This is a genomic window from Chromobacterium paludis (genome assembly GCF_008275125.1).
Taxonomy (GTDB): Bacteria; Pseudomonadota; Gammaproteobacteria; order Burkholderiales; family Chromobacteriaceae; genus Chromobacterium; species Chromobacterium paludis.
The window spans coordinates 2,548,244-3,446,813 of sequence record NZ_CP043473.1 but is presented as its reverse complement, the minus strand read 5'-3'; the positions used below and the strand labels follow the sequence as shown (position 1 = coordinate 3,446,813).

Annotated in this window: 856 protein-coding genes, 18 tRNA genes, 9 rRNA genes, 2 other RNA genes, 9 pseudogenes and 1 riboswitch (2 of these 895 cut by a window edge); of the genes and pseudogenes, 527 read left to right on the top strand and 367 right to left on the bottom strand. The window is 63.3% G+C overall.

Annotated elements, in window-relative coordinates; all coding sequences use genetic code 11:
* The 6 genes from FYK34_RS16310 to FYK34_RS16285 form a co-directional block, all read left to right on the top strand.
* On the top strand, nt 1-2,342 hold the final stretch of the coding sequence (locus FYK34_RS16310) for an Ig-like domain-containing protein (RefSeq protein WP_456236751.1). The gene continues 7,801 nt to the left of window position 1, outside the view; only the last 2,342 of its 10,143 coding nucleotides appear in the window; its start codon lies off the left edge, out of view; its stop codon occupies nt 2,340-2,342.
* Between the two features lie 102 nt (nt 2,343-2,444).
* Nucleotides 2,445-3,917: a TolC family protein gene (locus tag FYK34_RS16305; protein WP_231137296.1), complete on the top strand. Its 1,473-nt coding sequence runs from the start codon at nt 2,445-2,447 to the stop codon at nt 3,915-3,917.
* 23 nt (nt 3,918-3,940) lie between these two features.
* Nucleotides 3,941-4,663, top strand: coding sequence for an efflux RND transporter periplasmic adaptor subunit (locus FYK34_RS16300; protein ID WP_231137295.1), 723 nt, complete (start codon nt 3,941-3,943; stop codon nt 4,661-4,663).
* A gap of 2 nt (nt 4,664-4,665) precedes the next feature.
* Nucleotides 4,666-5,994, top strand: coding sequence for an efflux RND transporter periplasmic adaptor subunit (locus FYK34_RS16295; RefSeq protein ID WP_149298217.1), 1,329 nt, complete (start codon nt 4,666-4,668; stop codon nt 5,992-5,994).
* Between the two features lie 38 nt (nt 5,995-6,032).
* Nucleotides 6,033-8,105, top strand: a complete 2,073-nt coding sequence (locus tag FYK34_RS16290; protein ID WP_231137294.1) for an HlyD family efflux transporter periplasmic adaptor subunit — start codon at nt 6,033-6,035, stop codon at nt 8,103-8,105.
* Between the two features lie 50 nt (nt 8,106-8,155).
* Nucleotides 8,156-8,683: a GNAT family N-acetyltransferase gene (locus FYK34_RS16285; RefSeq protein WP_149298215.1), complete on the top strand. Its 528-nt coding sequence runs from the start codon at nt 8,156-8,158 to the stop codon at nt 8,681-8,683.
* A gap of 37 nt (nt 8,684-8,720) precedes the next feature.
* On the opposite strand, the gene FYK34_RS16280 is transcribed toward FYK34_RS16285, so the two are convergent.
* Complete coding sequence (locus FYK34_RS16280; RefSeq protein ID WP_149298213.1) at nt 8,721-9,056, bottom strand: DUF6916 family protein; 336 nt, start codon at nt 9,054-9,056, stop codon at nt 8,721-8,723.
* Nucleotides 9,057-9,132: 76 nt separating this feature from the next.
* A complete protein-coding gene (locus tag FYK34_RS16275; protein ID WP_149298211.1) occupies nt 9,133-9,720 on the bottom strand; it encodes a phage tail protein in 588 nt (195 codons plus the stop codon).
* Between the two features lie 230 nt (nt 9,721-9,950).
* Here FYK34_RS16275 and FYK34_RS16270 point away from each other — a divergent pair, with 230 nt between their 5' ends.
* Nucleotides 9,951-12,215: a DNA internalization-related competence protein ComEC/Rec2 gene (locus FYK34_RS16270; RefSeq protein ID WP_149298209.1), complete on the top strand. Its 2,265-nt coding sequence runs from the start codon at nt 9,951-9,953 to the stop codon at nt 12,213-12,215.
* Here the strand turns inward: FYK34_RS16270 and FYK34_RS16265 are convergent.
* The 4 genes from FYK34_RS16265 to FYK34_RS16250 are packed head-to-tail and all read right to left on the bottom strand — an operon-like array spanning nt 12,202 to nt 16,972.
* The gene (locus FYK34_RS16265; RefSeq protein WP_149298207.1) at nt 12,202-13,092 is read right to left on the bottom strand and encodes a response regulator; all 891 of its coding nucleotides are present in this window, start codon (nt 13,090-13,092) and stop codon (nt 12,202-12,204) included. The genes FYK34_RS16270 and FYK34_RS16265 overlap by 14 nt on opposite strands.
* Nucleotides 13,067-15,664 carry an ATP-binding protein gene (locus FYK34_RS16260; RefSeq protein WP_149298205.1) on the bottom strand — a complete coding sequence of 866 codons (2,598 nt, stop codon included), beginning with the start codon at nt 15,662-15,664 and terminating at the stop codon, nt 13,067-13,069. The genes FYK34_RS16265 and FYK34_RS16260 overlap by 26 nt, the downstream gene beginning before the upstream one ends.
* Nucleotides 15,665-15,674: 10 nt before the next feature.
* The gene (locus tag FYK34_RS16255) at nt 15,675-16,451 is read right to left on the bottom strand and encodes a ParA family protein (RefSeq protein ID WP_149298203.1); all 777 of its coding nucleotides are present in this window, start codon (nt 16,449-16,451) and stop codon (nt 15,675-15,677) included.
* A 35-nt stretch (nt 16,452-16,486) separates the two neighbouring features.
* Entirely contained in the window at nt 16,487-16,972 is a 486-nt protein-coding gene (locus tag FYK34_RS16250; RefSeq protein ID WP_149298201.1) for a surface-adhesin E family protein, read from the bottom strand.
* Nucleotides 16,973-17,246: 274 nt separating this feature from the next.
* Between FYK34_RS16250 and recQ the strand changes: the two genes are divergently transcribed.
* The 14 genes from recQ (at nt 17,247) to FYK34_RS16180 (ending at nt 32,609) form a co-directional block, all read left to right on the top strand.
* On the top strand, nt 17,247-19,043 hold the full coding sequence (gene recQ, locus FYK34_RS16245) for a DNA helicase RecQ (protein ID WP_149298199.1): 1,797 nt from the start codon (nt 17,247-17,249) through the stop codon (nt 19,041-19,043).
* Between the two features lie 77 nt (nt 19,044-19,120).
* Nucleotides 19,121-20,338 (top strand): bifunctional glutamate N-acetyltransferase/amino-acid acetyltransferase ArgJ, encoded by a 1,218-nt coding sequence (gene argJ / locus FYK34_RS16240; RefSeq protein WP_149298196.1) that lies wholly within the window; start codon nt 19,121-19,123, stop codon nt 20,336-20,338.
* Between the two features lie 452 nt (nt 20,339-20,790).
* Nucleotides 20,791-22,328: ribosomal RNA gene (locus FYK34_RS16235) — 16S ribosomal RNA — on the top strand.
* 181 nt (nt 22,329-22,509) lie between these two features.
* Nucleotides 22,510-22,586 (top strand) — tRNA-Ile (locus FYK34_RS16230).
* Nucleotides 22,587-22,672: 86 nt separating this feature from the next.
* A tRNA-Ala gene (locus FYK34_RS16225) sits at nt 22,673-22,748 on the top strand.
* 253 nt (nt 22,749-23,001) lie between these two features.
* A 23S ribosomal RNA gene (locus FYK34_RS16220) occupies nt 23,002-25,890 on the top strand.
* A 123-nt stretch (nt 25,891-26,013) separates the two neighbouring features.
* Nucleotides 26,014-26,128: ribosomal RNA gene (gene rrf / locus FYK34_RS16215) — 5S ribosomal RNA — on the top strand.
* Together the 16S, 23S and 5S rRNA genes with 2 tRNA genes alongside form the textbook arrangement of a ribosomal RNA operon.
* A gap of 222 nt (nt 26,129-26,350) precedes the next feature.
* Complete coding sequence (gene rfaE2, locus FYK34_RS16210) at nt 26,351-26,851, top strand: D-glycero-beta-D-manno-heptose 1-phosphate adenylyltransferase (protein WP_149298194.1); 501 nt, start codon at nt 26,351-26,353, stop codon at nt 26,849-26,851.
* Nucleotides 26,848-27,813: a biotin--[acetyl-CoA-carboxylase] ligase gene (locus tag FYK34_RS16205; RefSeq protein ID WP_149298191.1), complete on the top strand. Its 966-nt coding sequence runs from the start codon at nt 26,848-26,850 to the stop codon at nt 27,811-27,813. The genes rfaE2 and FYK34_RS16205 overlap by 4 nt, the downstream gene beginning before the upstream one ends.
* Nucleotides 27,810-28,523: a type III pantothenate kinase gene (locus FYK34_RS16200; protein WP_149298189.1), complete on the top strand. Its 714-nt coding sequence runs from the start codon at nt 27,810-27,812 to the stop codon at nt 28,521-28,523. The genes FYK34_RS16205 and FYK34_RS16200 overlap by 4 nt, the downstream gene beginning before the upstream one ends.
* Nucleotides 28,523-29,362 carry an SPOR domain-containing protein gene (locus FYK34_RS16195; RefSeq protein ID WP_149298187.1) on the top strand — a complete coding sequence of 280 codons (840 nt, stop codon included), beginning with the start codon at nt 28,523-28,525 and terminating at the stop codon, nt 29,360-29,362. Before FYK34_RS16200 ends, FYK34_RS16195 begins: the two co-directional genes overlap by 1 nt.
* Nucleotides 29,363-29,470: 108 nt before the next feature.
* Nucleotides 29,471-30,268 carry a YoaK family protein gene (locus FYK34_RS16190; RefSeq protein WP_168209773.1) on the top strand — a complete coding sequence of 266 codons (798 nt, stop codon included), beginning with the start codon at nt 29,471-29,473 and terminating at the stop codon, nt 30,266-30,268.
* A gap of 167 nt (nt 30,269-30,435) precedes the next feature.
* Entirely contained in the window at nt 30,436-31,404 is a 969-nt protein-coding gene (speB, locus tag FYK34_RS16185) for an agmatinase (protein WP_149298183.1), read from the top strand.
* Nucleotides 31,405-31,481: 77 nt separating this feature from the next.
* Entirely contained in the window at nt 31,482-32,609 is a 1,128-nt protein-coding gene (locus tag FYK34_RS16180) for a hypothetical protein (RefSeq protein WP_149298181.1), read from the top strand.
* Nucleotides 32,610-32,621: 12 nt separating this feature from the next.
* Here the strand turns inward: FYK34_RS16180 and cobS are convergent, their stop codons facing one another.
* Genes cobS through cobT form a run of 3 tightly spaced genes read right to left on the bottom strand, consistent with a single transcriptional unit; the run spans nt 32,622 to nt 34,980 of the window.
* On the bottom strand, nt 32,622-33,359 hold the full coding sequence (cobS, locus tag FYK34_RS16175; protein ID WP_149298179.1) for an adenosylcobinamide-GDP ribazoletransferase: 738 nt from the start codon (nt 33,357-33,359) through the stop codon (nt 32,622-32,624).
* The gene (locus FYK34_RS16170; protein WP_149298177.1) at nt 33,347-33,949 is read right to left on the bottom strand and encodes a histidine phosphatase family protein; all 603 of its coding nucleotides are present in this window, start codon (nt 33,947-33,949) and stop codon (nt 33,347-33,349) included. Before FYK34_RS16170 ends, cobS begins: the two co-directional genes overlap by 13 nt.
* Nucleotides 33,946-34,980 (bottom strand): nicotinate-nucleotide--dimethylbenzimidazole phosphoribosyltransferase, encoded by a 1,035-nt coding sequence (gene cobT / locus FYK34_RS16165; RefSeq protein ID WP_149298175.1) that lies wholly within the window; start codon nt 34,978-34,980, stop codon nt 33,946-33,948. Before cobT ends, FYK34_RS16170 begins: the two co-directional genes overlap by 4 nt.
* A gap of 108 nt (nt 34,981-35,088) precedes the next feature.
* Nucleotides 35,089-35,296, top strand: a riboswitch (cobalamin riboswitch).
* A 135-nt stretch (nt 35,297-35,431) separates the two neighbouring features.
* Between cobT and FYK34_RS16160 the strand changes: the two genes are divergently transcribed.
* The 8 genes from FYK34_RS16160 to FYK34_RS16125 all read left to right on the top strand — a co-directional run bounded on the left by FYK34_RS16160 (nt 35,432) and on the right by FYK34_RS16125 (nt 40,381).
* Nucleotides 35,432-37,270, top strand: a complete 1,839-nt coding sequence (locus FYK34_RS16160) for a TonB-dependent receptor domain-containing protein (protein ID WP_149298172.1) — start codon at nt 35,432-35,434, stop codon at nt 37,268-37,270.
* Between the two features lie 15 nt (nt 37,271-37,285).
* On the top strand, nt 37,286-37,813 hold the full coding sequence (gene cobU, locus FYK34_RS16155; RefSeq protein WP_149298170.1) for a bifunctional adenosylcobinamide kinase/adenosylcobinamide-phosphate guanylyltransferase: 528 nt from the start codon (nt 37,286-37,288) through the stop codon (nt 37,811-37,813).
* Entirely contained in the window at nt 37,810-38,682 is an 873-nt protein-coding gene (locus FYK34_RS16150; protein WP_149298168.1) for a cobalamin-binding protein, read from the top strand. The genes cobU and FYK34_RS16150 overlap by 4 nt, the downstream gene beginning before the upstream one ends.
* Before the next feature lie 21 nt (nt 38,683-38,703).
* Nucleotides 38,704-38,913, top strand: coding sequence for a hypothetical protein (locus tag FYK34_RS16145; RefSeq protein ID WP_149298166.1), 210 nt, complete (start codon nt 38,704-38,706; stop codon nt 38,911-38,913).
* Nucleotides 38,910-39,221 carry a cell division protein ZapA gene (locus FYK34_RS16140; RefSeq protein ID WP_149298164.1) on the top strand — a complete coding sequence of 104 codons (312 nt, stop codon included), beginning with the start codon at nt 38,910-38,912 and terminating at the stop codon, nt 39,219-39,221. Before FYK34_RS16145 ends, FYK34_RS16140 begins: the two co-directional genes overlap by 4 nt.
* Nucleotides 39,222-39,250: 29 nt before the next feature.
* A non-coding RNA gene (gene ssrS / locus FYK34_RS16135) (6S RNA) lies at nt 39,251-39,434 on the top strand.
* Between the two features lie 9 nt (nt 39,435-39,443).
* A complete protein-coding gene (locus FYK34_RS16130) occupies nt 39,444-40,055 on the top strand; it encodes a 5-formyltetrahydrofolate cyclo-ligase (protein ID WP_149298162.1) in 612 nt (203 codons plus the stop codon).
* Nucleotides 40,052-40,381, top strand: coding sequence for a DUF1294 domain-containing protein (locus FYK34_RS16125; protein ID WP_149298160.1), 330 nt, complete (start codon nt 40,052-40,054; stop codon nt 40,379-40,381). Before FYK34_RS16130 ends, FYK34_RS16125 begins: the two co-directional genes overlap by 4 nt.
* On the opposite strand, the gene FYK34_RS20545 is transcribed toward FYK34_RS16125, so the two are convergent.
* On the bottom strand, nt 40,378-40,536 hold the full coding sequence (locus FYK34_RS20545; RefSeq protein ID WP_168209772.1) for a hypothetical protein: 159 nt from the start codon (nt 40,534-40,536) through the stop codon (nt 40,378-40,380). The two genes, FYK34_RS16125 and FYK34_RS20545, sit on opposite strands and share 4 nt — an antisense overlap.
* Before the next feature lie 125 nt (nt 40,537-40,661).
* On the opposite strand from FYK34_RS20545, the gene FYK34_RS16120 reads away from it, so the two are divergent.
* From FYK34_RS16120 to holA, 6 genes are all read left to right on the top strand, one after another.
* Entirely contained in the window at nt 40,662-41,123 is a 462-nt protein-coding gene (locus FYK34_RS16120) for an EVE domain-containing protein (protein ID WP_149298157.1), read from the top strand.
* Between the two features lie 4 nt (nt 41,124-41,127).
* A complete protein-coding gene (locus FYK34_RS16115) occupies nt 41,128-42,153 on the top strand; it encodes a hypothetical protein (protein WP_149298155.1) in 1,026 nt (341 codons plus the stop codon).
* 67 nt (nt 42,154-42,220) lie between these two features.
* The gene (locus FYK34_RS16110) at nt 42,221-43,024 is read left to right on the top strand and encodes a sulfite exporter TauE/SafE family protein (RefSeq protein WP_149298153.1); all 804 of its coding nucleotides are present in this window, start codon (nt 42,221-42,223) and stop codon (nt 43,022-43,024) included.
* 121 nt (nt 43,025-43,145) lie between these two features.
* Nucleotides 43,146-45,764 carry a leucine--tRNA ligase gene (leuS, locus tag FYK34_RS16105; protein ID WP_149298151.1) on the top strand — a complete coding sequence of 873 codons (2,619 nt, stop codon included), beginning with the start codon at nt 43,146-43,148 and terminating at the stop codon, nt 45,762-45,764.
* An 84-nt stretch (nt 45,765-45,848) separates the two neighbouring features.
* Nucleotides 45,849-46,403, top strand: a complete 555-nt coding sequence (locus FYK34_RS16100) for an LPS-assembly lipoprotein LptE (protein WP_149298149.1) — start codon at nt 45,849-45,851, stop codon at nt 46,401-46,403.
* The gene (holA, locus tag FYK34_RS16095) at nt 46,384-47,388 is read left to right on the top strand and encodes a DNA polymerase III subunit delta (protein ID WP_149298147.1); all 1,005 of its coding nucleotides are present in this window, start codon (nt 46,384-46,386) and stop codon (nt 47,386-47,388) included. The genes FYK34_RS16100 and holA overlap by 20 nt, the downstream gene beginning before the upstream one ends.
* A gap of 44 nt (nt 47,389-47,432) precedes the next feature.
* Here the strand turns inward: holA and FYK34_RS16090 are convergent, their stop codons facing one another.
* Complete coding sequence (locus tag FYK34_RS16090) at nt 47,433-48,608, bottom strand: MFS transporter (protein WP_149298145.1); 1,176 nt, start codon at nt 48,606-48,608, stop codon at nt 47,433-47,435.
* A 139-nt stretch (nt 48,609-48,747) separates the two neighbouring features.
* Here FYK34_RS16090 and FYK34_RS16085 point away from each other — a divergent pair, with 139 nt between their 5' ends.
* Entirely contained in the window at nt 48,748-49,725 is a 978-nt protein-coding gene (locus FYK34_RS16085) for a LysR family transcriptional regulator (RefSeq protein ID WP_149298143.1), read from the top strand.
* A 90-nt stretch (nt 49,726-49,815) separates the two neighbouring features.
* Here FYK34_RS16085 and FYK34_RS16080 read toward each other — a convergent pair whose 3' ends face one another.
* Nucleotides 49,816-50,841, bottom strand: a complete 1,026-nt coding sequence (locus FYK34_RS16080; RefSeq protein ID WP_149297409.1) for an IS30 family transposase — start codon at nt 50,839-50,841, stop codon at nt 49,816-49,818.
* Nucleotides 50,842-50,867: 26 nt separating this feature from the next.
* Here FYK34_RS16080 and FYK34_RS16075 point away from each other — a divergent pair, with 26 nt between their 5' ends.
* The 3 genes from FYK34_RS16075 (at nt 50,868) to FYK34_RS20960 (ending at nt 52,758) form a co-directional block, all read left to right on the top strand.
* A complete protein-coding gene (locus tag FYK34_RS16075) occupies nt 50,868-51,263 on the top strand; it encodes a hypothetical protein (protein WP_174774528.1) in 396 nt (131 codons plus the stop codon).
* A gap of 211 nt (nt 51,264-51,474) precedes the next feature.
* The gene (locus FYK34_RS20965; RefSeq protein WP_231137292.1) at nt 51,475-52,179 is read left to right on the top strand and encodes an MFS transporter; all 705 of its coding nucleotides are present in this window, start codon (nt 51,475-51,477) and stop codon (nt 52,177-52,179) included.
* A gap of 33 nt (nt 52,180-52,212) precedes the next feature.
* The gene (locus FYK34_RS20960) at nt 52,213-52,758 is read left to right on the top strand and encodes an MFS transporter (protein ID WP_231137291.1); all 546 of its coding nucleotides are present in this window, start codon (nt 52,213-52,215) and stop codon (nt 52,756-52,758) included.
* A 26-nt stretch (nt 52,759-52,784) separates the two neighbouring features.
* Here the strand turns inward: FYK34_RS20960 and rlmH are convergent, their stop codons facing one another.
* The 4 genes from rlmH to FYK34_RS16050 all read right to left on the bottom strand — a co-directional run bounded on the left by rlmH (nt 52,785) and on the right by FYK34_RS16050 (nt 54,983).
* Entirely contained in the window at nt 52,785-53,255 is a 471-nt protein-coding gene (gene rlmH / locus FYK34_RS16065; protein WP_149298141.1) for a 23S rRNA (pseudouridine(1915)-N(3))-methyltransferase RlmH, read from the bottom strand.
* 63 nt (nt 53,256-53,318) lie between these two features.
* Nucleotides 53,319-53,687: a ribosome silencing factor gene (gene rsfS / locus FYK34_RS16060; RefSeq protein WP_149298139.1), complete on the bottom strand. Its 369-nt coding sequence runs from the start codon at nt 53,685-53,687 to the stop codon at nt 53,319-53,321.
* Between the two features lie 79 nt (nt 53,688-53,766).
* On the bottom strand, nt 53,767-54,405 hold the full coding sequence (gene nadD / locus FYK34_RS16055; RefSeq protein ID WP_149298137.1) for a nicotinate-nucleotide adenylyltransferase: 639 nt from the start codon (nt 54,403-54,405) through the stop codon (nt 53,767-53,769).
* Nucleotides 54,402-54,983, bottom strand: a complete 582-nt coding sequence (locus FYK34_RS16050; protein ID WP_149298135.1) for a beta-class carbonic anhydrase — start codon at nt 54,981-54,983, stop codon at nt 54,402-54,404. Before FYK34_RS16050 ends, nadD begins: the two co-directional genes overlap by 4 nt.
* 290 nt (nt 54,984-55,273) lie before the next feature.
* Here FYK34_RS16050 and FYK34_RS16045 point away from each other — a divergent pair, with 290 nt between their 5' ends.
* A complete protein-coding gene (locus tag FYK34_RS16045; RefSeq protein WP_149298133.1) occupies nt 55,274-55,834 on the top strand; it encodes an acetate uptake transporter in 561 nt (186 codons plus the stop codon).
* Between the two features lie 58 nt (nt 55,835-55,892).
* On the opposite strand, the gene FYK34_RS16040 is transcribed toward FYK34_RS16045, so the two are convergent.
* Both FYK34_RS16040 and FYK34_RS16035 read right to left on the bottom strand, forming a co-directional pair.
* On the bottom strand, nt 55,893-56,651 hold the full coding sequence (locus tag FYK34_RS16040; RefSeq protein WP_149298131.1) for a hypothetical protein: 759 nt from the start codon (nt 56,649-56,651) through the stop codon (nt 55,893-55,895).
* Nucleotides 56,652-56,676: 25 nt separating this feature from the next.
* Nucleotides 56,677-57,663, bottom strand: a complete 987-nt coding sequence (locus FYK34_RS16035) for a DUF2804 domain-containing protein (protein WP_149298129.1) — start codon at nt 57,661-57,663, stop codon at nt 56,677-56,679.
* 137 nt (nt 57,664-57,800) lie between these two features.
* Between FYK34_RS16035 and FYK34_RS16030 the strand changes: the two genes are divergently transcribed.
* The 6 genes from FYK34_RS16030 (at nt 57,801) to FYK34_RS16005 (ending at nt 67,668) form a co-directional block, all read left to right on the top strand.
* Nucleotides 57,801-59,246 (top strand): M48 family metalloprotease, encoded by a 1,446-nt coding sequence (locus tag FYK34_RS16030; protein ID WP_231137290.1) that lies wholly within the window; start codon nt 57,801-57,803, stop codon nt 59,244-59,246.
* 298 nt (nt 59,247-59,544) lie between these two features.
* Nucleotides 59,545-62,208 (top strand): pyruvate dehydrogenase (acetyl-transferring), homodimeric type, encoded by a 2,664-nt coding sequence (gene aceE / locus FYK34_RS16025; protein WP_149298127.1) that lies wholly within the window; start codon nt 59,545-59,547, stop codon nt 62,206-62,208.
* 120 nt (nt 62,209-62,328) lie between these two features.
* Nucleotides 62,329-63,984: a dihydrolipoyllysine-residue acetyltransferase gene (gene aceF, locus FYK34_RS16020; protein ID WP_149298125.1), complete on the top strand. Its 1,656-nt coding sequence runs from the start codon at nt 62,329-62,331 to the stop codon at nt 63,982-63,984.
* A 158-nt stretch (nt 63,985-64,142) separates the two neighbouring features.
* Complete coding sequence (gene lpdA, locus FYK34_RS16015; RefSeq protein ID WP_149298122.1) at nt 64,143-65,948, top strand: dihydrolipoyl dehydrogenase; 1,806 nt, start codon at nt 64,143-64,145, stop codon at nt 65,946-65,948.
* A 278-nt stretch (nt 65,949-66,226) separates the two neighbouring features.
* Nucleotides 66,227-66,760 carry a helicase gene (locus FYK34_RS16010; protein ID WP_149298120.1) on the top strand — a complete coding sequence of 178 codons (534 nt, stop codon included), beginning with the start codon at nt 66,227-66,229 and terminating at the stop codon, nt 66,758-66,760.
* 185 nt (nt 66,761-66,945) lie between these two features.
* A complete protein-coding gene (locus FYK34_RS16005; RefSeq protein ID WP_149298118.1) occupies nt 66,946-67,668 on the top strand; it encodes an HAD family hydrolase in 723 nt (240 codons plus the stop codon).
* A gap of 66 nt (nt 67,669-67,734) precedes the next feature.
* Here the strand turns inward: FYK34_RS16005 and FYK34_RS16000 are convergent, their stop codons facing one another.
* The gene (locus FYK34_RS16000) at nt 67,735-68,619 is read right to left on the bottom strand and encodes a LysR family transcriptional regulator (protein ID WP_149298116.1); all 885 of its coding nucleotides are present in this window, start codon (nt 68,617-68,619) and stop codon (nt 67,735-67,737) included.
* Nucleotides 68,620-68,720: 101 nt separating this feature from the next.
* Between FYK34_RS16000 and FYK34_RS15995 the strand changes: the two genes are divergently transcribed.
* Together FYK34_RS15995 and FYK34_RS15990 are read left to right on the top strand one after the other, a co-directional pair.
* Nucleotides 68,721-69,704, top strand: coding sequence for a zinc-binding dehydrogenase (locus FYK34_RS15995; protein WP_196782512.1), 984 nt, complete (start codon nt 68,721-68,723; stop codon nt 69,702-69,704).
* Between the two features lie 111 nt (nt 69,705-69,815).
* The gene (locus FYK34_RS15990) at nt 69,816-70,463 is read left to right on the top strand and encodes an HAD family hydrolase (RefSeq protein WP_149298114.1); all 648 of its coding nucleotides are present in this window, start codon (nt 69,816-69,818) and stop codon (nt 70,461-70,463) included.
* A gap of 17 nt (nt 70,464-70,480) precedes the next feature.
* Here the strand turns inward: FYK34_RS15990 and FYK34_RS15985 are convergent, their stop codons facing one another.
* A complete protein-coding gene (locus FYK34_RS15985; RefSeq protein WP_149298112.1) occupies nt 70,481-70,702 on the bottom strand; it encodes a hypothetical protein in 222 nt (73 codons plus the stop codon).
* 322 nt (nt 70,703-71,024) lie between these two features.
* Here FYK34_RS15985 and FYK34_RS15980 point away from each other — a divergent pair, with 322 nt between their 5' ends.
* The 5 genes from FYK34_RS15980 to FYK34_RS15960 all read left to right on the top strand — a co-directional run bounded on the left by FYK34_RS15980 (nt 71,025) and on the right by FYK34_RS15960 (nt 78,722).
* A complete protein-coding gene (locus FYK34_RS15980) occupies nt 71,025-72,785 on the top strand; it encodes an autotransporter assembly complex protein TamA (RefSeq protein WP_149298110.1) in 1,761 nt (586 codons plus the stop codon).
* A gap of 6 nt (nt 72,786-72,791) precedes the next feature.
* A complete protein-coding gene (locus FYK34_RS15975) occupies nt 72,792-76,610 on the top strand; it encodes a translocation/assembly module TamB domain-containing protein (RefSeq protein ID WP_174774527.1) in 3,819 nt (1,272 codons plus the stop codon).
* Nucleotides 76,611-76,721: 111 nt separating this feature from the next.
* Nucleotides 76,722-77,156, top strand: a complete 435-nt coding sequence (locus FYK34_RS15970) for a MarR family winged helix-turn-helix transcriptional regulator (protein ID WP_149298106.1) — start codon at nt 76,722-76,724, stop codon at nt 77,154-77,156.
* A 28-nt stretch (nt 77,157-77,184) separates the two neighbouring features.
* Nucleotides 77,185-77,757, top strand: coding sequence for a cysteine hydrolase family protein (locus tag FYK34_RS15965; protein ID WP_149298104.1), 573 nt, complete (start codon nt 77,185-77,187; stop codon nt 77,755-77,757).
* The gene (locus FYK34_RS15960) at nt 77,757-78,722 is read left to right on the top strand and encodes an FUSC family protein (RefSeq protein WP_149298102.1); all 966 of its coding nucleotides are present in this window, start codon (nt 77,757-77,759) and stop codon (nt 78,720-78,722) included. The genes FYK34_RS15965 and FYK34_RS15960 overlap by 1 nt, the downstream gene beginning before the upstream one ends.
* A 4-nt stretch (nt 78,723-78,726) precedes the next feature.
* Here FYK34_RS15960 and FYK34_RS15955 read toward each other — a convergent pair whose 3' ends face one another.
* Nucleotides 78,727-81,885 (bottom strand): bifunctional diguanylate cyclase/phosphodiesterase, encoded by a 3,159-nt coding sequence (locus tag FYK34_RS15955; RefSeq protein WP_149298100.1) that lies wholly within the window; start codon nt 81,883-81,885, stop codon nt 78,727-78,729.
* Nucleotides 81,886-81,992: 107 nt separating this feature from the next.
* Here FYK34_RS15955 and rnpB point away from each other — a divergent pair.
* The 15 genes from rnpB to gap all read left to right on the top strand — a co-directional run bounded on the left by rnpB (nt 81,993) and on the right by gap (nt 98,859).
* Nucleotides 81,993-82,395: RNase P RNA component class A (gene rnpB, locus FYK34_RS15950), an RNA gene on the top strand.
* A gap of 108 nt (nt 82,396-82,503) precedes the next feature.
* The gene (gene dusB / locus FYK34_RS15945) at nt 82,504-83,556 is read left to right on the top strand and encodes a tRNA dihydrouridine synthase DusB (protein WP_149298098.1); all 1,053 of its coding nucleotides are present in this window, start codon (nt 82,504-82,506) and stop codon (nt 83,554-83,556) included.
* Nucleotides 83,557-83,605: 49 nt separating this feature from the next.
* Entirely contained in the window at nt 83,606-83,842 is a 237-nt protein-coding gene (locus tag FYK34_RS15940) for a helix-turn-helix domain-containing protein (protein WP_011134100.1), read from the top strand.
* Between the two features lie 174 nt (nt 83,843-84,016).
* Nucleotides 84,017-85,594, top strand: a complete 1,578-nt coding sequence (purH, locus tag FYK34_RS15935) for a bifunctional phosphoribosylaminoimidazolecarboxamide formyltransferase/IMP cyclohydrolase (RefSeq protein WP_149298096.1) — start codon at nt 84,017-84,019, stop codon at nt 85,592-85,594.
* A gap of 153 nt (nt 85,595-85,747) precedes the next feature.
* On the top strand, nt 85,748-87,025 hold the full coding sequence (purD, locus tag FYK34_RS15930) for a phosphoribosylamine--glycine ligase (protein WP_149298094.1): 1,278 nt from the start codon (nt 85,748-85,750) through the stop codon (nt 87,023-87,025).
* Nucleotides 87,026-87,134: 109 nt separating this feature from the next.
* Entirely contained in the window at nt 87,135-88,139 is a 1,005-nt protein-coding gene (gene galE / locus FYK34_RS15925; RefSeq protein ID WP_149298092.1) for a UDP-glucose 4-epimerase GalE, read from the top strand.
* Between the two features lie 468 nt (nt 88,140-88,607).
* Nucleotides 88,608-89,693, top strand: coding sequence for an IS5 family transposase (locus tag FYK34_RS15920; protein ID WP_149295137.1), 1,086 nt, complete (start codon nt 88,608-88,610; stop codon nt 89,691-89,693).
* 507 nt (nt 89,694-90,200) lie between these two features.
* Entirely contained in the window at nt 90,201-90,734 is a 534-nt protein-coding gene (locus tag FYK34_RS15915) for an L-threonylcarbamoyladenylate synthase (RefSeq protein WP_149298090.1), read from the top strand.
* Nucleotides 90,735-90,759: 25 nt separating this feature from the next.
* Complete coding sequence (tolQ, locus tag FYK34_RS15910) at nt 90,760-91,428, top strand: protein TolQ (protein WP_149298088.1); 669 nt, start codon at nt 90,760-90,762, stop codon at nt 91,426-91,428.
* Between the two features lie 61 nt (nt 91,429-91,489).
* Nucleotides 91,490-92,353: a drug/metabolite exporter YedA gene (yedA, locus tag FYK34_RS15905; protein WP_149298085.1), complete on the top strand. Its 864-nt coding sequence runs from the start codon at nt 91,490-91,492 to the stop codon at nt 92,351-92,353.
* A 461-nt stretch (nt 92,354-92,814) separates the two neighbouring features.
* Nucleotides 92,815-93,549: a GntR family transcriptional regulator gene (locus tag FYK34_RS15900; protein ID WP_149298083.1), complete on the top strand. Its 735-nt coding sequence runs from the start codon at nt 92,815-92,817 to the stop codon at nt 93,547-93,549.
* Nucleotides 93,546-94,667, top strand: coding sequence for an N-acetylglucosamine-6-phosphate deacetylase (nagA, locus tag FYK34_RS15895; protein WP_149298081.1), 1,122 nt, complete (start codon nt 93,546-93,548; stop codon nt 94,665-94,667). Before FYK34_RS15900 ends, nagA begins: the two co-directional genes overlap by 4 nt.
* Nucleotides 94,660-95,670 (top strand): SIS domain-containing protein, encoded by a 1,011-nt coding sequence (locus FYK34_RS15890; protein WP_149300032.1) that lies wholly within the window; start codon nt 94,660-94,662, stop codon nt 95,668-95,670. The genes nagA and FYK34_RS15890 overlap by 8 nt, the downstream gene beginning before the upstream one ends.
* Nucleotides 95,671-95,956: 286 nt before the next feature.
* Nucleotides 95,957-97,642 carry an N-acetylglucosamine-specific PTS transporter subunit IIBC gene (nagE, locus tag FYK34_RS15885; RefSeq protein ID WP_149298079.1) on the top strand — a complete coding sequence of 562 codons (1,686 nt, stop codon included), beginning with the start codon at nt 95,957-95,959 and terminating at the stop codon, nt 97,640-97,642.
* A 218-nt stretch (nt 97,643-97,860) separates the two neighbouring features.
* Nucleotides 97,861-98,859 (top strand): type I glyceraldehyde-3-phosphate dehydrogenase, encoded by a 999-nt coding sequence (gap, locus tag FYK34_RS15880; RefSeq protein ID WP_149298077.1) that lies wholly within the window; start codon nt 97,861-97,863, stop codon nt 98,857-98,859.
* Between the two features lie 67 nt (nt 98,860-98,926).
* Here gap and FYK34_RS15875 read toward each other — a convergent pair whose 3' ends face one another.
* Nucleotides 98,927-99,370 (bottom strand): Lrp/AsnC family transcriptional regulator, encoded by a 444-nt coding sequence (locus FYK34_RS15875; RefSeq protein ID WP_149298075.1) that lies wholly within the window; start codon nt 99,368-99,370, stop codon nt 98,927-98,929.
* A 418-nt stretch (nt 99,371-99,788) separates the two neighbouring features.
* On the opposite strand from FYK34_RS15875, the gene phoB reads away from it, so the two are divergent.
* The 3 genes from phoB (at nt 99,789) to tal (ending at nt 102,957) form a co-directional block, all read left to right on the top strand.
* Nucleotides 99,789-100,478, top strand: a complete 690-nt coding sequence (gene phoB / locus FYK34_RS15870) for a phosphate regulon transcriptional regulator PhoB (protein WP_103903446.1) — start codon at nt 99,789-99,791, stop codon at nt 100,476-100,478.
* Nucleotides 100,479-100,484: 6 nt separating this feature from the next.
* Nucleotides 100,485-101,792, top strand: a complete 1,308-nt coding sequence (gene phoR, locus FYK34_RS15865; RefSeq protein WP_149298073.1) for a phosphate regulon sensor histidine kinase PhoR — start codon at nt 100,485-100,487, stop codon at nt 101,790-101,792.
* Nucleotides 101,793-101,895: 103 nt separating this feature from the next.
* Nucleotides 101,896-102,957 carry a transaldolase gene (gene tal / locus FYK34_RS15860; RefSeq protein WP_149298070.1) on the top strand — a complete coding sequence of 354 codons (1,062 nt, stop codon included), beginning with the start codon at nt 101,896-101,898 and terminating at the stop codon, nt 102,955-102,957.
* A 70-nt stretch (nt 102,958-103,027) separates the two neighbouring features.
* Here the strand turns inward: tal and FYK34_RS15855 are convergent, their stop codons facing one another.
* Nucleotides 103,028-103,558 (bottom strand): hemerythrin domain-containing protein, encoded by a 531-nt coding sequence (locus FYK34_RS15855; protein ID WP_149298068.1) that lies wholly within the window; start codon nt 103,556-103,558, stop codon nt 103,028-103,030.
* Nucleotides 103,559-103,621: 63 nt separating this feature from the next.
* Here FYK34_RS15855 and FYK34_RS20540 point away from each other — a divergent pair, with 63 nt between their 5' ends.
* From FYK34_RS20540 to ampD, 3 genes and pseudogenes are all read left to right on the top strand, one after another.
* Nucleotides 103,622-103,795, top strand: coding sequence for a hypothetical protein (locus FYK34_RS20540; protein WP_168209771.1), 174 nt, complete (start codon nt 103,622-103,624; stop codon nt 103,793-103,795).
* Nucleotides 103,765-104,202 (top strand): annotated as a pseudogene (locus FYK34_RS20955) (GNAT family N-acetyltransferase); the annotation flags it as partial. The gene FYK34_RS20540 and the pseudogene FYK34_RS20955, both read left to right, overlap by 31 nt.
* A 36-nt stretch (nt 104,203-104,238) precedes the next feature.
* Nucleotides 104,239-104,784 carry a 1,6-anhydro-N-acetylmuramyl-L-alanine amidase AmpD gene (ampD, locus tag FYK34_RS20950; protein WP_407923613.1) on the top strand — a complete coding sequence of 182 codons (546 nt, stop codon included), beginning with the start codon at nt 104,239-104,241 and terminating at the stop codon, nt 104,782-104,784.
* 64 nt (nt 104,785-104,848) lie between these two features.
* Here ampD and kup read toward each other — a convergent pair whose 3' ends face one another.
* Complete coding sequence (gene kup / locus FYK34_RS15845; protein WP_149298064.1) at nt 104,849-106,714, bottom strand: low affinity potassium transporter Kup; 1,866 nt, start codon at nt 106,712-106,714, stop codon at nt 104,849-104,851.
* A gap of 303 nt (nt 106,715-107,017) precedes the next feature.
* Between kup and FYK34_RS15840 the strand changes: the two genes are divergently transcribed.
* Nucleotides 107,018-108,724, top strand: a complete 1,707-nt coding sequence (locus tag FYK34_RS15840) for a proline--tRNA ligase (protein ID WP_149298062.1) — start codon at nt 107,018-107,020, stop codon at nt 108,722-108,724.
* Nucleotides 108,725-108,843: 119 nt separating this feature from the next.
* The gene (locus FYK34_RS15835) at nt 108,844-109,440 is read left to right on the top strand and encodes a lytic transglycosylase domain-containing protein (RefSeq protein WP_168209837.1); all 597 of its coding nucleotides are present in this window, start codon (nt 108,844-108,846) and stop codon (nt 109,438-109,440) included.
* A gap of 47 nt (nt 109,441-109,487) precedes the next feature.
* Here the strand turns inward: FYK34_RS15835 and FYK34_RS15830 are convergent, their stop codons facing one another.
* The gene (locus FYK34_RS15830; protein ID WP_149298060.1) at nt 109,488-109,985 is read right to left on the bottom strand and encodes a MarR family winged helix-turn-helix transcriptional regulator; all 498 of its coding nucleotides are present in this window, start codon (nt 109,983-109,985) and stop codon (nt 109,488-109,490) included.
* Nucleotides 109,986-110,200: 215 nt separating this feature from the next.
* On the opposite strand from FYK34_RS15830, the gene guaD reads away from it, so the two are divergent.
* Nucleotides 110,201-111,517 carry a guanine deaminase gene (gene guaD, locus FYK34_RS15825; RefSeq protein ID WP_149298058.1) on the top strand — a complete coding sequence of 439 codons (1,317 nt, stop codon included), beginning with the start codon at nt 110,201-110,203 and terminating at the stop codon, nt 111,515-111,517.
* Between the two features lie 81 nt (nt 111,518-111,598).
* On the opposite strand, the gene FYK34_RS15820 is transcribed toward guaD, so the two are convergent.
* Together FYK34_RS15820 and FYK34_RS15815 are read right to left on the bottom strand one after the other, a co-directional pair.
* On the bottom strand, nt 111,599-112,027 hold the full coding sequence (locus tag FYK34_RS15820) for a carboxymuconolactone decarboxylase family protein (protein WP_149298056.1): 429 nt from the start codon (nt 112,025-112,027) through the stop codon (nt 111,599-111,601).
* A 4-nt stretch (nt 112,028-112,031) separates the two neighbouring features.
* A complete protein-coding gene (locus tag FYK34_RS15815; protein ID WP_149298054.1) occupies nt 112,032-112,289 on the bottom strand; it encodes a DUF2798 domain-containing protein in 258 nt (85 codons plus the stop codon).
* A 98-nt stretch (nt 112,290-112,387) separates the two neighbouring features.
* On the opposite strand from FYK34_RS15815, the gene FYK34_RS15810 reads away from it, so the two are divergent.
* Nucleotides 112,388-113,281: a LysR family transcriptional regulator gene (locus tag FYK34_RS15810; RefSeq protein WP_149298052.1), complete on the top strand. Its 894-nt coding sequence runs from the start codon at nt 112,388-112,390 to the stop codon at nt 113,279-113,281.
* Nucleotides 113,282-113,285: 4 nt separating this feature from the next.
* Here the strand turns inward: FYK34_RS15810 and FYK34_RS15805 are convergent, their stop codons facing one another.
* From FYK34_RS15805 to FYK34_RS15790, 4 genes are read right to left on the bottom strand one after another with little or no spacing between them, the layout of a single operon-like run.
* Entirely contained in the window at nt 113,286-113,807 is a 522-nt protein-coding gene (locus tag FYK34_RS15805; protein ID WP_149298050.1) for an RDD family protein, read from the bottom strand.
* Nucleotides 113,804-114,202, bottom strand: a complete 399-nt coding sequence (locus FYK34_RS15800) for a DUF3106 domain-containing protein (RefSeq protein ID WP_149298047.1) — start codon at nt 114,200-114,202, stop codon at nt 113,804-113,806. Before FYK34_RS15800 ends, FYK34_RS15805 begins: the two co-directional genes overlap by 4 nt.
* Nucleotides 114,195-114,575, bottom strand: a complete 381-nt coding sequence (locus tag FYK34_RS15795; RefSeq protein ID WP_149298045.1) for a DUF3619 family protein — start codon at nt 114,573-114,575, stop codon at nt 114,195-114,197. Before FYK34_RS15795 ends, FYK34_RS15800 begins: the two co-directional genes overlap by 8 nt.
* The gene (locus FYK34_RS15790) at nt 114,572-115,138 is read right to left on the bottom strand and encodes an RNA polymerase sigma factor (RefSeq protein ID WP_149298043.1); all 567 of its coding nucleotides are present in this window, start codon (nt 115,136-115,138) and stop codon (nt 114,572-114,574) included. Before FYK34_RS15790 ends, FYK34_RS15795 begins: the two co-directional genes overlap by 4 nt.
* Nucleotides 115,139-115,330: 192 nt before the next feature.
* On the opposite strand from FYK34_RS15790, the gene ilvB reads away from it, so the two are divergent.
* From ilvB to ilvC, 3 genes are read left to right on the top strand one after another with little or no spacing between them, the layout of a single operon-like run.
* Nucleotides 115,331-117,097 (top strand): biosynthetic-type acetolactate synthase large subunit, encoded by a 1,767-nt coding sequence (gene ilvB / locus FYK34_RS15785; protein WP_149298041.1) that lies wholly within the window; start codon nt 115,331-115,333, stop codon nt 117,095-117,097.
* 10 nt (nt 117,098-117,107) lie between these two features.
* Entirely contained in the window at nt 117,108-117,599 is a 492-nt protein-coding gene (ilvN, locus tag FYK34_RS15780) for an acetolactate synthase small subunit (protein WP_071111406.1), read from the top strand.
* A gap of 45 nt (nt 117,600-117,644) precedes the next feature.
* Entirely contained in the window at nt 117,645-118,661 is a 1,017-nt protein-coding gene (ilvC, locus tag FYK34_RS15775; RefSeq protein WP_149298039.1) for a ketol-acid reductoisomerase, read from the top strand.
* A gap of 57 nt (nt 118,662-118,718) precedes the next feature.
* Here the strand turns inward: ilvC and FYK34_RS15770 are convergent, their stop codons facing one another.
* The 4 genes from FYK34_RS15770 to FYK34_RS15755 all read right to left on the bottom strand — a co-directional run bounded on the left by FYK34_RS15770 (nt 118,719) and on the right by FYK34_RS15755 (nt 122,815).
* Entirely contained in the window at nt 118,719-119,411 is a 693-nt protein-coding gene (locus tag FYK34_RS15770; RefSeq protein WP_149298037.1) for a transaldolase family protein, read from the bottom strand.
* A 114-nt stretch (nt 119,412-119,525) separates the two neighbouring features.
* Nucleotides 119,526-120,611, bottom strand: a complete 1,086-nt coding sequence (locus tag FYK34_RS15765) for an IS5 family transposase (protein ID WP_149298035.1) — start codon at nt 120,609-120,611, stop codon at nt 119,526-119,528.
* Between the two features lie 155 nt (nt 120,612-120,766).
* Nucleotides 120,767-121,609, bottom strand: a complete 843-nt coding sequence (gene asd, locus FYK34_RS15760; protein ID WP_149298033.1) for an archaetidylserine decarboxylase — start codon at nt 121,607-121,609, stop codon at nt 120,767-120,769.
* A gap of 216 nt (nt 121,610-121,825) precedes the next feature.
* Nucleotides 121,826-122,815: a DUF2860 domain-containing protein gene (locus FYK34_RS15755; RefSeq protein ID WP_149298031.1), complete on the bottom strand. Its 990-nt coding sequence runs from the start codon at nt 122,813-122,815 to the stop codon at nt 121,826-121,828.
* 204 nt (nt 122,816-123,019) lie between these two features.
* Here FYK34_RS15755 and FYK34_RS15750 point away from each other — a divergent pair, with 204 nt between their 5' ends.
* The 6 genes from FYK34_RS15750 to blaOXA all read left to right on the top strand — a co-directional run bounded on the left by FYK34_RS15750 (nt 123,020) and on the right by blaOXA (nt 129,939).
* Entirely contained in the window at nt 123,020-123,676 is a 657-nt protein-coding gene (locus tag FYK34_RS15750) for a response regulator (protein ID WP_149298029.1), read from the top strand.
* On the top strand, nt 123,666-125,072 hold the full coding sequence (locus tag FYK34_RS15745) for an ATP-binding protein (protein WP_149298027.1): 1,407 nt from the start codon (nt 123,666-123,668) through the stop codon (nt 125,070-125,072). Before FYK34_RS15750 ends, FYK34_RS15745 begins: the two co-directional genes overlap by 11 nt.
* 182 nt (nt 125,073-125,254) lie before the next feature.
* Nucleotides 125,255-127,042, top strand: a complete 1,788-nt coding sequence (locus FYK34_RS15740; RefSeq protein WP_149298025.1) for a 2-isopropylmalate synthase — start codon at nt 125,255-125,257, stop codon at nt 127,040-127,042.
* A 326-nt stretch (nt 127,043-127,368) separates the two neighbouring features.
* Nucleotides 127,369-128,367 carry a S66 family peptidase gene (locus FYK34_RS15735; RefSeq protein WP_149298023.1) on the top strand — a complete coding sequence of 333 codons (999 nt, stop codon included), beginning with the start codon at nt 127,369-127,371 and terminating at the stop codon, nt 128,365-128,367.
* 57 nt (nt 128,368-128,424) lie between these two features.
* Complete coding sequence (gene bioD, locus FYK34_RS15730; RefSeq protein WP_149298021.1) at nt 128,425-129,054, top strand: dethiobiotin synthase; 630 nt, start codon at nt 128,425-128,427, stop codon at nt 129,052-129,054.
* 69 nt (nt 129,055-129,123) lie between these two features.
* On the top strand, nt 129,124-129,939 hold the full coding sequence (gene blaOXA, locus FYK34_RS15725; protein WP_149298019.1) for a class D beta-lactamase: 816 nt from the start codon (nt 129,124-129,126) through the stop codon (nt 129,937-129,939).
* A gap of 4 nt (nt 129,940-129,943) precedes the next feature.
* Here blaOXA and FYK34_RS15720 read toward each other — a convergent pair whose 3' ends face one another.
* On the bottom strand, nt 129,944-131,209 hold the full coding sequence (locus FYK34_RS15720) for an HD-GYP domain-containing protein (RefSeq protein ID WP_149298017.1): 1,266 nt from the start codon (nt 131,207-131,209) through the stop codon (nt 129,944-129,946).
* A 266-nt stretch (nt 131,210-131,475) separates the two neighbouring features.
* Here FYK34_RS15720 and coxB point away from each other — a divergent pair, with 266 nt between their 5' ends.
* From coxB to FYK34_RS15695, 5 genes are read left to right on the top strand one after another with little or no spacing between them, the layout of a single operon-like run.
* Nucleotides 131,476-132,555 (top strand): cytochrome c oxidase subunit II, encoded by a 1,080-nt coding sequence (gene coxB, locus FYK34_RS15715; RefSeq protein ID WP_231137289.1) that lies wholly within the window; start codon nt 131,476-131,478, stop codon nt 132,553-132,555.
* A 9-nt stretch (nt 132,556-132,564) separates the two neighbouring features.
* Complete coding sequence (gene ctaD / locus FYK34_RS15710; RefSeq protein WP_149298013.1) at nt 132,565-134,202, top strand: cytochrome c oxidase subunit I; 1,638 nt, start codon at nt 132,565-132,567, stop codon at nt 134,200-134,202.
* A 10-nt stretch (nt 134,203-134,212) separates the two neighbouring features.
* Entirely contained in the window at nt 134,213-134,764 is a 552-nt protein-coding gene (locus FYK34_RS15705; protein ID WP_149298011.1) for a cytochrome c oxidase assembly protein, read from the top strand.
* Nucleotides 134,761-134,937, top strand: a complete 177-nt coding sequence (locus FYK34_RS15700; protein ID WP_149298009.1) for a DUF2970 domain-containing protein — start codon at nt 134,761-134,763, stop codon at nt 134,935-134,937. The genes FYK34_RS15705 and FYK34_RS15700 overlap by 4 nt, the downstream gene beginning before the upstream one ends.
* Nucleotides 134,938-134,948: 11 nt before the next feature.
* Nucleotides 134,949-135,806, top strand: a complete 858-nt coding sequence (locus FYK34_RS15695) for a cytochrome c oxidase subunit 3 (protein ID WP_149298007.1) — start codon at nt 134,949-134,951, stop codon at nt 135,804-135,806.
* A 6-nt stretch (nt 135,807-135,812) separates the two neighbouring features.
* Here the strand turns inward: FYK34_RS15695 and FYK34_RS15690 are convergent, their stop codons facing one another.
* Nucleotides 135,813-136,010, bottom strand: coding sequence for a DUF2909 family protein (locus tag FYK34_RS15690; RefSeq protein ID WP_149298005.1), 198 nt, complete (start codon nt 136,008-136,010; stop codon nt 135,813-135,815).
* Here FYK34_RS15690 and FYK34_RS15685 point away from each other — a divergent pair.
* The 21 genes from FYK34_RS15685 to FYK34_RS15585 all read left to right on the top strand — a co-directional run bounded on the left by FYK34_RS15685 (nt 136,009) and on the right by FYK34_RS15585 (nt 151,604).
* On the top strand, nt 136,009-136,728 hold the full coding sequence (locus FYK34_RS15685) for an SURF1 family protein (RefSeq protein WP_168209770.1): 720 nt from the start codon (nt 136,009-136,011) through the stop codon (nt 136,726-136,728). The genes FYK34_RS15690 and FYK34_RS15685 overlap by 2 nt on opposite strands.
* The gene (locus FYK34_RS15680; RefSeq protein ID WP_149298001.1) at nt 136,715-137,224 is read left to right on the top strand and encodes a hypothetical protein; all 510 of its coding nucleotides are present in this window, start codon (nt 136,715-136,717) and stop codon (nt 137,222-137,224) included. Before FYK34_RS15685 ends, FYK34_RS15680 begins: the two co-directional genes overlap by 14 nt.
* Before the next feature lie 46 nt (nt 137,225-137,270).
* Nucleotides 137,271-138,293, top strand: coding sequence for a COX15/CtaA family protein (locus tag FYK34_RS15675; protein WP_149297999.1), 1,023 nt, complete (start codon nt 137,271-137,273; stop codon nt 138,291-138,293).
* Nucleotides 138,290-139,192, top strand: coding sequence for a heme o synthase (locus tag FYK34_RS15670; protein ID WP_149297997.1), 903 nt, complete (start codon nt 138,290-138,292; stop codon nt 139,190-139,192). The genes FYK34_RS15675 and FYK34_RS15670 overlap by 4 nt, the downstream gene beginning before the upstream one ends.
* Before the next feature lie 107 nt (nt 139,193-139,299).
* Nucleotides 139,300-139,773, top strand: a complete 474-nt coding sequence (locus tag FYK34_RS15665; RefSeq protein ID WP_231137288.1) for an SCO family protein — start codon at nt 139,300-139,302, stop codon at nt 139,771-139,773.
* Nucleotides 139,774-139,821: 48 nt separating this feature from the next.
* Nucleotides 139,822-140,586 carry a flagellar brake protein gene (locus tag FYK34_RS15660; protein WP_174774526.1) on the top strand — a complete coding sequence of 255 codons (765 nt, stop codon included), beginning with the start codon at nt 139,822-139,824 and terminating at the stop codon, nt 140,584-140,586.
* 150 nt (nt 140,587-140,736) lie between these two features.
* The gene (gene hisG, locus FYK34_RS15655) at nt 140,737-141,378 is read left to right on the top strand and encodes an ATP phosphoribosyltransferase (protein WP_149297991.1); all 642 of its coding nucleotides are present in this window, start codon (nt 140,737-140,739) and stop codon (nt 141,376-141,378) included.
* 67 nt (nt 141,379-141,445) lie between these two features.
* Nucleotides 141,446-142,738, top strand: a complete 1,293-nt coding sequence (gene hisD, locus FYK34_RS15650) for a histidinol dehydrogenase (protein WP_149297989.1) — start codon at nt 141,446-141,448, stop codon at nt 142,736-142,738.
* Nucleotides 142,739-142,872: 134 nt separating this feature from the next.
* Nucleotides 142,873-143,949, top strand: coding sequence for a histidinol-phosphate transaminase (gene hisC / locus FYK34_RS15645; protein ID WP_174774525.1), 1,077 nt, complete (start codon nt 142,873-142,875; stop codon nt 143,947-143,949).
* Between the two features lie 4 nt (nt 143,950-143,953).
* Complete coding sequence (hisB, locus tag FYK34_RS15640; RefSeq protein WP_149297987.1) at nt 143,954-144,547, top strand: imidazoleglycerol-phosphate dehydratase HisB; 594 nt, start codon at nt 143,954-143,956, stop codon at nt 144,545-144,547.
* Entirely contained in the window at nt 144,544-145,182 is a 639-nt protein-coding gene (gene hisH / locus FYK34_RS15635; RefSeq protein ID WP_149297985.1) for an imidazole glycerol phosphate synthase subunit HisH, read from the top strand. Before hisB ends, hisH begins: the two co-directional genes overlap by 4 nt.
* A gap of 21 nt (nt 145,183-145,203) precedes the next feature.
* Nucleotides 145,204-145,944: a 1-(5-phosphoribosyl)-5-[(5-phosphoribosylamino)methylideneamino]imidazole-4-carboxamide isomerase gene (gene hisA, locus FYK34_RS15630; RefSeq protein WP_149297983.1), complete on the top strand. Its 741-nt coding sequence runs from the start codon at nt 145,204-145,206 to the stop codon at nt 145,942-145,944.
* A 70-nt stretch (nt 145,945-146,014) separates the two neighbouring features.
* Nucleotides 146,015-146,779 (top strand): imidazole glycerol phosphate synthase subunit HisF, encoded by a 765-nt coding sequence (gene hisF, locus FYK34_RS15625; RefSeq protein ID WP_149297981.1) that lies wholly within the window; start codon nt 146,015-146,017, stop codon nt 146,777-146,779.
* Nucleotides 146,776-147,159 carry a phosphoribosyl-AMP cyclohydrolase gene (gene hisI, locus FYK34_RS15620; protein ID WP_149297979.1) on the top strand — a complete coding sequence of 128 codons (384 nt, stop codon included), beginning with the start codon at nt 146,776-146,778 and terminating at the stop codon, nt 147,157-147,159. Before hisF ends, hisI begins: the two co-directional genes overlap by 4 nt.
* 120 nt (nt 147,160-147,279) lie before the next feature.
* The gene (locus FYK34_RS15615) at nt 147,280-147,606 is read left to right on the top strand and encodes a phosphoribosyl-ATP diphosphatase (protein WP_149297977.1); all 327 of its coding nucleotides are present in this window, start codon (nt 147,280-147,282) and stop codon (nt 147,604-147,606) included.
* A gap of 15 nt (nt 147,607-147,621) precedes the next feature.
* A complete protein-coding gene (locus FYK34_RS15610; protein WP_149297975.1) occupies nt 147,622-147,945 on the top strand; it encodes a histidine triad nucleotide-binding protein in 324 nt (107 codons plus the stop codon).
* Nucleotides 147,946-147,982: 37 nt separating this feature from the next.
* A complete protein-coding gene (gene tatA, locus FYK34_RS15605) occupies nt 147,983-148,189 on the top strand; it encodes a Sec-independent protein translocase subunit TatA (RefSeq protein WP_149297973.1) in 207 nt (68 codons plus the stop codon).
* A gap of 15 nt (nt 148,190-148,204) precedes the next feature.
* On the top strand, nt 148,205-148,693 hold the full coding sequence (gene tatB, locus FYK34_RS15600; protein ID WP_149297971.1) for a Sec-independent protein translocase protein TatB: 489 nt from the start codon (nt 148,205-148,207) through the stop codon (nt 148,691-148,693).
* Complete coding sequence (gene tatC / locus FYK34_RS15595; RefSeq protein WP_149297969.1) at nt 148,690-149,433, top strand: twin-arginine translocase subunit TatC; 744 nt, start codon at nt 148,690-148,692, stop codon at nt 149,431-149,433. The genes tatB and tatC overlap by 4 nt, the downstream gene beginning before the upstream one ends.
* Entirely contained in the window at nt 149,430-149,774 is a 345-nt protein-coding gene (locus FYK34_RS15590; RefSeq protein ID WP_149297967.1) for a DUF2069 domain-containing protein, read from the top strand. The genes tatC and FYK34_RS15590 overlap by 4 nt, the downstream gene beginning before the upstream one ends.
* 198 nt (nt 149,775-149,972) lie before the next feature.
* On the top strand, nt 149,973-151,604 hold the full coding sequence (locus tag FYK34_RS15585; protein ID WP_149297965.1) for a methyl-accepting chemotaxis protein: 1,632 nt from the start codon (nt 149,973-149,975) through the stop codon (nt 151,602-151,604).
* Nucleotides 151,605-151,680: 76 nt separating this feature from the next.
* Here the strand turns inward: FYK34_RS15585 and FYK34_RS15580 are convergent, their stop codons facing one another.
* The 11 genes from FYK34_RS15580 to FYK34_RS15530 form a co-directional block, all read right to left on the bottom strand.
* On the bottom strand, nt 151,681-152,469 hold the full coding sequence (locus FYK34_RS15580) for a TatD family hydrolase (RefSeq protein WP_149297963.1): 789 nt from the start codon (nt 152,467-152,469) through the stop codon (nt 151,681-151,683).
* Nucleotides 152,469-153,152 carry a hypothetical protein gene (locus FYK34_RS15575; protein ID WP_149297961.1) on the bottom strand — a complete coding sequence of 228 codons (684 nt, stop codon included), beginning with the start codon at nt 153,150-153,152 and terminating at the stop codon, nt 152,469-152,471. The genes FYK34_RS15580 and FYK34_RS15575 overlap by 1 nt, the downstream gene beginning before the upstream one ends.
* Before the next feature lie 124 nt (nt 153,153-153,276).
* Complete coding sequence (locus FYK34_RS15570) at nt 153,277-153,783, bottom strand: GNAT family N-acetyltransferase (protein WP_168209769.1); 507 nt, start codon at nt 153,781-153,783, stop codon at nt 153,277-153,279.
* The gene (locus FYK34_RS15565; protein ID WP_196782508.1) at nt 153,767-154,342 is read right to left on the bottom strand and encodes an NUDIX domain-containing protein; all 576 of its coding nucleotides are present in this window, start codon (nt 154,340-154,342) and stop codon (nt 153,767-153,769) included. Before FYK34_RS15565 ends, FYK34_RS15570 begins: the two co-directional genes overlap by 17 nt.
* On the bottom strand, nt 154,339-156,105 hold the full coding sequence (locus tag FYK34_RS15560) for an ABC transporter ATP-binding protein (RefSeq protein ID WP_149297957.1): 1,767 nt from the start codon (nt 156,103-156,105) through the stop codon (nt 154,339-154,341). Before FYK34_RS15560 ends, FYK34_RS15565 begins: the two co-directional genes overlap by 4 nt.
* Complete coding sequence (locus FYK34_RS15555; RefSeq protein ID WP_149297955.1) at nt 156,095-157,837, bottom strand: ABC transporter ATP-binding protein; 1,743 nt, start codon at nt 157,835-157,837, stop codon at nt 156,095-156,097. The genes FYK34_RS15560 and FYK34_RS15555 overlap by 11 nt, the downstream gene beginning before the upstream one ends.
* Before the next feature lie 66 nt (nt 157,838-157,903).
* Nucleotides 157,904-158,872, bottom strand: a complete 969-nt coding sequence (locus FYK34_RS15550; RefSeq protein ID WP_231137287.1) for a bestrophin family protein — start codon at nt 158,870-158,872, stop codon at nt 157,904-157,906.
* A gap of 25 nt (nt 158,873-158,897) precedes the next feature.
* Nucleotides 158,898-160,736, bottom strand: coding sequence for a lipoprotein N-acyltransferase Lnb domain-containing protein (locus FYK34_RS15545; RefSeq protein WP_149297953.1), 1,839 nt, complete (start codon nt 160,734-160,736; stop codon nt 158,898-158,900).
* Nucleotides 160,736-161,101 carry an adenosine deaminase gene (locus FYK34_RS15540; protein WP_149297951.1) on the bottom strand — a complete coding sequence of 122 codons (366 nt, stop codon included), beginning with the start codon at nt 161,099-161,101 and terminating at the stop codon, nt 160,736-160,738. The genes FYK34_RS15545 and FYK34_RS15540 overlap by 1 nt, the downstream gene beginning before the upstream one ends.
* A gap of 283 nt (nt 161,102-161,384) precedes the next feature.
* The gene (locus FYK34_RS15535) at nt 161,385-161,801 is read right to left on the bottom strand and encodes a hypothetical protein (protein WP_149297949.1); all 417 of its coding nucleotides are present in this window, start codon (nt 161,799-161,801) and stop codon (nt 161,385-161,387) included.
* Complete coding sequence (locus tag FYK34_RS15530; RefSeq protein ID WP_149297947.1) at nt 161,798-162,598, bottom strand: hypothetical protein; 801 nt, start codon at nt 162,596-162,598, stop codon at nt 161,798-161,800. The genes FYK34_RS15535 and FYK34_RS15530 overlap by 4 nt, the downstream gene beginning before the upstream one ends.
* A 1,017-nt stretch (nt 162,599-163,615) precedes the next feature.
* Here FYK34_RS15530 and FYK34_RS15525 point away from each other — a divergent pair.
* Nucleotides 163,616-164,305 (top strand): magnesium transporter, encoded by a 690-nt coding sequence (locus FYK34_RS15525; protein ID WP_168209768.1) that lies wholly within the window; start codon nt 163,616-163,618, stop codon nt 164,303-164,305.
* 20 nt (nt 164,306-164,325) lie between these two features.
* On the opposite strand, the gene FYK34_RS20730 is transcribed toward FYK34_RS15525, so the two are convergent.
* From FYK34_RS20730 to FYK34_RS15505, 5 genes are all read right to left on the bottom strand, one after another.
* Nucleotides 164,326-164,703 carry a hypothetical protein gene (locus FYK34_RS20730; RefSeq protein ID WP_196782506.1) on the bottom strand — a complete coding sequence of 126 codons (378 nt, stop codon included), beginning with the start codon at nt 164,701-164,703 and terminating at the stop codon, nt 164,326-164,328.
* A gap of 8 nt (nt 164,704-164,711) precedes the next feature.
* A complete protein-coding gene (locus FYK34_RS15520; RefSeq protein ID WP_196782504.1) occupies nt 164,712-165,491 on the bottom strand; it encodes an MFS transporter in 780 nt (259 codons plus the stop codon).
* Nucleotides 165,492-165,684: 193 nt separating this feature from the next.
* Nucleotides 165,685-166,044, bottom strand: a complete 360-nt coding sequence (locus FYK34_RS15515) for an NADH-quinone oxidoreductase subunit A (RefSeq protein ID WP_149297942.1) — start codon at nt 166,042-166,044, stop codon at nt 165,685-165,687.
* Nucleotides 166,045-166,448: 404 nt separating this feature from the next.
* Nucleotides 166,449-167,015, bottom strand: a complete 567-nt coding sequence (locus FYK34_RS15510; RefSeq protein WP_149297940.1) for a hypothetical protein — start codon at nt 167,013-167,015, stop codon at nt 166,449-166,451.
* 630 nt (nt 167,016-167,645) lie between these two features.
* Nucleotides 167,646-168,062, bottom strand: coding sequence for a DUF1484 domain-containing protein (locus FYK34_RS15505; RefSeq protein WP_149297937.1), 417 nt, complete (start codon nt 168,060-168,062; stop codon nt 167,646-167,648).
* Nucleotides 168,063-169,297: 1,235 nt separating this feature from the next.
* On the opposite strand from FYK34_RS15505, the gene FYK34_RS15500 reads away from it, so the two are divergent.
* Nucleotides 169,298-170,323, top strand: coding sequence for an IS30 family transposase (locus FYK34_RS15500; protein WP_149297409.1), 1,026 nt, complete (start codon nt 169,298-169,300; stop codon nt 170,321-170,323).
* 67 nt (nt 170,324-170,390) lie between these two features.
* Here the strand turns inward: FYK34_RS15500 and FYK34_RS15495 are convergent, their stop codons facing one another.
* The 6 genes from FYK34_RS15495 to rsmI all read right to left on the bottom strand — a co-directional run bounded on the left by FYK34_RS15495 (nt 170,391) and on the right by rsmI (nt 175,120).
* A complete protein-coding gene (locus FYK34_RS15495; RefSeq protein ID WP_149297935.1) occupies nt 170,391-171,269 on the bottom strand; it encodes a hypothetical protein in 879 nt (292 codons plus the stop codon).
* A gap of 89 nt (nt 171,270-171,358) precedes the next feature.
* Nucleotides 171,359-172,153, bottom strand: coding sequence for an FRG domain-containing protein (locus FYK34_RS15490; RefSeq protein ID WP_149297933.1), 795 nt, complete (start codon nt 172,151-172,153; stop codon nt 171,359-171,361).
* Entirely contained in the window at nt 172,150-172,977 is an 828-nt protein-coding gene (locus tag FYK34_RS15485; protein ID WP_149297931.1) for a hypothetical protein, read from the bottom strand. The genes FYK34_RS15490 and FYK34_RS15485 overlap by 4 nt, the downstream gene beginning before the upstream one ends.
* Before the next feature lie 535 nt (nt 172,978-173,512).
* Complete coding sequence (locus tag FYK34_RS15480) at nt 173,513-173,749, bottom strand: hypothetical protein (RefSeq protein WP_149297929.1); 237 nt, start codon at nt 173,747-173,749, stop codon at nt 173,513-173,515.
* A 332-nt stretch (nt 173,750-174,081) separates the two neighbouring features.
* Nucleotides 174,082-174,166: transfer RNA gene (locus tag FYK34_RS15475), tRNA-Leu, on the bottom strand.
* Nucleotides 174,167-174,223: 57 nt separating this feature from the next.
* Nucleotides 174,224-175,120 carry a 16S rRNA (cytidine(1402)-2'-O)-methyltransferase gene (rsmI, locus tag FYK34_RS15470; protein WP_231137286.1) on the bottom strand — a complete coding sequence of 299 codons (897 nt, stop codon included), beginning with the start codon at nt 175,118-175,120 and terminating at the stop codon, nt 174,224-174,226.
* Between rsmI and FYK34_RS15465 the strand changes: the two genes are divergently transcribed.
* The 4 genes from FYK34_RS15465 to FYK34_RS15450 are packed head-to-tail and all read left to right on the top strand — an operon-like array spanning nt 175,115 to nt 177,806.
* On the top strand, nt 175,115-176,269 hold the full coding sequence (locus FYK34_RS15465; protein ID WP_149297927.1) for a penicillin-binding protein activator: 1,155 nt from the start codon (nt 175,115-175,117) through the stop codon (nt 176,267-176,269). The genes rsmI and FYK34_RS15465 overlap by 6 nt on opposite strands.
* Nucleotides 176,266-176,604 (top strand): YraN family protein, encoded by a 339-nt coding sequence (locus FYK34_RS15460; RefSeq protein ID WP_149297925.1) that lies wholly within the window; start codon nt 176,266-176,268, stop codon nt 176,602-176,604. Before FYK34_RS15465 ends, FYK34_RS15460 begins: the two co-directional genes overlap by 4 nt.
* A gap of 22 nt (nt 176,605-176,626) precedes the next feature.
* The gene (locus tag FYK34_RS15455) at nt 176,627-177,217 is read left to right on the top strand and encodes a phosphoheptose isomerase (protein ID WP_149297923.1); all 591 of its coding nucleotides are present in this window, start codon (nt 176,627-176,629) and stop codon (nt 177,215-177,217) included.
* A gap of 1 nt (nt 177,218) precedes the next feature.
* Nucleotides 177,219-177,806, top strand: coding sequence for a BON domain-containing protein (locus tag FYK34_RS15450; RefSeq protein WP_149297921.1), 588 nt, complete (start codon nt 177,219-177,221; stop codon nt 177,804-177,806).
* A gap of 62 nt (nt 177,807-177,868) precedes the next feature.
* On the opposite strand, the gene FYK34_RS15445 is transcribed toward FYK34_RS15450, so the two are convergent.
* From FYK34_RS15445 to FYK34_RS15430, 4 genes are all read right to left on the bottom strand, one after another.
* Nucleotides 177,869-179,071 (bottom strand): sensor domain-containing phosphodiesterase, encoded by a 1,203-nt coding sequence (locus FYK34_RS15445; protein WP_149297918.1) that lies wholly within the window; start codon nt 179,069-179,071, stop codon nt 177,869-177,871.
* Between the two features lie 172 nt (nt 179,072-179,243).
* Nucleotides 179,244-180,218 carry a Tim44 domain-containing protein gene (locus tag FYK34_RS15440; protein WP_149297916.1) on the bottom strand — a complete coding sequence of 325 codons (975 nt, stop codon included), beginning with the start codon at nt 180,216-180,218 and terminating at the stop codon, nt 179,244-179,246.
* 53 nt (nt 180,219-180,271) lie between these two features.
* Nucleotides 180,272-180,970, bottom strand: coding sequence for a tRNA (N6-threonylcarbamoyladenosine(37)-N6)-methyltransferase TrmO (tsaA, locus tag FYK34_RS15435; RefSeq protein WP_149297914.1), 699 nt, complete (start codon nt 180,968-180,970; stop codon nt 180,272-180,274).
* A 77-nt stretch (nt 180,971-181,047) separates the two neighbouring features.
* Complete coding sequence (locus FYK34_RS15430) at nt 181,048-181,746, bottom strand: GNAT family N-acetyltransferase (RefSeq protein ID WP_231137285.1); 699 nt, start codon at nt 181,744-181,746, stop codon at nt 181,048-181,050.
* A 239-nt stretch (nt 181,747-181,985) separates the two neighbouring features.
* On the opposite strand from FYK34_RS15430, the gene mnmG reads away from it, so the two are divergent.
* The 14 genes from mnmG to glmU all read left to right on the top strand — a co-directional run bounded on the left by mnmG (nt 181,986) and on the right by glmU (nt 194,814).
* A complete protein-coding gene (gene mnmG, locus FYK34_RS15425; protein WP_149297909.1) occupies nt 181,986-183,884 on the top strand; it encodes a tRNA uridine-5-carboxymethylaminomethyl(34) synthesis enzyme MnmG in 1,899 nt (632 codons plus the stop codon).
* On the top strand, nt 183,881-184,510 hold the full coding sequence (gene rsmG, locus FYK34_RS15420; protein ID WP_149297906.1) for a 16S rRNA (guanine(527)-N(7))-methyltransferase RsmG: 630 nt from the start codon (nt 183,881-183,883) through the stop codon (nt 184,508-184,510). The genes mnmG and rsmG overlap by 4 nt, the downstream gene beginning before the upstream one ends.
* Nucleotides 184,507-185,298: a ParA family protein gene (locus tag FYK34_RS15415; protein WP_149297904.1), complete on the top strand. Its 792-nt coding sequence runs from the start codon at nt 184,507-184,509 to the stop codon at nt 185,296-185,298. Before rsmG ends, FYK34_RS15415 begins: the two co-directional genes overlap by 4 nt.
* 4 nt (nt 185,299-185,302) lie before the next feature.
* Complete coding sequence (locus FYK34_RS15410; protein ID WP_149297902.1) at nt 185,303-186,160, top strand: ParB/RepB/Spo0J family partition protein; 858 nt, start codon at nt 185,303-185,305, stop codon at nt 186,158-186,160.
* A gap of 91 nt (nt 186,161-186,251) precedes the next feature.
* Nucleotides 186,252-186,614, top strand: coding sequence for an ATP synthase subunit I (locus FYK34_RS15405; RefSeq protein WP_149297900.1), 363 nt, complete (start codon nt 186,252-186,254; stop codon nt 186,612-186,614).
* Between the two features lie 10 nt (nt 186,615-186,624).
* Nucleotides 186,625-187,437, top strand: a complete 813-nt coding sequence (gene atpB, locus FYK34_RS15400; protein WP_149297898.1) for a F0F1 ATP synthase subunit A — start codon at nt 186,625-186,627, stop codon at nt 187,435-187,437.
* Nucleotides 187,438-187,502: 65 nt separating this feature from the next.
* A complete protein-coding gene (atpE, locus tag FYK34_RS15395; protein WP_021474885.1) occupies nt 187,503-187,790 on the top strand; it encodes a F0F1 ATP synthase subunit C in 288 nt (95 codons plus the stop codon).
* Nucleotides 187,791-187,848: 58 nt separating this feature from the next.
* Nucleotides 187,849-188,319 (top strand): F0F1 ATP synthase subunit B, encoded by a 471-nt coding sequence (locus FYK34_RS15390; protein WP_149297896.1) that lies wholly within the window; start codon nt 187,849-187,851, stop codon nt 188,317-188,319.
* Nucleotides 188,320-188,326: 7 nt separating this feature from the next.
* Complete coding sequence (locus FYK34_RS15385; RefSeq protein ID WP_149297894.1) at nt 188,327-188,863, top strand: F0F1 ATP synthase subunit delta; 537 nt, start codon at nt 188,327-188,329, stop codon at nt 188,861-188,863.
* A gap of 8 nt (nt 188,864-188,871) precedes the next feature.
* Entirely contained in the window at nt 188,872-190,416 is a 1,545-nt protein-coding gene (gene atpA, locus FYK34_RS15380; RefSeq protein ID WP_149297892.1) for a F0F1 ATP synthase subunit alpha, read from the top strand.
* Nucleotides 190,417-190,456: 40 nt separating this feature from the next.
* Nucleotides 190,457-191,323 carry a F0F1 ATP synthase subunit gamma gene (atpG, locus tag FYK34_RS15375; protein ID WP_149297890.1) on the top strand — a complete coding sequence of 289 codons (867 nt, stop codon included), beginning with the start codon at nt 190,457-190,459 and terminating at the stop codon, nt 191,321-191,323.
* A 41-nt stretch (nt 191,324-191,364) separates the two neighbouring features.
* Entirely contained in the window at nt 191,365-192,762 is a 1,398-nt protein-coding gene (atpD, locus tag FYK34_RS15370; RefSeq protein ID WP_149297888.1) for a F0F1 ATP synthase subunit beta, read from the top strand.
* 11 nt (nt 192,763-192,773) lie between these two features.
* Entirely contained in the window at nt 192,774-193,196 is a 423-nt protein-coding gene (locus FYK34_RS15365) for a F0F1 ATP synthase subunit epsilon (RefSeq protein WP_076226530.1), read from the top strand.
* A gap of 250 nt (nt 193,197-193,446) precedes the next feature.
* Nucleotides 193,447-194,814 (top strand): bifunctional UDP-N-acetylglucosamine diphosphorylase/glucosamine-1-phosphate N-acetyltransferase GlmU, encoded by a 1,368-nt coding sequence (gene glmU, locus FYK34_RS15360; protein WP_149297886.1) that lies wholly within the window; start codon nt 193,447-193,449, stop codon nt 194,812-194,814.
* Nucleotides 194,815-194,950: 136 nt separating this feature from the next.
* Here the strand turns inward: glmU and FYK34_RS15355 are convergent, their stop codons facing one another.
* Nucleotides 194,951-195,301: a nuclear transport factor 2 family protein gene (locus FYK34_RS15355; protein WP_168209767.1), complete on the bottom strand. Its 351-nt coding sequence runs from the start codon at nt 195,299-195,301 to the stop codon at nt 194,951-194,953.
* 221 nt (nt 195,302-195,522) lie between these two features.
* On the opposite strand from FYK34_RS15355, the gene FYK34_RS15350 reads away from it, so the two are divergent.
* Together FYK34_RS15350 and glmS are read left to right on the top strand one after the other, a co-directional pair.
* Entirely contained in the window at nt 195,523-196,314 is a 792-nt protein-coding gene (locus FYK34_RS15350) for a DeoR/GlpR family DNA-binding transcription regulator (RefSeq protein WP_149297882.1), read from the top strand.
* A complete protein-coding gene (gene glmS / locus FYK34_RS15345) occupies nt 196,315-198,144 on the top strand; it encodes a glutamine--fructose-6-phosphate transaminase (isomerizing) (RefSeq protein WP_149297880.1) in 1,830 nt (609 codons plus the stop codon). It abuts the gene before it with no gap.
* Between the two features lie 381 nt (nt 198,145-198,525).
* Here the strand turns inward: glmS and FYK34_RS15340 are convergent, their stop codons facing one another.
* Nucleotides 198,526-200,265 carry a hypothetical protein gene (locus FYK34_RS15340; RefSeq protein WP_149297878.1) on the bottom strand — a complete coding sequence of 580 codons (1,740 nt, stop codon included), beginning with the start codon at nt 200,263-200,265 and terminating at the stop codon, nt 198,526-198,528.
* A 462-nt stretch (nt 200,266-200,727) separates the two neighbouring features.
* Nucleotides 200,728-202,539, bottom strand: coding sequence for an ATP-binding protein (locus FYK34_RS15335; protein WP_168209766.1), 1,812 nt, complete (start codon nt 202,537-202,539; stop codon nt 200,728-200,730).
* A 178-nt stretch (nt 202,540-202,717) separates the two neighbouring features.
* On the opposite strand from FYK34_RS15335, the gene FYK34_RS15330 reads away from it, so the two are divergent.
* Entirely contained in the window at nt 202,718-203,788 is a 1,071-nt protein-coding gene (locus FYK34_RS15330; RefSeq protein WP_149297873.1) for a GGDEF domain-containing response regulator, read from the top strand.
* 91 nt (nt 203,789-203,879) lie between these two features.
* Entirely contained in the window at nt 203,880-204,095 is a 216-nt protein-coding gene (locus tag FYK34_RS21215) for a DUF2239 family protein (protein WP_149297868.1), read from the top strand.
* Between the two features lie 42 nt (nt 204,096-204,137).
* Here the strand turns inward: FYK34_RS21215 and FYK34_RS15315 are convergent, their stop codons facing one another.
* From FYK34_RS15315 to FYK34_RS15305, 3 genes are all read right to left on the bottom strand, one after another.
* The gene (locus FYK34_RS15315; RefSeq protein WP_149297866.1) at nt 204,138-204,857 is read right to left on the bottom strand and encodes a substrate-binding periplasmic protein; all 720 of its coding nucleotides are present in this window, start codon (nt 204,855-204,857) and stop codon (nt 204,138-204,140) included.
* Between the two features lie 69 nt (nt 204,858-204,926).
* Nucleotides 204,927-206,114, bottom strand: coding sequence for a patatin-like phospholipase family protein (locus FYK34_RS15310; protein WP_149297864.1), 1,188 nt, complete (start codon nt 206,112-206,114; stop codon nt 204,927-204,929).
* Between the two features lie 9 nt (nt 206,115-206,123).
* Nucleotides 206,124-206,906, bottom strand: coding sequence for a 3-hydroxybutyrate dehydrogenase (locus FYK34_RS15305; RefSeq protein WP_149297862.1), 783 nt, complete (start codon nt 206,904-206,906; stop codon nt 206,124-206,126).
* Between the two features lie 325 nt (nt 206,907-207,231).
* On the opposite strand from FYK34_RS15305, the gene FYK34_RS15300 reads away from it, so the two are divergent.
* A complete protein-coding gene (locus tag FYK34_RS15300) occupies nt 207,232-207,987 on the top strand; it encodes a class I SAM-dependent methyltransferase (RefSeq protein WP_149297860.1) in 756 nt (251 codons plus the stop codon).
* 36 nt (nt 207,988-208,023) lie between these two features.
* On the opposite strand, the gene FYK34_RS15295 is transcribed toward FYK34_RS15300, so the two are convergent.
* Complete coding sequence (locus tag FYK34_RS15295; protein WP_149297857.1) at nt 208,024-208,794, bottom strand: substrate-binding periplasmic protein; 771 nt, start codon at nt 208,792-208,794, stop codon at nt 208,024-208,026.
* 297 nt (nt 208,795-209,091) lie between these two features.
* Here FYK34_RS15295 and FYK34_RS15290 point away from each other — a divergent pair, with 297 nt between their 5' ends.
* Entirely contained in the window at nt 209,092-209,433 is a 342-nt protein-coding gene (locus tag FYK34_RS15290) for an FKBP-type peptidyl-prolyl cis-trans isomerase (protein ID WP_149297855.1), read from the top strand.
* A 121-nt stretch (nt 209,434-209,554) separates the two neighbouring features.
* Here FYK34_RS15290 and FYK34_RS15285 read toward each other — a convergent pair whose 3' ends face one another.
* From FYK34_RS15285 to FYK34_RS15275, 3 genes are read right to left on the bottom strand one after another with little or no spacing between them, the layout of a single operon-like run.
* A complete protein-coding gene (locus FYK34_RS15285) occupies nt 209,555-211,099 on the bottom strand; it encodes a DHA2 family efflux MFS transporter permease subunit (RefSeq protein WP_149297853.1) in 1,545 nt (514 codons plus the stop codon).
* 7 nt (nt 211,100-211,106) lie between these two features.
* Entirely contained in the window at nt 211,107-212,249 is a 1,143-nt protein-coding gene (locus FYK34_RS15280; protein WP_174774524.1) for an HlyD family secretion protein, read from the bottom strand.
* A 32-nt stretch (nt 212,250-212,281) separates the two neighbouring features.
* Nucleotides 212,282-213,721 carry an efflux transporter outer membrane subunit gene (locus FYK34_RS15275; RefSeq protein WP_149297851.1) on the bottom strand — a complete coding sequence of 480 codons (1,440 nt, stop codon included), beginning with the start codon at nt 213,719-213,721 and terminating at the stop codon, nt 212,282-212,284.
* Between the two features lie 109 nt (nt 213,722-213,830).
* On the opposite strand from FYK34_RS15275, the gene FYK34_RS15270 reads away from it, so the two are divergent.
* The 3 genes from FYK34_RS15270 to FYK34_RS15260 all read left to right on the top strand — a co-directional run bounded on the left by FYK34_RS15270 (nt 213,831) and on the right by FYK34_RS15260 (nt 217,200).
* On the top strand, nt 213,831-214,451 hold the full coding sequence (locus tag FYK34_RS15270) for a TetR/AcrR family transcriptional regulator (RefSeq protein ID WP_149297849.1): 621 nt from the start codon (nt 213,831-213,833) through the stop codon (nt 214,449-214,451).
* Nucleotides 214,452-214,488: 37 nt separating this feature from the next.
* Nucleotides 214,489-214,995 carry a DinB family protein gene (locus tag FYK34_RS15265; RefSeq protein ID WP_149297847.1) on the top strand — a complete coding sequence of 169 codons (507 nt, stop codon included), beginning with the start codon at nt 214,489-214,491 and terminating at the stop codon, nt 214,993-214,995.
* A 270-nt stretch (nt 214,996-215,265) separates the two neighbouring features.
* Nucleotides 215,266-217,200 carry a methyl-accepting chemotaxis protein gene (locus FYK34_RS15260; RefSeq protein WP_168209765.1) on the top strand — a complete coding sequence of 645 codons (1,935 nt, stop codon included), beginning with the start codon at nt 215,266-215,268 and terminating at the stop codon, nt 217,198-217,200.
* A gap of 350 nt (nt 217,201-217,550) precedes the next feature.
* Here FYK34_RS15260 and FYK34_RS15255 read toward each other — a convergent pair whose 3' ends face one another.
* Nucleotides 217,551-218,189: an NAD(P)-dependent oxidoreductase gene (locus tag FYK34_RS15255; protein WP_149297843.1), complete on the bottom strand. Its 639-nt coding sequence runs from the start codon at nt 218,187-218,189 to the stop codon at nt 217,551-217,553.
* 133 nt (nt 218,190-218,322) lie between these two features.
* Here FYK34_RS15255 and FYK34_RS15250 point away from each other — a divergent pair, with 133 nt between their 5' ends.
* On the top strand, nt 218,323-219,231 hold the full coding sequence (locus tag FYK34_RS15250; RefSeq protein WP_231137284.1) for a LysR family transcriptional regulator: 909 nt from the start codon (nt 218,323-218,325) through the stop codon (nt 219,229-219,231).
* On the opposite strand, the gene FYK34_RS15245 is transcribed toward FYK34_RS15250, so the two are convergent.
* On the bottom strand, nt 219,201-220,157 hold the full coding sequence (locus FYK34_RS15245) for a LysR family transcriptional regulator (protein ID WP_149297839.1): 957 nt from the start codon (nt 220,155-220,157) through the stop codon (nt 219,201-219,203). The two genes, FYK34_RS15250 and FYK34_RS15245, sit on opposite strands and share 31 nt — an antisense overlap.
* Before the next feature lie 272 nt (nt 220,158-220,429).
* On the opposite strand from FYK34_RS15245, the gene FYK34_RS15240 reads away from it, so the two are divergent.
* The 3 genes from FYK34_RS15240 (at nt 220,430) to FYK34_RS15230 (ending at nt 222,182) form a co-directional block, all read left to right on the top strand.
* Nucleotides 220,430-220,948 (top strand): glutathione S-transferase family protein, encoded by a 519-nt coding sequence (locus FYK34_RS15240; RefSeq protein ID WP_168209764.1) that lies wholly within the window; start codon nt 220,430-220,432, stop codon nt 220,946-220,948.
* A 35-nt stretch (nt 220,949-220,983) separates the two neighbouring features.
* Nucleotides 220,984-221,068, top strand: a tRNA-Tyr gene (locus tag FYK34_RS15235).
* Nucleotides 221,069-221,162: 94 nt separating this feature from the next.
* Entirely contained in the window at nt 221,163-222,182 is a 1,020-nt protein-coding gene (locus FYK34_RS15230; RefSeq protein WP_231137283.1) for a nucleoid-associated protein, read from the top strand.
* Nucleotides 222,183-222,240: 58 nt separating this feature from the next.
* Here FYK34_RS15230 and FYK34_RS15225 read toward each other — a convergent pair whose 3' ends face one another.
* The gene (locus FYK34_RS15225; protein ID WP_149297835.1) at nt 222,241-222,486 is read right to left on the bottom strand and encodes a DUF6868 family protein; all 246 of its coding nucleotides are present in this window, start codon (nt 222,484-222,486) and stop codon (nt 222,241-222,243) included.
* Nucleotides 222,487-222,603: 117 nt separating this feature from the next.
* Between FYK34_RS15225 and FYK34_RS15220 the strand changes: the two genes are divergently transcribed.
* Nucleotides 222,604-222,990, top strand: a complete 387-nt coding sequence (locus tag FYK34_RS15220) for a DUF805 domain-containing protein (RefSeq protein WP_231137282.1) — start codon at nt 222,604-222,606, stop codon at nt 222,988-222,990.
* Between the two features lie 65 nt (nt 222,991-223,055).
* On the opposite strand, the gene FYK34_RS15215 is transcribed toward FYK34_RS15220, so the two are convergent.
* The 12 genes from FYK34_RS15215 to FYK34_RS15160 form a co-directional block, all read right to left on the bottom strand.
* Nucleotides 223,056-223,955, bottom strand: a complete 900-nt coding sequence (locus tag FYK34_RS15215) for a 4-deoxy-4-formamido-L-arabinose-phosphoundecaprenol deformylase (protein WP_149297833.1) — start codon at nt 223,953-223,955, stop codon at nt 223,056-223,058.
* Nucleotides 223,956-224,120: 165 nt separating this feature from the next.
* Nucleotides 224,121-224,639, bottom strand: coding sequence for a GrpB family protein (locus tag FYK34_RS15210; RefSeq protein WP_149297831.1), 519 nt, complete (start codon nt 224,637-224,639; stop codon nt 224,121-224,123).
* 226 nt (nt 224,640-224,865) lie between these two features.
* On the bottom strand, nt 224,866-225,909 hold the full coding sequence (locus tag FYK34_RS15205; protein ID WP_149297830.1) for a bifunctional UDP-4-keto-pentose/UDP-xylose synthase: 1,044 nt from the start codon (nt 225,907-225,909) through the stop codon (nt 224,866-224,868).
* A 42-nt stretch (nt 225,910-225,951) separates the two neighbouring features.
* Nucleotides 225,952-226,869 carry a formyltransferase gene (locus FYK34_RS15200; protein ID WP_149297829.1) on the bottom strand — a complete coding sequence of 306 codons (918 nt, stop codon included), beginning with the start codon at nt 226,867-226,869 and terminating at the stop codon, nt 225,952-225,954.
* Nucleotides 226,866-227,816, bottom strand: a complete 951-nt coding sequence (locus FYK34_RS15195) for a glycosyltransferase (protein WP_149297828.1) — start codon at nt 227,814-227,816, stop codon at nt 226,866-226,868. Before FYK34_RS15195 ends, FYK34_RS15200 begins: the two co-directional genes overlap by 4 nt.
* A 5-nt stretch (nt 227,817-227,821) precedes the next feature.
* Nucleotides 227,822-228,946, bottom strand: a complete 1,125-nt coding sequence (locus FYK34_RS15190) for a DegT/DnrJ/EryC1/StrS family aminotransferase (RefSeq protein ID WP_149297827.1) — start codon at nt 228,944-228,946, stop codon at nt 227,822-227,824.
* Between the two features lie 178 nt (nt 228,947-229,124).
* The gene (locus FYK34_RS15185; protein WP_149297826.1) at nt 229,125-229,496 is read right to left on the bottom strand and encodes an SMR family transporter; all 372 of its coding nucleotides are present in this window, start codon (nt 229,494-229,496) and stop codon (nt 229,125-229,127) included.
* A gap of 105 nt (nt 229,497-229,601) precedes the next feature.
* Nucleotides 229,602-231,254, bottom strand: coding sequence for a glycosyltransferase family 39 protein (locus FYK34_RS15180; RefSeq protein WP_149297824.1), 1,653 nt, complete (start codon nt 231,252-231,254; stop codon nt 229,602-229,604).
* 104 nt (nt 231,255-231,358) lie between these two features.
* Nucleotides 231,359-232,267 carry an oxygen-dependent coproporphyrinogen oxidase gene (hemF, locus tag FYK34_RS15175; RefSeq protein ID WP_149297822.1) on the bottom strand — a complete coding sequence of 303 codons (909 nt, stop codon included), beginning with the start codon at nt 232,265-232,267 and terminating at the stop codon, nt 231,359-231,361.
* Between the two features lie 152 nt (nt 232,268-232,419).
* Complete coding sequence (locus FYK34_RS15170) at nt 232,420-233,238, bottom strand: alpha/beta hydrolase (RefSeq protein WP_149297820.1); 819 nt, start codon at nt 233,236-233,238, stop codon at nt 232,420-232,422.
* A 105-nt stretch (nt 233,239-233,343) separates the two neighbouring features.
* Nucleotides 233,344-234,687 carry an ATP-binding protein gene (locus tag FYK34_RS15165; protein WP_149297818.1) on the bottom strand — a complete coding sequence of 448 codons (1,344 nt, stop codon included), beginning with the start codon at nt 234,685-234,687 and terminating at the stop codon, nt 233,344-233,346.
* Between the two features lie 3 nt (nt 234,688-234,690).
* Nucleotides 234,691-235,407, bottom strand: coding sequence for a winged helix-turn-helix domain-containing protein (locus FYK34_RS15160; RefSeq protein WP_149297816.1), 717 nt, complete (start codon nt 235,405-235,407; stop codon nt 234,691-234,693).
* Nucleotides 235,408-235,609: 202 nt separating this feature from the next.
* On the opposite strand from FYK34_RS15160, the gene FYK34_RS15155 reads away from it, so the two are divergent.
* Both FYK34_RS15155 and FYK34_RS15150 read left to right on the top strand, forming a co-directional pair.
* Complete coding sequence (locus FYK34_RS15155) at nt 235,610-237,676, top strand: carbon starvation CstA family protein (protein WP_149297814.1); 2,067 nt, start codon at nt 235,610-235,612, stop codon at nt 237,674-237,676.
* Complete coding sequence (locus FYK34_RS15150; protein WP_149297812.1) at nt 237,669-237,857, top strand: YbdD/YjiX family protein; 189 nt, start codon at nt 237,669-237,671, stop codon at nt 237,855-237,857. The genes FYK34_RS15155 and FYK34_RS15150 overlap by 8 nt, the downstream gene beginning before the upstream one ends.
* Nucleotides 237,858-237,923: 66 nt before the next feature.
* On the opposite strand, the gene FYK34_RS15145 is transcribed toward FYK34_RS15150, so the two are convergent.
* The gene (locus FYK34_RS15145; protein WP_149297810.1) at nt 237,924-238,949 is read right to left on the bottom strand and encodes a YeiH family protein; all 1,026 of its coding nucleotides are present in this window, start codon (nt 238,947-238,949) and stop codon (nt 237,924-237,926) included.
* A 105-nt stretch (nt 238,950-239,054) separates the two neighbouring features.
* Between FYK34_RS15145 and FYK34_RS15140 the strand changes: the two genes are divergently transcribed.
* Nucleotides 239,055-239,924 (top strand): LysR family transcriptional regulator, encoded by an 870-nt coding sequence (locus FYK34_RS15140; protein ID WP_149297808.1) that lies wholly within the window; start codon nt 239,055-239,057, stop codon nt 239,922-239,924.
* Nucleotides 239,925-240,067: 143 nt separating this feature from the next.
* On the opposite strand, the gene FYK34_RS15135 is transcribed toward FYK34_RS15140, so the two are convergent.
* The 5 genes from FYK34_RS15135 to arsC all read right to left on the bottom strand — a co-directional run bounded on the left by FYK34_RS15135 (nt 240,068) and on the right by arsC (nt 245,287).
* Nucleotides 240,068-241,600 carry a DHA2 family efflux MFS transporter permease subunit gene (locus tag FYK34_RS15135; protein WP_149297806.1) on the bottom strand — a complete coding sequence of 511 codons (1,533 nt, stop codon included), beginning with the start codon at nt 241,598-241,600 and terminating at the stop codon, nt 240,068-240,070.
* A gap of 10 nt (nt 241,601-241,610) precedes the next feature.
* Entirely contained in the window at nt 241,611-242,759 is a 1,149-nt protein-coding gene (locus tag FYK34_RS15130) for an EmrA/EmrK family multidrug efflux transporter periplasmic adaptor subunit (RefSeq protein WP_149297804.1), read from the bottom strand.
* A gap of 13 nt (nt 242,760-242,772) precedes the next feature.
* Nucleotides 242,773-244,182, bottom strand: a complete 1,410-nt coding sequence (locus FYK34_RS15125; RefSeq protein WP_231137281.1) for an efflux transporter outer membrane subunit — start codon at nt 244,180-244,182, stop codon at nt 242,773-242,775.
* A gap of 88 nt (nt 244,183-244,270) precedes the next feature.
* Nucleotides 244,271-244,771 (bottom strand): MarR family transcriptional regulator, encoded by a 501-nt coding sequence (locus FYK34_RS15120; RefSeq protein ID WP_149297802.1) that lies wholly within the window; start codon nt 244,769-244,771, stop codon nt 244,271-244,273.
* A 165-nt stretch (nt 244,772-244,936) separates the two neighbouring features.
* Nucleotides 244,937-245,287 (bottom strand): arsenate reductase (glutaredoxin), encoded by a 351-nt coding sequence (gene arsC, locus FYK34_RS15115; RefSeq protein WP_149297800.1) that lies wholly within the window; start codon nt 245,285-245,287, stop codon nt 244,937-244,939.
* Nucleotides 245,288-245,484: 197 nt separating this feature from the next.
* On the opposite strand from arsC, the gene FYK34_RS15110 reads away from it, so the two are divergent.
* Nucleotides 245,485-246,684 carry a multidrug effflux MFS transporter gene (locus FYK34_RS15110; protein WP_149297798.1) on the top strand — a complete coding sequence of 400 codons (1,200 nt, stop codon included), beginning with the start codon at nt 245,485-245,487 and terminating at the stop codon, nt 246,682-246,684.
* A gap of 42 nt (nt 246,685-246,726) precedes the next feature.
* Here FYK34_RS15110 and FYK34_RS15105 read toward each other — a convergent pair whose 3' ends face one another.
* The 7 genes from FYK34_RS15105 to FYK34_RS15075 all read right to left on the bottom strand — a co-directional run bounded on the left by FYK34_RS15105 (nt 246,727) and on the right by FYK34_RS15075 (nt 255,604).
* Nucleotides 246,727-247,923: a GumC family protein gene (locus tag FYK34_RS15105; protein ID WP_231137280.1), complete on the bottom strand. Its 1,197-nt coding sequence runs from the start codon at nt 247,921-247,923 to the stop codon at nt 246,727-246,729.
* Nucleotides 247,924-247,934: 11 nt separating this feature from the next.
* On the bottom strand, nt 247,935-249,782 hold the full coding sequence (locus FYK34_RS15100) for an SLBB domain-containing protein (protein ID WP_231137279.1): 1,848 nt from the start codon (nt 249,780-249,782) through the stop codon (nt 247,935-247,937).
* Between the two features lie 8 nt (nt 249,783-249,790).
* On the bottom strand, nt 249,791-252,595 hold the full coding sequence (locus FYK34_RS15095; RefSeq protein ID WP_231137278.1) for a YjbH domain-containing protein: 2,805 nt from the start codon (nt 252,593-252,595) through the stop codon (nt 249,791-249,793).
* Between the two features lie 153 nt (nt 252,596-252,748).
* Complete coding sequence (locus FYK34_RS20715) at nt 252,749-253,321, bottom strand: hypothetical protein (protein WP_196782499.1); 573 nt, start codon at nt 253,319-253,321, stop codon at nt 252,749-252,751.
* Nucleotides 253,322-253,562: 241 nt separating this feature from the next.
* Nucleotides 253,563-254,504, bottom strand: coding sequence for a homoserine kinase (gene thrB / locus FYK34_RS15085; RefSeq protein WP_149297790.1), 942 nt, complete (start codon nt 254,502-254,504; stop codon nt 253,563-253,565).
* A gap of 10 nt (nt 254,505-254,514) precedes the next feature.
* Nucleotides 254,515-254,847 (bottom strand): DUF2782 domain-containing protein, encoded by a 333-nt coding sequence (locus FYK34_RS15080; RefSeq protein ID WP_149297788.1) that lies wholly within the window; start codon nt 254,845-254,847, stop codon nt 254,515-254,517.
* 28 nt (nt 254,848-254,875) lie between these two features.
* A complete protein-coding gene (locus FYK34_RS15075; protein ID WP_149297786.1) occupies nt 254,876-255,604 on the bottom strand; it encodes an LOG family protein in 729 nt (242 codons plus the stop codon).
* Nucleotides 255,605-255,618: 14 nt separating this feature from the next.
* On the opposite strand from FYK34_RS15075, the gene polA reads away from it, so the two are divergent.
* The 6 genes from polA (at nt 255,619) to FYK34_RS15050 (ending at nt 261,515) form a co-directional block, all read left to right on the top strand.
* On the top strand, nt 255,619-258,396 hold the full coding sequence (gene polA, locus FYK34_RS15070; protein WP_149297784.1) for a DNA polymerase I: 2,778 nt from the start codon (nt 255,619-255,621) through the stop codon (nt 258,394-258,396).
* Nucleotides 258,397-258,578: 182 nt separating this feature from the next.
* Nucleotides 258,579-259,118, top strand: a complete 540-nt coding sequence (locus FYK34_RS15065; RefSeq protein ID WP_168209763.1) for a GspH/FimT family pseudopilin — start codon at nt 258,579-258,581, stop codon at nt 259,116-259,118.
* A complete protein-coding gene (locus FYK34_RS15060) occupies nt 259,105-259,602 on the top strand; it encodes a prepilin-type N-terminal cleavage/methylation domain-containing protein (RefSeq protein WP_168209762.1) in 498 nt (165 codons plus the stop codon). The genes FYK34_RS15065 and FYK34_RS15060 overlap by 14 nt, the downstream gene beginning before the upstream one ends.
* Complete coding sequence (locus FYK34_RS20535) at nt 259,580-260,449, top strand: PilW family protein (protein ID WP_168209761.1); 870 nt, start codon at nt 259,580-259,582, stop codon at nt 260,447-260,449. Before FYK34_RS15060 ends, FYK34_RS20535 begins: the two co-directional genes overlap by 23 nt.
* A complete protein-coding gene (locus FYK34_RS20530) occupies nt 260,446-261,090 on the top strand; it encodes a pilus assembly protein (protein WP_168209760.1) in 645 nt (214 codons plus the stop codon). Before FYK34_RS20535 ends, FYK34_RS20530 begins: the two co-directional genes overlap by 4 nt.
* Nucleotides 261,087-261,515 carry a type IV pilin protein gene (locus FYK34_RS15050; RefSeq protein ID WP_149297776.1) on the top strand — a complete coding sequence of 143 codons (429 nt, stop codon included), beginning with the start codon at nt 261,087-261,089 and terminating at the stop codon, nt 261,513-261,515. The genes FYK34_RS20530 and FYK34_RS15050 overlap by 4 nt, the downstream gene beginning before the upstream one ends.
* A gap of 13 nt (nt 261,516-261,528) precedes the next feature.
* Here the strand turns inward: FYK34_RS15050 and FYK34_RS15045 are convergent, their stop codons facing one another.
* From FYK34_RS15045 to metX, 4 genes are all read right to left on the bottom strand, one after another.
* A complete protein-coding gene (locus FYK34_RS15045; RefSeq protein ID WP_149297774.1) occupies nt 261,529-262,806 on the bottom strand; it encodes an AmpG family muropeptide MFS transporter in 1,278 nt (425 codons plus the stop codon).
* 85 nt (nt 262,807-262,891) lie between these two features.
* Entirely contained in the window at nt 262,892-263,080 is a 189-nt protein-coding gene (locus tag FYK34_RS15040) for a YqaE/Pmp3 family membrane protein (protein ID WP_149297772.1), read from the bottom strand.
* 25 nt (nt 263,081-263,105) lie between these two features.
* Nucleotides 263,106-263,702 carry a methionine biosynthesis protein MetW gene (metW, locus tag FYK34_RS15035; RefSeq protein ID WP_149297770.1) on the bottom strand — a complete coding sequence of 199 codons (597 nt, stop codon included), beginning with the start codon at nt 263,700-263,702 and terminating at the stop codon, nt 263,106-263,108.
* Nucleotides 263,699-264,841, bottom strand: a complete 1,143-nt coding sequence (gene metX / locus FYK34_RS15030; RefSeq protein ID WP_149297768.1) for a homoserine O-succinyltransferase MetX — start codon at nt 264,839-264,841, stop codon at nt 263,699-263,701. The genes metW and metX overlap by 4 nt, the downstream gene beginning before the upstream one ends.
* A 227-nt stretch (nt 264,842-265,068) precedes the next feature.
* Here metX and FYK34_RS15025 point away from each other — a divergent pair, with 227 nt between their 5' ends.
* The 5 genes from FYK34_RS15025 (at nt 265,069) to ybaK (ending at nt 268,429) form a co-directional block, all read left to right on the top strand.
* On the top strand, nt 265,069-265,251 hold the full coding sequence (locus FYK34_RS15025) for a protein MIGRI (protein WP_149297766.1): 183 nt from the start codon (nt 265,069-265,071) through the stop codon (nt 265,249-265,251).
* 76 nt (nt 265,252-265,327) lie between these two features.
* Nucleotides 265,328-266,251 (top strand): TIGR01212 family radical SAM protein, encoded by a 924-nt coding sequence (locus tag FYK34_RS15020; protein ID WP_149297763.1) that lies wholly within the window; start codon nt 265,328-265,330, stop codon nt 266,249-266,251.
* 89 nt (nt 266,252-266,340) lie between these two features.
* Nucleotides 266,341-267,258 carry a protein-methionine-sulfoxide reductase catalytic subunit MsrP gene (gene msrP, locus FYK34_RS15015; protein WP_149297761.1) on the top strand — a complete coding sequence of 306 codons (918 nt, stop codon included), beginning with the start codon at nt 266,341-266,343 and terminating at the stop codon, nt 267,256-267,258.
* Between the two features lie 14 nt (nt 267,259-267,272).
* A complete protein-coding gene (locus FYK34_RS15010) occupies nt 267,273-267,878 on the top strand; it encodes a protein-methionine-sulfoxide reductase heme-binding subunit MsrQ (RefSeq protein WP_231137277.1) in 606 nt (201 codons plus the stop codon).
* 68 nt (nt 267,879-267,946) lie between these two features.
* Nucleotides 267,947-268,429 (top strand): Cys-tRNA(Pro) deacylase, encoded by a 483-nt coding sequence (ybaK, locus tag FYK34_RS15005; RefSeq protein ID WP_149297756.1) that lies wholly within the window; start codon nt 267,947-267,949, stop codon nt 268,427-268,429.
* On the opposite strand, the gene FYK34_RS15000 is transcribed toward ybaK, so the two are convergent.
* The 6 genes from FYK34_RS15000 to FYK34_RS14975 form a co-directional block, all read right to left on the bottom strand.
* Nucleotides 268,413-269,177: a substrate-binding periplasmic protein gene (locus tag FYK34_RS15000; protein WP_149297754.1), complete on the bottom strand. Its 765-nt coding sequence runs from the start codon at nt 269,175-269,177 to the stop codon at nt 268,413-268,415. The genes ybaK and FYK34_RS15000 overlap by 17 nt on opposite strands.
* A 62-nt stretch (nt 269,178-269,239) precedes the next feature.
* Nucleotides 269,240-270,724 (bottom strand): 4Fe-4S binding protein, encoded by a 1,485-nt coding sequence (locus FYK34_RS14995; protein ID WP_231137276.1) that lies wholly within the window; start codon nt 270,722-270,724, stop codon nt 269,240-269,242.
* Nucleotides 270,691-271,515, bottom strand: a complete 825-nt coding sequence (locus FYK34_RS14990; protein WP_149297752.1) for an FTR1 family iron permease — start codon at nt 271,513-271,515, stop codon at nt 270,691-270,693. Before FYK34_RS14990 ends, FYK34_RS14995 begins: the two co-directional genes overlap by 34 nt.
* A gap of 16 nt (nt 271,516-271,531) precedes the next feature.
* A complete protein-coding gene (locus FYK34_RS14985; protein ID WP_149297750.1) occupies nt 271,532-271,873 on the bottom strand; it encodes a cupredoxin domain-containing protein in 342 nt (113 codons plus the stop codon).
* Between the two features lie 100 nt (nt 271,874-271,973).
* A complete protein-coding gene (locus FYK34_RS14980) occupies nt 271,974-272,519 on the bottom strand; it encodes an iron transporter (RefSeq protein ID WP_149297748.1) in 546 nt (181 codons plus the stop codon).
* Between the two features lie 288 nt (nt 272,520-272,807).
* Nucleotides 272,808-274,007 carry an MFS transporter gene (locus FYK34_RS14975; protein ID WP_149297746.1) on the bottom strand — a complete coding sequence of 400 codons (1,200 nt, stop codon included), beginning with the start codon at nt 274,005-274,007 and terminating at the stop codon, nt 272,808-272,810.
* A gap of 97 nt (nt 274,008-274,104) precedes the next feature.
* Between FYK34_RS14975 and FYK34_RS14970 the strand changes: the two genes are divergently transcribed.
* Nucleotides 274,105-274,878, top strand: coding sequence for an AraC family transcriptional regulator (locus FYK34_RS14970; protein ID WP_149297744.1), 774 nt, complete (start codon nt 274,105-274,107; stop codon nt 274,876-274,878).
* 828 nt (nt 274,879-275,706) lie between these two features.
* On the opposite strand, the gene wrbA is transcribed toward FYK34_RS14970, so the two are convergent.
* Nucleotides 275,707-276,303, bottom strand: coding sequence for an NAD(P)H:quinone oxidoreductase (wrbA, locus tag FYK34_RS14965; RefSeq protein ID WP_149297742.1), 597 nt, complete (start codon nt 276,301-276,303; stop codon nt 275,707-275,709).
* Nucleotides 276,304-276,393: 90 nt separating this feature from the next.
* On the opposite strand from wrbA, the gene FYK34_RS14960 reads away from it, so the two are divergent.
* Nucleotides 276,394-277,602: a YihY family inner membrane protein gene (locus FYK34_RS14960; protein ID WP_149297739.1), complete on the top strand. Its 1,209-nt coding sequence runs from the start codon at nt 276,394-276,396 to the stop codon at nt 277,600-277,602.
* Here FYK34_RS14960 and FYK34_RS14955 read toward each other — a convergent pair.
* The gene (locus FYK34_RS14955) at nt 277,554-278,357 is read right to left on the bottom strand and encodes a DUF3025 domain-containing protein (protein WP_149297737.1); all 804 of its coding nucleotides are present in this window, start codon (nt 278,355-278,357) and stop codon (nt 277,554-277,556) included. The two genes, FYK34_RS14960 and FYK34_RS14955, sit on opposite strands and share 49 nt — an antisense overlap.
* Nucleotides 278,358-278,387: 30 nt before the next feature.
* Nucleotides 278,388-280,331 carry a sensor domain-containing diguanylate cyclase gene (locus FYK34_RS14950; RefSeq protein ID WP_168209759.1) on the bottom strand — a complete coding sequence of 648 codons (1,944 nt, stop codon included), beginning with the start codon at nt 280,329-280,331 and terminating at the stop codon, nt 278,388-278,390.
* Nucleotides 280,332-280,516: 185 nt separating this feature from the next.
* Here FYK34_RS14950 and cysG point away from each other — a divergent pair, with 185 nt between their 5' ends.
* The 12 genes from cysG (at nt 280,517) to msbA (ending at nt 293,454) form a co-directional block, all read left to right on the top strand.
* Entirely contained in the window at nt 280,517-281,929 is a 1,413-nt protein-coding gene (gene cysG, locus FYK34_RS14945; RefSeq protein ID WP_149297733.1) for a siroheme synthase CysG, read from the top strand.
* Nucleotides 281,930-282,028: 99 nt separating this feature from the next.
* Nucleotides 282,029-282,436 carry a PTS sugar transporter subunit IIA gene (locus tag FYK34_RS14940; protein ID WP_149297731.1) on the top strand — a complete coding sequence of 136 codons (408 nt, stop codon included), beginning with the start codon at nt 282,029-282,031 and terminating at the stop codon, nt 282,434-282,436.
* Complete coding sequence (locus tag FYK34_RS14935; protein ID WP_149297729.1) at nt 282,423-282,692, top strand: HPr family phosphocarrier protein; 270 nt, start codon at nt 282,423-282,425, stop codon at nt 282,690-282,692. The genes FYK34_RS14940 and FYK34_RS14935 overlap by 14 nt, the downstream gene beginning before the upstream one ends.
* Nucleotides 282,693-282,800: 108 nt before the next feature.
* Entirely contained in the window at nt 282,801-284,540 is a 1,740-nt protein-coding gene (gene ptsP / locus FYK34_RS14930; RefSeq protein ID WP_149297727.1) for a phosphoenolpyruvate--protein phosphotransferase, read from the top strand.
* A gap of 14 nt (nt 284,541-284,554) precedes the next feature.
* On the top strand, nt 284,555-285,679 hold the full coding sequence (gene rfaQ, locus FYK34_RS14925; protein ID WP_149297725.1) for a putative lipopolysaccharide heptosyltransferase III: 1,125 nt from the start codon (nt 284,555-284,557) through the stop codon (nt 285,677-285,679).
* Nucleotides 285,680-285,692: 13 nt separating this feature from the next.
* Entirely contained in the window at nt 285,693-286,481 is a 789-nt protein-coding gene (locus tag FYK34_RS14920) for a glycosyltransferase family 2 protein (RefSeq protein ID WP_149297723.1), read from the top strand.
* Complete coding sequence (locus tag FYK34_RS14915; protein WP_149297720.1) at nt 286,482-287,324, top strand: glycosyltransferase family 2 protein; 843 nt, start codon at nt 286,482-286,484, stop codon at nt 287,322-287,324.
* Nucleotides 287,321-288,358, top strand: coding sequence for a glycosyltransferase family 4 protein (locus FYK34_RS14910; RefSeq protein ID WP_149297718.1), 1,038 nt, complete (start codon nt 287,321-287,323; stop codon nt 288,356-288,358). Before FYK34_RS14915 ends, FYK34_RS14910 begins: the two co-directional genes overlap by 4 nt.
* A complete protein-coding gene (locus FYK34_RS14905) occupies nt 288,355-289,329 on the top strand; it encodes a glycosyltransferase (protein ID WP_149297716.1) in 975 nt (324 codons plus the stop codon). Before FYK34_RS14910 ends, FYK34_RS14905 begins: the two co-directional genes overlap by 4 nt.
* Nucleotides 289,329-290,573, top strand: coding sequence for an O-antigen ligase family protein (locus tag FYK34_RS14900; RefSeq protein WP_149297714.1), 1,245 nt, complete (start codon nt 289,329-289,331; stop codon nt 290,571-290,573). Before FYK34_RS14905 ends, FYK34_RS14900 begins: the two co-directional genes overlap by 1 nt.
* A 32-nt stretch (nt 290,574-290,605) precedes the next feature.
* Nucleotides 290,606-291,700: a glycosyltransferase family 4 protein gene (locus FYK34_RS14895; protein ID WP_407923611.1), complete on the top strand. Its 1,095-nt coding sequence runs from the start codon at nt 290,606-290,608 to the stop codon at nt 291,698-291,700.
* Nucleotides 291,697-293,454 (top strand): lipid A export permease/ATP-binding protein MsbA, encoded by a 1,758-nt coding sequence (gene msbA / locus FYK34_RS14890; RefSeq protein ID WP_149297710.1) that lies wholly within the window; start codon nt 291,697-291,699, stop codon nt 293,452-293,454. The genes FYK34_RS14895 and msbA overlap by 4 nt, the downstream gene beginning before the upstream one ends.
* A gap of 177 nt (nt 293,455-293,631) precedes the next feature.
* Here msbA and FYK34_RS14885 read toward each other — a convergent pair whose 3' ends face one another.
* The 8 genes from FYK34_RS14885 to FYK34_RS14850 all read right to left on the bottom strand — a co-directional run bounded on the left by FYK34_RS14885 (nt 293,632) and on the right by FYK34_RS14850 (nt 300,673).
* Entirely contained in the window at nt 293,632-294,012 is a 381-nt protein-coding gene (locus FYK34_RS14885; protein WP_231137275.1) for a type IV pilus assembly protein FimV, read from the bottom strand.
* Nucleotides 294,013-294,123: 111 nt separating this feature from the next.
* Entirely contained in the window at nt 294,124-295,203 is a 1,080-nt protein-coding gene (gene aroB, locus FYK34_RS14880; RefSeq protein ID WP_149297708.1) for a 3-dehydroquinate synthase, read from the bottom strand.
* A 2-nt stretch (nt 295,204-295,205) separates the two neighbouring features.
* Entirely contained in the window at nt 295,206-295,757 is a 552-nt protein-coding gene (gene aroK, locus FYK34_RS14875) for a shikimate kinase AroK (protein WP_149297706.1), read from the bottom strand.
* A 35-nt stretch (nt 295,758-295,792) separates the two neighbouring features.
* The gene (gene pilQ, locus FYK34_RS14870; protein ID WP_149297704.1) at nt 295,793-297,901 is read right to left on the bottom strand and encodes a type IV pilus secretin PilQ; all 2,109 of its coding nucleotides are present in this window, start codon (nt 297,899-297,901) and stop codon (nt 295,793-295,795) included.
* Nucleotides 297,898-298,419, bottom strand: a complete 522-nt coding sequence (locus FYK34_RS14865; RefSeq protein WP_231137274.1) for a pilus assembly protein PilP — start codon at nt 298,417-298,419, stop codon at nt 297,898-297,900. Before FYK34_RS14865 ends, pilQ begins: the two co-directional genes overlap by 4 nt.
* 11 nt (nt 298,420-298,430) lie before the next feature.
* Nucleotides 298,431-299,048: a type IV pilus inner membrane component PilO gene (locus tag FYK34_RS14860; RefSeq protein ID WP_149297702.1), complete on the bottom strand. Its 618-nt coding sequence runs from the start codon at nt 299,046-299,048 to the stop codon at nt 298,431-298,433.
* Nucleotides 299,045-299,635: a PilN domain-containing protein gene (locus FYK34_RS14855; RefSeq protein ID WP_149297700.1), complete on the bottom strand. Its 591-nt coding sequence runs from the start codon at nt 299,633-299,635 to the stop codon at nt 299,045-299,047. The genes FYK34_RS14860 and FYK34_RS14855 overlap by 4 nt, the downstream gene beginning before the upstream one ends.
* Entirely contained in the window at nt 299,636-300,673 is a 1,038-nt protein-coding gene (locus FYK34_RS14850; protein WP_231137273.1) for a pilus assembly protein PilM, read from the bottom strand.
* Between the two features lie 214 nt (nt 300,674-300,887).
* Here FYK34_RS14850 and FYK34_RS14845 point away from each other — a divergent pair, with 214 nt between their 5' ends.
* From FYK34_RS14845 to FYK34_RS20525, 4 genes are all read left to right on the top strand, one after another.
* On the top strand, nt 300,888-303,221 hold the full coding sequence (locus FYK34_RS14845) for a penicillin-binding protein 1A (protein ID WP_231137272.1): 2,334 nt from the start codon (nt 300,888-300,890) through the stop codon (nt 303,219-303,221).
* A gap of 115 nt (nt 303,222-303,336) precedes the next feature.
* Nucleotides 303,337-304,068: a metallophosphoesterase gene (locus FYK34_RS14840; protein ID WP_149297694.1), complete on the top strand. Its 732-nt coding sequence runs from the start codon at nt 303,337-303,339 to the stop codon at nt 304,066-304,068.
* A gap of 77 nt (nt 304,069-304,145) precedes the next feature.
* A complete protein-coding gene (gene lpxO, locus FYK34_RS14835; RefSeq protein WP_149297692.1) occupies nt 304,146-305,066 on the top strand; it encodes a lipid A hydroxylase LpxO in 921 nt (306 codons plus the stop codon).
* On the top strand, nt 305,039-305,356 hold the full coding sequence (locus FYK34_RS20525; protein ID WP_168209758.1) for a hypothetical protein: 318 nt from the start codon (nt 305,039-305,041) through the stop codon (nt 305,354-305,356). The genes lpxO and FYK34_RS20525 overlap by 28 nt, the downstream gene beginning before the upstream one ends.
* A 308-nt stretch (nt 305,357-305,664) precedes the next feature.
* On the opposite strand, the gene FYK34_RS14825 is transcribed toward FYK34_RS20525, so the two are convergent.
* From FYK34_RS14825 to FYK34_RS21210, 3 genes and pseudogenes are all read right to left on the bottom strand, one after another.
* Nucleotides 305,665-306,648, bottom strand: a complete 984-nt coding sequence (locus FYK34_RS14825) for a hypothetical protein (RefSeq protein WP_149297690.1) — start codon at nt 306,646-306,648, stop codon at nt 305,665-305,667.
* Nucleotides 306,649-306,673: 25 nt separating this feature from the next.
* Nucleotides 306,674-307,609 (bottom strand): tyrosine-type recombinase/integrase, encoded by a 936-nt coding sequence (locus FYK34_RS14820; protein WP_231137271.1) that lies wholly within the window; start codon nt 307,607-307,609, stop codon nt 306,674-306,676.
* An 18-nt stretch (nt 307,610-307,627) separates the two neighbouring features.
* Nucleotides 307,628-307,903: pseudogene (locus tag FYK34_RS21210) on the bottom strand (Arm DNA-binding domain-containing protein); the annotation flags it as partial.
* Between the two features lie 139 nt (nt 307,904-308,042).
* Between FYK34_RS21210 and FYK34_RS14815 the strand changes: the two are divergent.
* Nucleotides 308,043-308,888, top strand: a pseudogene (locus FYK34_RS14815) (IS30 family transposase); the annotation flags it as partial.
* A gap of 154 nt (nt 308,889-309,042) precedes the next feature.
* On the opposite strand, the gene FYK34_RS14810 reads toward FYK34_RS14815, so the two are convergent.
* The 7 genes from FYK34_RS14810 to ispB form a co-directional block, all read right to left on the bottom strand.
* Nucleotides 309,043-310,128, bottom strand: coding sequence for an IS5 family transposase (locus FYK34_RS14810; protein WP_149297683.1), 1,086 nt, complete (start codon nt 310,126-310,128; stop codon nt 309,043-309,045).
* A gap of 61 nt (nt 310,129-310,189) precedes the next feature.
* Nucleotides 310,190-310,978: a hypothetical protein gene (locus tag FYK34_RS14805; protein WP_149297681.1), complete on the bottom strand. Its 789-nt coding sequence runs from the start codon at nt 310,976-310,978 to the stop codon at nt 310,190-310,192.
* A gap of 66 nt (nt 310,979-311,044) precedes the next feature.
* Nucleotides 311,045-311,242, bottom strand: coding sequence for a hypothetical protein (locus FYK34_RS14800; protein ID WP_149297679.1), 198 nt, complete (start codon nt 311,240-311,242; stop codon nt 311,045-311,047).
* 1 nt (nt 311,243) lies between these two features.
* Entirely contained in the window at nt 311,244-311,504 is a 261-nt protein-coding gene (locus FYK34_RS14795; protein ID WP_149297677.1) for a hypothetical protein, read from the bottom strand.
* Nucleotides 311,505-311,506: 2 nt separating this feature from the next.
* A complete protein-coding gene (locus tag FYK34_RS14790) occupies nt 311,507-312,739 on the bottom strand; it encodes a tyrosine-type recombinase/integrase (protein ID WP_149297675.1) in 1,233 nt (410 codons plus the stop codon).
* A gap of 501 nt (nt 312,740-313,240) precedes the next feature.
* Nucleotides 313,241-313,315: transfer RNA gene (locus tag FYK34_RS14785), tRNA-Arg, on the bottom strand.
* Nucleotides 313,316-313,336: 21 nt separating this feature from the next.
* Nucleotides 313,337-314,317 (bottom strand): octaprenyl diphosphate synthase, encoded by a 981-nt coding sequence (ispB, locus tag FYK34_RS14780; protein ID WP_149297673.1) that lies wholly within the window; start codon nt 314,315-314,317, stop codon nt 313,337-313,339.
* Nucleotides 314,318-314,500: 183 nt separating this feature from the next.
* Between ispB and rplU the strand changes: the two genes are divergently transcribed.
* From rplU to hisP, 7 genes are all read left to right on the top strand, one after another.
* Nucleotides 314,501-314,812 carry a 50S ribosomal protein L21 gene (rplU, locus tag FYK34_RS14775; RefSeq protein WP_043621130.1) on the top strand — a complete coding sequence of 104 codons (312 nt, stop codon included), beginning with the start codon at nt 314,501-314,503 and terminating at the stop codon, nt 314,810-314,812.
* 12 nt (nt 314,813-314,824) lie between these two features.
* On the top strand, nt 314,825-315,100 hold the full coding sequence (rpmA, locus tag FYK34_RS14770) for a 50S ribosomal protein L27 (RefSeq protein WP_149297671.1): 276 nt from the start codon (nt 314,825-314,827) through the stop codon (nt 315,098-315,100).
* Between the two features lie 129 nt (nt 315,101-315,229).
* On the top strand, nt 315,230-316,387 hold the full coding sequence (obgE, locus tag FYK34_RS14765) for a GTPase ObgE (RefSeq protein ID WP_149297669.1): 1,158 nt from the start codon (nt 315,230-315,232) through the stop codon (nt 316,385-316,387).
* A gap of 478 nt (nt 316,388-316,865) precedes the next feature.
* On the top strand, nt 316,866-317,645 hold the full coding sequence (locus tag FYK34_RS14760; RefSeq protein WP_149297667.1) for an ABC transporter substrate-binding protein: 780 nt from the start codon (nt 316,866-316,868) through the stop codon (nt 317,643-317,645).
* Nucleotides 317,646-317,780: 135 nt separating this feature from the next.
* The gene (locus FYK34_RS14755) at nt 317,781-318,470 is read left to right on the top strand and encodes an ABC transporter permease (protein WP_149297665.1); all 690 of its coding nucleotides are present in this window, start codon (nt 317,781-317,783) and stop codon (nt 318,468-318,470) included.
* Nucleotides 318,467-319,180, top strand: a complete 714-nt coding sequence (locus FYK34_RS14750; RefSeq protein ID WP_149297663.1) for an ABC transporter permease — start codon at nt 318,467-318,469, stop codon at nt 319,178-319,180. The genes FYK34_RS14755 and FYK34_RS14750 overlap by 4 nt, the downstream gene beginning before the upstream one ends.
* 22 nt (nt 319,181-319,202) lie before the next feature.
* On the top strand, nt 319,203-319,970 hold the full coding sequence (hisP, locus tag FYK34_RS14745) for a histidine ABC transporter ATP-binding protein HisP (protein ID WP_149297661.1): 768 nt from the start codon (nt 319,203-319,205) through the stop codon (nt 319,968-319,970).
* Between the two features lie 134 nt (nt 319,971-320,104).
* On the opposite strand, the gene FYK34_RS14740 is transcribed toward hisP, so the two are convergent.
* Entirely contained in the window at nt 320,105-320,347 is a 243-nt protein-coding gene (locus FYK34_RS14740; protein WP_149297659.1) for a putative hemolysin, read from the bottom strand.
* A 24-nt stretch (nt 320,348-320,371) separates the two neighbouring features.
* Nucleotides 320,372-321,499, bottom strand: a complete 1,128-nt coding sequence (locus FYK34_RS14735) for a succinylglutamate desuccinylase/aspartoacylase family protein (RefSeq protein ID WP_149297657.1) — start codon at nt 321,497-321,499, stop codon at nt 320,372-320,374.
* 118 nt (nt 321,500-321,617) lie between these two features.
* On the opposite strand from FYK34_RS14735, the gene FYK34_RS14730 reads away from it, so the two are divergent.
* The 5 genes from FYK34_RS14730 (at nt 321,618) to tpx (ending at nt 327,815) form a co-directional block, all read left to right on the top strand.
* The gene (locus tag FYK34_RS14730) at nt 321,618-322,883 is read left to right on the top strand and encodes a hypothetical protein (protein ID WP_231137270.1); all 1,266 of its coding nucleotides are present in this window, start codon (nt 321,618-321,620) and stop codon (nt 322,881-322,883) included.
* Nucleotides 322,884-323,092: 209 nt separating this feature from the next.
* The gene (locus FYK34_RS14725; RefSeq protein WP_149297654.1) at nt 323,093-323,311 is read left to right on the top strand and encodes a hypothetical protein; all 219 of its coding nucleotides are present in this window, start codon (nt 323,093-323,095) and stop codon (nt 323,309-323,311) included.
* Between the two features lies 1 nt (nt 323,312).
* Nucleotides 323,313-324,083: a hypothetical protein gene (locus FYK34_RS14720; RefSeq protein ID WP_149297652.1), complete on the top strand. Its 771-nt coding sequence runs from the start codon at nt 323,313-323,315 to the stop codon at nt 324,081-324,083.
* Entirely contained in the window at nt 324,083-326,884 is a 2,802-nt protein-coding gene (locus FYK34_RS14715; protein WP_149297650.1) for an AAA family ATPase, read from the top strand. The genes FYK34_RS14720 and FYK34_RS14715 overlap by 1 nt, the downstream gene beginning before the upstream one ends.
* A 433-nt stretch (nt 326,885-327,317) precedes the next feature.
* Entirely contained in the window at nt 327,318-327,815 is a 498-nt protein-coding gene (gene tpx, locus FYK34_RS14710; RefSeq protein ID WP_149297648.1) for a thiol peroxidase, read from the top strand.
* 128 nt (nt 327,816-327,943) lie between these two features.
* Here the strand turns inward: tpx and FYK34_RS14705 are convergent, their stop codons facing one another.
* Complete coding sequence (locus tag FYK34_RS14705) at nt 327,944-329,578, bottom strand: APC family permease (protein ID WP_149297646.1); 1,635 nt, start codon at nt 329,576-329,578, stop codon at nt 327,944-327,946.
* A gap of 301 nt (nt 329,579-329,879) precedes the next feature.
* On the opposite strand from FYK34_RS14705, the gene FYK34_RS14700 reads away from it, so the two are divergent.
* On the top strand, nt 329,880-331,535 hold the full coding sequence (locus FYK34_RS14700) for a methyl-accepting chemotaxis protein (protein WP_149297644.1): 1,656 nt from the start codon (nt 329,880-329,882) through the stop codon (nt 331,533-331,535).
* On the opposite strand, the gene FYK34_RS14695 is transcribed toward FYK34_RS14700, so the two are convergent.
* Both FYK34_RS14695 and FYK34_RS14690 read right to left on the bottom strand, forming a co-directional pair.
* Nucleotides 331,522-332,013, bottom strand: a complete 492-nt coding sequence (locus FYK34_RS14695; RefSeq protein WP_149297642.1) for an RDD family protein — start codon at nt 332,011-332,013, stop codon at nt 331,522-331,524. The two genes, FYK34_RS14700 and FYK34_RS14695, sit on opposite strands and share 14 nt — an antisense overlap.
* Before the next feature lie 3 nt (nt 332,014-332,016).
* Nucleotides 332,017-332,562, bottom strand: coding sequence for a gamma carbonic anhydrase family protein (locus FYK34_RS14690; RefSeq protein WP_149297640.1), 546 nt, complete (start codon nt 332,560-332,562; stop codon nt 332,017-332,019).
* Between the two features lie 101 nt (nt 332,563-332,663).
* Between FYK34_RS14690 and FYK34_RS14685 the strand changes: the two genes are divergently transcribed.
* The 4 genes from FYK34_RS14685 to FYK34_RS14670 all read left to right on the top strand — a co-directional run bounded on the left by FYK34_RS14685 (nt 332,664) and on the right by FYK34_RS14670 (nt 337,639).
* Nucleotides 332,664-334,703 carry a M3 family metallopeptidase gene (locus tag FYK34_RS14685; RefSeq protein ID WP_149297638.1) on the top strand — a complete coding sequence of 680 codons (2,040 nt, stop codon included), beginning with the start codon at nt 332,664-332,666 and terminating at the stop codon, nt 334,701-334,703.
* A 251-nt stretch (nt 334,704-334,954) separates the two neighbouring features.
* Complete coding sequence (gene xth, locus FYK34_RS14680; RefSeq protein ID WP_149297636.1) at nt 334,955-335,728, top strand: exodeoxyribonuclease III; 774 nt, start codon at nt 334,955-334,957, stop codon at nt 335,726-335,728.
* A 205-nt stretch (nt 335,729-335,933) separates the two neighbouring features.
* Nucleotides 335,934-336,641, top strand: coding sequence for a rhodoquinone biosynthesis methyltransferase RquA (rquA, locus tag FYK34_RS14675; RefSeq protein WP_149297634.1), 708 nt, complete (start codon nt 335,934-335,936; stop codon nt 336,639-336,641).
* A 143-nt stretch (nt 336,642-336,784) separates the two neighbouring features.
* Nucleotides 336,785-337,639: a hypothetical protein gene (locus tag FYK34_RS14670; RefSeq protein WP_174774523.1), complete on the top strand. Its 855-nt coding sequence runs from the start codon at nt 336,785-336,787 to the stop codon at nt 337,637-337,639.
* A 162-nt stretch (nt 337,640-337,801) separates the two neighbouring features.
* Here FYK34_RS14670 and FYK34_RS14665 read toward each other — a convergent pair whose 3' ends face one another.
* The 3 genes from FYK34_RS14665 to FYK34_RS14655 all read right to left on the bottom strand — a co-directional run bounded on the left by FYK34_RS14665 (nt 337,802) and on the right by FYK34_RS14655 (nt 341,281).
* Nucleotides 337,802-338,584, bottom strand: coding sequence for a ferredoxin--NADP reductase (locus tag FYK34_RS14665; RefSeq protein ID WP_149297631.1), 783 nt, complete (start codon nt 338,582-338,584; stop codon nt 337,802-337,804).
* 835 nt (nt 338,585-339,419) lie between these two features.
* Nucleotides 339,420-340,454, bottom strand: coding sequence for a glycosyltransferase family 4 protein (locus FYK34_RS14660; protein ID WP_149297629.1), 1,035 nt, complete (start codon nt 340,452-340,454; stop codon nt 339,420-339,422).
* Nucleotides 340,442-341,281 carry a UDP-2,3-diacylglucosamine diphosphatase gene (locus FYK34_RS14655; protein WP_149297627.1) on the bottom strand — a complete coding sequence of 280 codons (840 nt, stop codon included), beginning with the start codon at nt 341,279-341,281 and terminating at the stop codon, nt 340,442-340,444. Before FYK34_RS14655 ends, FYK34_RS14660 begins: the two co-directional genes overlap by 13 nt.
* A 142-nt stretch (nt 341,282-341,423) precedes the next feature.
* Here FYK34_RS14655 and FYK34_RS14650 point away from each other — a divergent pair, with 142 nt between their 5' ends.
* Nucleotides 341,424-342,086, top strand: coding sequence for a response regulator (locus FYK34_RS14650; RefSeq protein ID WP_149300003.1), 663 nt, complete (start codon nt 341,424-341,426; stop codon nt 342,084-342,086).
* On the top strand, nt 342,083-343,432 hold the full coding sequence (locus FYK34_RS14645; RefSeq protein ID WP_231137269.1) for an ATP-binding protein: 1,350 nt from the start codon (nt 342,083-342,085) through the stop codon (nt 343,430-343,432). The genes FYK34_RS14650 and FYK34_RS14645 overlap by 4 nt, the downstream gene beginning before the upstream one ends.
* Nucleotides 343,433-343,555: 123 nt before the next feature.
* Here the strand turns inward: FYK34_RS14645 and FYK34_RS14640 are convergent, their stop codons facing one another.
* The 5 genes from FYK34_RS14640 to FYK34_RS14620 form a co-directional block, all read right to left on the bottom strand.
* Nucleotides 343,556-343,879: a 5-carboxymethyl-2-hydroxymuconate Delta-isomerase gene (locus FYK34_RS14640; RefSeq protein WP_407923610.1), complete on the bottom strand. Its 324-nt coding sequence runs from the start codon at nt 343,877-343,879 to the stop codon at nt 343,556-343,558.
* A 28-nt stretch (nt 343,880-343,907) separates the two neighbouring features.
* Nucleotides 343,908-344,315: a hypothetical protein gene (locus FYK34_RS14635; RefSeq protein WP_149297623.1), complete on the bottom strand. Its 408-nt coding sequence runs from the start codon at nt 344,313-344,315 to the stop codon at nt 343,908-343,910.
* 67 nt (nt 344,316-344,382) lie between these two features.
* Entirely contained in the window at nt 344,383-345,525 is a 1,143-nt protein-coding gene (locus FYK34_RS14630) for a methanobactin export MATE transporter MbnM (protein WP_149297621.1), read from the bottom strand.
* On the bottom strand, nt 345,522-346,547 hold the full coding sequence (locus FYK34_RS14625; protein WP_168209756.1) for an MbnP family copper-binding protein: 1,026 nt from the start codon (nt 346,545-346,547) through the stop codon (nt 345,522-345,524). Before FYK34_RS14625 ends, FYK34_RS14630 begins: the two co-directional genes overlap by 4 nt.
* A gap of 191 nt (nt 346,548-346,738) precedes the next feature.
* The gene (locus FYK34_RS14620) at nt 346,739-348,682 is read right to left on the bottom strand and encodes a TonB-dependent copper receptor (protein WP_149297616.1); all 1,944 of its coding nucleotides are present in this window, start codon (nt 348,680-348,682) and stop codon (nt 346,739-346,741) included.
* A 113-nt stretch (nt 348,683-348,795) separates the two neighbouring features.
* On the opposite strand from FYK34_RS14620, the gene FYK34_RS14615 reads away from it, so the two are divergent.
* The 5 genes from FYK34_RS14615 (at nt 348,796) to FYK34_RS14595 (ending at nt 356,555) form a co-directional block, all read left to right on the top strand.
* Complete coding sequence (locus tag FYK34_RS14615) at nt 348,796-350,058, top strand: HAMP domain-containing histidine kinase (RefSeq protein ID WP_168209755.1); 1,263 nt, start codon at nt 348,796-348,798, stop codon at nt 350,056-350,058.
* Nucleotides 350,055-350,579, top strand: a complete 525-nt coding sequence (locus tag FYK34_RS14610; protein WP_149297614.1) for a response regulator transcription factor — start codon at nt 350,055-350,057, stop codon at nt 350,577-350,579. The genes FYK34_RS14615 and FYK34_RS14610 overlap by 4 nt, the downstream gene beginning before the upstream one ends.
* A 120-nt stretch (nt 350,580-350,699) precedes the next feature.
* Complete coding sequence (locus FYK34_RS14605) at nt 350,700-352,331, top strand: 3-(methylthio)propionyl-CoA ligase (RefSeq protein ID WP_149297612.1); 1,632 nt, start codon at nt 350,700-350,702, stop codon at nt 352,329-352,331.
* 430 nt (nt 352,332-352,761) lie between these two features.
* The gene (locus FYK34_RS14600; RefSeq protein WP_149297610.1) at nt 352,762-354,639 is read left to right on the top strand and encodes a methyl-accepting chemotaxis protein; all 1,878 of its coding nucleotides are present in this window, start codon (nt 352,762-352,764) and stop codon (nt 354,637-354,639) included.
* A gap of 89 nt (nt 354,640-354,728) precedes the next feature.
* On the top strand, nt 354,729-356,555 hold the full coding sequence (locus tag FYK34_RS14595; RefSeq protein ID WP_149297608.1) for a tetratricopeptide repeat protein: 1,827 nt from the start codon (nt 354,729-354,731) through the stop codon (nt 356,553-356,555).
* Nucleotides 356,556-356,784: 229 nt separating this feature from the next.
* Here FYK34_RS14595 and FYK34_RS14590 read toward each other — a convergent pair whose 3' ends face one another.
* The 8 genes from FYK34_RS14590 to FYK34_RS14555 are packed head-to-tail and all read right to left on the bottom strand — an operon-like array spanning nt 356,785 to nt 362,471.
* A complete protein-coding gene (locus FYK34_RS14590) occupies nt 356,785-358,167 on the bottom strand; it encodes an FAD-binding oxidoreductase (protein ID WP_149297606.1) in 1,383 nt (460 codons plus the stop codon).
* Nucleotides 358,164-358,832 (bottom strand): M15 family metallopeptidase, encoded by a 669-nt coding sequence (locus tag FYK34_RS14585; protein WP_149297605.1) that lies wholly within the window; start codon nt 358,830-358,832, stop codon nt 358,164-358,166. Before FYK34_RS14585 ends, FYK34_RS14590 begins: the two co-directional genes overlap by 4 nt.
* Nucleotides 358,833-358,847: 15 nt before the next feature.
* A complete protein-coding gene (locus FYK34_RS14580; RefSeq protein WP_149297603.1) occupies nt 358,848-359,360 on the bottom strand; it encodes a cupin domain-containing protein in 513 nt (170 codons plus the stop codon).
* The gene (locus tag FYK34_RS14575; RefSeq protein WP_149297601.1) at nt 359,357-359,677 is read right to left on the bottom strand and encodes a hypothetical protein; all 321 of its coding nucleotides are present in this window, start codon (nt 359,675-359,677) and stop codon (nt 359,357-359,359) included. Before FYK34_RS14575 ends, FYK34_RS14580 begins: the two co-directional genes overlap by 4 nt.
* 10 nt (nt 359,678-359,687) lie before the next feature.
* On the bottom strand, nt 359,688-360,311 hold the full coding sequence (locus tag FYK34_RS14570) for a glutathione S-transferase family protein (RefSeq protein ID WP_149297599.1): 624 nt from the start codon (nt 360,309-360,311) through the stop codon (nt 359,688-359,690).
* A 34-nt stretch (nt 360,312-360,345) separates the two neighbouring features.
* On the bottom strand, nt 360,346-361,809 hold the full coding sequence (locus FYK34_RS14565; RefSeq protein ID WP_149297598.1) for a sodium:solute symporter family transporter: 1,464 nt from the start codon (nt 361,807-361,809) through the stop codon (nt 360,346-360,348).
* Entirely contained in the window at nt 361,806-361,991 is a 186-nt protein-coding gene (locus tag FYK34_RS14560) for a hypothetical protein (protein WP_149297596.1), read from the bottom strand. The genes FYK34_RS14565 and FYK34_RS14560 overlap by 4 nt, the downstream gene beginning before the upstream one ends.
* 39 nt (nt 361,992-362,030) lie before the next feature.
* Nucleotides 362,031-362,471, bottom strand: a complete 441-nt coding sequence (locus tag FYK34_RS14555; RefSeq protein WP_149297594.1) for a GNAT family N-acetyltransferase — start codon at nt 362,469-362,471, stop codon at nt 362,031-362,033.
* 172 nt (nt 362,472-362,643) lie between these two features.
* Here FYK34_RS14555 and FYK34_RS14550 point away from each other — a divergent pair, with 172 nt between their 5' ends.
* The gene (locus FYK34_RS14550) at nt 362,644-364,617 is read left to right on the top strand and encodes a phosphocholine-specific phospholipase C (protein ID WP_149297592.1); all 1,974 of its coding nucleotides are present in this window, start codon (nt 362,644-362,646) and stop codon (nt 364,615-364,617) included.
* 206 nt (nt 364,618-364,823) lie between these two features.
* Here FYK34_RS14550 and FYK34_RS14545 read toward each other — a convergent pair whose 3' ends face one another.
* Together FYK34_RS14545 and dnaE are read right to left on the bottom strand one after the other, a co-directional pair.
* Nucleotides 364,824-365,321, bottom strand: coding sequence for a 2TM domain-containing protein (locus FYK34_RS14545; protein ID WP_149297589.1), 498 nt, complete (start codon nt 365,319-365,321; stop codon nt 364,824-364,826).
* Between the two features lie 348 nt (nt 365,322-365,669).
* A complete protein-coding gene (gene dnaE / locus FYK34_RS14540; RefSeq protein ID WP_149297587.1) occupies nt 365,670-369,110 on the bottom strand; it encodes a DNA polymerase III subunit alpha in 3,441 nt (1,146 codons plus the stop codon).
* 116 nt (nt 369,111-369,226) lie between these two features.
* On the opposite strand from dnaE, the gene FYK34_RS14535 reads away from it, so the two are divergent.
* Nucleotides 369,227-369,829, top strand: a complete 603-nt coding sequence (locus FYK34_RS14535) for a flavin reductase family protein (protein ID WP_149297585.1) — start codon at nt 369,227-369,229, stop codon at nt 369,827-369,829.
* 4 nt (nt 369,830-369,833) lie between these two features.
* On the opposite strand, the gene FYK34_RS14530 is transcribed toward FYK34_RS14535, so the two are convergent.
* The 7 genes from FYK34_RS14530 to FYK34_RS14500 all read right to left on the bottom strand — a co-directional run bounded on the left by FYK34_RS14530 (nt 369,834) and on the right by FYK34_RS14500 (nt 378,234).
* Nucleotides 369,834-370,736, bottom strand: a complete 903-nt coding sequence (locus tag FYK34_RS14530; RefSeq protein ID WP_149297583.1) for a VirK/YbjX family protein — start codon at nt 370,734-370,736, stop codon at nt 369,834-369,836.
* Between the two features lie 124 nt (nt 370,737-370,860).
* The gene (locus FYK34_RS14525; protein WP_149297581.1) at nt 370,861-372,489 is read right to left on the bottom strand and encodes an ArnT family glycosyltransferase; all 1,629 of its coding nucleotides are present in this window, start codon (nt 372,487-372,489) and stop codon (nt 370,861-370,863) included.
* Nucleotides 372,490-372,501: 12 nt separating this feature from the next.
* Nucleotides 372,502-372,753, bottom strand: coding sequence for a type II toxin-antitoxin system HipA family toxin (locus tag FYK34_RS14520; protein ID WP_149297579.1), 252 nt, complete (start codon nt 372,751-372,753; stop codon nt 372,502-372,504).
* Nucleotides 372,754-372,825: 72 nt separating this feature from the next.
* The gene (locus FYK34_RS14515) at nt 372,826-375,108 is read right to left on the bottom strand and encodes an NADP-dependent malic enzyme (protein ID WP_149297577.1); all 2,283 of its coding nucleotides are present in this window, start codon (nt 375,106-375,108) and stop codon (nt 372,826-372,828) included.
* Nucleotides 375,109-375,259: 151 nt separating this feature from the next.
* A complete protein-coding gene (locus FYK34_RS14510; protein ID WP_149297575.1) occupies nt 375,260-376,546 on the bottom strand; it encodes a TRAP transporter large permease in 1,287 nt (428 codons plus the stop codon).
* Nucleotides 376,543-377,169, bottom strand: a complete 627-nt coding sequence (locus tag FYK34_RS14505; protein ID WP_149297573.1) for a TRAP transporter small permease — start codon at nt 377,167-377,169, stop codon at nt 376,543-376,545. Before FYK34_RS14505 ends, FYK34_RS14510 begins: the two co-directional genes overlap by 4 nt.
* A gap of 60 nt (nt 377,170-377,229) precedes the next feature.
* Entirely contained in the window at nt 377,230-378,234 is a 1,005-nt protein-coding gene (locus FYK34_RS14500) for a TRAP transporter substrate-binding protein (RefSeq protein ID WP_149297571.1), read from the bottom strand.
* Between the two features lie 181 nt (nt 378,235-378,415).
* Here FYK34_RS14500 and FYK34_RS14495 point away from each other — a divergent pair, with 181 nt between their 5' ends.
* From FYK34_RS14495 to FYK34_RS14485, 3 genes are all read left to right on the top strand, one after another.
* Nucleotides 378,416-380,713 (top strand): sensor histidine kinase, encoded by a 2,298-nt coding sequence (locus FYK34_RS14495; protein WP_196782498.1) that lies wholly within the window; start codon nt 378,416-378,418, stop codon nt 380,711-380,713.
* A 61-nt stretch (nt 380,714-380,774) separates the two neighbouring features.
* Nucleotides 380,775-380,850, top strand: a tRNA-Ala gene (locus tag FYK34_RS14490).
* Nucleotides 380,851-381,090: 240 nt separating this feature from the next.
* On the top strand, nt 381,091-385,149 hold the full coding sequence (locus FYK34_RS14485; RefSeq protein WP_149297569.1) for an HTH domain-containing protein: 4,059 nt from the start codon (nt 381,091-381,093) through the stop codon (nt 385,147-385,149).
* Nucleotides 385,150-385,221: 72 nt separating this feature from the next.
* On the opposite strand, the gene istB (FYK34_RS14480) is transcribed toward FYK34_RS14485, so the two are convergent.
* The 4 genes from istB (FYK34_RS14480) to FYK34_RS14465 form a co-directional block, all read right to left on the bottom strand.
* Nucleotides 385,222-385,953: an IS21-like element helper ATPase IstB gene (gene istB / locus FYK34_RS14480; protein ID WP_149295554.1), complete on the bottom strand. Its 732-nt coding sequence runs from the start codon at nt 385,951-385,953 to the stop codon at nt 385,222-385,224.
* Entirely contained in the window at nt 385,946-387,436 is a 1,491-nt protein-coding gene (gene istA, locus FYK34_RS14475) for an IS21 family transposase (RefSeq protein WP_149295553.1), read from the bottom strand. The genes istB (FYK34_RS14480) and istA (FYK34_RS14475) overlap by 8 nt, the downstream gene beginning before the upstream one ends.
* 486 nt (nt 387,437-387,922) lie before the next feature.
* On the bottom strand, nt 387,923-388,855 hold the full coding sequence (locus FYK34_RS14470; protein ID WP_149297567.1) for an IS5 family transposase: 933 nt from the start codon (nt 388,853-388,855) through the stop codon (nt 387,923-387,925).
* Between the two features lie 60 nt (nt 388,856-388,915).
* On the bottom strand, nt 388,916-389,533 hold the full coding sequence (locus FYK34_RS14465) for a LysE family translocator (RefSeq protein ID WP_149297565.1): 618 nt from the start codon (nt 389,531-389,533) through the stop codon (nt 388,916-388,918).
* Between the two features lie 126 nt (nt 389,534-389,659).
* On the opposite strand from FYK34_RS14465, the gene FYK34_RS14460 reads away from it, so the two are divergent.
* Together FYK34_RS14460 and FYK34_RS14455 are read left to right on the top strand one after the other, a co-directional pair.
* Nucleotides 389,660-390,148, top strand: coding sequence for an Lrp/AsnC family transcriptional regulator (locus FYK34_RS14460; protein WP_149297563.1), 489 nt, complete (start codon nt 389,660-389,662; stop codon nt 390,146-390,148).
* 287 nt (nt 390,149-390,435) lie between these two features.
* Nucleotides 390,436-391,218 (top strand): hypothetical protein, encoded by a 783-nt coding sequence (locus FYK34_RS14455; protein WP_149297561.1) that lies wholly within the window; start codon nt 390,436-390,438, stop codon nt 391,216-391,218.
* A 21-nt stretch (nt 391,219-391,239) separates the two neighbouring features.
* On the opposite strand, the gene FYK34_RS14450 is transcribed toward FYK34_RS14455, so the two are convergent.
* Nucleotides 391,240-391,674 (bottom strand): EamA family transporter, encoded by a 435-nt coding sequence (locus FYK34_RS14450; protein ID WP_149297559.1) that lies wholly within the window; start codon nt 391,672-391,674, stop codon nt 391,240-391,242.
* A gap of 264 nt (nt 391,675-391,938) precedes the next feature.
* Here FYK34_RS14450 and FYK34_RS14445 point away from each other — a divergent pair, with 264 nt between their 5' ends.
* On the top strand, nt 391,939-392,991 hold the full coding sequence (locus FYK34_RS14445) for a patatin-like phospholipase family protein (RefSeq protein WP_149297557.1): 1,053 nt from the start codon (nt 391,939-391,941) through the stop codon (nt 392,989-392,991).
* Nucleotides 392,992-393,031: 40 nt separating this feature from the next.
* On the opposite strand, the gene thpD is transcribed toward FYK34_RS14445, so the two are convergent.
* The 5 genes from thpD to FYK34_RS14420 are packed head-to-tail and all read right to left on the bottom strand — an operon-like array spanning nt 393,032 to nt 396,634.
* Nucleotides 393,032-393,934: an ectoine hydroxylase gene (thpD, locus tag FYK34_RS14440; protein ID WP_149297554.1), complete on the bottom strand. Its 903-nt coding sequence runs from the start codon at nt 393,932-393,934 to the stop codon at nt 393,032-393,034.
* Nucleotides 393,935-393,944: 10 nt separating this feature from the next.
* Complete coding sequence (locus FYK34_RS14435; protein WP_149297552.1) at nt 393,945-394,340, bottom strand: ectoine synthase; 396 nt, start codon at nt 394,338-394,340, stop codon at nt 393,945-393,947.
* A complete protein-coding gene (gene ectB / locus FYK34_RS14430; RefSeq protein WP_149297550.1) occupies nt 394,337-395,629 on the bottom strand; it encodes a diaminobutyrate--2-oxoglutarate transaminase in 1,293 nt (430 codons plus the stop codon). The genes FYK34_RS14435 and ectB overlap by 4 nt, the downstream gene beginning before the upstream one ends.
* Complete coding sequence (gene ectA, locus FYK34_RS14425) at nt 395,626-396,123, bottom strand: diaminobutyrate acetyltransferase (RefSeq protein ID WP_149297548.1); 498 nt, start codon at nt 396,121-396,123, stop codon at nt 395,626-395,628. Before ectA ends, ectB begins: the two co-directional genes overlap by 4 nt.
* A complete protein-coding gene (locus FYK34_RS14420; protein ID WP_149297546.1) occupies nt 396,116-396,634 on the bottom strand; it encodes a MarR family winged helix-turn-helix transcriptional regulator in 519 nt (172 codons plus the stop codon). Before FYK34_RS14420 ends, ectA begins: the two co-directional genes overlap by 8 nt.
* 526 nt (nt 396,635-397,160) lie before the next feature.
* On the opposite strand from FYK34_RS14420, the gene ehuB reads away from it, so the two are divergent.
* From ehuB to cysS, 5 genes are all read left to right on the top strand, one after another.
* Entirely contained in the window at nt 397,161-398,021 is an 861-nt protein-coding gene (gene ehuB / locus FYK34_RS14415; protein ID WP_149297544.1) for an ectoine/hydroxyectoine ABC transporter substrate-binding protein EhuB, read from the top strand.
* A gap of 95 nt (nt 398,022-398,116) precedes the next feature.
* Nucleotides 398,117-398,767 (top strand): ectoine/hydroxyectoine ABC transporter permease subunit EhuC, encoded by a 651-nt coding sequence (ehuC, locus tag FYK34_RS14410; RefSeq protein ID WP_149297542.1) that lies wholly within the window; start codon nt 398,117-398,119, stop codon nt 398,765-398,767.
* The gene (gene ehuD / locus FYK34_RS14405) at nt 398,767-399,459 is read left to right on the top strand and encodes an ectoine/hydroxyectoine ABC transporter permease subunit EhuD (protein WP_149297540.1); all 693 of its coding nucleotides are present in this window, start codon (nt 398,767-398,769) and stop codon (nt 399,457-399,459) included. Before ehuC ends, ehuD begins: the two co-directional genes overlap by 1 nt.
* 11 nt (nt 399,460-399,470) lie before the next feature.
* A complete protein-coding gene (ehuA, locus tag FYK34_RS14400) occupies nt 399,471-400,238 on the top strand; it encodes an ectoine/hydroxyectoine ABC transporter ATP-binding protein EhuA (RefSeq protein WP_269203867.1) in 768 nt (255 codons plus the stop codon).
* Nucleotides 400,239-400,428: 190 nt separating this feature from the next.
* A complete protein-coding gene (gene cysS, locus FYK34_RS14395) occupies nt 400,429-401,805 on the top strand; it encodes a cysteine--tRNA ligase (RefSeq protein ID WP_149297536.1) in 1,377 nt (458 codons plus the stop codon).
* Nucleotides 401,806-401,811: 6 nt separating this feature from the next.
* Here the strand turns inward: cysS and FYK34_RS14390 are convergent, their stop codons facing one another.
* Together FYK34_RS14390 and FYK34_RS14385 are read right to left on the bottom strand one after the other, a co-directional pair.
* On the bottom strand, nt 401,812-402,099 hold the full coding sequence (locus tag FYK34_RS14390; RefSeq protein WP_149297534.1) for a hypothetical protein: 288 nt from the start codon (nt 402,097-402,099) through the stop codon (nt 401,812-401,814).
* A 21-nt stretch (nt 402,100-402,120) separates the two neighbouring features.
* Entirely contained in the window at nt 402,121-402,363 is a 243-nt protein-coding gene (locus FYK34_RS14385) for a hypothetical protein (RefSeq protein WP_149297532.1), read from the bottom strand.
* Between the two features lie 245 nt (nt 402,364-402,608).
* Between FYK34_RS14385 and FYK34_RS14380 the strand changes: the two genes are divergently transcribed.
* Nucleotides 402,609-402,998: a cytochrome b562 gene (locus FYK34_RS14380; RefSeq protein WP_196782497.1), complete on the top strand. Its 390-nt coding sequence runs from the start codon at nt 402,609-402,611 to the stop codon at nt 402,996-402,998.
* Between the two features lie 30 nt (nt 402,999-403,028).
* Nucleotides 403,029-403,562, top strand: a complete 534-nt coding sequence (locus tag FYK34_RS14375; protein ID WP_196782496.1) for a cytochrome b — start codon at nt 403,029-403,031, stop codon at nt 403,560-403,562.
* 80 nt (nt 403,563-403,642) lie between these two features.
* Here FYK34_RS14375 and nadB read toward each other — a convergent pair whose 3' ends face one another.
* Nucleotides 403,643-405,229 carry an L-aspartate oxidase gene (nadB, locus tag FYK34_RS14370; protein WP_149297530.1) on the bottom strand — a complete coding sequence of 529 codons (1,587 nt, stop codon included), beginning with the start codon at nt 405,227-405,229 and terminating at the stop codon, nt 403,643-403,645.
* 434 nt (nt 405,230-405,663) lie between these two features.
* Here nadB and FYK34_RS14365 point away from each other — a divergent pair.
* The 6 genes from FYK34_RS14365 (at nt 405,664) to FYK34_RS14340 (ending at nt 412,107) form a co-directional block, all read left to right on the top strand.
* Nucleotides 405,664-407,201, top strand: a 16S ribosomal RNA gene (locus FYK34_RS14365).
* A 181-nt stretch (nt 407,202-407,382) separates the two neighbouring features.
* Nucleotides 407,383-407,459: transfer RNA gene (locus FYK34_RS14360), tRNA-Ile, on the top strand.
* A gap of 86 nt (nt 407,460-407,545) precedes the next feature.
* Nucleotides 407,546-407,621, top strand: a tRNA-Ala gene (locus FYK34_RS14355).
* A gap of 253 nt (nt 407,622-407,874) precedes the next feature.
* Nucleotides 407,875-410,763, top strand: a 23S ribosomal RNA gene (locus FYK34_RS14350).
* Between the two features lie 123 nt (nt 410,764-410,886).
* Nucleotides 410,887-411,001 (top strand): 5S ribosomal RNA (gene rrf, locus FYK34_RS14345).
* 197 nt (nt 411,002-411,198) lie between these two features.
* A complete protein-coding gene (locus FYK34_RS14340) occupies nt 411,199-412,107 on the top strand; it encodes an ion channel (protein ID WP_149297528.1) in 909 nt (302 codons plus the stop codon).
* 44 nt (nt 412,108-412,151) lie between these two features.
* On the opposite strand, the gene FYK34_RS14335 is transcribed toward FYK34_RS14340, so the two are convergent.
* The 7 genes from FYK34_RS14335 to FYK34_RS14305 all read right to left on the bottom strand — a co-directional run bounded on the left by FYK34_RS14335 (nt 412,152) and on the right by FYK34_RS14305 (nt 422,760).
* Nucleotides 412,152-413,453: a UDP-N-acetylglucosamine 1-carboxyvinyltransferase gene (locus FYK34_RS14335; RefSeq protein ID WP_149297526.1), complete on the bottom strand. Its 1,302-nt coding sequence runs from the start codon at nt 413,451-413,453 to the stop codon at nt 412,152-412,154.
* Between the two features lie 144 nt (nt 413,454-413,597).
* Nucleotides 413,598-415,058, bottom strand: coding sequence for an NADP-dependent succinate-semialdehyde dehydrogenase (gabD, locus tag FYK34_RS14330; protein WP_149297524.1), 1,461 nt, complete (start codon nt 415,056-415,058; stop codon nt 413,598-413,600).
* Nucleotides 415,059-415,131: 73 nt separating this feature from the next.
* Entirely contained in the window at nt 415,132-416,397 is a 1,266-nt protein-coding gene (gene gabT, locus FYK34_RS14325) for a 4-aminobutyrate--2-oxoglutarate transaminase (RefSeq protein ID WP_149297522.1), read from the bottom strand.
* Between the two features lie 199 nt (nt 416,398-416,596).
* Nucleotides 416,597-417,919, bottom strand: coding sequence for a TolC family outer membrane protein (locus tag FYK34_RS14320; RefSeq protein ID WP_149297520.1), 1,323 nt, complete (start codon nt 417,917-417,919; stop codon nt 416,597-416,599).
* Between the two features lie 23 nt (nt 417,920-417,942).
* On the bottom strand, nt 417,943-421,020 hold the full coding sequence (locus tag FYK34_RS14315) for an efflux RND transporter permease subunit (RefSeq protein ID WP_149297518.1): 3,078 nt from the start codon (nt 421,018-421,020) through the stop codon (nt 417,943-417,945).
* A 10-nt stretch (nt 421,021-421,030) separates the two neighbouring features.
* Entirely contained in the window at nt 421,031-422,098 is a 1,068-nt protein-coding gene (locus FYK34_RS14310) for an efflux RND transporter periplasmic adaptor subunit (protein WP_149297516.1), read from the bottom strand.
* Nucleotides 422,095-422,760: a TetR/AcrR family transcriptional regulator gene (locus FYK34_RS14305; RefSeq protein ID WP_149297514.1), complete on the bottom strand. Its 666-nt coding sequence runs from the start codon at nt 422,758-422,760 to the stop codon at nt 422,095-422,097. The genes FYK34_RS14310 and FYK34_RS14305 overlap by 4 nt, the downstream gene beginning before the upstream one ends.
* Nucleotides 422,761-422,919: 159 nt before the next feature.
* Here FYK34_RS14305 and argB point away from each other — a divergent pair, with 159 nt between their 5' ends.
* Both argB and FYK34_RS14295 read left to right on the top strand, forming a co-directional pair.
* Complete coding sequence (gene argB, locus FYK34_RS14300) at nt 422,920-423,789, top strand: acetylglutamate kinase (protein ID WP_149297512.1); 870 nt, start codon at nt 422,920-422,922, stop codon at nt 423,787-423,789.
* 104 nt (nt 423,790-423,893) lie between these two features.
* Complete coding sequence (locus tag FYK34_RS14295) at nt 423,894-424,328, top strand: CBS domain-containing protein (protein ID WP_149297510.1); 435 nt, start codon at nt 423,894-423,896, stop codon at nt 424,326-424,328.
* 48 nt (nt 424,329-424,376) lie between these two features.
* Here the strand turns inward: FYK34_RS14295 and FYK34_RS14290 are convergent, their stop codons facing one another.
* On the bottom strand, nt 424,377-425,147 hold the full coding sequence (locus FYK34_RS14290; protein ID WP_149297508.1) for an IclR family transcriptional regulator: 771 nt from the start codon (nt 425,145-425,147) through the stop codon (nt 424,377-424,379).
* Nucleotides 425,148-425,282: 135 nt separating this feature from the next.
* Between FYK34_RS14290 and FYK34_RS14285 the strand changes: the two genes are divergently transcribed.
* The 8 genes from FYK34_RS14285 (at nt 425,283) to FYK34_RS14250 (ending at nt 433,279) form a co-directional block, all read left to right on the top strand.
* On the top strand, nt 425,283-426,470 hold the full coding sequence (locus FYK34_RS14285; protein WP_149297506.1) for an acyl-CoA dehydrogenase: 1,188 nt from the start codon (nt 425,283-425,285) through the stop codon (nt 426,468-426,470).
* A gap of 99 nt (nt 426,471-426,569) precedes the next feature.
* On the top strand, nt 426,570-427,793 hold the full coding sequence (locus FYK34_RS14280) for a CaiB/BaiF CoA transferase family protein (RefSeq protein ID WP_331252013.1): 1,224 nt from the start codon (nt 426,570-426,572) through the stop codon (nt 427,791-427,793).
* 101 nt (nt 427,794-427,894) lie between these two features.
* Nucleotides 427,895-429,514, top strand: a complete 1,620-nt coding sequence (locus FYK34_RS14275) for an electron transfer flavoprotein-ubiquinone oxidoreductase (protein WP_149299988.1) — start codon at nt 427,895-427,897, stop codon at nt 429,512-429,514.
* Nucleotides 429,515-429,840: 326 nt separating this feature from the next.
* On the top strand, nt 429,841-430,386 hold the full coding sequence (locus FYK34_RS14270) for a hypothetical protein (protein ID WP_149297504.1): 546 nt from the start codon (nt 429,841-429,843) through the stop codon (nt 430,384-430,386).
* Between the two features lie 26 nt (nt 430,387-430,412).
* Complete coding sequence (locus tag FYK34_RS14265) at nt 430,413-430,757, top strand: DUF4870 family protein (protein ID WP_174774522.1); 345 nt, start codon at nt 430,413-430,415, stop codon at nt 430,755-430,757.
* Between the two features lie 209 nt (nt 430,758-430,966).
* Entirely contained in the window at nt 430,967-431,179 is a 213-nt protein-coding gene (locus FYK34_RS14260) for a DUF3820 family protein (protein WP_149297502.1), read from the top strand.
* A 2-nt stretch (nt 431,180-431,181) separates the two neighbouring features.
* Entirely contained in the window at nt 431,182-432,123 is a 942-nt protein-coding gene (ylqF, locus tag FYK34_RS14255) for a ribosome biogenesis GTPase YlqF (RefSeq protein WP_149297500.1), read from the top strand.
* Between the two features lie 109 nt (nt 432,124-432,232).
* A complete protein-coding gene (locus tag FYK34_RS14250; protein ID WP_149295158.1) occupies nt 432,233-433,279 on the top strand; it encodes an IS110 family RNA-guided transposase in 1,047 nt (348 codons plus the stop codon).
* Nucleotides 433,280-433,552: 273 nt separating this feature from the next.
* Here FYK34_RS14250 and FYK34_RS14245 read toward each other — a convergent pair whose 3' ends face one another.
* The 4 genes from FYK34_RS14245 to FYK34_RS14230 all read right to left on the bottom strand — a co-directional run bounded on the left by FYK34_RS14245 (nt 433,553) and on the right by FYK34_RS14230 (nt 435,543).
* The gene (locus tag FYK34_RS14245) at nt 433,553-433,996 is read right to left on the bottom strand and encodes a hypothetical protein (RefSeq protein ID WP_149297498.1); all 444 of its coding nucleotides are present in this window, start codon (nt 433,994-433,996) and stop codon (nt 433,553-433,555) included.
* A gap of 104 nt (nt 433,997-434,100) precedes the next feature.
* The gene (locus FYK34_RS14240; protein WP_149297496.1) at nt 434,101-434,559 is read right to left on the bottom strand and encodes a DUF3592 domain-containing protein; all 459 of its coding nucleotides are present in this window, start codon (nt 434,557-434,559) and stop codon (nt 434,101-434,103) included.
* Nucleotides 434,559-434,999 carry a Holliday junction resolvase RuvX gene (gene ruvX, locus FYK34_RS14235; protein WP_168209754.1) on the bottom strand — a complete coding sequence of 147 codons (441 nt, stop codon included), beginning with the start codon at nt 434,997-434,999 and terminating at the stop codon, nt 434,559-434,561. Before ruvX ends, FYK34_RS14240 begins: the two co-directional genes overlap by 1 nt.
* The gene (locus tag FYK34_RS14230; RefSeq protein ID WP_149297492.1) at nt 434,983-435,543 is read right to left on the bottom strand and encodes a YqgE/AlgH family protein; all 561 of its coding nucleotides are present in this window, start codon (nt 435,541-435,543) and stop codon (nt 434,983-434,985) included. The genes ruvX and FYK34_RS14230 overlap by 17 nt, the downstream gene beginning before the upstream one ends.
* A gap of 138 nt (nt 435,544-435,681) precedes the next feature.
* Between FYK34_RS14230 and smc the strand changes: the two genes are divergently transcribed.
* The 3 genes from smc (at nt 435,682) to FYK34_RS20520 (ending at nt 441,365) form a co-directional block, all read left to right on the top strand.
* Nucleotides 435,682-439,170, top strand: a complete 3,489-nt coding sequence (gene smc / locus FYK34_RS14225; RefSeq protein WP_149297490.1) for a chromosome segregation protein SMC — start codon at nt 435,682-435,684, stop codon at nt 439,168-439,170.
* A gap of 120 nt (nt 439,171-439,290) precedes the next feature.
* Nucleotides 439,291-440,670, top strand: a complete 1,380-nt coding sequence (locus tag FYK34_RS14220; protein ID WP_149297488.1) for an MFS transporter — start codon at nt 439,291-439,293, stop codon at nt 440,668-440,670.
* A 362-nt stretch (nt 440,671-441,032) separates the two neighbouring features.
* A complete protein-coding gene (locus tag FYK34_RS20520; protein WP_168209753.1) occupies nt 441,033-441,365 on the top strand; it encodes an energy transducer TonB in 333 nt (110 codons plus the stop codon).
* A gap of 10 nt (nt 441,366-441,375) precedes the next feature.
* Here FYK34_RS20520 and FYK34_RS14210 read toward each other — a convergent pair whose 3' ends face one another.
* Entirely contained in the window at nt 441,376-441,843 is a 468-nt protein-coding gene (locus FYK34_RS14210) for a MarR family winged helix-turn-helix transcriptional regulator (RefSeq protein ID WP_149297484.1), read from the bottom strand.
* A gap of 424 nt (nt 441,844-442,267) precedes the next feature.
* Here FYK34_RS14210 and FYK34_RS14205 point away from each other — a divergent pair, with 424 nt between their 5' ends.
* The 5 genes from FYK34_RS14205 (at nt 442,268) to FYK34_RS14185 (ending at nt 448,943) form a co-directional block, all read left to right on the top strand.
* Nucleotides 442,268-443,464 (top strand): cell division protein ZipA C-terminal FtsZ-binding domain-containing protein, encoded by a 1,197-nt coding sequence (locus FYK34_RS14205; RefSeq protein WP_149297482.1) that lies wholly within the window; start codon nt 442,268-442,270, stop codon nt 443,462-443,464.
* A gap of 64 nt (nt 443,465-443,528) precedes the next feature.
* Nucleotides 443,529-445,940 carry an NAD-dependent DNA ligase LigA gene (ligA, locus tag FYK34_RS14200; protein WP_149297480.1) on the top strand — a complete coding sequence of 804 codons (2,412 nt, stop codon included), beginning with the start codon at nt 443,529-443,531 and terminating at the stop codon, nt 445,938-445,940.
* A 10-nt stretch (nt 445,941-445,950) separates the two neighbouring features.
* Complete coding sequence (locus FYK34_RS14195) at nt 445,951-447,396, top strand: tetratricopeptide repeat protein (protein WP_149297478.1); 1,446 nt, start codon at nt 445,951-445,953, stop codon at nt 447,394-447,396.
* Nucleotides 447,397-447,471: 75 nt separating this feature from the next.
* On the top strand, nt 447,472-448,344 hold the full coding sequence (gene galU, locus FYK34_RS14190; RefSeq protein WP_149297475.1) for a UTP--glucose-1-phosphate uridylyltransferase GalU: 873 nt from the start codon (nt 447,472-447,474) through the stop codon (nt 448,342-448,344).
* Between the two features lie 56 nt (nt 448,345-448,400).
* Nucleotides 448,401-448,943 (top strand): hypoxanthine-guanine phosphoribosyltransferase, encoded by a 543-nt coding sequence (locus tag FYK34_RS14185; RefSeq protein ID WP_149297473.1) that lies wholly within the window; start codon nt 448,401-448,403, stop codon nt 448,941-448,943.
* 73 nt (nt 448,944-449,016) lie between these two features.
* Here the strand turns inward: FYK34_RS14185 and FYK34_RS14180 are convergent, their stop codons facing one another.
* The 7 genes from FYK34_RS14180 to hemP all read right to left on the bottom strand — a co-directional run bounded on the left by FYK34_RS14180 (nt 449,017) and on the right by hemP (nt 455,779).
* The gene (locus FYK34_RS14180; protein ID WP_149297471.1) at nt 449,017-449,724 is read right to left on the bottom strand and encodes an SDR family NAD(P)-dependent oxidoreductase; all 708 of its coding nucleotides are present in this window, start codon (nt 449,722-449,724) and stop codon (nt 449,017-449,019) included.
* 66 nt (nt 449,725-449,790) lie between these two features.
* On the bottom strand, nt 449,791-450,555 hold the full coding sequence (locus FYK34_RS14175; protein ID WP_149297469.1) for an ABC transporter ATP-binding protein: 765 nt from the start codon (nt 450,553-450,555) through the stop codon (nt 449,791-449,793).
* On the bottom strand, nt 450,548-451,504 hold the full coding sequence (locus FYK34_RS14170; protein WP_231137268.1) for a FecCD family ABC transporter permease: 957 nt from the start codon (nt 451,502-451,504) through the stop codon (nt 450,548-450,550). The genes FYK34_RS14175 and FYK34_RS14170 overlap by 8 nt, the downstream gene beginning before the upstream one ends.
* Complete coding sequence (locus FYK34_RS14165; protein ID WP_149297467.1) at nt 451,501-452,292, bottom strand: heme/hemin ABC transporter substrate-binding protein; 792 nt, start codon at nt 452,290-452,292, stop codon at nt 451,501-451,503. The genes FYK34_RS14170 and FYK34_RS14165 overlap by 4 nt, the downstream gene beginning before the upstream one ends.
* Nucleotides 452,282-453,316, bottom strand: a complete 1,035-nt coding sequence (locus tag FYK34_RS14160) for a hemin-degrading factor (protein WP_149297465.1) — start codon at nt 453,314-453,316, stop codon at nt 452,282-452,284. Before FYK34_RS14160 ends, FYK34_RS14165 begins: the two co-directional genes overlap by 11 nt.
* A 34-nt stretch (nt 453,317-453,350) precedes the next feature.
* The gene (locus tag FYK34_RS14155) at nt 453,351-455,552 is read right to left on the bottom strand and encodes a TonB-dependent hemoglobin/transferrin/lactoferrin family receptor (RefSeq protein WP_149297463.1); all 2,202 of its coding nucleotides are present in this window, start codon (nt 455,550-455,552) and stop codon (nt 453,351-453,353) included.
* 56 nt (nt 455,553-455,608) lie between these two features.
* On the bottom strand, nt 455,609-455,779 hold the full coding sequence (gene hemP / locus FYK34_RS14150; protein ID WP_149297461.1) for a hemin uptake protein HemP: 171 nt from the start codon (nt 455,777-455,779) through the stop codon (nt 455,609-455,611).
* A 261-nt stretch (nt 455,780-456,040) separates the two neighbouring features.
* On the opposite strand from hemP, the gene FYK34_RS14145 reads away from it, so the two are divergent.
* The 17 genes from FYK34_RS14145 to FYK34_RS14065 all read left to right on the top strand — a co-directional run bounded on the left by FYK34_RS14145 (nt 456,041) and on the right by FYK34_RS14065 (nt 474,128).
* Nucleotides 456,041-456,772, top strand: coding sequence for an S-methyl-5'-thioinosine phosphorylase (locus tag FYK34_RS14145; RefSeq protein WP_149297459.1), 732 nt, complete (start codon nt 456,041-456,043; stop codon nt 456,770-456,772).
* 90 nt (nt 456,773-456,862) lie between these two features.
* Nucleotides 456,863-458,284, top strand: coding sequence for a class I adenylate-forming enzyme family protein (locus tag FYK34_RS14140; protein ID WP_149297457.1), 1,422 nt, complete (start codon nt 456,863-456,865; stop codon nt 458,282-458,284).
* Entirely contained in the window at nt 458,281-459,639 is a 1,359-nt protein-coding gene (locus FYK34_RS14135; protein WP_149297455.1) for an aldehyde dehydrogenase family protein, read from the top strand. Before FYK34_RS14140 ends, FYK34_RS14135 begins: the two co-directional genes overlap by 4 nt.
* 54 nt (nt 459,640-459,693) lie before the next feature.
* Nucleotides 459,694-460,806, top strand: coding sequence for a radical SAM protein (locus tag FYK34_RS14130; protein WP_149297453.1), 1,113 nt, complete (start codon nt 459,694-459,696; stop codon nt 460,804-460,806).
* 11 nt (nt 460,807-460,817) lie between these two features.
* Nucleotides 460,818-461,315, top strand: a complete 498-nt coding sequence (locus tag FYK34_RS14125) for an acyltransferase (protein ID WP_149297451.1) — start codon at nt 460,818-460,820, stop codon at nt 461,313-461,315.
* Nucleotides 461,316-461,327: 12 nt separating this feature from the next.
* Entirely contained in the window at nt 461,328-461,555 is a 228-nt protein-coding gene (locus FYK34_RS14120) for a hypothetical protein (protein ID WP_149297449.1), read from the top strand.
* Nucleotides 461,556-461,664: 109 nt separating this feature from the next.
* Nucleotides 461,665-462,831 carry a dTDP-4-amino-4,6-dideoxygalactose transaminase gene (gene rffA / locus FYK34_RS14115; protein ID WP_149297447.1) on the top strand — a complete coding sequence of 389 codons (1,167 nt, stop codon included), beginning with the start codon at nt 461,665-461,667 and terminating at the stop codon, nt 462,829-462,831.
* Nucleotides 462,832-462,848: 17 nt separating this feature from the next.
* Complete coding sequence (locus tag FYK34_RS14110; protein WP_149297445.1) at nt 462,849-467,618, top strand: glycosyltransferase; 4,770 nt, start codon at nt 462,849-462,851, stop codon at nt 467,616-467,618.
* A 158-nt stretch (nt 467,619-467,776) separates the two neighbouring features.
* The gene (locus tag FYK34_RS14105; protein ID WP_149297443.1) at nt 467,777-468,628 is read left to right on the top strand and encodes a flagellin N-terminal helical domain-containing protein; all 852 of its coding nucleotides are present in this window, start codon (nt 467,777-467,779) and stop codon (nt 468,626-468,628) included.
* A 73-nt stretch (nt 468,629-468,701) separates the two neighbouring features.
* The gene (locus tag FYK34_RS14100; RefSeq protein ID WP_149297441.1) at nt 468,702-469,124 is read left to right on the top strand and encodes a flagellar protein FlaG; all 423 of its coding nucleotides are present in this window, start codon (nt 468,702-468,704) and stop codon (nt 469,122-469,124) included.
* A gap of 43 nt (nt 469,125-469,167) precedes the next feature.
* Nucleotides 469,168-470,529 (top strand): flagellar filament capping protein FliD, encoded by a 1,362-nt coding sequence (fliD, locus tag FYK34_RS14095; RefSeq protein ID WP_149297439.1) that lies wholly within the window; start codon nt 469,168-469,170, stop codon nt 470,527-470,529.
* A 47-nt stretch (nt 470,530-470,576) separates the two neighbouring features.
* Nucleotides 470,577-471,014 carry a flagellar export chaperone FliS gene (gene fliS, locus FYK34_RS14090; protein WP_149297437.1) on the top strand — a complete coding sequence of 146 codons (438 nt, stop codon included), beginning with the start codon at nt 470,577-470,579 and terminating at the stop codon, nt 471,012-471,014.
* Nucleotides 471,015-471,021: 7 nt separating this feature from the next.
* The gene (fliT, locus tag FYK34_RS14085; protein ID WP_168209752.1) at nt 471,022-471,360 is read left to right on the top strand and encodes a flagellar protein FliT; all 339 of its coding nucleotides are present in this window, start codon (nt 471,022-471,024) and stop codon (nt 471,358-471,360) included.
* A gap of 128 nt (nt 471,361-471,488) precedes the next feature.
* On the top strand, nt 471,489-471,839 hold the full coding sequence (locus FYK34_RS14080; protein WP_149297433.1) for a DUF2802 domain-containing protein: 351 nt from the start codon (nt 471,489-471,491) through the stop codon (nt 471,837-471,839).
* Nucleotides 471,836-472,873 (top strand): flagellar hook-length control protein FliK, encoded by a 1,038-nt coding sequence (fliK, locus tag FYK34_RS14075; protein WP_149297431.1) that lies wholly within the window; start codon nt 471,836-471,838, stop codon nt 472,871-472,873. The genes FYK34_RS14080 and fliK overlap by 4 nt, the downstream gene beginning before the upstream one ends.
* The gene (locus tag FYK34_RS14070; protein ID WP_149297429.1) at nt 472,857-473,192 is read left to right on the top strand and encodes an EscU/YscU/HrcU family type III secretion system export apparatus switch protein; all 336 of its coding nucleotides are present in this window, start codon (nt 472,857-472,859) and stop codon (nt 473,190-473,192) included. The genes fliK and FYK34_RS14070 overlap by 17 nt, the downstream gene beginning before the upstream one ends.
* A 69-nt stretch (nt 473,193-473,261) precedes the next feature.
* The gene (locus tag FYK34_RS14065) at nt 473,262-474,128 is read left to right on the top strand and encodes an NAD(P)-dependent oxidoreductase (RefSeq protein WP_149297427.1); all 867 of its coding nucleotides are present in this window, start codon (nt 473,262-473,264) and stop codon (nt 474,126-474,128) included.
* 60 nt (nt 474,129-474,188) lie between these two features.
* On the opposite strand, the gene FYK34_RS14060 is transcribed toward FYK34_RS14065, so the two are convergent.
* From FYK34_RS14060 to FYK34_RS14005, 13 genes are all read right to left on the bottom strand, one after another.
* Nucleotides 474,189-474,461, bottom strand: a complete 273-nt coding sequence (locus tag FYK34_RS14060) for an HU family DNA-binding protein (protein ID WP_149297425.1) — start codon at nt 474,459-474,461, stop codon at nt 474,189-474,191.
* A gap of 556 nt (nt 474,462-475,017) precedes the next feature.
* Nucleotides 475,018-475,350, bottom strand: coding sequence for a hypothetical protein (locus tag FYK34_RS14055; RefSeq protein ID WP_149297423.1), 333 nt, complete (start codon nt 475,348-475,350; stop codon nt 475,018-475,020).
* A 1,133-nt stretch (nt 475,351-476,483) separates the two neighbouring features.
* Nucleotides 476,484-478,262: a DUF927 domain-containing protein gene (locus tag FYK34_RS14050; RefSeq protein WP_149297421.1), complete on the bottom strand. Its 1,779-nt coding sequence runs from the start codon at nt 478,260-478,262 to the stop codon at nt 476,484-476,486.
* Nucleotides 478,259-479,278: a DUF7146 domain-containing protein gene (locus FYK34_RS14045; protein ID WP_149297419.1), complete on the bottom strand. Its 1,020-nt coding sequence runs from the start codon at nt 479,276-479,278 to the stop codon at nt 478,259-478,261. The genes FYK34_RS14050 and FYK34_RS14045 overlap by 4 nt, the downstream gene beginning before the upstream one ends.
* Before the next feature lie 92 nt (nt 479,279-479,370).
* Entirely contained in the window at nt 479,371-479,583 is a 213-nt protein-coding gene (locus FYK34_RS14040; protein ID WP_149297417.1) for a hypothetical protein, read from the bottom strand.
* On the bottom strand, nt 479,580-479,900 hold the full coding sequence (locus FYK34_RS14035; RefSeq protein WP_149297415.1) for a hypothetical protein: 321 nt from the start codon (nt 479,898-479,900) through the stop codon (nt 479,580-479,582). Before FYK34_RS14035 ends, FYK34_RS14040 begins: the two co-directional genes overlap by 4 nt.
* Nucleotides 479,900-480,076, bottom strand: coding sequence for a hypothetical protein (locus FYK34_RS20515; RefSeq protein WP_168209751.1), 177 nt, complete (start codon nt 480,074-480,076; stop codon nt 479,900-479,902). Before FYK34_RS20515 ends, FYK34_RS14035 begins: the two co-directional genes overlap by 1 nt.
* 278 nt (nt 480,077-480,354) lie before the next feature.
* Complete coding sequence (locus FYK34_RS14030) at nt 480,355-481,047, bottom strand: KilA-N domain-containing protein (protein ID WP_149297413.1); 693 nt, start codon at nt 481,045-481,047, stop codon at nt 480,355-480,357.
* Complete coding sequence (locus FYK34_RS14025) at nt 481,044-481,328, bottom strand: helix-turn-helix domain-containing protein (protein WP_149297411.1); 285 nt, start codon at nt 481,326-481,328, stop codon at nt 481,044-481,046. Before FYK34_RS14025 ends, FYK34_RS14030 begins: the two co-directional genes overlap by 4 nt.
* Before the next feature lie 121 nt (nt 481,329-481,449).
* Complete coding sequence (locus FYK34_RS14020) at nt 481,450-482,475, bottom strand: IS30 family transposase (protein WP_149297409.1); 1,026 nt, start codon at nt 482,473-482,475, stop codon at nt 481,450-481,452.
* Nucleotides 482,444-482,626, bottom strand: a complete 183-nt coding sequence (locus tag FYK34_RS21205) for a helix-turn-helix transcriptional regulator (protein ID WP_149297407.1) — start codon at nt 482,624-482,626, stop codon at nt 482,444-482,446. Before FYK34_RS21205 ends, FYK34_RS14020 begins: the two co-directional genes overlap by 32 nt.
* Nucleotides 482,627-483,281: 655 nt before the next feature.
* Nucleotides 483,282-484,580 (bottom strand): tyrosine-type recombinase/integrase, encoded by a 1,299-nt coding sequence (locus FYK34_RS14010; protein WP_149297405.1) that lies wholly within the window; start codon nt 484,578-484,580, stop codon nt 483,282-483,284.
* Nucleotides 484,581-484,831: 251 nt separating this feature from the next.
* Nucleotides 484,832-485,698: a YicC/YloC family endoribonuclease gene (locus FYK34_RS14005; RefSeq protein ID WP_149297403.1), complete on the bottom strand. Its 867-nt coding sequence runs from the start codon at nt 485,696-485,698 to the stop codon at nt 484,832-484,834.
* A 98-nt stretch (nt 485,699-485,796) separates the two neighbouring features.
* On the opposite strand from FYK34_RS14005, the gene FYK34_RS14000 reads away from it, so the two are divergent.
* The 3 genes from FYK34_RS14000 to rph are packed head-to-tail and all read left to right on the top strand — an operon-like array spanning nt 485,797 to nt 488,407.
* On the top strand, nt 485,797-486,771 hold the full coding sequence (locus tag FYK34_RS14000) for a serine/threonine protein kinase (protein WP_149297401.1): 975 nt from the start codon (nt 485,797-485,799) through the stop codon (nt 486,769-486,771).
* Nucleotides 486,768-487,646 (top strand): PP2C family protein-serine/threonine phosphatase, encoded by an 879-nt coding sequence (locus FYK34_RS13995; RefSeq protein WP_149297399.1) that lies wholly within the window; start codon nt 486,768-486,770, stop codon nt 487,644-487,646. Before FYK34_RS14000 ends, FYK34_RS13995 begins: the two co-directional genes overlap by 4 nt.
* 44 nt (nt 487,647-487,690) lie before the next feature.
* Nucleotides 487,691-488,407: a ribonuclease PH gene (gene rph, locus FYK34_RS13990; RefSeq protein WP_149297397.1), complete on the top strand. Its 717-nt coding sequence runs from the start codon at nt 487,691-487,693 to the stop codon at nt 488,405-488,407.
* Nucleotides 488,408-488,469: 62 nt separating this feature from the next.
* Here rph and FYK34_RS13985 read toward each other — a convergent pair whose 3' ends face one another.
* The 7 genes from FYK34_RS13985 to ffh form a co-directional block, all read right to left on the bottom strand.
* A complete protein-coding gene (locus FYK34_RS13985) occupies nt 488,470-489,288 on the bottom strand; it encodes a trypsin-like serine peptidase (RefSeq protein WP_149297395.1) in 819 nt (272 codons plus the stop codon).
* A gap of 90 nt (nt 489,289-489,378) precedes the next feature.
* Nucleotides 489,379-490,371, bottom strand: a complete 993-nt coding sequence (locus FYK34_RS13980; RefSeq protein WP_149297393.1) for a hypothetical protein — start codon at nt 490,369-490,371, stop codon at nt 489,379-489,381.
* 133 nt (nt 490,372-490,504) lie between these two features.
* Complete coding sequence (rstB, locus tag FYK34_RS13975; protein WP_149297391.1) at nt 490,505-491,779, bottom strand: two-component system sensor histidine kinase RstB; 1,275 nt, start codon at nt 491,777-491,779, stop codon at nt 490,505-490,507.
* 6 nt (nt 491,780-491,785) lie between these two features.
* Nucleotides 491,786-492,508 (bottom strand): two-component system response regulator RstA, encoded by a 723-nt coding sequence (gene rstA / locus FYK34_RS13970; RefSeq protein ID WP_149297389.1) that lies wholly within the window; start codon nt 492,506-492,508, stop codon nt 491,786-491,788.
* Nucleotides 492,509-492,703: 195 nt separating this feature from the next.
* On the bottom strand, nt 492,704-494,869 hold the full coding sequence (locus FYK34_RS13965; RefSeq protein ID WP_149297387.1) for a hypothetical protein: 2,166 nt from the start codon (nt 494,867-494,869) through the stop codon (nt 492,704-492,706).
* A gap of 255 nt (nt 494,870-495,124) precedes the next feature.
* The gene (gene purB / locus FYK34_RS13955; RefSeq protein ID WP_149297385.1) at nt 495,125-496,495 is read right to left on the bottom strand and encodes an adenylosuccinate lyase; all 1,371 of its coding nucleotides are present in this window, start codon (nt 496,493-496,495) and stop codon (nt 495,125-495,127) included.
* Nucleotides 496,496-496,656: 161 nt separating this feature from the next.
* Nucleotides 496,657-498,012 (bottom strand): signal recognition particle protein, encoded by a 1,356-nt coding sequence (gene ffh / locus FYK34_RS13950; RefSeq protein ID WP_149297382.1) that lies wholly within the window; start codon nt 498,010-498,012, stop codon nt 496,657-496,659.
* A 113-nt stretch (nt 498,013-498,125) separates the two neighbouring features.
* On the opposite strand from ffh, the gene FYK34_RS13945 reads away from it, so the two are divergent.
* From FYK34_RS13945 to yacG, 9 genes are all read left to right on the top strand, one after another.
* Entirely contained in the window at nt 498,126-498,947 is an 822-nt protein-coding gene (locus FYK34_RS13945) for a cytochrome C assembly family protein (protein ID WP_149297380.1), read from the top strand.
* A 51-nt stretch (nt 498,948-498,998) separates the two neighbouring features.
* On the top strand, nt 498,999-499,319 hold the full coding sequence (locus FYK34_RS13940; RefSeq protein ID WP_149297378.1) for a ComEA family DNA-binding protein: 321 nt from the start codon (nt 498,999-499,001) through the stop codon (nt 499,317-499,319).
* Nucleotides 499,320-499,891: 572 nt separating this feature from the next.
* Nucleotides 499,892-501,037 carry a porin gene (locus FYK34_RS13935; protein WP_149297376.1) on the top strand — a complete coding sequence of 382 codons (1,146 nt, stop codon included), beginning with the start codon at nt 499,892-499,894 and terminating at the stop codon, nt 501,035-501,037.
* 194 nt (nt 501,038-501,231) lie between these two features.
* On the top strand, nt 501,232-502,935 hold the full coding sequence (pilB, locus tag FYK34_RS13930) for a type IV-A pilus assembly ATPase PilB (RefSeq protein WP_149297374.1): 1,704 nt from the start codon (nt 501,232-501,234) through the stop codon (nt 502,933-502,935).
* A 61-nt stretch (nt 502,936-502,996) separates the two neighbouring features.
* Nucleotides 502,997-504,214, top strand: coding sequence for a type II secretion system F family protein (locus FYK34_RS13925; protein WP_149297372.1), 1,218 nt, complete (start codon nt 502,997-502,999; stop codon nt 504,212-504,214).
* Nucleotides 504,214-505,134, top strand: coding sequence for a prepilin peptidase (locus FYK34_RS13920; protein ID WP_149297370.1), 921 nt, complete (start codon nt 504,214-504,216; stop codon nt 505,132-505,134). Before FYK34_RS13925 ends, FYK34_RS13920 begins: the two co-directional genes overlap by 1 nt.
* Nucleotides 505,119-505,733: a dephospho-CoA kinase gene (gene coaE / locus FYK34_RS13915; protein WP_149297368.1), complete on the top strand. Its 615-nt coding sequence runs from the start codon at nt 505,119-505,121 to the stop codon at nt 505,731-505,733. The genes FYK34_RS13920 and coaE overlap by 16 nt, the downstream gene beginning before the upstream one ends.
* Before the next feature lie 36 nt (nt 505,734-505,769).
* Nucleotides 505,770-506,528, top strand: a complete 759-nt coding sequence (gene zapD, locus FYK34_RS13910; protein WP_149297367.1) for a cell division protein ZapD — start codon at nt 505,770-505,772, stop codon at nt 506,526-506,528.
* 5 nt (nt 506,529-506,533) lie between these two features.
* The gene (yacG, locus tag FYK34_RS13905) at nt 506,534-506,728 is read left to right on the top strand and encodes a DNA gyrase inhibitor YacG (protein WP_149297365.1); all 195 of its coding nucleotides are present in this window, start codon (nt 506,534-506,536) and stop codon (nt 506,726-506,728) included.
* Between the two features lie 66 nt (nt 506,729-506,794).
* Here yacG and FYK34_RS13900 read toward each other — a convergent pair whose 3' ends face one another.
* Together FYK34_RS13900 and tsaE are read right to left on the bottom strand one after the other, a co-directional pair.
* Nucleotides 506,795-508,033 (bottom strand): N-acetylmuramoyl-L-alanine amidase, encoded by a 1,239-nt coding sequence (locus FYK34_RS13900; RefSeq protein WP_149297363.1) that lies wholly within the window; start codon nt 508,031-508,033, stop codon nt 506,795-506,797.
* Entirely contained in the window at nt 507,991-508,479 is a 489-nt protein-coding gene (gene tsaE, locus FYK34_RS13895) for a tRNA (adenosine(37)-N6)-threonylcarbamoyltransferase complex ATPase subunit type 1 TsaE (protein ID WP_407923608.1), read from the bottom strand. The genes FYK34_RS13900 and tsaE overlap by 43 nt, the downstream gene beginning before the upstream one ends.
* 4 nt (nt 508,480-508,483) lie before the next feature.
* Between tsaE and queG the strand changes: the two genes are divergently transcribed.
* Entirely contained in the window at nt 508,484-509,560 is a 1,077-nt protein-coding gene (gene queG / locus FYK34_RS13890; protein WP_149297359.1) for a tRNA epoxyqueuosine(34) reductase QueG, read from the top strand.
* Nucleotide 509,561: 1 nt separating this feature from the next.
* Here queG and FYK34_RS13885 read toward each other — a convergent pair whose 3' ends face one another.
* Nucleotides 509,562-509,978 carry a MaoC family dehydratase gene (locus FYK34_RS13885; RefSeq protein WP_149297358.1) on the bottom strand — a complete coding sequence of 139 codons (417 nt, stop codon included), beginning with the start codon at nt 509,976-509,978 and terminating at the stop codon, nt 509,562-509,564.
* Between the two features lie 246 nt (nt 509,979-510,224).
* Here FYK34_RS13885 and FYK34_RS13880 point away from each other — a divergent pair, with 246 nt between their 5' ends.
* The 20 genes from FYK34_RS13880 to FYK34_RS13785 all read left to right on the top strand — a co-directional run bounded on the left by FYK34_RS13880 (nt 510,225) and on the right by FYK34_RS13785 (nt 531,260).
* Entirely contained in the window at nt 510,225-510,974 is a 750-nt protein-coding gene (locus FYK34_RS13880; RefSeq protein WP_149297356.1) for an electron transfer flavoprotein subunit beta/FixA family protein, read from the top strand.
* A 3-nt stretch (nt 510,975-510,977) separates the two neighbouring features.
* A complete protein-coding gene (locus FYK34_RS13875) occupies nt 510,978-511,910 on the top strand; it encodes an electron transfer flavoprotein subunit alpha/FixB family protein (protein WP_149297354.1) in 933 nt (310 codons plus the stop codon).
* A gap of 146 nt (nt 511,911-512,056) precedes the next feature.
* A complete protein-coding gene (locus FYK34_RS13870; RefSeq protein ID WP_149297352.1) occupies nt 512,057-513,838 on the top strand; it encodes an acyl-CoA dehydrogenase in 1,782 nt (593 codons plus the stop codon).
* Nucleotides 513,839-514,146: 308 nt separating this feature from the next.
* Nucleotides 514,147-514,743, top strand: coding sequence for a type II secretion system protein N (locus FYK34_RS13865; RefSeq protein WP_168209750.1), 597 nt, complete (start codon nt 514,147-514,149; stop codon nt 514,741-514,743).
* Nucleotides 514,744-514,752: 9 nt separating this feature from the next.
* Complete coding sequence (gspD, locus tag FYK34_RS13860; protein ID WP_149297348.1) at nt 514,753-516,855, top strand: type II secretion system secretin GspD; 2,103 nt, start codon at nt 514,753-514,755, stop codon at nt 516,853-516,855.
* Nucleotides 516,852-518,312, top strand: coding sequence for a type II secretion system ATPase GspE (gene gspE, locus FYK34_RS13855; RefSeq protein WP_149297347.1), 1,461 nt, complete (start codon nt 516,852-516,854; stop codon nt 518,310-518,312). Before gspD ends, gspE begins: the two co-directional genes overlap by 4 nt.
* Nucleotides 518,312-519,523 carry a type II secretion system inner membrane protein GspF gene (gspF, locus tag FYK34_RS13850; protein ID WP_149297345.1) on the top strand — a complete coding sequence of 404 codons (1,212 nt, stop codon included), beginning with the start codon at nt 518,312-518,314 and terminating at the stop codon, nt 519,521-519,523. Before gspE ends, gspF begins: the two co-directional genes overlap by 1 nt.
* Before the next feature lie 60 nt (nt 519,524-519,583).
* The gene (gene gspG, locus FYK34_RS13845) at nt 519,584-520,027 is read left to right on the top strand and encodes a type II secretion system major pseudopilin GspG (protein WP_149297343.1); all 444 of its coding nucleotides are present in this window, start codon (nt 519,584-519,586) and stop codon (nt 520,025-520,027) included.
* A 15-nt stretch (nt 520,028-520,042) separates the two neighbouring features.
* Nucleotides 520,043-520,513 (top strand): prepilin-type N-terminal cleavage/methylation domain-containing protein, encoded by a 471-nt coding sequence (locus tag FYK34_RS13840; RefSeq protein ID WP_231137266.1) that lies wholly within the window; start codon nt 520,043-520,045, stop codon nt 520,511-520,513.
* The gene (gspI, locus tag FYK34_RS13835; protein WP_149297341.1) at nt 520,510-520,890 is read left to right on the top strand and encodes a type II secretion system minor pseudopilin GspI; all 381 of its coding nucleotides are present in this window, start codon (nt 520,510-520,512) and stop codon (nt 520,888-520,890) included. The genes FYK34_RS13840 and gspI overlap by 4 nt, the downstream gene beginning before the upstream one ends.
* A complete protein-coding gene (locus FYK34_RS13830) occupies nt 520,887-521,468 on the top strand; it encodes a type II secretion system protein GspJ (protein WP_149297339.1) in 582 nt (193 codons plus the stop codon). The genes gspI and FYK34_RS13830 overlap by 4 nt, the downstream gene beginning before the upstream one ends.
* The gene (gene gspK / locus FYK34_RS13825) at nt 521,465-522,451 is read left to right on the top strand and encodes a type II secretion system minor pseudopilin GspK (protein WP_149297337.1); all 987 of its coding nucleotides are present in this window, start codon (nt 521,465-521,467) and stop codon (nt 522,449-522,451) included. The genes FYK34_RS13830 and gspK overlap by 4 nt, the downstream gene beginning before the upstream one ends.
* Nucleotides 522,408-523,598 carry a type II secretion system protein GspL gene (gene gspL / locus FYK34_RS13820; protein ID WP_168209749.1) on the top strand — a complete coding sequence of 397 codons (1,191 nt, stop codon included), beginning with the start codon at nt 522,408-522,410 and terminating at the stop codon, nt 523,596-523,598. The genes gspK and gspL overlap by 44 nt, the downstream gene beginning before the upstream one ends.
* 2 nt (nt 523,599-523,600) lie before the next feature.
* Nucleotides 523,601-524,110: a type II secretion system protein GspM gene (gene gspM / locus FYK34_RS13815; RefSeq protein ID WP_149297333.1), complete on the top strand. Its 510-nt coding sequence runs from the start codon at nt 523,601-523,603 to the stop codon at nt 524,108-524,110.
* Entirely contained in the window at nt 524,107-524,856 is a 750-nt protein-coding gene (locus FYK34_RS13810; protein WP_149297331.1) for a type II secretion system protein N, read from the top strand. Before gspM ends, FYK34_RS13810 begins: the two co-directional genes overlap by 4 nt.
* Before the next feature lie 203 nt (nt 524,857-525,059).
* Nucleotides 525,060-526,187, top strand: coding sequence for a glutamine-hydrolyzing carbamoyl-phosphate synthase small subunit (gene carA / locus FYK34_RS13805; RefSeq protein WP_149297329.1), 1,128 nt, complete (start codon nt 525,060-525,062; stop codon nt 526,185-526,187).
* 18 nt (nt 526,188-526,205) lie between these two features.
* Nucleotides 526,206-526,856 (top strand): leucine efflux protein LeuE, encoded by a 651-nt coding sequence (leuE, locus tag FYK34_RS13800; protein WP_149297328.1) that lies wholly within the window; start codon nt 526,206-526,208, stop codon nt 526,854-526,856.
* Nucleotides 526,857-526,930: 74 nt separating this feature from the next.
* Complete coding sequence (carB, locus tag FYK34_RS13795; RefSeq protein WP_149297326.1) at nt 526,931-530,140, top strand: carbamoyl-phosphate synthase large subunit; 3,210 nt, start codon at nt 526,931-526,933, stop codon at nt 530,138-530,140.
* 142 nt (nt 530,141-530,282) lie between these two features.
* Nucleotides 530,283-530,759: a transcription elongation factor GreA gene (gene greA / locus FYK34_RS13790; RefSeq protein WP_149297324.1), complete on the top strand. Its 477-nt coding sequence runs from the start codon at nt 530,283-530,285 to the stop codon at nt 530,757-530,759.
* Between the two features lie 72 nt (nt 530,760-530,831).
* The gene (locus FYK34_RS13785; RefSeq protein WP_149297322.1) at nt 530,832-531,260 is read left to right on the top strand and encodes a DUF4149 domain-containing protein; all 429 of its coding nucleotides are present in this window, start codon (nt 530,832-530,834) and stop codon (nt 531,258-531,260) included.
* A gap of 59 nt (nt 531,261-531,319) precedes the next feature.
* On the opposite strand, the gene FYK34_RS13780 is transcribed toward FYK34_RS13785, so the two are convergent.
* Nucleotides 531,320-531,640, bottom strand: a complete 321-nt coding sequence (locus FYK34_RS13780; RefSeq protein WP_149297320.1) for a YhbY family RNA-binding protein — start codon at nt 531,638-531,640, stop codon at nt 531,320-531,322.
* A 151-nt stretch (nt 531,641-531,791) separates the two neighbouring features.
* Here FYK34_RS13780 and rlmE point away from each other — a divergent pair, with 151 nt between their 5' ends.
* The 7 genes from rlmE to FYK34_RS13745 all read left to right on the top strand — a co-directional run bounded on the left by rlmE (nt 531,792) and on the right by FYK34_RS13745 (nt 540,031).
* Nucleotides 531,792-532,409 carry a 23S rRNA (uridine(2552)-2'-O)-methyltransferase RlmE gene (gene rlmE / locus FYK34_RS13775; RefSeq protein ID WP_149297318.1) on the top strand — a complete coding sequence of 206 codons (618 nt, stop codon included), beginning with the start codon at nt 531,792-531,794 and terminating at the stop codon, nt 532,407-532,409.
* An 84-nt stretch (nt 532,410-532,493) separates the two neighbouring features.
* Nucleotides 532,494-534,413 carry an ATP-dependent zinc metalloprotease FtsH gene (ftsH, locus tag FYK34_RS13770; protein ID WP_149297316.1) on the top strand — a complete coding sequence of 640 codons (1,920 nt, stop codon included), beginning with the start codon at nt 532,494-532,496 and terminating at the stop codon, nt 534,411-534,413.
* 58 nt (nt 534,414-534,471) lie between these two features.
* A complete protein-coding gene (locus tag FYK34_RS13765) occupies nt 534,472-535,086 on the top strand; it encodes a DJ-1/PfpI family protein (RefSeq protein WP_149297314.1) in 615 nt (204 codons plus the stop codon).
* Entirely contained in the window at nt 535,083-535,919 is an 837-nt protein-coding gene (gene folP, locus FYK34_RS13760) for a dihydropteroate synthase (RefSeq protein WP_149297312.1), read from the top strand. The genes FYK34_RS13765 and folP overlap by 4 nt, the downstream gene beginning before the upstream one ends.
* A gap of 97 nt (nt 535,920-536,016) precedes the next feature.
* Nucleotides 536,017-537,351 carry a phosphoglucosamine mutase gene (gene glmM, locus FYK34_RS13755; protein ID WP_149297310.1) on the top strand — a complete coding sequence of 445 codons (1,335 nt, stop codon included), beginning with the start codon at nt 536,017-536,019 and terminating at the stop codon, nt 537,349-537,351.
* A 146-nt stretch (nt 537,352-537,497) separates the two neighbouring features.
* Nucleotides 537,498-539,474, top strand: coding sequence for an ExeM/NucH family extracellular endonuclease (locus FYK34_RS13750; protein WP_149297308.1), 1,977 nt, complete (start codon nt 537,498-537,500; stop codon nt 539,472-539,474).
* A complete protein-coding gene (locus FYK34_RS13745; RefSeq protein WP_168209748.1) occupies nt 539,471-540,031 on the top strand; it encodes a rhomboid family intramembrane serine protease in 561 nt (186 codons plus the stop codon). Before FYK34_RS13750 ends, FYK34_RS13745 begins: the two co-directional genes overlap by 4 nt.
* Here FYK34_RS13745 and alr read toward each other — a convergent pair.
* A complete protein-coding gene (alr, locus tag FYK34_RS13740) occupies nt 539,973-541,046 on the bottom strand; it encodes an alanine racemase (protein ID WP_149297304.1) in 1,074 nt (357 codons plus the stop codon). The genes FYK34_RS13745 and alr overlap by 59 nt on opposite strands.
* 111 nt (nt 541,047-541,157) lie before the next feature.
* On the opposite strand from alr, the gene FYK34_RS13735 reads away from it, so the two are divergent.
* A complete protein-coding gene (locus FYK34_RS13735; protein ID WP_149297302.1) occupies nt 541,158-541,775 on the top strand; it encodes a DedA family protein in 618 nt (205 codons plus the stop codon).
* A 64-nt stretch (nt 541,776-541,839) separates the two neighbouring features.
* On the opposite strand, the gene FYK34_RS13730 is transcribed toward FYK34_RS13735, so the two are convergent.
* The gene (locus FYK34_RS13730) at nt 541,840-542,166 is read right to left on the bottom strand and encodes an FKBP-type peptidyl-prolyl cis-trans isomerase (RefSeq protein WP_149297300.1); all 327 of its coding nucleotides are present in this window, start codon (nt 542,164-542,166) and stop codon (nt 541,840-541,842) included.
* Between the two features lie 138 nt (nt 542,167-542,304).
* On the opposite strand from FYK34_RS13730, the gene FYK34_RS13725 reads away from it, so the two are divergent.
* Complete coding sequence (locus FYK34_RS13725) at nt 542,305-543,102, top strand: DUF2189 domain-containing protein (RefSeq protein WP_149297299.1); 798 nt, start codon at nt 542,305-542,307, stop codon at nt 543,100-543,102.
* A gap of 10 nt (nt 543,103-543,112) precedes the next feature.
* The gene (locus tag FYK34_RS13720; protein WP_149297297.1) at nt 543,113-544,063 is read left to right on the top strand and encodes a D-2-hydroxyacid dehydrogenase; all 951 of its coding nucleotides are present in this window, start codon (nt 543,113-543,115) and stop codon (nt 544,061-544,063) included.
* A 185-nt stretch (nt 544,064-544,248) separates the two neighbouring features.
* Here the strand turns inward: FYK34_RS13720 and FYK34_RS13715 are convergent, their stop codons facing one another.
* Entirely contained in the window at nt 544,249-544,728 is a 480-nt protein-coding gene (locus tag FYK34_RS13715) for a DUF1841 family protein (RefSeq protein ID WP_174774521.1), read from the bottom strand.
* A 119-nt stretch (nt 544,729-544,847) separates the two neighbouring features.
* Between FYK34_RS13715 and FYK34_RS13710 the strand changes: the two genes are divergently transcribed.
* Complete coding sequence (locus tag FYK34_RS13710) at nt 544,848-545,327, top strand: glutathione peroxidase (RefSeq protein WP_149297295.1); 480 nt, start codon at nt 544,848-544,850, stop codon at nt 545,325-545,327.
* A 48-nt stretch (nt 545,328-545,375) separates the two neighbouring features.
* Here the strand turns inward: FYK34_RS13710 and trmB are convergent, their stop codons facing one another.
* Together trmB and FYK34_RS13700 are read right to left on the bottom strand one after the other, a co-directional pair.
* Nucleotides 545,376-546,056, bottom strand: a complete 681-nt coding sequence (gene trmB / locus FYK34_RS13705; RefSeq protein ID WP_149297293.1) for a tRNA (guanosine(46)-N7)-methyltransferase TrmB — start codon at nt 546,054-546,056, stop codon at nt 545,376-545,378.
* 37 nt (nt 546,057-546,093) lie between these two features.
* Nucleotides 546,094-547,011 carry an SDR family oxidoreductase gene (locus tag FYK34_RS13700; RefSeq protein WP_149297291.1) on the bottom strand — a complete coding sequence of 306 codons (918 nt, stop codon included), beginning with the start codon at nt 547,009-547,011 and terminating at the stop codon, nt 546,094-546,096.
* A gap of 39 nt (nt 547,012-547,050) precedes the next feature.
* Between FYK34_RS13700 and FYK34_RS13695 the strand changes: the two genes are divergently transcribed.
* From FYK34_RS13695 to arcC, 6 genes are all read left to right on the top strand, one after another.
* Nucleotides 547,051-548,079: a CDP-6-deoxy-delta-3,4-glucoseen reductase gene (locus FYK34_RS13695; protein WP_149297289.1), complete on the top strand. Its 1,029-nt coding sequence runs from the start codon at nt 547,051-547,053 to the stop codon at nt 548,077-548,079.
* A gap of 162 nt (nt 548,080-548,241) precedes the next feature.
* Nucleotides 548,242-548,373 (top strand): DUF3149 domain-containing protein, encoded by a 132-nt coding sequence (locus FYK34_RS13690; protein ID WP_149297287.1) that lies wholly within the window; start codon nt 548,242-548,244, stop codon nt 548,371-548,373.
* Nucleotides 548,374-548,835: 462 nt separating this feature from the next.
* Nucleotides 548,836-550,287: an arginine-ornithine antiporter gene (gene arcD, locus FYK34_RS13685; RefSeq protein WP_149297285.1), complete on the top strand. Its 1,452-nt coding sequence runs from the start codon at nt 548,836-548,838 to the stop codon at nt 550,285-550,287.
* Between the two features lie 74 nt (nt 550,288-550,361).
* Nucleotides 550,362-551,594: an arginine deiminase gene (locus tag FYK34_RS13680; protein ID WP_149297283.1), complete on the top strand. Its 1,233-nt coding sequence runs from the start codon at nt 550,362-550,364 to the stop codon at nt 551,592-551,594.
* A gap of 136 nt (nt 551,595-551,730) precedes the next feature.
* Nucleotides 551,731-552,741 (top strand): ornithine carbamoyltransferase, encoded by a 1,011-nt coding sequence (locus FYK34_RS13675; protein WP_149297281.1) that lies wholly within the window; start codon nt 551,731-551,733, stop codon nt 552,739-552,741.
* 140 nt (nt 552,742-552,881) lie between these two features.
* Nucleotides 552,882-553,826 (top strand): carbamate kinase, encoded by a 945-nt coding sequence (gene arcC, locus FYK34_RS13670; RefSeq protein ID WP_149297279.1) that lies wholly within the window; start codon nt 552,882-552,884, stop codon nt 553,824-553,826.
* Nucleotides 553,827-553,897: 71 nt separating this feature from the next.
* Here arcC and FYK34_RS13665 read toward each other — a convergent pair whose 3' ends face one another.
* Nucleotides 553,898-554,137 (bottom strand): RebB family R body protein, encoded by a 240-nt coding sequence (locus FYK34_RS13665; RefSeq protein WP_149297277.1) that lies wholly within the window; start codon nt 554,135-554,137, stop codon nt 553,898-553,900.
* Between the two features lie 25 nt (nt 554,138-554,162).
* On the bottom strand, nt 554,163-555,200 hold the full coding sequence (locus FYK34_RS13660) for a patatin-like phospholipase family protein (RefSeq protein ID WP_149297275.1): 1,038 nt from the start codon (nt 555,198-555,200) through the stop codon (nt 554,163-554,165).
* Between the two features lie 270 nt (nt 555,201-555,470).
* Between FYK34_RS13660 and FYK34_RS13655 the strand changes: the two genes are divergently transcribed.
* The 5 genes from FYK34_RS13655 (at nt 555,471) to FYK34_RS13635 (ending at nt 559,530) form a co-directional block, all read left to right on the top strand.
* On the top strand, nt 555,471-555,812 hold the full coding sequence (locus FYK34_RS13655) for a PadR family transcriptional regulator (RefSeq protein WP_149297273.1): 342 nt from the start codon (nt 555,471-555,473) through the stop codon (nt 555,810-555,812).
* Nucleotides 555,809-556,915 carry a DUF1700 domain-containing protein gene (locus FYK34_RS13650; protein WP_168209747.1) on the top strand — a complete coding sequence of 369 codons (1,107 nt, stop codon included), beginning with the start codon at nt 555,809-555,811 and terminating at the stop codon, nt 556,913-556,915. Before FYK34_RS13655 ends, FYK34_RS13650 begins: the two co-directional genes overlap by 4 nt.
* 29 nt (nt 556,916-556,944) lie before the next feature.
* The gene (locus FYK34_RS13645; RefSeq protein ID WP_149297270.1) at nt 556,945-557,238 is read left to right on the top strand and encodes a hypothetical protein; all 294 of its coding nucleotides are present in this window, start codon (nt 556,945-556,947) and stop codon (nt 557,236-557,238) included.
* A gap of 17 nt (nt 557,239-557,255) precedes the next feature.
* A complete protein-coding gene (locus FYK34_RS13640) occupies nt 557,256-558,017 on the top strand; it encodes a hypothetical protein (protein WP_149297268.1) in 762 nt (253 codons plus the stop codon).
* A gap of 103 nt (nt 558,018-558,120) precedes the next feature.
* Nucleotides 558,121-559,530: a S41 family peptidase gene (locus FYK34_RS13635; RefSeq protein ID WP_149297266.1), complete on the top strand. Its 1,410-nt coding sequence runs from the start codon at nt 558,121-558,123 to the stop codon at nt 559,528-559,530.
* Nucleotides 559,531-559,579: 49 nt separating this feature from the next.
* On the opposite strand, the gene FYK34_RS13630 is transcribed toward FYK34_RS13635, so the two are convergent.
* Both FYK34_RS13630 and FYK34_RS13625 read right to left on the bottom strand, forming a co-directional pair.
* Nucleotides 559,580-560,137 (bottom strand): adenine phosphoribosyltransferase, encoded by a 558-nt coding sequence (locus FYK34_RS13630; RefSeq protein WP_149297264.1) that lies wholly within the window; start codon nt 560,135-560,137, stop codon nt 559,580-559,582.
* Between the two features lie 114 nt (nt 560,138-560,251).
* Nucleotides 560,252-561,565, bottom strand: a complete 1,314-nt coding sequence (locus FYK34_RS13625) for an NCS2 family permease (RefSeq protein WP_196782495.1) — start codon at nt 561,563-561,565, stop codon at nt 560,252-560,254.
* A 150-nt stretch (nt 561,566-561,715) separates the two neighbouring features.
* Between FYK34_RS13625 and gmk the strand changes: the two genes are divergently transcribed.
* The 11 genes from gmk to FYK34_RS13570 all read left to right on the top strand — a co-directional run bounded on the left by gmk (nt 561,716) and on the right by FYK34_RS13570 (nt 571,934).
* On the top strand, nt 561,716-562,348 hold the full coding sequence (gene gmk, locus FYK34_RS13620) for a guanylate kinase (protein ID WP_149297260.1): 633 nt from the start codon (nt 561,716-561,718) through the stop codon (nt 562,346-562,348).
* A gap of 82 nt (nt 562,349-562,430) precedes the next feature.
* The gene (rpoZ, locus tag FYK34_RS13615) at nt 562,431-562,637 is read left to right on the top strand and encodes a DNA-directed RNA polymerase subunit omega (protein WP_011137316.1); all 207 of its coding nucleotides are present in this window, start codon (nt 562,431-562,433) and stop codon (nt 562,635-562,637) included.
* 21 nt (nt 562,638-562,658) lie between these two features.
* On the top strand, nt 562,659-564,815 hold the full coding sequence (locus tag FYK34_RS13610; RefSeq protein ID WP_149297258.1) for a RelA/SpoT family protein: 2,157 nt from the start codon (nt 562,659-562,661) through the stop codon (nt 564,813-564,815).
* The gene (gene thiS / locus FYK34_RS13605; protein WP_149297256.1) at nt 564,812-565,021 is read left to right on the top strand and encodes a sulfur carrier protein ThiS; all 210 of its coding nucleotides are present in this window, start codon (nt 564,812-564,814) and stop codon (nt 565,019-565,021) included. Before FYK34_RS13610 ends, thiS begins: the two co-directional genes overlap by 4 nt.
* 50 nt (nt 565,022-565,071) lie before the next feature.
* On the top strand, nt 565,072-565,866 hold the full coding sequence (locus tag FYK34_RS13600; protein ID WP_149297255.1) for a thiazole synthase: 795 nt from the start codon (nt 565,072-565,074) through the stop codon (nt 565,864-565,866).
* Between the two features lie 163 nt (nt 565,867-566,029).
* Nucleotides 566,030-566,242, top strand: a complete 213-nt coding sequence (rpsU, locus tag FYK34_RS13595; RefSeq protein WP_043578765.1) for a 30S ribosomal protein S21 — start codon at nt 566,030-566,032, stop codon at nt 566,240-566,242.
* A gap of 109 nt (nt 566,243-566,351) precedes the next feature.
* Entirely contained in the window at nt 566,352-566,798 is a 447-nt protein-coding gene (locus FYK34_RS13590) for a GatB/YqeY domain-containing protein (protein ID WP_149297253.1), read from the top strand.
* A gap of 21 nt (nt 566,799-566,819) precedes the next feature.
* Entirely contained in the window at nt 566,820-568,616 is a 1,797-nt protein-coding gene (dnaG, locus tag FYK34_RS13585; RefSeq protein ID WP_149297251.1) for a DNA primase, read from the top strand.
* A 74-nt stretch (nt 568,617-568,690) separates the two neighbouring features.
* Nucleotides 568,691-570,622, top strand: a complete 1,932-nt coding sequence (gene rpoD / locus FYK34_RS13580; protein WP_149297249.1) for an RNA polymerase sigma factor RpoD — start codon at nt 568,691-568,693, stop codon at nt 570,620-570,622.
* 92 nt (nt 570,623-570,714) lie between these two features.
* Nucleotides 570,715-570,793 (top strand) — tRNA-Ile (locus FYK34_RS13575).
* Between the two features lie 286 nt (nt 570,794-571,079).
* Nucleotides 571,080-571,934 carry a hypothetical protein gene (locus FYK34_RS13570; RefSeq protein WP_149297247.1) on the top strand — a complete coding sequence of 285 codons (855 nt, stop codon included), beginning with the start codon at nt 571,080-571,082 and terminating at the stop codon, nt 571,932-571,934.
* 261 nt (nt 571,935-572,195) lie between these two features.
* On the opposite strand, the gene arsB is transcribed toward FYK34_RS13570, so the two are convergent.
* From arsB to FYK34_RS13550, 4 genes are read right to left on the bottom strand one after another with little or no spacing between them, the layout of a single operon-like run.
* The gene (gene arsB / locus FYK34_RS13565) at nt 572,196-573,266 is read right to left on the bottom strand and encodes an ACR3 family arsenite efflux transporter (RefSeq protein ID WP_149297245.1); all 1,071 of its coding nucleotides are present in this window, start codon (nt 573,264-573,266) and stop codon (nt 572,196-572,198) included.
* Between the two features lie 50 nt (nt 573,267-573,316).
* On the bottom strand, nt 573,317-573,811 hold the full coding sequence (locus tag FYK34_RS13560; RefSeq protein ID WP_149297244.1) for an arsenate reductase ArsC: 495 nt from the start codon (nt 573,809-573,811) through the stop codon (nt 573,317-573,319).
* A 19-nt stretch (nt 573,812-573,830) separates the two neighbouring features.
* A complete protein-coding gene (locus FYK34_RS13555) occupies nt 573,831-574,313 on the bottom strand; it encodes an ArsI/CadI family heavy metal resistance metalloenzyme (protein WP_149297242.1) in 483 nt (160 codons plus the stop codon).
* A 24-nt stretch (nt 574,314-574,337) separates the two neighbouring features.
* Nucleotides 574,338-574,673, bottom strand: a complete 336-nt coding sequence (locus FYK34_RS13550) for an ArsR/SmtB family transcription factor (RefSeq protein ID WP_149297240.1) — start codon at nt 574,671-574,673, stop codon at nt 574,338-574,340.
* 348 nt (nt 574,674-575,021) lie between these two features.
* Between FYK34_RS13550 and FYK34_RS13545 the strand changes: the two genes are divergently transcribed.
* From FYK34_RS13545 to FYK34_RS20945, 4 genes and pseudogenes are all read left to right on the top strand, one after another.
* A complete protein-coding gene (locus FYK34_RS13545; RefSeq protein WP_149297238.1) occupies nt 575,022-575,234 on the top strand; it encodes a DNA-binding protein in 213 nt (70 codons plus the stop codon).
* Nucleotides 575,231-576,736, top strand: coding sequence for a YfjI family protein (locus FYK34_RS13540; protein WP_149297236.1), 1,506 nt, complete (start codon nt 575,231-575,233; stop codon nt 576,734-576,736). The genes FYK34_RS13545 and FYK34_RS13540 overlap by 4 nt, the downstream gene beginning before the upstream one ends.
* Nucleotides 576,737-577,384: 648 nt before the next feature.
* Complete coding sequence (locus FYK34_RS13535; protein ID WP_114060192.1) at nt 577,385-577,993, top strand: YagK/YfjJ domain-containing protein; 609 nt, start codon at nt 577,385-577,387, stop codon at nt 577,991-577,993.
* Nucleotides 577,994-578,140: 147 nt separating this feature from the next.
* Nucleotides 578,141-578,853 (top strand): annotated as a pseudogene (locus tag FYK34_RS20945) (IS5 family transposase); the annotation flags it as partial.
* Nucleotides 578,854-578,968: 115 nt separating this feature from the next.
* Here the strand turns inward: FYK34_RS20945 and FYK34_RS13520 are convergent.
* The 3 genes and pseudogenes from FYK34_RS13520 to fumC form a co-directional block, all read right to left on the bottom strand.
* Nucleotides 578,969-579,925 (bottom strand): diguanylate cyclase domain-containing protein, encoded by a 957-nt coding sequence (locus tag FYK34_RS13520; RefSeq protein WP_149297232.1) that lies wholly within the window; start codon nt 579,923-579,925, stop codon nt 578,969-578,971.
* A gap of 266 nt (nt 579,926-580,191) precedes the next feature.
* Nucleotides 580,192-580,799 (bottom strand): annotated as a pseudogene (locus FYK34_RS21200) (transposase).
* Nucleotides 580,800-580,989: 190 nt separating this feature from the next.
* Nucleotides 580,990-582,375 carry a class II fumarate hydratase gene (gene fumC / locus FYK34_RS13510; protein WP_114060188.1) on the bottom strand — a complete coding sequence of 462 codons (1,386 nt, stop codon included), beginning with the start codon at nt 582,373-582,375 and terminating at the stop codon, nt 580,990-580,992.
* A 97-nt stretch (nt 582,376-582,472) separates the two neighbouring features.
* On the opposite strand from fumC, the gene acnA reads away from it, so the two are divergent.
* On the top strand, nt 582,473-585,154 hold the full coding sequence (gene acnA, locus FYK34_RS13505; RefSeq protein WP_114073111.1) for an aconitate hydratase AcnA: 2,682 nt from the start codon (nt 582,473-582,475) through the stop codon (nt 585,152-585,154).
* A gap of 66 nt (nt 585,155-585,220) precedes the next feature.
* On the opposite strand, the gene FYK34_RS13500 is transcribed toward acnA, so the two are convergent.
* Nucleotides 585,221-585,940, bottom strand: coding sequence for a Crp/Fnr family transcriptional regulator (locus FYK34_RS13500; protein WP_174774520.1), 720 nt, complete (start codon nt 585,938-585,940; stop codon nt 585,221-585,223).
* Between the two features lie 250 nt (nt 585,941-586,190).
* Between FYK34_RS13500 and FYK34_RS13495 the strand changes: the two genes are divergently transcribed.
* The 3 genes from FYK34_RS13495 (at nt 586,191) to FYK34_RS13485 (ending at nt 590,202) form a co-directional block, all read left to right on the top strand.
* Nucleotides 586,191-587,102, top strand: coding sequence for a slipin family protein (locus tag FYK34_RS13495; RefSeq protein ID WP_114060186.1), 912 nt, complete (start codon nt 586,191-586,193; stop codon nt 587,100-587,102).
* 38 nt (nt 587,103-587,140) lie between these two features.
* The gene (locus tag FYK34_RS13490) at nt 587,141-588,304 is read left to right on the top strand and encodes a DesA family fatty acid desaturase (RefSeq protein WP_149297230.1); all 1,164 of its coding nucleotides are present in this window, start codon (nt 587,141-587,143) and stop codon (nt 588,302-588,304) included.
* 152 nt (nt 588,305-588,456) lie between these two features.
* Nucleotides 588,457-590,202: a PHA/PHB synthase family protein gene (locus FYK34_RS13485; protein WP_149297228.1), complete on the top strand. Its 1,746-nt coding sequence runs from the start codon at nt 588,457-588,459 to the stop codon at nt 590,200-590,202.
* 185 nt (nt 590,203-590,387) lie between these two features.
* Here FYK34_RS13485 and phaP read toward each other — a convergent pair whose 3' ends face one another.
* Nucleotides 590,388-590,720 (bottom strand): TIGR01841 family phasin, encoded by a 333-nt coding sequence (gene phaP, locus FYK34_RS13480; protein WP_168191800.1) that lies wholly within the window; start codon nt 590,718-590,720, stop codon nt 590,388-590,390.
* A gap of 743 nt (nt 590,721-591,463) precedes the next feature.
* On the opposite strand from phaP, the gene FYK34_RS20510 reads away from it, so the two are divergent.
* The 6 genes from FYK34_RS20510 (at nt 591,464) to FYK34_RS13455 (ending at nt 594,909) form a co-directional block, all read left to right on the top strand.
* Entirely contained in the window at nt 591,464-591,685 is a 222-nt protein-coding gene (locus tag FYK34_RS20510; protein WP_168191799.1) for a hypothetical protein, read from the top strand.
* A gap of 10 nt (nt 591,686-591,695) precedes the next feature.
* The gene (locus FYK34_RS13475; protein WP_168209746.1) at nt 591,696-592,085 is read left to right on the top strand and encodes a TraR/DksA family transcriptional regulator; all 390 of its coding nucleotides are present in this window, start codon (nt 591,696-591,698) and stop codon (nt 592,083-592,085) included.
* A gap of 389 nt (nt 592,086-592,474) precedes the next feature.
* Entirely contained in the window at nt 592,475-593,785 is a 1,311-nt protein-coding gene (locus FYK34_RS20935) for a DUF932 domain-containing protein (RefSeq protein WP_231137263.1), read from the top strand.
* A 12-nt stretch (nt 593,786-593,797) separates the two neighbouring features.
* Complete coding sequence (locus FYK34_RS13465; RefSeq protein WP_149297226.1) at nt 593,798-594,091, top strand: DUF5983 family protein; 294 nt, start codon at nt 593,798-593,800, stop codon at nt 594,089-594,091.
* Between the two features lie 10 nt (nt 594,092-594,101).
* Complete coding sequence (locus tag FYK34_RS13460; RefSeq protein ID WP_149297224.1) at nt 594,102-594,332, top strand: hypothetical protein; 231 nt, start codon at nt 594,102-594,104, stop codon at nt 594,330-594,332.
* An 88-nt stretch (nt 594,333-594,420) separates the two neighbouring features.
* Nucleotides 594,421-594,909 (top strand): YqaJ viral recombinase family nuclease, encoded by a 489-nt coding sequence (locus tag FYK34_RS13455; RefSeq protein WP_149297222.1) that lies wholly within the window; start codon nt 594,421-594,423, stop codon nt 594,907-594,909.
* On the opposite strand, the pseudogene FYK34_RS13450 reads toward FYK34_RS13455, so the two are convergent.
* A pseudogene (locus tag FYK34_RS13450) lies at nt 594,869-595,647 on the bottom strand (IS5 family transposase); the annotation flags it as partial. The gene FYK34_RS13455 and the pseudogene FYK34_RS13450 overlap by 41 nt on opposite strands.
* A gap of 5 nt (nt 595,648-595,652) precedes the next feature.
* On the opposite strand from FYK34_RS13450, the pseudogene FYK34_RS13445 reads away from it, so the two are divergent.
* A pseudogene (locus FYK34_RS13445) lies at nt 595,653-595,856 on the top strand (ATP-binding protein); the annotation flags it as partial.
* Here FYK34_RS13445 and FYK34_RS13440 read toward each other — a convergent pair.
* On the bottom strand, nt 595,825-596,073 hold the full coding sequence (locus FYK34_RS13440) for a hypothetical protein (protein WP_196782494.1): 249 nt from the start codon (nt 596,071-596,073) through the stop codon (nt 595,825-595,827). The pseudogene FYK34_RS13445 and the gene FYK34_RS13440 sit on opposite strands and share 32 nt — an antisense overlap.
* Nucleotides 596,074-596,201: 128 nt before the next feature.
* Between FYK34_RS13440 and FYK34_RS13435 the strand changes: the two genes are divergently transcribed.
* Complete coding sequence (locus FYK34_RS13435) at nt 596,202-596,381, top strand: antitoxin PaaA2 family protein (RefSeq protein WP_103904240.1); 180 nt, start codon at nt 596,202-596,204, stop codon at nt 596,379-596,381.
* Between the two features lie 90 nt (nt 596,382-596,471).
* Here the strand turns inward: FYK34_RS13435 and FYK34_RS13430 are convergent, their stop codons facing one another.
* Nucleotides 596,472-597,122 carry a lipid-binding SYLF domain-containing protein gene (locus tag FYK34_RS13430; protein WP_196782493.1) on the bottom strand — a complete coding sequence of 217 codons (651 nt, stop codon included), beginning with the start codon at nt 597,120-597,122 and terminating at the stop codon, nt 596,472-596,474.
* A gap of 248 nt (nt 597,123-597,370) precedes the next feature.
* Nucleotides 597,371-597,769 carry a BON domain-containing protein gene (locus tag FYK34_RS13425; RefSeq protein WP_149297218.1) on the bottom strand — a complete coding sequence of 133 codons (399 nt, stop codon included), beginning with the start codon at nt 597,767-597,769 and terminating at the stop codon, nt 597,371-597,373.
* Between the two features lie 789 nt (nt 597,770-598,558).
* Between FYK34_RS13425 and FYK34_RS13415 the strand changes: the two genes are divergently transcribed.
* The 5 genes from FYK34_RS13415 to FYK34_RS13395 all read left to right on the top strand — a co-directional run bounded on the left by FYK34_RS13415 (nt 598,559) and on the right by FYK34_RS13395 (nt 601,117).
* Nucleotides 598,559-598,966, top strand: coding sequence for a PRC-barrel domain-containing protein (locus tag FYK34_RS13415; protein ID WP_168209745.1), 408 nt, complete (start codon nt 598,559-598,561; stop codon nt 598,964-598,966).
* Nucleotides 598,967-599,201: 235 nt separating this feature from the next.
* On the top strand, nt 599,202-599,426 hold the full coding sequence (locus FYK34_RS13410) for a hypothetical protein (protein ID WP_149297214.1): 225 nt from the start codon (nt 599,202-599,204) through the stop codon (nt 599,424-599,426).
* Between the two features lie 194 nt (nt 599,427-599,620).
* The gene (locus FYK34_RS13405; protein WP_103904234.1) at nt 599,621-599,767 is read left to right on the top strand and encodes a lmo0937 family membrane protein; all 147 of its coding nucleotides are present in this window, start codon (nt 599,621-599,623) and stop codon (nt 599,765-599,767) included.
* Between the two features lie 91 nt (nt 599,768-599,858).
* The gene (locus FYK34_RS13400; RefSeq protein WP_149297212.1) at nt 599,859-600,794 is read left to right on the top strand and encodes a DnaJ C-terminal domain-containing protein; all 936 of its coding nucleotides are present in this window, start codon (nt 599,859-599,861) and stop codon (nt 600,792-600,794) included.
* 5 nt (nt 600,795-600,799) lie between these two features.
* Nucleotides 600,800-601,117: a chaperone modulator CbpM gene (locus FYK34_RS13395; RefSeq protein WP_149297211.1), complete on the top strand. Its 318-nt coding sequence runs from the start codon at nt 600,800-600,802 to the stop codon at nt 601,115-601,117.
* Between the two features lie 267 nt (nt 601,118-601,384).
* Here the strand turns inward: FYK34_RS13395 and FYK34_RS13390 are convergent, their stop codons facing one another.
* From FYK34_RS13390 to FYK34_RS13375, 4 genes and pseudogenes are all read right to left on the bottom strand, one after another.
* The gene (locus tag FYK34_RS13390) at nt 601,385-601,891 is read right to left on the bottom strand and encodes a DUF1269 domain-containing protein (protein ID WP_103904231.1); all 507 of its coding nucleotides are present in this window, start codon (nt 601,889-601,891) and stop codon (nt 601,385-601,387) included.
* 46 nt (nt 601,892-601,937) lie between these two features.
* Nucleotides 601,938-602,591 (bottom strand): BON domain-containing protein, encoded by a 654-nt coding sequence (locus tag FYK34_RS13385; RefSeq protein ID WP_103904230.1) that lies wholly within the window; start codon nt 602,589-602,591, stop codon nt 601,938-601,940.
* A 297-nt stretch (nt 602,592-602,888) separates the two neighbouring features.
* A complete protein-coding gene (locus FYK34_RS13380) occupies nt 602,889-603,623 on the bottom strand; it encodes a transposase (protein WP_149297209.1) in 735 nt (244 codons plus the stop codon).
* A 164-nt stretch (nt 603,624-603,787) separates the two neighbouring features.
* Nucleotides 603,788-604,164: pseudogene (locus tag FYK34_RS13375) on the bottom strand (transposase); the annotation flags it as partial.
* A gap of 489 nt (nt 604,165-604,653) precedes the next feature.
* Between FYK34_RS13375 and FYK34_RS13370 the strand changes: the two are divergent.
* From FYK34_RS13370 to FYK34_RS13360, 3 genes are all read left to right on the top strand, one after another.
* A complete protein-coding gene (locus FYK34_RS13370) occupies nt 604,654-605,607 on the top strand; it encodes a DUF932 domain-containing protein (RefSeq protein WP_149297205.1) in 954 nt (317 codons plus the stop codon).
* 329 nt (nt 605,608-605,936) lie between these two features.
* Entirely contained in the window at nt 605,937-606,920 is a 984-nt protein-coding gene (locus FYK34_RS13365) for a YqaJ viral recombinase family nuclease (RefSeq protein WP_149297203.1), read from the top strand.
* The gene (locus FYK34_RS13360) at nt 606,917-607,810 is read left to right on the top strand and encodes a recombination directionality factor (protein ID WP_149297202.1); all 894 of its coding nucleotides are present in this window, start codon (nt 606,917-606,919) and stop codon (nt 607,808-607,810) included. The genes FYK34_RS13365 and FYK34_RS13360 overlap by 4 nt, the downstream gene beginning before the upstream one ends.
* 262 nt (nt 607,811-608,072) lie before the next feature.
* On the opposite strand, the gene FYK34_RS13355 is transcribed toward FYK34_RS13360, so the two are convergent.
* The gene (locus FYK34_RS13355) at nt 608,073-608,420 is read right to left on the bottom strand and encodes a helix-turn-helix domain-containing protein (protein ID WP_106077809.1); all 348 of its coding nucleotides are present in this window, start codon (nt 608,418-608,420) and stop codon (nt 608,073-608,075) included.
* A 198-nt stretch (nt 608,421-608,618) separates the two neighbouring features.
* On the opposite strand from FYK34_RS13355, the gene FYK34_RS13350 reads away from it, so the two are divergent.
* The 4 genes from FYK34_RS13350 (at nt 608,619) to FYK34_RS13335 (ending at nt 611,669) form a co-directional block, all read left to right on the top strand.
* On the top strand, nt 608,619-610,250 hold the full coding sequence (locus FYK34_RS13350) for a hypothetical protein (RefSeq protein WP_149297200.1): 1,632 nt from the start codon (nt 608,619-608,621) through the stop codon (nt 610,248-610,250).
* A 53-nt stretch (nt 610,251-610,303) separates the two neighbouring features.
* The gene (locus FYK34_RS13345) at nt 610,304-610,753 is read left to right on the top strand and encodes a hypothetical protein (RefSeq protein ID WP_149297198.1); all 450 of its coding nucleotides are present in this window, start codon (nt 610,304-610,306) and stop codon (nt 610,751-610,753) included.
* A gap of 55 nt (nt 610,754-610,808) precedes the next feature.
* Complete coding sequence (locus FYK34_RS13340) at nt 610,809-611,078, top strand: hypothetical protein (protein WP_149297196.1); 270 nt, start codon at nt 610,809-610,811, stop codon at nt 611,076-611,078.
* 96 nt (nt 611,079-611,174) lie between these two features.
* Nucleotides 611,175-611,669 carry a DUF3768 domain-containing protein gene (locus FYK34_RS13335; protein ID WP_149297195.1) on the top strand — a complete coding sequence of 165 codons (495 nt, stop codon included), beginning with the start codon at nt 611,175-611,177 and terminating at the stop codon, nt 611,667-611,669.
* Between the two features lie 59 nt (nt 611,670-611,728).
* Here the strand turns inward: FYK34_RS13335 and FYK34_RS13330 are convergent, their stop codons facing one another.
* The 3 genes from FYK34_RS13330 to FYK34_RS13320 all read right to left on the bottom strand — a co-directional run bounded on the left by FYK34_RS13330 (nt 611,729) and on the right by FYK34_RS13320 (nt 614,870).
* Entirely contained in the window at nt 611,729-613,015 is a 1,287-nt protein-coding gene (locus FYK34_RS13330) for a tyrosine-type recombinase/integrase (RefSeq protein ID WP_149297193.1), read from the bottom strand.
* Between the two features lie 265 nt (nt 613,016-613,280).
* Complete coding sequence (locus FYK34_RS13325; RefSeq protein ID WP_149297191.1) at nt 613,281-614,288, bottom strand: phage integrase; 1,008 nt, start codon at nt 614,286-614,288, stop codon at nt 613,281-613,283.
* Between the two features lie 18 nt (nt 614,289-614,306).
* On the bottom strand, nt 614,307-614,870 hold the full coding sequence (locus FYK34_RS13320; RefSeq protein WP_149297189.1) for a DUF6166 domain-containing protein: 564 nt from the start codon (nt 614,868-614,870) through the stop codon (nt 614,307-614,309).
* 380 nt (nt 614,871-615,250) lie between these two features.
* Here FYK34_RS13320 and FYK34_RS13310 point away from each other — a divergent pair, with 380 nt between their 5' ends.
* The 10 genes from FYK34_RS13310 to FYK34_RS13270 all read left to right on the top strand — a co-directional run bounded on the left by FYK34_RS13310 (nt 615,251) and on the right by FYK34_RS13270 (nt 622,608).
* A complete protein-coding gene (locus FYK34_RS13310; protein ID WP_043637819.1) occupies nt 615,251-615,568 on the top strand; it encodes a hypothetical protein in 318 nt (105 codons plus the stop codon).
* Between the two features lie 2 nt (nt 615,569-615,570).
* The gene (locus FYK34_RS13305; RefSeq protein ID WP_149297187.1) at nt 615,571-617,439 is read left to right on the top strand and encodes a replication endonuclease; all 1,869 of its coding nucleotides are present in this window, start codon (nt 615,571-615,573) and stop codon (nt 617,437-617,439) included.
* 10 nt (nt 617,440-617,449) lie between these two features.
* Complete coding sequence (locus FYK34_RS13300; RefSeq protein WP_043578782.1) at nt 617,450-617,659, top strand: hypothetical protein; 210 nt, start codon at nt 617,450-617,452, stop codon at nt 617,657-617,659.
* Nucleotides 617,660-617,671: 12 nt separating this feature from the next.
* Nucleotides 617,672-617,920, top strand: a complete 249-nt coding sequence (locus FYK34_RS13295; protein WP_043578785.1) for a hypothetical protein — start codon at nt 617,672-617,674, stop codon at nt 617,918-617,920.
* A gap of 154 nt (nt 617,921-618,074) precedes the next feature.
* A complete protein-coding gene (locus FYK34_RS13290) occupies nt 618,075-619,406 on the top strand; it encodes a hypothetical protein (RefSeq protein ID WP_149297185.1) in 1,332 nt (443 codons plus the stop codon).
* Between the two features lie 2 nt (nt 619,407-619,408).
* On the top strand, nt 619,409-619,696 hold the full coding sequence (locus FYK34_RS13285) for a DUF2523 family protein (RefSeq protein ID WP_168209744.1): 288 nt from the start codon (nt 619,409-619,411) through the stop codon (nt 619,694-619,696).
* 11 nt (nt 619,697-619,707) lie between these two features.
* Nucleotides 619,708-620,820, top strand: a complete 1,113-nt coding sequence (locus tag FYK34_RS13280) for a zonular occludens toxin domain-containing protein (RefSeq protein ID WP_149297181.1) — start codon at nt 619,708-619,710, stop codon at nt 620,818-620,820.
* Nucleotides 620,817-622,109: a type II secretion system protein GspD gene (locus FYK34_RS13275; protein ID WP_149297180.1), complete on the top strand. Its 1,293-nt coding sequence runs from the start codon at nt 620,817-620,819 to the stop codon at nt 622,107-622,109. The genes FYK34_RS13280 and FYK34_RS13275 overlap by 4 nt, the downstream gene beginning before the upstream one ends.
* Nucleotides 622,110-622,229: 120 nt before the next feature.
* Nucleotides 622,230-622,358, top strand: coding sequence for a hypothetical protein (locus FYK34_RS21080; protein ID WP_255361861.1), 129 nt, complete (start codon nt 622,230-622,232; stop codon nt 622,356-622,358).
* A gap of 1 nt (nt 622,359) precedes the next feature.
* Nucleotides 622,360-622,608 (top strand): hypothetical protein, encoded by a 249-nt coding sequence (locus FYK34_RS13270; protein ID WP_149297178.1) that lies wholly within the window; start codon nt 622,360-622,362, stop codon nt 622,606-622,608.
* Between the two features lie 418 nt (nt 622,609-623,026).
* Here the strand turns inward: FYK34_RS13270 and FYK34_RS13265 are convergent, their stop codons facing one another.
* Nucleotides 623,027-623,608: a hypothetical protein gene (locus FYK34_RS13265; protein ID WP_149297176.1), complete on the bottom strand. Its 582-nt coding sequence runs from the start codon at nt 623,606-623,608 to the stop codon at nt 623,027-623,029.
* 2 nt (nt 623,609-623,610) lie between these two features.
* Entirely contained in the window at nt 623,611-624,555 is a 945-nt protein-coding gene (locus FYK34_RS13260; RefSeq protein WP_149297174.1) for a hypothetical protein, read from the bottom strand.
* Nucleotides 624,556-625,435: 880 nt separating this feature from the next.
* Between FYK34_RS13260 and FYK34_RS13255 the strand changes: the two genes are divergently transcribed.
* Both FYK34_RS13255 and FYK34_RS13250 read left to right on the top strand, forming a co-directional pair.
* A complete protein-coding gene (locus FYK34_RS13255; protein WP_168209743.1) occupies nt 625,436-626,200 on the top strand; it encodes a DUF1223 domain-containing protein in 765 nt (254 codons plus the stop codon).
* Between the two features lie 221 nt (nt 626,201-626,421).
* A complete protein-coding gene (locus FYK34_RS13250) occupies nt 626,422-627,327 on the top strand; it encodes a DUF3667 domain-containing protein (protein ID WP_149297170.1) in 906 nt (301 codons plus the stop codon).
* Between the two features lie 26 nt (nt 627,328-627,353).
* On the opposite strand, the gene mltA is transcribed toward FYK34_RS13250, so the two are convergent.
* Nucleotides 627,354-628,601 (bottom strand): murein transglycosylase A, encoded by a 1,248-nt coding sequence (gene mltA, locus FYK34_RS13245; protein ID WP_231137262.1) that lies wholly within the window; start codon nt 628,599-628,601, stop codon nt 627,354-627,356.
* 212 nt (nt 628,602-628,813) lie between these two features.
* Between mltA and FYK34_RS13240 the strand changes: the two genes are divergently transcribed.
* Nucleotides 628,814-629,128 carry a BON domain-containing protein gene (locus FYK34_RS13240; protein WP_149297166.1) on the top strand — a complete coding sequence of 105 codons (315 nt, stop codon included), beginning with the start codon at nt 628,814-628,816 and terminating at the stop codon, nt 629,126-629,128.
* 74 nt (nt 629,129-629,202) lie between these two features.
* Here FYK34_RS13240 and lysA read toward each other — a convergent pair whose 3' ends face one another.
* The gene (lysA, locus tag FYK34_RS13235; protein ID WP_149297164.1) at nt 629,203-630,435 is read right to left on the bottom strand and encodes a diaminopimelate decarboxylase; all 1,233 of its coding nucleotides are present in this window, start codon (nt 630,433-630,435) and stop codon (nt 629,203-629,205) included.
* Nucleotides 630,436-630,552: 117 nt separating this feature from the next.
* Between lysA and FYK34_RS13230 the strand changes: the two genes are divergently transcribed.
* Together FYK34_RS13230 and dtpA are read left to right on the top strand one after the other, a co-directional pair.
* Nucleotides 630,553-631,473, top strand: coding sequence for a LysR family transcriptional regulator (locus FYK34_RS13230; protein ID WP_149297162.1), 921 nt, complete (start codon nt 630,553-630,555; stop codon nt 631,471-631,473).
* A gap of 415 nt (nt 631,474-631,888) precedes the next feature.
* Nucleotides 631,889-633,376, top strand: coding sequence for a dipeptide/tripeptide permease DtpA (gene dtpA / locus FYK34_RS13225; RefSeq protein WP_149297160.1), 1,488 nt, complete (start codon nt 631,889-631,891; stop codon nt 633,374-633,376).
* Between the two features lie 67 nt (nt 633,377-633,443).
* On the opposite strand, the gene FYK34_RS13220 is transcribed toward dtpA, so the two are convergent.
* On the bottom strand, nt 633,444-634,151 hold the full coding sequence (locus FYK34_RS13220) for an alanyl-tRNA editing protein (protein ID WP_149297158.1): 708 nt from the start codon (nt 634,149-634,151) through the stop codon (nt 633,444-633,446).
* A 151-nt stretch (nt 634,152-634,302) separates the two neighbouring features.
* Here FYK34_RS13220 and FYK34_RS13215 point away from each other — a divergent pair, with 151 nt between their 5' ends.
* Nucleotides 634,303-634,980, top strand: a complete 678-nt coding sequence (locus FYK34_RS13215) for a pseudouridine synthase (protein WP_149297157.1) — start codon at nt 634,303-634,305, stop codon at nt 634,978-634,980.
* Between the two features lie 43 nt (nt 634,981-635,023).
* Here the strand turns inward: FYK34_RS13215 and FYK34_RS13210 are convergent, their stop codons facing one another.
* The 3 genes from FYK34_RS13210 to murJ form a co-directional block, all read right to left on the bottom strand.
* Nucleotides 635,024-635,548 (bottom strand): DUF2165 family protein, encoded by a 525-nt coding sequence (locus tag FYK34_RS13210; protein ID WP_149297155.1) that lies wholly within the window; start codon nt 635,546-635,548, stop codon nt 635,024-635,026.
* Between the two features lie 91 nt (nt 635,549-635,639).
* A complete protein-coding gene (gene queF / locus FYK34_RS13205; protein WP_149297153.1) occupies nt 635,640-636,473 on the bottom strand; it encodes an NADPH-dependent 7-cyano-7-deazaguanine reductase QueF in 834 nt (277 codons plus the stop codon).
* Nucleotides 636,474-636,603: 130 nt separating this feature from the next.
* Entirely contained in the window at nt 636,604-638,139 is a 1,536-nt protein-coding gene (murJ, locus tag FYK34_RS13200) for a murein biosynthesis integral membrane protein MurJ (protein ID WP_149297151.1), read from the bottom strand.
* 129 nt (nt 638,140-638,268) lie between these two features.
* On the opposite strand from murJ, the gene rpsT reads away from it, so the two are divergent.
* Together rpsT and FYK34_RS13190 are read left to right on the top strand one after the other, a co-directional pair.
* On the top strand, nt 638,269-638,532 hold the full coding sequence (gene rpsT / locus FYK34_RS13195) for a 30S ribosomal protein S20 (RefSeq protein WP_011137294.1): 264 nt from the start codon (nt 638,269-638,271) through the stop codon (nt 638,530-638,532).
* 127 nt (nt 638,533-638,659) lie between these two features.
* Nucleotides 638,660-639,073, top strand: a complete 414-nt coding sequence (locus FYK34_RS13190; RefSeq protein WP_149297149.1) for a tetratricopeptide repeat protein — start codon at nt 638,660-638,662, stop codon at nt 639,071-639,073.
* Nucleotides 639,074-639,133: 60 nt separating this feature from the next.
* On the opposite strand, the gene FYK34_RS13185 is transcribed toward FYK34_RS13190, so the two are convergent.
* Genes FYK34_RS13185 through fabI form a run of 3 tightly spaced genes read right to left on the bottom strand, consistent with a single transcriptional unit; the run spans nt 639,134 to nt 642,022 of the window.
* Nucleotides 639,134-640,288 carry an acetate/propionate family kinase gene (locus FYK34_RS13185; RefSeq protein ID WP_149297147.1) on the bottom strand — a complete coding sequence of 385 codons (1,155 nt, stop codon included), beginning with the start codon at nt 640,286-640,288 and terminating at the stop codon, nt 639,134-639,136.
* Nucleotides 640,285-641,214, bottom strand: a complete 930-nt coding sequence (locus tag FYK34_RS13180) for a phosphate acetyltransferase (RefSeq protein WP_231137261.1) — start codon at nt 641,212-641,214, stop codon at nt 640,285-640,287. Before FYK34_RS13180 ends, FYK34_RS13185 begins: the two co-directional genes overlap by 4 nt.
* 10 nt (nt 641,215-641,224) lie before the next feature.
* Entirely contained in the window at nt 641,225-642,022 is a 798-nt protein-coding gene (gene fabI, locus FYK34_RS13175) for an enoyl-ACP reductase FabI (protein WP_231137260.1), read from the bottom strand.
* Nucleotides 642,023-642,257: 235 nt separating this feature from the next.
* On the opposite strand from fabI, the gene FYK34_RS13170 reads away from it, so the two are divergent.
* The 5 genes from FYK34_RS13170 (at nt 642,258) to FYK34_RS13150 (ending at nt 646,375) form a co-directional block, all read left to right on the top strand.
* Nucleotides 642,258-642,515 (top strand): FmdB family zinc ribbon protein, encoded by a 258-nt coding sequence (locus FYK34_RS13170; RefSeq protein WP_149297144.1) that lies wholly within the window; start codon nt 642,258-642,260, stop codon nt 642,513-642,515.
* Entirely contained in the window at nt 642,515-643,192 is a 678-nt protein-coding gene (locus tag FYK34_RS13165; RefSeq protein ID WP_149297142.1) for a DUF502 domain-containing protein, read from the top strand. Before FYK34_RS13170 ends, FYK34_RS13165 begins: the two co-directional genes overlap by 1 nt.
* A gap of 77 nt (nt 643,193-643,269) precedes the next feature.
* Nucleotides 643,270-645,063 carry an aspartate--tRNA ligase gene (gene aspS, locus FYK34_RS13160; RefSeq protein ID WP_149297140.1) on the top strand — a complete coding sequence of 598 codons (1,794 nt, stop codon included), beginning with the start codon at nt 643,270-643,272 and terminating at the stop codon, nt 645,061-645,063.
* A gap of 219 nt (nt 645,064-645,282) precedes the next feature.
* Nucleotides 645,283-645,552 carry a hypothetical protein gene (locus tag FYK34_RS13155; protein WP_149297138.1) on the top strand — a complete coding sequence of 90 codons (270 nt, stop codon included), beginning with the start codon at nt 645,283-645,285 and terminating at the stop codon, nt 645,550-645,552.
* Nucleotides 645,553-645,760: 208 nt separating this feature from the next.
* Nucleotides 645,761-646,375: a peroxiredoxin gene (locus FYK34_RS13150; protein ID WP_149297136.1), complete on the top strand. Its 615-nt coding sequence runs from the start codon at nt 645,761-645,763 to the stop codon at nt 646,373-646,375.
* Nucleotides 646,376-646,438: 63 nt separating this feature from the next.
* Here the strand turns inward: FYK34_RS13150 and FYK34_RS13145 are convergent, their stop codons facing one another.
* Together FYK34_RS13145 and FYK34_RS13140 are read right to left on the bottom strand one after the other, a co-directional pair.
* Nucleotides 646,439-647,647 (bottom strand): MFS transporter, encoded by a 1,209-nt coding sequence (locus FYK34_RS13145; RefSeq protein WP_149297134.1) that lies wholly within the window; start codon nt 647,645-647,647, stop codon nt 646,439-646,441.
* 97 nt (nt 647,648-647,744) lie between these two features.
* Complete coding sequence (locus FYK34_RS13140; RefSeq protein ID WP_149297132.1) at nt 647,745-648,341, bottom strand: arylesterase; 597 nt, start codon at nt 648,339-648,341, stop codon at nt 647,745-647,747.
* On the opposite strand from FYK34_RS13140, the gene FYK34_RS13135 reads away from it, so the two are divergent.
* The 5 genes from FYK34_RS13135 (at nt 648,340) to FYK34_RS13115 (ending at nt 653,405) form a co-directional block, all read left to right on the top strand.
* Nucleotides 648,340-649,038 carry an ABC transporter ATP-binding protein gene (locus FYK34_RS13135; RefSeq protein WP_149297131.1) on the top strand — a complete coding sequence of 233 codons (699 nt, stop codon included), beginning with the start codon at nt 648,340-648,342 and terminating at the stop codon, nt 649,036-649,038. The two genes, FYK34_RS13140 and FYK34_RS13135, sit on opposite strands and share 2 nt — an antisense overlap.
* Complete coding sequence (locus tag FYK34_RS13130) at nt 649,035-651,530, top strand: ABC transporter permease (protein WP_149297129.1); 2,496 nt, start codon at nt 649,035-649,037, stop codon at nt 651,528-651,530. The genes FYK34_RS13135 and FYK34_RS13130 overlap by 4 nt, the downstream gene beginning before the upstream one ends.
* A gap of 29 nt (nt 651,531-651,559) precedes the next feature.
* The gene (locus FYK34_RS13125; protein ID WP_149297126.1) at nt 651,560-652,084 is read left to right on the top strand and encodes a DUF2946 family protein; all 525 of its coding nucleotides are present in this window, start codon (nt 651,560-651,562) and stop codon (nt 652,082-652,084) included.
* Nucleotides 652,085-652,173: 89 nt separating this feature from the next.
* Nucleotides 652,174-652,863, top strand: a complete 690-nt coding sequence (locus FYK34_RS13120; protein WP_149297124.1) for a hypothetical protein — start codon at nt 652,174-652,176, stop codon at nt 652,861-652,863.
* The gene (locus FYK34_RS13115; protein ID WP_149297122.1) at nt 652,860-653,405 is read left to right on the top strand and encodes a FlgO family outer membrane protein; all 546 of its coding nucleotides are present in this window, start codon (nt 652,860-652,862) and stop codon (nt 653,403-653,405) included. The genes FYK34_RS13120 and FYK34_RS13115 overlap by 4 nt, the downstream gene beginning before the upstream one ends.
* Before the next feature lie 54 nt (nt 653,406-653,459).
* Here FYK34_RS13115 and FYK34_RS13110 read toward each other — a convergent pair whose 3' ends face one another.
* The 7 genes from FYK34_RS13110 to FYK34_RS13080 all read right to left on the bottom strand — a co-directional run bounded on the left by FYK34_RS13110 (nt 653,460) and on the right by FYK34_RS13080 (nt 659,571).
* Nucleotides 653,460-654,719, bottom strand: a complete 1,260-nt coding sequence (locus tag FYK34_RS13110; RefSeq protein ID WP_149297120.1) for a CynX/NimT family MFS transporter — start codon at nt 654,717-654,719, stop codon at nt 653,460-653,462.
* Between the two features lie 9 nt (nt 654,720-654,728).
* Nucleotides 654,729-655,418, bottom strand: coding sequence for a FadR/GntR family transcriptional regulator (locus tag FYK34_RS21075; protein WP_149297119.1), 690 nt, complete (start codon nt 655,416-655,418; stop codon nt 654,729-654,731).
* A gap of 70 nt (nt 655,419-655,488) precedes the next feature.
* Nucleotides 655,489-657,021, bottom strand: a complete 1,533-nt coding sequence (fliD, locus tag FYK34_RS13100; protein WP_149297117.1) for a flagellar filament capping protein FliD — start codon at nt 657,019-657,021, stop codon at nt 655,489-655,491.
* A 145-nt stretch (nt 657,022-657,166) separates the two neighbouring features.
* Entirely contained in the window at nt 657,167-657,421 is a 255-nt protein-coding gene (locus tag FYK34_RS13095; RefSeq protein WP_149297115.1) for a hypothetical protein, read from the bottom strand.
* Between the two features lie 45 nt (nt 657,422-657,466).
* Nucleotides 657,467-658,144 (bottom strand): molybdate ABC transporter permease subunit, encoded by a 678-nt coding sequence (modB, locus tag FYK34_RS13090; RefSeq protein WP_149297113.1) that lies wholly within the window; start codon nt 658,142-658,144, stop codon nt 657,467-657,469.
* The gene (modA, locus tag FYK34_RS13085) at nt 658,141-658,869 is read right to left on the bottom strand and encodes a molybdate ABC transporter substrate-binding protein (RefSeq protein WP_149297111.1); all 729 of its coding nucleotides are present in this window, start codon (nt 658,867-658,869) and stop codon (nt 658,141-658,143) included. The genes modB and modA overlap by 4 nt, the downstream gene beginning before the upstream one ends.
* Nucleotides 658,870-658,929: 60 nt before the next feature.
* The gene (locus FYK34_RS13080; RefSeq protein WP_149297110.1) at nt 658,930-659,571 is read right to left on the bottom strand and encodes a DUF3313 domain-containing protein; all 642 of its coding nucleotides are present in this window, start codon (nt 659,569-659,571) and stop codon (nt 658,930-658,932) included.
* Between the two features lie 229 nt (nt 659,572-659,800).
* On the opposite strand from FYK34_RS13080, the gene mltG reads away from it, so the two are divergent.
* The 7 genes from mltG (at nt 659,801) to FYK34_RS13045 (ending at nt 664,857) form a co-directional block, all read left to right on the top strand.
* On the top strand, nt 659,801-660,790 hold the full coding sequence (mltG, locus tag FYK34_RS13075) for an endolytic transglycosylase MltG (protein WP_149297108.1): 990 nt from the start codon (nt 659,801-659,803) through the stop codon (nt 660,788-660,790).
* Nucleotides 660,790-661,434, top strand: coding sequence for a dTMP kinase (gene tmk, locus FYK34_RS13070; RefSeq protein WP_149297106.1), 645 nt, complete (start codon nt 660,790-660,792; stop codon nt 661,432-661,434). The genes mltG and tmk overlap by 1 nt, the downstream gene beginning before the upstream one ends.
* Nucleotides 661,434-662,441 (top strand): DNA polymerase III subunit delta', encoded by a 1,008-nt coding sequence (locus FYK34_RS13065; protein WP_149297104.1) that lies wholly within the window; start codon nt 661,434-661,436, stop codon nt 662,439-662,441. The genes tmk and FYK34_RS13065 overlap by 1 nt, the downstream gene beginning before the upstream one ends.
* Nucleotides 662,442-662,460: 19 nt before the next feature.
* Nucleotides 662,461-662,835, top strand: a complete 375-nt coding sequence (locus tag FYK34_RS13060) for a PilZ domain-containing protein (RefSeq protein ID WP_149297102.1) — start codon at nt 662,461-662,463, stop codon at nt 662,833-662,835.
* A 65-nt stretch (nt 662,836-662,900) separates the two neighbouring features.
* Nucleotides 662,901-663,671, top strand: a complete 771-nt coding sequence (locus FYK34_RS13055; RefSeq protein WP_149297100.1) for a TatD family hydrolase — start codon at nt 662,901-662,903, stop codon at nt 663,669-663,671.
* A 12-nt stretch (nt 663,672-663,683) separates the two neighbouring features.
* Nucleotides 663,684-664,064: a hypothetical protein gene (locus FYK34_RS13050; protein WP_149297099.1), complete on the top strand. Its 381-nt coding sequence runs from the start codon at nt 663,684-663,686 to the stop codon at nt 664,062-664,064.
* A gap of 16 nt (nt 664,065-664,080) precedes the next feature.
* The gene (locus FYK34_RS13045; RefSeq protein ID WP_149297097.1) at nt 664,081-664,857 is read left to right on the top strand and encodes an MBL fold metallo-hydrolase; all 777 of its coding nucleotides are present in this window, start codon (nt 664,081-664,083) and stop codon (nt 664,855-664,857) included.
* Nucleotides 664,858-664,904: 47 nt separating this feature from the next.
* Here the strand turns inward: FYK34_RS13045 and FYK34_RS13040 are convergent, their stop codons facing one another.
* From FYK34_RS13040 to FYK34_RS13025, 4 genes are all read right to left on the bottom strand, one after another.
* Nucleotides 664,905-665,372, bottom strand: a complete 468-nt coding sequence (locus FYK34_RS13040; RefSeq protein ID WP_149297095.1) for a CreA family protein — start codon at nt 665,370-665,372, stop codon at nt 664,905-664,907.
* Between the two features lie 70 nt (nt 665,373-665,442).
* Complete coding sequence (locus tag FYK34_RS13035; RefSeq protein ID WP_149297093.1) at nt 665,443-665,748, bottom strand: chorismate mutase; 306 nt, start codon at nt 665,746-665,748, stop codon at nt 665,443-665,445.
* A gap of 13 nt (nt 665,749-665,761) precedes the next feature.
* Nucleotides 665,762-666,784, bottom strand: coding sequence for a tryptophan--tRNA ligase (trpS, locus tag FYK34_RS13030; RefSeq protein WP_149297092.1), 1,023 nt, complete (start codon nt 666,782-666,784; stop codon nt 665,762-665,764).
* A 211-nt stretch (nt 666,785-666,995) separates the two neighbouring features.
* Complete coding sequence (locus tag FYK34_RS13025; protein WP_149297090.1) at nt 666,996-667,316, bottom strand: hypothetical protein; 321 nt, start codon at nt 667,314-667,316, stop codon at nt 666,996-666,998.
* Between the two features lie 183 nt (nt 667,317-667,499).
* Here FYK34_RS13025 and FYK34_RS13020 point away from each other — a divergent pair, with 183 nt between their 5' ends.
* Nucleotides 667,500-667,862 carry a translation initiation factor Sui1 gene (locus FYK34_RS13020; RefSeq protein ID WP_149297088.1) on the top strand — a complete coding sequence of 121 codons (363 nt, stop codon included), beginning with the start codon at nt 667,500-667,502 and terminating at the stop codon, nt 667,860-667,862.
* A gap of 398 nt (nt 667,863-668,260) precedes the next feature.
* Here the strand turns inward: FYK34_RS13020 and ppsR are convergent, their stop codons facing one another.
* Nucleotides 668,261-669,082: a posphoenolpyruvate synthetase regulatory kinase/phosphorylase PpsR gene (gene ppsR, locus FYK34_RS13015; protein ID WP_149297086.1), complete on the bottom strand. Its 822-nt coding sequence runs from the start codon at nt 669,080-669,082 to the stop codon at nt 668,261-668,263.
* 282 nt (nt 669,083-669,364) lie between these two features.
* Between ppsR and ppsA the strand changes: the two genes are divergently transcribed.
* A complete protein-coding gene (gene ppsA / locus FYK34_RS13010) occupies nt 669,365-671,752 on the top strand; it encodes a phosphoenolpyruvate synthase (protein ID WP_149297084.1) in 2,388 nt (795 codons plus the stop codon).
* Nucleotides 671,753-671,813: 61 nt separating this feature from the next.
* Here ppsA and FYK34_RS13005 read toward each other — a convergent pair whose 3' ends face one another.
* From FYK34_RS13005 to FYK34_RS21120, 4 genes are all read right to left on the bottom strand, one after another.
* On the bottom strand, nt 671,814-672,476 hold the full coding sequence (locus FYK34_RS13005) for a thioredoxin domain-containing protein (RefSeq protein ID WP_149297082.1): 663 nt from the start codon (nt 672,474-672,476) through the stop codon (nt 671,814-671,816).
* A gap of 107 nt (nt 672,477-672,583) precedes the next feature.
* Entirely contained in the window at nt 672,584-673,900 is a 1,317-nt protein-coding gene (locus FYK34_RS13000; protein WP_168209742.1) for a dicarboxylate/amino acid:cation symporter, read from the bottom strand.
* A 264-nt stretch (nt 673,901-674,164) separates the two neighbouring features.
* Nucleotides 674,165-674,767 carry a MarC family protein gene (locus tag FYK34_RS12995; protein WP_149297080.1) on the bottom strand — a complete coding sequence of 201 codons (603 nt, stop codon included), beginning with the start codon at nt 674,765-674,767 and terminating at the stop codon, nt 674,165-674,167.
* Between the two features lie 166 nt (nt 674,768-674,933).
* The gene (locus FYK34_RS21120) at nt 674,934-677,558 is read right to left on the bottom strand and encodes a THUMP domain-containing protein (RefSeq protein WP_149297078.1); all 2,625 of its coding nucleotides are present in this window, start codon (nt 677,556-677,558) and stop codon (nt 674,934-674,936) included.
* A 129-nt stretch (nt 677,559-677,687) separates the two neighbouring features.
* Between FYK34_RS21120 and mutY the strand changes: the two genes are divergently transcribed.
* From mutY to FYK34_RS12920, 14 genes are all read left to right on the top strand, one after another.
* Nucleotides 677,688-678,731 (top strand): A/G-specific adenine glycosylase, encoded by a 1,044-nt coding sequence (gene mutY / locus FYK34_RS12985; RefSeq protein ID WP_149299968.1) that lies wholly within the window; start codon nt 677,688-677,690, stop codon nt 678,729-678,731.
* Between the two features lie 94 nt (nt 678,732-678,825).
* Nucleotides 678,826-681,030: a RelA/SpoT family protein gene (locus tag FYK34_RS12980; protein WP_149297076.1), complete on the top strand. Its 2,205-nt coding sequence runs from the start codon at nt 678,826-678,828 to the stop codon at nt 681,028-681,030.
* Nucleotides 681,031-681,265: 235 nt separating this feature from the next.
* Nucleotides 681,266-682,033 (top strand): deoxyribose-phosphate aldolase, encoded by a 768-nt coding sequence (gene deoC / locus FYK34_RS12975; protein WP_149297074.1) that lies wholly within the window; start codon nt 681,266-681,268, stop codon nt 682,031-682,033.
* Between the two features lie 105 nt (nt 682,034-682,138).
* Nucleotides 682,139-683,464: a thymidine phosphorylase gene (gene deoA / locus FYK34_RS12970; protein WP_149297072.1), complete on the top strand. Its 1,326-nt coding sequence runs from the start codon at nt 682,139-682,141 to the stop codon at nt 683,462-683,464.
* Between the two features lie 15 nt (nt 683,465-683,479).
* Nucleotides 683,480-684,697 carry a phosphopentomutase gene (locus FYK34_RS12965; RefSeq protein WP_149297070.1) on the top strand — a complete coding sequence of 406 codons (1,218 nt, stop codon included), beginning with the start codon at nt 683,480-683,482 and terminating at the stop codon, nt 684,695-684,697.
* Between the two features lie 100 nt (nt 684,698-684,797).
* On the top strand, nt 684,798-685,508 hold the full coding sequence (gene deoD / locus FYK34_RS12960) for a purine-nucleoside phosphorylase (protein WP_149297068.1): 711 nt from the start codon (nt 684,798-684,800) through the stop codon (nt 685,506-685,508).
* 377 nt (nt 685,509-685,885) lie between these two features.
* Nucleotides 685,886-686,314: a 50S ribosomal protein L13 gene (gene rplM, locus FYK34_RS12955; RefSeq protein WP_149297067.1), complete on the top strand. Its 429-nt coding sequence runs from the start codon at nt 685,886-685,888 to the stop codon at nt 686,312-686,314.
* A 15-nt stretch (nt 686,315-686,329) separates the two neighbouring features.
* Nucleotides 686,330-686,722, top strand: a complete 393-nt coding sequence (gene rpsI / locus FYK34_RS12950; protein ID WP_011137243.1) for a 30S ribosomal protein S9 — start codon at nt 686,330-686,332, stop codon at nt 686,720-686,722.
* A 133-nt stretch (nt 686,723-686,855) separates the two neighbouring features.
* Nucleotides 686,856-687,884 carry an N-acetyl-gamma-glutamyl-phosphate reductase gene (gene argC / locus FYK34_RS12945; RefSeq protein ID WP_149297065.1) on the top strand — a complete coding sequence of 343 codons (1,029 nt, stop codon included), beginning with the start codon at nt 686,856-686,858 and terminating at the stop codon, nt 687,882-687,884.
* Nucleotides 687,885-688,101: 217 nt separating this feature from the next.
* On the top strand, nt 688,102-688,434 hold the full coding sequence (erpA, locus tag FYK34_RS12940; RefSeq protein WP_369816066.1) for an iron-sulfur cluster insertion protein ErpA: 333 nt from the start codon (nt 688,102-688,104) through the stop codon (nt 688,432-688,434).
* A gap of 66 nt (nt 688,435-688,500) precedes the next feature.
* Nucleotides 688,501-689,361, top strand: a complete 861-nt coding sequence (locus FYK34_RS12935) for a CheR family methyltransferase (RefSeq protein ID WP_149297063.1) — start codon at nt 688,501-688,503, stop codon at nt 689,359-689,361.
* Nucleotides 689,362-689,461: 100 nt separating this feature from the next.
* The gene (locus FYK34_RS12930; protein ID WP_149297062.1) at nt 689,462-690,718 is read left to right on the top strand and encodes a D-amino acid dehydrogenase; all 1,257 of its coding nucleotides are present in this window, start codon (nt 689,462-689,464) and stop codon (nt 690,716-690,718) included.
* A 53-nt stretch (nt 690,719-690,771) separates the two neighbouring features.
* A complete protein-coding gene (locus tag FYK34_RS12925) occupies nt 690,772-691,161 on the top strand; it encodes a group II truncated hemoglobin (RefSeq protein ID WP_174774518.1) in 390 nt (129 codons plus the stop codon).
* A 69-nt stretch (nt 691,162-691,230) separates the two neighbouring features.
* Nucleotides 691,231-691,518, top strand: coding sequence for a hypothetical protein (locus FYK34_RS12920; protein WP_149297060.1), 288 nt, complete (start codon nt 691,231-691,233; stop codon nt 691,516-691,518).
* A gap of 6 nt (nt 691,519-691,524) precedes the next feature.
* Here the strand turns inward: FYK34_RS12920 and FYK34_RS12915 are convergent, their stop codons facing one another.
* Nucleotides 691,525-691,884: a dihydroneopterin aldolase gene (locus FYK34_RS12915; protein ID WP_149297058.1), complete on the bottom strand. Its 360-nt coding sequence runs from the start codon at nt 691,882-691,884 to the stop codon at nt 691,525-691,527.
* Between the two features lie 82 nt (nt 691,885-691,966).
* On the opposite strand from FYK34_RS12915, the gene plsY reads away from it, so the two are divergent.
* A complete protein-coding gene (gene plsY / locus FYK34_RS12910; RefSeq protein ID WP_149297056.1) occupies nt 691,967-692,587 on the top strand; it encodes a glycerol-3-phosphate 1-O-acyltransferase PlsY in 621 nt (206 codons plus the stop codon).
* A 67-nt stretch (nt 692,588-692,654) separates the two neighbouring features.
* Here the strand turns inward: plsY and lepB are convergent, their stop codons facing one another.
* Both lepB and FYK34_RS12900 read right to left on the bottom strand, forming a co-directional pair.
* Nucleotides 692,655-693,323, bottom strand: coding sequence for a signal peptidase I (gene lepB, locus FYK34_RS12905; RefSeq protein ID WP_149297054.1), 669 nt, complete (start codon nt 693,321-693,323; stop codon nt 692,655-692,657).
* A gap of 28 nt (nt 693,324-693,351) precedes the next feature.
* Nucleotides 693,352-694,311 carry a histone deacetylase family protein gene (locus FYK34_RS12900; protein ID WP_149297052.1) on the bottom strand — a complete coding sequence of 320 codons (960 nt, stop codon included), beginning with the start codon at nt 694,309-694,311 and terminating at the stop codon, nt 693,352-693,354.
* Nucleotides 694,312-694,384: 73 nt separating this feature from the next.
* Here FYK34_RS12900 and FYK34_RS12895 point away from each other — a divergent pair, with 73 nt between their 5' ends.
* From FYK34_RS12895 to FYK34_RS12885, 3 genes are read left to right on the top strand one after another with little or no spacing between them, the layout of a single operon-like run.
* Nucleotides 694,385-695,290 (top strand): AAA family ATPase, encoded by a 906-nt coding sequence (locus FYK34_RS12895; RefSeq protein WP_149297051.1) that lies wholly within the window; start codon nt 694,385-694,387, stop codon nt 695,288-695,290.
* Nucleotides 695,274-696,230, top strand: coding sequence for a DUF58 domain-containing protein (locus FYK34_RS21070; protein WP_149297049.1), 957 nt, complete (start codon nt 695,274-695,276; stop codon nt 696,228-696,230). The genes FYK34_RS12895 and FYK34_RS21070 overlap by 17 nt, the downstream gene beginning before the upstream one ends.
* Nucleotides 696,220-698,148, top strand: a complete 1,929-nt coding sequence (locus FYK34_RS12885; protein ID WP_168209741.1) for a transglutaminase family protein — start codon at nt 696,220-696,222, stop codon at nt 698,146-698,148. Before FYK34_RS21070 ends, FYK34_RS12885 begins: the two co-directional genes overlap by 11 nt.
* A gap of 38 nt (nt 698,149-698,186) precedes the next feature.
* On the opposite strand, the gene rpoS is transcribed toward FYK34_RS12885, so the two are convergent.
* The 5 genes from rpoS to nadA all read right to left on the bottom strand — a co-directional run bounded on the left by rpoS (nt 698,187) and on the right by nadA (nt 702,786).
* Nucleotides 698,187-699,137, bottom strand: a complete 951-nt coding sequence (gene rpoS / locus FYK34_RS12880; RefSeq protein ID WP_149297045.1) for an RNA polymerase sigma factor RpoS — start codon at nt 699,135-699,137, stop codon at nt 698,187-698,189.
* 49 nt (nt 699,138-699,186) lie between these two features.
* Nucleotides 699,187-700,272 (bottom strand): peptidoglycan DD-metalloendopeptidase family protein, encoded by a 1,086-nt coding sequence (locus FYK34_RS12875; RefSeq protein WP_231137259.1) that lies wholly within the window; start codon nt 700,270-700,272, stop codon nt 699,187-699,189.
* 83 nt (nt 700,273-700,355) lie between these two features.
* Nucleotides 700,356-701,024: a protein-L-isoaspartate(D-aspartate) O-methyltransferase gene (locus FYK34_RS12870; protein WP_149297043.1), complete on the bottom strand. Its 669-nt coding sequence runs from the start codon at nt 701,022-701,024 to the stop codon at nt 700,356-700,358.
* On the bottom strand, nt 701,009-701,752 hold the full coding sequence (gene surE / locus FYK34_RS12865; protein ID WP_149297042.1) for a 5'/3'-nucleotidase SurE: 744 nt from the start codon (nt 701,750-701,752) through the stop codon (nt 701,009-701,011). The genes FYK34_RS12870 and surE overlap by 16 nt, the downstream gene beginning before the upstream one ends.
* A gap of 116 nt (nt 701,753-701,868) precedes the next feature.
* Entirely contained in the window at nt 701,869-702,786 is a 918-nt protein-coding gene (gene nadA, locus FYK34_RS12860; protein ID WP_149297040.1) for a quinolinate synthase NadA, read from the bottom strand.
* Nucleotides 702,787-702,978: 192 nt separating this feature from the next.
* Here nadA and FYK34_RS12855 point away from each other — a divergent pair, with 192 nt between their 5' ends.
* From FYK34_RS12855 to xerD, 8 genes are all read left to right on the top strand, one after another.
* Nucleotides 702,979-703,989, top strand: a complete 1,011-nt coding sequence (locus FYK34_RS12855; RefSeq protein ID WP_149297038.1) for a cation diffusion facilitator family transporter — start codon at nt 702,979-702,981, stop codon at nt 703,987-703,989.
* On the top strand, nt 703,986-706,661 hold the full coding sequence (locus tag FYK34_RS12850; RefSeq protein ID WP_149297036.1) for a bifunctional acetate--CoA ligase family protein/GNAT family N-acetyltransferase: 2,676 nt from the start codon (nt 703,986-703,988) through the stop codon (nt 706,659-706,661). The genes FYK34_RS12855 and FYK34_RS12850 overlap by 4 nt, the downstream gene beginning before the upstream one ends.
* Before the next feature lie 106 nt (nt 706,662-706,767).
* Entirely contained in the window at nt 706,768-707,019 is a 252-nt protein-coding gene (gene rpsP, locus FYK34_RS12845) for a 30S ribosomal protein S16 (protein WP_011137222.1), read from the top strand.
* Nucleotides 707,020-707,054: 35 nt separating this feature from the next.
* Nucleotides 707,055-707,564 (top strand): ribosome maturation factor RimM, encoded by a 510-nt coding sequence (rimM, locus tag FYK34_RS12840; RefSeq protein ID WP_149297034.1) that lies wholly within the window; start codon nt 707,055-707,057, stop codon nt 707,562-707,564.
* Nucleotides 707,564-708,331, top strand: coding sequence for a tRNA (guanosine(37)-N1)-methyltransferase TrmD (gene trmD, locus FYK34_RS12835; protein ID WP_149297032.1), 768 nt, complete (start codon nt 707,564-707,566; stop codon nt 708,329-708,331). Before rimM ends, trmD begins: the two co-directional genes overlap by 1 nt.
* A gap of 3 nt (nt 708,332-708,334) precedes the next feature.
* Nucleotides 708,335-708,703, top strand: coding sequence for a 50S ribosomal protein L19 (gene rplS, locus FYK34_RS12830; RefSeq protein ID WP_149297030.1), 369 nt, complete (start codon nt 708,335-708,337; stop codon nt 708,701-708,703).
* Between the two features lie 72 nt (nt 708,704-708,775).
* The gene (locus tag FYK34_RS12825) at nt 708,776-709,240 is read left to right on the top strand and encodes a methylated-DNA--[protein]-cysteine S-methyltransferase (RefSeq protein ID WP_149297028.1); all 465 of its coding nucleotides are present in this window, start codon (nt 708,776-708,778) and stop codon (nt 709,238-709,240) included.
* On the top strand, nt 709,227-710,114 hold the full coding sequence (gene xerD / locus FYK34_RS12820) for a site-specific tyrosine recombinase XerD (RefSeq protein ID WP_149297027.1): 888 nt from the start codon (nt 709,227-709,229) through the stop codon (nt 710,112-710,114). The genes FYK34_RS12825 and xerD overlap by 14 nt, the downstream gene beginning before the upstream one ends.
* Before the next feature lie 46 nt (nt 710,115-710,160).
* On the opposite strand, the gene FYK34_RS12815 is transcribed toward xerD, so the two are convergent.
* The 3 genes from FYK34_RS12815 to clpS are packed head-to-tail and all read right to left on the bottom strand — an operon-like array spanning nt 710,161 to nt 713,036.
* On the bottom strand, nt 710,161-710,391 hold the full coding sequence (locus FYK34_RS12815; protein ID WP_149297025.1) for a hypothetical protein: 231 nt from the start codon (nt 710,389-710,391) through the stop codon (nt 710,161-710,163).
* Between the two features lie 57 nt (nt 710,392-710,448).
* On the bottom strand, nt 710,449-712,728 hold the full coding sequence (gene clpA / locus FYK34_RS12810) for an ATP-dependent Clp protease ATP-binding subunit ClpA (RefSeq protein ID WP_149297024.1): 2,280 nt from the start codon (nt 712,726-712,728) through the stop codon (nt 710,449-710,451).
* Nucleotides 712,728-713,036, bottom strand: coding sequence for an ATP-dependent Clp protease adapter ClpS (gene clpS / locus FYK34_RS12805; protein WP_043624381.1), 309 nt, complete (start codon nt 713,034-713,036; stop codon nt 712,728-712,730). The genes clpA and clpS overlap by 1 nt, the downstream gene beginning before the upstream one ends.
* Before the next feature lie 226 nt (nt 713,037-713,262).
* Between clpS and FYK34_RS12800 the strand changes: the two genes are divergently transcribed.
* Nucleotides 713,263-713,472, top strand: a complete 210-nt coding sequence (locus FYK34_RS12800; RefSeq protein ID WP_149297022.1) for a cold-shock protein — start codon at nt 713,263-713,265, stop codon at nt 713,470-713,472.
* 83 nt (nt 713,473-713,555) lie between these two features.
* Here FYK34_RS12800 and FYK34_RS12795 read toward each other — a convergent pair whose 3' ends face one another.
* Nucleotides 713,556-714,092: a GNAT family N-acetyltransferase gene (locus tag FYK34_RS12795; RefSeq protein ID WP_149297020.1), complete on the bottom strand. Its 537-nt coding sequence runs from the start codon at nt 714,090-714,092 to the stop codon at nt 713,556-713,558.
* Nucleotides 714,093-714,184: 92 nt separating this feature from the next.
* Here FYK34_RS12795 and FYK34_RS12790 point away from each other — a divergent pair, with 92 nt between their 5' ends.
* Nucleotides 714,185-715,072 (top strand): LysR family transcriptional regulator, encoded by an 888-nt coding sequence (locus tag FYK34_RS12790; protein ID WP_149297019.1) that lies wholly within the window; start codon nt 714,185-714,187, stop codon nt 715,070-715,072.
* 8 nt (nt 715,073-715,080) lie between these two features.
* Complete coding sequence (locus FYK34_RS12785; RefSeq protein WP_149297017.1) at nt 715,081-715,335, top strand: hypothetical protein; 255 nt, start codon at nt 715,081-715,083, stop codon at nt 715,333-715,335.
* A 118-nt stretch (nt 715,336-715,453) separates the two neighbouring features.
* On the opposite strand, the gene FYK34_RS12780 is transcribed toward FYK34_RS12785, so the two are convergent.
* The gene (locus tag FYK34_RS12780) at nt 715,454-717,691 is read right to left on the bottom strand and encodes an NADP-dependent isocitrate dehydrogenase (RefSeq protein WP_149297015.1); all 2,238 of its coding nucleotides are present in this window, start codon (nt 717,689-717,691) and stop codon (nt 715,454-715,456) included.
* A gap of 346 nt (nt 717,692-718,037) precedes the next feature.
* On the opposite strand from FYK34_RS12780, the gene FYK34_RS12775 reads away from it, so the two are divergent.
* Entirely contained in the window at nt 718,038-718,709 is a 672-nt protein-coding gene (locus tag FYK34_RS12775) for a pseudouridine synthase (protein WP_149297013.1), read from the top strand.
* Nucleotides 718,710-718,864: 155 nt separating this feature from the next.
* Here FYK34_RS12775 and FYK34_RS12770 read toward each other — a convergent pair whose 3' ends face one another.
* Both FYK34_RS12770 and mutS read right to left on the bottom strand, forming a co-directional pair.
* Nucleotides 718,865-719,290, bottom strand: coding sequence for a hypothetical protein (locus FYK34_RS12770; RefSeq protein WP_149297011.1), 426 nt, complete (start codon nt 719,288-719,290; stop codon nt 718,865-718,867).
* Between the two features lie 65 nt (nt 719,291-719,355).
* A complete protein-coding gene (gene mutS, locus FYK34_RS12765; RefSeq protein WP_168209740.1) occupies nt 719,356-721,893 on the bottom strand; it encodes a DNA mismatch repair protein MutS in 2,538 nt (845 codons plus the stop codon).
* Nucleotides 721,894-722,050: 157 nt separating this feature from the next.
* Here mutS and FYK34_RS12760 point away from each other — a divergent pair, with 157 nt between their 5' ends.
* The 9 genes from FYK34_RS12760 to ugpQ all read left to right on the top strand — a co-directional run bounded on the left by FYK34_RS12760 (nt 722,051) and on the right by ugpQ (nt 731,539).
* A complete protein-coding gene (locus FYK34_RS12760) occupies nt 722,051-723,313 on the top strand; it encodes a glycerate kinase type-2 family protein (protein ID WP_149297008.1) in 1,263 nt (420 codons plus the stop codon).
* A 177-nt stretch (nt 723,314-723,490) separates the two neighbouring features.
* Nucleotides 723,491-724,057, top strand: coding sequence for a GbsR/MarR family transcriptional regulator (locus tag FYK34_RS12755; protein WP_149297006.1), 567 nt, complete (start codon nt 723,491-723,493; stop codon nt 724,055-724,057).
* A gap of 6 nt (nt 724,058-724,063) precedes the next feature.
* Complete coding sequence (locus FYK34_RS12750; RefSeq protein ID WP_149297004.1) at nt 724,064-725,404, top strand: cytochrome ubiquinol oxidase subunit I; 1,341 nt, start codon at nt 724,064-724,066, stop codon at nt 725,402-725,404.
* Complete coding sequence (locus FYK34_RS12745; protein WP_149297002.1) at nt 725,401-726,411, top strand: cytochrome d ubiquinol oxidase subunit II; 1,011 nt, start codon at nt 725,401-725,403, stop codon at nt 726,409-726,411. Before FYK34_RS12750 ends, FYK34_RS12745 begins: the two co-directional genes overlap by 4 nt.
* Nucleotides 726,412-726,596: 185 nt before the next feature.
* Nucleotides 726,597-727,925: a sn-glycerol-3-phosphate ABC transporter substrate-binding protein UgpB gene (gene ugpB / locus FYK34_RS12740; protein WP_149297000.1), complete on the top strand. Its 1,329-nt coding sequence runs from the start codon at nt 726,597-726,599 to the stop codon at nt 727,923-727,925.
* A gap of 56 nt (nt 727,926-727,981) precedes the next feature.
* Nucleotides 727,982-728,863, top strand: a complete 882-nt coding sequence (gene ugpA, locus FYK34_RS12735; protein ID WP_149296999.1) for a sn-glycerol-3-phosphate ABC transporter permease UgpA — start codon at nt 727,982-727,984, stop codon at nt 728,861-728,863.
* Complete coding sequence (gene ugpE, locus FYK34_RS12730) at nt 728,863-729,702, top strand: sn-glycerol-3-phosphate ABC transporter permease UgpE (protein ID WP_149296997.1); 840 nt, start codon at nt 728,863-728,865, stop codon at nt 729,700-729,702. Before ugpA ends, ugpE begins: the two co-directional genes overlap by 1 nt.
* Nucleotides 729,703-729,714: 12 nt before the next feature.
* Nucleotides 729,715-730,827 (top strand): sn-glycerol-3-phosphate import ATP-binding protein UgpC, encoded by a 1,113-nt coding sequence (locus FYK34_RS12725; protein ID WP_149296995.1) that lies wholly within the window; start codon nt 729,715-729,717, stop codon nt 730,825-730,827.
* Complete coding sequence (gene ugpQ / locus FYK34_RS12720) at nt 730,790-731,539, top strand: glycerophosphodiester phosphodiesterase (protein ID WP_149296993.1); 750 nt, start codon at nt 730,790-730,792, stop codon at nt 731,537-731,539. The genes FYK34_RS12725 and ugpQ overlap by 38 nt, the downstream gene beginning before the upstream one ends.
* 4 nt (nt 731,540-731,543) lie before the next feature.
* Here the strand turns inward: ugpQ and FYK34_RS12715 are convergent, their stop codons facing one another.
* Nucleotides 731,544-732,275, bottom strand: a complete 732-nt coding sequence (locus FYK34_RS12715; protein ID WP_196782492.1) for a substrate-binding periplasmic protein — start codon at nt 732,273-732,275, stop codon at nt 731,544-731,546.
* Between the two features lie 353 nt (nt 732,276-732,628).
* On the opposite strand from FYK34_RS12715, the gene FYK34_RS12710 reads away from it, so the two are divergent.
* Nucleotides 732,629-734,044 (top strand): alanine/glycine:cation symporter family protein, encoded by a 1,416-nt coding sequence (locus FYK34_RS12710; RefSeq protein WP_149296991.1) that lies wholly within the window; start codon nt 732,629-732,631, stop codon nt 734,042-734,044.
* Nucleotides 734,045-734,120: 76 nt separating this feature from the next.
* Here the strand turns inward: FYK34_RS12710 and FYK34_RS20505 are convergent, their stop codons facing one another.
* Entirely contained in the window at nt 734,121-736,133 is a 2,013-nt protein-coding gene (locus FYK34_RS20505; protein WP_168209739.1) for a methyl-accepting chemotaxis protein, read from the bottom strand.
* 194 nt (nt 736,134-736,327) lie between these two features.
* Nucleotides 736,328-737,734 carry an oxygen-independent coproporphyrinogen III oxidase gene (gene hemN, locus FYK34_RS12700; RefSeq protein ID WP_149296989.1) on the bottom strand — a complete coding sequence of 469 codons (1,407 nt, stop codon included), beginning with the start codon at nt 737,732-737,734 and terminating at the stop codon, nt 736,328-736,330.
* Between the two features lie 105 nt (nt 737,735-737,839).
* Here hemN and fnr point away from each other — a divergent pair, with 105 nt between their 5' ends.
* Complete coding sequence (gene fnr, locus FYK34_RS12695; protein WP_149296988.1) at nt 737,840-738,586, top strand: fumarate/nitrate reduction transcriptional regulator Fnr; 747 nt, start codon at nt 737,840-737,842, stop codon at nt 738,584-738,586.
* A gap of 48 nt (nt 738,587-738,634) precedes the next feature.
* Here the strand turns inward: fnr and FYK34_RS12690 are convergent, their stop codons facing one another.
* Nucleotides 738,635-739,552 carry a DUF1853 family protein gene (locus tag FYK34_RS12690; RefSeq protein WP_149296986.1) on the bottom strand — a complete coding sequence of 306 codons (918 nt, stop codon included), beginning with the start codon at nt 739,550-739,552 and terminating at the stop codon, nt 738,635-738,637.
* Entirely contained in the window at nt 739,542-740,303 is a 762-nt protein-coding gene (locus tag FYK34_RS12685; RefSeq protein WP_149296984.1) for an RNA methyltransferase, read from the bottom strand. Before FYK34_RS12685 ends, FYK34_RS12690 begins: the two co-directional genes overlap by 11 nt.
* A gap of 146 nt (nt 740,304-740,449) precedes the next feature.
* Here FYK34_RS12685 and FYK34_RS12680 point away from each other — a divergent pair, with 146 nt between their 5' ends.
* From FYK34_RS12680 to FYK34_RS12635, 10 genes are all read left to right on the top strand, one after another.
* Nucleotides 740,450-741,238 (top strand): inositol monophosphatase family protein, encoded by a 789-nt coding sequence (locus tag FYK34_RS12680; protein ID WP_149296982.1) that lies wholly within the window; start codon nt 740,450-740,452, stop codon nt 741,236-741,238.
* A gap of 132 nt (nt 741,239-741,370) precedes the next feature.
* The gene (locus tag FYK34_RS12675; protein ID WP_231137258.1) at nt 741,371-742,849 is read left to right on the top strand and encodes a multicopper oxidase family protein; all 1,479 of its coding nucleotides are present in this window, start codon (nt 741,371-741,373) and stop codon (nt 742,847-742,849) included.
* 46 nt (nt 742,850-742,895) lie between these two features.
* Nucleotides 742,896-743,222, top strand: coding sequence for a metal-sensitive transcriptional regulator (locus tag FYK34_RS12670; protein WP_231137257.1), 327 nt, complete (start codon nt 742,896-742,898; stop codon nt 743,220-743,222).
* 11 nt (nt 743,223-743,233) lie between these two features.
* Nucleotides 743,234-743,530 (top strand): hypothetical protein, encoded by a 297-nt coding sequence (locus FYK34_RS12665; protein ID WP_149296979.1) that lies wholly within the window; start codon nt 743,234-743,236, stop codon nt 743,528-743,530.
* 156 nt (nt 743,531-743,686) lie between these two features.
* Nucleotides 743,687-744,061 carry a 30S ribosomal protein S6 gene (rpsF, locus tag FYK34_RS12660; RefSeq protein ID WP_149296977.1) on the top strand — a complete coding sequence of 125 codons (375 nt, stop codon included), beginning with the start codon at nt 743,687-743,689 and terminating at the stop codon, nt 744,059-744,061.
* Nucleotides 744,062-744,079: 18 nt separating this feature from the next.
* The gene (gene priB, locus FYK34_RS12655; RefSeq protein ID WP_149296975.1) at nt 744,080-744,379 is read left to right on the top strand and encodes a primosomal replication protein N; all 300 of its coding nucleotides are present in this window, start codon (nt 744,080-744,082) and stop codon (nt 744,377-744,379) included.
* Nucleotides 744,380-744,384: 5 nt separating this feature from the next.
* Nucleotides 744,385-744,612 carry a 30S ribosomal protein S18 gene (rpsR, locus tag FYK34_RS12650; RefSeq protein WP_011137185.1) on the top strand — a complete coding sequence of 76 codons (228 nt, stop codon included), beginning with the start codon at nt 744,385-744,387 and terminating at the stop codon, nt 744,610-744,612.
* A gap of 21 nt (nt 744,613-744,633) precedes the next feature.
* The gene (gene rplI / locus FYK34_RS12645) at nt 744,634-745,083 is read left to right on the top strand and encodes a 50S ribosomal protein L9 (protein WP_149296973.1); all 450 of its coding nucleotides are present in this window, start codon (nt 744,634-744,636) and stop codon (nt 745,081-745,083) included.
* Nucleotides 745,084-745,208: 125 nt separating this feature from the next.
* Nucleotides 745,209-746,114, top strand: coding sequence for a MarR family transcriptional regulator (locus FYK34_RS12640; RefSeq protein ID WP_149296971.1), 906 nt, complete (start codon nt 745,209-745,211; stop codon nt 746,112-746,114).
* Between the two features lie 91 nt (nt 746,115-746,205).
* A complete protein-coding gene (locus FYK34_RS12635; RefSeq protein ID WP_149296969.1) occupies nt 746,206-747,516 on the top strand; it encodes an anaerobic C4-dicarboxylate transporter family protein in 1,311 nt (436 codons plus the stop codon).
* A gap of 3 nt (nt 747,517-747,519) precedes the next feature.
* Here the strand turns inward: FYK34_RS12635 and FYK34_RS12630 are convergent, their stop codons facing one another.
* The 3 genes from FYK34_RS12630 to FYK34_RS12620 form a co-directional block, all read right to left on the bottom strand.
* The gene (locus FYK34_RS12630; RefSeq protein WP_149296967.1) at nt 747,520-747,849 is read right to left on the bottom strand and encodes a DUF2322 family protein; all 330 of its coding nucleotides are present in this window, start codon (nt 747,847-747,849) and stop codon (nt 747,520-747,522) included.
* Nucleotides 747,850-748,223: 374 nt separating this feature from the next.
* Nucleotides 748,224-748,775: a hydrolase gene (locus FYK34_RS12625; RefSeq protein WP_149296965.1), complete on the bottom strand. Its 552-nt coding sequence runs from the start codon at nt 748,773-748,775 to the stop codon at nt 748,224-748,226.
* A 77-nt stretch (nt 748,776-748,852) separates the two neighbouring features.
* Nucleotides 748,853-749,182 carry a DUF7709 family protein gene (locus tag FYK34_RS12620; protein WP_149296964.1) on the bottom strand — a complete coding sequence of 110 codons (330 nt, stop codon included), beginning with the start codon at nt 749,180-749,182 and terminating at the stop codon, nt 748,853-748,855.
* A gap of 95 nt (nt 749,183-749,277) precedes the next feature.
* Here FYK34_RS12620 and FYK34_RS12615 point away from each other — a divergent pair, with 95 nt between their 5' ends.
* From FYK34_RS12615 to FYK34_RS12595, 5 genes are all read left to right on the top strand, one after another.
* Entirely contained in the window at nt 749,278-750,021 is a 744-nt protein-coding gene (locus tag FYK34_RS12615) for a helix-turn-helix transcriptional regulator (protein WP_149296962.1), read from the top strand.
* Between the two features lie 93 nt (nt 750,022-750,114).
* Nucleotides 750,115-750,633 (top strand): GNAT family N-acetyltransferase, encoded by a 519-nt coding sequence (locus tag FYK34_RS12610; protein ID WP_168209738.1) that lies wholly within the window; start codon nt 750,115-750,117, stop codon nt 750,631-750,633.
* Nucleotides 750,630-751,139: a GNAT family N-acetyltransferase gene (locus tag FYK34_RS12605; RefSeq protein ID WP_149296958.1), complete on the top strand. Its 510-nt coding sequence runs from the start codon at nt 750,630-750,632 to the stop codon at nt 751,137-751,139. Before FYK34_RS12610 ends, FYK34_RS12605 begins: the two co-directional genes overlap by 4 nt.
* Nucleotides 751,136-751,648, top strand: a complete 513-nt coding sequence (locus tag FYK34_RS12600; RefSeq protein ID WP_149296956.1) for a GNAT family N-acetyltransferase — start codon at nt 751,136-751,138, stop codon at nt 751,646-751,648. The genes FYK34_RS12605 and FYK34_RS12600 overlap by 4 nt, the downstream gene beginning before the upstream one ends.
* Nucleotides 751,641-751,844 carry a hypothetical protein gene (locus tag FYK34_RS12595; RefSeq protein WP_168209737.1) on the top strand — a complete coding sequence of 68 codons (204 nt, stop codon included), beginning with the start codon at nt 751,641-751,643 and terminating at the stop codon, nt 751,842-751,844. The genes FYK34_RS12600 and FYK34_RS12595 overlap by 8 nt, the downstream gene beginning before the upstream one ends.
* A gap of 70 nt (nt 751,845-751,914) precedes the next feature.
* Here FYK34_RS12595 and FYK34_RS20500 read toward each other — a convergent pair whose 3' ends face one another.
* On the bottom strand, nt 751,915-752,073 hold the full coding sequence (locus FYK34_RS20500) for a hypothetical protein (protein ID WP_168209736.1): 159 nt from the start codon (nt 752,071-752,073) through the stop codon (nt 751,915-751,917).
* A gap of 176 nt (nt 752,074-752,249) precedes the next feature.
* On the opposite strand from FYK34_RS20500, the gene FYK34_RS12590 reads away from it, so the two are divergent.
* Nucleotides 752,250-753,149, top strand: a complete 900-nt coding sequence (locus tag FYK34_RS12590) for a LysR family transcriptional regulator (RefSeq protein ID WP_149296952.1) — start codon at nt 752,250-752,252, stop codon at nt 753,147-753,149.
* Between the two features lie 40 nt (nt 753,150-753,189).
* Here the strand turns inward: FYK34_RS12590 and FYK34_RS20495 are convergent, their stop codons facing one another.
* The 12 genes from FYK34_RS20495 to purM all read right to left on the bottom strand — a co-directional run bounded on the left by FYK34_RS20495 (nt 753,190) and on the right by purM (nt 763,779).
* Nucleotides 753,190-753,366 (bottom strand): hypothetical protein, encoded by a 177-nt coding sequence (locus FYK34_RS20495; protein WP_168209735.1) that lies wholly within the window; start codon nt 753,364-753,366, stop codon nt 753,190-753,192.
* Between the two features lie 196 nt (nt 753,367-753,562).
* Nucleotides 753,563-754,804, bottom strand: coding sequence for a uracil-xanthine permease family protein (locus FYK34_RS12585; protein WP_149299958.1), 1,242 nt, complete (start codon nt 754,802-754,804; stop codon nt 753,563-753,565).
* A gap of 40 nt (nt 754,805-754,844) precedes the next feature.
* Nucleotides 754,845-755,486, bottom strand: coding sequence for a hypothetical protein (locus FYK34_RS12580; RefSeq protein ID WP_149296950.1), 642 nt, complete (start codon nt 755,484-755,486; stop codon nt 754,845-754,847).
* On the bottom strand, nt 755,483-755,977 hold the full coding sequence (locus FYK34_RS12575; protein ID WP_149296948.1) for a GNAT family N-acetyltransferase: 495 nt from the start codon (nt 755,975-755,977) through the stop codon (nt 755,483-755,485). The genes FYK34_RS12580 and FYK34_RS12575 overlap by 4 nt, the downstream gene beginning before the upstream one ends.
* A 73-nt stretch (nt 755,978-756,050) precedes the next feature.
* Complete coding sequence (gene upp / locus FYK34_RS12570) at nt 756,051-756,683, bottom strand: uracil phosphoribosyltransferase (RefSeq protein WP_149296946.1); 633 nt, start codon at nt 756,681-756,683, stop codon at nt 756,051-756,053.
* Between the two features lie 108 nt (nt 756,684-756,791).
* On the bottom strand, nt 756,792-757,586 hold the full coding sequence (locus FYK34_RS12565) for an EAL domain-containing protein (protein ID WP_168209733.1): 795 nt from the start codon (nt 757,584-757,586) through the stop codon (nt 756,792-756,794).
* Nucleotides 757,587-757,746: 160 nt separating this feature from the next.
* Nucleotides 757,747-758,058 (bottom strand): Grx4 family monothiol glutaredoxin, encoded by a 312-nt coding sequence (gene grxD, locus FYK34_RS12560; RefSeq protein WP_149296943.1) that lies wholly within the window; start codon nt 758,056-758,058, stop codon nt 757,747-757,749.
* A gap of 110 nt (nt 758,059-758,168) precedes the next feature.
* Nucleotides 758,169-759,464: a chloride channel protein gene (locus FYK34_RS12555; RefSeq protein ID WP_149296941.1), complete on the bottom strand. Its 1,296-nt coding sequence runs from the start codon at nt 759,462-759,464 to the stop codon at nt 758,169-758,171.
* 134 nt (nt 759,465-759,598) lie between these two features.
* Nucleotides 759,599-760,852, bottom strand: coding sequence for an RsmB/NOP family class I SAM-dependent RNA methyltransferase (locus FYK34_RS12550; RefSeq protein WP_196782732.1), 1,254 nt, complete (start codon nt 760,850-760,852; stop codon nt 759,599-759,601).
* Nucleotides 760,848-762,005 carry a DUF3108 domain-containing protein gene (locus FYK34_RS12545; protein ID WP_149296937.1) on the bottom strand — a complete coding sequence of 386 codons (1,158 nt, stop codon included), beginning with the start codon at nt 762,003-762,005 and terminating at the stop codon, nt 760,848-760,850. The genes FYK34_RS12550 and FYK34_RS12545 overlap by 5 nt, the downstream gene beginning before the upstream one ends.
* Nucleotides 762,006-762,647 carry a phosphoribosylglycinamide formyltransferase gene (gene purN / locus FYK34_RS12540; protein WP_149296935.1) on the bottom strand — a complete coding sequence of 214 codons (642 nt, stop codon included), beginning with the start codon at nt 762,645-762,647 and terminating at the stop codon, nt 762,006-762,008.
* Nucleotides 762,648-762,741: 94 nt separating this feature from the next.
* The gene (gene purM / locus FYK34_RS12535; protein WP_149296933.1) at nt 762,742-763,779 is read right to left on the bottom strand and encodes a phosphoribosylformylglycinamidine cyclo-ligase; all 1,038 of its coding nucleotides are present in this window, start codon (nt 763,777-763,779) and stop codon (nt 762,742-762,744) included.
* A 238-nt stretch (nt 763,780-764,017) separates the two neighbouring features.
* On the opposite strand from purM, the gene hda reads away from it, so the two are divergent.
* The 6 genes from hda to FYK34_RS12505 all read left to right on the top strand — a co-directional run bounded on the left by hda (nt 764,018) and on the right by FYK34_RS12505 (nt 768,516).
* Nucleotides 764,018-764,692 carry a DnaA regulatory inactivator Hda gene (hda, locus tag FYK34_RS12530; RefSeq protein WP_149296932.1) on the top strand — a complete coding sequence of 225 codons (675 nt, stop codon included), beginning with the start codon at nt 764,018-764,020 and terminating at the stop codon, nt 764,690-764,692.
* Complete coding sequence (locus FYK34_RS12525) at nt 764,689-765,378, top strand: histidinol-phosphatase (protein ID WP_149296930.1); 690 nt, start codon at nt 764,689-764,691, stop codon at nt 765,376-765,378. The genes hda and FYK34_RS12525 overlap by 4 nt, the downstream gene beginning before the upstream one ends.
* 116 nt (nt 765,379-765,494) lie before the next feature.
* Nucleotides 765,495-766,370, top strand: coding sequence for an ATP-binding protein (locus tag FYK34_RS12520; protein WP_149296928.1), 876 nt, complete (start codon nt 765,495-765,497; stop codon nt 766,368-766,370).
* Between the two features lie 45 nt (nt 766,371-766,415).
* A complete protein-coding gene (locus tag FYK34_RS12515; protein ID WP_149296926.1) occupies nt 766,416-767,084 on the top strand; it encodes a DUF6624 domain-containing protein in 669 nt (222 codons plus the stop codon).
* Between the two features lie 68 nt (nt 767,085-767,152).
* A complete protein-coding gene (locus tag FYK34_RS12510; RefSeq protein WP_149296924.1) occupies nt 767,153-768,085 on the top strand; it encodes a Nudix family hydrolase in 933 nt (310 codons plus the stop codon).
* On the top strand, nt 768,082-768,516 hold the full coding sequence (locus FYK34_RS12505; RefSeq protein WP_149296922.1) for a hypothetical protein: 435 nt from the start codon (nt 768,082-768,084) through the stop codon (nt 768,514-768,516). Before FYK34_RS12510 ends, FYK34_RS12505 begins: the two co-directional genes overlap by 4 nt.
* 57 nt (nt 768,517-768,573) lie before the next feature.
* Here FYK34_RS12505 and FYK34_RS12500 read toward each other — a convergent pair whose 3' ends face one another.
* The 3 genes from FYK34_RS12500 to FYK34_RS12490 form a co-directional block, all read right to left on the bottom strand.
* Nucleotides 768,574-768,771 carry a hypothetical protein gene (locus FYK34_RS12500; protein ID WP_196782489.1) on the bottom strand — a complete coding sequence of 66 codons (198 nt, stop codon included), beginning with the start codon at nt 768,769-768,771 and terminating at the stop codon, nt 768,574-768,576.
* Nucleotides 768,772-768,923: 152 nt separating this feature from the next.
* Nucleotides 768,924-769,793: a 4-hydroxybenzoate octaprenyltransferase gene (gene ubiA, locus FYK34_RS12495; RefSeq protein ID WP_149299956.1), complete on the bottom strand. Its 870-nt coding sequence runs from the start codon at nt 769,791-769,793 to the stop codon at nt 768,924-768,926.
* Entirely contained in the window at nt 769,793-770,317 is a 525-nt protein-coding gene (locus tag FYK34_RS12490; RefSeq protein WP_231137256.1) for a chorismate--pyruvate lyase family protein, read from the bottom strand. Before FYK34_RS12490 ends, ubiA begins: the two co-directional genes overlap by 1 nt.
* Before the next feature lie 100 nt (nt 770,318-770,417).
* Here FYK34_RS12490 and FYK34_RS12485 point away from each other — a divergent pair, with 100 nt between their 5' ends.
* The 3 genes from FYK34_RS12485 to FYK34_RS12475 are packed head-to-tail and all read left to right on the top strand — an operon-like array spanning nt 770,418 to nt 771,994.
* A complete protein-coding gene (locus FYK34_RS12485) occupies nt 770,418-770,762 on the top strand; it encodes a CidA/LrgA family protein (RefSeq protein WP_149296917.1) in 345 nt (114 codons plus the stop codon).
* On the top strand, nt 770,759-771,475 hold the full coding sequence (locus tag FYK34_RS12480) for an LrgB family protein (RefSeq protein ID WP_149296915.1): 717 nt from the start codon (nt 770,759-770,761) through the stop codon (nt 771,473-771,475). Before FYK34_RS12485 ends, FYK34_RS12480 begins: the two co-directional genes overlap by 4 nt.
* 60 nt (nt 771,476-771,535) lie before the next feature.
* Nucleotides 771,536-771,994 (top strand): SixA phosphatase family protein, encoded by a 459-nt coding sequence (locus tag FYK34_RS12475; protein ID WP_149296914.1) that lies wholly within the window; start codon nt 771,536-771,538, stop codon nt 771,992-771,994.
* 55 nt (nt 771,995-772,049) lie between these two features.
* Here the strand turns inward: FYK34_RS12475 and metE are convergent, their stop codons facing one another.
* The gene (gene metE / locus FYK34_RS12470) at nt 772,050-774,332 is read right to left on the bottom strand and encodes a 5-methyltetrahydropteroyltriglutamate--homocysteine S-methyltransferase (RefSeq protein ID WP_149296912.1); all 2,283 of its coding nucleotides are present in this window, start codon (nt 774,330-774,332) and stop codon (nt 772,050-772,052) included.
* Between the two features lie 96 nt (nt 774,333-774,428).
* Here metE and FYK34_RS12465 point away from each other — a divergent pair, with 96 nt between their 5' ends.
* The 3 genes from FYK34_RS12465 to FYK34_RS12455 all read left to right on the top strand — a co-directional run bounded on the left by FYK34_RS12465 (nt 774,429) and on the right by FYK34_RS12455 (nt 776,653).
* Nucleotides 774,429-775,355: a LysR family transcriptional regulator gene (locus FYK34_RS12465; RefSeq protein ID WP_149296910.1), complete on the top strand. Its 927-nt coding sequence runs from the start codon at nt 774,429-774,431 to the stop codon at nt 775,353-775,355.
* Between the two features lie 78 nt (nt 775,356-775,433).
* Entirely contained in the window at nt 775,434-776,120 is a 687-nt protein-coding gene (locus tag FYK34_RS12460) for a transglutaminase domain-containing protein (RefSeq protein WP_149296908.1), read from the top strand.
* A gap of 32 nt (nt 776,121-776,152) precedes the next feature.
* Nucleotides 776,153-776,653 (top strand): VOC family protein, encoded by a 501-nt coding sequence (locus tag FYK34_RS12455; RefSeq protein ID WP_149296906.1) that lies wholly within the window; start codon nt 776,153-776,155, stop codon nt 776,651-776,653.
* A 28-nt stretch (nt 776,654-776,681) separates the two neighbouring features.
* On the opposite strand, the gene FYK34_RS12450 is transcribed toward FYK34_RS12455, so the two are convergent.
* The 5 genes from FYK34_RS12450 to glnA all read right to left on the bottom strand — a co-directional run bounded on the left by FYK34_RS12450 (nt 776,682) and on the right by glnA (nt 782,165).
* Nucleotides 776,682-777,434 carry a substrate-binding periplasmic protein gene (locus FYK34_RS12450; RefSeq protein WP_149296904.1) on the bottom strand — a complete coding sequence of 251 codons (753 nt, stop codon included), beginning with the start codon at nt 777,432-777,434 and terminating at the stop codon, nt 776,682-776,684.
* 78 nt (nt 777,435-777,512) lie between these two features.
* Nucleotides 777,513-778,925 (bottom strand): nitrogen regulation protein NR(I), encoded by a 1,413-nt coding sequence (ntrC, locus tag FYK34_RS12445; protein ID WP_149296902.1) that lies wholly within the window; start codon nt 778,923-778,925, stop codon nt 777,513-777,515.
* A gap of 27 nt (nt 778,926-778,952) precedes the next feature.
* Entirely contained in the window at nt 778,953-780,011 is a 1,059-nt protein-coding gene (gene glnL / locus FYK34_RS12440; RefSeq protein WP_149296900.1) for a nitrogen regulation protein NR(II), read from the bottom strand.
* A 149-nt stretch (nt 780,012-780,160) separates the two neighbouring features.
* A complete protein-coding gene (locus FYK34_RS12435) occupies nt 780,161-780,622 on the bottom strand; it encodes a DUF4124 domain-containing protein (RefSeq protein ID WP_149296898.1) in 462 nt (153 codons plus the stop codon).
* Nucleotides 780,623-780,746: 124 nt separating this feature from the next.
* Nucleotides 780,747-782,165, bottom strand: coding sequence for a type I glutamate--ammonia ligase (gene glnA, locus FYK34_RS12430; protein ID WP_149296897.1), 1,419 nt, complete (start codon nt 782,163-782,165; stop codon nt 780,747-780,749).
* A 275-nt stretch (nt 782,166-782,440) separates the two neighbouring features.
* Between glnA and FYK34_RS12425 the strand changes: the two genes are divergently transcribed.
* From FYK34_RS12425 to mtgA, 3 genes are all read left to right on the top strand, one after another.
* The gene (locus FYK34_RS12425; RefSeq protein ID WP_149296895.1) at nt 782,441-782,893 is read left to right on the top strand and encodes a rhodanese-like domain-containing protein; all 453 of its coding nucleotides are present in this window, start codon (nt 782,441-782,443) and stop codon (nt 782,891-782,893) included.
* Between the two features lie 95 nt (nt 782,894-782,988).
* A complete protein-coding gene (gene aroE / locus FYK34_RS12420) occupies nt 782,989-783,810 on the top strand; it encodes a shikimate dehydrogenase (RefSeq protein ID WP_149296893.1) in 822 nt (273 codons plus the stop codon).
* A gap of 2 nt (nt 783,811-783,812) precedes the next feature.
* The gene (gene mtgA, locus FYK34_RS12415) at nt 783,813-784,499 is read left to right on the top strand and encodes a monofunctional biosynthetic peptidoglycan transglycosylase (RefSeq protein ID WP_149296892.1); all 687 of its coding nucleotides are present in this window, start codon (nt 783,813-783,815) and stop codon (nt 784,497-784,499) included.
* A gap of 36 nt (nt 784,500-784,535) precedes the next feature.
* Here mtgA and FYK34_RS12410 read toward each other — a convergent pair whose 3' ends face one another.
* The 4 genes from FYK34_RS12410 to FYK34_RS12400 form a co-directional block, all read right to left on the bottom strand.
* Nucleotides 784,536-787,229, bottom strand: a complete 2,694-nt coding sequence (locus FYK34_RS12410; RefSeq protein WP_149296890.1) for a TonB-dependent receptor plug domain-containing protein — start codon at nt 787,227-787,229, stop codon at nt 784,536-784,538.
* 202 nt (nt 787,230-787,431) lie between these two features.
* A complete protein-coding gene (locus FYK34_RS12405) occupies nt 787,432-788,178 on the bottom strand; it encodes a DUF4852 domain-containing protein (protein ID WP_149296888.1) in 747 nt (248 codons plus the stop codon).
* Between the two features lie 19 nt (nt 788,179-788,197).
* Nucleotides 788,198-788,374, bottom strand: coding sequence for a hypothetical protein (locus tag FYK34_RS20490; protein ID WP_168209732.1), 177 nt, complete (start codon nt 788,372-788,374; stop codon nt 788,198-788,200).
* Between the two features lie 124 nt (nt 788,375-788,498).
* Entirely contained in the window at nt 788,499-790,226 is a 1,728-nt protein-coding gene (locus FYK34_RS12400) for a carboxypeptidase-like regulatory domain-containing protein (protein WP_168209731.1), read from the bottom strand.
* Nucleotides 790,227-790,397: 171 nt separating this feature from the next.
* Here FYK34_RS12400 and FYK34_RS12395 point away from each other — a divergent pair, with 171 nt between their 5' ends.
* The 4 genes from FYK34_RS12395 to prmC all read left to right on the top strand — a co-directional run bounded on the left by FYK34_RS12395 (nt 790,398) and on the right by prmC (nt 795,025).
* On the top strand, nt 790,398-791,966 hold the full coding sequence (locus tag FYK34_RS12395) for an ATP-binding protein (protein WP_149296884.1): 1,569 nt from the start codon (nt 790,398-790,400) through the stop codon (nt 791,964-791,966).
* Entirely contained in the window at nt 791,963-792,595 is a 633-nt protein-coding gene (locus FYK34_RS12390; RefSeq protein WP_149296882.1) for a response regulator transcription factor, read from the top strand. Before FYK34_RS12395 ends, FYK34_RS12390 begins: the two co-directional genes overlap by 4 nt.
* 165 nt (nt 792,596-792,760) lie before the next feature.
* Nucleotides 792,761-794,197: a magnesium transporter gene (mgtE, locus tag FYK34_RS12385; RefSeq protein WP_149296880.1), complete on the top strand. Its 1,437-nt coding sequence runs from the start codon at nt 792,761-792,763 to the stop codon at nt 794,195-794,197.
* A 9-nt stretch (nt 794,198-794,206) separates the two neighbouring features.
* Complete coding sequence (gene prmC, locus FYK34_RS12380) at nt 794,207-795,025, top strand: peptide chain release factor N(5)-glutamine methyltransferase (RefSeq protein ID WP_149299954.1); 819 nt, start codon at nt 794,207-794,209, stop codon at nt 795,023-795,025.
* 73 nt (nt 795,026-795,098) lie between these two features.
* Here the strand turns inward: prmC and FYK34_RS12375 are convergent, their stop codons facing one another.
* Nucleotides 795,099-795,578: an FKBP-type peptidyl-prolyl cis-trans isomerase gene (locus FYK34_RS12375; protein ID WP_149296878.1), complete on the bottom strand. Its 480-nt coding sequence runs from the start codon at nt 795,576-795,578 to the stop codon at nt 795,099-795,101.
* A 138-nt stretch (nt 795,579-795,716) separates the two neighbouring features.
* Here FYK34_RS12375 and FYK34_RS12370 point away from each other — a divergent pair, with 138 nt between their 5' ends.
* Nucleotides 795,717-796,850: a ribosomal protein uL16 3-hydroxylase gene (locus FYK34_RS12370; protein ID WP_149296876.1), complete on the top strand. Its 1,134-nt coding sequence runs from the start codon at nt 795,717-795,719 to the stop codon at nt 796,848-796,850.
* Between the two features lie 716 nt (nt 796,851-797,566).
* Here FYK34_RS12370 and bamC read toward each other — a convergent pair.
* Together bamC and dapA are read right to left on the bottom strand one after the other, a co-directional pair.
* On the bottom strand, nt 797,567-798,682 hold the full coding sequence (gene bamC, locus FYK34_RS12360) for an outer membrane protein assembly factor BamC (protein ID WP_149296874.1): 1,116 nt from the start codon (nt 798,680-798,682) through the stop codon (nt 797,567-797,569).
* 26 nt (nt 798,683-798,708) lie between these two features.
* A complete protein-coding gene (dapA, locus tag FYK34_RS12355; protein ID WP_149296872.1) occupies nt 798,709-799,584 on the bottom strand; it encodes a 4-hydroxy-tetrahydrodipicolinate synthase in 876 nt (291 codons plus the stop codon).
* Between the two features lie 173 nt (nt 799,585-799,757).
* Between dapA and FYK34_RS12350 the strand changes: the two genes are divergently transcribed.
* Both FYK34_RS12350 and fabG read left to right on the top strand, forming a co-directional pair.
* On the top strand, nt 799,758-801,389 hold the full coding sequence (locus FYK34_RS12350) for an ABC-F family ATPase (RefSeq protein WP_149296870.1): 1,632 nt from the start codon (nt 799,758-799,760) through the stop codon (nt 801,387-801,389).
* Nucleotides 801,390-801,604: 215 nt separating this feature from the next.
* On the top strand, nt 801,605-802,345 hold the full coding sequence (fabG, locus tag FYK34_RS12345; protein WP_149296868.1) for a 3-oxoacyl-ACP reductase FabG: 741 nt from the start codon (nt 801,605-801,607) through the stop codon (nt 802,343-802,345).
* Between the two features lie 72 nt (nt 802,346-802,417).
* On the opposite strand, the gene cysB is transcribed toward fabG, so the two are convergent.
* Entirely contained in the window at nt 802,418-803,362 is a 945-nt protein-coding gene (gene cysB / locus FYK34_RS12340) for an HTH-type transcriptional regulator CysB (RefSeq protein WP_149296867.1), read from the bottom strand.
* A 111-nt stretch (nt 803,363-803,473) separates the two neighbouring features.
* Between cysB and FYK34_RS12335 the strand changes: the two genes are divergently transcribed.
* The 4 genes from FYK34_RS12335 (at nt 803,474) to FYK34_RS12320 (ending at nt 807,293) form a co-directional block, all read left to right on the top strand.
* Complete coding sequence (locus tag FYK34_RS12335) at nt 803,474-804,178, top strand: phosphoadenylyl-sulfate reductase (protein WP_149296865.1); 705 nt, start codon at nt 803,474-803,476, stop codon at nt 804,176-804,178.
* A 34-nt stretch (nt 804,179-804,212) separates the two neighbouring features.
* Nucleotides 804,213-805,871, top strand: a complete 1,659-nt coding sequence (locus tag FYK34_RS12330; RefSeq protein WP_149296863.1) for a nitrite/sulfite reductase — start codon at nt 804,213-804,215, stop codon at nt 805,869-805,871.
* Complete coding sequence (locus tag FYK34_RS12325) at nt 805,855-806,364, top strand: DUF934 domain-containing protein (protein ID WP_149296861.1); 510 nt, start codon at nt 805,855-805,857, stop codon at nt 806,362-806,364. The genes FYK34_RS12330 and FYK34_RS12325 overlap by 17 nt, the downstream gene beginning before the upstream one ends.
* A 239-nt stretch (nt 806,365-806,603) precedes the next feature.
* Complete coding sequence (locus FYK34_RS12320; protein ID WP_149296860.1) at nt 806,604-807,293, top strand: OmpA family protein; 690 nt, start codon at nt 806,604-806,606, stop codon at nt 807,291-807,293.
* Nucleotides 807,294-807,567: 274 nt separating this feature from the next.
* Here the strand turns inward: FYK34_RS12320 and FYK34_RS12315 are convergent, their stop codons facing one another.
* Nucleotides 807,568-808,614, bottom strand: coding sequence for an IS110 family RNA-guided transposase (locus FYK34_RS12315; protein ID WP_149295158.1), 1,047 nt, complete (start codon nt 808,612-808,614; stop codon nt 807,568-807,570).
* A gap of 193 nt (nt 808,615-808,807) precedes the next feature.
* Here FYK34_RS12315 and FYK34_RS12310 point away from each other — a divergent pair, with 193 nt between their 5' ends.
* The 4 genes from FYK34_RS12310 (at nt 808,808) to ispH (ending at nt 814,091) form a co-directional block, all read left to right on the top strand.
* Nucleotides 808,808-809,743 carry a bifunctional riboflavin kinase/FAD synthetase gene (locus tag FYK34_RS12310; protein WP_149296858.1) on the top strand — a complete coding sequence of 312 codons (936 nt, stop codon included), beginning with the start codon at nt 808,808-808,810 and terminating at the stop codon, nt 809,741-809,743.
* Nucleotides 809,740-812,517, top strand: a complete 2,778-nt coding sequence (gene ileS / locus FYK34_RS12305; protein WP_149296856.1) for an isoleucine--tRNA ligase — start codon at nt 809,740-809,742, stop codon at nt 812,515-812,517. The genes FYK34_RS12310 and ileS overlap by 4 nt, the downstream gene beginning before the upstream one ends.
* A gap of 67 nt (nt 812,518-812,584) precedes the next feature.
* Entirely contained in the window at nt 812,585-813,067 is a 483-nt protein-coding gene (lspA, locus tag FYK34_RS12300) for a signal peptidase II (protein ID WP_407923607.1), read from the top strand.
* Between the two features lie 91 nt (nt 813,068-813,158).
* Nucleotides 813,159-814,091, top strand: a complete 933-nt coding sequence (ispH, locus tag FYK34_RS12295) for a 4-hydroxy-3-methylbut-2-enyl diphosphate reductase (RefSeq protein ID WP_149296852.1) — start codon at nt 813,159-813,161, stop codon at nt 814,089-814,091.
* A 470-nt stretch (nt 814,092-814,561) separates the two neighbouring features.
* Here ispH and xseA read toward each other — a convergent pair whose 3' ends face one another.
* The gene (gene xseA, locus FYK34_RS12290; RefSeq protein WP_231137440.1) at nt 814,562-815,863 is read right to left on the bottom strand and encodes an exodeoxyribonuclease VII large subunit; all 1,302 of its coding nucleotides are present in this window, start codon (nt 815,861-815,863) and stop codon (nt 814,562-814,564) included.
* Nucleotides 815,864-816,351: 488 nt separating this feature from the next.
* Between xseA and FYK34_RS12285 the strand changes: the two genes are divergently transcribed.
* Nucleotides 816,352-816,858 (top strand): O-acetyl-ADP-ribose deacetylase, encoded by a 507-nt coding sequence (locus tag FYK34_RS12285; protein ID WP_174774516.1) that lies wholly within the window; start codon nt 816,352-816,354, stop codon nt 816,856-816,858.
* On the opposite strand, the gene FYK34_RS12280 is transcribed toward FYK34_RS12285, so the two are convergent.
* On the bottom strand, nt 816,851-817,720 hold the full coding sequence (locus tag FYK34_RS12280) for an ion transporter (protein WP_149296848.1): 870 nt from the start codon (nt 817,718-817,720) through the stop codon (nt 816,851-816,853). The two genes, FYK34_RS12285 and FYK34_RS12280, sit on opposite strands and share 8 nt — an antisense overlap.
* A gap of 166 nt (nt 817,721-817,886) precedes the next feature.
* On the opposite strand from FYK34_RS12280, the gene cysK reads away from it, so the two are divergent.
* The 8 genes from cysK (at nt 817,887) to FYK34_RS12240 (ending at nt 824,776) form a co-directional block, all read left to right on the top strand.
* Nucleotides 817,887-818,819 (top strand): cysteine synthase A, encoded by a 933-nt coding sequence (gene cysK, locus FYK34_RS12275; RefSeq protein WP_149296846.1) that lies wholly within the window; start codon nt 817,887-817,889, stop codon nt 818,817-818,819.
* Between the two features lie 123 nt (nt 818,820-818,942).
* Entirely contained in the window at nt 818,943-819,989 is a 1,047-nt protein-coding gene (locus FYK34_RS12270; protein WP_149296561.1) for an IS110 family RNA-guided transposase, read from the top strand.
* Nucleotides 819,990-820,297: 308 nt separating this feature from the next.
* Complete coding sequence (locus tag FYK34_RS12265) at nt 820,298-820,768, top strand: putative periplasmic lipoprotein (protein WP_149299949.1); 471 nt, start codon at nt 820,298-820,300, stop codon at nt 820,766-820,768.
* Nucleotides 820,768-821,175, top strand: coding sequence for a YchJ family protein (locus FYK34_RS12260; RefSeq protein ID WP_149296845.1), 408 nt, complete (start codon nt 820,768-820,770; stop codon nt 821,173-821,175). Before FYK34_RS12265 ends, FYK34_RS12260 begins: the two co-directional genes overlap by 1 nt.
* A gap of 95 nt (nt 821,176-821,270) precedes the next feature.
* The gene (locus FYK34_RS12255) at nt 821,271-822,302 is read left to right on the top strand and encodes a histone deacetylase family protein (RefSeq protein ID WP_149296843.1); all 1,032 of its coding nucleotides are present in this window, start codon (nt 821,271-821,273) and stop codon (nt 822,300-822,302) included.
* A gap of 91 nt (nt 822,303-822,393) precedes the next feature.
* Entirely contained in the window at nt 822,394-822,693 is a 300-nt protein-coding gene (locus FYK34_RS12250) for a hypothetical protein (protein WP_149296841.1), read from the top strand.
* 87 nt (nt 822,694-822,780) lie between these two features.
* The gene (locus FYK34_RS12245; RefSeq protein ID WP_149296839.1) at nt 822,781-823,071 is read left to right on the top strand and encodes a hypothetical protein; all 291 of its coding nucleotides are present in this window, start codon (nt 822,781-822,783) and stop codon (nt 823,069-823,071) included.
* Between the two features lie 214 nt (nt 823,072-823,285).
* The gene (locus FYK34_RS12240; RefSeq protein ID WP_149296837.1) at nt 823,286-824,776 is read left to right on the top strand and encodes a C69 family dipeptidase; all 1,491 of its coding nucleotides are present in this window, start codon (nt 823,286-823,288) and stop codon (nt 824,774-824,776) included.
* A gap of 34 nt (nt 824,777-824,810) precedes the next feature.
* Here the strand turns inward: FYK34_RS12240 and FYK34_RS12235 are convergent, their stop codons facing one another.
* Both FYK34_RS12235 and dcd read right to left on the bottom strand, forming a co-directional pair.
* Nucleotides 824,811-825,290 (bottom strand): glutathione peroxidase, encoded by a 480-nt coding sequence (locus FYK34_RS12235; RefSeq protein ID WP_149296835.1) that lies wholly within the window; start codon nt 825,288-825,290, stop codon nt 824,811-824,813.
* A 269-nt stretch (nt 825,291-825,559) separates the two neighbouring features.
* A complete protein-coding gene (gene dcd / locus FYK34_RS12230) occupies nt 825,560-826,132 on the bottom strand; it encodes a dCTP deaminase (RefSeq protein WP_149296834.1) in 573 nt (190 codons plus the stop codon).
* 201 nt (nt 826,133-826,333) lie between these two features.
* On the opposite strand from dcd, the gene FYK34_RS20485 reads away from it, so the two are divergent.
* The 4 genes from FYK34_RS20485 to FYK34_RS12210 all read left to right on the top strand — a co-directional run bounded on the left by FYK34_RS20485 (nt 826,334) and on the right by FYK34_RS12210 (nt 830,020).
* Nucleotides 826,334-826,564 carry a FeoA family protein gene (locus FYK34_RS20485; RefSeq protein WP_168209729.1) on the top strand — a complete coding sequence of 77 codons (231 nt, stop codon included), beginning with the start codon at nt 826,334-826,336 and terminating at the stop codon, nt 826,562-826,564.
* The gene (gene feoB / locus FYK34_RS12220; RefSeq protein ID WP_149296830.1) at nt 826,561-828,330 is read left to right on the top strand and encodes a ferrous iron transport protein B; all 1,770 of its coding nucleotides are present in this window, start codon (nt 826,561-826,563) and stop codon (nt 828,328-828,330) included. The genes FYK34_RS20485 and feoB overlap by 4 nt, the downstream gene beginning before the upstream one ends.
* A 46-nt stretch (nt 828,331-828,376) precedes the next feature.
* Entirely contained in the window at nt 828,377-828,844 is a 468-nt protein-coding gene (gene bfr, locus FYK34_RS12215) for a bacterioferritin (protein ID WP_149296828.1), read from the top strand.
* 225 nt (nt 828,845-829,069) lie between these two features.
* Nucleotides 829,070-830,020, top strand: coding sequence for a dihydroorotate oxidase (locus FYK34_RS12210; protein WP_149296827.1), 951 nt, complete (start codon nt 829,070-829,072; stop codon nt 830,018-830,020).
* Nucleotides 830,021-830,024: 4 nt separating this feature from the next.
* Here the strand turns inward: FYK34_RS12210 and FYK34_RS12205 are convergent, their stop codons facing one another.
* Both FYK34_RS12205 and FYK34_RS12200 read right to left on the bottom strand, forming a co-directional pair.
* Complete coding sequence (locus tag FYK34_RS12205; RefSeq protein WP_149296825.1) at nt 830,025-830,804, bottom strand: DODA-type extradiol aromatic ring-opening family dioxygenase; 780 nt, start codon at nt 830,802-830,804, stop codon at nt 830,025-830,027.
* 180 nt (nt 830,805-830,984) lie between these two features.
* Complete coding sequence (locus FYK34_RS12200) at nt 830,985-831,962, bottom strand: recombination-associated protein RdgC (protein ID WP_149296823.1); 978 nt, start codon at nt 831,960-831,962, stop codon at nt 830,985-830,987.
* A 95-nt stretch (nt 831,963-832,057) separates the two neighbouring features.
* Between FYK34_RS12200 and FYK34_RS12195 the strand changes: the two genes are divergently transcribed.
* The 3 genes from FYK34_RS12195 (at nt 832,058) to FYK34_RS12185 (ending at nt 832,424) form a co-directional block, all read left to right on the top strand.
* Nucleotides 832,058-832,134 (top strand) — tRNA-Pro (locus FYK34_RS12195).
* A 77-nt stretch (nt 832,135-832,211) separates the two neighbouring features.
* Nucleotides 832,212-832,288, top strand: a tRNA-Pro gene (locus FYK34_RS12190).
* 60 nt (nt 832,289-832,348) lie between these two features.
* Nucleotides 832,349-832,424, top strand: a tRNA-Thr gene (locus FYK34_RS12185).
* Nucleotides 832,425-832,812: 388 nt separating this feature from the next.
* On the opposite strand, the gene FYK34_RS21195 is transcribed toward FYK34_RS12185, so the two are convergent.
* On the bottom strand, nt 832,813-833,130 hold the full coding sequence (locus FYK34_RS21195; RefSeq protein ID WP_407923606.1) for an ABC transporter permease: 318 nt from the start codon (nt 833,128-833,130) through the stop codon (nt 832,813-832,815).
* A 280-nt stretch (nt 833,131-833,410) separates the two neighbouring features.
* Nucleotides 833,411-834,229 (bottom strand): SPOR domain-containing protein, encoded by an 819-nt coding sequence (locus tag FYK34_RS12175; RefSeq protein WP_149296820.1) that lies wholly within the window; start codon nt 834,227-834,229, stop codon nt 833,411-833,413.
* A gap of 130 nt (nt 834,230-834,359) precedes the next feature.
* On the opposite strand from FYK34_RS12175, the gene ndk reads away from it, so the two are divergent.
* From ndk to FYK34_RS12100, 15 genes and pseudogenes are all read left to right on the top strand, one after another.
* Nucleotides 834,360-834,785: a nucleoside-diphosphate kinase gene (gene ndk / locus FYK34_RS12170; protein ID WP_071108193.1), complete on the top strand. Its 426-nt coding sequence runs from the start codon at nt 834,360-834,362 to the stop codon at nt 834,783-834,785.
* A 70-nt stretch (nt 834,786-834,855) separates the two neighbouring features.
* On the top strand, nt 834,856-835,950 hold the full coding sequence (gene rlmN, locus FYK34_RS12165) for a 23S rRNA (adenine(2503)-C(2))-methyltransferase RlmN (RefSeq protein ID WP_149296818.1): 1,095 nt from the start codon (nt 834,856-834,858) through the stop codon (nt 835,948-835,950).
* 44 nt (nt 835,951-835,994) lie between these two features.
* A complete protein-coding gene (gene pilW, locus FYK34_RS12160; protein WP_149296816.1) occupies nt 835,995-836,693 on the top strand; it encodes a type IV pilus biogenesis/stability protein PilW in 699 nt (232 codons plus the stop codon).
* Between the two features lie 2 nt (nt 836,694-836,695).
* Nucleotides 836,696-837,619: a RodZ domain-containing protein gene (locus FYK34_RS12155; RefSeq protein WP_149296814.1), complete on the top strand. Its 924-nt coding sequence runs from the start codon at nt 836,696-836,698 to the stop codon at nt 837,617-837,619.
* 13 nt (nt 837,620-837,632) lie between these two features.
* On the top strand, nt 837,633-838,916 hold the full coding sequence (ispG, locus tag FYK34_RS12150; RefSeq protein ID WP_149296812.1) for a flavodoxin-dependent (E)-4-hydroxy-3-methylbut-2-enyl-diphosphate synthase: 1,284 nt from the start codon (nt 837,633-837,635) through the stop codon (nt 838,914-838,916).
* Between the two features lie 37 nt (nt 838,917-838,953).
* Nucleotides 838,954-840,225, top strand: a complete 1,272-nt coding sequence (hisS, locus tag FYK34_RS12145) for a histidine--tRNA ligase (RefSeq protein ID WP_149296810.1) — start codon at nt 838,954-838,956, stop codon at nt 840,223-840,225.
* Nucleotides 840,226-840,244: 19 nt separating this feature from the next.
* Nucleotides 840,245-840,874, top strand: a complete 630-nt coding sequence (locus tag FYK34_RS12140) for a YfgM family protein (RefSeq protein WP_149296808.1) — start codon at nt 840,245-840,247, stop codon at nt 840,872-840,874.
* Nucleotides 840,875-840,878: 4 nt separating this feature from the next.
* Nucleotides 840,879-842,018: an outer membrane protein assembly factor BamB gene (gene bamB, locus FYK34_RS12135; protein WP_149296807.1), complete on the top strand. Its 1,140-nt coding sequence runs from the start codon at nt 840,879-840,881 to the stop codon at nt 842,016-842,018.
* 12 nt (nt 842,019-842,030) lie between these two features.
* A pseudogene (gene der / locus FYK34_RS12130) lies at nt 842,031-843,339 on the top strand (ribosome biogenesis GTPase Der); the annotation flags it as partial.
* A 195-nt stretch (nt 843,340-843,534) separates the two neighbouring features.
* On the top strand, nt 843,535-843,795 hold the full coding sequence (gene hfq, locus FYK34_RS12125; protein WP_149296803.1) for an RNA chaperone Hfq: 261 nt from the start codon (nt 843,535-843,537) through the stop codon (nt 843,793-843,795).
* Between the two features lie 91 nt (nt 843,796-843,886).
* Nucleotides 843,887-845,017 carry a ribosome rescue GTPase HflX gene (gene hflX, locus FYK34_RS12120; protein ID WP_149296801.1) on the top strand — a complete coding sequence of 377 codons (1,131 nt, stop codon included), beginning with the start codon at nt 843,887-843,889 and terminating at the stop codon, nt 845,015-845,017.
* A complete protein-coding gene (gene hflK / locus FYK34_RS12115) occupies nt 845,004-846,230 on the top strand; it encodes an FtsH protease activity modulator HflK (protein ID WP_149296800.1) in 1,227 nt (408 codons plus the stop codon). Before hflX ends, hflK begins: the two co-directional genes overlap by 14 nt.
* On the top strand, nt 846,227-847,111 hold the full coding sequence (gene hflC, locus FYK34_RS12110; RefSeq protein ID WP_149296798.1) for a protease modulator HflC: 885 nt from the start codon (nt 846,227-846,229) through the stop codon (nt 847,109-847,111). Before hflK ends, hflC begins: the two co-directional genes overlap by 4 nt.
* A gap of 97 nt (nt 847,112-847,208) precedes the next feature.
* Complete coding sequence (locus FYK34_RS12105) at nt 847,209-848,360, top strand: ATP phosphoribosyltransferase regulatory subunit (protein WP_149296796.1); 1,152 nt, start codon at nt 847,209-847,211, stop codon at nt 848,358-848,360.
* A gap of 39 nt (nt 848,361-848,399) precedes the next feature.
* Nucleotides 848,400-849,695 carry an adenylosuccinate synthase gene (locus FYK34_RS12100; RefSeq protein ID WP_149296794.1) on the top strand — a complete coding sequence of 432 codons (1,296 nt, stop codon included), beginning with the start codon at nt 848,400-848,402 and terminating at the stop codon, nt 849,693-849,695.
* 278 nt (nt 849,696-849,973) lie between these two features.
* On the opposite strand, the gene FYK34_RS12095 is transcribed toward FYK34_RS12100, so the two are convergent.
* A complete protein-coding gene (locus tag FYK34_RS12095; protein ID WP_149295158.1) occupies nt 849,974-851,020 on the bottom strand; it encodes an IS110 family RNA-guided transposase in 1,047 nt (348 codons plus the stop codon).
* Nucleotides 851,021-851,140: 120 nt separating this feature from the next.
* The gene (locus FYK34_RS12090) at nt 851,141-852,388 is read right to left on the bottom strand and encodes a cytochrome-c peroxidase (protein WP_149296792.1); all 1,248 of its coding nucleotides are present in this window, start codon (nt 852,386-852,388) and stop codon (nt 851,141-851,143) included.
* A gap of 170 nt (nt 852,389-852,558) precedes the next feature.
* Here FYK34_RS12090 and FYK34_RS12085 point away from each other — a divergent pair, with 170 nt between their 5' ends.
* Together FYK34_RS12085 and FYK34_RS12080 are read left to right on the top strand one after the other, a co-directional pair.
* Nucleotides 852,559-854,679: an acid phosphatase gene (locus tag FYK34_RS12085; protein ID WP_149296790.1), complete on the top strand. Its 2,121-nt coding sequence runs from the start codon at nt 852,559-852,561 to the stop codon at nt 854,677-854,679.
* Between the two features lie 144 nt (nt 854,680-854,823).
* Nucleotides 854,824-856,218, top strand: coding sequence for a DHA2 family efflux MFS transporter permease subunit (locus FYK34_RS12080; protein ID WP_231137254.1), 1,395 nt, complete (start codon nt 854,824-854,826; stop codon nt 856,216-856,218).
* Nucleotides 856,219-856,312: 94 nt separating this feature from the next.
* Here the strand turns inward: FYK34_RS12080 and FYK34_RS12075 are convergent.
* From FYK34_RS12075 to FYK34_RS12060, 4 genes are all read right to left on the bottom strand, one after another.
* A tRNA-Leu gene (locus tag FYK34_RS12075) sits at nt 856,313-856,399 on the bottom strand.
* A 60-nt stretch (nt 856,400-856,459) separates the two neighbouring features.
* Nucleotides 856,460-856,546 (bottom strand) — tRNA-Leu (locus tag FYK34_RS12070).
* Nucleotides 856,547-856,600: 54 nt separating this feature from the next.
* Nucleotides 856,601-856,687, bottom strand: a tRNA-Leu gene (locus FYK34_RS12065).
* Between the two features lie 51 nt (nt 856,688-856,738).
* Nucleotides 856,739-856,825, bottom strand: a tRNA-Leu gene (locus FYK34_RS12060).
* 72 nt (nt 856,826-856,897) lie between these two features.
* Between FYK34_RS12060 and rnr the strand changes: the two genes are divergently transcribed.
* The 7 genes from rnr to FYK34_RS12025 all read left to right on the top strand — a co-directional run bounded on the left by rnr (nt 856,898) and on the right by FYK34_RS12025 (nt 866,645).
* Nucleotides 856,898-859,726 carry a ribonuclease R gene (gene rnr, locus FYK34_RS12055; protein WP_149296788.1) on the top strand — a complete coding sequence of 943 codons (2,829 nt, stop codon included), beginning with the start codon at nt 856,898-856,900 and terminating at the stop codon, nt 859,724-859,726.
* A 441-nt stretch (nt 859,727-860,167) separates the two neighbouring features.
* A 16S ribosomal RNA gene (locus FYK34_RS12050) occupies nt 860,168-861,705 on the top strand.
* A gap of 82 nt (nt 861,706-861,787) precedes the next feature.
* Nucleotides 861,788-861,864: transfer RNA gene (locus tag FYK34_RS12045), tRNA-Ile, on the top strand.
* Nucleotides 861,865-861,986: 122 nt separating this feature from the next.
* Nucleotides 861,987-862,062 (top strand) — tRNA-Ala (locus FYK34_RS12040).
* 253 nt (nt 862,063-862,315) lie between these two features.
* Nucleotides 862,316-865,204, top strand: a 23S ribosomal RNA gene (locus FYK34_RS12035).
* A 123-nt stretch (nt 865,205-865,327) separates the two neighbouring features.
* Nucleotides 865,328-865,442, top strand: a 5S ribosomal RNA gene (gene rrf / locus FYK34_RS12030).
* Nucleotides 865,443-865,595: 153 nt separating this feature from the next.
* The gene (locus tag FYK34_RS12025) at nt 865,596-866,645 is read left to right on the top strand and encodes an oxidoreductase (RefSeq protein WP_149296786.1); all 1,050 of its coding nucleotides are present in this window, start codon (nt 865,596-865,598) and stop codon (nt 866,643-866,645) included.
* Nucleotides 866,646-866,713: 68 nt separating this feature from the next.
* Here FYK34_RS12025 and FYK34_RS12020 read toward each other — a convergent pair whose 3' ends face one another.
* Nucleotides 866,714-867,031, bottom strand: a complete 318-nt coding sequence (locus tag FYK34_RS12020; protein ID WP_149296784.1) for a hypothetical protein — start codon at nt 867,029-867,031, stop codon at nt 866,714-866,716.
* A gap of 243 nt (nt 867,032-867,274) precedes the next feature.
* Between FYK34_RS12020 and FYK34_RS12015 the strand changes: the two genes are divergently transcribed.
* Nucleotides 867,275-868,015, top strand: coding sequence for an acetoacetate decarboxylase (locus FYK34_RS12015; protein ID WP_149296782.1), 741 nt, complete (start codon nt 867,275-867,277; stop codon nt 868,013-868,015).
* A 62-nt stretch (nt 868,016-868,077) separates the two neighbouring features.
* Here the strand turns inward: FYK34_RS12015 and FYK34_RS12010 are convergent, their stop codons facing one another.
* Entirely contained in the window at nt 868,078-869,415 is a 1,338-nt protein-coding gene (locus FYK34_RS12010; RefSeq protein ID WP_168209728.1) for a S53 family peptidase, read from the bottom strand.
* 176 nt (nt 869,416-869,591) lie between these two features.
* Between FYK34_RS12010 and istA (FYK34_RS12005) the strand changes: the two genes are divergently transcribed.
* Together istA (FYK34_RS12005) and istB (FYK34_RS12000) are read left to right on the top strand one after the other, a co-directional pair.
* Nucleotides 869,592-871,082, top strand: coding sequence for an IS21 family transposase (gene istA / locus FYK34_RS12005; protein ID WP_149295553.1), 1,491 nt, complete (start codon nt 869,592-869,594; stop codon nt 871,080-871,082).
* The gene (istB, locus tag FYK34_RS12000; RefSeq protein ID WP_149295554.1) at nt 871,075-871,806 is read left to right on the top strand and encodes an IS21-like element helper ATPase IstB; all 732 of its coding nucleotides are present in this window, start codon (nt 871,075-871,077) and stop codon (nt 871,804-871,806) included. The genes istA (FYK34_RS12005) and istB (FYK34_RS12000) overlap by 8 nt, the downstream gene beginning before the upstream one ends.
* 31 nt (nt 871,807-871,837) lie before the next feature.
* Here the strand turns inward: istB (FYK34_RS12000) and FYK34_RS11995 are convergent, their stop codons facing one another.
* A complete protein-coding gene (locus FYK34_RS11995) occupies nt 871,838-872,284 on the bottom strand; it encodes a protease pro-enzyme activation domain-containing protein (protein WP_168209727.1) in 447 nt (148 codons plus the stop codon).
* 522 nt (nt 872,285-872,806) lie between these two features.
* Here FYK34_RS11995 and moaA point away from each other — a divergent pair.
* A complete protein-coding gene (moaA, locus tag FYK34_RS11990) occupies nt 872,807-873,781 on the top strand; it encodes a GTP 3',8-cyclase MoaA (RefSeq protein ID WP_149296776.1) in 975 nt (324 codons plus the stop codon).
* A gap of 6 nt (nt 873,782-873,787) precedes the next feature.
* On the opposite strand, the gene FYK34_RS11985 is transcribed toward moaA, so the two are convergent.
* The 10 genes from FYK34_RS11985 to queC all read right to left on the bottom strand — a co-directional run bounded on the left by FYK34_RS11985 (nt 873,788) and on the right by queC (nt 881,192).
* Nucleotides 873,788-874,321, bottom strand: a complete 534-nt coding sequence (locus FYK34_RS11985; RefSeq protein ID WP_149296774.1) for a hypothetical protein — start codon at nt 874,319-874,321, stop codon at nt 873,788-873,790.
* Nucleotides 874,321-875,169: a phosphoserine phosphatase SerB gene (serB, locus tag FYK34_RS11980; protein ID WP_149296773.1), complete on the bottom strand. Its 849-nt coding sequence runs from the start codon at nt 875,167-875,169 to the stop codon at nt 874,321-874,323. Before serB ends, FYK34_RS11985 begins: the two co-directional genes overlap by 1 nt.
* Before the next feature lie 71 nt (nt 875,170-875,240).
* Nucleotides 875,241-875,720 (bottom strand): DoxX family protein, encoded by a 480-nt coding sequence (locus tag FYK34_RS11975; RefSeq protein WP_149296771.1) that lies wholly within the window; start codon nt 875,718-875,720, stop codon nt 875,241-875,243.
* 4 nt (nt 875,721-875,724) lie between these two features.
* Complete coding sequence (locus FYK34_RS11970; protein ID WP_149296769.1) at nt 875,725-876,486, bottom strand: HvfC/BufC N-terminal domain-containing protein; 762 nt, start codon at nt 876,484-876,486, stop codon at nt 875,725-875,727.
* On the bottom strand, nt 876,473-877,303 hold the full coding sequence (gene bufB, locus FYK34_RS11965; protein ID WP_149296767.1) for an MNIO family bufferin maturase: 831 nt from the start codon (nt 877,301-877,303) through the stop codon (nt 876,473-876,475). The genes FYK34_RS11970 and bufB overlap by 14 nt, the downstream gene beginning before the upstream one ends.
* A 54-nt stretch (nt 877,304-877,357) precedes the next feature.
* The gene (locus tag FYK34_RS11960) at nt 877,358-877,618 is read right to left on the bottom strand and encodes a BufA1 family periplasmic bufferin-type metallophore (protein ID WP_149296765.1); all 261 of its coding nucleotides are present in this window, start codon (nt 877,616-877,618) and stop codon (nt 877,358-877,360) included.
* A 91-nt stretch (nt 877,619-877,709) separates the two neighbouring features.
* Nucleotides 877,710-877,961, bottom strand: a complete 252-nt coding sequence (locus tag FYK34_RS11955) for a BufA1 family periplasmic bufferin-type metallophore (protein ID WP_149296763.1) — start codon at nt 877,959-877,961, stop codon at nt 877,710-877,712.
* 678 nt (nt 877,962-878,639) lie between these two features.
* Complete coding sequence (queE, locus tag FYK34_RS11950; RefSeq protein ID WP_149296761.1) at nt 878,640-879,275, bottom strand: 7-carboxy-7-deazaguanine synthase; 636 nt, start codon at nt 879,273-879,275, stop codon at nt 878,640-878,642.
* 194 nt (nt 879,276-879,469) lie between these two features.
* Nucleotides 879,470-880,489 carry a 6-pyruvoyl trahydropterin synthase family protein gene (locus tag FYK34_RS21230; RefSeq protein WP_149296759.1) on the bottom strand — a complete coding sequence of 340 codons (1,020 nt, stop codon included), beginning with the start codon at nt 880,487-880,489 and terminating at the stop codon, nt 879,470-879,472.
* 1 nt (nt 880,490) lies between these two features.
* Nucleotides 880,491-881,192: a 7-cyano-7-deazaguanine synthase QueC gene (gene queC, locus FYK34_RS11940; RefSeq protein ID WP_149296757.1), complete on the bottom strand. Its 702-nt coding sequence runs from the start codon at nt 881,190-881,192 to the stop codon at nt 880,491-880,493.
* Nucleotides 881,193-881,452: 260 nt separating this feature from the next.
* Between queC and FYK34_RS11935 the strand changes: the two genes are divergently transcribed.
* Together FYK34_RS11935 and FYK34_RS11930 are read left to right on the top strand one after the other, a co-directional pair.
* On the top strand, nt 881,453-882,544 hold the full coding sequence (locus tag FYK34_RS11935) for a M35 family metallo-endopeptidase (RefSeq protein WP_149296755.1): 1,092 nt from the start codon (nt 881,453-881,455) through the stop codon (nt 882,542-882,544).
* A gap of 219 nt (nt 882,545-882,763) precedes the next feature.
* Nucleotides 882,764-883,936 (top strand): SpoIIE family protein phosphatase, encoded by a 1,173-nt coding sequence (locus tag FYK34_RS11930; protein WP_149296753.1) that lies wholly within the window; start codon nt 882,764-882,766, stop codon nt 883,934-883,936.
* On the opposite strand, the gene FYK34_RS11925 is transcribed toward FYK34_RS11930, so the two are convergent.
* From FYK34_RS11925 to FYK34_RS11895, 7 genes are all read right to left on the bottom strand, one after another.
* The gene (locus FYK34_RS11925; protein WP_149296751.1) at nt 883,933-884,859 is read right to left on the bottom strand and encodes a diguanylate cyclase; all 927 of its coding nucleotides are present in this window, start codon (nt 884,857-884,859) and stop codon (nt 883,933-883,935) included. The genes FYK34_RS11930 and FYK34_RS11925 overlap by 4 nt on opposite strands.
* Nucleotides 884,856-889,409 (bottom strand): response regulator, encoded by a 4,554-nt coding sequence (locus tag FYK34_RS11920; RefSeq protein ID WP_149296749.1) that lies wholly within the window; start codon nt 889,407-889,409, stop codon nt 884,856-884,858. Before FYK34_RS11920 ends, FYK34_RS11925 begins: the two co-directional genes overlap by 4 nt.
* Before the next feature lie 159 nt (nt 889,410-889,568).
* Complete coding sequence (locus tag FYK34_RS11915) at nt 889,569-891,638, bottom strand: prolyl oligopeptidase family serine peptidase (protein ID WP_149296747.1); 2,070 nt, start codon at nt 891,636-891,638, stop codon at nt 889,569-889,571.
* A 173-nt stretch (nt 891,639-891,811) separates the two neighbouring features.
* Nucleotides 891,812-892,918: an alkene reductase gene (nemA, locus tag FYK34_RS11910; RefSeq protein WP_149296745.1), complete on the bottom strand. Its 1,107-nt coding sequence runs from the start codon at nt 892,916-892,918 to the stop codon at nt 891,812-891,814.
* A gap of 30 nt (nt 892,919-892,948) precedes the next feature.
* Nucleotides 892,949-893,689, bottom strand: a complete 741-nt coding sequence (locus FYK34_RS11905; RefSeq protein ID WP_149296743.1) for an NADPH-dependent oxidoreductase — start codon at nt 893,687-893,689, stop codon at nt 892,949-892,951.
* A gap of 74 nt (nt 893,690-893,763) precedes the next feature.
* On the bottom strand, nt 893,764-894,381 hold the full coding sequence (locus FYK34_RS11900) for a TetR/AcrR family transcriptional regulator (RefSeq protein WP_149296741.1): 618 nt from the start codon (nt 894,379-894,381) through the stop codon (nt 893,764-893,766).
* An 89-nt stretch (nt 894,382-894,470) separates the two neighbouring features.
* On the bottom strand, nt 894,471-894,743 hold the full coding sequence (locus tag FYK34_RS11895; protein WP_149296739.1) for a metal/formaldehyde-sensitive transcriptional repressor: 273 nt from the start codon (nt 894,741-894,743) through the stop codon (nt 894,471-894,473).
* Nucleotides 894,744-894,859: 116 nt separating this feature from the next.
* Here FYK34_RS11895 and FYK34_RS11890 point away from each other — a divergent pair, with 116 nt between their 5' ends.
* Together FYK34_RS11890 and FYK34_RS11885 are read left to right on the top strand one after the other, a co-directional pair.
* Nucleotides 894,860-895,987, top strand: coding sequence for a nickel/cobalt efflux transporter (locus FYK34_RS11890; protein WP_149296737.1), 1,128 nt, complete (start codon nt 894,860-894,862; stop codon nt 895,985-895,987).
* Between the two features lie 229 nt (nt 895,988-896,216).
* Complete coding sequence (locus FYK34_RS11885; protein WP_149296735.1) at nt 896,217-898,484, top strand: nitric-oxide reductase large subunit; 2,268 nt, start codon at nt 896,217-896,219, stop codon at nt 898,482-898,484.
* 53 nt (nt 898,485-898,537) lie between these two features.
* Here FYK34_RS11885 and FYK34_RS11880 read toward each other — a convergent pair whose 3' ends face one another.
* Nucleotides 898,538-898,570, bottom strand: partial view of a GNAT family N-acetyltransferase gene (locus FYK34_RS11880; RefSeq protein ID WP_149296733.1) — the 3' end only. 495 nt of this gene lie beyond the right edge of the window; the window shows 33 of its 528 coding nt (coding positions 496-528); its start codon lies beyond the right edge, outside the window — the gene reads right to left on this strand; it ends in the stop codon at nt 898,538-898,540.

The following is an 898,570-nucleotide window of genomic DNA, read 5'->3' as shown; positions in this document are numbered from 1 at the left end:
ACGTCAGCGGCCAGTCCACGGCGTACAGCGTGACCGTGGACACCGGTTCGCCTGCGGCCCCATCCGGCCTGGCGTTGAGCGCGGCGTCGGACACGGGCTCCAGCAGCACGGACGGCATCACCGGCAACAACCGGCCGACGGTGACCGGCACGGCGGAGGCCAACAGCACGGTGACCGTGTATGTGGACGGCGCGGCGGTGGGCACGGCCACGGCCAATGGCAGTGGGGCGTGGAGCTATAGCCTGACGAGTGCGCTGGCGGACGGCAGCCACAGCCTCAAGGCGACGGCGACCGACGCGGCGGGCAACGTCAGCGGCCAGTCGACGGTGTACAGCGTGACCGTGGACACCGGTTCGCCTGCCGCCCCATCCGGCCTGGCGCTGAGCGCGGCGTCGGATACGGGCGCCAGCAGCACGGACGGCATCACCGGCAACAACCGGCCGACGGTGACTGGCACGGCGGAAGCCAATAGCACGGTGACGGTGTACGTCGATGGCTCGGCGGTGGGCACCACCACGGCCAATGGCAGCGGGGCGTGGAGCTACAGCCTGACGAGTGCGTTGGCGGACGGCAGCCACAGCCTCAAGGCGACGGCGACCGACGCGGCGGGCAACGTCAGCGGCCAGTCGACGGCGTACAGCGTGACCGTGGACACCGGTTCGCCTGCCGCCCCATCCGGCCTGGCGCTGAGCGCGGCGTCGGATACGGGCGCCAGCAGCACGGACGGCATCACCGGCAACAACCGGCCGACGGTGACCGGCACGGCGGAAGCCAATAGCACGGTGACCGTGTATGTCGACGGCTCGGCGGTGGGCACCACCACGGCCAACGGCAGCGGGGCGTGGAGCTACAGCCTGACGAGCAGCTTGGCGGACGGCAGCCACAGCCTCAAGGCGACGGCGACCGACGCGGCGGGCAACGTCAGCGGCCAGTCGACGGCGTACAGCGTGACCGTGGACACCGGTTCGCCTGCCGCCCCATCCGGCCTGGCGCTGAGCGCGGCGTCGGATACGGGCGCCAGCAGCACGGACGGCATCACCGGCAACAACCGGCCGACGGTGACCGGTACGGCGGAAGCGGGCAGCACGGTGACGGTGTATGTGGACGGCTCGGCGGTGGGTACCACCACGGCCAATGGCAGCGGGGCGTGGAGCTATAGCCTGACGAGCAGCCTGGCGGACGGCAGCCACAGCATCAAGGCGACGGCGACCGACGCGGCGGGCAATGTCGGCAGCCAGTCCACGGCTTACAACATCACGGTGGATACGAGCGCGCCGCAGGTGCAAAGCTTCACGGCGACCAGCACGCTAAGCACCTCTTCCAGCACGTTGTCTTACCAAGTGGTGTTCACCAAACCCTTGGCATCGTTCACTGCCAGCGATCTGAGTGTGCTGACCAGTGGCAGCGCGCACGGCACAGTAGCGAGCGTGACTCAGGTCAATGCGACAACGTATACCATCCAGTTGACGGGCGTGGGAGGGGACGGGGCGCTGTCGGTTGCGTTGAAGAACGGTACGATAGCCGATACGGCGGGCAATACTTTGTCCGGCACGCCGACTGTGCCGTCTTACCAGGTGTTCACGCCGGTAGTGACCACCAGCACCGTGACGCCGGTCACGGTGACCACTACGCCGATCTTCACCAACACCATCCAGTTGCCGCCCATCACGCCTAATATCGTCTTGGCGGCGGTCAGCGGCAATCCCGTCGTCACGACATTGAGTGGCAACGCGCTGACTGCCACTACTCAGACGACTGTGTTTACGCCTACGACAGGGCTTGGGACGGGAATCGGCTCTGGCATCGCGACGCCGACTTTCGGCACCAGCGGCAATGTCAATGGCTCCGCGCCCAGTTTCATCAGCAATACCAGCAGCAATCCGACCATCGCTTTGCAAGTCAATCCGGATCTGGGCGTACGGCCCATGGTCACCGGCCAGTCGTTCTCGATCGCCTTGCCGCCGGCCACCATCATCACGCGCGAGTCTTCGGCCAATCTGAGCATCAACGCGCGGCAGAGCAATGGTCAGCCTTTGCCATCATGGTTGAAGTTTGATCCGGCATCGGGACGTTTCACCGGGCAGGCGCCGGCTGGATGGAATAAGCCGATTTCTATCGATATCCAAGTGCAGGATAAGAGCGGCCATCAAGGCAGCAGCCACATCCAGTTGAACTTTGGTTCGAGGGCAAACACGGCACCCAACGGCAATATCCCATCTGGCAGCCGTGCGGAGGCGAGGTCTACAGGCAAGTTGGCCTTGAGCCAGCAGTTGGAAAATCATGGACACAAGGATTTCCTGCAAAAGGTACAGGCGCTTTTGGAGGGGGATGTGCAAGTGTAAGCCATGCCAGCGGCAAGAAGCGCAGGGAGACACTGTCAATTTCAAATGCAAGGGGGCAGCATGGAATATACAGATCAATCCAGCATATGGGGCGCACGGCTGATGTCGTTCGCCGTTGCGGTGGCGCTGACCGGGTGTGCGGTAGCGCCGCAACCCTTGAGCGTGGCCGAGCGTCAGTCAATCTTGGCGGCGGATCGCCAGATGATGTTTGGCAGCCAGGAGCCGTTGACCAAGCCCGTGACGTTGCAGGAAGCAATGGCGCGAGCGATGAAGTACAACCTGGATTACCGCGTCAAGTTGATGGAAGAGGCGCTGGCGCAACGCCAGCTGGACCTATCCAGCCTGGATATGCTGCCTAGGCTGGCGCTGGCGGCAGGGTACACCTCCCGGAACAAGGACAATGCCTCGTCATCGCAAAACGTGGCCACCGGCGAGCAATCCTTGGTGCCCTCCATCTCCAGCGAAAGGCACGACAGTACCGCCGATCTGAGTTTGAGCTGGAACGTGCTGGACTTTGGTGTCAGCTATTACTCGGCGCAGCAGCAGGCTGACAGAGTGCTGATCCTGGAGCAGCGCAAACGTAAGGTAGCGCAGCAGTTGATGCAGCAGGTAAGGGAGGCCTGGTGGCAGGCCGTCGGCGCCCAGCGTTTGCAAGGGCGGGTGGATGCCTTGCTGAAACAGGCGGAAGCCGCCTTGGAGGACGCTCGGCAAGTTGAGCAGCAGAAATTGCGCGCGCCGCTGGATGCGCTCAATTATCGCCGCCAGCTGCTGGATGTGATCAGGCAGATGAGCGCGGTGCGCAACTCTCTGTCGCAAGCCAAGCCCAGGCTGGCTGCCATCATGAACGTGGCGCCGGGCCAGCCCTTCCTGGTGGCGGTGCCGGATAATATGCCTGTGCCGTCGCTAGGCCTTCCTGTAGACAAGATGGAGGATATGGCCCTGCTGAACCGGCCGGAGGTTGTCGAGGCCGATTACGGCAAGCGCATCGGCGCGTTGGAAACACGCAAGGCCATCGCCAAGCTCTTGCCGGGCTTGGAGTTCAGCGTCGGACAGCACTACGACAGCAATAAATTCCTGATCAACAACGCGTGGAGCGATGCCGGCCTGCGCATCAGTTGGAACCTGCTCAACCTGTTCAGCGCCGGATCCATCACGCGGGCGGCGGAGGCGCAGAAGCAGGTAGGCGATGCGCAGCGTCTGGCACTGAATATGGCGGTACTGACCCAAGTTCATGTCGCATACTTGGATTTCAATGGCAAGGCGCGGCAATATGAGCTTGAGCATGAATTGAACAGCGTGGATCAAGCCATCTATGAACAGACGCGAAACGCGGTAGACAGCGGGGCATCGGCCCGTCTGCAAGGCATCCTGGCGGATGCCAATGCCGTTTTTTCGTCCTTGCGGCTGTATCAGTCTTATGGCGACCTGCAAAATGCTTATGGCCTGATGGGGGCCAGCCTGGGGCTGGATCCTTTGCCAGCATCCACCAGGGGATATGACTTGGTTTCCTTGAGCCAGGCCTTCCAGGGTGCGGAGAGCCGGTGGCAGGGGACCGTGGCGGGAGGCAAGCAATGAGACGGGCTTGCTGGAGTCTGTTCATGGTTTGGACCTTGGCCTGCGGCGCGGCGATGGCGGCTCAGCCCGCCGGGTCGGCCGTCAATGCCGCCGATGGGCGCATCCGCGTGCAATTGATGTCGCGCCACGCGGTGACTTTGTCTGGTGAGATCGCTGCCAAGATATCGGCCTTGCCGGTGGTGGAGGGCGGCAGTTTCCGCCGCGGACAACTACTGGTGGAGTTTGACTGCAGCAGTTACCGCGCGCAGTTGCGCAAGGCCCAGGCTTCGCTGGAGGCGGCCAGCCAGTTGTTGAAGGTGAACAATCAGCTGGCTAAGTACAATTCAGTTGGCATGCTTGAGCTGACCCAGGCGCAAGGCAAAGCCAAGGAGGCGGCCGCGGATGCCAGCTACGCGCAGACGCTGGTCTCCAAATGCAGCATCGTCGCTCCGTTCGATGGACGGGTGGCCAGACGCAGCGCGGCCGTGCACCAATACGTCAATCCCGGCAGTCCGATTCTAGACATCGTCGATGCGGATGCGCTGGAGCTGCGCATGCTAGTCCCGTCCAAGTGGTTGGCGCAGCTGCAGCCCGGACGTCGTTTCAGCGTCACGGTGGATGAGCTGGGCGCAACCTTCCCTGCACGGATTGAGCGGCTTGGGGCGCAGATCGATCCTGTCAGCCAGTCCATCCTGGCCATCGGCGTCATAGAAGGCAAGGCGCCGAATTTGTTGCCAGGCATGAGCGGCTGGGCGAGCTTCAAATAAGCATGGGACACGTTGATCGTAGCCGGGAGTTGGCCACGTTGCTGCAGCTGCTGCATCGCGCGCGGGAGGCGGAAAGCCCGGCGCGGCTCGGTTTTGTCATGAGCAATGAAACGCTGCAGCTCATTCCCTATCGCCAGGCGGCTTTTTGGCGCGAAGGGTTGCACAGCCATGTCGCTACCTTGTCCGGGCTGGCGGAGCCAGACCCGGTGGCGCCGTATCCACAGTGGCTAGCCGGCCTGTTTCGTCATTTGCGGCCTCGGGCCGACGAAAGCGCGCTCAGCCGCTGCCTGGTTGCGGCGGATCTGCCGGAGGCGCTGGGAGATGAGTGGCCGCAATGGCTGCCAGAACATGCGCTATGGCTGCGACTGGACGAGCACGGCGCCTTATTGCTGGCCCGAGACCTGCCGTGGAGCGAGTATGAAATCCGTTTGGCTGAAGAGCTGGCCCATGGTTATGGCCACGCCTTGCGCCAGTTTGCGCCACGCAAGAACTGGAAGACGATGGCCGGCGAGTGGGTGCGCGCCGGGCCGCGTCGCCGACGGGCGCTATTGGCCATATTGCTGCTGGCATGCTTCCCGATACGCTTGAGCGTGTTGGCTAGAGCCGAGGTTGTGCCTAGCGATCCGGTTCTGCTGAGGGCGCCGGTTGCGGGGGTGATCGAAAAAGTGGCGGTTTTGCCCAACCAGCCAGTCAAGCGCGGCGCCGCCTTGTTTGATCTCGACTCTACGGTGCTGTCTGGCCAGTATGCCCTGGCCAAGGAGGAAGCACGGGCGGCAGAGGAAAGTTTTCGCGCCAGCGCCCAATTGGCTTTGACCGATGACAAGGGCAAGCTGGCGCTGGCCCAGGACAAGGCCAGGGTCGAAGAAAAGGATATCGCGGCCGAATTCACTGGGCGGGAACTGCGGCGCATGCATGTCGCGGCGCCGGCGGACGGCGTCGTGGTATTTTCCGACCGCAACGATTGGCAGGGCAAGGCGGTGGCGCAGGGGGAAAAGGTGATGACCCTGGCAGACCCGTCCAAGGTGGAGCTGACGGCTTGGCTGCCCGCGGCGGAGGCAATCGCCCTGGAGCCGGGCAGCCAAGTCACGCTGTATCCCAACGGCTCGCCTTTGCATTCCTATGATGCGGTGCTGCAACGTGTGGCTTACAAGGCGGAGGTAGGAGAGGGCAATTTGCTTGCCTATCGCCTGCAAGCGAAGTTCGCCGACAAGCAGCACCTGCCCCAGTTGGGACAGATGGGTACCGCCAGGGTTTATGGCGATTGGGTTCCGCTGTGCTATTACGCCTTGCGCCGGCCGCTGACGGCTGCGCGGCAATGGCTGGGGTGGTGAGCATGGAGGCGCGCGCACTCCCTCCGCTGAGGCAGGAATTGACGCTGCACGCAGGCCCGTTGCAAGCGGATGGTTCGCCAAGCTGGATGTTGCACGACCCGGCCGCCAACCGCTTTTATCAACTGGGCTGGGCAAGCTTTGAAATGCTGTCGCGTTGGTCGCTGGGCAGCGGGCCGGCCCTGCTGGAGGCGGTCAATGCCGAAACCACCTTGCAACTGAATGTGGATGATCTGCGGCAGTTATTGCTCTTCCTGCAGCGACATCAGCTGCTGCAGGCCGGCGGCGCCGCGGAGAGTGACTGGCTATGGCAGCTGCGGCAGGCTGGCAGGCCTGGCTATGCCATGTGGTTGTTGAAGAATTATCTGTTTTTCCGCATCCCGCTGGTCAAGCCAGAGGCCTGGCTGAACCGGGCCTTGCCTTGGTTGAGCTGGTTGTTTCGGCCGGTTTTCTGGTGGTTGATGGGCGCGGTGGCGCTGAGTGGCCTAGTGATGGTGTCGCGGCGCTGGGATGAGTTCACGCATACCTTTTCAGACTATGGCGGTTGGACGGCGGCATTGGGTATCGCCGTCTCCTTGGGGGTGGCCAAGCTGTTGCATGAACTGGGCCATGCCTTGACGGCGCGTCACCTGGGGTGCCGGGTGCCGGCCATGGGGGTCGCTTTCCTGGTGATGATGCCCGTGCTGTACACCGACACCAATGACGCGTGGAAATTGCCTTCTCGGCGCCATCGCCTGCTGATCGGCGCGGCGGGCATGTTGGCGGAGCTGACCCTGGCGGCCTGGGCCACGCTGGCGTGGAACTTTCTGCCCGACGGTCCCTGGCGCGCCGGCGTGTTTCTGCTGGCCACCACCACCTGGCTGGCGACGCTTGCGCTGAATTCCAGCCCCTTCATGCGCTTTGATGGTTATTTCCTGTTGGCGGACTGGCTGGGAGTGCCTAATTTGCATGAGCGGGCCTTTGCCCTTGCGCGCTGGCAGCTGCGAGGCTTTTTCCTGGGGCTGGATGATCCCGTGCCGGAATATTTTCCCGCGGCCAGGCAGCGCGGGCTGATTCTGTTCGCATGGGCAACTTGGCTATACCGCTTGGTGTTGTTCACCTCCATCGCCTTCCTGGTCTACCACTTGTTCTTCAAGGCTCTGGGGATCTTGCTGCTGATGGTGGAGCTGGGATGGTTCATTGTCCGGCCCATCGCCGGAGAGCTGCGGGTGTGGTGGCGTCGGCGCGACGAGCTGCGCTGGCAAGCGGAGACCCAGCGCAGCGCCGCGGTGCTGGTTTTGGGGCTGCTGTTCCTGATTCTGCCGTGGCAGAGCGATATCGCCAGTCCAGCGGTGATGGGCGCCGCGCAATCCCAGGCGCTGTATGCGCCTGAAGCCGCCGAAGTCGCCGAAGTCGTGGCCAAGGATGGCCAGAGCGTGCATGCGGGCCAGCTTTTGGCCCGGCTGAACTCTCCTTCGCTGATGGAGCAATTGCTACGGGCGCAGGCCATCGAGAGAGGCTTGGCTTGGCAGGTGGCGCAGCAGCCTTTCAACAGCGATCTGCAGCGGCAAGGGCAAACTTTGCAGAAGCAATGGCTGGCGGCGCGGCAGCAGGTGGAGGCCCTGTCGCAGCAGGAGGAGCGGCTGCGGCTGGTGGCGCCGTTTGACGGGCGGGTGGCGGATGTCAGCGACGCGTTGCGCCAGGGCACCACGGTGGCGGCTGGCGAGCGATTGCTGCAGATCGTAGGACCCCGCGGCATGCGCGGCGATGCGTTCGTGGACGAGGATGAGCGGCTACGTCTGGTGCGGGGCGGAGAGGCCACTTTCGTCGCGAATAACGGAGCTGGCAAGCGCATTTCCTGCAAATTGGGCGCAATCGACCGCTTGAACCTGGCAACGCTAGACGAGCCGCTGCTGGCCTCGACTTATGGCGGTCCTATTCCGACTGAGGCGCGCGATCATGGCCTGGTGCCACTGCATGCCCTGTTCCGGGTCCGCCTGGTGGAATGTGACCGGCCGGCGGCTCCTTGGAGCGAGATGGCCGGCGTCGCGCGTTTGCATGGTGAACACTACAGCCTGCTGCAGCGAGGCTGGCGCCAGCTGATGGTGGCGCTGGGTCGCGAGGCGGGGCTGTGATGCGGGCACGGTTTTCATTCCAATGATGCGCACGTTCATAAGGAGAGCGCATGTCTGCCGAACTTAATTTTTCCTCCCTGGCGCACGGCCTATCCTTGCGGCCGGCGCGTGCCAGCGATGAGGCGTGCATCGCGCGCATTTACCGCAGCGCCAGGCCGGATCTGCAATGGATAGCCGGCGAAACGGAGCTGATCGAATCCGTCCAGCGACAGCAATTGCAGGTGCTGCAGCTGGGAACCGGCACCCACTACCCCAACGCCATGCACTTCATGGTGGAGAAGGCCAGCGCCACGGTGGGCGTGGTGATGGTGGATTTCGGGCATAACGAAGTACGGGTGATTTTCTTGGCCATGCTGCCTGAGGCGCGTGGGCAGGGGTATGGCAGGGTGGTGTTACAGGGGTTGCAGCAGGCGGCGCAGCAGGTCCGCTGTCCCCTGGCCGCCGTGGTTTGGCATACCAATGGGGAGGCTCGCCGTTTGTATCAATCTCTGGGCTTTGTTTTGGAGGAGGCTGGCTCGATGGCGGACAAGTTGATTTGGCATCCAGCGGCTGCCCGCATCATGGTGGGGGCCGGCTGAGCATGCTCATGGACGGGATTGTGTGCCCGTCCGCGGCCTAATTGAATGGCAACTGGAAGTAATACAGGCTGCGGTCACGTCCCATGGCGCCGGTACGGCTGATCCAGACGTCCTCCAGCACGCGTTCTGGTTGCGTGCCCGATGCCGGCAGCCGTAGACGGCCTACCGCGTCCACCAGCTGGGTGGTTTCGCTGGCGACCAGCTCCACGACGAAAGGCATCCGTTGTTCCGTTTCCCACCCAGGGACCTGCGATAGCGGTTTGTCGCGGACGGCCTGAATGCGCAATTCGATTTCCGCTTGTTGCGGGGCCTGGAAGCGGCAGGCTTGGCCGATAAGCGGCTGGAAGTCTTCGCTCCGGAGGGTGTTCAGCATGGCGGGCTCCTCTGTGGATTGCTTCTCATGATTCGGCGGGCGGCAGATCACATCCGCCGCGCCGTCCTGGAGTCGGCTATTGCCGCGTGGGGAAGAGGCCCTGCACCGCGATACAGAAATTGAGCGCGAGATAGGGGTTCAATACGCTGACAGGCGTGTTGCCGCCGGCTACATCGGTGTTGCCGCTCAGACCCAAGCCCTTGACGGTGACCGGGCTTTCCAACTGCTGGCTCCAGATGGTGGCCAGGCCGGTGCCGCCGCCGGATGCGCCCAGATAGGGGTTGCTGGCGCTGGGCGAGCTGGCCGGCGTGGTCGGGTTGGGTATGGTGCTGGCTTGAAAGCTGACATTGACGGCGGAGGTGCCGTGGTTGTGTATCGGCATATTCGCGGTCAGCAGCGCCACGGTTTGCTGGCCGCCGAAGTTGCCCACCGTGTAGGAGGGCAGGTTATAGGTAGGTTGGGCCGGGCCTGCGCTGATAGGCATCCGTCCGCACAGATTGGGCAGCTGGAAGGTGGTGCTGCCATTGCCGCCGTAATGGCTGCCAATGACGGCGAATAATGCCTGGTTTTGGCTGACTTGCAGCGTCTGGCCCTGGCATTGCGCCCAGTCCACCGGGGGGTAGTCAAAGGCAAAAGGGATAATGCTGCCGATATAAGCTTCCACGTTCGCTCCTTCGTCAGATGATCCCGTCGGCGGGATGCCGGCAGGGTGTGAAACACCACATCACTGACATAGGTTTAGCCCATGAAGACCTGAATTCAATTGTCTTTGTCATTAAATATGCTAAGTAATTCCACCTAGCCATTTAAGGCTTGCGGATTTGTCGCGGCTTGCTGTCAAGCCAGCATGGCGCGGCCGGATTCACCAAGGAGGCGTCAGGCGTGCCAGTCTTGATGGGATGGGTCGCGGGCATTGTGCTTTGTGCCTTTCTGCCGCAGCTACCGGAGACGGCCTGGTGGGCGGCGCCGGCGGTGGGCGCCGGAGGGGGAGCGATGCTTGCGAGGCCGCGCTGGCGTCCATGGCTGGCGGTGTTGCTGTCTTTTTGTCTGGGCCTGGGCTATGCGGTGGAGCGGGCGCAAGCGCGGCTGGAGCAGGCTTTGGAGGCGTCTTGGGCGCAGCGGCCCGTGGATTTCATCGCCACGGTGCGCGGCTTGCCGATTCCGGGTGACTTTGGGGTGCGTCTGACGTTGGAGGTCGAGCGCGTGTTGACGGCCGGCGCGCGCTTGCCGCCACGTGTCCAGCTGTTTGACTATCGGAAGCGGGACTGGCCGTCGGGCAGCCGTTGGCGACTGGACGCGCGTTTCAAGCCTCGGCATGGCAGCGCCAACGCCTTTGGCTTCGACGCGGAACAGTGGTCGTGGGCAGAGGGCGTGCTGGCCACGGGTTCCGCCGGCAAAGAGAGGATGCCTCTTGGTCGGCGCGCCGACCTGATGGCTTGGGTGGATGGCTGGCGCGCGGGGCAGGTGGCGCGGATGGAGCGGGTGTTGGGGCCGGGCCGAGAGTCCGCCTTGCTGGCGGCGTTGACGGTTGGCGCGCAGCAAAAGGTGGCGCGTGAGGATTGGCGGCGGTTTGCCGCGACGGGCCTGACTCATATCGTGTCGATTTCCGGCCTGCATATCACCATGCTGGCAGGCTTGGCCGGATGGGTTTGCGCCAGCGTGTTGCGGCGCTGGCCCCTGAGTCGATCGCCGCGGGTGGCCGCCGTCACGGTGGCCTGGGTGGCCGCGGCCGGCTATGCCTTGCTGGCAGGTTTTTCCGTGCCGACCCAGCGCACCCTGTACATGCTGTTGGCTGGCGGTCTTTGCTTGCTGCTGCGGACCTCGCTGACCCCGTTCCAGGCGTGGTGGCTCGCCTTGGCGCTGGTGTTGTTGCTGGATCCCTTCTCGGCGCTGACGCCGGGCTTGTGGTTGTCGTTTGGCCTGGTGGCGGCGTTGATGCTGAGCTCTCTGGCGCGGCGCCGTCCCGCCGCGGCATGGCGCAGCGCCCTGGGCGGGCAGTGGGCTGCCACGGTGTCCAGCCTGGTGCCCTTGGCCGCTTGGTTTGGCGGTTTCCCCTGGCTATCGCCGCTGGCCAATGCCTGGGCCGTCCCTTTTGTCAGCATGTTGCTGACGCCGATCGCGCTGGCGGCGGTGCTGCTGCCTTGGGACGGGTTGCTGCCGCTTGCCGCATGGCTGGCCAAAGGGTTCTATTGGGGCGTCGATTGGATGGCGAATGGGCCGGCATGGCATGTTGCCGGCCCGCCGGGGCCGCTGCTGGCGCTGGCGGCATTCGGCAGCGTCTGGTTGCTCATGCCGCGCGGGGTGCCGGGCAAGGCCATGGCCGGGTTGTTGCTGTTGCCCGCGCTGCTGTATCGGCCGCCGGCGCCGGCGCCGGGCGCGTTTCGCGCCACGGTGCTGGATGTGGGCCAGGGGCTGTCCATGCTGGTGCAGACGGCAAACCACGCGCTGTTGTTTGACACTGGGGCGGGTGAGGCGGAGCGGGTCGTGCTGCCCCAGTTGCGCGGCCTGGGCGTGGCGTCGCTCGATGCGCTGGTATTGTCCCACCACGATGCCGATCACGACGGCGCGGCTAGCGGACTCTTGCGCAGCCTGCCGGTACGCCGGCTATTGGCTGGCCAGCCGGCGACGCTGCGTCCCTGGCCTGCCCACGCCTGTCGGCAGGGTGAGAGCTGGGTGTGGGACGGGGTGCGTTTTGAGGTGCTGGGGCCGCCGGCAGACGTGGCCGGTGCGGAGGACAATGCGCAAAGTTGCGTGTTGCGCATCGCCGGCGCCCGGCTTGCCTTGTTGGTCAGCGGGGATGCGCCCCGCCGCGTGGAGGAGGCGTTGGCGGGGCGGTTTGGCGATCAGCTGCGCAGCGCGGTGCTGGTGGCGGGGCACCATGGCAGCCGCACATCGACCGGGGAGCGCTGGCTGAGCGTCGTGCGGCCGCGGCTGGTGGTGGTGAGCGCTGGTTTTCTGAATCGATATCGTCATCCCCACCGCGAGGTGCTGCAAGGCGTGCACGCGCACGGCGCGGCCTTGCTGCGCACGGATCTGGACGGCATGCTGACCTTGGAGATGGCGGACGACGCGCCGAGCTGGCAGTGCCTGCGGCGGCAACGGCCGCGCTACTGGCGCGCGCGCGGTGTTTGCGCCGACGCGGCGTCTATTCCTGATTGACGATGGCGACCACGCGATTGCCCTTGCCTTCGTAGTGCACCTGGTCGAAAGACAACTTGCGAGCAATCAGGATGCCGCGGCCGTGGCAGTTCATCAGGGAGGTCGGTTCGGCGTTTTCGTAATAGGCCCAATCGAAGCCATCGCCCATGTCCTCGATGGCGAATCTGAGTTGCCCGTTTTCCAGACCGAACTCCACCGATACCAGGCGTTCTTGGTATTGGGGCATCTGCAGTCGGGATTCCAGTTCTTTTTCCCAGGTGCCGGCGGCGATGAGCTGGCTTTTTTCCTCGTAGCTAATGCCCAGATTGCCATGTTCGATGGCGTTGACCAGCAGTTCGAACAGGCCGGTGGCCACGCGCTCCGGTTGACGGCTGGTCTTGGCCAGCAGCGCGGTGATCGCCTGCGCTTCGCGGTGGGTGCGGCAGCGGAAGCGGGCGCTTTGCAGGTGTTTCAGCGCGTCGACATGCAGATTGGCCAGTTCGCGGAAGTGGGCGTAGCGGTCCCAGTGGCCGACGGCCGCGCCGACGATGGCCAGCAGCATGTCGCGCGAGAACGGTTTGGTCAGGTAGTAGAAAGCGCCGGCGGCCAAGCCCTCCTGCACGCTGGAGGCGCCGCCCATGGCCGTCTGCATGATCACCGGCAGGAATTCCAGCCGCGGCTCGGCCTTGATTTTCTTCAGGACGTCGAAGCCGCTCATGCCGGGCATCATCTTGTCCAGCAGGATGGTGGAGAACTGCTCTCCTTCGCGTTGCAAGATGTCCCAAGCGGTCTCGCCGTTTTCCGCCAGCCGGGTTTCATAGCCGGCGTCTTCCAGCAGCTCGGACATCAACTCCAGGTTGAATGGCTCGTCGTCAACGAGCAGCAGCTTGTGAGGCATCAGAGGTTCCCTCCTCTAGGTTCCGCGCGTGCTGTCGCGGAATGCGGAAAGTGAAGGCGGCGCCGCCCTCCGGCCGGTTTTGCGCGCTGATGCGGCCATGGTGGGCATGGATGATTTCGCGACTGATCGCCAGCCCCAGGCCGGTGCCGCCGGCGCCGGTCTTGGTGGCGCTGCTCTGGATGAACTTGTCGAAAATCGTTTCCAGTTCCTTTTCCGGAATGCCGGGACCGGCATCCTCTACACTGACAATGGCCCATTCCTGGCCGTCCTGCTCGGTCAATTTTCCCTGCACCAGGATTTCCGAGCCTGGCGGGGTGAACTTGACTGCGTTGGACAGCAAGTTGCGGATGACCTGGCCGATGCGGAAGGGATCGATATCGGCCACCAGCAGCTCCGGCTGGCACTCCAGCTGGATATGAATCTGGCTGCGGCTGGCCAGCGGCGTGATTTCCTCGCAGGCTTCCCGCAGGCATTGGCTGAGGCTGTTGCGGCTGATGGCGTAGTCCATGCGGCCCACTTCCATCTTGGCCATGTCCAAGAGGTCGTTCAGCAGGGTCAGCAGGCGGTTGCCGCTGGCGTTGATGCGGCCGAAGTATTGCTCGAGCTTGGCGTCGCCCAGGCTTTGCGCGCGCAGCTGCCCCATTTCTGTGAAGCCCAGGATGGCGTGCAGCGGGGTGCGCAGCTCGTGCGACATATTGGCCAGGAACTCGGTCTTGGCGCGGCTGGTTTCCTCGGCCAGGATCTTGGCCCGGCGCAGCGTATCTTCAACCGTGCGTTGCGCCGAGATATCCTGATATACCCAGATGGTGCCAAGCTTGGGCACCGAGGGATTGACCGCCCTGCCGTGCAGGCGGCACCAGAACAGACGGCCATGGCCGGTGCGCAGCCGGACTTCAATCTGCACCACCTTGCCGTCGTTGAGCAGGCTGTACAGGGCCTTGCCTGTGCGTTCCCATTGGTCGGGATTTTCGAAATAGGGCAGGGTGGGCTGGCCGATCACGTTGCGGCCCTGCTGCTGGAACAGCTCGAGGAAGGCGTTGTTTACTTGGCGCAGATGGCGGTCCACGATGTAGGCCATGGCCAGCGGGCTGGCGTCCAGCAGCGCCGCCAATTGGCGGCTTTGCACCTCCACTTGCTCTTCCAGGCTGTTCTTCAGCCGGATCAGCGCCTCTTCTTGCGCCTTGCGCTGGCTGATGTCGCGGCAGACCGTGACGTAAAACCAGTCGTCCGGCATGATCACGCGGCTGAGCGACAGTTCGACAGACAATAATTGGCCATCGCTGCGCAGCAGGGTGGATTCAAAGGGGCGGCCTTCGTGCAGCTGCGCGATCTGTTCGAAGGCCTGATTGCGGTTGCGGCTGTACAGCTCCGGAAACAGCACGCCGGCCGGCAGGTTTTCCAGCGAAACGGCGCTTTGCTCGACCAGCCGCGCCGCGGCCGGATTGGCTTGCAGGATGTGGCCGACGCGGTCGATCAGGATGATGGCGTCGGAACTGGCTTGCAGAATAGCGCGTTGGCGGGCCTCGCTCTGCGCCAGCGCCTGCTCGGAAAGTTCGCGGTCGGCGATTTGTTGCTGCAGGGTCTGGGTGTTCTGCTCCAGCAATTGTTGCTGGAGCAGCAGTTGATCGCCAAGCCGTTTATTGAGCCCATTCTGGCGCTGCTGCATCAGCAGGAGCAACGCCAGGATGCCGGCGGTGGCGGCCAGTACGGACCAGGCGGACGGCGTCAGCAAGGGATGGATGGGCTCCAGCGCGTAAGCGCCCAGCAGCAGTTCATTGCCGCCCACCGTGGTGCGGCGCGAAAAAATCGGCGCATCGGTCGGAATGGGCCGCCCCGGGACCGAGTCCAGCAGGGGGATGTCCGGCCGATTCTGGTTCCAGACCAAGAGTCGGACGTGGCGCAACGGCGTGTCGGCCATCATGGCCTCGCCCATGGGCTGGGTCAGCCGTTCCGGCCGCAGGTTCAGCAACAGCAAGGTATGGTCGTCGCCCAGCCGGGTGACGATGTCCAGCCGGGTGACGCCATTGGCGGCAGTTTGGCTGGGCAGCAGCATGGGTTGGTCGCTGCGCCTCGCCAGGTCAAGCAGCCACTTGGTATCGCCCTGGTGGCTGAGGTCCAGCCCCAGCGGCAGCGCATTGCCGTCGTCCGGCAGATAGCTGGCTACCGGGTAGTACTGAACCTGCGTCGGGCATGGTTGCAGGCGCTGATTTTGCAGATAGCGGATGCTGCCGGCGATGCGGTTTTCAAAGGCATCGCGCTGTTTCTGCTCTACCAGCAGCACCGTGCCGATCCCGGCAAACACTCCGTCCTCGTGCACGACGCGGCGGGCCAGATCCTGAAAGGCGTGGCTCTGATCGCCGGCCAGCAGTTGCTCCGCCATGATCCGGGAGTGCTCAAGGGCATCGCCCAGCTGCAGCATGACCAGCGTGGTGGCCAGGGCGCCCAGGTGTTCCTGCTGCCGCTGGCGTTCGCTGCGGTCGTGTTCCAGCAGCAGCCAATACTCGACCAACAGCAGGGCAGCGCACAGCGCGATGCCCAGCAGCAAGGTGGTGAGGCGGTTCAGCCGCGGCATGGGCGTCTCGTCAGCGATCGTTCAGTTCCTGGTACAGCGCCTCGAATTCGCGCGACAGCTTGTGGCGCGGATCCAGGAAGACCATGGGGCGCGCAGCCTGGTGCGATTCTCGGATCTTGACCGAGGCGGACAGCGGCGAGGCCAGCACCGGCAGGCCCTCCGCCTTCAGCTCGTCCACCAGTTTGACCGGCAAGCTGGCGCGGGGTTGGAACTGGTTGACCACGATGCCTTCGATGAACAGCGCCGGATTGTGGTCGGCGCGGATCTCGTCGGCGCTGGCCTTCAGGTTGTACAGCGCATGGCGGGAGAAAGCGTCGCAATCGAACGGAATCAGGCAGCGGTCGGCGGCGATCAGCGCGGAGCGGGTGTAGAAGTTCAGCGCCGGCGGCGTGTCTATCCAGATTTCATCGTAATGCGGCGCCAGCTGGTCCAAGGCGTCTTTGAGCTTGAACATCTTGTAGCGTGATTCCAGCTTGCCCATCAGCTCGGCCAGCTCCGGGTGCGAAGCCAGCAACGACAAGCCGGCGATGCTGGTGCCGCGCACAAACTCATGCGGCTCCTTGGCGAACAGCGAGATATTGAGCATCTGCTGGAACAGGTCGGCCACGGTGGGGGGGCCGTCCGTCGCGTGATCTCCCTGCAGGTACTGGCTGGCGTTGCCTTGCGGGTCCAGGTCGATCAACAGCACGCGACGGCCGCGGCTGGCGGCTACCGCGGCCAGATTGACGGCGATGGTGGACTTGCCCACGCCGCCTTTCTGATTGAATACCACGCGTCGGATGGTCATGAAGACTCCTGTGGAAGAGAGGTCGGGCGGCAGGGTCAGAAGCCGGGCTGTCCTTTGCAGACCAGCAGCATTTGTTGGTAGCTGGCGGAATTCTGCACTACCGGCATGGATTTTATCTGTGCGTCATTATAGGAGAAGCTGGCGATCTGCCGGCCATTTTCATCGAACAGCGTCATGCCCAGCAGGCGGAAAGTGTGCTGCGCGCAATCGATCTGCCAGCTGTTCAGCGAGACTTTGTGCCGGGGCGTGGTCAGGAAGTTCTCTTTTTTCAGATTGAAGATGGTCTTGCGGTCGCGGAAGGTCACCAGCGCGCCCTGGCGTTTGATCGACAGCAGATCCAGTTCGTTCAGGATGTTGCCATTGGGCGACACGCCCAAATTCTGCCAGTCGGCGCTGGCGGCAGGCTCGGCGGGGGTGGCAGGTTTGTTTGCGGCCGGGTTCGGCGCCGTGGTTGGCTGCGGTGCCGTAGCGCAGCCTGCCAGAAGCAATGCGGCGAGCAGGGAGGCGATGGAAAGGCGCATGTTTGAGTCTCCAGAATATTGCGCAAGTGTCGCATAGCGACAGGCCCGCGGGAAACTGCTAGCGCGGCTCGGCAGAATTTTTCAAAAAATTTGGAACTTTGTCGCGGCAGGGGGAGTCTTTCACAGTGCGAGAGCATTTTTCCTCTTCGTTTCACATTGTCTCCATCCAACTTATGGCCGCCTTCCCCAAGGCGGCCACTTTTTTTTCCGGCCGTCCGCTACGGCGCGCTTGCCGTACAATAGCGCTTTTCTCCCGCAAGACATTTTCTCCGGCATGCACGACGCACTCTCCATTCTCAATCATATTTTCGGCTACCCGGAATTCCGCGGCCAGCAGCAGGAGATCGTCGAGCAAGTCGCCCATGGCGGCCACGCGCTGGTGTTGATGCCCACCGGCGGCGGCAAGAGCCTGTGCTATCAAATCCCCGCGCTGCTGCGCGACGGCGTGGCCATCGTGGTGTCGCCGCTGATCGCGCTGATGCAGGACCAGGTGGCGACCTTGCAGGAGCTGGGCGTGGCGGCGGCCTGCCTGAACTCCGCCACCGGTCCGGACGAGGCGCGCGACATCGCCCGCCAGGCCCGCGCCGGCACGCTGGATTTGTTGTACGTGGCGCCGGAGCGCATGTTGACGCCGCGGTTCCTGGACTTCATGGCCGGGCTGAAGATTTCGCTGTTCGCCATCGACGAGGCGCATTGCGTCAGCCACTGGGGCCATGATTTCCGGCCGGAGTACCAGCAGCTGGGCCTGTTGGCCGAACAGTTTCCGCAGGTGCCGCGCATCGCGCTGACCGCCACCGCCGACGAGCAGACCCGGCTCGACATCATTCATTATCTGAAGCTGGCGGACGCCAGGGTGTTTCTGTCCAGTTTCGACCGGCCCAACCTGTTCTACCAGGTGGTGGAGAAGCACAACGCCAAGAAGCAGCTGCTGGACTTCATCCGCCAGGAGCATCAGGGCGCCACCGGCATCGTTTACTGCCTGTCGCGCAAGCGGGTGGAGGACACCGCGCAATGGCTGCGCGACAACGGCATCGAGGCGCTGGCCTACCATGCCGGCATGAGCCACGCGGAACGCGAGGCGAACCAGCGGCTGTTCCTGCGCGAGGACGGCATCGTGATGGTGGCCACCGTGGCCTTCGGCATGGGCATCGACAAGCCGGACGTGCGCTTCGTCGCCCACATCGACATGCCCAAGAGCCCGGAGAACTTCTATCAGGAGTCCGGCCGCGCCGGCCGCGACGGACTGCCGTCCGCCAGCTGGCTGTGTTACGGCCTCAACGACGTGGTGCAGCTGCGGCAGATGATAGAGGGCGGCGAGATGGCCGAGCTGCAAAAGCAAGTGGAGCTGTCCAAGCTGGATGCGATGCTGGCTTTTTGCGAAACCGCAGGCTGCCGCCGCCAGCACATCCTGGCGCACTTCGGCGAGGCGAGCCAACCCTGCGGCCATTGCGACAACTGCCTGCATCCGCCGATCACTTACGATGCCACCGAAGCGGTGCGCAAGCTGCTGTCCTGCATCTATAGAGTGGGGCAGCGCTTTCCCACCGGCCACGTCATCGATGTATTGCTGGGGCGGCAGAGCGCCAGCATCAGCCACCATGGGCATGACCAGCTCAGCACCTACGGCATAGGCAAGGACATGAACCAGCGCGGGTGGCGCTCCATCGTCCGTCAGCTGGTGGCGCGCCAACTGGTGCAGGTGGACATCGCGCGCGGCCAGTCGCTGGTGTTGACCGATGCCTGCCGGCCGCTGCTGAAGGGCGAGCAGCGCATCTATCTGCGGCCGCTGGCCGACGAGAAGAAGTCGCGCGGCAGCGGCGGCGCCGACCGCTGGCTGCGCACCGAGCGCGAGGAGCGGCTGTGGCAGGCGTTGCGCCGCTGGCGCCGCCAGGTGGCGGACGAACACAATGTGCCGGCTTACGCGGTGTTCTCCGACCGCACGCTGCGCGACCTGGTGGAAAAGCGGCCGGACAGTCCAGCGGGCCTGCAGCGCATCTACGGCTTGGGCGAATTGAAGCTGGCACGCTATGGCGAGGCCTTGTTGGCCTGCTTGCGCGAGGCGCAGGAATAGGCCAAACGATTTGCCCAGCCATGGCTGGCGGAATTCTTATACAATCTGTCGCATATCTGTAAATGCTGGAGAATTTCATGGCTGTGAATCTGAATCCGCCCCAGGCTAAGTTATTGCCGGCCATCGCCGGCGTCGAATTGCTGGTGGGCTCCGCCGGCATCAAGACGCCGGGCCGCAAAGATGTGCTGGTGATCAAACTGGACAAGGGCAATACCGTGGCCGGCGTGTTCACGCGCAACCGCTTCTGCGCCGCTCCGGTGCGCCTGTGTCAGCAGCACCTGGCCGCTGGGGTGCAGATTCGCGCGCTGGTGGTGAACACCGGCAATGCCAACGCCGGCACCGGCGTGGATGGCCACAATCGCGCCCTGGCCGTCTGCCAGGCGGTGGCCGATCAGCATCAGTTGAGATTGGAGCAGGTGCTGCCGTTCTCCACCGGCGTGATTCTGGAGCCGTTGCCGGCCGACAAGATCATCGGCGCGCTGCCCTCGCTGCATCAAGCCGACTGGGCCGAGGCCGCCCAGGCCATCATGACCACCGATACCCTGGCCAAGGCGGCCAGCCGCTCGGTGCAGATCGGCGGCAAGCTGGTGACCATTACCGGTATCGCCAAGGGCTCCGGCATGATCCACCCGAATATGGCCACCATGCTGGGCTTCGTCGCCACCGACGCCGCCGTCACGCGGCCGCTGTTGAACCAACTGGTCAAGGAGGTGGCGGATCAGTCTTTCAATAGCATCACGGTGGATGGCGATACCTCCACCAACGACAGCTTTATCCTGATCTCCACCGGCAAGAGCGAGGCGGAGTTGATCGATTCCGCCGAATCCCCGGCTTATCAGCAGCTGAAGCAGGCGCTGCTGGACGTCGCCATTGAGCTGGCCCAGGCCATCGTCCGCGACGGCGAAGGCGCCACCAAGTTCATCACCGTGGAAGTGAACGGCGGCCGCTCGGTGGCCGAGTGCAAGGACGTGGCCTACGCCATTGCCCGTTCCCCGCTGGTGAAGACGGCCTTCTTCGCATCGGACCCGAACTTGGGGCGTCTGCTGGCCGCCATCGGTTATGCCGGCGTGGCAGACCTGGACGTCGAGCGCCTCTCCTTATACCTGGACGACGTGCTGGTCGCCTGCGATGGCGGCCGCAACCCTGCATATAAGGAAGAGCAGGGCCAGGCCGTGATGAATCAGAGCGAGATCACGGTGCGAGTGGAGCTGGGTCGTGGCGCAGCCTGCGCCAAGGTATGGACCTGCGACTTCTCTTATGAGTATGTGCGCATCAATGCCGACTACCGCAGCTGATCCTGTCTATAGATAAGTTGGGAATCCGGCAGACTTAAGAAAAAAGCCCCTGCTCACAGGGGCTTTTTTCATTCTCGTGGCGATTGATGCTGTGACGGATAGCCACTTTCATAGGGAAGAACAAAGAAAGATTAAAAAATTCATATTCATAAATTGTTATGAATCATCGACTTGTGGTTCGCTGTGTAGAAATATCGCCTTTTTCTCAAAAAACCTGTTGACCGAGGGTGATGGCGCAGGTATAGTTCGTCTCCTCAGCTGACGCAGCGAACGAAGCGGCGGAAACGAAACGGTTTCCGGTGTGACGAAAACGGCGTCCGGCACTGCTCTTTAACAGAACGAATAACCGATAGGTGTAAGTGCTTGGTGAAAGCCAAATACTTGCACTGCAAGAGACAAGAGATACTTGTTTATTTCTTTGAACTTGCGTGCCAGAAAATTGCTATGAGATTGAACTGAAGAGTTTGATCCTGGCTCAGATTGAACGCTGGCGGCATGCTTTACACATGCAAGTCGAACGGCAGCACGGGAGCTTGCTCCTGGTGGCGAGTGGCGAACGGGTGAGTAATGCATCGGAATGTACCGTGTAATGGGGGATAGCTCGGCGAAAGCCGGATTAATACCGCATACGCCCTGAGGGGGAAAGCGGGGGATCGAAAGACCTCGCGTTATACGAGCAGCCGATGTCTGATTAGCTAGTTGGTGAGGTAAGAGCTCACCAAGGCGACGATCAGTAGCGGGTCTGAGAGGATGATCCGCCACACTGGGACTGAGACACGGCCCAGACTCCTACGGGAGGCAGCAGTGGGGAATTTTGGACAATGGGCGCAAGCCTGATCCAGCCATGCCGCGTGTCTGAAGAAGGCCTTCGGGTTGTAAAGGACTTTTGTCAGGGAGGAAATCCCTAGCGCTAATACCGCTGGGGGATGACAGTACCTGAAGAATAAGCACCGGCTAACTACGTGCCAGCAGCCGCGGTAATACGTAGGGTGCAAGCGTTAATCGGAATTACTGGGCGTAAAGCGTGCGCAGGCGGTTGTGCAAGTCTGATGTGAAAGCCCCGGGCTTAACCTGGGAACGGCATTGGAGACTGCACGACTAGAGTGCGTCAGAGGGGGGTAGAATTCCACGTGTAGCAGTGAAATGCGTAGAGATGTGGAGGAATACCGATGGCGAAGGCAGCCCCCTGGGATGACACTGACGCTCATGCACGAAAGCGTGGGGAGCAAACAGGATTAGATACCCTGGTAGTCCACGCCCTAAACGATGTCAACTAGCTGTTGGGGGTTTGAATCCTTGGTAGCGTAGCTAACGCGTGAAGTTGACCGCCTGGGGAGTACGGCCGCAAGGTTAAAACTCAAAGGAATTGACGGGGACCCGCACAAGCGGTGGATGATGTGGATTAATTCGATGCAACGCGAAAAACCTTACCTGCTCTTGACATGTACGGAACTTGGTAGAGATATCTTGGTGCCCGAAAGGGAGCCGTAACACAGGTGCTGCATGGCTGTCGTCAGCTCGTGTCGTGAGATGTTGGGTTAAGTCCCGCAACGAGCGCAACCCTTGTCATTAGTTGCCATCATTCAGTTGGGCACTCTAATGAGACTGCCGGTGACAAACCGGAGGAAGGTGGGGATGACGTCAAGTCCTCATGGCCCTTATGGGCAGGGCTTCACACGTCATACAATGGTCGGTACAGAGGGTTGCCAAGCCGCGAGGTGGAGCTAATCTCAGAAAACCGATCGTAGTCCGGATCGCACTCTGCAACTCGAGTGCGTGAAGTCGGAATCGCTAGTAATCGCAGATCAGCATGCTGCGGTGAATACGTTCCCGGGTCTTGTACACACCGCCCGTCACACCATGGGAGTGAGTTTCACCAGAAGTGGGTAGGCTAACCGCAAGGAGGCCGCTTACCACGGTGGGATTCATGACTGGGGTGAAGTCGTAACAAGGTAGCCGTAGGGGAACCTGCGGCTGGATCACCTCCTTTCTAGAGAAGGCGATCGCCAAGTACTTACAGCCTATCGGTTATTCAAGTTAAGGGCATTTTCGATGAAAATCGGCGCAGCTCTGCGTTGAAAGCTTCCTCGTGTACTCGATGTACACGTCGTCAGCTTTCGCCTGGATCTGCTTGATTTTGATCGAAAAGGATGTGGTATCAAACGACTACTGGGTTTGTAGCTCAGCTGGTTAGAGCACTGTGTTGATAACGCAGGGGTCGTAGGTTCGAGTCCTACCAGACCCACCAGTATTTTTTGGGTCAGGCAAGGCGCGAAGGAGCGACATGTGCTTATGCACATGAGCGACTGAGCAACGCAGCATCACCCAAAAAGAGGGGGATTAGCTCAGTTGGGAGAGCACCTGCTTTGCAAGCAGGGGGTCGTCGGTTCGATCCCGTCATCCTCCACCATCGCAAACAAAATCGAATTCGGAAGAGTTGGATTCTGTTTGCGTTGTATAAACGCCCGATCTTTAACAAACTGAAGAAGCCGAATATATAAAGACGGCGAGATGAAGATGCAGAGTTAATTCTGTGCATCAACAAATCGTCATCTTGGGTATTTGATTGTATCTAAGGCTGCGTCGCCATATCAAAAGGGGCGGTGCAGTCGTCGCACAAACACTCTCTGTTGTTGCGGTAATTTAGGTTACTGAAATGATAGGGTCAAGCGACTAAGTGCATCTGGTGGATGCCTTGGCGATCATAGGCGATGAAGGACGTGTAAGCCTGCGAAAAGCGCGGGGGAGCTGGCAATAGAGCTTTGATCCCGCGATGTCCGAATGGGGAAACCCCTCCGCAAGGAGATCCCTGACTGAATCCATAGGTCAGAGGAGGCGAACCGAGTGAACTGAAACATCTAAGTAACTCGAGGAAAAGAAATCAACCGAGATTCCGTAAGTAGTGGCGAGCGAACGCGGAACAGCCTGACTGTGTTATGAGTTGCGTTAGTGGAATGGAATGGAAAGTCCAGCCGTAGTGGGTGATAGCCCCGTACACGAAAACGCATCGCAAGAACTAAGCAGTCGAGAAGTAGGGCGGGACACGAGAAATCCTGTCTGAAGATGGGGGGACCATCCTCCAAGGCTAAATACTCATGATCGACCGATAGTGAACCAGTACCGTGAGGGAAAGGCGAAAAGAACCCCGGGAGGGGAGTGAAATAGAACCTGAAACCGGATGCATACAAACAGTGGGAGCGGACTTGTTCCGTGACTGCGTACCTTTTGTATAATGGGTCAGCGACTTACGTTCAGTAGCAAGCTTAACCGAATAGGGGAGGCGTAGGGAAACCGAGTCCGAATAGGGCGATTGAGTTGCTGGGCGTAGACCCGAAACCGAGTGATCTATCCATGGCCAGGATGAAGGTGCGGTAACACGCACTGGAGGTCCGAACCCACTAGTGTTGCAAAACTAGGGGATGAGCTGTGGATAGGGGTGAAAGGCTAAACAAACTCGGAGATAGCTGGTTCTCCCCGAAAACTATTTAGGTAGTGCCTCATGTATCACTTCCGGGGGTAAAGCACTGTTATGGCTAGGGGGTCATTGCGATTTACCAAACCATGGCAAACTCTGAATACCGGAAAGTGCAAGCATGGGAGACAGACGGTGGGTGCTAACGTCCATCGTCAAGAGGGAAACAACCCAGACCGCCAGCTAAGGTCCCAAATGATCAGTTAAGTGGTAAACGAAGTGGGAAGGCCTAGACAGCCAGGATGTTGGCTTAGAAGCAGCCATCATTTAAAGAAAGCGTAATAGCTCACTGGTCGAGTCGTCCTGCGCGGAAGATGTAACGGGGCTCAAACTGATAACCGAAGCTGCGGATGCACAGTTTACTGTGCGTGGTAGGGGAGCGTTCTGTAGGTCTGTGAAGGTGTCTCGTAAGGGATGCTGGAGATATCAGAAGTGCGAATGCTGACATGAGTAGCGATAAAGCGGGTGAAAAGCCCGCTCGCCGAAAGCCCAAGGTTTCCTACGCAACGTTCATCGGCGTAGGGTGAGTCGGCCCCTAAGGCGAGGCTGAAAAGCGTAGTCGATGGGAAACGGGTTAAAATTCCCGTACTTTTATGTAGTGCGATGTGGGGACGGAGAAGGTTAGGTCAGCAGACTGTTGGAATAGTCTGTTCAAGCCGGTAGGCTGGGGTGGTAGGCAAATCCGCCGCCCCTTAAGGCCGAGAAGTGATAACGAGGGTCTACGGACCTGAAGTGACTGATACCACGCTTCCAGGAAAAGCCACTAAGCTTCAGCTACATAAGAACCGTACCGCAAACCGACACAGGTGGGCAGGATGAGAATTCTAAGGCGCTTGAGAGAACTCAGGAGAAGGAACTCGGCAAATTGATACCGTAACTTCGGGAGAAGGTATGCCTGTTGAGGTGTAGTGACTTGCTCACGAAGCTTTGACAGGTCGCAGAGAATCGGTGGCTGCGACTGTTTAACAAAAACACAGCACTGTGCCAACACGAAAGTGGACGTATACGGTGTGACGCCTGCCCGGTGCCGGAAGGTTAAGTGATGGGGTGCAAGCTCTTGATCGAAGCCCCGGTAAACGGCGGCCGTAACTATAACGGTCCTAAGGTAGCGAAATTCCTTGTCGGGTAAGTTCCGACCCGCACGAATGGCGTAACGATGGCCACACTGTCTCCTCCTGAGACTCAGCGAAGTTGAAGTGTTTGTGAAGATGCAATCTCCCCGCTGCTAGACGGAAAGACCCCGTGAACCTTTACTGTAGCTTTGCATTGGACTTTGAACAGACTTGTGTAGGATAGGTGGGAGGCTTTGAAGTCAGGACGCTAGTTCTGATGGAGCCGTCCTTGAAATACCACCCTGGTGTGTTTGAGGTTCTAACCTTGGTCCGTGATCCGGATTGGGGACAGTGCATGGTAGGCAGTTTGACTGGGGCGGTCTCCTCCCAAAGTGTAACGGAGGAGTTCGAAGGTTACCTAGGTACGGTCGGAAATCGTGCTGATAGTGCAATGGCAAAAGGTAGCTTAACTGCGAGACCGACAAGTCGAGCAGGTGCGAAAGCAGGACATAGTGATCCGGTGGTTCTGAATGGAAGGGCCATCGCTCAACGGATAAAAGGTACTCCGGGGATAACAGGCTGATACCGCCCAAGAGTTCACATCGACGGCGGTGTTTGGCACCTCGATGTCGGCTCATCACATCCTGGGGCTGTAGCCGGTCCCAAGGGTATGGCTGTTCGCCATTTAAAGTGGTACGTGAGCTGGGTTCAAAACGTCGTGAGACAGTTTGGTCCCTATCTGCAGTGGGCGTTGGAAGTTTGACGGGGGCTGCTCCTAGTACGAGAGGACCGGAGTGGACGAACCTCTGGTGTACCGGTTGTCACGCCAGTGGCATTGCCGGGTAGCTAAGTTCGGAAGAGATAACCGCTGAAAGCATCTAAGCGGGAAACTTGCCTGAAGATGAGACTTCCCTGGAGGCTTGACCTCCCTGAAGAGTCGTTCGAGACCAGGACGTTGATAGGTCGGGTGTGGAAGCGCTGTGAGGCGTGAAGCTAACCGATACTAATTGCTCGTGAGGCTTGATCCTATCATTTGAGTGGCTTGGGGAACCAAGACGCGAGATAGAGTGTGTGCGACACAATTGAATACCGAATATTCAGAATCAGAGAACCTCTCTGGTTCAGGCTTCTTGAGTTTGTACAAGTTTATGTCTGGTGGCCTTAGCGAGATGGTCCCACGCCTTCCCATCCCGAACAGGACCGTGAAACATCTTAGCGCCGATGATAGTGTGGCATTCGCCATGTGAAAGTAGGACACCGCCAGACGCCCCATAAGACAAAGCCCAGCTCAAACGAGCTGGGCTTTGTGCATTGGCGCCGCGCGCCGACCCCAACCCGCCCCGACAGGATGCCCTGCCGGGGCTTTGCGTTTTGCGGGTGTTGGGCGCAAGCGGTGACGGTGGTATGCTTCGCAACTTAGCGCTGTTTGCTGGCTGGACGATGGGCGCGCGATTTGCGCGGCGCCGGCCGGCATGAATAAGGACAAGCATGACCTATCCCTTGCCGTCATTTGAAGACAAGATCTGCGCGCCAGAGCAGCTGGCCGAGAAACTAGCCGCTTTGCCGCGGCCTTTGGTATTCACCAACGGCTGTTTTGACATCCTGCACCGTGGGCACGTGACCTACTTGGCCCAGGCGCGCGCCTTGGGCGCCAGTTTGGTGCTGGGACTGAATACCGATGCATCGGTCAAGCGCCTGGGCAAGGGCGATGACAGGCCGATCAACAACGAGCAGAACCGAGCCGCAGTCCTGGCGGCGCTGGAGAGCGTCAGCCTGGTGACCTGGTTTGATGCGGACACGCCGGCTGAGCTGATCGAGCAGGTCCGGCCGGATATCTTGGTCAAGGGCGGCGACTGGGCGGTGGACAAGATCGTCGGCAGCGCCGAGACGCTGGCGCGCGGCGGTCAGGTCCATTCCATCCCCTTCCTGTTTGATACCTCCACCACCCAGACGCTGAACAAAATACGCGCGGCAGAGGGAAAAGCGTGAGCGAACACGCGTTCGCGGTGCTGCGCCATTTGTCTGATGGACGCTTCCATTCCGGCGAGGACATCGCCCAGGCGCTGGGTTGCTCGCGCACCTTGGTGTGGCAGGCAGTGCATGCCATTGAGAGCGAACTGGGCCTGACCGTGTTCAGCGTGCGCGGCCAGGGCTACAAGCTGGCCCAGCCGTTTGCCTGGCTGGATGTGGCCTCGGTTCGCGCGGCCTTGAGTGATACGGCGGCGGAAACGTATACCCTGGCGGTGGCTGAGCGCACCGATTCCACCAATAGCCAGCTGATGGCGCGCGCCGGCAACGGCGGCCTGCATGGCTTGGTCTTGGCCTGCGAGCAGCAGACTGCCGGGCGCGGCCGCCTGGGCCGGCGCTGGCAAGCGAGGCTGGGGGCGGGGCTGACGTTTTCGCTATTGTGGCGCTTCAATCGCGGTGTCGCGGAGCTGGCCGGCCTGTCTTTGGCCGTGGGCGTGGCCTTGGCGCGCGCCTTGCGCGCCCTGGGCGCGCCGGTGGCGCTGAAGTGGCCCAACGATGTTTTGCTGGACGGCCGCAAGCTGGCTGGCATCCTGATCGAGCTGTCCGGCGACGCGCTGGGGCCGGCCGCCGTGGTGATAGGGATAGGCGTCAATGTGGCTGACCCGGGCGAAGTGGATCAGCCGGTGGCCACGCTGGCGCAGGCGGGCCTGACGCCGGACCGCAACCAGGTGCTGGCGGCCCTGCTCAATGAGCTGGAGCTTGTGCTGCGTGATTTTGACCGCGACGGTTTCGCGCCGCTGCGCGAGGAGTGGTGGCGGCTGTCCGCCCACCAAAACGCGCCGGTGCGGCTGGCGTTTTCGCATGGCGAGCCGCTGGACGGCGTCGCCTGCGGCGTGGCGGACAATGGCGCTCTGCAGCTGGAAACGGCGCAGGGCATGCGGACTTTCCACATCGGCGAAGTCAGCTTGAGGGAGCGCCGATGAAATTATTGATCGATGCCGGCAATAGCCGGGTCAAATGGGCGGTCTACCAGGGCGAGCACTGCGTGGCGCAGGGCGCGGCCGAGCACCATGAACTGGCGGGCCTGGCCGAGGTCTGGCGTGGTTTGCCGCTGGAGGGCGCTTGGATGTCATCGGTGGCGCGCGGCGAAGTGGCTGCTGCGCTGGCCGCGGCCGCGCCGTGTCCGCTGCATCGCGTGCATTCGGACCGCCGTTTCGGCGAGGTGTGTAACCATTATCGCAACACCGCGGAGCAGGGCGCCGACCGCTGGCTGGCGGTGTTGGCGGCGCGCGAGGTTTGCGCCGGCGATGTCATCGTCGCCTGCGCCGGCACGGCGCTGACCGTGGAGGCGCTGACGGCCGAGGGAGATTATTTGGGCGGGCTGATCCTGGCCGGCCATGGCCTGATGCTGCAAAGCCTGGCGCAGGGCACGGCCAATCTGAACCGGCAGGCCGGCGAGGTGGTGGATTTTCCGCAGGGCACGCAGGACGCGCTGGCCAGCGGGGCAATGGCGGCGCTGGCGGGCGCGATAGAAGGGCAGCGCCGCAAGCTGGCCGCTCGCACCGGCCGTGCCCCGGCCACGGTGATCCTGACCGGCGGCGACGCGGCGCGCATCGCGCCTTGGCTCGCGGCGCCGTTGCAGATCGTGGATAATCTGGTGCTGATCGGACTATTGAAAGTGGCGAACTCGTGATGAAGTGGCTTGTGGCGCTGGTGGTAGTGCTCAACCTGTTGGTAGCCATGTATGGCGCGCTGAAGCAGCGTCCGCCCATGGACATCCATGCCCAGGAGGTGAGTCCTGGTCTGGTGAAACTGCTGCCGCCCAACTGGAAGAGCGATGCTTCCGCCGTCCAGGCCAGCGCGCCGGCCGCCGCAGCCTCCGCGCCCGCGGCTGGCAAGACCGCGGCCAGCGAAGCCAAGGGCCAGGCCAAGCCCGTCGCCAAGAACGAGGCTTCCACGCCGGCGGCCAAAACCCAGGACAAACCGGCGGATAGGGCTGACAAGAAAGCACCGGAGCCATCGCATGGCAAGGCTGCGGACAAGCCAGCCGCCGCGGCGCCGGACAAGCCGGCCGCCTGCTACCGCTGGGGCGCGCTGAATGACAGCCTGCTGGCGCGGGTCAAGGGCGGCGTGCCGCAGTTGAAGCTGAAGTCCGGCCAGCTGCAGGAAGACAGCCAGGTAGAGAACAAGGGCTCCGGCAAGTTCTGGGTGTACTACCCGCCGTTGGCCACGCAGTCCGAGACCAAGACGCTGTCAGCCGAGCTGAAAGACAAAGGCTTCGACAATTACATCGTCAGCGGCGACGAGTTCAAAGGCAATCTGTCGCTGGGCCTGTTCGGCCGGGAAGAGGCCGCCAAGACCTTGGCGGCGCGGCTGAAGGCGGCCGGCTACGACAAGGCGGTGATCAAGTCCAAGAGCGAGCCGGCCAAGATGAGCACGTTGACCTTCAAGGACCTGGACGCGGCGCAGGCCGAGCATCTGAAGGCGCTGCAGAAGCGGCTGACGCCGGGCATCGCGCTGAAGGGCTGCTGAGCGCAGCGCTTTTCGGGCAAAGTTTGATCCGACGGCTTGCCAAGGCGGCATGCTGCGGCGCAATATCGAAGCGGCGACGACAGGTCGCCGTTTTGCTTATTCAGACCCATGGCCAGACATTTCCACATCACGCGGCTGCTAGACCGCGGCCGCTTCAACGACAAGGTATTGCGCCAGCTGGGCTGGTCCATGGCCTTCATCGCCGGCGCCCTCAACGCCGGCGGCTTTCTGGCCGTGCACCGCTATACCTCGCATGTGTCCGGCATCGTCTCCGGCATGGCCGACGCCTGGGCCACCGGCGAGATCCGCCTGGCCTTGTCGCTGTTGGTCATGCTGTGCTGCTTCATCGGCGGCGCCATGCACAGCACCTGGCTGATCCTGTGGGCGCGGCGGCAGCGGCTGCGCGGCGGCTACGGGGTGTCGATGATGGAGGAGGCTTTGTTGCTGCTGTTGTTCGGCCTGCTGGGCGCGGGGCTGTCGCTGCACAAGGGCCTGTTCACGCCGCCGACGGTGATGTTGCTGTGCTTCATCATGGGCATGCACAACACCATCGTCACCAAGCTGTCCGGCGGCCTGCTGCGCAGCACGCATATGACCGGCATCGCCACCGACATCGGCATCGAGCTGGCCAAGATGAGCTATTTCAACCGGCAGGCGAATCCGCGCGTGGCGGCCATCCGCTCCAATCGCAAGAAATTCCGCGTCTATGTGTTGATCCTGCTGGCCTTCTTCGTCGGCGGCGTGGTCGGCGCGCTGGGCTTCAAGCACCTGGGTTTCGGCTTTACCTTGCCCTTGGCGCTGTTCCTGTTCCTGCTGGGGCTCAGGCCCGCCTGGTACGACGTCAAGTTGCGCTGGCGCTGGTGGCGCAGCCGCGGCGCGGCGCGCAGAGCGGGCATCGTCGTCTAGTCTTTACTTGAACGAAGCGCGCCATCGCGGCACACTTCGGGTTTTCCGCGCCACGGGGCGCGGCAGCCTCAAGCCGTCGGCTGTGCAAGATGGACGGCAATCGCTGCGAAAATCATGCGGAATCAATATCTTGGCCGCAGGCAGCGTACTCTCGCCTGGAGAGTGGCATGAGTGATGAAATGATCTACGGCGACGGCGCCATCCGCCGTCAGGGCCTGTACGGCTCCTCCATCGAAAACACCTACGCCGGCGTGCTGTCCTTCATGCGCCGCAACTACACGCGCAATCTGGAAGGCGTGGACGTGGTGGTGTCCGGCATTCCGCTGGACCTGTCTGTCACCTTCCGTTCCGGCGCGCGCATGGGGCCGCAAGCCATCCGCGCCGCCAGCGTGCAGCTGGCCGAGCTGAAGCCCTACCCGTGGGGCTTCGATCCGTTCGAGGACCTGGCCGTGGTCGATTATGGCGACTGCTGGTTCGACGCGCACAATCCGCTGACCATCAAGCCGTCCATCATCGAACACGCCAGCACCATCCTGGCCTCCGGCGCCAAGATGCTGACCTTCGGCGGCGACCACTTCGTCACCTACCCGCTGCTGATCGCGCACGCCGAGAAGTACGGCAAGCCGCTGGCGCTGCTGCACTTCGACGCCCACTGCGACACCTGGCCGGACGACAGCCCGGACAGCCTGAACCATGGCACCATGTTCTACAAGGCGGTGAAGGAAGGCCTGATCGATCCGAAAAAATCGGTGCAAGTGGGCATCCGCACCTGGAACGACGACTTCATGGGCCTGAACGTGCTGGGCGCGCCGTGGGTGCACGACAACGGCGTGGACGCCACCATCGCCGAGATCAAGAAGACCATAGGCGATGCGCCGGTCTATGTGACCTTCGACATCGACTGCCTGGACCCGTCCGCCGCGCCCGGCACCGGCACGCCGGTGCCGGGCGGCCTGAGCACCGCGCAGGCGCTGAAGATCATCCGCAATCTGGGCGATCTGAACATCGTCGGCATGGACGTGGTGGAAGTGGCGCCAAGCTATGACCAGAGCGAAATCACCGCCATCGCCGCCGCCCACATCGCCTGTGACATGCTGTGCCTGATGCGCAACAAGAAGGTGGAAGGCAAGCTGTAAGCAAGCTTAGCCTTGACCCAATCAGCGCCGGTTCCCTTGCGGGGGGCGGCGCTGTTTTTTTGAATGAAAGGGAAGGCATGACGGCGTGGAAAGCGGTGGGTGCGCTTGTCGGCGGAATGATGGCGCTGCAGGCGCATGCCGATGTGTGGCAGGGCGAGGTGGGCGGCGCGCCGGTGGTGATGGAATGGAGCGTAAACGATGACGGCACGGTGGATGGCCGCTATTTCTATCGCAAATACCACAGCGATATCGCACTGACGGGCAAGCGGGACAAGCAGGGGGCGCTGCGTCTGGGCGAGAACCTTGGCTATGACGAGAGCCGGGTCGATCTGGTCTTGCGTCCCGAGGGCGCAGGCTGGGTAGGCGAATGGCGCGGGCCGAAAGCCAAGCGCGGGCTGCCGGTCAAGCTGAGTTTGCTGGCTAAATCCAAAGAATCTGGCTACGGCGCGGAAGAAGGCGCTGATGGACTAAGCGCCTACAATCACGCCCGCGTGGCGGGATTGCGCTTGAAACCGGCGGGGGTGAAGGTTTTCCAGGGATATCGCTTGGCGTGGTGGGTAGAACCCGAAAGTAGAGTTCGCTGGTTTCGGCTTGCCAGCGGATACCCTGGAGCGACGATGGCCCGGTTGAACCAGGCGCTGGAGCAGTGGCAGTGGCGCGCGGTAGCCGCGTCATTTGATTGTGAGGCTAATGATCGCGGTAGAGGGATGGCCGAATATACGCAAGAAGTGATCCCGCACTTGTTGACGCCAAGCGTGTTAAGCATGAGTGTGGAAACCAGCTATTTCTGCGGCGGGGCGCACCCCGATTTCAGCAACTCCACGTTGAATCTGGAGGTGGCCAGCGGACGAGATATGCAGCTTGAGGATGTGCTGTGGCTGGGTCGCGGCAAGCCTCAGGATGCTCGGGATGCCAAAGGGAAATTGCGGGATGCCAGCTATGAAAGCAAGGTGCTGCGACCTTGGCTGGTGAGGACCTTCGGCGAACTGTATCCGAACGAGATGGAAGGGGAGGATGGCAGTGATTGCGACTATCGAGACGTAGAGAACTGGAATCCCGCTAGCTGGTATTTGACGCCGGAAGGCGTGCAGATCGGGGCTTATTTCCCGAGGGTGGAGCGCGCTTGCGACGACCCCGGCTGGAGCTTGCTGCCGTGGTCGCTGGTGCGCAAGCATCCCGGCACGCTGACGTCCCGATTGCCTTAAGCGGGTGCTCCGTCAGAGCGCGGGAAGCTGAGCGGGCAGAATCAGCAGCAAGCCCAGCATCGCGATCTCGCAAATCTCCACGCCCGCGCCCAGGCAGTCGCCGGTCATGCCGCCCAGGCGTCGCCGCAGGAATCGCCGCCAACCCAGGCCGGCCAGCGGCGCCAGCAGCAAGGCCGGCGCCAGCCAGGCGGACAAGGCCAGCAAGACCGCCAGGTTCAGGCTCATGCCGGTCCAGTCGCGTTGCCAGGCGAAACGCTCGCCGCTGCCCGGCGCGATGGCCGGCAGCGTGGCGGACCAGGCCACGGCGAAGCCGCGCGCCCAGGCCGGGACCAGCAGCAGCCCCCACGCGCTGCCGCCTTGTCTTGCCAGCAACATCAGCAGGACCAGCTTGGCGACGACGGCCAGAATCAGGGAGAGGACGCCAAAGCTGCCCAGGTGCGGGTCTTTCAATACTTCGAAGAAGCGTTCGCGCGAGCGGTGGGCGGCGCCCAGCGCATCGGACAGGTCCGCCAGGCCATCCAGGTGCAGGCCGCCGGTGACGCCCACCCAGGCCAACAGGGCCAGCAGCGCCGCCAGCCAGGGATCGACGCCGCCGCCCAGCCGCAACGCCGCCAGCAGCAGCGCGCCGACGATGAGGCCGACAGCGGGAAACCAGCGCGCGCTGGCGGCCAGCCATTCCGGCTTGAATTCCGCCAGCTGCGGCGTGGGCAGGCGGGTCAGGAACTGCACCGCCAGGATCAATCCCCGCATGGCGACTCCAGCCGCAGCAGGTAGGCCGGGTGGCCTTCCAGCATGGACAACTGGGCGAAGCCGCCGCGCTGCACCGTCATCAGTTTGGCCACCGAGAACTCGGTGCCCAACAGCTCCGCCATCAGCACGGTGATGACGCCGCCGTGGGTCACCAGCAGGCGGTGGCTGCCGCGCGCCTCGGTCATCCACTCGGCCAGGCCGCCCAGCACGCGGGTGCGGAATTGCTCGAAGCTCTCCCCGCCGGGCGGGCTCAGCCTGCCTTCCGCCAGCGCTCCCCCCCAGCCGGGGTGGGCTTGCTCCAGCTCGGCCACTGGCTGGCCGTCCCAGTCCCCAAAGTCCATCTCGGCGAAGCGCGGGTCCACTTTCAGCGTCAGGGAGCCGTCCAGCGCATGCTTGACCGCGAACTCGCGGCAGCGCTGCAGGGGCGAGCTGGCGATGGCGGTGACCGGCGCCAGGCTGCTGAGGCGGCCCCAGCTGGCGGCCAGCTGCCGCTGGCCCCGCTCGGTCAGCGGCAGGTCGGTCAGGCCGATCAGCCGGCCATCGTGCTCGATGTCGCCGTGGCGCAGCAGGGTCAGCGTGTACGGGTTCATGCCGACTTGCCGCTGATGCCGGCCTCGGCGAAGGTGGCCATCTCCTGGTGCAGCTTCACTGCCATCTGCAGCAGCGGCACGCAGACGGCGGCGCCGGAACCCTCGCCCAGGCGCATGCCCAGGTCCACCAGCGGCTGCAGCTGCAGCGCGGTTAGCGCCAGCGCATGTCCAGATTCCGCCGAACGGTGGCTGGCCAACAGCCAATCGTGCAGCGAGGGCTCCAGCGACTTGGCGCACAGCGCGGCGGCGCTGGCGATGAAGCCGTCCACCAGCGAGGGCACGCCCAGGCGCGCGCCTTCCAGATAGAAGCCGGCGATGGCGGCGATTTCCAGCCCGCCCAACTCGGCCAGGGTGTCCAGGCCGCTGAGGTTTTCCCAGGCCACCCGCGCCAGCGCGGTCTTCACCACGCGCAGCTTGTTGGCCAGGCCGGCGTCGTCGATGCCGGTGCCGCGGCCCACCACCAATTCCGGCGCCGCGCCGGTTAGGCGGCAAATCAGCGCGGCCGAAGCCGTGGTGTTGCCTATGCCCATGTCGCCGGCGATCAATAGATTGGCACCGGTCTCCACCGCGCGGCGGGCGGCGGCGCGGCCGGCTTCCAGCGCGGCCTCCACCTCCAGCGTGCTCATGGCCGATTCCTTGGCCAGGTTGCGGCTGCCGGCGCGGACCTTGGCGTGGACGATGGGCAGGGCCGACACGTCGCCGGCCACGCCCACGTCCACCACTTCCAGCCGCGCGTCCAGCGCGCGCGCCAGCACGCAGATGGCGGCGCCGCCGTTGGCGAAGTTGCGCACCATCTCGGTGGTGACGGCGGACGGGAAAGCCGATACGCCCTCGGCGGTGACGCCATGATCGCCGGCGAACACGGTGATGGCGGGCCGCAGCGGCGCCGGCTGGGGGCGTCCTTGCCAGGCGGCGAAGCGGCAGGCCAGCTCTTCCAGCAGGCCCAGGCTGCCGGGCGGTTTGGTTAGCGTGGCCTGGCGGGCGCGGGCGGCGTCACGGGCGGAAAGATCCAGGGGTTGGCTGCTGTTCATGGTCTGGCCTGCTGCGAAGGGAGGATTAAGCGGTAGCGATAGCATGTGCGCTATCAGCGGACTCTAAGCATATTACTGCGTGGCGAGTGCCGCCAAAAGCCTGGCGGGTTATAATCGCCGCCTGCAGGTGTCCGCAGCCCGCCGCAAGGCGCGCGGATGAAACGGGAAGCCGGTGAGAAACCGGCGCTGCCCCCGCAACGGTAAGGCCTGGCGCGAAGCGCGCCCAGGCGACGCAAGATGTCACTGTCCAATGGGACGGGAAGGCGCGTCGCCGGCATGGCCCAGCCCGGAGACCGGCCTGCAAGCCCGGCCGGAAGCCGGGCGTTGACTGGAGTATCGCGGGGAGGCGATCCGACAGACGTTTCGGCTTGCCGCGTCCCGTTCCACAGCCCTCTTCGCACTCTGACGATATCCCTTGGCGGGGAAGCCATCCATCCTTGGAGTGTGTTTCATGTTCAAGCCTCAAACCTGCGCCCTTGCCGTGGCGCTGGCCTGCATTGCCGCGGCTCACGCCGCCAACGAGCCGGAATTTGCCGGCGATCCCGTGATCGTGACGGCGAGCCGCATCGCCCAACCGCTGTCCAAGACCCTGGCCGACGCCACCGTGATCACCCGCGACGAAATCGAACAAAGCGGCGCGCAAACCATGCAGCAGGTGCTGTCGCGCCAGGCGGCGATCATGGTCACCGGCAATGGCGGCCCAGGCGCCAACAGCAGCGTGTTCCTGCGCGGCACCAATGCCAACCACACCGTGGTGCTGGTGGACGGCGTGCGCATCTCGTCGGCGACGACGGGCACCACGGCGTTGCAAAATATTCCGCTGGATCAGGTGGAGCGCATCGAGATCCTGCGTGGCCCGGCCTCCAGCCTGTACGGCGCCGACGCCATCGGCGGCGTGATCCAGATCCTCACCCGCAAGGGCACGGGCGCGCCGCGCTTTAATGCCAGCGTGGAAGCGGGTAGCCGCAACACCGGGAAATTGACCGCCGGCGTGGCAGGCAAGAGCGGCGACACCGCTTACAGCGTGCAGTTGAGCCACGGGCAATCCAGCGGCTTCTCGGCCACCAACTCCAAGAATCTGTACGCGTACAATCCCGACAACGATGGCTATCGCCGCGACAGCTACACCGCCAATGTGACGCAGACGCTGGCGCCGGGCCATGAGTTGACGCTGCGGCTGTTCCAGAACTTTGCCCGCGCCGATTTCGACCAGCATGCCATCGGCCAGGACTGGACCGACAGCCGCCTCACCGGGCAAAGCCTGGAGTCGCGCAACCGCATCACCGATATTTGGACCAGCACGCTGCGCTACAGCCATAGCCAGGACAAGCAGGAAACCTTCAGCGACGCCTCGGGCGGACGGCGCGACAGCCTGTATCAGACCACGCAGAACGAATGGAGCTGGCAGAACGATCTGAACACCGCCTGGGGCGTATTCGCGCTGGGCGCGAGCCACAATGAGCAGAAAGTGGACAGCACCAGCGTCTTCACTAAGGCCACGCGCAGCCAGAATGCCGGCTTTGTCACTTATCAGCTGGAGCGGGGCGCCAACCTGTTTCAGGCCAGCGTGCGGCGCGATCACGACGACCAGTTTGGCGGCAAGACCACGGGCAAGGTTGATTACGGTTACCGTTTCGCCGACGGCTGGCTGGCGCGGGCGGGTTACGGCACGGCGTACAAGGCGCCTACCTTTAATGACCTGTATTACCCGTTCGATGGTTTTTATCAGGGCAACCCCAAGCTGCAGCCTGAGAACTCGATCAATGGCGAACTCGGCCTGGAATACCGCAGCCAGGGCCGCCTGTTCCGTCTGACCGGCTTCCGCAACCGGGTCAGCAATCTGATTTCCTACGGCCTGCTGGGCAATGGCGTGGGCACCATGTTCAATGTCAATCGCGCCACCATTCGCGGTCTGACCGTGGAAGGCCAGACCCGGCTGGCGGAAGTCGATCTGGCCGCCAATCTCACCCTGCTGGACGCGCGCGACGACAAGACCGGACAGTGGCTGGCCTTCCGGCCGCGCCAGAGCGCCAACTTCACCGCCAGCCGCGACTGGGGGCGCTGGACGGCCGGCATCGAACAGCAAATTGTCTCGGTCCGCTACGACAACCTTTACAACGTCAATCTGCACGGCTACGGCGTGAGCAACGCGTATGCCAACTATCGCTTCGCCAAGAACTGGACGGCCACCGCCCGTGTCGACAACCTGTTCGACCGCGAGTACCAAACCGCCCAGGGCTATAATACCGGCGGCCTGGGCGCCTTCTTGGGCGTGCGTTACCAGCAGTAAAGCGGGAGAGCATTCATGCCCCATTTGATCACCGGCGGCGCCCGCAGCGGCAAGAGCCGGCATGCGGAAGACCTGGCCCGCCAGCATGGCGGCGCCGTGTGTTACATGGCCACCGCCGAGGTGCGCGACGCCGAGTTCGCCCGTCGCGTCGATAGGCACCGCGCCCAGCGTCCCAAGCACTGGGGGCTGGCCGAGGCCGGACGCGGATTGGCCGCCGCCATGGCCGCGCATGACCATTCGGGCGGGTTGCTGGTGGTCGATTGTCTGGGCATGTGGCTGATGCGCTTCTTCGGCGCCGACGGCTTCGACGAAGCCGAATTCGCCGTCGAGCGCGACGCCCTGCTGGCCGTGCTGGGCCGGCTCAAAGGCGAGGCGCTGCTGGTGTCCAACGAGGTGGGCTGGGGCGTGGTGGCGGGCGATGCCGAAACCCGCCGCTTCGTCGATGAGTTGGGGCGGCTCAACCAACTGGTGGCGGCGCGCTGCGACCGGGTGACGCTGGTGGCCTGCGGCCTGCCGCTGGCCCTGAAAGGCGGCGCGGCATGAAGCTTTGGCTGGTTTTGTGCGGGCTGGCGCTGGCCGCAAGCGCGCAAGCGGCGATCAGCGTCCAGGATGCGACCGGACAGACGGTGACGCTGGCCAAGCCGGCGCGGCGCATCATCAGTCTGGCCCCGCACGCCACCGAGCTGTTGTTTGCCGCCGGGGCCGGCAAGCAGGTCGTGGCCACGGTCGAGTACAGCGACCATCCGGCTGCCGCCAAGCAACTGCCGCGCGTGGGCAGCTTCACCGGCTTCAGTCTGGAGGCGGTGCTGCGGCAACAGCCAGACTTGGTGGTGGCGTGGCAGGACGGCGGCGCCCCGCGCGAACTGGAAAGGCTGAAGCGACTGGGCGTGCCGGTATTCATCAGCCACCCGCTGCAGCCGGGCGACGTGGCGCTGGAAATCGACAAGCTGGGCCGCCTGGCCGGCACGCAGGCCGAGGCCGAGCGCGCGGCGCTGCAGTATCGACAGCGCTTGGCCGCCTTGCAGCAGCGCTATGGCGGCCGCGCCCCGGTGCGCGTGTTTTACCAACTGAGCCCATCCCCCATTTTCACCATCAGCGGCAAGAGCTATATCGACTCGCTGATCCGCGCCTGCGGCGGCGTCAATGTGTTCGCCGACCTGCCGCTGCCGGCGCCGCAAGTGTCCACGGCCTCGGTCGTGGCGGCGCAGCCACAGGCCATCGTCGCCACGGATGAGGCCTCGCTGGCGATGTGGCGGCGCTGGAAAACGCTGCCGGCCGTGGCGCAAGGCGCCTTGTTCACGCTGTCCGATGACGCCATCAGCATTCCGGGGCCGCGGCTGGTGGATGGCGCGGCGGCGCTGTGCGAGCGGCTGGACACGGCGCGGCAGCGGCTGGGTTTGACGGCCCGGTAGCGGCCCGCTATGCTCGCCGCCATGGACAATGAACTGGAATATCTCGAATCCCGCGTCGCGGCGCTGATCGCCCGCATCCGGGAGCTGGAAACCCAGAACGGCCGTTTTGCCGAGGCGCTGTCCGAGGCGCTGAAGGAAAACGCCGAGCTGCATTTCCGCGTCAACGAAACCCGAAGCCGGGTGGCCGCGCTGGTGGCGCGCCTGCCGGCCGCGCCGGAGGATGAGCAATGAGCGACGTGGTCCAGATGGACATCGAACTGTTGGGCCGCCATTTCACCATCGGCACCCCGGCCGGCGAACAGGAAACCCTGCGCGAGGCGGTGCGCCTGCTGGAAGGCAAGATCGGCGCCATCCAGCAGCACGGCAAGGTGATGGACGCCGACAAGATCGCCATCATGGCCGCGCTGAACATCGCGCATGACCTGCTGAAGACAAAAGTCGGGGAGGGCTTGGAGATGGCGGCGTTTCAGCGTAAAATACGCGGCATGAGCGAGGCGGCCGATCAGGCGCTGAGCCAAAGCCAGCAGCCGCTGTTCTAACCGCGGCCCTGGCGCACCAAAGGTCAGTTTATCCCCTGCGGTGTTCGTGACGGCACACAATTCCTTTGTACCAATGCGTTCGCTTTTGGCTGCCAGCGTGAGACATGGGTGTGACGCGTCCTTTATCGGACGCGCCCGAAATGTCTGGCAGGCGGCCCCTCCTGGAAACAGGGTACAAGCGAATTTAGCCCGAACGGCACTCGCGGGGGTCTCCCCCCTCCGATGACCTCCATCCTTCCCCTACTGGACAAGCAGGCGCTGCGGCGCCAGATTCGTCGCGCCCGCATGGCCTTGCCGCCGGCCGTCCGCGCCGAAGCCGCCCGCGCCATCGCCCGCCACGCCTCGCGCCTGCTGAGGCGCGGCAAGCGCATAGGCGGCTATTTGGCCGCCGGTTCCGAGCTGGATCTCTCCGAATTGCTGAATGCCGCGCTGTGGCGCGGCGCCGGCGTCTATCTGCCGCAAATCCCGCGCCGCGGCCGCCGGCTGTGGTTTACCCGGTTGGGGGCGGCGGAGCGCTGGTATCTGCATCCGCGCTACCGCATCCTGGAATACGACGGACACAGGCTGCGCGCGGAGAAGCTGGACCTGATCTTCGTGCCCTTGCTGGCGGTGGACCGCGAAGGTTACCGCATGGGGCAAGGCGGTGGTTTTTACGATACCACTTTGGCTTTTCGCCGCCGCCACCCCCTCGGCGGGCGGCCCCTGTTGGTGGGCGTGGCCTTCGATTGCCAGCTGGTGGACGCGGTGCCGCGCGAAGCCTGGGACGTCAGGCTGGATTATCTATTGACCGAGTCCGGCTTGCGCCGCCTGCCGCTGCCGGAGGGCGGGGCATGATTCTGCTATTGCTGCTGCCCCTGCTGGTGGCCTGTCTGCTGGGGAGCCTGTCCTGGTGGTGGTGGCTGCCCTATGGCGTGCTGGCGCTGCCTACCTGGCTGGCCTATGGGCTGGACAAGCGCGCGGCGAGTCGCGGCCAGTGGCGCATTCCGGAGGCCAGGCTGCAGTGGCTGCATCTGGCGGGCGGCTGGCCTGCTGCCTGGTTCGCGCAGCGCGCCTTCCGCCACAAGACCCGCAAGCAACCGTTTCTGGCGCTGTATTGGCTAGGCGCGCTGGCCAACGCGGCTTTGCCGCTGGGCTGGCTGTGGCTGCGTAACCGCGCCTAACGCCAACCGTGGCGCGGACCGTAGCCGTAGTAATAAACCGGCGCCGCCGGCACCACGATGGCCGGGCGCACCACCAAGGGCGCCACGCGCGGTGGCTCCACCACGCAGCCGCTCAGGCTGGCCATCGCCAGAACGGCCAGTATCCCGCATCTCATGCTCGCTCTCCTTTCATAAGGCAGGGCCGACTGCCCGCCTGACCGAAACCAGCATACGAGCCAATCTTTCCAGTAAGATTGAGCAAGTTTTTCCCTTCATCCCTTGCGATTAACAGATATTGCCCATGCGCTACTGGCTGATGAAGTCCGAACCGGACGAAACCTCGATTGATCACCTGGCGGCCCATCCCGAGCGGTTTTTCGAATGGACAGGCGTGCGCAATTACCAGGCGCGCAATTTCATGCGCGACGAGATGCGGCCCGGCGATCCGGTGCTGTTTTGGCACTCGTCCTGCCCGGAGCCGGGCATCGCCGGCCTGGCGGAAGTGGCGGCGCCGGCGCACCCCGACTCCAGCCAGTTCGATCCCGCCAGCCCCTATCACGACCCGAAGTCCGATCCGGCCAATCCGCGCTGGCAGTGCGTGGACGTGCGCTTCGTCAAAAAGACGCGGCTGCTGTCCCCGGCCGAGCTGCGGCAGCACCCGCCGCTGGAGGGCATGACCGTGCTCAAGCGCGGCAACCGGCTGTCCATCACGCCGGTGACGGAGCTGGAGTGGGCCTATCTGATGGATCTGCTGGGGACCTAGGCGGATGAGGGGCGAGGTCAAGAGGCGCCTGGCGCTGTGCGCCTATGGTAATGCCTTCCTGGCTGATCGGCTGGGTATGGGGGAATGGTACCAGCATGGCTTGTTCTGCGATGTGGCCATGCAATTCCGCATGGCCGCATCGAGACAACTGATAGCCGGCGATTTCGTGCAGTGGCTGCTCTGGCTGCGGCGGCGCGGCGCACTTGGGCTGCATCTTGTTTTGGCGGATGAAATAGGCCGCTACTTGACGCCGGTCCCGGTTGACTGTGATGGCGGCATCGTCGTTCGCTTTCCTGAAGGGAACGAACTGTGGGCCGGCTATCCGGAGGCATCCACCATCAATATGGGTGGCAACGAATCAAGCCGCGCCGCATGGGTGGCGGGGCTGGATTGCCATTGGAGCCATGGAAGGCTGGGAAAAGAGATCGTCTTGGCCGAGCCTGACTGGCGTGCATGGCGACGTGAGGCTCGAGAGCAGCTGGGTGGCGGCATGGGCGCAGATGCCTGGCCAGTCTGCGATAGCAACCCCCGCATGCCGGGGAATACTGGCGGATGGGGCGAATGGCAGCGTTTGCCATTGGCGCCGTTCACCGATGGCAATGCGACCGGATACTTGCTGCTGCGTGAGCTGGACTCGCTCGACTCCTGGCATGATAACTACACCCACCCGAAGAATGATGCGAGTCTTTATTGGAGCCTGGATGAGGCGGAGCGTGAGCGGCTCGAGGCTTGGCATCGGCAGTTGCAGGACTGGCAGGCCAAGGTCGCGGCTGCATTGACCCATGTTGATGCTGGCGAGCATGCCCACCTCACATGGGGAGAGCAAGCATCGATGCCCGAGACGGATTTTCATCGGCTCGAGCATCCGCCGCATGAGGTGGCCAAGGGGGGACGCATCATGGCAGTACTGATTCTGCTTGGTTTGCTGGCGTTGGCTATCGTTGGCGCTTATGCGGTATGGAACTACCCAGCTAATACGTTGGCAGTGCTGACCGCACTGTGCCTCGTTTGGCGCTGGGCAAGACGTTGATGCCGTGGGGGCTTTCCGCTGGAGTTCAGGCATGATGAAATGAAGATCGGATAAAGCGGGAGTGAGCATGTTGTCGTGGGAACTTTGGGCCGCCTTGCTCGCCTGCGGCGCCGTCGCCGGCTTCATGGCTGGACTATTGGGCGTGGGCGGCGGGCTGATCATCGTGCCGGTGCTGGGCGGGGTGCTGGCTGCGGCGGGGCTGGGCGGCGAGCACGCGCAGCATCTGGCCGTGGGCACCTCGTTGGCGGTGATGGTGTTCACCAGCGCCTCCAGCGTGCGGGCTCATCACAAGAAGGGCGCGGTGGACTGGCGCGTCGTGCGCGGCATGGCGCCGGCCATGGTGCTGGGCACCTTGGCAGGCAGCTTGCTGGCGGGCTGGATTCCGGGCCGCGCGCTGGCCTGGTTTTTCGTGATCTATGCCTACGCGGTGGCGGCGCAGATGCTGATAGGCAAGCAGCCTAAGGCCGGGCGCGAGATGCCGGGGCGGGTCGGGCAGGGCGCGGCCGGCAGCGTCATCGGCATGATTTCCAGCTGGGTGGGCATCGGCGGCGGCTCGATGAGCGTGCCCTTCATGGCCTGGTGCAATGTGCCGGTGCACACCGCCATCGGCACCAGCGCGGCGCTGGGTTGGCCCATCGCCATTTCCGGCGCGGCGGGCTATTTGATCAGCGGCTGGCATGCCGCAGGCCTGCCTTGGGGCAGCGCCGGTTTTGTTTACCTGCCGGCCATGCTGGCCTTGATGCTGATGACGGTGCTGCTGGCGCCGCTGGGCGCGCGGGCCGCGCACCGATTACCGGTGCCGCGCTTGAAAAAGGCGTTTGCCGTGTTGATGGCGGTGATGGCCTGCGAGATGTTGTGGCGGCTGCTGTGAACGCCTTGTTTTTGTACGGAAATCGGACATCCTGTCCGTTTGCCGGCCTGCCCTTTTTCCTGCTTTTGTCGATATAATCGAGCCATTCGACTCGAATTCCACTGAATAAAAGACTCCGGACATGCAAGAACACTACTCCCCGCGCGAGCTGGAAGCCGCCGCGCAGCAGAAATGGCTGAAAACCGCCGCCTTCAAGGCCGTTGAAGACGCTTCGCGTCCCAAGTACTACGCGCTGTCGATGTTCCCGTATCCGTCCGGCAAGCTGCACATGGGCCACGTGCGCAACTACACCATCACCGACGTGCTGGCCCGCTTCAAGCGCCTGCAGGGCTTCAACGTGCTGCAACCGATGGGTTGGGACGCCTTCGGCCTGCCGGCCGAGAACGCGGCGATGAAGAACGGCGGCGCGCCGGCGGCGTGGACTTACGCCAACATCGAATACATGAAAACGCAGCTGGACAGCCTGGGCTTCGCCCTGGACTGGGAACGCGAGCTGGCCACCTGCAAGCCGGACTATTACCGCTGGGAGCAGTGGCTGTTCACCCGCCTGTTTGAAAAGGGCGTGATCTACAAGAAGAACGGCGTGGTCAACTGGGACCCGGTGGACCAGACCGTGCTGGCCAACGAGCAAGTGGTGGACGGCCGCGGCTGGCGCTCCGGCGCGCTGGTGGAAAAGCGCGAAATCCCGATGTACTACTTCCGCATCACCGACTACGCCGAGCAGCTGCTGGCGGACCTGGACCAGCTGGACGGCTGGCCGGAGCAGGTCAAAACCATGCAGCGCAACTGGATAGGCAAGAGCTACGGCTCCGACGTGGTGTTCCCGTATGACGAGGCCAGCATCGGCCACGCGGGCGAGCTGAAGGTTTACACCACCCGCCCGGACACGCTGATGGGCGCCACCTATGTCGCCGTCGCCGCTGAACACCCGCTGGCCACCCAGGCCGCGGCCGGCAATGCCGAGCTGCAGGCCTTCATCGCCGAGTGCAAGTCCGGCTCCGTGGCCGAGGCCGACGTGGCCAAAATGGAAAAGAAGGGCATGCCGACCGGCCTGTTCGTGATCCACCCGCTGACCGGCGAACGCTTGCCGGTATGGGTGGCCAACTATGTGCTGTGGGGCTACGGCGAAGGCGCGGTGATGGCCGTGCCGGCGCACGACGAGCGCGACTTCGAGTTCGCCAACAAATACCAGCTGCCGATCAAGCAGGTGATTACGCTGGCGTCCGGCGACGCCGAATACGACGCCGCCAACTGGCAGGAATGGTACGGCGCCAAGGATGACAGCGTGAAGACGGTCAACTCGGGCAAGTACGACGGCCTGGGTTATCAAGCCGCCTTCGACGCCATCATTGGCGACCTGCAGGCCAAAAACCAGGGCCAGAAGAAGACCCAGTACCGCCTGCGCGACTGGGGCATCAGCCGCCAGCGCTACTGGGGCTGCCCGATCCCCATCATCCACTGCGCCAGCTGCGGCGATGTGCCGGTGCCGGAAAAAGACCTGCCGGTGACGTTGCCGGAAAACGTGCACCCGGACGGCGCCGGCAGCCCGCTGGCCAAGATGCCGGAATTCTACGAAACCAGCTGCCCGAAGTGCGGCGGCGCGGCCAAGCGCGAAACCGACACCATGGACACCTTCGTGGAGTCCAGCTGGTACTACGCCCGCTACGCTAGCCCGAAGTGCGACACCGCGATGGTGGACAAGAAGGCCGCCGACTACTGGCTGCAAGTCGACCAATACGTGGGCGGCATCGAACACGCCATCCTGCACCTCTTGTACGCGCGCTTCTTCCACAAGCTGATGCGCGACGAAGGCCTGGTGTCGTCGGATGAGCCGTTCAAGAGCCTGCTGACCCAGGGCATGGTGGTGTGCGAAACCTTCTATCGCGACCTGCCCAACGGCGCCAAGGACTGGATCGCTCCGCAGGACGTGGACCTTACGCGCGACGCCAAGGGCAAGATCGTGGCGGCCACGCACCGCGCGGACGGCCTGCCGGTGGTGGTGGGCGGCATCGAGAAGATGTCCAAGTCCAAGAACAACGGCGTGGACCCGCAGGAGTTCATCGAGAAATACGGCGCCGACACCGCGCGCCTGTTCATGATGTTCGCCGCGCCGCCGGAGCAGAGCCTGGAATGGTCCGACGCCGGCGTGGAGGGCGCGTTCCGCTTCCTCAAGCGTCTGTGGAAGAGCGCGCGCGAACATGTCGAAGCCGGCGTGGTGGTGCCGTACAGCGCGGGCGAGCTGAACGCCAGCCAGAAGGAGCTGCGCTTCAAGCTGCACAGCACCATCCAGAAAGTGGCCGACGACTACGGCCGCCGCCAGCAATTCAACACCGCCATCGCCGCGGTGATGGAGCTCTTGAACGCCTACGACAAGGCCGACACCTCGGGCGAGACCGGTCGCGCCGTGGCGCAGGAAGTGTTGGAAGCCGTGACGCTGCTGCTGTCGCCCATCGTGCCCCACGTTTGCGACGGCATCTGGAGCGAGCTGAAGCCGGGCACCGAGCTGCTGGCCCAGGCCTGGCCCAACGTGGACGAAGCCGCGCTGGTGAAGAGCGAGATCGAGCTGATGGTGCAAGTGGCGGGCAAGCTGCGCGGCAGCGTGACCGTGGCCGCGGACGCCTCCAAGGACGCGATCGAAGCCGCCGCGCTGGCGCACGAAAACGTGATCAAGTTCATGGAAGGCAAGCCGGCCAAGAAGATCATCGTGGTGCCGGGCCGCCTGGTGAACATCGTCGTTTAATCCTATCCTGACGCGCGGCGCGGGGCGGCATGGCTGTCCCGCGCCGTTTTGGCTTGGCGGCGGGTCCGCCCTGGGGGAAATACCATGAAACATACGCTGCGATACGCGCTGCTGGCCGTCTTCGCCTTGCTGCTCACGGCCTGCGGCTTCCATTTGCGCGGCCTGGGCGCGTCGATCAAACCGTTGCCGTTCTCCACCGTTTACCTGGACGCGGGCGGCAAGGGCCTGGAGTCTGACCTGCGCACCGTGCTGATGCGCCAGCCCAAGCTGGCCGTGCTGGAGCAGGCCAAGGGCGCGCAGGCGGTGCTGAGCGTGGTGAGCGAGAACCAGTCCAAGGACATTCTCACCATCAACACCGGCGGCCGCATCAACGAGTACCAGCTGACCTACACCGCCACGGTCAGGCTGGTGTTGAACGGCGTGCCGGTGGAGCCGGACATGACGGCGACGGTGCGCCGCAGCATGAACTACTCGGATAATCAGGTGCTGGGCAAGCAGCAGGAGGAAGACCTGTTGTGGGCTGACGCCCGCCGCGACGCGGCCGAGCAGATCGTGCGCCGTCTGGCGTATCTGAAAGTCCCGGCCGCCGGACCGGCCGGCGCGCAGAGCGTGAAGCCCGATGCCGTCCCTCAGCCCTGACGCGCTGAGCGCGGCGCTGGGCAAGGGCCTGGCGCCGCTGTATCTGGTGCATGGCGAGGAGGCCCTGTTGGCGCTGGAGGCTGCCGACGCCGTGCGCCGCGCCGCGCAGGCGGCCGGCTACCAGGAACGCGAGGTGCTGACGGTGGAGGCCGGTTTCGACTGGTCGCAGCTCACGGACTCCATGTCCAGCGTGTCGCTGTTCGCCTCGCTGAAACTGCTGGAAATCCGCATTCCCGGCGGCAAGCCGGGCACGGAAGGCGCGGAGGCCTTGCAGCGCCTGGCCGCCCAGCCGCCGCAGGACACCCTCACCCTGATCACGCTGCCCAAGCTGGACAAGGCGCAGCAGCAGAGCAAGTGGTTCACCGCGCTGGACAAGGCGGCGCAAGTGGTGGAGGCGCGGCCGGTCAGCCGCGGCGAGCTGCCGGCCTGGATCAACCGTCGACTGAAGGCGCAAGGCCAGCAGCTGGGGCCGGAGGCGCTGGCGTTCTTCGTCGACCGGGTGGAGGGCAATCTGTTGGCCGCGCGCCAGGAGGTGGACAAGCTGGCGCTGCTCTACCCCAAGGGCGAGCTGAGCCTGGCCGACTTGCAGGCCGCGGTGGCGAATGTGGCGCGCTTCGACGTGTTCCAGCTGTCCGAATCCTGGCTGGCCGGCGACACGCCGCGCCTGACGCGGATGTTGGACGGGCTGATGGCCGAGGGCGAAGCGCCGGTGCTGGTGTTGTGGTCCTTGGCGGAGGATGTGCGCATGCTGCTGAAGCTGCGCCAAGGCCTGAAAGACGGCCGCCAGCCGCGGGATATGGCGCGCGAGCTGAGGCTGTGGGGTGAGAAGCAGAAGCTGGCGGAGCCGGCGCTGCGCCGCATCGGCCCGCGCAAACTGATGGACGCTTTGTCCGAATGCGCGCGCATCGACCGCCAGATCAAGGGCGTGGAGCCGGGCGAGCCCTGGCAGACCATGCGGGCGCTGGCCACCCGGCTGGCCGCCTGAGCCGATGTCCATCATCAAGACGGGCCGCAGATGCGGCCCGTTTTTTACGCACTGGCGAGGCGCATGCCTCGAGCGGCGCGAGCATGCAGTACTCCAAGCGTAGCCAGCAAGGTCAAGGCCGCCAGCGCCGCGGCGAGTAGGCTGAGCCGCGCCAACGACCCGCCTTGATCCAGCAGCCAGCCGGCCAGCCAGGCCCCCAGCGCGTTGCTCAGATTGAAGGCGCCGACATTGAAGGTGGAGGCGCGGGCGGCGGCCGGCCCCGCCAGACGGATGACCAGCGCCTGCAACAACATGCACAAGGCAAACGCCATGCTTCCCCATGTCGCCATCAGCAGCAGGGCCAGGCCTAGCCACTCGGCGAGCAGATAAAAGCCGAGCAGGCTGGCGCATAGCAGCAGCAACGTCAGTACCAGGCCGCGGCTCAGGTTCCAGTCGGTCAAGCGGCCGCCCAGCCAACCCCCCAACACCAAACCCATTCCGCACAACAGCAAGACCGGGCTGGCGTATGCCTGCGGCAAGCCGCTGATCTGGTTCAACACGGGCAGCAGATAGGTGAAAAAGGCAAACATGCTGCTGGCGGCGAGCACACTGCATAACAGCGCGAACCAAACCACGCCCGGCAAACGCGGTGGTTTGGCAGCGCTTGCCGGGCTGCCGGACTGTGCCGGGACCTGCCAGCCAATCAGCAACAGCGTGACGATGCCGAGCGCCATCACCGCGGCGAAGGACGCGCGCCAGCGGCTGACTTGACCAATCAGCGTGCCGGCCGGCACCCCCAGCACATTGGCCAGCGTCATACCGGAAAACATCAGCGCCATCGCCCGCCCGGCCATGCCGGGCGGAGCCAGCCGCGCCGCCATCACCGCGGCCGTGCCGATGAAGCTGGCGTGGCAAAACGCGGTCAGCACCCGCGCCAGCAATAAAGGCATCAGGCTGGGCGCGAGCAGGCAGGCGAGATTGCCGGCGACGAAAATCGACATCAAGCCCATCAGCGCGCGTTTTTTCTCCAAACGGGCGATGAGACCGGCCAATACCGGTCCACTCGCCACGACGCCCAAAGCATAGGCCGATACCAGATAGCCGGCGCGCGACTTAGGGATGTGCAGATCGCCCGCCATGATGGGCAGCAGACCCATGATGATGAATTCGGTGGTGCCGATGGCAAAGGCGGCGACGGCCAGCGTCAACAGAGCGGGGCTAAGTAAGCGGGGGGAAGACATGGCGAGTCCTATCAATGATGGGATGCGCTAGCCTAAACGCCGCATGACGCAGGAAACAGGTGGCCAGCCCTCCAGACTGCCCGGAGCCATTTGTCATGAATGGCGCTACACTGCCCGCAATGGAAAGGAGGACGCGGTGTTGGCTTCATTGAGTGATTTATCGGTTTTCATCGCGGTGGCGGAGCAAGGCAGCTTTGTCGGCGCGGGAAGGCTGCTGGGGGTTTCCGCGTCCGCGGTGGGTAAGCGCATCAGCCGCTTGGAAGGGGAAATGGGCATGCGCTTATTGCAGCGCAGCACTCGCGCGCTGGCCCTGACTGCGGAAGGAGAAACGGTATTGCGCCGCGGCCGGAGCATGCTGGCCGAGGCTGAAGCGATGCGCGCGGAGCTGGAGCGCGCCAGCCGCCTGCCGGGAGGCGTATTGCGGCTCAGCCTGCCGCCTATCGGCGGCGTGCTGATCGAGCCTCTGGCGGCGTTCCAGCTGCGCTACCCCGATATCGCGTTGGAGCTGGATTACAGCGAGCGCAATGTCGACCTGATCGAGGAGGGCTTCGATGCGGTGATCCGGGTTGGCGAGGAGGATGACAGTAAGCTGCGCAGCCTGTCGCTGCCGGGGTTTCGCCGGCTGATCGTGGCCGCGCCGAGCTATCTGGCGCGCTATGGCCGCCCTGATCGTCCCGAGCAGTTGGCGCAACATCGGCTGATCCATTACCGCTCGCCCAATAGCGGCAAACTGGAAAGCTGGCCCTTGGTCGGTGAGGATCTGCCGCGCGCGCTGGTGTGCAACAGTGTGCACGCGCGGCTGGATTTCGCCGTGCAGGGGCAGGGCATCGCCTGCCTGCCGGATGTTTCCATCCGCCGCGAGCTGGACGACGGCAGCCTGCGGCCCATATTGAACAGTGAAAACGGCGAGCGCATCGCGCTGCGGCTGCTGTGGCCGTCGTCGCGCGGCTTGTCGGCTAGGCTGGAGGCGTTTTTGGGCTTTATGCGCGGAGTGTTCGCGGCGGATGGATCGGATCGGCGGGATGAGGGTGGCGTCGCACGGCGAAATGAGCGGGTCGCGCTTGGGCATCTTGATCAACAGCAAGGGAGCGGGCATGAGCGAGCTGCTGATTTTTGAGACCGAACATTGGGAGGCGAGCCATAGGCGAGATGCCCGTTATCCAGGCTATTTAATACTCGGCGGTTTCAAGAACCAAGTGCAACAGGGTTAATGTTTAACAGCCTGTCGTGATTCAATCACAGCGTCCAAGTGTTCAGCAAACACCTCGATCGGCATCTTGAAACCCAGCACTGCGCGAGGCCGGGTGTTGAGCCGGTGCGCTATCGCATCCAGCTCTTCCTGGCTATGAACCGACAAGTCTGTTCCCTTGGGCAAATACTCTCGGATCAAGCCGTTGGCGTTTTCATTGCTGCCACGCTGCCAGGGGCTGTGCGGATCGGCGAAGTAGACTTGAATGCCGGTCCGCGCCGTCAGCTCTTTGTGCCGGCTCATCTCTTTGCCTTGGTCGTAGGTTAGCGTTTTGCGCAAGGCGGGCTCCGGTATTCGATTCAGCATCTGAGTTAATGCCTCCAACGCAGATGCCGCGCTCGCATCCGGCATTTTGGCCAACAGCACCAGCCGGCTGCTGCGCTCCACCAGCGTTGCCACTGCCGAGCGATTGCCAGCCCCTTTGATCAAGTCCGCCTCCCAATGGCCTGGGATCAACCGATCTTCAGCCTCGGGCGGACGCTCATGAATGCTGACCATATCAGGCAGCTTGCCGCGTCTATCCTCGCCTTGACTGCGCTTGCGCCGGCCATCCTGGCCCTGGCGGAGGCAGCGAATCAGTTCTTTGCGCAGCTCGCCGCGAGGCATGGCGTAAATGGCGGCATAGATGGTTTCGTGTGACACGTGGTAGGCAGGATCTTCAGGATAATGTTCACGCAGTCTGCCCTGGATCTGTTGCGGAGACCAGCCTTGGCGCAGGAGTTCAGCCACCAGCAGGAAGGCGGCGTTGTGCGGCAGGAGCTTGCGAGAACGCCGAGGGAGGCGCTGTCGCTGCCTAGCTTGACGACCGGCGGCGGCGGCGTCGTAAGCGGTGGGATTGATCGAATTACGACGAATCTCGCGGCTGATGGAGCTGGGCGCGCGCCGCAGCAGCCTAGCGATCTGGCGGAGGCTTTGACCTTGTGCGGCCATCTGCATGATGCAGGCGCGCTCTTCAGCGCAAAGTTGTTGGTAATGTGAGGCCATGGCAACACCTTATCAGGGTGTTGCACTTGGAGTTTGAGACCGCCCTCTCTTCCAAGGAGCGGGTCGCCGAGTTGCATGAGCTGAGCGCGGCGGCATTGCAAGAATTGGGCGGCGCGCTTAAAACAGCCGAAACGCTGCTGCGGCGGGCCTATCGTCCTTACAAGGTTATTTTTTGCAAACTCGGCTTTTCAAGGGGCTGTAGCTGTCATTTTCATGTCGCGCCCATTACGCAGAGCCTGCTTGAGAAAATCTCCGCCCATCCAGGCTATGCCAATGAGCCCGATGGAAACGATGCCATGCTGTTTCTCAGCCGGGTGTATTGCGAAAAAGCTTTAACGGACGCCGAGCGCGCGGCAATGACATCCACGGTGCAAAGCCTGAGAGCCATCTTCTCGGAAAGGCCTGACGATAGGGCGGGCTGAGCTTGCGGCAGCGATGCGATAGACGGCGAAGCGCTGTTGCGGTCGGGCAGCGTTTTGAGCGGCAGGGATTCGAAATCCGCTCCCGCCAGCCGGTCGAGTGTGGGTAAGTTTCAAAATCGCCGCCAGGCTGTGGATAAGCGGCGCAGGCGTGTCGTCGCGCCCGACTTGTTGCTAGTCTGAGAGCAATGGTTTTTCGCTAACGGGATATCGTATGAACGGTTTGCGCGACTGGACCGGCGGACGGTTTCACTATGCCTGGATCGCCGTCGGCGTCACTTTCCTGGTGATGCTGGCCACTGCGGCCATTCGCGCCGCGCCCAGCGTGATGATGGTGCCGCTGGAGCAAGAGTTCGGCTGGAGCCGCGCCGCCATCTCTTTGGCTTTGTCGATCAATCTGGCCTTGTTCGGCCTGATGGGGCCTTTCGCCGCCGCCGCGATGCTGCGTTTCGGCCTCAGGCGCACCGTGCTGTGCGCCTTGGCGTTGCTGGCCGGCAGCGTGGCCTTGTCCAGCCTGATGCGCAGCAATTGGCAGCTGCAGCTGCTGTGGGGCGTGATGGTCGGCTGCGCCACCGGCGCCACGGCGATGACGCTGGGCGCCTCGGTGGTGAACCGCTGGTTCGTCCGGCATCGCGGTTTGGCCATGGGTTTGCTGACGGCCAGTTCCGCCACCGGCCAGCTGGTGTTCCTGCCGCTGATGGCTTGGTTGACCGGACAGCATGGCTGGCGCGGCGCGGTATGGCTGATCGCCGGCTGCATCGTCTGCGTGTGGCCGCTGGTATGGCTGTTGTTGCCGGAACGGCCGGCCAGCTTGGGTTTGCGGCCGCTGGGCGAGCCGGTCGACGCGCCGCCGCCGGCCGCGATGCATCACAACCCCATCGTTATCGCCTTCGGCGCGTTGAAAACCGCCAGCCGCTAAGGCGACTTCTGGCTGCTGTTCGCCAGCTTTTTCGTGTGCGGCGCCAGCACCAACGGCTATATCGGCACCCACTTCATCGCCATGTGCGGCGACTACGGCCTGACGCCGGTACGCGGCGCCGGCCTGCTGGCGGCGATGGGCATGTTCGACCTAGTGGGCACCACCTTGTCGGGCTGGCTGTCCGACCGCTTCGCGCCGCAAGCGCTGCTATGCGTGTATTACGGCCTGCGCGGGCTGGCTCTGCTTTATCTGCCGCATGCCTTCGGGCTGGAGTATTTCTATGGCCTGCCTTTGTTCACGCTGTTTTACGGCCTGGACTGGGTGGCGACGGTGCCGCCCACGGTGAAGCTGACTACCGGGGTGTTCGGCAGCGAGCAGGCGCCGGTGGTGTTTGGCTGGATCGTCGCGGGCCACCAACTGGGTGGGGCCTTCGCCGCGCTGGGCGCCGGCATGCTGCGCAACAGCCTGGGCAGCTATACCGTGGCGACGATGATTTCCGGCGGCTTGTGCCTGGTTGCCGCGGTGCTGGTGTTGCGTATTGGTCGCTGGCGTGCCATCGCCGCGCCGGGACGCGCCTGACGACGGCAAGCTGCAAGCAGGGTGGCCTACTCGCGGTGATACGGGTGGTTGTTGAGTATCGAGTAGGCGCGGTAGATCTGTTCGGCCAGCATCACGCGCACCATGCCGTGCGGCAAGGTCATCGCGGATAACTGCAGCAGTACGTCGGCGCGCTGCTTCAACTCCTGCGACAGGCCGTCGGCGCCGCCGATGATGAAGACCACGTCGTCGCCGCCGGCCATCCAGTCTTTCAGGCCTTCGGCCAGCTTGACCGAAGTCCAGTTTTTGCCGCGTTCGTCCATCACCACCAGCCGCGCGCGCGGCGGGATGGCGGCGATCAGCCGCTCGTGTTCGGCGGCGATGCCCTTCTCGGCGGTGACGCCGCCGCCGCGTTTCTCCGGCTTGATTTCTTTCAGTTCCAGCGTGATGTCGCGGCCGAAGCGTTTGGCGTAGTCGGAATAGGCCTCGTCGACCCAGCGCGGCATCTTGGTGCCGACGGCGAGTATGGTGATCTTCATGGGGAGCGGGGGAGGGAAGAAAAACAAAGGGCGGGCTTGGCGCCCGCCCATTCGGTCAGCCGATTAGACGGCAGACCACGGCTTGCCGTGGCCCGCGGCGAAGCTGGGCTTCTGGCCGCCCCACAGCGCCTCGATGTCGTAGTAGTCGCGCACGGCGGGCAGCATCACGTGCACCACCACGTCGCCGGCGTCCACCAGCACCCACTCGCCGCTTTCGTGGCCTTCGCTGCCGACGATGTCCACGCCGGCTTCCTTCAGTTTCACTTGCACGCTGTTGGCCAGCGCCTTCACCTGGCGGTTGGAGTCGCCGGTGGCGACGATCATGCGCTGGAACAGCGAGGTGAGATTGCTGGTATCCAGCTCGATGATGTCCTTGCCCTTGACGTCTTCCAGGGCTTCCACTGCCAGTTTGCTGATTTCTTGGATTTCCATGATTCCTTTTCCTGTGCCGGTACTTAGCAGGCGCAGGAGCCGGCAAGAGGTACCAATAAAGAGCGGGTAAGGCGCAGCCTTACCGGTATAGGCCGTGTTGGCGGATATAGGCCAGCACGGCGGGCGCGATCAAGCCGTCCACCGCGTCGCCGGCGGCCAGGCGCGCGCGCAGCGCGGTGGCGGACAGGTCGAGCGGGGGCAGGGCCAGGGGGCGGATTGTACCGGAAGCCGTTCGATTTGAAAAATCAGAGACTTGGCGAGTCCGCCATTCGCGGAAAACTTCGGCAGGCAGATCGCTCGGATCGAAGCCGGGCCGCATGGCGACGGCCAGGTTGGCCAGGCGGAACAGCTCGCGCCAGTCTTTCCAGCTGTCCAGCGCGGCCAGCGAGTCGCCGCCTATCAGGAACCACAGTTCGGCGGCTTCGCCCAGCTCGCGGCGCAGTTCGCGCAGCGTGTCCACGGTGTAGGCGGGTTTGGCGCGGCGGACTTCGCGGTCATCGACGCTGAGCGCGGCGTCGCCGGCGATGGCCAGCTGGACCATGTCCAGCCGCTGTCCGGGGCTGGCGAGCGGGCCGCGGCCGCGGTGATACGGTTGTCCGGCGGGGATCAGCCGGACTTGGTCCAGGTCCAGCTCGGCGGCGAAGGCGCGCGCCATGCGCAGGTGCGCATGATGGATGGGGTCGAAGGTGCCGCCGAAGACGCCGATGCGAGAGGTCATTCCGCAGCGGTGGGTTCTGCGCCGTAGCCGTTGACGATGACTTCCAGGCGGCCGGTGGAGGGATGGATCACCATGCCGTGCACCGGGATGTCTTTGGGCATCAGCGGGTGATTGCGTATGGTCTGCACCGAGTGGCGCACGCTGTCGGCCACGTTGTCGAAGCCCTTGAGCCAGGTGTCCAGGTCGATGCCGGCGCCGCGCAGCGTGGCGATGGTCTCTGCGCTGACGCCGCGCTCCTGGGCGTGGCTCAGCACTTTGTGCGGGTCGATGGCGCGCATGCCGCAATCGTGATGCGCCACCACGCAGATTTCCTCGGCGCGCAGCTCATACACCGCGACGATCAGGCTGCGCATCACCGAACCCCATTGGTGGGTGATTAGCGCGCCAGCGTTCTTGATCAGCTTGACGTCGCCGTTCTTCAGGCCCATGGCCTTGGGCAGCAATTCCACCAGACGGGCGTCCATGCAGGCCAGGATGGCCAGGCCCTTGCCGGGAAATTTGTCGGTCTTGAATTGCTCGTACTCGCGGTTTTCCACGAAAGCCCGGTTGTGTTCGAGCAGGGTATTCAGTCGGTCCATGGGTAGGGCTTCCTGTGCGGATATCGGGACGGATTCTCCTGTGCGTCCGACGGGCGCAGAGGGGAATTCGCTCTGGAGGTTTTGCTCTAGTTCGGGCGGCATGCTACCACCAGTCGCTGGCGGGAGGGGCAAAAATCGCGCCGTAGGCGCCGCGCGCGCAGGCGGCGGCGCGTGTGCTTCAATTTTATCTCAGTTGCGACGATTTGATCTGATCGCTTGTCCGCGGAGCCGCTTCTGCCTAGAATCGCGCCTCTTTAAAAATATCAACACATACTTATATGGAATGTTCTGTGAGTGAAAAACTGGCCAATCCGGCGCCGCTGGGGCTGATGGGCTTCGGCATGACCACCATCCTGCTCAATATCCACAACGCCGGTTTCTATCCTATCAGCGCCATGATTCTGGCCATGGGCCTGTGTTACGGCGGCCTGGCGCAGATCGTGGCCGGCATCATGGAGTATCGCCGCGGCAATACCTTCGGCGTGACCGCTTTTCTGTCTTACGGCCTGTTCTGGCTGAGCCTGGTGCTGTTGCTGACGCTGCCCAAGACCGGGCTGGCCGACCCCACGCCGGAAGGCTATATGGGCTGTTACTTGCTGATGTGGGGCGTGTTCACCTTGTTCATGCTGGCCGGCACCATGCGTTATCCGCGGGTCAAGCAATTCGTGTTCGCGTCGCTGACGGTCCTGTTCTTCCTGCTGGCCGCGCGCGACTTCACCGGCAGCGCCCTGATCGGCATGATCGCGGGCTTCGAGGGCATCGTCTGCGGCGCCAGCGCCATCTACCTGGCGATGGCCACCGTGCTGAACGAGCAGTACGGCCGCACCGTGCTGCCCATAGGCGCGCGCTGAGTCTCGCGCGCTCCGGCCAGACCGCCCCGCCGCCCCAGGCCGCGGGGCGGTTTGCGTTTCAATGGCGATGGCGGCTCAGCCACATCGCGGCGCCCTGCACGGCCATCGCCGCGCAGAGGGCGAGGAAGAAGGCCGGGGCGGAGGGCAGCGCGCCAAGCGCCAAGGCCAGCGATATGCAAAAGGCGACGAAGGCGTAGAAACCGCGCACCATGCCGCGCAGCAGCCGGATCGTGGCGGCGGGGCCGGAGCCGATGTGGCTGAATACCGCCAGCACGCTGCCCAGCACCGGAAACACCGCCAGCAAGCCGCTGAGGCTGGGGCCCAGTCGGGCGGACAGGCTGGTGATGGCCAACACCAGGCCCGCGCCGGCCAGCATGCGCGGGAGCATGCCGGCGTCGCGCGGCGGGGCGGCCATCGCGGCGGGCGGCGCGGGAAACAGCCTGCCGGCCAGCGGCAGGAAGAGCAGGCCGAAGGCGGCGCTTTGCCAGCCGCTGGGCCGGACCCAGTGGCCTATGCCCACGGCCAGGGCGTAGGCGGCCAAGCCGCCCAACAGGCATAGCGGCCAGCGCCGGCGCAGCGCCATCCAGCCATAGCAGATGCCGAAGGCGATATTGGCGCTGGTGCCCAGCGCGGCCGACAGCGACGCCTCGCGCACGAAAGCGGCGTCATGTTCCAGGCTCAGAATGAACAGAATGGAGCCGGTGATGACCGGGAAGCCGGCCAGCGCGCCGGCCACGCCCGGCCCCCATTTTTTCGCCGCCAGGCTGATCAGCCAGATCAGGGTCGGCACCAGCAGTAATTTCAACAGCAACAGCATGTTTCGTCCCGCGCTGCGGCGCGCCTCACCAGCGCGACAGATGGTCCTCGGTGACGCCGACCAGATCGCGCACCGCATGGCGCTGGCCGCTGTCCGGGTCGATCAGTTCGCCGTCGAAGCGGCCTATGGGCTGCACGTAGCGGCTGGCGGCGATCAGCAGGTTCTTGTCCTCGCGCCGCGCGCCCTCGGGGGTGAAGGTCAGGTCCACCAAGCCGTCCGCCGTGCTGACGCGCCAGGGCGCGAGCGGGTCGTCGGCCCGGTAGTCGAAAGCGGCCGCGCCCACGCGCCAGAGTCTGCCGCCCAGCCAGACCGCGTTCTCCGCGTCGCCCATGAAGCCTTGCTGCAGATTGAAGCCCAGCCCCATGGCGTGCGCGCTGGCCCAGCGCCATTGCGTTTCGCGGGCCAAGAGGCCGTTGGAGTAGTCGAGCGAGGCCACGGCGCCGGCCAGGTCGAAGCTGCCGGCAGCGCAGCGGGCTTCGCCGCGAACCGGCACGCCGCCGCTCTTGTGCGTGCTGTGGGCCAGGTAGTTGGCCGGCGCGACGGCGGCCAGCACGGGCGTCGCGGCGGAGAGGTCGATCTCGGCGTCCAGCTGCAGCGCGCGGCTGTCCAGGGCCAGCCGCAATACATGGCCGTCGCGGCGGCAGCGGAAATCATGGCCGGGCAGCTTGAAGCGCGCGTCGCCGAACACCCTGTCCTGCACCCGGGCGCCCAGGCCCGGCAGGCCGCTGGCGCTGGCGGCGGCAATTACTTCGCGGCGACGGCGGTCGAACAGATAGGCGAAGGCGGCGCCGGTCCAGCCGACGTCGATGATGGCGAAACCGATGAAGAAGTCGCGGTGCGCCAGCGCGGCGTATTGCCAGCGCTTGTGGTGCAGCCGCCGCGTCAGTTTTTGCGCAGGCGTCAGCGCCAGGCCGCGCCAGTCCGGATCGGGCACGATGCCCTGATAGACGCCAAAGGCCGCGCGGCCATGGTCCAGGGTCAGGCGAGGAGGGGCGGCGGGCAGCATGGGCATGGCGGGCTGGGCGGCTGGGGGAAAGCACCAGTCTAGCCGATAATCCTTTCGTCATGAATGGCGAGCCAACAATTGTTTAGCAATGCGCGCGGCGCGGCCAATGCAACTTTCATCGCAACGGGGCTATCATAAGCCCCATGATGAAACGCAGCCTCTTGTGCGCGCTGCTCGCCTCGGTCCTGGCGCAGCCGCTGTCCGTCCGCGCCGACCTGCCCGATCTGGGAGAGGTCTCCGACGCCTCCCTTTCCCTGTCCGACGAGGCGCGCATCGGACGCAACGCTTGGCGCGCCATGCGCGAGGCCGGCGACGTGCTGGACGACGCCGAGGTCAATGGCTATCTCAACGATATCGGCAGCCGCCTGGCCGCCGCCGCCGCGGTGCCTGGCGTGCACTTCACCTATTTCTGCGTGGCTGACCCCGGCATCAACGCTTTCGCCATGCCTGGCGGTTATGTGGGCGTCAACATCGGCCTGCTGCTGGCCACGCAAAGCGAGGGCGAACTGGCCGGCGTGCTGGGCCATGAAACCGCCCACGTCGCCCAGCGCCATATCGCGCGCATGCAGGCGGCCAACAGCGCCACCAGCCCGCTGCTCTTGCTGGGCACCATCGTCGCCGCCGCGCTGGCGGCCAAGGCGGGCAACGGCGAAGGGGCCGTGGGCGCCGTGTCGGCCGGCATGGGGCTGTCCATCTCGCGCCAGTTGGCGTTTTCGCGCGATTTCGAACGCGAGGCCGACCGCGTCGGCATGCAATACATGGCGGCGGCCGGTTTCGACGTGCGCAATATGGCCTCTTTCTTCCAGCGGCTGGACCAGGCCAGCCGCTATAGCGACACCTCCGCCTTCGCCTTCTTGCGCACTCACCCGGTAACGGTGGAGCGGATCAGCGAGGCGGAAAACCGCGCGCTGAGCTATCCGGTGAAAATGCGCGCCGACAGCACGGATTACCTCTTGGTGCGGGAGAAGCTGCGCACCCTCACCATGGCGCCGGAGGAAGCTGTTTCGTATTACAACAACACCTTGGCGCGCGGCCTGTATCTGAGCGAGGGCGCCAACTGGTATGGCCTGGCGCGCGCCAAACTGTTGCAGCACGACCGCGCCGGCGCAACCGAGGCGCTGGCCAAGGCGAGGGCCAAGCTGCCGGACAACGCCATGCTGTATGGCCTGGAAGTGGAGATCGCCCGCGACAGCCGCGACTGGGCCGGCGCGGCGAAGGCGGCGCGCGCCGGACTGGCCGTGTTCCCGCGCAGCGAGCCGCTGCTGCTGGCCCAGGTCGACGTGGCCCTGGACAGCAATGACCGCAAGACGGCGCAGTCGTTGCTGCGCCAGTTGCTGGACAACAAGCGCGATGATCCGGCGCTGTACCGGCGCGAGGCCAAGCTGTATGCCGACCAAGACCCGCTGCGCTACCACGCGGCCTTGGGCAATGCGTTCTATTACGAACAACGCTATAGCGCGGCGCAGGAGCAGTTCCAGCTGGCCAGCAAGGCCAAGGGCGACGATTTTTACCTCCGATCCATGGTGGAAGCGCGGTTGCGCGAGCTTGGCCCCCTGGCCAAGGAGGAGCGCAAGGCTGAGCGCAATTGAAACAAATGTTTCAAATACGAGCGATTTATCGCAAAAAAACAACATGATGCGTTGCACCATGGATGGTTTTTGCGCCTTGCGCTCGTCAATCGCCGTCCTGGCTATTCCTTTTCGAATCCTTCCAGTCGTACACTGGCAAGGTCTCGCGTTGATCATTCGCAAATGAACATTTTTATTTGCGAATCCGTTCGTTTATAATCGCAAATCAAATATTTGGCTCGCTTGCGAGTCAAAAACATAATGCGGGGCCGGCCAGCATGACTCGGTCCCCGACTGTCACCCGCTGTGAGGACCAGAGATGGCTGCAACTTTCCCTGACGATATCGACCCGTTGGAAACCCAGGAGTGGACTGAAGCGCTGGAATCGGTGCTGGACAACGAAGGCGCGGAACGCGCCCACTTCCTGCTGGAAAAGATGGTGGAGCGCACCCGCCGCCGCGGCGCCCACCTGCCGTTCGACGCTACCACCGCGTACCAGAACACCATCCCGGTGGGTAAAGAAGCCAAATCCCCGGGCAATCACGAGATGGAGCATCGCATCCGCTCGATCAACCGCTGGAACGCCGCCGCCATGGTGCTGCGCGCCGGCAAGAAAGATCTGGAGCTGGGCGGCCACATCGCGTCCTTCCAATCCTCCGCCACGCTGTACGACGTCGGCTTCAACCACTTCTGGCGCGCCCAGAACGACGAGCAAGACGGCGATCTGATCTATTTCCAAGGCCACATCGCGCCGGGCGTGTACGCCCGCGCCTTCATGGAAGGCCGCCTGTCCGCCGAGCAGCTGGACAGCTTCCGCCAGGAAGTGGACGGCAAGGGCCTGTCTTCCTACCCGCACCCGTGGCTGATGAAGGACTTCTGGCAGTTCCCCACCGTATCCATGGGCCTGGGCCCGTTGATGGCCATCTACCAGGCCCGCTTCCTGAAGTACCTGGAAAGCCGCGGCCTGGCCAAGACCATGGGCCGCAAGGTGTGGTGCTTCTGCGGCGACGGCGAAATGGACGAGCCGGAATCGCTGGGCGCCATCGCCATGGCCGCGCGCGAAGGCCTGGACAACCTGGTGTTCGTGATCAACTGCAACCTGCAGCGTCTGGACGGCCCGGTGCGCGGCAACGGCAAGATCATCCAGGAGCTGGAAGGCGACTTCCGCGGTTCCGGCTGGAACGTGCTGAAAGTGATCTGGGGCTCCCGCTGGGACCCGCTGCTGGCCATGGACACCAAGGGCCTCTTGAAGAAGCGCATGGACGAGTGCGTGGACGGCGACTACCAGACCTTCAAGTCCAAGGACGGCGCTTACGTGCGCGAGCACTTCTTCGGCAAGTACCCGGAGCTGCGCGAAATGGTGGCCAATATGTCCGACGAAGAGGTGTGGAACCTCAATCGCGGCGGCCATGACCCGCACAAGGTGTACGCGGCTTACCACGAGGCCACCCACAACGCCAACGGCCGTCCGACCGTGATCCTGGCCAAAACCATCAAGGGTTACGGCATGGGCGCGTCCGGCGAAGCCAAGAACATCGCCCACCAGGCCAAGAAGATGGACCTGGAAAGCCTGCGCAACTTCCGCGACCGCTTCGGCATCCCGGTGTCCGACGAAGACCTGGCCAAGGTCCCGTACTACCTGCCGCCGGAAGACAGCCCGGAAATGAAGTACATGCGCGAACGCCGCGCGGCGCTGGGCGGCTACCTGCCGGCCCGCAAGCCGGTGAACCACCCGCTGGCCGTGCCGGAACTGTCCGCCTTCGACGCGCAGCTGCAAAGCTCGGGCGACCGCGAGTTCTCCACCACGATGGCCTTCGTCCGCATGCTGGGCACCATCATGAAGGACAAGAACATCGGCAAGCGCATCGTGCCCATCGTGCCGGACGAATCCCGCACCTTCGGCATGGAAGGCATGTTCCGCCAGTACGGCATCTGGTCCACCCAGGGTCAGAACTACGTGCCGCAGGACCATGACCAGCTGATGTTCTACAAGGAATCCAAGGACGGCCAGATTCTGCAGGAAGGCATCAACGAGCCGGGCGCGATGGCCGACTGGATCGCCGCGGCGACCAGCTACGCCAACAGCAGCCAGCCGATGATTCCGTTCTACATCTACTACTCGATGTTCGGCTTCCAGCGCATCGGCGATCTGGCCTGGGCTGCCGGCGACATGCGCGCCCGCGGCTTCCTGCTGGGCGGCACCGCCGGCCGTACCACGCTGAACGGCGAAGGCCTGCAGCACGAAGACGGCCACAGCCACATCCAGGCCGGCCTGATCCCGAACTGCATCAGCTACGACCCGACCTTCGCCTACGAGCTGGCCGTGATCGTGCAGGACGGCATGCGCCGCATGTACGCGGAACAAGAGGACGTCTTCTACTACCTGACCCTGATGAACGAAAACTACGTTCACCCGGCGATGCCGGCAGGCGCGGAAGAGGGCATCCTGAAGGGCATGTACCTGCTGCAGGACGGCGGCGACGCCAAGATCAAGGTGCAGCTGATGGGCTCCGGCACCATCCTGCGCGAAGTGATGGCCGCGGCCGATCTGCTGAAGGCCGACTTCGGCATCGGCGCCGACATCTGGAGCGTGACCTCCTTCAACCAGCTGCGCCGCGACGGCATGGAAGCCGAGCGCCACAACCTGCTGAACCCGACCGCCGAGGCCCGTTCCTCCTACGTCGAACAGCAGCTGGCCGGCCGCAACGGCCCGGTGATCGCCGCGACCGACTACATCCGCAACTACGCCGACCAGATCCGCGCCTACGTGCCGGGCCGCTACGTCGTGCTGGGCACCGACGGCTTCGGCCGCTCGGACAGCCGCGCCAACCTGCGCTCCTTCTTCGAGGTGGATCGCTACCACGTGGCGCTGGCGGCCCTGTCCGCCCTGGCCCGCGACGGCAAGATCGACGGCGCCAAGGTGGCCGAGGCCATCGCCAAGTACGGCATCAAGACCGACAAGCTGCCGAGCTGGAAGGTGTAATTCCTGAACGGAAGCCCCGGCCCAGGCCGGGAGCTTCCGTTTTGGCAAGGCAAGCGAATCTGTAGCGGATATCCGGCGGAATGCCCCGAGAGGGGTTTCCGCCCTACGAATGGAAAGCTCATGAGCAATCTGATCGAACTGAAAGTGCCCGACATCGGCGGTCACAGCAACGTAGACATCATCGAAGTATTCATCGCCCCGGGCCAGACCGTGTCCGTGGACGACTCCCTGATCACCCTGGAAACCGACAAGGCCACCATGGAAGTGCCGGCCGAAGCCGCCGGCGTGATCAAGGAAGTGAAAGTCGCCGTGGGCGGCAAGATTTCCGAAGGCGACGTGATCGCCATCCTGGAAGTGGGCGCCGCCGCGTCCGCTCCGGCCCCGGCAGCAGCCGCGCCGGCACCCGCAGCCGCTCCGGCCGCTGCCCCGGCTCCGGTGGCCGCCGCTCCTGCTGCCGCGCCGGCGGCTTCCGGCCGCAGCGAAATCCGCGTGCCGGACATCGGCGGCCATAACGGCGTCGACGTGATCGAAGTGACTGTCAAAGTGGGCGACGACATCGCCGTCGACGACAGCCTGATCACGCTGGAAACCGACAAGGCCACCATGGAAGTGCCGGCTACCGCCGCCGGCAAGGTGGTGGAAGTGAAGATCAAGGTGGGCGACAAGGTCAGCGAAGGCGACCTGATCGTCGTGGTGGAAGGCGCTGTCGCAGCCGCCTCCGCCCCGGCAGCCGCTGCGCCGGTTCCGGCAGCAGCCCCGGCCGCTCCGGCCCAGGTCGCCGCCGCGCCTGCAGCCGCGCCGGCCGTGGCGCCGGTAGCCGCCGCCGTGTCCGCCGCCATCGACGAAATCGCCTTCTCCAAGGCCCACGCCGGTCCGTCCGTGCGCCGCCTGGCGCGCGAGCTGGGCGTGGACCTGGGCAAGGTGAAGGGCAACGGCCGCAAGGGCCGCATCACCGAAGACGACGTCAAGGCCTTCGTCAAGGGCGTGATGCAGAACCCGGCTATTCTGGCTCCGGCCGCCGCGCCGGCCGGCTCCGGCGCGGGTCTGGACCTGCTGCCGTGGCCGAAGGTGGACTTCGCCAAGTTCGGCCCGATCGAAACCAAGCCGCTGTCCCGCATCCAGAAGATCTCCGGCGCCAACCTGTCGCGCAACTGGGTGATGATCCCGCACGTCACGTTCAACGACGAGTGCGACATCACCGAGCTGGAAGACTTCCGCAAGACCGTGGGCAAGGAATGGGAAAAGTCCGGCCTGAAGATCAGCCCGCTGGCCTTCATCATCAAGGCCGCCGCCGAGGCGCTGAAGGCCTTCCCGACCTTCAACAGCTCGCTGGACGGCGACAACCTGGTGCTGAAGCAGTACTACCACATCGGTTTCGCCGCCGACACGCCTAACGGCCTGGTGGTGCCGGTAATCAAGGACGCGGACAAGAAGGGCCTGCGCCAGATCGCCCAGGAACTGACCGACCTGTCCAAGCTGGCCCGCGAAGGCAAGCTGAAGCCGACCGACATGCAGGGCGCGACCTTCACCATCTCGTCCCTGGGCGGCATCGGCGGCACCAGCTTCACGCCTATCGTCAACGCGCCGGAAGTGGCCATCCTTGGCGTCTGCAAGTCGCAGATCAAGCCGGTGTGGAACGGCAAGGAATTCGCGCCGCGCCTGATGTGCCCGCTCTCCCTGTCCTTCGATCACCGCGTGATCGACGGCGCGGCCGCGGCCCGCTTCACCGTGCACCTGGGCAAGCTGCTGACCGACGTGCGCCGTCTGATCCTGTAACCGTAGGGCGGAAGCCTCGGCTTGCCGAGGCGTTCCGCCATTTGTTACCGGATAGGTAGGCGGAGCGCCCGCTTGGCGGGCTTCCGCCCTACGGCATCAAGCCCAGACTCGAGGCGGCCGGCCCCGCGCCGGCCTCCCAATATTGCGGATGGAAAGCCATGAGCAATCTGATCGAATTGAAAGTCCCGGACATCGGCGGCCACAACAACGTGGACGTGATCGAAGTGTTCGTCAAGCCGGGCGACGTGATCGAAAAAGAAGCCAGCCTGATCACGCTGGAAACCGACAAAGCCACCATGGAAGTGCCGGCTGAAGCCGCCGGCACCGTCAAGGAAGTGCGCGTGAGCGTGGGCAGCAAAGTGTCCGAGGGCGACCTGGTGGTCATTCTGGAAGCCGCCGGCGCAGCCGCCGCGGCTCCGGCCTCGTCCGAAGTGAAACCGGTGGAAACCGTGGGTGTGGCCTCCGCTACCACCCAAGCCGGCTTCGCCCCGCAAGCCGCTCCGGTGGCCGCCAGCCATAGCGGCGGCGCCGACATCGAATGCGACGTGATGGTGCTGGGCGGCGGCCCTGGCGGTTACTCCGCCGCCTTCCGCGCGGCCGACCTGGGCCTGAAAGTGGTCATCGTCGAGCGTTACGCCACCCTGGGCGGCGTGTGCCTGAACGTGGGTTGCATCCCGTCCAAGGCGCTGCTGCACAACGCCGCGGTGATCGACGAAGTGAGCCACCTGGCCGCCAACGGCATCAAGTTCGGCAAGCCGGAAGTGGACATCGACATGCTGCGCGGCTACAAGGAAAAGGTCATCGCCAAGCTGACCGGCGGCCTGGGCGGCATGGCCAAGGCGCGCAAGGTGGAGATCGTGCGCGGCAACGGCCACTTCATCGACCCGCACCACATCGAAGTCTCGCTGACCACCGGCAAGGGCCGCGAAGAGTCCGGCGAGAAGAAGATCGTCAAGTTCAAGCACGCCATCATCGCCGCCGGCTCCCGCGTGGTGAAGCTGCCGTTCATCCCGAACGACCCGCGCGTGGTGGACTCCACCGGCGCGCTGGAGCTGAAGGGCGTGGCCGACCGCATGCTGATCATCGGCGGTGGCATCATCGGCCTGGAAATGGGCACCGTCTACTCCACGCTGGGCGCGCGCCTGGACGTGGTGGAAATGCTGGACGGCCTGATGCAAGGCGCCGACCGCGACCTGGTCAAGGTATGGCAGAAGTGGAACGCCCACCGTTTCGACAACATCATGCTGAACACCAAGACCGTGGCCGTGGAGCCGAAGGACGACGGCGTGTGGGTGACTTTTGAAGGCGCGCAAGCCCCGAAAGAGCCGCAACGCTACGATCTGGTGCTGTACGCCACCGGCCGCGCGCCGAACGGCAAGCTGATCGGCGCGGAAAACGCCGGCATCGCGGTGACCGACCGCGGTTTCATCCAGGTGGACAAGCAGCAGCGCACCAATGTGCCGCACATCTTCGCCATCGGCGACATCGTCGGCCAGCCGATGCTGGCGCACAAGGGCGTGCATGAAGGCCACGTGGCGGCGGAAAACTGCGCCGGCATGAAGTCCTACTTCGACGCCCGCGTGATCCCGGGCGTGGCCTACACCGATCCGGAAGTGGCCTGGGTGGGCGTGACCGAAGACGAAGCCAAGAAGCAAGGCCTGAAGATCGAGAAGGGCGTGTTCCCGTGGGCCGCCTCCGGCCGCGCCATCGCCAACGGCCGCGACGAAGGCTTCACCAAGCTGATCTTCGACGCCGAAAGCCACCAGATCATCGGCGGCGGCATCGTCGGCCCGCACGCCGGCGACATGATCGGCGAGGTGTGCCTGGCGATCGAGATGGGTTGCGACGCGACCGACATTGGCAAGACCATCCACCCGCACCCGACCATGGGCGAGTCCATCGGCATGGCCGCGGAAGTGGCGCACGGCACCTGCACGGACCTGCCGCCGCAACGCAAGAAGTAAGATTGATTTGATTGGCGGTCTTGATTGATCGCTTTCGAACGAAGAAAGGGCAAGCCTGGGGGCTTGCCCTTTTTATTTGGGCTGGGAAATACGGCAAATCAATGCCATCGCAGGTGCAAGGCGCGGCGCCCCTAGCTTTGCTGCCCAGCGCCAACTTGCGCGGGGTCCGGCATCGAATGGATTGCAGCCGGGAAAAAGAGAGCAAGCCTGGCGGCTTGCTCTTCTATTTTGCTTGAGTGATATGATGTTTGGATTTTGGCTGCGGAGGTAGGAATAAAATGGTTGCTGACCAGCGTGTGCGGGGACTGGGCGTGGAGCATTCGATACGGATAGGCGGTGTCAGTAAGGCCGCGCTGCTGGAGGAACTGGAGAGAGGCGGCGTCAGCCTGAACCCGCTTGCCCATGCCTTGTTCGACGATGCCCGATTCGACACAAGTGGAGAGGCTCAATCCATGCGCTGCGTGGCGTTGTCCGTGGCGGACTTGGGGCTGGCGCAGGGCGGCACTTGGCCTCTCATCGTCCGGCATGCCGCCGCGCTTGGCCTGAGCCTGTGTCCTGTGGAAACCGGTCCGCACCTGCGCATGCAATGGCGGGATCAGGCGGAAGGCGCGATCGGGCAGCCGGCCACGCGCGGCAAGGCGCCGTTTGGATCGCTTACCGTGGCCTCCGCTGCGCTGTGCGATGATTCTGCCGTGCCCAAGGGCTTTTATCTGCGCCGCATCGAGGGTGTGTTGTGGCTGCGGGGGTATCAGTCAGACGATGAGCATGTCTGGAGCGCCGATGATTGCCTGCTGTTCCAGGCGGTGGTTTAGCATATCGGTTTGGGTAGAGAACGTTTGGCGACAGGCCATGCCAAGCGTGTTTGAGATAAGAGTTGCCATGTAAGCTTGGGCGCGATTTCCGGAGCCCAACATAGTGCTTATGCTGCCTTTCCTGCTTCCAAGGCGATGCGGTTCGCACGCACGCCATCGTTCCCACTTCACCTCTAGTTTCCGCTATGACACTGCCGCAAGCCGTTTTCTTCGATCTGGACAACACCCTGGTGCACCGGAACGACAGCATCGATCTTTACGCCCTCCAATTCTGGCGCGATTTCGACCATGCCATCGCTTCCGGCGGGGCGGAGCAGGCCGCACAGGTGATCAAGCGTTGCGATAACGGCGGCTACCTGCCGGCCGGCTCGCCGTTCGTTTCAATCAAGCAAGCGGTGTCCCATGGTTTGAAGACGGAGATAGCCTGGCGGCAAGAAGTGGAGCAGGACGCGTTGCTGGCGCATTGGGAGCGCTACAACGCCGTTTGCACCGCGGCGATGCCCGGCGCAGCGGAAGCGGTGGCCTATTTGCGTGAGAATGGCGTCCGCATCGGAGTGATCTCTAACGGCAGCCATCGAACCCGGCTGGAGAAAGTGGCGTGTTTGCCGTTCGCGTCGGCCATCGAACTGACGGTCAGCTCGGAGTCCGCTGGCGCGAGCAAGCCGGATGCGGCGATTTTCCGGCTGGCGGCTGAAGCCCTCGGCGTGCCGTTGGAGTCATGTTGGTATGTGGGCGATCACCCATTCAACGATGTGTTGGGCGCGTCGCGCGCGGGCATGATGCCGGTCTGGCTGAGCGGTTTTCACGCTTGGCCGGAGGGGGAGGCGATGGCGTATCGGCAGATTTCATCACTGGAGCATTTGGCCGGGAGGATGGCTGCGGTGCCCGTGCGTTATCTGTTTGAATGATGTGGTAAGCCGATTGCGTGGGACCGAACGGATAAGGATCCAAAGGATACGAGGATAAGCGCCCCCTCACTGGCTTCGCGCATTCGACAGATAATCCCATAAGGCGGCTGCCACCGGCCCTGGGGCGCGGCTGCTGAGCCTTGCCGCGACAATGTCCAAGCGGCTGCGATGGAAATGGCGTCCTTCCAGCGACAGCAAGGCCCCGCTGGCCAGCTCATCGCGCACCAGATGCAGCGGCATATGGCCCCATCCCATGCCCTCCAGAATCAGGCCCTTTTTGGTATGTTGGTCCGCCACGGTCCAGTTGGCGGCATCCTGGATCAGAAAGTAATCCCTGCCTGGCGCGCGGGCGGAGTCCCGGATGATCACTTGAACGAGTTCGCGCATCGCGTCCGGGCGCATCTCGGCAGGCGTTCGGCCCGCCAGCAAGCTGGGCGCGATCACCGGCACCACGTCCACCGGAAACAGATCGACCCATTCAAAGCGGGTATCGGATTTGTCGATATGGTGCAGGATCAGGTCCGCTTCTTCTGCCAGCAAACGCTCCCACGGCCCGCCAATCACCTCGAAGTGCAAATGCAGCCGGGTGCGCGGCCAGTTCTGGAAAAAACGCTTCAGCAGGCTCAAGGCCTCCGTCGTCGGGGTCACATCGCCGATGACCACGCGCAGGTCGGTTTCCTCGCCCCGTTGCAGCTGCTCGCATATCGCATTCAAGCCGGCGGCTTGACGCAACAGCGCCTGCGCTTGGCGATGAAAAGCCTCTCCGGCCGGCGTCAGCCGGACGCGATAATGGGTCCGGTCCAGCAAAACCAAGCCGATGCGCTGTTCCAGATTCTTGACCGCAGTATGTATGGCGGGGTGGCTGCGATGCAGCTTCTGCGCAGCCGCCTGAAAACTGCCCTCGCTCAGCACCGCATCCAGGCACGCGAGTTCATGTAGGGTAAAATCCATTGTTATTAAATCTTACATTCTTTTGCCAATCTTTTAAATTTTTATAAAACAAAGGCCTCGCTAGACTGCCCTCACCATCCATTGAACACAGAGGAGCAGACATGATGCGCGCCATCGTGAGACAGCAATACGGCGGACCGGAACAATTGCAGATTCAGGACGTGCCCAAGCCTATCGCCGCAAACGGCGACGTATTGCTAAGGGTGCGCGCCTTCGGCCTGAACCGTGCGGAACAGTATTTCCGCCAAGGCGTATGGGGCGAGGTTGCTGCCATTTCCGGCATTGAGTGCGCGGGGGAGGTGGAGCATGACCCCAGCGGGCGGCTCAGCCATGGCCAGGCGGTCATCGCCTTGATGGGCGGCATGGGACGCAGCCGCAACGGCAGCTATGCGGAATGGGTCAGCGTGCCGGCCAGCCATGTCGTGCCGATCCAGACCTCGCTGAGCTGGGCCGAGCTGGCGGCCTTGCCCGAATCGTACGCCACGGCCTGGACATGCTTGCATGACAATCTGGCGCTGCAAAAGGACGACACGCTGCTGATCCGCGGGGCGCTCTCCGCGCTGGGGCAGGCTGCGCTTGCGCTGGCAAAGCTGCGCGGCGCCAGCGTCATCGCCACGGTCAGACAGGCATCCAGGTTCGAAGCCGCGCGCCGCTTGGGCGCGGATGAAGTCTGGGTGGAATCGCCTTCGTTATCCAGCCAGATGGCGGATGCCAAAGCCCAAGGCGTGGACAAGGTGCTGGATCTGGTCGGCACGTCCACCATGCTGGATTCGCTGCGCTTGGCCAAGCGGAACGGCCGCGTGTGCGTGGCGGGCTTTTTAGGCGGGCATGAGCCGCTTGCCGCATTCGATCCCATGGCTCACTTGCCTAGCGGCCGCCATCTGAGCTTTTTCGCCAGCGCCCTGGTTTTTGGCGGCGCGGAGTATCCGCTTGGCGAGATCCCGTTTCAGCAAATCATCGAGTGGGCGGAAAGCGGCGGCATTCCAGCCAAGCCCGCCAGCGTGTTTCCTTTCGAGGAGATTCAGGCCGCGCATCGGCTGCTGGACCAGCAAGCCGCTGGCGGGAAAATCGTGGTGGCGCTTTGAATAAGGCGGAGTATGGGCGCTCCGCCAGCGTGGCGAGGGGCGCTCGGCGTTCCTGCCGCCAGCTCTTTCTCCACGTCAATGGCATGATCGGATTTTTGCCGGAAGATCTTGATGTCCGTTTTCGATCTGGTGATTTTTGACTGCGACGGTGTGCTGGTGGACAGCGAACGCCTGACCAACCGCGTGTTTGCCGCCATGCTCAACGAGCTGGGCCTGGCCGTGACCTTGCAGGACATGTTCGATCAGTTTGTCGGCCTGTCCATGGCGCAATGCCTGCGGCAGATAGAGGAAAGGCTGGGCATGCCGCCTCCCGCGGGCTTTGAGGCCGCCTATCGTCGGCGCAGCCAGGCGGCGCTGGAGGCGGGCTTGACGGTAGTGCCCGGCGTGCCGGCCATGTTGGCGGCCTTGCCGCTGCCGTTTTGCGTGGCGTCCAACGGCAGTCATGGCAAGATGCGGAGCACGCTGGGCCTGACGGGGCTGCTGCCGCGCTTCGAGACGCGGATGTTCAGCGCGCAGGACGTGGCCTTGCCCAAGCCGGCGCCGGACGTGTTTTTGCATGCGTCGCGCAGCCTGGGCGTCGCCCCGGCGCGTTGCCTGGTGATAGAGGATACGCCGACCGGCGTGCGAGCCGGCGCGGCCGCCGGCATGACGGTATGGGGCTATGCCGCGCTGACGCCGCGAGAGAACCTGATGTCGGCCGGCGCGGCGGCAACCTTTGTCGACATGGCGGAGCTGCCCGGCAGGCTGGCGCGGACATAAGGCGCGCGGCCCTCGGTTCAGTGCAGCATCAGGTCTTCGTGGTCTTGCGGGTAGTCGTCCGGCGCGGCGCGCCAAGCGTAGCAGCGCGGCGGCGGACGGTTTTCGGTTTGAAACTGCCTCAGCCAATAGGCCAGACGGCGCCAGCAGCGTTTTTCGTGAGTCAGAAAATGCATGAGCCGCTTGCGGCTTCCTGGCTCCGGTTCTGCCGGCAGGCTGGTTTCCTTGATCAGCGCGGACATGGGCATCGCTCCGTTGCGAGTGGTTGAAGTCCATCCTCAGTCCGCACTGTAGTGATGGGGCCATTAAATTCCTGTAGAAGTCTGGTCGCAGCGCATCAAACTTGCATAAAGAGGCCGGCTGCGGAGTGCCGGGCGGCACAGCCCGCAGGATGGGAGACGTGTGTCCGATGCCGGAGATGTTTAACCCCCGCGTCATTGTTGCGCCAGCGCTGAACTCCCGGGCTGTCGCAGCGGTCTGACAAGGCTTGTTTCCCCCGCGTGGAACGAGTCGCCAGCCTTGGCGAGTTCCGTTACCATGCTGCATCGCCCTGTGAATTCGACCATGCCAAGCGTTTTTTTCTTTCCCCTCCCCATCCTTCGTCGCGCGCCGCTGGCGCTGGTGGCTGCCTTGCTCGCCGCTCCTGCCCATGCCTTGGATTACACGGTGGACATCCAGGCGCCGGCCGGGCTGGCGTCGCTGCTGCGCGACAATCTGGAGCTGGTGAGTGGGCAAAAGGACCCGGACATCGACTCGTCCTGGCTGGACGCGCTGGTCAAGGGCGCGCCGGACGAGGCGCGGAAGCTGCTGGAGACCGAGGGCTATTTCCACGCCCGGGTGGAGGCGGCGCGGGAGGCGGGAAATCGCGTGGTGCTCAAGGTGGAGCCGGGACCGCCGGTCTTGATCGATGATGTCACCCTCCGGCTGGACGGCGCCATCCGCCATCAGGACGATTACCAGCAGCGTTTCGCCCAGGTGCTGGAGGCGTGGGCGCTGCCCTTGGGGGCGCCGTATCGGCAGGAAGACTGGGCTGCCAGCAAGCGCGCCATCCTGCGCAAGGTGCAGGCCGACCGCTTTCCCAGGGCGCGCATCGTCAAGAGCGAAGCCAGGATAGATCCGGCCAGCAACCGCGCCACGCTGGATGTGGCGGTGGACAGCGGGCCGCTGATCCGCTTTGGCCGCATCAAGGTGGCCGGCCTGCAGCGCTATCCGTGGAAGCTGGTGACCGGCCTGGCCGATTTCAACAACGGTTCGCCGTACAGCCAGGACAAGCTGCTGGCCTACCAGGCCGCGCTGGACCAGACGCCGCAGTTCTCCTCGGTCATCGTCAGCGCCGATTTCGATCACGTGGTGGACGACAAGGTGCCGGTGAACGTGGACGTGGTGGAGCTGCCGCGGCAGAAGCTGGAGCTGGGTCTGACCTACGATTCCGACGTCGGCCCCGGCGTGCGCGTCGGCTACGATCACTACAACATCTTCAAGCGCGGCTATACCGGTTCCATGCTGCTGGACTGGAAGCGCGAGCAACAGTCAGTCAGCTTCGGCCTGGGTTTCCCGCGCGCGCGCGACGGCTATTCCCACTCCCTCACCAGCTCATTCAAGTCCGAAGACGTGCAGGGCTTGAAGACCAATACCGTGGATGCCGGCGCCTGGCGCGTGCGCAGCCGCGGCAATATCGAGTCGCGCCTGGGCGTGGAGTTTTTGAAAGAAAGCGAAGAAGCCGGCGGCATCACCTCGCGCGACACCCATGTCACCCAGCTGGTGTATGGCTGGACCCAGCGCGCGGTGGACGATCCGATGCGGCCGCGCAGCGGCTACCTGCTGGACGGGCGCCTGTCCGGCTCGCTGGGCCTGCTGGGCTCCTCCACCTCGATTGTGCGAGGCTATGGCCGTGCGGTGGGCTATTGGTCGCCCTTCCCCAAGTACGGCACTTTCGTCGGCCGCATCGAGCTGGGCCAGGTGTGGGCCAAGGATGGCGCCGAGGTGCCGTCCGCTTTGCTGTTCCGCGCCGGCGGCGCCAACAGCGTGCGCGGCTACGACTACCAGAGCCTGGGCCTGCCCGGCCCCAACGCCTCGGTGCTGGGCGGCCGCGTGGTGGCCACCGGCAGCGTGGAATACCAGATCCCGCTCAAGCCGGCCTGGTATCTGGCGCTGTTTTCCGACGCCGGCAATGCCGGCGACAGCTGGAAGGGCTTCCAGCCCATGCACGCCAACGGCGTCGGTCTGCGCTGGATGAGCCCGGTGGCGCCGCTGTCTTTCGATATCGCCAAGGCGGAGAGCGACGGCAAGATCCGTTGGAATCTCAGCCTGGGCCTGGCCTTTTAAAACATCATGAGCGATAACCGCAATTCCCCCCCCGAGCCGGCGGAAGCCGCGCCGCCGCCCCGGCCGCCCCGGCCGCGCCGCTGGCGCCATGCCTTTGGCGCGCTGGCGCTGTTGCTCGCCCTGCTGCTGGCTGCGCTTGGCTGGCTTAGCGCCAGTCCGGCCGGTTTCGCCTGGTCGCTCAAGCAGGCCGCGCGGCTCAGCGGCGGCCAGTTCAGCGTGGCTTCGGTCCGCGGGACCTTGTGGCAGGGCTTTCAGCTGCAGGATGTCCGCCTGCGCGCCACTGGCGAGGACCTAGACGTCGAGTCGCTGCGGCTGGACTGGCAGCCGTCGGCGCTGTGGCGCGGCGAGCTGAAGATAGACCGGCTGGCCCTGGGCCATGTGCGCCTGGCCAGCAAGCCCGCGCCGGAGAAAAAACCGGCGCCGCTGGAGGCACCGCGCTCGCTGGCCTTGCCGCTGCATGTCAGCGTGGGCGAGCTGTCCCTGGCCAGCCTGAGCCTGGAGCCGGCCCACTTTCGCCTGTATCGGCTGCGCGCCGGCTATGACTACGACGGCGCGCGCCACCGCCTGCAGCTGCGCCAGCTGGAAACGCCGTGGGGCGAGGCCTCCGCCGGACTGAGCCTGGCCGCGGCCACGCCGTTCGCCTTGTCCGGCGAGCTGCGCGCCAGCGGCCAGCTGGAACAGGCGGCGGTGAAGGCGCGGCTGGATCTGTCCGGCAATCTGCTGAAACCGGCGTTTCTGGGCGAACTGGACGGCAAGGGCGTCAGCGTGGACCTGTCCGGCGCGCTGCAACCGTTCGACGCCAACCCGTTCAACCGCCTGGTGCGGCTGGATGCGCGCGTCGGCAACATCAACCCGCAGGCCATCCTGCCCAGCTGGCCCAAGGCCCGGCTCAGCTTTGCCGTGTTCGCGGAGCCGGACGCCGGCCAGCGCGTCAAGGGCGGCCTGACCCTGGTCAACGCCGAGCCGGGCGCGCTGTCCTCGCACAAGCTGCCGCTGTCGCTGCTGGTGGGCGAGTTCCGCGCCGATGAGCAGGCGCTGGAGCTGTACAACAGCCATGCCGAACTGGCCGGCGGCCGGCTGGGCGTGGCGGGCGAGCTGAAGCCCAAGCAGCTCAAGCTGGCGCTGGACCTGGACAAGCTGGCGCTGCGCCAGCTGCACGCCGACGCGCCCGACGACGCGATCAGCGGCCGCGTCACGGTAGAGGGCGCGCCGGCCGAGCCGCGCATCGCCGCGCAATTGAAAGGCAAGCTGCTGCGCGCCGACGCGCTGGCAGAAATGAGCGGCGGCAAGCAGCCCGCGCTATTGCTGAAAAAGCTGGAGCTGGGCGCGGACGGCGGCGCGCTCAGCCTCAACGGCAAGCTGGGGCTGTCCGGCCGCCAGCTGTTCGAACTCAATGGCAAACTCAGCCGCGCCGACCCCTCGCGCGTGCAGGCGCGCCTGCCCAAAGGCGACCTGAACGCCACCCTGAAAATGGCCGGCCAGCTGGCCGAGCCGATGGAGATCGGCGCCAAGCTGCAGCTTGCGCCCAGCAAGCTGTCCGGCGAACCCTTGTCCGGCAGCGCCAATCTGTTGTTTGGCCAGCAGCGGCTGAAGCAGCTGTTGCTGGACTTGAGGCTGGCCGATAACCGGCTGCAGGCCAGCGGGAGCTACGGCGCGCCCGGCGACAAGCTGAAACTGGCCATCCATGCGCCCAATCTGTCGCCGTTGGGGCCGGGCTTCGCCGGCGCGGTGCAGGGCCAGGGCGAGCTGGCCGGCTTGCCCAAGGCGCCGCTGTTGGACGCCAAGCTGCAAGCCGACAAGCTCAGGTTGCCGGGTGGGGTGGCGCTTCAATCCTTGCGTTTTGCCGGCAATGTCAAGGCCGACCAGGCCAGCCCCTTTCAGTTGAGCCTGGACGTGGCCGCGCTGCAGGCCGGCGATCTGCGCGCCGAGCAGCTGCACGCGCGCGCCGGCGGCACCCGCGCCCGCCACAGCCTGCAAGTGGACGGCCGTTTCCAGCTGGAGCAGTTGGCCTATGGCCTGCAACTGGCCGCCGCAGGCGGCCTGGACCAGAACAATGGCTGGCAGGGCAGCTTGCAGAAGCTGGAATTGAGCGGCAAGCCGGGGCTTAGCCTGCTGGCGCCGGTGTCCATGGCCCTAGGCGGCGATGGCATGGTGAAGCTGGGGGCGACACGGCTGGCGCTGTTGGGCGGCAGCCTGAGCCTGACGGATTTCACGCGTCAGGCCAATGGCGCGCTGGCCGGGCACGGCAGCGCCCGCGGCATCAAATTGTCTGAGCTGGGCCCGTTGCTGAAGCTGCCGTTGGAGCAGAACCTGCAATTTGACGCCGACTGGGGCCTGGCGTCGAGCGGGCAGGGTCAGCTGGCGTTGTGGCGCAGCGGCGGCGATGTGCAACTGCCGCTGGACAAGAATCGCAGCGCGCCGCTGGGGCTGAAGGCCGCGCGGCTGGACGCCCGTCTGGATGGCCGCACCGTGGCTTTCGATGTCAAGTTGGACAGCCGCTTCGCGCAGCTGCAGGGCCAGGGCAGCCTGCCCTGGAACGGCGGACGCATCGACGGCCATACGCCGCTGTCCGCCACGCTGCGCGCCAGCCTGCCGGCCTTGTCCACGCTGGCCGAGCTGGCCGGCCCGGGATTGGAGCTGGGCGGCAGCTTGAGCGCTGATCTCGCGCTCAGCGGTCCGCTTGCCCAGCCGCAGGCCCAGGGGCCGATCCGCGGCGAGCAGCTCAAGCTGGAGGACCACCGCACCGGCATCGCGCTGGCGAACGGCAGCCTGGCGGCGCGGGTGGACGGCCGCACGCTGCTCATGCAGCAGCTGCGCTTCACCGGCGGCAAGGGCGAAGTCAGCGCCAGCGGCACGCTGGACCTCAGCGAGGCCCAGCCCGATGCCCGGCTCAAGGTGACCTTGCAGCGCTTCAGCGTGTTCGACAAGCCCAATCGCCGCTTGGTGGTGTCCGGCCAGAGCGAGTTGGCCTTCGTCGGCGGCAAGCTGTCGCTGAGCGGCCGCATCCGCGCCGACCAGGGCCGCGTCGGCCTGCCCAAACTGGGCGCGCCGGACCTGGGCCCCGACGTGGTGGTGGTGGGCCGCGCGCCGCCGGAACCGTCCGCCTTCGCCAGCATGCCGCTGACGGTGGCGCTGGATCTGGACCTGGGCGAGCGCTTCCGTTTCACCGGCCAGGGCTTGGACGTCGAGCTGTCCGGCTTGGTGCACGTCAGCGCCAATCCCGGAGAGGCGCCGGCGGCCAAGGGCCAGGTCAAGGTGGAGAAGGGCCGCTACAAGGCTTATGGCCAGGACCTGGACATCACTTTCGGCGCCATCACCTTCAACGGACCCTTGGACAATCCGCTGCTCAATGTGCAGGCCAAGCGCCGGCTGTCGCCGGTGGGCGCCGGGGTGGAGGTGACGGGGTCGGTGGCTGCGCCCAAGGTGAGGCTGATCGCCGACGACCCGATGACGGACAAGGACAAGCTGGCCTGGCTGGTGTTGGGCCGCGCCGCCAGCGGCGACCGCGACAACAACGACCTGGCCGCCTCGGCCGGCCTGATGCTGGCCGGCTCGCTGAACGACCACATCGGCCTGTTCGACGACTTGGGCGTCTCCAGCCGCCAGGAAAAGACCCTGGCCAACGGCACGGTCAGCCCGGCCGAGCAGGTGGTGACGGTGGGCCGCCAGCTGACGCGCGAGCTGTATCTTGGCTACGAGTACGGCATCAGCAGCGCGGACCAGGCGGTGAAGCTGGCTTACCAGCTGTCCAAGGGCTGGTCGGTGATTTTGCGCGCCGGCACGGCGCTGTCGGCGGAGTCGCGTTACACCTTGCGCTTCGATTGAGGACTGGGCCTGGGCCCGCGACATCAGCGATGCGGCTGTGGGGCCGCCCTGGCGGGCGGCCTTTCATTTGGCTAAATTGCTATGTAAATATAGCTATGTTAGTATAGCTATATGAATGAAATCATTTCCACTCAAGACGCCACCCGGCTGCGCCTGCAGCTGATGAGCATGACGCGGCGGCTGCGCAGCCAGGGCAGCCAGGATGTGCTGCCGTTTGGCCTGCTGACCGTGCTTGGCGCGATAGACCGCGCCGGCGGCGACATCACGCCGTCCGAGCTCGCCCGCAAGGAAAACATGCGCTCGTCCAATCTGGCCGGCGCGCTGCGTGAATTGGAGGACGCGGGACTGATCCTGCGCCGTCCCGACGCGCAGGACGGCCGCCGCGTGCGCGTGGGCTTGTCCGAGGCCGGGCGCGCCGCGCTGTCGCGCAACCGGCAGCTGCGCGACGGCTGGCTGCAGCGCGCGCTGGACAGCCTGAGCGAGGAGGAGCGCGCCACGCTGCTGCGCGCCGGAGAACTGCTGGAGCGGCTGGCCGCCGCCGATTGACCCCCATCTTGGTAGAAAGGACGTCCCGATGAAAACCGCACTGCTGACCTTGGACTACATCCACGACATCATTCACCCGGAAGGCCGCATCGCGCGCTGCGCCGGCCATGCCGCCGAGCGCGACGTGATCGCCGTGGCCAATCGCGCCATCGCGCTGGCGCGCGCGCGCGGCTGGCCGGTCATCCACGTCAAGGTGGGGTTCTCGCCGTCCTATGCCGAGATGCCGCAGGGTTCGCCGATGTTCAGCCGCGCCAGCGAATTCCAGGCGCTCAATCTAGGCGGGGCGGGGACGGATTTCCATGCCGATCTGGACGTGCGGCCGCAGGACGTCATCGTGGTCAAGCATCGCATCAGCCCGTTCTACGCTACCTCGTTGGAGGCGGTGCTGCGCGCGCAGCGCATCGAGCGGCTGGTGATCGCCGGCGTCAGCAGCACCTGGGCGGTGCAAGCGGCGGCGCGCGACGCGCATGACCGCGACTACCGGGTGCTGGTGCTGGAGCCGGCCTGCGCCGCGGCGACGGAAGAGGAGCACCAGCTGTCCATGCGCCAGTTGGCCACCATCGCCGACATCGTGTCGCTGGAGCAGCTGGAAGCGCGGTGATGACTGACTGGCGCCGGCTGCTGAGCGAGCATTGCGACGGCTATCTGGCCGCCCGCCTGCTGGCGCTGGTCGCGCCGGCGCTGTTGTTGGCCTTGGCCGGGGGCGGGGAGGCGGCCTTGCAGGGCGGCATGCTGGCGGTGTGCTGCCTGATCGCGATGGAGCGCGGCGCGCTGGGCTGGCGGGCGGGTTTGCTCCAGGCCGCGCTGGCGCTGGCGGGCTGCTTCTTCATGGCCGGCTTATGGCGTTGGCCGCTGGCCTTTGCCCTGGGCTGCGGCGCGGCCGCCGAGGCGGCGTGCCGGCTGGGCGCGCGCCAGGCGCGTTGGCGCTCCGCCGCCAATTTCACCTTCATTCCCGCCTTGTACCTGGGCTGTGAGGCGGCGCAATCAAGCGAGCAGGGCATGGCCGCGCTGTTGCCTGCCGTGCCGTGGCTGGCGGCGGGCGCGTTGGCGGCGTGTTGGCTGCACGGGGTGGCCGGTCGGCGGGCCGGAATGGCCGACAAGCCAGGCGCCGCGCCGGAAACCGGCGTCGCCTTCGTTTGCGTCGGGCTGCTGGCCTGGCTGGCGGCGCATTTCCAGCTGCCCTGCGGCCAGTGGCTGGTATGGTCCGGCGCCAGCGTGTGCGTGGGCGGTTTCGCCGCGGTGCGCGCCAAGTGCTGGCAACGCTGCAGCGGCGCCCTGCTGGGCGTGCCGGCCGGCATGCTGGCCGCGCTGGCGCTGCATCCTACGCCCGCGCTGCTGATGCTGCTGGGCGCCGCAACCATGCTGACGCTGGCGCTGTTTCGCGCCTACCGGCCGGCTTTCGCCGCCCGCAGCGCGCTGGCGGCGCTGCATCTGAGCCTGGTTGGCGGCATGGCCGCCGTCCGCCTGATCGACGTTGGGCTGGCCGCCGCGCTGGTGTTGCTGGTATGGGGCGTGGGGCAGTGGCTGGCGGAGGAGAAGGGCGAGTTCTCGCGCGGCGGGCGCTAGGCGCTCAAACCTGCAGCGTGTCCTGCGACTGCGCCAGCCGCTGCGTCATCGCTTCCTCGCTCAGCGGCGAACCCAGCAGATAGCCCTGCATCGCCTCGCAACCCAGTTTCTTCAGGAAACTCTGCTGGGATTCGCTTTCCACGCCCTCGGCCAGCGTCTCCATGCCCAGCGCGCCGGCCAGGTGGACGATGGCGCTGACGATGGCGGCGTTTTCCTCGTCTCCGGGCAGGTCGGTGATGAAGGAGCGGTCTATCTTGACCGTGTCCGGCGCGAAGCGCTTCAGGTAGGCCAGGCTGGAATAGCCGGTGCCAAAGTCATCCACCGACAGCCGCACCCCCATGGCCTTGATCACCGCCAGCTGGCGCGAGGCCAGGTCGGCATCGGTCATCAGCGTGCTTTCCGTCACTTCCAGTTCCAGGCAATGGCCGGGCAGCTTGTGTTGCTGCAGGGCCTCGCGCACATCGTCGATGAAGTCATGCCGCATCAGCTGGTGGGCGGACACGTTGACCGCCACGCGTATCGGCCCCAGCCCGTCGGCCAGCCATTGGCTGGCCTGGCGGCAGGCCTCGTTCAGCACCCAGCGGCCCAAGGGCACGATCAGGCCGGTGTCTTCGGCCACCGGAATGAAGCGGTTGGGCATGATCAGGCCCTGTTCCGGGTCGCGCCAGCGCAACAGCGCCTCGCAGCCCAGCAGCCGCCGGCCGGCCATGTCGTACTGCGGCTGGTACACCAAGTAGAGATGGCCCAGCTCCATGGCGCGGCGCAGCCGGTTTTCCATCAGCAGCCGCTCCGCCACCTGGGTGTTCATTTCGCGGGTGTAGAAACGGAAGGTGTTCCGGCCGTGGGCCTTGGCATGGTACATGGCCAGGTCCGCGTTCATCAGCAGGGTCTGGATGTCGCAGCCGTCGTCCGGCATCAGGCTGATGCCTATGCTGCAGCTGACCACCAGCGAGTGGGCGCCGATCTGGAACGGCTGCTGCAGCGCGCGCAAGATGCGTTCGCAGATCAGCGCCGCCTCGCTGGGCTGGTTGATGGAAGGCAGGATCAGCACGAATTCGTCGCCGCCGGTGCGGCCCACGGTGTCCACGCCGCGCACCGAGGAGGCCAGCCGGCGCGCCACGTGCTTCAGCAATTCATCGCCGGCGCTGTGGCCCAGGGTGTCGTTGATGTTCTTGAAGTGGTCCAGGTCGACGAACAGCACGGCCAGCTGGTTATGCAGCAGTTCGGCCTGGCGGATGGCCTGGTGCAGGCGGTCGTTGACCAGCACGCGGTTGGGCAGGTCGGTCAGCGCGTCGTATTCGGCCATGTGCTGCACCCGCGCCTCGTGCTCCTTGCGCTCCGAGATGTCCGAGAACAGGGCGATGATGTGGCTGACCGCGCCCTGGCCGTCTTGCAGCAGGCTGATGTTGACCCAGCACGGGTAGTCCTCGCCGCTCTTGCGGCGGTTCCATACTTCGCCGGCCCACTGGCCGCGCTGCTGCAGCGTCTGCCACATTTGCTGGAAGAAACCCGGGTCGTGGCGTTCTGAGAACAGCAGGGACGGCTTCTGGCCGCGCACCTCGCCTTCCTGATAGCCGGTGATATGGCTGAAGGCGCGGTTGACGGTGAGGATGCAGTTGTCCGGATCGGCGATCAGGATGGCTTCGTTGCTGGACTCGAACACTTGGGCGGCCAGGCGCAGCTGGCTTTCGGTCTGGCGGCGGGCGCTGATGTCGCGCGCGGTGGCGCAGAGATAGCTGCCGCCCTCGTAGTGCAGCGGATTGAGGGTGATTTCCAGGTGCAGGACGGCGTCGCCTTCGCCGTGGCGGGCTTCGAAGGTGAGCGGCAGCGGCGCTTCCGGGTGGTCGAACAAGCGCTCCAGCAGCTCGGGCCGGTGGCGCAGCGCCAGATTGCAGTAAACGATCTCGCCCTCGCGGCTGCGCAGGGCCACCATGTCGGTGGCGTTGTCCACCATGAAGCGGCTCAACTGCAGTTCGCGCGACTGCTCCTTCAGCGACAGATGGCTTTGCGCCAGGTCATGCTGATAGCGGCGCACCAGCTCGCTGACCCAGCGCACGAAATACCAGCACAGCAGGCCGGCGCACAGCATGGCCACCAGGGTCATGGCCAGCGTGGTGGCAATGCGCTCGGCCAGCCGGGTTTTCAGTCGCAGCGCGGCCTGCAAGCTGTCGTCCTGTATCGTCTGCACCCGTTGGCTGGTGACCAGGGTCCAGTTCCAGCCCGGCAATTGGCGGGCATAGGCGAGGTAGCGGTCGCCGGCCTGGCCCAGGTCGTCGGGACGGCTGTATTCGACAAAACCGCCGCGCTTGCCCAGCTGGATCAGCTGCAGCACGCGCTCGCGCTCCGCCGGCGGCAGCACCGCGTATTGGCGGCCCACCAGCGAGGGTTGGCTGGGATAGAGCCGGATGATGCCCTGTTTGTCCACGATCATCAGCTCGCCGTTGCCCGCGCTCAGGCGCATGCGCGACAGCGTGTCCAGGCCTTGCTGCTGCAGGTCGGTCTCGACGTTGCTGATGTATTCGCCGCTGCCTATCAGCCAGTTGAAGTGCGGGAAGCGGCGGGCGTAGGTGATCTTGTCGTCCATGTGGCTGGCGCCGGGCAGGTACCAGCGGTAGGTGGTGAAGCCGCGGCCGGCGGGACCGGACACTGAATCAATCAGATTCTTCATGATGTAGCGGCCGCGGTCGTCGCGGTTTTCCAGCAGTGAGCTGCCCTCGCGTTCCGGCGCGGTGGGCAGCAGCACGCAGCGGCCGTCCAGGGTGTCGATGAAGAAATAGCCGCGGCCGTCGAAATAGCGCAGCGGACGCAGCGCCGCGATGATCAGCTGCTGCACTTGCTGCGGGCTTTGGCGGCCGTTTTCGCGGCGCCAGATGGCGTCGGCCAGCTTCCAGGCCTGCTCCACCTGTTCCTGCAGCTGGTGGCGCATGGTGTCGTTGGTGCGCTCGCGCAGCGCCGACAAGAGCAGGGCGGCGTGGTCGGTATAGGCTTGCAGGCTGTCGCGGGCCCGCGCGGCGGCTTCCACCTCGATGTTCTGCCGTCCGGACTGAAAGTCGCGCCAGCTCATTATCAGGAAGTAGCTGGTCAGGGTCAGCGCCAGGGCAAACACGATGGCCAGGGTGCCGAACAGTTGCAGGCGCGACAGACGGGCTTGATTCAACTCCATCACGGGTCCGGATACTTCGGGAAGGGATAGCCAGTATACGGGATTATCCTGAATGTCATGGAAAATTGTCGGGCAGCGGCGGCGATTTTCGGCTAAAATCGCGGCCGGAAGTCAGTCAGACAATCGCCGCGCCCGCAAGGGCGGGGAGGAAAGTCCGGGCTCCGCAGAGCAGGATGCCGGCTAACGGCCGGGCGCCGCGAGGCGACGGAAAGTGGAACAGAGAGCTGAACCGCCGATGGCTTTGGCAACAGGGCACAGGCAAGGGTGAAAAGGTGTACCGGGAGGCGCAAGCCGGCCTGGACGGGCGGGGCAACCCGCTTGCGGTAAGAGCGCACCGCGGACGTGGCAACACGGACGGCAGGCTAAACCCCATCCGGAGCAAGACCAAATAGGGGGGCGCTAACGTGGCTCGCGTTGTCCCCGGGTAGGTTGCTTGAGCCTGTCGGCAACGGCAGGCCTAGAGGAATGATTGTCCAACGACAGAACCCGGCTTATCGACTGACTTCCCCCTCATTACTCGCGGCTATCGAACTTGCTTAAAAAATAAGCAAAAATTTTTCCCGCCGGCCGCGAATCACTATACAATACCGACCCTTCCCGCGATTACCCGTATTTGTCATGCAGATAGGACCGTACCAACTGAAAAACCGGCTGATCGTAGCGCCGATGGCCGGGGTGACGGACAGGCCCTTCCGCATGCTGTGCAAGCGCCTGGGCGCCGGCATGGCCGTCTCCGAGATGATCACCGCCAACAAGGCGCTGTGGACCACGCCGAAGACGCTGCGCCGCGCCAACCATGAAGGCGAAGTCGAACCCATCGTGGTGCAGATCGCCGGCGGCGAGCCGCAAATGCTGGCCGATGCCGCGCGGCTCAATGTGGAGCACGGCGCGCAGATCATAGACATCAATATGGGGTGTCCGGCGAAGAAGGTGTGCAATGTGGCGGCCGGTTCGGCCTTGCTGCGCGACCTCGACAACGTCGGCCGCATCCTGGAGGCGGTGGTCAAGGCGGTGGACGTGCCGGTGACGCTGAAGACGCGCACCGGCTGGAGCCGCGAAGTGAAGACCGCGCTGGCGGTGGCCAAGATGGCCGAGGAAGCCGGCATCGCGGCATTGGCGCTGCACGGCCGCACCCGCGAGGACATGTACCGCGGCGAGGCGGAGTACGACACGATACGCGCGGTGAAGCAGGCGATCTCGATACCGGTGATCGCCAACGGCGACATCGATTCGCCGGCCAAGGCCAAGCAGGTGCTGGACTACACCGGCGCCGACGCGATCATGATAGGCCGCGCGGCGCAGGGCCGGCCGTGGATTTTCCGCGAGATCCAGCATTACCTGGAAACCGGGGAAACCTTGCCGCCGCCGACCGTGGGCGAGATCCGCGAACTGATGCTGGGCCATCTGGACGAGCTTTACGATTTTTACGGCGAGTACTCGGGCTGCCGCATCGCGCGCAAGCACATCGCCTGGTACACCAAGGGCCTGGCCGGGAGCAACGCCTTCCGCCAACAGATGTACCAGCTGGAAAGCACCGATGAGCAAAGGCAGGCGGTGGGCGCGTATTTCTCCCGCCTTGGCGACGCCGGCGATCGTCTAAGCTATGTAGTCGAAGATGAGGACAAGCCGGGCGAAGGCGCCGCGGCAGAGGGCGAGGCCTGCGCCGCTTGAGACGGCGCCAGGCGCATGGGGACCCACAATCTGGACATCAAATAAGAATATGCAAAACAACGATCACATCTCGCAATCGGTGCGGCTGGCCATGGAGCAGTATTTCAGAGACCTGGACGGCGAGGCGCCGTCCGCCATCTACGACATGGTGCTCGCCTGCGTGGAAAAGCCGCTGCTGGAGGTGGTGCTGATACACACCCAAGGCAACCAGACGCGAGCGGCGGAGTTGCTGGGCTTGAACCGCAACACCCTCCGCAAAAAGATGAAGTCGTATGATTTGATTTGAAGAGAACCGGCCACACCGTCACAGGGTGGCCGGTTTTTTTTGCCCCTCTCGCGCGGCGAGCCGGGGCGGGGATTCGAGGGACGGGCTGCCGGGGACGGGAGTCTAGCCGATGCGCAGTCGGCGGTCCGGGCCGGTTTTTATTGTTTTCATCCTTAGCCAAAGCGGTAGAGAAACATGACCAAGATCGAACGAGCGCTGATCAGCGTGTCCGACAAGAGCGGCGTACTGGAATTCGCCAAGGAGCTGGCCGCCCTGGGCGTGCATATCCTGTCCACTGGCGGCACCGCCAAGCTGTTGCAGGACGCCGGCCTGGCGGTGTCCGAAGTGTCCGACTACACCGGCTTCCCCGAAATGCTGGACGGCCGCGTCAAGACCTTGCATCCCAAGGTGCACGGCGGCATCCTGGGCCGGCGCGATCTGCCCGAGCACGTCGCCACCATGGCCGAGCACGGCATCGGCAACATCGACCTGGTCTGCGTCAACCTCTACCCCTTCGAAGCCACCATCGCCAATCCGGACTGCTCGCTGGAAGACGCGATCGAGAACATCGACATCGGCGGTCCGACCATGGTGCGCTCCGCCGCCAAGAACTGGGCCCACGTCGCCATCGTCACCGACAGCGACGACTACGCCGCGCTGACGGCCGAGCTGAAGGCCAACGCCGGCCAGCTGTCCAAGGCCACCCGCTTCGAGCTGGCCAAGAAAGCCTTCACCCACACCGCCGCCTACGACGGCGCCATCTCCAACTACCTGACCAGCCTGGCCGCAGGCGTGGTGGAAGGCAAGCCGGAACGCGTGGCCTTCCCGAACCGCCTGAACGCGCAGTTCATCAAGGTGCAGGACATGCGCTACGGCGAGAACCCGCACCAGGCCGCCGCCTTCTACCGCGACCTGGACCCGGCCGCCGGCAGCATTGCCCACTACCGGCAGCTACAGGGCAAGGAGCTGTCCTACAACAACATCGCCGACGCCGACGCGGCCTGGGAGGCGGTGAAAACCTTCGAGCAGACCGCCTGCGTCATCGTCAAGCACGCCAACCCGTGCGGCGTGGCCGTCGCCCAGGACACGCTGTCCGCCTACAAGCTGGCCTTCGCCACCGACACCACCAGCGCCTTCGGCGGCATCATCGCCTTCAACCGTCCGGTGGATGCGGAAACGGTGGAGGCCGTGACCGGCCAGTTCCTGGAAGTGCTGATCGCGCCGGCCTTCAGCGACGAGGCCAAGGCCATCATCGCCGCCAAGAAGAATGTGCGCGTGCTGGAGATTCCGCTGCAGGCCGGCGCCAACCGCTTCGAGCTGAAGCGCGTGGGTGGCGGCGTGCTGGTGCAGACGCCTGATATCCGCAACGTGGGCCTGGACGAGCTGCGCGTGGTCAGCAAGCGCCAGCCGACGGCGCAGGAAATGTCCGACCTGCTGTTCGCCTGGCGCGTGGCCAAGTTCGTCAAGTCCAACGCCATCGTGTTCTGCAAGGATGGCCAGACCGCCGGCATCGGCGCCGGCCAGATGAGCCGGGTGGATTCCACCCGCATCGCCGCGCGCAAGGCGCAGGACGCCGGCCTGAGCCTGGCCGGCGCGGTGGCGGCGTCTGACGCCTTCTTCCCGTTCCGCGACGGCATTGACGTCATCGCCGAGCAGGGCATCAAGGCCATCATCCAGCCGGGCGGCTCCATGCGCGACGAAGAAGTGTTCGCCGCGGCGGACGAGCACGGCATCGCGCTGGTGTTGACCGGCGTGCGCCACTTCCGCCATTGATAATTGGCTTTCGGCGAATGCCGCCGTCTTCCGCATGCGGAAACGGCGGCCATCCAACCGACTTGGCGCTATGCTATGCAGGTATTCGCCAAGTGAAGGCGGCGATGGCCGGCGCGTGCCGGCCGCGCCCTCTTGTATAAGGACTGAAATCCCATGAAAGTTCTCGTGATCGGCTCAGGCGGCCGCGAACACGCGCTGGCCTGGCGCATCGCCAAGTCCAAGCGCGTGTCCAAGGTATTCGTCGCGCCGGGCAACGCCGGCACCGCGCTGGACGCCAATCTGACCAATGTGCCGGCCAACGGCGTGGCCGAGTGGCTGGCCCTGGCCAAGGAAGAAAAAATCGACCTGACCGTGGTCGGCCCGGAAGCGCCGCTGGCCGCCGGCGTGGTGGACGCCTTCCGCAGCGCGGGCCTGAAAGTGTTTGGCCCCACGCAGTATTGCGCGCAGCTGGAAAGCTCCAAGGACTTCGCCAAGGCCTTCATGCAGCGCCATGGCATCCCCACCGCGGACTATCAAACCTTCACGGACGCCGCCGCCGCGCGTGCCTATGTGGACGGCAAGGGCGCGCCCATCGTGATCAAGGCCGACGGCCTGGCCGCCGGCAAGGGCGTGGTGGTGGCGATGACGCTGGACGAGGCGCACGCGGCCATCGACGACATGCTGCTGGGCAACAAGATGGGCGAAGCCGGCAGCCGCGTGGTGATCGAGGATTTCCTGGCGGGCGAGGAAGCCAGCTTCATCGTGATGGTGGACGGCGAGCACGTGCTGCCGATGGCCACCAGCCAGGACCACAAGCGCCTGCTGGACCACGACCAGGGGCCGAACACCGGCGGCATGGGCGCCTACAGCCCGGCGCCGGTGGTGACGCCGGCGGTGCATAACCGCGTGATGCGCGAAATCATCCAGCCGGTGGTGCAGGGCATGAAGAAAGACGGCCACAGCTATACCGGCTTCCTGTATGCCGGCCTGATGATAGACGAGGCCGGCCACCCCAAGGTGATCGAATTCAACTGCCGCTTCGGCGACCCGGAAACCCAACCCATCATGGCGCGGCTGAAGACCGACTTCACCGTGCTGCTGGAGGCCGGCGTCAACGGCAAGCTGGACAAAGTGGAAGCCGAATGGGACCGCCGCGTGGCGCTGGGCGTGGTGCTGGCCGCCGCCGGCTACCCGGACGCCCCGCGCAAGGGCGACGCCATCCACGGCATCCCCGCCGAGAGCGAAGACGGCATCGTGTTCCACGCCGGCACTGCGCTGGACGAGCAAGGCCAGCTGCGCAGCAGCGGCGGCCGCGTGCTGTGCGCGGTGGGCCTGGGCGACAGCGTCAAGATGGCGCAGAGCCGGGCCTATCAACTGGCTGATGCCATTGAGTTCGCCGGCAAGCAATTCCGCCGCGACATAGGCGCGCGGGCGATTGGGCGGAAGCACTGATCGGTGTTCTTGTACCGTAAAGACAAAACAGCACCTGCGGGTGCTGTTTTGTCATGCGGAATCCGCTAGACTTCTCCATCCTTATCGATAGTCATCAGGCGAGAATAATATGATTTTGGTAACAGGCGGTGCCGGCTATATTGGTTCCCATACTTGCGTGCAATTGCTGGAAGCCGGCTATGAGCTGGTGGTGCTGGACAATCTTTGCAATAGTAAGGTGGAGTCTTTGCGACGCGTGGAGAAACTGACCGGCAAGACGCTGACCTTCGTTCAGGGCGATATCCGCGATCCAGAGGCTTTGCAGGCAGCTTTTCGGCATCCCATTCAAGCAGTGATTCATTTTGCAGGCTTGAAAGCGGTGGGTGAGTCGGTGGTCAAACCGCTGGAATATTACGAGAACAACGTAACGGGCACCTTGGCTTTGCTGCGCGCGATGAAACAATATGGCGTGCGCAACTTCGTGTTCAGTTCCTCGGCTACTGTGTACGGCAACCCGGCCTCGGTCCCGATCACGGAATCCTTCCCGCTCTCCGCGACCAACCCTTACGGCCGCAGCAAGTTGATCGTCGAGGATATGCTGCGTGACTTTGCCAAGGCGGAGCCGGACTGGAATATCGCGCTGCTGCGTTATTTCAACCCGATCGGCGCACATGAAAGCGGCGAAATCGGCGAAGATCCTAACGGCATTCCCAATAATCTGATGCCATTCATCACCCAAGTGGCCTGCGGCAAACAAGCCGAGCTCAAGGTGTTTGGCAGTGATTATCCCACAATGGACGGCACTGGCGTGCGCGACTATATCCACGTGGTGGATCTGGCTGCGGGTCATGTCAAGGCTGTCGAGGCGCTGACTCGTAATCCCGGCCTATTGACGGTTAATCTGGGCACCGGCAAGGGCTATTCCGTGCTGGAAATGATCCAGACTTTCGAGCAAGTCAACGGTGTGAAAGTGCCTTATCAAATTGTGGAGCGCCGACCTGGAGACATCGCGGAATGCTGGGCAGATCCTAGCTCAGCATCTGAGCAGTTGGACTGGAAGGCTGAGAGAGGTTTGCATGAGATGTGCCGAGACAGCTGGCGCTGGCAGAGCCAAAATCCGGCGGGATACCCGTGAGCCATACAAGAAAAAGCAGCAGCTCTACTGCAGTTTCTCATTTGTCGTGAGCTGCGCTTGGAATACTGGGCAATCCACCTTCGTATTAGTATGAAAAGCTCTTGCCATCCCTGCCCAGTTTGAGGCCAACTCTCGGACTTTGACGGGACCGAATGGGTGCGCTGATGGATTACTTGGTCGATGTGTCAGAGCCGAGAGTGAGGCGCTATATCGCTCATGATCCGCCCCCGCCAGCCTAGATGCGATGGGCTGTCAGGAAAACGTAGCCGCCAAGGTCGTTGTGACACGTGAAGCGGACTCTTTGCTGACGGCCAAAGTGAATCAGCCTAAGCTGCTCCAGGCAGTGGCGCGAGCCTTGATGGATTTCTCGTAGAGTACGTGGCGAATGCACATTAACAGGCCGTTGAAAAACCAACAGCCATTCATTTGGTATAATCATCAACATCCAACGAACCGCGAAAGCACCCGATGAGAGGCGTCCGCAACGACAGTCAGACCAATCTGTTCAGCTACATCCAGCTGGAAGATCGCATCCCGGCTCATCACCCGCTGCGCAAGATCCGCCAGATGGTCGACCTGGTGCTCGGCTCGATGAATGACGTATTCGACGGCTTATATTCCCGCGTCGGGCGGCCTTCGATTCCGCCTGAACATCTGCTGCGCGCCTCCCTGCTGCAAGTGCTCTACACCATCCGCTCCGAGCGGCTGCTGGTAGAGCAACTGGACTACAACCTGCTGTTTCGCTGGTTCGTCGGCCTTTCCGCCGATGCCCGCGTCTGGGATCACTCGACCTTCTCGCAAAATCGCGACCGCTTGTTTACCGAAGACGTCGCCCGCGCCTTCTTCATTCGCGTACGCAGCCTGGCCGAGTGGGGCAAGCTCACCAGCGACGAACATTTCAGCGTCGACGGCACGCTGATCGATGCCTGGGCTTCGCACAAAAGCTTTGTTCACAAGGATGACGACACGTCCCCACCCGCAGGGCGCAACCCGGACGTCGATTTCCGGGGCGAGAAGCGAAGCAACCAGACGCATCAATCGCGAACCGATCCGGAAGCGCGACTGGCCCGCAAGAGCGCCGGCGACGCCAGCCGCTTGTGCCATATGGCCCATATCCTGACCGAGAACCGCAACGGTCTGGTGGTGGACGTCTCGGTGTCCGAGGTCAATGGCCACGCCGAAAACATCGAAGCGCTGAACCTGTTGCTGCGCAATGCCAAGAAAGGCAGCACCGTCGGCGCGGACAAGGGCTATGACACGCCGGCTTTCGTGAACGGCTGCAGAGACTTGGGCATCACGCCGCACGTGGCGCGCAAGCGTGTCGGCAGCGCCATCGACAGCCGCACCACGCGCCATGAGGGTTACGCGATCAGCCAGCGGCGACGCAAACGGATCGAGGAATGCTTCGGCTGGCTGAAAACCGTCGGAGGCCTTCGCAAAACCAAACTGATCGGCCGGGCCAAACTGGCCGGGCAAACTTTTTTAGCGTTTGCGACCTATAACCTGATCCGCATGGGCAGCCTGTCCGGCTGTTGGGGCGGATCGCATGTATAGGGCGTATTGCGCCCAAAATCGCCGGATAACCGGCAAACAGCCTGAAAACCCAGGCAGAGAACGGATTTATTGGCATTCTGCCCGCTGAAACCGCCCATTTTTGTTCATGCGGAAATGGGTTGGGGCAAGATCGACGTGTTTTTCAACGGCCTGTTAAGTGGCCACGCGGAGTTGTAACAGATGACGACGGCACCGGCGAGGGTTTTATCGCAGTTGCCAGCTTGGCTGGGTTGCAAAGCCGTGGGACTCGTGGATTTGATGTGACTGGATGAGCGAGGCCAGTCGGTGATAGAGCATCGCTTTACCTGTCGTCGCGCGAGTTGAGCGCGGAGGGGGTGGGGCAGACCGTGTGCTGTCACCGGACGATCAAGAACAGCCTGCATTGCATTTTGCTGCGCTAGCTGAGCTTTGCTGTTGAGTTGGCATTACAATAGCGGCTTACTTTTTCATTGAATCCCCATGAGTTCAGGCTTGGTTCCTTTGTCCCGCCTCCCGGGTGCTTTGCTTATGCACCGCGCCCGGGCGCGCTTGCGCCATGGCGGCGTGATCGCCTATTCCACCGAATCCTGTTACGGCCTGGGTTGTCATCCGCTCGATGTGCGGGCGATCCGCCGCGTGCTGGCGATCAAGGCGCGGCCCAATCACAAGGGGCTGATCGTCATTGCCGCCGATTTCGAGCAGATCCGCCATCTGGTGCGGCCGCTTTCCGCCGCGCAGCGCGCGGAACTGGCGCGCTATTGGCCCGGTCCATACACTTTTTTGCTGCCAGCCTCGCGGCGTGTGCCGCCGGCTTTGCGCGGGCGCCATTGCAAGATTGCGGTGCGGGTGACGGCGCATGGCGAGGCGGCGGCCTTGTGCCGTTCGTTGGGCACGGCCTTGGTGTCGACTTCGGCCAATCGCGCTGGCCAGAAATCGCTGAAAACCGCGCAGGCCTGCCGCAAGGCATTTAAAGACAAGGTGTTGACCTTGCCGGGCCGCATCGGCAAGCGGCGCAAGCCATCGACCATTATCGATTTGGAGAGCGGCCGCGTGTTACGCTAGCCGCATGTGAACCGAGGAACACAACGTGCAACAGATTTCATTCATCAGCCTGATCCTGAATGCCAGCCTGCTGGTGCAATTGGTGATGGCGGGCCTGGCCTTGACCTCGCTGCTGTCCTGGGCGCTGATTTTCAACAAGATAGCGGTGTTGGGCGCGGCCAAGCGCCATAGCGAGGAGTTCGAGCGCAACTTCTGGAGCGGGGCGGACCTGAACCGCCTGTACGAGGACGTGTGCCGCCGCAGCGATGCGGTGGGCATGGAGCGCATCTTCCAGTCTGGCTTCGCCGAGTTCTTAAAGCAGCGCGGCCGAGCCGGCACCGAGCTGTCCGACATCATGGACGGCTCGCGCCGCGCCATGCGCGCGGCGGCGCAGCGCGAGTTGGATGCGCTGGACAGCCATACCTCTTTCCTGGCGACGGTCGGTTCGGTCAGCCCCTATGTCGGGCTGTTCGGCACGGTATGGGGCATCATGCATGCCTTCATCGGCCTGGGCAACGCCGGCCAGGCCACGCTGAGCACGGTGGCGCCGGGTATTGCCGAGGCGCTGGTGGCCACGGCCATCGGCCTGTTCGCCGCCATCCCGGCGGTGGTGGCCTATAACCGCTTCGCTACCGACGTGGATCGGCTGGCCACGCGCTTCGACACTTATATGGAAGAGTTTTCCAATATCCTGCAGCGGCTGGCGATGCGCTGAGCCGCTTGCTGTTTACGCTTGCATACGGCATGGTTTGGGTTCGAATGATTCGGACGCAGCCATGCCTTTTTCACGTCTCGCGCCGCTGACCCTGGCGGCCTTTCTGGCGCTGTATTTCATCTGGGGTTCCACCTATCTGGCCATTCGCGTCGGCGTGGCGTCGTGGCCGCCGCTATTGATGGCCGGTTTGCGTTTCACCCTGGCCGGCGGCATCATGCTGGGCTTTTTGCGCTGGCGCGGCGCGGCATGGCCAGACGCGCGCCAGCTGCGCGGCGCGGCGATTCTGGGCGTGTTGATGCCGGCGGTGGGCAATGGCCTGGTGACCATGGCCGAGCGGGAGGTATCGTCCGGCGTGGCGGCGCTGGTGGTGGCGACGGTGCCCTTGTTCACCTTGTTGTTCGCCCGATGGTTTGGCCATCAGTCGCGCGCGCTGGAGTGGGCCGGCATGGCGCTCGGCGTGTGCGGCATCGTGTTGCTGAACCTGGGCAGCAGCCTGCGGGCCAGTCCACAGGGGGCGCTGCTGCTGGTGCTGGCTTCGGCCGGCTGGGCACTCGGCTCCGCCTGGAGCAAGCATCTGGCGCAGCCGCCGGGCGCGATGGGCAGCGCCTGGACCATGATCTTCGGCGGGCTGGCGCTGCTCTTGTCCAGCTTCGCCATTGGCGAGCGCTTGCAGGCCTGGCCCGGCGCGACCGGCTGGGGCGCGCTGCTCTACCTGACGGTGTTCGGCTCCATGATTGCCTATAACGCCTACCTCTATCTGCTGAAAACGGTGTCGGCGGCCGCCGCCACCAGCTACGCCTACGTCAATCCGGTGATTGCCGTGCTGTTGGGCGCGTTGTTCCTGGGCGAGCATGTCGGCGCTCAGGAGATGCTGGCCATGACGGTGATCGTGGCGGCGGTGTTGTTGATCAGCTGGCGGCGTTGAGCGGCCGGCGACTCCTTTCCCCTGCATCATTCCCGCTGCGCGGCCCGTCAGGGCCGCGTTTTTTTTCTGCGATTGGTATGCATCTCCGCCAGAGGGGGAAAGTCTGGCTTGATCGCCGGAGAGGCCGCGGATTTCCGGGCGGCGCGTGCCTGCCGGATCCCGGCTTGTTTGATGGGCCTGGCTAAAATTCTGGCCAAAAACAAATTGTTGCAGCGCAATGCGACGGTTTTCAGGCCGGCTAGGCGGGCGATTGTCTGACGCAAGTCATGGTCGTGTCGTTTTGTTGCCATAGACATGAAGGGCGGCGCGGCTTGCGCGCAAATTGGTATTGACGTGGTATTAATGTGGTATTAACGTTCGCACTGTAGCAGGCAGACTACGCGGGGCGTGAGAACCGCATGGGATACCGGCGGCGGAAGACTAGGCATACACTGCAATTTTCAGACCACTTGCAGACGACCATGGAAAACCGCTGGCAAGCATTGAAACCGGATGAAACCCTGAGCACCCCGCTGTATCTGCAGCTATCGCGCAAGCTGGCCGACGCGATCAACGCCGGCTGGTGGCAGGCCGACGAGGCCCTGCCTTCGGAGCGCACGTTTTCGGAAGAGTTGGGCATTTCGCGGGTGACCGCGCGCAAGGCGATGGACGTCTTGCTGGAGCAGGGCATGATTCGCCGCCGCCAGGGCTCGGGCACGTTCATCACGCCCAGGCTGGAGCAGCCGCTGTCGCGCTTGACCGGCTTCACCGAGCAGCTGCGGCTGCGCGGCTTCGTGCCTTCATCGGTGTGGCTGGAGCGCGGGGTGTTTCCGCCCAGCAACGAGGAAGTGATCAAGCTGGGGCTGTCGCCGACTTCGATGGTGGCGCGGCTGAAGCGCCAGCGCCTCGCCGACGGCGTGGTGATGGCGATTGAAATGAGTACGATGCCGGTCGCGTATTTACCCGACCCGCAGTTAGTGGGCACTTCGCTGTACGCCCATCTGGACGCGACAGGACATTCGGTGGTGCGCGCCTTGCAGCATATCCGGGCGGTCAACGCTTCGGGCGAAATCGCCCAGTTGGCCGGCATCCGGCCGGGCGAGGCGATGCTGCTGATCACCCGTATCGGCTACAACGCCGACAACGTGGCGATCGAGCTGACCGACACCTACTGCCGCAACGATTATTACGACTTTGTAGCCGAACTGAAACGATGACCCAGAACCAGACCTTGCAGGGCCGCATCCTCACCGCCTCCGGGTGGATGGACGGCGCCGTGCGCCTGGCGGCCGATGGCCGCATCGCAGCGATCGACGCCAAGCTGGCGTCGGGCCGGCAGCCTGAACGTTATATCCTGCCCGGCTTCATCGACTTGCACGTGCACGGCGGCGGCGGCGTGGACATCATGGAGGGCGGCGATGCCGTCCACCACGTGGCCCGGCTGCACGCCCGTTTCGGCACCACCTCCTTGCTGGCCACCACCATGACCGCGCCGCCGGAGGAAATCTCCCGCGTGCTGGCGGACATCGGCCGCTGCAGCAAGGAGCGCGCGCCGGCCGGCAGCCGCGTGCTGGGCGTGCACCTGGAAGGTCCCTACATCAACCCGGGCAAGCTGGGCGCCCAGCCCGACGACGCCTGCCAGGCGGCGATGGCGCAGATAGACAGCTATCGCGCGCTGGCGCCGATCTCGCTGATCACGCTGGCGCCGGAAATCCCCGGCCACCTCGACATCATCCGCTGGCTCAGCGAGCAGGGCGTCAAGGTGCAGATGGGCCATACCCTGGGCAGCTACGAGGACGCCGTGTCCGCGCTGGAGCAGGGCGCGTCCGGCTTCACCCACCTCTTCAATGCCATGACCGGCCTGCATCATCGCGAGCCGGGCGTGGTGGGCGCGGCGCTGGCGCATGCCGAGTACGCCGAGCTGATACCTGATTTGCTCCACGTCCACCCGGGCGCCATCCGCACCGCGCTGCGCGCCATTCCGCGGCTGTATTGCGTCACCGACTCCACCGCCGCCGCCGGCATGCCGGACGGCCAGTACAAGCTGGGCTCCCACTCCGTCACCAAGTGCATGGGCGGCGTGAGGCTGGCCGACGGCACCCTGGCCGGCAGTACGCTGACCATGGACCAGGCGCTGCGCAATCTGGTGAAGATAGGCCTGCCGCTGGCGGACGCCTCTCACCGCTTGTCGCTGTACCCGGCCGACTATCTGGGCCAGGCCGACCGCGGCCGGCTGCAGGCCGGCGCTTGGGCCGACATCGTGGTGATGGATGCGGAACTGAATTTGCAGCAAGTCTACGTTGAGGGAGAGGAAATTGGCCTCGTTGATGCTTGAAGAAGCGCTGTACGCCGCCGAAGCGGTGGCCGCGCAACATATGTACGCCGATGAAGGCCTGGCCGCGCTGGGACGCGAACTGGCCCGCATCAGCCCGCGCCTGGCGCTGACCGTGGCGCGCGGCAGCTCGGACCACGCCGCCAGCTACTTCGCCTACCTGGCCATGCAGCGGCTGGGCGTGCCGGTGGTGTCGCTGCCGATGTCCATCGTCACCCTGCACCAGTCGCCGCTGGCGGTGGATGGCCAGCTGGCCGTGGCGGTGTCGCAATCCGGCCAGAGCCCGGACCTGGTGGACACCATGAAGGCGCTGTCCGCCGCCGGCGCGCACACCGTGGCCTTGGTCAACAAGCCCGGCTCCCCGCTGGCCGAGGCCTGCCACTGGGCGGCGCCCTTGTGCGCCGGCGAGGAAAAGAGCGTGGCGGCCACCAAGAGCTACATTACCTCGCTGTCCGCCGTGGCGCGCCTGGTGGCGCACTGGCAGAACGACGCCGGCCTGCTGGCCGCGCTGGAAAACCTGCCCAAGCGCCTGAGCGAGGCCGCCGCCCAGGACTGGTCCGTCGCCCTCGACGTGCTGAAGCCGGCCGAACGCATCATGGTGGTCGGCCGCGGCCTCGGTTTCGCCGTGGCGCTGGAAGCGGCGCTGAAATTCAAGGAAACCTGCGCCATCCAGGCGGAGGCCTTCTCCGGCGCCGAGATCAAGCATGGTCCGATGGCGCTGATCGACGAAGGCTACCCGCTGCTGATCTTCGCGCCGCGCGGCCCGGAGCAGCAGGGCCTGATCGCCCTGGCCGCCGAGATGCGCGGCCGCGGCGCCAAGGTGTTGCTGGCGGCGCCGGCCGATGTGGAGAGCCGCGACCTGACGCTGGCGGTGGCCGACGACGAGGCGCTGGACCCGCTGCTGGCGATCCAGAGCTTCTATCTGATGGCGGCCCGCCTGTCCGAGGCGCGCGGCCTGAACCCGGATGTGCCGCGCCACCTGTCCAAAGTGACCTGCACCCGCTGAGGCGCCAGGCTAACCGTTTTCCCCGCCGCGCCGAAGGCGAGGCAGAGCCGGAGGCGCTTCCAGACCGAGGCGGCTCGCGGGGCGTCTCCCCCCGCGAGTCCGCCGCCGGCCGGAATGGACGCGTGGCAGCGCGGGGCTAGGCAAGCGGCCGGGAGACGAGGTCGGCCGCGGACGGTGATGAATGTTGTGACCTGGGCCTGTAGCGGGCGCGGGGAGTCTAAGTTGTAGAGCGCTGGGGAGCCGCCGTTAGACAAGACGGCACCAGATTTAACCTGGGAGATATCTTGTGAGTACTTTAAATAAATTCGCAGGCATTCAGCAGCTGGGGCGCGCCCTGATGCTGCCGATCGCCGTGCTGCCGGTGGCCGGCTTGCTGCTGCGCTTGGGCCAGCCCGACCTGCTGGACATCAAGATCATGGCGCAGGCCGGCGACGCCATCTTCAGCAACCTGGCGCTGATCTTCGCCATCGGCGTGGCCGTCGGTTTCGCCAAGGACAACAACGGCACATCGGGCCTGGCCGGCGCCATCGGTTTCCTGGTGCTGACCGCGGTGTTGAAGGTGATAGACGACAAGATCAATATGGGCGTGCTGTCCGGCATCCTGTCCGGCCTAGTGGGCGGCTATCTGTACAACCGTTATAAGGACATCAAGCTGCCCAGCTACCTGGCTTTCTTCGGCGGCAAGCGCTTCGTGCCCATCGTCACCGGTTTTTCCATGCTGATATTGGGCGCGTTGTTGGGCTATGTCTGGCCGCCGGTCCAGCATGCCATCGACACCGTCGGCAAGTGGCTGATCGGCGCCGGCGAAGTGGGCGTGTTCTTCTACGGCATCCTCAACCGCATCCTGATCGTCACCGGTCTGCACCACATCCTGAATACCATGGTGTGGTTCCAGGTGGGTGATTTCACCAACGCCGCCGGCAAGCTGGTGCACGGCGACCTGACCCGCTTCTTCGCCGGCGACAAGAGCGCGGGCATGTTCATGTCCGGCTTCTTCCCGGTGATGATGTTCGGCCTGCCGGCCGCCTGCCTGGCGATGTACCGCACCGCCAAGCCGGAAAACCGCGCGGCCGTCGGCGGCCTGCTGTTCTCCATGGCGCTGACTGCCATGCTGACCGGCGTGACCGAGCCCGTCGAGTTCGCCTTCATGTTCCTGGCGCCGGTGCTGTACGGTATCCACGCCGTGCTGACCGGCCTGGCCATGGCCATCATGCAGATGCTGGGCGTCAAGCTGGGCTTCGGCTTCTCCGCCGGCCTGTTCGACTATGTGCTGAACTTTGGCTTGGCCACCAAGCCGCTGCTGCTGCTGCCGATTGGCGCGGCCTACTTTGTCGTCTACTACGTGCTGTTCGTGTTCTTCATCAAGAAGTTCGACCTGAAGACCCCGGGCCGCGAGGACGTGGCGATTGCCGCAGTGGAAGTCAAGGCCGGCACCGGTCGCGCGCGCACCTTCATCGACGCGCTGGGCGGCGCCGCCAACCTGAAGCTGGTGGATGCCTGCACCACTCGTCTGCGTCTGCAAGTGGCCAGCAATGACAAGGTCAACGAAACCGCGCTGAAGGCGCTGGGCTCGCGCGGCCTGATCAAACCGGCCGCCGGCAGCGTGCAAGTGGTGTTGGGGCCGGAGGCCGACCTGATCGCCGATGAAATCCGCACCGCCTTGGCCGCGGGCGAAGCCGCCGCGCCGGCGCCGCAAGCCGCCGCCGAGAAGCTGGTGTCGGCCGCCGCCGCCACGGGCGCCAGCATCGACAAGGCGCGCTGGCTGGCCGCCCTGGGCGGCGCCGGCAATGTGCTGAAGGTGGAAGTGGTGGCGGGCAGCCGCCTGCGCGTGGAAGTGGCTGATGCCGCCCGCGTGGACCAGGCCGCCCTGCAGCAACTGGGCGCCAGCGGCGTGACTTCGGTTTCGGCTAACGTATTGCATGTGGTTCTGCAAGGGGATGCCGGCCCGTATGCCGCGGTTTTGCAAGCTTGATAAGGCAAAGTGGCCAACATTTGATGTAGCGTGTTGATTACATTGCCGAATGGGTAGAAAGTGACAGCGCAAGGCGGGAAAACGACCTTGCGCTGTTTTGTTTTCAGGGCTGTCGCGGCGGCTGCGCCCCGCGATCCGAATTCGCTTTATTTCGGTGGCGTCGTTTCAACCATCGAACCATTCATTGAGCTGTCACAAGCTGACAAGGAGACTTCATCATGGCTATCAAAGTCGGTATCAACGGTTTCGGTCGCATCGGTCGCATGGTGTTCCGCGCTATCGCCAAGGATTTTCCCGAGCTGGAAGTGGTCGGCATCAACGACCTGCTCGATCCGGAATACCTGGCCTACATGCTGAAGTACGACTCCGTGCACGGCCGCTTCCAGGGCGACGTCAAAGTTGAGGGCGGCAGCCTGGTGGTCAACGGCAAGACCATCCGCCTGACCGCGGAAAAAGATCCGGCCAATCTGAAGTGGAACGAAGTGGACGCCGAGATCGTCATCGACTGCACCGGCTTCTTCCTGACCAAGGAAGGCTGCCAGAAGCACATCGACGCCGGCGCCAAGAAAGTGGTGCAGTCCGCGCCGTCCAAGGATGACACCCCGATGTTCGTCTACGGCGTCAACCACGACAAATACGCCGGCGAAACCATCGTCTCCGCCGCTTCCTGCACCACCAACTGCCTGGCACCGGTGGCCAAGGTGCTGCACGACAACTGGGGCATCAAGCGCGGCCTGATGAGCACCGTGCACGCCGCCACCGCCACCCAGAAGACCGTTGACGGCCCGTCGTCCAAAGACTGGCGCGGCGGCCGCGGCATCCTGGAAAACATCATTCCGTCGTCCACCGGCGCAGCCAAGGCCGTGGGCAAGGTGATCCCGGAACTGAACAAGAAGCTGACCGGCATGGCCTTCCGCGTGCCGACTTCCGACGTGTCCGTGGTCGACCTGACCGTGGAACTGGAGAAGGAAGCCGACTACGCCGACATCTGCAAGGCGATGAAGGCCGCTTCCGAGGGCGAACTGAAGGGCGTGCTGGGCTACACCGATGAAAAAGTGGTGTCCACCGACTTCGTCGGCAACACCGCGCCGTCCACTTTCGACGCCGATGCCGGCATCGCGTTGGACAAGACCTTCATCAAGGTCGTCGCCTGGTACGACAACGAATACGGTTACACCTGCAATATGTTGCGCTTTGTGAAGCACGTGGCAGGCTGAGCCTGATCGAGTAAGGGAGAGTTGTTCTCTGTTCCGGCCGGCGCCCGCAAGGGCCCCGGCCGTTTTTTCATTCGTCCTCGTGCAGCACGGGCATGCGCGGCGCCACCGGCATGTCGATGATGATGGAGGTCTTGGTATCGCCGAACTGCATCAGCCGCGCGATCAGCGCCTGCAGCGCGGTCATGGTGTCCACCGCCACCTTGATCATCAGGCCGCTGGTGCCGGTGATGGACGCGCACTCGATCACCTCAGGCGTGTTGCGGATTTCGTCTATCACCACGTAGTACTCCAGGTGCTTGACTGTCAGTTCGATCAGGCAGGAGATGGGCAGGCCGACGCGCGCCGGATCGATCTGCGCGCGGTAGCCGGTGATGACGCCGCTCTGCTCCAGCTTGGCGACGCGGTCGGCCACGGCCGGCGCCGACAGGTTCACTCGCCGCGCCAGTTCGGCGAAGCTGATCCTGGCATTTTCGTGCAGTGCGGCAAGGATTTTGCGGTCAAATCTGTCCATGTTTTCATTCAAAGGCATAATGTTGAAATAAACATAGAAAAAAAGGTGAATTAAAGATAAATCCTTCTTTTCATATGATCGCGTAGCGGGTTTGCTACGTAAAATGCACGCCGTATCAGGAACGGAAGGCATGTCCCGCCGCTCGTTCCTCTCCAAGATTGGTTGCGGATGAGTCGAGTCTTCGACCCCCTCATTTGAGACTGTCCTGGTGATCTCTTTGTCCCTGGTCTCTTGTCAGATCAATGTTTTTGACGACGACCATTCCGGGTCTGCCCCAAGCGGCAGGCCCGTTTTTTTTTATGCCTGGATTGCCGCTCCGCGATGGTGCAAAATGCCGGCGAATGGCACAAGACATGTCATATTACTGTCATCTGCCGTTTGTATCCTTGCCACAAAATCAAACCGAGGATAGCCGAACATGGCCGCCAATATCTTGCTCGTGGAAGACGAACCGGCGATACAGGAACTGATCGCCTTCAATTTGGCCCAGGCCGGCCATCACGTGCTGCGAGCCGGCACCGCCGAGGCGGCGTTGACGCTGGTGAGGAACGCGCTGCCCGATCTGGTGCTGCTGGACTGGATGCTGCCCGGCGCCAGCGGCGTGGATGTAGCCAAGCGCCTGCGCGCCGACGAGCGTACCCGTCATATCCCCATCATCATGCTGACTGCCCGTTCCGATGAGCAGGACAAGATCATCGGCCTGGAAACCGGCGCCGACGACTATATCACCAAGCCGTTTTCGCCGCGCGAACTGCTGGCCCGGATCAAGGCCGTGCTGCGCCGCCGCGCGCCGCAGATGACCGACGACGCGGTGGACGTGCAGGGCCTGCGCCTGGACCCGGTGACGCACCGCGTGACCGGCCACGGCAATGTGATCGACCTGGGGCCGACCGAATTCCGCCTGCTGCATTTCTTCATGACCCATCCGGAGCGCGTGCATTCGCGCGCCCAGCTGCTGGACCAGGTGTGGGGCGACCACGTCTTTGTCGAGGAACGCACCGTGGACGTGCATATCCGCCGCCTGCGCAGCGCGCTGGAGGGCACCCAGCATGACGGCCTGATCCAGACCGTGCGCGGCACCGGCTACCGCTTCTCCGTGCAGCAGTAGGCCGAGATGCGCGAATTCCTGCAAAGAACCGTGTTGTGGCTGGTGGCCATCACCGTCATCAGCGGCGGCTTCTGGGCGGCCTCTTCCGGCACCGACGCGCTGGTGGCGCTGGCGATCTGCCTGGGCGCCTGGCTGGCCTTCAATCTCTATCACATCGCCTTGCTGATGCGCTGGCTGCGTCATCCGGTGGCGGAGCGCGTGCCGGACGGCTTCGGCGTCTGGCACACCGTGTTCATGACGCTGTACCGTACCATGCGCACGCAAAGCCAGAGCAAGAAGAAGCTGACCCATGTGCTGGAGCGCTTCATCAACGCCGGCGAGGCGATGCCGGACGGCGTGGTGGTGCTGGACGAGCTGGACCGCATCGAGTGGGTCAATCCCATGGCGGTGGAGCATCTGGGCCTGGACCGCAAGCGCGATGTCGGCAACCAGATCCTCAACCTGATCCGCCAGCCGTCTTTCCATGCCTATATGAAGAACGCCAGCTTCAGCCAGCCGCTGATGTTGACCTTCAGCCAGCCGCGCGAGCTGGTGATTTCGCTGCAATTGGTGCCGTTCGACTCCACGCGCAAGCTGTTATTGACGCGCGACATCACCCAGCTGGAGCGGGTGCAGACCGTGCATCGCGATTTCGTCGCCAACGTGTCGCACGAGCTGCGCACGCCGCTGACCGTGGTGGGCGGCTTCCTGGAAACGCTCAGCGACATGCCGGAGGTGAACGACCAGATGTTCCGCCAGTTCCTGCCCATGATGATGGAGCAGTCGCGGCGCATGCAGAGCCTGGTGGACGATCTGCTGACGCTGTCCAAACTGGAGAACAGTCCCAAGGCCGTCAGCTCGGAGCGCGTGGACATGCGCGACATGCTGGACACGCTGATGGTGGAGGCGGAAGGCCTGTCGCAGGGCCGCCACCAGGTCAAGTTGCTGCGCAACTGCGATTGCGGCCTGTGGGGCAGCAGCCAGGAGCTGCACTCAGCCTTCGGCAACCTGGTGTCCAACGCGGTGCGCTACACGCCGGAAGGCGGCTGCATCACGCTGGCCTGGCAGGACGAGGGCGAGTTCTTGCGCTTTTCCGTCACCGACACCGGCATCGGCATTCCCCGCGAACACATTCCGCGGCTGACCGAGCGCTTCTATCGCGTCGACCGCGGCCGCTCGCGCGGCAGCGGCGGCACCGGCCTGGGCCTCGCCATCGTCAAGCATGTGCTGGCGCGCCATCATGCCCGGCTGGAAATCAAGAGCGAGCCGGACAAGGGCAGCACTTTCAGCGTGGTGTTTCCGCGCGAGCGCCGCAACGACGCTCAAGCCGCCTGACGCGTTCGATCCAGCGCAAACCGCCGCGACAATTTTCTTGGCGCGGCGGTGGCGGCGCGCTACGATGTCTCTCTTTACCTCAAGCAATTCCGGACGCCTCACCATGAACCGTTTGCAAGCCATCCGTCCCTTCGGCCAGCGTATCTGGCTGGACAATCTGTCCCGTGAACTGATCGCCTCCGGCGAGCTGGCCCGCCTGCTGGCCGACGACGGCATCGCCGGCGTCACCTCGAATCCGGCCATCTTCTACAAGGCGATCAGCACTGATGCCAGCTATCAGGGCGAGCTGGCCGTGCTGAAGCAGGATGCTTCGCTGTCCGCGGAGGCGCGCTACGAAAAGCTGGTGGTAGCCGACATCCAGGCCGCCTGCGACCTGTTGCAGCCGCAATACGAGGCCAGCCAGGGCAACGACGGCTACGTCAGCCTGGAAGTGTCGCCGGAACTGTCGCGCGACGAAGCCGGCACCCTGGCCGCCGCGCGCCGCCTGTGGGCCGAAATCGGCCGCGCCAACGCGATGATCAAGATCCCGGCCACGGCCGAGGGCATCCGCGCCTTCCAGACGCTGACCCGCGAAGGCGTCAACGTCAACATCACCTTGCTGTTCTCGCTGCCGCAAGTGGAAGCGGTGTGGGACGCCTACATCGCCGGCCTGTCCGCGCGCTTGGCCGACGGCCAGCCGGTGGCCGGCGTCAAGGCTGTGGCCAGCTTCTTCCTGTCGCGCGTGGACAGCCTGCTGGACGCGCAAGTGGCCGAGCCGCACAAGGGCAAGGTGGCGATCGCGCTGTCCAAGGCGGCTTACGCGCGCTACCAGGAGCGCTTCCATGGCGAAGCGTTCGCCAAGCTGCGCGCCGCCGGCGCCCGCCCGCAATTCCTGCTGTGGGCGTCCACCGGCACCAAGAACGCCGCCTATAGCGACGTGTTGTACGTGGAAAGCCTGATCGGCGACGAAACCGTCAACACCGTGCCGGACGCCACGCTGAGCTGCTTCCGCGACCACGGCGCCGCCGCGCTGACGCTGCCGGTGGGTATGGATCAGGCTAAGGCCTTGTTGGCCGAGGTGGAGGCCGCCGGCATCGACCTGGCCGCCGCTGGCGAGAAGCTGCAGCAAGATGGCCTGAAATTGTTCGAAGACGCTTTCGCCCAGCTGCTGAAGTTGACCGCCTAAGCTGCCGGGTTGGAAAAACAACGGGTTGCCGGCGCAAGCGGGCAACCCGTTTTGTTTGGGGCGCGCCGGCTCAGCTTGCCTGGGCGCGGCGTTCCGCCATATGCGCGCCGGCTTGCTTCAACTCCTCGGCGCTGAGGGTGCTGGCGGCGGTGGGGAACAGCCAGGCTTCCTCGGTGGCGGCGTGTTCGCGGTATTGGCGCGCGAACTCCTGCAGTTCGCTCTTGCTGATCTGCTTGATGCCGCCGTCGCGCAGCGCGATCAGGTCATCGCGGATGGCGTTCCAGCACGAGTGCAGATAGCCGTGCTCGGCCGATAGCTGCTCCAGCCGCGAGGCGGCGGTGGGCACGCGCTCCTCTATCAGCGGGAACAGTTCTTCTTCCTCGTCGGTATGATGGGCGGGACCGGCGACGTCGAAGTAACGCACCACGTCGTCTATGGTATTGCGCGCGGCCTGGTCCACGCCGTGTTCCTCGATATAGGGCGGCAACTTGTCCAGCAGGTCGCAGAAGCGGCGGATCTTGTCATGGCAGGCCAGCAGCATTTCCAGCGGCTGATCGAAGCTGGGCGCGGCGGACGCGCCCAGGGTGTCGAGCGTGAGCATGGGGAGGTCTCCAGCGTGAGGTCAATCGAGATTGTGCCGTATCGCCAGGGCCGAGGACATGACATGCCTCAAGTGAAAACTGTCTGTCATAATGGCCAGGTGATGCGCGCGCCGGCAACGCATGTTCTTGATACCGCTTTGCGCGATGGAACACAAGCGGGATTTTCCGTCGGCGAGATGACATTCGATGAAGACAAGGAAACGATATGCAACTGCCGTTCGAAGTCAGGGAACTGAATCAGGGCGACGAGGATGAGGCGCGGCAAGCCCTGCAGGTGCAGCTGGCTTCGCACAGGCTGGAAGTGAAGTGGCTGAATTATCCCGATCTGCCCTTGCTGTGGCCGGACCTGGCCGCGGTGCACGCCTGCCGCGAGCGGATTTGGGGCGCGTTCGAGGGCAAGGCGCTGCGAGGCCTTGTGGTGGTGTCGCGCCGTCCGGACGGCGGCATCCATCTTGATCGCACGGTGGTCGATCCGGATCACCTGGCCCAGGGTTGGGGCTATCGCCTGCTGAACCGGGCTTTGCAGGGCGAAACCAGTTGCAGCGTGGACACCGCCGAGGTCAACCGGGCCGCGATCGCCTTGTATCACAAGGCGGGCTTCGTGCAGACGCAGCGCTGGTGCACCACGGATGGCCTGGCGCTGTGGCGGCTGGAATACCGGCCGGCGGAGCCGCCGGCGCTGGCGCTGGACGAGGATGGCTGGCTCAAGGGCGCGTTGCAGCTGCCGTCGCCCAACTGCGACGAGCGCAGCCCCGGCTGCGCGCCGGAGCTGCTGGTGGTCCACAATATCAGCCTGCCGCCGTATCGCTACGGCGGACCCGGCGTGGAGCAGCTGTTCACCAACCGCCTCGATCCCGCCGAGCATCCCTATTATCAGGGCATTCACCAGCTCAGGGTGTCATCCCACTTCTTCATCCGCCGCGACGGCCAGCTGCTGCAATTCGTGCCGGTGGGCCAGCGCGCCTGGCATGCCGGCGTGTCCAGCTGGCGCGGGCGGGAAAAGTGCAATGACTTTTCCATAGGCGTGGAGCTGGAAGGCTGCGATTTCGAACCGTTCAGCGAGGCGCAATACCGCGCGCTGGCGGCGCTGAGCGCCGAGTTGCGCCGCCACTTGCCCTTGTCGGCGATGGCCGGGCACGAGCATATCGCGCCGGACCGCAAGACCGATCCCGGCCCGTGGTTTGACTGGACGCGCGCCCAGGCGGATTGCCGGCTGGCCATGTAGAACGAACCGGCAAACCAAAAAAGGCGCATCCCTGCGGATGCGCCTTTTGTCTGGGGCGGCAGGCTTACAGCTCTACCTGCGCGCCCAGCTCCACCACGCGGTTGGTGGGGATCTGGAAGAAGTCCGTCGCGCGCAGCGCGTTCTTGCTCATCCAGACGAATAGTTTTTCACGCCAGCGCGCCATGCCGGGGTGGCCGGTGGCGACGATGGTCTCGCGCGACAGGAAGAAGGACGTGTCCATCAGCTCCATCTCCAGGCCTTCCTTGGCGCACATTTCCAGCACCTGCAGCACGTTGGGGTCTTCCTTGAAGCCGTAGCGGGCCACCACGCGCCAGAACGAGGCCGACATCTGCACCACGTCCAGCCGGTCGTCTTCGGCGATGTAGGGCACGTCCTCGGTGCGCACCGTCATCAACACCACGCGCTCATGCAGCACCTTGTTGTGCTTCAGATTGTGCAGCAGCGCGTGCGGCACGCCATGCAGCGTGCTGGTCAGGAACACCGCCGTGCCTTCCACGCGCGCCGGGGGAAAGGCTTCCAGGTTTTCGATGAAGCCTTCCAGCGGCAGCGCTTGTTCGCGCAGGCGATGGAACAGCAGTTCGCGGCCGCGCTTCCAGGTGCTCATCAACAGGAAGATCACCGCGCCCATGGCCAGCGGCAGCCAGCCGCCGTCGGTGATCTTGTGGAAATTGGCGCTGAAGAAGGCGAAGTCGATCAGGCCGAAGAAAATGGTGATGCCCAGGGCCAGGGGCAGCGGCCAGCGCCAGTTGACGCGGGCGACCACGAAGAACAGCGCGGTGGTGATCAGCATGGTGCCGGTGACGGCGATGCCGTAGGCGGCGGCCAGGCTGCCGGAGGAGCGGAAAGTCAGCACCACCACCATCACGGCGATCAGCAGCAGCCAGTTGATGAAGGGCATGTAGATCTGGCCGATTTCCTGGGCCGAGGTGTGCTGCACTTCCATGCGCGGGCTGTAGCCCAGCTGGATGGCCTGGCGCGACAGCGAATAGGCGCCGGAGATCACCGCTTGCGAGGCGATGACGGTGGCCAGGGTAGCCAGCACGATCAAGGGCACCAGGCCCCAGTCCGGCGCGAGGATGAAGAAGGGGTTCTTGATCGCCGACGGATCGCGCATCAAGAGCGCGCCCTGGCCGAAGTAGTTCAGCGCCAGGCCGGGCAATACCAGGCTGAACCAGGCGCGGCGGATCGGCGTTTTGCCGAAGTGGCCCATGTCGGCGTACAGCGCTTCGGCGCCGGTCAGCGCCAGCACGACCGAGCCCAGGGTCAGGAAGGCGTGGAAGCCGTGCTGCTGGACGAAGGTCACGGCATGCAGCGGGTTCAGGCCATGCAGCACGGCCGGGGTGACCAGGATTTCCTTGAGGCCCAGCACGCCTATGGTGGCGAACCAGACCATCATCACCGGGCCGAACAGCATGCCCACCTTGGCGGTGCCGAAGCGCTGCAGCAGGAACAGGCCCAGCAGCACGCCGACGGACATCGGCAGCACCCAGGTTTCCATCGCCGGCGACAGCACTTCCATGCCCTCGGCGGCGGACAGCACGGAGATGGCCGGCGTGATGATGGCGTCGCCGTAGAACAGCGCGGCGCCGAACAGGCCCAGCAACACGATCTTCCAGCGCGCGGCGTGGGTGGTGTAGTGGCGGGCCAGCGCCATCAGCGCCATGATGCCGCCCTCGCCGCGGTTGTCCGCGCGCAGGATGAAGGCGACGTATTTGATCGAGACCACGAAGATCAGCGACCAGAAGATCAGCGCCAGGATGCCGAAGATGTTTTCAGGAGTGGTGGGAATGTTTTGGCCGGTGAAGCATTCACGCAGCGTATACAGCGGACTGGTGCCGATGTCGCCGTAGACCACGCCCAGCGCGGCCAGCGTCAGGCCTGCCATAGCCTGTTTTTTGTGATCCTGCATAAGTTTCCATTGCGGTTGTTCATCGCTCTTGCTGCCACGGCGATGGATGGGCCGGATGCATTTTGGACCTGCGCCGTAATCATAGTGGATGGCGGCGGAGAAATATAAAGGCCGTAAAAATGCTCGGAGCGCGCAGGTTACTCCAGAGCGAGAGGGCAGCCAAGAGGACGTAGACCTGGCGCGAGCAGGGTTGTTGTACCGCAACAACTGTTGTTGCGGTTGCGCCCGGCCGGGCCGCGCTTGGCCGCCAAGGCTGGACGACGCTACAATCATAGCCATTTAGCCGAATTCCAAGGACGCATCATGCGCGCATCGCAGTTTTTCATTTCCACCCTGAAGGAAGCTCCCGCCGACGCGGACATCACCAGCCAGAAGCTGATGATGCGCGCCGGCTTCATCCGCAAGCAGGCCGCCGGCATCTATTCGTGGATGCCGATGGGTCTGCGCGTGCTGCGCAAGGTTGAGGCCATCATCCGCGAGGAAATGAACCGCGCCGGCGCCATCGAAGTGAGCCTGCCGGTGGTGCAGCCGGCCGAACTGTGGCAGGAAACCGGCCGCTGGGACGCCATGGGCGCCGAGCTGCTGCGCTTCAAGGACCGCCACGAGCGCGACTTCGCGCTGCAGCCGACCGCCGAGGAAGTGATCACCGACATCGCCCGCCGCGAGCTGAAGAGCTACCGCGCGCTGCCGAAGAATTTCTACCAGATCCAAACCAAGTTCCGCGACGAGCGCCGTCCGCGCTTCGGCGTGATGCGCGGCCGCGAATTCACCATGAAGGACGCGTACTCGTTCGACCGCAGCGCGGAAGACGCCGGCAAGAGCTACGACAATATGTACGCCGCTTACCGCCGCATCTTCGACCGCTTCGGCCTGAGCTACCGCGCGGTGGCGGCCGATACCGGCGCCATCGGCGGCGATCGTTCGCATGAATTCCAGGTGATCGCCGACACCGGCGAAGACGCCATCGTCTATTGCCCGACTTCCGAATACGCCGCCAATATCGAGCTGGCCGAGGCCGTGGCGCCGGCCGGCGAGCGCGCCGGCGCATCGGCCCCGCTGAGCAAGGTGCACACGCCCAAGGTCAAGACCATCGCCGAGCTGGTGGACTTCCTGAAGATCGACATCAAACAGACCGTCAAGGCGGTGGTGGTGGAAGGCGAAGAGGACGAGGCCGTGCTGATGCTGGTGCGCGGCGACCACGAATTGAACGAGGTGAAGGCGCAGAAGATCGCCGGCATCAAGAACCCGCTGACTTTCGCCAGCCCGGCCGCCATCCGCGACGCCTTCGGCGCCAATCCGGGCTCGCTGGGCCCGGTGGGCTTCCAGGGCCGCGTCATCGCCGACCGCACCGTGGCCAAGATGGCCGACTTCGTCATCGGCGCCAACGAGGACGACCAGCACTACACCGGCGCCAACTTCGGCCGCGACTGCGCCGAGCCGGAAGTGTTCGACATCCGCAACGTGGTGGAGGGCGACCCGTCGCCGGATGGCCAGGGCGTGCTGGCTATCCAGCGCGGCATCGAGGTGGGCCACGTGTTCTACCTGGGCACCAAGTACTCTGCCGCGATGAACGCCACCTTCCTGGACGAAGACGGCAAGCCCAAGCCGTTTGAAATGGGCTGCTACGGCATCGGCGTGACCCGCATCCTGGGCGCCGCCATCGAGCAGAACTACGACGACAAGGGCATGATCTGGCCGGATGCCATCGCGCCGTTCGCGGTGGTGGTCTGCCCGGTGGGCTATGACCGCTCCGAAGCGGTGAAGGAAGCCGCCGACAAGCTGTACGCCGAGCTGACCGCCAAAGGCGTGGACGTGATCCTGGACGACCGCGGCGAACGCCCGGGCGCCATGTTCGCCGACTGGGAGCTGATCGGCGCGCCGCACCGCGTCACCATCGGCGACCGCGGCCTGAAGGAAGGTAAGGTGGAGTATCAGCACCGCCGCGACAGCGAGGCCACCGCCGTCGCCGCCGACGCCATCCTGGACCACGTGCTGTCCAAGCTGGCGTGATGAAACGGCCCCCTGGCTCTCTGCTCTGTGAACCGCTGCGCGCAGGCGCGGCGGTTGGTGCCCCTCTCCCTCGAGGGAAGAGGGGGCGGGGGAGAGGGGGCGCGTTTCGCGCATGGGCGCTGGTGGCTTTGTTGCTGCCGGTTTTCGCCCATGCCGGCGCACAAAAGGAGGAGGCGCTGTCCGCCAACGTGGCCACGGCGATGAGCCGTTCCATCTCGGACGTCAACGCGCCGCGGCTGGTGTTCGACAATCCGCGCGAAGGCCAGGCCTGGCTGGCGGAGATGTCGTCGCGGCTGCAAAAGAAAATTCCAGATGCCTGGGTGCGCGAGCGTCTGCTCACCGCCATCCAGTACGAGTCGGCCAGGGCCGGCCTGGACCCGCAGCTGGTGCTAGGGCTGATCCAGGTGGAGAGCGGCTTCAACAAATACGCCGTTTCGGCCGCCGGCGCGCGCGGCCTGATGCAGGTGATGCCGTTCTGGACGCGCCATATCGGCACGCCGCAGCATAATCTGTTCGATCTCAGCACCAATCTGCGTTACGGCTGCACCATTCTGCGGCACTACCTGGACATCGAACGCGGCAATCTGTACCGCGCGCTGGGCCGCTACAACGGCAGCCTGGGCCAGCCGGAATACCCCAATCTGGTGATCGGCGCCTGGAAGCGGCGCTGGGCGTGGGCGCCGCCTCCAGCCCTGCGCACGGCCTCCCTGCCATGAAAAAACCGGCCGTCAGGCCGGTTTTGCTTTTCAACCGATCAAGGCGCTTAGTCCTCTTGCGCCTGCAGCATCTTCTTCAGCAGGCGAGCCAGCGTCTCGCGCTCTTCGCCGTCCAGCATTTCCAGCAGCTCCGACTCCGCCGCCAGATGATGGCCGGCCGCATCTTCGATAACCTGCAGGCCCTTGGGCGTCAGCGTGACGATGACGCCGCGGCGGTCATCCGGGTCCGGCGAGCGGTGCACCAGACCGGCCTCTTCCAGGCGGTTGATGCGGTTGGTCAGCGCGCCGGAGGAAATCAGCACCATGCCCTGCAGCTGGTTGGGAGACAGCTGATAGGGCTCGCCGCGGCGGCGCAGCGCCGCCAGCACGTCAAATTCGCCTACATTGAGATTGTGGCGGGCCAAATCCTGCAGCACGCGGCGGGTGATGAAGTATTCCATCCGCACGATGCGGCCGATGACTTGCGTAGCGGAGGTGTCGAGATCGGGACGGACTTCGTTCCACAAGGCGACGATGCGGTCAATCTGGTCTGGTGCTTGCTGCATGCTGCTAGTTCCTGATCAAAGGTAAACGCGGCGAATACGGTCGGGCGCAAGAGTATCACGACTTCAAAATATACTATCTTCATGTAAAGAAAACTTGCCGCAGATCATCCGCGTCTCAAGGCAAGGCACTTGTCTAAGCAGCCAATCGAAGATATATTTATAAGTGAAGAATCTTTATGTAAAGATAAATGCCGCATGCGCGGCGGGAGTGAAGCTTGAAGACAGCGGTACGCGGCGATGTGCTGAGTTTCCGGGGCAACCCGTTCCGGGAGGCGGAAGGCGATTGCCTGGCGTTTCAGCGCGACGCGCTGGTGGTGATGGAAAACGGACGCATCGCGGCATGCGGTCCGGCGGCCGAGCTATTGCCGGCGCTGCCGGCCGGGGTGGCGGTGGCGCATTATCCGGAGCACCTGATCCTGCCGGGCTTCATCGACTGCCATGTCCATTATCCGCAGACCGAGATGATGGCGGCCTACGGCGAGCAGCTGCTGGACTGGCTGCATCACTACACCTTCGTCACCGAGCAGGGCTTTGCCGATGCGGAGCACGCGAGAGAAGTGGCGCAGGTTTTTGTCGGCGAACAGCTGCGCAACGGCGTGACCACCGGCTGCGTGTTCGGCACCGTGCATGCCGGTTCGGTTGACGCGTTGTTCGAAGAGGCGGCGCGTCATGATCTGCGTATCTTGGCTGGCAAGGTGTGCATGGACCGCCATGCGCCGGAGGCCTTGCTGGACACGCCTTTGACGGCTTACGAGGATTCGCGCGCGCTGATCCAGCGCTGGCATGGCCGGGGCCGCGCCGAATACGTCATCACGCCACGTTTCGCGCCGACTTCCAGCCAGGGCCAGCTGGAGATGCTGGGCGCGCTGGCGACCGAATTCCCCGACGTTGCCATCCAGTCGCATATCTCGGAAAACCTGGACGAGATCGCCTGGGTCAAGCAGCTGTTTCCAGGCTGCCGCGACTACGCCAGCGTCTACCAGCGTTATGGCTTGTTGCGGCCGCGCGCCATCTATGGGCACGGCATCCATTTGACCGACGAGGAGCTGGACGCCTTCCGCGACAGCGGCGCCTCGCTGGCGCATTGCCCGACGTCCAATTTCTTCCTCGGCTCCGGTTGCCTGAATCTACGCCCTTGCGTGGAGGCGGAACGGCCGATTCCGCTTGGTCTGGGAACCGATCTGGGCGCCGGCACCAGCTTCTCCATGCTGCAGACCATGAACGCGGCCTATATGGCGGCGCAAAGCCACGGCAAGCCGCTGTCCGCTGTCCAGGCCTTTTATCTGGCCACCCGCGGCGGCGCCGAAGCGCTGGGCATCGCCGACAAGGTGGGCAGCATCGCGCCGGGCATGGAGGCCGATCTGGCGGTGCTGAATCTGCGCTCCACGCCGTTGCTGGATTTCCGCATGCGCTACGCCCGCGACCTGTCCGAAGCCTTGTTCATCCAGATGATGCTGGGCGACGACCGCGCGGTGGCGGCGACCTATGTGGCTGGCAAGCCAGTGTATCGGCGAGACGCCGGCCGAGAGTGAGTGGCGAAAAAGGCGAAGGGCTAGGGCCCTCCGCCTGTGGGTAACTTCCGGCTTAGCGGCTGTCTGTGGATAAACGATGGCTTACTGCCTTACCGCTACCGCGATGCGGGTGAAGGCGTTCATCAGCGCGATGGCCAGGGTCAGGTCTGACATTTCCGCCTCGCTGAAGTGCTCGCGCACGCTTTGATACAGGCTGTCCGGCGCGCGGCTTTCGGCGATGCGCGTCATGGCCTCGGTCCAGGCCAGCGCGGCGCGCTCGCGCGGCGTGAACGCGCCGGCTTCCGCCACGTCCCAACCACCCACCATGTCCAGCTTCTCCTGGCTCTCGCCCTTGCGGCGCAGCGCATGGCTGTGCAGCTTCAGGCAAAACACGCAGCCGTTGAGCTGGGCGATCCTCAAATAAGCCAATTCAATCAAGGGCAGGCCCAGCGGGCTTTCCGCCAGCGCGTTCTTGCAGGCCAGCAGGCCTTGGTAAGCCTTGGGGGACAGCTGGGTATAGTCGATTCTCATGATTTCATCCTTTCGGGTTCAGTGCCGGTCGTGCGCCGGCGGACAGGGCGGGCCTGTTGAGCAGGCGCAGCGTCAATTTCTGCACTGGCGGCGCCAGCAACAGGACGGCGATAAAAGCGGCGGGCCAGGCGGAGGCAAAAGCGTGAAACCAGCGGGCGAGGAAATCAGACGTCAGGCCCAGGTTTAGCCATGTCACCCAGGCGGTCATCAGGAAGGACATCGCCGCCGACATCAGCAGCGAAAACAGCAGGCGTTGATGCATGGCTTGGCTCCGGTCAAGTTTCGATGAGCAGAGTCTAGTCAAAGATTAATTATGAAAATAGAATCAAAAAATCAATTTCAAATTTCATAATTGAAATCATGCTAGATGATCTGGACCTGTTCGTGGCGATCGTGGATGCGGGGAGCCTGCGTGCCGCTGCGCAGCGCTTGGCCATGCCGGCGCCCACGCTGACGCGGCGGCTGCAAGCTTTGGAGGCAAGCTTGGGCTGCAAGCTGCTGAACCGCAGCGCCCGCCGCATGACGCCAAGCAATGAAGGATGGCAGTACTACGAGCAATGCAAGCCATTGCTCTCCGCGCTTCGCCAGGCGACGGAACGGCTGGACGCGACGCTGCACCAGGTGGAAGGCGTGGTCAGGCTGCTGGCTCCGTTGAGCATGGCCAATGACCTGCTGCTGCCGGTATGGGAGCGCTTGCTGCGGGAACATCCCGGCCTGCGCCTGGAACTGAGGCTGAGCAATGATTTGGATGATCTTTACCGGGGTATGGCTGACTTGGCGTTGCGGGTGGGGGAGCAGACGGATGTGTCGCTGCAGCAGCGCCGGCTGGGCCGAGTGCGCACCATCCTGGTGGCCGCGCCGTCGTATCTGGCCGCGAACGGCGAGCCGCGGGCGCCGGCTGAATTGGCGCCGCATCGGCTGTTGATGGCCGAGCCGTTCCAGCATTGGAGGCTAAGGCATAAAGACAGCGGTGAGGAGCAGGACTGGCCTGCCGCGCCTCGCTTGCAGGCCAACGATATGCTGCTGGCGAGAAGATTGGCCGAGCGCGGCGCCGGCATCGCCGTCAGTCCGCTCAGCATCTGCCATCGGCAGCTTGCGGACGGCAGTTTGCGCCGGGTGCTTGGCGAGTGGGAGATCGATGCGCGGCCGGTCTATGCCGTTTGGCCGCAGCGGCGGGTCTTGCCGGCGCGGGTGCGGGCGGTGTTGGACGCGCTGCTGGCTTTTGCCGAGTCGGAGCCGCAGCTGCGGGACTGACGTCTTACTTGCCGCGGCGCGGCGGCTTGGGCAGCTGCACCAGCCGGGTGCCGGCCAGTCTGTCGTGCAGGTGGCGGCCATCCTTGTCGTAATAGCGGGCGAGGAAGGGCAGCAGCCACCAGATCAGCGCCAGCCACTTGGCGGCCGGGTGGTCGCCGTAGCTGCGCTGCCAGCCCAGATAGGAAATGATGGGCATGCCGACGAACAGCATGGCGGCCACGACGAAGCGCATCAGCGCCTGTTGCCAATTGAGGAGCCGGCCATCGACCGTGACCAGGCGGATATGCCAGGTCTTCATCGCGGCGGTCTGGCCGCTGCGGGTCCAGCAATAGCCAAAGTAAGCGAACAGCACGCCGGCGGCAGCCAGCTGGATCAGGCTGTGCAGCAGCCACGAGTCCTGGCCCAGCAGTTTTTGCAATGGGGTGAGGATGGCGGTGCTGATCAGCAGCATAGCGACGATCAGCAGCGATTCGTAGAACAGGCTGGCCAGGCAGCGCGCCAGGCTGGGGGAGGCGGTCTCGTTCATTTGGCGGCGGACGCGTCGGTTTGAGCATGCAGCTGGCGCAGGCGGCGCATGACTTGCGCGCGCTGCTCCGGCGTCATTTGCTGTAATTTCTTCCAGTTGGCGCGGATTTCCAGTTTTTGTTGCGGCGTCAGGCTAGACCAGGTTTTGAGCTTCTGCTGCGCGCGTTGCTGTTCGTCCGGTTGCAGGCGGGACAGGCTGGGCACGATGGCCAGCAGGCTCTGCTTCTTGTCCGGCGCGTAGCGGTTCCATTCGCCGGCCAACGGCGCCAGCGCTTGTTGTTGTTGGGTGTCCAGCTGGTTCCAGTCCGGATTGACCGGCGGCGAGGCGTAGGCGCCAGCGGGGGTGAGCAAGCCAGCCAGGCATAGGGCCGCGAGCAAGCGTCCGGCTTTACTCATGCAGCCCCCGGCTGAAGTGCGGCTCCAGCAGCGAGTCCAGCGGCAAGTCCTGTGACAGCACGGTGGCGTCCACCGACTCGGTTTCCACCAGCAGGCCTTCCGCCAGCATGGTGCAGGCGGCGGCGATGGCGGCGAAGCCCAGCGCGGCGCCGCTGCGGCGCAGCGTCACCAGATGGCGTTGCGCCCAGAGCGACAGCTTTTCGTGCAGGCTGGCCGGTTGGGCGGCGCGGACGGCGTATTGCGCCAGCGCGCTTTGTCTGGCGGCTCTCAGCCTCGACAGCTGCTGCGGCGTCGGATCGGCGCTGGGGTTGTCGAGAATGCGGGTGATATGGTTCGGCAAATGGTCGCCCGGGCTATCGCTGGCGTGTTTCATAGCAGTACTCCCTTTTGCGCAAGAATGGCGGCCAGGGTGTGGTTGGCGCGCGAGCAATGCGTCTTGACGCTGCCTTCCGAGCAGCCCATGACCTGGGCGGTTTCGGCAACATCCAGTCCTTCCCAGTAACGCAGCAGAAATGCCTCGCGTTGACGCGCCGGCAGCAGCTGCAGCGACGCGTCTATCATCTGCGCCACTTCCTTGCGCTGGTACCACTGTTCGGGGTTGGTGTGCGCCTCGTCGGCGGCAACGTCCAGCGTTTCCAGCGGGTCCTGCGAATCGTCTTCGGCGTGGGTGGGAATCAGGGAGGACAGCAGGGTGCTGACGAAGCTGCGCACCTTGCTTCGGCGATAGTGGTCGCGGATGGTGTTTTGCAGGATGCGCTGAAAGATCAACGGCAGTTCGTTCGCGGGCGCGTGCGCGTAGCGATCGGCCAGCTTCATCATCGAGTCTTGCACGATGTCGAGCGCATTGTCTTCCTGCCGCACCGCGTACAGGGCCTGCTTGAAGGCGCGTTTTTCTACCGACTCGAGGAAGTCGGCCATTTCCTTGCGGCTTGCCATCTGTGCGTTTCGGGTTGATGCCAACCAAAGATGGTAACAGAGCAGGATAGACTAGGCTAGTCCGTTTTTTCTCCTGAAATAACCGGGATTTAGCGCGTTTTTGCACCTGCACAAAAGCACTTGACCATGCTTCGAGCAATACGCTAAGGTCTTTGAGCAAACGGGATGAAATTAATACGAAATAGAGGCGATATGCAGATATCGGGCGCCGAAATAGTGGTCCGTTGCCTGCAGGAAGAGGGGGTCGAATTCGTCTTCGGCTACCCGGGCGGCGCGGTACTGGAAATCTACGATGCCATCTTCCGGCAAGACAAGTTCAAGCATGTGCTGGTGAGGCACGAGCAGGCCGCGGTGCATGCCGCGGATGCCTACTCGCGCTCCAGCGATAAGGTGGGCGTGGCGCTGGTGACCTCGGGTCCGGGCGCGACCAACGCCGTCACCGGCATCGCCACCGCCTATATGGACTCCATCCCCATGGTGGTGATCTCCGGCCAGGTGCCTTCGCCTGCCATCGGCCTGGACGCGTTCCAGGAGGTGGACATGGTGGGCATCACGCGGCCGTGCGTGAAGCACAACTTCCTGGTCAAGGACGTGGGCGAGATCGCCGCCACCATCAAGAAGGCGTTCTACATCGCCAAGTCGGGCCGACCCGGCCCGGTGGTGGTGGACATTCCCAAGGACATTACCCAGGCGCGCGCCGAGTTCCGCTATCCGGACAGCGTGCACATCCGCTCCTACGTGCCGGCCACCCGCGGGCACAGCGGACAGATCAAGAAGGCAGTGAACCTGCTGCTTGATGCCAAGCGTCCTTACATCTACGTCGGCGGCGGCGCGGTGCAGGGCCGCGCCGAGGCCGAAGTGACCGAGCTGGTCCGCTCCCTGAATCTGCCGTGCACCAACACCCTGATGGGCCTGGGCGCCTATCCGGGTTCGGACCGCCAGTTCCTGGGCATGCTGGGCATGCACGGCACGTACGAAGCCAATATGGCGATGCAGCACTGCGACGTGCTGATCGCCGTGGGCGCGCGTTTCGACGACCGCGTGATCAGCGTGCCCTCGCATTTCCTCAGCCAGCCCAAGAAGATCATCCATATAGACGTCGATCCGTCTTCGATCTCCAAGCGCGTCAAGGCCGACATACCCATCGTCGGCGACGTCAAGCTGGTGCTGCGCGAGATGCTGGAACAGCTGAAGCAATCCGGCCAGAAGCCGGATGGTTCGGCGCTGAACCAGTGGTGGCGGCAGATCGAGGAGTGGCGCGGCCACGATTGTCTGCTGTATACCCCGTCCAACGAGCTGATCAAGCCGCAGATGGTGGTGCAGACGCTGTATGACATCACCGGTGGCCAGGCCATCGTCACCTCCGACGTGGGCCAGCACCAGATGTGGGCGGCGCAGTACTACAAGTTCGACCGGCCCAAGCAATGGTTGAACTCCGGCGGCCTCGGCACCATGGGCTTCGGCCTGCCGGCGGCCATCGGCGCGCAGCTGGCCAATCCGCACGCGCAGGTGGCCTGCATCACCGGCGAGGGCTCCATCCAGATGAACATCCAGGAGCTGTCCACCGCCAAGCAGTACCACACCCCGGTCAAGGTGGTGGCGCTGAACAACCGCTACCTGGGCATGGTGCGCCAGTGGCAGGAGTTCTTCTACGGCACTCGCTATTCCGAGTCCTACATGGACGCGCTGCCGGACTTCGTCAAGATCGCCGAGGCCTACGGCCACGTCGGCTTCAAGGTGGAGAATCCGGCGGACGTGGAGCCGGTATTGCGCGAGGCGTTCAGCGACAAGCTGAAGGAGCGCCTGGTGTTCCTGGACTTCCGCACCGACCAGTCGGAAAACGTGTTCCCGATGATCCAGAACGGCAAGGGCCTGGATCAGATGGACCTGCCGCCGCACATGCGCGCGATCCAGCAGGTGCCTTTCGAGAACAACCGTGACTACGGCAATATGTGCTAAGGCGGCCGGCATGCGACATATCTTATCCATACTTCTGGAAAACGAGGCGGGCGCGCTGTCGCGCGTCGTCGGGCTGTTTTCGGCCCGCGCCTACAACATCGATTCGCTGACAGTGTCCACCACCGAGGATCCGACGCTGTCGCGGATGACCATCGTCACCCACGGTTCCGACGAGGTCATCGAGCAGATCACCAAGCAGCTCAACAAGCTGATCGAGGTGGTCAAGGTGATAGATCTCAACGAATCCGAGCACATCGAACGCGAGATGATGCTGATCAAGGTCCGCGCCGTAGGCAAGGACCGCGAGGAGATGAAGCGGATGGCCGACATCTTCCGCGGACGCATCATCGACGTGACGGAAAAGACTTACACCATCGAGCTGACCGGTACGAGCGAGAAGCTCGGCGCCTTTATCGAGGCGGTGGACCGCACAGTGATCCTGGAAACGGTCCGTACCGGCGCATCCGGCATCGGTCGAGGCGAGCGGGTTCTGAAAATCTGAGCAGGGCTGCAAGTCCCTTAGCAAACCAATACCAAGGATAAAGCAATGAAAGTTTATTACGACAAAGACGCCGACCTCTCCATCATCAAGGACAAGAAGGTAGCCATCATCGGCTACGGTTCGCAAGGCCATGCCCATGCGCAGAACCTGAAGGAGTCGGGCGTCGACGTCATCGTCGGCCTGCGCAAGGACGGCGCGTCGTGGAAGAAGGCCGAAGCGGCCGGCCATAAGGTCAAGGAAGTGGCCGAGGCGGTGAAGAAGGCCGACGTGGTGATGATCCTGCTGCCGGATGAATCCCAGCCGGATGTCTACCACAAGGACATCGCGCCCAACCTGAAGAAGGGCGCGGCGCTGGCCTTCGCCCACGGTTTCAACATCCATTACAACCAGATCGTGCCGCCGGCCGATGTGGACGTGATCATGGTGGCGCCGAAAGGCCCGGGCCACACCGTGCGCTCCGAATACCTTAAGGGCGGCGGCGTGCCGACGCTGATCGCCGTCTACCAGGACAAAACCGGCAAGGCGCGCGACGTGGCCCTGTCCTACGCCGCGGCCAACGGCGGCACCAAGGGCGGCGTGATCGAGACCAATTTCCGCGAGGAAACCGAGACCGACCTGTTCGGCGAGCAGGCCGTGCTGTGCGGCGGCGCCGTGGAGCTGGTGAAGGCCGGTTTCGAGACCCTGGTGGAAGCCGGCTACGCGCCGGAAATGGCCTACTTCGAGTGTCTGCACGAGCTGAAGCTGATCGTCGACCTGATGTACGAGGGCGGCATCGCCAATATGAACTACTCCATCTCCAATAACGCGGAGTACGGCGAGTACGTGACCGGCCCGGAAGTGGTGACCGCGCAGACCAAGGAAGCGATGAAGAAGGCGCTGTATCGCATCCAGAGCGGCGAATACGCCAGGATGTTCATCCTGGAAGGCAAGACCAACTACCCGTCCATGACCGCCCGCCGCCGTCTGACCGCCGCCCACCCGATCGAGAAGGTCGGCGCCGAGCTGCGCGCGATGATGCCGTGGATCGCCAAGAACAAGCTGGTGGACCAGTCCAAGAACTGATCTCTGGCTTGATGGTTGGAAAAACAAAGCCGGGCTGCGCGCCCGGCTTTTTTGCGTTTATTCCGCGAACAGCGGCGAGGCGGCGGCGAGCGGATTGCCCTGCCAGGCCTGGTCGAAGCGCTGCAGCGCGGCGTCTACGTCCGACGTGGACGCGAACAGCTGGCGGTAAGTCTCCGCCGGCAGCGTGACCGCGCCTATGCCGGCGCGCGCGCAATGCAGGAATTGCTCGGCCGATTTGACCGCCGCGCCCATGATGACGGTGCGCTGGCCATAGCGTTGCAGAATCTGCTGCGACTCCTGCAGCAAGGCGGCGGCGTCCATGCCGGCCTGTTCGATGCGGTTGAGGTAGGGCGCGGCGTAGCGCGCGCCCAGCAGGCCGGCCAGCGCGATCTGCCGGGATTCGAAGATGGCCGTGGCCAAGGTGGGAATGCCTTCGCGCTCCAGCGCCGCCATGGTCAGGAAGCCTGCACCGATGGCGGGCACCTTGACCACGATGCGCTCGCTGAGGGCGGCCAGGCGGCGGGCCTGGCGCAGCTGCGCTTCGGATTCGCTGGCGGTCACTTGTACCGCCACCAGGCCGGGCTGAATGTCCAGCAAGCTGTCCAGTACGGCTTCCGGCGCTTGGGAGACGGAAGCCAGGATGGACGGATTGGTGGTCACGCCGGCGAGCAGGCCCAGTTGCCTGGCATGGCGGATGGCGGTGAGGTCTAGCAGGCCGTTGAAAAACACGTCGATCTTGCCCCAACCCATTTCCGTATGAACAAAAATGGGCGGTTTCAGCGGGCAGAATGCCAATAAGTCCGTTCTCTGCCTGGGTTTTCAGGCTGTTTGCCAGTTATCCGGCGATTTTGGGCGCAATACGCCCTATACATGCGAGCCGCCCCAGCAACCGGACAGGCTGCCCATGCGGATCAGGTTATAGGTCGCAAACGCTAAAAAAGTTTGCCCGGCCAGTTTGGCCCGGCCGATCAGTTTGGTTTTGCGAAGGCCTCCGACGGTTTTCAGCCAGCCGAAGCATTCCTCGATCCGTTTGCGTCGCCGCTGGCTGATCGCGTAACCCTCATGGCGCGTGGTGCGGCTGTCGATGGCGCTGCCGACACGCTTGCGTGCCACGTGCGGCGTGATGCCCAAGTCTCTGCAGCCGTTCACGAAAGCCGGCGTGTCGTAGCCCTTGTCCGCGCCGACGGTGCTGCCTTTCTTGGCATTGCGCAGCAACAGGTTCAGCGCTTCGATGTTTTCGGCGTGGCCATTGACCTCGGACACCGAGACGTCCACAACCAGACCGTTGCGGTTCTCGGTCAGGATATGGGCCATATGGCACAAGCGGCTGGCGTCGCCGGCGCTCTTGCGGGCCAGTCGCGCTTCCGGATCGGTTCGCGATTGATGCGTCTGGTTGCTTCGCTTCTCGCCCCGGAAATCGACGTCCGGGTTGCGCCCTGCGGGTGGGGACGTGTCGTCATCCTGGTGAACAAAGCTTTTGTGCGAAGCCCAGGCATCGATCAGCGTGCCGTCGACGCTGAAATGTTCGTCGCTGGTGAGCTTGCCCCACTCGGCCAGGCTGCGTACGCGAATGAAGAAGGCGCGGGCGACGTCTTCGCTAAACAAGCGGTCGCGATTTTGCGAGAAGGTCGAGTGATCCCAGACGCGGGCATCGGCGGAAAGGCCGACGAACCAGCGAAACAGCAGGTTGTAGTCCAGTTGCTCGACCAGCAGCCGCTCGGAGCGGATGGTGTAGAGCACTTGCAGCAGGGAGGCGCGCAGCAGATGTTCAGGCGGAATCGAAGGCCGCCCGACGCGGGAATATAAGCCGTCGAATACCTCATTCATCGAGCCGAGCACCAGGTCGACCATCTGGCGGATCTTGCGCAGCGGGTGATTGGCGGGGATGCGATCTTCCAGCTGGATGTAGCTGAACAGATTGGTCTGCGTGTCGTTGCGGACGCCTCTCATCGGGTGCTTTCGCGGCTCGTTGGATGTTGATGATCATACCAAATGAATGGCTGTTGGTTTTTCAACGGCCTGCTAGGGTATCCAGCCAGATTTGCATGGGCGTGTCTCGTCGGGATAGAAAAAACGGCGCCATCGCGCCGTCGTGCATCACGGGTTTAGTCCGCCATCTTTTCGCCCATGCGCACCGGGCTGGCGGCTTGCCATTGCGGGTTGAATGCCAGCGGGCCGGCCGGGAACAGCAACACCACGGTGGAGCCGAGCAGGAAGCGGCCCATCTCCTCGCCCTTGGCCAGGCGGATGTCCTGATCGCGGTAATCCCATTTCTCCACCGCCGGGCGGCGCGGCGGATTGACGACGCCGTGCCAGACCGTGGCCATGCTGCCGACGATGGTGGCGCCCACCAGCACCAGCACGAAGGGCTGGCCGTCATCGCCTTCGAACAGGCACACCACGCGCTCGTTGCGCGCGAACAAGCGGTCCACGCCGCGCGCGGTGGCGGGGTTGACGGAATACAGATCGCCCGGCACGTAAGTCATTTCCAGCAGCTTGCCGGCGCAGGGCATGTGGATGCGGTGGTAGTCGCGCGGGCTCAGGTAGATGGTGGCGAAGTGGCCGTCATGGAAGCGTGCGGCCAGTTCGGCGTCGCCGGCCAAGAGCGCGGTGGCGCTGTAGTCGCGGCCCTTGGCCTGGAAGATGCGGCCGCTGTCCACCGGGCCGATCTGGCTGACCGCGCCGTCCACCGGGCAGACCAGCCGCGCGTCGGCCAGCGGCCGCGCGCCCGGCTTCAGCGCGCGGGTGAAGAATTCGTTGAAGGTGGCGTAGATGGCCGGATCGCTAGCGGCGGCCTCGCTCATGTCCACGTTGTAGCGGGCGATGAAACGACGGATGGCGGCCGTGGTGATGCCGCGGCCCTGCCAGGAGGCGAAGCAACCGGCCAGCCGGGTCAGCGCCAGCTTGGGCAGGATATGTTGAAACAGCACGAACAGGCGCTCGGACACGGGCGTTTCCTGATGGGTGAGTGGAACCGCCCATTATATCGCAGCTCAGCGCGGCTGGTTTGTCGTCGGCAAACGGCGAGGCGTTAGCGCTTGGTCATGCCGACCCCGCCGCTTTGCCGGGCTGTCGACAGCGTCCGACGCATCCACCCGGCGCTGCGCAAAATAGCATGCCGCCAGCGCGCGCTTGCGCGAGGCAGAGCGCGGCTTGCCGCCTGGTCAAAAATGATAGCCCAGTCCGATAGAGACTTCGCGGATATGCGCGTCGAAAAAGGCGAGGTCGGAACGGGAGCGGCCGTAGTTGCCATTGAGAAATGCGGACCAGGCCTTGGCGCCGAACAGGTTTTTCCGGCTGATGCCCAGGCTGAGCAAGGCATCGCGGCTGTCCGCCTTCCTGCCGCCAAACAGGGGATTGCCGGCTTGATAGCGGGTGCTCAGCGCGACGAGAGAGGCCGTGGCGTCCCACTCTGAGCCCTGGTAGGCGTAAGCGAGCTGCATGCCGTAGCGCTTGAGGCTCATGGCCTTGCCGTCCAGATCGCTGCGCGCGTAAATCAGGGCGGGAGTCAGCGTATGCTCGCCCTGGCTGTCCAGTTTCCAGGCGTAAGCGACTTGAGCGCCGTAGTTGTTTCCGCTGCGCTGCAGCAGCGCTTGATTGGCCAGCGACAAGCCTTGCGCCTGTCCGCTCTGCTCGCGGTCCAGCTTTTGCCTGGCGTAGCTGAGGCTGGCGCTGAAAGGCGTATCCAGGATGTTAGACCAGCCCAGCGCCAGCCCCGCGCTTTTCAGCTTGCCGTCCTGGCGGGCGGCATTCAGCGCATAGGGGTCCAGCCAGACTTCGCTTTCGCCATAGGTCAGCGCCGCCATCAACGCGCCCGCATGCGGCAATAGCTGGCGGGCGCCCAGTTGCAGGCCGCCTCCCGCCGCAAAGGTGCTGGTATTGGACGGCGAGAGGAAAAGCTGGGTGCCGGTGCCGGCGAAGCCATAGCTGATTTCGCCGTCCAGCATGGGAGAGGTGCCGGATTGCGAGGCCGGCGATTGCGTCAGGCTGCCGGCGATAGGCTGGCCGCCCTTGGGCGCTTTCAGAAAATTGCTGGCCATTTGATAGTGGCTGGCGCCCAGCTGATAGTCGCCGGAAAAACCGTCTTGTTCATTCTCTGCCGCGGCGGCCAACAACGGTGTGCTGAGTAATATTAATACGGCATACTGTTTCATGCGGAGTATCTCCTAGTGGCGTTGGAAGGGCTTGGCCGTCGGCGGCGTGTCCGTTCGGCGGGGAGGCGCGTAGGGTTGTCTGCCGGCGCGCCGCCCGGCCTGGTGTTCGCCGGGGGCGCCAAGCGCGCGCATCCCGCTTGGATGGCGCAAGTATGCGGATGCCAACCTTGGGCTAAGCCAAAGACAGCGGCGGCGAGAGTGGAAATGCATTTATTGATTGTTGAGGACGATTTGGACTTGGGCCGGGCCTTGCAGGCGGCGCTGAAAGCCGAGGCGATGACAAGCGAGTGGGCGCGCCTGCTGGCGGATGCGGACGCCTTGTTTGAGCCTGACCGCTTCGATTGCGTGTTGCTGGATCTGAGCCTGCCGGACGGACGCGGCTTGGACTTGCTGCGCGCCTGGCGCGCCAGACAAATCGCCGTGCCGGTGATCATGATCACGGCCAGCGCCGATTTGAACGATAAATTGACGGGCTTGGACGACGGCGCCGACGATTATTTGTGCAAGCCGTTCGCGGTGTCGGAAATGGTGTCCAGAGTGCGGGCGGTGTGCCGCCGCAGCGCCCGCCAGTCCAGCGAAATATGGAGCCTGGGCGCGCTCAGCCTCAAACCCCGCGCGCATCAGGCCTGGCTGGACGGCGTGAGCTTGGACTTGTCGCCGCGCGAGTTCCGCTTGCTGGTGGAGCTGGCGCGCGATCCCAGCCGCATCGTGTCGAAATCCGTGCTGGGGCAGCGGCTGGAGCCGCTGGGCGATATCGTGGATGGCCCGACGATAGAAGTGCACTTGTCCAATCTGCGGCGCAAGATCGGCACCGAACGCATCCGCACTGTGCGCGGCGTGGGCTACCAATATGTGGTTTGAGCGCTTGGGCCGGCTGTTCGGCCCGTCGCTGACGCGGCGGGTCTTGCTCGCGCTGTTGATGGCGTTTGCCTTGCTGTGGCTAGTGCTGGTGGGCCGGGACTATGCCCAGGGCATGGCCTTGGATACGAGGCGGGAATCGCTGCTGGAGGTGGCCGACATGTTGGCCCAGGTGTTGGCGCAAGAGGCGCCCGGTGCGATGATGCCGGCGCTGGTGACGTCGGAGCGCTTGATCAACGCTTCCCGCCGCCGCAATGTATCGTCGCAACTTGAGTATCCCGGCGACTTGCTGATCTTGCTGCGCGAGCCGCGCAGCGGAAAGTGGCGCTATGCTTCGGCCGGCATGCGCGCGCATGCCGCGGATGTGCTGAAGGCGGATTTGGCCCAGGTGCGGGTGCGCATTGCCGGCCGGACATTCTGGGTGGCCGAGCGCGTGTATCCGCAGGGCAGGCTGGCGATATTCGAGCCGGAGATTGGCGACACGGCGGTGATCCCTTATTTGACCCGCCAATATGTCGCGCCGCTGGCCATCGCCTTTCCCCTGATCCTGCTGCCGTTGTGGTTCGCCGTGGCGCGCGGATTGCGGCCGTTGCAGCGTTTGGCCGATTATCTGAACCGCCGCTCGGCGGATGATTTCACGCCTTTGACCATGCGTTTGCCCTATCGGGAACTGAAGCCCATCGTCCTGGCGCTGGACCAGTTGCTGAAGCGAAGCCGCGACGGCATCGCGCGCGAGCGCGCCATCGTCCAGGACGCCGCGCATGAAATGCGCACGCCGCTGGCGGTGATCTCGACCCAGGCGCATGTCTTGGCCGGCGAGGACGATGCCGCGGCGCGGCGGCAAAGTTTGGCTGCCTTGGAGCAGGCGGTGGCGCGCCACTCCCATTTAGTGCAGCAACTGTTGCGGCTGGCGGCGCTGGAAGGAGGGGAGGACGAGCGCCGGCAACGCGTCGATCTGGTAGAAGTGGCGCGCAACGCCTTGATCGGCCTCTCGGCTCGGGCGGAAGCGAAAGGCATGGAGTTGGAGCTGGATTCGCCGGATCGCTTGCCGGCCTGCCTGGCGGTGGTTGGCTTCCTGTCCATCCTGGAGAACTTGCTCGCCAACGCGGTGGCCTATGGCCGGATTGGCGGCCGCGTTCGGGTGCGTCTGGCCGCTTTCGCCGAGTGGATAGAGTTGGAGGTGGCGGATGACGGTCCCGGCATCGCGGACGAAGACAAACCCCACCTGTTCGAACGCTTTTACCGGGGCAAGACGGCCTCCGCGCCCGGTTCGGGCCTGGGGCTGGCCATTGTCAGGCAGGCGGCGCTGGCGCAGGGCGGACGCGTCCGGATGGGAGAGGGGCTGGAGGGGAGGGGTGTCGCGTTTCATGTCAGCCTGCCCTGGTTGACGGCGGATTAGGCGGTATTGTTTGTCCAAGCGCCTGCGGGCGCTTATTTTTTACCCCTAAATTCTACAAAGTGTCTAAAAGTGTCAGGTTGGACATGGCTTGTGACAAAATAAATACAGAATACGGCCGTGAAATTTGACGAGATGTCTTGCTGTGGGTAGGCTGATTCAAAACATGCTGCAGGAGCACATTGATGCAAGTGGATATAGAACGACTGGTCGCGGACTTCGGCGGGCCGAGCCAGCTGGCCGACGAACTGAACCGTCTGTTCCCCGACGAGCCGGTGAGCCGCGCAGCGATATACAAATGGAGGGAACGCGGCAGCCTGCCGCTGGCCCAGCTGAGCCGCTTGGCGCAGCTGGCCGCAGGACAGGGCAGGCGCTTTGATTTCAACGACTATTTGGTCGGCGAGCCGGCACAGGGAGCAGGGAGAACTATCGACATGGGCGACCGCCTCTATATATTCGACACCACCTTGCGCGACGGCGAGCAGTCGCCGGGCGCCTCGATGAGCAAGGAAGAGAAGATCCGCATCGCGCGCCAGCTGGAGCGGCTGGGCGTGGACATCATCGAGGCCGGCTTCGCCGCCGCCAGCCCGGGCGATTTCGACGCCATCCATGCCATCGCCGAAACCATCAAGGACTCCACCGTCTGCAGCCTGGCGCGCGCCAACGAGCGCGACGTGCGCGCTGCCGGCGAGGCGATCAAGCCGGCCGCGCGCGGCCGCATCCACACCTTCATCGCCACCAGCCCCATCCATATGGAGAAGAAGCTGCGCATGAGCCCGGACGAGGTGGTGGACGCGGCGGTGAAGGCGGTGAAGATCGCCCGCGAATACACCGACGATGTCGAATTCTCCGCCGAGGACGCGCTGCGTTCCGACATCGATTTCCTGGCCCGCATCTTCGGCGCGGTGATCGAGGCCGGCGCCACCACGCTGAACGTGCCGGACACCGTGGGCTACGCGGTGCCGCGCTTGACCGAAGCCTTCTTCCGCGAGCTGATCGCCCGCACCCCGGGCGGCGACAAGGTGATCTGGTCCGCCCACTGCCACAACGATCTGGGCATGGCGGTGGCCAACAGCCTGGCCGCGGTGCTGGGCGGCGCGCGCCAGGTGGAATGCACCATCAACGGCCTGGGCGAGCGCGCCGGCAACGCCAGCTTGGAAGAGATCGTGATGGCGGTGAAGACCCGCCGCGACGTGTTCGGCGTGGACAGCCGCGTCGACGCCACCCAGATCGTGCCGGCGTCCAAGCTGGTGTCCACCATCACCGGCTACCCGGTGCAGCCCAACAAGGCCATCGTCGGCGCCAACGCCTTCGCCCACGAGTCCGGCATCCATCAGGACGGCGTGCTCAAGCACCGCGAAACCTACGAGATCATGTCGGCGGAGTCGGTGGGCTGGAGCGCCAACCGTCTGACCCTGGGCAAGCTGTCCGGCCGCAACGCCTTCAAGACCAAGCTGGCGGAGCTTGGCATCGTGCTGGACAGCGAGGAGGCGCTGAACGCCGCCTTCGCCCGCTTCAAGGAGCTGGCCGACAAGAAGCGCGAAATTTTCGACGAGGACCTGCACGCGCTGGTGTCGGACGAAATGGTGGCCATCGAGCAAGAGAACTTCAAGTTCGTGTCGATGAAGATCATGACCGAAACCGGCGAAGCGCCGCAGGCCAGCATCGTGTTCGTCGAGCATGGCGAGGAGCGCCATGCCGAATCCAGCGGCTCCGGCCCGGTGGACGCCGCCTTCAAGGCGATTGAGAGCGTGGCCGGCAGCGGCGCCGAGCTGGAGCTGTACTCGGTCAACGCCATCACCAAGGGGACGGAATCCCAAGGCGAGGTGACCGTGCGCCTGGCGCGCGACGGCCGCATCGTCAACGGCCAGGGCGCCGACACCGACATCATCGTGGCCAGCGCCAAGGCGTATCTGTCGGCCTTGAACAAGTTGTCCACCGCGGAGAAGGTCAGCGCCCAGGCCATCGTTTAAACAGTTTGTTTTCCCGGCGCGGCCAGACGGCGCCAAAGGGAGGCGGCAAGGTTTTCCATCCCGGCCTTGTCGTTGCGCCCCGCGGACCGTCCAGCCGAGCCGACAGGCTTTCACTTCCATCCGCGCGTGAAATCCTGCGCAGGCCTATCCGGCCAACCCTATCGCGCCCCCGCCCACAAGGCCGACGGCACGACGCCGACCCACAAGGTCGGCGTTGGCACGTCGAGGGCGCGTTGGGACTTTATTCATGCGCCGGTCGATCTGGCAGTGCGTGGACAACTAAAAATCCAATTGGCATGATGTGATATTTGTCAGGCGAACCCATCATGCAATCTCTCCGCCGAGGCGATCTGGTCGCCTGCTTCAGTCCCTCTTTCCCCATCGCCGTCCGTCAGCCGGCGCGCTATCGACGCGCGGTTGAGTTTATCGGCCGCCAAGGCTTGCGTTTCTTGCCTGGAAAGTTGACGGATCAAGACGATCATTACCGTTCCGGCAGTGCGCGGGAGCGGGCCGAGGAATTAAACGCCCTGCTGCGCAACCCCGAGGTGCGCTGCATCCTGTCCACCATAGGCGGCAGCAATAGCAATGCCATGCTGCCCTATCTGGATTATGAGGCGTTCCGGAAAGATCCCAAGATCGTGGTCGGTTATTCCGATACCACCGCGATTCTGTTGGCGCTGTACGCCAAGACCGGCGTGCCGACGTTTTACGGCCCGGCGTTGGTGGCTTCGCTGGGCGAGTTTCCGCCGCTAGCGGATGAAATCTGGCGCCATTTCGCTGCCATCGTCATGGATCCGCCGGCTTATCCGCTGCGTTTGCCGACGCCTACGCACTGGACGGACGAGTTTTTGCCTTGGGAAAGCCAGGACCGCGCCAAAATCATGCAGGCTAATCAATGGCGCTGCGTGCGGCCGGGACGGGCCGAGGGGCGCTTGATCGGCGGCAATCTCAATACGTTGTACGGCTTCCTGGCCAGCCCATATTTCCCGGCCTTGCGGCAGGGCGACATCTTGCTGTTGGAGGATGGCCTGAAGGACGCGGCCACGGTGGAAAAGAACTTCGCCATGTTGAAACTGGCCGGCGCGTTCGACAAGGCGGGCGCGGTGCTGCTGGGCAAGCATGAGCGTTTCGACAACTGCGGCACCGGCCGCTTGCCGTCGGATATCTTGCTGGAGATTCTGGATGGCCAACCGTTGCCGATCCTGGCGGATTTCGATTGCGGCCATACCCTGCCGCAATTGACCCTGCCGATAGGCGCGCGCGTGCGGGTGGATGCGGCGGCGCGATCCGTGGAAGTACTGGAAGATTGGCGCGCGCTGGTGTAGAACATCGGTCCCGGCCGCAAGGGCCGGCCATCCGATAGCGCAAGACAGGGAGCGAGCATGAGCCAGGGCTTTTTCATCACCGGCACCGATACCGAAATCGGCAAGACCCATTCCGCCGTCGAACTGATCCGCCAGTATCAGGGTGAAGGCAAGCGCGTGCTGGCGATGAAGCCGGTGGCGTCCGGCTGCGAGATTTTGCCGGACGGCAGCTGGCATAACGACGACGTGGCGCGTCTGACCGCCGCCACCGGTCAGACGGACTTGGCGCTGATGAACCCGTATCGCTTCCTGCCGCCGGTGTCGCCGCACATCGCCGCGCGCCAGGCCGGCGTGGAAATCGACCCGGCGCGTATCCGCGAGCATTACGCGCGGCTGGCCGAGCACGCCGACATTGTGTTAGTGGAAGGCGCGGGCGGCTGGCTGGCGCCGCTATCCGACACGCTGTTCATGGAGGACCTGGCGCGCGAGCTGGCTCTGCCGGTCATCCTGGTGGTCGGCATGCGCTTGGGCTGCATCAACCACGCCTTGCTGACAGCGCGGGCGATACGGCACAGCGGCCTGGCGCTGGCCGGCTGGGTGGCCAATTGCGCGCAGCCGCCGCAAGCGGCCTATGCGGAAAACCTGGCTACCTTGCAACGGCACATTCCGGCGCCGCTATTGCTGGAAATTCCTTATCGGTCGTCTTGAGGGCGAGCGGGGAACATTGCGCGGCTACGCTTGCCCGAGTGAGAGATTGCTTTCTTACCGGATGCTCGCATGAAGAAAACCGCCCTATCCGCCGGCCTGTGTTTGGCCGGCAGCCTGCTGGCCGCCGCCGCGCAGGCAGGAACTGTCTGCACCGTCATCGCCGCCGGCGACAGTGGACGCGTCCTGCGGCAAGAGGGAGATTGCGCGACGCGCGTCACGCCGGCCTCCACTTTCAAGATCGCGCTGGCGGTGATGGGCTACGATGCCGGCCTGCTGCGGAACGAGCATGCGCCGACCCTGCCTTACCGACAGGACTATGTGGACTGGGGCGGCGACAACTGGCGGCAGCCCACGGACCCGACGCGCTGGCTCAAGTACTCCGTGGTCTGGTATTCCCAGCTGCTGACGAGGCAGCTGGGCGCGGATAAGCTGACAAGCTATGCCCGCGCCTTCGGCTACGGCAATGCCGATTTTTCCGGCGATCCCGGCAAGCGCAACGGCCTGGAGCGCGCCTGGATCGGATCTTCCCTGAAAATCTCGCCGCTGGAGCAGGTGGTCTTTCTCGACAAGTTGCTGAAAGACCGGCTGCCCGCCTCGCGCCGGGCGCAGGACATGACGCGGCGCATCGTGGAGCGGACGGCTTTGCCGGACGGCTGGACCGTCTACGGAAAGACCGGCATGGCCTACCCCTTGTTCGCGGACGGCAGCCAGGATCTGGCCCATCCCTATGGCTGGTTTGTCGGCTGGGCGGAGCAGGGGCAACGTCGATTGCTGTTCGCCCGGCTGATCCAGGATGAGGCCAAGATGGCAGGCACCGCCGGCGTGCGCGCGCGCGAGGCCTGGCTGCGCGAGTGGCCGGAATGGGCGGCCGGTTTGCCGCGCTGAGCGCTCAAACTTCCATCAGCGCGTTGGCCAGGGCCATGAAGGGCACTTGTTCGTGCCGGCTCAACCGGTCGAGGCGCAAGGCGAGCTGGCGCGCCAGGTTGCGCAGCCGCCAACGGGTCTCGCCTATCACGCACCACAGCTCCCGCTTGAGCTCCTCATCTTTCTGATCATGCGGCAATTCGCCTGCGCCGGTGCTGGAGATGGCGCGCTGTATGGTGTTGAAGCGCTGCATGCTGCCATCAAGCAGCTTGCGCGCGGGCGTCGACAATCCTATGTCCAGTTCCGTCATCGCCCAGAAGCGCTGGGTGAGGCGGCCTATTTGCTGCAGTAGCGTCTGCAGTTGATGGGACAGGTCCGGCACGTCCACGGCTGGCGGCGGCAGATTCTTGCTGCTGAGCCGATTGACGCGGCATAGCGTGGAGACGATGTCGTAGTCGAACTCGCCCGGCAGAATCTTCAGCGCGATGTCTATCCGCTGCGGGAAAAACGGCTCGCAAGCCAGCAACTGGCACAGCGTATCGGCCAGCATCAGGATTTGTCCGCCCAGGTTCAATTTGTCTCCCCGCAGGCTCAAGGGGTAGCCGCTGCCGTCCAGGCGCTCGTGATGCTGCAGGACGGCCGTCGCCACCGGCCGCGGATTTGGCAGTTCGCCCAGCGCCAGCAGCAATTGGCAGCCCAGAACCGGGTGATTGACGATGTGGCGCCATTCATCGGGCTGCAGCGTGTGTTGCGCGGCCAGGTAGGCCGGATCGAGGTAAAGCTCGCCGATATCGTGCAGCAAGGCCGCCAGGGCCAGGTACTGCTGCTCCTGGGCAGAGCGGTTCAGGTGTTTGGCCAGCCCAATGGACAGCAGGCAGACGAGCAAGGCGTGATCCAGCTCGTCCTGCTGGCGCATGGCGGCCAGCCAGACGGCGATGGCGCCTTTTAGCGGCAGCATTTTGATGATGGCGATGCTGGTGGCGCATTCGTCCGCGTGGCCCAGCAAGGCTTGCAGAAAGCGCGACTCCTGCAGCAGCTGCCGGCTGCGTTGCGGCAGCTGCAGACGCGGCTCAAAGCCCTCTATCTGCAGCAGCGCTTCCAATGGCCGCCTCAGGCGCTGGTGCGCCAGCCGTTCCAGCCAGTCCGCGCCAGGGGACGCGCCGGCGGGCAGCAGCAATTTGCCATCCCGGTCTTGCACATCCTCCGTCAAGACGGGGCGACAGTCGGCCGGCAATTGCAGCAGACGGCCGAGCCAGTGGGGATTGACCGTTGAAAAATCATGGTCGCGCATGGCTGACGAATACTCATGAAAGACGTCGGGCGTTCTTCAGTTAAGGCGATCTGGCGTCGCTTGCAAGCCGCTGCGGCACGCTTATCCTGATGTCTCGTCGTATCGCGTCGCATCATGACAGTTTCTTGTTTTTTGCGCTTGGCTTCCTACGATGAAATCATGCCGGCGCCTGCCGGAGCGTGATGCACGCATTGTTCGGTCATATGACCTTAGGGGGTAGCGACATGTCAGGTCCGCGCATTCCTTTATCCTGCTGTTTAGCCGCGATGGCTCCCGCCGTCGCCGCGGCGGAGTTCAATCTGCAGACCCCGGCCACACCCCTGGCCCGCACCGAATATCATCTGCACACCCTGTTGCTGATCATCACAGGCGTTATTTTCCTGGTGGTCTTTCTGGTGATGCTTTACTCCATCGTCCGCCACCGCAAGGCGGCCGGCCACCAGGCCAAGCAGTTTCACGAAAACACCACGGTGGAGATCATCTGGACCGTGCTGCCGCTGCTGATCCTGGTGTTGATGGCGCTGCCGGCCACGCGCGCCGTGCTGGCGCAGAAAAGCACGCGCAACGAGGACATGACGATCAAGATCACGGGTTATCAGTGGAAGTGGCGCTATGACTATCTGGACGACAATTTCGGTTTCGTCAGCCATCTGGCCACGCCGCGCGAGGCCATCGAAGGCAAGATCGCGAAGCCGGAACACTATCTGCTGGAAGTAGACGAGCCGCTGGTGGTGCCCATCCAGCGCAAGATCCGGCTGCTGCTGACCGCCAACGACGTGATCCACTCCTGGTGGGTGCCGCAGCTGGGCGTCAAGCAAGACGCCATTCCCGGCTATCTGAGAGACAGCTGGATGCTGATCGACAAGCCCGGCACCTACCGCGGCCAGTGTTCCGAGTTGTGCGGCAAGGATCACGGTTTCATGCCCATCGTGGTGGTGGCCAAAACGCCCGAAGACTACGCCAAGTGGCGCGATGCCAAAATGAAACAGCTGGCCGCCAGCGCCGACGATCCGAACAAGACTTGGACGCTGGCTGACTTGAAGGCGCGCGGGGAAAAGGTCTACACCCAGAACTGCATCCCCTGCCACCAGGCCAACGGCAAGGGCATCCCGGGCGCTTTCCCCGCGCTGGACGGCTCGCCCATCGTCACCGGCAACAAGGCCGCCCATATCGAGATCGTGTTGTTCGGCGGCAAGAAGAATCCTGCGATGGCGGCCTGGGGCAAGCAATTGTCCGATACCGACATCGCGGCGGTGATCACCTACGAGCGCAACAGCTGGGGCAATCATACCGGCCAGGTCGTGCAGCCCAAGGAAGTGAAGGCTGCCCGCGGCAAAGCTGCATAAGGAGGCGTCATGGCAATCGCGGAAACCACCCATCCCGGCGGCGTGCATCACGGCAAGCCGCATGGCCTGCTGCGCTGGCTGATGGCCACCAATCACAAGGACATCGGCACGATGTACCTGTGGTTCTCTTTCACCATGTTCCTGACCGGCGGCGTGCTGGCGCTATGCATACGCGCCGAGTTGTTCAGCCCCGGACTGCGTTTCTTCGAGCCCGAGCTGTTCAACCAGCTCACCACCTTGCACGGCCTGATCATGGTGTTCGGCGCCATCATGCCGGCCTTCACCGGCATGGCCAACTGGATGCTGCCCATGATGATAGGCGCGCCGGACATGGCCTTCGCCCGCATGAACAACTGGAGCTTCTGGCTGCTGCCGCCGGCGGCGCTGCTGCTCTTGCTGTCGTTCGCGGTGCCCGGCGGCGCCGCGGCGGCCGGCTGGACGTTGTACGCGCCATTGTCCGTCCAGATGGGCATGGGCATGGACATGACCATCTTCGCCATCCACATTCTGGGCATCAGCTCCATCATGGGCTCGATCAACATCATCGTCACCATACTGAACCTGCGCGCTCCCGGCATGACGATGATGAAGATGCCGATGTTCGCCTGGGCCAGCCTGATCACCGCCTACCTGATCATCGCGGTGATGCCGGTGCTGGCCGGCGTGGTGACCATGGTGCTGACCGACCGCCACTTCGGCACCCACTTCTTCAATGCGGCCGGCGGCGGCGACCCCATCCTCTATCAACACGTGTTCTGGTTCTTCGGCCATCCGGAGGTCTACATCATGGCGCTGCCGGCCTTCGGCATCGTCAGCCAGGTGATCCCCACCTTCGCGCGCAAGCCCTTGTTCGGCTACACCTCCATGGTCTACGCCACCAGTTCCATCGGCGTGCTGTCTTTCATGGTGTGGGCGCACCACATGTTCGTCACCGGCATGCCGGCCACGGCTCAGCTGTTCTTCATGTACGCCACCATGCTGATCGCGGTGCCCACCGGCGTGAAGGTGTTCAACTGGATCGCCACCATGTGGCAAGGCGCCATGACGTTTGAAACCCCCATGCTGTTTTCCATCGGTTTCATCCTGCTGTTCACCATAGGCGGCCTGTCCGGCATCACGCTCAGCGTGGCCGCGGTGGACGTGCAACTGCACGCCAGTTATTACGTGGTGGCGCACTTCCACTATGTGCTGGTGGCCGGCGCGCTGTTCAGCCTGTTTTCCGCCACCTATTACTGGTTCCCCAAGATGACCGGGCGCATGTACAGCGAGAGGCTGGGCAAGCTGCACTTTTGGTGGTCGATGATCTGGTTCAACGTCACCTTCTTCCCCATGCACTTTCTGGGTCTTGCCGGCATGCCGCGGCGCATACCGGATTACGCGCTACAGTTCACGGAATTCAACCGCATCGCCAGCATCGGCGCTTTCATGTTCGGCCTGGGGCAGTTGATTTTCCTCTACAACATCCTGCGCTCTCTGCGCTATGGCAAGGAGGCGCCGCTGCGGCCCTGGGAGGGCGCCAATACGCTGGAATGGGAGCTGCCCACGCCGGCGCCCTACCATAGCTTCGAACACGCGCCGCAGGTAGAGGTGGGGGAAAACGGCGTAATTCTGTCCTGCAAGGAGGGCGGCTCCGCGCCGCTTCATTGAGGCGGAAAAAATGGACGCCGAACGCCTGCAACGACGCAACCGCCAACTGCTGCGCAAGCTGCTGGTGGTTTCCTTACTGATGTTCGGCTTTGCCTGGATGCTGATCCCGTTGTACCGCGTGGTTTGCGAGCAGGTTGGTCTCAATAGCATCGTCAAGGCGGATGCGCTGGACCAGGACGAGATGCGGGCAGGGGGCGGCGCGCGGGTAGACATGACGTTCGATGCCAATGTCCAGGCTGGCCTGCCCTGGCAGGTGCAGCCGCTGACCACGCATATGCGGGTCAAGACCGGCACATTTGTCCAGGTGCAGTACCGGATTACCAATGCCAGTCCGCATGCGGTGGTGGGCCAGGCCATTCCGCGCTATCTGCCGGCGGAGGCGGGGGCTTACGTGAAGAAGCTGGAGTGCTTCTGCTTCACGCAGCAGCGTTTCGCGCCAGGACAGTCGCGGACTTTCCCGGTGGTGTTCGTCGTGGATCGCAAGCTGCCGGCTTCGATCACCAGCATCACGCTGGCCTATACCGTTTTTGATGTGCCGGGCCAAGGCGGCAAGGCGTCATGAGCTGGCTGCAAGGCGTCAAGGCGGTGCTGGGCGCGTTCATCGGCGTGCGCAAGGGCGTGGCCGCACGGGCGGACCAAGTGTTGAAGCCCTGGCAATGGATTGCAACGGCGCTGCTGTTGGCCATGGCGTTTATTGCCGCGTTGTTGCTGCTGGTGAGTTGGGTTACGGGCTAGGAGGTGGGGAGATGGCAAGCGTCGAAGAGCAAGATCGTTATTTCGTGCCGGAGCCGTCGCGCTGGCCCATGGTGGGCGCCGTGGCTTTGTTTTGCATCGGGCTGGGGGCGGCTTTCGCCGTCAATGGTCTGCTGATGGGTAAATTATCGCTGGGGCTGGGTTTCCTGATCCTGGTCTTCATGCTGGTGGGCTGGTTCGGCGACGTGATCCGCGAGAACCGTCTGGGCGTCTACTTAGGGCGCGAAGACATGTCCTTTCGCTGGGGCATGGGGTGGTTCATTTTTTCCGAGGTCATGTTCTTCGGCGCGTTTTTCGGCGCGCTGTTCTGGGTGCGCACCGTGTCGGTGCCGGTGCTCGGCTCGCTGGATTACAAGATGCTGTATCCGGATTTCAATGCATCGTGGCCGCTGTCCACCGGGCCCGGCATCACCGAGACCTACCAGGCGATGGAGGCCTGGGGGTTGCCGGCGCTGAATACGCTGATCCTGCTCAGTTCCGGCGCTACCGTCACCTGGGCGCACTGGGGGCTGTTGCAGGGCAGGCGCGGCCAGCTCAAATGGGGTTTGTTGCTCACGGTGGTGCTTGGTTGCACCTTTCTTGGACTGCAGATGCACGAATACGGCCATGCCTTCACCCATCTGCACCTGACGCTAGCCTCTGGCGCCTATGGCATGACCTTTTTCATGCTGACCGGCTTCCACGGCATGCATGTGTTGCTGGGGTCCATCATTTTGTTCGTGGTTTGGCTGAGATCGCTGAAGGGGGATTTTGACGCCACTCACCATTTCGCCTTCGAGGCCGCCAGTTGGTACTGGCACTTCGTGGACGTGGTCTGGCTGCTCCTGTTCATTTTCGTCTACTGGCTTTGAGTGCGCTCAGACATGGTGGGGACGCCACCAGCCAAACAAGGCGCCCAGCAATAACAGCAGGAACAGGCCTATGGACAGGCCTACTCGCAGGGTTAGTGAGCGGATTAGGCGTTGGGAGCCGTGTTCGGCCTTCATCAGCCCGGTCAGTCCCCAGAACAGCACCAAGACTATACAGGCAAGCAACAACAGGATGATGAGCTTCATGACCGTATCCTCATCTCATTCCGATCCGGGACGCAAGCCGCGGTCGGTGTGGCGGCGGCTCTTGTGGGCGGGGCTGCTGGCCTTGGCCTTGCTACCCTTTGCCTTGGCAGTATGGCAGTGGCAACGGGGTCAAGACAAGGAGGCGCTGCTGCGCTCGCTGACCAACTCGATGGGGACGGCGCCGGTGGCGCTGATTTATCGCGAGGCCGAGCCGCCCCCGGCTTTTACGCGGGTTCATCTGAGCCAGGCGGCCCCGGCTGGCCCTGTGATCGAGTTGCGCAACAGCTTTTTGCTGGGACAGCGCGGTCGTCGCATTCTGCAGCCATGGCGGCAGGGTGGGGATCACTCCCTGATTCTGGTCGATCTGGGGTGGCTGGTAGATGGGGTCGCCGTGCCGGCGTTCCGGCCCGGGCAGATCCAGTTGCAGGGCTACCGGATGCCTACGCCGCATCACTTCGTGCTGTCCGGCGCCGTGTCGGGTATTGCGGGGGCGGTGGACCAAGTGGACGAGGCCGCGCTGCACAGGCGTTATCCGGGGCGATGGTTCCAAGGCGTGGTGGTGCTGGAAAACTCGCCTGCCCCCTTGCTGCATTGGCCGGTGGTGCCGGAATTCATGCCGGACCGTCACTACGCCTATGCCATGCAGTGGCTGTTGCTGGGCATATGTCTGAGTGGTTTGTCTTGGGTATTGTGGCGGAGGCGACATGAAGTGCATTGAGCGAGGGCGGGCCATTTTGCTGGGCATGGGCCTGCTCTGTCTGGCGCCGGTGTTGGCCGCTTGGCTGGCCTTTGTCCTGTTGCCGCCTGCCGGCGGGGGCAGTTATGGCCAGCTGCTGCCGACGCGGCCTTTCGCCGCCGCCGACCATCCCGGCTGGCCGCGTGGGAAGTGGGTGCTGGCGGCCGCGCAAGGAGCGGCCTGCCTGGATCGTTGCCGCCAGCGCTGGTTCGCGATGGGGCAGATCGAGAAGGCGCAAGGCGAGGCCGCCCGCCGCATGACCCGGGTGGCGCTGTTGGCGTCGTCCAGCCCGGACTGGCTGGACGCGCCGCATCGCTTGCGGCACGAGCCGGGCGATGTGCTGCCGGCAGGCAGCCAGGGCTTCTATCTGGTGGACCCGCTGGGCAATCAGGTGATGTTTTATCGGGATGGCGCCGATCCGCGCCGGATCATCGACGAAGTGGCGAAAGTGCTGAAAGTGAACAACGGATTGGGCTGAGCCGGAGCTGCCGGCAGCTGCGCAGTGCGATGAGGGGGGCCTTGTCATGCGAAGACTGATTTGGGCGGCGTTGCTGCTGGCCGCAATCGTGGTGCCTTTCGGCGCGTATGTTCGTTTATCCCATGCCGGTCTGGGCTGTCCGGACTGGCCAGGCTGCTATGGCAGAATCAGTCCGAGCCACGCAACGGACAGCATACGACACGCCCAGGCCCTGGCGCCGGATGGGCCGGTCAGCCTGGGCAAGGCCTGGAAGGAAATGCTGCATCGCTATCTGGCGGGCAGCCTGACGCTGTTGATCCTGCTGATCGCTTGGCGCGCCTGGCGCGAGAAGCGACTGCGCCGGCCGGCCAGCCTCTTGCTGGCGCTGGTCGCGGTGCAAGCGATGTTGGGCATGCTGACTGTCACACTGCTGTTGCGGCCCGCCATCGTGACCTCCCACCTGCTGGGCGGCATGGCGGTGTTGCAGGTTCTGGGCTGGATGGCCATGTCCCAAGGCTTGGCCGCGGTGGAGGCGAGTCATGCTCTGCGTCGGCTGTCCGGGGCGCTGGTGGCGAGCTTGCTGCTACAGGTGGCGCTGGGAGGGTGGGTGTCCAGCAACTACGCCGCCCTGGCCTGTCAGGGATTTCCCGCTTGCAACGGCCAGCTGTGGCCGGCCTTGCGTTTTGACCAGGCTTTTCACGTTTTTCGGGAGCTGGGCGAGGCGCCGGATGGAAGCCTGCTGACGCAGGCCAGCCTGATCACTATCCACTGGATGCATAGGCTGGGCGCGCTCTTGGTTTCTCTATTGGTATTGTCAGTGCTGGGCGCGGGGTGGCGCTGTCGCGCGCTGCGGCTGCACCTGGCCTGCCTGGCGGCGGCGTGGGGGCTGCAGGTTTGCCTGGGCGTCGCCAACGTGATGTGGCAACTGCCCTTGCCGCTTGCCGTGGCGCATAACGGCTGCGCCGCGCTGTTGCTGATGACGGCGTTGCTGCTGCTGTCGCGGCTGGGCGCGCCGGCTGGGCAGGAAAGGCGGCTGCCTGCCGCCGCGCCGGTTTGGGGGCGCGTCAGCCGGCCGGGAGAAGGGCGATGAATGGGGCGCTGGGACTGTCGCTGTGGCGGCGCCAGGGCATGGCTCTGTGGCATTTGGCCAAACCGCGCGTCGTGGCGCTCATCGTATTCTGCGCGGTGATCGGCATGTTTCTCGCCAGCCCCGGCATTCCCGATGCGGCCGTGGTGGTGCCGGCTACGCTGGGCATCGCGCTGGTGGCCGGCGCGGCGGCCATGATCAACTGTCTGGTTGAGCGTGGCGTCGATGCCAGGATGCGGCGCACGGCCTGGCGCGGCACCGTTACCGGCGAGGTGGGCGCTTCGCACATCCTGTTGACAGCGCTATTGGCTGGCTTGGCGGGTCTGTTATTGCTGGGCGTGTGCTGCAATGTCCTGACCGCTTGGCTGACCTTGGGAACTTTCGTTGGCTATGCGATTGTCTATACCTTGCTGTTGAAACCGAATACGCCGCAAAACATCGTGATCGGCGGCGCCAGCGGCGCCATGCCGCCGGTGTTGGGTTGGGCGGCGGTGACCGGGGATGTCGGGCCTTTCGCTCTTGCCTTGTTTCTGATCATCTATACCTGGACGCCGCCGCATTTCTGGGCGCTGGCGCTTTACCGCCGCGATGATTACGCCAGATCCGGCCTGCCCATGCTGCCGGTTACCCATGGACGACGCTTCACCACGCTGTCCATCGTGTTGTACAGCGTCTTGCTGGCGGCTGTCACTTTGCTACCGGCAGCCTTGGGCAACGCGGGCGGAGTCTATCTTGGCGCGGCGATGGGTCTGAACGGCCGGCTGCTGTTTCTTGCCGTGCGTCTGCATCGCCAGTATGCTGACGCTTCCGCGCGCCGCCTGTTCGGCTGGTCTATCTGGTACCTGACCCTGCTGTTCGCGGCCTTGTTATTTGATCACTATTGGCTGATTCCACTCCCCTGATGTCGAAGATACTGAAACTCCTGTTCGCGCTTTTCACGCTTGCCGTCCTGTCTGCCTGCGCGCCCCCGCGCCTCGATTTCAAGGGCACGGCGATAGATGACGATTCTATGGGGGGCAGCTTCACGCTGACTGATTTCCATGGCCAGCCGCGCAGCCTGGATGCTTACAAGGGCAAGGTTCTGGCCTTGTTCTTCGGTTACACCCATTGTCCCGACGTTTGCCCCACCACCATGCTGGAGTACGCGACGGTGATGAAGCAGCTGGGAGCGGATGCCGACAAGGTGCAGGTCGTGTTCGTCAGCGTCGATCCCGAACGCGACACGCCCAAGGTGCTGGCCGGCTATGTGCCTTATTTCGACAAGCGTTTCATGGGCCTGACCGGCACGTTGGAGCAAGTCGAGAAGGTGAAAAAACAGTACAAGGTGGTTGCGCAAAAAGTGCCGACCCCCGGGGGCGGTTACAGCGTGGACCACAGTTCCGGTTCCTATCTGCTGGACAAGGAAGGCAAACTTCGCGTTTTTGAGGCGTATGGCACGCCCGCGGCCAGCCTGGCTTATGATATCAAGCAGCTATTGCGCTAAACTTGGCATATCGGATGCTCTACTGATAGACATGAAGGCCGGAACATCGTGAGTAACGACAACACCCCAGGCAGCACGGCAAGCCCGCATCAGCAACTGGACCTGGCCAAGTACACGCTGGCCTCGCCGGCGGAGATCGCCCAGCACCTGAACAACATCGCCAAGAACGGGCACATGGTGACGGTTTTTGCCAATAAGGGTAAAAACTTCATCCTGACCCGTCTATTGGACGTGGATTTCAAGACGGCCAGCTTTACCTTCGATTGGGGCTCCGAGGAGGAGACCAACGAGCAATTGCTGAGCAGCGAGCGCAACGTCTTCGTCTGCTCGCCGGAAGGCGTCAAGACCCAATTTGTCACCGGCCAGGTGAGCAAGGTGATGCTGGAGGGGCGGCCGGCGTTTCGTTGCGAGCTGCCTGCCCAGGTCATCAAGCTGCAAAGGCGTGAATTCTTCCGCATCCAGACGCCATTGAGTTCGCCGGTGTTCTGCCATATCGAGGACTTCGGCCAGCGGGCGATCGACTTGCCGCTGTTCGACATCAGTCTGGGCGGCATGAGCCTGTGGCTGCCGGAAGTCGACACCCCCGGTTTCGACATCGGCCAGCAATACCACAAGTGCACGATAGACCTGAAACCGTTCGGCACCTTGAGCATAGGCCTGGAAGTGCGCCATCGGCTGGCCTCGCGCATGCGCAACGGCAACGAGGCGATGCGCATAGGCTGTTCCTATCTGAAGCTGACGACGCAGATGGAAACCATGATCCAGCGCTATGTCGGCTTTCTCGAGCGCGAGCGTCGCGCTTTGGTCGGCTAAGCGTTGCTGAACAAACCTTGTTAGAGAGCCAGAGTCCAGGCATGCCGACGCGGACGGCGCCAGCCGTACCGCAAGGCAGCGCGCGCAGGAGCCGCGGTTGGGTTCGCGGGTCTGACTCCATCACACTTTTTCTTTTCGTAGTAGAACACCATGAAGCTGACCATTGCCCTGTCCAAGGGCCGCATCTTTGAAGAAACGCTGCCCTTGCTGGCGGCTGCCGGCATTGTCCCGGCGGAAAGCCCGGAGTCCTCGCGCAAGCTGATCATCGGCACCAACCATCCCCATGTGCAGCTGGTGATCGTGCGCGCGTCCGACGTGCCCACCTATGTGCAATACGGCGCGGCCGATCTGGGCATCGCCGGCCGCGACGTGTTGATCGAGCACGGCGGCGCCGGCCTCTATCAGCCGTTGGACCTGAATATCGCCAAGTGCAAGATGATGGTGGCGGTGAAGGAGGGTTACGACTACGACGCCGCGGTGCGTCAGGGCGCGCGGCTGAAAATCGCCACCAAATACCCGCAGATCGCGCGTGAACACTTCGCCAAGAAGGGCGTGCACGTCGACATCATCAAGCTGTACGGCTCGATGGAGCTGGCGCCGCTGGTGGGATTGGCCGACGCCATCGTCGATCTGGTCTCTACCGGCGGCACGCTGCGCGCCAACAAGCTGGTGGCGGTGGAGCACATCATCGACATCAGTTCGCGCCTGGTGGTGAATCAGGCCGCGCTGAAGCTGAAATACGACGCGATCCAACCCGTGCTGGATGCCTTCGCCGGCGCCGTGCCGGCGTGATTTGCCGCGCCGGTCAACCGAAGTGGGCGGCCGGCGTTGCCCATAGTTCTAGCATCAGAGAATCATTATGTTGAAACTGTCCTCCTCCCAGCCCGACTTTGCCGCGCGCCTGAAAGCGCTGCTGGCTTTTGAAACCGCGCAGGACCCGGCGGTGGACGCCGCCGTGGCGTCCATCTGCGCCGATGTCCATCATCGCGGCGACGCGGCGCTGGTGGAGTACACCAACCGTTTCGACCGCATGCAGGCGGCGTCCATGGCCGACCTGACCCTGAGCCGCCAGCAGCTGGAGGCGGCCTGGCAGCGCCTGCCGGCCGAGGTGCGCGACGCGCTGTCGGCCGCCGCCGAACGCGTGCGCCGCTACCATGAGAAGCAGCTGGCGCACAGCTGGAGCTATGAAGACGAAGACGGCACCCTCTTGGGCCAGCAAGTCACGCCGCTGGACCGCGTCGGCATCTATGTGCCGGGCGGCAAGGCGGCTTATCCCAGCTCGGTGCTGATGAATGCGCTGCCGGCCAAGGTGGCCGGCGTGGGCGAAATCATCATGGTGGTGCCGACGCCGGGCGGAGAGCGCAACGACTTGGTGTTGGCCGCGGCCTACATCGCCGGAGTGGACAAAGTGTTCACCGTCGGCGGCGCCCAAGCGGTGGCCGCGCTGGCCTACGGCACGGAAACCGTGCCGCAGGTAGACAAGATCACCGGTCCCGGCAATGCCTACGTCGCGGCTGCCAAGCGCCGCGTGTTCGGCGTGGTGGGCATAGACATGGTGGCCGGTCCGTCCGAGATCCTAGTGATTTGCGATGGCGACACGCCGTCCGACTGGGTGGCGATGGACCTGTTCAGCCAGGCCGAGCATGACGAGATCGCCCAGGCCATCCTGCTGTGTCCGTCGGCGGACTACATCGCGCAGGTGGAAGCCAGCATCGCCAAGCTGCTGCCGTCCATGCCGCGCCGCGCCATCATCGAGCAGAGCCTTGCCAACCGCGGCGCGCTGATCCAGGTGGCGGATTTGGCCGAAGCGTGCGAAATCAGCAATTACATCGCGCCGGAGCATCTGGAGCTGTCCGTGGCCGATCCGGCCGCGTTGCTGCCGCAGCTGCGCCACGCCGGCGCCATCTTCATGGGCCGCTTCACTTCGGAAAGCCTGGGCGATTACTGCGCCGGCCCCAACCATGTGCTGCCCACCAGCCGCACCGCTCGCTTTGCCAGTCCGCTTGGCGTGTACGACTTCCAGAAGCGCAGCAGCCTGATCCGCGTATCGCAGGCCGGCGCGCAGAAACTGGGGCGCATCGCCAGCCTGCTGGCGCACGGCGAGGGCCTGACCGCTCACGCGCGCGCTGCCGAGCTGCGTCTGGACAAGTAAGCAAACCGTGCCCGCGCCGCAACAGGCGCGGCCTCCCGGACGCGCGGCGATAGCCCGCCGCGCCTGGGCGCGTTACGATGATTCTTTGCCCCGCGTGGGCACATATATGGCGCCTTGCGCCGCGTAGGCACACCATGACCATCAGATTCACCGCCAAGCAGCTCGTCCGCGACGAGATCGCCGCCATCGGCGCCTACCACGTGGCCGATGCCGCAGGCCTCATCAAGCTGGACGCGATGGAAAACCCGTGGCCGTTGCCCATCGACTTGCAGCATGCCCTTGCCGCTGAGCTGGCCCAGGTGGCGCTGAACCGCTATCCGGACGCCAACGGCGGCGGCCTGAAGGACGCGTTGCGTGCCGCCTTCGCCATTCCCGCCGCGGCGGACATCGTGCTGGGCAACGGCTCGGATGAGCTGATCACGCTGATCACCCAGGCGCTGGCGCGCCCGGGCGCCAAGCTCTTGGCGCTGGAGCCGTCCTTCGTCATGTACAAGATGAACGCGCTGTTCTCCGGCCTGCAGTATGTCGGCGTGCCGCTGAACGGCGATTTCACGCTGAACCTGTCGGCCACGCTCGCCGCGATCGAGCGCGAGCAGCCGGCCGTGGTGTTCGTATCCTACCCGAACAATCCCACCGGTCCGCGTTACGCCCGCGACGAGGTGCTGGCCATCTGCCGCGCCGCGCCGGGCCTGGTGGTGGTGGACGAGGCCTATCAGAGCTTCGCCTCCGACAGTTTCATGGATCTGGCCGGCGAGCTGGACAACCTGCTGGTGATGCGCACGCTGTCCAAGCTGGGCCTGGCCGGCATCCGCCTGGGCTATGCCGCGGCCAGCCCGGAGTGGATTGCTGAACTCAACAAGGTTCGTCCGCCGTACAACGTCAACGTGCTGACCCTCGCCACCGCGCGCTTCGCGCTCAAGCACCTGGACGTGTTCAACCGCCAGGCCGCCGAGCTGCGCGCCGAGCGCAGCCGCCTATTCGCGGCGCTGGCGGCCTTGCCTCTGCTGACGGTGTTTCCGTCCGAGGCCAACTTCGTCACCGTCCGCGCGCCGGACGCGCCGGCGCTGTATCAGTATCTGAAGGCGTCCGGCATTCTGATCAAGCAGCTGCATGGCAGCCACCCGCTGTTGGAAAACTGCCTGCGCCTGACCGTGGGCAGCCCGGATGAAAACGCCGCGCTGCTGTCCGCCATCCAACGTTTTTTCGCTTGAAGCCATGAGAACCGCAACCGTCACCCGCAACACGCTGGAAACCCAGATCACCGTGTCCTTGAATTTGGACGGCACCGGCGTCGGCCGTTTTGAAACCGGCGTGCCTTTCCTAGACCACATGATGGATCAGATTGCCCGCCACGGCCTGATTGATCTGGATGTCCATGCCGTGGGCGACCTGCATATCGACGCCCACCACACGGTGGAAGACATCGGCATCACCCTGGGCCAGGCCTTCGCCCGCGCCATCGGCGACAAGAAGGGCATCCGCCGCTATGGTCACGCCTACGTGCCGCTGGACGAGGCGCTGTCCCGCGTGGTGATCGACCTGTCCGGCCGCCCGGGCCTGGTTTACAACGTCGATTACACCCGCGCCAGCATCGGCCAGTTTGATGTCGATCTGTTCTCGGAGTTTTTCCACGGCTTCGTCAATCACAGCATGACCACGCTGCACATCGACAATCTGCGCGGCCACAACAGCCATCACCAGGCCGAGACCATCTTCAAGGCCTTCGGCCGCGCGTTGCGCATGGCCTGCGAGCGCGACGAGCGCATGGCCGGCATCACGCCGTCCACCAAGGGGACGCTCTCCGCATGAAAGTCGCAGTGATTGATTACGGCATGGGCAATCTGCACTCGGTGCTGAAGTCCCTGCAGGCCGTCAACGAGGACGGCGTCGACATCTTCCTGACCCGCGACCCGGAAGCCGTGGTGAAGGCCGATAAGGTGGTCTTCCCCGGCCAGGGCGCCATGCCGGACTGCATGCGCGAGCTGAACCGCCACGGCCTGGCCGACGCGGTGCGGGAAACCACGCAGAACAAGCCGTTTTTTGGAATCTGCGTCGGCGCGCAGCTATTGTTCGAACATAGCGAGGAAGGGGACACCGCCGGCCTGGGCCTGTTTCCGGGCAAGGTGCTCCGTTTCGGCGATGATCTGGTCGCCGACGGCGAGCGGCTCAAGGTGCCGCACATGGGTTGGAACCAGGTTTACCAGACCCGGTCCCACCCCTTGTTCGCCGGCATCGCCGACGGCGAACGCTTTTACTTTGTGCACAGCTATCATTTTGCGCCCGCCGACGCGGCGCTGACGCTGGCGGAATCGGACTATCCCGAGCGTTTTGCCTGTATCGTCGGGCGTGGCAACATATTCGCCACGCAGTTCCACACCGAAAAGAGCCACCGCGCCGGACTTCAGATGATGAAGAACTTCCTGGCCTGGGACGGCAATGTTTAACTCACCACTCTAACAAGCACCATGCTGCTGATACCCGCGATAGACCTGAAAGACGGTCAATGCGTGCGCCTGAGACAGGGCGCGATGGACGACGCCACCATCTTCTCCGACGATCCGGTCAAGGTTGCCGCCCACTGGCGCGACCAGGGCGCGCGACGCCTGCACCTGGTGGATCTCAACGGCGCCTTCGCCGGCAAACCCAAGAACCTGTCGGTGATCCGCGACATCCTCGGCGAAGTCGGCCAGGACATGCCGGTGCAACTGGGCGGCGGCATCCGCGACCTGGACACCATCGAGGCCTACCTCGACATGGGCCTGTCCTACGTGATCATCGGCACCGCCGCGGTCAAGACGCCGGGCTTTCTGCACGATGCCTGCGACGCCTTCCCCGGCCAGGTCATCGTCGGCCTGGACGCCAAGGACGGCATGGTGGCGATCGACGGCTGGGCCAAGATCACCAACCATAATGTGATCGACCTGGCCAAGCGCTTCGAGGATTACGGCGTCAATTCGGTGATCTACACCGACATCGGCCGCGACGGCATGATGACCGGCGTCAACATCGAAGCCACCGTCAAGCTGGCGCAGGCGCTGACCATCCCGGTGATCGCCTCCGGCGGCCTGACCAACCTCGACGACATCCGCGCCCTGTGCGCGGTGGAAGACGAGGGCATCGAGGGCGCCATCACCGGCCGCGCCATCTACGAAGGCAGCATAGACTTCGCCGCCGCGCAGACGCTGGCGGACGAACTGGCCGGCTAAGCCGGCTGACTGCGGCAAATGGCGGGCGCATCCCGCCGTTTGTCGCGCCTGTAGCATTCTGGAAACGCACATGCTTGCCAAACGCATCATTCCCTGCCTGGACGTGACCGCCGGCCGCGTGGTCAAGGGCGTCAACTTCCTGGGCCTGCGCGACGCCGGCGACCCGGTGGAAATCGCCCGTCGCTACAACGAACAGGGCGCCGATGAACTGACCTTCCTCGACATCACCGCCAGCTCCGACCAGCGCGACATCATCCTGCATGTGATCGAAGCGGTGGCCGACCAGGTGTTCATCCCGCTGACGGTGGGAGGCGGCGTGCGCAGCATCGCCGACATCCGCCGCCTGCTCAATGCCGGCGCCGACAAGGTCAGCATCAATACCGCCGCGGTGACGAACCCCGAATTCGTGCGCGAGGCGTCCGAGCACTTCGGCAACCAGTGCATCGTGGTGGCGCTGGACGCCAAGGCGGTGACGCCGGAAAACGACCGCTGGGAAATCTTCACTCACGGCGGCCGCAACCGCACCGGGCTGGACGCCGTGGAGTGGGCGCGCAAGATGCAGCAACTGGGCGCCGGCGAAATCCTGCTGACCAGCATGGACCGCGACGGCACCAAGGCCGGCTTCAATCTGCCGCTGACGCGCGCGGTGTCCGACGCGGTGAGCATCCCGGTCATCGCCTCCGGCGGCGTCGGCAATCTGCAGCATCTGGTGGACGGCGTGAAAGCAGGCCACGCCGACGCGGTGCTGGCCGCCAGCATCTTCCACTTTGGCGAATACACGGTAGCAGAGGCCAAGCAGGCCATGCGCGACGCCGGCATCGAGGTGAGGCTATGAGCTGGCTGGACGAAGTGAAGTGGGACGACAAGGGCTTGGTCACCGCCATCGCCCAGGACGCCGCCAGCGGCCGCGTGCTGATGGTGGCGTGGATGAACCGCGAGAGCCTGCAACTGACCGCCGACACCGGCATCGCCCACTACTTCAGCCGCTCGCGGCAAAAGCTGTGGAAGAAAGGCGAAGAGTCCGGCCATCTGCAGACGGTGAAGGAGCTGCGGCTGGACTGCGACGGCGACGTCATCGTGATGCAGATCGAACAAATCGGCGGCATCGCCTGTCACACAGGGCGGGAGAGCTGTTTCTACCGCCGTTTCGAAAACGGCGGCTGGACGACGGTGGACGCCGTGCTGAAGGATCCGCATAACATCTATGGCGGCTGAGTTGCCGCCGGTCAACGCGCTCGTTTGCGGACGCGTTACAATGGCGGGCCGGCCGCGCTGTCATCAGCGCGCCATGGCCGGGCTGCATAATCGCCGGTTTTCGGCGCAAAGGATATCGAAATGACCCCGGACGTGTTGAAAAGCATCGCCGATACGCTGGAAGCCCGCCGCGAGGCCAGCTCCCAGAGTTCATACGTGGCTTCGCTGTTCCACAAGGGCGAAGACGCCATCCTGAAAAAGGTGGCGGAAGAGGCGGCGGAGACCTTGCTGGCCTCCAAGGACAAGGACAAGCTGCATCTGGTGCGCGAAGTGGCCGACCTGTGGTTCCACACCATGGTGTTATTGACTTATCATGGCCTGCGCCCGGAAGACGTGGTGATGGAGCTGCATCGCCGCGAAGGCATTTCCGGGCTGGACGAAAAAGCCTCGCGCAAACCCACAGCCTGATAACGAAAGACAAGCATGAGCGATTGCCTGTTTTGCAAGATCGTGGCGGGCCAGATACCCGCCAACAAGGTTTACGAAGACGACGATGTGCTGGCCTTCCATGACATCCGTCCCATCGCGCCGGTGCATTTCATGATCATTCCCAAGCAGCACGTCGACTCGCTGGCCCACTGCGGACCCGAGCACGAGGCGGTGCTGGGCAAGATTCTGGCGCTGGCGCCCAAACTGGCCAAGGAGCAGGGCCTGGAGTCCGGCTTCAAGACCGGCATCAACACCGGCCGCGGCGGCGGCCAGGAAGTGTTCCACCTGCATGTGCACGTGTTCGGCCACAAGGGCTGAGCGCGGCTCCCGTTTTTAGAGTGAAGGAAGAGTCACCATGGGTTCTCTGAGCATTTGGCATTGGCTGATCGTATTGCTGATCGTGGTTCTGGTGTTCGGCACCAAGAAGCTGCCCAATATAGGCAAGGATCTTGGCAATGCGGTCAAGGGCTTCAAGGAAGGCATGAACGAAGGCGCCAAGGATGCCCAGCCTCCCGCCAAGGAAGCCGGCCGCATCATAGACGGCGAAGCCGACAAGAAATAAGACTGGCGGCGCGGCGTGCTTGACATCAGTTTTGGAGAATTCGTCCTGATCGGCGTGGTGGCGCTGGTGGTGCTGGGGCCGGAGCGTTTGCCCACGGTGGCCCGCACCGTCGGCGCGCTGTTGGCGCGCGCGCAGCGCTTCGTCGCCACGGTGAAGGCGGACATCCAGCAGCAGGCCAATCTGCAGGGCTTGGACAGCATCCGGCAGGACTTGCAGGACGCGGCGCACAGCTTCCGCGGCCAGCTGGAGGCCGAAGTGCAGCAAGTGCGCGACGCCATAGACCACAACGCGGCCGAGGCGCGCGCGCTGGCGGAGCAGGCGGCCGAGCCTTTCCACGAGGCGGAGCGCACGATACATGGCGGCATCGCCCCGGATGGCGAAACGCCCCAATCGGCCCCGGCCGCGCCGGCGCCGCGCGATGAGAATCAGCTGGACCTGTTCGCCCATATGCCGGAGCATCAGCCGGCGCCGCTACCCGAAACTCCTCCCCAAACCCGCCAATGAACGAACAACCGCTGCTGGCGCATCTGATCGAGTTGCGCACCCGGCTGGTGCGCGCCCTGTTGGGCATCGCCGTGGTTTTCCTCGGCCTGTTCCACTGGTCGTCCGACATTTACCATTTGCTGGCCAAGCCGCTGCTGGACGCGCTGCCGCACGGCGGCAGCATGATCGCCACCGAGGTGACGTCTACCTTCTTCGTGCCGATGAAGCTGACGATGTTGGCGGCTTTTTTGATCTCGCTGCCGCACACCCTGTACCAGATCTGGGCCTTCATCGCGCCCGGCTTGTACGCGCATGAGAAAAAGCTGGTGCTGCCCTTGGTGGTGTCCAGCCTGGTGCTGTTTTTGACCGGCATGGCCTTCGCCTATTTCCTGGTGTTCCCGGTGGTGTTCCACTTCATGTCGGCGGTGACGCCGGCCGGCGTCAGCATGATGACGGACATCGACAAGTATCTGTCCTTTGTCCTCGGCATGTTCATGGCCTTCGGCACCACCTTCGAAGTGCCGGTCATCGTGGTGGTGCTGACGCGCATGGGCGTGGTGACGGTGGCCAAGCTGCGCGAGGCGCGGCCGTATGTCATCGTCGGCGCCTTCGTCGTCGCCGCCATCGTCACGCCGCCGGACGTGCTGTCGCAGACCCTGCTAGCCGTGCCGCTGTGGCTGCTGTACGAAGTGGGCGTGCTGGTGGCGTCGGCGATGGAGCGCAAGGCGAAACGGGCGGCGGAAGCCGAGTCCGCGTCATGAGCCGAGACGCTTTCCGCCATGGCGCGTCCGCCGCGCTTATCGTCCTGATCCTGCTGACGCTGGCCTGGGAGCTGTGGCTGGCGCCGCTGCGCGCGGGCGGCTCCTTCCTGGCCTTCAAGGCCTTGCTGCTGCTGCTTCCCCTGCGCGGCATCCTGGCGGGCAGGCTTTACACCTATCAATGGTCCAGCATGTTCATCCTGGGTTTTTTCACCGAGGGCGTGATGCGCGGCTGGGCGGACCATGGCCTGGCGCAGCGGCTGGCCTGGGCCGAAATCCTGATCAGCGGCGTGTTTTTCGCCTGCGTGCTGGGCTATGCGCGGAGCTTCAAGCGGCGGGCATGAAGCCAGGCATGGCCAAAGAAGCCGGCGGTGAATGCTGCCGGTTTTTTTTTGACATTTTGTCTACCGCTTTTGCGTGAATAAGGCCAAGTCAAGCGATGCATGTGGATAGTCCGCGATTCCCTCATCTAGAATCACAGCATATAAAGAGACCGGGCTCAGCCCGGCCGGCATTCCATTCATCGGGTATGGGGAAATACCATGCGGAATTTATCTATCGCGGCCAGGATCACGCTTGGCTTCGCGCTGCTGTTGGCGGCGCTCATTCTGACCGGTTTTCTGGCTCAGCTGGGGCTGAGCAAGATATCGGAACGAACGGAGGAGGTCACCTCGCATGATCTGGCCTTCTACACCGACATCGTCCGCTTGCAGCGCGATATGGGCAATTTGCGCCGCTTCGAGAAAGACTACTTCATCAATATCGCCGACGACGGCAAGCGCGCAGGCTACACCGGCAAGTGGAAGGAGGCGCTGGCGGACGCCAAGCAGGCCATCGGCCAGGCCGGCACCCATCCGCTCAGCGACGAGGCGGCGCAGCAGCTGAACAAGCTGAGCGGCCTGCTGGACGGCTACGCCGACGGTTTCGGCAAGGTGTCCAGCCAGGTGGAGGCCAAGCAGATCACCGCCACCGCCGACGGCAACCGCGAGCTGGAAAAATACAAGGACAACATCCACCAGATGGAAGGCGTGGTGGACGCGCTGGGCAAGAGCTCGGCCGACGCGGTGGCGCAGCTGGGTGTGCAGATCAATGCCACGGCCGCCAGCGTGCGGGGCCAGATGCTGGCCGAGATTGTCGCGGCGCTGGCGATAGGCGGCATGTTCGGCTGGGCAGTCATCGCCTCCATCCGCCGTCCCTTGCTGCAGATGCGCGTCGCCAACCAGGAACTGGCGGAGCAGCGCAATCTGCGCCTGCAGCTGCCTGACTTCGGCCGCAATGAGCTGGGCAGCGCCGCCGCCTCCTTGGCCAAGCTGGTGGACAGTGTGCGCGGCGTGGTGGTGGAGTCGCAAGGCCATTCCGCCCACTTGGCCCAGGCCGCCGGCCAGCTGAGCCAGGTCAGCGAGCATGTGTCGACGGCCTCCGCTCACCAGTCTGAAGCCGCCTCCAGCGGCGCGGCGGCCATCGAGCAGATGTCGGTCAGCATCAATCTGGTAGCGGACAGCACCCAGGAAGTGGAGCGCCAGGCGCGGCAGACCATGGAACAGGCGGTAGCCGGCAGCGAGTTGGCGCAGCAGGCCGCCGGCGAAATCCGCCAGATCGCCAGCACCATCACGGAGACGGCGACGGTGATGGATGGGCTGAACCAGCGTTCGGCCGACATCGGCGACATCGTGCGCGTGATCCACGACATCGCGGACCAGACCAATCTTTTGGCTTTGAACGCGGCGATCGAGGCGGCGCGCGCCGGCGAGATGGGCCGCGGCTTCGCCGTGGTGGCGGACGAGGTGCGCAAGCTGGCCGAGCGCACCAGCCAGGCCACCACGGAGATTTCCGGCCACATCGACGGCGTGTTGGCCGACACGCAACGCGCCTACCACAGCATGCAGCAGGCCAATAGCCGCATCGAGAGCGGCGTGGTCAGCGCCTCCAGCGTGGCCGATGCCCTGGGCCAGATCCGGGAGCTGGCCGAGCATTCCGTGCAGCGCATCACCGACATCGCCAATGCGATCAAGGAACAGAGCCTGGCCAGCCAGGAGGTGGCGCGCAATGTGGAACAGATCGCGCAGATGAACGGCCAGACCACGGAGGCGGCTGGGGAGGCCAGCGCGCTGGCCGGCGAGCTGCAGGCCTTGTCGCGCGAGCTGGACGCCTGCCTGCAGCGATTCCGCACTTAAGCCGCATCTAACCCACCCCTACCCCGGCCCCGCGCCGGGGTTTTGCATGGAGTCGCGCGGGGAGAGGGGACGAGGCTCAAGCCAAAGCCAGCGCCGCCAGCGTGTTGGCGCGCAGCGCGTCTCGCAGCGCGGCTTCCTTCATGCCGCGCAATTCGGCCAGGATGTCGACGAAGCGGGCCAGCTGGCACGGCTCATTGGGAACCTCCTGAGCGTATTCCGGCCGGATGTCCGGCGCGTCGGTTTCCAATACCAGGCTGGACAGCGGTAGGGTGGCGGCCAGCGCGCGGATGCGGCGGGAGCCGCTGTATGTCATGGCGCCGCCGAAACCCAGCTTGAAGCCCTGGCGGATGAAAGCCTGCGCCTGCTGCTCGCTGCCGTTGAAGGCGTGGGCGATGCCGCCTTCCACCTTTTGCTCGCGCAGATGCTTGAGCACGCGGTCCACCGAGCGCCGCACATGCAGCACCGCCGGCAGGCCGTATTTGCGCGCCAGCTTCAGCTGTTCCGCCAGCAGCGCCTCCTGCCGCGCCGGATCTAGCTCCGGCAGATAGAAATCCAGGCCGATTTCGCCGACGGCGACGGGCGCATGCGCCGCCAGCGCCGCGTCCAGCAGGGCCAGGTGATCGTCCAGGTGTTGATCCAGATAGATGGGGTGCAGGCCAAGGGCGATCCAGCAGCCATAGCGCTCGCGCATCGCCAGCACGTCGCTGAAATTGCCGGCCGACACCGCCGGCACCAAGAGCTGGCCCACGCCGGCCGCCTGCGCGCGGGCGACGACGCCGTCCACATCGGCCGCCAGCTCCGGCGCGTCCAGATGGCAGTGGCTGTCTATCAGGCAGCCCTCTGGCGGCAGCGGGTCGAAGCGCATCAACGTTTCCAGGTGAAGCCCAGCAGCGTCTGCCAGCCGGCGGTGCGGCCACCGGTGTTTTCCGCCGCCCAGCGGCTGCCGGCGCCCAGGTCCAGCGTCCAGTGCTGGCCCAGGGGGTGGGACATCACCAGCAGCAGATTGCTTTGCTCCAGCTGCCAGCCCTGGCCGTCATCGCTGTGGCTCAGACCGAGCCGGCGTTTCTGGTTGGCCAGGCTGCCCCAGCCCAGCACGGAGAACTGCTGGCCATGCCAGCTGCCCAGCGGCGCGTCCAGGCTGGCTACCAGCAACTGGCCGGGGTGGCGGCTGCCGATGCGGCTGGCGTAGCCGAAGGACAGGCTGCCGTCGCGCGGCAGGTCCACGCCATAGCGCGCGATGGACAGGCTTTGCGACACGCCGCCGCCCAGGCTCCAGGCTGGCTCCGACGCCACGCCCAGCGACACCCAGCCGCCCGGCGCCGGCAGCGCCCAGCCGCCTTCGCCGTCCTGCACGTATAGGGCGCCAAAGCGGGTGCGGTACTGCATATCCACGCTGGGCTGCAGCCGCGAGGAATTACCGTAGGAAGTCTGCCGCGTCATCAACTCCGTGCTGATGGACAGATCGAGATCCTTGCCCTCGTCGGCGCGGCAGGGCAGAGCGGCCAGCAGCAGGCAACACAGGCTGGCGAGGCAAAGCGGGCGAAACATGGGCTCTCCAATATCTTCAAGAAAGGCGGCGCGCCATGCTTGGTTGCGAGGCGCGGCCGCAGCCGAATTATATGTTTTCCGGCCATGCGCGGCGGCGCGGCTTGGCGCGCCGCGATGCGCCGGGTCAGGCGGGCAGCCACTCCATATAGCTCTCATCCTGGCGGAAGCCCGCCGCGCGGTAGAGCGCCAGGCCATCCGGGAAGGCGTGCAGCCAGACCTTGCCGCATCCGCTGTCGCGGGCATGGGCGAGCGCCTGCTCCAGGATGGCCTTGGAGCAGCCGCGGCGGCGATAGGCCGGCAGCGTGAACATATTGAGCAGATAGGCCTCCTTGCCTGAGGCGTTGCCAGGATAAGGCGGGCGGATGAAGAAGGCGAGCGTGCCGACCGCCACGATCCGTTGCTCCAGGAGGGCAACCCAGCTGCGCGACAGCGCGGAGTCCAGGTGGTCGCTGAAAAACGCGCGGGTGGCTTGCGCTATCTCGTCCCGGGAGTAGGCGGGCTGCAATTCGTCGGTTTCGGCGAACATGGCCAGCCGCAGAGCGATGACGTCTTCCAGGTCTTGAGCGAGGGCGGGGCGGATGTGCATGGCGGTGGCGAGCTGGGTTGAAAAGCGGTTATCGGGCGACAGCAAGGGCGGGCGTTTCATCGCGGGCCAGGCAAGCTGCCCGCTTGGCGACAAAGCGCGCCAGGTGCGGATCGCTATCGGCGTAAGGCAACTGGTCGAAGTCGAACCAGCGCGCCTCTCGGAATTCCGCGCCGTCATGGCGCAGCGGCAGGCCGCGCGAAACCGGCAGCGCGTACCACAGCGTCACGTCCAGGTGCTGGCTGGCGACGGCGGTGCGCGTGATGAACGAAGCGGCGGGCACCTTCATGCCGCTGACGCCCAGCTCCTCGAACAGCTCGCGCGCGACGGCGTCGCGCGGATGCTCGCCGGGATCGACATGGCCGCCCGGCGGCAGCCACAGGCCGGCCTTCTTGTGGTCCACCAGCAGCAGGCCGGCATCGTCAACCAGCGCGAAATAGGTGCACAGATGCTCCGGCGGCGTAGCGGGTTTTTCCCGCCGCCATAGCTCAGCGCCGGAGTCTATCCAGGCCAGTGCGTCCTGCCGGTGCTCCGCCTCCAGCGCGTCCCAGGGCGTGATGGCTGCCACCTCGGCGCGGATGGCCGCGCGCTGCATTTCCACGTTCACGCCTCTTCCTCTTCTTCCGTCTGCATCTGCTGCAGCAGATAGAGGCGCTGGTAGATGCCGCCCAGCTGCATCAGCCGCTCATGGTCGCCGGTTTCGGCGATGCGGCCGTGGTTGAGCACGATGATGGTGTCGGCGTCGCGTATGGTGGACAGGCGGTGGGCGATGGAGATCAGCGTGATCTTGCCGGCCAGCCGCGTCAGCGCCTGCTGCACCAGCTGCTCGGTCTCGCTGTCGATGTGCGAGGTGGCTTCGTCCAAGAGCAGGATGCGCGGCTGGCCGGCCAGGGCGCGGGCGATGGCGATCAGCTGCTTCTGGCCGCTGGACAGCCGCGCGCCGCTTTCGCCCATATCGCTGTCGTAGCCGTTTTCCAGCGACAGGATCAGCTCGTGCACGCCGGCGGCGCGGGCGGCCTCTTCTATGCGCGCTTGCGGCAGGCCGCGGCCCATGTCTATGTTTTCCCGCGCGCTGGCGGCCAGCAGGAAGGGGTCTTGCGGCACCAGGCCCACGCCAGCGCGGAAGGCGGCGTCGCTGATGGATTGCAGCGGCTGGCCGTCGATCAGGATGTCGCCGTGCTGCGGCTGGTAGAAGCGCAGCAGCAAGGACAGCAGCGTTGATTTGCCGCTGCCGGTGTGGCCGACGATGCCGACGAAGCCGCCGGCCGGAATCTCCAGGCTCAAGTCATGCAGCACCGGATGCTCGGGCTGGTAGCCGAAGCGCAGGCCGCGGAAGCTGACCGCGCCGGCGGCGATGCGGCCGTCCGAGCCGGTTTCTTGCGCGGCCGGCTCCCGCAGCAGGTGGCTGACGCGGCTGGCCGCCACCACGGCCTGCTGCAGCTGGCCAAACTGCAGCGTGATCTGGATCAGCGGCTCCACCACGCGGCCGATATAGCCGACGAAGGCGTACAGCACGCCGATTTCCACGCCGCCCAGCTCGCGCTGGCCATAGCTGTAGATCACGGCGATCAAGAGCAGCACGTTGAGCAGGTCCAGCGCCGGGCGCAGCAGCCAGGCGTTGGCGTTCAGTTCGCGCAGCCGCGCCTGGTAGTAGCGCTGGTTGGTGTCGTCGAAGCGGCCGATGAAGCGGCCCTCGGCATTGCTGGCCTGCAGCACGGCGATGCCGGAGATGGATTCCGCCATTTGCGCGTTGATGTCGCTGCGCAGCGCCCGCGCGCGCGCCACCGATGGCGCGCTGAGCCGCTGGTACAGCCAGATGATGGCGAATGTGGCCGGGAACAGCAGCAGCGTCACCAGCATCAGCCGCCAGTCCAGCCAGGCCATGGCCGCCAACGCGCCCAGCACCACGATGCTGCTGTTGAGGATGACGAACAGCGCCTGCACATACAGCGCCTTGACCGACTCGGTGTCGTTGGTGACGCGGCTGACCAGCTGGCCGGTGATGGCCTGGTCGAAAAAGGCCATGGGCAGGCGGATGACGTGGCCGTACACGCGCTCGCGCAGCCGCACCACGGCGCGCATGGCCACGCCGGCCAGCCGCACCAATTGCCGGTAGCGCAGCACGGCGGCGGCCACGCCCAGCAGCAGGCTGCCGGCCAGCAAGCCGCCGATGGCGCCCCATTCCAGCCGGTGCGGCAGCAGGTAGCTGTCGATGAAGACCTTGCCCAGCAAGGGGGCGGCCGCTTCCAGCAGGGCGGCGATCAGCAGCCAGCCGCCGCCGCGCCACAGATGGTTCAGGTCGGGGCGGGCGGCGTCGGTCAGCAGGGCGACGGCCTCGCGGGTTTGGGTGCGGGTGGCGTCAGATTGCATCGAGGCTGGCCTCCAGTTGTTGATAGCGCCACTGGCTGGCGTACCAGCCGCCGCCTTGCAGCAGTTGCTCGTGGCTGCCTTGTTCGGCGATGTGGCCGTGGTGCAGCGCGATGATGTGGTCGGCGTCGGCCACGGCGGACAGCCGGTGGCTGACGATGATCACGCTGCGGCCGCGCCGCGCCTCGCGCAGGTGTTGCAGGATTTGCGTCTCGGTTTGGGTGTCCACCGCGGACAGGGCGTCGTCCAGCAGCAACAGCGGCGCGTCGGCCAGCAGGGCGCGGGCGATGGCCACGCGCTGGCGCTGGCCGCCGGACAGGGCCACGCCTTTTTCGCCCACCGGGGTGGCGTAGCCCTGCGGCAGGCGCAGGATGTCCTCGTGCACCGCCGCCAGCCGCGCCACGCGCTCAATGTCGGCCTGGCTGGCTTCCGGCCGCGCCAGCGCGATGTTCTCCGCCACGCTGGCGGAGAACAGGAAGGCTTCCTGCGGCACCCAGCTGATGGCGCCGCGCAGCGTCGCCAGGCGGTAGTCGGCGATGTCCACGCCGTTCCAGCGGATATTGCCTTGTTGCAGCGGGTATTGCCGCAGCAGCAGCTTCAGCAGCGTGGACTTTCCGCTGCCGGTGGGGCCGACCACGCCCAGGGTGCGGCCAGGCGGCAGATCTATGGACACCTGGCGCAGCGCGGCGGCGGCATCCGGCGCGTAGTGGAAAGTCAGCTTGTCGAAATGCAGGGCGCCGGGGGGCAGCTCGGCGCGGCCGCCGGCGTCGGCCACGTCCGGCTGGGCGTCCAGCACCGGCTGCAGGCGTTGCCAGGCGGCGGAGCCGCGCTGCAGCAGCGACAACACCCAGCCGGCCGCGAACATCGGCCAGATCAGCTGCACCAGATACATATTGAAGCTGGTCAGCGCGCCTATGGTCAGCTGGCCATGCCATACCAGGTAGCCGCCCACCGTCAGCGCGATGGCGGTGGCGGAAACCAGGGACACGCCCACCACCGGTTCGAACGCCGCCTCTCCGCGTTGCGCCTCGAAGCTGCTGTGGGCGGCGGCCTCGGCCAGCTTTGCCAGTTCGGCGTCGTTGCGCGCTTCCAGGCCCAGGGCGCGCAAGGTGCGCACGCCGCTCAGCGTTTCCTGCACATGGTTGTTGAGCTTGCCGAAGCGCTTCAGCGCCTCGTCCCAATGTTGGTGGATGTATTTGGCGATGCGGGAGAAGCCCATGGCCATGAAGGGGAAGGGCAGCAGCGCTGCCAGTGCCAGCCGCCAGTCCACGCCCAGCGTCATCATGCCCAGCACCAGCACCAGGGACAGCGCTCCGTCGAAACCGGCCAGCATGGCTTCGCCGGCGGCCATTTCCACGGAATCGATGTCATTGGTGGCCAGCGCCATCAAGTCGCCGGTGCGCTGGCGCTGGAAGAAGCCCGGCCCTTGGCGCGACAGCTGCTTGTACAGCCGGGTGCGCAGCTCCACGCCCAGCTGGTAGGACACGGAAAACAGCTGCAGCCGCCAGCCCACGCGCAGGAAGTAAATGGACAGGCCCATGCCCAGCAGCCAGGCCAGCTGCTTGAGCAGCTCGTCTTCGGCCAGCTTGCGGGCCACCAGGGCATCCACGATGTGGCCCACCTGGCGCGGGATCATCACGGTCATGACCGCCACCGAGGCCAGCATCAGCGCGGCTAGGATGTAGGCGCGCCAATGGCGCGAGACGAAATTCAGCAACAGGCGGGACAGGGTCATGGGCGGGCCGGACTGGGTTCGGGACCGTCCATTCTAGGGAAAAGCCATTGTCATTGCTACCGCTGTTCAATGCAGGTAGATGCCCTGGCGCGGCGGCGGCGGCAGCTCCAGCGGCAGGCCCTGCATCTCGCGCAGCGAGCTTTCTATGGTGTGGCACAAGGCGGCCAGCGGCAGATCGTTGCCCTCGGTGCCGAAGGGTTCCTCCAGCTCCTCGGCGATCTCTTCCAGCGCGAAATAGGTGTAGGCGATGAACACCGCGATGGGCGGCGTCAGCCAGCCTATGCTGCTGACCAGGCCGGCGGGCAGCAACAGGCAGTAGATCGTCACCGTGCGGTTCAGCAGTACGCGGTAAGTGAAGGGCATGGGGGTGGAGGCGATGCGCTCGCAGCCGCCCAGGATTTCCGACAAGGCGTTCAGATTGCGGTCCAGCGCGTGCCATTGCAGTTCGGACAGCAGGCCCGCGCGCTGCATGGCCTGCGCCTCGCGGCCCAGCCAGGCCAGGATCAGCGCCGGGCGGAAGCGGCCGGCCAGTACGCGCGCCAATTCATCCGGCGGCAGCAGCCGGTGCAAATGGGCGGCAATGTCTTCGCCGCGCAGCTGGCCCTTCAAGGCGTAGGCGAAGGCGCATAGGCCGGCGATGAAGCGGCGGCTGTCCTCGCCGTCGCCCAGCGCGGCCAAGACCTGACGCGTCAGCGAGCGGCTGGCGATCACCAGGCCGCCCCACAGCTTGCGCGCTTCCCAGAAGCGGTCGTAGCTGACCGAGTTGCGAAAGCCCAGGAAGATGGCCAGCGACACGCCCAAGAGGGCGAAGGCCGGGATGCTCAGCGAGGAATCATGCAGGCTTTGCAGCCACCAGTGGCGCAGCGCGGCGGCGAGCAGCGCCACGCCGAACACGATGAGCAGGCGCGGCCAGACGCGCGGCAGCACCGAGCCGTGCCAGACGAACAATAAGCGGAACCAGGAAGGAATGTGGCGGACGATCATGGCATGGGCAAGGTTAGGACTGGTGAAGGCTACAGCATAAACGAATGCCATGACGAGGGGCTTCCGTCTCACTCGCTCAAAACAATTGCTTGAAGCCCAGCTGCCATTCTCGCCGGTTGCGGCGCCCCCCAGTTTCCTGTTGCCAGGAGGCGAACAGGCTCTGTTGCCGGCTCAAATAATGCATTTGTTTCCAGGCCACTCGGCTAAAGGCGCTGTGGCTGTCCGCCTCGTTGAAATGACGACTGAGCGCGAGCCAGGTTTTCATGTTCCAGATTTCGCGCAACATGACGCCGCCTTCCAGCTCGCCATAGGCAAAGCCCTGTTCACCGCCGGTAGCCAAGCCGCCGCCAGCCAGTGCGTAGACATCGGCATCGGGCAGCAATCGACGGGCCAAACCGATGGCGCCGCCAACTTGCATGACCTGACGTTCTTGCAGGTCGCCGTCCAACTGAGACTGATAGGCGATGCTAAGCTTTCCTGCCACTCCTCCGGTGATCGGGTCGCGCGGCAGCAGCGTTTGCATGCCGTACAACACCAGTTGCCGCAGCCGAGGTGCGCCGCCGTTCAGCGGTAGGCTTATCGTTGGTGAGAGGATTTGCAGCTCGTTCTCATGGTTGTAACCGCGGTTGTCGTCTTCCAGTAGATGGGAGGCCGGCAATAGCTTGATCTGCAGCTGCTGGCGGCCATCGCGATGAAGCCAGGCCAGGCTGGCTTGCGCGGTGGGCGGTGTGTCCAGCGGGCCAAAGCCCTTGCTCAGATCGAGCGACAGCTCCGCGTAGTCGCGCGCCCGAAGCTGATCGAGCTGGCTGGCGTTGTCCTGCCAGGTTTGGCGGCTGAGCCGGCCTTCCAGGAATAGGTACTGGTTGAGGGCTTGGGCATGTTCCAGTTGCAGAAAACTATCGCGAGAGGGGGATCGTTCCAGGCCGCCAGGCATAGTGCCGGCTTGCAAGGCATGCAGGTTTTCCCGTTGTCTGGAGGCGGGTAACGATTGATTCAAGGTCCTAACCAGCCAGCGGCTGGGTGCAATCATGCGGCTGGCCTGGATCAGTCCCGCTTGGCTGGCCTCTTGCACCACGTCTTTGGGACTTAGCCAAGCTTTGGCAGGCAGCGGGCGGCCGCTCAAGCCCAAGATGAAGTGGATGACCGTGGCGCAATTGTATTTCTGGAAAAAATAAGTCAGGCGCGTCTGCTTGAGTTCCAGCAAATGTAAACGCACAAGCTCCCGCTGCCAGGGATCCAGCGCCAGATCGTACTCCCAGAGGCTGCGCTGCTCATGATCCACATAGCGTTGCCGCTGCTCATGGTATGGCGATAGCGAGAAATAGCCGTTCTTGCCGAAAACCAGGCTGTCTACCAGCAGCTTGGGCACATTCCAGGTGTCGGCGTCGGTATAGAAGGAGATGGCGTGCTCGCGTGTCTGGCCGTCTTGAGTCTGCCCGGCAATTTTCAGGAAAGCATGCCCCAGCATGCTGGCCGGCTGGGTTTGGTTTTCGCTGGCGAAGACCAGGCTGATGCTGTCCATCGGCGCGCGCGCGCGAAAATCAGCGATTTCCGGACAGTTGGTCAGTGGCAGTTCTGGCGCGTTCAGTTCGCGGCGGAGCCACCAGTAGCGCGCCGGGAAGCGGCAATAGGCTGCGTGATCTTCGCCGTACAGGGCCTTCAATGTCGCTTCCAGTTCCTTTTCAGGTGAAAACGACGGCAAAGAGAGCAAAAACGACGGGTCATCGATCAAGGGCAGTCCATGCTGGCTGTGCAACAAAGCCTGCCACTCGCTTCTTTCTGACAAACGCAAGTCGCGTGCCTGTTCCAATAAGTGTTCAGGCAAGGCTGCGCTGGCTTGAGCCGCGCATACGCCCCAAGCGCAAAAAAAGGCGGCAAGTCTGCCGCCCTTGGCGAGAATATCCCGGAAAAACATTATTTTTTGCAGGACACAACTACATTATCAGCGTACTTCCACATCTTTTCGGTGGAGTAGTCGGTGGTGGAACCGAATGCGCCGCCGCTCAGGATGTTGATGAAGAACTTCGGATCAACGGATTTTTCAACCACGGTTTTCGCAGCGCAGCCTTCGGTTTCCGTCATGAAGATCTTGTTCTTGTTTTCACGCTTCAGTTCGACGATGCCAGGGGCCTTGAACGGCGTGCCATCAACGGTGCCCTTGATCTCGGAGCCGGTGGAGCTGGACACATTCACTTGTTGGGTCTGGTCATTGAGGATAGAGGCGCAACCGGTCAGGCTCAAAGCCAGAACGGCGGCGGCGGGCAGCAGCAAGCGTTTCATATTTGTCTTCATTTATTGTTAAGTAATGTAAAAAAATTGCAATAAATTATTGCCGGGGGCGATCCTAATCGAAAATGTCGATATACGCAATATGGGTGAAAAAGAGAAGATTGAGGTTTGCTTGGGATGGACTGGGCGGTGTGCCACGCTGCGCGGCAGCACCGAGCCGTGCCAGACGAACAATAAGCGGAACCAGGACGGAATGTGGCGGACGATCATGGCGGCGGGCGGGTGTCATAAAGTGTGAATGTTACACAATTGCCCGCCGCCCGATGGTCTTTGTTCAGCCGGGACGCGCAGGCACGGACACGCCGCGGTTGAGCAGGCCGGTGTTTTCGTCGCGGCTCTCGTCCTGCAGCCGCCATTGCAGCGCCTGGCCGGTTGGGGAGAACAGCACCGTCAGCTCCTTGACGCTGTGCGTCTGCGCGCGCAGGAAGGGCGCGATCTTGGTGAAGTTCTGCCATTTGGGCGCGTATTTGTCCGAGCGGTACACCCACACTTCGCGGCCGTTGTCGAAGCGAACGGTATCGTCAGGCCGGCCCAGCAGGGCGCGCAGGCGATCGCGCTGCGGTGTCTGCGTGTCCTGCAAGAGCAGGCGGATGCGGCTGCTGTCCGCGTCCTGCAGTCTATCATTGCCGACGCTGGCGCAGCCGGCCAGGGCGAGCGCCAGTCCAATCGCGGCGAGACGGCGCGCTTTCATGCTGGCTCCATGGCTTGGAAGACGACCAGGGTGTCGTCCGGCCAGTCGGCCGATTCCAGCGGCAGCGAGTACAGATATTGGCGCGGGTAGGGCCAGCTGACGAAGGGGCCGGCGTCCAGCGCGCTGCCGTACAGCCAGACGGTGGGCAAAGCCAGTTGCCGCGCGCCATCGCTCAGGGTGATGCCGAACAAGGGGCGCTCGGCGATGAACAGATAATGCGTTTTGCGCTGGTAGGGACTGGCCGGGACGTCCAGCTGCGCCGTCTGGCGCAACTGGCCCAGCAGCATCAACGAGGCCTCGCGCAGGCAGCTGACCGGCTCATCCTGGCAGTCGGCCTTGCGTCCGGCGGGAACGCAGTTGCCGGCGCCGGGATTGAGGCCGCTTTGCGCATCCACCAGGCATTCCAGCCGCAGGTCGCCCAGGCGGCGCGCGCCGGCCGGTACGCCCGGGCTGCGGATGTCAGGCCGCCAGGCGAAGCGGCGGCCATGCCGGGAGACGGCGCGCAGCGTCTGGCCGGCGGCGATGCCGGCCGGATCGAAGCTGGCGTCCGCAGCCAGCGGCAGCTTGCCGCCGCTCAGCAGCAGCTCGGGCAGGCCCGCGGCAGCCAGGCCTTCCGCCGGCAGCGCGCGGTAGCGCAGCGCGGCTTGCGGCGCTAGCGCTTGCTGTTGTCGAAACACGGCTAGGCCCTGGCGGAAGACATCCGTCTGCCGGCTGGCGGCGTCAGACGCGGCAGGAGCCTGGGTAGCCGGCAATAGACAAGCGATGCCCAGCGCGGCGGCGAGGAGGGATGGCTTCATGGCGTAGCGGCTTATTCAAGAGGGCGGGGCTGAAGATGCTGATGGTATTGTAGCGCGCGGGGTGGTGGCCTTGTCCAGGCGTGCAGATGGAATATCTGTACCGATAAGTCATCTTCATATGGGATTTTGACGCGATCTGGCGATAAAAGTGTAAAACCCTGGTTACAAGGTTTGCCTGGGCTCCCCATGGCCGCTATAGTCTGCCGCGTTATCCACAGAGCAAAGGTTCGTCATGAACAACGACGGGTGTAGGCGATTTTCCATCGCCGCGTCGCTTTGCGGGATTCGCGCAGTCTGATTCTTCTTCTGCCGCATCCTGCCAAGCAGGGTGAGGCGCCATCGGCCCCTGGGCCATCGTACTTCCCCATTTCGCCCCTTGGGGGCGGCGCCGGCCGGCCGTGGGTCCGCCGCATCGCATCCGCCTGTTTCTGCCGAAACCAAGCACCCGGCACGCGCCGCCATTGCGCCCGCTTGCCCGGTTTTTCTTGATCCGCCACACGGAGATTTCGATGTCTGAAGAACCAGAGCCTCGACCGTGCCGGCTGGAGCCGTCGTCCCGCTGACCTAGGTCGCGGCGGGACTGCGGCCGTCCCGTCGGCATGGCCTGGAAGGTGGGCGCGGCAAGTCGCGTCTGTCTCTCCCTTGTAATTTTCCGTTGCGGCGCGGAGCTGTCCTTGCGTCTGTCATGCGAAGACGGGCGGCGCCTTCCTGCGGCGGGAGCGGTTGCGTCCTCGCGCATGAGCAAGGGGCAGCCATGGGGGCAGGCAGGGCATTTCCGTCCGTCCGCTTTTCCGGCGCATGTTTCCCGCCAGCGCTTGTTTACCGTTTGGAGACGGGCAGGTTGGTCTTTTCAACCCTGCCTGACGATGGGCGGGCCTGCGCCAAGGGAAAAGCAATGATTCCCATACTTAATGATGTATTCCAGTCATCGACCACTGGATATTGGCGCGCACCGTCAGCGCGGCCGGATGCGCCGCGGCGCTGGCGACATGGCGCCAGGAAGAAATGGACTATCAAATGAATCAAACCAGCAAGATTTACATGACCGACGCCCAGGGCATGCGTTGGGTCAACGCCGATTACGTCAAGGAAGTGGCCGACGATATCGTGGATTTCGGCGGCAACCACGCCATAGACGGCAATGATCTGGACATGAAACGCGATGGCATCTGGCGCATTTTCCGCGTCCGCGCCATGTGGCTGCTCATTCTCACGGCCTTTGGCATCTTGACCAGCAGCATCATCGCCGGCCAGGCCGAGCTGCTGGACAAGGCCATCATCCTGGCGGCCTTCCTGCCGGCCATCGTGGACATGGGCGGCAACTCCGCCAGCCAGGTGGCCACTTTGGTTATCCGCTCCATCGCGCTGCAGGACCTGAAAGTCCGGGCCAAGGACGTGTTTCTGGTGTTGAAGAAGGAAATCGTGATCGCCACCATGCTGGCCTGCGTGGTGGCGCTGGCCGAGGTGGTGATGGCCCATTTCACCAAGTCCCCCGGCGGCGACATCCTGCTGGTGGTGGGCGTGTCCATGTTTGCCTGCACCGTCACCGGCTCCATCATCGGCGCGGTATTGCCGTTTGCCGCCAAGAAGTTCGGCGCGGACCCGGCCACCCTGTCCTCGCCCATGCTGACCAGCATTTGCGACTTCGTCGGCGTGCTGATCTACCTGGGCTTCGCCATGGTGATCCTGGGCGGCAATCTGGTGTAAGCGCCCCTTAGGGCATGGTCCTAGATCGGCGCTATTGAGGGCTGGCGGCTGCGCGCTAATGCGCTGAAGGCTGCCAGCGCCAGCAGGCACATCAGGCCGGCGCACAGCCAGATGGGCTGGCCGGCCAAGGTGCCGGCGATGGCGCCGATGGCCGCGGCCATCAATTGATGCATGAAGCCGCACAAGGCCATGGCATACGGGCCGTCTACGGGAGCGTTCTCTGTGGCGATGGCCAGGCTGACTGGGTAGTTCATCGCCTGCCCGATCACGGCCAGGCAATAGGGCAGCCACAGCAGCAGGGAGATTTGCGCGATGCCGCCCAGCAGCATCGCCGCGCAGCCGGCCAGCAACAGGCTCAGGCCTGACAGGATGAAGAAATGCCGTCCTTTCCGGACCACGTAGCGGTTTACCAGCCAGGCTCCGGCGAAATAAGACAGGCTGATGGGCCACCCCAGCAGCCCGTATTCCGACGCGCTCCAATGCAGCGCATTTGGAAGATGAACGGCGCGCAGGCATTGAAGGTGATGATGACCGAATAGCCCAGTCCGCCCGCCAGCGCGGGCAGCAGAAAGCCGCGGCTGCGCAGCAGCGCGGCGTAGGCTTGGAGGGCGGAATGCGCCTTGTCCGCGCGCGGCGAGGCCGGCGAAGGCTGGCGCGCCAGTACCAGCAGCAGCGCCAGCGTGGAGATGCCCAGGCTGAGGAAGATGGCTTGCCAGCCCAGTGCGGCCAGCAGCGCCGCCCCCATGAATTGACCCACACCCAAAGACACCACAAAAGCGATGGAGAGCCAGGACAGGCTCTTGGCCAGCTGCGCGCCGCTGAAGTGGTCCTTGATCATCACCCGCGACATCACCGACATGCCGCTGGCGCCCATTCCCTGCAGGAAGCGCAGCAGGATGAAAACCTCCACCTGATGCGTCAACGGCATGGCCGCGCTGCATAGCGCATACAGCAGCAGGGCCATCGACAGAATGATTTTCCGTCCATAGCGCTCGCTCAAGCCGCCCCAAACCAGCATGGGCGCCGCCATGCCAATCAAAAAAGCCGACAAGGCCAGCGCCACATCTTGCGGCGGGCAGGCAAAAACTTTGGCGAGCGTGGGCAGCGCCGGCAGATACATGGTGATGCCCAGCTGCGCCAGAAACACCGTGACGCAGGCTGTGAGAATGATGGAGGTTTTGCTCATGAAGGACGTCCAATCGCGCGTCGCGCCAGCGCCCGGTTTCCGGAACGGCCCGGCGCGGGCGGCATGCGGGCAAAGCGGCATGCTACTCTATCCCGCTGCGCGATGGCCTAGTCATGGACAGAAAATCATGCCTGTTGGGTCCGGCCGGGCGAATGGTTTTCCGCAAGGCAGCCAGATTGGGGCGTGCCGCGCCTCACTCCCACCTTAGCGCGCCCTTCTTCCACTCGTAGATGAAGCCTATGGTCAGGAAACCCAGGAACACCGCCATGGCGCCCAGGCCGAACAGGCCCAGTTCGTCCTTCAGCGTCACCGCCCACGGAATCATGAAGGCCACTTCGAGATCGAACAGGATGAACAGAATGGCCACCAGGTAGTAGCGCACGTCGAAGCGCATCCGCGAGTCCTCAAAGGCATTGAAGCCGCATTCGTAAGGCGACAGCTTTTCCGGGTCCGGCCGGTTGGGGCCCAGGAAGCGGCCGGCCTGCATGGGCAGCACGCCCACCAGGAGGCCCACCACGATGAACAGCAGAATGGGGAAATAATTCTCCAGCATGGCTTTCTATTCCTATTGCGATGGCTAAACAGGGATAGACCGCAAAAATGCCGGCAATTGCCGTGAAGAGACGTAAACGCTTGGTAAAACCGCAGCGGCATAGGCGGTTGGCATGACAAAGGCCACCGCGCGTGGTGGCCTTGCTAAGGATGGCTATTCGGCCATCCAGCGTCTTCGCTCGTCGCATCGTTCGCAGCGTGACCGTCGCCGTAGCTACAGGGCTCCCGGCCTGGGGCGCGGTCTGGTGGGTGTCTGCGTAGGGTAGCGGGCAATGGCGCTAAGCTGTCGTCAGAGGTGAAGATGGCTTCCGGATTCGCCGCTAGGCTGCTCTCCATGGTAAGACTATCGGGTACTGCCTGTACTTAATATCGGCACCGTTTCCAAAAATTAAATCCTTGTTTTGGTTACGGTTTGCATCCGTCTGTATCGATGCGGGCGCACTCGCCGATATAGTGCCAGCGCAGATAGTCCGCGCAGTCCACCAGATTGGACACCCGCCACGGGCGGTAGCCAGCGGCGCAGACGCCCACCGTGGCGTTGCCCAGCCGCGGCGTGGGCAGTCCCGCTAGCATGGCGGCTCGTTGCCGGGCATCCGGGATGGTGGCTTCGCCGTGCCAGTGGCGGCAGCTTGCGCAGTTGTTGTGCTTGGCAGCCAGCCGCTCGGCTGGCGGGCGCGGCAGATGCGCGTCGAATTCCAGAATCGCCGCCGGCTCTTCAAATGCTTCCACGTCGTCGGGGTGGGCATGCTCAGGGTGATGGACATAAAGATGGGCATCCAGCGCCGCAACCAACTCCGCCGCCGGCACGCCGTCTTCGTGAAGCTGGCGGCCCAGCGTTTCCAGCCAGCCGGCGCGGTCGGCGTCGCGCCAGCGCTCCAGCCGGCAGATGCGGTCCACCCGCCGCATCAAATAGTCAGGCAGGAGTGAACGGGGGCGTTGCGGATTCTGGCGCAGCAAAGTGGTTGAGGTCATCTTGCCTTCCCTGTTTTGGCCACCCGGTCATGGCGGGCGTGGCCTAGCCCATAAAGCTGCTGAGAACGTGTTCACGATCTTTTTGGCTTTGTATCCGCTTCGCGGATAGCCATTTTCTTTGCCGGGACTGCCCGGCAAGCAGGGAGGGGATATTTGCTTGGCCAAATATCCCCTCCACCCCTAAAGGCCACCCTGCAAGCCTGGCCTGCGGCTTCCCGTCGGTTCCCGTCAGGCCCGAGGCGCGGCTGAACTCACTGCGTGCGAATCTCTTACTGGGCGAGGCCAAGCCTCGCACGTAAAGATTCGCTCAGCGATGCGCGCTAACTTCGCGGGACTCAAACAGGCAGCCGCTTAAAACCTCGGGCCTGCCACCCGTCGGCAGGCTTGAAGGGACGGGGTGCATCGGAAACGTGTTTTCCACAAGCTAGGCCCACAAAACAAAGATCGTGAACAGGCTCTTAGGATTTGAAGGCAGCATGCCCGCGCGGCGGGAAATGGCTAAGGCGACAAAGTTCAGCGGCGTAGATTGATAGGCTGGAGTTGCCGGCAGGAGGAGGTCTGAACCCAGGCAGAAAAAAACCGCAGGGCTGGCGCCGTGCGGTGGTTCCCTGCGCGAGATGTTTGTGGCGCTTACAGCACGCGGGTGAGCAGGGTTAGCGATTCGCCCATGCGTTTATCCAGCGGCTCCAGCAATTCCTTGATGCGGCTGGATGGCAGGCGCACGTCGTCGCCCAGGCAAGCTAGTAAATCGATCACGGATTGCAAACCCAACTGGCCGTGAGCTAGGTGGCAGATGGACTCCACCACTGCCTGCTCGATGTCGTGGCACACATGCGCCACGCGCGCGGCCGGCTCTCTGACCTTGGCTTGGTCCTTGCCGGCCAATTGCTCTTGCAAGGCGGCAAAGGCTTCATGCAGCCGGGTCATGGCCAGCAGGCTGGGCGGATGGGTGGGGGCTTGATTGTGCAGCAGCCAGCGGCTGCGGGCGGGGTGACGGTTTTTCAGGGAAATGGCAAGGTGAGACGAACTGCGGGTGATGCTAGGCATGGCAAAACCCTCCTTAGGTTGTTTCGCCGGCCGCTCGTCGCCAAACGAGGGTGGCAGGCGCATGGCAGGGTTGGCGAACCGGACCTAAGGAACCGGCATACCCGGAGGTATCCCCACCACGGCCCGCCATGGATTGCGCGTAGCAATGGTGTGTGTGGACAAGCCGCAGTCAAAGCTGCGTCAGTCCGCCTTAGGTAACAGGTCGCCAAACCTGATGCCGCTATTGAACGGCACGGATGGGATTATCCGGAGGGAAGGCTTGCGAGGCAAGGGAATAGGGTGGAAAACCGGCTGTATTTTGAAGCAGTAAGTAGAATCCGCTGCGCGGATGATGGTTTTTAATGCCGGGGCTGCCCGGCGGCAGGCTTGAAGGGAAGCGGGTGCGTCGCAAATGTGCCAGCTGTTTACGGGCATTGCACTGAGTTAGCGTATCCGATTGTTGAACCGAACCGACTTGCCCCTATCCCATCAGCGCAAGCCGACTCCGAAGCCCTTTCCAAGGTTTTAAGCCGCCTCCTGTTTGAGCGGGGCGACGTTAGCGCCCCGCGAGTTTGGCGGCGCCTTGGAAAGGGCTTTGGAGTCGGGGTTTCGCAGCGCTGTTGGGTCGCCTTTTCTTTCGTCCATTTCTTTTGGCGAAGCAAAAGAAATGGACCCGTCCCGCCGGGCGGAACCGGCACTTAAACATCTGTCCGCGGAGCGGACGCAAAACCAATAATTATTACGCAGTAAGCGTTAGGCTTTGCGTGACGCTGCCCAACCTACGGCTCTCGAAGGGATTAGGCACGTCGCAAACGTGCTTGCGTCTTGCCAGAGTCTCTCTCGAAAACGTCATTCAATACATTGAAATTATTGAAGTATTTTTTATTTTAGAAATTAAATACCAACAAATGTACCAACATTGATGCGTCTTTGGTCAAAGTCAGCTTGATTGGACTCAAGACGGTGTGAAGGTCGGTAGTCTTTGAAGGGATCAAATTGGTTCTATAATGTATTGAATTTATTTAGTTTAATTTTTGGAAGCTATTTCATCGTCCCCGACAGGGATTGAATTGCGATTTCAAGTTATTGTTTATTAATAATTTATATTTTAAATTTTCGTTAAGGTACCCCCGGAAGTACCCCCAGGTGAAATTTTTTGACTGAATTGTAGCTTTTGATCCCAAAGCGACAAATTGGCCATAAATCTTTCTGGGCGGTCTCAAACTCCAAGTGCAACACCCTGATAAGGTGTTGCCATGGCCTCACATTACCAACAACTTTGCGCTGAAGAGCGCGCCTGCATCATGCAGATGGCCGCACAAGGTCAAAGCCTCCGCCAGATCGCTAGGCTGCTGCGGCGCGCGCCCAGCTCCATCAGCCGCGAGATTCGTCGTAATTCGATCAATCCCACCGCTTACGACGCCGCCGCCGCCGGTCGTCAAGCTAGGCAGCGACAGCGCCTCCCTCGGCGTTCTCGCAAGCTCCTGCCGCACAACGCCGCCTTCCTGCTGGTGGCTGAACTCCTGCGCCAAGGCTGGTCTCCGCAACAGATCCAGGGCAGACTGCGTGAACATTATCCTGAAGATCCTGCCTACCACGTGTCACACGAAACCATCTATGCCGCCATTTACGCCATGCCTCGCGGCGAGCTGCGCAAAGAACTGATTCGCTGCCTCCGCCAGGGCCAGGATGGCCGGCGCAAGCGCAGTCAAGGCGAGGATAGACGCGGCAAGCTGCCTGATATGGTCAGCATTCATGAGCGTCCGCCCGAGGCTGAAGATCGGTTGATCCCAGGCCATTGGGAGGCGGACTTGATCAAAGGGGCTGGCAATCGCTCGGCAGTGGCAACGCTGGTGGAGCGCAGCAGCCGGCTGGTGCTGTTGGCCAAAATGCCGGATGCGAGCGCGGCATCTGCGTTGGAGGCATTAACTCAGATGCTGAATCGAATACCGGAGCCCGCCTTGCGCAAAACGCTAACCTACGACCAAGGCAAAGAGATGAGCCGGCACAAAGAGCTGACGGCGCGGACCGGCATTCAAGTCTACTTCGCCGATCCGCACAGCCCCTGGCAGCGTGGCAGCAATGAAAACGCCAACGGCTTGATCCGAGAGTATTTGCCCAAGGGAACAGACTTGTCGGTTCATAGCCAGGAAGAGCTGGATGCGATAGCGCACCGGCTCAACACCCGGCCTCGCGCAGTGCTGGGTTTCAAGATGCCGATCGAGGTGTTTGCTGAACACTTGGACGCTGTGATTGAATCACGACAGGCTGTTAAACATTAACCCTGTTGCACTTGGTTCTTGAAACCGCCCTGCCAAGAAATGGTTTTTCAAGCCGGCGTTGAAGGTTCTATAGTTTCTTGATGAACGTAGCGAACTCTTGTGATGTGAAGATCACCTTTCCCTTGGGACGCCAGAGGTCGTCGAAAGCGCTTCGGAGAAAGCCCGCTTCATTGGAGACTAATGCATCTGCTCGAAGGAGATGAGTCATCAGGTCTAGGTCAGCTTGGGCATTATGGTCAATTTTTTCGCTCTGCCGTGTCATCGCGAAAAAGGCAATATAGAGTATGTTCTCAACGAATTTTGTGAAATAGGGATAGGCGTATTTGTTACGCGACCACCTGTAGGCAACTTCTATGGGGTTATGACAATGGACTTGCGAGTTGATTAATTCTCTCCCCATATGATCAAGCTCGCTATTAAGGTATTGGTGGTAATCGGGTAATCCATGCCTCTGGCTAGAGTAATTGACTTTTTTCCGCCAAGTGGCAACTTCTAGGCGAATCTCCTTTGATATTTGACGTTGAGCTGTTCGCTTTTGGTCCTCAATATCTCGTGCTGGCTTAGAGTCGTGCCATGCAGTCCACGTCCCATCTAGAGGAATGTGGGCCAAGCTTTCTATAAGCCTGCGCTGTGCTCTTGGCTTCAAGTATATATTGGTGTGAATGCCTCTGGCTTGAACGAGTTCTCGATGCCAAATGGTCAAGAAATCATCACAGAAGCGGTCGGCTGTAGCCGTAATGAGTGGAATCCAGCGTTTGACTAGATCATCCCGCTTGATGTGGTGACCGTATGCGCGAAAAGTCTCTTCAAGGAAAACGTGGCTGTAGATAGGTCTGATCCTTCCCATCTTGCACAGCTGAATTAGTGGCCCTTTTTCAAGTAGCTCGAAATTCTCTGGAGTAAAGGCGTTTGTATCGAATATTACTCTGAGCTTGTTATTTGTCATAGTAATAGAGATGATACTATCAAAAATATGAGGCTAAAAAAGTTTGGAATTGGTGTTTGAATTGAAGCAGACTGCCGCAAATATAAATTTTAAGTGTATGCTTGCAATTCCATTCTAATTGATTTCGCTAACCCGGAAAGGTCACCATAAATAGACTTTGAGTTGATGCTCATTTTTCTCAGGGCAACATATATTCCTTCGTAAAGTATGGATGGAATAATTATCTTATTTATTGTGCATTTATCATAAAGAGTTGAATTTATAATGGACTCAATTGTTTCTTCAAGGTTTCCCGATATGAGAAATGTACCTGATTGTCTGTCTATCCTAGCATTTAGTTCAATTGGTTCAGTTATCCAAGCAATATCATAAGCATATCGATCCACTGTTTCATCAAATATGATATCTTGTTTTCCTTGGATGGAAGTTCTGCTTTCTTTGAATAATTTGTCTTTTGATTTTATATAGTCAATAGATTTTTCCATTATGGCTGAATAGTCAAGGCAGTAAATTGATAGGTCTTTGTTTGTTAAAGGGTTGTAAGTCTCCAGTGCAAAGTATAAAGCAATATATGGACTTGTCGTGAAATCAATTAATCTGGTAGGAACACCATAATGTTGCATTACGGAAAGCCATGAAAGCTTTGATTTAGGTATGTGTTCAGATCCACTGTAGATATGATATTTTGATTTGAAGGCATCAAGAGAGTAATCTTCATACTTTCTCGCATTCTGTGCATCCCATTTAATTCCAAGGGTACGTTCTAAAGTTGATTGAAGACCCCATGTGGCATCTGATTGCCCACGAAAAACAAAGTTATTAGGTAAGATATTTAGATTGTGCATTAACTCATCTATTGTTTTTACATGTAAATCAGAAATCATTCTCGTACCTCGCTATAGGTGTTTTGTATGGCTTGAAGTACGGCAGTTTTATCTTCAATATGTTCAACAAAAACTTTTTTTGCATCGCCTTTGAATGAAACCCTAACTGGTTTCTCACCTCGATGGTTTTGAATCGTCGCTGTAGCATCGTTTGCTGTTGCTGCTGTTGACTTGGCAACGGCTGCAACGGATTCTTCATTTAGAAACTCTCCAGTAACCGTTACATTTCCGTATGATCCACCTAATTGTTGACAGTAATATGACATGGGCTTTTGAAAGACCTCGTCAGCATCTATTGGATTTGGGCCAGTAAATGTCGCATTGAAACGCTTAATTGCGTAAGCGCTATGTATCTTCTGCAGGAAATCTTCGGGGTCACGAATGAATTCAACTCTTACATCAACTTTATTCTGCTTTACTAAGAGAGTTGAGGATAGAAGTTTTTGTATTTTCCTTGCTATAGATTTTACATTTACTGCGACTTTTGCTTTCTTTCCAATGCCAAGTAAACCTAATTTGCTGTCGAAATATACAAATGTATATGGCCCGGAGTCATCCACCAACTCAGTAAAATTCCCTGTTTCAATGTCAAACTTTTCAACTGTTGTAAGCGTGGTTCTTCCAATGGCAAAGCGGCCGCCATTTTCATTAAAATATTCAACGTTTCCGATATGCCATACATTGTTTTCACGGAGTGCTATCGATGGGCGCTCAGCGAGTCCAGCCTCAAATATTTCTCTTGCAGAGAGATTGGGATGAAACAAGTCAACTTGTGATGGTTTAATGAATTTGGTTCTGTATAGGTGATATTCGAGAGTTGGCATTTCTGGATGTCCATTAATCTGGCATGTAGATATTGGCGGTGGTAGACGCTCTATATCCATTAAGAAGTAAGGAAGAAAGTTTTCAATTGAACAATAGATAAATGTGACTATGCGAAGATGTTTTTATTAGTAGCACTCTTGAGCAATAATTCCAATTGATGCTTATGGAATGGTACGCTTAGCAACCATTTATGACAACGCTGTTTGCTCGGGGTGCTAGGCCACCACTCGAGAAACCATTCCATTTTTTTACGTATGTAGCAAAAACCACTGCCAACGCTGCCAACACTGCCAACTCGTCTGTAAGTTGCTGATTGGTATGGGTTTAGTTGTTGGCAGTGGCGGCTAAAGCACTGCCAACTGGAGGGGGGAAACTGCCAACTGGGCGGGATGGGGTGGAGGAACTGCCAATTGACTGCCAACACTGCCAACTCACTGCCAACAGATAAAGCTATATAAATCAGTCTATTGGATAGGTGTTGGCAGAGTTGGCAGTGTTGGCAGTGGGTTTGGCCTCACGTGAGAAATTTTTCGCTTACTCTTCCGCTTCGCCGTCGTGCGGATGCAACTGCATGCGGTAGACCTGGCCCACGCCTTTGCCGCCATGCACGGTCCAGCCGGCGCGACCCTTTGGCCGTTGCAGCATCCCCGCCCGGTACAGCACTTCGCAGGCATGCCGCACTTCATAGCCATCGATGACTTCGCCCTTGAACGTGCCCGGCGTCACCAGAAACACCGCTTCGCCTTCCAGCGTATAACGCTTGTAGCCCATCAGATTGGGGACCAGCGGGTCGCTGTCATTGATTGGCGGGGCCGCAGGTGGGGCTGAGTAACACGAAGCTCAACGTTTGCCGAAAAAACTTCCAAGCACTGTGAGCGTTACCTCTATTGCAAGCGTGAGTCTCCGTAGATACTTGTGAATCGAGGAGCGCGTGAGCAGATAGGAGTAGCCTCGTCGAGGCAGATCGGGGCTGGGGGAAGGCATTTTGAGTGCTGATGGCGATGCCAACATTCCAACCCTGTCTGGGAGGGAGTTCGGAAATAGATAACAAAAAAACCGCAGGGCTTGTGCCGTGCGGTTATTTTGCGTTGCATGATGTCATGTGGTGCCCGGGGTCGGACTCGAACCGACACACCTTGCGGCGGGGGATTTTGAATCCCCTGCGTCTACCGATTTCGCCACCCGGGCGACATCTGCGAGATGTGGATATTAACCTCGCGCCAAGCGCTTGTAAATAGTTGCGGCTCAGTCTTTCTTCAGTTTCAGCGCATGGTCGTACAGCTGCTTGCGGTTGGCGCCGCTGATCTGGGCCGCCAGCGTGGCCGCCTGCTTGGTGGGCAGGTCGGCGGCCAGGATTTGCAAGACGCGCAGCGCCTCGGCAGGCGGGGCGTCGGCGTCGGCTTCCACCGCCGGGGCGGCGTCGATGATCAGCGCGATTTCGCCGCGCTGCTGGTTGCTATCGGCCTTCACCCATTCCAGTAGTTCTGCCGCTGGCAGCGTCTGGAAGGTTTCAAAGGTTTTGGTCAGTTCGCGCGCGATCATCACCCTGCGCTCGCCGCCCAGTTCCGCCACGATGTCTTCCAGCGCGTCCACAATGCGGTGCGGCGCTTCGTAGCAGACGGTGAGGTGGGGCGCGGACAGCCATTGCTGCAGCGTTTTGCGGCGTTCGCCGCTCTTGGGCGGCAAAAAACCGTGGAACATAAAGGTGGGCGCGGTGAAGCCGCTGGCGGATAGCGCGGCGATCACGGCGCTGGCGCCGGGCAGCGGGCGCACCGGGTGGCCGGCGGCGCGCACGGCTTCCACTAGCCGGGCGCCGGGGTCGGACACCGCCGGGGTGCCGGCGTCGGATACTTGGACCACGATCTGGCCTTCAGCCAGCCAGCGCGCCACCTGTTCCGCCATGCCGCGCTCGTTGTGTTCGCGCAGGCTGACCAGCCGTTTGGCGCGGATGCCATAGGCGGACAGCAATTGGCCGGTGACGCGGGTGTCTTCGGCGCAGACCACGTCGGCGGCCTCGAACGCCGCCAGCGCGCGCGCGCTGATGTCGCCTAGATTTCCAATGGGCGTGGCCACCACATATAATGTGCCGCTACAGAAACTTTCCCTGGCGGCATCGATCAGGTGGGCGAACGAGGTATGCAAAGACTGACTCCGCTGTTGTGGATTGGCGTGGCGCTGACGTGGCTGACGACGGCGCAGGCGCAAACCCCAGACTATATCATCCAAAGCAACGACGCGCCGATGCGCGCGCTGGTGCAGCCGCCTGGCCAGCCGCCGCGTTTGGCCCCGCTGCCCGCCGAGGGCGCGGCCGCCGCGCCGCGCGCCGAAACCCCGGCCAGCGCGCCGGTGGCTCAGCCTGCCGGCGGCCGGCCCAAACTGCGCATAGGCGTGATTCTGCCCAATGAATCGTCCGAGCTGGGCGAGGCCGCGGCCGTGGTGCGCAGCGGCGTGGAGGCGGCCGCCCAGGTGGACCAGAACGCCGAGCTGATCAGCGTGGACGCCACCAACGACAATGTGGTGGCGCGTTACCGCGCCGCGGTGGCGGATGGTGTCAGTGTGGTGATCGGCCCCTTGTCGCGCAGCGGCATCGCGCAGCTGGCGCCGGCGGTATCCGTGCCCACGCTGGCGCTCAATTCCATCGGCCGCGAGGTGGCGCCCAATCCCAAGCTGTACTCGCTGTCCTTGATCGTTGAGGGCGAGGCGCGCCAGCTGGCGCGGCTGATGCGCGACGACGGCCGCGCCAATCCCTTGCTGGTGGTGGGGGGCGACCCCTTGTCGCAGCGGCTGGGCAGGGCCTTCGCCGACGAATGGAGCAAGCTGAGCGGCGCGCCGGTGCGGCAGATGGGTTTTGACGCCGCCAATATGGACGCGCTGCTGGCGGCGGCAGGCCAGTCAGACGGCGTGGCGCTGGCCTTGGACGTGACGCAGGCGGTGACGCTGAAGTCCGCGCTGACGCCGGACGTGCCGGTCTACGGCACTTCGCAGCTGAACGTGGGCGGCAATCAGCCCGGACTGGCCGGCGTGCGCTTCATCGACATGCCCTGGCTGCTGATGCCGGGCCATCCGGCGGTGCGGCGTTATCCACGGCCGGCCACGCCGCTGACGGCGCAGACGGAGCGCTTGTATGCGCTGGGGATTGACGCCTATCGCCTGGCGGTGCAACTGGCCGCCAGCCGCCCTGGCGCGCAAGTGAGGCTGGATGGTGTCACCGGCGACCTGAAGCTGGGACGCGACCGCGTGTTCGAACGCCAGCTGCCGGCCGGCGTCATGGGCGGCAACGCGCTGCAATGAACCAGGCCGGGCGCGATGCCGAAGACCGCGCGTTGGCGCTGCTGCTGCAGCGCGGCCTGAAGCTGGTGGCGCGCAACTGGCATTGCCGCGGCGGCGAGATCGACCTGATCATGCGCGACGGCGCCGTGCTGGTGTTTGTCGAAGTGCGCCATCGCGGCGGTGGCCGTTTTGGCGGTGCCGCCGACAGCATCACGGCGGCCAAGCAGCGGAAACTGCTGCTGGCCGCTGAAGTCTATCTATCCAGCCATGCTATTGATTCGCCCTGCCGCTTCGACGCGGTGCTCAGCATGGGCAACGAGGCGCCGCAGTGGCTGAAGAACGTATTCACGCAGTAATTGTTGAGAAGGGGACTCCCCAATGGATTTGATTGACCGGGTCAACGGCCACTTCCTGGAAAGCATTGCCGTCAAGCAGGAGGCGATGGAGCTGCTGTCGCCGGGCGTGGCGGCGGCGGCGGAACGCATGGTGGCCTGCCTGATGAACGAAGGCAAGATTCTGGCCTGCGGCAATGGCGGCTCCGCCGCCGACGCCCAGCATTTCGCGGCCGAAATGGTGGGGCGCTTCGAGAAGGAAAGGCCGGGTTTGGCGGCGATCTCGCTGGCCACGGACACCTCGGCGCTGACCGCCATCGGCAACGACTACGATTTCGACATGGTGTTTTCCAAGCAGGTGCGCGCGCTGGGTCATACCAACGACCTCTTGCTGGCGATCTCCACGTCCGGCAATTCCGCCAATGTGATCGAGGCCATCTACGCCGCGCATGAGCGCGGCATGAGCGTGATCGCGCTGACTGGCAATGACGGCGGCAAAGTCACGGAGATCCTGTCGCCGGAAGATATTCACTTGAACGTGCCATCGCTGCGCACTTGCCGCATCCAGGAAGTGCACATCCTGTTGATCCATGCGCTGTGCGACGCCATAGACTGCATGCTGCTGGGAGGGGAATGAAATGAAACGTACCGTATGCGCGCTGCTGCTGGCAGCCGGCATGATGAGCGGCCTGAGCGGCTGCGTGGGCCTGGTGGCGGCGGGCGCCGCCGGCGGCGCGCTGGTGGCGACGGATCGCCGCACCAGCGGCGCGTATGTCGACGACCAGGGCATTGAACTGAAGGCGGCGGACCAGATGGCTGGCCGTTTGCCGTCCGCTCACGTCAATACCACCAGCTTCAACCGCGCGGTGCTGCTGACCGGCGAGGTGCCGAGCGAGGCGGCGCGCAGCCAGGCGGAATTGATCGTGCGCGGCCTGCCCAATGTGCGCCGCGTCTACAACTACCTGTCGGTGGAGCCGGCATCCAGCCTCTCCACGCGCGGCAACGACACCTGGATCACCAGCAAGGTGCGCGCGCGCCTGCTGGAGGGCAAGGGCTACAACCCGAATGACGTCAAGGTGCTGACCGAGCGCGGCGTGGTTTACATGCTGGGCCTGGTGACCCAGGCCGAAGGCGCCGAGGCGGCGCGCATGGTCAGCGAGACCGCCGGCGTGCAGAAGGTGGTGACGCTGTTCGAATACATCCAGGAAGTGGCGCCGGCGAAATAAGCCGCGCGGCAAAAAAACAAGCGGCCATGGCCGCTTGTTTTTTTGTCCGGCCTCCGGCCGCTTCAGCCGATGTCGCTTTTCGGCACCAGCAAATCGGCGCACAGCACGTGCATGCATTCGTCGATTTCGATCGCCATGGACATGGTCACGCAGGAGCGCGGATCGGTCATGGACAGGTAGGGTTCGCTCATGTACAGCACGCCCGGCTGGTCTACCGCATGCTGGAAGTAGCTGCGACGCGACCACACGGCGCCGGTGGTGTCGGCCAACGGCGCGTAGCGCGGATCGGGCGAGGCGGCGGCCTGGCGGTTGTTCAGGTTGCGGCCGATCTGCCGGCCCTCGCTGTCCAGCAGGAAGCAGCGGATCACGTCCGGCAGCGTCAGCATGGGCTTGGCCGCCAAGTCGAACGGCGTGCCCTGCATCAGCGAGATGGCGCTCTGCACGAAGCTTTGCCGCGCCAGCTCGATCTGGCGGCGCGTCAGCTTGCGCTTGAGCAGGGCGTGGGCCATCAGCTCGTCCCAGCGCTCGTCCAGCTTGGGCGTGATGATGTCGTCGCCGTCCGGTTGGGCTGCCGGATGGGCCACGAAGAAGCCCTGGATCAGGTCGCAGCCGGAATCCATGGCGATCAGCACGTCGCGCTCCGTTTCCAGGCCTTCCACCACCACCAATGCACCAATTTCGTGCATCAGCCGCACCAGTCGCGACAGCAAGCTGCGGCTGCGCGGCTGCGCGATGGCGTTGCGCATCAGCTGGCGGTCGAACTTCACCATGGACGGCTCCAGCTGGCATACCCGTTCCAGGTTGGAATGGCCGACGCCGAAGTCGTCGATGGCGATCATGAAGCCGTTGTTTTTCAGCAGATGCACGCCTTCCAGAAGCGCCTCGTCCACTTCCAGCACGTGCTCCAGCACTTCCAGCACCACATGGTGCGGTTCCAGTCCGGCCTCGCGGATGCCGTTGACCAGGGCCATGGCGCGGTCGGGCCGCGACAGCGAGGCGGCGTCGATGTTCAGGAACAGCCAGCGCGGCTGCTCGGACTGCAGCGCCAGAAAGCGCTGGATGTGGGCCTGGCAGACGGCCAGGTCCAGCTGGTGGCGCTGCTCGGGCGAGACAGCGGTGTAGAAGGCCTCGGCCGGCGTGAGCGCGTCATTGCCTTGCTCGGCCCGCAACAGCGCCTCCACGCCTATGCTGCGTCTATGCGCCAGGCTGTAGATGGGCTGAAAATGGCTGCCGATTTTCAGGCCGGCGTGCTCGAAAACTGTCATCGCGATACTGCCTCCCTGTGGCCGGGCTCTTGTGGCGGCCCGTTTCCGTTGCTGAAGCAAGCGGCATTCCAGTTTAGTGCATCGCCGTGAAAAATAAAAAACGGGCCCGCGGGCCCGTCGTCAATGAGTGTTAAGCCGGCCGGGAAAGCAACACGCCCTCCCGCCGCGGCCCTCAGTCTTGCTGAATGCCTGCCAGCAGCCAGCGTCCGCCGGTGTTGGCGTCCTTCACGTAGTGCCAGACCTCGCTGAACGGCTCAACCGGGGCGCCCACTTCTTCGCTCACCTGGCCGGAGAAGCGCACGCTGGCGATGTAGCGGCCGCCTTCCACGGTGGCGTCGGCCAGTTGGCAGTCCAGTTGCGGGAAGTCCGCCACGCCGCTGTTGGAGGCGATGTCGCCCAGCAGCGAGTTGAACAGGTCAGGCAGCATGTACTTGCGCACTTCTTCCATGCTGTCCGGCGTGTTCAGGCTTTGCAGGTGCAGGAAGGTGGCCTTGGCCTGGCGCAGGAAGTGCGGGGTCTCGGTGCCGTCCGGCAGGCGGGTCATCGGCGCGGCCGGGGCGTTGAAGCCGCCGCCGAAGCCTTGCTGATTGGCGCCGCCGTTCATGCCGGAGCCGATCTTCGGAATCGGCGCGAAGCCGCCCGGCTGTTGCGCCATGCCCTGCGGCATGCCTGCCGGTTGCGGGGCATTGGCGGCCGGGTTGCCGGCCTTGCGGCGGAAGAACATGAAGCCGCCGACCAGCAGCAGGCCCAGCAGGGCCAGCATGCCCCACGGCATGCCGCCTTGCTTCTGTTGCTGCGCCGGGGCGTAGTCGCCGCCGTTCTGTTGCGTCGGTTGCTGCGCGGCGTGTTGTTTGTCATTGCCGGCGGAGCCCAGCATATAGCCGGCCGCGGCGCCTGCCGCGCCTGCCGCCAGCGCGGTGCCCAGTCCCGGGCCCTTCTTCTGCGGCTGGGCCTGAGCCGGAGCGGCCATCGGGGCGGGCGCGTGCTGCGCCGGCGCCGGGGTGCTCGGCTGATAGCTGCGGGTGGGAGTGGAGCGCTGCATGCCTGCGCTCTTGCCCTTGCCCAGGCGCGCGGCCTCGGCAAACGGGGTTGCCAACACGGAAACCATGGTGAAGGCGAGTACGATCGTCTTCGCGCGAGTGGTCATTTTCTTTGTCCTGAGTGGTTTGAGTTGCCCCGGTATGACCGGGAGGATGCGGATTAGTTTTGGTTTTGCCGCTGAATTTCAAGCACAAGGGCGTTTTCGCCATCGACGGCGAAGCGAACATTGTAGCAGTACAGCATGACGCCGTAGATGCGCAGGGGGTCGTCCTGATAGGCGGGGCGCGGGTCTTGCGCCAATACCTGCTCCACCAGTTCGGCGAAGCGCGGCGGCGGCGCCAGTTCCGCCAGTTGTCGCCGCGCGTGATCGCTCCAGGCCACATTGAGCTGCGGCGGCGGGCCGTCGACAAAGCCGCCGCGCGCGTCCGGCCGCGCTTCCACGAAAGGAATATAAGGCTTGATGTCCAGCACCGGCGTGCCGTCCAGCAGGTCCGCGCCGGCCAGCTCCAGCGTGACGCCGTGGTCGGTTTGGATGGAGATCAATTCTACCAGCGACAGGCCCAGCGGATTGGGTCTATGGGTGGAGCGGCTGGCGAACACGCCCACCTTGGCGTTGCCGCCCAGCCGCGGCGGGCGCACCAGCGGCTGCCAGCCGCGCGCCAGCGTTTCATGAAAGACGAAGTGAACCCACACATGCGAGAAGTCCGCCAGTCCGCGCACACAGTCCGGATGGTTGTACGGCGGCAGCAATTCCAGCGTGACGCGGGCGGCGCTGACTAGCGAGGGCTGGCGCGGGATGCCGAATTTTTCGCGATACGGCGAGCGGATCACGCCGATGGCTTCGAAGGTGTAGTTCATGGCGCGATTGTAACACCCGCGCGAGGAAGGGCAGGCTTGGCATGAGCGGGCCTGCCCTGGTTTGGCGCGAGTTCAGCCTAGCCGACAAAATGCTTATTGTAGCGCGCGCTGAGCCGGCTCATCGGCAACAGCATGAAGAAGTCGGCGCAGTTGAAATCCGGGTCCCAGGCCGGCTCGCCGCAGACATGGGCCCCGGCGCGCAAATAGCCCTTGATCAGCGGCGGCAACGGCACCGCGGCGTCGTCGACCACCCGATCCAGCGGCAGCGGCAGATGCGGGAAGACGCGCCATTCCGGCGGCGCCAGATATTGGCCTTCCAACTGGCGATACAGGCTGACGGCCTGGTGGCCGCCGTCGGTCAGCGACACGCTGGCGCAGCCGGCCAGGTAGGCGCCGCCTTGTTGCTGCACGTAGTCGGCCAGACCGGACCACAGCAGGGTGATCACCGCGCCGGAACGGAAATCGCGGTGCACGCAGGAGCGGCCCACTTCTATCAGGCTGTCGCGCAGGTGGGACAGGCGGGACAGGTCGAATTCATGCTCGGAGTAGAGGCTGGGCGCGCGCCGCGCGTTGGCGGGGGAGAGCATGCGGTAGGTGCCAACGACCAAGCCGGTATTGTGGTCTTCCACGATCAGATGGTCGCACAGCTCGTCGTATTCGTCACAGTCTATGCCCTGGTCGCGCGAGGCCAGTTCCGCGCCCATTTCGCCGGCGAACACCTCGAAGCGCAGCTTCTGCGCGCGGCGGATATCTTCGGCACACTGTGCCAGGCGCACGGCCAGTCTTGGTTTGGTTCTGCTTGCAAGCTGTTCATTTAGCAGCATGTTTTGCCCCTCATGGTGATGAGCACATGCTAGGCGGCGAGTTTGACAGCGCGATGTCTGGAATATGACCATGCAATGACCGTGTCTTGACGCGACGGTGAAGCCATGGGTCGATTGAAATCAATGACTTACCGGGTGGGCCGATTTGGCGTAGAATAGGCCGTTTTTCCGTTTGGTTTGCTCTTTCAGCCATGATTTATCCGACAAGCTTCGACGTGATAGTGGTGGGCGGCGGTCACGCCGGCACCGAGGCCGCGCTGGCCGCGGCGCGCATGGGCTGCGCCACGCTCCTTCTGACGCACAATATCGAGACCCTGGGCCAGATGTCGTGCAATCCGTCGATAGGCGGCATCGGCAAGGGCCATCTGGTTAAAGAGGTGGACGCGCTGGGCGGCGCGATGGCGCTGGCCACCGACATCGGCGGCATCCAGTTCCGCACGTTGAACGCGTCCAAGGGCCCGGCGGTGCGCGCCACCCGCGCCCAGGCCGACCGCATTCTGTACAAGGCGGCCATCCGCGAGATGCTGGAGAACCAGCCCAATCTGACGCTGTTCCAGCAGCCGGTGGACGATCTGCTGATTGAGGGCGACCGCGTGGTCGGCGCCATCACCGCCATCGGCATCACCTTCCGCGCCAAGACCGTGGTGCTGACCGCCGGCACCTTCTTGTCCGGCAAGATTCACGTCGGCCTGGAAAACTACACCGGCGGCCGCGCCGGCGACCAGGCGGCGTCCACGCTGGGCGAGCGCCTGCGCGAGCTGAGCCTGCCGGTGGGCCGGCTGAAGACTGGCACGCCGCCGCGCATCGACGGCCGCAGCGTGGATTTCTCCGTGATGGAGGAACAGCCGGGCGACACGCCGGAGCCGGTGTTCTCCTATCGCGGCAAGCGCGAGATGCATCCCAGGCAATTGCCGTGCTGGATCACCCATACCAATGAGCGCACGCATGAAATCATCCGCGGCGGCTTCGACCGCAGCCCGATGTTCACCGGCGTGATCGAAGGCGTGGGTCCGCGCTACTGCCCGTCCATCGAAGACAAGATCAACCGCTTCGCGGACAAGGACAGCCACCAGGTGTTCATGGAGCCGGAAGGCCTGACCACCCACGAGTTCTACCCCAACGGGATTTCCACCAGCTTGCCGTTCGACATCCAGCTGGCCGCCGTGCGCTCCATCCGCGGCCTGGAAAACGCGCACATCCTGCGCCCCGGCTATGCTATCGAATATGACTACTTCGACCCGCGCGGCCTGAAGGCCTCGCTGGAAACCAAGGCCATCCAGGGCCTGTTCTTCGCCGGCCAGATCAACGGCACCACCGGCTATGAAGAAGCCGCCGCACAGGGCCTGCTGGCAGGCCTCAATGCCGGCCTGTTCGCCCGCGAGCAGGACGCCTGGTGCCCGCGCCGCGACGAGGCCTACCTGGGCGTGCTGGTGGACGACCTGATCACCAAGGGCGTGTCCGAGCCTTACCGCATGTTCACCAGCCGCGCCGAATTCCGCCTGCAATTGCGAGAAGACAACGCCGATCTGCGCCTGACTGAGATGGGCCGCAAGCTGGGCGTGGTGGGGGACGAGCAGTGGGACGCCTTCTGCCGCAAGCGCGACGCGGTGGAGGCGGAAAAAGCCCGCCTGCAAGCCACCTGGGTGCATCCATCCAAGCTGCGGGACGCCGAGGCCATGGCCCGCGTCTTGGGCAAGCCCATCGAGCGCGAATACACGCTGATCGACCTGCTCAAGCGTCCCAATGTGCCCTACCGCGAGCTGATGACGGTGCCGGAAGCCGCCGAAGGCGCGCCGGAACTGTCGGACGAGGTTGCCGAGCAGGTGGAAATTCAGGTCAAATACCAGGGATACATCAATCGCCAGAATGAAGAGCTGGCGCGCCGCGACAATCTGGAAGACATCCGTCTGCCGGGCGACATCGACTACAGTCTGGTCAAGGGCCTGTCCAAGGAAGTGCAGCAGAAGCTGAACCAGCAGCGTCCGGAGACGCTGGGCCAGGCTTCGCGCATCCAGGGCATCACCCCGGCCGCCGTCGCCCTGCTGATGGTGCACCTGAAGCGCGGCTTCACCGACGCTAAGACCGCATGACACAACATACTCCCGAACTGAAACAGGGCCTGGCGCAATTGGCGCTGGAGCTGACCGAGCCGCAACTGGAACTGCTGGAGCGCTATCTGGCGCTGCTGGTGAAGTGGAACCAGACCTACAACCTGACGGCCATCCGCCAGGAAGAGCGCATGGTCAGCTATCATCTGCTGGACAGCCTGAGCCTGGTGCCTCACCTGGCCGGCGGCACGCGCATGCTGGACGTGGGCTCCGGCGGCGGCATGCCGGGCATTCCCACCGCCATCGCGCGGCCGGACCTGCAAGTGGTGCTGCTGGACTCCAATCACAAGAAAACCACCTTTCTGCGCCAGGTGGTGCTGGAGCTGGGACTGCCCAACGTCCAGGTCATCACCGACCGGGTGGAAGCCTATCAGCCGGAGCAGAAGTTCGATCGCATCACCAGCCGCGCGTTCTCGGAACTGGGCGAGTTCGTCAAGCTGACCCGCCACCTGATGGCCGACGACGGCCAGTACGTGGCGATGAAGGGCGTGTATCCGTATGAAGAAATCGCCTTGCTGCCGCAAGGCGTGGCGGTTTCGGAGGTGCTGCCGGTAACGGTGCCGGGGCTGGACGCCGAACGCCATCTGGTGAGGATGGTGCTGCAATGACTCCACGCGTGATCGCGGTGGCCAACCAGAAGGGCGGGGTGGGCAAGACCACCACCGTCGTCAATCTGGCGGCCGGTTTGGCCGAGCTGGGCCGGCGGGTGCTGATCGTCGATCTGGACCCGCAGGGCAACGCCACCATGGGCAGCGGCATTCCCAAGCAGCCGCTGGAGAAATCCGGCTACGACGTGCTGCTGGGCGAGGCCACGGTCGAGGAGGCGCGCCAGGACGCCAAGGCGGGCGGCTACCACGTGCTGCCGGCCAACCGCAATCTGGGCGGCGCCGAACTGGAGCTGGTCAACGAACTGGCGCGCGAGGCGCGGCTGAAGAACGCCTTGGCCGAGGTGGCGGACCAGTACGACTATGTGTTGATAGACTGCCCGCCCTCGCTGAACCTGCTGACGCTGAACGGCCTGGTGGCCGCCGACTGCGTGCTGATCCCCATGGTGTGCGAATACTACGCGTTGGAAGGGCTGTCCGACCTGGTGGCCACCTTGCGCAAGGTGCGGGTCGCCGTGAATCCCAAGATCGAAATCATGGGCTTGCTGCGCACCATGTTCGACGCCCGCAACAATCTGTCGCAGCAAGTCTCGGAGCAGCTGGCGCGCCACTTCGGCGACAAGGTGTTCCAGACCGTCATCCCGCGCAATGTGCGCTTGGCCGAGGCCCCCAGCCACGGCCTGCCGGGCTTGGCCTACGATCGCAGTTCGCGCGGCGCGCAGGCCTATCTTGCGCTGTCGCAGGAACTGGTCGAACGGCTCGAACCTGCAACCGCAACTCCCTCCGTCTGACAATATGGCCAAATTAAAAGGATTGGGGCGCGGACTCGACGCGCTCCTGTCCACCGTTGACGCGGTGGACGACAGACTTTCCACTCTCCCGATCGACAGCATCCGCCCCGGCAAGTACCAGCCGCGCAGCTTCATGGACGAGACCGCCCTGGACGAGCTGGCGGCCTCCATCCGCGCCCAGGGCATCATCCAGCCGCTGATCGTGCGCGAGCTGGGCCTGGGCGACTACGAGCTGATCGCCGGCGAACGCCGCTGGCGCGCCTCGCGCAAGGCCGGCCTCGCCGAGGTGCCGGTGGTGATCAAGAGCGTGCCGGACGAGGCCGCGCTGGCGATGGCGCTGATCGAGAACATCCAGCGCCAGGAACTGGACCCGATTGAAGAGGCGCAGGGCATCAAGCGCCTGATAGACGAGTTCGGCCTGACGCATGAAACGGCGGCTGACGCGGTAGGCCGTTCGCGCAGCGCCGTATCCAATCTGCTGCGCCTGCTGGCCCTGCCGCAGCCCTTGCAGCAGATGATGCACGAGGGCCAGCTGGAGATGGGCCACGCCCGCGCCTTGCTGACTTTGCCGGCCGTGGCGCAGCTGGAGCTGGCGGGCGAGGCGGTGCGCAAGGGCTTGTCCGTGCGCGAAGTGGAGCGCCGAGTACAGCAGCATGTTGCGCAAAAGGAGACAGTTTCCGCGCAGCAAAAGCGCGTCGATCCCGATGTGGCCAGGCTGGAAGAGCAGGTGTCCGAAGCCATAGGCGCACGGGTCAGCATACGCCACGCGGTCAGCGGCCACGGCAGGCTGGTCATAGAATATGCCAGCTTGGACGAACTCGACTCCCTGCTGGCCAAGCTGCAAAAAAATCCCCAAAAATGAGCTTGTTGCGACGCAAAAGCCGCAGTCTGGCAAAGTTGACGCAACGCAAATGCGAAGCCTATAATCCAGCGGTTTTTTTGCACTGGCGGCCATGATCTATCAGGAAGTGAAGCGCGTGCTGCGCCTGCAGGCCAGCCTGGTCGGGTTGGCTGTAGTCGTCGCGCTACTCGCCAGCGGCGGCAATATGACGGTCGCCTTGTCCGCGCTGCTCGGCGGATTGGTGGTGCTGGGCCCGGCCCTGGTGTATGCCAGGATTGCCTATGCCAAGCGCCATGTGGCGCCTGCGGTGCTGATCAAGGCGCATTTTCTGGCCGAGGCGGTAAAGTTTTGCCTGACCGTACTGCTAAGTGGTGCGGTTTTGGCCAGTTTCAAGGATTTGTCCGTAGTCGGCTTTTTGGGTGGGTTCTTTGCCGCCACCTCCGGCTACGGCTTCGGGCTTCTAATCAAAAATTGAGAAAAGAGCGATGGCAAGCAACGCAACAGACTATATCAAGCACCACCTGACCTTCTGGAACTCGGACCCGTCGGCCGGTTTCTGGAGCCTGCACGTTGATACCTTCTCCATCTCCCTGCTGCTCGGCTTCCTCTTCGCCGGCGTGTTCGCCTGCGTGGCGCGCCGCGCCAGCATCGAGGCGCCGGGCCGCCTGCAGCTGTTCGTCGAGATGATCATCGAGCTGGTGCAAACCCAGGTGCGCGAAGTGTTCCACGGCAAGAGCAAGATGATCGCCCCGCTGGCGCTGACCATCTTCTGCTGGGTGTTCCTGATGAACTTCATGGACTTGTTCCCGGTGGATCTGTTCCCGATGATCGCCCAGTGGATCGGCTACGCCTTCTTCGGCCTGGAGCCGCACCACGTGTACTTCCGCGTCGTGCCGTCCGCCGACGTCAACGCCACCTTCGCCATGTCGCTGTCCGTGCTGATCCTGATCGTGGGCTTCTCGATCAAGGCCAAGGGCCTGGGCGGCTGGGGCAAGGAACTGCTGACCGCGCCGTTCCACAGCTCCCACCCGGTGGGCGCCGTCATCCTGGCTCCGCTGAACTTCGCGTTCCAGCTGGTCGAACTGGCCGCCAAGCCGATTTCGCTGTCTCTTCGTTTGTTCGGCAACCTGTACGCCGGCGAACTGATCTTCATCCTGATCGCGCTGCTGCCCTGGGGCCTGCAGTGGGTGTTGGGCGCGCCGTGGGCGATCTTCCACATCCTGATCATCACCCTGCAGGCTTTCGTGTTCATGATGCTGACCATCGTGTACCTGAGCCTGGCAGTGGAAGCGCACTGATTTACCTGTAGATTCACCATACTTTTTTACCAACCATCCTTGCTTTAAGTCTTAGGAGATACACAATGGAAGCACTCGTTTCTCAGATCCAGTCGATGACCGCTATCGCTGCAGCCCTGATCATTGGCCTGGGCGCTCTGGGCACCGCTATCGGTTTCGCCATTCTGGGTGGCAAGTTCCTCGAGTCCTCCGCTCGTCAGCCGGAAATGATCCCGGTTCTGCAAACCAAGCTGTTCATCATCGCCGGTCTGCTGGACGCGATCTCCATGATTGGTGTTGGTGTTGCCATGCTGTTCACCTTCAACAACCCGTTCCTGTCTGCTGCCCTGGCTATCGTTAAGGCTGCTCACTAATCCGTTTTCTACGGATCGGTAAACGGTTGTTGTAGTCATACTCTGGAGGAAAACAAGCGTGGAATTCAACGTAACACTACTGGGCCAGGCGATCACGTTCGCCATCCTGGTATGGTTCACCATGAAGTTTGTTTGGCCTCCGCTTACCAACATGATGGATGAGCGGGCCAAGCGCATTGCTGATGGCTTGGCCGCTGCGGAACGTGGCAAGCAAGATCTGGAAGCGGCTGAAAAGCGCGTTGCGGACGAAATCCGCAAGGCTAAGCAGCAGGCTACCGAGATCGTGGTTGCCGCCGAGAAGCGCGCCAGTCAGATCGTGGACGAAGCCAAGGAAGCGGCACGCACCGAAGGTGCCCGCATCGTGGCCGACGCCAAGTCTGAAATCGACCAGGAAGTGCTGCGCGCCAAGGAAAGTCTGCGCGCGCAAGTTGCCGACCTGGCCGTTGCCGGCGCCGAGAAGATCCTGCGCAAGGAGATCGACGCCGCTAAGCACGCCGACCTGCTTGCCTCCATCAAAGCGGAGTTTTAATTAACTCATGGCAGAACTCATTACCGTCGCAAGGCCCTACGCCGAAGCGGTATACAGCCTCGCCACGGAACAGGGCACCCTCGGCCAATGGTCGGAAGCGCTGTCGTGGCTGGCTGCCATGGTGAATAACCCGGATCTGGTGGAAGTCATCACCCATCCGAAACATACCGCACAAGAGGTTGAGGCGCTGATGCTGGATGTGCTCGGCCCGCGCGGAAACGAAGACGTAAAACGCTTCATCGCCGCGCTGATCGAGAACGCCCGTTTGACGCTGCTGCCGGAAATCGCCGCGCAGTTTGAATTGCTCAAGGCGCAATCGGAAGACATCGTGGACGCCCAAGCGGAGTCCGCGTTTGCCATGTCCGATGACCAGAAAGCCGAACTGACCACCATGCTTTCCAAGAAGTACGGCAAGACCGTGCGTCTTGATGTGCGTGAGAACGCCGACCTGATCGGCGGCGTTCGCGTGTCGGTGGGCGACGACGTCATCGACGCTTCCGTGCGCGGCAAACTGCAAGCCATGGCAGCAAGCCTCAAGAATTAGGAGAGATCATGCAGTTGAACCCCTCTGAAATCAGCGATCTGATCAAGGCCAAGATTCAGAATCTGGCCGAAGGCGCTGAAGTTCGCACCAAGGGCACGGTTATCTCCGTGACCGACGGTATCGTCCGCATCCACGGCCTGGCCGATGTGATGCAGGGCGAAATGCTCGAATTCCCGGGCAACACCTTTGGCCTCGCCATGAACCTGGAGCGCGACTCTGTCGGCGCCGTGGTGCTGGGCGAGTACGAGCACATCTCCGAAGGCGACGAAGTCAAGTGCACCGGTCGCATTCTGGAAGTGCCGGTGGGTCCGGAACTGGTTGGCCGCGTGGTCAACGCCCTGGGTCAGCCCATCGACGGCAAGGGTCCGATCAACGCCAAGGCCTCGTCCCCGATCGAAAAGATCGCTCCGGGCGTGATCGCGCGTAAGTCGGTATCGCAGCCGATGCAAACCGGCCTGAAGTCCATCGACTCCATGGTTCCGGTTGGCCGCGGCCAGCGTGAGCTGATCATTGGCGACCGTCAGACCGGCAAGACCGCCGTGGCGCTGGACGCCATCATCAACCAGAAGGGCAATGGCGTCATCTGCATCTACGTAGCCGTAGGTCAGAAGGCTTCTTCCATCGCCAACGTGGTTCGCAAGCTGGAAGAGCACGGCGCGATGGGTCACACCATCATCGTGGCCGCCACCGCTTCCGAAGCCGCCGCCCTGCAGTTCATCGCCCCGTACTCCGGCTGCGCGATGGGCGAATACTTCCGCGACATCGGCGAAGACGCGCTGATCGTATACGACGACCTGTCCAAGCAAGCCGTCGCCTACCGTCAGATTTCGCTGCTGCTGCGCCGTCCGCCGGGCCGCGAAGCCTACCCGGGCGACGTGTTCTATCTCCACTCCCGTCTGCTGGAGCGCGCCGCGCGCATCAACGAAGAGGAAGTGGAAAAGCTGACCGGCGGCGCCGTGAAGGGCAAGACCGGTTCGCTGACCGCTCTGCCTATCATCGAAACCCAGGCCGGCGACGTTTCCGCGTTCGTTCCGACCAACGTGATTTCGATTACCGACGGCCAGATCTTCCTGGAAACCGACCTGTTCAACGCGGGCATCCGTCCGGCCATCAACGCCGGTATCTCGGTATCGCGCGTGGGCGGCGCCGCTCAGACCAAGGTGATCAAGAAGCTCGGCGGCGGTATCCGTCTGGCCCTGGCTCAGTATCGCGAGTTGGCTGCGTTCGCGCAGTTCGCCTCCGACCTGGACGAAGCCACCCGCAAGCAGCTGTCGCACGGTGAAGTGGTGACCGAACTGATGAAGCAAAAGCAGTTCTCCACCCTGTCCACCGCTGAAATGGCGCTGACCCTGTGGGCGGTGAACAAGGGCAGCTACGAAGACGTTCCGGTGAAGAAGGCTCTGGCTTTCGAAGCCGAGTTCCTGGCCAACGTGCGTGCCAACCACGCCGATGTGCTGCAGGCCGTGAACGCCTCCGGTGATCTGTCTGCCGACAACGAGAAGGTACTGGCCAAGGCGATGGAATCGTTCAAGGCTGGCTACAGCTTCAACTGAGCCTTAGACGATAAGTCGTTGCTAAAGAAAGGTTCAGGATATGGCAGTCGGTAAAGAGATTCTCACCAAGATCCGAAGCGTGCAAAACACGCAGAAGATCACCCGCGCTATGCAGATGGTGTCGACCTCGAAGATGCGCAAAACGCAAGAGCGTATGCGCGCTGCCCGTCCTTACGCCGAGAAGGTGCGCACGGTTATGGCGCACCTCGCTCAGGCGAATGCGGAACTGAGTCACCCCCTGCTTGCCCGTCGCGAGACGATCAAGCGCGCCGGCATCATCCTGGTTTCCTCCGACAAGGGCCTTTGCGGCGGCCTGAACGTGAACACGTTCAAGCGCTTCTTCGGCAAGGTCAAGGAACTGCAGGATCAGGGCGTCGAAGTCGACGTCTGCTGCCTGGGCCAAAAAGGCCTGGCGGCTGCCCAGCGCGCTCGTCTGAACGTCGTGGCCAGCGCGGTCCATCTCGGCGATGTGCCGAAGATGGAAAAACTGATTGGCCCGCTTACGGTTCTGTTCAATCAGTTCGCTGATGGCGAACTGGACGCGGTCTACATCGTGTACTCCAGCTTCGTGAACACCATGAAGCAGGAGCCGGCACTCGAACAGCTGCTTCCGCTGACCCCGCACCATATGGTGGTGGAGCATTCGCACTCGTGGGATTACCTGTACGAGCCGGATGCGCCGACGCTGATGGAATTCCTGGTGCGCCGTTATCTGGAATCGGTGGTGTATCAGGCTCTGGCCGAAAACATGGCCTCCGAGCAGGCCGCGCGGATGGTGGCGATGAAAGCCGCCACCGACAACGCGGGCAACACCATCAAGCAGCTGCGCCTGGTCTACAACAAGGCGCGTCAGGCGGCGATTACGACCGAGTTGTCGGAAATCGTGGCAGGTGCCGCGGCGGTGTAACCGTCAACGGAACTGTGAAAAGTTAAATTTAGGAAGCGATAATGAGCCAAGGCAAAATCGTACAAATCATTGGCGCGGTGATCGACGTGGAATTTCCGCGCGACGCCATGCCGAAGGTTTATGATGCCCTGAAGCTGGTAGACGCCGACCTGACGCTCGAAGTTCAGCAACAGCTGGGCGACGGCGTGGTCCGTACCATTGCAATGGGCAGCTCCGACGGTCTGAAGCGTGGCATGGCCGTAGCCAACACCGGCGCACCGATTTCGGTGCCGGTTGGCGCCGCCACCCTCGGCCGCATCATGGACGTGTTGGGCAACCCGGTGGATGAAGCCGGTCCGGTTGCCACCGACAAGCGTCGTGCCATTCACCAGTCGGCTCCGAAGTTTGACGAGCTGTCTGCCGCCACCGACCTGCTGGAAACCGGCATCAAGGTGATCGACCTGCTGTGCCCGTTCGCCAAGGGCGGCAAAGTGGGTCTGTTCGGTGGCGCCGGTGTGGGCAAGACCGTGAACATGATGGAGTTGATCAACAACATCGCCAAGGCCCACTCGGGTCTGTCCGTGTTCGCTGGCGTGGGTGAGCGTACCCGTGAAGGTAACGACTTCTACCACGAAATGAAGGACTCCAACGTTCTGGACAAGGTAGCGATGGTGTACGGTCAGATGAACGAGCCGCCGGGCAACCGTCTGCGCGTGGCCCTGACCGGCCTGACCATGGCCGAGCACTTCCGCGACGAGAAGGACGAAAACGGCAAGGGCCGCGACGTTCTCTTGTTCGTGGACAACATCTACCGCTACACCCTGGCCGGTACCGAAGTGTCCGCTCTGCTGGGCCGTATGCCGTCCGCCGTGGGCTACCAGCCGACGCTGGCCGAGGAAATGGGCCGCCTGCAAGAGCGTATTACCTCGACCAAGGATGGTTCCATTACCTCCATCCAGGCCGTATACGTTCCTGCAGATGACTTGACCGACCCGTCCCCGGCGACCACCTTCGCCCACTTGGACGCTACCGTGGTACTGTCGCGCGACATCGCCTCGCTGGGTATCTACCCGGCCGTGGACCCGCTCGACTCCACCTCGCGCCAGCTGGATCCGCTGGTGGTTGGCGACGAGCACTACTCCGTCGCCCGCGGCGTGCAGTCCACTCTGCAGCGCTACAAGGAACTGCGCGACATCATCGCGATTCTGGGCATGGACGAACTGTCCGAGGAAGACAAACTGGTCGTGGCTCGCGCCCGTAAGATCCAGCGCTTCCTGTCCCAGCCGTTCCACGTGGCCGAAGTATTTACCGGTTCCCCGGGCAAATACGTGCCGCTGCGTGAAACCATCAAGGGCTTCAAGGCCATTCTCGCTGGCGAATACGACCACCTGCCGGAACAAGCGTTCTACATGGTTGGCGCGATCGACGAAGCTGCCGAGAAAGCCAAGACCCTTAACTAAGGAGAGGGCGGATGTCCAAGATGCGTGTGGAAGTGGTTAGCACCGAGCAACTCATCTTCTCCGGCGAGGCGGAATTCGTCGTCGCGCCGGCTACCGAAGGCGAGATCGGCGTCTACCCGCAACACGTGCCGCTCCTGACCCGTATCAAGCCCGGCGTGCTTCGTCTGAAGGTGCCGGGCGCCAAGGAAGAAGTACTGGTGGCGGTGTCCGGCGGCATGATGGAAGTGCAGCCGAGCCTGATCACCGTGCTCGCCGATACGGCGATCCGCGGCGAGGATCTCGATGAGGCCCGCGCCAATGAGGCGAAACGCGCTGCCGAGGATGCCCTCAAGCACGCGACCGACGACATGAGCACGGCCAAAGCCCACGCCGCACTGGCGGTGGCGATTGCCGAGCTCAAGACGCTGGATTACCTCAAGAAGCGCGCTCACTGATTACGCGATGCGCAATCGTGTATAGTGCAAGGCTGCCACGCAAGTGGCAGCCTTTTTCATTTTTCGCCGACCTGTAAAACGGCTTTTTAGCCACGAAACCCTCAAAAAAGCACGAAATAGCCGCGGTGCTGCCCATGGGGCTTGCTCTGGCCCGCATGATTCGCGGCGCAGGCGGTTTGGCTGCGGCAAGCGTCGGTTTCGTGTGTTTTCGTGGATTTGGTGGCCAGATTATGGTTTTAGGATTTTTGATATGGACAGTCTGAATATCGTCATCCTTGCCGCCGGCAAGGGCAAGCGCATGTATTCCAGCATGCCCAAAGTATTGCACCCCATCGGCGGCGAGCCGATGCTGGCGCGCGTGATCCGCACCGCGCGTGGCCTGAATCCTTCCCGTCTGGTGGTGGTGTATGGCCATGGCGGCGATCAGGTGCGCGCGCGCATCGCGGACAACGACATCATCTGGGCCGAACAAACCGAGCAATTGGGCACCGGCCATGCGCTGAAAATGGCGCTGCCGCATTTGCCGGCCGATGGCAAGACCCTGGTGCTGTACGGCGATGTGCCGCTGACCAAGGCGGAAACGTTGCGTCGCCTGGCCGCTGCGGCTGGCGCCGGCATGGCCGTATTGACCGACGTGCTGGCGGACGCCAGCGGCTACGGCCGCATGGTGCGCGGCGCAGACGGCAAGCTCAAGGCCATCGTCGAGCATAAGGATTGCACGCCGGAACAGCTGGCCATCCGCGAGATCAACACCGGCATGATGGCGCTGCCCAATGCGCGTCTGGCCGGCTGGCTGAACGCGCTGAACAACGGCAATGCCCAGGGCGAATACTATCTGACCGACGTGCTGGAACTGGCGGTGAAAGACGGCGTGGCGGTGGAAAGCGCCAGCGTCGATGCCAGCTGGGAAGCCACCGGCGTCAACAACAAACTGCAGCTGGCCGAGCTGGAGCGTATCCTGCAAGCCAATCAGGCGCGCGCCTTGCTGGAAGCCGGCGTGACGCTGGCCGACCCGGCGCGCATCGATATCCGCGGCGAACTCAAGCATGGCATGGACGTCAGCATCGACGTCGGCTGCGTATTCGAAGGCGCGGTGGAGCTGGGCGATAACGTTGAAATCGGCGCGCACTGCGTGCTGAAGAATGTGCGTATCGCCGCAGGCGCCAAGATCGCCCCGTTCTCGCACCTGGAAGACGCGGTGGTCGGCGAGGCATGCAAGATAGGCCCCTACGCCCGCCTGCGCCCTGGCGCGGAACTGGCGGCCCACGTGCATATCGGCAACTTCGTCGAAGTGAAGAAGAGCAAGATAGGCGACGGCTCCAAGGTCAATCACCTGACTTATATCGGCGACGCCGAGATCGGCCGCAAGGTTAATGTCGGCGCCGGCTCCGTCACCTGCAATTACGACGGCGTCAACAAGTTCAAGACCATTATCGGCGACAACGTCTTCGTCGGCTCCGGCACGCTGATGGTGGCGCCGGTGACGCTGGAGCGCGATGCCACCATAGGCGCGGGTTCCGTGATCAGCAAGAATACGCCGGCCGGCGAGCTGACCGTGGCGCGCGCGCGCCAGGTGACCATTCCGGGTTGGAAGCGGCCAGAGAAGAAAAGCGGATAGCACTGAATAGCGCTATTTGAATTCGCGGCTGAAACCACCCCTGCGCCTCATCGTGTAGGAGCGGTTTCAGCCGCGAAGCTTTTGATGCGTTGTACGCGGATTGGACTCAGTCAAAGCCGCGCGGGAAGTTGCCGCCTCACCCGACAGCAAAGGGCTCGGTGACGGTGCCCTGATGAAACACCATCTGCCAGCGGCCGTCGCGGCAACGCCAGATGGAGCTGCGCAGGGCATGGCGCGGCGCGCTGGATGCCGGATCCCTTACCGATTTGTAGGTAATCTGCACCACGCCCTCTCCCAACTGCCGCGCCTGGAAGTCTTGCGCCTGAATCACAGGGCTTTCTTCTGTAGGCAAGCGCTCCATCACTTCGCTTTTGCCAAACGCGGCGCCCGATGCGCCAAATTCGAGAAAATCGTCAGCGATCAGGCTGTCCAGCATAGTGGCATCGCGCCGTATATCCGCCGTCAACAAAGCGGCTTCATTGGCCATCAGCTGCTGATAAACAGAGCTCAGATCCATCGTTTGGCCCTCTCCGGAAAAATCGATGTTTGAGATGAGTCAGAATATCTCTTTGTCATTGCCTTGGCAAGCCGGCGGCCTGGCTGGGTATAGTCTGCGGCCTGCTCAATTTATGGCCTGTCCATCGGTAAACGCTTGCCTGCTCGCCACTTCAGCTATATCATCGCAAAACTTTCGAAACGAAACTTAAGATGACAAAACGAAACACTCAGCAGCGACGCCATGCCATTGCCGCGCTGGTGCAGGAAAAAGGCGAAGTCAGCGTGGAAGAGCTGACCCAGCGTTTCGCCACATCGGAAGTCACCATCCGCAAGGACCTGGCCCTGCTGGAAACCGGCGGCTTGCTGCTGCGCCGTTACGGCGGCGCGGTGTCGCTGCCCAGCGAGATGGTGGCGGAGCCGGACGCGGATAAAGTTTCGAAGCGAAAGCAAGCCATCGCCCGCGCGGCGGCGGAACGGCTGCGCGACCACAACCGCGTCATCATCGACAGCGGCACCACCACCAGCGCGATGATTGCGCTATTGGGCAACAAGCGCGGCCTGGTGGTGATGACCAACTCGCTGAATGTGGCCGGCGCGCTGCGCGAGCTGGAAAACGAACCGATTCTGCTGATGACCGGCGGCACCTGGGACCCGCATTCCGAGTCGTTCCAGGGCCAGATCGCCGAGCAGGCGCTGCGCTCCTATGACTTCGACCAATTATTCATCGGCGCCGACGGCATAGACCTGGCGCGCGGCACCACCACCTTCAACGAACTGGTGGGCCTGTCCCGCGTGATGGCGGACGTGGCGCGCGAGGTGATCGTGATGGTGGAGTCGGAAAAGATAGGCCGCCGCATCCCCAATCTGGAGTTGCCCTGGGACAAGATCCACACCCTGGTGACTGACGACGGCCTGGCGCAAGACGCCAGAGACAGGATACAAGCGAAGGGCGTGACGCTGATTTGCGCGCCCATCATTCAAGACACGGCAAGGAGAAAGTAAATGTGCGGCATCGTTGGCGCCATCGCGCAGCGTAATATCGTTCCTATCCTGGTAGACGGCCTGAAGCGGCTGGAATACCGCGGCTATGACTCTGCCGGCGTGGCCGTGCTGGCCGGCGATGAAATCCGCCGCGTGCGCCGCGTCGGCCGCGTGGCCGAAATGGAAGGCGCCGCCGCCGAAGAAAACCTGCAGGGTTTCCTCGGCATCGGCCACACCCGCTGGGCCACTCACGGCGGCGTGACCGAATATAACGCCCACCCGCACATCTCCTTCGGCAAGATCGCGGTGGTGCACAATGGCATCATCGAAAACCACGAACAACAGCGCCTGCGCCTGAAGGACTTGGGCTACGCCTTCGAATCGCAAACCGACACCGAAGTGATCGCCCACCTGGTGCATCACTATTATCAAGCGGGCAGCAGCCTGTTCGACGCGGTGAAGCAAGCCACCCGCGAGCTGACCGGCGCTTACGCCATCGGCGTGATCGCCGTGGACCGCCCAGACGAACTGGTATGCGCCCGCATGGGCTGCCCGCTGCTGGTGGGCCTGGGCGAGGGCGAAAACTTCATCGCCTCCGACGTCTCCGCCATCCTGTCCGCCACCCGCCGCGTGATCTTCCTGGAAGAGGGCGACATCGGCCACCTCACCCGCGATGGCGTCAAGCTGATCGACAAGCACGACCAGCCCATCGAGCGCCCGGTACATCTGTCCGACGTGTCGCTGGCGTCCTTGGAGCTGGGCCCGTACAGCCACTTCATGCAGAAAGAAATCCACGAGCAGCCGAAAGCGCTGGCCGATACCATCGAAGCGGTGCAAGACGCCGGCTTCCATCCGGAACTGTTCGGCGCGGCCGCCGCCGCCATCCTGCCGCAGCTGGAAGGCGTGAAGATCCTGGCCTGCGGCACCAGCTACTACGCCGGCATGACCGCCAAATACTGGATCGAAAGCATCGCCGGCATCGCCTGCGACGTGGAAATCGCCAGCGAATACCGCTATCGCGACGCCTTCGCCAATCCCAAGCACTTGATCGTCACCATCTCCCAGTCCGGCGAAACGCTGGACACCATGGAGGCGCTGAAGTACGCCAAGGAGCTGGGCCACCAGTACGCGCTGTCCATCTGCAATGTGCGCGAATCCGCCATCCCGCGCGCCAGCGACCTGGTGTTCTACACCCGCGCCGGCGCCGAAATCGGCGTGGCCTCCACCAAGGCCTTCACCACCCAGCTGGTGGGCTTGTTCGCCCTGGCCGTGACCCTGGGCAAGACCCGCGGGCGCGTATCGGCCGAGATGGAAGCGCAATATCTGGACGAACTGCGCCACCTGCCGGGCAGCGTGCAGCACGCGCTGAACCTGGAGCCGCAGATCAAGGCTTGGTCCGAGCGCTTCGCCGCCAAGGACGATGCGCTATTCCTCGGCCGCGGCCTGCATTACCCCATCGCCCTGGAAGGCGCGCTGAAACTGAAGGAAATCTCCTACATCCACGCCGAAGCCTACCCGGCCGGCGAGCTGAAGCACGGCCCGCTGGCGCTGGTGGACGAAAACATGCCGGTGGTGGTGATCGCCCCCAACGACGCGCTGCTGGAAAAAGTGAAGTCGAACATGCAGGAAGTGCGCGCCCGCGGCGGCGAGCTGTTCGTGTTCGCCGACGCCGACAGCCATTTCAGCGAGTCCGACGGCGTGCACGTGATCCGCACCCCGCGCCACGTCGGCGTCCTCAGCCCCATCGTCCACACCATCCCGGTGCAGATGCTGGCTTACCACGTCGCGCTGTCGCGTGGCACGGATGTGGATAAGCCGCGCAACCTCGCAAAATCCGTCACGGTTGAGTGAGGCGGCTAGGGCTAATTGGCTAGAGCGAATAAAGTCCGTCGGATCCGAATAAAGTCCGTCGGATCCGAATAAAGTTAGTCGGAGTCTGACAACAGAGAAGGGGCCGCGGGCCCCTTCTTCTTTAGTTATGTCGTATCAATTCTTCAGATAATCGCTTTTCGGCCAAAGCGGACAAACCAGGCAAAGCTCGCGCTGGCCACTACTAACCCATACCCGACATCGGCGGTACCGGTTTGGGAACCCAGAAGCTGATGCTCGTACAATCGAGTAGCGAGGGTAATGTCTCCGCAGGCCTGTTTTCTCAATAGAGGTCGGCTGCCCTTATAGATCCAGGGAGCGTCGTCTTTCTACCGCTACATTGCAGTTGATCGTTGTCGGTACCTATGGCTTGGCTGCAATTTCACCCTCCGCCAAAAGCGCTGGCACTTTGCTCTCTGCGAACAACATCCGGATCAACCGTCCGAAACGGTTATCTTTCTCGGCTCTGGCGATACGCCGGCATGCTTCCAAGAAATTCATCCCTGCCTGGCCGAAGTTTTTCTCGTACACTTGGTTCTGCTCGAGAATTTCCAAACTTTTAAGTATGAAAAGCTTGAAATCACGGCCTTTTAACGTCCGCATCGCTGTCTCGAAATCATCGATCGTAGCGGCTCTCATTGCCGCCTCTTCCCTGCGTCCCCAGCCGCTGTTCTCAATAAGGTGCTTGATGGCATCGACGACGGTCGCACTATGAATTCGAGCATCGCGCGCATTGTCTATTGCAGCCTCAAGTTTGGGATGTAGTTGCTGATTGAACGGCGATCTCCCGAGTTCGGTCTTGTCGGAGATGGTCGCGAAGTGAGCCAACCAACCATCAGTCAAATCATTTTCAAGTTTGGCACCGCCAGGTAGATAGACCATCTGTTTTGCCAGGGCCGTGACAGTGTAGGCGTCAAGGTCGGCGACTCTGGCGATGAGCTTGACCGCATCCGCTACGAGATCGTTGTCATCGTAGTCTGTGATGCCCCAATTGAAATGTTCAAAGAATGCTTGCGCGAGATTTCTAGCTTCGGTGCGATTCTCGTTGTGTTGGTAGTCTTGGACGATGGCCTCAATCGCTTTTGCGTCGTGTCTTCCGTCACAAACGAAGGCGACAACCAGTTCTTCAAATTCGTCCGAAGAGTTGATCCCTAGTTTTGACAGCAGAACTTTCCATGCCGCTGGCGTTGAGTCCTCGTCTTTCTCCTTTGAAGCATCGTCCTTCTGCCCGAGATAGCGCTTCACAACGTCGCCAGAACCTCGGTTATAGCCTGCGACATACTCCAGAGTCGGCCCGTCCTTGATGGCTTTGTTTGCAAGAGCAGAAATGAGCACAATCGAAGGAACAGTTCGTGCTTGTATTGCAAGAGGCATGTCCCCAGTCGCACCGAGGAGACGAACCACAAGACGGTAAGCCTTACGAATGACTCGGATATTTGTGATCCCGCACGCGTCCACCGCAGTCCTGGCCATCGCGCGGTAAGGGCTATCCAAATTCGGAACCGCGATATCAAACGCCTCCCCAGGTGTTGGCGTGAAACGAAGTTCTTCTTCGACGACTTTCTCTCGGAACGCCGTCCAGAGCGCGCTGTCGGTAGGCGAGGAGAACTGGTCCGAGTTGAGAATCAAGAGGAATCGCGTACCGAAATTTTGAGAGTATTCGTCGACGAAGCCCAGAACCTCGTCAACTGATAACGCGGCGTGCTTGCGCTCGATGTCGTCGATGACTACGAATCGGTTACGCAAGGCGACAGGAACTGCTACCAGCGTAAGCTCGTCGATCGCTGAAAATCCCTGGTGGACTTTCTTCAAGGCGTCGGCGCAGACCTTCCAAGTCTTCATCAGACCTTCTGTCAACGAGCTGCTTTCTCCGCCTACTGGGAGCGCGCTTTGGATCACCTTAAGCTTGAGCTGATTGATGTCTTTCAAGCCAAAGAGAGATACGTAGCGCGCGCCTTTGATAATCGGGTCCTGCGACGCTTTGCGAATCTCGTTCCAGAGATGGGTTTTGCCGGTACCCCATGCTCCTACCAGCGCGAAGACCTTTAACTCAGCGTTGTAGATGAGCGAGATCAACTGCGTTTTAGATTGTTCGATCGTCATTTGCGGTGCTCAATGCTGAATCCAGCAGGCGCTCCTGCCAGTACGATGGGGGTGCATCACTGGCGCACTCGACCTGCCAGATCCTGTGAAGAATTTTCGAGACTCGAAGAAGACGCGCTGTCATTTCTCAATTTTGCACCAGCATTGGATTTGCTCGAGTTTATGGGCCGCCCCCTGAACTGTCGTTTTCGACCGGCAGAAAATGGCCGATAGCAGCCATGCTAGCACAAAGGCATGACCGGCTGCTTTGGCCGAGAACCAGTCGCCAGCCCTCCTTGGGCATCCTCCTTGTGCGGCGAGATTTGTGCTTGGGAGACGCGGGGAGTTGTGTCGTTGATCAATCGCTAGCAGAGGCCGCTCATGCTTGGTGCTGCTTTATAGAAAATTATGGGAAACCCATAATTATTGGTTTCCCATAATTTCCCATAAAACGATCGGCTGCAGTTGAGTGCGCCAGCCGGTTCATTCCTCTATCTGGCGCATGGGCAGATAGACGGTGACCGTCGTGCCCTTGCCTTCTGCGCTATCGATCTCGATGCGGCCATGGTGGCGGGCGACGATTTTGCTGACGATGTCCAGCCCCAGGCCGCTGCCCTCGCCGCTGCGTCGGGTGGTGAAAAAGGGCTCGAAGATTTTGTCGCGGATGGCGGCGGGAATGCCGTGGCCGGTATCGCTCATGGCAATGGCGATGTCATCGCCGGATTGCCGCACGGCGATGGTCAGGGTGCCCTTGCCGTTCATGGCTTGCAGCGCGTTGTGGGCCAGGTTGGTCCACACTTGGCCCAGCTCGTCCGGCAAGCAGGGGATGGGCGGGACATCCTCGTATTCGCGCAGCACCTCCACGCCCTGGCGCAGCTGGTGCTGATAGATGGTCAGCACGGTGTCTATGCTGTCGCGGACGTCGACTTCATGGAAGATGCCGCTGCTGTCGTGGCGCGAGAAGGACTTGAGCGCGTAGACGATTTTCCCCACCCGCTCTATCGCGGCCTCGATATTGGCGGCGTTGCCCAGCGCGATCGACATTTGCTGCGCGGTGTCGAGGATGAGATCGCGCGAGCCGTGCCGCAGGAGCGGCGTGTAGCGCGCGATGTCGCCCTGCAAGTGGCACTGCAGGAAGACTTCCGCCACCTGGCTGGCGTCGTCAATGCCCAGGGTCTCCAGCGCGCCCTGCAGGCTGCGGCGCAGGGCGCGCTGTTCCCGGCTGCTCAATCCTTGGCTGCCGGCCGGATGGCAGTGCGCCAGCAGGTCGGCGAAGCGCTCCCGCATGGCGTCGTCCAGGGTTGGCGCCAATTGCAGCAGCTGCTGCATGGCGCGGCGGGCCGCGAGCGCGCCGCTCTGATTGCTGGATTTGATGGCGCCGATGGGCGTGTTGATTTCGTGGGCGACATTGGCGATCAATTGCCCCAGGGACGCCATTTTTTCTTGCTGGATCATTTGCGCCTGGGCGTGCTTGAGCTCTTGCAGGGCGGCGGCGGTCTGCGCCTCGGCCGTTTGCGCGGCGTGGTAGGCGTCGCCATTGGCCAGCGCGATGGCGGCGTAGGCGCATAGCGTGCGGAAGATCATGCATTCGCGTTCGCCGAAAGCGCGCTGCTTGTCCGATTGAATGCTCATCACGCCCAGCGTTTGCTGGCCCACGATCAATGGCACGAACAGATTGGTCAGCATGCGCCGGGTGCCGGGCATGTGGCTGGGGCTGGGGGTGTCCGGGTCCCATTCGGTGAGGATCTCGCGCTGTTCGCGGATGGCGCGGGCGGAGTTGGAGTGCGGCAAGTCCAGCGGAATGGTGTCGTATGGCAGGGGCTTGCCGTCTTCTACGCTGAACACGCGGTTAAGCAGGCTGCCGTCGGCGCTCAGCCGGTATAGCGAGATATGCGGGCAATCCAGCAGCTCCGCGATATGGCGCTGCAAGGACTCGAATACATCGGTGGCGTTCAGCCTGGCGGTGATGTCGCGCCCGACATCGCCTAGCTGGCGCAGGATGTCGGCCGAAACGGCGAGTTCGGCATTGGCCGCTTGCAGCGCCAGCGTCTGCCGCTCCACTTCCTGGCTCAGCGCGCGCCGTTGCTTGTGCAGCACGGCCGTTCGCGCCCAGGCAAACAAATACAGCGCCAGCAGGGCCAGCAGCGCCAGCAGCATCAGGAACCATGAGGTTTGATACCAGGCGGTTTGCGCCGCGCGCTCCGCCGCCGGGCGCTGCCATTGCGCGGCTTGGTCGCTTGTCCGCAGATAGGGGCGATGGCTGACAGACGCCGCGCCATCGTGCCGCCGGGCCAAGACGGCATCCGGCCATGACGCGCCGGCCGAGGCGGGCCAGGCCGTCCCGCCATGCCAGATCAGCCAGCAGAGAAGCCATAGCCGCGCGGCCTGGCGGGCGGATTGAGTAAAGCGTCGACAAGCAGCCATGGGAGCGGGAAAGAGGGAGGCGTCTGCACGCCAGTATAGGCCCCGGCGCATGCGTTTGGCGCCCGATTTCCCGCCCAAACTGGCCTATTCTCAAGGCAGCCGGCTATCGCAAAGCAAGGAGGATGCCGTGGCCAATGAGGTGATTTTATGCGTCGATGACGATATTTCGGTGCTGAATGCCCTGCGGGCCCTGCTTTCGCAAAATCTGGACAGGCACCAATCCATCGAAATCGCTGAAAGCGCAGAAGAAGCGTTGGAACTGGTGGACGCATTGCGCGAGGAGGGGGAGGAGGTGCCGGTGGTGTTTGCCGACTACATCATGCCGGGCATGAAGGGCGACGAACTGCTGGCCGAGATACGGCAGCGACTGCCGGCGACCATGAACATCATGCTGACCGGGCAGAGCGATCTGATGGGGGTGAAGCGGGCCATCAACCAGGCCGGACTATACCGCTTCATCGAAAAACCATGGGACAACGACGATTTGGTGCTGACGCTGCAAACCGCGCTCAGGACCTATGCGCTGGATCGCAGCCTGAAGCAGCAGAATGAAGCGCTGCGCGAGCTGAACGCGTCGCTGGAGCAAACGGTGGCGGAGCGCACGCGCGAGCTGCAGGAGAAGAATATCGAGCTGGCGCGGCTGTCGGTGACGGACAAGCTGACCGGCTTGGCCAACCGCTTGTTTCTGGATCAGTCCCTGGAGACTTATTTTGCCGAGTCGCGCCGCCATGGCTCGGTGTTCTCCTTGATCCTGCTGGATGTGGACCACTTCAAGGGGGTCAACGATACCTGGGGCCATCCGGCCGGGGACCGGGTGCTCAAAGGCGTGGCGCAGGTGCTGGGCGACCGGGTGCGGCAAAGCGATGTCGCGGGGCGCTGGGGAGGGGAGGAGTTCCTGGTGATTTGCCCGCATACCGAGCGCGACGGCGCGTTGCGGGTGGCCGAATCCCTGCGCGAGGCCATCGCCGGGCATGCCTTTGCCGATGCGGGGCCGATCACCGCCAGCTTCGGCGTCGCCAGCTATCAAGCCGGCGACACCATCAGCCGGCTCGAAACCCGCGCCGACCAGGCCTTGTATCGCGCCAAGCAAGCCGGCCGTAATCGGGTGGAGGCGGGCTGAGGGCGGGTAAGGGCCATTCATGAGGCGCATTCCCTAGGCTCGCCCCTGCGCTTGTCGATACCCCCGGTGCTTTGCCCGACGAGCCGTTTGAATGCGGAATGGAAGGCGGCTTCCGAGCCGTAGCCTACGCTTTCGGCGACTTCCGCGATGCTTTTTCCTTCGCGCGGCGCCCGCCGCGGCCTATCCATTCATGACGGCGCCGGCCGGGGATGTGCCGGCTTATGAGGAGGCGCGGCGAGCGCTGTTCGCCGACGATGGCGAACAGTTGATGCGGCATATGGCATCCTGGCCGGCCGATATCCGCTGACACGTTTGGCGGCTGCCGTTTCCGGCTTAAGCAGGGGGCGGCTCAAGGGCTGTCCAGATAGCGCTTTTTCAGTTTGCCGACGAAGCCGTCCTTTTGCATGGCGTGCAGGGCGGCGCTAAGCCGCGTCAGCGTGTCAGGCGGGATTTGCGGGTGGCAGGCCAGGTAGAGATAACTGGTGGAGAATACGGCCACCTTGCGCAGCGGGCCCAGGTGCGCGTGCTTGGCGAGGTCGTGGGCGTGGTAGATGCCTGAGGCCCAGAAGTCGATATGGCCGGCCATCAGCTTGCGCAGGTTCAGCACGTCGTCCGAGGTGTATTCCAGCTTGTAACCGCGGTTTTGCAGATACAGCGCGACGGCATCGCCGCGGTAGCCGCCTATGCGATAGGGGCGCAGCGCCTGCATGTTCCGGATGGCGGCCGGGCTGCGCGGGCCGGCGAATACGGCCCAGTCGTTTTTCAGCAGCGGACCCACCCATTGGAACTGTTTTTCGCGCTCCGCATTGCGCGTGGTGGAGAACAGGCAGGCATGCTTGTCGCTTTGCGCCAGCCTATAGGCGCGCAGCCAGGGCATGACCTGCATGGTGTAGCTGAGGCCGGCGCGGCGGAAAGCCTCCGTGACCATTTCCGTGGAGATGCCGGTGATGCCGCCGTGGTCGTCTGGGTAGTTGAACGGCGGATCATCCTCGGTCAGCAGGCGTAGCGGCCGCCCTGCCGCAGCCGGCAGGGAGAACAGGGTCAGTGCGACTAGCAGCCAATCTCGCATTCGGATTCCCACCCCGGTCTCTCCTCCACGGCACCGTTACAGCATAGCAAACCGTCGCCATGGTCCGGCTTAGCCCGGGCGATGCACATCGTGGCTGACGAAGGGTTGGTCTGGCTGCGGCATGCGCAGCCATTCCGGGTGGGCCAGGCTGGACCGGATATCGGCCAGGCCGCTGTCCCAGTGCTCGCGCATGGCGCGGGCGCTGAACTGGTAGTCCTTGTAGTGGCCTTCGCAGGGCTTGTCCTGATAGATCAGGTGCAGCACGTTGAACAGGCGGTCGCAGGCCTGCTCGGCGGCGCGGCGGTAGGCCGGCGCGTCGCGCTGCGCCTCCGGCACCAGTTCCATCACCTCGCGCAGCATTTGGCGGAATTGCTGCGTTTCCTTCATATAGCCGGTGATCATGCGTGTGCGGCTGGAAAACTGGATGTCCTTTTGCCGCAGCGCCACCGTGGACAAGTCTTCCGGCAGCGCGCCGCGCGCGTTCCACAGGTCCACCTGGAACACCAGCGAGTGCTTGCGCGGCCGGGCCGTCAGCACCTGCTGCAGCGGGGTGTTGGACACCATGCCGCCGTCCCAGTAATGCTCGCCGTCTATCTCCACCGCCGGGAAACCGGGCGGCAACGCGCCGGATGCCATGAAGTGCTCGGGCCGCAGGCGCTGCCGGGTGTTGTCGAAATAGACGAAGTTGCCGCTTTTTACATTGACCGCGCCCACCGATACCCGCATTTCGCCGCTGTCGTTGAGGCGGTCGAAATCCACCAGGCGCTCCAGCGTGCTTTTCAGCGGCGCGGTGTCGTAGAAGCTGGCGGTGCCGCCGGCCGGAGCGCGCAGCGGCGAGCGCGGCACGAAGAAGCCGTTCTGGCCCTCGATCAGCGCGCGCCACGCCTCCAGCCCGTTCAGCCAGCCCTGCAGCGCCGGCGGCCATTCCGCGTCCACCAGATTGTGCGGGCTGGGCGGCAGCAGCGGCTGGCGGCTGATGGTGGACCAAAACTGTTGCAGCCGCTCCGCGCGCTGCTCCGGCGGATTGCCGGCGATGACGGCGGCGTTCAAGGCGCCGATGGAGATGCCGGCCACCCAGTTGGGATGCAGCTCAGCCTCGGCCAGCCCCTGGTAGACGCCGGCCTGGTAGGCGCCCAGCGCGCCGCCGCCCTGCAGCACCAGGGCCACCACCTGGTAGCGATGGTCCGGCGGCAAGGCCGGACTGCAGTGGATCCCGGCATCGGCGTGGCAGGCCGGATTGCGTTTTTCCAGCGCCATGGCCTCTCCTTATTGCATGTACCAGCCGTGGCTGACCACGATGGACTGGCCGGTCAGCGCGGCGCTGGGAAAGGCGGCCAGGAACAGCGCGGTCTGCGCCACGTCGTCCACCGTGGTGAACACGCCGTCCACTGTGTTGCCCAGCATCACGCGCTTGACCACTTCTTCCTCGCTGATGCCCAGCGCCTTGGCCTGCTCCGGAATCTGCTTGTCCACCAGCGGTGTGCGCACGAAGCCGGGGCAGATCACGTGCGAGCGCACATTGTGCGGCGCGCCTTCCTTGGCCAGCACGCGCGCCAGGCCCAGCAGGGCGTGCTTGGCGGCGACATAGGCCGATTTCAGCGGCGAGGCTTCGTGCGAGTGCACCGAGCCCATATAGATCACCACGCCGCCGCGATCGTCCTGGTACATATGCGGCAGCGCGGCCTTGGTGGTGAGAAAGGCGCCGTCCACGTGGATGGCCTGCATCTTTTTCCAGTCGGCAAAGCTGTAGTCGACGATGGGATTGACGATCTGGATGCCGGCGTTGGACACCAGGATGTCCAGCCGGCCGAAGGCGTCCACCACCTGCTGGGTGCCCTGGTTGACCGCGTCCTCGCTGGTGACGTCCATCGCCACGCCCATGGCCTTGCCGCCGCCGCTGACGATTTCGTCGGCGGTCTTGCGGGCGGCGTCCAGATTGATGTCGGCGATGGCCACCGCCGCGCCGGCGCGGGCGTAAACCAGGGCGATTTCCTTGCCGATGCCGCTGGCGGCGCCGGTGATCAGTGCGACTTTTCCGTTCAATTGCATGCGCGTCTCCTGTCGTTGCGGGAAGGGGAACTGCTGGCAAAACCGGGTGGCGGACAGGCGTCCGCCGGGCAAAGCGACTACCGGGTAGGCAAACGGGCGGGGTGGGGAGTTCCCCGGCTACGCAGGTCCATTCTAATGGCATTCTTGCGGCCTGGCGCGGATATCCTGCCGCGCCGGATGCGAAACCATGGGGGGCCGCGCGGCGATCCAGTAGGATGACGTTTGGTTATAAAGCGAACAAAACGGATTGGAGGTGTTGGGATGAAAGCCTTGGACAAAGCGCAGTGTGAAAAAACAATTCTTTCTCTTTTTACCGCAGGCCGCCATGTCCACACCCGAACACGATCCCTTCCGTTTCACCACCCTCGCCCACGCTGATCACGACTATCTCAGCCCGCTGTCGCGCACCAGAGCCGCGGGCTTGCTGCGCGGGCTGACCCAAGGCCTGTCCGCCTCGGACCTCATTCTCGACGCCGGCTGCGGCAAGGCCGCCTTGCTGCGCGACGCGCTGTCCATCTCGCCGGCGCGCGGTCTGGGCATCGATCTCAATCCGGCCTTTCTCGACGAGGCGCGCGCGGCCTTTCCCGACGCCTCCCGGCTAGCGCTGGTCAAGCGGCCGGTGCTGGAGCAGCCGCGCCCCCCGGCAGGCTATGCCGCCATGCTCTGCGTGGGCTCCTCCCAGGTTTTCGGCTCGTTCGACGACTGCCTGCGCATCGCTTTCGACTGGCTCAAGCCGGGCGGACGCCTGCTGTTGGGCGATTGCTATTGGAAAAAGCGCCCGGCGCCCGAGTTTTTGGCCGCCTTGGGCGGCGGCGAGGACGATTTCGGCACGCATGAGCAAAATGCCGCGCGGGCGCGGGCGCATGGATACCGCTTGCTGCAGGCCGCCATCTGCGGGGAAGAGGAATGGGACGCCTACGAGGACGGCTACTACAACGCGATGATGCGCTACCTGGCGCGGCATCCGCAGGCGCCGGAGCATGAGGCGTTTGCCGAGCGCATGCGCCGCTGGCGGCAAATTTATCTCAACTGGGGACGGGACACGCTGGGCTTCGGTTGCTACCTGCTGGAGCGGCCCTGAGCGTTGACGGCGCTTCGCGCCGCCGAGAGGGCGGCGTCAGTCCTTGGCGTCCAGATAAGCGGCGATGCGGCGGCGCAGCTGCTCGTCGCGGCTGCGGGCGATGGCGTTCCACAAGCAATCCGCCTGGCGGGGATGTTGGGCGGCGTATTGCCGCGAAAAGGGCAGGAAGTAGGGCTTGGTGCTGATCGGCGGCTCCAGCTTGCGGATGGGCAGGGACGGATGGTGCTGCAGATAAGCGTCGCCCAGCGATTCATGCACGGCGTAGGCGTCGATGCGCCGGTTGGCCAGCTTGTCGAAATTCTGCTCCACGCTGTTGGCGGTTTCGGCCGGAATGCCCATTTTCTGCAAGTCTTTATTGATGGACCAACCGGTATTGGTGCCGACGCTGCGCCGCAGGTTGGGCAACTGGCGGCCGTCCCAGCCCAGTTCGCTGTCTTTGCGGGCGTACAGCACATAGCTGAGCGTGGCCAGGCGGCGGGCCTCGTCCAGTTTGCCCGCTTTCATGGGATAGACGGCATAGGCGGCGCGCTCCGCGGAGTAGGAGAGCATCATCACGGCGTCGATATCGCCGCTTTCCAACTCTTTCAGCAGCCGCGCGCCTGGCAAGAGGCGGATGTCCAGAGCAAGGCCGCAGCTGCGGCTGACATCCTGCATCAGCTCCACCGACAGGCCGGGGTGGCGCGGGTTCAGCGTGGCGTCGCCCAGTTTGTACGGCGGAAAAGCCTGGTCGCCTATGCCCATGACCAGCGTTTCCGCTGGCGCGGCGGCGGCATAACAGGCCAGCAATAGCAGAGCGGAGAGTTTCATGCGGCGGCGTTTCCTGCGGTTTCCGTCAATGTAGTTCACTGGCGCCGTCGATGGCCAGCGCCGCCGCCAGATAGTCTCCTGGGCTGGCGTCGACTGCTTGGCCCGCTAGGCGGGATGGCCCTGCGTAGCAGTTTTTTGCAGACGCATGGCGGTGGCAAACCTCCCTCGCCGTGCATGACGCTGCGTCGGCCGCATTGCCGATCCGGACTTCGCCCCGGCCGGGGACGCCTGATTCATGTCTCTCCGCGCAGGTTACAATATCGGTTTCGCCCGCGCGGCGTTTTGTGGACAAGAGCAATGAGCGAAGAATTGAAGATGGAAGACCTGGTGCTGGGAGAGGGCAAGGAAGCCGTGCGCGGGGCCTTGATCACCACCCATTACACCGGCTGGCTGGAGGATGGCAGCAAGTTCGACTCCTCGGTCGACAAGGGGCGGCCCTTCCAGTGCGTGATCGGCACCGGCCGCGTGATCAAGGGCTGGGACCAGGGGATGATGGGCATGAAGGTGGGCGGCAAGCGCAAGCTGTGGGTGCCGGCGCACTTGGCTTATGGCGAGCGCCAGATCGGCGAACGCATTCCGGCGAATTCCAATCTGGTCTTCGAGATCGAGTTGCTGGAAGTGCTGACGCGCGACGATTGAGCGCGGCATGGCGTGCAACTAGCCTGGCCCCGCAAGGGGCTGTTGTTGTTTGCGGGGCATGGCGACGAAAAAAGCCCCGGCCACAAGGGCGCGGGGCAAGCTGGTGAAAACGGTGAAACGTTTAATGCGCCTGGCTGGTGTCCGCCACGCGGCCCGGTTTGGGCGCCAGCCAGATGGCGCAGGCGGCCACGATGAAGGATAGACCTGACAGCCAGAAGATTTGGTTGGTGGACAGCATGATGCTCTGCGTCTGCAGCGTGTGTTCTATGGTGCCCCAGGCCGCGCCGTCGGACAGGCCGCTTGAGGTCAGCGCGCGCAGCGCGTCGCCGCCGCTGTCCGCCATGCCGACCAGCTCTGCATGGTTGTAATTGGCCTTGTCGTCCCAGGCGGTGGTGACCAGCGAGGTGGCGAAGGCGCCGGACAGCGTGCGCATGAAGCTCATCAGGCCGGCCGCCGAGGCCACTTCCGCCGGCTCCACGCTGGCCAGGGCCAGGCCGGTCAGCGGCACGAAGAAGAACGGCATGCCCAGGCCCTGGAACAGCAGCGGCAGCGCCACCTGCCAGAAGCCCATGTCGGTGCTGGCGAAGCTGCGGTACAGGGTGACGCAGCCCAGCCACATCACGCCGCAAAACACCAGCTTGCGCGGGTCCAGCCGCGAGGACAGCTGGGCGGCGATAGGCGCCACCATCACCGCCAGCACGCCGCTCATCGCTGTGGCATAGCCGGCTTGGGTGGCGGTGTAGCCCATATAGCCCTGCAGCCACTGCGGCGTCAGCACGGTGGCGCCGAAGAACGATCCAAACGCCAGCGAAATGGTCAGCACGCTGGCCCAGAAGCCGCGGTGGCGGAACACTCTGAGGTCGACGATGGGTTGGGCCTCGGTCAGCTCCCAGATCAGGAAGGCGGCGAAGCCGATGACGGCCGTGATGGCCAGGCTGATGATGAAGGGCGAGCCGAACCAATCCAGCTCCTTGCCCTTGTCCAGCATCAGCTGCAGCGCCGCCACCCACAGCATCAGCAGCGCTAGGCCCGCCACGTCGATGCGCAGCTTGGCCGTCTGGCTCTGGTAGCGCTTGAGCAGGCTCCAGCCCAGGAAGCCGCAACCGAGGGCGATGGGCACGTTGATGTAGAAAATCCACGGCCAGCTGGCCTGGTCGCACAGGGTGCCGCCCAGGATGGGGCCCATGATGGGGGCCACCAGCGTGGTCATGCTCCACAAGCCTATCGCCGCGCCGGCCTTCTGCTTGGGGAAAATCTGCAGCAGCAGCGTTTGCGACATCGGCATCAGCGGGCCGCCGGCCAGGCCTTGCAGCACGCGGAACAGCACCAGCGTTTCCAGGGAGCCGGCCAAGCCGCACAGCATGGAGAACAGGCCGAACAGCAGCATGGAGCCGACGAACAGCCGCACGGTGCCGAAGCGCGCCGCCAGCCAGCCGGTCAGCGGCACGATGATGGCCTCGGCCACTGCGTAAGAGGTGATGACATAGGTGCCCTGGCTGGACGATACCGCCAGGCCGCCGGCGATATTGGGCACCGACACATTGGCGATGGTGGTGTCCAGTACCACCATGAAGTTGGCGGCGGCCAGCACCAGCGCCGCCAGCCACAGCATATTGCCGCTCAGCGGCCGCTGGATTTCTCCGGCCGTGGGATTCGCGCTAGACATGATGGCCTCACTCGCTGACGTCTATGGTGGCTTCCATCGACAGCCCCACCTGCAGCGGATGGGCCTTCAGTTCGGCCGGGTCCAGCGCGATGCGCACCGGCAGCCGCTGCACCACCTTGATCCAGTTGCCGGTGGCGTTTTGCGCCGGAATCATGGCGAAGGCCGAGCCGGAGCCGCCGGACAGGCCGGCCACCTTGCCGTGGTAGACCACCTTGCCGCCGTAGAGGTCGGCGGTCAGCGCCACCGGCTGGCCCACGCGCACCTTGTTCAGCTGCACTTCCTTGAAATTGGCGTCGACGTGGGCGTTTTGCAGCGGCACCACCGACAGCAGCGGCGTGCCGGCCTGCACCCGCTGGCCCACCTGGGCCTGGCGCTTGGCCACCACGCCGTCCACCTGGGCGCGGATCACCGTGCGCTGCAGGTCCAGCCTGGCTTGGTCGCGCTTGGCGCGCGCCAGCATGACTTCCGGGTTGCTGTCCACCGTGGTGTCGGCGGTCAGGGTCTGGTTGGCTTTCAGGCTGCCGACGGCGGCGCGGTAATTGGCGGCGCTTTGCTGGCTGGCGGCCTCGGCGGCCTTCAGATTGGCTTCTGCGGTGGCGTAGGCGTTTTGTGCGTTGCTGAGTTCCTCGCCGGACACCGAGCCGCTTTTGGCCAGGGCCTGGCGGCGCTGCAGGTCAAGCCGGGCGCGCGCCAGATCGGCGCGGGCGGCGGCCAGCTGCGCAGCGGCGCGGGCCTCGTCGGCGCCGCGGGCCTGGGCTTGGGCGCTCAAGCCTTCGTCGTTGGCGAAATAGCCCTTCACCCTGCGCTCGGCGCGGGCGAGGTCGGCCTCGGCCTGGGCCAGCGCCAGGCGGGCGTCGCTGTCATTCAGCACCACCAGCACGTCGCCGGCCTTCACCGGCTGGGTGTCGACGACTCTGACTTCCTTGATGGTGCCGGCTACTTCCGGCGTAACTTGGGCGATCTCGGCGGCGACATAGGCGTTGTCGGTGCTGACGTGATGCGAGCCGACCAGCGTCCAGTAGCCGCCGTAGGCGATGGCCGCCGCGGCGACGGCGCCGAACAGCAGGGTGAACAGCTTCTTGCGCTGCAGGGGTTTGCCGGCGGCGGCGGGCGCTTGGGAGGCCGGCAGGGCTTGTACGTTTTCGCTCATGGTGGGTAGTCCTAGTGTGGTTTGCCGGCGCCTCAGCGGGCGGGTTCGGTTTCTTGGTAGCCGCCGCCCAGGGCTTGGATCAGGGCGACATCCAGCGTGAAGCGCCGGGTTTCCAGCGCGGCCAGGCTGCGGCGGGCGGCGATCACGCCGTCTTCGGCGTTCAGCACGTCCAAGTAATTGGCCAGCCCGCCCTGGTAGCGGTTCTGGCTGACGCGGTAGGCTTCGTCCGCGGTTTGCAGCGCCAGCCGGCGCTGTTCCAGCTGCGGCGTCAGCGCGGCCTGGCTGCTCACGGCGTCCGCTGTTTCGCGCAGTGCCTGGCTCAAGGTCGCGTCGTAGCTGGCCACGGCGGCGTCGTAGTCGCCGCGCGCCGCGCGATACTGGCCCTGCAATTGGCCGCCGCGGAAGATGGGCAGGCTGATGGCCGGGCCGAAGCCGGCTATGCCGGAACCGGCCTTGTCGAACAATCCCAGCCCCAGCGACTGGGCGCCGGCATAGGCGGTGAGATTGACGTTGGGGTAGAACTGGGCCTGGGCCACGTCGATGCGCTTGGCCGCGGCCTCGGCGCGGAGACGGGCGGCCGCCAGATCCGGTCGGCGGCCCAGCAGCTCGGCCGCCAGCGTGTCCGGGAGCCGCTGTTCGCGAAACAAATTGGCGGCGGGGCGGGTGATGGCCAGGCCGCGGTCTGGCCCGGCGCCCATCAGCGCCGCCAGGCTATGGCGCTGCAGCGCGATGCTTTCGTCGGCGGCGGCCAGGTCGGCGCGGGCGGCGGCCTCGCGCGATTCGGCCTGGCGCACGCTGCCCAGCGTTTCCATGCCCTGCTGGCGCCGCTCGCGCAGCAGCGCCGCGGTATGGCCGCGCACGTCCAGCGCCTGGGCGGCGGCGTCGCGCTCGGCGAACAGCCGCGCCAGCTCGGCGTAGCCGGCGGCCAGCGAGGTGGTCAGCATCAGCCGCGCCTGGGCGGCGTCGGCGCGGGTGGCAGTCAGTTCGGAGGTGGCGGCGGCGACGGCGGCGCGGTTCTTGCCCCAGAAATCCAGCTCATAGCTGAAATCCAGCGCGGCGCGGCCGCTGGTGTTGAAGCCGGCCGGGGCGGGTTGGCCGTTGTTGTAGCTTTGTTTGGCGCGGCTGGCGGAGGCGTTCAGCTCCACGCCGGGCCATTGGGCGGCGCCGGCCTGCTGCGCCTGGCCCTCGGCGCGCTCGACGCGGGCGCGGGCGGCGGCCAGGTCCGGCGCCTGGCTCAGCGCCTCGTCCATCAGCCGGTCCAGCTGCGGGTCGCCGTACTTGCGCCACCATTGGGTGGCGGCCCATTGACCCTGCTGAAGGGGCAGGCTTTGCGATATCTGGTATTGTGGCAGCGGTTTGGCTTGCGGCGCCGGCCCCATATCGGGCGTCGTGGCGCAGCCGGCCAGCAAGGCCAGCGCCGCCAAGGGCGGAATCAGGCGGCGCGGCGGCAATGCGGAGCGGGGAATCCTCATAATCTCTATCCGGGTGTTTGTTTTAACTGTACGGTACGGTATAGTTATATTCCCGACCAAGGATATCGTCAAGTGAAGTTGAACTGAACGGTTCAGTTTAAGGGTGGGTATGCGTACAAAAAGCGAAAGCAAGCGGCAGGCGATCGTCGCCGCCGCGACCGAAGTGTTCCTGGAGCGCGGCTACGAAGCGGCGTCGATGTCGGAAATTTCCACGCGGGCCGGCGGCTCCAAGGCCACGCTGTATAACTACTTTTCGTCCAAGGAGGAGCTGTTCCTGGAAGTGATGGGCAGCCTGGCCGGCGAGATGTCCAAGGTGTATTTCAAGCTGGTGCCCGGCGGCGACCTGGCGGCCGTGCTGCAGGACTTCGGCGAGGCCTATCTGGACAATATGTTCAGCCCCGAGCTGCGCGCGCTGCGCGCCATCGTCATGGGCAGCGGCAGCCGATCGGAGGTGGGTAAGCTGTTCTACGAGAATGGCCCCAAAGTGGGCTGGGGCAAGCTGGCGGACTTCATGGCGGCGGAGATGCGGGCCGGCAGGCTGCGCGAAGCCGAGCCGTGGACGGCCGCCATGCACTTCCACGGCCTAGTGCACGCGGAATGCCAGGTGGCGATGATTACCGGCCTGGTGGATGAACTGGCGCCCAAAGAGAAACGTCCGGCCTGGGTGGCGTCGGCGGTGGCGATATTCTTGCGCGCCTATGGCGCGCAGGACAATGGCAAGTCTGCGTGAGACAATCCGGTCTTTCCTCCAAGCGAAAGACCAGCGCATGACGAGTCCCGACCTGTTTCCCTCCTTGCTCCGCTACAAGGCCTGGGCCGATGAGGAGTTGTACGCGAAGGTGGCGGAGCTGGACGGCGCCGCCCATCCCGACCGCCGCCATCTGGCCATCCGCATTCTCAACCACATACACGTGGTGGACCGGATTTTCCGCGGCAATCTGACTGGCCAGCCGCACGGCTACGCCGCCACCAATACGCCGGACACGCCGGAGCTGGCGGCGCTGCTGGCCGCCGCGCGCGAAACCGACGCCTGGTACATAGACTACGCGTCCGGCCTGTCCGAGGCGTCGCTGTCCGACGCGGTGGACTTCACCTTCACCGACGGCGACCCAGGCCGCATGAGCCGCGCAGAGATGCTGCTGCAGGTGGTCACCCACGGCGGCTACCACCGCGGCGCGGTGGGCAGGATCTTGGCAGACTGCGGCCTGCAGCCGCCGCGCGACATCTATACCCGCTATCTGCACGACAGCGAACCGGCGCGCCGGCAGGGCTGAGCCGGACAGTGTGGCAATTGTTCAACATGAAGTTATTTATTTGAAGATATTCATCTTGACGATGTATGTCCTTGTTACAATTGCCGCCGTAATTCCGGTGGTATGAGTTCAAGATCGCGGCAAGCGATTGATCCGACTCAGCATCGCCGGCTGCAGGCAGGCGCATGATGGCGAATGCGTGGACCGATTTTTCGTCCGCCTGCCTTTGTTCCGCCCGGCGAGCCAGCTTGCCGGGTTTGCATCCATTTATTCAGTCAGGAAGCCAGCAAGATGTTCAAGAACTGGTCGGTCAAACAGAAAATCCTGGTCAGCGTGGCGCTGATCCTGCTCGTCTCGCTGGCCATCACCGGCGCCGTATCCTCCAGCATGTTCAAGTCCGCATTGACCGAGCGGCTGGAACAACATGAGCTGAAGGCCACGGTGGAGGCGATACGCAACGAGCTGGATGCGTCGATTTCGCAGCCGCTGAGCCAGACCCGCCAGATGGCGGCCAATACCTATCTGCTGGACTGGACCGCCGCCGGCGAGCCGGAGTCCGGCATTCCCGCCTGGCAGCATTACGCCAAGGCGCTGATGCAGACCTCCGGCGCGGCCATCATCTCCTGGACTTCCGAAGCCACGCTGAACATTTATATCGACCACGGCACGGTCAAGGCCGATCCCAAGGGCAACGACAAGTGGCTGGCCGACTTCCTGGCCTCCGGCCGCGAGAGCCAGTTCACGCTGGGATCGGAAACCGGCAAGCAGCAGGTGATGATGTTCGTCAACGTGCTGGCCAACAAGAACCAGCCCGGCCACCGCGTCGTGGCGGCGCTGGGCTTCGACGTGACCCAGATGGCCGAGCGCGTGCGCAAGATGGCGGTGGGCGAGCATGGCCAGGTTTACGTGGTGGACGCCTCCGGCCAGGTGCGCCTGCACCGCGACCCGGCGCTGATGCAAAAGAAAACCATGCTGGCCGACCTGCCGGGCATGGCCGGCGTCGCGCCGCAGCTCTTGAACAAGACCGGTTTCAACCTGGTGCATTTCGACGGGCCGGACGGCCCGCGCCTGGCGGTTTCCAGCTATATGCCCAATGCGGATTGGTTCGCCGTGGTGGAAATGGACCCCAACGAGGTGTACGGCGCGGTGAGCCGCACCACGGCTTGGGTGATGGGCGTGGACCTGGTGGTGATGGCGCTGTCGCTGCTGTTGATCTGGTGGGTGTCCGGCTTCATCAGCCGCCCGCTGGTGGAACTGCGCAATGCCATGCGCTCGCTCAGCTCAGGCCAGGGCGACCTGACCCTGCGTCTGCCGGTGGCCAGCCGCGACGAAACCGGCCAGGTGGCCGAGGCCTTCAACCGCTTCATGGAGCAGTTGCGCGGCATGTTCCTGCAAGTGCGCGAGCAGAGCGGCCAGCTGCACCGCAGCGCCGGCGAGTTGACGCGCATGACGCAGAGCTTGTCCAAGGGCTCGCGCTATAACGCGGACCTCAGCGAAACCACCGCGGCCACCATCGAACAGCTGTCGGTCAGCGTCAGCCACATCGCCGGCAACTGCCACGGCACGGCCGAGGCGGTGCAGCAGGCCGGCGCGCTGTCCTCGCAAAGCGCGGAGGCGGTGGGCAAGGTCAGCGTGGAAATCGGCTCCGTCGCCGCGTCCATGGACGAGGTGAAGACGGTGATGGAAGAACTGGAGCGCCGTTCCGCCCAGGTGGGCAGCATCGCCGGCGTGATCAAGGACATCGCCGATCAGACCAATCTGTTGGCGCTGAACGCGGCCATCGAGGCGGCGCGCGCCGGCGAGCAGGGCCGCGGCTTCGCCGTGGTGGCGGACGAGGTGAGAAAGCTCGCCGAGCGCACCAGCCAGGCCACGGTGGAAATCGACGACATGGTCAGCGGCATGCAGCAGGGTTCCGGCCAGGCGCGCGAGCGTGTGGCGCAGACCTATGGCGCGGTGCAGGGCGGCGTGCAGTTGGCGGAAGCGGCGCAGCGCCAGATCGCCGAGATCCAGTCCAGCATGCAGCTGGTGGTGCGCCAGGCGGCGGAAATCCGCGACGCGGCCAGCGAGCAGTCCAAGGCGACCGAGGACATGGCGCGCACGGCGGAGCAGATGTCCAACCAGGCTTCGCAGTCCGACGCCGAAATCGGCCGCGCCAGCCAGGTGGTGGCGGATCTGGAGCAGCTGTCGCAGGCGCTGGAACAGGTGGTGGGGCGGTTCAAGCTTTAACCACCTGCACACAGCGTTTTGTGGGGAGCAGTGCGTTTGTGATGCGCCCCAGTCCCGTCAAGCCTGCCGCTGGGTGGCAGGCCCGAGGTTTTAAGCGGCTGCCTGTTTGAGCCCCGCGACGTTAGCACGGGGCGAGTTCAGCCGCGCCTCGGGCCTGACGGGACCCGGCGGGAAGCCGCAGGCCAGGCTTGCAGGGTGGCCTTTAGGGGTGGAGGGGATATTTGGCCACACAAATATCCCCTCCCTGCATGCCGGGCAGCCCCGGCATTGAAAATCATCATCCGCGAGGCGGATTCGAACAAAAAGCCGCTACGGTTAACCGTAGCGGCTTTTTCATTACCGGGATAAATTCAGTAACCCACAGTGAAGCGGCTGCGCGGATGCGCGCCCTTTTCCAGTTCATCGATCATGGCGACGGCGTAGTCTTGCACCGAGATGTGGCTGTTGCCTTCGGCGTCGACTAAGAGCTGGTCCTGGCCCAGACGAAACTGGCCGGTGCGCTCGCCCGGCTGCAGCATCGCCGACGGGCTCAGCAGCGTCCAGTTCAGCTCGGTCTCGGCGCGCAGCAGGTTCAACGCTTCGCGGGCGCCTAGGGCCGAAGCCTTCCATTGTTCCGGGAATTCCGGGGTGTCCACCAGTTGCACGCCGGGGGCCACTTCCAGGCTGCCGGCGCCGCCGACGACCAGCAGGCGCGGCGCTTGCGCGGCCTTGGCCGCGGCGATGACGGAGCGGATGCCCTTGACGTAGTAGTCGAATTGCTCGGCCTGGGCGTGGCCGCTGAAGGCGCTGATCACGGCATCGAAGCCCTTCAGCTGTTCGGCCAGCGCGGCGCTGTCCTGCACGTCAACCTTGGCGGCGTCCAGATTGGCCTGCGCCTCGATGCGTTCCGGGCGGGAAACCAGCGCGGTGACGCGGTGGCCGCGGGACAGGGCTTCGTTCAACAGGGCGGAACCGACATAGCCGCTGGCGCCGATCAGTGCGATTTTCATGGTGAGACTCCTTGCTTGGTATCGAATGGAAGCGCCGCGTCGCAGCGCTGATGAACGGCATGATGCGCTTTTGAATTGATTCGATAAACGGCTCAAACCATAATTGATTGTTATTGAAAAATTGACAGTTGAAATGGGACGAGGCGCAGAAAGCAATCTGGAGGGGCTGCAGGTCTTCGCGGCGGTGGCGGAGGCCGGCGGCTTCACCGCGGCCGCCGAGCGGCTGGGCATGACCAAGGCCAATGTCAGCCTGCAGGTGGGGCGGCTGGAGACGCAGCTGGGCAGCACGCTGTTCACCCGCACCACGCGACGGGTGAAGCTGACCGAGGCCGGCCAGGCCTTGTACCTGGACGCGCAGCCCGCGCTGGCGGCGCTGCGCGACGCGTTGCTGCAGGCCGGGCATGGCGCGGCGGAGCTCAGCGGCGTGCTGCGGCTGACCGCGCCGGTCAGCCATATGGCGGAATCGGTCGCCCCGGCGGCCACTCAATTCATCCGCCAGCACCCCGGCCTGCAGCTGGAATTGCACGCGGTGGACCGCATGGTGGACCTGGTGGCGGAAGGCATGGACCTGGGCATACGCCTGGGCACGCTGCGCGACTCCTCGCTGCGCGCGCTGAAGCTGGGCGAGTTCGCCCAGCAGCTGGTGGCGTCGCCGGCGTATCTGCGCGAGCGCGGCGCGCCCGGCCATCCGCGCGCGCTGACGGAACACGATTGGGTGGCGCTGACCCTGCTGAAGACGCCGCTGACCTGGCGTTTCTCCGGCGCGGACGGCGCGGAGGAGACGGTGCGGATGCGCGGGCGGATCAAGGTGGACTCCGGCGCGTCCTTGCGCGCGCTGCTGCTGGCCGGCGCCGGCCTATCGGTGATGGACTCCTTCAGCGTGCAGGAGGATTTGCGGCAGGGCAGGCTGGTCCATCTGCTGCCGCAATGGACCCTGCCCAAGGGCGGCGTCTACGCGGTGTTTCCGCCGGGCCGCCACGCGCCGGCCGCCGCGCGGGCTTTCGTCGAGTTCTACCGCGTGCTGTTGGCGCGGCCCTCGTGACTGGGCTGAAGACGATTCTCCGGCAGCGCCGCGGCCACGCGCGGCAGCACGAAGTCGATGAAGGTCTGGTACTTGCGCGACAGCGGCGTGCGGAAGGGATGGACTAAATAGATGGGCCAGTAGTCGCAGCACCACTCCGGCAGCACGCGCGCCAGCTCGCCGCGCGCCAGGTGCCGCTGCACGGAATAATCGGCCAGCAGGGTGATGCCGTGTCCGGCCAGCGCCAGCTCCGCGCGCAAGGGGTAGTGGTCCAGATAGAGCTGGGCGGCGATGGGCTGGCGCAACAGCTGCTCCCCCCTTTTCAGCAGCAAGCCGCCTTCTTGTTCGGACTCCATCACCAGCAGCCGGTGCGCGGCCAGGTCCGCGGGTTGGCGAATGGGCGCGTGGCGCGCCAGATAGGCCGGCGAGGCGTACAGATTTTCGCTGGCGTAGCCGGCCAGCCGCGCCACAAGGCTTTCGTCGTGCACCGTGTGGGAACGGGCCGAGCGCAGGCAGAAGTCCAGCACGTCGGCCACCGGGTCCTGCAGCCGGTTGTTCACCTGCAATGACAGTTTCAATTCCGGATAAACGGTGGCCATCTCGCTGAGCGCCGAGCCCAGCACGTATTGGGCCAGGGACGAAGTGGTGCTGATGGTCAGCGGGCCGGCCAGGCCGCTTTGCGTCTCGTCCACCGCCATGCGCGCCTGCGCTACCGTTTCCCGCAGCCGCGCCGCATGCGGCCGCAGCCTCTCGCCGGCCTCGGTCAGCGCCACCTTGCGCGTGCTGCGCAGCACCAGCGCCGCGCCCATTTCCCGCTCCAGCTCCTTGATGCGCGCGCTGACCAGGCTTTTATTGCAATCCAGCAAATCGGCCGCGGCGGTGAAGCTGCCGGCGCGCGCCAGCGCGTCGAAGGCCAGCAAGTTGTCGGGCGAGGGCATTGTTTTCATATCAGGACAATCAGTCTGGAATTGGCTATTTATCCCGCATAGTGTAGCCATTACTCTGGACCGCATCATCAACTTGTCATGAAAGGCGAGGCCGAAGATGCGTTATCTGTACCGTTTTTATCCCTGGTTGTTCCAGCGTGAAATCAGCCAATGCTGCCATTTCCAGCGCGGTCGTCATTGGGCGCAGGAGGCGCGGCGGGTCATTTTGTGAATGGAGGGCGATGAGAGCCGCGTGGCGGCATGTGATATGCTTTTGTAATTTCGGTTTGAGCATGGAAATATACGGCACCAGCTATTCGCGCGCCTTGCGGGCGTTGTGGATGGCTTGCGAAATGGAAGTGGAGTTTGTCCACCATCCCTTGGCGGTGGAACGCTGCGCGAAAGATCCAGACTATCTCTCCATCAACCCTGCCGGCACCATTCCGGCTTTAGTGGATGAAGGTTTCGTGCAGGGAGAATCGCTGGCGATCAATCTCTATCTGGCGCGCAAGCACGGCCGGCTGTGGCCGGAGGACGAGCAAGGCCAGGCTTTGTCGTTGCAGTGGTCGTTCTGGGGGCAGGCTTCGCTGGAGGCGCCCTATGTCAGCTGGATGGAGCATGGCCAGTGGCTGCCGGAAGCGCTGCGGGACGCGGCCGAGCAAAAGCGCGCCGCGCAAGCTTTGCAACGGCCGCTGGATAGGCTGGAACAGGCTCTGCGGGACCGGCCGTATTTGCTGGGCCATGCCTTCACGGTGGCGGACCTCAATGTGGCCGGCATATCAACGCGCCTGCCGCATGCGGTGAATGGTTGACAGCCGGATTACAAGCCGATAAGATGCGCCGCTCTGGAGGGATTCCCGAGCGGTCAAAGGGATCAGACTGTAAATCTGACGGCTCTGCCTTCGAAGGTTCGAATCCTTCTCCCTCCACCAGATTCAGCAAAAAGCCAGGCTTCACGCCTGGCTTTTTTGCGTTCGAGCCACGGCGGCGGGCATAATCGCCGGCACGGTTTAGCGGAGGAAGAAGATGAGCATGATCATTGCGGAATCGCGGGTGGAGGCCATGGTGGTGCATCGGGTGGGCAATCCGACGCGCGGCGAACCGCTGCAGCTGTCCGAGCGGACGACGGCGGTGGACGAGGCAGTGTCCGGCCTGCTGCTGGACGGCTATCTGAAGGGCATCGTGTCGGATCGCAAGAAGCACCAGTTTGTGCACGAGACCGATCTGAACCTGAACGAGGTCTACCATTACAGCCGCCAGTTCTTCCGCGGCGAAATCGACTTTCTGGAAGTGTCGCAGCGCATCGCCAAGCATTTGTACGGTCGCTCGCAGCACCCCAATATCAGCGCCGGCGACTTGCTGGTGATCCAGTTTGCCGGCCTGTCCGACGGCGATCGCGAAATCAAGGCGCTGGGCGTGTTCAAGTCCGAGATCCGCGACGACTTCCTCACCATCATCGAAGGCGGCGGCGTGTTCGACATCAGCCATGCTTCCGGCATCAATCCGCGTTTGATAGACAAGGGCGCGCTGATTCTGGAGCACGGTCCCACCGTGTACGCGGTGGACCGGCTGAGCCGCGAAGCCAAGTTCTGGCTAGACGATTTCCTGAAGGCGCTGCGGGTGCCGGACAAGGCGTCCAGCAGCAAGATGCTGGCCAGCGTGGTGGAGCAGCTGAGCAGCGAGATCGAAGACCCGATGCAGCAGGCGCGCTTCAAGGACGAGCTGCTGACCCTGGTGGAAAGCCAGCCGGAGGAGGTGCAGGCCAAGGCGCTGACCGCCGCCGCCGAGCGCTTCGTGCCGCGCGAGCAAGTGGAAGTGGCGCTGGGCAGCGCGGCGGAATCGTACGGCTTCGAGCTGGACGACGAGGCGCGGCTGCCGGCCAAGGGCATGGCCAAGCAACTGGAGAAGACGCTGTCGCGCTATGGCGTAGGCCATGGCATCAGCGTGTTGCTGCCTGCCGGCATTACCTTGAAGAACATCCAGTCGCAAAATGATGGCGAGGGCGGGCTGACGCTGACTTTGCACTTGAACAAGCGCGATCACTGATAGCGCCAAGCTTCCCGATATGACGGCGGCTGTCTGCGGACAGCCGCCGTTTTCGCATTCAGGGCGTGCTCAGCCACAATGCGACCAACGGCGCCAGGTTGAACACGAAGACCAGGATTTTGTAGAGGCCGATGCCGCCGTAGTTGAGCAGATCGAAGGCGGGCTCGGACAGGTGGAACCAACGGCTGTGCAGCCGGTACAGCCAGCTGCGGCGGAAATAAAAAACGCTGAACCAGAGGATCAGGATGGCGTAGTGGAAGGCTAGGCTGATCAGTAGCAGGCGTTCGATTTGGGCGGTGTCCATGGCAGGGCTCCTGCTGGGTTTGAGAATATCGGGCGATCAATTTACTTGGCATTGTCATGCATATAGCATGGCGAGGCATGCCTTGAACTCGAATCCCGCGGCGCGGCATTGGCATGCGTGTCGGTCCGCAAGCCTGAAAAGCGAATCACGATGCATTGGTATTTCTCAGTCTTGTCCAAGTACGCGGTGTTCGGCGGGCGAGCGCGGCGGCAGGAGTATTGGTATTTCGCGCTGACCAATCTGATCATCAGTCTTATGCTTTTGGTCATTCAGCACCGCGTGCTGGGCGATCCGCGCGAGTGGCTGACAAATATGTACTCGCTGGCGATCTTCCTGCCGTCTGTAGCCGTCTCCGTGCGCCGTTTGCACGATATCGGCCGCAGCGGCTGGTGGCTGTGGATCATGTTCATTCCTGTGGTCGGCGTCCTCATCTTGCTGATGTTTCACTGCCAGGATAGCCAAGCGGGCGGCAATCAGTATGGTCCCTCGCCAAAAGGCGCGTGAGTGGCTAGCCCAATATGCGAAAAACCCGCCAATCGGCGGGCTTTGTCTTGAGGGCGATGCGCGGCTTATGCCTGCAGCGCCAGCGTGCCGCTGCGGCCGGGGATTTCGCCCATGACGACGCGGCCCTTGGGCAGCGCGGCGGCGTCCAGGCTGTGGAACAGGTCTATGCAACTGACTAACTCATAGCCCTGACGCTTCCAGCCGGCGAGCAGACGGTCGAAGGTGTCCATCAGCCGCATGCCTTCCAGCTCCGCGTGCAGGGTGTAGACGTGGCCGGTTTCCGGCGCGGTTTCAGTCAGTTTCAGCAGATGCTCGTGCACATTGTCGTTGCTCAAGCCATCCAGGCCTATCAGCTCGTCCAGCGTCGGCAAGGTGGTGGGCAGCTGCGGCACGCCCAGCGGTTGGCCGGCGGCGTCCACCGGCTGGAAGGCATGCGTGCCGCGGCCATCGGACGCGTAGACCATGCCCAGCTCTTTCTGGTAAGCCAGCGCGGCGTCGTTGATTTGCCAGCCGGCCGCGCCGTGGGTGCGCGCCGGTTCACCGAAGATTTCGCGGAAGCGGTCGGCGGCTTTTTTCATTTCGGCGCGGGTCCAGGCCGCATCCTTGCCGGCTACGTAATCTTGCCACTTGATGTGGTCCCAGCAGTGGATGCCCACCTCGAAGCCGGCGTCGCGCACGCCGCGCAGCAAGGCCGCCTCGCGCTTGCCGATGTCCGGCCCCGGCAGCACGGTGCCGTACAGCAGGGTGCGGATGCCGTAGTGCTCCACCACCGAGGTGCGCGACACTTTGGACAAAAAGCCGGGACGGAACACGCGCTTGATGGCGCGGCCGGTGTGGTCCGGGCCCAGGCTGAACAAAAAGGTGGCGCCGGCCTGGTGGCGCTTCAAAATCTCCATCAGCCGCGGCACGCCCTCGCGGGTGCCGCGCCAGGTGTCGACGTCTATCTTCAGTGCGAGTTTTTTCATGGTGTCATCGTAGGGCGGAAGCCCGGCCTGGCCGGGCGTTCCGCCAAGTTCCTGGCAGAGTGGGGCGGGCAAGTCATGGATGCGCCCACGCCGGCTCGCCATGGAGATTGGATGTTTCCGCGTGGGCAAGCCAGCTTGCCCGCCCTACGGTGTTTGGCAGCGAGTTTACCGCTTTGCCGCCGCCAGCGCCTCGTTGATGAAGCCGCTCTTGGCCTCGGCATAGCCGGCGCGGTCGTCGCCGTATTGCTCGGCCAATTGTTGCTTCAGCGCGGCGTAGCGTTCCCGTAACGTGGAATCGGCGCGCAGCGCGTCGCGGAACCGCAGCTTGTCGCGCCAAAAGTCCGAATCCAGCGCCACGGCATGCAAATGAACCTGGCGCGGCGGCAGGGCGGGCAGGGTGAAGTAATGCCGCTCCGGCATGGCGGCCGCCATGTGCGGCTGATGGTGAAATCCCGCTGCGGACAGCGCCGGGAAATAGGGTTCCAGATCGCTCAGCCGCGGCAGGCCCAGCAGGATGTCGATGACGGGCTTGGCGGGCAGGCCCGGCACGGCGGTGCTGCCGATGTGCTCGATGACGGCTTGATCGGCCAGCGCGCCCAGCGCGGCGCGGAGTGTCGCCGCTTCGGCGGCGAAGCGTTGCGGCCAGGCGGGGTGGTAGGGCTGGATCTCGATAGTACGGGCCATGGCTTGCCGGTAGGGTGGAAGCCCCAAAGGGGCGTTCCGCCATCAGAGGAAGCTTGTTTACTTAGGCGGGACCGCCCCTCTCCCCAACCCCTCTCCCACGAGGGGAGAGGGGCTATGGGGCAGCTCCGTAGCGCGGGTTGGCCTTGCGACCAAGCCATGCGACACGTGGTCGGCGCGCAGCGGAACACCCGGCAGCGCCGGGCTTCCGCCCTACGGCAGTTGGGGATTACTCGGACAGGTCGCGGCTGGCGGCGACTTGGTCGCGGTAGTAGTCGTAAATGCCCTTGAGCGCGTCGGCCATGGTCACGCTCGGCTTCCAGTCCAGGTCGGCCATGGTGTTGTCGATCTTGGGCACGCGGTTTTGCACGTCCTGGTAGCCCTTGCCGTAATACTGGCCGGAGGTGGTTTCCACTACTTGCACCTTGTCGGCGTTGAGCTGGTATTCCGGGTAGACGCGAGCCAGATCGATCATCATCTGCGACAGTTCGCGGATGGAGTAGTTATTGCTCGGGTTGCCGATGTTGTAGATCTGGCCGGTGGCTTTGCCGTCCTGGTTTTCGATGATCTTCATCAGCGCGGCGATGCCGTCGTCCACATAGGTGAAGGCGCGCTTCTGATGGCCGCCGTCCACCAGCTTGATGGTCTCGCCGCGCACGATGTGGCCCAGGAACTGGGTGATCACGCGGCTGGAGCCTTCCTTCGGCGTGTTGATGTTGTCCAGGCCGCCGCCGATCCAGTTGAACGGGCGGAACAGGGTGTAGTTCAGGCCTTCTTGCATGCCGTAGGCGTGGATCACGCGGTCCATCAGCTGCTTGGAGCAAGAGTAGATCCAGCGCGGCTTGTTGATCGGGCCGCAGATCAGCTCGGAGTTTTCCGGGTCGAACTCTTCGTCATGGCACATGCCGTAGACTTCCGAGGTGGACGGGAACACCAGGTGCTTCTTGTACTTCACGCACTGGCGCACGATGGGCAGATTGGCTTCGAAGTCCAGCTCGAACACGCGCAGCGGGTTGTTCACATAGGTGGACGGGGTGGCGATGGCCACCAGCGGCAGGATCACATCGCACTTCTTGACGTGGTACTCGATCCACTCCTTGTTGATGGTGATGTCGCCTTCGAAGAAGTGGAAGCGGGGGTGGTCTTTCCATTCGGCCACGCGATCGTCCTGCATGTCCATGCCGTAGACCTCCCAATCGGTGGTCTCGATGATGCGCTTGGTCAGGTGGTGGCCGATGAAGCCGTTCACGCCCAGGATCAGTACTTTTTTCATTGGATGTCCTCACTCGCCCGCAGGCGGAATAATCGAATTCTTTTACAAGGCCAACGCGTCGGCTTCGACGCGGGCCGCGAAGTTGTCGGCGGTCAGCGGCTGGCCGTCCAGTTCCGCCTCCAGCACCGCCAGGCGGCCGCCGTCGGCGCAACGCAGCCACAGCCGGCCTTCGGCGTTGTATAACTCGGCGCGCTCGCTAGCTTCCGTCGTGCCGGCGCGCAGCGTTTTCCACAATAGCAGGCGGCCGGCCGATGTATCGGCAAAGGCGCCGGGGAAGGGCCGCGTCAGCGCGCGCGTGAAGTTGTGCAGTTGCGCCGCAGTGGCGTGTCCGTCGATGCGGCCGTCTTCCGGCTTGCGGCCGCCAAAATAAGCGCCCAGGCTCAGGTCTTGCTGAAGATGCGGCGCGCTGCCGTCCAGCAGGCCGGGCAGGCTGCGCCACAGCACCATTTCCGCGGCGACGGTGACTTTGGCGAACACTTCGTCGGCGCTGTCGTCCGGCAGGATGGGCACCGCCATCTGGTCGACGATGGGGCCGTTGTCCGGCTTGACGTTCATCTGGTGCAGCGTGGCGCCGGTTTCTGCCTCGCCATGGATGATGGCCCAGTTGATCGGCACCCGGCCGCGGTACTTGGGCAGCAGCGAGCCGTGCATATTGTAAGCGCCGCGTTTGACCGCTTCCAGCAGCGGCGCCTTCAGCATGTGGCGGTAGTAAAACGAGAACAGGAAATCCGCCTGGCAGGCTTGGACCCGCTCCACCACTTCCGGCGCGTTCGGGTCGTCCGGCGTGATGCAGGCGATGCCGTGCTCGCGCGCCACTTGGGCCACGCTGGCGAACCAGATGTTCTCGTTGGGGTTGTCCTGGTGGGTCACCACCAGCGCCACGTCCACCCCGCGGCCGATCAAAGCCTTCAGGCAGCGCACGCCGACGTTGTGGTAGGCGAAAACGACGGCGCGGCTCATGCCTGCTCCTCTTTTTGTTCCAGCACCGCCTGGATCACATAGCGCGGGCGGGCGCGGACTTCTTGATAGATGCGGCCGATGTATTCGCCCAACAGGCCGATGCCGAACAGCGCGATGCCGATCATGAAGAACGCGATGGCGAACAGCGTGAACAGGCCGCCTTCCTCCGGCCCCAGGATCAGCCGGCGCAGCGCCATATAGACCACCAGCAGGCCGGAACCGGCGGACACCGCCATGCCCATCAGCGAGAACCACTGCAGCGGCACCAGCGAGAAGCCGGTCATCAGGTCGAAGTTCAGCCGGATCAGGCTGTACAGCGAGTACTTGGATTCGCCGGCGAAACGCTCTTCATGGCCGACGATCACTTCGGTCGGGTTCTGCGCGAACTGGTAGGCCAGCGCCGGGATGAAGGTGTGCAGCTCGTTGCATTGATTGATGGTGTCGATGATGCGGCGGCTGTAGGCGCGCATCATGCAGCCCTGGTCGGTCATCTTGATGCGGGTCAGCTTCTCGCGCAGGCGGTTCATCGCCCGGCTGGCCACATGGCGCCACAGGCTGTCGTTGCGCTGGCGGCGAATGGAGCCGACGTAGTCGTGGCCCTTGTCCATCTCGGCCAGCAGCACGGCGATGTCTTCCGGCGGATTCTGCAGGTCGGCGTCCAGCGTCACCACGCGCTCGCCGCGGCTGTGCTCGAAACCGGCCAGGATGGCGCGGTGCTGGCCGAAGTTGCCGTTGAACAGCACCACGCGCGTGACGTCCGGCCGCAGGGCGAACTGGTCCGCCAGCATGGCGGCGCTCTTGTCGCGGCTGCCGTCGTTGACGAACACGATCTCATAGCGGACGTTCAGCGCGTCCAGCGCCGGGTACAGGCGGTCGAACAAGGCCTGCAGCACGTCCTGCTCGTTGTAGACCGGGATGACGACGGAAAGGTGGATGGCGGTATTCATGTGTCTCAGTGTAAAACGGCGCGCAGCACGGCGCTGAAGGTTTGGCAGACGCGCAGCACGTCTTGGTCTTTCATCGTCGGGAACAGCGGCAGCGTGACGGTGCGCGCGCCGATGTCTTCGGCTACCGGGAAGTGGCCTTCGCTATAGCCTTTTTCACGGAACAGCGTGAACAGGTGCATGGCCGGGTAGTGGACGCCGACGCCGATGTGCTCGGCCTTCATGCGGGCGATGAACTCGCCGCGGCTGATGCGCATCCGCTCCAGCGGCAGCAGCGGCTGGAACATGTGCCAGTTGCTCTGCGCAAAGTCTGCCGGCGGCAGCGCGCAGCCCAGCTCGCGGTTGAAGTGCTGGAAATACAACTGGGCCAGTTCACGGCGGCGCGCGTTGAAGCCGTCCAGCTTTTTCAATTGGCCCAGGCCGATGGCGGCGGCGATGTCGGTGAGGTTGGCCTTGCCGCCCAGCACGTCCACATCCATGGTGCCGTCGGCGAAGCGGGTAACGCCCTGCAGCCGCAGCTTCTCGAACAGGCGGGCTTCTTCCGCGTTGTTCAGCACCAGGCAGCCGCCTTCGCCGCTGGTCATGTTCTTATTGGCGTGGAAGCTGAACGACACCAGATCGCCGAAACTGCCGATGCGCTGGCCATTCCAGTTGGCGCCCATGGACTGCGCCGCGTCTTCCACCACGCGTAGCTTGTGGCGGCGGGCGATGTCGTAGAGGCGGTCGCGGTCCACCGGCAGACCGGCTAGGTCCACCGGGATGATGGCGCGGGTGCGCGGTGTGATCGCCGCTTCCAGCTTGGACAAGTCGATATTGCGCGTGGCCGGATCGGCGTCGACGAAAACCGGCGCGGCGCCCACTTTCAGTATCACGTTGGCGGTGGCGATCCAGCTCAGCGGGCAGGTGATGACTTCATCGCCGGGGCCGACGCCGGCGATCTGCAGCGCCATTTCCAGCGCGGCGGTGGCGGACGCCACCAGGCGCACCGGGCGGCCGCCGCAGAAGGCGGACAGCTCCGCTTCCAGCTGTTGGCAGCGCGGGCCGGTGGTGATCCAGCCGGAGCGCAATACCTCGCCGACGGCGGCGATGGTGTCCTCGTCTATGGACGGACGGGTAAACGGCAGAAAATCCATAAGCGTCTTTTCAAAACCTTTTTGTATGGCCACGAAAACCGCGAAATGACACCAAACTCCATGGCGGCACGGCCAGCGGTTTCGTGCCGCGGCGCGTCTAGTCCTTTGAGTAAGGGCGAAGCCTTAAGGCTTCCCGACGGGGCTTTTCGCGTCCTCTCGTGGTTTCGCGGCAAAAATTTCAGCTGCGCGCGACCAGCACCACGCCGACGATGATGACGGCGATGCCGATCAGCTTCTGCGCGGTGAGAGCCTCGCCGAACATCCAGTAGGCCAGCAGCGCGTTGACGACGTAACCGATGGACAGCATGGGGTAGGCCACGCTGACCTCGACGCGCGACAGCGCCATGATCCATACCACCACGCTGACGGCGTAGCAGGACAGGCCGCCGATGATGGGCAGATTGGTGGCCAGTGACCAACCTATCGGCCAGGCGTTGGCCAAAGAGAAGTCGAAGTGGCCGATCTGGCGCACGCCGGCCTTCAGGCACAGCTGGGCGGCGGCGTTCAGCAGCACGCCGAACAATATCAATCCAAATTCAATCAGTTTCATATCGCTATCTTGGTCAGCCATGAAATCCACGAAACCACACGAAGCCAGCTCTTTAGCCGCTGCGTTGAGTTCGTGGGTTGCATGGCGAAAGTCTTATTGAGCGGGCTAAGGCTTCACCACCACCATGCGCCGCGGGTCCTGGTAGACCACCTTCATCGGCAGGCCCTGTTTCTGCAAAACGCGGTAGGTGTCGTCGCCCAGCATGGCCACCGCCTTGGGCGCGGCGCGCCAGCGCGCCTCGAACTGCTCGATATGCGGCAGCCAGCGTTGCGGCTCCTGGCCCTCGCCGAATTCGAACTCGTCGACGAAGTCCACCAGCGTCACCGGCCGGCCCGCGTAGTACGGGAAGGTCTGATCGTAATAGCGCACGGAGTAGAGTTCGCTGTCCGGCGTCAGGTAGGGGCGGATCTGGGCGACGATTTCCTTGCTGCCCTTGAGCCGGCCATAGCTGTCATGGCCGCAGGCGGCCAGGGTGACGGCGGCCAGGCTGGCGAAGGAGAGGGCGGCCACGGCGGCCAATAGTTGCTGCCGTCCCAGCGCGCGCCAGGCGAAGGCCGCGCCCAGCAGGAACACTGCCGCGGCGGCCGCGATGAAGCGGGCGAAGGGCAGGATCACGTCCAGCGGCGAGTCGGCATTGGCGAAACGGCCGGCGAAAGGCCAGGCGGCCAGCAGGGCCAGCCACAGCAGGGCAGGCAGCAGGATGTGTTTCTTCAGTTCGGCCGGCGCCATGCGGCCTAGGCTGTGCGCCAGCATCAGCGCCAGCGCCGGGAACATCGGCAGGATGTAGGACGGCAGCTTGGAGTGGGACTTGCTGAAGAAGGCGAAGATGAACACGCACCAGATCAGCAGCAGACGGCCGACGCGCAGGCCGGCGGCGCGGTCCGCCCAGGCGTCCTTGACAATGCGCGGCAGCAGCGTGGTCCACGGCAAGAGGCCCAGGATCAGATACGGCACGAAATACCACGGCGCGCCGGTGCGCTTGTGCTCGGTGGTGAGGAAGCGTTCGAAGTGCTCGCGGATGAAGAAGAAATGGGCGAAGTCCGGGTTGCGCTCCGACACCAGCACGAACCACGGCGCGCTCAGCAGGAAGAACAGCGCCAGGCCGCTGAGCCAGTGCATGCGCTTCCAGAAGGCCCATTGCCAATTGACCAGGCTGTACAGCACCAGGGTGGCGCCGGGAATCAACAGGCCGATCAGGCCCTTGCTGAGCGTGGCGCCGGCCATGGCGGCCCATACCAGCCACATCGCCCAGCGGGTTTCGGCGCGGCTGGCATCTTCGCGCTGCGCCAGCAGGAAGCCGCACAGGGCGACGGTGAGAAAGAAGCTGACGCCCATGTCCAGCGACAGGAAATGGCTGTTGGCGACGATCCAGGCCATGCCGCCGGCGGTCAAGGCCGCATAGCGGCCCGCCTCTACGCCCCATAGCCGGCGCGCGGTCAGCGCCACCGCAGCCACGCTGAGAAAGCCGGTCAGTCCTGGCCAGAAACGGGCGGCGAACTCATTCACGCCGAAGACGGCGAAGCTGAGCGCGCCCATCCAGTACTGCAGGATGGGTTTTTCGAAATAGAGCAGGCCGTTCAGCCGCGGGGTGATCCAGTCATTGCTGTGCAGCATGAACAGCGAAATGGTGGCGTAGCGGCCCTCGTCGGCGTGGATCAGCCCGCGGTAGCCCAGGCTGCCGAACCAGATCAGCGCGAACAGCAGCCACAGCGCCGTTTCCAGCGCCCGCGGCAGGGCGGTGGCCTTGGTGTTTTGCATCGGTCTTCCGGAATCTTGGGTCGAAAATCGGTTAAAAGAACGAACAGGCTAGGATACCCGATCCCGCCGTCGCTGTGCGTTGCCCGTTTGTAACCGGCCGACGCTCACACCCAATCGCGCGGCGGCAGGAAGTCGGTGTAGAGCTTGTCTTCCGCGCTGCCTGGCTCCGGCTGATAGCCGTATTCCCAGCGCGCCAGCGGCGGCATGGACATCAGGATGGATTCGGTGCGGCCGCCCGACTGCAAGCCGAACAATGTGCCGCGGTCCCAGACCAGGTTGAATTCGACGTAGCGGCCGCGGCGATAGAGCTGGAACTGGCGCTCGCGCGCGCCCCAGGCGGCGTCCTTGCGCTTGTCCACGATGGGCAGGTAGGCATCCAGGTAGCCGTTGCCGACGGCCCGCATGAAGTCGAAGCTGCGCTCGAAGCCCCATTCGTTGAGATCGTCGAAGAACAGGCCGCCGATGCCGCGCGCCTCCTGACGATGCTTGAGATAGAAATACTCGTCGCACCATTGCTTGTAGCGCGGATAGACCGCGTCGCCGAAGGGCGCGCACAGGTCGCGCGCCACCGTGTGCCAGTGCACGGCGTCTTCGTGTCGCGGGTAGAACGGCGTCAGATCGAAGCCGCCGCCAAACCACCAAACCGGCGCCTCGCCCTCTTTCTCCGCCAGGAAGAAGCGCACATTGGCGTGGCTGGTGGGCACATGCGGATTGTGCGGATGGATCACCAGCGACACGCCCATGGCCTCAAAGCTGCGGCCGGCCAGCTCCGGCCTATGCGCGGTGGCGGAGGCGGGCAGCGCGCCGCCATGCACGTGGGAGAAGTTGACGCCGGCCTGCTCGAACACGGCGCCGTCCGTGAGCACGCGGCTGCGCCCGCCGCCGCCGGCCTCGCGCTGCCAGGCGTCCTCGACGAAGCGCCCCTCGCCGTCGGCGCCCTCCAGCGCCGCGCAGATGCGGTCTTGCAGGTCCAGCAGGAAGGCTTTGACGGCGTCGCTATGCGGGTGGCTCATGCTCGGGGTCCGGTTATGTGGTGGAGCCGGGATTTTATCAGAAGCGGGAACGATGCCGACGGCTTGCGCGGCAGGAAAAAAATTGCCCGCCTGATGGCGGGCCGAGTCGTACAAAGGGATTGCAGGATAAAACGTTGGCGCGGCGGCTAGGATCAGGCCGCGGCGTAGGCCGTCCAGCCGCAGCTGGGCGACACGGTCTCGGATTTGACCGCGCTGTTGAAAAACTTCAGGCTGCGTTGCAGCACGTCGGCGCGCTCGTTGTCCACCATCACCATGTGATAGCTGTTGGACAGCGGCATGAAGTCCACCGGGCCGCCCAGGTATTGGATCAGGTAGTGGGCGGAGCGCGGGCTGGTGATATCGTCCTCGTCGGCGTGGACGATCAGCGTCGGACAGGTGATTTCGTGCAGGCGGCGCATTAGCTGGCGGCGCAGGCCGTCCACTTCGCGGATGCAGGCCAGCGGGATGTAAGCGTAGTGGAAGCGGTCGCCGCGTTCGAAGCGTTGCTGGATGGCCTTGCGGATGCGCACGTTCTTGATGCCGAACGGCGATACCTCGGGCACGCGCATTTTCTGCGCCAGGCCGGGGATGCGGTAGACAATATGGCGCGCCCAGGTCAGCTTGGGCAGGCTCCAGCCGTCCAGGAACATCGGCGGCGCGTACAGCGCCAGCTTGTCCTGATGCTTCTCGCGGCGCGCCACTTCCAGCGCCACCAGGCCGCCCAGGCACACGCCGGCCAGATGCACCACCTTGTGCTTGGTCTTCAGGGCGCGGTATTCGGCGCGAATGCTTTCCACCCAGTCTTCCCAGCCCACGCCGAGCAGGTCTTCCGGCGAGCCGCCGTGACCTGGCAGCACCGGGGTATGGGTGACGATGTCGGCGTCCTCCAGCGTGCGGCCCAGCGCGCCCAGATCGTAGGCGGTGCCGCCGAGGCCGTGTACCAGCAACGCCGCCGGTCGAGTGGAAACCATTCTGCATATTCCTGATGAGTCGATGATCGGCATTATCAGGAAAGGGGCGCAATCGGTCTGTGGGCTTCCTGTCCGCGCTTTGTGACAGTGAGTGACTTATTGCGGTCAGGCGGACGGCTGCGCAATGATCATGCGAAAACGCGCGCCGCCCAGGTCGCTGTCGCCGGCGCTGGCCTGGCCCTGGTGATGCTCGGCGATCAGGCGCACGAAGGACAGGCCCAGGCCATGGCCGCCGGTGGCGCGGTCGCGGCTGCGGTCCAGCCGCAGGAAGGGTTCGAACACCTTGTCGCGGTCTTCTGCCGGGATGCCGCAGCCATCGTCGTCCACTTCCACGATGAGCTGGCCGGGTTGGTGATACACCTTCATCCTGACCTGGCTGTGCGCGTATTTGAAAGCGTTGAGCAGCAGATTGCGCGTGGCGATGTACATCAGCTTGCGGTCGAAGGCGCCGTCTTCGCGGGGGCAGTCCAGCGTCAGCGTCAGGCCGGGCGGCTTCAAGGGCGTGACCAGGTCGATCAGGTCGTCGAACCAGTCGAACAGCTCCACGGTTTCCAGGTGCAGCGGCACTTCGCTGCGCTTGAGCTTGGTGAACTCCATGCTGGTGCTGATCAGCTCTTCCAGCTCCTTCATGTCGCGCTCCATGCCGTCGCGATAGCGCTGCCACTCGTCCGGATCCTCCTCCTCCTCCAGCATGGTCAGGCCGAAGCGCAGCCGGGCGATGGGGGTGCGGATTTCATGGGCGATGGCGTGCGACAGCGCCTGCCGCGTTTCCATCTGCCGCTCCAGCCGCGAGGCCATGCTGTTGAAGGCCAGCGGCAACGGCGCGAACAGCCGGCTGGTGGCCGAGCGCGCGCGCGCGCTGAAGTCGCCTTCGGCGAAGGCCTCCGCCGTCTGGCGCACCTCCAGCAGGTCGCTCCACAGCGGCCGCAGAATGAAGTAGAGCAGGGAGCCCAGAGTGGAGCCGGACAGCAGCATCCAGATCAGCAGCACTTCGATGTCTTCGCTGATCCAGGCGCTGTCGCTGGACTGCACGTCCAGCGGCCCCAGCGCCAGCAGGCGCTTGTCGCCGGGCAGGGCGACGAAGAGCTGCTGGCTGTCGTTGTCGAGGTAGGGCCGGCCCTGGCGCAGCAGCGGCGCCGCCTCCGCGGCGATGTCGGGCGGCACCTGCGCTACCAGCTGCAGCGGGTAGCCGAAGCGCGGTGCGAGGGCGGCCAGCTCGGCGTCCCAGCGCTGGGGAGGCTGGCTCTTCAGCCGGTCCTGAATCAAGGCGACGGTGCCGCTCATGAACTGCACCTTGCCCGCCTGGTCGCTGTTTTCGTACAGCTTGGTCACCAGGAAGCCGAAGCCGATGATGATCAGCAGCTGGATCAGCATGGTGATCAGGAAGTAACGGGCGAACAGGGAGCCCAGCGACGGCTTGAACCAGCCGCGCAGTGTTTTCGGCGACATCGCTTATTCCCAGTCGCTGCGCGAGAACAAATAGCCCTTGCCGCGCACGGTCTTGATGCGGGCCGGGGTGTCCGGGTTGTCGCCCAGCTTGCGCCGCAGCCGAGAGATGCGGGCGTCGATGGAGCGGTCCAGGCCGTCGAAGCCTATGCCGCGCAGCTCGCTCATGATGTCGTCGCGCGACAACACTTGGCCGGCGTGGGTGGCCAGCAGCCACAGCAGGTCGAATTCGGCCGTGGTCAGCTCGATCTGCTCCTCGCCCAGCACGGCCTCGCGCGTGGCCTGGCTGATGTGGAACTGGCCGAAGGAGATGCCGTCGTTTTCCACGACCACGCCGGCGTTGCCGCCCTCGGCGCGCGCGGCGCTGCGCCGCAGCAGGGCGCGGATGCGCGCCAGCAGTCGGCGCGGCTCCACCGGCTTGGCCAGGTAGTCGTCGGCGCCCAGCTCCAGACCCAGGATCTCGTCCACGTCCTCGTCGCGCGCCGTCATCATCAGGATGCGGCCGCCGTAGTGCGGGCGCACGTCGCGGCAGACATCGAAGCCCTCCTTGCCCGGCAGCATCACGTCCAGCACCACCAGGTCCGGGCGGGTCTCGACTATGGCCGCCGGCGCGGTGTCGCCGCGGCCATGCAGGCTGACCTGATAACCATGCTTGCTCAGGTAGGCTGCGATCAGTTCCGCCAGTCTGGCGTCGTCTTCCACGATCAGAATATGTTGTGCCATCGCGTTTTCGAGGGATGCAATCGTCAGCAAAAATAGTAACACGCGTTGCCGGGCTTGGCAGGCTGGGCTTTTGCTCTAATTTTTCTTGAGTTTCATTTTGCATGACGACAGAATCGGAAATGCAGAATCATACCCGGACACCGGCTGGCAGATGGGCTGCCGCCGCGGCAAGCTGGGAGAGACAGAGAACAGGGATACCCATATGCAACAGATCAAGCAGTGCGTCGTCTGGCTGCTGGTGGCGCTGGCGGGGGCCACGGCTTTCGCCATGGTGGCGCTGAACCGCGGGGAGACGATCAACGCGGTGTGGCTGGTGGTGGCCGCCTTGTCGGTGTACGCCATCGCCTACCGCTTCTACAGCCGCTTCATCGCCGACAAGGTGCTGGAGCTGGACGCGCGCCGGCTGACCCCGGCGGAGAAATTCAACGACGGCCTCGATTACGTGCCCACCAACAAGTGGGTGGTGTTCGGCCACCATTTCGCCGCCATCGCCGGCGCCGGCCCGCTGGTGGGGCCGGTCTTGGCCGCGCAGATGGGCTATCTGCCGGGCACCTTGTGGATCCTGGTCGGCGTCATGATAGCCGGCGCGGTGCAGGACTTCCTGGTGCTGTTCCTGTCCATGCGCCGCGACGGCAAATCGCTGGGCGAGATGATACGGCAGGAGATGGGCGACGTGGCCGGCGTGATCGCCTCCATCGGCGTGATGATGATCATGGTCATCCTGTTGGCGGTGCTGGCGCTGGTGGTGGTCAAGGCCTTGACCGACAGCCCGTGGGGCACCTTCACCATTGTCTGCACCATTCCCATCGCGCTGTTCATGGGCGTGTACAGCCGCTTCATCCGCCCGGGCAAGATAGGCGAGATTTCGGTGATCGGCTTCATCCTGTTGATGCTGGCCATCGTCTACGGCGGCGACGTGGCCAAGAGCGCCACGCTGGCGCCGCTGTTCACGCTGAAGGGCACCGAGCTGGCCTGGGCGCTGATCGCCTACGGTTTCATCGCCTCGGTGCTGCCGGTGTGGCTGCTGCTGGCCCCGCGCGATTATCTGTCTACCTTCCTCAAGGTGGGCACCATCGCCGGCCTGGCCGTGGGCATCGTGATCGTGGCGCCGCCGCTGCACATGCCCGCGTTGACCAAGTTCATCGACGGCTCGGGCCCGGTATTCGCCGGCAACCTGTTCCCCTTCCTGTTCATCACCATCGCCTGCGGCGCGGTGTCCGGCTTCCACGCCCTGGTGTCCTCCGGCACTACGCCCAAGCTGATTGAGAACGAGTCCCACGCCCGCATGGTGGGCTACGGCGCCATGCTGGTGGAGAGCTTCGTCGCCATCATGGCCCTGATCGCCGCCTGCGTGCTGGACCCGGCCGTCTATTTCGCCATGAACAGCCCGGTGGCGCTGATCGGCAAAACCGCGGCGGACGCCGCCCAGGTGATCTCCGGCTGGGGCTTTGTCATCACGCCGGACGCGCTGACCCAGCTGGCGGCAGACGTCGGCGAGCATACCGTGCTGTCGCGCGCCGGCGGCGCGCCGACCCTGGCGGTGGGCATGGCCCACATCCTGTCCGGCGTCATCGGCGGCAAGACCATGATGGCCTTCTGGTACCACTTCGCCATCCTGTTCGAGGCGCTGTTCATCCTCACCACCGTGGATGCGGGCACCCGCGTGCTGCGCTTCATGATCCAGGATCTGCTGGGCCTGGCGATCAAGCCCATGGCCAACACCGAATCGTGGACCGCCAACTTCGTCGCCACCGGCCTGGCCGTCGCCGCCTGGGGCTACTTCCTGTATCAGGGCGTGGTGGATCCGCTGGGCGGCATCAACACCCTGTGGCCGCTGTTCGGCATCGCCAACCAGATGCTGGCCGGCATCGCGCTGACGCTGGCCACCGTGGTGCTGGTGAAGATGCAAAAGACCCGCTACGTGTGGGTGACCGCGTTGCCGACCGCCTGGCTGCTGGTGGTGACGCTGACCGCCGGCTGGCAGAAACTGTTCCACGCCAGCCCCAAGATCGGCTTCCTGGCCCACGCCGACAAGTTCTCCGCCGCCGCGGCAAAGGGCGAGCTGCTGGCGCCGGCCAAGAATATGGCGCAGATGCAGCAAATCATCTTCAATGATTATGTGGACGCCACATTGACCGGCCTGTTCATGGCGGTGGTGCTGGCGATGCTGGTGTTCGGCATCCACGTGATCCGCAAGTCGCTGGCGGTGAAGTGGGCGACGGCCAAGGAAGTGCCGGCGGTCTACCGGCAGGAGGGCGCAAATGGCTGAATGGTGGAGGGCGGCGGTGGCCACCGCCCGGCTGATGGTGGGACAACGCGACTACGACGTTTACGTCAGCCGTCGACGCCGTTTCGATCCCGAGGCCCAGGTGATGAGCCGTGAGGCATTTTTCCGCTATTGCCAGGAACAGCGCTACGGCGGCAAGGGCGTGAAGAAGTGTCCGTGCTGAGCGCGATGCCCGCATGAATGAAAACCGCCCGGCTTGCGCCGGGCGGTTTTGTTTGGCGGGGCCAGATCAGCGCATCAACGTCGTCACGCCCGCATTGATCAACCCGCCGCCGACGATCAGCCAGCCGAACAACGCGCTGGCCAGCAGCAGCGGCTTGGCGCCGGCCTGGCGGATGGCGGAGAGGTGGGTGGTGACGCCCAGCGCGCCCATGGCGGCGGCCAACAGCAGGTTGTCCAGCGAGATGATCTGTTGCAGCAGCGCATGCGGCAGCAGGTTGAAGGAGTTGAGTCCGGCCACGGCGAGGAAGGCCACGGCGAACCAGGGAATGGTGATGGGCTGCTTTTCCTGGCGGCCGCCGTTGTGCTTGTTAGCCAGCCAGGCGGACAGGCCGATCAGGAAGGGCGCCAGCATCATTACCCGTATCATCTTGGTGATGACGGCCGTGTTCATCGCCGTGTCGCTGATGGACTTGCCGGCGGCGACCGCCTGGGCCACTTCGTGGATGGTGGAGCCGGCGTACAAGCCGTAGCTGAACTCGGAAATGCCCAGGTGGCGCACCGCCTCGTACATCAGCGGCCACAGGAACATGGCGGCGGTGCCGAATACGACGACCGTGGCCACGGCCACCGCCACTTTTTCGGCATGGGCCTTCAGCACCGGCTCGGTGGCCAGCACCGCCGCCGCGCCGCAGATCGAGCTGCCGGCACCGATCAGGATCACGCTCTGCTCGTCCAGTCCCAGTTTCTTGCGGCCCAGCCAGAACGCCAGGAAGAAGGTGGAGGTCAGCACCAGCGCGTCTATCAGCACGCCGGAGAAACCCACTGCGGCGATATCTTGAAACGTCAGCTTGAAGCCGAACAGGATGATGCCGGCGCGCAACAGCTTCTGCTTGGAAAACGCGATGCCGTGGTGGCTGGGCGCGGCGATGAAGCGGTAGACGGTGTTGCCGATGACCATGCCGCCGATGATGGCGAGGGTCAGGGCGGAAAAGCCCAGGCTCTTCATGGCCGGCAGATCGGCCGCCCAGATGGCGGCGCCGGCCAGCCCCAGCGACAGCGCCAGGCCGGGGATAAGGTTGCGATAGTTGTTCATATGCTCATTCCTCTTCGCTATATGCACAACGATACGCCTGTGTATTTAAGTAGAAAAACGGATAAAATTAATATATTAAATTAAAAAAATCACTAAGGAGCGGCCATGTCCTTGCGCATCAGCCTGCGCGAGCTGGAAGTGTTCGCCGCGGTGGCGGAACGGGAGACGGTGACGCGCGCGGCGGAGCGGGTGGCCTTGACGCAGTCCGCGGCCAGCCAGGCGCTGGATAAGCTGGAGCAGGGCCTGGGCGTCAAGCTGTTCGACCGCGTCGGCCGTCGGCTCGTGATCAATGAGCATGGCCGGCTGTTGTTGCCGCGCGCGCGGGCCTTGCTGGATGCCGCCTCCGACATGCAGGACCTGTTCCTGGGCGGGGAATTGGCGCTGCGCATCGGCGCCAGCACCACCATCGCCAACTATCTGCTGCCGCCCTTGCTGGCGGCATTCCGCCAGGATTGGCCGCAGGCGCGGCTGGAGCTGGAGGTGGCCAACACCCGCGACATCGTCGAGGCGGTGGCGGCGTTTCGCGTCGATTTCGGCCTGATCGAAGGGCCTTGCCACCATGCGGAATTGCTGGCCAGTCCATGGCGACAGGACGAACTGGTGGTGTTCGCCGCCGCGGATCATGCGCTGGCGGGCCGCAAAGTGGCGGCGGACGAGCTGGCCGAGGCGGGCTGGATACTGCGCGAGGGCGGCTCCGGCACGCGCGAGGAGGTGGAGCGGGTGCTGTTGCCGCACTTGTCGCGGCTGGCCATCAATATGGAGCTGGGGCATTCGGAGGCGATCAAGCACGCGGTGGCGGCGGGGCTGGGCGTCAGTTGCCTGTCGCGCCATGTGGTGGCGGATTTGCTGGCGGCGGGCGGCATCGTTGAGCTGGACGCCGATCTGCCGACGCTCACCCGCACGCTGTTCCGCATTCAGCACCGCGACAAGTCGATCAGCCGCGGCATGGAGGCGTTTGACGGATTTCTGAAGTAATACGGAATCGCCACGAAAACCACGAAAGAACACGAACACAACGGGCTCGATCCACGTCCCGTGTTTGTGAAGACGGTTTGGAGTCGGATGTCGTTATTTCGTGTTATTTCGTGGTTTTCGTGGCGGATCCCATGGTTTTAACGCTAATGCGCCCCGCTATCCCCGCCGGAAGCGGTAAACGGCGGTTTGGCGAACCACACCAGGCCGATCAGCAGCACGAACAGGATGCCGGAAACCCAGAAGATTTCGTTGGCGGCCATGATGTAGCCCTGGCGCGTGATCTGCAGCTGAGTCAGGCCGGCCTGCTGGCCGGGGCTGAGACCCAGCTTGCCCAGGATATGGAACCAGGACACGGAGGCCGCATCGTATTGCGTCACATGCTCGGTCAGCTTGGAGTGGTGCAGCGCCTCGCGGCGGTCCCACATCGTGGTGGTGATCGAGGTGCCTATGCTGCCCGCCAGGATGCGCAGGAAGTTGGACAGGCTGGACGCGCTGGCGATGCGCGACGGATGCAGGCCGGACAGCGTGATCGTGGTCAGCGGCATGAAGAAGCAGGCCACGCCTATGCCTTGCACCACCTGCGGCCACACCACGTAGGAGAAGTCCATATCGGTGTTGAAGGTGCTGCGCCAGAAGAAGCAGAGGGCGTAGACGCTGAAGCTCACCGTCACCAGCCAGCGCATGTCCCAGCGATGGGCGTTCTTGCCTATGATGGGCGACAGCACCACCGGTATCAGGCCGATGGGCGCGGCGGCCAGGCCGGCCCAGGTGGCGGTGTAGCCCAACTGGGTCTGCAGCATCAAGGGCAGCAGCACCACGGCGCCGAAGTACAGCATGAAGCCCAGGCTGATGGCGACGGTGCCGACGGTGAAGTTGCGCTGGGCGAACAAGGACAGGTCGACGATGGGGTGTTCCTCGCCCAGCTCCCAGATCACCAGATAGGTCAGCGCCAGCACGGCGATCACGGCCAGGGTGACGACTTCGGCCGAGTTGAACCAGTCCAGCTCCTTGCCGCGATCCAGCACCATCTGCAGCGAACCCACGCCGATTACCAGCAGGGCCAGGCCCAGCTTGTCTATGGGCAGGTCGAAGGTGTCGGTTTCGCGGGTCTTCAGGATGCGCCAGGAAATGAAGGCGGCGGCGATGCCCACCGGCACGTTGATGAAGAAAATCCAGCCCCAGTGCCAGTTGTCGCTGATCACGCCGCCCAGGATGGGGCCGAACACCGGCGCCACGATCACCGTCATGGCCCACAGCGCCAGCGCCATGCCTTTCTTGGCCGGCGGGTAGCAGGCCAGCAACAGGCTTTGCGACAGCGGAATCATCGGACCGGCCACCGCGCCTTGCAGCACGCGGAAGAAGATCAGCATTTCCAGGCTGTTGGACATGCCGCACAGCCAGGAGGTGAGCACGAACAACAGGGTGGAGGCGATGAACAGCTTCACCTCGCCCAGGCGCTTGGCCAGCCAGCCGGTCAAGGGCACCGCGATGGCGTTGGCCACGCCGAAGGAGGTGATGACCCAAGTCCCCTGGCTGGTGGCTGCGCCGAGGTTGCCCGAAATGGTGGGCAGCGCCACGTTGGCGATGGTGGTGTCCAAGACTTGCATGAACACCGACATCGACAATGCCAGCGTGATCCAGACCAGTTTCGAGCCGCTCAATGGCGGATGATTCATGGCGGCGTCCTTATTGGCCGGCGTTGGCGGCCAGGATGTCGGCCACCAGCTTGTCGGCCTGCTTCAGGTCCGGCAGCGTGGCGTTGTTCTCGCTGGCGGCCGGGGTCGGCGCGGCTTCGGCCAGCGACTGGCCGTCCTGCTTGCTGGTGTCCACCACCACGTCCATGGACAGGCCCACGCGCAGCGGATGGGTTTTCAGGTCTTGCGGGTCCAGCGCGATGCGCACCGGCACGCGCTGCACCACCTTGATCCAGTTGCCGGTGGCGTTTTGCGGCGGCAGCAGCGAAAAGGCGCTGCCGGTGCCGGCGGACAGGCCCTGCACCTTGCCGTGATAGACCACCTTGCCGCCGTACAGGTCGGACTTCAGCTCCACCGGCTGGCCGACGCGGATCTTGGCCAGCTGGCCTTCCTTGAAGTTGGCGTCCACCCACAGGTTTTCCAGCGGCACGACGGCCATCAGCGGGGTGCCGGCGGCGACGCGCTGGCCCACTTGCACGTTGCGGCGGGCCACGGTGCCGGCCAGCGGCGCCTTGATCTGAGTGCGCTGCAGGGCGAGCCAGGCTTCCTTCAGACGGCTGGCGGCGGCCTTGACTGACGGTTGCTGCGCCAGCGCGTCCTGGCCCACCAGCGCCTGGCCGGCCTTGGCCTGCTCCTGGGCGGCGGCGAGCGCGGCCTGGGCGGCGGCGACGGCGTCATTGGCGTGGCCCAGCTCCTCGGCCGACATCGCTTCGCTGCCTGCCAGCTGCTTGCGGCGCTTCAGGTCGGCTTCGGCGCGGGCCAGTTCGGCCTGGCGCAGCGCTACCTGGGCTTGCAGCTGCTGGCTGCTGGCCATCAGCTGTCGGGTCTGGCGCACGGTTTGGGCGAACTCGTTGCGGGCGCGCTCGAAAGCGAGCTTGGCGTCGCTGTCGTCGTAGCTGAGCAGCACCTGGCCGGCCTTGACGGCGACAGTGTCATCCACCAGCACCTTGGCGACGGTGCCGCCGATTTCCGGGGTGACTTGCACCAGATGGCCGCCGACATAGGCGTCGTCGGTATCCTCCTGGTGGCTCAGCACCAGGCTCCAGTAGGCGCCGTAGCCAATGGCGATGGCGGCGAACAAAGTGGTGGCCACCAGCAGATTGCGCTTGCGGCTCTTGGCGGTTTCCAGTTTCTGATCCATGTGATGCGTGTCCTTAGCGGGGGGCGGTTTCGGCTTGGAAGCCGCCGCCCAGAGCGGTGTTCAGGGAGGCCCAGGCCAGACGGTTGGCGGCCATGGCGTCGAGGTGAGCGGATTGCTGGGCGAGCAGCGCGTCTTGCGCGTCCAGCAGCGACAGCTTGTTGACCAGGCCGGCGCGCAGGCGGGCGGCCATCGACTCATTGGCCTTGCGGCTGCTGTCCAGCGCGCGGCCGGCCTGCTTGAGCTGATTCTGGCTGTTTTGCCAAGCCGAAACCGCGTCGGCGGCGTCGCGCAGGGCATCCAGCACGGTCTGGTTGTATTGCTGCACCGCGGCGTCGTAGCCGGCTTGCTGGCGCGCCAGGTTCGACTGCAGCTGGCCGGAGTGGAAGATGGGCAGGCTGATGGCCGGCATCAGGCCCCACAGCGAGGAGCCGCTCTTCCACAGCTGATCCATTTCCAGCGCGCTCTGGCCGGCGAAGGCCGTCAGCTTGACGTTGGGGTAGAACTCGGCGCGCGCTTCCTTGACCGACTGATGCATGGATTCGACGCGGGCGCGCTGGGCGGCGATGTCCGGGCGGCGGCCCAGCAAGTTGGCGTCCAGCTTATCCAGCGCGGGGGCCGGCGGCAGCGCCAGCGGGGGGGCGATCAGCGCGTCCTCGGCCTGCGGCCCCTGGCCGGTCAGCGCGGCCAGGGCGTGGCGGCTGCGCTCGATGTCGGCGTTGACCGCGCTTTGCTGCTGTTCCAGTTTTTCAATCGAAATCTCGTTGCCGCGTTGATTGTCGCCGGGAAGCAGGCCGGCGTTGACGCGGGCCTGGGTCAGGGCCTGGCGGCTGTGGGCGATGGCCAGGCGCTGGCCGATCAGCTTGGCCTGGGCCTGGTTGCGCTGCAGCTGGGTGTATTGAGCGACGATGGCCTGGGTCAGCAATAAGCGGGTCTGCTGGCCTTCGTAGGCGATGGCTTGCTGTTGGCCTAGAGCAGCGCTGACGGCCGCGTGGTTCTTGCCCCAGAAGTCGAATTCCCAACTGCCCACCAGCGCCGCGGTGTAGGCGGTCAGCTGATTCTTGCGCAGCAGCGGCTGCAGCGGGTCGTAATGCAGGTCGAGGGCGTTGGCGGTGGCGTCCAGCTGCGGACCGTCCTTGCTTTCCACGATGCCGACGGCGGCGCGGGCCTGGCGCAGGCGCGCCGCGGCCAGTTTGAGAGAGGGCGCGTCTTTCAGCGTGGTCTCGACCAGGCGGTCCAGCGCGGGATCGTTCAGCTGGCGCCACCAGTCGGCGGCTATGCTTTGTTTGCCTGGGGCGACCAGCTTGAGTTGCTCGGCGCTCAACGCCTGGTCGGGCGTGATGTCGGGGCCGAAGCTGGCGCAGCCGCCGATCACGGCGCTGAGCAGCAGCACCCCGGCGGCTTGTGGCCATGAAGTCTTATTCACCTGTCGGTCTCCATTTGGTGTGTCAATCCAGTCATGATTTATCGCTTGATAATCACGCTAGTTATTATTTCGTTAAAAAAAGGCCGCCTCAGCCGCCCAGTTGGCTCAACAGCTTGCGCATCAGCTTTTCCAGCGTCTGCTTTTCTGCGCTGTCGAAATCGGCCCACAGCTGCTTGTGCACTTCGCGCGAGTAGGGCAGCAGGCTTTCTACCAGCGCCACGCCGGATGGGGTCAGCTCCAGCACGATCTTGCGCCGGTCTTCCGCACTGGCGGAGCGAGCGGCCCAGCCGTTCTTCACCAGTTCGTCGGCGATACGCGTGGCGTTGGTGCGCGAGGAGTCCAGCGTCTCGCTGATGTCGGATGGGTTCAAAGCCTGCTTGGGGCAGGCATACAGCGCCAGCAGCGCCATCCAGACGGTTTCGTTCAGGCCATGCTGCTTCAAGCTGTCGCACAGGTGGGCGCTCAGCCTGGGCATGATGTGGAACAGCAAGCGCGTCAGGATCACTTCCTGGCGCGGCACGCCGGGGAAGCGCGCTTCCACGCGGTTGATGGCCTGTTCGAGTTGGGCGAAGGATTTATTAGGGCTCATGCGGCTATTTTAGTAACTACAGTTACTATTTATCAAGTGACAATAACGGAAATAAGCAGAGACGGGGCGAGCTGTCGCGAAAGCTCAACACGGCGGACGCTGCCGTGGAGGCGAAACGCAAGCGGCCCGTTTCGGTGAAACGGGCCGCGGCCATGATGAGGACGGTCAGTCTTGCAGCAGGTTCAGCACCTGTTCCGGCGGCCGTCCAAGCACGGCGCGCCCGCCGCGCACGGCAATTGGTCGTTCGATCAGATTGGGATTGTCCACCATGGCCGCGATCAGATGCTGGCGTTCCAGCGTGATGTCGTCGAGGTAGAGGTCGGCGTACTCCTCCTCCTTCTTGCGCATCAGCTCGCGCGGCTCCATGTCGAGCAGGGTCAGCAGGCGGTCTAATTCTTCCTGGCTGGGCGGGTGCTTCAGGTACTCGATGACCTCGACCTCGGCGCCGGCTTCTTCCAATAGGGCCAGCGCGGCGCGGGACTTCGAGCACTTGGGATTGTGATAGAGGCGAATCATGTGGCTTCTCCCTTGTTGTGGGCGGGGATCTGCTGCATCGATTCAGCATAACCCGCGATTGAGGGCTTGGAAAGGGCCGGCATGGTGGCATGGATGCGTCGGCATGGCCAGCGCTGGCTTCAAACCAGATGCAGATAAGGGTTTTTCCGGCAGCGAGGAGCCGCTACCATGCGAGTGTTCATCCCTTCCGGTTCATCATGTCCTCCTCTTCGCGCAATCATCTGGGCTTGGCCGCTTTGCTGGCCGCGCTGTCCACGCTGGGTCCCTTTTCCATCGACACGTTTCTGCCGGCGATGCGCTCCATCGGGCACAGCCTGTCGGCATCGCCTTTGGAAATGCAACAGGCGTTGACCGTGTATCTATTCTGTTACGCGCTGATGATGTTGTGGCATGGCTCGATTTCCGATGCGGTGGGCCGCCGCCCCGTGGTCCTGGCCACGACGCTGCTGTTCGGGCTGGCGTCGATCGGGTGCGCGCTGTCGCAGAGCCTGGGCGCCTTGCTGTTATTCCGCGCCTTGCAGGGGCTGTGCGGCGGCGCCGGCCTGGTGGTGGGCCGCGCCATCATCCGCGACAAGTTGGACGGCGCGGCGGCGCAGCGGCTGATGTCGCAGGTGACCATGCTGTTTTCCTTGTCGCCGGCGATCGCGCCGGTGGTGGGCGGCTGGCTGTTCGGCGCGTTCGGCTGGCATTCGATCTTCATTTTCATGGGCGCGATCGGTTTCGCCCTGTTTGCGCTGACCTGGTTCGCGTTGGAAGAAACGCATCATGAGCCTGCCCGGCAGCCGTTGAAAGTGAAGTATCTGCTGGCCAATTATTGGCAAGTGGGCCGCAAGCGGGATTTCCAGCTGCTGACGGCGGCGGTGTCTTTAAATTTTGCCGGCTTTTTCCTGTACATCCCCTCGGCGCCGGTGTTCCTGATGCAGCACTTGCGTCTGGGACCGGGAGATTTCTTATGGCTGTTCGGGCCTGCCGTGTCCGGCATCATGTTCGGGGCCTACCTGTCCGGCCGCATGGCTGGCCATTTCAGTCCGCGTGAGATCGTGAGCCGGGGCTATTGGCTGATGTTCTTCGCCGCCGGACTCAATTTGGCCTACAACCTGATCGCCGCGCAGCAGGCATTGCCATGGGCGGTGCTGCCGCTGGCGTTGTACACCACGGGCATGTCTCTGGTGGCGCCATCCATCACGCTGAATCTGATGGATCAGTTTCCGTCGCTGCGCGGCACGGCATCGTCTTTGCAGGGTTTCTGCCAGACCATGATGTCCAGCCTGGTGGCCGGCGTGCTGGCGCCGCTTGCCTGGGCCAGCCCCTTGCGGCTGGCAAGCGCCATGTGCGTGTTGCTGGTTTTGGGATTCGTCTGCCGCATGGCTTACCGACTGCGGCAGGCAGGAAAATAAAAAACCGGCTGCGCGATGCAGCCGGTTATGGCTTTGACGGGTTTACTGGCCGCTCTTCAGGGCAAGCAGCAATTCACGGCGCCGTTGGCGCGTCGCGTCATCGGCATTATTGAGAGTGGCACGCAGCAGGGCGCTCAGGATGCCTATCATCAACCCGCCCAACAAGCCAAGCGCGACGATCAGGCTGCGCTTCGGCTTGCTCTTCAGCTCAGGCGGCACCGCCGGGTCCAGCACCTGGATCAAAGAGGAGTCCTTGGCCTCGTCGATCTTGGCGATTTCGTACTGCTTGGACAGCAGTTCAAATACGGTTTCCTGATACTTGAGTTCGCGCAGCTTGCGCATGTATTCGAGGCCGCTCTGCGCGAGTTTTCCGGTCGGCACGAACAAGCTGCTGTCGCTGCCTTGGCCGCTGTCCAGTTTGGCTAATTGCTCGCGCAAGCCCGCCAGTTCCTGTTGCGTCTTGATGTAGGCCGGATTCTGCGCGGTGGCGAAACTGCGCATCGCCTCCAGCTGCACTTCCTTGGCGGCGATGTTGGCGCGCAGCTGCGTCACGCTGGCGACGATGGCGGGCAACTGCCCCTCAGGCAGGATCATGCCGGTGCGCTCCTGAGTCTTGCGCAGATCCGTTTCGGCGGCGGCCAGCTGGGTCTTGGCGTCTTTCAGCTGTTGCTCGAAAAACAGGCGCCGCTTCGCGGCATCGGTTACGGCCAAGGACTGGTTGACGGCTTTGAGCTCCTGCACATAGGCGTTGGCCAGGGTCGCGGCGAATTGCGGATCAGGGTCATCGACACTGATATTGATCAGCCCGTCCTTGCCGCTGACAAAGCTGGAGGCGGCTTGCAAGGCCTTGCGCGTGCCATCCATGGTCTTTTGATCATAATGCTGTCGTAGCTTGAGACCGGCGATCAGCTTGTCGGCGACGGTGCGGCTTTTCAGCATGCCGATGTACAAGTCATTGGGATTTTTCAAGCCGGCAATGCCGCCAGCCGCGCCGGCGAGGCCGCCGAGCTGCCCCAGCATGGCGCTGATGCCGCTGCTTTGCTGTTGCGGCGGCATGATGCTGGTGCTGGCCGTGAAGATAGGCTTGGCCAGCAGCGCGTACGCCAGCGCGGCGGCGCCGCAGGCCAGGGTGCAGCCGGCAATCCAGCGCCGTTGCCGCGCCAGGCTCAGCAGCATTTCCATTAAGTCGATTTCATCGCCTGCGGCTGCCGCGTGGTGTTGCATCGGAGCGTCTTTCATTTCTGCGTGACTCATTTCAGGACTTTCAGGCCGGCGGCGCCCAGGCCGAACTGGTACAGAATCGTCGTCCATTCCTTCAGGGATTGGGTCCAGCTGCTGCGCTCCAGTTTTTCCGGCACCACGATGGTATCGCCCGGATTGACGCGCTGGCTGCCTACGCTGGAAAGCCAGGAGCCATTGCCGACGGCGGTGCCGTCAGCGCGCAGCAGATAGGTTGCCGACTGATCGCCGCTCGGGTTGATGCCGCCCGCTAGCTCCAGGTAGTCGGCCACCGTGCGTTGCGGACGGAAGATGAAGGTATTGGCCTGATAGACCGAGCCGATGACGTTGACGGTGCCGGGGCGGCGCGGGAAGCTGATCCGGTCGCCATCCTGCAGCGGCAGGTCGGGCAGGTCCTTGACCTGGGCGTTCATGTCCTTCAGTTCCAGCACGATGCGGCCTTCGGCCTTGACGCTGCGCATCCTAGCCGCCAACTGGTGCTGTCTTTCCGTCTGGGCGGCAACCGCGGCGATGATGTCTTTGTCGGTCAACTGCGCAATGCGGTTGGCGGCATTCTGGTCCAGGTCTTTTTCGAAGCGGTCGGCGGCCTCGTCCAGCTTCTGCTGCTGCTGTTGCCGCACGCTGTCCCGCGTCAATGACGTGCCGAAGACATAGCCCTCCTCATCCACCCCTCCCAGGCGCATGATCAGCTGGCGCAGGGTTTCGCCCTTGCGTAGTTCGAAGGTGCCCGTTTCATTAGCCTCGCCGCTGACGGTGACGTACTCCTTGCTGGCCATCACACTGACCGGCAGGGCGCCCGGCGCCTGGACGCGGAGAATGTCGCCGGCATTCAGCCGAACCGTGGAGAAGGCCTGCAATTCGCCCTTGGTCTTGGCCTGGGACACGAATCGGTTGTCTATGCTCTTCTCGAGGATGATTTGTTTGCCTTCCGCCGCCGATTCCAAGCCGCCGGCCCAGTGCAAGAGGTCGGCAGCGCTCTCTCCTGGCTTGAATTCATAGATGGCTGGCGTTTTGACTTGGCCGATCAGGGCGGCGCGCTGTCCTGCGGCCGGAATCTGGATGGTATCGCCGTCGCGCAGCGTCTGGTCCAGGGACTTGTCGCCGTTGACCAGGACTTGGTACAGGTCGAGTGAGGCGACTTTCTTGCCGTCGCGCAGCAGATTGACCTGGCGCACGCTGCCGCTATTATCCGGCCCGCCGGACAGCAGCAGGCCGTTCAACAACGTGCTCATCGCGCTCAGGGTATAGCTGCCGGGGTTGCGGGCGTGGCCGACGATATAGACTTGCACCGAGCGGCTTTGCACCAAGCTGACGCTGAGGTCGAAGTTGTTGAAGACGCGGCCGATGCTTTTCTTCAGCACGTCCTGCAGATCGCGGTAATGGACGCCGGCTACGGCAACCGCGCCGACGCGCGGCAGATAGATTTCGCCCTTGCGGTCCACGGTCAGGTTCAGGTCGATGTCGACCATGCCCCAGCCCTTGATCTGCAGCTGGTCGCCAGTGCCGATCACGTAATCGGGATTGACGGCGACGCTGCTGGAGGCGTCGAAACGGTTGGCCTGGCCTTGGAACAGTGCTTGTCCAAACAGCGGCAGCGACTGGCCGGTACTTTTTTGCACATACTCGGCGAAAGGCAAGGGCGGCAAGGAGTGCAAGGGAGCGTTGGCTGCCGGTAAGCGAGGGGCCAGTTGCGGCATGGCAGCAACATTGCCGCCGCTGATGACCGGCAGACTGGTGCCGGCATCCTGCTGGACATCCGCCTGCATCGTCGGCAGGGTGGGCGCCGCCATGGCCAAGGGCGTGCTTGCCAGCAAGCAGGCGATCAATAAGGGCTTAATCTTCAAGATTCCGTTTTTCATGTTTAATTTCATGGAGTATTGATTTTCCATTGCAGACCGACTTGTTGTGGCGCGAGGTCCAGACCCAGATGATACCGGTTATTGTTGCGCTGCGACTGCCAAAGCCAGTTGGCCGTGGCATAACCCAGGGCTCCGCCGACGGCGAGGTCGGACAGCCAATGATCGCGGCTGGCGGCGCGGCCGGCCGCGCCCAGCGCGGCGACGCCGTACAGCCAGGGTTGATCGTATTCTTTGGCGAAGGGCGTGAGGGTGGCGAAGAGCACGGTAGAGTGATTGGAGCCGAAGCTGCTCTGCCAGCGCGAGGCGCCGCTGGGCTGGCTGCGCCACGGCGCATTGTCGTCGCCAGGGCGGGCGCGGTTGACGGCGAATTTCAGCGCCTCGTTGCCCGCGACGGCCACGGCTGCGGATTCGAGCGCGATCAGCCCGGTATTGCTGAGACGGTCATCGCCGAGCGCAAACGCGGCGCCGGACAGCGCGGCGGTGGCGAGGGGCAGGTTTTTGCCCACCTTGCCCCAAGCCTTGACCAGATTGTTTTGTTGGTGATTCTTGAACAGCCGGTCTGCCGGCTTGTCCAGCGCGGCGGCGGCCGCCACCGTCAACGTGGCCAGACCGAGGCCGGCCGCCTTGTCATTCATGTCCAGCCAGCGATTGCCTGAGTCCTCCAAGCGCATGCGGATCATCGGCCAGGGCTGGTAGCTGGGCATGGGCGGCGTGACCTGGGGCAGGTTTTGTTCATCGGCGCGCTCGGCGAAGTCGCCGAGGCCATCGTAGGCATTGATGTCGCGTTTGGGGTCGCGCAGGATGTCGTAGAGGTCGCCCGGCGTCATCACCATCTGGCCAACGTCGCGCGTCCATGGCGCAAGCGAGAAGTTGCCGACATTGCGGGTGTCGAAGGTCAGCAGACTGTTGAGCGGGATGGAGAAGAACATGCCTTTGTCGTTGTACGGCTTGGATGGTGCGCCGGGCGAGGTGATGTCGTTGCCGTTGGTCTTGGTATACCAGAAGCCGGCTTCGACGCCGGAGCGGAAGCGGCGGGAGAATTCGATGCGCACGCCATCATCCTTGGCCAGGAAGCGCCCAACGCGAGCGGTGGCGGTGATGCCCATGGGCAGCTGGTAGTGCAGAGAGGTGATGGCTGTGATGGTTTGATAGTCGCGCTTGCCGAACCAGCCGTTGACATCGCGTTGTTGCAAGGCATCGACGGACAAGTCCACGGCCCAGTTTTTGTTGAAGCCGGGGTAGTACAGGATCTGGCCGCCGGCACCGCGGAACATTTCTTCGTAGATGCCCGCAGAGGCGCGCGCATAGACTTCGGGCGACAGGGTCAGGTATTGATTGACCAAGAGGCGATTCAGCTTGGGCGACTTGACGCGCTTGTAGTCGGCGATGTCTGAGCGAACATGCGGCAGCAGGCTGTTGGACGGCTGTTTGACCGCGGTAATGGTGTTGTACAGGTCAGCGCTCAGCGCGCTATCCAGATACAAGCCTTTGCCGAGGCGGCGCTTATAGGTGGCCTCGGCCATGATGTCATAATGGAAGGCCCCGCTGGGGTCGTTGAAATAGACCCCCATCTTGGGCGCCAGGTGGAAGCGGTTGTCTTCTGAGTCGTCGCTGGTCACCTGGATGGGGTCGGCGTCCCGGTTGTTCATCACGTTGATGTCTATGCCCTCGCGCAGCGATTGCGCCAGGGTGCGGCTATCCAGCGGCTGGGCTTCTTCATCGCGGCCGGGCTTGATATTGACAGTTTGCAGGAAGCGCTCGCGGTTGACCTTGCCCAGCAAATAGTCGTTGAGGGTGGGCAGATCGTAGAAGCTGTAAGTGGCGACGGGCTGTTCCAGCTCGGTGTACACCACTTTGATCTCGCGCGTCTCAAGCGGGGCGAAATACAAGGCCGTGCGCACGGCGCGGCCTACGGCGCGCCCCACATTGGAGATGCGGCTATTGCTCAGCTCGATGACCAGCGTATCGCGCTGCATGCCGATGCGTATGTTTTTGAAGTCTTGATTGCTCAGCGCGGTGGCCAGTTGGCGCGCATGATCCGGGCTCTCTTGCCATTGCGCCAGCGTCGGGCGTGTCGGCAGATCGGGGCCGCCGCTGAAATAGGCCGGCTCTTGAATTTTGGGCACGAACTCCTTGACGTTCAAGGGAATGTCGATATGGGCATTGATGCTGGAGTGCGTCCGCTGGCGAGCCACTTGCAGGCCCAGCCAGCCCCATTTGTATTCGATGCCTATCGCTGGGCCTTTTTTACGCTCGTCCGTCGCGAAGGTGTGCCCAACAAATGGTGCGGGATCCTTGCTGTAATTATTGGCGTCGTATTCCGCCACCAGCGACCAGTTAGGCAGAAAGCTGGGCGTGTAGCGCAGGCCGCCGAACATGCCCTGGATGCGGCCGGAGCCGTAGCCTATGGTGGTTTCCAAGCCGGGCAGCAGCTGCTTGCTGGCCATCAGGTTGGTGCCTTTCCACAGCCGGGTGCCCTGGATGTCGGTGAAGCTCAGCGAGACTTCCGGCACCCAGCGCGACTCTTCCCACAGCCGGAATTTGGTATCGATGGCCTTGTCTTTATAGCGGCCATAGCCCCCGCCGTATTGCTGATCCGTGAAGCCGGGAACGCCGGAAATGGAGACATAGCGGCCGGAGACTTCCAGCCAGGGCAGTATGGTGGTCGAGGTCCAGAGAATGCCATACGGTTTGTCATAGCCATAGCCCAGGCTGAGCGTGCCATCTTCTCCAACGCGGGCGGACGGCATGTTGATGTAGCCGATTTGCCCATTCAGTGAGGGCTGGGCGAGCGCGCCGCAGGCAAACAGCAATGGAACCCCTTTTTGCAACGCCCCTGTAAGCAGATGGCTTCTGGACTTCTTCTGCATCGATACAACCCGTTTGTTATCAGTTGTGGTGTGCTTCCGCGCGCCTGCTCTGAAAAAGGCAGGATGAGCTTGTTTCTATGATGCCAGGATTATCCCTTAATTCTTGCCCGGATGTGACAAGTACGCTGGCAAGGGCGCGCGACAGTTGTACAGCGTATGGAATCTGGGGAAACAGGGATAAAACGACTGCCGCGCTTCCGTCTGTCGGCATGGTTTTATGTCTTTGGGTTTGGGCCTTGCCAAAGCGTTTCTCCCGCTTTGCCGAGGCACGCTCCCTTTGCCAAATAGGCACGGCGAAATATAACAGACTACGATGTCATCAAAGTGAAAGCCAAACAGGCAGACTGCGCCTGTTTGGCTTGCTTGAACCGCGTCACGCAAGTGCGCGTGGCTAGCGATCTTAGTGGTGAGTCGCAGCGGTGTGGCTGGACGAGGAGTTGCTGTTGCTGGACACAGCAACGGCGGCAGCCACGGTGGCACCGATGGCAGCCACGGTGCCGATGCCGATGCCGGCGACGCCTGCAATGCCGGCACCCGCCACGCCCGCGCCAGCTGCGCCAACGCCAGCTGCACCAGCACCAGCCGCACCAGCACCAGCACCAGCACCAGCACCAGCACCAGCACCAGCACCTGTACCAGCACCAGCACCTGTACCAGCACCACCAGCACCGGTGGTACCGCCAGTAGCGCCGCCGGTTTCTTCACCGGCGGCGAAAGCCGGGGAGGCGAGGGAGGCGGCGAGGGCCAATACCAGGATCTTCTTCAGCATGTTGTTTCCTTCCAGAAATTTGGGTGTCAAAAATGGCATACAGCTCGCACTTCTCTCGTATGATAAGCCACAACGCAAGATATTCAAGCGCCAGGCGATGACAGCAGCGTGAAAAATTTTTGGGGCGATGCCTTGCTTCTTTCAGTCCAGCCAGAATGTGGTTCGGTTCCGGTGCGCGGCTAGCAAGCGGCGGAACGCTTCCGGGTCTTTGGTATAGGTCAGTTCGCCGCTGACCGGCTGGTACAGGTCTTGCAATCGGGACACCCAAAACCGCAGCGCCGCCCCGCGCAGCATGACCGGCCAGCAGGCGCGCTCTGCCTCGGTCAGAGGCCGCTCCGACTGGTAACCGTTCAGGAAGGCGCGGGCCAATTCATCGTCTAGCTCGCCGTCTTCGCGGCGCGCCCAGTCGTTGACCGCGATGGCCACGTCGTAGAGCAGAATGTCGTTGCAGGCGTAATAGAAGTCGATGAAGCCGCTGATGTTGTTTCCATCCAACAGCACATTGTCGCGGAACAGGTCGGCGTGGATGACGCCGCTGGGCAGATGATCGAAACGGTGGCTGTCCTGGAACTGGATTTCCTCGCGCAGCGCTTCGGCGCTGTCGCTAGGCAATTGCGGATACAGCAGCTGGGCGGTGCGGCTCCACCAGCGCGGGCCGCGCGGGTTGCGCATTTTTTGCGGAAACGTGGCGCCGGCCTTGTGCAGCTGCGCCAGCATTTTGCCCACCGCGCGGCATTGCGTGGCGTTGGGGTGGTTTACGTCACGGCCTGCCAAGCAGCTGACCAGGCAGGCCGGTTTGCCGGCCAGCAGGGAGGCGAAGCGGTCGGCGTTGTCGGCGATGGGCGCCGGGCAGGCCACGCCATGCTTGTCCAGGTGGCTCATCAGCGACAGGAAATAAGGCAGTTCTTCCAGTTGCAGGGTTTCGAACAGCGTCAACACGTAGCGGCCTTGCGTGGTGGTGACGAAGTAGTTGGTATTGGTGATGCCGGCTGCGATGCCCTGGAAATCAACCAATTGTCCCAGCGCATAGCCCTGCAGCCATTGCTGCAGGCTATCGCGGCTGACTGTTGTGTAAACCGACATGCCGCCTCCGTTAGAACCGCACCAGCACCCAGCGCGGGATCACGATGCGGGTGGCCGGGTCCACCTGGCGCATCGTGCCTGAGCCGTTGTCGTCTACCAGATAATACGGCACGCCATGAGACGGCGTGACCTTGACCATGTAGAGATGGCCGTTCAGCCGATACTCTTCGATTTTCTCGTCGCCCTTCTGGATCAGGCGGACTTCCGGCTCCGGCTCGGCGGCGTTGTCCTGGGTGATGACCGGCGGCGGCGGCACCACGGCTTTGGCGGCTGGCGAGGGAGCTTCGGCGGCGAAGGCCGGCAGCAGCGGCAGGACGGCAAGCAGGGCGATGAGGCGGCGCATGGAGTTTCCTTGTATTGGAATGTAACGATTATAGATTGAGCAGTTGTTCGCGCTCTTCCGGCAGCGCGTCGAAGCCGCGGGTTTCGTAGTGCTTGAAAATGGTGTCGACGATCTGTTGAGGATCGTCTATCAACTGGATCAGGTTCAGATCGTCGGGGTTGATCATGCCCTCGCTGACCAGCCTGTCTTTGACCCAGTCCAGCAGGCCGGCCCAGAATTCATGGCAGCACAGAATGATGGGAATATTGCGGCTTTTGCCGGTCTGTATCAGCGTTAAGGCCTCGAACATCTCGTCCAGGGTGCCAAAGCCGCCCGGCATCACCACATAGGCGATGGCGTGCTTGACGAACATGACCTTGCGGCTGAAAAAGTGGTTGAACTTGACCGACAGGTCCTGGTAGTCGTTGGGTTTTTGTTCGTGCGGCAATACGATGTTGAGCGCGACCGACGGGCTTCTGCCGTAGAATGCGCCTTTATTGGCGGCTTCCATGATGCCGGGGCCGCCGCCGGATATCACCGAGAAGCCGGAGTCGGACAGCCGGCGCGCCACCTCCTCGGTCAATTTGTAATATTTGTGGTCGCGCGGCGTGCGCGCGCTGCCGAATATGCTCACCGCCGGAGTGATGCCTTGCAGTTCCTCGGCCGACTCGACAAACTCCGACAGTATCTTCATCACATGCCAGGCTTCGCGCGAGCGGAAACGCTGCATCATGGCGTGGCGGTCGCTGGTTTGCGGCAATTTATCGGACAAGCTCATACTTCTGCCTCTTTATGAAAACATTGTTATTAATTGACGGCTCTTCTTACTTGTACCGCGCCTTTCACGCGATGCCCGATTTGCGATCCCCGGATGGCCGCCCGGTGGGGGCTGTCTATGGCATGGTCAACATGCTCAGGCGGCTGGAGAAGGAAGTTGAATTCGATTATAGCGCCTGCGTCTTCGACGCGAAGGGCAAGACCTTCCGCGACGACCTGTACCCCGAATACAAGGCCAATCGCCCGTCCATGCCCGAGGAGCTGGCTTCCCAGATTACGGCGGTCCATGAGGTGGTGCAAGCTTCCGGCTGGCCCATGCTGGTGGTGCCTGGGGTGGAGGCGGACGATGTGATCGGCACGCTGGCGCGCGCGGCGGCGGCAGCCGGCATGAAGGTGATCGTCTCCACCGGCGACAAGGACATGGCCCAGCTGGTGACGCCGGACATCACCCTGGTCAACACCATGACCAACGAGCTGTTGGATGAGGCGGGCGTCAAGGAGAAGTTCGGCGTGCCGCCTGCGCTCATCATCGACTACCTGACCCTGATCGGCGACAAGGTGGATAACGTGCCCGGCGTCGACAAGTGCGGGCCCAAGACCGCGGTCAAGTGGCTGGAGCAGTACGGCAGCCTGGACGCCATCGTCGCCCAGGCCGACAGCGTGGGCGGCAAAGTGGGCGAAAACCTGCGCGCGGCGCTGGACTGGCTGCCCATGGGCAAGCGGCTGATCACCATCGATTGCGCGGTGGATCTGACGACAGACCTGCCGCACGGTTTGCCCGGCCTGCAGCACGGCCAGAAGGACAAGCCGCGGCTGGCCGAGCTGTTCCTGGACCTGGGCTTCCGCACCTTCTACCGCGAGGTGACCGAGGGTTCGGAGATGCCGGCCATCGCTCAAAGGCAGGAGGATACGCCGGCCGCGCAAAATGATCTGTTCGGCGGCGCCGATGAGCCGGCCACCGTCGCGCCCTCCGGCGCCGCGAATATCGAGCGCCATTACGAAACCATATTGAACGAAGCGCAGCTGGACGCTTGGCTGGAAAAACTGGCGGCGGCCAAGGTGGTGTCCTTCGACACCGAAACCACCAGCTTGGATCCGATGCAGGCGCGCATCGTCGGCGTCAGCTTCTCGGTGGAGGCAGGCCACGCCGCCTATCTGCCGCTGGCGCACCATTATGCCGGCGCGCCGGAACAATTGCCGCTGGACGCGGCCCTGGCCAGGCTCAAGCCGTGGCTGGAGGACGCGGACAAGAAGAAGTGCGGACAAAACCTGAAATACGACAGCCATGTGCTGGCCAACCACGGCATCGCCCTGCGCGGCATCGTCGATGATTCGATGTTGGCCTCCTACGTGCTGGAAAGCCACCAGCGCCACAATATGGACGACCTGGCGCGCCGCCATCTGGGCGAGGACACCGTCAGCTACGAGGACATCTGCGGCAAGGGCGCCAAGCAGATCGGCTTCGGCGAGGTGGACGTCGACATCGCCGCCAATTACGCGGCCGAAGACGCCGACATCACGCTGCGCTTGAACCAGCACTTCGCCAACCAATTGAGCGGCGATCTGGAAAAGGTCTACCGCGACATCGAGCTGCCGGTGGCCGAGGTGCTGTTCAAGATGGAACGGCATGGCGTGCTGATCGACCGCGACAAGCTGGCCGCGCAGAGCCACCAGCTGGGCAGCCAGATGCTGGAGCTGGAGCAGCAGGCGTATGAGCTGGCCGGCCAGCCTTTCAATTTGAATTCGCCCAAGCAGCTGCAGGAAATCCTGTTCGGCAAGCTGGCCATCCCCACCAAGGGCGTCAAGAAGACGCCGAGCGGCGGCTATTCCACCGATGAATCGGTGCTGGAGCAGCTGGCGCTGGACCACCCCTTGCCCAAACGCATTCTGGAATACCGAGGGCTGGCCAAACTGAAGTCCACGTATACCGATAAATTGCCCGCGCTGATTTATCCACAGACCGGCCGCGTGCACACGACTTATGCACAGGCGGTGGCGATCACCGGCCGTTTGTCCAGCAACGATCCCAATCTGCAGAACATCCCGGTGCGCACCGCCGAGGGCCGCCGCGTGCGCGAAGCCTTCATCGCGCCGGCCGGCTGGCAGATCGTGTCGGCCGACTATTCGCAGATCGAGCTGCGCATCATGGCCCACCTGTCCGGCGACGAAGGCATGCTGCAGGCTTTCGCCAGCGGCGAGGACATCCACCGCGCCACCGCGGCGGAGGTGTTCGGCGTAGATCTCGGCGCGGTGACATCGGACCAGCGCCGCGCCGCCAAGGCGATCAACTTCGGCCTGATCTACGGCATGAGCGCGTTTGGCCTCGCCGCTCAGCTCGACATCGAGCGCAGCGCCGCCCAGCAGTACATCGACCGCTACTTCATGCGCTACCCGGGCGTGGCCGAGTACATGCAAACCACGCGCGAGAAGGCGCGCGAGCAGGGCTATGTCGAAACCGTGTTTGGCCGTCGTCTGTATCTGCCGGACATCAAACTATCCAATCCGGCCCGTCGCGCCGGCGCCGAGCGCGCGGCGATCAACGCGCCGATGCAGGGCACGGCGGCCGATTTGATCAAGCTGGCGATGATCGCGGTGCAAAACTGGCTGGAGGGCGACAGCCTGCAAAGCAAGCTGATCATGCAAGTACACGACGAACTGGTGCTGGAAGTGCCGCAGGCCGAGCTGGATCGGGTCAAGCGTCGCCTGCCGGAAATCATGGCCGGCGCTGCCGAACTGAAAGTGCCGCTGCTGGCCGAGGTCGGGGCCGGCGACAGCTGGGAGGCGGCTCACTGAGTCGACCGGCAGACGGATGACGAAACGGCGCCGCAAGGCGCCGTTTTCACATCGCCGGTCCGTGTCGCCTGCACTAAGGTCTGGCGGCGGCGGCGGGCATTCCGGCTTTTGGACAGGAGCGGCTTGGCATGGCCAAGCGGCTTTTCCAGACTGGGAACTCGTTCAAAAGCGGAGAGGCGCATATGGGGGCGAATGGCCAGGCCGGCATCACACTGCTGGAGCTGCTGTCCACGGTGAGCATTGCGGCCATTCTTTGCGCGCTGGCGGTGCCGACGCTGGGCCGGGCGCTGGACAGGCAGCGCTTGCAAGGCCATGGCCTGTTGCTGCTTGGCAGCGTCCAGCATGCCCGCGGCGAGGCGCTGCGCCGCAATCAACCGGTTTATCTGTGCGCGGCCAACTTGAAGAAGAATCTGGAGCTGCAAGGCTGTCAGGCCTCGCAGCCGGGCGCGAGCCAGCGCTGGGGGGAGGGCGGGCTGGTCTACGCGGATCACGGCGCGGACAACGCCGCTTACGATGGGGGCGAACGGCTGAAGCTGGCGATATTCGATCCGCGCGTCCAGGTCTGGGCGCCGGTGGCGCAACTGGTCTGGTTGCCCGACGGGCAATTGCAGCCGGAGGCGGGCGTCGCATTCCGGCTGCGCGCCGGCGATCAATGCCTGCTGGTGAGCATCGCGGCGGATGGCCGCGCCAGCCTGGGGAGTGTGGACGATGCTTGCGCCTGAGCGGGGGTTCAGCCTGCTGGAAACCATGGTGGCATTGGCCATCTGGCTAGTGGCCCTGCTCGCGCTGGCCGGCGTGCAGGCCCGAGCCTTGCAGGATGCGCGAGAGGCGGCGTTGCGCAGCCACATCGATGCGGCGGTGGAAAATCTGGCCCAGGCCATTCAGGCGCGGCCGGAGAGTCACTGGGTACACTATCTGGAAACCGCTTACGACGACCATGCCGCCTCGCCGGATTGCCCGCTCCAGTGCGATCCGGCGCGGCAGGCGGAGGCTGATCTGTCCCGTTTCAAGCAGGCGTTGCGCAATCGCTCCAGCATGGCGGAGCAGGCCAGGGGCGTGGTGTGCCGCGGCGACGTCAAAACGCTGCCTACGCAGGCCAAGCCAGGCTGCGGCGCGGCCGGGCCCGTCTCGATCCGGGTGGTCTGGCGCAGCCGTCATGGCCGGTCTTGGCAGGAGCATGCCGATGTCTGGCTCTTGCGTCCCTAGCCGGCAGCGCGGTTCGCTGCTGCTGGGCATGCTGCTGGCGACCGCCCTGGGCGCGCTGGTGACGGCTTGGGCCTTGTCCTCGCTGGCTCAGGCGGATCAGTCGGCGCGAAGCGCCGCCAGGATGCTGGAGCGCCGCCAGCAGGCGGCCTGGGCCTTGCGTCTGCTGGCGAGGGATGTGGCGCGTCACCGTCGTTTCGGCTGCGTGAGCCAGCTCTGGACGGCCCAGGATTTCGCAGACGGACATTGGACATTGAGCCTGCCCGGCCGCCATCTGGCGCATGGCCAACTGGCGCTGGATGCGCAACACAAGCTGAGCAGCATGGCGCTCTTGCCGGAAGCGCAGGCGGGCGCCGCCGCTTGGCCGCAGAGCGTGCTGAGCAGCTGCGCGGGGATGGTGGCGCTGACGGCGGCCTCGGCGCAATGGCTGGGCGGGAGCGGCTCGCCCAGCCTGCAGTTGACGCCGCCCCTGCTGGTGCAGGCAACGGACCAGGCCGAGGGCCTGCATGCCCCGTCGTTGCAGCTGTGGCTGCCGCTGGAGCGTCATTACCAGCTGAGCGGCGGCCGGTTGCGGGTTTGGGAGCGGTTGGGCGGCTTGAGCGCGGGAGAGCCGCGGGTTCTGCTCGACGGCGTGGCCGGGATCAAATTGCTGTTGCAGGTTCGCGCCGGCTGCGCGGATGGCGATGGCTGGCGGTGGCTGGCCCCATCGGCATTGACGGCGGAAACGGCGAAGAGAGTGGGCGGCGCGCGCTTGGAGTTGGCGTGGCGGCCGCGTGCCGATCAAGCAACGGCCGAGGTGCTGAGCCGGGAGCAGGCTTTGACGCCATTGGGCTGTGGAGGCGAGACATGAGGAGCAGATCGCAAGCCGGCGGCAGTTTGCTGATGATCATGGCTTTGCTGTCGCTGCTGGCCATGCTGGTGTTGTCGTCGGCGCAGCTGATCTTGAGCGCGCGCGCCTCGACCGTCAACGCGCAGGAGCGTAGCCGGACGGAGGTGGTGGCGCATCAGGCCTTGAGCGGCGCGGAGCGATGGATCAGGCAATGGGATGGCCTGAGCGATATGGCGAGCCTGGCGGATGAGCCGGCTAAGCTGTACGGGCATGGCGCGCCGTTTGCGCCCAACTGCCACGGCAGCCATGGCAAGGGCATGTGCGAGCCCACGATGCCGCCGGAAAAGCAGGCCCATGGCGGCGTGCCCCTGTTGCACCCTTGCGGCAACAGCCGGGAATACCCGTTGGAACCTTCCCTGCCGCAGTGGCAATGCCCGCAGGGCGTGCGCAGTGGCCGCCTGGTCTGGGCCAATCCGCGCTTCGTGGTGGAGTTGATTGATCCGCGTTTTGGCGCCGCGGCCGGGGCGCCTGCCCGCTTGTATCGGGTTACGGTGCGAGCCTGGGGGCGCAGCCGCTACAGCGTGGTGACCTTGCAGAGCTGGTATCGGGTGGATGGCGCCGGCCTGGGGCATAGGCTCGGCTGGACGGAGAAGGGGAGATGAAGCCAATGCGTACCGGTGGTTTTACTTTGCTGGAGCTGATGATCGGCCTCGCCGTGGCGGCCCTCCTGTTATCGCTGGCGGTGCCGGGCTACCAGCAATATCTGCAGCGGGCCCGTCTGGAAGAGGCCAAAGCGGCTCTTCTGGAGAACAGCCATTACATGCAGCGCTGGTATCACGAAAATGGGGCTTATCATCAGAATGGTCCGCTGGCTTGGCCTGACTTGCCGGCCAGGAGCACCGCCGCCTTCGACATCGGCTTCAGCAGCGCCAAGCCGACGGCCGAGAACGTAGAGCAAGCCAGCTTCATCATCGAGGCCCGGCCCAAACCGGGCGCAGGCCTGGACGAGTGGCTGTTGAAAGTAGACCAGGACGGCACGCTCCGGCAATGCCGCCAGGAAGGGGAGGGCGAGCAGTGCCAGCGCTAGCCGGAGGGGCGGATCAGGCCTGCTGCGGCGCCGGATCGTCGCCCCATGGCGCCACCTTGGCCAGCAGCATCATGCCGGGGATGGCCAGCGCCGTGCACAAGAAGAAAAACGAGGTCCAGCCTATGGAGTCGACGATATAGCCCGTCGCCGCGTTGGCCAGCGTGCGCGGCACGGCGGCCAGGCTGGTGAACAGGGCGAACTGGGTGGCGGTATAGGCGGGATGCGTGCTGCGCGCGATGAAGGCGACGAAGGCCGCGGAGCCCAGGCCGACGCCTAGCGCCTCGAAGCCTATCACCGCCGCCAGCATCGCCAGTTGCTGGCCGCCGACGCTGTCGAAGCGGCCGTAGCTGGACAGCCAGGCGAAGCCCAGGATCGACACCACCTGCACCACGCCGAAGGCCCATAGCGCGCGGTTGATGCCCAGCTTGATCATCCACACGCCGCCCAGCAGGCCGCCGATCACCGCCGGCCATAAACCGGCGTGCTTGGCCACCAGGCCGATCTGCGATTTGGCGTAGCCCATGTCGAGATAGAACGGCGTGGCCAGCGAGGTGGCCATGCTGTCGCCCAGCTTGTACAGGAAGATAAAGCCCAGTATCCACAGCGCCTCGCGCCAGCCTTGGCGGGAAATGAACTCATGAAAGGGCTCCGCCACCGCTTCGCGCAGGGTCTTGGGGCTGGCGGAGGCTAGCCTGGGCTCCTTCACCAGCAGCGTCATCAGCGCGCCGGGCAGCATGAACAGCGCGGTGATCACGAACACGCCGCCCCAGGCCATATGGTCGGCCAGGATCAGGGACAAGGAGCCCGGCACCAGGCCGGCCAGGCGGTAGGCGTTGATGTGTATGGTGTTGCCCAGGCCCAGTTCGGCGTCGCTGAGGATTTCGCGGCGGAAGGCGTCCAGCACGATGTCCTGGCTGGCCGAGAAAAAGGCGACCGCGAAGGCCAGCGCGGCGATGCTCCAGATTTCCTGCCGCGGGTCGAATAGCCCGAACAAGGCCAGCGCGGCCAGCAGCGCCAATTGCGACGCCAGCATCCAGCCGCGGCGGCGGCCCAAGAGCGGCAGCGCGTAGCGGTCCATCAGCGGCGACCACAGGAATTTCCAGGTGTAGGGCAGGCCGATCAGCGCGAACAGGCCGATGGACTTCAGGTCCACGCCTTCGCTGCGCAGCCAGGCCGGCAGCAGATTGATCAGCGCGTACAGCGGCAGGCCGGAGGCGAAGCCGGTGAATACGCAGACGAGCATGGTGCGCGAGAACACATCGCGCCGCCAGTTGATGGTGGCCAGGGTCATGGGCTTCTTGTGCTGATGGAGTTGGCGGGTGTCCGCGCCGGGGCGCGCACGGCATGGTCTGGATTAGAGGCCATCCAGGCAGCGCTCAGCGCCGCAGCGCCCGCGCGATCTTCTGATCGGTCTTGTACTGGCTCAGGGCGTAAACCGACCACAATGCGGCCGGCACCCAGCCTATCACGGTCAGTTGCAGCAACAGGCAGATCAGGCCGGCGAAGGGCCGGCCTATGGTGAAGAACTGCAGCCAGGGCAGGAAAATGGCCAGCAGCAGGCGCATGGGCGTCTCCTCAAGCGGGGCGGAATCAGTCGCGCGCCACCCGATAGAACGCCAGGCTGCCGCGCAGATTAGGCAGCAAGGATACCCGCTTGCCCTTGTCCATGACCACCCTTTCCACCACGCGGATGCGGTTCTTGGCGCAGAGCGCCTCGAAATCCCCCAGCATGCACCAGTGGATGTTGGGCGTGTCGTACCACTGGTAGGGAATGGTGTCGGACACCGGCATATGGCCCTGCAGGATCTGCCAGCGGTTCTGCCAATAGCCGAAATTGGGGAAGGTGACGATGGCCTCGCGGCCGACGCGCAGCATTTCGTTAAGGATGGCCTCGGTGTGGCGCATCGCCTGTATGGTTTGCGACAGGATGACATGGTCGAAGCGGTGGTCGCCGAAGTCGGCCAGGCCGGTTTCCAGGTCGCCCTGCACCGCGTTGACGCCGGCGGCGACGCAGCGCACCACGTTGGCGACGTCGAAATCCACGCCATAGCCCTGGATGCGCTTGTCCCGCTGCAGGGCGGCCAGCAATTGGCCGTCGCCGCAGCCCAGATCCAGCACGCGGCTGTCGGGGGCGATCCAGTCGGCGATCAGTTTGAGGTCCGAACGGAGAGTCTGGATGGCGCTCATGCCTTCACCTCCTCGGCCACGCGGCGCAGATAGGCGCGCATCAGGTCCACATAGGGTTGGTCGGTCATCAGGAAGGCGTCATGGCCGTGCGCCGATTCGATCTCGGCGTAGCTGACGCGCTTGCCGGCGGCGATCAGCGCCTGCACCGTCTCGCGCGAGCGCTCCGGCGAGAAGCGCCAGTCGCTGGTGAAGCTGGCCAGCAGGAATTGCGCCTGCGCCGGCTGCAGCGCGGCGGCCAGGTCGCCGCCGTGCGCCTGGGCCGGATCGAAGTAGTCCAGCGCCTTGGTCATCAAGAGATAGGTGTTGGCGTCGAAGTAGTCGGAGAACTTGTCGCCCTGGTAGCGCAGATAGCTCTCGATCTCGAACTCCACGTCGTAGCCGAACTGGTATTCGCCCGAGCGCAGCATGCGGCCGAATTTCTCGCCCATGCCGTCGTCGGACAGATAGGTGATGTGGCCCAGCATGCGCGCCAGCCGCAGGCCGCGGCGCGGCACCGTGCCTTGCTGGTAGAAGTCGCCGCCGCAGAAGTCCGGATCGGACAAGATGGCCTGGCGAGCCACGTCGTTGAAGGCGATGTTCTGCGCCGACAGCTTGGGCGCGGAGGCGATCACCAGCGCGTGCGCCACGCGTTCCGGATAGGCGATGCTCCAGTGCAGCGCCTGCATGCCGCCCAGGCTGCCGCCTATCACCGCGGCCCAGCGCTCAATGCCCAATCGGTCCGCCAGCCGCGCCTGGGCGTTGACCCAGTCGCCGACAGTCACCACCGGAAAGGACGAGCCCCAGGGCTGGCCGGTGGCCGGATTGACGCTGGAAGGGCCGGTGCTGCCGTGGCAGCCGCCCAGGTTGTTGACGCCTACGACGAAGAAACGGTTGGTGTCTATCGGTTTGCCGGGACCTATCATATTGTCCCACCAGCCGGCGGTTTTATCGTCGGCATGGTAGCGGCCGGCCACGTGGTGGTGGCCCGACAGCGCGTGGCAGATCAGGATGGCGTTGCTCTTGGCGGCGTTGAGCCGGCCATAAGTCTCGAAGCGCAGCTGGTAGCTGGGCAGCACGGCGCCGCTGGCGAGCGGCAAGGGGGTATCGAAGGCGGCGTCTTGGGCCGCGACGATGCCTACCGAACAATCGGTGTCGGTCATGGGGTGGGTGCCTCTTCTATTTTTATCCACGCCCGCCGCCCTCTGCCGGGGCATGTCGTGGCGCGGTCTCCTGCGGCTACCGGTCGATTATATCCATTCGGGCTTTTTTTGCGAGCCGCGCTTGCGCGGCGGGCTGTGGACGGAAAAGCCGCGACCCGGCGGCAGACGCTTGCGCGGGAGCGCGCCGCGCCGGGATAATCGGCCGGGTCGCCGCCACGGTCCCCATCATGTTCGGACGCCTGTTCAAGTTTTTCACGTTATGCCTGGTCCTGTGGAGCGTGGCGCGCTGGTTGCTGAAGCCCAGCCAGCGCCGCACGCTGCACGAGCTGTTCTCCGCGCTGGCCATCGCCCTGCTGATCAGCGCGGGGCTGTTCTGTGTCTTGTACTGGCTGGGCTGGCATACGATCTGAATCGGCAAGTCCTTGATCCTGCTCAGCTTGTGCCGTACCGGCGCGAGATAGACTGCGCGCTTTTGCCGGCAGAACGATGGACCTGACCCGCCATATCCACACCCTTGGCCATTATTTGAAACAGCGTTTCGGCGAGTCCGTGCACAAACTGTCGCTGGCCGGCGACTTCACCTGCCCCAACCGCGACGGCACCCTGGGGCGCGGCGGCTGCACGTTTTGCAATGTGCGCAGCTTCGGCCGCGAGCCAGCCGCGCTGTCCATCAGCCAGCAATTGGCGCGCGAAAAGCGCAAGACGGACCGCGCCCGGCGCTATCTCGCTTATTTCCAGGCCTATACCAGTACCTATGCCGAAGTGGAGACGCTGCGCGCCTTGTACGACGAAGCCTTGGCGAGCGCCGACGTCGTCGGCTTGTGCGTGGGCACCCGGCCGGACTGCGTGCCGGATGCGGCCTTGGACCTGCTGGCCGCCTATCAGGATGGCGGGAGCGAGGTGTGGCTGGAGCTGGGCTTGCAGACCGCGCATGACCGGACGCAGGCGCGCATCCATCGCGGCCACGGCCTGGCCGATTACCGCGATGCCGTCCGGCGCGCCCACGCGCGCGGACTCAAGGTGTGCGCGCATCTGATCGCCGGTTTGCCGGGCGAGGATGCCGATGACGCGCATGCCACTTTGCAAACCGTGTTGGACATCGGCGTGGAGGGACTGAAGCTGCATCCCTTGATGATCGTGCGCGGCAGCCGGATGGCGGCGCAGTACCGGCGCGGCGAAGTGGGGCCCATGCCGCTGGACGACTACGCCGAACTGGCGGCCAGCCTGATCCGCCATACGCCGCCGGAGGTGGTGTATCACCGAATCTCCGCCACCGCCCAGGCGCCGACTTTGATCGCGCCCGATTGGTGCGGGCCGCGCTGGACGGCCTTGCAGGCGATAGGCGAGCGGCTGGCGCGAGAAGGCGGGCAGGGGAGCGCCCTGGGCACCGGCTGGCGGGGAATGTGTTAGCGAATATTGATCGGCCAAAACAATAGGCGTGCGCTACTGTCAGAATCGACAGCCCGTTCCGACCAAATGGAAACGACAGGAGAGCCGCCATGCTGATCAAAAAGCCCGCCGACCATTTAGCGTCGGACATCACGTCGGAAAGCGTCTATTTCAACCGCCGCAGCTTCATGCTCGGCGCCGCCGGCCTGCTGCTGTCGGCCGAGACGCTGGCCGGGCTGAACGCCAGGAAAAGCCCGCTGTCGCAGCTGGCGTCCAACGACAAGCCCAACAGCCTGAAAGACATCACCAGCTACAACAATTTCTACGAGTTAGGCACCGACAAGGCCGACCCGGCCGAAAACGCCGGCAGCCTGCACACGCGGCCGTGGAGCGTGATGGTGGACGGCGAGGTGGCTAAGCCGCGCCGCTTCGCCATCGAGGATTTGCTGAAGTTTCCGCTGGAGGAGCGCGTCTACCGGCTGCGCTGCGTGGAAGGTTGGAGCATGGTGATCCCGTGGGTGGGCTTCCCCTTGGCCAGCCTGCTCAAGCAGATGAACCCGACCTCGCGCGCCAAGTACGTGGCGTTTGAAACGCTGGAGCGGCCGGGCGAGATGCCGGGCCAGCGCACGGGCGTGCTGGACTGGCCTTACCGTGAGGGCCTGCGCATCGACGAGGCCATGCATCCGCTGACCATTCTGGCCGTCGGTCTGTACGGCAACGTCCTGCCCAATCAGAACGGCGCCCCCATCCGCTTGGTGGTGCCGTGGAAATACGGCTTCAAGAGCATCAAGTCCATCGTGCGCATCCGGCTGCAGGAAACCATGCCGGCCACCAGCTGGAATCTGGCCAACGCGCATGAGTACGGCTTCTATTCCAATGTGAACCCGGAGGTGGACCATCCGCGCTGGAGCCAGGCATCGGAACGGCGCATCGGCGAGTTTTTCAAGCGCAAAACGCTGATGTTCAACGGCTACGCCGACCAAGTGGCCGGACTGTACCGCGGCATGGACCTGAGAAAGAACTACTGATGACGACGCTGCGCATGAAAGCATCCGCTACGCCGGCTGATAGGCGCCTCGCCGTCGGCAAGGTTTTGCTGTTCCTCGTCTGCCTGTTGCCGCTGGCGCGCGCCGCTGGGATCGTGTTGACGGGCGAGGCGGTGAATCCGGTAGAGTTCATCACCCGCTCCACCGGCACCTGGACGCTGGTGTGGCTGCTGGCCACCCTGTCCATGACGCCGCTGCGGCGCCTCACCGGCCAGGCTTGGCCCTTGAAGTGCAGGCGCATGCTGGGTTTGTTCGCGTTTTTCTACGCCAGCCTGCATTTCACCACCTATCTCTGGCTGGACCAGTTTTTCGATTGGCATCACATCCTCAAGGACATCGCCAAGCGGCCCTTCATCACGGTGGGCTTCGCCGCCATCGTCTTGATGACGCCGCTGGCGCTGACTTCCACCCAGGCTTGGATGCGGCGGCTCAAGCGCAATTGGGGCAAGCTGCACCGGCTGGTGTACCCGGTGGCCATCCTGGCGGTGACCCACTACTGGTGGCTGGTGAAACGCGACATCACCCAGCCCTTGATCTATGCCGCGGCACTGGCGCTGCTGCTGGGCCTGCGGCTGTGGTGGCGCGCGCGCAAAGCTGGATGACGCGGCTTGGCAAGGGGCTGCCTGGGTTTTAAAGTCGGGTGTTTTGTCTTATCCGCAAGCGAATCATCATGAGCAAGGAAAAAGCCCCGGTCACCCAGGCCATCCGCGTGCTGCGCGAGCACAAGGTGGATTACACCGAGCATCTGTACAAGTACGAGGAGAAGGGCGGCACCACGGTGTCGGCGCGCGAGCTGGGCGTGGACGAGCACGCCGTGGTGAAGACGCTGATCATGGAGGACGAGAACAAGCGCCCCCTGATCGTGCTGATGCACGGCGACCGCGAGGTGGGCACCGGCATGCTGGCCAAACAGATAGGCGTCAAGAAAGTCCATCCCTGCGACCCCAAAACCGCCGACAAGCACAGCGGCTATCAAGTGGGCGGCACCAGCCCCTTCGGCACCCGCCACCCCATGCCGGTGTATATGGAGTCCAGCATCGCCGAGCTGCCGGTCATCTATATCAATGGCGGCAAGCGCGGCTTCCTGGTGGGCGTGAGTCCGAGGGAGGTGATGCGCGTATTGCAGCCGATCTTGGTCAACGCGGCGGCGTGACTTCCGGGAAGTTGCGCTGGTAAATGGCCTTCAGGCTGCCGTCTTTTTCCATCTGCTCCAGGGCGCGGGCGAAGTCCTCGCGGATGCGCGCCGCTTGCGGATAGCTGCGCGAGAACATCAGGCCAAGCGGCGTTTCCTTGTCCAGCGGCGTCGGAATATAGCCGAATTCATTTTCGCGGCCTGGCAGTACCTTGTGGATCAGGTACCAGCCGCGCTCCAGCGACATCGGCGCCAGGTCCAGGCGGCCCAGCTGCAACTGGCGCAAGGCGTTGACTTCGTCGCTGGTCAGCAGGGTATTGAGCTTGTGCTGCTGGAACAAGGGGATATACCAGTAACCCAGCTGAATGGCCACGCGGTAGCCGCGCAACGCGTCCAAGGACTGGAAGCTCTGCGGCGGATGCGGCATATGAGGCTTGTGATAAAACAGAAAGCTGGAGGTGCGCATCAGCGGCGGCGAAAAGTCGAACTCTTTCAGCCGCTCTGGCGTGGGCCGATAAGGCAGGGCGGCGACGGCCTTGCCCATCCGCAGCTGCGCTTCGTCTTGCGGCCAGCTCAGGTAGCTGAAATGCACTTGGTAGCCAGCGCGTAGGAAGGCCTGGCGCACGATCTGCGCGAAGGCGCCGCCCTGCGGCAGGCTTTGCGACACATACGGCGGCCACTCGCCGGTAGCCAGCTCCAGCGTGGTTTCCGCGGCTGTCGCGCGGGCGCTCAGCAGCAGCGCGAAAACCAGCAACAGCAGACGCCGCATGGCGTTTCCTTGAGCGGGTGAGATACTGTGTTATCGCACAGCGCTCCCCGCCAACCAAGGATTTACCACCACCAGAACATGAAGCCCCAGGCGCAGTCCACCAGCGCCAGCGCGCCGCAGAACGCAAGCAGGGCGAGGCCGCCGCGCAGCGGGCGGGCGTCCCAGCGCGCCAGGATGCCGCAGGCCAGCCGCAGCGCCCACAGATTGGCGCCGGCCAGCAGGGCCAGGCGGGCGTGATTGACCCAATGCATGCCGTAGCCTTCGGCCTTCAGCAAGGTCACCGTCAGCGCGGACAGGCCCAGGAACACGCCGCAGCCGGCCAGCGGGATCAGGGCCTGGGCCAGATGGTGCACGCGCTGCGTTTGCCAGCGGCCGGCCACTCGCACGGCCAGGGCCAGGGCCAGCAGGATGCCGCTGCCCAAGGCCAGCGCGGTGGCGGCGATGTAGGCGAGCAGGGACGCGCCGTCCAGCCAGGAGAACACGTCGTTGTGCATGGGGTAATGGGTGAGCAGCCACCACGGCGCCCCGGTGTCCAGCGGCCACATGATGTCATTGTCCACCAGCCACTCGGCCGCGGTCTGCTTGAGCCAGACAAACCAGGGGCTGACGGTCCAGTGGAAGGCGCCCATCGCCACGCCCAGCAGGCCGTAGACGATCAGCGCGGTCTGCCAGCCATCGGCCTCTTTTTCCGCCACCCTCACCACCTCGTCGCTCATCGGACGGACGGACAGTGTGATGGCGGAGCGGTGGTCGCTGCAGCGGCCGCACATATGGCAGCCGCTGCCGCCCTGCATATGGCGCAGCGGTTGCAGCGGCGCGCAATCCACGGCCGGCGTGCGTTCGGACGAAGCCTTCCAGGCGGCCTCGTCCACGCGGTAATGCAGCGGCGCCAGCTTGGACAACAAGCCGAACACGCCGTTGACCGGGCACAGATGGCGGCACCAGGCGCGCTTGCCGCGGGTGTAGACGAAGCCGACGATCACCGCGGCCACGGTGGAGCCGCCCAGCACCAGTAGGGCGGCCTTGGGATACTGATAGACGCTGACCAGCTGGCCGTAGACCGTGGTCAGCACGAAGGCGACGAAGGGCCAGCCGCCCCAGCGCATCCAGCGCGGAATCGGCCTGCCCATGCCCTTGCGCGCGGCCCATTCCGACAGCGCGCCTTCCGGGCACAGCACGCCGCACCACAGCCGGCCGAACAGCACCATGGACAGCAGCACGAAGGGCCACCAGATGCCCCAGAACACGAACTGGGCGAAGATGGTCAGGTTGTTCCACATCCGCGCCGCGTCGCCGGGCAGCTCCAGGCAGGCCGGAACGATCAGCAGGAAGGCGTAGACCAGCACCACGGCCCATTGCAGCTTGCGCAGCAAGGCGCCGTGGTCGCGCAGCCAGTCTCCCGCGAGGGCGAGCGGACCGCGCGGCGGCGTCGCCGGGCGACAGGAAGCGCCGCCGGACGGCGCGGCGGCGATGGGAATCACCCTTTGCGGGCGGCGCTGCGGTCTATCCTGCTTCATGCCGCGGCGGCCAGCTTGCGGTTGCGCCATTGGAACAGCGCCCAGATGCCGCCCCAAAACAGGCCGTAGGCGAGCAGGCTCATCAAGGCCGGATGCGCGCGGTAGCCGGTCAGGGAGGCCACCAGGCCGCCTACCGGGCTCATGTCGTCGAGCAGGGCGGAGCTATCCCATAGCGGGTCGACCAGGGCCGGCAGCACGTCCATGGAGATCAGCCGCTCCACGCCGTTCAGGAACAAGGACGCGCCCAAGAGCAGCAGCATGATTTCCGTCACGCGGAAGAACAGCCGCCAGGACAGCACCTTGCCGCCCAGTTGCAGCAGATAGAAGGTGAGGAACGCCAGCGCCAGGCCGGCGGCGCCGGCCGCCGCCATTTTGGCCAGCTCCATGCCGTGGGCCTCGGCCAGCATGCCGTACAGGAAAACCACGCACTCGCTGCCTTCGCGGGCGATGGCCAGAGCGGCCAATATGGTCACGCCCCACCAGTTGTTTCTGGCGGCGTTGGCCGATAGGCCGGACTCCAGCTCCTTCTTCAGCGTGCGGCCGTGCTCACGCATCCACAGCACCATCTGCACGATCAGCGCGGAGGCGATGAACACCATGGCGGTCTGGAAGTAGTCCTGCGCGCCGGCCATCAAGGTGCCGGCGGCGAACAGCGCGACGGCCAGCGCCACCGCCATGACCAGGCCCAGCGCCACGCCGCCCCATAGATAGGGCTTGCCGGCGCGGCCGGCCGGGTTGTGGTTCATCCAGGCATTGAGGATGCCGACTACCAGCAGCGCCTCAACGCTCTCGCGCCAGACGATAAAGAGTACCTGTCCCATTTGCGTTGACTCCTGCTTACTTGGCGACGATCACGCCCTGGCCGGTCTTGGGGTGGAAGTCGTCGAAGAATTTGTACTCGCCCGGCGCCAGCGGCTGAAACACCAGGAAGGATTCCGCGCCCGGACCCAGCACTTTTTCCTTGCGCAGCGGAATGCTTTCGAACTCGGCCGGCGTCTTGCCGACATTCATCACTTCGACCTTGAATTTCTTGCCGGCCGCCACTTGCAGGCGGGCGGGAATCATCTGGCCGTCCTTCATTTGCAGCTTGTAGACGGGCATGTCGTCGGCCAGGGCGAGGGCCGGGGAGCAAAGCAGGCCGGCCAGCAGGGCGGCGGCGGTCAGGCTCAGAATGTTCATGGGTTCATGGTTCCTGAATGCGAAACAGCGCGGCCTCGTAGCCGCGCCGTTTGATTGTAACGCAATCAATAATGCTTTGCGTTTACATTCTCAATTAGGCTTAGTAGCCGCCCTTCTTGCCGATGCCGGCGAAGACGAATTCGTAGTTCACGTCAAACGGCTTGAACCACGGGCCGACGCCGGTTTCCTTGTCCACGTGGCGGCCGAAGTGGGCGTGCTCATTGGCGGACGGCGGCATCACGGTGAATTTCAGCTTGTACTTGCCCGGGCCTTGCAGCTTGACGTTGTCGCCGTAGTGGGGGCCGTCGTTGGCCACCATGGGCATCAGGTCGCCCTTCTGGGTTTTGCCGCCCACCTTGGTCAGTTCGTACTTGACCACCAGGTAGGGCAGCCAGGCGCCTTCTTCGAAGCCGTTGGGGTTGTTTTTGGTGGCGTGGATGTCGGCTTCCAGATGGATGTCGGACGCTTCCGGCTTCAGCATCATGCCGTCCGGGTCCATCTTGGTGGGCTGCAGGTAGACGGCGCCGATTTCCATGCCGTTTTTCAGGGCCGGCTTGCCGATCGGGTATTCCTTGGCCATGGCGGCGAAGGAGGCGGACAGGGCGACGCTGGCGATAGCCAGCTGGCAGACAAAGCGACGCATCATGTTTTCCTTATATGTTTTGGCCTCGTGTTCGGGCCTGTAATAAGAATGATAATGCTAGTAATTATCGTTTGCAAACTAGGCTCGGCCGTGGTGGCGCTCAGCGCTGCGCTGGCGGTTGATTTTTATGTCATTTATTGGGCGGGGAGTAGGCGGCTGGCGGGAACGGCTGGCGCAATGTGCTGCTTGTAAGCGTCCCGCCGCAATAGGATTGCCATTTCCAGTGCGGGCGAGCGAGAGGGCGGGGAGGCCAGACGCCCGCTCAGGCTGGGCGTCTGGCATGGAGGGGCCTCAGGCGCGAGGCTTGGCGTGCAGGTCCGGCAAGGCCAGAGAGACTAGGCCCAGCAGCGGCAGGAAGGCGCACAACTGGTAGACGAACTCAATGCCGCGCAGGTCCGCCAGTTCGCCCAGCACCGCGGCGCCGATGCCGCCTATGCCAAAGGCGAAGCCGAAGAACATGCCGGACACCATCCCCACCTTGCCCGGCAGCAGCTCTTGAGCGTAGATCAGGATGGCCGGGAAGGCCGAGGCCAGGATGAAGCCGATAGGGACGGACAATACGGCGGTCCAGAACAGATTGGCGTGCGGCAGCAACAAGGTCAGCGGGGCAATGCCCAGGATGGAAAAGCCGATTACCCGCTTGCGGCCGATGGCGTCGCCTATGGGGCCGCCCAGCACGGTGCCGGCCGCCACCGCGAACAGGAACAGGAACAGATGCAGCTGCGCCGACTGCACGCCGACGTGGAAGTGATGGATCAGGTAGAAAGTGTAGTAGCTGGTGATGCTGGCCAGGTAGAAGTGCTTGGAAAACACCAGCAACAGCAGGAGCAGCAGGGTCAGTTTGACGCGGCCGGACGACAGCGCGGGCTTGCTCACGGCGGCGGCCTTTTTGGCCTGCCTATGCTGATGGGCGTACCACTGGCCGACGCGGAACAAGACAAACATGCCCAGCAGCGCGGCCAGCGCGAACCAGGCCACGCTGGATTGGCCTAGCGGCAGCACGATCAGCGCCGCCAGCAAGGGGCCGGTGGCGCTGCCGGCGTTGCCGCCCACTTGGAAGATGGACTGCGCCAGGCCGGGGCGGCCGCCGGAGGCCATGCGCGCCACGCGCGACGATTCCGGGTGGAAAATGGACGAGCCCATGCCGATCAGCGCCGCGGCCAACAGCAGCAATGGAAAGCTGCTGGCGCTGGACAAGAGCAGCAGGCCAAGCAGCGTGGAGCCCATGCCGAACACCAGGGAATATGGCTGCGGCTTTTTGTCGGTGTAGATGCCCACCAGCGGCTGCAGCAGCGAGGCGGTGCACTGGTAGGTGAAGGTCAGCAGGCCGATTTCGGCGAAGCTCAGGTGGTAATTGCCCTTCAGCAAGGGGTAGAGCGCCACCAGCAGCGACTGCAGCATGTCGTTGAGGAAGTGGCTGAAACTGATGGCGCCGAGCACGCGGAAGCGCGTGTCCTGCGCCGGCGCGGCGGTGTGGGTGCGTGTGGTCATGGAATGAGGCTCGATACGGTGGGTGCAACTATGCTAACAAGCGCATTTTCGCCAGTCCTGCGAAAATGGGGCATTCATCTTATTGAAAGAGGCGTTTGTGGACAGCTTCGATCATCTGAATCAGTTCGACCAAGGCCTAGTGCCGGTGCGCGGCAAGCCGCGCGACTATCCGGCCGGCCTGGAGACGCCGCGGCACAATCACCCGACGGCGCAGCTGCTGTGCGCGGTGGAGGGGCTGATGCTGGTCAGCGCCGAGCGCGGCCAGTGGGTGGTGCCGCCGACGCGCGCCATCTGGCTGCCCATCGGCGTCTGGCACCAGGTGCGCATGGTCAGCCCTGTGCGCATGCGCAGCATCTATGTGCGGCAGGACAAGCTGCAGGGCCTGCCGGACGCGTGCTGCGTGCTGGAGGTGACGCCGTTGCTGCGCGAGCTGGTAGTGGCGGCGATGGAGGTGGCCGTGCCTTGCGCGGCGGGCTCGCGCGACGAGAAGGTGATGGACCTGCTGCTGGAGGAGATAGGCCGCGCCAGGGTCTTGCCGCTATCGCTGCCGCAGCCTGCGTCCGCCGCCTTGCGCCAGTTGTGCGACGCCTGGCTGGCGCAGCCCGACGATGCGCGCGGCGCGGCGGAGTGGGCGCGCGAGCTGGCGCTGGACCCGCGCACGCTACAGCGCCGCTTCCGCCGCGAAACCGGTCTCAGCTTCGGCCAGTGGCGGCGGCAGGCGCGGCTGATGCTGGCCTTGCAGCGGCTGGCCTGCGGCGACAGCGTGCTGAAGGTGGCGCTGGACTTGGGCTACGCCAGCCCCAGCGCCTTCGCCACCATGTTCAAGCGCGAGCTGGGCGCGCCGCCGAGCAGCTTCTTCGCCGCGCCGTAGGGCGGAAACCCGGCATGGCCGGGTGTTCCGCCTGCGCGCGATGGCCATGGCGCCGTTCTCTCCGCGTGGGCAAGCGGTAATGGCTAGCTTCGTAGGGTGCGTCACCCCGCAGGGGCGACGCACCCGTTGGTGTCCGCTTCGCGGACGCTATTTGAGCGCCGGTTCCGCCCGGAGGACGGAAAAGGGGGCTGCGCGGCCAGCCCCCTTTTAACCCCAGGCCGCCCCAGCAGCGCTGCGAAACCCCGTCTCCCAAGCCATTCCCAAGGCGCCGCCCAACTCGCGGGGCGCTAGCGTCGCCCCGCTCAAGCAAAGGGCGTCTTAAAACCTTGGGAATGGCTTGGGAGCCGGCTTGCGCTGATGGGGAAGGGCGAGTTGGTTCGGCCCTCATCATCTGGACAAGTCCTAGAGAAGGAAAGATGGCGGAACGCCCGTTGCGGCTTCCGCCCTACAAGGGGTAGAGCGTGAGCGACATGCCCCTTCCCCCTTCGGCGCGTGCCGGCAAAAAGGCGCTGGGCAAGGTTTTAAGCCGCCGATTTGTTCGACGCCGCGCGACGTTAGCGCGTACTGCTGAGCGAATCAAAGATTCGCACGCATGTAGTTTCGGCGGCCCCTTGCCCGGTGTCTTTTTGCCGGGGTTTCGCGGGCAGCGGGGGCGGCCTGGGATTGCCAAGGGGCCGGCCGCACAGCCCCTGGCCCGTCTGCCGGGCGGAACCGGCATCTAAACATTGTCCGCGGAGCGGACTCAACTTGAGAAGCATACAGCCTATTAGAATGTGTCTTGTAGGCAATGCTTAGCATCTCATCTCGTGAGGCATTTCCTCGCAGCTTTCACCTCGCCGCCAACCTCACCGCCAACTCCCCCAACCGCTTCCCCTGCGCCAAGGCCAGCGCCTTCTCATGCTCGCTGATCGGCTGCCGGTCATCCATGCCCGACACATGACTCACGCCATACGGGGTGCCGCCGGTTTGCGTCGCCGTCAGCGCCGCTTCGCTGTAAGGCAGGCCGGCGATGAGCATGCCGTGGTGCAAGAGCGGAATCATCATCGTCAACAGCGTGGACTCCTGGCCGCCGTGCAGGGACGCCGAGCTGGTGAACACGCAGGCCGGCTTGCCCGCCAGCGTGCCCTGCATCCACTCCCCGCCGGTGCCGTCGATGAAATACTTCATCGCCGACGCCATATTGCCGAAGCGGGTGGGGCTGCCCAGGGCCAGGCCGGCGCAATCGACCAGGTCCTGCCGCTCGACATAGGGCGCGCCGTCGTCCGGGATGGCCGGGGCCACCGCCTCGCACACCGTGGAAATCTTGGGCACCGTGCGCAGGCGCGCGCGGCAGCCGGGCACGCTGTCCACGCCGCGGGCGATCAGGCGGGCCAGCTCGCGCGTGGCGCCGTGCTGGCTGTAATACAGCACCAGAATGTCTAGCATGCTTGCCTCTTGTGTCCGTTTAGATCGCCGCATGATAGGACAAAGCGCCATTTCTTGCCTCATCGCCGCTTTGGCTATACCTTTGCCGCCATGCAAGTCCAACGTATCGAACCGTATTTCGGTTTTGCCCGCTTCCTGGCCCGCCGCATGGGCGGCCTGCGCGTGCTGCAGGTGTCGGGCAGCCTGACCTTTACCACCCTGCTGGCGCTGGTGCCCTTATTCACCATCGCGCTGACGGTGATTTCGGCGTTCCCGGTGTTTTCCGAGTACAGCACGCGCTTCAAGATCATGCTGCTGTCGACGCTGGTGCCGGAGTTCGCCGGCAAGGTGATCACCGTTTACATGCGGCAGTTCGCCGACAACGCGGAAAAACTCACCGCCGCCGGCATCGTGATGCTGGGCGTCACCGCGCTGATGCTGATGTCCACCATAGAGCGCACCTTCAACGCCATCTGGGGCGTGCGCCGCGGCCGGCCCTGGCTGCAGCAGAGCATGGTGTACTGGACGGTGCTGACGCTGGGGCCGCTGGTGCTGGGCGGCAGCCTGCTGTCCTGGCGCTGGCTGTTCAAGGTGACGCGTTTCGAGAAAAACCTGCCGCTGCTGGCGGACATGCTGGAAGTGGGCGGCACCATCGTATTGACGGCGCTGGTGCTGTCGCTGCTGTACCGCATCGTGCCCAACCGTTTCGTGCCGTTTCGCCATGCGGTGACGGGCGCGCTGGCGACGTCGGTGCTGCTGGAGCTGACCAAGACCGGCTTCGGCTTCTACATCAGCCAGGTGGCCAGTTACCAGCTGGTGTACGGCGCCTTCGCCAGCATCCCGATTTTCCTGCTGTGGGTGTATTGCCTGTGGCTGGTGGTGCTGGCCGGCGCGGTGTTCACCTCTGCGCTGTCCTACTGGGAGGGCGAGGCCTGGCGCCGTCGCAACGAGCCGCACCGTCGTTTCCTGGATGCGCTGGAGGTATTGCTGCTGCTGGACGAGGCGCAGGCGCGCGGCCTGGCGCTGTCGCCGCCGCAGCTGCGGCAGGCGGTGAGGGTGGGGTATGACGAGCTGGGTCTGGTGCTGGATCGGCTGGCGCAGCGCGGCTATGTGCAGAAGGGCCAGGGCGATGGCTGGGTGCTGATGAAGCGCTTGTCGGCGATCTCCTTGGCGGAATTGTTCGAACTATTCGTCTACCGCCGCGACGGCCAGCGCGGCGACGCGCTGGAGCGCACGCTGGACGCGCTGCTGGGGCCGCTGACGGCCGGACTTCAGGCGGAGACGGTGGCGGACTTTGCCCGCCGCGTGGGGCAGAAGTAGGCGGTATTGTCGTAGAAGGCCGGGTCTTCGTTGTCCGGCCACCAGCCCGGTATGCCCAAGAGCGGCAGCGGGCACAGCGCGCGCGGCCGCGGCAGGAAGGCGTCGTCGTCCAGCCGCGCCGCCAGCGTCGCATCCAACCGGCGCAGCCGCGCGGCGTCGTCCCGTGCGAAGAAGTCCGGCGCCACGTCCAGGATCAGCGCCTTGCCGCACCAGCCGATGTGCGGCGTCAATCCCATTTCCATGACTGCGTGGCCCAGGGTGAACGCCTCGATGCGCGTTCCCCAGTCGGCGCGGCGCGCGAGGAACAGTTCGCGCCAGCGCATGTCGTCCAGCGCCAGTCCCAAGGCGGGATCGCTGGTGGCCACGATCACGCCGCATTCGTCCAGCAAGGTGGCGGCATCGCGCAGCGGGCCGCGCTGGATTTCGCCGCGCGCGATGGCTCGGAGGTGGCGGCGGTTCAGCGCCGCCTTGGCCAGCGGCCAGGCCAGCCAGGCCAGGGCGTTGAACCAGTCATGCCAGTTTTGCGGGCGGGTGGGCACTTCTCCGGTGTCGCCGATATGGGTTTCGTAATACGCCTCCGGCTCCAGTTCGCAGACGAAGCGCAAACCGGGCGGCAATGGCGCGCCCTTGGCGCGGGCCGCGGCCAGCAGCGCGTCGTAATCGGCCTGGGCAGGCCAGTCGGCGAGCGCGGGCGCGAAAGGCCGCACCGGGCGGTACAGCGGATGGGTCAGGTAGTCGGCGTGCCAGCGGTTCATCGGGGAGGCGTGACGGCAAAGGGCGGCATTCTAGCCGGAAACGGCCTGCGGCGCCGCGGCGTCGCAGGCGGCAATGCGGTTGCGCCCCTCGTGCTTGGCCTGGTACAGCTGTTTGTCGGCGCGGCTGAGCACTTCGTCAATCTCGTGCTCGCCGGGCCGCCACTGCGCCAGTCCGATGCTGACGGTGAAGGACAGCGCGCCGCCCTCGATCGCCAAGCGGGTGTCCGCCACCGCGGTCCGCAGCCGTTCCGCCACCTGCAGCGCATCGGCCAGGGCGGTGTCCGGCAGCAGGGCGGCGAACTCCTCGCCGCCCAGGCGGCCGCACAGATCGCTGGCGCGCAGCGTCTCGCGGCACTGGTCGGCGAAGTGCCGGATCACCCTATCGCCCACAGCGTGGCCGTAGCGGTCGTTGATCTGCTTGAAGTGGTCCAGGTCCATCATCATCACGGTCAGCGGGCCTTGAGTGCGGCGGCAGCGTTCGATTTCGCGGTCGGCCAGCTCGATGAACTGGCGGCGGTTGTTCAGCTCGGTCAGGCCGTCCTGGGTGGCCAGGCGGAACAGCTGTTTCTCATGGCCGTGGCGCTGCAGCGCGATGGCGATGATGTGGGTGCTGCGCTGGGTCAGCGCCAGTTCTTCGGGCGTGGGGTTGCGCGGTTCGCGGTAATAGGTGGCGAAGGTGCCCAGCAGGCGGCGGTCGCTGGAGAAGATGGGCGTGGACCAGCAGGCGCGCAGGTCGAAAGGCCGCACACGCTCCAGCGCATGCAGCCATAGCGGACTCTTCAGGATGTCATCCACCACGATGGTGCGCTTCCAGTGCGCGGCGGTGCCGCAGGAGCCGACGCTGGGCCCGATTTCGACGCGGTCTATCAGCTTGCGGTAGGCCGCCGGCAGGCTGAGCCCGGCGGCGTAGCGCAGCGACTGGCCGTCCTCGTCCAGCAGCATGATGCTGCACATGCCCTTGGGCTGCTGCGACTCCATCATCTGGCAGATCTGGTTCAGCGTCTGCGGCAGCGGGTGGTTGCCGGCTATCATTTCCAGCACCGCGTTTTCCTCCGCCAGCAATTTCTCGCCCTGGCGGCTGGCGGTGACTTCGCGGTCTACCGAAAGTATGGTTTTCAGCATGCCGGCGCTGTCGAATTCCGGGAACAAGCGGATTTCGAAGATGTGGCGATGCGGGCCGTTGTACAGCTCCAGTTCGAAAGTGCGCGCTTCCCAGGTGTTGATCAGCTGGCGGCATTCGTGTTCGAAACGGCTGCAGGCTTCTTCGCTCCAACCTTTTTCGCGCGGGGTCTTGCCCAGATGCGCCTCCAGCGGCAGCGGGAAATAGCGGGCCACGCTGCGGTTGATGAACAGGCAGTGCAGCTCCAGGTCGTAGCGGGCGACGATGTCTTCCGAGTTGTCCACCAAGGTGCGGAACTGCTGCTCGCGCCGCATCATCGCGGCCTCGTGTTGCTTGCGCGCGGTGGCCACGCGGCACAGGGCGGTCAGCTTCTGCACGCGGCCGCCGCGCCAGCTGGCGCGCCAGGTGATCTCCAGCCATTCCCAGCTGCCGCCATGGTGGCGGATGCGCACTTCATAGTTGGCCTCTCCCGTTTGCGGCGGCGTGTCCAGCAACTGGGCGAAGCGCGAGCGGTCCTCGGGGTGCAGCAGGCTGAGCCAGCGCGCGAAATCCATGTCGCGAATCGCGTTGGGCATGCCCAGCAGGCGCTGCAGCGATTGCGCCCGACCGCGCACGCGGCGGCGGACGAGATGGAATTCCAGCAGCCCCAGGCTGGCGTCGCGCAGGGTGGCGCGCGCGCGGCGCTGGTGCAGCAGGCCGTATAGCCACAGGCAGATGGCGATGGCGGCAGCCAGCCAGCCTGCCTGTGACAGGTTGGCATCGGCCGGGGCGGGCGCAGCGCTGGCCGCCGGCGCCAGAAACAGCCAGCCAGCCAGGCTGATCAGGCGCTGGGGAGCGTAGAAACGGCTTTGCAACGAGACCATCCGCGAAGGGGAAACGGGAATTTTGACATTGACGCGGCGCTTGGCCCTGTTGCACGCGCAGTCCAGCCGGGTCAGCGTCGTATTTGCGCAACAAATGCAGTATGCTTGGGCGCAGACAATAGTGGCGGAGGCCGCGCCGCTGGCCGAACACGGCGCGCAGCGGCCGGGAGCGCGAAATGGATTATTTCCCGATTTTTCTGAAGCTGAAACAGCAGCCCTGCCTGGTGGTGGGCGGCGGCGAGGTGGCCCTGCGCAAGGCGCGCCTGTTGCTGGCGGCCGGCGCGCGGCTGCGCGTGGTCGCGACCGAACTGGCGCCGGAGCTGGCGGAATGGGCCGCGCGCGGCGAGTTGAGCCATGTGGCCGCGCCTTACGCGGCGGAGCAGCTGGACGGCATGCGGCTGGTGGTGGCCGCCACGGACGATGCGGCGGTGAACCGCCGCGTGGCGGCGGAAGCCGAGGCGCGCGGCATCTTGGTGAATGTGGTCGATGATCCGGCCCATTCACGCTATATCAGCCCGGCCATCATCGACCGCTCGCCGTTGATGGTGGCGGTGGCCAGCGGCGGCAATGTGCCGGTGTTGGCGCGTTCCATGCGCGCGCGGCTGGAGAGCCTGATTCCGGCCGGTTACGGTCGGTTGGCCCGTTTCGGCGCCGCCTTCCGCGACGCGGTGAAGGCGCGTTTCCCCGACGTCGACGCCCGCCGCCGTTTCTGGGAAACGGTGCTGGAAGGGCCGCTGGCCGACATGGTGATGAACGGCGACGAGGCGGCGGCGCGGACGGAGATGGAAAAACGCATCGCCTCCGGCGCGGCCGATCGAGCGGGCGCGGTCTATCTGGTGGGAGCCGGTCCCGGCAACCCGGACCTGCTGACTTTCCGCGCGCTGCGCCTGATGCAGCAGGCCGACGTGGTGCTGTACGACAAACTGGTGGCGCCGGCCCTGCTGGATCTGGTGCGGCGCGACGCGGAGCGCGTCTACGTGGGCAAGGCGCGCGCCAACCACGCGCTGCCGCAGGACGACATCAACCAGTTGATGGTGGATCTGGCGCGCCAAGGCAAGCGCGTGCTGCGCCTGAAGGGCGGCGACCCGTTCACCTTCGGCCGCGGCGGCGAGGAGATCGCCACCTTGGCCGAGCACGGCATCGCCTTCGAAGTGGTGCCGGGCATCACCTCCGCCAGCGGCGCGGCGGCCTATGCCGGCATTCCGCTGACCCACCGCGATTACGCGCAATCGGTCACCTTCGTCACCGGCCACAAGCAGGACGGCACCATCCAGCTGGACTGGCCGGCGCTGACCCGGCCGCAGCAGACGGTCGTGGTGTACATGGGCGTCTCCACGGCGGCCGAGCTGTGCCAGGCCTTCGTCGCGCATGGCCGCGGCGCGGACACCCCCGCGGCGGCGGTGGAGTGGGCCACCACCGAGCGTCAGCGCACGGTGTGCGGCACTTTATCCAGTTTGCCCAGTCTGATGGCCTCGCATGGCATCGCCTCTCCGGCCCTGATCATCGTCGGCGAAGTGGTGGCGCTGGCCGACAAGCTGGCCTGGTACCGCCGCAGCGAGAATTCAGCTGTTACAATTCGGGAAGATTGATCACGCGGACGCGCGGGCCAGGCCCGCGCGAAGTTCGAGCTTGGCTCAAAATACCGCGGCGGGCAGTCCGTCCGCCTGCGACAAACCGAAGACTCAGACATGGTTGGTGTTCTGATAATTGCACACGGAGACCTGGGACGGAGCCTGGCCGATTGCGCCCGCCACATCCTGGGACGCGAGCCGGAAAATCTGGCGGTGATGACGGTGGACAAGACCGAGGAGCCGGAGCGCAAGCTGGCGGAGGCGCAGGGCTTGGTGGATGGCCTGGATCAAGGCGAAGGCGTGGTGGTGCTGACCGATATGTACGGCGGCACGCCGTCCAACATCGCCAGCCGGCTGATCCGGCCTGGCCGCGTCGAGGCGGTGGCCGGCATCAATCTGTCCATGCTGGTGCGCGCGCTGTGCTACAGCGCCCAGCCCTTGGAGATCGTCGTCAGCAAGGCGATCACCGGCGGGCTGGAGGGGGTGCTTTACATTATTCCGGGGGAAGGTAATGCTGCGATCTGAAGTGGAAATCATCAACAAGCTGGGACTGCACGCGCGCGCGTCCAGCAAGTTCACCCAGCTGGCCAGCCGTTACAAGAGCGACATCTTCATCGCCCGCAACAACCGCCGCGTCAACGGCAAGAGCATCATGGGCGTGATGATGCTGGCCGCGGCCAAGGGCGCCAAGGTGGAGCTGGAAATCAGCGGCGAGGACGAACAGCAGGCGCTGGAAGCGCTGGTCGCGCTGATCAACAACCGCTTCGACGAGGCGGAATAAGCTTGAGCGGGTGAGCGGCCGCGGGGCCGCTCTCAGGGAGTCCGTCGCTGGCGCGGCGGAGATTGCGGCGGGCAGAGCAAAATAAAACGGCTCGTCTGGGGAGGGGCAATGAGCATCATCCTGCACGGGGTGGCCATAGGCGGGGGCATCGCCATCGGCCGGGCCCACCTGATTTCGCGCAGCATGGACGATGTGGCGCACTATCTGCTGGAGGACGACGACGTCCCGGCGGAGAAGACGCGCTTCGACGAGGCGGTGCGCGCCACCCGCAAAGAGCTGGAGATGCTGTGGGGCAGCATCCCGGAAAACGCCCCTGCGGAACTGGGCGCCTTTCTGTCGCTGCACATCATGCTGTTGGGCGACATCACCATCTCGATGGAGCCGCGCGAAATCATAGAAAAGCAGCGCTGCAATGCCGAATGGGCGCTGAAGCTGCAGTGCGACCACCTGGTGGAACAGTTCGACGCCATTGAAGAGGACTACCTGCGCGAGCGCAAGAACGACGTGCTGCAGGTGATCGAGCGCATCTTCAACAATCTGGACGGCGACGCGCCGCAGCTGCCGGCGCCGGAAGACCTGGTGGAGGACCACATCCTGGTGGCGCACGACCTGTCGCCGGCCGACATGGTGTATTTCAAGGATTCCAATTTCGCCGCTTTCATCACCGATGTCGGCGGCGCTACCTCGCACACCGCCATCCTGGGACGCAGCCTGGACCTGCCTTCCGTCATCGCGCTGCACCACGCGCGCGAGCTGATCCGCCAGGATGAGATGATCATCGTCGACGGCCTGCAGGGCGTGGTGATCATCAATCCAGACAATCTGGTACTCAATGAATACCGCCGCCGTCTGCGAGCCTGGCGCGGCGCGCGGCGCAAGCTGTCGTCGATACGCAAATCCAGCGCCGTGACGCGCGACGGCTCGGTGATCGAACTCCTGGCCAATATCGAGCGGCCGCAGGACGTGGACGACGTGCGTGAGTCCGGCGCGGTCGGCATCGGCCTGTTCCGCAGCGAATTCCTGTTCCTAGGCCGCGACACGCTGCCGACCGAGGACGAGCAATTCGAAGCCTACCGCCATGTGGCGGCGGCGATGAAGGGCATGCCGGTCACCATCCGCACCATGGACCTGGGCGCGGACAAGAGTCCGAAGTGGCTGGGCCACAACCAGGCCGACAATCCGGCGCTGGGCCTGACCGGCATCCGGCTGTGCCTGGCCGAACCCTTGATGTTCCGCGCCCAGCTGCGCGCGCTGCTGCGGGCCTCGGTGCATGGCCGCATCCGCGTGCTGTTTCCCATGGTGAACTCGTTGCCGGAGCTGCGGCAGGCGCTGGCGCAGTTCGAATACGCCAAGGAAGAGCTGCGCGACGAGGGCATCAGCTACGCCGACGACGTGGAAGTCGGCGCGATGATAGAAATCCCGTCGGCCGCGCTGGTGGCCGGCAGCTTCACCAAACATGTGGATTTCCTGTCCATCGGCACCAACGATCTGATCCAGTACACGCTGGCGATAGACCGCAACGACGACACCGTCAGCCATCTGTACGACCCGATCCACCCGGCGGTGCTGAAGCTGATCCTGCACACCATCAAGACCGGCATCAAGGCCAACCTGCCGGTGTCGGTGTGCGGCGAGATGGCGGGCGACGCCAAGCTGACCCGCTTGCTGCTGGGCATGGGCCTGCGCAAGTTCTCCATGCACCCGGCCAATCTGCTGGCGGTGAAGCAGCAGGTGCTGACCAGCCATCTGGACGAAATCGCGCCGATTGCGTCGCGCATGCTTAGATCAGAAGACCCTGATAAAATAGCCGATTTGTTGCAACTGCTGAATGCAGAGCCGGGCGACTAGCCCGGTTTTTATTTATGTCCAAAGACGCGATTGATTTCTCCCAACTCAGCCGGGTGCTGGTGGTGCGGCTGATGCACCACGGCGACGTATTGCTGAGCTCGCCAGTATTCACCGTGCTGAAGAAGCATGCGCCTCAGGTCGAGATAGACGCCTTGGTCTATCACGAGACGCGGGACATGTTGACCCTGCATCCGGCGATTGCGCGGGTTTTCACCATAGATCGCAACTGGAAGAGGCAGGGCGTCTGGACACAGCTGAAGCAGGAGTGGCGGCTGTTTTCGCAGCTCAAGGCGCGCGGCTACCAATTAATCGTGGTGCTGAACGCCAGCAACCGCGCCACCACCCTGGTGCGGCTGCTCAAGCCTCGTTGGTCGGTGGCGCCGGACTTGCCGGGCGCCGGCCGTTACTTCCGCAAGACCTTCACCCACAGGCAGGCGCTGACGCCGCCGAATACGCGCCACATCGTGGAGATGCATCTGGATGCCTTGCGGCGGCTAGGGCTGTTTGCCGACGACGAGGACACATCCTTGTCTATACGCTATGAGGATGAGGATGGGCTACGCGTGGACGCCATGCTGGCCGAACATGGGTTGCAAGCTGGCCGCTTTCTCCTGGTGCATCCCGGCTCGCGCTGGTTTTACAAGTGCTGGCCGGCGGAGCGCATGGCCAAGCTGATCGCGGAGTTGCAGCGGCAGGGCTGGCCAGTGGCGCTCAGCGGCGCGCCCTCGCCGGAGGAGGCTGCGATGATAGCGGCGGTGAAGGCCGGCCTCACGCAGCCGGTGGCGGATCTGAGCGGCCAATTGTCGCTGAAGCAGCTGGCCGCGCTGATCGCGCGCGCGCGCCTGCTGGTAGGCGTGGATTCGCTGCCCATGCACATGGCGGCGGCAGTGCAGACGCCGGTGGTGGCCCTGTTCGGCCCCTCGCGCGACAAGGTGTGGGGCCCTTGGCGAGTGGCCCACCGGCAGGTTTCGCTGGACCTGCCTTGCCGGCCGTGCAACTTGCCCGGCTGCGGCGGCAGCGAGCGCAGCGCCTGCATTGAGAATATATCGGTTGGGCAGGTGTTGGCCGCCGTGCAGGACTTGCTGCGCGAGACGGCCGACGCCGGCGTGCCGGACGCGGCGCCGCGAGCGTTGCCTTGATCACGGATTCGCGATGAGCCTTCCCCTGGAATCGTTTCCGACGCCGTCGCTGGGCGTCGCCATCATCACCAAGAACGCGGCGGCGCATCTGGCCGCTTGCCTGGCCTCGCTGCGCGAACTGGCGGCGGACATCGTCGTCGTCGACTCGGGCAGTCAGGACGACACGGTGGCCATTGCCGAGCGGCATGGCGCGCGCGTGTTCCAGCATCCAGAATGGCCGGGCTTCGGCATTCAGAAAAACCTGGCGCTGTCCTATCTGCAAACCGACTGGATTCTGTCGCTGGACGCGGACGAGGTATTGACCCCGGAACTGGCGCAATCCATCGCCGAGGCGATGCGGGCCGGACGCGCCGATGTGTACCGCTTGTCGCGCCTGTCCAGCATGTGCGGGCGCTGGATGCGCCACAGCGGCTGGCGGCCCGATTACGTGGCGCGCCTGTTCCGCCGCGGCCGCGCGCGCTTTTCCGACGATCTGGTGCATGAGCGGCTGCTGTACGAAGGCGAGGCACCGCTGCTGGGCGGCGAACTGCTGCATTATTCCTTCGACAGCCTGGAAGAGGTCATCGACAAGATGAACCGCTACTCCACCGCGGGCGCGAGCCAGCGCCTGGCGCGCGGCGCGGGCGGAGGCGGCATGGCGGCCGTGATTTTCAAGGCCTGGTGGTCGTTCTGCCGCGCCTACATCGTGCGCCGCGGTTTTCTGGATGGCCGCGAGGGCTTCATCGTGGCGGTGTCCAACGCCGAAGGCACGTTTTACCGGCAGCTGAAGCTGCTGTATCTGAGCGAGCGGGAGAAGCGCTGAATGAGCGTCAGCATCTCGGTGATCATCACCACCTATAACCGGCCGGACGCCTTGCGCGCCGTGTTGGCCAGCCTGCGCGCGCAATGCGGCATAGAGGCGCAGCAGTGGGAAGCGCTGGTGGCAGATGACGGGTCGGATGGCCGCACGGCCGAGGCCATCGCGGCCTTGCAGCCTGATTTCGGCGGCCGCCTGCGCCATGTGTGGCACGAGGACCGAGGTTTCCGCGCGGCGGAAATCCGCAATCTGGCGGCGATGCAGGCCAAGGGCGACTACCTGGTGTTTCTCGACGGCGACTGCATTCCGCAGCGCGACTTCCTCGCCCGGCATCTCGAACTGGCTGAGGCGGGATGGGCGGTGGCGGGCAACCGGGTCTTGCTGTCCGAGCCGTTCACCGCGGCCTATCTCGCCGGCCGCCGCCTCCCGGTGTATGTCTGGGGGGTGCCGACCTGGTTGCGCCATCGCATGCTGGGCCACCTCAATAATGGCCTGGGCTGGCTCCGGCTGGCGCTGCCGGAGTGGCGCAAGCGCCGCCGCGAACGCTGGGAGCTGTTCCGCACTTGCAATGTCGGGGTCTGGAAGCATGATTTTCTGGCGCTAGACGGCTTCGATGCCGCCTTTTCCGGCTGGGGCTATGAGGATTCGGATTTCGCCGTGCGCTTGCTGCGTCATGGCGTGGGGATGAAGAACGGACGTTTTGCCGTGCCAGTGCTGCACTTGTGGCACAGGGAGAATGACCGCAGCCGCCAGGACGAGAACTGGCGCCGCTTCGAAGCGACGCTGCATGGCGAGCATGTGCGCGCGCGGCGCGGCCTTTCCTGGCATGGCGGAGACGACGCGGCATGAACGGCATCAATCTGGTCTTTCATTCGATCCGCGCCGGCGGCGGCATGGAGCGCTATGTGATGGACGTGATCACGGAGCTGTGCCGCCGCGGCGTGCCGGTGCGCGCCATCGCCCGCAAGCTGGACTGGCCCGATGCGCCGTCCGGCGCGGAGTGGGTGCGTGTACCGGACCGCACGCCGTTCTCCCGGCTCAACAACCTCTTGTTCGAGCGCCGGGCCTGGCGGCACTGTCGTCCGGATTGGAAAACCATAGGCATCTCGCGCGTTCAGGGCCCGGTCGACCTGGCCATCGTCGGCGGCACCCATATCGGCCATCTGATAGACAAAGGCAAGACCAGGCCGGGCCTCAACGACAGGCTGACCATCGCGCACGAGTCCCGCTTCTACGCCCAGGCGCGGCGGATCGTCGCCCACTCGGCGCGCGTGGGCGAGCAGATCGTCCAGCATTACGGCGCGGGGCATGACAAGCTGGCGGTGCTGTACCCGCCGGTCGATACGCGCACCTTCTCTCTGGCGGCGCGCTCGCGCAGAGACGCCGTGCGCCAGTCACTGGGCATCGCGCCGGAGCAGTTCATGCTGCTGTTTCCGTCGAACAATCACGCGCTGAAAGGCGGCGACCTGATTCTGGCGGCGCTGCAAGGCATGGGGGACGATATCGTCCTGGTCGTGGCCGGCAAGGCGCCGCTGGCCGGTCCTCGTGTCGTCAATGCCGGATTTTGCCGCGATATGGCGGGGCTGTACGCGGCCGCCGACGCGACTATCCTGGCCTCGAAATACGAGGCGTTCGGCTTGGTGGGACCGGAGTCCATCCTGTGCGGCACGCCGGTGCTGTTCGCCGATACCGTCGGCGCGGTGGAGGTGTTGTCCGAGCCGGGCTGTTACCGTTTTAGCCGCGATACTGCCGCCCTGCGCGAGGCCTTGCTTCGCCTGCGGCACGCTGCGCCGGCTACGGAACCATTGCGCGATTGCATAGCCTATCCTTACCTGCTGGATCAGCACGTGTCCCGACTACTAGAAATGCTGAGCGCCGAATGAATCTTCCCCGCGCGACCATGCTCCTGATTTCCTATAACCAGGAGCATTACATCGAACAGGCCCTGGAAGCGGCCGTGGCGCAGGATTACGCCAATTTGGAGATCGTGGTGTCGGACGATGCCTCGACCGATAGCACGTTTGAACGCATCCAGACGTTTTGCGCCGGCTATGTCGGGCCGCACCGGCTGATCGTGAACCGCAATCCGCGCAATCTGGGCATAGGCGCCAATCTGAGCCATGCCGTCGGGCTGGCCAGCGGCGAACTGTTCTTCATCACGGCCGGCGACGACATCTCCCTGCCGGACCGCGTGTCCCGCGTGATGCAGTTCTGGCTGGCGCGCGATCGCGTGCCGGACCTGATCGCCTGCCATCTGCTGGACATGGATGAGAACGGCGCGATGGGACAGGAAATCCGCATCGCCGACTTGGCGAACTACCGGTCATTGGACGATTGGGCGGCGCGGCCGCCGCATGTGATAGGCGCGGCGCAGGCTTGGACGGCTCGCCTGTTCCACCGCTTTGGCGGCATACCGGCCGGCGTGGTGGGCGAGGACATGGTGATGGCGTTTCGCGCGGTGGGCCTGGGCACGGCCGTCACCTATCCGCATCCAGTCATCCGCTACCGCCGAGGCGGGCTGACCACGCAAAGAAAATCCATGACGGTCGCGGCGGTGATCAAAGGTCTGACCCGAAAGGTGCGCAGCAGCCAGATTGAATTGCAGGCCATGCTGGACGCGGCGCGCTCCTTGCAGGCCAGCCCGCGGGTGGAGGATTTTTTGCTAGGGCGCTTGCGGCGGGAGCAGTACATCGAGGCCATGTTCCATGGCAAGCATCCCGTCAGCGATTTTCTCGCCTTTGCCGGCGTGGATCTGGGTTTTAGATTGAGAGTGGCAGTCTATGCTCTGTGCCCTGGGGTTCTAGAGCCTTTTTTCTTTTTGAAGAGAAAAAAACGGAAGTGGAAGGAAAAGTGATGCGGCAGTTTCTGCCTGAGAAATTCGCCGGCTATCTGGCGTTTGTGTTTCTGTTGTACCCGATCATGGTGGTGAAGTACCTGCCGTTTGGCGGCGGCGCGCGTTATCTGACCGTGCTGTCGTCCACCGCGGCCCTGTTGATCTTGGCGTTAAAATGGCGTGAAGCGGGGGGCGGCGCGCGCTTGCTTCGTCTTGGCGCCTCATTTGTTGCGCCGTTCCTGCCGTTGGTGGCGGGTTTGGCTTTTTTGGCGCTCTACCATCAGCAACAGATGGATCTTGGCGTGATTGTCATTGCCGTGCTGTGCGCCAGTTTGATGTATATGGCTTTGCAGGCAGCGCCCTTGAGCGAAAGGCATTTGGCCTGGAGCGCGGCCATGGCGGGTTGGTTGTACCTCATCGTCGCTTGCTACGAAGTGTTTTATCTCGGGCGCGGCCGGGCATGGGGGGGGGTGTATGAAAACCGCTTCGGCGAGTTTTGCGTGCTGGGCATAGGCGTGGGCGTGATCTATGTGCTGCGGCAGTGGTCGCGGCTGGCATGGGGGGAGAGAGCCTGGATGGCAGGCTCGCTCGGCGCAACGATTTATGCCCTGGTATTGTCGGCATCCCGCGGGCCATTCTTGGCATTTGCAGCGCTGATCGTCTACGTCGTCTGGCGCAATCTCCGAAAGAAATGGTTTTTGATCGCGTTGGCGGGGGGGCTGGCCTTGGCGGCCGTGGTGATTGCTCAATCACAATCGCCATACATGGATCGAGTGCGCTTGGCATTTCTGGAGATATGGCGTTTTTTCGAGTATGGCAATGTCAGGGGATCTTCCGTAGGCATGCGGCTGGAATTCTGGCGCATCGCGATTGAAACGACGCCGCTGGATCAATTCTTTGGCAAAGGCAAAATGCCCTATGCCGTGATTGCGGAGAAGTTTCCTGTGGTGCGCGATGGGGCCTTGTATATGAATGAATTCTATACCGGTGCCGGCGTGGCAAATCCATGGGGTTCGGATGGCGATATGCCGCAATTGATAGGCTACGGCGGTTATTTCCTGCTGCTGATTTATCTGGCGACTTTCCTGCTGCTGTTAAGAGCGGGTAAGTTGAACGCCTACAAGCTGTGGGTGCTGTCTTGCGCATTCTTGTTTGGCTTGGGCGAGGTGGTGTTCTTCCATCGGATAGGCTTCGCCATGGTGGTGAGCTGCTGGGCCTTGGCGTCGGCGATACCGATTGGACCGGAAATGAGGGCGCTGCGTTGAGCGCCGTTTTCTCAGACCGTCGCGCGCGAGCGGTGCTGTTTACCGAGTCCTCCCCCAATGTCGGCGGGCAGGAGTTGCAGGCCATGCAGCAAATGCAATGGTTGTCGCGGGCCGGCTACCAAACGGCGCTGGCTTGCCGGCTGGGATCGCGGGTCGAGAGTGTGGCGAAGGGCAAGGGATTGACCACGCTGCCCGTCCGTTTTCGCAATAGCGCGCATGTGCCGTCCATTCTGGCGCTTGTACGCTGGCTGCGCGCGCATCGACTGGCGCTGGCCATCTGCCACAGCGGGCACGACAGCAATAACCTCGCCCTGGCGGCCCGGCTGTCTGGGCATAGGCCATTTCTCCTGCGCTCGCGCACCTATCTGCCGGCTGGACACTCCTCGCTGCCGTATAACTGGCTGGCCGATGCCACGATGCTGCCCAGCGACTATCTGCGCAGGCAGTTGCTGCAGAATCCGTCGATTCGCCCGGAAAAGCTGCACGTGGTCTACCCCGGTATCGATTTTGCGGCGCTGGATGCGGCTCAGGATGCCGCTTTGCCAGGGGCGCTGACTGCTTGGCTGGCGGCGGGACAGGGGCCGGTGGTGGCGCATGCGGCGATGCTGCGCGGCGAGAAGGGCCACGCCCTGATGCTGGAGGCGATGGCGCGCCTGTCCGCGCGCTGGCCTGAGCTGCGTTATGTCATGGCGGGCGAGGGCGGGGAGAGGGAGCGCTTGCAGGCGATGGCGCGGCAGCTGGGGCTGGAGGCGCGGGTGTGTTTTGCCGGCCTGCTGCCATCGGTGGCGCCGCTGCTCAAGCGCGCGGACCTGTTGGTGATGCCCTCCAGCTACGAGCCGCTGGGCATGTCGCAGATCGAGGCGCTGGCGCTGGGCGTGCCGGTGTTGGCCAGCGATACCGGCGGCATTCCGGAGACGGTGAGAGACGGAGAAACTGGTGTGCTGTTGCCGCCAGGGGATGTGGCGGCGTGGACGCGGGCGCTGGACGAGGCCTTGTCTGCTCCCGCCCGCATGCTGGCGCTGGCCGAGGCCGGCCGACGCGATGTGCGCGAGCGATTCGCGCCTGAGAATAATTTGCGGACCGTGCTGCGGCTGGCCGGTTTGCCCGACGATCTGGATGTTGCATGAACGAACACGGTTTCGAACACAGCTGGAAGGTATATCGCCGTTTGCTGGGTTATCTGCTGGGGTACTGGAGAGTGCTGCTGCTGTCGATACTGTCGATGATGGTGGCGGCCTCGACCGAGCCGGCAGTGGCCTATCTGATCCAGCAATTGGTCGATGGCGGCTTTGTCAAGAAGGATCCGCACGTCATTGTCTGGGTGCCGTTGGCTGTCATCGGCGTATTCCTGGTGCGCGGCATCGCCGGCTTCATCAACGAATACACGGCCAGCTGGCTTACCGGGCACCTAGTGCAGATGCTACGCCATCAGATGTTCGCCAAATTGGTGCGGTTGCCGGCGCAATATTACGATGAGCACCAATCAGGCCGCCTGATGTCGCGCATCACCAATGACGTCAACCAGGTAACCGAGGCGGGCTTCAACGTGATCACGGTCACGGTGAAAGACGGCGCCACCGCTTTGTATTTGCTGGGCTACCTGCTCTATCTGGATTGGCAGCTGACGCTGATCTGCCTACTGGTGCTGCCTGCGGTGACTTGGTGCATGCGCGTGGTCGGGAGGCGTCTGCGCAGCCTTGCGCGCCTGAATCAGCAGCATATGGCGCAGATGATGCAGGTGCTGTCGGAAAGCATACAATGCCAGCGTGCGATCAAGGTCTATGGCGGCCAAGCGCACGAGATGAATCGATTTGACCATAGCGCGGAGTCCTTGCGCCGCAATCAAGTCAAACAGAGCGCAGCCAGCGCAGCCAATACCGGCGTAACGCAGCTGATGATCGCCTGCGCGCTTGCCGCCATTCTGTATTTTGCGGGTTTGCGCGCCCAGCATGGCGGCCTGACAGCCGGTCAATTCATGGCGTTTCTCACCTTGATGCTGGGGCTGTTTGCGCCGGTGAAGCGGATTTCCAGCGTGTCGCAAGCGCTGCAGCGCGGCCTGGCGGCAGCGGAGTCGGTGTTTGCCTTCATCGACGAACCGGGCGAGCCGGACCAGGGCACGCATGGCTTGCCTGCCGTGCGCGGCCAGCTGAGTTTCGATGCCGTCAGCTTTACTTACCCCAATGTGGAAAATCCGGCCTTATCCGGAATCGACCTGGCCGTGATGCCGGGCGAGACCGTGGCGCTGGTGGGGTCGTCAGGCAGCGGCAAGACCACGCTGGCCAGCCTGGTGCCGCGTTTCTACGAGCCTTCCTCCGGGCGTCTGTTGCTGGATGGCGTACCCTTGACGGAAATCCCGCTGGATCAGTTGCGCCGCAGCATCGCCCTGGTCAGCCAGCACGTGGAGCTGTTCAATGACACGGTGGCGGCCAATATCGCCTATGGCAAGCCTGACGCCTCGCGAGAGGAGATCGTCGAGGCGGCCCGAGCCGCCAATGCGTTGGAGTTCATCGAGGCGCTGCCGGAGGGGCTGGATGCCGAGATCGGCGAAAACGGCACCCGCTTGTCCGGCGGCCAGCGGCAGCGTCTGGCCATCGCGCGCGCCTTGCTGAAGAACGCGCCCTTGCTGATTCTGGACGAGGCGACGTCGGCGCTGGATACCCAGTCGGAGCGGCTGGTGCAGGCGGCGCTGGAAAACCTGATGAAGAACCGCACCACCATTGTCATCGCCCACCGTCTGTCCACCATCGAAAACGCGGATCGCATCGTGGTGATGCATCAAGGCCGGGTGGTGGAGCAGGGGAGGCATGGCGAGTTGCTGGCGCGAGGCAATATGTATGCGCGCTTGCACAGCTTGCAGTTTGGCGAGGCGCAGACGGAATAATACCCGCGAACCCAACCCTGCTCATGGGCCGGGCTGCCTTAGGATGGCACTATTGGCGTCGTCGCGCCTGGGCTCAGGTTCTCTAATGGTGTGTGCTTCGTGACGCTAAGCCGGCCTGCGCCGCGCAGCAAAAGGGCCGCGTTTGCGGCCCTTTTGCTTGATCGCGGAGCGGATGGATCAGAATTTGGCGAACAGCGGTTCCTGCGGAGCCAGCTCGCGGCCATTTTCCTGAATGGTGCGCCATACCGGTTGGCCTTGGACCTGAGACTGAACATCGCGCGCCAGCAACACGTAGGCCTCGCTGTCGCGCGCGCTGGAATAGGCGCGCAGCAAGGCTACCTTGGCATGGAGATTGTCTGGATCGTCTCTGAGCGAGTCCTTGAGGACCCGAACGGCTTCACGGGTACGGCCATAGGCAAGATAGACCTCGGCCTCGCCGATGGGGTCGATGCCGCGGTGTTCTGGTTTGACGTAGCGCATGCGGCGCCAGAAGTGGCGCAAGGTATAGTAGGCGAGCATCAGGGCCAGACTGCTGGCCAGTGCCGTAAAGACGTCCATTTTGTTTCTCCCCCTCGTGGTACAACATCTTATGTAGTCTGTTGATTATTCTGATGAGGAGGGCGGCGCGCAATCCGTATAATTCCGTAGCCGCCCGGACAGCCTGGAAAATCAGCTGTTTGCCCGCAGAATGCGTTCCAGCAGGGTGATGTCGAGGCCTGGCTGTATCGCCGCCTGGCCCAGTCGACGCAGCAGGACAAAGCGTATGGTGCCCGCTTCCACCTTCTTATCGTGCGCCATTAGACTTAACCATTGTTCCACAGGCATCTGCGGCGCGCGAGTGGGCAAGCCCGCGGCGGCGATCAGCCTTCGCACGCGTTCCACTTCCTCCTGCTTGATCCAGCCCAGTTCGGCGGAGGCGGCCGCGGCCAGCACCATGCCGGCGGCCACGGCCTCGCCGTGCAGCCAGGCACCATAGCCCATGCCGGCTTCGATGGCGTGGCCGAAGGTGTGGCCGAGGTTCAGCAGCGCGCGCACGCCGTTTTCCTTTTCATCTTCGGCGACGATGACGGCCTTCATTTCGCAGCTGCGCTTCACGGCGTATTGCAGGGCGGTGCTGTCGCGCGCGCGCAACGCGGGCATATTGGCTTCCAGCCAGGCGAGGAAATCGGCATCGCCCAGCAGCCCGTATTTGATCACCTCCGCCAGGCCGGCAGATAGCTCGCGCTCGGGCAGCGTGGCCAGCAGGTCCATGTCGGCGATGACCGCGCGCGGCTGATAGAAGGCGCCGATCATGTTCTTGCCCAAGGGGTGGTTGATCGCGGTTTTGCCGCCTACGGAGGAGTCGACCTGTGCCAGCAAGGTGGTGGGGATCTGGATGAAGGGCGCGCCGCGCTGATAGCAGGCCGCGGCGAAACCGGTCATGTCGCCGATGACGCCGCCGCCCAGGGCGATCAGCGTGGTTTTGCGTTCGGCGTTGCCAGACAGCAGGGCGTCAAAAATCCGGTTCAGCGTCTGCCAGTCTTTGTGCGCCTCGCCATCGGGCAGCACCACGCTGAGGCAGGCCACGCCGCGCGCTTCCAGAGCCTGTCGCAGGCGGGCGAGATAAAGCGGGGCGACGGTTTCGTTGCTGACGATGGCGGCCTTGGGCACCGGCAGGTGCGGCAGCAAGAGATCGACCTGTTCCAGCAGTCCGTGGCCAATGTGTATCGGGTAGCGGGTATCGGGCAGGATCAGGTCGAGGGTGATCACATTCAGCTCTCTTGTTGGCGGACGGGATGGGCTTGCAGCTGTTCGATCAGGCGGGCGACCAGCAGGTTGACGTTTTGTTGGGTGGTGTCGACGACGATGTCGGCTATCTCGCGGTATAGCGGATCGCGCTCGTTGAATAGGCTTTCCAGCTTGCCGCGCGGATCGGCGATCTGCAGCAGCGGGCGGTTTTTGTCGTGCTGGGTGCGCAGCAGCAGATCGTCTATGGTGGCGCGCAGGTAGATGACGGTGCCTTGGGCGGCCAGCACCTTGCGGTTTTCTTCGCGCAACACGGCGCCGCCGCCCGTCGCCAGCACGATGTCGCGCTGCTGGGCCAGGTCGCGGATGACGCAGGTTTCACGATTGCGGAAGCGCTGTTCGCCTTCGATGTCGAAGATGGTGGCGACGCGCACGCCGGTGCGTGCCTCGATTTCCTGGTCGGAATCGTAGAACGTCTTGCCGGTGCGGCGCGCCAATGCGCGGCCGACGGTGGTCTTGCCCGCGCCCATCAGGCCGACCAGAAAAAAATTGCCTGCCAGTTTCTCCATGGCAGGCATTGTAGCCGATAGCCGGCGGCTCTGTCTTGGCGGCTTCAGTCGTTGGTGGCCACTAGATCGTTGATCACCTTGGGGGTGATGAAGATCAGCAGTTCGCTGCGCTTGTTGATTTTTTGCGAACTGCGGAACAGCGCGCCCAGCACGGGAATGTCGCCCAGCAGCGGCACCTTGTTGACGATGTCGCTCAACTGCTGCTGGTAGATGCCGCCTATCACCACGGTGCCGCCGTTGTCGACCAGCACCTGGGTTTCGATCTTCTCGGTGTTCAGCGACGGCGTGCCGTTGACGGTTTGCTGGAAGTTGGCCGAGTCTTTGTTGACCTTGATGTCCAGCAGCACGTGGTTGTCCGGTGTGATCTGCGGTTTGACGATGAGGCTGAGCACGGCTTTTTTGAACGAGACCGAGGTCGCGCCGCTGGAGCTGGCTTCCTGGTATGGAATTTCCTGGCCCTGTTCGACGGTGGCCTCCTGGCGGTCCGAGGTCATCACGCGCGGACTGGAGATCACCCTGCCCTTGTCTTCGGCTTGCAAGGCTTGCAGTTCCAGGCCGATGATGGCGGATTTGCCCACGCCGTACAGCGCGGTCAGCGAGCCGGCAGGGTTGGCGATGGGCAGGTTGATGCCGGGGGTCACGGTGTAAGGATTCTGGGTGGCCGACTGCACCGGCGGAATGCGGCCGTTGGCATTGTTGATGGCGTTGGTTAGGCCGCCGCCGCTGATGATGCCGGTGCTGCCGATGCGCTCGTAAGCCAGCTTGACGCCGAGGTCGCGTTCCCAGTTGTCGGTGGCCTCGACGATGCGCGCCTCGATCAGCACCTGTTTCACCGGGATGTCGGTCTTGGTGATGATGTCGCGGATCTTGTCGATGACGGAGCCGATGTCGTTGACGATCAGGGTGTTGGTCTTGGGGTCGATCAGCACGCTGCCGCGGTCGGACAGAATGCTTTGTTTCTTGCCTTCGGTATTGTCGCCGTTGAGGACTTTCTTGAAGTCTTCGGCCGAGCGGTAGCGCAGCACGAAGGTTTCCGAACGCAGCGGCTCCAGCGTGGCCAGCTGTTGGCGGGCCTCCTGTAACTGCTTGTCGCGCGACAGCAGCTCGTCGCGCGGGGCGATCTGGATGATGTTGCCGTTGCGCCGCTGGTCCAGGCCCTTGGTCTGCAGAATCAGGTCCAGCGCCTGGTCCCAGGGCACGTCCTTCAGCCGCAGCGTGATGTTGCCGGTGACCGAATCGCTGGTGACGATGTTGAGGCCGGTGAATTCGGCGAGCACCTGCAGCACGGTGCGCACCTCGATGTTCTGGAAGTTCAGCGACAGCTTGTCGCCTTTGTAGACTGTTTTGCCATTGTCGGCGGCGACTTGGTCCCCGGCCGGTCGGCGCACTTCCACCACCAGCTTGCCGTCGGTCTGGTAGGACGAATAGTCCCAATCGCCTTGCGGTTGGATCAGGATGCGCGCGTTGTTGCCCTGGTTGTCGGCGTCCACTTTGGCCACCGCGGTGCCGAAGTCGGTGACGTCCAGGCGGCGCACCAGCTGCTGCGGCAGCAAGGCGCCGACGATGTCCACCGCCAGGTTCTTGCCTTCGCGGCGGATGTCCACCGGCGTATTGGCGCTGGGCAACGTCAGCTCCACCCGGGCCTCGCCGTTGCGGCCGCGGCGGAAGTCCAGGCCCAGGCTGCGGCTGGAGGCGATCCGCTCTCGGGCGGGCGGCGCGGCGCTGGCGGGGGCGGTTTGCTCTTCTGGCGTGGCGCCTTGGCTGGCCGTCATCGAACCATCCAGGGTCAATACCAGTTTATTCCCGCTCAACTGGCTGCGGTAGGCGGCGAGCCGGGCCAGGTTCAGCACCAGTCGAGAGCGGCCGGCGGCCTCGATGGCGATGGCGGACTTCAGCAGCGGGCTGTCCACGTTGATGGATGGCTTGGCCAGCTTGACGCCGGTATCGGCGAAATCCAGCGCGATGCGCGGCGGATTGGACATGGAGAAGCTGTTGGGCTTCACTGCCGGGCCGTCGAAGGTGATCTGCACCGTTTGCTGATTGCCGTCTACCTTGCTGGTGTCGATCCCGGTGATGGCCGGACCGGCCAGCGCGTGGACGGCCGAGAAACACATCGCCAGGCCCCCCAGCAGTGCGATGGATAGCTTGTTCATTTGTTCTGCCCTTGTTCTGCCAGGTACAGGCTGCTGTCGCGCTGCACCCATTCTCCATTCAGATCTTCAACGGTTTCGGCCAGTTTGACTTCGCCTTCGTCTATGGAAACGATTTTTCCGTAGTTGGTGCCGACATAATTGCCGGCCTGCACCCGGTAGATCGCGCCCTCCGGCGTGCGGATCAAGGCAAAGGTCTGGCCGGCGCGCTTGAGCGTGCCGACCATGGCCAGTTTATCCAGGTCATAGTTTTCCAGCGCCTCGCGCGGACGCTTCAGGTCCGGCGCGTTGGCCGAGTTATGGCTTCGTCCCGCCTGCAGCTTCTGCGGGTTGAACGGATCCAGCAGATCGTAGGCCTGATAAGTGAAAGGCTTGTAGGCCTGCACCTGGGGCAGGGGTTCGATCTGGCCGCGCAGTCCCTGGCTGCTGGCGGCCATCCAGGCGCGCAGGTCATCGTCGCCGGCGCTGCCGCAGCCGCTTAGCAGCAGGATGGGGAGGAGGAGAGGCAGAATCTTCATCATCTGGCTGTCTCTCACTTCTGGGCCGGCGCCGCCGGCAGGCCCATGCGCTCGCTGGCTTCCAGCGCGCGGTAAGTGTGGGCGGTGGCGTCCATGGTCAGGCGGCTGTTGTTGTTGCCGGGGTTCAGGCTGATATCGCTGATGGTGACGATGCGCGACAGCTGGGCCACGTCGTTGACGAAGGCCGCCAGGTCGTTGTAAGTGCCGGACAGCCGGATGGAGATGGGCACTTCCGCCATTTCCGCGGAGCGGATCTCGGTGCCGGGCTTGAACAGCTCAAACTGCAGGCCGCGGCCGATGCCGGCCTGATTGATCTCCGTCAGCAGGGTGTCCATGTCCGACTTGGTGGGCAGCTGTTTCAGCAGGGCGCCGAAGGAGGCGTCGATTTCCTTCAGCTGCTGTTCCAGCGCGTCCAGGTTGACCGCTTGCCGCTTTTTGTCGACATAGGTCTGCTTCAATTGCTGCTCCTGCTGCTTGGCCTGGTTCAGTTGGTCCAGCTGGTCGCCCAGGACGAAGAAGTAGCCCAGGCCCAATAGCATCAGCAGCAGTATGGCCAGCGCCAGGATTTGCGCCTGCAGCGGCCAGTTGGGCATGTCCTTGGGTTCGAGCGAGCGCAGTTCGTCCAGCGTCATGGCTTGGCTCCGGCGGGCTTGTTATTGTTCAGTTGCGTATCGGGCGGGGCTTGGCGCAGCGTGGCGTTCAGCGTGAAGGCGTTGACGCGTTGATTGTTGACGATGCTGGAGGTGACCTCGACCAGCACCGGCGCGTCGAATACGTCCGATTGACTGAGCTGGCGCATGTAGTTGGATACGCGGGCGCCGGACTGGGCGTAGCCGGACAGCACCACCTGGTTGCCGGTCTGCTTGAATGATTTCAGGTAGACGCCATCCGGCGTTTGCCGCACCAGTTGGTCGAACAGGTGCACCGCGCCGTTGCGGCCTTCTTGCAGGCGCTCCACCAGCTGCTTGCGCGCCAGCAGGTCGTCGCGCTGTTTTTTCAGCTTGCCGATGTCCTTGATCTGGGAGTCCAGCTTGACGATCTCCGTCTGCAGGAACTGATTGCGCTGCTGCTGGTCCGACAGCTGGCGTCCCAGCGCCAGATAGACGATGCCCAGCAAGATTGCGGCGCCGACAAGGGTGGCGCCTGTGAGCAGCTGGAAGCGGAGCCGGTGCGCGGCTTTTTTCTGTTCGCGGTGGGGAAGGAGGTTGATCCGTATCATTCAGTCGAACCTCCGGAGCGCCAGCCCGCAGGCAATCAGCAGCGACGGGGCGTCCATCAGCAATTCCTTCAGTCGGATGGAGCCGGACTGTACCATGGTGGTGAACGGATTGGCGATCATGGTGCTGATCTGGGTCCGGCCGGCCACGGCATCGTCCAGACCCGGCAGCATGCTGCAGCCGCCGGCCAGCAGGATGTAGTCCACGCGCAGGTATTGCGACACGCTGACCGTGGTGTAGAAGAATTGCAGCGCGCGCTGGACTTCCTGGGCCAGGGAGTCGATGAAGGGATGCATCAGCTCCGATTCATAACCGTCCGGCAGCGCCATGGTGCGCTTGCTGGCCTCGGCCTCTTCAAAGCTGATGTTGTAGCGACGCTGGATGTCGCGTGTGAGCTGGTGGCCGCCGAAGGCCTGCTCGCGGTAGTAGATCTGCTGGCCGTTGCGCAGGATGTTGCAGTGGATGCGGGTGGCGCCGATGTCGAACATGGCGAACGTCTGGTTCATGCCGTGGTCCGGCAGCTGCTGCTGGATCTGTTCGAATGCGGTCATCATGGCGAAGGACTCCACATCCACCACCAGGGCGCGCAGGCCGGCCATCTCCACTACGGCGACGCGTTCCTCCACTTTTTCCTTGCGAGCGGCGCACAGCAGCACTTCCAGGTCGTCGATGCTGGACGGCGATGGGCCCAGCACCTGGTGGTCCAGATTCACCTCTTCCAGCGGGAAGGGGATGATCTGATGGGCTTCGTTTTCTATGATTTCGTCCAGGTCATCGGTTTGGCTGACCGGGACCAGCAGTTTTTTGTAAATGGCCATCGTGGTGGGGATGGCGATGGCCACATTGCGGATCGGGCTGCCCAGCTTTTTCCAGGCGCGGCGTATGGTTTCGGCAATGCCCTCGATCTCCACCAGATTGCCGTCGTTGATCGCTTCTTTGGGCAGCGGTTCGATGACGTAGCGCTCGACTTGGCAGTTGCGGCCGTTGCGCGACAGTTCTACCAGCTTGACGGAGGTGCTGCTGATATCGAGGCCCAACATGGGCGAATTGTGGGCTTTCCCCAATCCCAGCTGTTCGAGCCAAGGCAACTCGAACTTCAATTTTTCGAATAACATCTTCGCCTCAATCCGCTCTGCCGCAACAGTTTTTCGAACTGTTGTGGCCATTGTTTGTCTTGTTGGCATTCACAAGACGTTATAATCCGCTTTCCAATGAAAGCCCATCGTAAATATGCTCAGACGATTACTTGCAATCATGGCGGGTGCGTTTCTAGGTGGTGTGGTGCTGCTGGCGGGCGCGCTGGCCATTGCCATCATCATAACCTACCCCCGCTTGCAAAACCTTGATGTCATCACGGATTACCGCCCGAAAATCCCGCTCCGCGTCTATTCTGCCGACAATCAGCTGCTGGGGGAATTCGGCGAGGAACGGCGTTCGTTCTCGCGCATCCACGAAGTGCCGTTGCTGATGAGGCAGGCGGTGCTGGCTGCGGAGGATGAGCGATTCTACCAGCACAGCGGCATCGACTACCTAGGCATCCTGCGCGCCGCAGTCGGCAACTTGGTGTCCGGCCACACGCGTTCCGGCGCCAGCACCATCACCATGCAGGTGGCGCGCAACTTCTTCCTGTCCAGCGAGAAGACGTACACGCGCAAGTTCAACGAGGCGTTGCTGGCGTTCAAGATTGAACACACGCTGAGCAAGGACCAGATCCTGGAGCTGTATTTCAACCAGATCTATCTGGGCCAGCGCGCCTATGGTTTCGGCGCCGCGGCCCAGGCCTATTACGGCAAATCCTTGAACGAGTTGAGCATTGCGCAGATGGCGATGCTGGCCGGCCTGCCCAAGGCGCCTTCCGCCTATAACCCGGTGGTGAATCCGGAGCGCGCCAAGCTGCGTCAGCAGTACGTGCTGAAGCGCATGCGCGCATTGAACTTCATTACCGAGGATCAATACCAGCAGGCATTGGCCGAGCCGCTGAAACTGGCCAGCCAGGCGGCCGATACCAGCCAGCCTGGCCAGTATGTTGCGGAAATGGTACGCCAGGCGATGTACGAGCGTTACAAGGAATCGGCCTACACGGAAGGCTTCAAGGTGTACACCACCATAGACAGCCGCCATCAGCAGTGGGCCTATGACGCGCTGCGCGCCGGCCTGCTCGATTACGACCGCAAGACCGGCTATCGCGGCCCGGAGAGCTATCTCGACCTGCCCAGCGGCAACGGCGATGACGTGACCGAGGCGCTGGACGAGGCCATGGGCGATCTGCGCGACAGCGGCGACATGGTGCCCGCCATCGTGCTGTCGGCCAGCCCCAGCGAAGTGCAGGCCTATATGCGCGGCGGCAAGATGGCCGTGATCAAGGGGCCGGGTCTGGATTTCGCCCGCCGCGCGCTGAGCGCCAAGGCCTCGTCGCAACTGCAGATCCGCCGCGGCGCGGTGATCCGCGTCCAGGCTAATCCCAAGGGGTATTGGGAAATCGTGCAGATGCCCGAGGTCGAAGGCGCCTTCGTGTCGCTGGATACCCGCACCGGCGCCATCAAGTCGCTGGTGGGGGGGTTCGATTTCAACCGCCGCAGCTTTAACCACGTGACCCAGGCCTGGCGCCAGCCCGGCTCCTCGTTCAAGCCGTTTATCTACTCGGCCGGCATCGAGCGCGGCATTACGCCGTCCACGCTGATCAACGACGCGCCGCTGTCGGTGCCCGGCGTCAACGGTCAGATGTGGGAACCCAAGAACGACGATGGCAAGTTCTCCGGCCTGATCTCGCTGCGCCGCGGCCTGACGCTGTCCAAGAACCTGGTGTCGGTGCGCGTGCTGATGGCCATCGGCACCGATTACGCCCAGCAGTACATCCAGCGCTTTGGCTTCTCGCCCAAGCAGCATCCGGCTTACCTGCCGATGGCGCTGGGCGCGGGTTCGGTGACGCCGCTGCAGATGGCGGAGGGCTACTCGGTGTTCGCCAATGGCGGCTACCGCACCAAGGCTTACTTCATCGACCGCATCGAAGACCAGTCCGGCCGCGTGCTGGCCAAGACTGTGCCCACGGTGGCCGGCCAGAACGCGCAACAGGCCATTGACCCGCGCAACGCCTTCATCATGCGTTCCATGATGGGAGACGTGATTCGTTATGGCACGGGCTTCCGCGCCATGAGCCTGGGCCGCAGCGACCTGTCCGGCAAGACCGGCACCACCTCGGATTGGAAGGACGCCTGGTTTGTCGGCTACAACCCGAACCTGGTGGCGGCCACCTGGGTTGGCTTCGACCAGCCGCGCTCGCTAGGCCGCTACGGCTATGGCGGCACCGCCGCGCTGCCTATCTGGATCAACTACATGGGCAATGCGCTGAAGGGGCAGCCGGAAGTGGAACTGCCGGTGCCCAAGGGTATCGTGGTGAAGCCGGGCGCCGGCCAGCGCGGCGGCGACGAGTACTACTACGAGGAGTTCCAGAAGACCAATCCGGAACTGCACATCGACAACAGCGGCAGCGTGCCAGGCAGCGGCGAGGACGCCAGCGCCCCGGTGGACGACGGCAGCAAGCCGGCGGCGCAGGACGCGGTGGAGAACGTCAAAGACCAGCTGTTCTGATCCGCAGCGTAAGCGCTACCGCCCCGACGGCCTGCGCCGTCGGGGCTTTTTTGCGCCCAACTTGCCGCAGGGCGCATAATTCATTCATTCGACATTTTAGGATGGGCGGCGAAGAATGAAGCTGATCCAGCTGACGGACCTCCACCTGTTTGCCAAGCCGGATGGCCGCTTGATGGGGGTGAACACTTTTGCCGCCTTGCAGGCGGTGCTGGCCGTGGTGAGGCAGCAGGCGGCCGACGCGATCCTGCTCACCGGCGATATCTCGCAAGATGCGTCCGAGGCTTCCTATCGGCGCTGCGCGGAGGCGCTGGCGGACCTGGGCCTGCCCGTGCACTGGATTGCCGGAAACCATGACGATGCCGAGGCCGCCGCGCGCGTGTTCGCACAATACGCCTGCATGCGTCGGCTGGACACGCTGCAGTGCGGAGATTGGACCTTGCTCGGCGTGGATGGCTGCGTGGCGGGCCAGGATGGCGGGCGGATAGACGAGTCCGGCCTGGCCGCGCTGCAGAGCCGCCTCGCCCAGGTCGGACATGGTCTGGCCGCCGTGGTGCTTCACCATCACCCGCTCAAGGTGGGCACGCCGCTATTGGATGGATGCATGCTGGAGACGGGCGAGGCGCTCTGGCAGGCGTTGGTGCGCGCGCCGCGCGCCCGGCTGGCCATCTGCGGCCATGTCCACGGCGATCACAGCATGCTGCGCGATGGCGTGGCGTTGGAGGTGTGCCCAGCCGTTTGCTTCCAGTGGCGCAAGGGCACCTGTGAGGCGGTCATCGACCAGCGGCACGGCTTCCGGCTGTTTGATTTCCAGGTGGATGGCTATGCCGTGGAAACCCTGTTTTTGTGAGCGGCTTGGCGTCAGCCGTGCCGCGGCTTATAGTCAGGTCCACTGACTTTATTCCGCCCGAGTACCAAGGAGTCCGGATGCCCTATTTCAAGCTGACCATCGTCGCCGTTTTCATCCTGTCCACGGCCTATGTCCATCTGCGGGGACGGGTGCGGCTGGGCTTCTGGCGCCAGTTGAGCGACCACTCCACCATCATGGCGCCGATCAACTGCTTCATGTACCTGTTCTCCAAGGTGCCGGCCAAGCCCTACCTGCCGCTGGAGCGCTTCCCGGAGCTGCAGGCGCTGACCGACAACTGGGAAACAATCCGCGAGGAAGCGGCCGCGCTGTACGACCGCGGCAACATCAAGGCCTCGGATAAATACGACGACCTGGGCTTCAACTCCTTTTTCAAGACCGGCTGGAAACGTTTCTATCTCAAGTGGTACGGCCAGGATCACGCTTCGGCGCAGGCGCTGTGCCCGTACACCACCCAGCTGCTGAAGCAGTTTCCCAATATCAAGGCCGCCATGTTCACCGCCTTGCCGCCCGGCAGCCGCCTGGTGCGCCACCGCGACCCGTTTGCCGGCTCCGTGCGCTATCACCTGGGCCTGATCACCCCCAATGACGACGGCTGCTACATCGACGTGGACGGGCAGAAATACAGCTGGCGCGACGGCGAGGCGGTGATCTTCGACGAAACCTATCTGCACTACGCCGAGAACACCACGGACCAGAACCGCATCATCCTGTTCTGCGATATCGAGCGCCCGATGTGGTTTGCCCCGGCGCGCTGGATCAACCGCATCATCAGCCGCGTGCTGGTGGGCGCGGCCAACTCCCCGAATCAGGAAGGCGACCGCACCGGCGGCCTCAACCGCGCCTTCCGCTACATCCAGCAGGTGCGCCTGTTCGGCAAGAAGATCAAGGCGCAGAGTCGCTTCACCTACTACCTGCTCAAATGGCTGCTGCTGGGAGGACCGGTGGTGTTATGGCTGTTCTGGGGCGCGTGGCGCTGAGGCTGCCGCGCTGGATGGCGTCCTACACCGACGAGTGGGATAAGCCGCAAGTGGAGATGACATCCGGCAAGCGCATAAAGCGCAGTGGCTGCGCGGTGAGCGAAGGGACAATAGCGGTCATTGGTTTGTCCTTATCGTTAGATCTGAATATCTGTGGATGCAATCGGATACGCCGATCAGCGAACGCGGTATTTCAGAAATTTCAAATCGAGTTTGGCGGGCTTGTTGTGTGGAATCACCACACAACAACGAAACTTGAAAAGCCGAAAAAACACGGATTGGGCTATTGACGACAGGGCAGGAAATGGAAATTAGCGGGGCAATTCCTGAATAACGGGACTGTGCTGGACCAATACGGACGGCACCGGACACACTCGGCGGCTAATTTAAGCGGGAAGAAATGGAGAAGGGCGGAAACGTCAGTCAGCCAAAACGGCGACTCCATGCATAGACTGCATGAAAACGCATGAATCTTGGCAGGGGGGAAACAGCGCGCCAGGCCATACGATGCGGGCCTGGCGCGGGTTCATGCAGGTGCATGATTAGCGGCACATGAAGCGCGGGGGCGAGGCGGGGCTTCGATAGCGCGCGCTGGGGATTAGAAGAGGCGTTCAAATAATGGTTCTGGGTTTTCATCAGCCTTGAATTGTTCGGGATCGTCAAAGTACATGATGGCTTGGAATGTTTCAGTGGTATCAGCGACGTATAAATCGGCAAGCGAAAAATCAGGGATAGAGTTCGTGTGGAATGGGCTGTAGCGATTTTCATAAAGTAAATGAAATGTTTGAGGCCCCCATTGCGCACATAGAAGAATATGCATTGCAGCCATTGCATTCAGCAGGTTTTTAAGGTTGGCTCTTTCAAACTCTCCTTCTCGATCATGTTTTACTGCATTGTAAGAATCATACCATTCTAAGGACCTTGTTGGATTTGTTTCATTCCAATCTTTAAATGGTGTGAGTACGCCTAAGTGTTCGTAATCTTTTAGATGAACACTCCATTTATCTAGTTTTAGTAGGTCTTTTGTTTTGAAGTAGTGATTTGTTTTGTATCGACTTTCCTTTTTAGAGCTGTTTTCAATTAGTACTGCTTTCCATGATGCTTCAATCTCTGTGCAAGCCAGGATAAGTAGTTCGCGAATTTTGTGACTATATGTGTTTAGGTTGTTGGTGGATGGCTCTATATTTTTAAAAATTTCCCTTAATGATAAAAATAAGCTTTCACTTGCCACTAAAGAGTTAGTATATGCGGATTGGTAGATTCGGTGTGAATGAATCGGGTTGTAGTTTAAGTTGGGGTTCATTGGCCTGAAGATGCCTCTCCAAACTCTTCTAAAGTAACGGCCGCATGATAATTTCGATTTATATATTTTCCTCATGTGCTCGTCATTGATAATTACGCCAAATTTTGTTACTGCTGCATGTTTAATATCATCATCGGTTTTAAGAGGATTGGTCTTGTATTTTTGTATTTTATTGTGGAAGTAGTCAGGATGATATACACAAACTTCATCATGGCTTTCTTTCCAGAAAGCGGCAATTCTATAATGTCCTGGTTCTTGAAGGATGAAGGTTTCTTTCATGGTTTAGTCCTGGTTTTATGTAAAATTAATTGGGCTTGGTCTGCGCATTTAAGAAGTTAGACCACCACCGCATCATTTCAATTCGTTCCTTTATGTATTCAGCCCGATTGTATACCGCGCGTACCTTGTTTGTTTCGATGTGAGATAACTGGCGTTCAATGGCATCAGGATTGAAGCCTTCTTCGTTCAGGATGGTCGATGCTGTGGAGCGGAAGCCGTGGACATCGGCTTTGCCTCGAAAGCCCATGCTGTGAAGTGCGCGGCGCAGGGTTTCCGGCGACATGGGGCGGCGCGGGCTGTTGCGGTTGGGGAAGATGTGTTCGCGGCCGCCGCTGATGGCATGCAGCTGGCGCAGCACGTCCAGGGCTTGTTTGGATAGCGGAACGAGATGGGGCGGGGCTGTCTTTTTGGACTTTTCCGGCAGCTTGCGATGTTCCGGCGGGATGGTCCACAGCGCCTTGTCGAAGTCGATCTCTTCCCACCTGGCTATGGCCATCTCTCCGACGCGGGTGAAGGTCAGCAGCATCAGCTTCATCATCAGCTTGGTTTGCACGTTGCCATCGTATTTCTCAAGCGCTTCCAGAAAGGCGGGGATGTCCTCGCGCATCAGCGCCTTGCGTGGGGTGTATTGCTGGCTTTTGAGGGCGTCGGTCAGCGGCGCGGCCGGGTCGCTGTCGCAACGGCCGGTCAGGATGGCCAGGCGGAAGACGGCGGAGCAGCGTTGCCGCAGGCGCTTGGTAGTATCGATGTTCCCGGCGCTCTCCACCTTGCGCAGCACTTCCAGCAGCTCCAGCGGGCGAATCTCGTGGATTGGCCTGTCCCCGATGTAGGGGACGATGTGGGTCTTCATGGCGGACAAAACGCGCTCGCTATGGGCGGCGGACCATTCGTGGCTTTCCCTTGCATGCCACTCCAGCGCGATGGCTTCAAACTTGTTGGCCGTCGCGGCCTGTTTCAGCATTTTTTCCAGCTTGCGCTGTTCACTTGGGTCCTCGCCATTGGCCAGCCGCCGGCGGGCGTCGTCTCGCTTCTGACGGGCCTCCTTCAGTGTGGTCTCGGGGTAGATGCCCAGGGCTAGGCGTTTTTCCTTGTCATTGAAGCGGTACTTCAGCCGCCAGTATTTGGAGCCATTGGGCATGACTTCCAGGTACATGCCTTTTTCGTCGGATAGGCGAAGCGGCTTGCCATCCTCTCTCGGTTTGGCCGTCTTGCAAGCGGTATCGGTCAGGGGGCATGGAGCTGTTCTCGGGTGCATTTGGGGGCATCAAAAAGTGTCCCCTTTGTCGATGCCCCCAAGTATGCCCCCATGTGCGCCAGGCTTTCAATGGAACTATTTGGACGGTTTCGGACGGCGGTCTCAAACTCCAAGTGCAACACCCTGATAAAGTGTTGCCATGGCCTCACATTACCAACAACTTTGCGCTGAAGAGCGCGCCTGCATCATGCAAATGGCCGCACAAGGTCAAAGCCTCCGCCAGATCGCTAGGCTGCTGCGGCGCGCGCCTAGCTCCATCAGCCGCGAGATTCGTCGTAATTCGATCAATCCCACCGCTTACGACGCCGCCGCCGCCGGTCGTCAAGCCAGGCAGCGACAGCGCCTCCCTCGGCGTTCTCGCAAGCTCCTGCCGCACAACGCCGCCTTCCTGCTGGTGGCTGAACTCCTGCGCCAAGGCTGGTCTCCGCAACAGATCCAGGGCAGACTGCGTGAACATTATCCTGAAGACCCTGCCTACCACGTGTCACACGAAACCATCTATGCCGCCATTTACGCCATGCCTCGCGGCGAGCTGCGCAAAGAACTGATTCGCTGCCTCCGCCAGGGCCAGGATGGCCGACGCAAGCGCAGCCAAGGCGAGGATAGACGCGGCAAGCTGCCTGATATGGTCAGCATTCATGAGCGTCCGCCCGAGGCTGAAGATCGGTTGATCCCAGGCCATTGGGAGGCGGACTTGATCAAAGGGGCTGGCAATCGCTCGGCAGTGGCAACGCTGGTGGAGCGCAGCAGCCGGCTGGTGCTGTTGGCCAAAATGCCGGATGCGAGCGCGGCATCTGCGTTGGAGGCATTAACTCAGATGCTGAATCGAATACCGGAGCCCGCCTTGCGCAAAACACTAACCTACGACCAAGGCAAAGAGATGAGCCGGCACAAAGAGCTGACGGCGCGGACAGGCATTCAAGTCTACTTTGCCGATCCGCACAGCCCCTGGCAGCGTGGCAGCAATGAAAACGCCAACGGCTTAACAGGCCGTTGAAAAACACGTCGATCTTGCCCCAACCCATTTCCGTATGAACAAAAATGGGCGGTTTCAGCGGGCTGAATGCCCATAAATCCGTTCTCTGCCTGAGTTTTCAGGCTGTTTGCCGGTTATCCGGCGATTTTGGGCGCAATACGCCCTATACATGCGATCCGCCCCAGCAACCGGACAGGCTGCCCATGCGGATCAGGTTATATGTCGCAAACGCTAAAAAAGTTTGCCCGGCCAGTTTGGCCCGGCCGATCAGTTTGGTTTTGCGAAGGCCTCCGACGGTTTTCAGCCAGCCGAAGCATTCCTCGATCCGTTTGCGTCGCCGCTGGCTGATCGCGTAACCCTCATGGCGCGTGGTGCGGCTGTCGATGGCGCTGCCGACACGCTTGCGCGCCACGTGCGGCGTGATGCCCAAGTCTCTGCAGCCGTTCACGAAAGCGGGCGTGTCATAGCCCTTGTCCGCGCCGACGGTGCTGCCTTTCTTGGCATTGCGCAGCAACAGGTTCAGCGCTTCGATGTTTTCGGCGTGGCCATTGACCTCGGACACCGAGACGTCCACAACCAGACCGTTGCGGTTCTCGGTCAGGATATGGGCCATATGGCACAAGCGGCTGGCGTCGCCGGCGCTCTTGCGGGCCAGTCGCGCTTCCGGATCGGTTCGCGATTGATGCGTCTGGTTGCTTCGCTTCTCGCCCCGGAAATCGACGTCCGGGTTGCGCCCTGCGGGTGGGGACGTGTCGTCATCCTGGTGAACAAAGCTTTTGTGCGAAGCCCAGGCATCGATCAGCGTGCCGTCGACGCTGAAATGTTCGTCGCTGGTGAGCTTGCCCCACTCGGCCAGGCTGCGTACGCGAATGAAGAAGGCGCGGGCGACGTCTTCGCTAAACAAGCGGTCGCGATTTTGCGAGAAGGTCGAGTGATCCCAGACGCGGGCATCGGCGGAAAGGCCGACGAACCAGCGAAACAGCAGGTTGTAGTCCAGTTGCTCGACCAGCAGCCGCTCGGAGCGGATGGTGTAGAGCACTTGCAGCAGGGAGGCGCGCAGCAGATGTTCAGGCGGAATCGAAGGCCGCCCGACGCGGGAATATAAGCCGTCGAATACCTCATTCATCGAGCCGAGCACCAGGTCGACCATCTGGCGGATCTTGCGCAGCGGGTGATTGGCCGGGATGCGATCTTCCAGCTGGATGTAGCTGAACAGGCTCGTCTGACTGTCGTTGCGGACGCCTCTCATCGGGTGCTTTCGCGGTTCGTTGGATGTTGATGATTATACCAAATGAATGGCTGTTGGTTTTTCAACGGCCTGCTAGCCCTTTATCGAATAATGCGATATAGCGAGCATGAAGACTTTCCGGTTGGTAGCCATTAATTGTGAATCCATGCAATCCGTCACGCTCATATCGTTCGATATGGTAACGTGTTTCATCGGCTATCGTTAGCAGCATATCCGCAGGGGTGGGCAGTTGCTGGCGCATATCCATCATCATGATACGTTCCTTAGTTTCATGAATCTGATTGATGATTTCCGGTTGAGCCTCATCTTCATCTGGGTATCCAGCAATTTCCTCAAAGCTCTTGGCTGTACCTCCTCGTTCTTGGTTAAGGTAAACGGCGCGAGGGTAGAGGCTAGATAGCTGTTTGCATACGGAAGGCAAAATATCGCTGCCAGGTGATAGGGCGTTCTTATATTGATACAGATTGAACAGCAGAGCTGCCAACTGGCTAGATAGCCTTTCCACTTCGCGTAGTTCCTCCTTGACGCGGTGAAAATCATGGTGTCGATCAGAAGCAATGTGCAGGCTGAAAATCCAAGCGTGGGTTAGCAACCAGTTGACATAGTCGTCATCGCTAAACTGTTTGAAGCCATTGGCGGCCTGTCGGCTGTCTGGTTTTCTTTTTAGCAGCGCAAAGAGTTTTGTAGAATTTTCACCAAAAAGCAGATTATGTGATGAGCGCCAATACCAAAAATTCCAGGACTGTAAGCGGGTCTGCAATTCTTCCCAGATCACATCTGGCAGGTAATCTGGCTTGTCTTTATTCAAGACAGCCATAGGTAGCGGGAAATCTTTCTTTTTCTGAAGCATATTGTATTTAAATATTTTTGCTTGGAGGGGTGGCAAAGTGCCACCCCTCTGAATGAACTACAGCCGTTATGGCCACGTGAATACCCAGACCAGCCCGGTCAGCAGCAGCACCGACACGCCACCAATCGTCACGGAGGCCAGCGCCCCGTAGAGCATGAGGGCCAGCTGGAAACCCTCGCGCAGTCCGAAGAACAGCGCGCCGCCCAGCGCCCACGCGGACATATACGCCCAGCCCACGGCTAGGAATAGGCGATCTGCCTTCATCTTATGCCTCGGTCGAGCGTGTGAAGTCTGAAGGTTTCAGCAGCGGCTTTGCCAAGGCGGCTTGCATGCGCGCCAGGATATTGGCTGGGCTGCCGCTGTCTTCAGACGTGTCCCAAAGCACGACAGCCGGGCTTTCGCCATATGCAGTGGGCTGCCCGGCGTCGCTATAGAAAACCTCGTGGATAGAGCGCCAGCAGTGCGGCTCTGCATCACCTTCTGCCAGCGCTTCAAATTCGATCACGCGATAGTCCCATGTAGTCATGCTTAGCCTGCCCGCTGGAAGTTGACTGGCACGACATTGCCGCCTTGCTGCTGAGCAATGTAGCTTGACCACCATTGCATCATGCGGCGGCGTTCTTCCATGTATTCGGCGCGGTTGTAGGCAGCGCGGACCCGGTTTCTTTCGACGTGGGCCAACTGACGCTCGATGGCGTCAGGGTTGAAGCCTTCTTCATTCAGGATGGTGGATGCGGTGGAGCGGAAGCCGTGGACATCGGCCTTGCCCTTGAACCCCATGCGATGCAGTGCCCGCCGTAGCGTCTCAGGGGACATCGGGCGGTTCGGGCTGTTGCGGTTCGGGAAGATGTGCTCTCGTCCGCCGCTGATGGCTTGCAACTCGCGCAGGATGGCAAGCGCGTGGTCTGAAAGCGGCACAAGGTGCGGCGCTGCGGTTTTTTTGGATATCTCGGTCAGCTTGCGGTGTTCGGGCGGGATGGTCCACAACTTGGCGTCAAAGTCGATTTCTTCCCACCTGGCCATGCTCATTTCCCCTACGCGGGTGAAGGTGTGAAGCATCAGCTCCATCATCAGCTTGGTTTGCCTGTTGGAATCCATTTCCTTGAGCGCATGCAAAAACCCCGGCAGTTCATCACGGTTGAGGGCTTTGCGATGCTCCACTTGTGGCGTTTTCAGCGCGTCCACCAGCGGCGCGGCCGGATCGCTGTCGCAACGGCCTGTCAGGATGGCGAGCTTAAAGATAGATGAGCAGCGCTGACGCAGGCGCTTGCAGGTGTCGAGGTTCCCGGCCTTTTCAACGCGGCGCAGAACTTCCAGCAGCTCAAGCGGCTTGATGTCGTTGATGGGCGTTGCGCCGATGTAGGGGAAAATGTGCAGCTCCAGCGAGGTCATCACCCGTTCGGCGTGTTGCTCGCTCCATTCATGGCGTTCTTTGGCGTGCCACTCTTCGGCAATCGCCCCGAAGGTGTTGGCTGCTGACAGCTTGGCGGCGAGCTTTTCAGATTTTCGCTGTGCTGCTGGGTTGATGCCTTCGGATAGTTGCTTACGTGCTTCGCCTGCTTTGTTGCGTGCTTCGGCCAGGCCGACATCAGGGTATTTGCCCAGGGCAAGAACGGCGGCTTTGCCATTGAAGCGGAAACGATAGCGCCACAGTTTGCCGCCGGACGGAGTGACTTCCAGAAACAGGCTGCTCCCGTCAGATAGCTGATAGGTTTTCTCTTGTGGCTTGGCTTGCCGGATGGAGATGTCGGTTAGCGCCATGTGTATAGATTCCCGTGTATAGATTTGCGCCGTTAGTCGGGCGGGGTGCGCCCGCTCAGCGCTTATTTTTGGGCCTGAAGTCCTGCTATCAGGCGTTGGGCGAAGGTGCGGCTAGCTCGTCACTAGTGACGACAAGGCGGCGTCACCAGGGTGTAAGACAGGAAAGCCTTTGCAAATCAAGGATGTCACTATGTCACTAGCGTCACTATGCGAATTCAGCGGGGTGGCTGGCGCGGCCTTGGCGACGGTGTTTTCACGACGCCGGGGCCAGTGTTGGGCTGGCAACCTTCATACATTTTTCTAACCAGAGTATGAATTGCAAAAGGTGCTAGGGACGGTGTGTATAGATTTTATCGAGGGTTTCGCTCATATGCACGAATCTATACACAAAAAATGTAGATGTTACTGGATGCTCTTGGACGGCTTTGGACGTAAAAAAACCCGCAAAGCCTTATTTGGCGCGGGTTTGTGGGCTTTCTCGGACTGCTTTGGAAGTGTGGGTGGCGCCCCCGACAGGAATCGAACCTGTAACTGCCCCTTAGGAGGGGGCCGTTATATCCATTTAACTACGGAGACGCTTGGGAAACTGAGGCGCGCTTAGGCGCTGCGGTCCACAGACAGGCGGGCCAGCTCAATCAGGGCCTGGCGGGTTTCCGACTCGGGAATGTTCTGCAAGGAGGCAATGGCCAGATCGGCCATTTTCACGGCTTCGCTCTTGGCATATTCCAGCGCGCCGCAGGATTGTACTGCATTCAGCACATCGTGGAAACGGTCGCGGTTGGCGTTTTCCAGCGCGTCGCGGACCAGGGCGGAGGCTTCCGGGCCGCCTTGGCGCATGGCGTAGATCAGCGGCAGGGTGGGTTTGCCTTCGGCCAGGTCGTCGCCCAGGCTCTTGCCTATGGTGTCGGCGTCGCCGCTGTAGTCCAGCACGTCGTCGATGATCTGGAAGGCGGTGCCCAGGTACATGCCGTAGTCCGCCATGGCCTTGACCTGTTCCGGCGCGGCGCCGGAGATCAGCGCGCCGACGCGGGCGGCGGCTTCGAACAGCTTGGCGGTTTTGTACTGGATGACTTTGAGGTATTCATCCTCGCTGACGTCGGTGTTGCCTATGTTCAGCAGTTGCAGCACTTCGCCTTCGGCGATGATGTTGGTGGCCTCGGCCATCACTTCCAGGATGTCCATGCTGCGCGTGGTCACCATCATCTGGAAGGCGCGGGTGTAAAGGAAGTCGCCCACCAGCACGCTGGCGGCGTTGCCGAACAGCGCATTGGCGGTCTTGCGGCCGCGGCGCAGGTCGGACTCGTCCACCACGTCGTCGTGCAGCAGCGTGGCGGTGTGAATGAACTCTATCATCGCCGCGAGCTCGAACAGGTGCTCGCCCCGGTAGCCCAGCGCGCGGCCCGACAGCAGGGTCAACACCGGACGCAGGCGCTTGCCGCCGGCGCTAATGATGTATTCCGCCACTTGGCGGATCAGGACGACGTCGGAATGCAGGCGGTCGCGGATGACGCGGTCTACCGTCTGCATGTCATCGGCTATCAGGGTGCGGAAAAGCGGGGTGGACACGTTTTCAACCAGTTTAATCGTTGCGATGGGTACGCCAAAGAGCCGAATCTTACCAGAAAAGCCCGCGCAGCCGCCATGCCGCCGTGTTCGCGGCTTAAGTCGATGAAATTATTGACAAGTTGAGGGCGGGCACGTATAGTCTCGCGTTCCCTTGCGCATCAGGTGCGGGGATTCAATATTCAGGAGCTCATGCGAATGTATGCGGTCATAAAAACCGGCGGCAAGCAGTACAAAGTTGCCATCGGTGAAAAACTTAAAGTAGAACAGATACCTGCAGACATCGACAGCCAGATCGTACTTGAAGAAGTGCTGATGATTGCTGACGGTGAACAGGTTGTTGTAGGCGCCCCGCTGGTAGCCGGTGCCACCGTCAAGGCTACCGTAGTTGCCCACGGTCGTGGCGACAAGATCCGCATCTTCAAGATGCGTCGTCGTAAGCACTACCAGAAGCACCAGGGTCATCGTCAGAACTTCACCGAAATCCGCATCGACGCGATTTCGAAGTAAGGATACACAGTCATGGCACACAAAAAAGCAGGCGGTAGCTCCCGCAACGGTCGTGACTCCGAAGCCAAACGCTTGGGCGTTAAGGTTTACGGCAGCGAACTGATTCCGGCAGGTTCCATCATCGTGCGTCAGCGCGGCACCAAGTTCCACGCTGGCGAAAACGTCGGCCAGGGCAAGGACCACACCCTGTACGCCAAGGTTGACGGCTACGTTGAATTCACCGTTAAGGGCGCGCAACAGCGCAAGACCGTTAACGTGGTTCCGTACACCGGTGTAGACGGCGAATAATTCGCTTTCTGACAACCGAGAAAGCCCTATCCTTCCGATAGGGCTTTTTTCATACCCGAGGGGCAAGGCGTGAGGGCTGGCATGGCCAACCCTGACGCCTGACTCCTCGCCAGACAGAGGTTGAGTGCAATGAAATTCATCGATGAAGCCCGGATTGAAGTGATGGCCGGGCGCGGCGGCAACGGCGTGGCCAGTTTCCGCCGCGAAAAATTCGTTCCCTTCGGCGGCCCGGATGGCGGCGACGGCGGCAAGGGCGGCAGCGTGTACGCGGTGGCCGACGAGAACGTCAATACCTTGGTTGAATACCGCTTCGTCAAAAAATACCTGGCGCAACACGGCGAGCGCGGCCGCGGCGCCGATTGCTACGGCAAGGGCGGCGACGACATCGAGCTGAAAATGCCGGTGGGCACCGTGATCCACGACGCAGATACCGGCGAGCTGGTGGCGGACCTCACCCATCACGGCCAACGCATCATGATTGCCAAGGGCGGCAAGGGCGGCCTGGGCAATATCCACTTCAAATCCTCCACCAACCGCGCGCCGCGCCAGTGCACGCCGGGCGAGCAGGGCGAACAGCGCACGCTGCGCCTGGAGCTGAAGGTGTTGGCCGATGTGGGCCTGTTGGGCATGCCCAATGCGGGCAAGTCCACCTTCATCCGCTCGGTGTCCGCCGCGCGCCCCAAGGTGGCCGACTATCCGTTCACCACGCTGCATCCCAATCTGGGCGTGGTGCGGATGGACGATACCCGTAGCTTTGTCGTCGCCGATATTCCGGGGCTGATCGAGGGCGCGGCCGAAGGCGCGGGCCTGGGCCACCGCTTCCTGAAGCACCTGCAGCGTACCGGCTTGTTGCTGCACGTGGTGGACATCGCGCCGTTCGATACCAATGTGGATCCGGTGCGCGAGGCGCGCGCCATCGTAGAGGAATTGAAGAAGTACGACGAAGAGCTGTACAGCAAGCCGCGCTGGCTGGTGCTGAACAAGGTGGACATGCTGCCGGAAGACGAGCGCGAGCTGACCGTTTCGGCCTTCCTCAATGCTTACGGCTGGCCGCAGACGCAGCCGGACGATTCCTTCGGCTTCGATATCAAGGCGCCGCGCGTGTTCACCATCTCCGCGCTGAACCATGAAGGCACCCGCGAGCTGACCTTCGCCATCATGTCTTATCTGGACGTGGTGCGCGCCCAGGCGCGCAAGGAGGCCGAGGCGCTGCAGCAGCAGGCCGCGGCGGCCAAGCAGAAGCTGATTGCCCCGGAAGCGCCGGCGGTGGGTGGAGATGACGCGTAACGATATCGTCATCAAATTGTGATAAGGAACGGGCTGGGGCATATCCAGCCCGTTTTTTTATTCATCTTGGGCAAAATTCATGGTTTTGGCCGTTTTTTGCTCATTTCTGTCGCAATCCTGTACACCAATTTTCAGACTCGCCGTTACTCATCAAGTGATTGGATTGGATGTTGTATTTTGTCCTCAGGCAAAAAAGCCACGCCGGACGCGATTGGCAGCGCTGGCATGGCATGGATTCTGCTACCCGTGGCGTCATATGGCGTGGAAATGATTCTGGCATGGCAAGAAAAACCAGCTTGCTAGACAAATTGCTCTAACCATATAACATGGTTCTGCCAGCGTCCTTGCCGGGCGCGGCCGGAATCATGAGCAGTTTGCAGTGCCGTTCCGGGCGCGGGGGCGTCTGGGAGACAAAAGACTGGCGCTTGCGCCGGACAACCAAACAAAGAGTTTGCAAGGCTTTGATGAGGAGAATCGCATGAAGAAGGCAGTCGCTGCGCTGGCCATGGGCCTGATGGCCGTATCCGTGGGCGCTTACGCCAAGGATTGGAAGGAAGTTCGTTTTGGCGTGGACGCCAGTTACGCGCCGTTTGAATACAAGGCGCCTAGCGGCCAGGTGGTGGGCTTCGACATCGACCTGGGCAACGAGATCTGCAAGCGCATGAAGGCCAAGTGCGTATGGGTGGAAAACGACTTCGACGGCATGATCCCGGCGTTGAAGGCCAAGAAGTTCGACGGCGTGCTGTCGTCCATGTCCATGACCGAGGCGCGCATGAAGGAAATCGCCTTCTCCGCCAAGCTGTTCAACACCCCGACCCGCATGGTGGCCAAGGTGGGTTCCGGCCTGATGCCGACTCCGGCTTCGCTGAAGGGCAAGCGCGTGGGCGTGGAGCAGGGCACCATCCAGGAAGCCTACGCCAAGAAGCACTGGGCGCCGGCCGGCGTGGAAGTGGTGCCGTATCAGAACCAAACCCTGGTGCTGGCCGACTTGACCGCGGGCCGTCTGGACGCCTCGCTGCAAGACGCGGTGCAGGCCGACGAAGGCTTCCTGAAAAAGCCTGAGGGCAAGGGCTTCGCCTTCGCCGGCAAGGACCTGGTCGATCCGCAAACGCTGGGTGAAGGCGCCGGCATCGGCCTGCGCAAGGAAGACACCGACCTGAAGGCCGCCATCGACAAAGCCATCGCCGGCATGTTGAAGGACGGCACTTACAAGAAGATCGAGAAAAAATACTTCTCCTTCGACGTGTACGGCGGCTGATGCCGCCAGCGGGCGGCCTGGCCGTCCGCTTGATGTCGTGATGCGCCCCGCCTCGCGGGGCGTATTGATCTGAACGGCTGTTTTTCATTCGGCAATATAAGCTGAAGAACGCGGCCGCTCGATAAGGGGAGCACAATGTTTTTGCAAGGATTCGGTCCCATCATTTGGCAGGGGACCCTGGTGACGCTGGAGCTGTCGGTGCTGTCGCTGCTGCTGGCCTTCGCCATCGGCCTGGTCGGCGCCGGCGCCAAGCTGTCGCACAACCCGCTGCTGGGCGGCGTCTCCACCGTATACACCACTCTGGTGCGCGGCGTGCCCGATCTGGTGCTGATGCTGCTGATCTTCTACAGCCTGCAGATCGGCATGAACAAGATCACCGATGCGCTGGGCATGGACCAGATCAATCTCGATCCGTTTGTGTCCGGCGTGGTCACGCTGGGCTTCATTTACGGCGCGTATTTCACCGAAACGCTGCGCGGCGCCTTCCTGTCCGTGCCCAAGGGGCAGATCGAGGCCGGCATCGCCTATGGCATGACGGGCTGGCAGGTGTTCCACCGCGTGCAGTTCCCGCAGATGATGCGTTTCGCGCTGCCCGGCATTTCCAATAACTGGCAGGTGATGCTGAAGGCTACCGCCCTGGTGTCCATCATCGGTCTGGCCGACGTGGTCAAGGCATCGGTGGATGCGGGCAAGAGCACGTACAAAGTCTTCTTCTTCACGCTGGTGGCCGGGGCGATCTATCTGCTGCTGACCACGTTGTCCAATTTCGTGCTGATGTGGCTGGAGCGCCGCTATTCCTTGGGCGTGCGGGAGGCTGACCTATGATAGACATCATCCAGCAATACTGGCGGCCCTTCCTGTGGAGCGACGGCTACCACCTGTCCGGCCTGGCTGTTACCATGTGGCTGTTGGTGCTATCCATCGGCTTTGGCTTTGTCGTGTCCATCCCTCTGGCGGTGGCGCGCGTGTCCAAGGTCAAATGGCTGGCGCGCGCGGTGTGGCTGTACACCTATGTGTTCCGCGGCACGCCGCTCTATGTGCAGCTGCTGTTCTTCTACAGCGGCATGTACAGCCTGGACGTGGTGCGCGAGGTGGGCTTCCTGAACCACTTCTTCCGCGAAGGCTATAACTGCACCATTCTGGCGTTCGCGCTCAATACCTGCGCCTACACCACGGAAATCTTCGCCGGCGCCATCAAGGCCACGCCGTATGGCGAGATCGAGGCGGGCCGCGCGTACGGCATGAGCAAGTTCACGCTGTATCGCCGGGTCATCATCCCGTCGGCCCTGCGCCGCGCGCTGCCGGCGTACAGCAATGAAGTGATCCTGATGCTGCACGCCACCACCGTGGCCTTTACCGCCACCGTGCCGGACATTTTGAAGGTCGCGCGCGACGTCAACGCCGCCACGTATGACTCCTTCAATGCCTTCGGCCTGGCCGCCTTGCTGTATCTGAGCATCACCTTTATTCTGGTCGGCCTGTTCCGCAAGGCCGAAGCGCGCTGGCTCGCTTACCTGCGCCCGACCAAGAGTTGAGAAAGACTGGGGATTTATCTAGATGGACAAGCTGAACATCAGCAATATTCACAAGAGCTACGGCGACCACGAAGTTCTGAAGGGCATCTCGCTGAAGGCCAAGGCCGGCGACGTGATCAGCATCATCGGTTCGTCCGGCTCCGGCAAGAGCACCTTTCTGCGCTGCATCAACTTCCTGGAGAAGCCGAACGAGGGCAGCATCGCCCTGAACGGCGAAGAAATCCGCCTGACGCGCAACAAGCAGGGCGAGCTGGTGCCGGCGGACCAAAAGCAGCTGCAAACCATGCGCACCCGGCTGGCCATGGTGTTCCAGCACTTCAATCTGTGGGGCCACATGACGGTGCTGGAAAACGTCATCGAGGCGCCGGTGCACGTGCTGGGCATCGCCCGCGAGGAAGCCATCGCCCGCGCCAAGAAATACCTGGCCAAGGTGGGCCTGGACGAGCGCGCCCAGGCCAAATATCCGGCTCACTTGTCCGGCGGCCAGCAACAGCGCGTGGCCATCGCCCGCGCGCTGGCGATGGAGCCGGAAGTGATGCTGTTCGACGAGCCGACCTCGGCGCTGGACCCGGAACTGGTGGGCGAAGTGCTGAAGGTGATGCAGGCGCTGGCCGAAGAAGGCCGCACCATGATCGTGGTGACGCACGAGATGGGTTTCGCCCGCAATGTGTCCAACCACGTGATGTTCCTGCACCAAGGTCGGGTGGAAGAAGAAGGCCACCCGGACGAGGTGTTCGGCAACACCAAGAGCGAGCGGCTCAAGGCCTTCCTGTCCGGCAGCCTGAAGTAAGCGCATCCCTGCCAAGGGGGAGCAACCCGCCGGAGCGGTCAGCCGGCGGGTTTGTTTTTTGAGGGGAGGGGCGCCCGCCGCTGTGGATACATTCAGGGTTTGTCCATTTCTGTGGATAAGTGGGCGGGCGGCGTTTATTGCTCGCTAGGCCGCGAGCGGAACAGCGCCCACTCCTCTACCTCACGGCCATCGGGCAGTTGGCATAGCGCGTACGCATTGCCGGCGGCGTCCTTCTGCGGCAGCAGCTTGCCGCCTTGCCGCACGCAGTAGACCGAGGCCGGATTGGCCATGCCTATTGGGCGAGAGGAAGAGGGCGGCTGGGCGCAGGCGGCTAGGGTCAGCGTCAGGACCGGGAGCAGGGTGCGGATGGTTTGCATGCGGGTTTCCTGGTGCGGCCAGGCTCAGGCAGTGAGTAGCTTGCCGGTTTTGTAAGACTGGCTGCCCGCGACGCGGGCGATATTGAGGCCGGCGGTGGCGTAGGGGCGGTCGCTGGTGGCGTACAGCACGCCGCCGCGCTCGGTGCAGACCTGGCTGACCTCATCGCGGACCGGGTCGATCACGTCGGCCACCAGGTCGCCGGGGCTGAGCAAGCTGCCCGGCTCGGCGCGGTACACCACTACGCCGGCATGCGGCGCCGTCAGGTCCTCGGAGCCGGCCAGCGGCGTGGCGGGATGGCGCAGGGGCGGCAGCGGCGGCGCGTCGCCGCGGATCACGCCGCGATGCTGCAGGAAGTGGATGATGGCTTCGGCGTCCTTGGCCGCGTATTCGTGGTTGACATCCCATTCGCCGCGGAGCTCCACCGTCACCGCCAGGCAGGCCATCTCTATGGGCGCGGCCAGGCCGGCCTGGGCCGCCAGATCGCGCAGCTGCCACCACGGCTGGCTGCAGGCTTCGTCGAAAGGATAGTCGCCGGAGTCCTCGGCCAGCAGGCTGGCGCACACGCCCAGATAGCGCGACAGCGGCTCGCATTGGTCCCACAGCGGCGTGCCGGTATAGAGATGGATGTCGGCGCGGCTGTCGCAGTGCAGGTCCAGCATGATGTCCGCGTCAAAGGCCATGGTCTGCAGCGCGTGGCGCAGCGACTGCAACTCGGTCTGCGGCTGCTGCCGCTCCAGTTCCACGCGCATCGCGGCGCGGATCAGCCGGGTATTGGCCTTGGCGTCGGCGCCCAGCTGCTGCCGCACGGCGGCGAACACCGGCTCGGCCATGGGGTGGTAATGGCGGTTGAAGTTTTGCCCGCTCATCAGCTCGAAGCGCCCCAGCAGCCTGCCATGCTGGTTCTGGCTCAGCCCTATCGGGTTGGACACCGGCAGCACGGTGATTTCGCCGCGGATCGCGCCCTGGTCTTCCAGCAGGCGCAGGCGCTGCTTCAGATGCCAGGCCACCAGCATGCCGGGCAGTTCGTCGGCGTGCAGGCTGGCCTGGATATGGACCTTTTCTCCGCTGCCGGGCTGGCCGAAGTGAAAGCTGGTCAGCGCGCGCTGGGTGCTTAGGCTGGGCGAGAGCAGCGGATGGTGTTGGATATGCATGGTGTCTCCTCTGTTTATTCTGGATCGCGCAGCCGGGATAAAACGCGCCGCCGCGTTGACGAAGCGGCGGGGCGCCGGGACAATCTGCGCTTCGATTCACTCCGTACGTGGGGCGCGCTTGGATTCATTGTCCGATTTCTTCCAGCCCGGCATCGAGCCCGGCTCCTTGCAGGCCGTGTCGCGGCTGCAGGGCGCCTGGGGCTATCTGTCCGTTTTCGTCACGCTGTTCCGCGGCGGCGACGAGGAAGTGCTGATGCGCCTCCTGGTGCTGCGCGAGCTGGGCGGCCGCGCCGAAGCGCCCCTATGGACGCCGCAGGAAATCGCCCAGCGCTTTGCTTACCTTAACGATACCAAACTGGCCACCATTCTGGGGCGCTTGCGCGAAGGCGATTTGCTGGTCTACGACAGCGACGGCGGCGTCTACCAGCTGTCCGAGGGCGCGCGCGTGGCGCTGGCGGCGCTGGCCACCATGGTGGATTTCGCCGGCGACGACGTGGAGCTGGGCTACCTCACCAGCCAGGTGGCGGCCGGCCAGGCCGTGGGCCAGGTATCGGACGAGGCGCTCAAGCATCTACTGGCGCGGCTCAACGAGCTGTACGTCGAGTTCGAAGAGGCGCTGGAGTCGCAGTCCGAGTTCCGCATCCGCGCCGCGCAGCACCGGCTGGAGGCCGTGTGGCGCTGGGTGGCCAAGTCCACCGAGGTGGTGAAGAGCCTGACCGGCGACGACAGCTTGAGCCTGGCGGTGCTGAACCAGGCCCAGGCCATCGCGCTGGCGCAAAGCCGCATGCTGGCGCTGGCCGGCACTTTCGAGCGCCGGCTGGCGCAACTGGCCGCGCAGCGCGTGCACCTGGGCAATTCCGGCCTCACCTCCACCGACATCGCCGACTGGCTGCGCCGCCAGGGCGCGGCCATGCTGGCCGGCAAGCTGGCCGATGCCTGGTCCATCTGTCCGGAGCCGGCCTTCCTGTCCACGCCCGAGCTGGCCGACGTGGCCGAGTTCGAGCTGCTGGCGCGAGAGCGCGCCAAGGCCGGCGCGCACGTGCTGCCCGGCGGCGAGGCCGCGCCGCTGGCCGACGCGCCGGAAATGGAGCGGCTGCTGGAGGCCGAGGACATGTATGACCGGCTGCTGGAGCTGGGCATGAGCGGCCAGGCCGACGCCCACATCAGCCAGGCGGTGCTGGCGGGCAGCTACAACGAAACCGCCTACCGCCTGTCCTTGCTATCCCTGATCGGCGACCCGGAAACCAGCAACGACCAGAGCATCGTCGCCGCCTTGGCCAAGCTGCCGTTCCGCCTGCAGGGCGGCGACGCGGTTATCGAGACGGATCACCCGGAGGTGGCGACGCTGTCGGATGCCAGGCTGGTGGCGATGGGGAAGCGCTGAATGCATGCTCGCGGGATTGCCATGCTCGCATTCGCCCCCTCTCCCCCGGCCCCTCTCCCGCGAGGGGAGAGGGGCGGTTCGACGTTTATGCGCATAAATATTGCGGCACGCGGCATGTCGATAGCCGCCCAAAGCCCCTCCCCCCTGGCGGGGGAGGGGTTGGGGAGAGGGGGCTGTCTGCTGCGCGGCCAGGCACAGGAGCGGGGGAAATGAAGCCGACGATTACCCGGCAGGAACTGGCTGAAACGGTAGCCAGGATGGAAGCCCGCCTTGGCGGCGATGAGAATACGGAAGTGCAAGCGTTGCTGGTCCATTACCGGCAACTGCTGCCGCGCTTCAATCAGGATCTGGCCGACCCGCGCGATGCCGCGCTGGCGGCCTCCGCCGCGCTGATGCTGATCCAGAGCGTGGCGCAAGCCAAGAAATAATATGGAACACGAAATCAAAACCCTCACCGCCCGCCTGTTGGCGCACCGCGTGGTGCCGCGCGCCGACGCGTTGGCGAAGAAGGCGCTGCTGGACGACATCTTCCGCGCCGAACTGGACAAGAGCCTGGCCGCCGTCGGCCTGCGCCTGGTGGAGAACCCGTACGCCGAGCACATCGCCGCGGCCTTGCTGCCGGAAATGACCGAGCCGGTATTCGGCTCCGGCGACGCCTGGCTCAACAACAACCTGGGCCTGCCGCGCGACGGCGTGGCGCTGCTGGTCATTCTGTGGGCGCTGATCATCCTGCCCAAGCGCGAGCGGCAGATCGCCCGCGTCGAGGCCGGCAAGGAGAGCCAGAGCGACATGTTCGGCGCGCAAAAGCCGCTGGAAACCGGCGAGGCCGTGTCCGCCGGCATTTCCGAGGACGCGCTGTACGCGGACTTCGGCAAGGCGCTGGGCGGCCGCACCCGTTTCAACGCCAACTTGGGCCGGCTGGTCAACCTGGGCTTCGTCGTGCGCCGCAACCGCTGGCTGGACGAGGGGCCGATGCTGGACCTGATGATAGATTACGCCCAGCTGGCGCCGCGCATCATCGAAGGCGCGCTGGCCGACGTATTGCTGCGGCGCGAGGGCCGCGAGGCGCTGGCCGACAAGCGCGCGCCGGAAGCTACCCAGCAAGACATCGAAGACGAAAACGGCGAGGACGGCATCGCGTCGGCCGGCCCGTTGTTTGACTTGCCGCCGGACGATGCGGCGGATGGGGAGGTTCGCTGATGTTCCAGATGAAATCGGTGGAAATGGTGCACTGGGATTTCTGGCAGCGGCTGACCGTGCCGCTGGACGCGCAGATCGTCACCATCATCGGGCCCAACGGCTCCGGCAAGACCACCTTGCTGGACGCGCTGCGCACGCTGCTGGCGATCAAGTGCTCCGGCAAGCGCGACTACAAGCGTTATGTGCGCAACAACAAAGAGGCCTTCGCCTACTTGCGCGGCGTGGTGGACAACCCCCGCCGGCCTAGCGGCGGCCTGTATCCGACGCCATTCTTCCCCATCGTGTCGGAGTCCGTCACGCTGCTGTGCCGCATCAAGAAGCAGGGCGGAGACTGGGTGCGCCATTACGCCATCCTGGACGGCGACATCGCGCTGGAGCACGCCGAGGGCCAGGCGCAATGGCTGGGCGTGCAGGAATACCGCCGCCGGCTGGAGGCCGCCGGCCTGACCGCGGCGGTGGGCGAGGTGCTGGCGCTGGAGCAGGGCGACACCGACAAGCTGACCGAGTACAGCCCGCGCCAATTGCTGGACCTGGTGTTCCAGGTGTTCGGCGACAAGGACGTGCTGGACAACTACCAGCGCGCGCGCGACGAGCAGCGCGCCACCGAGCTGGAGCTGGAGGCGCTGAGCCGCCAGGAAGAGGCGCTGCAGGTGCGGGTGGAAGCGATGAAGAACCGCGCCAACCGCTACCTGGAATGGAAGCAGCTGCAAACCGGCATCAAGCGGCTGCGCGAAGAAGCGCTGCCGGTGCTGGCCTATCTGGACGGCAAGGCGTCGTTCGGCAAGCAGTGGAACGATTACCGCGCCGGCTACCATGTGCTGAACCAGGCGCGGGCCGAGCACGCGGACACGCTGGATCTGGTGGCCAAGCTGAAGGCGGCGGAAGTGAGCGCCGGCGAAGCGCGCGGCGCGGCGGAGACCGTGCGGCTGGCGGCGCAGGAAGCCTTCATGAAGGCCAAGGGCGAGCATGCCGGCGTGGCCGGCCAATTGAAGGAGCGCGACCGCTTGCAGGCCCTGGCCGGCAAGGAATACGGCGCCGACGCCGCAGCGTTGGCCGACAAGCTGGCCGCCTTGCGCGCCGAGTCGGACCAGCTGAAAGACGGCCTGCGCGCGCTGAAAAAGCAGCGGCAGGAAAGTTCGGAACATCTGCAGGCGCTGGAAGTCGGCCGAGGCCGCTCGCCGGAGGACGTGCGCCAGTTCAAGGCGGCGCTGGACGAAGCCGGCATTGGCCACGCCATGCTGTCCGACATCGTCGAGGTGATGGACTCCAACTGGCAGGCCGCGGTGGAGGCCTTGCTGCGCGGCTACCGCCACGTGGTGCTGCTGGACCAGGAATCCGACCGCCGCGAGGCCTGGAAGATAGGCGAGAAGCTGCGTTACCGCCATTTCGTGGTACCGGAGCGCGCCGCGCCGCCGCGCGCCGCCAAGGGCAGCCTGCTGGAAGTGGTGCGCTTCTCCGCCGACGCGCCGGACTGGCTGTACCGGCAGATGAACAGCGTGACGCGAGTGGAAAGCGCGAACGAGGGCGCCAACGTCGACGGCGACTGGATCACCCGCGACGGCTATTTCCGCGAGCGCCGCGGCGCGCGCCACATCGGCGTGCCCATGCATGAATACGCGTTTGGCGAAGCGGCGCGGCAATCGCGCCTGCTGGCCGTGCGCGACGAGTTGAAGGCGCTGAACGTGCGCATCCTGGCCGACGAGGAGCGGTTGGTGGCCGCCACCCGCGAGGCGGCCGGCCTGGCCGAGTACCTTGGTGGCATGGACGCGATCCGCCAGCTGGACAGCCGCGCCGACGAGTTTTCAGCGCTGGAGTCGCGCAAGGCCGAGCTGGAGGCCGAGATCGCCCGCCAGGGCGCGGCGCTGGCCGCAGCCGGCGCCGACAAGGACGCCGCCGACCAGCGCTACGGCGACGCGCGGCTGGCGCACGACCGCGTCTGCCAGCGCGAAATGGAAAGCCTGTCCAAATACAATCAGAAGCTGCAGGAGGTGGAGCAGGCGCGCCGCCAGCTGCGCCGCCTGATTGCCGAACTGCGCGAGTGGGCGCAGCGGCTACCGGCCGATGCGCTGGCGCCGGAGCATGTGGCGCAGCTGGAGGACGAATTTGACACCGCCGCCGACGCCAAGCACCAGCTGAACTACCTGGAAGAAAAGCTGCAAAGCGGCGACTGGGAGCAGGATGATTCCGTGCTGGCGCTGAAGGACAAGCTGGTGGAGGACCTGAGCTCGCTGGATAAGGAGCGGCAGCGCCGCCAGGGCGAGGTGGACCGCTCGCGCGAGCTGACCGATGAGGCGCGCGCCGCCTATATCGGCAAGCTGCGCGCCACTGTGCGCGCTTACGGCCAGAACGTGAGGCGGCTGGGCGAGCTGGCCGGCATCCAGGTGGAAGTGGAGCTGCCCAAGCTGGAGAACGACGACGCGGTGCTGGCCCAGGCCGGGCTGGTGTTGAAGTTCAACTTCGACCAGAAGGGCATGATGGGCATGAACGACGGCGAGGCTTCCGGCGGCCAGCAGGTGATGAAGTCGCTGATCCTGTTGATCGGCCTGATGATGGACGAGGCCAATCCGTCCGGCTTCGTCTTCATCGACGAACCGTTCGCCCACCTCGACATCTTCAACATCGACCGCGTGGCCGGCTTCCTGAAAGCCACCGAGGCGCAGTATTTGATCACCACGCCGAACACCCACAACATCAACATCTTCGCGCCGTCGGAACTGACCCTGGCCACGCGCAAGAAGCGGCCCGGCGAAACCTGGGCGCCGCCGATATTGCAGACGCGACGGAGGGTGGAGGGACTCTGATGCTGTTATCTGACCTCGACATGAGCGCTTTGGTGCGCGAAGAAAGCAAGGGGCGTGACCGGTTGGTGCCGCGACCGCTCCCGGGAGCGCTGCCATTGTTGGGGTTGGATGAGGCGCAGGGCCGTTCATGGTAGGTGGATGAGGACAAGCTGCGAGAAGGCAACTGGCCGTTGGAAGCCCTGGATAGACGGCATGTTCAGAGCCTGCTCCAACAGTCGTTGCCTGATGAATTGCGCAAGTTGCTAGCGGCGATGGCGCGCACTGGGCACAAATTGGAGCAGGAAATTCTGTTTCTTGAATCGTTGGAGGCTGGCGCGGCTAGCGTTGAATGAGCCTTGGCCCGCCAGCGGGCAACCATGCGTGTTTCAGGGTTGAATTTCGCCTGCTTTGCTCCACACTATCGCCATCATCAACCCAGACGAGGAAGCAAGACATGGCAACCGTAACCCTGCGCGGCAATCCGGTGGAAGTGGCGGGCGCATTGCCGGCCAAGGGCCAACAGGCACCGGCGCTGCAACTGACCGGCGGCGATCTGGCCGAGGCGACGCTGGCCAGCTTCGCCGGCAAGCGCAAGATCCTGAACATCTTCCCCAGCGTGGACACCCCGACCTGCGCCGCCTCCGTGCGCAAGTTCAACGAGAAGGCCGCCGCGCTGGCCGACACCGTGGTGCTGTGCATTTCCGCCGACCTGCCGTTCGCGCAGAAGCGCTTCTGCGGCGCGGAAGGCATCGAGAACGTGGTGAACCTGTCCACCTTCCGCAATCCGGGCTTCGCCGAGGCCTATGGCGTCAAGCTGGCTTCCGGCCCGCTGGCCGGACTGACCGCGCGCGCCGTGGTGGTGCTGGACGCGAACGATCAAGTGCTGCACAGCCAGCTGGTGGGCGAGATCGCCGACGAGCCGGACTATGCCGCCGCCCTGGCCGCGCTGTAATTCCCATCCCAGCTCAGGCCGGCAAGGGGATCGGCCCCGGCTGGAGCCGGAAGCATGCCCCAGGCGGGCAAACAAAAAGCCGGCTCCTCGGAGCCGGCTTTGTTTTTTGAGCGAAGGATTTTTGGAGCTTAGCCGCGCTGGCCGGCCAGTTTGCCGGACGGCGCGTTTTCCTGCTGCATGGCTTCCACCAGCTGGGGATCGTGCTCGTCGCGCAGGTAGCGGGTGTACCAGCCGCTGCTGACGCCCCAGAAGTAGAAGCCCAGCGCGGCCGCGGCCACCACGGCCATGTCCACGCCGTAAGGCAGGATGCCGATGCCGCCGAACTCGGCGCTGCCGATATAGGACAGCAGGGCCATCACCGGCAGGTAGAGCACCATCCACAGCGCGCCCTTCAGCTCGCGCTGGAAGTCCGGCCAGCCGGCCTTGGCCTGGTACCAGACGTAGACCGGCAGCGCGGCCACGATCAGGAACAGGATCTGGCCGGTCAGCGGCCAGCGCGCCCAATACAGCACCAGGGAGGCGCAGACGAAGGCGAACGGCGCGATCACGCCCATGCCGGACAGGCGCAGCGGGCGCGGCAGGTCAGGCGCGCAGCGGCGCAGCGCGGCGGCGCTGATCGGGCCGGTCAGGTAGGAGATCACGGTCGCGACGGAGATCACCGCCGCCAGCGTGCCCCAGCCGCGGAAGAAGAACAGGAAGACGAAGGACACCGCCAGGTTGAACCACATGGCCGGACGCGGGATGTGGTACAGCGGGTGCATGCGGCCGAAGATGGCCGGCATGGTGCCGTTGCGCTGCATGCCGTAGATCATGCGAGCGGTGGAGGCCATATAGGCGGCGCCGGTGCCGCTGGGGCTGACGAAGGCGTCGAAATACAGGGTCATCATCAGCCAGTTCAGGCCCAGGGCCATGGCCAGTTGGGCGAACGGGGAGCTGAAGTCCAGGCCTTTCCAGCCGTGGGCCAGTTCCGCCGGCGACAGCGCGCCGAGGAAGGCGACTTGCAGCGCGACATAGATCACCGCGGCCAGCAGGATGGAGCCGACCACGCCGAAGGGCACGCTCGTGCCCGGATTGCGGGCTTCGCCGGCCAGGTTGATCGGGCTCTGGAAGCCATTAAAACTGAACACAATGCCGCTGGTGGCCACCGCGGTCATCACGCTGGCCCAGCCGAACGGCGCGAAGCCGCCCAGCGCCGCGTTGTTCAGGTTTTCGCTATGGAAGCCGCTATAGATCAGCGCGCCCACGGTCAGGGCCGGCACGATCACCTTGAACACGGTGATGGCGCTGTTGGCCTTGGCGAACAGCTTGACGCCCCAGTAGTTCAGCAGGAAGTAGACGACCACCAGCACGGCGGCGAAGGACAGGCCGACCGTGCTCAATTCGCCGTTTTGGTACAGATGCTGCGCCCAGGGGTAGGGCCAGGTGCTCATGTACTGCACCGAAGCCTCGGCCTCGATCGGAATCACCGACACGATGGCGATCCAGTTGGCCCAGGCGGCGATGAAGCCGAGCAGGGAGCCGTGGGAGTAACGCGCGTAGCGCACCATGCCGCCGGTTTCCGGGAACATGGCGCCCAGTTCGGCGTAGCTCAGGGCGATGGAAAGAATGATCACCATGCCGACGATCCAGGCCACGATGGCGGCCGGGCCGGCGATCTGCGCGGCATGGGCGGCGCCGAACAGCCAGCCGGAGCCGATGATGGAGCCAAGACCGGTCAGCATCAGCGCGACGGGGCCGATGTGACGAGTGTGTTGTTGTTGCAAGGGTGAATCTCCTGTCGTTTACGTTGTACGGACAGCGGCAACACTCGGCCTAGCGCGCGCCAGGGCCGGCATGCCTGAGTTGTCCATGGAGCCGGGTGGGCCCGGTCTAGTCTGATGCGCGCCTGTTGGGGACGGGCGCGGCCTTGGCGGAGCGGCGCGAAGGGCGCCCGGCCCCGCCAAGGCGGGCGGATTGTAACTCAGTGTGAATACTCTATGCCAGTGTTTGCTTATATGTCTTGCAATGTTTCCGTCACAAAAAGGGAATAAACTGCCGCCTTTCCCCGTCTGTGCAGTGCTCGTCATGTCTCTGATCAAACGCCTGTGGCTGACCATCGCCTTCACCTTAGCCAGCCTGGCCCTGGTGATGGCGGTCACCGGGCAGCAGCTCTATTCCTTCACCCATCACGTCGATCGTTACAATCGTTTACAGCAGCTCGCCAGCAATCTGCAGCAGATGAAGGCCGTCGCCTTGTCGTTTTCGCGCGCCGACCCCTTGCTGCCGGATACCGCCACGCGTCTGAAGCAGGCGCGCGGCCAGGTGGCCGAGCTGCAAGCGGAGATGCTGGCAAACTTGCCGGCCGGCGACGGCCAGGCATTGGCCGGCGTCCTGCGCGGCCATTGGCAGGAATATGCGCGCAATCTGGATAGCGCCATCCACATTGCCGAAACGGCGCCGCAAGATGCCTTGTCGATACCGGAGCAGGCTTATCTGAACGATCTGGTGCCGCTGGCGGCGGAAATCGACCGCCAGCTCGCCCGTCGCGACGGCGAGCTGCGGCAGGAACGGGCCGCGCTGGCGACGGCGCTGGCTTGGCTGGCGCCCTTGATTCTGGGCCCGCTGGCGCTGGCCAGCGCGCTGGTGGTGTTGATTCAATTGACCATGGCGCGCCGCCTGAAGCGCCATCTGGGCGCGATGGCCCAGGCGGCCGACGCGCTGAGCGAGGGCAATCTGGCGGTGCGGTTGCCGGACCAGGGCAAGGATGAGCTGGCGCATGCCGCCTCCCGCATCAACCGTTTCCTGGACCGTCTGGCCGGCCTCTTGGACGAGGTGAGGCTGCATGCCGGCAACAATCTGCGCGACAGCCAGCGCCTGCAGCTGCTGACCCGGCAGAGCGCCGACGCCAGCCAGCAGCAAACCGGCAAGAGCCGCTTGTGCAACGAGGCGGCGGCCGAGATCGCCGATCACGCCGAGCAAGTGGCCCAGCATATCGAGGCCGCGTTGGACAATTCGCGCAGCGCCGCCATCGCCACCGCCCAGGCGCGGCGGCAGGGCGAATGCAACGCCGACGCCATGCGCCAGCTGGCAGGCCGCATAGACTACGCCACCGTGGAAATGCGCGAACTGAGCCAGGCGGTGGGCGCGGTGTCGCAGATCAGCGGTTTGATTCGCGACGTGGCGGACCAGACCAATCTGCTGGCCTTGAACGCCGCGATAGAGGCGGCGCGCGCCGGCGAGGCGGGGCGGGGTTTCGCCGTGGTGGCGGACGAGGTGCGCAAGCTGTCCGAAAGCACCGCCAACGCCACCAGCGCGATCTTCGACAGCCTGCAAAAGATGGAGCGCGCCCAGGGCGCGCTGGGCGAGGCCATCGCCGCCGCGGGCAGCGCCAGCCACGAAAGCCAGGCCTCGCAGCAGGCGCTGGACGCCGCGCTGGGCCTGGTGGACGGCGCGCTGGGCCGGCTGGGCGTGCTGATGGAGGACATCGGCACCGCGCGCGAATTGCAGGCGCGCGCCGGCGGCACGATACGCCAGCACGGCCATGAGCTGTCCAGCCTGGCGCAAGACATCGAAAGCCAGATGGAAGCGGCGGAGCCGCTGATGCTGCAGCTGGCGCAGTCCGCCGGCGGGCTGGGCCAGGCGCTGGCCTGGTTCCGGCTACCCGGCAGCGCGCGGCCGGCGGCGGCCGCGCAAGACGCGCCCGCCGGCGGCGAATGGTCTGGGCGCCTCAGCGCCGGCTAGGAAACGATGGCGGCGCGGGCTTGCGCCGCACCACCACACTGCGCGCCAGCTTGTCGTGCCAGCCCTGCTTGCGCGCGTCCAGGCCTACCCAGATCAGGCCCAGCCCGCAAGGAATGAGGGAGAGGTAATAGCCCAGGTAGCGCAGCGCGGCCTGGCCCGGCGTCAGCGGGCCGCCGCTGTCCGCGTCCACCACTTGCGCGCCCAGCATCATCTTGCCCGGCGTGGCGCGTTTGTAGATCCAGAACAGGATGACGGCGACGGCCGGCAGCACATAGTTGAGCATGAAGTCCGCGATAGGATCGACCGGGCGATTGCCGAAGGCGGCTCCCGACCAATCGTCGAAGCGGCTGGCGCCGCCATCGCTCAGCAGCCACAGCAGCGGCGCGGAGACGATCAACAACAGCACGGTATCCACCAAGCAGGCGCCGACCCTGGCCCAGAAACCGACATATTCCCATTCTTCTTCGCGGTCTATCATCGCTTAATCGTCCAGATTGGCCTTGTGTTTGTCGGCCACGCGCAGGTAATGCTCGGCGGAATACTGGAAGTAGGCCAGTTCCTGCTCCGTCAGCGGCCGGGCCTGCTTGACCGGGTTGCCCAGGTATAAATAACCGGACGCCAAGCGTTTGCCCGGCGGCACCAGGCTGCCGGCGCCGATCAACACGCGGCTTTCAATCACCGCCCGGTCCAGCACGATGCTGCCTATGCCTATCAGCACCTCGTCGCCTATGGTGCAGCCGTGCAGCGTCACGTGGTGGCCGATGGTGACATGCTTGCCTATGATCAGCGGCGCGCCGGCCGGATCGGCCGCCGTCTTGTGGCTGACGTGCAGCATGGCGTGGTCCTGCACATTGCTGTTCTCGCCGATATGGATATGGTTGACGTCGCCGCGCACCACCGCGCAAGGCCAGACCGAGGCGCCTTTTTCCAGCTTCACCTCGCCGATGACCACCGCGGTCGGGTCGATGTAACAGCCGTCCGCGATGTCGGGGTGGTGGCCGTCGTATTGGCGGATATTGCTTTTCATCGTTTCGTCCTTATCTCGGTAATAACGCATTGTGCCGGCCGCGCGCCGCGGCGCGCAAATTCCTTTATCATATCCGCCCCATCAAACAGGACGTTGAAGCCATGAGCCAGAACCCCCTCCTAGACTTTTCCGATCTGCCGCGCTTCGACGCCATCCGGCCGGAGCACATCACCCCGGCCCTCGATGCGCTGCTGGCCGATGCCCGAGCCGCGATCGACGCGGTGGTGGACGCCGGCGGCGACAGCTGGGACGCGGTGGTGGAGCCGCTGACCGACGCCACCGAAAAACTGGGCCGCGCCTGGGGCGTGGTGGGCCATCTGAATGGCGTGGTAGGCAATACCGAGGGCCTGCGCGAGGCGTACAACGCCGAAATCCCGCGCGTGTCCGCCTTCTTCACCGAGCTGGGCCAGAACCTGGACCTGTTCGCCCGCTTCAAGGCGGTGGCCGCCAATCCCGCCTTCGCCGCCGCCAGCGCCGCGCAGAAGAAAGTGATTGAAAACGACTTGCGCGACTTCCGCCTGGCCGGCGCCGAGCTGCCGGACGCGCAGAAGGCGCGCTTCGCCGAGCTGTCCAGCCGCCTGGCCGAGCTGTCCAACCAGTTCTCGCAGAACGTGATGGACGCCACCGATGGCTTCAGCCTGTACATTGACGACGCGGCCGAGCTGGCCGGCATCCCGGAGGACACCCTGGCCATGTACGCCGCGATGGCCGAGGCGGATGGCCAGCCGGGCAAGTACAAGCTGGGCCTGCAGTTCCCGCTGCTGTTCCCGGTGCTGCAATACGCCGACAACCGCGCGCTGCGCGAAAAGCTGTACGAGGCCAACGCCAAGCGCGCGTCCGAGTTCGGCCCGGCCGAGCAGGACAACGGCCCGCTGATCCGCGAAAAGCTGATGCTGGCCGCCGAAGAGGCGCAGCTGCTGGGCTTCGCCAATTACGCCGAGTTGTCGCTGTTCACCAAGATGGCGGAAAGCCCGGCGCAAGTCATCGACTTCCTGCGCGACCTGGCCCGCCGCGCCAAGCCCTACGCCGAGCAGGACCGCGCCGAGCTGGAGGCCTTCGCCCGCGACGAGCTGGGCCTGGACACGCTGCAAGCCTGGGACATCGGCTACGCCAGCGAGAAACTGCGCGTCGCCCGCTACGCCTTCTCCGAGCACGAAGTGAAGCAATATTTCCCGGAGCACAAGGCGCTGCAAGGCCTGTTCAGCGTGGTGGGCACCCTCTACGGCGTGCGCTTCGCCGAGCGCCAGGTCGCCACCTGGCATCCGGACGTGCGCTACTTTGAAATCTTCCAGGGCGATACCTTGTTGGGCGGCTTCTACCTGGACCTCTACGCCCGCGACGGCAAGCGCCCCGGCGCCTGGATGGACGACGTGCGCGGCCGCCGCCGCAAGGGCGAAGACGTGCAGACCCCAGTGGCCTACCTAGTGTGCAACTTCAGCCGCCCGGTGGGCGACAAGCCGGCCTACTTCACCCACGACGAGGTGATCACCCTGTTCCACGAGTGCGGCCACGGCCTGCATCACTTGCTGACCCGCATCGAAGTGGCCGGCGTGGCCGGCATCAGCGGCGTGGAATGGGACGCGGTGGAGCTGCCCAGCCAGTTCATGGAAAACTTCTGCTGGGAGTGGGACGTGCTGCAGGGCATGACCGAGCATAGCGAAAGCGGCCAGCCCCTGCCGCGCGAGCTGTACGACAAGATGATCGCCGCCAAGAATTTCCAGTCCGGCATGCAGATGGTGCGCCAGCTGGAGTTTTCCTTGTTCGACATGCTGCTCTACACCGCCGGCAATCCGGACCGCGTGGAGTGGCTGGCCCTGCTGGACGAAGTGCGGCGCGAGGTGGCGGTGAACTTCCCGCCGGCCTATAACCGTTTCCCCAACAGCTTCAGCCACATTTTCGGCGGCGGCTACGCGGCCGGCTACTACAGCTACAAGTGGGCCGAAGTGTTGTCGGCCGACGCCTACGCCGCGTTCGAAGAGGCCGGCGGCGCCAACCCGCAGGTGGGCCGCCAGTTCTGGGACGAAATCCTGGCCGTGGGCGGCAGCCGTCCGGCGCTGGAGTCGTTCCGCGCCTTCCGCGGCCGCGATCCGCAGATCGACGCGCTGCTGCGCCACTCCGGCATGGTGGCCGAGGGCGCGTAAAAAAAAGGCTGAGGCTCCGGAACTCGCCTGACCGCGTCCGGCTCTAATTTATTGCTCAGGGTTGTCTTCCGGAGCAGCAAGCGAGCCAGACGCGTATCAGGGTAGTGATACCGTGTCTATTGCGCGCCTCCGCCATCCGCGGAGGCGTTTTTTTTGCGCCGCGCGGCGCAAACCGCGAAAATCCGCTCAACAGCCGGGCCAGTCGCTGCTATGGTATCGGCCCGTTCACTTCCCTTCTGGAGCCCCTGGCCATGCGTTTTGCCACCTGGAACGTCAATTCCCTGAAAGTCCGCCTGCCGCAGGTACTGCAATGGTTGGCCGACACCGGCGTCGAAGTGTTGTGCCTGCAGGAACTGAAGATGGACCAGGACGCCTTCCCGCTGGCGGAGATCGAGGCTGCCGGTTATCGAGCCGTCTGGTTCGGCCAGAAAACCTATAACGGCGTGGCCATTCTGGCCAAGGCGCCGCTGGAGATAGAGGACGTGGTGTCCGGCATCCCCGGCTACGGCGACGAGCAGCGCCGCGTCATCACCGCCACCATCGCCGGCGTGCGCGCGATTTGCGCCTATTTCGTCAACGGCGAGGCGGTGGACTCGCCCAAATACCCGTACAAGCTGGAATGGCTGTCCAAGCTGGAAGGGCATGTCGCGGCCGAGCTGGCCGCGCATCCGAACCTGCTCTTGCTGGGCGACTACAACATCGCGCCGGAAGACCGCGACGTTTACGACCCGGAAGGCTGGCATGAGCAAGTGCTGTGCAGCACGCCCGAGCGCGACGCTTTCCGCCGCCTGATAGGCCTGGGCCTGTCCGACAGCTTCCGCCTGTTCAATCAGGAGGAGAAGCAGTACAGCTGGTGGGACTACCGCCAGATGATGTTCCGCCGCAACAAGGGCGTGCGCATCGACCATATCCTGGTCAGCGACGCGCTCCAGCCGCGCGCCGTCGCTTGCGAAATCGACAAGGCGCCGCGCAAATGGGAGCGCCCGTCCGACCATACCCCAGTGGTGCTGACGCTGGCCGACTGATTCCGTCCACGGAAACAATCCACCTTGGCCCGGCCGCATGCCGGGCCTTTTGCTTGGCCGGGTGGATCCATCCAGGCAGTTTGCGCCTATAAAAAGACGATGGAATATGCTTGCCGCGTGGCCGGGACAAGGTTTGGTCTGGCTCAAGCCGGCATGCCGCGCAGCTTGCTAAGCTGACTCCATCACTCATAGCCGGAAACCCACCATGACCACATTGCACACGCGCGCCAGCACAGGCGACCCCTACTACCAGGACGTCCCGGGCTATATGACCGAGGTGTACGACTGGGCCTACGTCAACCCGCGCAAGGCCAGGCTGCTGGACCATAAGCTGGTGGTGCGCACCTTGCTGTTCGGCAACGACCAGCGCTTGATGCGGGCCTATCTGGATGAAATCCGTCCTGGCGAAAAGGTCTGGCAGGTGGCGCACGTCTACGGCGACCTGGTGCAGCGCGCGGCCGGGAGAGTGGGCGAGGAAGGCCGCTTCACCCTGACCGACATCACGCCGATACAGATCGAACTGGCCGAAGGCAAGCTGGCCGATGTCGGCCAGGCCGCCGTGGTGCGCGCCGACGCCGCCCGCTACCAGCCGGAGCAGAAGCAGGACCTGGTGTGCAGCTTCTTCCTGCTGCACGAGGTGCCGGAGGAGATGAAGTCCGCCATCGTCGACAATATGCTGTCCCATGTGGCGCCGGGCGGCCGCGCGATGTTCGTCGACTACCACCGGCCCAAGGCCTGGCAGCCGATAGGCTGGCTGCTGAAGTGGGTGAACCGGGCATTGGAGCCGTTTGCCGAGGCCTTGTGGCGCAACGATATCGCCAGCTATGCCCGCGAAGCGGGGCGCTTCGAGTGGCGCAAGCGCACCGTGTTCGGCGGCGTGTACCAGATCGTGATGGCGAGGCGCAAAGCCTGAGGCGGCGCTGTACGTAGCGTTACATGGCCTTACATCGCGCTAACAGACGGGGCAATGGGTCAGGGCTAGCATACGTCTCAAGGAAACACCAAACACGGTGCCTCGCGGAGAGATTCCCTCCGCAATCGACCTGGAGACGAATCATGAAAAAGCTGACCCTTCTTGCCCTGTCCGCCGTATTTGGCCTGAGTTCCGCCGCCGGCTTCGCCGCCCAAGCCACCCCGGCTTCCGCTCCGGCCGCCAAGATGGCCCCGGCCGCCAAGAAGGCCGAAAAGAAGACCCCGGCCAAGATCCATCACGCCAAGAAGGCTGAGAAAGTCACCGCTTCCGCTCAGAAGGCCCAGGCCGCCAAGGCTGACGCCTCCGCCCCGGCCAAAAAGGCGATGAAGAAGAAAGCCGGCGTGAAGAAGCATGCCGTGAAGAAGGAAGCTTCCGCGCAGAAGGCGCAGGCCGCCAAGGCCGAAGCCTCCGCCCCGATGGCGAAGAAGGCGCACAAGCACGCTGCCAAGAAGCACCACGCCGCCAAGAAGGCCGTGGCTTCCAAGGCGCAAGCCGCCAAGGCCGACGCTTCCGCTCCGGTAGCCAAGAAGGCGCACAAGCACGCAGCCAAAAAGCACCATGCAGCCAAGAAGCACCACGCCGCCAAGAAGGCTGAGGCTTCCAAGGCGCAAGCCGCCAAGGCCGACGCTTCCGCTCCGGTAGCCAAGAAGGCGCACAAGCATGCTGCCAAGAAGCACCACGCCGCCAAGAAGGCTGAGGCTTCCAAGGCGCAAGCCGCCAAGGCCGACGCTTCCGCTCCGGTAGCCAAGAAGGCGCACAAGCACGCTGCCAAGAAGCACCATGCAGCCAAGAAGCACCACGCCGCCAAGAAGGCTGAGGCTTCCAAGGCGCAAGCCGCCAAGGCCGACGCTTCCGCTCCGGTAGCCAAGAAGGCGCACAAGCACCACGCCAAGAAGCATCACGCTGGCAAGAAGGCCGCCGCTTCGGCCGCCAAGTAAGCCAAGCCGATCGCATCTGGCTCGCATAAAAACTCGGGAGGCTTCGGCCTCCCTTTGTTTTGCCCGCCTTCCGCATGAACGCTGGCGGTTTGGAGAGAGTCGAATGGAAAAGCCCCGCGGCGCAGGCCTGCGGGGCTTTGGCTTTTCCGCCTGGGCGGAAGCTTATTTCTCGACGAAGGCGCGCTCGATCGCGTAGTCGGCCGGTTCGCCCATGCGCGGCGATTCCTTGAAGCCCAGTCCGTTCAGGATTTCGCACAGATCGTGCAGCATGCTCGGGCTGCCGCAGATCAGCACGCGGTCGTGCTCCGGATTCAGCTGCGGCAGGCCGATGTCGGCGCACAGCTTGCCGTTGGTGATCAGGTCGGTCAGACGGCCCTGATTGCGGAACGGCTCGCGGGTGACGGTCGGATAGTAGATCAGCTTTTCCTTGACCATATCGCCGAAGAACTCGTTCTCCGGCAGCTCCTTGGTGATGTAGTCGTGGTAGCCCAGCTCGCTGACCCAGCGCACGCCGTGGGTCAAGATCACCTTGTCGTAGCGCTCGTACACGTCCGGGTCCTTGATGATGGACATGAAGGGCGCCAGGCCGGTGCCGGTGGACAGCAGGTACAGGTTTTTGCCCGGCAGCAGGTTGTCCTGCACCAGGGTGCCGGTGGGCTTTTTGCTGATCAGCACGGTGTCGCCGACTTGCAGGTGTTGCAGCTTGGAGGTCAGCGGGCCGTCCTGCACCTTGATGCTGTAAAACTCCAGGTGCTCCTCATAGTTGGAGCTGACGATGGAGTAGGCGCGCATCAGCGGCTTGCCGTTGACTTCCAGGCCTATCATCACGAACTGGCCGTTGATGAAGCGCAGGCCCGCGTCGCGGGTGCAGGTGAAGCTGAACAGGGTGTCGTTCCAGTGGTGGACGGACAGGACTTTTTCAGCGGTCAGATTGGGAGAAGACATATGTCGCGCAGCTCACTCAATAAAGATCGGAATCATGTTGCGTTGCAAGGATTTTAACCCGTTTGCCGTTCCCCTGCTCATTCCAGCGGCTTCGGGCCTTGTCCGGCCGGCGCGGGCATCTCCGCGCGGGCCGATTATGCTTGGGATGACGCCGGGGCGGCTGCGCCGGCGCGATCGTGGCGGCGCCGGTCCGGGGACGGATTGCCGGCGCGATGAGGCATGGTACCGGACAGCGCGGCGGCGGTGGAAGACTATTTGACGATTTTTTTAGCACTGACCGTTATTTTGATCGGCGTCATTGTAATGAATTTCTCATAAAGACAGAGGGCGTCCCGGTGATGGGACGCCCTCCGGATGACGATGGGGACGTACAACATTTCCGCGCTTGAGCCCAAACCACAGCCACGGCGCGAACTACACACTGAGTCACAACGGCTTGCGCTACAATCGCAGGCCGCCAAGGGAAAAAACACTCGATTGCCGGTCCTCTCGCGTTTGCCGATACTCTACTGCCGGCACATCGTGCGCCCTGTCATGGGCGCGCATGCGGGCCGGGGCCCGCTCATTCCTGCTCAGTTTGTCGTCTGCAGATGCTTACTCTGCCCGTCATGTTTGGCTGCCGCTGGCCCTTGGATCTTTGCGTGCATCCGTCCTGGATGCTGTGTTGGGCACTGCGAACACCCTACGGTGCCGACTGCGGCTGTTGCCTCGTGCGCAGTCTCAGTGCCGAATCGAGCGTAAGGCCGACGGGGGTCAATGCCTGACTCATCCAGTCTCCTCCATGTTGCCGCGACTTTATCAATATAGTGCTTATAGATTCTGATGCAAGCCTTTCTTAGTCCAGCGCCGGCCGGGTGGTGGCCTGCGTGGCCGGGTTCGGCCGCAGATGGGATTCGAACTGGCGGCTGGCGGCTTGCCAGGAATAGTGTTCCGCCACGCGGCGCACATGATCGCGATCGATTTCCAGCGCCTGCAGGCAGGCCGCTCGCAGGTCCCAGTCCAGCGCGCCGGCGCCGGTATCGCCCACCACGTCCAGCGGGCCGGCTACCGGAAACGCCGCCACCGGCGTGCCGCAGGCCATGGCTTCCAGCAGCACCAGGCCGAAGGTGTCGGTCAGGCTGGGAAACACGAACACGTCGGCGGCGCGGTAGAAGCGGGCCAGCTCGTGTTGCGGGAACACGCCGGCGAAGTGCACGTCGGGGTATTGCTGCTTAAGCTTGGACAGCAGGGGGCCGTCGCCCACCACCCATTTGCAGCCGGGCAGGTCCAGCTTGAGGAAGGCTTCGATGTTTTTTTCCACGGCCACGCGGCCGATGTAGACGAAGCGCGGCGGCGTGGATTCGTCCAGGCGCTGCCGCTCGCCGGGGCTGAACATCTCGGTGTCCACGCCGCGGCTCCACAGTTTGACGTTGGCGAAGCCGCGCGCTTCCAGGTCGTTGGCGATGGAGCGCGTCGGCACCATCACCGCCTGGGAGGCGCCGTGGAAACGGCGCATCCAGGCGTAGCTGATGGGCAGCGGCAGGCGGCAGCGCGCGTGGATGTATTCCGGGAAGCGGGTATGGTAGGCCGTGGTGAAGGCTAGGCCCTCGCGCAGGCAGTAGCGCCGCGCGGCCAGGCCCAGCGGGCCTTCGGTGGCGATGTGGATGGCGTCCGGCGCGAAGCCGGCGATGCGCTGCGCCACCTGGCGATAGGGCAAGAGCGACAGCCGGATGTCCGGGTAGGTGGGGCAGGGCAGGGTTTTGAATTCCAGCGGCGTGATCATATTGACCTGGTGGCCGAAGCCGTCCAGCTCGCGCATGGTTTCGGTCAGCGAGCGGACCACGCCGTTGACCTGCGGTTTCCAGGCGTCGGTGACGATCATGATGCGCATGTGGCTTCCTCCGTGGCGGTGGGGGGCGGGACGATGGCGGGTTCGTTTTCGGCGCGCGCGTTGTGCGCCAGCGCGGTCCAGTGCAGCACTTGCAGCCGTCCATCCGGGTGTTCCACCAGCGCGGACAGGCTCTCCACCCAATCCCCGCTGTTGCCGTACAGGATGCCGTCTATCATGCGCACTTCCGGCTTGTGGATGTGGCCGCAGACCACGCCGTCGAAGCCGCGCCGCCGGGCCTCGCCGGCTAGAATGGCCTCGAACTGGCTGATGAAATTGACCGCGTTTTTGACCTTGTGCTTCAGGTATTGCGACAGCGACCAATAGGGCAGGCCCAGCCGATGGCGCACCCAGTTGAAGCCGCGGTTCAGTTCCAGGATCAAGGTGTACAGATTGTCGCCTAGGCGGGCCAGCCACTTGGCGTACTGGATCACACCGTCGAACTCGTCGCCGTGCAGCACCAAGAGGCGCTTGCCGTCAGCGGTGAGGTGCTCGGCCTCGTGGCGGATGGCGATGCCGCCGAAGTCCAGCCCGCAGTATTGGCGCGCGGCCTCGTCGTGGTTGCCGGGGATGTAGATCACCTGGCAGCCCTTGCGCGCCTTGCGCAGCAGCTTCTGCACCACGTCGTTGTGGCTCTGCTTCCAGTACCAGGATTTTCTGAGCTGCCAGCCGTCGACGATGTCGCCGACCAGGTAGAGATAGTCGGATTCGTGTTCGCGCAGGAAGTCGAGCAGGTGGTCCGCGCGGCAGCCGGCGGTGCCGAGGTGCACGTCGGAGATCCAGATGCTGCGCAGTCGGCGCGGCGCGTCGGAAGCGGAGTCTGGCTGCATGGCGAATCCATTGGCCGGGATGATGGCCCATGCTGCAACGGGCAGGTGACAGGCAAATGAGACTTTGTTGACAGGCAGATGAAGCGCGGCGGTTAAGCATCGCTTAAGCTGTTTGTGCGATAAGGCCAGGATGGGAGGAATGATGCGCATATTGCTGGTGGAAGATGATTGCCAGATCGGCGACGGCTTGCAGATGGGCTTGCAGCAGCTGGGCTTCGCCGTGGATTGGCTGCGCGACGGCCGCCAGGCGCGCGGCGCCTTGGCCGCCGCGCCCTATGACGCGGCCGTGCTGGACCTGGGCCTGCCGGGCCTGGACGGCATGGCGGTGCTGGCCGCCTGGCGGCGAGAGGGCAGCGCGGTGCCGGTGCTGGTGTTGACCGCGCGCGACGCGCTGGAAGACCGCGTGGGCGGCCTGGACGCCGGCGCCGATGATTATCTGGTCAAGCCCTTCGCCTTGGCCGAGGTGGCGGCGCGGCTGCGCGCGCTGAACCGGCGCCGCCACGGGCTGTCGCAAAGCTTGCTGAGCCACGGCCGGCTTAGCCTGGACCCGGTGGGGCGGGCGGCGACGCTGGACGGCGCGCCCTTGGAGCTGACCGGCAAGGAGCTGGCGCTGCTGGAGTTGCTGCTTTGTAACAAGGGACGGGTGCTGCCGCGCGAGCGCATCGAGGAAAAACTGTACGGCTGGGGCCAGGAGCTGGAGAGCAATGCGCTGGAAGTGCACGTCCATCATTTGCGCAAGAAGCTGGGCGCGGGCTTCATCCGCACCCTGCGCGGCATAGGCTACACGCTGGGAGACCCCGCTTGAGGCGGCCGGGCAGCCTGCAGGCCCGTCTGCTGCTGGTGTTGCTGCTGAGCCTGCCCCTGGTCTGGCTGGCGGCATCGGTGGCCGCGGTATGGCTGGCCAAGCGCGAGGTGGACGAGCTGTTCGATACCCAGATGGCGCTGTACGCGCGCCAGTTGCTGGCCATCGACGTGCATGAGGCGCTGGCCGACGACACCCCCAAGCTGAAGCACCTGCTGCATGGGGCGGATGCCGGGCGCACCGACAGCGGCGATCTGGGACTGGCGGTATGGAATCCGCAAGGCAAGCGCCTGCTGTGCGATGGCCGGGGCCGCCATTTCGCTTACCTGCCGGCGCGGCGCGGCTTTTACGACGAAGCGGGCAAGGACGGCCGCCACGGCTGGCGCATGTTTTACCTGGCGGCGCCGGACGGGGAGCGGCTGGTGGCGGTGGGGCAGAAGCAGGGCCTGCGGCAGGAAATGGTGTGGAGCGTGGTCAAGGCGCAGTTGCTGCCGTGGATGATAGGCCTGCCCTTGATGATGCTGGCGGTGCTGCTGGCCTTGCGCCGCGAGCTGGCGCCGCTGCGCCGGCTGGCCGCCGCCATCGGCGCGCGCCAGCCCGACGACAACAGCCCGGTGCGCGCCGAGGTGCCGCAGGAGGTGCAGCCCTTGCTGCGTTCCCTGAACGCGCTGTTCGAGCGCATCGGCCAGATGCTGGAGCACGAACGCCGCTTCACCGCCGACGCCGCGCACGAGCTGCGCACGCCGCTGGCGGCGCTGCGGGTGCAGACCGAGGTGCTGGAGCTGATGCCGGACGATGACGGCCGCCGCCACGCCATGGTCCAGCTGCGGCTGGGCATAGACCGCGCTGGGCGGCTGGTGGAGCAGCTGCTGGCGCTGTCCCGGCTGGACCCGCTGCCGCGGCTGCAGAGCAGCGCGTCGGTGGACTGGCAACGAGTGGTGGAGCGGCTGTTGGCTGAGCTGTCGCTATCGGCGGAGCAAACGGAGTGGAAGCTGGACTGGCGCTGCGCGCCGCAGGCGGTGCTGCCGCTGCGCGGCGACGAGGCCTTGGCCGGACTGATGCTGCGCAATCTATTGGAGAACGCCTGCCGCTACGGCCCGGCGGACGGCGTGGTGGAGCTGAGGCTGGAGGCGGATGCCATCAGCGTGCTGGACCAGGGGCCGGGCATTGCGCCGCAATGGCTGGAACGGGTGCGCGAGCGTTTTTTCCGCCCGCCGGGCCAGCAGCAGGCCGGCAGCGGCCTGGGCCTGTCCATTGTCGAGCGCATCGCCGGTCTGCATGGCTTGCGGCTGACCTTGCGTAATCGGCCGGAAGGCGGGCTGGAGGTCAGGCTGGAGCGCGCCGATTGAGCTGCGGCAATCTGCCGCAGGGCGCGCCGGACGATTTGGCTTAAGCTGCGAAGGTCCGGACGCGAAGGCGCCCGGCAGACAAAGGTTGCAAGCCCGCCCTGACCGGCGGGCTTTTTTTCGCGCCTAGCCCGGAGCCATCACCTGACGGCGGTTGCTGTCATTGGCCCTGACGATGTCGCGGACCTCGCAGCTGATTACGGACACCTCGGGCAGCCAGGAACAGGCGGCGCGCACCAGACTGTCGGCAAGCATGCCTTTCTGCTCGTCGCTGCGCCCGGACAGGATGTGGCAGACGATGTGGACGAAGTCCTGGTCCTTGCCGCCGACCAGATAGTCCTGGTACGGCAGCCGTCTGACCTTGATGTCGTGGCTTTGGAACAGGCCGCTGGCGTCGGCGGCCTCGTGGGCGGATTGCAGCAAGCGGTGGATGTCCGGGCGGCGGGCCAGTTCGGCCGAGCGGCATGGACCCTCGCTCTCAATGGTGCTGCGGGTTGGCGGGCGCGCCGAAGCGCAGGCGCCAGAACAGCGCGTTGCACACGCCGCCGGCCATCGCGCCCAGATACAGGGTCATCCAGTCGTTGTACAGCAAGGGTTCGGCGATGCGGGCGTACAGCAGGGTGATGGTGCTGCCGCTGACCGCGCCGGGCGCGAAGGCGACGACGGCGAGCAGCCAGGCCGGCCATTGCCGCTGCCAGCGCGCCACCGGTCCGGCCAGGACGATGCGCAGCAGTCCCAGCATGAGGCCGCAGATCATGGCCGGCACCGCGCCCATCAGATAGGCCATCATCGGCACCACGCCGCTGGCCAGCAAGGCCACCAGCGGCCCGAGCAGGATGAACAGGGTCAGGCCGCAGGCCAGGATTTTCAGGTAGGGGGTCTTCATCCGCCTTCTTTGACGCAGCAAAAAAGGACAGGGTAGCAGACTGGGAAGCAGGCGGCGAGCGCCGATGTCATGGCCGCGCGGCGGTTTTATCCGGGGCGAATGGATCGGCCAGCCGCGGGTCGTGGGCCAGGGTCTCGTCGCTCAGCGTTTTCAGGAAGGCGACCAGATCCGCCTGCTCGGCCGGCGTCAGCCGGATGCGGTCCATGTATGGGTCTTTCCATGGGTTGCGGCGGCCATCGCCCTGCTTGCCATTGTCGCGGCCGCCGTCGGCATGGATGCGCACCGCCTCTTCCAGGGTGGCTACGCTGCCATCGTGCATATACGGCGCGGTCAGCGCCGCATTGCGCAGGCTGGGGCTGCGGAAGCGGCCCATGTCGGCCGGCCGGCCGCTCAGTTCCAGCACGCCGCGGTTGGGAAACGGATAGCCGCCCTTGCCGTCGGTGTCGTAGAGGCCGATGTTGTGGAAGGGCAGACCCTCGCCGTGGCCGGCCATCTGGTCGTCGAAGTCCGGGCTGCCGTGGCAACGCAGGCATTGGCCTTTTTCCGAGCGGAACAGCCGCATGCCGCGCAGCTCCGCGGCGGACAGCTGGGCCTGGCCCGCCTGGTAGCGGTCGTAGCGCGAATCGAAGGACACGATGCCGCGCTCGAAGCTGGCGATGGCCTTGACGATATTGGCCAGGCTCAGCGGTTTCTCCTCGCCGGGAAACACGCGGGCGAATTCGCGCGCATATAGCGGGTCCGCGCCCAGCCTGGCCAGCACGGTTGGCAGATTGCCGTCGTTGATGCCCATCTCCACCGGCTCGGTGCGGAACAGCGGGCCGTCCATCTGCCGTTCCAGCGTGGTCAGCGAATAATTGGCCCAGGTATAGCTCTTGCGCCAGGCGACGTTGGCCAGGGGCTGGGCGTTGCGCAGGGTGCGCTCGCCGGTGGCGCCCAGCGACAGCGCCACGCTGTCGCTGAAGGCCTTGCCCTGCGGGTGGCAGCTGGCGCAGCTGATGTTGCCCGTGCCGGACAGCCGCTTGTCGTAGAACAGGCGGCGGCCCAGCTCGAACTTGGCCTGGCTCATCGGGTTGTCCGCCGGCACCGGCGGAGGCTGCACGCCGGGCGGCAGCTGCCACTGCCAGTCTCCCACGGGGGCGGGCGGCGGCGCGGCTTCGCGTCCGCAGGCGGCCAGCAGGCCAGTCAACAGCAGCGCGGCGCAAGGTTTCATGAGCCTATCTTCTCCACCCGGAACACGCGGCTGTCGCGGCCGTCGCCCAGCGGCTGGCCGCCGTCGTTGGCGCCGGGGCTGCTCTCGTTCAGGCGCAGGCCCAGGCGGTCGAAGATGGGCTGGCATTCGGTGTCGGTGGCGTTGGAGCGGCAGCCGACGTCGGCGCTGGCGTCGCGGCTGATGTCGTTGCCGGCGAACAGCGACTGGATGTCCAGCGCCACGCGGTCGGTTTTGGGATCGAAGCGGTCAAACTTCACCTTGAAGCGGTTGGGCTTGCCGCAGCGGAAACCGCCGACGATGGCGTCGTCGGCCTGGCAGTCGGTGGAGCCCAGGTGGAAGGCCCAGCGGTCGGCGGTCGAGTTGTCGGCGCGCTTGACGCCGCCGGCGGGTGCCAGGTCTATGCGCATGAAGCGGTGGCCGGATTGCCATTCCCACATCAGCCAATACACGCCCAGTATCGGATGCGGCGGGCTGTGCGCCGGCTGATGGTTCAACGCCACATCTTCGCCCTTGGCGTTCTTGGCCGATACGGGCACGCCCACCTTGAAGCTGAGGCCGGTATAGGTGTCGGCCGGCGCGCTGCCCACCACCTCGCTGTTGCTGCCGGGCAGCGGCTTGCCCACCGGGGTGTCGCCGTCGTCGCGCGACTTGTCCTTGCAGCTGCCGCCGGCGAAGTCCAACAGGGCCAGGTTCAGGAATTGCCATTTATTGCCCTGGTCCAGCTGCAGCGGCACTTCCTGGCCGCGGCTGTTGATCAGGGCCACGTCGTGCACATAGACCATGCCCTCGGCCAGGGTGGCGTTGGTCTGGCTGGTGCCGATGCCGGTCAGTTGGCTGTTGCAAGTCACCGCCTGGCTGCCGGACTTCAGGACGAAGCGGACGGTGGTGGCGCCGCCGCCGTAGCCGGCGGGCGGGGCTTCATTCTGGCTTTGCGCGGGGCCTTCGCTGCTGCTGACGCCGCCGCCCAGGCAGCCGGCCAGGCCGAGGCAAACAGCGGGTAGGAACATCCAATTTCGCTTCATCACGGTTCTCCATTTCTTGTTATGCAAGCCGTAGGGCGGATGCCCCATGGGGCGATCCGCCATCGGTCGCTAGGGTGCCTTCAGGTTGCGCCGCATGTGCTTGCGCAGGGCCTGCCCGCCCTGCCAGGGGGGACGGCGGGCGGCTTGCGGCGGAACGCCCGGCTTTGCCGGGCTGCCGCCCTACGGCCGTCTTACCAATGCGCCTGCAGCTTCAGCCACAGGGTGCGGCCCGGTTCGTTGACGCGGGTAGTGCGGGTGTAGCCGGCCACGTCGGCGCCGCCGCTGCTGATGTGCTCGGCGTAAGTCCGGTTGAACAGGTTGTCCAGGCCGGCGGTCAGTTTCAGGGCTTTGTTCACGCGCCAGCCGCCGTTCAGCGACAGGGTGGCGAAGCCCGGCGTCGGGCCGATGTCCTGGCTGGCGATATTGCCCTGGCCCACGGCGACGCGGTCCTGGCCGGCCACGGCGCGCCATACGGCGGCGGCGGCCCAGGTCTGGTTGTCCCAGGCTAGGCTCAAGGTGGCGGACAGCGGCGGCGTCTGCGCCAGCGGCCGGCCGTCGGTAGCGTTGGCGCCCCAGCTGTAGGCCGCGCTGCCGGACAGCTGCCACTGCGGCGCCAGCTGCCAGGAGGCGTCGGCTTCCAAACCATAGCGGTAGGCCTGGATGTTGCGCGTGGCCTGGGCGGCGCTGTCGTCGATCAGCAGGAAGTTGTCGATGCGGCTCAGATAGCCGGACAGCGAGCCCTTGACCTTGTCGCCCTGGTACAGCGCGCCCAAGTCCAGCTGGGTATTGCGCTCCGGCTGCAGCACCGGCCGATTGGCGGCGACGTAGCTGCGCTCCCAGTAGTCCGGCGCGCGTTCGGCCAGGCCCGCGCCGAGGTAGGGCGTCCAGTTGGCCAGTTTATATTCGTAACGGGCGAAGCCGCTGTACAGGCGGTAATCCTGCAGCTGCTCGCCGCGCGCGGCGGTGGCGTCGTAGTAGGCGCGCGCGCGGTCGCGGCGCCAGCCGGCCACCGCCTTGCCGCCCAGCAGCGGGGCGCTGCCTTCCAGATACAGGCCGGCGCGTTCGATGTGCTGGTCTTTCAGGCGCGGCAAGCTGGCATAGTTCAGGCCGCCGACGCGGCTGGTGTGGCGGTCGCTCTGCCAATCCATGCCCGCGGTCAGTTCGATGTCGGCGAAGGCCAGATCGGCCTCCAGCTTGGCGGCGTCGGTGCGGCGGTCCGGGTTGCTGGCGCGCGGCGTCTTGCCGGGCGCCAGCGGCCGCAGCGTGTAGTTGTCCATCACGTGGTCGGCGTAGCTGTGGTTGGCCGCCAGCCTGACGGCATCCAGCCAGGCGGCCAGGTTGCGCTGCTCGGCCTTGAGGCCCCAGGCGCGGCGGTCGAACCGGCTGCCGTCCATCATGCGGTCGGCGTAGGCGGCGCGGCCGTTGCTGACGTCGCCGGACAGCTCCAGGGTGGTGTCGCGGCCCGGGGTGAGGCCGGCGATCACGCTCTGGCTGTCGCGGCGGTAGGCGGAATGGACTTTCCGGCCGTCGCCGTCGCGGTAGTCATCGGCCTGGTTGTGGGAATTTATCAGCCGCAGATAGCCCAGCTCGCCGCCCAGGCTCAGGTCGGCGTAGGCGTCCTGGCGTTGGGCGGAGCCGGCCAACAGGCTGCCGTCGAAGCGCAAGCCGGGCTCGGCAAACGGCTGGGTCTTGCGTTCGAAGCTGACCGCGCCGCTGATCAGCGCGCCGCCGTATTTGACCGATTGCGGCCCCTTGATCACCACCAGCTTGTCGTAGGCGTCCGGAAACAGGTAGGCGGTGGGCGGGTCCATGCGGCCGGGGCAGCCGCCGTAGACGAAGCCGCCGTTGGCCAGGATGTTCAGGCGGGAGCCGCCCAGGCCGCGCAGCAGCGGATCGCCGGAACTGCCGCCCTTGCGCACCACGCTGAAACCGGGGATGGTTTTCAACAGGTCGGCGCCGTCGCCGGCCGGAACCGGCTGGCGCGGCGCGCGCGGATCGGTTTCGACGCGCAGCGGCTGCGCGGTCTTGACGGCGGTGACGACGATGGGGTCGAGCTGGAACACGGGCAGATCGGCGGCGAAGGCGTGGCCGACCGCCAGCGCCAGCGGCACGGGAAGCAGGGGTTTCAGGTTCATCGCGGAAAATCGTTTTTTGAGTTTGGCGGCGATGCTATTGGAAATGGTTCCCGCCCGGAATGCGGCATATTGTCGCAGCGCGCCGCGCAGGCGGCTTGGTGTAAAGTGGCGGCATGAAATGGAATGCGATATTCGCGCCGCAGCAGGCGGTGGACGCGCGGGACACCGGCCGCCGCGTCGGCCGCCTGCGCTGGCTGATGCTGCTGCTCGCCCTGGCGCTGGCCGCCGCCTGCGCGCTGGCCGAGGTGGCGCTGCCGTGGCCGCTGATAGGCCAGGCGCTGGCCACGTTGGCCCTGGTCAATCTGGCGCTGCCCAGGCTGCCGGCCTGGGGGCTGTCGGACGAGGCCGCGCTGCGGCTGGGCCTGCTGGCCGACGTGCTGGTATTGACCGAGCTCTTGGCCTTCAGCGGCGGCGCGGCCAATCCGCTGGCCTCGCTCTACCTGCCGCCGGTCTTGTTCGCCGCCTTGCTGTCGCCGGGCGCGTTCGCCTGGCTGCTGGCCCTGCTGGCCATGGCCGCCTACGGCCTCTTGTTCCAGTGGCACCTGGATTGGCCGCTGAACGGCGGCAACGCCGCCTACGCCTTCAATCTGCACCTGGCCGGCATGTGGATATCGTTCGCGCTGTCCGCGCTGTTGATCGCCGGCTTCGTGTCCTGGCTGGCCCGCCAGCTGCGCCGCCAGAGCGAGGCGCTGGCGGCGGCGCGCGAGACCCAGTTGCGCGACGAGCAGCTGCTGGCGGTGGGCATGCAGGCGGCCGGCGCGGCGCACTCGCTGTCCACGCCGCTGAACACGCTGACCCTGCTGGTGGACGAGCTGCTCAGCGAGCGGGCGGACGATCCCGCGCTGGCGCAGGACTTGCGGCTGATGCAGGCGCAGCTGGCCAGCTGCCGCGCCACCTTGGTCCGGCTCAAGCACGGTTCCGAAGCCCGTCCGGAGGCGCTGCCGCTGTTCGCGAGCCTGGCGGAGCGGCTGGAAGGCTGGCGCAGCCTGCGGCCGGACCTGAAGCTGGATTGGCGCGCGCCGGACGGTGATGACCCGCGGGTGAGGCTGGACGCGGCGTTCTGGCCGGCGCTGTTCAACCTGGTCAACAACGCGGCCGAGGCCGGCGGCGGCGAGGTGGCGGTGTCGGCCAGCCTCAACGGCGGCCGGCTGCGGCTGGACATCGTCAACCGCCAGGGCTGCCTGAGCGAGGCGCAATTGGCCCGCGCCGGCCTGGCGCCGTTGGAGTCGGCCAAGCCGGCCGGCATGGGCCTGGGCATGATGCTGAGCCACGCCACGCTGGCGCGGCTGGGCGGCTCGCTGAGCCTGGACAACCGCGCCGAGGGCGGCGTGCACGCGCGCATCGAGCTGCCGCTGGCGCTGGAGGAAAGCAAATGAGCGATTTTCTGCTGATAGACGATGACGAGGCCTTCGCTGCGGTGCTGATGCGTTCGCTGGCGCGGCGCGGCCATGCCGCTGTGTGGGCGCGCGACGCCGGCGAGGCGCTGGCGCGGGCGGCGGAGCGGCCGGCGCGCATCCTGCTGGACCTGAATCTGGACGGCGATAGCGGCCTCCGGCTGCTGCCGGCGCTGCGCGCGGCCAGCCCGGACAGCGCCATCGTGGTGCTGACCGGCTACGCCAGCATCGCCACCGCGGTGGAGGCCACCAAGCTGGGCGCGGTGCAGTACTTGGCCAAGCCGGCCGGCGTCGACGAAATCCTGGCCGCCTTCGCGCAGCAGGCCGCCAACCCGGCGCTGCCGGTGGCGCCGCAGCCCATGTCCTTGCGCCGCGTCACTTGGGAGCATCTGCAGCGCGTGCTGGCCGAGCACGACGGCAATATTTCCGCCACCGCGCGCGCCTTGAACATGCACCGCCGCACCCTGCAGCGCATGCTGGCCAAGAAACCGGTCAAAAGCTGATTCCATGCCATGACGGATATATAAATCGGACAATGGCGGCCCATCAGAAAATATGATTGGAGTGAATGCTCCAATGCGGCGTAACTTGCCAATTCCATATCAATAATGGGGAGATGCGAGATGCTGCGTGGCCAGATGATGGAACTGCCGCTGTTGATTTCCGACCTGCTCGTGCATGCCGAGCGCTTTCATGGCGACACCGAGATCGTGTCGCGCACCGTGGAAGGGCCTATCCACCGCTACACCTACCGCGACGCCGCGCGTCGCTCGCGCCAGTTGGCCAACGCGCTGCCGGCGCTGGGCGTGGCTGCCGGGGACCGCGTGGCCACCCTGGCCTGGAACGGCTACCGCCATTTCGAAATCTATTTCGCCGTTTCCGGCAGCGGCGCCGTCTGCCACACCGTCAACCCGCGGCTGTTTCCGGAGCAGATCGCCTGGATCATCAACCACGCCGAAGACAAGGTGCTGATGTTCGACGCCAGCTTCCTGCCGTTGGTGAAGCAGATCGCGGACCAGCTCAAGAGCGTGGAGCGTTTCGTGCTGCTGGCCGACCATGCCCATCTGCCGGCGGACAGCGGCATTCCGGACCTGCTCAGCTACGAAGACCTGGTGAACAGCCACAGCGACGTCTACGACTGGCCCAAGCTGGACGAAAACACCGCCTCCAGCCTGTGCTACACCTCCGGCACCACCGGCAATCCCAAGGGCGTGCTGTATTCCCACCGCTCCACCGTGCTGCACGCCTTCGGCAGCTCGCTGCCGGACAGCTTCGACATCTCGGCGCGCGCCGTGGTGATGCCGGTAGTGCCGATGTTCCACGCCAACGCCTGGGGCCTGCCCTATAGCTGCGCGATGAACGGCAGCAAGCTGGTGCTGCCCGGCGCCAAGCTGGACGGCGCTAGCCTGCAAAGCCTGATCGCGGAAGAAGGCGTCACCACCACCATAGGCGTGCCCACGGTGTGGCTGCAGCTCTTGCAATATTGCCAGCGCGAAAAGCTGCCGCTCGCGCCGCTGAAGCGCGTCATCGCCGGCGGCTCCGCCGTGCCGGAGAGCATGATCGAACAACTGGCCGAGCACGGCATCGAGATGCGCCAGCTGTGGGGCATGACCGAGCTGTCGCCCTGCGGCACCACCTGCACGCCCAAGCTCAAGCATGAGGGCCTGGACGGCAAGGAGAGGAACGCGCTGTTGATCAAGCAGGGCCGCCCGGTATACGGCGTGGACATCCGCATCGTGGACGACGCCGGCCTGCCGCTGCCGCACGACGGCGTGTCCTTCGGCAATCTGCAGGTGCGCGGGCCGTGGGTGCTGTCGCAATACTTCAAGCGCGAGCTGGACGCCAACCACAGCGCGGACGGCTGGTTCCTCACCGGCGACGTGGTGACCATAGACCCGGATGGCTTCATGCGCATCACCGACCGCACCAAGGACGTGATCAAGTCCGGCGGCGAGTGGATCAGCTCCATCGACCTGGAAAACATCCTGGTGGGCCATCCCGCGGTGGCGGAGGCGGCGGCCATCGCCGTGGCCCATCCCAAATGGGACGAGCGGCCGCTGATGGTGGTGACGCTGAAGCCCGGCGCGCGCGCCACGCGCGAGGAGCTGTTGGCCTACTTCGACGGCAAGATCGCCAAGTGGTGGACGCCCAATGACGTGGCCTTCGTCGACGAGCTGCCGCACACCGCCACCGGCAAGCTGCTGAAGATGAAGCTGCGCGAGCAATTCCGCGATCATCAATGGCCGGAATCGTGAAAATTGGATGAAATGCTCTAAGACGCTGGCTTTTTGTAGAGCAATTACGTTAGAATGCCGCCTGCACTGAGAGCCGCAAGGTTTTGAGGTGTTAGCCCCTCGAAATATCGCGCTGGCCTAAGCCGGTCCGATGTTTCTTCCTCGTGTTGGCCCCTGCCGCAATGCCGCAGGGGTATTTTTTTTGCCCTATTGTCATCAGTCGTCATGGCTCTTCGTTTCCTCGCCGCCTATCATTCAGCAGAAGGGAATGCTTTCGATCAAGCGTCATTTGTCGTGCTTGGTTTAATGTATGCCGGTAGAATTCAAGCAATCACAATAAAACGGTAGCTTCTCCGCCGGAGCGCGCCGTGCCGCGGAATGTCCGCCGGATGCCTTCTATCTTGGGAATGTAGGTTCTGCCTGCTTCAAACAGCGTGGAAAAGGGAAACACATGAAATCACTCCGCAGCCGCCTGATAGCGCTCAACGCCTTCTTGATGGCGCTGTTCGGCCTGGTCCTGGTGACCATAGTCTTCATGCAGATGCGATCGGAAATCCTGGACGGCCTGGACAACGAGTTCTCCGCCAGCCTGAAGGGGCAGAGCGCGGTGGTGACCACCTGGTTGGGCGAGAAAAAGCAGCAGATCGTCGCCCAGACCAGCGTGGCCAATGAGCCGGACGCGCTGCGTTTCCTCAAGGTGGGCAGCAAGGCCGGCGGCTTCAATGTCAATTACGCCGGCTACGCCGATGGCCATACCCTGTTCTCCGACGACTGGACCGCCCCGGCCGACTACAAGGTGGCGGACCGCGACTGGTACAAGCAGGCGCAGGCCGCCGGCCAGCCCATCGTCACCGAGCCCTATGTCGACGAGGCCACCAAGAAGCTGACCGTCACCATCGCCGCGCCGTTCAACCATAACGGCGCCTTCGCCGGCGTGGTGGGCGGCGACGTGATGGTGGATACCCTGGTCAAGTCGGTGTTGTCGATGAAGGTGCGCGGCGACGGCTACGCCTTCATCGTCGACAGCAAGGGCACGGTCATCGCCCACCCGCAAGCCGACCTGACCTTGAAGCCCATCACCAGCGTGGTGCCGGAGCTGACGGCGGACCGGCTGGCGCAGCTGGCGCAAAGCACCAATGCCTCGGACATGAATATCGGCGGCAAGGACATGCTGATCTCCGCCCAGGCCATTCCGGGCACCAGCTGGATCCTCGCGCTCGCCACGGACAAGGATGTGATCCTGGCGCCGCTGAACAAGCTGCTGTACACCATAGGCGGGCTGACGCTGCTGGTGTTTGTATTCATGATTCCGTTCTCCAGCCTGGTGATAGGCAAGATGCTGGCCGGCCTGGTCAAACTGAAGGCGGCGATGGAGGACATCGCGCGCGGCCAGGGCGACCTGACGCTGCGGCTGAAGGACGACGGCCAGGATGAGATCGCCGCCACCGCGCGCGCCTTCAACACCTTTGTCGGCCAGCTGGGCCACCTGTTCCGCGGCCTGAAGGGCGATGCCCAGGGCGTGGTGGGCGGCGTGCAGGATGCCAGCCAATTGGTGGCCGAGGTGGCGCAGAGCTCGCGCCACATCTCCGACGTGTCTTCGTCCAACGCGGCCACGCTGGAGCAGATCACCGTTTCCATCTCCCACATTGCCGACAGCGCGCGCCAGGCGGATGAGCTGGCCAGCGCCACCGGGCACAATCTGGCCGCCAGTTCCGACAATATGCAGCGCCTGTCGTCGGGCATGGAAAACACCGTGCAGTCGGTGCGCGGGCTGGAAGAGATGCTGGCCTCGCTGGACAAGCGTTCGCAGGAAATCTCCGGCATCACCAATGTGATCCGCGACATCGCCGACCAGACCAATCTGCTGGCCTTGAACGCGGCGATCGAAGCCGCGCGCGCAGGCGAGCAGGGCCGAGGCTTCGCCGTGGTGGCGGACGAGGTGCGCAAGCTGGCCGAGCGCACCGCCCAGGCCACGCTGGAAATCTCCAATATGGTGGGCGCCATCCGCGAGGAAACCGGCCGCGCGGTGGGCGACGTCAACAGCACGGTGCAGGCGGTGGACGAGGGCGTGGGCCTGACCCGCGAGGCGGTGGACAATATCGCCGCCATCCGCGCCTCCATGCTGGAAGTGGTGGCCAAAATGAGCGAAATCGCCAGCTCCACCCAGGAGCAGCACAAGGCCACCACGCTGATCGCGCAAAGCTCGGAGGCGATCAACGGCCATGTGCTGGAGAACGACGACGTGCTGCAGAACGTCAGCAGCACCTTGCAGGGCCTGGCCGGCAACGCCGGCAAGATGGACGCCGAGTTCAACAAGTTCCGGCTGTAAGCGCCGCGTCCTCCATCCTGAACGCCGCCTTGCCAGGCGGCGTTTTTGCGTCGATGATCCGAGGCAAATTTCCGATTGGCTAGCGCGAGATGACCTTGCTTTCTCCTGACACCTTGCTTGCCGCGCGGCTATTGGCCGAAGGCGACCTGCCGGGGGCCTTGCGCGCGGCGCAAGCCGGCCTGCAGGCCGAACCCGGCAACGCGCCGCTATGGAATTTGCTGGGCGTCTGCGCCGCCAGGCTGGGCCAGGCTCCATTGGCTGAGACATGCTGGCGCGAGGCGCTGGCGCGGGAGCCGTCCACCCCGGACGCGCACTACAACCTGGGCTGTCTGAGCGCGGAGCAGGGCGCGCCGGCGCAGGCGGAAGCGCATTACCGCGCCGAACTGGCGCGCGACCCGGACCATGCGTCCAGCCTGGGCAATCTGGGCAATCTGCTGCAGGACGCAGGCCGCCTGGCCGAGGCCGAAGCGTGTTTCCGCCGCCGCCTTGGCGTTCATCCCTCGGCTGCCGCGCATTACCAGCTGGGCAGACTGTTGGTTGAGCAGGGCCGGAGCCGCGAGGCCGAGGGACATCTGCGCGCCTGCCTGGACGAGGCGCCTGACGATGTCGAAGCGCTGCAGCTGCTGGGGCAGCTGCTGGCTGCGGGCGGCGGGGCGGCGGAGGCGGAAGCGCTGCTGCGGCGCGCGCTGGCCTTGGCTCCTGGGCATCTGGCGGCGGCCACCAATCTGGGCATGTTATTGATGGCGCGACGGCGCTGGGACGAGGCGGAGGCTTTATTGCGCGCGGCTCACGCCAGGCAGCCGGCCGCGGCGCTGCCCAATCTGGCCGCGCTGCTGTGCGCCACCGGCCGCGCCGCCGAAGCCGAAGCCTTGGCGCGGCAGGCGCTGGCTGCGCAGCCGGATCATGCCGACTGGCTGGGCCTGCTTGGCGTGGCGTTGGCCGAGCAGAAGCGGGGCGATGAGGCCGCCGCGGCATGGGAGCGCGGACTCGCCCTGGCGCCCACTCACCGTCGGCTGCGGCAAAACCTGGGCTATCTGCAACTGGCGCGCGGCGCGTGGCAGGCCGGTTGGGAGAATCACGAGGCGCGGCTGGACGGGCCTGGCTACCCCGTGTTGCCGTCGCCGCGCTGGCAGGGGGAAGACTTGGCCGGCAAGCACCTGTTGCTGCTGTTCGAACAAGGCTATGGCGACGCCATCCAGTTCAGCCGCTATCTGAATCCGCTGCTTGCGCGCGGCGCGGCTGGCGTCGCCGCGCTGTGCCGCGCGCCGCTGCTGACTTTGTTTCGCCGGCAATGGCCGCAGGTGGAATGGCTGGCGATGGAAGGCGCGTATCCGGCTAAATTTCCGCCGCATGACTGCCATGTGTTTTCGATGAGCCTGCCATGGGTCTTACGCGATTTCGAGCCGCAGCCATGCGAGGCTTACCTGGATGCGGAGCCGGCCCTGCAGCAGGCCTGGCGCGCGCGCTTGCCGCCTGGAAACCATGTCGGCCTGGTCTGGCGCGGCCGCGCCGAGCATCCGTTCGACCACTGTCGCTCCTTGCCGGGGCCGGAGGCCCTGCTGCCGCTGTTGGCCGACCGCGGCGTCAACTGGGTTTCGCTGCAAGCGGAGCCGACCGATGCCGAGCGGGCATGGCTGGCGGAAAACGGCGTGGTGGAGTGGGGTTCCGGCTTGACGGACTTTGCCGACAGCGCGGCGCGGTTGGCGGCGCTGGACGGCCTGATCGCGGTGGACACGGCGATGGCCCACCTGGCCGGCGCGCTGGGCCGGCCTTGCCGGCTGCTGCTGGCAGACGAGCATGCGGATTGGCGCTGGGGGCAGGGCGGCGACGTTACGGCGTGGTACGCGTCCTTGACCTTGGAGAGGCGGCGGCGAGGAGAGGGATGGGAGAGCTTGGCCGGTCGATTGGCGGTCTGAGCCGCCCCTCTCCCCAACCCCTCTCCCGCGAGGGGAGAGGGGCTCTCCTGCGGCAAGCCCATGGCGAAAACCAAGCAGGGGGCGCGAGCCTTGCCTCAAACCCACAGCGCGGGTGGCTTGAGGGCGCGACAAGGCGTGGTTGTTCGTCACATTTCGGCAAGGGTGGAGCCGAAATGGTTGGCCTCCCCTCTCCCCTCGCGGGAGAGGGGCCGGGGGAGAGGGGGAGTCTTTACAGCCACTTGCCCGGATTCATCAGCCCGTCCGGGTCCAGCGCGCGCTTGATGCCGCGCATCAGCTCCAGCGCCAGCGGGTCCTTGTAGCGCACCAGCCAGTCCTTTTTCAGCTGGCCGACGCCGTGTTCCGCCGCCAGCGTGCCGCCCAGCCGGTAGACGTGGTCGTAGACGATGGCGTTGACCGCGTCCTCGTCGTCGAACAGGTCGGCGTTGCCGGGCCGGGTGTAGCTGACGTTGTAGTGCAGATTGCCGTCGCCGGCATGGCCGAAGGCGACGATGCGCACGCCGGGAAAGGCGGCTTCCAAATCCGCCGAGCAATCGCGCACCAGCCGCGGCAGGGCCGATGTCGGCACCGCGATGTCGTGCTTGATGCTGGGGCCGTCCTTGCGCTGGCTTTCCGATATCTCCTCGCGCAAGGTCCATAGCTTGCGCCGCTCGGTTTCGTTCTGCGCCAACACGCCGTCCAGTATGTCCTGCTCCGCCAGCCAGTTCGCCAGCGCGTCGTTCAGTTCGGCCGCGCCGCCGCCGTCTGACAGCTCGATCAAGGCCAGCCAGGGCGCGCTGAACGGCATCAGGCCGGGATGGTGGCGCAGCAGCACTTGCTGGCAGTGGGCATCCATCACCTCGAACGCGGTCAGACGGTCGCCGAAGCGGTCGCGCAGCCGGTTCAGCCAGGCGATGGCCGTTTCGATGTCCGCCAGGCCTATCATGGCGGTGGCATGGGCGCTGGGCAGCGGAAACAGCTTCAAGGTGGCGGCGGTGATCAGGCCCAGCTGGCCCTCGGCGCCGATGAACAGCTGCTTCAGGTCCAGACCGGTGGTGTCCTTGCGCAGGCCCTGCAGTTGGCTCAGCACGCGGCCATCCGGCAGCACCGCTTCCAGTCCCAGAGTCAGCTCGCGCATGGTGCCGTAGCGCAGCACCGCCACGCCGCCGGCATTGGTGGACAGGTTGCCGCCTATTTGGCACGTGCCTTGCGAGGCCAGCGCCAGCGGAAACAGCCGGCCGGCCGCTTCCGCCGCTTGTTGCGCCTCTTGCAAGGTGACGCCGGCCTCCACTGTCAGCGCGTTGTTGTCGGTGTCGACATGGCGCACGGTGTTGAGCCGCCGCAGCGCGACGATCAGCTGCCGGCCGCTGGCGTCTGGCGTGGCCGCGCCGCAGGTGGAGGTGTTGCCGCCCTGCGGCACGATGGCCACTTGATGCGCGCGGCACAGTTTGACCAGCTCGGAGACTTCCGCGGTCGAGCCGGGCTGCGCCACGGCCAGCGGCGCGCCCTGGTAGCGGCGGCGCCAATCCAGCGCGAACGGGGCGGTGTCGGTCGCGGCGGTGAGCAGGTGCTTGGGCCCGACGATGGCGGCCAGGGCGGACAGAAAATCGTTCATGCGGATTCCAGAAGGCTTTCGTCGACGGCGGCGTACAGCGCGGCCGGCGCGCCGGTCACGGCCGCCCAGTAGCGGTCGCCGTAGGACCAGTGCCACCACTCGGACGGGTAGTTGACGAAACCGGCGGCTTGCATCGCCCGGATCAGGACGGCGCGGTTGGCGCGGGCGGTTTCAGACAGTCCGGCGGCGTCGGTATAGCAGGCGCCGTTCGATTCCTCGCTGTCGGCGTTGAATGGGCAGCCCATGTCCAGCTCCTGACCGGCGGCATCCATCAGCGTGACATCCAGGGCCGCGCCGGTGGGATGGGGGGCGACGGCCGGCGGCGCGACGTAGAGGCTGGCCTCGCACAAGAGCGCGGCCTCTTCCTGGTCGGGCCTGAGGCGGCGCAGCCGGGCCAGGTGTTCGTCGTAGGAGCGTTGCTGCCGCGCCAGCGGACGGTAGGCTTCCTTGACGCACAGCCTCAGTCCGTCAGGCAGCCGGCCCGCGGCGTCGCGCAGCCGCTCGGCCACCGCGCGGCGCGCTTTCAGGAAGTGCGGGCTGCGGCTGGAAATCTGGCTGCGGCTCAGGTCCGCCAGCCAGTCCGGGTAAGCCGCCAGATCGACGAAAGACTCGTCCTGATCGGCGATGGGGATGGCTAGCAGTGTCGGGTCGGCTAAGGTCAGCATGGCGTCTGGCGGCATTCAAAACGGCCCGTTGTTTTCGCGCAGCTTGTCCGGCAGGCCGTCGTGGCCGCCGTCCGGGCGCGCGGGCGCGTCGGACCAGTGTTCCGCGCCGGCCACGGCGTTGCGTTCCGGGTTGAGCGGGTAGTGGTAGCGGTTGTCGGCGCGGCGGGTATCGCCCACCACCAGCAGGCGCACGGTTTGATCCGTATTGTTGATGAAGGTGTGGCACAGGCCGTCGCCGGCCTTGAAGCCGACGGCATCCCCTTCTTGCAAGCGATGCAGCGCGCCATCCAGCCACACGTCGGGCGCGCCCTCCAGCACCAGGATCAACTCGTCCTCGGTGCTTTCGCAATGCGGCAGGCTGCTGCGGCGGCCCGGCTCCAGCCGGACATGGTTGATGCCCAGCCGGGCAAAGCCGAAATGCTGGCCGAGACGGGCGGCATAGCCCATGTCTTCCTGGCTGCCCGGGTAGCGGCCGGCTTCCGGGTTTTCCAGTTGGCGCCAGTGTTGGATGCAATCGGGACGGCTCATCTATCTTCCTCTGTATGGGTCAGGCTGTCACAGCCCGCGCCTATCGCCAGATAACGCCGCGCCAGACGGCGGAAACCCGGCGCGAGCCAGGCGGGCAGGCTAGGCAAATGGCCGCGCGGATGCGCGATCAGGCCGCAGCGGTAGCGCGGGCTTTCCCACTCCAGCGCCGGGCAGGGGCCGGCGCGATGTTTCAGCAGCAGGCGGGACAGCGGGCAGGGCGCGGCGGCGCAGCACACGCCGCAGCCATTGCAAGGCTGGCCGGGTGCCGGTTTGGCCGGGGCCTTCGCCTTCAACCATATCACCTGCGGCGGGCTCATGGCTGGCCGCTTATTCTGGGATGTCGGCCGCCATCAGCTCGTCCGGGTGCTGCCAGCCCGGCTGGGCGGCGATGCGGGCAAGCCAGGCCTGGATGTTGGGCCAATCGGCGATGGCCAGGCCGGCGTCGGCCAGCCACCACAGGTAGGCGCATAGCGAGATGTCGGCGATGCTGACTTGATCGCCGGCCAGGTAGCGGCGCTCGGCCAGTTCTGCCTCCAGTACCGCCAGGTCTTCGCGCAGCCGCTCTTCCAGCCAGGCTTCCACTTCCGCCCCCTTGGAACGGAAGCTGCGCGAGACGCGCAGATTGGGCAGCGACAGGCCGATGCGGTTGGTTTCCCAGTTCAGCCATTCGCGCACGCGCTGGCGCTCGCCCAGGGCGCCGCCCAGCGCGCCGTAGCTGTCGGCCAGCCATTGCAGGATGGCGTTGGACTGGCACAGCGGCACGCCGTCGGCCACCAGCACCGGCACTTCGCCAAAGCGGCTGGCGGCGCGGAAGTCTGCCGGGCGTTCCTCGCGCGGAAGGGCGAGGTCGATGTGGGCGTAGTCGTGCGAGATGTCGGCCAGCACCAGGGCCAGGCGCACCTTGTAGCTGTGGCCGGAGTAGCGGTTGCCGTAGAGGATCAGGTTGCTCATTGCGCTTGCTTTCTTTTCATGCGTAGACACCATCTTAGTTCGTCCGCCGCGATCCCAGCCAGGCCGCGGCGAAGGCCAGCGGCAGCGAGAACAGCGCCGGGTTGGAGTACGGGAACAGCGGCTGGGCGTGGCCCAGCGCGCCCACCCACACCGCCGGCCCGCAGACGATCAGCAGCAGCGAGGAGGCGATGCCGGCCGCGCCGCCCCACACCACGCCGCGCGCGCTCAAGCCGCGCCAGTGCAGGCCAAGCAGCAGCAGCGGAAAATTGGCGGAGGCGGCGATGGCGAAGGCCAGGCCCATCATCAGCGCGATGTTCAGCTGCTGGAACACGGTGGACAGCAGCATGGCGGCCAGGCCCAGGCCCAGGGTGGCCAGGCGCGACACGCGCAGTTCGCTGCGGGCATCGGCTTGGCCGCGCTTCAGCCAGTTTGCGTACAGGTCGTGGCTAACCGCGCTGGCGCCGGCCAGGGTCAGGCCGGCCACCACGGCCAGGATGGTGGCGAAGGCTACGGCGGCCACGGCGGCGCGGGCGAAGTCGCCGCCCAGCAGCTGGGCCAGGTGCAGTGCCGCCATATTGCCGCCGCCCAGCAGTTTGCCGTCCGCGCCGTGGAACTGCGGATCGGGGCCGACCAGGGTCAGCGCGCCGTAGCCTATGAGCAGATTGAGGACGAAGAAGCCGGCCACCAGCCAGGTGGCGATGCCCACTGAGCGGCGCGCGGCGCGCTCGTCCGCCACGGTGAAGAAACGCATCAGCACGTGCGGCAGGCCCAGCAGGCCCAGGCTCAGACCCAGGCCTAGCGACAGCACTTCCACCGGATCGGACAGGCTCTTGCTGGGCAGGAACACTGGCGCGCCGCGCAGTTTTTCCGCCGCGGCGAACAGGGCGGCCGGGCTACCATCGAAACGCGCCAGCACGCCGCCAGCCAGGAGCAGGGCGCAGACGAACAGCAGGCCGGCCTTGCTCATCTGCACCCAGGTGGCGGCCAGCATGCCGCCCAGCGCCACGTAGAGCATCATCAGCGCGCCCACCAGGCCGACGGCGGCCAGATAGGGTAGGCCGAACAGCAGCGCTATCAGCTTGCCGGCGCCCACCAGCTGCACGATCAGATAGCACAGCGTCACCGTCAGCGAGCCGGCGATGCCGACCAGGCGCACCCCGGCGTGATCGAAGCGCTGGCTCAGGATGCCGGCCACGGTGTAGCGGCCCTGCCGCCGCAGCGGCGCCGCCAGCAGCAGGAGCAGCAGCGGCCAGCCGGCCAGCGTGCCCACGGCGTAGGCCAAGGAATCGTAGCCCTGGCCCAGGTACATGCCGGCGGCGCCGAGAAAGGCGGCGGCGGATAAATAGTCGCCGGCCAGCGCCAGGCCGTTCTGCCAGGCCGGCACGCGGCCGCCGGCGGTGTAGAAGTCGCCCAGGGACACGGTGTGGCGGCGCGCGGCGGCGGTCAGGCCCAGGGTCAGCAGCGTCAGGGCCAGAAAGAAAGCTTGCGCCAGGCTCATAACCGCTCTCCCCGGCTGTAAACGGCAGCGATCAGGCAGAACAGCAGCATGGCGGCGAGCGCCAGGACGATGGAGGCGGGCAGGCCGCCCAGGCTGGCGGCGAGCCAGGCCGGGCGCCATGCCAGGATCAGGTAGTAGCCGAGGCAGACGGCCGCGGCGAGCAAGACCAGCAAAGACTTCATGCGTGTTTCAGTCGGGCAAAAGACCGAGTGTAGCGCATGTCAGCCTTGCTGCCACCGCATCAGCAAGCGGGCCTCGCCGGGGCCGAAGTAGTCGTCCTCGCGGCCGATTTCGACAAAGCCCAGCTGGCGGTAGAGCGCGGCCGCGGGATTCGCCGGGTCCACGGTCAGCCGGATGTCGTCGGCGCGCGGCTGCATCGCGGCCAGCGCGGCTTGCAGCAGCGCCTTGCCGGCGCCCTGGCCGCGGCAGGCAGGCAGCAGCGCCAACGACAGCAGCCACAGCTCGTCCGGCTGTTGGCTGGGCGCGCCCAAGGCGTAGCCGACAGGCTGGCCGGCCGGATCCAGCGCCAGCCAGAACCAGTCCGGCCACAGGTCCAGCGCCTGGCGGAAGAAAAAGTCCGGGTAGACATGGCTGCCGAACACCGCCTGTTCGATGGCGAAGACGGCGGCGAGGTCGGCGCGGCGGGCCTGGCGCAGTTGCATGGGGTCTATCCTTAAGTGTGCGTCTGGAGGGGGGCAAGGGTAAACCACCGGCGGACGGCCGCATAGCCCGCGGCGCAGGCTGCGCTTAATGAAATCATCATATTGATTGCGCACACTGCGCGCTGTTTTGCCGTTTTCCCCTTACTGATCTTGCACATCCCGGAGCGTTGTCATGAGCGAGTTGTCGCGTCGCGAGTTTCTCAAGCTGTCGGCGGCCGGTGTCGCGGCCGGCGCCATTCCGCCTGGCCTGGCCGCCGCCATGGGCGTCAAGCCCGCCGGCCGCAGCCTGTCGGCAGTCAAGCATGTCGTGGTGTTCATGCAGGAAAACCGGTCGTTTGACCATTACTTCGGCAGCCTGCGCGGCGTGCGCGGCTTTGGCGACCGCAGCGCGCTGCAGCTGCGCAACGGCAACAGCGTGTTCAAGCAGCCCAATCTGCTGCTGCCGGCGGAGTACCCCTTCCATCTGGACAGCGCGCGCACCAGCGCGCAGTACCTGAGCGACCTGGACCACTCCTGGCTGGGCACGCACGCGGCCTGGAACCTGGGCAAGTACGATGGCTGGGTGCCGGCGAAGACGGCAATGGCCATGGGTTATTTCAACCGCGCCGACATCCCCTACCATTACGCCCTGGCCGACGCCTTCACCATCTGCGACCAGTATTTCTGTTCGGTGCTGGGGCCGACCAACCCCAACCGGCTCTACTTGTGGAGCGGCATGGTGGACCCGTCCGGCAAGCATGGCGGGCCGGTGATAGACAATAGCGAGAAGGGTTATAGCTGGACCACCTATCCGGAGCGGCTGCAGAACGCCGGCGTCAGCTGGAAGGTGTACCAAGTGCTGGGCGACAACTTCGACGACAATGCCTTGGCCTGGTTCACGCAGTACCGCAACGCCAAGCCCGGCAATCCGCTGCACGACCGCGGCATGGCCTCGGTGCCCAAGGTCAGCGGCAATTCGGTAGCGGACCTGGTGGCGGCCATCCGCAACGACGCGGTCAGCGGCACGCTGCCGCAGGTATCGTGGATCGTCGCGCCGCAGGAGTACTCGGAACATCCCAGCGCGGCGCCGGCGGCCGGCGCTTATTTGATAGACCAGGTGCTGCAGGCGCTGACGGCCAATCCCGAGGTCTGGGCATCCACCGTGCTACTGCTCAACTACGACGAAAACGACGGCTTCTTCGACCACGTGCCGCCGCCGGTTCCGCCGGCGGGCGCCGCCGACGAGCGCGTCGCCCTGCTGCCCATCGGCCTGGGGCCGCGCGTGCCCATGCTGGTGCTGTCGCCGTGGAGCCGCGGCGGCTATGCTTGTTCGCAAGTGTTCGACCACACCTCGGTGATCCGCTTCCTGGAAACCTGGAGCGGCGTGCAGGAACCCAATATCTCCGCCTGGCGGCGCAAAGTCTGCGGCGATCTGACCTCGGCGCTGGATTTCGGCAGCAGCAATCTCAGCCTGCCTGCCTTCCCGGACACCGCCTCGCTGCTGACCCAGGCTTTGCAAAGCAAGAACTGGCCCAAGCCCAACGCGCCCAAGCCCGGCCAGATGCCGCAGCAGGAGCCGGGCCGCCGCTTGGCGCGCCCGTTGCCTTACCAATGCAATGCCTACGCCAGCGCCGACCTGTCCGCCGGCATCGTGTGGATTCATATGCAGAATGGCGGCAAGCAGGCGGCGCATTACTCGGTCCATGCCAACGCCTATCGCCTGGACGGTCCTTGGCAGTACGACGTGGATGGCGGCGCCGAGATCAAGGACTATTTCCATGTCCAGACGTATGGCCTGGGTTGGTACGACCTGACGCTGTACGGTCCCAACGGCTTCCTGCGCCGCTTCGCCGGCAATATCCATCAGGCCGGCGGCAAACTGGAAGCCGTCAGCGGCGTCAGTGTGGTGCAAGGCGTGCCGCAGCTGATGCTGCAATTGAACAATCAGGGGGGCCAGGCGGCGGTGTTCCAGGTCAGCGCCAATGGCTATGGCGGCAGCGCGGCGCAGCAGGTGGCCGTGGCGGCCGGCGGCAGCCAGATACTGAGCTGGAACTTGTCCAGCGTGTATGGCTGGTACGACTTCACCGTCACTACCGCGAACGACAGCAGCTTCGCGCGCCGCCTGGCGGGCCATGTGGAAACCGGCGCGGTCAGCGTCAGCGGTTGACCGCGCTCGCCATCTTGCATCTGGTTCATTGATTGTGAACTGGCTCTTAGAACGTGTTCACGATCTTTGGTGTTTGGACCTGGCTTGCGAGAGGCAAATAGGGTTTCGATGTGCCCGCTCCCTGCACGCCGGGCAGCCCCGGCGATGAAAACGGTTATCCGCGTGGCGGATTCAAAGCCCCAAAAATCGTGAACAGGCTATGAGGGCTAAAGCTTGCGGCCCAGCCGTTTTTCCACCTGGCGCCGCTCCCAGTCAGGGCCCAGGACGGGCAGCAGCTCGAAGACGCTGACGGCATGCAGCAACAGGCCTATGCCCCAGCCCAGCGCCGGCCAGACCACCCATAGCCGGTGCGGCATGGTCAGCAGGTTGATGGCGGTCAGCAGCGCCATTACCAGCGCATATTGCGCCAAGTGGCGGTAGAAGTGTTTGAGCCGGTTCACGTGTTGCAGCGCCAGCATTTCTTCCAGCTCGCGCGAGGCCATCGGCGCGGCGGCGGTGTCCAGGGGGCTTGAGTCTGTCATGGCGATCTCCTTGTTCAGTTCCGAGAAGTCGATCTCGAACACGGCGGCCAGCGACTTCAGCGACTCCACGCTGGCGCCCTGGCCGCGTTCGATGCGCTGGATGGTGCGCACGCTCAGACCGCTCAGGTCGGCCAGTTGTTGTTGCGACCAGCCGCGTTGCAGCCTCAGTTTCTGTATCAGCATAAAACCTCCGTTCGATTTCTGGCCGCAGTGTGGTTGGGTTTCTGGGACGGTACAAGGACAGCAGGGCGACAGACAGGCGACAGCGGCCCGCCAGTGCCCGCCTGGCTTGGGTTTCAGCGGGTGCCGCCGCCTATGGTATAGGCATGGATTGGCGGGTGGCAAGGCGCCGTGCAGTCATGAAAAAAGCCGCTCGAATGGCGGCCTGGGGGAGGTGGCGATCCGCGTCAGCGGTTGAAAGTAGGGCGGAAGCTCGGCAAGCCGGGCGTTCCGCCAGCTGGTATCGGCATGCGCAGGAGAGGTTGGAGTCGCAGGCTAGGCGGAACGCCCCGCTGACGCGGGGCTTCCGCCCTACCACAGCACCTTGACCTTGCCTTCGCCCAGCCAATCGCTCAGCGCCAGCAGCAGGCCGTCATCCAGGCGCACGCCCCATTCCTGCGGCAGCATCAGCTCGCCCTTGGCCTGGCCGTTGCTGTAGGCCAGCCGTACCAGGCAGCCGGCGTCCTGGCTCTTGAACGGATGCAGCTCGGACTTCAGCCGCGCGATGTCGGGCTTGGCCGGCAGCTGCAGCGCCAGGCCGCGCGCATAGCGGCCGCGAGCCTCGCCCAGGCTGTATAGCTTGTCGACGATGATGCGCAGGCGGCCGGGACCGGCGAAGCTGTCTTCGCTGACCTTGCCTTCCACCACCAGCACCACGTCCTCCTTCAGTTTGTCGCGGTTCAGCTCGAAGCTTTCCGCGAACAAGCTGACTTCCAGCTTGGCCGTGCCGTCGTCCAGCTGGACGAAGGCCATCTTGCCGCGGTTGCCCACTTTGACGCGGATGCCGGTGACGAAGCCGGCCAACAGCTGCGGCTCCTTGCGCGGGCTCAGCCGCGACAGCGGGGTCTTGATGAAGCCGCGCACCTCTTTCTCGTAGGCGGTGAACGGATGGCTGGACAGGTAGAAGCCGATGGCCAGTTTTTCCTCGGCCAGCTTCACCGCGTCGCTCCACGGGCGGGTGGGCGCCATTTCCACCGCCGGCGCCACGTCGTCGCCGAACATGTCGAACAGGCCGCCCTGGTTGGCGTTGGCGTGCGCCTGCTCGGCCGCTTCCATGGCCAGGCCGACGTTGGCGAACAGCAGCGCGCGGTTGGGCTCGATGGCGTCGAAGGCGCCGGCGCGGATCAGCGCCTCGATCACCCGCTTGTTGACCAGCTTCTTGTCGGTGCGCTGACAGAAGTCGAACAGGTCGGTGAACGGGCCGCCGGCCTCGCGCACTTCCACGATATGGTTGACCGCCGATTCGCCGGTGCCCTTGATCGCGCCCAGCGCGTAGCGGATTTCCTTGCGGCTGACCGGCACGAAGCGGTAGAAGCCGTGGTTGACATCCGGCGGCAGGAAGGTGATGCCGTTCTTGGCGTCCTGGCAGTCGTCGTAGAACACCTTGAGCTGGTCGGTGTTGTCCAATTCCGTGGACATGGTCGCCGCCATATAGGCCGCGCAATGGTGGGCCTTGAGCCAGGCGGTGTGGTAGGCCACCAGCGCGTAGGCGGCGGCGTGCGACTTGTTGAAGCCGTAGCCGGCGAACTTCTCCATGTAGTCGAAGATTTCGTTGGCCTTGGCCTCGTCCAGGCCCTTCTCCGCCGCGCCCTTCACGAACATGGCGCGCTGCGCCACCATCTCCTCGACCTTCTTCTTGCCCATGGCGCGGCGCAGCAGGTCGGCGCCGCCCAGGCTATAGCCGCCGCACACCTGCGCCGACTGCATCACCTGCTCCTGATACACCATGATGCCGTAGGTGGGCGCCAGCACCGGCTCCAGCAGCGGGTGCAGGTATTCGAACTTGGCGCCGTGCATGCGCTGGATGAAGTCCGGGATCAGGTCCATCGGGCCCGGACGGTACAGCGCCACGAAGGCGATGATTTCCTCGAACTTGCTGGGTTTGGCCTCCACCAGCATCTTCTTCATGCCGGTGGACTCGAACTGGAACACGGCGGTGGTGTTGGCGCTGGCGAACACCTTGTAGGCGTCCTTGTCGTCCAGCGGCAGGTGGGCGACGTCCACGTCCTCGCCGGTGATGTCCTTGATGTACTTTTGCGCCAGCTCGATGATGGTGAGGTTGCGCAGGCCCAGGAAGTCGAACTTCACCAGGCCGATCTGCTCCACGTCGTCCTTGTCAAACTGAGAGACCGGCGAGGCGCCTTCGCCGCTGGCGATGTAGAGCGGGCAGAAGTCGGTCAGCTTGCCCGGCGCGATCAGCACGCCGCCGGCGTGCATGCCGATGCCGCGGGTGAGGTCTTCCAGCTTCATCGCCAGCTCGATCAGCTCCTGCGCGCCCTCGCTCTCGATGATTTCGCCGATTTGCGGCTCCATCTGCATCGCCTTGTCCAGGCTCAGCGGCTTGTTGGCCTCCAGCGGGATCAGCTTGGACAGGCGGTCGCACAGGCCGAAGGGCAGGTCCAGCACGCGGCCGACGTCGCGGATCACCGACTTGGACGACATGGTGCCGAAGGTGGCGATCTGGCTCACCGCCTCCTCGCCGTATTTGCGGCGCGTGTATTCGATCACGCGCCAGCGGTTTTCCTGGCAGAAGTCCACGTCGAAGTCGGGCATGGACACCCGTTCCGGGTTCAGGAAACGCTCGAACAGCAGCGCGTATTTCAGCGGGTCCAGATCGGTAATGTATAGGCTGTACGCCACCAGCGAGCCGGCGCCGGAGCCGCGGCCCGGCCCCACCGGGCAGCCGTTGGCTTTGCCCCACTGGATGAAGTCCGCCACGATCAGGAAGTAGCCGGGGAAGCCCATCTGGATGATGGTGTCGCACTCGAACTTCAGCCGCGCGTCGTATTCCGGCCGCCGGGCCTCGCGCTCGGCCTCGTCCGGGTACAGTTGCTTCAGCCGCTCCTCCAGGCCGCGCTTGGCCTCATGCACCAGGAAGTCGTCCAGCGTCATGCCGTCCGGCGTGGGGAACAGCGGCAGGTAGTTCTTGCCCAGCACCACGTTGATATTGCAGCGCTTGGCGATTTCCACGGTATTGGCCAGCGCCTCCGGGATGTCGGCGAAGCGCGCCATCATCTCGTCCGCGCTGAGGAAGTGCTGGCACTCGTTGAAGCTGCGCGGCCGGCGCTTGTCGCCCAGGGTGTAGCCTTCGGCGATGCACACCCGCGCCTCGTGCGCCTTGAAGTCGTCCTTGTCCATGAACTGGATGGGGTGGGTGGCGACGACGGGCAATGCCGTCTCGCCTGCCAGCCACAGCGTGGCCTGCACCACGTTCTCCACCTGCGGGCTGTCCACGCGCTGGACTTCCAGATAGAAGGCGCCGGGGAACAGGCTTTCCCAGTATTCGGCGCGGCGGCGCGCCTCGTCGCGCTGGCCCATGGACAGCGCGATGCCGACGTCGCCCAGATGGGCGCCGGACAGGCACAGCAGGTTGCTGTTGTCGCCGGACGCCAGCCATTCGCGCTTGACCTCGGCGCGGCCGCGGTACTGGTTGTGGCTGAAGGCCTCGGTCAATAGTTCGCACAGGCGGCGGTAGCCCTCGCGGTTCTTCGCCGTCAGCAGCAGCCGGTAGGGCTTGTCGCGGTCCTCTTCGTTTTCCAGCCAGATGTCGGCGGAGATGATGGGCTTGATGCCCTTGTTGCGGCAGGTCTTGTAGAACTTGACCATGCCGAACAGATTCATCAGGTCCGACACGCCTAGCGCGGGCATCTGTTCCTTGACGGCGCGCTTGACCGCGTCATCGAGGCGGACGATGCCGTCGGTGATGGAAAACTCCGAGTGGAGGCGAAGATGGACAAAGCGAGGTGCGTTCATCCCGGCATTTTACCGGCTGGCCGTAAGGCGAACCAGTTCAATTCACGGCTGGCACGGCCATGCCGCTGCGCATTAGAATGATGGCATGGCAATTTTCACCGCAGGCGAAGCATAAGATGGAGTTCAATGTGCAGCAATTGGAACGAACGAATCTGTATCAACTGCTGGTGGGCAGCGTCTTGCCGCGTCCCATCGCCTGGGTCAGCACCCAGGATTTGAAGGGGGTGTGCAATCTGGCGCCGTTTTCCTTTTTCAATGTCATGAGCGTGACGCCGCCTTTGCTGGGCATCAGCATCCTGAAACAGGCGTCGGAGCGCGATAAGGACACCCTGGCCAATATCCGGCTGACCGGCGAGCTGGTGGTCAACATCGTCAACCAGCCGCTGGCGGCGGCGATGAACGCCACCTGCGGGGCGTATCCGTCGGAGGTCGATGAGTTCGAGCTGGCAGGCTTGGCCAAATCGCAGAGCGTGGCGGTGAAGCCGCCCGGGGTAGAGGAGGCGCCGGTGCGGTTGGAGTGCGTTCTGCACCAGTGCCTGACTTTCGGCCACGGCAGCGGCGCCGGCAATCTGGTGCTGGCCGAGGTCAAGCACATCCATGTGGCGGACGAGGTGTGGCGCGACGGCGCGATAGACGACGTGGCGCTGCGGGCGGTGGGCAAGCTGGGCGGCGACCGCTACAGCCTGGCAGAGCCGGCGTTCAGCCTGGCGCGGCCTTAAGCGGTCAGATAGCGGCCTGAGCCTGGGCGGCCAGCGTGTCCAGCAGGCCGTAGCGGCGCTGGTATTCCGCGCGCTTCTTGCTGGCGATGTCGGCCATGGACTTGCGCGCCAGGGTCAGCGGGATGCGGTGGAAGCGGCCGTTGTCCACCGGCTCGGCGTCCAGCGTCTGCCAGAAGCTGTCGTAGTCGGCGAAAAAGTCGCGGCGGTAGCGCCAGGAGCTGTAGATGTGCTCCCGGTTGCCGATGGCCAGGATCTCATCGGCGCCGATGCGGCGCGCCAGCGCGGTCAGCGCCTCCATGGCCAGCCGCTTCGGAAACAGGCCGTGCGCGGTCTTGGTGGCCAATTGCACCGCTTCCGCGCCATGCGGCTTGCGCGGGCCTTGCAAGCCGCCTACCACCAGCACCGTTCTGTCATCGCGGCGGGTCAGGGTGAAGGTCAGCGTCGCCAGCGGCACGCGTTCGCCATTGCATACCTGCAGCGACATTTCCCCTTCCTTGTCGAAACTATGTTGCTGGGTCAGCAAGACTGACAGCGCGCCTTCGTTCTTGCCGCTCAACTGCGCCAGCAGCAGCGGCTCGCTGGACAGCAGCTGGCGGCGGGCATGCGCAGAGAAACGCTGCTCCAGCAGCTGGTAATGCGCTTGCAGCGCGCGCAGCTTGCCGGCGGCGCCGAGCGAGCGGTACAGGTAAGGACGGTGAAGTTTGCAGGCCAGCCGTGGATTGTGCCGCAGGTAGGGCAGCAAGGACGGGGAGCCGAAGGTTCCCAGCCAGCGCAGCGTCCACGGCAGCGTCAGCATGCCGCGAAGCGCGAATTTGAAGCGGTTCTTGCCCTCGTCAAAGCCATCGCGGCGGGAAAAATTCCCGCTGGCCAGCGACCAGAACAGATCCACGGAATTGATTACAGTCATGCCATACCTCACCTTTAAGGTTGTTAGGATACGGTAAGTTCTGACAAGAAATTGTTAAAAGTTGTTTAGTGGCTTGTGACTGTATGTGACGCGGAGCGGCTTTGTCATGGCAGTTTTTGCCGATTTATGGCAGGAAATACAGGAGGAAGCGCTCCTTGTGGTCGCCGGGACGCTGGAAGGTGTATATCGGATGCAATCCGGCCAGCCGCGGCGGGATCTGCTCGCGCAGGGTCTGCAGCAGCAGCCAATGGCAGCTCCGGGCGGCCGGCTGGGTTTCCAGCCGCAGCGTGCGGTAGCCGGTGTAATACTCCAGCAGCGCGCGTTGCGGTTCGCCCAGGCTCTGGCTGGCCACGCAGCCGCCATCGCGGCGTATGGCTTCCAGGCGAGGCCGCAGCGCGGCGAAGGTTTCCCGGTAACGCATGCCGTGGTCCAGGGCCGGCAGCCACAGCATGGCCGCGCCGCACCATAGCAGGGTGGTGGCCACGCTCCAGCGCCAGAGCAAGCGGGGCAGACCGGGCGGCCCCTGCCGCCAGCACCAGGCCAGCGCCAGCAGGGCGAGTCCGAAAGCCAGCCAGCGCCGCGGGAAAAACGTCGCCTGCCAGCCGCTGAACTGGCCTTGCAGCAGCTGGTGGCGCCATGCCGCGTCCATGGCAAAGCTGAGCGCGCAGGCGACCAGCAGCAGATAGGCCAGCAGCAGGGCGAACAAGGTGGCCAGGCCAACATTCAGCCAGCGGGGCGGTTGCCAGCCGGACGACAGCGCGGCCAGCGCCAGCAGCGTCAATGGCGGCAAGAGCGGCAGCGCATACAGCTCGCGCGCGTCCGCCGCGGAGGTGAGCACCAGCAGCGTGCAAGCGAATAAGGCCAGCGGGGGGCTCAGGGGCATGCCTGCTTGCGGCCGGCGCAGCAGACGCCAAAGCGTCCACAGTGCCAGCGGCCACAGCGGCAGCGCGTACCAGGGCAGCGTGCGGCCATAGAACCAGCGCCGGGCGCGCGGGCCGAGATTGGACGTGCCGTTGAAGCGACCGAAATTATTGTCGCATAGCCAGACATGGAAGCTATCCGGGCTGCGCGCGTAGAGCGCGCCCATCCACAGCAGTGGCAGCGGCAGCGCGACCAGCAGCGCGATGGCCAGCGCCGCGAGGTAGGCGCGCGTGCGGTAAGCGTGGCGCCATAGCAGGGCCAGCGCGGCCAGCCCGATGCACGCGGGGCCGAGCAGTCCCTTGCTGAGGAAGGCGATGGCGGCGCCGGCGCCCAGCATCAGTCCGCCGCGCACCGGGCGCGCGGCGGCATGGCATAGGCCGGCCAGGCCCCAGCAGAAGCCGGCCATCAGCGCGGTGTCGGTGATCAGTTGGTGCGCCCGCACCGGCAGACCGATGGCGCCGATCAGCAAGAGCGGCGCCCAGCGGCCGTGGCCGGGGCCGAACAGGCCGCGGGCGGCGATGGCCAGGCCCAGCCAGGCGATCAGGTTCCACAGGCCGGCGGCCAGCCGCGCCGAATCCGGTGCGCCCAGCCAGCCCTGGAACAGGGTCATGGTCCAGCTGGCGGTGATGAAAAACAGCGGCGGCTTTTCCAGGAAGGGCTCGCCGGCCAGCGCGGGCACCGTCCAGTCGCCGCTGGCGGCGAGATGGCGCACCAGGCCGAAGGTATAGGCTTCGTCCGGTTTCCAGGGCTCATGGCCCACCAGGCCGGGCAGCAGCCACAGCGCCAGCAGCAGCGCCGTCGCCAGCCAGCCGGGCGCCGGAGCGGGGCGCAAGGCGCTCTCCGCTTAGCCGGCGGGCGGGTCCTTGGGGCGCATGGAATGCAGGGCGGCCTTCTGCATTTCCAGCGTCTTGATCTGCATGGACAGCACGCCCAGGTTCATGGTCAGCCAGCCTTCCACCACGCGCAGCTCGGCCAGCCTGCGCTCGATTTCCTCTTCCGACATCGGCGGCAGGAAGGCCTGCATGCCCGGGGGCGTGGCCTGTTGCCAGAACTGGCGGAACAGGGCGAAAGGATCATTTGGATTGTCTTGGCTCATGGCGGATTCCGGCGATAAAAAAACGGACAAGCGACGCTTGCCCGTTCAGTATAAGACGCCTGAGGCGCCGGATCAGCCCCGCGGGACGGCTTGCGCGTCGACCGAGGCCAGCGCCACCATGTTGACGATGCGGCGCACCGAGGAGATCGGGGTCAGGATGTGCGCCGGCTTGGCCATGCCCATCAGGATGGGGCCGATGGTCACGCCGTCGGACGCCGATACGCGCAGCAGGTTGTAGCTGATGTTGGCGGCTTCCACGTTCGGCATGATCAACAGGTTGGCGGAGCCCTTCAGCGTGGAGTCCGGCATGGCTTGCTGGCGGATGCTTTCCACCAGCGCGGCGTCGCCCTGCATCTCGCCGTCGATTTCCAGTTCCGGCTGCGTTTCGCGGATCAGGTCGAAGGCGGCGCGCATCTTCTGCGCCGACGGTGTGTTCAGCGCGCCGAAGCTGGAGTTGGACAGCAGCGCGGCCTTGGGCTGGATGCCGAAGCGCTTGATCGACTCCGACGCCATCTTGGTGATGGCGGCCAGTTGCTCGGCGTTCGGGTCGGCGTTGACGTAGGTGTCGGCGATGAAGATGTTGCCGGTCGGCAGGATCAGCGCGTTCATCGCGCCGGCCACCTTGTCCTGATTGGCGTAGCCCAGCACGTTCTCCAGGATGTCGAAGTGCTGCCGGTACGGGCCGTAGGTGCCGCAGATCAGCGCGTCGGCGTCGCCGCGGCGCACCATCATTGCGCCGATCAGCGTGGTGTTGCCGATCACGCGGCGGCGGGCCTGCTCCTGCGACACGCCCTTGCGCTTCATCAGCTGGTAGTAGTCCTGCCAGTAGTCGTTGAAGCGCGGGTCGGATTCATTGTTGACCAGCTCGAAATCCACGCCGGCGCGCAGCTTCAGGCCCAGCTTCTCGATGCGTTTCTCGATCACGCTGGGACGGCCCACCAGGATGGGCTTGGCCAGGCCCTGGGTGACGATTTCCTGGGTGGCGTGCAGCACGCGCTCGTCTTCGCCCTCGGTCATCACCACGCGTTTCGGGTCCTTCTTGGCCTGGGCGAACACCGGCTTCATGAACAAGTTGGTCTTGTACACGAATTGAGCCAGCTGGTCGGCGTAGGCGTCGAAGTCCTGGATCGGGCGGGTGGCGACGCCGGAGTCCATCGCCGCCTTGGCCACGGCCGGGGCGATCTTGACGATCAGGCGCGGGTCGAACGGCTTCGGGATCACGTATTCCGGGCCGAAGGACAGCTCCTGGTCGCCGTAGGCGGTGGCGACCACGTCGTTCTGCTCGGCCATGGCCAGGTCGGCGATGGCGCGCACGGTGGCCAGCTTCATCTCTTCATTGATGGTGGTGGCGCCCACGTCCAGCGCGCCGCGGAAGATGAAGGGGAAGCACAGCACGTTGTTGACCTGGTTCGGGAAGTCCGAGCGGCCGGTGCCGATGATGGCGTCCGGGCGCACTTCCTTGACCAGCGGCGGCAGGATTTCCGGTTCCGGGTTGGCCATGGCCAGGATCAGCGGATCGCGCGCCATGGATTTGACCATGTCTTGCGACACCAGGCGCGGGCCGGACAGGCCCATGAAGATGTCGGCGCCGGCCATGGCGTCGGCCAGCTTGCGCCAGCCCTTGTCGGCGATGGCGTAGCGTTGCTTGGATTCGTCCAGCTTCTCGTCGCGGCCGTGGTAGATCACGCCCTTGGAGTCGCAGACGGTGACGTTTTCGCGTTTCACGCCCAGGGCCACCAGCAGGTCCAGGCAGGCGATGGCGGCGGCGCCGGCGCCGGAGGCCACCACGCGCACTTCGCCGATTTCCTTCTTCACCAGGCGCAGGCCGTTCAGCACCGCGGCGGCGGCCACGATGGCGGTGCCGTGCTGGTCGTCGTGGAACACCGGAATGCCCATGCGCTCGCGGCACTTCTTCTCGATGTAGAAGCACTCAGGCGCCTTGATGTCTTCCAGGTTGATGCCGCCGAAGGTGGGTTCCAGCGAGCAGATGATGTCCACCAGCTTGTCCGGGTCCAGCTCGTTGACTTCGATGTCGAACACGTCGATGCCGGCGAATTTCTTGAACAATACGCCCTTGCCTTCCATCACCGGCTTGCTGGCCAGCGCGCCGATATTGCCCAGGCCCAGCACCGCGGTGCCGTTGGAGATCACCGCCACCAGGTTGCCGCGGGCGGTGTATTTGTAGGCGTTGAGCGGATCTTCGACGATGGCGTCGCAGGGGGCGGCCACGCCAGGGGAGTAGGCCAGCGCCAGATCGCGCTGAGTGGTCAGCGGCTTGGTCGGGGCGACCTGAATCTTGCCCGGTGTCGGGAACTGGTGAAACTCCAAGGCGCTTTGACGCAATTGCTCGTCCATTCGCAGGCTCCTGATTGAGAGAGAGATGTTCTTATGCGGTAAGGGATAGCTGGGCATTATAAGGCTTTATGTAGCGGGCGGGCTACGCGTGTCAGACAAAAGCCGCGGCGGGCGGACCCGTCGCGGCGGCATATCGTCCGGCCAGGCGGCCTTAATTCATCATGCCCAGCGTGCGCGGCAGCCACAGCGAGATCGCCGGGATGTAGGTCACGGCCAGCAGGAAGGCCAGCATGGTCAGCAGCCAGGGCCAGACCGCCACGGTCAGTTCGGTGATGCCCATCTTGGTGATCCCCGAAGCGACGTAAAGGTTCAATCCGACCGGCGGATGGCACATGCCCACCTCCATGTTCACCGTGATCAGGATGCCGAAGTGGATGGGGTCGATGCCTAGCTGCTGGGCGACCGGGAACAGGATGGGCGCCATGATCAGGATGATGGAAGACGGCTCCATCACATTGCCGGCCAGCAACAGCAGGACGTTCACCATCAGCAGGAAGGCGATCGGACCCAGGCCGGCGTCGATCAGCCAGCCCGCCATCATCTGCGGCACGTTTTCCGAGGTCATCAGGAAGGAGAACAGCACGGCGTTGGTGATGATGTAGAGCAGCATCGCCGACATGCTGGCCGAATCCAGCAACACCTTGGGCACCTGCTTCAGCGTCAGATCCTTGTAGACGAAAACGGCGACGATGAAGGCGTAGACGGCGGACATGGCCGCGGCCTCGGTCGGGGTGAAGATGCCGCTGTAGATGCCGCCTATCACCAGCACGATCAGCAGCAGGCCCCAGATGCTCTCGCGCAGCGCCTTCATGCGCTGGGCGAAACTGGCCTTGGGCAGGCGCGGGTAGTCATGCTTGCGGGCGCGGTACCAGGTGGTCAGCCCCAGCAGGCTGGCCAGCATCAGGCCCGGCACCACGCCGGCGATGAACAGCTGGCCCACCGAGGTGTTGGTGGCCACCGAATACATCACCATGGCGATGGAGGGCGGGATCAGGATGCCCAGCGCGCCCGAAGTGGTGATCACGCCGGCGCCGAACTGCTTGGGAAAGCCCTGCTTCACCATGGCCGGCAACAGGATGGAGCCGATGGCCACCACGCAGGCCGGGCTGGAGCCGGATACCGCCGCGAACAGCGCGCAGGCCAGCACGCCGGCCAGGCCCAGGCCGCCGTACCAGTGCCCGACCAGGCTGGTGGCGAAATTGATCATGCGCCGCGCCACGCCGCCGTGGGTCAGGAAATTGCCGGCCAGGATGAAGAAGGGGATGGCCATGATCTCGAACTTCTCGATGCCTGTGAACAGCTTCAGCGCCACCGATTCGACCGGAATATCGGTCATGCCGAACAAATAGCTCAGCACGGTCAGGCCCAGGGCGATGGAGATGGGCATGCCGGTCAGCATCAGGATGACCAGCAGGCCGAAAATGATGAGCACGCTCATTGCCGTTTGCTCCCTTTGCGGTCCTCACCCGGCATATCGCGCGGGTGCAGATTGTCGTCCATGGCGAACCAGTTGCTGTCTTGGGCGACGTCGTCCATGCCCTCCACGTGGGTGTGGTCATGCTTGGGCAGCGCGCCGGTGCGGAGGAAGCCCGCCAGCACCTGCAGGAAGCGGAAGCACATCAGGTAAGAGCCGCAGGGCACGGCCAGGTAGACCAGCCACATCGGCGCCTCCAGGTCCGGCGAGGTCTGATCGGTATGGCCGATGGCCCAGACGAAATTGGCGCCCAGGGTGCCGACCACGCCGGTGAACAACGCGCCGGCCAGCAGGCTGACGACGATCAGATAGGCGCGCTTCTTGTCGGACAAGCGGTTGACCAGCACGTCGACGCCGACGTGGATGCCGGTGCGCACGCCGTAGGCGGCGCCGAATTTCGCCATCCAGACAAATAGATAGATGGTCAGCTCCTGCGCCCAGGCCATATTGATATGGGCGAGGTAGGGTTGAAGAGCGGGTACGCCCGAGCCGTAGCGGTGCAGCACCGCGGCGAAGGTGATCAGGGTGGCGGCCCCCATCAGACAGGCGATCAGCCACTCCTCGAGATGATCGAGGACTTTCAGCATGGCGGTATTCCTAAGCGCATGGAAAAACCGCGCCCCGGCTGGGGCGCGGCCAGGCAGGGCTTACTGGGCGGGGTTGAAGCCGGTTTCCTTGTAAATGGCTTTCAGCAGGTCCGGACCGATGCGGGAGGCCATCTTCTGATGCACCGGCAGCATGGCTTTCTTGAAGGCCTGGCGCTCCTGCGGCGTCGGCACGTAAACCTGGGTCTTGCCGGAAGCCTTGATCGCGGCCAGCGCCTTGTCGTTTTCTTCCTTGGCGATCTGGTTGGCGTAGGTGGAGGCGTCGGCCACGGCGCTGTCCAGCTCGCCGCGGATGTCGGACGGCAGGCCGTCCCAGAACTTCTTGTTGACGATCAGCGCGTAGCCCAGGAAACCGTGCTGGGTCAGCGTCAGGTTCTTCTGCACCTCGTAGGCTTTGCTGGTGTAGAGGTTGGACGCCTCCAGCTCGGTGCCGTCCACCACGCCGGTCTGCAGCGCCTGGTAGACCTCGGAGAAGGCCATCACCTGCGGCAGCGCGCCCAGGGTGCGCATTTCTTCCTCCAGCACCTTGGACGACTGGATGCGGATCTTCATGCCCTTGAGGTCAGCCGGAGTGTGGATGGGCTTGTTGGACGAGAAGTTCTTGAAGCCGTTGTCCCAGTAGGCCAGGCCCTTGATGCCCTTGGACTCCAGCTTGCCCAGCAGCTGCTTGCCGATGGGGCCGTGCATCACCTTGTTGACTTCGTCGTAGTTGTCGAACACATAAGGCAGGTCGAAGACTTCGAATTCCTTCACGCCCAGCGGGCCGAACTTGGCCAGGCTGGGGGCCAGCATCTGCACCGCGCCCAGCTGCAGCGCCTCCAGCTCTTCTTTGTCCTTGTACAGCTGGCTGTTGGGATAGACCTCTACCTTGACGCGGCCGTGGGTGCGCTGCTCCGCCAGCTTTTTGAAATACTCGGCGGCCTTGCCCTTGGGCGTGTTGGGCGCCACCACGTGGCTGAACTTGATGATGATGGGGCCGGCGGCCTGGGCGAAGCCGGACAGGGTGAGGCTGGCGCAGAAGGCCAGGGCGATGTGCTTCAGTTTCATGGGTTTCTCCATCCATTCGGCGGCGTTGTAGATTAAGTCCCGGCTTCAGCCGATGTTCTTGTCGATAAAGTAGAAGCTCTAGCGCGCCTTGGCCATTAGGGAATTCCAGAACATGGGCATGTCGCCCCGGCCGCTGCGCGGCGCGGTATCATCAAGGCCGTACTCCTGTCTGGTGGCCGTCATGTCTTCTTCCGCCTCTGGCGCGCGCCGCGCGCCGCGCATGCTGTGGCCCGGCGTCAGCATCGCGCTGATCGCCCTGCTGCTGGCCCTGTGCAGCCTCAGCTACCTGGTGTACCGCGACTGGCGCGACGAGCAGCAGGACAATCTGATCCAGGAAGTGTTGTGGCTGGAGCAGTCCTTGCGCATGCACCTGGAGGGGCATCAGGAGTGGGCGGACGCGCTGGGGCGTGATATCGCCGCCGGCAAGGTCAGCAGCGAGCGCTTCAGCCAGCTGGCGGCGTTTTACCAGCGCGAAAACCCGGAATTGCTGAGTTTTGAGCGGGTGGGCGTCGATCATCGCGTGGAGTGGGATTCCCACGGCGTGCGCCGCGACGGCCGCCAGCTGAATTCCGCCGAATACGACGCGCTGTGGCGGGCCGGGCGCCTGTTGCGGCCCAGCTATGGCGCGCCCTACCAGGGGGCGGCCGGCAAGTACCGCTTCGACCTGGCCGTGCCCATCGTGCGCGATGGCCGCGTGCTGGGCGGGCTGCGCATCTCTTACCAGCTGGACGCCTTGCTGTATCACCAGGTGCCGTGGTGGATCGCCTCCAAGAACTACATCAGCATCGTCGATCTGGACGGCAAAATCCTGGCGCAGAAATTCGACGCCGCCGAGCAGCCGGGAACGATCACCCACCAAACCAGCTTCGACCCGCCCGGCTTCGGCCTTTATCTGCGGGCCGTCAGTTACCGCAGCGGCCTGGGGCTGACCCTCCCGGTGCTGACCGGCGTCATCGCGCTGTTGCTGCTGACGCTGCTGTACGCGGTGTGGCGCATTCGGCGCCATGTGCGGGAGCGCGCGCAGGCGGAGCAGCGGCTGGCGCAGGAGGTGTCGCTGCGGCAGGCGATAGAGGACTCGATGCATAGCGGCCTGGTGGCCATCGGGCTGGAAGGCGAGATCGTGCGCGTCAACCGCGCCTTCTGCGACATGCTGGGCTTCACGCAGGAGGAACTGGTGGGCAGCCTGCCGCCGCACCCGTTCTGGCCCGCCTCGCAGCACGGCCCGCTGGCCGAGGCCATGGAGGCGGTGCGCGACAACCTCCAGCCGGAGCAGGGCTTCGAACTGACGCTGCGGCGCAAGCATGGCGGCACCCTGGTGGTGCGGCTGTTCGCCACGCCGCTGGTGGGGGAAGACGGCAGCCAGCATGGTTGGATCGCCTCCCTGTTCGACATCACCGAGCGCCAGCGCCAGCGCACGGCGCTGGACGCCGCCCATCGCCGCTTTCTCACCGTGCTGAACGGCCTGGCCGCCGGCGTGTGCGTGGTGGACGAAGGCAGCGGGCAGCTGCTGTACGCCAACCCCGGCTTTGCCGAAATGTGGCTGGTGGGCGACGCCGACGCGCCATGCTGCGTGCTGTTGCCGGGCCTGATGGCCGGCGGGCGCGGAGAGGAATACGCCCAGGAATTCATCGTGGCGCATGAGCACCGCTACCTGCTGATCCGCCGCCGCCGCATCGAATGGGTCAGCGGCGAATCCGCTTGGCTGGCCATCGTCAGCGACGTCACCACCGAGCGCGACCGCGAAGAGCGAGAGCAAGCGCAACAGGAGCGTTTCCAGAACACCGCGCGGCTGATCGCCATGGGCGAAATGGCCTCCACCCTGGCGCACGAGCTGAACCAGCCGCTGACCGCCATCAACACCTACGCGGCCGGCGTGGGCCGCCGCCTGCCGGAAAACTTGGCCTTGCCGCCTGGCGTGCGCGAAGCCATCCACGCCATCGCCGAACAGGCGCGGCGCGCGGCGCAGATCGTCAGCAGCATCCGCGCCTTCGTCAAGAAGCACGAGCCGCAGCTGGAGCGGGTGGAGCCGGCGCGCGTGGTGCAACGCGCGCTGGGCCTGGCCGAACCGCTGGCCGCCAAGCACGGCGTCAGCCTGCAACTGGCGCCGGACCGCCGCCCTTGCCAGGTGGACATGGACCCGGTGTTGATCGAGCAAGTGCTGCTGAACCTGATGAAAAACGCCATCGAGGCGTTGGTGGAAGCCGGCACGGCGCGTCCCGGCGTGGAGCTGCATACCTGCGTGGCGGACGGAAAATGGCGGGTGGAAGTCGTGGACAACGGCCCCGGCCTGGCCGCCGGCATGCAGGACAATCTGTTCACGCCGTTCTACTCCACCAAGCCGGAAGGCATGGGCATAGGCCTCAACATCTGCCGCTCCATCGTGGAATTCCACCGCGGCGAGTTCGGCGCCGTCAGTAGCCAGGAAGGCGGCTGCGTATTCTGGTTCAGCCTGCCTTTGGCCGGAGGGGGACAGAGTTAGGCAGGGGGCTGGTCAAAAGAAATGCCGTCGTGTTAGCATTTGACAGTTGATTCAGACGTATGGGCCGATAGCTCAGCTGGGAGAGCGCTGCGTTCGCAATGCAGAGGTCGAGGGTTCGATCCCCTTTCGGTCCACCAAGGAATATCAAGGGCTTGGCAGAGTTGAAACAGGAAGCATTTTTTTGCAGCTACTGCAAAGATATGCTACCCAGACAAACTGCAAAAATATGCTATCGCCAGGCCTACGTGTGCTGCTCAAGCGTGTTTCCAAGAGCCATGTCACACCGAGTTCCATATCAACACTAACCCGCCAAACGGCGGGTTAGTTTTTTTAATGGGACAGTTTTGTGGGGCAGGATCAAAGCGTAAGATACGCATATGGCAAATCGTTCATACACACAGTGGACCCTCAAGGTCTTGTTCGGCAACAGTGGCAATCAATGTGCTCACCCCGATTGCACTCATCCCGTCATTTCCCCCGGTTCGGAAAAATCCGACGCCGCCGTATTGGCCCAAATCTGCCATATCTACGCCGCTTCTGATAACGGGCCAAGAGGAAAGCCAGACCTCCCTGATGAAGAACGGAACAGCCCCGATAATTTGATCCTCTTGTGCGGTTTCCATCATCCGATGGTGGATACCCAATACCAGGACTACCCCGCAGAACTTTTAAAGCAGTGGAAGCGGGATCATGAAGCAAAATTCCAATCGGACACCGCCGAGGGCATTCAACGCCAAAAGCAGGCCCAACAATTTGCCTTCACGGTTAGACTGACGGATCAGGAGATCGAAGCGGAAGTGCGTCGTATCCGGCAGGCTCGCCATCTAGCAGGATATCCCAGCACCGATAAGGTGCTCGCTTTGTCGACCAATGTCGAAAACAGTGAATTTGCAGGTGGTTCCAAATCCGTAAGGGCCCAAGCTCTAGCCTGGTGCGCCAGGATGCTTTCGCGAGATGAGAATCTAGACCGTGCAAAAGAATTGCTGGCGAAATCGCGCAGCCTTGGAGGGGCTCCAGAAACTAACATAGCTAATGCTTTCATCTTGGCGGCCGAGTCTGGGTCGAGCATGCCAGCGCTACAACTGCTCTCGCCGATTGGAACTCCTGAATCGCGATCCGCCATGCTGCGAATCGTCACTAATGACAAAGGCCCTGAAAATGCTCTGATTTGGGCGAAAAGCGCCGGCTTGGATTTCAGTGCGTTTGATAGCGACGGCAAGCTGAACTTCATCATGAATGAAGAGTTCGCTGGACGCTGGTTAGATGCATACGCACATGTTCAACTGCTGACCCAAACGGACTTTGAAGAAACGCCGGTTCTGAACTTTCCAGCAGCTCATGCGCATCTTGCCCACGTCGTTCCTGAGGAACTTCGGATGCAGGTGCTATATCTGCCGTTCGACGCCGTGCGCTTCCCCATGGCGGACGATCAACAAGCTCTGCGGGACAGGAAGCGGAGCATTGCGCTCTATGAAAAGCAAGCAACTATTGCCGAGGAGTTCGGAGTTATCGAGGCCGCGCGGCTGTGTTCCAAAATGGCCTTGTGGATTCGCCTCCGGGATTCCGAGCTGAATAACGGAGCATTAGAAGTTCTGCGCATGAACATGCGTAACGACACGCTGATGCTCAGTTACTTTCCTCTGGCCGTGCAATTCGGTCTCAAGGTCGACCTCGTTGCCGTAGAGCGTCGCATCAACGAACAGGTTGCACTGACCGGCAAAGGCACGGCCGATACAGCCATGGCCCGCCTCACACTGGCAATGGAGAAAGAAACATCTGCGGCAGCATTCGAATACATCGCCGCACACCGGGACCAGTTGACCGAGTTTTTGGAACGCTCGCGACTTCTTGCTATTGAAATCGAGCTACTGTGCCATTCCCGGCAGATCGAGACGGCAAAAGCGACTCTTGGCCAAGCAACGTCGTCTGAAATCGGCGAGCGTGAGTATGAGCGCTTACAACGCATGATTGCTGAGGCAGAAGGCGCTGACCCAGCCGCCGAACGCCGGAAGCTCTACGAAAAAACTGGCGAATTGCGCGATCTCGTGAACCTAGTCAACTTTCTCGAGCAGGAGAAGGCGTGGCAGGAGCTCTGCCCACTGATTGAAGTGCTGTTCGATCAGACGCACTCGATCGAAGATGCATTTCGTGCGACTCGCGCATTCAACGGCGCTAGTGAAAACAAACGTGCTCTGCAGTTTTTACAACGAATTCCCGACATTGTGGCTCAGGAGAGCGAGCTGCAATCCCTACTTGCATGGGCGCTTTTTCGAGATGGACAACTCAGAGAAGCGTCAGTGATCCTGGCACCATTGCGGGCCAAGCGAGATCACGCCAATGATCGTGCATTGTTCGTCAACCTGGCCATTGCCTTGGGACAGTGGGACACACTGGTTGGGTATACGACTTGCGAATGGGAACAGAGAGATCAACGCACCGCAGAGGAATTACTTCGTGCAGGGCAATTGGCCCAGGCCGTCAATGCACCGCATGCAAGGGAGCTGATTGTAGCGGCAACTGAAGCCTCCCATGATGACCCCCACATCCTGGCGTCGGCGTACTTTCATGCTACGAGTGCCGGATGGGAGGGCGATTCGGAGGTTAGGGACTGGCTGCTGCGAGCCTCAGAAAAGTCAGGCGACCAAGGCCCACTCAAATCGATCACAATGAAAGAGCTTTTTGAGCTCCGACCCAATTGGGATCGTCGCCAGGACCAAACCTATACAGCCTTGAACGCTGGCCAAATTACCATCTCCGGCGCGGCCTATGTGCTGAACCAGTCAATAATCAAAAACTGCTTGTTGGCCCCTGCGATCAATCTGCAGGAGTCCGATGCACGGCGGTGGAGCCTTGTGTACGCATTCAGCGGTGCACGCCCGTCGAGGGTCCAAGTAGAGCTGAGACGCGTGGCTCTCGATCTTACGGCGATTTGCACCTTCGCGCAGCTTGGCCTTCTACCTACTCTCATTACTCACTTCGAACGCGTACTTGTTCCAGACCAGTTGCTGGTATGGCTGTTTCACGAGCGACAGCGTGTCGCGTTTCATCAGCCTAGCCAAGTCAAGGATGCGCAATTCCTCAAGCGTTTGCTTGCGGCCGGTTCCCTTGAAATCTTCGCCCAGCAAAAGCAGGCCAACGCGAGCCTCGCACAAGAGGTTGGGTTTGACCTTGCGTCCATGTTGGAAGCCGCAGTTCAATCTTCAAACTGTACCTATGTCGTCCGCTCCTCACCGGTTCATCGTCTTGGCAGCGTTATGGAAGAGGAGGCTAACCTCACTGCGTATGAAGCATGCTTATGCAGCTGCCAGGCAGTGGTCGAGGCCTTGCGCCTAAGGGGAATGATCACGGCAACCGAGGAGCAACGTGCCTGTTCTTATCTCAAGCTCCATGAGGAACGTTGGCCTAATGAGCCACGCATCCGTGATGGGGCGACCCTTTATCTGGACAATCTCTCCACCACCTACCTGCGCACAACGGGTATTCTCGGGAAGTTGAGGGGTGCTGGCTTCACGGTCTACATCACGAAGTCGCAGGATGATCAAGATAACCAACTTCTTGCTTACGAGAGCTTCGCTAGCGAGCAACTGGCTACCATCGAATACATCCGGACGGTGCTGGCCCCAGCCCTGGCCGATGGGCGGATTGAGACAATAGGGTCGCCCGATCACGATAGCGAAGAGGCGCAGCTACAAGCCCAACTGAACTTTTTGGCTACGGACAAACCGATTGATGCCTTCGTCGTCGATGACCGCTTCGTCAATCGCCACATCCAAATGACCCGCGGCGACCAGCAAACGCCGATCCTGACCAGCCTGGACATAATTGAATACTTGGTCGCTTCCGGTGGCCTTAGCGTCGAGGACGGACGAGAGCACCGGACTACCCTGAGACGATCTGGATACACGTTCGTGCCAGTGCTGGAGGATGAATTGACATATCACCTGCTGCATGCACCACTCGACAACGGATCAATGGTCGAAACCGCCGAGCTTCGAGCGATACGAGAAGCCTCCCAGCGGCTGCGGTTGGCAAGGGTACTGCAAGTTCCCCATGAGCTCGCCTGGCTCAATCAATACACGCTCGCCCTACTTCATGCGGTTCGTACGATCTGGGACACGGAGAGCGACTCTAAGGCGGCAGAGGCCCGCTGCGAATGGCTACTCGGCCAACTCGATATTCGTGGGTGGGCGTCGATTGTCGAGCGAGGCGCTGCAACACAGTTCTCAGTAACGAGCTACGCAGAAATACTTCATGCCCTCTGCTACGCCCCGAAGTTTTCTCTTGGACGGAAAAACGATCTGTATCACAGCTGGATCGATGAACGCATTCTCCAAGAAATCAAAGAAATGGAGCCGGAGATCTTCTATCAGCTCATCGCATCTGCGGCTGAACTGTTTGGAAAAGCGGTGAAAGCTGGATGGAAGGAGGACGAATGACTGACGAGGATGCATACATGTCAATCAGCGTCGAATTTTGACCACCTGTCAGCGTTGAATTTTGACCAGGCATCAGACCGCTTTCCGGCGCTTCTTGAACCGGTAGGAATCGTTCCCCGTCTCCAGAATGTCGCAGTGGTGCGTCACCCGGTCCAGCAGCGCCGTCGTCATCTTCGCGTCGCCGAACACGCTCACCCATTCCCCGAAGCTCAGGTTCGTCGTCACGATCAGGCTGGTCTTCTCGTACAACTGGCTGATCAGGTGAAACAGCAGCGCGCCGCCTGATTCCGGAAACGGCAGGTAGCCCAGCTCGTCCAGGATCACCGCGTCCATCAGCATCAGTTGACGCGACAGGTGCCCGGCTTTGCCGGCGCGCTTTTCATGCTCCAGCAGATTGACTAGGTCCACCGCGTTATAGAACCGCACCCGCTTGCTCTGATGGATCGCCGCCACCCCCAGCGCTGTCGCCAGGTGGGTTTTGCCCGTCCCGGTGCCGCCCACCAGAATCAGGTTGCGCGCTTCCGCCAGGTAGTCGCCGCCGGCCAGCGCGGTCAATCTGTCTGACTGCAGCGGACTTTCCGCCCAGTCAAAGCCTGTCAGATCTCGGTGGTGCGGGAAGCGCGCGGCTTTCATCTGGTAGCTCAGGCTGCGCGCTTGGCGGTCGGCCTGTTCCGCCTCCAACAGTCGCAGCAGCATCGCTTCGCCGGTCAAAGGTTGGCGGCGGGGTTCGGCCATCAGTTCTCCCCAGGCGCTGGCCATCCCGTACAGCTTCAGCGCTTTCAGTTTGCTCAGGGGATCAGTCATGGCAGCCCTCCAGCAACTGGTCGTAACGCGCGCAGTTCGCCGCCGGCGCTTCTTTCAGCTGCAAGTTCTCCATCACGCTCAACGCTGCCGGACGGGCGGGTTCGGTCAGCCGGCGCAGCTCATTCAGAATGATGGGCGCGCTGATAGCCTTGTGCTCCAGCGCCAGCTGGCAGGCCACTTCCAGCGCTTCCAGGCCGGTTTCTCGCGCGGCCAGCAGCAGATCGGCGAAGGCCCGATCGCCTTTGGCTTCTTTCATCAGCGCCTGGCGCACGGTTTCAATCGCCGCCGGCAGCACCCATTCGACAAAGGGCCGGCCATGCCGCAAGGCGCCGGGTTTGGTTTGCAGGATCGGCACGTAGTGCCAGGGTTCGCAGATCCACTGATCCCGCCCGAAGCGACGGTCGTGGCAGGCGATCTCGGCGCCGTCGGCGACGGCGCGGATCTGGCCAGCGCTGACGCGCACCGACACCACCTTGCCCGCCCATTGCGCCGGCACGCTGTAACGATTGCGCTCTATCGTCACCAGGCAGGTGCTGGAGACGCGCAGCGCCTGCTCCACATAGCTGTCGAACGGCATGGCGATCGGCGTCAGCTGCTGCCGCTCGTCTGCCCAGGCTGCGGCCACCGTCACCGGCTGGTGCGGGTGTTGGCGTTGCCCCAGTTCGCGGCAGCGTTGCGCCAGATGGGCATTGAGCGCCGCGAAGTCGGCAAAGCGCGGGGTGGGCGTGAACAGCCATTCCCGGATATTGCCGACCTGATTCTCCACTTGCCCTTTCTCCCAGCCCGATGCCGGCGTGCAGGCCACCGGCTCGAACAGGTAGTGATTGGCCAAAGCCAGGTGGCGGCTGTTGAAACGGCGGGACTTGCCGGTAAAGATGGCGTCCACCACTGCCTTGAGGTTGTCGTAGATCACCTTGCGCGGCGCGCCGCCAAAGAAGGCGAAAGCCTGGACGTGAGCGTCCAGCACCATTTCCTGGGTTTCGCGCGGATAGGCGATGACGAAAGGCTGGCGGCTATAAGCCAGGCGGAAGTGCGCCAGCTTGATGGTCTGGGCGATACCGCCGAGCACCACCTGCTCGTAGCTCCAATCGAATTGGCAAACTTCGCCGGGCGCGAAGAGCAGCGGGACGAAAGCCTGCTTTGGGGTGAGCGTGCCGGGCTGAGCGGCCTTCCAGGCTTTGACGTGGCGCTGGATGCTGTCGTAGGCGCCCCTGTACCCCTCGGCCTGCAGGCATTCGAACAGGCGGCGGGCGGTACGGCGTTGGGCCTTGGGGAGCTGGCTATCGCGCTTGAGCCAGGCGTTCAGCGTGTCCATGAAGGCGCCGAGCCTGGGATGGCGCGGCTGGCGCTGATATTGCGGGGCGGTGGTGGCCTTGAGGTATTTCTTGACGGTGTTGCGGGAGAGGTTGAGGGAGCGGGCAACAGCGCTGATGCTCTCGTTGCCCACCAGGTGACGGCGTCGGATCTTGCCGATGGTTTCCATGCAAATCACTCCAGGTTTGCCCTCGCCAAAAAGACGAAGTGTGGCACATGCCCGGGGTGGTCAAAATTGGACGCTGTTTACCCCGGGAACCTGGTCACTTTTGCACGCTGTTTAACATGTAGATGTCAAAAAGAGAGTCGCGCGTCTAGCGGATACCAAGAATGGGTCTGCAAGGGACGTCCCTCTGTCCAGCAAAGCCATCGAGGCTTTCAACGGCCTCCCGCGCCAGATGGATGGCCGGATTTTCACATTAACGCCGGACGCTGTTTCTCGAGCCTTTAGCCGTGCTGTCACACGGGCAAGAACGGAATATGAGATCGGACAGAAGACCTCGCTAATGGCCAAGGGTTTTGCAGAAGGCCAAGCCATCGACAAGATCAAGTCAGATCCATTTCTTCAAGATCTGCGCCTTCATGATTTACGGCACGAAGCGGCTTTGTTGCATAAATAGGCTTCGGCATGCAAAGCCCCTTTCCCCAGACGGATTTATGGCATGCGCACCGTCATCGGCGTCCCGAGCCGCGTGAAGCGGTTCAAGATCGCCGCTCTCACTTGGAGCTCTGCGACTTGACGGTCGAAGTCCCTTGCCATCACCCGCTCGCCCAGCAGCTTGAAACAGCGCATCTTGGTTTCCACCAGGCTGCGGCGATGGTAACCGCTCCATTTCCTCCAGATCGCTCGTCCCAGGAGCCGGGTAGCACGCAGTATCTCGTTTCGGACATGGGCGCCCAACCGATTTTCCTTCCACGGCTTGGCATTCTTCCGGGTAGGAATCACCGCCTCGGCTTTTCGCTTGGCAATCGCTTCATGGCAGCCTTTGGTGTCGTCGGCACCATCGCCACTGACTGCAGCAATCCTTTCCCCCGCAGGAATCTGGTCCAGCAACTCCGGCAACATTGGCGCATCGCCCACCGCGTTGTCGGTCACTTCAATCGCCCGGATTTCCAGCGTCTGCGCATCAATGCCCAAGTGCACTTTGCGCCACTGACGGCGGTACTCCGCGCCGTGTTTCTTCGTTTTCCATTCGCCTTCACCCATCATCTTGATGCCGGTGCTGTCGATCAACAGGTGCAGCCCGGTCGTGGTTGGACGGCAAGGAATGGCTACCTGCAAATGCTTTTGCCGCCGGCACACGGTGCTGTAGTCCGGCGTTAGCCAGTCCAGCCCCGCCAGTTTGAGCAGGCTTTGCACCATACCCACGGCCTGTCGGAGCGCAAGATTGAACAGGCATTTGATCGTCAGGCAGAACTGAATGGCGGCATCGCTGAAGGTCGGTGTCCTTCCGCGTTTGCCGAGTGCAGAGCCATGCCAGCGCATATCACGGTCCAACCAGATCATCAGCGACCCACGCGCCTTGAGCGCAGCATTGTAGGTCTTCCAGTTAGTGGTCTTGTACTTGGGCGGGGTGGGCTTACTCATGCCGTCATTCTACCCCGCCTGCGGGGAGGGTCATTTGTGCAACAAAGCCCATCCAGTGCCTTAACCGAAGATCAGCCGGCCGGCCATGGCGACGAACACGCCGCCCAGCAAGCTTTTTTGCAGCTTGGCTGCCGGGCGGCGGCCCTGCAGGCGGCGGGCCAGGCCGCTGGCAGCGAAGGCGTAGGCGGTGTCGAATGACAATCCAACCGCGACCAGGATCGCGCCTAGCAGCGCGAATTGCGGCAGCAGCGCGCCATGCGCCGGCGAGACGAATTGCGGCAGGAACAGGGCGCAGAACATCAGGGCTTTGGGATTGAGCAGATTGGTCAGGAAGCCGCGCGCGATGGCGGCGCGAGTGGACTCCGCGGCGGGTGGCGCATCGGCCGGCGCGGGCTGGGCGCGTATCACTTTCCAGGCCAGCCACAGCAGGTAGCCGGCGCCTATCCAGCGCACCGCGCTGAACAGCATGGGGTGGGTGGCCATCAGGGCGGCCAGGCCCAGCCCGGACATCATCACGTGCAGGAAGCGCGAGGCGGCGATGCCTAGCGCGGTCAGCAGGCCCGCGCCGACGCCCCGGCTGGCCGAGGTGGCCATCACCATGGCCATGTCCGGCCCCGGCAAGACATAGACGGCGACCAGGGCGGCAAGGTATAGCGACAGCGCGGACAGGGACAGCATGGCAGGCTCCGGGGCAGGGGAAACAATGCGGCTAGTGTGCGCCTGGCGCGCTGAAATTGCTTTGCTTTCTCTTGCGTGGATGGGTTAGATTTTAGAAGACTCTTTCCTGTATTTTCACAATACGAAATGAATCCTTTAAAAACTGGGCTGGATACTGTGGACCTTGCCTTGATGGACCTGTTGCAGCAGGACGGGCGCCTGTCCAATGCTAAGCTGGCCGAGCAGGTGTCGCTGAGCGAAACGCCATGCTGGCGCCGGCTGAAACGGCTGGAGGGCGAGGGCTATATCGAGGGCTACCGGGCGGTGCTGAACCGCAAGAAGCTGGGCTATGGCGTGCTGGCCTTCGTGCAGGTCGGTTTCGGCAGCCATACCGGCGACGCGCCTTTGCGCTTCGAGGAAATGCTGCAGGCCATCCCGCAGGTATTGTCCTGCCACAACCTGACCGGCGAGTGCGACTATCTGCTGCAAGTGGTGGCCGAAGACCTGGAGGCCTTTGGCGTTTTTGTGCGGGACGTGCTGCGTGAGCTGCCCGGCGTGTCGTCCATCCGCTCGAGCCTGTCCTTGCGCGAAGTGAAGACGCCAAGCCGGCTGCCGCTGAGGGCCTCTGAGGCTTGAGCGCGGCGAGCGCTTGCACCGCGCCTGATCGCCGCGCCCTTACTGCAATCCGTACGAATCAGCCTTCGCTGCGCTCGTGGCCAAGCGGTTTTGCGGTTGCTTGTCCCTGCCACTAGGCAAAGGCTTGCCAGGGGCCGTTGTCCAACGCGGCGAGGCGGAAGGCTTGGCGACAGCCTTGCGCGCCGGCCGCCATCCGGCCGGCCGGGCTGCAGGGGGGCTGGCTGTGCCAAGTAGTCCAAGCGCATAATCGGTCAAATCTCCAACTCTATGGGGTTTTGGCTATGGCGATGTTTCGTTCTGTACTCGTTGCGGCTTGCGCCGTCTTCGCTTTCTCCTGTCAGGCTGATGAACTGAGCGTCGCCAGCTTCGCCGGCGGCGACCTGAACCTTAAGCAACTGGCCGGGCGCAAGGTCTATCTGGCGGGCGAGACGCCAGCCCTGCTGGAGGCGGAGCAAGCGCTGCTGGCGCCGTACCGTGTGGCCTTAAGCTCGAAAGAGCAGGCCGAGGTAGTCGTCTCTACGCAATATCTGGCCGCGTTCGATGACCTGGGCGGCAAATTGACGGGCGACGAGGCGCTGAGAGGCGAATCCATCAGCCGCTTTCATCTGAAAAATCTGCAATGCCTGGGCTCGGCCGGCGGCAGCCTGCTGTCCCGGCTCAACGCCACGCCTTTCTCCACCGGCAAGGGCTCGGGCTTTGTGACGGAGCAGGTGGGAGTGGCCCGCGCCGCGGCCGGCCAGCCGCTGCCGGTGAGCGCCCAGCTGGTAGGCGTCTTGCTGGAGGCCGGCATCGGCATGTTCTCAGCATCGTCCGACACCCGGCCTAAGGGGCCGGATTGCGAGCAGACCTACACCCAGTGCCCGCTCAGCTTCCATTTCTGCCCATTCAGCGAGATCGCCGTCACCACGGCCGAGGCGCAGAGCGGCGATCAGGAGATGAAGCGCTACCGTTGGGTGACCTATAAGAAGCCGCAAAACGGCGTGGACGGCAAGCAGATGCTGGACAGGCACTTGCAGTTCTTGCGCCAAGCCCCCGCCATGCCGGCCGCTTCCCATCCGCAGCTAGATTGATCGCTTCCGCGCGCGGCGGCGTCAGCGCTTGAACGCCAGCACCAGCACGCCGGCGGCCACCAGGCCTATGCCCAGCCATTCGCGCGGGACGGGCCGCTCTCCCAGGAATATCGCGGCGAACACGGCCACCAGGACCAGGCTGAACTTGTCCACAGGCGCCACCTGGGAGGCGTCGCCTATTTGCAGCGCGCGGAAGTAGCAGGCCCAGGACAGGCCGGTGGCGATGCCGGACAGGCCGAGGAACAGCCAGGTTTTGCCGGACAGGGATAGCGGATTGCTCCATTTGCCGGTGAGCCAGACAAACAGCGACAGCACCAGGCCGATGATGCCGGTGCGGATCAGCGTGGCGAGGTCGGAATCCACGCCCTTGATGCCTATCTTGGCGAAGATGGCGGTCAGCGCGGCGAACACCGCGGACAGCGCGGCCCATAGAAACCAGCCGGATGTGGCGAACATGATGGCCTTTGCTTGCGGGAATGGAAGACAAGCGCCAGCCGCGGCCGGCGCGCGTTCCCACTTTACCGGCAAACGCGCGGCCGCGTCATGGGGCAGCCATTCCACATGGGCCAGCTTGTACGGTTGGTCTGGTTTCGCCGCATGGCGCGCGCAAGAAAATCGCCGTGCGTGGTTGGCAGCGTGCGTGAATCGGGGCGCCATATTGCCTTGAGCTGGGAGCGTGGCCGTGCCATGCTTTGTGCAATGCAACAAATTGGGGCGGCGATGACGACGCGAAGAGCGGGCAGACCCGCGCTCAGCCTGGCCCTGCAGGGCGGCGGCGCGCATGGGGCCTTCACCTGGGGCGTGCTGGACGCCCTGCTGGAGGCGGGCATCCATCATTTTGACGGGCTCAGCGGCAGCAGCGCCGGCGCGATGAACGCGACGGCCGTGGCGCATGGCCTGAGCGGCGGCGGGCCGGACGAGGCGCGGGAAACGCTGGCCGCCTTTTGGGGCCGGGTGGGAGAGAGCCTGCCGCAAGAGATGTCGCGGCCGCTGCCGCTGCGCGCCGATTCCGCCGCGCCGCCGGCCCTGGCCATGGCGCTGCGGCTGAGCCAGTGGTTTTCGCCCTATCAGCTCAATCCGCTCGATTACAATCCGCTGCGCGGCATCGTCGAGGGCCTGTTCGACTTTGAGCGCATCCGCCGCGCCTGCCCGGCGCAGCTGTTCGTGGCGGCCACTCATGCCAATAGCGGCCATCTGAGGCTGTTCCGCAACGCCGACCTCAGCGCCGACGCGCTGCTGGCTTCGGCTTGCCTGCCCTCCTTGCAGCAGGCGGTGTGGATAGATGGCGAGCCGTATTGGGACGGCGGCTTCTCCGCCAATCCGGCGGTGTTTCCCTTGTTCAAGTTCTGCCGCAGCGATGACATTCTATTGGTGATGCTGGCCCCGCTGGCGCATGGCGAGACGCCGCGCACGGCGGAGGACATCCAGCGGCGGGCCGCCTTGCTTGGCTTCAACAGCGCCTTCCTGCGCGAGATGCGCTTGTTCGCCCTGATGCGGGACATGGCGGATGGACCGGCGCTGTGGCGCGGCCGGCTGGAGCGGCGGCTGCGGGCCGCGCGTTTTCATCTGATAGAGGCGCATGAGCCGCTGGCCGGCCTGGACGCGTCCAGCCGCGCGCTGACCTATGCGCCGTTTCTGACCTGGCTGCGCGACGAGGGCCGGGCGGCGGCGCAAGCCTGGCTGGCCGAGCATGGCGGCAAGGTGGGGCGTATGGCCAGCGTGGACATCGACCGGCGCTTCCTGCCGGATTTCGCTTGCGCCGGGCCGGGATGAGGCGCGCGGAAAAGGCCCCGCGGCCGGCGGGGCCTGGGCGCTAGGCGAAGGCGTTGTCCAGCACCGGCAGCGGTTTCACGCCATCGCGCGCGGCGATGTATTCCGGCCGGGAATGGCTGGCGTAAAACGGCTGCTGCAGCTGGTTGCTCACGCTGTTGTAGACGAAGAACAGATTGCTGCGCGGGTAGGGCGAGATATTGGACGCGGAGCCGTGCATGGTGTTGCAGTCGAAGAACAGCACGGCGCCGGCCTGGCCCTCGGCCGAGGCCAGGCCGCCCTTGTCCACCAGGAAGCGCAGCGACAGCGGATCGGGCACGCCTATGTTCTGCGCCACCAGCGAGTCCTTGTAGTGCTCGTCCGGCGTGGCGCCGACGCAGGAGATGAAGTCCTTATGCGAGCCGGGCACCAGGAACAGCGGGCCGTTGAAGCGGCTGTTGTCGGCCAGCAGGATGGAGCAGCTGACGGCGCGCATGCGCGGCATGCCGTCCTCGGCGTGCCAGGTCTCGAAGTCCGAGTGCCAGTAGAAGTCCTTGCCGTGGAAGCCGGGCTTGAAGTTGGCGCGCGACTGATGGATGTAGACCTCGTCGGCCAGCAGATCGCGGGCCACGTCGATCAGCCGGCGGTCCGACACCAGGCGGGAGAACAGCGGGCTCAGCTTGTGCGCGGCGAACACCGAGCGCACGGCCTGGCTGCCGGCCTCCCGGATGACTTCCGGGCGCCGGGCGAGGTCGCGGTCGCTCAGCAGGCGCTGCATTTCCGCTTGCATCTGCTGGATCTCGATGTCGCGGAACAGGCCGGGCAGCAGCAGGAAGCCGTCGCGCTCGAAGCTGTCTTTCTGCTCGGCCGTCAGCGCGCAGACCGGCGCGTCGGGCCAGCAGACCGGGTCCAGCCGTTTGAGGATGGCCGGTTCCGCCGCGGTGCGGGTGGGGTAGTGGATGCGCATCTCCATCCCCTTAGTCCACGGCGGCGGGGCTGGGCGCGTAGGCGCCGTCCTCGTCGTGCACTTCGCGGCCGGTGACCGGCGGGTTGAACACGCAGACCAGATGCAGAGTCTCGCTGGCGCGCAGCAGGTGGCGGTCATGCAGGTTCAGGGCGTAGAGCATGCCGGGCTCGATGGCGAAGGTTTCGCCGGTTTCCGTCAGTTCGATTTCGCCCTTGCCGGAGATGCAGTACACGGCCTCCAGGTGGTGCTTGTACCAGATCGGGGTTTCGGTGCCGGCCTTGATGATGGTGTCGTGCATGGAAAATCCCATGCCGTCGTCGGCGGTGAGCAGGCGGCGGCTGATCCAGTTGCCGCCGTCCACGTCGCGGGCGGTGCCTAACAGTTGTTGCAGGTGGCGGACGATCATGCTTGCATCTCCTTGGCTTGAGTGCGGGCCGGGGCGGCGGCCAGGGCGGCGACGACTTGTTCCAGGATGTCGAGGCCGGCGTCCAGCTCCGCGTCGCTGATGGTCAGCGGCGGCAGCAGCTTGACCACTTCGCCGCGCGGACCGGAGGTTTCGATGATGAGGCCCAGGCGGAAGGCCTCTTCGCTGATGATGTCGGCGCTCTCGCCGTCGCGGCAGACTAGGCCCTGGATCAGGCCGCGGCCGCGCACGCTCAGCCCCAGCGCCGGGTGGGCGTCGGCCAGCGCGCGCAGCCGGCGCGACACGCGCTCGCCCTTGGCCAGCGTGGCCTTGGACAGACGGTCGTCCACCCAGTATTTCAACAGGGCTTCGGTGGCGGTGACGAAGGCCAGGTTATTGCCGCGGAAAGTGCCGTTGTGCGCGCTGGGCTGCCAGATGTCGATGTCCGGCCGGATCAGCACGATGGACATGGGCAGGCCGAAGCCGCTCAGCGATTTGGACAGGGTGACGATGTCGGGACGGATGCCGGCCGGCTCGAAGCTGAAGAAATGGCCGGTGCGGCCGCAGCCGACCTGGATGTCGTCGACGATCAGCAGCATGCCGTGCTGGCGGCACAGTTTTTCGATGCGGCGCAGCCAGGTGAAGCCGGCCACATTGACGCCACCTTCTCCCTGCACCGTTTCCAGCAACACGGCGGCCGGCTTGTCCAGGCCGCTGCTGGGGTCGTCCAGCAGCTTGGCCAGCAGCTCGGCCGAATCGGCGCCGCCGTCCAGATAGCCGTCGTAGGGGTGGAAGGTGGTGTTGGCCAACGGCATGCCGGCGGCGTCGCGGAACTTGCGGTTGCCGGTGGCGGCCAGCGCGCCGCCGGTCACGCCGTGGAAGCCGTTGGTGAAGCACACCACATTGCTGCGGCCGGTGACCTGGCGCGCCAGCTTCAGCGCGGCCTCCACCGCGTTGGTGCCGGTGGGGCCGGTGAACTGCGTTTTGTAGCGCAGGCCGCGCGGCTTGAGGATCAGCGCCTCGAAGGTTTCCAGAAAACGGCGTTTGGCCGAGGTGGCCATGTCCAGCCCGTGGACGATGCCGTCGTCCAGCAGATAATCGTTCAGCGCTTGCTTGAGGCCGGCTTCGTTGTGGCCGTAGTTGAGGCTGCCGGCGCCGGCGAAGAAATCGAGGTAGCTGCGGTTGTCTTCGTCTATCAGCCTGGCGCCCTGCGCCTGGCGGAAGACGGTGGGAAAGGCGCGGATATAACCGCGCACCTCGGATTCGAGGCGGTCGAAGGTGGAGAGGTTCATGCCGTGGTCTCCTGAGAGGTGAGTGGACCGAAGCGGTAGAGCACTTCTTCTTCGTGAGGCTGCTGGCCGAATAGCGCGGCCGGGTAGCCCGCGGCGTGATGCAGGGGGTAATGCCGGTGTTCCGCCCAACTGCGGAACATGCGCTGCGAAGCGCGATTGGAAGGGGAGATGGTGGTTTCCAGCCAAAGCGGCGCGTGGCGACGGATCAGCGCGTCCAGCATTTTCTTGGCCAGGCCCTGGCCGCGTTCGCCGGGGGCCACCGCCACTTGCCAGATGAACAGCGTGTCGGCCTGGCCGGGACGGAAGTAGCTGGTGAGGCAGGCCACCAGCCGGCCCTGCCGCTCGGCCACGACGGTGGTGTCGGCGAAATGATCGGCGATCAGCAGGTAGGCGTAAGGGGAGTTGAGTTCCAGCGGCGGCGAGTGCCGTATCAAATCGAACAGGCGGGGTCCGTCTTCGACGGCCGGCGCGCGCAGGATCAATTGTTTATCCATCAAGGGTGGGGGCCTCCTTTTCTTCCGGGAGTGGCAGGGGCGCCGGCGCGATGTCCGGCAGCGTGGAAGCCGGGTACGGCTTCATGTCCATCAGGGCCACCACGCGCTCCAGCGAGGCGGCGATGGTCAGTTGTTCGTCCAGCGGCAGTTGCGCCAGCGACAGCGCCAGCTGGTATTGCAGCGGCGAGGCGTCGCTGTTGGCCAGCGCGTTGCCCAGCTCGGTCGGCGCTATCCACACCAGGCGGCGGTCTTCCTGATCGCGGCGGCGGGTCACCAACTGGCGCTGTTCCAGCCGGTCCACGATGCCGACCACGGTGCTGGCGCTCATGCCGACGCGCTCCGCCAGCGCCAGCACCGGCTGCGCGCCTTCTGCCACCAGCTCGCGCAGGCAGATCAGCTGCGGCGCGGTGACGTTGTGCTTGTCCAGCAGCGCCTTGGAGTGCTGTTCCGCGCTGCGGATGATGCGGCGCAGGGCCTTGAGAATGCGCAGGTCGATATCGTGTTCGGGCATGGCGGCAAATCCGTATAGGTCATTCAGGTACTCATGATTCGCATGCGAATCTTTATAAAATTAAACACAAAGAAAACGGGATGTAAACCGGAAAGGGCGGTGTGGCGCGGCCGGCAAGCCGCGAAATCGGCCGAGAAAGGGTAGTTTGGACGGGCTGCGCGGCGGCCATCGGCCAAGCCGCTTTCCGCTGATTCAGTTTGCGGCGCGGGGGCGGCGCGCGGCGCGGATCGCGCCTAAGGGCGGGCGATGCGGTCGAATCGGCAGGTCGAGGCATTGGGATCTGCCGTGCCTTGTTTATTTATTTGGCATATTTGAATTGAGAAAAATCCCCGCCCGAAAATTGGATTTTTGCAACATGTTGCGCATTCGACGAAATTGCCAACAGATGTTGCATGTACCAAGCGATTCATTTAGCGTGAATTTTAGGCGGCGCTTATCAGCCGCGAATTTTGCCTCAGGAGGGCTAGACGCCAGCGTTTCGAAGCGCCGGCATTTCATGCAGTTTCAGACAGGAGGAGGGAGCACCATGCGCCACGGAGCGAAGTTGATCACGGCCGGCATGGCCATCGCGTTGGGCAGCGTTCTGGCCGGGCCGGCCCAGGCCGTCACCATGAAGCAGATCCAGGACCGCGGCTATGTCCGGGTCGCCGTCGCCAACGAAATGCCTTACGGCTATATGAACGCCAAGGGCGAGGCCGAGGGCGCGGGGCCGGCGGTGGCGGCGGCGGTGCTGAAGCGGATGGGCTTCAAGGATGTCGAGTGGGTGGTCACGCAGTTCGGCGCGCTGATACCGGGCCTGAAGGCCGGCCGTTTCGACATGGTGGCGGCGGAAATGGCCATCCTGCCGGCCCGCTGCAAGCAGGTGCTGTACTCCGAACCTAACACCAGCTACGGCGAAGGCCTGCTGGTGCCGGCCGGCAATCCCGGCCAAATCCACGGCTATGGCGATTTCAAGACCGCCAGCCGCAAGGTGGCCATCATGGCCGGCGCGGACCAGCTGGACATGATGCAGAAGCTGGGCGTGCCGGAGGCCAATCTGGTCACCATCAACAGCAACGCCGACGCCATTTCCACCGTGGCGACGGGCCGGGCGGCGGCCTACGCCGCCACCAGCCTGACCGTGGGCAATCTGGCCAGCAAGAGCGACAAGGTGCAGTCCGCCGCGCCGTTTGAAGATCCGGTCATCGACGGCAAGCCCGCGCGCAGCTGGGGCGGCTTCACCTTCAGCCAGTCGTCCTCCGCTTTCCGCGACGCGTTCAACCGCCAGCTGGAGGCGTTCAAGAAAACGCCGGAGTGGAAGCAGATTCTGCTCAAGTACGGCTTCTCCCAGGCCGACATTGACGGCTCCGCCAAGAAGACCACACCGGCCCTCTGCGCCGGCAAGTAAGCGCGCCGTGGCCGCCGCCTGCGCGGCCTTCTCCCTCCTGCGGCCTTCGCGCGCCCTGCGCGGAGCGCCGCGCGACGATAAGGAAACTGCTCCCGATGTGGGAAACCCTGTCTAGCCTGCTGGCCGGGGCACAGGTGACCGCGCTGCTGGCGATCTATTCCAGCGCGTTGGGCGCGGCCTTGTCCTTCGGCTTCGGCCTGGGCAAGCTGTCGCGCCACGCCGCCGCGCGCCTGTTGTCCACCGTTTATATCGAGGTGTTTCGCGGCACCTCCTTGCTGGTGCAGCTGTTCTGGATTTTCTTCGCCCTGCCTTTGCTGGGCCTCACGCTGGAGCCGATGACGGCCGGCGTGGCCGCGCTGGCGCTGAATATCGGCGCCTACGGCGCGGAAGTGGTGCGCGGCGCGGTGCAGGCGGTGCCCAAGGCGCAGCATGAGGCGGCCAGAGCGCTGAATTTCACGCCGCGCCAGGCCATGTGGCATGTCGCCCTGCCGCAGGCGCTGCCGGAAATGCTGCCGCCCTTCGGCAATCTGGCGGTGCAAAACCTCAAGGACACCGCGCTGGTGTCGCTGATCACGCTGAGCGACCTGGCCTTCCGCGCCGAAAGCCTGCGCAATCTGAGCCAGCGCAGCGCCGAGATCTACAGCCTGACCCTGTTGATCTACTTCGGCATGGCGCTGCTGCTGGCGGCGCTGTTCAAGCGCATGGAGCGGCGAATGGGCCGCTGGAAAACCAGGAGGGCCGGCTGATGCTGTTTGGCCATGAATGGGACGTGTCGTCCAACTGGGCCTTCGCCTGGTCCATCCTGCCCATCTTGCTGCATGGCATGTGGGCGACGCTGCAGGCCGCGGTCCTGGGCTTCGCCATCGCGGCGGTTTTGGGGCTGGCGTTCGCCGCGCTGCGCGCCTCGCCCTTGCGCGCGGTGTCTTATCCGGCCGGCGCGCTGGTGGAGTTCCTGCGCGACACGCCGTTGCTGATCCAGCTGTTCTTTCTGTACTTCGTGCTGCCGGACTACGGCATTTTGCTGCCGGCCTTCCTGACCGGGGCCATCGCCCTGGGCCTGCAATACAGCGCCTACACCTCCGAGGTGTACCGCGCCGGCCTGGAGGCGGTGCCGCGCGGGCAGACCGAGGCGGCCAAGGCGCTGGACCTCAGCAAGCGGCAGACCTTCATCTGGGTGGTGTTGCCGCAGGCGCTGCCGCGCATCGTGCCGGCGCTGGGCAATTACCTGATCTCCATCATGAAGGACGTGCCGGTGCTGTCGGTGGTGACGGTGCCGGAAATGCTGGGCGTGGCCAAGATCATAGGCGACCGCACCTTCCAGTACCTGATCCCGCTGTCCATGGTGGGCGCGCTGTATCTGATCCTGACCGTGCTGGCGTCCCTGCTGATCCGGGCGCTGGACCGGCGGCTGCCCAAGAGAGGAATCGCATTGAGATGAACGACGAGGTACTGATACGTTTCGACAAGGTGAGCAAGCGCTTCGGCGATTTTCCCGTGCTGCGCGAGCTGGATTTCGAGGTCAGGCGCGGCGAGAAAGTGACGATCATCGGGCCGTCCGGCTCCGGCAAGTCCACCGTGCTGCGGGTGCTGATGACGCTGGAGCCGATAGACGAGGGCGTGGTGTTCGTCGATGGCGAACCGCTATGGCACGAGAAGCGGGGCGGCATGCTGGCGCCGGCCGGCGAGGCCCACTTGCGGCGGATGCGGCAAAAAATGGGCATGGTGTTCCAGCAGTTCAACCTGTTTCCGCACATGACGGTGATGCGCAATCTGACCGAGGCGCCGGTGCGGGTGCTGGGCCTGTCCCGGCGCGAGGCGCGGCAGCGGGCCGGCGCCTTGCTGGAAACGGTGGGGCTGTCCGACCAGGCCGACAAGTTTCCGCCGCAGCTGTCCGGCGGCCAGCAACAGCGCGTCGGCATCGCCCGCGCCCTGGCGATGCGGCCGCAGATCATGCTGTTCGACGAACCCACCAGCGCGCTGGACCCAGAGCTGGTGGGCGATGTGCTCAAGGTCATCCACCGGCTCAGCGACGAGCACGACCTGACCATGATCCTGGTGACGCACCAGATGGACTTCGCCCAGCGCATTTCGGACCGCATCTGCTTCTTTGATCAGGGCGCGGTGTGCGAGCAGGGGCCGCCGGAGCAGATATTCAGCGCGCCGCGCCATCCGCGCACCCAGGACTTCCTGCGCGCGGTGCTGCATCCGGACGATTGAAGGGCGCGGATTGACGGTTCTCAGACCGGGCCATACTATCGATAGCATGAACAGGAATGATATGCGCATCGCCCGCCTGCAACCGTGTTGTCCGACACGGCCGGGGACCGCGCGCGTCTAGCATACGCCTTCCATTGCCCTCGGCCGCCGCGTGTCCCACCCGGCGGCCTTTTTCATGTCTGGAGCCATCATGCAGCTGCATCTATACGATACCTGGCATCGCGCCGTCCGCCCGTTCACGCCCTTGCAAGCGGGGAGCGTCGGCCTGTACTGCTGCGGCCCGACGGTTTACGACTACGCCCATATCGGCAATCTGCGCACCTATCTGTTCGAGGATACGCTGCGCCGCGCGCTGGAATTCAACGGCTACGCGGTGCGCCACGTGGTCAATATCACCGACGTCGGCCATCTGGTGTCCGACGGCGACGACGGCGAGGACAAGATGGAGGCGGGCAGCCGCCGCGCCGGCGGCGTCTCGGCCTGGGAGATCGCCCAGCGCTTCACCGAAGCCTTCCAGCAAGACCTGGCGGCCTTGAACGCGCTGCCGCCCACGCTCTGGTGCAAGGCGACCGAGCATATCGCCGAGCAGATCGACTATGTCGCCGAGCTGGAGCGCAAGGGCTATGCCTATCGCACGGCCGACGGCGTTTACTTCGACACCTCGCGGCTGGACGATTACGGCCATCTCGCCCGGCTGGACCGCGAGGGCCTGCAAGCCGGCGCCCGCGTGGAGCGGGGCGACAAGCGCCACGCCACGGATTTCGCGCTGTGGAAGCTCAGCCCCGCCGGGCAGCAAAGGCAAATGGAGTGGGACAGCCCCTGGGGCCGGGGTTTTCCGGGCTGGCATATCGAGTGCTCGGCCATGTCGGCCAAGCACCTGGGACCGTGGTTCGACATTCACTGCGGCGGCGAGGACCACATCCCGGTGCACCACAGCAACGAGATCGCGCAGAGCATGGGCTGCCACGGCACCCGCGCCGCCAATTTCTGGATGCACGGCTATTTCCTGCAACTGGACGACGCCAAGATGTCCAAGTCCAGCGGCGATTTCCTGCGGCTGCAGACCTTGATCGACCGCGGCTACGATCCGCTGGCCTATCGCTATCTGAACCTGACGGCGCATTACCGCAAACAGATGAGTTTCAGCTGGGAGGCCTTGGACGGCGCCAGCCTAGCCTTGGACAAGCTGCGCCGGCTGTATGCGTCCTGGCCGGACGGTGGCGTGGCGGACCAGGACTTTGTCGAGGCTTTCGCCGGCGAGATCAACCAGGACCTGAACACGCCGCGCGCGCTGGCGCTGGCGTGGGGACTGGTCAAGAGCGAGCGGGCGGACGCGGACAAAAAAGCCACGCTGCGCCAGTGCGATCGCCTGCTGGGGCTGGGCCTGGACGGCTGGCGGCCTCCGGCGCAAACGATTCCGCGCGAGGCGCAGGCGCTGGCCGACGCGCGCGTAGCGGCGAGGGCGCGGCGCGATTGGGCGGAGGCGGACCGTCTGCGAGACGCCTTGCTGGCGATGGGCTATCTGGTGCGGGACGAGGCGGAAGGCCAGACGCTGCAGCCCGCCTGAGCCGCCTCAAGGCATGGCCTGGCCGCGCTCGATGACCTGGCGGACCGTCATGCCGCCGGCCAGGGTGAAGAATTTGTGCCAGTTGCTGTGCTTGTCCTCCGTGAAGCGGCGGAGCGCTTCGCGCTCGTCGGCGTGGAGCAGCACCAAGGAGCTGGTTTTCCACAGCGGGCTCTGATTCATCTCGCTGATGTCTTTCGCCAGCAGGGTGGCGCGCAGATGCAGGTAGAGGGCGCCGGCGGCCAGCAGCGCGATCACGGCGGCGATCAAGGTTTTTTTTCGGAAGCGGGTGGGCATGATAAGCAGAGTCCTTGCGGTTTATCGGTTGGATGCGTGGCCGGACGCCTCGGCGCGCTTGTCACCCAGGCGGCGGAGGGCGGCGATGCCGAGCGGGTTCTTGTCCAGTGCCCGGCCGAGCGCTTGATTCTGGACGATGCGGCGGCCGCGGGCCGTGCCATCGGCGGCGGAGGCTTCTTTTTTGCCTAGGACGCCAGCCGTGGCGAACGGCGCCAGCAGCGCCAGTCCTAGCGCGGCGATGAGGAGAGGGGTCAGTTTGACCATGTGGGCTCCGGATGGGATGAAAGGTTGACGGCGAAGCGGGCGCGGGCCGGATTGGCATGTCATGACTCAGAGGCGGCTCGGCGGCGTCGGTTCTGCGCATTTCACACTTCATCGGCAATTCTATGCTTTGGCGAAAAATTCTTACATTCTGTTTGCATGGCCTTGGCGCGGCAGCACGCTTAAGTCCGGCTTAATGTTGGGGAGATAAGCTGCAGGCATCACTCACTGGAATGGAGGAATTCGCCATGACGAGCAGTCTCTGGTTTCGCCTGGCCGGCAGGGCGGCGATGATCGCGCCCATCTTTTGTTTTTCCTTGCTGCATGCGCCTTTGGCCCAGGCCGGCGAGCTGAAGCAAGTGATGAAGGATATGAAGTCGGCCATGAGGGAAGCGATGGGCAGCGCCACCTTGCCCGAGTTTTCCAAGCAACTGGAGCGCTTGCGTCTGGATGCGCAGAGCGCCAGCCGTCTGGCTTACAGCGGCGACGCCGCAACCTACAAGCAGGGCATGCAGGCCCTGCAGCAGAATCTGGATGCGGCGGAACGCGAAGCCAAGGCGGGCGATCTGACCGCGGCCAAGAGCGCGCTGCAATTGGCGGACCGCACCAAGCGGCATTATCACCATCTGCTGAACTGATTGCAGGACGTGTGAGACAAGGAGGATTCCATGATGCACTCCCCCAAGCGTTACCCTCTCTCCGTCAGCCTGTTCCATTGGCTGCTGGCTGCGGCGATTCTGGGCAATCTGGCCATAGGCTGGATGCTGGACGATGCCATGGAGCTGATGGCATTGCATAAATCCCTAGGCGCGCTGGTGTTGCTGCTGGCCGTGGCCAGGCTGGTCAATAAGCTGAGAAGCCGCAAGCGGCTGCCGGCTTCGGTCAATGAGGCGGGCACCGCCTCCTATTTGGGAGAGAAGGCCGTGCATGGCCTGCTTTATGTGGCGATGTTCGCCATCCCGCTGCTGGGCTGGCTGAAGACCAATGCCGCCGGCCACGCCGTGAGCGTGTTCGGCCTGGTGAACTTGCCGACGCTGATGAGCCGCAACGCGGACTGGTCGGAAACCCTGGGCGACTGGCACGCGATGGTGGCCTATGGCTTGGCCGCGCTGGTGGCGGCGCACGTTTGCGCCGCGGTGGCGCATCAGTTGCTGCACAATGAAAGCGTCCTCGGCCGCATCCTGCCGTCGCTGCGGCGCTGATGCCGGGGCGGACCGTGACGCCCGTCAAGACATCATGAACAACGGCCACCCCAGGGTGGCCGTTGTTGCTTTGCGCCGCCTTATTCTCCTCGCTTGGACGGCGTCAGTACGGTATCCAGGGCCTCGGGCAGCAGGTCCGGGTAGTCGCGGCTGTAATGCAGGCCGCGGCTTTCCTTGCGCAGCATGGCGGAGCGCACGATCAGCTCCGCGGTTTCCACCAGGTTGCGCAGTTCGATCAAGTCATTGCTGACATGGAAGTTGCTGTAGTACTCGTCAATTTCGCCCTTCAGCAGTTCAATGCGATGCAGCGCGCGCGCCAGCCGCTTGTTGGTGCGGACGATGCCGACATAGTCCCACATCGCGCGGCGCAGCTCGTCCCAGTTGTGCGAGATCACCACTTCTTCGTCCGGATCGGCGACGCGGCTATCGTCCCAGTCGGGAATGGCCGGCAGCTTGATGGCCGCGGCGGACTGGATGTCTTCCGCCGCCGCCTTGCCTATCACCAGGCACTCCAGCAGCGAGTTGCTGGCCAGGCGGTTGGCGCCGTGCAGTCCGGTATGCGCCACTTCGCCCACTGCGTACAGGCCTTCCACGTCGGTGCGGCCCGCCAGGTCGGTGACGATGCCGCCGCAGGTGAAGTGCACCGCGGGCACCACGGGTATCGGTTGCTGGGTAATGTCTATGCCCAGCTCCAGGCAATGGGCGTAGATATTGGGGAAATGTTCCTTGATGAATTGCGCAGGCTTATAAGAGATGTCCAGATACACGCAGTCCAGGCCGTGTTTTTTCATCTCGAAGTCGATGGCGCGCGCCACCACGTCGCGCGGGGCCAGTTCGCCGCGTGGATCGTGTTGCGGCATGAAGCGGGTGCCGTCCGGCAGCTTCAGGATGCCCCCCTCGCCGCGCACGGCTTCCGATATCAGGAAGGACTTGGCGTGCGGGTGGTAGAGGCAGGTCGGGTGGAACTGCATGAATTCCATATTGCCGACGCGGCAGCCGGCGCGCCAACCCATGGCGATGCCGTCGCCGGTGGCGGTGTCCGGATTGGTGGTATAGAGGTAGACCTTGCCGGCGCCGCCCGAGGCCAGAATGGTGTGCTGGGCGGCGATGGTCACCACCTGGTCGAGATCCTTGTCCAAGGCGTAAACGCCATAGGCGCGCTTGCCGGGCTTGCCCAGCTTCTGCGAGGTGATCAGATCAATCGCGATATAGTGTTCCAGCTCGGTGATGTTGGGGTGAGCCTTGATCTTCTGTCCCAGCGTGCTGGTCACCGCCGCGCCGGTGGCGTCGGCGGCGTGGATGATGCGGCGATGGCTGTGGCCGCCTTCGCGCGTCAGGTGGTAGCCGGTCTGGTGTTCGTCGTCGCGGGTGAAGGGCACGCCCAGGCCGATCAGCCAGTCTATGGCCTCCTTGGAGTGCTCCACGATGAAGCGGGTGGTGTCTTCATTGCACAGGCCGGCGCCGGCGATCAAGGTATCGCGGATGTGATCCTCCACCGAGTCTTCGGTATCCAGCACGGCGGCGATGCCGCCCTGGGCATAGGTGGAGCTGCCTTCCAATAAATCGCGCTTGGTGATCAGGCCGACTTTGCGGGTTTCCGCCAGGTGCAGCGCCAGCGTCATCCCCGCCAAGCCGCTGCCGATAATCAAAACATCGAATTTGAGCATATATAGAGTGTCCACGGCAGGCACATCGCGTGCCAATTGCATGTCAGCGTAGCAGAATCGACACTTCCAGCGTAGCCGAGCGTGAGCTTGCATGACTTGGCGCAGAATAACCTTATTGCATATTGTTTTTTGAATCATTGGGTTGTTGAGATCTTGACTGCGGCGGGGCGGTTTTTCTGATTTTTTCTCGCAAAAGGTGTTGACGAGGTTTAGGCCCGGGCGTATAGTTCGCCTCCTCAGCTGACGCAGCGAACGAAACGGCGGAAACGAAACGGTTTCCGGTGCGACGAAAACGGCGTCCGGCACTGCTCTTTAACAGAACGAATAACCGATAGGTGTAAGTGCTTGGTGAAAGCCAAATACTTGCACTGCAAGAGACAAGAGATACTTGTTTATTTCTTTGAACTTGCGTGCCAGAAAATTGCTATGAGATTGAACTGAAGAGTTTGATCCTGGCTCAGATTGAACGCTGGCGGCATGCTTTACACATGCAAGTCGAACGGCAGCACGGGAGCTTGCTCCTGGTGGCGAGTGGCGAACGGGTGAGTAATGCATCGGAATGTACCGTGTAATGGGGGATAGCTCGGCGAAAGCCGGATTAATACCGCATACGCCCTGAGGGGGAAAGCGGGGGATCGAAAGACCTCGCGTTATACGAGCAGCCGATGTCTGATTAGCTAGTTGGTGAGGTAAGAGCTCACCAAGGCGACGATCAGTAGCGGGTCTGAGAGGATGATCCGCCACACTGGGACTGAGACACGGCCCAGACTCCTACGGGAGGCAGCAGTGGGGAATTTTGGACAATGGGCGCAAGCCTGATCCAGCCATGCCGCGTGTCTGAAGAAGGCCTTCGGGTTGTAAAGGACTTTTGTCAGGGAGGAAATCCCTAGCGCTAATACCGCTGGGGGATGACAGTACCTGAAGAATAAGCACCGGCTAACTACGTGCCAGCAGCCGCGGTAATACGTAGGGTGCAAGCGTTAATCGGAATTACTGGGCGTAAAGCGTGCGCAGGCGGTTGTGCAAGTCTGATGTGAAAGCCCCGGGCTTAACCTGGGAACGGCATTGGAGACTGCACGACTAGAGTGCGTCAGAGGGGGGTAGAATTCCACGTGTAGCAGTGAAATGCGTAGAGATGTGGAGGAATACCGATGGCGAAGGCAGCCCCCTGGGATGACACTGACGCTCATGCACGAAAGCGTGGGGAGCAAACAGGATTAGATACCCTGGTAGTCCACGCCCTAAACGATGTCAACTAGCTGTTGGGGGTTTGAATCCTTGGTAGCGTAGCTAACGCGTGAAGTTGACCGCCTGGGGAGTACGGCCGCAAGGTTAAAACTCAAAGGAATTGACGGGGACCCGCACAAGCGGTGGATGATGTGGATTAATTCGATGCAACGCGAAAAACCTTACCTGCTCTTGACATGTACGGAACTTGGTAGAGATATCTTGGTGCCCGAAAGGGAGCCGTAACACAGGTGCTGCATGGCTGTCGTCAGCTCGTGTCGTGAGATGTTGGGTTAAGTCCCGCAACGAGCGCAACCCTTGTCATTAGTTGCCATCATTCAGTTGGGCACTCTAATGAGACTGCCGGTGACAAACCGGAGGAAGGTGGGGATGACGTCAAGTCCTCATGGCCCTTATGGGCAGGGCTTCACACGTCATACAATGGTCGGTACAGAGGGTTGCCAAGCCGCGAGGTGGAGCTAATCTCAGAAAACCGATCGTAGTCCGGATCGCACTCTGCAACTCGAGTGCGTGAAGTCGGAATCGCTAGTAATCGCAGATCAGCATGCTGCGGTGAATACGTTCCCGGGTCTTGTACACACCGCCCGTCACACCATGGGAGTGAGTTTCACCAGAAGTGGGTAGGCTAACCGCAAGGAGGCCGCTTACCACGGTGGGATTCATGACTGGGGTGAAGTCGTAACAAGGTAGCCGTAGGGGAACCTGCGGCTGGATCACCTCCTTTCTAGAGAAGGCGATCGCCAAGTACTTACAGCCTATCGGTTATTCAAGTTAAGGGCATTTTCGATGAAAATCGGCGCAGCTCTGCGTTGAAAGCTTCCTCGTGTACTCGATGTACACGTCGTCAGCTTTCGCCTGGATCTGCTTGATTTTGATCGAAAAGGATGTGGTATCAAACGACTACTGGGTTTGTAGCTCAGCTGGTTAGAGCACTGTGTTGATAACGCAGGGGTCGTAGGTTCGAGTCCTACCAGACCCACCAGTATTTTTTGGGTCAGGCAAGGCGCGAAGGAGCGACATGTGCTTATGCACATGAGCGACTGAGCAACGCAGCATCACCCAAAAAGAGGGGGATTAGCTCAGTTGGGAGAGCACCTGCTTTGCAAGCAGGGGGTCGTCGGTTCGATCCCGTCATCCTCCACCATCGCAAACAAAATCGAATTCGGAAGAGTTGGATTCTGTTTGCGTTGTATAAACGCCCGATCTTTAACAAACTGAAGAAGCCGAATATATAAAGACGGCGAGATGAAGATGCAGAGTTAATTCTGTGCATCAACAAATCGTCATCTTGGGTATTTGATTGTATCTAAGGCTGCGTCGCCATATCAAAAGGGGCGGTGCAGTCGTCGCACAAACACTCTCTGTTGTTGCGGTAATTTAGGTTACTGAAATGATAGGGTCAAGCGACTAAGTGCATCTGGTGGATGCCTTGGCGATCATAGGCGATGAAGGACGTGTAAGCCTGCGAAAAGCGCGGGGGAGCTGGCAATAGAGCTTTGATCCCGCGATGTCCGAATGGGGAAACCCCTCCGCAAGGAGATCCCTGACTGAATCCATAGGTCAGAGGAGGCGAACCGAGTGAACTGAAACATCTAAGTAACTCGAGGAAAAGAAATCAACCGAGATTCCGTAAGTAGTGGCGAGCGAACGCGGAACAGCCTGACTGTGTTATGAGTTGCGTTAGTGGAATGGAATGGAAAGTCCAGCCGTAGTGGGTGATAGCCCCGTACACGAAAACGCATCGCAAGAACTAAGCAGTCGAGAAGTAGGGCGGGACACGAGAAATCCTGTCTGAAGATGGGGGGACCATCCTCCAAGGCTAAATACTCATGATCGACCGATAGTGAACCAGTACCGTGAGGGAAAGGCGAAAAGAACCCCGGGAGGGGAGTGAAATAGAACCTGAAACCGGATGCATACAAACAGTGGGAGCGGACTTGTTCCGTGACTGCGTACCTTTTGTATAATGGGTCAGCGACTTACGTTCAGTAGCAAGCTTAACCGAATAGGGGAGGCGTAGGGAAACCGAGTCCGAATAGGGCGATTGAGTTGCTGGGCGTAGACCCGAAACCGAGTGATCTATCCATGGCCAGGATGAAGGTGCGGTAACACGCACTGGAGGTCCGAACCCACTAGTGTTGCAAAACTAGGGGATGAGCTGTGGATAGGGGTGAAAGGCTAAACAAACTCGGAGATAGCTGGTTCTCCCCGAAAACTATTTAGGTAGTGCCTCATGTATCACTTCCGGGGGTAAAGCACTGTTATGGCTAGGGGGTCATTGCGATTTACCAAACCATGGCAAACTCTGAATACCGGAAAGTGCAAGCATGGGAGACAGACGGTGGGTGCTAACGTCCATCGTCAAGAGGGAAACAACCCAGACCGCCAGCTAAGGTCCCAAATGATCAGTTAAGTGGTAAACGAAGTGGGAAGGCCTAGACAGCCAGGATGTTGGCTTAGAAGCAGCCATCATTTAAAGAAAGCGTAATAGCTCACTGGTCGAGTCGTCCTGCGCGGAAGATGTAACGGGGCTCAAACTGATAACCGAAGCTGCGGATGCACAGTTTACTGTGCGTGGTAGGGGAGCGTTCTGTAGGTCTGTGAAGGTGTCTCGTAAGGGATGCTGGAGATATCAGAAGTGCGAATGCTGACATGAGTAGCGATAAAGCGGGTGAAAAGCCCGCTCGCCGAAAGCCCAAGGTTTCCTACGCAACGTTCATCGGCGTAGGGTGAGTCGGCCCCTAAGGCGAGGCTGAAAAGCGTAGTCGATGGGAAACGGGTTAAAATTCCCGTACTTTTATGTAGTGCGATGTGGGGACGGAGAAGGTTAGGTCAGCAGACTGTTGGAATAGTCTGTTCAAGCCGGTAGGCTGGGGTGGTAGGCAAATCCGCCGCCCCTTAAGGCCGAGAAGTGATAACGAGGGTCTACGGACCTGAAGTGACTGATACCACGCTTCCAGGAAAAGCCACTAAGCTTCAGCTACATAAGAACCGTACCGCAAACCGACACAGGTGGGCAGGATGAGAATTCTAAGGCGCTTGAGAGAACTCAGGAGAAGGAACTCGGCAAATTGATACCGTAACTTCGGGAGAAGGTATGCCTGTTGAGGTGTAGTCCCTTGCGGATGAAGCTTTGACAGGTCGCAGAGAATCGGTGGCTGCGACTGTTTAACAAAAACACAGCACTGTGCCAACACGAAAGTGGACGTATACGGTGTGACGCCTGCCCGGTGCCGGAAGGTTAAGTGATGGGGTGCAAGCTCTTGATCGAAGCCCCGGTAAACGGCGGCCGTAACTATAACGGTCCTAAGGTAGCGAAATTCCTTGTCGGGTAAGTTCCGACCCGCACGAATGGCGTAACGATGGCCACACTGTCTCCTCCTGAGACTCAGCGAAGTTGAAGTGTTTGTGAAGATGCAATCTCCCCGCTGCTAGACGGAAAGACCCCGTGAACCTTTACTGTAGCTTTGCATTGGACTTTGAACAGACTTGTGTAGGATAGGTGGGAGGCTTTGAAGTCAGGACGCTAGTTCTGATGGAGCCGTCCTTGAAATACCACCCTGGTGTGTTTGAGGTTCTAACCTTGGTCCGTGATCCGGATTGGGGACAGTGCATGGTAGGCAGTTTGACTGGGGCGGTCTCCTCCCAAAGTGTAACGGAGGAGTTCGAAGGTTACCTAGGTACGGTCGGAAATCGTGCTGATAGTGCAATGGCAAAAGGTAGCTTAACTGCGAGACCGACAAGTCGAGCAGGTGCGAAAGCAGGACATAGTGATCCGGTGGTTCTGAATGGAAGGGCCATCGCTCAACGGATAAAAGGTACTCCGGGGATAACAGGCTGATACCGCCCAAGAGTTCACATCGACGGCGGTGTTTGGCACCTCGATGTCGGCTCATCACATCCTGGGGCTGTAGCCGGTCCCAAGGGTATGGCTGTTCGCCATTTAAAGTGGTACGTGAGCTGGGTTCAAAACGTCGTGAGACAGTTTGGTCCCTATCTGCAGTGGGCGTTGGAAGTTTGACGGGGGCTGCTCCTAGTACGAGAGGACCGGAGTGGACGAACCTCTGGTGTACCGGTTGTCACGCCAGTGGCATTGCCGGGTAGCTAAGTTCGGAAGAGATAACCGCTGAAAGCATCTAAGCGGGAAACTTGCCTGAAGATGAGACTTCCCTGGAGGCTTGACCTCCCTGAAGAGTCGTTCGAGACCAGGACGTTGATAGGTCGGGTGTGGAAGCGCTGTGAGGCGTGAAGCTAACCGATACTAATTGCTCGTGAGGCTTGATCCTATCATTTGAGTGGCTTGGGAGACCAAGACGCGAGATAGAGTGTGTGCGACACGATCAGATACCGAATATTCAGAGTTAGAGAATCTCTCTAACTCAGGCTTCTTGAGTTTGTACAAGTTTATGTCTGGTGGCCTTAGCGAGATGGTCCCACGCCTTCCCATCCCGAACAGGACCGTGAAACATCTTAGCGCCGATGATAGTGTGGCATTCGCCATGTGAAAGTAGGACACCGCCAGACGCCCCATACCGAAGCCCAGCTCAACCGAGCTGGGCTTTGTGCATTGGCGCCGCCGCGCGCCGACCCCAACCCGCCTCGACAGGATGCCCTGCCGGGGCTTTGCGTTTGCGCGGCATGAGCGCGATGGGCGCGTGATTGACCCGCGCCACCGTTCCTTACACAATCGGCAACTTGCGGATGAATATGGGATGACGGGGATGGAGTACGACAAAAAACGCGCGCGGCGCATAGAGGCGGGTGGCCGCAGCCTGTTCATCCATAATCTGCCAGCTCATTCGCCGCAAGACCTTTACCATTACTGCATGACCATCAGCTGGCCGCGCTTCTATTTGTTCATCGCGGCGGCCTTCATCGCCTTGAATGTGTTGTTTGCCGGCCTCTATCAGCTGCAGCCGAATGGCATTGCCAATCAGTTTCCGCAGGGTTTCCTCGGCGCTTTCTTTTTCAGCGTGGAAACGCTGGCCACGGTCGGCTATGGCGATATGCATCCGCAGACGCTGTATAGCCACTGGATTTCCATGCTGGAGATTTTCATCGGCATGATGAGCATCGCCTTGATAACCGGCGTCACGTTTGCGCGTTTCTCGCGGCCGCGCGCGCGCATCGTGTTTACGAATCATCCGGTGGTGCGGAGCTTGAATGGCGAGCAGGTACTGATGCTGCGGGCGGCCAATGCTCGAAGCAATGTCATCATCGACGCCAGCGCGCGCTTGCGCTTGCTGCGGCATGAGCGCAGCGCGGATGGGGCTGTGTTTCGCAAGCTGCTTGATCTGCAGTTGACGCGCGATCAGCACCCAATGTTCTTATTGGGCTGGACGCTGATGCATAAAATCGATGAAAGCAGCCCGTTGTACGGGCTGGATGCCGCGGCCCTGGCGGCCGGGAAGGCGCAGCTGATTCTGTCCATCAACGGCATGGATGAAACCACGCTGCAACCCATGGTGGCGCGCCATGCTTTCCCGCACCAAGACATACGTTGGAATCACGCTTTCGCCGATCTGCTTTATACCGACGAAGACGAAAACGACCATGTCGATTACCTGCGTTTGCAGGAAGTCCATCCGCTGAGGCCTGAAGAGGGGGACCTGCGCGATGTCGACGCCTAGCCGCGCCAGAAAAGCCCCGCGTTGCGGCGGGGCTTGGTCGGCGATTATTCGTCCTCGTTCTGCCACTCGATCTGCGCGCCCAGGCTGACCAGGTTCTCCACGAAGCGCGGATGGGCGCGGCGGATGGGCGAGGCGTTCAGGATGCGCGAGCTGCCGGGGATGCTGGCGGCGATCATCAGCAGGGCGATGGCGACGCGGATGATATAGGGGCTGTCCACTTCCGCGGGGCTTAGCGGTTTGCCGCCGAAGATCACCACGCGATGCGGATCGGACTGGAAGGCGTGGGCGCCGAATTTGCCCAGCTCCGAGGTCCAGCCCAGCGCGCCGTCGTACACCTTGTTCCAGAACAGCATATTGCCCTGCGCCTTCACGCCCAGCGCGATGAAAATAGGCAGCAGGTCCACCGGCAGATAGGGCCAGGGCGCCGCTTCTATCTTGGGCAGGATGTTGGGCGTGAACGGCTCGACGACCTTGAGCTGGTCGTAGCGTGCGCGCGACCAGCCGTCTTTATGTTCAATGGCGATGCCGAACTTGGCGAAGGTGCGGTCTATCAGCGGGAAGAATTCCGGCGCGCCGTTCTTGACCTCGATGTCGCCGCCGCTGATGGCGGACAGCGCCAGGAAGGTCACCACTTCGTGGAAGTCCTCGACAAAGCTGAAATCGACGCCGCGCAATTGCTCCACGCCATGCACGGTCAGACGGGAGGTGCCGATGCCGTCGACGCGCGCGCCCATCGCTTCCATGAAGCGGCAGAACTCCTGCACGTGCGGTTCCGACGCCGCATTGGTCAGCGTGGCGCTGCCCTGCGCCAGCGCCGCGCACATGACGAAGTTTTCGGTGGTGGTGACGGAGGCGTAGTCCGGCCAGTGGTTGAAGGCTTTGAGGCCGGCCGGCGCGCTGACGCGGATGCGGCCGGGCAGGCGATTGACCTCGGCGCCGAAGCCGGTGAACACGTCGATATGCGGGTCGATCTCGCGCACGCCCAGGGTGCAGCCTTGCACGTCGTTTTCTATCCGCGCCTCGCCGAAGCGCGCCAGCAGCGGCGGCACCAGCATGATGGACGAGCGCATCTCTTCCGGCAGATGGTCGCGTTCGGCGTCAAAATGGGCCTCGGCATGGCAGATGGTCAAGGTGCCGTCCGCCAGTTCGCCGTCGATGCGGCTGCCTAAGGCGCGGAACAGGGTCAGGATCTTGCGCACGTCGGTGATGTCCGGCACGCCGCGCAGGGTTACCGGCTCGGCAGTCAGCAGCGTGGCGCACAGAATGGGCAGCACGGCGTTTTTGTTGGACGAAGGCGCGATGCGGCCGCGCAAGGGCGCGCCGCCATGGACGAGGAGGTGGGGCATGAGCGTGTTCTGCTTACGGTCAAAACGACATTCTATGCCCAAGCACATGACTGGTGGGCAGGCTTGTGTATCGCTTGTGTGCCGGCATGCGGCGAAATGTGAAAAAGGCCGCCGGAGGGCGGCCTGTGAGCGGCGCGGGCAGGCTTAGCGGTCCAGTCCGCCCAGCAGCACGTACTTGATTTCCAGATAGTCCTCGATGCCGTATTTGGAGCCTTCGCGGCCCAGACCGGATTGCTTGACGCCGCCGAAAGGCGCGGCCTCGTTGGAGAGCAGGCCGCTGTTGACCGCCACCATGCCGTATTCCAGGCCTTCGGCCACGCGGAAGATGCGGCCGACGTCGCGGGCGTAGAAGTAGCTGGCCAGGCCGAACTCGGTGTCGTTGGCCAGGCGGATCGCTTCTTCTTCGGAGTGGAAGCGGAACAGCGGCGCCAGCGGGCCGAAGGTTTCCTCGCGCGCTACTTTCATGTCGCTGCTGACGTTGGCGATCAGCGTCGGTTCGAAGAAGGTGTGGCCCAGCGCGTGGCGCTTGCCGCCGGCGATCAGCTTGCCGCCCTTGGACAGCGCGTCGGCGATGTGCTCTTCCACCTTGGCCACGGCGTTGTGGTCGATCAGCGGGCCTTGCGTCACGCCGGCTTCCAGGCCGTTGCCGACCTTCAGCGTGGCCACGGCGGCGGCGAACTTCTGGGCGAAGGCGTCGTAGACGCCGTCCTGCACATAGATGCGGTTGGCGCAGACGCAGGTCTGACCGGCGTTGCGGTATTTGGAGATCAGCGCGCCTTCCACCGCGGCGTCCAGATCGGCATCGTCGAACACGATGAAGGGCGCGTTGCCGCCCAGTTCCATCGATACTTTTTTCACGGTGCCGGCGCATTGGGCGATCAGCTTGCGGCCCACTTCGGTGGAGCCGGTGAAGGAGAACTTCTTCACCGTATCGCTGCCGGTCAGTACCGCGCCGATCTCGCTGGAGCCGCCGGTGATGACGGAGAATACGCCCGGCGGGATGCCGGCGCGCTCGGCCAGCTCGGCCAGGGCCAGGGCCGACAGCGGCGTCTGGCTGGCCGGGCGGACCACCATGGTGCAGCCGGCGGCCAACGCCGGCGCGGCCTTGCGCGTGATCATCGCGCTGGGGAAGTTCCAAGGCGTGATGGCGGCGGTGACGCCTATCGGTTCCTTGGTGACCAGCACGCGGCGGTCGCCGGCGGGGCTAGGCACGATGTCGCCATAGACGCGCTTGGCTTCTTCTGCGTACCACTCGATATAGTTGGCGCCATAGGCGATCTCGCCCTTGGCCTCGGCCAGCGGCTTGCCTTGCTCCGAGGTCAGGATGACGGCCAGGTCTTGCTGGTGGGCCATGATCAGGTCGAACCAGCGGCGCAGGATGGCGGCGCGCTCCTTGGCGCTCTTGGCCTTCCAGGCCGGGAAGGCGCGCGCGGCGGCGGCCACGGCGCGCTCGGCCTCGGCGGCGCCCATCTTGGGCACCTGGCCGATTTTTTCGCCGGTGGCGGGATTATGCACGGCGATGTGCTGGCCGCCGTCGGCGTCCAGCCATTGGCCGCCCAGATAGCATTGCTGGCGCAGCAGCTTGGGGTCTTGCAGGTTCAACATGTCGGGTATTCCTTGAACACGCGAGCGGACGCGCCGGGAGACGGTACCGCTCGCATTGAAGTGTGTCAGTGGATCAAGCCTTCAGCGCGGCTTCCAGCTTGCCCAGCGCCTCGGCGAAGACATCGTCTTCTATGGTCAGCGGGAACAGGAAGCGCACCACATTGGCGTAGACGCCGCAGGTCAGCAGGATCAGGCCGTTGGCCAGGGCGTGCTGCTGCACTTTCTTGGCGAAGTCCGGATCGGGTGTATGGCTGCCGCTGTGGTTGAATTCGACGGCGACCATGGCGCCCAGGCCGCGCACTTCGGCGATTTGCGGCACGGCGGATTTGAGGCTGTTCAGCTTTTCCTTCAGCGCGTCGCCCAGGCGTTGGGCGCGTTCGGACAGTTTTTCGCTGGCGATCACGTCCAGCACGGCATGGGCAGCGGCCACGGCCAGCGGATTGCCGGCATAGGTGCCGCCCAGGCCGCCCGGCGCCGGCGCGTCCATCACTTCGGCGCGGCCGGTGACGGCGGCCAGCGGGAAGCCGCCGGCCAGGGATTTGGCCATGGTGATCAGGTCCGGCACGGCGTCGAAATGTTCGCTGGCCAGCAGCTTGCCGGTACGGGCGAAGCCCGATTGCACTTCATCGGCGATCAACAGGATGCCGTGGCGGTCGCACAGTTCGCGCAGCGCTTGTACCCATTCGGCCGGGGCGGCGTAGAAACCGCCTTCGCCTTGCACCGGCTCATAGATGATGGCGGCGACGCGAGCCGGGTCGATGTCGAACTTGAACAGTTTTTCGATGCCGGCCAGCGAATCCTGCACCGACACGCCGTGCAGCGCGTTGGGATACGGCGCGTGGTAGATGTCGGCAGGGAAGGGGCCGAAGCCCAGCTTGTACGGCGCCACCTTGCCGGTCAGGGCCATGCCCATCAGGGTGCGGCCGTGGAAGGCGCCGCCGAAGGCGATGACGCCGGGGCGGCCGGTGTGGCAGCGGGCGATCTTCACCGCGTTCTCCACCGCCTCGGCGCCGGTGCTGAACAGGGCGGTTTTCTTGGCGTGGCTGCCCGGGGTCAGCGCGTTGAGTTTTTCCGCCAGGCTGATGTAGGACTCATAGGGGACCACCTGGTAGCAGGTATGGCTGAAGCGGGACAACTGCTCCGCCACCGCGGCTTCCACCTTGGGGTGCAGGTGGCCGGTGTTCAGCACGCCGATGCCGCCGGCGAAGTCGATGTAACGCTTGCCTTCGGTGTCCCAGATCTCTGCATTGCGGGCGCGGTCGATGTAGAAACCGCACATCACGCCCACGCCGCGCGGGGTGGCGTCGGCCTTGCGTTGCATCAGTTGCTGCTGGCTCATGGAAGTCTCCTCGGGTCGCCTTCGGTCGCGCCTGGCGCCGCGGCTGGGTGGATGTTCGCCGGCTTATGGCCGTCGCATGTCAGCGGATCATTCTATGAGCGTGTTTAGCAAAAAGCTACGAGTGACATAAAAAATTAAACGCCTGTGGCGCGGACGGCACAGGCGTTGCGGATGGCTGGGGCGGCGGCGCCGCGCCGGCTCAGTGGACGATCAGCTGGTTGACGTCGGTCAGCACCTTGGGTTCCAGCTGGCCGGCGCTTTGCGCCAGCGCCAGACGCGCGGTGAGGTAGTTGTATTTGGCGTTGGCTAGGGTGGTCAGCGTGCTGTAGTAAGCCTGCTCCGCTTGCAGCAGGTCCAGGTTGGTGCGGATGCCCACTTCCTTGCCCAGGCGGGTGGAATCCACCTTGCTCTTGGCGGAGATCAGCAGCTGCTGCTGAGCGCGAACCAGGGCCGCGCCGTTAGTCACGCCCAGGTAAGCCTTGCGCACGTCTTCCTTCACCTGGCGGCGCTTGGCCTCCAGCTGATCGCTCGCGGCGTCGCGCTGGGCCACCGCTTCGCGCACCTGGGAGTTGATGCCGCCGCCGGCAAACAGCGGCACGGTGACGGTGACGCCGATGTTGCTGCCGCGGGTGTGCGGATACGTGCCGGACTGATTGCTGAGGCTATCGCTATAGCCGGCGCTGAGCGAGACGACGGGCAGACGGTTGCCTTGTTTCTCCAGCACGGTTTGCTCCGCCAGTTGCAGCTTTTGTTCCGAGCTCTTGATGTCGAGGCTGTTATGGAGCGCGAGGGCGATCCATTCGTCCAGTCCCGCCGGCTTGGGCGGATCCAGCGGCAGCTTGTCGCGCACGCTCTGGATGCCGGCTGGGTCCAGGCCGGTGAGGCGGCTCAGGTTGTGCTCGGCCAGCTCCAGGTTGTTGGCGTCGCTGATTTCCTGCGCCACCGCGCCGTCGTAGCCCGCCTGGGCTTCATTGGTGTCGGTGATGGTGGCGGTGCCCACTTCAAAGGCGGTCTTGGCCTGCTGCAGCTGGTTCAGGAAGGTTTTCTTGCTGGCGCGGGTGGCTTCCAGCGTGTCGCGCGCGCGCAGCACGTTGAAATAAGCTTGGGCGATGTCCAGGATCAGCTGCTGCTCGGCCGCGTCGTAGTTGGTGTCGCCCAGCTCGGTGCCGATCTTGCCTTTCTGATAGCCGGCGTACTTGCCCATGTCGAACAGAGGCTGCTGCACGCCCACGCTATAGCCATGCGATTCGTAGCGGCGCTGGGCATTCGCGCCCAGGACGTTGGCCGGCTGGATGGGATTGTTATAGCCGTAAGTGCCGGTGACGCTGGCTTGCGGCAGCAACTGGGCGCGGCCTTGCACTCGTTTTTCCTGGTCGGCCTCGTGCTGGGCGCGCGAGGCGGCGAAGTCGGCATTGTAATTGCGGGCGGCCTGCCAGGCGGCCACCAGGTCGAAGGCCTGGCTGGGGACGGAGACGCCCAGCAGCAGCAGGGCGACGGTCAGGGGCAGATACTTGCTATTCATTGGATTGCTCGTTTTCTTGTTTGTTATTCCGGCTGCGCGGGGGCAAGCCGTTCTTCATCCCGGGACACGCGGAACCATTGCGCGTACAGCGCCGGCAGGAACAGCAGGGTCAGCACGGTGGCCACTAGCAGGCCGCCCATGATGGCCACGGCCATCGGTCCCCAGAAGGTGCTGCGGGTCAGCGGAATCATCGCCAGGATGGCGGCTAATGCCGTCAGCATTATGGGCCTAAAACGGCGAACGGTGGAACCGATGATGGCCTCGAAACGGCCGATTCCCTCGCGGATGTCATGTTCGATCTGGTCCACCAGGATAACCGAATTGCGCATGATCATGCCGGACAGCGCGATCACGCCCAGCATGGCGACGAAGCCGAAAGGCGCGTGGAACATGATCAGCGTCAGGGTGACGCCTATCATGCCCAGCGGCGCGGTCAGCACCACCATCAGCGTGCGTTGGAAGCTCTGCAGCTGCAGCATCAGGAGTGTCAGAACTACAACAATCATCAACGGCGCGACGGCGGCGATGGCGCGTTGCGACTTGCCGCTGGACTCCAGCACCCCGCCGGTTTCGATGTGGTAGCCCAGCGGCAGCGTGCGTTCCAGCGCCTGCATCTGCGGCGCAAGTTGGCTGGACACGTCCGCGCCCTGCACGCCGTCCACCACGTCCGCGTTGACGGTGATGGCCGGCAGGCGGTTGCGGCGCCAGATGATGCCTTCTTCCGCTTCGTAGCGGATGTGGCCGATTTGCGAAACGGGCACGAAGCGGCCGCTGCCGGTCTGCACCATCAGGCTGCCCAGCGCGGCCACGTTCTTTTGTTCGCCGGGGTTGAGGCGGGCGACGATGGCGATGCTCTGGTTGCCTTCGCGGTAGGCGCTGACGGCGGAGCCGGAAATCAGCATCTGCAGCTGCTGCGACAGTTGCTGCGTGCTGAGGCCGAGCGCGGCGGCCTTGTCCTGGTCGATGTCTATGCGCAGGGCCTTCACCTGCTCGCCCCAGTTCTGGTTGACGTGCAGGGCGGACGGATGCTTGCGCACCAGCGCCTCCACCTGGTCGGCAATCTTGCGCACCTGCGCATGGTCCGGGCCCATCACGCGGAACTGCACCGGATAGCCCACCGGCGGGCCGTTCTCCAGCCGGGTGACGCGGCCGCGCACCAGGGGGAAGTCGTTGTCGAAAAGCTTCTCCAGGTGCTTTTTCACGTCCTCGCGCACATGTTCGTCTTTCGTCATCACCATCAGCTGCGCGTAGTTGATGTGCTGCTGCTGCTGGTCCAGCGGCAGGTAGAAGCGGGGGCTGCCGCTGCCGACATAGCTGGTGACGCTGACCACGTTGGGATCGGCTTTGGCCAGTTTCTCCATCTTTTCCACCTGTTCCAGCGTGGCGTGGTAGCTGGCGCCGCGCGGCAGCCACATGTCCACCATCAGCTCCGGACGGTTGGAGGAGGGGAAGAACTGCTGGGCGACGAACAGCTTGAAGGCCACCAGCGAGACCAGAAAGGCGGCCAGCGTGGCGGCGATCACCGTTTTGCGGTGGTCCAGGCACCACTCCACCGCGCGGCGGAAACGCTGGTAGAAGGGCTTTTGGTACACATCGTGCTCGCCGCCCTGGTGGGGATGGGCCGGCAGCAGCATATAGCCCAGATAGGGCGTGAACACCACGGCGACGATCCAGGACAGCACCAGCGCGATGCCCACCACGGCGAACAGGCTGAACACGTATTCGCCGGCCATGGACTTGGCCAGGCCCACCGGCAGGAAGGTGGCGGCGGTGATCAGGGTGCCGGTCAGCATGGGAAAGGCGGTGCTGGTGTAAGCGAAGGTGGCGGCCTGGAATTTGTTCCAGCCCTGCTCCAGCTTCAGCGCCATCATTTCCACCGCGATGATGGCGTCATCCACCAACAGGCCCAGCGCGATGATCAGCGAGCCCAGCGAGATGCGCTGCAGGTCGATGTTGAAGAAGTACATGGCGAGGAAGGTCATCGCCAGCACCAGCGGGATGGACAGCGCCACCACCACGCCGGTGCGCAGGCCCAGGCTGAAAAAGCTGACCGCCAGCACAATGACCACGGCCTCCACCAGCGAGCGCATGAACTCGCCCACGGCGTCATGCACCACCTTGGGCTGGTCCGACACGGCGTGGATTTCCACGCCCAGCGGCAGCTTGCTCTTGATGTGGGCGATGGATTGGTCCAGGTTGGCGCCCAGCTTCAGCACGTCGCCGCCGCTCTTCATGCTGATGGCCAGCGCCAGCACCGGCTTGCCGTTGAAGCGCACGCTGGTGGCGGGCGGGTCGATGTAGCCGCGGGACACCGTGGCGATGTCGCCCAGGCGGAAGGTCTTGCCGCCCGCGCTGACCGGCGTGGCGGCCACGGCGGCGACGGAGTCGTACTTGCCGGTGGGGCGCACCCAGATGCGGTCGCTGGCGGTTTCGTAAGTGCCGGCCGGCGTCATCGCGTTCTGCTGCTGCAGCGCCTGCCAGATGGCGCGGCTGTCCAGGCCCAGGCTGGCCAGCTTGGCGCTGGACAGGTCGACGTAGATGCGCTGCTCCTGCCGGCCCAGCACCTGCACCTTGGCCACGTCCGGCACGCGCAGCAGCTCCTGCTTGGCCGATTCGACATATTGGCGCAGCTCCTCGTAGCTGAAGCCGTCGCCGCTGAAGGCGTAGATATTGCCGAAGGTGTCGCCGAATTCGTCATTGAAGAACGGGCCCTGCGCGCCGGAAGGCAGGGTATAGGCGATGTCGCCCAGCTTCTTGCGCACCTGATACCACAGCTGCGGCACGTTCTTGGGCGGCACGTCCTCGCGCAGCGTCACCACCATCACCGTCTCGCCCGGCTTGGTGTAGCTCTGCACGTATTCGATCTCGCCCATCTCCTGCAGCTTTTCCTCCAGCTTGTCGGTGACCTGCTGCTCCATTTCCACCGTGCTGGCGCCGGGCCAGTTGGCTTGCACCAGCATGGACTTGAAAGTGAATTCCGGGTCTTCCTTCTGGCCCAGCTGGGTATAAGCCCAGGCGCCTGCCAGCATCAGCATGATCATCAGGTAGCGCACCAGTGGTTGGTGGCGCAGGGCCCATTCGGACAAATTGAGCTTTTTCATGGTCTCGTCCTCATTGGCCCAGCAGCTTCACGCGCTGCTGCTCATGCAGCAGATGCACGCCGGCGGTCACGATCTTGTCGCCGGGACGCACGCCGGCGGCGATGGCGACGCTGTCGCTGGAGATGGCGCCCACCTCCACCGGCTTGCGGCTGACGCGCAGCGTCTTGTCGTCCACGGTCCAGACATAGTGCTTGCCTTGCAGGTCCAGCACGGCGGTCAGCGGCAGGCTGAGCTGGCGGCTGGCCTGGGCGGGCAGGGCCACGTCGGCGGTCATGCCCAGCTGCAGGCCGTGGCTGTCGCCGCTCAGCGCGATGCGCGCAGGATAGGTGCGGGTGACGGGGTCGGCGTCTGCCGCCAGCTCGCGCAGCTTGCCGTCCAGCGGCGCGCCGCCCTTCCACAGCGTCACGCGGAAGCCGCCGGCCTGGCGCACGGCGGCCAGCGCGTTTTCCGGCACCTGGATGGCCACTTCGCGCGCGCCGTCTTGCGACAGCTTGGCCACCGGCTGGCCGGCGGCCACCACCAGGCCGGGCTCCGCCTGCATCTGGCTGATCACGCCGTCGGCGTCGGCCGTCAGCGTGGCGTAAGCCGTCTGGTTGTGGCTGGCGTCCAGCGCGGCCAGCGCCTGCCTGACCTTGGCCTGGGCGGCGTTGACGCCGTTTTGCTGCGCGTCCACCTGGGCCTGGCTGATGAACTGCTTGGCCAGCAGCTCGCGATAGCGTTTCAGGTTCAGCTGCTGCTGGGAGAGGTCGGATTGGGCGGCGGCCAGCTGCGCCTGTTTGGCGGCCAGGTCCAGCTGGTAGTCGCTGGGATCGAGCCGGGCCAGCGGCTGGCCTTTCTTGACGTGTTCGCCGCTGTTCACCAGCTTGGCCACGACCTTGCCTGCTACGCGGAAGGCGAGCTGAGTCTCGTTGCGGGCGCGGACTTCGCCGGCATAGCTGGCGCCGCCGATGCGGGCGTCGTCGCCGGCGACGACATAGCGTACGGGGCGAATGTCTTCCGGCGCGGCGGTCTTGTCTTGGCAGGCGGTGAGGCTGAGCGCGCCGATCAGCGCCAAGCCCAGTGCGGGGTAGTTTTTCATGATTGTTTGTCCTGGGCGCGGGGGAGCTGCAGCCCCTGCAGCGTCATCCGCAGCGCGGATTGGAGAAAGGCCAGCGGGTCTTGGGTGAGGGTTTCGCAGCAGCCGGGCACTTGGCCGAAGGAGTGGCTCAGTATCATGGTCATCAGCATGGGCGCGGTCAGCATGTCGATGACGTGCTCGATATAAGCCTCGCGGAATTCGCCGCTGTCCATGCCGCGCTGCACGATATGACCCAGCAGCTGGCGCGCCGGGCGTATCACTTCCTCGTAGTAGAACAGGGCCAGCTCCGGGAAATTGGTGGCTTCCGCCGCCATCAGCTTGCACAGTCCGGCCGAGCGGGTGGCGCCGATATGGGTCCACCAATCCTCCAGGGCCAGGCTCAGCAGCTGGCTGCTGCTGGCGTCCTGCAGCTGCGCCAGCTGCGCGCTCATCGCCTGCATGCGGGCGACGATGGTCTCGCGCACCACGGCCTTGAAGATTTCTTCCTTGTTCTGGAAATACAGATAGGGCGTGCCCTTGGTCACGCCGGCCGCCTGCGCGATGTCTTCCATCTTGGTGGCGCGGTAGCCCTTGTCGACGAATAGCGTCAGCGCGGCGTCCAGGATTTCGCTGGGACGCGCGTCCTTCTTGCGCTGCCAGCGGCTGCTGCCGGATTCTCCCATTTTCCACTTTCTGAATTTTTGTTCAGTAATGCCGGCACTGTAAGGGCAATTCCGATGTCCTGCCAATTAATAAATAACAGTTCAGCAATGGCCGTGATTAAAATGCAACACCGCAATCCGCATGGCCCGACTACAGGGCAGCTACGAAGGAGAAACAAAGTGGCGATAGACGCAGCCGACAAGGCGAACATCCTGGCTGAAGCCTTGCCCTATATCCGCGAGTTCGCCGGCAAGACCATCGTGATCAAGTACGGCGGCAACGCCATGACCGACGACGCGCTGAAGGAAGGCTTCGCCAAGGACGTGGTGTTGCTCAAGCTGGTAGGCATCAACCCGGTGGTGGTGCACGGCGGCGGCCCGCAGATCAACGAACTGCTGGCGCGCGTCGGCAAGCAGGGCGAATTCATCCAGGGCATGCGCGTGACCGACGCCGAGACCATGGACGTGGTGGAGATGGTGCTGGGCGGCCAGGTGAACAAGGAAATCGTGTCGCTGATCAACAAGCACGGCGGCAAGGCGGTGGGTCTGACCGGCAAGGACGGCCACTTCATCCGCGCGCGCAAGCTGTACTTGAAGTCGGACGGCGATGAGGCCATCGACATTGGCCAGGTGGGCGAAATTGAGGCCATCGACCCGTCGCTGGTGTCGCTGCTGGACAGCCAGGACTTCATCCCCGTGGTGGCGCCGATAGGCGTGGGCATGGATGGCGAGGCTTACAACATCAACGCCGACCTGGTGGCCGGCAAGCTGGCGGAGACGCTGAAGGCGGAAAAGCTGGTGCTGATGACCAATACGCCGGGCGTGCTGGACAAGCAGGGCCAGCTGCTGACGGGGCTGACGGCGCAGCGCATCGACGAGCTGTTCGCCGACGGCACCATCTCCGGCGGCATGCTGCCCAAGATCAGTTCCGCGCTGGACGCGGCCAAGAACGGCGTGCAGGCGGTCCACATCATAGACGGCCGCGTCAAGCACGCGCTGCTGCTGGAAATCCTCACCGCCGCCGGCGTGGGTACCATGATCCGCGCCTGATCCGGCTTTGGAGCCGCGCCGCGCGGTGTTCTATATTGATGGCATGCCATGTCGCAAGCCGTCATGCGGCGCGCCACGGCTCCAACGCACAGGGGGAGGGCAGCATGCAAACCGTAAGACAATTGCTGGAGAGCAAGGCCAATCGCGCGCTGGTCTACGTCAGTCCGGACAGCACCGTGTTCCAGGCGCTGCAGGTGATGGCGGAAAGCGACATTGGCGCGGTGTTGGTGATGGAGTCCGGCGACATCGTCGGCATTTTCTCGGAGCGCGACTACGCGCGCCGCATCGTGCTGCAGGGGCGGACCTCGGCCGGCACCAAGGTGCGCGACATCATGACCAGCCGCGTGGTCTATGTCACGCCGCAGCAGACGCTGGACCAGTGCATGGCGCTGATGACGGAAAAGCGCATCCGCCACTTGCCGGTGATGGAGGATCAGACCGTATTGGGCATTCTGTCCATCGGCGATCTGGTGCGGGCGACGATAGAAGAACAGGAGCAGGTGATCAACCATCTGGTCCATTACATCCAGTCAGCCTGAGCTTTGTCCCGCCTTTCAAACGGCCCGCCTTGCGCGGGCCGTTGCCGTTCAGAGGCGGATCGGCGCGATGCGCTGGCGCAAGGCCAGCAGGGCCGGCGCCACGCGCTGGCGCATCGCCGCCTCGTCGAAGGCGAAGGCCGGGCCGCTGGCGTTCAGCGCCATGGCCGGCTGGCCGGGCAGCAGGGCCGGCAAGTGCGCGCCCACCGCCATCACGTCCGGTTCGTATTCGCCGAAGGAGGCGGTATAGCCGTCGGCCTGATAGTCGGCGCAAGCCTGGCGCAAGCGCGCCTCCAGCGCGGGCCAGCCTGCGCCGTAGCGTTCGGCCAATAGCGGCAGCACCGCCTGCTGCTCCAGCGGCGGCAGGCCGGCGAAATAGGCGCGGCCGATGGCAGTGGTGGCCAGCGGCACGCGCGAGCCGGTGAACAGCTGCACCGACACCCGCGCCTGGCTGCGGCAGCTTTCCAGGTACACCATGTCGCTGCCGTCGCGCAGGGCCAGGCTGACCGACACATTGTTGGCCAGCGCGAACTCGCGCATCAGCGGCGCGGCGGCCGCGCGCGCGTCGTAGCCGGCCAGCGCCGCCGTGCCCAGCGCCAGCAGCGCCAGGCCCAGCCGGTAGGGGCCGCCGTCGCTCTCCGGCTGCAGATAGCCCAGCCGCGTCAGCGTGTAGCTGAGCCGCGACACCGTGGACTTGGGCAGGCCGGTGCGGCGCGCCAGCTCCTGATTGGACAGCGCGCCCTCTCCGGGGCGAAACGCCGCCAGCACTTCCAGCCCGCGCGCCAGCGCGGTGACGAATTGGCGGTCTTCTTGCTGTTGCATCCTCTTCCCCCCCATTGAGACAAGAAAATTGCCGCATGACGAATAAATCGCTTTACAAGCGGGCGGCAGAGTGATTAGTCTATTTTGCATGGTGAAATTCAATTCCGCAATGCGGAACTAAGTGGGAGAGGTCAGATGGCAGCAAACTCGCAGCGCGCCGCATTCGCTTGGGAAGATCCCTTGCTGTTGATGGAGCAGTTGACCGACGAAGAGAAGCTGGCGTGGCAAAGCGCGCATGAGTACTGCCAGGAGCGGCTGCTGCCGCGCGTGCTGACCGCCAACCGCGAAGAGCGCTTCGACCGCGAAATCATCAGCGAGATGGGCGAGCTGGGCTTCCTCGGCTGCACCATCGAAGGCTATGGCTGCGCCGGCCTGTCCCACGTCGCCTATGGCCTGGTGGCGCGCGAAGTGGAGCGCGTCGATTCCGGCTACCGCTCGGCGATGAGCGTGCAATCGTCGCTGGTGATGCACCCGATCTGGGCCTATGGCTCCGACGCGCAAAAAGACAAATATCTGCCCAAGCTCGCCAGCGGCGAGTGGCTGGGCTGTTTCGGCCTGACCGAGCCCGACTCCGGCTCCGACCCGGCCAGCATGAAGACCCGCGCCCGCAAGGTGGACGGCGGCTATCTCTTGTCCGGCAGCAAGATGTGGATCACCAACAGTCCGGCCGCCGACGTGTTCGTGGTCTGGGCCAAGGACGACGAGGACGAGATTCGCGGCTTCATCCTGGAGAAGGGGATGAAAGGCCTGTCCGCCCCGGCCATCCACGGCAAGTTTTCCTTGCGCGCGTCCATCACCGGCGAAATCGTGATGGACGATGTGCTGGTGTCGGAGGAGCAGCTGCTGCCGGGCGTCAAGGGCCTGAAGGGTCCGTTTGGCTGCCTGAACAAGGCGCGCTACGGCATCGCCTGGGGCGCCATGGGCGCCGCCGAGTTCTGCTGGCAGGCCGCGCGCCAGTACACGCTGGACCGCCAGCAGTTCGGCCGTCCGCTGGCCGCCAACCAGCTGATCCAGCTGAAACTGGCCAATATGCAGACCGAAATCGCGCTGGGCCTGCAAGCCGCGCTGCGCGTGGGCCGGCTGATGGACGAGGGCCGCGCCGCGCCGGAAATGATCTCGCTGATCAAGCGCAATAACTGCGGCAAGGCGCTGGACATCGCCCGCGTCGCCCGCGACATGCACGGCGGCAACGGCATCAGCGACGAATTCCATGTGATCCGCCACGTGATGAATCTGGAGGCGGTCAACACTTACGAGGGCACGCATGATGTGCATGCCCTGATTCTGGGCCGAGCCCAGACCGGTATTCAGGCGTTTGCCTGATAAGCCGGCGCGGCCGGAGGTCCGGCCGCGCCGTTGATTCCTGTCTGTCCTTTGTGGGCCCGGCTTGTCGCCGGGCCGCTTTTTTTCACGGGACGACGGATGGCTAAGCGAACAGCGGCGGAGGAGAGCGCGATGGCGGGAGCGTTGGCGGGCATCAAGGTGGTGGATTTGAGCCGGGTGTTGGCGGGGCCGTGGGCCAGCCAGCTATTGGCCGATCTGGGCGCGGACGTGGTCAAGATAGAAAAGCCAGGCAGCGGCGACGACACGCGGCAGTGGGCGCCGCCCAGCCTGCCGGACGGCCGCGCGGCCTATTATCTGTGCGCCAATCGCGGCAAGCGCTCGCTGACCGTGGACATCACGCAGCCGGCCGGCCAGGAAATCGTGCGCAAATTGGCGGCGGACGCCGATGTGGTGCTGGAAAACTACAAGGTGGGGGGGCTGAGGAAATACGGCCTGGATTACGACAGCCTGAAGGCGATCAATCCGCGGCTGGTGTATTGCTCCATCACCGGATTCGGCCAGGATGGGCCTTACGCCACTCTGGCCGGCTACGACTATATCGTGCAGGGCATGTCCGGACTGATGAGCATCACCGGCCCGTCCGACGGCGAGCCGCACAAGGTGGGCGTGGCGGTGTCCGACCTGTTCACCGGCCTCTACGCCGCCAACGCGGTGCAGGCGGCGCTGATCGCGCGCGAGCGCAGCGGCGAGGGCCAGCATATCGACATGGCGCTGTTCGACTGCTCGCTGGCCATGCTGGCCAATGTGGCGTCCAACTGGCTGGTGGGGCGCAAGACGCCGCCGCGCTTGGGCAACGCCCACGCCAATATCGTGCCTTACCAAGTGTTCGCGGCCGCGGATGGCCATTTCATCCTGGCCTGCGGCAACGACAAGCAGTTCGCCGAAGTGTGCCGGCTGATCGGCCAGCCGCAGTGGTCGCGCGATCCGCGCTATGCCACCAATCCGCAGCGGGTGGCCAATCGCGGCCAGTTGGTACCGCTGTTGGCCCAGGCCTTCCGCCGCCAGGCGCGCGAGCACTGGCTGACGGCGCTGGACCAGGCCGGCGTGCCCTGCGGGCCGATCAACGACGTGGCCGAGGCTTTCGCCGATCCACAGGCGCAGGCGCGGGGCATGGAGTTGGCAATGCGGGACGCCGAGGGACGCGAAGTGCCCATGGTGGGGTGTCCGATCAAACTATCCGGCACGCCGGTCGAGTACAATCTAGCTCCGCCCGATCTGGGCGAACATACTGAGCAGATCTTGCGCGCGCTGGGTTACGCGGAAAGGGACATTGTCGCATTGCGCCACAATGGCACCGTTTAAACGCTTGTTTGATTTTGACGTCTCGCCATCTTCATAGCATGATGTCAATCAAATCAATAAGTCCCAGCGGGCGCAAAGGAGAAACGGTGCAACGCGAATACATGGAATACGACGTAGTGATCGTCGGCGGCGGCCCATCCGGCCTGTCCGCGGCGATCCGTCTGAAACAATTGGCCGAGCAGCAGGGCCGCGACATCAGCGTCTGTCTGCTGGAGAAGGGCTCCGAGATCGGCGCCCACATCCTGTCCGGCGCGGTGATCGAAACCGGCGCGCTGACCGAGCTGCTGCCCAACTGGAAGGAATTGGACGCGCCGCTGAACACGCCGGCGCTGTCCGACCGCTTCCTCTATCTGACCGAGACCGAGTCCATCCAGCTGCCCACGCCGCCGCAGATGCATAACGAGGGCAACTACATCGTCAGCCTGGGCAATTTCTGTCGTTGGCTGGGCCAGCAGGCCGAAAACCTGGGCGTGGAGATCTATCCTGGCTTCGCGGCGGCCGAAGTGCTGTATCACGCCGACGGCTCGGTCAAAGGCGTGGCCACCGGCGCCGTGGGCACCGGCAAGAACGGCGACCAGGATGGCGAGCCAGGCATGGAGCTGTGGGCCAAGCAGACGATCTTCGCCGAAGGCTGTAGAGGTTCGCTGACCAAGACCCTGCTGTCGCGCTTTAAGCTGACCGACGGTTCCGATCCGCAAACCTTCGGCATCGGCATCAAGGAATTGTGGGAAGTGCCGGCGGAAAACCATCAGCCCGGCCATATCACGCATACGGTGGGCTGGCCGATGGACACCGCCACTTATGGCGGCTCCTTCCTCTACCACCTGGAAGACAATTTGGTGGCGGTGGGCTTCGTGGTGGGCCTGGACTACCAGAATCCTTATCTGTCGCCGTTTGAGGAATTCCAGCGCTTCAAGACCCATCCGGCGATCAAGAAGACGTTCGAAGGCGGCCGCCGCGTGTCCTACGGCGCGCGCGCGCTGGCGGAAGGCGGTCTGCAAAGTCTGCCCAAGCTGACTTTCCCGGGCGGCGTTTTAGTTGGCGACACCGCCGGCTTCCTCAATGTGCCCAAGATCAAGGGTACCCACACGGCGATGAAATCCGCCATGCTGGCGGCTGAGGCGGTGTTCGAACTGCTGGGCGACGAGGCCCAGGCGCAGGGCGGCGAGGCCAAGGCTTACTCGGCCAAGTTCAAGCAGAGCTGGGTGCATGACGAGCTGTACAAGGTGCGCAACATCCGCCCGTCCTTCCGCTGGGGCCTGTGGCCGGCCATGATTTATTCGGCCATCGACACCTTCCTGTTCCGCGGCCGCGCGCCGTGGACGCTGCGCCACAAGCATGCCGACAACGAGGCGCTGCGCCCGGCCTATGAATGCAACCGCATCCCGTATCCCAAGCCGGACGGCGTGCTGACCTTCGACCGCCTGTCCTCGGTGTTCATCTCCAACGCCAACCACAGCGAAGACCAGCCGGCCCACCTGAAGTTGAAGGACGCCTCGGTGCCCATCGCCATCAATCTGGCCAAGTACGACGCGCCAGAGCAGCGCTACTGCCCGGCCGGCGTGTACGAGATCGTCGGCCAGGACGAGGGCGCGCCGCGTCTGCAGATCAACGCGCAGAACTGCGTGCACTGCAAGACCTGCGACATCAAGGACCCGACCCAGAATATCAACTGGGTGACGCCGGAAGGCGGCGGCGGGCCGAACTACCCGAATATGTAAACGGGCGTTCCACGCCGCGCGAGGCCGGGTTTCCTGCGGGAAACCCGGCTTTTTTGTTTTGATCGCCGGCAAGCCAGGGGAAACAATGGCTTGACGGCCGGCGCCATCGTTGGCAGCATGGCCTTATGCAAGCCCGAACCGTATTTTTCGCCCATGCTTATTATTGGTACCGCCCCTCCCGGCGGCGCCAGGGATAGGCTCGGCTTTCAGGTTCACCGAGCGCATACCCGACCATGCCGCCGATTACCGGCGGCATTTGTGTTTGCAGTCTCAGCGCAATACATGGTCTCCGGTCAGGCGGATTGCACGCTTCAGGAGATAGAGCCATGCACGAAATCAGCGACATCCGCATTCTCGCCCCCCACGCCCAGCCGCATGCCGCGGCGCGGGCGCTGTATCCGGTCGCGCTGTCGACCGACGGCGAGCGGCTGGCGTATCGTCCCGGCTCGCCGCAAGCGCTGCCGGAGCGCGCCTGCCTGCTGGAGTCCCTGCTGCCCGAGATCCGCCAACTGGCGCTGCACCTGGCCATGCGGCGCGGCCTGCCGCCGGGCGCCACGCCGGCGCGCATCGCCGAGCCGGCCGACTGGCTGGCGGCGCGGCTCTTGCTGTTGGCGTGGCGGCAGCTGGAGGTGGGCTTGGACGAGTTGGCCGGGCTGGATGAGGCCAACCGCCGGGCGGAGCGATTGGCGGAGGCCGCCGGCTGGGAGTGGACGCCGGTCTTGCCGGTGTTGTCTCCCGCGCGGCGGGCGGATGGCGTGTTGCGAGGCTGGAGCGATGCGCCAGCCCCTGCGATGGATGAGGGCGCGGTGCCGGCCAGCCTGGCGTTTCGCCGCACGGCGGCGGCGCGCTTCGCCGCCTTGTTCGCGCGTTGAGAGATGAAAATAGAGAGGAGAGGCGAATGGAGCTGGAGCTGCTGGACGAGAACGAACGGAAGCTGAACAATCTGACGCTGACCGTCTATATCCTGCAGGCGGTGAGCCTGCTGGTGGGCGTGACCGCCATCGTCGGCGTGATCATCAATTACGTGAAGCGCGACGACGTGCGCGGCACCTTGTACGAGAGCCATTTCGAGTGGCAGATCCGCACCTTCTGGCTGGCGCTGCTGGGCTATGTCGTCGGCTTCGCCACGATCTGGCTGCTGGTGGGCGGCGTGGTGTTGTTCGCGGTGTGGGTGTGGTATATCTACCGCGTTGTCAAAGGCTTCCTGTATTTCAACGACCGCAAGCCCATGCCCGCCAAATGAAAAGGCGGGCGCCAGGGCGCCCGCAAACGGCTCTGCGCGAACCGGTAAAAATGCGGCCGGGTAGGGCCCGGCCAGGATGGTTTTGTCCACATGCTACGCCGCTGACGGCGATCTGGCCGTGCAAGCAGACAAACGCTTGTTCCACGTCAAGCCTGGCAGCATGCCGCCGGCTTTGGCACAATGCCCAACTCCCATCTATATCTGCCATCATGCAAGCCGAAGACCTGATCGCCCTCACCACCCGCGCCATGCCTTTCGGCAAGCACAAGGGCACGCTGATTTGCGAGCTGCCGGGCCATTACCTGAACTGGTTCGCCCGCGAAGGCTTCCCGCCGGGCGAGATCGGCCGCTTGCTGCAATTGATGCAAGAACTGGACCACAACGGTCTGACTTATCTGCTGGACCCGATTAGAAAGCGTTAACTATGGCAATCCAATGGTTTCCCGGCCATATGAACAAGGCGCGCAAGGATGTCGCCGAGCGCCTGAAAGATATCGACGTCGTCATCGAGCTGCTGGACGCCCGCCTGCCGGCCTCCAGCGCCAACCCGATGCTGGCGCGCATGGCCAAGGGCAAGCCGCGGCTGATGATTTTGAACAAGCAGGACCTGGCCGATCCGGCCGTGACCGAACAATGGCTGGCCTGGTACCGCGCCCGCAAGCAGACCGAGGCGCTGGGCATGGATGCCGGCGAGCGCGCGCCGGCGCAGCGCCTGATCGCGGCCTGCCGCGCGCTGGCGCCGACCCGCGGCGGCCTGGAAAAGCCGCTGCGCGTGCTGATTTGCGGCATTCCCAATGTCGGCAAGTCCACATTGATCAACAGCATGTCCAGCCGCAAGATCGCCAAGACCGGCAATATGCCCGGCGTGACCAAGAACGAGCAGCGCATCATCCTGGCCGACGACTTCGAGCTGTACGACACGCCCGGCATGCTGTGGCCCAAGATCGAGGTGGAAGAGGGCGGCTATAACCTGGCCGCCAGCGGCGCCGTCGGCCGCAACGCCATGGACGAGGAGGAGGTGTCGCTGGAGCTGCTGAAGTACCTGCTGGTCCACTACCGCGCCGAGCTGGCCGCGCGCTACAAGTTTGACGTGGAGGAACTGGACGGCGCACAGGACTGGCAGGCGCTGGAGCTGATCGGCAAGCGCCGCGGCGCGGTGCTGTCCGGCGGCCGCATCAATATGCAAAAGGCGGCGGAAATCGTGCTGACCGACTTCCGCGACGGCCAGACCGGCCGCATCACGCTGGAGCGTCCGGAAGAGTGGGTGGAGTGGGAAAAGCGCGCCAAGATTCTGGCAGCCGAACGAGCCATTTTGCGGGAAGAGAAGCTGAAAGATAAAGAAGGCCGCAAGCAAGGCAGCCGCTGATGTCAAAAAGCCCGGAGCATCCGGGCTTAATGTGATGGTCAGCCTGACCTAAATGCCTCAGCAGGCGTCAAACCTGCTGAGGCATTTTTTCTTCTTCGGGGAGAGCATCATGGCAACCGTCACACTCATCGGTCTGGATATCGGCAAGCACAGCTTTCATCTGATTGGGCACGACCCGCGCGGCAACCCGGTCCTCAAGAAGCAGTTCAATCGCAACAGTCTCATCGAATTTCTCGCGAAACAGCCTCCCTGCCGCATCGTGATGGAGGCCTGCTGCGGCGCGCACTGGCTGGCACGCAAGCTGACGGGCTTCGGTCATACCGTACAACTGATCGCACCGCAGTACATCCGCCCGTTTGTCTTCGGCAACAAGAACGATTTCATCGATGCCCAGGCCATCTGCGAGGCGGCTACGCGCCCGACCATGCGCTACGTTGCCGCCAAGAGTGCCGAACAGCAAGCCTTGTCGGCACTGCATCGCCTGCGGGAATCTCGCATTGCCGAACGAATACAGACCAACAACCAGATCCATGCGCTGCTGCTGGAGTTCGGCATCGCGCTTCCTGTCGGGGTACGGGGGATCACGCAGCTGCCGATGCTGCTGATGGACGAGACCAACGGCTTGCCCGTCAAGGCCCGGCAGATCCTGCAACGCCAGCTGGATCACTACCGTCTGCTCAAGACCGAGATCGACGAGCTGGATCACGAGATTGCCACAGAAGCCCGACAGGACGATGTCGCCCGGCGGTTGATGACCATTCCCGGCATCGGTGCGATCACCGCCAGCCAGTTGTCGGCGGACGCCGGCAATGCCAAGGGCTATGGCAATGCCCGTGACTTTGCGGCATCGCTGGGTCTGGTCCCGCGACAATACTCGACAGGCGGGAAGTCCAAGCTGCTGGGCATCAGCAAACGCGGTGACAAGAGCCTGCGTCGCCTGCTGGTGCAATGCGCACGGGTGATCATGCAGAACGCGCCGCGCTGGAAGAGTGCGATGGCAGCGTGGACGGTGGCGCTGATGCAGCGTCGCCACTCGAATATCGTGGCCTGCGCACTGGCCAACAAACTGGCACGGGTCGTGTGGGCGCTACTCGCCAAAGGCGGCGAGTACCGTCCCCAGGCCCGCGCACTGACTGAAATGCAAACCGCCGGGTAAACCCGGCGGCGAGTAGAAGCCTGCTTTTGCCAAGACAGATACTGATGACGACAACCGGCCCACGGCCTGCAGGATACCCCGATCGTAAAAACAGTCATGACAGACTGAGGGCTTTTTAGGGACTTGCAGGAGCGGCTCACATCATGGATCGGGCTCTATTGTGCCCATCAAGAATCCGGATAGATTAGAGCAAGCCTACCCCGTCATGATTCATCAGCACGCTGTTCTTGCAAAGGTCAGGCTGACCATAGATTTTATTTGCGGCGCGACGGATCAGGCGATGGTGTCGACGATGCTGCCGTTAAAGCTGTCTGCCACCGCTTCGCCGGCCAGCGCCGGATTCTGCTTCAGGATGGTCGCCCAGTCGCCGTTGAGGGATGACGCGGCGCCGCTGGCGCCGCCCAGGTTTTGCGACACGATTTGCTGATCCGTGCTGTCCTGCGCCGAGACGCCGCTGTTTGGCGACAGCGCGCTGCCTTGCAGCGTGCCGGCGGTAGCGAAACTGTTCAGCAGCCCGGTGGCGTCGTAAGTGGCGAAGCTGTCGCCGGCGCCGCCGCCCAGCGCGACGACGGCGCTGGATTCCTGCGCCAGTTGCGCGGCTTCGCTGGCTAGGGCCGAGGTGGCGTTGCCGTTTTGCACCACGGGAGACGGCACGCTGCCGCCGTTCAGCAGCGCGGCGCTGGCCAAAGAAATCTGCGCAGTCTGGCTGATGCTCATGGCGGGACTCCCGGATAATCGACTGGATACCCGAAGTATCGACGCTTGGCCTGTCGGCCTCAATCCCCTTTAACGCTTGCTAACAAATCAATGGCTTAGCGGCATCATCCGCGCGTCAACAGCCATGCGCCGGCGGCGGCGAACAGCAGCATCAGCAACTGGCCGGCCCGCACGCTCCAGTGCGCGCCACTTTCCAGGCACGCCTGCCCCGGCCTGGCTGGGTTGTAGCGGACTTGCACCGAGGCGCCGGCTGGGTAGCGGTTGACCGTGTCTCGCGCCAGCGTCGGGCTGCCGCCGAAACCGGCGTCGGGAATGCGGATGGCGTTCGATTGATGGCTTTGGCCGTTGACCGGGTAGCGGTAGACAATGTCGGCGCGGTATTCGCGCTGATCGCTATGGTCGCCGCCGCGGCGGGGCCGTTCCTCCACCTGGCTGCGCTCGACGACACCGATGGCGATGGGCCAGTCCTGCGCCGCGTTGGCCAGTTGCGCCTGGCGCCATAGCCAGCAGAAGCCGGCGATGCCGATGGCGATCAGCAGCAGGGCGGGGATTTTGTCCGGCATCAGACGGCGATGCCGGGGTGTTCGAACCAGCCGGCGAGAATGGCCTGGGCGGCCACCTGGTCCAGCGCCGGCTTTTGCTTGCGCCCCTTTTTGACCCCGGCTTCTTCCAGCATCTGTTCGGCGATGACCGAGGTGTAGCGCTCGTCCACCAGCCATACCGGCAGGCCGAAACGGCCTTTGAGCCGGTTGGCGAAGCGGCGCGACAGCGCCGACAGCTCATGCTCGACGCCGTCCGGGTGCATGGGCAGGCCCACCACCAGTTGCTTGGGCTGCCATTCCGTAATCAGCTTGGCGATGGCGGCGAAGCGCTCGTCGGTGACGGCCGTGTCTATGGTGGCCAGCGGATGGGGAATGCCGAGAATCGTGTCGCCGACGGCGACGCCGATGCGGCGTTCGCCGAAGTCAAAAGCCAAGGCGCAACCTTCAGGCATGGCCGACATCCGATGACAGCAGGGACGGGTCGAAGCCCAGCAAGGCCATGGCGGCGTCGTAGCGCGCCTCGCAGGGCAAGTCGAAGACGATGCTTGGATCGGCCGGCACGGTCAGCCAGCCGTTGTCGGCGATTTCCTGTTCCAGCTGTCCCGCGGACCAGCCGGCATAGCCCAGCGAGATCAGCAGCTTTTCCGGCTTCTGGCCTTGCGACACCGCTGTCAGCACATCCTTGGACGTGGTCAGCGCGATATCGTCGGTCACCATCAGGCTGGATTGCCAGTTGCCGGCCGGCTGGTGCAGCACGAAGCCGCGGTCCGGCTGCACCGGTCCGCCGAAGTAGACCTGGCCGGTGCGGGTGCCTTCGTCGTCCAGCGGCAGGTCGATTTGATCGAACAACTGCGCCATGGCGATGCCGGACGGCTTGTTGATGATCAGGCCCATGGCGCCGTGCTCGCCGTGCTCGCACAGATAGACCAGCGACTTGGCGAACAGCGGGTCGCCCATGCCGGGCATGGCGATCAGGAAGTGATGGGACAGCGATAAGGATTCCATACGGCCATTATGGCACAACTGCCATGCCCGCTGGCTAGCCCCCCCAATGGCGGGGCCGGGCTGGAACGCCGCGCCGCCCCGCAGCGGGCCGCGGCCTGATAAAATGAACGGTTTGCTCCCTTTTGCTGCGAGGATGTTTTGCGCCTGACCCATATCAAGCTCGCCGGTTTCAAGTCATTCGTCGACCCCACCAGCATTGCGGTGCCGGGCCAGCTGGTGGCGGTGATCGGCCCCAACGGCTGCGGCAAGTCGAATGTGATCGACGCCGTGCGCTGGGTGCTGGGCGAGTCTTCGGCCAAGCAGCTGCGCGGCGAGTCCATGCAGGACGTGATCTTCAACGGCTCGTCCACGCGCAAGCCGGTATCGCGCGCCTCGGTGGAGCTGGTGTTCGATAACGGCGACGGCCTGCTGACCGGCCCCTGGGGCCAGTATGCCGAGGTGGCGATCAAGCGCGTGCTGACGCGGCAAGGAGAATCGAGCTACTACATCAACAACCAGCAGGTGCGGCGGCGCGACATCACCGACCTGTTCCTCGGCACCGGCGTGGGCGCGCGCGGCTACGCGGTGATCGAGCAGGGCATGATCTCGCGCATCATCGAGGCGCGGCCGGAAGAGCTGCGCGCCTATCTGGAAGAAGCCGCCGGCGTGTCCAAGTACAAGGAGCGCCGCCGCGAGACCGAAAACCGCCTGACCGACACCCGCGCCAATCTGGAGCGCATCGCCGACCTGCAACAGGAACTGGAGCGGCAGGTGGAGCGCCTGTCGGAGCAGGCCGAAGTGGCCGCGCAATACCACGACATGCGCGGCGCGCTGACCCATAAGCAAAATCTGCTGGCGCTGGCGCGGCGCGAGGAGGCGGCCCGCAACGAGGCGCACGCGCGCGGCGAGCTGGCGCGCATCGAAACCGAAGAAGCCGCGCTGGAAGCCGCGGCCACCCATCTGGAAACCGAACAGGAGACCGTGCGCGAGCAGCACTTCGCCGCCAGCGACGCGGTGCACGAGGCGCAGCAGCATCTATTCGAGGCCAATGCCCAATTGGCCCGCCTGGAAGAAGCGCAGCGCCACCGCGAGCAAAGCCGGCAGCGGCTGGAGCGCGATCTGCTGGCCGCGCGCGGAGAGCGCCAGCAACTGGCCGACAATCGGCAGCAGGTGGAGGCGGAGCTGGATGACTGGCTGCCGCGTCTGGAAGAGGCGCAGCTGCGGCAGGAAGAGGCGCAGATGGCGCTGGAGGACGGCGCCGACGAGCTGCCGACCGCGGAGGCCGCTTTCCGCCAGCTGGACCAGCAGCAGGCGCAATTGATCGCGCAGCAGGCCAATCTGACGCGCGAGCGCGACCTGTCGCGCCAGAAAATCGAACACTGGCAACGCGGCCTGCAGCAGCTGGCCGGCCGCGATGCCGCGCTGACGCGCGAGCTGTCCGATCTGAACCTGCCCGAGCACCATGCGCTGGAGGCGGCGCAGCAAGAAGTCGACAAGGCCAAGGCCGCGCTGGACGCGGTGCGGGCGCGGCTGGTGGCCGACGAGGCCAAGCAGGCGGACCTGGCCGCCGAACGCGAGAAACTGGATCAGCTATTGTCCGCCAAGCGCACCGAGCTGGCCCGCGCCGAGGCCGAGGCCGCCGCGCTGGCCGCGCTGCTGCAGCGCGAGGCGGCGGACGAGCAGCTGGCCGGCTGGCTGGACGCGCATGGCCTGGCCGATGCGCCGCAGCTGTGGCAATCGCTGCAAGTGGACGCGCGCTGGCAGCCGGCGCTGGAGGCGGTATTGGGCGAGCGCCTGTCCGCCCGCGCCGCCTCCCTGCCCGCTGGACAACCGCCGGCGGCGCTGACGCTGGTAGACGGCAAGCGCGCGCCTGCCGCGGGGCTGCCCGCTCGCAGCTGGCCGTCGCTGCGGGCAGACGTGAAGGCGCAGGCGCCGTTCGACGCGGCCTTGGCCGACTGGCTGGCCGGCGTCTACCTGGCCGATACTTTGGACGCTGCCTTGGCGCGGCGCGGCGATTTGGCGGCCGGCGAATGCTGGCTGACGCCGGAAGGCCATCGCGTGGACGCCGTCAGCGTGCGTTTCCATGCCGAAGCCAGCGGCGACGGCCTGATGGCGCGCAAGCGGCAGCTGGACGAGGCGGCGGCCCGCGCCGAGGCGCTGCGGCCGGAAATCGAAACCATGCAGAAGAAGCGAGACAGTCTGCAAAGCATGGGCAATATGCTGGCCGAGGCGGTCCGCGGCCAGAAGGGCTCGCTGACCCGGCTGGAGGCGGAACTCAACGCCGCCACGCTGGAGCACGTCAAGCTGGACCAGGCGGCGCGCCAGGGCGCCGCCCGCCTCGCCGCCATTGAGGCCGAGCGCGGCCGCATCGCCGAGGAGAGGCAACATGCCGAAGACGGCATCGCCGAGGCCGAGCTGATGGGCGAAGAGGCGGCATTGACCTTGGAAGAACTGAGCCTGCAGCTGGAGGAGGCGCGTCTGGACAGGCTCAATGCCGAAACGCGGCTGGAGTTGGCGCGCAACAAGGCGCGCGACGCCGAGCGCGTGTTGCACGAGATCAAGCTGGCTTTGCATAGCGCCGAGCAGAAGGTCGCCGAGCTGTCGCGCCGCGGCCGAGAACTGGCCGACCGCGACGAGCAGCTGCAGGAACGCCTGGAGACGCTGGCCGTAGAGTCCGAAACGGTGGACGAGACGGTGCCGGAAGAGACGCTGCAGCTGGCGCTGGCCGAGCGCGAAACACGCGACGCGGCGCTGGCGGCGGCGCGCGACCAGCTGAACCATCTGACCGAGCGCATGCGCGAGATCAGCCAGCGCCAGCAGGAGGCCAATGCGGCGCTGCCGGCGCTGCGCGAGGCGCGTTCGGACTGGCTGCTCAAGCACCAGGAAGCGCGGCTGGCGATGGAGCGCTTCGCCGAGGAACTGGCTCAAGCCCAGGCCGACGAGGCCGCGCTGTTGGCCGACCTGAACGAGGGGGTGAAGCCCAACGCGCTGGCGGCGGAAATCGCCCGGCTGGCGCGCGCGCTGGAAGGCCTGGGCGCGGTGAATCTGGCGGCTTTGCAGGAGCTGGACGAGGCCAAGAAGCGCGGCGAATACCTGCAGAACCAGTCGGCCGACCTGAACCAGGCGATGGAAACGCTGCTCGACGCCATCGCCAAGATAGACGGCGAAACGCGCGACATGCTGCAAGCCACTTACGACGCGGTCAACGCCAAGATGCGAGAGTTCTTCCCCACGCTGTTCGGCGGCGGACGCGCCGAGCTGGTGCTGACCGGCGAGGACTTGCTGGACGCCGGGGTGCAGATCATCGCCCAGCCGCCGGGCAAGAAGAACAGCACCATTCACCTGCTATCCGGCGGCGAAAAGGCGCTGACCGCGATGAGCCTGGTGTTCTCGCTGTTTTCCCTGAATCCGGCGCCGTTCTGTCTGCTGGACGAGGTAGACGCGCCGCTGGACGACGCCAATACCAGCCGCTTCTGCGATCTGGTCAAGCAAATGTCGGAGCGCACCCAGTTCCTCTATATTTCACACAACCGGTTGACGATGGAGATGGCCGAGCAACTGGTGGGTGTGACCATGCAGGAGCAGGGCGTCAGCCGCATCGTGGCGGTGGACATCGTCGAGGCCCTGAAGATGCGCGAAACGGCCTGATGCCGGGATTGACGCGGCGCAAAGTCCGCCGTCCGCCGGCGATGGCATACTGCGCCGCCGGCAGGTTGAGCGGATTGCAACAGTCTGGCCGCGCCATTCCGTCATCGGAGAAGACGTCTCATGACTGTAAGCATCAAGCGTTGGGAGCCGGAGAACGTCATTTTCTGGCTCAGCCGGGGCCGCGCCATCGCGCGGCGCAATCTGTGGCTGTCCACGGTATCGCTGCACCTGAACTTCAACATCTGGATGATGTGGAGCATGGTGGTGCTGAACCTGCCCGCCGTAGGGTTCCTGATCTCCGGCGAGCAGCAGTTCCTGCTGGTGTCCATCCCGCCGCTGGTGGGCGCGCTCACGCGTCTGGCCTATTCCCTGATCTGGAGCTGGGTGGGCGGCGGCTTGTGGATGGGCTTGTCTACCTTGTTGCTGCTGCTGCCGGCTTGGGGCGTAGGCCGGGTGGTGCAGGACATCGCCTCGCCGTTCTGGCAGCTCTTGCTGGTGGCCGGACTGTGTGGCCTGGGCGGCGGCGCCAGTACCTCGCACCTGTCCAATACCAGCTTTTTCTTCCCCAAGTCCGAGAAGGGGCTGGCCATGGGCATCAATGCCGGCCTGGGCAATCTAGGCGTGTCGGCGGCGCAGCTGCTGATCCCCCTGTGCATACTCTATCCCTTGTTCGGCATCGCGGCTGGCGAACCGCAAGTGTGGGGACGCGGCGGCGAGGTGCACTTTGTCTGGCTGCAGAACGCGGCCTATGTCTGGATACCCTTGATTGTGCTGGTGGCCCTGGCCTGCCTGCTCTACGCCCACGATTTGCCCAAGCTGCGCATCACACCGCATGACCAGCTGGATGCGATGCGCGATGCGCATACCTGGTATATCTGCCTGCTTTACATGGGCAGCTACGGCACCTTCCTTGGATTTTCCGCGGCCTTTCCCTTGCTGGCGCGCGCCATGTTTCCGCAGCTGGACGCCAGCCCCTATCTGTTTGTCGGACCCATGGTGTGCGCTCTGGCCCGGCCGCTGGGCGGCTGGATGGGGGACCGCATCGGCGGCGGCGTCGCCACCGTGGCGGCCAATCTGCTGATGGCGCTGGGCACGGCCGGCGTCTATCTGAGCCTGCCGACAGCGACCAGCGGCGGCTCATTCTGGTGGTGCCTGGGCATGTTCCAGCTGATCTTTTTCGCCGCCGGCATTGGCAACGGCTCGTCTTACCAGCTGTCGCCCAAGGTTTTTCTGATCCTGGCCGGGCGGGAGGCGAGCGCGCGCGGCGACAGCCTGCAATCAGCCTATCAACGAGGCGGCCGCCGCGGCGCCTCGGCGATGAATGTCAGTTCCGTGATGGCGGCCTTCGGCGGCTTTGTCATTCCCAAGGCTTTCGGCTCCGCGCTGGACTGGTTCGGCAGTTTTGTGCCGGCTTTTGCGTTGTTCTTTCTGTTCTACCTGGCGTGCATGGCCGTGGCGTGGTGGCATTACAGCCGGCCGGGCGCGGAGATGCGGTGCTGAGAACGGCGATGCGGATCGCTCTGCTGCTGTCCTTGCTGGCGCATGGGCTGCTGCTGTGGGGCTGGCACGAGGGCTGGCCGGGCGCGGTGAAGCCGGTTCCACCACGACAGTTGACCGTCGCTATGCGGCCTTTCCCCGGCAAATCTGGGTTGGGTCATAGGTTGCCGGCCGCTAGGCGCGAATCGCCTGCCTTGCCGGCGCGGTCGGCATTTTGGCCAAAGACGCCTGGGGCAAGGCCGGAAACCGCGCCAGCCGCGCCGGTCTCCTCCGCCTTGCCTGCATTGGCGCGATCAAGCGCCGCGGAAGGCGCGAGGGCATTGCCTGGGAAAGGGCGGTCGGCGATGGTTGCCCCGGCACCAAGCATGGCTGTCCAGGGGGCCGGTGCCGAGGATGGCCAGCGGCAGGCGGGGGACCGTGAGGCCATACATGCCCCGTCTTATCTGGAAAATCCTCAGCCCCCCTACCCAGAGCGCTCGCGTCAGCTGGGAGAGGAGGGCTTGGTGCTGCTCAGGGTGCGAGTGGGTGTCGATGGCCGCGCCCTGTCGGTGACGCTGGCGCGCAGCAGCGGATTCCGCAGACTCGATCAATCGGCGCAGGAAGCGGTTTCCCGCTGGCGTTTCGCGCCTGCCATGCGGGGCGGACAGGCCGTCGAGTCCACGCTGTCGGTGCCTATCCGGTTTCAGGCGGACAGATAGCGGGCGGCGTTCAGGCCGGCTCGCTTTCCTGTTGCTGAAGGGCGCGGCTGAAGCTGGCGCGCAGCCGGCCCAGCTCATTGCAAAAACTGGACAAATCGTGTTCGCCGAACTGCTGGAAGGCGTTGTGCATATAGTCCAGATGGGCCGGGAACGCCTGTTTGAACAACTCCTGGCCATGCGGGGTCAGCGCGACGAAGACGCTGCGGCGATCGTTGGGCTGCATGCTGCGCACGACGATGCCCTTGTCTTCCAGGCGGTCCAACACGCCGGTCAGCGTGCCCTTGGTGATCAGCGTGTGATCGGACAACTCCTTGCAGTTCATGCCCTGATTGTTGCCCAGCGTGGTCACCACGTCGAATTGGGGAGGCGTCAGTCCCAGCCGGCGGATATGGTGGCTGGCGAACTGTTCGAATGCCTGATAGGTGCGCGACAGCTCGCGTACGACAGGCAGGAAGCTGGCTTGCTCGGATTTTTTCATCGTAAGGAATCCCCGTGCTGTTCTAAGCAGTGTTGTGCAGGCTAGTACGACCCTCTAGCAGAGTTACCTACAATTCTGGCACGCGCTATGGATAATGGCTCCTGTCAGAAATGTCATGTTCATCCTTGTGGCCTTGTCCGACATGCGGATTCGGCGCGGGTTCCGCAAGCATACCGTCTGCTCGCTGAAGGCTTGATGACAAATGCGTGGTGTCATCCTTTGTCAAGCGTTTATGCATCTCTGCATGGTGCGCCGAGACGGGCTTTCGTTATAATGAGCGTGGAATGCCCCTCCCGGAGCGGGCCTCCGCCGTTTCTTCCAAGGCGGAGAAATGACAGGATAATAGCGGGAAGCCGCCCGGCGATAGGGTCCAAGGGGACAGGGTTGGGCTTCGAACTTATTCGCCTTAATAGCGGACTGGCTGATGAGCGAATTACAGATTGGTGTATTGATATTAGGCGGCGGCGTGATCGCCTTGGTGTTCGGCTTCAACATGTTTCAGGAGTGGCGCTTCCGCAAACGCACGCAGCAGGCGTTTGCGCGGCCGCAGGATGACGTGCTGTTGGACGTGCCCAAGAATAATGTGCGCGACGGCCGCGGCGACCGCATGGAGCCGGTGCTGGTCGATGTCGATTTTGACGAGCGCGACGATGCCGCGGCGCGGTTTGAACCCGTGCTGCCGGACACGCCGGTGGCGGAGCCGGAATCCCCCCGCGCCGCCGCGCCGCGCCAGGAGGCTGCGCCGGCGCCCGAGGTGCCGGTGATCGAGGAAGAGGACGAGTCGGAGCTGGCGATGGACTCCGCCGACCATCAGGCGCTGGTGGTGGCCATGCTGGATCCTTCGCTGGACTTCATCGCGGAGGTGGTGTTCCACGAACCGCATGAGCTGGCGGCTATGCCGCGATTCAATGTGGGCAAGCGCACGCAGATGATAGGCCGCACCGAGCGCGGCCTGTGGAAGGTGGCGGAAGCGCTTCCCGGCACGCGTTACAAGCAGATCAACGTCAGCATGCAGATGGTGGACCGTTCCGGCGCGGTAACCGAGCAGGAGCTGGCGGCGTTTTGCCAGCAGGTATCGCGTTTCGCCGAGGACCATGACGCGGCCGTCAGTTTCCCGCAGCGCCAGCAGAAACTGGTGGCGGCGCGCGAGCTGGACCGTTTCTGCGCCGACGTGGATGTGCTGATCGGCATCAACATCGTGCCCAAGACGCCGATGGAGGGCGCGCGCTTGCGCAGCTTCGTCGAGGCGGCCGGCCTGCAGCTGGAGCCGGACGGCGCCTTCCACTACCTGGCCGACTCCGGCAATACCCTTTATTCCCTGGTGGCGGCGGACCAGATGCCGTTCACCTTCCACACCTTGCTGGACAAGACCTTTCCGGCGCTGACGCTGCTGTTCGATGTGCCGCGCGTGGCCGGCGGCGTGGACGTGTTCGACCGCGCCGTGCATTTTGCCCATCAGCTGGCGCAGGAGTTCGATGCCCAGCTGGTGGACGACAACCGCCGCGCGCTGACCGACGCCGGCCTGTCCCGCATCCGCGAACAGTTGCTGCACATCTACGGCAGCATGGACGACCGCGGCATCGCGCCGGGCAGCGTGGCCGCGCTGCGTCTGTTTGCCTGAGCGAGGGATGAATCATGATTTCAGGGCCGGCCATGCCGGCCCTTTTGCCGTTCGAGAGTGACCGATGACCGCATATGAAACGCGCGCGGCCGAGCTGCGCGAACTGCTGAACCGCTACGGCCACGAGTACTACGTGCTGGACGCGCCGACGGTGCCCGACGCCGAATACGACAGGCTGTTCCGAGAACTGCAGGCGCTGGAAGAGGCGCATCCAGAACTGGCGGTGGCCGATTCGCCGACCCGACGCGTAGGCGGCGCGCCTTTGTCTGAATTCGACAGCGTCGTGCACGCCGTGCCCATGCTGTCCCTGTCCAACGCCTTTTCCGATATGCAGCTGGCCGATCCGTCCGAGCGCCACGCCGAGCTGATCCAGTTCGACGAGCGTGTGCGCAAGGGCCTGGATGCCGCGGAAGTGGAGTACGCCACCGAACCGAAGTTCGACGGCCTGGCCATCTCGCTGCTGTATGAAAACGGCGTGCTGACCCGCGCCGCCACCCGCGGCGACGGCGTGGCCGGCGAGCAGGTGACCGAGAACGTGCGCACCATACGCGCCATTCCGCTGAGGCTGGACGGCGAGCATCCGCCAGCGCTGCTGGAGGTGCGCGGCGAGGTGCTGATGCTGAAGCGCGATTTCGAGCGCCTGAATGCCGATCAGGTCGCCCGCGGCGACAAGACCTTCGCCAATCCGCGCAACGCCGCCGCCGGCAGCCTGCGCCAGCTCGATTCGCGCATCACCGCGCAGCGCCGGCTGTCGTTTTTCGCCTACGCCATCGCCCAGGTAGAGGGCGCGGTGTGGCCGGACATCCATGCCGGCGAGATGGACTGGCTGAAACAGCTGGGCTTCCCGGTGGTGGAGGCAAGCCTGCGGCCCGTGGTCAACGGCGTGGCGGGACTGTCCGGCTATTACGAAGGCGTGCTGGCGCGTCGCGCCGGCCTGCCGTTCGAGATAGACGGCGTGGTGTACAAGGTGAACCGGCGCGAGCTGCAGGACGCGCTGGGCTTCGTGTCGCGCGCGCCGCGCTGGGCCATCGCCCATAAATTCCCGGCGGAGGAAGCGCTGACCGTGGTGGAGGCCATCGAGGAGCAGGTGGGCCGCACCGGCGCCATCACCCCGGTGGCGCGGCTGCAGCCGGTGTTCGTCGGCGGCGTCACCGTCACCAACGCCACCTTGCACAACGAGGACGAGGTGAGGCGCAAGGACGTGCGCGTCGGCGACACGGTGATCGTGCGCCGCGCCGGCGACGTGATCCCCGAAGTGGTGTCCGTGGTGCTGGCGCGCCGGCCAATGCGGCCGGCAGAGGGCGGCGACTTGTTCAGCGCCGGAGAGGCGCCGCAATATCCGGCCTATCGCCTGCCGGCGGCCTGTCCGGTGTGCGGCAGCCATGTGATGCGAGAGGAAGGCGAAGCCATCGCCCGCTGCTCCGGCGGCCTGTCTTGCCGCGCCCAACGCAGCCAGGCGATCCAGCACTTCGCCGGCCGCCGCATGATGGACATCGACGGCCTGGGCGAGCGCTATATCGACAAGCTGGTGGAGTACGGCTACGTCAAGAGCGTGGCCGATCTGTACCGGCTGAAGCTGGAAGACCTGCTGGAGATGAAGCGCCGCGCCGACGAGGACGAGGGCGTCACGCCGGAGACGGTCAAGGCCGGCAAGGTGGCCAGCAAATGGGCGGAAAACCTGATCGAGGCGATAGACGCCAGCCGGACGCCGCCCTTGGCGCGGCTGTTGTTCGCGCTGGGCATCCGCCACGTCGGCGAATCCACCGCCAAGACGCTGGCCGACTGGCTAGGTAGCATGGCGCTGATCCGCCGCTGTCCGGCGGCGCTGTTCGCCGCGCTGCCGGACATTGGCGGCGTGGTGGCGGACTCGCTGGCGGACTTTTTCGCCGAGGACAATAACGAGAAAGCGCTGGACGCCTTGCTGGCCGAGGTGAAGCCTGCAGACGAGCATGCGCCGTCGCCTAAGCTGCGCGAGCGCCTGGACGATGGCGCGCTGTTGACGCGGCTGGGCATCCCCCGGCTGACCGAGGTGCGCAGCCAGCAGCTGGCGGCGCAGCGCGGCCTGGCCTGGCTGGCCGAGAGCGAGCGCCGCGCGCTGCTGGCGCTGGCGCTGCCGGCGGAGGTAGTCAACGCGCTGGCCGATTGGCTGGACGAACCCGGCCGGCGCGAGGCCGTGGGCCGCTTGGCCGGCCTGCGCGACGAGATACTGGCCGGCCTGCCGGAGGCGGCGGAGGCCGCCGCGTTGCCGCTGGACGGCAAGACGCTGGTGTTGACCGGCACGCTGCCGACCTTGAGCCGCGATCAGGCCAAGGCCTTGATCGAAGCCGCCGGGGGCAAGGTATCCGGCAGCGTGTCGAAGAAAACGCATTATGTGGTGGCGGGCGAAGAAGCGGGAAGCAAGCTCGCCAAGGCGCAGGAGCTGGGCGTCGCCGTATTGGACGAGGCCGGCCTGCAGAGCCTGCTGGCCGGGAATTGAGGAGAGCGAGATGGCGCTGAAAGCGGTGGCGAAAGCCTGGACGGGCAAGGATTTCGACGAGGGCAACCGGCTGGTCGCCGCCGGCGATGTTCCAGGCGCGCTCGCGGCCTATGATCGCTGTTTATTGCAAGATCCGCGCAACTGGCAGGCGCTGGTGAACCGGGCCAATCTGCGGCAGCAGCAAGGCGATTACGCCAGGGCGCTGGACGACTACATGGCCGCCGCGGCGCTGAATCCCATGTCGGCCAATATCAAGAGCAACTTGGCCGTCTTGCTGAAAGAGTTGGGCGAGCTGGAGCTGGCCGGCCAGTTGCTTGAGGAGGCGCTGGCGGCGGAGCCCAGGCATGTCGACGCCTGGGGCAATCTGGGCGTGGTGCGCCAGCATCAGCTGCGCTACCGCGACGCCATCGCCTGCTTCCTGAAGGCCATAGAATTGGGCGGGCCGACGCCGGGCCGCTGCAACAATCTCGGCAATGTCTGCATCAGCGCCTTGCTGTTGACCGACGCCGTCGCGGTGCTGCAAAACGGCCTGGCGCTGGCGCCCGACGACGCCAATCTGCAGTTCAGCCTGGCCATCGCCTTGCTGCTGGCGGGGCATTATGAAGCGGCTTGGCCGCTGTACGAGGCGCGCTGGCGCTGCATCCTGAAGCCGCGCCATGAGGGTGCCCGCTGGGAGGGCGAAGCCCTGGGCACGCGCACGCTGCTGCTGTGGTCAGAGCAGGGCCTGGGCGACAGCCTGCAGATGGCGCGTTTCCTGCCGCGGATTCGCGCCGCGCACCCGGACGCGCGCATCCTCTTTGCCTGCCCGCAGACTTTCCACCGCTTGTTCGCCCAGTTCGACGGCATCGAACTATTGCCGGAGAGCGCCGCGCCGCGCTATGACTGCCAGCTGCCGCTGATGTCGCTGCCCGGGGCGTTGGGCGTCACGCTGGAAAATCTGCCGCGCGAGCCGTATTTGCGCGCCGTGCCGACGGCCGCGCCGCCGCTGCCGGACAACGGCCGCCCGCGCGTGGGGGTGGTGTGGGAGAGCGGCCGCTGGGGCGTCGGCATCGCCGACGCCTATCGGCAGCACAAGTCGGTGCCACCGGCCTTGTTCGCCGAGCTCTGCCGCACGCCGGACATAGACTTTTATGCCCTGCAGCCGGGCGAGCTGCCCGCTGAATTGCAAGGCCTGGTCATCCAGCCGGCAATCGGCGATTTCGCCGATACCGCCGCGCTGGTGGAGCAGATGGACCTGACCATCTGCGTCGATACCGCCATCCTGCATTTGGCGGGCGCCATGGGCAAGCCGGTCTGGGCCTTGCTGCGCGCGGAGCGGGCGCCGTTTTTCCTGACCGAGGCGGTGACCGCGCCCTGGTATCCGTCGGTGAGACTGTGGCGGCAACCGCAGCCGGTGGATTGGCGGCCGCTGATCACGGAGCTGGTTGAGGCGCTATCGGCCCGACGGATATTTTGACCTTGAGCGAAGACGGGCTAGAATGCGGCGCTGTTGTTTGCTGTCATATCAATCAACTTACATTTCGGAATTAGCATGAAGAAGATCACTAAAGCCGTGTTTCCGGTTGCCGGTTTGGGCACCCGCTTTTTGCCGGCCACCAAGGCCAGTCCCAAGGAGATGCTGCCCATCGTCGACAAGCCGCTGATCCAGTATGCGGTGGAAGAGGCCATCGCCGCCGGCATCACCGAGCTGATCTTCATCACCGGCCGCAACAAGCGTTCCATCGAAGACCACTTCGACAAGGCTTATGAGCTGGAAACCGAGCTCGAGTACAAGAACAAGCAGAAGCTGCTGCAACTGGTGCAGGAAATCATTCCGCCCACCGTCAGCTGCATCTATATCCGCCAAGCAGAGGCGCTGGGCCTGGGCCATGCCGTGCTGTGCGCGCGGCCGGTGGTCGGCGACGAGCCGTTCGCGGTGATCCTGGCCGATGACCTGATCGAGGGCGCGCCGGGCGCCATGGAGCAGATGGTGGGATTGTTTGGCGAAACCCATTCTTCCATTCTGGGCGTGGAAACGGTGGCGCCGGAAGAGACGGCTTCCTATGGCATCGTCAAGGTGGAGGCTGACGCCAAGGGCAACCAGCGCGTGCGCCACATCGTGGAAAAGCCGCGTCCGGAAGAGGCGCCATCCACCTTGGCGGTGGTGGGGCGCTATATTCTGACGCCGCGCATTTTCGACAAGCTGCTGAATACGCGCGCCGGCGCCGGCGGCGAAATCCAGCTGACCGACGGCATCGCCGCGCTGATGAAGGACGAGCCGGTGCTGGCGCTGCCGTTCAAGGGCACGCGCTATGATTGCGGCTCCAAGCTGGGTTACCTGAAGGCCACCGTCAACTATGGTTTGAAGCATCACGAGGTCGCAGGCGAGTTCGCCGCCTTCCTGCGCGAGCTGAAAATCGACTGACTGTTTTTCCATTGCGCCGCCTGAGGCGGCGCCGCCCGTTTTGTTAAGGAGTCATCATGCCTAATATTGCCGAAGCCCGTGGTCTGATCAACAGCTCGGATGTGCTGTTCAGCGCTGAGGAAGTCAGCGCCGCCGTCGACCGCATGGCGGTGGAAATCACCGAGAAACTGGGCGAGGAATACCCGCTGGTCCTGTCCGTGATGGGCGGCGCCGTGGTGTTCACCGGCCAGTTGCTGCCGCGTCTGGCCTTCCCGCTGGATTTCGACTACGTCCATGTTTCGCGTTACGGCGACAAGACCCACGGCGGCGAGCTGGTGTGGAAACAGGCGCCGAAGGAAGACGTGCGCGACCGCGTGGTGCTGGTGCTGGACGACATCCTGGACGAAGGCCACACCATGGCCGCCATCCGCGATAAGGTGATGGCGATGGGCGCCAAGGCCTTCTACAGCGGCGTGTTCGCCAACAAGCTGATCAGCAAGGAAAAACCGATGCAGGCCGATTTCGTCGGCCTGGATGTGCCGGACCGCTATGTGTTCGGCTATGGCATGGACGTGCGCGGCGCCTGGCGCAATCTGCCGGCGATCTACGCGCTGAAGTAAGACGACGCCGACATGCATCAAAAGCCGCCGCGGCCTTGCCGGGCGGCTTTTTTGCGTCTGCAGCGGGGGGAGCTTATATGCGGAACAGGCTGGTCAGGCCGCCGTCCAGCGGGATGTCCATGCCCGTCATGAAGTTGTTTTGCTCCAGCATGCGGACGACGGACAGCACATCGTCCACGGTGCCGCAGCCGCCGCTGGGGTAGACGCCGCTATAGTCGCGCAGCTGGCCGCCGTATTTGCGCCGTATCATGGGCGTGTCTATGGTGGCCGGCGAGATCGTGTTGACCAGGATGCCGTCCGCGGCATGTTCGATGGCGGCCACCTTGCTCAGGTTCAGGATGGAGGCCTTGGCCGCGCCGTAGGCGGCGAAGTTCTGCATGCCGATATGGCCGGCGATGCTGGCGAGGTTGACGATGCGGCCGCCGCCGTGGCGGCGCATGATGTCGATTTCGCAGCGCATGGCGTTGAAGGCCGGCAGCACATTCTGTTGCCAGCAGGCGGCGAGGTCTGCCGCGTCGAAGTCCCGCAGCGGTTTGCGTTGGCTGGATACGCCGGCGCAGTTGATTGCCAGGTCTATCTGCTCGATGCCGGAGAAGACGGCCCGGCAGGCGCGTTCATCTCCAAGGTCAAGCCGCAGCCGGCTGGCGCCGTCGCAGTCCGGAATCGCTTCAAGATCCATGCCTATGGCGCGATAGCCGTCGGCGGCGGCGTAGTGTCGCAGCAGCCGCCAGCCTATGCCGGAGGCGGCGCCGGTGATCAATACGGTTTTTGTCATTGCCATGCCAGTTTGCAAATGTCATGGAATGATAATGGTTAGCCGATCATCGCGTCAGCTTTCCCATTATTTTCAGGCCGCCCAAGGCGGGATGTGATGTTGCAGCCGCACCGGCCAGCGGTAAACCGCCAGCAATCTCTCCGGCGTCAGCACCGCGTTCGGCGCGCCGTCTGCCGCCAGCCTGCCGTCGTTCAGCAGGGCGACGCGGTCCGCGTATTCCGCCGCCAAGGTCAGATCATGCAGCACCTGCACCACGGTTTTGCCTTGAGCTGCCAACTCGCGCAGCAGCAGCTGCAGCTTGTGCTGATGGCGCAGGTCCAGGTGATTGGTGGGTTCGTCCAGCAGGATCAGCGGCGCTTGCTGCGCCAGCGCGCGGGCGATGGCGGCGCGCTGGCGCTCGCCGCCGGACAGCGCATCCAGCCGCTTGCCGGCATGGCCATCCAACTCCACCGTGGCCAGGGCCTCGGCCACCGCGGCGCGGTCCGGCTCGGCGGCACGGGCAAAAGCGCCGAGGTAGGGCATGCGGCCCAGCGCGACAAACTCGCTCACCGTCAGCGGAATGTCCGCCGGCAGATGTTGAGGCACCCAGGCGATGAGACGGGCGCGGCGCCGCGCGTCCATGCGGCTGACGCATTGGCCGTTCAGCCGCACTGCGCCATGGCTGGGCGCGGCCAGCCCGGCCAGCAGCCGCAGCAAGGTGGTCTTGCCCGCGCCGTTGGGACCAAGCAGCGCGCTGACCCGGCCGGCGGGCAGATCCAGCCGGATGTCGCGCAGCAGTGCGCGGCCGGCGATGGCGTAGCCCAGCCCGCGTACTTTCAGCGTCATTGTCTCAGCCATGGTTGGCGCTTCCTTGTTGGCGGCGGAACAGCCAGATGAAGAAAGGCGGGCCGGCGAAGGCCGCCATCAGGCCCACCGGCAGGTCCAGCGGCCAGGCGATGTTGCGCGCCAAGGTATCCACCGCCAGCAGGAACAGCGCGCCGGCCCAGGCCGACAGCAGGATAAGCCGGCGGCGGCAGCCGCCCGCCAGCAGGGCCAGCGCGTTGGGGATCATCATGCCGACGAAGCCGATCACGCCGGACAGCGCCACCGCGCCGCCGGTGGCCAGCGCGGCGCCTATCGCCGTCAGACGGCGGGCGCGGACGGTGTCCACGCCCAGAGAGCGCGCGGTTTCCTCGCCCAGCAGCAGGGCGTCCAGGTCGCGGGCTATGGCGCACAGCAGGGCTATCCCCAGGCCGGCCACAGCGAGGCAGGGCCACAGCTGGTCCGGCTGGGCGGCCCCCAGATTGCCGGCCAGCCAGCTGCTGGCCGCGCGCAAGGTCAGGTCGTCGGAGAGAAACAGAATCAGGCTGGACACCGCGCCGCAGAAGGCACCGACCACCAGGCCCATCAGCAGCAGGCCGGCCAGGCCTCCCTTGGCCAGCCGCGCCAGCATCAGGATCAGCCAGGTGGCGATGAGGCCGCCGCCGAAGGCCGCCAGCGGCAGCGACAGTCCGGCCAGGCCCAGCGCCAGCACGGCGATCACCGCCAGCGCCGCGCCGCCGGAAGTACCGATCAGGCCCGGATCGGCCAAGGGGTTGCGGAACAGCGCCTGCAGCGCGGCGCCACTGGCCGCCAGCGCCGCGCCCACGGCCAGGGCGGCGGCGATGCGCGGCAGCCGCAACTGCGTCACCAGCGGGTCGGCCAGGTCCGGCCAGGCCAAGCGGCCGGCTGAACTGGACAAGGCCAGCCAGGGCAGCGCCAGGCTGGCGACAATCAAGCCGGCCCACAGCCAGCGCTGGGCGCTCACATCTTCACCATCTGGTCGACGACTTCAGGGCTGTGCAGACCCACCAACATGGCCTGTTGCGGCGCCATCAGGTAGATGCGGCCCTGCTTGCCGGCCGGCGTGGCGGCGATCTCCGGCCGCTTGGCGAAGGCATCCTTACCGCCGTAGGCCGCCGCGGTGTGGCTGCCCAGGATGATCACGTCCGGCTTCAGCGTTTGCCAGGCGTCGCGGTTGAGCGGCTTGAAGCCGGAGAGCCCGGCCGCGGCGTTGATGCCGCCCGCGGCGCGGATCAGCGTGTCCGGCGCGGTTTCGCGGCCGGCCGCCAGCGTGCCGTCGTAGCTCACCAGATAGCGCAAGGTGCGGGCCGGGCGCGGCTGCATGCCGCGCTGCCAGTCCGCCGCCAGCTTGTCGGCCGCGGCGTCGCGGCCCAGCAGCTTGCCCACCTTGCGGATGGAGTCGGCGAAGTCGCGGCCGTCCTCGCGCGGGCTGACTTCCTCGGCCCGCAGCTTCAGCTGTTTCAGCTGCGGCCACAGCGTGGGCGGCTGGGCGGCGGCGCTGCCCAGCACCAAGGTCGGTTTCAAGCCGGCGATGGTTTCCGCGTTCAGCGCGCGCGAAAAGCCCACGACCTGGGCATGGGCCAGTTCCGGCTCGCGGCTGCTGCGGTCGCGGCCCACCACCTGGCCGGCCGCGCCCAGCGCGACGACGATTTCGGCGATGTCCGGCGTCACCACCACCAGCCGCTCCGCCGCCAGGCAGGGCAGGGCGGACGCGGCCAGCAGCAGGCCGGCTATCCAGGGCTTAGGCGACATTGGCTTGCTCCAGCGTCGGCAGCTCGCCCAAGAGCTTCACCCATTCGGCGCGTTCGGCGCGGCCCGGCTTGCGCTCGCCGAAGAACGTCGCCAGCGACTCTCCGGCCTCGTCGAACAGCTCCAGCGATGTCACCACGCCGCTGTCGCCCGGCTTGCGGGTGATCCAGGCTTCGGCGATGCGGTCGGTGCGCAGGTGCAGGTTGAAGTCCGGGTCCAGCACATTTAGCCAGTCGCCCACCACCTGTACATTGCGAACCTGTCCGGTGTGGATCTGGATCATGCCGCGGTTGCCGGCGAACACCATGATGGGCGTTTCGGTGGCGGAGGCGCGGCGCAGCAGCTGCTCCACGGCGTCTTCGCGCACCCGCCAGGCCTGGCCGGCCGGCGCCAGGCGGAAGCCTTGGCGGCGCGACACCTGCCAGCGGCGCAGGAAGGCGTGGAAGTGGTGCACGTCGTTCAGTTGCAGCCATTCGGCCTGGAAGGCCGCCTGGTCTATGGCTTCGTCCGCTTGCTCCGGCTCGGCCGGCGCGGCCGGTTCCGGAGCGATGTCGGCCGCCGGCGCGGCGTGGCGCGCCACCAGCGCGTCGAAGGCGGAAACATCGCTGCTTTCGGTCAGGTAGACCTTGTGCACCGCCTCGCCGTGGCGGTCGAAGAACTGCAGGCTGCGTTGCGTGCCGCGCGGCGTCTCGCTCTGCACCGCGAAACCGTGGTGCCAGTGGAACAGGAATATGCGCAGGTCGATGACCGGGTTCAGCGCCAGGCCCACCTTGCCTTCAAACGACACATTGGCGTAGTCGCCCTTGGTTTCGTGCACGCAGGCGTGGTTACGCGTCAGCGCCATCACGCGGCCCAGCGCGTGCAGTTCGCTCAGTATTTGCGGCCAGTCCGCCTTGAGCGGCGTGGCGGCCGGGTCGGCGGCCACCAGCTCGCATTCGCTGACTTGCAGCGCGTCGGCGGCGTCGCGCGCGCGCAGGCGCGGCTGGCTGGCTTTGAGCGACTGGTAGCGTTCCCATAGCTGGCTCATGTGAATCTCCTTGATGCGATGAAAATGGACAGGATCAGAATTGGTACTCGGCGCTGGCGCCGACATTGCGGCCGGGCTGGGTGTAGCGGTCCAGCGTGGCGTCGTTAGCGGCCATGCCGCGCACGTCGGCGGCTTTCCAGAACTTGCGGTCGAAGACGTTGAACACGCCGGCGCGCAGCACGGTGTGTTTGGCCGGCTTCCAGTAGGCGGTCAGGTCCAGCGTGGCGTAGCCCGGCGCTTCGAAACCGGCGGTCTGCGCGGAAGACGCCGGCGACAGGGCCACGGCGGCCACGCGCGTGTTGCGGACGGCGGCGCGCAGCAGCGCCTCGCCGCCGAAGCTGGCCTGGTCGTAGCGCAGCCCGGCCACAGCGGACAGCGGCGCGATGGACGCGAGCGGTGTGTTGTCGTCCAGATTCTCGCCGCGGGCGTAGGCGACGGAGCCGTTCAGCTGCCAACCCGGGGCAACGCGCCAGCCGGCGCGGGCTTCCGCGCCCTTGATGTCGACGCGGCCGATGTTCTGGTACTGGTAGGTCAGCAAGCCGTTCTGCATGCCCAGGCTTTGCTGTTCGATGAAGTCGCGGTAGCGGTTGGCGTAGGCGGTGAGGCCGAAGTCGAAGCGCTCCCACTTGCCCTTGAGGCCGAGCTCCACGCCGCGGCTGGTTTCGGACTTTAAGTTAGGGTTGGCGATGACCTGGTAGCCGTAGGCGCGGTTGACGAAGGCCATATTGGCGTCGTCGAACGGCGGTGCGCGGAAGCCGGACGATAGCTGGGCGAAGCCGGTGTAATGCTCGGCGAACGGCATGCTCAGGCCCAGCTTGGGCGAGAAGGCGCCGTCGCTGAACGAGGGCACGGCCTGGCCGCCGCTGTTGGCATAGGCCTGGTCCGGCTGGGTGCGCATCTTGTAGTGGTCCCAGCGCAGCGATGGCGACAGGGCGATGCCTCCCGCGAACTTCATTTCGTCCTGGATGAACAGGCCGATGCGGTCGGACGTGCTGTCCGGGAAGGTTTTGCTGGGGAAGGTTTCGCCGCCGATGACGGTATTGCTCGAGCCGTTGGCCAGGTACTGGGTTTTCATGCGCGGCCGGCTGGTGTCGGTGCGCGACAGGTCGACGCCCCACAGCAGCTGGTGCTCGGCCGACAGCGCGGCGAAGCGGTGTTCGGCCTCCAGGATCAGGCCGCGGATTTTTTGTTCGAAGCCGTAGTTGGAGGCGATGCGGCTGCCGTCGCCGTACTGCGCCAGACTGTCGTCGGCGTTGTCCAGCTTCTGCTGGTACAGTTTGGCGGACAGGCGCTCGAACGGGCCTATCTGCTTGCCTTCCCAGGCGAGGGAAATCCGGTCGCGCTGGGTGCGGTCGGCCGAGGCTTGATTCTGCAATGCTGGCACGGGGCGGCCGCGGGACACATAAGCCGGATACAGCGTGTTCAGCAGATGGGTATCGGTGTCGCGGCGGAAATGCTCCAGCGTCAGTTCCAGGCGTTGTTGGGGAGCCAGCTGGTAGCCGAGCTTGGCCAGCGCGTTGTCGCTGCGCCACTCCTGCGTATTGGGCGTGGTCCGCGCGGCGGAGGCGCTGTCGTTGCCGCCCAGGTTGTCGGCCTGATGGCCGTTGCGGTGGGTGTAGATCAGCATCGCGTCGGCGCGCTCGCCCTTGACGCCCAAGGCAGCGCTGCCGCCCCAGCTCTTTTCTGCGGTCGAACCGAAGCTCTTGGCGCTGCCGCCGACGCCGGTTTCCTCCGGCACAAAGTCGTCCACCGTCTTGGTGCGGTAGCCGATGACGCCGCCTATGGCGTCCGAGCCGTACAGGCTGGAAGTGGGGCCCTTGACGATGTCGATGGCGCGCAGCGTTTCCAGCTCGACGAAGTCGCGGCCGGAGATGGCGCCGTTGCCGTTGCCGCCGCCGGCGTAGGCTTCCGGCAGCCGCTCGCCGTCTATCAGCATCAGGATGCGGTTGCCGTCGATGCCGCGCAGGGTCCAGCCGGCGTTGCCGCGGCGGTTGGGATCGGAGGCGACTTCCACGCCCGGCTCGTACTTGGCGGCGTCGGCGATGTCGCGGATCAGCCTGTCATCCAGCTTGTGGCGAGAGACCACGCTGGCGTTGGGCGCGGTTTCGGCCAGCGGTTTTTCGGTGCGGTGGGCGGTGACTTGAACGGTTTCAAGCGATGGCGGCAGGTCTTCCGCGAAGGCCGGCCAGGCGGCGGCCAGGCTCAACATCAAGGGGGGGGCGCGAAACAGGGCCATGGAAACTCCAGTGTGTCGTCGTTTCCGCTGGCTGGCTGTCGGCTGGCTGGCGGGGGTTATTTGATCAGTATCAGTTTGCCGTTGCGGGTGAGCTGCAAGCGGTACAGCTCGCCCTGATGCTCGATCAGGATTTCGCGTCCGCCTCCAAACAGCTGGCGGCTGTGCAGCATGGGCGTCGCCGGGGCGGGGCCGCCGGGCTTGGGCGTGGGGGCGTGATTGGCACTCATTTGCTAATGATAACCATTATCAACTAATTGATCAAGATCAAGCCACACGCCCATCCCGCCCGTAGATGGGCCGTTTGCGAGAGGGGTGAGTAAAGAACAAAGACAAGTTCAAGGTAATGCTGCCATCTCGCCGCGCCGACGCGGATTAGTTGTCCATTCCCGCGCCGATTCGGACATAATCAGGAAAAGCGGCGGGATATTGTCGAACGGTATGGACCAGCGCCATGCGGGAGCCGCTCAGAACGACAAAGGGGGATGAATATGTTGGCAATCATCGGGGGCAGCGGACTGGCCCAACTGCCGGTCCTGGAAGTCACTCACCGCCAGGTCGTGCGCACGCCTTATGGCGATCCATCATGCGCCCTGACCTATGGCAAATTGGCCGGGCAAAACGTGGTGTTCATCGCCCGCCACGGCTATGGCCATTCGCTGGCGCCGCATGAGATCAATTACCGCGCCAATCTATGGGCGCTGCATAACCAGGGCGTCAAGGGCGTAATCGCCATCGGCACTGTCGGCGGCATTCGTCCCGACATGGCGCCGGGCCGGCTGGTGGTGCCGCACGACATCATCGATTACACCTGGGGTCGCAAGCATACCTATTTCGAAGGGCCGGAGCGTCCGGTAGTGCATGTCGATTACACCTCGCCTTACGATGGCGGCTTGAGGCGCCGGCTGGGAGAAGCTATCGCGGCGACTGGCATCAGCGGGGTCCGCGACGGCGTTTACGCTTGCACTCAGGGGCCAAGGCTGGAGAGCGCTGCGGAGGTGCTCAAGTTAGAGCGGGACGGAGCCGATATCGTAGGTATGACCGGCATGCCGGAGGCGGGATTGGCGCGCGAGCTGGAGCTTCCGTATGCGCATCTATGCCTGGTAAGCAATTGGGCCGCCGGCAAGGGGGGGCGCAGCTCTGTGGAGTTCGACCCAGCGACTGGCGCCAGCGGCGTTGCCGCCGTGATGGCTTGCCTGGAAATGCTGCTCCGCGCCAATTGATCTTCCATGCCGATGGCGGAGCGTCGCCAACGCCTTGTGATGGCCGCGGCGGCACTCCGCCATCGGCATTCCTTTAAGGAGAAATTCTAGATGTCAGCATTGCGTTATCAATTTTTCGAAGAATTGATTTCTCCTTATCTCGACGAACCATTTTTGCTGTTGGAGAGCGGCGCCTCGATCCGCTACCGCGATTTTCTGCAGCGCTCGGTACGCTTGCTGAATCATTTGGTCCATCAGGGCGCCCGTCATGGCGACCGCGTAGTCGTCAGTCTGGATAACCGTCCCGAGTATTTGGAGCTGGCCATGGCGCTGGCCCTGGGCGGCATGACGCTTTGCCCGCTGGACCCAGAGGTTTCCATCGCTCAATTGAAGAAGACCAAGGCGCTGTGCCGCGCCGCCATGACCATCACGTCCTATGACCAGCTGGCTTATGCGGTGGATGAGGCGTTGCCGGATTGCGCGCGCCAGGGCGGCTTGGACGAGCCTTTCCTGATCATTTTTTCCTCGGGCACAACCGGCGCGCCGAAAGGCATCGTCCAAACGTTAAAGAACTTCTTTGGCGCGGCGCGAGCCTTTGCCCTGGCTTCAGGCTTTGCCGCCGGCAAGGTGACCTTGCACAACTGGCCGATGTTCTATAACGCGGGTTTGTTCAATCTATTTGCCTGCCCCTTGGTCAGCGGCGGCCGGGTTGCGCTGGCCAAGCGCTTTGCCGCCCGCGATTTGGCCGGCTTCTGGCAGTCGTTGGATCTGCACAAGCCAGACTATGTCTACCTATCGCCGACGATGGCTACGACGCTGACCAAGACAGCCAGATTCATCCCCCACAATCCTGAATGTTTGCGGGCCGCGCGGGTGATTTCCACTAGCTCTATCCTTTATCCGTCGATCAAGGAGGCTTTCCTGAAGCAGTTCGGCGCCGGCATCGCGCCATGTTTTGGCATAACAGAGTTGGGCGGTTCCTTCAGCATGGGAAATGCGGACAGCGCCCCTTACTCCGTCGGCAGGGTGATGCCGGAGGTGGCGGTCAGCCGGGATGATGAGGCTAATGGCGAATTGTTGGTCGCCACCCCTTATATGGCGCTCGGCTATCTGAATCAGGATGGCGAGCTGGACCCGTTTGATCGAAGCCAGGCCTTCAGGACGGGCGACATCGGCTACCTGCGAGACGGCGAACTCTTCATCTCGGGCCGGATCAAGGACGCGATCAAGAAGGGCGGCGAGTTTATCAATCTGGCTGAGATAGAGGACTTGGTCCATGGCGCTGGGCTATGCGAGGAATGCTATGCTGTCGGGCGTTTGGATGAGTTCTGGGGCGAAACCTACGATGTTTTCTTCGTCGCAGGCGAAGGCGCCCAGCCAACGGCGGTGGTGGATGAGCTGCGTAGATTGTTCAACGCGTCGTTGCCGCAATTGCAGCGGCCGGATCGCATTGTCGCGGTGGACTCGATACCCCGCACCGCGTCCGGCAAACCCATGAAAAGACTGATGCGCTATCAGGAGGGGATGGAGTGAACGGCATCTCGCAGACTTTCAATCCGCGCACCGGGGCGCTTGTCGGATCTTATCCTCGCGCCGATGAGGCCGAAGTGGCTGCCGCTGCTGCGCGGGCTGGGGTGGCGTTTCGTCAGCATTGGCGCCATCGGGGCAATGCTGAGCGGGCAGCAGCGCTGGCCAGCATCGCCCGTTGGTTGCGCAGCGAGAGCCAGGCGGTGGCCGCCGCGGAGGCCGCGGATACCGGCAAATCGCTGGAAACGGCTCTGGGCGAGGTGGAGGGCGCGGCTAGCTTGTGGGACTATGCCGCCGCGTTGGCTCGCACCGTCAGGGAAGAGTCCATGGACGGCGGCTCGGCGGGCGCATTGGCGATGACGCTGCGTGAGCCCTTGGGCGTGGTGGGCATGATTTTGCCTTGGAACTATCCGCTGATCACAGCCGCCGAGCGTCTGCCATTCGCCTTAGCGGCAGGGTGCTGCGTCATCGTGAAGCCTAGTGAGTGGGCGGTGGGCGCGCTCGCGATGCTGACGGCGGCGATTCGGGCGAATCCACTGTTCCCCCCCGACGTGGTGCAGGTCGTTTTTGGGGAGGGCCGGGACGCAGGGCGGGCGCTGGTCGAGCACGAGGCTATCGACATGATCGCTTTTGTCGGCTCAACCAAGGCCGGCCGGGAGATAGAGGCTGCCGCCGTCGCGAGGGGCAAGCGAGTCAGCAGTGAATTGGGCGGCAATAATTTTGTGTTGGTGCACGCCGATGCCGATTTGCCGCGCGCGGCGTCCGCCGTTTTGGCGGGGGGGCTGCGCAATGCAGGCCAAGCCTGCATCGCGGGCACCCACGTGCTGGTGGAGCCGTCTGCGGCCGACGCGTTTGTGGACGCGTTGCAAGGCGAGTTGAGGCGCTATCTCGAATCGGCGCAGTTGCAGCCCATGATCAATGAGCGAGAGAAGCATAGGGTTCAGCGGTTGTTGGCTTTGGCGGGCGATCAGCTTCACCTGCTGCCGGGCTCCCGGATGGACGGGCCGGGTAATTGGCTGGGACCTGTGGTGCTGGATCATGTGCCCTTGGATTCGCCCTTGTTGGCGGAGGAGATTTTCGGCCCCGTCATCACGATCACCCGGGCGCCGGCCGATGAGTTCTCCGCGGCCGTGGCCGCCAGCGGATACGGGCTGGCCGTCTATCTATGGACGGAAAGCAGCCGCCGGGCCTTGTCCTTGGCCAGAGACTTGAGGGTGGGCCGGATTTGGATCAACGCGGATCCGGAGGCGTGGCTGCCGGAACTGCCGGTGGGCGGCTTCGCCGCTTCGGGTGTAGGACGCGAGTGCGGTCCGTGGGCATTGGAAACGTATTCCTTGCCGAAGTCGGTCTTGATTGGATAAGCAGCTATAGCGCCGGGCCGACTGCCCGGCGGCAGGCATCATTGGGAGTGCAGCATGGGACAGATATCGCGTCCACTGTCTTTAGTGGAAAAACTGAAGCAGGAGTCCGTTCAGGATTTCATCAATAAATTCTTGTGGAACAAGAGCAATAAAGCGCCGCTCGTGGTGGAACTGGATCCGACGACGGCTTGCAATCTGGCTTGCCACGATTGCATCAGCGCCAATTTGCTGAACCAAGGCGGCATAGACAACGAACGCTTGCTGCGTTTGGCCCAGGAGTTTGCCGAGCATGGCGTGCGCGCTGTGGTGCTGATTGGCGGCGGCGAGCCGATGGCGCACCCGAAGTTCTCGGCTTTGGTGGACGCGCTTTACGATAGCGGCATCAAAGTGGGCGTGACCACAAACGGCACGCTGATCCAGCGCAGCTTTGAGCAATGCGTAGACAAGACCAGCTGGCTGCGGGTATCTGTGGATGCCGGCAGCGAGGAAGTTTTCGCCGAATTCCGGCCGCATGCCAGCGGCAAGTCGCAGTTCAATCTGGTCATCGACAACATGCGGAAAATGGCGAAGAGCAAGAAGGGCTTGCTGGGCTATTCCTTCTTGCTGTTGTCCAAATTCGCCGACGACGGCCGCCTGCTGAGCACCAACGCCGTGGATATCGAAAAGGCGGCTCTGTTGGCCAAGGATATCGGCTGCGACTATTTCGAGTTGAAGCCGGCTTTCGACATGATGCACTTCTTGCAGCAGCAGGACTTGTCGGTGGTGGAGATGGTGAATGCCAGTCTCAAACGCATTCATGAACTGGCGGACGAATCCTTCAAGATCATCGCGCCATTCACGCTGGAAGAGGCGCTCAATGGAATCGGCACCCAGATCAAACCTTACAATCGCTGCCTGACCGCGGAGCTGAGAACCGTCATCACGCCGAGCGGCGCTTATGTTTGCCCATACCACCGCGGCAATTTGAATATGCGCATCGGGGACATCGCTAAGGTTTCGCTGGAGGAATTGTGGAAAGGAGATCGCCGAGCCAAGGTGATGGATCGGGTCGACCCGGCCAAGCATTGCACCTTCCACTGCATTCGCCACGAGTCCAACTTGCTGCTGGAGAGAATGGCTGCTGGCGAGGTGGTGGATGCAGTGCCGGATTTTGATCTTTTCATCTGATGGGTAACATCATGCAGTCGCAGAATCTGAGCCGGGAGCAACTGCTGGCACTGGGGTTTTCTTCCGTGGGCCATAATGTCAAGGTTTCGCATCGTGCGGTGTTCCATGCGATCAGTGGTAGTCTGGGAGATGGCGCACGGATTGATGACTTCGCGGTATTGACCGGCCATGTAGAGGTGGGTGCCGGTGCCCATATTTCCCCTTTTTGCTTCCTCGGCGGCACGGGCGGACGCATCGTCATGGGCCGGGGAGCGGGCTTGTCCACCCATGTCAGCATTTTCACCAAGAGCGATGAGTATCAACAGCCGGGACTGGGAGGGGAGCGCAGCAAGGTGACTGGCGATGTGATCATCGGCGATTACAGCATCTTCGGCGCTCAATGCGTGGTATTGCCTGGCTCGGTGGTCGGGGCGAATTGCTCCATCGGCGTGGGGTGCGTCGTGGGCGGTGAGGTGGCCGAGGGGAGCCGGTTGGTGAGCATGGGCATCAAGAACGTGCGGTTGCAATAGCGAGGCTAAGCTATGGACAAGATCGAAAGCTGGATTCGAGAGTACTTTAGGGAAGAGGGTGTGACTGAACTGGACGCGGAACGGCCGCTGTTCGAACAGGTAGATTCTTTCCATGTCGTGGGTTTCATGCTGGCATGCGAGGAAACCTACGATTGCTTCCGCGCGATGGGGGCGGATGCATTCACGGGTTTGACGCTGGGCCGGATCGCGGCGCTGATCGACGAGGCCCGGGCGGCGTGAGCTTGGGCGCGGCCGGAACACCGCCGCTATGCCTGTTATCTAGAATAAGAAAATGCGGTCGCTTGCGGCGGACTTCGAGTGCCGCCTCCGAGCAGAGCGGAGAGTCTCTATGCTAGGCAAATCAAAAAAAATACCTTTTGCCAAACCCTTCATCGTCGGCAAAGAACTGTTTTATATGGCGCAAGCGGTCATGAACGGTTCCATCGCCGGCGATGGCATATTCACGAAGAAGTGCCAGCAATGGCTGGAGCGCGAATTAGGCACGCCTAAGGCGCTATTGACCCACTCCTGCACCGCCGCACTGGAAATGGCCGCGATCTTGGCCGATATCGGGCCAGGGGATGAAGTCATCATGCCTTCGTTTACCTTTGTTTCCAGCGCCAATGCTTTTGTGCTGCGCGGTGGTGTGCCGGTTTTCGTGGATATCCGCCCAGATACGCTGAACTTGGATGAGAGCAAGGTGGAGGCGGCGATTACCTCGCGGACCAAAGCCATCGTAGCGGTGCATTACGCCGGACAAGCCTGCGCGCTTGAGGCGTTGCAGGGGATATGCCGCAAACACGGTTTATTGTTGATAGAGGACGCGGCTCAAGCCATTCTGTCTCGTTCGCATGACAAGGCTTTGGGCGCGATAGGCGATTTGGGCTGCTTAAGTTTTCATGAAACCAAGAACGTTATTTGCGGCGAAGGCGGCGCGCTCTTGATCAACAACCCCGATTTGATAGCGCGAGCAGAGGTCATCTGGCAGAAAGGCACTAACCGCAAGGCCTTCTTCAGAGGCGAGGTGGATAAATATACTTGGGTGGATATCGGTTCTTCTTTCCTGCCCAATGAATTGACCGCGGCGTTTCTATTCGCACAGTTGGAACAAGCAAAGCGCATCAATACACATCGCTGCAATCTTTTTCGCCGCTACCAGAAGGCTCTGCAGCCCTTGGCCTCACGGGGTTTGTTCCAGTTGCCGCAGCTGGATGAGGATGGCGTGCAAAATGCCCATTTATTCTATCTGATGTGTGCCAGCGAAGCCCAGCGGGACGAACTTATCCGGCACTTGGGCGCACAGGACATTTCGGCGGTATTCCATTATGTTCCCTTGCATAGTTCGCCCGCGGGCATGAGGTTGGCCCGTGCGCATGGCAGGATGGATGTCACGGAGAGAATCTCGTCTTGCTTGGTGCGCCTGCCGCTATTTTCTGAGATGACTGTGGATCAGGTAGACGTTATTTGCCGCGAGGTCGGGCAATATTTTTCAAGTACGGGCGCAACAGCCAAATAAGTTTGCTAGAGGGAAAAATGTCTAATCATAAACAGTTGTTTGCCCCCCTGGGCGCGCCTTACTACTTTTTTATTCCGCCTTTTCGCGAGACATCCGGCGGGGTGCGTGCCTTGCACTATTTATGCCATGTGCTGAATGTGGCAGGGCAGGAAGCGTATGTCGTCAATCCTGGCACTTCGCCCAATTTGAGGACGCCCGTTTTGTCCGCAGAGATCCGGCTGGGCCATCAAAAAGCCGGACGAGAAGCCGTAGTGGTATACCCTGAGGTGGTGCATGGTAATCCGCTCGGGGCACGCTTCGTTGTTCGCTTTTTGTTGAACATACCGGGCTTTCTGGTTGGGGCAGGCCTGCATGAGCTGGACTGGAGCGAGAGCGATCTGATTTACTCCCATGGTCTGGATATTATTCCCGATGGCTGGGACGTGCCGCTCTTGCAAGTGCCGTTGATCGATACGCGGATCTATAACAGCGAGGGCGTCGATGACAGCAAGCGTAAAGGCACTTTGTTATGGTTGCATCGTTATCCGCAGCGCGGCGGCGAACAGCTGCCGATTACGCGCGACGCATATGAGATTTCTTTTAAAGATGGCGAAAAATCGCCCGTAGAGCTGGCGGAGCTTTATCGCAGCGCCGAGCTGTTGTACACGTACGAGCATACTACGGCGTGTTTCGAAGCCTTGTTGTGCGGTTGCCCGGTAGTGTATTTGCCGAATCCCCAAATGTTGCCCAAGCCCATGCATAGTTATTTTGGGGATGACGGCACGGCCTGGGGACATTCCCCGGCGGAGATCGCCAAGGCGAAGGCGACGGTGGGCAAGGTCTGGGGTAATTACCAGGGTTTGCAGGATGTCTTTTGGGATGAGCTGGAGGCATTTATCGAGCGAACCCAGCATCATGTGGCGGAAAACACCAGAGCTAAGTCGCCGAGTACGGACCTAACCAATTCTCGCAAGCCTAAAATAGGGGTTTTCACCCGCGATCTGCCGGATATGGCTTGCTTCCGTTTGCGAATCTGGGATCCGATCCAGCTGATGTCACCCTACTTCGAGCTTTGCTTCCATGTCGGCATGGCGAGGAATTTGCTTGAAGCGGAATATCCCTATGAGACGGACGACGCGTTTATCGCCGATATGGACATGTTCCTGGTGCAACGTGCCTACCCGATGCCGGAAACGCGCGCCTTGCTGGATCGAGCGGTGTCCAGCCGCAAACCGGTGATATACGAGACCGATGACTGGCTGCTGGATATTCCAGAGTCTCATCCTCAATTCGACCAGTTTGAAACAAGTTTCGACCATATCAAGTGGATGCTGGAAGCTGCCACTTTGGTAACTGTGCCCGCGGAGACGCTGGCTGCCAAGATAAGACCGTTCAATCCGCGCGTTTTTGTGTTTCCCAATGCATTGAGCGAAGCCCACTGGGTCGACCCTCTTCCACGTTCGGAACAGGTCGTGATCGGTTTTGCCGGCACTTCTACCCGCACGCGCGAAAACAAGCTGTTGAATGCCGCGCTTGCACGCATTCACAATGACTATGCTGGCCGAGTCAAGTTTGTGATGTGGGGCATGTGTCCGCCGGAGTTGCGAGGCAAACTCGATGTCATGGAAGTCTCCAGCATTGTTTCTTTTTGCGAGTTTTACGAGAAACTGGCTCACTATCGAATCGACATCGGCTTGGCGCCCTTGTTTCCTGGTTCCTTCAATGAAGGCAAATCCGATCTCAAGTGGGTGGATTATTCTGTTGTCGGCGCATGCACAGTCGCGTCCGATGTCGGCAGTTATGCCTGGCTGAAAAATAGCGGCATGGCGACGGTGCTGCCTAACGACGCGGACGCGTGGTATGAGGCGATCGCCAATCTGATCGAAAATCCTGAGTTGCGAACGGCGCAGACCGAAGCTGCACGAGAATATTTGCTGCGAAACCGCACCTTGGAAAAAGTCGTGGCTTCGATTTACCAGCAGTGGCGCGAGCTACTGCCTCAGTTCGCTTTGCCTGCATCGATGGTTAAGCTAGGCGAGGTCAATGACAAGAGTCTGTCTCTATTGAGCGGGGATGAACTTAAACTTTACAACCGTTGGGTAGAGGATCATCAACTCAGAGAGGTGCATGCCGAGGAAATGGCCGAACGAATGATGACGGTATGGCAACGTCGTCCCATGTTCAATTTGCTCGCGGTGGTGCCGAAAGACAAGCTGAAGCGCTTGTCGGAAACATTGGATGCGCTGCAGAAGCAACTGTATCCGAATTGGCGGCTGATCATCTTGGCAGAAACGCCTGTGCCGGATCCTGTGTTTGAGAGTAGCCCGCAGTTGGGCTGGTTGCAGCTGGATGATCTGAATGACCCGGAAGCTTTTGCCGGTGTACTCAACGGTATTGTCGCGGACGTACCTGCCGACTGGATTTGGTTGTTGCCTGCGGGGTTTCGCCTGGAACCAGGTGCTTTGTTGAGAATAGCCGAGGGTTGTCATCAGCATCCGGAATGGATGGCGGTCTATTGCGACAGCGATGTGGTGTCGCCGATGGGAAGGCGTTTCAAGCCTTTGTTCCGTCCGGATTTCTCCCCGGAATACCTGCGCTCGATGGACTATATCGGCGATGCCTTGCTGTTCTCTGCCGAAGCCGTGGCGAAGTTAGGCGGCTTCCAGCCCTATCCCGGTGCCTACTGCTACGATTTGTTGCTGCGGTTGACTGAGGATTATCCTCTGGAATGCGTGGGGCACATCGATGACATGCTGCTGTCTCTGCCATGGGGAGGGGATAAGCAGAACCGTATTTTGGCCGCCTCCAAGCAGGTGGTGTTGGAAAATCATGCGTCGCGTTGTGGTTTGCCCGTCAAGGTCAGCCAAGGCTTGCTCGAGGGTACGTACAACTACGAATATTTGCTGCAAAAACAGTCCCTGATATCGGTGATTATCCCCAATCGCGACAAGCTGGAGTATTTGCAGCCTTGCGTGGATACCTTGTTCTCCAAGACCGCTTACCAGAATTTCGAATTGATCATTGTCGACAATCAATCCGAGTTGCCGGAGACGCTGGACTACTACCAGGAATTGCAGGACAACCATCCGGGCAGGGTGCGCATTGTCGCCTATGACGCGCCTTTCAATTTCTCCGCGCAGTGCAATCTTGGCGTCCAAGAATCCAGTGGCGACTATATCCTGTTGTTGAATAACGATACGGAAGTCGTACAGCCGCAGTGGCTGGAGAGAATGTTGGCTGCCGCGCAGCAGCCGGGAGTGGGCGCGGTCGGCGCGAGACTGTTATTCCCCGGCGCTGCCAGGGTACAGCATGCCGGCATTGTTTTGGGCATGCCGGGTGGGCTGTTTTCCGTTGCTGGCCATGCCTTTGTGAATCAACCCATGGATGACCCCGGTTACATGAACCGCGCCGTCACCATGCAGAACTATTCCGCGGTGACTGCCGCGTGTCTGCTGGTATCCAAATCGCTGTATCTGGATGTGGGCGGCATGGATGAGACGGAGTTCAAGGTATGCTTCAACGATGTCGACTTCTGCCTGAAGATATTGCAGAAAGGATGGCGTAATGTGTACCTCCCGCAAGCGGTGGTTTGCCACCACCATGCGCGAAGCATCACCGTCAGCACTAGCGATCCCCGCCTTGCGCTGCGGGCGCTGACCCGCGAGCGGGATGAGCTGGAGAGGTTCTTGCGTAAATGGATGCCCATGTTGCGGCGGGACCCGGCATACAACCGAAATTTGGCACTGACGAACCCCAATATGCTGGTCGAGGTCAATCGAACGACGGCATGGGTACCGGATGTACCGGGTCGTAAGCGGATATTTGGTATGCCGGTGCCGGGCGGCAGCGGCGAGTATCGCCTCAGCCAACCGCTGACTGTATTGCAGCAGCAAGGTAAGCTAGATGGGGAGATACTGCAGCCGAACCGCGGCGTGCCGAGCTTGGCAGAAATGGCTCGCTTAGCTCCTGATACGCTGTTGCTGCACATTGGCGTGCAGGATGTGGTGATCGATGCGATGGCGGCATACCGCGAGTATTTGCCGCAACTGAGATTGATGCTGGGCCTGGACGACCTGGTCGGCGGCTTGCCTGAGAAGAGCAATCTCCACGAGCATTGGCGGCGCAATTATCCGGATGCCAAGGCTCGCCTGCGTAAGGTGCTGCAGTCCTGCCACGGCTTAATCGTTTCCACCGAACCGCTGGTGGATTTCGCGCGGGGCATGGTGGATGAGATTTTCGTCGTGCCCAATCGCTTGCGCAAGGAAGCCTGGGGAGATTTGCACTCAGCGCGTCGCAATGGCAGGAAGCCGCGTGTGGGTTGGGTAGGAGCCGCTCAGCATCGAGGGGACTTGGAGCTGCTGCATCAAGTGATCGAGGCAACTCACGAGGAGGTCGAGTGGGTGTTCATGGGTATGTCGCTGCCACAGTTCCGCGATTGGGTCAAAGAGGTGCATCCCTTCGTCTCATTCGAAGAGTATCCAAAGAAGATGGCCTCGCTGAATCTGGATCTTGCGGTCGCTCCATTGGAGATCAATCCCTTTAATGAGGCGAAAAGCAATCTGCGGCTACTGGAGTACGGCGCGGCGGCTTGGCCGGTTATATGCTCGGACATCTTCCCCTACCAGACCAACGACGCGCCGGTATGCCGTGTGCCGAATGAGGCAAAAGCTTGGATCAAGGCGATTCGCGAAAGAGTGCATGACTTGGATGCGGCGGCAAAGGAGGGGGATACTTTGCGGGAATGGGTGCGCAAGCACTATTGGCTGGAAGAGCATAACGACGACTGGTGCCGAGCGCTGATCGGCTAAGGGGGTAGGGTAGATGATGGCCGCGGGCGGAGCGGCTCGCGGTCATCATCGCAGTCTCAAACAGAAAATCGCGGTCGTCTCTAAAGTTCAGGTAGTGGACGCCGATAAGAGGTTTAAGCAAGTCTCTTTGCCCACTTAAGCGTATCAGGAGATTCATCATGGCTATTACCGTCAACACCAACGTTGCCTCGCTCGGCGCGCAGATCAATCTGAACAACTCGCAGAACTCTCTGCAACAATCGCTGCAGCGCCTGTCCTCCGGCCTGCGCGTGAACAGCGCCAAGGACGACGCAGCCGGCCTGGCGATTTCCCAGACCCTGACCTCCGCCATCCGCGGCAACAACCAGGCGATTAAGAATGCCAACGACGGCATCTCGGTAGGCCAGACCGCTGAAGGCGCGCTGGGCTCCATCGCCAACAACCTGCAACGTATCCGCGAAATCGCCGTACAGGCCTCCAACGGCTCCGTCAGCAATACCAACCGTTCGCAGCTGCAGAACGAAGTGGACCAACTGACCCAGGAAATTTCGCGTATCGTTCAAACCACTCAGTTCAACGGCACTTCGCTGTTGTCCGGCGGCTCCGCGCTGTCCTTCCAAGTAGGTTCGTCCGGTAGCTCCGACAACCAGGTGTCCGTAACCGCCACCGACCTGTCCAGCGGTACCAACGTGCTGTGTGCGTACAACTCCGCGTTGTCGGCCACTGGCACGATCAGCATTACCTCGCAGAGCGCCGCGTCTGCCGTGCTGAGTGCCCTGGACAAGGACATTGCATCGGTTTCCACGGTGCGCTCCACCTGGGGTTCGGTGCAGAACCGCTTCGACGCCGTGGTAGCCAACCTGCAGAACTATGTGCAGAACCTGAGCGCCGCCAACAGCCGCATCGTGGACGTTGACTTCGCTTCGGAAACCGCTAACCTGACCAAGAACCAAATTCTGCAACAGGCCGGTTCCTCCATTCTGAAGCAAGCCAATAGCCTGCCTCAGTCTGCGCTGACGCTGCTGCAATAAGTTATAACTTGATGGTAAGCCAGTCTGCAGCTCCGGTTGGGCAACCGGAGCTGCGGTCACGAGGAGCGTGATCATGCAAATCCCATCCATCCTGTCGCCATCGATCCCAGCGACGAGCGCCCCGGTACAGCGCCAACAATTGACTGAACTGGCGCAGGCTTCGTCCGGCGATCAGTCGCAGCCGGTGCTGGCTGATTCCTCACAGGCTGTGACTGCGGCTGGGCAGAGCCAGCAGCAACAGCAACAGGCCGATGTGTTGAAGCAGAAGGCCGATCCCAAGCAATTGCAGGAATCGGTGTCTCAACTGAACAACGCGGCATCGGTATACAATAGCTCCTTGCAGTTTTCCGTCGATAAAGACACCGATACGACGGTGGTCAAGGTTGTCGACAAGGAAAACAACAAGGTGATTCGTCAAATCCCGTCCGAGGAAGCGCTGCGCATCGCCAAGGCGATCGGCGACTTCAAAGGATTGCTGCTGAAGGACAAGGCATAAAGTCTGAACGTCCTGGCGCAGTCATAAGAAAATTGGAGATAACATGGCCTCCATTTCCGCCACCGTGGGCGCACTGGATGTACAGGGCATCGTCAGCCAGCTGATGCAGATCGAGCGTCAGCCTCTGAACGACAGTCAGAAGAAGCTGGACCAGTACAATACCCAATTGAGCACCATGGGCAAGCTGAGTTCGGCTTTGTCCTCGTTGCAAACCTCGATGTCGCAACTGGCATCGGGCAGCTTCCTGCAAGTATTCAAGGCTTCGGTCAGCGATAGCTCGATGGGCTCGGTGACGACTAGCAGCGGCGGCGTGGCCGGCACCTATCAGGTATCGGTTTCGAGCCTGGCGACCAGCCGGCAGCTGGTTTTCGATCAGGTGGGCGGGCAGGCCGTCACTGATCCCAAGGCCGCCATCGCAGGCGCTCCCAGCCAATTGTCTTTCCTGGTCGGCGGCAAGACGCAGACGGTCAATCTGCAAGCGAATCCGGGCGATACCGTTTCTTTGCAAAACATCAGCGACAAGATTAATGCAGCCGGCATCGGCGTGAACGCCTCGGTGGTGCAGAATGGCCAGCAATACAAGCTGGTGCTGGCCGCAGCCAACTCAGGCACAGACAATCAATTCACCATTACCGGCGGCGGCAGCGATTCCGGGGCGACTAGCGGGTCTACCTTGGCGGGCTTGTCGCAGAGCGCAACCGCGGCGGGAGAGTCGCAAAATGCCCTGAACGCCAGCCTGAGCGTAAATGGCGTGGCCTTATCCGCGTCCAGCAATAAAGTTTCCAGCGCCATTCCTGGCGTTGAACTGGATCTGTACAAAAAAGGCGACTTCACGGTGTCGATGTCTCCGGACAGCGCGGGCGTGGCCAAGAGCTTGCAGACCTTCGTCGATGCCTACAATCAGGTGATCAACGAGGTGAAGTCGGCGCGTTCAGGCACCATGAAAGGCAATGCCTCCATTCTTGACATCCAGACGCGCTTGCAGCAAGTACTGTCTGTTGGCGTGGCGGGGGCGGACCCGGTCAATTCCTATGCGTTCTTGTCTCAGGCGGGCATCGCGTTGCAAAAAGATGGTTCGCTGAAGCTGGATCAGAATGCGTTCAACGATGCATTGAAAAAAGACAAGCAGGCCGTCAGCAATTTGTTCGGCAATGCCGCCAATACCGGTTTTGCCCAACGCTTCAACCTGGAAATCAATGCTATGCTGGGCCCCAGCGGCGTGATCGAAACCAGCAAGAGTTCCATCCAGACTCGAGTGAGCGCGGAAAAGCTGGCGCAGGGTTCCTTGCAGTCCCGGCTGGACACCAAGCAGTCGCAGCTGCTGCAGCAATATACCAGTTTGAACGCCACCCTGGCCCAGATGCAGGCCGGCTCCAGCAGCTTGTTCAATTTGATTTCCAAGTAAATGGAAGGCGGTCCAGATCGCCTTGCGGTTAAAAAAGATGGTGACCCATGCTGAATTCACGAATGCTCAAGCAGTTCAATCAGGCTTATGCCAATGACGCCTTGAAGGCGGCAGTGTATGGCGCGAGTCCGATTGGTATCGTCGTGATGCTCTATGAAGGGGTGATCAAAGCGGCCATCTCTGCCAGCATAGCCATCGACGCCGGCCGTTTCGATGAAAAAGCCCGTATGATTTCCAAGGCGGTGGACATTCTGGAAGGTCTGCGCATCGCCTTGGATCTGGAGCAGGGGTCGGAGGCGGCGGTCAATTTGAATGACCTGTACATCTATATGAAGATGCGCTTGGCCCAGGCCAGCCTGAAGAACGACAAAGAGATTCTGTCCGAAGTGAAGAGTCTGATGGAAACCATACTGCCGGCCTGGCAGCAGGTGGATCGAGATCATGCGGCGGCGCAGGCTGGAGCCAATGCCAACTCCGGGGCTTGAGGCCGTCATGGAGCAGGACTTAGACGCCAAGAACTTGGCGCTGGCCGATTTGATTCGGAAGCTGGAGTCTGCCATCGGGCCGCTGTTGGAGGCGGCCAATCAAAGAGACAGCGCCCGTTTCTCAGCGCTGCTGGCGCGCAATGAGGAGCAGACCAAGCAGCTGTTGCAGCGCTTGGAGGCGGGGGAGCGAGATCGCTTGAGCGCGGAGCAGCGCGCCACGCTGAAGCGCTTGCTGGCGACGCGGGAGGAGGTTCAGCAGCAGGTCGCAAGCTGGGCGGATCATGTCAAGGAAGAGCTCAAGGCCTTGAGCCACAGTTCTAAACTCCACCGCCAATACAAAGGATGAGGTCCCTGTTTCTTGGGCGCTGGGCATGGCGCGAGGCCCGCCGGGCGGCAAGGTTTTGGCTTGGGTTGTGCGGTTTTTCGCCATAAACTTAAAGTCACTGTGGACGCTCACCCAAGAGGGGATTCTCCATGACCGGCGCCTTCCCATATCTGATGATAGTGCTCTGGCTTGCTCTGGCCGCTGCCGTCGTTTATCTGTTTCGCCGCTTGCGGCGCCTGGAAGGCAAGCGCGATAGTCTCACTTCCCTGTATCTGGACCAGCAGCAGCAGCAGATCAGCGCTTTGCAGCGCGATGTAGTCAGGCTGCAATCCAAGCTGGAGCATCAGTCTGGCGTCGAGACGGGATTGAGTCCCTATAATCAGGCCATCGAGATGATACGCCAGGGGCTGACAGCTTCGGAGGTCGCTTCCCGCTGCGGCATTTCCCGTAGCGAGGCGGAGTTGATCGTATCGCTTTATCGAAATAGCCCCACTTCATGATTCCATCGCTTCCCAACGCCATCTCTAGCTCGACGCAGGGTTCCGCGCTTACGCCGAACCAGCTGCGCACTACTGTCGATGGTAGCCGTCTGCTGCAGGCGCTCAGCCAGCCTGACAGCTTGCCCTCGCTGATGGTGGGTGAGTTGTTGACCGCCAAGGTGGCGGATCAGTTAGGTAATAATCAGCTGGCGGTTTTGATCAAGAACGCGCTGTTTACTCTGAGCCTGCCCCCAGGCGCCAATCCGTCCGGCGACACTCTGAATCTGAAGGTGGTGTCGCTCACGCCGGCGCTGACATTCGCCCTGCAGGATGAAGGCAAGGCCGCACCCGCGCCGCAGGACGGCTCAGTTGCCGTCAAGCTCAGTACCGCCTCCCGCTATTTGACCACCCTGCTCAATGCCGGCGAGGCAAGCTTGACCGACAAAACGGGCAAGACTCTACAACTGGATGCCGGCTCCCAAGCGCCAGAGCAACTGGCCAAGCAATTGCAGAGCGACGTCAAGCAGAGCGGCCTGTTCTATGAGTCCCACCTCAAGGATTTCAGCAATGGCTTGCACACGCTGGAGCAATTGAAACAAGAGCCCCAGGCCAAACTGACCCTGACCCAGCAAGCGCTGGACGACGGACAGAAAAACCCGTCGCTCAAACCGCAGCTGCAGGAGTTGGGACATCTGGTGCAGCGGCAACTGGATGGTTTGGAACAGAAAGCCGTGCAATTCCAAGGCCTCGCTTGGCCGGGCCAGCCTATGCAAATGCAGATCCAGCGCGAGCCGATGGAGAATGAACGCCGTGGCGATGGTCGGGAGGAAATCCCGGTTTGGAGCACCAGTTTGTCGCTTGAGTTGCCGGCCCTGGGGGGGATGGGCGTGCGCGTAAGACTGGTGGGGCAATCGGTGCAAGTGTCTTTTCAGGCCGATGACGACGATACCGGCCAGATGATCCGGCAGCATGCCGCGCGTCTGCGCGATGGCATGGCCTCGGCCGGACTGGTGCTGGCCGGACTGGCAGTGAATCCAAATGAACCAGCAGAATAATGACGACAAGCGCCGCTCCGCGGTGGCGCTTTCCTACCAAGACGGTCAGCGGTCCCCTCGCGTGGTGGCGAAAGGGTATGGCCAGATGGCGCAGCGCATCATCGAGTGCGCGCAAGACGCAGGCGTTTTCGTTCACGATTCGCCAGAGCTGGTCTCCCTCCTGATGCAGGTTGACCTGGACAAGCATATCCCGCCCGAGCTTTATCGCGCTGTCGCGGAAATCCTCGCCTTTGTCTATTACCTGGAACACCAGGCCGGCCATTCCCAGACCGAATTCGATGACTGGATGGCGCGCCGCGCGCCCGTCAGCAATCCCTGATCGCGCCTCTGGCGCCGACTGGCGCAATCGCCTATGCTCAGCCGATTGGTCTCATTTCTGGAGAGTGGCATGCGTATTGGTTATATCGGACTTGGCATCATGGGGCGCCCTTGCGTGCTCAACCTATTGAAAGCGGGCCATGAGGTTAGCGTATGGGCGCGCAGCCGGGAGCGCGCGCAACCCGTGCTGGACGCGGGCGCAGCATGGGTGGAGAACCCTGCCGAACTGGCCGCGCAGGTAGAGGTGCTGGTCAGTAATGTGTCCGATACCTTTGACGTCGAGCAGGTGTTGCTGGGCGAGCAAGGTGCGATCCATGGCGCAAAGCCTGGCCTGGTTTGCGTCGATATGAGCACTATTTCGCCCAATGGCGCGCGTCGCATTGCGGCGGCGTTGGCGGAAAAGGGCGTCGACTTCCTCGACTGCCCGGTGTCGGGCGGGGAAGTGGGCGCCATCAACGGCACGCTGACCATCATGGCGGGCGGCAAGGCGGAGGCGTTGGAAAAAGCGCGGCCGGCGCTGCAGGCTATGGGCCAAACCATTACCCGCATCGGCGACAGCGGCGCCGGTCAAGTCGCCAAGGCGTGCAATCAGATCGCCGTGGCGGCCGGCGTGGCGGCGGTGGCGGAAATCGTCAAGCTAGCGCGCGCCTGCGATGTGGATCCGGCGCCGGTGCGCGCGGCGCTGCTGGGGGGATTTGCCCAAAGCCGGGTATTGGACGTCCACGGCCAGCGCATGATAGACGACAATTATGCGCCAGGTTTCAAAGCCAAGCTGCACGCCAAGGACATGCATATCGTGATGGAGACGGCCAGAGAGCAGGGCGTTGCGCTGCCAGCGGCGGAACGTGCCATGCAGCTGATTGATCAATTGGTGGCGCAAGGAGACGGGGAGCTGGACTCCTCCGCAATTGCCAGGCTGATCTGGCAACAGAATTGAGGGTGAGATGAGAAAGGGCCGCGTCCATGACGCGGCCCTTTCTCATGATCGGGTGGCCGTTTAGCCGCCGATGCGGTCCTTCAGTTGCTTGCTGGCGACGAAGGCCACTTTGCGCTTGGCCGGAATCTGGATGGTTTCACCGGTTTTCGGGTTACGACCGGTGCGGGCGGCGCTCTCCTTCACCTTGAATTTGCCGGCTACGATGCTCAGCTCGCCATTGTCGGCCAGAGTGTCCAGCAGAACTTCGTCAAAGGCACCCAGCACGCGCAGGACATCGGCTTTGTTCAGGCCGGACTTGTCAGAGAGGAGGGCAATCAGTTCGGCTTTGGTCATGGAGTATCTTCCAGGAGAGTCGTAAAAGCGCATTTTCCGTGATTTTCATACAACAAGAAAGCTGGCTAAGCTTTTTTTGTCGCGTGAACAGCCATGAGGTCGGGCATGGCGCGGCAGCGGCATCCGCTCAAATGAATAAAGCCCCGGCTGGCGGGGCTTTTGTGGTTTCGCTGACACGCCATGACACGGCGTGAAAGTTTACTCGATTGTATCTGAATATTGAGTAAGTGGCTGTAAGCCTTGCCTGACAATGATCTTGCTACTCGCGTTTTTCTTATGGGTACACCCGTGTGTACACGGAAAACCGGAGTGCTCGTGTCGTCGGTGCGTTCTGGTTCGATGAGCCGGTCATAATCGGGCAGGTTCGATATTGTCTGACATCGCATGGGGTTAATGCCGCACGCGACCACGCGGGCAAAAAAGGGCTTGCAGCGGCTCATTCATGGGGTTGGTTTTCGCAAACGCACGCGAACGGCACTTGCATCCCCTGGCGCCCATACATCTGAGCATTGCATGGGATTGTTTTCGCAGTCGTTCATGGGGTTGATTTCGCAAATCAGCCGATCAAGTGATTGATGGCCGTCTGCGCGGCGTCGATTCCGTCCACCTTGAAGGGCATGTGCTGCGTTTCCTGTCGGAGTTGGTCAAGGATGGCTTGGGCCTTCAGGGCGTGATACTGGCGGACGGACTTCAGCGTCGCGGCCTGCGCGTGCTGGATGTGCTCGTTGATGGCGATGAAGTGCGACTCGGCCACGCGCGCCGGCGTGTCCTGGCCGCGCTGCAGCGGCACGACATAGTCCGGTTCACGGTAGATGACGATGCGGTCGCGCGGCCGGACCAGCTGGGCGACGATGCCCAGCACGATGAAGATGATGAAGATGATCGACATTCGATCAGCATAGCATCGGCGCCGGCGGCGCTGAATGCTTACTTTTGCTTACCGGTCGGTGGTTCGTCGCCGGCTGCCTGATGTCTGGTTTTGTCAGCCTCTCATGGGCTTTGCTTGTGCCGCGGTGGGAAACCATCATTTACCATCGCCCGCGCGCCACGCCATCGCCCAAAATGCTAACAATTCCTAACATCTCATGGGGTTCGCTTCCCCTTGCCAACTCAAGTTTTCTCTAGCCTTCATGGGGTCTGCTTCGCCCGCGCCTTATGATTTCCTAGTAGACCAGCGCGGTTCGCTTCACGCGAACCTTATCATTTCTTATCAGCCTCGTGCGGTCGCTCCCTGCGCGAAACCCTAGCAATTCCTAGCATTTCACGGGGTCTGCTCCAGGTGCTGACGTGATAAAACGTGATCGCTCATGGGGTTTGCTTGAGGCTGCAGGATAACAGTTGATATCCGGCCACCGGCTACGCGGTAGGCCGCAAGATCAACATTTCACAACACGTCATGGGGTTTGCTTGCGCTTCGGCGTGGTGCCGTTCTGCGCGGCCCGTCTCTTGGCCATTGGCCTTGCGGTAGGCATCGCCTTGCAGCTGGACTTGGAAATAGCCGGGGAAGCCGGTGAGGTGGGCGGTGCGGTCTTGGGTCTGGGTCATGGCTATGTGAAATGTTATAACATAACAATTGCAGTTTAGCAGAATGTGGATTTCCAAGAAAAGAGGCGCGATGCTGGCCGCGCCTGGTGGGGTGAACTGGTGGTGATGCCAGCCGCTGGCCGGGCTGGCCTCCTGGGATCGCGTATATATAGCGAAAACATGCGGGAACAGCGGGAACGCGGGAACAAGGCTTGCAAGACATTGAAAATAAAGGGATATGTTGTTCCCGCTCTGTTCCCGCTTAGGGTGTTTTGTTCCCGCCTGCTGTCGCCTGGCTGGCGATGTGTTCCCGCCTTGTTCCCGCGCTGTTCCCGCATTTTGGCGGGGTGCGGGAACAGGTGAAACCCTTGCCAGACAAGGCTTGCAGGCGGTTTTTGAGGGCTTGTTCCCGCGTTCCCGCCTGTTTGCATCGCTGCCTACACGTGCGCGCGCTTGCGCGTACTGGTCGCGAAACCTGCAGGCGTGCGCATGAGGCAGTCAGCCAGCCAGCTCGTCGCCGGGTTCGTTGGCGGCCTCCAGGTCCACCGACAGCATCAGGAAATACCGCCCGCCTTTCGGGTGGCTGGGGGTGCGCTGTTTGCTGGTGAAGTGGCCCGGTTTGCATTGGAGCATGCCGGCGGCGGCCAGCGCCTTGCACGCCTTGTCCCGGTCGAAGCCGGCGATCACTTCCGCGTCGAACACGGCCGGCAAAACTAGATATTCCGGCTCGCCGTCTGTGGTGTAACGGCGATAGCCGGCCAGGTTGGGCACGCGCGGCAGCTCCTCGGCAATCGGCAGCGCGATGAAGCGCGCCAGGCCGTGAGTGTCCAGAAAGTGGCCTGCCTGCCGGGTAATGGCCTTGTCCTCATGCTTGCCGGCGCCGTTGATGGCCAGCCATTCGCGGGAGATGCGGCGCATGGCCTCGCGGCCCACACCAGCCGCCCAGCCAGTCAGCCCGCACTCTGTCGCCAGCTCCAGCGCCACCGCCAAGACGGCGAAACGGGCAGCAATGCGGCGGGCCTGGCCGACAGCGCCGGCGGGCAAGGCATCACGCCATGCCGCCATGGCTTCGCGCAGTCGTGCGGCGATCTCGCAGCGATGGGCGGCAACATGCGCGATGAACGCGCGGCCGGCGGTCCCATGATGGGCAATGGTGGCGTCTTTGATCGCCTCCGCCAGCTGGCCGGGCGTGTCATGCTCATGCAGGCATTCGAACGCGCCATAGCCGGCGCCAGCGTCTGCAGGAATGCTTGCCAGGCGGGTTTCCTGGCCCGCCTTCACCCGCTTGCCGTTGCCGCTGAGGAACTGGCCAAGTGGATGCTCTCCGGTGGACAGCGCCAGCACGCGCCAGCGCGGCATCTGCCGGTTCCCGCCTTCCTTCGCGCCTTGCGCCTTGCCTATGCCGTTGAACAAGCGATAGCTGGCCATGCTGACGGCGTCCGGGCTGCCCTGGCCGACTTCGTCCAGCACCATCAGGCCGTCATTGCGCGCGGCGGCGCTATTGGCCAGCGCCAGCGGGGTGGCGTCCCAATTCAAGACCTGCAAGTCAGGATGGCCCCAAACTGAGCCGGCCATGCGCGCCACGGTGGTTTTGCCGTCGCCGGAGTCGCCAAACAGGTGAAAGCCGCCTGATTCCAGATCCACCAAGCTGGCCAGCGGCGCGGCAAAGGCGCAGCCCAGCGCCAGCATGCAGCGGCTGTTGCCGGCAGCGAGGCGGGCCACGTTGTCGCGCCAGCTGCCCACGTCGCCTGCGGCCTGGTACGCCTCGGCGCTGCTGAGGTCGCCATTGTAGAAAACCGGCTGCTTGGACTGCCCCAGCACCTCGCCAGACGGCAGGATGTAGGCGCCATGCTGCCAGCCGCCGCGCTCGGTGACGCGGTGCAAGGTGTTGTCGCCATCGGTTTGCAGGTATTCCGCCAGCCGCTCTTGCAGGCCGCGGCGCGAGGAGATGGCCAGGCCAGCATCCCGCAGCATCGCCCAGCCTTCACGCTCGCCCGCCAGGCGGAGCGGAAAGGCCACGCGGCGAGGCGTGCCGCTGCCACGACTGCGCCAGGACAGAATGCGATACTGGCGGCCGGTTTCGTCTTCGCCTCGGCCGATCAGCTCCAGGCGGTCGCAGAGGGAGACAGGCGGCAGTTCGGTCAGCTCGCCGGTTTCCGCGTTGCGCTTCACGTCGATGAACTGCACGGCGTCGTGGGTGACTTGATAGCGCGGGCGCAGCGTGAACTTGTCCGCCTCCAGCGCATTTTGCAGGGCTTCCAGATCGTTCTTGCTCATTGCGGCTTCCTTGTTGCGGTCAGCACGTCCAGCCAGTCAGCGCCGGGCGTGCTTGGTGTCAGAATGCGGACTTCGCGGCCATCACTCACGAGGCGGCGCGCAAGCGCTTCTGCGGCCTTCTGGCCAGTTTGGCTGGCGTCGTTGTCGGCCATGATGAAAACCTCGCCAGCGGCGTCAGGAATCGCGGCATTGGCCATTCCCCAGGCCGACACGGCCGCCCAGCACGGCATGCGGCTGCCCAGGGCCACGGCCAGCGCGGTTTCGATGCCTTCGGCCAGCGCCAGCCGGCCATCCTCCGGCGGCTGCAGACGGATCGCCGCGCCGCGCATGTCGCCTTCGCGACCGGCCATCAGCTTCTTGACCTTGAGCGCTTCGCCGCTGGTTGGGTGGCGGATGTCAGCCTTGCCGCCGGCGTCGTTCAGGTAGGTGCGATGCAGCGCCACCAGCGCGCCGGATGGCGACGACACAGCGCCCAGCATGGCCGGGAAGTGGCCCAGCAGCACCGGCCGGCCAGCGACCTCAGCCCAATAGGGCAGGGCAGGATGATGGCGCAGCGCATCGGGGCACGGCTCCAGCACCAGTCCACGGCCGGCCAGGTAGCGCGCCACAGGGTCGCCGGCGGTGATGGCTTCGGCCTCTTGCCACAGCCGGACGATGGCGGCCCGCTGGTCTTTTTGGCGTTTTGCCGGTGTTTGGGCGGGTGTTGGCCGTTCGGGCAGGGGTTGGGTGCTGTCGAGGCCCAGCACGCCCGCCACGGCGCGCGCAGCAGCCAGGAAATCGCAGCCAAGCCAGTGCTGCACCAGCGCGAAGCCGTCGCCGCCCTGGTTGTCGATGCCGCGGCAGACAAAGCGGCCGCTGCCTTTGTCGATCCACTGAAATCTGTCAGTGCCGCCGCAGGCCGGGCAAGGCTGATTGCGGCGCCGGGCCAGCACCTCGGCGGAGATGCCCATGGCGGTCAGGATGTCCGGCCAGCGTCCCACTGTTTGCCGGCGTAGTTCGTCGGTGTTAAATCGCATGAATGCCTTTCGCAGACGTGAGGAGGCCCGCACCCGAGAACGTGCTCGGGTGTGGGTCAGGGCCGCCCCATCGTCAGATTGTTTCTTGGTATTTATGCAGCTGAAACAGCTACTTTCCTGGCGTGTTTCGAATGGTGTTTGGTCTTCGGGCTGACCTCTGCGGGAAGACGTTTCGCAATGCGAGCCTCAGCGGCTTCGATCTTCTCCATCATTGAGGTCGCATCGCCGAATCTCGTAAACTCAAAACTTCCATCGGAGTACTTCACCAGTGAAATGCTGGCAACGATCTGCTTGTCTTGGCTCATGCTAGTTCTCCTTTGGTCGGCAGCGCGCGAGCGGTAGCAATGACGCCGCCTTCCAGTTCTGCAAAACGGGCCACTTCGCCCATTAGACGCAGAGCGTGGCCCATGTGCTGCAGGACTGTGACCTCTTCGCCAGTATCTGCCGCACCATAGTTCAACACCAGTTCACCAAGCATGGCGATGGTTATAGCGACATCGGCTTGCAGCATTTCCGCATGACTGGCGGCAAGATCGCATAGCGCAGCGTCTGCAGTGCGCTGCTGGAATGCCTGATGATGGTCAGCAAGGAGTGTGAGGCTGTTTTCGAGGTATTGGGCCATTACCGCACCTCCGACACGTTGAAGCCTTGGGCGGCCGACAGGATGACGGCGCGGCGGCCTTGCGAAACCAACAAGCGAGCGAGCGCGGCGGCTTCGGCCCTGGTGGGCGTCGTTGCGATGGAAACAGCGAAAAAGGGACGGATGGCGCGGAGAGCGCGCAGGGCGATGCTAGGCATGGTGACTGCCTCCTTTGTGGGTTTAGGCCCACCAGCCGAGGCTAATCGGGGGTGGCAGGCGCAGGGCGGGATTAGCCTTACTGGCACAAAGGAACCAGCGCATCCGAGGATGCTCCCGCCGAGGCCCGCCATGAAAATGGACGCACCAATGGCGTGTAACGGACGTAAAAAATGCCGCATATGGCGGCTATCCGCCTTTGTGTTCGAGAGGCTAATCCCGGCACTGATGAGCAGTGCACGGCCATTATGTCCCGCTGGGCATAGAGTGGCAAGGGGCATCATGCTGAAATCCTCCCCGCAACATCATTGGCCGGGATAGCAAGGCGCTGGCGCTGCTGATGGTAAAAGGCTGTCAGCTTGATCTTGCGCTCGTCAGACGGTACTTGCAGGGCAATCAGCCGGGTGTTTTCTGTCTCCATTAAGTCCAGCAGGCGCAGCTCGATCTTGCTCAGGCTATTGCGGTCGCGCTTTATGCGTTTACCCGTCAGTATCTGATTAATCAGCAGCGCCTCATTGCTGTAGTGGTATCTCTTCGTCTCTTTGCCTTGTGCTAGCCGGGATAAGTGCAGCATGTCGCACATGCCACGGTATCGAGAACCGGCCTCAATGCGCGCCATGGCCCACTCATCCGGCCCGGACTGGCCACGAATCAGGGCGTCTATTTGCTCATCGCACCAGACGGCGAAGTCCATATCCAGCCATTGAGCAAAGCGCACGGCCAATTTCGGATGAAGCCAGGTGCCTTGAGCGTTACCAGATTTTCCGGTATCGCCCCCGCGCTTGGTCTTGAAAAAGGGGATTTCCCCATATTTGCGCGTGAGTGCTTCCAGGTACTTTCCCGTTTCAGGCAGTGAAAGCCAGTCATTCGGGCGCTTCCCGTACCTTGCTGCCGCAGTAGTCGCACAAAACCAGCCATCAGCGGTGAACTGCATCGCCTGGCCGTTGAAATCGGCTTGAATAAGCTTGGTCATGCGGCTTCCTCCTGCGAGCACTCGCTGAGCAGGACATAGCGGGCGACACCGCTATGCTTGCGGCCACTCTCATCAGTTACGCGGATGCGCTCGGTGATGATTTGGAAGCCCCTATCGCGCAATTCTTTCACACGTGCAGCAGGCTGAAAGATGTTTAACAGGGTGCGGGCTTCAATCGTGGTGACAGGGCCATCACGTAGAGCGTAGAGCAGGCGCATGCGTTGCGCCTCTGCGGCTGTGTCTGCGACATTGGAGAACGGGAGGGTGTGAGTGATTCCCATGGCGCTCCCCTTATGCAGCCAGAGTGTTGCGCTGAGCTTCCCAGCGCTCTAGCTCTGACAAATCAAACAGGGTAACGCCACCGAATTTACGGGGCGGTTTCAAGAACCAAGTGCAACAGGGTTAATGTTTAACAGCCTGTCGTGATTCAATCACAGCGTCCAAGTGTTCAGCAAACACCTCGATCGGCATCTTGAAACCCAGCACTGCGCGAGGCCGGGTGTTGAGCCGGTGCGCTATCGCATCCAGCTCTTCCTGGCTATGAACCGACAAGTCTGTTCCCTTGGGCAAATACTCTCGGATCAAGCCGTTGGCGTTTTCATTGCTGCCACGCTGCCAGGGGCTGTGCGGATCGGCGAAGTAGACTTGAATGCCGGTCCGCGCCGTCAGCTCTTTGTGCCGGCTCATCTCTTTGCCTTGGTCGTAGGTTAGCGTTTTGCGCAAGGCGGGCTCCGGTATTCGATTCAGCATCTGAGTTAATGCCTCCAACGCAGATGCCGCGCTCGCATCCGGCATTTTGGCCAACAGCACCAGCCGGCTGCTGCGCTCCACCAGCGTTGCCACTGCCGAGCGATTGCCAGCCCCTTTGATCAAGTCCGCCTCCCAATGGCCTGGGATCAACCGATCTTCAGCCTCGGGCGGACGCTCATGAATGCTGACCATATCAGGCAGCTTGCCGCGTCTATCCTCGCCTTGACTGCGCTTGCGCCGGCCATCCTGGCCCTGGCGGAGGCAGCGAATCAGTTCTTTGCGCAGCTCGCCGCGAGGCATGGCGTAAATGGCGGCATAGATGGTTTCGTGTGACACGTGGTAGGCAGGATCTTCAGGATAATGTTCACGCAGTCTGCCCTGGATCTGTTGCGGAGACCAGCCTTGGCGCAGGAGTTCAGCCACCAGCAGGAAGGCGGCGTTGTGCGGCAGGAGCTTGCGAGAACGCCGAGGGAGGCGCTGTCGCTGCCTAGCTTGACGACCGGCGGCGGCGGCGTCGTAAGCGGTGGGATTGATCGAATTACGACGAATCTCGCGGCTGATGGAGCTGGGCGCGCGCCGCAGCAGCCTAGCGATCTGGCGGAGGCTTTGACCTTGTGCGGCCATCTGCATGATGCAGGCGCGCTCTTCAGCGCAAAGTTGTTGGTAATGTGAGGCCATGGCAACACCTTATCAGGGTGTTGCACTTGGAGTTTGAGACCGCCCGGGGATGAGGGAAGGATGGATCATTTTTGATCCAGCGGTAAACTGTAGAACGCGCAACGGTATAACGCTGAGCCACTTGTGAAGGGCGGATGTATTTAACAGTCATGGTAACTCCTAATATCTAGCGATTAAGGAGGCCACTAGTGACGTGCAGGCGTGGGGCGGCCACAATCTGGCCGGCTAAGCAAGGGGGTGATAGAGATTCCCATATTGCTTTACCGTGCGCATCATGTTAAAACGCACCCGCATACCTGCTGGTATGCGCGTTCTCCAATTTGATAAAGATCGAGGCGCAGTCACTCAGTGACGCTACAGGAAAACATGACTCAGAATCATGTTTTCCTACTGGAACATGTGAATGTTTTGGGCAGCAAAGAGCCAGCCGGCAAGCTGGCTCTTTCTGTTTATGGCCAAATCCACGCAGCAATTGTAGCAAGGCGAATTGCCTCGCACCACAAGAAGTTGTGGCGTAGCATGGCTAAATTTCTACATTTTGTACTTATTAGAACTGTATGGAACGGTATGAGTCATCCCAATACGGGATAGGATTGAGGGAGACTGTTGTAGGATGGCAACGAAAAAATGCCAGGTGATTTTTAGAAATTAGTTTTTTGATTAAAATAATTCAAATGGAATTTTGGGTCTTTTCATCGTTATTTTCTTTGTGTTAAATTCCGCCTCCTTCACAGTTGGCCCTTGCTTTATGAGCTTATTTTTTTGAATACTGGTTGCGCTTCTGCAACATTCAATATTCACGTGAGTTAACCGGTCTTTTTCCTGCCTCTGGTAATAGATGTCACATTGTAAGGCTCGCCCTTGTCCAGCGCATTGAGCAGCCCGGCCCATTTATTCAGGGCATCGCGGCGCTCGTTGAAATAGTCGTGCCGGTTGTAAATCCCTTCTACACCCTTAATCTTGTGATTTAGGCAGCGCTCAGCTACCACCGGATCAATGCCCAGCTCTGCAAGGTGAGTGCGCGCAGTGCGGCGCAGATCATGGACGGTAAAGTCCGCCACGTCCGGCATGTGCGGCTTAACCTTGCCCATTGCGGTGCCGATGGTGCCTTCATGGATGTGCGGCACCATGCGGTGCTGCATCTTGCGAGCTGGCAGCAGCCAGTCACTTCGCCCGGCCAGCTCGAAAAGTTGCTGCAGCCACTCCACTGCCAGGGCTGGCAAGGGGATGTCGATAGGCTTGCCGGTTTTGCTGCGCTCGCCTGGCAGGTGCCAGACGCCGGCCTGCAGATCAAACTCTTCTTTACGGGCGGCGCATAGCTCCATCTTGCGGACGCACAGCAGCAATAGCAGACGGATGGAGAGGTCATTTTCCACGCTGAAGCCCTTGGCCAGCCTCATGGCGGCGAACAGCTTGGCCAGTTCGTCGCGGCTCAAGGCACGGTCGCGGGCTTCTTCCTTGCCGCCCGCATCGCCCACGTCAAAGGCGCTGGCCGGGTTGATCTCGATGATGTGGCGTTTGATGGCGTAGTCGAGCATGCGCCTTATCCAGCGCAATACATCGTTGGCAATGGATGGCGCGCCGCGCTTGACGATGCTTTGCAGCATTTCGTCAATGTGGCGGGGCTTGATGTCCTCCACCTTCATCCGGCCCAGCATCGGGCCTATGTCCTTGTCGATCCGGCGCCGCACGATGTCCGGGTGCTTCCAGCGGCCCAGGATCATTCGCTCGTAATACTCGTTCGCCAGCGCCAGCATGGTGATGGCGTTCGTCTCTTCCTCGATCTTGGCTAGGGCTGCGGCCTTGCGCTCTTGCTTCTCTGCGGCCACGTCATAGCCTAGTGCCACGCGGGCAGCCAGTTCCCGGGCGGTTGCGCGGGCCTTGGCAAGGGAAAGCTCGGCATATGTTCCAATCTGAACTGTTCTCTGCTTGCCGCCGAAGCGGTAGCGATAGCGCCAGACTGGCACCTTGTCGGCCTCTCGAAAGCGCAGCCACAGGCCATTGCCATCTGATCTGCCTTCAAAGTGCTCCCCGGCATTGACCCATGCCTTTATTCTCTTGTCAGTCAGTTTCGCCGTGGTCTTATCTTCTTCCTGCTCTTTCATGTCGCGCCCCAGAATAGTGAGTATCAGCCCCAAGCCTTTGCCGCTGCTAGATCAGCAAAAATCTGAACAGCGAATAGGGGTGTGTCCCAAAGTGAGTGTCGAAAAATGCCTTGGGTACACGTTTGGGTACACGCTAATTGTGCGCTTTGATGCGACGGATTGATACAGCATGAAATGAAAAAAGCCCCGACTGGCGGGGCTTGTGGCGAATTTCGCAACCGCTATGAATCGCGATGCGACATCATGGGGCCTTACTCGATGTTCTGTATCTGCTCGCGCATCTGTTCGATCAGCACTTTGAGTTCAACGGAGGCCTGGGTGGTGTCGGTGGAGACGGATTTGGAGCCCAGGGTGTTGGCTTCGCGGTTCAGTTCCTGCATCAGGAAGTCCAGGCGCTTGCCGGATTGGCCGCCGGATTTGAGGATGCGGCGGACTTCCGTCAGGTGCGTGGTCAGGCGGGACAGCTCTTCGTCCACGTCTATCTTTTGCGCGAACAGCGCGAATTCCTGTTTCAGGCGGTCATCGTCCACGCTGCCCAGGGCTTCTTGCAGGCGGCCGGACAGCTTGGCCATGTAGTTTTCCAGGATTTGCGGCAGCTTGGGCTTGATGGCGGCGACAATGGCCTCCATGCCGTCGATGCGTTCGATCAGCACGGCCTTCAGCTTCTCGCCCTCGCGCGCCCGCGAGGCATTGAAGTCGGCCAGCGCGGTTTGCAGCGCATCCAGGCATAGCTGGTGCAGCACCTCGGGCGCCAGCTCGTTGCTTTTCAGCACGCCGGGCCAGCGCATCAGCTCGCCCACGGACAGGCCGTGGCTGCTGCCGCACTGTTGCTGCACTTCGCGCGAGACTTCCATCAGGCGGCCGAGAAAGGCCTGGTTCAGCTCCAGCGTCGGCGCGGTGCTGTCCAATTGGTTGAGGCCGACGCGGCATTCCAATTTGCCGCGGGTGACGCGGGCGGCGATTTGTTCGCGCAGCTGCGGTTCGATGATGCGCAACTCTTCGGGCAGACGCATCTGCACGTCGAGGTAGCGGTGATTGACGGCGCGAACCTCAAGGCTCAACATGCCCCCTGGGAATTCCCGGGTGGCGGCGGCAAAGCCAGTCATGCTCAAGATCATGCGGGGCTCCTGTAATGGATGGATTTCCAGATGTTGGGCCCGAATTGCTTTGCTAAGCTCAATTCAGGGCCTGCGGACACTATATCAATAGCCATTCGATGACTCAATCCAGCAAGCAAACCCCTTTGCCGGCAGGCAGCCGCCTGGCCGAGTACACCATCGTGCGCCAACTGTCAGTCGGCGGCTTCAGCGTGGTCTATCTGGCGCTGGACGATGAGGACCGCAAATTCGCCATCAAGGAATACCTGCCGCGCAACCTGGCCGAGCGCAACGCGGAGGGTGAGATCACCGTTCCGCAGGAGCTGGACCGCGATGCCTTCAACCTGGGCTTGAAGTGTTTCTTCGAAGAGGGCCGGGTGCTATCCGGCATCTCGCATCCCACCGTGGTTCGGGTGTGCAATTTCTTCCGAGCCAATCACACCGTGTACATGGTGATGGAGTATACGGATGGCCGCTCCCTGGGCCGGGAGCTGGAGCTGGCTGGCGGGCGGATGCAGGAGCGGCAGATCCGCAAGTGGTTCGCCGCGCTGCTGTCCGGCCTGCGCGAAGTGCATAGCCAGCGTTTGCTGCATCTGGACATCAAGCCGGCCAATATCTATCTGCGGCGCAATGGCGTCCCCCTGTTGCTGGACTTCGGCGCTGCGCGGCAAACGCTGACGCGCAACGCCAAGCATTTCGCCGCGATGTACACCCCGGGTTTTGCCGCGCCGGAGCAATATGAAAAAGACCAGCCGCTGGGGCCGTGGACCGACATCTACGCCATCGGCGCCTGTCTCTATGTCTGCATGGGCGGGGACACGCCGCAGGCGGCCAAGGAGCGCGCCGTCAACGATAAACTGACGCCGGCCGGCCGGGCCTTCCGCCATCTGTATTCGCGCGAACTGATCGAACTGTGCGACCGCTGCCTGGCCCTGGCTCCCAATGACCGGCCCGCGACGGTGCTGGAGGTGCAGAAATGTTTGCAGCAGACTGACTATAGCGATCCCGAGCCCGCGCTGACGGGAGAGGGGAATCGATTGGTCGGCTGGATCCGGGGGTTGACCGGCGGCCGGCATGGAAAGGGAACGGAATGAAGCTGTCGATTTTCCAGGAGAGCCGCATCGGCGGACGCAGCTATAACCAGGATCGGCTGGCCATCGCCTATACGCGGGAGTCGGTGTTGCTGGTGGCGGCGGACGGCATGGGCGGCCACATGCGCGGCGAGGTGGCGGCGCAGATCACGGTGGATCTGCTCAGCGAGCTGTTCTATCAACAGGCGGCGCCCACGCTGACGCATCCCAACCGCTTCCTGGTGAACGCGATCAGTTCCGTGCATCAGGTGATTCTGGAATACGCGGCGGATCATCGCCTGCCGGATGTGCCCAGCACCACGGTGGTGGCGGCGGTGTTGCAGCAGGGACAGCTGTACTGGTGCCACGTGGGAGATTCCCGCCTGTATCTGATCGACCAGAAAGGCATGCGCTTGCGCTCGCGCGACCATTCCCAGGTGCAGCGGCTGATTGACCAGGGCGTGCTGAGCGAGGAGGCGGCCAAGACTCATCCCGACCGCAACAAGATTTATAACTGCCTGGGCGCGTCCAGCGATCCCAATATCGATATCGGCGAGCGTCAGCCCATCGGTCCCGGGTGTTCCGTGCTGCTGTGCACCGACGGTTTGTGGTCGCAGATTCAGGACGCCGAGCTGGAGCGGGTGTTTGCCGGCCGCAACGTCAATCAGGTGTTGCCGGCGCTGATCAATGTGGCGGAGCGCCGCGCGGGCATGGGCGGCGACAATCTGTCGGCGATTGCCGTGACCGTGCTGGATGACGATGTGGAGCTGGGCTTGCGTGAGGATGTGCTCGACACGCTGAAAAATCAGCCGCGGCTGGGCGGCCGGATGATTCTGGAATCCAATCTCGAAACCATGCATCAGGAAATCCTGGCCAGCCAGGTGGGCAAGGGTGGTTGAGCGGTTATAATCGCAGCCATTCGACCTTAACGATGGATCCATACATGCGCCCCTCTCAACGCTCCGCCGACGCGATGCGCGTCGTCACGCTGACTCGCTCCTATACCAAGCATGCCGAAGGCTCGGTGCTGGTGGAGTTTGGCGATACCAAGGTGATCTGCACCGCCAGCGTGGAGGAGACGGTGCCATCCTTCCTCAAGGGCAAGGGCCAGGGCTGGGTGACGGCGGAATACGGCATGTTGCCGCGCTCCACCGGCAGCCGCATGCGCCGTGAGTCCGCCGCCGGCAAGCAGTCCGGCCGCACGCAAGAGATTCAGCGCCTGATCGGCCGTTCGCTGCGCGCGGTAATCGACCTGGCCAAGCTGGGCGAGCGCCAGATCGTCATCGACTGCGACGTGATCCAGGCCGACGGCGGCACGCGCACCGCCAGCATTACCGGCGCCTACGTGGCGCTGGCCGACGCGATCCAGGGCTTGCTGGCTGCCGGCAAGCTGGCCGTCAATCCGCTGCGCGACCAGGTGGCGGCGGTGTCGGTGGGCGTCTACCAGGGGCAGCCGGTGCTGGATCTGGACTACCTGGAAGATTCCGACTGCGAAACCGATATGAACGTGGTGATGACCGGCGGCGGCCGCTTCGTCGAGGTGCAGGGCACGGCGGAGGGCGAGCCGTTCAGCGAGGCGGAGATGACGGCGATGTTGGCGCTGGCGCGCAAGGGCATCGCCGAGCTGCTGGCGGCGCAGCGCGAGGCGCTGGCCGATTAAGCGGGTTGGTGTCCGGCAACCGAAACAACGCCCTGTCGATGGCTGTCGGCAGGGCGGTTTTTTTATCGGGATTCCGCCGCTTTGGCGCGTTGGATGAAGTCGCGCAGGGCTTGGCTGAACATGGGCGCGGAGACGCTGAGATTGTCTTCGCGCTGGCGTCGCGACGCGGGCGGCGCAGAGCTCTGCACCGCGAGGATGCTGGCCTGTCCCTTGGCGTCGAAGACGAAAATCGGCGAGCCGCTATTGCCTTCCAATGAGTCGCAGCGATGGGTCAAGCGGCCATCGCGCTTCAGCTCGGTGGCTTTGCAATCCTTGTGGACGCGCAAGTGGCGCTGGTCGTCCACCGGATAGCCGCCCAGGGTAACGGTCCATTTTTTTTCGTTCAGCAGCTGCTTCAGCTGCTTGCTGTTGCCTGAAAACACGGGGATATAGCCTTGCTGCTTGCCCAGCGGCGTTTTCAGGCGCACAAAGGCGAAATCGCGCGGGCCGATGTCGGGCGGGATGTAGATGCCGTCCTTGCGGCGGAGCAGCCCCTTGAGAAAGGCGCGGTCCACATAAACCTCGGCGATCTGGCTGCGGTCTTCATACTCATTGCCCCACAGACCGACGGTAAAGCTGATGGCTTTATCCATTTTGCCTTGGTCGTTCAGGAAGCAATGCCCCGCGGTCAGCACCACATTAGGCGACACCAGGGTGCCGGTGCAGATATTGCGCGAGCGGGTTTGCAATTGGCCGACGGCCTGCCAGGGCAAATGGTCGGGCTGCACCAGCACGCGGTCATCCTTGCCGAAGAACAGGATCTTGTGTTCGCGGCTCAAGGGCGCGGCATGGGTGAGGGCGGGAAGCAGCGAGAGGCAAAGCGCGAGGCGAGGCAGTTTCATGAGGGAGCACCTGAAATGACAACGGGGCGCAAGGCGCCCCGTTCGATGATGCAACGCCGCTAGCCAAAAGCCGCGGCGCCGTTGCCTGAATTACTTGGCAGCGGAAGCGGCGGCCTTCTTGGCAGCGTGGTGCTTCTTGGCGTGGTGCTTGTGAGCCTTCTTGGCAACCGGAGCGGAAGCGTCGGCCTTAGCGGCTTGAGCCTTGGAAGCGGCGGCCTTCTTGGCTACGTGCTTGTGAGCCTTCTTGGCCTTCGGAGCGGAAGCGTCGGCCTTGGCGGCTTGAGCCTTGGAAGCTTCAGCCTTCTTGGCGGCGTGGTGCTTCTTGGCGTGGTGCTTGTGAGCCTTCTTGGCAACCGGAGCGGAAGCTTCGGCCTTGGCAGCTTGAGCCTTGGAAGCGGCGGCCTTCTTGGCTACGTGCTTGTGAGCCTTCTTGGCCTTCGGAGCGGAAGCGTCGGCCTTGGCGGCTTGAGCCTTGGAAGCTTCAGCCTTCTTGGCGGCGTGGTGCTTCTTGGCGTGGTGCTTGTGAGCCTTCTTGGCAACCGGAGCGGAAGCGTCAGCCTTGGCAGCTTGAGCCTTGGAAGCGGCGGCCTTCTTGGCTACGTGCTTGTGAGCCTTCTTGGCCTTCGGAGCGGAAGCGTCGGCCTTGGCGGCTTGAGCCTTGGAAGCTTCAGCCTTCTTGGCGGCGTGGTGCTTCTTGGCGTGGTGCTTGTGAGCCTTCTTGGCAACCGGAGCGGAAGCGTCGGCCTTGGCAGCTTGAGCCTTGGAAGCGGCGGCCTTCTTGGCTACGTGCTTGTGAGCCTTCTTGGCCTTCGGAGCGGAAGCGTCGGCCTTGGCGGCTTGAGCCTTGGACGCTTCTACTTTCTTGGCAGCGTGCTTCTTGGCGTGGTGCTTGTGAGCCTTCTTGGCAACCGGAGCGGAAGCTTCGGCCTTAGCGGCTTGAGCCTTGGAAGCTACTTTCTTCTTTTCAACTTTCTTGGCCTTGTGGATGGCCGGAGCGGAAGTGGCAGCCTTTTCAGCGGCGAAGCCGTTGGCGGAGGCCAGGCCGAAAGCAGCGGTCAGGGCGAGCAGAGCCAGCTTTTTCATTTGTGAAACTCCTAAGTTTCTTTGGATTGGGTTGAAACGGACATGAAATAGTCCTAATTCAGGGCGTGATGCTAGCCGTGGCAAGCCTAAAGCGTCTAGAAGAGGCATGTATCTCAATGTTACGGAATGTACATCAGGCCATCGGCCAACGAAGTTCGAAGCGCGCGCCGCCCATCGGAGAGGTTTCCACCTTGATGCTGCCGCGGTGGGCGCGGGCGATGCCGGCGACGATGGCCAGGCCCAGGCCGTGGCCGCCGGTCTTGCGGCCGCGGCTCTCATCCAGCCGCACGAAGGGGTCGAACACGCGGTCGCGGTCCTGTTCCGGAATGCCGGGGCCGTCGTCGTCGACGATGAGGCAGTACTGCTGCTTGTCGATCAGGACGTGGGTGGCGACCACGGAGTGAGCGTGACGGCGCGCGTTGGACAGCAGATTGTCCAGCGCGCGCGTGATCAGGTGCTCGTCGGCGGTGATGGCCAGCGCGTCGCCGCTGGGTTCTATCCAATGGATTTCCTGGGCCAGCGCGGCTTGGCCGGCGATGCGCTCGCGGGCCCAGGGCAGCGCGTTGAAGCTGGTGGGGTTCAGCGGCGCCTCCGGCCGGTCCAGCTTGGCGTGGAACAGCAGCTCTTCCACCAGCTTGTCGATGGCGTTGAGGTCGCGCTCTATGGCCTGGCGTTCCGGCGTGTCCTCATCGCCTTCCAGCAACGCCAGGCGGTAGCGCAGCCGCGCCAGCGGCGTGCGCAGCTCGTGCGCCACGGCATTGGTCAGGGTGCGCTTGCTGTTGAGCAGCGCGGCGATATTGTCGGCCATGTGGTTGAAGGCGATGCCCAGGTGCTGCACGCCGGAATGCGGCGGTAAGTCCACGCGCGCGCTCAGGTCGCCGTTGGCCAGGCGGCCGGAGGCTTTTTCCAGGGCCACCAGGTCGCGCCAGTGCGGCCGCATCCACAGGAAAACCGGAATCGCCAGCGACAGGCCCAAGAGGCCGAGCAAGGCGTAGTCGAACCACTTGAGCCGGTGCAGGAAGAACAGGTAGCGCAGCGGACCGGCCACCAGCAGGTAGTTGCTGTCCTGCAGCTTTTGCAGGAACAGGTATTTGTCCTCCAGCATGACGATCTCGCCGCGGTCCAGCGCCTTGCGCGAATCGTCATCCAGGATGTAGTTGCTCATCTTCTCGACTTTGACGCGGAAGGTGAAGCCGTAGTCGGAATTGGCCAGCGTTTCGCTCCAACGGTCTTCCGGCACGCCGCGCAGGTCGGCTTCGATCAGCGACAGCGTGGTGCGCAGCAGGTCGGCCAGATAGCGTTCGCCCACATCGTCCACGGCCTGCTTGTAGACCACGCCCACCAGGATGACCGCCACCAGGAAGCAGGACATCAGCAGCAGGTAAAACTGGATGAACAGGCGGCGCATGCGCGCTTACTCCCAGCCGGAAAGCGAGAACAGATAGCCGCGGTTGCGCACCGTCTTGATGCGGAACGGCTCGCTGGGGTTGTCGCCCAGTTTCTTGCGCAGCCGCGAGATGGCCACGTCTATGCTGCGGTCCAGGCCGTCGTAACTGACGCCGCGCATTTCCTTGAGCAGAATGTCGCGGTTCAGTGTTTCGCCGGCATGGCTGGCCAGCAGCCACAGCAGGTCGAAGTCCGAGGTGGAGAGCGGGATTTTCTCGCCGGCCAGCACCACGTCGCGGCTGACCGGGTCGATGGACAACTGGCCGAACACCACCTTGCGCGAGGATGGCTTGCCCGCCTGCGCGGCATCGGCCGCCGGCTGGGCCGGGCGCAGATGGCGAAGCTGGGCGCGCAAGCGCGCCACCAGCACCGAAGGCTGGGTGGTTTTCAGGATGTAGTCGTTGGCGCCCAGCTCCAGGCCCAGTATCTGGTTCATGTCGCTGTCCAAGGAGGTCAGCATGATGATGGGGCCGTCGAACTTGGGCCGCAACTCGCGGCAGATGGACAGGCCGTCCTTGCCCGGCAGCATGATGTCCAGCAAGACCATGTCCGGCTTTTCGCGGGCGATGGTGTCAAGCGCGGCGTCGCCGCGGGGTTCGACCACGACTTCCATTTCGTGGCGAGACAGGAATTCGCTGATCAGGCCGGCGAGGTCTGCGTCGTCCTCGACAAATACGATGCGATGGGTCATGCGTGCGTCCATACCTGGGATTGAGTCAATTGCCGGCAAGTATCTCGCGGTGCGCGCCCAGGCTCAAGTGCGGCGACGCCGCGCCTGGATGGCGCGTGCGGTCTCGCCGCGGCGGGGCGTTGGCCGCCGCCGCTGCCGGCGGCAGAATGAAAACACCCTCCCGCAGGGGAGGGTGGCTGGGACGGGGCGGCGCGCTCAGTGCTTGTGGCGCGCGTAGCGGTTCAGCGACACCACGCGGGTCTTGCCGATGCGGTGGCGGTAGATCTCGCGCAGATAGCACACGGCCTTCTGCACATGCTCGCGCGTCAGCCGGATGTCGTTGATGGAGACGAACTTCTTGTTGTCGCGGATCAGCTCGCGGTACTTCTTCTCGTACATCGGCTTGATGGCGAACCAGTTGGTGTCCAGGATCTTGGCCGGATTCTCGTATTCGTTGAGCAGCTTTTCCAGCATGGTCTCGTCGAAGTGTTCCGAGGTGATCAGTTCCAGGATCACGTTGTCCAGGCTGTCGTCGAAGCGATGGTTGCCATGGGCGAAGCAGCGCTTGATATAGGCCACGATCAGGGTCAGGAAATCGTCGCTGAGGCAGGGGCTCTTGGCCACCAGGGTAGTCAGCGACAGATTGGTGGACGCGCCTATCACCAGCGCGTAGCGCTTCAGCGTGGTGCTGGGGAACAGGTCGTTCAGATGGCGCTTCAGCCGGTTCAGGTCCAGGTAGGACAGCTTGTAACCCTTGGGCAGCGACAGGATGGCCACCACCGAGGAGCAGTTCTGGAAGAAGAAAAGTTGATTGAGCTTTTCCGCCGCGTAGCCGGACTGCTTGTATTCTTCCAGCGCCGCGCGGTAGCTCTCGCATTCGATGGGCAACAGGCTGATGCCTTCTATCGCCTGGGTTTGCTGGTTGAAGTGCGGCAGGTCGATGGAGCGGTAGAACAGGTCGTCGATGTCGAGCTTGTTGACGAAGCCGTCCGAGCCCAGCGGGTCCGATACCACCGATTCGGCGTAGGCCACGGCCACCGGGCCGGCCAGGCTCATGAACAGGTCGTTGGCGTCTAGCCGTATCGTCTCGCCCATGTCTATGCCGGCGCGCAGGAAGTAGTTTTCGTCGTAGTCGCTGGTGACGGCCTGGGCGGTCAGGATGTTGAAGATCTGCTGCGAGATGTACTGGTTGGCGTGACGCTCCATGGCGTTGACGTCCAGGTGCTCGATATTGCCGCCTTCGCTTTCCTCGGCGTAGCGCATGATGTCGTTGGAGATCAGCATCATGGCGTTCCACGGCCGGATGCGGCGCATCACGCTTTCGGCGCCGGCTTCTTCATTGACGAAGTTGTAGGAGAAGTCCCACTCCTCGGCCAGGTATTTGCACAGCAGGCGGCCGGCGTTGATGTGCAGCGCCTCGGAGCCCTCGGCATGCTGGCCCGAGATATTGGGCAGGATGCAGATGCCGCTGGTGAAGATGGGTTCGAACACGAAGCCGTAGTCGTCGGCCTGGCCGCCCTTATCCTCGCCGCGCGTCTCGAAGGTTTTGCTCATATACGCGTACTGCTGGGCCAGGCCGAATTCCGAGGCCATGCCGGAGCCGGTGCCGCCGCCGGCGCTGAAAATGTAGAAATATAGCCTGGACTGGTTGGCCTTGATGCCGCAGGAGTCCACCAGATAGGAGTGGATCAGCGCCCATTCCGGATCGGAGAAGCTGACCGTGTCCTTGTTCAGGATGATCTTGGCCAGATACTGGCCCAGGATCGGCGCGTTGCCGGCGCCGCCGGCGTGGACCTCGGCCAGGTCCATGATCTTCATTTTGTTGTAATTGCTGAAGAAGTCGCCCTGCTCGCCGCGGCGCGAGAAACGGATGCGTCCCTTGATGTCCTTGTCCAGATCGCCCAGCATCACCATGGGCTCGATCAGGAAGGCCGGCTTGGCGCTCTTGTGCTGGGCCAGCAGGTTGCGGTTCAGCCATTTGCGCGGGCGGCGCGTTTCCTGCTCCGGCGCGGCTTTTTCCTCGGCGGAAAATTCATTGAGGTAGAACTTGCGCGCGTTATAGACCAGGGTGGCCACGTCCAGCGCGATATTGGAGCCGCAGCGGCCCAGGCCGATCAGGCAGACCGATGGAAACGGACGTTCGACCACGTTGTCCTGGCCGTCTTCGCCATCGCGGGCGAAGGCCATGCCGCGCAGCGTGTCCAGGTGCTGCAGGATGCGGTTGGTGTCGTGCTCGATGAAATACTGCAGCAGGCCGGGCTGAACCCGTTCATTCAGTTGCAGCAGATTGCGGGGAGATGCCGGCTGGGGCAGGCTGGCTAGGAGTTCGTCGTCGCTGGCCGGGTGATTCGAGGATTGGTCGTACATAGATTGCATGATCATCCATTCTCTATTTCAGGGTGGACCCATTGCCGGGCCAGGATGACTGCCCGGCCCCGTTTCCTGTTGCAGCAGCAATTGTTTTTGGTGTTATTTACATCCCATTGTCAGGGGCAAATGGCATTTTGACCACAAAATTCTGCAAGAGCTGTGACTGGGATATGACAGGTGCGGCGTAGCCGCCGCAGGCGGGACGGGGGCGGAAATGCAAAACGCCGTCCCAAGGGACGGCGTGCGCAGCGGCGGAAGCGTGGTAGGTCAGACGCGGCGTGCCAGTTCCTCGGCCTTGCCCAGATAGTTGGCCGGCGTCAGCTCCAGCATGCTGGCCTTGACGGCGTCCGGCAGCTCCAGGCTCTTGATGAAGGCGTGCAGCGTTTCGCGGGTGATGCCGCCCTTGCCGCGGGTCAGCTCCTTCAGCTGCTCGTACGGATTGGCGATGCCGTGGCGGCGCATCACGGTCTGCACCGGCTCGGCCAGCAGCTCCCAGGCGGCGTCCAGCTCGGCGGCGATCTGGGCAGGGTTGATCTCCAGCTTGTTCAGGCCCTTCAGGCAGGACTTCAGGCCCAGCAGGGTGTAGCCGAAACCGACGCCCATATTGCGCAGCACGGTGGAGTCGGTCAGGTCGCGCTGCCAGCGCGATACCGGCAGCTTCTCCGCCAGATGGCCCATGATGGCGTTGGCCATGCCCAGATTGCCTTCGGCGTTTTCGAAGTCGATCGGGTTGACCTTGTGCGGCATGGTGGAGCTGCCCACTTCGTCCTTCTTCACCTTCTGCTTGAAGTAGCCCAGCGAGATATAGCCCCAGATGTCGCGGTTCAAGTCGATCAGGATGGTGTTGACGCGGCTCATCACCTGGTACAGCTCGGCCATGTAGTCATGCGGCTCGATCTGGATGGTGTAGGGGTTGAAGGTGAGGCCCAGGCCGGTGACGAAGCGGCCGCACAGGCTTTCCCAGTCGATGTCCGGGTAGGCCGCCAGGTGGGCGTTGTAGTTGCCGACGGCGCCGTTGATCTTGCCCAGGATTTCCTGGTGCACCAGCTGTTCGCGCTGGCGCTTCAGGCGGTACACCACATTGGCCAGTTCCTTGCCCATGGTGGACGGCGTGGCTGGCTGGCCGTGGGTGCGGCACATCATCGGCACGGCGGCCAGCTCGTGCGACAGTTTTTGCAGCCTGTGGATCACTTCGTCCAGCGCCGGCAGCAGCACGGTGTTGCGCGCGGTCTTCAGCATCAGCGCGTGGCTGAGGTTGTTGATGTCCTCGGAAGTGCAGGCGAAATGGATGAATTCGCCGGCGGCCATCACTTCCGGATTGCCGGACAGGCGCTCTTTCAGCCAGTACTCGATGGCCTTGACGTCGTGATTGGTGCGGACCTCAATGGCCTTCACTTCTTCGCCGTGCTCGACGCTGAAGTTGGCGATCACGTCGTCGATCTCGCGGATGGTGGCGTCGGAGAACGGTTTGACTTCCTCAATGCCCGGCTCGGCGGCCAGCATCTTCAGCCATTCCAGTTCCACTTTGACGCGGCACTTCATCAGACCGAATTCGGAGAACAGGTTGCGCAGGCCTTCCACCTGGCCGGCGTAGCGGCCATCCAGCGGGGAGAGGGCGGTCAACGTAGTCAGATTCATGCTGAGTATTTCCAAACGTGGTTTGCCAAACAGCGGCAGGTTGCAATACAAACGGTTCCGGCTAGCGGCCCCTTGAGTCAATGTAGCGTGGCGACGCCGCCTTGGCGGCGGCTTGTCTTTATCTCAAAAGAAACGGGCGTCTGGCGCCCGTTTGTTTTCGCTTACATGCCGGGCATCATGCCCTTCATGCCGCGCATCATCTTCATCATTCCGCCCTTGGACGAGAACTGTTTCATCATCTTCTGCATCTGCTCGAACTGGGCCAGCAGGCGGTTCACTTCCTGCACCGTCACGCCGGAGCCGGCGGCGATGCGGCGCTTGCGGCTGGCTTTGATCAGTTCCGGCTTGCGACGCTCTTCCATGGTCATCGAGTTGATGATGCCCTCGATGCGGCGCATGGATTTCTCCGCCTCAGCGCCCTGGATGCCTTTGGCCATCTGGCCGATCTGGCCCGGCATTTTTTCCAGCAGATTGGACATGCCGCCCATTTTCTTCATCTGCTGCATCTGCGCCTTGAAGTCCTCGAGGTCGAAGCCCTTGCCGGACTTCAACTTCTTGGCCATGGCCTCGGCTTCCTTCTGATCGATGCCCTTCTGCACTTCCTCGATCAGCGACAGCACGTCGCCCATGCCCAGAATGCGGCTGGCGATGCGGTCCGGGTGGAACGGTTCGATGCCCGTGACTTTTTCGCCGACGCCGATGAACTTGATCGGCTTGCCGGTGACGTGGCGCACAGACAGGGCGGCGCCGCCGCGCGAGTCGCCGTCCATCTTGGTCAGGATCACGCCGGTCAGCGGCAGCGCTTCATTGAAGGCCTTGGCGGTGTTGACCGCGTCCTGGCCTTGCATCGCGTCCACCACGAACAGCGTTTCCACCGGGCTGATCGCGGCGTGCAGCGCCTTGATCTCGTCCATCATCGCCTCGTCGATGGCGAGGCGGCCAGCGGTGTCCACCAGCAAGACGTCGAAGAAGTGGCGGCGCGCGTGGTCGATGGCGGCGCGCGCGATGTCTACCGGCTTTTGCGACACGTCGGACGGGAACCACTCCACGCCCACCTGCGAGGCCAGCAGTTTCAGCTGCTCGATGGCGGCCGGGCGGTATACGTCTGCCGACACCACCAGCACCTTCTTCTTCTGGGTTTCCTTCAGCCGCTTGGCCAGCTTGCCGACGGTGGTGGTCTTGCCCGCGCCTTGCAGGCCGGCCATCAGCACGATGGCGGGCGGCACGGCGGCCAGGTTCAACTCGTCGTTCTTCTCGCCCATCAGCTTGACGAGCTCTTCGTTGACCACGCCCACCAGGGCCTGGCCCGGGGTCAGGCTGCCCATGACGTCCTGGCCCAGCGCGCGTTCCTTCACCTGGGCGATGAAGGTCTTGACGACGGGCAGCGCCACGTCGGCCTCCAGCAGGGCCATGCGCACCTCGCGCATCGCGTCCTGGATATTCGATTCGGTCAGCCGCGCATTGCCGCGCAGGGTTTTCATCACGCCGGACAGGCGGCTGGTCAAGTTGTCTAGCATGGTGCTGTCCTTACTCTCTGCCAAGCATAGGCAGCTTGGTGTAGACTCTCAAACAGTCGATTTTACCACGAGCCGCCGCGTAAGCGCCCGGATTTGATCGCATACCCTTATATATGACCAGCCTACTGCTCGTTTTGACCCTGTTTCTGATCCTGTCCTACGGCCTGTTCACTTGGCATTACCTGGCCAACTGGAAAGGCGCCGCCCGTTGGCCGCGCAATCCGCGCACGGAGCACAGCCTGCTCGGCCTGCTGCTATTGGTGCAGGCCGTGGTGGTGGTGGCGCCGCTCAGCGCCAGCGGCGGCCTGGCCCTTGGCGTGGGCCACGCGCTCAGCGTGATGGTGTGGATCATGTTGTTGATCTACTGGACCTGCAGCTTCTTTTATAAAGTGGAGGGCTTGCAGCTGTTCATGATGCCGCTGGCCATGGGCGCGCTGGCCTTTGCCCTGGCCTTCCCCGGACGCCATCTGGTCAGCGACCTGTCCAATCCGGCCTTCGTGCTGCACATCCTGGTGTCCATGCTGGCCTACAGCCTGTTCGCCATCGCCGCGCTGATCGCCGTGTTGATGCTGCTGCTGGAGCGTGCGCTGCATCACCGCCGGGTGTCGATGCTGGCCAAGCAGCTGCCGCCTTTGCTCTCGTTGGAGAAAATGATGTTCCAGGTGATCGCTGTCGGTTTCCTGCTGCTGACCCTGACCTTGTTGACAGGCGCGGTGTTCTCGGAGGAAGTGTTTGGCAAGGCTGCGGCCCTGACGCACAAGACCGTATTCGGCGTGATCTCCTGGCTGATCTTCGCGGGATTGCTGGTGGGACGGCGTTTGCAGGGGTGGCGCGGCCGCGTGGCAATACGTTGGGCGCTGGCAGGCTTCCTGTCCCTGATGCTGGCATACGTGGGCAGCAAGGTGGTTCTAGAATTGATTCTGCAGCGCGGTTAGCTGCATGTCATAATTGAGCCGTTTTCCCCCAACTCGCGCAAGGAGTCCGTGATGAAAAAACTGTTCGCCGCCGTGGCGGCTTTATTGTTGTTGTGCAATGTAGCCTGGGCCGCCGTGAACCTGAATACCGCCACGCCCCAGCAGCTGGAGACGCTGAAGGGAATAGGCCCGGCCAAGGCCAAGGCCATCGTCGACTACCGCGCCAAGAACGGCCCGTTCAAAACGGTGGATGATTTGAAGAAGGTTTCCGGCATCGGCGATAAGACGCTGGAAAAACTGCGCAAAGACCTGGTGGTCGGCGGCGCAGCGCCGTCGCCTGCCGCCAAGCCGTCCCCTGCCGCCAAGCCGGCGGCTAAGCCCGCAGCCAAATAAGCAGGCGCCTGGGCGCTGTCGCTGACAACAAAACCGCCGTTCGTTTTCGAGCGGCGGTTTTTTCATCTTGGGCGCCGGGTTCGGCTGGGTGGCATGCCTCGGGGCTGTTGACGTTTGGTGGGCGGTCGCGCCGGGATGCGTTTTGCGCCGAATCGAGGCGTTTCGCGCGCCGCATAGTCATTCTTTGCCAGCGCGGAACAACGAAGAGTCGGCGCGAAAGGCACCCGGCCTGCGGCTTTGGCGTAGCTCAAACGCGATCCACTCACCAAACGTCAATAGCCCCTAGTGTCGCGAAAATGTCACTTGAACCGCATTCTGTTGCTTGCTGGCAGCAGTCTGGGGCTGGCTGTGCCGAGGCAAACGCTTTGTAAACATGGGGTTGGCGTTCATGTTGTTGTTTTTTTGGTATTTTGGCAGCGCCAAAACAGGCTGATCTTTGTTTTTCTGCAACGCCGGTCTTATATTGGCAACAGCGATCGACGGAACATACCGTCGGCACATAAATGTCCGGGCCAACGGCCGCAAGCCGCTGAGTCAACAGGACAAAATCAACTGACTTGAAAGGATCTGCAATGAACAAGAAGCTGATTGCTTTGGCGCTGGCTGCCCTGCCGGCTGCCGCAATGGCGGATGTGACCATCTACGGCACCATCAAGGCCGGTATCGAAGACAACAAGACTTATAGCTCTTCTTTCGGCACCAACGCCCAAGGCAAGCCGCAGAGCGGCATGCAAATCAATGACTGGACTTCCAGCATTGGTTTCAAGGGCAGCGAAGATCTGGGCGGCGGCCTGAAGGCGATCTGGCAGGTGGAAAGCCGCCTGCACATGGATGGCAGCAATGGCGGCTCCGGTGCTTCCAGCGATGGCCTGGGCACGCGCGACACCTTCATCGGCTTGACCGGCGACTGGGGTAAGGTTCGCTTCGGTAAACTGTCCAACTATGCCAACTCCGACATGGAACTGGTGGATCCGGGTTCATACAGCGGCGAAAGCGTAGGGGGCCTGGGCATGTTCACCCGTCTGGACGACCGCCACACCAATGCCTTGCGTTTTGACAGCCCGACTTACTATGGCTTCAGCTACGCCTTCCTGTACTCCGTTGATGAAAAACGGAACAACCTGAACAATGGTACCGGCCCGCGCACCAATAACTCCTTCACCAACATCGGCCTGAGCTACGAGAACGCCGGCTACTTCGGCAAGTACAACTATGGCAGCTGGGGCGATTCCAGCCTGGTGGGCGGCATGAAGGATTGGCACCGTCTGGAAGCCGGTTACAACGCCAACAATATTTACGTGGCGCTCGGCTATCAGCAAGCCGATGGTTATAGCCTCTCCCCGTACTACAACTCCACGGTTGGCACTACGGTGAAAGCAAACTATGCTAACGCCTTGGCTGCGAACGGTTCTTATGCGACTGCCGCTGCCGCTCAAGCTGCGATTGATGCTAGCAAAATGAAGGCCAAAGAGTTGGCTCTGACTGGAGGATATACCTTCGGTGCCTTCACTCCTTATATTTCCTATGTTAAGGGCTATGATGTTACATCGCTGGGTGGAACCATCAGCAATTCCGGCTATGATCAGTTCGTGCTGAGCCTGGACTACGCCATGTCCAAGCGCACCGAGGTCTACACTTCCTACGGCCACGTGAACTGGAAGGCTAGCGGCGTGGATAGCGAAAGCTCCTTCGGCGTGGGCTTGATCCATCGTTTCTAAGCGCTCACCCTGTTGGACTCGAGGACTGCTTCGGCAGTCCTTTTTATTTGTCAGGCTGGCGCGGGAGATAGACAGAGTTGGCGCGGATGCAGGCCGGATGGATTAGTCAGGGGACGCAAGGCGATTTTGCATATAATATCGTCAAAACCTCAATCCCATCGCGGCGCCAGAGCCCAAACCGGATCAATTTTCATATGGAAGCAACGGCAGGAATTTCCGGCCTCGGACGGGCCTTGGTTCAGCACAATATGTTGCTGCAGCAAGATGCGGACGCCATTCAAAAACACGCGGCGGCCTCGCATATCAGTTTTGTCGAGCAGTTGATACTGAGCAAGAAAATGAGCGCGCGCGAGGTGGCGGTATTCGCTTCGCGCATTTTCGGTTATCCCTTGCTGGACATGAGCGCGCTGGATATCGAGCAGCTTCCCAAAGGCTTGGTGGATGAAGAGCTGATCGCCAGCCGCCGTCTGCTGCCGCTGCTCAAACGCGGCAACAAGTTGTATATCGGCACCTCCGATCCGACGCAGACCTCTGCCTACCACGCCATTACTTTCAAAACCGGCTTGACAGTGGAGATCGTTGTCGTCGAAGACGACAAGTTGTCCAAGCTGGTGGGGCGTTACCAGGACAGCCCGGCCGCCGCCTTGAAAGAGCTCGAAGGCGAGGATTTTGGCGACTTGGAGTTCGCCGATCCGGAAGCGCAGGCGGACGCCCCGCAAGTGGAGGTGGACGATGCCCCGGTGGTCAAGTTCATCCACAAGATGCTGCTGGACGGCATAGGCGTGGGCGCGTCCGACATCCATTTCGAACCCTATGAAAAGTATTACCGCATCCGCTACCGCGTGGACGGCGTATTGAAGGAGGTGGCGCAGCCTCCCTTGCTGCTGAAGGAAAAAATCGCTTCCCGCATCAAGGTGATTTCCAAGCTGGACATCTCGGAAAAGCGCGTGCCGCAGGACGGCCGCTTGAAGCTGGTGATTTCCAAGACCCGAGCCATCGATTTCCGGGTCAGCACGCTGCCGACGCTATATGGCGAGAAAATCGTGATGCGGATTCTGGACTCCTCGTCGGCGTCGCTGGATATCGAACAACTGGGCTTCGAACCAGAGCAAAAACAACTGTTGTTGGACGCCATCGCGCGGCCCTATGGCATGGTTTTGGTCACCGGGCCGACCGGCAGCGGCAAAACAGTGTCGCTGTATACCTGCCTGAATATTTTGAACAAGCCGGACACCAATATCTCCACGGCGGAGGATCCGGTGGAAATCAACCTGCCGGGCATCAATCAAGTCAATGTCAATGAAAAGGCGGGCCTGACCTTCGCTTCCGCGTTGCGCGCCTTTCTGCGGCAAGATCCGGATGTGATCATGGTGGGCGAAATCCGCGACTTCGAGACCGCCGACATCGCCATCAAGGCCGCGCAGACCGGCCACATGGTGTTCTCCACCTTGCACACCAATAACGCGCCGGCCACGTTGACGCGGCTGTTGAACATGGGCGTCGCGCCGTTCAATATCGCCAGTTCGGTGCTGCTGATCATGGCGCAGCGTCTGGCGCGCCGCTTGTGCAACCATTGCAAAAAGCCGTTGGATATTCCGCAGGAGGCCCTGCTGCGCGCCGGCTTCGCCCAGGAGGAGCTGGATGGCAGCTGGCATCCCTACGGGCCGGTGGGATGCGATGAGTGCCGCAATACCGGGTACAAGGGCCGGGTCGGCATCTACGAGGTCATGCCTATCAGCGACGCGATGACGCGCTTGATCATGAAAAACGGCACCGCGATGGATATCTCCGATCTGGCCTTGCAGGAGGGCATGGTGAATTTGCGCCATGCGGGCCTGCTCAAGGTGAAGAAGGGCATGACCTCGCTGGCGGAAATCGAAGCGGTCACCAACGACTGAGCAAGCGGCTGTAAGGGATGGCGCAAGCTGCCTCGACAAGAGAAGAAGGAAGGCTGGACCAATGGCGACGACGAAGAAGGCAAGTCCGGGTCATATCTGGGAGTGGGAAGGCAAGGACAAGACCGGGCGCATCATCCGCGGCGAGTTGCGCGCGGAATCGGACAATGTGGCCAAGATGCAGCTGCGGCGCCAGGGCATCAATGTGGTGAAAATCCGCAAGCGCCGCGCCGGCTTTGGACGCAAGATCACCGACAAGGACATCACGCTGTTCACCCGTCAGCTGTCGACGATGATGAAGGCGGGCGTGCCTTTGCTGCAAGCCTTCGATATTGCCGCCAAGGGGCATAACAATCCGGCGGTGACGCGCCTGCTGCTGGAGGTGAGGGCCGATGTGGAGACCGGCATGTCCTTGGCGGAGTCCTTCCGCAAGCGGCCGCTGTATTTCGACAAGCTGTTCTGCAACATCATTGCCGCGGGGGAGACCGGCGGCGTGTTGGACGCCTTGCTGGACAAATTGGCCACTTACAAGGAAAAAGTGATGGCCATCAAGTCCAAGATCAAGTCGGCGATGATCTATCCGACGGCCATTGTCGCCACGGCCTTCGTCATCACTGCGGTGATCATGATTTACGTGATCCCGGCGTTCAAGGATCTGTTCTCCAGCTTTGGCGCCAATCTGCCGGCGCCGACCTTGTTCGTGATCTGGCTGTCGGACAAGTTCGTCCATTATTGGTGGCTGATCTTCGGCTCGATCTTCGGCGGGATTTTCGCGTTTTTCTATGCCTTCAAGCGCACGCCCAAGATGCAGGAACAGATGGACCGCATCCTGCTGCAGCTGCCTGTCATCGGCGACATCATACGCAAGGCCACCATCGCGCGCTGGGCGCGCACGCTGTCCACCCTGTTCACCGCCGGCGTGCCGCTGGTGGAGGCGCTGGAGTCGGTGGGCGGCGCGGCGGGCAACCAGGTTTATGCCGAGGCGACCAAGCGCATCCAGTCTGATGTCAATACCGGCTCCAGCCTCAGCTTTTCGATGCAGCGCACCGATTTGTTTCCCAATATGGTGCTGCAGATGACCGCCATCGGCGAGGAATCCGGCTCCTTGGACCAGATGTTGGACAAGGTGGCGGACTTTTACGAAGAAGAAGTCGATAACGCGGTGGCCGCGCTATCCAGCCTGCTGGAGCCGGCCATCATGGTGATACTTGGTGTCTTGATAGGGGGCTTGGTGATCGCGATGTATATGCCGATTTTCAAAATGGGCCAGGTGGTGGGCTGATGCTGCAGGACATCGCTTGGTTGCTGGCCACGCATCCGGCCTGGCTGGTGGGCGTGGCCCTGGTTTTCGGCCTGATGGTAGGTAGTTTTCTGAACGTGGTGATCCACCGCCTGCCGCGCATGCTGGAGGATGAGTTCCTGTCCGAGAGCGTGGATTATCTGGCGGATTGCGAGCGCATGCCGGCGCTGCGGCTGGCGGCGGAAGCGGCTGCGGCAGCGCTGGAGGCGAGGCCGTCCTACAACCTGTGGCGGCCTGCCTCGCATTGCCCATCGTGCCAAGCGCCTGTGCGCGCCTGGCAAAACATTCCCGTGCTGAGCTTTGTGCTGCTGCGCGGCCGCTGCGGCCATTGCGGCGCGGCCATCCGCGCGCGCTATCCGCTGGTGGAGCTGCTGTGCGGCGCCGCGTTCGGCGTCTTGGCCTGGCGCTTCGGCTGGAGCATGCCCTTGCTTGGCGCGATGGCGCTGACGGCGACTCTGCTGGCGCTGACTTTCATCGACCTGGACACCTTGCTGCTGCCGGACAGCCTGACGCTGCCGCTGTTGTGGGCCGGCTTGCTGTTCAATCTGTATACCGGATGGGTGCCTTTGTCATCCGTCGTGCTGGGCGCTGCGTTGGGGTATGTGTCCTTGTGGCTGGTGTATAAGTTGTTCAAGCTGGCGACGGGCAAGGAAGGGATGGGCTATGGCGACTTCAAGCTGCTGGCGGCGCTGGGCGCCTGGCTGGGCTGGAGCATGTTGCCGCTGATCGTGTTGTTGTCGTCTTTGGTCGGCGCGCTATGCGGCGTGGCGATGGTGCTCGCTTCGCGGGCTGGCCGCGGCCAAGCCATTCCGTTTGGTCCGTATCTGGCCGCCGCTGGTTGGATCGCGCTGGTGTGGGGACCGCAAATCGTGGAGGGCTATCTGTCATGGCTCTCCCGGTAATCGGCCTGACCGGCGGCATCGGTTCCGGCAAGAGCGCGGCGGCGGAGCGTTTCGCCGAGCTGGGCGTGGCGGTGGTCGATACCGATCAGATCGCCCATCGGCTGACCGGCGCCGGCGGAGCGGCGATGGCGGCGATCGCGCGGGAGTTCGGTTCGGAAGTGGTCGCGGCGGATGGGGCGCTGGACCGCGCCGCCATGCGGCAGCGCGTGTTTGCCGATCCGGATAGCAAACGCCGCCTGGAAGCCATCCTGCATCCGGCCATCTACGATGAGAGCGTGCGGCAGCTGCAGGCCGCGCGCGGCGATTACGCCGTCTTGGTGGTGCCGCTGCTGTTCGAGAGCGAACGTTATTTGCCGCTGCTGGCCCGCAGTTTGGTGGTGGATTGCAGCGAGGATGCGCAAGTCGCCCGGGTGATGCGGCGCAACGGATTCACCGAGTCGGCGGTGCGCGCCATCATGGCGGCGCAGTTGCCGCGCGCGGAGAGGCTGCGTCGCGCCGATGATGTCATCGACAATAACGGCGGCTTGGCAGAATTGAGGCTTCAAGTTGATGCCAAACACGGTTATTATCTGGCAAATCTTGTCAATGCGATGTTTTAAGGCTTGTTGCAAGCCGTGGAGAAGGGCAGATCTGCCGTGATCAGTTTCGAATTCCCTGTCACCGAACGCACCCGTATTCTGTTGCGTCTGGAATATCTGTACGGGCGGCTGGCCTACTTCATTGGCAAGGAGCATCCTTACGACCATCACGCCGCGCTGCAAGTGCTGTTCGAGTTGATGGAAACCGCCTCGCGCGCCGATTTGAAGGCGGATCTGCTGCAGGAGCTTGAGCGGCAGAAGCAGGTGCTGGAAGCGCTGCGAGAGAACCCCAATGTGGCGGAAGAGACGCTGGAGGGCGTGCTGGAGGAGATCGAGCGCGCGTCCGGCAAGCTGTTGGCGCTGACCGGAAAATACGGTCAGAACCTGCGCGAGAACGAATGGTTGATGGCGATCAAGCAGCGCGCCGGCATCCCCGGCGGCACCTGCCAGTTCGACCTGCCGTCCTATCACCTGTGGCAGCAGAAGCCGGCCGAGGTGCGCCGTCAGGATCTCAAGCGCTGGTCGGCACCGTTGATGCCGACGGCGGAGGCCTCGGACATCTTGTTGCGCCTGCTGCGCGACAGCGGCAAGACCCATCATTACATGGCGCGCAAGGGCGCCTTCCAGCAGATGTCCGGCGGCAAGGTGGTGCAGCTGATCCGCGTGGCCTATGACGACAACCTGGAGCTGCTGCCGGAACTGTCCGCCAATAAATATGCGCTCAACATCCGTTTCATCGGCGCCGTCACCGGCGAGGCGCGGCCGCGCCAGACCGAGCAGGATGTCGAGTTTTACCTGACCAATTGCAAGTTCTGAGTTACATGTCCGAATCCGTCCGCATCGTCGCTTGCCCCACCTGTCGCACGGAAGTGCGCTGGGAGCCGCAAAGCCGTTATCGTCCGTTTTGCAGCGAACGCTGCCGCCTGATCGACCTGGGGCAGTGGGCCAGCGAGAACTACCGCGTGCCGGCCGAGGAAGAAAACCCGCCGGGAGAGCCGCCACAGTCCCCGCATTGAGCGAGCGCCGCGCATAAAAAAACCGCCAGGTCTTCCGCCTGGCGGTTTTGCTTGGAGGGGACGGCTTCAGGCGCGCGCGGCCAGGGCGACGCCGGAGGCGAAGTAGCGCTTGACGCCGCTGAAGATGGCGTTGGCCATTTCCTGTTGGAATTCCGCCGTGATCAGCCGCTGTTCTTCTTCCGGGTTGGAGATGAAGGCGGTTTCCACCAGGATGGACGGGATGTCCGGCGCCTTCAGCACGGCGAAACCAGCTTGTTCCACTGCGTTCTTGTGCAGCTTGTTCAGCTCGCCCAACTGGCCCAGCACCGTCTTGCCCAGCTTCAGGCTGTCGTTGATGGTGGCGGTCTGGGTCAGGTCCAACAGGGTATGCGCCAGATACTTGTCCTTGCTGGCGATCTTGACGCCGCCGATCAAGTCCGAATTGTTCTCCGTCTGCGCCAGCGCCTTGGCGAAGGCGCTGGTGGCGCCTTTCTCGGATAGCGCGAACACCGAGGAGCCGCGCGCGGCGCGATTGGGTGCGGCGTCGGCGTGGATGGACACGAACAGGTCGGCGTTGAGCTTGCGCGCCTTGGCCACGCGCACGCCCAAGGGGATGAACACGTCGTCGCTGCGCGTCATGTAAGCGTGCATATTCGGCTCGGCGTCGATCAGCTGCTTCAGCTGGTGGCCTATTTTCAGCACCACATCCTTCTCGCGGTTGCCTTGCAGGCCGATGGCGCCGGGATCCTCGCCGCCGTGGCCGGGGTCCAGCATCACGATGATGGGACGGTCGGTGTCCTTGGCCTTGGGCTTGACGCGCGCAGGCGGCTGTTCCAGCTTGCCCTTGTTGTAGTCTTGCAGCAGCGCCAGCAACGGGTCGTTTTGCTGGCCGCTGGGATAGAGGTCCACCACCAGTCTATGCTTGAACTCGGCGACCGGGGCCAGGGTGAAGGCCTGCGGCTTGACGTCGGTTTTCAGTTCCAGCACCAGCCGTACCGTGTCCGGATCGAACTGGCCGGCGCGGGCGCTGGCGATGAAAGGGTCGGCCTGGGTGATCTGGCTGCCGATGTCTTTCAGCACGCCGTTCAGCTGCACGCCCTGCAGGTCTATCACCAGCCGATTGGGATTGGCCAGCGTGAACTGCTTGTATTGGATGGCGTTGCTGGATTCCAGCGTGATGCGGGTATAAGTGGACGAAGGCCAGATGCGCAGGGCGACGATCTGGCTGTCTGCCGCCCAGCCGCGGCGGCTGACGGCGAGCAGGAAGGTGGCGGCCGCGACGCCTAGCAGTGCGCGGCGCTTGGGGTCGAAAGTCGATTCAGGCATGACTGTCCGGTTTGCGTCTGAGCTTGAAAATGATAAGTGCGACCGCTGCCGGCTACGGCAAGTTCCAGCGTCAGGTCGGCTGCTGGCAGCAGGCCGGCGGCTTGGGCTGGCCATTCCACCAGGCACAGGCTGTCGGCGCCGAAATACTCGCTGAACCCGGCGTCGTTCCATTCTTCCGGGTCGGCAAAGCGGTAGAGGTCGAAATGATGGACAGTGAAGGCCGGCAAGGGATAGCTTTCCACCAGGGTATAGGTGGGACTCTTGACCTTGCCGGCGTTGCCCAGCGCCGCCAGCAGGCCGCGCGTGAACGTGGTCTTGCCGGCGCCCAGGTCGCCCAGCAGGTGGACGGTCAGGCCGGGCTGCGCCGCGGCGGCGAAGGCGGCGCCCAGCGCCAGCGTGGCGCGCTCGTCCGGCAGGCTGCCCGACAGAACGCTGGTATCATCCATCGCCATGACTGAGAATTCTCCTCAAAAACCGGATTATCCCGAATTGTCGCGCCAAATCAAAGCCTGGGCGCGAGAAGCCGGTTTCGCCGATGCCCGCATCACCCAAGCCGAGCTGCCGCCGGAGGCCGAAGCGCGGCTGAACGACTGGCTGGCGGCCGGCTATCACGGCGAGATGGACTACATGGCCCGGCATGGCGCACTGCGCGTCAAACCGGCCGAACTGGTGCCCGGAACCGTGTCCGTCATCTCGCTGCGCATGAACTACTGGCCCGCATCCACGTCGGCAGAGCAGGTGCTGGCCGATCCGTCGCGCGCCTATCTGTCGCGCTATGCCCTGGGGCGCGACTATCACAAAGTCTTGCGCAACCGTCTGCAGAAACTGGCCGAGCGCATCGAAGCCGCCGTCGGCGCCTTCGGCTACCGGGTGTTCACCGACAGCGCGCCGCTGGCCGAGGTGGCGCTGGCTTCCCAGGCCGGCCTGGGCTGGCGCGGCAAGCATACTTTGCTGCTGACCAAGAAGCAGGGCTCGCTGTTTTTCCTGGGTGAAATCCTGACCGATCTGCCCCTGCCGCCGGATGCGCCGGAAGACGGCCACTGCGGGCGCTGCACGCGCTGCCTGGATGTCTGTCCCACCGGGGCCATCGTCGAACCTTATACAGTAGACGCGCGGCGTTGCATTTCCTACCTGACTATAGAACTGAAAGGCGCGATTCCGCATGAGTTGCGGCCGCTGATCGGCAACCGCGTGTACGGTTGCGACGACTGTCAGCTGTTCTGCCCGTGGAACCGTTTCGGCGCTTTAACAGAAGAAGCTGATTTTGCGGTGCGTCATGGTCTGGATGCGGCCAGTCTGGTAGAACTGTTCGACTGGAGCGCGGAAGCGTTTCGCGAGCGCATGGCCGGCAGCCCGATCTACCGCATAGGCTACGCCAAATGGCTGTCCAATCTGGCGGTGGGGCTGGGCAATGCGCCCAGTAGCCCGGAGGTGCTTGCCGCCTTGCGGCGGCGCCAGGACTATCCGGACGAGCTGGTGGCCGAGCCGGTGCGTTGGGCGCTGGCGCGGCACGGCGTGTCTGCTTGAATCAGGCGCGTGACGGCGCGATCACCAGCGATTCGCCTTCCAGCACCACCTTGTCGCCGATCAGGCATTCGGTGGCCAGGCGCACCCGTTTTTTCTCCGGAATCAGCTCCACCACGGTCACGCGGGTAGTCACGGTCTGGCCGATGCGCACCGGAGACTTGAAGCGGGTGGACTGCGACAGGTAGATGGTGCCGTAGCCGGGCAGGCGGGTGCCGATCACGCCGGAGATCAGGCTGGCGGTCAGCATGCCGTGGGCGATGCGGGTCTCGAACGGGGTGCTGGAAGCGTAGATCTGGTCCAGGTGGACCGGGTTGTTGTCGCCGCTGACGGCGGAGAACAACAGCACGTCGGCCTCGGTGATGGTTTTGCCGGCTTCGGCGGTCTGGCCGACGGCCAAGTCTTCGAAATAGACGGTCATGACAGCTCCACTGGTTTATGACGGGAAAATGCTGCAATGCGTCAGCGCATTGTGACAGCTCCGGCCTGAAATGCAAATCCGCGGGAAATGACGTACTATCGACGCCGAGTTGCATTTTCACCACGCTTGTCGCGCTGGCGCACAAACCAAACGCTCGTTTGAAAATTGATTGGGGCATAATCAGGCTCAGCTGGCCGTTCTTTGCCTTCCGCGTTCGATTAACCCACAGATGTTTGCTGGAGGAATATGAAAGTTCTAGTCGCAGTGAAGCGCGTTGTTGATTACAACGTGAAAGTCCGCGTCAAAGCCGACGGCAGTGACGTTGATATCGCAAACGTCAAGATGTCGATGAACCCGTTCGACGAAATCGCCGTCGAAGAGGCCGTGCGCCTGAAGGAAGCCGGCAAGGCGACCGAAGTCGTCGTCGTGTCCATGGGCGTCAAGCAGTGCGAGGAAACCCTGCGCACCGCATTGGCCATGGGCGCCGACCGCGCCATCCTGGTGGAGACCGACGTTGAACTGCAGCCGCTGGCCGTGGCCAAGCTGCTGAAGGCCGTGGCCGACAAGGAACAGCCGCAGCTGGTGATCCTGGGCAAGCAGGCCATCGACGACGACGCCAACCAGACCGGCCAGATGACCGCCGCGCTGCTGGGCTGGGCACAAGGCACTTTCGCTTCCAAGGTGGACCTGTCGGCGGAGACCGTGGACGTGATCCGCGAAATCGACGGCGGCCTGGAAACCGTCAAGCTGCGCCTACCGGCCGTGGTGACCGCGGACCTGCGTCTGAACGAGCCGCGCTTCATCAAGCTGCCGAACATCATGGCCGCCAAGAAAAAGCCGCTGAACAAGACCACCCCGGCCGATCTGGGCGTGGATGCCGCGCCGCGCCTGAAGACGCTGAAAGTGGCCGAGCCGGCCAAGCGCTCCGCCGGCGTCAAGGTGGCCAACGCCGCCGAACTGGTCGCCAAACTCAAGAACGAAGCAAAGGTGCTGTAAGACATGGCTATTCTCGTTATCGCTGAACACGACAACCAGAGCCTGAAGGCAGGCACCCTGAATACCGTCACCGCCGCCGCCAAACTGGGCGAAGTGCATGTGCTGGTGGCCGGCCACAACGCCGCCGCCGCCGCCGAGGCCGCCAAGAGCGTGGCCGGCGTGGCCAAGGTGCTGCTGGCCGACGCCGCCCACTACGCCCACGGCCTGGCCGAGAGCCTGTCCGCCCTGGTGGTGGACCTGGCCAAGGGCTACAGCCACGTGCTGGCCCCGGCTTCGTCCTTCGGCAAGAACCTGCTGCCGCGCGTGGCCGCCTTGCTGGACGTGGCGCAAATCTCCGAAATCACCGCCATCGAATCGGCCGACACCTTCGTGCGTCCGATCTACGCCGGCAATGTGATGGCCACCGTGCAGTCGTCCGATCCGATCAAGGTCGTCACCGTCCGCACCACGGCCTTCGACGCCGCCGGCCAGGGCGGCTCCGCCGCGGTGGAAGCCATTTCCGCCGGCGCCGACAGCCAGCTGTCCGCCTTCGTCGGCCAGGAGCTGACCAAGTCCGACCGTCCGGAACTGGGCTCGGCCAAGGTCATCGTGTCCGGCGGCCGCGCACTGGGCTCGGAAGAGCAGTTCAAGGCCGTGATCGAACCGCTGGCCGACAAGCTGGCCGCCGCCGTCGGCGCCTCGCGCGCCGCCGTGGACGCGGGCTATGCGCCCAATGACTACCAAGTGGGCCAGACCGGCAAGGTGGTAGCGCCGCAGCTGTACATCGCCGTCGGCATCTCCGGCGCGATTCAGCACTTGGCCGGCATGAAGGACTCCAAGGTGATCGTCGCCATCAATAAGGATGAAGAAGCGCCGATCTTCCAGGTGGCCGACTACGGCATCGTCGGCGATTTGTTCACCGTGGTGCCGGAACTGGTGGCAGAACTGTCGAAATAAGCGACAGCCGGGGGCGGCCGCAAGCGCCCCCGACCGAGCAGGCAGGATAGCCGCCGGAACACACAACAGCAGCCGGCGCCCGTGAAGCGCCGGTTTTTCATGGCCGAAAGCAAGGCCGACGCGAGAGAAAACAGAGGAGAAGCGCGATGATTTATCACGCCCCGATCAAAGACATCCGATTTGCATTGAACGAACTGGCCGACCTGCCGGCCATCTGCGGCCTGCCTGGCTATGGGGAGTGCTCGGTCGAGCTGACCGACGCCGTGCTGGAAGAGGCGGCCAAGTTCGCGGAAGGCGTACTGGCCCCGATCAACAAGCAAGGCGATCAGGGCGCCAAGTGGCAGGATGGCGAAGTGACGGCCGCGCCGGGCTTCAAGGACGCCTGGCAGCAATACGTGGAGTCGGGCTGGGTGGGCCTGCGCGCGCCTGAGGCATACGGCGGGCAGGGCATGCCGGCGCTGGTGGCGGCCGCGGCCGAGGAAATGTGGTGCGCGTCCAACCTGGCCTTCTCGCTGGCGCCGTTGCTGACCTTGGGCGCGGTGGAAGCCATCCATCATCACGCTTCCGACGAGCTGAAGGCTATCTATTTGCCGATGATGTCCAGCGGCCAGTGGACCGGCACCATGAACCTGACCGAGCCGCAGGCCGGCTCCGACCTGGCCCAGGTACGTTCCAAGGCCGTGCCGGCGGCGGACGGCAGCTACCGCGTCAGCGGCCAGAAGATCTTCATCACCTGGGGCGAGCACGACATGGCCGAGAACATCGTCCATCTGGTGCTGGCCCGTCTGCCGGACGCGCCGGCCGGCGTGAAGGGCATTTCGCTGTTCATCGTGCCCAAGTTCCTGGTCAACGCCGATGGCTCGCTGGGCGCGCGCAACGACGTGCGCTGCGTGTCGCTGGAGCACAAGCTGGGCATACACGGCAGCCCCACCGCGGTGATGAGCTTCGGCGACAACGACGGCGCCGTGGGCTATCTGGTAGGCGAACCGAACAAGGGCCTCAACTACATGTTCACCATGATGAACCATGCCCGCCTGGGCGTGGGCATCGAGGGCATGGCGGTGTCGGAGCGCGCTTATCAAAAAGCGGTGGAGTACGCGCGGGAGCGCGTGCAGAGCCGCGCCGTCGGCTCGCCCGATCCGGCCGGCGTGGCCATCATCCAGCACCCGGACGTGCGCCGCATGCTGATGACCATGCGCGCTCAGATCGAAGCGCAGCGCGCGCTGACCTTCTATGCTGCCGCCGCGCTGGACCGCGCCGCGCGCCACCCGGTGCCGGATGAAGCCGCGCGCAACCAGGCGCTGCTGAACTTCCTGATCCCCATCGTCAAGGGTTGGAACACCGAGCAGGCCAACGAGATCACCAGCCTGGCGGTGCAGGTGCACGGCGGAATGGGCTTCATCGAGGAAACCGGCGTCGCCCAGTATTACCGCGACGCGCGCATCACCGCGATTTACGAAGGCACCACCGGTATCCAGGCGCTGGACCTTATCGGCCGCAAGACCGCGATGGAGCACGGCGTCACCGCGCGCGCGCTGCTGGGCGAGGCGCAATCCACCGTGGCCAAGCTGCAGGCCGCCGGTTTCGACAGCATCGCCCGCAATCTGGCGGCCGCCGTCGCCGACGCCGAACGCTGCGTCGCCTTCATCCTGGAAACCTTCGGCAGCCAGCCGCAGCTGGCCGCGGCCGGCTCCGTGCCTTTCCTGAAGCTGATGGGCATCGTGCTGGGCGGCTGGCAACTGGGCCGCGCCGCCTTGATCGCCAAGGACAAGCTGCAGGACGCCGACGCGGACCGCGATTTCCTGAACGCCAAGATCGTCACCGCGCGCTTCTTCGCCGAACACCTATTGCCGCAGGTGTCTGGCCTGGCCGCCGCCATCCTGCATGGCGCGGACAGTGTGCTGGAGCTGGATCAGGCGCAGTTCTGAAGGGATTCAATTTTGTCATGACGCCGCGGCTTGCCGTGGCGTTTTTTATGCGAGAATGCAGAAAATTTGCGGAAGGGCCGCGACAGGCGAGGAAAAGCCGGCCAAGCCGCCTGTTTTTACTGGCGGCTTGTGAATATTAACAATGGCTGAATTTTTAGGTCCCGGCAATTCTGTAAACAGGCTATTGCAAAGTGGCCCGCTTGCTGCTTAATCTAGCGTGCCGGCAGTAACATGTTTTCTGCATAATTCTTGATGACGGGATGTCGATGGGTTTCGGGGAAATCTCCAAGTCTGGCCTGGGGAGGCGCATGGGTCGCCTGCGTCTGCCGGGCACGCACTGGCATAAGGCTTTGCCGGCCATGGCCATGGGCCTGCTGGCGTTCTGGGCTGGCCAGCAATTGAGCGCCTGGCTGTCTCCGCCAGCCCATGCCTACCGCGCCTTGGCGCCGGCGCAGCCGCAGGCCGCCGCGGCGGCAACGGCCCAGGGCCACTGGTTCGGCGAGGTGCCGGTGCAGCAGGCCGCGGCCTTGCCGCCGATACGGCTGCTTGGCGTGTATGCGCCCACTCTGCCGGGCGTGAAGGGCTTCGCCATTGTCGACAACAACGGCAAGTCGGAGCCGCTCTTGCAGGGCAAGCAGACGCCGGATGGCTGGGAGCTGGTCAAGGTCGCGCCCAATGGCGTGACGATACGTTCCGGCGGCAGCGAGCAGTTCGTCCCGCTGCAGACGCGCAACGGCGCAGCGGGCGGCGTTGACGCCATGCAAGCCGCCCAGCCCGGCACGCCCGGCCAAATGCCGCCGCCGCAGATGCCCGGCGCCATGCCGGTGCCGGTTCCCGGCCAGAATGCCGTTCCCGATGCCCAGCCCCAACCCGCGGTCGATCCCGCCGCGATGATTCGCCAATAAGAGAGTGCAATGCGAATTTCCAAACTCGTCGCCATCCTGGCCCTGGTCTACAGTTGTCAATCGCTGGCCGCGCCGCAGGGCGATATGGTCATGCTCAACTTCGTCAATGCCGACATCGAGACCGTGGTCAAGGCGATAGGCGAGATCAGCGGCAAGAACTTCCTGATTGATCCGCGCGTCAAGGGCACGGTCAACATCGTTTCCAGCCGGCCGGTGCCGCGCGCGCTGTCTTACCAGGTCCTGCTGTCTTCCTTGCGGCTGCAAGGCTTCGCCGCCGTGGAGGGCGATGGCGTGGTCAAGATCGTGCCGGAGGCGGACGCCAAGCTGCATGCGCGCGCGATCAAGGGCATGCCGCGCGGCGACGGCGATCGCCTGATCACCAAGGTGTTCGCGCTGAAGAACAGCAATGCCAACCAGCTGGTGCCGGTGATCCGGCCGCTGGTGTCGCCCAATAACACGGTGGCGGCCTATCCGCAGTCCAATGCGCTGATCGTCACTGACTATGCCGACAACATCCGTCGCATCGAGTCCATCATCGAGTCGGTGGAGGCCGCGTCCTCCGGCGATACCGCCGTGATCCCGGTGTTGTTCGGCTCCGCGGTGGACCTGGCGGCCACCTTGAACAAGCTGATGCAGGAGGGGGGCGCCGAGGGCGGCAAAACCACCATCCTGGCCGATCCGCGCGCCAATGTGCTGATGATCAAGGCCGACGCGCCGGGCAAGGTGGGCAAGATCAAGAGCCTGCTGAAAATGCTGGACCAGCCCAGCCAGGCCGGCTCCAATGTGCGCGTGGTCTACTTGAAGAACGCCCAGGCGGCCGAGATGGCCAAGACCCTGCGCGCGCTGCTGTCCAGCGAGAGCAGCCCGGTGCAGGGCCGCAGCGTCATCGGCAACGCCGGAAGCGGCGGCAGCGCCAGTCTGTTGAATAATGTCGGGAGCAATGCTTCCAGCGGCGGCAACAGCGCGCCGAGCCCGGCGCCGGTGATGGAGAACAGCGCGCCGGCCGCCATGGCCTCCTCCGGCCCGGCCGGCGTCGGCGTCGCCGCCATGATCCAGGCCGACAGCAACAGCAATGCGTTGATCCTCAACGTGCCGGACCCGATGTACCAGAACCTGCGCAATGTGATAGATCTGCTGGACAAGCGGCGCGCCCAGGTTTACGTGGAAGCGCTGGTGATGGAAGTGACGGCCAATCGCGCCAACAAGATAGGCGTGCAGTGGTCGGCCAAGGTGGGATCCAACGGCATCGCCGGCGCCTCTTTCCCCAACGCCAAGCCGATACTGGGCACGCCGACGGCAACCGACACCACCGGGCTGGGCACCCTGGTCAGCAGCCTGACCGGAGGCGGCCTGACCGCCGCCATCATCAACAACATCACCGTGGGCGGCGTGCAAATCCCGACCCTGGGCCTGCTGGCTCAGGCGCTGGAGCAGGAGGCCAAGGGCAATCTGGTGGCGAGTCCGCAGCTGGTGACCATGGACAATGAAAAGGCCAATATCGTGATCGGCCAGGAAATCGGCGTGCTCAGCGCGTCTTATCCGGCCGGCTCCAGCGGCACGTCCAATGCGCCGTACAATACTTATGACCGCAAGACGGTGGGCTTCGCCCTGGAGATCACGCCGCAGATATCGGAAGGCGGCGCCATCCGGCTGAAGATCAAGCAGGCGGCGGACTCCATTGACCCGGCCACCGCCGCGACCGTGAACCCCACCTTCAACCGCCGCACCCTGGACACCGTGGTGACGGTCAATGACGGCGGCCTGGTGGCGCTGGGCGGCCTGACTCAGGATTCGGTCAGCAATTCCGAAGAAAAAGTGCCGCTGCTGGGCGATATCCCCTTCCTGGGCAATTTCTTCAAATACCAGGACAAGGAGCGCAAGAAGACCAACCTGATGATCTTCATCCGTCCCACCATCATTCGCGATGAAATCGGCAATAGCGCCGTGGCCGGCGAGCGCTACGGCTATGTGATGGGCCAGATGCGCAAGCAGTCCGGCGGCAAGCTGCCTTATGACGCGGAGGACGCGCTGAAGGCGCTGCCTAACCATGGCATACGCGGCGCGCTGGACGCCTTGACTCCGGCCGGAGATCCGGCCAAGGCGAAGCCATGATGCAGGCCAAGTTCTCCACGCTGCTGCCGTTCCCGTTTGCCCGCGCCAACGGGGTCATCCTGCTGGACGGCGAGGCTGGCCGCGTGCTGCTGCTGCGCGAGGACGCCAAGCCGGCGGCCTGGGCCGAGGCGCTGCGCCTGCATGGCGGCGCGCTGTCCGGCGTGGAGACGCTGAGCGCGGCGCAGTTCGAGAAGCGCTTGTCCGAGCATTACGCCAGCCGCGACGGCGCGGCGGCGGAAATGGTGGACGATATCGGCCAGGATCTGGACCTGAACCAGATGGTGGAGTCCTTGCCGACGGTGGAGGACTTGCTGGAGAGCGAGGGCGACGCGCCCATCATCCGCATGATCAACGCGCTGTTGACCCAGGCGCTGCGCGACGGCGCGTCGGACATCCACATCGAGGCCTTCGAGGACCGCTCGGTGGTGCGCTTCCGCCTGGACGGCACGCTGCGCGACGTGGTCAGCCCGCACCGCGCGCTGCACGCGGCCATGGTGTCGCGGATCAAGATCATGTCGAATATGGACATCGCCGAGAAGCGCATTCCGCAAGACGGCCGCATTTCGCTGCGGCTGGGCGGCCGCCCGGTGGACGTGCGGGTGTCCACGCTGCCCACCAGCCACGGCGAGCGCGTGGTGCTGCGCTTGCTGGACAAGGAAAACGCGCGGCTGGACCTGGCCACGCTGGGCATGGCCGCCGACACCCTGGCCTCGGTGGACAAACTGATCAAGCAGCCGCACGGCATCCTCTTGGTCACCGGCCCCACCGGCTCGGGCAAAACCACCACGCTGTACGCCGCGCTGTCCCGGCTGGACGCCAGCCACACCAATATCATGACGGTGGAAGACCCGGTGGAGTACCACCTGGACGGCGTGGGCCAGACCCAGGTCAACGCCAAGATAGACATGAGCTTCGCCAAGGCCCTGCGCGCCATTCTGCGGCAGGACCCGGACGTGGTGATGATAGGCGAAATCCGCGACCTGGAAACCGCGCAGATCGCGGTGCAGGCATCCTTGACCGGCCACTTGGTGCTGGCCACCCTGCACACCAACGACGCCGCCAGCGCGGTGACCCGCCTCACCGACATGGGCGTGGAGCCGTTCCTGCTGGCATCCAGCCTGCTGGGCGTGATGGCGCAGCGCTTGGTGCGCCGCGTCTGCCCCGAGTGCAAGGCGCCGCACCCGGTGCCGCTGGAGGACGATCCGGCAGCGGTCCACTATCGGCCGGTGGGGTGTCCGGTCTGCGCCCAGTCCGGCTACAAGGGCCGTTACGGCATTTACGAGCTGATGCTGGTGGACGACGCCATGCAGCGGCTGATCCATGACCGCGCCTCCGAGCAGCGCCTGCGCGACCATGCCGCGCGCCACGGCATGCGCAGCCTGCGCGACGACGGCCTGCGCTGGGTCAAGGCCGGCGAGACCAGCCTGGAAGAGATCCTGCGGGTGACGAGAAGCTGATGGCAGCCTTCAAGTACACCGCTTACGACGCGGCGGGCAAGGAGCAGAGCGGCCTGTTGGAGGCCGACTCCGCGCGCGCCGCGCGCGCGCAGCTGCGCGAACGCGGCCTGCTGCCGGTGACGGTGGACGGCGTCAACGCCAAAACCGGCGGCGCGGCCAGCAATGTCTTGCGCCGCGGCCTGCCGCGCGCCGAACTGGTGATGCTCACCGAGCAGCTGTCCACGCTGCTCAATGCCGGCCTGACCCTGGAAAAAGCCTTGACCGCGGTGACCGAGCAATCGGAAAACCCGCGCAGCCGCACCGTGCTGGCGGCGCTGCGCAGCGACATCCTGGAAGGCAAGAGCTTCGCCCAGGCCTTGTCCGCCGCGCCGGGCGTGTTCTCTCCCTTGTACCGCTCGCTGGTGCAGGCCGGCGAGCAGTCCGGCCACCTGGACATGGTGATGGCGCGCTTGGCCGAATACCTGGACAAGCGGCAGAACACGCAGCAAAAGGTGTCGCTGGCGCTGGCCTATCCCGCCGTGGTGACCCTGGTGGCCATCCTGGTGGTGAGCGGGCTGATGAGCTACGTGGTGCCGCAGGTGGTCAGCGTGTTCGCCCAGACCAAGCAGACCTTGCCGTTCCTGACCCGCGCCCTGATGGCCTGCAGCGATTTTCTGCGCCATTGGGGCGTGATCATGCTGATCGCCATCGTCGCCTCGCTGGCGCTGTTCATCCGCGCCCTGCGCGCGCCGGCGCTGAGGCGGCGTTTTCATCAACGCGTGCTGAAGCTGCCGGTGCTGGGCCGCTTGTTCCGCGCGCTGAATACCGCGCGCATGGCCAGCACGCTGTCCATCCTGGTCGGGTCCGGCGTGCCGCTGCTCACCGCGCTGGAAACGGCGCGCGGCCTGATGACCATGCTGCCCATGCAGGACGCGGTAGCCGACGCCATGGCCAAGGTGCGCGAGGGCGTGTCCTTGTCGCGCGCGCTGCATGCCAGCAAGCAATTTCCGCCGGTGCTGATCCACCTGATCTCCAGCGGCGAAGCCAGCGGCACGCTGTCGCACATGCTGGATCGCGCCGCTCAGCAGCAGGAGCAGGAGGTGGAGCGCAAGCTGGCCACTTTCACCACGCTGATGGAGCCGCTGTTGATCCTGGTGATGGGCGGCATGGTGCTGCTGATCGTGCTGGCCATCATGATGCCCATCGTCGACATGAACCAGATGGTGCATTGACGCAAACGAATTGAAGCAACCCGGCGGGCGAGTCCTGCCGGATCGACTGACGGAGAGGCAATGAAACAGTTGAAACGTACCGCCCAGCGCGGCTTCACCCTGATCGAAATCATGGTGGTGATCGTCATCCTCGGCGTGCTGGCCGCGCTGGTGGTGCCCAAGGTGATGAGCCGGCCGGACGAGGCGCGGGTGGTCGCGGCCAAGCAGGACATCGGCGCCATCAGCCAGGCGCTGAAGCTGTACCGACTGGACAACGGCCGCTACCCCAGCACCGACCAGGGCCTGCAAGCCCTGGTGCAGAAGCCGGCCGCGGCGCCGGAGCCGAAGAACTGGAAGCCGGGCGGCTATCTGGAACGCCTGCCCAAGGACCCCTGGGGCAATGCCTACCAATACGCCAATCCGGGCACGCACGGCGAGATCGACATCTGGAGCCTGGGCGCCGATGGCCAGCCGGGCGGCGAGGGCAACGACGCCGACATCGGCAACTGGGACAGTGGCAAGTAAGGCGGAGCGGCCGGATTGAAGCGATACGCGCGCGGCTTCACGCTGATCGAGGTGATGGTGGTGATGCTGATCATCGGCGTCCTTGCCACCACGGTGACGCTGAGCCTGCGGCCGGACACCCATCGTCTGTTGAGTGACGAGGGCTACCGCTTCGCGCGCGTGCTGGAGCAGGCCGGCGATGCCGCCGAGATGGGCGATACCCTGGCCTTGAGTTGGAACGACAAGGGCTACGCCTTCAGCCGTCAGGACGAGGACGGCAGTTGGAGCCAGGTGAGCGACGAACTGCTGGCGCCGCATGCGTGGCCGGACGGCATCGCCGGAGGCGGCCTCTTGCTGGACGGCAAACCGTGGCCGGCGAACCGGCCGCTGCTGCTGTGGCAGGATGGCCGCGCCGCGACGCTGGCGCTGCAACTGAGCGGCGCCGGCCGCACGCTGACGGTGCTGCAGTCGCCGCTGGGGCGCGTGACGGTGACGGACGGCTCATGAGACGGCAGCAAGGCTTCACCTTGTTCGAAGTGCTGGTCGCCCTCGCCATCATCGCGGTGGCGCTGGGCGCCTTGCTGCGCGCCACCGGCCTGGCCGCCGACAACGCGGAGGGCATGGAGCTGCGCATGCAGGCCAACTGGGAGGCGCAGAACCAGATCGCCATGATGCAGGCGCTGCGCCAGTTTCCCGAGCTGGGCAAGCAGGCGGGGGAGAGCAAGGAGGACGGCGTGGCGTGGCGCTGGGAGCGCGAGGTGGCTTCCACGCCCAACCCCAATTTCCGCAAGGTGGTGATCCGCATCCTGTCCCCCGGCGCCGGCCATTACGTCTTGGCCGAGATGACTGGCTATCTGAGGCAGCAGCCGGGAGGCGGCGGTTGAGCGCGAAAGCACAAGGCGGCATGACGCTGCTGGAAATCCTGGTGGCGATGAGCCTGCTGGCCATCCTGTCGGTGATGGGCTACAAGGCCTTCGGCTCGCTGCTGATCGCGCGCGAGCGGCTGATGCAGACCGGCGAGCAATGGGTGGACGCGGCGCGCGCTTTTCGTCGGCTGGAGAGCGATTTGACCAGCCTGCAGCCGCAGGCCAACCAGGCCGACCTCATGCAGGGGCAGACCTTGGGTGCCAGCACCCTGACGCTGCAGCAGGACGGCAATGGCCAGACGCTGGCGCTGGAGGCGGTATCCACGCGTTATCCGGGCGGGATGGAAAGGATGATCTACCATGCCGACGCCAAGGGTTTGTCCTGGTCGGCCGGCGAGGCCGGCGGCGGCCAGCCCGTGGTCTATCCGCTGCTTGGCGCGGACATGAAAGTGAGTTGGCGCGTGTTGTTGAACGATGGCGGCTGGCTGGACGCCTGGCCCAGCGGCGACGCTCAGGGCCGGGTGGCGCGCGGCTTGGAAATGCGCGTTGCGATGCCGGGCGGCCGGGTGGCGCGCCGCGTGTGGGTATTGCCATGAGGCGGCGCCAGTCCGGCATGGCCGTGATCATGGCGCTGCTGATCGTGGCGCTGGCCACTACGGCGGCCAGCCTGGTGCTGTGGCAGCAGGGCCTATGGTGGCATCAGCTGGAAAACGACAAGAGCCGCGCCCAGTTGCGGCTGGTGGCCGAGGCTGGCCTAGGCTGGGCGATGGAGATATTGCGCTTCAACAATGTCAGCGGCAACGGCGTGGTGGCCTTGTCCCAGCTGTGGGCGCAGCCGCTGCCGCAGACGGAGGCCCAGGGCGTCAAGGTCAGCGGCGCGTTGAGCGATTTGCAGGGCCGTTTCAACATCAACTCCCTGGTCAATGCCCAGGGGCAGGTGGACAAGGATCAGCTGATGTTTTATCGCGATCTGCTGAAAACGCTGAGCCTGCCCAGCACGCTGTCGGAGCCGCTGCTGCGCAAGCTGCGCGGCCTGTCGGATAACGAAGACCCGCTGGCGGCGGGGGAGCAGGGCGCCGCGCCGCGTCCCAGCCATCCGCTGGCGCGGGTGGAGATGCTGCGCTGGCTGCCCGGCTACACGTCGGAAGTCATGGACAAGCTGTTGCCGCATATTGCGGCGCTGCCGTCGCAGGCGACGACGATCAACGTCAACACCGCCACCGACAAGGTGCTGAAGACGCTGATTCCTGGCATAGGCGACGGCAATCTGATGGTGCTGATGAAGCAACGCCAGACCGTGTATTACAAGGACAAGGCGGACTTCCTGGCCCGCCCGCCCGGCAATCTGGTGAAGAGCAACTTCGCCAATATGGTGGGCACCGCGTCCAATTATTTTCTGCTCGACAGCCGTTCCAGCTATGGCAAGGCCAAGCTGCGGATGCGGGCGATGATTTACAGCAACCTGAACGTCGTGCGGCTGATGTGGCGGCAGGATGGCAACGACGACCGCGGAACGCGGTCGGGTGGGGAGACGAATGACAACGCTGCGACTCTATCTGCGGGCGGGCTGGCCCGATAGCGAGCCGGGCTTGCCCTGGGCCTTGCTGGGCGCGCGCGGCGAGCTGGCCGCGCAGGGCGACAGCGCGCCCGGCGGCTGGCCCAAGGCGGACCACTGCGAGCTGGTGCTGCCGGCCGGCCGCACGCTGTTTGCCGAGGTGAAACTGCCGGATGCCGTGAAGCAGCCGACGCCGGCGGTGATCGGTTTCGCATTGGAAGAGCGGCTGGGCAATGATCCGGCGGCCAATCTCTACGCGCTGGGCGACGCGTTGGCCGATGGCCGGCGCGCCGTAGCCGTGGCGGAGGCGATGAGCGTGCGCCGCGCGGTGGCCATGCTGAAGAGCCTGGGCCGGCTGTGCGACCGCATCGTGCCGGAAGAATGCCTGCTGCCGGCGCCGCCCAAGGACGGCTGGAGCGTGACGCGCCTGGCCGACCGCTGGCTGGTGCGCGGCGCCTCGCCGTTCGCCGCCAGCTTGCCATGCGGCGGCGCGGTGCTGGAGCAGGCCTTGTTTGCTTCGCTGCTGGCGGGTTCGTCGCCGGCGCGGCTGCAGTGGAGCGGCGTGGACAGCGCGGACGAGCTGCTGTCGCGGCTGCCGGGCTGGCAGGGCGAGGCGACGCGCGGCGAGGCCTATGACTGGCGCAGCGGCCGCCGTCACGGCGGCTTCGACTTCGCCCAGGGCGAGCTGGCCGCCAACCGGCGCTGGCGCGACTGGGCGCCGTCGCTGAAGCAAACCGGCTGGCTGCTGGGCGGCCTGCTGGCGGCGCAACTGCTGCTGACGCTGGGCCAGTCCGCTTGGTATGCCTGGCAAAAGCACAGCCTGTCGAACCAGATCCGCGCGGCGGCCACGCCGTGGATAGGCGGCCAGGCCTTGCCCGGCGGCAGCGCGCTGCCCATGCTGCGCGCGGTGGACAAGCTCAGGCTCAGCCATGGCCAGCCGGCGCGCGACGATATGGTGGAGCTGATGGGCGCGCTGGCGGCGGTGGCCGGGCGCGATCTGCAGGTGAGAGAGATGGAATATGAGTCCGGCCGCCTGAAGCTGCAGGCGGCGGAGGTGCCGGCCGAGACGCTGGCGCGCTGGCGCAAGCTGCTGTCGGCGCGGCAGATCATGCTGGACGCAGCCAGCACCCAGCCGGGCAGCAAGCAACTGGTGGTGGCGCGGGAGCCGTGACGATGAAAGCGTATAAACAACAGTTTCTCGATTACTGGGGCCAGCGCACCGCGCGCGAGCAGCGCCTGCTGGCCATCATGGCCGTGGTCCTGGGCGCGGCCATTGTGTACCTGGGCATCTGGGAGCCGGCCAATACCTCGCTGCAGCGCAACCGCGCGGCGGTGGCGCGGCTGCAGGCCGAGCTGGGCATGGTGCAGGCGCTGGCGGACGAGGCCGCCAAGCTGAAGCGGCAGCCGGCGCAGACGCCGCTGGCGGCGAAAGAGCTGATCCCCTTGCTGCAGCAAACGGCCAAGAGCCAGGGCCTGCCGGTGGTCGGGCTGCAGTTCACTGCCGATGGTGACAATGGCGTGGACATGGAGGGCGTGCTGGGCTTCGATGACTGGGTGCGCTTCGCGGGCGTATTGTCTGCGCAGCAGCAGGTGCGCGTGCTTAACGTCAAGGTGGAGGCGCAGCCGACGCCGGGGCAAGTGAAGATCAAGGCGCTGCTGGCGCATGCGGGGGCGGAGGCATGAGGCGCAAGATAGGCAAATGGCTGGCGTTGGCCTTGTTGGCACTGGCGGGCGGCGTGTCGGCCTTGCCGGCCAGCTGGCTGTCGTGGCCGGTGTCCCGGCTCAGCGACCGGCATTGGGACGTCAATGAGGCCAAGGGCACGGTGTGGAACGGCGGCGCGCAGCTGGTCTACCTGGGGCCGGCGGGCGAAGTCCTGGCGATGAGCCCGCTGTCTTGGCAGTGGCAGCCCAGGGCGCTGTTGTCCGGCGTGCTGGCATGGCAGCTGGACAGTGCCGGCCAGCCGGGCCTGCTGCAGCTCGGTTTCTCCAAGCAGGAGGTGCGCGGGCTGGCGTTCTCGCTGCCGGTGGCGGCCTTGGCCAACCTGTCCAAGGTTTGGCAGGCGGCGCGGCTGGGCGGCGAGCTGCAGCTGAGCATTCCGCAACTGGCGCGCCAGGGCAAGGAAATCAACGGCAGCGCGCAGCTGGTGTGGCGCGGCGCGTCCACGCCGCTGACCACGGCGCTGCCTTTCGGCAGCTACCAGCTGGATGTGGCCGGCACGCCGCAGGGCCTGAGCCTGAGCTTGTCCACGCTGGAAGGTCCGCTGATGTTGAGCGGACAGGGCGCGTGGCCGGCCGGCGGCGCCTTTAATATGGCCGGCAGCGCGGACAGCCCGCCGGACAAGTACGACGCGCTGAAGCCTTTGATGCTGATGCTGGGCCAACCGTCGGGGCCGACCAGCGTCAGCTGGCAGTCCAAGACCGGCATGTGACGTTTTTTTTTGCAAAATCCGCGAATGCCTGATTGTGCGATCGCAAAATTCGCGGTACTATAGAAAGGTTTAACCAACGGGACAGGCGCGAGGCGCCGTGTCCCGTTATTCACATAAGAATTTCGAAAATCCCTTGGTGTAAAACAAAACCGGCGCTGCCGGTTTTTGTGTAAGCGCAAAGGCAAAGCAACAGGAGCCAGCCAGTGTCAATCCTCCCCGCAATCCTTGTCTTGGCTGACGGCACGCTTTTCAAAGGTAGTGCTATCGGTGCCGCCGGCCATACCGTCGGCGAGGTGGTATTCAATACCGCCATCACCGGTTACCAGGAAATCCTCACGGACCCTTCCTATACCAGGCAGATCGTCACTCTCACTTACCCGCACATCGGCAATGTCGGCGCGAATTCGGAAGACACCGAATCCCGCGCCGTTTTTGCATCGGGGCTGATCATTCGCGATCTGCCGCTGCTGCACAGCAACTTCCGCGCCGAAGATTCGCTGTCCGATTACCTGAAAAAGCACAATGTCGTCGCCATCGCCGACATCGACACTCGCAAGCTGACGCGCATCCTGCGCGAAAAGGGCGCCCAGGCCGGCTGCATCATGGCCGGCGACATCGACGAGGCCAAGGCCCTGGAACTGGCGCGCGGCTTCGGCAGCATGGCCGGTCAGGACCTGGCCAAGGTCGTCAGCTGCCAGAAGCCCTACGCCTGGACCGAGAAGCAATGGAAGCTGGGCGCCGGTTATCAAGTCCAGGCCGCCACCCGTTTCCACGTGGTGGCCTATGACTTCGGCGTCAAGCACAACATCCTGCGCATGCTGGCCGAGCGCGGCTGCCAGCTGACCATCGTGCCGGCGCAGACGCCGGCTGAGGATGTGCTGGCGCTGAATCCGCACGGCGTGTTCCTGTCCAACGGCCCCGGCGATCCGGAGCCGTGCGACTACGCCATCGAGGCCATAGGCAAGATTCTGGAAACCAAGCTGCCGGTGTTCGGCATCTGCCTGGGCCACCAATTGCTGGGCCTGGCCTCCGGCGCCAAGACGTCCAAGATGAAGTTCGGCCATCATGGCGCCAATCATCCGGTGCAGGATCTGGATTCCGGCCGCGTGATGATCACCAGCCAGAACCACGGCTTCCAGGTGGATGAAACCAGTCTGCCGGTCAATGTCCGCGTCACCCACCGCTCGCTGTTCGACGGCACGGTGCAGGGCATCGCGCTGACCGACCGTCCGGCCTTCTCCTTCCAGGGCCACCCGGAAGCGAGTCCGGGACCGGAGGACGTGGCTTATCTGTTCGATCGCTTCATCGCCTCGATGGCAGAGCGCGCTTAGGGCGGCGGGAGCGGGATCATGCTGGGGATTACCGATCTGACCACGTATCTGCTGGGCGCCATCTTCATCGTGCTGCTGCCGGGGCCGAATTCCATGTATGTGCTGTCGGTGGCGGCGCAGCGCGGAACGCGCGCCGGTTTTGCCGGCGCCGGCGGCATCATCATCGGCGACTTCGTCCTGATGACCCTGGCGGCCACCGGCGCGGCCGGGCTGTTGAAGGCCAATCCGGCGCTGTTCGCGGTGGTCAAGTATCTGGGCGGCGGCTATCTGGCCTGGATGGGCGTCAATATGCTGAAGTCCGGCTTCGTCGCCTGGCGCCGTTCCGCGCAGGGCGCGGAGGCCGCCGCGGCGCCGGCCCCGGTGGGCGCGGAAAGTCCCTTCGCCAAGGCCCTGCTGATCAGCCTGATGAACCCGAAGGCCATTTTGTTCTTCGTGTCCTTCTTCGTGCAGTTCGTCGATCCCGCTTATCCGCATCCCGCGCTGACCTTTGTCGCGCTGGGCCTGATCGTGGAAGCGTGCAGCACGCTATACCTGACCGTGCTGATCGTGGCCGGACACCGGCTGGCCGCGGCCTTCCGCCGCCGCCGCAAACTCAGCGCCGCGCTGGGCGGCTCGGTGGGAGCCGTCTTCATCGGCTTCGGCGCCAAGCTGGCGGCGGCCAGCCTGTAAGGCCATATTGAATACGCCGCGCCGCCGGGGAGGGGGCGCGGCCCGAGAATACTAGTTATTAAAGAGTAGAAGCCATGCCAAAGCGTACCGACATCAAAAGCATTCTGATCATTGGCGCCGGCCCGATCGTCATCGGCCAGGCCTGCGAGTTCGACTACTCCGGCGCCCAGGCCTGCAAGGCGCTGCGCGAGGAGGGCTACAAAGTCATCCTGGTCAACTCCAATCCGGCCACCATCATGACTGACCCGGACATGGCCGACGTCACCTACATCGAGCCCATCAGCTGGCCGGTGGTGGAAAAGATCATCGCCAAGGAGCGTCCGGACGCCATCCTGCCGACCATGGGCGGCCAGACCGCGCTGAACTGCGCGCTGGACCTGGCCAAGCACGGCGTCCTGGAAAAATATAAAGTCGAGCTGATCGGCGCCACCGAAGACGCCATCGACAAGGCCGAGGACCGCGGCCGTTTCAAGGAGGCGATGGCCAAGATCGGCCTGTCCTGCCCGCTGTCCTTCGTCTGCCACACCCTGGAAGAGTCGCTGGAGGCGCAGGCCAAGGTGGGCTTCCCGACGCTGATCCGTCCGTCCTTCACCATGGGCGGCTCCGGCGGCGGCATCGCCTACAACAAGGAAGAATTCCTGGCGATCTGCGAGCGCGGCTTCGAGGCTTCCCCCACCCATGAGCTGCTGATCGAGCAGTCGGTGCTGGGCTGGAAGGAATACGAGATGGAAGTCGTTCGCGACAAGAACGACAACTGCATCATCATCTGTTCGATCGAAAACTTCGACCCGATGGGCGTGCACACCGGCGACTCCATCACCGTGGCCCCGGCGCAGACGCTGACCGACAAGGAATACCAGATCATGCGCAACGCGTCCTTGGCGGTGCTGCGCGAGATCGGCGTGGATACTGGCGGCTCCAATGTGCAGTTCGCCACCAATCCGGCCACCGGCGAGATGATTGTCATCGAAATGAACCCGCGCGTCAGCCGTTCCTCCGCGCTGGCGTCCAAGGCCACCGGCTTCCCAATCGCCAAGATCGCCGCCAAGCTGGCGGTCGGCTTCACGCTGGACGAACTGAAGAACGACATCACCGGCGGCGCCACCCCGGCCTCGTTCGAGCCGTCCATCGACTACGTGGTCACCAAGATTCCGCGTTTCGCCTTCGAGAAATTCCCGCAGGCCGACGACCGCCTGACCACGCAGATGAAGTCGGTGGGCGAGGTGATGGCCATGGGCCGCACGCTGCAGGAATCGATGCAAAAAGCGCTGCGCGGCCTGGAAACCGGCTTGTCCGGCTTTGACTCGGTCACCACCGACGAAGCCGCCATCCGCCACGAGCTGGGCGCGCCGGGACCGGAGCGCATCCTGTACGTGGCCGACGCCTTCCGCATCGGCATGAGCCGCGACGACATCCACGCCGTCAGCAAGATCGATCCGTGGTTCCTGGCGCAGATCGAAGACATCGTCGGCGAAGAAAAAGCGCTGGCCGGCCGCAAGGTGGAGGACATGGACTATGCCGAGCTGCGCCGCCTGAAGCGCAAGGGCTTCTCCGACCGCCGCCTGGGCGAGCTGCTGGCCACCGATCAGGCCGCCGTGCGCGCCAAGCGCTGGGCGCTGGGCCTGCACCCGGTGTACAAGCGCGTGGACACCTGCGCCGCCGAGTTCGCCACCAACACCGCTTACATGTACTCCACCTACGAGGAGGAGTGCGAGTCCAACCCGTCCGACCGCAAGAAGGTGATGGTGCTGGGCGGCGGGCCTAACCGCATCGGCCAGGGCATCGAGTTCGACTACTGCTGCGTGCACGCGGCTTTGAGCCTGCGCGAATCCGGCTTCGAGACCATCATGGTCAACTGCAACCCGGAAACCGTGTCCACCGACTACGACACCTCGGACCGTCTGTACTTCGAGCCGCTGACGCTGGAAGACGTGCTGGAAATCTGCCGCATCGAGAAGCCGTTCGGCGTCATCGTGCAGTACGGCGGCCAGACCCCGCTGAAGCTGGCGCGCGCGCTGGAAGCCAACGGCGTGCCCATCATCGGCACCTCGCCGGACATGATCGACGCCGCCGAGGACCGCGAGCGCTTCCAGAAACTGCTGAACGAGCTGGGCCTGAAGCAGCCGCCTAACCGCACCGCGCGCGCGCCGGCCGAGGCGATGAAGCTGGCTGACGAAATCGGCTACCCGCTGGTGGTGCGCCCGTCCTACGTGCTGGGCGGCCGCGCGATGGAAATCGTCCACGAGCCGGCCGACCTGGAACGCTATATGCGCGAGGCGGTCAAGGTATCCAACGACAGCCCGGTGCTGCTGGACCGCTTCCTCAATGACGCCATCGAAGTGGACGTGGACTGCGTGTCCGACGGCGAACAGGTGGTGATCGGCGGCATCATGCAGCACGTGGAGCAGGCCGGCGTCCACTCTGGCGACTCCGCCTGCTCCCTGCCGGCCTACAGCCTGTTCCCGGCCATGCAGGATGAGATCCGCCGCCAGACCGTGGCCATGGCCCGCGCGCTGAACGTGGTGGGCCTGATGAATGTGCAGTTCGCCATTCAGGGCGAAACCATCTACGTGCTGGAAGTGAATCCGCGCGCCTCGCGCACCGTGCCCTTCGTCTCCAAGGTGACCTCGGCGCCGCTGGCCAAGATCGCCGCCCGCGCCATGGCCGGCATCAGCTTGGCCGAGCAGGGCTTCACCAAGGAAGTGATCCCGCCGTTCTATGCGGTCAAGGAAGCCGTGTTCCCCTTCATCAAGTTCCCGGGCGTGGACACCATCCTGGGGCCGGAAATGAAGTCCACCGGCGAGGTGATGGGTGTGGGCAAGACCTTCGCCGAAGCCTACGTCAAGGCGCAGCTGGGCGCGGGCGACCGCCTGCCCAAGACCGGCAAGGTGTTCCTGTCGGTGCGCGACAGCGACAAGAACGGCGCCGTGGATGTGGCGCGCGAGCTGCAGCGCCTGGGCTTCGGCATCTGCTGCACTCGCGGCACCTCCAAACATCTGGCCGACGCCGGCCTGATTGTGCAGGTGGTGAACAAGGTGAACGAAGGCCGTCCGCATATCGTCGACATGATCAAGAACGGTGAAATCGACCTGGTCATCAACACCGTGGACGAGAAGCGCACCGCGATTCAGGACAGCCACTCCATCCGCCGCTCCGCGCTGCAGGCGCGCGTGCCGCAGTACACCACCTTGTCCGCCGCCAAGGCGGTGTGCGTGGGCATGAGCCACGCCGAGGCCTTCGACGTGTACAGCGTGCAGCAACTGCACGCGCAGATCGCCGGCTGAGGAGGATGGCTCACCGGTAGGCTTTGATGCGGAAGCGATTTGCCGTTACAATTCCGCTCAAACCCGCTTGCCCAAGCCGCCGTCCCGTACGGCGGCTTGTGCTTTTGATGAAGGCGGATAACCGCCTGTGGAGAATACTGTAATGATCAAAGTCCCGTTGACTGTACGCGGCGCCGAGCTTCTGAAGGAAGAACTGCAACGCCTGAAGAGCGTGGAGCGTCCGTCGGTGATCGAGGCGATCGCCGAGGCTCGCTCGCATGGCGACCTGTCGGAAAATGCCGAGTACGACGCGGCCAAGGAGCGCCAGGCTTTCGTGGAAGGCCGCATCGCCGAGCTGGAAGGCAAGCTGTCCAACGCCGTGATCATCAATCCGGCCGAGCTGGACGCCGATGGCCGCGTGGTGTTCGGCGCCACCGTCGAGCTTATGGATCTGGAAACCGAAGAGAGCGTCACCTATCAGATCGTCGGCGACGACGAGGCCGATATCAAGGTCAGCAAGGTGTCGGTGAACTCGCCGATCTCGCGCGCGCTGATCGGCAAGGAAGCCGGCGACGTAGCCGAAGTGGTGGCCCCGGGCGGCATCCGCGAGTACGAAGTGCTCGACGTCAAATACATCTAAAGCGATATCCAGCCCCGCGCGATGCCTGGCCTCGCGCGTTTTCATCAACTGCGCAGGTTGCCGGGAGAGGAAATGGACGGTTTGCGCGCATTGGCCAAGACTTTCTGGATTGGCGGTTTGTGGGTGATAGGCGTCATCGTGGCGCCTGTGCTGTTTAAGACGCTGGACGCGGCGACGGCCGGCATGGTGGCGGGACGGCTGTTCAGCGTCATCGCCTGGGTGGGCCTGGTGTGCGGCGTGTTCCTGCTGGTGGACCTGGTGTGGCGCCACGGCGTGTCCGGCCTCAAGATGGGCGCATTCTGGCTCATCGTCGGCATGCTGATCTGCACGCTGATCAACCAGTTTGGCGTGGCGCCCATCATCGTCACCTTGAAGCAGCAGATGAACCATGCGGCGGAAGGCTTGTTCGGCGGCGGTTTCGCCACCTGGCATGCGATTTCCAGCCTGATCTACCTGGCGCAGAGCCTGCTGGGCTTGGCCTATATCTGGCGCGGGGAATGAGCCGGGCATGAAAAAAGCGGTGGCATGGCCACCGCTTTTTCATATGCGGGCGGGCGGACTCAGTCCTTCATCGCCTGCTTGTTCTTGGGCAAGGTGATGCGCGCCTTGTCGCTGGGGCGCCACAGCACCAAGAGCTTGCCGATGTGCTGCACCGGGGCGCAGCCCAGCTCGTCGCAAATCTGCTCGAACATGGCCACGCGGGCGTCGCGGTCGTCACCCAGCACGCGCACCTTGATCAGTTCATGGGCGTCCAGGTTGATGGCGATTTCACGCACCACGGCCTCGGTCAGGCCGTTGTTGCCTACCATCACCACCGGGTCGATGCCGTGCGCCAGACCCTGCAGGTACTTGCGCTGAAACGGCTTGAGTTCAATTTTCATGGAAACACGGAATTCAAAGCAAAACGCGATTCTACTAGAATTTGCGCCCAGGCCCCAAATTTGGTCCCGAATTAACCGAAAAACAACAGGATAGCGTCTCACGCGGCCCGCATCGGCTATCCTGAGCATTGAGACGACAGAAGGCGCCGAGATGGCAAGAAGCAAGAGCAGCAACAACTGGTTGCAGGAACATGTCAACGATCAATATGTGCACATGGCGCAGAAGGACGGCTACCGCGCCCGCGCCGCCTACAAACTGCTGGAGATCAACGACAAGGACAAGCTGATCCGCCCCGGCACCGTGCTGGCGGACCTGGGCTCCACGCCGGGCAGCTGGTCGCAGGTGGCGGCGCGTTTGGTGGGCGAGTCGGGCAAGGTGTTCGCGCTGGACATCCTGCCCATGGACCCGGTGCCGGGCGTGGACTTCATCCAGGGCGACTTTCGCGAAGAGTCGGTTTTGCGCGAGTTCGAGCAATTATTGGGCGGCCGCGCGCTGGATCTTGTAATTTCCGACATGGCGCCCAATATGTCAGGCATGAGCGCCATCGATCAGGCCAGAAGTTTTCTGTTGTGCGAACTGGCGCTGGATTTTGCGCGCGATCATTTGAAACCCGGCGGCCACTTTCTCGTCAAAGTGTTCCAGGGCAGCGATTTTCAGGATTACCTCAAGGCCATGCGCGAATTGTTTGGCGAGGTGGTCACCCGCAAGCCCAAGGCGTCGCGCGACCGTTCCAGCGAAATCTACTTGCTGGGCAAGGGTCGGCGCTGACACGAAACGGCGCGGCGCGTACAATCGTAGCCATTCAATGTACAAGCAACCAATAAAGTCAGGGCACAGAGGAGTCCGCTACTCGTGAACAATATCGGCAAAAACATCGCCATCTGGGTGATCATCGGCTTAGTGCTGATGACGGTGTTCAATCAGTTCAGCAAACGCCAGGACACTCAGAACCAGCTCGAGTACTCGCAGTTCGTCAGCGATGTCGAGTCCGGCAAAGTGCAGTCCCTGACCATAGAAGGCCATCCGCTGCGCGGCCAGTGGCTGAAAGGCAAGCTGACCGACGGCACCGCCTTCACCACCTACGCGCCTTATGACCCGCAGCTGGTGGACGACCTGATCAAGAACAATGTGCGCTTCTCCGCCAAGCCGGAGGAAGAGCCGTCCATGCTGATGAGCATCTTCATCAGCTGGTTCCCGATGCTGCTGTTGATCGGCGTGTGGGTGTTCTTCATGCGCCAGATGCAGGGCGGGGGCAAGGGCGGCGCGTTCTCGTTCGGCAAGAGCAAGGCGCGCATGCTGGACCAGGATTCCAATACCGTGGTGTTCGCCGACGTGGCGGGCTGCGACGAGGCCAAGGAAGAAGTGAAGGAAATCGTCGACTACCTGCGCGATCCTTCCCGCTACCAGAGCCTGGGCGGCCGCATTCCGCGCGGCATCCTGCTGGCCGGCTCTCCCGGCACCGGCAAGACGCTGCTGGCCAAGGCCATCGCCGGCGAGGCCAAGGTGCCGTTCTTCAGCATTTCCGGCTCTGACTTCGTCGAAATGTTCGTCGGCGTGGGCGCGGCCCGCGTACGGGACATGTTCGAGCAGGCCAAGAAGAACTCCCCGTGCATCATTTTCATTGATGAAATCGACGCAGTGGGCCGCCAGCGCGGCGCCGGCCTGGGCGGCGGCAACGACGAGCGCGAGCAGACGCTGAACCAGCTGCTGGTGGAAATGGACGGTTTCGACACCAATTCCACGGTGATCGTGATCGCCGCCACCAACCGTCCGGACGTGCTGGACCCGGCGCTGCAGCGTCCGGGCCGCTTCGACCGCCAGGTGATCGTGCCGCTGCCGGACATCCGCGGCCGCGAGCAGATCCTGAACGTGCACATGCGCAAGGTGCCGATCGCCGCCGACGTCAACGCCGAGGTGATCGCGCGCGGCACGCCGGGCTTCTCCGGCGCCGACCTGGCCAACCTGATCAACGAAGCCGCCCTGTTCGCCGCCCGCCGCAACAAGCGCCTGGTGGACATGGAGGATCTGGAATCCGCCAAGGACAAGATCATGATGGGCGCCGAGCGCCGCAGCATGGTGATGACCGAGGAAGAAAAGCGCAACACCGCTTACCACGAGTCCGGACACGCCGTCGTCGCCAAGCTGCTGCCGAAGTCCGACCCGGTGCACAAGGTCACCATCATCCCGCGCGGCCGCGCGCTGGGCGTGACCATGCAGCTGCCGGAGCAGGACCGCTTCGCCTATGACCGCGGCTACCTGATGGACCGTCTGGCCATTCTGTTCGGCGGCCGCATCGCCGAAGAGCTGTTCATGAACCAGATGACCACCGGCGCCAGCAACGACTTCGAACGCGCGACGCAGATGGCGCGCGACATGGTCACCCGCTATGGCATGTCGGACAAGCTTGGGCCGATGGTGTACGGCGAGAACGAGGGCGAAGTCTTCCTCGGCCGCTCCATCACCACGCACAAGAACCTGTCCGAGGCCACGCTGCAGCAGGTGGATGCCGAAATCCGCCGTATTATCGACGAGCAGTACGCGCTGGCGCGCCGCCTGCTGGAAGAGAATCGCGACAAAGTGGAGGCGATGACCGCCGCGCTGCTGGAATACGAAACCATCGACGCCGAGCAGATCAACGACATCATGGACGGCAAGCCGCCGCGCCCGCCCAAGCCGGGCTCGGGTTTCGCCGCCAAGCCGGAAACCAAGCCGGCCGAACCGGCGGAGCCGGCGGCTTCATCCGCCACTTCCGATCCGGCGCAGGAAGTCTGATCCGGTTCGTCCTCATAGCGGGCAAGCCTTCGCGGGCTTGCCCGTTTTTCGTTCAGCCATGACCCTATCTCTCGCCATGCCAGCGGTTGCCGTGCTGCTCTATCCGGGCTGCGTTTTCTTTGAAATCGCGCTGCTCGCCGAGGAGCTGGCCGGGCACGCTGAAATTTTCTATCTGACTCCGGATGGCGGCGAGCATGTCGCCTCCAACGGCGCCATGTTGCGGGCCGATGGCGCGTATGCCATGCTCGAACGTGAGCGTTGGGACGCCGTGCTGGTCCCCGGGGGCGATCCTGGCTCCATCATCCCCGATGGCCTGGCCGATGCGGGTTTGCAGGCAGCCGCGGGGCAGGGAGCCGTCATCGCCGGCATTTGCGGCGGCAATCTGGTGCTGGCGGCGGCCGGTTTGCTGAAAGGGCGCCGGGCCACGCACAACTACACAGCCGAACATGCGGGACACGAAGCGGCAGCGTTCACCGAGCCTTTCTGGCGCGGCATCGAATACTGCGCGCGGGATGTGGTCAAGGATGGCAACATCATCACCGCGCTGCCATGGGCCTATGTGGAATGCACGGCGGCTGTCATGACGTCGCTGGGGTGGATGGATGAGGCTGGCCGCGCGGCGTTTTATCGTCGCCATGGCCCGCGTTTGGCGTGGGAAAAAGAGGCATCATGAAAGTCTTGCAATGCGGGCGTTTCACGCTCGATCTGTCCCGTCCGCTGGTGATGGGCATACTCAACGTCACACCGGATTCGTTTTCCGATGGCGGCCATTTCAACCGCATCGACGACGCGCTGTTGCGCGCGGAAACAATGCTGGCGGAAGGCGCGGATATCCTCGATATCGGCGGCGAATCGACCCGGCCGGGCGCGCCCTATGTCAGTCCCGACGAGGAAATGGCACGCGTGCTGCCGGTTCTGGAGAAGCTGCGCGACTTGGGCGCGCCGCTGTCCTTGGATACACGCCGGGCCGAGGTGATGCGCGAGGCGCTGGCTTTGTCCGCAGTGGACCTGATCAATGATGTATCGGCGCTGGAGGACGTGGGCGCGCTGCCGCTGGTCGCCGGCAGCGCGGCGGCGGTTTGTCTGATGCACAAGCAAGGCAATCCGGACACCATGCAGCGCAAGCCCGAGTATCAAGACGTGGTGACCGAGGTGGGCGAATACCTGAGGGAGCGCGTTCAGCTGTGTCTGAACGCCGGCATGTCCCGGCAGAGGCTGTTGGCCGATCCCGGTTTCGGCTTCGGCAAAACGCTGGAGCACAATCTTGCGCTGCTCAAACGCTTGGAAGAGATCGAGAGTGTCGTGCGCGTCCCGCTGTTAGTGGGCTTGTCGCGCAAGTCCATGCTGGGCGCCATCACCGCCGAACCGGTGCCGGCGGAACGGCTGGGCGCCAGCGTGGCGGCGGCCTTGGAGTCGGCTAGGCGCGGGGCCGCGGTGATTCGGGTGCACGACGTCAAGGCGACGCGGCAGGCGCTGCAGCTGTGGCAGGCGCTTGAGGAAGCTTGATTTAAAACTGGTTTGCTCTGCGTGGAAAATGGCAAAATACCGGCTGCATGGAGCCGCGCCAGTCATGCCGGTTTCAACCCAAGATAGAGAATATAAGATGAGTCGCAAATATTTCGGCACCGATGGCGTGCGCGGCGAGGTCGGCAAATTCCCGATTACGCCTGAATTCGTGATGAAGCTCGGTTATGCCGCCGGGCGCGTATTGGTCAACCATGACCAGGCGCACCGTCCGACGGTGCTGATAGGCAAGGACACCCGCATCTCCGGCTACATGCTGGAAGCCGCTCTGCAGGCTGGCTTTACCGCGGCCGGGGTCAACGTGCTGCTGACCGGCCCGCTGCCGACGCCAGGCATCGCCTATTTGACGCGCGCGCTGCGCCTGGAGGCCGGCGTGGTGATCTCGGCCTCGCATAATCCATTCCACGATAACGGCATCAAGTTCTTCGCCGAAGGCGGCAAGAAACTGGACGACGCGCTGGAGCTGGAAATCGAGGCCATGCTGGACCTGCCCATGGCAACCAATCCGTCGTTGGAGTTGGGACGCGCTCGCCGCATCGAAGGCGCGGCAGACCGCTACATCGAATTCTGCAAGAGCACCTTCCCCAACGAGATGAGCCTGAAGGGCTTGAAACTGGTGGTGGACTGCGCGCATGGCGCGACGTACCACATCGCGCCCAAGGTGTTCCATGAACTGGGCGCGGAGCTGGTGGAAATCGGCTGCGACCCCAACGGCTACAACATCAACGACCGCGTCGGCGCGACTTATCCGAAAACGCTGCAGATGGCGGTGTTGGAGCACCAGGCCGATTTCGGCATCGCGCTGGACGGCGACGGCGACCGCCTGATCATGGTGGACGCGGCCGGCCGCGTCTATGACGGCGACCAGCTGATCTATGTCATCGCCAAGGCCCGCGCGGCGCGCGGCGCGCTGAAGGGCGGCGTGGTGGGCACGGTGATGACCAATATGGCGATGGAGCTGGCGCTGCAGAAGCAAGGCGTGCCGTTTGGCCGAGCCAAGGTGGGCGACCGTTACGTGCTGGAAATGCTGCATGCCGACGGCTGGCAGGTGGGCGGCGAAGCCTCCGGCCACATCTTGTGCCTGGATAAGCACAGCACCGGCGACGGCATCATTTCCAGCCTGCAAGTGCTGGCCGCGGTGCGGGAGCTGGGCCTGAGCCTGGCCGAGATCTGCGCCGACTGGCAACCGTTTCCGCAAACGCTGATCAATGTGCGCCACAATGGCTGCGACTGGAAAGCCGCCGCCGCCACGCCGCTGGCGGAAGCGGAAACCGCGCTGAGCGGCCGCGGCCGCGTGGTGTTGCGCCCGTCCGGCACGGAGCCCGTGGTGCGGGTGATGGTGGAAGCCGACGACAAGGCCTTGGCCGATACCTGGGCGCGGGAGATTGCGAAAGCGATCGAGGCGGTGGCCTGAGCGCAGGCTCGCCGTTCCAAGCAGGATGCCAGGCAATAGCCTGGCATTTTTTTTGTAAATTTACCGTTACATGAGTGGGGTGTGAACATATTTGTCATTTTTTTGACGCTAGAATTGCCGCTTTTCGCTCAGGATGACAAATAAGAATGAATGTATCGCTCAATACGCCTATGGGGCACCGTTTGCTGGCGGCATCGCTGGCGCTGAGTGCGCTGTCCGCCCAGGCGGCCTGTGGCTTGGCCGCCAGCCATCGCCTGCACCAGATTCAGGGCAACGGCCTCAAAAGCCCCATGCTCAATCAAACCGTGGTCGCGCAAGGCGTAGTCAGCGCCCTGGTCTACGGCAAGGACGGACCGGTTGGCTTTTACATGCAGGAAGAGGCGCGCAATCAGGACGCCGACCCCGCCACCTCTGAAGGCATTTACGTTTATACCGGCAAACTGGCCTTGCCGGTTCTGAAGGCCGGCGACCGCGTCAGCGCGCGCGGCAAGGTGCTGGAGTACGGCCGCAAAGGCGATGCCTTGAGCGAAACCCAGTTGCAGCCGGCCGCCGCCGCCGATGTGCAGGCCTGCGGCAGCCAGGGCGAATTGACGACGACCGCGCTGCGGCTACCTCTGAGCGGCGACCCCAAGCAGCTGGAGGCGTTGGCCGGCATGGCGGTCAAATTCGAGCAGCCGCTTTACGTGGCGGACAGTTACAACTATGGCCGCTACGGCGAGTTGACCCTATCCAGCCAGCCGCGGCAGTGGGTGCCAACCCAGCTTTACCGTCCAGGCAGCGCCGAGGCCCAGGCCTTGCGCGCGGCCAATCTGCGCGACCGCGTGTTGCTGGATGACGGCAAGACTTGGCAGAACGCCGATGCTTGGCTGCCGGCGCCCGAGGGACTGTCCGCCGCCCATCCGCTGCGCGTGGGCGACCGGCTGGAAGGGGTGATGGGCGTGGTCTCGCTCAGCAATGGCGCTTACCGCATCCAGCCTATCGAGCCGCCTAAAGTGACGGCGGCCAACCCGCGTGCCGCGGCGCCGGCGCGCCAGGCCGGGCAACTGCGAGCAGCCAGTTTCAATGTGCTCAATTTCTTCAACGGCGACGGTCTGGGCGGAGGCTTTCCGACCGAGCGCGGCGCCAAGAACCGCGAGGATTTCCTGCGGCAGAAGGCCAAGATCGTCAGCGCCATCCGCCAGTTGGACGCCGACGTGTTGGGCCTGATGGAGCTGGAGAACGATGGTTTCGGGCCGCAGTCCGCGGTTCAGGAGCTGGTCCATGCCTTGAACGCGGGCTTGGCCGCCGATAAGCAGTATCGCTTTGTCGATCCCGGCCTGCCCAAGATCGGCACGGACGCCATCACCACCGGCATGCTGTACCGCCCGTCACGGCTGAAACCGGATGGCGCGGCGCAGGCGCTGACGCTAGGCGATCCCGGCAAGAACCGGCTTAGTCTGGCGCAAACCTTCGCCATCGATGGCAAAAAACTGACCCTGGTGGTCAATCATCTGAAGTCCAAGGGCAGCGGCTGCGACAAGTCCCTGGTAGGCGGCGTGGCTGACGTCGATACGGGCGATGGCCAGGGCAATTGCAACCTGACCCGGGTGCAGGCGGCGCGGGACTTGCTCAAGTGGGCAAAGCTGCGCGGCGCTGCCGCCAATGAGGGCCTGCTGGTGCTGGGCGACATGAACGCCTACGCCAAGGAGGATCCGATCCGAGCCTTCGAAGACGGCGGACTGGCCAACCAGCTGGCCCGTTTCCGTAAGGGGGCCTATTCCTATGTCTACCAGGGCGAATCCGGCAATCTGGACCATGCCTTGGCCGACGCGACGCTGGCCGCGTGGGTGGCCGGCGCCGGCGAGTGGCATATCAATGCCGACGAGCCGACCGCGCTGGAATACGGCAGCGAGTTCAAATCGGCTGCCCAGCAACAGAACTATTATGCGGCCGATGCCTATCGCTCCTCCGATCACGATCCGCTGTATGTCGACTTGCAACTGGCGGGCACTGCCGGCCAGGGCGGCAAGACCATGGAGCCGCCTGCCGACCAGGCGTCTCCTGCATCCATCGCCGGCGCGGATGGCGTGGCCCTGGCCTTGTTGGGTCTGGCGGGACTGGGCGCCTGGCGTCGCCGCGGGTGAGGCCTCTGCCGGCCAGCCTGCTGCCGGCGCTGCTGCCACTGTTGACGCCATGGGGCGAGGCGGCGCGGCGCTGGCGCTTCGATCCCGCATGGAGCGGCGAGTGGTGGCGCGGATTCACCGCCAGCTGGGTGCATGCCGACTGGCGTCATGCCGCGCTGAACAGCCTGGGCTTGCTGTTGTTGGCTGGCCTGGGCGGCCGCCGCGCGGCGGCTCCGCTTTGCCTGTTGGCCCTGGCCCTGCCGTGGCTGTTGGCCGCGCAGCAGATGCTGCCGCCAGAGCCGCGGCCGTTTCTAGGGGCTTCGGGCGTGTTGTACGGCTGGTGGGCGGCGGTGGCCTGGTTGCGGCGGAGAGACGCCATGGGCCGCTGGCTGCTGGCCGCGCTGGTTTTACGCCTGCTGTGGCAAGGCTTGTGGCCGAATGCGGGGGCGGCGGGCGAGGCGGTGTTGTGGTCGGCCCATGTCGGCGGCGCCGTGCTGGCGCCGCTGTTGCTGGCCGGACTCAGCTATGCGCGATGCGGGGCACCCTGGGCATCACCGCGCTCATCAGTTCATAGCTGAGGGTGCCGGCGGCGGCGGCCACTTGCTCGATCGGCACTTGCGGGCCCCATAGTTCCACCCGGCTGCCGATGCCGGCTTGCGGCAGATGGCTCAGGTCCACCGCCAGCATGTCCATGGAGACGCGGCCCACGGTGCCGCTGGCCTGGCCGTCCACGGCGACCGGCGTGCCGTTGGCGGCGACGCGCGGATAGCCGTCGGCATAGCCGCAGGCGACGATGCCGATGCGCATGGCGCGCTCGGCGATGAAGCGGCGGCCATAGCCCACGGCATCGTCCGGCTGCAAGTGCTGCACGGCGATGATGTCGGCCGACAGCGTCATCGCCGGGATCAGTCCCAGTTCGGCGCCCGTGGCGTTCCCGAACGGCGACGCGCCGTACAGCGCGATGCCGGGGCGGCCGATGTCGCCATGGGTAGGCGGGTGGCGCAACAGGGCGGCGGAGTTCGCCGCGCAGACCGCCAGGCCGCTGGCCGCCGCCGCCGGCTGGAAGCGCTCCCATTGTTCTGCCACGCCGTAGTCCTCATCGGCAGTCGCGAAGTGGGTCATGATGGTCGTCGGACGGACGGCGGGCAGGGCGCGCAGACGCGCCAGCGCATCCGCGGCCTGCTCCAGGCGAAAGCCAAGCCGGTTCATGCCGCTGTTGATCTTGAGCCAGACCTCCACCGGCCGCTCGGCGGAACCTTTGGCCAGCCAGTCCATCTGTTCTATGGAGTGGGCGGCGCCGCCCAGGCGGTAGTCGGCCATCGCCGCGGCTTCGGCCGCGTCGAACGGACCTTCCAGCAGCGCGATGGGCTGGCGGATGCCGGCTTCGCGCAGCCGCACCGCATCCTCGATATTGAGCAGGGCAAAACCGTCGGCTTGATCGGCCAACGCCTTTGCCGTGTCCACTACCCCGTGGCCGTAAGCGTCGGCCTTGATCACGGCGAATAGTTGGCGGGAGCGCGCATGCTGGCGGATGAACTGGAAATTATGGCGAATGGCCGGGAGGGAAATCTCCAGCCGGATAGGACGAGTCATGTCAAGAAAGCGTGAGGGGGAGGTGTGCTATTATACACCTCCGTGCTTGGACTCTAGCCGATCTGCCGCTGCCATGTCGCCCTGACTTGATCGCCGACAGACGGAATAATGATGGATACTCTGCAGATACTTCTAGACTTCTTCACCGGTTACGGCTACGTCGCCGTGTTCGCGGTGCTGCTGGTTTGCGGCTTCGGCGTGCCGATTCCGGAGGACATTACCCTGGTGGCCGGCGGCGTCATTTCCGGGCTCGGCTATACCAATGTCCATTATATGTTTGTTGTCGGCATGGCTGGGGTGCTGGTCGGCGACGGCATCATGTTCCTGGCGGGGCGCATTTTCGGCCACAAGGTGCTGCGTTTTAAACCCATCGCCCGCATCCTGACGCAGGAGCGTTTCCAGGCTGTGCAGGAGAAGTTCGAGAAATACGGCAACTGGGTATTGTTTGTGGCCCGTTTTCTTCCGGGTTTGCGTTCTCCCATCTTCATTACAGCCGGCATGACGCGGCGCGTGCCGTATTGGCGCTTTCTGCTGATGGATGGCTTTGCCGCGCTGATTTCCGTGCCGGTTTGGGTTTATCTGGGTTATTACGGCGCGGCCAACCGCGACTGGCTGATGATGATGGTGCATCGCGGCCAGGCCGGCATTCTCAGCGTCGTGGCCTTGCTGCTGCTGGTGGTGGGCGGCATCTGGTACAAACGCCGGCGCGAGTCCTGCGTGAAGAAGTAACATCTCGCCATTCAAGCAAAACGGCCATCCTTGGGGATGGCCGTTTTGCTTGGCGCCGCGGGAATCAGCCCACCTGCAGCAATTCCACTTCGAATACCAGCGTGGCGTGCGGCGGGATCACGCCGCCGGCGCCGCGCGCGCCGTAGCCCAGCTCGGACGGAATGGTCAGCTTGCGCTTGCCGCCCACCTTCATGCCCTGCACGCCCTGGTCCCAGCCCTTGATCACGTAGCCGGCGCCCAGCGGGAAGCTGAACGGCTGCATGCGATCCTTGCTGGAGTCGAACTTGGTGCCGTCGGTCAGCCAGCCGGTGTAGTGGACGGTGACTTCCTGGCCAGCCACGGCCTCGGCGCCTTCGCCGACGACCAGTTCTTCGATGATCAATTCGCTCATGCGGTTTCCTTTGCGAAAAGGGTTGCAACGCGGCGATTGTAGCAGCCAGTGGGCGGATTTGTGTTTTCCGCTGCTTGGCATATAACGAAATTCAGACCTCGTCGTCTCCATTTCTCCGCCAATGCAAGGGGGTGTGCCATGGATGTTCTTCATCACGATCATGATCACGATGGGCCGCAGGTGCGCCCGGTGCCGCGCACGGTGGAACTGGCTCAAACCATGCTATGGCTGAGAAAGGGATTCCGCGACTTCCAGAAGGCGCCGGCCGACTGCCTGTTCTACGGCGCCCTGTTCGTCCTGATGGGCTATCTGCTGGGGGCTTATGTGGACCAGGCGCCGGAGCTGGTCATCACCTTCGCCACCATTTTCCTGCTGGCGGGGCCGTTCCTCGCCATTGGCGTCTATGACATCGCCAAGCAGATGGAGGCTTTTGACGGCCATGGCCGCGTGAAACTGGTGCACAGCCTGACCTCCTGGCGCGTCAACATGCCGGGTTTCAGCCTGTACGCGGTGTTGCTGGCGGTGCTGGTGTTCGGCTGGTTCCGGGTTTCCCTGCTGATGTTCGCCTTGTTCTATGACACGGCGGCGCTGCCCAATTTGAGCGAACTGGTCGCCGACGCTTTCAAGCCGGGCAATGTGGAATTCCTGGTAGCCTATATGGCGGTCGGCTTCTTCTTCGCCTTGCTGGTCTATGCGCTCAGCGTGGTGGCCATTCCGCTGCTGCTGGACAAGGAGGTGGATACCATCACCGCCATGATCGCCAGTGTGCGCACGGTATTCCGCAATATACTGACGATGACTGCGTGGGCGGCTATCATCGTGGCCATGACGGTGGTGGGATTTGCCACCTACTATCTGGGCCTGATCATCATCATGCCGGTGCTCGGCTTGGCCAGCTGGCATGCGTATCGGGATTTGATCACCTTCGAGCGATGACCTCCACGCAATGACCCATCATGTCGTCTTCCTGGACCGGGACAGCTTGCCTGTCCCGGTTCCCGTTTTCAGCTTTCCCGCGCGCTACCGCGAATACCCCGCAACCCTGCCAGAGCAGATCGTCGATCACGTCGGCGAAGCCGACATCGTGATCAGCAACAAGGTGCCGCTGCCGCGCGAGATCATCGCCGCGCTGCCGAATCTGAAGCTGATCGCCATCGCCGCCACCGGCTACAACCATGTCGACCTGGAAGCCTGCCGCGAGCGCGGCGTGGCGGTGTGCAATATCCGTCACTATGGCGATCACACCGTGGCCGAGCATGCGTTTACGCTGATGATGGCGCTGATGAAGAATCTGCCGGCTTACCAGCGCGATGTCGCCGCCGACGTATGGAGCCAGGCCAAGCAGTTTTGTCATTTTGGCGCGCCGATACGCGAGTTGCGCGGCGCCACGCTGGCCATCATCGGCAGCGGCGGCATAGGCCAGCAACTGGCCGCCATGGCGCGCGCTTTTGGCATGGAGGTGATCTTCGCCGAGCGCAAGGGCGTGCCGCTGGCGCGCGAGGGGAGGGTATTGTTTGACGAGGCCCTGGCGCAGGCCGATGTGGTGTCGCTGCATTGTCCCTTGACCGAGGCGACGCGCGGCATGATTGCCCAGGCCGAGCTGATGGCGATGAAGCCGGGCGCCATCCTGATCAATACCGCGCGTGGTGGCCTGGTGGATGAGGCCGATCTGGTGGCGGCGCTGAAGTATGGAATGTTGGGAGGGGCGGGTTTCGATGTGCTGAGCGCGGAGCCGCCGTCTCCGGACAATCCACTCTTGAAGGCGCGCTTGCCCAATCTCATCGTCACGCCGCATGTGGGCTGGGCCAGCGGCGAGGCCATGCGCCGGCTGGCCGCGCAGCTGGCGGCCAATATCGAGGTCTTTGTGGCCGGCGGATCGGTCAACCGGCTGGTTTAAGCGCTTGCAGGCGGATAGGCGGAATAAAACCGATGCGTAACGCTGCCCTGAGGGGGGATTATCTACTGTAGGCTTGGAGCTGTATTAAGAATTTACTATGCTGAAAGCGCTCGGCCAGTAGCGATGGCCGAGTTGCCCCGCTTGAGTCGCCGTGGCCGGTTGCCCCGCCACGGTATTTTTTTGCGTCAATCCGGGATGTCGTTCGGATTGACGCGCGGCTGCTCTTCCTCGCCCATGCCCAGCTTGCCGCGCACGCAGGTGAGGTAACGGTTGACGTCCGGTCCGCCGCCGTAGCGCTGGGCGTGCCAGATCATTTCGCCCAGGCACTCCATCATCTCGTGCTGGGCGCGATGCTCGTCGCCGTGGCGCAGCGCCAGTTGGGCGTACAACGCGCGGATGCCGAAGGGCTGGTCGATGGAGCGCTGCTCGGCGATGGCCACGTGCAGGCCCAGGTGCAGGAAGGGATTGGTCTCGCCCATGTCCGGCGTCCACTCCTGTTCCAGGAAGGCCTGCGGATTTTCCAGGATGGGATGGTATTCCGGGTGGTCTATAAGAATGGATAGGACGATCTGCTCCAGGTCGGACAGGGGCTGGCCGGATTGGGACTTGCTCCAGGTGTCGAAGAAGAAACGGCGGGCGTCCTGGCGGCTGGGGTTGAACAACATCAGTGAAAACCTCGGGCGATTGCGGGCTGGATTCGGCGCGGGCGCGCCGCCGGCGCAACGGGTGTAGCAAGGTCGCGGGCGGCTGGCCGGCTGCGGCATTATACGGGAGGGCGCATGCCATGACCACGCTCTACGATTTCAGCGCGCAGTTGATGGATGGGGGCGAGACCGCGCTGTCCGCCTATGAAGGACAGGTGCTCTTGCTGGTGAATACCGCCAGCGAGTGCGGTTATACCCGGCAATACGCGGGGCTGCAGGAATTGCACGATTACTTCGCCGGGCAAGGTTTCAGCGTGCTCGGCTTTCCGTGCAACCAATTCGGCGGCCAGGAGCCGGGCGGCAATGATGAGATCGCCGCTTTTTGCCAGAGCCGCTTCGGCGTGACGTTTCCGCTGTTCGCCAAGCTGGAGGTCAATGGAGAGGCCGCGCATCCGCTATGGCGCTGGCTGACCCAGGCAGATTCCGCGCATCCGCATCCGATCAAATGGAATTTCACCAAGTTTCTGATCGACCATCGCGGCCGCGTGGTCAAACGCTACGAGCCGGCGGTGGAGCCGCACGAGCTGGTGGACGACGTCAAGGCGCTGCTGGCGCGCTGACGTGAAAACGGCCCGCGCGGGCGGGCCGTGGCAAGCGAATCTGCGGATTTACTTGCGGCGGAAGATCACATCCCACACGCCGTGGCCCAGCTTGATGCCGCGGGCCTCGAACTTGGTCAGCGGGCGATAGTCCGGACGGGGCGCGTAGCCGTCTGCGGTATTTTCCAGGTCGGCGTTGCCGCTCATCACTTCCATGATTTGAATGGCGTAATCTTCCCAGTCGGTGGCGGCATGCAGATAGCCGCCCGGCTTCAGCTTTTTCACCAGCTTTTCCACCAGCGGCGCCTGGATCAGGCGACGTTTGTTGTGGCGCTTCTTGTGCCACGGATCGGGGAAGAAAATGTGCACGCCGTCCAGGCAGCCATCGGCCAGCATATTGTCCAGCACTTCCACCGCGTCGTGGCGCATCAGCCGCAGATTGGTCAATTCCTTCTCTGCGATCAGCTTGCACAGATTGCCCACGCCGGGGCCATGCACCTCGATGCCCAGATAGTCCTTGTCCGGGTTGGCCGCGGCGATCTCGGCAGTAGCGCCGCCCATGCCGAAGCCGATTTCCAGGATCTTGGGCGCGGCGCGGCCGAAAGCCTGCTCCAGGTCGATCCACTCGGGACGGTACTCTATGCCCCACTTGGGCATGCCCTCATCCATCGCTCGCTGCTGGCCCTGGGACAGATGGCCCTGGCGCAGCACGAAGCTGCGGATCGCTCGTTTGAAAGCCGGATTATCCATTTTGCTGGCCTGCTGAAAACTCAAAAAAACCGCGATGTTACCGAATCTTGGCGTAGCTTGCGAGTATTGCCGCCTTTCGCGCCGCATCCTGGCGCAATGCGTCCAGATAATCGAGCACGCTCGGCCACCGCAGGCCGACGCGCAATTCGCGCCGCAGCCTGCCGTTGTCTAGCCGGCGCGACTCGGCCAGGAAGGACCATTGCATGGGCGAAACGCTGGCCTTGACCTGCTGGCGCGGCAATTGGGGCGGGCAGGGCAGACCCAGCGTCTCGCCCAGCGCCTGGTACCAGCGGCTGACCGGCAGCGGCTGGTCATCGCAGGCGTTGTAGACGCGAATGCCGTTCCTGCGCCGCAGCGCGGCCGCGCACAGCCGCGCCAGATCATCGGCGTGGATGTGGTTGCTCCAGCTGTCCTCTGCGTCGACAATCAGCGGCGCGCCGCTGGCGAAGCGGGCCAGCGGCAGGCGCTCGTCGGCGTAAATGCCCGGCGCGCGCAAAATGGTCAACGCGCAACCGCGGCGGGCGGCGAAGCGGCGCAGCTGGGCCTCGGCGTCGGCGCGTCGCAACGCGCGCTCACTGCTGGGATGCAGGGGAGAGGACTCGCGCAGCAGCTTGCCATCGGCATTGCCATACACGCCGCTGGTGCTGATGTAGATCCATTGCTGTGGTATGCTGTCGGCTTTTGCCAGCGCGTACAATAACTTGCGCACTCTCGGGTCGGTCCGGCCGCTGTTTGGCGGCGGCGCGGTGATCAGCACGGCGTCGGCCAGTCCGGCCAGCCGCGCGAGACTGGAGAAGCCGTCCAGATCGCCTATCAGCGGCAAGGCGCCTTGCGCCCGCCAGCGCGCGGCCGTTTCCTGGCTGCGGCACAGTGTAAGGATGCGCCAATGTTGGCGCAGCAGGGGTAGGGCGCGGTAGGCGACATCGCCGGCGCCGATGATGAGCAAGGTACGCATGGTGTGCATTTTAGCCAGAATTCGGGATTGAGAAACGACATGACTTGCCAGGTGAAGGTGCTCCCCAGTGGGCATACATTCGGAGTGGAGGCGCACGAAACCATTCTTGAGGCCGCGCTGCGCCAGGGCGTGGGCCTGCCTTACGGTTGCCGCGACGGCGCCTGCGGCGCTTGCAAGGGCAAGGTGGTGGAAGGCGAAGTGAGCCAGGACGGCTTCCAGGAAAAAGCGCTGACCTCGGCCGAGCAGGCCCAGGGCATGGCGCTGTTCTGCTGCGCGCGGCCGCAGGGCGATATCAGCATCGAAGTGCGCGAAGTCACCGGCGCCGGCGATTTCCAGATCAAGACCCTGCCGTGCCGGGTGGAAAAAATCGAGAAAATCCACGACGTGGCGGTGCTGAAGCTGAAGCTGCCGGTGTCTGAACGGCTGCAATTCCGCGCCGGCCAATACATCGACATCCTGATGAAGGACGGCAAGAAGCGCAGCTTCTCCATCGCCAACGCGCCGCACGACGACGCTTTTCTGGAGCTACATATCCGCCACCAGCCAGGCGGCTCCTTCTCGGAGTACGTGTTTCATCAGATGAAGGAGCGCGAGATCATGCGCTTCAAGGGGCCGCTGGGTTCCTTCTTCCTGCGGGAGGAGTCGGACAAGCCCATCGTGTTCATCGCCAGCGGCACCGGTTTCGCGCCGGTGAAGGGCATCATCGAGCACGCGATCCAGCACGGCATCACGCGGCCGATGACTTTCTACTGGGGCGCACGCAGCAAGGCTGACCTCTATATGTCCGATCTGGCGGAAGGCTGGGCCGCGGAGCATCCGCATATCCGCTACATCCCGGTGCTGTCTGAGGCGCTGCCGGAAGACAACTGGACCGGCCGCACCGGCTTTGTGCATCAGGCGGTGCTGGAAGATTTTGCCGACTTGTCCGGCCATCAAGTCTATGCCTGCGGCGCGCCGGTGATGGTGGAGGTGGCGCATGGCGCCTTCACCCGCGAACGCGCCCTGCCGGAAGACGAGTTCTTCTCCGACGCCTTCTTCCTGGCTAAGGATATGGGCGGCGCTAAGTAAACAAGCCATTGATCTGTATGTAAAAAGCCTCCGGCTATGGCCGGGGGCTTTTATTTTTTCGAGATGACATCCGGTTTGATTTGGGTCAATTCCAATGTTTTGTGTATGGTTATTATGTCGTTGGCAAGGCACGGAGTCGCGAAATCTGCGAGGGAGAACACGATGGAGTTGCTGACCTTGATGTTGTCCGACGACGTGGGTCGTCTGAGTCTATTAACGATAGTCGTGGCTACGCTGGTGGTGTTGGGCGCGGTGTGGGCCATCTTCAGAAACATGAACAAGCCGGGCAAGTAAAAGTTTTACCCCTGTAGTTTTGGCATTTCCTCTTGATGTGTGTGTTGGCGGATACGGTGGTGGGCCGTATCCGCTCTTTTTTTGTCCGCCCGCCGTCTTGAAAATCAGGCTTTTCTAATTTTAACTATCCCTAATTTCTTGTTTTTAATGGATTTCTTCATTTTTTTGCGTTGGATCAGACGGCTGAGGACACGATCTTTCGCTTTCCCGGGCTTGTCCTATGCTGAGTGTGGTCGCTGGCTTGGACCGTATTTGCGAATGACTGCCAGTTTCAATGACGCTTTGACGTAAGCCTGAGTCGCAAATTCTGTAGTTCGACGGTTTCAGTCCAAAGGGGCTTGATACATGTCAATCGAGCCGATGACTCGTCTGGAAGGGTCGATTTCACGCGGTATACCATCGTTTCAGATGATAAGAATTTAATGATAAATCACGCCATACCTCGTTAATTGGAGAATGAAAATGTCCACTGAAACTGCAAGCCAAGCCGGCGTAACGGAAGGCGGTTCGCCCCGGCTCAAGCTAGGCGCGCTGACCGCGCTAGTCGTCGGCTCCATGATAGGCGGCGGCATCTTCTCGCTGCCGCAAAATATGGCGGCCGGCGCCGGCGCCGGCGCCATTCTGATAGGCTGGGCCATCACCTTCGTCGGCATGCTGGCTTTGGCCTTCGTGTTCCAGATGCTGGCCTCGCGCAAGCCTGAAGTGTCGGGCGGCGTGTATGGCTACGCCAAAGCCGGCTTCGGCGACTACATGGGCTTCAATTCGGCCTGGGGTTACTGGATCTCGGCCTGGATCGGCAATGTGTCGTACTTTGTGGTGATGTTCTCGGCGCTGGGCTTCTGGTTCCCGGTATTCGGCGACGGCAACACGCCCACCGCCATCGTCTGCGCCTCGGTGCTGCTGTGGGCGCTGCACTTCCTGGTGTTGCGCGGGGTGCACGGCGCGGCCTTCATCAACACCATCACCACGATTGCCAAACTGGTGCCGCTGGCGCTGTTCATCGCGCTGATCGTGTTCGCCTTCAAGGTGGATACCTTCAATCTCGAGTTCTGGGGCAACGCCAAGCTTGGCTCCATCGTCGATCAGGTGAAGAGCACCATGCTGGTGACGGTGTGGGTGTTCATCGGCATTGAAGGCGCCTCGATGTTCTCCGGCCGCGCCGAAAGCATGAAGGACGTGGGCAAGGCCACCGTGATCGGCTTCCTGTTGACCATCGCGCTCTTGGTCGCCGTGTCGGTGCTGTCGCTGGGCGTGATGACTCAGCCGGAACTGGCCGCCTTGAAGAACCCGTCCACCGCCTATGTGCTGCAAAAAGCCTTTGGTTCCTTCGGCGCCAACCTGATGAACGCCGGTCTGGTGATCTCCGTCGGCGGCGCGCTGCTGGCCTGGACCCTGCTGGCCGCCGAAGCGCCTTACCTCGCCGGCAAGGATGGCGTGATGCCCAAGGTGTTCGGCACCACCAACGCCAACGACACTCCGGCTGCCTCGCTGTGGCTGACCAATGGCCTGATCCAGCTGTTCCTGCTGATCACGCTGAAGAGCTCGGCCGGCTACCTGGCGCTGCTGTCGCTGGCCACCTCGATGATTCTGATTCCCTACCTGCTGTGCGCCGGCTACTCCTGGCTGGTGGCGCAACGCGGCGAGGGCTACGCCGAAGGCGAAGGCCGCGGCAAGGAGCTGGGCACGGCCATCCTGGCCACCGTCTATGGCGCCTGGCTGATCTACGCCGCCGGTCCCAAGTACCTGTTCCTGTCCATGGTGTTGTACGCACCGGGCCTGCTGTTCTACCTGTGGGCCAAGAAAGAACAGGGCCAGAAACCGTTCAATATGATCGAAGCCGTGCTGGCCGCCATCGTGGTGGTGCTGGCTGCGATCGCAGTCTACATGCTGGCAGCCGGCACCATCGGCCTGTAAGCGAAGAATTTTGAAACCAGTCGGGGGGACGGCCGGTCCGTCCCTAAGGCAGACAAGACTCAAGGAGTATCGTTATGACCAAGTTTGGTGTTCATTCCGAGTGCGGCAAGCTGCGAACTGTCATGGTGTGCCGTCCTGGCCTGGCCCACAAGCGCCTGACCCCGGACAATTGCCATGACCTGCTGTTCGATGACGTGATCTGGGTGGAACGCGCGCAAAAAGACCACGCTTACATGGTTGAGCAAATGCGGGCCCGCGGCATCGAGGTGATCGAAGTGCATGACGCGCTGGCCAAGGTGCTGGACGACAAGGCCGCCCGCAACTGGGTTCTGGACCGCAAGATCAAGACCGACAACGTGGGCATCGGCATGCAGTCCGACCTGCGCAGCTGGCTCAATGAAATGCCGTCTTCGCAACTGGCCGACCATCTGGTGGGCGGCATCGCCAAGTTCGAACTGCCGTTCGACCCGAAAGGCTTGTTCGGCGGCTATCTGGACCGTTCCGAATTCGTGCTGCCCCCGATTCCGAACAGCCTGTTCCAGCGCGACCCGTCCTGCTGGATTTATGAGGGCGTGACGCTGAACCCGATGTACTGGCCGGCCCGCCGCCAGGAAACGCTGGTGCTGCAGTCCATCTACCAGTTCCACCCCTACTTCGCCGGCAAGGTGAATGTATGGTGGGGCGACTGCGACGTGGATCACGGCCCGGCCACCCTGGAAGGCGGCGACGTGATGCCCATCGGCAACGGCGTGGTGTTGATCGGCATGGGCGAGCGCACCAGCCCGCAAGCCGTGGTGCAAGTGGCCAAGCGCGTGTTGCACAAGGAAGGCGGCGCCAAGCGCGTGATCGCCTGCCAGATGCCGAAATCCCGCGCGGCCATGCACTTGGACACCGTGTTCAGCTTCCTCGACATCGACCTCCTGTCCGTGTTCCCGGACGTGGTGGACGAGATTGCCTGCACCAGCATTTACGCCGGCGACCGCGAAGGCGAAGTCCGCTTCGAGCGCCATGAGGGCCGCAAGCTGGTGGACGTGGTGCGCGAGGCGCTGGGCCTGGCCGAGATCCGCGTGATCCAGACCGGCGGCGACGCTTACCAGCGCGAACGCGAGCAATGGGACGACGGCAACAACGTGGTGGCGCTGGACCGCCGCGTGGTGGTGGCCTATGACCGCAACACCTACACCAACCGCCTGATGCGCGAGCACGGCGTGGAAGTGATCGAAATCCCGGCATCCGAACTGGGCCGCGGCCGCGGCGGCGGCCACTGCATGACCTGCCCGATCATCCGCGACGAAGTGAAGGTGTAAGGCTGTTTATCTCCGGCCGGGCAACCGGCCGGGCTTGAAATACCGAATTCCGTTTATTTGCAAAAATGACAGGTTGACCGCCGGCTCCTCCGGGAGCGACGGCCCGCTTGCCCAGACTCTAATCAGGAGCATCATCATGGCTTTCAATCTGCGCAACCGTAACTTCCTGAAAATGCTGGACTTCACCCCGCGTGAAATCCGTTATCTGCTGGACCTGTCCCGCGACCTGAAGCGCGCCAAGTACACCGGCACCGAACAGCAACACCTGAAGGGCAAGAACGTCGCCCTGATTTTCGAAAAGACTTCCACCCGCACCCGCTGCGCGTTTGAAGTGGCCTGCTTCGACCAAGGCGCCAACGTGTCCTACATCGGACCGTCCGGCTCCCAGATCGGCCACAAGGAGTCGATGAAGGACACCGCCCGCGTGCTGGGCCGCATGTACGACGCGATCGAATACCGCGGCTACAGCCAGGACATGGTGGAGCACGAGCTGGCCGCTTACGCCGGCGTGCCGGTCTACAACGGCCTGACCGACGAATACCACCCGACCCAGATGCTGGCCGACGTGCTGACCATGTGGGAGCACAGCGACAAGCCGATCTCGCAGATCCGCTACACCTACCTCGGCGACGCCCGCAACAATATGGGCAACTCGCTGCTGGTGATCGGCTCCAAGCTGGGCATGGACGTGCGCATCGGCGCGCCCAAGCACCTGTGGCCGACCGACGAGCTGGTGGCCGAGTGCCGCGAAGTGGCCAAGCGCACCGGCGCCCGCATCACCCTGACGGAAGACGCCAAGGAAGCCGTCAAGGACACCGACTTCATCCATACCGACGTTTGGGTGTCCATGGGCGAACCGGCCGAAGTGTGGGCCGAGCGCATCAAGCTGCTGAAGCCTTACCAAGTGAACAGCGAGCTGATGGCAGCCTCCGGCAACCCGCGCGTGATGTTCATGCACTGCCTGCCGGCCTTCCACAACAGCGAAACCAAGGTGGGCAAGGAAATCTCCGCCCAGTACCCGGAACTGGCCAATGGCATTGAAGTGACCGAGGACGTGTTCGAGTCCGAAGCCTGCATCGCCTTCGAACAGGCCGAGAACCGCATGCACACCATCAAGGCCATCCTGGTGGCCACGCTGGGCGACTAAGCCTGAGCGAAGCGTCTTTCAGACGCTTCGCGATAGGCGACACAGGGCTGAAAACCAGCCCGACCACACATCAACCGGCCAAGGCCTCCTGACCGGAAGCCTTGGCCGGCGTCGTTGAAAGAATTGGGAAGGAAAGATTTATGCGAGTCGTCGTAGCCTTGGGCGGCAATGCCCTGCAACGTCGTGGCGAAGCCATGACCGCCGATAACCAGCGCGCCAATGTCAGAGTGGCCGCCGAGCAACTGGCCGCCGTGACCCGGCTGGGCCACAACCTGGTGATGTGCCACGGCAATGGCCCGCAAGTGGGCCTCTTGGGCCTGCAGAACGACGCCTACGCCCGCCACGTGGACGACAAGGTGACGCCGTACCCGCTGGACGTGCTGGGCGCCCAGACTGAGGGCATGATCGGCTATATGGTGGAGCAGGAACTGGGCAATGTGCTGCCGTTCGAAGTGCCCATCGCCACCATCCTGACGCAGACCGAAGTGGACGCCAACGACCCGGCTTTCCAGAACCCGACCAAGTTCGTCGGCCCGGTCTACACCAAGGAAGAGGCTGAAAAGCTGGCCGCCGACAAGGGCTGGACGGTCAAGGCCGACGGCCAGTATTACCGCCGCGTGGTGCCGAGCCCGAAACCGAAGCGCATTTTCGAAATGCGCCCGATCAAGTGGCTGATCGAGAAGGGCGTGGTGGTGATCGCGGCCGGCGGCGGCGGCATTCCCACCATGTACGAGGGCGACAAGCTGGTCGGCGTGGAAGCGGTGATCGACAAGGACCTGGCCTCGGCCCTGCTGGCGCGCGAGATCGACGCCGATTACTTCGTGATCGCCACCGACGTCAAGACCGTGTTCGTCGGCTGGGGCACGCCGGAAGCCAAGGCCATCCGCCAGGCCCACCCGGACGAGATGGATAAGCTGGGCTTCGCCGCCGGCTCCATGGGCCCCAAGGTGGAGGCCGCCTGCGAGTTCGCCCGCCTGACCGGCAAGAAGGCCGTGATCGGCGCGCTGGAAGACATCGAGAAGATCGTCAAGGGCGAGGCCGGCACCGTGATCTCCACCGAGAAGCCGGGCATCGAGTGGTACTGAGCCTAGTTTGAATTTGGCCAAATCAAAGGGCTGCCGCAAGGCAGCCCTTTTGCATGGCCGAGAGGAGAGCCTTACTCTGATTTCAGCTGGCGGATCAAGGCTTCCAGCTTCTCCCTATCCCCCGCCGCTAGATCGGTTTCGTTCGGTTGTCGCGAGTTGTCGGCCGCATTTTGCCGCGTGAGGTTCCGATTGTGCAGCGCTTGTTGGTACAGCTCGCCGGCGGCCATGGCGGGGGCATCGCCCAGGACTTTGACGTTGGCCTGAGTGACGGCATCGGTGACCTGGCCGTTGACTGGGGCGGGGATGGCCATGGGCTCTCCTGTTTGGTTGGGGGCGTCACAAGCCCAGTTGTCGCGGATATTGCCGGCAAGCCTCCTGGCCGGCCCGATAGCCTGCCTGATAGAGCCGGTCCAGATTGGAGTACGACCAGTCCAGCTGCTCGCGCTGCTCATCGCGTTTGAGCTGCGCTTCAAAGTCTATCTTCAACACCTCGGTGCGCGGACGGCCGTTCGCATCGCGGTTGTGCAGGGCCTGGAACAGTTTCAGGTCGTCGCGGGCGATGGCGGTCAGCGGCACGATGATGGATTGTACCCAGGCGTCGTACAGGTCGCGCGGCGGATGCAGCAGCTTGTCGCTGCCCAGCACGTCGAACACCACGGTGTAGTCGATGTGCGGGTGCAGCTCGAACAGGCGCTTGAAGTTCAGGGTGTCGATGGCCGCGCCTTCGATATAGTCGCCGTCCGCCAGCTTGTACGGCGGGTAGATGAAGGGGAAGGACAAGGCTGCCAGGAAGTGCTCGTGCGTGATCTCGCGCTTGTCCCAGCAGCGCATCTCGCCGTGGGTGAGGTTGTAGGCGTTCAGATAGAACGCCGGCTCAATATCCTTCAGCTTGTCGAAATCGACGATCTGTTCGATGAAGGGCACGTGGGCGCACAGGCCCTGGCTTTCGCTGCTCAGGCCGCTGGGACACAGCGCGGCCATCATGAAGGCGGTCCAGTCCGCCAGCAGGCGCTGCGCCGGGCTGTTGTCCGCCTGTTGCTGGATGGTTTGCAGCACGGGATTGCGCGCCTGCATGGCGCGCCAGGCATCCGCGAGCAGGCCGGGCTTGTTGAACACCTTGTAATTGACCGGAAACAGATTGTAGATCGGGTCTGATACGCCCATGTCAGCCAGTTTGCTCAGCGCGGAGATGGCATCGCCCTGCTTGGGCGCGACATAGAGCAGCCCTACGATGGCGCCGGCGCCGGAGGCGGTGATGATGTCGAAACGGACGCCAGCCTCGATAAAGGCGACCAGCGCGCCGGCCATCAGGGTGGCGTTGGGCGCGCCGCCGCCCAGTACGAGTGCGAGAGAAGGTTTGGCTGCCTGGGCCATCGTCGATTTCTCCAAATGAATCATGTCATTGGTTAGTGAAAAGGCATGGCTGAAGTATGGTTGGGAATGCGGCTTTTGCAATGCGTGGGCTTACGCAGCGCTGTCGCGGAAAAGCTTCAATTCCAATGGCGTTCTTCAGAACAATAAAAGATACCTTGCGATGCAAGGTATCTTGTCATACAGTTCAGTCAGATATCCGGATGCAGCAGTCCAACGATGTTCCTTGTAATGCAAGGTATCGTGTATTGCCAGTCGGCGAGGAAAACAAACATGAAGACACAACTGAAAAAAGGCACGCTTGATATGTGTGTCCTGGCCGTGTTGGCCCAGGCCGACAGCTATGCCTATGAATTGGTCAGCAAGCTGTCGCAGGGCATGGATATCAGCGAAGGCACGATTTATCCGCTGATGCGCCGCCTGCAGAACGAGTCCTGGGTCAGCACCTATCTGGTGGAGTCGTCGTCCGGCCCGTCGCGCAAGTATTACAAGCTGACCGACGCCGGCCGGCGCGAGCTGGAGACCATGCGCCAGGAATGGCAGGAGTTTGTCACCGAAGTGGAAAACGTGCTGCGCAGCGACGCGACGGCACCGACAGAGGGAGCGCAGCAATGACACGCAAAGCATTCTTGAGCCAGCTGGAGCAAGGCCTTTCCGGCCTCAAGCCGGAGATGGTGCGCGAAATCCTGGCCGACTACGAAGAGTATTTCAACGATGCGCTGGCCGATGGCCGCGACGAGGCCGAGGTGGTGGCGGCCTTGGGCAGCCCGCAGAAGCTGGCGCGCGAACTGAAGGCGCAAACCCATTACAAGCAATGGCAGGAGCATCGCTCCTTTACCAATCTGTCGCGGGTGATGGCCTCAATCGCCGGGCTGGGCGTGCTGAACTTCGTGCTGGCGCTGCCCTTCATGATCTACCTGCTGTTCCTGACCATAGGCTACATCGTATCGGTCAGCTTCCTGCTGGCCGGCCTGACCGTGGTGCTGGCCTGGGCCAGCCATGGCGTGTTCGGCTGGCCGCATATCGGCAGCGTGGATTCGGGATGGTACATCGGCAAGCTGGGGGATCGCGGCGCCGAAATGGCCTGGCGCAGCGACAAGGATGATCATGCCGGGCAGGTCTGGATGGATGGCGGCCGCTTGCGCCTGAATCCGGACGAGGGCGACCGGTTTGAACTCAAGACCGGCCAGGGCGAGACGCTGCTGGTGTCCAAGCTGCGCGGCAAGCTGCGGGTGGACGCCAGCCAGCCGGCGGTCAGGGAGATGGCGCAAGTCGATGGCCAGGAAGTCAACCTCAACGACACCGCCATCCGCGAACTGACGCTGCATGAAGAGAGCGGCGACGTTTTTACGGCGCGAGTCGATAAGGAGCAAGGCCTGGTGCGCGTGATGGGCGATACCGGCGGCACCGAGCTGAAGTTCAACGCCAGCGGGCCCAAGGGCAGCTTGTCGATCAAGGACGGCGACAGCTCGCTGGAAATCACGGAAAGCAAGATCGCGCTGAAGGATGGCATGGACCATATCCAGATTGACGCGCTGCCGGGCCTGTCCGTGGGCATGAGCGTGTTGGTGGTGGGCTTGGTGCTGCTGTTGGGCGGCGCGCTGGGGCTGGTGTTCTGCGTCTGGCTGACCCGGCTGACCTGGCGCGTGCTGGTGGCCTATGTGAAGTATCAAATCGAACTGGTATCCGGCAAAGAGCGCGAAAGCGCGGCGGCCTGATTCACGGCAATGGAACGGGAGTGACGATCATGAAGAACGATGCCTGCCTGCAGCAATTGCAACTGACCCTGGTTCAACTGCCGGAAGCCGAGTTGCGCAAGATACTCAACGATTACCGCGGCTACATCCGCGATGCGGCGAGCGACCGCGCCAGCGAGAGCCAGCTGCTGGCCATCCTGGCCGAGACGCGCCAGATGGCCGCCGCGGCTTTCGCCCGCCGCCGCATACTGCGCCACAGCCGGGAACAGCTGGCGTACCGTCTGGCCGGAGCTGGCTCCGCCCTGGCGGCATGCGCGGCGCTGTGCTGGCTGTTCCTGCAATGAGAGCAAGGGGGAAACCGATGAAACCAGTTATCCACATCGCCTGCTGCCTGTTGCTGGCGGCGGGCGCGGCCAGGGCCGAGGACGCCGCGGGCATAGACAGCCTGAAGTTTCGCGGCGACGCGCTGAAGCTGGAGCTGAGCGCCAATGCGGCCAAGCCGTACCAGCTGAATCTGGAGAAACGCAACTGGTCCGATTCCCGTTGCAAGGTGGACATCGTCCGCAACGGCGGCGAGTTGAGCTTTTTGATCGATCTGGGCCAGGCGGCATCGGATCGCTGCGGACTGGCGATCAAGGGCAACGTCAAGCCGGGCAAGCGGGTGGATGTCGACCTGAGCGCCTTTGAAGGCGATCTGAACGGGGATTTCGACTCCGTGCGCATGCATGGCCAGGCGCTCAAGCTGGACCTGAAGGGCAAGGCGCGCGCCGTGAAGCTGGATGGCAATGCGGTGACGGCAGATCTGGCAGGCACTTTTGATGCGCTGCAGGCCAAGGGCGAGGCGTTGAAGCTGGATTTCCAGGGCGCGAGCCCGGCGCTGACGCTGAATGGACAGATGGTGAAGGCAGACGTGAACTTGCGCGGCGCGCAGCCGTCGGGAACGGTCAATGTCCAGGGGCAGGCGGTCAAACTGGATTTGAGCACCAGCCGCCAGGCCAAGCTGGATTATCAGGTCCAGGGCCAGGCTAGCAGAGTGGACGGCGACAAGATCAATACGCCGGGCGCGCCCTTGAAGCTGCGCGTCAGCGGCCAGGCGGTGAAGGTGTCGCTGGATCAGGATTAAGCAGTGGTATGACTCCGTGTCCCTTGCCCGGCTGAAGCCGGGTTCTTTTTGCGCAATTGGTATTTAAACGTCATCAAAGGAGTGGGGTGTGAAAAAAATAAACATGATTTTGGGACTGCTGGGAGCCGCGTTGGCCAGCGCCGGGTGGGCGCAGGGCGAGGATTGGCAGGCCTTGGCGCGCGAACAGTTGGCATTCGCGCATCAGACGCTTGTCGATGCTCACCCTGGCGCCATCGATAGCGAAAATCCAGGCTTCCGCCGTTGGCTGGAGCAGGGCTATGCCGAAGCCTTGCGGCTCACCCGGGAGGTCAGGAGCCAGGAGCAGGTGTTGGGGCCGTTGCAATATTATTTAGTGGGTTTCCAAGACGTGCATGTGGTGCTCAGCGCCTCGCCCAAGATGCGTTTCTATCGCTGGCAGGGCTGGACGGCCAAGCCGCAGGGCGACCGCTGGCTGGTGGACGCGGTGGCCAAGGACTGGCCGACCGCCTTGCCGCCGCAAGGCGCGCAATGGCTCAGTTGCGACGGTAAGCCAGCGGAGGCGGCGCTGCGGCAAGACGTCATGCCCTATCTGGACCGGCGCGAGCCCCTGGAAGGCCAGCGCTGGGAGTTGGGGCGTTATGCGGCGATGCAGTCGGCGCAGTTGCGCGCCTTGAGCCCCTTGCCGGCCAGTTGCCGCTTCCGTCTGGCAGATGGCAGCGAGAAGGATTATGCGATGAGCGCGCGTCGCTTCGACCGTTCGCCCTTGCCGCCGCCAGCCAGCTTCAAGCCGGAAATCCGCGATCTGGGGGAGGGCCGGTATTGGGTGCAGGTGGCGGACTTCATGCCGCAGGGCGAGCGAATACAGCAAATGCAGAATGTGATCGCCGGCATGCAGGCCTTGCGTTCGGCCAAGCTGATCGTACTGGATACGCGGGGCAATCGCGGCGGCAGCAGCCAGTATGCGACGGACTTGCTGGAAAGCCTGTATGGCAAGGACGATGCGGCTTGGCTGGAGCGTCGGGCGGATGGCGATTCCTACATAGAGTGGCGGGTCAGCGCGGCGTCGGAACGGTATCCGCAAGTCGCGCTGGCTTATCCTGGCCTGCCGGCCGCCACGCGGGTCTGGGCGGAAAAGCTGCAAAAGCGGCTGACGCAGGCGCGGAAGGAAGGGCGGGAGTGGTTGCGGGAAGATGACAGCGACGCGGTGAAAGCGCCCGCGACCTTCGCGGGCAAGCCGCGCATCGCCTGGATCACACGCTCGGACTGCGCCAGTTCCTGCCTGATGTTCGCCGATCTGGTGAAGCAGATTCCGGGCAGCGTGCAGCTGGGGCAGATGACCAATGCCGATACCACGTATATGGATGTGACCAGCGAACCGCTGCCTTCCGGCCTTGGGGTGTTGCACCTGCCGATGAAGGTGATACGGCATCGTCCGCGCGCCAGCAACCAGCCTTATCTGCCCGACGCGCATTACGATGGCGACATCGACGATACCAAGGCTTTGCAGGCCTGGGTCTTGCAGCGCATGGGGTGAGGGGAAATGCAAAAAGGAGCCGATAGGCTCCTTTTTCTTCAGGGCGGGCTCAGTGGCCCTTGTAGCTGCAGACGGTGAACAGGTCCAGGCCGCCGTCGCGCACCAGCTGGCCGCCGCCCAGCTCCGGCAGCTCGATGATGGCCGCGGCTTCCAGCACGTCGGCGCCCATGCGCTTGAGCAGCTTGTAGCCGGCCATCATGGTGCCGCCGGTGGCTACCAGATCGTCGATCAGGATCACGCGGTCGCCCGGCTTGCAGGCGTCGGTGTGCATTTCCACCGCGGCATTGCCGTATTCCAGCTCGTATTCCTCTTCCACCGTGGTGAAGGGCAGCTTGCCCTTCTTGCGGATGGGCACGAAGCCGACGTTCAGCTCGTAGGCCAACACGGAACCGATGATGAAGCCGCGCGCGTCCAGGCCGGCCACCAAGTCCACTTTTTCCGTCATGTAGCGATGGACGTAGATGTCGATCAACATGCGGAAGGTCTTGGGGTTTTGCAGCAGCGGGGTGATGTCGCGGAACATCACGCCTTGTTGCGGCCAGTTCGGCACGGTGCGGATCCAGCCCTTCAGGTAGCTGGAGTAGTCGAGATTGCTGAGGTTTTCCATGGCTGTATTGTACTTCGAAATCAAGAGACTGCGTGAGCGATGCAGGATCGCCGGCCAGCAAAAAGGCCCGCCGCGCAAAGCGGCAGGCCCTTGTGCGAAACGATTATTCCGCGTTTAGGCGAAGAACGCCAGCTTGAATACCCACAGCGCGGCGATGACCAGCACCGCGGGCTTCAGGTCGGCGAAGCGGCCGGCCAGGATCTTGATCACGGCGTAGCTGATGAAGCCGAAGGCGATGCCGTCTGCGATGGAGAAGGTGAAGGGCATGGCCAGCGCGGTCATCACCGCCGGGGCGGATTCGGTCAGGTCGTTCCAGTCTATTTCCGCCAGGCCGCGCGCCATCAGCACGGCGACGTAGCACAGCGCCGGCGCGGTGGCGTAGGCCGGCACGGTGGCGGCCAGCGGCGACAGCCACAGCGCGGCCAGGAACAGCAGCGCCACCACCACGGCGGTCAGGCCGGTGCGGCCGCCCACGGCGGTGCCGGCGGCGGATTCGATGTAGGCGGTGGTGGACGAGGTGCCCATCACGGCGCCGGCGGTGATGGCGATGGAGTCCGCCATCAGCGCGCGCTTCAGCCGCGGCAGCTTGCCGTCCTTGTCCAGCAGGCCGGCGCGATGCGACACGCCGACCAGGGTGCCGGTGGTGTCGAACAGGTCGACGAAGAAGAACACGAAGATCACGCCTATCAGGCCGGCGTGCAGCGCGCCCTGGATGTCCATGGCCATGAAGGTGGGCGCCATGCTGGGCACCGGAGCGACGATGCCCTTGAACGGCGACAGGCCCAGCGCGATGGACAGCACGGTCACCACCAGGATGCCGATGATGATGGAGCCCGGCACCTTGCGGTATTCCAGCGCCACGATCAGGAAGAAGCCGAAGATGGCCAGCAAGGCGGTGGGTTTGTGGATGTCGCCCAGCGTCAGATAGGTGGCCGGATGCGGCGCGATGATGCCGGCGTTCTTCAGCGCGATGATGGCCAGGAACATGCCGACGCCGGCCGAGATGGCGAACTTCAGCGACTGCGGGATGGCGTTGACGATGGCCTCGCGCACCTTGAACAGGCTCACCGCCAGGAAGACGATGCCGGAGATGAACACCGCGCCCAGCGCGGTTTCCCAGGACAGGCCCATGCCCTTGACCACGCTGAAGGTAAAGTAGGCGTTCAGCCCCATGCCCGGCGCCAGCGCGATCGGGTAGTTGGCCACCAGGCCCATGATGGCGGTGCCGAGCGCCGCGGCCAAGCAGGTGGCGACGAACACCGCGTTCAGGTCCATGCCGGTGGAAGACAGGATCAGCGGGTTGACCAGCACGATATAGGCCATGGTCAGGAAGGTGGTGAATCCGGCGATGACTTCGGTCCGGACCGTGGTGCCATGTTCTTTCAGCTTGAACAAGCTTTCCAGCAGTTGCATGCGGCGCGACTCCAAGGTGTATTGCGTCAAAACGAAAACGGCGCATTATCGGCCTGAGGGCTGTCAAACACCTAAATCTTGATGTGAAAATATGTCATCCATTACAACGATGATCGGACTGTGATATCCTGAAAAATTATTCTTTGGCAAAGTTCGTAACAGACCATGGACCAGCCCATCGGAAACATTTACATCGTGGTGGCGCCGTCCGGCGCCGGCAAGACTTCGCTGGTGGCCGCCCTGTTGCAGGCCGAGCCCAGCGTGGAGCTGTCTATCTCGTATAGCACGCGCCAGGCGCGCAAGGGTGAAATCGACGGCCAGCATTACCATTTCGTCAGCCGCGACACCTTTGAGGACATGAAGGCGCGCGGCGATTTTCTGGAATGGGCCGAAGTCTACGGCAACTGTTACGGCACCAGCGCGCCCTGGATCCGCAGCCGGCTGGACGTGGGGCAGGACATCCTGCTGGAGATCGACTGGCAAGGCGCGGAGCAGGTGCGCAAGGTCTTTCCTCAGGCCATCGGCATCTTCATCGCGCCGCCGTCCATCGAGGAGCTGGAGCGCCGCCTGCGCGGCCGCGACACGGATACCGAGGAAGTGATTCTGCGCCGTCTGGCCTCGGCCCGCGCCGAGATCGACAAGATCGCCGAGTACGATTACATCGTGGTCAACGACGACTTCGAGCGCGCGCGGCTGGACCTGATCAGCATTGTGCGCGCGCAGCGCCTGAAGAGCGCGCCGCAGTGCCGCCGCCTGGCCGATATGTTCCGCCGCATGGGCACCGCCGGCGCAAAGTGAAAATTGTGCCGCCCCGGCTGTCTGGCCGAGGCGAAAATTCGATATAGTGAACCCTGTAACCGTCATTTAGCTGAGAGACATCATGGCCCGTATTACTGTTGACGACTGCCTGGATCGCATCCAGAACCGATTTGACCTGACCCTGGCCGCCGCCTACCGCGCGCGCCAAGTGGCTTCCGGCGCGAGCGCCTTTGTCGAGCCGGGCCGCCATAAACCGACCGTGATCGCCCTGCGTGAAATCGCTGCCGGCCATGTCGGCAAGGAAGTCCTGAACCGCGGCAAGGCCTGATCCGAAGTACTGGAGTAGACGATGGCCAGCGGCATTGAGACAGGTATCGATTACCACGCCTTGATCGAATCCGAAGCGGCGGCTTTTTTTGAAAACGCCGCCCGTTACCTCAAGCCGGAAGACGTCGCCCTGCTCAAGCAGGCTTTCGCGGTCAGCCGCGAGGCGCACGAGGGCCAGACCCGCAAGAGCGGCGAGCCCTACATCACCCATCCGTTGGCGGTGGCCACCATGCTCACCGACTGGCGGCTGGATGTGCAGGGGCTGGCCGCGGCCTTGCTGCATGACGTGCTGGAAGACACCGGCGTCACCAAGCCCACGCTGATCGAGAAGTTCGGCAAGATCGTCGCCGACCTGGTGGACGGCCTGTCCAAGCTGGAGCGGCTGGAGTACCAGACCAAGGAAGCGGCTCAGGCCGAGAGCTTCCGCAAGATGGTGCTGGCGATGGCGCGCGACATCCGCGTCATCATCGTCAAGCTGGCGGACCGGCTGCACAATATGCGCACGCTGGACTCGATGCGCGAGGACAAGCGCCATCGCATCGCGCTGGAGACGCTGGAAATCTACGCGCCGATCGCCAACCGCATCGGCCTGAACAAGGTCTATCGCGAGCTGCAGGACCTGGCGTTCAAGCATCTGCATCCGCACCGCTACAGCGTGCTGTCCAAGGCGGTGCGCGCCGCGCGCGGCAATCGCCGCGAGGTGGTCAACAAGATACTGCAGGCGGTCAGCCAGCGGCTGGTGCAGAGCAATATCGAGGCCACGATCAAGGGCCGCGAGAAAAATCTTTACAGCATCTACAAGAAAATGCAGGAGAAGCACCTGTCCTTCTCCGAGGTGCTGGACATCTACGGCTTCCGCGTCGTCGTCAACGACATCCCGGCCTGCTACCTGGCGCTGGGCGCGCTGCACAGCCTGTACAAGCCCATTCCGGGCAAATTCAAGGATTACATCGCCATTCCCAAGGGCAATGGCTATCAAAGTCTGCACACCACGCTGTTCGGCCCTTATGGCACGCCGGTGGAAATGCAGATCCGCACCCGCGAGATGCACAATGTGGCGGAGGCTGGCGTGGCCTCGCACTGGATGTACAAGAGCGGCGAGGGCATCAACACCGCGCAGCAGCGCACCCACCAGTGGCTGCAGAAACTGCTGGACATGCAGGAGGAGAGCGAGGACGCGGTCGAGTTTCTGGAGCACATCAAGATCGACCTGTTCCCGGACGAGGTCTACGTGTTCACGCCCAAGGGCAAGATCATGGTGTTGCCGCAAGGGGCCACGCCGGTGGACTTCGCCTACGCCGTGCACACCGACGTCGGCCATCGCTGCATCGCCGCGCGTGTCAACCACGCGCTGGTGCCGCTGCGCACGGTGCTGCGCAATGGCGACACGGTGGAAATCATCACCTCGACGCAGGCCAAGCCCAATCCGTCCTGGCTGGCCTTCGTGCAGAGCGGCCGCGCGCGCTCCGGCATCCGCAATTATCTGAAGAGCCTGCAGCGCGAGGAGGCGGTGTCGCTGGGCGAGAAGCTGTTGCGGCAGGCGGTGGGCGCCTTGGCGACCACGCCGCTGGCGGTCAGCGAAGAACTGCGCGCCGAATACTTCGCCACTTATGGCGAGAAAATGAACAGCTTTGATGACGTGTTGGCGGAGATCGGCGCCGGCAAGCTGCTGCCCATCGTGGTGGCGCGGCGCATGCTGGAGCTGGCCGGCGAGCGGCTGGGCGAGGGCGTGCGCGTCGGCCCCATCACCATACGCGGCAACGAGGCCGGCATGGTGCAGCTGTCCAATTGCTGCAATCCGCTGCCCGGTGACGAAATCCTGGGCGTGATCACCAAGGGCCAGGGCCTGGTGATCCACCGCGTGGAGTGTCCGAACGCGCGCCGCGCCGATCACGACAAGCTGCTGGAAGTGAATTGGGAGGCGCAACGCGACCGCATGTTCGGCGTCACCATGGGCGTGCTGTCGCGCAACGAACGCGGCGCCTTGGCCGACATCGCCACCGCCATCTCGCAGGCCTCGGCCAATATCGAGAGCGCCGACACGCAGGACAGCAGCCGCGATGGCGATGGCCTGTTCAATATCCACTTCCGCTTGCAGGTGGAAGGCGTGGAGCATCTGGAGCGCGTGTTGAACGCCGTGCGGCAATTGCCGGTGGTGCAGCGCGTGGAGAGAAAATGAGCCAATTGAATCTGAGCATCAACGGCGAAGCGCGCAGCTTCGCCGGCATAGCCACGTTTGCCGATCTGGTGGTTGAGCTGGGCTTGACGGGCAAGCGCATCGCCATCGAGCGCAACGGCGAGATCGTGCCGCGCAGCCGTCACGCCGAAGCGACGCTGGCGGACGGCGATGTGCTGGAAATCGTGGTGGCGGTCGGCGGCGGCTAAATCGGTCGCGCCGGTCATACTGTGTCAACGGATAGGGAAGGGGTGGGCAGGTGAGCGATCAACTGGTGATTGCCGGCAAGACGTTCCATTCTCGTTTGCTGGTGGGGACGGGAAAGTACAGCAGTTTCGAGCAAACGGCCGAGGCGCTGGAGGCCTCCGGCACGGAGATCGTTACCGCGGCGATCCGCCGCGTGAACCTGGGGCAGAATCCTAACGAACCGAATTTGCTGGACTTTTTGCCGCAAAGCCGGTATAACCTGCTGCCCAACACGGCGGGGTGCTACTCCGCCGAGGATGCGATCCGCACCCTTCGTCTGGCGCGCGAGCTGCTGGACGACCACCGCTTCGTGAAGCTGGAGGTGCTGGGCGATCCCAACAATCTGTATCCCAACGTCAGAGAAACGCTGAAGGCCGCGGAAGTGCTGGTGGCCGAAGGTTTCGACGTGTTGGTCTACACCTCGGACGATCCCATCGTCGCGCGCGAGCTGGAGCAAATCGGCTGCTGCGCGATCATGCCGCTGGCCAGCCTGATCGGCTCCGGCATGGGCATCCTGAATCCGTGGAATCTGCAATTGATTATCGAGCAGTCCCAGGTCCCGGTGATCGTGGATGCCGGCGTCGGCACCGCGTCCGACGCGGCTATCGCCATGGAACTGGGCTGCGACGGCGTGCTGATGAACACAGCGATCGCCGGCGCGCGCGATCCGGTGTTGATGGCGCGCGCAATGAAACTGGCCGTGGAAGCTGGCCGCGCCGCCTATCTGGCCGGCCGGATGCCGAAACGTTTTTATAGTGCAACGCCAAGTTCTCCTAGTGAGGGGGTGATTTCTTCCGTCAAGCCGTGACGTTTTTCGGCCCGAGCGCCCGCTGTTCCGCAGCGCGAAACGCCACAGCCCAGGCCTGACGAAGCTTTTTAGACTTTATCAATTTGCGCAACATTGCTAAAATGCTGTTTTTACAGGCAGAGCCATTGGCGCTGCCCTAAAGAAATCAAGGACCCTTAAGTAAATGCCGAATATTCGCGTTAAAGAGAACGAACCGTTCGAAGTAGCTCTGCGTCGCTTCAAGCGCGCTGTGGAAAAGACTGGTCTGCTGACCGAACTGCGCGCCCGCGAGTTCTACGAAAAGCCGACCACCGAGCGCAAGCGCAAGCACGCTGCCGCCGTGAAGCGCCACTACAAGCGCATCCGCAGCCAGATGCTGCCGCCGAAACTCTACTAAGAGTTTTCCGGCTTCAAGCAGGACCGCAGGCCATGCCTGCGGTTTTGCCATTTGTACTCCCGCATTTCCCCTGCTGCCCGTCGCAGCCTGTACCCCAAGTGAGCACGACATGAGCCTCAAAGTTCGCATCACCGACGACATGAAGTCCGCCATGAAAGCCAAGGAAGCCGACAAGCTGGCCACGATTCGCCTGCTGCTGGCCGCCGTGAAGCAGAAAGAGGTGGACGAGCGCATCGAACTGGACGACGCCGGCATCACCGCCGTCATCGACAAGATGATCAAGCAGCGTCGTGACTCCATCGCCCAGTACCAGGCCGCGCAGCGCCAGGATCTGGCCGACAAGGAACAGGCCGAGATGAACGTGCTGATGGGCTATATGCCGCAGCAGCTGTCGCAGGCCGAGATCGAGGCGATGATCGCCCAGGCCGTGGCCGACATCGGCGCCGCCGGCATGCAGGACATGGGCAAGGTAATGGGCGTATTGCGTCCGCAGCTGGCCGGCCGCGCCGATATGGCGCAGGTTTCCGCCTTGATCAAGGCCAGGCTGAGCGCGTAATCCGCCCGCAGGCAGCCGCGTTTGATTCCGCAGGATTTCATCGACCAACTGCTGTCCCGCGTCGACATCGTCGACGTGGTGGACCGCTACGTCCCCTTGAAGAAGGGCGGGCAGAACTATATGGCCTGCTGCCCCTTTCACAAGGAAAAATCGCCCTCATTTACCGTCAGCCCCAGCAAGCAGTTTTACCACTGCTTCGGCTGCGGCGCGCACGGCTCGGCCATCGGCTTCGTCATGGAGTACCAGGGCATAGGCTTTGTCGATGCCGTGAAGTCGCTGGCCGAGGGCATCGGCATGCAAGTGCCGAACGAGCGCGAGGTCAATCCGGAAGCCAGCCGCAAGGCGCGCGAGAAGCAGGTATCGCTGGAGCAGCTGATGCAGCAGGCCAGTGATTTCTACCGCCGCGAGCTCAAGGGCGCGGCCAATGCCGTGGCCTATTGCAAGGGGCGAGGCCTGACCGGCGAAGTCGCCGCGCGCTATGGCCTGGGCTATGCGCCGGATGGCTGGCAAAACCTCGAAGCGGCGGTCCAGAACTATCAGGACGACAAGCTGGTGGAAGCCGGGCTGGTGATCGTGGCCGAGGACAGCGGCCGCCGCTACGACCGTTTCCGCGACCGGTTGATGTTCCCGATCCGCAATCAGCGCGGCGCCATCGTCGGCTTCGGCGGACGGGTGCTGGGCAAGGGCGAGCCGAAGTATCTGAACTCGCCCGAGACGCCGCTGTTCGAGAAGGGGCGCGAGCTGTACGGCCTGTACGAGGCGCGGCAGGCGATCCGGGATAAAAACCGGGTGCTGGTGGTCGAAGGTTATATGGACGTGGTGGCGCTGGCGCAGTACGGCATAAGCTACGCCGTCGCGACGCTGGGTACTGCCACTACGGGCGAACATGTGCGCAAGCTGCTCAAGCACGCCGATCAGGTCTATTTCTGCTTTGACGGCGACGCCGCCGGACAGAAGGCGGCGTGGCGCGCGCTGGAAAACAGCTTGTCGCAGCTGGTGGACGGCAAGTCGCTGAACTTCCTGTTCCTGCCGACCGAGCACGATCCGGACAGCTATGTGCGCGAATTCGGCGCGGAGGCGTTTGAAGAACTGCTGACCCAGCAGAGCCTGCCGCTGTCCGTGTATTTCACGCGCGAGCTGTGCCGCGGCGTCAATCTGGCCACGCCGGAAGGGCAGGCCGAGCTGATCCGCGTCGCCAAGCCCTTGCTGGCGCAGATCGCCGCGCCGGCCTTCGGCTACATGATACGGAAGCGCCTGGCCGAGATGGCGGGCGTGGATGTGGACGAGCTGGACATGCTGACTGGCGGCGGCAAGCCCAAGCCGCGTCGCGCCCGCGAGGGCGGGCGGCGCGACTACAAGCTGCCAGCCGATTCGCAGCGCCCGCTCAATCCCACCATGGTCAAGAAACTGATCAAGTGGCTGCTGATGAATCCGCAGTGGGCGGCAGACGTTCAGCTGCCGGACAGCCTGGCGCTGTCCGACGAGCTGGCCTGCTTCGCCATGCTGGCGGAGCGCGTGCTGGAGCACGGCGAGTCGCCCAATACGGCGCAGTTGATCGAGGGCCTGCGCGGCACGCCGTACGAGGGACTGATAGACAGCGTGTTGCAGCAGGCGATGCAGGACCCGGACGAGTTCGCCGACCCTGGCGAAGACGACCGGCAACTGTTCCAGGACGGCAACGCGCGCTTGTTGAAAATGCTGCATGCGGAGCAGCTGGAAAGGCTAAAACTGAAGGACCGGCACGAGGGCTTGACGCCAGAGGAGAAGGTCTTGATGGGACAGCTGTTGCGGGAAATGTTCTCGCCGCCGAACGGATAGTTTCGGCGGAAAAGTCTAGGTAGTTGTGTTATAATCAACTGTTTTTTTCGGCTTTTTTTCAAGCAGGAAGCGAAATGGCGGCCTCTCCCGAAAACCAGAAAGATGTGCAGGACAGCCAGCAGGAAGTGATGAGCCTGGAAGAGCAGCGGAAACGCTTGCGCCAGCTGATCGCGCTGGGTAAAGAGCGTGGGTACCTGACCTACGCCGAAATCAATGACCATCTGCCGGAAGACGTTTCCGACGCCGAGCAGATCGAAAACATCGTCACGATGATCGCTGGTCTGGGCATTCAGGTGTGCGAAGAAGCGCCGGACGCCGAAACCTTGCTGATGTCCGACGCCACGCCGTCCGTGGCGGACGAGGACGCCGTGGAAGAGGCCGAAGCGGCCCTGTCCTCGGTAGACTCCGAATTCGGCCGCACCACTGACCCGGTGCGCATGTATATGCGCGAAATGGGCTCGGTGGAGCTGCTGACGCGCGAAGGCGAAATCGAAATCGCCAAGCGCATCGAGGACGGCCTCAAGTACATGATCCAGGCCATCTCCGCCTGCCCCGGCACCATCGCCGAGGTGTTGGAGCTGATGGAGCGCGTGGCGCGCGATGAAATCCGCGTCGACGAAGTGGTGGACGGTTTCATCGACCTCAACGCCCCGACCGAAGACGAAGCCCAATTTGCCGAACCGGAGGACAGCGACGATCTGCTGGACGAAGAGGAGGAAGAGGAAGAGGACGAGGAAGGCGCGCCGGTTGACGCCGACGCCGACGCCGCGGCCAATCTGGAAGAGCTGAAGCAGCACGCGCTGGAGCACTTCGCCGGCGTGCGCCTGCTGTTCGACAAGATGGTCAAGGCCTTGAGCGCCAAGGGTCCGCAGAGCAAGGAATACCTGGAGCTGCAGGACGCCATCACCACCGAGTTCATGCTGGTGCGCTTCGCCACCCGCCAGGTGGAGAGCCTGTGCGAGTCGCTGCGCGGCCGCGTCAACGAGATCCGCACCTACGAGCGCGACATCCAGGACATCTGCGTCAGCCGCGTGCGCATGGACCGCGCCCACTTCATCAAGGTGTTCCCGGGCAACGAGACCAACCTGGATTGGGTGGAAGCCGAAATCGACTCCGGCAAGGCCTGGAGCGAGGCGTTGACCCGCTTCAAGCACGCCATCATCGAGAAGCAGACCCGCCTGTCCGATCTGCAGGACAAGGCCATGCTGTCGATCAAGGCGCTGAAGGAAATCAACCGCCAGATGTCGGCCGGCGAGTCCAAGGCGCGCCGCGCCAAGAAGGAAATGATCGAGGCCAACCTGCGTCTGGTGATTTCCATCGCCAAGAAGTACACCAACCGCGGCCTGCAATTCCTGGACCTGATCCAGGAGGGCAATATCGGCCTGATGAAGGCGGTGGACAAGTTCGAATACCGTCGCGGCTACAAGTTCTCGACCTACGCCACCTGGTGGATTCGCCAGGCCATCACCCGCTCCATCGCGGACCAGGCGCGCACCATCCGCATTCCGGTGCACATGATCGAGACCATCAACAAGATGAACCGCATCTCGCGTCAAATCCTGCAGGAAACCGGCCGCGAGCCGGACCCGGCGGAACTGGCCGAGAAGATGGAGATGCCGGAAGAGAAGATTCGCAAGATCATGAAGATTTCCAAGGAGCCCATCTCCATGGAAACCCCGATCGGCGACGACGACGATTCCCATCTCGGCGACTTCATCGAGGACCAGAACAACCTGGCCCCGTCCGACGCGGCGATGTACTCCAGCCTGAAGGACGCGACCAAGGAAGTGCTGGACACCCTGACGCCGCGCGAGGCCAAGGTTCTGCGCATGCGCTTCGGCATCGACATGAACACCGACCACACGCTGGAAGAAGTGGGCAAGCAGTTCGACGTGACCCGCGAGCGCATCCGTCAGATCGAGGCCAAGGCGCTGCGCAAGCTGCGCCACCCGACCCGCTCCGAGCGTCTGCGCAGCTTCCTGGACAATGAGCCGGGCGGCCAGTAAGCAGCTGTTTTGAAGTGTGGGAAATCCCCAAGCGCCTTGAATAAAGGACTTGGGGATTTTTCTTTTCCTCGCTATAATGGCCCACTCTTTCAGGGCCTCTAGCTCATGCTTGGTTAGAGCAGCGGACTCATAATCCGTTGGTGCGGGGTTCGACTCCCCGGGGGCCCACCAAATAAAACAACGACTTACAGCGAAAGCTGTAAGTCGTTTTTCTTTGTGCTTGTTGAGTTGTAGGGCTACTGTAGGGCGTAGTGGGGGTTCTCGCTCCTACTTGGGGTCCTGATGATAGAGCCCGACTTGAGATCCGTCGATCTGACGTATGGTGCGGATGATAAAATCAGTACAAGGATGGCGGTGTGTACAGCCAGAGTGCGCATGCCCCGCTGTTCTTGTCGTTCCTAAAATACCACATGTCACTGGTGGGGCGTCAGCCTTGCCTATCGAATGCTGATCCATAATGAAATTCATTTCCATTTTTCAACTTCTTGACGCTATCAGTCGTCGTATCGATTTACCAGGTAATTGGGATAGTTTGATTGCCATACCAGAAACCGATCCCAGCCTTTCATTTTTCAAAGGGGAGAGACTGCAAGCGCTGGTATCTTCAAATTACAGTGCAGAGCGTAGCTTGGCACTGAATTTTTTTGTTAGGGCGTATCGGCAGTCTGTTGCTGCTCGTGGGCTGGATATGGTGCTGGTCAACCATGCAGAAATATGCCCTGCATGGTACGACATAAAAGATACGGGGGCTCCAAAGAAAAATCCTGAAGCGGCATCTATTGTGGAACCTATATTGGTGCACTTGGCAAATAGCTTCGATTATCTATTGGATTTTCATCGACGTAATGGGTTTGATCACAGAGATCCTAGAGCCCCCAAGCGCTACGCCCAGCCAGAGGATGCAAAACGGTTGGATGAAATTGGATTCTTTTATGAAGACCTGCAGATATTCTTCAAAGCAATTGATATTGATGACCCTTTTGAGGAGCCCGTGGAGGGATCTATAGCAGTTGCGGATGCTTCTATCTTCCAGTCGCTAGGTAAAACAATTTATCGCCTACCAGGTCAGACTGGCCGGAAGCACCCGCTATACGAGCTTATTAATCAGGCAAAAGCCTCAGCTGCAGATCCACTTGACTATAAAGAAGTTTGGCTTAAGTTGATTGAAATAGCGCTTTCTGATAAGCCGCCGTTGCCAATGATGTATTACGAAGAAGGTAAAGGAATTAAGTACATTGCTGGGGATGGAGTGAAACACTATACCAAAGGTGCACTGCGCCAGTATTTCTCTCGATTAGCGAAAAAATGCTAAGCAGTGCAATATCTTGATTAACACGTTTTTCAACTGTAAATCTGTTCGATTTTTGAACAGAAATGATTGATTTTTTATATGGGCGCAGTTAATTGATCAGTCTGCCAATCATGTATTGGCAGACTGATTGATTTGTTGCGTTGGCTTTTGAGCGAAGTATCTGGTGGATGAGTTTCCTGAGTATCGTAATATCCTACTATAGTGGATTAATGCTGCGCTTTCTTGGATATTGCCATGGTTTATGAATCATCTTGGCAATGGTCAAACAGTGCGTTCGTACCATGGCTTGGTCGCATTGACGATGCGTACCACCAATAGCATCACCGGCACCTCGATCAGCACGCCCACCACTGTGGCCAGCGCGGCGCCGGATCGGAAGCCGAACAGGCTGATCGCGGCCGCAACGGCTAGCTCGAAGAAGTTGGAGGCGCCGATCAGCGCCGATGGACAGGCGACCGAGTGCTTTTCACCGACGCGGCGATTGAGCCAGTAGGCCAGCGCCGAGTTGAAGAACACCTGGATCAGGATGGGCACGGCCAGCAGAGCAATCACCATCGGCTGCTGCAGGATGGCCTTACCCTGGAAAGCGAACAGCAGCGCCAGGGTCAGCAGCAGCGCAGCTATCGACCACGGTTGGATGCGATGTATAGCTGCATCGAACACAGCTTGGCCCTTGTCCAGCAGCGTCTTGCGGATAGCCTGCGCCATCAGCACCGGCACCACGATATACAGTCCCACCGATGTCAACAGCGTGGCCCACGGCACGGCGATGCTGGAAACGCCCAGCAGCAGCCCGACTAGTGGGGCGAAGGCGAACACCATGATCAGGTCGTTCAACGCGACCTGGGACAGCGTGAAATACGGATCCCCACCGGTCAGCCGGCTCCAGACGAACACCATGGCGGTGCACGGCGCGGCAGCCAGTAGGATCAGACCCGCGATGTAGCTATCTAACTGCGCTGCAGGCAGAAGCGGCGCAAACCATACCCGAATGAACAGCCAAGCCAGAAAGGCCATCGAGAACGGCTTGACCAGCCAATTGATGAACAGGGTAACGCCGATACCCTTGATGTGCGCCTTAACCTGGTGCAGGGCGCTGAAATCGATTTTCAGCAACATGGGAATGATCATCACCCAGATCAGCAGGCCTACAGGCAGGTTGACCTGAGCGATTTCCAAACCGCCGATCACTTGGAACAGGCCGGGGAAGGCCTGCCCCAATCCGATGCCAGCCACAATGCAGAGGGCAACCCAGGCGGTCAGGTAGCGCTCGAACAGGCTCAGTGTGGCGCCGGCGGCGCAGGGATGGGCGACTTCAGATGGGGAGGACATGGCATTCTCCGTGGGGTAGGGCGATTCTGCGCGCTGCCGGGAGGACAGCGTCAGGAGAGCAGCGTACCGATGCGATCCAACTCTACTTTGAGTAGGGGCCGGTCCTGGCGCAGCGCGTCCAGCGACAGGGCCAGGAATGCTTCAATCCGCGCCCGCAAGATGCGATAGGCCATCACGAAGGCCGCGTCTATCTCTTGATCGCAGCCCACGGCATGGGCAGGATCCTCCACGCCCCAGTGGCTGCGTAGCACCGGGCCCAGATACGCCGGGCAGGTTTCGCCGGCGGCGCTGGCACATACCATGATCACGATATCAGGCGTAGCCGGCAGGTGATCCCAGGATTTGCTGTGGTAGCCGTCGGTGGCGATCCCTTCTCGCGCCAGCAGCGCCAGCGAGCGCGGGTGCACCTGTCCGGTCGGCTGGCTGCCGGCGCTCATTGCATGCCAGCCCGCCGGCGCCAGGTGATTGAACACCGCCTCAGCCAGGATGGAACGACAGGAATTGCCGGTACACAGGAACAGCACATTGACCATGGCTTGGTTCATGGCAGGTTTCCTTTGGCGCTCAGCAGCAGCCGCTGCCGGGCGAACAGGTGTTCTTGGGTGTGATCTTGACCGTGGCGGTTTTCGGCGCACAGCAAGCGCTGGCCGGTTGGCTAGGCTCAGACTCGCCGCCATTGAATGTCGGGATCGACGCCAGCGTCTGATAGCTCTCCCAGGCAAGGCCGGAAGGGTCAGTCACCCAGTGCTTGTTCGACTCGGCGTAGCAGCAGGCGGTGCCCGTCTGCGTCACCATGCTGATGTCGGCCGCCTGCAATTGGTGCTGGAACTGCGCCAGCTCTTCCTCGCTGTCCACCTGAAAGCCCAGGTGGTCGATGCCAGCGGCGCCGCCGCGGCTAGAGATCGCGAAGTTGAGGCGCGGATCCTCCAGCATCCACTTGGCGTAATCAGTCTTCTGCACCGTGGGCTGCGCGTTAAACAGCGCCGAGTAGAAGCCGATGCTGTCTTCCAAGTTAGCTACCGCGATGTGTACGTGAAAGCGTTTCATGGTGGAACTCCCGGTAGTGATTCGTTATGAGCAAGCGCCATCGCAGGGCGAGATGCTGCTCGCCGGCGTGCAAGCCTCGCCGCGACAGCAGTTCTCGGTCAGAAAGCCCAACAGGCCGTTCATCTGCTCGTAGTTGGCCGAGTAGTAGATGAAGCGTCCCTCCTGACGGGCCAGGATCAGGCCGGCGTGGGACAGCTCCTTCAGGTGGAAGGACAGCGTGGCATTGGCCACGGCGAGCCGCTCGCCGATCTGGCCAACTGCCAGGCCTTCGGGGCCTTGCTGGACCAGCAGTCGGTAGATCGCCAGGCGCGTGTCCTGCGCCAGAGCGGCCAAGAGGGTGACAGCGGTTTTTGTTTCCATATTTCTATATTTATGGAAATAATGATTGGAGTAAAGGGGTGTCACGTAGCTGACCAAAAGATAGTCAGATGTCAATCTTCCCAAAAGATACCAAAAAAATTCAAGATACCAGGCTTTGCTCGGGTAGTTTGCAAGGTTTGTTTTCAATCCATTTGGCTGCTCATTTCTGCTTGAAGCTGATCATTTTTGCTTATTCCTGCTCATATCTGCTCGCCTGCTCATCCGCTTAGCGGCTTGAATTATTGTTCCCTCCAAGCGATTCACATGGAGTCAGCGGTCAGGAAGGCGCAATGCATTCTCGACCCTCCAGGTGATGGCTGATCTTGTTTTCAACTACTTGGAGTCAATATGAGCAGCACCCAAATTCACTTTCCGGCGACTTGTATGATGCTGACCACGAATGCGTTGGCAGAGCAGCTTGGCATGCGAGCGCAGTCTTTGCGCAAGCGCTTTGCTGCTACGGGCAGCTACTTTGGCGTTCGGCCAGTCAAGCTGCCGAATGGCCAATTGCGCTGGCCTACAGATGCTGTCGAACGTTTGATGAAAGGGAACGCTGCATGAAACCTAGCAATTCTTCCCTGCCGCGCCAAAGCTACTTTCCTATGCTGACCTTGCCGAAGAAGCTCCAGAGTGCGGTTTGTGCTACGCAAGCACTGATTCAAGCACCGGACTCGATGGTGGCTACGCTGGGCATCGCAGTCATGTCCGAAGCCCTGCAAGGCCTGGGCAGCGTGCAGATCCCGAATGGGCCGCTTTGCCCTCTGTCGAACTGGGTGTTGATCATTGCCGACACGGGCGTGGGGAAAACGCCTTCTTTGAATATGATGCGCAAGCCGCTGGTTGAATTTGAAAATGCAAGGCATCGGCAGTATGAGCAAGCGATGGCAGACTTCCAAGCAGAACATCGTGCATGGGATCTGGAACGGGCCGAGTACGAACAGGCATTGCGCAAGGTGGTTCGGAAAGGAGGGGACATGCATGCCTGCAAGCAGCGCTTGACCCAGCATATGGCGGAAGAGCCGAAGCGTCCACGCAAGACCATGCTGACCTATCAAGATGCCACGCCTGAAGCCTTCTGCCAGGGGCTGTGCGATCACTGGCCGAATGCGAGCTTGGTAAACGATGAAGCCGCCAGCTACTTCAACGGCCATATGGGGCAGGCGATGGCGATGCTCAATCAGCGCTGGGAGATTCAATCGCTGTCCATTGAGCGGGTTTCGCGGGACAAGCCCATGTTCGTGCAAGATCCCCGCGTGGCACTGATTCTGGCGATTCAACCTGGCCCCTTTGAGCGATACATGGAGCGCAGTGGACAGGAAGCGCGCGAACTGGGAGCGATGTCTCGCTTTCTGGTATGCCGCCCCGACAACAATCAAGGCGACCGTTATGTGGGTCCGATCGAAATCGATCCGCAAGAGCTGAGCGGTTTTCATGATCGTGTGACGCAGTGTTTGCAAGACAGCATAACTGCTGATGGCGAGCCCTTGCTGGAAAAACGCGTCTTGACCTTTAGCCCGGAAGCGGCCCGGCGTTACCATCAGATACGCGAGCAAATTGAGGTTGCCATGCGTCCTGGCCAGAGCTTGGCGAATGTGAAGGATTGCGCGGCCAAGACGCCGCGCCACTTGGCTAGATTGGCAGGCGTGTTCGAGTATTTCGAAAGCGGTCATACCATCATCAGCCTGGACATGCTGGAGCGAGCCTATGCCGTGATGACCTGGTACATCAATGAGTACATCCGCGTCTTTGTGCCGCCGCCGGAGTACCCGCAGGAACAGCAGGACGCGGATAGACTGCAACCGTGGTTGCACCAGTTCGCCCAGAAGCGTTGCAACCGCTACTTGGTCAAGAACGACATCCGCAAGCATGTGCTGAGCGAGTTGCGCGACAAAGCGCGTTTGGAGCGGGCGCTTGGCGTGCTGCGGCAGCGTGGTTGGATTAAGGAGTGGTTGGTAGGGAAGATAGGTTTGATCGACATGATGCCTAATCTCTACGGTGATCCAGTAGCGCTGAACATGGCATTGAATACCTATCGCACCTCCCGCTGCAAGCCTACCTTCTGATCCTGCGCGATTGCGCCAGCTGCGGTCTGGCCGCAGCGGCGCAGGCGGCGCTGGCAGATCTCAACCGGTGACCTTGATGGTTGCCGGTTTTTTTTTGCCTCATTCCGATGCTTTATCCACATTAAGCTAAATACCGAATTCTGATCCAGTTCTTTTTTGATATGTGCGAATGCGCAACAAAAAACATGGTGAATGCCGCGTTGACTTGGATGGAGCAGCGTATATTCCTGGGCAAGTGAGTCTGATATTAATTTTTGGGGATTGACGCCGCTGCGGGTTGGCTGGTTTACTAGTTGTTAAATAATTCTGCGAGGATGAGGTCTCGCAATAGTAGCTATTTTTTTGATTAAACTAGAAATGGAAGCTAATAACTCTGTATATTAACCTGTTTTATTAATTGCCCGCCCTGAGGACATTTTTGACATCTTCATACAAGGAGTTCCTGCATTTTTTAATGTAGTTCATTCTGGTATATGTTTATTATTGGATTATTCATTTCTTTTCATTAAGAAGAGAGGTGCTTGCCTAGGCAGCTGTCTTGATAATCAAAGCCATGGCAGTAATTGACAAGCCATGGGTCATTAATAAGCAAGTTAAATTATTATTTGTTATCCCTATTTATTGAGAGGAGCAAATAAAGGGATTTCCATGAATATTTCTTTTCAACCTGACTATGAATTTTCTGAGGTAAATTGCCAGAGTGCGATCAATTTCATCTTGAACTGCAAACGTAATGGCTACAAGAGAGTCATGGCAGTGCGTGTGGACTTTCTGATAAGAGACCAGTTTCAGCAGGGCATGTCTGTTTTTGAGATTCAGGAATACAAGACAAGGCTTTGGAACAATCGTCGTGGGAAGCCTAGCATCTTTGAACATTGCCTGGGTTGGGTATGGGCTTTGGAGTACACGGAAGAGGCTGGCTATCACTACCACTGCTTGTTTGTGTTTAATGCCGATAAGGTTCAGGCGGATGCGTACTATGGTGATCAGATTGGTGAGTATTGGATGACTATCACGGAAGGGAAGGGGTGTTACAACAACTGCAATCGAAATAAGCAACAGTACCGTTACCTTGGCGTTGGGCGTATACGTCTAGATAGCGAAGAAGAGCTGCACAATCTCTGCAATATCGTTATCCCATATCTTGCCAAAGACGATAATCAAGTACGATCTGCAATTAATCGTGATTTGGTGGCAATGGGTACGATGCCGATTAAGGTTCGTACCTTTGGCTGTAGCAATAATTTGAAGTTTTGATCGATTGCATGGGGTGAACAGATTTTTCTTGACCTATATCGAATGGTTCTATTAAATGATGCTACTCATTACTAGCAGGCCGTTGAAAAACCAACAACCATTCATTTGGTATAATCATCAACATCCAACGAACCGCGAAAGCACCCGATGAGAGGCGTCCGCAACGACACGCAGACCAATCTGTTCAGCTACATCCAGCTGGAAGATCGCATCCCGGCCAATCACCCGCTGCGCAAGATCCGCCAGATGGTCGACCTGGTGCTCGGCTCGATGAATGAGGTATTCGACGGCTTATATTCCCGCGTCGGGCGGCCTTCGATTCCGCCTGAACATCTGCTGCGCGCCTCCCTGCTGCAAGTGCTCTACACCATCCGCTCCGAGCGGCTGCTGGTCGAGCAACTGGACTATAACCTGCTGTTTCGCTGGTTCGTCGGCCTTTCCGCCGATGCCCGCGTATGGGATCACTCGACCTTCTCGCAAAATCGCGACCGCTTGTTTACCGAAGACGTCGCCCGCGCCTTCTTCATTCGCGTACGCAGCCTGGCCGAGTGGGGCAAGCTCACCAGCGACGAACATTTCAGCGTCGAGGCACGCTGATCGATGCCTGGGCTTCGCACAAAAGCTTTGTTCACCAGGATGACGACACGTCCCCACCCGCAGGGCGCAACCCGGACGTCGATTTCCGGGGCGAGAAGCGAAGCAACCAGACGCATCAATCGCGAACCGATTCGGAAGCGCGACTGGCCTGCAAGAGCGCCGGCGACGCCAGCCGCTTGTGCCATATGGCCCATATCCTGACCGAGAACCGCAACGGCCTGGTTGTGGACGTCTCGGTGTCCGAGGTCAATGGCCGCGCCGATGGCAAGCCAATGGAAGTAGCAGTCTGCCAGAATTTAGCTATCTGATTTACCATCAATCTGATATCTGTTTGTAAAATAAAATATACCCATTCATTGAATGTCCTTATTCAATTAACTAGTCTTTTTTGAAATGATAGGCTATTTGGTTTCCTCCCGATTTTTTTGCTCGATACATTGCGGAATCCGCGAGAGCTACTAAAATTTCAGGATCGCTTGCATCCAATGGGTAAATAGCGACTCCCATACTTGCTTTGGGGATGGTAATGTTGCCATCAAAATTGATTGGTTGGCGTATGGTATCTGTTATTCTTTTTAAAATCATAAGGCATTCAGACCATTTTTTTAGTCCCGACAGCAATAAAACAAATTCATCTCCCCCCAGTCTGGCAGCAGTATCTCCAGCTCTGATTGTAATTGATAAGCGATTAGCAACCTCTTTTAAAACGATATCACCACTATGATGGCCATGCTGGTCATTGATAATTTTAAAATTATCTAGGTCTAAAAAGCAAACGGCAAGCTGTGTTTTATTTCGATCCGCTTGGGAGATGGCCTGAAGAAATCTGTCTTTGAAAAGTAGTCGATTGGGAAGGCCTGTTAGTGAGTCAATGTGAGCGTTTTGAGTGACTGCAGCTAAATCCAGTTTCTGTTGGGTTATGTCTCCCATAATTCCGACGTAATGAGTTATTTTTCGATATGAATCATAAACTGCTGAAATGCTAAGTCGTATGGCATACAAGCTGCCGTTGTGATGTCGATTCCAGACTTCCCCTTGCCATTGTCCTTGCTTGTATATTTCTTGCCACATGGTCGCAAAAAAATGTCTGCTATGAATTTCAGATGCGAAAATTTTAGGTGTATTGCCTAGAATTTCTTCATTGCTAAATCCCGTGATTTGGCAAAGCGCTTGATTGATTTCTAACACTTTTTGATTGTTGTCAGTGATGCATATCCCTTCGCTAGTGTTTGTGAAAAGAGAGTCCGCCAATCGAAGCCTGGCTTGAATTGACCATTTTTTATACGGGTCACAGTCGATAGTATTTTTTCTATTGAATATGGAAGGCAGGTCCATTCATACCTCCTTGGCGGTGAGCGTAATTGAGTGTTTAAAATTTCCGCATTCAGGGCTCACTCTTCCAGTTTGATAGAGTGGTAAGGCGTTTTATGTTGTCAGTTTCAATAGTCAAGTAAAATAGGGACGATATTTAAAGTAGAACGGTTCAGTTGATGAATGACTTTGCTTTAATGAATTTCGATTTTTTGTGCATGGTTTCATTTCTGGGAGACTCTGTTTCATAAGTCCAAAGCAAGATGACTCTCCTCTTTTCTAGAACAGATTTATGCCGCTACTACCCTGCATGCTGAAGCGCTTCTACTAACTTGCCTCGCTGTCTCTTGGCCATCGAAGCGCCGGATCATCATGCTTTTCCCTGCAGTTTGAAGCAATACATCTTGATTTCCATCAAATTGCGGCGATGGCAGTTGCTTCAGCGTTTCCTGATTGTCCTGTTGGGGCCTGGGGAGTCTTGTGCCGAGTACTTGCCCAGTGAAATTCCTTTCTATCGTCGCATGGGGATACGCCCCGTGGCATCACGCGGCGTAAACGCCGCATTGCGTGTCTTGCTATCTAAAGCGCTGCTGCCGCTCATGCAGGCTGGATGCAATGCGCTTACTCTTGTTATGGGGAATGCTGACTTGCAGCGTTTGCTGACGCCAAAACAGGGGGCAGTCGTTCGGGAGGCTCAAGCCCGGGCCTGTCGGCTTGAACAGACTTTGGATGAAACCGATGGTCTGTCTTAACGCCAGCCCAAACGGATTCTTGATGGTTAAACAGACCGTAATGGCCGCATCATTGTAGGTCTGCGTTTGGGTTAGCATCCTCTGTGGCCTTGTCTGCCACATCATGCTGCTATTCAGCCAGATGGACAGGTGCCACGCCGTATCAGGGCTTGCTTGTAGGCTTTCCTGGTGCTTCGGCACTGCTACGGGGCAGATGTGCTCATGTGGTCAGCCCACAAAGCCTAGGCGAGCCCGGATTTTGCGATAAGCCCTAATAGGTTTTCCCAGGCTCGCCTAAGCAGCAGTTTAGGAGCAATTAGCGGTTTTTTGTTGAAAAAGTTATAAACTATGCATTTTTTATATCATATCCTGCGGCTTGACCCAGGCATCAAACTGTTCTCCGCTGAGATAGCCTAACTCCAGCGCAGATTGCCTCAGCGTGCCGCCGCACTGATGAGCGTGCCGGGCGATGGCGGCTGCCTTGTCATAGCCGATATGGGGATTGAGCGCGGTGGCAAGCATCAGAGACTGCTCCAACAGTTGGCCGATACGCTCGCGCCTGGCCTGCATGCCCTGCACGCAGTGTTGGCGCAAGCTGGCCATGCCATCGGTCAGCAGGCGTACGCTTTGAAGGAAATTGTGCGCGATTAGCGGCTTGAATACATTGAGTTCGAAATTGCCTGAGGCCGCGCCGATGGAGATCGCTACATCGTTGCCCATCACTTGGCAGCATAGCATGGTGACGGCTTCGCATTGCGTAGGGTTGACCTTGCCCGGCATGATGGAGCTGCCTGGCTCATTTTCCGGGAGCGCCAGCTCGCCCAAGCCACATCGCGGGCCGGAGGCGAGCCAGCGGATGTCGTTAGCTATCTTCATTAACGAGGCGGCCAAGGTTTTCAGCGCCCCATGGGCTGAAGTGAGCGCATCATGACAGGCCAATGCGGCGAACTTGTTGTCGGCGCTCGCAAACGGCAAGTGAGTCTGAGTTGACAGAATGTCCGCCACCTTGGCACCAAAGTGCGGATGGGTATTGAGGCCGGTGCCGACCGCGGTGCCGCCTATCGCCAATTGGCACAGCGCCGGCAGGCTGAGCTGAAGCGCCTGTTCAGCATGTTGCAGCTGGGCGGCCCAGCCTGAAATTTCCTGGCCCAGCGTCAGCGGCGTGGCATCCTGAAGGTGGGTGCGGCCGATTTTGATGATGTCGGCGAATTCGAGCGACTTTTCCTCTAACGCCTGCCGCAGCCGAGCCAGGCTGGGCTGCAGCCTATGATTCAGTCCGATCACCGCCGCCACATGCATCGCGGTGGGAAACACATCATTGGACGACTGGCCGAGATTGACCTCGTCATTTGCGTGAACCAGCCGCGACGGGCCGCGTTTTCCGCCCAGCAATTCTGAGGCGCGATTGGCCAACACTTCGTTCAGGTTCATATTGGTCTGGGTCCCAGAGCCGGTCTGCCAAAGCGACAAGGGGAATTGCTTGCTGTGCTGATTTGCCAGCACTTCATCCGAGGCGGTGACGATTGCCTGGGCTTTAGCCTCGTTCAGTAGCCCTAGCTCCTGATTGGCGAGCGCCGCCGCGCGCTTCACCATAGCCAGCGCCAGAATCAGTTCCGGCGGCATTCGCTCGCTGGAAATCGCAAAGTGTTCAAGCGAGCGCTGGGTCTGCGCGCCCCATAGCGCGCTCTCTGCCACGTCAATCGGGCCGAAGCTATCGGTCTCCGCACGTTGTGCTTTGCTCATCTTGATTGGCTCCATCTGGTAGAACTCTATTTATGAGTCATAGTCAAAGCTGATCTCGCCTGTATCGTTGCTGTCGGCCTTCTCACCGGAGTTCCTCATGTCCCTGCGTGCCCATGACAGTTTACGCAAGTTCCCGTTGGCCTCTGGCCAGTTTGCCCAGTTTCATTCCCTGCCGGCATTGGCCGAGCTGGGCGTCGGCGATGTCAGCCGCCTGCCGGTGTCGCTGCGCATCGTGCTCGAGTCGCTGCTGCGCAATCTGGATGGACAGCGCATCACCGAGGAACATGTGCGGCAACTGGCCAACTGGCAGCCGCAGGCGGCGCGCAGCGAGGAGATTCCCTTCGTGGTGGCGCGCATTGTGCTGCAGGACTTCACCGGCGTGCCGCTGCTGTGCGATCTGGCGGCGATGCGCGGTGTGGCGCAACGCTTCGGCAAGCCGGCCAGGCGGATCGAGCCGCTGGTGCCGGTGGACTTGGTGATCGACCATTCGGTGCAAGTCGACCACTTTCGCGAGAGCGATGCGCTGGATCTGAACATGCAGTTGGAGTTCCGCCGCAATGCCGAACGATACCGCTTCATCAAATGGGGGATGCAGGCGTTCAAGACCTTCCGGGTCGTACCGCCGGGCATCGGCATTGTCCATCAGGTGAATCTGGAATATCTGGCGCGCGGCGTGTTGCGCAAAAATGATGTCTATTACCCGGATACGCTGGTGGGAACCGATTCGCATACCACCATGATCAACGCGCTGGGCGTAGTCGGCTGGGGCGTGGGCGGCATCGAGGCCGAGGCCGGCATGCTGGGGCAGCCAGTCTATTTGCTGACGCCGGATGTGGTGGGGGTCCATCTGACCGGCAGACTGCGCGAGGGCGTGACCGCCACAGATCTGGTGCTGGCGGTGACGGAGAGGCTGCGCCAGGCCCAGGTTGTGGGTAAGTTCGTCGAATTCTTCGGTGCGGGCGTAGCCAGTCTGACGCTGCCGGACCGCGCCACGCTGGCCAATATGGCGCCGGAATACGGCGCCACCATGGGTTTCTTTCCGCCGGACGAACAGGCGGCGGCCTATCTCTCCGCCACCGGACGCAGCGAAGAGGAGGTCGATGCTTTCCGCCGCTATTTTCAGGCGCAGAGCCTATTCGGCATGCCGCAGGCCGGCGCGATCGACTATAGCCAGACGCTGGAATTGGACCTGGCCGGCATTGTGCCCAGCGTGGCCGGGCCGAAACGGCCGCAAGACCGCATCGCGCTGCCGGCGCTGAAGTCCCGCTTCCATGAGCTGCTGGCGCAGCCGGCGTCCAGCGGCGGTTACGGCAAGGCCGGCGCCGCGCCGGCGGCTGATGGCGTGCTGGGACATGGGGCGGTGCTGATCGCCGCCATCACCTCCTGCACCAACACCTCCAACCCCGGCGTGATGTTGGCGGCCGGCCTGCTGGCGCAAAAGGCCGCCGCGCGCGGTTTGAGGGTGGCACCGCGCATCAAGACCTCGCTGGCGCCGGGCTCGCGGGTGGTCACCGATTATCTGGACAAGGCCGGCCTGCTGCCGTCCTTGCAGCAGCTGGGTTTCCGGGTGGTGGCTTACGGCTGCACCACCTGCATCGGTAACTCCGGGCCGCTGGAGCCGACGCTGGAGGAGGAAATCGCCGCCAAGGACCTGATCTGCGCCGCCGTGTTGTCCGGCAACCGCAATTTCGAGGCGCGCATCCATCCGGCGATCAAGGCCAATTTCCTGATGAGCCCGCCGCTGGTGGTGGCGTTCGCGCTGGCCGGTCGGGTGGACATCGACCTGGACCGCGAGCCCTTGGGCGTGGACCGTGCCGGCCGGCCGGTGTGGCTGCGCGAAATCTGGCCCAGCGACCAGGAAGTGGCCGCCGCGCTGGCGCAGGCGACCGATCCGGCCACCTATCGCCGCCTGTACCAGGACTTTGTCGACAGCAATCCGCTGTGGAGAGGCATCGCCGCGCCGACCGGGCTGGTGTATGGCTGGGAGGCGTCCAGCTATATCGCCGAGCCGCCATTCTTTCAGGATTTTGCCCTGCAGCCGGCGGCGGTGCCCCAGGTGCTGGATGCGCGGGCGCTAGCCATCTTCGGCGACTCGGTCACCACTGATCACATCAGCCCGGCCGGTTCGATCAAGGCAAGCTCCCCGGCCGGGCAATACCTGCAACAACGGGGCATCGCGCCCTTGGAGTTCAACAGCTACGGCTCGCGCCGCGGGCACCACGAAGTGATGATGCGCGGCACCTTCGCCAATGTGCGCATCCGCAATCTGATGCTACCGCCGGATGCCGACGGTAAGCCGGTGGAGGGCGGGTTGACGCTGAGCCAGCCGGATGGCGCGCAGCGCTTCCTCTACGATGCGGCGATGGAGTACCAGCGGACTGGCACGCCAACACTGATCTTCGCTGGCGAGGAGTACGGCACTGGCTCCAGCCGCGATTGGGCAGCCAAAGGCACTCGATTACTGGGCGTGAAAGCGGTCATCGCCCGCAGCTTCGAGCGCATCCACCGCTCCAATCTGGTGGGCATGGGCGTGTTGCCGTTACAATTCACCGGTTCCGACAGCGCCGCAGGCCTGAGGGGGGATGAGCTATTCGACCTGAGCGGTCTGGAGCGCGGCATCCTGCCCCGGCAAGAAGTGACGCTGACAGTGCGGAATGCCGATGGGCGGACCCGGCAACTGCCGTTGCTGCTGCGCATCGACACTCCGGTGGAGGTAGAGTATTACCGCCATGGCGGCATTCTGCCCTATGTGTTGCGACAACTGCTGGCGGCATCGTGAGTGTACCTGTCTTGTCAGGCAGCGCGCCGCTTGTTGCGCGATGCCGCCCAGTCAACGCCATCAGGCTTACTGAGATAGCGGCGCGTTCAACAAGCGTTGATACTCTTTTCTCACGACGTCGTAGCATTCGCAAGTGCGCTTTTCCAGTCCGTCTCGATCCACAATGGTGATATGGCCGCGCGCATAGTGGATCAGTCCAGCTTTCTGCAACTTAAGCGCGGCCTCAGTGACGCCCTCGCGACGCACGCCCAGCATATTGGCGATCAGCTCCTGCGTCATGACCAACTCATTGCCTTGCAGCCGATCCAGGCTCAGCAGTAGCCAGCGGCACAGTTGTTGATCCAGCGAGTGATGTCGATTGCATACGGCGGTTTGTCCCATCTGGGTGATTAATGCCTGGGTGTAGCGCAGCAGCAGATGCATCATCGAGCCCGCGCGTTTGAATTCATCCTTTAAAATTTCGGCCCTCAGTCGGTAGCCCTGGCCGGCGCTTTGCACCACCGCGCGGCTCGGCGTCGTTTCGCCGCCCATGAACAAGGCAATGCCGACAACCCCCTCAAGGCCGACGACGGCGATTTCCGCAGAGGCGCCGTCCTCCATCACGTAGAGCAGCGAGACGATGGCCGTGGTTGGAAAGTAGATGTGGCTAAGCGTGCAGCCAGGTTCGTACAGCACCTTTCCCAATGGCATTTCCACAGGCTCCAGCTGCGGGGCCAATCTTTGCCATTCGAGTTCGGGCAGGTTTGCGAGCAAGCCATTCCGCCTGGGGTCATCATTGCTGATCATGTCTTTTCCAGTCTTCAAGCCATTATGGAAGAAAAACGCATTGCTGAAAGCGAGTCGCAGGCAAGAGGGACGGGCCGTCATTCTCCCTGTCTAATGTGTTGTGCGTCCCGGAGCGGCGATGTGTTTGAAATGACACAAGGCCTCAATATTCATTCCTATGTATGACAGCGTACAGATGGGGCATGGCAAAAGCGCAGATGCTTAAGCGCAGTCAGCACATGCGTTCAAACCTTAGGCAAGGAGTGCCGCCATGAGCCCCATCAGTTCTTTCATTGTCGCGACTTTCATCATCTCCGGCGCGCTGGCTTATATTGGTGACTATTTACTGCTGGCTATCCTACTCTGGGTGGGGGCTGCGATTGTGGCGCAATCCTTGCGTATGGCCAACACCTGGCAGAAATGCGTGGTGCTGCGTGCCGGCAAGTTGCGCGGCGTGAATGGTCCGGGCCTGTTTTTGATCATCCCGGTGGTGGACCGCGTGGTAGCCACCATTGATGAAAGAATCCAGACCACTGCCTTCAATGCCGAGCAGGCGCTGACCCGCGACACGGTGCCGGTGAATGTGGACGCGATCATCTTCTGGCATGTGCATGACGCGAAAAAAGCGGCCTTGGCCATCACCGACTATAGCCAGGCGATTGATCGAGTCGCGCAGACTTCGCTGCGCGAAATGATAGGTTCCTCGATGTTGGCGGTACTGCTCAGCGACCGTCAAAACATGGTACAGGACCTGTGCGGCAAGATCGCAGAGAAAACGGCGGAATGGGGCATTACCGTGCGCTCGGTGGAAATCCGCGATGTCGCCATTCCGGAGGCGCTGCAGGACGCCATGTCTCGCCAGGCGCAGGCCGAGCGGGAAAAACAGGCCCGGATTATTCTGGGTTCCGCCGAAGCGGAAATAGCCAGTAAGTTTGTCGAAGCGGCGAATATCTACGCGGAACATCCAGCAGCGCTGCAATTGCGTGCGATGAACATTATTTATGAGACCACCAAGGAGCGCGGCACGACGATTCTGATCCCCAGCGCGATGGTGGATAGTTTGAATCCGCTGGCCGCTACGTTGAAAAAGCCCGCATCCAGCCGAAGCGTAGCGTCGACCGCGGCAGTCAATCATGCGGGCGCTGCGGAAGCCGACTTGCGCGCCGCAAGCGGCGCCGGTTAAGCGGCAAGCGGCGGTTCGCTACTTGCCAAGGAGGTCGCATGCAACTGAGCCTACTTGATCTGCCCTGGTGGGGGCTTGTCCTGGCGACGCTGGGGCTCACCCACGTTACCATTGCCGCGGTCACCATCTTTCTTCACCGGCATCAGGCGCATCAGGCCTTGCAGCTGCATCCGCTGGCTAGCCATTTTTTCCGGTTCTGGCTGTGGCTGACCACTGGCATGGTGACTCGTGAATGGGTCGCCATTCACCGTAAGCATCATGCAGTGACCGATACCCAGGGCGACCCGCACAGTCCGCAATGTTTCGGGCTCACGACGGTTTTGCTGCAAGGCAGCGAGCTGTATCGCCGCGCGGCCGGTGACCAAGCGATGCTGGAGCATTATGGCGGCTACACCCCGGATGATTGGCTGGAGCGACGGCTTTACGCCACCCACTCCGTGCTGGGGGTGGGCTTGATGCTGCTGATTGACTTACTGTTGTTCGGCCCTGTCGGATTGAGTGTTTGGGCAGTACAGATGCTGTGGATTCCTGTTTTTGCAGCGGGCGTTATAAACGGTATCGGCCATTACTGGGGCTATCGCTTGTTTGCGACCAACGACTCCTCGCGCAACATCGTGCCGTGGGGAGTGCTGATCGGGGGCGAGGAGCTGCATAACAATCACCACGCTTATGTTACGTCTCCCAAACTGTCTGCCCGGTGGTGGGAATTCGATATCGGTTGGGCGTACATTCGCTTGCTCGCCTGTTTGCGTTTGGCCATGGTACGCCAGCCATTGCCCGCTCTGCGCCAGAATCCGCTCAAACTGCATTGCGATGAGAAAACCATGAATGCAGTCATTGCCCATCGTTATCTGGTATTGGAGCGGTTCGATCACGCCCTGCGCAGGACTGCGTCTGTGGAGCTGCAACGGCTGGAAGGGCTGTATGTGGCTGCGGGGCTGGAAACGACTCGTCGCTGGTTGCGTCATGCCGCTCGGGAACCGCTGCCGGATGGTGAGCTTTTAGAACGGGTGCTGCCGCTCAGTATGGCGCTGAATACCATTTACACGATGAGGCGCGAGCTTACCTCGCTGTGGGAGCGTTCCGCCTGTTCCACCGCGCTGTTGTCCAGCCAATTGGAGGACTGGTGCCGGCGGGCTGAAAGCAGCGGTATTGACGGCTTGCCGGAGTTTTCGCGGCAATTAAGGCAGTACGATTGCTAGCGCGCGCTTCAACGTGCCAAGGAGGCAAGGTGGACGATAGTCTTCATGTACCAGCGTGGAATCCGCTCTCCGTGCGATGGCCGGCTCGAGCCGTTGACGCTTGGCTGCAGCCCTGGACCATTTTATCCCCTTGGGGGGGCAGCCAGCCTGATATGGAAAAGCCACCTTCGGTTCCGATGCAGGACCTAGAGTGGTCCTGCGCTTTCGATCAGATGTTGCATGCCCAGATGTCGCGCGCCACTTTGGGGCTGTCACCCGCCAGTCTGGCCTTGGCCTTTTACGACTGGGCCACGCATTTCGCCATCTCACCCGGAAAGTGGGTGCATTTGGCGCATAGCGGAACCAGCAAATGGGCCAAGCTGACGCATTATCTGCCGCGCGCCTGCGTCGGCTCGGCTTGCGCTCCCTGCGTTGTGCCCCTCGAACAGGACAAACGTTTCCGCGATGAAGCCTGGCAGCGCTGGCCATTTAATCTGTATTCGCAGGCTTTTCTATTGCAGCAACAGTGGTGGCTCAATGCCACGACCAGCATCAGAGGCGTGTCCGCCCATCATGAGCAGATGGTGTCCTTTATGGCGCGTCAACTGCTGGACATGATGTCTCCGGTGAATTTTCTGGCCACCAATCCACTGGCGCAGGAGAGCACCTTGCGAGAAAGTGGGCAAAATCTGTTGCGCGGTTGGCGCAATCTGCAGGAAGACTGGGAGCGTATATCGACAGGGCGGCCGTCTTGGGGAGCTGAGCAGTTCATTCCAGGCGAAACGGTTGCCACCACGCCAGGCAAGGTTGTCTTTCGCAACCATCTGATGGAATTGATCCAATACTCTCCAAGGACGCCACTTGTGAAGGCTCAGCCGGTGCTATTCATTCCCGCCTGGATCATGAAATATTACATTCTGGACCTGTCGCCGCACAATTCGTTGGTGCGTTACTTGGTCGAGCACGGTTATACCGTGTTCATGATCTCTTGGCGCAATCCGGGGGCGGACGACCACAATTTGGGAATGGACGATTATTTGCGTCTAGGAGTGTTGGATGCGCTGAATATCATCGGCCAAGTCCTGCCGGGATGTCGGGTCAATGCGCTCGGTTACTGCCTGGGCGGCACTTTGCTCGCCATCACGGCAGCTTACTTGGCTAGGGAAAAAAATCCCGTCATCCAATCTATTACCTTGCTCGCGGCGCAAATCGACTTCACCGAAGCCGGAGAATTGATGCTGTTTATTGATGAAAGCCAAATTTCATATTTGGAAGACATCATGTGGGGTCATGGTTATCTGGACGCCAAGCAGATGGCTGGCGCATTTCAGTTGCTGCGCTCCAACGATCTGATCTGGTCGCAATTGGTGCAGGAATATCTGTTGGGACAACGCGCGTCGATGACCGACTTAATGGCTTGGAATGCCGACAGTACTCGTATGCCGTATCGGATGCACAGCGAATACCTACGGCGCTTGTTTCTCGATAACGATTTGTTTGAGGGACGTTATCAGGTGGATGGCCGTCCCGTAGTCTTGCACGATATCCGGACGCCAGTATTTGTGGTGGCTACCGAGATAGACCACGTTGCTCCTTGGCGATCCGTCTATAAAATCCAGTTGGCATTGGATGTGGATAGTCATTTTCTATTGACAAGTGGTGGGCATAATGCGGGGATTATCAGCGAGCCGGGACATCCTGGCCGATATTTCCGCTTATCAGCTGGTGGTCGAAAAGATCGATATACGGATCCGGACACCTGGTTGGAAACAACGCGGTCGCAACATGGGTCTTGGTGGCCGGTATGGGAAAAATGGCTGGCACATCAGTCTGGCGAGCCAGTTGTGCCGCCTGCGATGGGATGTGCATCATACCCTGCACGAGAGACAGCTCCCGGCCTTTATGTGATGGAGCGTTAATTCACTTATTGCTTCTTTGCTCGCTATTCATCCGGCAGCAACTTTCCTGTAGCCCTACCTTGTAAATAAATAGTCGGGAGTGTTTTTGTACCAAATTTAATTTCCGGAGTAACAGCTTAGGAGTGGGATGGGCGGCTAATCATATTGAGAAAAGGAGCCTGCAGGGCAGGCTCTGGACGTTATTCTCAATCAAGCATCATTGGGTTGGATGCTTTGCCGATCAATTTTGATATTTCGTTCTGCGAATCAGAGAAAATATCATATACATCTTTAGAGTGGGAGAAAGCTTTATTTACAGCATCACTAGAAAGCTCCCCAATTTTAGAAAATGAATCATGTGAATTGGGCGATGATGAGAATTCATTTATCACTGCGGCATGATAGTCAATCACTTCCTTTGACATTTTTACCTGTAGCTTAGCCAAGCGCTCAGTAGCATTTAATGAGGCTTGGAAGAGCTTCAAAATTGTATTTGTCGCATTATCAGACGAACTGTTGCTTTCTAAGATTTTAGACATGATAGTCTCCGAGATGGTTAAGTCACTTCCCCGATTATGCCATTGAGGCATTCATGAAAATTATCTAGATAATTGCAATATAAATTGGTTGAGATTTTAGTTAATTACATTAATGACTGTGTTATACATGTATTTAATTTATTGGAGTGCTTCTTGATGCCATGAAGTTAAGCGTAAGTGCCATTTTATAGCTTTGCGGCAAATGGTTCTCTATAGTAGCTCAAAAATCATTATGCAATAAGTAGTATTGCCAGGTTTGGATTTGCTGCGATGCAGTGTTTTCTCTATTTTGGGTAGCCGGTGCCGTGACAATGATACATTATATTGACTAAGTAGAAATAGCTCTGTGCGTTAGTGCACAGAGCTTGCCCAGGAAGTGATTTAAGCTGCTGCTATAAACTGACTGAGCACGTCCCAAAACTTACCAGACAAGATCTGGAAGGATATGATTTTCGACTTGGCGGATTTTTTGAGACCGACCTGATCAGACCCTTCCTAAGGGCGTGACCTATGTTCTCCATTTTATGTAAAAATGATTAACGCAGCAATCCTTATTCAATTTTTGTAAGTGTGTTGGCTGTTTTGAATATTGGACTGGGTGGTGGTATTTATTTATCATTTTTACCATAAGAAAATTTTGGGCAAATTTCATTGCCTTTCATGGTGAGATTGGATGTGGTCGATCTCAACTTTGCTATCCACCCGCAAAATTGTAAGTCTGCTGGAATGAGAAGGAGTCTTTCATGTCAAGATATCACATTGAAATAGAACGTAACTCCACTGGTGATTTTGTAGGTTGGTCAGTACACAATGAAAGGGATCTTTTACCTTTTCATATTTACCCCCTTTATGAAATGGCGGAGTACAAGGCTGAACTCTTGGCTCAGGAGAACAACTGGTCTGAAGAGTCTACTCCGGTGTATGCGCCGACTGTTGAAGTTTTATTGCAGAATAAGCATGAATGAGAGAAATACTATGTCCAATTTACAATTATCTGGTTTCATGGTTAAGCCTAGTAATGGGCTGTCTCGACAACAAATAGTGGTTTTGCAGACGGTGCTTTTGCGATATCGAGAAGCATCACTCCAAGCTCTACAAGAAACCCAAGATCATCTACAGGCGTTCCTCGAAATTTCTGACTCGGAGGAGCGATCCCTGCAGAGAGAGGAATACCGAGTTGACTTAACAGTTCAAGAACATGAAAAGCTACAGTTGCAACGCATAGAGCAGGCACTTCAGCGTATTCGGAATGGTAGCTATGGGTACTGTGAGTTTAGCGGCGAGCCTATAGGGATGGCACGATTGATGGTTCAGCCTACTGCGACATTATCTAAAGATGCGCAAGAAACTGCAGAAGAGAGTTGACCTGCCAGTGTGTCCGCACTCTAAAATCATTACGGCGCAAACCCAAGAAATTTGGCTCGTACATCCTAATTGATCTGGCGTCGCTCAAACAGCGGCTGTATGCCTTGGTACAGGTCATCGCCGAGCGGTTCATTACGTTGGCCAACGAGCAGATTGCAGTGCTGGGGGAGCAGATCAACTTTCCAAAAATGTTCACCCACATATCACCTCCCTGAGCACCCACCGGGCTACCGCCCCACTGTCGCGAAATTAGCATTTCGTCATGAATTCCTACGCTCCGTGTGATACAATCTCGCCATCAACCATTGATCCATATAACGAAATGAATACAAAGCCCGACCCCTCAATATTCCAATTCGATCTATAAAATCCATCAGCTCATCACTTCCGTGGATTTCATCGCTCGCCATCGGCAAACCGCTCGCGACTTGACCCGTCGCGCCATCTTCACCTTCGACCGCGTGGTCGGCGTACTGCTCGTCAACCTGATGCGCTCGTTGCAGGTCGAGCTCGACCAGTTCTTCTCCCGCCTTCCGCTTCCCTCCGGCCGCCGCGCCAACGACGACGCCTTCCGCATGGCGCGCAAGAAGCTGCGCTGGCAAGCCTTTTTCGAACTCAATCAAGGCGTGCTGGCAGACCTGCGGCCCGCGCCGGATTGGCATGGCTTCCGCGTCGTCGCGGGCGACAGCACCACCTTGTATCTGACGACGACGCATCCCGATACCCTGCGCGAGGGCGGCGACGGCTTTGGTTGCTACCACACCGACACCGGCATTTACAGCCTCGCCCGCGCTTCTGCCCTGTGCGAAGCCAGCACCGGCCTGATTCTGCGCGCCGACCTCACTTCCGAAACCGAGGATGAGCGCACGGTGCTGGCCAGCCAGCTCGACCAACTGCAAGCGAACGATTTGTTGGTGCTGGACCGCGGCTACCCGGCGTACTGGCTGTTCGCGCTGCTGCAGGCCAAGCAGCGCCATTTCTGCATCCGTTTGAAACTGGACTTCAGCGCCCAGGTGCGGGCCTTCGTCGCCTCCGGCGCCGCCAGCGCGGTGATCGACATCACACCCAGCAGCGCCCATCGCCCGGGCTTCGCCGCGCACGGTTTGCCCTTGCAGCCGCTGCGGCTGCGCCTGGTGCGGGTGCCGCTGAGCAGCGGCCAGGTCGAAGTGCTGGCCACCAGTTGCGACGGCACGCTGGCGACTACCGCGCAGTTCACCTCGGTGCGAGTGGTGTGCAACAACACCCTGCAGCTGGCGGTGGGCAACAACAGCGGCGCGGTGAAAGTGCCGCATTCGACGGTATTCGATCCCAAGGCGGTCAAGGAAGCGCTGGGCATCGGCCTGTCGTCTTGGGATTGTTTCATCGGCAATCTCAAGCAGTTGAGCCGGCGCACGGTGTCGCCGCAGGAGGCGCAGCAGTTCTTCCAGGAAGTGATGGGAGAGGCGGTGGTGGACGATGACAGCCTGCCGATCTCCAAGCCCACCCAGCAGTTGATCGCGCTCTACAGCGGCGCGGGCATGGGATCCATGCTGACCGGCGCCCGCGGCACCGCCTGGGGGCTGCTCAACGCGGTGACGGAGTATGTCGATCATCACCGCCGCGCCCGCAACCAGGATTACCGTCTGGACTCCGCCTGGTTCGGCCAGGGCGCACAGCTGAAACAGCGCGCGCTGGAGCAGGCGTGGGCGCTGGTCGCTTGAGAAGGTGGCGCCATGAACTGGATCATGACCCTTCCCGTGCTTTCCACCATCCATATCCGTGAGCAGACCAACGCCTGGCTGCAGAACCATGCCGGCGACTGGGGGCGAATGACCTTCGCCGAATACGGCAACGGCTATTTCATCGCCTTGGGCGAAAGCGATAGCGATCCCGTCGAGCAGTTTCCGCAGCATCCCGATCTTCAGCAACTGATGCGCTGGGTACAGACGCATTACCCAGCCACCACCTGGCTGCGATTGGATGCCGATGGCGATGTGGTGCCAGAGCTGCCGGCGTATTACTGGTGAGGAGAACCCCATGACAGACAAACCGTTGAATGCCGCCCCATCCGGCGTGCCACTGGAAATCATCATTACCGTCTCTGGCGGTATGGTCAGCGCCGTCTACGCCTCGCATCCCGATTGCGCCGTGACGGTGCTGGACTGGGACGATGCCGCGGACGACGGGGCTGACTATTTTCCGATGCGGGGCTTTGCCAGCCGCGCGGCGTGCGAAGCCCATCTGCGGCAGTTGATTCCGGTGGGCTGAACGCCTCCCTTCCGTTTCGCCAGTTTCCCTTTCCTTCCCGCCCGGTCTGGCCTGCGCCAGATCGGGCATTATGCTTTTGGAGCGCATCATGCGTGAACGTTACGGCCAGGCGCTGCGCCTGGCATCCACCTTGAAGCTGTCGCGCGAGGCTTGGCTAGCGATTCGGCGCCAAGGCATTGGCTCGTCCGGCGCGGCGGCGGCCATCGGCCTGTCGCCGTACAAGTGCGCACTGTCGCTGTGGCTGGAGAAGACCGGCCGCAAGGCGCCAGAAGACCTGGCGCAGAAAGAGCCGATGCTCTGGGGCACGATCCTGGAGCCGGTGCTGGCCGGGGTCTACGCCCAACGCACCGGACGGAGAGTGCGTCGCGTCAACGCCGTGCTGCAGCATGCCGAGCATCCCTTCATGCTGGCCAACCTGGACCGCGAAGTCGTCGGAGCCGATGCCGGCGTCGGCACCCTCGAAATCAAGACCGCTAGCTATCGGCGCTGTTGCATAAATCCTGAACAGGTCGAGGACCCCCTTTCCCCAAACGGATTTATGCCACAGCCACCGTACAAGGACGGCCCAGCATGCTGAAGCGGTTCAAGATGGCTGCGCGCACTTGCAGCTCTGCCACTTGACCATTGAAACGACGGGCCGTCACCCTTTCCCCCAACCGTTTGAAGCAACCCATTTTGGTTTCCACCAAGCTACGGCGATGATAACCACTCCAACGCTTCCAGATCGCCCTGCCCAGTAGCTTGGTGGCCCGTAGAATCTCGTTGCGCGCCAGCACACCCAGCGAACTTCCTGTCCATGGCCTCGCATTCTTGCGGGTCGGGATGCACCCGATCGCGCCCCGTGAGGCAATCGCCTCATGACATGCCTTGGTATCGAAAGCCCCGTCGCCGCTCATGCAGGCTATCGGCTCATCGGCCGGAATTTGCGTTAATAGCGCAGGCAACATTTGCGCATCGCCCTGGCGGTTATCTGTCACCTCAATGGCGCGGATCTGCAGGGTTTCCGCATCGATGCCCAGATGCACTTTGCACCATTGCCGGCGATATTCCGCGCCGTGCTTCTTGGTTTTCCACTCACCTTCGCCCAGCATCTTGATGCCTGTGCTATCCACCAGCAGATGCAGCGTGCCTGAGCTTTTCTGGTAGGGAGTCTTGACCTGCAGCGTCTGCTGCGCCTGGATAGCGTGCTGTAGTCGGGGACGCCCCAGTCCAGACCCGCCAACTTGAGCAGGCTTTGCACGAAGCCGATGGTCTGCCTCAACGCCAGTCCAAACAGGTTTTTGATGGTCAGGCAGAATTGAATGGCGGCATCGCTCTATGCGGCAAAACCTGTTGGAAGTTATTGATGACCGTTTGGGTGGCGGTGCCTTGCTGATTACTTCTCAACTACCTGTGAGCGGCTGGCATGACTACATCGGCGAGCCGACTATAGCTGATGCCATTCTTGATCGATTGGTTCATAGCGCCCATCGCATTGAACTGAAACGAGATTCTATGCGCAAACTACAGGCAACACAGGGGTAGTAAATGAGCGCCACACCGGTCTCACATAACTGGCGTGGCGCTCAGAGCGATCAGGAAGAGCTGGAGCGGCTATCATCGCCGCAGCCTGATGGAAACCAATGTGATCGGAACCATAATGTTGCGAAATTCGCAGGGTTACCTCCAGGAACAGCATCGTCTCCTTGTTCTGCGGCCATTGCTCGATCAGCGCGCTGCCACCCTTGAAGTGCTGCACCATGTCGGTGAGCGTGATGTAGTCTTGCTCATTTTTCGAGGTGATGCCGACGGCAGTGCCTCAAAGGTAAACGTCCCGGTACCAAAGCCCCTTTTGAGATTCACTAGCAGCGAAAGTCAGGAGAAGACCCCATGCAACGGCCAGAGCCCATCCCCCTCACTTCAGAATCGACGATTTCTTATAACGAGTACGTTCGCCAAGCCGTCCAAGCTGCGCTGGATGATCCGCGCGCCGGCATTCCACACGAACAGGCTAAACGCGATTTCGCCCTCAAGCGCGCCGCACTGCTGCGGCGCTCGAAGCTGGACTAAGCAGCTGATGACGGGCCCATTTGTTAGATGAATATGTCAAAGACATTTTGAGGTATATGACAAGCGGCATCAGATTGGGATGGGCTGGGCTTAACGCTTGATGAGCGAAATCTTGGTGCCTTCTATGCTCAGGCTAGCCATCAGGCCTTGCTGGTCGAAGATGAAAGCATAGGCGTCGTTGCGCAATGTCGTCGAGCTCAAGTTTTTCGCCGTTCCGGCATCAACCACGACCACGCTGGGGCCCGTGCCGATTTCCCAACCCATAGACTTTTTCAGATAGCGGATGGCTTTCTGATTCATCAGAAATACCACATAGCCATAGGATTCCGCGCCGGCCTGCCAGCCCCAAGATGCGGTAACTGAGTTGTAATAGCCGTTGGGGTGGCCTCCTTCCAGCAGCACGCCTTCGCCGTATGCGCCGCCAAAGATCAGCCCGGCTTTGACAATCTTGGGAAACACCAGGATGGCGGAGGCCTTGTGGGAGAGACTTTCCGCCGCAGGGCTCGTTTGATACAGCATGTGCAGCGATTGCAGGGCGGCCTCATCCAGATCGCGCGCCGATTCGGCCTGGGTATAGGCGCTGGCCAGACACAGCATCAGCGCGGTGGCGGCCAGTAACAGGACTTTCTGCAGATTTCGTAGGGGATGGATCATGGTGGAACTCCTTGAAAGGGGTTTGAGACTCTTCTTGAATGCTATCGCGTAGAAGTTATGGCGCTTTGTTTCGCAAGCCATGGGCATGGTAAGTTTCAGTACCCATCATATTCGGCAGCGGTAACGGTCACTGTTCGCCAGCGAACATAGCCGATGCGGGACTGTGCCGGAAGGGAGATTTTCGGCCTGGAGCTATGCCTTCCATCACGGTATGTCGAGCTTCTATCAGTCGCTGGGTAATAAGGCGAGGCACCCGTTGATGCATGCACATTCAGGAGCCGATGTGGCTGTGATGTCCTCCCCGAGCGCGTGAGGACGGGGCGGGGAGGACGTGGCTATTGGGAGCCGCGGACACATATATAGTTGATGACGACCCGGACCTCCTTGATGCCCAGCGCCAGATCTCCGGCTCGGTCAACCTCGGCCTGGGTATCCACCTGCCCGCTCAGCATAACTCGACCGTTATCGGTTTCTACTCGTATTTCGTACGAGGTCAGATCAGGATCGCGGAACAGCTCGGCTTTGACTTTGCCGGTAATCATGGCGTCCGAGACATAGCTGCTCACCTCGGTGCCTTCGGCATAGGTATCGCCCATGGTTTGCATCGGGGCAGGCGGGTTGTCCGGCATGGTGCTGACGCTATTGCTGCGGGCGCCTGCAGAAACGGTGATCAGCGCGGCGTAGGCAAGAAACAGAGTAAAGCGGCTTGCGCGTTGCTGGGATGGGATAAGCATGATCGACTCCTTTTGCTAAACCGTAGATCGCTCCGCGCAGGGCGGAGCGATCGCTGTGCCGGATTCACTGCCAGACAGTCAACCATTGCGGGAGCCAGTGGCGCGCTACTCTGATCCGGGATCAGCGCTCAAGCCGGCTGCCGGCGTGCTGAATTGCGCTTAGGCGCGGAAGATATCGAATAGCTCAATCTTGAGCACTCGGCGTATGGCGAAATAACTGGAGATGGCGGCGATGATCACCACCATGCCAAAGGCTAGCGCCAGGTTCCAGAAGGTGATGATGGACGCTTAGTTGGGCCGCTTCGAGCGAGGGTGATCAGCCCTATGCCTAAGCCAAAGCCGGTGACCGCGGTGAAAGTAGCCATGAGCAGAATCATCACCACCAGTTCGCGTCCTTCGGCGCCGATGGCCTTGAGGGCGCCGCATTTCTCCAGATTCTCCAGGATGAAGCTGTAAAACGTCTGGCTGGAGATCGGACAGCCAGACGATGAGGCTGATCACCGTCATCAGGTATTGCTTGCGCTGATTGTCGATGGCGTAGTTCCAGGCGCTGGCGCGGACAGTGGTAAGTGACAAGCCTGCGTGGGTTAGCGAACAGACTGCCCTGCCACCCTCGCTCAGGATATAGCAAGGCGAGCCGGGTCTGCTGTCCGGCCGGGCAAGGAATTCAGTGCCTCCGGTTTTTTACGGCGAAGCAGCAAGTTGCCTTCGATGTTCCTGAATGGTTGCCAGCCCGCTCGTTTAGATGGGCTGAGCTGGGCACGGCGGGGCTTCGCTATGGAGACGATCATGAACTATGCAGAGCGCGATATTTACGGGGTGTACCGAGTGAAAGGCCATACGCAGTTAGCGGAGCAGGTGGAGCTGATGGCGGTGAATGCGCTGATCGGCAGCGACGTTTACAACCAGCGCAATGTGTTTCTGGGCGATATCAAGGAAATCATGCTGAACGTGAAAACGGGCTGCATCTCCTATGTGCAATTGTCGATTCGCGGCTTGCTGGACCTTGACGGCAAAAGGGTGGCCGTACCGTGGAGCGCCTTTATGTTTGATGCCGCGAATAATCGCTTGGTGGTGAGCATGGATCGTTTGCATTTGTGGCAGGTCCCTGACATTGAAGTGCACAAGTGGCTGCATGTGAACCAGCCAACGCCTTTGCCCGACAAGGCGGCCGACTATGGCCGCGGACTCGACTAAATAATCCGGATGTGGCCCTGGCCCCGTTGCCGCAGGTTTTACAGCTTGCGGCAGCGCTGTCACGAAGAGGCGTCTGTGCCAATCCTATTGCCATGCTGCGCACATTGGCCTGCCCCGGGTAAGCCATACGCATCCCGCTTAGTTGGATAGCGCATAGACATTCTGCCTTCTCACCTTCATGGTAACGATGCCGACCTCTTGCAATGTCGCGGGGGGGCTTCATAGGAGCATGATCATGGACCCGCTTGTTCAACACGATAGCGATGGCGACATGTTCTGGTTGCCTGAAGAAGATATCAAGTCGCTACCCGAAACCGGGTTACCGACGCGGAAGATTCTGCTGGGCTCCACCGAGTACTTCAGTTTCACTACCGAGATCTACGACCCGTTTGACGAGGCGATTCAGCACGATCTGGAGGAGTACGAAACGGTTGACGGCGATTGGCCGATGGATGACTGAATCAGCCGCCCGCGGGTTTGGCGCGCAATTCATCGCGGCATCACATGGCGGCAGGTCGCCGCCACCCTGCGGGCGGCGCGACAGGCGATCCCAGGTCGCTTTGGCGGTTTGGCCTCCGCCGCGATTCCTTTGATGGAGGGCGTCATGTGGACTGCGTTTATCTTCCAGTTTCGACGTTTGTCCGGGAGAGTGCCATGTTTGAAATTGTCATTGTCACCTTGCTGGTCTTGTGGGCTTTGGGTTTGATGACGGCTTTCACAATGGGAGGCTTCATCCATATTCTTTTGTTGTTGGCAGTCGTGGCGATACTGGTGCGTTTTATCCAAGGTCGGCCGTTATAAGGTGCCAAATAATGGAGCTGATCATGCCGCGTGGCGTGTCGCTTAGCCAGGCAATCATGAGACGATGGGGCCGCGGCCTGAGCGCACAGCCATGAAGTTCCACGACTATTACGAAACGCTGGGTATTGCGCGCACCGCCACGCAGGATGAGGTCAAGCAGGCATATCGCAAGCTGGCGCGGAAATTCCATCCGGACGTCAGCAAGGAGGCGGATGCGGAGACGCGCTTCAAGGAACTCGGCGAGGCCTACACGGTATTGAAGAACCCTGAGAAGCGCGCTGCCTATGATTTGATGGGCAGCGATCTGAAAAGCGGACAGGACTTCCAACCACCACCTGATTGGGACAGCGGCTTCGAGTTTCATGGCCGCGATTTCGGCGGCGGCACGACCGATCAGGACGATTTCTTCGAATCCTTGTTTGGCCGGCGTGCGCGCGGCGGCGGGCACCGTCATGCCCATGGCGTCGGTCGGGATCATCACGCCAAAGTGCAGATTGATCTGGAAGATGCCTACCAAGGCTGCCAACGCAGCGTAGAGTTGCGCATGCCGACCCAGACTGCCGATGGCCATGTGGTGCTGCAGACGCGCACCTTGTCGGTGGCCATCCCCAAAGGCATACGGGCAGGGCAACATCTGCGCCTGGCCGGACAGGGCGGCGCGGCGCCCGGCGGCGGGCCGGCCGGCGATTTGTATCTGGAAATCGAATTCAAGCGCCATCGGCTGTTTCGAGTCGAAGGGCGCGATGTTTTCCTGGAGCTGCCGGTGTCGCCGTGGGAGGCGGCGCTTGGCGCATCCGTGGAAGCGCTCACGCCTGATGGTCCGGTTCAGCTCAAGATCCCACCGGGATCCCAGGCCGGGAAACAATTGCGCCTGAAGGGGCGCGGCATTCCCAGCGCTGTGCCGGGCGATTTATATGTGGCGTTGACGATAGCCTTGCCGCCGGTGGCGGGCGAGCGGGAGCGCGCCGCCTACCAGGCCATGGCTCATGCCTTTGACTTCAATCCGCGCAGCGCGTTGAAAGGATAGCCACCATGGATCAGAACCAGCCGGCAGTGACTCAGGGCGTGGTGGTGGAGGAGCAACTGGAGCTGACGTTGCTTGAACTGTGCCAGGCCAGTCATGCCGAAGAGGCCTTTGTTATCCGCTGGGTGCGGGAGGGCGTGCTGGAGCCGCTGGGCGAGTCGCCGCAGAATTGGCGTTTCCGTGGCGATGCCTTGAGGCGCGCACAGGTAGCGTGGCGCTTGTCGCGCGATCTAGAGATCAATCCCTCTGGCGTGGCGCTGGTGCTGGATCTGTTGGACGAGCTGCAGGCCTTGCGGGCGCGTCTGGATCGGACTGGCAAGCACTAGCCCGGCATCAGCATGCGCACCACCGCGGCCCCCATCACCAGCGTTGCGATCCAGACCTGAATGGTCATAGGCCGGCTGGCTGTGTACGCGCCCATGACCAGATTTTCTGGAAACCAACATGATGATGACCACCATCAAGTGAACAGCGCCGTCATCGGGCAGATCAGAGCCGGCTGCTGATTCGCTTTAGACTCTACGCTGCAACTATCCTTCAATGTTTACAAGGCGCGGGCGTGTGCGTTGGAAGGGTGGAAATCAGACTGCAACTTATCGGACCTCTTTCCATCCAGTGGCAATATCCAGAATGCTTTGTGCTCTGGCAACATCCGCCTCTCCGCCGTGTACAACCAACACATACTTATCTGCCTTCAGCGCAGTTTCATATTTTACGACCTGATCGGCGTTAACACCAACCCTGGTAAGTGCCGCTCCCAGTGCAGAAACCCCGCCAGCAATCGCAGCACCCTCCAATGCGCTAACTAGGATCGAAACTACCGGGCCAGCCATGGCAACCAATCCTAAACCAGGTAGAAAGAAAACAGCGGGCGCGAATAGCAATCCCCATAAACCTCCCCAAAATGCGCCAACACCTCCCCACATCTTCATCTTATCGCCGGTAGTATAAAATCCGATAGGACTTTCCTCGCTATGGTAACCTTTTCCAATTATGGATAATTTTTTTACGTCAAAGCCACCTTTGCTTAGCAGGCGGATTGCATCCTCTGCTTCAAGATGAGTGTTGTAGACATAAACTGCCGACTTTGATGATTCCATGATTTTTCCTTTGAGAATGAAATTTAACACTCGCTGAGTAATTATTTTAAATTGACACCTTTATTTTGTTTATAACTTGATGTACGCCAGGCATGCCCCATGCGGCATGCTCGGCTAGCTCCCTTTCTGACCAACTATGTACCACACCATCTAGGATCACATCCTCTCCCTGTATCATCACTGAAATACTATCTATGTCGGCGATAGCTCGACGACGGAGAGCATTCTCCACACCGTCCTTTACATCGTTCATAGACAGCTTTGGAGTGATGGCAATATTATCGCTTACACCAGTTACGCCCAATAAGTGTCGCACTATCCGACTAGCGATTTGGCGCTGGTAATCCCATTCCACCTCACCAAACAATGTTACCCAGCCATTTTCTACCATGACTTTTATTCCTTCTTTCGGTATTTCAGTCATCTGCTGTAGAAGATGAGCAACGGACCGAGAAATATCTGCATCTTCACGCCGGTCGGAGTTAGGCAATTCGACATCCATTTCAATTGCCAACGCTTTCACACCGGCCACGCGCAGAGCAGCGCGTTCCGCAGCCCACTTTTCAGCATAACTACAGACATGTCCTGTCAGTGTTACTACACCATCATTCGTAGATACCCCTACATGGCTGGAACTAATCGAAGGGTCCCAATTCAATTCAGCCATTACATCCTGTTGCAACTGAATATCGTTTTTCATTTCACACTCTCCTAGAATGCTAAAAGAGCCTATAAGTTCGCATACGACCTTAAAATAGTCTGTACGATAACGCACACAACAGAAAACAAGACTTAAGTGCCCACAACAAATTGGTTTGATTCTTGATTGCACTCACCCGGACTCTACTCACCACCGAACTCCATGAAGTGCACCGTACAACTGACCGAGGCCGAGCGCCTGACTCTGCATCAACTCGCCCTCAATCACCGGCATCGCGACATCTGCACCCGTGCCACCCACTGTCGCGAAATTAAGCAATAGCACCGTCCATATCAATTACTTATAAGCACGATGATGCCGAGGCTTTTTGCGGTTTGACTTGCGCGGCGAGGTCGGTTTGTCCGGCCTTCGCCGGATGATCTGCTGGGCGATCGAGTCGTACAGCAACGGCCCAATCTCTCTGATCGACGCCGGATCGGCCAGCAGCTGCGGCAGATACAGCCGCACCAGGTGCGAGGCATGCGTCAGGTTCGGCGCATGGGTTTGCGCATCCTGCGCCTGCTGCGCCAACACATCCTGCGCGGCAATCGTCGCCAGGTTGTGCAGCAAGATCGCCGCGTGGAATTCCTGCCGTATCGCTTGCGGCGTTTCGCCGCCAAACTGTTCCAGCTTGAGCCGGCATTTGAGGTGGCGGAAGGCCTCTTCGATCCGCCAGCGTTTCTGGTACAGCGCGGCGAAGGCCGGTGCCGGCCACTGAGCCTCATCCAGCAAAGAGGTGGCCAGCACTTCGGTCTGGCCGCTGCTCAGCGGCACCCGCACCAGGTGCAGCCGCAGCGGCTGCAAGGGCAAGCCGTGCGCGGCGAAGCCCGGGCGATGGGTGCTGTTCGGCGTGATGTCGATCACCGCGCTAGCGGCACCGGAGGCGACGAAGGCCCGCACCTGGGCGCTGAAGTCCAGCTTCAAACGGATGCAGAAATGACGCTGTTTGGCCTGCAGCAGCGCGAACAGCCAGTAGAGCGTGTGCAGAATTTTGTGTGCGGCCAGCTTATGGTTCCCAGGGCTGGCCTGCATATGTTCCTCGTCACGTGCGGGCCAGCCTCTCCTGTTACTCGGTCTTTATTGATCAGCAGGAGCTTGTACGTATCGGATGGGCCGGAGGTTAGTTCAACCGAAGCTCTGTCATGTGTTGGAAGGGATATGCTTCCTGCCGTTGGAAACTTTATGCTTCCGGTCACACCACTGGTGCTGACAGACAGCAAGCGGCACAGCGATTGCAAGGGGTAGGTGTCGCGCATCTTGTCGATCCAGGCGTACTTCACTGCGACTTCTTCGCGAAGTACGCCGTCGCTTTTTCCAGGATTTCGAGCTCCATCCTGAGGCGAGCATTTTCGGCACGCAGGCGAGAGAGCTCCATCTGTTCGGGCGTGATCGGCTTGCCCGTGCCGCCGGTCAACTTGCCGGCCTTGTGGGCTTTGCGCCAGTTGGCGAGCGTCTGCTCAGCAATGCCCAGTTCGCGGGCAACCTGGGCCTTAGGTTTGCCCTCGGACTCAACTTGCCGGACGGCTTCTTGTTTGAATTCGGCGGTGTAACTCTGCCGTGGAATCTTGTACATCGGTACCTCCGTATGCCAGTTTACCTGGCTACGCTTGGTATCCGAAATCTGCGCCCAACCTCAAGCCAGGGCAAGATTCCATCTCGGGCAACATGGTATGCCGGGTTCTGCTTGTCGTCTGGATCATCCTTATCAACCTTCTGCGGGGTTAATGCCTCAATCGCTTTCCAGAAGGGGAAAACCTGTTGGACCAGAATGTCTTGACTCACGGATATCTCACCTTGTCTGCCAAACGAGCATGGATAGGTTATCGCTGTAAAATAGACATCTAGTTTATATGCATAAACACTATTAGAATAGTGTTGCTCGTCATGCCTAAGAGTGCCTGTAATGGCCGGCAAGCTGACGAAGCGCTATTTGGATTGCTAATTGTCTCAATTCAAAATTATTTCACCCACATATCACCTCCCTGAGCTACTACCGGGCTACCGCCCGTATCCGTTCATCGCCCCGGCCACGCGCCGGGGTTTCTATTTCTGGGAGAGTGAAATGGCGCATCTAGTGGAAACCATGGCCTATATCGGCGCCACGCCGTGGCATGGGCTGGGCAATCGTTTGTCTGAGGGGCTGCCGGTAGACATCTGGCAGCGCGAGGCGGGGATGGATTGGACCATCGAGCAGAGCGACGTGCTGTTCAATGTGGCGCCAGGCGGCATGCACATCCGGCCGCATGCCGACGCCAAGGTGCTGTACCGCTCGGACACCTTCGCTCCCTTGTCGGTGGTGTCCAACCGCTACAAGGTGGTACAGCCGCATGAGGTGCTGAGCTTCTACAACGATCTGGTGCATGCAGGCGGCTTCGAGCTGGAAACGGCTGGGGTGCTGAAGGGCGGGCGCAAGCTGTGGGCACTGGCGCGTACCGGGCAGGAGACCCAGATCCGTAGCGGGGATCAGGTCAAAGCCTATCTGCTGCTGGCCACCAGTTGCGACGGCACGCTGGCGACTACCGCGCAGTTCACCTCGGTGCGGGTGGTGTGCAACAACACCCTGCAACTGGCGGTGGGCAACAACAGCGGTGCGGTGAAGGTGCCGCACTCGACGGTATTCGATCCCAAGGCGGTGAAGGAAGCGCTGGGGATCGGCCTGTCGTCCTGGGATCGTTTCATCGGCAACCTGAAGCAGTTGAGCCGGCGCACGGTGTCGCCGCAGGAGGCGCAGCAGTTCTTCCAGGCCGTCACCGGAGAAGCTATTGCGGACGAAGACAACCTGCCGATCTCCAAGCACACGCAGCAACTGATCGCACTGTACAGCGGCGCGGGCATGGGCTCGATGCTGAGCGGCGCGCGCGGCACTGCCTGGGGCTTGCTCAATGCGGTGACCGAGTATGTCGATCATCACCGCCGCGCCCGCAATCAGGACTACCGGCTGGATTCCGCTTGGTTCGGCCAGGGCGCGCAGCTGAAACAGCGCGCGCTGGATCAGGCGCTGGCCTTGCTGGAGTAAACGCCATGCATACCAACTCTCTACAACCCTTGCCATCTACTGAGTTGCCGCCGCTACAGATCGTGATCTGCGTCGAGGGAGGCATGGTCAGCGCCGTCTAGGCCTCGCATCCCGACTGCGCCGTCACCGTACTGGATTGGGACGATGCCGCCTGCGACGGGCCAGACTATTTCCCGTTGAAGGGCTTTGCCAGCCGCGCGGCGTGTGAGGCCCATGTAAGGCAGCTGATCCTGGTGGGCTGACTCCGCCGATTCCGCTTTACCCATTCCCTTTCCTTTACGCCCGGTCTGGCCTGCCCCAGATCGGGCTTTATGCTTTTGGAGCTCATCATGCGTGAACGTTACGGCCAGGCGCTGCGCCTGGCATCTACCTTGAAGCTGTCGCGCGAGGCCTGGCTGGCGATCCGCCGCCAAGGCATCGGCTCGTCCGACGCGGCGGCGGCCATCGGCCTGTCGCCGTACAAATGCGCCTTGTCGCTGTGGCTGGAGAAGACCGGGCGCAAGACGCCGGAAGACCTGTCGCAGAAAGAGCCGGTGCTGTGGGGCACGATCCTGGAGCCGGTGCTGGCCGGCGTCTATGCCCAGCGCACCGGCGTGAAAGTACGGCGCGTCAACGCCGTGCTGCAGCATGCCGAACATCCCTTCATGCTGGCCAATCTGGACCGCGAAGTCGTCGGCGCCGATGCCGGCGTCGGCACGCTCGAAATCAAGACCGCCAGCTATCACTGCGCGTCGCAGTGGGAGGAGGGCATCCCCATCGCCTACCAATGCCAGGTGCTGCATCAACTCGCCGTCACCGGCCATGCCTGGGCCGATGTGGCGGTGCTGATCGGCGGCCAGGACTTCCGCATTTACCGCATCGAGCGCGATGAGGACAAGATCGCCGACCTGATCGAACGCGAAGCGCGCTTCTGGCGCGGCGTGGAGCAGGACGAACCGCCGCAGCCGGATGGCTCAGACGATGCCGGCCAGGCCTTGCAATGGCTGTTTCCCAAAGATAGCGGCTCCACGGTGGATCTGTCCGAATCCAGCGAAGGCACCGCGCTATTCGACACCCTGTTGGCGCTGAAGCTGCGCCGCGAAGAGATCGAGGCGCAGGAAGCCTATGCCAAGCAGCAACTGCAGAACGTGATGGGGCAGGCCAGCACCGCCGTGTTTGCCGGCGGCCGCGTCAGCTGGAAGCGCACCAAGGATAGAACCGTCGCGGATCTGGAACGCTTGAGCCTGGAACAGCCCGAGCTGTTGAAGCAATACAGCAAGACGGTGGCCGGCAGCCGCCGTTTCCTGCTGCAAACCGAGAGGAGCGCATCATGATCAAGGGACTCGCCATCACCCCGCCCGTCATCGGCCGGATCAGCATCGGCAAACTGGTGCAACGCCAGGACAAGCTGTTGCCGGAAAAGGACGACAGCTTCACCCTCACCACCCAGGTGCAAAACCGCGACGGCTGGTTGCTGCACCCGCTGCATCAGCCACTGGCCGAGCAAACGCATAACGGCAAGATCCGCGCTATTCCGGTACGGCTGCCATTCAACCATAGCGAGCTGAACCTGCGCGCCGAATACAGCGCCTTCGACCGCGCGACGGGGCGTCCGTTATGCGTCGGCAACGGCGAAACCGCGCGCCGGATCACCCCGAACGGCGTGGAGGAGGCTGCATGCGCCGGGCCAGAGCGCTGCCCATTCGCCCGCGAAGCCGGCTGCAAGCTGTATGGCCGGCTCAATGTGCAGGTAGACGGCCAGCAGGACGAGCTGGGCACCTTCATCTTCCGCACCACCGGCTACAACTCGGTGCGCACGCTGGCGGCGCGGCTGCATTACTTCGAAGCCGTCAGCGGCGGCCTGACCCGTTACCTGCCCTTGACCCTGCGGCTGCGCGCCAAGAGCACCCCCCAGTCCTACCGCACCCCGGTCTACTACGTCGATCTGACCCTGCGCGATGACCACAGCCTGATCGATGCCGTCACCCAGGCGCGAACGGAAGCCGAGCAAGCCCTGCAGGCTGGCGTCGATACCGCGCAAATGGAAGCCATGGCCAAGCAGCTGCTGCAAAACGGCCAGTTTGAAGAAAGCGAAGAAGACGTGCCGCAACTGCTGGAAGAGTTCTATCCCGAAACCGCGACGCCGGGTGAGACGCCACCACCCGCCACGCCGATCCGGCCCGCGCGGCTCAGTCGGCAGTTGGGCAAGGCGGCGCAGTCTTAACTCCACAAAGCAGAAGGAAGCAGTCATGCCCCCGTTCACCGATAGAACATTCAGAAAACCGATGCATCCGCTACTGATCGTGGCGGCCCTCATGTTGTATCAGGCTTTGTACAGCGGACGATTCGGCCAGTTTGGCCGATTCTTCCTCGCCCTGGTCCTGGCTTTGAATCTGGAGAAGCGACCGCGTTCGCCGCCTCGGAGAGGGTGACGCCTCTGGCCTTTCCGCCCATGCGCAACGCACAGGGCAAGAACGGTTACCTGATTAACGTAATCGGCTGCGTTTGACTTGAGGCGGTGTAGCAGTATTTACCCGCCGCTCCCCGCTGGGCGCCGGGGGAATCTGGTCCATCACCGAGAAAAACTCAGCCAGGCTCAGGCCAACTGCATGGCAGATGTCCGCCAAGGTCTCGATAGATGGGTTGGCCACCCCTCGCTCAATGGCTGAGATGTAGGTCCGATCAACCTGCGCCTCAAACGCCAATGTTTCCTGTGATTTGTTCGCGCCATGCCGGCATTGCTTGAGGCGTTTGCCCAAGGCTATGGAAAGCGGCGATAGATGGGCAGCAGAGGCTTTGGGGCGTTGATCGTTCATGAAGATCAGAATGCCCATCTGAATACAGATTCACGACGCTATAAACACGTCAATATTTGTGGTGTATATTCGTCATTTTATTGGCATGACGAGCAGGGGGCGACCATGCAGGGCTCTCGACCTTTGGAATTGGGATCGAATGCCCGATGAGCCTGGCCCTTCAGCACGCCGATAAAGCCTTCCAAGATCCCACGATGAACAAGGAGTAACACGCATATGCAAACCCCATCCTCCCTTTCCAGCCTGCTGGCTGTGACCAGCAGCGCGCTGCTGTTGAGCGCTTGCGGCGGCGGCGGCGGCGATAGCGGCACGCCCAGCACGCCGCCCGCGCCGGCACAGCAGGTTTCCGGCAAGGCGATTGACGGCTATCTGGTCGGCGCCACGGTCTGCCTGGATCTGAACGACAACGGCGTTTGCGATCCGGGCGAGCCGAGCACCACCACGCAGGCCGATGGCAGTTACAGTCTGCCGGTGAATGGCACGGTCGTCGGCAAGAAACTGTTGGTGGTGGTCACGCCGGCCACCAAGGATCTATCCCGGCCCGGTTACACCTTCCCGGCCAGCTTCACCCTCAGCACGATTCTGTCTGATACCGCCAATCAGCATGTGACGCCGCTGACCTCCATGGTGGCGGCGCAGATGGAAGCCGGTTTGAGCCGCAGCGCAGCCGAGCAGAATGTGACGACTTTGCTCGGCGGCAGCGTCGATCTGAATGCCGACTACATCGCCGGCCAGGACCAGGCCACTTCGGCGCTGGCCAGCAAGGTAGTGGACAAGATCACCACCTTCGCCAGCAATGGCCAGGCCGATGCCGACAAGGTGCGCGCGGTGTTGAATGCCATCGCCAGCAAGGGCAGTGTGGATCAGATCAGTCAGGCGGATGTCGATGCCCAGGCGAGCCAGCCGCGGTATAGCCGTAATGTCGATGCTGCCGCCGTGCTCAAGAGCGGGGTGTACAGCTGGTATGGTCTGGAAAGCAGTAACGGCCAGTCCATCGCCCTGCGCGAACTGAGCAGTCTGAGCAACGCCGGCCTAGCCACGCTGCACCAGAAGTACCTGGCACAGCAATGGCAGCCCAGCGTATGGGGCGACTTCTTCCCGCATCAAGGCGAGTACGACTTGAAGGCCGATGGCAGCTGGACCGATTTCATCGGCAACCAGAATCCGGAGCCGGTCTGGGGCCAGCCCCAGATAGACGGCAACGCCATCACCGTAACGAACCCGCTGACCGGCATAGTCGGGCGGCTGGAACTGCGCGCCGCCAAGCTGGACGGCCAGCCGATGGCCAAGGTGATGCAAGGCGCGCTGGGCAGCAGCTTGCTGAACGCGCTGCGCGGCAACTTTGCCGCCGGCAGCGTGGGGTATACCACCTATATTCGTCACAACCTGGATCAGGTCAGCATCTCCGACTGCGACCCCGCCTTCAGCAACCAGTCCTGCAATGTGCTTGGCGATAAGGCCAAGACATACAGCGCCGTCGATCAGGTCTTCGGCCTCGACATCCCGGTCAGCGCGAACGGCAATCTGCTGCGGCTGAACGCCGATGGCAGCGCCGCCATCCGCGATAGCCAAGGCCAAGTGCTGAGCAGCCAGATCCGCTGGAGTCGGCTGGCGCGCAACGCCAATGTGCTGGTGCTGGACATCGCGCTGAAAGACGCTCAGGCCGCGCAGCTTATTCAGCTCGACGATCTCCTGGCCGGCAATCGCTTGGCCATCGCGCTGCGCGCCGGCCATCTGCAGTTCGCCAGCGTGGAACCGGCCAAGCGCGACCGGGGCGGCATCACCTTCGCCCCCGCCACCTTCGATCAACTCTTCAACGCCCTCAAGCCCACGCTAGGCGTGAACTGACGGCATAGCGCGCCCCCAGGCGGGGCGCTCACTCTTCGAACTCAGGAGCCAATATGAAACCGCTAATACTCGCCGCTTTGGCGGCATTGATCAGCCAACAGGCGCTGGCCTTTGGCGAAACCGGACGCTGGAGCAGCGGCTGGGGCCAGGGCGTATCGGAATACATGGTGAAGGACGCCAAGGGCAATCAGCTCTACATCGCTTGCAACAACGACGGCGAGACACCCGCCACCATGACGCTGACGGTAGGCCGCAAGCAGTACGGCTACGGCAGCCAGCAAGACTTCGTGCTGATCCTCGATGGCAAGGCGCCGCTGTCACCGTCCGATGCCGGCTCGCGCGCCGGCGGTGACAACTTCCGCCTGGCTTGGGACGGCCTCCGCAAGGCCAAGACCCTGGTAGCCAAGACGGCGGATGGCAAAACCCTATCGTTGCCGCTGACCGGCGTAGCCAAGGCCTTGCCGTCGAGCAAGAGCAAGGAGTACAGCTGCGTCACCTGGTAACGCGATCACGGGCGCGGACAGCCTGTCCGTGCCCGCCCACTCTGTCCGAATGCCTATGAAAACCCCTTATCTGATCCTTCCGCTGCTTGTCCTGCTGACCGCCTGTTCGTCCGGCTACGACAGCGACGTGCAAGAACGCTTCGTCAACGGCTGCATGGGACGCGGCGCCACCAAGGCCTACTGCAGCTGCCTGCTCAAAGTGTTTGAGAGCCGGCACAAACAAGACGAATACGCCGCGCTGGAAACCGAGATGCGGCTGAGCGGCGCCATGCCGGAACCGTTCCTGGCCACCCTGCGCGCCGGTCTCCAGCAGTGCCGGCCCTGACGGAACCCGCTGGCGTCGGCTGAACGTCCACTTTCTACTTACCCTTGCCCCTGATCTGGCTTAGCCAGACAGGGGTTTTTTTACGAGGACACGATGATGCATCACCGCATTCAAACACTGGACGGCGTAGTCTGCCCGTTCCAGGATCTGGCCGGCATCCGCAGCTGGCTGCTGTCGCTGCAGCACCGGCAACACCTGGCGACGACGGAAGCCATCCTGCTGCAGATCAATCGGCTGCCGCAAACCGGCGGCTGGCTGCTGAAGCAGATCCAGACCGCCGAACTCAACGACCAACTGCGCCGCAGCCTGCCCTTCGCACCATCCAGCTTGGGGCAGGTGCATTGCACCCCAGGCTTTGCCAGCCTGGAACAGCCAGAACGATTCATTGAGGCGATTCGCCAGATGAAAGATTTCAGTGCCGACAACGATCCCTATCTGGAACATGACTTCGGCCAAGTGGAGATCGACGGCGTGACGGTGTTCTGGAAGATCGATTATTACGCGCAAGACTGCGAGCAAGGCAGCGAAGCGCCGTGGGATGCCGAGGCGACACGGCGGGTGCTGACGCTGATGTTGGCGGAGGAGTATTGAGTAAGGAGGGGGCGGGGATATGAAAAAGACACCTCGATGGTTGAGGTGTCTCCGAATGTTCAGCTAACGGTATTCCGGAGAGTGGCTTGTTCCAAAATCCATTCCTCAATCTGGCTATGCCATTTTCTCAGCAGGTCAAGGGGCCGGCGGCGGTAATGCTTCTCGGCGGTTGCACTTGGTTTATGGCCTTGGATTTGCGCCACTACTCCTGTCGGGCATTCCACCCACTCGGAGAGCGTGCCAAATGATCGCCTGAGTCCGTGTAGCGTCAAAGGCGGTAAGTCAGCCCAAGATAAAGCTTGGTTATGAGCGTAGCGGGGATCTTGTATGCGGCCGCTTTGAGCGGATGTGCTGCTGAAAACCCACTCGTTCCTACGGGGAAGGTTGGCGAGAAGCTTGGCTACATAGGGGGTGAGTGGGATCTGGCGCTCACCCTCGACTTTGTCCGCTAGCCGTAAGCTTTTCCATTGGAAGTCAACATCTGTCCATTTCAGTTCTGCTAACTCTTCCCGCCTGGCACCGGTAAGCAACAGAGTTTGCAGGTATGCGCTGAAAATCGGGCTGAGCTTTTGTACATTGGCAAACCAAGCAGGCAACTGCTCTTTTTGTAAGCAGTCATCCTTGGCTTTGGATTTTGCCACTTTCTGGCGAACCTTCTTGGCGGCATGATTGATTTCAGGGATAAGCCCAGTGTATTCGGGTTGCTCATCGCACCAGTTCAGGAATGCCCTTAGCAATCTAAAAGCTAATGCGGCTACCGTAGGCCGGGTTTCGTTTTCTTTCTCCAACCATGCGCTGATCTGGTCAGCGTTCAAGTCTGTCAGCTTGACATCTAGCAATGGGGCTAGGGGTCCGGGGATGGTCTGCTTTGCTTTGGAGCGGGTTCTAGGGTCTCCGCCCCGATGCGCGAGCCGCTCGTGATCTGCAAGGTGCCGGGCGCCCCAGCGACTGGCATTGGCTTGGACGTAGACGGGCCAGGCATCTGCAAGGGTGATGTTTTTTTTATTTTCAGCCGTCAGCAATTTCTCATGTTCTGCCTTGGCTTCTTTTTCCTGGAGGCGAGGGTCGATGCCTTGATCAATCAGCCCACGCAGCTCGCGTGCGCGGCGTCGGGCGCTGGGCTCATTGCTTCCTTGCGAAGTATCGAGCAGCCATGCAGGGTATTCGCCAATCGTGATGCGAATGGTCTGGCCGTGAAGGTCTGCTTCAAAGATAAAGGTTTTGCGTTTGGGAGTGCAGCGAAGCCCCAGGCCGGGGACTTCGCTGTCTCTCATGAAGACTTGGGATTTCCCTTCGGGACAAGAAAGCTTTTCGATTCGATTGATGGTCAGTGGAACGCGTGCCATGCGAAGCCCTACATTCTAAGTTGTAGGGTTATTGTAGGGCGTTGTGATGCCTTTAGGTCAACATCTATCGTCTATTTTATTTTTCATATTCTACATTTTTTCATTGAAAACAAGTATTTGTGTTTGTTTTGTCAGCGGGTGTCTATGCGTTGGTATGCTTTAAATTTAGGACTCATAATCCGTTGGTGCGGGGTTCGACTCCCCGGGGGCCCACCAGACAATCAAGGGGTTGCGCGCAAGCGCAACCCCTTTTGCTTTGTCGGGTTCAACAAAGGTTCAACGCGCGTAGCGGGTTCAGCTCTCGGGTTTCGCTCAAATGGTCGGGTGAAAGATGGGCGTACCGCATGGTCATGGTGAGGTTGTGGTGGCCCAGCGCCCTTTGCAGCACCAGGATGTTGCCGCCGTTCATCATGAAGTGACTGGCAAAGCTGTGACGAAGGACGTGGGTCAGCTGTCCCGCCGGCAGCGTCAGGCTGGCGCGCGCCACCCCTTCTCGAAATGCTGAGAAGGCGGTTTCAAACAGCCTCTCTCCATTGCCGTGTTCCCGATGGTGATCGCACAGCTCTTTCTCTAGCTCCGATGTAATCGGTATGGCTCTCGCCTTGGATGATTTGGTTTGTACAAACTGGATCACCCCATTCCTGACTTGCGATCTGCGAAGGGCCTCAGCCTCTCCCCAGCGCGCGCCAGTTGCCAAGCACACCTTGGCGATGAGCTGGACGTGCTGGTTACGGCCGGTTTGCAATGCTTGGAGCAGAGCTTGTATCTGCTCTGCGGTCAGGTAGGAGAGTTCCCGCTCCTGTATCTTGAAGGAGCGTAGCTTCTGGAGCGGATTTTCCTTCTTCCATAGGCCAAGCCTGATCAGCTCGTTAAAAACGGCTCTCATGTAGGCATGCTCACGATTCATGTTGCTGGCGGAGATTCCGGCCGCGAGCCGGTTTGCCCTATAGGCCGCAAATAGGTCTGCGGAAAAAGTCTCGGCGCGTGGATTGCCCATCGCTTGGCACATGAGCAGTAGCCTTTGGTATGTGCCCTGTCCAGATCGTAAGCCTGAACCATGGTGCTGAAACCAGAGGTCAACAAGTTCGGAGAGTGAGCGAGGGTCTTTCTTGGCAGGAGCCCATTCTGGCTCCTGCTGGACCTTTGCCCTTACATATCGTTCCCACGCTACCGCTTCTGCTTTTGTGGGAAATGTCTTCTTAAGCCTCTTGGCCCCCCGTCCTCCTGGCTGGATGTTGACCTGCCAGCCTGTTTTAACTTGCTTTATCGTCATGTTGTCCTCACAAAGGCTTCATGAAGCGAGGACGTGCCTCCCTTCAATCCATTCTTTAATGCGCTCAACTGAGATAAAGGCTTCTTGATGGGGGAGACTACTTACAACCTCATCGCAGAATGCTTGGGCATGCTTTTGAGCTGCTTGCTCTGGCATGCCGAATAAATACAAGATATTGGCTGACAGCTCGTAGGGGCCGACTCCTCGGTAGCCCCACTCAAAATTTGCAGGGTCATAAGGGGCGCGACAGTTCAACAGATGGGGGATGTTGGCTACAGCGCGTCCCTTTCGATCTCGCTTCAAGACTACTCCGCCATCTTGAGGCAAGACCTCCGCATAAGTGTCGCGGTCAGGATCAATATCTGGTCGCTCCCCTTTGCCAATCACTATGTACAACGTCCACTGCTCCCACAGCCGGCAAATCGCTTCAATCATCTCGTAGCTTGCGTATTGCTTGCCCTTCATGAAGTTCGACCATGTTGTCCGGTTGATACCAGTCAAGCTCTCTAATGTCTTGTATCTGTCGCTCTCGTGGGTTGCAGCGGCAATGACCTCTCTCATTCGCTCGTTGAGCGCACTCATAGCTTGACATCCTTTCATGAAATGGCATACTTTGCCTAGGTAAATTTTTTACCTAGGCAAATTTTATAACTTAGCAAACTACATGGATCTATTGTGGGCAACGTTCTATCTCTTGACAACCTGGAGCGACCTCAAAGGAGCGGTGCTGACACTCCCTTGTTGTCCAACATTACCAGCCCATTAGTCACTCGAGAACTATTCAGCGCTATGTGCGGGGTGGCTCCTGGAGTGGTAGTTGGGTGGTGTAACCGTGGGCTTGTCCCATGCATAACGGTGGGGCGCTACAGCCTCATAAATCTAGAGTTGCTTCGTAAGCGCTGCTTGGAAAAAGAGTTCTCTTAAGCCTGACGTGAATATCAATCTTTGAAGAAGGAATCCACATGAGTACCCCTCAAGAAGCCATCAAGCTGAATTTGAAGCCGAATCAGTCCGTTCTGCGCGGACGCGTGAATACGATCCGTAAGTCAGAGGAATTTTTCTACACCGAAGTCACTCTGCCGGCACCAGATGAATACAGCCCGCCGGCTACTGTTGAAGTTCGTTCGAAAAAGCGGATAGGCCAGTCGGGAGAGACTATCGAATGCCTTGTGAGCTGCGGTGGCTATCGTGGCAAATCGTTTGTCTACACCGACAAGGAAACTGGCGAGCGCTTTTCTCGCCGGCCAGTTGTGAATAGCTACTACGCCATCGAGGACTAATCATGCTGCATCCGCTGTCACTCGAATACCGCCGCGCCTGCCTCGTGGAAGATCGTGAGTGGGTGGATAGCTGGCTCCGTGCCGTTCCCACGCAGTTCGCCAAGCGGATTCGGCGGCAGCATAACAAGCTGCTTTTTTCCGAGGAGTTCCGGTACGACGGCGATGCCCGTCGTGCCGCCAACCTGTACGTGCAAGACTGCCGTGATCACTTTGTGAAAATTGGTGGTGGTCAAAATTTAGCAGCTAGTCACGACGAATTACGCCAGGCAGCGGTAGAAACAGTGCAACACATTCTGAACGTTCGGCGCTGGTCTAATGGAGCAGATTACCCAACCATCTTTCAGAGCCTGTCTGGCTACCTGGCAGAGCGTGGGGTGTTTCTCTGGGATGATGAAAATGCTCCTGAGGATGGAGTACGCCTGATTCTATCCAGTAAAAAGAAAATAACGTTTGAGTCCCAGTTTCAACGAATAACCGATGAAAAATTCTGGCGTACGGTTTATGGAACGGAACTCCCTCGAAAGGTAGAGTCTGAGGCGATCCGCATTGGCCTAGTCAATCAGCAAAACGGGCTATACGTATCAGATGATACGCTGGACCGATTTCGCTTGCAGCGCTGCCGAAACCGCGCACTGCTGGAAAGCCTAGTGGCATTTAATGAATTGGGCGACAAGTTTACTTTAGCCGAATTAGCTGATCTATCCGTATCGAATCCAGATGTTCGCCGCGCTGAACTGATGACCCGTATTGCTGGTTTCGAAGCCATTGCCCGTTCTTTGGAGCATGTGGCTCTTTTTCTGACGATTACTTGTCCATCACTTTTCCATGCCTTCCGTAAACTTGAGAAGGGCAGGGTAATCAAGAATCCTAAATATAACGGCAGTACCCCACGGCAAGCACAGCAATACCTATCCCGCGTTTATTCCTACATACGTGCGGAGCTACATCGTCGAAAGATTTCCCCTTACGGCTTCCGCATCGCAGAACCGCACCACGATGGCTGTCCACATTGGCACTTGCTGTTGTTTGTTCCGGCAAATCAGGTGGGTGAGCTGGTCTCGATCTTCCGTGAGTACGCAACTCGTCAAGATCGTGAAGAGTTGGCCGGAAATCTCGAGGCACGCTTCAAGTGCATTGAAATTGATTGGGCGCGTGGCACGGCTGCTGGTTATGTCGCCAAGTATGTTTGCAAGAACGTGGATGGTAAGAAAAGCAATGGCGATGCGGTAGGTATCAACTTTGACGGACTTGATACGGTCACTGCAGCCGAGCGTGTGCGGGCTTGGGCATCGTGTTGGGGGATTCGCCAGTTTCAGCAGGTCGGCGTCGCGCCTGTCACCTTGTGGCGCGAGCTGCGGCGTATCGCTGCGAACGACGGCACGGTGATAGACAGTGAAGTGATCCGCCGGGCAGCTGAAGCTGCCGATGCCGGTGATTGGGCGGGTTTTGTGCGAGCGCTGGGTGGTACTGGGCTTAGGTTGAGTGATTTGCCCATACGGCTATGCCGCGAAACCGGCCGTACAAACCGGTATGGCGAGGAAGTCGGAGTTCGTATTCTGGGTGTCGCTGACTGCGAGGATGGTGTCTTCATTCAATCCCGACGCCATGAATGGACGGTCGAGTTCGAACCTAACCGCGAGCGAAACGAGCCCGCAGTTAGTTCGACTAGTGTCAATAACTGTACGAAACCCACTTTTGTCGAAGCTAGGGCCGATGTGAGAGGAGGGGCTAACCGCCCACAGTTGCCCTGCCTCGTGAATCGATCGGATAGCGTTGGGCTGGATTTCAGTTCAGACCCAACTTTCTCCCGGTTATCCAATTCTGCGACGCACCCGCGAAGGCCACCCCATGGCTCAGTGCGTCCGCTCTGATGAGTCCGGCTTGCTGCATCTGGATACGACCCAGATCGAGCAATGCCAGACCCTCGTACTGCTTTCGCCGCAGGAGTATGCCGCGATGCAGAAATCCCAATCGGTCAACTGGCAAACGGCTGGCGTTTTCTGGGCGTTCGCCTTTGCCATGGTTGTATCGAGCTGGGTTATTGCCCGCTATGGGGCCTTCTTGTTCAAACCGTTCAAAACCCGTGTTTAAAAGGAAAACGCAATGCACACCAATGCTCATATCAAAAAACTTGCTCTGGTTGCCATCTTGGCAGTCCCGGCGCTCGCCTTTGCTGCGGACCCCGCTCCGGCTACTAGCGGCGTGGATACTGCGGCGCTTATCGACAGTTTCGTGGCTGCATTCCCTGTCGCTAAGGTAGCCCAAGCCGTGGCCTCGATCTGCATCAGCATGATCGGCCTGGTTGCCATCGGCTTCGCTTTCGATGCTGTACGCAAGCGCATGAAGGGCTAAGCGTCCGGACCCGGACTTTCGCATGCGAAAGTCCGGGCATTTCGACTGATCAATCTGTTGAAGGAATGCACATGGCTGCTGAATGGTGGTATCTGGCTGCTTTCGCACTGGGAGTCTCTTGCGGGAACGCTGTGGTCCAAGGGCTCAAATCCATATGAAGCGTTTACTATGTGGCGCTGCCATTGTGCTGTCTCAGGGCGCTTTAGCCGGTTCTGCCCTGGTGAATGGAATGCCGTCCTCATCTGTCGCTGTCAACGCAGCAATGGGCGCTGCATTGGCGGATAAACTGGCCACGCTCAAAGTGAATACCCAGCTTGGCGCACAGATCATGCGAACGGTTGCCCGTTCGTCAGCTGTTCGATTCTTGGGGAAGTCAGTAGTGTTAGCGGCGCCGCTGATGATGGCCGTGAATACCGGGGTATTCGATGAGCAAACGCCAGGGGTGTTGGTACATGGTGACGGTGCCAGCGTTACATTCTCTGGTCCGAGTATGGACCTGTCGCAGATGCCAACACGTGCCTTACCTTCATCCAGCCTGGTGGATGCTCTGATGGTGATGGGCTACCCCAACGATGCAGTCTTTGCTAATCGTCCCAATGGTGACACCGCGATCTTCCTGCGTACCAAGCAATATGCTTGTCCAACGCCGGACACTGTTTGCAACTGCCCCCGCGGCACTCTGGATGCTTCTGGCTATAGCGTTTCGGCCTGCACAGGACTTGGCTATGTCGGTGATAACCATATCTACCAACTGGTCCTTATCATGGAGAAGACCCCTCCCAAGCTGTTGAAGGACCTACGCTATCAACCTCGGCCAATCACTAGCAATACTCTTGCAGCATCAGACTTGCCGGACTCCCGTGCCAATGATCAAGTGAACCCTGCACTTATTGCTGCCGCGCTTTCTTCAGCAATAGATGATGCGCGGCAGCGTGCGCCAGGTCTTGCATGGCCTCCGGAGTTATCCCGTCCCAATTCGATCAGCGCATCCGATATCAAGGCTACTGGTGTATCTACTCCGCTGAGCGGTGCATTAGCTCCTATTGCGGTTGGCTCTAATGATCAGGCTCCGGCCGGCTGGGCCGATGCCCGCCCCGGGACGCCATATTGGGACCCGTCAATTACTCTGCCTGGAACATGGGGTGGTACTGGCGCTACTACCAATACGGGCACCGGTAGCCAAGGCACAACCGTCGATCTTGGAACTGCGCCGACGGTAGCTGAACCGCAGTTGGAAGAGACGCCTACCGGTTTACAGATCATGCAGCCCGTCATTGATGCCTTGAACCCATTGAAGGGCGTGGCCTTGCCCTCCGGCGATGGTCAATGCCCTTCAGTTGATCTGGATTTGTCCTTTTTCCGAGAAGGGGCGGTGCATCACTTGGATGAGCAATGCGCCATGCTCGAGAAGGTTCGTCCCATTCTGGAGCCTGTCTTTGCTGCCTGCTGGGGGCTGATGGCGTTCTTTATCGTATTGAGGGCATAGCCATGTGGGCATTTCTGCAATCGGCAATCTGGACCGCCTTGGGATGGATTTTTCGCTCGGTGCTGGTCAAGTTCGTGGTCGCCTTTGGCATGTTTTTCGTGGTGAAAATCTTGGCTGAAGTCATCACCTATGCCCTACCCAATGCGCTCAATTTGTCCGGCTTGATTCGGGCTGTGCCGGCAGGCGTTTGGTACTACGCCAGTCTCCTGCAACTTCAATATGGCTTGCCGCTGATCGTTAGCGCCTCTATCAGCCGTTTTCTCATCCGGCGCTTGCCAGTCATCGGCTAAGGAACTCCATCATGGCCATGTACGTTTATTGCGGCTTGCAAGGCTCGGGCAAGTCATTCGAAGCAGTCAAATCGGTTATCGTTCCCGCTATCGCCCAGGGGCGGCGTGTGCTCACCAATATCCGCAACATCCGGCAAGATAAGATTCATGCCCTGATCGAACGTAAGGCGCTTGCCAAACCAGAGGCACCACTCGGGGAAATCGTCCCTCTGACGCCGGAAATCATCCTCGCACCGAATTTTTTCTTTGATCCCGAGTTGCTGCTGGCCACCAATGGCGAGGTCGATAGCTTCGTCAGACCCGGTGATCTAGTGGTGATCGATGAGGCCTGGGAAACCCATGGCCCGGATCGCAAGCTATCGGAAGAGCACAAGAAGTTCTTCCGAATGCATCGCCACTATGCACATCCAGTTACTGGTGTGACCTGCGATCTGGTCTTTCTCTGCCAGGACATCGACACGTCGCTGAATCGCTTTGTCAAAGCCACGATTCAGCAGACGTTCCACATGAAAAAGCATACCGCGCTCGCGGCCATCCCGTATTGGAAGAATCGCTATGTGATCACCATTTACGAAGGCCACAAGATGCGCATCAAGGATGTCATCAGCCAGTATCAGGCCAAGTACGACAAAGATTACTTCGGGCTGTATGACTCGCATGTCGGTGGCGTCGGTAAAGAGGTTAAGGTAGATGGGCGTGCCACACTCTTTACCAAGAAAAACGCGCTGGTTTTCAGCTGCGCGCTGCTTGCGCCAGCTGCTGGCCTTTACGGCTTATACAGTGTGTTTGCTCCCTATCTGCTGGGTGATTCGCACAAGCCGGCGGCACCGCAAACCAAGCAAACAGCCGATGCCTCATCCTCCGGCTTGCTGGAAGAAAAGCTATCTGTCGGTAAGTCTTCTTCTTCGGGGAAAAGCAGGGTAGCCCTCGTGGGCTACTTGTCTACCGGGGACAACATTCGGGTGCTGGTCAGAACCCCGGAAGGCATCCAAACGGTGACGCCGACTAGATTCGTGCCTGACGGATTTGCCACCTCTGCCGAGGTAGATGGCCAGGCAGTCTCGTTTTCGTCTGGTTCAGCTAAGAGTGATGCATCGTTGCTCGGGGAGGCGTTGCCCAAATGAATGTTTCGCGCCCGCTCGCTGCTCTGTCCTTGCTGGGTCTGATGGCGACAGGCCATTGCCAGGCCACGCCGCTACCGCCCACCGCAGCATTTGGCAAATCGATTCCCGGCATTTCGATGACCTTCGACCGTATCCCGGTCAGCGACTTTGTAATGGCCTATTACACCCAAATTCAGAAGTCGCCATTCGTCATTGACCCGACAGCCGCCAAGTCCGACGCCGTATTCACCATGTCGCTAGAGCGCATCCCGCCGGCACAGGTGAAAAGCATGTTCATGGAGGCCATGCGCAGTGCTGGATTCCTCGTTCAACGCCGTGGCGGGGTGGATTTCATCCGATTGCGCGAAGACGGCGAAAAGCCCATTGCCGACCAAGTGTTCATCTATCACCCGCGCTTCCGCGATGCCAACTACCTGAGCGACCTGATCGGCGGTTTGTTCGCTACTGGCCACTTCGTGCAAAACCGCCCGGCACCGCGTAGCGACGGAGCCCCCAAGGCCAGCAACGACAGGGGTGACTCCCCGCTGAGCCTGCAAAGCCGGCCGACCGATACGCTGGTCTTCAACGGTACCGAAGAGGAAGTAGCCAAGCTGAAAGGCTATCTGGCCAGCCTGGATACGCCAGCCAAGCAAGTGCGTGTCCGGGCGGTCGTCTACGAGGTCAGCGGCAGCAGCAACGAAGGTTTCAACCTGGGGGCAGTCATTCGCAGTGCCTCGCAAAAGCTGTCGCTACACATCGGTGCGGCAGGTGCGGCCGTTGCCGGTTCTTCGGTATTCCGCTTGCAGTCCACATCGCTGGATGTTCTGGCCGAGCTGTTTGCCACGGATAGCCGGTTCAATGTCGTCACGCGCCCGGATGTGTTGGCTGCAGATGGCCAGCTGACTCGCTTCCAGTCCGGGGAGAACGTTCCCGTTCTTGGCCAGGTCAGCTACGACAACAAGGGCAACCCGCTCCAATCCGTCGATTACAAGCCGTCAGGGATCGTGATCGAGGCCCGGCCGCAGATTCGTGGTGAAGTGGTCAGCCTGCAACTTAACCAAGAAGTCTCCAACTTCGTTCCCACCAAGACTGGGGTCAATAGCTCGCCCACGCTTATGACGCGCAACCTGACCACGACTTTTGATGCCAAGCCCGGCGACGTATACGTCATCGGCGGCCTCAAGACACAGAAGGAGACACAAGACCGCAGCTTCTTCCCCTTCACATCCTGGGCTGTGAGCAACGCGAAGCAATTGAGCAGCAGCGAAATAGTGGTGTTGGTGCAAGTCGAGGATGCCACGCCGATTTGATCCCCTCCGCTGTTGCCGCCGTGGCAGCTCCCGCAGCGGAGCGAGGACAGCATGCCACGGCGGTAACAGCGCAGGACCGAGCACGATGCCGTGAAGCATCGACAACAGAAAGGAACCATCATGCTTTTGAACTGGATTCTGGTGGCATGGGACGAACGCCACCGCAGCATCTTCTGGCAAACCCGCTACTTCTGGCTGGCCTTGGCAACTGCGCTCTGGCTGATTCGTCGTTTGATTCTGGAGGCATGACATGTCAGACCACAAGCAAGACCCGATTATCATGCCGACACCGGATGGTCCTCTGAACTTGACCGAATACACCTACGCCACCCATGCTTACCTCGTGACGACACCTGAAGGACATCGGCTCATGATGGTTCGTGACAATAAGGCGAATGCGCCATTTCTTGCGGAGAAACGCCCTTTATGGGAAAAAGAGGGTTACCAGATCGAGTACTTGCCTTTGGCGGATGCCAGGCGCAAGCTATTAGGAGGCTGAATGGCACCATCTGCGTTGATAGGACTCGTTGTCTTCGGGACAATGTTCGCACTGTTTGTTCTGTATGCAGGCAGCCATCGCGTGCCTTCCAAACCAAGACAACCTTCTAGTGGGCGAGATTTAAGAAAAGACAATGATTAGTTTTTATGGGTACGCTGTAATTAATCCTTGCCTTTGCAAGCTCTTTTCGGTTTCCGAATGCGAGGAGTGTGTTAGTAGGTGGGAGGGCCTATGACTGAGGAGTCATTTTTTGCATTGCTTGTGGTCGTTGTTTTATTTGGCTTGCTCTGCATATACGCAGGTATTTATCGGCACATGAAGAAGAAGGTCAAAGCAAAGCGCTAAGTCAAATGACTTATATTTGTCTCGTTTCAGTCGGGAGGGAGCTTTGAAACTCCCTCTCTTTATTTTGAGATGGCTAGTTTAGAGGATTGCGGGGTGAGTCCTCTTCTTCGCTTTGTGAGGTGGTTTTATTTTTATCACGCTCTTCGGTAAGCTCATTCTCAAAAAGACTGTGAATTCTTTTCAAAATCATAAGCAAAGTTATGATTAATTGAAATATTAGGAATAGTATAAGCAGTCTGTTTCCTGTTGGAAAGTATCCACCCTTTATATAAAACAGAAGGCAGGTTGCCACCAATACAACAGATATTAGAATGCTATAACTAATGTTTGAAAAGGTTTCTGTTAGTATTTTTTCAAAAATTTCTCGTCTGTTTTTACTGTTCTGATCTGGAGGGGTTGGGCGTTGTCTTGATAAGACGGTATATACCAGTACTAGTAAGTTAAGTAATAGACCGGCGAATATTGAGGCTGCAGTGACAACTCCGTTGACAAATGATTCTGTTATGTCAAATTTTATTGAAAGCCCAAGTGCAAAAACAAATGGAATAATGTAGAAGACAATAAAATCAGACCAGCATACATCAGGCGATGTACTGTTTCTTAGTGTTTTCACATGAGAAATGATGATTGATTTTATGTTGATTTTACTTAGCATGGTTATACCATTGAAGTTGCTATGTCTATAGCAATATCCCTAACGGTGTCAGATATGGGGTAGCCTGTGCTGTCATACTTAACTTCATCGGATATGTCTACATTCGTTATTATTGAGCCGAGCTTTCCAAGGTCAATCTTTCTTGTTTTGCTTCCAATCTGAACATCAACTTTGATTGTGTCAAATTCAACATCGGGAAATTCGACAATCGATTTAAAGTCAGGAGCGTTATGTTTTAGCAGGCGTGATAACACGCCACTTCCTAAGAGTGAGCCAAATCTTTTTGCTTTTATTATCAACTCCATTTCTTCTGGCTCTGCGTCAGCGTCATATTTTTTTAGTCGATCAGTGATGTCTGATGGAACATCTTTTCTGATAAATCTAAAATTCTTTACTAAGCCACTTTTTAAGATGTGCTCCATAGCTTTGGCAGGAGATATTCTTGATAGTTCCATGTCAAGGCCTGGGTTAGATTGCTTGAAATGATTAATGTAAGTGTCTAAGAAATATCCCTTTATTCCGGCAGTACCATTTTTTTGTAAACATAGTACCCCTCTGTTTAAATTGGCAGGTGCGTATAGCAGAAAAGTAAACGGCTGCATCATTGCATCAGCGACTTTTTTATTATAGGCTACCGGGTCAGATGCCGTTCCAACTTTTGTTGTATCCAATAGTCTTGAGGCTTTTCCACTCTCTCCTGTCTCAAGGATGCCATAGGTATATCTTTCTTTTAATGCTAATTTCGAGCTTTTGTATTCTGTGACATTGTAAGATAGAAATCCAGCAGTGGACTTCTTCATGTGGTTTTGTGGTGAGTTTAATTTTGATTTGGCATACTGATGCAAGTCTTTTATGACATCCTTTCCAGGGGAGTAGGAGTCAAGGTTAAGATATTTTCCAGTTTGAATTTCTTTGATTCTGATATTGTAGAAGGCTAAGTAATGCATTTTTTTCCAAGGGTAATTTTATGATTTAATAATCGGGTTTTTAATATGAATAGATTCAGTAAGTTGCTATTAAAATTAGGTATCGGTTTGGGCATGCCATCTGGCAATGCTGTTATCATTAACACATGCTATGATAAATTGCAAGGGTGCGTTATCCGTTTTTATACGTAGGGAAAATTTGATTTACCTAGTACAAGTATCCTGCGCTTTGTTGGTTTTGTGATCGATTTAAAATTAGGTGCAATCAATTCAGATGACTACATACATAACGGCTATAAAAGCTAAGTATTTCTAAGTATTTTTTTAACTGTTTGTTGTGAATTCGTATGCGCCTTGTCAAGGGTGGCCGTAGGCCACTTGTCTTGCCCTTGACAAGCGTAGGCAGGATACCCTGAATCAGGGGCTGGGGTGGTTCACCCCAGCCCCTGAGGATCAAACGCGGTCGTTTGTGGGGTGTGGGGCAAGGCCCCACGGTTTTATGCTTGGGGAGCTGATAGTGCCCAATAGAAAACGAGTAGATGTGTACTTCCCGCCGCTTACTCAGGAAGAGCGAGAATGGCTTGATGCCGCACCTGTTGGAATGGAGTGGGGAAGCGAGGAGTGGGACAAGAAGTTCAACGAAGGATCAACGCTATTGTCAGCTGATGAAGCTGTAAAGTTAGATGATAGCGATTAAGTCATTGTAAAGTTATGCATTGTTAGGCAAAGTTGCCCGTTGGTATGGACTCATAATCCGTTGGTGCGGGGTTCGACTCCCCGGGGGGCCACCAGATTTTCTCAGCCGCCTTGCGCAAGCATGGCGGCTTTGTCATTTTTGTCTGTCAGCAATCTCCTCTTGTTTCGACTCATTCGGGAAGACCGCATCGTGGAGGGCGTTCAGATGAGGCGATTTCTTAAAGCGGGCGCCGGCTTGCTGCTGCTGGGCGCGCTGACTCAGGCTTGCGCGGCGCCAAGCTGTCTTGCGCAAGCCGAGTCGCGGGGGCGGGTGTCGTTGCTGGAGCTGTATACATCGGAAGGCTGCAGCAGTTGTCCTCCGGCCGATGAGTGGCTGGCTGGCTTGGCCTCGGCGGGGCTGGGGCTGCGGCAGGTCGTGCCGCTGGCTTTCCATGTCGATTACTGGGATGCGCTGGGCTGGCGCGATCGTTTCGCCAACGCGGATTATTCTCGCCGCCAGCGCGATGCGGCGGCGCGGGACGGGCGGGCGGTGGTGTATACGCCGCAGCTACGCCTGAACGGGAGGGACGTGGCGCTCTCCGGCTATGCAGACCTGCGCAAGGTCCTGCCAATGGACGCCGCGGCGCCGTCACTCTGGCTCAGTCTGGCGCCGTCCGGCGATGGCGTGGAGGCGACGGTGGCTTTGCGCTCGGCCGCGCCGCCTGCGGCGCGGCTGATGCTGGCCTTGTACGAAAATGGCCTGCAGAGCCGCGTGCTGGCGGGGGAAAATGCCGGAAGACGACTGCGGCACGACGCGGTGGTGCGAGCGCTGGCGGGGCCGCTGGCGCTGACGGACGGGAAAACGCAGCTGCGGCGGCTACTGGTTTTTGCGCCGGGCCAGCGGGCCGCGGCCAGCGGCGTGGCGGCCTGGCTGGAGGATGAGTCGGGACGGCCCTTGCAGGCGGTGGCGGCCGCGTGCGGCGGTGGCTGATGTGCCGGGCGCCTTTCGCGCCGACGCTTCCTGGTTCCGGGCAGGCGGAGCATGCATTGCGGCGCGCGCAAGGCCCTGGTTCTTCGCGGAATGCGTCCCGCCGCGACCGTTCGGCAAGCTCAACAGCCGCTCGCTGGAGTGCGATGGTTTGAGTAAAAAATGTTCTTGGCATGGCTGGTGCAGCTGGCTAAGATCGACACTTTACTTGCTGGCGCCAAGCAATGAGTCAAGCCCACCCTTCGATCCCACCCCAGTCTTGCGCCAATTGCGGCCATGCCGCCCAGGGGCATTTCTGCGCGGAGTGCGGTCAGAAAACGCATATCGAGATTCCCACGCTGTGGGAGTTCATCCACGAGTATCTGCACCACTATGTCAGCCTGGAGGGCGCGTTGACGCGCAGCCTGTGGCTGTTGGTCGCGCGGCCGGGACATTTGACCGGTGAGTATCTGCGGGGGCGGCGCCAGCGTTACGTCAAACCGTTTCAGCTTTATCTGAGCATCAGTTTCATTTTCTTTGTGCAGCTTGGCCTGCTGAGTGGGCCCGTGGTGCGCTTCGATGCGCCGCCCGCGCCTGCCGCGGCGCAGCCTGCCATGCGCGATGGCTTGCCGAGCAAGGAGAAGGCGTCTCCGCTGTTGGCGGCAGGCGATGGCAGCGAGGTGAGCGTGGGCCGGACTGGCATCGCGCAGGTGGATGAGTGGCTGGGGCAATGGGGCCACTACCTGGACCGCAAGCTGAATGCCTTCCGCGTGCATCCGGCAGAGGCCAATGCGGAGCTGTTGCATTCGCTGCGCGGCCACGCGCCCTATGCGCTGTTCGGCCTGATGCCGATGTTCGCCTTGTTGCTGTGGCTGGCTTACTTTGGCCGGCACCGTGTCTACGGCGCGCACCTAGTGTTCACGCTGCATTTCCACAGCTGGCTGTTTTTGGTGCTGTGCCTGGGTTTTGTCCTGCCGGTGGTATCCGGCTGGCTGTTTTTTGCCGGCACGCCGGTCTATTTATGGCTGGCGCAGCGGCGGGTCTATGGCGGTGGAAAACTGGCGATTGCCTTCAAGACGCTGGGGCTGTTGTTGACTTACACCGTTTTGGTTTGCCTGGGCATGGCGTTGCTGCTGGCGGTATCGCTGTAAACAAAACGGGGCCGAGGCCCCGTTGCTCATAGTGCCGCCGCCGGCGTCAGGCCTTTGGGCAGCAACAGCCACATGCAGCCCTGCTGCTTCATGCGGCCGGCGTACATGCCGGCCTCGGTGCCGTAGCCCCAGAACAGGTCGGCGCGCAGCGCGCCCTTGATGGCGCTGCCGGTGTCCTGGGCGTTGACCAGCCGCACCAGCGGCTCGCTGGAGTGCGGCCAGGTGGTGGACAGATAGATGGGCGCGCCCAGCGGGATGTAGCGCGGGTCCACGGCAATGCTGTAGCCGCCGGTCAGCGGCACGCCCAGCGCGCCTATCGGCCCGCCGTCGTCGCCGGGCAGCGTCTTGAAGAAGATGTAGCTGGGATTGACCGCGAACAGTTCGTCGCGGCGCTGCGGATGGCGCGCCAGCCAGTCCTTGATGCCTTGCATGGAGGCTTGCCCCAGGGTCATTTCGCCCTTGTCCACCAGCCATTTGCCTATCGATTGGTAGGGGTAGCCGTTCTGGTCGGCGAAGCCGACGTGTAGGAAGCTGCCGTCGTCCAGCTGGATGCGGCCGGAGCCTTGCACTTGCAGGAAGAACAACTCCACCGGGTCTTCCACCCAGGCCAGCACCGGCGCGCTGCCGGCTATGCTGCCTTGATTGATCTGGCCGCGCGTGAAGTAGGGCAGCAGCCGCGAGCCGGACAGACGACCCTTCAGACGGGTGCCGCGCGGGTCGGCGGCGAAGTCGGCCGGATGGATCTCGATATCGCCGTTGGCGGCCAGCACCAGGCGGTTGGGGCCGGCCTGCCTGGCGCGCAGCGTGCCGCGACCGCGCTGGCTCATTGGCACGTCCACGCTGACCATGTCGCGCGGCACGCCGTAGACCGGCCATGGCGTGCGCTCGGAGCGCGTGCGGCTGCCGTTGAGCAGCGGCTCGTAATAGCCGGTGATCAGGCCGCTGTCGCGGTTGGCGTCTTGCAGCTTCCAGGCGGTGAAGCGGTTTTCGAAAAAGCGGCGCACGGCGTCGGCATCGCCTTCGGGCAAGACGGCCGCCTCACGGCAGACGCCGTTCCAAGCCGATTTTTTTTGCAGCGCGCGGCAGCTTTGACGCAGCCCTTGCAGGCTGTCGGCCAGCGATTGCCGTTGCCAGTCGGGCAGGGCGGCGGGATTGTCGCTGGAGGCGGCGGAAGGGGCGGTGGTTTCGATGGGCGCGCGCGGCGGCGTGGTGCCGCAACCTGCCAGCGCGAGCAGGGCCAGCCAGAGCGGCCAGGCGGTAGAGAATGATTTCAACTTCATGCTTCCAGACGGGCTTGTCGTGAGGGTTTGCCAGCCATTGTAACCTGCGCGCCGCATGGTGTGGCGCGGCGTGGCGGCGCTTAGCGTGATGTCATTGAGTCGCAACAAAACTGAAAAGTTTCCCCGTTAACATGGCTGCATTCTGTGTGATCCGTGGATAGCGGGTCTTGGCTTTGGACATTTGTCGCGAGAAATTGGAGAGAATGATGAAACAAGTTGCAAGCCGTATTCTGATGCTGGCCGCCCTGAGCCTGTCCGGCGTGTTCGCCGCCCATGCCGCTTACGCCGACGAGGCCGCCGTGGCCGCGCCGACCGACGAGCAGCTGGTTGTCAGCGTGAAGCAGGCGCTGGACGCCGATAGCGAGCTGAAGGCGCTGGATCTGAAAGTTTCCAGCAAGAAGGGCGAAGTGACCATCGAAGGCATGATGAACGACGACCAGCAGATGTTCAAGGCCGGCCAGATCGCCGAGAAGGTGCCGGGCGTCAAGTTCGTCATCAACAATATGCAGGCTAAGAGCTAATCATCCGCCAGGATGAGGGAATGCGCGAAGAAGCCGGGCTGAGCCCGGCTTTTTTGCGTCTGGCGGTGGCCGGTTTAGGCTTCCAGCGCCAGCAGCTCGGCCATGGTCTGGCGGCGGCGGATCAGCCGCGCGGCGCCGCCTTCTAGCAGCACTTCCGCCAGCAGCGGGCGGCTGTTGTAGTTGGAGGACATGGTCGCGCCGTAGGCCCCGGCGTCGTGGAACACCATCAGGTCGCCGACTTCAGCGGGCGGCAGCGCGCGCGTTTCCACCGTGCCGCCGGCCTGCTGGGTGAAGACGTCGCCCGACTCGCACAACGGTCCGGCCACCACGGTGTCGATGGCGCCGCGTTTCTCCGCGCCGTCGGCCGTCAGCAGGGTGATGCGGTGGTAGCTGCCGTACAAGGAGGGCCGCATCAGGTCGTTGAAGCCGGCGTCCACCAGCACGAAATGGCGGCTGCCCATATTCTTGATCGCGCGCACCTCCGCCAGCAGCGCGCCAGACTCCGCCACCAGGAAGCGGCCGGGCTCGATTTCCAGGCGCACCGGGTGGCCAAGCCTGGCGGCGATGCGCTGCCGCGCGGCATCCCATAGCTGGAAGTAATGGGCGGTGTCGATGCGGGCGTCGCCTTCGCGATAAGCGATGGACAAGCCGCCGCCGGCGGAAATGGCCTCGATGTCGCAGTCCAGGCGCGCCACCAGTTCCACCATGGCGTCGCACACGCGCGCCAGGTGGCGATAATCCACGCCGGAGCCGATGTGCATGTGGATGCCGATCAGGCGCAGTCCATATTGCTTCGCGGTTTGCAGCGCCTCCGCCAGATCGCCGTGCCAGATGCCGTGTTTGCTGTTTTCGCCGCCGGTATTGGTTTTCTGGCTATGGCCGTGGCCAAAGCCCGGATTGATGCGCAGCCACACCGCATGGCCGGGCGAACGTTCGCCTAGCTGGCGCAGCATGTCGATGGAGCCGGCATTCAGCGGGATGCCCGTTTCCGCCACCTTTTCCAGCGTGGCGCGGTCCAGCACGTCGGCGGTGAAGACGATGTCGGAAGGCTCTCCGCCTCCGGCCTGGTAGCCGGCGGCCAGCGCGCGCTCGATCTCGCCCAGCGATACCGCGTCCACCTTGACGCCTTCGGCGCGCATCAGCCGCAGGATGTGGGTGTTGGAGTTCGCCTTCTGTGCGTAGCGTATGGTGTCGAAGGCCTTCAGCTCGGCGATGCGGCTGCGTATGGTCTCGGCGTCGTAGACCCAGAGCGGGGAGCCGTATTGCTGGGCGATGGCGGCGAGTTGGCGATGGTCGAAGGGTGGCATGGCTGCTTTTCCGGAGGATATGGCACCATGATCGTGCTAATCAGCACAAAAATAAAATAATATTGTGTCGATATGGCTTTCATTTTTGATATGGCCATCGCGTGAATAGGGGGGAGCATGTCGGTCAATCTGCGGCATATAGAAGTTTTCCGGGCGGTGATGACCTCGGGCAGCGTCAGCGGCGCCGCCAGGCTGCTGCATACCTCGCAGCCTACGATCAGCCGAGAGCTGGCGCGTTGCGAGCAATTGCTGGGCTTGAGCCTGTTTGAGCGCGGCCATGGACGGCTGCGGCCCACCCAGCAGGCCTTGCAGCTGTTCGCCGAGGTGGAGCGCAGTTTCGTCGGCCTGGAGCGCATCGTCAGCAGCGCGGCGGCCATACGCCAGTTTGCCGGCGGCCAGCTGACCATCGCCTGTCTGCCGGTGTTCGCGCAGACGCTGTTGCCGGCGGCGTGCGGCCGCTTTCTGCAGAAGCTGCCTGAAGTTGGCGTGGACATCAGTCCGCAGGAGTCGCCTTGGCTGGAGGAATGGCTGGCGGCGCAGCGCTTCGATCTGGGGCTGATCGAACAGGAGCAGGCGCCGGCGGGGTGCCAGGTTTTGCCGTTATGGCAGGGAGACGAGCTCTGCGTGATGCCGGCCGATCATGATTTGACCGGCAAGCGCAGCCTGGCGGCGCGCGACTTCGAGGGTTTGCCTTTCATCAGCTTGGCGCCCAGCGACGCTTACCGCCAGCAGGTGGATGCCTGGTTCGCGGAGGAAGGCGTGAGCCGCCGGCAGCAATTGTCCACGCATAGCGCCGCCGCGGTGTGCGCCATGGTCAGGCAGGGGCTGGGCGTCGCCATCGTCAACCCGCTGACCGCGCTGGATGAGGCTGGACGTGGTCTGGCGGTCAGGCCGCTGCAGCGGTCGATACCGTTTTCCTTGCGGCTGGTGCTGCCGCAGTTCCGGCCGGCTTCGCCCCTGCCGCAGCAGTTCATTACTTGCCTGAGGCAGGAGATGGCTGAAGTGGGGCGACGTTTGGCAGCCTTGCTGCCGCGCTAGGCGATGGCGCATCGGCATTTCATCAATTGCAAAATAAGCAATAATATTTCCATAAATTTTTATATTTATTAAATTTATTGTTGCAAATTAAATTTATTCGGCAACTTAACTTGAAAGTGAGCGTTTATTAATATTCCATGGCTTGCCCTTGTCATCTGCTGTGGAAATTTTGGTCAGTAAATTTGACATTGGTGCGCGCTTGCTTCATCAATAGTTCTGGGCGAAACAATTCGGCGTAAAACTATGAATTTGCATGGAATTGCGCAGAAATGATCGCAAATCAGCCTCATTCCCCGTAGTGAACACTGTCTGTCTTACCTTGCGTGGCGAAATTCCGGCGGCTTGGCCGCCAGGCGTTGCGTATCGGGAAGTTTCCCTGGGTCCACAGCTGTTCCGATTCCAAAAGGAACCCATCATGACGCAGAGCGCGCTTAACCCCTTGCGGCAGCCCAAGCCGTTTTATTTGATCTTTACCATCGAGTTCTGGGAACGCTTCGGATTCTATGGCCTGCAGGGCATCCTGGCCGTTTACCTCGTGAAGGCGCTGGGCCTGCGCGAAGCCGAATCGTTCACGCTGTTTTCCGCCTTCATCGCGCTGGTGTACGGCCTGGTGTCCGTAGGCGGCTGGCTGGGCGACAAAGTGCTGGGCACCCGCCGCACCATCCTGCTGGGCGCGCTGGTGCTGACCGCCGGCTATGCCATGGTGACCGCGTCCGCCGGCAATATCAGCCTGCTGTATCTGGGCATGGGCACCATCGCGGTGGGCAACGGGCTGTTCAAGGCCAATCCGTCCTCGCTGCTGTCCAAGTGCTACGAGGCGAACGACCCGCGGCTGGACGGCGCCTTCACCATGTATTACATGGCCATCAATGTCGGCTCGCTGCTGTCCATGCTGGCTACGCCATGGCTGGCGGACCGCTTTGGCTATGCGCATGCGTTTGCCTTGTCCGTGGCCGGCATGGTCATCACCGTGCTCAATTTCCTGCTGATGCAGGGCTGGGTGAAGGCGTATGGCTCGGAGGCGGATTTCCGCTCCCCCAGGCTGGGCACCTGGCTGGCCGTGCTGGCCGGCGTGGCGCTGGCCTGCTGCATCGCGGCGCTGCTGCTCAAGCATGAGCGGATCGCCAATGGCGTGCTGGCCGTGCTCTCCATCGGCGTGGTGGGCTTCTTCGTCAAGGAAACGCTGCAACTGACAGGCGCCGCGCGCAAGAAAATGATCGTGGCCGCGGTGCTGATGCTGCAAGCGACGGTGTTCTTCGTGCTCTACAACCAGATGCCGCTGTCGCTGAACTTCTTCGCCATCCACAACACGGTGCATACCCTGTTCGGCATCCCGGTGCAGCCGGAACAGTTCATGTCGCTGAACCCGTTCTGGATCATGCTGGCCAGTCCGCTGCTTGCCGTCTGCTACAACAAGCTGGGCGACCGCTTGCCCATGCCGCACAAATTCGCCATTGGCATGGTGCTGTGCGCCGGCGCTTTCCTGGTGCTGCCGCTGGGGGCCAGGTACGCCAATGCGCAGGGCCTGGTGTCGTCCAACTGGATGGTGCTGAGCTACTTGCTGCAAAGCCTGGGCGAACTGCTGATTTCCGGCCTGGGCCTGGCCATGGTGGCGCGGCTGGTGCCGCAGCGGCTGATGGGCTTCATCATGGGGGCGTGGTTCCTGACGTCCGCCGCGTCGTCGGTGATCGCCGGCAAGGTGGCCGGCCTGACCGCGGCGCCGGATCATGTGACCGATCCGCTGGCCACGCTGGAAATCTACAGCCGCGTGTTTACCCAGATCGGCGTGGTGACCGGCGGCATCGCCGTGCTGACCATCTTGCTGGCGCCATGGCTGCACCGCATGACTCAGGACGATAAGCCGGCGCAGCCGGAGCACGAGCTGGCGCTGGACGCGCGCTGAGCCAGCCGGCAATAAAACACAAGGGGGACCGGAAGGTCCCCCTTGGTTATGGGCGAGCCTGTCGCGCTTAGTCCACCAGCTCCACCACCACGCGCTTATTGCGCGCGCCCTTGTTTTCTATCTTTTTCACCCGCATGCGGCCCACTTCGCCGGTGCGCGCCACGTGGGTGCCGCCACAGGGCTGCAAGTCCACGCCGGCGATCTCGATCAGGCGGATTTCCGGCAGATGCAAGGGAGGGGTCACCGACATGGTGCGGATCAGCTCCGGCTGCGCCTTCAGCGCTTCGCCGCTGGTCATGCTGATGGTGACGGGTAGGTCAGCCGCCACCAGCCGGTTCAGCTCCCTCTCTATATGTTCCTTGTCCAGCTCCATATCCTCCGGCACGTCGAAATCCAGCCGGCCGGATTCGGCGGTCATATTGCCGCCGGTGACGCCGGTCTTGATCACCACGCCCAGCAAGTGCAGGCCGGTGTGGATGCGCATGTGGCGGTAACGGCGTTCCCAGTCCAGCTCCAGTGTCACTTCGGTTCCGGGCGGGAGACGGGCCTCGCCTTCGGTTTGGTGCAGGATGACGCGGCTTTCGCGGTCGCGGCGGGTGTCTACGATGCGCAGCGTGCTGCCGTCGGCCGCGGTCAGCGTGGCCGTATCGCCCGGCTGGCCGCCGCCCAGCGGGTAGCACAGCGTGTCTTCCAGCGCGAGGCCGGCGTCGTCGTGGCGCAGCACGCGGGTGGAGAGGCAGGTCTGGTAAGCATCTTGGTAGAACTGTTCAGCCATGGGGTGTCCTTGTTTGCTCTTGTCATGACAGAGTGCAGGCGGCGCAGGGGGATTTCAAGTGACAGCGCCGTGGCCAAACTACGGTAACAGCTTGTCGTCCCCGGCCTTCGCGCCGATAATCGCCGCCAATCGAATTTCAAAGCCGCTAACCATGCAAAGACACAATCTGGAACATTACAACCCGCCGCCGGACACCGGACTCAATGTGATCTATGTCGATGACTGCCTGCTGGTGCTGGACAAGCCCAGCGGCCTGCTGTCGGTGCCTGGGCGCGGCGACGACAAGGCCGACTGCCTGATCAGCCGCGCGCAGAAGGTTTACCCGGACGCACTGACCGTGCACCGCCTGGACATGGACACCTCCGGCTTGGTGGTGATGGGGCGCGGCCCGGAGATGCAGCGCGCGCTGTCCATCGCCTTCATGGACCGCAAGGTGAAGAAGCGCTACCTCGCGGTGGTGGACGGCATCGTGGAGAGCAATAGCGGCGTCATCGATCTGCCGCTGATCATAGACTGGCCCAACCGGCCGCGGCAGAAAGTGGACTTTGCCGAAGGCAAGGAGGCCATCACCCGCTACCGGGTGATCCTGCGCGACACCACGCGCAACGTCAGCCGCATGGAGCTGGACCCGCAAACCGGCCGCGCCCACCAGCTGCGCATGCACATGCTGCATCTGGAGTCCGGCCATCCCATCCTGGGCGACAACATCTATGCGCCGCCGGAGGCGCTGGCCAAGGCCGACCGCCTGCTGCTGCACGCGTCGCGGCTGGTGTTGCGCCATCCGGTGACGTTTGAAGAGATGGAGTTCGAGGCCCCGGCGCCGTTCTGATCTACTTTGCCGCCCGCAAAAACCGCATCTCGATGCGGTTTTTTTATGCGGCGGAGGCTTCCGGCTGGTTCACATAGATCAGCGCCAGCAGGGCGATGCCGGAGAAGGCGTAGGCGCTGAACTGGCCGTTGAACTGATTGGCCCACATGGCGAAGTATTCGCCGCCGATCACGGCGAAGCCGGTGTGCCATACCAGGATGGCCAAGGCCGCGCCCAGGGTGAAGCAAGCCTTGCCGCGCGCGAGCCAGACCCGGCGCGCGGGGCAGACCGCTGCCAGCAGCATGGCGCCGCCGGCCGCGCACAGCGCGCCCACCGCCAGCTCGCCGGCGATGATGGCGGCGTAGGCCAGCCGCTGGATCGTTTCATCGTGGATGGCGCGGCCGCGCAAGGCCTCGCCGTGGAACCACGGCTGCATGGTGTCCATGCTCAGCACATGGCGGACAAACTGCCAGTTGGAGTCGTAATCGAGCAGATTGCCGCTGGCCACCATCAGGCCGAACAGGCCGATGGACAGGGCGATCAAGGCCTTGCTGAACAATTGGGCGAACAGGTGCGGAGAGGGTTTCATCGTTATCCTTTTATGTCCAAGGTTTGGACATGAATGAATAGCAATGATATGAGGATAAGGCAAGCGGGGCGGCCTGGCCCCGCCTGCGGGCTTACTGGCGCGCGGCGCGGACGTTGTCCGTCGGCGCGGCGTCGCCATTGCTGCGCCAGGGATTGATGTCCAGGCCGCCGCGGCGGGTGTAGCGCGCGTAGACGGTCAGTCGCGTCGGCGCGCAGGCGCGCAGCACGTCGACGAAGATGCGCTCCACGCATTGCTCGTGGAATTCATTGTGCTGGCGGAAGCCTATCAAATACCGCAGCAGCGCCTCGCGGTCTATCCTGGGGCCGGTGTAGCGTATCTGCACGCTGCCCCAGTCCGGCTGGCCGGTGACCAGGCAGTTGGACTTCAACAGATTGCTGCACAGCGTCTCGCTGACGATGTCGGCGGCGTCGGCCTGCAGAATCTCGGGGCAGGGCGCGTAGTGGTCGACTTCGATGTCCTGCTCGTCGATGTACTCGCCGGCGAGCTCGCGCACCTGCTCGGCGGCGAAGTCTTGCGGCAGCAGGAGGGAGACGGAAACATCCGCGCCGGCCGCGGCGGACAAGTCGCGCGCCAGCTGGGCCGTCAGCGCGTCCACGCCGTCCATGCGCGTCTGGTTGTAGCTGTTCAGATACAGCTTGAACGACTTGGATTCGATCAGCCGCGGGCTGTCCGCCGGGATGCGGAAGGTGGCGATGCCGACCTGCGGCTTGCCCTTGGCGTTGAGCCAGGACAGCTCGAAGCCGGTCCAGATGTCCACGCCGGCAAACGGCAGCGCCGCCTCATCCACGCCTATCTCATCGCGCTTGGTCTTGCGCGCGATGGGGAACAGCAGGCTGGCATCGTACTGGTCCTGGTAGCTGACGGTTTTGCCCAGCGGCGAGTGTTCAGGGGTGAGGTTTTGCATCGTATATGCCTTCTAAAATCGGTTTTCGCCACGAAACCCACGAACGGCCACGAGCTGGACATGGAGCTGACGTTTTGTCCGGAGCGTGGCCGTTTCCTATACGCGGGATGCGCTTGGCGGCAAAAGCATGTTACATCTCGCGCCGCATGAATTGGCGCGGGCGGAAGCCCAGGGCGAACAACGAGGCGAAATACACCGCCGCGCCGATGGCCACCAGCGTCAGCAGCCACAGCGCGCGCTGCCAGGCGTGGCCGTGCCAGTCTATCGGCAGCCAGTATTGCGCGGCCAGCAGGGCGCCGGCCATGGCCAGGATGGCGGTGGCGAGCTTGGCGAGGAAGCTTCGCCAGCCGGCCTCCGGGCGATAGATGCCGCGCTTTTGCAGCGTGCGCATCAACAGGCCGGCGTTGATGCAGGAGGCGAGGCCGATGGACAGCGCCAGGCCGGCGTGCTTCAGCGGAAACACGAAGGCCAAGTTCATGATCTGGGTGGCGATCAGCGTTTTCACCGCGATGCGCACCGGCGTCTTGATGTCCTGGCGCGCGTAGAAGCCCGGCGCCAGCACTTTCACCAGAATCAGGCCCAGCAGGCCGAAGGAATAGGCGATGACCGCCTGCTGCGACATCCAGGCGTCGTGCGGCGTGAAGCGGCCGTACATGAACATGGTGTAGAGCAGCGGGCCGGACAAAAGGCCCAGGCCGACGGTGGCCGGCACCGCCAGCAAGAGCGACAGCCGTATGCCCCAGTCCAGCAGCACGCTGAAGTCGGCGTCGGACTTGCTGGCCGCGTGCTTGGACAGAGAGGGCAGCAGGATGGTGCCCAGCGCCACGCCCAGCACCCCGGACGGGAACTCCATCAGCCGGTCCGCGTAATACATCCAGGACACGCTGCCGGTGGGCAGGAAGGAGGCGAAGGTGGAGTTGATCAGCAGCGAAATCTGCGCCACCGACACGCCGAAGATGGCCGGGCCCATCTGCTTGATCACGCGCCACACCGCCGGATCGTGGAAGTCAAAGATAGGCCGCGTCAGCATGCCGATCTGCTTCAGGAAGGGCAGCTGCCACACCAGCTGTATCATGCCGCCGACGAACACCGCCCAGGCCAGCGCCATGATGGGCGGATGGAAGTGGTGGGTCAGGAACAGGGCGAAGCCGATGAAGCTCAGGTTCAGGAAGGTGGGCGTGAAGGCGGGGATAGAGAACCGGCCCCAGCTGTTCAGGATGCTGCCGGTCATCGACGACAGCGAGATGAAGAAGATATAGGGGAAGGACACGCGCAGAATGTCGGCGAACAGCGCGGCCTTGGCCGGCTCGCGGTAGAAGCCGGGGGCCGATATCCACATGATGGCCGGCGCGGCCAGCATGCCGATGGCGGTCACCAGAAACAGCACGGAGCCGAGCACGCCCGTCACCTTGGCGACGAATTCGCGCGTTTCCTCATGCGTCTTGTTCTGCTTGTATTCGCCCAGAATCGGCACGAAGGCCTGGGAGAACGCGCCCTCGGCGAACAGGCGGCGCAGCATGTTCGGGATTTTGAAGGCGGCGTTGAAGGCGTCGGCGGACATGCCGGCGCCGAAAATGCGGGCGATCAGGGTGTCGCGGACGAGGCCGAGCACGCGGGACACCATGGTCATGCTGCTGACTGCAGCCAGGGCCTTTAACAGGTTCATTTTGTTGGGTCGTGCCACAAGAGGCGGATTGAGCAAGCCCGCTAGTTTACGCTGGCGGGATTCCTGTTGCAAAACCTGTGTTTAGGGCTTAGAATCGCGGGTTTCAGATTCCGCTATCAGGAGAGATTCATGGCTAACAGCGCACAAGCTCGCAAGCGTGCACGCACAGCCCTTAAGCAGCGCGCGCACAACGCCAGCCTGCGTACTGCGTTCCGTACCGCAGTGAAGAAAGTGCTCAAGGCTATCGAAGCCGGTGACAAGGCCGCCGCTCGCGTGGTGTTCCAAGCTTCCGAAAAAGTCATCGACCGCATCGCTGACAAGGGCGTGTTCCACAAGAACAAGGCTGCTCGTCACAAGAGCCGTCTGTCCGCTCAGATCAAGGCCATGGCCTAATCGATCGACAGCCCAGGCTGCAAGAATACGCAAAGGCTCCGCAAACGCGGGGCCTTTTGTGTTTTGGGCGGCGCCGGGCTGAGATATCATGGCCTTAGCCTCACTCCTTGAACGGGACCTATCCAAGATGACCGCCTTGCCTTCCATTCTGCACGAACCCGTCCAGGCCCTGCTGGACGAGGGGGATGAGCTGTTCGATCAAGGGAAGTTCGACGCCGCGCTGGCGCGTTACCAGGAAGCGTTTGAAATGCTGCCGCTGGAAGTGGAGCGTTGGGAAGCGTCCACCTGGTTGCTGACCGCCATCGGCGATACGCATTTCCAGATGGGCGCGTGGCGCCTGGGCGTGGAGACGCTGGCCTTGGCCATGCGCTGCCCGGAGGGGGCGGAAAACCCGTTCATTCTGTTGCGCCTGGGCCAGTGCGAACTGGAGCTGGGACGCGAAGAGGCGGCGCGCGAACTACTGAAGCTGGCCTTTTCCTTGGGCGGCGACGAGGTGTTCGAGGACGAGGACGACAAGTACCGCGCCATGCTGGACAACTAAGCGGCGGCGCGAGCATGAAAAAAGACGGCATGCCCAGGCATGCCGTCTTGGTTTATTGGCTTACAGCAAGGCAGCGGCCTGCCGCGCCATTTCGCCTTCCTCGTCGGTGGGCAGCACAAAAGCCGGCAAACGGCTGCCGGCCGTGGTGAGCCGCCGCGCGTGGGCCAGATTGGCCGAGTGATCCAATTCGAAGCCCAGCCAGGCCAGCTGCTGCAGCACGCGGCCGCGCACTTCGGCCGAGTGCTCGCCTATGCCGGCGGTGAAGATCAGCCCGTCCAGGCCGCGCAGCGCGCCGGCCAGGCTGGCCACTTCGCGCGCCACGCGGTAGCAGAACAGTTCCACCGCCTCGCGCGCGGCCGGCAGCTCGCTGGCTACCAGCTCGCGCATGTCGGCGGAGACGCCGCCGGACACGCCCAACAGGCCGGAGCTCTTGTACAGCTCGCGCCGCACGTCCTTGACGCCCATGCCCTCGTGCTCCTGCCAGTACAGCACCACTTCCGGGTCGAGATAGCCGGGGCGGGTGCCCATCATCAGGCCGTCCACGGCGGAGAAGCCGGTGCTGGCGGCCACGCTCTTGCCGGACTCGATGGCGCAGGCGCTGGCGCCGCTGCCCAGGTGGCAGACCACCACCTTGCCATGGGCCAGGCCCACCTCAGGCAGCCGCCGCGCGATGGCGGCGTAGGACAGGCCGTGGAAGCCGTAGCGGCGGATGCCTTCGTCGTGCCAGTGGCGAGCAATGCCGAAGCGGGTGGCCACTTCGGGCTGGCTGGCGTGGAAGGCGGTGTCGAAGCAGGCGATTTGCGGCAGCCGCGGGTCAATCGCGCTGAAGGCGTCGATCACCTCCAGGCTGACGGGCTGGTGCAACGGGGCCAGCGCGATATAGTCGTCCAGGGCGGCGCGCACCTCCGCGTCCAGCCGCACCGGTTGGCGGAAGCGATTGCCGCCGTGCACCACGCGGTGGGCCAGCGCCCGCGCCTCCAGGCCCTGGTCGGCCAGGCCGTTCAGCACCGCGGCCAGGGCCGTGCCGTGTTCGGCGTCCGGCAGGCCGCGTTCGGCCAGCTTCTGGCCCTTGGCGTCGGCCAGGCTCAGAACGGCCTCCTTGCCGCCGAAGCGATCCACCATGCCCCGCGCCAGCAGGGTCTGGCCATCCGGCGCGAAGGCGCGGAACTTCAGCGTGGAGGAGCCGGCGTTGATGGCCAGCAGGCAGCGCTTCATGAGCGCCCTCCGCGGCGCTTGTGCGCCAGCAGATTGGCGATGGCGCTGGAGGCCAGGCGGCCGCTGGCGTCGTCGGCGCGGCTAGTCAGCACCATGGGCACGCGCGCGCCCATCACGATGCCGGCGGAGGCGGCCTGGGCCAGGTAGGTCAGCTGCTTGCCCAGCATATTGCCGGCCTCCAGGTCCGGCACCAGCAGGATGTCCGGATCGCCGGCCACCGGCGAGACGATGCCCTTGCTGTCGGCGGCTTCCTTGGAAATGGCGTTGTCGAAGGCCAGCGGGCCATCCAGGATGGCGCCGGTGATCTGGCCGCGCTCGGCCATCTTGCACAGCGCGGCGGCATCCAGCGTCGAGCGCATGTCGGGGTTGATGGTTTCCACCGCCGCCAGGATGGCGACCTTGGGCTGGGCGATGCCCAGGGCGTGGGTCAGGTCGATGGCGTTCTGGCAGATGTCGCGCTTGGTCATCAGGTCCGGCTCGATGTTGACCGCGGCGTCGGTGATGAACAGGTAGCGCGGATAGCTTTCCACCTTCATGATCCAGACGTGGCTGATGCGGCGGTCGGTGCGGATGCCGGTGTCGCGCGCCAGCGCGGCGCTCATGAATTCGTCGGTGTGCAGGCTGCCCTTCATCAGGATGTCGGCGTAGCCGTCGCGGGTCAGTTGCACCGCGCGCTCGGCGGCGGCGTGGCTGTGCTCCACGTCTATGCACTCGAAGCGGCCCAAGTCCACTTCCAGCTCGTCGGCCAGCTTCTGCAGCCGCGGCAGCGGCGCGACCAGGATGGGGGTGGCGATGCCGTTTTCGGCCGCCTCCACCGCGCCCAGCAGGGATTCGCGGCTGCACGGATGGGCCACCGCCATCGGCAGCGTGCCGAGCGCGCGCGCCTGCTGCAGGATGTCGTCGAATGCGTGGGTATCGTGAATCATGGCGCTCTCCTCAAGCCTTGATGTGCTGTCCGCCATCGACATAGATGGTCTGGCCGGTCAGGCCGCTGGCGGCGTTGGAAATCAGGAAGGCGCAGGTCATGCCCACTTCTTCTATCTCCACCAGCCGGTTCTGCGGCGCGCGGGCGATGGCGTCTTCTATCAGTTGGTCGAAGTGGGCGATGCCGGAGGCGGCGCGCGTTTTCAGCGGGCCGGGGGAGACCGCGTGCACGCGGATGCGCTTGGAGCCCAGTTCATTGGCCAGATAGCGGGACACGCTCTCCAGCGCGGCCTTGACCGGACCCATGATGTTGTAGTTCTCCACGACTTTGTCCGCGCCGTAGTAGCTCATGGTGATCAGGCTGCCGCCGTGCTTCATCAGCGGCTCGGCCAGGCGGGCCATCTCGATGAAGGAGTAGCAGGAGACATGCATGGCTTGCTGGAAGCCCGCCAGCGAGCAGTCCACCACGCGGCCGTGCAGGTCGTCGGCCGGGCAGTAGGCGATGGAGTGGATGATGAAGTCCAGGCTGCCCCAGCGCTTTTCTATTTCCGCGAACACGTTTTCCAGCTGCCCCGGCTGCTCTACGTCCAAGGGCAGGATCAGCGGCGCCTGCAGCTGCTCGGCCAGCGGCCGCACGTATTTTTCGGCCTTCTCGTTCAGGTAGGTGACGGCGCATTCGGCGCCCAGCTGGCGCAGCACGCTGGCGCAGCCGTAGGCGATGCTGTTCTCGTTGGCGATGCCGACAATCAAGCCTTTTTTTCCGGCAAGGATGTTGCGTATGCTTTCCATCTGACCTTCTTGGTAAACCATTTGGACCTCCGGGATGGCGTTGCAGGGCGCTGTTGCAGCAGGATGATGTGAAAGTGTTTTTTGTATTGCCGTTTCAGTTGGATATAATCATGGGTTTGCGGCGCGCTTGAAGTTTTGATCGGCGGGCCGCATCTGTGCTTGTGGCACCGCTGTCTGGAGTTTAGTTCCAGATGTGGTGCGGTGCAGCAATCATGCGTATTATGCCATTGTGGTCATTGGGCGGGAAATTAAAGCTATGCCTATCTATGAATATCGTTGCGGCGCCTGCGGCGTCGCCAAGGAACATCTGCAGAAACTCAGCGACGCGCCGGTGGCGGCCTGTCCGGACTGCGGCAGCGCGGACTACCACAAACAGCTGTCCGCCGCCGGCTTCCAGCTGAAGGGTTCCGGCTGGTACGCCACCGACTTCAAGGGCGGCTCGTCCGGCGCCTCCAGCGGCGGTTCCGCCTCGTCCGGCGGCCATAGCTGCGGCACCGGCTGCGGTTGCGACTGATGTCGGTCTCCCCCAAGATCAAGATGACCCTGAAGGGGTATTTGATCGCCGGCCTGCTGATCTGGCTGCCGCTGGCGATCACCCTGTGGGTGCTGAACCTGATCATAGGCTCGCTGGACCAGACGCTGAACCTGCTGCCGCTGGAGTGGCGGCCGGAGAAACTGTTTGGTTTCCAGGCGCCGGGCATGGGCGTGGTATTCGCCGTGCTGGTGGTGATGGGCACGGGTATGCTGGCCGCCAATGTGCTGGGCCGCCGCCTGTTGGACTTCTGGCACGGCCTGTTGTCGCGCACGCCGGTGGTCAACTCCATCTACAACAGCGTCAAGCAGGTCAGCGACACCTTGCTGTCCGACTCCGGCAACGCCTTCAAGAACGCGCTCTTGGTGCGTTGGCCGCATCAGAACGCCTGGACCGTGGCCTTCCAGACCGGCACGCCGGCCCAGGACATCCAGCGCTACGCCGAGGACGGCGAGGAGCTGGTCAGCGTCTATGTGCCGACCACGCCCAACCCGACTTCGGGCTACTTCATCGTGGTGCCGCGCAGCGACACCCGCGAGCTGAACATGAGCGTCGACGAGGCGCTCAAGTACGTCATCTCCATGGGCGTGGTGGTGCCCAATCCGCCGCCGCAGGCGCAGCGTCCGCGGCTGAACGACGAACATAATCGGCAGGGCTAGACCGTCACCCTGTCTAGCCCCGAATACGCCGTCTCCCCAAGCGGGAGCTTTCCAGATTCAATAAAAAGGTTTACCCCATGCGTACCGATTACTGCGGACTTATCGACAAGAAATACCTCGGTCAAACCGTGACCGTCAAAGGCTGGGCCCATCGCCGCCGCGACCATGGCGGCGTGATCTTCATCGACCTGCGCGACCGCGAAGGCCTGGTGCAGGTGGTGATCGACCCGGATACCCCGGAAGCGTTCAAGCTGGCTGACAGCAGCCGCGGCGAGTACGTGCTGTCCATCACCGGCATCGTGCGCGAGCGTCCGGCCGGCACCGCCAACAGCAAGATGATCTCCGGCGAGATCGAAATCCTGGCCAAGGAAATCGAAATCCTGAACGCCGCGGCCACGCCGCCGTTCCAGATCGACGACGAGAACCTGTCGGAAAACGTCCGCCTGACCAACCGCGTGATCGACCTGCGCCGCCCGGCGATGCAGAAGAACCTGCGCCTGCGCTACAAAGTGGCGATGGGCGTGCGCAACCATCTGGACAAGCAGGGCTTCATCGACATCGAAACCCCGATGCTGACCCGCTCCACCCCGGAAGGCGCCCGCGACTACCTGGTGCCGTCCCGTGTGCATCCGGGCGAGTTCTTCGCGCTGCCGCAATCGCCGCAGCTGTTCAAGCAGCTGCTGATGGTGGCCGGCTTCGACCGCTACTACCAGATCACCAAGTGCTTCCGCGACGAAGACCTGCGCGCCGACCGCCAGCCGGAATTCACCCAGATCGATATCGAGACCTCGTTCCTGAACGAGGACCAGATCATGGACATCACCGAGACCATGACCAAGGAGATCTTCAGCGACGTGCTGGGCGTGACGCTGCCGACCTTCCCGCGCATGACCTACGCTGACGCCATGTTCTACTACGGCTCCGACAAGCCGGATATGCGCGTCAGCCTGAAATTCACCGAGCTGACCGACGTGATGAAGTCGGAAGAGTTCAAGGTGTTCCGCGGCGCCGCCGACATGGCGGGCGGCCGCGTGGTGGCCCTGCGCGTGCCGAACGGCGCCGGCATCAGCCGCAAGGAAATCGACGACTACACCCAGTTCGTCTCCATCTACGGCGCCAAGGGCCTGGCCTACATCAAGGTCAACGACGTGAGCAAGCTGAACGAAGAGGGCCTGCAGTCGCCTATCGTGAAGTTCCTGTCCGCCGACGGCATCAAGGCCATTATTGAGCGCACCGGCGCGCAAAACGGCGACATCATCTTCTTCGGCGCCGACAAGGCCAAGGTGGTGAACGAGGCGATCGGCGCGCTGCGCATCAAGATCGGCCACGAGCGCGGCGAGAAGGACGGCTACTTTGTGCGCGAATGGCGTCCGCTGTGGGTGGTGGACTTCCCGATGTTCGAGCATGACGAGGAAGCCGACCGTTGGACTGCCTGCCACCATCCGTTCACCAGCCCGAAACCGGGCCACGAGGACCTGATGGCCACCGATCCGGGCGCCTGCCTGGCCCGCGCCTACGACATGGTGCTGAACGGCTGGGAAATCGGCGGCGGCTCCATCCGTATCCACCGCGCCGACATTCAAGAGAAGGTGTTCGGCGCGCTGAAGATCAGCCCGGAAGAGCAGCAGAACAAGTTCGGCTTCCTGCTGGACAACCTGAAGTTCGGCGCGCCGCCGCATGGCGGCCTGGCTTTCGGCCTGGATCGTCTGGTGACGCTGATGTGCGGCGCGGAGTCCATCCGCGACGTGATCGCCTTCCCCAAGACCCAGCGCGCCCAGTGCCTGCTGACCAACGCCCCGAATGCGGTGGACGACAAGCAGCTGCGGGAGCTGAACCTGCGCCTGCGCCAAAAGGCCGAGCCGACCGCCTGATCACGGTAGGGCGGAAGCCCCTGCGGGGCGTTCCGCCATTGGCCTGCGACGAGATGACGGAACGCCGGCTGAGCCGGCTTCCGCCCTACGCCAGGCTGGCGGTAAATGCCTTATCTAGAACGGACAGCCAGCTGTCCGTTTTTTTTGCACTTTCAATTATCTATGTACATGTGTAAAATAAAAATGTACGCATGTACTTTAATTGATGTGGAGAGAGAAATGGCGCAAGCAAGCGAAACGAAAGACATCCTGGTGGAACGGACCCAGACCGGGGTCAAGATTGAAAAACGCATTCTGAAGGTGCTGAAGGGCATGGCGGAGTACCATGACATCTCGCTGGGCGACCTGCTGGAAGGCATCGTGCTGCACGCCTTCGATGGAAAAACGCCGTTCGGTGAGGAATCGCTGGCCAAGATCCGCCAGCTCAAGGAGGTGTATGGCCTGAACCTGGACGCCAGCCACAGCCATCATCTGCGCGAGAAGAACTGAAAAACGGGGCGAGCTTGAAACTTCGGTCCCAAGGCCTCATCTGACAAGGGTTGGCTGGGCTGCCATTGCAAAACTTTATCGTCATGATATCGATTTACAATTTGCCGGGCCTCGGCGCGGTGCTTTATAAAGCTTCGCAATCCGCCGCGCATTCCGGATGCCCGATTCCGGGAAGCGCTGTCATACCAAGACCTTTAAGGAGATCCACATGGCCGTACTCGTTGGCAAGCAAGCCCCGTTCTTCGCAGGTGAAAAGACTTTCTCCGCCGTGCTGGGCAATGGCGAGATCGTTGACAACTACTCCTTCAAGCAAGCAACCGCCGGCAAGTACGCCGTGGTGTTCTTCTACCCGCTGGACTTCACTTTCGTCTGCCCGTCCGAGCTGATCGCCTTCGATCACCGCTTGGAAGAGTTCAAACAGCGCAATGTGGAAGTGATCGGCGTGTCCATCGACAGCCAGTTCACCCACGCCGCATGGCGCAACACCCCGGTGGAAAAGGGCGGCATCGGCCAAGTGGGCTACACCCTGGTGGCCGACATCCAGCACGATCTGTGCAAGTCTTACGATGTGGAAGCCGACGGCGGCGTGGCCTTCCGCGGCTCCTTCCTGATCGACCGCTCCGGCGTGGTGCAGCACCAAGTGGTGAACAACCTGCCGCTGGGCCGCAACGTCGATGAAATGCTGCGCATGGTCGACGCTCTGCAGTTCACCGAAGAGCACGGCGAAGTGTGCCCGGCTGGCTGGAACAAGGGCAAAAAGGGCATGAAGCCGTCCGCCGAGGGCGTGGCTTCCTACCTGGCCGAAAACGCCAAGGATCTGTAATCCGCGTTCATTGCCGGATCTGTCCAGAACCCCGCCCGCGCAAGCCGGCGGGGTTTGTTTTTATCAGGCAGGCTGCAAGATGCGGCGCAAGGGCGCGTGCTGCAGGGCGGCGCTGCAACAGGCCGCCAGCGCGCACAGCCACCATAGGGCGGCTCCGCCCAGCTGGCCGTACAAGGCGGTGCCTAGCGCCGGCGCCACTAGCGAGCGCCCGCTCCAGGCCGCGTTGTAGAGTCCCAGATAGCTGCCGCGCAGGCGGCCTTCCGAGCGATGCATCACCAGCTGCGAGTAAGTTGGCGACAGCAGCAGTTCGCCCAGCGTCAGCGTGATGGTCATCAGGATGGCCCAGACCGGGCCCTGCCCCGCGTTCAGCCACAGGAAAGCGCCGCCGGTCAGCAGCGCGCCCAGCTGGATGCAGCGCGCCACGCCCCAGCGCAGGATGCGGCGGCTGATTGGAATCTGCAGTCCCACCACCATCAGGCCGTTGATGGAAAACAGATAGCCTATCCATTGCGGGCCCAGCTGGTAATGCTCGCGCAGGAACAGCCCCAGCGTCACATACATCTGGTCGAACACCAGGGTGACCAGGATCAGCGAGGCGATGACGCGCAGGAACAGGCCGTCGCGCCAGGGGCCGGGGAGGCTGGCGTCTTCCTCCGCATGAAGCGCCGCGCGCGGTCTAGCCAGCTCGCCCAGCCTGACATAGGACCAGGCCATCCAGCCCGCGCCCAGCAGCGCGCCGGCGGCGTTGGCGACATAAATCCACTGATAGCCCAAGGCGGCGAGGAAGCCGGCGGTCACGCCGGCGATGGCGACGCCCAGGTTGAACGCCACGCGCAGCATGCCTTGCGCCAGCGGACGCTGCCGCGGCGCGCAAGGCTCCAGCGCCAGGCGCTGGTTGATCGGTTTGAAACCGCCATCCGCCATGCCGGAAATCACCAGCAACGGCACGAACAGCCATACCGGCAAGCGCAGCGCCAAGAGCAGCATGCATAGGCCGGATAGCGCCATAGCCGCGACGGCCAGCTTGCGGCTGTCGAAACGGTCGGTCAGGCTGCCGCCCTGGAACGATCCCGCCAACATGCCCACGCCGTAGAAGGCCATCAGCAAGCCGATCTGGCTATAGGGCAAATGGTAGCTCTCGCGCAGGTAGAGCGGCAGGAACAGCTTGGACATGCCGCCCGCGTTATTGATGAAACTGCAGACGACTTGGGTGTAAACGCTGGGCGGCAGGCCGCGATAGGGCAGCAGGAGCTTGCGCAAAGGAGTGGACATGGCGATGTGGCCGCGAGTGTGACAGGCGGGGCGGAATGGTTATGCCGATTGGCTATTTTTCTATTTAGAACAATAACAAGTCAAGCCATCGGCCAAATTATTTCACTGGCAGTTTTGCCTTGACCGTGCGCATCATGGTGGCTTGATAGGCCGCGAGCGGGTGCAGGCCATCGGGTTGGAAGGCGGACAGATCGCCGGCGAAGCCCTCCACCAGCAGAGGCACATAAGCCAGGCGGTTGCTTTTGGCCAGCCCGTCATACACGGCGCGGAACTCGGCGCCGTAACGCGGGCCATAGTTGGGTGGCAGCGCCATGCCCACCAGCAGCACTTTGATCCTGCGCGCGCGCGCCAGGTCTATCATGCGCTGCAGGTTGCGCCGCATGTCCGCCATCGGCAGGCCGCGCAGGCCGTCGTTGGCGCCCAGTTCCAGCACCAGCACGTCGGGTTTGTGGCGGGACAGCGCGTCAGGCAGCCGGGACAGGCCGCCGGCGCTGGTTTCCCCGGATACGCTGGCGTTGACCACCTTGTGGCGCGGCGCCAGCTCGCGTCCAAGCAGGGAGACCCAGCCCTGATCCGGCGCCAGGCCGTAGCCGGCCGACAGGCTGTCGCCAAACACCAGCACGGTGGCGGCGAAGGCGGGCAACTGCCACAGCAGCAACAAGGGGAGCAGCATTTTGCAGACGATTGAACGCATGAACGATCCAGTGAAAAAGACGGCGGTGCTGGCCGCCAATGGTTTGGCCAAGCAGGTCCACTTCCGCGGCGATGTGCTGCACATCCTGCGCAGCGCCACGCTGACCTTGTATCCGGGCGAGAGCGTGGCCATCGTCGGCACATCGGGCTCCGGCAAATCCACGCTGCTGTCGCTGCTGGCTGGGCTGGACCATCCCAGCGACGGCGAGGTGGCCTTGTTCGGCAAGCCGCTGTCGCGGCTCAGCGAGGACGCGCGCGCGCTGCTCAGGCGCGACAAGGTGGGCTTCGTGTTCCAGAACTTCCAGCTGATGCCGCAACTGACGGCGCTGGAAAACGTCATGCTGCCACTGGAGCTGGCCGGACGCAACGACGCGCGCGAGGCGGCGCGGCAGATGCTGGAGCGCGTGGGCCTGTCGGCCCGGCTGGGCCACTACCCGCGCCATCTGTCCGGCGGCGAGCAGCAGCGCGTGGCGCTGGCGCGGGCTTTCGTCATCCATCCGGGCTTGCTGTTCGCGGACGAGCCCACCGGCAATCTCGACCCTCAGACCGGGCGTCAGATCATAGACCTGCTGTTCCAGCTCAATGCCGAGCAGGGCACGGCGCTGGTGCTGGTGACGCACGATAACGAGCTGGCCAGCCGCTGCGACGCCATCTACCGGCTGGTGGACGGCAAGCTGAACGGAGCGCGCGCGGCATGACTTTGTTCGGACGCCTCGCCTTTGTCACCCGTTTCATTCGCCGCGAGCTGGCGGCCGGCGAACTGACCATACTCGGCCTGGCATTGCTGGTGGCAGTGGCGGCGATGAGCAGCGTGGCCTTCTTTTCCGACCGCGTCGAGAAGGCGTTGACCACCCAGGCCACCCAGTTGTTGGCGGGCGATCTGGTGCTCTCCTCGCTGGAACCGGCGCCGCAGGCCATACGCGACGAGGCGGCGCGGCGCGGCCTGAGCATGGCCGACAACATCACCTTCCCGTCCATGGTGTTTGCCGGCGGCCAGGCCGCGCTGGCCCAGTTCAAGGCCGTCAGCAATGCGTATCCTCTGCGTGGCGAAACTTCTGTGCGGCTGGCGGACGGCAGCGAGCAAAGCGGCCGGCTGCAGCCGGCTCCGGGCAGCGCCTGGGCCGACGCCAGGCTGATGAGCCGGCTCAAGCTGAGGCTGGGCGACGAAATCAACCTGGGCAATGCGCGGCTGAAGCTGGCCGGCGTCATCCTGCGCGAGCCGGACGGCAGCCTCGATGTGTATAACTTCATCCCGCGGCTGATGTTCAACCGCGCGGACCTGGCGGCCACCGGCCTGGTGCAGGAGGGCAGCCGCATCCGCTGGCGGCTGCTGTTCGCTGGCGAGGACAGACGAATTGCCGATTTCCGCAACTGGCTACGCCAGCATCGTCCCAAGGGCGCGCGGCTGGAGGATGTGGAGCAGATGCGGCCGGAAATCCGCACCGGGCTGGAGCGCGCGCGGCGCTTCCTGGGACTGACCGCCATGCTGACCGTGGCGCTGGCCGCCGCGGCCGTCGCGCTGGTGGTGCGGCGCTACCTGCAGCGCCACTGGCAGCAAGTGGCGGTGCTGCGCTGCCTGGGCCTGGGATCGGGCGAGGTGTGGAGCCTGTTTGTCAGCCTGTTCCTGTTGCTGGGCTTGCTGGCCGGCCTATTGGGCACCTTGGCCGGCTTTGGGGTGCAGCTGGGGCTGATGCGGCTGTTCAGCGGCTATGTCGGTGAAATCCTGCCCGATCCGGGCTGGCAGCCGTGGCTGATCGGTCCGGCGGCCGCCTTGTTGCTGCTGGCCGGCCTGGCCCTGCCCCCCTTGATGGCGGTGCGCCACGTCTCACCGGCCGCGGTGCTGCGCCAGGAGCTGCCGCCGACGCGGCAGGGCGTCATCGCGCCGCTGCTGGCGCTGGCCACCTTGCTGGGCTTGGCTTCGTGGCAGGTGGGCGAATGGACGCTGGCGGGCTGGCTGCTGCTGGGCATGCTCGGTTTTCTGGTCTTGGCCGGCGCGCTGGCGATGGGCCTGGTGCAGTTGATGCGCAAGCTGCCGCGCGGCGGCAAGGTGGGCTGGCGTTTCGGCATCGCCAATCTGGCGCGGCGGCGCTGGCTGGCGGTGTTGCAGATCGCCTCGTTGTCGGTGGGGCTGATGGCGCTGCTGACGCTGACCGTGGTGCGCGACGACTTGATCGGCGCCTGGCAGCGCAGCGTGCCGGCCGACGCGCCGAACAAGTTCGTCATCAATATCCAGGCCGATCAGCGCGATGCCTTCCGAGAGGCCTTCGCGGCGCAAGGGCGGTCCGTGCCGGATCTGGAGCCGATGACGCGGGCGCGCCTGATCGCCATCAATGAGCAGCCGGTTCGCCCCGCGGCCTACGACAACGAGCGCGCCAGGCGGCTGGCCGGGCGAGAATTCAATCTGTCCTGGCGCGCCGAGCTGCCGCCGGGCAACCGGGTGGTGGCCGGGCAGTGGTGGCCGGACGGCAAGCGGGTGAGGCCGCAGTTTTCCGTCGAGCGCGGCTTGGCCCAGACCCTGGGCATCCGGCTGGGCGACACCTTGGCCTTCGATCTGGCCGGCACCACTTACCGGGCCAAGGTGACCAGCCTGCGCGAGGTGCCGTGGGACAGTTTCCGCGTCAATTTCTTCGTCATCGGCACGCCGGGCCAATTCAGCCGCCAGCCCGCCAGCTGGATCACCAGCTTCCGGCTGGAGCCGGCCGACGAGTCCTTTGCCGATAGTCTGGTGCGGCAATTTCCCAATCTGACGGTGATAGACGTCGGCAGCATCCTGGCCGAAGTGCGCGCGATGGTGGACAAGCTCACTCGCGGCATCGAAGCCATGTTCCTGCTGGCGCTGGCGGCCGGCGTGCTGGTGCTGTGGGCCTCGCTGACCGCCACCCGCGACGAGAGGCTGGCCGATGTCGGACTGATGCGGGCATTGGGGGCCTCGCGCAAGCAGGTGCGCGCCGTGGTGCTGGCCGAGCTGGTATGGCTGGGCGCGGTATCCGGCTTGCTGGCGGCCTTGGGCGCGGCGGGCATAGGCGTGTTGGCGGCGGTGAAGCTGTTTTCGCTGCCGGTGCTGATCAATTGGTGGCTGCTGCCGCTGGGCATGGCGGCTGGCGTGTTGGTGGTGACGCTGGCGGGCTGGCCCCTGGTGGGCAAGGTGACGCGCACGCCGCCGCTGCTGGTGTTGCGAGCCATCGGATAAACGGATATTGCGTGAGCGGGAGGTGGGAGATGGATGAGATCGTGCTGGCCGCCATGGCCAAGTGGCCCAATGTGCCGGCGGTGTTTGGCTGGCTCAGGCTGGATGCGCGCGGGCAGTGGTGGATCAAGGAAGCCAGGCTGCAGCATGAAGGCATGGCGGAGTTTTTCAACCGCAACTTCAGCCGCGACGGACAGGGCCGCTGCTATGTGCAGAACGGCCCGCAGAAAGTCTATGTGACGCTGGACGCCGCCCCGCTGGTGGCGCGGCGCACGCCCAAGGGATGGAGCACCCTGCCTTACGACGACGACGTGTCGGCGCGCGCCGCCTGGATGACGCCGGACGGGGTGTTGCTGCTGGAGATCGGCGGCGAGCTGGCCGTGGTGGATGACCGCGACCTGCCCGCCTTGCTGGAGGAGGGGTTGGCGGGATGGGACGGCGACATGGCCTCATTGCCCGCCATGCTCAAGCTGGCCGAGTCCGCGTTGCCGCTTGCCTGTGACAGTTTGCCGGCGCTGCTTGCGCGCTACGGCATCGTCGCGCGGCCGAAATCATGAATTCAGATCAAACTTGCATTGAGTTTATGCCTAAAACTATGCTTTTCGGTTAAAGTGCTGAGCTTGTACTTCAATCACAATCCATAGCCATGAATAACCACGTTTGCATCGGCATCTTGCTGGCGCTTGGCCTAGGGGGCTGCGCCAGCGCGCGGCTCGATGTTCCCCGGGCGGTTAATTATGCTGCCTCCGATCAGCAAAAAGCCCGCGCCGCGCACCATTGGGATGTGTTGGCGCAGGACGTCGCATCCCGGATTCACGCCAAGCTGCAATCCAGCGGCCAGGATGGGCAGCAGGTGTACCTCGCGCCGCCGGCTTCGGCGGTGTTTGATCGCAGCTTTCATCAATTGCTGCTGACCCGGCTGCTGGAACAGGGCGTACGCCTGTCCACGGTACCGACCGCTGTGCAGTTGACCGTGGATACCCAGGTGATCCAGCATCGCAGCGATGTGAGCAATGGCATCCAGTTCCCCGTCACCACGCTGGCGGCAGGGGTGGCCGTGATCCGCGACCTCGCCTTGCATGGCACGCCGACCGGCGCGGCGCTGGCCGGCGTAGGGGCGGCGGTGGGCCTGGACGCGGGCAGACTGGCGCTCAATGGCGGAGCGGCCGGCGGCCCCACTCGGACCGAAGTCTTGGTGTCGACCTCGCTGGAGCGAGACCACGGCTATCTGGCGCGCACCAGCGACCTGTATTACATCGAACAGGCTGACAGCACCCTGTACGGCGCGGAAGAACCCTCCACCCGGATGAAAACCTGGAAGGTGGTGGGGCCATGAAGCGCATGATTTCCGCCGCCTGCCTGGCCGCCGCCTGCTTGCTGTCCGGCTGCGCCAGCAGCGGCTATGAGCCCGCCAGCAAGGTCAACGTGATCGAAACCAATTACCAGGCCGCCGATGCCTTGTTGAAGGGCGTGGCGCTGGCGCCGGGCAAGCCCATTCTGGTCGCCACGCTGGTCAATCTGGACGTGTTGACGGAGTCCTCCCGGCTGGGGCGCCTGTTTTCGGAACAGTTGATTTCCCGTTTGGCCAATCGCGGACTGACCGTCAAAGAGCTGAAGCTGCGCGATAACCTGTTCGTCAAGCAGGGCGAGGGCGAGCTGCTGCTCTCGCGCGAGATTGGCGAAATCAGCCGCGTTCACAACGCCCAGGCGGTGGTGGTGGGAACCTACGCCACTTCCGGCAGCACCTTGTATGTCAATCTCAAGCTGGTGCAGACCGAGGGCAACGTGATTCTGTCGGCTTACGACTACTCCCTGCCCATGGATGAAAATCTGCGCGGTTTGCTGCGCGGAGCCAGGGCGGCACAGGCTAACTGGTAAACAGCCAGACGGAAAAAAAGGCGCGTGAAGCGCCTTTTTTGCATGGGGAGCGGCTTAGCTGGCTTCCGCCCTCACGCTCACCAGCCGCTTGCGTCCCGCCTGCAGGCCCACGGCCAGCGCGGCGGCCGCGATCAGGCAAAACAACAGCGCCAAGGGCCAGGCTGCGTGGCTGTGGCCGCGGATCACGCCGACGGCGAAGGGCCCCAGCGAGGCCAGCATATAGCCTACGCCCTGGGCCATGCCGGACAGGTGGGCGGCGACGTGCGAGTCCGGCGAACGAAGCGCCAGCAGGCTCAGCGCCGTGCTGAACAGCCCGCCCTGGCCGAAGCCCAGCAGAGCCGCCCACAGGAGCAGGCTGTCGGTCGGCGCGTACAGCATGCCCAGCAGGCCGGAGATCACCAGCAGCAGCGTGCAAAGGATGGGCGGGCGTTGATCGCGGCAGCGATGCGCCAGCATGGGCACCAGCAGCGACGCCGGCACTTGCACCATGGTCGACAGCGACAGCATCCAGCCACCCTGCATGGCCGTGAGGCCGCGGTCCATCAGGATGGACGGCAGCCAGCCGAACACGATGTAGGCCAGCGACGATTGCAGCCCCATGAACAGCGTCACCTGCCAGGCCAGCGGGTCGCGCAGCAGGCCGCGCACTTGCCACTGCCCCTGCGCCGCGACATGGCGGGTATGCAATTGCGGCCACCACACGATCAGGGCCAACAGGGCGGGGGCAGCCCAGATCGCCAGGGCGGGCCGCCAGTCATGGCCGAAGGACTCCGCCGCCGGCACGGTCAGGCCGGCCGCCAGCGCCGCGCCCAGGCACAAGGCCATGGTATAGACGCCGGTCATCAGGCCGGCGCGGGCCGCGAAGTCGCGCTTGACGATGCCAGGCAGCAGCACGCCAGTCACGCCGATGGCGGCGCCGGCCAGCGCCGAGCCGGCATAGAGGCCGAACAGGCCGAGCTGGGTGCGCAGCACGGTGCCGATGGCGAGCGCGACCAGCACGGCGGCGATGGTTTTCTCGCTGCCCAGGCGGCGCGCCAACCGCGGCGCCAAGGGGCCGAACAGCCCTAAGCAGGCGACGGGCAGGGTGGTCAGCAGGCCGGCTTGGGCCGGCGTCAGGCCGACGTCGGCGCTGACCATGCCCAGCAGCGGCGCCAGGCTGGACAGCGCGGGGCGCAGGTTAAGGCCCACCATTACCAGGCCCAGCAGCAAGATCAGCAGGCGGTTGCGTCCGGGCGCCAGCGTGGCGGCGGGGCTATCGTCGTCTATCAGCAGTTCGTCGGCCAGGGGCGTGGGCGGGTTCGCAGGGTTGGGCATGGCAGTTCCTTATTGTTGTTGGTCCAGCAAGCGGTCCAGTTCGGCCAGCAGCGGCCGGGTGATGGCGGCGGCGGCCTGGCCGGCCCGCTCTGGCTGGCGGTCATGTATGGCTTGGCAGATGGCGGCGTGCGCGGCCACATCGGGGTCGGGCAGCGCCTCGTCGCGGATGGAGCGTTGCACGCTAAGGCGCACCGCGTCGGAAAAATAGCGGTACAGGCCCGCCAAGGCCTGGTTGCCGCAGGCGTCGGCGATGGCGAGGTGGAAGTCGAGGTCGCGCGCGGCATAGTCCTCCGGCGTGTCGCCCGCGCGCGGGTGCAGCTGCGCCAGCGCGGTAGCGATGCGCGCCCGCTCGGCTTCGGTGGCGCGTTCCGCCGCCAGCCGCGCCGCGCTTTCTTCCAGCAGGCAGCGCACTTCCAGGTGTTCGCGCAAGCTGGCGCGGCTGATCGCGCGCATGGCCTCGCCGGGATTGGCCGCCGCGCGGACATAGGTGCCGTCGCCCTGGCGCACTTCCAACAGGCCGGCATACAGCAGCACGCGCACGGCTTCGCGCACGGTGTTGCGGCTGATGCCAAGCTGCTCGGCCAGCTCCGGTTCGGTGGGGATGCGGCTGCCCACCGGCCAGTGGCCGGAAGCGATCTGCGCCCCCAGATTGTCCAGGGCAATATCCACCAGCGAGCGTTTAGCGGAGGCGGGGATCATGGTCACTCTCCAAAACATCCAATCATCCGATGAATTTTAACGCACCAAGGGGAAACAGGAAAGCGCGGGATCAGGCGGTGGCGGAGAAGCTGCCGTTGGACGGCAGACCCAGGCCTTGGCCGACCAGCAGCGAATCAATCGCGTATGGCGCGCCTATCGAGTACACCAGCGCGTACATCGCCAAGCCGCTGATTTGCTGCGCCGACAGCAGGGAATTGCTGGAGGGATAGCTGAGCAGGTTCTGCAGATTGTAGGGGAAAGTACTGGGCGTGGACGGGCTGTGGATCACCAATTGCCGATTGCGCTGCTGGGCCTGCAAGGCGTTCATTTCATTGACCAGCGAGCCGTCGCCATAGGAGGAGAAGCTGTTGGCCAGCGTGTTCAGGGTTTGCGCGGCGGTGTACAGCAGGTTGGCGGCGCCGCTGGAGTCGCTGTTGTAGGCCGCCTGCAGCGTGCTGACATTCAGGTTCAGCGTGCCGCCCAGGCCGTATTGCGATGGGCTTTGATAGAGCAGGCCCAATTGGCTCAGCGTGGTCAGCAGCGAGCTGCCGTTGCTGTAAGCGGCCTGCGCCTGCGTGTTCAGCAGCTGCGGCAGCTGGGCGGCGATGGGGTCGTTGCGGGAGCTCACCTGATTGCCGAGCAGGCTGTTGATGCTGCCCTGAGCGGTGTTGAAGGCGTTGGCCAGGGATTGGGCATTGCTGTTGAGCGAGCCGAAGTCGACATTGACGGTGATGTTGCTGCTGCCGGTGGCCAGCAGGTTGGCCGACACGCCGCTGCCCAGCTGTATGCCCAAGTTGCTGGCGCTGGAGCCGGAGGCGCCGTTGATGGTGTAGCTGGCGTTTTGCGCGGCCTGCGTCTGCGTCAAGTTCTGGCCGCTGTTCACGGCCTGGGTCTGGTCGAAGGCCAGCCGGGACAGGCCGTTCTGGTCGGTGTTGTTGCCGTCGTTGTCGCTGACGGTGATCTGAAAATTGTTGCTGGCCCCGGTGCTGGCCTGGCTGATCTGCAACTGATAGTTGCCGGAGGCGTTTTGCACCACATTGGCCACCACGCCGGCGCCGGCGCCGTTGATCGAACTGGCGATGCTGGACAAGGTGCCATTGCTGATGTTGATGGTCACCGGCGAGCCGCTGGCGGTGAAGCTGGTGGCCGAGGTGGGGCTGCTGTAGGCGTAGCTGCCGGTGGTGATGGTCAGGCTGCCGCTGCCCACCACGGTCGTGCCGCTGTCGGACAGCGAGAAGGCCGATGTGGCGCTCTGCGCTTGCGCCAGCTGCGAGATGTTCAGCAGGTAGCTGGCGCTTTGCGCGCCGGCGGACGAGGAGACGCTGGCGACGGACGGATTGCTGCTGCTGGAACTGGTGTTGTTGAAGCGGCTGTAGGGGGCATAAATCTGCTGCAGGCTGCTTTGGAAGGTGTTGAGGATGGACATCAACTGGCCCAGCGTGGACAGTTCCACCTGTATTGGGTCCGGCGCGCTGCTGGAGGCGCTGCCGCTCGCGCCGCTGCTGGAGCCCAGCAGCAGGCCGCTCGACAATAAACCGCTCAAGTTCGGCAGCAAGCTGTCGAAAGACGAGAGAGGAGAGTTGTATCCGGATAGGGAATTCATCGCAATGTTTGCCGGCCGTACCTTGTTCCAGTGTAGACCATGGAGGGCAAGTCATTGGCCGTATTGCGTATTTTCCTAAAGCCGGCGCGGCAAACAAAAACGGCATGGCGAGCGCCATGCCGTTTGTCGTTTTGGAGCAGGAGGCTTACTTGCCCATCGCGTCTTTCACGCACTTCTTGGTGAAGCTCTGCTTGGCGGCGCCGGCCAGTTTCTTTTGGCCGGCCTTGGCGTCGCAGCTGGCCTGGGCGGCCGCGGCGTCTTTCTCGCACTTCTTCAGGAAGCTTTGCTTGGCGGCGCCGGCCAGCTTTTTATCGGCGGCCTTGGCGTCACAGGCGGCGTCGGCCAGGGCCAGATTGGCGCTGAACAGGGCGAGAACGGCGAGTAGCAGGGTCTTGCGCATAATTGTCATCTCCGGTTTGTAAAAGGCCGCATGGCGCGGCGGAAGTTATTGTTCAGCATGTTTTTGCCTGGCGTCCAGCCAGTAGACCAGAGACAGGGCGGCCAACGCGAACAGCAGCAGCAGCAGGGCCAGCTGATGGGCCGAGGCGTAGTCCGCCTGCTCCACCTGATTGTACAGCGAGATTGATATCACTCTGGTTACGCCGTCGATATTGCCGCCTATCATCAGCACCACGCCGAATTCGCCCACGGTATGGGCAAAACCCAGGCAGGCCGCGCTGAGCACGCCGCTGCGGCAGGACGGCAGGATGATGTGGCGCATGCGTTGCCAGGGGCCGGCGCCCAGCAGCTTGGCGCTTTCCAGCTCTTCCTGGCGCACGGCGCGGAAACTCGCCAGCAACGGTTGCAGCACGAAAGGCAAGGAATAGAGCACCGAGGCCACAACCAGTCCCTGGAAGGTGAATGCCAAGCCCGGCAGCCCCAGCTGCGTGGTCAGCCAGCCTATGGGGCCGTGCGGGCCGAAGGCCAGCAGCAAGTAAAAACCCAGCACGGTGGGGGGCAGCACCAGCGGCAACATGGCCACCGCTTCCGCCAGCGGCCGCAGTCTTGAGCGGCCGCGCGCCAGCCACCAGGCGAAGGGGATGCACAAGCCCAGCAGCAGCATGGTGCTGATGCCGGCGAGGCGCAGGGTCAGCGCGATGGCGCTCCAGTCCTGGCTGCTCACGGCTTGAAGCGGTAGCCGGCTTGAGCCATCAGCGCGCGCGCGGTGTCTCCCTTCAGAAACGCCATCAGCGCGTTGGCGGCAGGCGTGGCCTGGATCTGCAGCGCGTCTTGGCGGATGGGCTGATGCATTTTTTCCGGCACCAGCCAGTAATGGTCATGGATGCCTTGTTCCCGCAGCTGGGAATAGGCGACGAAGGCGAAATCCGCGCCGCCCACCTCGGCGAACTGCATGGTCTGGCTGATATTGTCGCCCGTGAGCAATTTGGGCTTGACCGCGGCTTCCAGCTTCAGGGCGGCCAGCGTTTCCATGGCGGCGCGGCCATAGGGCGCGGTGGCGGGATTGGCCACGGCCAGCTTGTTGAAGCGGCCGCTGCGCAGGACGGCTTCGCCGGCGTCGGCGCGCTGCTTGCTCCACAGCGCCAGTTGGCCGTAGGCATAGGTGAACTGGCTGGATGGCAGGCCGACGCCGGCCTTGAGCAGCTCGGCGGGGCGTTCGTCGTCGGCGGACAGGAAAACCTCGAACGGCGCGCCCTGGCGTATCTGCGCCGCCAGCTTGCCGGAGGAGCCGGCGCTGGCCTTGATGTCGTGGCCGCTGGCGGCTTTGAAGGCCGCGGCGATCTTGTCCAGCGTCTGCTGGAAATTGCTGGCCACCGCGACGTGGACGGTGTCGGCCAAGGCCAAGGGAGCGGCGAACAGGCAAAGCAAGGCAAGGCGCAGTTTAGGCATGCGGGGTGTCTCTCATCGGACAGGCGAACCGGCCGTCATTATGCGGCCAATTCCGCTGGGCTAGCCAGCGTTCAGCGCGCATTCGCCGGTTTGCAGCAACTGTTGCCAATCGCAGCACAGCAGGGAGGACCAGGCATCGGATGGCGACGGCTGGGGCAGCGCGCGCGCGGCCAGCAGATTGACCGCGCCGCCCAACAGGTGGTCATGCGACGCGTCGGTCAACTGCACTACGCTGGCCACTTGCTCCAGATAGGGCGCGATGCCGCGCAGCAGCGGCGAGCGGCTGTCATCGGCATGGCCGGGGCGCAGGAAGGGCGGAGGCGCGTGGACGTCGCCCAGATAGCTGCGCAGCGCCAGGCGCATGCGCATGACGCCAGCTCCTGGCTCTTGCGCCAGCGGCAGGGAGGGAAGCCAGGCGTGCAGCAGCGTCTGCAGCCTCAGGTTGAGGCTGTTGCCCAACGCCGTGGCGGCCAGTTGCCAGCGGCTGTCGGCATCCTGATCCAGCAGCCACACCGGCTCCAGCAGCAAGGCCCGGTATTCCGCCATGCGGTCCGCCGTTTCGCTGCAAATAAACTGTCGATTGTCGCGGCCCTGTTGGAACGGCAGCCTTGGCTCGCCTTCCGGACTGCCGCGCGGCCGGCTGACCCGGCATAACTCGTTCCAGGCGACCAGCGCGCATCCTAGATTGAAGAAAGGTTTCATATTGCGCCGTGCTCGCATGATTTGTGCTTGCCGGTCGAAGGCCGACGCGGCATGGCCTGCCCATGGGCAGGCTCTCACGCTGGAAAATAGGCAAAAATGCGAAAAACGCTGTTGATATGGAACAAACTATGGGAATTTGGCCGCGCGGTTCCTGTCATGTCGGACAGGCCGGCTTGCTGGTATGATTCCGCCTTTGCCGCCCGGGCGGCGGTGTGATCGAATGACTGCAATGAAAAGACTAACCGGCATCCTGTTGTTGCTCCTGCTGTGCGCGGCCGCTTGGCTGGGCTGGGCCGTGCTGATGCCCGTGTCCTTGCCCGATGCCGGCTACAAGCTGCTGGTGGGGCCGAACCGGACCATGAAGCAGATTGCCCGTTCGCTGGAGCAGGATGGCGCCATCCGCAGCCAGCAGGTGCTGGTGGCGCTGGCCAGGCTGTCCGGCACCGACCGCAAGATCAAGGCCGGCCTCTATCGTTTCCAGGGGCCGCAATCGCTGCTGGATGTCTTGCTGCGGCTCAAGGAAGGGCAGCCGGACGAGGCCAGCCTGACCACGATCGAGGGCTGGACCTTTCGCCAGTTCCGCCAGGCGGTCAACCGCAGTCCGGATCTGAGCCATGACGCGAAGCATCTCAGCGACGCCGATCTGATGCGCGACCTGGGCATGCCCGGCGCCAGCCCCGAGGGCCTGTTCTTCCCCAGCACCTATCTGTTCACGCCGGGCGCGTCGGACATGGACCTGTACCGCTTGGCCTTCCAGAAGATGCAGCAGCAGCTGGCGGCTGCCTGGGCGGCGCGCAAGCCGGGCTTGCCTTATCGCACCCCTTACGAGCTGTTGACCATGGCCAGCCTGGTGGAAAAGGAAACCGCCCGCGAGGCGGACCGCCCCATGGTGGCGTCGGTTTTCGTCAACCGTCTGAAACTGGGCATGCGCTTGCAGACCGATCCCTCGGTGATCTACGGCATGGGCGACAGCTACCAGGGCACTATCGGCAAGGCGGACCTGCGCCGCGACACGCCTTACAATACCTATACCCGCGCCGGCCTCACGCCGACGCCCATCGCCTTGCCGGGCAAGGCCGCGCTGTATGCCGCGGCCCAGCCCGCGGAATCCACCGCGCTGTATTTCGTCGCCCGCGGCGACGGCAGCTCGCAGTTTTCCAGCACCCTGGACGAGCACAACCAGGCAGTGCGCAAATATATTTTGAAGAAAGGCCCGTAATGAGCAGTGCGCAGCAGGCCCCGCGAGGCCGTTTCATCACGCTGGAAGGCATAGACGGCGCCGGCAAGAGCACCCACCTTGCCTTCATCCACGATTGGCTGAGCCGCCATGACGTTGATGCGGTGTTCACGCGCGAACCGGGCGGCACCCCGCTGGGCGAACAGGTGCGCGCGCTGCTGCTGGCGCCGCAGACGCAGGTCTCGCTCGACGCGGAGACGCTGCTGGCCTTCGCCTCCCGCCAGCAGCATATTGCCGACGTGATCGAGCCGGCCTTGAGCCAAGGCCGCTGGCTGGTGTCCGACCGTTTCACCGACTCCACCTACGCCTTCCAGGGCGGCGGCCGCGGCGTGCCGTTCGAGCGCATCCGCGCGCTGGAAGACTGGGTGCAGCGCGGCCTGCAGCCCGACTTGACCCTGCTGTTCGATCTGCCGCTGGAAGTGGCGGCAGGCCGGATGTCCGGCACCCGCCAGCTCGATCGTTTCGAACAAGAGGCGGCCGACTTCCACCAGCGCGTGCGCGAGGCCTATCTCAAGCGCGCGGCGGCGGAACCCGGCCGCTTCGCCGTGTTGGACGCCAGCCGCGGCATCGCCGACATTCAGGTCGATATCGCCGGCCATCTGCAGACTCTGCTGGAGCGCGGCTGATGCTGTATCCGTGGCAGGGCGAGGATTGGCGGCGGCTGAACGCCGAACGCGAACGCATGCCCGGCGCCTGGTTGCTGACCGGCGGCGCCGGCATAGGCAAGCTCGCTTTCGCCGAGCACTTGGCGCAGTCGCTGCTGTGCGAGAACCCTCAGGCCGGCCATCAGCCCTGCGGCCAATGCCAGGGATGCCGCTGGTTCCTCAGCGGCACCCATCCGGATTTTCGCCGCCTGTCGCCGTACTCGGACGAAGACGAGGAGGGCAAGGAGGCCAAGCCCACGCGCAAGCTGCCGCAGATCAAGATCGAGGCGGTGCGCGACGTCATAGACTTCGCCCACCTGACCGCCCATCGCGCCGGCCAGCGCGTGATCCTGCTGGAGCCGGCGGAGAGCCTGAATCTGGCGGCCGCCAATGCCTTGCTCAAAATCCTGGAGGAACCGCCGGCCTCCGTGCTGTTCCTGCTGGTATCGCACGCGCCTCAGCGCCTGCTGCCCACGATACTCAGCCGCTGCCGCCGCTTCGCGCTGACGCGGCCGGCGGAGGCCGTCGCGCGGGACTGGCTGCGCGAGCAGGGCATCGCCAATGCCGAGGTCGAGCTGGCCCATAACGGCGGCGCGCCCTTGTTCGATCATGACCCGGAACAGGCGGCGCTGCGCGCCCAGTTCATCCGCAGCCTGGGGCAACCCAGCTTTGCCGGCATGCTGCAAATGGCCGAGCTGGTGGACAAAAACAAGCAGCTGTCGCTGCAGCCGCCGCTGTCCTGGCTGCAGAAGTGGCTGCATGACCTGGCCGCGCTATGCCTGGCTGGCCGGCTCCGCTATTATCCGGACCAGGAGGCGGCGTTGGCGGCGCTGGCGGCGCGCTGCGACATGCGGCAACTGATGGCCTGCCAACAGGCACTGACCGCGCTGGCGCCGTTTGCGGAGCACACGCTGAACATTCGCCTGCAACTGGAGTCCGTGCTGATGGATTATCTGAAGATTTTCGCTGGCGCCAAGGCCGGCTCATGATGGAGAGGGCAAGCCCAGTATGGAAGCCGCCAACAGGCCGGATCTGACCAACCCCAATCGCCCGGGCGTGCTGTCGCTGCACATCAAGGAGCGCAGCGCGCTGTTTGCCGCTTACATGCCGTTTCTGCGCAACGGCGGCATTTTCATACCCACCAATAAGGAAATGCAGCTGGGCGAGGAGGTTTTCCTGCTGCTGACCCTGATGGACGATCCGCAGCGCATCGCGGTTCAGGCCAAGGTGGTGTGGATCACCCCGGCTGGCGCCAATAACAGCCGCGTGCAGGGCGTGGGCGTGGAGTTTGTCGCCGGCGACGCCGGCAAGCAGGCCAAGGACAAGATAGAAACCATGCTGGGCGGCGTGCTCAACTCCAGCCGGCCCACCCACACCATGTAGCGGCGCGGGATGGCGCCCCGGCGGCATGGTATGCTGTAGGCTGTTAGACAGACTCTTCATTCGCCATGCTGATCGACTCCCACTGCCATATCAACTTCCCCGATTTGTCCGAGCGCCTGCCGGAGGTGCTGGCCAATATGCGCCAGAACCAAGTAACGCATGCGCTGGTGATAGGCGTGAGCCGGCCCAAATACCCGCAGGTGCTGGCGCTGGCCGAAGCCCATCCGCATCTTTACGCGACGGTGGGTGTGCATCCGGACGACCCGGAGGCTGAAGAGTACAGCGAGGACGAGCTGGTGGCGCTGGCCGCGCATCCGCGCGTGGTGGGCATAGGCGAGACCGGCCTCGACTACCACTGGTGCAAGGGCGATCTGGCCTGGCAGCATGAACGCTTCCGCACCCATATCCGCGCCGCCAAGCGCGTTGGCCTGCCGCTGGTGATCCACACTCGGGAATCGGCCGCCGACACCATACGCATCATGCAGGAAGAGCGCGCCGAACAATGCGGCGGCGTGATGCATTGCTTCACCGAAACCTGGGAAGTGGCGGAGGCCGCGCTGGCGCTGGGCTTCTACATCTCCTTCTCCGGCGTGGTGACCTTCAAGAACGCCAAGCAGGTGCAGGAAGTGGCGCAGAAAGTGCCGCTGGAGCGGATGCTGATCGAGACCGACTCGCCGTATCTGGCGCCGGTGCCGCATCGCGGCAAGCTGAACGAGCCCGCCTATGTGCGCCATGTGGCCGCGTTCATCGCCGAGCTGCGCGGCATCACCTTCGACGAGGTGGCGCAGGCCACCACCGACAACTTCTTCCGCCTGTTCGCCAAGGCGGCGCGCTGAACGGAGGCCGCCATGCGCCCACTCGCCCTGTTCCTCAGCCTCATGCTGGCCATGCCGGCTTGGGCCAGCTGCGTGCAGCTGGGCGGACGCAGCTTTTGCGCGCCGCCGGGCGGCTCGGCCGTGCTGCACCAGGGGCAGGCCTATTGCGGCGCGGGCGCGTGCACGGCCGATGCTTTCGGCAATCTGTTCTGCTCGCCGTTTCCGGGCGGCGACGTGATCCGCGCCAACGGCTCTTTCTACGCCGGCCCAGGCTTCTGCCTATTGGGGCCGGACGGCAGCGCGCATTGCGCCGGCATGCCTGGCGGCCAGTGCGTCATCGAAGCCGGCGGCGAGGTCAAATGCCCCGGCGGCTCGGTCGCCGTGCCGGCAGTGCGGCCGCCGCTATGTCAATGAACCATCAAGGGACAGCGTGGACAAGTTAGACGTCACCATCCTGGGCTGCGGCTCCAGCTCCGGCACCCCGGCAATAGGCTGCCGCTGTGAAACCTGCGTTTCCGCCGATCCGCGCAATAAACGCACCCGCGCCAGCGCCTATGTGCGCGTGGGCGGGGTGGGTTTTCTGATCGATACCGGGCCGGATCTGCGCCTGCAGGCGCTCAGGGAGGGGGTGGAGCAAGTGGACGCGGTGCTATATACCCATCCGCACGCCGACCACCTGAACGGCATTGATGATCTGCGCGCCTTCTGCTACCTGAAAAAAGGCCCGATCTCCCTGTACGGCAACGAGTTCACCATAGCCAATATCCGCGAGCGCTTTGGCTATGCGCTGCAGCCGCCGTCCAGGATGTGGGACAAGCCCGTGCTGTTGCCGGAGATGGTCAGCGGGCCGTTCGCGCATCAGGGCGTGATGCTGACGCCCATCCCGCTGCTGCACGGCAGCTGGCCCTGCCTGGGCTGGCGCATCGGCGACATGGCCTGGCTTACCGACCTGTCGCACATTCCGGATAGCAGCCTGCCGCTGCTGGAGGGGCTGGAGCTGCTGTTCCTGGATTGCCTGAACAGCGATCCCTATCCCTCCCACCTGTGCGTGGCGCAGTCATGGGAATGGGCGGCCCGCATCGGCGCCCGCCGCACCGTGCTGATCCACATGACGCACAAGCTGGAGTACCAGGCGCTTAGCGCGCAGTGCCCGCCCGGCGTGGAGGTGGGCTTCGATGGCTGGCGGAGCGAGATGGCGATGAGATGATGGGCATCATGTTTAAAAAAATCATGATTATCAATGGCTTGTTCTAATCACTTTTTCAGTGGAATTTTCTGGTCCAGCACCGCCACGGCGGTGATGGCATTGTCCGGGCTGCCGTCCACCAGCTTGTCAGAGTAGGTGAGGTAGGTCAGCACATTGCGCTTGGCGTCCACGATGCGCACCACGCGCACATGCTTGAACACGAAGGATGCGCCTTCCTTGAATACCTGCTCCTGCTTGGGCAGCGGCCCATCGAAGCGGATGGGCCCCACCTGGCGGCAGGCGACGGAGAAGCGCGACGGGTCCTTGGCCAGGCCCAGCGCGCCGGAGTAGCCGCCCGTGCGTGCGCGCGAGACATAGCAGGCCACGCCTTGCACCGATGGATCGTCAAAGGCCTCGACGATGACCTTGTCGTTGGGGCTGAGCAGCTTGAAGGTGGTGGATACCTCGCCCACCTCCTCGGCGCGGGCGAGGCTGGCGAGGCCCAGCAGGGCGAATAACAGCGCGATTCTTTTCATTAATCATGTCTCCGGTGAGGCCGTCGCGGTGGCGATGCCGCAAGCATTGTAGGCAAGCGCGCCGCCTGGCTCAATCGGCGGCCTGCCGTTCCCTGAACGCCGCCATCTCATCGGCGACGAAATATTCGATCATGGTGCGGTAAACGGCTGCGGTCAGCGCGGCGTCCGCGCCCAGCTCGCCTGCCAGCCGCTCTACGCGGCGCATCACCTGATCGACGCGCTTGCCGCCCTCCACCTCGTCCCGGCTTTGCTTGAACGCCGCGGCCTGGCGCACGTAGATGCCGCGCTCGGCGATCAGCGCCACCAGGGCGCGGTCCAGCCGGTCGATCTGCTCGCGCACTTCGTCCAGGCTCTGGCATTGATAAATGTGTTCCATCGCGGCTTGCCTCTCAGTAGTAGTTGAGGCCCATGGCCGCCTTGACTTCGGCCAGGGTGCGCGCTGCCACGTCGCGGGCGCGGCGGGTGCCGGCCTTCAGCATCTCCAGCACGGCGGCCGGATCTTGGGCGTAATGCTCGCGGCGGGCGCGTATCGGCGCCAGCATTTCCTGCAGGCAGTCTTCCAGATGCTTCTTGATGACGGTGTCGCCCAGGCCGCCGCGCTGGTAATGGGCTTTCAGCTCCGCCACCAAGGCCTGGTCCGGGTGGAAGACGTCCAGATAGGTGAAGACCACATTGCCTTCCACTTGGCCGGGATCGGACACGCGCAGGTGATTCGGGTCGGTGTACATCATCTTCACCGCCTGGCGGATGTCATCGGGGCTGGCGGACAGGGTGATGGTGTTGCCCAGCGACTTGGACATCTTGGCCTTGCCGTCTATGCCGGGCAGGCGCGAACCGACTTCCGGCACCACCGCCTTGGCTTCCACCAATACCGGCAGGTCCACGCTGGCGTTGAAGCGGCGCACGATCTCGTTGGTCTGCTCGATCATGGGAATCTGGTCTTCGCCCACCGGCACGATGGTGGCCTTGAAGGCGGTGATGTCGGCCGCCTGGGCGGCCGGATAGGTCAGGAAGCCGGCGGGGATGTCGCGTTCGTAGCCGCGCTGCTTGATTTCGTCCTTGATGGTGGGATTGCGCTCCAGCCGCGACACCGTCACCAGGTTCAAGTAGTACGAGGCCAGCTCGGTCAGTTCCGGCACCAGGCTCTGGATGAAGATGGTGCTCTTGGCCGGGTCGATGCCGACGGCCAGATAATCCAGCGCCACCTGCAGCACGTTGTCGCGTACTTTCAGGTAGTTGCCCATATTGTCGGTCAGCGCCTGGGCGTCGGCCAGCAGCAGGAATTGCGCGCAGCGGTCCTGCAGGATGACGCGGTTGCGCAGCGAGCCGACGTAGTGGCCCAGGTGCAATTGGCCGGTGGTGCGATCGCCGGTGAGGATGATGTCTTGGCTGCTGATGGTGTCCAGATTCATGCCGTTCTCCATGGGGTTTGGAGGAGGAGGCCGGCAGGCGGACTGGGAGGAGAGGCTAAAAAACAAACCCGGTGCGCCTTGTCGGCAGCCTCCGGGTTTTTTGCGTGCGCGTTCGCCGGTGCCGCCTAGGAGAGGCGCCACCACCAAAATCGGATTGCGAATGCGGGTGCGGTATTCATGACTTCATCAAAACACGGCGCAAGGCGCGGCGTCAAGCCTCGGTTTGCAGCAGCGTGCCTATGGTCGGACGGCTTGAGGCGTAGGCGCGCGTGGCGGAGCGGGCTTGCGCTTGGCGGGAGGGCCGTTCCTGACGCATGCCTAAGGTGGCGGGCAGGGCGAAGGCGGCAGCCAGGGCCGAGGCCTGGGATGGCGCGGCGTGCAGCGGATGCTGTTGGGCGGCGCGGTGCAGCATGTCGGCGAACTCGCGTTGCGGATTGGCGTCGCTTCCCCCGCTGGACTGCACGCCGGACAGCTGTTGCGGCAGGGGCCGTATCAGCTGTATCGGTGGCAGATTGAAGTCGGGGATGTTCATGACGGTTCTCGAAATCTGGGGCTGCCAGTTTGAGAGCGGATAATTGCTTTTGTTCTTTGATTTGCAGGAAATTTACATAAAAACAGTAAGATATGAGTTTTGTTAAATTGCATGAAGCCATGGCGCGGCTTGATCCAGCGGCGGTTTGCCGCGACCATGGCGGTTTTGCGCGGGAGGCGATAGATGAAATCAAAACAGATGGCCGCAGGCGGCTTGGTCTATTCCACCGAACATGGCCGCATGTGCCCATCCTGCCGACAGCCAGTGTCGCAATGCGAGTGCGGCAAGCCGGCGGCGCCGACCGGCGACGGCATCGCCCGCGTTTCGCGCGAGAGCAAGGGCCGCGGCGGCAAGACGGTGACGGTGGTGAAAGGCGTGCCATTGGCCGGAGAGGACTTGGCCAAGCTGGGCAAGCAACTGCGCGCGCGCTGCGGCAGCGGCGGCACGCTCAAGGATGGCGTGCTGGAAATACAGGGCGACCACGTGGAGACCGTGGTCGCCGAGTTGGTTAAGCTGGGATTCAAGACCAAGCGGGCAGGGGGCTAGTGGCGCTTGGGACTTGTTCACTATTGAATCCGCTGCGCGGATCGCCGTTTTCATTGCCGGGCTGCCGGCGGCAGGGAGGGGATATTGGCTTGGCCAAATATCCCCTCCACCCCTAAACGCCACCCTGCAAGCCTGGCCTGCAGGCTTCCCTCCGGTTCCCGTCAGGCGCCGAGGCGCGGCTGAACTCTCTGCGTGCGCATCTCTCGCAGGGCGAGGCGAAGCCTCGCACGTAGAGATTTCGCTCAACGGTGCGCGCTAACGTCGCGGGACTCAAACATGCAGCCGCTTAAGACCTCGGGCCTGACACCCGGCGGCAGGCTTGGAGCGATGTAGGTGCATCGAAAACGTGTTTGTTTTTCACGCGCCAGGCCTAAAAGCCAAAGATCATGAACACGTTCTTAGAACTTCCTGCCCAGCGCCGCCTTGTGCATGATGGTGGAGGCGATTTCCTCGATGGATTTGTGGGTGGTGCTGATGAAGGGCACGCCGTGGTGGCGGAACATCGACTCCGCTTCGTTCACTTCGCGCCGGCAGTTGTCCATGCTGGCGTATTTGGAGTCCGGGCGGCGCTCGGAGCGGATGTGGTGCAGGCGGTTCGGATCAATGGTGAGGCCGAACATCTTGTCCTTGAACGGCAGCAGGATCTTGGGCAGGGTGGGGCTGTCCAGGTCTTCCGGCGTCAGCGGGTAGTTGGCGGCGCGGATGCCGTACTGCAGCGCCAGATACAGGCAGGTGGGCGTCTTGCCGGAACGCGACACGCCGATCAGGATCACGTCGGCCTCGTCCAGATCCTTCAATTTGACGCCGTCGTCGTGGTTCAGCGAGAAGTTCACCGCCTCGATGCGGTGATCGTATTTCTCCTCGTTGACCATGCCGTGAGCCTTGCCCACGCTCAGCGAGGCCTTGCGGCCCAGCTCCAGTTCCAGATGGCCGATGAAGGCTTCGAAGAAGTCGATCAAGACGATGTTGTCCAGCCGCAGCGCCTCGCGCACTTCTGGATTGATGATGCTGGTGAACACCAGGGGGCGCAGGTGGTCGCGCTCGGCTACTTCGCTGATGCGCTGCGCCAGGACCCGCGCTTTTTCCACGGTGTCGACGAAAGGGACGGTCTCGCGCTTGAAGTCCATGCTGTCGAACTGCGTCAGCAGCGTGTGGCCCAGCGATTCGGCGGTGATGCCGGTGCGGTCGGAGATGAAAAAAGCTGAACGATGATGGGGCATGGCGGACCTTGCTCGCAGTGGGTTTGTCTGGGCAAAGTGTATACCGGAGCGGGCTGGCGCGGTATGGGCTGGAAACGATTCCTTTTCTTCATGTAATCACAACATTACATGACATTTTCTTGGTTTTTCCTGTCTCATCGCGGGCAAGTGGTTGATTATTTTGTGTTTGGAAATTTCGCTGTCGCAAAAAATCTTGTGCGCTGCAAAAGTTGCTACGCAAACGGCACGTAATTCGGCTAGAATGCGGCCCATCGTCCCAATCCCAACACAGGAAGTGAAGTGATGGCAGACAACTACGTCATCTGGTTCGAGAAGCTGCGTATGACCGACGTGGAAGAGGTAGGCGGCAAGAACGCCTCCCTTGGTGAAATGATCAGTCAGCTGGCGGGTTCCGGCGTTCGTGTTCCCGGCGGCTTTGCCACCACCGCCCAGGCGTACCGGGATTTCCTGCAGCACAATGGCCTGGCCGACAAGATCAATGCCGCGCTGGCCAAGCTCGATATCGACGACGTCAGCGAACTGGCCCGCGTGGGCAAGGAAATCCGCCAGTGGATCATCGACACCCCGTTCCCGGCCAAGCTTGATGCGGACATCAAGGAAGCCTGGGACAAAATGGTGGGCGATGCCGGCGGCGCCGACATTTCCGTCGCAGTCCGTTCTTCCGCCACCGCGGAAGACCTCCCCGATGCCTCGTTCGCAGGCCAGCAAGAAACCTTCCTGAATATCCGCGGCCTTGACAATGTCAAGGATGCGATGAAGCACGTTTTCGCCTCCCTCTACAACGACCGCGCCATTTCCTACCGCGTGCACAAGGGCTTCGCCCACGACGTGGTGGCCTTGTCCGCCGGCGTGCAGCGCATGGTGCGTTCCGACGAGGGCGCGGCCGGCGTGATGTTCACCATCGACACCGAATCCGGCTTTGAAGACGTGGTGTTCATCACCGCTTCTTACGGCCTGGGCGAGACCGTGGTGCAGGGCGCCGTGAACCCGGACGAGTTCTATGTGCACAAGCCGACGCTGAAGGCCGGCCGCCCCGCCATCCTGCGCAAGACCATGGGCTCCAAGCTGATCAAGATGGAGTTCACCGACGCCTCGCAAGCCGGCCGTTCGGTTAAAACCGTGGATGTGACGCCGGAGCTGCGCAAGCAATTCTCGATCACCGACGCCGAAGTGGCCGAACTGGCCCAGTACGCGCTGATCATCGAAAAACACTACGGCCGCCCGATGGACATCGAGTGGGGCCGCGACGGCCTGGACGGCAAGCTGTACATCCTGCAGGCGCGTCCGGAAACCGTTAAGTCGCAGGAAGACCGCAAGGACACCCTGCGCCGCTACCGCCTGAACAGCAAGTCGCAAGTGCTGTGCGAAGGCCGCGCCATCGGCCAGAAGATCGGCCAGGGCGTGGTGCGCACCATCAAGGACGCGTCCGAGATGGACCGCGTCAAGCCGGGCGATGTGCTGGTGACCGACATGACCGACCCGGATTGGGAACCGGTGATGAAGCGCGCCGCCGCCATCGTGACCAACCGCGGCGGCCGCACCTGCCACGCGGCCATCATCGCGCGCGAGCTGGGCATCCCGGCCGTGGTTGGCTGCGGCGACGCCACCGACGTGCTGAAGGAAGGCATGCAGGTCACCGTGTCCTGCGCCGAAGGCGACACCGGCAACATCTATGACGGCCTGCTGGACGTGGAAATCATCGACCTGGAACTGGACAAGATGCCCAAGGCCCCGGTCAAGATCATGATGAACGTCGGCAATCCGGAACTGGCTTTCGACTTCGCCCAGCTGCCGAACGAGGGCGTGGGCCTGGCGCGGATGGAGTTCGTGATCAACCGCCAGATCGGCATCCACCCGAAGGCGCTGCTGGAATTCGACAAGCTGAGCCCGGAACTGAAGGCGACCATCTCCGACCGCATCGCCGGCTACGCCAGCCCGGTGGATTTCTACGTGGACAAGATCGCGGAGGGCGTGTCCACCTTGGCTGCGGCGTTCTACCCGAAAAAGGTCATCGTGCGCATGTCGGACTTCAAGTCCAATGAGTACGCCAACCTGATCGGCGGCCAGCTGTACGAGCCGCATGAAGAAAACCCGATGATCGGTTTCCGCGGCGCCGCGCGCTACGTGGCCGAATCGTTCCGCGATTGTTTCGAGCTGGAATGCCGCGCCATCAAGAAGGTGCGCGACGTGATGGGCCTGACCAACGTGGAAGTGATGATCCCGTTCGTCCGCACCCTGGCCGAAGCCGAGAAGGTGGTCGAGATTCTGGCTGAAAACGGCCTGAAGCGCGGCGAAAACGGCCTGCGCCTGATCATGATGTGCGAGCTGCCGACCAACGCCGTGCTGGCGGAGAAGTTCCTGCAGCACTTCGACGGCTTCTCCATCGGCTCCAACGACATGACCCAGCTGACGCTGGGCGTGGACCGCGATTCCGGCGGCCCGATTGCCACCACCTTCGACGAGCGCAACGAGGCGGTCAAGGCCATGCTGCACATGTCCATCCAGGCGTGCCGCAAGCTGGGCAAGTACGTTGGCATCTGCGGCCAGGGCCCGTCCGACCATCCGGACTTCGCCAAGTGGCTGGTGGAAGAGGGCATCGAAACCGTGTCGCTGAACCCGGACACCGTGGTGGAAACCTGGCTGTACCTGGCCAAGGAACTGAACAGCTAAGACTGTCGGATATCCATCAGAGAAAACCGCCCGGCAACGGGCGGTTTTGTTTTGCCCGGCCTCAGCGGTTGTCGAAGCCGTCCGAACGCGGCGGCGTCTGCTCGATCTGGCGGGCTTTTTCCACCAGCCGTTCGGTGCCCAGCTCGCGCTCCGCCAGCTGCAGGCGACGGTTCTCCTCGGCGGCGCGTTCCGCCTCCAGCGCCTGCTGTTCGCCTTGCAGCAATAAGGCTTCGATGGCTTCGAAATCGAACAGCGCGCGCGTGTCGCTCAGCCGCTCGGCGTAATGCGCGACATTGTTGGCATCCGCCAGCATCAGCGCCGGCGCGGTATAGCCGCTGAGCGGAAATTCCGTGATCAGCACGCCGTAGCGTTTGTGGAAGTCCCGTCCGCGCAGCGTAGACAGCAGCGTGGTGTGCGGCAGGCCGTGCTCGTGGCGCGCGCGCGCCAGCGAGGATGGCGAATCCACGGTGATGACGATCAGCTTCAGGTGCGGCCAGCGGTCCAGGAAGCGACGCACTTCGCGCAGCAGCAGGATGCCGCCGTGCTCTTCCTCATCCACCGACAGCAGGGTGAGGATGACCTTGGGCCCCATGAAGCTTTCCAGCGCCGCGTCGCGTTTTTGGTCGTCCACCAGCATGAAACTGGGCAGGTAGTCGCCCACCTTGGGGAAGTCGCCAATCACCGGCAGCATTTCGTCGCCGTATTGCAGCCAGAAGTCAGTCATATCGTGTCCCCTCCTCAGTTTTCATCGTGGACGAGGGGAGGGCAAAAGCAAGCTTTGCTTCTAACGACAACAAAAACCCCCGCACGGGCGGGGGCGAGGTGTTGCGTTTAACTCAATTGCGGCGCCGGCTGCTGGCGCCGTTCCGGCGGCGGTTCCGAGGGCGGCGCGTCGCCCAACACCTGCTTCATCCTGTCCACGTCCAGCGCCTTTTCCCACTTGGCGATCACCACGGTGGCGACGCCGTTGCCGATCAGGTTGGTGATGGCGCGGGCTTCGGACATGAAGCGGTCGATGCCGATCAACAGCGCCAGGCCTTCCACCGGCAGTTTGCCGCCCAGCGTGGCCAGCGTCGCCGCCAGCGTGATGAAGCCGCCGCCGGTCACCGCCGCCGCGCCCTTGGAGGTGAGCAGCAGCACGCCGATGATGGCCAGCTCCTCGCCCAGCGTCAGGTTCACATTGGTGGCCTGGGCGATGAAGATCGCCGCCATGGTCAGGTAGATGGAAGTGCCGTCCAGATTGAAGGAGTAGCCGGTGGGCACCACCATGCCGACCACCGGCCTGGCGCAGCCCAGATTCTCCAGTTTCTTCATGATGCCCGGCAGCGCCGATTCGGACGAAGACGTGCCCAGCACCAGCAGGATTTCTTCCTTGATGTAGACCAGGAAGCGCCACAGGCTGAAGCCGGAGAAGCGGGCGATGGTGCCCAGCACGATGAAGACGAAGGCGAAGCAGGTCAGATAGACGCAGGCCATCAAGAAGCCCAGCTGCTTCAGCGAGCCGATGCCGTACTTGCCTATGGTGAAGGCCATCGCGCCGAAAGCGCCGATCGGAGCCAGCTTCATCAGCATATTGATCACGCCGAACAGCGCGTGCGAGAACTCGTCCAGGATGTGGACGATGGTCTTGCCGTTGTCGCCCATCTTGGTCAGCGCCAGGCCCAGCAGCACCGAGAAGGTCAGTACCTGCAGGATCTCGCCATGGGCGAAGGCGCCCACCACGGTATCGGGAATGATGTGCAGCAGGAAGTCCACCGTGTTCATTTCCTTGGCGCCGGCGGTGTATTTGGCGATGTCCTGGGCATGCAGGGTGTGCGGGTCGATATTGAGGCCGGCGCCCGGCTGCAGCAGGTTGACCACGATCAGGCCTATCACCAGCGCGAGGGTGGTGACGGCCTCGAAGTAGAACAGCGCCTTGACGCCGACGCGGCCCACTTCCTTCATGTCGCCCATTTTGGCGATGCCGACGACGACGGTGGCGAAGATGATGGGCGCGATCATCATCTTGATCAGCTTGATGAAGGCGTCGCCCAACGGTTTCATCTTGGCGCCCAGATCAGGCGCGAGCGCGCCCAGGGTGACGCCCAGCGCGATGGCGATCAGCACCTGCACATAGAGGCGCGAAAAGAATGGGGTCTTGGTTTGCATGGTTCTCCCGACTGGCGTTGCGTTGCTTCGGATGCGGACTCTTAATTGGCCCATTTGCATCCGATGCTAACAACTGCGGAAAGCCGGGAGCATTGTCGATATCCCTATCGGGGATAACCCTGATGTTTAGGATGATTTTTGGCCACGGAAGCACACGGGAAAAAGGCAGTAGGGGGTGAGGGGGACAGAACGAGCCGGTCATTGGAGTGGCTTCTGTCCGTGCTTTCCGTGTGTTTCCGTGGCTGTGGAAAGTTTGCAGGAGCGTCAGTGCAGCTGCTTCAGATAGGACGCGAAGCCGCTGAGCAGCATTTCCACCGAGATGGCGGTCAGCACCAGGCCCATCAGCCGCTCCAGCGCGGTGATCGCCTGTTCGCCCAGCAGCTTCTGCAGCCGGCTGGAGAACAGGAAGACGACGGTGGTGACCAGCATGCAAATGGTCAGCGCGCCCATCCATTCCAGCATGCGGCCCGGTTCGCGGGTGGACAGCAAAAGCACGGTGGCCATCGCCGATGGACCGGCGATCAGCGGAATCGCGATGGGGACGATGAAGGGTTCGCCGTGCATTTTATCGCCGCCGAACACGCTGCCTTCTCCGGGGAAAATCATCTTGATGGCGATCAGGAACAGGATGACGCCGCCGGCGATGCGCATGGATTCGTCGGTCAGGTGCATCAAGTCCAGAAAGTTGCGGCCGAACAGCATGAATACGGTCAGCACCAGGAAGGCGATCAGGCATTCGCGATAGACCACGCGCTTGCGGCGCTCCGGCTTCACCTGCTTCAGCGCGGAGATGAACAGCGGGATATTGCCCAGCGGGTCGGTGATCAGGATCAGCAGGATGGTGGCGGACAGGAAGGAGGTTTGCATGGATATTGCCAGGTGGGTGGAGCAGGCGGCGATTATCGCATGCGGATGAAAGGCCGGCGAGCGTCGACGCGACTGAAAATTATGGATTTTTATGCTTTGCCAACGGATGGCGGACAAAGAAAAACCGCCCGGCAGGCGGGCGGTTGCGGTGAGAGCGGGTTGCGGCTTATTGCTCGTCGCCGTCGCTTTCCTCATCGGCGGCTTCGCCGTCCTTCTGCTTGCGCGCGCTGCCTTCCACCATATTGATGACGAACAGGCGGCAAGCCAGCGAGCCGTTGAACAGCGGGGTGCGGCGCTTGGGCGCCAGGCGGATCAGCTTGCCCAGGCGCAGGTCGCCGCTGAACAGGCAGGCGGTCCAGCCGGCGAAGTGGGCCTTCAGCCAGTCGCCCAGTTCCGGATACCACTCGGCCAGTTGTTCCTGTTCTTCCAGGCGCACGCCGTAGGGCGGGTTGCTGACGATCAGGCCGTGCTCGGCATGCGGGCGGGTAGCCGTCACGTCGGCGGCGCTCACTTCCACCAGATCGGCCAGGCCGGAGCGTTGCAGATTGGCGCGGGCGATGTCGATCATGGCTTGCGAACGGTCAGAGCCGCGAATGGCCAGCTCGGTAGCCGGCAGTTCCGCCTTGCGGGCATCCAGTTGCAGCTTTTCCCAGGAGGCGGAGTCGAAGCTGGACAGCGCCTCGAAGCCGAAGCCGCGGTTGCGGCCCGGCGCGCGGTTCAGCGCGATGTCGGCGGCTTCCACCAGGAAGGTGCCGCTGCCGCACATCGGGTCCAGCAGCGGCTGGCTGCCGTCATAGCCGGCCAGCATCAGGATGCCGGCGGCCAGGTTTTCGCGCAGCGGCGCCTCGCCGGTTTCTTCGCGCCAGCCGCGCTTGAACAGCGGCTCGCCGCTGGTGTCCAGATAAATGGTGGCCTCGTCGGCGCTCAGGAAGACGTTGACGCGCACGTCCGGATGGCGGGTGTCCACGCTGGGGCGTCCCAGATGGGCTTGGCGGAAGCGGTCGCAGATGGCGTCCTTCACCGTCAGCGCGATGTAGTCCAGGCTCTTGACGCGGGCGGCGATGCCATCGGCCTTCAGCTTGATGGTGCGGGAAACGTCGAACCAGTGCGGCCAATCCACGCTCATCGCCAGACGGTAGATGTCTTGCTCGGCGCGATAGCCGCCGTGGGCCAGGCGCAGCAGCACGCGGCTGGCGGTGCGCGAGTGCAGGTTGACCGCCATCATCAGCCGCGCGTCGCCGGAAAAGGCTACGCCGCCATCCGCCGGCGCGATGTCGCCGGCGCCCAGCGCCAGCAATTCGTCGGCCAGCATTGGCTCCAGGCCTCGCGGGCAGGGCGCGAACAGCGCCAGCCGGTTGTCGTGGCGTCCGGTGATGGTGCGTTCGGCCATCGGCTGCTCATGTTGCGGACGGTCGAAGGAGCGTTGCTCGAAATGGCGTCGCGGCGAATCCACGCGATGGCTGTCGCCCAGCGGCTGCAGGCCGCGCTCGGTGTTTTCGCGTTTGCCGAACAGCTTGCGCGGGCCGTCGTTGTCGCGCGATTCGCGCTCCTGGCGCGGAGCGCGGTCTTGCCATTGCGGCTTGTCGTCGCGGCGGAAGCGGTTGTCGCGCTCGCCGTCTTCGCGTTCGGCGAAGATCTTGCGCGGACCGTTGTCGTCGCGCGGCTCGCGCTCCTGGCGCGGGGCGCGGTCTTGCCATTGCGGCTTGTCGTCGCGGCGGAAGCGGTTGTCGCGCTCGCCGTCCTCGCGTTTGGCGAAGATCTTGCGCGGGCCGTTGTCGTCGCGCGGCTCGCGCTCCTGGCGCGGGGCGCGGTCTTGCCATTGCGGCTTGTCGTCGCGGCGGAAGCGGTTGTCGCGTTCGCCGTCTTCGCGTTTGGAGAAGATTTTGCGCGGACCGTTGTCGTCGCGCGGCTCGCGCTCCTGGCGCGGAGCGCGGTCTTGCCATTGCGGCTTGTCGTCGCGGCGGAAGCGGTTGTCGCGCTCGCCGTCTTCGCGCTTGGCGAAGATTTTGCGCGGACCGTTGTCGTCGCGCGGTTCGCGCTCCTGCCACTGCGGCTTGTCGTCGCGGCGGAACTCGCCCTCGGCGCGCGGCTTGAACGGGCGCGGCGGCGCGTCTTCGGTGTGCAGCGGCTTGCGGCCGGACGGGCCGCGGTCGCGGCTGTAGCGCTTGTCTTGATCTTGTCCTTCGCGGCGGAAGTCCGGCGCGCGTTCCTGGCCTTCCGGCAGCGGTTTGCGGCTGGACGGACCGCGGTCGCGGTCGTAGCGGCGCTCGTCGCGCGGGAAGGAAGGCGGCTGGCCCGAGCCTTGCTTGTCGAAGCGACGCTTGTCGTCGCGCGGCTGCCATTCCGGTTTGCGGTCGAAACGCGGCTCCTGGCCGCCTTCCGGGCGCGGGCCGCGCTTGTCGAAGCGACGGTCGTCCTGGCGCGGCTGCCAGTCTTGACGCTCGCCTTCGCGGTTGAAGCGCTTGTCCTGGCCTTGCTCCGGACGCGGGCCGCGCTTGTCGAAGCGGCGGTCATCCTGGCGCGGCTGCCATGCCGGCTTGCCGCCTTCGCGCGGCGGCTGGCCGTCGTCCTGGCGCGGCGCGCGCTTGTCGAAGCTGCGGTTGTCTTGGCGTTGCCAGTCCGGCTTGCCGACGCCCGGACGCGGGCCGGAGTAAGGCGCGCGCGGCTTGTCGTGGCGCGGCGGCTGCTCGCCGTCCCGCGGTGGCTGGCCTGCCGGCGAGTTGGCCGCGCGTTCGCGGCTGGTTTGATCGCGGCGCTGGCTGGCGCGTTGGCGGGAACGGAAGCTGGACATGAAACGACCTCGAATGGGCATGCTTGATTAAGTAATTTCTTAATTTTAACGCATTTGGCCGCGGCCTGCTTGGTGGCGCTGCGGCTTTCCGTTACCATAACCGGTTCGATTGGATAATGGATCGCGATGTTGCACAGCAGTTTCGCCGCCCGTCTGGTGGCTTGGCAGAAGCGGCACGGCCGCCACGATCTCCCCTGGCAGGTGAGCGATCCGTATCGCGTCTGGCTGTCGGAGATCATGTTGCAGCAGACTCAAGTCAAGAGCGTGCTCGACTACTACCCGCGCTTCCTGGCGCGTTTCCCGGACGTGGCGGCGCTGGCGGTCGCCCCGGTGGACGACGTGCTGGCGCAGTGGAGCGGCCTGGGCTACTACAGCCGCGCGCGCAATCTGCACAAGGCCGCGCGCATGGTGATGGACGAGTTCGGCGGGGCGTTTCCCGAAGCGCGCGAGCAACTGGAGCGCCTGCCCGGCGTGGGACGCTCCACCGCCGCGGCCATTTCCGCCTTCGCCTTCGGCCGCCGCGAAACCATTCTGGACGGCAACGTCAAGCGGGTGTTGGCGCGCTGCTTCGGCATAGACGGCTTCCCCGGCGACAAGGCCATAGAGAAGCGGATGTGGGCCTTGGCCGAGGACATCCTGCCGGCTGACGCCGCCGACATCGGCCCCTATGTGCAGGGCCTGATGGACCTGGGCGCGACGGTATGCGGCCGCGGCAAACCGGCCTGTGCCGTCTGCCCCATGGCGGATGATTGCGTGGCCGCGCGGGAGGGGCGTACCGGCGAGCTGCCTACGCCCAGGCCCAAGAAGACGGTGCCGACGCGGCAGACGGCCATGTTGCTGGCGCGGCATGGCGGCAAGGTGTGGCTGCAGCGGCGGCCGCCGACCGGCATCTGGGGCGGGCTGTTGTCGCTGCCGGAGTTTGCCACCACCTTGGAGATTGAAGACTGGCTGCGGCAGGCGGGGGATGGTGACGTCTTGCCTGCCTGGCCCGAGCTGGAGCATGTGTTTACGCATTTTCGCCTGATCATCACGCCGCAGCCGGTGCGTATCGACCAGCTGAAAGCCATGGGCGCGGCCGAGGCCGATGGCCAGTGGCTGGACATCGATCAGGCGGTGGACGCCGGCGTGCCGGCGCCGGTGCGCCGCCTGCTGCTGCGGCTGGCGCAAGATTGAAAGAGGGGCAGGCTGGCCCTGCCCATGTGGCAAATCCGACGGCCGGGCGCAACCGGCCTTGCTTAAGACGGCAGGTCCGTCCAGATAGACAGATATGGTTTCCGTAGTCCGCACCGTTGCCGATACCCTGGCCGACGCCGCCGATCCGGCGCGCTGGCTGGAGAGCTTGTCCGCCGCCTACTCCCCCGAAGACGGCGCCTTGCTGGCGCGCGCCTTCGAGGCCGCGCGCCAGATGTACGCCGGCAAGACCGTTCCCGCCACCGGCGAAGACCTGTTCAGCCATGCCGTGGCCGCCGCCGCCATCGTGGCGGACCTGCACCTGCTGCCGGACGCCATTGCCGCGACGCTATTGTTTTCCGCGCCGGATTACCACGCCGAATGGCAGGCCTGGCTGACGGAAGCCTTCAATCCCACGGTGGCCATGCTGGTGGACGGCGTGGGCGGCGTGCGCCGCATCACCGAACTGGCCCGCATCGACAAGATGGCCACGCCGGAAGACTGCGCGCGCCAGGCGGAGACCATGCGCAAGATGCTGCTGGCCATGGTGGCCGACATCCGCGTGGTGCTGATCAAGCTGGCTTGGCGCACCCAGACCATGCATTACCTGGCCAATGTGCCGGACGAGGCGGTGCGCCGCCGCATAGGCGGCGAGACGCTGGAGCTGTTCGCGCCGCTGGCCAACCGCCTGGGCGTGTGGCAGATCAAGTGGGAGCTGGAGGACCTGGGCCTGCGGCACACCGAGCCGGACACCTACAAGAAGATCGCCAAGCTCTTGGACGAGCGTCGGCTGGAGCGCATCGACTATATCGAGCGCGTGCTGGACATCCTGCGCGAGGAATTGAAGAAAGCCGGCGTCAAGGCCGAAGTGGCCGGCCGGCCCAAGCACATCTATTCCATCTGGAAGAAGATGAAGAAGAAAAAGCTCGATTTCACCGAGCTTTACGACATCCGCGCCGTGCGCATCCTGGTGGACAAGCTGCCGGACTGCTACACCGCGCTCGGCATCATCCACGGCATGTGGCAGCCGATACGCGGCGAATTCGACGACTACATCTCCCATCCCAAGGCCAACAACTACCGCAGCCTGCACACCGCGGTGATCGGCCCGGAGGACAAGGCGCTGGAAGTGCAGATCCGCACCTTCGAGATGCACGAACACGCCGAATTCGGCGTGGCCGCGCATTGGCGCTACAAGGAAGGCGGCAAGGGCGACGCGGCCTACGAGGAAAAGATCTCCTGGCTGCGGCAGCTGCTGGACTGGCGCGAGGAAATGTCGGACCGGGAAGGCCTGGCCGAAGCGTTCAAGACCGAGCTGTTCGCCGACACCATCTACGTGCTGACGCCGCAGGGCAAGGTGCTGGCGCTGCCGCAGGGCGCCACGCCCATAGACTTCGCCTACGCCATCCATTCCGGCCTGGGCAACCGCTGCCGCGGCGCCAAAGTGGAAGGGCAGATCGTGCCCTTGTCCACGCCGCTGCAGAACGGCCAGCGCGTGGAAGTGCTGGTGGCCAAGGAGGGCGGCCCCTCGGTCAACTGGCTGCACGACGGCTGGGTGAAGAGCCATCGCGCCATCTCCAAGATCCGCCAGTACATCCGCTTGCAAAACGCCGACACCGTGCGCGAAACCGGCAAGACGCTGTTCGAGCGCGAGCTGGCGCGGCGGCCGCATATCCAGCCCAATCTGCTGCAATTGGCGGAGAAGCTGGGCTACGACAAGCTGGACGAGGTCTACGGCGCGCTGGGCCATGGCGAGCTGACGATACGCGCGGTCAGCAACGCCATCACCAGCTTCGCGCCGCCGCCGGCGGTGGAGGTGCTGCCGGAAAGCCTGGTCAAGGCCAGCAAGGGCGGCCATGACGCCGGCGGCGTGCTGATCGAGGGCGTGGACAATCTGATGACGGTGCTGGCCAAGTGCTGCAAGCCGGCGCCGCCGGATCAGGTGATGGGCTTCGTCACCAAGGGCCGCGGCATCTCCATCCACCGCAGCAGCTGCCTGACGCTGAAGAAGCTGTCGCAGGAGGTGCCGGAGCGGCTGATCGCGGCGGAATGGGGCGAGCAGAAGAACAGCGTGTTCCCGATCGACATCGAGGTGATGTCGCAGGACAGGCCGGGCCTGCTGCGCGATATTTCCGACGTATTGTCGCGCGAGAAGCTGAACCTGATCGGCGTCAACACCCTGGCGCGCGACCAGAAGAGCCGGCTGCGGCTGACGGTGGAGGTGCGCCAGGTGCAGGATATCAGCCGCGTCTTGTCGCGCTTGATGGAGCTGTCCGGCGTGCAGGAAGCGCGCCGGGTTTAAGGCGAAACATTTGGGAAACCGGCTGAAAGGCCCGCGCGGCGGGCTTTTTGGCCGGTTTGGCTTTTCAGGCCGGCGAGATGGCCGGGCCGGGGATTTGCGTTTAAGCAAGTGTGCGCGATTCGCAATTTGCTTTCACGTGAAGAAATTTTCATAATCGCATCCAGCGCCTCGGAAAAAACGCCGTCATGCCGGCGACGATTCGAGGCTCAGCGATGCCTTCCTAGAGAGAACGACCATGTCTGCATTGATTGAAGCCGCGCGCCGCGCGCTGTCCCTGATGGACCTGACCACCCTCAACGACGACGATACCGACGCCAAGGTGATCGCGCTGTGTCAGAAAGCCAAGAGCCAGGACGGCGCCGTGGCCGCCGTGTGCGTGTTCCCGCGCTTCGTGCCCATCGCCAAGAAGACGCTGCGCGAAGCCGGTTGCCCGGACGTGCTGGTGGCCACCGTCACCAACTTCCCGCACGGCAATGACGACGTCGCCATCGCCGTGGCCGAAACGCGCGCCGCCATCGCTTACGGCGCCGACGAAGTGGACGTGGTGTTCCCGTACCGCGCGCTGATGGCCGGCAACCGCGACATCGGCTTCGAGCTGGTCAAGGCCTGCAAGGAAGCCTGCGGCGGCAAGCTCTTGAAAGTCATCATCGAGAGCGGCGAGCTGAAAGAGCCGGCGTTGATCCGCGAAGCCAGCGAGATCTCCATCCGCGCCGGCGCCGACTTCATCAAGACCTCCACCGGCAAGGTGCCGGTCAACGCCACGCTGGAAGCGGCGGACGTGATGCTGAACGTGATCAAGGAGCAGGGCGGCAAGTGCGGCTTCAAGGCCGCCGGCGGCGTGAAGAGCGCGGCCGAGGCCAAGCAATACCTGGACCTGGCCGGCGGCCTGCTGGGCGACGCCTGGGTCAACGCCGATCATTTCCGTTTCGGCGCCTCCAGCCTGCTGGCCAATCTGCAGATCGAGATCGCCGGCGGCGTGGCCAAGCAAACCAGCGGTTACTGATCGAATCGAGAATACGCGGGGGTTCCGCACTCTGGCCGGGCGATTTCCCGGCCGCATCGTCCATCGCGCGCTGAGCCGCGGTGGGTCTTAGGCAGGGAGAATGCCATGTTTTTGCCGCAAGAAATCATCCGTAGAAAACGCGACGGCCTGATGCTGTCGCAAGAAGAAATCCAACAATTCGTCGCCGGCATCACCGACAACAGCGTGGCGGACAGCCAGATCGCCGCGCTGGCGATGGCCATCTACTTCAACGGCATGGAGCTGGAGGAGAACGTGCACCTGGCGCTGGCCATGCGCGACTCCGGCCGCCGCATGCACTGGAAAGACCTGAACCTGCCGGGCCCCATCGTGGACAAGCACTCCACCGGCGGCGTGGGCGACGTGGTGTCGCTGATGCTCGGGCCCATGGTCGCCGCCTGCGGCGGCTTCGTGCCGATGATTTCCGGCCGCGGCCTGGGCCACACCGGCGGCACGCTGGACAAGCTGTCCGCGGTGCCGGGCTATAACCCCTTCCCGGACCCGGAACTGTTCCGCAAGGTGGTGAAGGAAGTGGGCGTGGCCATCATCGGCCAGACTTCCGACCTCGCCCCGGCCGACCGCCGCTTCTACGCCACTCGCGACGTGACCGCCACCGTCGAATCCATCGCGCTGATCACCGCCTCCATCCTGTCCAAGAAGCTGGCGGCGGGCCTGGACGTGCTGGTGATGGACGTGAAGGCTGGCAGCGGCGCCTTCATGCCGACCATGCAGAAGTCCATCGAGCTGGCCGAGCGCATCGTCAAGGTGGGCAACGGCGCCGGCGTGGCCACCACCGCGCTGATCACCGAAATGAGCCAGCCGCTGGCGTCCACCGCCGGCAACAGCATCGAAACCCGCGAGGCCGTGCGTTACCTGAAGGGCGACGAGCGCAACCCGCGCCTGCACGAAGTGACCATGGCGCTGTGCGCGCAGATGCTGATCGGCGGCAAGCTGGCCAGCGACGAGGCCGACGCCCGCGCCAAGCTGCAAGCGGGGCTGGACTCCGGCCGCGCCGCGGAAATCTTCGGCCGCATGGTGACCGCCCTGGGCGGCCCGGCCGACTTCCTGGAAAACTACGACCGCCACTTGGCGCCGGCGCCCATCGTGCGTCCGGTGTACGCCGATAAGGCCGGTTTCATCGGCGCGATGGACACCCGCGGCATCGGCATGGCGGTATGCGCGCTGGGCGGCGGCCGCCGTCTGGCCACCGATGTGCTGGATTTCCGCGTGGGACTGTCGCAGTTCGTAGAACTGGGCCAAAATATCAGTAAAGACACCCCGCTCATGATGATCCACGCCGCCGACGAGGCGAGCTTCGAAGACGCGGCGCGTCGGGTCAAGGCAGCCATCCGCATCGATGAAATCGCGCCGGCCACGCTGCCGCAGGTCTATCAGATCATCCGTGGCGAATAAGGCCAGGGAGGCAGCATGAAACGCGCAATTATCATTATTCTGGATTCGCTGGGCATAGGCGCGGCGGCGGATGCCGTCAAGTTTGGCGACGCCGGCAGCAACACCTTGGGCCACATCGCGATGGAGGCGGCCGCCGGCCGCGCCGACGTGGGCCGCAGCGGCCCGCTGAAGCTGCCCAATCTGTCCAAGATGGGCCTGGCCCACGCCTGCCAGCTGTCGTCCGGCTACTTCCCGGAAGGGATGGGTCCGGCCGCGCCGCTGGCGGCCTACGGCTATGCCCGCGAAATCTCCAGCGGCAAGGACACGCCGTCCGGCCACTGGGAAATCGCCGGGGTGCCGGTCTTGTTCGACTGGGGCTATTTCAGCGAGCACGACAATAGCTTCCCGCAGGAGTTGTTGGACGCCATCGTGGCCAAGGCCGGCCTGCCTGGCTATCTGGGCAACTGCCATGCTTCCGGCACCGAGATTCTGGACCGCCTGGGCGAAGAGCACATGCAGACCGGCAAGCCGATTTTCTACACCTCGGCCGACTCGGTGTTCCAGATCGCCTGCCATGAAGAGACCTATGGCCTCGACAAGCTGTACGAGCTGTGCAAGATCACCCGCGAGCTGTTGGAGCCGTACAATATCGGCCGCGTGATCGCCCGCCCGTTCATCGGCGAAGGCAAGGGCAAGTTCGCCCGCACCGGCAACCGCAAGGACCTGGCGGTGGAGCCGCCGGCTCCCACGGTGCTGAAAAAGCTGGCCGATGCCGGCGGCGACGTGGTGTCCATCGGCAAGATCGCGGACATCTACGCCCATGTCGGCATCACCCACAAACACAAGGCCACCGGCTTTGACCAGCTGTGGGATGCCACGCTGACGGCGATGGATCAGCACAAGGACAAGCCGGCCATCATCATGGCCAACTTCGTCGATTTCGATTCCAGCTACGGCCATCGCCGCAATACCGCCGGCTACGCCGCCGCGTTGGAGGAGTTCGACGCGCGCTTGCCGGAAGTGATGGCCGCGCTGGGCGACGACGACATCCTGATCCTGTCGGCCGACCATGGCTGCGATCCGACCTGGCCGGGCACCGACCACACGCGCGAGCATATCCCGGTGCTGTGCTACGGCAAGACGGTGAAGCCGGGCAGCGTGGGCGAGCGAACCACCTTCGCCGACATCGGTCAGAGCGTGGCCAGCCACCTGGGCCTGCCGCCGATGGACTACGGTACGTCCTTCCTCGCCTGATCGCCATCTGCCGGGACGCGACGGGCGGCCCGCCATGCATTTGTCCGTCCCGTGGCAACGGGACGGACTCCGAATCATTCAAATAAAGAGGAGACCTTCAATGGCCACCCCGCATATCAACGCCAAAGACGGCGCTTTCGCTGAAACCGTACTGATGCCGGGCGATCCGCTGCGCGCGCAGATGATCGCCGAAACCTTTCTGGAAGGCGCCGAGCTGGTCACCAACGTGCGCAATGTGTTTGGCTACACCGGCACCTACAAGGGCAAGCGCCTGTCGGTGATGGCGCACGGCATGGGCATTCCGTCCGCCAGCATCTACACCACTGAGCTGATCAAGGACTACGGCGTCAAGAACATCATCCGCATCGGCTCCTGCGGCGCGGTCACGCCTGACATCAAGCTGCGCGAGCTGTTCATCGCCATGGGCGCCTCCACCGACAGCAAGGTGAACCGCATGCGCTTCAACGATCACGACTACGCCGCCATCGCCGACTACACCTTGCTGCGCACGCTGGTGGACACTGCCGCCGAGCAGGGCAAGAGCGTGACCGTGGGCAATGTGTTCTCCGCCGACCTGTTCTACGGCGTGCAGCCCAATATGCTGGACGTGCTGGCCAAGATGCAGGTCAACGTGATCGAAATGGAGCTGGCCGGCATCTACGCCGTGGCGGCCCAGTATGGCGCGCGCGCGGCCGGCATTCTGACCGTGTCCGACATCATCCCGACCGGCGAGGCCACTAGCGCCGAGGAGCGCCAGACTTCCTTCCGCGACATGATGGAAGTGGCGCTGGACGCGGCGATCAAGCTGTAAGCTGCTGATTCGGCAATGAAACGGGCGCCGGCGGCGCCCGTTTGGTCTGCTTGTGGCATGGCTGCCGCATAGGTCCAGTCTATTTATCGTGCACTGCACAAAACTGCTTGCCTAATCCCGGAGGGATACTGAATAATCGGTATTGCATCAGGGCGTTATGCACTGTGGCGCTCCTGGTGTTGTCTCCTCCATCCTCCTTCTCAAAGGTGGAACTTGGCGCAACACGCAGCAGCGTTGCGCTTTTTTTTTTGACCATATCCGCCACGCATTCGCACAGTTTTCCGCTCTGGGAAATCTGTTGTGTCACAAGGGTTTGACAGCGACCCGGCCACTGCTCTAAAATCCGTAACTTTCAAGAATTACGATGGAAGAGTTCCATGAAGACCTTTTCTGCCAAGCCGCATGAGGTAAAGCGCGAGTGGTACGTGGTCGACGCCGCCGATAAGGTGCTGGGTCGCCTGGCTGCCGAAATCGCCCGCCGCCTGCGTGGCAAACACAAGCCGGAATTCACTCCTCACGTTGACACCGGCGATTTCATCGTCGTGGTGAACGTCGAGAAGCTGCGCGTCACCGGCACCAAGGCTCAAGACAAGAAGTACTACCGTCACTCCGGCTACCCGGGCGGTATCTACGAGCGCACCTTCACCGAACTGCAAAACCAGTTCCCGGAACGCGTTCTGGAAAAGGCCGTGAAAGGCATGCTGCCGAAGGGCCCGCTGGGCTACGCCATGATCAAGAAGCTCAAGGTGTACTCCGGTTCCGAGCACCCGCACGCCGCCCAACAGCCCAAAGTGCTGGAAATCTGATTTTAAGGCATAACAATGAACGGTAAATACTACTACGGCACCGGCCGTCGCAAGAGCTCCGTTGCTCGCGTGTTCATGCAAAAAGGTTCCGGCCAAATCATCGTTAACGGCAAGCCGGTTGACGAGTATTTTGCCCGTGAAACTGGTCGCATGGTGATCCGCCAGCCGCTGGCCCTGACCGAAAACCTCGAATCCTTCGACATCAAGGTGAACGTGGTTGGCGGCGGTGAAACCGGCCAAGCCGGCGCCATCCGTCACGGCATCACCCGCGCCCTGATCGACTTCGACGCCGCTCTGAAGTCCGCTCTGTCGGCTGCTGGTTACGTGACCCGCGACGCCCGCGAAGTTGAACGTAAGAAGGTCGGCCTGCGCAAAGCTCGCCGCGCCAAGCAGTTCTCCAAGCGTTAATCGCCAGGATTCTGCACCCCAAAAAGCCGCCCGGCCTTGGCCCGGCGGTTTTTTCTATTTGCGCGCTTGCTGCGGTCGCGCAGTCTGCCTAAAATGTCGCCTTTGCGACATTTTTTTACACAAAGGGATCGTCATGATCAAGGTGGGCATCGTCGGGGGCACCGGATATACCGGGGTGGAATTGTTGCGCTTGCTGGCCAGGCACCCGCAAGCCCGCGTGACGGCGGTGACCTCGCGCAAGGATGCCGGCATCCGCGTGGACGAGATGTTTCCCAGCCTACGCGGCCGTGTCGATCTGACTTTCAGCACGCCCGATGAGGCCCGGCTGGCGGAGTGCGACGTGGTGTTCTTCGCCACGCCCAACGGCATCGCCATGCAGGAGGCTGTCGCCTTGCTCGACGCCGGCGTGCGCGTGATCGACCTGGCGGCGGACTTCCGCATCAAGGACGTGTTCGAGTGGGAAAAGTGGTATGGCATGAAGCATGCCGCGCCGCATCTTATCGCCGACGCGGTGTACGGCCTGCCCGAAGTGAACCGCGAAGCTATCCGCGACGCCCGCCTGGTGGCCAATCCGGGATGCTATCCGACGGCGGTGCAACTGGGTTTCCTGCCGCTGATCGAGGCCGGCGTCGTTGATGCTTCCAGCCTGATCGCGGACTGCAAGTCCGGCGTGTCCGGCGCCGGGCGCAAGGGCGAGATCGGCGCCTTGCTGGCCGAGGCGGGTGATTCCTTCAAGGCCTATGGTGTGGCCGGCCACCGTCACCTGCCGGAAATCCGCCAGGGCCTGGCGCATATCGGCGGCAAGCCGGTGGGCCTGACCTTTGTCCCGCACCTGACGCCGATGATACGCGGCATCCACGCCACGCTGTATGCCCGGCTGAGCAAGGACGTGGACTTGCAGCAGCTATTCGAGGCCCGTTACGCCAATGAGGGTTTCGTCGACGTGCTGCCGGCCGGCAGCCATCCGGAAACGCGCTCGGTGCGCGGAGCCAATCTGTGCCGCATCGCCGTGCACCGGCCGCAAGACGGCGACACCGTGGTGGTGTTGTCGGTGATAGACAATCTGGTCAAGGGGGCGGCCGGCCAGGCGGTGCAGAACATGAATTTGATGTTCGGTCTGCCTGAGCTGGATGGTCTGGATGTCGTGCCCTTGATGCCGTGATGAGCGTGTAGGGCGGATGCCCCAAGGGGCGATCCGCCGTTTTCGCCGATTCATGGAAGTTGGGGATTGGGAGAAGGCGGAACGCCCGGCACATAATGGCGATCAAGGGCTTGAAGGCTCGCCATCCGCCCCGATATCCGACTAAAATGGTGGGTGAATGGCCGCGACCGGCCCGATTGAATTAGCGAGGTTACACATGACAGAAGCTGCTACCGAAATGCCGTGCCCGATCAACTTCACCGACAGCGCTTGCGCCAAGGTGCAGGATCTGATCGCGGAAGAGGGCAATCCCGACCTGAAACTGCGCGTCTTCGTCACCGGCGGCGGCTGTTCCGGTTTCCAGTACGGCTTCACCTTCGACGAGATCGCCAATGAGGACGACACCGCGATCGAGCGTCAGGGCGTGACCTTCCTGGTGGATCCGATGAGCTACCAATATCTGGTGGGCGCGGAGATCGACTATCAGGAGAGCCTGGAAGGCTCCCAGTTCGTGATCCGCAACCCGAATGCCACCACCACTTGTGGTTGTGGTTCTTCGTTCTCGGTGTGATACTGGACGCAGGTAAGAACCAGGCTCGGGCACTTGCCCGGGCCTTTTTGCTGTGGAAAACAGGACATGAACAAACTGCCGCCGGTGGTATTGCCCAAGATCGAATTCAACCGCGAGTTCGCGTTCAGCGACGGCGATTTCGAGCGCATCCGCAAGCTGATCTACAAGGAGGCGGGAATTTCGCTCAACCCGTCGAAGAAGGACATGGTGTATGGCCGGCTGGTGCGCCGCATCCGCGAGTTGAAGCTGCCCGGCTTTGCCGCTTACGTCGACTTCCTGGAGTCCCTGGGCGGCAAGCGAGAGTTTGAGCAATTCGTCAACGCGCTGACTACCAATCTGACCTTTTTCTTCCGCGAGGAGCACCACTTCCCGATTCTGTCCGAGCATTTGAAGAAGAAGGTCGCCGCCGGCGGCGAGCTGTCCATCTGGTGCGCGGCGGCGTCTACCGGCGAAGAGCCGTATTCGCTGGCCATTACCGCGTTGGAGGCGTTTCCGGGCATCACCCGTCCCGCCATCACGGTGCTGGCTACCGATCTCGATACCAGCGTGTTGGAAACGGGGCGCAAGGGCATCTATTCGGCGGACAAGATCGCGCGCTTGCCGGCCGGCCACGCGGTCAAATACTTCGACAAGCTGCCCGACGGCAGCTATCAGGCCAAGCAGGTATTGCGCAATATGATCACTTTCCAGCGCCTGAACCTGGTGGAGGCCAGCTGGTCGGTACGCAAGCAGTTCGACGCCATTTTCTGCCGCAACGTGATGATTTACTTCGACCGCGATACCCAGTTCAGCGTGCTCAAACGCTTTGCGCCGCTGCTGAAGCCCGATGGACTCTTGTTCGTCGGCCATTCGGAAAACTTCTATTTCGCTTCCGACTACTTCCACCTGCGCGGCAAGACTGTGTACGAGCACGCGAAAAGCAAATAGTGTCCGACAAAATGGTCGCAGCCGCGGACATTTGGCTTTAACATTCCGCACTGAACGGGCAAGCGAGTCTTGCCCTTCGTCTTTTTTCGATGGAGGCGGGATGCGAGTGGCGGTACTCGGAGCCGGCGTGGTAGGGGTGTCCACGGCCTGGTTCCTGGCCAGAATGGGCCATGAGGTGGTGGTGGTGGAGAGGGCTTGCGGCGCGGCGCGCGAAACCAGCTTTGCCAACGGCGGCCAGCTGTCGGTCAGCCAGTCCGAACCCTGGGCCAATCCGCGCGCGCCCTGGCAGGTGCTGCGCTGGCTGTGGCGCGACGACGCCCCCTTGTTGTTCCGTCCCCGCCTGGACCCGGCGCAATGGCGCTGGATAATGGATTTTCTGTGTGAATGCCTGCCGGGACGCGACCACCGCAATATGCGGCAGATGGTGGCGCTGGGGCTGTATAGCCGCGATGCCATGCGCCAGCTGCGCGAAGAGACCGGCATCGCCTATCGTCGCTTGTCGCGCGGCATCCTGACCCTGCATTACAGTGCCGGACAGCTGGCCCAGGCGGAACGGACCGCGGCGCGCATGCGCCAGGCCGGCGTCGACAAGCGCATCCTGATGCCCGATCAGCTGCTGGCGCTGGAGCCGGCGCTGGAGCCGGTGCTGCCGCAGCTGGCTGGCGCCAGCTGGTGTCCGGATGACGAGTCAGGCGACGTGCACCTGTTCACGCGCGGCGTAGCGGAGGCCGCGGCGGGACTGGGCGTGGCCTTCCGTTACAATACGCGGGTCAATGCCTTGGACCTGGTCGATGGCGCCATCGGCGGGGTGTCGGTGACGGGGCCGGACGGCGCTTACGACCGGATCACGGCGGACGCCTATGTGCTGGCGCTGGGCAGCCATTCCCCCTTGCTCACCGCGCCGCTGGGCCTGCGGCTGCCCATCTATCCGGCCAAGGGTTATTCCGCCACGGTGCCGATCAAGAGCATCGCCTCGGCGCCCATGGTCAGCATCACCGACGAGGCGCACAAGCTGGTGTTCAGCCGGCTGGGCGACGAGCTGCGCATCGCCGGCACGGCGGAGCTGTCCGGCTATTGCTCCAGCCTCAATCTGACGCGCTGCGAGGCCTTGCTGCGGCGAGGCCGCGCCCTGTTTCCAGAGGCTTGCGCCTGGGAGCGAGCCCGCTTCTGGAGCGGCCTGCGGCCGGCCACGCCGGGCAATGTGCCCTTGATCGGCAAGAGCGGCATCGGCCGCTTGTATTTGAATACCGGCCACGGCACGCTGGGCTGGACCGAGGCCGCCGGCTCGGGCCGCGCGCTGGCCGAGATCATCAGCGGTCTGCGGCCGCAGCTGGATTTCGCCTTTCGCGGTTTGTGAGCGCCGCGGGGGCCGTTTTACGCCGGCGCGGCGCGCCGGCATCTGGAGTGGAAATGAGCGATGTGCAGGAAATGACGCCGTATCAGCTGTTGGGCGGCGAAGGGGTGGTGCGTTGGCTGGCTGAGCGGTTTTACGACATCATGGACAAGGAGCCTGAGGTGAAGGCGCTGCGCGACATGCATCCGGCCGATCTGGCGGGGTCCAGGCAGAAACTGTTCATGTTTCTGTCCGGCTGGCTGGGCGGCCCAGCCTTGTACATGGAAGCTTTCGGCCATCCGCGGTTGCGCATGCGCCATATGCCGTTTGCCGTCAATGACGTCGCGCGCGACCAGTGGATGCGCTGCATGCGACAGGCGGTGGATGAGCTGGTGGTGGAGGATTGGCTGAAGGAAAAACTGCTGAAAGCTTTCTACAATACCGCTGATTTCATGCGAAATTGTTAAGCGCGTGACTATTCTTGACGCCGGTCCGGCTTGGTCCATGATAGAAGTATCGATGGATGGAGTCCGGTCATGGTCTGTCGTCTGCTGCTATCGCTGGCCTTGGGTTTGGAATGCGGAGCCGCCGCGGCGGCCTGCATGCCGCATGCCATGATGTGCGCTTCGCCACGCGATCCCGAGGTGCAGAAACAGGACCTGCAGCCGCAGGGTTTGCAGCTGGGGCCGGTGCGGCTGGAAAGAGACGCGGACGGCCATACCTTGCGCCTGGTGCCGAATCTGAACCTGGGCAAGCGTACTCATCTGACCCTCAAGATGCACAACAAGGACGTCGGCTTGAAGCTGCGCTTCAATACCGACTGATCGTCCTCAATGCGGCCGGTGGCCGCGTTCTATCTGCACACCCACGCGCTTGACGCCGGGCAGGATGCCCAGCTTGGTGACCGCCACGCGGACCCAGGGCGCGCCGAATTCCTCGCGCACCATTTTGGCGATGTGCTCGGCCAAGGCTTCCAGCAGCAAGAAGTGCTGCTCCTGCAGCGACTGGCGCAGCCGCTCCACCACCACGCCGTAGTGTATGGTGTCGCCGATATTGTCGCTATGGCAGGGCGTGTCGCTGGGAATGCCGATTTCCAGGTCGATTTCTATGGTCTGGGCGGCGGTGCGCTCCCAGTCGTACACGCCGATTACCGTGTCGGCGCGCACTTCGCGCAGGAATATGATGTCCATCAGTCCGTGGAGGTTGGGCTTTGCCGCCCGATACCGTAAAATCCGAAACTTCGTATTCTAATCCAACGGACACACCACCACCATGACCACGACCGCATTCGCTTTCGTCCTAGCGGCCTATCTGATCGGCTCGCTGTCTTTCGCCGTGATTGTCAGCAAGGCGATGGGCATGGCCGACCCGCGCAGCTATGGCTCGGGCAACCCCGGCGCCACCAATGTGCTGCGCAGCGGCAAGAAATTGGCCGCCGCGCTGACTTTGCTGGGCGACGGCGTGAAGGGCTGGGTGGCGGTGGCGCTGGCGGCCTGGCTGGGGCCGCGTTATGGCCTGGGCGAGCAGGGCATCGCGCTGTGCGCGCTGGCCGTGCTGTTCGGCCATATGTGGCCGGTTTTCTTCGGCTTCAAGGGCGGCAAGGGCGTGGCCACCGCCGTCGGCATCTTGTTCGGGATCAGCGCGCCGCTGGCGCTGGCGGCCATCGCTACCTGGCTGTTCATGGCCTTCGTGGTGAAGATTTCCTCGCTGTCCGCCATCGTCGCCTGCGTGCTGGTGCCGGTGTACGCCTTTTTCATCCTCGGGCCGCACAGCGTTTACTTCGGCACCTGCATCATCATCGCCATCGTGGTGATACACCGCCACAAGTCCAATCTGATCAAACTGATGACCGGCGAGGAAGACAAGATAGGCAATAAGAGCGACGCCAGCTGAAGCCATGCTGTCATCCAACAAAAAAGCCGTCTTGCGAGACGGCTTTTTTTGTTTGCTGGAGTCCGGGTTAATGGAAGTCGCTGGCGAAGCGGCTCCAGCGCGGCATCCAGTCGCCGGTGATGTCGGCCGAGGCGATGACGCCGACAGCGCGGCCTATGAGCAGATTGCGCGGCACCAGGCCGATGTAACGCGAGTCGGCGCTGTTGTCGCGGTTGTCGCCCAGCATCAGGTACTGGCCGGGCGGAATGGTCATCGGACCGAAGCTGCTGCGGGCGTTGACACCGGCCAGCCATTGCACGCGGTGCGCCGGCAGCACGCCGCTTTCCCGCAGCCGCAGCGCGGGCAGGGTGACGTTGTCCGCCACGGTTTCGTTCAATTGCTGCAAGGGCTGGTAATGGGCGGCGCGGCCATTGATGACCAGTTCCTCATGGCGCATTTCCACCGTGTCGCCGGGCACGGCGACCAGGCGCTTGATCAGCCGCGTGCCGTCCTTGGGCGAGGAGAAGGTGACGATGTCGCCGCGCTGCGGCTCGCCGGTGCGATACAGGATGATATTGCTTAGCGGCAGCTTCAGGTCATAGGCCAGCCGGTTCACCAGCACCACGTCGCCCTCCAGCAAGGTGGGGCGCATGGAGCCGGATGGGATGGGGTTCCAGTCCGCCACCGCGGTGCGGAACAGGCCGAACAGCAGCAGGAACACCAGGAAGCCTCGATTATTGCGCAGCCAATTCTTCATTGCAGTCCTTTGTGATTCAGGGGGGGCGTCAGCCATCCGACAGCACGCGGATATGGGCGGCCACGCTGCGGCCCAGCGCGGAAAGATCATAGCCGCCCTCCAGCACCGACACCACGCGGCCGGCGCAGTACTGGTCGGCGATCTGCAGCAGGTGGCGGGTGACCCATTCATAATCCGCTTCCGTCAGCCCCAGGGAGCCCATATCGTCCTCGCGGTGGGCGTCGAAGCCGGCCGAGATGAACAGCATCTGCGGCTGGAACTCATGCAGCAGCGGCAGCCAGACGTTCTCAACAACCTCGCGAAACTCGCGCCCGCCGCTGCCGGCCTTCAGCGGCACATTGTGCATATTCGGCCCCATGGGTTGGTCGCCGCGATAGGGATAGAACGGGTGCTGGAAGATGGACACCATCAGCACGCGCGGGTCGTCGTGCAGGATTTCCTCGGTGCCGTTGCCGTGGTGCACGTCGAAATCCACCACCGCCACGCGCTCGAACTTGTACTTGGCCAGCGCGTGGGCCACGCCGATGGCGATGTTGTTGAAGAAGCAGAACCCCATCGCCTTGTCGCTCTCGGCGTGGTGGCCGGGTGGGCGGATGGCGCAGAAAGCATTGGGCGCCTTGTCCTCCGCCACCAGTTCCACCGCCTTCACCACGGCGCCGGCCGCGCGGTGCGCCGCTGGCAGCGTGCCGGGCGACATGGCCGTGTCCGGATCCAGGCGGAAGGTGCCGACGCTGGGCGCGCAGGCTTCCAGGTATTCGACATAGCGCGGCGGGTGGACGCGCGCCAATTGCTCGTAAGTGACCTCGGGCGCTTCGACCTCCTGCAGACTGTCGAAAATCTGCGAGGCCATCAGCTGGTCGCGGATCGCGGTCAGCCGTTCCGGGCATTCCGGGTGGCCCACGCCCATATTGTGCTGCAGGCATTCCGGATGGGTGATGTAGGCCGTCAGGCCGTTGCGCTGCAGGCGGTTTTTCAGCCAGGTGAACACGGACGCTCCCTACGCGCTTACAATGAATGGCGAATATGTGATTTTGATAAATACTGCGCGCAACCGGGGTCAAATGCAATCACTCTCCCTCGCCTACCGGCAACTGAACACGCTGATTCTGGGCAAGCCACAAGCCATCCGCCTCGCTTTTGCCTGCCTGGTGGCTCGCGGCCATCTCCTGATCGACGACGTGCCCGGCGTCGGCAAGACCACCCTGGCGCACGGTCTGGCCAGCGTGCTGGGCCTGGATTATCGCCGCGTGCAGTTCACCAGCGACCTGCTGCCGGCCGACATCCTGGGCGTCAACATCTACCAGCGCGACAGCGCGCGCTTCGAGCTGCACAAGGGGCCGGTGTTCACCCAGTTGCTGCTGGCCGACGAGATCAACCGCGCTTCGCCCAAGGTGCAGTCGGCCTTGCTGGAGGCGATGGAGGAGCGCCAGGTTTCGATAGACGGCGACACCCACGCCTTGCCATCGCCGTTTTTCGTGATCGCCACGCAGAATCCCGGCGAGCAGATGGGGACGTTTCCCCTGCCGGAATCGCAGCTGGACCGCTTCCTGATGCGCATTTCGCTGGGCTACCCGCCGCGCGAGGCGGAAAAGGCGCTGCTGATGGGCGAGGACAGGCGGACCCTGTTGGCGCGCTTCGAGGCGGCGATGACGCCCGACGAGCTGCTGGCGCTGCAGCAAAAGGCTGCCGCGGTGACGGTGACCCCGGCCTTGGCGGATTACCTGCTGGCGCTGCTGGAGGCGACGCGCCGACCGGGGCTGTTTGTCGCCGGGCTCAGCCCGCGGGCGGGCCAGGCGCTGGTGGCGGCGGCGCGCGCCTGGGCTTTGCTGTCGGGGCGCGACCACTTGCTGCCGGAGGACGTCAAGGCGGTGTTTTTGCCCGTGGCGGCGCACCGGCTGCAATCGACGACGGGCGTCGAGGCGAGCCAGGAACTGGAGCGGCTGCTGGCCCATGTCGCCATTCCGTGAGTCTTTGCGGCGCTGGTGGCTGAAGCGCTTGCCCTTGCAAGCGCGCTGCGAGCTGACGCAGCGCCGCATCTATCTGCTGCCCACGCGCTTTGGCCTGCTGATGTTGGCGGTGGCGCTGGCGGTATGGGTGGGCGCGCTCAATTACCAGGTCAGCCTGGCCTACGTCCTGGCCTTCTGGATCGTCGGCCTGGAGCTGGTGGCGGTGCTGATGGCTTTTCGCCAGCTCTCGGGCTTGACGGTGTCGGCCGAGCCGGGCGGCTCGGTCTTTGCCGGCGAGTCCGCGCGCTTCCAGCTGTTCTTGGACAATCCCCAGGCCGTGCCCCGGCGGGTGGCGGTACGGGCGCTGGACCAGGACATCGCCGTGCCGGCAGAAGACATGGCCGGGCATGCCGGCCTTGCGCTGGAGCTGGCCGTGCCGGCGCCGCGCCGCGGTTGGCTCGCCTTGCCGATGTGCGTGGTGGAAAGCGACGCGCCCTTCGGCCTGATCCGCGCTTGGGCGGTTCTGCGGCTGGAGGCGCGTCTGCTGGTCTATCCCGCCCCGCTGCCGGACGCCGCGCGCGGCTTGAGCGAGGGCGGGGGCGGCGAGGGCGGAGCCAGCCGTCCCGCAGGGGACGATTTTTCCCACCTCGATGCTTACCGGCACGGCGACACGCCGCGGCAAATCGCCTGGAAAGTGCTGGCGCAGCGGGATGCCCTGGCCAGCAAGCGCTTTGTCGGCGAGGCGGGAAGCGCGATGAGGCTGATCCGCTGGGAGGATTACGCCAAGGAGGCCGACGTGGAGCGCAGGCTATCGCGCATGGCCTGGCGGGTGGAACAGTGCGAAAGACTGCGCCAGCCATATCGCCTTTGCCTGCCGGACGGCGAGGTGGGGCCGCAGCCGCGCCAGCGCGAGCGCGCGCTGGCGGCGCTGGCCTTGCATGGAGGCGGTCGTGAGGGCTGAGAGGCAAGGGCTGCGTCATGCGCCCGTGCTATGGGCCTTGGTCTGGGTCCTGTTGCCGCTGGCCTGGTATCTGCCGGCCTGGCTGCCTCTCCTGGGCATGGCGGCCCTGCTGGGCAGAATGGCGCTGAGCCGGCGCGGTGACGCCCTGCCGGCGCGCTGGCTATTGTTGCCCGCGCTCGCCCTGTTCGTCGGCGCCGCGTGGCTGCAACTGGGTACGCTGATCGGGCGCGAGGGCGGGGTGGCGCTATTGCTGTTGCTGACCGCGTTCAAGGCGTATGAAACGGCCAGCTTGCGCGATTGGCGCGTGCTGTTGGCCTTGGGTTTCTTCCTGGCAGCCATGCCGCTGCTGTTCGACCAGTCGCCATGGATGGCCGCTTGGCTGGTAGCCTCGATGCTGTTGCTGACCTGGGCCGCCGCCGTGCTGGCCGGCGGCCTGCCGCGCGGCAGCTGGCGCAATGCGGCGCAGGCTTTGTTGCTGTCCCTGCCCATCATGCTGGTGTTGTTCGTGCTGATGCCGCGGCTGCCTGAGCCCTTGTGGAGCATGCCGATGCAGCAGTCTGCGGCCGGCAGCGGGCTGGGCGAGGACATGGAGCCGGGCAGCATCAGCCGACTGATCCTGAACCGCGATCCGGCTTTCAGTGTGGTGTTCGACGGCCCTGCGCCCAAGCAGGACCAGATGTATTGGCGGACGATGCTGCTGGATGTGTTCGACGGCCGGCGCTGGCATAGGGCTGGGGAGGGGAGGGCCCTGGCGATGCCGGTGGCCGGCGCGGCCTCCGTGCGATACAGCCTGACCTTGCGGGCGGACCGCGGGCGGCTGCCGGCATTGGAGATGCCTATGGACGCGCCGTCCGGCAGCCATTTCGCCGTTGGCGGCGTGCTGAGGCAGGACCGCAGGCAGGGCGAGTTGGCGCGTTATGCGATGACGAGCCTGTTGGGCGCCGGTGCGCGCGAGGACTTGTCCGATGGCGCTCGGGCCTTCTACACGCGCTTGCCGCCGGGCAATCCCAAGAGCCGGGCGCTGGCCGCGCAACTGGCGGCGCGAGCGGGCAGCGAGGCGGGTTTCGCGCAGGAGGTATTGCGACATCTGCGGTTGGGAGGTTTTCGCTACACCCTGCAGCCGCCCTTGCTGGGCGAACAGCCGGAGGATCAGTTTCTGTTTGAAACGCGGCAGGGCTTTTGCGAACACTATGCTTCGGCCTTTGTCTTTCTCGCCCGCGCCGCCGGCATCCCGGCGCGCGTGGTGGTGGGATATCAGGGCGGCGAATACAACCCGGTGGGGAAGTTCTGGCTGGTGCGCTCGTCCGACGCCCATGCCTGGGCGGAAATCTGGCAGGCCAAAGCGCGGCGCTGGCTGCGCGTGGACCCGACTGCGGCGGTCTCGCCTGGACGGCTGGAACAAGGCGCGGAGCAGGCGCTGCCCGCCTTGCGCAATGAGGGCGCGGCAGGCGCGGTGCTCCCGCCGCGCTGGCTGCGCTATTGGCGGCAGCAATGGCTGGCAGCCGATTTCGCCTGGCAGCAATGGGTGGTGGGGTACGACGCCAATCGCCAGCGCGGCTTGTTCCAGCGGCTGGGCCTGGGCGACGGCGTGGATGCGTCCAGCGTGCTGCGCGGCCTGTTCATCGGCATGACTCTGGCCATGCTGCCGCTGCTGGCTTGGTGGCGGCGCCGGCCGGGTCTGCCGCCTTTGGCGGCGGGATGGGCAGGCTTGCGGCAAGGGCTGGCCCGGCGCGGCATCGTCGTGCCGGCCTCGCATGGCCCGCTGGATATGCTGAAAGCGGCGCAAGGCCTGCCGCGCGAAGATTTCCTGAGCTTGAGAGTCTTGCTCGATGAATACATCGAACTGCGTTACCGGCGATCCGAGGCCGATCCGGCGCGTGAAAAGAAATGGTCTAGGCGGGCGCGGCGCTGGAAATAATCAGGCCCGGCGCGGGCCGGGCCTGAGGGAGCGGTGGCTTACAGCAGGAAGTCGCGGGAGATGCCCTTGCGGCGCAGGATGCGGCGCAGTTGCTCCAGGCCCTCGATCTGAATCTGCCGCACGCGTTCCCGGGTCAGGTTCAGCGAGGCGGCCAACTCCTCCAGCGTACAGATTTCGTAGCCGTTGAGGCCGTAGCGCCGCTCTATCACCAGCCTTTGCTTCTCGTTGAGCTGGCTCAGCCAGTCATGGACGAAGGTTTCCAGCTGGCTGTTGTGCAGCTGCAGCTCGGGCTCCTCATGTTGCTCGTCGGGAATCGACTCGCCTATGGACAGCATGGGGTCGATGTCCAGCGGCGCGTCCAGCGAGGCCATGCGCTCGTTCAGGTTCATCACCTTGCGCACATCGTCCACCGGTTTGCCCACTAGATGGGCGATTTCATCAAGAGTCGGCTCGCGGCCGATCTGGCTTTCCAGATGGCGCGAGGCGCGCAGGTAGACGTTCAGTTCCTTGATCACGTGCACCGGCAGGCGGATGGTGCGCGACTGGTTCATGATCGCCCGCTCTATGCTCTGGCGTATCCACCAGGTGGCATAGGTGGAGAAGCGGAAGCCGCGCTCGGGATCGAACTTCTCCAGCGCGTGCATCAGGCCGATATTGCCTTCCTCGATCAGATCCAGCAGCGCCAGGCCGCGGTTGATGTAATGCTTGGCGATGTTGACCACCAGCCGAAGATTGTGCTCGATCATCTTCTGCCGGGCTTCGAATTCGCCAGCCACCACGCGGCGGGCCAGCGCCAATTCTTCCTGCGGCGTCAAGAGCGCGTTGTTGCCGATATCGTTCAGATAGATCTGGGTGACATCGGCCACTACGTCTTCGAAGGCCGCGGTGCTGTCAACGTTTTCCTCGGCTTCCGCTTCGGCCGCGCCTTCTTCGCCATTGTCCTCATCGAGAATTTCGTTCTCGTCCAGGATGTCGATTTCGTTGCTCATTTTCTACCCCCGTCGCTGTCTTGGTCCCGGCGGGGGCTGAGCCTGCCCGCTAGGATTTTTGTTCAAGATACTGCATCGGGTCCACCGGCTTGCCGAAGCGGCGGATCTCGAAATGCAGCTTGACTTGGTCGGCATCGGTATTGCCCATTTCGGCAATCTTCTGCCCTTTCTTGACAGTCTGTCCCTCCTTGACCAGCAGCTGGCTGTTATGCGCGTAAGCCGACAGGAAGGTCTTGTTGTGCTTGATGATGATCAGCTTGCCGTAGCCGCGCAGCCCGGTCCCGCTGTACACCACCTTGCCGTCTCCCGCAGCGAGCACCGGCTGGCCCATGCGCCCGCTGATTTCAATGCCTTTATTGCTGTCCGAGAAGCCTTTGATGACCTTGCCCTCGGTCGGCCAGGCCCATGCCACGGCGTCTTCTTCCTGCTTGGCGGCGGGGGCGCTGGCTTCCTTCACCGGCGCGGCGGCGGTGGAGACCGCCGAACTGGCTTCCTGCTTTTTCACCGGAGCGGGGGCCGGCGACGAGTTGGATGCCTGAGCGTTATTGTTTTTACCGCCGCGTCCCTCGCTCTGGGCCGCGATGTCTTTCACCGCTTCGCTGCTATACGGCAGCTTCAGCGCCTTTGGGTAGGGCTTGGCCTGGCCGCCTTCTGCTGGCGGCGCCGGATTTGCCGCGGAGGCTGGCTGAACCTGGGCGACGGGAGCCGGCTGAGGCTGAGCCGCGTCGCTGCCGGGCGGCGTCAGGCGCAAGACCTGTCCTACTTTGATGTTGTTGTCGGGGAGCTTGTTCCACTCCGCGACATCCTTGTACTTCAAGCCGTGGTTCAGCGAAATGCGGAACAGATTGTCTCCCGGCTTGACGACATAGGTGTTTTCTCCGCCTGTCGGCGCAGCAGGTGCGGGCTGCGGCGTCACCGGCTGCATGTTCAGGTTGCCCGCATCCCGGTACGGCATGGCCTCGGTGCCGCCCGCGTGAACCGCCGGTTTGGCTGTTGCCGCCGGGGCGGCTTGCGTCTGTCCGAAGGGCGAGGGTGCCGCCGATTCCACCGGCGCCGCCTGCTGCACCATGCTGCTGCAGCCGGCCAATATGGTGCCGATCAGCGCAGCTAATATGTAGGCATACCTGCAATGCATTTTTAGCATGTTTTTTTGCTTGAACGTTGAAGTTTGGGTCTTGCTTGATTGTCTGACAGTCATGGTGTTGCGTTTTTGCAGTTTTAACTGCGTCCATTCAGCATGGGAACAAATTTAACCGGATCGAGCTTGGATCTTTGCAAACCTTGCGCGGTTTTCTCCAATAGCCATAAATGTTGCTCATCCTCGCCCAGCGGCAGCACCATGCGTCCGCCGTCGGCGAGCTGGTCCACCAGGGCGGTGGGCACGCTGCGCGCGGCTGCGGTGACGATGATGCCGTCGAACGGCGCCGCCTCCGGCAGGCCGACATTGCCGTCGCCGTGCACCAGGCGGGCGTGCACTAGTTTGGCGGTGCGCAGATTGCGTCTTGCTTGGTCCAGTATCGTGGCGAGTCGTTCCATGGAGTAGACTTCCGCGCCGGTTTTCAGCAGCACGGCGGTCTGGTAGCCGCAACCGGTGCCAATCTCCAGGATCTTGCCCGGGGCGCGCCCCTGGATCAGCAGCTCCGTCATGCGCGCCACCGTCAGCGGCTGCGAGATGGTCTGACCATTTCCTATGGGCAGCGATACGTCATCGTAGGCCCGCGTGGCCAGGGCCTGGTCGACGAACAGATGGCGCGGCACCTCGTGCATGGCGGCCAGCACGCGCTCGTCCGCGATGCCGTGCTGGCGCAGCCGGTCTGTCATGCGCCGGCGCGTGCGCTCGGATAGCATGCCGTACGCTTGGCTGTTCTGTGTCAGCGGTGAAGCCATGTAGCAATCCTGTCCAATTGACCATAGGCCGTCAGATCCAGCATCAGCGGCGTGACGGACACCTGCTTCGCCGCGATGCAGCCGAAATCGGTGCCGGCGCCGGCATCCTGCACCGCACCGACCGGCCCTACCCAGTATATCGTCTCGCCGCGCGGATTCTGTGATTTGATCACGGCTTGAGCGGCATGGCGGCGGCCCAGCCGTGTGACCTGCATCTCGCCTATCTGCTCCAGCGGCGCATCCGGCACGTTGACGTTCAATAGCACCGGCTGCGCGAAAGGCTGCTCCAGGCAGCGTTCGATCAGCCGCTCCACCACGCGGCCGGCGCTGGCGAAATGCTTGCCGCTGTGGCCGGCCTGGGACACGGCGATGGACGGAATGCCCAGCATGAAGCCTTCGGTGGCGGCGGCCACGGTGCCGGAGTACAGCGTGTCGTCGCCCATATTGGGGCCATGGTTGATGCCGGTGAGGATCATATCCGGCTTGAAGTCCAGCAGGCCGGTCACCGCCAGGTGCACGCAGTCGGTGGGCGTGCCGTTGACATAGTAAAAGCCGTTGGCGGCTTGGCGCACCGTCAACGGACGGTCCAGCGTCAGCGAGTTGCTGGCGCCGCTGCGGTCGCGCTCCGGCGCCACCACCACCACCTCGCCGTAACGGCTTAGCGTTTGCGCCAGCATGGCCAGGCCGGGCGCGGCATAGCCGTCATCGTTGCTCAACAGAAACTTCATACTGTCTTTCCGTGTTCATCGCATGATTGTAGCGCCGCCATCATGACAGCGAATAGTGCCGCGAGGCTGGCGGAGGCCGTAAAAAAACCCGCGACGGGCGGGTTTCTCGGCCTGGCTCAGGCGTAGTAGCGTTTGCTGAACTCCAGCATGCGCTCGATGGGCACGCGCGCGGCGTCCATTTGTTCGGGCGTCAGGTAGTCGATTTCCAGGCCCTGGCCCTGCTGGGCGCGCTTTACCGCCTCGATGGTGTTCATCTTCATGTAAGGACAGGAATTGCATTGGCAGCCGGCGTAGATCGGCGCCTGGCGCAGGTCCAGGTCCGGGCGGGCCAGGCCCATGTTGTACAGGATGCCGTCCTCGGTGGCGACGAAGATCACCGCCTTCGGATCGCCCTGGTAGGCCTTGACCCAGTTGAGCATGCCGGAGGTGGAGCCGACGTAATCGGCCTTCTTCAGCACCGGCAGCGGGCTTTCCGGGTGGGCGATCAGGTATTTGTCGCCTGCGGCGGCGGCGAAGGCCTCGTCCAGCGCGGCCTCGTTGAACTTGTCGTGCACTTCGCACACGGCGGACCATAGCGGCATGTCGTAGCCGTACTGGTCGTTCAGGTAGCCGCCCATATTGCGGTCCGGCGAGAAGATGACCTTCTTACCTTCGGCGTACAGGTGGGCGATGATGTCGTCCACGTTGCGGCTGGTGACGATCCAGTCGGACACCGCCTTGTGCTCCGCGCTGGAGTTGATGTAGGACACGTGGACGTGGTCCGGGTAGCGCTTGCGCCATTGCGTCAGCTCGGCGACGTCGGTCTGGGTGACCAGCGAACAGGTGGAGCCGGCGTCCGGCAGGATCACCGTGGCTTCCGGGTTCAGGATTTTCGCGGTCTCCGCCATGAAGCGCACGCCGGCGAACACGATGATGTCGGCCTGGGCTTCCTTGGCGTACAGCGACAGCTCCAGGCTGTCGCCCACCTTGTCGGCCATCTGCTGGATTTCCGGCTGGGTGTAATAATGAGCGAGTGTGACGACGCGTTTCGTCATGATGGATCGGCTCCTGCGGGCCGGGCGCTAGCCCTGGCCGGTTGCATGCTGCGGCGCAAAAAACGTTTGTTGCGAAACTGTAAAGGTTAGCAATATTGTAAAGCCTGCGCTACTGGCAGAGTATGGGGCGGAAGGAATTTCACCGATGGGCGAGCCTGTTACCCATTTGTGTCCGGTTTGTCGGAGGTCAATATGACGTCCAGGTTTCATCTGCATGATGAGGGCGGCGCGGAGCCGGCGCATGACGACGGGCACGTCTCCAACCACCCGCATTTGCACCGCCACGGCGGCCCTGATGGCGCGGCCGGCCGCCGGCTGAGCAGCCGCGCGCTGTCCCGCGTGCTGGCGCTGACCTGCGCCTTCGCCGTGTTGGAGGCGCTGGGCGGTTGGTGGAGCGGTTCGCTGGCATTGTTGTCGGACGCCGGGCATATGCTGACCGACTCCCTGTCCCTGCTGCTGGCCTTGTGGGCCGCGCATATCGGCAGCAAACCTGCCACGGAGCGCCTGTCCTTCGGCCATGGCCGGGCCGAGGTGTTGGGCGCTTTGTTCAATAGCCTGCTCCTGTTCGCCTTGTCCGTGTTCATTGTGACGGAGGCCGTGTTGCGCCTGCGCAACCCGCATGCGGTGAACGGGGGCGGCGTGATGCTGATTGCCGTCGTCGGCTTGCTGGTGAACGTGCTGGCGGCCTGGCTGCTGAGCCAGGGCGCGCACTCCTTGAATAGCCGCGCCGCGCTGTGGCATGTGCTGGGCGATCTGTTCGGCTCGCTGGCGGCCATCGCCTCCGGCTTGGTGATTTATCTGACCGGCTGGCAGGCGGTCGACCCCTTGTTGTCCATGCTGGTGGCCTTACTGCTGCTGGTCGCGGCCTGGCGTTTGATCCGCCAGGCGCTGCTGGTGCTGATGGAGGGTGTGCCGGGGCATCTGGATTACAACCGCATCGGTTTGGCGCTGGCGGCCATTCCCGGCGTCGCCTCGGTGCATGACTTGCACGTCTGGACGATGTCGGCGGAGCGGGTGGCCTTGTCCGCCCATGTGCGCATCGCCGCGCCGCATGACTGGCCGCGCATCCTGGCCGCCTGCCAGCTGATGCTGTCGCGCGAATTTTGCATAGATCACGTAACCTTGCAGGCGGAGTGGCCGGCGCCGACGCCCGCAGGCAAGCCCGTACCGATAGATATCGTTTCCAAGGACAAGAACGCATGAGGCCGCACTATCTGACCCCGCTGTTTTCTCCACGCACCGTGGCCGTGGTCGGCGCCAGCGACCGTCCCGGCTCGATCGGCCAGGCGGTGTTCGCCAATCTGCTGGCTGGCTCCTTCCAGGGTAAGTTGTTTCCGGTCAACCTCAATCACAAAGTGGTGGGCGGTTTGCCGGCAGTGTCTTCCGTGCGGCAGATCGAGGAACCGCTGGATCTGGCCATTGTGGCCACCGCCATCCGCTCGCTGCCGGGCATCATCAAGGACTGCGGCAAGAAGGGCGTCAAAGCGGTGCTGCTGGCCAAGGAGTTTGCCGACAGCGAGCAGCTGGAGCAGGAGCTGATCAACGAGGCCTTGTCCATCGCGCGCCACTTCGGCATTCGGCTGCTCGGCCCCAATGTGCTGGGCCTGATGCGGCCGGTAGCCGGCTTCAATGCCAGCAATTACAACGGCAAGGTGAGGCCGGGCAATCTGGCGCTGGTGTCGGAGTCTTCGGCGCTGTGCGCGGCGATGCTGGACTGGGCGGACAGCAAGGAAATCGGTTTCTCCAGCGTGGTGTCGCTGGGGCGGGCGCTGGATGTCGGCTTCGGCGAAATTCTGGACTACCTGGTGGCGGACAACGCCACTCAGGGCATTTTGTTGCATGTGCACCACATTCACGACGCGCGCCGCTTCATGTCGGCGTTGCGCGCCGCCGCCCGCACCAAGCCGGTAGTGGTGATCAAGTCCGGCCGTTTCGAGAATGATGCCGAAGGCCGCACTCACGCCAGCAATCTGGTGGCCAGCGGCGACGTGTTCGACGCCGCGCTGGCGCGCGCCGGCGTGCTGCGGGTGTCGTCCATCGCCCAGCTGTTCACCGCCGCCAAGGTGCTGGCGGCCAACTACAGGGTGGGCGGCAAGCGGCTGGCCATCGTCACCAATGGTTTCGGTCCCGGCCTGCTGGCGGCGGATAGCGCCATAGACTACGGCGTGGAGTTGGCGCAGCTGGGCGAGGGCTCGATGAAGCTCTTGGACAGCGTGCTGCCGCGCAACTGGTCGCGCGCCAATCCGCTGGACATCATCGGCGACGCCAGTCCGATGCGCTTCCGCACCGCGGTCAAGGCCTGCGTCGACGATCCGGGCGTGGATGGCGTGATGGTGATCTTCACGCCGCAAGCCGGCACCGACCACCTGACCACGGCGCAGCTGATGATAGGCCTGCAGCGCGAGACGACCAAACCGCTGTTCCTGTCCTGGCTGGGCGACGCCAAGGTGTCGGAGAGCCGCGAACTGTTCTCCAAGGCCAAGTGCGCGCATTTCCGCGCGCCGGAATACGGCATCGAGGTGTTCCGCCACCTGGCAGCCTACCAGCACAACCAGCAGTTGCTGCTGCAAACGCCCGGTCCGCTGGAAGGCCCGCACAAGGCTCCGGATGTGGCGGCCGCGCGCAAAGTGCTGGAGGCGGCGCTGGCCGAGGGGCGGGAAATCCTGTCCGAGCGCGAGTCCAAGCAGGTGCTGGCGGCCTTTAATATCCCGGTCAATCCGACGACCCTGGCGCGCAATGCCGATGAAGCGGCGCGCCAGGCGGAGGCCATCGGCTACCCGGTGGTGCTGAAGATAGACTCGCCGGACATCATTTATAAGTCCGACGTGGGCGGCGTGGAGTTGAACATCAGCAACGAGGCCACGCTGCGCGCGGCTTTCGACGGCATTGTCAGCCGCACCCGGCAGGCCCGGCCCGATGCGCGCATCGACGGCGTGTCGGTGCAGCCCATGCGCAAGCGCCGCTTCGCGCGCGAGTTGATGGTGGGGGTGGCGCACGATGCCGGTTTCGGCCCGGTGATCACTTTCGGCGCCGGCGGCATCGCCGTGGAAGTGATGCATGACCTGGCGCTGGCGCTGCCGCCGCTGAATGACTACCTGGTAGACAATATGATAGGCCAGACCCGCATCGGCCAATTGCTGGGCGCCTTCAAGAACCTGCCGCCGGTGGATGGCGAGGAATTGCGCCACGTCTTGCTGCAGGTGTCGGAAATGGTGTGCGAGCTGCCGCAGATCCGCGAGCTGGACATCAATCCGCTGGTGGCGGACGAGAAGGGCGTGATTGCCCTGGACGCCCGCATCGTGGTGCAGTCGGCTCGGGCGGATCAAAAGCGCTATGGCCACATGGCCATCATGCCCTATCCCACGCATATGGTGATCTGCGCCAAGCTGCATGACGGCACGCCGGTGATGATACGGCCTGTCCGGCCGGAGGACGCCGACATGCAACAGGCTTTCGTGCGCAATCTGTCCGAGGAAAGCCGTTATAACCGCTATCTCTCCAGCATCAAACAATTGTCGCAAAGCATGCTGGTCCGCTTCACCCAGCTGGACTACGACCGCGAGATGGCGCTGGCCATGACGCGCGAAGGCGAGGCGGGCGAGGAGATGCTGGCGGTGGCGCGCTTCATCACCGATCCGGACAACGAAGCCTGCGAGTTCGCCTTGGAGGTGGCCGACCACTGGCAGGGCCGCGGCATCGGCAATCTGTTGATGCAGGCGCTGTTCGACGCGGCGCGCGAGCAGGGGCTGAAGCTGATGCGCGGCGAGGTGCTGGCCGGCAACAAGGGCATGCTGAAACTGATGCATAAACTGGGGTTTAGCGTCGAGGCGCACCCGGAAGACCGGGCGCTGACGCTGGTGCTCAAGCCCTTGTGAGCGACGCCCTCGACACAGTTTTACATTAAGCGCTTGCAAGATAAGGGAAATCTGCCCTAAAATCGTGGGCTTTTCTATATCCAGTTTTTTTCAAGGACAATCGACAATGGTAGTGATTCGTCTGGCTCGCGGCGGCGCCAAGAACCGTCCGTTCTACAACATCGTGGTGACCGATTCCCGCAACCGTCGTGACGGTCGCTTCATCGAGCGCGTTGGCTTCTACAACCCGGTAGCCAACGAGAAGCAAGAGCGCGTCCGCTTCACCATGGACCGTCTGAACTACTGGGTAGGCGTTGGCGCCCAGCTGTCCGACTCCGTTGCCAAGCTGCTGAAAGAGCAGAAGGTCGTAGCCGCTTAATCCGGCTCGCCAACTTCTAAGACGGATTTGGGCGCATGCGCGACGAAGATCTCGTAGTCATGGGCTTTGTGCGCGGCGCCTTCGGTATCAAGGGCTGGGTGAAAATCCATGCCGATACCGAATACGCTGACAGCCTGTTTGATTACCCCACCTGGTGGTTGGGCAAAAACGGCAGTTGGAAACCGTACGCATTCGAGAACGGCGCGGTCCAGCCCAAGGCCCTGGCGGCCAAGCTGGAAGGCGTCGAAGACCGCGACGCGGCCGAAGCCATGCGCGGCATGCAGATCGCCGTTCCGCGCAGCGAGCTGCCGGAAGCCGGCGACGGTGAATACTACTGGGCCGACTTGATCGGCCTGGCTGTGGTCAACCAGCAGGGCGAGGCGCTGGGCACGGTGGACAACCTGCTCGAAACCGGCGCCAACGACGTGCTGGTGGTGAAGGCCGCCGACGGCCAGCAACGACTGATCCCCTTCGTCGGGCAGTACGTGCTGGAAGTAGTCAAGGCCGAGGGACGCATTCTGGTGGACTGGGGTCTGGATTACTGATGCAGATCGACGCGGTGACGCTGTTCCCGGAGATGTTCGACTCGATCGCCCGCTTTGGCGTCAGCCAGCGGGCGCTTGACTTGGGCTTGTGGCATTTTCATGCCTGGAACCCGCGCGACTTCACCCACGACAACTATCGTCGGGTGGACGATCGGCCCTATGGCGGCGGTCCCGGCATGGTGATGCAGATCGAGCCGCTGGAAAAGGCGCTAGCTGCCGCGCGCGCGCGCCAGCGCGCAGCCGGCGTGGAGCGCAGCCACGTGGTCTACCTGTCGCCGCAAGGCGCGCGTCTGAGCCACGCCAAGGCGGAGGAGCTGTCGCAACGGCCAGGCTTGATCCTGCTGTGCGGCCGCTACGAAGGCATAGACGAGCGGCTGATCGCCACCGAGGTCGACGAGGAAATCTCCATCGGCGACTATGTGCTGTCCGGCGGCGAGCTGGCGGCGATGGTGGTGACGGATGCCGTGGTACGGCTGTTGCCGGGCGCGCTCAACGATGCGCAATCGGCGTACGAAGACTCATTTGTGGACGGTCTGTTGGACTGCCCGCACTATACCCGACCCGAAGAGTACCGGGGCATGCGGGTGCCGGACGTGCTGTTGTCCGGTAATCATGCCCTGATCGCCAAATGGCGGCTCAAGCAGTCGCTGGGGCGCACGTGGCAACGTCGTCCCGAGCTGCTGCAAGACCGCGTTTTGACAAAACAGGAATCTCGGCTGCTGGCGGAGTACCAGCAGGAACAAGATATCCAGAACAAATCGGAGTAATCCATGAATCTGATTCAAAAACTCGAGCAAGAAGAAATCGCGCGCCTGGGCAAGACCCTGCCGGAATTCGCCCCGGGCGACACCGTAGTGGTGCAAGTAAAGGTTAAGGAAGGCAACCGCGAGCGTCTGCAGGCTTACGAAGGCGTGGTAATCGCCAAGCGTAACCGCGGCCTGAACAGCGCTTTCACCGTGCGCAAGATGTCCGCCGGCGAAGGCGTTGAGCGTACCTTCCAAACCTACTCCCCGCTGGTGGCTTCCGTTGAAGTGAAGCGCCGCGGCGACGTGCGTCGCGCCAAGCTGTACTATCTGCGCGGCCGCACCGGCAAGTCCGCACGCATCAAGGAAAAGCTGCCGGCTCGCAAGCAGGGTTAATCCTGTCGGCGACCGCCGCTATCATCAAAGCGCAAGGCCTGGCCTTGCGCTTTTTTCGTTTTGGAAACGCGAATGGATTTCTTAACCGTGATCGCCGCGCCGTTCGGCCGGCTGGGCATGGCTTGCCGCGATGGCGAGCTGGTCGAACTGCGATTTCTGGCGGCGGGCGCGGCGCTGCGTGCGCCCGCTCCGGGCAGCCTGGAGGCGGAGGTGGCGCGGCAGCTGGACGCCTATTACGCCGATCCTCGTCATGTCTTTACCGTGCCTTATCGCTTGCATGGCACAGCCTACCAGCAGCGAGTCTGGGCGCGGATCGCGGCCATTCCCTGTGGCGAGACGCGGCGTTATCTGGACTTGTCTAACGTGCTAGCCTCTTCGCCGCGTGCGGTGGGCGGCGCTTGCGGGCGCAATCCCATTCCCATCATCATTCCCTGTCACCGCGTGGTGGCCAGCGCCGGCTTGGGCGGTTTCAGCCAGTCCACCGGCGACGAAACCTTGGATATCAAACGATGGCTGTTGCGGCATGAGCTCGGCTAAGGACAGCATCGACGCCTTCCTCGACCAGCTGTGGCTGGAGGACGGCCTGTCGCAGAATACTCTGGCCGCCTATCGGCGCGACTTGTCCAAGCTCGCGGCCAGGTTGGAAGAAGAGGGGGCATCCCTGGAGACGGCCGCGCCCGCCGATCTTGAGCGGGCGCTGCTGGCCGGCGTGGCCAGCGAGAAGCCGGCTACCCGCGCGCGGCTGACCTCGGCCTTGCGCCGCTATTACCAGCATCTGACGCGCAGCGGCGAGCGCCAGGATGATCCCTGCGCGCGGCTGGCCAGTCCCAAGCCAGGACTGCGCCTGCCCAAATCCTTGTCCGAGGTGGACGTGGAGGCGCTGCTGGCCGCGCCGGACATCGCCACGCCGTTGGGCCTGCGCGACCGCGCGATGCTGGAAACGCTGTACGCCAGCGGCCTACGGGTGTCCGAGCTGGTGGGCTTGACGCTGCAGCAGCTGAACCTGCTGGATGGCGTGGTGAAGACGATAGGCAAGGGCAGCAAGGAGCGGCTGGTGCCGTTGGGCGAGATTGCCCAGGACTGGCTGCTGCGCTATCTGAGGGAGGCGCGGCCGTTGCTGCTGGCCGGCCATCCCTGCGACGCGGTGTTCGTCACCCAGCGCAAAGCCGGCATGACGCGGCAGATGGCCTGGCATCTGATCTCGCAGTACGCCGCGCGCCAGGGCCTGGCCAAGGTCAGCCCGCACGTGCTGCGCCACGCCTTCGCCACCCATCTGGTCAACCATGGGGCTGACCTGCGCGTGGTGCAGCTGCTGCTAGGCCATGCCGACATCTCCACGACTCAGATCTATACCCACGTCGCGCGCGAACGCTTGAAGCAGCTGCATGCGCGGCATCATCCGCGCGGATAAGATGACTTTCAATTACACCTTGTGAGAAGGATGCATATAAAGATCATCAAGGTTTTTTTCTTCTCATTTCTATCTGGTAAGTAACACCGTCTTTTTCATGTTTGATCAGGCGTAATGGTGGATAGCCATCCTTCTCCAGTCCGTCATAAATTTCTTTGCGAATAAGACGAACTTGACTGCCTGTGTATCCCATACGCTGTAAGGGATGATAGGGAGCGTTATAAGTTGTTCCATCCATGGTGGCGAAGTATCGAAGGGGGTGACGTTTTGTAGTCATAATTTCTCATATGAAAAAACGCCCGCTGGCGCGGGCGTTTGGATGGGCGTGCGGGCATTACACCGGTTCGGGGGCCAGTGCGTCCTGATCGAACTTCAGTTCCACCTTGTCGTTGACCACCGTCACCGTGACCTCGCCGCCGGCCACCAGGCGGCCGAACAGCAGCTCGTCCGCCAGCGCCTTGCGCAGCGTGTCCTGGATCAGGCGCGCCATCGGGCGGGCGCCCATCAGCGGGTCGAAGCCGTTCTTGGCCAGGTAGCGGCGCAGTTCGTCGGTGAAGTGGATGTCCACATGCTTTTCCGACAACTGCTGCTCCAGCTGCATCAGGAACTTGTCCACCACCTGCAGAATGATCTGCTCGTCCAGCATGCCGAACGGGATGGTGGCATCCAGGCGGTTGCGGAACTCGGGGCTGAACATCTTCTTGATGTCGGCCATTTCGTCGCCGGCGACCTTGGTCTGGGTGAAGCCCAGCGAAGGCTTGGACAGCGATTCGGCGCCCGCGTTGGTGGTCATGATCAGCACCACGTTGCGGAAGTCCGCCTTGCGGCCGTTGTTGTCGGTCAGCGTGCCATGGTCCATCACCTGCAGCAGCACATTGAAGATGTCCGGATGCGCCTTCTCGATCTCGTCCAGCAACAGCACCGCATACGGATGCTTGTTGATGGCTTCCGTCAACTGGCCACCCTGTTCGAAGCCGACATAGCCCGGAGGCGCGCCGATCAGGCGCGACACCGCGTGGCGCTCCATATACTCCGACATGTCGAAGCGGATCAGCTCGACGCCGAGGATGTAGGCCAGCTGGCGCGCCAGCTCGGTCTTGCCGACGCCGGTGGGGCCGGAGAACAGGAAGGAGCCGATGGGCTTCTGCGGGTTGCCCAGGCCGGAGCGCGTCATCTTGATGGCGCTGGCCAAACCCTCGATCGCCTTCTCTTGGCCGAACACCACGTTCTTCAGATCGCGCTCCAGGTTTTTCAGCACGTTCTTGTCGTCGCTGGAGACCGTCTTGGGCGGAATGCGGGCGATCTTGGCGACGATCTCTTCGATCTCCGACTTGTTGATCAACTTCTTCTGCTTGGACTTGGGCAGGATCTTCTGCGCCGCGCCGGCTTCGTCGATCACGTCGATGGCCTTGTCCGGCAGATGGCGGTCATTGATGTAGCGCGCCGACAGCTCCGCCGCGGTGGACAGCGCCGACTGCGTGTACTTGACGCCGTGGTGGGCCTCGAAGCGGGATTTCAGCCCCTTCAGGATCTCCACCGTCTGCTCGACCGTAGGCTCGCTGACGTCGATCTTCTGGAAACGGCGAGACAGCGCGTTGTCCTTCTCGAAGATGCCGCGGTACTCGCTGTACGTCGTCGCGCCGATGCAGCGCAGGCTGCCGTTGGACAGGGCGGGCTTGAGCAGGTTGGACGCGTCCAGGGTGCCGCCGGAGGCCGCGCCGGCGCCGATCAGCGTATGGATCTCGTCGATGAACAGGATCGCATTGGTGTCCTCGGTCAGCTGCTTGATCACCGCTTTCAGGCGCTGCTCGAAGTCGCCGCGGTACTTGGTGCCGGCCAGCAGGGCGCCCATGTCCAGCGCGTAAACGGTGGATTTGGACAGGATTTCCGGCACTTCTCCGCCCACGATGCGATGGGCCAGGCCTTCCGCGATGGCGGTTTTGCCGACACCGGCCTCGCCGACCAGCAAGGGGTTGTTCTTGCGGCGGCGGCACAGGATCTGCACCGTGCGCTCCAACTCGTGGGCGCGGCCGATCAGCGGGTCAATCTTGCCGTCGCGCGCCATCTGGTTCAGGTTCTGGGTGTAGTTTTCCAGTGCCCCGCCCGGACCTGTGGCCTGTTCCTCGCCTTCCGCATCGCTATTGCTGTTGTCGCGCGGCTCCTGCGGCGGCTGTTGCGAGCGCTGCTTGGTGATGCCGTGCGAGATGAAGTTGACGACGTCCAGCCGCGAAATGCCTTGCTGGTGCAGGTAGTACACTGCGTGCGAATCCTTCTCGCCAAAAATGGCGACCAGGATGTTGGCGCCGGACACTTCCTTCTTGCCCGACGACTGCACGTGCAGGATGGCGCGTTGGATCACGCGCTGGAATCCAAGCGTGGGCTGGGTTTCGACTTCGGTTTCGCCGGGCACGGTGGGGGTGTGCTCGTCTATGAAGTCGGTCAGCTGCTTTTTCAGTTGGTCGATATTCGCCCCGCAGGCTCGCAATACTTCTGCGGCCGACGGATTGTCGGTCATCGCGAGCAGCAGATGCTCCACGCTGATGAACTCGTGGCGCTTGCGCCGTGCGTCCATGAACGCCATGTGCAGGCTTACTTCAAGCTCCTGGGCAATCATCAGTTTTCCTCCATTACGCACTGGAGCGGATGCTGGTGCGCTTTCGCATATTGCAACACCTGCTCGACCTTTGTTGCAGCCACGTCTTTGGTATAAACGCCACACACGCCGTGACCTTGCGTGTGGACTTGCAGCATGATTTGAGTGGCTTTCTCTCGGTTCATGTGGAAGAACTGCTGGAGAACCTGTACCACGAAGTCCATCGGGGTAAAATCATCGTTCAATAACAACACCTTATACATCGGGGGAGGGTTTTCCCTAACCCGTGACGCCTCAAGCTGGGCATCGTCTTTGACCGAGGTGGACATGTCGACTTTCATGGAAACGGTGCCTCACTTCAATTTTGGTTCCTCGGGACTTTTTTTCAAGGGGGGGCAACAGATGGCAATCACTTGACGGCGCCGCCGGGGATGCGTAGAAATGCAGCTGGTGCTTGGCTTAACTGTTTGGCATTTTGCGTTACAGCAATGCAGGCAGACTCTATTAAGCTCTAAGTTGGTCGGCTTCACCAGCCTTTTTTTGCAAGGAAGTTAAATGGCATTTGGTACCGTGAAGTGGTTCAATGACGCAAAAGGCTTCGGCTTTATTACCCCGGACGAAGGTGGCGAGGATCTGTTCGCTCACTTCTCGGCCATCAACATGCAAGGCTTCAAGACTCTGAAAGAGGGTCAACGTGTAAGCTTTGAAGTGGTGTCCGGCCCGAAGGGCAAGCAAGCGTCCAATATCCAGAGCGCCGGCGCTTAAGGCGTCGTTCTGGAGCGGTCCCGCCGGGTGGTGGGCCGACGAGTCGTATTCCAAAAAACCCGCTTAGCGCGGGTTTTTCATTTTCAGCCGCGCGCGTTGTAAGCCTCGCGCGTCAGCACGAAGACCCGCGATGGCGGATTGGACGGAAGGTCCGGCAATTGGCCGATGGGCTGAAAGCCCTGCTTTTCCAGCACCCGGATGGACGCCAGATTGGCCGGGCGCACCAGGCCGTAGACGGCCGGCGCTTGTAGCCGTTCAAAGGCGCAGCGCAGGGCGGCGCCAGCGGTTTCACTGGCATAGCCGATGCCCCAGGCCGCAGTGGCGAAGCGGTAGCCCAAGTTCAGCCTCAGCTCGCCGCCGTAATCCCGCTTGGCGATGCCGCCGAAGCCTATGACCTGTTCCGGCGCCTCAAGGCGGGCGACCGCCCACTGTCCGTAGCCGTCCTCGCGCCAGCCGCGCAGCCAGGCTGCCAGCCTGGCTTCTGCGTATGCCTGCGTAGGGTAGGGGCCATTCGGGTTGTAAAGATTGGTGGCAGGGTCGCCGTAGATGTCGAACAAGGCCTGGGCGTCCTCGGCCTTGACTGCCCGCAATAGCAGCCGCTTGGTTTCCAGATAGTGCATGGTGCCTGCTCCTTGAAATGGAATGCCATTGTCAAGGCGGCTTAGTTATCATGGAAGACGCTATCTAAAGATTTTTGTTATGGGTTTTTGATATGTCTATTTCGCTGGATGACTTGCAGCTGCTGCTGGATGCGGCGGAGCTGGGCAGCTTCAGCCAGGCAGCGGCGCGCCGAGGCTGGAGCCAACCCCAGGTCAGCGCGCGCATGGCTCAGTTAGAGGCGGAGCTGGGGGTGAGCTTGTTTCATCGTCACCGGCGTGGCGCGGAAGCGACAGCTGCATGCCTGTCCTTTTTGCCGGCGGCGCGCGCGGCCCTGAACGCTTATGCCGATGGGCGCCAGACCCTGGTATTGGGCGACGGTTTGCCGCAGGTAAGGCTGGCCACGCTGCCCTCGCTCGCCGGGGTGGTTTTTGGTCCGCTGGCGAGCCGCCTGGCCGAAGCGCCGCTGGAGTTGCGATGCGATACCGACCATTCGCCGCAGATCCTGCAGAAATTGCTGGCTGGCGAAGCGGATATCGGTTTCATGCTGGAGCGCCCGACCATGGCGGGCATGGAACAGGAAGTGTTGTGCCAGTCGCCGGTGGTGGCGGTGGCCGCCGCTACGCATCCGCTGGCCGGAGAGGGCGAGCTGTCCTTGTCGCAACTTGCCGCTTACCCGTTGGCGCCGCAGCGTTGGGGCGATGCCGTCGATGACTTGCTCAGGCGTTTGCGGCCGCTGCGCCGCACTGCCCGTCCCATCCATGTGTTGCAGCCGGCGACGGCGGTGCGCGATCTGGCCTTATGGCATGGTTATGTGGGTTTTGTCCCCAGACTGTCGGTATGGCAGGAGTTGGAACAGGGGTTGCTGACCGAACTGAGCCTGGCGGAACCCGAGTTGGGGCAGTGGCGGGTGACGATGGCCTGGCGCGGGGGCAAACGCCCGCTCCAGGCCAGGGACGCCGTGCTGCAGGCCGCGCGGGAGATGGCGCGGGTCTGGGGCTGAGCCAAGGCTTGTACGGGGCGGGCTTTGACATCCGCGCAATCATCGCCTCGCCGAAGGCGAAGCCGCCTATCTCCTGCGCGCCGTTCATCGAGCGGGCGAAGTCGTCGGTGACGATCGCGGGCCCCCTGCCGGCCACTGCCCGCCAGCGCAAGTGGCGCAGCGTCATTTCGGCCGACGGGATCCGCGAGCCGGGAGTGATTTTGCTGCTGCCTGGCGGGGCCGGGATAGGAGATGCGCGCATGTCTTCCGCCGGGGTGACATGAGCCGCGCCGGGCGCGGACGGATCATGCGGCGACTATCCTCCCAATCCGGATTGCGCGGGCGCTTATGAAAAAAGCCTCCGGTTTGAGCCGGAGGCTTGCTGACGCATGCGAGGCTGGTTTAAGCCAGCACGGCGGCGATGGCGGCATTGAAGGTGGCGCTGGGGCGCATCACCGCGCTGCACTTGGCGGCGTCCGGCAGATAGTAGCCGCCGATGTCGGCCGGCTTGCCCTGCACGGCCTTCAATTCAGCCAGGATGGTTTGCTCGTTGTCGGCCAGCTGCTTGGCGATGGGCGCGAAGCGGGCTTGCAGCTCCTTGTCCTCGGTTTGCTCGGCCAGCGCCTGCGCCCAGTACATGGACAGGTAGTACTGGCTGCCGCGGTTGTCCAGCTCGCCGGTGCGGCGCGACGGGGACTTGTTCTCGTCCAGCAGCTTGCCGGTGGCCAGGTCCAGCGTCTTGGCCAGGATCTTGGCCTTGGCGTTGCCGGTTTTGATGCCCAGGTCCTCCAACGACACCGCCAGCGCCAGGAACTCGCCCAGGCTGTCCCAGCGCAGGTGGTTCTCTTCCAGCAGTTGTTGCACGTGCTTGGGCGCGGAGCCGCCGGCGCCGGTTTCGTACATGCCGCCGCCGGCCATCAGCGGCACGATGGACAGCATCTTGGCCGAGGTGCCCAGTTCCATGATGGGGAACAGGTCGGTCAGGTAGTCGCGCAGGATGTTGCCGGTGACGGAGATGGTGTCCAGGCCGCGGGCCACGCGCTCCAGGGTGTAACGCATCGCGCGCACCTGGGACATGATGTGGATGTCCAGGCCGTTGGTGTCGTAGTCCTTCAGGTAGGTTTGCACCTTCTTGATCAGCTCATTCTCATGCGGACGGTACGGGTCCAGCCAGAACACGGCCGGCATGCCGGAGTTGCGGGCGCGGGTCACGGCCAGCTTGACCCAGTCGCGGATCGGAGCGTCCTTGACCTGGCACATGCGCCAGATGTCGCCTTGCTCGACATTCTGCGACAGCAGCACTTCGCCGGTGGCCAGATCGACGATGTTGGCGACGCCGTCTTCCTGGATCTCAAAGGTCTTGTCGTGCGAGCCGTATTCTTCCGCCTTCTGCGCCATCAGGCCGACGTTGGGCACGGTGCCCATGGTGCGCGGATCGAAGTTGCCGTGCCATTTGCAGAAGTTGATCATCTCCTGGTAAATGCGGGCAAAGGTCGATTCCGGCATCACGGCCTTGGCGTCGTACGGCTTGCCGTCGGCGCCCCACATCTTGCCGCCGGCGCGGATCATGGCCGGCATGGAGGCGTCGACGATGATGTCGTTGGGCGAGTGGAAATTGGTGATGCCCTTGGCGGAGTCCACCATGGCCAGGCGCGGACGGTGCTCCTGGCAGGCGTGCAGGTCGCGGATGATTTCTTCGCGCTTGGAGGCCGGCAGGGTTTCGATCTTCTCGTACAGCGTGGCCATGCCGTTGTTGACGTTGATGCCCAGTTCGTCGAACAGCTTGCCGTGTTTCTCGAACGCGTCCTTGTAGTAGATCTTGACGCAGTGGCCGAACACGATGGGGTGGGACACCTTCATCATGGTGGCCTTCACGTGCAAGGAAAACAGAATGCCGGCTTCGCGGCAGTCTTCCATTTCACGCTCGTAGAAGTCGCACAGCGCCTTCTTGCTCATGAACATGGAGTCGATGATTTCGCCGGCCTGCAGCGCCACCTTGGGTTTCAGCACGATGGTCTGGCCGCTCTTGGTCACCAGTTCCATCTTCACGTCGCGGGCCTTGTCCAGCGTCATCGACTTTTCGCCGTGGTAGAAGTCGCCATGGTGCATGTGGGAGACGTGGGTCTGCGACCACTGTTTCCATTCGCCCATCGAGTGCGGGTGCTTCTTGGCGTAGTTCTTCACCGCCAGCGGCGCGCGGCGGTCGGAGTTGCCTTCGCGTAGCACCGGGTTCACGGCGGAGCCCAGGCACTTGGCGTAGCGGTCCTTGATCGCTTTTTCTGCGTCGTTGGCCGGGTTTTCCGGGTAGTCCGGAATGGCGTAGCCCTTGGCCTGCAATTCCTTGACGCACGCCATCAGCTGGGCCACGGAGGCGCTGATATTGGGCAGCTTGATGATGTTGGCGTCCGGCTGCAGCGTCAGTTTGCCCAGCTCGGCCAGGGTGTTGGGGACTTTCTGTTCGTCGTTCAGGTAGTCAGGGAATTCGGCCAGCACGCGGGCGGCCACGGAGATGTCGGCGGTGTCGACCTCAATGCCGGCGGATGCCGCGAAGGCCTGGACGATGGGCAGGAAAGAGCTGGTGGCCAGCGCAGGCGCTTCGTCGGTGAGGGTGTAGATGATTTTCGATTGTTCTGCTGGCATTACTCTATCTCCATGTTGATCTTGTGACGACAGAACGATTGCGCGAAGAGTTCTGGGCTCGGACGGCATTGTTGCAGCCTGCCGGAGCGCGCGGCCGGCCGGACGCGGGCGTCCAGCGGCTCTTGGGCAATTTTCAAAAGCGAATTATACCCCTTCTCATCGTTTTGGTAGGCGACGCAACTGAAACTTTTATGCCTGATAACTGGGCGGTTGGCGTTCGGATGCGAATAAAACGATTGTTTGAATGCTGCGCAGCAGCAATCGACCCCCGCGGATGCGCGATTGCGATCACGGCGAGGCTCAGCCTTGCTATCATTCGCCTAATTCATTTCGCCGTGTTTGCCGCATGTCCAAGCTGATTCTGCTCAACAAGCCTTATGGTGTGATCTGCCAGTTTTCCGACCATCCCACGCATCCGACGCTGAAGTCCTGCGTGCCTTTGCCCGGCGTCTATCCGGCCGGCCGGCTCGACACCGATAGCGAGGGGCTGCTGCTGTTGACCGGGGACGGCGCGTTGCAGCACCGCATCGCCGATCCGCGCTGGAAGCTGCCCAAGACCTACTGGGTGCAGGTGGAGGGCGAGCCGAAAGAGGAACAGCTGGAAATGCTGCGCCGCGGCGTGGACCTGGGCGATTTCGTCACCCGGCCGGCCCAGGTAAGGCGCATAGCCACGCCGGAACTGTGGCCGCGCAATCCGCCAGTGCGCTTTCGCAAGACGGTGCCGGACGGCTGGCTGGAAATCATCATCAGCGAAGGCAAGAACCGCCAGGTGCGCCGCATGACGGCCAAGGCCGGGCTGCCGACGCTGCGTCTGGTGCGGGTAGCCATCGGCCCGTGGCGGCTGGATGGCTTGCCGCCGGGCGAGACGCGCGAGCTGGACGTGCGGCTGGAGGATTTGCCGAGGCTGCCGCAGGGCGGGCGCGGTCCGGGAGGCGGCGCGCCAAGGAGCCATACCGCGCCGTCGGTCAAGGGAACGCCGCCCGCCTTCCGTTTCGCGCGCGGCAACAAGAAGTCCTGAGCGTCTGCCGGCCTCGCCCGGTGGGCGGCCCTGGCGCGCAGGCCGATTCGTTTTCGTGTCCTCTTTAATGGCGGCGGAAAAGCAAGGCGGGGAAGCCTAGGCTTCCCCGCTGGATGGCGGCGCTGTGCGCCGATCTTGGATCACGGAGGCTTGCATTAACGGCTGTGATGGTCCTCGAAGTAGGCGATGGGTCCCGCGCTGGTCAGTCCAATGTGGAAGCTGGAGCTTTCCGGGAAGACCTCGCCCGCGCTTTCCGCGGCACGGACAAATTCAAACAACACTTCGACTTCCTTGAACTTGCGGGCCAGGATCAGGTTGCCTGTCAGCCAGTTTTGGATCTCGGCTTCATGCGGATGCGCGTTTTCCAGCAAGAGCTGGAAGCCATTGCCGCTGATCAGGCTGATGGCGGGCGGCATGCTGATGTCGAACTGGTTAAGTTCCTTTTGCGCCAGCTCCGCGAAGCTGGAAAGTTCGTGATTCGCCTTCTCCCGGATCTGGGACAGGGCGATGGACCCGTCGTCCGCCAGCTTGCCAAGGAGCTGGCGGATGCTGGGCGCGGCGGAAGCGGTTTCAAGCGACATCATATTGCTCCTGTGTTGAAAGATACCATTTAGTAATAATAGGTAAAGATTTCCAACGTAGCTGGTCAAAAGGTCAGCCTTTTCAGTTCGAACAGTATTTCCAGCGCCTGTCTGGGACTGAAATCATCCGGGTCGAGTTCCGCCAGCCGTTCCAGCGCCGGGTGCGGTTCGGGTTCCGCCGCCGCCGGCGCGGCGAACAGATCCGGCTGCACGCGCGCGGCGGACTGGTTTTCCAGGTCCGCCAGATGGCGGCGCGCCTCGCGTATCACCTTCCCCGGCACGCCGGCCAGCTGCGCCACCGCCAGGCCGTAGCTCTGGCTGGCCGGGCCGTCTTCCACATGGTGCAGGAATACGATGCGGTCCTTGTGCTCCACCGCCGACAGATGCACGTTGGCCACCGCCGGGTATTCGCCGGCCAGCGTGGTCAGTTCGAAATAGTGGGTGGCGAACAAGGTATAGGCGCGGTTTTTCTCGATCAGCGCGCGGGCGATGGCCCAGGCCAGCGCCAGACCGTCGAAAGTGGACGTCCCGCGGCCCACCTCGTCCATCAGCACCAGCGAGTGCTCGCTGGCGTTGTTGAGGATGTTGGCGGTCTCGGTCATTTCCACCATGAAGGTGGAGCGGCCGCCGGCCAGGTCGTCCGACGCGCCGATGCGGGTGAAGATGCGGTCGATCGGGCCGATCACGGCGCTGTCGGCCGGCACGAAGCTGCCGACGTGAGCCAGCAGGGTGATCAGCGCGTTTTGCCGCATATAGGTGGATTTACCGCCCATGTTCGGGCCGGTGATCAACAGCAGCTTGCGTTCGGCGGACAGCTTGGTGTCGTTGGCGATGAAGCGCTCGACCTCCGCCTCCACCACCGGGTGGCGGCCGGCGACGATGTCGAGACGGGGCTCGGGCACGAATTGCGGCTCGGCGTAGTTGCCGATGGCGGCGCGCTGGGCGAAGGCGGACAGCACGTCCAGGGCGGCCACCGCCTGGGCGATCAGCTTCAGCTCGGCGATGTGCGGCGCCAACTCGTCCAGCAGCGTCTCGTACAGCTGCTTTTCCAACGCCAGCGCGCGGTCTTGCGCGGTCAGCGCCTTGTCCTCGAATTCCTTCAACTCCGGCGTGATGTAGCGCTCGGCGTTCTTCAGCGTCTGGCGGCGGCGGTAGTCGTCCGGCACCTTGTCCGATTGCGCCTTGGACACCTCGATGTAGAAGCCGTGCACGCGGTTGAATTCCACCTTCAGCGTGGTGATGCCGGTGCGCTCCTTCTCGCGCGCCTCCAGCTTCAGCAGGAAATCGCCGCAGTCGGTCTGGATGGCGCGCAGCTCGTCCAGCGTCGGGCTGAAGCCGTTGTTGATCACGCCGCCGTCGCGCAGGAAGGTGGCGGGTTCCGGCAGGATGGCGGCGGCCAGCATTTTCTGCACCGGCGAATCGACCGGCAGCACGCCGGCCAGCTCGTGCAGCAGCTCGGAGTCTAGCGAGGCGGCCAGCGCCTTGACGCCGGCCAGCGCGGCCAGCGAGTCGCGCAGCGCCGACAGGTCGCGTGGGCGGGCGGAGCGCAGCGCCACGCGCGAGGTGATGCGTTCGATGTCCGATACCTGGTCCAGCTCGGCGTGGATGTCCTGGTAGCGTGAGAGCAGCGCGCGCACCGCGCCGTGGCGGCGGGCGAGTTTTCTATGGTTGCGCATCGGGTGGTGCAGCCAGTGGCCGAGCAGGCGGCTGCCCATGCTGGTGGCGCAGGTGTCCAGCAGGGAGGCCAGCGTCGGCGAGGCCTCGCCGCGTATGGTTTCGGTCAACTCCAGGTTGCGGCGGGTGGCGGCGTCCATGCGGATCAGCTCGCCGGCGTCTTCCACCGACAGCGCGGAGATATGCGCCGGATTGACGCCCTGGGTGGATTTCACGTATTCCAGCAAGGCGCCGGCCGCGCCGACGGCCACCGGCAGCGTGTCGGCGCCGAAGCCGGCCAGGTCGCGGGTGCCGAAGTGGCGGGTCAGCGCCAGCTTGGACGATTCGATGTCGAACTGCCACGGCGGCAGTTTTTTCTTCGGCATGGATATGCCTTCGAAAGCCGCCAGGCCGGTGTCGTCCGGGATCACCAGCTCTGCCGGCTTCAGCCGCTCCAGCTCGCTGGACAAATCTTCCACGCCGGCCTGCATGATCTTGAATTCGCCGCTGGCGAGCGACAGCCAGGCCAGGCCCAGCACGCCCTTGACCATATTGACGGCCAGCACCAGGTTGTCGCGCTTGTCGTCCAGCAGCGCCGCGTCGGTCAGCGTGCCCGGTGTGACGATGCGCACCACCTTGCGCTCCACCGGGCCCTTGGCAAGGGCCGGGTCGCCGATCTGCTCGGCGATGGCCACCGATTCGCCCATCTTCACCAGCCGCGCCAGATAGCCCTCGGCGGCGTGGTAGGGGATGCCGGCCATCTTGATCGGCACGCCGGCGCTGGCGCCGCGCGCGGTCAGGGTGATGTCCAACAGCCGCGCCGCTTTTTCCGCATCCTCGTAGAACAGCTCATAGAAGTCGCCCATGCGGTAGAACAGCAGTTTGTCTGCGTGTTCGCGCTTGAGGGCTAAATATTGCTGCATCATCGGGGTGTGCTGGGGCGTGCTCATCGGGTATCTGGCTCTGCTTTGGGTCAGTCTGGATAAATGCGTAACGCCCCGGCGAGGACGGGGCGTTGGAATCGAGGCCATTTTAACCCGCGGCGGCGGGGGTGTCAGCCGTGGCTGGCTGAGCCACAATCAAGTCATAAACCAAGGAGGAAGCGCCATGTCCCGTCTATCGCCGCAAGAAGTGTTGCGCCGCCTGTTCGATGTCGCCGTCGCCAGCGTCAAGCCGGAGCGCCTGCTCGACCATTTGCCGCCGCCGCCCAGGGGCCGCACCGTGGTGGTGGGCGCGGGCAAGGCCGCCGCTGAGATGGCGCGGATACTGGAGAACGCGTGGCCGGGCGAGCTGTCCGGCGTGGTGGCGACGCGTTACGGCCACGCGGCGCCGACGCGGCGCATCGAGGTGCTGGAGGCCTCGCATCCGGTGCCGGACGAGGCTGGCTGCGCGGCCGCGCGGCGGATCTTGGACGCGGTGGGCGGGCTGACGGCGGACGATTTGGTGATCTGCCTGCTGTCCGGCGGCGGCTCGGCCTTGCTGAGCCTGCCGGCGGACGGCATCAGCCTGGCAGACAAGCAGGAAGTCAGCCGGCAGCTGCTGGCCTGCGGCGCGGGCATCGACGAGATGAACGCCGTGCGCAAGCACCTGTCCGCCATCAAGGGCGGGCGGCTGGCGTTGGCCTGCGCGCCGGCGCGGCTGGTGACCTTGGCGATTTCCGACGTGGTGGGCGACGATCCTGCGGTGATCGCTTCCGGTCCCACCGTCGCGGACCCGACGACTTACGCCGACGCGCGCGCGGTGATCGCCAAGTACGGCTTGGCGCTGCCGCCCGCCGTGCGCGCGCATCTGGCGGCGGAGCCGGACGAAACGCCCAAGCCGGGCGACGCGCGGCTGGCCCATGCCGAATACCGGCTGATCGCCGCGCCGCAGCAAGCCCTGCGCGCGGCGGAGGCGGAGGCGAGGCGGCTGGGCTACGACGTGCTGCTGCTGGGCGACAGCATAGAGGGCGAGGCGCGGGAGGTCGCAAAGGTGCATGCCGGCATCGCCCGGCAAATCGCCCTGCGCGATGCGCCTGTGGCCAGGCCGGCGCTGATCCTGTCCGGCGGCGAAACCACGGTGACGTTGCGGGGCAAGGGCAGGGGCGGACGCAACAGCGAGTTTCTGCTGGCCCTAGCCATCGCGCTGAACGGCCTGCTGGGTGCTTACGCGCTGGCGGCGGACACCGACGGCATAGACGGCAGCGAGGACAACGCCGGCGCCTGGATCGCGCCGGACACGCTGGCGCGCGCGGCGGCGCTGGGCCTGCGGGCGCAGGACAGTCTGGCGGACAATGACGGCTATGGTTTCTTTGCCGCGCTGGACGATCTGCTGATCACGGGCCCCACTCACACCAACGTCAACGACTTCCGAGCCATCCTATTGCTTTGAATCGGCGCGTGAATCCGCCTGCCTGCCATGCTTAGCCATGGCTTTTTTCTTGCCTTGAATATGGATTTGGCATGGCGTCAAGCGGACAGATCAACAACTGTTCGTATTGACTGGGTTGGGATGGTCAACCTATGATTCATATCAAACTTTCAGAAATTACTGAAAATTGGAAAATTCATGACCCTCCCACCTTTGGTACAGGCCTTCGTGCTGCATTTCGGCGAGATGGGCAGCCGCTGGGGCATCAACCGCACCGTCGGCCAGATCTACGCTTTGCTGTACGTCTCGGAAAAACCGCTGAACGCCGACGAAATCGGCGAATCCATAGGCTGTTCGCGCTCCAATGTCAGCATGGGGCTGAAGGAGCTGCAGTCATGGCGGCTGGTCAAGCTGCAGCACTTTCCGGGCGATCGGCGCGAATACTTCTCCACGCCGGAAGACGTGTGGCTGATCTTTAAAACCCTGGCCGAGGAGCGCAAGAAGCGCGAAGTGGAGCCGACGCTGACCATGCTGCGCGGCGCCATCATGGAAAGCCCGGCCAGCGAGGCCGAGCAGCACGCGCAGGCCAGGATGAAGGAGATGTACCAGCTGATCGAGCTGGTCACCACCTGGTTCTCCGACATCCAGCACATGGACGTGGAGACGCTGCAGCGGCTGATGAAGCTGGGTTCCCAGGTGCAGAAGGTCTTACAGTTCACCCAATCGCTGTCCCGGCTGGGACAGCGTGACGCAGACAAGGAGTAGCAAGCGATGGACCTCGATCCCGTCACGCTGGCGCGCATCCAGTTCGCCACCAATATCTCGTTCCACATCCTGTTTCCCAGCATCAATATCGCGCTGGCCTGGGTGCTGCTGTTTTTCAAGCTGCGCTTCCGCCAGACCGGCGAGCAGGGCTGGATGGACGCCTATCACTTCTGGGTGAAGATTTTCGCGTTGTCCTTTGCCCTGGGCGTGGTGTCCGGCGTGACCATGAGCTTCCAGTTCGGCACCAACTGGCCCGGCTATATGCAGACCGTGGGCAATATCGCCGGCCCGCTCTTGGCTTATGAGATCCTGACCGCGTTTTTCCTGGAAGCCGGCTTCCTCGGCATCATGCTGTTCGGGCGGAGCCGGGTGCCGGAGAGGGTGCACACCCTGGCCACTTTCCTGGTGGCCTTCGGCAACACCGTGTCGGCGTTCTGGATCATCGCGCTCAATTCCTGGATGCAGACGCCGACCGGCTTCGTGATGCGCGACGGCCGCGCCCATGTGCTGAGCTGGTGGGAGGTGATCTTCAATCCGTCCATGCCGTACCGGCTGACCCATATGCTGATCGCCTCCGGCCTGACCGTGGCCTTCCTGGTGGCTGGTTTGTCCGCTTACCGCTACTTGCGCGGCGAGCGCGGCCGCGGCGTGATGTCGGCCTTGAAAACCGGCGTCTTCCTGGCCGCCATGCTGATCCCGCTGCAGATGTTCGTCGGCGACATGCACGGCCTGAACACGCTGAAACACCAACCGGCCAAGCTGGCCGCGATAGAAGGCATCTGGCACACCGAGAAAGACGTGCCGCTGCTGCTGTTCGCGCTGCCCAACGCCGAAACCCGCAGCAACGATTACGCCATCGGCGTGCCGCAGCTGGGCAGCCTGATCCTGACCCACCAGTGGGGCGGCGAGATCAAGGGCCTGAACGAGTTCGCGCAGCATGCGCCGGTGGCCAAGGTGTTCTGGAGCTTCCGCGTGATGGTGGGCATGGGCATGCTGATGCTGCTGGTGTCCTGGCTGGCGGCCTGGCGCTTGAAAACGCGCGGCGAGCCGGGGCAGGGCCTGGCGCGCGCGCTGCTGTGGATGACGTTTTCCGGCTGGGTGGCCACCTTGGCCGGCTGGTTCGTCACCGAGATCGGCCGCCAGCCCTGGCTGGTGACCGGCGTGCTGACCACCGCGCAGGCGGCCGGCCAGGCGACGGGGCCGATGCTGTTCACGTCCTTGACGACTTATCTCGCGCTGTACGCGCTGCTGCTGGCGGCCTACATCTCGGTGCTGTTCCACCTGGCGCGCAAGGCCGGCGCGCATGACGCCGCGGGCGACATCCAACTGAAGGAGAAACTGGCATGAGCGAGGCATTCTACCTGCCGGCGATTTTCGCCGGACTGATGGCGCTGGCCATGCTGGTGTACGTGGTGCTGGACGGCTTCGACCTCGGCGTCGGCATTCTGCTGCCGCTGGCGGAGGATGGAGAAAAAGACGTGATGGTCGGCTCCATCGGCCCGTTCTGGGACGCCAACGAAACCTGGCTGGTGCTGGGCGCCGGCCTGCTCTTGGTGGCGTTTCCGGTGGCGCACGGCATCGTGTTCGGCGCGCTCTACCTGCCGGTGCTGGCCATGCTGGTGGGGCTGATCCTGCGCGGCGTGGCTTTCGATTTCCGCGTCAAGGCGCAGGACCCGCACAAACCCTGGTGGAACGCGGCCTTCGCCGGCGGTTCCTTGCTGGCGGCCTTGGCTCAGGGCGTGATGTTGGGCCGCTTCCTGACTGGCTTCGCCGACGGCGCCGTCGCCTGGGTATTCGCCTTGGTGGTGGGCGCGGGCCTGGCCTTGGCCTACGCCTTGTTGGGCGCCAGCTGGCTGGTGATGAAGACGCATGGCGCGCTGCAGGCCAAGGCGATTGTCTGGGCCGAATACGCGCTGTACGGCGCGGGCATGGCGGTGCTGGCGGTATCGGTGGTGACGCCGCTGGCCAATCCCGGCATCGCCGCCAAGTGGTTCGCGCTGCCGCAATTCCTGCTGTTGCTGCCGCTGCCCTTGGGCTCGCTGGCCTTGTTTGTCCTGCTGTGGCTGAGCTTGCCCCGGCTGGCGCGGCGCCAGGCGGCCGGCAACGACGCCTTCTGCTGGCTGCCTTTCGCCGCCAGCGTCGGCATTGTGCTGCTGTCGTTCTGGGGGCTGGCCTACAGCGTGTTCCCGCAAATGGTGATAGGCCGCATGACCATCTGGCAGGCGGCGGCCGATCCGGAGGCCTTGTGGGTGATTCTATGGGGCGCTGTCGTGGTGTTGCCATGCATCATCGGCTACACGGCTTTCGCCTACCGCGTGTTCTGGGGCAAGGCAGACAAGCTTAGCTATCAGTGAGCTTAGCGAGGAGGGCATAGGGGCGGCGCCGCAGGGTGCCGCCTTTTTTTCATGGCAGGCATGAGAATTTTCGGTGGCTGGGGCTTGTCGCGGGCATATTGAAACATTAATGTAAACATATTGTCATTTTGGCGGGCCACAATCCGCCGCTTGACGCCATGCCCTCCTTAACCCCGGAGCTAATAATGAAGCTTGCCCTGTCCCGCACCGCCCGCCGCGCCGGCGCGCTGGCCCCCTTGCTGCTGACGCTGTCCCTGTCCGCCCAGGCTGCCACCGAAATCCAGTTCTGGCACTCTATGGATGGCGCCCTAGGCGAACGCGTCAACGCCATCGCCGCGCAGTTCAATGCCAGTCAGAAGGACTACAAAGTGGTGCCGGTGTACAAGGGCCAGTATGACGAATCGCTGGCCGCCGCTATCGCGGCTTACCGCAGCGGCAACGCGCCGGCCATCGTGCAGGTGTTCGAAGTGGGCACCGCCACCATGATCCAAGCCAAGAAGGCCATCAAGCCGGTGTACCAAGTCATGGCCGACGCCGGCGTGAAGCTGGATGAGAAGGCCTTCATTCCGGCGGTGGCCAGCTATTACTCCGACGCCAAGACTGGCCGCCTGCTGTCCTTGCCGTTCAACAGCTCCACCCCGGTGTTGTACTACAACAAGGAAGCCTTCAAGAAGGCCGGCCTGCCGGACACGCCGCCCAAAACCTGGCCGGAACTGGCCGCCGCCGCCGCCAAGCTCAAGGCTTCCGGCATGCGCTGCGGCTACAGCACCGGCTGGCAAGGCTGGGTGCAGCTGGAGAACTACAGCGCCTGGCATAACCTGCCGTTCGCCAGCGAGAACAACGGTTTCGGCGGCGAAGGCGCCGTGCTGCAGTTCAACGGCCCGGCCCAGGTCAAGCATATCGAGATGCTGGCCAAGATGGCCAAGGACGGCAGCTTTACTTACGCCGGCCGCAAGGACGAGGCCACGTTGAAGTTCTACAGCGGCGAGTGCGGCATCATGACCGGCAGCTCCGGCTCGCTGGCCAATATCCGCAAGAACGCCAAGTTCGCCTTCGGCATGGGCATGATGCCGTATGACCCGTCGGTGAAGGGCGCGCCGCAGAACGCGCTGATCGGCGGCGCCAGCCTGTGGGTGATGGGCGGCAAGAGCCCGGCCGAGTACAAGGGCGTGGCCCAGTTTTTCAAGCTGCTGACCTCGCCGACGGTGATGGCCAAATGGCACCAGGACACCGGCTATCTGCCGGTGGTGAAGGCCGCTTACGACATGAGCCGCCAGGAAGGCTTCTATAAGCAAAATCCGGGAGCGGACATCCCGGCGCTGCAGATGCAGAACAAGCCGCCCAAGCCGTACACCCGCGGCCTGCGCCTGGGCTATATGCCGCAGATCCGCACCGTGATGGACGAAGAGCTGGAAGAAGTGTGGACCGGCAAGAAGACCGCCAAGCAGGCGCTGGACAGCGCGGTGCAGCGCGGCAATGAGCTGCTGCGCCGCTTCGAGAAGACCGCCAGCTGATACGCGCATAGGGAGCGGGCGCGCCGCGAGGCCGCCCGCTTTGTCTTGGAGCCTTTATGCAGAATCGCCCGCATTTCCCCAACCGCTGGCTGGGCCTGGCGCTATTGACGCCTCAGCTGGCCATCACCGTGGCTTTCTTCCTGTGGCCGGCGGCCGAGGCCTTGTGGCAGTCGGCCCAGCAGCAGGATCCGTTCGGCCTGGACAGCCAGTTCGTCGGCCTGGCCAATTTCAGCCAGCTGTTCCATGACCCGTACTATCTCGGCACCGTGCGCACCACGCTGTTGTTCAGCGCCTTGGTGACTTTGCTCGGCACCGGCAGCGCGCTATTGCTGGCGGTGATGGCCAACCAGATCACGCGCGGCAAGCGCATTTACCAGACCGTGCTGATCGCGCCTTACGCCATCGCGCCCTCCGTGGTGGCCGTGCTGTGGCTGTTCCTGTTCAATCCCAGCCTGGGCTGGATCAGCTACCTCTTGCGGCTGGCCGGCTATGAGTGGAACCACGCGCTGTATGGCGGCCAGGCGCTGCTCTTGGTGGTGCTGGCCTCGGCCTGGAAGCAGATCAGCTACAACTTCCTGTTTTTCTACGCCGGCCTGCAGGCGATACCGGCGTCCTTGATCGAGGCGGCCGCGATAGACGGCGCCGGCCCCTTGCGCCGCTTCCGCGACTTGGTGTTTCCGCTGTTGTCGCCCACCAGCTTCTTCTTGCTGGTGGTCAACCTGGTCTACGCCTTTTTCGACACCTTCGCCGTGATAGACGCCGCCACCGGCGGCGGGCCGGGCAAGTCTACCGAGACCATGATACTCAAGGTCTATCTGGAGGGCTTCAAGGGCCTGGACCTGGGCAGCTCCGCCGCGCAGTCCGTGGTGTTGATGGCGGTGGTGGGCCTGCTGACCCTGATCCAGTTCCGTTACGTGGAAAGAAAGGTGCAGTACTGATGGTGGAGAACCGCAAGGGGCTGGACCTGTTCTGCCATGCGATGCTGATCGCGGGCGCGCTGGTCGTCGCCTTTCCGCTGTATTTGATGCTGGCCGCAGCCAGCCAGAGCGCCGAACAGGTGACGCATGCGCCCTTGTCGCTGCTGCCGGGCGGCGAGCTGTGGCACAACCTGTCCACCGTGCTGTGGAGCGGCAGCGGCGGGCTGGCGGTGCCGCTGGCGCGCACGCTGTGGAATAGCCTGGTCATGGCGCTCTTGATCGCGGTCGGCAAGATTTTCATCTCCTTCCTGTCGGCCTACGCCATCGTTTATTTCCGCTTTCCGCTGCGCAAGACCGGTTTCGCGCTGATCTTCGCCACGCTGATGCTGCCGGTGGAAGTGCGGATATTTCCGACGGTGGAGGTGGTGACTCAGATGGGGCTGATCAATAGCTACGCCGGACTGACCCTGCCCTTGATCGCATCGGCCACGGCTACTTTCCTGCTGCGCCAGTTCTTCATGACCTTGCCCAAGGAATTGATGGAAGCGGCGCGGGTGGATGGCGCGGGGCCCATTCGCTTCCTGATCGACGTGGCGCTGCCGCTGTCGCGCACCAATCTGGCGGCGCTGTTCGTGATTACCTTCATCTATGGCTGGAACCAGTATCTGTGGCCGCTGTTGGTCACCAGCGATCCGGCCATGTCCACCGCGGTGATCGCCATCAAGGGCATGCTGGGAGAGGGCGCGGTGCAATGGCAGCTGGTGATGGCCTCGGCCTTGCTTACCCTGCTGCCGCCCTTGGCGGTGGTGATCTTCATGCAGCGCTGGTTCGTCAAGGGCCTGGTGGACAACGAGAAATAAGGAAGAGGCCAGATGGCAAAACTGAGTCTGCACAATGTCGCCAAGCGTTATCCGGGAGCGGAGCGCAAGGTGCTGGAAAACATCTCGGTGGACATCGCCGACGGCGAGTTCGTGGTCATCGTCGGCGCGTCCGGCTGCGGCAAGTCCACGCTCTTGCGCATGGTGGCGGGCCTGGAAAGCACGGAGGAGGGCGAGATCCGCATCGGCGAGCGCCTGGTCAACGCGCTGGAGCCCAAGGACCGCGACATCGCCATGGTGTTCCAGAACTACGCGCTGTATCCGCACATGACAGTGGCGGAGAACATGGGCTACGCCTTGAAGATCAAGGGCCTGGCCAAGGCCGAGATCGCCGCGCGCGTGCAAAAGGCGGCGGCGGTGCTGGAGCTAGAGCCGCTGCTGGCACGCAGGCCGCGCGAGCTGTCCGGCGGCCAGCGCCAGCGCGTGGCCATGGGACGCGCCATCGTGCGCGAGCCGGCGGTGTTCCTGTTCGACGAGCCGCTGTCCAATCTGGACGCCAAGCTGCGCGGCCAGATGCGCCAGGAAATCCAGCGGCTGCACCGCCGCCTGGCCACCACCAGCCTCTACGTCACGCACGACCAGGTGGAGGCGATGACGCTGGCGGACCGCGTCATCGTGCTGAAGCAGGGCCATATCGAGCAGATAGGCGCGCCGGACGAAATCTACGACCGGCCGGCCTCCGCTTTCGTCGCCGGCTTCATCGGCTCGCCAGGCATGAATTTGCTGGACGCGCGGGCCGACGAGCGCGGCGAGCGGCTGCTGCTGGGAGCGAGCATGGAACTGACGTTGCCGGCAGCCGCGCCTGCGCTGGCGGGCCGGACGCTGAAGCTGGGCATCCGCCCCGAGCATTTGCGCCAGGGCGGCGATTCCGGCCTCAAGCTGAGCCTGAGCGTGGAGACGGTAGAGGCGCTGGGAGCGGATAATTACGCTTACGGCTGCCTGGCGGGGCAGCCGGCGGCGGTTCGGCTGCCGCACGGCCAGCGGCCGGCGCCGGGCAACCGGCTGGAATTGACGGTGCGGCCGGAGGCGCTGCACCTGTTTGACGCGGAAACTCAACGGAGAATCGAATATGTCGCAGCACCCCAAGCAGCCCTGGCCGTATCCTGAAGTCGTCGCCCACCGCGGCGGCGGCACGCTGGCGCCGGAGAACACCCTGGCCGGTTTCCGCGAGGGCATGCGCTACGGTTACCGCGCGGCCGAGTGCGACGTGAAGCTGTCCGCCGACAATGTCTGCTTCCTCTTGCACGACGACACGGTGGGCCGCACCAGCAACGGCCAGGGCGAGGCCAGGGCCAAGACCATGGCCGAGCTGTCCGTGCTGGATGCCGGCGGCTGGAAGGGCGCGGCTTATGCTGGCGAGGCGCTGCCGACGCTGGCCAATGTGGCGGCCTATTGCCGGGCGCAGGGCATGTTGTTGAACATAGAAATCAAGCCGTGTCCGGGCCGTTTCGAGGAAACCGGCCGCATCGTCGCGCGGGAGGCGGCGCGGCTGTGGGCCGGCGCGGCGGTGCCGCCGCTATTGTCCTCGTTTGAAATCGACGCGCTGCGCGCGGCCCAGGCCGCCGCGCCGGCGCTGCCGCGCGCCTTCCTGTGCGAGGCCATTCCGGCCGACTGGCGGGAGATTCTGGCAGAGCTGGACTGCATGGCGCTGCACTGCGACCACGAAACCTTGACCGAGGCGCTGGCGCGCGACATCAAACAGGCCGGCTACCAGCTGCTGTGCTACACGGTGAACGATCCGGCGCGCGCGCGCGTCCTGCTGGGCTGGGGCGTGGACAGCCTGTGCACCGACAGGCTGGATTTGCTGCCGGCGCGCTGAGCGCTCACTGCGGCCAGCGTTGGAATATCGGTGGCAGCGCGCCGCGCTGCTGCAGCCGCTTCAATGCCGCATCGAACAGCCGCGCGCGCGGATCGCCCTTGGCGAAGGCGACGTAGCGCGGCATCTCCACCAGGGGTTTGGGCAGGACGCGCACCTGGCCGCCGGCGTGCAGCTGCTGGGCGAAATACAGCAACTGCACCTTGTCGCCGACGATCAGATCCACGCGCCCGGCCAGCAGCATGGCCACCAGCTGCCGCGGCGAGGCGGCATGCGTGTCGCGGTTCAGCTGCGCCTGGTCGAATGCGGTGTCGTAGGCGTAGCCGTGCACCTGGCCTATCAAATAGGGCTTGAGGTCGTCCAGGCTGCGCCAATCGCGCAAGGCGCCGTTATTCAGGGTGAGGAATACGGTCTCGCCCTGGCGCAAGGGGCCGACCAGCTCATATTCGGCGCGCCGCGCCGCGGTGCCGGTAAAGACGAAGCCGGCGTCGGCTTGCTTCAGCGCCAGCCTCTGCTTGACGCGCTCCCAGGGCAGCAGGGTGATGCGGAAAGGCTGGCCGGTCTCGCGCATCACCGCGCTCACCAATTCCACGTCCAGGCCTTGCGGCGTCTTCTCGTCCGCCGCCAGATAGCTGTACGGCTCGAAGCTCTCGTCCGCCACCAGTTGCCAGGGGGCGGCTGTCGCGGCGCGGCTGAGGGCGGCGCACAGCAACAGGCCAAGGCAGCCGATGCGCATCATCGCTTTTTCTCCTTTCTTCCCGCGCGAAGTCCTTGTCCAGCTTCAGCTTAGCATGCTCGTTTTTGGCTTCGTGTTTACAGTGTATTTACTTATTTTTAATTGTCAGTACGGAAACTTTATTGCTAGATTTTGGCCGGCCTTGCCAGGGCGGCACTGCCGCCTGGCCGATAGCGCTCGGCGAGGCTTCCCTTACCGCGCCCCTTCCCGCCGCGACCCCCGCGTCGCCTGTCCGCCGTTTCAGTTTAGATAGTCGCCGCGCGTTCTCGCGCATGAGCCCAACCCGGCCGCAGATCGGGAAGGTTGCCGCTGCGACGGGAGACGGGGCAAAACGCTCAGGAAATCCAAGGAGAATCATGGAGTTGTTTCACTCATTGATCAATGCCGTCAACGACGTGCTGTGGGGCAAGCTGCTGATCGCCCTCTTGTTGGCGGTAGGCCTGTACTTCACGTTGCGTTCGGGCTTTTTGCAATTGCGGCTGTTTCCGCGCGGCTGGCGCGAAATGCTGGGCGGCCGCGGCGGCCATGTCAGCAAGGATGACATCTCGCCGTTTCAGGCCTTCGCCACTGGCTTGGCCAGCCGCGTGGGCACCGGCAATATCGCCGGCGTGGCCATCGCCATCGCAGCCGGCGGCCCCGGCGCGGTGTTCTGGATGTGGCTGACCGCCTTGCTCGGCATGTCCAGCGCCTTTGTCGAATCGACGCTGGCCCAGCTGTTCAAGACCAGCCATCACGACGACACCTTCCGCGGCGGCCCCGCGTATTACATTCAAAAGGGCCTGGGCCAGCGCTGGCTGGGCGTCTTGTTTGCGCTATGCCTGATCCTGGCCTTCGGCCTGGTGTTCAACGCGGTGCAGGCCAACTCCATCGTCGCCGCGACAGAAGGCGCCTGGGGCTGGAACCGCTATGCGGTGGGCATCGGGCTGGTGTTGCTGAGCGCGCCGGTGATTTTCGGCGGCGTGCGCGCCGTGGCGCGGGTGGCCGAGTGGATGGTGCCGGTGATGGCGCTGATCTACCTGCTGATGGCCTTCTACGTGCTGGCGACCCACGCGGCGGAGCTGCCGGGCATGATCGCGCTGATCGTCAAGAGCGCGCTGGGCCTGGAGCAGGCCGCCGGCGGCGTGGCCGGTTACGCGGTGAGCCAGGCGATGATGCTGGGCATCAAGCGCGGCTTGTTCTCCAACGAGGCCGGCATGGGTTCGGCGCCCAACGCGGCGGCCACGGCCACTTCCAGGCATCCGGCCAGCCAGGGCGCGATCCAGATGTTCGGCGTGTTCATCGACACCATGGTGGTGTGCACCGCCACCGCGGCCATCATTCTGTTGTCCGGCGTGAACGAGCCTGGCCTGAGCGGCGTGGCGCTGACGCAAAAGGCCATCGAGTCGCAGTTCGGCACTCTGGGCGCGTCCTTCCTGGCGGTGGCGATGTTCCTGTTCGCGTTTTCGTCCATCCTGGGCAATTACGCTTACGCCGAGGGCAATGTCGAGTTCATCCGCAACAACAAGGCCGTGCTGCTGGGCTTCCGCCTGCTGGTGCTGGCCATGGTGCTGTTCGGCGCGCTGGCCAGCCTGCCGCTGGTGTGGGACATGGCGGACCTGGCCATGGGCCTGATGGCGCTGATCAATCTGGCCGCCATCGTGCTGCTGTCTCGCTATTTCTTCATCGTGCTGGGCGATTACCAGCGCCAGCTGAAGGCCGGCGTGGCCGCGCCGGTGTTCAAGGCCGAGCAATACCCGGAACTGGCGGACAAGGTGGAGAAGGGCGTCTGGTAAGCCCGCTTCCGCGCCTGATGCGACAAAGCCCGCCGTTTCCGGCGGGCTTTTTGTCGTTTGGAGGGGCGGCGGCTGGCTAGACCGTGAAGCGCCCTGCCACGTTGAGCAGGCGCTGGGAGATGGTTTGCAGCTCGCCGGCGGTCTCCGCGCTGGCCTTGACCGCCAGCGTGTTTTGCTCAGACATGCGCGACACCTGCTCCACATTCTGCGCCAGCGTTTGGCTGGCGTTGCTCTGTTCGCGCAGCGAGTCGGAGATCTGGTGGATGCTGGACAGCACGTCGGTGATGCGGTGGCGGATGTCGTGCATGCTGCTGCCGGCTTCGCGCGCGCGCTGCTGGCCGTCCATGATGGCCTGCATGCCCACCTGCATGCACTGGGTGCCGCGCTGTGCCGTGCTTTGAATCTTGCCGACGATATTGCTGATCTCGGTGGTGGACAGCGCGGTGCGCTCGGCCAGCTTGCGCACCTCGTCCGCCACCACGGCGAAGCCGCGGCCCATCTCGCCGGCGCGCGCCGCCTCGATCGCCGCGTTCAGCGCCAATAGATTGGTCTGGTCCGCCACGTCGCGTATCACGTCGACGATGCCGGCGATGGATTCGGATTGCTTGCCGAGGTCGCCTATGGTTTCCGACACGGTGGACACGTCGCGCACGATGCCGTCCATGCTGTGGCTGGTGGCGCTGATGACTTTATCGCCCTGATTGGACTCATGCACGGCATCGGTGGACAGCCGGTCGGCTTGCTCGGACTGCTCGGCGCAGACGGACAGGCTGGTGCTGAGTTGTTCTATCGCCGCGGCCATGCTGGCTGCGGCCTCGTTCTGGCGGCAGCTGCTGTCGGAGATGCTGTGCGCGCTGTTCGCCATTTCCGTGGCGGCGCCGTTCACTTCGTTGGCGGTGGCGATCAATTGGGCCACGGTGTCGCGCAGCTGGTTGCGCATGCGGCGGATGGCGGCCAGCAGGCTGGTTTCGTCGTTATCGCGCAACTGGATGCGGGTATCCAGCCGGCCGGAGGCGATCTGTTCCACCACTTCCTGCACGTAAAACGGCTCGCCGCCCAGCTGGCTGGTGATGGACATATACAGCTGCTGGAACAGCAGAATGGCCGCCAGCATGGAGACGACGCCGATGATGATGTAGCGGTTGCGCTGGCTGGCGATGCGGTCGACCCGTGCCTGCAGCAGCTGGTCCAGCCGCTCCAGCGCCTGCGTGGTGTAGGCGGCGATGATTTGGGCGCCTTCCGCGCTGTGCCCGGCCACTTTCAGCCCGTCTGCGCCGGTCTTGCCGCCTATGGCCAGATCCAGCGCGCCTTGCTGGCCCTTCAGCATGGAGGTCAGCTTGTCCTGTTGCTGGGAGAGCTCGCTCTTCAGGCTGTCGTTGTAGGCCACGGCCTTGGCGATGTCGCCGCCCAGGCCGTCGGCGGCCTCGGCGATCAAGGGCCGCAGCTCCACCAGCCTGTCCCGCTGCGCGCTGTCCAGCGCATGATTGGCCGCGGGCAGGGCCGCCAGGGCGTTGGCCTCGCCCATGAGATTAAGCAGGCTCGCCAACTTGCCGGTGGTGGCATCCATCAGATAATAGGTATCGATGTCCGGGTCCAGCGTCAGATTGGAATTGTCGCTGATCAGGCCTATCAGGGTGGACAGTTTGTCGCCGAAGTCGCTGTAGGCCGCCATCGCCTGCGCCGGCGAGCCGCCCCCGGACTGCAGCTTGTCCCAGGACGCGCTGGCCGCTTGCCAGGCACCGCCGCTGGCCAGGTCGCCGCCCAACTGATCGTTGACGGTTTTGAGCGCCTGCCAGCTGGCTTGCAGCTGCTGGACGGCGGCGGGCAGGCTGTTCTTGGCGTCGGCTTCGCCCAGGGCGGCGCGCACCGATAGTTCGCGCGCTTGTTGGGTTTGCGCCAGCATGGCGGTCAAGGGCTTCATATAGACGACGCCGACCTGCTCCTTGGCGCTGAAATCGATATTGTCTTGATTGCTGCGATACAGGCCGTAGACCAGATACAGCAGCACGATGGCGAACAAGCATCCGATTACGGCGAAACGCTGGGGATAGCTGAGGCGTTGCATCAGCCGGACGATGGGTGTGTTCATGGCGAAACTCCTACCGTATCGCTGCGGCCAAAGCGGCCGCGCAAGACAGGACGGGAAACGCTTCCGTCCCTTCAACTGTATAAGTGAAATTGCTTATTACAAGACGGAATCATAGCCATTTACACGAATGGCGGATATCGCGGGCGAGATAGGCGAGGAAAGACCGCCTCGCGGGGGGCGCGAGGCGGCGGGATTTAGATGGTTTTGGAGTAGCGGGCGTGGGTCTGGCGCTCGCGCAGATGGCGGTCGAACAACATGGCGATGTTGCGGATCAGGAAGCGCCCCTTGGGCTCCACCATCAGGAAGTCGCCGTCGAAGGACAGCAGGCCCTGCTGTTGGAAGGCGCGGATCTGCGGCATTTCCTCGGTGAAATACTGAGCGAAGTTGATGCCGAAGATTTCCTCTATCGCCTCCACCGACAAGGCGAAGCGGCACATCAGGCCCTGGATGATGGTGCGGCGCAACAGGTCGTCGTTGTCCAGCGTGATGCCGCGCACGATGGGCAGCTTGTCCGCGTCCAGCGCCGCGTAATAGCCCTCCAGCGTCTTGTCGTTCTGGCAGTAGCTGGAGCCCACCTTGCTGATGGCGGACACGCCGAAGGCCAGCATGTCGCAGTCCGCATGCGTGGAGTAGCCCTGGAAGTTGCGTTGCAGCCGGCCCTGGCGCAGCGCCACCGCCAGTTCGTCGTCGGGCTTGGCGAAGTGGTCCATGCCGATGAACACATAGCCGGCGTCGGTCAGCATCTTCACCGCATCCTGCAGGATGTCCAGTTTGACCGAGGCGGAGGGCAGGTCCGCTTCGTGGATGCGCCGCTGCGGCATGAACACCGTGGGCAGGTGGGCGTAGTTGTACAGCGCCAGCCGGTCCGGGTTCAGCTCCAGCGCCTTTTGCAAGGTGCGCAGCATGGATTCGCGCGTTTGCAGCGGCAGGCCGTAGATCAGGTCCAGGCTCACCGACTGGATGCCGGCCTCTCGCCCGGCCTCGATCACGGCGCGGGTTTCTTCCTCGCTCTGGACGCGGTTGACGGCTTTTTGCACCGCCGGCTCGAAGTCCTGCACGCCGACGCTGATGCGGTTGAAGCCGAACTTGGCCAGCTTGAGCATGGTTTCGCGCGACACCTTGCGCGGGTCGATCTCGATCGAGTATTCGCCGTCGGGCATGAACTCGAAGTGCTCGGCCAGCATGGCCATCAATCGTTCCAGCTGCGCATCGGAGAGGAAGGTGGGCGTGCCGCCGCCGAAATGCAGCTGGATGATCTTCTCGCGGCAGCCCAGTTGCGCCGCCACCAGCTGGATTTCCTTCTCCAGGTGGTCCAGATAGATGTCCGCCTTGCTCTTGTCCTTGGTGATGATCTTGTTGCAGGCGCAGTAGAAGCAGACGGTGTTGCAAAATGGTATATGCACGTAAACCGATAAAGGCTTGCGGTTGGCGCCGATGCGGCGTTGTTGCAGGCGCAGCAGATAGTCATCATCAGAGAAATTTGATGTGAAGCGATCTGCGGTCGGGTACGATGTATACCGCGGTCCAGATCCATCCAGGCGTTCGATCAGCTCGCGATCGAACTCAAAATGGGCGGGTGAGAAGGGATGGGTGGTTTTCATGTCTCATTCAGATGGAAAAACTTCCGGTGTACTGGTAAATTTGCGGAAATCCCCCATTGTCGGCATTGACTATGGTCAACCTTTACGAGCTTGCAGCCAAATAGCATGTCTGAACACAACCACACACCCCTGCATTCTTTGAAAGTCTCCTGCTCCAGCTGCAGTCTGCGCGAGCTGTGCTTGCCTGTCGGACTGAACCGCGAGGAGATGAGCCAGCTCGACACCGTGATCCGGCAGAGCCGACGCCTGAAACGCGGCGAGTACCTGTTCCACAGCGGCGAGTCTTTCAAGTCCTTGTTCGCCGTGCGCACCGGCTTCTTCAAGACCTGTGTCGCCAGCCAGGACGGCCGCGAGCAAGTGACCGGCTTCCAGATGTCCGGCGAGCTGATGGGCCTGGACGGCATTTCCACCGGCAACCACAGCTGCGACGCCATCGCGCTGGAGGACAGCGAAGTGTGCGAACTGCCGTTCAACCGCATGGAAACGCTGAGCCGCGACATCCCCAGCCTGCAGCACCACTTCTACCGGCTGATGAGCCGCGAGATCGTGCGCGACCAAAACGTCATGCTGCTGCTGGGCAATATGAAGGCGGAGGAGCGCATCGCCGCCTTCCTGCTGAACCTGTCCGGCCGCCTGTCCAGCCGCGGCTTCGCCGCCAACGACTTCATCCTGCGCATGAGCCGCGAGGAAATCGGCAGCTTCCTGGGCCTGAAGCTGGAAACGGTCAGCCGCACGCTGTCCAAGTTCCAGCAACAAGGCTGGATCACCGTCGATCACAAGCACATCCAGCTGGTGCAACTGGACGATCTGAAAGCCTTGATTTCCGGCTGCGCCCACGCCAACGGGCACTAAGCGGGGTGGGTTGAGAAGTGAGGAAGGCAGGCCATGGCCTGCCTTTTTTCATGCCTGCGCGGCGGCGATGCGCTGCCGCAGCGCGGCCAGGCGGCCGGGGTCCGGCCAGCCGGGCGGGGTGACGAAGCCGCGCGCCGCTTCGCGCCAGACGCCGTCCGCGCCAGGCTGCAGTTCCGCCACCAGCTGCGGCGCGGCGGCGGCGGACAAGCTGTCGCGCAAGGCGTGTTCTTCCTGCGTCTCCGCCTCTGCCAAGCGGGCCGGCGCCAGCCAGCGCAATCGGGGCAGCCAGGCCCAGCGCGAATTTTCGTGCCGTCTGGGCCAGGCATCCAGCCGCGGCGCGTGCCAGCCATGGAGCTGGCCGGGCGCGAGAAGGGCCGCAGGGGCGGCGCCTGCGGGATAGAAGAACCAGCCGCAGAGGCGGGCGGCGGCGCGGCAGTTCTCGAAGCCCGGCGGCAGGACGGCCCGAGCGTTGGGATGGCGCGATAAAAGCAGCTGTGTTGTATTTTTGGTCTCTTTTAACCGCCAGGCGTCATTGATACCAGGGCCGATCAGCTCATCGGGCGAGTCGCCAACTTGCAGATAAAACTTGCTGGCGGTTTCCAGATGCCAGGGTTCGCCGTCCAGGCGCAGCAGAAAATCGAACTCTCCCACCGTGCGCCGCGCCGCATTGATGACTTTCAGGTTTTCAAAAGCCAGTTCGATATGCGATGCATGGCGAAACCAAAATGAGAATAATCGTTCCGCATATTTTCCAAGGCGGACGGCCGGCGCCCCGGCGAGCCAGGCTTCCAGCGCCGCCGGCGCGCGGTCCAGTTCGGCCAGCAGATTTGCGCCGTCCGCGCCCAGCAGGCGCTCGGGCGGCATGTCCGCGCCGCACAGCCAGGGCGGGGGAGAGGTCAGCAAAAAGGCCAGATCGCGCACCGCGGGATGCGCGTAAGGCAGGTCGCAGCCTGGCTCAGTCCGCATCGCCGGAGGCTTTGCCGGCCGCGCGCTGCACTTGCTTGTAGAAGCCGCGCAGGATGTCGATCTCCTCGCGCAGCATGCCGGCGCGGTGGAACATGGTCCGCATGCGGCGCATCAGCCGCTCGCTGTTGCGGCGCTGGAAGTAGCCTATCTCGTCCATCGCCTGCTCCAGATGGCCGCACATGCCGTCCACCTCGCTCTGCGTCGCGGCCTCGCCCTCGGCGCGCAGATATTCCACGTCCACCTCGGTGTGGCTGAACAGTTCGTAAGTCATCACCTGCACCGCCATCGCCAGGTTCAGCGAGAAGTAGTCCGGATTGCCGGGGATGGTCACCAGGCGGTTGCACTGCTCCACTTCCTCGATCGACAAGCCGAAAGTTTCGTTGCCGAACACCAGGGCCACCTGCTCGCCTTCGCGCGCGCGCGCGATCAGCTCCGGCGTGGTTTGGCGCGGGGTGGACAGCGGGGTGGTCAGCTCGCGGCGGCGGCTGGTCAGCGCGCAGGCCACGGTGACGTCGGACAAGGCTTCCCGCAGCGAACCGACCACGACGGCGCGCTCCAGCAGGTCCACCGCGCCCGAAGCCAGCGTATTGGCTTCGTCGCTGGGAAACACCTTGGGCTCCACCAGGTAGAGCCGGCTCAAACCCATGGTTTTCATGGCGCGGGCGGCGGAGCCGATATTGCCCGGATGGTTGGGGCGGGCCAGCACCACGCGGATGTTTTGCAGAAAATCAGGTACTTGGGGTTTATTCATTGGCGTTTTCACATTAAAATAGCGGGCATATACCAAAAGCCCGCGCCCAGGCGTCGGGTTTTTTTGTTCCTTAACCCAGATTGTTACCAGCGGGTGTCGCGTCATCAGACGGACATCCGCTCATCGTTCAAGTGTAGAGGCCGTCAATGCATCCGATGCTCAATGTCGCGGTTAAAGCCGCTCGCCGCGCAGGCAGTGTTATCCAGCGCGCGTCGCTTAACCTCGATACCATTCGCGTAGAGAAGAAAAAGCACAATGACTTTGTGACCGAGGTGGATCGCGCCGCCGAGGAAGCGATCATCAACACCATTCTCGAGGCTTATCCGAAGCACGCGATTCTAGCAGAAGAGTCCGGCGCCAAAGGCGTGGGCTCCTCCGAATACGAATGGATCATCGACCCGATCGACGGCACCACCAACTTCCTGCACGGCCATCCGCAATACGGCATCTCCATCGCCATGGCGCACAAGGGCCAGATCCAGCAGGCGGTGGTCTACGACCCCAACCGCAACGATCTGTTCACCGCTTCGCGCGGCGTGGGCGCTTTCCTCAACGACCGCCGCATCCGCGTGTCCAAGCGCTTCATGATGAACGAGTGCGTGATCGGCACCGGTTTCCCGGTCTCCGACCAGAGCTACATTGACCAATACCTGGGCATGCTGAAGGATGTGATCGGCAAGACCGCCGGCGTGCGCCGCGAGGGCGCGGCCTCGCTGGACCTGTGCAATGTCGCCTGCGGCCGCACCGAAGGCTTCTTCGAGCTGAACCTGAAGCCGTGGGACATCGCGGCCGGCAGCCTGATCGTGCAGGAGGCGGGCGGCATCGTCACCGACTTCACCGGCGAACAGGGCTGGCTGGAGTCCGGCGACATCGTCGCCGGCAACCCCAAGGTGCTGGCCCAGCTGTTGGCCTTGCTGAGCCCGCACGTGAAATAAGCGAATTCCGCCAGAAAAACGGCAAGCCCATGGGCTTGCCGTTTTTTTTTGTCCGCGCGCGACGGGAACTGTTGGCGTTAGGCCCGCTCTACGTTCACTATACCTATGTGGGGTATCTGAATGGAGCGCGCGATGCAACGTCGTCGATTGATGCAATGGGGGGCCGCACTGGCCTTGTCGCCCTGGCTGGTCCGCGCGGCGAGGGCCGACGCGTCTCATGACGCGCACGGCTCGTCCGCCGCGCAGCCGGATCTGCCCGCCGCCACGGCGCTGGGCATGCCGCATGGCGGCGAGCTGCCGGAGCTGGCGCGGCTGCCGCTGGAGAGGCAAGACGGCGCGCTGCGCGGCTGTTTGACGGTGGCGCCCTTGAACCTGCCGCTGTTGCCGGGCGGCAAGCCCACGGCCTTTTGGGCTTACAACGACAGCGTGCCGGGGCCGGCCATCGAGCTGTTCGAAGGCGAGGCGCTGGACCTGCGCTTCGACAACCGCCTGTCGCAGCCCACTACCGTGCACTGGCACGGCCTGCCCATCCCGGCCGACCAGGACGGCAACCCGCACGATGCGGTGCCGCCCAAGCAGGGCCGCGACTATCGCTTCTCCCTGCCGCCGGACAGCGCCGGCAGCTATTGGTATCACCCGCATCCGCACGGCCACACCGCGGAGCAGGTGTACCGCGGCCTGGCCGGCGTGTTCGTGGTGCGGAGCCGCCGCGATCCGCTGGCCCATCTGCCGGAACGCTGGCTGGTCTTGTCCGACCTGAAGCTGGACGAGCAGGGGCAGATCGCCGCCAATAGCGAGGCGGACCGCATGGACGGCCGCGAAGGCCAGTTTGTCCTGGTCAACGGCGCCTGGCAGCCGCGCCTGAGCCTGGGCGTGGGCGAGCGTCAGCGCTGGCGCGTCTGGAACGCCACAAGCGCGCGCGTGCTGAAGCTGGCATTGCCGGCTCATGAGGTGTGGCTGGTGGGCACCGACGGCGGCTTGATAGAGCGGCCGCGCCGCATCGACTCCCTTGTCTTGCCGCCCGGCGCGCGGGCGGAGCTAGCGGTGACCGGCCGTTTCGCGCCGAATCAGCCGGCGGGCTTGCTGGCCCTGCCTTACGCGCGCGGCAAGATGATGGGGCCGGAACAGACCGCGGCGCTGTCCTTGCTGGGCATCGAGGCCGGCCCGGCCGTCGCCACCGCGGCCTTGCCCAAGCGGCTGCGCGCGATCCGGCCTTTGCCCAAGCCGGCAGTGCGCCGCAGCGTGGTATTCAGCGAGGACATGGCCAATCCGGCGGCGATGTTCCTGATCAACGGCAAGACTTTCGACATGAACCGGGTGGATTTTGTGGGCAAGGTTGGCCAGGTGGAAGAATGGGAGATCGACAACCAGGCCGATATGGACCATCCCTTCCACCTGCATGGCACCCAATTCCAGGTGACGGAGCGGCACGACGGCAAAGGCTGGAAGAAAGAGCCCTTCCTGGCCTGGCGCGACACGGTGAACGTGCCGCCGGAGCAGAAGGTCAGGCTGCGTTTCCGCCAGGACTTCCCCGGTCCGCGCATGTTCCACTGCCACATTCTGGAGCATGAGGACGCCGGCATGATGGGGGTGCTGGATGCGCGCGCCTAGCGCGCGGAATCGGCGATAATGCCGGCTTCGGCGAAAAGGACAGAGCATGAGCGAGCGTAACCCCTCCCACGACGATTGTTGCCATGAACCGGCCGCTGCCGCGCGCACGGTGGTGCAGCCGGGCAAGGCCGCGCTGCTGAAACGGCTGGCGCGGATAGAGGGGCAGGTCAGAGGCATCAGCGGCATGGTCGAATCCGACCGTTATTGCGTGGACGTGCTGACCCAGGTGGCAGCGGCGAAGTCCGCGCTGGACGCGGTGGCGCTGCAGCTGCTGGAAAACCATATGAAGGGCTGCGTGGCGCATGCCATGCAGCAGGGCGACGCCACCGGCATGGTGACCGAGCTGATCGATGTGGTGAAAAAAATACGGTGAAGAAAGCAAACATGAAAAAACTTTTGTGCGTGGCCTGCCTGTTGGCCAGCGCCGCCCAGGCCGCGCCCATCCCGTTTGAAACCTATATCCGTCTGCACAAGGGCATGCTGGAGGCCGAGCTGGTGTCCAAGGCCGGCGTGCCGGATTACAGCAGCGACAGCCGGCAGGGACGTTTCGCCAGCGGCGTGGCGGCCATCTCCACCCTGCGCCAATTGAGCTGGCTGGCCAGCGATAGCATCCCTTACACCACCATCGTCACCTTGCGCGATGGCGTGGTGGTGGATATCAAGCGCGATAAAAAGTTGTAAATCCGCCGCGCCCAGCCGCTGCCTGGCGCTAAGCATCGAAAAAATAACGCCCCAAAGTTTGCCTGGCCGCGGCAAAGTGCGTAGAATGCTGCGGTTTACTACCTTGCCTTTCGCAATCGCATGGCGGAAGGCTATGAATAGCCAAAAGGAGTTCACATGCGCCACTACGAAATCGTGTTCATCGTGCACCCGGACCAGTCCGAACAGGTTCCGGCCATGATCGAGCGCTACAAGGGCATGGTTCTGGCCGCTGAAGGCAAGATCCACCGTCTGGAAGACTGGGGCCGCCGCCAACTGGCCTACCCGATCCAGAAGCTGCACAAGGCTCACTACGTTCTGATGAACGTGGAATGCCAAGCGGACACCCTGGCCGAGATCGAGCACGCCTTCAAGTTCAACGACGCTGTTCTGCGTCACCTGACCATCAAGATGGACCGCGCTATCGTTGACGCGTCCCCGATGATGAAGGACGAAAAGGCGAAAAACCTGCTGGACGCCCAGCCGGCCGCCGAGACCGAAGCTTCCGCCTAATCGGCGGGAAATACGGTCTTGCAGAACCGTCTGCTGCTGACCGTCACGGTTGAGCGCGAAGATGCGCTGAGATACACGCCCGCCGGCTTGCCGGTGCTGGAAATGTGGCTCAAGCATCAATCCCGGCAGAGCGCCGGGGGCTTCGAGCGTGATGTGGCCTGCGACATCCAGGCCGTATGGATAGGAGAAGACGCCCGGAAACATGCCGGGAAGCTGGCTGGGAAAGCGATGAATGTCACCGGATTCCTGGCCCAGCGCAGTCTGCGCAATCCTCGGTTAGTGCTGAATATAGAATACGTTGAATTTGTAAAAGGTTAGTCAAAATGGCTCGTCAACTCTTCAAGCGCAAGAAGTTCTGCCGCTTCACGGCAGAAGGCATCAAGGAAATCGACTACAAGTCCGTTGATCTCCTGAAGGATTTCATCGCCGAAAACGGCAAAATCATCCCGGCTCGCATCACCGGCACCAAGGCCCGCTACCAGCGTCAGCTGACCACCGCTATCAAGCGTGCTCGCTTCCTGGCCTTCCTGCCGTACACCGATCAGCACTAAACCGGGAAAGGAACTGAAGAGATGCAAATCATCCTGCTCGAAAAAGTTGCCAACCTGGGTCAACTGGGTGACGTGGTGAACGTGAAGAACGGCTTCGCCCGTAACTTCCTGATCCCGCAAGGCAAAGCCAAGCGCGCTACCGAAGCCAATCTGAAAGAGTTCGAAGCTCGTCGCGCCGAACTGGAAGCCAAGCAAGCCGACATCCTGGCCGACGCCAAGGTTCGCGCTGAGAAGCTGAACGAAGCCGTGATCACCATCGCCCAAAAGGCGGGTGTGGATGGCCGTCTGTTCGGCTCCGTGACCAACGTCGACGTCGCTGAAGCGGTTACCGCCTTCGGCGTGCAAGTCAAGCGTCACGAAGTTCGTCTGCCGAACGGCCCGTTCAAGGCCATCGGCGAATACGACATCGAGATCGCCCTGCACCACGACGTGGTTGCTCCGATCAAGGTTGTCGTGGTCGGCGAAGCTTAATTCCTGCTTCAGGAATCTTCGAGAGAAAGCCCGCTTCGGCGGGCTTTTTCGCGTCCATGCCTCATTTGGTTGTGATGCGCAACCAGTTGCGCTATCGTTGCGCATGGCAACTATGAGGCAGGGCGATGAATGAACGGGAACTGCGCGGCCTGTCGCGCGATATCGTCAGGGCGCTGGGCATGCTGTCCGGCCGTTGCGGCGAGGTGGAGTTGACGCCGGTGGAGGCGCACCTGTTGATCGAGCTGGAAAACGGACCGGCCAGCAATCAGCAATTGGCGGAGCGGCTGCGGGTGGATAAGTCCAATAGCAGCCGGCCCTTGCAGCGCCTATTGGAACGCGGATTGATCGCTTGGAGCGCCGATCCGGCCGATGGCCGCAGCAAGCAGGCCGAGCTGACGGCGGATGGCCGCGATTGGCTGGGCCGCTTGCATGCGGCGATGGACGCCGACATGGCGCGGGTGCTGGCGCAGCTGGACGAGGACGAGCGATCCCGGCTGGAAGACGGCCTGCGCCTATACCGGCGCGCCTTGCGCCACGCGGAGCGGCAACAGGGCTACGCCATCCGCGCGCTGACGGTGGCCGATAACGGCCCCTTGGCGGCGCTGATTCGCCGCGTGTCCGCGGAATACGGACTGGGCGCAGGCTGCAGCGTGCACGACCCGCAATTGGACGCCTTGTTTCAGATATACAACCGGGTCGACGCGCGCTATCTGGCGGTGACCGGCCCGGATGGCAGGCTGTTGGGCGGCGGCGGCATTGCTCCTTTGGCTGGAGGAGAGAAGGGCGTGTGCGAGTTGCAGAAAATGTATTTCGATCCCGTCTTGCGCGGACGCGGCCTGGGACGCCTACTGCTGAGGCGCTTGCTGGGCAAGGCCAAGGCGTTGGGTTACCGGCAGTGTTATCTGGAAACCACGGCAGCCTTGGCCGAGGCGACGCGCTTGTACGAGGCCGAGGGTTTTGTCCGTCTGGACGCGCATTGGGGCGAGACCGGCCACGGCGGCTGCGAGATCGCGATGGCGCGCGCCTTGTGATGTTGCATATAAGCAAGTCATGATCTTAAGCAAGCCTAGGCGCTAGGGGGCTTGCGACAATGACGCATCGTCAAAGCTCGCGAGTCGCATCATGGTTTACCTGCAACTTCTGGTCGTGTTGGGCGCTATTTTCCTGGGCGTGCGCATGGGCGGCATCGGCCTGGGAGTGACGGGCGGCGTCGGCCTGTTCCTTCTCACCTTTGTCTTCGGCCTCAAGCCCGGCCACGCGCCTATCGACGTCATCCTGATCATCATCTCGGTCATCACCGCGTCGGCGGCCCTGCAATCGGCCAAGGGGCTGGATTACATGGTGGACGTGGCGGCGCGTTTCCTCAGGCGCAATCCGCGCCACATCGTATTGCTGGCACCGTTGGTGGGGTGGCTGTCCACCTTCCTGGCCGGCACGGGCTTCATCGCCCTGGCGCTGATGCCCATCGTGGTGGAAGTGGCGGAGAAGACCGGCATCCGGCCGGAGAGGCCCTTGGCCGGGCTGACCGTGGCCTCGCAAAACGCCATCGTCGCCTGCCCGGTTTCTGCCGCCACGGTGGCGCTGGCCACGGTGCTGGCGCCGCATGGCGTGGCCCTGACCGACATCATCCTGATCAGCATCCCGGCCACTTTGCTGGGCGCGCTGGCCGGCGGCCTGGTCATGCTGCGCTACGGCCGCGAGCTGGCGGACGACCCGGTGTATCGGCAGCGCTTGGCGGCGGGCGAGATTCGGCGGCCCGAGGCCGGCGAGGCCGCGGCCTTGCCGCGCGGCGCCGCTTGGTCGGTGTATGGTTTTCTGCTGACGATGGCCTTGATCGTGCTGCTGGCCGCCCTGCCGCAGCTGCGCCCGGCCTGGCCCGGCGCCAAGGGCATGGAGCCGCTGGCCATGGTGGATGTGATCCAGATGTGCATGCTGAGCTATGCCGCGCTGGCGGCCTTGCTGTGCAAGGCGGATCTGAAAGAGATGGTGTCCGGCAGCATGTTCCGCTCCGGCGCCGTGGCGGCGGTAACCATACTGGGCGCGGCCTGGATGAGCGATACCTTTATCCAGGGCAATCTGCCGCTGTTCAAGCAAAACATCGTCGGCATCATCGCGGCGGCGCCGTGGTTGTTCGCCTTCGCCGTGTTCACCATGGCGGTGATTCTGTTCAGCCAGGGGGCCACCACCAAGGTGATGATGCCGCTGGGCGCGTCCTTGGGCATCGCCGCGCCGGTGTTGATCGCCATTTTTCCCGCCGTGGTCGGGGTGTATGTCTTGCCCAGCTATCCCAGCCTGATCGCGGCGGTGGAGATGGATTACACCGGCACCACCCGGCTGGGCCGCTGGGTGTTCAACCACAGCTTCATCTTGCCGGGCTTGGTCAGTACGATGGTGTCCATTGCCGCGGGGTTGGCCTTGATCGCCTGGCGCTGAGTCTCAGTTTTCCTGTTTCAGCACCACGCGGGCGCGCAGGCCGGGCGCGTCATGCTCGGCGATGGCCAGCAGGCGGTCGATATTGGGATGGCTGCCGGGCTGCTCGCGCGCGGCGGCGGTGTGCTCGGCGAACAGGGCCAGGCCTTCGCGCGCGGCCTTGCGGTCGATATGGCCGTGGCGTTTGACCAGCGCGTGATAAACGCGCAGGGAGCCGGCGCTGCCGGGGCGGTTTTCCAGACGGTGCAGCGCTTCGCCTTCGGCGCTGAGCAGCACGATGGCCTCGATGCCATCGGTGGCGGGCAGGGTTTGCAGCAGGTCCTGGAACGAAGTCATGATGGTTTTCCTTATTATGCGCGCGTGGGACGCAGGTCTAGCATATGGGCTAAAGATTACAGTTCTAGTGCAAACATGTAACTTATTTGAAGCTAAATATTAATTTCTGTTTCAATTTGGTGCCTTGTCATGATTAATTGCACCAATGTGGTGCTTTTGATTTCGGGTTTGGGCGTAATCGCTCAGAAAAATCAGCGTTTTTGATCTTTTTAGAGCTGGCACGCTGTTTGCTTATAGGTAGGCAAGCTTGTGAGCGGGGCCGCGAGGCCCTGGCGCGCCAGTCTGCAAAGGGGAGATGAGAGCGGCAAAGCCGCCTTTGAACGGGGTTGTCGAAGGGTAAGCTTCGACAACCCCGATTCATTTTCAGGCTAGGCTCAGGGCTGATCGCCTATCAGATAGCGCTGGCTCATCTGCTTGAAGTGCTCGCCGCCCGATTTTTCCAGCAGCTCGAACAAGACCATCTCGCGGCTGACGATGACGGCGCCGGCCGCGCGCATCCGCGCCACCGCCAGCTCGATGTCAGCCGGCTGGCGGCTGGAAACGGCGTCGGCGACGACGAACACCTGCTTGCCGATCGCCAGCAACGCCATCACGGTTTGCAGCACGCAAACATGCGCCTCCATGCCGCAGACGATGATCTGCTCCTTCTCCAGCAGGGCTGGCGGCAGGCAGTCCGCCGCCACGCAGGAGAAATGCAGCTTGTCCACTACCTGGGCCTCTGGCGCCGACGCGCGCAAGGCGGGCACGGTGCCGCCCAGGCCGCGCGGATATTGCTCGGAAAACACGATGGGCAGGCCGTGGTCGCGCGCCACGCCCACCAGCCAGCGGCTGCGCGCCAGCAGTCCTGGCGCGTCGTGCACCGCCGGCAGCAGCTTGTCCTGGATGTCCACTACCAGCAGGCCGGCCTTCTGTCTTTGCATCAGCATGTTTCGCTCCAGTCGATTCGAAGCCACAGCTTAACGCCAAAGGCGGCGCGCCGGCCCGCTGCAGGGATAAAATATGCTTATGTGTTGCCGGCTTGGTCCGCCTGCCAACGCCGGGCCAACTCGCCGACCAGCCGGCGGCCGGGATTGTCGCCGCGTGCCCATTCTTCGATCGGGAACAGATCGAACAGGCCCACTTTGAACAAGGTGGGGATGGACAATTCCAATTGCCGCTCCACCTCGCCGCGCTGGCCTTGGTTGTAGGCGGCGATGTTGACCAGCATGGCGGCCACGGTGCCGGTTTGCACCGTGCTGCCGTCGCGCAGCTTCACTGTAGGCAGCGTTTCGCCGTCGGCGATGACCTTGCGATTGATGGCGGATAGGGCTTCGGTATGTTGCACATGGCTCATGTCGTTCTCCTTGTGTGGAATGAGTCCATAGTATCGCGCTGGCATGCTTGGCCTGCTTTCTATATAGTGCCTATTGATATTCATAAAGGGCCAATATGGAGCGAAGCATCCAGCCGGGTTTGGCGATGGCGGCGTTGAGACGGCAAGCGGGCGACCATACCGAACGGCATGCCCATGCCTCAGGGCAGCTGGTTTGGCTCCTAAAGGGCGCGCTGGAGCTGGAGGCGGATGAGCGGCGCATTCTGCTGGCCGCGGACTGCGTGGGCTGGATTCCGCCCGGCATGGCGCATGGCGCGCATTACTACGGCGAGCTGCGCGGCTGGAGCCTGCAACTGGAGACCGCATGGCTGCCGTCCATGCCGGCCGCGCTGCAGGTGTGGCGGGCCACGCCGCTGCTGAGCGGCCTCTTTCTGCGGCTGGCCGACTGGCCGCAGCAGGCGGAGGCGGGCGCGGCGCGGCGTCTGGCCGGCGCGCTGGCGGATGAACTGAGCTGGGCCGAAGCGTATCCGGCCAACCTCCCCTGGCCGCGCCATCCGGCGCTGCGCAAGCTGGCGCAGGTCTTGCTGTCGGATCCGGCGCTGGATTGGGATCTGGAGCGCTGGGCCGGGCATATCGGCATGTCGCGGCGCAGCCTGATCCGCCACTTTCGCGCCGAAACCGGCATGGGTGTGGCCCAGTGGCGCGAGCGCCTGCGCATGCTGCGGGCGTGTTCCTTGCTGGCCGAGGGGCGTTCGGTCAGTTATTGCGCGCTGGAGCTGGGCTATGCCGGCAGCAGCGCCTTCATCGTGGCCTTCCGCCGCTGTTTTGGCGAAACGCCGGGACGTTACTTGTCCGCATAAAAAATATATTGCAATGCAAAATAGTTATTTGGCATGATGGTCTGCCGGGCCTGGCGGCGATCCCGCCTGCGCCCATCAACTCAGGAGACCCTCATGTCCCAGTCCTATCTGATCCGCTCCGTCGAACCGTCCGACGCCGCCGCCATCCACCGCATCAAGACCTCGCCCGGCGTCTATCCGGACACCTTGCAGCTGCCGTATCAGCCGCTGTCCGTCACCGAGAAGCAGCTGAACGAACGCCCAGCCAATATCCATCATTTGGTAGCCTGCAACGCCGATGGCGAGGTGGTGGGCTCGGCCGGGCTGATCGTCAACGAGGGCATGCGGGTGCGCCACAGCGCCAGCCTGTTTCTAGTGGTGCGCGAGGACTGGCAGGGCAAGGGCGTGGGCGGCGCGCTGATGCGAGCGGTATTGGACCTGGCCGACAACTGGCTGGGACTGATTCGCGTCGAACTCAAGGTGGTGCACGACAACGCGCGCGCCATCGGCCTGTACGAGAAGTTCGGCTTCGAGCACGAGGGCCGCATGCGCCAGGAGCAGCTGCGCGCCGGCAAACTGGAGGACGTGCTGGTGATGAGCCGGCTGAACTGGCCGCGGAGGGCGCAAGCATGAGCGATTACCGCATCCGTCACGCCGAGCCGCGCGACGCCGAGGCCTTGAACGCGATTTTCAGCGACCCGGCCACCTTCGGCACCATGCTGGGCCTGCCTTGGCCAGCGCTGAGCAAGCGCCGCGAGTGGCTGCAAAAACAGGAACATGGCCGCACCGTGCTGGTGGCGGTGGACGCGGCCGATCAGGCCGTGGGCTGGGCAGGCTTGATTCCGGCGCCCCGCGAGCGCCTGCTGCGCACGGCAGAAATCGGCATCGGCATTTCCGCCGCGCGGCATGGCCAGGGCGTGGGCTCTCTGTTGATGGCGGCGGCGCTGGACCTGGCCGATAACTGGCAGGGGCTGCGCCGCATCGAGCTGACGGTGTTCGCCGACAATCTGCGCGCCCAGGCCTTGTACCGCAAATTCGGTTTCGTCGAGGAGGCGCGCTTGCGCGCTTACGCCCTGCGAGACGGCGTCTATCACGACGTGCTGGCGATGGCGCGGCTGCGGGAAGGGGGCTGGCCATGAGCGCATTCCGCATCCGCCATCTGGAGCCGCGCGACGCGGCCGATTTGCAAGACTTGGCCTCGGACCCATCGGTGTACGGCAACACCCTGCAGCTGCCTTTTCCGTCTTCTGCCACCATGGCCGCGCGCATGGACAAGCTGCTGTGCGATGGGCGCTACCAGTTGGTCTGCGAAACCGCGGACGGCAAGGTGGTCGGCAGCGCCGGCTTGTGGCGCTTGAGCGAATCCAGGCTGGACCATATCGCCGGCTTCGGCATCAATGTGCACCGTGATTGGCAAGGGCGCGGCGTGGGCAATTGGCTGACGGCGGCCTTGCTGGACTGGGCCGACAACTGGCTGGACCTGACGCGCATCGAGCTGACGGTGTATGCCGACAATCTGCGCGCCCAGGCCTTGTACCGTCGCTTCGGTTTTGTCGAGGAAGCGCGCATGCGCGCGCATTCATTGCGCAATGGCGCTTACTGCGACGTGCTGGCGATGGGGCGGTTGCGCCATGGCGTCCATGCCTGAGCGCACCAAATGGCCGGCTTTCGTGGTGCTGGACCTGCCGGAGCCGCTGGCCGGCGCGGTGCCGGACAGCGAGGCTGGGCGCTTGTTGGCATTGCCGACGCCAGCGGGGCGGGTGATGCTCCGGCAGGTGTCGGTTTATGCGCCGGATGCGCAGCGACATTGCCATCTGCTGCATCGAGCTTATCTGGCGGCTTGAGCGTGCATAAAAAAAACCGCGCCGGGGTGATGCCGTCCCTGGCGCGGTTTTTTTATGAGCCCGGAGGCGCTTACTTCTGAGCCGGCGCTTGAACCTGGGCGGCTTGAGCGGTCTGGCCGTTCATGCGGTCGCGCATGGCTTTCATATTGTCGTAGCCTTCGCTGCCGGCCATGGCAGCGCCGGACAAGAGGATCAGGGACAGGGCGGCGATTGCGGTTTGCTTCAGCATGGTGGTTTCCTTTTTCAGTGTGTGTCCAGCAAACGGTTATGCATCAAAAATACTGATGATGATTCAAGGCTTATTGCTGGTTCGTCTTGATGGAAGCCATTCTAAGGTCAACATCTATGCGATAAAATCGGAAAGAATCGAAGCAATTTTTCAAAAAAATTGAATGAGGTGTGGTGGTGAAACTGACACTGGAGGCCCTGCAGGTATTGGACGCCATCGAACAGCACGGCAGCTTCGCCGCGGCGGCGGAGGCATTGTTCAAGGTGCCGTCGGCGCTGACTTATACCGTGCAGAAGCTGGAGCAGGGCCTGGGCGTGGCCATCTACGACCGCAGCGGGCACCGGGCCAGGCTGACGCCGGCCGGCGAGCGCCTGCTCAAGGACGGCCGCCATCTGCTGGACGCGGCGCGCCAGCTGGAATTGCGCGTCAGCAAGCAGGCGCAGGGCTGGGAGGACACCCTGCGCATCGTGGTGGGGGACCTGGTCGACTTCGAGCAACTCTTGCCGTCCGTGGCGGATTTCGATCGGCTGGAGTCCGCCACCCGCTTGTATTTCATCCGCGAGAGCTTTGGCGGCATTTGGGACGCGCTATATGACGACCGCGCCGATCTGGTGATAGGCGCGCCCAACCAGCCGCCGCCGGGCGATTATTTCACGCGCGACATCGGCGAATACGACTTTGTGCTGGTGGTGGCGCGCAATCACCCGCTGGCGGACGCGCCGGAACCGCTGCCGCCGCATGTCTTGCGCCGCCACCGCGCGGTGGCGGTGGGCGATACCTCGCGCCGCTTGCCGGCGCGCACCGGCGGCCTGTTGGAAGGCCAGCAGGTGTTGACGGTGCATGGCAGCCGCGAAAAGCTGCAGGCCATCCTGGCCGGTCTGGGCAGCGGTCACTTGCCGCGCTCGCATGTGCGGCCCTATCTGGACAGCGGCGTGCTGGTGGAGAAGATGGTGGAGGAAAGCGGCAACCTGCCGCCCATGTGCTTCGCCTGGAAGCAGGAGCAGCCGGGGCGGGCCTTGCAGTGGTTCATCCAGCGGCTGGAGCAAGCGGTGGCGGAGGGCGAGCTGCGCGTCTAGCGCAAACGCCCGCCGGCAAAGGCGGGCGATAGCGTTGCGCTCAGCGGTCGGAGGGCATGGAGTTGAACTGCGGGATCATGGGCGCCGGCATGTGATGCAGCTGCGCGTTCATCCTGCCGCGCATCGCCCACATATTGGAGAGTCCATCGCTGCCGGCCATGGCGGGGCCGGCCAGCATGAGCAGGGCGAGCGCGCCGAGGAGAAGGGGTTTCAACATGGCTATTCCTTGTGAAGGATCGGGAATCCGGCCGTGTCAAGCCGCTGTGGGCTGGCGTTGCGAGTGTGGCAGCAGTTTGGCTTCGGTCAACGGCGCCGCGGACCAGGGGACCGCGGCGCTGATTGACAGTGTAGGCCGCGTCAGGGGTGTTGATGCGCCTGTAGATGTGAATGAGTTTTAAATTCAATAGTTTATGTTAGATGTCCTGGCCTTCGACGATGCCGTCGTGACCGCCGGCATGGCGCGGCAGGATCAGGTTCAGGATGATGGCCAGCAGCGAGCACAGGCCGACGCCGGACAGCGCGAAGTCGCCCAGCTTCAAGGTCAGGCCGCCGATGCCGGCCGTCAGCACCACCGAGATGATCACCAGATTGCGCGGCTCCATCAGGTCCACCTTGGCCTCGATCAGCGTTTTCAGGCCGATGGAGGCGATGGTGCCGAACAATAGCACCATGATGCCGCCCATCACCGGCATCGGGATGGATTGCAGCAGCGCGTTGAACTTGCCGAAGAAGGCCATGCAGATGGCGAACACCGCCGCCCAGGTCATGGTCACTGGGTTGAAATTGCGGGTGATCATCACCGCGCCGGTGACTTCGGCGTAAGTGGTGACCGGCGGGCCGCCGATCAGGCCGGCCATGCATACGCCCAGGCCGTCGCCGGCCAGGGTGCGATGCAGGCCGGGGGTTTGGGTGTAGTCCTTGCCGGTGACGCCGCCTATCGCCATCACGCCGCCGATGTGTTCGATGGCCGGGGCGATGGCCACCGGCAGCATGAAGGCGGCGGCCGCCCAGTTGACTTCCGGGCTGTGGAAGGCGGGCGCGGCGAACCATGGCGCGGCGGCCAGCTTGGCGAAGTCCACCACGCCCAGGAAGGCGGCGGCGATATAGCCGACGGTGACGCCGGCCAGGATGGGCACCAGCTTGAACATGCCGCGGGCGTAGATGGAGACCACGATGGTGGTGGCCAGCGAGATGGCGGCCAAGAGCAGCGAGGTTTCGTACGGCAGCACCTGCTTGCCGCCGGCCTGGCCCATGGCCATGCCCGACGCGGCGGTGGCGACGGACAGGCCGATGATCATGATCACCGGGCCGATCACCACCGGCGGCAGCAGCTTGTTCACCAACGCCATGCCGCGCCAGCGCACGATGGCGGCGAACACGAAATACATGAAGCCGGCGGCGAACAGGCCGAACATGGTCGCGCCCGGACCCCAGGTATGCATGGAGTAGATGATGGGGCCGATGAAGGCGAAGGAGGAGCCGAGGAAGATAGGCACCTGGCGGCCGGTGCAGGCCTGGAACAGCAGGGTGCCAAGGCCGGCGCCGAGCAAGGCCATGGCCGGGTTGAGGCCGGTGAGCAGCGGCACCAGCACCAGCGCGCCGAAGGCGACGAACAGGATCTGGGCGCCGGACACCGCCAGCTTCAGTTGTTGCATCATCATTCTTCCTTGTTTTGGTTTTGTAATCGTGTCGGTTTCACACGGCGCAATACATCACCGCCTGCGCCAGCGTGTTGTCCACCTCGGCCGCCACGCTGCTGTGGCGGCGGAAGTCCAGCACCATCTCCTGCACCGCGCGGTAGCACTCGTAATTGGGACGGGATTGGTAGTGCAGGTCCACGCCCAGCCGCGCCGCCACTTTCTTCACCGTCGTCGGCTTGATGCAGACGTGGACCTGCGGATCGAAGCAGGCCAGGAAGCAGCTGACGATGGGCCATTTGGCGGCGTTGGCTTTGGGGTCCATCCGCGCCATCGCCAGCGTGTTCACATAGGCGGCGAAGCTGTCCGGGCCGAAGTCGTGCAACACGTCGCGCAGCGCCTGGACGAAGGGCAGGTTCAGGTCGCGGTTGTCCATGTAGTTGCGGAAGGCGATCTTCTCGAAAGTGCTGACCGTGGTGGCCAGCGAAATGATCTGGCGGCAGGCGTGGGTGGCGTCGGCCAGCTTGCCGCTGGCCAGCGCCGCGTCCAGCTTGTCGCGGGTCAGCGCGCTCTGGCACAGCGCCTCGGCCTTGGCATAGGTTTTGTGCTTGCGCGCCAGCGTCTGCCAGTCCGGGTCCTGGAAGCCGCCGGGGAAGCGGGCGAGAAAATCGGCGTCTATCGCGGCGTAACGATCCATCATGAGGCGGCTCCCTGCTCCGGGCGCAGCGGCTTGCTGAGGATTTGCGATTGCGGCGTCAGTCCATGCCGGGCATAGAAGTCTTGGGCAGATTGATTGAACTGCATCACTTCCAGGCGGATTTCGTCGGCGCCTTGCTCGCGTCCCCAGGCCTCCGCGGCGGCCAGCAGCCGGGAGCCTATGCCTTGTCCCTGGTGGGTCTCATCCACCACGATGGTGCCGATGCGGCAGACGCGGCGTGCCTGCAGAAAGGGCAGGGGAGGCATGGCTTGGGTCATCACGGTGGCGAAGGCGTTCACCTCGCCGGCTTGCTCCGCCAGCAGCATGGCGCGGTCGTCACCCGTCATGCGCTCCAGCCAGTAGACGCAGTCGGCTTCGCTCTCCACTTCCGCGCGGAACCACTCCGGCATGGCCTGGTGGTGCTGGCGGTTGATCTGCGCCGCCAGGCGGCGTACGGCGTCCAGGTCTTGGGCAGCGGCTTTGCGTATCAGCATGGGCGTGTCCTTGCGCTTGCAAAAAAACCGCCGGCTGCGGAGGCAACGGGCGGCTGATGGGGTGTCACGGCGCTTAGGCCTGCTTGGTGCCGAAGATCTTGTCGCCGGCGTCGCCGAGGCCGGGGATGATGTAGCCGTGCTCGTTCAGATGGCTGTCCAGCGAGGCGGCGTACAGCTGAACGTCCGGATGGGCGTCGTTGACGGCCTTTACGCCTTCCGGCGCGGCCACCATCACCACGGCCTTGATGTGTTTGCAGCCATTGCGCTTCAGGAGGTCGATGGTGGCGATCAGCGAGCCGCCGGTGGCCAGCATCGGATCAATGATGATGGCGATGCGCTCGTCCAGATTGCCGACAAATTTCTCAAAGTAGGACACCGGCTCCAGCGTCTCTTCATTGCGGGCCAGGCCCACCACGCTGATCTTGGCAGACGGCACCAGGTCCAGCACGCCGTCCAGCATGCCGACGCCGGCGCGCAGGATGGGCACCACGGTGACTTTCTTGCCCTTGATCTGCTTGACCTCGATCTGGCCGCACCAGCCGTCTATGGTGACGCTTTCCAGCTCGAAATCGCGGGTGGCTTCGTAGGCGAGCAGCCGCGCCAGCTCCTGGGTCAGCTGGCGGAACTTCATGGTGCTGGTGTCGGCTTCGCGCAAGAGGCCCAGTTTATGTTGTACCAGCGGGTGATCAACGATGGTGATGTTCATTACGGCTCCCTACCTTGGCAAAAAGCTGCTTGCCGACGCGCGGCAAACAGCTTTTGAATATATGACAGCGGCAGCCGCAGGGCTGCCGTGGTGGTATGGGTGAGTATTCTAACGCTTCTCGCCGGATGAAATCCACTCGGAAAATCCGGCGGCGGACATCGGCGCGCCGAACAGATAGCCCTGGGCCGCGTCGCAGCCCAGCAGCGCCAGCGCCGAGCCGTCGCTTTCGTTCTCCACGCCGATGGCGACGACGGCCACGCCGCGGCCGCGGGCCAGGCTCAGGATGGCGGCCAGCGCGGCGCGGCGTTCGGCAGCGCGGGACAGGTCGCGCGCGCAGTGTCGTTCCAGCTTCAGCTGGGTCAGCGAGGGCGGCAACCAGCCGCCGCCGGGGGTGAAGTCGTCGGCCGCCACGCCGAAGCCCGCCTCGCGCAGCGCGGGCAAGGCGTGCGCGGCCGCGGCCTGATGCTCGCGCAGGGTGTGGCTGTGGAATTCCAGGATCAGGCAGGATGGCGGCAGGTTCAGTATCCGCAGTTGCTGTCGCAGCCTGGAGGAGAGTTCCGGATCCAGCAGCGATTCGGCGCCGAGGTTGACCGAGACCGGAAGCGCATGGCCCGCACGGCGCCAGTCCTGGCAGGCATACAGCGATTTCTCCAGCATCAGTTCGGTCAACTGGCGCAGCATGCCGCGCGCTTCCAGCATGGGCACGAAACTGGCGGGAGGCAGGACGCCCAGTTCCGGGTGCTGCCAACGCGCGAGCGCTTCCACGGCAACGACGCGGCGGGAGCGCAATTCGATAATCGGTTGAAACCAGGGCTGCAGTTGATCGTCGGCCAGGGCGCGCCAGATATCGTCCAGCGTGATGGTGTCGGCGGGCGGCCTAAGCAGGTCGGGCGTGCGGTGCATGGCGGGTGGCGCGGTGGGCCGCGCTTTCATGGGCTTGTAAACAGCCGGGCATTTTAAGCCAGGGCGCTGCAGGCGGGAATGGCCCTTATACCAGGGCAGGATGCTTGCCCTAAAACGACAAACCCGGCAGGCGCCGGGTTGATGCGAACGAGAGCCGGAATCACAGGTCCTTCAGCAGATCCTGCAGTTCGCCGTTCTGGTACATCTCGTACATGATGTCCGAACCGCCGATGAATTCTCCCTTGACGTACAGTTGCGGGATGGTCGGCCAGTTGGAGTAGTCCTTGATGCCTTGGCGGATGTCCGGGTCGCGTAGCACGTCCACGGTCAGGAAGTTGTCCACGCCGCAAGCTTTCAGGATCTGCACCGCGCGCGAGGAGAAGCCGCACTGCGGGAACTGGGCGGAGCCCTTCATGAACAGCACCACGGCGTTGTCGCTGACGGTCTGCTGGATATCTTGTTGAATCGACATATTGTGGAATCCTTGCTGTTGACCGGCGGAACGCCGCCGGAAATACCTGATCTTTTCAATAGGTTATTCTACGTGCGGGCCGGGGACTGGTCAATTTGCCCGGCCGCGGCTCATTTCGGCAGGAACTGCTTGGCCAGATCCTGATACAGGTGGGTGCGGAACACGCCGGCCACCGCGGAGGCGATCATGGCCGCGCCCAGCATGGAAATCACCATCACATGGCCGTCCGTCATCTCGATCATGATGATGGAGGAGGTGATGGGGGCGCGGGTGACCGCCGCCAGCATGGCCACCATGCCCAGCGCCACGATCTTGACGCTGAGGTCGGACGCGAACAGCGGCGTGAACCAGCTGCCCAGGCCCGCGCCCATGGCCAACGACGGCGCGAAGATGCCGCCGGGCAAGCCGGTGAGGAAGGTGGCCACCAGGCCGATGAACTTCATCGGCAGATAGAGCAGACCCATTTCGCCATGGCCGGAAATGACCTGGCTGGTTTCCAGCGCGCCGCTGCCGTAGATGGGTGCCACCAGGCCGCACAGGGCGACGGCCAGGCCGCACAAGGCGACGAAACGGTAAGGGTAGCGGCTGCGCAGCCGCATCACGTTGCCAGGCAGCCAGCGCCGCTGGTGCACGCACATCCAGGAGAACAGCCCGCCGATGACGCCGGCGGCGCAGGCGACCAGCACCATGGGCACCAGCACCACAAAGGAGAAGGTGGGCACATGGATGCGGCCGAAATAGGTGTAGTTGCCCAGCAAGGCCAGCGAGATCATGCCGGCGAGGATGACGGCGCCGATGGTGCGGCCGCTGGTGGTGTTCTCCACCGAGCGCGACAATTCCTCGAAGGCGAATACGATGCCGGCCAGCGGCGTGTTGAAGGCCGCGGAGATGCCGGCGGCGCCGCCGGCCAGGATCAGGTGGCGGCGGAAGGCGGCGCTGTGCAGCGGCACCAGCTTGCGCATGGAGTACATCAGCGCGGCGCCGATCTGCACCGTCGGTCCTTCGCGGCCCAGCACGAAACCGCTGCCGACGCCGAGCACGATGCCGAAGAATTTGGCCACCACGATGCGGAAGGACAGCAGGCGAGAGGCCGAGTCCGCCTGCTCGGTTTGCTGCAGCGCGGCCAGGGCCTGCGGAATCCCGCTGCCCTCGCTGCCCTGGCCGATATTGACCATCAGCCAGCGGATGAGCACCGCGCCAAGCGGCAGCGACAGCAGCGGCCACCAGAACCAGCGCTCGGTCAGGCTGTGGAAGATGTCGAAAAACCAGTCGGCCATCTTGGCCAGGCCGACCGCGGCCAGGCCAACCAGGGCGGCGCCGGTCCACAGCACCAGGGTCATGCGCGTCTTGCCGGAGAGCTTGCTGAGCTGAGCCCGCAGTTGCAGTAGCAGTAAGTTTTGGGTCATTGCCTATACGAAAAAATGTCGGGTGGAAAATAAAGACCGATTCCATGCATAGCAACGACCGCCTTGGCCCGGCACTGCAAGAGTCGGATGTACATCATGGATTTCTTATTTTACATGATGACACCCAATTGGGCTTATGCGCCAGTTTTTTCCAGCACCGCGGCGAAGAAGCCGTCGGTGTTATGCAAATGCGGCTTCAGCTCCAGGTAGTCGCCGCATTGCAGCGGGATTTTCTGCTCGGCCAGCACCTCATCCATCTTCACCAGGCGGAAGTCCGGGTGCTCGGCCAGGAAGGCCTGGACGATGGCCTGGTTTTCCTGCGGCAACAGGCTGCAGGTGGCGTAGACCAGCCGGCCGCCGTTTTTCACCAGGCGGGAGGCGGAGGCGAGGATGGACGCCTGCTTGGCGTTCAGCTCGGCCACGCTGTCCGGGTTCTGGCGGAATTTCAGGTCTGGGTTGCGGCGCAGGGTGCCCAGGCCGGAGCAGGGCGCGTCCACCAGCACGCGGTCGGCCTTGCCGGCCAGGCGCTTCACCTTGGCGTCGTTTTCGTGCGCCAGCAATTGCGGGTGCACATTGGACAGGCCGGAGCGAGCTTGGCGCGGCTTGAAGTTGGCGAGGCGCTTCTCTGATACATCAAACGCGTACAGTCGGCCGCTGGATGACATCTGCGCGCCCAAAAGCAGGGTTTTGCCGCCGGCGCCGGCGCAGAAGTCCACCACCATCTCGCCGCGGCGCGCGCCGGTGATCAGGCCCAGGAGCTGGCTGCCCTCGTCCTGCACCTCGAACGCGCCAGCCTTGAACAGCTCGTGGCGGGACAGCGCCGGCTTGTCCTTCAGGCGGATGCCCAGCGGGGAGTACGGCGTCGGCGCGCAGGCGATGCCTTCGGCGTTGAGGCGATCCAGCAGCTCCTCGCGCTTCATCTTCATGGTGTTGACGCGCAGGTCCAGCGGCGCCATGGACATCAGGCCCTGGCCCAAGGCTTCCACCGCTTCCGGCGTTTGGTCGCCCAGGCGCTCTATCACCCATTGCGGCAGTTCGGCGCGGATTTCCAGGCTGTCCTCCAGCGCCTTGCCCTTGACCGTGCCCAGCCATTCGCGTTCGCCGGCGCTGGTGGCCTCGGTCAGCTCCTTGACGTTCATCTTGTTGAACTTCATCAAGGCCACCAGGGCCAGGCGGCGCGGCGTGGCTTTTTCCGGCGCGATCAGCGCGCGCAGCTGGATCAGGCGGCGCAGGGCGCCAAACGCGGTTTCGGCGATCAGGTGGCGGTCGGCGCTGCCCAGCTTGTTGTGCTCGCGGAAGTAGGCGGACAGCACGGCGTCGGCGGGGCGGTCGAAGCGGGTCATCTGGCCGATGACGGTTTCCAGGTGTTTCAGTTGGCTATGGCTAATGTGCATTCTTGTTCCGTATCGTCGGTTGCGGCGGCAGTTCCCACTGCCGCTTGCCGTTCACATCAATGCGGATCGCTTTGAGTTCGATCCGCTTGTTTTTGTCGGCGCGCAGGATGCGCACCGGCAGATTGGCGAAATCCGGCGCCAGCCAGAATTCGGTGATGTCGCCGTCGCCTTCGGCCTTGAACACGATGACGCGCATCTTGCCGTCGCCGGTGTCGTAGTCGAAGCTGCCGGCCGGCGCCATCGGGTATTCATAGACCTTCTTGGCCGTGGTGATCTGTATCGGCGCGCGGCCCAGATCGCCGCCCTTGAGCGCCAGCTGGAAGGCCAGGCTGAACGCGTCTTGGGCGCCGTTCTTCAAGGCTAGCTGCTGACTGGCGTTGTCGCCGCCGTAATGCAGCAGTCCGGCGTCGTAATCGAAACGGGCGTTGTCCTTGAGCTGGCCGCCGCGGAAGGCTTGCAGGCTGTCCGGCCGCAGGCCGTGGCTGTCAATCTGGCCTTGTGAAAGATAGCGCAGCTTGGGGCCGATGAAAGGATTCACCGTGATGTCCAGTTGATAGCGGCCATTGCCTTGCAGCCATTCCAGGTCGCCAAAACCCACCATCGCGCCGTTCCAGTAGCCCTGATAGCGGATCTTGGCCTCGGTCGGGAATTTGCGCAGCGCCACTTCCGGATGGAGGAAGCCTTGGGCGTGGGGCGGTGGCGGCGTTTCCGCCCGCGGCGCGCTGGCGGTCTGGGCGGCGGGCGCGCTGGCGCTCTTGTGGCGCGCCGGCGTTTCTATGGCGGGCGCGGAGCTGTCCTGGCCAGCCATGGACTCTTCTGCCGGCGCGGACGCCTGCTTGGCTTGCTGCGCAGGCTGGGAGGCCTGCGGCTTGCGGCGCGGTTTTTCCTGCTTGGCCGGATGCGGCGGACGCTTGGCAGGCTTGCCCTGGGGGCGCGCTTGCGGCAACAGGCTGACGCCGGCGCTGGTCGGCGTCGGCTTGGCCGGCGCCTCCAGCTGCAGGGCCTGCATCTTGACGTCTATCTTCTCCAGCTTGGGCGCGTCTTCCGGCGGCAGGCTGAGCGCGGGCAGCAGGTCCGATCCTAGCAGCGCGAGATGCAGCAGCAGGGACAGGAACAGGGCGATCAGCAGCAGGCGGAAACGAGTCATTTAATCCTTGGCGACGGGGGCGGGCGACAGCAGGCTGGCGGCGGCGGCGGGGCCGCTGGCCACCTTGCCGCCCTCGATGGCGATTTCGCCGGCGGCGAAGCGGCGCACCGCTTCCGGGTAGAGCTGGTGTTCCAGCTTCAATACGCGCGCGGCCAGGCTGTCGGGCGTGTCGTCGTCCAGCACGCTGACAACGCCTTGGGCGACGATGGGGCCGTGGTCCAGCTCGGCGGTGACGAAGTGTACCGTGCATCCGGCCAGTTTGCAGCCCATTTCCAGCGCGCGCTCGTGCGTGTGCAGGCCGGGAAAGGCCGGCAGCAGCGAGGGGTGGATGTTCAGCATGCGGCCTTCGTAGCGGCGGGTGAAGCCTTCGGTCAGGATGCGCATGAAGCCGGCCAGCACCACCAGATCGGGCTGATGCGCGTCTATCGCTTCGGCCAGCGCGGCGTCGAAGGCCTCGCGGCTGGCATAGGCCTTGTGGTCCAGCGCTACGGCGGCGATGCCGCGTTCGGCGGCCCAGGCCAGGCCGGCCGCGTCCGGGCGGTTGGAAATCACGGCGGCGACGCGGGCGCCGGGGATGGCGGCGTTGACGATGGCCTGCATATTGGAGCCGCGGCCGGAAATCAGGATGACGATGTTTTTCATATGCCGATGTATGTCGATATTCGGTTTGGCGTCCGCCAAATGACAAGCGCCGCCGGCGAGGCCAGCGGCGCGTCGAGCGTGTGACCGCTCAGCCTCAGGCGATCTGGGTCTGGTGCTCGTCGCCTTGGCGCTCGCGCACCAGGCCGAGGCGGTAGACCGTCTCGCCGGCTTCGCGCAACAGCGCCATCGCGGATTCGGCGTGCTCAGGCGCGACGACGACCACCATGCCGACGCCGCAGTTGAAGGTGCGGTACATCTCCTGGATGTCCACATTGCCTTCGCGCTGCAGCCACTGGAACAGCTTGGGCAGCTCCCAGCTCTTGGCGTCGATCTGGGCCACGGTGTTGTCCGGCAGCACGCGCGGCGTGTTCTCGGTGATGCCGCCGCCGGTGATGTGGGCCATGCCCTTGACCGGCAGCGTTTCCATCAGCTTGAGCAGCGGCTTGACGTAGATGCGGGTGGGGGCGATCACCGCCTCGCGCAGCGTCTTGCCGCCGTCGAACGGCGCGTCCAGGTCAGGTTGGGCGCGGTCTATGATCTTGCGCACCAGGCTGTAGCCGTTGGAGTGCGCGCCGTTGGAGGCCAGGCCCAGCACCACGTCGCCGGGCACGATGTCGCGGCCGGAGATCACCTTGCTCTTTTCCACCACGCCGACGGCGAAGCCCGCCAGGTCGTATTCTCCCGGCACGTACATGCCCGGCATCTCGGCGGTTTCGCCGCCGGTCAGCGCGCAGCCCGCCTGTTCGCAGCCGGCGGCGATGCCCTTGATCACCTCGGTGGCCTGCGCCACGTCCAGCTTGCCGCAGGCGAAGTAGTCGAGGAAGAACAGCGGCTCGGCGCCCTGCACCAGGATGTCGTTGACGCTCATGGCCACCAGGTCGATGCCAACGGTGTCGTGGCGGTTCCAGTCGAAAGCCAGCTTGAGCTTGGTGCCCACGCCGTCGGTGCCGGAAACCAGCACCGGCTCTTTATACTTCTTGGAGATCTCCACCAGTGCGCCGAAACCGCCGATGCCGCCGAGCACTTCCGGGCGCATGGTGCGCTTGGCAAAAGGCTTGATGTTTTCGACCAGCGCGTCGCCGGCGTCGATGTCTACGCCTGCGTCACGGTAGCTGAGGGACGTGGTGTTCAAGGTAATCTCGCTTTCTGCAAACTTGAAATATTTTTACATCAAGCTTTCGCCGGTGCGAAAGCACTGTATTTTAACTGAAAAATGGCAAAAAGGCTGGGTAAGCGGCGGCGAATTTGTTGCATCGCGTCGATTTGAATTTGTCATGAATCTGGCTTGGGAAAATGGCGGTTCCAACGATGGGCCGTATCGTCGTAAAATCGCTCTTATTGATGTCAGCACGCAACGCAGCACCGCAAACTTGGACCAGCTCGTACTCGATCTCACGCCTACGCCGCTGCCGGCCTTCGACAATTTCCTGGCCGAGCGCAACCGCGAGGTGATCACCGCCCTGACCGCCACCGAAGGCGAACGCTTCATCTATCTATGGGGCGAGCCCGGTTGCGGCAAAACGCATTTATTGCAGGCCTGGATCGCCCACGCCGAGCGGCTGGGCCGCGCCGCCATCTATCTGGACGGCAAGGGCGACCATCTGCCGGACTTCGCGCGCGAGGCCAGCTTCATCGCCGTCGATCATGTGGACGACCTGGCGCCGGACGACCAGATCATGCTGTTCTCCTTCTACAACTCCTTGAAGGAGGGCGGGGAGGGCCGCTTGCTGATGGCGGGCCGCAAGCCGCCGGTGGCGCTGTCCGTGCGCGACGACCTGCGCACCCGCCTGGGCTGGGGCCTGGTGCTGGAGGTGAAGGCGCTGTCCGACGACGACAAGCTGGCCGCCTTGCGCAGCCACGCCGCCAACCGCCAGCTGTCGATACCGGACGACGTCTACCGCTATCTGCTCACCCACTGGCGGCGCGACCTGACCAGCCTGATTTCGATGATAGACATGCTGGACCGCTATTCGCTGGCGCTGCGCCGGCCGATCACGGTGCCGCTGGTGAAAAACATTTTGCAAACCGCCCACACGGAATCATGAGCACATCCACCGCCAAACGCAGGCTCGCCCTGTTCGACCTCGACCACACCCTGATCGCCGGAGACTCCGATTTCGAGTGGCCGCGCTTCCTGATCAAACGCGGCATTCTGGACGCCGCCGAGTACGACGCGCGCAACACCTATTTCTACAGCCAGTACCAGAACGGCACGCTGGACATGGGTGAATACCTGGCCTTCATCCTGGCGCCGCTGACGCGCTTCTCCCGCCATGAGCTGGACGAGCTGCACGCGGACTATCTGGAAAACCACATCAAGCCGCTGATCCCGAACAAGGCGCGCGAGCGCCTGGCCGCCCACCGCGCCGAGGGAGACCAGATCGTCATCATCACCGCGACCAACCGCTTCATCACCGGGCCGATCGCGCGCGAGCTGGGCGTGGAGCATTTGATCGCCATCGAGCTGGAAGAAGACGCCGACGGCAACTTCACCGGCCGCCCCACCGGCGTCTTGAGCTTCAAGGAAGGCAAGATCACCCGCATCGAGCAATGGCTGGCCGAGCGCGGCGAAAGCTGGGACAGCTACGTCGAGAGCTTCTTCTACAGCGACTCGCACAACGACCTGCCGTTGATGAAGCTGGTGGACCATCCGGTGGCGGTGGACGCCGACGACAAGCTGCGCGCCTATGCCGAGGCGCATGGCTGGCCGGTGATCTCGCTGCGCGATTGAATTCCGGGCACGGCCCGCTTGCCCCGGGCGCCGGCTTTGCCGCCGGCGTTGCGTTTTGACAGCCTGCCGCTCGCGTCGCAGGCTGTTTTGTCATCCGCTGTGCAGAAAGGGAAACGATGGACGCCTTGCAGGATTTCCTGCGCCGCGCCGAAGCGGTGCTGACCCGGCTGGAACCGATGCTGCCGCCGCCGCGGCGCGAGCCGGACTGGAGCGCCCAGGCCTTCCGCTGGCATCGCCAAGGCTTGGCCGGCTGGCTGGAGGCGGTGCATGAGCCGCACGCGGCGGACATGGACAAACTGGCTTGCGTGGACGCGCAGCGCGATCAGCTTTTGGCCAATACCCGCCAGTTCGTCGCCGGGCTGCCGGCCAACAATGTCCTGCTGACCGGCGCGCGCGGCACAGGCAAGTCCTCGCTGGTCAAGGCGCTGCTGCCCGCGTTCGGCGCCGATGGCCTGCGGCTGATCGAGATCGACCGCGAGCACCTGGCCGATCTGCCGCAATTGGTGGAGCTGCTGGCGGGCCGGCCGGAACGCTTTATTTTGTACTGCGACGATCTGTCCTTCGAACAGGGCGACGCCGGCTACAAGGCGCTGAAGAGCGCGCTGGACGGCGGCCTCTCGCGCCGCTGCGACAATCTGCTGGTGTATGCCACCTCCAACCGCCGCCATCTGTTGCCGGAGCCGATGAGCGAGAACCGCGAGGGCAGGCTGCATGATGGCGAAATCCATCCGGGCGAGGCCATCGAGGAAAAGGTGTCGCTGTCGGACCGCTTCGGCCTGTGGCTGTCCTTCTACCCGTTTGACCAAGACGCCTATCTGGCGGCAGTCAAGGCCTGGCTGGGACATTTCGGCCTGAAATACGGCAACAAGGTCGAACGCGCGGCCTTGCAGTGGAGCCTGACGCGCGGCAGCCGCTCCGGCCGCGTGGCCTGGCAGTTCGCCTGCCATTGGGCGGGCAGCGAGACGCTGGCAAAGCGCGCGGGAAAGAAATAGTCCGACAAATAGTTCAATGTCATTATTCGTGTTTTGGAGAGAAACATGAAAATGATGAGAGGACTTTTGCTGGCAGCGGCTGCATGCAGCCCGCTGGCGGCCTGGGGGGAATGCGACTGGCCGCGCATCAATGAGGCGTTTCATCAGATTCTGGATCGCGACCAGGCGGGCAGAAAAGCATTGGAACAGCTGGAAACCGAGGCGATGAAAGCGGGGCGGCAAGCCGACCCTGCCCGCGTCGCGGCCATCTGGGACAAGCAGAACCGAGACGATGCCGTCAATCGGCGCTGGCTGGATGCGCTGGTGGCGCGTTGCGGCTGGCCGCGGACGCCGAATGTGGAGAAGCCGGTGCTGGAGGTGGCCTGGTTTGTGTTGCAGCATGCGGATCAGGAGCCCATCGCATATCGGCTGAAATATCTGCCTTATCTGCAACAGTCGGTCGCGCGCGGCGACTTGCCGGCCAAGCGGCTGGCCATGTACGAGGATAGGCTGTTGTTGCAGCAAGGCAAGCCGCAGCGCTACGGCAGCCAGGCAACGTCAGCCGATGGCGGCGTGTCCCTGCTGACGCCGGTCGAAGATCCGGAACATCTGGACGCGCGGCGCAAAGCCATGGGGCTGCCGCCCATCTGCGAGTATCTGCAACACTTTGTACCCAGCTTGGGCCCCGTACGCTATCCCCCCTGCGTCACCCCGTCGGCCAAGCCTGCTTCTTGACTATCGCGCTGGCCGCGCTGCGGCCAAGCTGCTATGTTTGCGCCCTCGGCATTGGGAAGCGGGATGGAATGAGCAACAAGATCATAGACGTGGTGGCCGGCGCGCTGATGCGGCCGGACGGGACTTTCATGCTGGGCAGCCGGCCCGAGGGCAAGCCTTATGCCGGCTACTGGGAGTTTCCCGGTGGCAAGGTGGAGCCGGGGGAGAGCCATCTGGAAGCCCTCAAGCGGGAGCTCGCCGAGGAAATGGGCATCGCCGTGACTTCCGCCACGCCGTGGCTGACCAAGATCCACCATTACGAGCACGCCTCGGTCTATCTGCGTTTCTTCCGCATCTGGAGCTGGCAGGGAGAGCCGCAGCCGCATGAGGGCCAGGCCTTCGCCTGGCAGACGCCGGGCAAGCTGACGGTGGCGCCCATGCTGCCGGCCAACGGTCACATCCTGAAATCGCTGGCGTTGCCGGACGCTTACGCTATCAGCTGCGCGCATGAGATCGGCGAGGAGGCGCAGCTGCAGGCCATGCGCGAGAAGCCGTGGCCGGTGGTGCAGGTGCGCGAGCCAGGCATGGGCCGCGAGCAATTGGGCGATTTCGTCGCGCAGGCGGCCGCCATCGTCCATGGCTACGGTGGCAAGCTGCTGGTCAATGCCGATCCGGCCTGGTGCGCGGATTGGCCGGTGGACGGCGTGCACCTGAACGGCGCGCGGCTGCAGGCGCTGGAAACCCGGCCTGATTTTGACTGGGTGGGCGCGTCGATTCATGATGCGGCGGATTTGGCCAAGGCCGGCGCCTTGGGCCTGGATTACGCGCTGCTGGGCCATGTGGCCGCCACCGCCAGCCATCCGGGCCAGCCGGCTTTGGGTTGGGATGGTTTCGCCGCCATGTTGGCGGGCGAGGTGCCCGTGCCGGTGTACGCACTGGGCGGCTTGTCTCTGGCCGACCTGGACACGGCGCGCGCGCACGGCGCGCACGGCGTGGCGCTGATGCGGGGGGCCTGGCGATGACGGCCAAGCAACGCAAACTCTTGATCCTGGGCGTGGCGCTGATCGTGTTCGGCGCGATCAAGGCGGGCTTGATCGTCTGGTATTTGAGCCACAAGCCGACGGCGCAGCCGACGCAAAAGCTGTCCTGCGATATATCCCGCGGCAGCTGCGCCCTGCCGGGTGGCGGCGGATTGAGCTTCGCCAGCCAGCCGGAGCATGGCAAGCCGTTTGTGATCCGCTTGGCCGGCGTGGCGGCGGAAGCCGCGCCGACGGCCGACTTCACCATGCCGGACATGGACATGGGCTTCAACCGCTACACCTTTGTCCGCGACGGCGCGGACTGGAAGGCGACGGTGACCTTGCCCATGTGCGTCAGCGGCAGCCGGACCTGGCGGCTGGAGCTCAGACTGGGCAAGACGGCTTACGCGCTGCCGTTCAGCGTAGGGCGCTGAGGCGGCGCCCTGAAGAAAAAAAGCTCCCTTGCGGGAGCTTTTTTCATTCGGCCAAGCTTACTTGGCGGCGGAAGCCGCCTTGTGGTGCTTCTCATGCTTCTCATGAGCCGCGCCGGACGCGTGCTTCTTGTGCGTCTTCTTGTGGTGCGACTTCTTGTGTTCTGCCTTGTGTTCCATCTTCTTCTCGGCCGGGGCGGAGGCGGCCGGAGCGGCGAAAGCGGAGCCAGCGAAAGCAGCAGCGATCAGAGCAGCCATCAGTTTTTTCATGATGTTTACCTTCCTGTTGTGACTGATTGGTATGGGCGTGTATTGCCATCGGGCCTGGCCCGACCTTGTTCAGATTAGGGTCACGTCGGGAAGTTGCCATCTGTGGCGGCCGTTTTTTGTAAATGGCATATGCGAGGCATTTACACCAGATAACTCAGGACCAGTCCGGCGAACATAGCCGCGCCCACGCGGTTGTTGTCGAGGAAGGCTTTGAAGCACTTGGCGCGGTCGCGGTCCTTGATGTCCCGGTATTGTAGGCCGATCAGCGCGGCCGCCGCCGCCAGGCCCAGGTAGTAAGGCCAGGCCAGCGCCAGATGCAGGCCTATGCCGGCCATCAGCGCCAGAAACACGGCATGGCACAGCATGACGCCGGCCACGTCGTAGTCGCCCAGGGTGATGGCCGAGGTCTGGATGCCGATTTTCAGATCGTCCGGCTTGTCCGCCATCGCGTAGGCGGTGTCGTAGGCCACCACCCAGAACAAATTGGCCAGCAGCAGCAGCCAGGCGAGCGGCGGCACCGCGCCGGTTTCGGCGGCGAAGCCCATGGGGATGCCAAAGGAGAAGGCGATGCCCAGATAGGCCTGCGGCATGGGGAAGAAGCGCTTGGTGAACGGGTAGCTGGCCGCCACCAGCACGGCGGGAATGCTGAGCAGCTTGGTCAGATTGTTCAGCGGCAGCACCAGCAGGAAGGACAGCAGGGCGAGAAAGGCGGCCAAGAGCAGCGCTTCCTTCTTGCTGACCGCGCCGCGCGCGAACGGGCGCTGGCTGGTGCGGGCGACGTGGGCGTCGATGTCGCGGTCGGCGTAGTCGTTGATCACGCAGCCGGCGGAGCGCATCAAAAACGTGCCCAGGCAGAAGATGGCGACGATGGGCAGGTGCGGCTTGCCGCCGGTGGCCATCCACAGCCCCCACAACGTGGGCCACAGCAATAGCAGGGTGCCGATGGGCTTGTCCCAGCGCATCAGCTGGCGGTAGTTCTCATAGCGTTCGCGGAGCCGGGCGGTAGCAATCACAGCAAATCCTTCAGGGAGGGCAGGAACAGTTCGGTCAGCAGCAAGGGCGAGCCATGCAGCAGGAAGCGGCAGCGGCGCGCCGGGTAGGCGGCGGCTGGCTCGGTCGCCGCTGCCGCGGCGGCCTGCGGGTGGCCGGCTTCCAGCAGCGCGTAGCGCAGCGGCTCGCGGACCAGCTCCGGCAGTTCGCCGAACAGCGTCAGGCCCAGCGAGCGGCTGCCGCGGGCCAGCACCGGCAGCCAGGCCGGACAGGATGGCGCCGTTACGCTGCGGGCATACACCACTGGCGCCGCGTCCAGGGTCAGCAAGACATGGCGGGCGTAAACCGGCGCGCCCGGCTTCAGTCCAAGCGCCTCGGCCTCGTCGGCCTGGGCGCGGTCTTCGCCCTGGCGCAGCACGCGCACGGCGAAGCGGCGGCCGCCGGCCTGCAGTCGCAGGCTCAGCGAGCCGGGCTCGGTCAGGCAATCCAGCAGGGGGGCGGGCAGGGCGGGCGGCGCGGCGTGCCAGGGGGAATCGTTCACCATGGCGCGCATTATGCCAAAAGCCGGCGCGGCTTGTCGCCTGCGGCGGTGTTCGGCGGCGGGCCTTGCCGTTATCATGAAACGGCTTGCGCAGGAGGATGCGATGCTGGATTTGATGTTATGGCTGCTGGGTTTCCAGCTGATGGGCGAGGCGCTGACGCGCGCGCTGGGCTGGCCTTTGCCGGGCCCGGTGTTGGGCCTGCTGTTGTTGTTCGTCGCTTTATGGCTGCGGCGCGGCGTGCCGGCCACGCTGCAGCGCGAGACGCCGCGTTTCCTCGGCCATATGTCCTTGCTGTTCATCCCGGCCGGCGGCGCGCTGGTGGCCTATGCGCCCTTGCTGCGTTCCCACGGCGGGCAATTGGCCTTGATTTTGCTGGCGTCTTCCCTGATTACCTTGCTGGTCACCGGCGGCTTGTTGAAACTGTTGCTGCGGCGGAGGCTCCAATGAGCGGCCCCATCGCCAAGGTTCTGCTGGATTCGCCGCTGAGCGGTATTTTCGTCACCTTGCTGGCGTATCGTCTGGCCTTGGCGGCGCATAAGCGCTGCGGCGGCCATCCGCTGGCCAATCCGGTGCTGCTGGGCGTGCTGCTGGTGCTGCTCTGGCTATGGCTCAGCGGCAGCAGCTATCAGCAATACATGAACGGCGCGCGCTTCATCCAGCTCTTGCTGGGGCCGGCCACCGTGGCGCTGGCGGTGCCGCTGTACGGCAATCTGGCGCGGTTGAAGCGCGCCGCCGCGCCCTTGTTGATCAGCATCGCCGCGGGCGGCTTCGTCGGCATGGCCAGCGCCGCCGGCCTGGGCTGGTGGCTGGGCCTGGAGAGGCCGCTGCTGGTGTCGCTGGCCACGCGCGCGGTGACCACGCCGATCGCGATGAGCCTGGCCGGCGGCCTGGGCGGCGCGCCGGAGCTGGCGGCCATGTTCGTCATCGTGTCCGGCATTGTCGGCGCGGTGCTGGCGCCGCCCTTGTTCAAGTTGTTGGGCTGGCATGACGACATGGTGCTGGGCGTGGCCACCGGCGTCAGCGCGCACGGCATAGGCACGGCGCGGGTGTTTCATGTGTCGGAGACGGCGGGCGCCTTCGCCGGTCTGGCGATGGGTTTGAACGGGGTGTTCACGGCGATGCTGCTGCCATGGCTGGTGGGCCGCTTTCCCCTCGGTTAGCATGCGATGTCGCCTGGCGCGTGGATGAGCGAAGCCAGGCGCGAAACAAGGAGCTGGAATATGGATTTGATTTTATGGCGCCACGCCGAGGCCGAGGATGGCATCGAGGATTTGTCGCGCGCGCTGACGCGGCGCGGCCAGCAGCAGGCCAGCCGCATGGCGTCCTGGCTGCGCGACCGGCTGCCGGACGACTATGTGCTGCTGGCCTCCGAGGCGGTGCGTTCGCAGCAGACCGCCGCCTATCTGAGCAAGAGCTACACCGTGTTGCCGGAGCTGAATCCGGGCGCGGAGGCCGATGAGGTGTTGCGCGCGGCGGGCTGGCCAGCGGCCGGCGGAACCGTGGTGGTGGTGGGGCATCAGCCCTATATCGGCTGGCTGACCGCGCGGCTGTTGGCCGAGCAGCAGCAGATGTGGAGCGTGAAGAAAGGCTCGGTGTGGTGGCTGAGCCATCGTGAACGGCATGGGCTGGAACAGGTCAGGCTGAAGCTGATGCTGACGCCGGGGATGCTGGACCCCTGAGCCGGCCCTTCTTCCCGTTCGACGCCCCGCTTGCCGGGGCGTCGTCGTTTCCGGATCAGGCCGTGTGCGCCAGCGTCTGGCGCAGCTCGCGGCCCACGGCCACCATCGCCGCCAGCGCCGCCTCCACTTCCGGCCAGCCGCGCGTTTTCAAGCCGCAGTCCGGGTTGATCCATAGCCGCTCGGCCGGGATGACTTGCAGCGCCTTTCGCAGCAGCGCGCGGATTTCCTGCGCCGTCGGCACGCGCGGGCTGTGGATATCGTAGACGCCGGGGCCGATGGCGTTGGGGTAATGGAAGCGGCCGAAGTCCGCCAGCAGCGCCATGTCCGAGCGCGAGGTTTCGATGGTGATCACGTCGGCGTCCAGCGCGGCGATGGCCGGCAGGATGTCGCCGAATTCCGAGTAGCACATATGGGTGTGGATCTGCGTGGCGTCGTCCACGCCATGGCTGGACAAGCGGAAGGCCTCGCCGGCCCAGGCCAGGTAGCCGTCGCGCTGGCCGCGCTTCAGCGGCAGGCCTTCGCGGATGGCCGGCTCGTCGATCTGGATCACGCGGATGCCGGCCGCCTCAAGATCCCGCACCTCGTCGTTCAGCGCCAACGCGATCTGGCGGCACACTTCGCTCCTGGGCAAATCGTCGCGCACGAAGCTCCATTGCAGGATGGTCACCGGGCCGGTCAGCATGCCCTTCACCGGCTTGGCGGACAGGCTCTGCGCGTAGCGCGCCCAGCTGACGGTCATGGCTGCGGGGCGGCTGACGTCGCCGTAGATCAGCGGCGGCTTGACGCAGCGGCTGCCGTAACTCTGCACCCAGCCGCCCTGGGTGAAGGCGAAGCCGGCCAGCTGCTCGCCGAAATACTCCACCATGTCGTTGCGTTCAGCCTCGCCGTGCACCAGCACGTCCAGCCCCAGCGCCTCTTGGCGGCGGATGGCCAGTTCGATTTCCTGCTCCATTGCCGCCTGGTAGTCGGCGGCGGCCAGCTCGCCCTTCTTGAACGCGGCGCGGCTGGCGCGGATGGCCGGCGTCTGCGGAAAGGAGCCTATGGTGGTGGTGGGCAGCGGCGGCAGCTTGAGCCAGGCTTGCTGTTTCTCGGCGCGGATGGGATAGGCGCTGGCGCGGCGGTCGGCGTGCTCCGGCAGTTCGGCCAGCCGCCGCGCGACGGCCGGGTCATGGCTGCGCGGGCTGGCGCGACGCTGTTCGCGGGCGAAGTCGCTGCCGGCCAGCTCGCTGGCGATGGCCGCGCGTCCCTGCGCCAAGCCGCGCTGCAAGGTGTTCAGCTCGTTCAGCTTCTGCACGGCGAAGGCCAGCCAGTTTTTCAGTTCGGCATCGAGGGCGGTTTCGGCGGCGGCGTCGAAAGGGCAGTGCAGCAGTGAGCAGCTGGGCGCCAGCCACAGCCTATCGCCCAATTGTTCGGCCAGCGGCGCCAGGCGCTGCAGCAGTGCGGACAGGTCGGCGCGCCAGATATTGCGGCCGTCTATGACGCCGGCGGATAGGACCTTGTCCGCCGGATAGCCGGGGGCGAAGGCGTCCAGCTGCTCCGGCGCGCGCACCAGGTCCAGGTGCAGGCCGGCCACCGGCAGCGCCTTCAGCCAGGCCGCGTGTTCGGCCACGCCGCCGAAGTAAGTCGCCAGCAGCAGCTTGGGCGCGTGCGGACTCAGTTCGGCATAGGCCGGGGCGAAGGCGTCCCGCCATGCCGGCGCCAGGTCCAGCGCCAGGATGGGTTCGTCCAGCTGCGTCCATTCCACGCCCTCGGCGCGCAGCGCGGCCAGCAATTCGCGGTAGGCGGCGATCAGGCCGGGCAGCAGCGCCAGCTTGTCGAACGCCGCGCCCTTGGCCTTGCCCAGCCACAACAGGCTCAGCGGCCCCAGCAGCACGGGCTTGGCGGCCATGCCCAGCGCGCGGGCCTCGCGCACTTGCGCCAGCAGCCGCTGCGGCTGGGCGGCGAAGGCGGTATCGGCCTGCCATTCCGGCACCAGATAGTGGTAGTTGGTGTCGAACCACTTGGTCATTTCCAGCGCCGGCTGGTCGCGGTTGCCGCGCGCCAGCTCGAAGTATTGCGCGGTGGTCAGCGCGGCGGCGTCGAAGCCAAAGCGCGGCGGGACGGCGCCCACCAGCAGCTGCGCGTCCAGCACGTGGTCGTACAGCGAGAAGTCGCCCACCGGGCTCAGCGCCACGCCGGCGCCTTTTTGCAGCAGCCAGTGCTTCTGGCGCAGCGCCTTCGCGCCTTGCAGCAAGGCGGCCTCGTCCAGCTCGTGTTTCCAATGGCTCTCCAGCAGGGCTTTCAGTTCGCGTTTGGCGCCGATGCGCGGAAAACCTAGCAAGTGGGTGCGGTGGCTCATGGCATGTTTCCTGTTCTTGTCGCAATGGAACAAGCATCTGTCATTGTGTTGTATGATTCAAACTCATTATTTTGCTGTTCAGCATGAATGGAATTGATGATGAGCGTATTGGAGCTGAGGCATCTGAAGAGCCTGCTGGCGCTGGCGGAAACCGGCAGCGTGTCGCAGGCGGCGCAGCGGGTGTATCTGACGCAGTCGGCGCTGTCGCACCAGCTGAAGCAGCTGGAGGCGGCGTACGGGCTGATGCTGTTCGAGCGCAAGACTCAGCCGCTGCGCTTCACGCCAGCCGGCGAGCGGCTGCTGGCGCTGGCGCGCGAGCTGACGGCCAAGGTGGCGGCGGCGGAGCGCGACTTGGCGCGCATCCGCCAGGGCGAGGCCGGCGAGATGCGGGTGGCGGTGGAGTGCCATACCTGCTTTGACTGGCTGATGCCGGCGATGGACGCGTTCCGGCAGCACTGGCCGGCGGTGGAGCTGGACATCGTGTCCGGCTTTCATGCCGATCCGGTGGGCCTGTTGCTCAGCGACCGCGCAGATCTGGCCATCGTGTCCGAGGCCGAGCCGCAGGCCGGCATCGCCTATCTGCCGCTGTTTTCCTACGAGATGGTGGGCATCGCCGCGCGCGAGCATTTCTTGGCGGCCAAGCCGGTATGGCAGGCCGAGGACTTCGCCGGCGAGACGCTGATCCACTACCCGGTGGCCGACGAGATGCTGGATTTGCTGCGCAAGGTGCTGGCGCCGGCCGGCGTGAATCCGGCGCGGCGCACCGCCGAACTGACCATCGCCATCATCCAGCTGGTGGCCAGCCGCCGTGGCGTGGCGGCTTTGCCCTACTGGGCGGTGCAGCCCTATCTGGAGCGCGGCTACGTGGTGGCGCGCCAGATCGGCGAACCCAGGCTGCGCAGCGAACTGTACGCGGCGCTGCGCGAGTCCGACGCCGAGCGCGCGTATTTGCAGGACTTCGCGCAGACGGTGCGGGACTCCAGCTTCGCCCATTTGCCGGGGCTGACGCCGCTGTGCGTTTGAACGCCGGGCTGGCGCGGCGGGGGGGTATTCATTCAGAATATCGCCTCTGCTGAGGCGAAACCAGGAAAGGGCAGGGCGATGGCGGCACTGAAAGCGGCGTTGGAGCAGGTCAGGCGGCAGGCGCTGCCGGCCGATGATCGAGAGCTGTGCGTCGCGCTGCACGATTTTGTGCGCGAGCGGGTGCGTTTCGGCTTCACCAGCGGTTTCGAAACCGTGACGCCGCAAGCCACCCTGGCGCTGGGACGCGGCCATTGCAATGCCCAGGCCGATCTACTGTGCGCGCTGCTGCGCGAAGCCGGCTTCGAGGCCGCGCTGCGCTTCGTCGCATTGGACAAGCGGGTGTTGCGCCACGCCGTGCCGCTGCCGGTATGGCTATGTCTGCCGGACCAGCTGTTCCACGCGGTGACGCGGCTGCGGCTGGACGGCGCGTGGCGGCATGTCGACAGTTATATTTTCCAACGGGCGGCTTTCGAGCGGCAGCGCGGCAGTCTGGCGCAGTCGGGCCTGGCGCAAGGCTATGGCTTGGGCGCGCAGGCGCGTTGCGACTGGCATGGCCGGCAAGACGCCTACGCCCAGGCGGCGCCGGCGGACCTGCGGCCGGACGATCCGGTCTACCCCACGCTGGCCGATGCCGTGGCGGCGCGCGCCGGCAACAACCGCCTGCTGGGCATCCATTTCAACCGCTGGCTCGCCGGCGTGCCGCGGCCTTTGCGCGGCCTGGGCGAGTCTTATCTGAACAGCCGTCTCGACGCCGCGGCGTCTTGAGGCGGGCATGGCATACGCATCACAGGATCATCATGGGCATCAAACGTTTGAATCACGCCGTGCTTTACGTCAGCGACGTAGCCGGCAGCGCCGTTTTCTACCGCGACGTGCTGGGCTTCCGCCCCAAGGGCGAAGCCATTTCGGACCGCGCCGTGTTCGCGCAGGCCGCGCATTCCGACAACGATCACGACCTGGCGCTGTTCCAGCGCAATCTGGGCCAGCAGCGCTCCGGCCCGTTCACGCCGCGCGGCGAGACGCCGGATCCGCATCAACCCAAGGCCGGGCTATACCATCTGGCCTGGGAGGTGGACACCCTGCAAGAGCTGAAGCGCATCCGCGATGAGCTGGCCGAGCTGGGCAAGCTGGGCATGGAGGAGGACCACGGCGTGCACAAGAGCGTGTACGGCCATGATCCGGACGGACTGTTGTTCGAGGTGTGCTGGTTCGTGCCGCCGGAGCGGCTGGCGGAGCAGGCCGAGCCGGCGGCCGACGGCAAGCTGGACTGGGCGCGCGAGCTGGCGCGCTACGGCTGAGGCCGCTCCATTTGCCGCGCGCGCAGGCTCAGCGTCCGTCCGCGGGCAGGTAGCGCTCGCGCAGACGCGGCATTTGCCGCCACAGGCAGTCCACCTGGCGAGGATGCTGGCGGGCATAGCCCAGGCTGAACACCCAGTAGTAGGGCTTGCTGCTCAACGGCGGCGACAGCCGGTGGATTTGCAGGTCCGGATGGTGGCGCAGGTAGAGGTCGCCGGCCAATCTATGCAGCACATAGGCGTCGGTGCGGCCGGCCTGCAGCTTGGCGAAATTGTCTTCTATGCCCGCGCTTTCCTCGATGTCCAGGCCGCGCGCCATCAGCTCCCGACCGATGGACCACCCCTGGTTGACGCCCACGGCGCCGCTCATGCCGCCTAGCCAGGCGCCGCTCCAGCGCAGGCGGCTATCCTTGCGCACGTAAAAGGCGTAGTCCAGCGTGGTCATGCGGCGGGACGGGTCCGGCGCGCCCTGGCGCAGCGGGAAGGCCATCTGCCGGCTGCGATCATCGCGGTAGGATAGCAGCAAGGCGCCGTCGAGCCGGTTCAGCGCCAGGTTTTGCACGATGCGCTCGCCCGGCTGGCGGACAAAGCGGCCCTGCAGGCCGCAGCGTCGCAAGGCGGCCTGGGCCAGCTCAATGGCGCGGCCGCGCGGAGGATTGCTGGGCGCGGGGTCTTCGATGACATAGGGGCTGGCCAGGGCGCTGCTGACCGCCACCTGCAAGGGCGGGGCGGCGCATAGCGTGAGCGGGCATAGGGCGGCCAGCGCCAGAGTCGGGCGAGACATGGATGGAATCGGGCAGGGGGAAGCACCCGATTCTATCAGAACGATTACATATAATGCCGGTTATTTTATTTGTATTGTTTAAGATTGGCGTTCGTTTTCCAGCCCCAGCTCCTGGATTTTCCGTGTCAGCGTGTTGCGGCCCCAGCCCAGCAATTGCGCGGCCTCCACCTTGCGCCCGCCGGTATGGGCCAGCCCGGCGTGGATGCAGGCGGTTTCGAAGCGACGCGTCAGCTCGTCCACGATGCCGCTTTCTCCGGCCTGCAGGCGCAGGCGGATTTCCTCTGCCAGTTGTTGCTCCCACGCCTCATCGCGCGCGGCCGCCGCCGGCGTCGCGGCCGGTTCGCGCAGCTCCGGCGGCAGGTCGGCCACTTCCACGGTCTGGCCCGGCGCCATCACGCAGATCCATTGGCACAGGTTTTCCAGCTCGCGCACATTGCCGGTGAAGGCGCTGCGCTGGATCAGCGCCATCGCCGCCTCGGACAGGCGCTTGGGTTCCACGCCCAGCTGGGACGCGCTCTTGGCCAGGAAATGGCGAGCCAGGAGCGGAATGTCCTCGCGCCGCTCTCTGAGCGGCGGCAGGCGCAGCCGGATCACATTGAGCCGGTGGTAGAGGTCTTCGCGGAACTGGCCGTCGCGCACGCGCTGCTCCAGGTTTTGGTGGGTGGCGGCGATCACGCGCACATTGGCCTTGATGGGCGTATGGCCGCCCACGCGGTAGAAATGGCCGTCTGACAGCACGCGCAGCAGCCGGGTCTGCAGCTCGGTGGGCATATCGCCGATCTCGTCGAGGAACAGCGTGCCGCCCTCGGCCTCCTCGAAGCGGCCGCGCCGCGTGGCCAGCGCGCCGGTGAAGGCGCCTTTCTCATGGCCGAACAGTTCCGACTCGAGCAGATCCTTTGGTATCGCCGCGGTGTTCAGCGCGATGAAGGGCTTGCCGGCGCGGATGGAGTGGCGGTGCAGCGCCTCCGCCACGCGCTCCTTGCCGGTGCCGGATTCGCCGGTGATCAGCACGGTGACGTGGGACTGGGCCAGGCGGCCGATGGCGCGGAACACGTCCTGCATGGCCGGCGCCTGGCCCAGCAGCACCGGCAGCGCCTCCGGGCTGTCCGGCCCGCCGCTCTGGGCCTGGCTCTCGGCCAGCGCGCGCTCGATCAGCAGCACGGCCTGGTCGATGTCGAAGGGCTTGGGCAGGTATTCGAAGGCGCCGCCTTGGAAGGCAGATACAGCCGAATCCAGGTCCGAATGGGCGGTCATGATGATGACCGGCAGCTGCGGATGCTCCTGCTTGACCTTGGCCAGGAACTTCAGGCCGTCGGTGCCGGGCATGCGGATGTCGGAAATGATGGCCTGCGGCGTGGCGTCGTACAGCGCGTTCAGCGCGTCGTCAGCGCTGGAGAAACTGGCGAAGCTTATGCCGGCCCGGGTCAGCGCCTTTTCCAGCACCCAGCGTATCGCCTTGTCGTCGTCGATGATCCAGACTGCTTGCCCCATGGGCGTTCTCCTCGTGTTCTTTTGTCGTTATGCCGCGTCGTTGCCGAAGGGCAGCAACACGGTGAAGCAGGTTTGCCCCGGCCGCGATTCGAACTCTATGCTGCCGCCGTGCTGGTGGACGAAGGCCTGGGCCAGGGTCAGGCCCAGGCCGGTGCCTTCGGCGCGGCCGGTGACCAGCGGGTAGAAGATGTGGTCGCGGATGTCGTCGGGAATGCCTGGGCCGTCGTCTTCGATCTGCAATTTCAATGCCAGCTGGTGGCGCTTGCGCGCCAGCGTGATCTGGCGCGCCACCCGCGTGCGCAGCACGATGCGGCCCTGGCCGCGCAGGGCCTGCACCGCGTTGTTGACGATATTGAGCACCACCTGGATCAGCTGTTCCTTGTCGGCGGTGAGCAGCGGCAGGCTAGTGTCGTAGTCGCGCGCCACGGCCAGGCCTTGCGGATGCTGGGCCAGGGCGATGCTGCGCACCCGCTCCAGCACTTCGTGGATGTTGACCTGGCTGCGGCTGCGGCTGCGATGCGGCGCCAGCAGCCGGTCCACCAGGGTTTGCAGGCGCAAGGCCTCCTCGGTGATGACTTCGGTGTATTCCTTCAGCTCCGGCCGGTCGGCCAGTTCGTGCTCCAGCAATTGCGCGGCGCCGCGGATGCCGCCCAGCGGGTTCTTGATCTCGTGCGCCAGGTTGCGGATCAGCTCGCGGTTGGCTTGGTGCTGCAGCAGGGAGCGTTCCTCGTTGGCGATTTTCAGCTGCTGATCGAGTGGCCTCAGCTCGATCAGCGCCAGCGGCGCGTCCGCGTCTATCGGCGTGATGGACAGGGCCACATGCAGCACCACGTCATGATGCTGCGGGCGCAGCTCCAGATCGTGCTCGATATAACTGGCGCCTTGGCGCAGGGCAGTGGCGAGCGCCTGCTCCAGGGCCGGACTGGGCTGGAACAGGTCGATCAGGCTGCGGCGCAGCAGCTCGCGGCTGCCCAGCGCCAGCAGGTTTTCGCAGGCGGGATTGACGAAGCGCAGCGCGGCGGCGGCATCGCAGATCAAAACCGGCGTGTCTAGCAGTTCCAGTCCGGCAAAGCTGGGTGTCGACATGGGCGTCCGTTATGGTTGGGATGAGCGGCGCAGGCGCGCCGACGCATTGCACAGCAATAAGCGCGCCAGCTTGGAGGGGGCGAAAGAGCGGTCCCGCGGCGCAAAGGCGGCGGCTGGATGGATAGTTTGCACCAGATTGGTGCGGCGGGCTAGGGCAGGCCCAGTTCCTTCTTCAGGGCCGCGACGTTTTTCTCGCGGTCGGTGACTTCATCTTGCAGTTTTTGCACCCGGTTCAGGTATTTCTGATAGTTGCGGGCCTCGTCGCCCAGGCGCACGGCCTTGCCGTCCGCCAGCGCTTTCTTCGCCGTTTCCAGCGCCTTGGCCTCGTTGGCCAGTTCCTGTTCCAGGATTTTCTTGCGGCCGTTGTCGCGCTGTTTCTGGGTGTCGGCATCCACGCTGGGGTAGCCGCCGGAAGCGGCGGGCTTCTCTGCGTTGCCGCCGGCCGGCTTGCGGCTGTGGTAGGTGGATAACGGGTTCAGCGTGATGGGCTGGGCGCCGCGCAAGGGCACGTTGGTGTAGGTGACGTTGCCTTGGGCGTCGACATATTTGTAGATGGCGGCGGCCTGCGCGCCGCCGCAAGCCAGCAGCAGGCATAAAGCGAGTGTTTTCATCGTCTGAAGCGGGTATGGATGCCCCTGCATGATAAGCAAATCGAGACGGGCCGTCATGCGACAGGCGGCGCGGAAATGTAAAACGGCAGCCCGCGGGCTGCCGTTTTGCGCGCTGCGTTTCAGCTTACAGCGAATAATACATCGCGAACTCGACCGGGTGGGTGGTCATGCGGGCCAGGTTCACTTCCTGCATCTTCAGTTCGATGTAGGCGTCGATCCATTCGTTGGAGAACACGCCGCCGCGGGTCAGGAACTCGCGGTCCGCGTCCAGCGCGGCCAGGGCTTCGTCCAGCGAGGCGCAGACGGTCGGGATCAGCTTGTCTTCTTCCGGCGGCAGATCGTACAGGTTCTTGTCCGCGGCGTCGCCCGGGTGGATCTTGTTCTGGATGCCGTCCAGGCCGGCCATCAGCAGCGCGGAGAAGCACAGGTACGGGTTGGCCAGCGGATCCGGGAAGCGCGCTTCGATGCGGCGAGCCTTGGGGCTGGCCACGTGCGGGATGCGGATGGACGCGGAGCGGTTCTTGGCGGAGTAAGCCAGCTTCACCGGCGCTTCGTAGTGCGGAACCAGACGCTTGTACGAGTTGGTGCCCGGGTTGGTGATGGCGTTCAGCGCCTTGGCGTGCTTGATGATGCCGCCGATGTAGTACAGGGCGGTATCGGACAGGCCGGCGTAGCCTTCGCCCGCGAACAGGTTCTGGCCGTCTTTCCAGATGGACTGGTGAACGTGCATGCCGGAGCCGTTGTCGCCGACGATGGGCTTGGGCATGAAGGTGGCGGTCTTGCCGTAGCTGTGGGCCACGTTGTGCACCACGTACTTCAGGATTTGCGTCCAGTCGGCGCGCTGGGTCAGCGTGCTGAACTTGGTGCCGATTTCGTTCTGGCCGGCGGTGGCCACTTCGTGGTGATGCACTTCCACCGGGATGCCCAGTTCTTCCAGCAGCAGCACCATGGCGGAGCGGATGTCTTGCGAGGAATCCACCGGCGGCACCGGGAAGTAGCCGCCCTTGATGCCCGGACGGTGGCCCATATTGCCGCCTTCGAATTCTTCAGCCGAGGCCCAGGCCGCTTCTTCGGCTTTGATCTTGACGAAGCAGCCGGACATGTCGGCGCCCCAGGTGATGCTGTCGAAAATGAAGAATTCCGGCTCCGGGCCGAAGTAGGCGGTGTCGCCCACGCCGGAGGCTTTCAGGTAGGCTTCGGCGCGCTTGGCGATGGAGCGCGGGTCGCGGTCGTAGCCCTTGCCGTCGGCCGGGTCGATCACGTCGCAGTGCATGAATACGGTCGGCTCGTCGAAGAACGGGTCGATGCGGGCGGTAGCCGGGTCGGCGATCAGCAGCATGTCGGAGGCTTGGATGCCTTTCCAGCCGGCGATGGACGAGCCGTCGAAGGCATGGCCGCGTTCGAACCAGGCGTCGGCATCTTCCAGCAGCACGTGTGCCGGGATGGAGACGTGCTGTTCTTTGCCGCGGGTATCGGTAAAGCGCAGATCGACAAATTTGACGTCGTTTTCTTGGATCAGCTTGACTACGTCGGCTACTGCCATGGTTTATCTCCTGAAAGGCAACGTGCACCCAAGGGCAAGTGCGGAAAATTGGTACGCCCGGCATTAAGCAGGAAGCGTGCCAGCTTGAAAAACGCAGCTGCTGCATTGTGTCATAGCCATTTGGCCTTAGCCAGCAGCCTGGTATGGACAATATTGAACCAGCTTGGTGCCGCGTGAATTTGATATGCACCATATTGGTGCTATTTGCCAGCCATGCCGCCTGGGCAGATAATCGACAGCATAGGCACAACGTGTTGCAACAGGAGGAAACCAGCATGAGCCGCATGAGCCAGATACTGCAGGCCGCGCATGAGCGGGCCGAGAAAATGGGATTGCCCTATAGCGGGGCGGTGTTGCCGGACGAGGCCTACGAAATGATGCAAGGCTTGCCGAAGGCGGTGCTGCTGGACGTGCGCAGCCACGCCGAATGGCAATTCGTCGGCACGGTGCCGCAAGCGGTCAACATCGAATGGCGCAGCTTCCCCGGCATGGTTCCCAATCCGCACTTCTGGGCGCAGTTGACCCACCAGGTGGACCCGGAGGCGGTGCTGCTGGTGCTGTGCCGCTCCGGCGCGCGCTCAGACGAAGTGGCGCGGCTGGCCGCGGCCAATGGCTATAGCGAGGTCTACAACGTGCTGGAAGGCTTCGAGGGCGACAAGGACGAGAACGGTCATCGCAACTCGGTGGGCGGCTGGCGTCAGCGCGGCCTGCCTTGGGCGCAGGGCTGAGCGGTTTGACGGCGGCGGTTGAAGTTTGCGGCGTTACGCGGCAAAGTGTGGCCTGACCCCGCCGCCAAGCGGCGCATATTTTTGGAAAGCCGACCATGACCGACCGTTACGCCGTTATCGGCAACCCGATTTCCCACAGCCAGTCGCCGTTCATCCATCAGGAGTTCGCCCAGGCCACCGGCCAGGACATCCGCTATGAGAAGCTGTTCGCCGATATCGGCAAGTTCAAGGAGGTGGTCGACGCCTTCGTCGCGGACGGCGGCAAGGGGCTCAACATCACCCTGCCGTTCAAGAGCGACGCCTTCCGCTACGCCTCTGAATTGACCGAGCGCGCGCGGGCGGCCGAGGCGGTGAACACGCTGACTTTCCGCGACGGCAAGGTCTATGGCGACAACACCGACGGCGTCGGCCTGGTGCGCGACATCGTGGAAAACCTGGATTATCCGATAGGCGGCCAGCGCGTGTTGATCCTGGGCGCCGGCGGCGCGGTGCGCGGCGTGCTGGAGCCGATTCTGGAGCAGAAGCCGGCCAGCCTGACCATCGCCAACCGCACCGTGATCAAGGCCGAGGCGCTGGCGCATCACTTCGCCCGCTATGGCAAAGTGGAGGCTGTCGGCTACGACGCGCTGGACGGCCGCAGTTTCGACATCATCATCAACGCCACCTCCACCAGCCTGAACAACGAGATGCCGCCGCTGCCGCATGGCGTGTTCACGCCGCGGACCCTGGCCTACGACATGGTGTACAGCAGCGGCTTGACGCCCTTCCTGCAGCGAGCCCAAGGCGAGAACGCGGGCATGCTGGCCGACGGCCTGGGCATGCTGGTGGAGCAGGCCGCGGAATCGTTCGCCATCTGGCGCGGCGTGGAGCCGGAAACGCGCAAGGTGACCAATATGTTGAGGGAAGTGCTGGCCTGAGCATGACACGCTGGATTCTGAAAATTCTGGCGGCCCTGGCGGCCGCCTTTCTGCTGTATAACCTCTGGATCTTTGGCCACATCCTGTATTGGCGCGACCATAATCCGGACGCCAGCTCCTTCATGAACGAGCAATTGGCCAAGCTGAAGCAGGACGATCCGGAGGCGGAGCTCAGCCATCGCTGGGTGCCGTACGAGCGCATCTCGCCCAATCTGAAGCGGGCGTTGATCGCGGCGGAGGACGCCAAGTTCGTCGATCACGAAGGTTTCGACTGGGATGGCATCGAGGTGGCGTTCGAGAAGAACTTGAAGAAGGGGCGCATTGTCGCCGGCGGCTCCACCATCAGCCAGCAACTGGCCAAGAACCTATTCCTGTCCAGCGGCAAGACGCCATGGCGCAAGCTGGAGGAGGCCCTGATCACTGTGATGCTGGAAAAGACCCTGGACAAGCGCCGCATCTTCGAGATCTATCTCAATGTGATCGAGTGGGGCAACGGCGTGTTCGGCGCCGAGGCGGCCGCGCGCCATTACTTCCGCACCAGCGCGGCCAGGCTGTCTTCCGGCCAGGCGGCCAAACTGGCGGCCATGGTGCCCAATCCGCGCTATTACGACGACCATCGCGGCGCGCCCGGTCTGGCCCGTAAAACCCGCATCATCCAGCGGCGCATGGGTTACGCCGATCTGCCTTGAGGACGAGGTGAACGGGCTGCGTGTCAGCCTGTTTTTTTATGGCATCTGATAGCGCGCGCTCAGCCAGTAGCTGCGGCCCCAGCTGTCGTCCCAATTGCCTTGGTAGCCATTGCTGCCCACACCGGTGGCGTAGGGAGGGGTCTTGTCGCCCAGATTGCTGATGCCGCCGCCAATCTGCCAGCGGCGTCCGGCTTGCCAGCTGGCATTGCAGTCCAGCATGGAAAAGGCCGGCAGCCTAGCCGGCTGTCCCGGCAGGGTGGGCATGCCAGGCCTCGCTGCGTTCAGCGTGCTCGCGTAGCTGCGCACGATCAGATTGCCGCTCCAGTCGCCCAGATGGTGGCCGATGCGCAGTATATTGCGCCAACGCGGCAAGCTGGTTCCCCCTGCCATGTCCTGCGGCAGCGCGCCCGGCGCCAGCGCTTGGGTGAAGCCCAGCACCCGGCTGTAGTGATTCTCAAACTCCAGCTCCCCCAGCCTGCCCAAAGGCAGGCGGTAGTTCAGCGAACCATCGAAGCCTGAGCTTTGTATGGTGCCGACATTGGCATAGGGCAGCTTGAGGTAGTCCAGCTCGCCTCGATCCAGACCGGGATACCAGGAATGGTAAATGTCAGGGATGGGTTTGCGCACGATGTAGCCGGAATGAGCGTACAGGGTATCTTCGTGGTCAATCACGTACTGCGCATCCAGCGCGGTGACGGCGTCCAGCAGGCGGATGCGGTACCAGTCGAGTTTGAGGGTCAAGTCGCGCATGGGCGCCAAGCTCATGCCGAAGTGGACGTTGTCGGCGTGTTCGGCCTTGAGGTCGGGATTGCCGCTTTGGTAAGCCTTGTAGCCTTGATTGCAGCTGGCGGGGTCTTTTTGCTCCCCCTGGCAGACTTTCCAGTCAGAAACATAGGCATAGGCCTGCAGAGTGGAATGCAGCTCGGGCAAGGTGGGCGGTTTGAAGTCGCGGCTGGCGCCGGCATTCAGGCTGAGCCAGCCATTGGCCTGCCAGCGCAGGTCCAACTTGGGACTGATGCTGGTGCCGAAGTCGCTGTAGCGGTCGGCGCGCAGGGCTAGCTGGAGCGCCAGGCGTTTGGCCAGCGGCAAGGCCAGCTCCGCGAACAGCGCTTGGGTGTGGCGCGAAGCCTCCGCCGCCACGGCATACTGATTGAAGATCTGCTCCGCCACCACGCGCGCATCGGGCGTATCGCGCAGCGACTCCTTGCCGAATTGCGCGCCTAGCGCCAGCGCGGCCGTACCGCCTGGCAGCGCAAACAGGTTCTGCCGGCGCAGGATCCCTTCCCCGTCCACGCGTTCCGAGCGTGCCTTGCGTTCAATGGTGGTGAGAAAGGGCTGCGCCAGGGCTGGCGAGTTCCAGGCGGCAAAGGGATCATAGCCGGGGCCGCCGTTGTCGCCATCGTGCAGATTGGCATAGGCGGCCGCGGTATCGATCTGCTTATCTTGCTTTAGGCTCAGTAAATTGAGTCCGTAGCCCAGCGTGCCTTCAGCCTGCCAGCCGCGCCAGTCGCCGCGCCAGCCTCCTAGGAGGTGCCAGTTGTCGCCGCTCAGGCTCTGATAGGACGGTCCCAATTCGTAGACCGGGCGGATGAACATCACGGGATCGCCGTTCTGGAACGTCGGATTGATCGCCTGCAGCTGCGCGGCATGGGCCGCGGGATACATTTTCCAGCTTGGGTCCATCCACCAGTCTTGTCCCCAGGTATTGAAGCTGGGGTAGCCCATCATGTAGCGTTGCTGCTGGTGGGCATAGCTCAATTCGCCGAAAGCCTCTCCTCCCGCGGGGAGGCGCTGGTTGGCGGTGAGCAGCAAGGCAGCCTGGTCATTGCGGTCCGACGCCCAGCTGAAGCGCGCCTGGTCCTGGATGCAGTTGCTGCCGCCGCCGGCATACGGGTCGGGGCTGGCTTGTACCTGCGGGCAGCCCGGCATGGCATAGACATTGGTGTCGCGCTGCTGATCGTCTTGGCCCTGGAAGTTGCGGTCTGCCCAGGTGCCGGGCGGGCCGTTTTGCAAACGGTTGTCGCTGCCGCCCAGCCGGCTGTAGTCGTCGGTGGCGATGGTTGGGTGGCGCGCCTTCAAGATGGGCTCGCGGTGGCTGGCTTGCAGCGTCAGTGTCACATTGTGGCCATCCTGTTCCGGGGCGCCCAGCCCTAGCGTCAGCGCGCCGCTGGCATTGCCGCCATCGCGCTGGCTGTTCTGTCCGGCTTGCAGTGTGCCGATGACGCCTTGGAAGTCACGCCGGGTCTTGAAGTTGATGACGCCGGCCACGGCATCGCCGCCGTATAGCGCGGAAGCGCCGTCGCGCAGGATTTCCACGCTGTCCAGCGCTTTTGTGGGAATCTGGTTCAGATCGACGAAGGTGTTTTCGCCATTGGCGGCAAAGCCGTAATTGGCCAAACGATGGCCGTTGAGCAGGACCAGCGCGTACTTTTCGCTCAGTCCGCGCAGTTGGATGGACGCGCCGCCGGGCGACATGCTGGTGCCGTCCTGGCCACTCTGCGACGCGGTGGTTTCCGTCAGGCGGTAAAGCAGCTTGGCCGCGGTGTCCGCTCCGCTGCGCTCGATCTGCTCGCGGTCCAGAATCTCGATATTGGCGCCAGGCAGGGTTTGCGGCAGACGCGAACCGATGATGGTGACGCTGTCCAATGAGATGGGGGCGTCGTCGTCGGCCTGGGCGGCAAAAGAGGCGAACAGCAGGCTGCAGGTCAAGGGAAAAATCAAGGGGCGCATGCGAAGGCATATGGCATGAAAAGTGATACGGCATGATAGCTATGCGTATTTTCTTGTCAAAAAATAATCCATTCGCATCCATTCATGACGGATGACGCTGCATGGGCGAGCGAGGCGCGGCGCCGTGCCGGCCGTGTGCCGTGTCATGACAGGAGGCCCCTGGTTTTTGGCTCGCGGTCGGCGCGGAATCGGCTGCGATGGCTCAGCTGTTCGCAGCCTGTTTCAGCAGCGTATTGCCTTGAGGGTCTATCAGCTTCACCTTGATGATTTGTGCCTTGAGCGCGCCGCTGCTCAGGTCCGGCTCCTGGGCGTAGGCATAGATCTCCATGGCCTGCGCCCCCCACTGGTTTTTGCTGCGCAGCATTTCCACCTGCCGCGCGGCGGCCTCGTCAGGCGCTTTCAGCTGCTGGAATTGGTCGCCATTGGTGAACACCAGCTGTTCGCTATCGTGATTGTTCCATTGCCGCCAGGTGGCATCGTTGGACAGCTGGGTGTGGAAGCTATGGCTGCCGAATTGGTAGGCCTCCAGCTCCGGCCTGACCTTGAACACGAAGTAGCGATGGGCTTTGGCGTCGGCCAACATGCGGTCAATGCGCGGGGCCAGCGCCTTGGCGATGTCTTGCTTCTTGAAGCCGTCGCCGGTGCTCCGGTATTCCTGTGACAGTTTTTCAGCGATCTTGCCGTAGTCGATAGCGAGCGGGGATAGGCCGTGTATATAAGCCAAGATCTGCTCCGGACCGGTGATGGCGCGGTATTCGCTGTCTGGCGTGGCCACGTCGGCCTTGGGCAGCGCATCTGCGGCGGCTTGTTTGGCCGCCTCCGCGGCATTGGCCGGCGTGGGCGCATGGCTCGCTTGGAGGGGTGGGGCGCCGCCGTCATTGGCGCCGGATCGGCCGCAGGCGCTCAGTAGCAGCGCGGCGACGCACATCAAGGTTTGGGCGATTTTCATTGCGGTTCCTTTTCTGTCTTCAACGAGGTGCGCGCCAGCGCTGAAAGCCTATGCCGGCTAGCGCGAGAGCGCTGGCGGATGCGAGATAACAGCCGATGTCCAGGTGGATCAGGTTATCGGCGCGGAATTGGCCCATCGCCCTTTGCGCCAGTTCCTGACCGCCGAAGCCGGCAGCCATATCACCCGCCAGTTCCATGGCGTGATGATATTGAAGCCACAGGCTCCCGCCGCCGCGACGCGCCCCTGGCTTGCTGCGCGGTTGTGGTGAATGATTTTTCCGCGGGGCATGCGGCTTTTCCTTTGGATAGGCCGGCAGGCGTTCAGAACGTGTACTGGCGAGTCAATTGCCAGCCGCTTGGCGTCTCGTTGCTCAGGAATAGCGAACTGAGCGCGCTGATGACGACGGGCTGTCCATTGTTGGCAAAACTCAAGGTCAGCGGCGAGCCGCCCAGCATGCTCTTATTCGCCAGCCAAGACTGATGGCTGGCATCCACGCCATTCAGTGTCACATCGCCAAGGTAGGTGCCGGCGGGCAGGCTGTAGGCCACTTTGACGCTGTTGCCGGGCAATTGGCTGGAAAGGTCGGCCAAGCTGCCGCTGAGCGAGGCATATTGGCCGGCGGAAGGCAGGCCGCTGGGCGCATGCAGCGGTTGCCAGAAGCTGGTTTGGCGGGCGACGCCATTCGCGTCGGTGTAGTTCACCGTGATGTAGGCGCGATACCAGCCGCCATCGGTGGGCAGCGTGCCGCCAGTGTTGCTGCCGGAAGGCCAGAAGTTGCTGCTGGAGGGCTGGACGCCGCTGTTCCAGCACAGCCATGGCTGATTGCATCCGACAAAGCTGGTGCTGGCGAAGCCGCCCGATGAGGTACTTTGGAAGTTCAGGCTGACATCGACGCGACGGATTGGCTTGTCCGGGGTTGAGTCCAGGCCGCTACTCAGGCTGAGGCCGACCATGCTGCTGCCATCTTGGTTCAAATACGCCTTGGGCACCACTTCCAGATCGAACGGACGCTGATTGCCGGCGAGCTGCCAGGTTTTGCCATTGCGCTCTATGGTCGTATGCAATACCGCCTTGCCATGCGTGGCCGAACTGAAAAGAATGTCCACGGCGCGATGCGTGCACTTGCCGCCGCCTGAGCCGTCCACTTCCAGGCAGGAGCCAATCAAAGGGTGGCCTACCGTGACATCGCTCCAGCCGCCGTCCAGTGCATTGGCTGCCCATTGGGCGGCATTGTCGCCGCTGTCGAGGAAGTCTGCGGCCAGCAGCGACTGCAGCGCCGTGGCGTCGGATTGGCGGATGGCGGCTTGCAGATTGGCGGCCAGCGTTTCCACGCCGCTATCGACGTCGATCAGCGGGAAAGCGGCGCCCCCCCAGAGCGCGCTCCCGCCAGCCGGGATGGTGAGCACTGCCCCGCCATTGTCTTTGGCAATCAGAATGGTATCGCCCGCTGCATTTTTCGACAGGCGGATACTGTCCAGCACCTGATCCAGCCCGGTATGGTTTGCTTGGAAGGCGCCGGAAAGAAAGTCCACGGCGTTGGCGTCCAGGCCCAGCGTGCTCAAGGCGCTTGCGAGATTCTTGCGCAGCTCCGCTTGCGCGGCGTCAACGCGCGCGCTGGTGAGCGCATTCGCCAGAGGAGTGTTCAATTGCTGGGTGAGCAGACGTTGGCTTAGCACTTCGGTCAGCGTGGTGATATGAACTGTGCCGGCGCCAAGCGCGACCGAATGCAGGCTAACGCTAGTGTTATCGCCCTGTAAGCCGCTAGCGGTGAGCAGGTAAGGGGCGTTGGGGCATTGCGCCAGGCTCAGCTGGTATTGGCCGCTGGCATTGCTGGTGGTCTGGCAGGTCTTGCCCTGGCTGTCGCTTACGGTGATGGCGGCATTGGCCAGCGGCGCGCCGCTGGCGGCTACGCCAGACAGTTGGCCGGCTTGGCTGCCGGCGCTGCTGGAGGCCGAACCGGTCGAGTCCCCGCCGCCGCCGCAAGCGGCGAGCGCCAGCGTCAACGCCGCCGCCGACGTCTTGAGAAGGAAAGCCGTATTCCGTTGCATAGTGTTCCCCTGATGGTTGTGTTGGCCCGGCATGGCCGCGCGGACTGCGAGCCACTGTAGAGCATGAGGCGGAGATGGCTAATCGCTTGCCGGTTGATCGCCGGTCAACTGCTGGTTGACTGGCGGAGCGCAAGTTAGAATGACGGGCTATGTCATTGGGGTGACGTGGCCATGAAGGCAAGCCTGAACGGGAGCCAGCGGTTGATTCTGGCGGCGCTGGCGGGGGCGTTGTTGCTGTCGCTGGCGCTGGTCGCGCTTTTGCTGCGCGGCAATGCGCGCCAGCAAACGCGGCTGGATGCGGGCTATCAGAGCGCGGCCTACGGCGAGCGCTTGGCCACCCGCATCAGCGAGTTGCAGCATGAGGCCTTTGGCTTTCTCGATTATCTGGAGGTCGACGCGGCGGGGGCGCCGCGCCTCGATCCCGATGCGCGGGGCGCGCGGCAGCGTTGTCGCGTCGCCATCGCACAGTTTCCCGCCGCCTGGGATGCGCTGGATCTGGTGCTAGGCGACCGCCGCTATCGCTGCGCGCTGGATGGCACGGGGGCGCTGTCATCGCAATCCGCGGACGCGGAGGACGCCGCCGTGCTGGCGGCGCTGCGGCGCTTGCCGACGCGCGGCGAGCCGCTGATCGGCCCCGCCAGCGCCGCGGGTGCGGGAAAATGGCGCATGGAGCAGATTGTGCGTGTGTCCATAGATGGGCGTCTGGTCGGCTTTCTGCGTTTGCGCTGGCGGCTGCGCCCGCTGTTTGACGCCGCCTTGCAAGCCACGGCCGCGCGCGGCGCGGCATTGGCGCTGAGCGTGGGCGAAGGCCGGCCGGCTTGGTTGTGGCGCGGCGCGTCGGTGACGCCGGATGAAGACCGCTATGCTCACGCCTATTCCGGCATTCAATACCGCCAGCTGGACGGCGCGACTTATGCGCTTGGCCTGCATGTATACCGTTCCTTCGCGCCGGGGCTGGCGCGCGCCCAATATGCCTTGCTCGCCGGCTACGCATTGGCGGGTCTGGCTGTGTGGCTGCTGGCCTGGCGGCTGATGCTGGCTCGGCAGCGCTTGGCGCGGACGGTCGCGCAGCGCACCGCGCGCCTGCGTCACCGCCTGCGCGAGGTGGGGGACTTGCGCGAAGAGTCGCGTTTGCTGGCCGGCGCCCTGCTGGAGGCCGGGGAGACCGAGCGCCAGCGCCTGAGCGGCGAGCTGCACGATAACACCGGGCAATTGCTGGTGGCGTCTCGTTTGCTGGCCGATCACATCGGACAGTTGGGCGGGGAGGCGATCCAGCCTTATTGCCGCGAGCTGAGCGAGGTGCTGGGCGAGGCGGTGGCGTCGGTGCGGATGGGCGCGCGCGGCTGGGGCGCGCATGGCGTGGCGGAGCAGGGAGTGCATGCCGCCCTGGATAGGCTGGCGAGGCAGAGCAGCGGCGGAGGTTGCCGGATACGGGTGGCTGGAAAAGAACCCGCTTTGGATGCCGAATCCCGGCTGCACCTGTTCCGCATCGTGCAGGAGGCCATCAACAATGCCCGTCGCCACGGCGGCGCGAGCGAGGTGGACATCGCGCTGTCGCCGGTTGCCGGCCAATTGCTGCGCGTGCGGGACAACGGCCGGGGCTTCGAGCCGGCCACGGCCGCCGAAGGCATGGGGCTGCGTTCGCTCAGGCAGCGCGCCGCTTTGCTGGGGGGCTGGCTGCAACTGTCCAGTCGGCCCGGCCTTACCGAAATCATTATTGCAGTGACGGCGAAACCATGAAGACCTGCTTAATCGTTGACGACCACCCCATCGTGCGCATCGGCCTGGCCCGCGTGCTGGCCGGCTGCCTGCCGGATTGGGCCTGCCTGGAGGCGGGCACGCTGGCGGAGGCGCGCCGGCTGTTGGAGCAGCATGCGGTGGGCTTGGTTTTGCTGGACCTGAGACTGGGCGGCGAACAGGGCGCTGACCTATTGCCGTGGGCGTGTCGCCATTATCCCGAGACGCCGGTGCTGGTGATGTCCATGCATGACGAAGCTGCGCTGGTAGAGCAGGTGCTGGCGGCCGGCGCGCGCGGCTATCTGCTTAAGGATATGGCGGCCGTGATGCTGGAGCAGGCCGTGGACGCGGTGTTGGCCGGACGCCGGCATGTGCCGGAGGTGCTGGCGCAAAAGCTGTTCTTCCGCCGGCTGGAGGGGCAGGGAATGGACAGCCTGACGCCGCGAGAATGCCAGGTGTTCCAGTTGCTGGCAGATGGCTTGTCCAAGACTGTGATGGCCGAGCGGCTGGGACTGAGTCCCAATACCGTGGAAACCTATCGCCAGCGACTGCGAGTCAAGCTGGGCGCATGCGACAATCTGCAGTTGGTGCGCATGGCCGTGCAGCACTATCGGTCCCAGCCCGGCTTTTGAGCCGTCTGCATCGTTCGTGTTATGATCGCGCCTGTTTTTTGACCGCCGCGCCCCTGTTTGCGGCTTCGCGCATGGACTTGCCCAGTCGGCCCTTCATCCATTCTTCTTAAGGCGTAACCCTCGGCCCGCAGCTACCCTTGCCCGGCCAGGGCAAAGGAGTCTTGCATGACGCTTGCCGTCACCCCTCAAACTGCGGATCGCCTGCAATACCATTTACAGTTGGTACAGCGTCTGATCGAGCGCCAGCGCAAGCTGGAGGCGCCGTTGCGGCCGGACGATGGCGAACCGTCGTCGCTGGCGCCGCTGCCGCAGGATAATCTGGCCGAGCTCCGACTGCGGCTGGCGCAGCTGCATCCGGCCGACGTCGCCCATGTGCTGGAAGCCTTGCCGCTGGAAGACCGTCTGCTGGCCTGGGACCTGACCGAGCCGTCGCGCGATGGCGCCGTGCTGCTGGAAGTGTCCGACGCGGTGCGCGAGTCCTTGATCGAGGTGATGGACCACGATGAGCTGATCGCCGCGCTGGTGGCGCTGGATGCCGACGACGTGGCCGAGCTGGCGCCGGAATTGCCGCGCCAGGTGGTGTACGAGGTGATGGGGCGGCTGGATGAGGAGGAGCGCGGCCAGCTGCAGGAGGTGCTGTCCTACGAGGAAGACCGCGTCGGCGCGCTGATGGACTTCGAGCTGGTGACGATACGCGCCGACGTCAGCTGCGAAGTGGTGCTGCGCTATCTGCGCCGTTTCGACGAGCTGCCCAACCAGACCGACAAGATTTTCGTCACCGATGAAACCGGCCGCTTGAAGGGCGTGCTGTCCATCCGCAAGCTGCTGGTGTCGGACCCCGAGGCCGAGGTGTCCGAGGTGATGGCCACCGAGGTCGTCAGCTTCCAGCCGGACGAGCCGGCGCAGGACGCCGCCCAGGCCTTCGAACGTTATGACCTGGTGACCGCGCCGGTGGTGGATGAGAACGGCGTGCTGCTGGGGCGTTTGACCGTGGACGCCATGGTGGACGTCATCCGCGAGGAGAGCGACAGCGAGGTGCTGAACCTGGCCGGCCTGAAGGAAGAGGAAGACTTGTTCGCGCCGGTGATCGACTCGGTGAAGAACCGTTGGTCCTGGCTGGCCATCAATTTGTGCACCGCCTTCTTCGCCTCGCGCGTGATCGGCATGTTCGAGCACTCCATCGCCCAGCTGGTGGCGCTGGCCGCCTTGATGCCCATCGTCGCCGGCATAGGCGGCAACTCCGGCAACCAGACCATCACCATGATCGTGCGCGCGCTGGCCATGGGCCAGATGCAGATAGGGCAGGCCGGCAGGCTATGGCGCAAGGAAATCGGCGTCAGCATCATCAATGGCATGGTCTGGGGCGGCGTGATAGGCAGCGTGGCCTGGCTGCTGTACGGCAGCATCTCGCTGGGCCTGGTGATGCTGGCGGCGATGACGCTGAACCTGATGCTGGCCGCCACCATGGGCGTGATGATACCGACGCTGATGCAGAAGCTGGGCAAGGACCCGGCCTTGGGCTCCAGCGTGTTGATCACGGCCTGCACCGATTCCGGCGGTTTTTTCATTTTCCTGGGGCTGGCCACCCTGTTCTTGTTGTAAAGAACCATGCTGACCATAGAACAGGCGCTGCGGCGCCACCCCTTGCCAAGGCTGGAGAGCCGGATGCTGCTGCAACTGGCCTGGCCTGGCCTGACCCACGCCGCCATCATCGGCTATCCGGAGCGCGAACTGCCCGAACCGGCGGAGGCGGCGTTCCAGGCATTGGCCGCGCGGCGGCTGGCAGGCGAGCCCATGGCGTATTTGCTGGGCAGCCGCGAATTCTTCGGGCGCGATTTCCGCGTCAGCCCGGCGGTGTTGATTCCGCGGCCGGAGACCGAGCATCTGGTCGAGGCCGCGCTGTCCCGGCGGGATCGAAGCCTGCCGGCGAGCGCGCTCGATTTGGGCACCGGCAGCGGCATCATCGCCGTGACGCTGGCGCTGGAAGCGCCGGCCTGGCAAGTCAGCGCGGTGGATGTGTCGGCCGAGGCGCTGGCGGTCGCGCGCGGCAACGCGCAGGCCTTGGGCGCGGCGGTGACGTTCATGCATGGCAGCTGGTATGCGCCGCTGGCCCATCCGGCATGCTATGAGCTGATCGTGTCGAATCCGCCGTATATCGAAAGCCGCGACCGTCATCTCGACGAGGGCGACCTGCGTTTCGAGCCACGCGGCGCCTTGACCGACGAGGCCGATGGCCTGGCCTGCCTGCGCGAAATCGCGGCCGGCGCGCCGGCCAGGTTGAGCGCCGGCGGCTGGCTGATGGTGGAGCACGGCTATGACCAGGGCGCGGCGGTGCGCGCGCTGTTCGCGGCGGCGGGCCTGGAGGCGGTGGAAACCCTTCCGGATCTGGCGGGGCTGGATCGCGTCACCTTGGGCAGAAAGCCCAGTTAACCGCCCTGGATCAGGCGGAAACGACAAAGCGGCCCTGAGGGCCGCTTTGTTGGCAACACCGGGCGAAATTCGCTTAGTGGTGGTGGCCGTGCTCGCCGTGGGCGTGGCCGTGGCTGATTTCATCCTGGCTGGCGGCGCGCACTTCCACCACCTTGGCGGCGAAACGGATGCTTTGGCCGGCCAGCGGGTGGTTGGCGTCGACCACGGCCTTACCGTCGGCGATGTCGGTGACGCGGAACAGCAGCAGCTCGCCGGTTTCCGGATCATCGGCCTCGAAGACCATGCCCACTTCCACATCGGCCGGGAACACTTCCAGGTCTTCCACGCGGATCAGCTCTTCTTCCGGATCGCCGAACGCGTCGTCCGCGGTCAGCTTCACGTCGACGGCTTCACCGATGTTCTTGCCTTCCAGCGCCTCTTCCACCAGCGGGAAAATGCCATCGTAGCCGCCGTGCAGGTAGCTGATCGGCTCTTCGGTCTTGTCGAGCAGGTTGTTGTCGGCGTCGAACATCTCGTAGTGGAGCGTGACGATGGTGTTTTTGGCGATTTGCATGAGTCGATTATCCGTGAGGATGGTGAAAAAACTTGACAGGGACGGCCACCAGGGTGTTCCTTCCACCGCAAGATACGGCGTCTGAGCGCCTGGCCATATTGTAAACCATAGACGGGCGTTCGCGTCCGTGAAAAACCGATGAATACTGTAAACCTGCTGGGCGGCATGTCGCCCGAACACTTCCTGGCCGAGTATTGGCACAAGAAACCCTTGTTGATCAAGGGCGCGCTGACCGATGTCGGGCCGCATGTCGATTTTTCCGTGCTGTCCGAGCTGGCGCAGCGCGAAGACGCGGAATCGCGGCTGATCGAGTTCAAGAAGGGCAAATGGCATCTGGAGCGCGGCCCCTTCCGCGCCTCGCGCTTCCGCCGCTTGGCCGAGACCGACTGGACCTTGCTGGTGCAGGGCGTCAACCACCATCTGCCGCACATCGACGACATCCTGTGGCGTTTCAACTTCATCCCTTATGCCAGGCTGGACGACCTGATGATCAGCTACGCGCCGCCAGGCGGGACGGTTGGGCCGCACTTCGACGCTTACGACGTGTTCCTGCTGCAGGTGGGCGGCAAGAAGCGCTGGCAGATATCGTCGCAGCACGACGATGACTTCATCGAGGACGCCCCCATCCGCGTGCTGAAGGACTTCCGCATGGAGCAGGAGTTCGTGCTGGAGCACGGCGATATGCTCTACCTGCCGCCGCATTGCGCGCACTACGGCGTGGCGCTGGAGCCGGGCATGACCTATTCGATCGGCTTCCGCGCGCCGCCGGCGCAGGAGCTGGCGACGCAGTTCCTGGTATATCTGCAGGACAGGGTTTGCCTGGATGGCGTCTACGCCGATCCGGACCTGAAGCGCCAGGCCGATCCGGCCCGCATCGGCGACGAGATGATAGAGCAGGTGGCGGGCCTGCTGTCGCAGATCCGTTGGGACAAAGACACGGTTTGCGACTTTCTCGGCCATTACCTGACCGAGCCCAAGGCGCACGTATTCTATGACGCCCCGGAGGACGAGCTGGACGAGGAGGCATTTGGCGCGGCCTTGTTCTCGCGCGGCCTGCTGCTGGATCGCAAGAGCCAGATTCTGTTCTGCGACGCCTGCGTCTATTGCAACGGCGAAAAGGTGGAGGCGGAGGAGGGGGATTTGGAGGACTGGAGGCGTTTTGGCAATCTGCGCAAGCTGCCGGCCGGGGAGTATTCCGAAGCCATGCAAGCCGACCTGTATGACGGATACCTATCCGGCTACTGGCATTTGTCTGACGATGTTGTAAAATAGCAACGAAAAAGTGTGCTGTATCAGTTTGGCAACGCGCGCAACGTGAATATTTCGCATGCAAACGCCCGTTTTTGCGTTGACGCGGCCTGTCGGTGAACTTTGCCCGGCAGCGCGGTTTTTTTAGATTTTTGCCCCCTATACAGCCATTTTTTTCGTGATACAATTTGCTCACTGATGGATTTTCAGTCGCGCGGCTTTACTTTCGAGACCGCGCGATAACTGACGTCTTGTTCAACTTATCCTCAAAGGTAAAGAAAAAATGAAACAGTCGCTCCTCGTTGCTGCCCTGCTGGCCGTTGCTCTGTCTGCTTGCGGTAAGAAAGAAGCCCCGGCTGAAGCCTCCGCTCCGGCTGCTGAAGCTTCCGCTCCGGCCGCTTCCGCTCCGGCTGCTGAAGCTTCCGCTCCGGCCGCTTCCGCTCCGGCTGCTGACGCTTCCGCTCCGGCTGCTTCCGCCGCTAAGTAATTTAGCAGCGAGCAACACCAAAAAAACCGGCTTCGGCCGGTTTTTTTGCGTCTGCGCGAAATGCCCGGTAGCGGGAAAATGACTAATTTGGCGCAAATGCGACAGAAGTGGCGGCTAAATACAAAGTGTTACATACTGGAGCGGCCAGGTCCAGCGCCATTTCAATTTTGCGACAAGATCAATAATGATGTTTTTGGAATAAAAAAACAGCCCGCTTGGCGCGGGCTGTTGTATTTTGGCGATGACTGTTGCATTACTGCAGTTCGGTTTGCAACTTGCCCAGCGCGGCTTTGACGAAGTCGTCGGACAGCGGTTTGCCTTGCTTGTCCTGAATTTGCAGGGCGGTAGTGTTGCTGTCGAGTTCTTGCAGCTTGATCCGATATTCCGGTTCGCTCGGCTTGACCGCCTTGCCGTCGCTGCCTTTCCAGAACGCCAGGCTGGACCAGAAGCCACCGGACTCTTCCTTGTCGGTGTCGCTCTTGGCCGGCTTCACGTAATACACGCCTTGCGAGCGGTCGCGGTCGGTCACTACCAGGCCGACGCGGTCCAGCGCCAGGCCGACGCGGCGCCAAGCGCGGTCGAAGCCATCGGCCAGCCGCAATTGGCCGTCCACGATCGGATCTTGCGGCGCGGCCGGCTTGCTCAGTGTCTGCTGGACTTGTTGCTTGGCTTTTTCTTCTTTCATGCCCAGACGCATCATGAAGCGGCCCAAGAGCTCCGCTTCCAGGTTCGGGTCGGTCGGGCGGGCCTGCCAGATGGTGTTGGTCTTGCTGTTGTCGGCGTAGACCTCTTCCATGCCGCGATGCGAGAAGTACACTTCGGTGCCTTGCGGCGTGTTCTCCAGGCGGATGCGGAACTTGTCGCGCTCGCCGGTGGAGTAGACGCTGCCGAGGCCCACGGTTTCCAGCAGCTTGCGCAGGCCGTCGTTGGGCAGCTTGGCGCGGTTCTCGGCCCAGTCTGTCTCCATGATGCCCAGGCTGGGGTCTTCGTTCTTGATCACGAAGCCGTTTTCCTGCCAGAACGCCTTCAGCACGGGCCACAGCTCGGCGGCCTTCTTGCCGCCTACCAACAGCCAGCGCTGGGTGCCGGCGCGCTCCATCTTGATGTTGTCCAGCTGGTTGATGGCGATGGGCGAGGACACGGCCGGGGCTTCGCCATCCGCATTGGCGGCGGCGGCGACGCCGCCGGGCAGCTGGTACTTGTTCTGGACTTGCGGCGCGGTCAGATCCGGCGGCACTTCCAGGCTCTTGGTGGTGTTCGGGACGTCGGACTTGTAGTCCAGGTTCTTGCCAAGCGGTTGCTGTGTGCTGCTGCAAGCGGCCAACAGGCCGGTTGCCAGCAGGGTCGCGACGGACACGCTGCGTTTCATGCGGACTCCCATCAAGCAGGGGATGATCAAATGACTTCGGCTTGTTGCATCGCCGCTTCTACGGCCGGCACGGCGGCGTCGCTCAGCGGGGTCAGCGGCAGGCGGATGCCGGCGGGGATGCCTTGCATCCGCGTCAGCGCCCATTTGGCCGGAATCGGGTTCGGTTCGATGAACAGCTGCTTGTGCAGACCTTGCAGCTTGTCGTTGATGGCGCGCGCCTTGGCGGCGTCGCCAGCGGTGGCGGCCACGCACAGTTCGCTCATCAATTTGGGGGCGATATTGGCGGTGACCGAGATCACGCCATGGCCGCCGCACAGCATGAAGGCCATGCCAGTAGCGTCATCGCCGGAATATAGGGCGAAATCCTTGGGCGCGCGCAGCGCCAGGTCGCAGGCGCGGCCGATGTCGCCGGTGGCGTCTTTGAGCCCCACGATATTGGGGTGCTGGGCCAGGCGCAGCGCTGTGTCGTTGCTCATGTCGGCCACGGTGCGGCCCGGCACGTTATAAAGGATGACGGGCAGCGGACTCGCGTCGGCGATGGTCTTGAAGTGTTGGTAGATGCCTTCCTGTGTCGGCTTGTTGTAATAGGGCACGACGGACAGCACCAGGTCGGCGCCGACCTCGGCCGACAGGCGGCCCAGTTCGATGGCTTCGCTGGTGGCATTGCCGCCGGCGCCGGCGATGACCTTGACCCGGCCCTTGGCGTATTCCACCACTGCTTTGACCACCGCTATGTGCTCTTCGACCGACAGCGTGGCCGATTCGCCGGTGGTGCCGACGGCGACGATGCCGGAAGTGCCGTTCTCGATGTGGAACTCAACCAATCGTTGCAGCGCCGCAAAATCCACCGAGCCATCGCTGGACATCGGCGTGACGAGCGCTACCAAGCTGCCGGTAAGCATAGTTCTGCCTATCTGGAATAAGGATTTACAAGGTTTACGATTGTAGCGGAATTCGTCTGGCTGGCAAAAGTTCGTGGCGAACGACCCGCCAAAGGTTCGGGAATTCGCCTGGCCTGTGCTAGAATCCTACGTTTTTCCGATACTTACGGCTTACGGCTGAAGGATCTTCAAGCGTGATTACCACAAGCAATATTACGATGCAGTTTGGCGTGAAACCTTTGTTCGAGAAGGTGACCGTCAAATTCGGCGAGGGCAACCGTTACGGCCTGATCGGCGCCAACGGTTCCGGCAAGTCCACTTTCATGAAAATCCTGGGCGGCGATCTGGAACAGACCGCGGGCGAGGTGGCCATCGAAAACGGCCTGCGCCTGGGTAAGCTGCGTCAGGATCAGTTTGGCTACGAAGACCAGCGCGTGATCGACGTGGTGATGATGGGTCACACCGAGATGTGGGCGGCGATGAGCGAACGCGACGCGATCTACGCCAATCTGGAAGCGACGGAAGACGACTACATGCGCGCGGCCGACCTGGAGGCCAAGTTCGCCGAATACGACGGCTACACCGCCGAGGCGCGCGCCGGCGAATTGCTGATGGGCGTGGGCATTCCGGTGGAGCAGCATTTCGGCCCGATGAGCGAAGTGGCCCCGGGCTGGAAGCTGCGCGTGCTGCTGGCGCAGGCGCTGTTCTCCAATCCTGACATCCTGTTGTTGGACGAGCCGACCAACAACCTGGACATCAACACCATCCGCTGGCTGGAGCACGTGCTGAACGAGCGCAACGCCACCATGATCATCATCTCGCACGACCGCCACTTCCTGAATTCGGTCTGCACCCACATGGCGGACTTGGACTACAACACCATCCGCATCTATCCGGGCAATTACGACGACTACATGATCGCCTCGGCCCAGGCCCGCGAGCGCCAGTTGAGCTCCAACAGCAAGGCCAAGGAGCGCATCCAGGAGCTGCAGGAGTTCGTGGCCCGCTTCTCCGCCAACAAGTCCAAGGCCCGTCAGGCTACCTCGCGCCTGAAGCAGGTGGACAAGCTGAAGGCCGAGATGGTGGAAGTGAAGCCGTCCAGCCGCCAGAACCCGTTCATCCGCTTCGAGATGGACGACAAGTTCAAGCTGCACCGCCAGGCGGTGGAAGTGGAAAACCTCAGCAAGGCCTACGACAACAAGGTGTTGTTCAAGGACTTGAACCTGATCCTGGAAGCCGGCGCCCGTCTGGCCATCATCGGTCCCAACGGCGCGGGCAAGACCTCGCTGGTCAAGCTGCTGGCTGGCGCATTCGATGCCAAGTTCGCCGAAGGCCTGACCGCCGACTACGGCACTATCAAGTGGGCGGAAAAGGCGCAGATCGGCTACTTCGCCCAGGACCATGAAGCCGAATTCGACAGCGATGCCACGCTGACCGAATGGATGCGCGAATGGGGCCAGGAAGGCGACGACGAGCAGGTGATCCGCGGCACGCTGGGCCGCCTGCTGTTCGGCGGCGATGAAGTGGGCAAGCCGGTGCGCGTGCTGTCCGGCGGCGAGAAGGGCCGCATGCTGTACGGCAAGCTGATCCTGCAGAAGCCGAACGTGATGATCATGGACGAACCGACCAACCACATGGACATGGAGTCGATCGAATCCCTGAACATGGCGCTGGAAAAGTACAAGGGCACCTTGATCTTTGTTTCGCACGACCGCCAATTCGTGAGCAGCCTGGCCACCCACGTGCTGGAACTGGACGGTAAGGGCGGCTACGACTACTACATCGGCAACTATGAAGACTACCTGGCCAGCAAGGGCCTGGAGTAATCCGGTTACGAGCTGTCTCAGCTCGTAACTTGTACCGGCGGGAGGGGGTGCGCTATATTGCGGTGCACAAACTCCCGCCTTTTTCATGCGCCGCGCGCGGCGCGATAACAATAATCAGGGACCCGGCCGGGAGGGTCGATGCCAGGAGACATCTGGTGCTCATCCGTCCATGGCGGCCTGATGAGATCTGCAAAGCGGTAAAAGAAGGAAACATCATGCGTTTAAAAGGGAAAGTCAGCATTATCACCGGCTCCGCCAGCGGCATCGGCAAGGCTACTGCTGAGAAGTTCGTCAAGGAAGGCGCCATCGTCGCGGTGTGCGACCTGAACCTGGAGGCGGTCAACGCCGTCGTCGACGAGTTGAAGGCGCTGGGCGGCGAAGCCTACGGCTACAAGGTGGACGTGACCAACAAGGGCCAGATCGCCGAAATGGTCGCCGATCTGAAGAACCGTTGCGGCCGCATCGACGTGCTGGTCAACAACGCCGGCATCGTGCAGGACGCGCAGCTGATCAAGATGACGGAAGAACAGTTCGACCGCGTCATCGACATCAACCTGAAGGGCGTCTACAACTGCGCCCGCGCCGTGGTGGACACCATGGTGGAGCAGGGCGGCGGCGTGATTCTGAACGCGTCGTCCGTGGTCGGCGTCTATGGCAACTTCGGCCAGACCAACTACGCGGCGGCCAAGTTCGGCGTGATCGGCTTCGTCAAGACCTGGGCCAAGGAGTTGGGCAAGAAGGGCATCCGCGCCAACGCCGTCTGCCCGGGCTTTGTCGCCACGCCCATCCTGAAGGCCATGCCGGAAAAGGTGCTGCAGGCGATGGAAGACAAGGTGCCGATGCGCCGCATGGCCGATCCGGCCGAGATCGCCAACGTCTACGCCTTCCTGGCGTCGGACGAGGCCAGCTACATCAACGGCGCGGCCATCGAAGTGACCGGCGGCCTCACGTTGTAAGCGCGATCTCGCTGCGCCAAAGCCAACGCCCCGGCTGGTCCGGGGCGTTGGCTTTGCGGGTATGACTCCCCGTCATTCTTCGTCATTGACATCGTGCGCCAGCAGCGCCGAATCCACTTCGCGCCGGTGCAGATGCGGCGCGAACAGCTCGATGAAGGTATAGGCGAAGCCGCGCAGATAGGCGTCCTTGCGGATGCCTATCTTGGTGGTGGACGGCTCGAACAGGTGGCCGGCATCTATCGCCACCAGGTTGTGGTCGCGCGCCGGCTCATAGGCCATGCTGGCGATGATGCCTATGCCCAGGCCCAGCGAGACATAGGTCTTGATGACATCGGTGTCGATCGCGGTCAGCACCACGTTGGCGCTGAGGCCCTGGTCGGAGAAGGCCTTGTTGATCTTGGAGCGTCCGGCGAAAGCGAAGTCGTAGGTGACGATGGGGTATTGGGCGATGTCGGCCAACGCGATCTGGCGCTCCAGCTCGGCCAGCGGGTGGCCCTTGGGGACCACGACCGAGCGGTTCCACTCATAGCAGGGCAGGGTGGCCAGCTCCTTGTACAGGGCGATGCCTTCGGTGGCGATGGCCAGGTCGGCCTCGCCCGAGATCACCATGTCGCAAATCTGCGTCGGGCTGCCCTGTTTCAGCGACAGCCTGACCTTGGGGTAGCGATTGACGAATTCGGCGATGGCTTGCGGCAAGGCATAGCGCGCCTGGGTGTGGGTGGTGGCGATGGTCAGCGCGCCCTCCGACTCGCGCGAGAACTCTTCGCCCACGCGCTTCAGGTTTTGCGCCTCGCGCAGGATGCGCTCGGAAATGCGCAGCACCTCCTTGCCCGGCTCGGACACCGACACCACGCGCTTGCCATTGCGAATGAACACCTGGATGCCCAGTTCATCTTCCAGCAAGCGGATCTGCTTGGAAATGCCGGGTTGCGAGGTATGCAGCTTCTCCGCGGCCTCCGAGACGTTCAGCCCTTGCTTGGCCACTTCGACCAGATAGCGCAATTGTTGTAGCTTCATGTTGACGGTCTGTCCTCTTAAAACCTGTAGTCATTAAATACTAACACAATATTCTTTTAGGTTTATAAGCGCTTTGGTTAGGATAGCCTCGAACCCATCCCGGAGCGCCTGATGAGCCTGGAGTCCAAACTGGCCGCCACGACGGCCCTGCTGCAAACGATTGCCGAACGACACCCCGACGCGGTGCTTGCCAACAGTTATGGCGCCGAAGACATGGTGCTGACCGATCTGATCGCCCGGCTGAACCTGCCCTTGCGCAGCTTCAGCCTGGATACCGGCCGCTTGCCGGCCGAGACCTATGCATTGATGCAGCAGGTGGCCGAGCGTTACCCGGCGCATCCGGTCCAGGTGTATTTCCCGGATACCGCCGCCACCGAGCAATACGTCAACCTGCATGGCATCAATGGCTTTTATCAGAGCGTGGCGTTGCGCCAATCCTGTTGCGCCGTGCGCAAGCTGGAGCCGCTCAGGCGAGCGCTGGCGGGCCGCTCCGCCTGGATCACCGGCCTGCGCCGTCAGCAGTCGCCGACGCGGCAGGACCTGGCCGACGAGGCGTACGACGCCGACAACGGTCTGCTGAAATTCAGTCCGCTCTTGGAGTGGACCGAGGCCGAGGTCTGGCAGTACCTGCGCGAGCGCGAAGTGCCTTACAACGCGCTGCATGACCGGCATTATCCGTCCATAGGTTGCGCGCCCTGCACCCGGGCCATCAGCGTGGGCGAGGACATCCGCGCCGGCCGCTGGTGGTGGGAAAACCCGGAAACCAAGGAATGCGGGCTGCACGCCAAGGCCAGTCCGCTGAAGCGCCCCGCCTGACCCGCCGCCATCGGCCTATCTGCTGGAATTCAATATGTATCGTTACGATGAAGTCGACCATCGCCTGGTGCGCGAGCGCGTGCAGCAGTTCCGCGACCAGACCCGCCGCTTCCTGGCCGGCGAGCTGTCCGAGGACGAGTTCCGCCCCCTGCGGCTGATGAATGGCCTGTACATTCAGCGCCACGCGCCCATGCTGCGCGTGGCCATCCCGTACGGCCATCTGCGCAGCGAGCAATTGCGCAAGCTGGCCGACATCGCCCGCCGCTATGACAAAGGCTACGGCCACTTCACCACGCGCCAGAACATCCAGTTCAACTGGCCGGCGTTGGAGAGCGTGCCGGACATTCTGGAAGAGCTGTCCACCGTGGAAATGCACGCAATCCAGACCTCCGGCAACTGCGTGCGCAATACCACCACCGACGCCTTCGCCGGCGTCGCCGCCGACCAACTGTTCGATCCGCGTCCGTATTGCGAAATCATCCGCCAGTGGAGCACGCTGCACCCGGAATTCGCCTTCCTGCCGCGCAAGTTCAAGATCGCCGTCTCCGGCAGCGTGGAAGACCGCGCCGCCACCATGGTTCACGACATCGGCCTGCACGTCAGCCGCAACGCGGATGGTGAGGCCGGCTTCAAAGTGATCGTCGGCGGCGGCCTGGGACGCACGCCCATGGTGGGCGAGGTGATACGCGAATTCCTGCCGCGCCAGCACTTGCTGACTTATCTGGACGCGGTGCTGCGCGTGTATAACCGCTTCGGCCGCCGCGACAACAAGTACAAGGCGCGCGTCAAGATTCTGGTCAAGGCCATGACGCCGCAGGGCTTCGCCGCCAAGGTGGAAGACGAGTGGCTGCATCTGAAGGATGGCCCGGCCACGCTGCGGGATGAGGATGTCGCGCACTACGCCCGTTTCTTCGACGATCCTGACTACCCCGCGCTGGCCGATGATCCTGCTGAATTGACGGGTCCGCTGGCCGAGGACAAGGCTTTCGCCCGCTGGTTCGAGCGCAATACGCGCGCGCATCGCCAGCCGGGCTACCGCTCGGTGGTGCTGTCGCTGAAGGAAACCGGCGCGCCGCCGGGAGACATCACGGCCGAGCAGATGGAGGCGGCGGCGGACTGGGCCGATCGTTTCGGCTTCGGCGAGCTGCGTGTGGCGCACGAACAGAATCTGGTGCTGCCGGACGTGGCGCAGAAAGACTTGTACGCGCTGTGGCGCGAGGCCCGCCAGCAGCGCATGGCCACGCCCAATATCGGTCTGTTGACCGACATCATCAGCTGCCCGGGCGGCGATTTCTGCTCGCTGGCCAATGCGCGCTCCATTCCGGTGGCCAATGCCATCCAGCAGACTTTCGACGACTTCGATTATCTGCACGATCTGGGCGAGATCGCCTGTAACTTCTCCGGCTGCATGAACGCCTGCGGCCATCACCATATTGGCAATATCGGCATACTAGGCGTCGATAAAAACGGCGAGGAGTGGTACCAGATCACGCTGGGCGGCAGCCAGGGCAGCGATACCGCCATTGGCAAGGTGATCGGCCCCTCTTTTGCGCAGGCTGACGTGCCGGTTGCCTTCGGCAAGATCATGCAGGTCTATGTCGAAAAACGGCAAGATGGCGAGCGCTTCATCGAAACCCTGCGTCGTGTCGGCGTGGAACCGTTCAAGGAGAGGGTCTATGCCCCGGTACATTAAGCACGGCAAAGAACTGGCCGACGAATGGACGCTGCTGCGCCCGGATGAGCAAGGCGAACTGCCTGCCGCGCCGCTTGACGCGGATGTGATCGTGCCGCTGGCCGCATGGCTGGCGGATGCGGAGCGGTGGAGCGGGCGGCGCGGGCGAGTGGGAGTCTGGCTGGCGCCGGATGACGATCCTGCCTTGCTGCAAGCGCATTTGCCATCGCTGTCCCTTGTGGCGATTGACTTCCCTGCCTTCACGGATGGCCGCGGCTACAGCCTCGCCAGGCTATTGCGGGAGCGCTATCATTTCAGCGGGGAACTGCGGGCGGTGGGCGATGTCTGGCAAGACCTGATTCATCCATTGTGGCAGGTGGGCTTCGATGCCTTCCAGATCAAGGAAGGCAAGACGCTGAACGTTGATTCTTGTTACAATACCTTCAGCGATAGCTATCAGGTAACTTTCAGGCAGCCGCAACCACTGTTTCGCAGACGCGTCACACAGCCGTAATGTGTCGCGTTAGGGAGACAAATTTCTCCGATAATAAGCGAATTGTGATGTATTTGTGCAACGTTTCTCGAGCGTGAGGCCCGGGCTCGTGTTGACATGGTGTTGCTGGATTCCTATAGTGCGGGTTAACTGCATCAACACAGCATGTAGCCATCTCTGATGTTTGCAGTCAACTTGTTCGCGTGGTCTTTGCGTCAGCCCGCATTGCGACCCATTTTATAGATTAAAGAGGGAATAACATGACTAAACAGCTGAAACTGAGCGCACTGGTTGCCGCCCTGTTGGTTTCTGCTAGCGCTTTTGCTGCCAAACCGGGTTATGCCGTTGACCAATCCACCGACTCCGTAGTCCGCAACAACTACGGCGAATGCTGGCGCACCTCCACCTTCGACAAGGCTGCCAACGGCCTGGTTGAATGTGGCGACCGCGAAGCGGCCAAGCCGGTTGTCGCCGCTCCGGTGGCTCCGAAGCCGACCATGGTTCAGATGAAGGAAAAAGTGACCCTGTCCGCCAAGGTGCTGTTCGACTTCAACAAGTCCACCCTGCGCGCAGACGCCAAGAACGAACTGGATCCGCTGGTTGCCAAGCTGAAGGCTCACGCTGGCCAAGGCCACCTGACCGGCGTGGAAATCGACGGCTACACCGACTTCATGGGTTCCGACAAGCTGAACAACGCTCTGTCCCAGAAGCGCGCCGACGCGGTCAAGGCCTACTTCGTGAACGAAGGCGTGCCGGCTGAGAAGGTAACTTCCGTCGGTAAGGGCAAGGCCGAAGCCAAGATGACGGAAGAGTGCAAGGCCAAGTTCCCGAAATACGCGAAGAACAAGAAGCAAAATGCCGAAATCAAGGCTTGCATCGAGTCTGACCGTCGCGTGGAAGTCGTGATCGACGCCGTGAAGGAAAGCATGGTTGAACAGCCGGCCAAGTAAGCCAGCCGCCACCATGAAAAAATCTATGGTCAGCCTGACCTTTGCAAGAACAGCGTGCTGATGAATCATGACGGGGTAGGCTTGCTCTAATCTATCCGGATTCTTGATGGGCACAATAGAGCCCGATCCATGATGTGAGCCGCTCCTGCAAGTCCCTAAAAAGCCCTCAGTCTGTCATGACTGTTTTTACGATCGGGGTATCCTGCAGGCCGTGGGCCGGTTGTCGTCATCAGTATCTGTCTTGGCAAAAGCAGGCTTCTACTCGCCGCCGGGTTTACCCGGCGGTTTGCATTTCAGTCAGTGCGCGGGCCTGGGGACGGTACTCGCCGCCTTTGGCGAGTAGCGCCCACACGACCCGTGCCAGTTTGTTGGCCAGTGCGCAGGCCACGATATTCGAGTGGCGACGCTGCATCAGCGCCACCGTCCACGCTGCCATCGCACTCTTCCAGCGCGGCGCGTTCTGCATGATCACCCGTGCGCATTGCACCAGCAGGCGACGCAGGCTCTTGTCACCGCGTTTGCTGATGCCCAGCAGCTTGGACTTCCCGCCTGTCGAGTATTGTCGCGGGACCAGACCCAGCGATGCCGCAAAGTCACGGGCATTGCCATAGCCCTTGGCATTGCCGGCGTCCGCCGACAACTGGCTGGCGGTGATCGCACCGATGCCGGGAATGGTCATCAACCGCCGGGCGACATCGTCCTGTCGGGCTTCTGTGGCAATCTCGTGATCCAGCTCGTCGATCTCGGTCTTGAGCAGACGGTAGTGATCCAGCTGGCGTTGCAGGATCTGCCGGGCCTTGACGGGCAAGCCGTTGGTCTCGTCCATCAGCAGCATCGGCAGCTGCGTGATCCCCCGTACCCCGACAGGAAGCGCGATACCGAACTCCAGCAGCAGCGCATGGATCTGGTTGTTGGTCTGTATTCGTTCGGCAATGCGAGATTCCCGCAGGCGATGCAGTGCCGACAAGGCTTGCTGTTCGGCACTCTTGGCGGCAACGTAGCGCATGGTCGGGCGCGTAGCCGCCTCGCAGATGGCCTGGGCATCGATGAAATCGTTCTTGTTGCCGAAGACAAACGGGCGGATGTACTGCGGTGCGATCAGTTGTACGGTATGACCGAAGCCCGTCAGCTTGCGTGCCAGCCAGTGCGCGCCGCAGCAGGCCTCCATCACGATGCGGCAGGGAGGCTGTTTCGCGAGAAATTCGATGAGACTGTTGCGATTGAACTGCTTCTTGAGGACCGGGTTGCCGCGCGGGTCGTGCCCAATCAGATGAAAGCTGTGCTTGCCGATATCCAGACCGATGAGTGTGACGGTTGCCATGATGCTCTCCCCGAAGAAGAAAAAATGCCTCAGCAGGTTTGACGCCTGCTGAGGCATTTAGGTCAGGCTGACCATCACATTAAGCCCCGCCCCGGCGGGGCTTTTTGTTTGTCCCGCATATGGATGATGGCTGGACGCTATTGACCGCGGGCGGCTACAATCGACGGTTTCAGGATGCGTACAAAGACCGCAAATGCAGGTATTTCTGGGGGATCCGCGTCGTTTCGCCCTGCCGGGCTGCGCGCTGACCATAGGCAATTTCGATGGTGTGCACCAAGGGCATAGACGCATGCTGCACAGGCTGCGCCTGGAGGCGCAGGCGCGCGAGCTGCCTACCGCGCTGCTGACGTTCGAGCCGCACCCGCGAGAATTCTTCAGCCGGGTAAACCCGCCCGCTCGGTTGTCGACGCTGCGCGACAAGTTTAGCTTGTTGCGAGAGCTGGGACTGGTGGATTATGTTTTCGTCTACCGTTTCAATCACAGCTTCGCCAGCATGACGGCGTCGGATTTTGTCGATCGCGTGCTGGTGCAAGAATTGCAGACCCGTTATTTGCTGATCGGCGACGATTTTCAGTTTGGCGCCGGACGCAAAGGAGATTTCGACCTCCTGGCTTCCTGCCCCCATTTCGCCACGGAGGCCATGCCTTCCGTGCTGGTGCAGGGAGAACGTGCCTCCAGCACGCTGATTCGGGAGCGGCTGGCCGCTGGCGATCTCGATTCGGCCAACGGCTTGCTGGGCGAGGCGTACCGGATATCAGGCAAGGTGATGCATGGCAAGAAGCTGGGCAGAACCATAGGCTTTCCCACCGCCAACATCCATCTGCCGCACCTGAAGCCGGCATTGCAGGGGGTGTTTGTGGTGGAGGCGGATACGCCGTTCGGCCGCTTGGGCGGCGTGGCCAGCCTGGGGCTGAACCCCACGGTCAGCGACACGCCTGACTACAAGCTGGAAGTGCACCTGTTCGATTTTGCCGGCGACCTCTACGGCAAGCGTCTGACCGTACGATTCCTGAAGAAGCTGCGCGATGAAGCGCGCTATGATGATTTGGCGACACTGGTGGCGCAGATAGAGCGCGACGCGGCCAGTGCCAAGACCTATTTGACAAGTTTGCAGCGAGAGCAGGCATGAGCATCGATTATCGTAAAACCGTAAACCTGCTGGATACACCCTTCGCCATGCGCGGGGATCTGGCCAAACGCGAACCGGCCTGGGTCAAGCGCTGGCAGGAAGAGAAGCGCTATGAAAAGCTGCGCAAGCTGTCCGCCGGCCGTCCCAAGTTCATCCTGCATGACGGCCCGCCGTACGCCAACAACGACATCCACCTGGGCCACGCGGTCAACAAGGTGCTGAAGGACATCATCGTCCGTTCCAAGACCCTGGCCGGCTTCGACGCGCCCTATGTTCCGGGCTGGGACTGCCACGGCTTGCCTATCGAGCTGATGGTGGAAAAGCTGCACGGCAAGGACATCCCGGCCGCCAAGTTCCGCGAGCTGTGCCGCGAGTACGCCAAGGAGCAGGTGGCGCGTCAGAAGAAGGGCTTCATCCGCCTGGGCGTGCTGGGCGATTGGGACAACCCGTACCTGACCATGGATTTCAAGACCGAAGCCGACATCGTGCGCACCCTCGGCAAGATCCATGAAAACGGCTACCTGAGCAAGGGCGAGAAGCCAGTGCACTGGTGCATCGAGTGCGGTTCCTCGCTGGCGGAAGCCGAAGTGGAATACGAAGACAAGGTGTCGCCGGCGATCGACGTCGGCTTCAAGGTGGTCGATGCCGACAAGGCTTCCGCCGCCTTCGACGCCGATGCCAACGGCGCGATGGCCGTGATCTGGACCACCACACCGTGGACGCTGCCGGCCAACCAGGCCGTCGCCGCCGGCGCCAGCCTGGATTACCAGCTGGTGGACACCCCCAAGGGCAAGCTGATCCTGGGCAAGGATCTGGTCGAGTCGGCGATGAAGCGCTATGGCGTGGACGAGTACCGCGTGTTGGGCGAAGCCAAGGGCCAGGCGCTGGAGCTGATCGCGCTGCAGCACCCGTTCTATGACCGCCAGGTGCCGGTGATTCTGGGCGACCACGTCACCACCGACGCCGGCACCGGCTTGGTACACACCGCGCCGGCCCATGGTTTGGAAGACTTCCAGGCCGGCCTGCAGTACAAGCTGCCCATCGCCAATCCGGTGGCGGACGACGGCCGCTACAAGAGCACCACCGAGCTGTTCGCCGGCATGCTGGTATGGGATGCCAACCCGCGCGTGATCGAGACGCTGGAGTCGCGCGGCACGCTGGTGCACAAGGCCAAGCTGGAACATAGCTATCCGCATTGCTGGCGCCACAAGACGCCGATCATCTTCCGCGCCACGCCGCAATGGTTCATCAGCATGGACCGTCAGGCCAATGGCGGCGAGACGTTGCGCGAGATCAGCCAGCGCGCCGTCGACGCCACCGAATTCTTCCCGGCCTGGGGCCGCGCGCGTCTGGACGCGATGATCAAGAACAGCCCCGACTGGTGCGTGTCGCGCCAGCGTAACTGGGGCGTGCCGATGACCTTCTTCATTCACAAGGAGTCGGGCGAGCTGCATCCGCGTTCCGCCCAGCTGCTGGAGGAAGTGGCGCTGCGCATCGAGCAGCAGGGCATCGAAGCCTGGTTCAGTCTGGACGCCAAGGAATTGCTGGGCGACGAGGCCGAGCAATACCGCAAGCTGACCGACACGCTGGACGTGTGGTTCGACTCCGGTGCCACTCACTTCGCGGTGCTGAAGCAGCGCCCGGAGCTGGCCTGGCCGGCCGACCTGTACCTGGAAGGCTCCGACCAGCACCGCGGCTGGTTCCAGTCGTCGCTGAAGACCGGCTGCGCCACCATCGGCCGCGCGCCGTACAAGCAGCTCCTGACCCACGGCTTCACCGTGGACGACAAGGGCTACAAGATGTCCAAGTCCAAGGGCAACGGCATCGCGCCGGAAGAGATCTGCGGCACGCTGGGCGCGGACATCCTGCGGCTGTGGGTGGCCAGCGCGGACTACTCCGGCGACATGTCGCTGTCGCAGGAAATCCTGAAGCGCACCACCGAAAGCTACCGCCGCCTGCGCAACACCATCCGCTTCCTGCTGGCCAACCTGTCGGATTTCGATCCGCTGGAAAACACCGTGCCGCTGGCCGACATGGTGGAGCTGGACCAGTACGCGCTGCTGCGCGCGCGCGAGGTGCAGGAGAAGGTGGTGGGCGAGCTGTACTCGCGCTACGCCTTCCACCATGTGGTGCAGGAAGTGGTCGGCTATTGCTCGGAAGACCTGGGCGCCTTCTATCTGGACGTGATCAAGGACCGCCTGTACACCACCCAGGCCGACAGTCACGCGCGCCGCAGCGCGCAGACTGCGCTCTACCACATCACGCGCAGCCTGTTGCTGATGGTGGCGCCCATCCTGTGCTTCACCGCCGACGAGGCGTGGAACGTGCTGGTGGACAGCGAGGAAGAGTCCACGCTGTATCACATCTGGCATGAGTTCCCGGCGCAGGCGCTTGAGCGCGAGTCCGCGTTGTCCGCCAAGTGGCTGGCCATCCGCGAGCTGCGCGCCGCCGTCAACAAGCAGATCGAGGAACTGCGCAGCGCGGATAAGCTGGGCTCGTCCCTGCAAGCGGAGGTGGACATCGCCGCCCCGGCCGATCTGGCGCCTGTCCTGCGCAGCTTGGGCGAGGAACTGAAGTTCGTGCTGATCGTGTCCAAGGCGACGGTGCGCGAGGCTGCCGAGCTGGCTATCCACGTGACGCCGTCGACGCATGAAAAGTGCGACCGCTGCTGGCATTATCGTGCCGACGTGGGCAGCCATGCCGGCCACGGCGCGGTGTGCGGCCGCTGCGTGGACAACCTGGATGGCCAGGGCGAGCAGCGCCTGCACGCCTGATCGATTCGGGGCCGCTGCGGCGGCCCCAACTGCAATTGGAAACCGATAGATGGATTCTGCAATGACTATGTCCGGCGAGCGCCGATGGTCCAAGTGGTTTGTGCTGGCGGCGCTGGTCATCGTGCTGGATCAGCTCAGCAAGCTGTATTTCAACGGCAGCTACCAATATGGGGAAGCGCGGCCAGTGATAGACGGTTTCTTCAGCTTTACCCTGATTTACAATCCGGGCGCCGCGTTCAGCTTTCTGCATGACGCGGGCGGCTGGCAGAAGTATCTGTTCACCGTGCTGGCCTTCGCCGTATCCGGCTGGCTGGGGTGGAGCATCGTCAAGGGACGCTTTTCCGTGCTGATGAATCTGGCCGCCGCCTTCATCATCGGCGGCGCGCTGGGCAATGTGATAGACCGCTTGGCCTATGGCCATGTGATCGACTTCATATTGGTGCACTACTACCACCAGTGGTACTACCCAGCGTTCAACCTGGCGGATTCCTTCATCTGCGTCGGCGCGGCGCTGATGGTGCTGGACGGCTTCAAGAAGCCGTCGCGTTGAGCGAGGCGGCGCTTGATCGTAACGATGGCCCGCGGCGCGGGCCATTCGCGCATTTTCCGGGCAAAACCCCGGCCTGATTAAGGAAATACGGATGACGAAGACCATCATGCTCGCCAACCCGCGCGGCTTCTGCGCCGGGGTGGACCGAGCCATCGCCATCGTCGAGCGCGCCATCGAGCTGTACGGCGCGCCCATCTACGTGCGTCACGAGGTGGTGCACAACCGTTTTGTGGTGGACAACTTGCGCGCCAAGGGCGCGGTGTTCATCGAGGAGTTGAAGGATGTGCCGGCCGGCAGCACGCTGGTCTACTCCGCGCATGGCGTGCCGCTGTCGGTTCGCGCCGAGGCCGAGGCGCTGGGGCTCAATGTGTTTGACGCGACCTGTCCGCTGGTGACCAAGGTGCACGTCGAGGTCAAGCGCATGCGTCAGGCTGGCATGGAGATCATCATGATCGGCCATGCCGGCCACCCGGAGGTGGAAGGCACAATGGGACAGGCCGAGGGCGGCATGTATCTGGTGGAAAACGAAGCCGACGTGGCCAGGCTGCAGGTCGCCAACCCGGATCAGCTGTCCTACGTCAGCCAGACTACGCTGTCGGTGGACGAGACACGCGACATCATCACCGCGCTCAAGGCGCGCTTTCCCAATATCCATAGCCCCAAGAAGGACGACATCTGTTATGCCACGCAAAACCGCCAGGACGCGGTGAAGCTGCTGGCCGAGCAATGCGATATGGTGGTGGTGGTGGGCTCGCCCAACAGTTCCAACTCCAATCGCCTGCGCGAAGTGGCGGCGCTGAAGGGGGTGGATGCCTATATGGTGGACAACGCCGATCTGCTGGAGCCTGCCTGGTTCGCCGGCAAGAGCAAGGTGGGCGTGACGGCCGGCGCCAGCGCGCCGGAAGTGCTGGTGCAGGCGGTGATAGACCGCATCAAGACTTTCGATGTCAGCCAGGTGAGCGAGCTGCCTGGCGTCGAGGAAAACACGGTGTTCGCCTTGCCGCCGGCCTTGCGGCAGGCCTAAGGGAGTTTGGCCTTCCAACTGACAGACCTGCCCTGTGGCAGGTCTGTTTTGTTATTGGCATCGAAGTGGTTTCAGATTGAGATTTACATGCTTGCCGCAGTTGATTAGTATGAAATACGAATTATGACAATAAAATGCGCCGGCGCTTGTTTCCAACCTGTTTTCCGCGGATGAAACCATGAATCTCGTCAAACCTATCATGTTATTGGCCGCCACGGCTTGGCTGACCGCGTGCGCTTCCCCGGCCGGTGCGGACAAGAGTGCTGCGGCTGAGGAACGGTACTCTGATGCCACTTACATTACCGGAAGCAATATACCTCGCCACACTAGCGTTAACACTGAGACATTAAGCGACTCTGCCCAGCAACAGTTGTTTGATCAGATCCGGCGTGGCAGCGCCAGTAGCGCTAGTCACAATTAACTGGAGAGCCATGATCGGTCATCCTGGATGAGGCTGCTCGCCGGCACTGCTAAAACGGCAGTTCCGGCTGCACGCCCTGGGGGTGTTCGATGCGCGCCTCGGTGCTGCCTTCCGCCAGCCGCAGCATGACTTTCTCGTGATTCAACAGTTCGGCCGGGCTTTTCACTGCCTGGCCGTTCTGTTTTTGCACGATGGCGTAGCCGCGCGCCAGCACCGCCTCCGGATTGAGCGCTGTCAGCGTGGCGGCCAGTTGCGCCAGCTGCTGCGCGCGCCGCTCCAGCAGGCGGTCGCGGGCGCGCTGCAGGCGGGATTGCTGCTGTTGCAGCTGCGCGGCGCGCGCGGATAGGTCGGGCCGGTGGCGCGCGACGCGGCTGCCGGCCAGTTGCAGCCGCCAGCGCCCTTGTTCAAAAACGGCATGCACGCGTTGGCGCAGCGTTCGCGCCAGGGCGTCCAGCCGCTCGCTTTGCGTCTGCAGCCTGGCCCCGGGATGGGTGAGCCGGCGGCCCAGGAAGTCCAGCTGCTGCGCCTTGTCGGTCAACAGCCGGTTCAGCGCCCGCTCCAGCGCGCGGCGGGTTTGCTCCAGCTGGATGGCTAGGTGCTCGCGGTTGGGCGACACCAGTTCCGCGGCGGCGGTGGGGGTCGGCGCGCGCCGATCGGCGACGAAGTCGCAGATGGTGAAGTCGGTTTCGTGGCCGACGCCGCTGACGGTGGGAATGGGGCTGGCGGCCACGGCGCGGGCGACGATTTCCTCGTTGAACGACCACAGGTCTTCAATGCTGCCGCCGCCGCGGCAGACGATCAGCACATCCACCTCCTTGCGCGCGCCGGCCAGGCGGATGGCGTTGGCGATCTGTTGCGCCGAGCCTTCGCCCTGCACCTGGGCGGGGTAGAGGATCAGTGGAATACCGGGCATGCGGCGTCGCAGCGTGCTGACCACGTCGCGCAATGCGGCGGCGGCGGGCGAGGTGACGATGCCGATGGCGGCGGGGTGCGCGGGCAGTTCGCGTTTGCGTGACGCCTCAAACAATCCCTCGGCCTGCAGCTTGGCCTTCAGCCGTTCAAACGCCTCGTACAGGCGGCCCAGGCCGGCGGCGCGCATTTCGCCAACCGTGATCTGAAAGTCGCCGCGCGCTTCGTACAGGGTCACTTGGCCGCGCAGCTCCACCTGCATGCCTTCCTGCGGTCGGAACGGCAACAGGGCGAGCTTGTGGCGGAACATTACGCAGCGCACCTGGGCGCCGCCGTCTTTCAGCGAGAAGTAAGCGTGGCCGGAAGCCGCCAGCGTCAGGTTGGAAATTTCTCCGCCTATCCACAATGGCGGGATGCCGGCTTCCAGCAGGTCGCGCGCCATGCGGTTGAGAGAGGAGACGCTGATCACATCTTGGCTGCGATCAAGAAAATTCTGTCTTGTCAAGTGATCCACAATCGTAGGCTGGAGTAATTATTCGGTATCCGCTCTGGCGGGAGGCGCACAGGAGCGTTTGCTATTGAATTGAATTTCCAATTAAATCATAGGCTTGCAATTATTCATCCCAGCGTGGCTTTGGGGCTGGAACGTTTATGGGGCGGGCCTTTTGGCCGCCTGTTCACCGGCTTATCAACAAAGTTATCCACAGCGGGGGCGGCAGGGCCTGACGGCGGGCTTTGCGGCGAGGGACTGCGCTTGCTGGGATGGATTTTATTTGTTTGGTATTTTGACCGCAGAGTAAGCGCTTGCTATTTGCTTGCCGATCAAGCGGTTGCGCGCGCGGCTGCGCCGGAGCCATCCGCCAGGCAATATGATACAACAGCGAGCCGCTTGATCGGTTCGCATTGCACCCGAAACGAAAGGAGGCCGGCATGGCGGACTTGCGCTGCGTGCAAGCGGACATTACCCGGATGGAGGTGGAGGCCATCGTCAACGCCGCCAACAACAGTCTGCTGGGCGGCGGCGGCGTGGACGGCGCCATTCACCGGGCGGCGGGACCGGAGCTGCTGGCGGCTTGCCGGCGCCTGGGGGGCTGTCCGACGGGGGAGGCCAGGCTGACGCCAGGTTTCAATCTGTCGGCGCCATATGTGATCCATACCGTGGGGCCGGTCTGGCAGGGCGGCGGCCATGGCGAACCGGCGCTGCTGGCGGCGTGCTATCGCAACAGCCTGGACTTGGCCGAGCGGCACGGCTTGGCCAGCATCGCCTTTCCGGCCATCAGTTGCGGCGCGTATGGCTATCCGCTGGACGACGCGTGTCGGCTGGCGGTGGCGACGGTGCGGGGCTGGCTGGCCGCGCAGCCTCACGCGTTGTGCGAAATCTGGCTGGTGGCCTACGACGCGGGCGTTTTGGAGGGCTATCGGCGCGCGCTCAGCTGACTTCGTCCTTGGCCGGACGCGGCAGTTGGCCGCCGCAATGTTTGCAAAAGCGAGCGTCCCAGTCATGCCCCTCGCTGAAACAATGCGGGCATAGCCGGGTGGCGGAGCGGTTGTCAGGCGTGGGATCGGGCGCGCTGCGCGCGATCTCGGCGCTGACAATGCCGGTGGGCACGGCGATGATGCCGTAGCCGGTGATCATCACCAGGCTGGCCACGGCCTGGCCCAGCGGCGTTTTCGGCGTGATGTCGCCGAAGCCGACCGTGGTCAGCGTGACGATGGCCCAGTAGATGCTGACGGGAATGCTGGTGAAGCCGTCTTCCGGTCCTTCTATCACGTACATCAGCGTGCCCAGCACGATGACCAGCAAGATGACGGTGACCAGGAACACGGTGATCTTGCGGCGGCTGGCCAGCAAGGCGCGCCGCAGCTGCGCGGCCTCGCCCAGGTGGCGGCTCAGCTTGAGGATGCGGAACATCCGGAGCAGGCGCAGGATGCGGATGTCGGCCAGGAAGCGGCTTTCCGGGATGAACAGCCCCAGGTATAGCGGCAGGATGGACAGCAAGTCGATCACGCCGAAGAAGCTCTTCACATAGCGCATGGGCTTGTGCACGCAGATCAGCCGCAGGGCGTACTCGATGGTGAACAGCAGGGTGAAGGTCCAGTCCAAGATGGTCAGCAGCGTGCCGTAGCGCTGCTTGATCGACGACACGCTTTCCAGCATCACGCAGGCGACGGATGCGAGAATGGCCGCGATCAGCGCCATGTCGAAGATGCGGCCGGCCCGGGTGTCGGCCTCGTAGATGACGATGTAGAGCTTGCGGCGCCAGCCGGACAGCGGGATCAGATTTTCCTGGGTAGGCATGGGAATCTTGTCTGTTTGGTTTTGACTATAAGCAAGCGGCTTAGAGGGAGCGGCCGGCATTTGGTTTACAGGATATAAGCAAAGGATATTAGGCTGATTGCTTGTCATTAATTATGATGTCGAGGAATATCGACATTGATATTCATGGTTGATGAGGAATAAGACGATGCGCATTGCCAACACCATCACCGACCTGATCGGCAACACGCCGCTGGTCAAGCTCAACCGGGTCACCGAAGGCTGCGTCGCCACGGTGGCGGCCAAGCTGGAGTTCTTCAATCCGGCGCACAGCGTCAAGGACCGCATCGCGGTGGCGATGCTGGACGCGGCGGAACAGGCCGGCAAGATCCAGCCCGATACCGTCATCGTGGAGCCGACCTCGGGCAACACCGGCATCGGCCTGGCCATGGTGTGCGCGGCGCGCGGCTACAAGCTGGTGATCACCATGCCGGAAACCATGAGCAAGGAGCGCCGCCAGTTGCTGAAGGCCTATGGCGCGGAGTTGATCCTGACGCCGGGAGCGGACGGCATGGGCGGCGCCATCGCCAAGGCCAAGGCGCTGGTGGACGAGTTCCCGGACACCTATTTCATGCCGCAGCAGTTCGAGAACCCTGCCAACCCGGCCATCCACCGCCATACCACGGCGGAAGAGGTGTGGAACGATACCGACGGCAAGGTGGACATCTTCGTGGCCGGCGTGGGCACCGGCGGCACCATCACCGGGGTGGGCGAAGTGTTGAAGGCGCGCAAGCCCGGCGTGCAGATCGTGGCGGTGGAGCCGGATGCCTCGCCGGTGTTGTCCGGCGGCGCCAAGGGGCCGCACCCGATCCAGGGCATAGGCGCCGGTTTCGTGCCGGCCATTCTGAATACCGATGTTTACGACGAAATCATCCGCGTCCAGAACGAAGACGCGCTGCGAACCGCGCGCGAAGTCGCCACCAAGGAGGGCATCCTGGTGGGCATTTCGTCCGGCGCGGCGGTGTGGTCGGCGCTGCAACTGGCCAAGCGGCCGGAAAACGCCGGCAAGCTGATCGTGGTGGTGATTCCGTCCTTCGGCGAACGCTATCTGTCCACGGTGTTGTTCGAGCATTTGGCGTAGTCCGCCTCGCGCATGGGCAAGGGCCTCGGCATCGCGCCGGGGCTTAATGTGATGGTCAGCCTGACCTAAATGCCTCAGCAGGCGTCAAACCTGCTGAGGCATTTCTTCTTCGGGGAGAGCATCATGGCAACCGTCACACTCATCGGTCTGGATATCGGCAAGCACAGCTTTCATCTGATCGGGCACGACCCGCGCGGCAACCCGGTCCTCAAGAAGCAGTTCAATCGCAACAGTCTCATCGAATTTCTCGCGAAACAGCCTCCCTGCCGCATCGTGATGGAGGCCTACTGCGGCGCGCACTGGCTGGCACGCAAGCTGACGGGCTTCGGTCATACCGTACAACTGATCGCACCGCAGTACATCCGCCCGTTTGTCTTCGGCAACAAGAACGATTTCATCGATGCCCAGGCCATCTGCGAGGCGGCTACGCGCCCGACCATGCGCTACGTTGCCGCCAAGAGTGCCGAACAGCAAGCCTTGTCGGCACTGCATCGCCTGCGGGAATCTCGCATTGCCGAACGAATACAGACCAACAACCAGATCCATGCGCTGCTGCTGGAGTTCGGCATCGCGCTTCCTGTCGGGGTACGGGGGATCACGCAGCTGCCGATGCTGCTGATGGACGAGACCAACGGCTTGCCCGTCAAGGCCCGGCAGATCCTGCAACGCCAGCTGGATCACTACCGTCTGCTCAAGACCGAGATCGACGAGCTGGATCACGAGATTGCCACAGAAGCCCGACAGGACGATGTCGCCCGGCGGTTGATGACCATTCCCGGCATCGGTGCGATCACCGCCAGCCAGTTGTCGGCGGACGCCGGCAATGCCAAGGGCTATGGCAATGCCCGTGACTTTGCGGCATCGCTGGGTCTGGTCCCGCGACAATACTCGACAGGCGGGAAGTCCAAGCTGCTGGGCATCAGCAAACGCGGTGACAAGAGCCTGCGTCGCCTGCTGGTGCAATGCGCACGGGTGATCATGCAGAACGCGCCGCGCTGGAAGAGTGCGATGGCAGCGTGGACGGTGGCGCTGATGCAGCGTCGCCACTCGAATATCGTGGCCTGCGCACTGGCCAACAAACTGGCACGGGTCGTGTGGGCGCTACTCGCCAAAGGCGGCGAGTACCGTCCCCAGGCCCGCGCACTGACTGAAATGCAAACCGCCGGGTAAACCCGGCGGCGAGTAGAAGCCTGCTTTTGCCAAGACAGATACTGATGACGACAACCGGCCCACGGCCTGCAGGATACCCCGATCGTAAAAACAGTCATGACAGACTGAGGGCTTTTTAGGGACTTGCAGGAGCGGCTCACATCATGGATCGGGCTCTATTGTGCCCATCAAGAATCCGGATAGATTAGAGCAAGCCTACCCCGTCATGATTCATCAGCACGCTGTTCTTGCAAAGGTCAGGCTGACCATAGATTTTATTTGCCGCTGGCATTGACGTCGCGCCGGCAAGGCGGGCTACAATGGCCGCCATGAAAAAGCTGATCATCGGTTTGACCTTGTTGGGCGGTTTGAGCGCTTGCAGCAGCCTGCAGCAGCCGGCCGCTCCGGTTCACGGCGGCCCGGTCGCGGTCCGGCCGCCTCATCCCGTCGCCGCGCCGCAGCCGAACAAGCAAGCGCAGTTGCTGGACGAGGCGGATGGATTGGCTGATCGCGTCAAGGCTGGCGAGCTGAGCCGCACCGCGGCGGCAGACCTGCTGAATGCCGCCCGGCTGCGCATCGTCGGCAGCAATGCGGTGGACAACGACACTTTCGCGCTGTATCGGGAATTGACGGCGGAGCGCGACGCCGGCCGTATCGACTCAGACGTGTTCCGCGCCAAGCTGGAGGCCCATCTGCGGGGATGGCTGCGTCGCTGGCCCCAGTACGCGCCGAAACCGGCAGATCCGGCCTTCACCAACTTCCTGCTCAAACTGTACGGCCTGCCGCCGCTGGGTTACTGATGAAGTCCAAGAAGTCCTCAAGCGTCGCCTGCCCTTGCGGCGGCGGCGAACTGGCCGCCTGCTGCGGCCGCTATCATCAGCCGGACGCGCCGCCGGCCCCCACCGCTCAAGCCTTGATGCGCTCGCGCTACAGCGCCTTCGCCTTGGGGCTGGAAGACTATCTGCTGGCTACCTGGCATCCTTCCACCCGTCCGGAAACGCTGGGCCTGGAGGAAGACGCTGGCGTGGTGAAATGGATAGGCCTGGAAATCAAGCGTTGCGAGGCGGGGCGGGAAGGCGACAGCGAAGGCACGGTCGAATTCGTCGCGCGCTGGAAGGTGGGCGGCAAGGCGGAGCGCCTGCATGAGATCAGCCGCTTCGTCCGCGAGGATGGACGCTGGTATTACGTGGCGGGCGAGTTGCGCTGAACGGCGCTTGCGCTGGCGCAAATCTGCGGCGATCAAGGTTTGACCCTGCTTGCGTCATGGCGGGAGCATAGGGCTTTCCCTCTCCGGAAAAGCCCATGCTTACTCTCTACTCTGATTCCCATCGTCTGCAGCACGGCCGTTCCGAACTGATAGACGGCACCCTCAAGCCCTGTTTCGAAACCCCCTCCCGCGCCGACATGGTGCTGGCCGCCGTGCGCGAGCGCGATCTGGGCGATGTGATTCATCCGCGCCGCCATGGCCTGGCGCCGATTCTGCGTGTGCATGACGAGGGCTATGTGCGCTTTCTGGAGACCGCCTGGCAGCGTTGGACAGCCTTGGGCCGCGATTGCGACGCGCTGCCCAAAATGTGGCAGATCCGCCGCCTGCGCGAGACCGTGCCGGAGCAGGTGGAGGGCCAGCTCTGTTATTACTCCATGGACTGCGGCACGCCCATCACCGCCGGCACCTGGCAGGCCGCCACGGCTGCCGCGGATGCGGCGCTGACCGGCGCTGAGCGGCTGATAGGCGGCGAGCGCGCCGTCTTCGCGCTGACACGGCCGCCCGGCCATCACGCGGCCAGCGATTACTGCGGCGGCTACTGCTTCTTCAACAACGCCGCCATCGCCGCCCAGGCGCTGCGCGATCACGGCATGCGCCGCGTGGCGGTGCTGGATGTCGACTATCACCACGGCAATGGCACCCAGGACATTTTCTACCGCCGCTCCGACGTGCTGTTCCTGTCCATTCATGGCGATCCGCGCACCGAATACCCGTTCTTCCTGGGCCATGCCGATGAAAAGGGCGAAGACGAAGGTTTGGGCTACAACTTCAACTTCCCCTTGGCGGCCGGCTCCTGCGTCAGCACCTGGTTTTTCGCCCTCGATTGCGCGCTGGAGCAGATTGCCCGTTTCGGGGCGGACGCGCTGGTGGTGTCGCTTGGCGTAGACACTTTCCGCGGCGATCCGATTTCCCGCTTCCAGCTGGAGACACCGGACTTCACCACGCTGGGCGCCCGTCTGGCGGGGCTCAAGCTGCCCACTCTGTTCTGTTTGGAGGGCGGCTATGCCGTGGGGCCGATAGGCGACAACGTCGCCAATGTGCTGTGCGGTTTCGAGGCGCGCGCCTAGCAAAGATTTTTAGGGCAGCGTGGCCTATGTTCAAAGAGCCTGCGCCGCGGCTGGGGACGCCGCGGGCGGGCGGGATCATTTGGAGAGGCTGATGGGGAAGAGTATCGACAGTTTGATTAGCCGGCTGGGCGCGCCGCGCCCGCCATTGGGCAGCATGCCCGCCTCCGCGCAGCGAAGCGTCGCTGCCGCTTTGTCCGGCGAAATGGCGCTGGAGTTGCTGGCCTTGGCCGCGGTATTTGAGAACAGCAGCGAGGCGCTGGCGGGCGAACTGCTGGGCGCGGCCATTGCCGACGCCTGGGAGGCGCTGGACGATGGCCAGATGCTGAGGGCCACCCAGGCCTGCCGCGACATCCTGAGCGGCGCGGCGGGCGGCGGCATGCGCCGGCATTGAGCGCGGCCAGTCCGCAAAGACCGCGGATCCGCCGCATGGGCGCCAAGAAGTTTCTTGGCATGGGCAACGCAAAGGAAGGGAGGGAATATGGGACTGGCCTTGAAAAACCTGCTGAGCGCGCTGGAAAGCCAGCGGGTGGGGAATGTCGAAGTCGTGGCGGAGCTGGACGTTCCGGTGGTGAGGATGCTGGAAGTGCCGCTGGATCTGACCGCCTGCCGCGAACTGCGCGTGCTGGCCCAGGTATTCAACGGCGAGCAATCCGCCCTGGCGTCCGCAGTGTTGCGGGCGGCCCTGCTGGACATGCAGGCGCATCTGGATGAGGAGCTGGACCAGCTGGCGCATCTGGCGCGCAACTCGCTGGATGACTGCAAGTCCTGAAGCGTCGAGCATGGAGTGAATCAAGCCGGCCGGACAGCGATGTCCGGCCTTTTGCTTTGCAGCAAATTTCAGGCCTGGCGACATGGATGGTAAGAAAGACGAAGTGGCGGATTTCGGCCGTTGACGGTGGTCAACAAGGGGGTGGGAAAGAGATGGGAAAGGGGACGCGACCGGCCTAGCATCGCTGCCATCGTTCTAAGCAGGAGTATCTGTCATGCATGGCAAAACAAGCCTTACCCTGATCGCTACGGCCATTCTGGCGCTATTGGGCGCCGACGCGGCTCAGGCCTGCACCTCCCTGGTGGTGGGCAAGCTGGCGTCCGCGGATGGATCGTTGATGGTGGCGCGCAACGAGGACTATTACATCAATAACTGGAACAAGCGCGAGGTGATCCACCCGCGGCGCGAGGCGGACAAGGACGAGCAGCTCAGTTTCAAGAATGGCCTGAAGGTGCCGGCGCCCAAGACCTTGTATCGCTACACCGGTCTGATGGATTGGAACGGCGACACCCTGGCCGGCGATGGCCTGTATGAAGAGCGCGGGGTCAACGAGTTCAATGTGGCCGTCACCGCCACCAACAGCGCGCAGGTCAACAAGCAGGCCGCTGCTGCCGATCCGCTGGTGGACAGCGGCGTGATCGAGGCGGTGATCCCTTCCCTGATTTTGCCGCAGGCCAAGCGCGCGCGCGAGGGCGTCGAGCTGCTGGGCCGTTACATCCAGCAGTATGGCGCGGGCGAGGGCAACGGGGTGTTGATCGCGGACCCGAACGAGGCCTGGTATATGGAAATCGGTTCCGGCCACCATTGGCTGGCCTACCGCCTGCCGCAGGACGGCTACCTGATCGTCGCCAATGGCTTGCGTCTGCACGGCGTGAACCTGCAGGACAAGGCCAATGTGCTGTCCAGCCCCGGCTTGGCCGATTTCGTGCGCCAGCACAAGCTGCTGCCGTCGGTGGACGAACGGGCTTTCAATTTCGCCAAGGCCTTCGGCGTGACTGGCGATCCGTACAACGTGGACCGCGAATGGCTGGCCCAGCATAGGTTGACGCCCTCGCTCAAGCAGGCGACTAGACAGGATCAATACCCGCTGTTGCAGAAGCCGGACCATAAGTTGTCGGTTGCGGACGTGGCGGGCGTATTGCGCGCCGATTTCACCGGCACGCCGCTGGCCAAGCGCGCCGACGCCGAGCGGCCGATAGGCGTGGACCGCACCATCGAATCGCATATTTTCCAGTTGCGCGCCGACATGCCGCAGCCGTTCGCGGTGCTGACCTGGCAATCGTTCGGCAGTCCGGCGGGCGCGGTTTTCGTGCCCATGTACGAGAATGCGCTGAAAGACGTGGCCGCGCCCTTGCGCAGCGGCAGCGCGCAGTATGAGGGCCAGTCCGCCTACTGGGCCTTCCGCGGCAACGCGACCTTGGCGCAAGCCAATCCGGCCAAGTACGGGCCGGTGCTGCGGGCTTGGCAGGGCAAGCTGGAGAGCCAGCTGCAGGTCGGGCAGCCGCATGTGGACGCCATGCTGAAGACGCTGTACGCGGCCAATCCGCAGACCGCGCAAGCCTTGGCCAATCAATGGAGCAACGGCGCGATGCTGTGGGCGGTGCAGTCGGCGCGCGACGTCAACCAGGCGCTGATGACCGACATGACCAAGTCCAGCGAGAAAAAGTACAGCCCGGAGGAGTTGGAGAAGATCAAGAGCTTGTAAGCGGAAACGAACAAGGGGGCCTGGCCCCCTTTTTTCATGCCAGCAGTTCGGCGATGCGCTGGGCCAGTTCGGCCGGCTCGGTTTGCGGCGCGTGGCGGGAGACGACGCGGCCGGTCTTGTCCACCAGGAACTTGGTGAAGTTCCATTTAATCATTTCGCTGCCCAGCAGGCCGGGCTGTTGCTGTTTCAGATAGCGCCACAGCGGATGGGCATCGTCGCCGTTGACGTCTATCTTGTCCGCCATGACGAAGTCCACGCCGTAGTTTTTCTGGCAGAACGCGCCGATCTCATCCGCCGCGCCCGGCTCCTGCGCGCCGAACTGGTTGCAAGGGAAGCCGATCACAGTCAGCCCCTGCTCCGCGTAATCGGCATGCAGCTGCTGCAGCCCGGCGTATTGGCCGGTGAAGCCGCAGCGGCTGGCGGTATTGACCAGCAATAGCGCGCGGCCGCGGTATTCGGCCAGGGATTGCTCGACGCCGTCCAGGCGGCGGAAGGAGAAGTCGTAGATGTCCATCTGTGGTTTTCCATTTGGGTGAGAACCATAGATGCGGCCGGCATGAGGATAGACAAGGGCGGGGCATAAAAAGGGGGCGCAGCGGCAAGGGGGAACCGCGACGCCCCAAGAAGAAACAGCTTGCTGTGCAAAGGGTTGGCACAACCGGGATGTCAGCTAACCCTTCGTTTAGCCTAGAACAGATGGCGTAAATTGCGAGGGGGATTTTTAGGCGTGAAGCAAAACAGGATGGCCGTGGCCATCCTGTTTTGCTTGGGCGCGGGAAGCGCTCAGGGGCGGGGCAGGGTGACGCCCACCTGGCCCTGGTATTTGCCGGCGCGGTCCTTGTAGGACACGTCGCACACTTCGTCGGATTCGAAGAACAGCACCTGCGCCACGCCCTCGTTGGCGTAGATCTTGGCCGGCAGCGGCGTGGTATTGGAGAACTCCAGCGTCACATAGCCTTCCCACTCCGGCTCGAACGGGGTGACGTTGACGATGATGCCGCAGCGGGCGTAGGTGGACTTGCCCAGGCAGACGGTCAGCACGCTGCGCGGAATGCGGAAATACTCCACGGTGCGCGCCAGCGCGAAGCTATTGGGCGGAATGATGCAATAGCCCTTGCCGGAGACTTCGACGAAGGAGTTGGGATCGAAGCTCTTGGGGTCGACGATGGTGCTGTTGATGTTGGTGAACACCTTGAATTCGTCGGCGCAGCGGATATCGTAGCCGTAGCTGGAGGTGCCGTAGGAAATCAGCTTCTGGCCGTCGGCGGCCATTTTCACTTGGTTGGGCTCGAACGGTTCTATCATGCCCTGTTCGGCCGCCATGCGGCGTATCCACTTGTCCGATTTGATGCTCATGTCGTTTGGCCCGTGTGTCCTGGATTTCAATGCCGCAATTTTAACCGTTTCAAGGGGATTGGCGCTATGGCGATGCCGTCCGGCGCGGGCTTGATTTCGATCAATCCGGTCAGGGGTTGTGACAAATTGTCGCGGGTCCTTGGGGCGAGCTTGGATATAATAATGCAAATTATTCCCGTTATTGTCAGGACAAGAACCATCATGTCGTCTCTGGATCTGTTTCCCGCCGGCGCCCATGGCATTGTAGAAAAGCTGAATCTGGCCGAGGAGGCTTTCCGCCGCGTGGCGGCCTTCGGCCTGGTTCCGGGCAGCCGCTTTCATCTGCGCAAGGTTGCGCCCTGGGGCGGCCCGCTGCTGCTTGAGGTCGGCGCCACGCGTTTTCTGCTGCGCCGCAGCCTGGCTCGCCTGATCGACGTGAGGGCGGCGGCATGAAGCGTTTTGCCTTGATCGGCTTGCCCAATACCGGCAAGTCCACGCTGTTCAACCGTCTGACCGGCATGTCGCAGCGCGTGGGAAACTGGCCTGGCCTGACCGTGGAGCTGATCAGCTCGCGCCTGCTCTTGGGCGGCAAGATGGTGGAGCTGATCGACCTGCCCGGCGTCAACGACCTGACCGGCTACAGCGACGACGAGGCCGTGGTGCGCGATGTGTTGCTGTCCACGCCGTTCGACGGCGCGGTGCTGGTGCTCAATGCCAGCCAGCTGGACCGCCAGCTGCCCTTGGCGCTGCAGGTGATTGCCAGCGGCCTGCCCTGCCTGGTGGTGTTGAACATGGCGGACGAGGCCAAGCTGCTGGGCGTGACCGTGGATGTCGATGCGCTGGCCGAGCGCCTGCAAACGCCGGTGGCGCTGGTGTCAGCCAAGCGCATGGAGGGCTGGCCCAGGCTGATGGCGGCGTTGAACCAGCTGGCCGCGCAGCATGGCCCGGCGGTGCATGCCCAGCTGGAAGCGGTGCCGGAGTCTCAGCGCGCCATTGATCTGGCCCGCCGCAAGCTGGATGGCTGCTGGCGTCTGCCGCCGGTGCTGCCGGTGTTGCTGACCGAAAAAGTGGACCGCTGGCTGCTGCACCCGTGGCTGGGCCTGCCATTGTTCTTCGCTTTCATGGCGCTGCTGTTCAACCTGACCTACCAGATCGGCACGCCGCTGCAGGATGCGGTGGGGGGCGGCCTGGACTGGATCAAGGACCATGCCTTGTCGCCGGCCATCGTTTCGCTGCCTGGCATTCTGCAAAGCCTGCTGCTGGACGGCGTGTGGCAGGGCGTGGCCACGGTGCTGACCTTCGCGCCCATCCTGTTCGTCTTCTTCGTGCTGATGGCCATGGTGGAAGACAGCGGCTACTTGGCGCGCGCCGCCTTTCTGACTGATGCGATGATGGCCAGGCTGGGGCTGGATGGCCGCGGCTTCGTGATGCAGCTGATGGGTTTCGGCTGCAATGTGCCGGCCATCATGGGCACGCGCGTGATGCGCGAGCGCAAGCAGCGGCTGCTGACCATGCTGGTGATTCCGTTTTCTTTGTGCTCGGCGCGTTTGCAGGTGGTGGTGTTCTTCGCCGGCATCCTGTTCAGCAAGGCGCAGGCGCCGTGGGTGGTGTCGGCCTTGTATTTGATGACCTTCGTCGCCGCCATCATCACCGCCTGGGTGTTCAAGCGCCGCTACCGTGGCGACGAGGCCTTCCTGCTGGAGGTGCCGCCGTACCGCTTGCCCGGCGCGCGCCACATGCTGGCGCGGGCGGTGGGCGAGGTGAGCGCCTTCCTGCGCCTGGCCTCAACCTTCATCCTGGCCGGCGTGGTGATGGTGTGGCTGCTGACGCATATCCCGGCCGGCCATGGCAAGACCCTGGCCTACGCGCTGGGCGAGGCGCTGTCGCCGGTATTGAGCCCGATAGGCATACGCGCCGAGCTGGCGGTGGCGCTGCTGTTCGGCTTCATCGCCAAGGAGATCCTGCTGGGCAGCCTGGCGGTGATCTACGGCGTGTCCGAGGCGGGCCTGGGCGGCGTGCTGGTCCAGCACCTGGACTGGATGTCGGCGATGAGTTTCCTGATCTTCACGCTGGTGTACGTGCCCTGCCTGTCCACGGTGGCGGCGATGCACCGCGAATCCAAGAGTTGGCGCTTCGCCGCGATGTCGGTGGCCTGGTCGGTGCTGCTGGCCTGGACGCTGTCCTTCGTCTTCTACCAAGGCGTGCATCTACTGCGCTGAGCGCCTAAAATGGCAGCTTGCATCATCGATCAGAACAGGAAAAAACATGAAGGGCGATCCCAAAACCATAGTCTTGCTCAATGATCTGCTGGCCGAGGAGCTGTCCGCCGCGGACCAGTATTTCATTCATGCCGAGATGTACAAGGACATGGGGCTGCACAAGTTGTTCGAGCGCATAGACCATGAGCGCGAGGACGAACTGGAGCACGCGCGCACGCTGATCGCCCGCACCCTGTTCCTGCAAGGCCGCCCCGATGTGGCCCGCCGCGTCCCCATCCAGGTGGGCGAAGACGTGCCGGCCATGCTGCAGGCCGACCTGGAGGTGGAGTACCGCGTCGGCGCGCTGCTGAAGCAGGTCATCGCCCATTGCGAGAGCGTGCGCGACTACGTGACCCGCGACGCGCTGATGGTCTTGCTGGAAGAGACCGAAAACGACCACGCGCATTGGCTGGAGCAGCAGTTGAAGCTGATCGAACTGATGGGCGTGGAAAATTACCAGCAGGCGCAGATGTAAGCCGCTTGGGTTTTGAATTGTCGAATGCCCGGCCTCGCGCCGGGCATTTTCATGTGCGGGGGCGGTGCGAGAAGAAGCTGCCGCGCTGCGGTTTGCTCCTTTTTTCCTCGCGGGAGAAAGGTGGGGGAAGGGAGGGGGCAATCGCGCCAACTTTGACCCCGCTCAGCGCGCTCTCCGGCTATTGCCTTGATAATGCGGCGGTTTCAATCCATAGCGGAGCGCGCGATGTCTGACCTTTCTTCCATCGATTTGTCTGTGAGCTGGCTGGGCCAGACCATGCCCGGCTGCCTCTACAACGCCTCCGGCGTGTGGTGCCGCGAAGAGGCGGAGCTGGAGGCGGTGCGCACTTCCGCCGCCGCCGCCGTGATCAGCAAAAGCGCAACGCTGTCCGCGCGCGAGGGCAACCCTGAGCCGCGCTACCATCGCACGGCGCTGGGCAGCATCAACTCCATGGGCCTGCCCAATCACGGCTTTGCGTATTACCTCGATTACGCGCGCCGCTACGACTACGGTTGCGGCAAGCCGTTGTTCCTGTCGCTGTCAGGCATGACGCTGGACGATAATTTGATCATGCTGCGCACCTTGGCGGCGGCCGGCCTGCCGGCGATTCCGGAAGTCAATCTGTCCTGCCCCAATGTGCCGGGCAAGCCGCAACTGGGCTATGACTTCGTCACCACGACGGAGGCGCTGAACGCTTTTGACCGGGCCTGGCCGGGCCGCTACGGGGTCAAGCTGCCGCCGTATTTCGATCCGGCGCATTTCGCCGCGATGGCGGACATCCTCAATCGCCATCCCCGCCTGGCCTTCGTCACCTGCATCAACTCCATAGGCAACGGCCTGGTGGTGGACGTCGACAGCGAGTCGGTGACCATCAAGCCGAAGGACGGCCTGGGCGGGCTGGGGGGCGACTACGTGCTGCCGACGGCGCTGGCCAATGTGCGCGAGTTCTACCGCCTGCTGCCGGGCAAGGACATCGTCGGCTGCGGTGGCGTCAAAAGCGGCAAGGAAGCCTTCATGCACATCCTGGCCGGCGCGCGCGCGGTGCAGGTGGGCACCTGCCTCCATCACGAAGGTCCGGCTGCCTTCGCCCGCATCGCCGCGGAACTTGCGGCGCTGATGCTGGCCAAGGGTTACCGCAGCCTGGAGGCGTTCCGCGGCAAGCTGCGCACTTTATAAGCGCTCAGTCGAAGCGCCAGCAGGCCATGGACAGCGAGCCTGCGCGCCAGTCGTCGTGCAGTTTGATCGGCGGCGTGTCGTCGCTGGCCGCGCCCAGCGCCACCAGCAGCGGCTGGAAGTGCTCGTCGCTGGGGTGGTTTTCGCGGGCGTAGGGCGCTTGCCGCTGCCAGTCCATCACCGCCTCGCGCCGGTTTTCAAGCAAGGCCTGGTCCATCCAGTCGGCGAAGCCGCTGGCCCAGGGCGTCGGCGCGCTGCCCTCGCGGCCCAGCTCCCATAGATTATGGGTGTAACTGCCGCTGCCTATGATCAGCACGTTTTCCTCGCGCAGCGGCCGCAGCGCGCGGCCCAGCGCGTAATGTTCGGCCGCGCCGGCGCGGCGACGCATGGAAACCATCACCAGCGGGATGTCGGCCTGCGGGAACATCAGCATCAAGGGCGTCCACATGCCATGATCCAGCGACCGTTCGCGCGTGACGGCAAGCGGCAGGCCGGCGTCATCCAGCATGCCGGCGACGCGGCCGGCCAGGTCCGTATCGGTGGCGGCGGGATAGCGCAGGGTGCGCAGAATGGGCGGAAAGCCACCGAAGTCGTACATGGTGCCGGGCGATGGCTGCAGATTGACAGCGTAGACGCTCTCCTCCCAGTGGGCGGAGACGATGACGATGGCGCGAGGGCGCGGCCAGTCTTTTCCCAGCCGCTCCAAGAAATGGCGAGTCGGGCTATCTTCTATCGGCAGTGTGGGCGCGCCGTGGGAAAGGAAGAGCGCGGCTTGTTTGGTGCTCATGATCTGTCGCTTGCATTGGGGGATGGCGACAGCTTACGTCGCCGCTGAAGTTTGAAAAACGGCGGTTTTCTCACTTAATCATTTCTAATTGGTGAACAATTGAGCGCCGTTGTGAAATTCGGCGACGTAGGCGCAAAAAAACCCGGCTAAGCCGGGTTTCTTCATGCATATGGCGCGGGCTCAATCCCAAGGCACGTCGGCAGCGTCGCCCGCTTCCGGGGATAAGGCGGCGGGGCTGGCCGCGGCCGGCCCCGCTTGGCTGTCTTCCAGGCCGCCCAATGCCTCCACCAGCGCTTCCACCAGCTCGCCCAGTTCCTCGATCATCAGGATGAAGGTGGCTTCGAACAGGCTTTCTCGATCATCGCCAGCCTGGCTGGCTTCGTCCTGCAGCACGTCCAGGAACTGGATGCGCTTCAGCTGCAGCGTGTCGGTCAGCTGGAAGCGGATCTTTTCGTTCCAGATCAGGCCCAGCTTGGTGGCCTGTTTGCCGGTGGCGATGTGCTGGCGGATTTCGTCGCTGGTCAGGTCGATGCGGCTGCAACGGACCACGGCGCCGTTTTCGCTGCCGTCCTTCAGCTCGCAGTCGGCATCCAGCTCGAAGCCGCCCGGGGCCTCGCCGGCGGCCAGCCAATCCGTCATCGCGGTGTGCGGCGCGATCTGGGTGCGCGGCAGCGCGGCGGGGAAGGGCGGCAGCGCCTCGCGCAGCTTGGAGACCAGCGCCTCCGCCTTGCTGGAGGAACCGGAGTCCACCATCAGCCAGCCGCGGGCGATGTCCAGATAGGCGCTGGTGCGGCCGCTGCGCACGAAGGCGCGCGGCAGCAGGTCGTCGGTGACCTGCTCCTTCAGCGCCAGCTTTTCCTTGCGGCCCACTTTGCGTAGCTCCTTGTCCTCGATCTCCTGCACCTTCATCTCGACGAAGTCGCGGATCACCGAGGCCGGCAAGACCTTGTCTTCGCGGCGCATGGCAACCATCAGGCTGCCGCGTGCCGCGTAGACCGGCGCATCCAGATGCCCGGCGGGCGCCACCCAGCCTTCACTGAACCAGTCGAGGCCCATGCAGGGTTGGAACGGACGTTTTTCCAATGCTTGCAACAGCTTATCGGCGTCCACCAGGCTTTCGCCGCTCAAACGATAAAAAGATAGTTGCCTAAACCACATATTTGTTCCATAATGCGCGTCCTCTGAAGCCGTTGATTGTACCGCAGCAAGCGATGCAGCAGCAGATTTTCAGACAAGCAGTTTTAGCCGGTCGTCGGAGTGTAGCTTAGCCTGGTAGAGCGCTACGTTCGGGACGTAGAGGCCGGAGGTTCGAATCCTCTCACTCCGACCAGTTAAACAAAAGCTTGTCAAAATAAAGCGAACAGAGTAAAGTATGTCTCCTCGACGCAAGTCGAAAGAGCAGCAAATCGGAGTGTAGCTTAGCCTGGTAGAGCGCTACGTTCGGGACGTAGAGGCCGGAGGTTCGAATCCTCTCACTCCGACCAGGATTCAAAAAGCCTTGATTTTCAAATTCAGAGAATCAGGGCTTTTTTACAGATTGGTTTGCCGGCATAGCTCAGTTGGTAGAGCAGCGCATTCGTAATGCGAAGGTCGGGGGTTCGACTCCTCTTGCCGGCACCATATGAAAACAAAGACCCGCGGTTTAAGCCGTGGGTCTTTTGCTTTGCTGGTGATGTTGGTGCGGCCGGCTGTTGTTGCAAAGTGCTCTGTGTTGAGCATTTTAAAAAAATGCTTGCCAACTTTAATTGGTAGGCGTATAGTTCGTCCCTCTCGAGGCGAGATTCGTTTCGAAAAGTGTTGGCAGTTAGCTCAGTTGGTAGAGCATCGGATTTTGATTCCGAGGGTCACAGGTTCGAGCCCTGTACTGCCTGCCAGAGATATTAAGCACTTAGGCCAGATCTAAACGATCTGGCCTTTTGCTTTTGTAGACTGTGTAATCGCTATGTAAGCAAATTCCGTCCTTATCGGTCACTGCCATATCAAGACGCTCGGTCTTCTGCATGGTGACTCATTCGGCTTCGGCGATTAGCGGGGACTGCATCGAGCTCCAGCGGAAAGTTTTGTGCGAAATCAATGCGCACATGCCACCAAGCAAGATCAGAAAGGCGCAGCGTCCGAGGCTGTCAGTCGTGAAGAATTGACCTCGCCAGGCCGCGCGCAAGACCGCGACGACATGGGTCATGGGCGCGATCTGGACAAGCACACGCATAAACGGCGGCAAGTTTTCAAGCGGAAAACTGGCACCCGACAAGAGAAGCATCGGCTGGAAGATGAAGATGCCCGCGCTGAAGGCTGAATTCGCGCTCTTGAGCGGGGAGCTCGGCATGAAACCAAATGAAAACAGTGCAAAGGCGCAGACCACGATCGCTGAGAGCAATTGCACTGGCGTGGTGGAGGGGCAATCCGCCCAAGCTCAGTCCTTTCCCGCTTGGCTCGGGGCAGGGTTGGTTGTATGGATGAAAAAAGATCCTGGCGCTAGGGGGCAATAAAGCCGGGTGGCGAATGACTGGTGCTTTGTCGATGGCTGGCTGGTATGGTGTGGTTGTTGAAGGAGTATAAAAAAAGCCCAGGATATCCTGGGCTTTTTTGTTTTGGCGGCGTCCGGCTTACTGTCCGTTGGCGGAAAGTAGCGGGGCGTAACCCAGTTCTCGCAGTTTTTTCATGGTTTCTTCGGCTTCGGCCCGGTTTTTGAAGGGGCCGACCTGGACGCGGGTGATGGTGTGGGCGGCGATGCCGTGCTTCTGCAGGTCGCGCACCAGCTTCTGCGCATTGCCCATGCTGGCGAATAAGCCCAATTGCACTTGGTAGCCGACGGAGCTGCCGACGGGCTCGGCCTTGCTCAGGCTTGGCGTGGGCGCAACTTTTGCCGTGCTGGTGTTGTCCACAATGGGCGGAGTGGCTTGAGTGGCTGTGGCTGTATTCGCGGCGGCGCTGTGGGGTTGCGGGCTGGCTTGGTTGGCTGTGGCTTCTTTGGCTGTGGCGGGCGGCGGCGGGGTGGGGCGCGCCTCTTCGCTGCCATGAGCCGGGCGCGGCGCGGCGTGGTGCGGCGCGGCTTGCTGGCTGGCGATGGCGGGCGTCTTGCTCAGGTCGGGCGCGGCGGGCTGGCTTTCGGCCGGGCTGGCGGGCGCCCCGCTTTGCGCGACGGGTTCGCTGCTTTGGGCGGTTGGCGCGCTGGCAGTCTTGGGCAGGGTGATGCTGCCGACGTCTGGACTGGCGGCGGGCTTGATGATCTTGCCTGAGCTTGGCGTGGGCGCGTCGCTGCTCATCTCCACCTTGGGCTTGTTGAGCGCATCCATCAGCGGGATGGCGGCGACGGCGACAGCAACCAGTCCGCCGGCAATCCATAGCCGCTTTTTCAGTTTGCTGTTGAGGTCGGGGTCGTTATGGCCGTCTTGCGGCGCCTGCAGCTGGTCTTGTTCTCGCATGGTCCGTAAGGAATGTGCAGCACGTGTTTGAAAACACTGCTAAAATAGCGGGTTCGTCAGAATTGGGTAACCCGACTGGCGTCATAATACTCAAGTTTAGCCAGTTGTCTTGTCGTTAGGGAGAATTTATATGGCAATCGAACGTACCTTGTCCATCGTTAAGCCGGACGCCGTTGCGAAAAACGTGATCGGCAAAATCTATGACCGCTTCGAATCCGCTGGTTTGAAAGTGGTTGCCGCCAAGATGAAGCAACTGTCCCGCGCCGAGGCCGAAGGCTTCTACGCCGTGCACAAAGAGCGTCCGTTCTTCAAGGACCTGGTTGACTTCATGGTGTCCGGCCCGGTGATGATCCAGGCGCTGGAAGGCGAAAACGCCGTGCTGAAGAACCGCGAACTGATGGGCGCCACCGATCCGAAGAAAGCTGAAGCCGGCACCATCCGCGCCGACTTTGCCGATTCGATCGACGCCAACGCCGTTCACGGCTCCGACAGCGTGGAAAACGCTGCCATCGAAGTGGCTTACTTCTTCGCCGCTTCCGAGATCTGCTCGCGCTGATCCCGAACTGTAGTTGATTGACCGGAGGCCGCCGCGCAAGCGCCGGCCTCTTTCCCCTCTCGAGGATTGCATGAAAACCAACCTGCTCGACTTCAATCTGGACCAGCTGACGCAGCACTTCGCCGAAATGGGCGAGAAGCCTTTCCGCGCCAAGCAAGTGATGCGCTGGATGCACCAGATGGCCGAAGACGATTTCGACGCGATGACCGACCTGGCCAAGAGCCTGCGCGCCAAGCTGCACGAGCGCGCCGAGGTGCGGGTGCCGTCGCTGATGACCGGGCAGGCGTCCAGTGATGGCACTCGCAAGTGGCTGCTCGACGTCGGCACCGGCAACGGTGTGGAAACCGTGTTCATTCCGGAAGACGATCGCGGCACCTTGTGCGTGTCATCCCAGGTGGGTTGCGCGCTGGAGTGCACCTTCTGCTCCACCGGCCGCCAGGGATTCAACCGCAACCTGTCCACCGCCGAGATCATCGGCCAGCTGTGGTGGGCCAACAAGGCCATGGGCGTGACGCCCAAGAATGAGCGCGTGATCTCCAACGTGGTGATGATGGGCATGGGTGAGCCGCTGGCGAATTTCGACAATGTGGTCAGCGCGCTGAAGATCATGCTGGACGACCACGGCTACGGCCTGTCCCGCCGCCGGGTGACGCTGTCCACCTCCGGCCTGGTGCCGCAGATGGACCGGCTGCGCGAGGAATGCCCGGTGGCGTTGGCCGTGTCCCTGCATGCGCCCAACGACGCGATCCGCGACGTGATTGTGCCGATCAACAAGAAATACCCGCTGGCCGAGCTGATGGCCGCCTGTCGCCGCTATCTGGAAAAGGCGCCGCGCGATTTCATCACCTTTGAATATGTGATGCTTGACGGGGTCAACGATAGACCGGAACATGCTCGCCAGTTGATGGAGCTGGTAAAGGACGTGCCCTGCAAGTTCAACCTGATCCCGTTCAACCCGTTCCCCAACTCGGGTTATGATCGTTCCAGCAATAACGCGATTCGAATTTTCCGCGAACTTTTGCAAGAACAAGGCTATGTCGTGACCGTGCGCAAGACGCGCGGCGACGACATCGATGCCGCCTGCGGCCAGTTGGCCGGCCAGGTGCAGGACAAGACGCGGCGTCAGGCCAAGTGGATGCAGATCATAGAGGATAAAAAAATATGAGCGCATGGCGGAGAGGGTTGGCTGGATGGTTGTTGACATTTGGCATGGCCAGCTCCGCCATGGCGGCCGGGAATCCTCACGAATTGGCCAAGATCCGCAGCCAGCTTGCGGTGGAATATGCCAAGATAGGCAATATGAAGGTGGCGTTGGACAACGCCAACGAGGCGGTGGCGGCCGATCCGACCTATGTTCAGGGCTATGTGACGCGCGCCTATGTGCAGGGTTTGCTCCGCATGAACGACCAGGCCGAGCAGGATTTTCGCCATGCCCTGCAGCTGGAGCCGGGCAATTCCGCCGCCAACAATAATTACGGCCTGTTCCTGTGTGAGAACGGGCGCGTGCAGGAGTCGCTGCCGCTGTTCCAGCGCGCGCTGGCCGACCCGCTGTACGACTCGCCGCAATCGGCTTATTTGAATCTGGGGCGTTGCAGTCTCAAGCTGGGCCAGTTGGACAAGGCCAACGCATACCTGCTGGACGCCCTGCGCGCCGCGCCGAATTACCCGCCCGCCTTGACTGAGCTCGCGGAGTTGCAGCTGGGGCAGGGCAATGCCAAGCTGGCTGCCTTCTACTTTGATCGGCTGCGTCGGGCCAATCCTGACGGGCTGGGCGCGACCGAGCTGTGGTTGGGAGCCAGAATCGCCCGCAAGACCGGGGATGGCGCGCTGGAGAGCGAGTGCGCCACCGAGCTGAAAAACCGGTATCCGGACTCTAGAGAAACACAACTGCTGTTGAGTGGAAGCTGAGGATGGAAAGAAAAAACGAACATCATGAAGCGCCGATGCCAGGCGGCATCGGCGCCAGTCTGAAGTCGGCGCGCGAGGCGGCGGGGCTGGGCCTGGGGGAAGTGGCCGATCGCTTGAAGCTCTCCTTGCGGCAGCTGGAAGCGATTGAGCGCGACGACTTCGACGCCTTGCCTGGCGCCACTTTCGTGCGCGGTTTCGTCCGCAATTACGCTCGTTTTCTGGATGTGGATCCGGAGCCCCTGATGCGGGCCTTGGAGCATCATTTCCCCTCCGCCGTCAATGACGTGGCGAATCTGGTCAAGGGCACCACGGCGCGCGAAACGGCTCCTGAGCCGGAAGCGCCTGCGGAGCCGCCGGCTGGCGATTCCGCCATGGGCAAGTGGCTGGGGCTGGCGGCCTTGGCCGTGGTGGTGGTGGGCGGCAGCGTCTGGTTCGTCAACCGGGATTCCGCGTCGCGGCAGCCGGATGCGCCGGAAAGCAATCAGCTGGCGCCGATGCTGACGCAGCAGCACGAGGCCTCCGCGGTGGCGGCCTCGGCCCCCGCGCAGACTGCGGCTTCAGCCGCCATGGCGCAAAGCCAGCCTCAGGCCAGCGCGCCGGCCAAGGCGGCCATCGTCAAGCCGGTGGCCAGCGCCCCTGCCAATATGGCGACCGCCAAGCCGCAGGCCAGCTCGCCGGCGGCTCAAGGGGCGGACAAGGTCAGCGTCAACGTCAAGGACGCGGCCTGGATCTCGGTGCAGGATGCTACGGGACGTAAATTGATTTACAAGGTGCTGCAGCCGGGCGAGCCGACCGAGGTCAGCGGCACCGCGCCGTTCAAGGTGGTGGTCGGCAATGCTGGCCAAGTGGAGCTGCGCTACAACGGCAAACCGGTGGACTTCAGCGACAAAATCCGCGGCACCACCGCCAAGATTCAACTCAAGTGATGCAGGGTAGCGAATGGATAGCGTGAACATCGCGCGCCGTCCCACCCGCCTGGTGCGGGTAGGACATGTTTTGGTGGGCTCGGCCGCGCCGGTCGTGGTGCAGTCCATGACCAATACCGATACCGCCGACGCGGCGGCGACGGTTGAGCAGGTATATCAACTGGCCCAGGCCGGCTCCGAGGTGGTGCGCATCACCGTCAACTCGCCGGAAGCGGCGGCCCAGGTGGCCGATATCCGCCGCCGGCTGGACGATATGGGCTGCAATGTGCCCTTGGTTGGCGATTTTCACTTCAACGGCGACCGCCTGCTGAAGGAGTTCCCGGACTGCGCCAAGGCATTGGCCAAGTACCGCATCAATCCGGGCAATGTCGGCAAGGGCGCCAAGGGCGATGACAAGTTCGCCTTCATGATCCGCACTGCGATGGAGCACGACAAGGCCGTGCGCATCGGCGTCAACTGGGGCAGCCTGGACCAGGCCTTGCTCGCGCGCATGATGGACGCCAACAACCGCGCGGCCAATCCGCTGCCGCTGCCCAAGCTGATGCAGGAGGCGCTGATCGTGTCGGCGCTGGAGTCGGCGGAAAAGGCGGTGGAGCTGGGCCTGTCGCCCGACAACATCATCCTGTCGTGCAAGGTCAGCAATGTGCAGGACCTGATCAGCGTCTACCGCGAGCTGGGCCGCCGCTGCGATTACCCGCTGCACCTGGGGCTGACCGAGGCCGGCATGGGCAGCAAGGGCATCGTCGCCTCCAGCGCCGCGCTGGCGGTATTGCTGCAGGAAGGCATCGGCGACACTATCCGCATTTCGCTGACGCCGCAGCCGGGCGAGGCGCGCACCAAGGAAGTGATGGTGGCGCAGGAGCTGCTGCAAACCATGGGCTTACGCAGCTTCACGCCGCTGGTTACCGCCTGTCCGGGCTGCGGCCGCACCACCAGCACCTTCTTCCAGGAGCTGGCGGACGACATCCAGACCTATCTGCGCGAACAGATGCCGGTGTGGCGCCTGCAGTATCCGGGCGTGGAGGACATGAAGGTGGCGGTGATGGGCTGCGTGGTGAACGGGCCGGGCGAGTCCAAGCTGGCCGACATCGGCATCAGCCTGCCGGGCACCGGCGAAGTGCCGGTGGCGCCGGTGTATGTCGACGGCCAAAAGGACGTGACGCTGAAGGGCGATAATATCGCCGCCGAATTCACCGCCATCGTCGACAACTATGTGAAAACGCGCTACGGCGAGGGCGGCGCCAAGCGTCGCGAAAGCGTTAGCCGCACCATCCCGATCCAGCCGGTCAAGGCCTGACGGAAACTGAATTCAGCTGAATATTAAGAAGATAGCAATGGCTCAGAAATACCAAGCGGTCAAAGGCATGAACGATGTGCTGCCGGCCGAATCCTACCAGTGGGAATATTTTGAAGGGGTGCTGCGCAAGCTGCTGGCCGATTACGGCTACCACAATATCCGCACCCCCATCCTGGAAAACACCGCGCTGTTCATCCGCTCCATCGGCGAAGTGACCGACATCGTCGAGAAGGAAATGTACACCTTTACCGACAGCCTGAACGGCGACAGCCTGACGCTGCGCCCGGAGGGCACCGCCGGCACGCTGCGAGCCGTGGTCGAGCACAATCTGCTGTACAACGCCACGCAGAAGGTGTGGTACATGGGGCCGATGTACCGTCACGAGCGCCCGCAGAAGGGCCGCTACCGCCAGTTCCACCAGATGGGCGTGGAAGCGCTGGGCTTCGCCGGTCCGGACGTGGACGCCGAAATCATCGCCATGACGGCCGATCTGTGGCGCCGCCTGGGCATCAGCCAGTACGTGCGCCTGGAAATCAACTCGCTGGGCAACAAGGATGAGCGCGCCGCGCACCGCGAGGCGCTGATCGCCTATCTGGAGCGCCACGTCGACATCCTGGACGATGACGGCAAGCGCCGCATGCACAGCAACCCGCTGCGCGTGCTGGACACCAAGAATCCGGCCTTGCAGGACATGGCCAACGCCGCGCCCAAGCTGTCGGATTATCTGGGCGAGGAGTCGCGCGCCCACTACGAAGGCTGGAAGGCGATGATCGCCGCGCTGGGCGTGGAGTTTGTCGAGAACCCGCGCCTGGTGCGTGGCCTGGACTACTACAACCAGTCCGTGTTCGAGTGGGTGACCACCGAGCTGGGCGCGCAGGGCACCGTCTGCGCCGGCGGCCGTTACGACGGCCTGATCGAGCAACTGGGCGGCAAGCCGGCGCCAGGTATCGGCTTCGGCATGGGCATGGAGCGCGTGCTGCTGTTGCTGCAGGACAAGAATCTGCTGCCGGCGCAGCGCGGCGTCGACGTTTATCTGGTCAATCAGGGCGAGGGCGCCGGCCTGTACGCGATGCGTTTGGCCCAGCAAATGCGCGCCGCGGGCTTCTCCGTGGTGCAGCACCTGGGCGAGGGTAGCTTCAAGTCGCAGATGAAGAAGGCCGACGCCAGCGGCGCCGAGTTTGCTGTCATCGTCGGCGAGAACGAAATCGCGGCCGGCCAAGCCGTGATCAAGGCGCTGCGCGCCGAAATCGAACAAAAGACCGTGGCCGCCGCGGAAGTCGCCGCAACGCTGGCCGCTCTAAAAGCTTGATTGAATAAGGGGGAACGCAATGGCGTTCGATTTGCAGGAACAGGAACAGATCGATTCGATGAAGGCCTTCTGGCACCAGTGGGGCAAGCTGATCGGCGGCGCCGTGCTGGCGGTCAGCCTGGGCTATCTGGGCTACAAGGGGTATGGCGTGTATCAGCATCAGCAGGCGGAGAAGGCTGCCGCGGCCTATGAGGCCGTGGATGACGCAGTGTCGGCCAAGGACATCGCCAAGCTGAAAGTCGCCGCCCTGCGCTTGCAGAGCGACTACGCCGGCACCGTCTACGCCAGCCGCGGCGCGCTGGTGCTGGCCAAGGCCGCCTTCGACAAGAACGATCTGCCGCTGGCCAGCAGCCAGCTGCAGTGGGTGGTGCAAAACGGCAAGGACGAGGCGCTGCAAGCCATCGCCCGCCTGCGCCTGGCCTCGCTGAAGCTGCAGCAAAAACAGTACGACGCCGCCGTTTCCGAGCTGAATCAGCCGCATCCGGCCGCTTTTGACGCCGAGTACCTCGAGCTGAAGGGCGATGTGTTCACCGCCAAGGGCGACACCGCCGGCGCGCGCGACGCCTACAAGGCCGCGCTGGCCAAACTGGTGGAAGAAAGCCCGAACCGCGAGCTGGTCCGGATGAAACTCGACGCGCTGGGAGGCTGACCGCATGCGCCGCCAACTGTTGCTTACCGCTGTAATCTCGTCTTTGTCGCTGGCCGGTTGCGCCAGCTGGTTTGAAGGATCGACCCAGTTCCCGCCCACGCCGCTGGCCGCCATCAAGCCGCTGCAGTCGATGAGCGTCAAGTGGACGCTGCAGCAGGCGGCGCCGGCCGCCAGCTTCCTGCCGGTGTACGCCAACGGCAATGTGGTGACGGCGGATGGCGAAGGCCGCATCCGCAGCGTGGACGCGCTGAGCGGCCGCGTGCAGAGCGACGTGTCGCTGAAACGCGCGCTGAGCGCCGGCGTCGCCGTCAATGGCGACACCGTGCTGGTGGGCACGCAGGATGCCAAGCTGCTGGCGGTGAACCGTCTCAGCGGCAAGGTGGAGTGGGAGCAAACGCTGACCAGCCTGATGCTGGAGCCGCCGCAGATCGCCGGCGACATCGTGGTGGTGCGCACCAACGATGCGCGCCTGACCGGCTTCAGCGTGGCCGACGGCAAGCAGCAATGGTCGGTCGGCAATGTGTTGCCGCAATTGACGGTGCGCAACGACGGCTCGATGCGCGCCGTGGGCAAGGATGCGGTGATGGTGGGCCAGGCCGGCGGCCAGCTCGACATCATCAACCCGCTATCCGGCAACACGCTGTGGCAGGGCGCGGTGGCCACGCCGCGCGGCGCCACTGAGCTGGAACGCGTCACCGATGTCACCAGCCGCCCGGTGTTCGACGGCGGCCAGGTGTGCGCCGTGGCCTACCAGGGCCGTGTCGCCTGCTTCGACGCGCGCAACGGCAGCCTGCAATGGGCGCGCGAAGTGTCGTCCAGCCGCGGTCTGGCGCTGGATGCCCGCAATGTCTATGTGACGGCGGAGAACGGCTCGATCTGGGCCTATGACCGTCAAACGGGGCGCAATGTCTGGAAAAACGACGATCTGAAGTACCGCAATGTGTCGGGTCCGGTCCTGCTGGGCCGCTTTGTGCTGGTGGTGGATGGCGAAGGTTATGCCCATCTGCTATCCAACGAGAGCGGCGGCATCGTGGGCCGCGCCAAGATCGGCACCTCAGGTCCGGTCAATCAACCGGTGTCGCTCGGCTCCTCCGCCCTGGTGCAGGGACAGGATGGCCGCCTGGCGATGCTGAACTTGGAATAAAAGCAGTTTTACATGAAACCTACCGTAGCGCTGGTCGGCCGTCCCAATGTGGGCAAGTCGACCCTCTTCAACCGGCTGACGCGCAGCCGCGACGCCCTGGTCGCTGACCAGCCGGGTCTGACGCGCGACCGCCACTACGGCCACGGCCGCGTTGGCGAAAAGCCGTATCTGGTGGTCGATACCGGCGGCTTCGAGCCGGTGGTGGACGAAGGCATCCTGTTCGAAATGGCCAAGCAGACGCTGCAGGCCGTGGACGAAGCCGATGCCGTGGTCTTCCTGGTGGATGGCCGCTCCGGCCTGACGCCGCAGGACAAGATCATCGCCAACCGGCTGCGCCAGCTGGATCGCCCGGTGTTCCTGGCCGTCAACAAGGCCGAGGGCATGAAGCATGCCATCGCCGGCGCCGAGTTCCATGAACTGGCGCTGGGCGAGCCGCTGGTGATCTCCGCCGCCCACGGCGACGGCGTGCGCGAGCTGATGGAGCTGGTGCTGGAAGACTTCCCGGAAGAAGTGGAAGAAGAAGACGCCCGCCATCCCAAGTTCGCCATCATCGGCCGCCCCAATGTCGGCAAGTCCACCCTGGTCAACGCCATCCTAGGCGAAGAGCGCGTCATCGCCTTCGACCAGGCCGGCACCACGCGCGACAGCATTTATATTGATTTCGAGCGCGATGGCCATACCTATACCATCATCGACACCGCCGGCGTGCGTCGCCGCGCCAAGGTCAACGAGATGCTGGAGAAGTTCTCCGTCATCAAGACCATGAAGGCGATAGAAGACGCCAACGTCGCGGTGCTGGTGCTGGATGCCCAGCTCGACATCTCCGAGCAGGACGCCACCATCGCCGGCTTCGCGCTGGAGGCGGGCCGCGCGCTGGTGGTGGCGGTGAACAAGTGGGATAACCTGGATGGCGAGCAAAAGGAAACCGTGCGCCGCGAGATCGCGCGCAAACTGAACTTCCTCGATTTCGCAAAATTCCATTACATCTCGGCCATTGAAGGCCGAGGTGTGGCAGACTTGTTCAAATCCATCGATGAAGCTTATCGCGCGGCGATGGTCAAGCTGGCGACGCCGAAGCTGACACGCGTGCTGCAAGTGGCGATAGAGCGCCAGCAGCCGCCGCGCTCCGGTCTGATCCGTCCCAAGATGCGCTACGCGCACCAGGGCGGCCAGAATCCGCCGATTATCGTCGTGCACGGCAATGCGCTCGACAATATTCCTGACAGCTACACGCGCTATCTGGAACATACTTTCCGCAAAGTGTTCAAACTGCAGGGCACGCCGCTGAGGGTGCAGTACAAGTCTTCGGAAAACCCGTTCGACAAGGACGAGGGCAAGGAGAAATCCCGCGCCAAGCCCAAGCCGATGTCCAAGATGCGGGGCAGGGAAAAAGAAGTTCGCTACGGCAAAAGCAGCAAAAAATAGTACGCCGGAATGTTTTCTGCTAAAAATAAGCAGGCCGCCGCGCTGTTCGCTGTACAGTTAATACAACAATCAACGATTCGGAGAAAAACGAATGAGCTCTAAAGGGCAAATGTTACAAGACCCGTTCCTGAATATCCTGCGCAAGGAACACGTGCCGGTCTCCATCTACCTGGTCAACGGCATCAAGCTGCAGGGTCAGGTTGAGTCCTTCGACCAATATGTGGTTCTGCTGCGCAATACGGTGACCCAGATGGTTTACAAGCACGCCATCTCCACCGTGGTGCCGGCCCGCGCGGTGTCCCTGCCGCACCCGGATCACGCCGCCAAGCAGGAACAAGCGCAGGACGCCTAAGGCATTACCCGCGCCATCCGGGCCGATTGTCCGCATCGCGAGATGCGGCCTTTCGGCCTTTGTCATTTATCGCCGCATAGATTGCAAAAGCATGTTTGACCGTCCCGACTTGGGCGACCAGGCCATCCTGGTCAGCCTGGATTTTGGTGATGCCGACTACCAGGAAAGTGTCGCGGAGTGCGCCGAGCTGGTGCGCGGCAGCAAGGTGGAAATCCTGGGCATGGTGCAAGGCAAGCGCCAGCGCCCGGATGCCGCCTTGTTTGCCGGCAAGGGCAAGGTGGAGGAAATCGCCTCCATGGTGCGGGCCACCGGCGCCAATGTGGTGATTTTCAATCACGCCTTGTCGCCTGGCCAGGAACGCAACCTGGAGCGCGCGCTGCAGTGCCGCGTCATAGACCGCAACAGCTTGATCCTGGACATCTTCGCCCAGCGCGCGCGCAGCCATGAAGGCAAGCTGCAGGTGGAGCTGGCGCAGCTGTCCCACTTGTCCACGCGGCTGGTGCGCGGCTGGACCCACCTGGAGCGGCAAAAGGGCGGCGTGGGCTTGCGCGGCCCTGGCGAAACCCAGCTGGAGACGGACCGCCGCTTGCTGGGCATCCGCGTCAAGGCGCTGAAGGACAGGCTGGCCCAGGTGCAGAAGCAGCGCCATACCCAGCGCAAGAGCCGCAATCGCGCCGGCGTCGCTTCAGTATCCATCGTCGGTTATACCAATGCCGGCAAGTCCACCTTGTTCAATGCGCTGACCAAGGCCAACAGCTACGCCGCGGACCAGCTGTTCGCCACGCTGGACACCACCAGCCGCAAGCTGTTCCTGAACCATGGCTGCTCGGTGGTGCTGTCCGACACGGTCGGCTTCATCCGCGATCTGCCGCACACCTTGGTGGCGGCCTTCCGCGCCACGCTGGAAGAAACGGTGCAGGCCAATCTGTTGCTGCACGTGGTTGATTGCGCCAACGAGACGCGCGACGCGCAGATCGACGAGGTCAACAAGGTGTTGGCCGAGATCGAGGCGGACGGCATTCCGCAGTTGATCGTCTGGAACAAGTGCGATCTGCGCGAGCTGCCGCCGGAGATCGAGCGCGATGAAAACGGCGAGATCGTCGCGGTGCGGGTGTCGGCGCTGAAAGGCGAGGGGCTGGAACTCTTGCGCGAGGCGATTGCCGAAAGGGTGCAACCTTTCGCCAACAACTTAAAAGAACCCTACGAGCATGTCGCAGAATGACCCGAACCGTGGCCGCAATGGCCAGAATGGGCCGCCGGATCTCGATGAAGTGTTCCGTGATCTAAACCGAAAATTGTCCCGCCTGCTGGGCGGCAAGCCGGGCAACGGCCGCCCCGGGGGCAATGCCGGCGGTAACGGCGGCAGCGCCTTCACCCCTCCGCCTTACAAAAGCGGCGTGGCCATCGCGGCTGGCATCATCGCCGCCCTGTGGCTGGCCAGTGGCTTTTACGTGGTGGATGCCCGCGAGGAGGGCGTGGTGCTGCGCCTGGGCAGCTTCAACCGGCTGACCGAGCCCGGTCTGCAATGGCACGCGCCGTATCCGTTCGAGAAGGCCGAAATCGTCAACTTGACCGAGCTGCGCAGCGTCGAAGTGGGCTATCGCGGCAGCGCGCAGAACCGCGTGCCGGAAGAGTCGCTGATGCTGACAGAAGACCAGAACATCATCGACGTGCAGCTGTCGGTGCAATACGACATCAAGGACGCGCGCGCCTTCCTGTTCAACAATGCCGCGCGCGAGCGAGACGGCAAGGATCTGGTCAAGCAGGCCGCCGAAACCGCCATCCGCGAAGTGGTGGGCCGCAACAAGGTGGACTTCGTGCTGAACGAGGGCCGCGCCCAGATCGCCGCTGACGCCCGCAAGCTGATCCAGGACGTGCTGGACCGCTACCAGGCCGGCATCCGCATCGCCAAGGTCAACATCAACGACGTGCAGCCGCCGCAGGCTGTGCTGGCGGCGTTCGACGATGCGGTGAAGGCCGGCCAGGACAAGGACAAGCTGCGCAACGAAGGCATGGCGTATGCCAACGAGGTGGTGCCCAAGGCCCGCGGCATGGCCGCGCGCCTGGTTCAGGAAGCCGAGGGTTATCAGCAGCAAGTGGTGGAGCGCGCCGAGGGCGATGCCCAGCGTTTCCTGCAAGTGTTGCCTGAATACAACAAGGCGCCCAAGGTCACGCGCGAGCGGATGTACCTAGACATGATGCAGCAGGTGCTGAACAACAGCAGCAAGGTATTGGTCGATCAAAAGGGCGGCAATAGCCTGCTTTACCTGCCCTTGGACAAGCTCACCCAGTTGGCCTCCCAGGGCGCAGCCGCGCCCGCTCAGGCATCCGTGACGCCCGCTCCCGCGGCCCCTGCCGCGGCAGCCACGCCGCCAGCGGCGAAGAACGGGCGCGATACGTCGCGCGGACGCGATTTTCTGGGAGCGGAACGATGACGCAAAGACTGATACCCATCCTGGCGGGCATGGCCGGCATGCTGTTCATCGCCAGCCTGTCCTTGTTCACCGTGGATCAACGCCAGTACGCGCTGGTTTTCCAGTTTGGCGAGGTGGTCAAGGTGATCTCCCAGCCCGGCATCCAATTCAAGATACCGCTGCTGCAGAATGTGCGTTACTTCGACCGCCGGGTGCAGACCATAGACGCCGAGACGCCGGAGCTGTTCAACACCCGCGAGAAGAAAAACGTGCTGGTGGACAGCTTCGTGAAATGGCGCGTGGTCGACGTGTCGCAGTTCTACAAGAGCGTCGGTTCCGAGACGGCGGCGGTGGCGCGTTTGAAGCAGACCATCAATGACGGCCTGCGCGCGGAATTCGGCCAAAAGACCGTTGCCGACGTCATTTCCGGCCAGCGAGACCAGGTGATGGAGACGGTTCGCAAGCGCGCGGACGCGGATGCGCGTAAAATAGGCGTGGAAATTCTCGACGTGCGCTTAAAACGAGTCGATTTTCCGGATAAAATAAGCAGTTCCGTCTACGACCGCATGCAGTCCGAGCGTCGCACCGTGGCCAGTCAGCTGCGCAGCGAAGGCGCGGCCGATGCGGAGCGGATACGGGCGGAAGCCGACAAGCAGCGCGACGTGATCCTGGCCGAAGCCTACCGCAAGGCGCAGGAGCTGAAGGGCGTGGGCGATGCCAAGGCGGCGGCGATTTACGGCGCGGCTTACGGCAAGAATCCGGAGTTCTACGCCTTCTGGCGCAGCATGCAGGCCTACCGGGAGTCGTTCAAGGACAAAGGCGACGTGCTGGTGCTGGACCCGAGCAGCGACTTCTTCAAGTATTTGAAGAATCCGCAGGCGGGGCAAGGCAAGGGCAAATAGCCGACAATTTGGTATAAAGAAGACTGGCCGGGGCGACCTGGCCAGTTTGCTGATGACAAGGCGGGTCTTTCCCCGCCTTTTATTCTGTTGAAACGAAATGCGTAATTGGCTGTTACCCGAATATATTGCGGACATCCTGCCGGCCACGGCGCGTCAGGTTGAGTCCGCCAAGGCCGCGATGCTGGAAGGCTTTCGCGTGGCTGGCTACGAGCTGGTGCTGCCGCCGCTGATCGAGTACATCGACTCGCTGGTCAGCGAAGGCGACGTCACGCTGGACCTGAAAACCTTCAAGCTGGACGACCAGCTGTCGGGCCGCCAGCTGGGCTTGCGCGCCGACATCACGCCCCAGGTGGCGCGCATCGACGCCCACCTGCTGGGCGGCCGCACTGGCGTCACGCGCCTGTGCTACGCCGGCAGCGTGGTGCATAGCCGTCCGTCCGGCCTGACCAGCTCGCGCGAGCCGCTGCAGGTGGGCGCCGAACTGTACGGCTACGCCGGCATCGAGGCCGACCTGGAAATCATCGAGCTGATGCTGTCCACGCTGGAAAAGGCCGGCGTGGACAAGCTGCGCCTGGACGTGGGCCACATCGCCATCTACCGCGGCCTGGCCGCGGCGGCCGGCCTCGCGCCGGAAGTCAGCCGCGAGCTGTTCGGCCTGCTGCAGAACAAGGATGTGGCCGGCATCGCCTCGCTGGTGGCTGGCGTGGCCGAACCCTACAAGAGCGCCTTTCTGGCTTTGCCGGAGCTGTATGGCCCGGCCTCTGTGCTGGATAAGGCGCGCACGCGCCTGCCGTCGCTGCCGGAGGTGGAGCTGGGCCTGATGCAGCTGTCCGCCATCGCCCGCGCGATGGAGGGAAGGGTGGAACTGAGCTTCGACCTAGCCGAACTGCGCGGCGACTTCTATCACACCGGCCTGATGTTCGCGGCTTACGCGCCGGGCTGGTCCGACGCCATCGCGCGCGGCGGCCGCTATGACAATGTCGGCCGGCGTTTCGGCCGCGCGCGTCCGGCCACCGGCTTCAGCCTGGACTTGCGCGATCTATTGCGCATCCTGCCGGAGCGCGACTCCAGCCGCGGCATCCGCGTTTCGGCCCGCCACCTGCCTGCGGCTGCGTCCGAAGTGGCGCGTCTGCGCGCCGAAGGGGAGATGGTGGTGGTGGACTATCTGGGCGAATCCGCCGCGGCGCTGAATTGCGATCGCGAGCTGCTGCCTGCCGCCGATGGCTGGCAGCTGGCGCCGTTTCATTGATTTTTTATTTGAATCTGACTGACGAAGAGGTTTTTTCCAATGTCCAAGAACGTTGTCGTGATCGGCACCCAGTGGGGTGACGAAGGCAAAGGCAAAATCGTTGACTGGCTGACCGACCACGCGCGTGCCGTGGTGCGCTTCCAGGGCGGCCACAACGCCGGCCACACCCTGTGGGTGAACGGCAAGAAGACCGTGGTGCGCCTGGTGCCGTCCGGCATCCTGCGTCCGGATGTGGACTGCTTCATCGGCAACGGCGTGGTGCTGTCGCCCGAGGCGCTGCTGAAGGAAATCGACGAACTGGAAGCCGCCGGCGTCAATGCCTCGGCCCGCCTGAAGATCGCCGAAGGCTGCCCGCTGATTCTGCCTTACCACATCGCGCTGGACCAAGCGCGCGAAGCCTCGCTGGGCGCCGGCAAGATCGGCACCACCGGCCGCGGCATCGGCCCCTGCTACGAAGACAAGGTGGCTCGCCGCGCGCTGAAGGTGATCGACCTGTTCAACCCGGAACGCTTCGCCGCCAAGCTCAAGGAAAACGTAGACTACTACAACTTCCTGCTGACCAATCTGTTCAAGGCCGAGCCGGTAAGCTACGAAGCGATCCTGGCCGACACCATGAAGATGGCCGAACGCATCAAGCCCATGGTGGCCGATGTGTCGCGCACGCTGTACGACCTGGACAAGGCCGGCACGCCCATTCTGTTCGAGGGCGCGCAAGGCACGCTGCTGGACATCGACCACGGCACCTACCCGTACGTGACCTCGTCCAACTGCGTGGCCGGCGCCGCCGCGCCGGGCGCGGGCGTGCCGCCGCAGATGCTCAACTACGTGCTGGGCATCGTGAAGGGCTACGCCACCCGCGTCGGCTCCGGTCCGTTCCCGACCGAGCAGGAAAACGAAATCGGCGCCTTCCTGGCCAAGCGCGGCAACGAGTTCGGCTCCGTGACCGGCCGTCCGCGCCGCTGCGGCTGGTTCGACGCCGCCGCGCTGAAGCGCTCCATCCAGATCAATGGCGTGTCCGGCCTGTGCGTGATGAAGCTGGATGTGATGGACGGTCTGGAAGAGATCCAGCTGTGCACCGGCTATATGCTGGACGGCCAGAAGGTCGACATCCTGCCGTTCGGTTCCGACGCCGTGACCAAGTGCGAGCCGGTCTACGAAACGCTGCCGGGCTGGGAAGGCACCACCGTTGGCGTGAAGCGCTGGGAAGACCTGCCGGTCAATGCCCAGGCTTACCTGAAGCGCATCGAAGAAGTTTGCGGCGCGCCGGTCGACATCGTGTCCACTGGTCCGGACCGCGAAGAAACCATCGTGCTGCGTCACCCGTTCGGCCTGTAAGCCGCAGGAGATTGCGCCAGTTAAAATCTATGGTCAGCCTGACCTTTGCAAGAACAGCGTGCTGATGAATCATGACGGGGTAGGCTTGCTCTAATCTATCCGGATTCTTGATGGGCACAATAGAGCCCGATCCATGATGTGAGCCGCTCCTGCAAGTCCCTAAAAAGCCCTCAGTCTGTCATGACTGTTTTTACGATCGGGGTATCCTGCAGGCCGTGGGCCGGTTGTCGTCATCAGTATCTGTCTTGGCAAAAGCAGGCTTCTACTCGCCGCCGGGTTTACCCGGCGGTTTGCATTTCAGTCAGTGCGCGGGCCTGGGGACGGTACTCGCCGCCTTTGGCGAGTAGCGCCCACACGACCCGTGCCAGTTTGTTGGCCAGTGCGCAGGCCACGATATTCGAGTGGCGACGCTGCATCAGCGCCACCGTCCACGCTGCCATCGCACTCTTCCAGCGCGGCGCGTTCTGCATGATCACCCGTGCGCATTGCACCAGCAGGCGACGCAGGCTCTTGTCACCGCGTTTGCTGATGCCCAGCAGCTTGGACTTCCCGCCTGTCGAGTATTGTCGCGGGACCAGACCCAGCGATGCCGCAAAGTCACGGGCATTGCCATAGCCCTTGGCATTGCCGGCGTCCGCCGACAACTGGCTGGCGGTGATCGCACCGATGCCGGGAATGGTCATCAACCGCCGGGCGACATCGTCCTGTCGGGCTTCTGTGGCAATCTCGTGATCCAGCTCGTCGATCTCGGTCTTGAGCAGACGGTAGTGATCCAGCTGGCGTTGCAGGATCTGCCGGGCCTTGACGGGCAAGCCGTTGGTCTCGTCCATCAGCAGCATCGGCAGCTGCGTGATCCCCCGTACCCCGACAGGAAGCGCGATACCGAACTCCAGCAGCAGCGCATGGATCTGGTTGTTGGTCTGTATTCGTTCGGCAATGCGAGATTCCCGCAGGCGATGCAGTGCCGACAAGGCTTGCTGTTCGGCACTCTTGGCGGCAACGTAGCGCATGGTCGGGCGCGTAGCCGCCTCGCAGATGGCCTGGGCATCGATGAAATCGTTCTTGTTGCCGAAGACAAACGGGCGGATGTACTGCGGTGCGATCAGTTGTACGGTATGACCGAAGCCCGTCAGCTTGCGTGCCAGCCAGTGCGCGCCGCAGCAGGCCTCCATCACGATGCGGCAGGGAGGCTGTTTCGCGAGAAATTCGATGAGACTGTTGCGATTGAACTGCTTCTTGAGGACCGGGTTGCCGCGCGGGTCGTGCCCAATCAGATGAAAGCTGTGCTTGCCGATATCCAGACCGATGAGTGTGACGGTTGCCATGATGCTCTCCCCGAAGAAGAAAAAATGCCTCAGCAGGTTTGACGCCTGCTGAGGCATTTAGGTCAGGCTGACCATCACATTAAGCCCACCGCTTGCGGTGGGCTTTTTGTTTATGCGGCGTCAGCTTTTCTTGCCTGCTGCGGGTTTATAGCCATCGTTCAGCGTTTTCAGGAAAGCCAGCATATTGTCAATGTCTCGCTCGGAGAATGCCGGTTTGCCGCCTGCTTTGCCGCCGAACGGCGGCTCCATATTGACGTTGCTGTGATAGCGAGCCGGCAGGTCGTCGAATTTGGCCACTTTGCCCTCCATGGTCTTGGGATACCAGTTTTCCGGCTTGACGTCGCGTTCGGCGTAGAAGCGCAGCACCTGGCGCAGGCTGTGGAACACGCCGTTGTGGAAGAACGCCTTGCGCGTGGCCACGTTGCGCAGGCTGGGCGTGCGGAACAGGCCGCAGTACTCGGGGTGGTTTTTCAGGTCGGTGCGATAGGGGCCGCACAGGCCCAGGTCGTGGTAATGGCTGTCGCGGTTGGCGGCAATGGCGGGATTGCGCGGCGCGCCCACCGCGATGTGGCCGAAGTCGCTGAACAATGGAAACGCGCCGCTTTCGGCGCGCTGGCTCAGGTGGCAGGAGGCGCAGTTTCCCTTGGCCGGATCATCGAAGATTTTCAGCCCGCGCCTCTCCTGCGCGCTGAGCTTGATCTGGCCGCGCAGGAAGGCGTCGTACTTGCTGTCGTAGGGCGCGAACTCCTTGGGATTCTGCTGGAAGACCTCCAGCGCCAGCACCGCCTTGCCAAAAGCCGCATCGGGATGGCTGAAAATGTCCTGGCCGAACAGCTGGCGGAAGCGCTCGGCATGGGGTGAGGCCTGCAGTTTTTTGACGACGGCTGCGGGGGTGCCGTTGGCCATTTCATTGGCGGACAGCAAGGGCAGGGCGGCCTGGCTGTGGGTGGAGTCGGCGCGGCCATCCCAAGTCAGGCCGCCGGTAGGGCCGGCATCCTCGCTGTCATTGCCGTCGTCGTCGTGGAAATGCTCGCTGAACGCCGGCACGGTTTGTAGATAGCGCAGCGAAGGCACGGCCCGGGTGCCGGCTTGCTTGCCATTGGCACCGCCCAGTTGCACGGCCAAGCCATTGGGTGGGCCGTAGGCGTGAGTTGGGCTGTGGCAGGTGGCGCAGGACATGCTGCCCGATGCCGAAAGCCCTCGGTCGAAGAACAGCTGTCTCCCCAATTGCTCCAGCTGCTTGGCCTGAACGGGGTGGGACCCGGGAGCGTAGGGCGCTCCCAGATAAGCGGGCTTGGCGGGAGCCGAGGATGATGCGAGGGGGAGAAGGGCCAGCGTCAGCGGCAGCAGGAGGCTAAGTTTGAACATGATGGCATGCGAAATAAATTAAAACGTTGAATGTAGACTAAGTTCATTAAGCAAAAATAAAACAGTCTGACATTAAATAATTATGCTTATAGGGATGTTAATAAATTGTAAATCAAGTGTAACATTGCGCGGGAATAATCCGTAAACCTTTAATTTCAAGGAAAACCGTGATGGATCGTTTGACCTGTGGCATTGCGCTGACCCTGATCAGCGCCGCCGTACTGACCGCTTGTGGCGGCGGCAGTTCTTCCTCCGCCAGTGCGGCCTCCACAACCAATGGCGTGGTTACCGGCAGCTACTTCCGCCATGCCAAGGTTTGCCTGGATCAAAACGGCAACGGGCATTGCGACAGCGGCGAGTCGTTTGTCTACACCGACAACAACGGCGCGTTCTCCCTGCAGGGCAGCGGTTCCATTCTGGTGGAAGTGGGTACCGATGCTACCCGCTATGATCCGGACACCAAGACCGAAACCAAGGTGACCGACCCCCTGGTGTTCCGCGCGCCGGCCGGCGCCAATCACGTGGTGGTCAGTTCCCTGACGACGGAAGTGGCCGACCTGATGGACAACGGCATGGATCTGGATACCGCCCGCAAGGCAGTGGCCAGTCGCCTTGGCGTTACGCCGGATCAGGTGATGGAAGACCATAACAAGGAAACTGATGCCAATGTCAAGGCAGTGCTGAAGTCCGGCATCGACCAGAATATCGCGGCCATTGCCAGCGCGGTGAAGGATGCCGGTGCCAGCGGCGACATCAAGGCCAATCTGCATCGCCGCATGGCGCTGAACGATATCAAGAACGTGGTGGTGATTTACGCCGAAAACCGCGGTTTCGACAATCTGTACGGACTGTTCCCCGGCGCCAACGGCATTCCGGGCGTCAACCCGAGCGCCAAGGGCAGCATCACGCCGCAAAAGGACTTTGATGGTTCCGTTCTGCCGGCGCTGCCGCCGACCTGGGGAGGGCTGACCGCCGCCGGCCAAGACGTGACGCTGACCCAGGCTCAGACCGTGGGCTTCGCCAACAAGCCGTTCCAGATCGACGATGCCAAGGGTTTGAACGGCACCGGCGTGGTGGTGCCGCAATCGGTGGTGACGCGAGACCTGGTGCATCGTTTCTATAACAACCAGATGCAGATCGACGGCGGCGCCAACGACAAGTTCACGGCCTATTCCGACGCCGGCGGCCTGTCCATGGGCTATTACGACGGCAGCAAGATGGCCATGTGGAAGCTGGCTCAGCAATACACGCTGGCCGACAACTTTTTCATGGGCGCCTTTGGCGGCTCCTTCCTGAACCATCAGTACCTGATCTGCGCTTGCGCGCCGGAGTATCCGAATGCCGATACCTCGGTGGCCAAGGGCAGCATTTCCGCCATCGATACCGACAGCAAGGGTAACTTTGTCCGCCTGACACCGGCCGACAACAGCCCGGTCTCGGTGCTGATCGGACCGGCTAAATACAAGAACGACAGCAATCTGACGCCCAAGGACAATGCCGGCAAGTTCTACGCCGTCAACACCATGCAGCCGCCGTTCCAGCCTAGCGGCAACAAGCCAGCCGCCGGCGACAGCACCGGCAAATACGCCGATCCGGGCAAGTCCACCACGCTGCCGGCGCAGACCCAGGCCACCATTGCCGACCGCCTGGACGCCAAGAAGATCAGCTGGGCCTGGTATGCCGGCGCCTGGAATGCCGTGGCGGCCGACCCGAGCAAGATTTACAACGGCAGCGTGCCCAACTTCCAGCCGCATCACCAGCCCTTCAACTACTTTGCGCCTTTTGATCCGGTGAAGCAGGCGAGCTACCGCAGCGCCCACCTGAAGGACTTCGACCAGAGCTTCCTGGCCGATGCCGCCGCCGGCAAGTTGCCGCAGGTCGCCTTCTACAAGCCGCAGGGCAACCTGAACCAGCACTCCGGTTATGCCAGCGTGGCGGACGGCGATGCCCACATCGCCTCGGTGATCGCCCAGCTGCAGAAGAGCCCGCAGTGGAAGAATATGCTGGTCATCGTCACCTATGACGAAAATGGCGGCTTCTACGATCACGCCGCCGTGCCCAAGGGCGACCGCTGGGGCCCGGGCACCCGCATCCCGGCCATCCTGATCTCGCCCTACGTGCAGAAGGGCAATGTGGATCACACCCAGTACGATACCGGCTCCATCTTGCGCTTCCTGACGCGCCGCTTCGGCCTGCAGCCGTTGCCGGGCATCGTGGCGCGCGATGCCGCGCTGGAGCAAAACGGCTTTAAGCCAATGGGCGACTTCACGACCGCGCTGTCGTTCAAGTAAGCCAAGCGCTTTCGATCGGGCCGTGCCCCAACCGCCCCGCCGACGCGAGTCGCGGGGCGGTTTTATTGTTAGTGTTCATTTGGTCATGCGCGGGCTGGGCGGGCCGGTGGTAAACTGCATGGCCTCACTTGTTATTCAAAAGTCATGCAGTTGAAAATCGCACCCGGCATGGCGACGCCGCTCATCGTCGCTACGGCATTGTTCATGGAAAACATGGACGCTACCGTGATTTCCACCTCTCTGCCTGTGATCGCGCGCGACTTGTCGGTGGATCCCATCTCCCTGAAGCTGGCGCTGACTTCCTACTTGGTCAGCCTGGCGGTGTTCATTCCGATCAGCGGCTGGATGGCGGACCGCTTTGGCGCGCGGCGCATTTTCCGTTCCGCCATTCTGGTGTTCATGCTGGGCTCCGTGTTGTGCGCGGTTTCCAACAGCTTGCACGGCTTTGTGATGGCGCGTTTCCTGCAGGGGATAGGCGGCGCGATGATGGTGCCGGTGGGGCGCTTGGTGATCTTGCGCACCATAGACAAGTCCAATCTGGTGCAGGCCTTGAGTTATCTGACGGTGCCGGCGCTGTTGGGGCCGGTCATCGGGCCGCCCCTGGGCGGCTTCATCAGCACCTATTTCCATTGGCGCTGGATTTTCCTGATCAACCTGCCCATCGGCTTGCTGGGTTTGCTGCTGGCGGGGCGCTTCATTGCCAATCTGCGCGAGGAAGCGGTGCCCAAGCTCGACTTTGCCGGTTTTGTCTTTACTGGCGCCGGCCTGTCCATGCTGATGTTGGGCCTGGCGTCGGAGGGCAAACACATGCTGTCGGCGCAGGCCTCGATCGGCTTGACCGTGATCGGCGCCGCGCTTCTCGTGGTCTATCTCTGGCATTACCGGCGGCAGGCGCATCCATTATTGGACCTGTCCTTATTGCGCCTGCCGACTTTCAATGCCGGCGTGGTGGGGGGCTTCATGTTTCGGGTCGGCATCGGCACCATCCCCTTCCTGTTGCCGCTGATGCTGCAACTGGGATTCGGCTTTACGCCATTCGAGTCTGGGTTGCTGACGTGCTCCACGGCGCTGGGGGCCTTGGGCATGAAAACCATCGTGGCCAAGGTGCTGCAGCGTTTCGGTTTCCGCCGCATCCTGGTGCTCAACAGCATATTGGCGGGGTGTTCGGTGGCGGTGTACTCGCTGTTCCAGGCGGACACGCCGCACTGGGTGCTGCTGGCGGTATTCGTGTTGGGCGGTTGTTTGCGCTCGCTGCAGTTCACCAGCTTGAACGCCATCACTTTCGCCGATGTGGACAAGGAGCGGTTGAGCCATGCCACCAGCCTGTCCAGCGTGGCGCAGCAGCTAGCGGCCGGCTTTGGTGTGACGGTGGGGGCGTTCGCCCTGCAGACGGTGTCCTGGATGCAGCATCATCAGCAGCTGACGGCTGGTGACTTTGGTCACGCTTTCTTGATCATGGGTACGCTGACGGCCCTGTCCAGCCTACTGTTCCTGCGGCTGGCTCCCAATGCCGGGCGTCAGGTTTCGGCAGGCGCTTAAAAGCCGCCGCGGCATGGAGGCGTCCTGGCGGGGCGCCTCCTGCGGCTGCCGGAATGCAAAAAGGCCGTTGATCTGAGATCAACGGCTTTCATGCTGGTGCCCAGGAGAAGACTCGAACTTCCACAGTGTTGCCACCGCTAGGACCTGAACCTAGTGCGTCTACCAATTCCGCCACCTGGGCTAAAACTCAAATTGTATTGCTGCTTAAATCTGGAACAAGAAGCGCCAGATTTGAAATATCTGGTGCCCAGGAGAAGACTCGAACTTCCACAGTGTTGCCACCGCTAGGACCTGAACCTAGTGCGTCTACCAATTCCGCCACCTGGGCATGCAAATTTTCTGTACTGCAGACCGGCCGGAGCCAGTCTTTAATGAATTCTGTTGGTGCCCAGGAGAAGACTCGAACTTCCACAGTGTTGCCACCGCTAGGACCTGAACCTAGTGCGTCTACCAATTCCGCCACCTGGGCCAACCAGATTTTCATGATGCCAGCGTAGCGACGCGCTTACAATAGTAAGATTGGTGCCCAGGAGAAGACTCGAACTTCCACAGTGTTGCCACCGCTAGGACCTGAACCTAGTGCGTCTACCAATTCCGCCACCTGGGCGTCGCATTGCTGTATCATCTGTTGCATCGCTGCAACGAGAAGCGAATTATAGACATAATTCTGAGGGTGTCAATGGCTCAAACCTCAAAAAGGCAAAAAAAACTTTCTCTGCGTGAGCAGGATCCATTTTTGGAACGCGAGAAGCTCAAATACCCCCAACCCTTGCCCAGCCGCGAGTTCATCATGCAGATACTCGCCGAGCAAGGGGTGCCGCTGTTTCCGGATGAATTGGCGTTGATGTTGTCCATTCACCGCGATGAGCGCGCTTATTTCGAACGCCGTCTGCGCGCGATGGAGCGCGATGGCGAAGTCATCATCAATCGCAAGGGCGCGGTGTGCGTAGCGCAGAAACTGGATTTGGTCCGCTGCAAGGTATCGGGCCACCGCGACGGTTTCGGCTTCGCCATTCCGGATGAAGGAGAAGGCCGCGGCGCCGACATTTTCCTGCCCGAGCGCGAAATGAAGAAAGTGATGCACGGCGACCGCGTGATGGTGCGGCCTTCTGGCGTCGACCGCCGCGGCCGGCAGGAAGGCAAGATCGTCGAGGTGCTGGAGCATGCGGTGAGCAGGCTGGTCGGCCGCATTCAGCATGAGCGAGGCGTATGGGTGGTGCGGCCGGAAGACCGCCGCATCAGTCATGACATTCTGATCGAGCCGGGCGGCGAAGCCGGGGCGCAAGACGGCCAGGTGGTGATGGTGGACATTCTGCAGCAGCCGGACGCGCATCATCAACCGATGGGCAAGGTGGCCGAGGTGTTGGGCAATTACGCCGACCCTGGCATGGAAATCGAAATCGCGCTGCGCAAGCATGACCTGCCGCACGTTTTTGCCGATGATGTCCTGGCGCAGGCTAAGGCTACGCCGAAAAAGGTCCGCAAGAAGGACTGGAGCAAGGACCGGGTGGATCTGCGCGAGCTGCCGCTGGTCACGATAGACGGCGAAACCGCGCGCGACTTCGACGACGCGGTGTATGCGGAGAGGCAGGGCAAGGGCTATCGTCTGGTGGTGGCCATCGCCGACGTCAGCTTCTATGTCCAGCCCGGCGACGCTCTGGATCAGGAAGCGCTGAAGCGAGGCACTTCGGTCTATTTTCCGCGCCGGGTGATCCCGATGCTGCCGGAGGCGCTGTCCAATGGCATCTGTTCCCTGAATCCGGACGTCGAGCGCATGTGCATGGTGTGCGACATGCAGATCAATGCCAAGGGCGAGGTCAAGAAATACAAGTTCTACCCGGCGGTGATGCAGTCCAAGGCTCGCCTCACCTACAACCAAGTCTGGGACTGGCTGCAGAACGGCACCGATCATGCCATGCTGCCGCATGTGCAGGATTTGTATGCCTTGTTCAAGATCCTGCTATCGGCGCGAGGCAAGCGCGGCGCCATTGAGTTTGACTCCACGGAAACGCAGATGATCTTCAATGATCAGGGCAAGATCGAGCGCATCGTGCCCATCGTGCGCAATGACGCGCATCGGCTGATCGAGGAGTGCATGCTGGCGGCCAATGTCTGCTCGGCGGACTTCCTGCAGAAGAACGGCCACAAGGCGCTGTATCGCGTGCATGAAGGCCCCACCGAGGAGAAACTGGAAAACCTGCGCGGCTTTCTGGGCCTGGTCGGCCTGACGCTGGGCGGCGGCGACAAGCCGAGCGCCAAGGATTACGGCAAGCTGGCGGAGCAAATTCACGGTCGGCCTGATGCGCCGGTGCTGCAGACCATGCTGTTGCGCTCCATGCAGCAGGCGGTCTACACCCCGGACAACCATGGCCACTTCGGCCTGGCTTATGAGGCCTATACCCACTTTACCTCGCCCATTCGCCGCTATCCGGACCTGCTGGTCCATCGCGCGATCAAGGCGGTGTTGAAGGGCGAGAAGTACAAGCCAGGCAAGTGGGCGGCTTTGGGCGTGCATTGCTCGATGACGGAGCGTCGAGCGGATGATGCCAGCCGCGATGTCGAATCCTGGCTGAAAACCTACTATATGCGCGACAAGATTGGTGAAGTCTTCCATGGCAAGATCAGCGCCGTCACCAGCTTTGGCGTTTTCGTATTGCTGGACGAGGTCTATGTAGAAGGCTTGGTGCACATCTCCGAACTGGGCAAGGACTACTTCCACTTCAAGAAGGAGTTGCAGGCGATCATCGGCGAGAAGAGCGGTCTTCAATACCGCTTGGGTGATGCGCTGACCGTCAAGGTGATGGCTGCCAATCTGGAAAGCTCGCAAGTGGACTTCGCTCTGGTCAAGGACGAATTGCCTGCTCCGACCTCCGCGGCTGAAGATGCGGCAGGGCCGGCCGGCAAACCGAGACGTCGCCGGCGGGGCAAGGCTGCCGGCGCGGGCGAGACCTTTGTGGCGCCGCCTGAGACGGTTGCCGCACCTGCTGCCATGGCTGAGATAGCATCCAAACCTGCAGGCTTGCCGCCTGCGCCAAAGGGTCGCAGCGGTCCCGCCAAGCAGACGGCTGAGACCAAGCCGGCCGTTCCGCCCGCAGTGACAACAGCCGCTTCCATCAAGACTGAGCCGGCTCCAGCGGCTGCTGCCCCAGCGGCCGCAAGCGATGCCCCACCGGCCAGCGCCAAGGCGCGAGGTCGTGCGGCCAAACCTGCGGTCGAGCAAAAGCCCATAGGTAAGCCGCAGGCAGCGGCTGCCAAGCCCGAGGTTAAGTCGGCCAAGGCGGAGGCGCCGGCGGGAGCTAAGGGGCGGCGTCGTTCTGCAGCCGCAGGCCAGGCAAAGGTGGATTCTCCTGGTGCGCAGCCGCCAGATGTAGCGCAGCCGGCGGCTCGCCAGCAAAGCGCCAATCCTCAGGCTGTAGGGGCGCAAGCTGAGCCACGGGCGCCAGCGCAGCCTTCGGCACGCAGGCGCGGTGGCAGAAGCCAAGCCAAGCGCCGCTCCGGCGAGGAGTGATCAGCGACTATCTATATTAAAAGGTATAAAAATCGGCTAGAAGCGGGGCTTCTAGCCGATTTTGTTTTGTCCAGGATCCGGAAAATTGATGAAGCCTGGGGTGTGACTTCGCGAATAGTCATGATGTGTATGCATTTCTTTTGTTTTTAAAATCAGATCATTACCGGATTTTCGTGCAGAAAGTTCCATTTTTCTCGCAAAAGGTGTTGACGAGGTTCAGGCCCGGGCGTATAGTTCGCCTCCTCAGCTGACGCAGCGAACGAAACGGCGGAAACGAAACGGTTTCCGGTGTGACGAAAACAGCGTCCGGCACTGCTCTTTAACAGAACGAATAACCGATAGGTGTAAGTGCTTGGTGAAAGCCAAATACTTGCACTGCAAGAGACAAGAGATACTTGTTTATTTCTTTGAACTTGCGTGCCAGAAAATTGCTATGAGATTGAACTGAAGAGTTTGATCCTGGCTCAGATTGAACGCTGGCGGCATGCTTTACACATGCAAGTCGAACGGCAGCACGGGAGCTTGCTCCTGGTGGCGAGTGGCGAACGGGTGAGTAATGCATCGGAATGTACCGTGTAATGGGGGATAGCTCGGCGAAAGCCGGATTAATACCGCATACGCCCTGAGGGGGAAAGCGGGGGATCGAAAGACCTCGCGTTATACGAGCAGCCGATGTCTGATTAGCTAGTTGGTGAGGTAAGAGCTCACCAAGGCGACGATCAGTAGCGGGTCTGAGAGGATGATCCGCCACACTGGGACTGAGACACGGCCCAGACTCCTACGGGAGGCAGCAGTGGGGAATTTTGGACAATGGGCGCAAGCCTGATCCAGCCATGCCGCGTGTCTGAAGAAGGCCTTCGGGTTGTAAAGGACTTTTGTCAGGGAGGAAATCCCTAGCGCTAATACCGCTGGGGGATGACAGTACCTGAAGAATAAGCACCGGCTAACTACGTGCCAGCAGCCGCGGTAATACGTAGGGTGCAAGCGTTAATCGGAATTACTGGGCGTAAAGCGTGCGCAGGCGGTTGTGCAAGTCTGATGTGAAAGCCCCGGGCTTAACCTGGGAACGGCATTGGAGACTGCACGACTAGAGTGCGTCAGAGGGGGGTAGAATTCCACGTGTAGCAGTGAAATGCGTAGAGATGTGGAGGAATACCGATGGCGAAGGCAGCCCCCTGGGATGACACTGACGCTCATGCACGAAAGCGTGGGGAGCAAACAGGATTAGATACCCTGGTAGTCCACGCCCTAAACGATGTCAACTAGCTGTTGGGGGTTTGAATCCTTGGTAGCGTAGCTAACGCGTGAAGTTGACCGCCTGGGGAGTACGGCCGCAAGGTTAAAACTCAAAGGAATTGACGGGGACCCGCACAAGCGGTGGATGATGTGGATTAATTCGATGCAACGCGAAAAACCTTACCTGCTCTTGACATGTACGGAACTTGGTAGAGATATCTTGGTGCCCGAAAGGGAGCCGTAACACAGGTGCTGCATGGCTGTCGTCAGCTCGTGTCGTGAGATGTTGGGTTAAGTCCCGCAACGAGCGCAACCCTTGTCATTAGTTGCCATCATTCAGTTGGGCACTCTAATGAGACTGCCGGTGACAAACCGGAGGAAGGTGGGGATGACGTCAAGTCCTCATGGCCCTTATGAGCAGGGCTTCACACGTCATACAATGGTCGGTACAGAGGGTTGCCAAGCCGCGAGGTGGAGCTAATCTCAGAAAACCGATCGTAGTCCGGATCGCACTCTGCAACTCGAGTGCGTGAAGTCGGAATCGCTAGTAATCGCAGATCAGCATGCTGCGGTGAATACGTTCCCGGGTCTTGTACACACCGCCCGTCACACCATGGGAGTGAGTTTCACCAGAAGTGGGTAGGCTAACCGCAAGGAGGCCGCTTACCACGGTGGGATTCATGACTGGGGTGAAGTCGTAACAAGGTAGCCGTAGGGGAACCTGCGGCTGGATCACCTCCTTTCTAGAGAAGGCGATCGTCAAGTACTTACAGCCTATCGGTTATTTGTGTTAAGGGCATGACGGTGCAAGCCGTCGAGTCAACTGGGTTTGTAGCTCAGCTGGTTAGAGCACTGTGTTGATAACGCAGGGGTCGTAGGTTCGAGTCCTACCAGACCCACCAGTTACACTCTGGGTGTTCTGAAGAGCGCTACAGAGAACCATTTTTGTGCCAGGCAAGGCGCGAGAGAGCGAAGTGTGCAAATGCACATGAGCGACCGAGCAACGCGGCATGGGACAAAAAGAGGGGGATTAGCTCAGTTGGGAGAGCACCTGCTTTGCAAGCAGGGGGTCGTCGGTTCGATCCCGTCATCCTCCACCATCGCAAACAAAATCGAATTCGGAAGAGTTGGATTCTGTTTGCGTTGTATAAACGCCCGATCTTTAACAAACTGAAGAAGCCGAATATATAAAGACGGCGAGATGAAGATGCAGAGTTAATTCTGTGCATCAACAAATCGTCATCTTGGGTATTTGATTGTATCTAAGGCTGCGTCGCCATATCAAAAGGGGCGGTGCAGTCGTCGCACAAACACTCTCTGTTGTTGCGGTAATTTAGGTTACTGAAATGATAGGGTCAAGCGACTAAGTGCATCTGGTGGATGCCTTGGCGATCATAGGCGATGAAGGACGTGTAAGCCTGCGAAAAGCGCGGGGGAGCTGGCAATAGAGCTTTGATCCCGCGATGTCCGAATGGGGAAACCCCTCCGCAAGGAGATCCCTGACTGAATCCATAGGTCAGAGGAGGCGAACCGAGTGAACTGAAACATCTAAGTAACTCGAGGAAAAGAAATCAACCGAGATTCCGTAAGTAGTGGCGAGCGAACGCGGAACAGCCTGACTGTGTTATGAGTTGCGTTAGTGGAATGGAATGGAAAGTCCAGCCGTAGTGGGTGATAGCCCCGTACACGAAAACGCATCGCAAGAACTAAGCAGTCGAGAAGTAGGGCGGGACACGAGAAATCCTGTCTGAAGATGGGGGGACCATCCTCCAAGGCTAAATACTCATGATCGACCGATAGTGAACCAGTACCGTGAGGGAAAGGCGAAAAGAACCCCGGGAGGGGAGTGAAATAGAACCTGAAACCGGATGCATACAAACAGTGGGAGCGGACTTGTTCCGTGACTGCGTACCTTTTGTATAATGGGTCAGCGACTTACGTTCAGTAGCAAGCTTAACCGAATAGGGGAGGCGTAGGGAAACCGAGTCCGAATAGGGCGATTGAGTTGCTGGGCGTAGACCCGAAACCGAGTGATCTATCCATGGCCAGGATGAAGGTGCGGTAACACGCACTGGAGGTCCGAACCCACTAGTGTTGCAAAACTAGGGGATGAGCTGTGGATAGGGGTGAAAGGCTAAACAAACTCGGAGATAGCTGGTTCTCCCCGAAAACTATTTAGGTAGTGCCTCATGTATCACTTCCGGGGGTAAAGCACTGTTATGGCTAGGGGGTCATTGCGATTTACCAAACCATGGCAAACTCTGAATACCGGAAAGTGCGAGCATGGGAGACAGACGGTGGGTGCTAACGTCCATCGTCAAGAGGGAAACAACCCAGACCGCCAGCTAAGGTCCCAAATGATCAGTTAAGTGGTAAACGAAGTGGGAAGGCCTAGACAGCCAGGATGTTGGCTTAGAAGCAGCCATCATTTAAAGAAAGCGTAATAGCTCACTGGTCGAGTCGTCCTGCGCGGAAGATGTAACGGGGCTCAAACTGATAACCGAAGCTGCGGATGCACAGTTTACTGTGCGTGGTAGGGGAGCGTTCTGTAGGTCTGTGAAGGTGTCTCGTAAGGGATGCTGGAGATATCAGAAGTGCGAATGCTGACATGAGTAGCGATAAAGCGGGTGAAAAGCCCGCTCGCCGAAAGCCCAAGGTTTCCTACGCAACGTTCATCGGCGTAGGGTGAGTCGGCCCCTAAGGCGAGGCTGAAAAGCGTAGTCGATGGGAAACGGGTTAAAATTCCCGTACTTTTATGTAGTGCGATGTGGGGACGGAGAAGGTTAGGTCAGCAGACTGTTGGAATAGTCTGTTCAAGCCGGTAGGCTGGGGTGGTAGGCAAATCCGCCGCCCCTTAAGGCCGAGAAGTGATAACGAGGGTCTACGGACCTGAAGTGACTGATACCACGCTTCCAGGAAAAGCCACTAAGCTTCAGCTACATAAGAACCGTACCGCAAACCGACACAGGTGGGCAGGATGAGAATTCTAAGGCGCTTGAGAGAACTCAGGAGAAGGAACTCGGCAAATTGATACCGTAACTTCGGGAGAAGGTATGCCTGTTGAGGTGTAGTCCCTTGCGGATGAAGCTTTGACAGGTCGCAGAGAATCGGTGGCTGCGACTGTTTAACAAAAACACAGCACTGTGCCAACACGAAAGTGGACGTATACGGTGTGACGCCTGCCCGGTGCCGGAAGGTTAAGTGATGGGGTGCAAGCTCTTGATCGAAGCCCCGGTAAACGGCGGCCGTAACTATAACGGTCCTAAGGTAGCGAAATTCCTTGTCGGGTAAGTTCCGACCCGCACGAATGGCGTAACGATGGCCACACTGTCTCCTCCTGAGACTCAGCGAAGTTGAAGTGTTTGTGAAGATGCAATCTCCCCGCTGCTAGACGGAAAGACCCCGTGAACCTTTACTGTAGCTTTGCATTGGACTTTGAACAGACTTGTGTAGGATAGGTGGGAGGCTTTGAAGTCAGGACGCTAGTTCTGATGGAGCCGTCCTTGAAATACCACCCTGGTGTGTTTGAGGTTCTAACCTTGGTCCGTGATCCGGATTGGGGACAGTGCATGGTAGGCAGTTTGACTGGGGCGGTCTCCTCCCAAAGTGTAACGGAGGAGTTCGAAGGTTACCTAGGTACGGTCGGAAATCGTGCTGATAGTGCAATGGCAAAAGGTAGCTTAACTGCGAGACCGACAAGTCGAGCAGGTGCGAAAGCAGGACATAGTGATCCGGTGGTTCTGAATGGAAGGGCCATCGCTCAACGGATAAAAGGTACTCCGGGGATAACAGGCTGATACCGCCCAAGAGTTCACATCGACGGCGGTGTTTGGCACCTCGATGTCGGCTCATCACATCCTGGGGCTGTAGCCGGTCCCAAGGGTATGGCTGTTCGCCATTTAAAGTGGTACGTGAGCTGGGTTCAAAACGTCGTGAGACAGTTTGGTCCCTATCTGCAGTGGGCGTTGGAAGTTTGACGGGGGCTGCTCCTAGTACGAGAGGACCGGAGTGGACGAACCTCTGGTGTACCGGTTGTCACGCCAGTGGCATTGCCGGGTAGCTAAGTTCGGAAGAGATAACCGCTGAAAGCATCTAAGCGGGAAACTTGCCTGAAGATGAGACTTCCCTGGAGGCTTGACCTCCCTGAAGAGTCGTTCGAGACCAGGACGTTGATAGGTCGGGTGTGGAAGCGCTGTGAGGCGTGAAGCTAACCGATACTAATTGCTCGTGAGGCTTGATCCTATCATTTGAGTGGCTTGGGTAACCAAGACGCGAGATAGAGTGTGTGCGACACGATCAGATACCGAATATTCAGAGTTAGAGAATCTCTCTAACTCAGGCTTCTTGAGTTTGTACAAGTTTATGTCTGGTGGCCTTAGCGAGATGGTCCCACGCCTTCCCATCCCGAACAGGACCGTGAAACATCTTAGCGCCGATGATAGTGTGGCATTCGCCATGTGAAAGTAGGACACCGCCAGACGCCCCATCAGACAAAGCCCAGCTCAACCGAGCTGGGCTTTGTGCATTGGCGCCGCCGCGCGCCGACCCCAACCCGCCCCGACAGGATGCCCTGCCGGGGCTTTGGCGTTTTTGTCTCAGACCGTATCATGCATGGATTCCAAGAGAGGTTGCGATGGACAGAAAACTCAAGGTGGGCTTGTTGGGGTTCGGCTATGCCGGCGCGACTTTTCACGCGCCTTTGCTGCGGGTGCAGGACGGCGTGGAGCTGAGGGCAGTGGCTTCCCGCCGGCCGGAGTCGGTGCATGCGGCCATGCCGCACGTCCGCGTTTATCCCGTGGCCGAAGATTTGCTGGCTGATCAGAATATCGACCTGGTGGTGATCGCAACGCCGAACGATAGCCATTTCTCCCTGGCTGAAAAGGCTTTGCGGGCGGGCAAGCATGTGGTGGTGGACAAACCTTTCACGCTAGAGGCCTGGCAGGCTCGGCAGTTGATCGAGTTGGCGAGACAAGAACGGCGCGTGTTGTCAGTTTTTCATAACCGACGGTGGGATGCTGACTTTCTGGCTGTGAAACAGTTGCTGGAGCAGGGGAGACTGGGGCGGGTGGTTCACTTCGAGTCGCATTTCGACCGCTATCGACCACAGGTGCGTCAACGCTGGCGGGAGTCGTCAGGTCCGGGATCGGGGCTATGGTTTGACCTGGGGCCGCATTTGCTGGATCAGACGATACAACTATTCGGCCTGCCGCAGTCGATCTTGCTGGATCAGGCCGAGCTGCGCGACGGCGCGCAAAGCGATGATTGGTTTCATGCCTTGCTACGTTACGACGACAAGCGAGTCATCTTGCATGGCAGCGCCCTGGTGGCGGACGCCGGTCCGCGTTTCATCGTGCATGGCACGCTGGGCAGCTTCAGCAAGCAGGGTTTGGACCCGCAGGAGGAGGCATTGAAGTCCGGCGTGCTGCCGGGGGGCGACGCTTGGGGACGGGATGCGCGACCGGGGCGGCTGCTTTTGGCCGAGGCGCCGCCCGTGGAATATGCCGGCCCGGCCGGTGATTACACGCGCTTTTACGCCGGCGTGCGGGATGCGATCTTGTGCGGCGCCGTCAATCCGGTGCCGGCAGAAGAGGCCTGGCAAGTGATGAACTTGCTGGAGCTTGGCGTGCGCAGCGCAGAGCGCCAATGCTGGCAGCCGATTCCATTCAGTGCGGAGACCCGCTAAGCCAACCCCTGATGCGGCGTCGCGGCATTTGTCCTGCCAGCGCCGACGCGCCTTGGCTCTGGGGGCTCTTAATCCTTGCTTTTCTTCTTGCTGTCCTGAGCGGCGGCGATGACTTCTTCGCTGCTGACAGCGGCGCGCTGTTCCGGGGCAATCTCGGTCAGCAACTGTTCCAGCAACTTGCTGCGGGAGCTGATGTGGTGGTCGAAACGCCAGTCCTTCAGCAGATCGATGGCGACGTCGAAATAGCGCATGTCGATGTCGTATAGTTGGCTCAGATCGAACGAGCGTCCCATTTCCAGCGCGGCGGCCAGTTCTTTCAGGACGAGCATCTGTTGTGGGTCGTGGCCTTCTTCGATGAAGCGGCGGATTTTTTTGGCTGCGTTCATGGATTTTCCTGTCTGTATTTGAACATCGCGCACGCATGCGAGTCATGCAAGCGTAATGATCGTCGGCAGCGCCGCATGCGTCAACCGCGCAGAGGGAATTCAGGGCAACTGTGGCGTATAACGCGGGTTTGTGCGGCATCTTGTTCGTTGTAATGATCAAGATGATGGCATATTTTGATGAGAGTCAGTGCGATCCGCTGCGGGATATCCGCCGCTTTTCTGGGTTTCAGAAGGAGATTGCCCATGAAGCAACAAGAAGTGCGTCGTCGAGCCTTTGCCATGCCTTTGACTAGTCCGGCTTTTCCTCCAGGCCCTTATCGCTTCATTGATCGTGAATACATGGTCATTACCTATCAAACCGATCCGGATGCGATACAGGAGATCCTGCCCGAACCCTTGCAAATGACGGAGCCTGTCGTCAAATACGAATTCATCCGCATGCCGGATTCGACAGGCTTTGGCGATTACACCGAAAGCGGGCAAGTGATACCGGTCAGCTTCCGCGGCGAGTTAGGCAGCTATGTGCATGCGATGTTTCTGGATGATCAACCCCCCATCGCCGGTGGGCGGGAGTTGTGGGGCTTTCCGAAAAAGGCCGGCAATCCTAAGTTGGAGGTGGCGCGGGATACGCTGATCGGCAGCCTGGACTTTGGTCCCTTGCGCATTGCTACGGGGACCATGGGCTACAAATACCAGACGCTTGATCATGCGGCCCTCATGGATAGCCTGGCGGAGCCCAACTTTCTGTTGAAGATCATCCCGCATGTGGATGGCACGCCGCGCATCTGCGAGCTGGTCCGTTATCACACCACCGAGGTAACGATCAAAGGCGCCTGGCAGGCGCCGGGCGCGCTGGAGCTGCATCCGCATGCGCTGGCCCCGGTGGCGGAGTTGCCGGTGCGGAAGGTGCTGTCTGCTAAACATTTCATCTGCGACCTGACGCTGGAGCTGGGTACGGTGGCTTTTGACTACCTGCAACAATAATACTTGCCGCGAGCATGAGAAAACGGCCCCGAGCGATCGGGGCCGTTTTGCGTTCAAGCGCTTCAGAACCAGAAGTAACGATGCAGCGCGGCATCCAGGTTGGCGACGTCCGGCACGCCGACGCCGGTGGCTTGGTCATAGCCGCGATGCGAGTCAAAGCCCCAGTTGCCGCCTGCGACGATGTCGCGCAGCGGCGCGCCATGCCGGCCATGGCCATGGTAGGCGTGGCCGCTGGCCAGCAAGCCATACAGCGAGAAGTTCAGCAGGCCGAGGCGGCCGCCCATGGATTGATCCAACAGGGCGGTGATGCCGGCTAGTTGCGGCGCGACGAAGCTGGTGCCGCCATTGTGGCTCATGATGGAGAAGCCGGCCTGGCTGGAGGTGTAGTACACCACATAGCCGGTTTCCGGATCGCCGTTCATGGAAATGTCAGGCACGTTGCGGCCCTTGAAGTGGGCGGGCACATCGGCGATGACTTGGGGCGGCGTCTGGCTGTTGTCCACCAATTGCTGATTGGCCGCCGTGTTTCGCATCCCCGGCACCCAGTACTGATAGAAGGGACGGCTGATAAAGGCGCTGACGCCGCCGCCGCCGCCTACCGGGAAGGTGCCGCAAGCCACCGGATCCTTGCCCAGCGCTTGGCACAGGCCGTTCAGGTAATCCCAGCCCCAGGCGCGTTCCCTGGCGATCTTGACCTGCATGGCCTGGCCGTTGGGGTGGAAGGTCAGCGTGGCGGGCACGGTGGTGGCGCCGGCGGCAGCGAACATGGTCTGGCCTTGCAGCGCGGCTTGCAGGAATAGATCGTGGTAGGCCTGCAGCACATTGGTGCTTTGGCCGTTGACCGGGTTGGCCGCCTGCGCTTGCTGGTCAAACCACTCCCACTCGCCCCAACTGACGGACAGGGTGTCGGCGGCGTTCGATTCTATCGCTTGGGCGAAGGCGTCGACGAAGCCTTGGGTGGTGTTGGGCGCCTGGTAGACGATGATCTTGGCCGCAGGGGCGATGCCGCCGGATTGCTCCACGTCCAGCGTGGTTTCGTCGGAGCCGCTGTCGTCATTGGGCGCGCCGGGGCCGCCGTCGATATCGACAACGCTCAGGCGATTGGGATCAGTCTTCAGGCCGATCTGGTTCCAGTACTGGAACGCGTCCGCAGGCGTGAAGCTGGCCAGTGTGACGATGCCGATGGTGCTGCCCTGGCCATGGATGCCCTTGTTATAGAGCGGGGTAATGTCGTAATAGCGCGCCAGATCGGTGACGGTCCATTGGCCGGGCGCGTTGCCGCCGCTCACGCTGCCTGCGGTTTGGCTGGCGGCCGGTTGCAGGTTATTGGGCAGGCGGCGCAGGTGCGGGCGGAAATGCGGACGGCTATCGAAGCCGATCACGGCCTGCACATCGCTCATGTCGACAGTCGGGGCGCTGGCGCGCACCGGGGCGATGTAGCGGGAGACGGAGCCTGGCGTGTTAAACAGCGTGCAAAAGTGACCAGGTTCCCGGGGTAAACAGCGTCCAATTTTGACCACCCCGGGCATGTGCCACACTTCGTCTTTTTGGCGAGGGCAAACCTGGAGTGATTTGCATGGAAACCATCGGCAAGATCCGACGCCGTCACCTGGTGGGCAACGAGAGCATCAGCGCTGTTGCCCGCTCCCTCAACCTCTCCCGCAACACCGTCAAGAAATACCTCAAGGCCACCACCGCCCCGCAATATCAGCGCCAGCCGCGCCATCCCAGGCTCGGCGCCTTCATGGACACGCTGAACGCCTGGCTCAAGCGCGATAGCCAGCTCCCCAAGGCCCAACGCCGTACCGCCCGCCGCCTGTTCGAATGCCTGCAGGCCGAGGGGTACAGGGGCGCCTACGACAGCATCCAGCGCCACGTCAAAGCCTGGAAGGCCGCTCAGCCCGGCACGCTCACCCCAAAGCAGGCTTTCGTCCCGCTGCTCTTCGCGCCCGGCGAAGTTTGCCAATTCGATTGGAGCTACGAGCAGGTGGTGCTCGGCGGTATCGCCCAGACCATCAAGCTGGCGCACTTCCGCCTGGCTTATAGCCGCCAGCCTTTCGTCATCGCCTATCCGCGCGAAACCCAGGAAATGGTGCTGGACGCTCACGTCCAGGCTTTCGCCTTCTTTGGCGGCGCGCCGCGCAAGGTGATCTACGACAACCTCAAGGCAGTGGTGGACGCCATCTTTACCGGCAAGTCCCGCCGTTTCAACAGCCGCCACCTGGCTTTGGCCAATCACTACCTGTTCGAGCCGGTGGCCTGCACGCCGGCATCGGGCTGGGAGAAAGGGCAAGTGGAGAATCAGGTCGGCAATATCCGGGAATGGCTGTTCACGCCCACCCCGCGCTTTGCCGACTTCGCGGCGCTCAATGCCCATCTGGCGCAACGCTGCCGCGAACTGGGGCAACGCCAACACCCGCACCAGCCGGTGACGGTGGCCGCAGCCTGGGCAGACGAGCGGCAGCAGCTGACGCCGATCGCCATGCCGTTCGACAGCTATGTGGAGCAGGCGCTGCGCGTCTCCAGCACCTGCCTGGTGACGATAGAGCGCAATCGTTACAGCGTGCCGGCGCAATGGGCGGGCAAGGTGGTGTCGGTGCGCGTCAGCGCTGGCCAGATCCGCGCCGTCGCCGACGGCGCCGAGATCGCCTGCCACGACCGTCGCTTCGGGCGGGATCAGTGGATCTGCGAACCCTGGCACTACGTGCCGATCCTGCAAACCAAACCCGGCGCCTTGCGGCATGGCCGGCCCTTTGTCGAATGGGTGCTGCCGGCGGCGATTGAAACCGTGCGCCAGGCGCTGATGAAAGAAGCCAAAGGCGATCGGGCCTTCGCCGATCTGCTGCTGGCCGCGCGAGAAACCGGCCTGGAAGCGCTGGAAGTGGCCTGCCAGCTGGCGCTGGAGCACAAGGCTATCAGCGCGCCCATCATTCTGAATGAGCTGCGCCGGCTGACCGAACCCGCCCGTCCGGCAGCGTTGAGCGTGATGGAGAACTTGCAGCTGAAAGAAGCGCCGGCGGCGAACTGCGCGCGTTACGACCAGTTGCTGGAGGGCTGCCATGACTGATCCCCTGAGCAAACTGAAAGCGCTGAAGCTGTACGGGATGGCCAGCGCCTGGGGAGAACTGATGGCCGAACCCCGCCGCCAACCTTTGACCGGCGAAGCGATGCTGCTGCGACTGTTGGAGGCGGAACAGGCCGACCGCCAAGCGCGCAGCCTGAGCTACCAGATGAAAGCCGCGCGCTTCCCGCACCACCGAGATCTGACAGGCTTTGACTGGGCGGAAAGTCCGCTGCAGTCAGACAGATTGACCGCGCTGGCCGGCGGCGACTACCTGGCGGAAGCGCGCAACCTGATTCTGGTGGGCGGCACCGGGACGGGCAAAACCCACCTGGCGACAGCGCTGGGGGTGGCGGCGATCCATCAGAGCAAGCGGGTGCGGTTCTATAACGCGGTGGACCTAGTCAATCTGCTGGAGCATGAAAAGCGCGCCGGCAAAGCCGGGCACCTGTCGCGTCAACTGATGCTGATGGACGCGGTGATCCTGGACGAGCTGGGCTACCTGCCGTTTCCGGAATCAGGCGGCGCGCTGCTGTTTCACCTGATCAGCCAGTTGTACGAGAAGACCAGCCTGATCGTGACGACGAACCTGAGCTTCGGGGAATGGGTGAGCGTGTTCGGCGACGCGAAGATGACGACGGCGCTGCTGGACCGGGTGACGCACCACTGCGACATTCTGGAGACGGGGAACGATTCCTACCGGTTCAAGAAGCGCCGGAAAGCGGTCTGATGCCTGGTCAAAATTCAACGCTGACAGGTGGTCAAAATTCGACGCTGATTGACAAGCCTGGCGCGGCGCTCTTGTTCTGGAAGACATGAACCTCGGCGCCGAAGGCCTTTTGCACGGCGGGGGCCGGACCGCTGACCTGCAGCAGGGCGCTGCCGATGCGCTTGACGCTTAGCCCGGCGGCTTGCAGCCTGGCGCTGACGCGGGCCACGGTGTCGTTGCTGGGCGCGAAACGGGCGCGGAACTGCGCCGGGCTCAGGAAATGGTGGTAGTTCGGGCTGGCGGGGCTGTGGATTTCTTGCAGATAGCGCGCGGCGGCATCGCGGTCACGCAAATGCAGGGCCACGGTAAGGGTCAGCTTTTGCGCGGGGGCGGCCTGTTCTACCTTGCCCAAATCCAGGGTTGCGGCGGCCATGGCGCCGGAGGAGGCGAGCGCGGCGAGCGCGACAGCCAACACTTTCATGGGAAATGCTTTGGCCATGCGGAGTTTCTCCTTGGTAGCGGCCGGGGCGGGTTGCGCGATGGCGCGAGCTTGCCCGGTCCAGATGGTGGCGCTTGACGGCTGGGTAGCGGGTCGATGTGGCATGACGATGGCGCCGCCGCACGCTCTTTTAACCAATTTGGATAAATTGGCGAGCCCAGTATATGAACGGTAAAAACGGCGAAGTTGAGTGTTTTTGTAACGGTCTGTGTGTCATGTATGTGGAATGTTTTTCTTCAAGCTGTTGAATTAAATGAATAAATAGATAGCGCTTTCAATTGGATATGCAAGGATGCGTCTGACGGGCAGCGATGGCCTGGCGGTAGGCGCTGACTCGCCGGCTGCGGTGCTTGGCGTTTTTGCGCGGGAAGACTATCAATGTGGCGCCAAGCGCCCCGTTTGGCGTGCGGTAGAATTCAGTTTGGGCCAGCCGATTGGGCGTATGATGAAATTCTGCCCGCCCGACAGAAATGGCTGCCGGTGGCGACTAAATGACACAGTGAGACACAGGGACGAGGATGCATGCTGATTGATCGGTTCGGACGGAGCATCGAATATTTGCGGCTGTCGGTGACGGACCGTTGCGACTTGCGTTGCAGCTATTGCCTGCCCAAGGGATTCAAGCATTTCGAGGTGCCGGAGCATTGGCTGAGCTTTGACGAGATCGAGCGGGTGGCGGCAGCCTTTGTCCGGCTGGGCACCCGGCGCATCCGCCTCACCGGCGGCGAGCCGCTGCTGCGCAAGGATTTGCCGGCGCTGGCGGCCCGCCTGTCCGCGCTGCCTGGGCTGGAGGACCTGTCGCTGAGCACCAACGGCACCCAGCTGCAGCGTCATGCGGAGGCGCTTTACGCCGCAGGCGTGCGTCGGCTCAACCTGAGCCTGGACTCCTTGCGCCGCGATTGCGTGGAACAGATCACGGGCAGCGACAATCTGCCGCGGGTGATGGAAGGCCTGATGGCGGCCAAGGCGGCGGGTTTTGCGCCGATCAAGATCAATATGGTGGCGATGCGCGGCGTCAACGAGCAGGATATCGACGCCATGGTGGCGTTCTGCATCGAGCACGGACTGGTGCTGCGGCTGATCGAAGCCATGCCGATGGGCGACACCGGCCGCGCCACGCAGTATCTGGACCTGCAGCCGGTGCTGCGGCGCTTGTGCGCCCAGCATGGCCTGGTGGCGTCGGCGCAAACGCTGGGCGGTGGTCCGGCCCGCTACTGGAGCCGCCGCGACGGCAAGTTTTCCCTGGGCGTGATCACGCCTATTTCGCAGCACTTCTGCGCCACCTGCAACCGGGTGCGGCTGTCGGTGGACGGCACCTTGTACATGTGCCTGGGCCAGGAAGAAAAGATGGAGTTGCGGCCGCTGTTGCGCGCGGGCATCGACGATGCCGGCCTGGAAGCGGCCATCCGCGAGGCCATAGAGTTGAAGCCGGAGCGGCACGAGTTCCGCGAGCAGCCGCAGAAACTGGTGCGTTTCATGTCCATGACCGGCGGCTAAGCCGGTTTATCTTTCCAGGATTGCCCGCCGATGGCGGCGGAACACCCATTTTTCCCATAGCAGGTGCGTGTCCTCGTCGAAGGACTGGTGAATGTCGGCCGTCAGCAAGTGCTGGCCCCCCCCTGCCGGCTGGCTGCTGGCGACAATGCCATACAGGCATAGGCTGAGCGCGGAATCCGGATTGGGGTGCAGCAGCAGGAGCAGCCGCTGTCCGGGCTGCCAGGCCTGGCCGTCGCGCCAGGCGACGGCGTTCAGGCCCAGCCGGCAGGGCTCGACGGCGGGACGATCGGGGTGCCTTTCCAGCAGCGAGACTTCCAGCGCCAGGTCCAGCTTGGCCTCCAGCCGCAGCAGCACCGGATTGCTGTCTTCCGGCGTTTGCGGCGGCGCCGCCAACACGCGCAGCGCCAGCCGGGTTTCGCGCTGCTGGCGAGGCGGGTAGTCGCCTTGCAGCGGCTGGGCCAGGAAGGGCAGGCGGGCATCGAAGCTGACGGTGTCCAATGCCGGCAGACCGTCCACCAGGAGGGGCGTCGCGGCGCTCATCAGAGGAAGAACCGCGGGATGAGGTCCAGGCCGCCGTGCTCGATGGCCAGGTCCGCCTCGGCGCTGACGCGCGGTTTGGCGTGATAGGCGATGCCGACGCCGGCCTCGCGCAGCATGGGCAGGTCATTGGCGCCGTCGCCGACGGCCAGCACCTGCTCGGGCTGCAGGCCCAGCCGTTGGCGGGTTTCGATCAACAGCCGTTTCTTGGCTTCGGCATCGACGATGTCGCCCTGCACGCGGCCGGTCAGGACGCCGTCCACGGACTCCAGCCGGTTGGCGTAGGCCTCGTTCAGCCCCAGTTCTTGTTTCAGCCTGTCGGTGAAATAGGTGAAGCCGCCGGAAACCAGCAAGGTATGGATGCCGGACTCGCGGCAGGCGGCCAGCAGTTGTTGCGCGCCGGGATTCAGGCGCAGCCGGTGTTCGTAAACTTCCTGCAGCGCGGCCTCGGGCAGCCCTTGCAGCAGCGCCACGCGTTCGCGCAGCGCCGCGGCGAAGTCCAGTTCGCCGCGCATGGCGCGCTCGGTGATCTCCGCCACTTGCGGCTTGATGCCCTTGAGGTCGGCGATTTCGTCTATGCACTCGATGCTGATCAGCGTCGAATCCATGTCGGATACCAGCAGGCCGAAGTCGGAGAAGCGGCGCCCGCTCTCCACCCATGCCGCGTCGCCGCCGTGGCGGCGGCAGCACGCCAGCAGTTCGTCGCGGCTGGCAGCATCCACGCCCTCCAGGCGAGTCACATCGCCGCGGGAGCGGTCCAGCCGCGCGGCGGGGGCCAGGCGCAGCAGGTCTTCAATCAGCTTGTCGTCTAGGGGCGCGGCGGCGATGGCCAGCGTGTGCAGTGTGCTCATGGGGTGCGTTCGGCATCAGGGTGGATGCGCTGATTATGCCACGTCTGGCGCGGCTTGCCGCCGCCTCGGGTTCAGGCCTCGCCCGCGGCGCCCGGGCAGCGGCGCTGCAGCCAGCGGCGCACGGCCGCGTCCAGCGACAGCAGGCCAGGGCCGAAGGCCAGCAGCACCAGGATTTGCGCGCCCCAGAAGTAATGGAACTGGCGCGTGGCGTCGGTCAGCCCCGGGTAGCTGATCACGGCCACCGCGTTCAGGATGAACAGGCCGGCGGCGGCGAAGCGGCCGCCCAGCCCAAGCGTCAGCAGGGCGGACAAGCCCAGCTCGCCGCAGGCGGCCATGACGGCGGCGACGGCTGGCGGCAGCAGCGGCACGTGGTATTCGTCGGTGAACAGCGCCAGCGTGACGTCCCAGTCGGCAATTTTGGTCAGGCCGGAGCTGAAGAACACATTGGCGATCCAAACGCGCAGCAATAACAGCACCAGCGGCTGCAGCCAGTTAGCATAGCGAATCAGCAGGCGGTAGGCGCCAAAGGCTGGTTTCAGCGCTTTATTCATGGCGTTATGCATCCGTTGACAAGTGGAAGGAGGCCAGCAGCGGCGGCTGGAACAGGCCGAGCAGGGCGGTTTGCAGATCGAAGTCGGCGTCTTGCGTCAGCGCGTGTCCGGCCGCGTCGGCCAATGTCAGGCCGCTAAACAGCGCGGAGTGGAAGATGTATTCCGCCTGGCTCAGCGCGCGGGCCTGCACGTCGCCGTTCATCCGGTACACCAGCGCCGGCTCCGGCGCGCGTTGCAGCAGGCCGTCCAGCGGCCCGCGCTCGCGATGGGCGCGCCAGATGCTGACAGCGGGGTGCCGCGCCGGGCAGAGCGCCACGTCCGGCAGCGGCGTGAAAACCAGGGCGCCCCACTGCGCCTGCGGCACGGCGGCGAGGTCGGCGGCGGCCATCGGAGCCGCATCCTCCGCGTAATAGCTGCGGTGAACCGCCCACTCCAGCCGCGCCACGTCGGCTAGATAAGGCAGCTCGGCGCAAGGCGCGAAGCCGGCGATGAAGTCGGAGAAATCGGCGCCGTAGCGGTGCAGGTTGCCGCTTTGCGAGGCGTGGGTCTTGACGTATTCGCGCGCCAGCGCGGTGAAGAAATCGTCGCCCACCAGCTCGCGGCATACCGGGTGGCTGTGCGCCAACGTATCGATCAGCCCGACGCGATAGTTGTTGCGGTATACCGCCAAAGCTGCCGGGTTCAGGCCCAGGGTGTGGGCGGCGGAGGCCTGCGCAGGGTCGGCGATGGCTTCCAGCAGGCCGGCCTGCCAATCATGCCAGTTCATGGCGGCCCTCCAGTATCGCCTGCGCCTTGGCGGCTTCGCTGCGCAGCGCGGCCAGCGGCGGGATGTCCAGGTCCCATTCGATCAGGGTGGGGCGCGGGCCGATGCGGTCTATCACCTCGCGGTAGAAGCGCCATACACCCTCATGCACCGGCTGGCTGTGGGTATCCACCAGCAGCCCCTCGCGCTCGCTGTAGCCGGCGAGGTGGATTTCGCCTATCGCGTCCACGGGCAGGGCGGACAATACGGCATCGGTATCGGTGCCCAGATTGATCCGGTTGACGTAGAGGTTGTTGACGTCCAGCAGGATGCCGCAGCCGGTCAGGCGGACCAGTTCGGCCAAAAATTCGCCCTCGTTCATCTCATTGCCGGGAAACTCGACATAACTGGACAGATTTTCCAGCAGGATGGGCCGGCGAAGCGTGTCCTGGGTTTGGCTGACATGGCCGGCGATGGCGTCCAGCGCGGCGCGGGTATAGGGCACGGGCAGCAGGTCGTTGACGTAGCGCGTGGCAGAGTGATTGAACGACAAGTGTTCCGATACCGCGGCGGGCTGGATCTCGTCCACCAGCCGCTTCAAAGAGGCCAGGTGGCCGGCATCGGGCGGTTCGGCCGACCCCAGGCCCAGGCCGACGCCGTGCAAGGACAGCGGCCAATGTTCGGCGACGCGGCGCAGCATGGCCAGCGGCATGCCGCCGTCGAAGAAATTCTCGCTATGGACTTCCACCCAGCCCAGCGGCGGCGAGGTGTCGAGTGCCTCTCGGTAGTGCGGGGCGCGCAGGCCTATGCCGCAAACAGTGGGAAGGCTGGTGTGGGACATGCTGGCGTTCCAGTGTGAGCGGCCCGCCGTCAAGGCGGGCCGAGGCCTGCGGGATTATTTGTGCGGAGCGAGGTTGCCGCCCATTTGCTGGCAGGAGCCGGTGGCGACGTATTTCCAGTCGCCCGGGTCTTTGTCCACCTTGGCCTGGCCGGCGCAGGAGTGGGTGCCGTTGGCCGAGGCGCAGTCGTTTTTGCCGGCTTGGGCGATGCCGTAGCACTTTTCTTTGGCGGCGGCGGAGGCCGGCGCGGCGCTCAGCGCGCCCATGGCGATGACGGCGCCGAGGGCGGATGCGATCAGGGCTTTGTTCTGCTTCATGTCTGACTCCTTGGTCTTTGCCCGGCGGCGGATGCCGCCAAGCGTCTTGCGGTATGGTAATCAAAATGGCGGCGAATGCCAGCCGGGCGCATTACATGGGCTTGTTTTGACCGCCCATTTGTTGGCAAGTGCCGGCGGGCACCAGCTTGAAGTCGGTCGGATCGTTGTCCACCTTGGCTTGCCCGGCGCAGGCATGAGCGGCGTTTTTGCAGTCGTTCTGGCCGGCTTTGGCGATGCCGAAGCACTGGTCCTTGTCGGCGGCGGCGGCCGGCATGCTGGACAGCGCGCCGATGGCGATGACGGCGCCGAGCGCGGAGGCGAGCAGAGTCTTATGGCTATTCATGGTGTTCTCCTGGGTAGTACACCCTTGTGGGTGATGGCGATTGGTCGCCTCAAGCGGCGAAAGCTTACAGCGAGCCGGCGGGAATCTTGTGTATCCCGACTCGCTTGCATTGAGTCGGGCGGGCTTGGCATTTCTTACGCAGCCGGATGGCATGGGCGGCTAACGTGCGGGTGAGCGCAAGCGTCCGGTTTTTGTCTTTATAGCGCCGCGCAGAAAAAGCGCAGGGAGAGCGATGCAATGTTGGCTGCTGGCGGGGTGGTGCTGCTGGTGATGGCGGGAGGCCCCGCTGACGCGGGTGAGCGGGGCGTTTTCGCCGTATCCCAGCGAGACCCTGCCCGGCGGCGGCGTGTCGGCGAACATCGTGGCAGAGGCCCTGGAGCAGGCGGGGCTGCTCCAGCCTAAACCGCTATGGCAGCCGCGGAGGCGCGGCCATGCGGAGACGGAAGCGGGTAATTGCGCCGCGACGTTGCCTTATGCCCGCGACAGGGGCGGGAATGGATGCGTGGCGTCGACTCGCCCTTCACGGCCTCGCCGTAGGCGCACGCTATACCTGATGATCGGTCGCACGTGGCCGGGGGCGCCCCGCGTTTGCGTTTCAATCAGGGCTTGCGCCGGCTCAAGGCCGGCAGTCGTTGCCAGCCATTGCAGCGGTCGGGGGGCAGAGCCGCTGACGCGGCCTCAGCGTATATTGACCACCTTGTGGGTTTGCACCGATAGCCGCCAGCGCGGATGCGCCAGGCAATAGGCGATGGCGGCGCGGGTGTTGGCCGCCAAGTCCGGGCCATCCATGGGCTGCAGGTAGAAGGTGTCGAAGTCCAGATGGGCGACGGTTTCCGGCATCTGAGTCGTTTGCGGGTAGACCAGCTTCAGTTCGTTGCCGCGCAGTTGCTTCAGCTCAGCGCCGGCCTTGGGGCTGACGCAGATCCAGTCCAGCCCCGGCGGGGCTGCCACGGTGCCGTTGGTCTCCACGGCGACTTCAAAGCCCTCCGCGTGCAGGGCGTCTATCAGCTCCGCATCCAGCTGCAGCAGCGGTTCGCCGCCGGTGCAAACCACATAGCGGACGCCGCCTGCGTCGTCCGGCCATTCGGAAGCGATGCGTTCGGCCAGGGCGCGCGCGCTGTCGAACTTGCCGCCATCGGGGCCGGTGCCGACGAAATCGGTGTCGCAGAACTGGCAAACGGCCTTGGCGCGGTCTTCTTCGCGGCCGGACCACAGATTACAGCCGGCAAAGCGGCAGAACACCGCCGCCCGGCCGGCCTGGCGGCCTTCGCCTTGCAGCGTGTAGAAGATTTCCTTGACGGTATAGGTAGTCATGGCATGTTCCCGGAGTCGATGGCGAGGGCGGGGCCTCGACGGCGATAAAGGCTGCGGCTGCGGGAGCGTTTCCGCTTTGCAACGAACAGTAGGAGGCGGGCCGCGCTTGCGTCGCGTCACCCGCCGCTCCGTTCATGATACCGCCTGCGGCGCGTCGGGTTTTGATCGACGCCTGGTGAATTTTGCAACTTTTCTTATAGCAGCGGCCAACGCATGTCCTGGTGGAAGTGCAGCGACACGCCGGCGCGTTCGCTTTCCATCAGGTCGATGCGATCCAGCTCCGGCACCAGCGGCGACAGCTGGGCGTGTATCCATTCCGCCACCGCCGCGTTGTCGTGGCGGCGCAATCCGGAAAGCTTGTCCAGTGGGTTGTGGTCCAACTGGCGGTAGATGGGCTTGAAACGGTCCTTGACGTCGCCGAAGTCCAGCAGCCAGCCCATGGCGCGGTCGATGTCGCCGGCCAGCATCAGGCGCACCAGATAGCTGTGGCCGGTATAGTTGCCGGCTTCGTCGAAGGGCATGGCGCTTTCGAAGCGCTGCTCTTTCCAGATGCGGAAGCGCTTGCCGTCGAATTGGCTGCCGGCGGTATGCGTTTCGCGCACTTCCACCCAGGCCAGGCCGGGCAGGATATGGCGCAGTTCCTGATACAGCCACTGCGCCAGCACTTCGCTGGTGGGGTTGTCCAGGCCGGGAATGTCGTTCAGGTAACGATGGTTCAGGCGCTGGAACAGCGGCGTCCAGGCGTGTTCCAGTTCGCGCACCCCGCAGCGGGACGCGTCGGCCACCAGCCGCACGCCGAAGCCATGGCCGTGCAGTCGGCCGCACTTGTGGCCCGCCGGCACATGGGGCAGGTGGTGGGCTGCCTCGAACGAGGCATCGAGCCAGCGGAAGGCGCGCTCGCCGTCCAGCGTCACGCCATGATCCGGCGCGCCTTGCAACTTGATGGCGGCCGGCTGGGGCAGGGCATTGGCGATGTGGCGCGCCAGCGCCAGATCGTCGCTGGCGGCTAGCAGCGCGTTGAGATCGGAGTAATCGAGCGGCGCGACGGCGGCATGCAGGGCGGCCTCCAGCGAGGCGGCGTCGCTGTATTGGGCCTCGCTGCGGACAGTGACCCGGAAACTGTGGCCATGCGGGAGGGAGGCTTTGCCATGGTCGGCCGGAAGCTGCCGCGCCGCCTCGAAGCCGGCGCCGGCGATCAGATAGCAGGCATGCATGTCAGCTTCCTTCCGCTTCGGCCTGGCAGCGCGCGACGAGGGGGTCGGTCACGCCGGCTTCGGCAAAACCCTTGGCGCGCAGCTCGCATGATGCGCAATGGCCACAGGGCGGCACCTCGCCGTTGTAACAGGTATGGCTCCAGGCCAGAGCCTCCATGGCGCCGACTTGTTGCGCCAGGGTCACAGTTTCGGCCTTGCTCAGGTACATCAGCGGCGTGTGCAGCTCCACCCGGCTGTCCATGCCCAGGCGCAATGCCAACTCCAGCGCCTTGAGGGTGTTTTCGCGGCAATCCGGATAGCCGGAGTAGTCGGTTTGCGCCACGCCGGTCACCAGATGGCGTGCGCCGCGGGTGTAGGCGTAAGCGGCGGCGAAGGTCAGGAATATCAGGTTGCGGCCCGGCACGAAGGTGTTAGGCAGCGCGTCGTCGTCGCGCGCGCCTTCCTCCGGCGCGATGGCGTCGTCGGTCAGCGCATTGCCGCCGATGGCGGCGAAAGTGTCGATGGGCAGCATGGTCTGGCGCACGCCGGCGAGGGCGGCGATTTTCCGCGCGCAGTCCAGTTCCACGCGGTGGCGTTGGCCGTAGTCGAAGGTGACGGCCTCCACATTGCCGGCGCCGAAACGGCGCAGCGCCCAATACAGGCAGGTGGTGGAGTCTTGGCCGCCGGACAGGACGACCAGGGCCTTTTCAGATGTTTGATTCATGATCCGTCGAAATACAGTCGAGGGTTGGAGTCGAGCGCTGGGATCGGTCTCACCCAGCGCGGCAAACCCATGATTTTACCGCACTATAGCCCGCAGATGTTGTTGCTGATACGACAGTTCCTGCGTGCTTGGCGCGCGTGATCCAGGGAGCGGTAATTTTTTTGATTGTCGTCATGGCGAGTTCGTGCAATTAATGGATTTCGCATGACAAATGCGTTTTCGTGACTGAATGGAAATAACACACCCACAAAGGGGGAAAAATGGACAAGAGATTGCCAATCGCCGCCGCAGCCCTGTTGCTCGCTTCTTCCGTATTCGCCTCGGATTTGCAGGTCAGCCTCGGCCAGCCGGCCGTCAGCGCCGGGCAGGACGTCGATGTCACCGTGACCTACCGCAATGCGGGCAAGCAGACCTTGCACGTCTACCGCTGGTATGTGCCGGGCAAGGAATTGCAGGAACGCTTCCTGAGCGTGAGCGTGGACGGCAAGCCAGTGGAATATCTGGGGCCGCAATACAAGCGCGTGGTGCCGTCGCTGCGCGACACCGTGGCCTTGGCGCCGGGCGCCACTTTGAACGCCAAGGTTCGGGTGTCCGATTACTATGACCTGTCCAAGGGCGGCCAGCTGAATGTCCGCTTCGAGAGCAGCAGCGCGCGCATGATGAACGGCGGCTTGCCGTCCGGCGTCAGCGCCAAGTCCTTGTCGGCGGCGCCGCAGGACGAAGCCATCGTGTCCAATGCGGTGAGCGCGGCCAGCGGCGGCAAGATCAGCCCCCTGCTGTTGCGTTCGCAGGCCGCCAAGCAGGAATGGCAGGTCTTGAGCCGCAGCGCCGTCAGCGGCATCAGCTATGCCGGCAATTGTTCGGTCAGCCAGCAATCCCAATCCAAGGATGGCTATACCGCGGCCAGCGCCATGGCCGACGAGACCAGTGCCTATCTGAACGGCGCGCCGTCCGCGACCACACGCTACGTCACCTGGTTCGGCAAATACAGCCAAACCAACTGGAACACCGCCAAGTCGCACTACGTCAAGATCAAGGACGCCCTGGACACCAAGCCGATCAAGTTTGATTGCAGCTGCACGGACAGCGGCACTTATGCTTATGTCTATCCGTCGCAACCCTACACCGTGTATCTGTGCGGCGCGTTCTGGAACGCGCCGACCAAGGGGACGGACTCCAAGGGCGGCACGCTGGTGCATGAATTGTCGCACTTCACCGTGGTGGCCGGCACGCAAGACCATGTCTACGGCCAATCCGGCGCGAAACGGCTGGCCAAGAGCAGTCCCAGCCAGGCGCTGAACAACGCTGACAACCACGAATATTTCGCGGAGAACACCCCGTATCAGCCTTAAGCGTCCCGCAGTGAAGCGTCCCCGCCTTGGCGGGGATTCTTTTTTGCCGCGCCTGTTTGCATCGTCATGTCGCGTTGAGGCTTGGTGAGTTGTTTGCGGTAGTCTTATTATAGGAGTGGGCCGGCTGGGCGCGGACAGGCGCCTTGTCCGGCGCGCAAGACGACGGGGCCGTAATGATCCGGCCAATGACGATCAGCAGCTGCAGCGGGCGAGGGTGGAATGTCGTCGACGACAATCTTGCTGGTGGAGGATAGCGCGACCAACCGCTATTTCATCGAACAGTTCATCATGGAGCTGGGCTATCGCTGCGTGTCGGCCAAGAACGGGTTGGAAGCCGTGGCTTTTTGTCGCCAGCACATGCCGGACCTGGTCCTGATGGATGTCATCATGCCGGAAATGGACGGCTTGCAGGCGACGACCGAGCTGCGTCAGATGTTTGGCGAACACTGGGTGCCCATCATCTTCCTGACCAGCCTGAACGAACTGGAAAGCGTGGTGCAGGGGCTGAAGGCCGGCGGCGACGATTACTTGGCCAAACCAGTCAGCTTCGACCTGCTATCGGCCAAGATCCATGTCTTCCTGCGCATCGCCGAGATGCAGAACCAGATCAATCAGGACGCGGAGCGGCTGGAAAAGTACTTCCGCGACAACGAATTCGAGCAGCAGTTGGCGCTGGAGCTGATCGAACGGCTGATCAGCCTGCGCACCTCCGCGCCGCCTTACGTTTGGCAGTACCTGAGTCCGGCGGCTGGCTTCAATGGCGACTTGATCCTCATCTGCCCGACGCCTGAGGGCGGCATGCACCTGATGCTGGCCGACTGCACCGGGCACGGGCTGACCGCGGCCATCAGCGCGCTGCCGGCCATAGACTGCTTTCACGAGATGACAGAAGCGGGCTGCGGTCTGGAGGAGATCGTGCGCGGGGTCAATCGAAAACTGCACCGGCTGCTGCCCGGCGGCCGTTTCGTGGCGGCGGCGCTGATCGCCCTCGAAGCCGGCGGTCGCGCCTTGCGCATCTGGAATGGCGGCGTGCCCTGCGTGCTGCTGTTTGATGCGGAGGGCGAGGTGGCCGCGCGCTGCAAGTCCAGCCATCCGGCGCTGGGCGTGCTGGCGGCTGAGGATTTCGACGACTCCATGCAGACGCTGGCCTGGGAGCCGTCCCAGGTTCTGGTAGTCAGCTCGGACGGCATTACCGAGGCCAAGGATGGATCCGGCGCGATGTTCGGCCTGCCCGGCGTGGAAGCGGCGGTGCGCCAGGGCTGGCCATCGCGCATAGGCGAGGCGGTGCTGGCCGCGGCCAAGGCGCATATGCTGGGCGGCGTGGCCTGCGACGACATCTCGTTGCTGGTGATTCGCCATCCGGCTGACGCGCCGCCGCTTGGGCCGGGCTAGACCCCGCAGACCCGGGCGCGGCCGGTGCCTTTGGCCAGATAAAGCTGGCTATCGGCCAGCTCTATCAGACGCTGGCTGCAGCCTTCCTCGTCCGGGATCACGCTGCTGACGCCCAGGCTGATGGTCACGCAGGGCGCGGCATCTGAGGCGCCATGCTCCAGCCTCAAAGCGCGCACGGCGGCTTCCATTTTCAAGGCCACCGAGACGGCGCCCGCCAACGTGGTTTCCGGCAGCAGGCAGGCGAACTCCTCGCCGCCGAAACGAGCGGCCAGATCATAAGAGCGGTTCAGTTGATCGCGCAGGGTTTGCGCCACCTGGCGCAGGCAATCGTCGCCGGCGCTATGGCCGTAGAGATCGTTGTATTTCTTGAAGTAGTCGATATCGGCCAGGATCAGCGACACCGGGTTGCCGATGCGCAGCGCGTGGCGCCAAGCCTGCTCCAGCTTTTCATTGAAACGGCGCCGGTTGGCGATGCCGGTCAGCCCGTCGCTGAAGGCCATTGCACGAAGCTGGTCGGCCTGATATTTCAGCATCAGGTGCGCATTGACCCGGTTGCGCAGCGTGATGGGGGTGACCGGCTTGGTGACGAAATCGACGGCGCCGGCTTCCCAGCAGGCGATTTCCTCTTCCTGTCCGTGGTGGCCGGTGACGAAAATGACCGGGATGTCCCGCATGGCGGGGTCCTGTTTCAGTTGTCGGCATAACTGCATGCCGTTCATGCCCGGCATTTCCACGTCCAGCAGCAACAGGTCTGGCGGCGTGGCCTGACAGAAGGCGATGGCTTGCTCGCCGCCCGTCGCCATGAAAACGTCGTGCTCCGGCTGCAGGATCTGGTGCGCCACCATGATGTTGGCTGGCTGGTCGTCCACGACCAGGATGCGGCCGCGTCGGCCAAGAACGGGCAGGAAGGACGGCTCGTTCATGTCTGATCCACTTTCTGTTGCTTGAGCAGCGCCTCGCACAGGCGCGACGCGGCGGCGAAGTCCATCTGCATGATGGCGGTTTCCAGCTGGCCCAGCGCCTGCGGCATGGCCAGCCGATAGTGCTGCTGCATCTGGTCGAATTGCTGCAGCGCCTGCAGGTTCGAGTCTTGCAGCAGTCGCTGCAGACTGGCCAGCTCATGCTGGAATTCGCTGTCATCCGGCGGCGCGGCCTCCGCCGCGGGAGCGGGCAGCAGCTGGCCAGCCAGCTGCCGCGCCGCCGCCACCGCCTCTTCCGCCGCCTGCCACAAGGCATCGTAGTCCGCTGGCCAGCTGCGCGCCGGGTCTCGCAAGATGGCCTCCTGCTCGGCGGCCAGGGCGGACAGTTGCTCCGCGCCTACCGTGGCCGCCAGGCCTTTCAGGGTATGCAGCGTCTGCACGGCTGACTGGCGCTGGTCTTGCTTGCGCTGGCCCTGCAGGCTGACCAGCAGCCCTTCCGCCTCGCCGCAGAAGCTGAGCAGGGTATGGCAGTAGATCTTCACATTGTCGCCAAAGCGAGCCAGCGCCTGGCGGCTGTTGAGCCGCCCGCCTTCCGGCAGGACGATGGGGGGCGTCGCCGGCCGCGCCGCGCCGTCTGGGGCGTCGCCGCGAGCCAGGCGCAGGATCACGCCGACCAGCTGATCCAGATCGAAGGGTTTGCCGACATGGTCGTTCATGCCGGCGGCCAGCGCCCGCTCGCGATCGGTCGGCATCACGTTGGCGGTCATGGCGACGATGGGCAGCGCGTCGGCGGCATGGCGGGCGCGCAGACGGCGCGTGGCTTCGTAGCCGTCCATATCGGGCATCTGGATGTCCATCAGCACCAGGTCGTAGCGGGATGCCGGGTTGGCCAGCGCCGACAGCGCGGCCTGGCCGCAGTCCACCACGTCCACCTCGGCCCCTTCGTTTTTCAGCAGTTCGCGCGCGACTTGCTGGTTGGTCGGGTTGTCCTCCACCAGCAGCAGGCGCAGGCCGGCCAGCCGGGGGCCTTGGCCCGCGTCGCGGGGGGGCAGCGCTTCGCGCAGGCCGCGGTGGGCGCGCGCGTCGGCGATGGCGTCGAACAGCATGGACGGCGTCACTGGCTTGATCAGGAAACGGTCGACGATGCTGGACTGGGCGGGATCGAGCTGCTGCAGCATTTCCCGGGCGTAGGCGGTGATCATCATGATCAGCGGCGGCGGATTGTCGCAGGCCAGACGCCGCAGCTCGGCGCAGGTCTGCCAGCCGTCCATGCCCGGCATGCGCCAGTCCACCAGCACGATGTCGTAGTCCAGCCCGGCGGCTTGATCGGACAACATGGACAGGGCGGCCTCGCCGCTGGCGGCTTCATCGACCTGCCAGCCGAAGGCGCGCAATGTGGCGCTTTGGGCCTGGCGCGCGCTGTCGTTGTCGTCTATCACCAGGCAGCGCAGGCCGCGCATGGGCACGATGCCGGCAGAGGGGGCTGGTTCGGCGGCCGTGGCCAGTTCGCACTCGATTTCAAAGCTGAAGGTGCTGCCCTTGCCGGGTTCGCTGGCTACGCGCAGCTGTCCGCCCATCAGGGAGACCAGGCGCTGGCTGATGGCTAGTCCCAGGCCGGAGCCGCCGTAGCGGCGCGCGGTGGAGGACTCCGCCTGGGAGAACCCTTCGAAGATGCGCTGGCATTGCTCCGGCGTGATGCCGATGCCCGTGTCGCGCACGGCGAAGGCGATGCGCACGCGCTCCCCCTCCCGTTCCGCCAAGCGCGCGGAGAGGGCCACTTCTCCCTTGTCGGTGAACTTGATGGCATTGCCGGACAGGTTGATCAGGATTTGCTGCAGGCGCAGGGAGTCGGCCACGATGGCGTCGGGCAGGGCGGGGTCCAGCTCGAACAAGATTTCCACGTCCTTGGCGCCCACATTGGCGGACAGGATGACGCCCACGTCGCGCAAGAGCTTGTCCAGGCTGAGCGGATGCGGGTCCAGCGTCAGCTTGCCGGCCTCCACGCGGGAGAAATCCAGGATGTCGTTGAGGATGCCCAGCAGGGTGTGGGCGGCGGCGGCGGCTTTGTCCGCGTAGTCGGCCTGGTGCGCGTCCAGCCGGCTTTGCCTCAGCAATTGCAGCATGCCGAGCACGGCGTTCATCGGCGTGCGGATTTCGTGGCTCATATTGGCCAGAAAGTCAGACTTGGCGCGATTGGCGCTGTCGGCGGCGGCCTTGGCCGCGCGCAGCCAGTTTTCCTGCTCGCGCTCCAGCGTGATGTCGCGGTTGATGCCCATCATGCGGTAGGGTTTGCCTTCGGCCGACAGCTCCATCAACGCCGCCGCCTGCACGTGGCGGGTGCTGCCGTCCTGGCAGACGATGCGGAAGGTGTGGCTGAAGCTGCTGCCGTTTTCCAGCGACTGCTGCAGCAGGAATTCGGTTTCGGCGATGTCGTCGGGATGGATGCGCGCGCGCCAGTGGTTGTAATAGAGGCCGAAGTCGCGGAAGGAGCGCGGGATGTCGTAGATGTCGAACATGCGGTCGTTCCATTCCAGCGTGTCGCTGTCCAGGCGCCAGCTCCAGATGCCCAGCTCGGCCACTTCGGCCGCCTTGATCAATTGGTCGCGGGTCGACTCCAGGTTGCGCTGGTCCTGCAGGCGCTGGGTGATGTCGGAGGCGATGGCCAGGTAGCCGGCGGCTTCGCCGGCCTCGTTCTCCAGCCGGGAAACGGTCAGCTGCACCGGGAAGCGCTCGCCGTTGGCGCGGATATAAGTCCATTGCCGCTCATCGGTAGCTTGGCTCCAGACCGGCGCGACGATGGCCTCGGCATCGGCGCCTATGGTTTCGCCCAGTTCATGAGACAGCTGGATGGCCCGCGCGGCCAACTCTTCCGCGCAGTGAAAGTGCGCCAGGCTGCGGCGGCCTATCATCTCGGCGGCGGGGTAGCCCAGCATGCGCTCCGCGGCGGGGTTGAACAGGGTGATCACGCCTTCGCCGTCGGCGGCGATGATGGCGTAGCCGGCGTGGGCTAGGATGGCGTTTTGCATGGAGGAGTAGACGCGCAATTGCCGGGTGCGTTCCTCGATCTGCTGCTCCAGCGAGGCGTTGAGTTCGCGCACGCGCTTTTCCGCCGCTTCCTGCTGGGTGACGTCGCGCAAGGTCAGCGATATGCCGCCGGCCTCCTGGCGGCGATAGCGTATCGGCGAAACCGCGATGTCCAGTTGCCGCGCCGAACCGTCGGCCTGCGGCAGGGTCAGGCGCAAAGGGGGGCGGTCATCGTCCTGGCAGGCGCTCAGCAGCCGGGGCAGGAGGGGGGCGCCGGCGTACGGCAGCATATCGTCCAGCTGGCGGCCCATGGCCTGGCCGGTGGGCTGGCCGAACAGGCGCGCGGCGGCGGCGTTCCAGCTGATGATGCGGCCTTGCAGGGTGCAGCCGATGATGGCGTCGCTGGAGCTTTCCACAATGGCCGCCAGTTCGGCCTGGCGGAAAGCGGCCTGGCGGAACTTGCGGAAATACAGTCCGCAGAGCACGCCCAGCAGCAGGAAGACGCCCAGCGTATTGAGCAGGGCGGAGGTCCGCGCGTCGGCAGCCATGGTCTCCACCACGCTGTCGGGCAGCACGACGAACAGCTTGCTGTAATGGTCTGGCTGGCTGCTGGAGAACGGCACTTGGATCGAGTGGGCGTAGGCGACGCCGTAGGGCGAGTCGAAGGCGCGCAGCGAGGCGGGCTGGCCTAGGTCTATGGTGGTCGGACGGAAGTCGTCCTGCCAGCGCCAGACGCGGCCTTTTTCCGCGCCGAAAGTCCGGCTCGCATCGGGCTGCAGCAGATAATTGCCCTGCTGGTCCGTCAGGTAGAGATTCAGCTCCACGGGGATGTTGCGCGTCAGCGAGCCGAGCAAGCGCGTGGCGTTGTAATGGATCAGCACTTCGCCGAAGACGCGGCCCTCTCCATCATGGACGGGCATGCCGACATGGATGGTGGGGACGGGGGGCGGGCCGTCGCGGCCGATGTGGTGGGAGCCCATGACGAAATCGGAGAAGTAGGCTTGGCCTGGCGGCAGACGTAGGGCATCGGCCACGTAGTCGCGCCCGCCGCGCCGCGCCAATTGCGCATCGGGCACCACGCGGATGGCGCCGTAGGGATCGCGCTCCACGCGCACCAGCTCCTTGCCGTTATCTTTGGCGCCGATCAGGCGGAGCGCCGAGATGTCTGGATTGGCTTGCAAAAATGCGCTGAAGATGGTGTCTAGTCTTTTACGCCATATGTCTGTCGTGGTGTTTTCTTGTTGATCAAAGCCTTGCTTGGCGCTGGCGCGGATGATGCCGGCGATAGGCGGGGTGGCGCTCAGGAAGCGCGCGTCGCGTTCCAGCTGATCCAGTTGCTGGCGCAGGATGGCGTTGCGGGTTTGCGAGACATAGCCCAGCCGAGTTTGATAGGTCGCCAGCAGTTGCTGGCGCTGGTGTCGTCCGGTTTGCGTGACCACCACCGCGGTGACGATCAAGGCGCTTAGCAGGAAGCTGGCGATCAGACGCCATTCCAGGCGGGTGAGGCGGAGCGGAAAGAGGCTGGGCAAGGGCGACTCCTGAGGTCGGGTCGGGGCGTGCGGCTGGGCCGCTGGCCACAACCATTATAGGAAACTGCCCTTGCCATTCCAATTGCATCGGGCCGCTGGCGCGGCCCGCGAGGAGGGGATAGCCGCCCCGCAGAACGGGGCGGGGCGGCTTGGCGGGTCTTAGCGCAGCTGGTGCCAGAGGAAGGCGTATTCCATCGCGGCGATGCGCGCTTCTTCTTCGTGGTTGGCGGCGGAGCCGTGGCCGCCCTCGGTGCGCTCGTAGTAATGCACGTTTGCGCCGATGGCCTTCATCGCGGCGTACATTTTGCGGGCGTGGCCGGGGTGGACGCGGTCGTCCAGCGTGGAGGTGGCGAACAGCGTGGCCGGATAATGCGTGCCGGGACGGATGTTCTGGTACGGCGAGTAGCGCTTGATATAGGCCCAGTCCTCCGGCAGGTCCGGATTGCCGTATTCGTCCATCCAGCTGGCGCCGGCCAAGAGCTTGTTGTAACGCTTCATGTCCAGCAGCGGCACTTGGCAGACGATGGCGTGGAACAGCTGCGGATACTTGGTCAGCATCACGCCCATCAGCAGGCCGCCGTTGCTGCCGCCCTTGATCGCCAGGTGGCGGGCGTTGGCGATGCCGCGCCGCGCCAGGTCCTTGGCGATGGAGGAGAAGTCGTCATAGGCCTTCTGGCGCTTGTGCTTCAGCGCCGCCTCGTGCCAAGCCGGGCCGTACTCTCCGCCGCCGCGGATATTGCCCAGCACATAGACGCCGCCGCGTTCCAGCCAGGCCTTGCCCAGGGTGCCGCTGTAGTACGGCGTCATGGAAACTTCGAAGCCGCCGTAGCCGTAGAGCAGCGTCGGGTTTTTGCCATTCAGCTTGATATTTTTGCGCGCCACCACGAAGTAGGGCACGCGCGTGCCGTCGTCGGAGCGGGCGAAGAATTGCTGGATGCGGTAGGGGCTGGCGTCGAAGAAGGCCGGCTGCTGTTTCAAGGACTCGCGCGCGTCGCTGCCGGCATGGGCCAGCGACAGCGTGGTCGGCGTCAGGAAGTCGGCGAAGGTGAAGAAGTAGTCGTCGGAGTTGTCGCTGTCCACCGGGCGCACTTCTATGCTGCCGTAGCCGGGCGCGGCCACGGCGCGGGACCGCCACTTGCCGTCCTGCACCGTCCATTCCACCAGCCGGCTCTTGACGTCGTCCAGTAGGGTCAGGATGACCGCGTCGCGGGTGTCCGCGCTGTCGGCCAGCGAGGTGGAGGCGGTAGGCTGGAACAAGGCGGTGAAGTCGCGCTTGCCTTGCAGGTAGTCGTCCAGCTTGATGGCCAGCAGGCTGCCGGCCTTCCAGTCATGGCCGCCCACGGTCCAGTCCTGGCGCGGCTTCAGCAGCAGCCAGTCGGCATGGAAGCTGGCTTCCACGTGGCCGGGCTTGTCCAGCTTCTGCCACTTGCCGTCTCGCTGCAGCAGGATGTCGTTGCTGAAGAAGGTGGTGCCTTGGCTGAGCACATCGTAATGGCGGCCGGCGCTGTGCACGCGGTAGGCGCCGACCGAGATGTCGCTGGGCTTGCCTTCGAGCAGGATGGCCGCCTTGTCCAGGGGCTGGCCGCGCTGCCATTGCTTGACGATGCGCGGATAGCCGGAGTCGGTCAGGCTGCCCTTGCCGAAGTCCGTGGCCACGTACAGCGTGTCGCGGTCGCGCCAGTTGACCTCGCTCTTGGCCTCGGGCACGACGAAACCGTCGGCGACGAAGCGTTTGGCCGGCAGGTCGAACTCGCGCACCACGGCGGCGTCGCCGCCGCCGCGGCTCAGGCGGATCAGGCAGCGGTCTTGTTGCGGCTTGACGCAGTCCGCGCCCTGCCACACCCAGTTTTCTTTTTCCTGTTTGGCCAGCGCGTCCAGGTCCAGCACGGTTTCCCAGGCCGGGTCAGCCTTGCGGTATTCATCCAGCGTGGTGCTGCGCCAGATGCCGCGGGGATGTTGGCTGTCGCGCCAGAAGTTGTAGTAGCGTTCGCCGATTTTCTCGATGCCGGGGATGCGGGCGCTGGAGTCGAGCACGGACAGGATATCGCGCTTCAGGCTGGGGAAGGTTTTCCAGCCCTGGGTCTCCTTGACGGTGATGGCGTTTTGCTGGTGTACCCATTCCAGGGCCTGCTTGCCTTGAATGTCTTCCAGCCACAGATAGGGGTCGGTGGCGGCTTGGCTGTGCGCGGCCAGCATCATGGCGGCGGTCGCGAGCAGTCGGGTCTTCATGATGTTCTCCTGAGTGGGGCGAGCTTGCCGCGGTCTGCGTGCAGCCCGCCTGTTGTAGCGTCGACCGGGCGAGGGCGGTCGAACGCCGACTGTAACGCGAATTAAAACCTTTTGTCATGATGCTTGACGCAGAAAAGCCCGGCGGGGCCGGGCTGGTGCGGAGTGGCGGTCTATCAGGCTTGCGGTTGCAGCGTCGGGTAGTCGGTGTAGCCGCGGGCGTCGCCGCCGTAGAAGGTTTCCGGCTGCGGCGGGTTCAGCGGCGCGTTCAGCTTCATGCGCTCCACCAGGTCCGGGTTGGAGATATAGCTGCGGCCGAAGGCGGCGGCGTCGATATAGCCCTTGCGCAGCAGCGTCTCGGCCTTCTCGGCGGTGTAGCCGCCGGCGCCGATGATCACGCCGGGATAGCGCTGGCGCAGCTCGGCGCGGAAGCCGTCGTCGAGCACCGGGCCGCCGGCCCAGTCCGGCTCGGAGATGTGCAGGAAGGCCAGCTTGCGCTTGGCCAGCTGCTCGGCCAGGTACAGCGCCATTTCCAGCTGGTCGGTATTGGACACGCCGTTGAAGATGCCCAGCGGCGAGATGCGGATGCCGACGTGGTCTGCGTCCCATTCCGCCACCACGGCGTCCACTACTTCCAGCAGCAGGCGGGCGCGGTTTTCCACGCTGCCGCCGTATTGGTCGGTGCGGACATTGGCTTGCGGCGACAGGAACTGGTCCAGCAGGTAGCCGTGGGCGCCGTGGATTTCCACCAGGTCGAAGCCGGCGCGGCGCGCGTTGTCGGTGGCGCGGCGGTAGTCTTCCAGCAGGTCCTGGATTTCATTGGTTTCCAGCGCGCGCGGGGTGTCGCACTGTTCGCGTACCAGGCTGCCGTCGGCGGCGCGGATATTGGTGCGGCTGTCGGCCTGGATGGCGGACGGGCCGACCGGCGCGTCGCCGCCCGGCTGCAGCGAGCGGTGCGAGATGCGGCCGGTGTGCCACAGTTGCAGCGCGATCTTGCCGCCGGCCTGATGCACGGCGGCGGTGATGTCGCTCCAGGCGTTCACTTGATCTTCGCTGTAGATGCCCGGCGCGCCGGCGTAGCCCTTGGCCGTGGGCGAGATGTGGGTGCCTTCGGCCACGATCAGGCCGGCGCTGGCGCGCTGAACGTAATATTCCTTGGCCAGCGGGCCGGGCACGTCGCCCGGTTCGATGTTGCGCAGGCGGGTCAGCGGGGCCATGGCCACGCGGTTGGCCAGCGTGACGGCGCCCATTTGCAGCGGGGTGAACAGTTTGTCGGCTTGCATGTGTCTTTCCTCTTGAAGTCTATCAGTGGCTTACAGCTCGAAACCAAAACCCTGGGCGCGCGCGGCCGGCGCGACCTTGGGGAAGTACACCTGGCGGTAGAAGCGGGCGATGCTGTCGCTCCACGGCTCGCCGTCGGCGCGGCCTATGGTTTGCCAGTGCTGGCGCAGCGTGTCGTCGTAGGCGGCGATGTGGCCAGGCAGGCTGTCCGCCTGGTAGCGCTCGCGGTGGACGAAGCTGTCGCGCGGCAGGCGCGGCTTCTGCGCGGAGTTGTCCTGGATGTGGCCCAGGGCCACGCCGGCGATGGGGAAGGTCAGCGCCGGCAGCTCCAGCAGTTCTATCATGGCTTGCGGGTCGCGGCGGATGCCGCCGATGGGCACCGCGCCCAGGCCGGCGGCATGGGCGGCGGTGATCAGGTTGCCCAGCGCGATGCCGGCGTCCACCGCGCCCACGGCGAAGGCTTCGACGCTGTTGTGTATCACTTGCTGCTCGCCGGCCATTTCCACGCCGACGCGAGTCTTGTGGAAGTCCACCACGAGGGCGACGAATACCGGCGCCTGGGCGATCCAGGGCTGGCCGCCGGCGATTTCGGCGATGCGGCTGCGGCGTTCGGCGTCTTGCACCACCACCAGCGAAACTTGTTGGCCGTTGATCGAGGTGGGGCCCTTCCAGGCCGCGTCCAGCACCGCGTCCAGCATGTCCGGCGCGATGGGCCGGTCTTGATAGCTGCGCACGCTGCGGTGGCTGTGCATCAGTTGCAGGGTTTCGTTCATGATGGACTCCGTTTGAGTAGACCAGTCGTCTAGTTTAAATCCCAAGAAAACCCGCCGTATGCGGCGGGCGCTTCTTATCGCGTGCAGCTGGCGCCGTCGGGCTGCACCAGCATGGTTTCAGTCAATCGTTGCGCGTTCAACATAGGTTGGCGCGAGCGCATCACCTTATATAACAGTGCGCTGCCCACCCACAGGCTGTACAGGCTGGCGGCCAGCTCGTCCGGTTCCAGATAGGTGCACAGGCTGCCTTCCGCCTGGCCGCGGCGGATGGCGTCGGCCAGCCGGGCTATCAGTCGGCCCATGCCTTCGGCCAGCATCTCGCGCATCGGCTCGGACAGATCGGACACTTCCGCCGCCAGCTTCACCGCCAGGCAGGTGTGGCTGTGTTCGGTGCACTGGTGATTGTCCACCCAGCCCTGAAAATACGTCAGCAGGCAGTCGCGGGCGTTGCCGGCTTCCGGCCGCAGCAGCATCACCAGTCTTTCGTCGTAATTCAGAAAGTAGCGGCGCAGCATCTCCACGCCATAGCCTTCCTTGGACGGAAAGTAATGGTAGAACGACCCCTTGGGCACGCGGGCGGTGGAAAGTATTTCCGCCAGTCCGACGGCGGCGAAGCCCTTGCCCTGGATGATGGCTTCTCCAGTGGCCAGCAGGTGCTCGCGGGTGTCTGCGGAATGGTTGGCTCGTGACATGGGTGGACTGTACTAGACCGGTCGTCTAGTTTCAAGCTCGCGGCTTCAAACTCCGGCCAAACTGTTGCGTCTGACGCACAGCGGCGCGCTTATTTCAGATAGGAGCGCAGCACCTGCAGCACGGCGTCTAGGTCTTGCTGGCGCTGGGCCAGCTCCGGCTCCCGCACCACATGCTCCGCCAGATGGCCTTCCATCACCGCCAGCATCAAGCCATTGACCGCGCCGCGGATGGCGGCGATCTGTTGCAGGATGGCTGAGCAATCGCCATCGTTTTCCAGCTGCGTCTCCAGCGCGGCGGCCTGGCCTTGCAGCCTGCGCACCCGCGCCAGCAGTTTGGCCTTGTCCCGTACCGTATGCGACATCGTCAAAGTCTCCGTATTCAATGCGCCGATCTTAGCATGCTGGATACTGGGGGGTAGTATTTTGATACTGGGGGGGAGTACAATGCGCGGCATTGCGACTCTCCACGGAAACGATAGTGACTTCCTTTGCGACTTTGCTGCAGCAAGGCAATGCCTGGCTGTTCCTGCCCAGCGCCATCGCGCTGGGCGCCTTGCATGGGCTGGAGCCTGGCCATTCCAAGACCATGATGGCGGCCTTCATCGTCGCCGTTCGCGGCACGGTGCGCCAGGCCGTGTTGCTGGGCCTGGCCGCCACGGTGTCCCATACCGCCGTGGTGTGGCTGGTGGCGATGCTGGGCTTGCATTTCGGCCGCAGCTGGAACGCGGAAACCGCGGAGCCGTACTTCCAGATGGCGTCGGCGGCGCTGGTGATGGCGGTGGCCGCATGGATGATGTGGCGCACCTGGCGCCACAGCGGGCACGGCCATCATCACGACCACCATGACCACCACCACGAGCATGAGCACGGCCACGATGAGGCCAAGCGCATCGATACCGGCCATGGTGTGGTCGCGCTGGAAATCTTCGAAACCGGCGTACCGCCGCGCTTCCGGCTGAGCGCGGCCGATGGCCGCAAGCTGGGCTGGCGCGCCGCGCAAGTCTCGCTGGAGGCGGCACGCGCGGATGGCTCGCGGCAGGCGTTTTCTTTCCGCGACGCCGGGGGCTATCTCGAGTCCGTGGAAGAGGTGCCGGAGCCGCATGAATTTGTCGCGCGGCTACAGCTGGGTCATGGCCATCACAGCCATGATTACGATGTGGAGTTCGTCGAGCATGGGCATGCGCACGCGGTGGATGAATACGCCGGGCTGGATGTGTCCGCGCCCGGCTACCAGGACCCGCACGAGCTGGCGCACGCCAACGATATCCGCCGCCGCTTTGCCGGCCGGGAGGTGACCACCGGCCAGATCGTGGTATTTGGCCTGACCGGCGGCCTGGTGCCGTGCCCGGCGTCCATCACCGTGCTGCTGCTGTGCCTGCAACTGAAGCAGGTGGCGCTGGGCGCCACGCTGGTGTTGTGCTTCAGCATAGGCCTGGCCCTGACCATGGTGGCGTCCGGCGTGCTGGCCGCGCTCAGCGTCAAGCATGTGTCGCGGCGTTGGAGCGGTTTCGGCGACTGGGTGCGCAAGGCGCCGTATATTTCCGGCGCGCTGATCATGCTGGTGGGCGTGTACCTGGGCTGGTCGGGCTGGAGCCAGCTGGGCTGAGCCTGGTTTGTAAAAGAAGAGGGGCGGCTGGCGCTTGGGCGCGGCCGCCTTTTATTTTGCGCGTGGGGGGGGAAAGTGACGGGCTGGGGCGGTGTGAGTTGGCAAGCGCTGCCGCTTGGCTTCTTGATTTGGATCATGCGAAAAGATGTAAGCGGTATGCATCTTTTGAAGATGTATATAACATGCACCTTAATGACGCCATTTTGGGAGGCCCTGCGAGGGAGCAAACATGAAAAACACGCGAAGACTATGGGGATGGCTGGCATTGATCTGCCTGCTGTCGTTCTCTGTCCTGCTGTATATGGGCAAGGAAATCTACCAATCGGCGCCGCCGATTCCATCCGTGGTGCAGGGCGCGGACGGCAAGGTGCTGTTCACCGGCGAGCAGATCCGCCGCGGCCAGCAGGCCTGGCTGTCGTCCGGCGGCCAGCAACTGGGCACGGTGTGGGGGCACGGCAGCTACGTGGCGCCGGACTGGTCGGCCGACTGGCTGCACCGCGAGGCGCTGGCCTTGCGTGAAAACCGGGCCAAGCAACGCTTCAACCTAAGCTACGCCCAGCTCGATGTCGGCCGCCAAGGCATGCTGGACGCAGAACTGCGCCGCGAGATGCGCGCCAACGGTTATGACGCGGCCCATGACACGCTGACGCTGAGCGCGGAACGCGCCGCCGCCGCGCGCCAAGTGGCCGCGCACTATGAAGGCCTGTACGGTACGGACCCGGCCTTCGACACGCTGCGCGAGCAGTATGCGATGAGCGCCAATTCGCTGCCGGCGGCAGCCGACCGCGAAGCGGTGGCGGCCTTCTTTTTCTGGTCCGCCTGGTCCGCCGCCGCGGATCGTCCGGGCGAAACCGGCCTGTCCTACACCAATAACTGGCCGCACGAGCCGCTGGTGGGCAACGCGCCCACCGCCGCCAACGGCATGTGGTCCATCGCCAGCGTGATCCTGATGCTGGCCGGCATCGCCGCCATGGTGTGGTACCACATGGCCGCCGGCGAAGGCGAGGAGCCCGCGCAAGTGCCGGACGCCGATCCGCTGCGCAAGCTCCAGGCCACGCCGTCCATGCGCGCCACCCGCAAGTATTTCTATGTGGTGATCGGCCTGCTGCTGACCCAGGTGGGCATGGGCGCCATTACCGCCCACTACGCGGTGGAGGGCCACAGTTTCTTTGGCATCCCGCTGGCCGAGGTGCTGCCCTGGGTGGTGAGCCGCACCATCCACACCCAGTTCGGCGTGTTGTGGATCGCCACCGCCTGGCTGGCCACCGGCCTGTATATCGCGCCGCTGCTGTCCGGCCATGAACCCAAATACCAGAAACTAGGCGTGGACGTACTGTTCTGGGCGCTGATTTTCATCGTGGTCGGCTCCACCGTCACCGGCTGGGTAGGCACTTTGCAGCGCCTGGGCACGGATTTCAGCTTCTGGATTGGCAATCAGGGCCTGGCCTACACCAGCATGGGCCGCGTGTGGCAAATCCTCTTGTTCGTCGGCCTGTTGTTCTGGCTGTTCCTGGTGGCGCGCGCCTTGCTGCCGGCGCTGCGCAATAAAGAGACCGAGGGCCGCAGCCTGATTTCCATGCTGTTGCTGTCCGCCACCTGCATCGGCTTGTTCTATGCCACCTCGCTGGCCTGGGGCCAACACACCCATTATTCGATGATCGAGTACTGGCGCTGGTGGCTGGTCCACCTGTGGGTGGAAGGCTTCTTCGAAGTATTCGCCACCGCCGTGGTGGCGCTGATCTTCGCGCGGCTGGGCCTGATCCGCATGAGCAGCGCCAACCGCGCCATCGTGCTGGAAACCATCGTCTTCCTGTTCGGCGGCATCCTGGGCACCTTGCACCACCTGTATTTCACCGGCGCCTCCACCGCGGTGATCGCCGTCGGCGCGGTGTTCTCGGCTTTTGAAGTGGTGCCGCTGGCGCTGGTGGGTTTCGAGGGCTGGCAGACTTACCGCCGCAGCGGCGCCGCGCCGTGGGTGGAGCGTTATAAGTGGGCCATCCTGTGCTTCGTCGCCGTGGGCGTGTGGAACACCGTGGGCGCCGGCCTACTGGGCTTCTCCATCAACCCCCCCATCTCGCTGTACTACGTGCAGGGCCTGAACATGACCCCGGCGCACGGCCACGCGGCGCTGTTCGGCGTCTACGGCATGCTGGGCATCGGCCTGATGCTGTTCTGCCTGCGCGGCGTGTCCGAGGCCGAGTTATGGGACAACCGCCTGCTGAAGCCGATGTTCTGGCTGCTCAATATCGGCCTGTTCATGATGGTGTTCTTGTCCATCCTGCCGTCCGGCATCTACCAGGCCTGGGCCAGCGTGACGTACGGCCTGTGGTACGCGCGTTCGCCGGAGGTGGTGCACTCGGCGCTGATGCAGAACCTGGTGTGGCTGCGGGTGCCGGGCGACATCGTGTTCGCGCTGGGCGTGCTGTATCTGGGCCGCTTCGCCCTGCGGCTGCTGGGCTGGGGCGGCAAGAAGGCGCTGGCTGGGCAAGGCGTGTGAGCGGAGGACTTTTTACCCACAGCAAAAGCCGGGCGTGCCCGGCTTTTTCGCGTCTACAGCGTCTTGTACATCAGCGTGGTGGCTTG

Bases quoted from the DNA above. Each gene is read 5' to 3' on its own strand.
- FYK34_RS16305 (WP_231137296.1), top strand. From the start codon at position 2,445: ATGTCGTTCGCCGTTGCGGTGGCGCTGACCGGGTGTGCGGTAGCGCCG.
- FYK34_RS16300 (WP_231137295.1), top strand. From the start codon at position 3,941: ATGGTTTGGACCTTGGCCTGCGGCGCGGCGATGGCGGCTCAGCCCGCC.
- FYK34_RS16295 (WP_149298217.1), top strand. From the start codon at position 4,666: ATGGGACACGTTGATCGTAGCCGGGAGTTGGCCACGTTGCTGCAGCTG.
- FYK34_RS16285 (WP_149298215.1), top strand. From the start codon at position 8,156: ATGTCTGCCGAACTTAATTTTTCCTCCCTGGCGCACGGCCTATCCTTG.
- FYK34_RS16280 (WP_149298213.1), bottom strand. From the start codon at position 9,056: ATGCTGAACACCCTCCGGAGCGAAGACTTCCAGCCGCTTATCGGCCAA.
- FYK34_RS16270 (WP_149298209.1), top strand. From the start codon at position 9,951: ATGGGATGGGTCGCGGGCATTGTGCTTTGTGCCTTTCTGCCGCAGCTA.
- FYK34_RS16265 (WP_149298207.1), bottom strand. From the start codon at position 13,092: ATGCCTCACAAGCTGCTGCTCGTTGACGACGAGCCATTCAACCTGGAG.
- FYK34_RS16260 (WP_149298205.1), bottom strand. From the start codon at position 15,664: ATGCCGCGGCTGAACCGCCTCACCACCTTGCTGCTGGGCATCGCGCTG.
- FYK34_RS16255 (WP_149298203.1), bottom strand. From the start codon at position 16,451: ATGACCATCCGACGCGTGGTATTCAATCAGAAAGGCGGCGTGGGCAAG.
- FYK34_RS16250 (WP_149298201.1), bottom strand. From the start codon at position 16,972: ATGCGCCTTTCCATCGCCTCCCTGCTCGCCGCATTGCTTCTGGCAGGC.
- recQ (WP_149298199.1), top strand. From the start codon at position 17,247: ATGCACGACGCACTCTCCATTCTCAATCATATTTTCGGCTACCCGGAA.
- argJ (WP_149298196.1), top strand. From the start codon at position 19,121: ATGGCTGTGAATCTGAATCCGCCCCAGGCTAAGTTATTGCCGGCCATC.
- rfaE2 (WP_149298194.1), top strand. From the start codon at position 26,351: ATGACCTATCCCTTGCCGTCATTTGAAGACAAGATCTGCGCGCCAGAG.
- FYK34_RS16200 (WP_149298189.1), top strand. From the start codon at position 27,810: ATGAAATTATTGATCGATGCCGGCAATAGCCGGGTCAAATGGGCGGTC.
- FYK34_RS16195 (WP_149298187.1), top strand. From the start codon at position 28,523: ATGAAGTGGCTTGTGGCGCTGGTGGTAGTGCTCAACCTGTTGGTAGCC.
- FYK34_RS16190 (WP_168209773.1), top strand. From the start codon at position 29,471: ATGGCCAGACATTTCCACATCACGCGGCTGCTAGACCGCGGCCGCTTC.
- speB (WP_149298183.1), top strand. From the start codon at position 30,436: ATGAGTGATGAAATGATCTACGGCGACGGCGCCATCCGCCGTCAGGGC.
- FYK34_RS16180 (WP_149298181.1), top strand. From the start codon at position 31,482: ATGACGGCGTGGAAAGCGGTGGGTGCGCTTGTCGGCGGAATGATGGCG.
- cobS (WP_149298179.1), bottom strand. From the start codon at position 33,359: ATGCGGGGATTGATCCTGGCGGTGCAGTTCCTGACCCGCCTGCCCACG.
- FYK34_RS16170 (WP_149298177.1), bottom strand. From the start codon at position 33,949: ATGAACCCGTACACGCTGACCCTGCTGCGCCACGGCGACATCGAGCAC.
- cobT (WP_149298175.1), bottom strand. From the start codon at position 34,980: ATGAACAGCAGCCAACCCCTGGATCTTTCCGCCCGTGACGCCGCCCGC.
- FYK34_RS16160 (WP_149298172.1), top strand. From the start codon at position 35,432: ATGTTCAAGCCTCAAACCTGCGCCCTTGCCGTGGCGCTGGCCTGCATT.
- cobU (WP_149298170.1), top strand. From the start codon at position 37,286: ATGCCCCATTTGATCACCGGCGGCGCCCGCAGCGGCAAGAGCCGGCAT.
- FYK34_RS16150 (WP_149298168.1), top strand. From the start codon at position 37,810: ATGAAGCTTTGGCTGGTTTTGTGCGGGCTGGCGCTGGCCGCAAGCGCG.
- FYK34_RS16145 (WP_149298166.1), top strand. From the start codon at position 38,704: ATGGACAATGAACTGGAATATCTCGAATCCCGCGTCGCGGCGCTGATC.
- FYK34_RS16140 (WP_149298164.1), top strand. From the start codon at position 38,910: ATGAGCGACGTGGTCCAGATGGACATCGAACTGTTGGGCCGCCATTTC.
- FYK34_RS16130 (WP_149298162.1), top strand. From the start codon at position 39,444: ATGACCTCCATCCTTCCCCTACTGGACAAGCAGGCGCTGCGGCGCCAG.
- FYK34_RS16125 (WP_149298160.1), top strand. From the start codon at position 40,052: ATGATTCTGCTATTGCTGCTGCCCCTGCTGGTGGCCTGTCTGCTGGGG.
- FYK34_RS20545 (WP_168209772.1), bottom strand. From the start codon at position 40,536: ATGAGATGCGGGATACTGGCCGTTCTGGCGATGGCCAGCCTGAGCGGC.
- FYK34_RS16120 (WP_149298157.1), top strand. From the start codon at position 40,662: ATGCGCTACTGGCTGATGAAGTCCGAACCGGACGAAACCTCGATTGAT.
- FYK34_RS16115 (WP_149298155.1), top strand. From the start codon at position 41,128: ATGAGGGGCGAGGTCAAGAGGCGCCTGGCGCTGTGCGCCTATGGTAAT.
- FYK34_RS16110 (WP_149298153.1), top strand. From the start codon at position 42,221: ATGTTGTCGTGGGAACTTTGGGCCGCCTTGCTCGCCTGCGGCGCCGTC.
- leuS (WP_149298151.1), top strand. From the start codon at position 43,146: ATGCAAGAACACTACTCCCCGCGCGAGCTGGAAGCCGCCGCGCAGCAG.
- FYK34_RS16100 (WP_149298149.1), top strand. From the start codon at position 45,849: ATGAAACATACGCTGCGATACGCGCTGCTGGCCGTCTTCGCCTTGCTG.
- holA (WP_149298147.1), top strand. From the start codon at position 46,384: ATGCCGTCCCTCAGCCCTGACGCGCTGAGCGCGGCGCTGGGCAAGGGC.
- FYK34_RS16090 (WP_149298145.1), bottom strand. From the start codon at position 48,608: ATGTCTTCCCCCCGCTTACTTAGCCCCGCTCTGTTGACGCTGGCCGTC.
- FYK34_RS16080 (WP_149297409.1), bottom strand. From the start codon at position 50,841: ATGGCCTCACATTACCAACAACTTTGCGCTGAAGAGCGCGCCTGCATC.
- FYK34_RS20965 (WP_231137292.1), top strand. From the start codon at position 51,475: ATGAACGGTTTGCGCGACTGGACCGGCGGACGGTTTCACTATGCCTGG.
- rlmH (WP_149298141.1), bottom strand. From the start codon at position 53,255: ATGAAGATCACCATACTCGCCGTCGGCACCAAGATGCCGCGCTGGGTC.
- rsfS (WP_149298139.1), bottom strand. From the start codon at position 53,687: ATGGAAATCCAAGAAATCAGCAAACTGGCAGTGGAAGCCCTGGAAGAC.
- nadD (WP_149298137.1), bottom strand. From the start codon at position 54,405: ATGACCTCTCGCATCGGCGTCTTCGGCGGCACCTTCGACCCCATCCAT.
- FYK34_RS16050 (WP_149298135.1), bottom strand. From the start codon at position 54,983: ATGGACCGACTGAATACCCTGCTCGAACACAACCGGGCTTTCGTGGAA.
- FYK34_RS16040 (WP_149298131.1), bottom strand. From the start codon at position 56,651: ATGCTGTTGCTGTTGAAATTACTGCTGGTGCCGACCCTGATCTGGCTG.
- FYK34_RS16035 (WP_149298129.1), bottom strand. From the start codon at position 57,663: ATGCCCATGCTGCCCGCCGCCCCTCCTCGCCTGACCCTGGACCATGGC.
- FYK34_RS16030 (WP_231137290.1), top strand. From the start codon at position 57,801: ATGATGAAACGCAGCCTCTTGTGCGCGCTGCTCGCCTCGGTCCTGGCG.
- aceE (WP_149298127.1), top strand. From the start codon at position 59,545: ATGGCTGCAACTTTCCCTGACGATATCGACCCGTTGGAAACCCAGGAG.
- aceF (WP_149298125.1), top strand. From the start codon at position 62,329: ATGAGCAATCTGATCGAACTGAAAGTGCCCGACATCGGCGGTCACAGC.
- lpdA (WP_149298122.1), top strand. From the start codon at position 64,143: ATGAGCAATCTGATCGAATTGAAAGTCCCGGACATCGGCGGCCACAAC.
- FYK34_RS16010 (WP_149298120.1), top strand. From the start codon at position 66,227: ATGGTTGCTGACCAGCGTGTGCGGGGACTGGGCGTGGAGCATTCGATA.
- FYK34_RS16005 (WP_149298118.1), top strand. From the start codon at position 66,946: ATGACACTGCCGCAAGCCGTTTTCTTCGATCTGGACAACACCCTGGTG.
- FYK34_RS16000 (WP_149298116.1), bottom strand. From the start codon at position 68,619: ATGGATTTTACCCTACATGAACTCGCGTGCCTGGATGCGGTGCTGAGC.
- FYK34_RS15995 (WP_196782512.1), top strand. From the start codon at position 68,721: ATGATGCGCGCCATCGTGAGACAGCAATACGGCGGACCGGAACAATTG.
- FYK34_RS15990 (WP_149298114.1), top strand. From the start codon at position 69,816: ATGTCCGTTTTCGATCTGGTGATTTTTGACTGCGACGGTGTGCTGGTG.
- FYK34_RS15985 (WP_149298112.1), bottom strand. From the start codon at position 70,702: ATGTCCGCGCTGATCAAGGAAACCAGCCTGCCGGCAGAACCGGAGCCA.
- FYK34_RS15980 (WP_149298110.1), top strand. From the start codon at position 71,025: ATGCCAAGCGTTTTTTTCTTTCCCCTCCCCATCCTTCGTCGCGCGCCG.
- FYK34_RS15975 (WP_174774527.1), top strand. From the start codon at position 72,792: ATGAGCGATAACCGCAATTCCCCCCCCGAGCCGGCGGAAGCCGCGCCG.
- FYK34_RS15970 (WP_149298106.1), top strand. From the start codon at position 76,722: ATGAATGAAATCATTTCCACTCAAGACGCCACCCGGCTGCGCCTGCAG.
- FYK34_RS15965 (WP_149298104.1), top strand. From the start codon at position 77,185: ATGAAAACCGCACTGCTGACCTTGGACTACATCCACGACATCATTCAC.
- FYK34_RS15960 (WP_149298102.1), top strand. From the start codon at position 77,757: ATGACTGACTGGCGCCGGCTGCTGAGCGAGCATTGCGACGGCTATCTG.
- FYK34_RS15955 (WP_149298100.1), bottom strand. From the start codon at position 81,885: ATGGAGTTGAATCAAGCCCGTCTGTCGCGCCTGCAACTGTTCGGCACC.
- dusB (WP_149298098.1), top strand. From the start codon at position 82,504: ATGCAGATAGGACCGTACCAACTGAAAAACCGGCTGATCGTAGCGCCG.
- FYK34_RS15940 (WP_011134100.1), top strand. From the start codon at position 83,606: ATGCAAAACAACGATCACATCTCGCAATCGGTGCGGCTGGCCATGGAG.
- purH (WP_149298096.1), top strand. From the start codon at position 84,017: ATGACCAAGATCGAACGAGCGCTGATCAGCGTGTCCGACAAGAGCGGC.
- purD (WP_149298094.1), top strand. From the start codon at position 85,748: ATGAAAGTTCTCGTGATCGGCTCAGGCGGCCGCGAACACGCGCTGGCC.
- galE (WP_149298092.1), top strand. From the start codon at position 87,135: ATGATTTTGGTAACAGGCGGTGCCGGCTATATTGGTTCCCATACTTGC.
- FYK34_RS15920 (WP_149295137.1), top strand. From the start codon at position 88,608: ATGAGAGGCGTCCGCAACGACAGTCAGACCAATCTGTTCAGCTACATC.
- FYK34_RS15915 (WP_149298090.1), top strand. From the start codon at position 90,201: ATGCACCGCGCCCGGGCGCGCTTGCGCCATGGCGGCGTGATCGCCTAT.
- yedA (WP_149298085.1), top strand. From the start codon at position 91,490: ATGCCTTTTTCACGTCTCGCGCCGCTGACCCTGGCGGCCTTTCTGGCG.
- FYK34_RS15900 (WP_149298083.1), top strand. From the start codon at position 92,815: ATGGAAAACCGCTGGCAAGCATTGAAACCGGATGAAACCCTGAGCACC.
- nagA (WP_149298081.1), top strand. From the start codon at position 93,546: ATGACCCAGAACCAGACCTTGCAGGGCCGCATCCTCACCGCCTCCGGG.
- FYK34_RS15890 (WP_149300032.1), top strand. From the start codon at position 94,660: ATGCTTGAAGAAGCGCTGTACGCCGCCGAAGCGGTGGCCGCGCAACAT.
- gap (WP_149298077.1), top strand. From the start codon at position 97,861: ATGGCTATCAAAGTCGGTATCAACGGTTTCGGTCGCATCGGTCGCATG.
- FYK34_RS15875 (WP_149298075.1), bottom strand. From the start codon at position 99,370: ATGGACAGATTTGACCGCAAAATCCTTGCCGCACTGCACGAAAATGCC.
- phoB (WP_103903446.1), top strand. From the start codon at position 99,789: ATGGCCGCCAATATCTTGCTCGTGGAAGACGAACCGGCGATACAGGAA.
- phoR (WP_149298073.1), top strand. From the start codon at position 100,485: ATGCGCGAATTCCTGCAAAGAACCGTGTTGTGGCTGGTGGCCATCACC.
- tal (WP_149298070.1), top strand. From the start codon at position 101,896: ATGAACCGTTTGCAAGCCATCCGTCCCTTCGGCCAGCGTATCTGGCTG.
- FYK34_RS15855 (WP_149298068.1), bottom strand. From the start codon at position 103,558: ATGCTCACGCTCGACACCCTGGGCGCGTCCGCCGCGCCCAGCTTCGAT.
- FYK34_RS20540 (WP_168209771.1), top strand. From the start codon at position 103,622: ATGCCTCAAGTGAAAACTGTCTGTCATAATGGCCAGGTGATGCGCGCG.
- kup (WP_149298064.1), bottom strand. From the start codon at position 106,714: ATGCAGGATCACAAAAAACAGGCTATGGCAGGCCTGACGCTGGCCGCG.
- FYK34_RS15840 (WP_149298062.1), top strand. From the start codon at position 107,018: ATGCGCGCATCGCAGTTTTTCATTTCCACCCTGAAGGAAGCTCCCGCC.
- FYK34_RS15830 (WP_149298060.1), bottom strand. From the start codon at position 109,985: ATGCAGCAAGCACCAGACCAGATTGACCGCATCGTCGCCTTGTGGAAC.
- FYK34_RS15820 (WP_149298056.1), bottom strand. From the start codon at position 112,027: ATGAGAATCGACTATACCCAGCTGTCCCCCAAGGCTTACCAAGGCCTG.
- FYK34_RS15815 (WP_149298054.1), bottom strand. From the start codon at position 112,289: ATGCATCAACGCCTGCTGTTTTCGCTGCTGATGTCGGCGGCGATGTCC.
- FYK34_RS15810 (WP_149298052.1), top strand. From the start codon at position 112,388: ATGCTAGATGATCTGGACCTGTTCGTGGCGATCGTGGATGCGGGGAGC.
- FYK34_RS15805 (WP_149298050.1), bottom strand. From the start codon at position 113,807: ATGAACGAGACCGCCTCCCCCAGCCTGGCGCGCTGCCTGGCCAGCCTG.
- FYK34_RS15800 (WP_149298047.1), bottom strand. From the start codon at position 114,202: ATGAGTAAAGCCGGACGCTTGCTCGCGGCCCTATGCCTGGCTGGCTTG.
- FYK34_RS15795 (WP_149298045.1), bottom strand. From the start codon at position 114,575: ATGAAACACGCCAGCGATAGCCCGGGCGACCATTTGCCGAACCATATC.
- FYK34_RS15790 (WP_149298043.1), bottom strand. From the start codon at position 115,138: ATGGCAAGCCGCAAGGAAATGGCCGACTTCCTCGAGTCGGTAGAAAAA.
- ilvB (WP_149298041.1), top strand. From the start codon at position 115,331: ATGCAGATATCGGGCGCCGAAATAGTGGTCCGTTGCCTGCAGGAAGAG.
- ilvN (WP_071111406.1), top strand. From the start codon at position 117,108: ATGCGACATATCTTATCCATACTTCTGGAAAACGAGGCGGGCGCGCTG.
- ilvC (WP_149298039.1), top strand. From the start codon at position 117,645: ATGAAAGTTTATTACGACAAAGACGCCGACCTCTCCATCATCAAGGAC.
- FYK34_RS15770 (WP_149298037.1), bottom strand. From the start codon at position 119,411: ATGGGTTGGGGCAAGATCGACGTGTTTTTCAACGGCCTGCTAGACCTC.
- FYK34_RS15765 (WP_149298035.1), bottom strand. From the start codon at position 120,611: ATGAGAGGCGTCCGCAACGACACGCAGACCAATCTGTTCAGCTACATC.
- FYK34_RS15755 (WP_149298031.1), bottom strand. From the start codon at position 122,815: ATGAAACAGTATGCCGTATTAATATTACTCAGCACACCGTTGTTGGCC.
- FYK34_RS15750 (WP_149298029.1), top strand. From the start codon at position 123,020: ATGCATTTATTGATTGTTGAGGACGATTTGGACTTGGGCCGGGCCTTG.
- FYK34_RS15745 (WP_149298027.1), top strand. From the start codon at position 123,666: ATGTGGTTTGAGCGCTTGGGCCGGCTGTTCGGCCCGTCGCTGACGCGG.
- FYK34_RS15740 (WP_149298025.1), top strand. From the start codon at position 125,255: ATGCAAGTGGATATAGAACGACTGGTCGCGGACTTCGGCGGGCCGAGC.
- FYK34_RS15735 (WP_149298023.1), top strand. From the start codon at position 127,369: ATGCAATCTCTCCGCCGAGGCGATCTGGTCGCCTGCTTCAGTCCCTCT.
- bioD (WP_149298021.1), top strand. From the start codon at position 128,425: ATGAGCCAGGGCTTTTTCATCACCGGCACCGATACCGAAATCGGCAAG.
- blaOXA (WP_149298019.1), top strand. From the start codon at position 129,124: ATGAAGAAAACCGCCCTATCCGCCGGCCTGTGTTTGGCCGGCAGCCTG.
- FYK34_RS15720 (WP_149298017.1), bottom strand. From the start codon at position 131,209: ATGCGCGACCATGATTTTTCAACGGTCAATCCCCACTGGCTCGGCCGT.
- coxB (WP_231137289.1), top strand. From the start codon at position 131,476: ATGGCTCCCGCCGTCGCCGCGGCGGAGTTCAATCTGCAGACCCCGGCC.
- ctaD (WP_149298013.1), top strand. From the start codon at position 132,565: ATGGCAATCGCGGAAACCACCCATCCCGGCGGCGTGCATCACGGCAAG.
- FYK34_RS15705 (WP_149298011.1), top strand. From the start codon at position 134,213: ATGGACGCCGAACGCCTGCAACGACGCAACCGCCAACTGCTGCGCAAG.
- FYK34_RS15700 (WP_149298009.1), top strand. From the start codon at position 134,761: ATGAGCTGGCTGCAAGGCGTCAAGGCGGTGCTGGGCGCGTTCATCGGC.
- FYK34_RS15695 (WP_149298007.1), top strand. From the start codon at position 134,949: ATGGCAAGCGTCGAAGAGCAAGATCGTTATTTCGTGCCGGAGCCGTCG.
- FYK34_RS15685 (WP_168209770.1), top strand. From the start codon at position 136,009: ATGACCGTATCCTCATCTCATTCCGATCCGGGACGCAAGCCGCGGTCG.
- FYK34_RS15690 (WP_149298005.1), bottom strand. From the start codon at position 136,010: ATGAAGCTCATCATCCTGTTGTTGCTTGCCTGTATAGTCTTGGTGCTG.
- FYK34_RS15680 (WP_149298001.1), top strand. From the start codon at position 136,715: ATGAAGTGCATTGAGCGAGGGCGGGCCATTTTGCTGGGCATGGGCCTG.
- FYK34_RS15675 (WP_149297999.1), top strand. From the start codon at position 137,271: ATGCGAAGACTGATTTGGGCGGCGTTGCTGCTGGCCGCAATCGTGGTG.
- FYK34_RS15670 (WP_149297997.1), top strand. From the start codon at position 138,290: ATGAATGGGGCGCTGGGACTGTCGCTGTGGCGGCGCCAGGGCATGGCT.
- FYK34_RS15665 (WP_231137288.1), top strand. From the start codon at position 139,300: ATGGGGGGCAGCTTCACGCTGACTGATTTCCATGGCCAGCCGCGCAGC.
- hisG (WP_149297991.1), top strand. From the start codon at position 140,737: ATGAAGCTGACCATTGCCCTGTCCAAGGGCCGCATCTTTGAAGAAACG.
- hisD (WP_149297989.1), top strand. From the start codon at position 141,446: ATGTTGAAACTGTCCTCCTCCCAGCCCGACTTTGCCGCGCGCCTGAAA.
- hisC (WP_174774525.1), top strand. From the start codon at position 142,873: ATGACCATCAGATTCACCGCCAAGCAGCTCGTCCGCGACGAGATCGCC.
- hisB (WP_149297987.1), top strand. From the start codon at position 143,954: ATGAGAACCGCAACCGTCACCCGCAACACGCTGGAAACCCAGATCACC.
- hisH (WP_149297985.1), top strand. From the start codon at position 144,544: ATGAAAGTCGCAGTGATTGATTACGGCATGGGCAATCTGCACTCGGTG.
- hisA (WP_149297983.1), top strand. From the start codon at position 145,204: ATGCTGCTGATACCCGCGATAGACCTGAAAGACGGTCAATGCGTGCGC.
- hisF (WP_149297981.1), top strand. From the start codon at position 146,015: ATGCTTGCCAAACGCATCATTCCCTGCCTGGACGTGACCGCCGGCCGC.
- hisI (WP_149297979.1), top strand. From the start codon at position 146,776: ATGAGCTGGCTGGACGAAGTGAAGTGGGACGACAAGGGCTTGGTCACC.
- FYK34_RS15615 (WP_149297977.1), top strand. From the start codon at position 147,280: ATGACCCCGGACGTGTTGAAAAGCATCGCCGATACGCTGGAAGCCCGC.
- FYK34_RS15610 (WP_149297975.1), top strand. From the start codon at position 147,622: ATGAGCGATTGCCTGTTTTGCAAGATCGTGGCGGGCCAGATACCCGCC.
- tatA (WP_149297973.1), top strand. From the start codon at position 147,983: ATGGGTTCTCTGAGCATTTGGCATTGGCTGATCGTATTGCTGATCGTG.
- tatC (WP_149297969.1), top strand. From the start codon at position 148,690: ATGAACGAACAACCGCTGCTGGCGCATCTGATCGAGTTGCGCACCCGG.
- FYK34_RS15590 (WP_149297967.1), top strand. From the start codon at position 149,430: ATGAGCCGAGACGCTTTCCGCCATGGCGCGTCCGCCGCGCTTATCGTC.
- FYK34_RS15585 (WP_149297965.1), top strand. From the start codon at position 149,973: ATGCGGAATTTATCTATCGCGGCCAGGATCACGCTTGGCTTCGCGCTG.
- FYK34_RS15580 (WP_149297963.1), bottom strand. From the start codon at position 152,469: ATGCGCTTCGACCCGCTGCCGCCAGAGGGCTGCCTGATAGACAGCCAC.
- FYK34_RS15575 (WP_149297961.1), bottom strand. From the start codon at position 153,152: ATGTTTCGCCCGCTTTGCCTCGCCAGCCTGTGTTGCCTGCTGCTGGCC.
- FYK34_RS15560 (WP_149297957.1), bottom strand. From the start codon at position 156,105: ATGCAATCTGACGCCACCCGCACCCAAACCCGCGAGGCCGTCGCCCTG.
- FYK34_RS15555 (WP_149297955.1), bottom strand. From the start codon at position 157,837: ATGACCCTGTCCCGCCTGTTGCTGAATTTCGTCTCGCGCCATTGGCGC.
- FYK34_RS15550 (WP_231137287.1), bottom strand. From the start codon at position 158,872: ATGGCATTCGTTTATGCTGTAGCCTTCACCAGTCCTAACCTTGCCCAT.
- FYK34_RS15545 (WP_149297953.1), bottom strand. From the start codon at position 160,736: ATGTTTTTCCGGGATATTCTCGCCAAGGGCGGCAGACTTGCCGCCTTT.
- FYK34_RS15540 (WP_149297951.1), bottom strand. From the start codon at position 161,101: ATGAAACGCTTGCTGCTGCCCGCCGCCGCCGTTCTGGCTTTGAGCCTG.
- FYK34_RS15535 (WP_149297949.1), bottom strand. From the start codon at position 161,801: ATGAAAGCGCGCCGTCTCGCCGCGATTGGACTGGCGCTCGCCCTGGCC.
- FYK34_RS15530 (WP_149297947.1), bottom strand. From the start codon at position 162,598: ATGAAGCCATCCCTCCTCGCCGCCGCGCTGGGCATCGCTTGTCTATTG.
- FYK34_RS15525 (WP_168209768.1), top strand. From the start codon at position 163,616: ATGAATCAAACCAGCAAGATTTACATGACCGACGCCCAGGGCATGCGT.
- FYK34_RS15520 (WP_196782504.1), bottom strand. From the start codon at position 165,491: ATGAGCAAAACCTCCATCATTCTCACAGCCTGCGTCACGGTGTTTCTG.
- FYK34_RS15515 (WP_149297942.1), bottom strand. From the start codon at position 166,044: ATGCTGGAGAATTATTTCCCCATTCTGCTGTTCATCGTGGTGGGCCTC.
- FYK34_RS15510 (WP_149297940.1), bottom strand. From the start codon at position 167,015: ATGACCTCAACCACTTTGCTGCGCCAGAATCCGCAACGCCCCCGTTCA.
- FYK34_RS15505 (WP_149297937.1), bottom strand. From the start codon at position 168,062: ATGCCTAGCATCACCCGCAGTTCGTCTCACCTTGCCATTTCCCTGAAA.
- FYK34_RS15500 (WP_149297409.1), top strand. From the start codon at position 169,298: ATGGCCTCACATTACCAACAACTTTGCGCTGAAGAGCGCGCCTGCATC.
- FYK34_RS15495 (WP_149297935.1), bottom strand. From the start codon at position 171,269: ATGACAAATAACAAGCTCAGAGTAATATTCGATACAAACGCCTTTACT.
- FYK34_RS15490 (WP_149297933.1), bottom strand. From the start codon at position 172,153: ATGATTTCTGATTTACATGTAAAAACAATAGATGAGTTAATGCACAAT.
- FYK34_RS15485 (WP_149297931.1), bottom strand. From the start codon at position 172,977: ATGCCAACTCTCGAATATCACCTATACAGAACCAAATTCATTAAACCA.
- FYK34_RS15480 (WP_149297929.1), bottom strand. From the start codon at position 173,749: ATGGGCTACAAGCGTTATACGCTGGAAGGCGAAGCGGTGTTTCTGGTG.
- FYK34_RS15465 (WP_149297927.1), top strand. From the start codon at position 175,115: ATGCAAAGACTGACTCCGCTGTTGTGGATTGGCGTGGCGCTGACGTGG.
- FYK34_RS15460 (WP_149297925.1), top strand. From the start codon at position 176,266: ATGAACCAGGCCGGGCGCGATGCCGAAGACCGCGCGTTGGCGCTGCTG.
- FYK34_RS15455 (WP_149297923.1), top strand. From the start codon at position 176,627: ATGGATTTGATTGACCGGGTCAACGGCCACTTCCTGGAAAGCATTGCC.
- FYK34_RS15450 (WP_149297921.1), top strand. From the start codon at position 177,219: ATGAAACGTACCGTATGCGCGCTGCTGCTGGCAGCCGGCATGATGAGC.
- FYK34_RS15445 (WP_149297918.1), bottom strand. From the start codon at position 179,071: ATGACAGTTTTCGAGCACGCCGGCCTGAAAATCGGCAGCCATTTTCAG.
- FYK34_RS15440 (WP_149297916.1), bottom strand. From the start codon at position 180,218: ATGACCACTCGCGCGAAGACGATCGTACTCGCCTTCACCATGGTTTCC.
- tsaA (WP_149297914.1), bottom strand. From the start codon at position 180,970: ATGAACTACACCTTCGAAGCCATCGGCGTGATCCGCTCGCCGTATCGC.
- mnmG (WP_149297909.1), top strand. From the start codon at position 181,986: ATGATTTATCCGACAAGCTTCGACGTGATAGTGGTGGGCGGCGGTCAC.
- rsmG (WP_149297906.1), top strand. From the start codon at position 183,881: ATGACACAACATACTCCCGAACTGAAACAGGGCCTGGCGCAATTGGCG.
- FYK34_RS15415 (WP_149297904.1), top strand. From the start codon at position 184,507: ATGACTCCACGCGTGATCGCGGTGGCCAACCAGAAGGGCGGGGTGGGC.
- FYK34_RS15410 (WP_149297902.1), top strand. From the start codon at position 185,303: ATGGCCAAATTAAAAGGATTGGGGCGCGGACTCGACGCGCTCCTGTCC.
- FYK34_RS15405 (WP_149297900.1), top strand. From the start codon at position 186,252: ATGATCTATCAGGAAGTGAAGCGCGTGCTGCGCCTGCAGGCCAGCCTG.
- atpB (WP_149297898.1), top strand. From the start codon at position 186,625: ATGGCAAGCAACGCAACAGACTATATCAAGCACCACCTGACCTTCTGG.
- atpE (WP_021474885.1), top strand. From the start codon at position 187,503: ATGGAAGCACTCGTTTCTCAGATCCAGTCGATGACCGCTATCGCTGCA.
- FYK34_RS15385 (WP_149297894.1), top strand. From the start codon at position 188,327: ATGGCAGAACTCATTACCGTCGCAAGGCCCTACGCCGAAGCGGTATAC.
- atpA (WP_149297892.1), top strand. From the start codon at position 188,872: ATGCAGTTGAACCCCTCTGAAATCAGCGATCTGATCAAGGCCAAGATT.
- atpG (WP_149297890.1), top strand. From the start codon at position 190,457: ATGGCAGTCGGTAAAGAGATTCTCACCAAGATCCGAAGCGTGCAAAAC.
- atpD (WP_149297888.1), top strand. From the start codon at position 191,365: ATGAGCCAAGGCAAAATCGTACAAATCATTGGCGCGGTGATCGACGTG.
- FYK34_RS15365 (WP_076226530.1), top strand. From the start codon at position 192,774: ATGTCCAAGATGCGTGTGGAAGTGGTTAGCACCGAGCAACTCATCTTC.
- glmU (WP_149297886.1), top strand. From the start codon at position 193,447: ATGGACAGTCTGAATATCGTCATCCTTGCCGCCGGCAAGGGCAAGCGC.
- FYK34_RS15355 (WP_168209767.1), bottom strand. From the start codon at position 195,301: ATGGCCAATGAAGCCGCTTTGTTGACGGCGGATATACGGCGCGATGCC.
- FYK34_RS15350 (WP_149297882.1), top strand. From the start codon at position 195,523: ATGACAAAACGAAACACTCAGCAGCGACGCCATGCCATTGCCGCGCTG.
- glmS (WP_149297880.1), top strand. From the start codon at position 196,315: ATGTGCGGCATCGTTGGCGCCATCGCGCAGCGTAATATCGTTCCTATC.
- FYK34_RS15340 (WP_149297878.1), bottom strand. From the start codon at position 200,265: ATGACGATCGAACAATCTAAAACGCAGTTGATCTCGCTCATCTACAAC.
- FYK34_RS15330 (WP_149297873.1), top strand. From the start codon at position 202,718: ATGCGTTTGGCGCCCGATTTCCCGCCCAAACTGGCCTATTCTCAAGGC.
- FYK34_RS21215 (WP_149297868.1), top strand. From the start codon at position 203,880: ATGCGGAATGGAAGGCGGCTTCCGAGCCGTAGCCTACGCTTTCGGCGA.
- FYK34_RS15315 (WP_149297866.1), bottom strand. From the start codon at position 204,857: ATGCGAGATTGGCTGCTAGTCGCACTGACCCTGTTCTCCCTGCCGGCT.
- FYK34_RS15310 (WP_149297864.1), bottom strand. From the start codon at position 206,114: ATGGCGCTGGAAAAACGCAATCCGGCCTGCCACGCCGATGCCGGGATC.
- FYK34_RS15305 (WP_149297862.1), bottom strand. From the start codon at position 206,906: ATGCAATTGAACGGAAAAGTCGCACTGATCACCGGCGCCGCCAGCGGC.
- FYK34_RS15300 (WP_149297860.1), top strand. From the start codon at position 207,232: ATGTCCACACCCGAACACGATCCCTTCCGTTTCACCACCCTCGCCCAC.
- FYK34_RS15295 (WP_149297857.1), bottom strand. From the start codon at position 208,794: ATGAAACTCTCCGCTCTGCTATTGCTGGCCTGTTATGCCGCCGCCGCG.
- FYK34_RS15290 (WP_149297855.1), top strand. From the start codon at position 209,092: ATGAGCGAAGAATTGAAGATGGAAGACCTGGTGCTGGGAGAGGGCAAG.
- FYK34_RS15285 (WP_149297853.1), bottom strand. From the start codon at position 211,099: ATGTCTAGCGCGAATCCCACGGCCGGAGAAATCCAGCGGCCGCTGAGC.
- FYK34_RS15280 (WP_174774524.1), bottom strand. From the start codon at position 212,249: ATGAGCGAAAACGTACAAGCCCTGCCGGCCTCCCAAGCGCCCGCCGCC.
- FYK34_RS15275 (WP_149297851.1), bottom strand. From the start codon at position 213,721: ATGAGGATTCCCCGCTCCGCATTGCCGCCGCGCCGCCTGATTCCGCCC.
- FYK34_RS15270 (WP_149297849.1), top strand. From the start codon at position 213,831: ATGCGTACAAAAAGCGAAAGCAAGCGGCAGGCGATCGTCGCCGCCGCG.
- FYK34_RS15265 (WP_149297847.1), top strand. From the start codon at position 214,489: ATGACGAGTCCCGACCTGTTTCCCTCCTTGCTCCGCTACAAGGCCTGG.
- FYK34_RS15260 (WP_168209765.1), top strand. From the start codon at position 215,266: ATGTTCAAGAACTGGTCGGTCAAACAGAAAATCCTGGTCAGCGTGGCG.
- FYK34_RS15255 (WP_149297843.1), bottom strand. From the start codon at position 218,189: ATGAAAATCGCACTGATCGGCGCCAGCGGCTATGTCGGTTCCGCCCTG.
- FYK34_RS15250 (WP_231137284.1), top strand. From the start codon at position 218,323: ATGGGACGAGGCGCAGAAAGCAATCTGGAGGGGCTGCAGGTCTTCGCG.
- FYK34_RS15245 (WP_149297839.1), bottom strand. From the start codon at position 220,157: ATGAAAACAATGCCCTCGCCCGACAACTTGCTGGCCTTCGACGCGCTG.
- FYK34_RS15240 (WP_168209764.1), top strand. From the start codon at position 220,430: ATGGAAATATACGGCACCAGCTATTCGCGCGCCTTGCGGGCGTTGTGG.
- FYK34_RS15230 (WP_231137283.1), top strand. From the start codon at position 221,163: ATGAGCATGATCATTGCGGAATCGCGGGTGGAGGCCATGGTGGTGCAT.
- FYK34_RS15225 (WP_149297835.1), bottom strand. From the start codon at position 222,486: ATGGACACCGCCCAAATCGAACGCCTGCTACTGATCAGCCTAGCCTTC.
- FYK34_RS15215 (WP_149297833.1), bottom strand. From the start codon at position 223,955: ATGAAAAAACTCGCACTGAAGATAGACGTCGACACCTGGCGCGGCACC.
- FYK34_RS15210 (WP_149297831.1), bottom strand. From the start codon at position 224,639: ATGGCCCGTACTATCGAGATCCAGCCCTACCACCCCGCCTGGCCGCAA.
- FYK34_RS15205 (WP_149297830.1), bottom strand. From the start codon at position 225,909: ATGAAAAAAGTACTGATCCTGGGCGTGAACGGCTTCATCGGCCACCAC.
- FYK34_RS15200 (WP_149297829.1), bottom strand. From the start codon at position 226,869: ATGAGCCGCGCCGTCGTTTTCGCCTACCACAACGTCGGCGTGCGCTGC.
- FYK34_RS15195 (WP_149297828.1), bottom strand. From the start codon at position 227,816: ATGAATACCGCCATCCACCTTTCCGTCGTCATCCCGGTCTACAACGAG.
- FYK34_RS15190 (WP_149297827.1), bottom strand. From the start codon at position 228,946: ATGGATTTTCTGCCGTTTACCCGTCCGTCCATAGACGAGGACACCATC.
- FYK34_RS15185 (WP_149297826.1), bottom strand. From the start codon at position 229,496: ATGAAACTGATTGAATTTGGATTGATATTGTTCGGCGTGCTGCTGAAC.
- FYK34_RS15180 (WP_149297824.1), bottom strand. From the start codon at position 231,254: ATGCAAAACACCAAGGCCACCGCCCTGCCGCGGGCGCTGGAAACGGCG.
- hemF (WP_149297822.1), bottom strand. From the start codon at position 232,267: ATGAGCCACCCGCATAGCGACGCCGTCAAAGCCTTCCTGCTGGACCTG.
- FYK34_RS15170 (WP_149297820.1), bottom strand. From the start codon at position 233,238: ATGGTTTCCACTCGACCGGCGGCGTTGCTGGTACACGGCCTCGGCGGC.
- FYK34_RS15165 (WP_149297818.1), bottom strand. From the start codon at position 234,687: ATGTCGCCGAAAACACTGCGCGGCTGGTTCAAGCCGTCGCTGGGCTCC.
- FYK34_RS15160 (WP_149297816.1), bottom strand. From the start codon at position 235,407: ATGGCACAACATATTCTGATCGTGGAAGACGACGCCAGACTGGCGGAA.
- FYK34_RS15155 (WP_149297814.1), top strand. From the start codon at position 235,610: ATGCAACAGATCAAGCAGTGCGTCGTCTGGCTGCTGGTGGCGCTGGCG.
- FYK34_RS15150 (WP_149297812.1), top strand. From the start codon at position 237,669: ATGGCTGAATGGTGGAGGGCGGCGGTGGCCACCGCCCGGCTGATGGTG.
- FYK34_RS15145 (WP_149297810.1), bottom strand. From the start codon at position 238,949: ATGAACAACTATCGCAACCTTATCCCCGGCCTGGCGCTGTCGCTGGGG.
- FYK34_RS15140 (WP_149297808.1), top strand. From the start codon at position 239,055: ATGTCCTTGCGCATCAGCCTGCGCGAGCTGGAAGTGTTCGCCGCGGTG.
- FYK34_RS15135 (WP_149297806.1), bottom strand. From the start codon at position 241,600: ATGAATCATCCGCCATTGAGCGGCTCGAAACTGGTCTGGATCACGCTG.
- FYK34_RS15130 (WP_149297804.1), bottom strand. From the start codon at position 242,759: ATGGATCAGAAACTGGAAACCGCCAAGAGCCGCAAGCGCAATCTGCTG.
- FYK34_RS15120 (WP_149297802.1), bottom strand. From the start codon at position 244,771: ATGAGCCCTAATAAATCCTTCGCCCAACTCGAACAGGCCATCAACCGC.
- arsC (WP_149297800.1), bottom strand. From the start codon at position 245,287: ATGATTCGCCTCTATCACAATCCCAAGTGCTCGAAGTCCCGCGCCGCG.
- FYK34_RS15110 (WP_149297798.1), top strand. From the start codon at position 245,485: ATGTCCTCCTCTTCGCGCAATCATCTGGGCTTGGCCGCTTTGCTGGCC.
- FYK34_RS15105 (WP_231137280.1), bottom strand. From the start codon at position 247,923: ATGAAAGACGCTCCGATGCAACACCACGCGGCAGCCGCAGGCGATGAA.
- FYK34_RS15100 (WP_231137279.1), bottom strand. From the start codon at position 249,782: ATGAAAAACGGAATCTTGAAGATTAAGCCCTTATTGATCGCCTGCTTG.
- thrB (WP_149297790.1), bottom strand. From the start codon at position 254,504: ATGTCGGTTTACACAACAGTCAGCCGCGATAGCCTGCAGCAATGGCTG.
- FYK34_RS15080 (WP_149297788.1), bottom strand. From the start codon at position 254,847: ATGCGCCGCCTCATCGCCCTGCTTGCCGTCCTGCCGCTGCTGCCGGCC.
- FYK34_RS15075 (WP_149297786.1), bottom strand. From the start codon at position 255,604: ATGAGCTTGTCCGATAAATTGCCGCAAACCAGCGACCGCCACGCCATG.
- polA (WP_149297784.1), top strand. From the start codon at position 255,619: ATGAAAACATTGTTATTAATTGACGGCTCTTCTTACTTGTACCGCGCC.
- FYK34_RS15065 (WP_168209763.1), top strand. From the start codon at position 258,579: ATGGGGGCGAATGGCCAGGCCGGCATCACACTGCTGGAGCTGCTGTCC.
- FYK34_RS15060 (WP_168209762.1), top strand. From the start codon at position 259,105: ATGCTTGCGCCTGAGCGGGGGTTCAGCCTGCTGGAAACCATGGTGGCA.
- FYK34_RS20535 (WP_168209761.1), top strand. From the start codon at position 259,580: ATGTCTGGCTCTTGCGTCCCTAGCCGGCAGCGCGGTTCGCTGCTGCTG.
- FYK34_RS20530 (WP_168209760.1), top strand. From the start codon at position 260,446: ATGAGGAGCAGATCGCAAGCCGGCGGCAGTTTGCTGATGATCATGGCT.
- FYK34_RS15050 (WP_149297776.1), top strand. From the start codon at position 261,087: ATGAAGCCAATGCGTACCGGTGGTTTTACTTTGCTGGAGCTGATGATC.
- FYK34_RS15045 (WP_149297774.1), bottom strand. From the start codon at position 262,806: ATGACCCTGGCCACCATCAACTGGCGGCGCGATGTGTTCTCGCGCACC.
- FYK34_RS15040 (WP_149297772.1), bottom strand. From the start codon at position 263,080: ATGCGCCTGCTGCTGGCCATTTTCCTGCCCTGGCTGCAGTTCTTCACC.
- metW (WP_149297770.1), bottom strand. From the start codon at position 263,702: ATGAGCGCCATCCAGACTCTCCGTTCGGACCTCAAACTGATCGCCGAC.
- metX (WP_149297768.1), bottom strand. From the start codon at position 264,841: ATGACCGACACCGATTGTTCGGTAGGCATCGTCGCGGCCCAAGACGCC.
- FYK34_RS15025 (WP_149297766.1), top strand. From the start codon at position 265,069: ATGTTCGGACGCCTGTTCAAGTTTTTCACGTTATGCCTGGTCCTGTGG.
- FYK34_RS15020 (WP_149297763.1), top strand. From the start codon at position 265,328: ATGGACCTGACCCGCCATATCCACACCCTTGGCCATTATTTGAAACAG.
- msrP (WP_149297761.1), top strand. From the start codon at position 266,341: ATGCTGATCAAAAAGCCCGCCGACCATTTAGCGTCGGACATCACGTCG.
- FYK34_RS15010 (WP_231137277.1), top strand. From the start codon at position 267,273: ATGAAAGCATCCGCTACGCCGGCTGATAGGCGCCTCGCCGTCGGCAAG.
- ybaK (WP_149297756.1), top strand. From the start codon at position 267,947: ATGAGCAAGGAAAAAGCCCCGGTCACCCAGGCCATCCGCGTGCTGCGC.
- FYK34_RS15000 (WP_149297754.1), bottom strand. From the start codon at position 269,177: ATGCGGCGTCTGCTGTTGCTGGTTTTCGCGCTGCTGCTGAGCGCCCGC.
- FYK34_RS14995 (WP_231137276.1), bottom strand. From the start codon at position 270,724: ATGGCGCAACCGCAAGCTGGCCGCCGCGGCATGAAGCAGGATAGACCG.
- FYK34_RS14990 (WP_149297752.1), bottom strand. From the start codon at position 271,515: ATGGGACAGGTACTCTTTATCGTCTGGCGCGAGAGCGTTGAGGCGCTG.
- FYK34_RS14985 (WP_149297750.1), bottom strand. From the start codon at position 271,873: ATGAACATTCTGAGCCTGACCGCCGCCGCCCTGCTGGCCGGCCTGCTT.
- FYK34_RS14980 (WP_149297748.1), bottom strand. From the start codon at position 272,519: ATGATGCGTCGCTTTGTCTGCCAGCTGGCTATCGCCAGCGTCGCCCTG.
- FYK34_RS14975 (WP_149297746.1), bottom strand. From the start codon at position 274,007: ATGACCACACGCACCCACACCGCCGCGCCGGCGCAGGACACGCGCTTC.
- wrbA (WP_149297742.1), bottom strand. From the start codon at position 276,303: ATGCTAGACATTCTGGTGCTGTATTACAGCCAGCACGGCGCCACGCGC.
- FYK34_RS14960 (WP_149297739.1), top strand. From the start codon at position 276,394: ATGCAAGTCCAACGTATCGAACCGTATTTCGGTTTTGCCCGCTTCCTG.
- FYK34_RS14955 (WP_149297737.1), bottom strand. From the start codon at position 278,357: ATGAACCGCTGGCACGCCGACTACCTGACCCATCCGCTGTACCGCCCG.
- cysG (WP_149297733.1), top strand. From the start codon at position 280,517: ATGGATTATTTCCCGATTTTTCTGAAGCTGAAACAGCAGCCCTGCCTG.
- FYK34_RS14940 (WP_149297731.1), top strand. From the start codon at position 282,029: ATGGTTGGTGTTCTGATAATTGCACACGGAGACCTGGGACGGAGCCTG.
- FYK34_RS14935 (WP_149297729.1), top strand. From the start codon at position 282,423: ATGCTGCGATCTGAAGTGGAAATCATCAACAAGCTGGGACTGCACGCG.
- ptsP (WP_149297727.1), top strand. From the start codon at position 282,801: ATGAGCATCATCCTGCACGGGGTGGCCATAGGCGGGGGCATCGCCATC.
- rfaQ (WP_149297725.1), top strand. From the start codon at position 284,555: ATGTCCAAAGACGCGATTGATTTCTCCCAACTCAGCCGGGTGCTGGTG.
- FYK34_RS14920 (WP_149297723.1), top strand. From the start codon at position 285,693: ATGAGCCTTCCCCTGGAATCGTTTCCGACGCCGTCGCTGGGCGTCGCC.
- FYK34_RS14915 (WP_149297720.1), top strand. From the start codon at position 286,482: ATGAGCGTCAGCATCTCGGTGATCATCACCACCTATAACCGGCCGGAC.
- FYK34_RS14910 (WP_149297718.1), top strand. From the start codon at position 287,321: ATGAACGGCATCAATCTGGTCTTTCATTCGATCCGCGCCGGCGGCGGC.
- FYK34_RS14905 (WP_149297716.1), top strand. From the start codon at position 288,355: ATGAATCTTCCCCGCGCGACCATGCTCCTGATTTCCTATAACCAGGAG.
- FYK34_RS14900 (WP_149297714.1), top strand. From the start codon at position 289,329: ATGCGGCAGTTTCTGCCTGAGAAATTCGCCGGCTATCTGGCGTTTGTG.
- msbA (WP_149297710.1), top strand. From the start codon at position 291,697: ATGAACGAACACGGTTTCGAACACAGCTGGAAGGTATATCGCCGTTTG.
- FYK34_RS14885 (WP_231137275.1), bottom strand. From the start codon at position 294,012: ATGGACGTCTTTACGGCACTGGCCAGCAGTCTGGCCCTGATGCTCGCC.
- aroK (WP_149297706.1), bottom strand. From the start codon at position 295,757: ATGCCTGCCATGGAGAAACTGGCAGGCAATTTTTTTCTGGTCGGCCTG.
- pilQ (WP_149297704.1), bottom strand. From the start codon at position 297,901: ATGAACAAGCTATCCATCGCACTGCTGGGGGGCCTGGCGATGTGTTTC.
- FYK34_RS14865 (WP_231137274.1), bottom strand. From the start codon at position 298,419: ATGATGAAGATTCTGCCTCTCCTCCTCCCCATCCTGCTGCTAAGCGGC.
- FYK34_RS14860 (WP_149297702.1), bottom strand. From the start codon at position 299,048: ATGACGCTGGACGAACTGCGCTCGCTCGAACCCAAGGACATGCCCAAC.
- FYK34_RS14855 (WP_149297700.1), bottom strand. From the start codon at position 299,635: ATGATACGGATCAACCTCCTTCCCCACCGCGAACAGAAAAAAGCCGCG.
- FYK34_RS14850 (WP_231137273.1), bottom strand. From the start codon at position 300,673: ATGTTGGGCCTCGATATCAGCAGCACCTCCGTCAAGCTGGTAGAACTG.
- FYK34_RS14845 (WP_231137272.1), top strand. From the start codon at position 300,888: ATGGCGGGTGCGTTTCTAGGTGGTGTGGTGCTGCTGGCGGGCGCGCTG.
- FYK34_RS14840 (WP_149297694.1), top strand. From the start codon at position 303,337: ATGAAGCTGATCCAGCTGACGGACCTCCACCTGTTTGCCAAGCCGGAT.
- lpxO (WP_149297692.1), top strand. From the start codon at position 304,146: ATGCCCTATTTCAAGCTGACCATCGTCGCCGTTTTCATCCTGTCCACG.
- FYK34_RS20525 (WP_168209758.1), top strand. From the start codon at position 305,039: ATGGCTGTTCTGGGGCGCGTGGCGCTGAGGCTGCCGCGCTGGATGGCG.
- FYK34_RS14825 (WP_149297690.1), bottom strand. From the start codon at position 306,648: ATGAAAGAAACCTTCATCCTTCAAGAACCAGGACATTATAGAATTGCC.
- FYK34_RS14820 (WP_231137271.1), bottom strand. From the start codon at position 307,609: ATGCTGAAACAGGCCGCGACGGCCAACAAGTTTGAAGCCATCGCGCTG.
- FYK34_RS14810 (WP_149297683.1), bottom strand. From the start codon at position 310,128: ATGAGAGGCGTCCGCAACGACAGTCAGACGAGCCTGTTCAGCTACATC.
- FYK34_RS14805 (WP_149297681.1), bottom strand. From the start codon at position 310,978: ATGCTTCAGAAAAAGAAAGATTTCCCGCTACCTATGGCTGTCTTGAAT.
- FYK34_RS14800 (WP_149297679.1), bottom strand. From the start codon at position 311,242: ATGAAGGCAGATCGCCTATTCCTAGCCGTGGGCTGGGCGTATATGTCC.
- FYK34_RS14795 (WP_149297677.1), bottom strand. From the start codon at position 311,504: ATGACTACATGGGACTATCGCGTGATCGAATTTGAAGCGCTGGCAGAA.
- FYK34_RS14790 (WP_149297675.1), bottom strand. From the start codon at position 312,739: ATGGCGCTAACCGACATCTCCATCCGGCAAGCCAAGCCACAAGAGAAA.
- rplU (WP_043621130.1), top strand. From the start codon at position 314,501: ATGTATGCGGTCATAAAAACCGGCGGCAAGCAGTACAAAGTTGCCATC.
- rpmA (WP_149297671.1), top strand. From the start codon at position 314,825: ATGGCACACAAAAAAGCAGGCGGTAGCTCCCGCAACGGTCGTGACTCC.
- obgE (WP_149297669.1), top strand. From the start codon at position 315,230: ATGAAATTCATCGATGAAGCCCGGATTGAAGTGATGGCCGGGCGCGGC.
- FYK34_RS14760 (WP_149297667.1), top strand. From the start codon at position 316,866: ATGAAGAAGGCAGTCGCTGCGCTGGCCATGGGCCTGATGGCCGTATCC.
- FYK34_RS14755 (WP_149297665.1), top strand. From the start codon at position 317,781: ATGTTTTTGCAAGGATTCGGTCCCATCATTTGGCAGGGGACCCTGGTG.
- FYK34_RS14750 (WP_149297663.1), top strand. From the start codon at position 318,467: ATGATAGACATCATCCAGCAATACTGGCGGCCCTTCCTGTGGAGCGAC.
- hisP (WP_149297661.1), top strand. From the start codon at position 319,203: ATGGACAAGCTGAACATCAGCAATATTCACAAGAGCTACGGCGACCAC.
- FYK34_RS14740 (WP_149297659.1), bottom strand. From the start codon at position 320,347: ATGCAAACCATCCGCACCCTGCTCCCGGTCCTGACGCTGACCCTAGCC.
- FYK34_RS14735 (WP_149297657.1), bottom strand. From the start codon at position 321,499: ATGCATATCCAACACCATCCGCTGCTCTCGCCCAGCCTAAGCACCCAG.
- FYK34_RS14725 (WP_149297654.1), top strand. From the start codon at position 323,093: ATGAAGCCGACGATTACCCGGCAGGAACTGGCTGAAACGGTAGCCAGG.
- FYK34_RS14720 (WP_149297652.1), top strand. From the start codon at position 323,313: ATGGAACACGAAATCAAAACCCTCACCGCCCGCCTGTTGGCGCACCGC.
- FYK34_RS14715 (WP_149297650.1), top strand. From the start codon at position 324,083: ATGTTCCAGATGAAATCGGTGGAAATGGTGCACTGGGATTTCTGGCAG.
- tpx (WP_149297648.1), top strand. From the start codon at position 327,318: ATGGCAACCGTAACCCTGCGCGGCAATCCGGTGGAAGTGGCGGGCGCA.
- FYK34_RS14700 (WP_149297644.1), top strand. From the start codon at position 329,880: ATGTCTCTGATCAAACGCCTGTGGCTGACCATCGCCTTCACCTTAGCC.
- FYK34_RS14695 (WP_149297642.1), bottom strand. From the start codon at position 332,013: ATGATAGACCGCGAAGAAGAATGGGAATATGTCGGTTTCTGGGCCAGG.
- FYK34_RS14690 (WP_149297640.1), bottom strand. From the start codon at position 332,562: ATGAAAAGCAATATCCGCCAATACGACGGCCACCACCCCGACATCGCG.
- FYK34_RS14685 (WP_149297638.1), top strand. From the start codon at position 332,664: ATGAGCCAGAACCCCCTCCTAGACTTTTCCGATCTGCCGCGCTTCGAC.
- xth (WP_149297636.1), top strand. From the start codon at position 334,955: ATGCGTTTTGCCACCTGGAACGTCAATTCCCTGAAAGTCCGCCTGCCG.
- rquA (WP_149297634.1), top strand. From the start codon at position 335,934: ATGACCACATTGCACACGCGCGCCAGCACAGGCGACCCCTACTACCAG.
- FYK34_RS14670 (WP_174774523.1), top strand. From the start codon at position 336,785: ATGAAAAAGCTGACCCTTCTTGCCCTGTCCGCCGTATTTGGCCTGAGT.
- FYK34_RS14665 (WP_149297631.1), bottom strand. From the start codon at position 338,584: ATGTCTTCTCCCAATCTGACCGCTGAAAAAGTCCTGTCCGTCCACCAC.
- FYK34_RS14660 (WP_149297629.1), bottom strand. From the start codon at position 340,454: ATGCGCATCATGATCGTCACCGACGCCTGGAAACCGCAGGTCAACGGC.
- FYK34_RS14655 (WP_149297627.1), bottom strand. From the start codon at position 341,281: ATGCAGCCAGACTCCGCTTCCGACGCGCCGCGCCGACTGCGCAGCATC.
- FYK34_RS14650 (WP_149300003.1), top strand. From the start codon at position 341,424: ATGCGCATATTGCTGGTGGAAGATGATTGCCAGATCGGCGACGGCTTG.
- FYK34_RS14635 (WP_149297623.1), bottom strand. From the start codon at position 344,315: ATGAAGACCCCCTACCTGAAAATCCTGGCCTGCGGCCTGACCCTGTTC.
- FYK34_RS14630 (WP_149297621.1), bottom strand. From the start codon at position 345,525: ATGAAACCTTGCGCCGCGCTGCTGTTGACTGGCCTGCTGGCCGCCTGC.
- FYK34_RS14625 (WP_168209756.1), bottom strand. From the start codon at position 346,547: ATGAAGCGAAATTGGATGTTCCTACCCGCTGTTTGCCTCGGCCTGGCC.
- FYK34_RS14620 (WP_149297616.1), bottom strand. From the start codon at position 348,682: ATGAACCTGAAACCCCTGCTTCCCGTGCCGCTGGCGCTGGCGGTCGGC.
- FYK34_RS14615 (WP_168209755.1), top strand. From the start codon at position 348,796: ATGAAATGGAATGCGATATTCGCGCCGCAGCAGGCGGTGGACGCGCGG.
- FYK34_RS14610 (WP_149297614.1), top strand. From the start codon at position 350,055: ATGAGCGATTTTCTGCTGATAGACGATGACGAGGCCTTCGCTGCGGTG.
- FYK34_RS14605 (WP_149297612.1), top strand. From the start codon at position 350,700: ATGCTGCGTGGCCAGATGATGGAACTGCCGCTGTTGATTTCCGACCTG.
- FYK34_RS14600 (WP_149297610.1), top strand. From the start codon at position 352,762: ATGAAATCACTCCGCAGCCGCCTGATAGCGCTCAACGCCTTCTTGATG.
- FYK34_RS14595 (WP_149297608.1), top strand. From the start codon at position 354,729: ATGACCTTGCTTTCTCCTGACACCTTGCTTGCCGCGCGGCTATTGGCC.
- FYK34_RS14590 (WP_149297606.1), bottom strand. From the start codon at position 358,167: ATGAACGATTTTCTGTCCGCCCTGGCCGCCATCGTCGGGCCCAAGCAC.
- FYK34_RS14585 (WP_149297605.1), bottom strand. From the start codon at position 358,832: ATGCTGACCTTAGCCGACCCGACACTGCTAGCCATCCCCATCGCCGAT.
- FYK34_RS14580 (WP_149297603.1), bottom strand. From the start codon at position 359,360: ATGAGCCGTCCCGATTGCATCCAACACTGGCGCCAACTGGAAAACCCG.
- FYK34_RS14575 (WP_149297601.1), bottom strand. From the start codon at position 359,677: ATGAGCCCGCCGCAGGTGATATGGTTGAAGGCGAAGGCCCCGGCCAAA.
- FYK34_RS14570 (WP_149297599.1), bottom strand. From the start codon at position 360,311: ATGAGCAACCTGATCCTCTACGGCAACCGCTACTCCGGCCACAGCTAC.
- FYK34_RS14565 (WP_149297598.1), bottom strand. From the start codon at position 361,809: ATGAGCCTGGCGCAAGCTTTCTTTCTGGCCCTGACGCTGCTGACCCTG.
- FYK34_RS14560 (WP_149297596.1), bottom strand. From the start codon at position 361,991: ATGAAGTCTTTGCTGGTCTTGCTCGCCGCGGCCGTCTGCCTCGGCTAC.
- FYK34_RS14555 (WP_149297594.1), bottom strand. From the start codon at position 362,471: ATGCAACTGCGCCAGGCCCGCCGCGCCGACCTCGCCGCCGTCTTCGCC.
- FYK34_RS14550 (WP_149297592.1), top strand. From the start codon at position 362,644: ATGAGCGAGTTGTCGCGTCGCGAGTTTCTCAAGCTGTCGGCGGCCGGT.
- FYK34_RS14545 (WP_149297589.1), bottom strand. From the start codon at position 365,321: ATGCTGATACAGAAACTGAGGCTGCAACGCGGCTGGTCGCAACAACAA.
- dnaE (WP_149297587.1), bottom strand. From the start codon at position 369,110: ATGAACGCACCTCGCTTTGTCCATCTTCGCCTCCACTCGGAGTTTTCC.
- FYK34_RS14535 (WP_149297585.1), top strand. From the start codon at position 369,227: ATGGAGTTCAATGTGCAGCAATTGGAACGAACGAATCTGTATCAACTG.
- FYK34_RS14530 (WP_149297583.1), bottom strand. From the start codon at position 370,736: ATGACTGTAATCAATTCCGTGGATCTGTTCTGGTCGCTGGCCAGCGGG.
- FYK34_RS14520 (WP_149297579.1), bottom strand. From the start codon at position 372,753: ATGAGCCAAGACAATCCAAATGATCCTTTCGCCCTGTTCCGCCAGTTC.
- FYK34_RS14515 (WP_149297577.1), bottom strand. From the start codon at position 375,108: ATGGACGAGCAATTGCGTCAAAGCGCCTTGGAGTTTCACCAGTTCCCG.
- FYK34_RS14510 (WP_149297575.1), bottom strand. From the start codon at position 376,546: ATGAGCGTGCTCATCATTTTCGGCCTGCTGGTCATCCTGATGCTGACC.
- FYK34_RS14505 (WP_149297573.1), bottom strand. From the start codon at position 377,169: ATGCTGAAAGTCCTCGATCATCTCGAGGAGTGGCTGATCGCCTGTCTG.
- FYK34_RS14500 (WP_149297571.1), bottom strand. From the start codon at position 378,234: ATGAAACTGAAGCACATCGCCCTGGCCTTCTGCGCCAGCCTCACCCTG.
- FYK34_RS14495 (WP_196782498.1), top strand. From the start codon at position 378,416: ATGTCTTCTTCCGCCTCTGGCGCGCGCCGCGCGCCGCGCATGCTGTGG.
- FYK34_RS14485 (WP_149297569.1), top strand. From the start codon at position 381,091: ATGGCAAATCGTTCATACACACAGTGGACCCTCAAGGTCTTGTTCGGC.
- istB (WP_149295554.1), bottom strand. From the start codon at position 385,953: ATGACTGATCCCCTGAGCAAACTGAAAGCGCTGAAGCTGTACGGGATG.
- istA (WP_149295553.1), bottom strand. From the start codon at position 387,436: ATGGAAACCATCGGCAAGATCCGACGCCGTCACCTGGTGGGCAACGAG.
- FYK34_RS14470 (WP_149297567.1), bottom strand. From the start codon at position 388,855: ATGAGTAAGCCCACCCCGCCCAAGTACAAGACCACTAACTGGAAGACC.
- FYK34_RS14465 (WP_149297565.1), bottom strand. From the start codon at position 389,533: ATGCTGTCCCTGTCCGCGCTGTCGCTATACCTTGCCGCCCTGGTCGCC.
- FYK34_RS14460 (WP_149297563.1), top strand. From the start codon at position 389,660: ATGAATCCTTTAAAAACTGGGCTGGATACTGTGGACCTTGCCTTGATG.
- FYK34_RS14455 (WP_149297561.1), top strand. From the start codon at position 390,436: ATGTTTCGTTCTGTACTCGTTGCGGCTTGCGCCGTCTTCGCTTTCTCC.
- FYK34_RS14450 (WP_149297559.1), bottom strand. From the start codon at position 391,674: ATGTTCGCCACATCCGGCTGGTTTCTATGGGCCGCGCTGTCCGCGGTG.
- FYK34_RS14445 (WP_149297557.1), top strand. From the start codon at position 391,939: ATGACGACGCGAAGAGCGGGCAGACCCGCGCTCAGCCTGGCCCTGCAG.
- thpD (WP_149297554.1), bottom strand. From the start codon at position 393,934: ATGCGCATCCACTACCCCACCCGCACCGCGGCGGAACCGGCCATCCTC.
- FYK34_RS14435 (WP_149297552.1), bottom strand. From the start codon at position 394,340: ATGATCGTCCGCCACCTGCAACAACTGTTAGGCACCGCCCGCGACGTG.
- ectB (WP_149297550.1), bottom strand. From the start codon at position 395,629: ATGAACCTCTCCACCTTCGACCGCCTCGAATCCGAGGTGCGCGGTTAT.
- ectA (WP_149297548.1), bottom strand. From the start codon at position 396,123: ATGGATAAACAATTGATCCTGCGCGCGCCGGCCGTCGAAGACGGACCC.
- FYK34_RS14420 (WP_149297546.1), bottom strand. From the start codon at position 396,634: ATGCCCGAACACGATATCGACCTGCGCATTCTCAAGGCCCTGCGCCGC.
- ehuB (WP_149297544.1), top strand. From the start codon at position 397,161: ATGCGCCACGGAGCGAAGTTGATCACGGCCGGCATGGCCATCGCGTTG.
- ehuC (WP_149297542.1), top strand. From the start codon at position 398,117: ATGTGGGAAACCCTGTCTAGCCTGCTGGCCGGGGCACAGGTGACCGCG.
- ehuD (WP_149297540.1), top strand. From the start codon at position 398,767: ATGCTGTTTGGCCATGAATGGGACGTGTCGTCCAACTGGGCCTTCGCC.
- cysS (WP_149297536.1), top strand. From the start codon at position 400,429: ATGCAGCTGCATCTATACGATACCTGGCATCGCGCCGTCCGCCCGTTC.
- FYK34_RS14390 (WP_149297534.1), bottom strand. From the start codon at position 402,099: ATGCCCACCCGCTTCCGAAAAAAAACCTTGATCGCCGCCGTGATCGCG.
- FYK34_RS14385 (WP_149297532.1), bottom strand. From the start codon at position 402,363: ATGGTCAAACTGACCCCTCTCCTCATCGCCGCGCTAGGACTGGCGCTG.
- FYK34_RS14380 (WP_196782497.1), top strand. From the start codon at position 402,609: ATGACGAGCAGTCTCTGGTTTCGCCTGGCCGGCAGGGCGGCGATGATC.
- FYK34_RS14375 (WP_196782496.1), top strand. From the start codon at position 403,029: ATGATGCACTCCCCCAAGCGTTACCCTCTCTCCGTCAGCCTGTTCCAT.
- nadB (WP_149297530.1), bottom strand. From the start codon at position 405,229: ATGCTCAAATTCGATGTTTTGATTATCGGCAGCGGCTTGGCGGGGATG.
- FYK34_RS14340 (WP_149297528.1), top strand. From the start codon at position 411,199: ATGGAGTACGACAAAAAACGCGCGCGGCGCATAGAGGCGGGTGGCCGC.
- FYK34_RS14335 (WP_149297526.1), bottom strand. From the start codon at position 413,453: ATGCCCCACCTCCTCGTCCATGGCGGCGCGCCCTTGCGCGGCCGCATC.
- gabD (WP_149297524.1), bottom strand. From the start codon at position 415,058: ATGTTGAACCTGCAAGACCCCAAGCTGCTGCGCCAGCAATGCTATCTG.
- gabT (WP_149297522.1), bottom strand. From the start codon at position 416,397: ATGAGCCAGCAGCAACTGATGCAACGCAAGGCCGACGCCACCCCGCGC.
- FYK34_RS14320 (WP_149297520.1), bottom strand. From the start codon at position 417,919: ATGAATAGCAAGTATCTGCCCCTGACCGTCGCCCTGCTGCTGCTGGGC.
- FYK34_RS14315 (WP_149297518.1), bottom strand. From the start codon at position 421,020: ATGAAAAAGCTCAATTTGTCCGAATGGGCCCTGCGCCACCAACCACTG.
- FYK34_RS14310 (WP_149297516.1), bottom strand. From the start codon at position 422,098: ATGAAAAACTACCCCGCACTGGGCTTGGCGCTGATCGGCGCGCTCAGC.
- FYK34_RS14305 (WP_149297514.1), bottom strand. From the start codon at position 422,760: ATGGGAGAATCCGGCAGCAGCCGCTGGCAGCGCAAGAAGGACGCGCGT.
- FYK34_RS14295 (WP_149297510.1), top strand. From the start codon at position 423,894: ATGCAAACCGTAAGACAATTGCTGGAGAGCAAGGCCAATCGCGCGCTG.
- FYK34_RS14290 (WP_149297508.1), bottom strand. From the start codon at position 425,147: ATGCAACAGCAAGAAGACCGCCAATTCGTCACCGCGCTGGCGCGCGGG.
- FYK34_RS14285 (WP_149297506.1), top strand. From the start codon at position 425,283: ATGGCAGCAAACTCGCAGCGCGCCGCATTCGCTTGGGAAGATCCCTTG.
- FYK34_RS14280 (WP_331252013.1), top strand. From the start codon at position 426,570: ATGGCTAAGCGAACAGCGGCGGAGGAGAGCGCGATGGCGGGAGCGTTG.
- FYK34_RS14275 (WP_149299988.1), top strand. From the start codon at position 427,895: ATGGAATACGACGTAGTGATCGTCGGCGGCGGCCCATCCGGCCTGTCC.
- FYK34_RS14270 (WP_149297504.1), top strand. From the start codon at position 429,841: ATGCACGAAATCAGCGACATCCGCATTCTCGCCCCCCACGCCCAGCCG.
- FYK34_RS14265 (WP_174774522.1), top strand. From the start codon at position 430,413: ATGGAGCTGGAGCTGCTGGACGAGAACGAACGGAAGCTGAACAATCTG.
- FYK34_RS14260 (WP_149297502.1), top strand. From the start codon at position 430,967: ATGCAAGCCGAAGACCTGATCGCCCTCACCACCCGCGCCATGCCTTTC.
- ylqF (WP_149297500.1), top strand. From the start codon at position 431,182: ATGGCAATCCAATGGTTTCCCGGCCATATGAACAAGGCGCGCAAGGAT.
- FYK34_RS14250 (WP_149295158.1), top strand. From the start codon at position 432,233: ATGGCAACCGTCACACTCATCGGTCTGGATATCGGCAAGCACAGCTTT.
- FYK34_RS14245 (WP_149297498.1), bottom strand. From the start codon at position 433,996: ATGAGCATCAGCCAGACTGCGCAGATTTCTTTGGCCAGCGCCGCGCTG.
- FYK34_RS14240 (WP_149297496.1), bottom strand. From the start codon at position 434,559: ATGCCGGACAAAATCCCCGCCCTGCTGCTGATCGCCATCGGCATCGCC.
- ruvX (WP_168209754.1), bottom strand. From the start codon at position 434,999: ATGTCGGCCATGCCTGAAGGTTGCGCCTTGGCTTTTGACTTCGGCGAA.
- FYK34_RS14230 (WP_149297492.1), bottom strand. From the start codon at position 435,543: ATGGAATCCTTATCGCTGTCCCATCACTTCCTGATCGCCATGCCCGGC.
- FYK34_RS14220 (WP_149297488.1), top strand. From the start codon at position 439,291: ATGACTGTAAGCATCAAGCGTTGGGAGCCGGAGAACGTCATTTTCTGG.
- FYK34_RS20520 (WP_168209753.1), top strand. From the start codon at position 441,033: ATGGCTGTCCAGGGGGCCGGTGCCGAGGATGGCCAGCGGCAGGCGGGG.
- FYK34_RS14210 (WP_149297484.1), bottom strand. From the start codon at position 441,843: ATGAAAAAATCCGAGCAAGCCAGCTTCCTGCCTGTCGTACGCGAGCTG.
- FYK34_RS14205 (WP_149297482.1), top strand. From the start codon at position 442,268: ATGAGCGAATTACAGATTGGTGTATTGATATTAGGCGGCGGCGTGATC.
- ligA (WP_149297480.1), top strand. From the start codon at position 443,529: ATGACCGCATATGAAACGCGCGCGGCCGAGCTGCGCGAACTGCTGAAC.
- FYK34_RS14195 (WP_149297478.1), top strand. From the start codon at position 445,951: ATGGCGCTGAAAGCGGTGGCGAAAGCCTGGACGGGCAAGGATTTCGAC.
- galU (WP_149297475.1), top strand. From the start codon at position 447,472: ATGAAGAAGATCACTAAAGCCGTGTTTCCGGTTGCCGGTTTGGGCACC.
- FYK34_RS14185 (WP_149297473.1), top strand. From the start codon at position 448,401: ATGCCTAATATTGCCGAAGCCCGTGGTCTGATCAACAGCTCGGATGTG.
- FYK34_RS14180 (WP_149297471.1), bottom strand. From the start codon at position 449,724: ATGGCAATGACAAAAACCGTATTGATCACCGGCGCCGCCTCCGGCATA.
- FYK34_RS14175 (WP_149297469.1), bottom strand. From the start codon at position 450,555: ATGGCTGAGACAATGACGCTGAAAGTACGCGGGCTGGGCTACGCCATC.
- FYK34_RS14165 (WP_149297467.1), bottom strand. From the start codon at position 452,292: ATGTCGCCTAAGCCCTGGATAGCCGGCCTGCTGCTGGCCGCGTCCGCC.
- FYK34_RS14160 (WP_149297465.1), bottom strand. From the start codon at position 453,316: ATGAGCCAGCTATGGGAACGCTACCAGTCGCTCAAAGCCAGCCAGCCG.
- FYK34_RS14155 (WP_149297463.1), bottom strand. From the start codon at position 455,552: ATGGCCCTGTTTCGCGCCCCCCCCTTGATGTTGAGCCTGGCCGCCGCC.
- hemP (WP_149297461.1), bottom strand. From the start codon at position 455,779: ATGAGTGCCAATCACGCCCCCACGCCCAAGCCCGGCGGCCCCGCCCCG.
- FYK34_RS14145 (WP_149297459.1), top strand. From the start codon at position 456,041: ATGTTGGCAATCATCGGGGGCAGCGGACTGGCCCAACTGCCGGTCCTG.
- FYK34_RS14140 (WP_149297457.1), top strand. From the start codon at position 456,863: ATGTCAGCATTGCGTTATCAATTTTTCGAAGAATTGATTTCTCCTTAT.
- FYK34_RS14130 (WP_149297453.1), top strand. From the start codon at position 459,694: ATGGGACAGATATCGCGTCCACTGTCTTTAGTGGAAAAACTGAAGCAG.
- FYK34_RS14125 (WP_149297451.1), top strand. From the start codon at position 460,818: ATGCAGTCGCAGAATCTGAGCCGGGAGCAACTGCTGGCACTGGGGTTT.
- FYK34_RS14120 (WP_149297449.1), top strand. From the start codon at position 461,328: ATGGACAAGATCGAAAGCTGGATTCGAGAGTACTTTAGGGAAGAGGGT.
- rffA (WP_149297447.1), top strand. From the start codon at position 461,665: ATGCTAGGCAAATCAAAAAAAATACCTTTTGCCAAACCCTTCATCGTC.
- FYK34_RS14110 (WP_149297445.1), top strand. From the start codon at position 462,849: ATGTCTAATCATAAACAGTTGTTTGCCCCCCTGGGCGCGCCTTACTAC.
- FYK34_RS14105 (WP_149297443.1), top strand. From the start codon at position 467,777: ATGGCTATTACCGTCAACACCAACGTTGCCTCGCTCGGCGCGCAGATC.
- FYK34_RS14100 (WP_149297441.1), top strand. From the start codon at position 468,702: ATGCAAATCCCATCCATCCTGTCGCCATCGATCCCAGCGACGAGCGCC.
- fliD (WP_149297439.1), top strand. From the start codon at position 469,168: ATGGCCTCCATTTCCGCCACCGTGGGCGCACTGGATGTACAGGGCATC.
- fliS (WP_149297437.1), top strand. From the start codon at position 470,577: ATGCTGAATTCACGAATGCTCAAGCAGTTCAATCAGGCTTATGCCAAT.
- fliT (WP_168209752.1), top strand. From the start codon at position 471,022: ATGGAGCAGGACTTAGACGCCAAGAACTTGGCGCTGGCCGATTTGATT.
- FYK34_RS14080 (WP_149297433.1), top strand. From the start codon at position 471,489: ATGACCGGCGCCTTCCCATATCTGATGATAGTGCTCTGGCTTGCTCTG.
- fliK (WP_149297431.1), top strand. From the start codon at position 471,836: ATGATTCCATCGCTTCCCAACGCCATCTCTAGCTCGACGCAGGGTTCC.
- FYK34_RS14070 (WP_149297429.1), top strand. From the start codon at position 472,857: ATGAACCAGCAGAATAATGACGACAAGCGCCGCTCCGCGGTGGCGCTT.
- FYK34_RS14065 (WP_149297427.1), top strand. From the start codon at position 473,262: ATGCGTATTGGTTATATCGGACTTGGCATCATGGGGCGCCCTTGCGTG.
- FYK34_RS14060 (WP_149297425.1), bottom strand. From the start codon at position 474,461: ATGACCAAAGCCGAACTGATTGCCCTCCTCTCTGACAAGTCCGGCCTG.
- FYK34_RS14055 (WP_149297423.1), bottom strand. From the start codon at position 475,350: ATGTCGATCATCTTCATCATCTTCATCGTGCTGGGCATCGTCGCCCAG.
- FYK34_RS14050 (WP_149297421.1), bottom strand. From the start codon at position 478,262: ATGAGCAAGAACGATCTGGAAGCCCTGCAAAATGCGCTGGAGGCGGAC.
- FYK34_RS14045 (WP_149297419.1), bottom strand. From the start codon at position 479,278: ATGCGATTTAACACCGACGAACTACGCCGGCAAACAGTGGGACGCTGG.
- FYK34_RS14040 (WP_149297417.1), bottom strand. From the start codon at position 479,583: ATGAGCCAAGACAAGCAGATCGTTGCCAGCATTTCACTGGTGAAGTAC.
- FYK34_RS14035 (WP_149297415.1), bottom strand. From the start codon at position 479,900: ATGGCCCAATACCTCGAAAACAGCCTCACACTCCTTGCTGACCATCAT.
- FYK34_RS20515 (WP_168209751.1), bottom strand. From the start codon at position 480,076: ATGCCTAGCATCGCCCTGCGCGCTCTCCGCGCCATCCGTCCCTTTTTC.
- FYK34_RS14030 (WP_149297413.1), bottom strand. From the start codon at position 481,047: ATGACCAAGCTTATTCAAGCCGATTTCAACGGCCAGGCGATGCAGTTC.
- FYK34_RS14025 (WP_149297411.1), bottom strand. From the start codon at position 481,328: ATGGGAATCACTCACACCCTCCCGTTCTCCAATGTCGCAGACACAGCC.
- FYK34_RS14020 (WP_149297409.1), bottom strand. From the start codon at position 482,475: ATGGCCTCACATTACCAACAACTTTGCGCTGAAGAGCGCGCCTGCATC.
- FYK34_RS21205 (WP_149297407.1), bottom strand. From the start codon at position 482,626: ATGACTGTTAAATACATCCGCCCTTCACAAGTGGCTCAGCGTTATACC.
- FYK34_RS14010 (WP_149297405.1), bottom strand. From the start codon at position 484,580: ATGAAAGAGCAGGAAGAAGATAAGACCACGGCGAAACTGACTGACAAG.
- FYK34_RS14005 (WP_149297403.1), bottom strand. From the start codon at position 485,698: ATGATCTTGAGCATGACTGGCTTTGCCGCCGCCACCCGGGAATTCCCA.
- FYK34_RS14000 (WP_149297401.1), top strand. From the start codon at position 485,797: ATGACTCAATCCAGCAAGCAAACCCCTTTGCCGGCAGGCAGCCGCCTG.
- FYK34_RS13995 (WP_149297399.1), top strand. From the start codon at position 486,768: ATGAAGCTGTCGATTTTCCAGGAGAGCCGCATCGGCGGACGCAGCTAT.
- rph (WP_149297397.1), top strand. From the start codon at position 487,691: ATGCGCCCCTCTCAACGCTCCGCCGACGCGATGCGCGTCGTCACGCTG.
- FYK34_RS13985 (WP_149297395.1), bottom strand. From the start codon at position 489,288: ATGAAACTGCCTCGCCTCGCGCTTTGCCTCTCGCTGCTTCCCGCCCTC.
- FYK34_RS13980 (WP_149297393.1), bottom strand. From the start codon at position 490,371: ATGAAAAAGCTGGCTCTGCTCGCCCTGACCGCTGCTTTCGGCCTGGCC.
- rstB (WP_149297391.1), bottom strand. From the start codon at position 491,779: ATGCGCCGCCTGTTCATCCAGTTTTACCTGCTGCTGATGTCCTGCTTC.
- rstA (WP_149297389.1), bottom strand. From the start codon at position 492,508: ATGACCCATCGCATCGTATTTGTCGAGGACGACGCAGACCTCGCCGGC.
- FYK34_RS13965 (WP_149297387.1), bottom strand. From the start codon at position 494,869: ATGATCATGCAATCTATGTACGACCAATCCTCGAATCACCCGGCCAGC.
- purB (WP_149297385.1), bottom strand. From the start codon at position 496,495: ATGAATCTGACTACGTTGACCGCCCTCTCCCCGCTGGATGGCCGCTAC.
- ffh (WP_149297382.1), bottom strand. From the start codon at position 498,012: ATGCTAGACAACTTGACCAGCCGCCTGTCCGGCGTGATGAAAACCCTG.
- FYK34_RS13945 (WP_149297380.1), top strand. From the start codon at position 498,126: ATGACCAGCCTACTGCTCGTTTTGACCCTGTTTCTGATCCTGTCCTAC.
- FYK34_RS13940 (WP_149297378.1), top strand. From the start codon at position 498,999: ATGAAAAAACTGTTCGCCGCCGTGGCGGCTTTATTGTTGTTGTGCAAT.
- FYK34_RS13935 (WP_149297376.1), top strand. From the start codon at position 499,892: ATGAACAAGAAGCTGATTGCTTTGGCGCTGGCTGCCCTGCCGGCTGCC.
- pilB (WP_149297374.1), top strand. From the start codon at position 501,232: ATGGAAGCAACGGCAGGAATTTCCGGCCTCGGACGGGCCTTGGTTCAG.
- FYK34_RS13925 (WP_149297372.1), top strand. From the start codon at position 502,997: ATGGCGACGACGAAGAAGGCAAGTCCGGGTCATATCTGGGAGTGGGAA.
- FYK34_RS13920 (WP_149297370.1), top strand. From the start codon at position 504,214: ATGCTGCAGGACATCGCTTGGTTGCTGGCCACGCATCCGGCCTGGCTG.
- coaE (WP_149297368.1), top strand. From the start codon at position 505,119: ATGGCTCTCCCGGTAATCGGCCTGACCGGCGGCATCGGTTCCGGCAAG.
- yacG (WP_149297365.1), top strand. From the start codon at position 506,534: ATGTCCGAATCCGTCCGCATCGTCGCTTGCCCCACCTGTCGCACGGAA.
- FYK34_RS13900 (WP_149297363.1), bottom strand. From the start codon at position 508,033: ATGCCTGAATCGACTTTCGACCCCAAGCGCCGCGCACTGCTAGGCGTC.
- tsaE (WP_407923608.1), bottom strand. From the start codon at position 508,479: ATGGATGATACCAGCGTTCTGTCGGGCAGCCTGCCGGACGAGCGCGCC.
- queG (WP_149297359.1), top strand. From the start codon at position 508,484: ATGACTGAGAATTCTCCTCAAAAACCGGATTATCCCGAATTGTCGCGC.
- FYK34_RS13885 (WP_149297358.1), bottom strand. From the start codon at position 509,978: ATGACCGTCTATTTCGAAGACTTGGCCGTCGGCCAGACCGCCGAAGCC.
- FYK34_RS13880 (WP_149297356.1), top strand. From the start codon at position 510,225: ATGAAAGTTCTAGTCGCAGTGAAGCGCGTTGTTGATTACAACGTGAAA.
- FYK34_RS13875 (WP_149297354.1), top strand. From the start codon at position 510,978: ATGGCTATTCTCGTTATCGCTGAACACGACAACCAGAGCCTGAAGGCA.
- FYK34_RS13870 (WP_149297352.1), top strand. From the start codon at position 512,057: ATGATTTATCACGCCCCGATCAAAGACATCCGATTTGCATTGAACGAA.
- FYK34_RS13865 (WP_168209750.1), top strand. From the start codon at position 514,147: ATGGGTCGCCTGCGTCTGCCGGGCACGCACTGGCATAAGGCTTTGCCG.
- gspD (WP_149297348.1), top strand. From the start codon at position 514,753: ATGCGAATTTCCAAACTCGTCGCCATCCTGGCCCTGGTCTACAGTTGT.
- gspE (WP_149297347.1), top strand. From the start codon at position 516,852: ATGATGCAGGCCAAGTTCTCCACGCTGCTGCCGTTCCCGTTTGCCCGC.
- gspF (WP_149297345.1), top strand. From the start codon at position 518,312: ATGGCAGCCTTCAAGTACACCGCTTACGACGCGGCGGGCAAGGAGCAG.
- gspG (WP_149297343.1), top strand. From the start codon at position 519,584: ATGAAACAGTTGAAACGTACCGCCCAGCGCGGCTTCACCCTGATCGAA.
- gspI (WP_149297341.1), top strand. From the start codon at position 520,510: ATGAGACGGCAGCAAGGCTTCACCTTGTTCGAAGTGCTGGTCGCCCTC.
- gspK (WP_149297337.1), top strand. From the start codon at position 521,465: ATGAGGCGGCGCCAGTCCGGCATGGCCGTGATCATGGCGCTGCTGATC.
- gspL (WP_168209749.1), top strand. From the start codon at position 522,408: ATGACAACGCTGCGACTCTATCTGCGGGCGGGCTGGCCCGATAGCGAG.
- gspM (WP_149297333.1), top strand. From the start codon at position 523,601: ATGAAAGCGTATAAACAACAGTTTCTCGATTACTGGGGCCAGCGCACC.
- FYK34_RS13810 (WP_149297331.1), top strand. From the start codon at position 524,107: ATGAGGCGCAAGATAGGCAAATGGCTGGCGTTGGCCTTGTTGGCACTG.
- leuE (WP_149297328.1), top strand. From the start codon at position 526,206: ATGCTGGGGATTACCGATCTGACCACGTATCTGCTGGGCGCCATCTTC.
- carB (WP_149297326.1), top strand. From the start codon at position 526,931: ATGCCAAAGCGTACCGACATCAAAAGCATTCTGATCATTGGCGCCGGC.
- greA (WP_149297324.1), top strand. From the start codon at position 530,283: ATGATCAAAGTCCCGTTGACTGTACGCGGCGCCGAGCTTCTGAAGGAA.
- FYK34_RS13785 (WP_149297322.1), top strand. From the start codon at position 530,832: ATGGACGGTTTGCGCGCATTGGCCAAGACTTTCTGGATTGGCGGTTTG.
- FYK34_RS13780 (WP_149297320.1), bottom strand. From the start codon at position 531,640: ATGAAAATTGAACTCAAGCCGTTTCAGCGCAAGTACCTGCAGGGTCTG.
- rlmE (WP_149297318.1), top strand. From the start codon at position 531,792: ATGGCAAGAAGCAAGAGCAGCAACAACTGGTTGCAGGAACATGTCAAC.
- FYK34_RS13765 (WP_149297314.1), top strand. From the start codon at position 534,472: ATGACCCTATCTCTCGCCATGCCAGCGGTTGCCGTGCTGCTCTATCCG.
- folP (WP_149297312.1), top strand. From the start codon at position 535,083: ATGAAAGTCTTGCAATGCGGGCGTTTCACGCTCGATCTGTCCCGTCCG.
- glmM (WP_149297310.1), top strand. From the start codon at position 536,017: ATGAGTCGCAAATATTTCGGCACCGATGGCGTGCGCGGCGAGGTCGGC.
- FYK34_RS13750 (WP_149297308.1), top strand. From the start codon at position 537,498: ATGAATGTATCGCTCAATACGCCTATGGGGCACCGTTTGCTGGCGGCA.
- alr (WP_149297304.1), bottom strand. From the start codon at position 541,046: ATGACTCGTCCTATCCGGCTGGAGATTTCCCTCCCGGCCATTCGCCAT.
- FYK34_RS13735 (WP_149297302.1), top strand. From the start codon at position 541,158: ATGGATACTCTGCAGATACTTCTAGACTTCTTCACCGGTTACGGCTAC.
- FYK34_RS13730 (WP_149297300.1), bottom strand. From the start codon at position 542,166: ATGAGCGAATTGATCATCGAAGAACTGGTCGTCGGCGAAGGCGCCGAG.
- FYK34_RS13725 (WP_149297299.1), top strand. From the start codon at position 542,305: ATGGATGTTCTTCATCACGATCATGATCACGATGGGCCGCAGGTGCGC.
- FYK34_RS13720 (WP_149297297.1), top strand. From the start codon at position 543,113: ATGACCCATCATGTCGTCTTCCTGGACCGGGACAGCTTGCCTGTCCCG.
- FYK34_RS13715 (WP_174774521.1), bottom strand. From the start codon at position 544,728: ATGTTGTTCAACCCCAGCCGCCAGGACGCCCGCCGTTTCTTCTTCGAC.
- FYK34_RS13710 (WP_149297295.1), top strand. From the start codon at position 544,848: ATGACCACGCTCTACGATTTCAGCGCGCAGTTGATGGATGGGGGCGAG.
- trmB (WP_149297293.1), bottom strand. From the start codon at position 546,056: ATGGATAATCCGGCTTTCAAACGAGCGATCCGCAGCTTCGTGCTGCGC.
- FYK34_RS13700 (WP_149297291.1), bottom strand. From the start codon at position 547,011: ATGCGTACCTTGCTCATCATCGGCGCCGGCGATGTCGCCTACCGCGCC.
- FYK34_RS13695 (WP_149297289.1), top strand. From the start codon at position 547,051: ATGACTTGCCAGGTGAAGGTGCTCCCCAGTGGGCATACATTCGGAGTG.
- FYK34_RS13690 (WP_149297287.1), top strand. From the start codon at position 548,242: ATGGAGTTGCTGACCTTGATGTTGTCCGACGACGTGGGTCGTCTGAGT.
- arcD (WP_149297285.1), top strand. From the start codon at position 548,836: ATGTCCACTGAAACTGCAAGCCAAGCCGGCGTAACGGAAGGCGGTTCG.
- FYK34_RS13680 (WP_149297283.1), top strand. From the start codon at position 550,362: ATGACCAAGTTTGGTGTTCATTCCGAGTGCGGCAAGCTGCGAACTGTC.
- FYK34_RS13675 (WP_149297281.1), top strand. From the start codon at position 551,731: ATGGCTTTCAATCTGCGCAACCGTAACTTCCTGAAAATGCTGGACTTC.
- arcC (WP_149297279.1), top strand. From the start codon at position 552,882: ATGCGAGTCGTCGTAGCCTTGGGCGGCAATGCCCTGCAACGTCGTGGC.
- FYK34_RS13665 (WP_149297277.1), bottom strand. From the start codon at position 554,137: ATGGCCATCCCCGCCCCAGTCAACGGCCAGGTCACCGATGCCGTCACT.
- FYK34_RS13660 (WP_149297275.1), bottom strand. From the start codon at position 555,200: ATGGCCCAGGCAGCCAAACCTTCTCTCGCACTCGTACTGGGCGGCGGC.
- FYK34_RS13655 (WP_149297273.1), top strand. From the start codon at position 555,471: ATGAAGACACAACTGAAAAAAGGCACGCTTGATATGTGTGTCCTGGCC.
- FYK34_RS13650 (WP_168209747.1), top strand. From the start codon at position 555,809: ATGACACGCAAAGCATTCTTGAGCCAGCTGGAGCAAGGCCTTTCCGGC.
- FYK34_RS13645 (WP_149297270.1), top strand. From the start codon at position 556,945: ATGAAGAACGATGCCTGCCTGCAGCAATTGCAACTGACCCTGGTTCAA.
- FYK34_RS13640 (WP_149297268.1), top strand. From the start codon at position 557,256: ATGAAACCAGTTATCCACATCGCCTGCTGCCTGTTGCTGGCGGCGGGC.
- FYK34_RS13635 (WP_149297266.1), top strand. From the start codon at position 558,121: ATGATTTTGGGACTGCTGGGAGCCGCGTTGGCCAGCGCCGGGTGGGCG.
- FYK34_RS13630 (WP_149297264.1), bottom strand. From the start codon at position 560,137: ATGGAAAACCTCAGCAATCTCGACTACTCCAGCTACCTGAAGGGCTGG.
- gmk (WP_149297260.1), top strand. From the start codon at position 561,716: ATGGACCAGCCCATCGGAAACATTTACATCGTGGTGGCGCCGTCCGGC.
- rpoZ (WP_011137316.1), top strand. From the start codon at position 562,431: ATGGCCCGTATTACTGTTGACGACTGCCTGGATCGCATCCAGAACCGA.
- FYK34_RS13610 (WP_149297258.1), top strand. From the start codon at position 562,659: ATGGCCAGCGGCATTGAGACAGGTATCGATTACCACGCCTTGATCGAA.
- thiS (WP_149297256.1), top strand. From the start codon at position 564,812: ATGAGCCAATTGAATCTGAGCATCAACGGCGAAGCGCGCAGCTTCGCC.
- rpsU (WP_043578765.1), top strand. From the start codon at position 566,030: ATGCCGAATATTCGCGTTAAAGAGAACGAACCGTTCGAAGTAGCTCTG.
- FYK34_RS13590 (WP_149297253.1), top strand. From the start codon at position 566,352: ATGAGCCTCAAAGTTCGCATCACCGACGACATGAAGTCCGCCATGAAA.
- rpoD (WP_149297249.1), top strand. From the start codon at position 568,691: ATGGCGGCCTCTCCCGAAAACCAGAAAGATGTGCAGGACAGCCAGCAG.
- FYK34_RS13570 (WP_149297247.1), top strand. From the start codon at position 571,080: ATGAAATTCATTTCCATTTTTCAACTTCTTGACGCTATCAGTCGTCGT.
- arsB (WP_149297245.1), bottom strand. From the start codon at position 573,266: ATGTCCTCCCCATCTGAAGTCGCCCATCCCTGCGCCGCCGGCGCCACA.
- FYK34_RS13560 (WP_149297244.1), bottom strand. From the start codon at position 573,811: ATGAACCAAGCCATGGTCAATGTGCTGTTCCTGTGTACCGGCAATTCC.
- FYK34_RS13555 (WP_149297242.1), bottom strand. From the start codon at position 574,313: ATGAAACGCTTTCACGTACACATCGCGGTAGCTAACTTGGAAGACAGC.
- FYK34_RS13550 (WP_149297240.1), bottom strand. From the start codon at position 574,673: ATGGAAACAAAAACCGCTGTCACCCTCTTGGCCGCTCTGGCGCAGGAC.
- FYK34_RS13545 (WP_149297238.1), top strand. From the start codon at position 575,022: ATGAGCAGCACCCAAATTCACTTTCCGGCGACTTGTATGATGCTGACC.
- FYK34_RS13540 (WP_149297236.1), top strand. From the start codon at position 575,231: ATGAAACCTAGCAATTCTTCCCTGCCGCGCCAAAGCTACTTTCCTATG.
- FYK34_RS13535 (WP_114060192.1), top strand. From the start codon at position 577,385: ATGAATATTTCTTTTCAACCTGACTATGAATTTTCTGAGGTAAATTGC.
- FYK34_RS13520 (WP_149297232.1), bottom strand. From the start codon at position 579,925: ATGGACCTGCCTTCCATATTCAATAGAAAAAATACTATCGACTGTGAC.
- fumC (WP_114060188.1), bottom strand. From the start codon at position 582,375: ATGAGCAAAGCACAACGTGCGGAGACCGATAGCTTCGGCCCGATTGAC.
- acnA (WP_114073111.1), top strand. From the start codon at position 582,473: ATGTCCCTGCGTGCCCATGACAGTTTACGCAAGTTCCCGTTGGCCTCT.
- FYK34_RS13500 (WP_174774520.1), bottom strand. From the start codon at position 585,940: ATGATCAGCAATGATGACCCCAGGCGGAATGGCTTGCTCGCAAACCTG.
- FYK34_RS13495 (WP_114060186.1), top strand. From the start codon at position 586,191: ATGAGCCCCATCAGTTCTTTCATTGTCGCGACTTTCATCATCTCCGGC.
- FYK34_RS13490 (WP_149297230.1), top strand. From the start codon at position 587,141: ATGCAACTGAGCCTACTTGATCTGCCCTGGTGGGGGCTTGTCCTGGCG.
- FYK34_RS13485 (WP_149297228.1), top strand. From the start codon at position 588,457: ATGGAAAAGCCACCTTCGGTTCCGATGCAGGACCTAGAGTGGTCCTGC.
- phaP (WP_168191800.1), bottom strand. From the start codon at position 590,720: ATGTCTAAAATCTTAGAAAGCAACAGTTCGTCTGATAATGCGACAAAT.
- FYK34_RS20510 (WP_168191799.1), top strand. From the start codon at position 591,464: ATGTCAAGATATCACATTGAAATAGAACGTAACTCCACTGGTGATTTT.
- FYK34_RS13475 (WP_168209746.1), top strand. From the start codon at position 591,696: ATGTCCAATTTACAATTATCTGGTTTCATGGTTAAGCCTAGTAATGGG.
- FYK34_RS13465 (WP_149297226.1), top strand. From the start codon at position 593,798: ATGAACTGGATCATGACCCTTCCCGTGCTTTCCACCATCCATATCCGT.
- FYK34_RS13460 (WP_149297224.1), top strand. From the start codon at position 594,102: ATGACAGACAAACCGTTGAATGCCGCCCCATCCGGCGTGCCACTGGAA.
- FYK34_RS13455 (WP_149297222.1), top strand. From the start codon at position 594,421: ATGCGTGAACGTTACGGCCAGGCGCTGCGCCTGGCATCCACCTTGAAG.
- FYK34_RS13440 (WP_196782494.1), bottom strand. From the start codon at position 596,073: ATGGTGCAGCACTTCAAGGGTGGCAGCGCGCTGATCGAGCAATGGCCG.
- FYK34_RS13435 (WP_103904240.1), top strand. From the start codon at position 596,202: ATGCAACGGCCAGAGCCCATCCCCCTCACTTCAGAATCGACGATTTCT.
- FYK34_RS13430 (WP_196782493.1), bottom strand. From the start codon at position 597,122: ATGCCCATGGCTTGCGAAACAAAGCGCCATAACTTCTACGCGATAGCA.
- FYK34_RS13425 (WP_149297218.1), bottom strand. From the start codon at position 597,769: ATGCTTATCCCATCCCAGCAACGCGCAAGCCGCTTTACTCTGTTTCTT.
- FYK34_RS13415 (WP_168209745.1), top strand. From the start codon at position 598,559: ATGAACTATGCAGAGCGCGATATTTACGGGGTGTACCGAGTGAAAGGC.
- FYK34_RS13410 (WP_149297214.1), top strand. From the start codon at position 599,202: ATGGACCCGCTTGTTCAACACGATAGCGATGGCGACATGTTCTGGTTG.
- FYK34_RS13405 (WP_103904234.1), top strand. From the start codon at position 599,621: ATGTTTGAAATTGTCATTGTCACCTTGCTGGTCTTGTGGGCTTTGGGT.
- FYK34_RS13400 (WP_149297212.1), top strand. From the start codon at position 599,859: ATGAAGTTCCACGACTATTACGAAACGCTGGGTATTGCGCGCACCGCC.
- FYK34_RS13395 (WP_149297211.1), top strand. From the start codon at position 600,800: ATGGATCAGAACCAGCCGGCAGTGACTCAGGGCGTGGTGGTGGAGGAG.
- FYK34_RS13390 (WP_103904231.1), bottom strand. From the start codon at position 601,891: ATGGAATCATCAAAGTCGGCAGTTTATGTCTACAACACTCATCTTGAA.
- FYK34_RS13385 (WP_103904230.1), bottom strand. From the start codon at position 602,591: ATGAAAAACGATATTCAGTTGCAACAGGATGTAATGGCTGAATTGAAT.
- FYK34_RS13380 (WP_149297209.1), bottom strand. From the start codon at position 603,623: ATGCAGGCCAGCCCTGGGAACCATAAGCTGGCCGCACACAAAATTCTG.
- FYK34_RS13370 (WP_149297205.1), top strand. From the start codon at position 604,654: ATGGCGCATCTAGTGGAAACCATGGCCTATATCGGCGCCACGCCGTGG.
- FYK34_RS13365 (WP_149297203.1), top strand. From the start codon at position 605,937: ATGCGTGAACGTTACGGCCAGGCGCTGCGCCTGGCATCTACCTTGAAG.
- FYK34_RS13360 (WP_149297202.1), top strand. From the start codon at position 606,917: ATGATCAAGGGACTCGCCATCACCCCGCCCGTCATCGGCCGGATCAGC.
- FYK34_RS13355 (WP_106077809.1), bottom strand. From the start codon at position 608,420: ATGGGCATTCTGATCTTCATGAACGATCAACGCCCCAAAGCCTCTGCT.
- FYK34_RS13350 (WP_149297200.1), top strand. From the start codon at position 608,619: ATGCAAACCCCATCCTCCCTTTCCAGCCTGCTGGCTGTGACCAGCAGC.
- FYK34_RS13345 (WP_149297198.1), top strand. From the start codon at position 610,304: ATGAAACCGCTAATACTCGCCGCTTTGGCGGCATTGATCAGCCAACAG.
- FYK34_RS13340 (WP_149297196.1), top strand. From the start codon at position 610,809: ATGAAAACCCCTTATCTGATCCTTCCGCTGCTTGTCCTGCTGACCGCC.
- FYK34_RS13335 (WP_149297195.1), top strand. From the start codon at position 611,175: ATGCATCACCGCATTCAAACACTGGACGGCGTAGTCTGCCCGTTCCAG.
- FYK34_RS13330 (WP_149297193.1), bottom strand. From the start codon at position 613,015: ATGGCACGCGTTCCACTGACCATCAATCGAATCGAAAAGCTTTCTTGT.
- FYK34_RS13325 (WP_149297191.1), bottom strand. From the start codon at position 614,288: ATGACGATAAAGCAAGTTAAAACAGGCTGGCAGGTCAACATCCAGCCA.
- FYK34_RS13320 (WP_149297189.1), bottom strand. From the start codon at position 614,870: ATGAGTGCGCTCAACGAGCGAATGAGAGAGGTCATTGCCGCTGCAACC.
- FYK34_RS13310 (WP_043637819.1), top strand. From the start codon at position 615,251: ATGAGTACCCCTCAAGAAGCCATCAAGCTGAATTTGAAGCCGAATCAG.
- FYK34_RS13305 (WP_149297187.1), top strand. From the start codon at position 615,571: ATGCTGCATCCGCTGTCACTCGAATACCGCCGCGCCTGCCTCGTGGAA.
- FYK34_RS13295 (WP_043578785.1), top strand. From the start codon at position 617,672: ATGCACACCAATGCTCATATCAAAAAACTTGCTCTGGTTGCCATCTTG.
- FYK34_RS13290 (WP_149297185.1), top strand. From the start codon at position 618,075: ATGAAGCGTTTACTATGTGGCGCTGCCATTGTGCTGTCTCAGGGCGCT.
- FYK34_RS13285 (WP_168209744.1), top strand. From the start codon at position 619,409: ATGTGGGCATTTCTGCAATCGGCAATCTGGACCGCCTTGGGATGGATT.
- FYK34_RS13280 (WP_149297181.1), top strand. From the start codon at position 619,708: ATGGCCATGTACGTTTATTGCGGCTTGCAAGGCTCGGGCAAGTCATTC.
- FYK34_RS13275 (WP_149297180.1), top strand. From the start codon at position 620,817: ATGAATGTTTCGCGCCCGCTCGCTGCTCTGTCCTTGCTGGGTCTGATG.
- FYK34_RS21080 (WP_255361861.1), top strand. From the start codon at position 622,230: ATGCTTTTGAACTGGATTCTGGTGGCATGGGACGAACGCCACCGCAGC.
- FYK34_RS13270 (WP_149297178.1), top strand. From the start codon at position 622,360: ATGTCAGACCACAAGCAAGACCCGATTATCATGCCGACACCGGATGGT.
- FYK34_RS13265 (WP_149297176.1), bottom strand. From the start codon at position 623,608: ATGCTAAGTAAAATCAACATAAAATCAATCATCATTTCTCATGTGAAA.
- FYK34_RS13260 (WP_149297174.1), bottom strand. From the start codon at position 624,555: ATGCATTACTTAGCCTTCTACAATATCAGAATCAAAGAAATTCAAACT.
- FYK34_RS13255 (WP_168209743.1), top strand. From the start codon at position 625,436: ATGAGGCGATTTCTTAAAGCGGGCGCCGGCTTGCTGCTGCTGGGCGCG.
- FYK34_RS13250 (WP_149297170.1), top strand. From the start codon at position 626,422: ATGAGTCAAGCCCACCCTTCGATCCCACCCCAGTCTTGCGCCAATTGC.
- FYK34_RS13240 (WP_149297166.1), top strand. From the start codon at position 628,814: ATGAAACAAGTTGCAAGCCGTATTCTGATGCTGGCCGCCCTGAGCCTG.
- lysA (WP_149297164.1), bottom strand. From the start codon at position 630,435: ATGCCACCCTTCGACCATCGCCAACTCGCCGCCATCGCCCAGCAATAC.
- FYK34_RS13230 (WP_149297162.1), top strand. From the start codon at position 630,553: ATGTCGGTCAATCTGCGGCATATAGAAGTTTTCCGGGCGGTGATGACC.
- dtpA (WP_149297160.1), top strand. From the start codon at position 631,889: ATGACGCAGAGCGCGCTTAACCCCTTGCGGCAGCCCAAGCCGTTTTAT.
- FYK34_RS13220 (WP_149297158.1), bottom strand. From the start codon at position 634,151: ATGGCTGAACAGTTCTACCAAGATGCTTACCAGACCTGCCTCTCCACC.
- FYK34_RS13215 (WP_149297157.1), top strand. From the start codon at position 634,303: ATGCAAAGACACAATCTGGAACATTACAACCCGCCGCCGGACACCGGA.
- FYK34_RS13210 (WP_149297155.1), bottom strand. From the start codon at position 635,548: ATGAAACCCTCTCCGCACCTGTTCGCCCAATTGTTCAGCAAGGCCTTG.
- queF (WP_149297153.1), bottom strand. From the start codon at position 636,473: ATGCAAAACCTCACCCCTGAACACTCGCCGCTGGGCAAAACCGTCAGC.
- murJ (WP_149297151.1), bottom strand. From the start codon at position 638,139: ATGAACCTGTTAAAGGCCCTGGCTGCAGTCAGCAGCATGACCATGGTG.
- rpsT (WP_011137294.1), top strand. From the start codon at position 638,269: ATGGCTAACAGCGCACAAGCTCGCAAGCGTGCACGCACAGCCCTTAAG.
- FYK34_RS13190 (WP_149297149.1), top strand. From the start codon at position 638,660: ATGACCGCCTTGCCTTCCATTCTGCACGAACCCGTCCAGGCCCTGCTG.
- FYK34_RS13185 (WP_149297147.1), bottom strand. From the start codon at position 640,288: ATGAAGCGCTGCCTGCTGGCCATCAACGCCGGCTCCTCCACGCTGAAG.
- FYK34_RS13180 (WP_231137261.1), bottom strand. From the start codon at position 641,214: ATGATTCACGATACCCACGCATTCGACGACATCCTGCAGCAGGCGCGC.
- fabI (WP_231137260.1), bottom strand. From the start codon at position 642,022: ATGGTTTACCAAGAAGGTCAGATGGAAAGCATACGCAACATCCTTGCC.
- FYK34_RS13170 (WP_149297144.1), top strand. From the start codon at position 642,258: ATGCCTATCTATGAATATCGTTGCGGCGCCTGCGGCGTCGCCAAGGAA.
- FYK34_RS13165 (WP_149297142.1), top strand. From the start codon at position 642,515: ATGTCGGTCTCCCCCAAGATCAAGATGACCCTGAAGGGGTATTTGATC.
- aspS (WP_149297140.1), top strand. From the start codon at position 643,270: ATGCGTACCGATTACTGCGGACTTATCGACAAGAAATACCTCGGTCAA.
- FYK34_RS13155 (WP_149297138.1), top strand. From the start codon at position 645,283: ATGGCGCAAGCAAGCGAAACGAAAGACATCCTGGTGGAACGGACCCAG.
- FYK34_RS13150 (WP_149297136.1), top strand. From the start codon at position 645,761: ATGGCCGTACTCGTTGGCAAGCAAGCCCCGTTCTTCGCAGGTGAAAAG.
- FYK34_RS13145 (WP_149297134.1), bottom strand. From the start codon at position 647,647: ATGTCCACTCCTTTGCGCAAGCTCCTGCTGCCCTATCGCGGCCTGCCG.
- FYK34_RS13135 (WP_149297131.1), top strand. From the start codon at position 648,340: ATGAACGATCCAGTGAAAAAGACGGCGGTGCTGGCCGCCAATGGTTTG.
- FYK34_RS13140 (WP_149297132.1), bottom strand. From the start codon at position 648,341: ATGCGTTCAATCGTCTGCAAAATGCTGCTCCCCTTGTTGCTGCTGTGG.
- FYK34_RS13130 (WP_149297129.1), top strand. From the start codon at position 649,035: ATGACTTTGTTCGGACGCCTCGCCTTTGTCACCCGTTTCATTCGCCGC.
- FYK34_RS13125 (WP_149297126.1), top strand. From the start codon at position 651,560: ATGGATGAGATCGTGCTGGCCGCCATGGCCAAGTGGCCCAATGTGCCG.
- FYK34_RS13120 (WP_149297124.1), top strand. From the start codon at position 652,174: ATGAATAACCACGTTTGCATCGGCATCTTGCTGGCGCTTGGCCTAGGG.
- FYK34_RS13115 (WP_149297122.1), top strand. From the start codon at position 652,860: ATGAAGCGCATGATTTCCGCCGCCTGCCTGGCCGCCGCCTGCTTGCTG.
- FYK34_RS13110 (WP_149297120.1), bottom strand. From the start codon at position 654,719: ATGCCCAACCCTGCGAACCCGCCCACGCCCCTGGCCGACGAACTGCTG.
- FYK34_RS21075 (WP_149297119.1), bottom strand. From the start codon at position 655,418: ATGATCCCCGCCTCCGCTAAACGCTCGCTGGTGGATATTGCCCTGGAC.
- fliD (WP_149297117.1), bottom strand. From the start codon at position 657,021: ATGAATTCCCTATCCGGATACAACTCTCCTCTCTCGTCTTTCGACAGC.
- FYK34_RS13095 (WP_149297115.1), bottom strand. From the start codon at position 657,421: ATGCGCAAGACCCTGCTACTCGCCGTTCTCGCCCTGTTCAGCGCCAAT.
- modA (WP_149297111.1), bottom strand. From the start codon at position 658,869: ATGCCTAAACTGCGCCTTGCCTTGCTTTGCCTGTTCGCCGCTCCCTTG.
- FYK34_RS13080 (WP_149297110.1), bottom strand. From the start codon at position 659,571: ATGAAACCTTTCTTCAATCTAGGATGCGCGCTGGTCGCCTGGAACGAG.
- mltG (WP_149297108.1), top strand. From the start codon at position 659,801: ATGAAAAGACTAACCGGCATCCTGTTGTTGCTCCTGCTGTGCGCGGCC.
- tmk (WP_149297106.1), top strand. From the start codon at position 660,790: ATGAGCAGTGCGCAGCAGGCCCCGCGAGGCCGTTTCATCACGCTGGAA.
- FYK34_RS13065 (WP_149297104.1), top strand. From the start codon at position 661,434: ATGCTGTATCCGTGGCAGGGCGAGGATTGGCGGCGGCTGAACGCCGAA.
- FYK34_RS13060 (WP_149297102.1), top strand. From the start codon at position 662,461: ATGGAAGCCGCCAACAGGCCGGATCTGACCAACCCCAATCGCCCGGGC.
- FYK34_RS13055 (WP_149297100.1), top strand. From the start codon at position 662,901: ATGCTGATCGACTCCCACTGCCATATCAACTTCCCCGATTTGTCCGAG.
- FYK34_RS13050 (WP_149297099.1), top strand. From the start codon at position 663,684: ATGCGCCCACTCGCCCTGTTCCTCAGCCTCATGCTGGCCATGCCGGCT.
- FYK34_RS13040 (WP_149297095.1), bottom strand. From the start codon at position 665,372: ATGAAAAGAATCGCGCTGTTATTCGCCCTGCTGGGCCTCGCCAGCCTC.
- FYK34_RS13035 (WP_149297093.1), bottom strand. From the start codon at position 665,748: ATGGAACACATTTATCAATGCCAGAGCCTGGACGAAGTGCGCGAGCAG.
- trpS (WP_149297092.1), bottom strand. From the start codon at position 666,784: ATGAATCTGGACACCATCAGCAGCCAAGACATCATCCTCACCGGCGAT.
- FYK34_RS13025 (WP_149297090.1), bottom strand. From the start codon at position 667,316: ATGAACATCCCCGACTTCAATCTGCCACCGATACAGCTGATACGGCCC.
- FYK34_RS13020 (WP_149297088.1), top strand. From the start codon at position 667,500: ATGAAATCAAAACAGATGGCCGCAGGCGGCTTGGTCTATTCCACCGAA.
- ppsR (WP_149297086.1), bottom strand. From the start codon at position 669,082: ATGCCCCATCATCGTTCAGCTTTTTTCATCTCCGACCGCACCGGCATC.
- ppsA (WP_149297084.1), top strand. From the start codon at position 669,365: ATGGCAGACAACTACGTCATCTGGTTCGAGAAGCTGCGTATGACCGAC.
- FYK34_RS13005 (WP_149297082.1), bottom strand. From the start codon at position 672,476: ATGACTGACTTCTGGCTGCAATACGGCGACGAAATGCTGCCGGTGATT.
- FYK34_RS13000 (WP_168209742.1), bottom strand. From the start codon at position 673,900: ATGCAAACCAAGACCCCATTCTTTTCGCGCCTCTATGTGCAGGTGCTG.
- FYK34_RS12995 (WP_149297080.1), bottom strand. From the start codon at position 674,767: ATGCAAACCTCCTTCCTGTCCGCCACCATCCTGCTGATCCTGATCACC.
- FYK34_RS21120 (WP_149297078.1), bottom strand. From the start codon at position 677,558: ATGTCCAGCTTCCGTTCCCGCCAACGCGCCAGCCAGCGCCGCGATCAA.
- FYK34_RS12980 (WP_149297076.1), top strand. From the start codon at position 678,826: ATGGTTTCCGTAGTCCGCACCGTTGCCGATACCCTGGCCGACGCCGCC.
- deoC (WP_149297074.1), top strand. From the start codon at position 681,266: ATGTCTGCATTGATTGAAGCCGCGCGCCGCGCGCTGTCCCTGATGGAC.
- deoA (WP_149297072.1), top strand. From the start codon at position 682,139: ATGTTTTTGCCGCAAGAAATCATCCGTAGAAAACGCGACGGCCTGATG.
- FYK34_RS12965 (WP_149297070.1), top strand. From the start codon at position 683,480: ATGAAACGCGCAATTATCATTATTCTGGATTCGCTGGGCATAGGCGCG.
- deoD (WP_149297068.1), top strand. From the start codon at position 684,798: ATGGCCACCCCGCATATCAACGCCAAAGACGGCGCTTTCGCTGAAACC.
- rplM (WP_149297067.1), top strand. From the start codon at position 685,886: ATGAAGACCTTTTCTGCCAAGCCGCATGAGGTAAAGCGCGAGTGGTAC.
- rpsI (WP_011137243.1), top strand. From the start codon at position 686,330: ATGAACGGTAAATACTACTACGGCACCGGCCGTCGCAAGAGCTCCGTT.
- argC (WP_149297065.1), top strand. From the start codon at position 686,856: ATGATCAAGGTGGGCATCGTCGGGGGCACCGGATATACCGGGGTGGAA.
- erpA (WP_369816066.1), top strand. From the start codon at position 688,102: ATGCCGTGCCCGATCAACTTCACCGACAGCGCTTGCGCCAAGGTGCAG.
- FYK34_RS12935 (WP_149297063.1), top strand. From the start codon at position 688,501: ATGAACAAACTGCCGCCGGTGGTATTGCCCAAGATCGAATTCAACCGC.
- FYK34_RS12930 (WP_149297062.1), top strand. From the start codon at position 689,462: ATGCGAGTGGCGGTACTCGGAGCCGGCGTGGTAGGGGTGTCCACGGCC.
- FYK34_RS12925 (WP_174774518.1), top strand. From the start codon at position 690,772: ATGAGCGATGTGCAGGAAATGACGCCGTATCAGCTGTTGGGCGGCGAA.
- FYK34_RS12920 (WP_149297060.1), top strand. From the start codon at position 691,231: ATGGTCTGTCGTCTGCTGCTATCGCTGGCCTTGGGTTTGGAATGCGGA.
- FYK34_RS12915 (WP_149297058.1), bottom strand. From the start codon at position 691,884: ATGGACATCATATTCCTGCGCGAAGTGCGCGCCGACACGGTAATCGGC.
- plsY (WP_149297056.1), top strand. From the start codon at position 691,967: ATGACCACGACCGCATTCGCTTTCGTCCTAGCGGCCTATCTGATCGGC.
- lepB (WP_149297054.1), bottom strand. From the start codon at position 693,323: ATGAAGAATTGGCTGCGCAATAATCGAGGCTTCCTGGTGTTCCTGCTG.
- FYK34_RS12895 (WP_149297051.1), top strand. From the start codon at position 694,385: ATGCAATCACTCTCCCTCGCCTACCGGCAACTGAACACGCTGATTCTG.
- FYK34_RS21070 (WP_149297049.1), top strand. From the start codon at position 695,274: ATGTCGCCATTCCGTGAGTCTTTGCGGCGCTGGTGGCTGAAGCGCTTG.
- rpoS (WP_149297045.1), bottom strand. From the start codon at position 699,137: ATGAGCAACGAAATCGACATCCTGGACGAGAACGAAATTCTCGATGAG.
- FYK34_RS12875 (WP_231137259.1), bottom strand. From the start codon at position 700,272: ATGCATTGCAGGTATGCCTACATATTAGCTGCGCTGATCGGCACCATA.
- FYK34_RS12870 (WP_149297043.1), bottom strand. From the start codon at position 701,024: ATGGCTTCACCGCTGACACAGAACAGCCAAGCGTACGGCATGCTATCC.
- surE (WP_149297042.1), bottom strand. From the start codon at position 701,752: ATGAAGTTTCTGTTGAGCAACGATGACGGCTATGCCGCGCCCGGCCTG.
- nadA (WP_149297040.1), bottom strand. From the start codon at position 702,786: ATGACGAAACGCGTCGTCACACTCGCTCATTATTACACCCAGCCGGAA.
- FYK34_RS12855 (WP_149297038.1), top strand. From the start codon at position 702,979: ATGACGTCCAGGTTTCATCTGCATGATGAGGGCGGCGCGGAGCCGGCG.
- FYK34_RS12850 (WP_149297036.1), top strand. From the start codon at position 703,986: ATGAGGCCGCACTATCTGACCCCGCTGTTTTCTCCACGCACCGTGGCC.
- rpsP (WP_011137222.1), top strand. From the start codon at position 706,768: ATGGTAGTGATTCGTCTGGCTCGCGGCGGCGCCAAGAACCGTCCGTTC.
- rimM (WP_149297034.1), top strand. From the start codon at position 707,055: ATGCGCGACGAAGATCTCGTAGTCATGGGCTTTGTGCGCGGCGCCTTC.
- trmD (WP_149297032.1), top strand. From the start codon at position 707,564: ATGCAGATCGACGCGGTGACGCTGTTCCCGGAGATGTTCGACTCGATC.
- rplS (WP_149297030.1), top strand. From the start codon at position 708,335: ATGAATCTGATTCAAAAACTCGAGCAAGAAGAAATCGCGCGCCTGGGC.
- FYK34_RS12825 (WP_149297028.1), top strand. From the start codon at position 708,776: ATGGATTTCTTAACCGTGATCGCCGCGCCGTTCGGCCGGCTGGGCATG.
- xerD (WP_149297027.1), top strand. From the start codon at position 709,227: ATGAGCTCGGCTAAGGACAGCATCGACGCCTTCCTCGACCAGCTGTGG.
- FYK34_RS12815 (WP_149297025.1), bottom strand. From the start codon at position 710,391: ATGACTACAAAACGTCACCCCCTTCGATACTTCGCCACCATGGATGGA.
- clpA (WP_149297024.1), bottom strand. From the start codon at position 712,728: ATGATTGCCCAGGAGCTTGAAGTAAGCCTGCACATGGCGTTCATGGAC.
- clpS (WP_043624381.1), bottom strand. From the start codon at position 713,036: ATGTCCACCTCGGTCAAAGACGATGCCCAGCTTGAGGCGTCACGGGTT.
- FYK34_RS12800 (WP_149297022.1), top strand. From the start codon at position 713,263: ATGGCATTTGGTACCGTGAAGTGGTTCAATGACGCAAAAGGCTTCGGC.
- FYK34_RS12795 (WP_149297020.1), bottom strand. From the start codon at position 714,092: ATGCACTATCTGGAAACCAAGCGGCTGCTATTGCGGGCAGTCAAGGCC.
- FYK34_RS12790 (WP_149297019.1), top strand. From the start codon at position 714,185: ATGTCTATTTCGCTGGATGACTTGCAGCTGCTGCTGGATGCGGCGGAG.
- FYK34_RS12780 (WP_149297015.1), bottom strand. From the start codon at position 717,691: ATGCCAGCAGAACAATCGAAAATCATCTACACCCTCACCGACGAAGCG.
- FYK34_RS12775 (WP_149297013.1), top strand. From the start codon at position 718,038: ATGTCCAAGCTGATTCTGCTCAACAAGCCTTATGGTGTGATCTGCCAG.
- FYK34_RS12770 (WP_149297011.1), bottom strand. From the start codon at position 719,290: ATGTCGCTTGAAACCGCTTCCGCCGCGCCCAGCATCCGCCAGCTCCTT.
- mutS (WP_168209740.1), bottom strand. From the start codon at position 721,893: ATGAGCACGCCCCAGCACACCCCGATGATGCAGCAATATTTAGCCCTC.
- FYK34_RS12760 (WP_149297008.1), top strand. From the start codon at position 722,051: ATGTCCCGTCTATCGCCGCAAGAAGTGTTGCGCCGCCTGTTCGATGTC.
- FYK34_RS12755 (WP_149297006.1), top strand. From the start codon at position 723,491: ATGACCCTCCCACCTTTGGTACAGGCCTTCGTGCTGCATTTCGGCGAG.
- FYK34_RS12750 (WP_149297004.1), top strand. From the start codon at position 724,064: ATGGACCTCGATCCCGTCACGCTGGCGCGCATCCAGTTCGCCACCAAT.
- FYK34_RS12745 (WP_149297002.1), top strand. From the start codon at position 725,401: ATGAGCGAGGCATTCTACCTGCCGGCGATTTTCGCCGGACTGATGGCG.
- ugpB (WP_149297000.1), top strand. From the start codon at position 726,597: ATGAAGCTTGCCCTGTCCCGCACCGCCCGCCGCGCCGGCGCGCTGGCC.
- ugpA (WP_149296999.1), top strand. From the start codon at position 727,982: ATGCAGAATCGCCCGCATTTCCCCAACCGCTGGCTGGGCCTGGCGCTA.
- ugpE (WP_149296997.1), top strand. From the start codon at position 728,863: ATGGTGGAGAACCGCAAGGGGCTGGACCTGTTCTGCCATGCGATGCTG.
- FYK34_RS12725 (WP_149296995.1), top strand. From the start codon at position 729,715: ATGGCAAAACTGAGTCTGCACAATGTCGCCAAGCGTTATCCGGGAGCG.
- ugpQ (WP_149296993.1), top strand. From the start codon at position 730,790: ATGTCGCAGCACCCCAAGCAGCCCTGGCCGTATCCTGAAGTCGTCGCC.
- FYK34_RS12715 (WP_196782492.1), bottom strand. From the start codon at position 732,275: ATGATGCGCATCGGCTGCCTTGGCCTGTTGCTGTGCGCCGCCCTCAGC.
- FYK34_RS12710 (WP_149296991.1), top strand. From the start codon at position 732,629: ATGGAGTTGTTTCACTCATTGATCAATGCCGTCAACGACGTGCTGTGG.
- FYK34_RS20505 (WP_168209739.1), bottom strand. From the start codon at position 736,133: ATGAACACACCCATCGTCCGGCTGATGCAACGCCTCAGCTATCCCCAG.
- hemN (WP_149296989.1), bottom strand. From the start codon at position 737,734: ATGAAAACCACCCATCCCTTCTCACCCGCCCATTTTGAGTTCGATCGC.
- fnr (WP_149296988.1), top strand. From the start codon at position 737,840: ATGTCTGAACACAACCACACACCCCTGCATTCTTTGAAAGTCTCCTGC.
- FYK34_RS12690 (WP_149296986.1), bottom strand. From the start codon at position 739,552: ATGCGGACTGAGCCAGGCTGCGACCTGCCTTACGCGCATCCCGCGGTG.
- FYK34_RS12685 (WP_149296984.1), bottom strand. From the start codon at position 740,303: ATGAATAAACCCCAAGTACCTGATTTTCTGCAAAACATCCGCGTGGTG.
- FYK34_RS12680 (WP_149296982.1), top strand. From the start codon at position 740,450: ATGCATCCGATGCTCAATGTCGCGGTTAAAGCCGCTCGCCGCGCAGGC.
- FYK34_RS12675 (WP_231137258.1), top strand. From the start codon at position 741,371: ATGCAACGTCGTCGATTGATGCAATGGGGGGCCGCACTGGCCTTGTCG.
- FYK34_RS12670 (WP_231137257.1), top strand. From the start codon at position 742,896: ATGAGCGAGCGTAACCCCTCCCACGACGATTGTTGCCATGAACCGGCC.
- FYK34_RS12665 (WP_149296979.1), top strand. From the start codon at position 743,234: ATGAAAAAACTTTTGTGCGTGGCCTGCCTGTTGGCCAGCGCCGCCCAG.
- rpsF (WP_149296977.1), top strand. From the start codon at position 743,687: ATGCGCCACTACGAAATCGTGTTCATCGTGCACCCGGACCAGTCCGAA.
- rpsR (WP_011137185.1), top strand. From the start codon at position 744,385: ATGGCTCGTCAACTCTTCAAGCGCAAGAAGTTCTGCCGCTTCACGGCA.
- rplI (WP_149296973.1), top strand. From the start codon at position 744,634: ATGCAAATCATCCTGCTCGAAAAAGTTGCCAACCTGGGTCAACTGGGT.
- FYK34_RS12640 (WP_149296971.1), top strand. From the start codon at position 745,209: ATGAATGAACGGGAACTGCGCGGCCTGTCGCGCGATATCGTCAGGGCG.
- FYK34_RS12635 (WP_149296969.1), top strand. From the start codon at position 746,206: ATGGTTTACCTGCAACTTCTGGTCGTGTTGGGCGCTATTTTCCTGGGC.
- FYK34_RS12630 (WP_149296967.1), bottom strand. From the start codon at position 747,849: ATGACTTCGTTCCAGGACCTGCTGCAAACCCTGCCCGCCACCGATGGC.
- FYK34_RS12625 (WP_149296965.1), bottom strand. From the start codon at position 748,775: ATGCTGATGCAAAGACAGAAGGCCGGCCTGCTGGTAGTGGACATCCAG.
- FYK34_RS12620 (WP_149296964.1), bottom strand. From the start codon at position 749,182: ATGAGCCATGTGCAACATACCGAAGCCCTATCCGCCATCAATCGCAAG.
- FYK34_RS12615 (WP_149296962.1), top strand. From the start codon at position 749,278: ATGGAGCGAAGCATCCAGCCGGGTTTGGCGATGGCGGCGTTGAGACGG.
- FYK34_RS12610 (WP_168209738.1), top strand. From the start codon at position 750,115: ATGTCCCAGTCCTATCTGATCCGCTCCGTCGAACCGTCCGACGCCGCC.
- FYK34_RS12605 (WP_149296958.1), top strand. From the start codon at position 750,630: ATGAGCGATTACCGCATCCGTCACGCCGAGCCGCGCGACGCCGAGGCC.
- FYK34_RS12600 (WP_149296956.1), top strand. From the start codon at position 751,136: ATGAGCGCATTCCGCATCCGCCATCTGGAGCCGCGCGACGCGGCCGAT.
- FYK34_RS12595 (WP_168209737.1), top strand. From the start codon at position 751,641: ATGCCTGAGCGCACCAAATGGCCGGCTTTCGTGGTGCTGGACCTGCCG.
- FYK34_RS20500 (WP_168209736.1), bottom strand. From the start codon at position 752,073: ATGCTGAAGCAAACCGCAATCGCCGCCCTGTCCCTGATCCTCTTGTCC.
- FYK34_RS20495 (WP_168209735.1), bottom strand. From the start codon at position 753,366: ATGTTGAAACCCCTTCTCCTCGGCGCGCTCGCCCTGCTCATGCTGGCC.
- FYK34_RS12585 (WP_149299958.1), bottom strand. From the start codon at position 754,804: ATGCAACAACTGAAGCTGGCGGTGTCCGGCGCCCAGATCCTGTTCGTC.
- FYK34_RS12580 (WP_149296950.1), bottom strand. From the start codon at position 755,486: ATGATGGATCGTTACGCCGCGATAGACGCCGATTTTCTCGCCCGCTTC.
- FYK34_RS12575 (WP_149296948.1), bottom strand. From the start codon at position 755,977: ATGCTGATACGCAAAGCCGCTGCCCAAGACCTGGACGCCGTACGCCGC.
- upp (WP_149296946.1), bottom strand. From the start codon at position 756,683: ATGAACATCACCATCGTTGATCACCCGCTGGTACAACATAAACTGGGC.
- FYK34_RS12565 (WP_168209733.1), bottom strand. From the start codon at position 757,586: ATGCACCGCACGCCCGACCTGCTTAGGCCGCCCGCCGACACCATCACG.
- grxD (WP_149296943.1), bottom strand. From the start codon at position 758,058: ATGTCGATTCAACAAGATATCCAGCAGACCGTCAGCGACAACGCCGTG.
- FYK34_RS12555 (WP_149296941.1), bottom strand. From the start codon at position 759,464: ATGACCCAAAACTTACTGCTACTGCAACTGCGGGCTCAGCTCAGCAAG.
- FYK34_RS12545 (WP_149296937.1), bottom strand. From the start codon at position 762,005: ATGACTCGTTTCCGCCTGCTGCTGATCGCCCTGTTCCTGTCCCTGCTG.
- purN (WP_149296935.1), bottom strand. From the start codon at position 762,647: ATGAAAAACATCGTCATCCTGATTTCCGGCCGCGGCTCCAATATGCAG.
- FYK34_RS12525 (WP_149296930.1), top strand. From the start codon at position 764,689: ATGAGCACATCCACCGCCAAACGCAGGCTCGCCCTGTTCGACCTCGAC.
- FYK34_RS12520 (WP_149296928.1), top strand. From the start codon at position 765,495: ATGGACGCCTTGCAGGATTTCCTGCGCCGCGCCGAAGCGGTGCTGACC.
- FYK34_RS12515 (WP_149296926.1), top strand. From the start codon at position 766,416: ATGAAAATGATGAGAGGACTTTTGCTGGCAGCGGCTGCATGCAGCCCG.
- FYK34_RS12510 (WP_149296924.1), top strand. From the start codon at position 767,153: ATGAGCAACAAGATCATAGACGTGGTGGCCGGCGCGCTGATGCGGCCG.
- FYK34_RS12505 (WP_149296922.1), top strand. From the start codon at position 768,082: ATGACGGCCAAGCAACGCAAACTCTTGATCCTGGGCGTGGCGCTGATC.
- FYK34_RS12500 (WP_196782489.1), bottom strand. From the start codon at position 768,771: ATGGCTGCTCTGATCGCTGCTGCTTTCGCTGGCTCCGCTTTCGCCGCT.
- FYK34_RS12490 (WP_231137256.1), bottom strand. From the start codon at position 770,317: ATGGTGAACGATTCCCCCTGGCACGCCGCGCCGCCCGCCCTGCCCGCC.
- FYK34_RS12485 (WP_149296917.1), top strand. From the start codon at position 770,418: ATGCTGGATTTGATGTTATGGCTGCTGGGTTTCCAGCTGATGGGCGAG.
- FYK34_RS12480 (WP_149296915.1), top strand. From the start codon at position 770,759: ATGAGCGGCCCCATCGCCAAGGTTCTGCTGGATTCGCCGCTGAGCGGT.
- FYK34_RS12475 (WP_149296914.1), top strand. From the start codon at position 771,536: ATGGATTTGATTTTATGGCGCCACGCCGAGGCCGAGGATGGCATCGAG.
- metE (WP_149296912.1), bottom strand. From the start codon at position 774,332: ATGAGCCACCGCACCCACTTGCTAGGTTTTCCGCGCATCGGCGCCAAA.
- FYK34_RS12465 (WP_149296910.1), top strand. From the start codon at position 774,429: ATGATGAGCGTATTGGAGCTGAGGCATCTGAAGAGCCTGCTGGCGCTG.
- FYK34_RS12460 (WP_149296908.1), top strand. From the start codon at position 775,434: ATGGCGGCACTGAAAGCGGCGTTGGAGCAGGTCAGGCGGCAGGCGCTG.
- FYK34_RS12455 (WP_149296906.1), top strand. From the start codon at position 776,153: ATGGGCATCAAACGTTTGAATCACGCCGTGCTTTACGTCAGCGACGTA.
- FYK34_RS12450 (WP_149296904.1), bottom strand. From the start codon at position 777,434: ATGTCTCGCCCGACTCTGGCGCTGGCCGCCCTATGCCCGCTCACGCTA.
- ntrC (WP_149296902.1), bottom strand. From the start codon at position 778,925: ATGGGGCAAGCAGTCTGGATCATCGACGACGACAAGGCGATACGCTGG.
- glnL (WP_149296900.1), bottom strand. From the start codon at position 780,011: ATGTCGACACCCAGCTTTGCCGGACTGGAACTGCTAGACACGCCGGTT.
- FYK34_RS12435 (WP_149296898.1), bottom strand. From the start codon at position 780,622: ATGAAAACACTCGCTTTATGCCTGCTGCTGGCTTGCGGCGGCGCGCAG.
- glnA (WP_149296897.1), bottom strand. From the start codon at position 782,165: ATGGCAGTAGCCGACGTAGTCAAGCTGATCCAAGAAAACGACGTCAAA.
- FYK34_RS12425 (WP_149296895.1), top strand. From the start codon at position 782,441: ATGAGCCGCATGAGCCAGATACTGCAGGCCGCGCATGAGCGGGCCGAG.
- aroE (WP_149296893.1), top strand. From the start codon at position 782,989: ATGACCGACCGTTACGCCGTTATCGGCAACCCGATTTCCCACAGCCAG.
- mtgA (WP_149296892.1), top strand. From the start codon at position 783,813: ATGACACGCTGGATTCTGAAAATTCTGGCGGCCCTGGCGGCCGCCTTT.
- FYK34_RS12410 (WP_149296890.1), bottom strand. From the start codon at position 787,229: ATGCGCCCCTTGATTTTTCCCTTGACCTGCAGCCTGCTGTTCGCCTCT.
- FYK34_RS12405 (WP_149296888.1), bottom strand. From the start codon at position 788,178: ATGAAAATCGCCCAAACCTTGATGTGCGTCGCCGCGCTGCTACTGAGC.
- FYK34_RS20490 (WP_168209732.1), bottom strand. From the start codon at position 788,374: ATGGAACTGGCGGGTGATATGGCTGCCGGCTTCGGCGGTCAGGAACTG.
- FYK34_RS12400 (WP_168209731.1), bottom strand. From the start codon at position 790,226: ATGCAACGGAATACGGCTTTCCTTCTCAAGACGTCGGCGGCGGCGTTG.
- FYK34_RS12395 (WP_149296884.1), top strand. From the start codon at position 790,398: ATGAAGGCAAGCCTGAACGGGAGCCAGCGGTTGATTCTGGCGGCGCTG.
- FYK34_RS12390 (WP_149296882.1), top strand. From the start codon at position 791,963: ATGAAGACCTGCTTAATCGTTGACGACCACCCCATCGTGCGCATCGGC.
- mgtE (WP_149296880.1), top strand. From the start codon at position 792,761: ATGACGCTTGCCGTCACCCCTCAAACTGCGGATCGCCTGCAATACCAT.
- FYK34_RS12375 (WP_149296878.1), bottom strand. From the start codon at position 795,578: ATGCAAATCGCCAAAAACACCATCGTCACGCTCCACTACGAGATGTTC.
- FYK34_RS12370 (WP_149296876.1), top strand. From the start codon at position 795,717: ATGAATACTGTAAACCTGCTGGGCGGCATGTCGCCCGAACACTTCCTG.
- bamC (WP_149296874.1), bottom strand. From the start codon at position 798,682: ATGAAACGCAGCGTGTCCGTCGCGACCCTGCTGGCAACCGGCCTGTTG.
- dapA (WP_149296872.1), bottom strand. From the start codon at position 799,584: ATGCTTACCGGCAGCTTGGTAGCGCTCGTCACGCCGATGTCCAGCGAT.
- fabG (WP_149296868.1), top strand. From the start codon at position 801,605: ATGCGTTTAAAAGGGAAAGTCAGCATTATCACCGGCTCCGCCAGCGGC.
- cysB (WP_149296867.1), bottom strand. From the start codon at position 803,362: ATGAAGCTACAACAATTGCGCTATCTGGTCGAAGTGGCCAAGCAAGGG.
- FYK34_RS12335 (WP_149296865.1), top strand. From the start codon at position 803,474: ATGAGCCTGGAGTCCAAACTGGCCGCCACGACGGCCCTGCTGCAAACG.
- FYK34_RS12330 (WP_149296863.1), top strand. From the start codon at position 804,213: ATGTATCGTTACGATGAAGTCGACCATCGCCTGGTGCGCGAGCGCGTG.
- FYK34_RS12325 (WP_149296861.1), top strand. From the start codon at position 805,855: ATGCCCCGGTACATTAAGCACGGCAAAGAACTGGCCGACGAATGGACG.
- FYK34_RS12320 (WP_149296860.1), top strand. From the start codon at position 806,604: ATGACTAAACAGCTGAAACTGAGCGCACTGGTTGCCGCCCTGTTGGTT.
- FYK34_RS12315 (WP_149295158.1), bottom strand. From the start codon at position 808,614: ATGGCAACCGTCACACTCATCGGTCTGGATATCGGCAAGCACAGCTTT.
- FYK34_RS12310 (WP_149296858.1), top strand. From the start codon at position 808,808: ATGCAGGTATTTCTGGGGGATCCGCGTCGTTTCGCCCTGCCGGGCTGC.
- ileS (WP_149296856.1), top strand. From the start codon at position 809,740: ATGAGCATCGATTATCGTAAAACCGTAAACCTGCTGGATACACCCTTC.
- lspA (WP_407923607.1), top strand. From the start codon at position 812,585: ATGTCCGGCGAGCGCCGATGGTCCAAGTGGTTTGTGCTGGCGGCGCTG.
- ispH (WP_149296852.1), top strand. From the start codon at position 813,159: ATGACGAAGACCATCATGCTCGCCAACCCGCGCGGCTTCTGCGCCGGG.
- xseA (WP_231137440.1), bottom strand. From the start codon at position 815,863: ATGGCGCGCGACCTGCTGGAAGCCGGCATCCCGCCATTGTGGATAGGC.
- FYK34_RS12285 (WP_174774516.1), top strand. From the start codon at position 816,352: ATGGCGGACTTGCGCTGCGTGCAAGCGGACATTACCCGGATGGAGGTG.
- FYK34_RS12280 (WP_149296848.1), bottom strand. From the start codon at position 817,720: ATGCCTACCCAGGAAAATCTGATCCCGCTGTCCGGCTGGCGCCGCAAG.
- cysK (WP_149296846.1), top strand. From the start codon at position 817,887: ATGCGCATTGCCAACACCATCACCGACCTGATCGGCAACACGCCGCTG.
- FYK34_RS12270 (WP_149296561.1), top strand. From the start codon at position 818,943: ATGGCAACCGTCACACTCATCGGTCTGGATATCGGCAAGCACAGCTTT.
- FYK34_RS12265 (WP_149299949.1), top strand. From the start codon at position 820,298: ATGAAAAAGCTGATCATCGGTTTGACCTTGTTGGGCGGTTTGAGCGCT.
- FYK34_RS12260 (WP_149296845.1), top strand. From the start codon at position 820,768: ATGAAGTCCAAGAAGTCCTCAAGCGTCGCCTGCCCTTGCGGCGGCGGC.
- FYK34_RS12255 (WP_149296843.1), top strand. From the start codon at position 821,271: ATGCTTACTCTCTACTCTGATTCCCATCGTCTGCAGCACGGCCGTTCC.
- FYK34_RS12250 (WP_149296841.1), top strand. From the start codon at position 822,394: ATGGGGAAGAGTATCGACAGTTTGATTAGCCGGCTGGGCGCGCCGCGC.
- FYK34_RS12245 (WP_149296839.1), top strand. From the start codon at position 822,781: ATGGGACTGGCCTTGAAAAACCTGCTGAGCGCGCTGGAAAGCCAGCGG.
- FYK34_RS12240 (WP_149296837.1), top strand. From the start codon at position 823,286: ATGCATGGCAAAACAAGCCTTACCCTGATCGCTACGGCCATTCTGGCG.
- FYK34_RS12235 (WP_149296835.1), bottom strand. From the start codon at position 825,290: ATGGACATCTACGACTTCTCCTTCCGCCGCCTGGACGGCGTCGAGCAA.
- dcd (WP_149296834.1), bottom strand. From the start codon at position 826,132: ATGAGCATCAAATCGGACAAGTGGATACGCCGCATGGCGGCCGAACAG.
- FYK34_RS20485 (WP_168209729.1), top strand. From the start codon at position 826,334: ATGTCGTCTCTGGATCTGTTTCCCGCCGGCGCCCATGGCATTGTAGAA.
- feoB (WP_149296830.1), top strand. From the start codon at position 826,561: ATGAAGCGTTTTGCCTTGATCGGCTTGCCCAATACCGGCAAGTCCACG.
- bfr (WP_149296828.1), top strand. From the start codon at position 828,377: ATGAAGGGCGATCCCAAAACCATAGTCTTGCTCAATGATCTGCTGGCC.
- FYK34_RS12210 (WP_149296827.1), top strand. From the start codon at position 829,070: ATGTCTGACCTTTCTTCCATCGATTTGTCTGTGAGCTGGCTGGGCCAG.
- FYK34_RS12205 (WP_149296825.1), bottom strand. From the start codon at position 830,804: ATGAGCACCAAACAAGCCGCGCTCTTCCTTTCCCACGGCGCGCCCACA.
- FYK34_RS12200 (WP_149296823.1), bottom strand. From the start codon at position 831,962: ATGTGGTTTAGGCAACTATCTTTTTATCGTTTGAGCGGCGAAAGCCTG.
- FYK34_RS21195 (WP_407923606.1), bottom strand. From the start codon at position 833,130: ATGCCGAGCTCCCCGCTCAAGAGCGCGAATTCAGCCTTCAGCGCGGGC.
- FYK34_RS12175 (WP_149296820.1), bottom strand. From the start codon at position 834,229: ATGCGAGAACAAGACCAGCTGCAGGCGCCGCAAGACGGCCATAACGAC.
- ndk (WP_071108193.1), top strand. From the start codon at position 834,360: ATGGCAATCGAACGTACCTTGTCCATCGTTAAGCCGGACGCCGTTGCG.
- rlmN (WP_149296818.1), top strand. From the start codon at position 834,856: ATGAAAACCAACCTGCTCGACTTCAATCTGGACCAGCTGACGCAGCAC.
- pilW (WP_149296816.1), top strand. From the start codon at position 835,995: ATGGCCAGCTCCGCCATGGCGGCCGGGAATCCTCACGAATTGGCCAAG.
- FYK34_RS12155 (WP_149296814.1), top strand. From the start codon at position 836,696: ATGGAAAGAAAAAACGAACATCATGAAGCGCCGATGCCAGGCGGCATC.
- ispG (WP_149296812.1), top strand. From the start codon at position 837,633: ATGGATAGCGTGAACATCGCGCGCCGTCCCACCCGCCTGGTGCGGGTA.
- hisS (WP_149296810.1), top strand. From the start codon at position 838,954: ATGGCTCAGAAATACCAAGCGGTCAAAGGCATGAACGATGTGCTGCCG.
- FYK34_RS12140 (WP_149296808.1), top strand. From the start codon at position 840,245: ATGGCGTTCGATTTGCAGGAACAGGAACAGATCGATTCGATGAAGGCC.
- bamB (WP_149296807.1), top strand. From the start codon at position 840,879: ATGCGCCGCCAACTGTTGCTTACCGCTGTAATCTCGTCTTTGTCGCTG.
- hfq (WP_149296803.1), top strand. From the start codon at position 843,535: ATGAGCTCTAAAGGGCAAATGTTACAAGACCCGTTCCTGAATATCCTG.
- hflX (WP_149296801.1), top strand. From the start codon at position 843,887: ATGTTTGACCGTCCCGACTTGGGCGACCAGGCCATCCTGGTCAGCCTG.
- hflK (WP_149296800.1), top strand. From the start codon at position 845,004: ATGTCGCAGAATGACCCGAACCGTGGCCGCAATGGCCAGAATGGGCCG.
- hflC (WP_149296798.1), top strand. From the start codon at position 846,227: ATGACGCAAAGACTGATACCCATCCTGGCGGGCATGGCCGGCATGCTG.
- FYK34_RS12105 (WP_149296796.1), top strand. From the start codon at position 847,209: ATGCGTAATTGGCTGTTACCCGAATATATTGCGGACATCCTGCCGGCC.
- FYK34_RS12100 (WP_149296794.1), top strand. From the start codon at position 848,400: ATGTCCAAGAACGTTGTCGTGATCGGCACCCAGTGGGGTGACGAAGGC.
- FYK34_RS12095 (WP_149295158.1), bottom strand. From the start codon at position 851,020: ATGGCAACCGTCACACTCATCGGTCTGGATATCGGCAAGCACAGCTTT.
- FYK34_RS12090 (WP_149296792.1), bottom strand. From the start codon at position 852,388: ATGTTCAAACTTAGCCTCCTGCTGCCGCTGACGCTGGCCCTTCTCCCC.
- FYK34_RS12085 (WP_149296790.1), top strand. From the start codon at position 852,559: ATGGATCGTTTGACCTGTGGCATTGCGCTGACCCTGATCAGCGCCGCC.
- FYK34_RS12080 (WP_231137254.1), top strand. From the start codon at position 854,824: ATGCAGTTGAAAATCGCACCCGGCATGGCGACGCCGCTCATCGTCGCT.
- rnr (WP_149296788.1), top strand. From the start codon at position 856,898: ATGGCTCAAACCTCAAAAAGGCAAAAAAAACTTTCTCTGCGTGAGCAG.
- FYK34_RS12025 (WP_149296786.1), top strand. From the start codon at position 865,596: ATGGACAGAAAACTCAAGGTGGGCTTGTTGGGGTTCGGCTATGCCGGC.
- FYK34_RS12020 (WP_149296784.1), bottom strand. From the start codon at position 867,031: ATGAACGCAGCCAAAAAAATCCGCCGCTTCATCGAAGAAGGCCACGAC.
- FYK34_RS12015 (WP_149296782.1), top strand. From the start codon at position 867,275: ATGAAGCAACAAGAAGTGCGTCGTCGAGCCTTTGCCATGCCTTTGACT.
- FYK34_RS12010 (WP_168209728.1), bottom strand. From the start codon at position 869,415: ATGAGCGATGTGCAGGCCGTGATCGGCTTCGATAGCCGTCCGCATTTC.
- istA (WP_149295553.1), top strand. From the start codon at position 869,592: ATGGAAACCATCGGCAAGATCCGACGCCGTCACCTGGTGGGCAACGAG.
- istB (WP_149295554.1), top strand. From the start codon at position 871,075: ATGACTGATCCCCTGAGCAAACTGAAAGCGCTGAAGCTGTACGGGATG.
- FYK34_RS11995 (WP_168209727.1), bottom strand. From the start codon at position 872,284: ATGGCCAAAGCATTTCCCATGAAAGTGTTGGCTGTCGCGCTCGCCGCG.
- moaA (WP_149296776.1), top strand. From the start codon at position 872,807: ATGCTGATTGATCGGTTCGGACGGAGCATCGAATATTTGCGGCTGTCG.
- FYK34_RS11985 (WP_149296774.1), bottom strand. From the start codon at position 874,321: ATGAGCGCCGCGACGCCCCTCCTGGTGGACGGTCTGCCGGCATTGGAC.
- serB (WP_149296773.1), bottom strand. From the start codon at position 875,169: ATGAGCACACTGCACACGCTGGCCATCGCCGCCGCGCCCCTAGACGAC.
- FYK34_RS11975 (WP_149296771.1), bottom strand. From the start codon at position 875,720: ATGAATAAAGCGCTGAAACCAGCCTTTGGCGCCTACCGCCTGCTGATT.
- FYK34_RS11970 (WP_149296769.1), bottom strand. From the start codon at position 876,486: ATGAACTGGCATGATTGGCAGGCCGGCCTGCTGGAAGCCATCGCCGAC.
- bufB (WP_149296767.1), bottom strand. From the start codon at position 877,303: ATGTCCCACACCAGCCTTCCCACTGTTTGCGGCATAGGCCTGCGCGCC.
- FYK34_RS11960 (WP_149296765.1), bottom strand. From the start codon at position 877,618: ATGAAGCAGAACAAAGCCCTGATCGCATCCGCCCTCGGCGCCGTCATC.
- FYK34_RS11955 (WP_149296763.1), bottom strand. From the start codon at position 877,961: ATGAATAGCCATAAGACTCTGCTCGCCTCCGCGCTCGGCGCCGTCATC.
- queE (WP_149296761.1), bottom strand. From the start codon at position 879,275: ATGACTACCTATACCGTCAAGGAAATCTTCTACACGCTGCAAGGCGAA.
- FYK34_RS21230 (WP_149296759.1), bottom strand. From the start codon at position 880,489: ATGCATGCCTGCTATCTGATCGCCGGCGCCGGCTTCGAGGCGGCGCGG.
- queC (WP_149296757.1), bottom strand. From the start codon at position 881,192: ATGAATCAAACATCTGAAAAGGCCCTGGTCGTCCTGTCCGGCGGCCAA.
- FYK34_RS11935 (WP_149296755.1), top strand. From the start codon at position 881,453: ATGGACAAGAGATTGCCAATCGCCGCCGCAGCCCTGTTGCTCGCTTCT.
- FYK34_RS11930 (WP_149296753.1), top strand. From the start codon at position 882,764: ATGTCGTCGACGACAATCTTGCTGGTGGAGGATAGCGCGACCAACCGC.
- FYK34_RS11925 (WP_149296751.1), bottom strand. From the start codon at position 884,859: ATGAACGAGCCGTCCTTCCTGCCCGTTCTTGGCCGACGCGGCCGCATC.
- FYK34_RS11915 (WP_149296747.1), bottom strand. From the start codon at position 891,638: ATGAAGACCCGACTGCTCGCGACCGCCGCCATGATGCTGGCCGCGCAC.
- nemA (WP_149296745.1), bottom strand. From the start codon at position 892,918: ATGCAAGCCGACAAACTGTTCACCCCGCTGCAAATGGGCGCCGTCACG.
- FYK34_RS11905 (WP_149296743.1), bottom strand. From the start codon at position 893,689: ATGAACGAAACCCTGCAACTGATGCACAGCCACCGCAGCGTGCGCAGC.
- FYK34_RS11900 (WP_149296741.1), bottom strand. From the start codon at position 894,381: ATGTCACGAGCCAACCATTCCGCAGACACCCGCGAGCACCTGCTGGCC.
- FYK34_RS11895 (WP_149296739.1), bottom strand. From the start codon at position 894,743: ATGTCGCATACGGTACGGGACAAGGCCAAACTGCTGGCGCGGGTGCGC.
- FYK34_RS11885 (WP_149296735.1), top strand. From the start codon at position 896,217: ATGAAAAACACGCGAAGACTATGGGGATGGCTGGCATTGATCTGCCTG.